This window comes from Alphaproteobacteria bacterium (assembly GCA_040216735.1).
GTDB lineage: Bacteria > Pseudomonadota > Alphaproteobacteria > SHVP01 > SHVP01 > CALJDF01.
Genome location: JAVJOO010000002.1, coordinates 1 through 914,923 on the forward strand (window position 1 = coordinate 1; position 914,923 = coordinate 914,923).

At 63.1% G+C, this 914,923-nt stretch carries 894 protein-coding genes, 13 tRNA genes, 1 other RNA gene, 3 pseudogenes and 2 riboswitches (1 of these 913 cut by a window edge); of the genes and pseudogenes, 456 read left to right on the forward strand and 455 right to left on the reverse strand.

What is annotated here, in order from left to right; all coding sequences use genetic code 11:
• On the reverse strand, positions 1-7,586 hold a 7,586-nt coding region (locus RID42_01110), incomplete at its 3' end, for a VCBS domain-containing protein (GenBank protein ID MEQ8246257.1).
• A gap of 462 nt (positions 7,587-8,048) precedes the next feature.
• Between RID42_01110 and RID42_01115 the strand changes: the two genes are divergently transcribed.
• Positions 8,049-8,786, forward strand: a complete 738-nt coding sequence (locus RID42_01115; protein ID MEQ8246258.1) for an FkbM family methyltransferase — start codon at positions 8,049-8,051, stop codon at positions 8,784-8,786.
• A 142-nt stretch (positions 8,787-8,928) separates the two neighbouring features.
• Here the strand turns inward: RID42_01115 and RID42_01120 are convergent, their stop codons facing one another.
• Positions 8,929-9,786, reverse strand: coding sequence for a phytanoyl-CoA dioxygenase family protein (locus RID42_01120; protein MEQ8246259.1), 858 nt, complete (start codon positions 9,784-9,786; stop codon positions 8,929-8,931).
• 152 nt (positions 9,787-9,938) lie between these two features.
• Here RID42_01120 and RID42_01125 point away from each other — a divergent pair, with 152 nt between their 5' ends.
• The 8 genes from RID42_01125 (at position 9,939) to RID42_01160 (ending at position 19,760) form a co-directional block, all read left to right on the forward strand.
• Entirely contained in the window at positions 9,939-10,457 is a 519-nt protein-coding gene (locus RID42_01125) for an adenylyl-sulfate kinase (protein MEQ8246260.1), read from the forward strand.
• Positions 10,457-11,521: a sulfate adenylyltransferase gene (locus tag RID42_01130; protein ID MEQ8246261.1), complete on the forward strand. Its 1,065-nt coding sequence runs from the start codon at positions 10,457-10,459 to the stop codon at positions 11,519-11,521. Before RID42_01125 ends, RID42_01130 begins: the two co-directional genes overlap by 1 nt.
• Before the next feature lie 5 nt (positions 11,522-11,526).
• Positions 11,527-13,020, forward strand: a complete 1,494-nt coding sequence (gene pyk / locus RID42_01135) for a pyruvate kinase (protein MEQ8246262.1) — start codon at positions 11,527-11,529, stop codon at positions 13,018-13,020.
• On the forward strand, positions 13,013-14,383 hold the full coding sequence (locus tag RID42_01140; protein MEQ8246263.1) for a sulfotransferase domain-containing protein: 1,371 nt from the start codon (positions 13,013-13,015) through the stop codon (positions 14,381-14,383). The genes pyk and RID42_01140 overlap by 8 nt, the downstream gene beginning before the upstream one ends.
• 143 nt (positions 14,384-14,526) lie before the next feature.
• Positions 14,527-15,210: an energy-coupling factor ABC transporter permease gene (locus RID42_01145; protein MEQ8246264.1), complete on the forward strand. Its 684-nt coding sequence runs from the start codon at positions 14,527-14,529 to the stop codon at positions 15,208-15,210.
• A gap of 208 nt (positions 15,211-15,418) precedes the next feature.
• Positions 15,419-16,147, forward strand: coding sequence for an ABC transporter ATP-binding protein (locus RID42_01150; GenBank protein MEQ8246265.1), 729 nt, complete (start codon positions 15,419-15,421; stop codon positions 16,145-16,147).
• A 7-nt stretch (positions 16,148-16,154) separates the two neighbouring features.
• Positions 16,155-18,518 (forward strand): FtsX-like permease family protein, encoded by a 2,364-nt coding sequence (locus tag RID42_01155; GenBank protein ID MEQ8246266.1) that lies wholly within the window; start codon positions 16,155-16,157, stop codon positions 18,516-18,518.
• Between the two features lie 6 nt (positions 18,519-18,524).
• Positions 18,525-19,760, forward strand: coding sequence for an HlyD family efflux transporter periplasmic adaptor subunit (locus RID42_01160; GenBank protein ID MEQ8246267.1), 1,236 nt, complete (start codon positions 18,525-18,527; stop codon positions 19,758-19,760).
• Positions 19,761-19,847: 87 nt separating this feature from the next.
• On the opposite strand, the gene RID42_01165 is transcribed toward RID42_01160, so the two are convergent.
• A complete protein-coding gene (locus tag RID42_01165) occupies positions 19,848-21,359 on the reverse strand; it encodes an ABC transporter substrate-binding protein (protein MEQ8246268.1) in 1,512 nt (503 codons plus the stop codon).
• 313 nt (positions 21,360-21,672) lie between these two features.
• Positions 21,673-21,747, reverse strand: a tRNA-Thr gene (locus RID42_01170).
• A 429-nt stretch (positions 21,748-22,176) separates the two neighbouring features.
• Between RID42_01170 and murA the strand changes: the two genes are divergently transcribed.
• From murA to RID42_01210, 8 genes are all read left to right on the forward strand, one after another.
• A complete protein-coding gene (gene murA, locus RID42_01175) occupies positions 22,177-23,457 on the forward strand; it encodes a UDP-N-acetylglucosamine 1-carboxyvinyltransferase (GenBank protein MEQ8246269.1) in 1,281 nt (426 codons plus the stop codon).
• A gap of 33 nt (positions 23,458-23,490) precedes the next feature.
• The gene (locus RID42_01180) at positions 23,491-23,928 is read left to right on the forward strand and encodes a DUF2948 family protein (GenBank protein MEQ8246270.1); all 438 of its coding nucleotides are present in this window, start codon (positions 23,491-23,493) and stop codon (positions 23,926-23,928) included.
• A 75-nt stretch (positions 23,929-24,003) separates the two neighbouring features.
• Entirely contained in the window at positions 24,004-24,672 is a 669-nt protein-coding gene (gene hisG / locus RID42_01185) for an ATP phosphoribosyltransferase (protein MEQ8246271.1), read from the forward strand.
• The gene (gene hisD / locus RID42_01190) at positions 24,656-25,945 is read left to right on the forward strand and encodes a histidinol dehydrogenase (GenBank protein MEQ8246272.1); all 1,290 of its coding nucleotides are present in this window, start codon (positions 24,656-24,658) and stop codon (positions 25,943-25,945) included. Before hisG ends, hisD begins: the two co-directional genes overlap by 17 nt.
• A gap of 95 nt (positions 25,946-26,040) precedes the next feature.
• Positions 26,041-26,661 carry a glutathione S-transferase N-terminal domain-containing protein gene (locus RID42_01195; protein MEQ8246273.1) on the forward strand — a complete coding sequence of 207 codons (621 nt, stop codon included), beginning with the start codon at positions 26,041-26,043 and terminating at the stop codon, positions 26,659-26,661.
• A 9-nt stretch (positions 26,662-26,670) separates the two neighbouring features.
• Complete coding sequence (locus tag RID42_01200; protein ID MEQ8246274.1) at positions 26,671-27,459, forward strand: aspartate/glutamate racemase family protein; 789 nt, start codon at positions 26,671-26,673, stop codon at positions 27,457-27,459.
• 10 nt (positions 27,460-27,469) lie between these two features.
• Positions 27,470-28,234: an aspartate/glutamate racemase family protein gene (locus RID42_01205; GenBank protein ID MEQ8246275.1), complete on the forward strand. Its 765-nt coding sequence runs from the start codon at positions 27,470-27,472 to the stop codon at positions 28,232-28,234.
• A gap of 19 nt (positions 28,235-28,253) precedes the next feature.
• Positions 28,254-28,964 (forward strand): hypothetical protein, encoded by a 711-nt coding sequence (locus RID42_01210; protein MEQ8246276.1) that lies wholly within the window; start codon positions 28,254-28,256, stop codon positions 28,962-28,964.
• On the opposite strand, the gene RID42_01215 is transcribed toward RID42_01210, so the two are convergent.
• A complete protein-coding gene (locus tag RID42_01215) occupies positions 28,965-29,855 on the reverse strand; it encodes a LysR family transcriptional regulator (protein MEQ8246277.1) in 891 nt (296 codons plus the stop codon).
• A gap of 142 nt (positions 29,856-29,997) precedes the next feature.
• On the opposite strand from RID42_01215, the gene RID42_01220 reads away from it, so the two are divergent.
• The 5 genes from RID42_01220 (at position 29,998) to RID42_01240 (ending at position 32,499) form a co-directional block, all read left to right on the forward strand.
• Entirely contained in the window at positions 29,998-30,717 is a 720-nt protein-coding gene (locus RID42_01220) for an iron-containing redox enzyme family protein (protein ID MEQ8246278.1), read from the forward strand.
• Positions 30,718-30,719: 2 nt separating this feature from the next.
• Complete coding sequence (locus RID42_01225) at positions 30,720-31,463, forward strand: SDR family oxidoreductase (protein ID MEQ8246279.1); 744 nt, start codon at positions 30,720-30,722, stop codon at positions 31,461-31,463.
• Positions 31,464-31,559: 96 nt separating this feature from the next.
• Positions 31,560-31,808, forward strand: coding sequence for a type II toxin-antitoxin system ParD family antitoxin (locus RID42_01230; protein ID MEQ8246280.1), 249 nt, complete (start codon positions 31,560-31,562; stop codon positions 31,806-31,808).
• Between the two features lie 5 nt (positions 31,809-31,813).
• Positions 31,814-32,101 carry a type II toxin-antitoxin system RelE/ParE family toxin gene (locus RID42_01235; GenBank protein ID MEQ8246281.1) on the forward strand — a complete coding sequence of 96 codons (288 nt, stop codon included), beginning with the start codon at positions 31,814-31,816 and terminating at the stop codon, positions 32,099-32,101.
• Between the two features lie 8 nt (positions 32,102-32,109).
• Positions 32,110-32,499 (forward strand): DOPA 4,5-dioxygenase family protein, encoded by a 390-nt coding sequence (locus RID42_01240; GenBank protein ID MEQ8246282.1) that lies wholly within the window; start codon positions 32,110-32,112, stop codon positions 32,497-32,499.
• 15 nt (positions 32,500-32,514) lie between these two features.
• Here the strand turns inward: RID42_01240 and RID42_01245 are convergent, their stop codons facing one another.
• From RID42_01245 to RID42_01270, 6 genes are all read right to left on the reverse strand, one after another.
• The gene (locus tag RID42_01245; protein MEQ8246283.1) at positions 32,515-33,270 is read right to left on the reverse strand and encodes an SDR family NAD(P)-dependent oxidoreductase; all 756 of its coding nucleotides are present in this window, start codon (positions 33,268-33,270) and stop codon (positions 32,515-32,517) included.
• A 21-nt stretch (positions 33,271-33,291) separates the two neighbouring features.
• The gene (locus RID42_01250; protein ID MEQ8246284.1) at positions 33,292-34,056 is read right to left on the reverse strand and encodes an SDR family oxidoreductase; all 765 of its coding nucleotides are present in this window, start codon (positions 34,054-34,056) and stop codon (positions 33,292-33,294) included.
• A gap of 11 nt (positions 34,057-34,067) precedes the next feature.
• Positions 34,068-34,826 carry an SDR family NAD(P)-dependent oxidoreductase gene (locus RID42_01255; protein MEQ8246285.1) on the reverse strand — a complete coding sequence of 253 codons (759 nt, stop codon included), beginning with the start codon at positions 34,824-34,826 and terminating at the stop codon, positions 34,068-34,070.
• A gap of 120 nt (positions 34,827-34,946) precedes the next feature.
• Positions 34,947-36,626 carry an ABC transporter substrate-binding protein gene (locus tag RID42_01260; protein ID MEQ8246286.1) on the reverse strand — a complete coding sequence of 560 codons (1,680 nt, stop codon included), beginning with the start codon at positions 36,624-36,626 and terminating at the stop codon, positions 34,947-34,949.
• Positions 36,627-36,694: 68 nt separating this feature from the next.
• Complete coding sequence (locus RID42_01265) at positions 36,695-38,368, reverse strand: ABC transporter substrate-binding protein (protein ID MEQ8246287.1); 1,674 nt, start codon at positions 38,366-38,368, stop codon at positions 36,695-36,697.
• A 137-nt stretch (positions 38,369-38,505) separates the two neighbouring features.
• Positions 38,506-39,675, reverse strand: a complete 1,170-nt coding sequence (locus RID42_01270; protein MEQ8246288.1) for a class I SAM-dependent methyltransferase — start codon at positions 39,673-39,675, stop codon at positions 38,506-38,508.
• 160 nt (positions 39,676-39,835) lie between these two features.
• On the opposite strand from RID42_01270, the gene RID42_01275 reads away from it, so the two are divergent.
• Genes RID42_01275 through RID42_01285 form a run of 3 tightly spaced genes read left to right on the forward strand, consistent with a single transcriptional unit; the run spans position 39,836 to position 42,726 of the window.
• Positions 39,836-40,384 (forward strand): TRAP transporter small permease, encoded by a 549-nt coding sequence (locus RID42_01275; GenBank protein MEQ8246289.1) that lies wholly within the window; start codon positions 39,836-39,838, stop codon positions 40,382-40,384.
• Entirely contained in the window at positions 40,384-41,682 is a 1,299-nt protein-coding gene (locus RID42_01280) for a TRAP transporter large permease (GenBank protein MEQ8246290.1), read from the forward strand. Before RID42_01275 ends, RID42_01280 begins: the two co-directional genes overlap by 1 nt.
• Positions 41,683-41,730: 48 nt before the next feature.
• On the forward strand, positions 41,731-42,726 hold the full coding sequence (locus tag RID42_01285; GenBank protein MEQ8246291.1) for a TRAP transporter substrate-binding protein: 996 nt from the start codon (positions 41,731-41,733) through the stop codon (positions 42,724-42,726).
• A gap of 55 nt (positions 42,727-42,781) precedes the next feature.
• Here the strand turns inward: RID42_01285 and RID42_01290 are convergent, their stop codons facing one another.
• Positions 42,782-43,156 (reverse strand): hypothetical protein, encoded by a 375-nt coding sequence (locus RID42_01290; protein MEQ8246292.1) that lies wholly within the window; start codon positions 43,154-43,156, stop codon positions 42,782-42,784.
• 88 nt (positions 43,157-43,244) lie between these two features.
• Here RID42_01290 and RID42_01295 point away from each other — a divergent pair, with 88 nt between their 5' ends.
• The 10 genes from RID42_01295 to RID42_01340 all read left to right on the forward strand — a co-directional run bounded on the left by RID42_01295 (position 43,245) and on the right by RID42_01340 (position 52,125).
• Positions 43,245-43,802: a hypothetical protein gene (locus RID42_01295; protein ID MEQ8246293.1), complete on the forward strand. Its 558-nt coding sequence runs from the start codon at positions 43,245-43,247 to the stop codon at positions 43,800-43,802.
• A gap of 67 nt (positions 43,803-43,869) precedes the next feature.
• Complete coding sequence (locus RID42_01300) at positions 43,870-44,298, forward strand: hypothetical protein (GenBank protein MEQ8246294.1); 429 nt, start codon at positions 43,870-43,872, stop codon at positions 44,296-44,298.
• A 181-nt stretch (positions 44,299-44,479) separates the two neighbouring features.
• Positions 44,480-45,055: a plastocyanin/azurin family copper-binding protein gene (locus RID42_01305; GenBank protein MEQ8246295.1), complete on the forward strand. Its 576-nt coding sequence runs from the start codon at positions 44,480-44,482 to the stop codon at positions 45,053-45,055.
• 98 nt (positions 45,056-45,153) lie between these two features.
• Complete coding sequence (locus tag RID42_01310; GenBank protein MEQ8246296.1) at positions 45,154-46,902, forward strand: copper resistance system multicopper oxidase; 1,749 nt, start codon at positions 45,154-45,156, stop codon at positions 46,900-46,902.
• Positions 46,903-46,906: 4 nt separating this feature from the next.
• A complete protein-coding gene (locus RID42_01315; GenBank protein MEQ8246297.1) occupies positions 46,907-47,614 on the forward strand; it encodes a copper resistance protein B in 708 nt (235 codons plus the stop codon).
• A gap of 69 nt (positions 47,615-47,683) precedes the next feature.
• Positions 47,684-48,256, forward strand: a complete 573-nt coding sequence (locus RID42_01320; protein ID MEQ8246298.1) for a hypothetical protein — start codon at positions 47,684-47,686, stop codon at positions 48,254-48,256.
• A gap of 118 nt (positions 48,257-48,374) precedes the next feature.
• Positions 48,375-49,514 carry an ABC transporter substrate-binding protein gene (locus RID42_01325; protein ID MEQ8246299.1) on the forward strand — a complete coding sequence of 380 codons (1,140 nt, stop codon included), beginning with the start codon at positions 48,375-48,377 and terminating at the stop codon, positions 49,512-49,514.
• A gap of 53 nt (positions 49,515-49,567) precedes the next feature.
• Complete coding sequence (locus tag RID42_01330; GenBank protein ID MEQ8246300.1) at positions 49,568-50,629, forward strand: iron ABC transporter permease; 1,062 nt, start codon at positions 49,568-49,570, stop codon at positions 50,627-50,629.
• Entirely contained in the window at positions 50,620-51,420 is an 801-nt protein-coding gene (locus tag RID42_01335) for an ABC transporter ATP-binding protein (protein MEQ8246301.1), read from the forward strand. The genes RID42_01330 and RID42_01335 overlap by 10 nt, the downstream gene beginning before the upstream one ends.
• Positions 51,421-51,444: 24 nt before the next feature.
• Entirely contained in the window at positions 51,445-52,125 is a 681-nt protein-coding gene (locus RID42_01340) for a class I SAM-dependent methyltransferase (protein ID MEQ8246302.1), read from the forward strand.
• A gap of 18 nt (positions 52,126-52,143) precedes the next feature.
• On the opposite strand, the gene RID42_01345 is transcribed toward RID42_01340, so the two are convergent.
• Both RID42_01345 and RID42_01350 read right to left on the reverse strand, forming a co-directional pair.
• Positions 52,144-52,830: a hypothetical protein gene (locus RID42_01345; GenBank protein MEQ8246303.1), complete on the reverse strand. Its 687-nt coding sequence runs from the start codon at positions 52,828-52,830 to the stop codon at positions 52,144-52,146.
• 17 nt (positions 52,831-52,847) lie between these two features.
• Positions 52,848-53,633, reverse strand: coding sequence for a class II aldolase/adducin family protein (locus RID42_01350; protein MEQ8246304.1), 786 nt, complete (start codon positions 53,631-53,633; stop codon positions 52,848-52,850).
• Between the two features lie 129 nt (positions 53,634-53,762).
• Here RID42_01350 and RID42_01355 point away from each other — a divergent pair, with 129 nt between their 5' ends.
• Together RID42_01355 and RID42_01360 are read left to right on the forward strand one after the other, a co-directional pair.
• A complete protein-coding gene (locus RID42_01355; protein ID MEQ8246305.1) occupies positions 53,763-54,671 on the forward strand; it encodes a hypothetical protein in 909 nt (302 codons plus the stop codon).
• Entirely contained in the window at positions 54,672-55,604 is a 933-nt protein-coding gene (locus tag RID42_01360; protein MEQ8246306.1) for a hypothetical protein, read from the forward strand.
• On the opposite strand, the gene RID42_01365 is transcribed toward RID42_01360, so the two are convergent.
• Positions 55,601-57,952 (reverse strand): 1-deoxy-D-xylulose-5-phosphate synthase N-terminal domain-containing protein, encoded by a 2,352-nt coding sequence (locus tag RID42_01365; protein ID MEQ8246307.1) that lies wholly within the window; start codon positions 57,950-57,952, stop codon positions 55,601-55,603. The genes RID42_01360 and RID42_01365 overlap by 4 nt on opposite strands.
• A 120-nt stretch (positions 57,953-58,072) precedes the next feature.
• On the opposite strand from RID42_01365, the gene RID42_01370 reads away from it, so the two are divergent.
• The gene (locus tag RID42_01370) at positions 58,073-58,567 is read left to right on the forward strand and encodes an Lrp/AsnC family transcriptional regulator (GenBank protein MEQ8246308.1); all 495 of its coding nucleotides are present in this window, start codon (positions 58,073-58,075) and stop codon (positions 58,565-58,567) included.
• 10 nt (positions 58,568-58,577) lie between these two features.
• On the forward strand, positions 58,578-59,303 hold the full coding sequence (locus RID42_01375) for a DNA alkylation repair protein (protein MEQ8246309.1): 726 nt from the start codon (positions 58,578-58,580) through the stop codon (positions 59,301-59,303).
• On the opposite strand, the gene RID42_01380 is transcribed toward RID42_01375, so the two are convergent.
• Together RID42_01380 and RID42_01385 are read right to left on the reverse strand one after the other, a co-directional pair.
• Positions 59,304-59,501, reverse strand: a complete 198-nt coding sequence (locus tag RID42_01380) for a hypothetical protein (protein ID MEQ8246310.1) — start codon at positions 59,499-59,501, stop codon at positions 59,304-59,306.
• A gap of 128 nt (positions 59,502-59,629) precedes the next feature.
• Positions 59,630-60,088, reverse strand: a complete 459-nt coding sequence (locus RID42_01385) for a VOC family protein (GenBank protein ID MEQ8246311.1) — start codon at positions 60,086-60,088, stop codon at positions 59,630-59,632.
• 140 nt (positions 60,089-60,228) lie between these two features.
• Between RID42_01385 and RID42_01390 the strand changes: the two genes are divergently transcribed.
• Positions 60,229-61,413 carry an acyl-CoA dehydrogenase family protein gene (locus RID42_01390; GenBank protein MEQ8246312.1) on the forward strand — a complete coding sequence of 395 codons (1,185 nt, stop codon included), beginning with the start codon at positions 60,229-60,231 and terminating at the stop codon, positions 61,411-61,413.
• A gap of 3 nt (positions 61,414-61,416) precedes the next feature.
• On the opposite strand, the gene RID42_01395 is transcribed toward RID42_01390, so the two are convergent.
• The 11 genes from RID42_01395 to RID42_01445 all read right to left on the reverse strand — a co-directional run bounded on the left by RID42_01395 (position 61,417) and on the right by RID42_01445 (position 70,380).
• The gene (locus RID42_01395; protein ID MEQ8246313.1) at positions 61,417-61,668 is read right to left on the reverse strand and encodes a ParB N-terminal domain-containing protein; all 252 of its coding nucleotides are present in this window, start codon (positions 61,666-61,668) and stop codon (positions 61,417-61,419) included.
• Between the two features lie 81 nt (positions 61,669-61,749).
• Entirely contained in the window at positions 61,750-62,079 is a 330-nt protein-coding gene (locus RID42_01400; protein MEQ8246314.1) for a TfoX/Sxy family protein, read from the reverse strand.
• A 90-nt stretch (positions 62,080-62,169) separates the two neighbouring features.
• Entirely contained in the window at positions 62,170-62,910 is a 741-nt protein-coding gene (locus RID42_01405; GenBank protein ID MEQ8246315.1) for a DUF4437 domain-containing protein, read from the reverse strand.
• A gap of 60 nt (positions 62,911-62,970) precedes the next feature.
• Positions 62,971-63,561, reverse strand: a complete 591-nt coding sequence (locus RID42_01410; GenBank protein MEQ8246316.1) for a nucleotidyltransferase family protein — start codon at positions 63,559-63,561, stop codon at positions 62,971-62,973.
• Positions 63,558-64,583 carry a VOC family protein gene (locus tag RID42_01415; GenBank protein ID MEQ8246317.1) on the reverse strand — a complete coding sequence of 342 codons (1,026 nt, stop codon included), beginning with the start codon at positions 64,581-64,583 and terminating at the stop codon, positions 63,558-63,560. The genes RID42_01410 and RID42_01415 overlap by 4 nt, the downstream gene beginning before the upstream one ends.
• A gap of 11 nt (positions 64,584-64,594) precedes the next feature.
• Positions 64,595-65,953, reverse strand: coding sequence for an amidase family protein (locus RID42_01420; GenBank protein MEQ8246318.1), 1,359 nt, complete (start codon positions 65,951-65,953; stop codon positions 64,595-64,597).
• A 36-nt stretch (positions 65,954-65,989) separates the two neighbouring features.
• Complete coding sequence (locus tag RID42_01425; protein MEQ8246319.1) at positions 65,990-67,348, reverse strand: amidase family protein; 1,359 nt, start codon at positions 67,346-67,348, stop codon at positions 65,990-65,992.
• A 74-nt stretch (positions 67,349-67,422) separates the two neighbouring features.
• Positions 67,423-67,806 carry a VOC family protein gene (locus RID42_01430; protein MEQ8246320.1) on the reverse strand — a complete coding sequence of 128 codons (384 nt, stop codon included), beginning with the start codon at positions 67,804-67,806 and terminating at the stop codon, positions 67,423-67,425.
• 73 nt (positions 67,807-67,879) lie between these two features.
• A complete protein-coding gene (locus RID42_01435) occupies positions 67,880-68,920 on the reverse strand; it encodes a GTP-binding protein (protein MEQ8246321.1) in 1,041 nt (346 codons plus the stop codon).
• Positions 68,920-69,231, reverse strand: a complete 312-nt coding sequence (locus RID42_01440) for a hypothetical protein (protein ID MEQ8246322.1) — start codon at positions 69,229-69,231, stop codon at positions 68,920-68,922. Before RID42_01440 ends, RID42_01435 begins: the two co-directional genes overlap by 1 nt.
• A gap of 255 nt (positions 69,232-69,486) precedes the next feature.
• Complete coding sequence (locus RID42_01445; GenBank protein ID MEQ8246323.1) at positions 69,487-70,380, reverse strand: polysaccharide deacetylase; 894 nt, start codon at positions 70,378-70,380, stop codon at positions 69,487-69,489.
• Positions 70,381-70,564: 184 nt separating this feature from the next.
• Here RID42_01445 and RID42_01450 point away from each other — a divergent pair, with 184 nt between their 5' ends.
• The 3 genes from RID42_01450 to RID42_01460 all read left to right on the forward strand — a co-directional run bounded on the left by RID42_01450 (position 70,565) and on the right by RID42_01460 (position 73,383).
• Entirely contained in the window at positions 70,565-72,157 is a 1,593-nt protein-coding gene (locus RID42_01450) for an alkaline phosphatase D family protein (protein ID MEQ8246324.1), read from the forward strand.
• Positions 72,158-72,329: 172 nt separating this feature from the next.
• Positions 72,330-72,653: an NIPSNAP family protein gene (locus RID42_01455; GenBank protein ID MEQ8246325.1), complete on the forward strand. Its 324-nt coding sequence runs from the start codon at positions 72,330-72,332 to the stop codon at positions 72,651-72,653.
• Between the two features lie 64 nt (positions 72,654-72,717).
• Positions 72,718-73,383: a glutathione S-transferase N-terminal domain-containing protein gene (locus RID42_01460; protein ID MEQ8246326.1), complete on the forward strand. Its 666-nt coding sequence runs from the start codon at positions 72,718-72,720 to the stop codon at positions 73,381-73,383.
• An 81-nt stretch (positions 73,384-73,464) separates the two neighbouring features.
• Here RID42_01460 and RID42_01465 read toward each other — a convergent pair whose 3' ends face one another.
• Both RID42_01465 and RID42_01470 read right to left on the reverse strand, forming a co-directional pair.
• Positions 73,465-74,364: a hypothetical protein gene (locus tag RID42_01465; protein MEQ8246327.1), complete on the reverse strand. Its 900-nt coding sequence runs from the start codon at positions 74,362-74,364 to the stop codon at positions 73,465-73,467.
• Between the two features lie 50 nt (positions 74,365-74,414).
• Positions 74,415-75,206, reverse strand: a complete 792-nt coding sequence (locus tag RID42_01470; protein ID MEQ8246328.1) for an SDR family oxidoreductase — start codon at positions 75,204-75,206, stop codon at positions 74,415-74,417.
• A 63-nt stretch (positions 75,207-75,269) separates the two neighbouring features.
• Here RID42_01470 and RID42_01475 point away from each other — a divergent pair, with 63 nt between their 5' ends.
• The 5 genes from RID42_01475 to RID42_01495 all read left to right on the forward strand — a co-directional run bounded on the left by RID42_01475 (position 75,270) and on the right by RID42_01495 (position 77,903).
• A complete protein-coding gene (locus tag RID42_01475) occupies positions 75,270-76,094 on the forward strand; it encodes a TauD/TfdA family dioxygenase (GenBank protein MEQ8246329.1) in 825 nt (274 codons plus the stop codon).
• Between the two features lie 75 nt (positions 76,095-76,169).
• Positions 76,170-76,445, forward strand: a complete 276-nt coding sequence (locus RID42_01480; protein MEQ8246330.1) for a TMEM165/GDT1 family protein — start codon at positions 76,170-76,172, stop codon at positions 76,443-76,445.
• Between the two features lie 10 nt (positions 76,446-76,455).
• Positions 76,456-76,914: a preQ(1) synthase gene (gene queF, locus RID42_01485; GenBank protein ID MEQ8246331.1), complete on the forward strand. Its 459-nt coding sequence runs from the start codon at positions 76,456-76,458 to the stop codon at positions 76,912-76,914.
• A 308-nt stretch (positions 76,915-77,222) separates the two neighbouring features.
• On the forward strand, positions 77,223-77,483 hold the full coding sequence (locus tag RID42_01490; GenBank protein MEQ8246332.1) for a hypothetical protein: 261 nt from the start codon (positions 77,223-77,225) through the stop codon (positions 77,481-77,483).
• A gap of 132 nt (positions 77,484-77,615) precedes the next feature.
• Positions 77,616-77,903: a hypothetical protein gene (locus tag RID42_01495; GenBank protein ID MEQ8246333.1), complete on the forward strand. Its 288-nt coding sequence runs from the start codon at positions 77,616-77,618 to the stop codon at positions 77,901-77,903.
• Here RID42_01495 and RID42_01500 read toward each other — a convergent pair.
• Together RID42_01500 and RID42_01505 are read right to left on the reverse strand one after the other, a co-directional pair.
• Positions 77,900-79,039, reverse strand: a complete 1,140-nt coding sequence (locus RID42_01500) for a DUF3095 domain-containing protein (GenBank protein ID MEQ8246334.1) — start codon at positions 79,037-79,039, stop codon at positions 77,900-77,902. The genes RID42_01495 and RID42_01500 overlap by 4 nt on opposite strands.
• Positions 79,040-79,190: 151 nt before the next feature.
• Positions 79,191-80,591 carry an FAD-dependent oxidoreductase gene (locus tag RID42_01505; GenBank protein MEQ8246335.1) on the reverse strand — a complete coding sequence of 467 codons (1,401 nt, stop codon included), beginning with the start codon at positions 80,589-80,591 and terminating at the stop codon, positions 79,191-79,193.
• Between the two features lie 101 nt (positions 80,592-80,692).
• Between RID42_01505 and RID42_01510 the strand changes: the two genes are divergently transcribed.
• The 5 genes from RID42_01510 to RID42_01530 all read left to right on the forward strand — a co-directional run bounded on the left by RID42_01510 (position 80,693) and on the right by RID42_01530 (position 85,554).
• Complete coding sequence (locus RID42_01510; GenBank protein MEQ8246336.1) at positions 80,693-81,583, forward strand: aspartate/glutamate racemase family protein; 891 nt, start codon at positions 80,693-80,695, stop codon at positions 81,581-81,583.
• Positions 81,584-81,595: 12 nt separating this feature from the next.
• Positions 81,596-82,360, forward strand: coding sequence for an aspartate/glutamate racemase family protein (locus RID42_01515; GenBank protein ID MEQ8246337.1), 765 nt, complete (start codon positions 81,596-81,598; stop codon positions 82,358-82,360).
• Between the two features lie 179 nt (positions 82,361-82,539).
• On the forward strand, positions 82,540-83,592 hold the full coding sequence (locus RID42_01520; GenBank protein MEQ8246338.1) for a TRAP transporter substrate-binding protein: 1,053 nt from the start codon (positions 82,540-82,542) through the stop codon (positions 83,590-83,592).
• Between the two features lie 90 nt (positions 83,593-83,682).
• The gene (locus RID42_01525) at positions 83,683-84,198 is read left to right on the forward strand and encodes a TRAP transporter small permease (GenBank protein MEQ8246339.1); all 516 of its coding nucleotides are present in this window, start codon (positions 83,683-83,685) and stop codon (positions 84,196-84,198) included.
• A 27-nt stretch (positions 84,199-84,225) separates the two neighbouring features.
• Positions 84,226-85,554, forward strand: a complete 1,329-nt coding sequence (locus tag RID42_01530; GenBank protein MEQ8246340.1) for a TRAP transporter large permease — start codon at positions 84,226-84,228, stop codon at positions 85,552-85,554.
• A gap of 81 nt (positions 85,555-85,635) precedes the next feature.
• Here RID42_01530 and RID42_01535 read toward each other — a convergent pair whose 3' ends face one another.
• Positions 85,636-86,814: a class I SAM-dependent methyltransferase gene (locus RID42_01535; protein MEQ8246341.1), complete on the reverse strand. Its 1,179-nt coding sequence runs from the start codon at positions 86,812-86,814 to the stop codon at positions 85,636-85,638.
• A 218-nt stretch (positions 86,815-87,032) separates the two neighbouring features.
• Here RID42_01535 and RID42_01540 point away from each other — a divergent pair, with 218 nt between their 5' ends.
• The 4 genes from RID42_01540 to RID42_01555 all read left to right on the forward strand — a co-directional run bounded on the left by RID42_01540 (position 87,033) and on the right by RID42_01555 (position 91,193).
• Positions 87,033-88,067, forward strand: a complete 1,035-nt coding sequence (locus RID42_01540; protein ID MEQ8246342.1) for a TRAP transporter substrate-binding protein — start codon at positions 87,033-87,035, stop codon at positions 88,065-88,067.
• Positions 88,068-88,202: 135 nt separating this feature from the next.
• Complete coding sequence (locus tag RID42_01545; protein MEQ8246343.1) at positions 88,203-89,054, forward strand: DUF4437 domain-containing protein; 852 nt, start codon at positions 88,203-88,205, stop codon at positions 89,052-89,054.
• Between the two features lie 295 nt (positions 89,055-89,349).
• Complete coding sequence (locus RID42_01550; GenBank protein MEQ8246344.1) at positions 89,350-89,874, forward strand: TRAP transporter small permease; 525 nt, start codon at positions 89,350-89,352, stop codon at positions 89,872-89,874.
• 11 nt (positions 89,875-89,885) lie between these two features.
• Positions 89,886-91,193 carry a TRAP transporter large permease gene (locus RID42_01555; protein MEQ8246345.1) on the forward strand — a complete coding sequence of 436 codons (1,308 nt, stop codon included), beginning with the start codon at positions 89,886-89,888 and terminating at the stop codon, positions 91,191-91,193.
• Positions 91,194-91,199: 6 nt separating this feature from the next.
• Here RID42_01555 and RID42_01560 read toward each other — a convergent pair whose 3' ends face one another.
• Both RID42_01560 and RID42_01565 read right to left on the reverse strand, forming a co-directional pair.
• Positions 91,200-91,988, reverse strand: coding sequence for an SDR family oxidoreductase (locus RID42_01560; GenBank protein ID MEQ8246346.1), 789 nt, complete (start codon positions 91,986-91,988; stop codon positions 91,200-91,202).
• The gene (locus RID42_01565) at positions 91,988-92,833 is read right to left on the reverse strand and encodes an SDR family oxidoreductase (protein ID MEQ8246347.1); all 846 of its coding nucleotides are present in this window, start codon (positions 92,831-92,833) and stop codon (positions 91,988-91,990) included. The genes RID42_01560 and RID42_01565 overlap by 1 nt, the downstream gene beginning before the upstream one ends.
• Before the next feature lie 159 nt (positions 92,834-92,992).
• On the opposite strand from RID42_01565, the gene RID42_01570 reads away from it, so the two are divergent.
• Entirely contained in the window at positions 92,993-93,340 is a 348-nt protein-coding gene (locus RID42_01570; GenBank protein ID MEQ8246348.1) for a RidA family protein, read from the forward strand.
• A 9-nt stretch (positions 93,341-93,349) separates the two neighbouring features.
• On the opposite strand, the gene RID42_01575 is transcribed toward RID42_01570, so the two are convergent.
• Entirely contained in the window at positions 93,350-93,898 is a 549-nt protein-coding gene (locus RID42_01575; GenBank protein MEQ8246349.1) for a hypothetical protein, read from the reverse strand.
• A gap of 121 nt (positions 93,899-94,019) precedes the next feature.
• On the opposite strand from RID42_01575, the gene RID42_01580 reads away from it, so the two are divergent.
• Positions 94,020-95,219 carry a multidrug effflux MFS transporter gene (locus tag RID42_01580; protein MEQ8246350.1) on the forward strand — a complete coding sequence of 400 codons (1,200 nt, stop codon included), beginning with the start codon at positions 94,020-94,022 and terminating at the stop codon, positions 95,217-95,219.
• A gap of 8 nt (positions 95,220-95,227) precedes the next feature.
• Here the strand turns inward: RID42_01580 and RID42_01585 are convergent, their stop codons facing one another.
• Together RID42_01585 and RID42_01590 are read right to left on the reverse strand one after the other, a co-directional pair.
• Positions 95,228-95,620: a nuclear transport factor 2 family protein gene (locus RID42_01585; GenBank protein ID MEQ8246351.1), complete on the reverse strand. Its 393-nt coding sequence runs from the start codon at positions 95,618-95,620 to the stop codon at positions 95,228-95,230.
• Positions 95,621-95,655: 35 nt separating this feature from the next.
• Positions 95,656-95,742: transfer RNA gene (locus RID42_01590), tRNA-Leu, on the reverse strand.
• A 143-nt stretch (positions 95,743-95,885) separates the two neighbouring features.
• On the opposite strand from RID42_01590, the gene RID42_01595 reads away from it, so the two are divergent.
• The 4 genes from RID42_01595 to RID42_01610 are packed head-to-tail and all read left to right on the forward strand — an operon-like array spanning position 95,886 to position 98,970.
• The gene (locus RID42_01595; GenBank protein ID MEQ8246352.1) at positions 95,886-97,238 is read left to right on the forward strand and encodes a methyltransferase; all 1,353 of its coding nucleotides are present in this window, start codon (positions 95,886-95,888) and stop codon (positions 97,236-97,238) included.
• A 47-nt stretch (positions 97,239-97,285) separates the two neighbouring features.
• Positions 97,286-97,864, forward strand: a complete 579-nt coding sequence (locus RID42_01600) for a YqaA family protein (GenBank protein MEQ8246353.1) — start codon at positions 97,286-97,288, stop codon at positions 97,862-97,864.
• Positions 97,865-97,868: 4 nt separating this feature from the next.
• Positions 97,869-98,384 (forward strand): disulfide bond formation protein B, encoded by a 516-nt coding sequence (locus RID42_01605; protein MEQ8246354.1) that lies wholly within the window; start codon positions 97,869-97,871, stop codon positions 98,382-98,384.
• Positions 98,385-98,394: 10 nt separating this feature from the next.
• Complete coding sequence (locus tag RID42_01610) at positions 98,395-98,970, forward strand: demethoxyubiquinone hydroxylase family protein (protein MEQ8246355.1); 576 nt, start codon at positions 98,395-98,397, stop codon at positions 98,968-98,970.
• 63 nt (positions 98,971-99,033) lie between these two features.
• On the opposite strand, the gene RID42_01615 is transcribed toward RID42_01610, so the two are convergent.
• Both RID42_01615 and RID42_01620 read right to left on the reverse strand, forming a co-directional pair.
• Positions 99,034-99,585, reverse strand: coding sequence for an HNH endonuclease (locus RID42_01615; protein ID MEQ8246356.1), 552 nt, complete (start codon positions 99,583-99,585; stop codon positions 99,034-99,036).
• 106 nt (positions 99,586-99,691) lie between these two features.
• Positions 99,692-101,548, reverse strand: coding sequence for an adenylate/guanylate cyclase domain-containing protein (locus RID42_01620; protein MEQ8246357.1), 1,857 nt, complete (start codon positions 101,546-101,548; stop codon positions 99,692-99,694).
• 171 nt (positions 101,549-101,719) lie between these two features.
• Between RID42_01620 and gluQRS the strand changes: the two genes are divergently transcribed.
• Positions 101,720-102,565: a tRNA glutamyl-Q(34) synthetase GluQRS gene (gene gluQRS / locus RID42_01625; protein ID MEQ8246358.1), complete on the forward strand. Its 846-nt coding sequence runs from the start codon at positions 101,720-101,722 to the stop codon at positions 102,563-102,565.
• A 5-nt stretch (positions 102,566-102,570) separates the two neighbouring features.
• On the opposite strand, the gene RID42_01630 is transcribed toward gluQRS, so the two are convergent.
• Both RID42_01630 and RID42_01635 read right to left on the reverse strand, forming a co-directional pair.
• Positions 102,571-103,776: a multidrug effflux MFS transporter gene (locus RID42_01630; GenBank protein ID MEQ8246359.1), complete on the reverse strand. Its 1,206-nt coding sequence runs from the start codon at positions 103,774-103,776 to the stop codon at positions 102,571-102,573.
• A 16-nt stretch (positions 103,777-103,792) separates the two neighbouring features.
• Positions 103,793-105,013: a multidrug effflux MFS transporter gene (locus RID42_01635; GenBank protein ID MEQ8246360.1), complete on the reverse strand. Its 1,221-nt coding sequence runs from the start codon at positions 105,011-105,013 to the stop codon at positions 103,793-103,795.
• Between the two features lie 225 nt (positions 105,014-105,238).
• On the opposite strand from RID42_01635, the gene RID42_01640 reads away from it, so the two are divergent.
• From RID42_01640 to RID42_01675, 8 genes are all read left to right on the forward strand, one after another.
• The gene (locus RID42_01640) at positions 105,239-105,430 is read left to right on the forward strand and encodes a twin transmembrane helix small protein (protein MEQ8246361.1); all 192 of its coding nucleotides are present in this window, start codon (positions 105,239-105,241) and stop codon (positions 105,428-105,430) included.
• Between the two features lie 17 nt (positions 105,431-105,447).
• Positions 105,448-106,008: a cob(I)yrinic acid a,c-diamide adenosyltransferase gene (locus RID42_01645; GenBank protein ID MEQ8246362.1), complete on the forward strand. Its 561-nt coding sequence runs from the start codon at positions 105,448-105,450 to the stop codon at positions 106,006-106,008.
• Positions 106,009-106,165: 157 nt separating this feature from the next.
• Positions 106,166-106,915 (forward strand): electron transfer flavoprotein subunit beta/FixA family protein, encoded by a 750-nt coding sequence (locus RID42_01650; protein MEQ8246363.1) that lies wholly within the window; start codon positions 106,166-106,168, stop codon positions 106,913-106,915.
• On the forward strand, positions 106,915-107,856 hold the full coding sequence (locus RID42_01655; protein MEQ8246364.1) for an FAD-binding protein: 942 nt from the start codon (positions 106,915-106,917) through the stop codon (positions 107,854-107,856). The genes RID42_01650 and RID42_01655 overlap by 1 nt, the downstream gene beginning before the upstream one ends.
• A gap of 39 nt (positions 107,857-107,895) precedes the next feature.
• Positions 107,896-108,774 carry a 3-hydroxybutyryl-CoA dehydrogenase gene (locus RID42_01660; protein MEQ8246365.1) on the forward strand — a complete coding sequence of 293 codons (879 nt, stop codon included), beginning with the start codon at positions 107,896-107,898 and terminating at the stop codon, positions 108,772-108,774.
• 101 nt (positions 108,775-108,875) lie between these two features.
• The gene (gene argH / locus RID42_01665; GenBank protein ID MEQ8246366.1) at positions 108,876-110,288 is read left to right on the forward strand and encodes an argininosuccinate lyase; all 1,413 of its coding nucleotides are present in this window, start codon (positions 108,876-108,878) and stop codon (positions 110,286-110,288) included.
• Positions 110,289-110,420: 132 nt separating this feature from the next.
• Complete coding sequence (gene lysA / locus RID42_01670; protein ID MEQ8246367.1) at positions 110,421-111,686, forward strand: diaminopimelate decarboxylase; 1,266 nt, start codon at positions 110,421-110,423, stop codon at positions 111,684-111,686.
• 21 nt (positions 111,687-111,707) lie between these two features.
• On the forward strand, positions 111,708-114,167 hold the full coding sequence (locus tag RID42_01675) for a TIGR02302 family protein (GenBank protein MEQ8246368.1): 2,460 nt from the start codon (positions 111,708-111,710) through the stop codon (positions 114,165-114,167).
• Here the strand turns inward: RID42_01675 and RID42_01680 are convergent.
• Genes RID42_01680 through RID42_01690 form a run of 3 tightly spaced genes read right to left on the reverse strand, consistent with a single transcriptional unit; the run spans position 114,164 to position 115,826 of the window.
• A complete protein-coding gene (locus tag RID42_01680; GenBank protein MEQ8246369.1) occupies positions 114,164-114,529 on the reverse strand; it encodes a response regulator in 366 nt (121 codons plus the stop codon). The genes RID42_01675 and RID42_01680 overlap by 4 nt on opposite strands.
• A 5-nt stretch (positions 114,530-114,534) precedes the next feature.
• The gene (gene hpt / locus RID42_01685) at positions 114,535-115,101 is read right to left on the reverse strand and encodes a hypoxanthine phosphoribosyltransferase (protein ID MEQ8246370.1); all 567 of its coding nucleotides are present in this window, start codon (positions 115,099-115,101) and stop codon (positions 114,535-114,537) included.
• Complete coding sequence (locus RID42_01690; protein ID MEQ8246371.1) at positions 115,098-115,826, reverse strand: zinc-ribbon domain-containing protein; 729 nt, start codon at positions 115,824-115,826, stop codon at positions 115,098-115,100. Before RID42_01690 ends, hpt begins: the two co-directional genes overlap by 4 nt.
• A 129-nt stretch (positions 115,827-115,955) precedes the next feature.
• On the opposite strand from RID42_01690, the gene ftsE reads away from it, so the two are divergent.
• Genes ftsE through RID42_01710 form a run of 4 tightly spaced genes read left to right on the forward strand, consistent with a single transcriptional unit; the run spans position 115,956 to position 118,846 of the window.
• A complete protein-coding gene (gene ftsE / locus RID42_01695; protein MEQ8246372.1) occupies positions 115,956-116,690 on the forward strand; it encodes a cell division ATP-binding protein FtsE in 735 nt (244 codons plus the stop codon).
• Complete coding sequence (locus RID42_01700; GenBank protein ID MEQ8246373.1) at positions 116,687-117,577, forward strand: FtsX-like permease family protein; 891 nt, start codon at positions 116,687-116,689, stop codon at positions 117,575-117,577. Before ftsE ends, RID42_01700 begins: the two co-directional genes overlap by 4 nt.
• A gap of 4 nt (positions 117,578-117,581) precedes the next feature.
• Positions 117,582-118,127 carry an HAD-IIIA family hydrolase gene (locus RID42_01705; GenBank protein MEQ8246374.1) on the forward strand — a complete coding sequence of 182 codons (546 nt, stop codon included), beginning with the start codon at positions 117,582-117,584 and terminating at the stop codon, positions 118,125-118,127.
• The gene (locus RID42_01710; GenBank protein ID MEQ8246375.1) at positions 118,124-118,846 is read left to right on the forward strand and encodes a lysophospholipid acyltransferase family protein; all 723 of its coding nucleotides are present in this window, start codon (positions 118,124-118,126) and stop codon (positions 118,844-118,846) included. Before RID42_01705 ends, RID42_01710 begins: the two co-directional genes overlap by 4 nt.
• Here the strand turns inward: RID42_01710 and RID42_01715 are convergent.
• Together RID42_01715 and RID42_01720 are read right to left on the reverse strand one after the other, a co-directional pair.
• Positions 118,843-119,589, reverse strand: a complete 747-nt coding sequence (locus RID42_01715) for a hypothetical protein (protein ID MEQ8246376.1) — start codon at positions 119,587-119,589, stop codon at positions 118,843-118,845. The two genes, RID42_01710 and RID42_01715, sit on opposite strands and share 4 nt — an antisense overlap.
• Entirely contained in the window at positions 119,586-120,098 is a 513-nt protein-coding gene (locus RID42_01720; protein ID MEQ8246377.1) for a hypothetical protein, read from the reverse strand. The genes RID42_01715 and RID42_01720 overlap by 4 nt, the downstream gene beginning before the upstream one ends.
• Before the next feature lie 279 nt (positions 120,099-120,377).
• On the opposite strand from RID42_01720, the gene RID42_01725 reads away from it, so the two are divergent.
• Entirely contained in the window at positions 120,378-122,693 is a 2,316-nt protein-coding gene (locus RID42_01725; GenBank protein MEQ8246378.1) for an adenosylcobalamin-dependent ribonucleoside-diphosphate reductase, read from the forward strand.
• An 84-nt stretch (positions 122,694-122,777) separates the two neighbouring features.
• Here the strand turns inward: RID42_01725 and RID42_01730 are convergent, their stop codons facing one another.
• A complete protein-coding gene (locus RID42_01730; protein ID MEQ8246379.1) occupies positions 122,778-123,407 on the reverse strand; it encodes a gamma-glutamylcyclotransferase in 630 nt (209 codons plus the stop codon).
• Between the two features lie 95 nt (positions 123,408-123,502).
• Here RID42_01730 and RID42_01735 point away from each other — a divergent pair, with 95 nt between their 5' ends.
• The gene (locus RID42_01735; GenBank protein MEQ8246380.1) at positions 123,503-124,576 is read left to right on the forward strand and encodes a DUF2125 domain-containing protein; all 1,074 of its coding nucleotides are present in this window, start codon (positions 123,503-123,505) and stop codon (positions 124,574-124,576) included.
• Positions 124,577-124,581: 5 nt separating this feature from the next.
• Here the strand turns inward: RID42_01735 and RID42_01740 are convergent, their stop codons facing one another.
• The 3 genes from RID42_01740 to RID42_01750 are packed head-to-tail and all read right to left on the reverse strand — an operon-like array spanning position 124,582 to position 127,440.
• Entirely contained in the window at positions 124,582-125,493 is a 912-nt protein-coding gene (locus RID42_01740; GenBank protein MEQ8246381.1) for a prephenate/arogenate dehydrogenase family protein, read from the reverse strand.
• Complete coding sequence (gene hisC / locus RID42_01745; GenBank protein ID MEQ8246382.1) at positions 125,490-126,596, reverse strand: histidinol-phosphate transaminase; 1,107 nt, start codon at positions 126,594-126,596, stop codon at positions 125,490-125,492. Before hisC ends, RID42_01740 begins: the two co-directional genes overlap by 4 nt.
• Position 126,597: 1 nt before the next feature.
• Positions 126,598-127,440 (reverse strand): chorismate mutase, encoded by an 843-nt coding sequence (locus tag RID42_01750; protein MEQ8246383.1) that lies wholly within the window; start codon positions 127,438-127,440, stop codon positions 126,598-126,600.
• A gap of 136 nt (positions 127,441-127,576) precedes the next feature.
• Here RID42_01750 and RID42_01755 point away from each other — a divergent pair, with 136 nt between their 5' ends.
• On the forward strand, positions 127,577-128,752 hold the full coding sequence (locus RID42_01755) for a homoserine O-acetyltransferase (protein ID MEQ8246384.1): 1,176 nt from the start codon (positions 127,577-127,579) through the stop codon (positions 128,750-128,752).
• Positions 128,749-129,381, forward strand: coding sequence for a methionine biosynthesis protein MetW (metW, locus tag RID42_01760; GenBank protein MEQ8246385.1), 633 nt, complete (start codon positions 128,749-128,751; stop codon positions 129,379-129,381). The genes RID42_01755 and metW overlap by 4 nt, the downstream gene beginning before the upstream one ends.
• Here metW and RID42_01765 read toward each other — a convergent pair.
• A complete protein-coding gene (locus RID42_01765) occupies positions 129,358-130,125 on the reverse strand; it encodes a methyltransferase domain-containing protein (protein MEQ8246386.1) in 768 nt (255 codons plus the stop codon). The two genes, metW and RID42_01765, sit on opposite strands and share 24 nt — an antisense overlap.
• Between RID42_01765 and RID42_01770 the strand changes: the two genes are divergently transcribed.
• Positions 130,120-130,812 (forward strand): glutathione S-transferase family protein, encoded by a 693-nt coding sequence (locus tag RID42_01770; protein MEQ8246387.1) that lies wholly within the window; start codon positions 130,120-130,122, stop codon positions 130,810-130,812. The genes RID42_01765 and RID42_01770 overlap by 6 nt on opposite strands.
• A 29-nt stretch (positions 130,813-130,841) precedes the next feature.
• On the opposite strand, the gene phbB is transcribed toward RID42_01770, so the two are convergent.
• From phbB to RID42_01785, 3 genes are all read right to left on the reverse strand, one after another.
• Positions 130,842-131,564, reverse strand: coding sequence for an acetoacetyl-CoA reductase (phbB, locus tag RID42_01775; protein MEQ8246388.1), 723 nt, complete (start codon positions 131,562-131,564; stop codon positions 130,842-130,844).
• A gap of 34 nt (positions 131,565-131,598) precedes the next feature.
• The gene (locus tag RID42_01780; GenBank protein ID MEQ8246389.1) at positions 131,599-132,777 is read right to left on the reverse strand and encodes an acetyl-CoA C-acetyltransferase; all 1,179 of its coding nucleotides are present in this window, start codon (positions 132,775-132,777) and stop codon (positions 131,599-131,601) included.
• A gap of 64 nt (positions 132,778-132,841) precedes the next feature.
• Positions 132,842-134,050 carry an alpha/beta fold hydrolase gene (locus tag RID42_01785; protein MEQ8246390.1) on the reverse strand — a complete coding sequence of 403 codons (1,209 nt, stop codon included), beginning with the start codon at positions 134,048-134,050 and terminating at the stop codon, positions 132,842-132,844.
• 238 nt (positions 134,051-134,288) lie between these two features.
• Between RID42_01785 and phaR the strand changes: the two genes are divergently transcribed.
• Positions 134,289-134,864: a polyhydroxyalkanoate synthesis repressor PhaR gene (gene phaR, locus RID42_01790; protein MEQ8246391.1), complete on the forward strand. Its 576-nt coding sequence runs from the start codon at positions 134,289-134,291 to the stop codon at positions 134,862-134,864.
• 196 nt (positions 134,865-135,060) lie between these two features.
• Here the strand turns inward: phaR and RID42_01795 are convergent, their stop codons facing one another.
• Positions 135,061-136,956, reverse strand: coding sequence for a PhoX family phosphatase (locus RID42_01795; protein MEQ8246392.1), 1,896 nt, complete (start codon positions 136,954-136,956; stop codon positions 135,061-135,063).
• 242 nt (positions 136,957-137,198) lie between these two features.
• Between RID42_01795 and RID42_01800 the strand changes: the two genes are divergently transcribed.
• Together RID42_01800 and RID42_01805 are read left to right on the forward strand one after the other, a co-directional pair.
• Positions 137,199-137,657 (forward strand): hypothetical protein, encoded by a 459-nt coding sequence (locus tag RID42_01800; protein MEQ8246393.1) that lies wholly within the window; start codon positions 137,199-137,201, stop codon positions 137,655-137,657.
• A gap of 49 nt (positions 137,658-137,706) precedes the next feature.
• Positions 137,707-138,690 carry a 2-dehydropantoate 2-reductase gene (locus RID42_01805; GenBank protein MEQ8246394.1) on the forward strand — a complete coding sequence of 328 codons (984 nt, stop codon included), beginning with the start codon at positions 137,707-137,709 and terminating at the stop codon, positions 138,688-138,690.
• Here RID42_01805 and RID42_01810 read toward each other — a convergent pair.
• Entirely contained in the window at positions 138,687-138,917 is a 231-nt protein-coding gene (locus RID42_01810; GenBank protein MEQ8246395.1) for a DUF4170 domain-containing protein, read from the reverse strand. The two genes, RID42_01805 and RID42_01810, sit on opposite strands and share 4 nt — an antisense overlap.
• Before the next feature lie 128 nt (positions 138,918-139,045).
• Here RID42_01810 and RID42_01815 point away from each other — a divergent pair, with 128 nt between their 5' ends.
• The gene (locus RID42_01815) at positions 139,046-140,749 is read left to right on the forward strand and encodes a thiamine pyrophosphate-requiring protein (GenBank protein MEQ8246396.1); all 1,704 of its coding nucleotides are present in this window, start codon (positions 139,046-139,048) and stop codon (positions 140,747-140,749) included.
• 10 nt (positions 140,750-140,759) lie between these two features.
• Here the strand turns inward: RID42_01815 and RID42_01820 are convergent, their stop codons facing one another.
• A complete protein-coding gene (locus RID42_01820; protein ID MEQ8246397.1) occupies positions 140,760-141,236 on the reverse strand; it encodes a VOC family protein in 477 nt (158 codons plus the stop codon).
• A gap of 96 nt (positions 141,237-141,332) precedes the next feature.
• Here RID42_01820 and RID42_01825 point away from each other — a divergent pair, with 96 nt between their 5' ends.
• The 11 genes from RID42_01825 to RID42_01875 all read left to right on the forward strand — a co-directional run bounded on the left by RID42_01825 (position 141,333) and on the right by RID42_01875 (position 152,208).
• Positions 141,333-141,944 (forward strand): pyridoxamine 5'-phosphate oxidase family protein, encoded by a 612-nt coding sequence (locus tag RID42_01825; GenBank protein ID MEQ8246398.1) that lies wholly within the window; start codon positions 141,333-141,335, stop codon positions 141,942-141,944.
• 100 nt (positions 141,945-142,044) lie between these two features.
• The gene (locus RID42_01830; protein MEQ8246399.1) at positions 142,045-143,256 is read left to right on the forward strand and encodes an MFS transporter; all 1,212 of its coding nucleotides are present in this window, start codon (positions 142,045-142,047) and stop codon (positions 143,254-143,256) included.
• 87 nt (positions 143,257-143,343) lie between these two features.
• Positions 143,344-143,718 carry a metalloregulator ArsR/SmtB family transcription factor gene (locus tag RID42_01835; protein ID MEQ8246400.1) on the forward strand — a complete coding sequence of 125 codons (375 nt, stop codon included), beginning with the start codon at positions 143,344-143,346 and terminating at the stop codon, positions 143,716-143,718.
• On the forward strand, positions 143,693-144,151 hold the full coding sequence (locus RID42_01840; protein MEQ8246401.1) for an SRPBCC domain-containing protein: 459 nt from the start codon (positions 143,693-143,695) through the stop codon (positions 144,149-144,151). The genes RID42_01835 and RID42_01840 overlap by 26 nt, the downstream gene beginning before the upstream one ends.
• 10 nt (positions 144,152-144,161) lie before the next feature.
• On the forward strand, positions 144,162-144,599 hold the full coding sequence (locus RID42_01845; GenBank protein ID MEQ8246402.1) for an SRPBCC domain-containing protein: 438 nt from the start codon (positions 144,162-144,164) through the stop codon (positions 144,597-144,599).
• Positions 144,600-144,609: 10 nt separating this feature from the next.
• Positions 144,610-145,260, forward strand: coding sequence for a glutathione S-transferase family protein (locus tag RID42_01850; protein ID MEQ8246403.1), 651 nt, complete (start codon positions 144,610-144,612; stop codon positions 145,258-145,260).
• Positions 145,261-145,282: 22 nt separating this feature from the next.
• Entirely contained in the window at positions 145,283-145,567 is a 285-nt protein-coding gene (locus tag RID42_01855) for an antibiotic biosynthesis monooxygenase (protein MEQ8246404.1), read from the forward strand.
• Positions 145,568-145,814: 247 nt separating this feature from the next.
• Positions 145,815-147,218 (forward strand): Si-specific NAD(P)(+) transhydrogenase, encoded by a 1,404-nt coding sequence (gene sthA, locus RID42_01860; GenBank protein ID MEQ8246405.1) that lies wholly within the window; start codon positions 145,815-145,817, stop codon positions 147,216-147,218.
• A gap of 57 nt (positions 147,219-147,275) precedes the next feature.
• Complete coding sequence (locus RID42_01865; GenBank protein MEQ8246406.1) at positions 147,276-148,685, forward strand: pentapeptide repeat-containing protein; 1,410 nt, start codon at positions 147,276-147,278, stop codon at positions 148,683-148,685.
• Positions 148,686-148,707: 22 nt separating this feature from the next.
• The gene (locus tag RID42_01870) at positions 148,708-149,922 is read left to right on the forward strand and encodes a multidrug effflux MFS transporter (GenBank protein ID MEQ8246407.1); all 1,215 of its coding nucleotides are present in this window, start codon (positions 148,708-148,710) and stop codon (positions 149,920-149,922) included.
• 84 nt (positions 149,923-150,006) lie between these two features.
• Positions 150,007-152,208 carry a PAS domain S-box protein gene (locus RID42_01875; GenBank protein ID MEQ8246408.1) on the forward strand — a complete coding sequence of 734 codons (2,202 nt, stop codon included), beginning with the start codon at positions 150,007-150,009 and terminating at the stop codon, positions 152,206-152,208.
• A 420-nt stretch (positions 152,209-152,628) separates the two neighbouring features.
• On the opposite strand, the gene RID42_01880 is transcribed toward RID42_01875, so the two are convergent.
• Together RID42_01880 and RID42_01885 are read right to left on the reverse strand one after the other, a co-directional pair.
• Positions 152,629-153,684: an isocitrate/isopropylmalate family dehydrogenase gene (locus RID42_01880; GenBank protein ID MEQ8246409.1), complete on the reverse strand. Its 1,056-nt coding sequence runs from the start codon at positions 153,682-153,684 to the stop codon at positions 152,629-152,631.
• Between the two features lies 1 nt (position 153,685).
• Positions 153,686-154,240, reverse strand: a complete 555-nt coding sequence (locus RID42_01885) for a DUF2889 domain-containing protein (GenBank protein ID MEQ8246410.1) — start codon at positions 154,238-154,240, stop codon at positions 153,686-153,688.
• 101 nt (positions 154,241-154,341) lie between these two features.
• Here RID42_01885 and RID42_01890 point away from each other — a divergent pair, with 101 nt between their 5' ends.
• Positions 154,342-155,004 (forward strand): MBL fold metallo-hydrolase, encoded by a 663-nt coding sequence (locus RID42_01890; protein MEQ8246411.1) that lies wholly within the window; start codon positions 154,342-154,344, stop codon positions 155,002-155,004.
• Positions 155,005-155,010: 6 nt separating this feature from the next.
• Here RID42_01890 and RID42_01895 read toward each other — a convergent pair whose 3' ends face one another.
• Complete coding sequence (locus RID42_01895) at positions 155,011-156,462, reverse strand: deoxyribodipyrimidine photo-lyase (protein MEQ8246412.1); 1,452 nt, start codon at positions 156,460-156,462, stop codon at positions 155,011-155,013.
• Positions 156,463-156,538: 76 nt separating this feature from the next.
• On the opposite strand from RID42_01895, the gene RID42_01900 reads away from it, so the two are divergent.
• The 6 genes from RID42_01900 to RID42_01925 all read left to right on the forward strand — a co-directional run bounded on the left by RID42_01900 (position 156,539) and on the right by RID42_01925 (position 161,962).
• Positions 156,539-157,687: an acyl-CoA dehydrogenase family protein gene (locus RID42_01900; protein MEQ8246413.1), complete on the forward strand. Its 1,149-nt coding sequence runs from the start codon at positions 156,539-156,541 to the stop codon at positions 157,685-157,687.
• On the forward strand, positions 157,684-159,207 hold the full coding sequence (locus RID42_01905; protein ID MEQ8246414.1) for a long-chain fatty acid--CoA ligase: 1,524 nt from the start codon (positions 157,684-157,686) through the stop codon (positions 159,205-159,207). The genes RID42_01900 and RID42_01905 overlap by 4 nt, the downstream gene beginning before the upstream one ends.
• A gap of 74 nt (positions 159,208-159,281) precedes the next feature.
• Positions 159,282-159,668, forward strand: coding sequence for a cupin domain-containing protein (locus RID42_01910; GenBank protein MEQ8246415.1), 387 nt, complete (start codon positions 159,282-159,284; stop codon positions 159,666-159,668).
• A gap of 6 nt (positions 159,669-159,674) precedes the next feature.
• On the forward strand, positions 159,675-160,604 hold the full coding sequence (locus RID42_01915; GenBank protein MEQ8246416.1) for a hypothetical protein: 930 nt from the start codon (positions 159,675-159,677) through the stop codon (positions 160,602-160,604).
• Between the two features lie 35 nt (positions 160,605-160,639).
• Complete coding sequence (locus RID42_01920; GenBank protein ID MEQ8246417.1) at positions 160,640-161,455, forward strand: hypothetical protein; 816 nt, start codon at positions 160,640-160,642, stop codon at positions 161,453-161,455.
• Between the two features lie 90 nt (positions 161,456-161,545).
• Positions 161,546-161,962: a DUF1761 domain-containing protein gene (locus tag RID42_01925; GenBank protein ID MEQ8246418.1), complete on the forward strand. Its 417-nt coding sequence runs from the start codon at positions 161,546-161,548 to the stop codon at positions 161,960-161,962.
• Between the two features lies 1 nt (position 161,963).
• Here the strand turns inward: RID42_01925 and RID42_01930 are convergent, their stop codons facing one another.
• The gene (locus tag RID42_01930; GenBank protein ID MEQ8246419.1) at positions 161,964-162,446 is read right to left on the reverse strand and encodes a VOC family protein; all 483 of its coding nucleotides are present in this window, start codon (positions 162,444-162,446) and stop codon (positions 161,964-161,966) included.
• Between the two features lie 218 nt (positions 162,447-162,664).
• On the opposite strand from RID42_01930, the gene RID42_01935 reads away from it, so the two are divergent.
• Complete coding sequence (locus RID42_01935; protein MEQ8246420.1) at positions 162,665-164,695, forward strand: YgiQ family radical SAM protein; 2,031 nt, start codon at positions 162,665-162,667, stop codon at positions 164,693-164,695.
• 11 nt (positions 164,696-164,706) lie between these two features.
• Here the strand turns inward: RID42_01935 and RID42_01940 are convergent, their stop codons facing one another.
• Entirely contained in the window at positions 164,707-165,120 is a 414-nt protein-coding gene (locus tag RID42_01940) for a GFA family protein (GenBank protein ID MEQ8246421.1), read from the reverse strand.
• 216 nt (positions 165,121-165,336) lie between these two features.
• Here RID42_01940 and RID42_01945 point away from each other — a divergent pair, with 216 nt between their 5' ends.
• Positions 165,337-167,058, forward strand: a complete 1,722-nt coding sequence (locus RID42_01945; GenBank protein ID MEQ8246422.1) for an amidohydrolase family protein — start codon at positions 165,337-165,339, stop codon at positions 167,056-167,058.
• 89 nt (positions 167,059-167,147) lie between these two features.
• Complete coding sequence (locus RID42_01950; GenBank protein ID MEQ8246423.1) at positions 167,148-168,176, forward strand: zinc-binding dehydrogenase; 1,029 nt, start codon at positions 167,148-167,150, stop codon at positions 168,174-168,176.
• A 25-nt stretch (positions 168,177-168,201) separates the two neighbouring features.
• On the opposite strand, the gene RID42_01955 is transcribed toward RID42_01950, so the two are convergent.
• The 3 genes from RID42_01955 to RID42_01965 form a co-directional block, all read right to left on the reverse strand.
• The gene (locus tag RID42_01955; GenBank protein ID MEQ8246424.1) at positions 168,202-169,041 is read right to left on the reverse strand and encodes a universal stress protein; all 840 of its coding nucleotides are present in this window, start codon (positions 169,039-169,041) and stop codon (positions 168,202-168,204) included.
• 185 nt (positions 169,042-169,226) lie between these two features.
• Positions 169,227-169,317, reverse strand: a tRNA-Ser gene (locus RID42_01960).
• Between the two features lie 30 nt (positions 169,318-169,347).
• Positions 169,348-169,590 (reverse strand): hypothetical protein, encoded by a 243-nt coding sequence (locus RID42_01965; protein ID MEQ8246425.1) that lies wholly within the window; start codon positions 169,588-169,590, stop codon positions 169,348-169,350.
• 388 nt (positions 169,591-169,978) lie between these two features.
• On the opposite strand from RID42_01965, the gene RID42_01970 reads away from it, so the two are divergent.
• The 17 genes from RID42_01970 to RID42_02050 all read left to right on the forward strand — a co-directional run bounded on the left by RID42_01970 (position 169,979) and on the right by RID42_02050 (position 187,481).
• Positions 169,979-171,154: a multiheme c-type cytochrome gene (locus tag RID42_01970; GenBank protein ID MEQ8246426.1), complete on the forward strand. Its 1,176-nt coding sequence runs from the start codon at positions 169,979-169,981 to the stop codon at positions 171,152-171,154.
• A complete protein-coding gene (locus RID42_01975) occupies positions 171,151-173,007 on the forward strand; it encodes a multiheme c-type cytochrome (protein MEQ8246427.1) in 1,857 nt (618 codons plus the stop codon). The genes RID42_01970 and RID42_01975 overlap by 4 nt, the downstream gene beginning before the upstream one ends.
• Positions 173,008-174,555: a hypothetical protein gene (locus tag RID42_01980; GenBank protein MEQ8246428.1), complete on the forward strand. Its 1,548-nt coding sequence runs from the start codon at positions 173,008-173,010 to the stop codon at positions 174,553-174,555. It abuts the gene before it with no gap.
• A gap of 266 nt (positions 174,556-174,821) precedes the next feature.
• Positions 174,822-175,232 carry a 50S ribosomal protein L21 gene (gene rplU / locus RID42_01985; GenBank protein MEQ8246429.1) on the forward strand — a complete coding sequence of 137 codons (411 nt, stop codon included), beginning with the start codon at positions 174,822-174,824 and terminating at the stop codon, positions 175,230-175,232.
• 4 nt (positions 175,233-175,236) lie between these two features.
• Positions 175,237-175,494 carry a 50S ribosomal protein L27 gene (gene rpmA, locus RID42_01990; GenBank protein MEQ8246430.1) on the forward strand — a complete coding sequence of 86 codons (258 nt, stop codon included), beginning with the start codon at positions 175,237-175,239 and terminating at the stop codon, positions 175,492-175,494.
• Between the two features lie 74 nt (positions 175,495-175,568).
• Positions 175,569-176,600: a GTPase ObgE gene (obgE, locus tag RID42_01995; protein MEQ8246431.1), complete on the forward strand. Its 1,032-nt coding sequence runs from the start codon at positions 175,569-175,571 to the stop codon at positions 176,598-176,600.
• Positions 176,597-177,712: a glutamate 5-kinase gene (proB, locus tag RID42_02000; GenBank protein MEQ8246432.1), complete on the forward strand. Its 1,116-nt coding sequence runs from the start codon at positions 176,597-176,599 to the stop codon at positions 177,710-177,712. The genes obgE and proB overlap by 4 nt, the downstream gene beginning before the upstream one ends.
• Positions 177,713-177,716: 4 nt before the next feature.
• Positions 177,717-178,994: a glutamate-5-semialdehyde dehydrogenase gene (locus tag RID42_02005; protein MEQ8246433.1), complete on the forward strand. Its 1,278-nt coding sequence runs from the start codon at positions 177,717-177,719 to the stop codon at positions 178,992-178,994.
• Positions 178,991-179,578, forward strand: a complete 588-nt coding sequence (locus tag RID42_02010) for a nicotinate-nucleotide adenylyltransferase (GenBank protein ID MEQ8246434.1) — start codon at positions 178,991-178,993, stop codon at positions 179,576-179,578. The genes RID42_02005 and RID42_02010 overlap by 4 nt, the downstream gene beginning before the upstream one ends.
• A gap of 38 nt (positions 179,579-179,616) precedes the next feature.
• Positions 179,617-180,003: a ribosome silencing factor gene (gene rsfS / locus RID42_02015; GenBank protein MEQ8246435.1), complete on the forward strand. Its 387-nt coding sequence runs from the start codon at positions 179,617-179,619 to the stop codon at positions 180,001-180,003.
• Positions 180,000-180,461 carry a 23S rRNA (pseudouridine(1915)-N(3))-methyltransferase RlmH gene (locus RID42_02020; GenBank protein ID MEQ8246436.1) on the forward strand — a complete coding sequence of 154 codons (462 nt, stop codon included), beginning with the start codon at positions 180,000-180,002 and terminating at the stop codon, positions 180,459-180,461. Before rsfS ends, RID42_02020 begins: the two co-directional genes overlap by 4 nt.
• Before the next feature lie 76 nt (positions 180,462-180,537).
• Positions 180,538-182,109 carry a 2,3-bisphosphoglycerate-independent phosphoglycerate mutase gene (gene gpmI / locus RID42_02025; protein ID MEQ8246437.1) on the forward strand — a complete coding sequence of 524 codons (1,572 nt, stop codon included), beginning with the start codon at positions 180,538-180,540 and terminating at the stop codon, positions 182,107-182,109.
• Positions 182,096-183,289 carry a peptidoglycan DD-metalloendopeptidase family protein gene (locus RID42_02030; GenBank protein ID MEQ8246438.1) on the forward strand — a complete coding sequence of 398 codons (1,194 nt, stop codon included), beginning with the start codon at positions 182,096-182,098 and terminating at the stop codon, positions 183,287-183,289. The genes gpmI and RID42_02030 overlap by 14 nt, the downstream gene beginning before the upstream one ends.
• Entirely contained in the window at positions 183,286-184,566 is a 1,281-nt protein-coding gene (locus RID42_02035; protein ID MEQ8246439.1) for a S41 family peptidase, read from the forward strand. The genes RID42_02030 and RID42_02035 overlap by 4 nt, the downstream gene beginning before the upstream one ends.
• Before the next feature lie 47 nt (positions 184,567-184,613).
• Entirely contained in the window at positions 184,614-185,993 is a 1,380-nt protein-coding gene (locus RID42_02040; protein MEQ8246440.1) for a divergent polysaccharide deacetylase family protein, read from the forward strand.
• Positions 185,990-186,508, forward strand: a complete 519-nt coding sequence (locus tag RID42_02045) for an RNA pyrophosphohydrolase (protein MEQ8246441.1) — start codon at positions 185,990-185,992, stop codon at positions 186,506-186,508. The genes RID42_02040 and RID42_02045 overlap by 4 nt, the downstream gene beginning before the upstream one ends.
• A gap of 70 nt (positions 186,509-186,578) precedes the next feature.
• The gene (locus RID42_02050; GenBank protein MEQ8246442.1) at positions 186,579-187,481 is read left to right on the forward strand and encodes a DMT family transporter; all 903 of its coding nucleotides are present in this window, start codon (positions 186,579-186,581) and stop codon (positions 187,479-187,481) included.
• Positions 187,482-188,197: 716 nt separating this feature from the next.
• Here the strand turns inward: RID42_02050 and RID42_02055 are convergent.
• From RID42_02055 to RID42_02085, 7 genes are all read right to left on the reverse strand, one after another.
• The gene (locus RID42_02055; GenBank protein MEQ8246443.1) at positions 188,198-189,010 is read right to left on the reverse strand and encodes a ferritin-like domain-containing protein; all 813 of its coding nucleotides are present in this window, start codon (positions 189,008-189,010) and stop codon (positions 188,198-188,200) included.
• Positions 189,011-189,088: 78 nt separating this feature from the next.
• Positions 189,089-189,490 (reverse strand): F0F1 ATP synthase subunit epsilon, encoded by a 402-nt coding sequence (locus RID42_02060; protein MEQ8246444.1) that lies wholly within the window; start codon positions 189,488-189,490, stop codon positions 189,089-189,091.
• A 9-nt stretch (positions 189,491-189,499) separates the two neighbouring features.
• Positions 189,500-190,924 carry a F0F1 ATP synthase subunit beta gene (atpD, locus tag RID42_02065; protein MEQ8246445.1) on the reverse strand — a complete coding sequence of 475 codons (1,425 nt, stop codon included), beginning with the start codon at positions 190,922-190,924 and terminating at the stop codon, positions 189,500-189,502.
• 23 nt (positions 190,925-190,947) lie between these two features.
• Positions 190,948-191,832, reverse strand: a complete 885-nt coding sequence (locus RID42_02070; protein MEQ8246446.1) for a F0F1 ATP synthase subunit gamma — start codon at positions 191,830-191,832, stop codon at positions 190,948-190,950.
• 11 nt (positions 191,833-191,843) lie between these two features.
• Entirely contained in the window at positions 191,844-193,373 is a 1,530-nt protein-coding gene (atpA, locus tag RID42_02075) for a F0F1 ATP synthase subunit alpha (protein MEQ8246447.1), read from the reverse strand.
• Complete coding sequence (locus RID42_02080; protein ID MEQ8246448.1) at positions 193,373-193,918, reverse strand: F0F1 ATP synthase subunit delta; 546 nt, start codon at positions 193,916-193,918, stop codon at positions 193,373-193,375. Before RID42_02080 ends, atpA begins: the two co-directional genes overlap by 1 nt.
• 199 nt (positions 193,919-194,117) lie before the next feature.
• Entirely contained in the window at positions 194,118-196,319 is a 2,202-nt protein-coding gene (locus RID42_02085) for a primosomal protein N' (protein MEQ8246449.1), read from the reverse strand.
• 77 nt (positions 196,320-196,396) lie between these two features.
• On the opposite strand from RID42_02085, the gene fsa reads away from it, so the two are divergent.
• From fsa to RID42_02100, 3 genes are read left to right on the forward strand one after another with little or no spacing between them, the layout of a single operon-like run.
• Positions 196,397-197,050 carry a fructose-6-phosphate aldolase gene (gene fsa / locus RID42_02090; GenBank protein ID MEQ8246450.1) on the forward strand — a complete coding sequence of 218 codons (654 nt, stop codon included), beginning with the start codon at positions 196,397-196,399 and terminating at the stop codon, positions 197,048-197,050.
• A 9-nt stretch (positions 197,051-197,059) separates the two neighbouring features.
• On the forward strand, positions 197,060-197,758 hold the full coding sequence (locus RID42_02095; GenBank protein ID MEQ8246451.1) for a DUF484 family protein: 699 nt from the start codon (positions 197,060-197,062) through the stop codon (positions 197,756-197,758).
• The gene (locus RID42_02100; protein MEQ8246452.1) at positions 197,748-198,713 is read left to right on the forward strand and encodes a tyrosine recombinase XerC; all 966 of its coding nucleotides are present in this window, start codon (positions 197,748-197,750) and stop codon (positions 198,711-198,713) included. Before RID42_02095 ends, RID42_02100 begins: the two co-directional genes overlap by 11 nt.
• Positions 198,714-198,716: 3 nt before the next feature.
• On the opposite strand, the gene RID42_02105 is transcribed toward RID42_02100, so the two are convergent.
• The 8 genes from RID42_02105 to mdh form a co-directional block, all read right to left on the reverse strand.
• Positions 198,717-199,706 carry a hypothetical protein gene (locus RID42_02105; GenBank protein MEQ8246453.1) on the reverse strand — a complete coding sequence of 330 codons (990 nt, stop codon included), beginning with the start codon at positions 199,704-199,706 and terminating at the stop codon, positions 198,717-198,719.
• 46 nt (positions 199,707-199,752) lie between these two features.
• The gene (gene lpdA, locus RID42_02110) at positions 199,753-201,159 is read right to left on the reverse strand and encodes a dihydrolipoyl dehydrogenase (GenBank protein ID MEQ8246454.1); all 1,407 of its coding nucleotides are present in this window, start codon (positions 201,157-201,159) and stop codon (positions 199,753-199,755) included.
• 13 nt (positions 201,160-201,172) lie between these two features.
• On the reverse strand, positions 201,173-201,598 hold the full coding sequence (locus RID42_02115; protein MEQ8246455.1) for a lipocalin-like domain-containing protein: 426 nt from the start codon (positions 201,596-201,598) through the stop codon (positions 201,173-201,175).
• Positions 201,599-201,619: 21 nt separating this feature from the next.
• Positions 201,620-202,810, reverse strand: a complete 1,191-nt coding sequence (gene odhB, locus RID42_02120) for a 2-oxoglutarate dehydrogenase complex dihydrolipoyllysine-residue succinyltransferase (protein ID MEQ8246456.1) — start codon at positions 202,808-202,810, stop codon at positions 201,620-201,622.
• A gap of 11 nt (positions 202,811-202,821) precedes the next feature.
• Positions 202,822-205,680, reverse strand: coding sequence for a 2-oxoglutarate dehydrogenase E1 component (locus RID42_02125; protein MEQ8246457.1), 2,859 nt, complete (start codon positions 205,678-205,680; stop codon positions 202,822-202,824).
• A gap of 38 nt (positions 205,681-205,718) precedes the next feature.
• Complete coding sequence (gene sucD / locus RID42_02130; protein ID MEQ8246458.1) at positions 205,719-206,600, reverse strand: succinate--CoA ligase subunit alpha; 882 nt, start codon at positions 206,598-206,600, stop codon at positions 205,719-205,721.
• Positions 206,600-207,769 carry an ADP-forming succinate--CoA ligase subunit beta gene (gene sucC / locus RID42_02135; GenBank protein MEQ8246459.1) on the reverse strand — a complete coding sequence of 390 codons (1,170 nt, stop codon included), beginning with the start codon at positions 207,767-207,769 and terminating at the stop codon, positions 206,600-206,602. The genes sucD and sucC overlap by 1 nt, the downstream gene beginning before the upstream one ends.
• Before the next feature lie 97 nt (positions 207,770-207,866).
• Complete coding sequence (mdh, locus tag RID42_02140; protein MEQ8246460.1) at positions 207,867-208,865, reverse strand: malate dehydrogenase; 999 nt, start codon at positions 208,863-208,865, stop codon at positions 207,867-207,869.
• A 187-nt stretch (positions 208,866-209,052) separates the two neighbouring features.
• Here mdh and htpG point away from each other — a divergent pair, with 187 nt between their 5' ends.
• Positions 209,053-210,954: a molecular chaperone HtpG gene (gene htpG / locus RID42_02145; protein MEQ8246461.1), complete on the forward strand. Its 1,902-nt coding sequence runs from the start codon at positions 209,053-209,055 to the stop codon at positions 210,952-210,954.
• On the opposite strand, the gene RID42_02150 is transcribed toward htpG, so the two are convergent.
• Together RID42_02150 and acnA are read right to left on the reverse strand one after the other, a co-directional pair.
• A complete protein-coding gene (locus RID42_02150) occupies positions 210,951-211,703 on the reverse strand; it encodes a DUF1223 domain-containing protein (GenBank protein ID MEQ8246462.1) in 753 nt (250 codons plus the stop codon). The genes htpG and RID42_02150 overlap by 4 nt on opposite strands.
• Positions 211,704-211,769: 66 nt before the next feature.
• Positions 211,770-214,463, reverse strand: coding sequence for an aconitate hydratase AcnA (gene acnA, locus RID42_02155; GenBank protein MEQ8246463.1), 2,694 nt, complete (start codon positions 214,461-214,463; stop codon positions 211,770-211,772).
• Between the two features lie 225 nt (positions 214,464-214,688).
• Between acnA and ccmA the strand changes: the two genes are divergently transcribed.
• From ccmA to RID42_02205, 10 genes are all read left to right on the forward strand, one after another.
• Positions 214,689-215,354 carry a heme ABC exporter ATP-binding protein CcmA gene (ccmA, locus tag RID42_02160; GenBank protein ID MEQ8246464.1) on the forward strand — a complete coding sequence of 222 codons (666 nt, stop codon included), beginning with the start codon at positions 214,689-214,691 and terminating at the stop codon, positions 215,352-215,354.
• Positions 215,347-216,012: a heme exporter protein CcmB gene (ccmB, locus tag RID42_02165; GenBank protein ID MEQ8246465.1), complete on the forward strand. Its 666-nt coding sequence runs from the start codon at positions 215,347-215,349 to the stop codon at positions 216,010-216,012. The genes ccmA and ccmB overlap by 8 nt, the downstream gene beginning before the upstream one ends.
• A gap of 99 nt (positions 216,013-216,111) precedes the next feature.
• Positions 216,112-216,855 (forward strand): heme ABC transporter permease, encoded by a 744-nt coding sequence (locus RID42_02170; GenBank protein ID MEQ8246466.1) that lies wholly within the window; start codon positions 216,112-216,114, stop codon positions 216,853-216,855.
• A 113-nt stretch (positions 216,856-216,968) separates the two neighbouring features.
• Positions 216,969-217,169 carry a heme exporter protein CcmD gene (ccmD, locus tag RID42_02175; GenBank protein ID MEQ8246467.1) on the forward strand — a complete coding sequence of 67 codons (201 nt, stop codon included), beginning with the start codon at positions 216,969-216,971 and terminating at the stop codon, positions 217,167-217,169.
• A 1-nt stretch (position 217,170) separates the two neighbouring features.
• Positions 217,171-217,614 carry a cytochrome c maturation protein CcmE gene (gene ccmE, locus RID42_02180; protein ID MEQ8246468.1) on the forward strand — a complete coding sequence of 148 codons (444 nt, stop codon included), beginning with the start codon at positions 217,171-217,173 and terminating at the stop codon, positions 217,612-217,614.
• Positions 217,611-219,608: a heme lyase CcmF/NrfE family subunit gene (locus RID42_02185; GenBank protein MEQ8246469.1), complete on the forward strand. Its 1,998-nt coding sequence runs from the start codon at positions 217,611-217,613 to the stop codon at positions 219,606-219,608. The genes ccmE and RID42_02185 overlap by 4 nt, the downstream gene beginning before the upstream one ends.
• Positions 219,609-220,154: a DsbE family thiol:disulfide interchange protein gene (locus RID42_02190; protein ID MEQ8246470.1), complete on the forward strand. Its 546-nt coding sequence runs from the start codon at positions 219,609-219,611 to the stop codon at positions 220,152-220,154.
• Complete coding sequence (locus tag RID42_02195) at positions 220,142-220,624, forward strand: cytochrome c-type biogenesis protein CcmH (GenBank protein MEQ8246471.1); 483 nt, start codon at positions 220,142-220,144, stop codon at positions 220,622-220,624. The genes RID42_02190 and RID42_02195 overlap by 13 nt, the downstream gene beginning before the upstream one ends.
• An 18-nt stretch (positions 220,625-220,642) precedes the next feature.
• Complete coding sequence (gene ccmI, locus RID42_02200) at positions 220,643-222,298, forward strand: c-type cytochrome biogenesis protein CcmI (GenBank protein MEQ8246472.1); 1,656 nt, start codon at positions 220,643-220,645, stop codon at positions 222,296-222,298.
• Between the two features lie 377 nt (positions 222,299-222,675).
• The gene (locus RID42_02205; protein ID MEQ8246473.1) at positions 222,676-222,984 is read left to right on the forward strand and encodes a hypothetical protein; all 309 of its coding nucleotides are present in this window, start codon (positions 222,676-222,678) and stop codon (positions 222,982-222,984) included.
• A gap of 70 nt (positions 222,985-223,054) precedes the next feature.
• Here RID42_02205 and RID42_02210 read toward each other — a convergent pair whose 3' ends face one another.
• From RID42_02210 to dapF, 4 genes and pseudogenes are all read right to left on the reverse strand, one after another.
• A complete protein-coding gene (locus tag RID42_02210; GenBank protein ID MEQ8246474.1) occupies positions 223,055-223,642 on the reverse strand; it encodes a septation protein A in 588 nt (195 codons plus the stop codon).
• Positions 223,643-223,706: 64 nt separating this feature from the next.
• Positions 223,707-224,633: pseudogene (gene ftsY / locus RID42_02215) on the reverse strand (signal recognition particle-docking protein FtsY).
• A gap of 10 nt (positions 224,634-224,643) precedes the next feature.
• On the reverse strand, positions 224,644-225,882 hold the full coding sequence (gene mtaB / locus RID42_02220; protein ID MEQ8246475.1) for a tRNA (N(6)-L-threonylcarbamoyladenosine(37)-C(2))-methylthiotransferase MtaB: 1,239 nt from the start codon (positions 225,880-225,882) through the stop codon (positions 224,644-224,646).
• Positions 225,879-226,730: a diaminopimelate epimerase gene (gene dapF / locus RID42_02225; protein ID MEQ8246476.1), complete on the reverse strand. Its 852-nt coding sequence runs from the start codon at positions 226,728-226,730 to the stop codon at positions 225,879-225,881. Before dapF ends, mtaB begins: the two co-directional genes overlap by 4 nt.
• 197 nt (positions 226,731-226,927) lie before the next feature.
• Between dapF and ffh the strand changes: the two genes are divergently transcribed.
• The 9 genes from ffh to RID42_02270 are packed head-to-tail and all read left to right on the forward strand — an operon-like array spanning position 226,928 to position 234,661.
• Positions 226,928-228,298: a signal recognition particle protein gene (ffh, locus tag RID42_02230; GenBank protein ID MEQ8246477.1), complete on the forward strand. Its 1,371-nt coding sequence runs from the start codon at positions 226,928-226,930 to the stop codon at positions 228,296-228,298.
• Positions 228,299-228,335: 37 nt separating this feature from the next.
• The gene (gene rpsP, locus RID42_02235; protein MEQ8246478.1) at positions 228,336-228,764 is read left to right on the forward strand and encodes a 30S ribosomal protein S16; all 429 of its coding nucleotides are present in this window, start codon (positions 228,336-228,338) and stop codon (positions 228,762-228,764) included.
• Positions 228,765-228,794: 30 nt separating this feature from the next.
• A complete protein-coding gene (gene rimM, locus RID42_02240) occupies positions 228,795-229,292 on the forward strand; it encodes a ribosome maturation factor RimM (GenBank protein ID MEQ8246479.1) in 498 nt (165 codons plus the stop codon).
• The gene (gene trmD, locus RID42_02245) at positions 229,285-230,043 is read left to right on the forward strand and encodes a tRNA (guanosine(37)-N1)-methyltransferase TrmD (GenBank protein ID MEQ8246480.1); all 759 of its coding nucleotides are present in this window, start codon (positions 229,285-229,287) and stop codon (positions 230,041-230,043) included. The genes rimM and trmD overlap by 8 nt, the downstream gene beginning before the upstream one ends.
• Positions 230,044-230,045: 2 nt before the next feature.
• Positions 230,046-230,447, forward strand: coding sequence for a 50S ribosomal protein L19 (rplS, locus tag RID42_02250; protein MEQ8246481.1), 402 nt, complete (start codon positions 230,046-230,048; stop codon positions 230,445-230,447).
• 22 nt (positions 230,448-230,469) lie between these two features.
• Positions 230,470-231,882: a 3-isopropylmalate dehydratase large subunit gene (leuC, locus tag RID42_02255; GenBank protein ID MEQ8246482.1), complete on the forward strand. Its 1,413-nt coding sequence runs from the start codon at positions 230,470-230,472 to the stop codon at positions 231,880-231,882.
• Between the two features lie 11 nt (positions 231,883-231,893).
• Positions 231,894-232,493 (forward strand): 3-isopropylmalate dehydratase small subunit, encoded by a 600-nt coding sequence (leuD, locus tag RID42_02260; protein MEQ8246483.1) that lies wholly within the window; start codon positions 231,894-231,896, stop codon positions 232,491-232,493.
• A 13-nt stretch (positions 232,494-232,506) separates the two neighbouring features.
• The gene (gene leuB / locus RID42_02265) at positions 232,507-233,616 is read left to right on the forward strand and encodes a 3-isopropylmalate dehydrogenase (GenBank protein MEQ8246484.1); all 1,110 of its coding nucleotides are present in this window, start codon (positions 232,507-232,509) and stop codon (positions 233,614-233,616) included.
• Between the two features lie 22 nt (positions 233,617-233,638).
• Positions 233,639-234,661 (forward strand): aspartate-semialdehyde dehydrogenase, encoded by a 1,023-nt coding sequence (locus tag RID42_02270; protein MEQ8246485.1) that lies wholly within the window; start codon positions 233,639-233,641, stop codon positions 234,659-234,661.
• Here the strand turns inward: RID42_02270 and pdxY are convergent.
• The gene (gene pdxY, locus RID42_02275; GenBank protein MEQ8246486.1) at positions 234,645-235,499 is read right to left on the reverse strand and encodes a pyridoxal kinase; all 855 of its coding nucleotides are present in this window, start codon (positions 235,497-235,499) and stop codon (positions 234,645-234,647) included. The two genes, RID42_02270 and pdxY, sit on opposite strands and share 17 nt — an antisense overlap.
• A 164-nt stretch (positions 235,500-235,663) precedes the next feature.
• On the opposite strand from pdxY, the gene sdhC reads away from it, so the two are divergent.
• The 6 genes from sdhC to zapE are packed head-to-tail and all read left to right on the forward strand — an operon-like array spanning position 235,664 to position 241,698.
• Positions 235,664-236,059, forward strand: a complete 396-nt coding sequence (gene sdhC, locus RID42_02280) for a succinate dehydrogenase, cytochrome b556 subunit (protein MEQ8246487.1) — start codon at positions 235,664-235,666, stop codon at positions 236,057-236,059.
• The gene (gene sdhD / locus RID42_02285) at positions 236,056-236,436 is read left to right on the forward strand and encodes a succinate dehydrogenase, hydrophobic membrane anchor protein (GenBank protein MEQ8246488.1); all 381 of its coding nucleotides are present in this window, start codon (positions 236,056-236,058) and stop codon (positions 236,434-236,436) included. Before sdhC ends, sdhD begins: the two co-directional genes overlap by 4 nt.
• A 6-nt stretch (positions 236,437-236,442) precedes the next feature.
• Positions 236,443-238,233, forward strand: a complete 1,791-nt coding sequence (gene sdhA, locus RID42_02290) for a succinate dehydrogenase flavoprotein subunit (GenBank protein ID MEQ8246489.1) — start codon at positions 236,443-236,445, stop codon at positions 238,231-238,233.
• Between the two features lie 17 nt (positions 238,234-238,250).
• Entirely contained in the window at positions 238,251-239,027 is a 777-nt protein-coding gene (locus RID42_02295; protein ID MEQ8246490.1) for a succinate dehydrogenase iron-sulfur subunit, read from the forward strand.
• A gap of 26 nt (positions 239,028-239,053) precedes the next feature.
• Entirely contained in the window at positions 239,054-240,583 is a 1,530-nt protein-coding gene (locus RID42_02300) for a methyltransferase regulatory domain-containing protein (protein ID MEQ8246491.1), read from the forward strand.
• On the forward strand, positions 240,580-241,698 hold the full coding sequence (gene zapE / locus RID42_02305; GenBank protein ID MEQ8246492.1) for a cell division protein ZapE: 1,119 nt from the start codon (positions 240,580-240,582) through the stop codon (positions 241,696-241,698). The genes RID42_02300 and zapE overlap by 4 nt, the downstream gene beginning before the upstream one ends.
• Here zapE and RID42_02310 read toward each other — a convergent pair.
• From RID42_02310 to RID42_02320, 3 genes are read right to left on the reverse strand one after another with little or no spacing between them, the layout of a single operon-like run.
• A complete protein-coding gene (locus RID42_02310) occupies positions 241,690-242,559 on the reverse strand; it encodes a TIGR01459 family HAD-type hydrolase (protein ID MEQ8246493.1) in 870 nt (289 codons plus the stop codon). The genes zapE and RID42_02310 overlap by 9 nt on opposite strands.
• Positions 242,560-242,596: 37 nt before the next feature.
• Positions 242,597-243,658, reverse strand: coding sequence for a quinone-dependent dihydroorotate dehydrogenase (locus RID42_02315; GenBank protein MEQ8246494.1), 1,062 nt, complete (start codon positions 243,656-243,658; stop codon positions 242,597-242,599).
• Positions 243,659-244,393 (reverse strand): SOS response-associated peptidase, encoded by a 735-nt coding sequence (locus RID42_02320; protein MEQ8246495.1) that lies wholly within the window; start codon positions 244,391-244,393, stop codon positions 243,659-243,661.
• Positions 244,394-244,496: 103 nt separating this feature from the next.
• Here RID42_02320 and RID42_02325 point away from each other — a divergent pair, with 103 nt between their 5' ends.
• Positions 244,497-245,363, forward strand: coding sequence for a branched-chain amino acid aminotransferase (locus tag RID42_02325; GenBank protein ID MEQ8246496.1), 867 nt, complete (start codon positions 244,497-244,499; stop codon positions 245,361-245,363).
• On the opposite strand, the gene RID42_02330 is transcribed toward RID42_02325, so the two are convergent.
• Positions 245,360-246,922 (reverse strand): lysine--tRNA ligase, encoded by a 1,563-nt coding sequence (locus RID42_02330; GenBank protein MEQ8246497.1) that lies wholly within the window; start codon positions 246,920-246,922, stop codon positions 245,360-245,362. The two genes, RID42_02325 and RID42_02330, sit on opposite strands and share 4 nt — an antisense overlap.
• Positions 246,923-247,057: 135 nt before the next feature.
• On the opposite strand from RID42_02330, the gene RID42_02335 reads away from it, so the two are divergent.
• A complete protein-coding gene (locus tag RID42_02335; protein MEQ8246498.1) occupies positions 247,058-247,468 on the forward strand; it encodes a tellurite resistance TerB family protein in 411 nt (136 codons plus the stop codon).
• On the opposite strand, the gene RID42_02340 is transcribed toward RID42_02335, so the two are convergent.
• The 3 genes from RID42_02340 to RID42_02350 all read right to left on the reverse strand — a co-directional run bounded on the left by RID42_02340 (position 247,465) and on the right by RID42_02350 (position 248,713).
• Positions 247,465-248,079: a dienelactone hydrolase family protein gene (locus RID42_02340; GenBank protein MEQ8246499.1), complete on the reverse strand. Its 615-nt coding sequence runs from the start codon at positions 248,077-248,079 to the stop codon at positions 247,465-247,467. The genes RID42_02335 and RID42_02340 overlap by 4 nt on opposite strands.
• 67 nt (positions 248,080-248,146) lie before the next feature.
• Positions 248,147-248,581 (reverse strand): BLUF domain-containing protein, encoded by a 435-nt coding sequence (locus RID42_02345; protein ID MEQ8246500.1) that lies wholly within the window; start codon positions 248,579-248,581, stop codon positions 248,147-248,149.
• Positions 248,582-248,639: 58 nt separating this feature from the next.
• Positions 248,640-248,713 (reverse strand) — tRNA-Gly (locus RID42_02350).
• Positions 248,714-248,923: 210 nt separating this feature from the next.
• Between RID42_02350 and RID42_02355 the strand changes: the two genes are divergently transcribed.
• The 6 genes from RID42_02355 to argE all read left to right on the forward strand — a co-directional run bounded on the left by RID42_02355 (position 248,924) and on the right by argE (position 255,054).
• Complete coding sequence (locus RID42_02355; protein MEQ8246501.1) at positions 248,924-249,877, forward strand: radical SAM protein; 954 nt, start codon at positions 248,924-248,926, stop codon at positions 249,875-249,877.
• Between the two features lie 104 nt (positions 249,878-249,981).
• Positions 249,982-250,061, forward strand: a riboswitch (SAM riboswitch).
• Positions 250,062-250,095: 34 nt separating this feature from the next.
• Positions 250,096-251,298 carry an O-succinylhomoserine sulfhydrylase gene (metZ, locus tag RID42_02360; protein ID MEQ8246502.1) on the forward strand — a complete coding sequence of 401 codons (1,203 nt, stop codon included), beginning with the start codon at positions 250,096-250,098 and terminating at the stop codon, positions 251,296-251,298.
• Positions 251,299-251,335: 37 nt separating this feature from the next.
• Positions 251,336-251,728 (forward strand): Co2+/Mg2+ efflux protein ApaG, encoded by a 393-nt coding sequence (gene apaG / locus RID42_02365; protein ID MEQ8246503.1) that lies wholly within the window; start codon positions 251,336-251,338, stop codon positions 251,726-251,728.
• A gap of 27 nt (positions 251,729-251,755) precedes the next feature.
• The gene (folE, locus tag RID42_02370) at positions 251,756-252,385 is read left to right on the forward strand and encodes a GTP cyclohydrolase I FolE (protein ID MEQ8246504.1); all 630 of its coding nucleotides are present in this window, start codon (positions 251,756-251,758) and stop codon (positions 252,383-252,385) included.
• A gap of 36 nt (positions 252,386-252,421) precedes the next feature.
• Positions 252,422-253,870: a TrkH family potassium uptake protein gene (locus tag RID42_02375; GenBank protein ID MEQ8246505.1), complete on the forward strand. Its 1,449-nt coding sequence runs from the start codon at positions 252,422-252,424 to the stop codon at positions 253,868-253,870.
• Positions 253,871-253,887: 17 nt separating this feature from the next.
• Entirely contained in the window at positions 253,888-255,054 is a 1,167-nt protein-coding gene (gene argE, locus RID42_02380; GenBank protein ID MEQ8246506.1) for an acetylornithine deacetylase, read from the forward strand.
• Here the strand turns inward: argE and RID42_02385 are convergent.
• Genes RID42_02385 through RID42_02400 form a run of 4 tightly spaced genes read right to left on the reverse strand, consistent with a single transcriptional unit; the run spans position 255,042 to position 258,708 of the window.
• Entirely contained in the window at positions 255,042-255,656 is a 615-nt protein-coding gene (locus RID42_02385; GenBank protein MEQ8246507.1) for a hypothetical protein, read from the reverse strand. The two genes, argE and RID42_02385, sit on opposite strands and share 13 nt — an antisense overlap.
• A gap of 2 nt (positions 255,657-255,658) precedes the next feature.
• A complete protein-coding gene (locus RID42_02390) occupies positions 255,659-256,609 on the reverse strand; it encodes an Hsp33 family molecular chaperone (protein MEQ8246508.1) in 951 nt (316 codons plus the stop codon).
• Positions 256,597-257,532: an ornithine carbamoyltransferase gene (gene argF / locus RID42_02395; protein MEQ8246509.1), complete on the reverse strand. Its 936-nt coding sequence runs from the start codon at positions 257,530-257,532 to the stop codon at positions 256,597-256,599. The genes RID42_02390 and argF overlap by 13 nt, the downstream gene beginning before the upstream one ends.
• Before the next feature lie 3 nt (positions 257,533-257,535).
• Positions 257,536-258,708 carry an aspartate aminotransferase family protein gene (locus RID42_02400; protein MEQ8246510.1) on the reverse strand — a complete coding sequence of 391 codons (1,173 nt, stop codon included), beginning with the start codon at positions 258,706-258,708 and terminating at the stop codon, positions 257,536-257,538.
• A gap of 167 nt (positions 258,709-258,875) precedes the next feature.
• Here RID42_02400 and RID42_02405 point away from each other — a divergent pair, with 167 nt between their 5' ends.
• Positions 258,876-261,083 (forward strand): tetratricopeptide repeat protein, encoded by a 2,208-nt coding sequence (locus tag RID42_02405; protein MEQ8246511.1) that lies wholly within the window; start codon positions 258,876-258,878, stop codon positions 261,081-261,083.
• Between the two features lie 47 nt (positions 261,084-261,130).
• Here RID42_02405 and maiA read toward each other — a convergent pair whose 3' ends face one another.
• The 3 genes from maiA to RID42_02420 form a co-directional block, all read right to left on the reverse strand.
• Positions 261,131-261,775 (reverse strand): maleylacetoacetate isomerase, encoded by a 645-nt coding sequence (gene maiA / locus RID42_02410; protein ID MEQ8246512.1) that lies wholly within the window; start codon positions 261,773-261,775, stop codon positions 261,131-261,133.
• A 33-nt stretch (positions 261,776-261,808) separates the two neighbouring features.
• Positions 261,809-263,227 (reverse strand): aldehyde dehydrogenase family protein, encoded by a 1,419-nt coding sequence (locus tag RID42_02415; protein ID MEQ8246513.1) that lies wholly within the window; start codon positions 263,225-263,227, stop codon positions 261,809-261,811.
• A gap of 105 nt (positions 263,228-263,332) precedes the next feature.
• Positions 263,333-263,409, reverse strand: a tRNA-Arg gene (locus RID42_02420).
• A 359-nt stretch (positions 263,410-263,768) separates the two neighbouring features.
• Between RID42_02420 and RID42_02425 the strand changes: the two genes are divergently transcribed.
• Positions 263,769-264,959, forward strand: coding sequence for a hypothetical protein (locus tag RID42_02425; protein ID MEQ8246514.1), 1,191 nt, complete (start codon positions 263,769-263,771; stop codon positions 264,957-264,959).
• A 26-nt stretch (positions 264,960-264,985) separates the two neighbouring features.
• Here the strand turns inward: RID42_02425 and RID42_02430 are convergent, their stop codons facing one another.
• Positions 264,986-265,984, reverse strand: a complete 999-nt coding sequence (locus tag RID42_02430; protein MEQ8246515.1) for a P1 family peptidase — start codon at positions 265,982-265,984, stop codon at positions 264,986-264,988.
• A gap of 41 nt (positions 265,985-266,025) precedes the next feature.
• Here RID42_02430 and ggt point away from each other — a divergent pair, with 41 nt between their 5' ends.
• A complete protein-coding gene (gene ggt / locus RID42_02435; protein MEQ8246516.1) occupies positions 266,026-267,765 on the forward strand; it encodes a gamma-glutamyltransferase in 1,740 nt (579 codons plus the stop codon).
• Here ggt and RID42_02440 read toward each other — a convergent pair.
• From RID42_02440 to RID42_02455, 4 genes are read right to left on the reverse strand one after another with little or no spacing between them, the layout of a single operon-like run.
• Positions 267,762-268,523 carry a methyltransferase domain-containing protein gene (locus RID42_02440; protein MEQ8246517.1) on the reverse strand — a complete coding sequence of 254 codons (762 nt, stop codon included), beginning with the start codon at positions 268,521-268,523 and terminating at the stop codon, positions 267,762-267,764. The two genes, ggt and RID42_02440, sit on opposite strands and share 4 nt — an antisense overlap.
• A gap of 3 nt (positions 268,524-268,526) precedes the next feature.
• Entirely contained in the window at positions 268,527-269,984 is a 1,458-nt protein-coding gene (locus tag RID42_02445; GenBank protein ID MEQ8246518.1) for a HAMP domain-containing sensor histidine kinase, read from the reverse strand.
• Positions 269,985-270,022: 38 nt separating this feature from the next.
• Positions 270,023-271,444, reverse strand: coding sequence for an FAD-dependent oxidoreductase (locus tag RID42_02450; protein ID MEQ8246519.1), 1,422 nt, complete (start codon positions 271,442-271,444; stop codon positions 270,023-270,025).
• Entirely contained in the window at positions 271,441-272,187 is a 747-nt protein-coding gene (locus RID42_02455) for a TVP38/TMEM64 family protein (GenBank protein ID MEQ8246520.1), read from the reverse strand. Before RID42_02455 ends, RID42_02450 begins: the two co-directional genes overlap by 4 nt.
• Before the next feature lie 281 nt (positions 272,188-272,468).
• Between RID42_02455 and rpmH the strand changes: the two genes are divergently transcribed.
• Genes rpmH through argB form a run of 6 tightly spaced genes read left to right on the forward strand, consistent with a single transcriptional unit; the run spans position 272,469 to position 276,588 of the window.
• A complete protein-coding gene (gene rpmH, locus RID42_02460; GenBank protein MEQ8246521.1) occupies positions 272,469-272,603 on the forward strand; it encodes a 50S ribosomal protein L34 in 135 nt (44 codons plus the stop codon).
• A 10-nt stretch (positions 272,604-272,613) separates the two neighbouring features.
• Positions 272,614-272,982, forward strand: a complete 369-nt coding sequence (rnpA, locus tag RID42_02465) for a ribonuclease P protein component (GenBank protein MEQ8246522.1) — start codon at positions 272,614-272,616, stop codon at positions 272,980-272,982.
• Positions 272,979-273,257, forward strand: a complete 279-nt coding sequence (gene yidD, locus RID42_02470) for a membrane protein insertion efficiency factor YidD (GenBank protein ID MEQ8246523.1) — start codon at positions 272,979-272,981, stop codon at positions 273,255-273,257. The genes rnpA and yidD overlap by 4 nt, the downstream gene beginning before the upstream one ends.
• A complete protein-coding gene (yidC, locus tag RID42_02475; GenBank protein MEQ8246524.1) occupies positions 273,250-274,998 on the forward strand; it encodes a membrane protein insertase YidC in 1,749 nt (582 codons plus the stop codon). Before yidD ends, yidC begins: the two co-directional genes overlap by 8 nt.
• 15 nt (positions 274,999-275,013) lie before the next feature.
• Positions 275,014-275,658 (forward strand): ribosome biogenesis GTP-binding protein YihA/YsxC, encoded by a 645-nt coding sequence (yihA, locus tag RID42_02480; GenBank protein MEQ8246525.1) that lies wholly within the window; start codon positions 275,014-275,016, stop codon positions 275,656-275,658.
• A gap of 18 nt (positions 275,659-275,676) precedes the next feature.
• A complete protein-coding gene (gene argB, locus RID42_02485) occupies positions 275,677-276,588 on the forward strand; it encodes an acetylglutamate kinase (GenBank protein MEQ8246526.1) in 912 nt (303 codons plus the stop codon).
• On the opposite strand, the gene RID42_02490 is transcribed toward argB, so the two are convergent.
• Entirely contained in the window at positions 276,585-277,877 is a 1,293-nt protein-coding gene (locus tag RID42_02490; protein ID MEQ8246527.1) for a DUF2336 domain-containing protein, read from the reverse strand. The two genes, argB and RID42_02490, sit on opposite strands and share 4 nt — an antisense overlap.
• Positions 277,871-279,580 carry a diguanylate cyclase gene (locus RID42_02495; protein ID MEQ8246528.1) on the reverse strand — a complete coding sequence of 570 codons (1,710 nt, stop codon included), beginning with the start codon at positions 279,578-279,580 and terminating at the stop codon, positions 277,871-277,873. The genes RID42_02490 and RID42_02495 overlap by 7 nt, the downstream gene beginning before the upstream one ends.
• Positions 279,581-279,654: 74 nt before the next feature.
• On the opposite strand from RID42_02495, the gene RID42_02500 reads away from it, so the two are divergent.
• From RID42_02500 to dapE, 3 genes are read left to right on the forward strand one after another with little or no spacing between them, the layout of a single operon-like run.
• Positions 279,655-280,305 carry a pyrimidine 5'-nucleotidase gene (locus RID42_02500; protein MEQ8246529.1) on the forward strand — a complete coding sequence of 217 codons (651 nt, stop codon included), beginning with the start codon at positions 279,655-279,657 and terminating at the stop codon, positions 280,303-280,305.
• 53 nt (positions 280,306-280,358) lie between these two features.
• Positions 280,359-281,201 (forward strand): 2,3,4,5-tetrahydropyridine-2,6-dicarboxylate N-succinyltransferase, encoded by an 843-nt coding sequence (gene dapD / locus RID42_02505; GenBank protein ID MEQ8246530.1) that lies wholly within the window; start codon positions 280,359-280,361, stop codon positions 281,199-281,201.
• Positions 281,202-281,218: 17 nt separating this feature from the next.
• The gene (dapE, locus tag RID42_02510; GenBank protein MEQ8246531.1) at positions 281,219-282,379 is read left to right on the forward strand and encodes a succinyl-diaminopimelate desuccinylase; all 1,161 of its coding nucleotides are present in this window, start codon (positions 281,219-281,221) and stop codon (positions 282,377-282,379) included.
• Here dapE and truA read toward each other — a convergent pair.
• From truA to def, 3 genes are read right to left on the reverse strand one after another with little or no spacing between them, the layout of a single operon-like run.
• Positions 282,349-283,110 carry a tRNA pseudouridine(38-40) synthase TruA gene (gene truA / locus RID42_02515; GenBank protein MEQ8246532.1) on the reverse strand — a complete coding sequence of 254 codons (762 nt, stop codon included), beginning with the start codon at positions 283,108-283,110 and terminating at the stop codon, positions 282,349-282,351. The two genes, dapE and truA, sit on opposite strands and share 31 nt — an antisense overlap.
• A complete protein-coding gene (fmt, locus tag RID42_02520; GenBank protein MEQ8246533.1) occupies positions 283,110-284,021 on the reverse strand; it encodes a methionyl-tRNA formyltransferase in 912 nt (303 codons plus the stop codon). Before fmt ends, truA begins: the two co-directional genes overlap by 1 nt.
• Positions 284,022-284,030: 9 nt before the next feature.
• Positions 284,031-284,549: a peptide deformylase gene (gene def, locus RID42_02525; protein ID MEQ8246534.1), complete on the reverse strand. Its 519-nt coding sequence runs from the start codon at positions 284,547-284,549 to the stop codon at positions 284,031-284,033.
• 91 nt (positions 284,550-284,640) lie between these two features.
• Between def and RID42_02530 the strand changes: the two genes are divergently transcribed.
• Entirely contained in the window at positions 284,641-285,855 is a 1,215-nt protein-coding gene (locus tag RID42_02530) for a DNA recombination protein RmuC (GenBank protein ID MEQ8246535.1), read from the forward strand.
• Here RID42_02530 and RID42_02535 read toward each other — a convergent pair.
• The 5 genes from RID42_02535 to ffs form a co-directional block, all read right to left on the reverse strand.
• A complete protein-coding gene (locus tag RID42_02535; GenBank protein MEQ8246536.1) occupies positions 285,852-286,520 on the reverse strand; it encodes an ATP-binding protein in 669 nt (222 codons plus the stop codon). The two genes, RID42_02530 and RID42_02535, sit on opposite strands and share 4 nt — an antisense overlap.
• Entirely contained in the window at positions 286,517-287,119 is a 603-nt protein-coding gene (gene recR / locus RID42_02540; protein MEQ8246537.1) for a recombination mediator RecR, read from the reverse strand. Before recR ends, RID42_02535 begins: the two co-directional genes overlap by 4 nt.
• Positions 287,120-287,131: 12 nt before the next feature.
• Positions 287,132-287,452, reverse strand: a complete 321-nt coding sequence (locus tag RID42_02545; protein ID MEQ8246538.1) for a YbaB/EbfC family nucleoid-associated protein — start codon at positions 287,450-287,452, stop codon at positions 287,132-287,134.
• Entirely contained in the window at positions 287,449-289,212 is a 1,764-nt protein-coding gene (locus RID42_02550) for a DNA polymerase III subunit gamma/tau (GenBank protein ID MEQ8246539.1), read from the reverse strand. The genes RID42_02545 and RID42_02550 overlap by 4 nt, the downstream gene beginning before the upstream one ends.
• Positions 289,213-289,258: 46 nt before the next feature.
• An RNA gene (gene ffs, locus RID42_02555) (signal recognition particle sRNA small type) lies at positions 289,259-289,356 on the reverse strand.
• Between the two features lie 38 nt (positions 289,357-289,394).
• Here ffs and nudC point away from each other — a divergent pair.
• Positions 289,395-290,426, forward strand: coding sequence for an NAD(+) diphosphatase (gene nudC, locus RID42_02560; GenBank protein MEQ8246540.1), 1,032 nt, complete (start codon positions 289,395-289,397; stop codon positions 290,424-290,426).
• Between the two features lies 1 nt (position 290,427).
• Here nudC and RID42_02565 read toward each other — a convergent pair whose 3' ends face one another.
• Both RID42_02565 and RID42_02570 read right to left on the reverse strand, forming a co-directional pair.
• Positions 290,428-291,279: a prephenate dehydratase gene (locus RID42_02565; GenBank protein ID MEQ8246541.1), complete on the reverse strand. Its 852-nt coding sequence runs from the start codon at positions 291,277-291,279 to the stop codon at positions 290,428-290,430.
• Positions 291,280-291,301: 22 nt separating this feature from the next.
• Positions 291,302-292,051, reverse strand: coding sequence for a 3-deoxy-manno-octulosonate cytidylyltransferase (locus RID42_02570; protein MEQ8246542.1), 750 nt, complete (start codon positions 292,049-292,051; stop codon positions 291,302-291,304).
• A 228-nt stretch (positions 292,052-292,279) separates the two neighbouring features.
• Between RID42_02570 and RID42_02575 the strand changes: the two genes are divergently transcribed.
• The 7 genes from RID42_02575 (at position 292,280) to RID42_02605 (ending at position 301,250) form a co-directional block, all read left to right on the forward strand.
• Complete coding sequence (locus tag RID42_02575; GenBank protein MEQ8246543.1) at positions 292,280-292,819, forward strand: cytochrome c family protein; 540 nt, start codon at positions 292,280-292,282, stop codon at positions 292,817-292,819.
• Between the two features lie 14 nt (positions 292,820-292,833).
• Entirely contained in the window at positions 292,834-293,607 is a 774-nt protein-coding gene (gene hisN, locus RID42_02580; protein MEQ8246544.1) for a histidinol-phosphatase, read from the forward strand.
• A 99-nt stretch (positions 293,608-293,706) separates the two neighbouring features.
• The gene (locus RID42_02585; protein ID MEQ8246545.1) at positions 293,707-295,545 is read left to right on the forward strand and encodes an extracellular solute-binding protein; all 1,839 of its coding nucleotides are present in this window, start codon (positions 293,707-293,709) and stop codon (positions 295,543-295,545) included.
• Positions 295,546-295,552: 7 nt separating this feature from the next.
• A complete protein-coding gene (locus RID42_02590) occupies positions 295,553-297,394 on the forward strand; it encodes an extracellular solute-binding protein (protein ID MEQ8246546.1) in 1,842 nt (613 codons plus the stop codon).
• Between the two features lie 24 nt (positions 297,395-297,418).
• Positions 297,419-298,534, forward strand: a complete 1,116-nt coding sequence (locus tag RID42_02595; protein ID MEQ8246547.1) for a microcin C ABC transporter permease YejB — start codon at positions 297,419-297,421, stop codon at positions 298,532-298,534.
• A gap of 61 nt (positions 298,535-298,595) precedes the next feature.
• Positions 298,596-299,624, forward strand: coding sequence for an ABC transporter permease (locus tag RID42_02600; GenBank protein ID MEQ8246548.1), 1,029 nt, complete (start codon positions 298,596-298,598; stop codon positions 299,622-299,624).
• A gap of 3 nt (positions 299,625-299,627) precedes the next feature.
• Entirely contained in the window at positions 299,628-301,250 is a 1,623-nt protein-coding gene (locus RID42_02605; GenBank protein MEQ8246549.1) for an ABC transporter ATP-binding protein, read from the forward strand.
• A 7-nt stretch (positions 301,251-301,257) separates the two neighbouring features.
• On the opposite strand, the gene RID42_02610 is transcribed toward RID42_02605, so the two are convergent.
• The 4 genes from RID42_02610 to RID42_02625 all read right to left on the reverse strand — a co-directional run bounded on the left by RID42_02610 (position 301,258) and on the right by RID42_02625 (position 305,244).
• Positions 301,258-301,599: a MarR family transcriptional regulator gene (locus tag RID42_02610; GenBank protein ID MEQ8246550.1), complete on the reverse strand. Its 342-nt coding sequence runs from the start codon at positions 301,597-301,599 to the stop codon at positions 301,258-301,260.
• 39 nt (positions 301,600-301,638) lie between these two features.
• Positions 301,639-303,237 (reverse strand): phosphodiesterase, encoded by a 1,599-nt coding sequence (locus tag RID42_02615; GenBank protein ID MEQ8246551.1) that lies wholly within the window; start codon positions 303,235-303,237, stop codon positions 301,639-301,641.
• A 178-nt stretch (positions 303,238-303,415) separates the two neighbouring features.
• Complete coding sequence (locus tag RID42_02620) at positions 303,416-303,865, reverse strand: gamma-glutamylcyclotransferase family protein (protein MEQ8246552.1); 450 nt, start codon at positions 303,863-303,865, stop codon at positions 303,416-303,418.
• A complete protein-coding gene (locus RID42_02625; GenBank protein ID MEQ8246553.1) occupies positions 303,862-305,244 on the reverse strand; it encodes a leucyl aminopeptidase family protein in 1,383 nt (460 codons plus the stop codon). Before RID42_02625 ends, RID42_02620 begins: the two co-directional genes overlap by 4 nt.
• A 78-nt stretch (positions 305,245-305,322) precedes the next feature.
• Between RID42_02625 and RID42_02630 the strand changes: the two genes are divergently transcribed.
• Positions 305,323-305,979: a glutathione S-transferase family protein gene (locus RID42_02630; GenBank protein MEQ8246554.1), complete on the forward strand. Its 657-nt coding sequence runs from the start codon at positions 305,323-305,325 to the stop codon at positions 305,977-305,979.
• Here the strand turns inward: RID42_02630 and RID42_02635 are convergent.
• Both RID42_02635 and RID42_02640 read right to left on the reverse strand, forming a co-directional pair.
• Positions 305,964-307,220 (reverse strand): MFS transporter, encoded by a 1,257-nt coding sequence (locus RID42_02635; protein ID MEQ8246555.1) that lies wholly within the window; start codon positions 307,218-307,220, stop codon positions 305,964-305,966. The genes RID42_02630 and RID42_02635 overlap by 16 nt on opposite strands.
• A 21-nt stretch (positions 307,221-307,241) precedes the next feature.
• The gene (locus RID42_02640) at positions 307,242-308,225 is read right to left on the reverse strand and encodes a S1C family serine protease (GenBank protein MEQ8246556.1); all 984 of its coding nucleotides are present in this window, start codon (positions 308,223-308,225) and stop codon (positions 307,242-307,244) included.
• Positions 308,226-308,640: 415 nt separating this feature from the next.
• On the opposite strand from RID42_02640, the gene RID42_02645 reads away from it, so the two are divergent.
• On the forward strand, positions 308,641-309,048 hold the full coding sequence (locus tag RID42_02645; GenBank protein MEQ8246557.1) for a hypothetical protein: 408 nt from the start codon (positions 308,641-308,643) through the stop codon (positions 309,046-309,048).
• Positions 309,049-309,152: 104 nt separating this feature from the next.
• Here the strand turns inward: RID42_02645 and RID42_02650 are convergent, their stop codons facing one another.
• The 4 genes from RID42_02650 to RID42_02665 form a co-directional block, all read right to left on the reverse strand.
• Positions 309,153-310,559, reverse strand: coding sequence for an amidohydrolase family protein (locus RID42_02650; GenBank protein ID MEQ8246558.1), 1,407 nt, complete (start codon positions 310,557-310,559; stop codon positions 309,153-309,155).
• Between the two features lie 269 nt (positions 310,560-310,828).
• Positions 310,829-311,662, reverse strand: a complete 834-nt coding sequence (locus RID42_02655; protein MEQ8246559.1) for a hypothetical protein — start codon at positions 311,660-311,662, stop codon at positions 310,829-310,831.
• A 10-nt stretch (positions 311,663-311,672) separates the two neighbouring features.
• Positions 311,673-313,253 (reverse strand): ShlB/FhaC/HecB family hemolysin secretion/activation protein, encoded by a 1,581-nt coding sequence (locus tag RID42_02660; protein MEQ8246560.1) that lies wholly within the window; start codon positions 313,251-313,253, stop codon positions 311,673-311,675.
• Between the two features lie 487 nt (positions 313,254-313,740).
• A tRNA-Ser gene (locus tag RID42_02665) sits at positions 313,741-313,830 on the reverse strand.
• A 151-nt stretch (positions 313,831-313,981) separates the two neighbouring features.
• Between RID42_02665 and RID42_02670 the strand changes: the two genes are divergently transcribed.
• Positions 313,982-314,293 carry a hypothetical protein gene (locus RID42_02670; GenBank protein MEQ8246561.1) on the forward strand — a complete coding sequence of 104 codons (312 nt, stop codon included), beginning with the start codon at positions 313,982-313,984 and terminating at the stop codon, positions 314,291-314,293.
• Positions 314,294-314,298: 5 nt separating this feature from the next.
• Here the strand turns inward: RID42_02670 and lepA are convergent, their stop codons facing one another.
• The 5 genes from lepA to rpmI are packed head-to-tail and all read right to left on the reverse strand — an operon-like array spanning position 314,299 to position 320,262.
• The gene (gene lepA / locus RID42_02675) at positions 314,299-316,101 is read right to left on the reverse strand and encodes a translation elongation factor 4 (GenBank protein MEQ8246562.1); all 1,803 of its coding nucleotides are present in this window, start codon (positions 316,099-316,101) and stop codon (positions 314,299-314,301) included.
• Between the two features lie 25 nt (positions 316,102-316,126).
• Positions 316,127-318,535 carry a phenylalanine--tRNA ligase subunit beta gene (gene pheT / locus RID42_02680; protein MEQ8246563.1) on the reverse strand — a complete coding sequence of 803 codons (2,409 nt, stop codon included), beginning with the start codon at positions 318,533-318,535 and terminating at the stop codon, positions 316,127-316,129.
• Entirely contained in the window at positions 318,532-319,608 is a 1,077-nt protein-coding gene (gene pheS / locus RID42_02685) for a phenylalanine--tRNA ligase subunit alpha (protein MEQ8246564.1), read from the reverse strand. The genes pheT and pheS overlap by 4 nt, the downstream gene beginning before the upstream one ends.
• Positions 319,609-319,668: 60 nt before the next feature.
• Entirely contained in the window at positions 319,669-320,055 is a 387-nt protein-coding gene (rplT, locus tag RID42_02690; GenBank protein MEQ8246565.1) for a 50S ribosomal protein L20, read from the reverse strand.
• A 9-nt stretch (positions 320,056-320,064) separates the two neighbouring features.
• Complete coding sequence (gene rpmI, locus RID42_02695; GenBank protein ID MEQ8246566.1) at positions 320,065-320,262, reverse strand: 50S ribosomal protein L35; 198 nt, start codon at positions 320,260-320,262, stop codon at positions 320,065-320,067.
• Between the two features lie 179 nt (positions 320,263-320,441).
• On the opposite strand from rpmI, the gene RID42_02700 reads away from it, so the two are divergent.
• Both RID42_02700 and RID42_02705 read left to right on the forward strand, forming a co-directional pair.
• Positions 320,442-320,741 (forward strand): metalloregulator ArsR/SmtB family transcription factor, encoded by a 300-nt coding sequence (locus tag RID42_02700; GenBank protein ID MEQ8246567.1) that lies wholly within the window; start codon positions 320,442-320,444, stop codon positions 320,739-320,741.
• Positions 320,742-321,368 carry a cation transporter gene (locus RID42_02705; GenBank protein MEQ8246568.1) on the forward strand — a complete coding sequence of 209 codons (627 nt, stop codon included), beginning with the start codon at positions 320,742-320,744 and terminating at the stop codon, positions 321,366-321,368.
• A 26-nt stretch (positions 321,369-321,394) separates the two neighbouring features.
• Here RID42_02705 and infC read toward each other — a convergent pair whose 3' ends face one another.
• The 3 genes from infC to RID42_02720 all read right to left on the reverse strand — a co-directional run bounded on the left by infC (position 321,395) and on the right by RID42_02720 (position 325,215).
• Positions 321,395-321,937 (reverse strand): translation initiation factor IF-3, encoded by a 543-nt coding sequence (gene infC, locus RID42_02710; GenBank protein ID MEQ8246569.1) that lies wholly within the window; start codon positions 321,935-321,937, stop codon positions 321,395-321,397.
• Positions 321,938-322,020: 83 nt separating this feature from the next.
• Complete coding sequence (thrS, locus tag RID42_02715; protein ID MEQ8246570.1) at positions 322,021-323,943, reverse strand: threonine--tRNA ligase; 1,923 nt, start codon at positions 323,941-323,943, stop codon at positions 322,021-322,023.
• A 78-nt stretch (positions 323,944-324,021) separates the two neighbouring features.
• Entirely contained in the window at positions 324,022-325,215 is a 1,194-nt protein-coding gene (locus tag RID42_02720) for a glycosyltransferase family 4 protein (GenBank protein ID MEQ8246571.1), read from the reverse strand.
• A gap of 14 nt (positions 325,216-325,229) precedes the next feature.
• Between RID42_02720 and RID42_02725 the strand changes: the two genes are divergently transcribed.
• Complete coding sequence (locus RID42_02725; protein MEQ8246572.1) at positions 325,230-326,009, forward strand: alpha/beta hydrolase; 780 nt, start codon at positions 325,230-325,232, stop codon at positions 326,007-326,009.
• A 14-nt stretch (positions 326,010-326,023) separates the two neighbouring features.
• Here the strand turns inward: RID42_02725 and RID42_02730 are convergent, their stop codons facing one another.
• Genes RID42_02730 through RID42_02750 form a run of 5 tightly spaced genes read right to left on the reverse strand, consistent with a single transcriptional unit; the run spans position 326,024 to position 334,743 of the window.
• Complete coding sequence (locus tag RID42_02730) at positions 326,024-326,884, reverse strand: SDR family oxidoreductase (GenBank protein MEQ8246573.1); 861 nt, start codon at positions 326,882-326,884, stop codon at positions 326,024-326,026.
• Positions 326,881-328,002 carry a tRNA epoxyqueuosine(34) reductase QueG gene (gene queG, locus RID42_02735; protein ID MEQ8246574.1) on the reverse strand — a complete coding sequence of 374 codons (1,122 nt, stop codon included), beginning with the start codon at positions 328,000-328,002 and terminating at the stop codon, positions 326,881-326,883. Before queG ends, RID42_02730 begins: the two co-directional genes overlap by 4 nt.
• Before the next feature lie 13 nt (positions 328,003-328,015).
• The gene (locus tag RID42_02740; GenBank protein ID MEQ8246575.1) at positions 328,016-328,684 is read right to left on the reverse strand and encodes a glutathione S-transferase family protein; all 669 of its coding nucleotides are present in this window, start codon (positions 328,682-328,684) and stop codon (positions 328,016-328,018) included.
• Positions 328,685-328,727: 43 nt separating this feature from the next.
• Positions 328,728-333,284 carry a glutamate synthase large subunit gene (gltB, locus tag RID42_02745; GenBank protein MEQ8246576.1) on the reverse strand — a complete coding sequence of 1,519 codons (4,557 nt, stop codon included), beginning with the start codon at positions 333,282-333,284 and terminating at the stop codon, positions 328,728-328,730.
• Positions 333,223-334,743, reverse strand: a complete 1,521-nt coding sequence (locus RID42_02750) for an NAD(P)-dependent oxidoreductase (GenBank protein ID MEQ8246577.1) — start codon at positions 334,741-334,743, stop codon at positions 333,223-333,225. The genes gltB and RID42_02750 overlap by 62 nt, the downstream gene beginning before the upstream one ends.
• A gap of 237 nt (positions 334,744-334,980) precedes the next feature.
• Between RID42_02750 and RID42_02755 the strand changes: the two genes are divergently transcribed.
• The gene (locus RID42_02755; protein MEQ8246578.1) at positions 334,981-335,802 is read left to right on the forward strand and encodes an undecaprenyl-diphosphate phosphatase; all 822 of its coding nucleotides are present in this window, start codon (positions 334,981-334,983) and stop codon (positions 335,800-335,802) included.
• A gap of 34 nt (positions 335,803-335,836) precedes the next feature.
• Here the strand turns inward: RID42_02755 and RID42_02760 are convergent, their stop codons facing one another.
• On the reverse strand, positions 335,837-336,790 hold the full coding sequence (locus RID42_02760; protein ID MEQ8246579.1) for a complex I NDUFA9 subunit family protein: 954 nt from the start codon (positions 336,788-336,790) through the stop codon (positions 335,837-335,839).
• 113 nt (positions 336,791-336,903) lie between these two features.
• Between RID42_02760 and RID42_02765 the strand changes: the two genes are divergently transcribed.
• The 9 genes from RID42_02765 (at position 336,904) to RID42_02805 (ending at position 344,692) form a co-directional block, all read left to right on the forward strand.
• A tRNA-Leu gene (locus tag RID42_02765) sits at positions 336,904-336,990 on the forward strand.
• A gap of 58 nt (positions 336,991-337,048) precedes the next feature.
• Positions 337,049-337,657: a ribonuclease D gene (locus tag RID42_02770; protein MEQ8246580.1), complete on the forward strand. Its 609-nt coding sequence runs from the start codon at positions 337,049-337,051 to the stop codon at positions 337,655-337,657.
• A gap of 162 nt (positions 337,658-337,819) precedes the next feature.
• Positions 337,820-338,815: a KpsF/GutQ family sugar-phosphate isomerase gene (locus RID42_02775; protein ID MEQ8246581.1), complete on the forward strand. Its 996-nt coding sequence runs from the start codon at positions 337,820-337,822 to the stop codon at positions 338,813-338,815.
• On the forward strand, positions 338,812-339,477 hold the full coding sequence (locus RID42_02780) for a hypothetical protein (protein ID MEQ8246582.1): 666 nt from the start codon (positions 338,812-338,814) through the stop codon (positions 339,475-339,477). The genes RID42_02775 and RID42_02780 overlap by 4 nt, the downstream gene beginning before the upstream one ends.
• The gene (lptA, locus tag RID42_02785; protein ID MEQ8246583.1) at positions 339,474-339,998 is read left to right on the forward strand and encodes a lipopolysaccharide transport periplasmic protein LptA; all 525 of its coding nucleotides are present in this window, start codon (positions 339,474-339,476) and stop codon (positions 339,996-339,998) included. Before RID42_02780 ends, lptA begins: the two co-directional genes overlap by 4 nt.
• A 58-nt stretch (positions 339,999-340,056) precedes the next feature.
• Positions 340,057-340,827 (forward strand): LPS export ABC transporter ATP-binding protein, encoded by a 771-nt coding sequence (gene lptB, locus RID42_02790; GenBank protein MEQ8246584.1) that lies wholly within the window; start codon positions 340,057-340,059, stop codon positions 340,825-340,827.
• A gap of 9 nt (positions 340,828-340,836) precedes the next feature.
• Positions 340,837-342,363, forward strand: a complete 1,527-nt coding sequence (gene rpoN / locus RID42_02795) for an RNA polymerase factor sigma-54 (GenBank protein ID MEQ8246585.1) — start codon at positions 340,837-340,839, stop codon at positions 342,361-342,363.
• A 265-nt stretch (positions 342,364-342,628) separates the two neighbouring features.
• Positions 342,629-343,096, forward strand: coding sequence for a PTS IIA-like nitrogen regulatory protein PtsN (gene ptsN, locus RID42_02800; protein ID MEQ8246586.1), 468 nt, complete (start codon positions 342,629-342,631; stop codon positions 343,094-343,096).
• 54 nt (positions 343,097-343,150) lie between these two features.
• A complete protein-coding gene (locus tag RID42_02805) occupies positions 343,151-344,692 on the forward strand; it encodes a M23 family metallopeptidase (protein MEQ8246587.1) in 1,542 nt (513 codons plus the stop codon).
• A 7-nt stretch (positions 344,693-344,699) separates the two neighbouring features.
• On the opposite strand, the gene RID42_02810 is transcribed toward RID42_02805, so the two are convergent.
• The 4 genes from RID42_02810 to RID42_02825 all read right to left on the reverse strand — a co-directional run bounded on the left by RID42_02810 (position 344,700) and on the right by RID42_02825 (position 346,981).
• Positions 344,700-344,948: a DUF1150 family protein gene (locus tag RID42_02810; protein MEQ8246588.1), complete on the reverse strand. Its 249-nt coding sequence runs from the start codon at positions 344,946-344,948 to the stop codon at positions 344,700-344,702.
• Positions 344,941-345,399, reverse strand: a complete 459-nt coding sequence (locus tag RID42_02815) for an Hsp20 family protein (GenBank protein MEQ8246589.1) — start codon at positions 345,397-345,399, stop codon at positions 344,941-344,943. Before RID42_02815 ends, RID42_02810 begins: the two co-directional genes overlap by 8 nt.
• 96 nt (positions 345,400-345,495) lie before the next feature.
• The gene (gene speE, locus RID42_02820; protein ID MEQ8246590.1) at positions 345,496-346,353 is read right to left on the reverse strand and encodes a polyamine aminopropyltransferase; all 858 of its coding nucleotides are present in this window, start codon (positions 346,351-346,353) and stop codon (positions 345,496-345,498) included.
• 34 nt (positions 346,354-346,387) lie between these two features.
• Entirely contained in the window at positions 346,388-346,981 is a 594-nt protein-coding gene (locus tag RID42_02825) for a gamma carbonic anhydrase family protein (protein MEQ8246591.1), read from the reverse strand.
• Positions 346,982-347,111: 130 nt separating this feature from the next.
• Between RID42_02825 and RID42_02830 the strand changes: the two genes are divergently transcribed.
• Positions 347,112-347,531, forward strand: a complete 420-nt coding sequence (locus RID42_02830) for a cyclic nucleotide-binding domain-containing protein (protein ID MEQ8246592.1) — start codon at positions 347,112-347,114, stop codon at positions 347,529-347,531.
• Positions 347,532-347,589: 58 nt separating this feature from the next.
• Here the strand turns inward: RID42_02830 and RID42_02835 are convergent.
• Positions 347,590-347,665: transfer RNA gene (locus tag RID42_02835), tRNA-Ala, on the reverse strand.
• A 142-nt stretch (positions 347,666-347,807) separates the two neighbouring features.
• On the opposite strand from RID42_02835, the gene RID42_02840 reads away from it, so the two are divergent.
• Positions 347,808-348,962 carry a class I SAM-dependent methyltransferase gene (locus tag RID42_02840; GenBank protein MEQ8246593.1) on the forward strand — a complete coding sequence of 385 codons (1,155 nt, stop codon included), beginning with the start codon at positions 347,808-347,810 and terminating at the stop codon, positions 348,960-348,962.
• Between the two features lie 29 nt (positions 348,963-348,991).
• Here the strand turns inward: RID42_02840 and RID42_02845 are convergent, their stop codons facing one another.
• The gene (locus tag RID42_02845) at positions 348,992-349,339 is read right to left on the reverse strand and encodes an FYDLN acid domain-containing protein (protein MEQ8246594.1); all 348 of its coding nucleotides are present in this window, start codon (positions 349,337-349,339) and stop codon (positions 348,992-348,994) included.
• Positions 349,340-349,532: 193 nt separating this feature from the next.
• On the opposite strand from RID42_02845, the gene aroA reads away from it, so the two are divergent.
• From aroA to RID42_02910, 13 genes are all read left to right on the forward strand, one after another.
• Positions 349,533-350,861 (forward strand): 3-phosphoshikimate 1-carboxyvinyltransferase, encoded by a 1,329-nt coding sequence (gene aroA, locus RID42_02850; protein ID MEQ8246595.1) that lies wholly within the window; start codon positions 349,533-349,535, stop codon positions 350,859-350,861.
• On the forward strand, positions 350,858-351,505 hold the full coding sequence (gene cmk, locus RID42_02855; GenBank protein MEQ8246596.1) for a (d)CMP kinase: 648 nt from the start codon (positions 350,858-350,860) through the stop codon (positions 351,503-351,505). The genes aroA and cmk overlap by 4 nt, the downstream gene beginning before the upstream one ends.
• Positions 351,506-351,634: 129 nt before the next feature.
• Positions 351,635-353,350 (forward strand): 30S ribosomal protein S1, encoded by a 1,716-nt coding sequence (gene rpsA, locus RID42_02860; GenBank protein ID MEQ8246597.1) that lies wholly within the window; start codon positions 351,635-351,637, stop codon positions 353,348-353,350.
• Positions 353,351-353,359: 9 nt separating this feature from the next.
• On the forward strand, positions 353,360-354,283 hold the full coding sequence (gene sppA, locus RID42_02865) for a signal peptide peptidase SppA (protein ID MEQ8246598.1): 924 nt from the start codon (positions 353,360-353,362) through the stop codon (positions 354,281-354,283).
• Between the two features lie 44 nt (positions 354,284-354,327).
• Entirely contained in the window at positions 354,328-354,639 is a 312-nt protein-coding gene (gene ihfB, locus RID42_02870) for an integration host factor subunit beta (GenBank protein ID MEQ8246599.1), read from the forward strand.
• 34 nt (positions 354,640-354,673) lie between these two features.
• Entirely contained in the window at positions 354,674-354,994 is a 321-nt protein-coding gene (locus RID42_02875) for a lipopolysaccharide assembly protein LapA domain-containing protein (protein MEQ8246600.1), read from the forward strand.
• Positions 354,994-355,944, forward strand: coding sequence for an ornithine cyclodeaminase family protein (locus RID42_02880; GenBank protein MEQ8246601.1), 951 nt, complete (start codon positions 354,994-354,996; stop codon positions 355,942-355,944). Before RID42_02875 ends, RID42_02880 begins: the two co-directional genes overlap by 1 nt.
• Positions 355,945-356,010: 66 nt before the next feature.
• Positions 356,011-356,718: an orotidine-5'-phosphate decarboxylase gene (gene pyrF / locus RID42_02885; GenBank protein ID MEQ8246602.1), complete on the forward strand. Its 708-nt coding sequence runs from the start codon at positions 356,011-356,013 to the stop codon at positions 356,716-356,718.
• A gap of 1 nt (position 356,719) precedes the next feature.
• Entirely contained in the window at positions 356,720-357,361 is a 642-nt protein-coding gene (locus RID42_02890; protein ID MEQ8246603.1) for a phosphoribosylanthranilate isomerase, read from the forward strand.
• Positions 357,362-357,363: 2 nt separating this feature from the next.
• On the forward strand, positions 357,364-358,578 hold the full coding sequence (gene trpB / locus RID42_02895; protein ID MEQ8246604.1) for a tryptophan synthase subunit beta: 1,215 nt from the start codon (positions 357,364-357,366) through the stop codon (positions 358,576-358,578).
• A complete protein-coding gene (gene trpA / locus RID42_02900; protein MEQ8246605.1) occupies positions 358,575-359,405 on the forward strand; it encodes a tryptophan synthase subunit alpha in 831 nt (276 codons plus the stop codon). Before trpB ends, trpA begins: the two co-directional genes overlap by 4 nt.
• A gap of 34 nt (positions 359,406-359,439) precedes the next feature.
• Complete coding sequence (gene accD, locus RID42_02905) at positions 359,440-360,348, forward strand: acetyl-CoA carboxylase, carboxyltransferase subunit beta (protein MEQ8246606.1); 909 nt, start codon at positions 359,440-359,442, stop codon at positions 360,346-360,348.
• Between the two features lie 9 nt (positions 360,349-360,357).
• Positions 360,358-361,650: a folylpolyglutamate synthase/dihydrofolate synthase family protein gene (locus RID42_02910; GenBank protein MEQ8246607.1), complete on the forward strand. Its 1,293-nt coding sequence runs from the start codon at positions 360,358-360,360 to the stop codon at positions 361,648-361,650.
• Between the two features lie 48 nt (positions 361,651-361,698).
• Here the strand turns inward: RID42_02910 and trxA (RID42_02915) are convergent, their stop codons facing one another.
• The 8 genes from trxA (RID42_02915) to RID42_02950 all read right to left on the reverse strand — a co-directional run bounded on the left by trxA (RID42_02915) (position 361,699) and on the right by RID42_02950 (position 373,212).
• Positions 361,699-362,019, reverse strand: coding sequence for a thioredoxin TrxA (gene trxA, locus RID42_02915; protein MEQ8246608.1), 321 nt, complete (start codon positions 362,017-362,019; stop codon positions 361,699-361,701).
• A 76-nt stretch (positions 362,020-362,095) separates the two neighbouring features.
• Positions 362,096-365,524 (reverse strand): double-strand break repair helicase AddA, encoded by a 3,429-nt coding sequence (gene addA / locus RID42_02920; GenBank protein ID MEQ8246609.1) that lies wholly within the window; start codon positions 365,522-365,524, stop codon positions 362,096-362,098.
• Positions 365,521-368,544 (reverse strand): double-strand break repair protein AddB, encoded by a 3,024-nt coding sequence (addB, locus tag RID42_02925; protein MEQ8246610.1) that lies wholly within the window; start codon positions 368,542-368,544, stop codon positions 365,521-365,523. The genes addA and addB overlap by 4 nt, the downstream gene beginning before the upstream one ends.
• Complete coding sequence (locus RID42_02930; protein MEQ8246611.1) at positions 368,545-369,258, reverse strand: nucleotidyltransferase family protein; 714 nt, start codon at positions 369,256-369,258, stop codon at positions 368,545-368,547. It abuts the gene before it with no gap.
• The gene (locus tag RID42_02935) at positions 369,255-370,277 is read right to left on the reverse strand and encodes a phosphotransferase (GenBank protein ID MEQ8246612.1); all 1,023 of its coding nucleotides are present in this window, start codon (positions 370,275-370,277) and stop codon (positions 369,255-369,257) included. Before RID42_02935 ends, RID42_02930 begins: the two co-directional genes overlap by 4 nt.
• Positions 370,274-370,798, reverse strand: coding sequence for a tRNA (adenosine(37)-N6)-threonylcarbamoyltransferase complex ATPase subunit type 1 TsaE (tsaE, locus tag RID42_02940; GenBank protein MEQ8246613.1), 525 nt, complete (start codon positions 370,796-370,798; stop codon positions 370,274-370,276). The genes RID42_02935 and tsaE overlap by 4 nt, the downstream gene beginning before the upstream one ends.
• Before the next feature lie 9 nt (positions 370,799-370,807).
• Entirely contained in the window at positions 370,808-372,394 is a 1,587-nt protein-coding gene (locus tag RID42_02945) for a phosphoenolpyruvate carboxykinase (protein ID MEQ8246614.1), read from the reverse strand.
• Positions 372,395-372,495: 101 nt separating this feature from the next.
• Complete coding sequence (locus RID42_02950) at positions 372,496-373,212, reverse strand: DUF2470 domain-containing protein (GenBank protein ID MEQ8246615.1); 717 nt, start codon at positions 373,210-373,212, stop codon at positions 372,496-372,498.
• A 185-nt stretch (positions 373,213-373,397) separates the two neighbouring features.
• On the opposite strand from RID42_02950, the gene RID42_02955 reads away from it, so the two are divergent.
• The 16 genes from RID42_02955 (at position 373,398) to RID42_03030 (ending at position 391,458) form a co-directional block, all read left to right on the forward strand.
• Positions 373,398-374,102, forward strand: coding sequence for a response regulator transcription factor (locus RID42_02955; protein ID MEQ8246616.1), 705 nt, complete (start codon positions 373,398-373,400; stop codon positions 374,100-374,102).
• Between the two features lie 6 nt (positions 374,103-374,108).
• On the forward strand, positions 374,109-375,800 hold the full coding sequence (locus tag RID42_02960) for a stimulus-sensing domain-containing protein (protein ID MEQ8246617.1): 1,692 nt from the start codon (positions 374,109-374,111) through the stop codon (positions 375,798-375,800).
• A 24-nt stretch (positions 375,801-375,824) separates the two neighbouring features.
• Entirely contained in the window at positions 375,825-376,283 is a 459-nt protein-coding gene (locus tag RID42_02965) for an HPr kinase/phosphatase C-terminal domain-containing protein (GenBank protein ID MEQ8246618.1), read from the forward strand.
• The gene (gene rapZ, locus RID42_02970; GenBank protein MEQ8246619.1) at positions 376,276-377,193 is read left to right on the forward strand and encodes an RNase adapter RapZ; all 918 of its coding nucleotides are present in this window, start codon (positions 376,276-376,278) and stop codon (positions 377,191-377,193) included. The genes RID42_02965 and rapZ overlap by 8 nt, the downstream gene beginning before the upstream one ends.
• Positions 377,194-377,197: 4 nt before the next feature.
• The gene (locus tag RID42_02975; GenBank protein ID MEQ8246620.1) at positions 377,198-377,587 is read left to right on the forward strand and encodes a PTS fructose transporter subunit IIA; all 390 of its coding nucleotides are present in this window, start codon (positions 377,198-377,200) and stop codon (positions 377,585-377,587) included.
• A gap of 4 nt (positions 377,588-377,591) precedes the next feature.
• Complete coding sequence (locus tag RID42_02980) at positions 377,592-377,879, forward strand: HPr family phosphocarrier protein (GenBank protein ID MEQ8246621.1); 288 nt, start codon at positions 377,592-377,594, stop codon at positions 377,877-377,879.
• A 126-nt stretch (positions 377,880-378,005) separates the two neighbouring features.
• On the forward strand, positions 378,006-379,406 hold the full coding sequence (ahcY, locus tag RID42_02985; GenBank protein ID MEQ8246622.1) for an adenosylhomocysteinase: 1,401 nt from the start codon (positions 378,006-378,008) through the stop codon (positions 379,404-379,406).
• 164 nt (positions 379,407-379,570) lie between these two features.
• Positions 379,571-380,407, forward strand: a complete 837-nt coding sequence (locus RID42_02990) for a MotA/TolQ/ExbB proton channel family protein (protein MEQ8246623.1) — start codon at positions 379,571-379,573, stop codon at positions 380,405-380,407.
• A gap of 11 nt (positions 380,408-380,418) precedes the next feature.
• The gene (locus RID42_02995) at positions 380,419-381,084 is read left to right on the forward strand and encodes a flagellar motor protein MotB (GenBank protein MEQ8246624.1); all 666 of its coding nucleotides are present in this window, start codon (positions 380,419-380,421) and stop codon (positions 381,082-381,084) included.
• Positions 381,085-381,210: 126 nt separating this feature from the next.
• The gene (locus RID42_03000) at positions 381,211-381,420 is read left to right on the forward strand and encodes a hypothetical protein (protein MEQ8246625.1); all 210 of its coding nucleotides are present in this window, start codon (positions 381,211-381,213) and stop codon (positions 381,418-381,420) included.
• A gap of 88 nt (positions 381,421-381,508) precedes the next feature.
• Positions 381,509-382,951, forward strand: coding sequence for an FAD-dependent oxidoreductase (locus RID42_03005; GenBank protein ID MEQ8246626.1), 1,443 nt, complete (start codon positions 381,509-381,511; stop codon positions 382,949-382,951).
• A 48-nt stretch (positions 382,952-382,999) separates the two neighbouring features.
• A complete protein-coding gene (locus tag RID42_03010) occupies positions 383,000-384,436 on the forward strand; it encodes an FAD-dependent oxidoreductase (GenBank protein ID MEQ8246627.1) in 1,437 nt (478 codons plus the stop codon).
• 79 nt (positions 384,437-384,515) lie between these two features.
• Positions 384,516-385,280, forward strand: coding sequence for an SDR family oxidoreductase (locus tag RID42_03015; protein MEQ8246628.1), 765 nt, complete (start codon positions 384,516-384,518; stop codon positions 385,278-385,280).
• A gap of 63 nt (positions 385,281-385,343) precedes the next feature.
• A complete protein-coding gene (locus RID42_03020) occupies positions 385,344-386,750 on the forward strand; it encodes an FAD-dependent oxidoreductase (protein MEQ8246629.1) in 1,407 nt (468 codons plus the stop codon).
• 84 nt (positions 386,751-386,834) lie between these two features.
• Entirely contained in the window at positions 386,835-389,651 is a 2,817-nt protein-coding gene (gene polA, locus RID42_03025) for a DNA polymerase I (GenBank protein ID MEQ8246630.1), read from the forward strand.
• Between the two features lie 127 nt (positions 389,652-389,778).
• Entirely contained in the window at positions 389,779-391,458 is a 1,680-nt protein-coding gene (locus RID42_03030) for an AIPR family protein (GenBank protein MEQ8246631.1), read from the forward strand.
• A gap of 102 nt (positions 391,459-391,560) precedes the next feature.
• Here RID42_03030 and RID42_03035 read toward each other — a convergent pair whose 3' ends face one another.
• Positions 391,561-391,710, reverse strand: a complete 150-nt coding sequence (locus RID42_03035; GenBank protein ID MEQ8246632.1) for a hypothetical protein — start codon at positions 391,708-391,710, stop codon at positions 391,561-391,563.
• A gap of 108 nt (positions 391,711-391,818) precedes the next feature.
• On the opposite strand from RID42_03035, the gene RID42_03040 reads away from it, so the two are divergent.
• Entirely contained in the window at positions 391,819-392,520 is a 702-nt protein-coding gene (locus RID42_03040; GenBank protein MEQ8246633.1) for a hypothetical protein, read from the forward strand.
• A gap of 275 nt (positions 392,521-392,795) precedes the next feature.
• On the opposite strand, the gene RID42_03045 is transcribed toward RID42_03040, so the two are convergent.
• Positions 392,796-393,119: a GIY-YIG nuclease family protein gene (locus RID42_03045; protein ID MEQ8246634.1), complete on the reverse strand. Its 324-nt coding sequence runs from the start codon at positions 393,117-393,119 to the stop codon at positions 392,796-392,798.
• A 125-nt stretch (positions 393,120-393,244) separates the two neighbouring features.
• Positions 393,245-393,424, reverse strand: coding sequence for a zinc-finger domain-containing protein (locus RID42_03050; protein ID MEQ8246635.1), 180 nt, complete (start codon positions 393,422-393,424; stop codon positions 393,245-393,247).
• Positions 393,425-393,619: 195 nt separating this feature from the next.
• Between RID42_03050 and RID42_03055 the strand changes: the two genes are divergently transcribed.
• Together RID42_03055 and RID42_03060 are read left to right on the forward strand one after the other, a co-directional pair.
• On the forward strand, positions 393,620-394,264 hold the full coding sequence (locus RID42_03055) for an enoyl-CoA hydratase/isomerase family protein (protein ID MEQ8246636.1): 645 nt from the start codon (positions 393,620-393,622) through the stop codon (positions 394,262-394,264).
• Positions 394,265-394,356: 92 nt separating this feature from the next.
• Positions 394,357-395,034 carry a hypothetical protein gene (locus RID42_03060; GenBank protein ID MEQ8246637.1) on the forward strand — a complete coding sequence of 226 codons (678 nt, stop codon included), beginning with the start codon at positions 394,357-394,359 and terminating at the stop codon, positions 395,032-395,034.
• A gap of 6 nt (positions 395,035-395,040) precedes the next feature.
• On the opposite strand, the gene RID42_03065 is transcribed toward RID42_03060, so the two are convergent.
• From RID42_03065 to RID42_03080, 4 genes are all read right to left on the reverse strand, one after another.
• Complete coding sequence (locus RID42_03065) at positions 395,041-395,982, reverse strand: AEC family transporter (protein MEQ8246638.1); 942 nt, start codon at positions 395,980-395,982, stop codon at positions 395,041-395,043.
• A 235-nt stretch (positions 395,983-396,217) separates the two neighbouring features.
• Positions 396,218-397,117: an RNA polymerase sigma factor SigJ gene (gene sigJ / locus RID42_03070; GenBank protein MEQ8246639.1), complete on the reverse strand. Its 900-nt coding sequence runs from the start codon at positions 397,115-397,117 to the stop codon at positions 396,218-396,220.
• 1 nt (position 397,118) lies between these two features.
• On the reverse strand, positions 397,119-397,670 hold the full coding sequence (locus RID42_03075) for a hypothetical protein (GenBank protein MEQ8246640.1): 552 nt from the start codon (positions 397,668-397,670) through the stop codon (positions 397,119-397,121).
• Entirely contained in the window at positions 397,670-398,056 is a 387-nt protein-coding gene (locus RID42_03080; GenBank protein MEQ8246641.1) for a hypothetical protein, read from the reverse strand. Before RID42_03080 ends, RID42_03075 begins: the two co-directional genes overlap by 1 nt.
• A gap of 150 nt (positions 398,057-398,206) precedes the next feature.
• Between RID42_03080 and RID42_03085 the strand changes: the two genes are divergently transcribed.
• The 4 genes from RID42_03085 (at position 398,207) to RID42_03100 (ending at position 402,748) form a co-directional block, all read left to right on the forward strand.
• A tRNA-Arg gene (locus RID42_03085) sits at positions 398,207-398,283 on the forward strand.
• A gap of 1,306 nt (positions 398,284-399,589) precedes the next feature.
• A complete protein-coding gene (locus RID42_03090) occupies positions 399,590-400,591 on the forward strand; it encodes a thioredoxin domain-containing protein (protein MEQ8246642.1) in 1,002 nt (333 codons plus the stop codon).
• A gap of 223 nt (positions 400,592-400,814) precedes the next feature.
• Positions 400,815-402,131 carry a M23 family metallopeptidase gene (locus RID42_03095; protein MEQ8246643.1) on the forward strand — a complete coding sequence of 439 codons (1,317 nt, stop codon included), beginning with the start codon at positions 400,815-400,817 and terminating at the stop codon, positions 402,129-402,131.
• A complete protein-coding gene (locus RID42_03100) occupies positions 402,128-402,748 on the forward strand; it encodes a DsbE family thiol:disulfide interchange protein (GenBank protein ID MEQ8246644.1) in 621 nt (206 codons plus the stop codon). Before RID42_03095 ends, RID42_03100 begins: the two co-directional genes overlap by 4 nt.
• Positions 402,749-402,767: 19 nt before the next feature.
• Here the strand turns inward: RID42_03100 and RID42_03105 are convergent, their stop codons facing one another.
• Both RID42_03105 and RID42_03110 read right to left on the reverse strand, forming a co-directional pair.
• Entirely contained in the window at positions 402,768-403,373 is a 606-nt protein-coding gene (locus tag RID42_03105; GenBank protein ID MEQ8246645.1) for a thioredoxin family protein, read from the reverse strand.
• On the reverse strand, positions 403,307-403,978 hold the full coding sequence (locus RID42_03110; protein ID MEQ8246646.1) for a hypothetical protein: 672 nt from the start codon (positions 403,976-403,978) through the stop codon (positions 403,307-403,309). Before RID42_03110 ends, RID42_03105 begins: the two co-directional genes overlap by 67 nt.
• On the opposite strand from RID42_03110, the gene RID42_03115 reads away from it, so the two are divergent.
• Complete coding sequence (locus RID42_03115; protein MEQ8246647.1) at positions 403,925-404,716, forward strand: hypothetical protein; 792 nt, start codon at positions 403,925-403,927, stop codon at positions 404,714-404,716. The two genes, RID42_03110 and RID42_03115, sit on opposite strands and share 54 nt — an antisense overlap.
• Here RID42_03115 and RID42_03120 read toward each other — a convergent pair.
• From RID42_03120 to RID42_03130, 3 genes are all read right to left on the reverse strand, one after another.
• Positions 404,697-405,278 (reverse strand): TlpA disulfide reductase family protein, encoded by a 582-nt coding sequence (locus RID42_03120; protein MEQ8246648.1) that lies wholly within the window; start codon positions 405,276-405,278, stop codon positions 404,697-404,699. The two genes, RID42_03115 and RID42_03120, sit on opposite strands and share 20 nt — an antisense overlap.
• Before the next feature lie 203 nt (positions 405,279-405,481).
• Positions 405,482-406,348: a DUF3179 domain-containing protein gene (locus RID42_03125; GenBank protein ID MEQ8246649.1), complete on the reverse strand. Its 867-nt coding sequence runs from the start codon at positions 406,346-406,348 to the stop codon at positions 405,482-405,484.
• 244 nt (positions 406,349-406,592) lie between these two features.
• Positions 406,593-407,540, reverse strand: a complete 948-nt coding sequence (locus tag RID42_03130; GenBank protein MEQ8246650.1) for an SCO family protein — start codon at positions 407,538-407,540, stop codon at positions 406,593-406,595.
• 849 nt (positions 407,541-408,389) lie between these two features.
• Between RID42_03130 and RID42_03135 the strand changes: the two genes are divergently transcribed.
• The 3 genes from RID42_03135 (at position 408,390) to RID42_03145 (ending at position 411,577) form a co-directional block, all read left to right on the forward strand.
• A complete protein-coding gene (locus tag RID42_03135; protein ID MEQ8246651.1) occupies positions 408,390-409,190 on the forward strand; it encodes an exo-alpha-sialidase in 801 nt (266 codons plus the stop codon).
• A 117-nt stretch (positions 409,191-409,307) separates the two neighbouring features.
• Positions 409,308-409,781: a cytochrome c gene (locus tag RID42_03140; GenBank protein ID MEQ8246652.1), complete on the forward strand. Its 474-nt coding sequence runs from the start codon at positions 409,308-409,310 to the stop codon at positions 409,779-409,781.
• A gap of 278 nt (positions 409,782-410,059) precedes the next feature.
• Entirely contained in the window at positions 410,060-411,577 is a 1,518-nt protein-coding gene (locus RID42_03145; protein ID MEQ8246653.1) for a multicopper oxidase domain-containing protein, read from the forward strand.
• A gap of 245 nt (positions 411,578-411,822) precedes the next feature.
• Here RID42_03145 and RID42_03150 read toward each other — a convergent pair whose 3' ends face one another.
• Positions 411,823-412,284, reverse strand: coding sequence for a helix-turn-helix domain-containing protein (locus RID42_03150; GenBank protein ID MEQ8246654.1), 462 nt, complete (start codon positions 412,282-412,284; stop codon positions 411,823-411,825).
• Positions 412,285-412,364: 80 nt separating this feature from the next.
• Between RID42_03150 and RID42_03155 the strand changes: the two genes are divergently transcribed.
• The 3 genes from RID42_03155 (at position 412,365) to RID42_03165 (ending at position 415,836) form a co-directional block, all read left to right on the forward strand.
• Complete coding sequence (locus RID42_03155) at positions 412,365-414,737, forward strand: heavy metal translocating P-type ATPase (protein MEQ8246655.1); 2,373 nt, start codon at positions 412,365-412,367, stop codon at positions 414,735-414,737.
• Positions 414,738-414,800: 63 nt separating this feature from the next.
• Positions 414,801-415,292: a signal peptidase II gene (gene lspA / locus RID42_03160; GenBank protein ID MEQ8246656.1), complete on the forward strand. Its 492-nt coding sequence runs from the start codon at positions 414,801-414,803 to the stop codon at positions 415,290-415,292.
• On the forward strand, positions 415,282-415,836 hold the full coding sequence (locus RID42_03165; GenBank protein ID MEQ8246657.1) for a phosphatidylethanolamine N-methyltransferase family protein: 555 nt from the start codon (positions 415,282-415,284) through the stop codon (positions 415,834-415,836). The genes lspA and RID42_03165 overlap by 11 nt, the downstream gene beginning before the upstream one ends.
• A gap of 319 nt (positions 415,837-416,155) precedes the next feature.
• Here the strand turns inward: RID42_03165 and RID42_03170 are convergent, their stop codons facing one another.
• The 5 genes from RID42_03170 to RID42_03190 form a co-directional block, all read right to left on the reverse strand.
• A complete protein-coding gene (locus tag RID42_03170) occupies positions 416,156-416,929 on the reverse strand; it encodes a zinc ribbon domain-containing protein (GenBank protein MEQ8246658.1) in 774 nt (257 codons plus the stop codon).
• Positions 416,930-417,551: 622 nt separating this feature from the next.
• The gene (locus tag RID42_03175; protein MEQ8246659.1) at positions 417,552-418,199 is read right to left on the reverse strand and encodes a TlpA disulfide reductase family protein; all 648 of its coding nucleotides are present in this window, start codon (positions 418,197-418,199) and stop codon (positions 417,552-417,554) included.
• A complete protein-coding gene (locus RID42_03180; protein MEQ8246660.1) occupies positions 418,196-418,438 on the reverse strand; it encodes a hypothetical protein in 243 nt (80 codons plus the stop codon). Before RID42_03180 ends, RID42_03175 begins: the two co-directional genes overlap by 4 nt.
• Before the next feature lie 12 nt (positions 418,439-418,450).
• Positions 418,451-419,884 (reverse strand): mercury(II) reductase, encoded by a 1,434-nt coding sequence (gene merA / locus RID42_03185; protein MEQ8246661.1) that lies wholly within the window; start codon positions 419,882-419,884, stop codon positions 418,451-418,453.
• A gap of 2 nt (positions 419,885-419,886) precedes the next feature.
• Positions 419,887-420,750: a cytochrome c biogenesis protein CcdA gene (locus RID42_03190; protein ID MEQ8246662.1), complete on the reverse strand. Its 864-nt coding sequence runs from the start codon at positions 420,748-420,750 to the stop codon at positions 419,887-419,889.
• 203 nt (positions 420,751-420,953) lie between these two features.
• Between RID42_03190 and RID42_03195 the strand changes: the two genes are divergently transcribed.
• Positions 420,954-421,397 (forward strand): helix-turn-helix domain-containing protein, encoded by a 444-nt coding sequence (locus tag RID42_03195; protein MEQ8246663.1) that lies wholly within the window; start codon positions 420,954-420,956, stop codon positions 421,395-421,397.
• Positions 421,398-421,582: 185 nt separating this feature from the next.
• Here RID42_03195 and RID42_03200 read toward each other — a convergent pair whose 3' ends face one another.
• From RID42_03200 to RID42_03255, 12 genes and pseudogenes are all read right to left on the reverse strand, one after another.
• Complete coding sequence (locus RID42_03200; GenBank protein ID MEQ8246664.1) at positions 421,583-423,031, reverse strand: nucleotidyl transferase AbiEii/AbiGii toxin family protein; 1,449 nt, start codon at positions 423,029-423,031, stop codon at positions 421,583-421,585.
• Positions 423,021-423,785: a hypothetical protein gene (locus RID42_03205; GenBank protein MEQ8246665.1), complete on the reverse strand. Its 765-nt coding sequence runs from the start codon at positions 423,783-423,785 to the stop codon at positions 423,021-423,023. Before RID42_03205 ends, RID42_03200 begins: the two co-directional genes overlap by 11 nt.
• 473 nt (positions 423,786-424,258) lie before the next feature.
• On the reverse strand, positions 424,259-424,381 hold the full coding sequence (locus RID42_03210) for a hypothetical protein (protein ID MEQ8246666.1): 123 nt from the start codon (positions 424,379-424,381) through the stop codon (positions 424,259-424,261).
• A gap of 449 nt (positions 424,382-424,830) precedes the next feature.
• Positions 424,831-425,463: a hypothetical protein gene (locus RID42_03215; protein MEQ8246667.1), complete on the reverse strand. Its 633-nt coding sequence runs from the start codon at positions 425,461-425,463 to the stop codon at positions 424,831-424,833.
• Positions 425,460-426,386, reverse strand: a complete 927-nt coding sequence (locus RID42_03220) for a nucleotidyltransferase (protein ID MEQ8246668.1) — start codon at positions 426,384-426,386, stop codon at positions 425,460-425,462. Before RID42_03220 ends, RID42_03215 begins: the two co-directional genes overlap by 4 nt.
• Positions 426,387-426,676: 290 nt before the next feature.
• Positions 426,677-427,936 carry an MFS transporter gene (locus RID42_03225; GenBank protein MEQ8246669.1) on the reverse strand — a complete coding sequence of 420 codons (1,260 nt, stop codon included), beginning with the start codon at positions 427,934-427,936 and terminating at the stop codon, positions 426,677-426,679.
• A 58-nt stretch (positions 427,937-427,994) separates the two neighbouring features.
• Positions 427,995-428,189, reverse strand: a pseudogene (locus RID42_03230) (GGDEF domain-containing protein).
• A 1,660-nt stretch (positions 428,190-429,849) separates the two neighbouring features.
• Positions 429,850-431,022 (reverse strand): AAA family ATPase, encoded by a 1,173-nt coding sequence (locus RID42_03235; GenBank protein MEQ8246670.1) that lies wholly within the window; start codon positions 431,020-431,022, stop codon positions 429,850-429,852.
• Positions 431,023-431,403: 381 nt separating this feature from the next.
• Positions 431,404-432,075: a hypothetical protein gene (locus tag RID42_03240; protein MEQ8246671.1), complete on the reverse strand. Its 672-nt coding sequence runs from the start codon at positions 432,073-432,075 to the stop codon at positions 431,404-431,406.
• 16 nt (positions 432,076-432,091) lie between these two features.
• Positions 432,092-433,066 (reverse strand): tyrosine-type recombinase/integrase, encoded by a 975-nt coding sequence (locus RID42_03245; protein MEQ8246672.1) that lies wholly within the window; start codon positions 433,064-433,066, stop codon positions 432,092-432,094.
• A 24-nt stretch (positions 433,067-433,090) separates the two neighbouring features.
• Positions 433,091-433,357: pseudogene (locus RID42_03250) on the reverse strand (Arm DNA-binding domain-containing protein).
• Positions 433,358-433,615: 258 nt separating this feature from the next.
• Complete coding sequence (locus RID42_03255) at positions 433,616-433,816, reverse strand: hypothetical protein (protein MEQ8246673.1); 201 nt, start codon at positions 433,814-433,816, stop codon at positions 433,616-433,618.
• A gap of 168 nt (positions 433,817-433,984) precedes the next feature.
• Here RID42_03255 and RID42_03260 point away from each other — a divergent pair, with 168 nt between their 5' ends.
• The 4 genes from RID42_03260 (at position 433,985) to RID42_03275 (ending at position 437,672) form a co-directional block, all read left to right on the forward strand.
• Positions 433,985-435,757 carry a PAS domain-containing sensor histidine kinase gene (locus tag RID42_03260; GenBank protein MEQ8246674.1) on the forward strand — a complete coding sequence of 591 codons (1,773 nt, stop codon included), beginning with the start codon at positions 433,985-433,987 and terminating at the stop codon, positions 435,755-435,757.
• 93 nt (positions 435,758-435,850) lie between these two features.
• Positions 435,851-436,360 (forward strand): hypothetical protein, encoded by a 510-nt coding sequence (locus RID42_03265; protein MEQ8246675.1) that lies wholly within the window; start codon positions 435,851-435,853, stop codon positions 436,358-436,360.
• 159 nt (positions 436,361-436,519) lie between these two features.
• Positions 436,520-436,909: a hypothetical protein gene (locus RID42_03270; GenBank protein MEQ8246676.1), complete on the forward strand. Its 390-nt coding sequence runs from the start codon at positions 436,520-436,522 to the stop codon at positions 436,907-436,909.
• A gap of 109 nt (positions 436,910-437,018) precedes the next feature.
• Entirely contained in the window at positions 437,019-437,672 is a 654-nt protein-coding gene (locus RID42_03275) for a hypothetical protein (GenBank protein MEQ8246677.1), read from the forward strand.
• Positions 437,673-437,793: 121 nt separating this feature from the next.
• Here RID42_03275 and RID42_03280 read toward each other — a convergent pair whose 3' ends face one another.
• Positions 437,794-437,934: a DUF3096 domain-containing protein gene (locus RID42_03280; GenBank protein MEQ8246678.1), complete on the reverse strand. Its 141-nt coding sequence runs from the start codon at positions 437,932-437,934 to the stop codon at positions 437,794-437,796.
• Positions 437,935-437,982: 48 nt separating this feature from the next.
• Between RID42_03280 and mprF the strand changes: the two genes are divergently transcribed.
• Positions 437,983-440,574: a bifunctional lysylphosphatidylglycerol flippase/synthetase MprF gene (gene mprF, locus RID42_03285; protein MEQ8246679.1), complete on the forward strand. Its 2,592-nt coding sequence runs from the start codon at positions 437,983-437,985 to the stop codon at positions 440,572-440,574.
• A 336-nt stretch (positions 440,575-440,910) separates the two neighbouring features.
• On the opposite strand, the gene RID42_03290 is transcribed toward mprF, so the two are convergent.
• The 3 genes from RID42_03290 to RID42_03300 form a co-directional block, all read right to left on the reverse strand.
• Positions 440,911-441,765 (reverse strand): universal stress protein, encoded by an 855-nt coding sequence (locus RID42_03290; protein ID MEQ8246680.1) that lies wholly within the window; start codon positions 441,763-441,765, stop codon positions 440,911-440,913.
• Between the two features lie 14 nt (positions 441,766-441,779).
• Positions 441,780-443,264: a SulP family inorganic anion transporter gene (locus tag RID42_03295; protein ID MEQ8246681.1), complete on the reverse strand. Its 1,485-nt coding sequence runs from the start codon at positions 443,262-443,264 to the stop codon at positions 441,780-441,782.
• A gap of 176 nt (positions 443,265-443,440) precedes the next feature.
• Complete coding sequence (locus RID42_03300) at positions 443,441-444,421, reverse strand: magnesium transporter (protein MEQ8246682.1); 981 nt, start codon at positions 444,419-444,421, stop codon at positions 443,441-443,443.
• A gap of 170 nt (positions 444,422-444,591) precedes the next feature.
• Here RID42_03300 and RID42_03305 point away from each other — a divergent pair, with 170 nt between their 5' ends.
• Positions 444,592-445,644 (forward strand): lipid A deacylase LpxR family protein, encoded by a 1,053-nt coding sequence (locus RID42_03305; protein MEQ8246683.1) that lies wholly within the window; start codon positions 444,592-444,594, stop codon positions 445,642-445,644.
• Between the two features lie 13 nt (positions 445,645-445,657).
• Here RID42_03305 and chrA read toward each other — a convergent pair whose 3' ends face one another.
• From chrA to RID42_03320, 3 genes are all read right to left on the reverse strand, one after another.
• Positions 445,658-447,049, reverse strand: coding sequence for a chromate efflux transporter (gene chrA / locus RID42_03310; GenBank protein ID MEQ8246684.1), 1,392 nt, complete (start codon positions 447,047-447,049; stop codon positions 445,658-445,660).
• Positions 447,046-447,870 carry a sulfurtransferase/chromate resistance protein gene (locus RID42_03315; protein ID MEQ8246685.1) on the reverse strand — a complete coding sequence of 275 codons (825 nt, stop codon included), beginning with the start codon at positions 447,868-447,870 and terminating at the stop codon, positions 447,046-447,048. Before RID42_03315 ends, chrA begins: the two co-directional genes overlap by 4 nt.
• A gap of 128 nt (positions 447,871-447,998) precedes the next feature.
• Positions 447,999-448,691: a DUF2848 domain-containing protein gene (locus RID42_03320; protein ID MEQ8246686.1), complete on the reverse strand. Its 693-nt coding sequence runs from the start codon at positions 448,689-448,691 to the stop codon at positions 447,999-448,001.
• 300 nt (positions 448,692-448,991) lie between these two features.
• Between RID42_03320 and RID42_03325 the strand changes: the two genes are divergently transcribed.
• On the forward strand, positions 448,992-449,525 hold the full coding sequence (locus RID42_03325) for a hypothetical protein (GenBank protein MEQ8246687.1): 534 nt from the start codon (positions 448,992-448,994) through the stop codon (positions 449,523-449,525).
• Between the two features lie 79 nt (positions 449,526-449,604).
• Here RID42_03325 and RID42_03330 read toward each other — a convergent pair whose 3' ends face one another.
• Positions 449,605-450,642: a hypothetical protein gene (locus RID42_03330; protein ID MEQ8246688.1), complete on the reverse strand. Its 1,038-nt coding sequence runs from the start codon at positions 450,640-450,642 to the stop codon at positions 449,605-449,607.
• Between the two features lie 143 nt (positions 450,643-450,785).
• Here RID42_03330 and RID42_03335 point away from each other — a divergent pair, with 143 nt between their 5' ends.
• Positions 450,786-451,709, forward strand: a complete 924-nt coding sequence (locus RID42_03335; protein MEQ8246689.1) for a glyoxylate/hydroxypyruvate reductase A — start codon at positions 450,786-450,788, stop codon at positions 451,707-451,709.
• A 32-nt stretch (positions 451,710-451,741) separates the two neighbouring features.
• On the opposite strand, the gene RID42_03340 is transcribed toward RID42_03335, so the two are convergent.
• Positions 451,742-453,100, reverse strand: coding sequence for an MBL fold metallo-hydrolase (locus tag RID42_03340; GenBank protein MEQ8246690.1), 1,359 nt, complete (start codon positions 453,098-453,100; stop codon positions 451,742-451,744).
• 112 nt (positions 453,101-453,212) lie between these two features.
• Between RID42_03340 and RID42_03345 the strand changes: the two genes are divergently transcribed.
• Positions 453,213-455,006 carry a PAS domain-containing sensor histidine kinase gene (locus tag RID42_03345; GenBank protein ID MEQ8246691.1) on the forward strand — a complete coding sequence of 598 codons (1,794 nt, stop codon included), beginning with the start codon at positions 453,213-453,215 and terminating at the stop codon, positions 455,004-455,006.
• 4 nt (positions 455,007-455,010) lie between these two features.
• On the opposite strand, the gene RID42_03350 is transcribed toward RID42_03345, so the two are convergent.
• Positions 455,011-455,277, reverse strand: coding sequence for a histidine kinase (locus RID42_03350; protein MEQ8246692.1), 267 nt, complete (start codon positions 455,275-455,277; stop codon positions 455,011-455,013).
• A 242-nt stretch (positions 455,278-455,519) separates the two neighbouring features.
• Between RID42_03350 and nadA the strand changes: the two genes are divergently transcribed.
• Entirely contained in the window at positions 455,520-456,518 is a 999-nt protein-coding gene (gene nadA, locus RID42_03355) for a quinolinate synthase NadA (protein ID MEQ8246693.1), read from the forward strand.
• 8 nt (positions 456,519-456,526) lie between these two features.
• Positions 456,527-457,372 (forward strand): carboxylating nicotinate-nucleotide diphosphorylase, encoded by an 846-nt coding sequence (gene nadC, locus RID42_03360; protein MEQ8246694.1) that lies wholly within the window; start codon positions 456,527-456,529, stop codon positions 457,370-457,372.
• Here the strand turns inward: nadC and RID42_03365 are convergent.
• The gene (locus RID42_03365; protein ID MEQ8246695.1) at positions 457,369-458,838 is read right to left on the reverse strand and encodes a DASS family sodium-coupled anion symporter; all 1,470 of its coding nucleotides are present in this window, start codon (positions 458,836-458,838) and stop codon (positions 457,369-457,371) included. The two genes, nadC and RID42_03365, sit on opposite strands and share 4 nt — an antisense overlap.
• A 69-nt stretch (positions 458,839-458,907) precedes the next feature.
• Between RID42_03365 and RID42_03370 the strand changes: the two genes are divergently transcribed.
• From RID42_03370 to RID42_03395, 6 genes are all read left to right on the forward strand, one after another.
• Positions 458,908-459,636, forward strand: coding sequence for a YkgJ family cysteine cluster protein (locus tag RID42_03370; GenBank protein ID MEQ8246696.1), 729 nt, complete (start codon positions 458,908-458,910; stop codon positions 459,634-459,636).
• Entirely contained in the window at positions 459,633-460,511 is an 879-nt protein-coding gene (locus RID42_03375) for an MBL fold metallo-hydrolase (GenBank protein MEQ8246697.1), read from the forward strand. The genes RID42_03370 and RID42_03375 overlap by 4 nt, the downstream gene beginning before the upstream one ends.
• A gap of 61 nt (positions 460,512-460,572) precedes the next feature.
• Complete coding sequence (locus RID42_03380) at positions 460,573-461,271, forward strand: hypothetical protein (protein MEQ8246698.1); 699 nt, start codon at positions 460,573-460,575, stop codon at positions 461,269-461,271.
• A 64-nt stretch (positions 461,272-461,335) separates the two neighbouring features.
• Complete coding sequence (locus tag RID42_03385) at positions 461,336-462,034, forward strand: isochorismatase family cysteine hydrolase (GenBank protein MEQ8246699.1); 699 nt, start codon at positions 461,336-461,338, stop codon at positions 462,032-462,034.
• A gap of 2 nt (positions 462,035-462,036) precedes the next feature.
• Positions 462,037-462,330, forward strand: a complete 294-nt coding sequence (locus RID42_03390) for a nitrile hydratase subunit beta (GenBank protein MEQ8246700.1) — start codon at positions 462,037-462,039, stop codon at positions 462,328-462,330.
• A gap of 2 nt (positions 462,331-462,332) precedes the next feature.
• Entirely contained in the window at positions 462,333-462,707 is a 375-nt protein-coding gene (locus tag RID42_03395) for a cupin domain-containing protein (GenBank protein ID MEQ8246701.1), read from the forward strand.
• A 47-nt stretch (positions 462,708-462,754) separates the two neighbouring features.
• Here the strand turns inward: RID42_03395 and rfaD are convergent, their stop codons facing one another.
• The 4 genes from rfaD to RID42_03415 form a co-directional block, all read right to left on the reverse strand.
• Complete coding sequence (gene rfaD / locus RID42_03400; protein ID MEQ8246702.1) at positions 462,755-463,741, reverse strand: ADP-glyceromanno-heptose 6-epimerase; 987 nt, start codon at positions 463,739-463,741, stop codon at positions 462,755-462,757.
• A gap of 3 nt (positions 463,742-463,744) precedes the next feature.
• Positions 463,745-465,208 (reverse strand): D-glycero-beta-D-manno-heptose-7-phosphate kinase, encoded by a 1,464-nt coding sequence (rfaE1, locus tag RID42_03405; protein ID MEQ8246703.1) that lies wholly within the window; start codon positions 465,206-465,208, stop codon positions 463,745-463,747.
• A 69-nt stretch (positions 465,209-465,277) separates the two neighbouring features.
• The gene (locus RID42_03410) at positions 465,278-465,835 is read right to left on the reverse strand and encodes an ActR/PrrA/RegA family redox response regulator transcription factor (protein ID MEQ8246704.1); all 558 of its coding nucleotides are present in this window, start codon (positions 465,833-465,835) and stop codon (positions 465,278-465,280) included.
• On the reverse strand, positions 465,832-467,154 hold the full coding sequence (locus RID42_03415) for an ActS/PrrB/RegB family redox-sensitive histidine kinase (GenBank protein MEQ8246705.1): 1,323 nt from the start codon (positions 467,152-467,154) through the stop codon (positions 465,832-465,834). Before RID42_03415 ends, RID42_03410 begins: the two co-directional genes overlap by 4 nt.
• Before the next feature lie 78 nt (positions 467,155-467,232).
• Here RID42_03415 and RID42_03420 point away from each other — a divergent pair, with 78 nt between their 5' ends.
• The 3 genes from RID42_03420 to RID42_03430 all read left to right on the forward strand — a co-directional run bounded on the left by RID42_03420 (position 467,233) and on the right by RID42_03430 (position 469,581).
• Positions 467,233-467,985: an ABC transporter ATP-binding protein gene (locus RID42_03420; protein MEQ8246706.1), complete on the forward strand. Its 753-nt coding sequence runs from the start codon at positions 467,233-467,235 to the stop codon at positions 467,983-467,985.
• Between the two features lie 68 nt (positions 467,986-468,053).
• A complete protein-coding gene (locus RID42_03425; GenBank protein MEQ8246707.1) occupies positions 468,054-468,821 on the forward strand; it encodes an ABC transporter permease in 768 nt (255 codons plus the stop codon).
• A gap of 58 nt (positions 468,822-468,879) precedes the next feature.
• Positions 468,880-469,581 (forward strand): lipid-binding SYLF domain-containing protein, encoded by a 702-nt coding sequence (locus RID42_03430; protein MEQ8246708.1) that lies wholly within the window; start codon positions 468,880-468,882, stop codon positions 469,579-469,581.
• On the opposite strand, the gene RID42_03435 is transcribed toward RID42_03430, so the two are convergent.
• Entirely contained in the window at positions 469,578-470,513 is a 936-nt protein-coding gene (locus tag RID42_03435) for a cobalamin biosynthesis protein (protein MEQ8246709.1), read from the reverse strand. The genes RID42_03430 and RID42_03435 overlap by 4 nt on opposite strands.
• Positions 470,514-470,575: 62 nt before the next feature.
• On the opposite strand from RID42_03435, the gene RID42_03440 reads away from it, so the two are divergent.
• From RID42_03440 to RID42_03475, 8 genes are all read left to right on the forward strand, one after another.
• Positions 470,576-470,875, forward strand: coding sequence for a hypothetical protein (locus tag RID42_03440; GenBank protein MEQ8246710.1), 300 nt, complete (start codon positions 470,576-470,578; stop codon positions 470,873-470,875).
• Positions 470,876-470,947: 72 nt separating this feature from the next.
• On the forward strand, positions 470,948-471,571 hold the full coding sequence (locus RID42_03445) for an SCO family protein (protein MEQ8246711.1): 624 nt from the start codon (positions 470,948-470,950) through the stop codon (positions 471,569-471,571).
• 89 nt (positions 471,572-471,660) lie between these two features.
• Positions 471,661-472,878, forward strand: coding sequence for a polyhydroxyalkanoate depolymerase (gene phaZ / locus RID42_03450; protein MEQ8246712.1), 1,218 nt, complete (start codon positions 471,661-471,663; stop codon positions 472,876-472,878).
• 82 nt (positions 472,879-472,960) lie between these two features.
• The gene (locus tag RID42_03455; protein MEQ8246713.1) at positions 472,961-473,356 is read left to right on the forward strand and encodes a YcgN family cysteine cluster protein; all 396 of its coding nucleotides are present in this window, start codon (positions 472,961-472,963) and stop codon (positions 473,354-473,356) included.
• Positions 473,344-474,066: a SprT family zinc-dependent metalloprotease gene (locus tag RID42_03460; GenBank protein MEQ8246714.1), complete on the forward strand. Its 723-nt coding sequence runs from the start codon at positions 473,344-473,346 to the stop codon at positions 474,064-474,066. The genes RID42_03455 and RID42_03460 overlap by 13 nt, the downstream gene beginning before the upstream one ends.
• Positions 474,067-474,144: 78 nt before the next feature.
• Positions 474,145-475,341 (forward strand): multidrug effflux MFS transporter, encoded by a 1,197-nt coding sequence (locus RID42_03465; protein ID MEQ8246715.1) that lies wholly within the window; start codon positions 474,145-474,147, stop codon positions 475,339-475,341.
• A complete protein-coding gene (locus tag RID42_03470; protein MEQ8246716.1) occupies positions 475,338-476,555 on the forward strand; it encodes a multidrug effflux MFS transporter in 1,218 nt (405 codons plus the stop codon). The genes RID42_03465 and RID42_03470 overlap by 4 nt, the downstream gene beginning before the upstream one ends.
• An 82-nt stretch (positions 476,556-476,637) precedes the next feature.
• Positions 476,638-477,837 (forward strand): multidrug effflux MFS transporter, encoded by a 1,200-nt coding sequence (locus RID42_03475; GenBank protein MEQ8246717.1) that lies wholly within the window; start codon positions 476,638-476,640, stop codon positions 477,835-477,837.
• Positions 477,838-477,867: 30 nt separating this feature from the next.
• On the opposite strand, the gene gyrB is transcribed toward RID42_03475, so the two are convergent.
• From gyrB to mutM, 8 genes are all read right to left on the reverse strand, one after another.
• Positions 477,868-480,294: a DNA topoisomerase (ATP-hydrolyzing) subunit B gene (gene gyrB / locus RID42_03480; GenBank protein ID MEQ8246718.1), complete on the reverse strand. Its 2,427-nt coding sequence runs from the start codon at positions 480,292-480,294 to the stop codon at positions 477,868-477,870.
• On the reverse strand, positions 480,287-481,483 hold the full coding sequence (recF, locus tag RID42_03485) for a DNA replication/repair protein RecF (protein MEQ8246719.1): 1,197 nt from the start codon (positions 481,481-481,483) through the stop codon (positions 480,287-480,289). Before recF ends, gyrB begins: the two co-directional genes overlap by 8 nt.
• Positions 481,484-481,497: 14 nt before the next feature.
• On the reverse strand, positions 481,498-482,616 hold the full coding sequence (gene dnaN / locus RID42_03490; protein ID MEQ8246720.1) for a DNA polymerase III subunit beta: 1,119 nt from the start codon (positions 482,614-482,616) through the stop codon (positions 481,498-481,500).
• 291 nt (positions 482,617-482,907) lie between these two features.
• Positions 482,908-484,278, reverse strand: a complete 1,371-nt coding sequence (dnaA, locus tag RID42_03495; GenBank protein ID MEQ8246721.1) for a chromosomal replication initiator protein DnaA — start codon at positions 484,276-484,278, stop codon at positions 482,908-482,910.
• Between the two features lie 7 nt (positions 484,279-484,285).
• Positions 484,286-484,702 carry a rhodanese-like domain-containing protein gene (locus RID42_03500; protein ID MEQ8246722.1) on the reverse strand — a complete coding sequence of 139 codons (417 nt, stop codon included), beginning with the start codon at positions 484,700-484,702 and terminating at the stop codon, positions 484,286-484,288.
• 408 nt (positions 484,703-485,110) lie between these two features.
• A complete protein-coding gene (rpsT, locus tag RID42_03505; GenBank protein ID MEQ8246723.1) occupies positions 485,111-485,377 on the reverse strand; it encodes a 30S ribosomal protein S20 in 267 nt (88 codons plus the stop codon).
• 65 nt (positions 485,378-485,442) lie between these two features.
• Positions 485,443-486,219: an enoyl-CoA hydratase gene (locus RID42_03510; protein MEQ8246724.1), complete on the reverse strand. Its 777-nt coding sequence runs from the start codon at positions 486,217-486,219 to the stop codon at positions 485,443-485,445.
• Positions 486,220-486,324: 105 nt separating this feature from the next.
• Complete coding sequence (gene mutM / locus RID42_03515; protein ID MEQ8246725.1) at positions 486,325-487,155, reverse strand: bifunctional DNA-formamidopyrimidine glycosylase/DNA-(apurinic or apyrimidinic site) lyase; 831 nt, start codon at positions 487,153-487,155, stop codon at positions 486,325-486,327.
• Positions 487,156-487,252: 97 nt separating this feature from the next.
• Between mutM and RID42_03520 the strand changes: the two genes are divergently transcribed.
• The 8 genes from RID42_03520 to RID42_03555 all read left to right on the forward strand — a co-directional run bounded on the left by RID42_03520 (position 487,253) and on the right by RID42_03555 (position 494,003).
• Positions 487,253-488,035: a class I SAM-dependent methyltransferase gene (locus RID42_03520; GenBank protein ID MEQ8246726.1), complete on the forward strand. Its 783-nt coding sequence runs from the start codon at positions 487,253-487,255 to the stop codon at positions 488,033-488,035.
• A 6-nt stretch (positions 488,036-488,041) separates the two neighbouring features.
• The gene (ubiB, locus tag RID42_03525; protein ID MEQ8246727.1) at positions 488,042-489,592 is read left to right on the forward strand and encodes a 2-polyprenylphenol 6-hydroxylase; all 1,551 of its coding nucleotides are present in this window, start codon (positions 488,042-488,044) and stop codon (positions 489,590-489,592) included.
• A gap of 79 nt (positions 489,593-489,671) precedes the next feature.
• Positions 489,672-490,886: a bifunctional phosphopantothenoylcysteine decarboxylase/phosphopantothenate--cysteine ligase CoaBC gene (gene coaBC, locus RID42_03530; GenBank protein ID MEQ8246728.1), complete on the forward strand. Its 1,215-nt coding sequence runs from the start codon at positions 489,672-489,674 to the stop codon at positions 490,884-490,886.
• Positions 490,883-491,341, forward strand: a complete 459-nt coding sequence (gene dut, locus RID42_03535) for a dUTP diphosphatase (GenBank protein MEQ8246729.1) — start codon at positions 490,883-490,885, stop codon at positions 491,339-491,341. Before coaBC ends, dut begins: the two co-directional genes overlap by 4 nt.
• Positions 491,342-491,344: 3 nt before the next feature.
• Entirely contained in the window at positions 491,345-491,797 is a 453-nt protein-coding gene (locus RID42_03540; GenBank protein ID MEQ8246730.1) for an Rrf2 family transcriptional regulator, read from the forward strand.
• Complete coding sequence (gene cysK / locus RID42_03545; GenBank protein ID MEQ8246731.1) at positions 491,797-492,759, forward strand: cysteine synthase A; 963 nt, start codon at positions 491,797-491,799, stop codon at positions 492,757-492,759. The genes RID42_03540 and cysK overlap by 1 nt, the downstream gene beginning before the upstream one ends.
• A 4-nt stretch (positions 492,760-492,763) precedes the next feature.
• A complete protein-coding gene (gene moeB, locus RID42_03550) occupies positions 492,764-493,558 on the forward strand; it encodes a molybdopterin-synthase adenylyltransferase MoeB (protein ID MEQ8246732.1) in 795 nt (264 codons plus the stop codon).
• Entirely contained in the window at positions 493,548-494,003 is a 456-nt protein-coding gene (locus tag RID42_03555) for a DsrE family protein (protein ID MEQ8246733.1), read from the forward strand. The genes moeB and RID42_03555 overlap by 11 nt, the downstream gene beginning before the upstream one ends.
• 3 nt (positions 494,004-494,006) lie before the next feature.
• On the opposite strand, the gene RID42_03560 is transcribed toward RID42_03555, so the two are convergent.
• On the reverse strand, positions 494,007-494,996 hold the full coding sequence (locus RID42_03560; protein MEQ8246734.1) for a D-glycerate dehydrogenase: 990 nt from the start codon (positions 494,994-494,996) through the stop codon (positions 494,007-494,009).
• A 71-nt stretch (positions 494,997-495,067) separates the two neighbouring features.
• On the opposite strand from RID42_03560, the gene RID42_03565 reads away from it, so the two are divergent.
• Positions 495,068-495,637, forward strand: coding sequence for an SH3 domain-containing protein (locus RID42_03565; GenBank protein MEQ8246735.1), 570 nt, complete (start codon positions 495,068-495,070; stop codon positions 495,635-495,637).
• 4 nt (positions 495,638-495,641) lie between these two features.
• Here RID42_03565 and RID42_03570 read toward each other — a convergent pair whose 3' ends face one another.
• The 24 genes from RID42_03570 to RID42_03685 all read right to left on the reverse strand — a co-directional run bounded on the left by RID42_03570 (position 495,642) and on the right by RID42_03685 (position 519,138).
• On the reverse strand, positions 495,642-496,235 hold the full coding sequence (locus tag RID42_03570) for a DUF3501 family protein (protein ID MEQ8246736.1): 594 nt from the start codon (positions 496,233-496,235) through the stop codon (positions 495,642-495,644).
• The gene (locus tag RID42_03575; protein MEQ8246737.1) at positions 496,232-497,584 is read right to left on the reverse strand and encodes a heterodisulfide reductase-related iron-sulfur binding cluster; all 1,353 of its coding nucleotides are present in this window, start codon (positions 497,582-497,584) and stop codon (positions 496,232-496,234) included. Before RID42_03575 ends, RID42_03570 begins: the two co-directional genes overlap by 4 nt.
• Positions 497,585-497,638: 54 nt before the next feature.
• Complete coding sequence (locus RID42_03580; GenBank protein MEQ8246738.1) at positions 497,639-498,055, reverse strand: rubrerythrin family protein; 417 nt, start codon at positions 498,053-498,055, stop codon at positions 497,639-497,641.
• 150 nt (positions 498,056-498,205) lie between these two features.
• Positions 498,206-498,637: a Fur family transcriptional regulator gene (locus tag RID42_03585; protein MEQ8246739.1), complete on the reverse strand. Its 432-nt coding sequence runs from the start codon at positions 498,635-498,637 to the stop codon at positions 498,206-498,208.
• A gap of 4 nt (positions 498,638-498,641) precedes the next feature.
• On the reverse strand, positions 498,642-500,039 hold the full coding sequence (locus tag RID42_03590; GenBank protein MEQ8246740.1) for a nitronate monooxygenase: 1,398 nt from the start codon (positions 500,037-500,039) through the stop codon (positions 498,642-498,644).
• A 138-nt stretch (positions 500,040-500,177) separates the two neighbouring features.
• Complete coding sequence (gene pnp, locus RID42_03595; protein ID MEQ8246741.1) at positions 500,178-502,310, reverse strand: polyribonucleotide nucleotidyltransferase; 2,133 nt, start codon at positions 502,308-502,310, stop codon at positions 500,178-500,180.
• Positions 502,311-502,449: 139 nt separating this feature from the next.
• Positions 502,450-502,719 (reverse strand): 30S ribosomal protein S15, encoded by a 270-nt coding sequence (gene rpsO, locus RID42_03600; GenBank protein MEQ8246742.1) that lies wholly within the window; start codon positions 502,717-502,719, stop codon positions 502,450-502,452.
• A gap of 10 nt (positions 502,720-502,729) precedes the next feature.
• Positions 502,730-503,602 (reverse strand): tRNA pseudouridine(55) synthase TruB, encoded by an 873-nt coding sequence (gene truB, locus RID42_03605; GenBank protein ID MEQ8246743.1) that lies wholly within the window; start codon positions 503,600-503,602, stop codon positions 502,730-502,732.
• On the reverse strand, positions 503,599-503,982 hold the full coding sequence (rbfA, locus tag RID42_03610) for a 30S ribosome-binding factor RbfA (protein ID MEQ8246744.1): 384 nt from the start codon (positions 503,980-503,982) through the stop codon (positions 503,599-503,601). Before rbfA ends, truB begins: the two co-directional genes overlap by 4 nt.
• A 38-nt stretch (positions 503,983-504,020) precedes the next feature.
• Positions 504,021-506,546 (reverse strand): translation initiation factor IF-2, encoded by a 2,526-nt coding sequence (infB, locus tag RID42_03615; protein MEQ8246745.1) that lies wholly within the window; start codon positions 506,544-506,546, stop codon positions 504,021-504,023.
• A 3-nt stretch (positions 506,547-506,549) separates the two neighbouring features.
• The gene (locus RID42_03620; protein ID MEQ8246746.1) at positions 506,550-507,200 is read right to left on the reverse strand and encodes an RNA-binding protein; all 651 of its coding nucleotides are present in this window, start codon (positions 507,198-507,200) and stop codon (positions 506,550-506,552) included.
• A gap of 2 nt (positions 507,201-507,202) precedes the next feature.
• Positions 507,203-508,768, reverse strand: coding sequence for a transcription termination factor NusA (gene nusA / locus RID42_03625; protein ID MEQ8246747.1), 1,566 nt, complete (start codon positions 508,766-508,768; stop codon positions 507,203-507,205).
• Positions 508,769-508,772: 4 nt separating this feature from the next.
• Entirely contained in the window at positions 508,773-509,291 is a 519-nt protein-coding gene (rimP, locus tag RID42_03630; protein ID MEQ8246748.1) for a ribosome maturation factor RimP, read from the reverse strand.
• A 102-nt stretch (positions 509,292-509,393) separates the two neighbouring features.
• A complete protein-coding gene (gene trmB, locus RID42_03635) occupies positions 509,394-510,119 on the reverse strand; it encodes a tRNA (guanosine(46)-N7)-methyltransferase TrmB (protein ID MEQ8246749.1) in 726 nt (241 codons plus the stop codon).
• Positions 510,120-510,131: 12 nt separating this feature from the next.
• Positions 510,132-511,298 (reverse strand): methionine adenosyltransferase, encoded by a 1,167-nt coding sequence (gene metK / locus RID42_03640; GenBank protein ID MEQ8246750.1) that lies wholly within the window; start codon positions 511,296-511,298, stop codon positions 510,132-510,134.
• 123 nt (positions 511,299-511,421) lie between these two features.
• Positions 511,422-511,862 carry a helix-turn-helix transcriptional regulator gene (locus RID42_03645; GenBank protein MEQ8246751.1) on the reverse strand — a complete coding sequence of 147 codons (441 nt, stop codon included), beginning with the start codon at positions 511,860-511,862 and terminating at the stop codon, positions 511,422-511,424.
• Positions 511,863-512,011: 149 nt separating this feature from the next.
• Positions 512,012-513,559 carry an apolipoprotein N-acyltransferase gene (gene lnt, locus RID42_03650; GenBank protein ID MEQ8246752.1) on the reverse strand — a complete coding sequence of 516 codons (1,548 nt, stop codon included), beginning with the start codon at positions 513,557-513,559 and terminating at the stop codon, positions 512,012-512,014.
• A complete protein-coding gene (locus RID42_03655; GenBank protein ID MEQ8246753.1) occupies positions 513,556-514,479 on the reverse strand; it encodes a hemolysin family protein in 924 nt (307 codons plus the stop codon). Before RID42_03655 ends, lnt begins: the two co-directional genes overlap by 4 nt.
• Positions 514,476-514,991, reverse strand: a complete 516-nt coding sequence (ybeY, locus tag RID42_03660; GenBank protein MEQ8246754.1) for an rRNA maturation RNase YbeY — start codon at positions 514,989-514,991, stop codon at positions 514,476-514,478. Before ybeY ends, RID42_03655 begins: the two co-directional genes overlap by 4 nt.
• Positions 514,963-515,877 (reverse strand): PhoH family protein, encoded by a 915-nt coding sequence (locus RID42_03665; protein MEQ8246755.1) that lies wholly within the window; start codon positions 515,875-515,877, stop codon positions 514,963-514,965. Before RID42_03665 ends, ybeY begins: the two co-directional genes overlap by 29 nt.
• 85 nt (positions 515,878-515,962) lie before the next feature.
• Complete coding sequence (gene miaB, locus RID42_03670) at positions 515,963-517,330, reverse strand: tRNA (N6-isopentenyl adenosine(37)-C2)-methylthiotransferase MiaB (protein ID MEQ8246756.1); 1,368 nt, start codon at positions 517,328-517,330, stop codon at positions 515,963-515,965.
• Between the two features lie 68 nt (positions 517,331-517,398).
• The gene (locus tag RID42_03675; GenBank protein ID MEQ8246757.1) at positions 517,399-518,229 is read right to left on the reverse strand and encodes a lysophospholipid acyltransferase family protein; all 831 of its coding nucleotides are present in this window, start codon (positions 518,227-518,229) and stop codon (positions 517,399-517,401) included.
• A 12-nt stretch (positions 518,230-518,241) separates the two neighbouring features.
• Entirely contained in the window at positions 518,242-518,673 is a 432-nt protein-coding gene (locus RID42_03680) for a Fur family transcriptional regulator (GenBank protein ID MEQ8246758.1), read from the reverse strand.
• A gap of 42 nt (positions 518,674-518,715) precedes the next feature.
• Positions 518,716-519,138 (reverse strand): MucR family transcriptional regulator, encoded by a 423-nt coding sequence (locus RID42_03685; GenBank protein MEQ8246759.1) that lies wholly within the window; start codon positions 519,136-519,138, stop codon positions 518,716-518,718.
• 94 nt (positions 519,139-519,232) lie between these two features.
• Between RID42_03685 and RID42_03690 the strand changes: the two genes are divergently transcribed.
• The gene (locus RID42_03690; protein MEQ8246760.1) at positions 519,233-519,496 is read left to right on the forward strand and encodes a sulfurtransferase TusA family protein; all 264 of its coding nucleotides are present in this window, start codon (positions 519,233-519,235) and stop codon (positions 519,494-519,496) included.
• Here RID42_03690 and RID42_03695 read toward each other — a convergent pair.
• Complete coding sequence (locus RID42_03695; GenBank protein MEQ8246761.1) at positions 519,480-519,956, reverse strand: GNAT family N-acetyltransferase; 477 nt, start codon at positions 519,954-519,956, stop codon at positions 519,480-519,482. The two genes, RID42_03690 and RID42_03695, sit on opposite strands and share 17 nt — an antisense overlap.
• Positions 519,953-520,621, reverse strand: coding sequence for a tRNA (adenosine(37)-N6)-threonylcarbamoyltransferase complex dimerization subunit type 1 TsaB (gene tsaB, locus RID42_03700; protein ID MEQ8246762.1), 669 nt, complete (start codon positions 520,619-520,621; stop codon positions 519,953-519,955). The genes RID42_03695 and tsaB overlap by 4 nt, the downstream gene beginning before the upstream one ends.
• Before the next feature lie 26 nt (positions 520,622-520,647).
• On the opposite strand from tsaB, the gene ddpX reads away from it, so the two are divergent.
• From ddpX to RID42_03715, 3 genes are read left to right on the forward strand one after another with little or no spacing between them, the layout of a single operon-like run.
• Positions 520,648-521,214, forward strand: a complete 567-nt coding sequence (gene ddpX / locus RID42_03705; protein MEQ8246763.1) for a D-alanyl-D-alanine dipeptidase — start codon at positions 520,648-520,650, stop codon at positions 521,212-521,214.
• Positions 521,215-521,219: 5 nt separating this feature from the next.
• On the forward strand, positions 521,220-522,281 hold the full coding sequence (locus RID42_03710; protein MEQ8246764.1) for a polysaccharide deacetylase family protein: 1,062 nt from the start codon (positions 521,220-521,222) through the stop codon (positions 522,279-522,281).
• A 9-nt stretch (positions 522,282-522,290) separates the two neighbouring features.
• Complete coding sequence (locus tag RID42_03715; protein ID MEQ8246765.1) at positions 522,291-523,043, forward strand: aldolase/citrate lyase family protein; 753 nt, start codon at positions 522,291-522,293, stop codon at positions 523,041-523,043.
• Here RID42_03715 and RID42_03720 read toward each other — a convergent pair.
• From RID42_03720 to murJ, 4 genes are all read right to left on the reverse strand, one after another.
• Positions 523,040-524,062, reverse strand: a complete 1,023-nt coding sequence (locus RID42_03720; GenBank protein ID MEQ8246766.1) for a glucosaminidase domain-containing protein — start codon at positions 524,060-524,062, stop codon at positions 523,040-523,042. The genes RID42_03715 and RID42_03720 overlap by 4 nt on opposite strands.
• A gap of 258 nt (positions 524,063-524,320) precedes the next feature.
• Positions 524,321-524,797, reverse strand: coding sequence for a universal stress protein (locus tag RID42_03725; GenBank protein ID MEQ8246767.1), 477 nt, complete (start codon positions 524,795-524,797; stop codon positions 524,321-524,323).
• 75 nt (positions 524,798-524,872) lie between these two features.
• Complete coding sequence (gene trpS, locus RID42_03730) at positions 524,873-525,880, reverse strand: tryptophan--tRNA ligase (GenBank protein ID MEQ8246768.1); 1,008 nt, start codon at positions 525,878-525,880, stop codon at positions 524,873-524,875.
• 55 nt (positions 525,881-525,935) lie between these two features.
• Positions 525,936-527,555, reverse strand: a complete 1,620-nt coding sequence (murJ, locus tag RID42_03735; GenBank protein ID MEQ8246769.1) for a murein biosynthesis integral membrane protein MurJ — start codon at positions 527,553-527,555, stop codon at positions 525,936-525,938.
• Between the two features lie 100 nt (positions 527,556-527,655).
• Here murJ and RID42_03740 point away from each other — a divergent pair, with 100 nt between their 5' ends.
• Positions 527,656-528,855: a Bcr/CflA family multidrug efflux MFS transporter gene (locus tag RID42_03740; GenBank protein MEQ8246770.1), complete on the forward strand. Its 1,200-nt coding sequence runs from the start codon at positions 527,656-527,658 to the stop codon at positions 528,853-528,855.
• A 4-nt stretch (positions 528,856-528,859) separates the two neighbouring features.
• On the opposite strand, the gene RID42_03745 is transcribed toward RID42_03740, so the two are convergent.
• Positions 528,860-531,622, reverse strand: a complete 2,763-nt coding sequence (locus RID42_03745) for a [protein-PII] uridylyltransferase (protein ID MEQ8246771.1) — start codon at positions 531,620-531,622, stop codon at positions 528,860-528,862.
• Positions 531,623-531,773: 151 nt separating this feature from the next.
• Between RID42_03745 and RID42_03750 the strand changes: the two genes are divergently transcribed.
• Genes RID42_03750 through RID42_03770 form a run of 5 tightly spaced genes read left to right on the forward strand, consistent with a single transcriptional unit; the run spans position 531,774 to position 536,686 of the window.
• Positions 531,774-532,724 (forward strand): DMT family transporter, encoded by a 951-nt coding sequence (locus RID42_03750; GenBank protein MEQ8246772.1) that lies wholly within the window; start codon positions 531,774-531,776, stop codon positions 532,722-532,724.
• Positions 532,725-532,727: 3 nt separating this feature from the next.
• Positions 532,728-533,693: a DMT family transporter gene (locus RID42_03755; GenBank protein ID MEQ8246773.1), complete on the forward strand. Its 966-nt coding sequence runs from the start codon at positions 532,728-532,730 to the stop codon at positions 533,691-533,693.
• A 4-nt stretch (positions 533,694-533,697) separates the two neighbouring features.
• Complete coding sequence (locus RID42_03760) at positions 533,698-534,618, forward strand: DMT family transporter (GenBank protein ID MEQ8246774.1); 921 nt, start codon at positions 533,698-533,700, stop codon at positions 534,616-534,618.
• Positions 534,615-535,523, forward strand: a complete 909-nt coding sequence (locus RID42_03765) for a DMT family transporter (protein MEQ8246775.1) — start codon at positions 534,615-534,617, stop codon at positions 535,521-535,523. The genes RID42_03760 and RID42_03765 overlap by 4 nt, the downstream gene beginning before the upstream one ends.
• 47 nt (positions 535,524-535,570) lie before the next feature.
• Positions 535,571-536,686 carry an S-(hydroxymethyl)glutathione dehydrogenase/class III alcohol dehydrogenase gene (locus RID42_03770; GenBank protein MEQ8246776.1) on the forward strand — a complete coding sequence of 372 codons (1,116 nt, stop codon included), beginning with the start codon at positions 535,571-535,573 and terminating at the stop codon, positions 536,684-536,686.
• Here the strand turns inward: RID42_03770 and RID42_03775 are convergent.
• The 9 genes from RID42_03775 to RID42_03815 all read right to left on the reverse strand — a co-directional run bounded on the left by RID42_03775 (position 536,683) and on the right by RID42_03815 (position 546,772).
• Positions 536,683-537,603 carry a DMT family transporter gene (locus RID42_03775; GenBank protein MEQ8246777.1) on the reverse strand — a complete coding sequence of 307 codons (921 nt, stop codon included), beginning with the start codon at positions 537,601-537,603 and terminating at the stop codon, positions 536,683-536,685. The two genes, RID42_03770 and RID42_03775, sit on opposite strands and share 4 nt — an antisense overlap.
• Positions 537,600-538,538: a DMT family transporter gene (locus tag RID42_03780; GenBank protein ID MEQ8246778.1), complete on the reverse strand. Its 939-nt coding sequence runs from the start codon at positions 538,536-538,538 to the stop codon at positions 537,600-537,602. The genes RID42_03775 and RID42_03780 overlap by 4 nt, the downstream gene beginning before the upstream one ends.
• Positions 538,535-539,464 carry a DMT family transporter gene (locus RID42_03785; protein MEQ8246779.1) on the reverse strand — a complete coding sequence of 310 codons (930 nt, stop codon included), beginning with the start codon at positions 539,462-539,464 and terminating at the stop codon, positions 538,535-538,537. Before RID42_03785 ends, RID42_03780 begins: the two co-directional genes overlap by 4 nt.
• Positions 539,461-540,387, reverse strand: a complete 927-nt coding sequence (locus tag RID42_03790; GenBank protein ID MEQ8246780.1) for a DMT family transporter — start codon at positions 540,385-540,387, stop codon at positions 539,461-539,463. Before RID42_03790 ends, RID42_03785 begins: the two co-directional genes overlap by 4 nt.
• Before the next feature lie 72 nt (positions 540,388-540,459).
• Positions 540,460-543,090, reverse strand: a complete 2,631-nt coding sequence (mutS, locus tag RID42_03795) for a DNA mismatch repair protein MutS (GenBank protein MEQ8246781.1) — start codon at positions 543,088-543,090, stop codon at positions 540,460-540,462.
• A 118-nt stretch (positions 543,091-543,208) separates the two neighbouring features.
• Complete coding sequence (locus RID42_03800; protein MEQ8246782.1) at positions 543,209-544,723, reverse strand: anion permease; 1,515 nt, start codon at positions 544,721-544,723, stop codon at positions 543,209-543,211.
• 127 nt (positions 544,724-544,850) lie between these two features.
• A complete protein-coding gene (locus RID42_03805) occupies positions 544,851-545,681 on the reverse strand; it encodes an SDR family oxidoreductase (GenBank protein MEQ8246783.1) in 831 nt (276 codons plus the stop codon).
• Positions 545,682-545,686: 5 nt separating this feature from the next.
• On the reverse strand, positions 545,687-546,466 hold the full coding sequence (locus RID42_03810; GenBank protein ID MEQ8246784.1) for a GNAT family N-acetyltransferase: 780 nt from the start codon (positions 546,464-546,466) through the stop codon (positions 545,687-545,689).
• Positions 546,467-546,598: 132 nt separating this feature from the next.
• Positions 546,599-546,772: a hypothetical protein gene (locus tag RID42_03815; protein ID MEQ8246785.1), complete on the reverse strand. Its 174-nt coding sequence runs from the start codon at positions 546,770-546,772 to the stop codon at positions 546,599-546,601.
• Positions 546,773-546,923: 151 nt separating this feature from the next.
• Between RID42_03815 and RID42_03820 the strand changes: the two genes are divergently transcribed.
• Both RID42_03820 and RID42_03825 read left to right on the forward strand, forming a co-directional pair.
• The gene (locus RID42_03820; GenBank protein ID MEQ8246786.1) at positions 546,924-547,673 is read left to right on the forward strand and encodes a methyltransferase domain-containing protein; all 750 of its coding nucleotides are present in this window, start codon (positions 546,924-546,926) and stop codon (positions 547,671-547,673) included.
• Between the two features lie 146 nt (positions 547,674-547,819).
• Entirely contained in the window at positions 547,820-549,085 is a 1,266-nt protein-coding gene (locus tag RID42_03825; GenBank protein MEQ8246787.1) for a SulP family inorganic anion transporter, read from the forward strand.
• Between the two features lie 118 nt (positions 549,086-549,203).
• Here the strand turns inward: RID42_03825 and RID42_03830 are convergent, their stop codons facing one another.
• The 5 genes from RID42_03830 to RID42_03850 all read right to left on the reverse strand — a co-directional run bounded on the left by RID42_03830 (position 549,204) and on the right by RID42_03850 (position 554,683).
• A complete protein-coding gene (locus tag RID42_03830) occupies positions 549,204-550,997 on the reverse strand; it encodes an extracellular solute-binding protein (GenBank protein ID MEQ8246788.1) in 1,794 nt (597 codons plus the stop codon).
• A gap of 5 nt (positions 550,998-551,002) precedes the next feature.
• Positions 551,003-551,680 carry a hypothetical protein gene (locus RID42_03835; GenBank protein ID MEQ8246789.1) on the reverse strand — a complete coding sequence of 226 codons (678 nt, stop codon included), beginning with the start codon at positions 551,678-551,680 and terminating at the stop codon, positions 551,003-551,005.
• A gap of 10 nt (positions 551,681-551,690) precedes the next feature.
• Positions 551,691-552,359, reverse strand: a complete 669-nt coding sequence (locus RID42_03840; GenBank protein MEQ8246790.1) for a hypothetical protein — start codon at positions 552,357-552,359, stop codon at positions 551,691-551,693.
• A gap of 69 nt (positions 552,360-552,428) precedes the next feature.
• Complete coding sequence (locus RID42_03845) at positions 552,429-553,100, reverse strand: hypothetical protein (GenBank protein MEQ8246791.1); 672 nt, start codon at positions 553,098-553,100, stop codon at positions 552,429-552,431.
• 59 nt (positions 553,101-553,159) lie between these two features.
• Entirely contained in the window at positions 553,160-554,683 is a 1,524-nt protein-coding gene (locus tag RID42_03850; GenBank protein ID MEQ8246792.1) for a YifB family Mg chelatase-like AAA ATPase, read from the reverse strand.
• Between the two features lie 104 nt (positions 554,684-554,787).
• Between RID42_03850 and RID42_03855 the strand changes: the two genes are divergently transcribed.
• A complete protein-coding gene (locus RID42_03855; GenBank protein MEQ8246793.1) occupies positions 554,788-555,099 on the forward strand; it encodes a hypothetical protein in 312 nt (103 codons plus the stop codon).
• A 20-nt stretch (positions 555,100-555,119) separates the two neighbouring features.
• Entirely contained in the window at positions 555,120-555,998 is an 879-nt protein-coding gene (locus RID42_03860) for a DUF1848 domain-containing protein (GenBank protein ID MEQ8246794.1), read from the forward strand.
• Between the two features lie 44 nt (positions 555,999-556,042).
• Here the strand turns inward: RID42_03860 and grpE are convergent, their stop codons facing one another.
• Positions 556,043-556,633 carry a nucleotide exchange factor GrpE gene (gene grpE / locus RID42_03865; GenBank protein MEQ8246795.1) on the reverse strand — a complete coding sequence of 197 codons (591 nt, stop codon included), beginning with the start codon at positions 556,631-556,633 and terminating at the stop codon, positions 556,043-556,045.
• A 26-nt stretch (positions 556,634-556,659) separates the two neighbouring features.
• Positions 556,660-557,697, reverse strand: a complete 1,038-nt coding sequence (gene hrcA / locus RID42_03870; protein MEQ8246796.1) for a heat-inducible transcriptional repressor HrcA — start codon at positions 557,695-557,697, stop codon at positions 556,660-556,662.
• A gap of 142 nt (positions 557,698-557,839) precedes the next feature.
• On the opposite strand from hrcA, the gene rph reads away from it, so the two are divergent.
• From rph to hemW, 3 genes are read left to right on the forward strand one after another with little or no spacing between them, the layout of a single operon-like run.
• Positions 557,840-558,571 carry a ribonuclease PH gene (gene rph, locus RID42_03875; protein MEQ8246797.1) on the forward strand — a complete coding sequence of 244 codons (732 nt, stop codon included), beginning with the start codon at positions 557,840-557,842 and terminating at the stop codon, positions 558,569-558,571.
• A 5-nt stretch (positions 558,572-558,576) separates the two neighbouring features.
• Positions 558,577-559,182 carry an RdgB/HAM1 family non-canonical purine NTP pyrophosphatase gene (rdgB, locus tag RID42_03880; protein ID MEQ8246798.1) on the forward strand — a complete coding sequence of 202 codons (606 nt, stop codon included), beginning with the start codon at positions 558,577-558,579 and terminating at the stop codon, positions 559,180-559,182.
• A complete protein-coding gene (gene hemW / locus RID42_03885; GenBank protein ID MEQ8246799.1) occupies positions 559,157-560,401 on the forward strand; it encodes a radical SAM family heme chaperone HemW in 1,245 nt (414 codons plus the stop codon). Before rdgB ends, hemW begins: the two co-directional genes overlap by 26 nt.
• Here the strand turns inward: hemW and RID42_03890 are convergent.
• Positions 560,361-561,881, reverse strand: a complete 1,521-nt coding sequence (locus tag RID42_03890; GenBank protein ID MEQ8246800.1) for a penicillin-binding protein activator — start codon at positions 561,879-561,881, stop codon at positions 560,361-560,363. The two genes, hemW and RID42_03890, sit on opposite strands and share 41 nt — an antisense overlap.
• A gap of 46 nt (positions 561,882-561,927) precedes the next feature.
• Here RID42_03890 and rsmI point away from each other — a divergent pair, with 46 nt between their 5' ends.
• The 10 genes from rsmI to RID42_03940 all read left to right on the forward strand — a co-directional run bounded on the left by rsmI (position 561,928) and on the right by RID42_03940 (position 571,943).
• Positions 561,928-562,767: a 16S rRNA (cytidine(1402)-2'-O)-methyltransferase gene (rsmI, locus tag RID42_03895; GenBank protein ID MEQ8246801.1), complete on the forward strand. Its 840-nt coding sequence runs from the start codon at positions 561,928-561,930 to the stop codon at positions 562,765-562,767.
• The gene (locus RID42_03900; protein MEQ8246802.1) at positions 562,764-563,123 is read left to right on the forward strand and encodes a YraN family protein; all 360 of its coding nucleotides are present in this window, start codon (positions 562,764-562,766) and stop codon (positions 563,121-563,123) included. Before rsmI ends, RID42_03900 begins: the two co-directional genes overlap by 4 nt.
• A gap of 76 nt (positions 563,124-563,199) precedes the next feature.
• Positions 563,200-563,799, forward strand: coding sequence for a BON domain-containing protein (locus RID42_03905; GenBank protein MEQ8246803.1), 600 nt, complete (start codon positions 563,200-563,202; stop codon positions 563,797-563,799).
• Positions 563,796-564,623, forward strand: coding sequence for a transglutaminase-like domain-containing protein (locus tag RID42_03910; protein ID MEQ8246804.1), 828 nt, complete (start codon positions 563,796-563,798; stop codon positions 564,621-564,623). The genes RID42_03905 and RID42_03910 overlap by 4 nt, the downstream gene beginning before the upstream one ends.
• Positions 564,624-564,656: 33 nt before the next feature.
• On the forward strand, positions 564,657-565,625 hold the full coding sequence (gene gshB, locus RID42_03915; GenBank protein MEQ8246805.1) for a glutathione synthase: 969 nt from the start codon (positions 564,657-564,659) through the stop codon (positions 565,623-565,625).
• Positions 565,626-565,812: 187 nt separating this feature from the next.
• On the forward strand, positions 565,813-567,735 hold the full coding sequence (gene dnaK / locus RID42_03920) for a molecular chaperone DnaK (protein ID MEQ8246806.1): 1,923 nt from the start codon (positions 565,813-565,815) through the stop codon (positions 567,733-567,735).
• Positions 567,736-567,843: 108 nt separating this feature from the next.
• Positions 567,844-568,980, forward strand: coding sequence for a molecular chaperone DnaJ (dnaJ, locus tag RID42_03925; GenBank protein MEQ8246807.1), 1,137 nt, complete (start codon positions 567,844-567,846; stop codon positions 568,978-568,980).
• Positions 568,981-569,032: 52 nt separating this feature from the next.
• Entirely contained in the window at positions 569,033-570,112 is a 1,080-nt protein-coding gene (locus RID42_03930) for an NADP-dependent oxidoreductase (GenBank protein ID MEQ8246808.1), read from the forward strand.
• Positions 570,113-570,202: 90 nt separating this feature from the next.
• Positions 570,203-571,384: a class I SAM-dependent methyltransferase gene (locus RID42_03935; protein ID MEQ8246809.1), complete on the forward strand. Its 1,182-nt coding sequence runs from the start codon at positions 570,203-570,205 to the stop codon at positions 571,382-571,384.
• 115 nt (positions 571,385-571,499) lie between these two features.
• Complete coding sequence (locus RID42_03940; protein MEQ8246810.1) at positions 571,500-571,943, forward strand: CBS domain-containing protein; 444 nt, start codon at positions 571,500-571,502, stop codon at positions 571,941-571,943.
• Between the two features lie 73 nt (positions 571,944-572,016).
• Here the strand turns inward: RID42_03940 and RID42_03945 are convergent, their stop codons facing one another.
• The 3 genes from RID42_03945 to RID42_03955 form a co-directional block, all read right to left on the reverse strand.
• Positions 572,017-573,195, reverse strand: coding sequence for a class I SAM-dependent methyltransferase (locus RID42_03945; protein ID MEQ8246811.1), 1,179 nt, complete (start codon positions 573,193-573,195; stop codon positions 572,017-572,019).
• Positions 573,196-573,297: 102 nt separating this feature from the next.
• Entirely contained in the window at positions 573,298-574,032 is a 735-nt protein-coding gene (locus RID42_03950) for an SDR family oxidoreductase (protein ID MEQ8246812.1), read from the reverse strand.
• A gap of 43 nt (positions 574,033-574,075) precedes the next feature.
• Positions 574,076-574,729, reverse strand: coding sequence for a glutathione binding-like protein (locus RID42_03955; protein ID MEQ8246813.1), 654 nt, complete (start codon positions 574,727-574,729; stop codon positions 574,076-574,078).
• A 107-nt stretch (positions 574,730-574,836) separates the two neighbouring features.
• Between RID42_03955 and dapB the strand changes: the two genes are divergently transcribed.
• Positions 574,837-575,643, forward strand: a complete 807-nt coding sequence (dapB, locus tag RID42_03960; GenBank protein MEQ8246814.1) for a 4-hydroxy-tetrahydrodipicolinate reductase — start codon at positions 574,837-574,839, stop codon at positions 575,641-575,643.
• A gap of 7 nt (positions 575,644-575,650) precedes the next feature.
• On the opposite strand, the gene RID42_03965 is transcribed toward dapB, so the two are convergent.
• Positions 575,651-576,322 (reverse strand): hemolysin III family protein, encoded by a 672-nt coding sequence (locus RID42_03965; GenBank protein ID MEQ8246815.1) that lies wholly within the window; start codon positions 576,320-576,322, stop codon positions 575,651-575,653.
• Positions 576,323-576,332: 10 nt separating this feature from the next.
• Positions 576,333-576,539 (reverse strand): cold-shock protein, encoded by a 207-nt coding sequence (locus tag RID42_03970; protein MEQ8246816.1) that lies wholly within the window; start codon positions 576,537-576,539, stop codon positions 576,333-576,335.
• 405 nt (positions 576,540-576,944) lie between these two features.
• Between RID42_03970 and RID42_03975 the strand changes: the two genes are divergently transcribed.
• Positions 576,945-580,145: a PAS domain-containing protein gene (locus RID42_03975; GenBank protein ID MEQ8246817.1), complete on the forward strand. Its 3,201-nt coding sequence runs from the start codon at positions 576,945-576,947 to the stop codon at positions 580,143-580,145.
• A gap of 97 nt (positions 580,146-580,242) precedes the next feature.
• The gene (locus RID42_03980) at positions 580,243-580,608 is read left to right on the forward strand and encodes an FYDLN acid domain-containing protein (protein MEQ8246818.1); all 366 of its coding nucleotides are present in this window, start codon (positions 580,243-580,245) and stop codon (positions 580,606-580,608) included.
• 30 nt (positions 580,609-580,638) lie between these two features.
• On the opposite strand, the gene RID42_03985 is transcribed toward RID42_03980, so the two are convergent.
• Positions 580,639-581,520 carry a methylated-DNA--[protein]-cysteine S-methyltransferase gene (locus RID42_03985; protein ID MEQ8246819.1) on the reverse strand — a complete coding sequence of 294 codons (882 nt, stop codon included), beginning with the start codon at positions 581,518-581,520 and terminating at the stop codon, positions 580,639-580,641.
• Positions 581,521-581,642: 122 nt separating this feature from the next.
• Between RID42_03985 and RID42_03990 the strand changes: the two genes are divergently transcribed.
• Positions 581,643-582,089: a DMT family transporter gene (locus RID42_03990; protein ID MEQ8246820.1), complete on the forward strand. Its 447-nt coding sequence runs from the start codon at positions 581,643-581,645 to the stop codon at positions 582,087-582,089.
• On the opposite strand, the gene RID42_03995 is transcribed toward RID42_03990, so the two are convergent.
• Both RID42_03995 and RID42_04000 read right to left on the reverse strand, forming a co-directional pair.
• Complete coding sequence (locus RID42_03995; protein ID MEQ8246821.1) at positions 582,090-582,608, reverse strand: DUF2244 domain-containing protein; 519 nt, start codon at positions 582,606-582,608, stop codon at positions 582,090-582,092.
• A gap of 50 nt (positions 582,609-582,658) precedes the next feature.
• Positions 582,659-582,859, reverse strand: a complete 201-nt coding sequence (locus RID42_04000; GenBank protein MEQ8246822.1) for a hypothetical protein — start codon at positions 582,857-582,859, stop codon at positions 582,659-582,661.
• 82 nt (positions 582,860-582,941) lie between these two features.
• On the opposite strand from RID42_04000, the gene nth reads away from it, so the two are divergent.
• Positions 582,942-583,700 (forward strand): endonuclease III, encoded by a 759-nt coding sequence (gene nth, locus RID42_04005; GenBank protein MEQ8246823.1) that lies wholly within the window; start codon positions 582,942-582,944, stop codon positions 583,698-583,700.
• Here nth and RID42_04010 read toward each other — a convergent pair.
• Positions 583,697-584,299 carry a hypothetical protein gene (locus RID42_04010; GenBank protein MEQ8246824.1) on the reverse strand — a complete coding sequence of 201 codons (603 nt, stop codon included), beginning with the start codon at positions 584,297-584,299 and terminating at the stop codon, positions 583,697-583,699. The two genes, nth and RID42_04010, sit on opposite strands and share 4 nt — an antisense overlap.
• Positions 584,300-584,315: 16 nt before the next feature.
• Positions 584,316-584,993 carry an EI24 domain-containing protein gene (locus RID42_04015; GenBank protein MEQ8246825.1) on the reverse strand — a complete coding sequence of 226 codons (678 nt, stop codon included), beginning with the start codon at positions 584,991-584,993 and terminating at the stop codon, positions 584,316-584,318.
• Positions 584,994-585,128: 135 nt separating this feature from the next.
• Between RID42_04015 and RID42_04020 the strand changes: the two genes are divergently transcribed.
• Together RID42_04020 and RID42_04025 are read left to right on the forward strand one after the other, a co-directional pair.
• Positions 585,129-586,124, forward strand: coding sequence for an adenosine kinase (locus tag RID42_04020; protein MEQ8246826.1), 996 nt, complete (start codon positions 585,129-585,131; stop codon positions 586,122-586,124).
• A 27-nt stretch (positions 586,125-586,151) separates the two neighbouring features.
• Complete coding sequence (locus RID42_04025) at positions 586,152-587,816, forward strand: adenylate/guanylate cyclase domain-containing protein (GenBank protein MEQ8246827.1); 1,665 nt, start codon at positions 586,152-586,154, stop codon at positions 587,814-587,816.
• 16 nt (positions 587,817-587,832) lie between these two features.
• On the opposite strand, the gene RID42_04030 is transcribed toward RID42_04025, so the two are convergent.
• The 11 genes from RID42_04030 to hisB are packed head-to-tail and all read right to left on the reverse strand — an operon-like array spanning position 587,833 to position 594,322.
• A complete protein-coding gene (locus RID42_04030; protein MEQ8246828.1) occupies positions 587,833-588,501 on the reverse strand; it encodes a glutathione S-transferase family protein in 669 nt (222 codons plus the stop codon).
• Between the two features lie 3 nt (positions 588,502-588,504).
• The gene (locus RID42_04035) at positions 588,505-588,873 is read right to left on the reverse strand and encodes an HIT domain-containing protein (GenBank protein MEQ8246829.1); all 369 of its coding nucleotides are present in this window, start codon (positions 588,871-588,873) and stop codon (positions 588,505-588,507) included.
• A gap of 12 nt (positions 588,874-588,885) precedes the next feature.
• A complete protein-coding gene (locus RID42_04040; GenBank protein ID MEQ8246830.1) occupies positions 588,886-589,233 on the reverse strand; it encodes a phosphoribosyl-ATP diphosphatase in 348 nt (115 codons plus the stop codon).
• On the reverse strand, positions 589,230-589,685 hold the full coding sequence (locus RID42_04045) for a GNAT family N-acetyltransferase (GenBank protein MEQ8246831.1): 456 nt from the start codon (positions 589,683-589,685) through the stop codon (positions 589,230-589,232). Before RID42_04045 ends, RID42_04040 begins: the two co-directional genes overlap by 4 nt.
• Before the next feature lie 50 nt (positions 589,686-589,735).
• Complete coding sequence (locus RID42_04050; protein MEQ8246832.1) at positions 589,736-590,662, reverse strand: DMT family transporter; 927 nt, start codon at positions 590,660-590,662, stop codon at positions 589,736-589,738.
• Complete coding sequence (gene hisF / locus RID42_04055; GenBank protein MEQ8246833.1) at positions 590,655-591,431, reverse strand: imidazole glycerol phosphate synthase subunit HisF; 777 nt, start codon at positions 591,429-591,431, stop codon at positions 590,655-590,657. The genes RID42_04050 and hisF overlap by 8 nt, the downstream gene beginning before the upstream one ends.
• Before the next feature lie 2 nt (positions 591,432-591,433).
• Entirely contained in the window at positions 591,434-592,156 is a 723-nt protein-coding gene (gene hisA, locus RID42_04060) for a 1-(5-phosphoribosyl)-5-[(5-phosphoribosylamino)methylideneamino]imidazole-4-carboxamide isomerase (GenBank protein ID MEQ8246834.1), read from the reverse strand.
• Positions 592,153-592,674 carry a GNAT family N-acetyltransferase gene (locus tag RID42_04065; protein ID MEQ8246835.1) on the reverse strand — a complete coding sequence of 174 codons (522 nt, stop codon included), beginning with the start codon at positions 592,672-592,674 and terminating at the stop codon, positions 592,153-592,155. Before RID42_04065 ends, hisA begins: the two co-directional genes overlap by 4 nt.
• A complete protein-coding gene (gene hisH / locus RID42_04070; protein MEQ8246836.1) occupies positions 592,674-593,309 on the reverse strand; it encodes an imidazole glycerol phosphate synthase subunit HisH in 636 nt (211 codons plus the stop codon). The genes RID42_04065 and hisH overlap by 1 nt, the downstream gene beginning before the upstream one ends.
• Complete coding sequence (locus tag RID42_04075; GenBank protein ID MEQ8246837.1) at positions 593,306-593,716, reverse strand: DUF2628 domain-containing protein; 411 nt, start codon at positions 593,714-593,716, stop codon at positions 593,306-593,308. The genes hisH and RID42_04075 overlap by 4 nt, the downstream gene beginning before the upstream one ends.
• Positions 593,717-593,722: 6 nt before the next feature.
• The gene (gene hisB, locus RID42_04080; protein ID MEQ8246838.1) at positions 593,723-594,322 is read right to left on the reverse strand and encodes an imidazoleglycerol-phosphate dehydratase HisB; all 600 of its coding nucleotides are present in this window, start codon (positions 594,320-594,322) and stop codon (positions 593,723-593,725) included.
• A 162-nt stretch (positions 594,323-594,484) separates the two neighbouring features.
• On the opposite strand from hisB, the gene hslV reads away from it, so the two are divergent.
• Both hslV and hslU read left to right on the forward strand, forming a co-directional pair.
• Positions 594,485-595,033: an ATP-dependent protease subunit HslV gene (hslV, locus tag RID42_04085; GenBank protein MEQ8246839.1), complete on the forward strand. Its 549-nt coding sequence runs from the start codon at positions 594,485-594,487 to the stop codon at positions 595,031-595,033.
• A 3-nt stretch (positions 595,034-595,036) separates the two neighbouring features.
• Positions 595,037-596,344 (forward strand): ATP-dependent protease ATPase subunit HslU, encoded by a 1,308-nt coding sequence (gene hslU / locus RID42_04090; protein ID MEQ8246840.1) that lies wholly within the window; start codon positions 595,037-595,039, stop codon positions 596,342-596,344.
• On the opposite strand, the gene RID42_04095 is transcribed toward hslU, so the two are convergent.
• From RID42_04095 to RID42_04110, 4 genes are read right to left on the reverse strand one after another with little or no spacing between them, the layout of a single operon-like run.
• Complete coding sequence (locus RID42_04095) at positions 596,334-596,711, reverse strand: helix-turn-helix domain-containing protein (protein MEQ8246841.1); 378 nt, start codon at positions 596,709-596,711, stop codon at positions 596,334-596,336. The two genes, hslU and RID42_04095, sit on opposite strands and share 11 nt — an antisense overlap.
• The gene (locus tag RID42_04100) at positions 596,708-597,313 is read right to left on the reverse strand and encodes a Smr/MutS family protein (GenBank protein ID MEQ8246842.1); all 606 of its coding nucleotides are present in this window, start codon (positions 597,311-597,313) and stop codon (positions 596,708-596,710) included. The genes RID42_04095 and RID42_04100 overlap by 4 nt, the downstream gene beginning before the upstream one ends.
• Positions 597,314-597,318: 5 nt before the next feature.
• Complete coding sequence (locus RID42_04105) at positions 597,319-598,554, reverse strand: murein transglycosylase A (GenBank protein ID MEQ8246843.1); 1,236 nt, start codon at positions 598,552-598,554, stop codon at positions 597,319-597,321.
• Positions 598,551-599,225, reverse strand: a complete 675-nt coding sequence (locus RID42_04110; GenBank protein ID MEQ8246844.1) for a Tim44/TimA family putative adaptor protein — start codon at positions 599,223-599,225, stop codon at positions 598,551-598,553. Before RID42_04110 ends, RID42_04105 begins: the two co-directional genes overlap by 4 nt.
• A 175-nt stretch (positions 599,226-599,400) precedes the next feature.
• On the opposite strand from RID42_04110, the gene RID42_04115 reads away from it, so the two are divergent.
• Both RID42_04115 and secB read left to right on the forward strand, forming a co-directional pair.
• Positions 599,401-599,898: an FxsA family protein gene (locus tag RID42_04115; GenBank protein MEQ8246845.1), complete on the forward strand. Its 498-nt coding sequence runs from the start codon at positions 599,401-599,403 to the stop codon at positions 599,896-599,898.
• 75 nt (positions 599,899-599,973) lie between these two features.
• Positions 599,974-600,474 carry a protein-export chaperone SecB gene (gene secB / locus RID42_04120; GenBank protein ID MEQ8246846.1) on the forward strand — a complete coding sequence of 167 codons (501 nt, stop codon included), beginning with the start codon at positions 599,974-599,976 and terminating at the stop codon, positions 600,472-600,474.
• Here secB and dnaQ read toward each other — a convergent pair.
• Genes dnaQ through RID42_04145 form a run of 5 tightly spaced genes read right to left on the reverse strand, consistent with a single transcriptional unit; the run spans position 600,467 to position 604,038 of the window.
• Positions 600,467-601,168, reverse strand: a complete 702-nt coding sequence (dnaQ, locus tag RID42_04125; protein ID MEQ8246847.1) for a DNA polymerase III subunit epsilon — start codon at positions 601,166-601,168, stop codon at positions 600,467-600,469. The genes secB and dnaQ overlap by 8 nt on opposite strands.
• Positions 601,156-601,776: a dephospho-CoA kinase gene (gene coaE, locus RID42_04130; GenBank protein ID MEQ8246848.1), complete on the reverse strand. Its 621-nt coding sequence runs from the start codon at positions 601,774-601,776 to the stop codon at positions 601,156-601,158. The genes dnaQ and coaE overlap by 13 nt, the downstream gene beginning before the upstream one ends.
• Before the next feature lie 2 nt (positions 601,777-601,778).
• On the reverse strand, positions 601,779-602,627 hold the full coding sequence (locus tag RID42_04135) for a shikimate dehydrogenase (GenBank protein ID MEQ8246849.1): 849 nt from the start codon (positions 602,625-602,627) through the stop codon (positions 601,779-601,781).
• A complete protein-coding gene (locus RID42_04140; GenBank protein MEQ8246850.1) occupies positions 602,624-603,220 on the reverse strand; it encodes a Maf family nucleotide pyrophosphatase in 597 nt (198 codons plus the stop codon). Before RID42_04140 ends, RID42_04135 begins: the two co-directional genes overlap by 4 nt.
• Entirely contained in the window at positions 603,217-604,038 is an 822-nt protein-coding gene (locus RID42_04145) for a pyruvate, water dikinase regulatory protein (protein MEQ8246851.1), read from the reverse strand. The genes RID42_04140 and RID42_04145 overlap by 4 nt, the downstream gene beginning before the upstream one ends.
• A gap of 418 nt (positions 604,039-604,456) precedes the next feature.
• Here RID42_04145 and hemE point away from each other — a divergent pair, with 418 nt between their 5' ends.
• From hemE to rho, 4 genes are all read left to right on the forward strand, one after another.
• Positions 604,457-605,488: a uroporphyrinogen decarboxylase gene (hemE, locus tag RID42_04150; protein MEQ8246852.1), complete on the forward strand. Its 1,032-nt coding sequence runs from the start codon at positions 604,457-604,459 to the stop codon at positions 605,486-605,488.
• Entirely contained in the window at positions 605,485-606,519 is a 1,035-nt protein-coding gene (gene hemH / locus RID42_04155; GenBank protein ID MEQ8246853.1) for a ferrochelatase, read from the forward strand. The genes hemE and hemH overlap by 4 nt, the downstream gene beginning before the upstream one ends.
• On the forward strand, positions 606,516-606,962 hold the full coding sequence (gene hemJ / locus RID42_04160) for a protoporphyrinogen oxidase HemJ (protein ID MEQ8246854.1): 447 nt from the start codon (positions 606,516-606,518) through the stop codon (positions 606,960-606,962). Before hemH ends, hemJ begins: the two co-directional genes overlap by 4 nt.
• 196 nt (positions 606,963-607,158) lie before the next feature.
• A complete protein-coding gene (rho, locus tag RID42_04165; GenBank protein ID MEQ8246855.1) occupies positions 607,159-608,412 on the forward strand; it encodes a transcription termination factor Rho in 1,254 nt (417 codons plus the stop codon).
• A gap of 25 nt (positions 608,413-608,437) precedes the next feature.
• Here the strand turns inward: rho and RID42_04170 are convergent, their stop codons facing one another.
• The 6 genes from RID42_04170 to RID42_04195 are packed head-to-tail and all read right to left on the reverse strand — an operon-like array spanning position 608,438 to position 611,681.
• The gene (locus tag RID42_04170; protein MEQ8246856.1) at positions 608,438-608,923 is read right to left on the reverse strand and encodes an SRPBCC family protein; all 486 of its coding nucleotides are present in this window, start codon (positions 608,921-608,923) and stop codon (positions 608,438-608,440) included.
• 50 nt (positions 608,924-608,973) lie between these two features.
• Positions 608,974-609,555: a TetR/AcrR family transcriptional regulator gene (locus RID42_04175; protein ID MEQ8246857.1), complete on the reverse strand. Its 582-nt coding sequence runs from the start codon at positions 609,553-609,555 to the stop codon at positions 608,974-608,976.
• A gap of 43 nt (positions 609,556-609,598) precedes the next feature.
• On the reverse strand, positions 609,599-609,949 hold the full coding sequence (locus RID42_04180) for a Spx/MgsR family RNA polymerase-binding regulatory protein (protein MEQ8246858.1): 351 nt from the start codon (positions 609,947-609,949) through the stop codon (positions 609,599-609,601).
• Positions 609,950-609,982: 33 nt separating this feature from the next.
• Positions 609,983-610,993, reverse strand: a complete 1,011-nt coding sequence (locus tag RID42_04185; protein MEQ8246859.1) for a glutathione S-transferase C-terminal domain-containing protein — start codon at positions 610,991-610,993, stop codon at positions 609,983-609,985.
• A gap of 19 nt (positions 610,994-611,012) precedes the next feature.
• A complete protein-coding gene (locus RID42_04190) occupies positions 611,013-611,330 on the reverse strand; it encodes a hypothetical protein (protein MEQ8246860.1) in 318 nt (105 codons plus the stop codon).
• 36 nt (positions 611,331-611,366) lie between these two features.
• On the reverse strand, positions 611,367-611,681 hold the full coding sequence (locus RID42_04195; protein MEQ8246861.1) for a hypothetical protein: 315 nt from the start codon (positions 611,679-611,681) through the stop codon (positions 611,367-611,369).
• A gap of 115 nt (positions 611,682-611,796) precedes the next feature.
• Here RID42_04195 and RID42_04200 point away from each other — a divergent pair, with 115 nt between their 5' ends.
• From RID42_04200 to RID42_04210, 3 genes are all read left to right on the forward strand, one after another.
• On the forward strand, positions 611,797-612,735 hold the full coding sequence (locus RID42_04200; GenBank protein MEQ8246862.1) for a LysR family transcriptional regulator: 939 nt from the start codon (positions 611,797-611,799) through the stop codon (positions 612,733-612,735).
• A gap of 151 nt (positions 612,736-612,886) precedes the next feature.
• Positions 612,887-614,083, forward strand: coding sequence for a Na+/H+ antiporter NhaA (gene nhaA / locus RID42_04205; GenBank protein MEQ8246863.1), 1,197 nt, complete (start codon positions 612,887-612,889; stop codon positions 614,081-614,083).
• A 12-nt stretch (positions 614,084-614,095) separates the two neighbouring features.
• Positions 614,096-614,956: an ion transporter gene (locus tag RID42_04210; GenBank protein ID MEQ8246864.1), complete on the forward strand. Its 861-nt coding sequence runs from the start codon at positions 614,096-614,098 to the stop codon at positions 614,954-614,956.
• On the opposite strand, the gene RID42_04215 is transcribed toward RID42_04210, so the two are convergent.
• The 3 genes from RID42_04215 to RID42_04225 all read right to left on the reverse strand — a co-directional run bounded on the left by RID42_04215 (position 614,946) and on the right by RID42_04225 (position 618,374).
• Entirely contained in the window at positions 614,946-615,917 is a 972-nt protein-coding gene (locus RID42_04215; protein MEQ8246865.1) for a quinone oxidoreductase, read from the reverse strand. The genes RID42_04210 and RID42_04215 overlap by 11 nt on opposite strands.
• 73 nt (positions 615,918-615,990) lie before the next feature.
• Complete coding sequence (locus tag RID42_04220; GenBank protein MEQ8246866.1) at positions 615,991-617,289, reverse strand: MFS transporter; 1,299 nt, start codon at positions 617,287-617,289, stop codon at positions 615,991-615,993.
• 119 nt (positions 617,290-617,408) lie between these two features.
• On the reverse strand, positions 617,409-618,374 hold the full coding sequence (locus tag RID42_04225; protein MEQ8246867.1) for a quinone oxidoreductase: 966 nt from the start codon (positions 618,372-618,374) through the stop codon (positions 617,409-617,411).
• A 77-nt stretch (positions 618,375-618,451) separates the two neighbouring features.
• On the opposite strand from RID42_04225, the gene RID42_04230 reads away from it, so the two are divergent.
• A complete protein-coding gene (locus RID42_04230) occupies positions 618,452-618,964 on the forward strand; it encodes a GNAT family N-acetyltransferase (protein MEQ8246868.1) in 513 nt (170 codons plus the stop codon).
• Here RID42_04230 and RID42_04235 read toward each other — a convergent pair.
• From RID42_04235 to RID42_04255, 5 genes are all read right to left on the reverse strand, one after another.
• Positions 618,961-619,932 carry a quinone oxidoreductase gene (locus RID42_04235; protein ID MEQ8246869.1) on the reverse strand — a complete coding sequence of 324 codons (972 nt, stop codon included), beginning with the start codon at positions 619,930-619,932 and terminating at the stop codon, positions 618,961-618,963. The genes RID42_04230 and RID42_04235 overlap by 4 nt on opposite strands.
• 8 nt (positions 619,933-619,940) lie before the next feature.
• Positions 619,941-620,909, reverse strand: a complete 969-nt coding sequence (locus RID42_04240) for a quinone oxidoreductase (protein MEQ8246870.1) — start codon at positions 620,907-620,909, stop codon at positions 619,941-619,943.
• A gap of 72 nt (positions 620,910-620,981) precedes the next feature.
• Complete coding sequence (locus RID42_04245) at positions 620,982-621,362, reverse strand: rhodanese-like domain-containing protein (protein ID MEQ8246871.1); 381 nt, start codon at positions 621,360-621,362, stop codon at positions 620,982-620,984.
• Positions 621,363-621,415: 53 nt separating this feature from the next.
• Positions 621,416-622,075 carry a cytochrome b/b6 domain-containing protein gene (locus RID42_04250; GenBank protein MEQ8246872.1) on the reverse strand — a complete coding sequence of 220 codons (660 nt, stop codon included), beginning with the start codon at positions 622,073-622,075 and terminating at the stop codon, positions 621,416-621,418.
• Between the two features lie 14 nt (positions 622,076-622,089).
• Positions 622,090-622,950: an MBL fold metallo-hydrolase gene (locus RID42_04255; GenBank protein ID MEQ8246873.1), complete on the reverse strand. Its 861-nt coding sequence runs from the start codon at positions 622,948-622,950 to the stop codon at positions 622,090-622,092.
• A gap of 93 nt (positions 622,951-623,043) precedes the next feature.
• On the opposite strand from RID42_04255, the gene RID42_04260 reads away from it, so the two are divergent.
• Together RID42_04260 and RID42_04265 are read left to right on the forward strand one after the other, a co-directional pair.
• Complete coding sequence (locus tag RID42_04260; protein ID MEQ8246874.1) at positions 623,044-623,337, forward strand: metalloregulator ArsR/SmtB family transcription factor; 294 nt, start codon at positions 623,044-623,046, stop codon at positions 623,335-623,337.
• 76 nt (positions 623,338-623,413) lie between these two features.
• Positions 623,414-623,986, forward strand: coding sequence for a hypothetical protein (locus RID42_04265; GenBank protein MEQ8246875.1), 573 nt, complete (start codon positions 623,414-623,416; stop codon positions 623,984-623,986).
• On the opposite strand, the gene RID42_04270 is transcribed toward RID42_04265, so the two are convergent.
• The 4 genes from RID42_04270 to RID42_04285 form a co-directional block, all read right to left on the reverse strand.
• A complete protein-coding gene (locus tag RID42_04270; protein MEQ8246876.1) occupies positions 623,983-624,948 on the reverse strand; it encodes a quinone oxidoreductase in 966 nt (321 codons plus the stop codon). The genes RID42_04265 and RID42_04270 overlap by 4 nt on opposite strands.
• A gap of 4 nt (positions 624,949-624,952) precedes the next feature.
• Complete coding sequence (locus RID42_04275) at positions 624,953-625,648, reverse strand: dienelactone hydrolase family protein (protein MEQ8246877.1); 696 nt, start codon at positions 625,646-625,648, stop codon at positions 624,953-624,955.
• A gap of 158 nt (positions 625,649-625,806) precedes the next feature.
• Positions 625,807-626,268, reverse strand: coding sequence for a methylated-DNA--[protein]-cysteine S-methyltransferase (locus RID42_04280; protein ID MEQ8246878.1), 462 nt, complete (start codon positions 626,266-626,268; stop codon positions 625,807-625,809).
• Between the two features lie 35 nt (positions 626,269-626,303).
• Positions 626,304-628,325 (reverse strand): thioredoxin domain-containing protein, encoded by a 2,022-nt coding sequence (locus RID42_04285; GenBank protein ID MEQ8246879.1) that lies wholly within the window; start codon positions 628,323-628,325, stop codon positions 626,304-626,306.
• Between the two features lie 133 nt (positions 628,326-628,458).
• Here RID42_04285 and RID42_04290 point away from each other — a divergent pair, with 133 nt between their 5' ends.
• The 7 genes from RID42_04290 to RID42_04320 all read left to right on the forward strand — a co-directional run bounded on the left by RID42_04290 (position 628,459) and on the right by RID42_04320 (position 634,871).
• A complete protein-coding gene (locus RID42_04290) occupies positions 628,459-628,713 on the forward strand; it encodes a DUF6489 family protein (protein MEQ8246880.1) in 255 nt (84 codons plus the stop codon).
• Positions 628,713-629,090, forward strand: a complete 378-nt coding sequence (locus tag RID42_04295; protein MEQ8246881.1) for a (2Fe-2S) ferredoxin domain-containing protein — start codon at positions 628,713-628,715, stop codon at positions 629,088-629,090. Before RID42_04290 ends, RID42_04295 begins: the two co-directional genes overlap by 1 nt.
• Positions 629,091-629,217: 127 nt before the next feature.
• Positions 629,218-630,543, forward strand: coding sequence for a tRNA uridine-5-carboxymethylaminomethyl(34) synthesis GTPase MnmE (gene mnmE, locus RID42_04300; protein MEQ8246882.1), 1,326 nt, complete (start codon positions 629,218-629,220; stop codon positions 630,541-630,543).
• A 44-nt stretch (positions 630,544-630,587) separates the two neighbouring features.
• Complete coding sequence (gene mnmG, locus RID42_04305) at positions 630,588-632,477, forward strand: tRNA uridine-5-carboxymethylaminomethyl(34) synthesis enzyme MnmG (GenBank protein MEQ8246883.1); 1,890 nt, start codon at positions 630,588-630,590, stop codon at positions 632,475-632,477.
• Between the two features lie 54 nt (positions 632,478-632,531).
• Complete coding sequence (gene rsmG, locus RID42_04310; GenBank protein ID MEQ8246884.1) at positions 632,532-633,140, forward strand: 16S rRNA (guanine(527)-N(7))-methyltransferase RsmG; 609 nt, start codon at positions 632,532-632,534, stop codon at positions 633,138-633,140.
• A complete protein-coding gene (locus RID42_04315; GenBank protein MEQ8246885.1) occupies positions 633,133-633,960 on the forward strand; it encodes an AAA family ATPase in 828 nt (275 codons plus the stop codon). Before rsmG ends, RID42_04315 begins: the two co-directional genes overlap by 8 nt.
• A 14-nt stretch (positions 633,961-633,974) precedes the next feature.
• Complete coding sequence (locus RID42_04320; GenBank protein ID MEQ8246886.1) at positions 633,975-634,871, forward strand: ParB/RepB/Spo0J family partition protein; 897 nt, start codon at positions 633,975-633,977, stop codon at positions 634,869-634,871.
• A 46-nt stretch (positions 634,872-634,917) separates the two neighbouring features.
• Here RID42_04320 and holA read toward each other — a convergent pair whose 3' ends face one another.
• The 5 genes from holA to RID42_04345 form a co-directional block, all read right to left on the reverse strand.
• Entirely contained in the window at positions 634,918-635,946 is a 1,029-nt protein-coding gene (gene holA, locus RID42_04325; protein ID MEQ8246887.1) for a DNA polymerase III subunit delta, read from the reverse strand.
• 12 nt (positions 635,947-635,958) lie between these two features.
• Positions 635,959-636,465, reverse strand: a complete 507-nt coding sequence (lptE, locus tag RID42_04330; protein ID MEQ8246888.1) for an LPS assembly lipoprotein LptE — start codon at positions 636,463-636,465, stop codon at positions 635,959-635,961.
• Positions 636,455-639,022 carry a leucine--tRNA ligase gene (gene leuS, locus RID42_04335; protein ID MEQ8246889.1) on the reverse strand — a complete coding sequence of 856 codons (2,568 nt, stop codon included), beginning with the start codon at positions 639,020-639,022 and terminating at the stop codon, positions 636,455-636,457. Before leuS ends, lptE begins: the two co-directional genes overlap by 11 nt.
• A 91-nt stretch (positions 639,023-639,113) precedes the next feature.
• Positions 639,114-640,181, reverse strand: a complete 1,068-nt coding sequence (locus RID42_04340) for a 2OG-Fe(II) oxygenase (protein MEQ8246890.1) — start codon at positions 640,179-640,181, stop codon at positions 639,114-639,116.
• On the reverse strand, positions 640,178-640,741 hold the full coding sequence (locus RID42_04345; GenBank protein MEQ8246891.1) for a DUF3576 domain-containing protein: 564 nt from the start codon (positions 640,739-640,741) through the stop codon (positions 640,178-640,180). The genes RID42_04340 and RID42_04345 overlap by 4 nt, the downstream gene beginning before the upstream one ends.
• Before the next feature lie 147 nt (positions 640,742-640,888).
• Between RID42_04345 and RID42_04350 the strand changes: the two genes are divergently transcribed.
• Entirely contained in the window at positions 640,889-641,530 is a 642-nt protein-coding gene (locus tag RID42_04350; GenBank protein ID MEQ8246892.1) for a TIGR02466 family protein, read from the forward strand.
• Between the two features lie 262 nt (positions 641,531-641,792).
• Complete coding sequence (locus tag RID42_04355) at positions 641,793-642,917, forward strand: porin (GenBank protein ID MEQ8246893.1); 1,125 nt, start codon at positions 641,793-641,795, stop codon at positions 642,915-642,917.
• Positions 642,918-643,005: 88 nt separating this feature from the next.
• Here RID42_04355 and RID42_04360 read toward each other — a convergent pair whose 3' ends face one another.
• Positions 643,006-643,605, reverse strand: coding sequence for a thiamine phosphate synthase (locus tag RID42_04360; protein MEQ8246894.1), 600 nt, complete (start codon positions 643,603-643,605; stop codon positions 643,006-643,008).
• A gap of 16 nt (positions 643,606-643,621) precedes the next feature.
• Between RID42_04360 and RID42_04365 the strand changes: the two genes are divergently transcribed.
• Positions 643,622-644,326 (forward strand): YggS family pyridoxal phosphate-dependent enzyme, encoded by a 705-nt coding sequence (locus tag RID42_04365; GenBank protein MEQ8246895.1) that lies wholly within the window; start codon positions 643,622-643,624, stop codon positions 644,324-644,326.
• A gap of 13 nt (positions 644,327-644,339) precedes the next feature.
• Here RID42_04365 and RID42_04370 read toward each other — a convergent pair whose 3' ends face one another.
• From RID42_04370 to ribA, 3 genes are all read right to left on the reverse strand, one after another.
• Positions 644,340-644,849, reverse strand: coding sequence for a L,D-transpeptidase family protein (locus tag RID42_04370; protein MEQ8246896.1), 510 nt, complete (start codon positions 644,847-644,849; stop codon positions 644,340-644,342).
• A gap of 77 nt (positions 644,850-644,926) precedes the next feature.
• The gene (locus tag RID42_04375; protein ID MEQ8246897.1) at positions 644,927-645,799 is read right to left on the reverse strand and encodes a hypothetical protein; all 873 of its coding nucleotides are present in this window, start codon (positions 645,797-645,799) and stop codon (positions 644,927-644,929) included.
• 188 nt (positions 645,800-645,987) lie between these two features.
• Positions 645,988-647,094 carry a GTP cyclohydrolase II gene (gene ribA, locus RID42_04380; GenBank protein ID MEQ8246898.1) on the reverse strand — a complete coding sequence of 369 codons (1,107 nt, stop codon included), beginning with the start codon at positions 647,092-647,094 and terminating at the stop codon, positions 645,988-645,990.
• Positions 647,095-647,328: 234 nt separating this feature from the next.
• Between ribA and RID42_04385 the strand changes: the two genes are divergently transcribed.
• From RID42_04385 to RID42_04395, 3 genes are all read left to right on the forward strand, one after another.
• The gene (locus RID42_04385; GenBank protein MEQ8246899.1) at positions 647,329-648,021 is read left to right on the forward strand and encodes a response regulator transcription factor; all 693 of its coding nucleotides are present in this window, start codon (positions 647,329-647,331) and stop codon (positions 648,019-648,021) included.
• Positions 648,022-648,139: 118 nt separating this feature from the next.
• Positions 648,140-648,994: an MBL fold metallo-hydrolase gene (locus RID42_04390; GenBank protein MEQ8246900.1), complete on the forward strand. Its 855-nt coding sequence runs from the start codon at positions 648,140-648,142 to the stop codon at positions 648,992-648,994.
• 39 nt (positions 648,995-649,033) lie between these two features.
• Positions 649,034-649,861, forward strand: coding sequence for a class I SAM-dependent methyltransferase (locus tag RID42_04395; protein MEQ8246901.1), 828 nt, complete (start codon positions 649,034-649,036; stop codon positions 649,859-649,861).
• A gap of 1 nt (position 649,862) precedes the next feature.
• On the opposite strand, the gene RID42_04400 is transcribed toward RID42_04395, so the two are convergent.
• The 11 genes from RID42_04400 to RID42_04450 form a co-directional block, all read right to left on the reverse strand.
• Positions 649,863-651,032: an ABC transporter permease gene (locus RID42_04400; GenBank protein ID MEQ8246902.1), complete on the reverse strand. Its 1,170-nt coding sequence runs from the start codon at positions 651,030-651,032 to the stop codon at positions 649,863-649,865.
• Entirely contained in the window at positions 651,029-652,054 is a 1,026-nt protein-coding gene (locus RID42_04405; GenBank protein MEQ8246903.1) for an ABC transporter permease, read from the reverse strand. Before RID42_04405 ends, RID42_04400 begins: the two co-directional genes overlap by 4 nt.
• Before the next feature lie 18 nt (positions 652,055-652,072).
• Positions 652,073-653,989, reverse strand: a complete 1,917-nt coding sequence (locus tag RID42_04410) for an ABC transporter substrate-binding protein (GenBank protein MEQ8246904.1) — start codon at positions 653,987-653,989, stop codon at positions 652,073-652,075.
• Entirely contained in the window at positions 653,986-655,872 is a 1,887-nt protein-coding gene (locus tag RID42_04415; GenBank protein MEQ8246905.1) for an ABC transporter ATP-binding protein, read from the reverse strand. Before RID42_04415 ends, RID42_04410 begins: the two co-directional genes overlap by 4 nt.
• Positions 655,873-655,890: 18 nt before the next feature.
• Positions 655,891-656,142, reverse strand: a complete 252-nt coding sequence (locus RID42_04420) for a hypothetical protein (GenBank protein ID MEQ8246906.1) — start codon at positions 656,140-656,142, stop codon at positions 655,891-655,893.
• A 224-nt stretch (positions 656,143-656,366) separates the two neighbouring features.
• Positions 656,367-657,125 carry a polysaccharide deacetylase gene (locus tag RID42_04425; GenBank protein ID MEQ8246907.1) on the reverse strand — a complete coding sequence of 253 codons (759 nt, stop codon included), beginning with the start codon at positions 657,123-657,125 and terminating at the stop codon, positions 656,367-656,369.
• On the reverse strand, positions 657,122-658,285 hold the full coding sequence (locus RID42_04430; GenBank protein MEQ8246908.1) for a glycosyltransferase: 1,164 nt from the start codon (positions 658,283-658,285) through the stop codon (positions 657,122-657,124). The genes RID42_04425 and RID42_04430 overlap by 4 nt, the downstream gene beginning before the upstream one ends.
• Complete coding sequence (locus RID42_04435) at positions 658,282-658,872, reverse strand: histidine phosphatase family protein (GenBank protein MEQ8246909.1); 591 nt, start codon at positions 658,870-658,872, stop codon at positions 658,282-658,284. Before RID42_04435 ends, RID42_04430 begins: the two co-directional genes overlap by 4 nt.
• Positions 658,869-659,999 (reverse strand): glycosyltransferase family 4 protein, encoded by a 1,131-nt coding sequence (locus RID42_04440; GenBank protein ID MEQ8246910.1) that lies wholly within the window; start codon positions 659,997-659,999, stop codon positions 658,869-658,871. The genes RID42_04435 and RID42_04440 overlap by 4 nt, the downstream gene beginning before the upstream one ends.
• A 1-nt stretch (position 660,000) precedes the next feature.
• Complete coding sequence (locus RID42_04445) at positions 660,001-661,251, reverse strand: glycosyltransferase family 4 protein (GenBank protein MEQ8246911.1); 1,251 nt, start codon at positions 661,249-661,251, stop codon at positions 660,001-660,003.
• A 4-nt stretch (positions 661,252-661,255) separates the two neighbouring features.
• Positions 661,256-662,506 (reverse strand): glycosyltransferase, encoded by a 1,251-nt coding sequence (locus tag RID42_04450; GenBank protein MEQ8246912.1) that lies wholly within the window; start codon positions 662,504-662,506, stop codon positions 661,256-661,258.
• A gap of 128 nt (positions 662,507-662,634) precedes the next feature.
• Here RID42_04450 and RID42_04455 point away from each other — a divergent pair, with 128 nt between their 5' ends.
• Together RID42_04455 and RID42_04460 are read left to right on the forward strand one after the other, a co-directional pair.
• Positions 662,635-665,322, forward strand: a complete 2,688-nt coding sequence (locus tag RID42_04455) for an ABC transporter ATP-binding protein (GenBank protein MEQ8246913.1) — start codon at positions 662,635-662,637, stop codon at positions 665,320-665,322.
• Between the two features lie 11 nt (positions 665,323-665,333).
• On the forward strand, positions 665,334-665,792 hold the full coding sequence (locus RID42_04460; GenBank protein ID MEQ8246914.1) for a cyclic nucleotide-binding domain-containing protein: 459 nt from the start codon (positions 665,334-665,336) through the stop codon (positions 665,790-665,792).
• A gap of 7 nt (positions 665,793-665,799) precedes the next feature.
• Here RID42_04460 and RID42_04465 read toward each other — a convergent pair whose 3' ends face one another.
• From RID42_04465 to RID42_04490, 6 genes are all read right to left on the reverse strand, one after another.
• Positions 665,800-666,591, reverse strand: a complete 792-nt coding sequence (locus tag RID42_04465) for an exodeoxyribonuclease III (GenBank protein ID MEQ8246915.1) — start codon at positions 666,589-666,591, stop codon at positions 665,800-665,802.
• A 9-nt stretch (positions 666,592-666,600) separates the two neighbouring features.
• Positions 666,601-667,224 (reverse strand): hypothetical protein, encoded by a 624-nt coding sequence (locus RID42_04470; protein ID MEQ8246916.1) that lies wholly within the window; start codon positions 667,222-667,224, stop codon positions 666,601-666,603.
• The gene (locus RID42_04475) at positions 667,221-667,991 is read right to left on the reverse strand and encodes a gamma-glutamyl-gamma-aminobutyrate hydrolase family protein (GenBank protein ID MEQ8246917.1); all 771 of its coding nucleotides are present in this window, start codon (positions 667,989-667,991) and stop codon (positions 667,221-667,223) included. Before RID42_04475 ends, RID42_04470 begins: the two co-directional genes overlap by 4 nt.
• 108 nt (positions 667,992-668,099) lie before the next feature.
• Positions 668,100-668,744, reverse strand: a complete 645-nt coding sequence (locus RID42_04480; protein MEQ8246918.1) for an outer membrane lipoprotein carrier protein LolA — start codon at positions 668,742-668,744, stop codon at positions 668,100-668,102.
• Between the two features lie 3 nt (positions 668,745-668,747).
• On the reverse strand, positions 668,748-671,174 hold the full coding sequence (locus RID42_04485) for a DNA translocase FtsK 4TM domain-containing protein (GenBank protein ID MEQ8246919.1): 2,427 nt from the start codon (positions 671,172-671,174) through the stop codon (positions 668,748-668,750).
• Positions 671,171-672,358: an aminotransferase class I/II-fold pyridoxal phosphate-dependent enzyme gene (locus tag RID42_04490; GenBank protein ID MEQ8246920.1), complete on the reverse strand. Its 1,188-nt coding sequence runs from the start codon at positions 672,356-672,358 to the stop codon at positions 671,171-671,173. The genes RID42_04485 and RID42_04490 overlap by 4 nt, the downstream gene beginning before the upstream one ends.
• Positions 672,359-672,485: 127 nt before the next feature.
• Between RID42_04490 and RID42_04495 the strand changes: the two genes are divergently transcribed.
• A complete protein-coding gene (locus RID42_04495) occupies positions 672,486-673,715 on the forward strand; it encodes an FAD-dependent monooxygenase (GenBank protein MEQ8246921.1) in 1,230 nt (409 codons plus the stop codon).
• Here the strand turns inward: RID42_04495 and RID42_04500 are convergent.
• The 5 genes from RID42_04500 to RID42_04520 all read right to left on the reverse strand — a co-directional run bounded on the left by RID42_04500 (position 673,712) and on the right by RID42_04520 (position 676,453).
• Positions 673,712-674,089 carry a DUF971 domain-containing protein gene (locus tag RID42_04500; GenBank protein ID MEQ8246922.1) on the reverse strand — a complete coding sequence of 126 codons (378 nt, stop codon included), beginning with the start codon at positions 674,087-674,089 and terminating at the stop codon, positions 673,712-673,714. The genes RID42_04495 and RID42_04500 overlap by 4 nt on opposite strands.
• On the reverse strand, positions 674,070-674,267 hold the full coding sequence (locus RID42_04505; GenBank protein ID MEQ8246923.1) for a Trm112 family protein: 198 nt from the start codon (positions 674,265-674,267) through the stop codon (positions 674,070-674,072). Before RID42_04505 ends, RID42_04500 begins: the two co-directional genes overlap by 20 nt.
• Positions 674,268-674,276: 9 nt before the next feature.
• Entirely contained in the window at positions 674,277-674,951 is a 675-nt protein-coding gene (locus RID42_04510) for an LON peptidase substrate-binding domain-containing protein (protein MEQ8246924.1), read from the reverse strand.
• Complete coding sequence (gene trxA / locus RID42_04515) at positions 674,948-675,853, reverse strand: thioredoxin (protein MEQ8246925.1); 906 nt, start codon at positions 675,851-675,853, stop codon at positions 674,948-674,950. The genes RID42_04510 and trxA (RID42_04515) overlap by 4 nt, the downstream gene beginning before the upstream one ends.
• 96 nt (positions 675,854-675,949) lie before the next feature.
• On the reverse strand, positions 675,950-676,453 hold the full coding sequence (locus tag RID42_04520) for a prolyl-tRNA synthetase associated domain-containing protein (protein MEQ8246926.1): 504 nt from the start codon (positions 676,451-676,453) through the stop codon (positions 675,950-675,952).
• A gap of 105 nt (positions 676,454-676,558) precedes the next feature.
• Between RID42_04520 and RID42_04525 the strand changes: the two genes are divergently transcribed.
• A tRNA-Gly gene (locus tag RID42_04525) sits at positions 676,559-676,633 on the forward strand.
• A gap of 133 nt (positions 676,634-676,766) precedes the next feature.
• On the opposite strand, the gene RID42_04530 is transcribed toward RID42_04525, so the two are convergent.
• Positions 676,767-677,693, reverse strand: coding sequence for a TauD/TfdA family dioxygenase (locus tag RID42_04530; GenBank protein ID MEQ8246927.1), 927 nt, complete (start codon positions 677,691-677,693; stop codon positions 676,767-676,769).
• A 346-nt stretch (positions 677,694-678,039) separates the two neighbouring features.
• Between RID42_04530 and RID42_04535 the strand changes: the two genes are divergently transcribed.
• The 4 genes from RID42_04535 to RID42_04550 all read left to right on the forward strand — a co-directional run bounded on the left by RID42_04535 (position 678,040) and on the right by RID42_04550 (position 683,662).
• Complete coding sequence (locus RID42_04535; GenBank protein ID MEQ8246928.1) at positions 678,040-679,308, forward strand: Xaa-Pro peptidase family protein; 1,269 nt, start codon at positions 678,040-678,042, stop codon at positions 679,306-679,308.
• Positions 679,309-679,730: 422 nt separating this feature from the next.
• Positions 679,731-680,723 carry a calcium/sodium antiporter gene (locus tag RID42_04540; GenBank protein MEQ8246929.1) on the forward strand — a complete coding sequence of 331 codons (993 nt, stop codon included), beginning with the start codon at positions 679,731-679,733 and terminating at the stop codon, positions 680,721-680,723.
• Between the two features lie 166 nt (positions 680,724-680,889).
• Positions 680,890-682,815, forward strand: coding sequence for an asparagine synthase (glutamine-hydrolyzing) (gene asnB, locus RID42_04545; GenBank protein MEQ8246930.1), 1,926 nt, complete (start codon positions 680,890-680,892; stop codon positions 682,813-682,815).
• 67 nt (positions 682,816-682,882) lie between these two features.
• Positions 682,883-683,662, forward strand: a complete 780-nt coding sequence (locus tag RID42_04550; protein MEQ8246931.1) for a hypothetical protein — start codon at positions 682,883-682,885, stop codon at positions 683,660-683,662.
• A 16-nt stretch (positions 683,663-683,678) separates the two neighbouring features.
• Here RID42_04550 and RID42_04555 read toward each other — a convergent pair whose 3' ends face one another.
• The 9 genes from RID42_04555 to asnB (RID42_04595) all read right to left on the reverse strand — a co-directional run bounded on the left by RID42_04555 (position 683,679) and on the right by asnB (RID42_04595) (position 694,451).
• Complete coding sequence (locus RID42_04555; protein MEQ8246932.1) at positions 683,679-684,818, reverse strand: glycosyltransferase; 1,140 nt, start codon at positions 684,816-684,818, stop codon at positions 683,679-683,681.
• Complete coding sequence (gene asnB / locus RID42_04560) at positions 684,805-686,727, reverse strand: asparagine synthase (glutamine-hydrolyzing) (GenBank protein ID MEQ8246933.1); 1,923 nt, start codon at positions 686,725-686,727, stop codon at positions 684,805-684,807. Before asnB (RID42_04560) ends, RID42_04555 begins: the two co-directional genes overlap by 14 nt.
• A 12-nt stretch (positions 686,728-686,739) precedes the next feature.
• Complete coding sequence (locus RID42_04565; GenBank protein MEQ8246934.1) at positions 686,740-687,465, reverse strand: class I SAM-dependent methyltransferase; 726 nt, start codon at positions 687,463-687,465, stop codon at positions 686,740-686,742.
• Positions 687,458-688,396 (reverse strand): glycosyltransferase family 2 protein, encoded by a 939-nt coding sequence (locus tag RID42_04570; protein MEQ8246935.1) that lies wholly within the window; start codon positions 688,394-688,396, stop codon positions 687,458-687,460. Before RID42_04570 ends, RID42_04565 begins: the two co-directional genes overlap by 8 nt.
• Positions 688,393-689,505, reverse strand: coding sequence for a glycosyltransferase family 4 protein (locus RID42_04575; GenBank protein ID MEQ8246936.1), 1,113 nt, complete (start codon positions 689,503-689,505; stop codon positions 688,393-688,395). Before RID42_04575 ends, RID42_04570 begins: the two co-directional genes overlap by 4 nt.
• Positions 689,492-690,412, reverse strand: a complete 921-nt coding sequence (locus tag RID42_04580; GenBank protein MEQ8246937.1) for a class I SAM-dependent methyltransferase — start codon at positions 690,410-690,412, stop codon at positions 689,492-689,494. Before RID42_04580 ends, RID42_04575 begins: the two co-directional genes overlap by 14 nt.
• Before the next feature lie 97 nt (positions 690,413-690,509).
• Entirely contained in the window at positions 690,510-691,844 is a 1,335-nt protein-coding gene (locus tag RID42_04585; protein ID MEQ8246938.1) for a hypothetical protein, read from the reverse strand.
• Positions 691,841-692,563, reverse strand: coding sequence for a class I SAM-dependent methyltransferase (locus tag RID42_04590; GenBank protein MEQ8246939.1), 723 nt, complete (start codon positions 692,561-692,563; stop codon positions 691,841-691,843). Before RID42_04590 ends, RID42_04585 begins: the two co-directional genes overlap by 4 nt.
• Before the next feature lie 4 nt (positions 692,564-692,567).
• Positions 692,568-694,451, reverse strand: a complete 1,884-nt coding sequence (gene asnB / locus RID42_04595; GenBank protein MEQ8246940.1) for an asparagine synthase (glutamine-hydrolyzing) — start codon at positions 694,449-694,451, stop codon at positions 692,568-692,570.
• A 35-nt stretch (positions 694,452-694,486) separates the two neighbouring features.
• On the opposite strand from asnB (RID42_04595), the gene RID42_04600 reads away from it, so the two are divergent.
• Positions 694,487-695,188, forward strand: a complete 702-nt coding sequence (locus tag RID42_04600) for a class I SAM-dependent methyltransferase (GenBank protein MEQ8246941.1) — start codon at positions 694,487-694,489, stop codon at positions 695,186-695,188.
• Here the strand turns inward: RID42_04600 and RID42_04605 are convergent.
• On the reverse strand, positions 695,149-696,384 hold the full coding sequence (locus RID42_04605) for a hypothetical protein (GenBank protein ID MEQ8246942.1): 1,236 nt from the start codon (positions 696,382-696,384) through the stop codon (positions 695,149-695,151). The genes RID42_04600 and RID42_04605 overlap by 40 nt on opposite strands.
• A gap of 368 nt (positions 696,385-696,752) precedes the next feature.
• Between RID42_04605 and RID42_04610 the strand changes: the two genes are divergently transcribed.
• Positions 696,753-697,181 (forward strand): DUF6481 family protein, encoded by a 429-nt coding sequence (locus tag RID42_04610; GenBank protein MEQ8246943.1) that lies wholly within the window; start codon positions 696,753-696,755, stop codon positions 697,179-697,181.
• Between the two features lie 58 nt (positions 697,182-697,239).
• Here RID42_04610 and RID42_04615 read toward each other — a convergent pair whose 3' ends face one another.
• The gene (locus RID42_04615; GenBank protein ID MEQ8246944.1) at positions 697,240-698,517 is read right to left on the reverse strand and encodes an FAD/NAD(P)-binding oxidoreductase; all 1,278 of its coding nucleotides are present in this window, start codon (positions 698,515-698,517) and stop codon (positions 697,240-697,242) included.
• A gap of 153 nt (positions 698,518-698,670) precedes the next feature.
• On the opposite strand from RID42_04615, the gene RID42_04620 reads away from it, so the two are divergent.
• From RID42_04620 to RID42_04630, 3 genes are all read left to right on the forward strand, one after another.
• Positions 698,671-700,368 carry an alpha/beta hydrolase gene (locus RID42_04620; protein ID MEQ8246945.1) on the forward strand — a complete coding sequence of 566 codons (1,698 nt, stop codon included), beginning with the start codon at positions 698,671-698,673 and terminating at the stop codon, positions 700,366-700,368.
• Between the two features lie 15 nt (positions 700,369-700,383).
• Complete coding sequence (locus RID42_04625; GenBank protein MEQ8246946.1) at positions 700,384-702,087, forward strand: alpha/beta fold hydrolase; 1,704 nt, start codon at positions 700,384-700,386, stop codon at positions 702,085-702,087.
• A gap of 123 nt (positions 702,088-702,210) precedes the next feature.
• On the forward strand, positions 702,211-703,173 hold the full coding sequence (locus tag RID42_04630; protein ID MEQ8246947.1) for a VOC family protein: 963 nt from the start codon (positions 702,211-702,213) through the stop codon (positions 703,171-703,173).
• An 11-nt stretch (positions 703,174-703,184) separates the two neighbouring features.
• On the opposite strand, the gene RID42_04635 is transcribed toward RID42_04630, so the two are convergent.
• From RID42_04635 to asnB (RID42_04670), 8 genes are all read right to left on the reverse strand, one after another.
• Positions 703,185-703,814: a flavodoxin family protein gene (locus RID42_04635; protein ID MEQ8246948.1), complete on the reverse strand. Its 630-nt coding sequence runs from the start codon at positions 703,812-703,814 to the stop codon at positions 703,185-703,187.
• 58 nt (positions 703,815-703,872) lie between these two features.
• Positions 703,873-705,549, reverse strand: coding sequence for an ABC transporter substrate-binding protein (locus RID42_04640; GenBank protein MEQ8246949.1), 1,677 nt, complete (start codon positions 705,547-705,549; stop codon positions 703,873-703,875).
• A 130-nt stretch (positions 705,550-705,679) separates the two neighbouring features.
• Positions 705,680-707,038 carry an NADP-specific glutamate dehydrogenase gene (gene gdhA, locus RID42_04645; protein MEQ8246950.1) on the reverse strand — a complete coding sequence of 453 codons (1,359 nt, stop codon included), beginning with the start codon at positions 707,036-707,038 and terminating at the stop codon, positions 705,680-705,682.
• 97 nt (positions 707,039-707,135) lie between these two features.
• On the reverse strand, positions 707,136-708,728 hold the full coding sequence (gene purH / locus RID42_04650) for a bifunctional phosphoribosylaminoimidazolecarboxamide formyltransferase/IMP cyclohydrolase (GenBank protein MEQ8246951.1): 1,593 nt from the start codon (positions 708,726-708,728) through the stop codon (positions 707,136-707,138).
• Positions 708,729-708,751: 23 nt separating this feature from the next.
• On the reverse strand, positions 708,752-710,680 hold the full coding sequence (locus RID42_04655; GenBank protein MEQ8246952.1) for a nucleoside-diphosphate sugar epimerase/dehydratase: 1,929 nt from the start codon (positions 710,678-710,680) through the stop codon (positions 708,752-708,754).
• Between the two features lie 19 nt (positions 710,681-710,699).
• Positions 710,700-711,764, reverse strand: coding sequence for a hypothetical protein (locus RID42_04660; GenBank protein MEQ8246953.1), 1,065 nt, complete (start codon positions 711,762-711,764; stop codon positions 710,700-710,702).
• Between the two features lie 11 nt (positions 711,765-711,775).
• Positions 711,776-712,951, reverse strand: a complete 1,176-nt coding sequence (locus RID42_04665; protein MEQ8246954.1) for a glycosyltransferase family 4 protein — start codon at positions 712,949-712,951, stop codon at positions 711,776-711,778.
• Positions 712,948-714,852: an asparagine synthase (glutamine-hydrolyzing) gene (asnB, locus tag RID42_04670; protein MEQ8246955.1), complete on the reverse strand. Its 1,905-nt coding sequence runs from the start codon at positions 714,850-714,852 to the stop codon at positions 712,948-712,950. Before asnB (RID42_04670) ends, RID42_04665 begins: the two co-directional genes overlap by 4 nt.
• A gap of 393 nt (positions 714,853-715,245) precedes the next feature.
• Here asnB (RID42_04670) and RID42_04675 point away from each other — a divergent pair, with 393 nt between their 5' ends.
• Positions 715,246-716,493, forward strand: coding sequence for a nucleotide sugar dehydrogenase (locus tag RID42_04675; protein MEQ8246956.1), 1,248 nt, complete (start codon positions 715,246-715,248; stop codon positions 716,491-716,493).
• Position 716,494: 1 nt separating this feature from the next.
• Here the strand turns inward: RID42_04675 and RID42_04680 are convergent, their stop codons facing one another.
• The 4 genes from RID42_04680 to RID42_04695 are packed head-to-tail and all read right to left on the reverse strand — an operon-like array spanning position 716,495 to position 721,008.
• Entirely contained in the window at positions 716,495-718,156 is a 1,662-nt protein-coding gene (locus tag RID42_04680) for a heparinase II/III family protein (GenBank protein ID MEQ8246957.1), read from the reverse strand.
• A complete protein-coding gene (rpe, locus tag RID42_04685; protein MEQ8246958.1) occupies positions 718,153-718,821 on the reverse strand; it encodes a ribulose-phosphate 3-epimerase in 669 nt (222 codons plus the stop codon). The genes RID42_04680 and rpe overlap by 4 nt, the downstream gene beginning before the upstream one ends.
• A 39-nt stretch (positions 718,822-718,860) precedes the next feature.
• Positions 718,861-720,186 (reverse strand): transcription antitermination factor NusB, encoded by a 1,326-nt coding sequence (locus RID42_04690; GenBank protein MEQ8246959.1) that lies wholly within the window; start codon positions 720,184-720,186, stop codon positions 718,861-718,863.
• Positions 720,187-721,008: a M48 family metalloprotease gene (locus tag RID42_04695; protein MEQ8246960.1), complete on the reverse strand. Its 822-nt coding sequence runs from the start codon at positions 721,006-721,008 to the stop codon at positions 720,187-720,189.
• 107 nt (positions 721,009-721,115) lie between these two features.
• On the opposite strand from RID42_04695, the gene RID42_04700 reads away from it, so the two are divergent.
• Positions 721,116-721,268 carry a DUF1674 domain-containing protein gene (locus RID42_04700; protein ID MEQ8246961.1) on the forward strand — a complete coding sequence of 51 codons (153 nt, stop codon included), beginning with the start codon at positions 721,116-721,118 and terminating at the stop codon, positions 721,266-721,268.
• Between the two features lie 4 nt (positions 721,269-721,272).
• On the opposite strand, the gene acs is transcribed toward RID42_04700, so the two are convergent.
• Complete coding sequence (gene acs, locus RID42_04705; GenBank protein ID MEQ8246962.1) at positions 721,273-723,210, reverse strand: acetate--CoA ligase; 1,938 nt, start codon at positions 723,208-723,210, stop codon at positions 721,273-721,275.
• Between the two features lie 122 nt (positions 723,211-723,332).
• Here acs and RID42_04710 point away from each other — a divergent pair, with 122 nt between their 5' ends.
• Positions 723,333-724,064: a creatininase family protein gene (locus RID42_04710; protein MEQ8246963.1), complete on the forward strand. Its 732-nt coding sequence runs from the start codon at positions 723,333-723,335 to the stop codon at positions 724,062-724,064.
• Here the strand turns inward: RID42_04710 and RID42_04715 are convergent.
• From RID42_04715 to tsaD, 7 genes are all read right to left on the reverse strand, one after another.
• Positions 724,061-724,519: a Rieske 2Fe-2S domain-containing protein gene (locus RID42_04715; protein ID MEQ8246964.1), complete on the reverse strand. Its 459-nt coding sequence runs from the start codon at positions 724,517-724,519 to the stop codon at positions 724,061-724,063. The two genes, RID42_04710 and RID42_04715, sit on opposite strands and share 4 nt — an antisense overlap.
• The gene (locus RID42_04720) at positions 724,480-724,893 is read right to left on the reverse strand and encodes an EVE domain-containing protein (GenBank protein ID MEQ8246965.1); all 414 of its coding nucleotides are present in this window, start codon (positions 724,891-724,893) and stop codon (positions 724,480-724,482) included. Before RID42_04720 ends, RID42_04715 begins: the two co-directional genes overlap by 40 nt.
• Positions 724,894-725,190, reverse strand: coding sequence for a YciI family protein (locus RID42_04725; protein ID MEQ8246966.1), 297 nt, complete (start codon positions 725,188-725,190; stop codon positions 724,894-724,896). It lies immediately after the preceding gene.
• 6 nt (positions 725,191-725,196) lie between these two features.
• On the reverse strand, positions 725,197-725,496 hold the full coding sequence (locus RID42_04730; GenBank protein ID MEQ8246967.1) for a YciI family protein: 300 nt from the start codon (positions 725,494-725,496) through the stop codon (positions 725,197-725,199).
• A gap of 88 nt (positions 725,497-725,584) precedes the next feature.
• Positions 725,585-726,583, reverse strand: a complete 999-nt coding sequence (locus RID42_04735; GenBank protein MEQ8246968.1) for an NAD(P)H-dependent glycerol-3-phosphate dehydrogenase — start codon at positions 726,581-726,583, stop codon at positions 725,585-725,587.
• On the reverse strand, positions 726,584-727,240 hold the full coding sequence (locus RID42_04740) for a TIGR02466 family protein (protein MEQ8246969.1): 657 nt from the start codon (positions 727,238-727,240) through the stop codon (positions 726,584-726,586).
• 41 nt (positions 727,241-727,281) lie between these two features.
• Positions 727,282-728,325, reverse strand: a complete 1,044-nt coding sequence (gene tsaD / locus RID42_04745; GenBank protein ID MEQ8246970.1) for a tRNA (adenosine(37)-N6)-threonylcarbamoyltransferase complex transferase subunit TsaD — start codon at positions 728,323-728,325, stop codon at positions 727,282-727,284.
• A gap of 54 nt (positions 728,326-728,379) precedes the next feature.
• On the opposite strand from tsaD, the gene hemC reads away from it, so the two are divergent.
• The 8 genes from hemC to RID42_04785 all read left to right on the forward strand — a co-directional run bounded on the left by hemC (position 728,380) and on the right by RID42_04785 (position 734,226).
• Entirely contained in the window at positions 728,380-729,318 is a 939-nt protein-coding gene (gene hemC, locus RID42_04750; GenBank protein MEQ8246971.1) for a hydroxymethylbilane synthase, read from the forward strand.
• Positions 729,315-730,022 carry a uroporphyrinogen-III synthase gene (locus RID42_04755; GenBank protein MEQ8246972.1) on the forward strand — a complete coding sequence of 236 codons (708 nt, stop codon included), beginning with the start codon at positions 729,315-729,317 and terminating at the stop codon, positions 730,020-730,022. The genes hemC and RID42_04755 overlap by 4 nt, the downstream gene beginning before the upstream one ends.
• Positions 730,023-730,156: 134 nt before the next feature.
• Positions 730,157-731,326, forward strand: a complete 1,170-nt coding sequence (locus RID42_04760) for a mitofilin family membrane protein (protein MEQ8246973.1) — start codon at positions 730,157-730,159, stop codon at positions 731,324-731,326.
• A 3-nt stretch (positions 731,327-731,329) separates the two neighbouring features.
• Positions 731,330-732,766, forward strand: a complete 1,437-nt coding sequence (locus RID42_04765) for a heme biosynthesis HemY N-terminal domain-containing protein (GenBank protein ID MEQ8246974.1) — start codon at positions 731,330-731,332, stop codon at positions 732,764-732,766.
• A 55-nt stretch (positions 732,767-732,821) separates the two neighbouring features.
• Positions 732,822-732,897, forward strand: a tRNA-Thr gene (locus tag RID42_04770).
• 237 nt (positions 732,898-733,134) lie between these two features.
• A complete protein-coding gene (locus RID42_04775; protein MEQ8246975.1) occupies positions 733,135-733,617 on the forward strand; it encodes an ASCH domain-containing protein in 483 nt (160 codons plus the stop codon).
• Positions 733,596-733,853 (forward strand): GIY-YIG nuclease family protein, encoded by a 258-nt coding sequence (locus RID42_04780; protein ID MEQ8246976.1) that lies wholly within the window; start codon positions 733,596-733,598, stop codon positions 733,851-733,853. Before RID42_04775 ends, RID42_04780 begins: the two co-directional genes overlap by 22 nt.
• Positions 733,854-733,920: 67 nt before the next feature.
• A complete protein-coding gene (locus RID42_04785) occupies positions 733,921-734,226 on the forward strand; it encodes a DUF1330 domain-containing protein (GenBank protein ID MEQ8246977.1) in 306 nt (101 codons plus the stop codon).
• Here the strand turns inward: RID42_04785 and RID42_04790 are convergent.
• Positions 734,209-734,505, reverse strand: a complete 297-nt coding sequence (locus RID42_04790; GenBank protein ID MEQ8246978.1) for a 4Fe-4S dicluster domain-containing protein — start codon at positions 734,503-734,505, stop codon at positions 734,209-734,211. The genes RID42_04785 and RID42_04790 overlap by 18 nt on opposite strands.
• 103 nt (positions 734,506-734,608) lie before the next feature.
• Between RID42_04790 and RID42_04795 the strand changes: the two genes are divergently transcribed.
• The 3 genes from RID42_04795 to RID42_04805 all read left to right on the forward strand — a co-directional run bounded on the left by RID42_04795 (position 734,609) and on the right by RID42_04805 (position 736,272).
• Positions 734,609-735,127, forward strand: a complete 519-nt coding sequence (locus RID42_04795) for a cell wall hydrolase (protein ID MEQ8246979.1) — start codon at positions 734,609-734,611, stop codon at positions 735,125-735,127.
• A gap of 63 nt (positions 735,128-735,190) precedes the next feature.
• Positions 735,191-735,607, forward strand: a complete 417-nt coding sequence (locus tag RID42_04800; protein MEQ8246980.1) for a RidA family protein — start codon at positions 735,191-735,193, stop codon at positions 735,605-735,607.
• Positions 735,604-736,272 carry a hypothetical protein gene (locus RID42_04805; protein ID MEQ8246981.1) on the forward strand — a complete coding sequence of 223 codons (669 nt, stop codon included), beginning with the start codon at positions 735,604-735,606 and terminating at the stop codon, positions 736,270-736,272. Before RID42_04800 ends, RID42_04805 begins: the two co-directional genes overlap by 4 nt.
• Here the strand turns inward: RID42_04805 and RID42_04810 are convergent, their stop codons facing one another.
• Positions 736,273-737,151: an alpha/beta hydrolase gene (locus RID42_04810; GenBank protein MEQ8246982.1), complete on the reverse strand. Its 879-nt coding sequence runs from the start codon at positions 737,149-737,151 to the stop codon at positions 736,273-736,275.
• Positions 737,152-737,246: 95 nt separating this feature from the next.
• Between RID42_04810 and RID42_04815 the strand changes: the two genes are divergently transcribed.
• Both RID42_04815 and RID42_04820 read left to right on the forward strand, forming a co-directional pair.
• Positions 737,247-738,116: an NmrA family NAD(P)-binding protein gene (locus RID42_04815; protein MEQ8246983.1), complete on the forward strand. Its 870-nt coding sequence runs from the start codon at positions 737,247-737,249 to the stop codon at positions 738,114-738,116.
• A gap of 48 nt (positions 738,117-738,164) precedes the next feature.
• Positions 738,165-739,007 (forward strand): alpha/beta hydrolase, encoded by an 843-nt coding sequence (locus tag RID42_04820; GenBank protein ID MEQ8246984.1) that lies wholly within the window; start codon positions 738,165-738,167, stop codon positions 739,005-739,007.
• A 4-nt stretch (positions 739,008-739,011) separates the two neighbouring features.
• On the opposite strand, the gene RID42_04825 is transcribed toward RID42_04820, so the two are convergent.
• From RID42_04825 to RID42_04840, 4 genes are read right to left on the reverse strand one after another with little or no spacing between them, the layout of a single operon-like run.
• Positions 739,012-739,380, reverse strand: a complete 369-nt coding sequence (locus RID42_04825; GenBank protein ID MEQ8246985.1) for a hypothetical protein — start codon at positions 739,378-739,380, stop codon at positions 739,012-739,014.
• Positions 739,377-740,546, reverse strand: a complete 1,170-nt coding sequence (locus RID42_04830) for a VacJ family lipoprotein (GenBank protein MEQ8246986.1) — start codon at positions 740,544-740,546, stop codon at positions 739,377-739,379. Before RID42_04830 ends, RID42_04825 begins: the two co-directional genes overlap by 4 nt.
• Before the next feature lie 12 nt (positions 740,547-740,558).
• Positions 740,559-741,377: a tetratricopeptide repeat protein gene (locus RID42_04835; GenBank protein ID MEQ8246987.1), complete on the reverse strand. Its 819-nt coding sequence runs from the start codon at positions 741,375-741,377 to the stop codon at positions 740,559-740,561.
• Positions 741,378-741,387: 10 nt separating this feature from the next.
• Positions 741,388-742,011, reverse strand: coding sequence for an ABC transporter substrate-binding protein (locus tag RID42_04840; GenBank protein ID MEQ8246988.1), 624 nt, complete (start codon positions 742,009-742,011; stop codon positions 741,388-741,390).
• Between the two features lie 89 nt (positions 742,012-742,100).
• Here RID42_04840 and RID42_04845 point away from each other — a divergent pair, with 89 nt between their 5' ends.
• Positions 742,101-742,598 carry a nuclear transport factor 2 family protein gene (locus RID42_04845; protein MEQ8246989.1) on the forward strand — a complete coding sequence of 166 codons (498 nt, stop codon included), beginning with the start codon at positions 742,101-742,103 and terminating at the stop codon, positions 742,596-742,598.
• A gap of 31 nt (positions 742,599-742,629) precedes the next feature.
• Here RID42_04845 and RID42_04850 read toward each other — a convergent pair whose 3' ends face one another.
• Together RID42_04850 and RID42_04855 are read right to left on the reverse strand one after the other, a co-directional pair.
• Entirely contained in the window at positions 742,630-743,277 is a 648-nt protein-coding gene (locus RID42_04850) for an HAD family phosphatase (GenBank protein ID MEQ8246990.1), read from the reverse strand.
• Between the two features lie 132 nt (positions 743,278-743,409).
• Positions 743,410-744,192, reverse strand: coding sequence for a DUF1223 domain-containing protein (locus RID42_04855; protein ID MEQ8246991.1), 783 nt, complete (start codon positions 744,190-744,192; stop codon positions 743,410-743,412).
• Between the two features lie 101 nt (positions 744,193-744,293).
• Here RID42_04855 and RID42_04860 point away from each other — a divergent pair, with 101 nt between their 5' ends.
• The 8 genes from RID42_04860 to pyc all read left to right on the forward strand — a co-directional run bounded on the left by RID42_04860 (position 744,294) and on the right by pyc (position 755,197).
• On the forward strand, positions 744,294-745,172 hold the full coding sequence (locus tag RID42_04860) for a 3-keto-5-aminohexanoate cleavage protein (protein ID MEQ8246992.1): 879 nt from the start codon (positions 744,294-744,296) through the stop codon (positions 745,170-745,172).
• A gap of 125 nt (positions 745,173-745,297) precedes the next feature.
• Positions 745,298-745,771, forward strand: coding sequence for an RT0821/Lpp0805 family surface protein (locus RID42_04865; GenBank protein MEQ8246993.1), 474 nt, complete (start codon positions 745,298-745,300; stop codon positions 745,769-745,771).
• A complete protein-coding gene (locus tag RID42_04870; GenBank protein MEQ8246994.1) occupies positions 745,750-748,794 on the forward strand; it encodes a hypothetical protein in 3,045 nt (1,014 codons plus the stop codon). Before RID42_04865 ends, RID42_04870 begins: the two co-directional genes overlap by 22 nt.
• 107 nt (positions 748,795-748,901) lie before the next feature.
• On the forward strand, positions 748,902-750,395 hold the full coding sequence (locus tag RID42_04875) for a CoA-acylating methylmalonate-semialdehyde dehydrogenase (GenBank protein MEQ8246995.1): 1,494 nt from the start codon (positions 748,902-748,904) through the stop codon (positions 750,393-750,395).
• An 8-nt stretch (positions 750,396-750,403) separates the two neighbouring features.
• Positions 750,404-751,012, forward strand: a complete 609-nt coding sequence (gene msrA, locus RID42_04880; protein MEQ8246996.1) for a peptide-methionine (S)-S-oxide reductase MsrA — start codon at positions 750,404-750,406, stop codon at positions 751,010-751,012.
• Positions 751,013-751,025: 13 nt separating this feature from the next.
• Positions 751,026-751,214, forward strand: a complete 189-nt coding sequence (locus RID42_04885) for a hypothetical protein (protein MEQ8246997.1) — start codon at positions 751,026-751,028, stop codon at positions 751,212-751,214.
• A gap of 11 nt (positions 751,215-751,225) precedes the next feature.
• Entirely contained in the window at positions 751,226-751,603 is a 378-nt protein-coding gene (locus tag RID42_04890) for a hypothetical protein (GenBank protein MEQ8246998.1), read from the forward strand.
• A 132-nt stretch (positions 751,604-751,735) separates the two neighbouring features.
• Positions 751,736-755,197, forward strand: a complete 3,462-nt coding sequence (pyc, locus tag RID42_04895) for a pyruvate carboxylase (protein ID MEQ8246999.1) — start codon at positions 751,736-751,738, stop codon at positions 755,195-755,197.
• A gap of 42 nt (positions 755,198-755,239) precedes the next feature.
• Here pyc and RID42_04900 read toward each other — a convergent pair whose 3' ends face one another.
• The 8 genes from RID42_04900 to RID42_04935 are packed head-to-tail and all read right to left on the reverse strand — an operon-like array spanning position 755,240 to position 761,443.
• On the reverse strand, positions 755,240-755,776 hold the full coding sequence (locus tag RID42_04900; protein ID MEQ8247000.1) for an AAA family ATPase: 537 nt from the start codon (positions 755,774-755,776) through the stop codon (positions 755,240-755,242).
• A 35-nt stretch (positions 755,777-755,811) separates the two neighbouring features.
• Entirely contained in the window at positions 755,812-757,047 is a 1,236-nt protein-coding gene (locus tag RID42_04905; GenBank protein MEQ8247001.1) for an ABC transporter permease, read from the reverse strand.
• Positions 757,044-757,793, reverse strand: coding sequence for an ABC transporter ATP-binding protein (locus RID42_04910; protein MEQ8247002.1), 750 nt, complete (start codon positions 757,791-757,793; stop codon positions 757,044-757,046). Before RID42_04910 ends, RID42_04905 begins: the two co-directional genes overlap by 4 nt.
• Positions 757,794-757,803: 10 nt before the next feature.
• Complete coding sequence (locus tag RID42_04915; protein ID MEQ8247003.1) at positions 757,804-759,429, reverse strand: efflux RND transporter periplasmic adaptor subunit; 1,626 nt, start codon at positions 759,427-759,429, stop codon at positions 757,804-757,806.
• Between the two features lie 2 nt (positions 759,430-759,431).
• Positions 759,432-759,941: a periplasmic heavy metal sensor gene (locus RID42_04920; protein ID MEQ8247004.1), complete on the reverse strand. Its 510-nt coding sequence runs from the start codon at positions 759,939-759,941 to the stop codon at positions 759,432-759,434.
• Between the two features lie 2 nt (positions 759,942-759,943).
• On the reverse strand, positions 759,944-760,387 hold the full coding sequence (locus RID42_04925) for a hypothetical protein (protein MEQ8247005.1): 444 nt from the start codon (positions 760,385-760,387) through the stop codon (positions 759,944-759,946).
• On the reverse strand, positions 760,387-761,025 hold the full coding sequence (locus tag RID42_04930; protein MEQ8247006.1) for a sigma-70 family RNA polymerase sigma factor: 639 nt from the start codon (positions 761,023-761,025) through the stop codon (positions 760,387-760,389). Before RID42_04930 ends, RID42_04925 begins: the two co-directional genes overlap by 1 nt.
• The gene (locus tag RID42_04935; GenBank protein ID MEQ8247007.1) at positions 761,003-761,443 is read right to left on the reverse strand and encodes an EF-hand domain-containing protein; all 441 of its coding nucleotides are present in this window, start codon (positions 761,441-761,443) and stop codon (positions 761,003-761,005) included. Before RID42_04935 ends, RID42_04930 begins: the two co-directional genes overlap by 23 nt.
• 134 nt (positions 761,444-761,577) lie before the next feature.
• Here RID42_04935 and RID42_04940 point away from each other — a divergent pair, with 134 nt between their 5' ends.
• The 4 genes from RID42_04940 (at position 761,578) to RID42_04955 (ending at position 765,623) form a co-directional block, all read left to right on the forward strand.
• Positions 761,578-762,426 carry a cupin domain-containing protein gene (locus RID42_04940; protein MEQ8247008.1) on the forward strand — a complete coding sequence of 283 codons (849 nt, stop codon included), beginning with the start codon at positions 761,578-761,580 and terminating at the stop codon, positions 762,424-762,426.
• Between the two features lie 6 nt (positions 762,427-762,432).
• Positions 762,433-763,275: a cupin domain-containing protein gene (locus RID42_04945; protein MEQ8247009.1), complete on the forward strand. Its 843-nt coding sequence runs from the start codon at positions 762,433-762,435 to the stop codon at positions 763,273-763,275.
• 92 nt (positions 763,276-763,367) lie between these two features.
• Entirely contained in the window at positions 763,368-763,802 is a 435-nt protein-coding gene (locus RID42_04950) for a RidA family protein (GenBank protein MEQ8247010.1), read from the forward strand.
• 18 nt (positions 763,803-763,820) lie between these two features.
• A complete protein-coding gene (locus tag RID42_04955) occupies positions 763,821-765,623 on the forward strand; it encodes a thiamine pyrophosphate-binding protein (protein MEQ8247011.1) in 1,803 nt (600 codons plus the stop codon).
• Here the strand turns inward: RID42_04955 and RID42_04960 are convergent.
• Positions 765,620-766,483 (reverse strand): MBL fold metallo-hydrolase, encoded by an 864-nt coding sequence (locus RID42_04960; protein MEQ8247012.1) that lies wholly within the window; start codon positions 766,481-766,483, stop codon positions 765,620-765,622. The two genes, RID42_04955 and RID42_04960, sit on opposite strands and share 4 nt — an antisense overlap.
• Before the next feature lie 45 nt (positions 766,484-766,528).
• On the reverse strand, positions 766,529-768,895 hold the full coding sequence (locus RID42_04965; protein MEQ8247013.1) for a penicillin acylase family protein: 2,367 nt from the start codon (positions 768,893-768,895) through the stop codon (positions 766,529-766,531).
• Between the two features lie 109 nt (positions 768,896-769,004).
• On the opposite strand from RID42_04965, the gene rfbD reads away from it, so the two are divergent.
• Positions 769,005-769,925, forward strand: coding sequence for a dTDP-4-dehydrorhamnose reductase (rfbD, locus tag RID42_04970; GenBank protein ID MEQ8247014.1), 921 nt, complete (start codon positions 769,005-769,007; stop codon positions 769,923-769,925).
• Here the strand turns inward: rfbD and RID42_04975 are convergent.
• Positions 769,922-770,614 (reverse strand): glutathione S-transferase N-terminal domain-containing protein, encoded by a 693-nt coding sequence (locus RID42_04975; GenBank protein ID MEQ8247015.1) that lies wholly within the window; start codon positions 770,612-770,614, stop codon positions 769,922-769,924. The two genes, rfbD and RID42_04975, sit on opposite strands and share 4 nt — an antisense overlap.
• 117 nt (positions 770,615-770,731) lie before the next feature.
• Here RID42_04975 and RID42_04980 point away from each other — a divergent pair, with 117 nt between their 5' ends.
• The 3 genes from RID42_04980 to RID42_04990 all read left to right on the forward strand — a co-directional run bounded on the left by RID42_04980 (position 770,732) and on the right by RID42_04990 (position 773,468).
• Complete coding sequence (locus tag RID42_04980; GenBank protein MEQ8247016.1) at positions 770,732-771,400, forward strand: glutathione S-transferase family protein; 669 nt, start codon at positions 770,732-770,734, stop codon at positions 771,398-771,400.
• Between the two features lie 402 nt (positions 771,401-771,802).
• Positions 771,803-772,153: a DUF2794 domain-containing protein gene (locus RID42_04985; protein MEQ8247017.1), complete on the forward strand. Its 351-nt coding sequence runs from the start codon at positions 771,803-771,805 to the stop codon at positions 772,151-772,153.
• A 76-nt stretch (positions 772,154-772,229) separates the two neighbouring features.
• Positions 772,230-773,468, forward strand: coding sequence for a cation:proton antiporter (locus RID42_04990; GenBank protein ID MEQ8247018.1), 1,239 nt, complete (start codon positions 772,230-772,232; stop codon positions 773,466-773,468).
• Between the two features lie 58 nt (positions 773,469-773,526).
• On the opposite strand, the gene RID42_04995 is transcribed toward RID42_04990, so the two are convergent.
• From RID42_04995 to RID42_05005, 3 genes are all read right to left on the reverse strand, one after another.
• Positions 773,527-774,258: a Bax inhibitor-1/YccA family protein gene (locus RID42_04995; GenBank protein MEQ8247019.1), complete on the reverse strand. Its 732-nt coding sequence runs from the start codon at positions 774,256-774,258 to the stop codon at positions 773,527-773,529.
• Between the two features lie 122 nt (positions 774,259-774,380).
• Complete coding sequence (locus RID42_05000; protein ID MEQ8247020.1) at positions 774,381-776,918, reverse strand: FtsX-like permease family protein; 2,538 nt, start codon at positions 776,916-776,918, stop codon at positions 774,381-774,383.
• A gap of 3 nt (positions 776,919-776,921) precedes the next feature.
• A complete protein-coding gene (locus tag RID42_05005) occupies positions 776,922-777,647 on the reverse strand; it encodes an ATP-binding cassette domain-containing protein (protein ID MEQ8247021.1) in 726 nt (241 codons plus the stop codon).
• A 60-nt stretch (positions 777,648-777,707) separates the two neighbouring features.
• Here RID42_05005 and RID42_05010 point away from each other — a divergent pair, with 60 nt between their 5' ends.
• The 3 genes from RID42_05010 to RID42_05020 are packed head-to-tail and all read left to right on the forward strand — an operon-like array spanning position 777,708 to position 779,211.
• Positions 777,708-778,382, forward strand: coding sequence for an arylesterase (locus RID42_05010; protein ID MEQ8247022.1), 675 nt, complete (start codon positions 777,708-777,710; stop codon positions 778,380-778,382).
• A gap of 13 nt (positions 778,383-778,395) precedes the next feature.
• On the forward strand, positions 778,396-778,935 hold the full coding sequence (gene thpR / locus RID42_05015; GenBank protein ID MEQ8247023.1) for an RNA 2',3'-cyclic phosphodiesterase: 540 nt from the start codon (positions 778,396-778,398) through the stop codon (positions 778,933-778,935).
• A 6-nt stretch (positions 778,936-778,941) separates the two neighbouring features.
• Positions 778,942-779,211, forward strand: a complete 270-nt coding sequence (locus RID42_05020) for a hypothetical protein (GenBank protein MEQ8247024.1) — start codon at positions 778,942-778,944, stop codon at positions 779,209-779,211.
• 10 nt (positions 779,212-779,221) lie between these two features.
• Here the strand turns inward: RID42_05020 and RID42_05025 are convergent, their stop codons facing one another.
• The 7 genes from RID42_05025 to RID42_05055 all read right to left on the reverse strand — a co-directional run bounded on the left by RID42_05025 (position 779,222) and on the right by RID42_05055 (position 786,145).
• Positions 779,222-779,695, reverse strand: coding sequence for a low molecular weight protein-tyrosine-phosphatase (locus RID42_05025; GenBank protein ID MEQ8247025.1), 474 nt, complete (start codon positions 779,693-779,695; stop codon positions 779,222-779,224).
• An 8-nt stretch (positions 779,696-779,703) separates the two neighbouring features.
• Positions 779,704-780,561 (reverse strand): universal stress protein, encoded by an 858-nt coding sequence (locus RID42_05030; GenBank protein MEQ8247026.1) that lies wholly within the window; start codon positions 780,559-780,561, stop codon positions 779,704-779,706.
• 10 nt (positions 780,562-780,571) lie between these two features.
• Positions 780,572-783,001: an ATP-binding protein gene (locus tag RID42_05035; protein ID MEQ8247027.1), complete on the reverse strand. Its 2,430-nt coding sequence runs from the start codon at positions 782,999-783,001 to the stop codon at positions 780,572-780,574.
• 52 nt (positions 783,002-783,053) lie between these two features.
• The gene (locus tag RID42_05040) at positions 783,054-783,473 is read right to left on the reverse strand and encodes a metallopeptidase family protein (protein ID MEQ8247028.1); all 420 of its coding nucleotides are present in this window, start codon (positions 783,471-783,473) and stop codon (positions 783,054-783,056) included.
• A 6-nt stretch (positions 783,474-783,479) separates the two neighbouring features.
• Positions 783,480-784,241: an SDR family NAD(P)-dependent oxidoreductase gene (locus tag RID42_05045; protein ID MEQ8247029.1), complete on the reverse strand. Its 762-nt coding sequence runs from the start codon at positions 784,239-784,241 to the stop codon at positions 783,480-783,482.
• Between the two features lie 64 nt (positions 784,242-784,305).
• Positions 784,306-785,220 carry a DMT family transporter gene (locus RID42_05050; GenBank protein ID MEQ8247030.1) on the reverse strand — a complete coding sequence of 305 codons (915 nt, stop codon included), beginning with the start codon at positions 785,218-785,220 and terminating at the stop codon, positions 784,306-784,308.
• A gap of 13 nt (positions 785,221-785,233) precedes the next feature.
• A complete protein-coding gene (locus RID42_05055; protein ID MEQ8247031.1) occupies positions 785,234-786,145 on the reverse strand; it encodes a DMT family transporter in 912 nt (303 codons plus the stop codon).
• Positions 786,146-786,316: 171 nt separating this feature from the next.
• On the opposite strand from RID42_05055, the gene RID42_05060 reads away from it, so the two are divergent.
• Complete coding sequence (locus RID42_05060) at positions 786,317-788,275, forward strand: acetoacetate--CoA ligase (protein ID MEQ8247032.1); 1,959 nt, start codon at positions 786,317-786,319, stop codon at positions 788,273-788,275.
• Here the strand turns inward: RID42_05060 and RID42_05065 are convergent.
• A complete protein-coding gene (locus RID42_05065; GenBank protein ID MEQ8247033.1) occupies positions 788,272-789,603 on the reverse strand; it encodes an MATE family efflux transporter in 1,332 nt (443 codons plus the stop codon). The two genes, RID42_05060 and RID42_05065, sit on opposite strands and share 4 nt — an antisense overlap.
• Positions 789,600-790,832 carry a class I SAM-dependent methyltransferase gene (locus RID42_05070; protein ID MEQ8247034.1) on the reverse strand — a complete coding sequence of 411 codons (1,233 nt, stop codon included), beginning with the start codon at positions 790,830-790,832 and terminating at the stop codon, positions 789,600-789,602. The genes RID42_05065 and RID42_05070 overlap by 4 nt, the downstream gene beginning before the upstream one ends.
• 167 nt (positions 790,833-790,999) lie before the next feature.
• Here RID42_05070 and RID42_05075 point away from each other — a divergent pair, with 167 nt between their 5' ends.
• From RID42_05075 to RID42_05095, 5 genes are all read left to right on the forward strand, one after another.
• Positions 791,000-791,524 (forward strand): invasion associated locus B family protein, encoded by a 525-nt coding sequence (locus RID42_05075; protein ID MEQ8247035.1) that lies wholly within the window; start codon positions 791,000-791,002, stop codon positions 791,522-791,524.
• 39 nt (positions 791,525-791,563) lie between these two features.
• The gene (gene rlmN, locus RID42_05080; protein ID MEQ8247036.1) at positions 791,564-792,688 is read left to right on the forward strand and encodes a 23S rRNA (adenine(2503)-C(2))-methyltransferase RlmN; all 1,125 of its coding nucleotides are present in this window, start codon (positions 791,564-791,566) and stop codon (positions 792,686-792,688) included.
• A 139-nt stretch (positions 792,689-792,827) separates the two neighbouring features.
• Positions 792,828-793,577 (forward strand): hypothetical protein, encoded by a 750-nt coding sequence (locus RID42_05085; GenBank protein MEQ8247037.1) that lies wholly within the window; start codon positions 792,828-792,830, stop codon positions 793,575-793,577.
• Positions 793,578-793,646: 69 nt separating this feature from the next.
• Positions 793,647-794,861 carry an argininosuccinate synthase gene (locus RID42_05090; protein ID MEQ8247038.1) on the forward strand — a complete coding sequence of 405 codons (1,215 nt, stop codon included), beginning with the start codon at positions 793,647-793,649 and terminating at the stop codon, positions 794,859-794,861.
• 4 nt (positions 794,862-794,865) lie between these two features.
• Positions 794,866-795,162 (forward strand): DUF3253 domain-containing protein, encoded by a 297-nt coding sequence (locus RID42_05095; protein MEQ8247039.1) that lies wholly within the window; start codon positions 794,866-794,868, stop codon positions 795,160-795,162.
• Here the strand turns inward: RID42_05095 and folD are convergent.
• From folD to RID42_05110, 3 genes are read right to left on the reverse strand one after another with little or no spacing between them, the layout of a single operon-like run.
• Positions 795,154-796,047, reverse strand: a complete 894-nt coding sequence (folD, locus tag RID42_05100) for a bifunctional methylenetetrahydrofolate dehydrogenase/methenyltetrahydrofolate cyclohydrolase FolD (protein MEQ8247040.1) — start codon at positions 796,045-796,047, stop codon at positions 795,154-795,156. The two genes, RID42_05095 and folD, sit on opposite strands and share 9 nt — an antisense overlap.
• Positions 796,040-796,378: a DUF167 domain-containing protein gene (locus RID42_05105; GenBank protein ID MEQ8247041.1), complete on the reverse strand. Its 339-nt coding sequence runs from the start codon at positions 796,376-796,378 to the stop codon at positions 796,040-796,042. Before RID42_05105 ends, folD begins: the two co-directional genes overlap by 8 nt.
• Positions 796,359-796,655 (reverse strand): YggT family protein, encoded by a 297-nt coding sequence (locus RID42_05110; GenBank protein ID MEQ8247042.1) that lies wholly within the window; start codon positions 796,653-796,655, stop codon positions 796,359-796,361. Before RID42_05110 ends, RID42_05105 begins: the two co-directional genes overlap by 20 nt.
• Here RID42_05110 and RID42_05115 point away from each other — a divergent pair.
• Together RID42_05115 and RID42_05120 are read left to right on the forward strand one after the other, a co-directional pair.
• Positions 796,645-796,851, forward strand: coding sequence for a hypothetical protein (locus RID42_05115; GenBank protein MEQ8247043.1), 207 nt, complete (start codon positions 796,645-796,647; stop codon positions 796,849-796,851). The genes RID42_05110 and RID42_05115 overlap by 11 nt on opposite strands.
• Positions 796,842-796,917: transfer RNA gene (locus RID42_05120), tRNA-Ala, on the forward strand. The genes RID42_05115 and RID42_05120 overlap by 10 nt, the downstream gene beginning before the upstream one ends.
• A gap of 42 nt (positions 796,918-796,959) precedes the next feature.
• On the opposite strand, the gene RID42_05125 is transcribed toward RID42_05120, so the two are convergent.
• A complete protein-coding gene (locus tag RID42_05125; GenBank protein ID MEQ8247044.1) occupies positions 796,960-797,424 on the reverse strand; it encodes a Spy/CpxP family protein refolding chaperone in 465 nt (154 codons plus the stop codon).
• Between the two features lie 173 nt (positions 797,425-797,597).
• Between RID42_05125 and RID42_05130 the strand changes: the two genes are divergently transcribed.
• From RID42_05130 to RID42_05140, 3 genes are all read left to right on the forward strand, one after another.
• A complete protein-coding gene (locus tag RID42_05130; protein MEQ8247045.1) occupies positions 797,598-798,782 on the forward strand; it encodes an adenylate/guanylate cyclase domain-containing protein in 1,185 nt (394 codons plus the stop codon).
• A complete protein-coding gene (locus tag RID42_05135; GenBank protein ID MEQ8247046.1) occupies positions 798,779-799,909 on the forward strand; it encodes a polymer-forming cytoskeletal protein in 1,131 nt (376 codons plus the stop codon). Before RID42_05130 ends, RID42_05135 begins: the two co-directional genes overlap by 4 nt.
• Before the next feature lie 102 nt (positions 799,910-800,011).
• A complete protein-coding gene (locus RID42_05140; GenBank protein MEQ8247047.1) occupies positions 800,012-800,716 on the forward strand; it encodes a gamma-glutamyl-gamma-aminobutyrate hydrolase family protein in 705 nt (234 codons plus the stop codon).
• Here RID42_05140 and RID42_05145 read toward each other — a convergent pair.
• The 7 genes from RID42_05145 to RID42_05175 are packed head-to-tail and all read right to left on the reverse strand — an operon-like array spanning position 800,713 to position 805,620.
• Positions 800,713-801,129 carry a hypothetical protein gene (locus tag RID42_05145; GenBank protein ID MEQ8247048.1) on the reverse strand — a complete coding sequence of 139 codons (417 nt, stop codon included), beginning with the start codon at positions 801,127-801,129 and terminating at the stop codon, positions 800,713-800,715. The two genes, RID42_05140 and RID42_05145, sit on opposite strands and share 4 nt — an antisense overlap.
• Positions 801,126-801,530, reverse strand: coding sequence for a Rid family hydrolase (locus RID42_05150; GenBank protein ID MEQ8247049.1), 405 nt, complete (start codon positions 801,528-801,530; stop codon positions 801,126-801,128). The genes RID42_05145 and RID42_05150 overlap by 4 nt, the downstream gene beginning before the upstream one ends.
• Positions 801,531-801,541: 11 nt before the next feature.
• On the reverse strand, positions 801,542-802,756 hold the full coding sequence (locus RID42_05155) for a CoA transferase (GenBank protein ID MEQ8247050.1): 1,215 nt from the start codon (positions 802,754-802,756) through the stop codon (positions 801,542-801,544).
• Between the two features lie 5 nt (positions 802,757-802,761).
• Positions 802,762-803,385, reverse strand: coding sequence for a glutathione S-transferase N-terminal domain-containing protein (locus RID42_05160; GenBank protein MEQ8247051.1), 624 nt, complete (start codon positions 803,383-803,385; stop codon positions 802,762-802,764).
• On the reverse strand, positions 803,382-804,023 hold the full coding sequence (locus tag RID42_05165) for a glutathione S-transferase family protein (protein MEQ8247052.1): 642 nt from the start codon (positions 804,021-804,023) through the stop codon (positions 803,382-803,384). Before RID42_05165 ends, RID42_05160 begins: the two co-directional genes overlap by 4 nt.
• Entirely contained in the window at positions 804,020-804,721 is a 702-nt protein-coding gene (locus RID42_05170; GenBank protein MEQ8247053.1) for an isochorismatase family protein, read from the reverse strand. Before RID42_05170 ends, RID42_05165 begins: the two co-directional genes overlap by 4 nt.
• Before the next feature lie 26 nt (positions 804,722-804,747).
• Positions 804,748-805,620: an oxaloacetate decarboxylase gene (locus RID42_05175; GenBank protein MEQ8247054.1), complete on the reverse strand. Its 873-nt coding sequence runs from the start codon at positions 805,618-805,620 to the stop codon at positions 804,748-804,750.
• 166 nt (positions 805,621-805,786) lie between these two features.
• On the opposite strand from RID42_05175, the gene RID42_05180 reads away from it, so the two are divergent.
• Both RID42_05180 and RID42_05185 read left to right on the forward strand, forming a co-directional pair.
• Positions 805,787-806,011, forward strand: a complete 225-nt coding sequence (locus tag RID42_05180; protein MEQ8247055.1) for a hypothetical protein — start codon at positions 805,787-805,789, stop codon at positions 806,009-806,011.
• 40 nt (positions 806,012-806,051) lie between these two features.
• A complete protein-coding gene (locus RID42_05185) occupies positions 806,052-806,783 on the forward strand; it encodes a fumarylacetoacetate hydrolase family protein (protein MEQ8247056.1) in 732 nt (243 codons plus the stop codon).
• 9 nt (positions 806,784-806,792) lie between these two features.
• Here RID42_05185 and RID42_05190 read toward each other — a convergent pair whose 3' ends face one another.
• Positions 806,793-807,482 carry a DUF2461 domain-containing protein gene (locus RID42_05190; protein ID MEQ8247057.1) on the reverse strand — a complete coding sequence of 230 codons (690 nt, stop codon included), beginning with the start codon at positions 807,480-807,482 and terminating at the stop codon, positions 806,793-806,795.
• 75 nt (positions 807,483-807,557) lie between these two features.
• Between RID42_05190 and RID42_05195 the strand changes: the two genes are divergently transcribed.
• From RID42_05195 to RID42_05210, 4 genes are all read left to right on the forward strand, one after another.
• On the forward strand, positions 807,558-808,277 hold the full coding sequence (locus tag RID42_05195; GenBank protein ID MEQ8247058.1) for an SDR family oxidoreductase: 720 nt from the start codon (positions 807,558-807,560) through the stop codon (positions 808,275-808,277).
• A gap of 74 nt (positions 808,278-808,351) precedes the next feature.
• Positions 808,352-808,819, forward strand: coding sequence for a YHS domain-containing (seleno)protein (locus RID42_05200; protein ID MEQ8247059.1), 468 nt, complete (start codon positions 808,352-808,354; stop codon positions 808,817-808,819).
• Positions 808,820-808,882: 63 nt separating this feature from the next.
• Entirely contained in the window at positions 808,883-809,674 is a 792-nt protein-coding gene (locus RID42_05205; protein ID MEQ8247060.1) for a hydroxyacylglutathione hydrolase, read from the forward strand.
• 8 nt (positions 809,675-809,682) lie between these two features.
• Positions 809,683-810,753 (forward strand): maleylacetate reductase, encoded by a 1,071-nt coding sequence (locus tag RID42_05210; protein ID MEQ8247061.1) that lies wholly within the window; start codon positions 809,683-809,685, stop codon positions 810,751-810,753.
• A gap of 32 nt (positions 810,754-810,785) precedes the next feature.
• Here the strand turns inward: RID42_05210 and RID42_05215 are convergent, their stop codons facing one another.
• From RID42_05215 to RID42_05225, 3 genes are read right to left on the reverse strand one after another with little or no spacing between them, the layout of a single operon-like run.
• The gene (locus tag RID42_05215) at positions 810,786-813,107 is read right to left on the reverse strand and encodes a molybdopterin guanine dinucleotide-containing S/N-oxide reductase (protein ID MEQ8247062.1); all 2,322 of its coding nucleotides are present in this window, start codon (positions 813,105-813,107) and stop codon (positions 810,786-810,788) included.
• Positions 813,108-813,133: 26 nt separating this feature from the next.
• On the reverse strand, positions 813,134-814,333 hold the full coding sequence (locus RID42_05220) for a hypothetical protein (protein MEQ8247063.1): 1,200 nt from the start codon (positions 814,331-814,333) through the stop codon (positions 813,134-813,136).
• Between the two features lie 31 nt (positions 814,334-814,364).
• Positions 814,365-815,339 carry an NADPH:quinone oxidoreductase family protein gene (locus RID42_05225; GenBank protein MEQ8247064.1) on the reverse strand — a complete coding sequence of 325 codons (975 nt, stop codon included), beginning with the start codon at positions 815,337-815,339 and terminating at the stop codon, positions 814,365-814,367.
• Between the two features lie 102 nt (positions 815,340-815,441).
• Here RID42_05225 and RID42_05230 point away from each other — a divergent pair, with 102 nt between their 5' ends.
• Together RID42_05230 and RID42_05235 are read left to right on the forward strand one after the other, a co-directional pair.
• The gene (locus RID42_05230; GenBank protein MEQ8247065.1) at positions 815,442-816,605 is read left to right on the forward strand and encodes a class I SAM-dependent methyltransferase; all 1,164 of its coding nucleotides are present in this window, start codon (positions 815,442-815,444) and stop codon (positions 816,603-816,605) included.
• 27 nt (positions 816,606-816,632) lie between these two features.
• On the forward strand, positions 816,633-816,818 hold the full coding sequence (locus tag RID42_05235) for a superinfection immunity protein (protein ID MEQ8247066.1): 186 nt from the start codon (positions 816,633-816,635) through the stop codon (positions 816,816-816,818).
• On the opposite strand, the gene RID42_05240 is transcribed toward RID42_05235, so the two are convergent.
• Positions 816,815-817,966 carry a serine hydrolase domain-containing protein gene (locus RID42_05240; GenBank protein ID MEQ8247067.1) on the reverse strand — a complete coding sequence of 384 codons (1,152 nt, stop codon included), beginning with the start codon at positions 817,964-817,966 and terminating at the stop codon, positions 816,815-816,817. The two genes, RID42_05235 and RID42_05240, sit on opposite strands and share 4 nt — an antisense overlap.
• A 65-nt stretch (positions 817,967-818,031) precedes the next feature.
• Between RID42_05240 and RID42_05245 the strand changes: the two genes are divergently transcribed.
• Positions 818,032-818,457, forward strand: a complete 426-nt coding sequence (locus tag RID42_05245; GenBank protein MEQ8247068.1) for a VOC family protein — start codon at positions 818,032-818,034, stop codon at positions 818,455-818,457.
• A gap of 10 nt (positions 818,458-818,467) precedes the next feature.
• Positions 818,468-819,871: an aminotransferase class III-fold pyridoxal phosphate-dependent enzyme gene (locus RID42_05250; protein MEQ8247069.1), complete on the forward strand. Its 1,404-nt coding sequence runs from the start codon at positions 818,468-818,470 to the stop codon at positions 819,869-819,871.
• Here the strand turns inward: RID42_05250 and RID42_05255 are convergent.
• The 5 genes from RID42_05255 to RID42_05275 form a co-directional block, all read right to left on the reverse strand.
• Positions 819,843-820,820 (reverse strand): Na+-dependent transporter, encoded by a 978-nt coding sequence (locus tag RID42_05255; GenBank protein MEQ8247070.1) that lies wholly within the window; start codon positions 820,818-820,820, stop codon positions 819,843-819,845. The genes RID42_05250 and RID42_05255 overlap by 29 nt on opposite strands.
• 49 nt (positions 820,821-820,869) lie before the next feature.
• Complete coding sequence (locus RID42_05260) at positions 820,870-821,970, reverse strand: tetratricopeptide repeat protein (protein ID MEQ8247071.1); 1,101 nt, start codon at positions 821,968-821,970, stop codon at positions 820,870-820,872.
• A 59-nt stretch (positions 821,971-822,029) separates the two neighbouring features.
• Positions 822,030-822,908 carry a Ku protein gene (locus RID42_05265; GenBank protein ID MEQ8247072.1) on the reverse strand — a complete coding sequence of 293 codons (879 nt, stop codon included), beginning with the start codon at positions 822,906-822,908 and terminating at the stop codon, positions 822,030-822,032.
• A 66-nt stretch (positions 822,909-822,974) separates the two neighbouring features.
• Positions 822,975-825,542, reverse strand: a complete 2,568-nt coding sequence (ligD, locus tag RID42_05270; GenBank protein ID MEQ8247073.1) for a DNA ligase D — start codon at positions 825,540-825,542, stop codon at positions 822,975-822,977.
• A gap of 32 nt (positions 825,543-825,574) precedes the next feature.
• Complete coding sequence (locus RID42_05275; protein ID MEQ8247074.1) at positions 825,575-826,006, reverse strand: CBS domain-containing protein; 432 nt, start codon at positions 826,004-826,006, stop codon at positions 825,575-825,577.
• 98 nt (positions 826,007-826,104) lie between these two features.
• Between RID42_05275 and RID42_05280 the strand changes: the two genes are divergently transcribed.
• Complete coding sequence (locus RID42_05280) at positions 826,105-828,063, forward strand: FAD-dependent oxidoreductase (protein ID MEQ8247075.1); 1,959 nt, start codon at positions 826,105-826,107, stop codon at positions 828,061-828,063.
• 4 nt (positions 828,064-828,067) lie between these two features.
• Here the strand turns inward: RID42_05280 and RID42_05285 are convergent, their stop codons facing one another.
• Positions 828,068-829,192 (reverse strand): class I SAM-dependent methyltransferase, encoded by a 1,125-nt coding sequence (locus tag RID42_05285; protein ID MEQ8247076.1) that lies wholly within the window; start codon positions 829,190-829,192, stop codon positions 828,068-828,070.
• A gap of 76 nt (positions 829,193-829,268) precedes the next feature.
• On the opposite strand from RID42_05285, the gene RID42_05290 reads away from it, so the two are divergent.
• The 3 genes from RID42_05290 (at position 829,269) to RID42_05300 (ending at position 834,011) form a co-directional block, all read left to right on the forward strand.
• Positions 829,269-830,315, forward strand: coding sequence for an NADP-dependent oxidoreductase (locus tag RID42_05290; protein ID MEQ8247077.1), 1,047 nt, complete (start codon positions 829,269-829,271; stop codon positions 830,313-830,315).
• Entirely contained in the window at positions 830,312-832,393 is a 2,082-nt protein-coding gene (locus tag RID42_05295; GenBank protein ID MEQ8247078.1) for a S9 family peptidase, read from the forward strand. The genes RID42_05290 and RID42_05295 overlap by 4 nt, the downstream gene beginning before the upstream one ends.
• A gap of 64 nt (positions 832,394-832,457) precedes the next feature.
• Positions 832,458-834,011, forward strand: a complete 1,554-nt coding sequence (locus RID42_05300; protein MEQ8247079.1) for an FAD-binding oxidoreductase — start codon at positions 832,458-832,460, stop codon at positions 834,009-834,011.
• 75 nt (positions 834,012-834,086) lie between these two features.
• On the opposite strand, the gene RID42_05305 is transcribed toward RID42_05300, so the two are convergent.
• Positions 834,087-834,908 (reverse strand): aspartate/glutamate racemase family protein, encoded by an 822-nt coding sequence (locus RID42_05305; protein MEQ8247080.1) that lies wholly within the window; start codon positions 834,906-834,908, stop codon positions 834,087-834,089.
• Positions 834,909-835,003: 95 nt separating this feature from the next.
• On the opposite strand from RID42_05305, the gene RID42_05310 reads away from it, so the two are divergent.
• Both RID42_05310 and RID42_05315 read left to right on the forward strand, forming a co-directional pair.
• The gene (locus RID42_05310) at positions 835,004-836,158 is read left to right on the forward strand and encodes an FAD-dependent monooxygenase (GenBank protein MEQ8247081.1); all 1,155 of its coding nucleotides are present in this window, start codon (positions 835,004-835,006) and stop codon (positions 836,156-836,158) included.
• Positions 836,155-836,532, forward strand: coding sequence for an ASCH domain-containing protein (locus RID42_05315; GenBank protein ID MEQ8247082.1), 378 nt, complete (start codon positions 836,155-836,157; stop codon positions 836,530-836,532). Before RID42_05310 ends, RID42_05315 begins: the two co-directional genes overlap by 4 nt.
• A 370-nt stretch (positions 836,533-836,902) precedes the next feature.
• Here RID42_05315 and RID42_05320 read toward each other — a convergent pair whose 3' ends face one another.
• Complete coding sequence (locus tag RID42_05320; protein MEQ8247083.1) at positions 836,903-837,730, reverse strand: alpha/beta hydrolase; 828 nt, start codon at positions 837,728-837,730, stop codon at positions 836,903-836,905.
• A gap of 124 nt (positions 837,731-837,854) precedes the next feature.
• Between RID42_05320 and RID42_05325 the strand changes: the two genes are divergently transcribed.
• Positions 837,855-839,282 carry an FAD-dependent oxidoreductase gene (locus RID42_05325; protein ID MEQ8247084.1) on the forward strand — a complete coding sequence of 476 codons (1,428 nt, stop codon included), beginning with the start codon at positions 837,855-837,857 and terminating at the stop codon, positions 839,280-839,282.
• A 1-nt stretch (position 839,283) separates the two neighbouring features.
• Here RID42_05325 and RID42_05330 read toward each other — a convergent pair whose 3' ends face one another.
• Both RID42_05330 and RID42_05335 read right to left on the reverse strand, forming a co-directional pair.
• Positions 839,284-840,111, reverse strand: a complete 828-nt coding sequence (locus RID42_05330; protein ID MEQ8247085.1) for a hypothetical protein — start codon at positions 840,109-840,111, stop codon at positions 839,284-839,286.
• Between the two features lie 52 nt (positions 840,112-840,163).
• Positions 840,164-840,898 carry an SDR family oxidoreductase gene (locus RID42_05335; protein ID MEQ8247086.1) on the reverse strand — a complete coding sequence of 245 codons (735 nt, stop codon included), beginning with the start codon at positions 840,896-840,898 and terminating at the stop codon, positions 840,164-840,166.
• A 91-nt stretch (positions 840,899-840,989) separates the two neighbouring features.
• Here RID42_05335 and RID42_05340 point away from each other — a divergent pair, with 91 nt between their 5' ends.
• Together RID42_05340 and RID42_05345 are read left to right on the forward strand one after the other, a co-directional pair.
• Complete coding sequence (locus RID42_05340; protein ID MEQ8247087.1) at positions 840,990-842,135, forward strand: class I SAM-dependent methyltransferase; 1,146 nt, start codon at positions 840,990-840,992, stop codon at positions 842,133-842,135.
• Between the two features lie 70 nt (positions 842,136-842,205).
• Positions 842,206-843,030: an aldo/keto reductase gene (locus tag RID42_05345; GenBank protein ID MEQ8247088.1), complete on the forward strand. Its 825-nt coding sequence runs from the start codon at positions 842,206-842,208 to the stop codon at positions 843,028-843,030.
• Positions 843,031-843,036: 6 nt separating this feature from the next.
• Here RID42_05345 and RID42_05350 read toward each other — a convergent pair whose 3' ends face one another.
• Positions 843,037-843,684: a glutathione S-transferase family protein gene (locus RID42_05350; GenBank protein ID MEQ8247089.1), complete on the reverse strand. Its 648-nt coding sequence runs from the start codon at positions 843,682-843,684 to the stop codon at positions 843,037-843,039.
• A gap of 60 nt (positions 843,685-843,744) precedes the next feature.
• On the opposite strand from RID42_05350, the gene RID42_05355 reads away from it, so the two are divergent.
• Positions 843,745-845,436, forward strand: coding sequence for an alpha/beta hydrolase (locus RID42_05355; GenBank protein MEQ8247090.1), 1,692 nt, complete (start codon positions 843,745-843,747; stop codon positions 845,434-845,436).
• On the opposite strand, the gene RID42_05360 is transcribed toward RID42_05355, so the two are convergent.
• Positions 845,433-846,896, reverse strand: a complete 1,464-nt coding sequence (locus tag RID42_05360) for an amidohydrolase family protein (protein MEQ8247091.1) — start codon at positions 846,894-846,896, stop codon at positions 845,433-845,435. The genes RID42_05355 and RID42_05360 overlap by 4 nt on opposite strands.
• A 255-nt stretch (positions 846,897-847,151) precedes the next feature.
• Here RID42_05360 and RID42_05365 point away from each other — a divergent pair, with 255 nt between their 5' ends.
• The 7 genes from RID42_05365 (at position 847,152) to speD (ending at position 855,016) form a co-directional block, all read left to right on the forward strand.
• Positions 847,152-847,520: a LuxR C-terminal-related transcriptional regulator gene (locus RID42_05365; protein ID MEQ8247092.1), complete on the forward strand. Its 369-nt coding sequence runs from the start codon at positions 847,152-847,154 to the stop codon at positions 847,518-847,520.
• A gap of 571 nt (positions 847,521-848,091) precedes the next feature.
• The gene (locus tag RID42_05370) at positions 848,092-848,562 is read left to right on the forward strand and encodes a hypothetical protein (GenBank protein ID MEQ8247093.1); all 471 of its coding nucleotides are present in this window, start codon (positions 848,092-848,094) and stop codon (positions 848,560-848,562) included.
• 6 nt (positions 848,563-848,568) lie between these two features.
• Positions 848,569-849,696 (forward strand): pentapeptide repeat-containing protein, encoded by a 1,128-nt coding sequence (locus RID42_05375; protein ID MEQ8247094.1) that lies wholly within the window; start codon positions 848,569-848,571, stop codon positions 849,694-849,696.
• Positions 849,697-849,778: 82 nt separating this feature from the next.
• Complete coding sequence (locus RID42_05380) at positions 849,779-850,534, forward strand: alpha/beta hydrolase (protein ID MEQ8247095.1); 756 nt, start codon at positions 849,779-849,781, stop codon at positions 850,532-850,534.
• Between the two features lie 78 nt (positions 850,535-850,612).
• Positions 850,613-852,880, forward strand: coding sequence for a penicillin acylase family protein (locus RID42_05385; GenBank protein ID MEQ8247096.1), 2,268 nt, complete (start codon positions 850,613-850,615; stop codon positions 852,878-852,880).
• 3 nt (positions 852,881-852,883) lie between these two features.
• Positions 852,884-854,410 carry a GH3 auxin-responsive promoter family protein gene (locus RID42_05390; protein ID MEQ8247097.1) on the forward strand — a complete coding sequence of 509 codons (1,527 nt, stop codon included), beginning with the start codon at positions 852,884-852,886 and terminating at the stop codon, positions 854,408-854,410.
• Positions 854,411-854,611: 201 nt separating this feature from the next.
• Positions 854,612-855,016, forward strand: a complete 405-nt coding sequence (gene speD, locus RID42_05395; protein MEQ8247098.1) for an adenosylmethionine decarboxylase — start codon at positions 854,612-854,614, stop codon at positions 855,014-855,016.
• On the opposite strand, the gene RID42_05400 is transcribed toward speD, so the two are convergent.
• Complete coding sequence (locus RID42_05400; protein ID MEQ8247099.1) at positions 855,017-855,148, reverse strand: hypothetical protein; 132 nt, start codon at positions 855,146-855,148, stop codon at positions 855,017-855,019.
• A gap of 426 nt (positions 855,149-855,574) precedes the next feature.
• On the opposite strand from RID42_05400, the gene RID42_05405 reads away from it, so the two are divergent.
• From RID42_05405 to RID42_05415, 3 genes are read left to right on the forward strand one after another with little or no spacing between them, the layout of a single operon-like run.
• Positions 855,575-856,867 (forward strand): FAD-dependent oxidoreductase, encoded by a 1,293-nt coding sequence (locus RID42_05405; GenBank protein ID MEQ8247100.1) that lies wholly within the window; start codon positions 855,575-855,577, stop codon positions 856,865-856,867.
• Positions 856,864-857,718, forward strand: a complete 855-nt coding sequence (locus RID42_05410; protein ID MEQ8247101.1) for a DUF1365 domain-containing protein — start codon at positions 856,864-856,866, stop codon at positions 857,716-857,718. Before RID42_05405 ends, RID42_05410 begins: the two co-directional genes overlap by 4 nt.
• A gap of 15 nt (positions 857,719-857,733) precedes the next feature.
• Positions 857,734-858,951, forward strand: a complete 1,218-nt coding sequence (locus RID42_05415) for a cyclopropane-fatty-acyl-phospholipid synthase family protein (protein MEQ8247102.1) — start codon at positions 857,734-857,736, stop codon at positions 858,949-858,951.
• Here the strand turns inward: RID42_05415 and RID42_05420 are convergent.
• Entirely contained in the window at positions 858,948-859,721 is a 774-nt protein-coding gene (locus RID42_05420) for an SDR family NAD(P)-dependent oxidoreductase (GenBank protein ID MEQ8247103.1), read from the reverse strand. The genes RID42_05415 and RID42_05420 overlap by 4 nt on opposite strands.
• A gap of 71 nt (positions 859,722-859,792) precedes the next feature.
• On the opposite strand from RID42_05420, the gene RID42_05425 reads away from it, so the two are divergent.
• Both RID42_05425 and RID42_05430 read left to right on the forward strand, forming a co-directional pair.
• Positions 859,793-860,509, forward strand: a complete 717-nt coding sequence (locus tag RID42_05425) for a DUF6134 family protein (GenBank protein MEQ8247104.1) — start codon at positions 859,793-859,795, stop codon at positions 860,507-860,509.
• Positions 860,506-860,946, forward strand: a complete 441-nt coding sequence (locus RID42_05430; GenBank protein ID MEQ8247105.1) for a nuclear transport factor 2 family protein — start codon at positions 860,506-860,508, stop codon at positions 860,944-860,946. Before RID42_05425 ends, RID42_05430 begins: the two co-directional genes overlap by 4 nt.
• On the opposite strand, the gene RID42_05435 is transcribed toward RID42_05430, so the two are convergent.
• Both RID42_05435 and RID42_05440 read right to left on the reverse strand, forming a co-directional pair.
• Positions 860,943-862,295 (reverse strand): MFS transporter, encoded by a 1,353-nt coding sequence (locus RID42_05435; GenBank protein MEQ8247106.1) that lies wholly within the window; start codon positions 862,293-862,295, stop codon positions 860,943-860,945. The two genes, RID42_05430 and RID42_05435, sit on opposite strands and share 4 nt — an antisense overlap.
• Positions 862,296-862,360: 65 nt before the next feature.
• On the reverse strand, positions 862,361-862,846 hold the full coding sequence (locus tag RID42_05440; GenBank protein MEQ8247107.1) for a VOC family protein: 486 nt from the start codon (positions 862,844-862,846) through the stop codon (positions 862,361-862,363).
• Between the two features lie 255 nt (positions 862,847-863,101).
• On the opposite strand from RID42_05440, the gene RID42_05445 reads away from it, so the two are divergent.
• From RID42_05445 to RID42_05455, 3 genes are read left to right on the forward strand one after another with little or no spacing between them, the layout of a single operon-like run.
• A complete protein-coding gene (locus tag RID42_05445) occupies positions 863,102-864,418 on the forward strand; it encodes an efflux RND transporter periplasmic adaptor subunit (protein ID MEQ8247108.1) in 1,317 nt (438 codons plus the stop codon).
• Positions 864,419-867,604 (forward strand): efflux RND transporter permease subunit, encoded by a 3,186-nt coding sequence (locus RID42_05450; protein ID MEQ8247109.1) that lies wholly within the window; start codon positions 864,419-864,421, stop codon positions 867,602-867,604.
• A gap of 25 nt (positions 867,605-867,629) precedes the next feature.
• Positions 867,630-868,523 carry an alpha/beta hydrolase gene (locus RID42_05455; GenBank protein MEQ8247110.1) on the forward strand — a complete coding sequence of 298 codons (894 nt, stop codon included), beginning with the start codon at positions 867,630-867,632 and terminating at the stop codon, positions 868,521-868,523.
• On the opposite strand, the gene RID42_05460 is transcribed toward RID42_05455, so the two are convergent.
• Positions 868,520-869,776: a pentapeptide repeat-containing protein gene (locus RID42_05460; protein ID MEQ8247111.1), complete on the reverse strand. Its 1,257-nt coding sequence runs from the start codon at positions 869,774-869,776 to the stop codon at positions 868,520-868,522. The two genes, RID42_05455 and RID42_05460, sit on opposite strands and share 4 nt — an antisense overlap.
• A 175-nt stretch (positions 869,777-869,951) precedes the next feature.
• Here RID42_05460 and RID42_05465 point away from each other — a divergent pair, with 175 nt between their 5' ends.
• The 7 genes from RID42_05465 to RID42_05495 all read left to right on the forward strand — a co-directional run bounded on the left by RID42_05465 (position 869,952) and on the right by RID42_05495 (position 879,889).
• Positions 869,952-871,358 carry an amidohydrolase family protein gene (locus tag RID42_05465; protein ID MEQ8247112.1) on the forward strand — a complete coding sequence of 469 codons (1,407 nt, stop codon included), beginning with the start codon at positions 869,952-869,954 and terminating at the stop codon, positions 871,356-871,358.
• Between the two features lie 104 nt (positions 871,359-871,462).
• Positions 871,463-871,654, forward strand: a riboswitch (cobalamin riboswitch).
• 187 nt (positions 871,655-871,841) lie between these two features.
• A complete protein-coding gene (locus tag RID42_05470) occupies positions 871,842-873,788 on the forward strand; it encodes a TonB-dependent receptor (GenBank protein MEQ8247113.1) in 1,947 nt (648 codons plus the stop codon).
• Positions 873,789-873,820: 32 nt separating this feature from the next.
• Entirely contained in the window at positions 873,821-874,630 is an 810-nt protein-coding gene (locus RID42_05475) for an ABC transporter substrate-binding protein (GenBank protein MEQ8247114.1), read from the forward strand.
• Positions 874,627-875,661, forward strand: a complete 1,035-nt coding sequence (locus RID42_05480) for an iron ABC transporter permease (GenBank protein MEQ8247115.1) — start codon at positions 874,627-874,629, stop codon at positions 875,659-875,661. The genes RID42_05475 and RID42_05480 overlap by 4 nt, the downstream gene beginning before the upstream one ends.
• Entirely contained in the window at positions 875,658-876,458 is an 801-nt protein-coding gene (locus tag RID42_05485) for an ABC transporter ATP-binding protein (protein ID MEQ8247116.1), read from the forward strand. The genes RID42_05480 and RID42_05485 overlap by 4 nt, the downstream gene beginning before the upstream one ends.
• Complete coding sequence (locus RID42_05490; GenBank protein ID MEQ8247117.1) at positions 876,455-877,483, forward strand: TonB family protein; 1,029 nt, start codon at positions 876,455-876,457, stop codon at positions 877,481-877,483. The genes RID42_05485 and RID42_05490 overlap by 4 nt, the downstream gene beginning before the upstream one ends.
• Before the next feature lie 87 nt (positions 877,484-877,570).
• Positions 877,571-879,889 (forward strand): xanthine dehydrogenase family protein molybdopterin-binding subunit, encoded by a 2,319-nt coding sequence (locus RID42_05495; GenBank protein MEQ8247118.1) that lies wholly within the window; start codon positions 877,571-877,573, stop codon positions 879,887-879,889.
• Here RID42_05495 and RID42_05500 read toward each other — a convergent pair.
• The 5 genes from RID42_05500 to RID42_05520 all read right to left on the reverse strand — a co-directional run bounded on the left by RID42_05500 (position 879,886) and on the right by RID42_05520 (position 886,025).
• The gene (locus RID42_05500) at positions 879,886-881,073 is read right to left on the reverse strand and encodes an EAL domain-containing response regulator (GenBank protein MEQ8247119.1); all 1,188 of its coding nucleotides are present in this window, start codon (positions 881,071-881,073) and stop codon (positions 879,886-879,888) included. The two genes, RID42_05495 and RID42_05500, sit on opposite strands and share 4 nt — an antisense overlap.
• A 99-nt stretch (positions 881,074-881,172) precedes the next feature.
• Positions 881,173-881,802 carry a response regulator gene (locus RID42_05505; protein MEQ8247120.1) on the reverse strand — a complete coding sequence of 210 codons (630 nt, stop codon included), beginning with the start codon at positions 881,800-881,802 and terminating at the stop codon, positions 881,173-881,175.
• A gap of 29 nt (positions 881,803-881,831) precedes the next feature.
• Positions 881,832-885,068: a PAS-domain containing protein gene (locus RID42_05510; GenBank protein MEQ8247121.1), complete on the reverse strand. Its 3,237-nt coding sequence runs from the start codon at positions 885,066-885,068 to the stop codon at positions 881,832-881,834.
• A gap of 74 nt (positions 885,069-885,142) precedes the next feature.
• Entirely contained in the window at positions 885,143-885,925 is a 783-nt protein-coding gene (locus tag RID42_05515) for a phytanoyl-CoA dioxygenase family protein (protein ID MEQ8247122.1), read from the reverse strand.
• A gap of 23 nt (positions 885,926-885,948) precedes the next feature.
• Positions 885,949-886,025: transfer RNA gene (locus RID42_05520), tRNA-Arg, on the reverse strand.
• Between the two features lie 156 nt (positions 886,026-886,181).
• Here RID42_05520 and RID42_05525 point away from each other — a divergent pair.
• Positions 886,182-887,609: a M48 family metalloprotease gene (locus RID42_05525; GenBank protein ID MEQ8247123.1), complete on the forward strand. Its 1,428-nt coding sequence runs from the start codon at positions 886,182-886,184 to the stop codon at positions 887,607-887,609.
• Between the two features lie 12 nt (positions 887,610-887,621).
• Here the strand turns inward: RID42_05525 and RID42_05530 are convergent, their stop codons facing one another.
• The 5 genes from RID42_05530 to RID42_05550 all read right to left on the reverse strand — a co-directional run bounded on the left by RID42_05530 (position 887,622) and on the right by RID42_05550 (position 893,041).
• On the reverse strand, positions 887,622-888,425 hold the full coding sequence (locus RID42_05530; protein ID MEQ8247124.1) for a hypothetical protein: 804 nt from the start codon (positions 888,423-888,425) through the stop codon (positions 887,622-887,624).
• Between the two features lie 95 nt (positions 888,426-888,520).
• On the reverse strand, positions 888,521-889,378 hold the full coding sequence (locus tag RID42_05535; GenBank protein MEQ8247125.1) for a CarD family transcriptional regulator: 858 nt from the start codon (positions 889,376-889,378) through the stop codon (positions 888,521-888,523).
• Between the two features lie 224 nt (positions 889,379-889,602).
• Positions 889,603-889,938 carry a ferredoxin family protein gene (locus tag RID42_05540; GenBank protein ID MEQ8247126.1) on the reverse strand — a complete coding sequence of 112 codons (336 nt, stop codon included), beginning with the start codon at positions 889,936-889,938 and terminating at the stop codon, positions 889,603-889,605.
• Between the two features lie 81 nt (positions 889,939-890,019).
• A complete protein-coding gene (locus RID42_05545; protein ID MEQ8247127.1) occupies positions 890,020-890,478 on the reverse strand; it encodes a TerB family tellurite resistance protein in 459 nt (152 codons plus the stop codon).
• A gap of 31 nt (positions 890,479-890,509) precedes the next feature.
• The gene (locus RID42_05550; GenBank protein MEQ8247128.1) at positions 890,510-893,041 is read right to left on the reverse strand and encodes a helicase-related protein; all 2,532 of its coding nucleotides are present in this window, start codon (positions 893,039-893,041) and stop codon (positions 890,510-890,512) included.
• 170 nt (positions 893,042-893,211) lie between these two features.
• Between RID42_05550 and RID42_05555 the strand changes: the two genes are divergently transcribed.
• The gene (locus tag RID42_05555) at positions 893,212-895,119 is read left to right on the forward strand and encodes a methyltransferase domain-containing protein (GenBank protein MEQ8247129.1); all 1,908 of its coding nucleotides are present in this window, start codon (positions 893,212-893,214) and stop codon (positions 895,117-895,119) included.
• A gap of 64 nt (positions 895,120-895,183) precedes the next feature.
• Positions 895,184-897,325: a methylmalonyl-CoA mutase gene (gene scpA, locus RID42_05560; protein MEQ8247130.1), complete on the forward strand. Its 2,142-nt coding sequence runs from the start codon at positions 895,184-895,186 to the stop codon at positions 897,323-897,325.
• A 17-nt stretch (positions 897,326-897,342) separates the two neighbouring features.
• On the opposite strand, the gene RID42_05565 is transcribed toward scpA, so the two are convergent.
• Positions 897,343-897,729: a DUF4389 domain-containing protein gene (locus RID42_05565; protein ID MEQ8247131.1), complete on the reverse strand. Its 387-nt coding sequence runs from the start codon at positions 897,727-897,729 to the stop codon at positions 897,343-897,345.
• A gap of 614 nt (positions 897,730-898,343) precedes the next feature.
• Here RID42_05565 and RID42_05570 point away from each other — a divergent pair.
• The 5 genes from RID42_05570 to upp all read left to right on the forward strand — a co-directional run bounded on the left by RID42_05570 (position 898,344) and on the right by upp (position 901,976).
• Positions 898,344-899,087, forward strand: coding sequence for a hypothetical protein (locus tag RID42_05570; GenBank protein MEQ8247132.1), 744 nt, complete (start codon positions 898,344-898,346; stop codon positions 899,085-899,087).
• 78 nt (positions 899,088-899,165) lie between these two features.
• Positions 899,166-900,206 carry a methylmalonyl Co-A mutase-associated GTPase MeaB gene (meaB, locus tag RID42_05575; GenBank protein MEQ8247133.1) on the forward strand — a complete coding sequence of 347 codons (1,041 nt, stop codon included), beginning with the start codon at positions 899,166-899,168 and terminating at the stop codon, positions 900,204-900,206.
• Positions 900,207-900,412: 206 nt separating this feature from the next.
• Positions 900,413-900,703, forward strand: a complete 291-nt coding sequence (gene rpmB / locus RID42_05580; protein ID MEQ8247134.1) for a 50S ribosomal protein L28 — start codon at positions 900,413-900,415, stop codon at positions 900,701-900,703.
• A gap of 96 nt (positions 900,704-900,799) precedes the next feature.
• Positions 900,800-901,327 (forward strand): VUT family protein, encoded by a 528-nt coding sequence (locus tag RID42_05585; protein MEQ8247135.1) that lies wholly within the window; start codon positions 900,800-900,802, stop codon positions 901,325-901,327.
• Positions 901,328-901,349: 22 nt separating this feature from the next.
• Positions 901,350-901,976, forward strand: a complete 627-nt coding sequence (gene upp, locus RID42_05590) for a uracil phosphoribosyltransferase (GenBank protein MEQ8247136.1) — start codon at positions 901,350-901,352, stop codon at positions 901,974-901,976.
• Positions 901,977-901,980: 4 nt separating this feature from the next.
• Here the strand turns inward: upp and RID42_05595 are convergent, their stop codons facing one another.
• Genes RID42_05595 through RID42_05615 form a run of 5 tightly spaced genes read right to left on the reverse strand, consistent with a single transcriptional unit; the run spans position 901,981 to position 907,120 of the window.
• Positions 901,981-902,958 (reverse strand): esterase-like activity of phytase family protein, encoded by a 978-nt coding sequence (locus RID42_05595; GenBank protein MEQ8247137.1) that lies wholly within the window; start codon positions 902,956-902,958, stop codon positions 901,981-901,983.
• Positions 902,955-903,638, reverse strand: a complete 684-nt coding sequence (locus tag RID42_05600) for a Sua5/YciO/YrdC/YwlC family protein (protein ID MEQ8247138.1) — start codon at positions 903,636-903,638, stop codon at positions 902,955-902,957. Before RID42_05600 ends, RID42_05595 begins: the two co-directional genes overlap by 4 nt.
• A gap of 34 nt (positions 903,639-903,672) precedes the next feature.
• Positions 903,673-905,517 carry a cobaltochelatase subunit CobT gene (cobT, locus tag RID42_05605; GenBank protein ID MEQ8247139.1) on the reverse strand — a complete coding sequence of 615 codons (1,845 nt, stop codon included), beginning with the start codon at positions 905,515-905,517 and terminating at the stop codon, positions 903,673-903,675.
• Entirely contained in the window at positions 905,518-906,522 is a 1,005-nt protein-coding gene (cobS, locus tag RID42_05610; GenBank protein ID MEQ8247140.1) for a cobaltochelatase subunit CobS, read from the reverse strand.
• Between the two features lie 22 nt (positions 906,523-906,544).
• Positions 906,545-907,120, reverse strand: a complete 576-nt coding sequence (locus RID42_05615; GenBank protein MEQ8247141.1) for a J domain-containing protein — start codon at positions 907,118-907,120, stop codon at positions 906,545-906,547.
• Between the two features lie 88 nt (positions 907,121-907,208).
• Here RID42_05615 and RID42_05620 point away from each other — a divergent pair, with 88 nt between their 5' ends.
• Positions 907,209-907,499 (forward strand): BolA family protein, encoded by a 291-nt coding sequence (locus RID42_05620; protein MEQ8247142.1) that lies wholly within the window; start codon positions 907,209-907,211, stop codon positions 907,497-907,499.
• Here RID42_05620 and RID42_05625 read toward each other — a convergent pair.
• From RID42_05625 to RID42_05640, 4 genes are read right to left on the reverse strand one after another with little or no spacing between them, the layout of a single operon-like run.
• On the reverse strand, positions 907,496-908,374 hold the full coding sequence (locus RID42_05625; GenBank protein ID MEQ8247143.1) for an AEC family transporter: 879 nt from the start codon (positions 908,372-908,374) through the stop codon (positions 907,496-907,498). The two genes, RID42_05620 and RID42_05625, sit on opposite strands and share 4 nt — an antisense overlap.
• 31 nt (positions 908,375-908,405) lie before the next feature.
• Positions 908,406-909,671, reverse strand: a complete 1,266-nt coding sequence (locus RID42_05630) for an HlyC/CorC family transporter (GenBank protein ID MEQ8247144.1) — start codon at positions 909,669-909,671, stop codon at positions 908,406-908,408.
• An 18-nt stretch (positions 909,672-909,689) separates the two neighbouring features.
• Positions 909,690-910,796 (reverse strand): 3-dehydroquinate synthase, encoded by a 1,107-nt coding sequence (gene aroB / locus RID42_05635; GenBank protein MEQ8247145.1) that lies wholly within the window; start codon positions 910,794-910,796, stop codon positions 909,690-909,692.
• Complete coding sequence (locus RID42_05640; protein ID MEQ8247146.1) at positions 910,793-911,458, reverse strand: shikimate kinase; 666 nt, start codon at positions 911,456-911,458, stop codon at positions 910,793-910,795. Before RID42_05640 ends, aroB begins: the two co-directional genes overlap by 4 nt.
• 77 nt (positions 911,459-911,535) lie before the next feature.
• Between RID42_05640 and RID42_05645 the strand changes: the two genes are divergently transcribed.
• The 4 genes in view from RID42_05645 to RID42_05660 are tightly spaced (at most 5 nt apart) and all read left to right on the forward strand, a layout consistent with a single transcriptional unit that may run on beyond the window.
• Positions 911,536-911,676 carry a hypothetical protein gene (locus tag RID42_05645; protein MEQ8247147.1) on the forward strand — a complete coding sequence of 47 codons (141 nt, stop codon included), beginning with the start codon at positions 911,536-911,538 and terminating at the stop codon, positions 911,674-911,676.
• Positions 911,677-911,681: 5 nt separating this feature from the next.
• Positions 911,682-913,478: a hypothetical protein gene (locus tag RID42_05650; GenBank protein ID MEQ8247148.1), complete on the forward strand. Its 1,797-nt coding sequence runs from the start codon at positions 911,682-911,684 to the stop codon at positions 913,476-913,478.
• The gene (locus RID42_05655; GenBank protein ID MEQ8247149.1) at positions 913,478-914,410 is read left to right on the forward strand and encodes a site-specific tyrosine recombinase XerD; all 933 of its coding nucleotides are present in this window, start codon (positions 913,478-913,480) and stop codon (positions 914,408-914,410) included. The genes RID42_05650 and RID42_05655 overlap by 1 nt, the downstream gene beginning before the upstream one ends.
• Positions 914,411-914,923, forward strand: the 5' portion of a protein-coding gene (locus RID42_05660; protein ID MEQ8247150.1) for an acetyl-CoA carboxylase carboxyltransferase subunit alpha. It continues 435 nt past the right edge of the window; 513 of the gene's 948 nt are visible here — the first part of the coding sequence; it begins with the start codon at positions 914,411-914,413; the stop codon falls past the right edge of the window. It begins immediately after the preceding gene.

Consider the following 914,923-nt stretch of genomic DNA (forward strand, 5'->3'; position numbering starts at 1 on the left):
TGCGCCACCGGGCCGTCGTTCGAACCGGTGATCGTTACCGTGATCGTTTGCGTCGAGACGACATCCCCGTCAGTGACCTCGTAAGTAAAGGTCTCGACCGCAGACTCGCCGTCGTCCAACCCTTGCGCCGCTTCGGCGATATCGAACGTGTAGGAACCGTCGGCGTTCACGGTGAGTTGGCCGTACTGCCCCTCGCCGTCGCCCTGGAGCGAGAACGTCAAGTCGTCGCCATCGACGTCCGCCGCATCCAAGTTGCCGGTCAGCTGGCCGGCATCTTCATTGCCCGTCACCGTCTCGGCTTGCGCCACCGGCCCATCGTTGGACCCGGTGATCGTCACGGTGATCGTCTGGGTAGTGGTGACGTCGCCGTCGGTTACTTCGTAGGTAAAGGTCTCGGCCGCGCTCTCGCCGTCGTCCAACCCTTGCGCCGCCTCGGCGATGTCGAACGTGTAGGAACCGTCAGCGTTGACAGTGAGCTGGCCGTACTGGCCCTCGCCGTCGCCCTGCAGCGAGAACGTCAGATCATCACCATCGACGTCGGCCGCATCCAAGTTGCCGGTCAGCTGGCCGGCATCTTCATTGCCCGTCACCGTCTCGGCTTGCGCCACCGGCCCATCGTTGGACCCGGTGATCGTCACGGTGATCGTCTGGGTGCTCGTAACGTCGCCGTCGGTGACCTCGTAGGTGAACGTCTCAACCGCAGACTCGCCGTCATCCAGGCCTTGCGCCGCATCGGCGATGTCGAACGTGTAGGAACCGTCGGCGTTCACGGTGAGTTGGCCGTACTGGCCTTCCCCGTCGCCCTGCAGCGAGAACGTCAGGTCGTCGCCGTCGACATCGGCTGCATCCAAGTTGCCGGTCAGTTGACCCGCATCCTCGGAACCCGACACCGCCTCGGCTTGCGCCACTGGCCCGTCGTTGGACCCGGTGATCGTCACCGTGATCGTCTGGGTGCTCGTGACATCCCCATCCGTCACTTCATACGTGAAGGTCTCAACCGCAGATTCGCCGTCATCCAGCCCTTGGGCCGCTTCGGCGATGTCGAACGTGTAGCTGCCGTCGGCGTTGACGGTGAGCTGACCGTACTGGCCTTCCCCGTCGCCCTGGAGCGAGAACGTCAGATCATCACCATCGACGTCCGCCGCATCGAGGTTGCCGGTCAGTTGGCCGGCATCTTCGTTGCCGGCAACCGTCTCGGCCTGCGCGACCGGCCCATCGTTGGACCCGGTGATCGTCACCGTGATCGTCTGGGTACTCGTGACGTCGCCGTCGGTTACTTCGTAGGTAAAGGTCTCGACCGCGCTCTCGCCGTCGTCCAACCCTTGCGCCGCCTCGGCGATGTCGAACGTGTAGGAACCGTCAGCGTTGACAGTGAGCTGGCCGTACTGGCCCTCGCCGTCGCCCTGCAGGCTGAACGTTAGTTCGTCGCCGTCCACATCGGCTGCATCGAGATTGCCGGTGAGTTGGCCCGCATCTTCATTGCCCGAGACTGTCTCGGCCTGTGCCACCGGCCCGTCGTTGGACCCGGTGATCGTCACCGTGATCGTCTGCGTCGAGACAACGTCGCCGTCAGTCACTTCATACGTGAAGGTCTCGACCGCAGATTCGCCGTCATCCAGCCCTTGGGCCGCATCGGCGATATCGAACGTGTAGGAACCGTCGGCATTCACCGTCAGTTGGCCATACTGGCCTTCCCCGTCGCCCTGCAGGCTGAACGTCAGATCGTCGCCGTCCACGTCCGCGGCATCGAGGTTGCCGGTCAGTTGACCCGCATCCTCGGTGCCTGTCACCGTCTCGGCCTGTGCCACCGGGCCATCATTGGACCCGGTGATCGTGACTTGGATCGTCTGCGTCGAGACAACGTCCCCGTCCGTCACTTCATACGTGAAGGTCTCGACAACGCTCTCGCCATCATCCAACGATTGGGCGTTGGAAGCGATATCGAAGGTGTAGGAACCATCTGTATTGACCGTCAGCTGCCCGTACTGGCCCTCGCCGTCGCCCTGCAGGCTGAACGTCAGGTCGTCGCCGTCCACGTCCGCCGCATCCAAGTTGCCGGTCAGTTGGCCGGCGTCCTCGGTGCCGGAGACGGATTCGGCCTGTGCCACCGGACCGTCGTTGGACCCGGTGATCGTCACCGTGATCGTCTGGGTGCTCGTGACGTCCCCGTCGGTGACCTCATAGGTGAACGTCTCAACCGCGCTCTCACCGTCATCCAACCCTTGCGCCGCTTCGGCAATGTCGAAGGTGTAGGAACCGTCGGCGTTAACAGTGAGCTGACCGAACTGGCCTTCCCCGTCGCCCTGGAGCGAGAACGTCAGGTCGTCGCCGTCCACGTCCGCCGCATCGAGGTTGCCGGTGAGTTGCCCGGCGTCTTCGCCGCCGGAGACAGACTCCGCCTGTGCCACGGGGCCGTCGTTCGAGCCAGTGATCGTCACTTGGATCGTTTGGGTCGTGGTTACGTCGCCGTCGCTCACTTCGTAGGTGAACGTCTCGACTGCGGATTCCCCGTCGTCGAGACCCTGTGCCGCTTCGGCAATATCGAAGGTGTAGGAGCCATCGGCGTTGACTGTCAGTTGTCCGTACTGCCCGGCGCCGTCGCCCTGCAGGCTGAACGTCAGGTCGTCGCCCTCGACATCCGTGGCATCCAAGTTGCCGCTCAACTGGCCGGCGTCTTCGCCGCCCGTAACCGCTTCGGCTTGCGCGATGGGTCCGTCGTTGCTGCCGGTGATCGCGACTGAAATGGTCTGGGTAACGGTCTCGTCGCCGTCGCTCACCTGATAGGTGAAGGTCTCGACCGCGGTCTCGCCGTCGTCGAGGCTTTGCGCATTTTCATTGACCGCGAAGCTGTAGGAGCCATCGGCGTTGACCGTCAGCGTGCCGTATTGGCCGGCGCCGTCTTCGCCCGACGCGAGCCCAAAGGTCAAATCGTCGCCGTCGATATCGGTGGCGGTGAGGTTGCCCGTCACCGTGCCCGCATCTTCACTGCCGGTCACGAATTCGGCCTGTGCGACCGGACCGTCGTTGGACCCGGTGATCGTGACACTGATCGTCTGGGTGCTGGTGACGTCGCCATCGGTCACTTCGTAAGTGAACGTCTCGACCGCGGATTCGCCATCGTCGAGGCCTTGCGCCGCTTCGGCGATATCGAAGGTGTAGGACCCGTCGGCATTGACGGTGAGCTGCCCGTACTGGCCTTCGCCGTCGCCTTGCAGGCTGAACGTCAGGTCGTCGCCCTCGACGTCAGTTGCCTCCAAGTTGCCGGTGAGTTGCCCTGCGTCTTCGCCGCCCGAGATAACCTCGGCGGTAGCCACCGGGCCGTCGTTGGAGCCGGTCAATGTGATGCTGAGGGTGTTTTCGGAAACGTTGGCCCCGTCGCTCGCGGTGAAGGTGAGATCGACATCGACCTCCTCGCCGTCGTCGAGACCCTGAAGGGCGGCGTTATCAGGCGTGAAGGCGTAGGAGCCGTCCTGCTGGACGACCAGTTGGCCGACCGTGACGGTTTCGCCGTTGACCGTACCCTGGACCGCGACCGTAGTGGCGCCGGTCGTGCCGTCGGGTTCGACGCCGGAGATGCCAAAGCTGATTTCGCCACCTTCGGGGTCGGTGGCATCGAGATTACCGGTCAGGACGCTGCTGTCCTCGGTGCCTTGGACGATTTCCGCGAGCGCGACCAAGTTGTCGTCGGTGCCCTGAAGGGTGATCGACAGGGTATCGCTATCGCTTGCAGTGCCGTCGCTCGCGGTGAAGGTCAGGTCGACCTGGACCTGGTCGTCCGGACCGAGCCCTTGGAGAGCGGCGTTGTCGGGGGTGAAGGTGTAGGCGCCGTCCGCCGCAACGATGAGCAAGCCGACGGTGACGGTCTGACCGCCGACTGTTCCCTGAACGGGAACCGTGGTGACGCCGTTCGCATCGGGCGTGTGGCCGTCGACGGTAAAGGTCACATTCTCGCCGTCGATGTCGGTGGCATCCAAGTTGCCGCTCAGGACGCCGCTGTCTTCGGTGCCGGCGATCGTTTCGGCGGTAGCGACCGGGGCATCGTTCGAGCCGGTGATCGTGACTTGGATCGCTTGGGTAACGGTCTCGTCGCCGTCGCTGACCTGATAGGTAAAGGTCTCGACCGCGGTTTCGCCGTCGTCCAGGGTCTGCGCGGCGGCGTTCAAGTCGAAGGTGTAGGAACCATCTGCATTGACCGTCAGATCGCCGTACTGGCCAGTGCCGGTCTCGCTGGGATCGAGACTGAAGGTGAGCGAATCGCCGTCGATGTCGGTGGCGGCGAGGTTGCCCGTCAACTGACCGGCGTCCTCTGAACCGGATACAGCCTCTGCTTGCGCTACGGGCCCGTCGTTCGATCCGGTGATCGTCACCTGAATGGTTTGGGTGCTGACGACATCTCCGTCGGTCACTTCGTAGGTGAAGGTCTCGACCGCGCTCTCGCCGTCGTCCAGGCCTTGCGCCGCGTCGCCGATATCGAAGGTGTAGGAGCCGTCGGCGTTGACCGTCAGCTGCCCGTACTCGCCCTCGCCGTCGCCCTGCAGGCTGAACGTCAGATCGTCGCCGTCGATGTCGGTGGCGTCGAGATTGCCGGTCAACTGGCCGGCGTCTTCGCCGCCCGTCACCAACTCTGCGCTCGCGACCGGCCCGTCGTTGGAGCCGGTGATCGTGACCGTCAAGGTGTTATCGTCGAACAGGACCGGCTGGCCGTTGTCGGTCGCGACGATGGTGAACTGAGCAACCGCGCTCTCGCCGTCGTCCAGGGATTGCTGCGAGGCGTCAATGGCGAATTCGTAGGTGCCGTCGGCATGCAGCGTCAGCGTGCCTTCGGGCGTCGCAACGACATAGTCGCCGTTGGCATCGGCGGTAACACCGTCAATGCTGAATTCGAGATCGTCGCTGTCGCGGTCGAAGGTACCCTCGCCGCCGATGTCGTCGGTCAGGCTGCCGACCAACACGCCGGCGTCCTCGGTGCCCGCGATGGAATCGGGCAGAACGGTCGGGATACCGTTGACGATGACGTTGAAGCTGTCGGATACCGACGAGATCGACCCGTCGGCCTCGACCGCCGTTGCGGTCACGTTGATTTGGAAGTCGCCGGAGTCACCCGCAGGCGGGGTCACTGCCAGGGTATCGAGCAACGCCTGAGAGGCGCCGGAAATCTCGATCGAGCCCTCGCCGTCGGTGATCGCGATCGACTGGGCAACGCCATTGTCGTCGATGAAGTGCAGGGTCGAGCCCTCGGGCAAGCCGCTGACTTGAACCTCAAGCACCTCGGCCCCGTCGGTGTCGTTCAGCGACGCGCCCAGCCCAAGCAGGATGGCAGAATCCTCAACGCCATAGACGTCGCCAACCGAAAGCGTCGGCGGTTCGGCAGCGATGATGGTGCCGTCGACTTCGATCTGAAGGAGCTCGAACGTCTCGACATCCATGTCGATAGAGTTGAAATGGAACGGCGTGCTGGGGTCGGCGCGGTAGGCCGCAACCTCGGCCTGGAAGGCCGGATCCTCGAACTCCGCGCGGGTCATGGAAATACGCAGGGTGTCGGTCCCGGCGCCACCGATCAGCGTGTCTCCCTCACCGCCGATGACAAGGTCGTCGCCTGCGCCCGCATTGATCGTATTGGCTTCGCCGGTCTGCCCGATGATGACGTCGTCGCCCGAGCCCGTGACGATGTTCTCGACATTTTCGATTTCGTCTTCGCCGGTGGCATCGCCGCGCGCGGTGTTGGCGTCGATGTCGAACTCGTCGTTGTCGTCTTCGTCGAGGTTGACGGTCACACCCTCGGTATCGGCCGCGAAGGAGACGGTATCGATCCCGTCGCCGCCGTCGTAGACATCGTCCGAGCCGTCATCGTCGGAAGTGCCGATAAAATCGTCGCCGTCACCCGCGTCGATGTTGTCCTCGCCGGCCCCGCCGAAAATCGTATCGTTGCCGTCGCCGCCCTCGATGTCGTCGTCGCCAGTGCCACCAAAGATCGTGTCGTTGCCCGCGCCGCCCGAGATATCGTCGTCGTCCGCGCCACCGTGGAGCGTGTCGTTACCTGTGCCGCCGTCGATCGTGTCGTCGCCCGCGCCGCCGAAAACAGTGTCGTTGCCAGCACCGGCATCGACGATGTCGTCGCCGCCAAGCGCATTGATCGTATCGTTGCCCGCACCGGCGTCGAACTGATCGTCGCCCTCGGTGCCGGTGAGGGTATCGTCGCCCGCGCCACCGCGAATCACCGGATCGAAGACCGTGTTGTTCTGGCTGGTGGGCTGGAAACCCGTGACCGGCGCGCCCGGCCCCCCGCCGCCCTGGCTGAGGCCGCCCTGGGTGCCGCCAAAGCCGGCGCTCGGGTTGTAGTCGAACACGCTGTCGCCGCCGCCGAAGTCGTCGTCCGGACCGCCGGCGTCGTCACCGCCCGCGGCAGTTTCGATGAGCGAGTCGGCCGCGCCCTGATCGACCAAAGCGTTTTGGAACGCCTCGGCGGCCTCTTGCAACGCTTCTTCTTCATCCAACCCTTCGGCCAGCGCGAGTTCGAACGCGAGTTCGGCTGCGGCCTCGGCGTTATCGACTGTGTCTTCGTCGGCACCCTCTTCGGCCGCCGCCTCCTTCGCCTCGTCGATCGTTTGCTCGAGGTCGCCGCCGTCGTTGCGGCCCTGCTCGCCCTCTTCGTAGCGCCACAGGCCACGGGTGTCGTTGGCGTTGTCGGTAAAGATGCTGCGGAGCTGTTCGGACGGCAGAATCGCCGGCTGGGTCGGCGCGACCAGCGCGCTTTCGATGAAGACGGTCTGGTTGGCTTGGTTTAGCACCTGGGTGCCGGCATCGTTGGTGACGGCGATTTCGCCGATGTGACCGGAGTCTTCCTGCAACAGCGTGATAACGGTGTCTTCGTCTTCGGAACCCGCCTTGATCGCGACCTTGGTGCCGCGAATACCGATGGTGGCGACCGGCGTATTGACCGTCATCGCATCGGAGCCGGACTTGGCGACCTGGCCCGAAACGAAGGTGAAGACGCCCTGAACCACGGTGAAGGTCGACGACCCTTCGCCGGTGTTCGCGTCGAACACCATTTCGTCGAGGGTCATGCGCGCGCCTTCGTCGAGCGCGAATTCCGTGTTGTCGATAAAGGTGACGCTCACCGCGCCGGTATCGTCGGTCTCGAGCACATCGCCCTGATAGACCGGATCGCCTTCGTTCAGTTCGACACGCGTGCCATCGGCGCGAGTCGCGAAGACGCCGCCCTCGGCCGTATCGACGGTGCCGATCGGTTGATCGCTTTGCCCCATCAGAGTGGCATCGCCCTCGCCGCCGCCGAGGATGTCGGGGCCGGCCAACGCTTCGGCCACGTCGGGCATGATTTTGCCACCGCCCTCGGTCATCAGAACCGGGGCCATTTCGGTGCCGAAGAAATTCTGCACCATGACCTGCTCGCCGTTCTGACCGGTGAGCTGAAGTTCGGTGCCTGCACGGGCGAACTGGGCGTTCAGGAGCATCGCGCCGTGCGGGACGGTCAGGGTGCTGACACCCGCAGCGTTCAGTGTAATCGGGGCCGTGCCCTCGCCAGCCGCCACAGGCGTGTCGGGTGTCTCGTTGCGATCGTCTACCACGGCTCTATCTCCCAATCAGACCGGCATAGGAAAACGTGCGTCCGGTGCGGCGGGCGCGCACCGGATCGTTCCCTGCCCAGGCCTTGAGATTACTACGAATTCTTACGGGATTACTGGTCATTTGTGCCGTCTACCTTGGTCGAATTGCCCGCCGTTCTGCGGCATTGATGTAGGATGCATTCTACGCATTTTTAGCCGTAACCCAGTGACGCGGGTCACTGTGGCTGGCGAATCCATTGATGCCTTGGAGTTGTGCGATGGCGCACCGATTCAACCGTGAGTCAGGCGATTCCGGTTCGATTCGGGCAAGAAAAAAGGACGGAGCGCGGACGCCCCGTCCCGAGTTCAGGGAGGCATCGTACCGGATAGAGGGGCACGATGGGGCGATCATGTGCGAAAACTGGTTGATGAACCGTTAACGCGCCCCGATAAGGTCGCGGACAAATCGAACCGGGAGGGCGTGTGACCAATCGACTGCTGACCAGTGTGCGCCGTCGCCTCGCGGATTGGCGCTATCCGGCAGGCTACCGCGTGGCCCGGCGCGGCGGCGCGACGTGGCTGCTCAATCATCGCCACTTCATCGATCGTCACATGCTGTTCGATGGCGACTACGAAGTGGCCCAACGGGTAAAACTGTTCGATCTGGCCAGATCCCACGATTGTGCGGTTTTTGTGGATATCGGGGCGAATTTCGGGCTTTACAGCGTCCAAGCAGCCCTGCACGGGTCGTTCGGGAGCATCCATGCTTTTGAACCGGATGCGCGAAATTTGGCCTGTCTACGCGCAAATTTGCACCTAAATGGGCTTCTTGACCGGGTTCTTGTCCACGAAGTGGCGCTTTCCGACCATGACGGAAATGTCTCATTTTCGGCTGCAGGCGATAAATTTACCGGCCAAAGTCGTGTTTTGGGCGCCAAGACGGCCGATTCAATCGATATTCCGGCCCGCCGCCTGGACAGCCTTTTTCGGCCCGGCGGAGGTTATTGTCTGAAAATCGATGTCGAAGGACACGAAATCGCCGTCCTTGAGGGTGCCCGCGCCCTGTTGGCGGACGAAGCTTGGGTTATCCAGGTCGAGTGTCTGGAGGCAAAGGACACCCGCGTCGCGACGTTCCTTGCCGCCCTTGGCGGCGAAGACGCGGGCCGGATCGGCCAGGACCGCTATTTCGTCAAGGCCCGTGCCGCATCCCCCGCGACCTAAGAAAAAGGGGTGGCCGAAGCCACCCCATCAAGGCGTTTCCCACCCACCTAAAGAGATGGTTGAGAGAACAAACCGTCGTGGTTCTACCTCGGCCGGGGCACCCGCGCTGTGACTGATGTCACAACGTGCGGGGTTTGCCTCACTAGGCTGCGACAGTCGCCGGTATGACCCTGTAAGCGGGCTTCCCGTCCATGAACCGGGGCGGGCGGCCGGGGGCGTGGGCCCGCACGTCGATGCTGATCCGCAGGTCGGGCATTTCCTCGGTCACGTAGGTGCCGTGGACGGTGTGGGCGTCGAACAGAAAAACGTCGCCCACAGCAAAAACGGGGCGCCACAACGCCTCGCGAACCGCCCCGAGATGGCGGTCGTCGATGAACCAGCGGGTTTGCTTGCGCGGCAGCAGTTCAATCATTTTCCCCGGATAGACCTGCAGGCCCGGCGCCGTGTCGCCGCACGGGCACAGCGGAATCCACGCGGTAACGATTTGGTGCGGGCCGTAGTCTGCCGACGCGGCGTCCTGGTGGAGGTGCAACCTGTTGTCGCAGGCCAACCCCGAGTGGCGCCGGACCCGCGAGGCGTCGTAGGCAAACGAGAAACTACCGCCGAACACCGCTGACAAGATCGGCGACAGGTGCGTTCCCTCGAGAAACCGGAAAACACTGTGGTCGAAGAGTGTGGGGTTATCGGCATAGAAGCCCGGTGCACAAGCCGACCACACCGTGGTCGGCAGAACCATGCCGTCGCGGTCTTCGAGCGATACGCGCCCCTGGGTTTCATCGACAAAACCGACATCGACATCCGTTACCCACTCGGTCCCGCGCAAACCAGCGCTATCGAGCGCGGCGAAATTTTTGGCAGCGCGATGAAACAGCGTGCGCAGCGGTGGCGCCGGCAAGAGGCCGCGCACCAGGGCGCAACCATGGTCGCGCAACGCACCGACGATCGCGGCAGGCGCGGCGGCGGCGTCGAACTCGAGGGCGTCAATCGAGGGGGTCGACATGACATCGGTTCCACTTCGGGCAGGTGCACTATTGGAGCGCGCTGTTGGTTGAGAATTCGTTACCTGTCGGGGCACGTCGTGGGGGGCGTTCTAAGGGTTTGTTAACCATCCCGCGCGATGCTGGGGTGTTCTTCACTGGGAGATGCCCGGCCATGATCGTTTGGATAACCGGCCTATCGGGGGCCGGAAAAACGACACTCTGTGACGCGCTTTATGCGCGCCTCCTTCCGGTACGGCCACGCGTGATCAAACTCGACGGCGATGCGCTGCGCCAAGCCGTTAGCGACGATTTGTCGTTTTGCGCGGCCGACCGTGTGCGGCAGGTTCGGCGGGTCCAAGGGTTGTGCGGCCTGCTTGCGGCACAAGGGGCCGACGTATTGGTCTCGGTGCTTTACGCAAACCCGGCATTGCTCGCCTGGAATCGAGAGAACCTTCCCGACTATGTCGAGGTTTATTTGAAGGCCGGCGTGGAATTCCTCGCGGCCCGCGACACCAAGGGCCTCTATCGCCGCGCGCGCGCCGGGTTGACGCGGGATGTCGTCGGGATCGACATCCCTTGGTCCGCACCGCGCAATCCCGACGTCGTTTTCGACGCCGAACGCTGCCCGCCCGTGGAAACCATGGTCGATGCCGTGCTCGCTCACTTGAGCGCACGGCGACACGCCGCCTAATGGCCGTTTTCGCCCTCGACGCGGCCCAGTACCGCGAGCTTGAGAAGATTGCCGAGGGTGCGTTTCACCCGCTCGACGGGTTCTGCACCGACGTTCAGGTCGCTTCGATCCTGGAGTCACTGGCGCTGCCGGACGGTGCGGTGTTTCCGTTGCCGGTGTTGCTCGATGTGCCGGCGGCGACGGCCCGACACGCCGGGTCGCACATCGACTTAACCTTCCAAGGTTTCCCGGTCGGTCGGCTAGACGTTCACAGCGTCTTTACGCTCGACAAAGGCGCCGCTGCGCGGCGTCTGTTCGGCACCGACGATCCTGCGCATCCCGGCGTGCAACGCCTGCGCGCGGGTCACGACAGGTTTGTCGGCGGGCCGGTACACGGCTTCACTCCTGTGCCGGGTGCACGCCCGGACTGGGAGCTTTCGCCGCGGCAAACCCGGGCGGCTTTCGCCACACGGGGATGGCACACGGTCGCCGGTTTCCAAACCCGCAATGTGCCGCACCGCGCGCATGAATATCTGCTGCGTGTCGCCCTGGAAAATGTCGATGGGCTTCTGGTCCATCCGCTGATCGGATGGAAGAAAACCGGCGACTACACGGCCGAAGCGATCCGCCAGGGCTACCGCGCGCTGCTCGACGATTTTTTCGTGCGCGACCGAGTTCTGCTGAGCGCGTTTTCGGCAAACATGCGTTATGCCGGCCCGCGCGAGGCGTTGTTCCACGCGGTCGTCCGGCGCAATTACGGGTGCACCCATTTCATTATCGGGCGCGACCATGCCGGGGTTGGCGGCTATTACGGCCTCTATGACGCGCACGACTTGGTCCGGCGCTTCGAGGACCGCCTCGGCATCTCGATCCTCTATCTGCACGGACCGTTTCACTGCGAAGTTTGCGACGGGATCGTCACCGACAAGACCTGCCCCCACCGCGCAACGCTGCCGCAACGTACCGTCGACATCAGCGGCACCCAGGTGCGCGACTCGTTGCGCCAGGACGGCGCGGTGGACGTTCGGCTGGTGCGCCCGGAAATCATCGACAGCATCCGGGACATCCCGGTTTTCATGGAGTGAACGAGATGCCTGCGCTAACCCGAATCGTCGCCACGATCGGCCCCGCGACCGCGACGGCCGACGCCATCAAACGACTGGTCAAAGCCGGCATGAACGTCGCGCGCCTGAACGGCTCGCACAATACGTTGGCGTGGCACGCGGCAACCATTGCGACGCTGCGCCGCGCGGCGCCGCAGGTGCCGATCTTGCTCGACGTGCCGGGAAAGAAGATCCGCACCGCGATGCTGGATCACGAGCCACGGTTCGAGGCCGGCGACACCATCGTCCTGACGACCGACACCGACTACCGGGGCCGCGACAAGGTCGTGGTGAAACACGCGACGCTGCACGAGTTGATTGTGCCGGGCCAGCGCCTGTTCGCCGACGACGGCACGCTCGAATTCGAGGTGACCGGCATCGAGGGGCGCGATATTTCCTGCCGCGCCGCCAATGCCGGGACATTGCGCAGCCGCAAGGGGATCAACCTGCCGGGGCTCGACTTCGGCGCGGTCAGCCTGACCCCGGACGATCACAACATGATGGCCTTCGCGCGCAAACACGGGGTCGATTTTGTCGGTATCAGTTTTGTCGAATCGGCCGGCCACGTCGGCATGATCCGCGCCGCCGCCGGCGCGGACGGGCCGCGAATCGTCGCCAAGGTCGAAAGCGCCCGCGGGATCGAAAATCTCGAAGAGGTGGTGGGTGCGTGCGACGCTGTGATGATCGACCGCGGCGACCTCGCGGTCGAAACCGACCTCGCGACGGTGACGCTGCAACAAAAACGAATCCTCGACGCCGCGATCCGCGCGGCCAAGCCGGTCATCGTCGCCACCGAGATGCTGCACTCGATGATCGCCAATCCGTTTCCGACCAAGGCCGAGGTCGCCGATATCACCAACGCCGTCCTCGACGGGTGCGCGGCCATGATGCTGTCGGGCGAAACGGCGGTCGGCGACTTCCCCGACAAAGCGGTCGGCCTGATGCGACGTGTCGCCGCCGAGGTGGAACCGGCGCTGTCCCCGGCACGGCTGCCCAAGCCCGAGGGCGATGCGACCTTCGCGGTGGGCGAGGCGATCAACCTGCTGTGTCGCACGACGCCGATCACCAAGATCGTCGCCATTACCCGCACCGGCCATGCCGCGCGGGTGATTGCTGCCTACTACCCCACGCAACCGATCCTCGCGGTCAGCGACGATGCCTCCGCGGCGCGGCGCTTGGCGCTGTACCGCGGCGTCGAGGGCATCCCGCTGCCGTTCCGGTTCACCCAGCACAGCGCCGACCATATCGCCGACGCGATCGAGTACCTGTGGCAGACCGGCCGCGTTGACGACGACGACACGATTCTCGCCGCCGCGGTGAGCTATCCCAGGCAGGGCAACCGGCTGAACTCGATTCAGATTCACCGCATCGCGGACTTGGTCGCGGCGTTGGGTTGGGTGCGGTGGACCGACGCTGCCGCGCCACGCGACATGCTGAAGGCCATGGCGGAACCCAGGCGTGGGGTTCGCGCCCATGCTTGAACGCGCGATGGCGCCGCCCGCGCCGCCGCAGCCGGACGCCGCGACGGTCGAGGCCATCGGGCTTGGCATTGCCTTCGATCCGCAACAACCGTTTTCGACGGATGTCTGCGCTCACATCTTGATGGGGCTGGAGGCGCTCGACCGTAGCAAGCCGATTTGCTTGCTGGACCTCAACGGCGAGGCCGCTCTAATGGGTCAGGCGGCCCAGCGCCTGTCGGCGCGCGAAATCAATTATGTCGCGGTCGGTCTCGACGGGATCAAGCGGCGCACCAACGGGCCCGAACGCAATTTCAGCGACGCAGCCTATAGCGCCGTGGTCGCGCTGTGTCGGCCCTCCGAGGCTTACCGGATGGTTCGTTTCATCGCCGATCATTTCCGCGACCCGGGGCCAATCGTGCTGCCCTTTCTAGAACGGAGCGCCGGCGGTGCGTTCGCCACCCGACTCACCCTCGGCGCCAACGACGCGATCGTGACCGCGACGGTCCCCGGCGCCGGATCGAAACGCTTCATCCCGGTGTTCCAGTCGTTGATGTGGATGTACGGCTACGACCAGCATCACTTCCCGCAACCGTGCTTCAATACGCGCTACATCGACAACACAGTCGATCCGGACAGCCGCATTGCCGGGATCAACCTCGATCCAGCGCGCTGGGTCATTCCGGAAACCGTCGGCGAAGATTATTTCGGCGCGGTTGCCGCGCGCCTCGACCGCGGCGAATGGGTCGAGTTCCATCATCCTGTGCGCCCGCGTTTCCTCGCGGACCTGCCGGGGACGAAGAGCGTTTATCTCTACCGCGACCCGCGCGACATCATCACGACGCACTTCCATCGCATCAAATACGACACCGGGGCGGGCGGCTTCGAAGCCATGAAGCGGCTGTCGGACGACGATCTCTTTATTCAGATCATGCGCGGTTACGAATACATCCAGCCGCAACGCGACTACTACGCACGCGGCATGGCGCTCGATACGTTCGTGGCCCAGTTTGTCGACATCGCCGCGCACGACACCGTGTGCGGGCTGCGCTTCGAGGATATCCGTTACCGCCCACGCGAGACCTACCGCGCACTCTTGCACTGGCTTGGCCTTGGCGGCCTCGCCTTGGTACCGGACGACGACGCGACGTTGGATCGGATCATTCACCTCGGCAGCTTCGCCCATCAATCGGGCGGCAAGATCGCCGAGGGCCGCGCCGCCACGCACATCTTCAGCGACGGCTCGCCCGCCATCGCCCGCGGCCTGCGCCGCGGCGTCGCCGGCGACTGGCAAAATCACTTCTCACCGCGGGTCAAACGCGTCTTCAAAGACATGGCGGGCGATGCCCTCGTGGCCCTGGGCTACGCCGACGACCTGGACTGGTAGACCGCGCACTCCCCGCGCCGGCGGTGTGCCGCGACGGCGGGCGCGACCGGGGAAATTGACGCATCCGCCCGCCGGTGGCAGCATTCGCCCTACCTAGAACGCCCCCTGCCGCAACGCGGCGCCCGTCGCGAAAGGTCTCGACCATGCATATTGAACCGGCCGTCGTCGACGGCGCCAAGATCGCCCTCAGCTATGCAACGGCCGTCGGCGCCGCCGGGGTTGCCGGCAAAATGGCCTATGACACGATCAAGACCGACGGCGGCGTGGCCGCACTGGCGGCCCGGTCCGTCGTCACCACGGCGCTCGTCTTCGGCTTTTTCCAGGTTCTGCCCCACCATCCGGTGGGCGTGTCCGAGGTTCACTTCATCCTCGGCTCCACCCTGTTCTTGATGTTCGGCAGCGGCGCCGCAGCGATCGGTTTGGCGCTGGGATTGCTGACCCAGGGTCTATTCTTCGCGCCGATCGATTTGCCGCAATACGGCATGAACGTCACCACGCTGCTGGTCCCGCTCTACGCGATGAGCCTTCTTGCAAAAAAGGTCATTCCGGCCAAGACCGCGTACAAAGACATCACCTACCGCCAGGCGCTGGTGCTCTCGACATCCTTTCAGGCCGGGATTGTCGCCTGGGTCGCGTTCTGGGCCTTTTACGGCCAAGGGTTCGGAGCGGCGAACCTCGCCCAGGTCGCCACCTTCGCGGCGGCCTATATGACGGTCATCGTCGTCGAACCCCTGCTCGACCTGGCGGTCCTCGCCGTCGCTAAGAACATCGACCGCCTCAAGAACGGCGTGTTGCTGCACAACCGCCTGTTCGCACCCGCGACCTAGCCCAAGATCGCGTAGGCACCGGAGAACCCCGCCCTTGTCGGCGGGGTTTTTTCGTCATCTTTGTGTCGTCGCTCGGCGTCGCGAACCCATGACCTTCGGTTGACGTGAGTCAGCGCGCCGGCGTGCGGCCTGCGCCAAACTGGATAAGATGGGTTTGATCGTCCGGCGCGTGGCGCGCCGGAACCGTTAACCGACCGAGGCAGACGCGATGGCCGATGCAGAGTCGACGACACGACCGCCCGCCTTCACGGTCAGGGGCCTGACCAAGGTCTACGGCGACGGGCCGGCAGCCGTCCATGCGCTGCGCGGCGTCGATCTCGACATTCCGTCGGGCGAACTTGTGGTCTTGCTGGGCCCGTCCGGCAGCGGCAAGTCGACCTTGCTCAACATCCTGGGGGGGCTGGACCGTGCCACCGACGGCAGCGCGCATTTTCTGGACCAAGACCTTACGGCGATGGGCGATGCGCAGCTCACCCGCTACCGCCGCGACCATGTTGGATTCGTCTTCCAGTTCTACAATTTGATGCCGAGCCTAACCGCGCATGAAAACGTCGAACTCGTCACCGAGATCGCCCCCGATCCGATGGACCCCGACGACGCCCTCGCTCTGGTCGGCTTGCACGAACGTACCGACCATTTTCCGGCCGAATTGTCGGGCGGCGAACAGCAACGGGTCGCGATCGCCCGCGCGGTCGCGAAGCAACCGACAGTGCTGTTCTGCGACGAACCGACTGGAGCACTGGACAGCACTACAGGCCGCGCGGTTCTCAACGTACTCAAGGACATTAATGAGCGGCTCGGCGCGACCGTCTTGATCGTGACCCACGCGGCGGCGACCGCCGGTATGGCCGACCGCGTGATTCATTTTGCCGACGGCGCGATTCGCGAGGTCGTCGTCAACGCCGTCAAGCTGACCCCGGCGGACATCGAATGGTGACCCCGGCATGAGCCCACTCGACCGCAAACTTCTGCGCGACCTGTGGCGCATCAAGGGCCAAGCCGTCGCAATCGGCGCGGTGATCGGCGTCGGCGTGCTGTTGCTGGTGATGATGACCGGCTTGGTCACCTCGCTGGACGAAACCCGGCGCGCCTATTACGAGCGCTACCGCTTGGCCGAGATCTTCGCCCCGGTGACCCGCGCACCCGACCGCCTGATCGCCGACCTCGCCAACATTCCCGGCGTCGCCGCCGCCGAGGGGCGGGTGACCGGCAGCGCGCTGATCGATCTGCCGGGGCTCGCCCTGCCCGTGCGCGCCCAGGCGGTGTCCCTGCCCGACTTCGGCGAACCGCGGCTCAACGATGTCTACCTGAGCGCCGGCCGCGGTCTGGACCGCGATCGCACCGACGAAGTTCTTTTACTCAAGGGATTCGCCGATGCCCACGACTTGCGCCCCGGCGAAACGCTCTCAGCGACGATGAACGGCGCCCGGCGCACTTTCCGAGTCGTCGGCCTCGTACAGGCGCCGGAGTTTCTCTATACGACCGCACCCGGTGAACTGGCCCCCGACGACAGCCGCTTCGGCGTGATCTGGATGACCCGGACGGCCTTGGCCGCCGCCTATGACATGGACGGCGCGTTCAACGAAGCGCTGCTCTCGCTGGGCCGCGGCGCCAAAGAAGCCGCGGTGATCGAGGCGGTAGACCGCCTTTTGCGTCGCCACGGCGGAACCGGCGCCTATGGCTTGGCCGACCACCAATCCGACCGAATCGTCACCGAGGAAATCGGCGGCTTGCGCGCGATGACCGTGGGCGTGCCACCGATCTTCCTCGCGGTCGCGGCGTTCCTTCTCTACATCGTCGTCTCGCGCATGGTTCAGGCCGAGCGCGAGCAAATCGGACTGATCAAAGCGTTCGGCTATACCGATGCCGAGGTGGGCGCACACTATTTCAAACTGATCCTCGCGATCGCCGCCGGCGGCGCCCTTGTCGGGTGCCTATGCGGCATCGCCGCCGGCCGCGGGATGATCTCGTTCTACCTCCAGTACCTAAAGTTCCCCTTCCTCGTGTTCCAGCTCGACCCGGTATCGTTCGTGGTCGGCTTTGGCGTCAGCGTGTTGGCGGCGTCGGCCGGCGGATTGATCGTCCTGCGCGGCGTCTTCTCTCTTACTCCCGCCACCGCGATGCGCCCGCCTGCGCCGGCCGACTACAGTCGCAGCGGCCGAATCGGCCGTTCGCTCAACCGCTTCCTCGACCAACCCAGCCGCATGGTGCTGCGGCGTCTGACCCGGCAACCCGGGCGGATGGCCGGCGCGGTCATCGGCATCGCCGCCGGGATGTCGCTTTCGGTCGGCATGATTTCGATCCTGGTCGGATTCGACCATGCGCTGGCGCTCACCTTCAACGACGCCGACCGGAGCGACGTCGCCGTCGTCTTTACCGACGCCGTCTCGGCGCGGACGGTCTACGACCTGCAGCGCCTGCCAGGGGTGATCGAGGTGGAACCGGTCCGCGTCGTCCCCGCAGTTCTGCGCAATGGCCTGAAAACCTATCGCGGCGCGATCAACGGTCTGGTCGCGGTGCCGCGCCTCAATCGGGCGTTGGACCGGAACGTGGCAACGATCGAAATGCGCCGCGAGGGGATCATCCTTGCCACCGCGCTCGCCGATATTCTCGACATCGCCCCCGGCGACCGCCTATCGATCGAAGTGCGCGAGGGTCGCCAACCGGCACTAGATCTCCCGGTGATCGGCATTGCCGATACGTTTCTCGGCGCCCCGGCCTATATGGAACTGGATGCGCTTAACCGGGCACTGCGCGAACCGAACCGGATATCGGGCGCCTATTTGCGGATCGATGCGGCGCACCAGGAAACGGTGTACCGCGCGCTAAAGGACATGCCGGCCGTTGCCGGGGTCAGTCTCAAGGCCGACGCCCGCGCGGCCTTTCAGCGGATGATGGATAGCGGTGCCGGCACGATGCGCTACATCATGGCGGCAATCGCCGCGGTCATCACCTTCGGCGTGATCTATAACGCCGCGCGGATCGCCTATGCCGAGCGCCTGCGCGACCTTGCCAGCCTGCGCGTGATCGGCTTCACCACGGGCGAAGTGGGCTTCGTGCTGCTGGGCGAACTGGCGGCGGTGACGTCGGCCGCGCTGCCGCTCGGCGCGGTTCTTGGCCACTACCTTTCCTATGGCCTCGCCGCCGGCTTCAGCACCGATCTGTATCAAATCCCGGCGGTCTTCACCCCGGCCAGCTATGGCGCGGTCACGCTGGTCGTGATTGCCGCCGCCGCGGCCTCGGGCTGGCTGGTGAAACGAGACATCGACCGGGCGGACATTGTCGCCGCCTTGAAAACGAGGGAGTAAAGCCGCATGGCGCGCAAACGATCCCGTTCCTACCTGACGATCGCCGCCGCCCTGGTGGTGGGCGGCGCGCTGGTCTTCGCCTTTTGGCCGCAACCGACGATGGTCGACATCGGCACCGTGACGCGGGGCGCGATGTCGGTGACCATCGACGAGGAAGGCCGCACCCGCGTGCACGATGCCTATATGGTGTCGACGCCGGTCGCGGGCCGGTTGTTGCGCGTCGATGTCGAGCCCGGCGATCCGGTGGAGCGCTTCGAGACCGTGGTCGCCTCGATGCTCCCCAGCAACCCGGTGGCCTTGGACCTGCGCACCCGCGAACAGGCGCGGGCCAGCGTAACTGCCGCCGAGGCGGCGTTGCGGCTATCGCGTGCCGAACTCAACCGCGCGATCGCCGACCGGGAACTGGCCGAGGCCCAATTGGAACGCACCCGCACCCTGCGCCAGAACAATACCGTGAGCGAGGCCGCGCTGGACCGCGCACTGCGCGAGGCGCGCGCAGCGATGGCCGCCTACGACACCGCCGAAGCCGCGATCGAAATGCGCCAGGCCGAGCTTGAAAATACCCGCGCGCAACTAAGCGGTATGGGTGACCCCCAAGGCAGCGGCGGCGCCGCGGCGGGCGGCAGCCAGACCGAAATCCCGATCCGCGCCCCGGCAAGCGGGCGGGTGTTGCGGGTGATTCAACAAAGCGAAACCACGCTGCCGGCCGGCGCACCGATCATGGAGATCGGCAACATCGACAGCGACCTCGAAGTGCTGGTCGAACTGCTATCGACCGACGCCGTCCAGGTCGCGCCGGGCGATCCGGTGCTGATCGTCGACTGGGGCGGCGCGGCCACGCTGCACGCGGCGGTGGCCCGGGTCGATCCGGTCGGCTTCACCAAATTCTCCGCGCTCGGGGTCGAGGAACAGCGGGTCAACACGATCGTGCGTTTCGTCGAGAACCCGCAGGCCGGGCAGGCAGGCCTCGGGCACGGCTACCGGGTCGAAGCGCGGATCGTCGTGTGGCACGACGACGACGCCCTGATCGTGCCCGCCGCGGCCCTGTTCCGCGACGGCGCGGGCTGGTCGGTATTCCGCGTCGAGGACGGCGTCGCGGCGCGCCGGTCGGTCGAGATCGCCCGCAACAACGGCACCCAAGCCGCCGTGGCAAGCGGCCTGGAACCGGGCGACCGCGTCATCCTCTATCCCGCCGCCGACCTCGAAGACGGCCACCGCGTCGCCGAGCGGGATATCGAGTAGGCGGGGTCTTGGGGGACAATCGCCGATCGGGCGAGGGCGCTACGAACCCCGCCCGATCTCAACCGGTTGTCGCCGGGTACTCCGACGTCACTTCGCGCGCGAAATCTCGTTGTAGGGGATGAGGAAATTCTCGCTGCGGAATCCTTGGACCTGCTTTGCGACACCGTGGAACGACACGGTTTCTTCAAGCCAGATCGCCGGGGCGTTTTCGTGATAGGCCAGCGCGATTTGACGCAGGCCCGCGGCCCGTTTCACCGGATCGAACTCGGCGTTGACCGCCTTGATGGCGGGTTCGATTTCAGGAATGCAGGTCCAGGTCGGCTTGTGATCGCACGAATGGTAGCTGTTGATGGAGCGCATCATGTCGCCGATCGGCGCCGAACCGAAGTTCATGCCGAAGACGTCGCCCGCGAAGGGCTTCGCACCGTTAATCCGCGCGATCAGGTCGCTGACCGTGATGACCCGCAACTCCAACTCGACGCCGATGTTGCGCAGGTTGTTGGCGACGTATTCGTAGGTCGCCTTACCGCTGAGGTTGCCCTGAATCTCGCCGATCATTTTAAATCCGTCGGGATAGCCGGCCTCGGCCAGCAACGCCTTGGCCTTTGCAGGATCGTACGGATAGGGCGCGATGTCGGCCTGGTAGCCGCGTGCAGTCCGGGCTGCGGGCTGGCCACCGAGACGGGCAGTCTCGCCGTGGAGGGCGGGTACGAACGTCTTGTCGAGACCATAGTTCAGGGCCTGACGGACGCGTTTGTCCTTTAGCGGACCATCCTTGACCATGTCCAGCATGATGACGTTCACCGACGGCGCGAATTCGGTGAAGATCGAGCCGCCCGAGGATTCGACCGCTTCTCGGTCGTCCTTGTCGAGCGTCAGCGCCACGTCGACCTGGCCCGACGCCAACGCTTGGACCCGCGACGCTAGTTCGGGCATCGTCAGGATGCGCAGATTATCCAGCTTGGCCGGGCGAAACGCGGCGGCGTAGCGTTCAAGTGCCACTTCGTTCTCGGACCACGCGGTCGCGCGGAACGACCCGGTCCCGACCGGCGCGCGCGAGAATTTCTCGCGGCCCATATCGTTGTAGGACGCCATATCGATGATATAGAGCGACGCGATGACGTTTGGCAGAATCGCGTCGGGTGTCTTGGTCATGATGTCGACGGTCAGGTCGTCGACCTTTTGCGCCCCGGCGACCGATGCGATGTTGCGCGACACGACGGTGAAGACGCCGCGGCCTTCGTCGGAGGCGAGATAATCGACCATAGCGACGATCGAATCGGCATTCATCTTGCTGCCGTCGTGGAAGGTCACGCCGGGCCGTAGCTTGAAGCGCCAGACTGTGGGATCGGCGGTCACCGCCCAGGACTGCGCGAGCCGCGGCAACGCCTCGCCGCTGCCGTCGACCTCGGTCAGTGGATCGTACAGCGCGTTCATGATGTAAAGCGTTTGACGGTTGGTCACTGAGGGAAGCCCGAGCGCCGGTGCCGGCGCGCTATTGGCAACCGTTAAGGTCTGCGCCATGGGAGCGCCACCGCCCAGTGCCGCGACTGCTGCCACCGTCAACGTGCCGGCCAGCCAATGCCTAAACGTCTTCATTTCCATGCCCCCCGATTTTTCAATCCGGTAGCTTACCGGGAAAGGTGCGCGGCGGCGAAATCAAATCGGCCACTTATGGACTACGAGGTGTGCTAAGAATTCGCCGGTAACGGTTTCAATAGATCGTAGCGCCGTAGGTCGTCGGTCCCGGTCGCAACGGGGCAACAGACGCTTTTAGGGCCGTTGCTTCTGGCATCCACCGGCACTTAAACGAGCAACGCACCTCGGAGAATCGTCGCCAGAAGCTAGCGATCCTCTCGTTGCGGCTTTCGATTGAACCCTAATTCGAGAACCGCAGGAAAACCGCGGTTGCTGGTGCCCACAGAAAGATTCGAACTTTCGACCTCTCCCTTACCAAGGGAGTGCTCTACCCCTGAGCTATGTGGGCTTCGCAGGGCGGGCGCAACATGCCATAGTGACCGCAGCCGGGCAAGCATCCCCGGCGCACTGTAAGGCGTTGAAATCAAACGGATTCGAGGCTCGGCCCCGGCCGCGATGGCGAACCAGGACGACACTCCGACCGCCGAACCATCGGCGACCGCCCGCAACCGCGCCCAGCGCGAGGCGCGGCTGGCCGATGCGCTACGCGCGAACTTGAAGCGGCGCAAGGCCCAGGCCCAGCGCCGCGCGGCCCCGCCCCCCCCACCCGACCCGGACGACGCGCCGTGAACTTCCGCTCCCGCCACGCTGCGGCCGCAATTTGCCGCCATTGATGGCACCCCAGCATCACGGCGGGGACCGCGACCGGCGGGCAGCCATGCGGAAGACCACGCCCGCCGCGCGGTCGCGCCTGCCCACGACATAGGAAGGAACAGGGATGGAACGCATCAAAGTGCGCGGCGGCCGGCGGCTGGACGGCACCATCCGGATATCGGGGGCAAAGAACGCGGCGCTGCCGCTGATGGCCGCGAGCCTATTGACTGACGACGCGCTGGTGCTCTCGAACGTCCCCAAGCTCGCCGATATCGCCACCCTGGCCGCACTGTTGGCCCAGCACGGCGCGGCGATCGACGTCGGTCAAACCGGCGACGGCAGCGACGGGCAGACCATGACCCTGCATGCCGCAACGATCGCCAGCACCACGGCGCCCTACGACCTGGTGCGCAAGATGCGCGCCTCGGTCTTGGTGTTGGGCCCGCTGCTGGCGCGCTGCCGCGAGGCGCGGGTGTCGTTGCCCGGCGGTTGCGCGATCGGCACCCGGCCGGTCGATCTGCACCTGAAGGCGCTGGAACAACTGGGCGCACGGATCGACCTTGAAGACGGATACGTCAACGCCACCGCACCCGGCGGGCTTAAGGGCGGCCAAGTGCGCTTTCCCACGGTGTCGGTGGGGGCAACCGAAAACCTATTGATGGCGGCAACCTTGGCCGAGGGCGAAACCGTGCTGGAGAACGTCGCGCGCGAGCCCGAGATCGCCGATCTCGCGGCCTGCCTGAGCGCAATGGGGGCCAAGATCCACGGTGCCGGTAGCGAGCGCATCGTCGTCCAGGGCGTCCCCGAACTCAGCGGCGCCCACCACCGGGTCATGCCCGACCGTATCGAGACCGGCACCTACATGGCGGCGGCCGCGATTACCGGCGGCACATTGACGCTGACGCAAACCGACGCGGGCACGCTGGGCGCGGTGATCGACGCGCTATCGGCTTGCGGTGTCGGTGTCGCCCGCAAGAACGGCACGCTCACGGTGGCGCCGCGCTCGGACGCGATCTCGCCCACCGACATCTCGACCCAACCCTATCCGGGTTTCCCCACCGACATGCAGGCGCAGTTCATGGCGCTGCTGACGACCGCGAACGGCGCCTCGACGATCAACGAGACGATCTTCGAGAACCGATTCATGCATGTGCCGGAGTTGATGCGCATGGGCGCGAATATCGCCCTGCAAGGCCACACCGCGGTGGTGCGCGGTGTGCCCAAGCTGCGCGGCGCGCCGGTGATGGCGACCGACCTGCGCGCCTCGGTGTCGCTGGTGCTGGCCGGGCTCGCCGCAGAAGGCGAAACCACGGTGAGCCGCATCTACCATCTTGACCGAGGCTATGAACATTTGGTTGAAAAACTCGGCGCCTGTGGCGCCGATATCGAACGCATCGCCGACTGACCCGCTAACTGAACCGACAAAAGCCGCCGCCCGATGACCCCCTCACCCAGCCCCTTGCGCTTGATCGCCCACGATGCCGACGACCTGGCGGTGATCTCGACCCTGTTGCAAGACGCACTTGTGCGCCACGCCGACATGACCTTCGACCGTCGGCGGCGGCGCTTCGCCCTGGCGGTGAGCCGGTTTCGCTGGGAGGCCGGCAAAGCGCGCGAACGCATTCGCACCGGCGTTCACTTCAACCATGTGCTGGGCGTGCAGCACCAGGGCATCGCGCTGGACAAGCGCGATACGGTGGCCGAGCTTCTAGCAGTGCGCACGGCACCGGCGGACGACGGCGGCGTGGCGTTGACGCTCGATTTCGCCGGCGGAGGCACAATCCGGCTCGAGGCCGAATGCATCGACGCCGAAGTCCGCGACCTCGGCGACACCTGGGCCGCCCGCCGCACCCCCGACCATTCGGCAGCCGACTAGCCCTCCCGCCTTGTCGTGGACGGCGGCATCGCTTAGGAATGGCCGCCATCCTCCCGTTGAACGAGACGCCGATCCGTGCCCGACCGCGACAAAATCATCATTGCCCTGCCCAAGGGCCGCGTCCTCGACGCCGGTGTCGCGATGCTGGCGCAAATCGGCATTACCCCCGAGGCGGCGTTCTTCGACAAGGAGTCGCGGCAACTGCGCTTTACGACGAACCGCGCAGATGTCGATTTGGTGCGGGTGCGCAGTTTCGACGTGCCCACGTTCGTTGCTTTCGGGGCAGCGCATTTGGGCATCGCTGGCAGCGACGTGCTGTTGGAATTCGAGTATGCCGAACTCTATGCGCCGCTCGACCTTGGCATCGGCGTGTGCCGCCTGGTCGTGGCCGAGCCCGCGGCGATGCGCGCCAGCGACGATCCACGGCGCTGGAGCCATATCCGGGTCGCCACCAAATATCCGAACCTGACCCGACGGCACTTCGCCGCCCGCGGCGTTCAGGCCGAATGCATCAAGCTGCACGGGGCGATGGAACTCGCACCCGCGCTGGGTCTGTGCCGTCGCATCGTCGATTTGGTCGAGACCGGTTCGACCCTGCGCGCCAACGGCCTGGTCGAGATCGAAACCATCGCCGAAGTTTCTTCGCGGTTGGTCGTTAACCGCGTCGCGCTGAAGACCCGGCCGGTCGAGATCGGTGCGCTGGTCGACGCGTTCACCGAGGTGGTCCGTGGCCAAGCGGCTTGACGCCCGCGACGCCGGTTTCGCCGCCGCCTTTGCGCGCCTGTTGGACGACAAACGCGAAACCGCCGCCGATGTCGGCCAGGCGGTCGCGGATATCCTGGCCGATGTGCGCACACGCGGCGATGCCGCGCTCGCCGACTACACCGCGCGCTTCGACCGCTTGACGCTCACGCCCGACCGCTTTCGCCTGACCGCCGACGAAATCGCCGCCGAAGCGGCCAAGGCCGCGCCCGACGCGGTGGCGGCGCTAAAGGTCGCGGCGGCGCGCATTCGCGCCTTCCACAAAACCCAGCGCCCCGCCGATCTGCGTTACGTGGACGACGCCGGGGTCGAACTTGGCGCACGATGGACGCCGGTCGCAGCCGCCGGCCTTTATGTGCCGGGCGGCCTTGCCGCCTATCCAAGTTCGTTGTTGATGAACGCGATCCCGGCCCAGGTCGCCGGGGTTGCGCACCTGACCATGACCGTGCCGACACCGGACGGCGCGATCAATCCGCTGGTGATGGCAGCGGCACAACTGTTGGAAATCGACACGGTGTACCGGTTGGGCGGGGCCCAGGCGATCGCCGCGCTGGCCTTTGGCACCGATACGGTCGCGCCGGTCGACGTCATTGTCGGGCCGGGCAACGCCTATGTCGCCGCGGCCAAGCGCCAGGTCTTCGGCACGGTCGGGATCGACATGATCGCGGGCCCTTCGGAGATTCTTGTGGTCGCCGACGGCAAGAACGACCCGACGTGGATCGCCGCCGATCTGTTGTCCCAGGCCGAGCACGACGAGGCCGCGCAATCGATCCTGCTGACCGACGACGCCGACTTTGCGGGTGCGGTGGCGGCGGCGGTGGACGCACAACTGGCCACGCTGACCCGGCGCGAGATTGCTGCGGCGAGCTGGGCCAACCACGGCGCGATCATCGTGCTCGGATCGCTCGACGACGCACCGGCCCTGATCGACCGGATCGCGCCCGAGCATTTGGAACTCGCGGTGGACGACCCCGAGGCGATGTTCGCGCACGTGCGCAACGCCGGCGCAGTGTTCCTGGGTCGCCACACGCCCGAAGCCATCGGCGATTATGTCGCGGGGCCCAACCACGTGCTACCCACCGCGCGCAGCGCACGGTTCGCCTCGGGCTTGTCGGTCCTGAATTTCATGAAGCGGACCTCGGTGATCCGCTGCGATCCTGCGAGCCTGGCCCGCGTCGGCCCCGCCGCGGCCACGCTCGCCGATGCCGAGGGCCTGCCCGCCCATGCGCGGTCGGTCCGGCTGCGGCTGACGTAACGCTGTTTCGGATCGCCGCATTCGGGCGGCCGGTCGATCGAAACCTTTGATGCCAAGGTCGCCAAGGGCGTGCGGGACGGATATCGTCTTGGGCGATGAAAATTCTCTACACGCCAATGCCGGGGCTGGTGCACCGGGTCCAAATCGTGGCCCGCGAGCTTGGGCTCTATGACGCCATCGCCTGGGAGCGAGCCCAGCCCTATGAGCGGCCCGCGCACCTGACCGATCAAAATCCCCTGAGCAAAGTGCCCACGCTGATTACCGACGACGGCATCGCGCTGTTTCCGGGCGCGGTGATTTACGAATACCTGGAATCCCTGGCGGGACCGAAACTGTACCCGAGCGATCCGGCGGCGCGGTGGCCGGCGATGCAACTGTTGAGCCTGGGCGAAGGGCTGTGGGACATGACGGTGCAGTGGAACAACGAGCGCAAGCGGCCCGAAGCCGAACAATCGCCGGAGCAACGCGCGCGCTACCTTGCGGCGATCCACCGGGTGATCGATCGTTTGGAGGCGCTGGCGCCGTCGTTCGATTCGTTTCATATCGGCCATATCGCGGTGGCCGGGTGTTTCAACTTTTTCGATTACCGCCGGGGCCGCGACCTCGCGACCAACGAGTTCGGCAGCGTCATGCCGGATTTCTACGAAGGCCGCCCCCATCTCGCCCGCTGGCTCGCCGAGGTGCGCCGGCGGCCGTCCTTTGCGCCGACCGATTAGGAGACACGCATGCGAAAAATTCTTGTCTTGGTTCCGTTTCCGATGACTCCCGAGGAACTTGCCAACCGTCAGGCGCAGTCCAAGGCCGTCAACCTCGCCCCCGATATCGAACTGCATTACCGGCCAGTGCGCGCGGCGCCGCGCACCTATACCAGCCAGCAGGATTATGTCCTTGCCGATATGTCGCTGCTGGAGGCCGGTCGCTCGGCGCAGGAGGATGGCTTTGGTGCGGTGTGCATCGACACCGTGAGCGATTCGGGCGTCTCGGCGCTGCGCTCGGTGCTCGACATTCCGGTGATCGGGCCGGGGCGCACGATGTACACGACGGCGCTGATGCTGGGCGACCGCTTTTCGATGCTGTCGATGTGGGAGGATTGGTTCGGGCTCTACAAAAAAGTCCTCACCGAAATGAACCTGATGCACAAAGTGGCCTCGATGCGCGCGATCGGGGTCACGCCCGATAACCGCAACCTGCTGGGCGGCAAGGAAGAGAAGATCTTTCCGCTGTTGCTGGACGCGGCCAAGAAATGCATCGACGAGGACGGCGCCGACGTGATTTGCCTCGGCTCTACCACGATGCACCAGTCGGCCAAGTTCTTGGCCGAGAACCTGCCTGTGCCGGTGATCAATCCAGGTCCGCTGTCCTACAAAACTGCCGAGGCGATGATGTCGCTGGATCTCGCGCAGAGCCGCAAGACTTATCCAGCGCCCAAGGTCGACAAACGCAGCATGATCCACGCGATGCTCGATGCGGCGGCGGCCGAACAGGCCGGGAAGTCGGTCGAGAAACTGGACTAAGGAGAATCCCATGAAAAAAGCGCTCGTCATCGTCCCCTTCGCGCTCGACGCCGCCGGGGTCGCCAATCGCAAGCAGCAGACCAAGGCGGTCAAGCTCGGCCCCGATATCGAGTTCGACTTCAAACCGGTCACCGCCGGGCCGACGAGCTTCATGAGCGCACCCGATTGGGCGTTGATGGAAATGGCGATCTGGGAGGCCGGGATGAGCGCCCAGGCCGACGGCTACGACGCGGTGGTGATCGATACCATGAGCGATTCGGGCATGGCGCCGTTGCGCGCGATGCTGGATATCCCTGTGGTGTCACCGGGACGCACCTCGATGCTGTTCGCGCTGATGCTGGGCAACCGCTTCGGCATTCTGGCGCAGTGGGACAAGGCGCTGGTGCGCTACCGCAAGGCCACCGCCGAATACGGGCTGGGGGCGCAATGCGCCGCGGTCGATCATTTCGACGAACCGCCCGACTTCGCCAACCTGCTGGGCGGCAAGGAAGACAAGGTCTTCCCCAAAATGAAGGCCGCCTGCGAGCGGATGATGGACAAGGGTGCCGAAGTCATTTGCCTCGGCTCGACCACGATGCACCAAGCCGCCGAATACTTGGCCAAGGAACTCCCCATCCCGGTGATCAATCCGGGGCCGCTGACCTACAAGTTGGTCGAGACCATGATCGGTTTGAACCTGACCCACAGCAAAGCCGCCTTCCCGGCCCCGTTGGTGCCCAAACCGGAAATGGTGCACGCCATGCTGCAAGCGGCAAAGGCGACGGAGGGGAAGTAGCGGCGCGGCGGTCTGTCCGATGCGCAATCACCTCGCCGCCGCGTTGGTCGGCATCGTCTATTACACCGCGGGGTTCCTCGCGTTTTGGGTGGCGGCGGCGCCCTATTCGCGGAATCTTGGGGCCGACGCGTTCGCAGACGGGATTTGGGCCGAGCTGTTTCCCTATTGGGTCGTCGGTCAGATCGGGTTGACGGTGTGGGCGACGGTGAATGCGCTGGCGCTGCCGCGCGGGCGGCACCGGGCGCTGGCCGCCGGACTCGGCGCAGGCCTGTTGAGCCTAGCCGGGATCGTCATCCTGGGATTGGAGGACAGCGCGCGGGTGTGGCTCGACGTCATCGGGATCGCGGCCGGGATCGCGATTGGCGTCTGGCTCGACCGGGTCGCGGCGGGACGGACGATACGCCTGCCTGCGGCATGGCATTTGGTGTGGCTATGGATTCCGGGGGCGGCGTTCCTGGCCAGCGGCCTCGTTCTCATCAATGCGGTCGTGGTTGCCCAGATCGTCGACCACATGGACGCCGAAACACTGTGGCTGTTGATCCCGCTTGCGGGTGGAGCGGCGATGGTGGCGGGCTGGTGGCGATTGGCCCAGGCGCGGACGCGCACGACCGGTCGGATCGCCGCGGAGATCTCCGGGGCCGTACTGGTGGTCGCAGGGGCAGCGGCGCCGGCCCTAATCACCGGGTTCGTCTTTCGCGGTTTGTTCTTGCGTCAGGTCGTAGGCCTGTAGTCAGGCCGCAAGGCGCGACAGGGTCTCCAGCAGGACGTCGACCGCAGGCGGTTGGGTGCCCCGCGCGCGGGTGACCGCACGGACCCGGCGCGACCAGGCGATGCCCTCGATCTTGAGGACCGCGAGTACCCCTGCATCCGCCGCGCCGATGATGTCGCGCGGCAACACCGCGACGAAGTCGCCTTCGCCCAGCACCGATTTGATGAAGAGATAGGAATCGGACGCGATCGCCGGCTGTGGCGGGTCCAACCCTTCGTCGGTGAAGACCCTGGCCCAGCCCGGTATCACCTCGGCGATATTGGACGCGACCACCCAGGGATAGGCCACGACATCCGCCGGGGCGATGCGCCGGCGGCGCGCCAACGGGTGGGCGGCGCGGACGACCGTCGCATAGGTATCGTCGGCCAACACGTGGGTTTTGAGGTTGGGGTCCGGCGCGTCGGTGCCGAAACCGGTCACGACGAGATCGAGGGCGCCGTCGCGCAGGGATTCGATCAACGCGCCGTGACGGCCGCCGACAACGTCGATGCGCACGCCCGGCCGGGCCTGGCTGAGCGCCGCCAGCGCGCGGACCAGCAGCGCACCGCCGGCGCTCGCCGTGCCGCCCACCGCGATACGGCCCTGCTCGGCCCCTTGAAGACGGGCGATGTCGGCGCGGGCGTGGCGTTCCTCGGCGGCCATCGTCTTGGCGTGGCGCGTAAGGGAGGCGCCGAACACCGTCGGGGTAACGCCGCGCGGACCGCGATCGACAAGGCGGACGCCGAGTTCGGTTTCGAGGTTGGCCAAGCTTTTGGACAATGCCGGGGTGGTGATGTGGAGGGAGGCTGCCGCGCGCCCGAGGTTGCGGTGCTCGACGGCGGCGAGGAACTGGCGGAGCTGACGGAGATCCACGACTTATCCAATAGTTAAGGTCTATTGAATTTTCGATAATGGTAGGAAAGACATAGGTATGTCAATTTATCGGCTGCCATTCACCGGCGCGTCCGGCGCCCCCATCTACCCGGGCGCATTCAGCGCCCTGCAGGAGACGAGCATGACCGAGCAATTGATGCCCAAGGAAGAGTTTTTCAAAAAGCTGCAAGCCGCGCGCACCCCGGCGCATTCGAGCGGCCACCCGTTCTCCAACGCCTGGAAAGCCGGCGAGCTGACCAAGGACGACCTCGGATTCTGGGCGATGCAAATGTATTACTACATCGAGGACGTCACCCGGATGTTCTCGGCCCTATTCACCCGCCTGCCCGATTTGCAGGCGCGCCTGTTGATGCTGGAAAACCTCAACGGCGAAGAATTCCCCGATCGTCACCCTGACCTGCTGCTCGACTTCGCCGAAGCCTGCGGCTACAGCCGCGACCACGTGAAGGGTGCCTACTTGCGCGGCGACGTGCTGCCCTCGTCGATGGCGATGCGCTCGTGGATCTTCGAACTGGCGACGGTACGAGAACTCTCGGACGCCGCTGCCGGGATCATGATTGCGCTCGAAGGCCAGACCCCGACGGTCTACCCGCTCTATATCGAGGCCGGGCGCAAGATGGGCTTCACCGACGAGCAAATGAAGTTCTTCCACGTTCATGTCGAAGCCGACGAAGGCCACGAAGAAGGCGGATTGGAAATTTGCGCCCGCTACGCCTACACCCGCGAATTGCAGGACCGTGCGATCGCCACGGTCAGCAACGCGGCGCGGATGCGCTACCAGATGCTGACCTCGATCTACGATGCGACGGTCGGCGCCCGCCAACAGCAAGCCGCCGAGTAGCGTTGCGCTGGTACGACGGCACCGGAAAGGTCGCGCTGGTTACCGGCGCGACCGGCGGCATCGGGGGCGCCGCCGTGCGGTTGTTCCTCGAGGCCGGCGCCGCGGTAGTGGCGACGGGGCGCGACCAACACCGGGTCGAGGAGGTTTTCCGCGACGCCGAGCATGTGCTCGCCCTTGAAGGGGACTTCGCCAACGAGGGGAGCGCACGCCGCGCGGTGGCAAACACGCTGCAACGCTACGGCCGGATCGATCACGTTATCCATTGCGCCGGCGCGGTAAGCGCCGGGCGGATCGAAGACACCAGCCTCGCCGAATGGCACCGCCAACTCGACGTCAATTTGACCTCGGCGTTCTTACTTTGCCGCGAGACCTATAGCGCGCTAAAGGCGAGTATGGGGTGCGCGGTATTATTGTCCTCGACCAACGGTTTGCACGGCGGATCGCCGGTCTCGGGCCTTCCTTACGCGATGGCCAAGGCCGGGGTGATCAATCTGACGAGGTATCTAGCCAAGGAATGGGCGCCCGACGGCATCCGCGTCAACTGTGTGGCGCCGGGTCCGGTCGATACCCCGATGCTTGACCGGCTAACCGACGAACAACACGCCCGTGCCAAGGCCGCGACCCTGCTGGGCCGTTACTCGACCGCCGAGGAATGCGCCGGAATGATCCTGCACCTGTGTTCGGACTATGCCGCGACGATGACCGGCACCGTCACCAACATTTCGGCCGGCAACGTCCTCGACTAGGCGCATGGGTTCGCCCTCGACTCGCGGTGGCGCGTTTGTAGTATAATATACTACTGAGTAGGATAGTTTCTACCTGGAGGGTCCATCGCGATGCCCATGGTGAAGAAAAGCATTTCCGTTACAAGCCAACAGGACGATTGGATCAAGACGCAGATCAAGTCCGGCCAGTACGGGAACGAGAGCGAAGTCGTCCGCGACCTGATTCGGGAACGGCTGGCGCGCGAGACGGAATTGGACGCAATCCGTACCGCCCTCGTCGCGGGAGAGCGCAGCGGCACGAGTACCCGGTCGGTTGAAGACATCTGGCAAGAAGCCCGCCACCGGCACCTGTCTCAGCGCGGTTAGACGCCGTGGCCCGCTATCGGCTGACCGTTGCGGCCGACAGCGATCTGAGCGATATCGCTCTCTATGGAATCGAAACGTTTGGCGCGGAGCGCGCTGAACGTTACCTGAAGGATATCGAACGGCGATTTGAGGACCTGGCAGCAGCCCCTTACCTCTACCCCGCGATCGATCATATTCGACCGGGCTACCGGAGAAGCGTCTGCGGCGTACACTCCATCTACTACCGCCTGGACGGAGAGGACGTAGAGATCGTGCGCGTTCTGCGCAGCCAAGACCGGGATAAACGTTTGTAGGAGGCACCATGCCGCTCACCCACCGCGATCCGACCGAAATCACCGGCTACCACGCCCACATTTATTACGGCCCCGAAACCCGCGACGACGCCCGCGCGGTACGACTAGGGATCGACGCGCGCTTCGATTGTATTCTCGGGCGCTGGCACGACGGGCCGGTCGGCCCGCATCCCCAGGCGATGTATCAGGTGGCCTTCGGCGTCGCGGTATTCCCCCAAATCGTGCCGTGGCTGATGCTGAACCGGCGCGGGCTCAGCGTCCTGGTCCATCCCAACACCGACAACGCGGTCGCGGATCACGATATCAATCCGCTCTGGCTCGGGAACAAACTCGATCTCGACATCGACGCGCTGCGCCGTTTCGCGGCCGAACACGCCAAGAAACTCGCGGCCGGTTAGCCGGCCCGCGCTAGACTAGATCGCGATCGTGAAGCCGCCGTCGACGGTAATGATCTGACCGGTGATGTAGCGCGCCTTGTCGGACACGAGGAAGGTGACCACGTCGGCGATTTCCTCGGCCGTGCCGATGCGCTTGAGGGGCACGCTCGGGGCCGCTGCCTTGAGGCCCTTGGGACCCATCGAGTGGACCGGGTCGAGCGCTTGGGCGGTCCAGATCAAGCCCGGCGCGATGCCGTTGACCCGGATTTGGTTGGGCGCGAGTTCGATCGCTAGGGCGCGCACCAGACCGGCGATACCTGCCTTGGCGGCGGAATAGGGGATGTGGTCGCCCCAGCCGACGACATGGCCGGCAATGGACGACAGACACACGACGTTCCCCTTTTTAGCCTTGCGCATTTTCGGTGCGGCCGCGCGCACGACGCGCATCATGCCCTTGAGGTCGATTTCATGGGTGATGTCCCACTCTTCGTCCTTAAGCGACTTCAGTGGCATGTGCTTGGCGATGCCCGCGTTGTTCACGATCACATCGAGCGCGCTGCGGTACTTTTTCTCGACCGCCGCGACGACATCGTTGACGCATTGGGTGTCGGCGACATCCATGTAATGGAACTCGGCGTCGCCGCCACGGTTGATCTTACGTGCGACGGCGCGACCCTCTTTTTCCAAGATATCGGTGACGATGACGCGGTAGCCCTCTTTGCCGAGCGCGACCGCCGTCGCCGCGCCGATGCCGATCCCGGCGCCGGTGACGAGTGCGATAGGTTTAGCCATGGGTGTTCTCCTTAGCGTGGGTTAGCTGAAGACGTCGCCGCCGTTGGGGCCGAGCGTTTGGCCGACGAAGAAACGCGATTCGTCGGAGGCGAGGAAGACGAACGCCGGGACGATATCCTTGTCGACGTCGCCGAAGCGGTGCTTGGTTTGCTTCGCGAGCACGGTCTTGGGTTTCTCGGGCGGCACCTGTTCGACCATAGGGGTCCAGGTCGCGCCCATCGCAACGCAGTTGACGTTGATGTCGTGCTCGCCGACTTCAAGCGCCAGAGTGTGGGTCATCGCGATTACCCCCGCCTTGGCCGCGTTATAGTGGGTAAACAGCGGGGTGCCCCCGAAGGCGAACTGCGTCGAGACATTGATGATCTTGCCGTAGTTGCGTTCGTACATTTGCGGCAGCACGTACTTCGTGCATAAAAAAGTCCCGCGCAGGTGTACCGCGATCATCCGGTCGAACATCGCTACAGGCATGTCCTGCAACAGCCCGCCGCGGTCGGCGTGACCGGCGTTGTTGACCAGAATGTCGATCTTGCCGAAGGTTTTGAGCGCTTCGCGGACCATGCGTTTGACCGCAGCCTCTTCGGCAACGTCAGCCTTGATCACTAGGGCCTTACGCCCGATCTTTTCGATCGCCTTTTGGATTTCCCAAATATCCCGCTCTCCGGCCTTGTTCGGATAGTTGAGCACGATGTCGGCACCCTCGCGGGCGTAGGCCTTGGCGACGCCAGCACCGATCCCGCTCGACGAGCCGGTGATCAGGGCGACCTTGCCTTTGAGACGTTTGGCCATTGGGCAGCTCCCTAGAGCATCATGTCGCCGCCGTTGGGGCTGATCGTCTGCCCGACCATGTGGCTCGCCTCCTCGGAAGCGAGGTATACGAAAGCTGGCACGATCTGATCGACACGGGCGAGATCGCCCTTGGGGATCATCGACTTGATCGCCTTGATGTGGTCTTCCTCGACGGCATCGAGGATCGGCGTATAGGTCGCGCCAGGTGCGACGCAGTTGGCGTTGATGTTGCGATCGCCAATCTCGCGCGACAGCGAGCGGGTGAAGGCTATGATCCCCGCCTTGGCCGCACAATAGTGGCTGAGACCGGCCGAGCCGAGATAGGCGAGCTGCGAGGCATTGTTGACGATCTTGCCCGAGCCTTGCTTGTACATATGCGGCAGCACGAAGTGGGTGACGAGAAAGACGCTGCGCAGGTTGATGCCGATCATCTCGTCCCACATTGCGATCGGCATCTTTTCGACCGGCGCACCCGAGGCGATGCCGGCGTTGTTCACAAGAATGTCGATCTGACCGAGACGCTTGACCGATTCTCGGACCAAACGGCGGACCGGCCCTTCCTTGGAAACGTCGGCCTGGACCAAGTAGGCTTTTCCACCCGCCTTGCGCACTGCAGCCGCGACCTTTTTGGCGGCGGCCTCTTGCTGCTTGGTGGGGAAATTGATGACGACGTCGGCACCCTCCTGGGCGAATGCGACCGCGACGCCCGCACCGATGCCGCTCGACGCGCCGGTGATCAACGCTTTCTTGCCCTTGAGTCTCCGCGCCATGTCCGCCTCCTGCTGGTCGTTGTTCGGTTCGTTCACCGTGACAAAATTAGGCCCCGACGATGCGGGGCACAAATGGTAGGAAGGCGCCGGCGGAAATGAGTCCGCCGACGCCAGTCGTTCCTACATGCTCAAGTCGTACCAGCGGATCGAGTTATCCGCGTGCCACTTGATCCCCTTGATCTTGTCGTTGAAAGCCCACTGGGTCTTCCACTCCAAAACCGGCAGCCACGCAACGTCCTTGGCCAGGATCTCCTGGGCCTCGGCCAGTTGCGCCGTCCGCTTGGCCGGGTCGCCTTCGATCAACGCGGCGGCATACAACTCGTCGACCCGCGGGTTCGAGTAATTGACCATCGTGTTAAGACCGCCCTTTTCCGCCGACACGAAAAACAGGAAGAGACCGTAGGCCGCATCGGGCGCGATCGGCTTTTCCTGGTCGTTGAGCGCAAACGGCAGGTCCTTCTTGACCAACTGCCGGTCGCCGTAGGTCGTCTGCGGCAACGGATCGAGCGAGACGTTGATCCCGATCTTGGCGAGATTGGTCTTGACCAAGTTGGCCACCGGGCCGAGCGACGATTCCTTTTCGGTGACGTAGGCCATGTTGAAGGCACCAGGGAATTTCTCCAGCCCCTTGCCGTCCGGATACCCGGCTTCGGCGAGCAAGGCCCTGGCTTTGTCCAGGTCTTCCGAATAGGTCGTCGAGGGTTCGTGGTAGTCGGTATAGGAGGTCGGGATCTGACCGACCCACTTTTTCGCACCGCCGAAATAGGCATCCCGAATGATAGCGTCATAGGGGATGGCATGGGCGATGGCCTGACGCACCTTCGGGTTATCGAACGGCGGCGTTTTGAAATTCATGTGGACGAACAGGTTCTCGTTGCCCAGCACGCCGGCGACCTTCACCCCGCGCACACCGCGCAGACTGTTGAACTCCTTGGGCGTAACCCGTTCGATCAAGCCGGCTTGGCCCGAGCGCAAGATCACGACGCGGTTGGAGCTTTGCGGCACCTTGCGCAGGATCACCCGGTCGAAATAGGGCTTGCCGCGGTAATAGTCCGGGTTCGCGGCGACCGCGAATTCCTTGTCCTTCTCCCAATTGCTCAGGCAGTAGGCGCCGAAGCCCGGGGCATTGACGTTGTCGTTATACCTGTGGCTCCACGGATCGTCGGCGGTCGCGTTCGCCTCCATGGTTTCCTTATCGTAGATGTACATGCCGAAAATCGTCAGGACGTGCTGGAACAGCGCGTTCGGCGCGGACTGGCGAATTTTTACCGTGTACTGGTCGACTTTCTGGACCTCGTCGCCCAATTTCTGAGCCGCTTTCGCTTCGGGCGAATCGCCGAAAACCGCGGGCGTGAAATTGTCGATCGAGCCGACGCTGGATAGGAACCAGCCGATCGGTGCGGCACCCGAAACGCTCTTGGCGCGGGCCAGAGTGTACATGACGTCGTCGGCGTCGAAGGTTGCGCCGTTGCAGCCTTTGACGTTCCGGCGCAGGTTGAAGGTCCAGGTCAGCGTGGCCTCGTCGAACGACCAGGATTCGGCGAGCCGGCCCTCGAACTGCGTGAAGTCGTGCACGATCACGCCCTCGTCGTTCATGCCTTTTTCTTTGTAGTAGATCAGCGGTTCAAGCAGGTTGTCGACGCCGGTCTGCGTCGCCGGGATGGCGATCGAGGCGCCGTCGTAGTCGAGCCCGGCCGGCACGTCTTCCGCCAGAACCAACAAGTCGGCGGCAAGCGCCGGCGCAGCCGACAGGCTGAAGGCCAGCGCGGCCGAACCGAAAAGAGCGTGTAGTCGTTTCATGAAGAGTCTCTCCCTATAGAAAATTGCGGCCTAGGCACCGACACGGCACCCAGGCCGATCATTGGCGGCTAGTTCACCGGTGTGTAGTCGTACCAGTGGATCGAGTTGTCCGGGTGCCACGTCACACCCTTGATCTTGTCGCTGATCGCCCAGTTCGTCTTGAACTCGACGACCGGGGCAACGGCGACATCGGCCATGAGCTGGTCTTGGATCTCGGCCAGCAACGCGTTGCGTTTGCCGGTATCGCCCTCGACAAGCATTTCGAAGAATTTCGCATCGACCGTGTCGTTGACGTAGTTCATCGAATTCAAAATGCCGCCCTTGGCCGACGACACATAGGAAAGCTGGACGCCGTAACCGGCGTCGACCCCGATCGGCTTGACGTGGTCGGTGAGGCCGAGCGGCAGGTCCTTCTTCACCAATTCGCGGTCGCCGTACTGGGTGGCCGGAATGGGATCGAGCAGGACCGGAATACCGACTTCCTCGAATGCCGAGCGCAACACAGTCGCCACTGGCCCGAGCACCGCTTCCCGCTCGGATTGGTAGGTGATCTTGAAGGAGTCCGCGAATTGCGCGAGCCCGCTACCGCCCGGGAACCCCGCTTCGGCGAGCAGCGCCTTCGCTTTCTCGGGGTTGTAGTCGTATTGCATCGCCGGCTGGTGGAAACCGGGGTAGCTCGACGGGATCGTGCCTACCCATTTCTTCGCCTGTCCGAAATAGCCGGTTTGGACCACCCGCTCGTAGGGGATGGCGTGGGCGATGGCACGGCGAACCCGCACGTCGTCGAAGGGTTTGACGTTGTAATTGAGATGCAGGAACAGGTTTTCGTTGCCGAAGGTGCCCAGCACCTTGACCCCGCTGGCGCGCTTCAGGTTGTCGTATTCCTTGGGCGTCAGCCGCTCGACAATGTGCGCTTGGCCCGAACGCAAGATCACGGCACGGTTTGAACTCTGCGGCACCTTGCGCAAGATCACACGGTCGAACGCCGCCTTGCCGCGGTAGTAATCGGGGTTGGCGCGCAGCCGCATTTCTTCGCCCTTGCGCCACTCGGCCAGGCACCATGGACCGAAGCCCGGCGCATCGACGTTGTTGTTGTAGGTGTGGCTCCACTTGTCCTCGGCGGTCGCGTTCGCCTCCATCGTCTCCTTGTCGAAGATGTTGCTGGCGAAAATCGTCAGGACCGGCAGGAACAATTGGTTGGGCGCCGACTGGCGGATCGTGACCGTGTAATCGTCGACCTTCTTCACCTCGTCGCCGAGGGTCTGGGCATCGCCGCCGCCGAAGACCGCGGGCGTGAACCCGTCGACCGACGAGACGCTGGCGAGGAACCAACCGATCGGCGCCGCGCCCGACACCGATTTGGCGCGCGCGTAGGTGTAGATGACGTCATCGGCGTTGAAGGTTTGCCCGTCGCATCCCTTCACGCCGCGGCGCAGATTCATGGTCCACGTCAGGGTACTCTTGTCGAACGACCAGGACTCGGCGAGCCGGCCCTCGAACTTCTGGAAATCGAGGAGTTGCACGCCCTCGTCGTTGACCGCGCCCTTTTGGAAATAGACCAACGGGTCGAGCAAGTTGACGATGCCGGTATAGGACTGAATGGTCGACGAGGTCGGGCCGTCAAAATCGAGTCCGGCCGGGACGTCGTCGGTTAGGACCAGAAGGTCCGCAGTGTAGGCAGGCGTGGCGATACCAAGCACGAAACCAAACGCGGCGAGCGATCTCAGCAATACTGAGGTCATGACGGCACCTCCCCATTTGTCCGTTCATTTTTCGTTTTGCCGACTCTCGCCGCCGCCGAGCCCTCCGTCAAGGAAAGCTTCCGCCCGGGGAGCGGCACCGGAAAATCCGGGACGCGCCAGGCGTCGCAGCGAACGGCTTATTTCTCCGCGCCGAACACGAACCAGGCGCCGGCGCCACCGAAGTCGCCCGCTTGGAATTTGCTGGTGCGGCCCTTGGCATAGGCCTCGCCGACGGCGCTGGGTTGCACCTTGGAGAAGCACTTGTTGCGCGCAAATCCGCAGGTGGCGGCAAGACCGGCGAGGTCGAGGTCTTTCAACGGCCCCCAAAACGGTTCGTTGTTGTTGTAGGTATCCCAATCGAGGATGAACTGATCGTACGGGTCCATCCCCTCGAAGGTCGGGGTTTCGACGTGGGCCATCACCCCGCCCGGCTTGAGCAGCCGGTGACACTCGCGAAAGATATTGGCGAGCGCCTTGTGCGAAGTTTCGTGCATCAGGATGTGGGAGACCACAAGATCGAAATGGCCGTCAGGATAGTCGGTCGCCTCGGCATTCTGTTGCGAGAAATGGACGACCTTACCCATCGATTCGGCGCGGGCGTGGCCGTAGCGCACAAACGGGCCAGCAAGATCGAGGGCGTGGACTTCGGCCTTCGGGAAGGCCTCGACATAGGGAATGGTGCTGTGTCCGACCGAACAGCCCATGTCGAGAATGCGTTTGGGTGCTAGCCCGGGACGGGTCTGGCGCAAATACGACAGCAACGTTGCCCCCATGTCCTCGTTGTAGGCGCCCATGCGGCCCATCGAATAGAGGAACACGCCGGGGTCGTAGACCGCGCCGGGAAGGACGTCGTCCTCGATCAGCTCGTTGTGGTAGCCGCCTGGGATGCAATGGATGTTGATCTCGGACATATAGCGCGGGATCGCGATCTTCGGGTTGGTGCGCAGGGTTCCTTTGCGCGCCGATGTGTGGGCGCGCTTGGCTTTCTCGGCCAAGGTGTCGATCTGGCGCACCGCGATTTCGCTTTGGGTGTCCTGCTTCATTTCCTGGCTGGTGCGTTGCAGCGCGCTCCAGGCCTGGTAGACCGTGTCGCGCGACATGGCGCGGCGGACATCGTGCCGGTTGGCGGGGTCGTGACCGAGGTCGCGGCGGATCGCCGGCTTGACCCGCGCGTCGTAAACCTTGCGCAGGTTGACCGAGACCGCGTTCGCAAGATGCAGCTTGAGCCCCGAAACGAACATCTGGCGGGCCGATTCGTCGTGGGTGTTATCGGGCAACATCGCGTGTTTGCCTTGCCGCTCCATCATGATTTGCATCCTCACGGTCGTTAGTTTGGAATACCGGACATTATAGGCCCTCGCGGCACAGCCGGGTAGGGCCGACGGTTTCGTTGCGGGGGCCGCTCGGTGTGTGTAAAGGTTGGTCCAACGAAGAGCTGCAAAGACAGCCACAGGGACAGGGAGAGGCATGGACGAGAACCCGGCATCCGACGGCTTGTTGGCGCGCGCAGATTTTTTGCTCGACCGCGCTCTTTACTACACCTCGGCGTTACTCTTGATCACCATCGCGACCGCGGTGATGTACACGGTGATTTCCCGGTACATCTTTCATTCCGCGCCGCTGTGGGCCGAGGATGCGCCGCGCGTGTTCTTTTTGTGGATGACCTATCTTGGCATCGCGGTGGCGACGCGGCGCGGCCAGAACATCCGCGTCACCTTCTTCGTCGAAAAAATGGCGCCGAAGCCGCGGCTCTACCTCGACATGTTCATGCACCTATGCGTGCTGGCGATGCTGATCACGCTGCTGTGGAACGTGTGGCCGCTGATCCGGCTCAATTTGGCCGGGACGATGCTGTCGACCGGCTGGTCCAACGCGGTGAGCTGGTTCCCGCTGCCGATCGGCGCGGCCTTGATGCTGATGTACCAGGTGCGGCAAATGATCAAAAGCTACGAGGACTATAAGACCGGCAACTACGACGGCGAATCCTCGGGCCTCAACGAAGCGGGAGGCGACTGATGCTTCTGGTCAGCATGCTCGCGTTGTTGTTCATCTTCTCCCTAATCGGGATGGAGATCGGTTGGGCGATCGGTTTCGCCGCGTTCGGCTATTTGGTGCTGGCGCAGTTCGAACCGTTCGGCACGCCGATGATCCTGTTCTCGCAAATGATGGTGGCGGGTCTCGATAGCTTTATCCTCGTCGCGATCCCGTTGTTCATCTTCATGGGCGAGTTGATGAACCGGTCCGGCGTGACCCACCGCATCATTGATTTTGCCGGAGCGCTGGTCGGCCACATCCGCGGCGGCCTCGCCAATGTCGGCGTGGTTGCGAACTTCATCATGTCGGGGATTTCCGGGTCGGCCCTTGCCGACGCCGCCGCCACCGGCACCGTCCTGGTGCCGGAAATGAAGAAACGCGGCTTTCCGCCGGCCTTCTCCAGTGCGGTGATTTCCTCGGCCGCCACGGTCGGGCCGATCATTCCGCCGTCGATCTCGTTCGTGTTGCTTGGCGCGATCGTCGAAGTCTCGGTCGGCCGGTTGTTCATGGGCGGTGTCGTGCCCGGCTTCATCATGTTTGTGGCGATGTTCGCCCTGACCTATTGGATCAGCAAAAAGAACAACTACCCGGTCGAGGTGAAGGCAACTTTCGTCCAGCAAGGCAACGCCTTTGCCCGAGGGTTCCTACCGTTATTGGCCCCGATCTTTGTCGTCGGCAGCATCGTGGGCGGGATTGCGACACCGACGGAAGCGGCCGCTATCGCGGTGTTCTACACACTGATCCTGGGTGTCTTCGTGTACCGCAACCTTTCGTGGCGGGACATTCTGGAGACCGCCGGAATGGCGGCGATTTCCTCGTCGGTCATCATGCTGACGGTCGCAACGTCGCAAATCTTCGCCTTCCTCGCGGTTCGCGAAAAGCTGGGCGAAATCCTGACGACCGCGATGCTGAGCGTGTCGGACAACATCTATGTCCTGCTGCTGATGGCGAACATCCTGATGCTGTTCCTCGGCATGTTCATGGAAATTCTCCCGATCATGCTAATCCTCGCACCCATTCTGTTCCCGCTATTTACCGGGATGGGGGTGAGCGACGTGCACCTCGGGGTCGTGATGGTCTTGAACTTGATGATCGGGATGATCACCCCGCCGATCGGGCTAAATTTGTTTGTTCTGTCGGCGATCTCGAAGGTCGGCGTGATCGAGATATTCCGCTATGCCGTGCCGTATTTCTTCACGTTGCTCGGCGTCTTGATGCTGATTACCTACGTCCCCGAACTCACTCTCTTCCTTGCAGATCTGGTAATTCCTGTAAAATAATCGTCACAAGGCCGAATCACCGGCCAATCACCCCGGGAGGACTTATAGATGACTGACTTCATGATTAGCCGCCGTACCGCCATGAAAGGCGCGGCGGGCGTTGTTGCCGCTGGGACGATCGCCGGCATTCCGAGCGTCGTGCAGGCCGCGAAATTCAAATACGGCACCGCGGCCGCGCCATCGTCGATCTCGGCGCGCGCCGCGACCGACCTGTTCAAGGCCGTAGCCGAGCGCACCAACGGCGAAGTCGAGTTCGAGGTTTTCGCCGGCAATCTCGGCGTCGGCGAGAAGGAACTGATCGAAGGCGCCTCGATCGGGACCGTCGATGGATCGGGCACCGCCTATACCGGCACCCGCGAGTTCGACATTTTCTACGCGCCCTATTTCTTCCGCGACAGCGAACACGCCTTCCGCGTCGCCAACGGCTTCCTGCGCCCGCAAACCACGAAGGTCTTGCTTGACCGGTACAGCGTGCACTTCCTCGGCGTCGGCCGGGCCGGGCCGTGGAACCTTTACCTGCGCGAAAAGATCGACGGATTCGACGATCTCAAGGGCAAAAAGATCCGCGCCTCGTCGATCGAAGGCCAGGTCAAGGGCCTGAATCACCTCGGCGCCGAACCGACCGTCATCGCCTTCAACGAACTCTACGGCGCGCTACAACAGGGCATCGTCGACGGTGCGGCGACGTTGGCCGCGCTCAACATCCCGCAGAAGTTCTACGAAGTGACCAAGTACATCGTCCGCAACGACTTCGGCTTGGGCCTCGACAAGTTCTTCATTAGTTCGCGGATCTGGAGCCAACTCAGCAAGAAGAACCAGGACATCGTCCAGGGCACGTTCGACGAGCTGGAGCCGGAACTCTACGCCAAGCGGGTCAACGAGGAACTTGGGCCGAGCTACGACAAGTGGGAAGAGCTCAACGGCAAGGGCACCGTGCTGACCCTCGACGCGTCTGCGGCGCAGGCCAAGATGGCGCCGCTCAACAAGCAGCTTGCCGACGAGGTCTTCGGCGCCGGCACGTGGGACAAGATCGAAGCGGCGTAAGACCGCTTCTCGTTGCGACTTGGATGGGGCGCCCCGCGGGGCGCCCTTTTTTTGCCTAACCGCCGGCGACGCTTGGCGCCGGAGCACTCGGATAGCCCGGGTTCGGCACGCAAATGCATAGGTGGCGGAAAGGCTCGTCGCCTAGCACCCGCCACACAACGCGGCAGCCGCGCGGCAGCAGATAGACCGATCCGGTTTCGGCGATCACGGTGCCGGTCTCCTTCATCAAGGGCGGCAGGTGATAGGTGATCTCGGCCCGCCCTTTGGTGACGTAGTGCACTTCGTCGTGGCTCAACGTCCAGACGATATCGGGGCCGGGAAAGAAGTCCTCGAAGTTGACCTGGGCGGCAGGTTCGCTGATCCCGGTATTGACCGCGCGGTAGCGCGACCCGTCGATGAACGGGAAGGTCTTGTCGGGCGCTGTATCCAAATCCGAATCCGCAACGTTGTATAAAGCGAACCTTGACCATTTAATGGCATCCATGACGCCCCCCTCCTCTCACATTGGAACCGACGGTATGCCGACGACGCCCGACTTCACCGCCATGATCTTGCTAAGCTACACCCCGCGCGCCGGGATCGACACCGCCGCCTACGAGACGTGGTTGAACGCGGTGGACAACCCGTTCTTCAACGGCGTCCCCGGGATCGCGCGCTATACCAACTGGAAGATTACCGGTTCGGGGTCGCCAGTGCCGTTCACCCATTTCGACACGATGGGGCTGGACAGCGTCGCCGCCGCGGCCGACGTGTGGCAACGCCAGGACGTCAAGGATTTCACCGCCGAGTGGCGCCGGCTGTGGGGACAGGGGCCCGACGCCGCCGACCTATCGGTCAACGCCCACGTCTACCTGTTTGAGAACGACGCCGGTGCCGGCCTCGCCCGGCACCGCAACCTGGTGATGACGATGGCGGACGCACCAGTTGCCGATGCGCCCGAGGCCGAACGCTGGCGCCTGGTTCGCCCGGTTCGCGGCGTGCCCCGGTTTCACTATCTGCGCCTGCAACCGGGCGCCGCCCCGGCGGCCCTCCCGCCCGATACCGTCGCCGCCACGGTGATCGCCGAACCGGCGTGATGAGCTTCTACCGGAAAGCACGACCCGCGCGGCGCATTGCCAACGACAACGTGACACCGCTAACCCCTTGCATGACGCGATCATACTGGTCCACCATGCGCCGCGACTGCAAACCTTGCCCGAACCGAGGCCTGCGCTTTTGAAACTCAATATCTGTGCGCTCCTGATCGTCTTTGTCACCGCCCTCTCGTGGGGAACCGTTGGTGCGAACGCGCATGGCGTCCAGGCGTCCGACATGGCCGCTGCGACGACAGTTGAGTTCGAGTCGGACAATGTCTCGAACGACAGCACCCATCGCGGTGGGCACGGGCAGCATGGAAAAAAGGGCGGCATGAACGGCGGGCATTGTTCGTTTGCCTGTATGGCGATGCTGGACAAAGCCGCCGCCAACACGACGATCGCGCTGCGGGCCGATGCGTTCGACTTTGTGGCGATCGACGCCACCGCCGTGGCCACCGAACCGCCCCGGCGACCGCCAAAACACATCCTTCTCTAACGGCCTGCGCCGCTCGGCGCCGCGTATCCATGCGCTGCTTGGCGCCGTGTATCCGTGCGTCCGCCGAATCCGGCAGGCGCACAACGCTGGCGTAGCCCGCCCGATCGCCGCCGCGTCGCGGTGGCGCGCCCGTCAGGCCGCTCCCCCGATTCCCTCTCTTCAAACTCTTAGGAGTGCTTCAATGACGTTCCTATCCGTTCGACTCGGTCGCATCGCGTTGACCGCCGGCCTTCTCTCTATCGGGTCTCTATCTTTGACCGCCCCCGTCCTTGCCGCCGGCGAGCACAAGGGCGGACACCACGGCGAAAACGCGCGTGCCGGAGCTCCCGGCGACGCGTCGCGGGCGACCCGCACGATCGACGTGGTGATGCGCGACAACTTTTTCGAACCCGAAACCATTCGCGTGGCGCCCGGCGAAACCATCCGATTCCGCATCGTCAACGCCGGCGAATTCGTCCACGAGTTCAACATCGGCACGCCGGAGATGCACGTCAAACACCAGGGCGAGATGGCGATGATGGTCGAGCACAACGTGCTGTTGCCCGACCGCATCGACGTCAAGGCCGCCGCCGCGATGCAGGAGTCGATGGGACACGGCATGCACAACGATCCGAACAGCGCGCTGCTGGAGCCGGGCAAAACCGGCGAAGTGATCTGGACCTTTCCCGCGGGCGGCGAGATCGCGCTCGAATTCGGTTGCAACGTTCCCGGTCACTACGAAGCCGGCATGGTCGGCGAATTCAAACTTCAACACTGACAAATAGATCGGTCGCCGCCGCGCGGGTGGCGACCGGCCCTATCCCCCCAATTGAGGAAGTGACGATGAAGATATTTGGATCGGCCCGCACGCTCTTGATGAGCGCCGCCCTATTGGCCACGGCCGGCGCCGCCACCGCCGGACAGTACGACCTGACGGTCGACAAAGTGACTATCGACACCGGGCAATTCACCCGCAGCGGAATCGGTTACAACGGCGCGACGCCGGGTCCGGTACTCCGCTTCAAGGAAGGCGAAGAGGTCACCATCAACGTGACCAACAATCTGAAGGAATCGACGTCGATCCACTGGCACGGACTGATTCTTCCGTTCGAGCAAGACGGTGTGCCGGGTCTCAGCTACCCCGGCATCGCGCCGGGCGAGACGTTCACCTACCGTTTCCCGATCGTGCAGAGCGGCACCTATTGGTTCCATAGCCATTCCGGCTTCCAGGAGCCCGACGGCGCTTACGGCGCCATCGTCATCGAGCCCCAGGAGCGGGAGCCGTTTCGCTTCGACCGCGACTACGTCGTGCAACTGGCCGATGCGCATCCCCACGCCGGCAAGCGAATCATGCGCAACCTGAAGATGATGCCGGACTACTACAACCGCCAGCAGCGCACGCTGTTCGATTTCCTCGGCGACGCGAAGAAAGACGGATTGGGTGCGGCCCTGGCCGACCGCGGCGCGTGGGGCGAAATGCGGATGATGCCGACCGACATCGAAGACCTCCAAGGGTTCACGCCGCTGATCAACGGTAAAGGTCCAGAACAGAACTGGACCGGACTTTTCAAACCCGGCGAGCGGGTCCGCCTGCGGTTCATCAACTCGTCCGCCATGACCTATTTCGACATTCGGATTCCAGGTCTCAAGATGACCGTGGTGCAAGCCGACGGAAACAACGTCCAGCCGGTCACCGTAGACGAGCTGCGAATCGCCGTCGCCGAAACCTTCGATGTGATCGTGCGCCCGACCGAAGAACGAGCATATTCGATCCTCGCCGAATCGATGGGCCGCACCGCTATGGCGCGCGGCACGTTGGCGCCGCGCGAGGGCATGGCCGGCGACATCACGCCGCTGCGCCGCCCCGGCCTCCTGTCGATGGCCGACATGGGCATGGACCACGACGCGATGGGCCACGATATGGCCGCGATGGGCGACGGCGACGGTACCGGCGACACCATGACCGAAGGCAAAGCCACGCCGGGCATGGACCACAGCGCAATGGGTCACGGAGCGGCGGCCGACCGAGGGGACGGCGCCCACACCATGCCCGACGGTCGGACCATGGCGGGGATGGACCATAGCGCCCACGGCGGCGCTGCCGGAGCCACCGATCCGTTCTATGCCGCAGGCAGCGGACTGACGCCCGAAGCCGCCGAGGGCGGCAAGTTCCTGTCCTATGCCGACCTGAAGGCGCAGCGCCCGCTTTACGCAGTGCGCCCGCCGAACCGCGAAATCGAACTGCGTCTAACCGGGAACATGGAGCGCTACACGTGGTCGATCAACGGGGTGAAATACAGCGATGCCGAACCGATCCGACTGACCTACGGCGAACGCGTCCGCTTTAAGTTCGTCAACGAGACAATGATGAGTCATCCCATGCATCTGCACGGCATGTGGTCGATCCTCGACACCGGGAGCGGGCGGCTGAACCCGATCAAGCACACGATCAGCGTTGCGCCAGGGACGACGGTCTATACCGAGACGGAGGTCGACGCGTTGGGTCGCTGGGCGTTCCACTGCCACCTCTCGTACCACATGGACGCAGGTATGTTCCGCGAGATCGTCGTCGAGGGTGCGCCCGGTCCCCGGGCCGCCGTCGCGGCCCCCGGGCGGGAAGGATAGGGATATGCAAAAGCACCTCCTTGCCATTGTCCTCGGCGCGGCCGGGATCGCCGTCCTCGCCGGTCCCGCTGCGTCCGAGCCCCTGATCTGGGGCACTCAGGTCGAACAACTGGAAGCCCGCCGCGGCGAAAGCAACCACAACAACGTCGTGTGGGACGCCGATGCCCTCGTCGGTCGCGACGAACTGAAGCTTGTCTGGCGCAGCCAAGCCGAGGTTTCAACCGGAACCGGTTTGTTCGAATCGCTGTCGAACCAACTTCGCTTACAAAAACCGATCTCGACCTTTTTCGATGCGGTTGTGGGTGTGCGGCTCGATACGCCCCACGGCCCCGATCGAACCTACGGGGTTGTCGGGATCAAGGGCCTCACACCGCAGTGGTTCGAGATCGATGCTGACCTGTACCTGTCGGAGAACCCCGTGTTCAGTTTTGAGGCCGAGTATGAGGGCTTGATTACCAACCGGATCATCGTAACCCCGAGTGTCGAGATCGACGTGCCGCTGGCCAACGACAGGCCGATTGCACTCGGCGCCTGGGGGCCGAGAATCGAACTCGGCGCGCGCGTGAGCTACGACCTCGTCGACCGCGCGATCTCGCCATATGTCGGGCTCACCTACGAACGATCGTTCGGCAAGACATCCGATTTTCGCCGCGCCGAGGGCGAAGACGACCGGACCCTGTTCTTTGTTCTTGGTACCCGCCTTTTGTTTTAAAGCGAGGCCGCCGGATCGAACGCCTAGCCACCCCACCGAAATCCCCTTTTCGTCCCAGGAGAATACCCCATGCGCCGACTCTTACTCGCCTCGATCCTCGTGCTCCCGTCCCTGGCCCAGGCCCAGCAGTCCGGCCATTCTCACACGCCCGGCATGACCCACGCCGCATCCGCCGACACGGTCGGTTCACCGTCGGCGGCGCGGGAACCGGGCCAGGCAAGCTTTGCCGCGATTCAAGAAATCGTGTCCCTCTTGGAGGCTGATCCTAGGACCGACTGGGCGGCGGTGGATATCGACGGCTTGCGCCGGCATATCGTCGATATGGATAACGTGACCCTTCGGGCAGAGGTGGAGACCACCCCGATCGACGGCGGTTTTCGCTACGTCGTGACCGGCGCGGGATCGGTGCGCGAGTCGATCGCACGTATGGTGAGCGCCCACGCGGCAACCGCATCGGGCAGTCACGGACTGACCATCGTAGCGGCGGACGACCCCCGCGGGGCGGTCATGACCGTTACCGCGACCCGCCCCGAAGATCTGGCGAAACTCGCCGGCCTTGGATTCTTCGGTGTAATGACGTTGGGCGCGCACCATCAAGAACACCACCTGATGATCGCAGCCGGCCGCGGACCCCACCACTAACCCCCGGAACGAGGTCCAGGCGCGGCTAGGCACCGGCCTGTCGGCAGACTCTATTGCGAATCATTCTCAACTAAATCATAATGATGATATTGATTCTCATTCGCAGTAAGGCACCTCAATGATTAACCCCCTCCGAGCAGGCCTAACGGCCGCACTCATCCTGTCGTCTACACCAGCATTGGCGGCGCAAACGATCTCCGTTACCGACATCGCGGGCCGTACGGTTACCGTCAATCAACCGGTCCAAAGCATGATCCTGGGCGAGGGGCGTCAGTTCTACGTCACGGCGGCCCTTGATGCCGACAAGCCGTTTGGGCGCATCGTCGGTTGGCAAACCGATCTCAAGAACGTCGACCCTGGCGGCTATGCCGCCTATCGCGACCGCTTCCCAGAGATCGACCAAGTCGCCGAATTCGGCAACCCTGGTCGCGGCGCTTTCAGCGCCGAAAAAGCCATCGCGATGAAACCCGACCTCGTCTTCATGCACTTGCAAGTGCATGAGGCGACCAAAGCGTCAGGTCTCCTTGATCAGTTGGCGGCCGCAGACATCCCGGTCGTCTTCGTCGACTTCCGCGAACGTCCCTTGGACAACACGATCCCGAGCATGCTGTTAATGGGCCGCCTATTGGAGCGTCAAGAACGTGCTCAGGCGATGGCCGATTTCCTCCTTCGCGAACAGGCCACGGTCTATCAGCGGATTGCTGCCCTTAAAGGACCACGCCCAAAGGTCTTTATTGAACGCGCAGCCGGCGGCGGCTTTTTCAAGAACGACTGCTGCGAAACCTGGGGTGCCGAAAGCCTCGGGCTTCTGATTGAAAGAGCAGGAGGAGAGAATATCGCCGCGACGCTGCTGCCTGGGCCAACGGGTTCACTCAACCCGGAACAGGTGATGACGTCCTCACCCGACATCTTCATCGTCACCGGTTCGGACTGGGACTCGCTCGCTCCGGGCAACACAGCCGCGCCGGTCGGCGCAGGGGCCGATCCGCGGCGGGTACAGGAACGCCTGCACAGCCTCGCAAGCCGCTACGGATTCGAAGAACTTTCGGCGCTAAAGGGCGGTCATTTCCACGCTATTTGGCACCAGTTCTACAACTCGCCTTACAACTTCGTAGCGTTGCAGGCGTTCGCCAAGTGGATCAACCCGCAGGCATTCGCCGACATCGATCCAGATGAAACCTTCAAGCGCTTCCACGACGCGTTCCTGCCAGTGGCGTATCGCGGGGGCTACTTCGCCACTCTCGATCCGGCCTCCTGATTTCCTAACCTTGGGCCTCGCTTCGGCGGGGCCCACCTTTTTTGGGTAACCACATGTCGCACATCGCAACCGCACCAAGTGGCGAGGGCGTCTACCGAAGTATCGTGCGCCGCAAGACACTCTTGCTCGGGAGCATGACCGCACTCCTCCTGCTCTGCTTGTTGCTCGACATCGCTCTGGGGCCCGCTCGCCTGCCGCTTTGGGAAGTCATTCAAGCTGTCGTTGCGCCCGGATCCGTTGCGGCCGCTTCAAAAGTCATCGTCTGGGAAATTCGTCTTCCCGTGGCGCTGATGGCCGTTGCCGTCGGCGCGGCCCTCGCTATAGCGGGCGCGGAGATGCAGACGATCCTCAACAATCCCCTCGCGAGCCCCTTCACCTTGGGTATCTCGGCAGCAGCCGGTTTCGGCGCGGCGCTGGCCATCGTCCTTGGCGTCGGCGTGCTGCCGCTGGCCGGCGTCGCACTGATCCCTGCCAACGCCTTCCTTTTTGCAATGCTCGCCGCGCTGCTGATCTATTTCGCTAGCCAACTGCGCGGCGTCACCATCGAGACAGTCGTCCTTCTCGGTATCGCCCTCGTCTTCACCTTCAACGCGTTGCTTGCACTGCTGCAATACATCGCCACCGAACAGGCGCTGCAAGAAGTCGTTTTCTGGACGCTCGGCAGCCTGACCAAGGCGACCTGGGGCAAAGTCGGTGTCGCCTTTGCCACAATCTTCACGGTCACACCGTTCCTTGTGATCAGTGTGTGGCCGCTCACCGCGCTGCGTTTGGGCGACGAGAAAGCGCGCAGCCTCGGCATCAATGTTCGCGCGCTCCGCCTACGCGTCCTCGTTCTGGTCTCTCTGTTGGCATCCGTTGCGGTTGCTTTTGTCGGTACGATTGGTTTCGTCGGCCTTGTCGGGCCGCATATCGCACGCATGCTCGTCGGCGAGGATCAACGGTTCTTTCTACCGGTAGCCGCACTCGCTGGCGCGATCATGATGTCCGCAACCTCCATCGTCAGCAAAGAACTAATTCCGGGCGTCATTTTCCCCATCGGCATCATCACGGCGCTGGTCGGCATACCGTTCTTTTTAAGCCTCATTTTTGCAAGACGGAGGGAATCGTGGGGTTAGACCTTTCTATAGAACGGCTATCATTTGCCTACGGCACGCGGCTCGTACTGGACGACATTACGTTGCCGGGCTTGCTACCCGGCGCAGTGACGGCGGTCATTGGACCCAACGCCGCGGGCAAATCCACCTTGTTCAAATGCATCGCGGGCCTCCTACACGGTCGTGGCAGCGTGCGGGTCGACGGCGTGTCGATCGACGCCATGTCGCCTGAAACGCGGCGTCGGCAACTCTGTTATCTGCCGCAGGAAGTGCCCGTCAACGCAGTACTAACGGTGTTCGAAGCCGTGCTGCTGGCCCGCAAGCAAACTGCGCAGTGGCGCGTCAGTACAGAAGATATCGCCGCGGTTGGAGAGGCCCTGATCGACCTCGGTATCGAGCGACTCGCCGACCGCCATCTCAGCGAACTCAGCGGCGGCCAAAAACAGCTGGTCTCACTTGCGCAGGCCGTCGTACGCGCGCCCGACCTGTTGCTGCTCGACGAACCGACCAGCGCGCTCGACTTACAGCATCAAGTCGAAGTGCTCGACCTCGTAACGGAAGTTACGCGTGCGCGCCGCATGACCACGATGGTCGCAATTCACGACCTCAATCTCGCGGTCCGTTACGCCGACGCCTTCATCGTTTTATGCGAGGGCAGAGTGTACGCGCAGGGCCTCCCTACCGACGTATTGACCGAAGCCATGATTTCCGAGGTTTACGGCGTTCACGCACGCGTCCGTTCCTCCGACGGATTCATTACCGTAACCCCAGTCGAGTCCGTCCGCCGGCGCATTCGTGCCGCGGCAGCATAACCCCAGGCGAGGAAGGAAATAGAAATGATCAACGACACCGCCCCACCGACCGAGCACGTAAAGAATCTTGTCGCACAGCACTGGCACCGTCGAGCATCGAGCTTCGATCAAGAGGCAAGCCACGGCCTGCTGAACGACGCCCAGCATGACGCCTGGCGCGCCTTACTCGCCGATGTGGCGGGCCCCTCCCCGCTCGATGTGCTGGACATCGGTTGCGGTACCGGCTTCTTGGCGCTCTTGTTGTCCGAACTCGGCCACCGCGCCACGGGGATCGACATGGCCGAGGGTATGCTCACCGAAGCGCGTCGCAAGGCTGCAGATGCGGGATCAAAAGCCGTCTTTCTATCCGGCGATGCCGAAGCGCCAGCCACGGATATTGGCCGTTTCGATCTCATCTGCATGCGCCATGTCATCTGGACGCTGCCCGACCCCGTTGCGGCGGCGAAGAACTGGTTGACCCTACTTCGGTCGGGTGGCCGCATCATTCTCGTCGAGGGTGAATTCAAGAGCGCCAGCATGAAGGAGGAGTATCAACAAATTGGGCAGAGCCTGCCGCTGCTTGGGGGCCGCCCGGCGACGGAGATCACTGCATTGCTCGAAAGCGCGGGTTTCGTCAGGCCAACCATCCGCTCGTTGATGGACAAAACCCTATGGGTCGAAGAGCCCCAGTTCCCGCGTTATATGGTGACCGCGAGCCGTAGTTAGGAATAGGCCGCGACGCAACTAAGCGTCGCGGTGCAGCGCGGTCAGGACGTAGCTTGAATCGTAGACCGGGTAGTGCATTTTGAGCATCACCCGGTCAGCGTCGTTGGTGCACCACATCTCTAACCACAGCGACCCGTCTAGCTCGACGTAACGCACATGTTCGGCCTCGAACGTGCCACCCGGCACATCGATGGTTTCGACGCCGATATATTCGGCGGTCATCGGCCATAGGCCGAGCATCGGCCCCGACGCGCCGTTGGCGAGCGGCGAACAACTGGGAATCGGGTCGATCAACTGCCGCCCCGCGGAAGGATCTTTCTTAATATTGGTACAGTGCCAGACGTCGGTGGCGACGGCGTGCGTGATGAACGACTGCGCAGGGCCGGACAGATCGAAGCGTTGCGAAATCCGCCCCTCATTGGCCGTGAACCCCTCGCATTCAGCGACGGCGCCATCGAAGCGAAACCAGGTCGAGCCGATCGTCTTGTCGTACTGGCGTACCTTGATGAAGCAATCTACCGGGCGGAACGACGCATCGAGAGTATAAACGACGTCGCGCACGATTTCGGTGTCGAAGATTTCGGAGCGCGCGCGGATGGTGCGCTGGCCGTCGCTATGGACGGTCACAGTGCAGGGTTCCTGCCCGCGCTTGGTCCCGTCGGCGGTGAGGTAGTCGATCTCGTAACGTAGTTCGCGGTGTTTCACGCTGAGTCCTCTCGGTTTCAAACGGCGTAGGTCATGCCTTTACGGTCGAGCAGACGTTTCATCGCGGGCCACTCGGTCTCGCCGCGTGGGCGACCGATATTCTCGAACTGCTGGGCGGTCTTTTCGCACATCTCCGGCGAGGGCAAATGCAATTCGCGCCCCGTCGCTTGCATCATCAGTTGGGCTTGGCAGGCCTTTTCGAGATCGTCCATGACGCAAAACGCTTCGCCGATCGAGCGACCGCCGACGAGTACGCCGTGATTGCGCAGGAACATGTTGCGGTGGTTGCCCAGGTTGGACGCCATCCGGGCGCATTCGTCGTCGTCCTGAGTCGGAAAGCCCTCGTAGTCGTGGTAGGCGATGCGGTTGTAGAACTGCAGCGCATGTTGGCTCACCGGCAGCAGGCCCTCCTTGAGCCCGGCGACCGCGATGCCCGCCAGCGAATGGTGATGGATCACGCAAGTAATATCCGAACGCACGTTGAGAACGGCGGCGTGAATCACATAGCCCGCCGGGTTCACGTCATAGGGATGATCCGGGTCGGCCTTGTTGCCGTCGCGGTCGATCCGCACCAGGCTGGAGGCGGTCACCTCGTCAAACAACAGGCCCACGGGATTGAGCAGGAAGTCGCCGTCGCTGCCCGGCACGCGTGCGGAGATGTGAGTATTGATCCGGTCGACGATGCCGAACTCGTTGCACAGCCGGTAGCACGCGGCGAGATCGCAGCGCACCTGCCATTCGGCGGCGTCGACCTTACCCTTGAGGTCGATATCGTGAACTTCGAATTCCGTACTTGCGGTCATGGTCGCCTCCCCTGGGTCACGATAGGACGCCGCGCCCGCCCAACTCAAGGGTTGCGGTCCGTGCCGTTTGCCAGCCCGGCCACCCCTCACCTACAGTGCTCTCCCGGCGTTCCAGCGAGAGGACATCCCATGGCTCACGACAAAGCAATTCTCGGCCCCATCGCGGGCGCCACCGTGCTGGCGCCCGATCTGGACGCGGCGGTCGCGCCCTATCTCGATTATCTCGGCTACCGTGTCCTCAGTAAGGGCACGGTGTCGGACGAGCAGGCCGCGGTCTGGAATACACCCGCGCATAAGGGCGCGGCCTTCAAGATCCTCGGCCCCGAAAGCGGCGAGCGGCAATGGATTCGGTTCGTCGAAGCGCCGCCGGTGCCGGGCTATAAGGCGATGACCACCTTCGGCTGGCATTCGATGGAGATCGGCGTCGCCGACGTCGATGCGATCCCGGCCAAATTAAAAGGGTCGCCGTTCAAGCACCTCGCCGGACCTAAGAATCTTGGCTCCACGTCGTCGATCCGCGCCATGCAGGTCCTGGGGCGGGCCGAGGAAGTTCTGTACCTGACGCAGATTCCCGACGATGGCAGCTTACCCCATCTACCGATCGCCAAGTCGTTCATTGACCGCATTTTCATCATGCCGCTGGGGACGCCCGACATGATGAAGTCGCGCGCCTGGTACATGGAAACCTTCGCGCAGGTCGAACCCGGCATGGTCGCCCCCGACATCGAACTCGGGCTGGTCACCGACGCGATGGGTTTGCCCAAAGGGACCAAGATGGGGATTTGCACGGTCAAGTTGGGCGGCCAGACACTGATCGAAATCGACCACTACCCGCCTTCGGCCAAGGCACGGCCGCGCAACGCAGGCAGCTTGCCGCCGGGGATCGCAACGGTGTCGTTCGTCACCGATTCGCTCGACAAGGTCGGGCTCCCGTTCCTCGCCGAACCCCAAGTCATCGCCGCCGCCCCCTATAACGGCAAGCGTGTCGGCGTCACCACCGGGTTGGCCGGGGAGCTCATCGAACTCGTCGAGGAATAGTTGAACACGCCGTCGACGGACCCGGGCGCGAGCACACCGGCGCCGCTGGGCCGTCTCGTCGCGGTCACGGTCGCGGTGGCCGATCTGCCGAACATCGTCGAGGCCTACCGCGCCCACCTTGGTTACCGCCTGCTCGAAAGCGCCTACGTGCCCGCCGCGCTGGCGCAGTCATGGGCCGCGCCGCAAAATGCCGAGGCGCGCTACGGCGTGATGACGCCGCCCGGCAATACCGGGGTAAGTCTGCGCTTTGTCGAGGGCCTGTTGCCCGAGACCTACCGGCCCTTGCGCACCTTCGGTTGGGCCGCGGTTGAAATCGTCGTCGCCGACGTCGACGGCCTGGCCCGGTCGTTGGCAGGCTCGCCCTTCGTCACCGTCAGTCCGCCCGCCGACCTCGCCTTCGGCGACGGCGCCCTGCGGGCGATGACCGTGCGCGGGCCGGCACAGGAAATCCTGATCTTCACTCAAATCCGCCGGGCCTTGCCGGGGTACGATTTGCCGATCGCCACCGACCCGGTCGACCGGCCATTCATTGCCGTCGCCGCCGCCGAGGATCTCGGCAAGGTACGGGCGTTTTACCGCGACAAGTTCCAACGCCCGGCCGGGCCCGAGGTGGCAACGCCGATCCGTGGGGTCAACGATGCCTTCGACCTTGAGCCGACGGAACGCCACCAGATGACAACGATCGCGCTCCCCGGCGAAAGCTATATCGAGATCGACCAATACCCTGAAATGACGGCCAAGCGCCGCGGCGTGCGCGGCTATTTGGTGCCGGGCATCGCGATGGCCACGTTCGAGACGCCGGGGGTGGACGACCTGCCGCTGTACTGGCTGGGCGAACCGAGTCGGTTCGATATCGCGCCCTATGGCGGGCGCCGGCAGGTCACCTGTTACGGCGCTGCGGGCGAGTTGATCGAACTGATCGAGACCGACTAGGCGCCCATCCGCGCAAGACAGGCGGTGGCGCAGGCGTCGACGATCGCCGCAGCATCCAGACCGTAGGTTCGGTAGAGGTCAGGGATATCGCCCGATTGACCGAAGCGGTTGACGCCCAACGGGTGGACCTGCTGCCCCCGGACGGAGCCAAGCCACGACAACGTCGCGGGCGCCCCATCGAGCACCGTGATCAACGCCGCGTCGGGGGCCAACCGGCTCAGAAGGCTGCCGGCGTGGGTTTGGCCGGTGCGTGCCGTGCTCCAATCGAGATGCAAGAGATCGGGCGAGGTGACCGCGAGCAACCCGGCGCCGGGGATGTCCTCGACGATTTCGGCATGGGCGGCCATCGCCTCGGGCGCGACCGCGCCAGAATAGACGATCGCCAGCGGCGCACCGGCATCCGGCGCGACCTGCCAATAGGCACCGCGGACGATGTCGTCGGCGATCCCGTCGATGTCACGGCTAGGCTGTTCCAGTGCACGCGTCGATAGGCGCAGGTACACCGAGCCGCCGTCGTCGGCCTGCATATGTTCAAAACCCCAGCGCATGATGACAGCAAGCTCGTCGGTGAACGCCGGGTCGAACGACGCGAGTTTGTCCTGCGCCATGCCGATGAGCGGCGTTGCGATCGATTGGTGGGCGCCGCCCTCGGGCGCGAGCGTGATCCCCGACGGGGTCGCCACCAGCATGAACCGCGAATCCTGGTAGCAGGCGTAGTTCAGCGCATCGAGGCCGCGCATGATGAACGGATCGTATAGCGTGCCCACCGGCAACAGACGTTTGCCAAAGATCGGGCCGGACAGGCCGGCGGCGGCGAGGAACAGAAAAAGATTGTTCTCGGCAATGCCGAGTTCGATGTGCTGGCCGTTCTGGCCCATCGACCATTTCAGCGGCGACAGCACCTTTTCGTCCTTGAACACGTCAGACCGTTCAAGCCGGTCGAAGATCCCGCGTTGATTGATCCAGGCGCCAAGATTGGTCGAAACCGACACGTCGGGCGACGCGGTGACGATCCGATCGGCCAGTTCGGAATCGCCGCGGCCCAATTCGTTGAGGATTTTGCCGAAGGCTTCCTGGGTCGACGCCTTACCGCCGCTTTGTTTGGGAAAGTCGATCGGCACCTCGACGCGCGGCGCGCGGTGGTTGCGATTGGCGAGGTCGAGAAACGGCGCGCGTTCGATAAACGATTGCAGCTTGTCGGGCGCAATGTCGAGCCCGGCAAAGGGCGCCCATTCCTCGCCCGAGGCAACGCCGAGGTGGTCACGAAACTGCGCCATCTGATCGGGCGTCATCAAACCCGCGTGGTTGTCCTTGTGGCCGGCGAAGGGCATCCCCTTGCCCTTGACGGTATAGGCGATGAAGCAATTGGGGCGCTCGGGGTCGGCCTTGGTGAACGCTTCGAGCACCGATTCCATGTCGTGACCGGCAAGGTCGGTCATCAGGTCGCCGAGCGCCGCGTCGTCATGTTCGTCAAGCAGCGCCTTGATCCCCGCGACATTGCCGATGTCGCGTTTGAGATGCTCACGAAAGCCCTCGCCGCCCTTGTAGGTCAGCGCCGAATAGAGCGAGTTGGGGCACTCGTCGATCCACTTTTCCAACGCGTCGCCGCCCGGCTTGGCGTAGGCCGCTTCGAGCTTCTTGCCGTATTTCAGTGTGATGACGTTCCAGTTGGTCGTGCGGAAAATATCGTCGAATCGCCCGAACAGACGGTCGGACACTGTCGAATCGAGGCTTTGTCGGTTGTAGTCGATGATCCACCAGAGGTTCCGCACGTCGTGCTTCCACCCTTCGAGCATCGCTTCCCACACGTTGCCCTCGTCGAGTTCGGCATCGCCCATCAACGCAACCATGCGTCCGGGCTCTTGGTCCTCGGGCATCATCTTGCGAGTAAATAGGTAGTCCTGGATCATCGAGGCGAACAAGGTCACCGCAACGCCAAGACCGACCGAGCCAGTCGAGAAATCGACCTGGTCGACGTCCTTGGTGCGCGAGGGATAGGACTGCGCGCCGCCCAGGGCGCGGAAGTTCTGCAGGTTCTCGACCGACTGACGGCCCATCAAGTACTGGATCGCGTGGTAGACCGGACTGGCATGGGGTTTGACCGCGACCCGGTCGGTGGGGCGCAGTTCGTTGAAGTAGAGCGCGGTGAGCAACGTCACCAACGAAGCTGACGACGCTTGGTGGCCGCCGACCTTCAACCCGTCGCGATTGGGCCGCAGATGGTTGGCGTGATGGATGGTCCATGACGACAGCCAGAACGACTTTTTCTCCAGCGCCTTGAGGCAGGCGAAATCGTCCGGCGCGAGGCCGGCAACGGTGTTGGCACGCGGGGCCCGGGTATCGGTCATGGGTATCCTCCTCAGAGGCGCACTGTAGCCGAGCACCGCCGCGCCAAGATTGCGAAAGATGCGCAAATATGGGAAGTATTTGCAATACTATGCGATGATTTTGGCAAACAGCACAATTTAATGGCAGAAACGAGCCTCGATTCGATCGATCGGCGAATTCTACAACAGCTCCAAGTGCGGGCGCGCCAAACCAATGTCGAGTTGGCCGATGCCGTCGGCCTATCGCCCTCGGCCTGCCTGCGGCGGGTGCGCGAGTTAGAAGAGCGCGGGGTGATCGCGGGTTACGTTGCGCTGGTCGCCCCGGCGGCACTTGGCCTTGGCGTCTCGGTCATGCTGAACGTTACGTTGGAGCGGCAGATCGAGACCGCGCTGGAGGAGTTCGAACGCCGCATCGCGGACTGGCCCGAAGTGATGGAGTGCTACCTGATGACGGGCGATGCCGACTACTTGTTGCGGGTCGTCGTCGCCGACCTGCCGGCCTACGAACACTTCCTGATGCACCGGCTGACGCGTGTGCCCGGGATCGCCAGCATCAAGTCGTCGTTTTCGCTCAAGCAGATCGTGCACCGCACGGCATTACCGATGGGTCATCTGTCTCCGGCCGCAAGGCCCTAGAGGAATCTAGGTGTCGTCCATCAAAATACTGGACGCCGTCCGCACCGATCTAATGCGCGCGGCCGAACCGGCCTACCGCAAGAAAATATCGGAACTGGTGCCGACCGGCGTGACGATCGTCGGGGTTCGGGTGCCAACGATCCGCCGTCTCGCGCAAACCTGGCACCGGGCACACAAGGACCTCGACCCGTCGACCGCGCTCGATCTGCTCGCCGCCGCGTTCGAGCGGCGGTGTCGCGAGGAGTTGGTATTCGCGATCGTGGTGTTGTCGCGGCTGAAAAAGAAACTTACGCCTGCGCACCTCGCGCGAATCGATCCGTTGATCGACCGCATCGAGGATTGGGAAGTCTGCGACCAACTGTCGATGAACGTAATCGGTGAGATCGTCGCGGGCGAAATCGGCGCAGGCGAAACAGGCGCGGTCGCGCGGCTGGAGAAATGGGCCAAGAGCAAAAACCCTTGGCGGCGCCGCGCCGCGATCGCTTCCACCACGGTGCTCAACCAAAAGGGCAGAGCCTACGCCGTGCCGACGCTGGCGGTTTGCCGTCACGTCATGGAGGAGAAGGATGCCGGGGTCAAAAAGGCGGTGGGCTGGGCGCTGCGCGAAGCCACCAAGAGCGATGCGAACGCCGTCTACGATTTTCTGTTGTCGTGGAAAGACAAGGCCGAGCGGCGCATCCTCAACGAGGGGTCGCAGAAACTCTCGGCGAACCGGCGCAAAACCCTGTTGGGCTAATCACGCCACCAGGGCAAGCGGGGTGCCGCGCCCCGCGAGGCGCATCGACACCACCCACCAAAACGCTTCGCCCTCATAGTCCTCGCGCCGGTGCGCTGCGAGGGCGAGTTCCGCCGCATGCCGGGCGGCGCCGGGGCCGCACATATCGACCAGGTAGTCCGTGAGGTGTGCCGCTTGATCTTCCATCCTGCCGGTCATCGGGCTCTCCCCTCGCGGGCCCCGCCGGTGCAGGGCCTACCCTTAGCCAACACGAGCCCGGGCGCCCTATTCCTCCCGGCGCCATGAACGCCGATCAAGCCCGCGTGAGCCGCCAGCGGGGGATTCGGTCAGAACCGCTGATTGATCTCGAGGAAATGGTCGTCGGGGTCCCACGCGGCCATCGAGCGCATCTTGATGGGCGCGCCGTCGCGGCTCTTCATGGACTGGTCGTAAGGCGCCTTGTAGATGCGATTGCCGAAATCTTTCATGCGGGTGTAGATCCCGTCGCAGTCCTCCGTTCCGATCACGAAAATCGTTGCGCCAATGCCCAATGTCGCCGCCTCGACAATCGGTTCGGGCGGCAAAGGCGGGTCAATCACCTGGAGCAACCCAATCATGCCGATGACCTCGTCCTCGCCCATCACCGTGGCAAAACGTCCTTTGGCACCGGATGCAAGCGGTATCGCGTCGCCCAGTACGGACTCGCGGTCCCAGCCCAAACGGAGGCCGACCACGTCGCGGTAAAAGGCAATCGAGCGATCAATGTCGCGCACGACAATCGTGGTGCGGCGCAGGATGTTTTGCATGGAACCTCCCAAGGCAGGCGGATCGGACGCCGGCACCATGACCGGCCCTTCGCGTAGCGGTCAATACACGCGCCGCGGTTGCGCCGTAGTCGCGCGGCGGTGACCATACTCCAAGGTTGTTTGGAAGTAGTGAGAAACGTATGTCCGTACCGACGATCGACGATCTTTGCGCGCGAGCAACCGCTTTGGTTCCCTATCTCAAAACCGAGGCCGCGGCGACCGAGCAACGCCGGGCGCTGTCGCCCGAGACGATGGCTAAACTGCACGACGCCGGTTTCTTCCGCTTTTTCCGTCCCAAAGCCTACGGCGGCTACGAGATGGACTGGGGCGCCCAGTACCGCTTTTCGAAAATTCTCGCGCACGCTTGCCCGTCGACCGCATGGGTGGCCTCGGTCGTCGGTCAGCATTCCTGTCATGTCGCGCGGTTCGCCAAACAGGCCCAGGACGAGGTCTGGCCCGACGACGCAGACTTGCTGATCACCACCGGATCGGTGCCGCGCGCCAACGTCAAGACTGAGCGGGTCGCCGGCGGGTATCAGGTGTCGGGTTCGGTCGGCTTTGCCAGCGGGGTCGACCATTCGGGATGGGCCATGGCGCTGTTTCCGATCGACGGCGTGCCCTGCCAAGTCCTGCTGCCGCGCACGGACTATGAGGTCGAGGACACTTGGTTCGTGGCCGGGATGCGCGGCACCGGCACCAAGGACATCCATGTGCCCGGCACCTTCGTGCCGGCGCACCGTGTCATGCCATCGGTCGCGTTCAACGAAAGCGGGCCGCCGGGGGCAGGCGTCAATCCGAGCTATATCTACGCGATGGAGTTCGCCCCGGTGCAGGGGTCGAGCCCGCTCGGGCCGCTGATCGGTACCGCCGAAGGGGCGCTCGAAGCCTATCTCGACATCACCCGCGCCAAAACCGGCGCGATCTTCGGCAACCGCGTCGCGGAAAGTTCGGCGGTACAAATGCGCGTCGCGGAATCGGCGGCAGAAATCCACGCCGCCGACGTCGTCGCGGTGCAGGACTTCCAGATTCTGCACGACGCCGGTAAGGCCGGCCGCCGCTTGAGCGACGGCGAGCGCACCGCGATCGTGCGCAACCGCGGACTGATCGCCAAGCTCTGCGTGCGCGCGACCCAGCGCCTGGTGCAGATGATGGGGGCGATCGGCCTGTCGGACGAAAACCCGGTGCAGCGGCACTACCGCGATGTCCAGGCGATGGCGACGCAAATCGGCGTCGCCTTCGACGTCAACATGCCGCCCTGGGGCCGTTGGGCCCTCGGCCTCGACCCCGGGCCGGGTCTGCACGGAAGCGAGAAACGCCGGGTCTAGGCGCTACTTCCGGCGGGCCTGGACCAGCAGCGCGCGGACGGTGGTTTCGCCCAGTGCCCGGCACGCTTCGAGCCGGTGCAACCCCTCGACGAGGATGTAGCGCTTTCCATCGTGGCGCACGTAGAGCGCGTTCTTGAGCCCCTCTTCCAGAATACTCGCCGACAGCGACTCGACGGTCTCCGGGTTGAGCGTCTTGCGCCGATCGACCGGCACATAGATCTCGTCGATCGGCACGTCGATTTCATCCCGTGGCATAGAGCCCCCGCTCCTTCGGTGCCGCGCCGCCGGGCGCGATCTTTCCCGCCTCCATGCTAGCGCGGAACGCGCGCTGCCGCGCTACTTCGCGGGCAGCGTGTCGGCGAAGGCTTCGGCCTTGTCGATCCACGACCTAAGCTGTTTGGCGGTCTTGATCCCTTCGGCGGCGACGTAAATCATGCCGGTCATCGGGCGACCGGTGAAGTCCATCGGGCGGGCGTGTTTTTGCTTGAGCGCCTTGCTGGCCGCCTCCGGCCCAAGCCGGAGCATCAGTTCCTGTTTGACGATGCCGCAGGCCATATTGCCGTGCAGCATAAAGGCGATGCCGCCGAACATTTTCTTTTCAACGACGTCGTCGCGGTGCCCGAGCATCGCGTGAACGCGTGCTGCAAGCTTCTCGTAGTAGGCCATGCCGCCCTCCCTGGTCGATCTCGTCAGTTTAATCGGCCATGCGGCCGCGATCTGCCGACAAAACGCCAGCACCCAACAAACCGTACGGGGTCAATCGGTGTAGCGATTGATTGCCCACAGCCCGTCGTGCCATTCGAGCATCGTCGTTTCCGCGGAGTTGACCGTGCGGTTGCCGCCGTGGACGCCGTAGGCGGGGTTGAACAGAAAGCTGCCGGCGCGAAAGGGATGCGCGTCACCCGCAACGGTGTCGCGGGTAAGACAAAAAATCTCTTCGTTGCACGGGTGCCATTCGGCACCGAGCCCGGAAACGCCCTTGGGGATCGTCAGGTGGCGCGTGTCGGCGCCGCTGACCGGATCCTGCCACAGCACACGGCGGACCACCCCGGTGGGTTTGCCATCGATCAACGACGGCGTCACCGCCACCGTGGCGGGGTCGAGCGCCACGATCGCACCAGGTTGTGGCTGCGCTGCGGCGGCCGGCGCATAGGTTTGCGGCGCATTCAAGATCAGGATCAGCCGCGTGCCTTGCGCCGCCCGCCAACGGAACGGATGACCGGCGGGGTGAAAAAAGAACGTGCCCGCCGCCAAGGCCGTCGTGCCATCGTGGACCGTACCCTGGATCACGTACCCCTGTTGCGCCGCTGTGCCGACCAATGCGTCCGACGACCAGCCCGCCGGCATCTCCACCAGCGCGCTGCGCACCGTTCCGTCCTCCAGCCGACGCAGAAGGCGCGCCGGCAGATCTGGCGGCGCCCCCGGCAGGGACAACGGCGCGAGGGGAAGATCGTCACTATGGAACAGGACCGAGGAATCGAAACTCAGATCGGGCATCTGTCCAGTCTAGCAGAAGGGACGGCACCGGTTGCAGCGAACGAACCGCCAGCTTACGGGCTATTCGACCGGCCACGGCAGAACGGTCAGTTCGGGCCATCGGCGGACCCAGGACGCGGCCTTCGCGGCGTAGCGGTCGGCGCGGCCCGGCGCGACGTTGGGGCGGATCGTGAAGTTCAGGACATCGTCGAGTCCGGCAGGCGCGTAGATCGCGAGCGCACCATCCCCGCCGCGGCGAATGCCGACCGACATTGAACGGGTCAGGAATTGATCGATCCCGTCCTCGGACGATTGCAGCACCGCGCACGGGGTGCCAAAGCGCGTTTCGTACCAAAGGTGGACGCGAGCCTGATTGCGAATCTCGATATCGACCCCGGGTAGCGGACCTAGCGCCGCCAGGGTGCGGCGAATCGCCCGGTCCTCCGCCTCGTAAGAGAGATCGCCGTCGTCGAAATAGAACACGTCGTAGTCGTCTATGCCGTATTGCGGGTCGCGGCCGGTCAGCGCGTTCCACACGCTTTGGCACACGCACCCCGCTGTCAGGTACCAGTTGGGCAACAGCGCATCGGTCAGTGAGGACAGAAGGGCACCGTTCACCGGATTGGCGAGAACGGCGCGCAGTACTCGATCCTCGGTCGTGGGAGGACTCACGCCTCGAGGGCTGTCCAGAAATACCCGTCGGGCGAATCGAACGAGAACGCGCGATGGCCGAACTCGTCCGGCGCGATCGACGTTACGGCCGTGGCGCCGGCCCCGACGACCTTTTCGCGCATGCCCGCAAGATCGTTCGCCCGGAATGAATTGCCGGTGTAGCCGAGGTGCCCTGGACGCGACAGATCGCGCCAATCGGGCGCGGGCCGGCCTTCGTCGAGCCGGATGACCTTGAGCCGCCCGGAGCGGCGCTCGGCCGGGGCGTTGGTCGCGCGGGGATCATCGAAGTCGCTGGCGTAAAACGTTTCGCCGTCGGCGAGGTCGAAAATGCGGGCCGGACCGCTGCCCGCCACGCCCACCGTGGTCGAATCGTTGAGCCGAACCATGCCGAGGGTGTCGTCGTAGAAGGTGAGGCTTTTTTTGCTGTCGTCCTGGATCATCAGGCACTGGTGGGTGAACTGACTGGTCTGGAACAGGCAGTGCGGATCGATCCGGCCATATTGGGGCAATTCCCAACCGACGAACTCGATAAAGACCTGGCGGGTCAGCGGGCCCAACGCCACCATTTCCCGCACGCCGGGAATCGCTTGGGCAAACGGCGCAAGTTTGTCGCGCGGGGTAAAGCCAGCAAAGAACGGCGGCACGACCCATCGCGTCTCGCCCACCTGCTGCGCCGCCTCGGCGTGATCGTGCAGGCGGGCCACATTGAGGGTCTTCTGCCCGGTCCAACGCGTGCCCCGTCCCCGGATGGCGCGGGCGCCGAGTCCGTCGCCCACGGTGCCGTCCCACACCATCAGCCGCACCAACCCGTGATCGGCGTCCTGATGTTGCAAGCGGATCGAGCGCAGGCCGAGGTTGACGCCGTAGAGTGCCTTGGCCGCCGCCGCCTCTAGCCGACCCTCCGGGCCGACGCGGTAGCCGAAGGCTTGCCAGTAGCGGATCGCCGCGACCGGATCGGGTACCGCGTGGAACGCCTCGAAGAGCCCGCCCACGATACGCGGGCTTGGGGTCGGTGGCGACATTGATCCCTCCCCTAGGCGCGCAGCACTGACTCGATCGATAGCCCCAAGGCCAACAGTCGCTCGTCCTCACCGCCCGGCGCATAGACCATGAACCCTGTCGGCATCGCGTTGGCGTTCGTGCCGCTCGGTATAGTCAACGCACACACGCCCAAGATGTTACCAAGGTTGGTGTTGGCAAGCGCCAGCCAGTTGTGGCTGTTGAACGTGTGCCAACTAGCTTCAAGATCGGCGATGGCCGGCGCGGTGTTCTTGGTGGTCGGCATCGCCAGGAGTGCGTCGGGCCCCAGCACATCGGCCAAGGCCGCGCGCAATCGACGGTGCCCCTCAAGAACGTGAAGCAGGTCATCGGCGGTCATCTTCTTGCCCAGCGAAAGGTCGTGCCACACCCGGAAGTCCATCTTGGTGTAGTCGGGACCTTCGAGAATATGACGCATCGTGTGCCAACCCTCGGCCCAGGCGAGCAACCCGTGTTGTTGGGTTAAGACCAAAACCTCGTCTAACAGCGGCACGCGTTCGCGCCTGATCCTCACGCCGGCACGCGCCAAGTTTTCAATCGCCGCGTCGAAATTCGCTACGATCGCGTCTTCGACGTCGTCGAAGACGACGTTGGTCGGAACCACCAGGGTTGCGCCCTCGAGCGGCGCTGCAGCCATCGCTTCGGGTTTGCGCCCGCGCAACACCCGTTCAAGCAGGATGCAATCCTCGACTGACCGGGCCAACGGGCCGATCGTGTCGAGCGTCGGCGACAATGCAGCCAATCCGCGTTTGCCGATATGTCCCTCTGACGATTTGTAACCGACGAGGCCGTTATAGGCCGCGGGGACACGCACCGAACCGCCGGTGTCGGTGCCGATACTGACCGGCGCTAGACCGGCCGCGACGCAAACCCCAGATCCCCCGGATGAGCCGCCCGGCGCGCGCGGCGTCGCGGTATCGTGCGGATTGATCGGGGTCCCAAAATGCGGGTTCAGGCCCAACCCGGAAAACGCAAACTCGGGCAGACCGACCTTGCCGAGGGCGACCATGCCGGTTGCCGCTGCATGGGCAACAGCGGCGGCATCGGCGGTCGCCGGTGGGTTGTTGCGGTACAGCGCAGAACCGCAGGTCGTGATCGTGCCGGCGATATCGAACAAGTCCTTCCAACTGATCGGTACACCGTCGAGCGGACCGCGGCTGTTGCCCCGCTTAAGCCGCTGCGCGGCCGCTTCGGCCTCGGTGCGCGCCCGCTCGGCGGTAACGGTCGTATACACCGCGCGGTTGTCGGTGGCGGCGATTCGTTCGAGAAAGAACGCGGTTACCTCGACGGCGTCGAGGGCACCTGTCTGGAGCGCGCGACCGATCTGTGCCGCCGTCGCTACGCTGAGTTCCATCGATCCCCCCTTTGTGCGTCCGGCACGCTGCCGTCTCTAAATTTCCAACGCCCGTTGCACGCTTTGCAGGTAGCACATCAGGAGTTCGTCCTGGCCGGTATAGGCATTGAACAGGATGCCCGTCGGCAACCCCTGCGCGTCGACACCCGAGGGCAACGTGAATCCGGGTAGGTCGAAGTAGTTGCCGAGCATTGTGTTGCGCAGCGCGGTTAGGTTCGTCGCGTGAAATAGATCGTCGTCGGCGTCGAGCGGGGCGATCGCCGGCGCGGTGATCGCGACCGTCGGCATCGCCAGGAAGGTCGGCCCCTCCATTTGCGCGCCCAGTTGGCGGTTAAGAACGCGGCGGGTTTCCGAGATTGCAATGTAGTCCGCGGCGGACTGGCCGCGGCCACGTTCGATCCGCGACACCACCCGCCGGTCGATCCGGCCGCCGTCGGGCCCGTCGACGAGGCTACCCAAGGTATAGAACGCCTCGGCGGTGGCGAGGGTGCCGTGGGCGGTGGAGGACGCCAGCATTTCTTCGAACACCTCGAAGCGGCGGCGTTGCACGGTAACCCCGGCGCGCGACAGACGCGACAGCATCGTTTCGAAATTCGCGGCGACCGCATCCTGGGCTTCTTCGAAGACGAGGTTTTCGGGCACCACGACAGTGAGATCGCCCAGGCCCGCGGCACGCGGGACGACCACGAGTTGGCGGCGCAGGGCGCGCTCCATCAACACGCAATCCTCCACCGACTTGCCCAACGGGCCGATGGTATCGAGCGTCAATGAAAGCGGTTGAACGCGCTCTTTATTGATATGGCCTTGCGAGGACTTGTAACCGACCAACCCATTGAACGCGGCCGGGATGCGTACCGACCCGCCGGTGTCGGTGCCGATGGCGATGGGCGCCAGACCGGCCGCGACCGCGACCGCCGAACCAGAGGACGAACCGCCGGGCGCGCGCGCAGTATCGCCGCTGTGGGGATTGATCGGCGTGCCATAGTGCGGGTTGAGGCCGAGGCCGGAGAAGGCGAACTCGGTCAGGTTGACCTTGCCCAGCACAACCATGCCCGCGGCGGTGCAGTTCTTGACGATGGGGGCGTCGTCGTCGGCGGGCGGGCGTTGGCGGTAGAGGTCCGAGGCACAAGTCGTCGGCGCGCCGCGCACGTCGACCAAGTCTTTCCACGCCACCGGCACGCCGTCGAGCGGCCCGAGCGGATGGCCCTTGGCGTAACGCGCGGCGCTCGCCTTGGCCTCTTGGCGGGCGCGCTCGGCGGTCACCGTGATAAACACCGAGCGGTCCTTCGACGACGCGATCCGATCGAGGAAGTGCTCGGTCACCTCGAGCGGATCGAGCGTTTTGTCGCGCATCGCGCGGCCCAATTGGGCGGCGGTAAGGGAACTGATATCCATGACTGGCGGTTATGCCCTGTTGATCTGGCGACGACAAGCGGCGGCGGATAACGACAGCTCTGCGCCGCCCCCCCCTACTCGCCTTGCAGAATGCTGGCGCGGTTGCCTTCGGTATCGACAAACGCAACGTACTGGCCGATCCCGGGGATTGCATGGGGTTCGCCCAAGACCGTGCCGCCCGCTTTGGTGACGGCCGCCATCGCTTGGGCGATATCCGCGACGGCGATGACGACCGAGGGATGCGGCGCGGCCTCGGGCGATTCGGGATAGAAGCCGCCATTAATCACGCCGGGTTCTTTCGGACGCCCGTTCTCGCCGGTCTCCCCTGTCTCGGCCAGGACGTAGTTGTCCATCTCTTCGCCGAGGTTGTGCATCTTCCAGCCGAAGGCTGTGTTGTAGAAAGCCGCGACGCGGTCGCGGTCCTTACAGGGCATCTCAAAATGAACGACGGGATTCATCGTCTTTTTCCTTCCATAGGTTGGCCGGGTGCGGACCACGGCGGTGGTAAACCTATCGGTGGCACCGCCGCCGTCATGCCGCCGCTTCGCGGTCGTCCGCGAGTGCGTTAAACGCAGCGAGCGAGGCTTCGATCGGGCCGCGCGCGAGGTCGCGGACGATGAACACAATGCGCGAGCGCCGGTCGTCGTCGGGCCAACGCTTGAGGTGCACCGGTGGGTGGACCACGTGCTGGACGCCGTGAATCGCCACTGGGGCCGGCATGCCCTTGACGTTGAGCAAGCCCTTGACCCGCAGCACGTTCTCGCCGTGCGCCTGGAGCAGCATCGTCAGCCAGATGCCGAAGGCGGTCCAGTCGATCGGCCGCTCGAAGGTGAGGCAAAACGCGTGGATATGATCGTCGTGCCGGTTGGCGTCGTGGCGGTGATGATCGTGGTCGGCGGCGGCGAAGGCCTCGGCATCGATCCAGTGCGCGACCTCTCTGGACTTGCTCTTAGGGTCGTAGAGATCGTTGGTCAGCAGTTTGGCGGCCGTCAGTTTTTCGCCTGCCAGGAAGATTGGCGCCGCCGGATTGAGGTCGCGCAACCGCGCCCGCAGGGCCGGAACGTCGTCGTCCGAGAGATCGGTCTTGGTCAGCACGATGCGGTCGGCCACGGCGGCCTGCTTCACCGATTCAGGCTGGCGATTCATCTGGGCAAGACCGTTCACCGCATCGATCGTGGTGATAATGTTGCCCAGCCGGAAGTGATAGCGGATCACCGGATCGGCCATCAGCGTGTAGATGATCGGCGCCGGGTCGGCGAGGCCGGTCGTTTCCACGACCAGCCGGCGGAAGGCGAATTCTCCGGCCGCGCGCCGTTCCCACAGATCGCGCATCGAGGTCGCGAGGTCGTCGCGGATCGTGCAGCATAGGCAGCCCGACTGCAGCATGACGATGTTTTCGTCGACCTGTTCCAGCAAGTGATGGTCGAGACCGATTTCGCCGAACTCGTTAATCAGCACCGCCGTGTCGGCCATGTCGGGCGACTCCAGCAGGTGTTTGAGCAAGGTCGTCTTGCCCGAGCCGAGAAATCCGGTGATGACGTTGACGGGCAGATAGCCGGCGTAGCGCGACACTAGCGGCCCAACGCGTCGACGATTTTCGGATCGAGCGGATCGCAGGGCCGCTTGATCATCTTTTCGGCCGTCGGCCAAAGGGCGGCGAAGTGGTCGATCACTTCACTCGCACCGGTTCGGTTCGAAACGACGAACGCCGCCCCCTGCCAGTCCGCCATCTTCAGCCCGTAGTGCTTGAGGATGCGGTTGGTCAACGCGACCTGATGGGCGCGCTCGCGCCGCCGGGTCTCGGCGCCCTCGCGCTTCTTCAGCACGTCGTCGGAATCAGTCCAGTGCTCGCCCGCCCCGAGAATGCCGCAAAGACCGCACATCGCCTTAGCGCCAACGACCGATCTCCTCCCCCTCAACGAGGGGGAGGATGAAGGAGGGGGTTGGTGGCACCGGCACCCTAGATGCGGCGCCCCCCTCCCCGGCCGCGACGCGGCCGGACCTCCCCCTGCGTACAGGGGGAGGGATCGACTCTGTGCGCTTCGGGATCGAGGGATCCAAGCGGCGCGCGCCACGCCATCCCTCCCCCTCATTGAGGGGGAGGATAAAGGAGGGGATTTGGGGCACCGGAACGCCGCCTACTTCTTCTTGCCGCCTTTACGCGGACTGCGCTTGAGGAAGTCTTTGGCGATTTCCTCGAAGGTGCAGAAACGCACGCCCGGATGATTGGCGATGTGGTCGTGCAAGCGCTCGTGCATCATCAGCACCTGCGGGCGGCCGGAGACGTCGGGGTGGATCGTCATGGTGAACACCGCATAGTCGTATTCGCGGTAGACCCAGTCGAACTGATCGCGCCACATCTGTTCGATATCGCGCGGGTTGACGAAGCCATGGCTATTGGGCGCCTTCTTGATGAACATCATCGGCGGCAGATCGTCGGTGTACCAACTCGCTGGAATCTCGACGAGATCGGTTTCCTTGCCGCGCTTGAGCGGTTTCATCCAATCGTTAGGGTGCTTCGAATAGTCGATCGGCGTCCACGAATCGCCGACCCGAACGTAGTAGGGAATGAAGTCGTGATGCATCAGCGAGTGGTCGTAGAGGATTCCGCGCTCAAGCAGCAGTTCATTGGTGACATTGGAGAATTCCCACCACGGCGCGACATAGCCGCGCGGCTTTTTGCCGGTGAGCTTTTTGATCAGGTCGATACATTTGTCGAGGACGATGGTTTCCTGTTCGCGTGTCATAGCGATCGGATTTTCGTGGCTATAGCCGTGCACGCCGATCTCGTGGCCGCGCAAATGCACGTCCTTCATTTCCTTGGGAAACGTCTCGATCGAGTGACCGGGGATAAACCACGTCGTCTTGATGCCCCAGCGGTCGAACAGGTCCAGCAGACGCGGGCTTCCGACCTCACCTGAAAACATGCCACGGGAAATATCGTCGGGCGAATCCTCACCGCCGTACGACCCCAACCACCCGGCCACCGCATCGACATCGACACCGTAAGCCACCAGAATTTCCTTCGCCATGCAGGCCTCCTCCCAAGTTTCGTTTCGCGCTCTGCGCTGCGCCGAGATTAGCACGAACGACCGAGGCGTCATCGTCCCGCCAGCAATCGATTTAACGCCCGGTTCATAGCGCAGTCATCCTGGAGTCACCGGACAGGCCTAAACATCCGGCCATTCAACCGCTGCCACCTGAGGAGTAGGGACGATGACGATCCGGCCAAGCCGCCGCCGCTTTCTCAAACAATCGCTCGCGACCGGGGGCGTTCTCGCCGCCGCCAGCGGTACTGGGCTAGGGTTCTTGACGGGCGCGCCTGCCCTCGCCGCTGCTGCAGCCGGCCGGCCTCTGATGCCGAGCGGCCTTCAGACCGGCGACATCAGCGCCGACCGGGCGATGATTTGGAGCCGAGCCGACCGCGCCGCGCGCCTTATCGTCGATTGGTCGACGACGGAATCCTTCGCCGACGCCCGGCGTGTGGTCGGGCCCGCCGCCCTCGCCAGCAACGATTTCTGCGCCAAGATCGACCTGGCAGGTTTGCCGCAAGGTCAGCGGATATTCTACCGCGCCCAGTTCCAGAATCTCGACGACGTGAACGTCCTGAGCGAACCCTTGATCGGTCGCTTCAACACACCACCCGCCGGTTTTCAAGACGTCTCGTTCGTATGGTCGGGCGACACCGCCGGTCAGGGTTGGGGCATCAACACCGAGTGGGGCGGCATGAAAATCTATGAAGCGATGCGCCGCGTCCAACCGGATTTCTTCATCCATTCGGGCGACACCATTTATGCGGACGGACCGATCGCGGCCGAAGCAAAAATGCCGAACGGACAGATGTGGAAGAACGTCGTTATCGAGGAGAAGTTGAAAGTCGCAGAGACGCTCAACGAGTTCCGCGCCAACTACCGCTACAATTTGATGGATGAGAACCTCCGCCGCTTCAACGCCGAAGTGCCTATGCTTGCCCAGTGGGACGACCATGAGACGGTCAACAACTGGTACCCAACCGAGGTGCTCGCGAACGACGACCGCTATTCCGTCAAGAGTGCGGCGCTGCTGGCGGCGCGCGCCAACCGCGCGTTCATGGAATACATGCCGCTGCGCCAGCACCCGCGCGATCCAGAACGGGTCTACCGCAAGATCTCCTACGGGCCGTTGCTCGATGTATTTTTCTTGGACATGCGCACCTACCGGGCTGCAATCGGTGCCAACAACCAGAGCGAACGCAGCGCCGCGACGGAATTTCTTGGCCATGAACAGATCCGCTGGTTGAAGCAGGAACTGTTCACGTCCAATGCCGTGTGGAAGGTCATCGCGTCGGACATGCCCATCGGGCTCGTCGTCTACGACAACTTCCAGACCAAGGATACTTTCGAGAACGGGGCAAACGGGAACGGCCCGGTACGCGGTCGCGAGTTCGATATTGCCGATGTCCTCAGCTTCATCAAGACGGCCGACATCCAGAACGTCGTTTGGTTGACGGCGGACGTGCATTACACCGCAGCGCACTTCTACGATCCCAACCAAGCGCAGTTTCAGGAATTCAAACCGTTCTGGGAGTTCGTATCCGGTCCGCTCAACGCCGGCACCTTCGGACCCAACGATCTCGACAATACGTTCGGACCGCAGGTGATGTATGTGAAGGCACCGCCGGCCGGACAGTTCAACCTGCCGCCCTCCGACGGGATGCAGTTCTTCGGTCAGGTCCGCATTGACGCCCGCAGCCGGATCATGACCGTCGACCTCAAGGATCTCGACGGCGCGACTCTCTACACCAAAGAACTGAACCCCGAAGCCGCCTAAACCCCGCGGCATTACCTCCCTGTTCGGGTTACCTTGCGCCGTGCGGCTCGCCGCACGGCGTCTTCTTTTTTTTTTTGCCGGGCGGGCAGCGCCGCCAAAGGTATCGCGCCGGCGCCATCCGTCCCTTAGATTATGCGGCCAACGACAATGCGCCGATCCGGGGAGGATGCACATGATCATCGACTACCGCGCCTATACGCTGAAGACGGGCACCGTGCCGCTGTTTCTCAAACTCTTCGACGAAGAGGGCCGAGACGTGCAAAAACGCATCCTCGGCAATTTCATCGGTATGTTCCGTCAGGAAATCGGCAACCCGAACCAAATCATCCACATGTGGGGCTACGCCAACCTTGAGGAGCGCCAGCGCCGCCGCGCCGCATGCGCCGCCGACCCCACGTTCCTGGCCTATGTCAAAAAAGCGCGCGAATACATCGTCGAGCAGGACGTGCGCATTCTCGTGCCCGAAGCCGGCACGCCGGACCTCAGCAAGCTTTAGGTTAGTCTTTCCACCGGACGCAGCGCGGCCAAGACCGCGCGCGCCGCAACCCAAGGAACCGATCATGAAACTCGTCTTCACGCCCAACCCCGACTACATCCATAAGGTTCTCGTCACCGCGCACGAAGCGGGCGTCCTCGACAAACTCCACATGGAACGCCAGGTACCGTTCGACGAAGACACCGAAATTTGGAAGTACAACCCCTTGGGCAAAGTGCCATCCTTCGTGAAGGACGACGGCAAGCCGTTGTTCGGCGGCCTGTTGATTTGCGAATACCTCGATTCGTTCAACACGACCGCACCGCTGTTTCCCAAGGATGCCACCCAATGGGACGTGCGCCGCCAAATGGTCACCTCCGACGGCGTGTTCGACGCCACCACCCTGGTTCGGGTCGAAAGCTGGCGCGACAAGGCGGTGTGGAACAAGGATTACATGCTGCGCGAACGGCGCAAGATCATGCTGGCGCTCAAGCTGCTCAACGAAGACGCCAAGGAATGGCTGAAGAACCCGAAGGTCTTCCACATCGCCCACGTCACCTCGGCGGGCAGCCTGTCCTACCTCAGCTTGCGCAACCCGATTACCGACTGCAAGCTGGTCGACGGCGACGGCGATTGGGACTGGAAGAAAGAATTTCCGGTGCTGGGCGAATGGTACGACGGCATTCTAAGCCGCCCGTCGCTCAAGTTCCGCCTGACCAAGGAAGACATCGCCGCCTATCCGAAGGCGTAGCGCGGGCGCAGACGCGGCGGCGAGGCCAGCATCGCGGTCCCTTTCGGGCGGCCGCGGCCTAAGCGCGTCGGATGGACCCTTCTAGGGCGCGTCCCCGAGATGCGCGCCGTCTTGGGGGACATAGGTGTCGCGCACATCCGGTGGCCGCATTTCCACGAGCCCGCGATAGGTTGCCGACAGCACTGCCGCGACAACGGCGGCGCCCGCGAATAAAGCGACACTGGAAATGAAGGCCGGCACCCAAGCCAGGGCGATTGAATCGGAAAACGCGTCAGGCGCGCCGGCGAACGACACCGGCACGAATTTGCTGAAGAACTGCGACACGGCGTACATGGACGCGAAGAGTATGACAACGCGTACTTTCGCCTGCCCGGTGAACACCCATGCATCGCCCAACGCCAAGGGCCGGCCCACCGCCGTCGACGGCAACACCATCGACAGCCGCGACCACACGATAAGGATACCCAAGCTGCCGCCGACACTGATGACCAGCACGCCGAAGGTTCCGGTGACTGAACCGAAAACCAAACTGACGATCGACAGACCGACGAACATCCCGACGATCAACAGGACAAGCTTCATCACTCCCTTAGAAAAGCGGGTCTGCTCTTTGGTCCACACGATTGCGCGCCAGGGCGAGCCACTGGACTGAGGGTGCAAGAAGAGCCGATGCAAATACGACGCGAAGCCGACCCACAGCGCGAACCAGACCAACGCCAATACTAGGTCCGCGACTAAGGAGAGCAGAGTTTGGGCGTCAGCGGATAACCGCAAAAGTGCCGCAACGAAGCCGTACGACACGAGCGTCATCACCACCACCGGCCCGATCATCGCCGACAAAATCGGCACCGCGTCACGGAACAGCGCGCCGAGCGCCTGCGCCCATACCTTGCGCATCGACAACCGACCATTGCGCAACACGGTGCGCGCCGGTTCGGCGGTGGCGGGCGCCGTCGCCGGCCCGGGGGGCTGTTCGGTCATCCCCGGTATTATGCTTGGATCAGGGATCGTTTCACGCGAAAACCCCGCCTCTACGCCAAGTCTTTCGTCCAGCCGCCGTCCACAATGATCGAGCGCCCGGTCATGTAGCTGGCGAGGTCGCTCGCCATGAAGATCACCGGGCGCGCCATCTCGATCGCGGCGGCGACGCGGCGCATCGGGATCTCCTTCATGAATTCCTTTTCGAACGCCCGGGGCGTGAAGCCCGTGCCGCGCGACAGGTTGGTCATCAGCTTGTCCCAATGCTCGGTCTGGGTCGGGCCGGGTTGCAGCGCGTTGATGTAGATACCGTATTTCATGATTTCTTCGGACAGGCCCTTGGTGAAGGACAGCAGCGCCGCATTGGTGGTGGAGCCCGGCAATAGGCGCGGGTGGGGTTGGCGCCCGGTATTGCCGGCGACGTTGACGATGCGCCCGTATTTTTGCCTGCGCATCGCCGGCAGCACCGCGCGCACCATGCGCACGGCACCCAGGAACTTGAGCTGCAGCGCGGCATCCCAGGTATCGTCGGTGACTTCCCAAAACAGCCCGCCCTGGGACGAACCGGCAGAGTTGATCAGAATGTCGATCCGCCCGAATGCGCCCAGCACTTCCTTGGCAACGTGATCGGCACTGCCGCGCGCGCCCATATCGGCCGCAATGAACCCGACTTCGGTGCGGTAGCGTTTGGACAACCGCTTGGCCAACGCGTCGAGATAGCGCGGGGTGCGCGCCACCAACACGACCTTGGCGCCCTCCGCCGCGAGAATTTCGGCGCAGGCCGCCCCGATCCCCTTGGAGGCACCGGTGACGATCGCGATTTTGTTCTTAAACCCTAGATTCATTGCTTGTCCTCCCCTGCGCGGCCTGCCCTTGCGCGCGCCGCCTATCCTGCCGGATGATGCGGCATGACACTGACCATGACCAAACTGCACGACCATGTCGGCACCGAAATCGCTGGCGTCGACCTGTCGCAACCTTTGGACGACGCCACCTTCGCCGTCCTTGAGCAAGCGTTCTACCAGAATTCTGTGCTGGTGTTTCGCGGCCAGAACTTGGCACCGGAAGCACATATCGCTTTCTCGCGCCGCTTCGGGCCGTTGGAGGTCCATATCCTCGACCAGTACCAGCTCGCGGGCCATCCCGAGATTCTGCTGTTGTCCAACCGCACCGACGATGCCGGCAACCCGATCGGCCTGGTCGAGGCCGGGCGCTATTGGCACACCGACGTCTCGTTTACCGCGGCCCCCAGCATGGGCTCGTTTCTGTATGCGGTGGAAATCCCGCCCGAGGGCGGCGACACGCTGTTCGCGAGCCAGTTCGCCGCCTACGATGCCCTGCCGGGCGAATGGAAAACGCGGCTGGGTAAACTCAGCGCCCTGCACGGGCTCAACAAGACCACCGCGCCCAAATTCACCGACGAGCAACTGGCCCGCGTCACCGGCGTCGAACACCCCCTAGTCCGCACCCATCCAAAGACCGGCCGCAAGGCGCTCTATGCGGGGGTATTCGTGCTCAAGGTCCTCGGTGTAAGCGACGCGGAATCGGACGCGATTCTCGACTTCCTCCGGGCGCATTGGGCAAAAGATGCTTTTATCTATCGCCACCGCTGGCAGGTCGGCGATCTCGTGATGTGGGACAACCGAAGCATCTTGCATCACGCCACACCATTCGACGCGCGCCACATCCGCCACATGCACCGCACCACGGTCGAAGGCGAAAAGCCGGTTTAGACGCGTCGGGTAACCGACGCCCGCGCCGGGCAAAAACAACAAACCCCGCGAATCGCTTTTCAGGGAGCTTCAAACGTGAGTCAGGTATGGGTAATTTTCGTCACGGTGTTCCTCGCCGAGCTTGGCGATAAGACGCAGCTTGCGACCGTCCTGTTCGCCGCCGAACGCGACACCAGGCCCCTGTTGGTCTTCGTCGCGGCCGCCGGCGCACTGGTCGCGTCGACCGCCCTTGCCGTCGTTCTCGGGACGACGGTCGAGCGCTATTTGACGATGATCCCACTCAAACTGATCGCGGGCGTCGGCTTTGTAACGATCGGGCTATGGACAATCTGGGGACACTTCAACCCGTAGGGAGTTTGCCATGACGGATACCAGCGGCCTGACCATTCTCGGCGGCAAGACCGAGACACCCGCTACGCCCGACGACGCGATCATCGAGCGCGTGCCAAACGGCAGCCGCGAGACACCCTATGTCGTGCGTTTCACCTGCCCCGAATTCACCAGCCTTTGCCCGATGACCGGCCAGCCCGACTTCGCCCACCTCGTGATCGACTACGTCCCTGACGAATGGCTCATTGAGAGCAAGGCGCTCAAACTTTATTTGGGCGCGTTCCGCAACCACGGGGCATTTCACGAAGACTGTATCGCCGGCATCGCTCAACGGCTGGTGACAGAGGTCGCACCGCAGTGGCTGCGGATTGGCGGCTATTTCTTTCCGCGCGGCGGCATCCCGATCGATGTCTTCTGGCAAACCGGCGCGCCGCCTGATGGCGTGTGGCTGCCCGACCAAGGCGTGGCCCCCTACCGCGGGCGCGGCTAGACTTTTTTCGGCCCAAGCAGCCCCGGGGGATTTTACCTGCCGGCGCGAACGGGCGCGCGGGCGATATTTTTCTTTTGCCGGATTGACGCGCGGCGGGCCCGTACCTACTCACGCATGACGATGCGCTGGAAGCCGCCGCGCGGGCCGGAATCGCGCGTAACCGGTCGCGCCGCCGACGTCCGCAGAGCCTTGACGCGGCACCTTGCCCCTACTTCCGCCCATGACCGTCAATCCCTAGATTTCCGCCCGCACGCACACGCGAAGCGCCACTGTCGGCGCCGCCTGCGATGCTTTTATGGAGAGAAGAAATGAAGACCCTCGGTTTGCTGGCCGCCCTCGCGGTCGGTGCATCGCTGTTTGCCATGTCGCCCGCTAACGCGGCGACCTGCAAAGACGACCTTGCCTTCGTGCAGAAGGAATTGGCGAACGTGACCGACGCGACCAAAGTCGACGCCGCCAAGAAGCTTTGGGGCGAGGCCGACAAGGCGATGAAGGCCGGCGACGAAGCCGCCTGCGTCGAAAAGATCAACGCCGCGATGGCCGGCGCAGGGATCAAACGGGCCCACTAAGCCACGTTTAGCCGGAAGCAGCGGCGCCCGAACCGTGCCGCCGCGTCCGGAATCGCGTCCGGGGGTACCCTTCCGGCCCGACCGAACCCCCGGACGCGACGATCCGATTTTACCGATTTTGGAGTTCCGTCGATGACATCCCTGTTTAAGCGCCATGCCGAAGCCGCCCTAGTGACCCTCCTTGCCCTTTCGACCTTGGGGCCCGCCATTGTCGTGGTCGGCGTGATAGCCGCATTCGGCGGCGAAGCCGCGGGTGAAACGCTTGGTCTGTTACCGGGCGGCTGGCTCGACACCCATTTAGCTACGCTCCTTGCGGCGGGCGCGGTGGTGGCGTTTCCCGTGGTCGTCGTTGGCGCGATTTGGTGGTACCGGCGCAGCCTGCGCGCAGTGACCCTCTACACCGGACTACAAGCGTCCTAGGCCGCCGCGTCTTTGAGCTGGGCCGCGGCCGACGCGTAACCGCCGCCGCCGCCGTCGAGGAAGTGCAGGTGCGAATCGGCGGTGATCGAGGGCACGATGCACGTCATCATCGCCTCCTTTTGGCGGTGCAGGCCGTAGGTCAAGACCCCCTTGGCTTGGGCCGCGCCAAGAAGTTCCTCGATCTCGCGGGCAACCGCCGCGCCACAATCGACCGTGAGGTAGAGCCCGTCGTCGTACTTCTGGAAGTCGGTGTTGGCCGACACCATGCGGCGATAGTGCGCCGAATCGAATGGCCCCAGCTTTAACCGCAGCCGGAACATCGCCGACAACACCAGGGTCTGGAAAATCGCCCGCAGGCGGCGCGCCGCCCGGGGCGCCTTGCTGCCCACCAAGCGACCCATCAGTTCGGCGCTGCCGAGCGGCCAGCCCAGATCGGGACCGCGCGACGGCATCGGGTTGTATTGCTTTTCCTTGTTCAGGATCTTCAAGAGATCGGCCGTCGCGGCGGCGTAGGCCGGACCGGGGACCGCCTCGTTGGGCCGCACGATGATCGACAGGATCGCGCCGTTACGTGCGCGCACCGGACCCCATTGGCACGACAGCCCGGTCAGGTCGGGCCGCGCGTCGGGCGCGGCGGGTTCCAAGCCGATGCGGCCGGCCTTGAGTTCGGTCTCGGCCCACCTGATCCCGCCGCCCGAGAACATCGCGTAGTCGAGCGCCGATGAGGCGCTGTAGCGCGCGACCTGGACATCGACCCCGGCCTTGCGAATATCCGCGACCGGGATCAACGCGACCCGCAGGTCGAGATGCAAGTCGTCGCGCACCCAGGCGGCGGTGCGCGTCAATGCGTCCCGCGCCGCCGACGCGTCGCTTGCGGGAACGGCAAACTGTGCCCCGTCGCCGCCGAAGGCAAAGGGGAACCCTTGATGACCCAGCGCGTTAATGACCGCGCTGATCGCCGCCGCACCGGCCAAGTTCACCGCCTTGTAGCGCCCGGCGGCAATCGCCGCCGTCGATTCGACGACGTCGGTGACCCCGACCCACCAATCCTCGGGCAGCGCCCGGTAGGCGCTTTGGTCGAGAACCCGGCCGAAGTCGGCGACCGGCGTAATGTCTTCATAGAAAGTCGAACTCAAGGAACCCACGCGTGCGGCGCCGGCAGGCGGCGCTTCATTGCACCGGACCGCGGAACCCGCCGGGTACATGCGGTCTCATGGACGCGCGGACAAGGGGTATCCGCGGATTTGTGACCATGGATGGCCGCGCCCCCGCGACGCTGGGGCTGCGCTACCGCTTGACCAAATCGGCGGCGGCCTCACCCGCGAGGCGGCCCAAGTTGGTCGCCGACATCAGCCCCGAACCCGACAGGTAGCCCCAATCGGCCGGGCCGGAGAAGCCGCGCGCAGCGCCGCCGCCGGCGAAAAGATTCGGGAACGGTGTGCCGTCCTCCTTGAGAACCCGCGCCTCTTTGTTCACTTCGAGGCCGCCTTGGGTGTGGAACAACGCACCTTGGATTTTGGCAATGTAGTAGGGCGGCGCGAGCGGCGGCTTCTTGGCGAAGTTGCGGCCGAACGGATCGGTGCGCTTGCCCTGGCACATCTCCGCGTTCTCTTTCATCGTTTGCTGCAACGCGGCCTCGCCGCAGCCGACCGTCTTGGCAAGCTCGGCCACGGTGTCGCACTTTTTGATGGCGTCCGCCTTCATCGCTTCTTGGTGGCTGTGCATCTGAATGGCGACGTCCTGGCAGCGCTGGTCCCAGATCGTCCAGGCGACGTGGCCGGGCTGGCGCACGACATTGAGTGCCTGTTCGGAATAACCGTGGTTCTCGTCTGAAAACCGCACGCCGTCCTTGTTCACCTGGAATCCGCCTTCGGTGATCGAGGGCCAGCCCAAATGAATATTGTGCGGGGTGATGACCGCGCCGTGCCCCTGGAACGACGCCATGTCCTTGATCGACGCCTTGAGTTGTTCGCCCCACAAGACTGCGTCGCCCTGGTTGCCGTCGTGGCCGTGGTAGTGGGCGTCGACAATCTCGGGGATGTACTTTTTTAGGAGCTCTTTGTTCCCGCCATAGCCGTTGGAGGCCAAGATCAGCGCCTCGCACCCGACATCTTCGTGCTTGCCGTCGGGTCGGGTGATGCGCACACCGCGAATCCGCCCATCGGCGTCGGCGAACAGATCGGTGACGTGGGCCGAGGTCGCGATATCGATGCCTTCGCCCGCGACGGCTTGAAGAAACACGGTCAGCAGTTCCGCACCAAACCGGCTGGGAGACGCATGCATATGCGGAACCGTGTGGCCGGGATAGGTGAAGTCGGAAATACAAGACAGCGGCAACTTGTAGCGATCGACCAACCAGTCGACCGTCTTGGCCGATTCGTTGGCGACGTGGCGCGCGAGATCCTTGTCGCACTGGTCCTGCGCCTTGGCCAGGATGTCCTTGTAAAGAATGTCCGCCGAATCGACGATCCCGGCGGCCTTTTGCAACTTTGTCCCGCCAGCCGGAATCTGCCCGCCCGATAGCGACGTGTTGCCACGCGGCGTGTCGTCGCGTTCCAGGATCATCACCTCGACGCCCTTTTCGTGCGCCGCCAATGCGGCGGTACAACCACACGCGCCCGCACCGATCACCAAAACCGGCACCGTGACGTCGAATTTCTTGCCCTCAGCCGAAATGACACTGCCCATGACGATCCTCCCCTGGCACTGTATGGCGTCAATTGACACGATTCCCCGCGGGGGCTAATCGGTCAACAACGATATTGCCGGGTAGGGAGAGGGAGAAACCGATGGCGCGCAAGAAAAAAAGAGTCCTGGTGCTGGTACCGTTTCCAATGGCGGGCGAACATTTGGCGATGCGCGAGGCGCAGAGCAAACAGATCGACCTCGGGCCGGACCTCGAATTTCACTACAAGCCGGTCAAATGGGCCGGGACCAACTTCGTCGGTCCCTACGACTATGTCGTCGGCGATTTCACCATTCTCGAAGCGGGCCTGCAGGCCCAGGACGACGGCTTCGACGCGGTTTGCATCGACACGATGAGCGATTCGGGCGTCGCGGCGCTACGCGCGGTGCTCGACATTCCGGTCATCGGCCCGGGCCGCACCACGATCCTCACCGCGATGATGCTGGGCGACAAGTTCGGCATGCTGGTGATGTGGGAGCGCTGGCTCGGCCTCTATAAAAAAGTCATGGACGAGCTTGGCGTTTGGCACAAATACGCCGGCTACCAATCGATCGGCATGGCGCCGGACCGTTTCAGCTTGCTGGGCGGCGAAGAACGCGTGGTCTTCCCGAAACTGCTCAAGGCCGGCAAAAAACTCGTTGAAGAGAATGGCGCGGACGTGATCATTCTGGGCTCGACGTCGATGCATCAGGCCCGCGATTTCCTGGCCGAGAAACTTCCTGTCCCGGTGATCAGCCCGGGCCCGACGTCCTATGCCGCGGCCCTGATGATGATCAACCTGCGTCTTGCACAAAGCCGCAAGTCCTACCCGGCGCCTGTCGGGCGCAGCGACGACTATTTGCACGCCATGCTCGACGCCGCGGTCGATGCGGCCAAGAAGGGGCCGAAGATCGTCGGCGCCGAGGGCCTCAAGAAAAAGGGCGGGAAAAAGACCGGCGCGGCCAAGAAGCCTGTGGCCAAGCGCGCCGCGAAAAAACCCACCCGGCGGAAATAGGGAGCCCAGACCATGGCCAAAGCACTCGTACTCGTTCCCTTCGCGATGGACGAAGAGGGCGTCAACAACCGCCGACAGCAGCTCACCACGGTTCAGCTCGGCCCGAACATCGAGTTCGATTTCAAGCCGGTCACGGCCGGCCCCGAGTTGTACATGAGCCCGCACGACTTCGTGCTGATGGACCTGGCGATCTTCGAAGCCGGCATGTCCGCCCAGGACGACGGCTACGACGCCGTCTGCATCGACACCATGAGCGATTCTGGTTTAGACGCCCTGCGGTCCTATCTCGACATCCCGGTGGTCTCGCCGGGCAAGCTGTCGATGACCTTCGCGATGACGCTGGGAACCAAGTTCGGCATGTTGGCGCAGTGGGAACCGGCCTTGATTCGCACACAAAAGTTCGTGAAGGCACTGGGTCTCGAGTCCTTTTGCGCCGCGATCGAAAGCTACGATTCACCGCCGGACTACAAGAATCTGCTGTCGGGCAAGGAAGACAAGACCCTGCCCAAGATGAAGGCGGCCTGCGAACGCGCCATCGAAAAGGGCGCCGACGTGATCTGCCTCGGCTCAACCACCATGTATCAGGCCGCCGAGTATCTAAACCGCGAGTTGCCGGTGCCGGTAATCAACCCGGGTCCGTTGACCTACAAAACGGTGGAAACCCTGCTCGCAATGGGCATCAGCCATAGCCGCCGGCCCTATCCCAAACCGCTCAAGCCGCACCCGCAGATGATCCATGCGATGTTCAAAGCGGGCGCGGCCAACGCTGGCAAATAGGCCCGCCCCCTGGCCGGGGGGACCCACTTTCTGGTAATGTTATCGTCACGTCTCTCCTGAGAGGTGCCAGGGCGGGCTTAAACCCCGTTTCGAAGACCACCAACAAGAAGCACACGAACGGTCGAATGCGAACGACTGGAGAGCGGTGTGCCCGAACAACCCAGATAAGGTAGAAACCCATGAGCAAAAAAACCAACGGTGCCGGCGTCAATCGCCGCACAGTTCTCAAGACCACGGCGGCGGCCGGTGCCGGTGCGGCGATCCTCGGATTTCCCGCGCTGACCCGTTCGGCCCAAGCCAAGAAGTATCTGAAGCCGATCGTGGCCGGCCTGAACGCCAAAGAGGGCGATCCAACCGACATTTCGATCCGGATGATTCCGCAGATCCTGAAAGAGAAATACGACGTCGAGATGGAAATTCAGATCCATCCCTCGTCCACGCTCGGCACCGACCTGTCGCAGATCGACGCGGTGATGACCGGCTTTATCGACATCACCTCGAATACGTCGTCGCAGTTCACGGCCTACTCGCCGGAATTCTCGTACGTCGATTTGCCCTACATCATTCGCGATTGGGACATGGCGCTGCGCTTCTTCAAATCCGACCTGTGGTCGGGCACCGCCGCCAACTACGAAAAGAACGTCCCGGTCAAAGTCCTCCCGCCGGTGGGCGCCGGTGGCTACCGCCTGTTGTGGAACAACAAGCGCCCCCTGCCCGATCCCGCGGCAGCGGCCGGCCTGAAGTTCCGCAGCTCGAACTCCGAGCTCGAAACCGCGCTCATTCGCAACTGGGGCGGCAACCCGACCCCGATTTCGTGGGTGGAAACCTACACGGCGTTGCAGCAGGGCGTGGTCGACGGCTTCCACGTGCAGCCGATTTGGACGTATCTGTTCAAGATGCACGAAGTGCTCAAGTACGCCACCGAAGTGGACTCGCTCTATGCGATCCAGTTCCAGGTGATGAACGCGAACACGTTCAAGTCGATGCCGGAAGACATCCAGAAGCCCTTCCTGCTCGCCGCCCAAGAAGCCGCGGATATCGCAAACGCCAAGGACCGTGGTCTCGAAGACTTCTACAAGGGCAAGCTGCGTGAGGCCAAAATGGAGATCTACACCCCGAGTGCCGCCGAGAAGGCCAAGTGGGTTGCCGGTGGCCAGAAGGTTTGGGAAACCGCCAAGGGGATTTCCAAATCCGATCTCGACGCCATGACCGCGTTGCAGGGTTCCTCCTAACCGACCCGACGACGTCAACTAGACACGAAACCCTCGGGGCGTTTATCCGCCCCGGGGGTTTCTGCTATCTGGACCAAAAAAATGAAATTGGTGGGGCGAGCAGCAGACTGGTTGGATCGCGCCGCGATGGCGACGGGCATGCTCCTCGTCACCGCAATTGCCTGCATCATGCTGGCTCAGGTCTTCTTCCGTTATGTCCTCAACTCGTCTCTACAGTGGTCGGAAGAAGTCAGCGTTAGCGTCATGGTGTGGGTCGTGTTTCTCGGAAGCTCTGCCCTCGTGCGCGGGTGGCAGCACATTTCCGTAACGGCCTTCGTCAAAATGCTGTCGTTTCGGCCGCAGGGCATCGCTTACATCGTCGCGAAGATTCTATCGTTGGTCTTCCTGACCGCGATGACCTACTACGCCTTTGTCGTTTTCTTCGGCCCCATTCATGCAACGTCGTCCAGCGTTGGGATTTCTGCGCGCTGGACCAAGCTGTCGCTTGCAGTCGGCGGCGCGTTGATGATGATCGCCATCGTCGGCGAGATCTATCGAGACATTGCCGCCTACCGCCGTAAAGACCGCCAGTATTTCGAAAAATTGGGTGAAGGCGGGTCTCTCTAACATCGGCGCGTGGGAGCGCGTCGTAAAATGGAAATCGTCGGACCTTTTCTGCTGGCGCCGCTGTTCATCCTGTTAATCGCAGGCGTGCCTATAGCGTTTAGCCTTGGGCTTTCATCCGCCTTCTTCCTCGCCCTGACCGCTGTCCCGGGCCTAGACCTCGTACCGCGACCGATACCGTTATTGGCCTTGGCTTCCGAGATGTTTACGGGCGTCAACCAGTTCGCGCTGCTGGCACTGCCGATGTTCATTCTCAGCGGCGAGCTGATGCACCGGTTCAACATCATCGAAAGCCTGATCGGCTTTTCCCGACTTCTCATCGGCTGGACCCGGGGAGGCCTTGGCCACGTCACAATCCTGGCTTGCGCCATGTTCGCGTTTATTTCGGGCTCGGCGCTGGCCACAGCGGCCTCGATCGGCCCGACCATGATCCCAGCTATGGTTCGCGAACGTTATCCGAGCGCATTCGCCGCATCTCTTTGCGCGGCAGCGGCGATGCTCGGACCGATCATTCCGCCCAGTACGCCCATGATCATCGTCGGCAGCCAGTTGGGCATCTCCATCGGCGGTATGTTCGTGGGCGGAATCGTGCCGGGGATATTGCTCGCGGCGGTGCTTATGGGACTGAACGCCTACGCCAGCCGAAGGGGCGCCTACGGCGAGATACACCGGTTCGAAGGCGTCAAACCGGTCCTCCGCGGATCGCTGCGCACCCTACCCGCGCTGACGGTACCCATGCTCCTGCTCAGTGGCATCGTCTTTGGCGTGTTTACGCCGACCGAGGCCGGTGCCGTTACCGTTTTCTATGCTCTGCTCCTCGGAGCAATCTACTTTCGCACGATCACCTTCGCGAAGGTTGCCGAGTCGCTTCGTGCAACGACTCGGGTGACGGCGTCGGTGTTGTTGATCGTAGCAACGGCGCTGGTTTTCAACCGTATCATGACCTTCTTTCGGGTACCCGAGGCCTTGCTCAACACCCTCCTCGAGGTAACCTCCGATCCTATTTTTTTGACCCTGCTTATCGTTGCCTTTCTGCTGGTCGTAGGAACCTTCATGGATGAGCTGTCCAACATGCTCATCCTCGGACCGCTTCTGATGCCTATTTGCACATCCGCGGAAGGGATCGGTATGCACCCAATCCAATATGGGTTGTTCCTAATGACCGCGATCTTGCTGGGCCTTTTGACCCCGCCCTTGAGCCTCCTGCTCAACGTCGTTGCGCCAATAGGGCGGGTTTCAATTGAACGCGTGTCGCTTGCCGTTCTACCGTTCTTTTTCGCGGAGGTCGGTGTACTCCTTGTTATGGCGTTTGTACCCGCCGTAACGATGACCCTTCCGCGCCTCTTTGGTTTTGCCTGAGACTGGGTTCGCGGCTCACTGAGGAATGGGCGCAAGCGCAGCGCCCGCGTCGCGGCGTTCGGCTAACCCAAGAGTCCAATCCTACTTCACGCCCTGCATCACGAAGAAGACCTCACACCCGACGCGGGCGCCTTGGGGGTGGGCGTCGGTGTCGGCGGGCTTGGGGCCTAACGTGGTCTTATCGGTTTCCTGATGCTCGCTGCGTTCGAGGTAGCCGCTGGCCGCCTCGCGAAAACCGACTTTGCGGGCGAGCGCTGCGGTGTCGGTCGAATTGATCTTGGCCCAGAACGGTTCGGCGTTGTTCAGGGTCTGCCAGTCGTGGATGACCTGGTCGAACAGGGTCATGTCCTTGTAGGGCAAGCCGAGCTCCAGATGAATCATCATCCCGCCCGGCCGCAGCACCCGGTGGCACTCACGGACAATGTTCTCCAGCGCGGACGTCGAGGTTTCGTGGAACAGGAGATGCGACACCACGAGGTCGAAGTGGTTGTCCGGGTAGTCGGTCGCCTCAGCGTTTTGCTGGGAGAAATGAATCCGCCGACCCAACGCCTCGGCGCGCGCATGGCCGTAGCGCAACAACGGTGCCGCGACATCGACCGCGTGCACTTGGGCGTCGGGAAAGAAAACCGGATAGGCCAGCGTCGCCTGGCCGATGGAACAGCCGAGGTCGAGAATACGCAGGGGCCGGAACGCCGGGTAATTGTGCCGAAGGTAGGAGCACACGGTGCGTCCGCGGGCATCGTGAAGCGGCCCTTGGGTACCGCACACGTTGATGAACGTCCCGCGATCAAAAATCGCGCCGGCCCGTAAGTCGTCTTTGGTCACCTCGCTGGCATAGCCGCCGGGCATCGCGTGGATGTCCACAGTCGACATGTACCCGGGGATCGGCAGCGTCGCGTCGAGCCGCAAACTACCGCCCGCGCGTTTTGTACGCTTGGCCGCGCCGACCAGATCCTTCAGTTGCCGCGCGACGCTTTCCTCGACACTGTCCCACATCACCTCCTGGGCAAGTCGCGTGAGCGAACCCCACATTTGATGATAGGGGTCTGCGTCCATCGCCTTGCGCAACTCGCGTCGTGTCTGCGGCCGCCGACCGGACGCACGCACAAACTTGGGAATGACTCGGGTTTCGGCAGCGTCGCGATTGCCCGGCCCAACATCGGTCGAAATGTGTGTCTTGAAGGTGAAGGCAAATTCTTGCCGCGCAAGTTCGTCGTGATTGGTGCGCGGTAGGACGGTGTGTTCGGCCTGGTGCAGCATGGGGTTCTCTCTTCGGGTGCACAGCATAAACCGAGGCCGCCCGGCGACCGCCCGACAAAGATTCGCGTTGAATCAATGACCTAGAGGCTATCGGCGCGATGCTGCGGCGCGGCATCGCGGTTTTTGGTTGTCGCGGGAAGACCCCTGGCCTGTAATTCGTCCTGGGCGGGGGCTGTCCGAGGATGCCCACCGACACCGAAAACAAAATGGGAGGTTTCATGTCTATCAAGATCACGCGGCGCGATGCGCTGAAGACGGGTGCGGCGGCCGCGACGGCGGGTGCGGTCATTACGGGTTTTCCGGCCCTGACCCGGTCGGCCCAGCAGAAGAAATTCCTCAAGCCGATCGTGGCTGGCCTCAACGGCAAGGACGGCGATCCGACATACACGTCGGTGTCGGACGTGCCGAAAATCCTGGCTGAGAAATATGACATCGAAGTCGACTTTCAAATCCATCCGTCCTCGACGCTGGGCACCGATTTGTCCCAGCTCGACGCGGTGCAGACCGGCTTCATCGACATCACCAGCAACGTAACCACGCAGTTCATGGCCTACGACCAGGCCTTTGCGTTTCTCGATCTGCCCTACATCGTTACGGGCTGGGATCAGTATTTGCGCATCGCCAAGTCGCCGGTGTGGCAGCAGCAGGCGGCGCAGTTCGAGAAGAACGTCGCGGTCAAAGTACTCCCGCCCGTGGGTGCAGGCGGTTACCGGATGTTCTGGAACAACGTGCGTCCGGTCAAATCGCCCGCCGATGCAGAGGGCCTAAAGATGCGCTCGGTGACCTCGCCGATCGTGATCGAATTGCTGCGCGCCTGGGGCACCAACCCGACGCCGGTGCCGTGGGTCGAGACCTACACGGCGCTCCAACAGGGCGTCGCCGACGGCTTCCACGTGCAGCCGATCTGGACCTTCAAGTTCAACATGTACGAAGTCTTGAAGTACGCCGCCGAGGTCAATGCGATCTTCGGCATCCAGTTCCAGGTCATGAACATCAACACATGGAACGCCATCCCCGAAAGCATCCAGGGGCCGATGATGTTGGCCTTCCAGGAAGCGGCAGACAAGGCCAACGAAGCGGACCGCGCCGCGGAGAACTTTTACAAAGACGAACTCCGACGCGTTGGGATGGAGATCTACACGCCGACCAAAGCCGAGTTCACCCAGTGGCAAGAAAAGGGGCGTTCGGTTTGGGGCAGTGCCGGCAAAGACATCGATCGGTCGGTGATCGATCAGACCGTCGCACTCAGCTAGACGGCACACCTCTCTCGCACATGGGATCGGCCTGGGGGCCGGTCCCATTTTTTTCGCACACTTTGTTGGTGACCGCGCGGTGCCGGAAGCGGTATCGATTGGGGGCGGTTAGGAAATTCACCAGGGGAATAGAACATGGCACGGCCACACACATGCTTCATCCAGGCGCAGGCGCTGCCTTGGCGCAAGGGGCTCTACGGCGGCGGGCGACCGGATATCCGTAGCAAAGTTCTGAGCATCGACAAGCAGAACGGCGATTCGACCTGCATTTTGCAATACCCCGCGAAGTACCGGCGGCGGATCAAGGAATTCGTGCGCGCGCACGAAGAGTTCCTCGTGCTCGACGGCTCAATCAAGATCAACGGCACCGAGTACGGGAAGCATTCCTATGGCTTCTTCCCCGCCGGTCATGTGCGCCGCGACGTGTCCAGCCGCGATGGCGCCGTCCTGCTGACCACCTTTGCCGCCCAGCCGACCGTCGAGCAGGGTGAGCCGGAGAAGGGCCTCTACGACAAGCGTCTGCTGATCGAACAAATCAATACGCTCGACATCCCGTGGGATCCCGGCCTGGTCGACCCGCAGTTGCAAGCGGGTGTCGCCATCAAGGCGCTGCGCACCGATCCCGATACCGGCGAGACCTCGTTCCTTTACAGTTCCGCCGCCCACCGCGTGCCGCCGAAGGGAAAGAAGCCGCGCTGGACCCATTCGATGATCGAGGAAATCTTCGTCATCGACGGCGAGTATGTCTTTGCCGACGCGGGTGTGATGGGCCCCGGCGGCTATGTCTGGTGGCGGGAGTTCGTCTACCAGGGCCCTTCGGGATCGATTCCGGGGTTCAATTTATGGGTGCGGACGGTGGGCGGCCCCATGCACAACATCTTCGAAAAGAAGAAACATCCGATGGATTGGAACCCGAAACACAAGCCGAAACTCCCGGCCGACCTAAAGCGGTACGCCAAGCCCTACGCACCGGCGGTCAAATTCTAGCTCCAGCGACCCTGGGGCCCGCAGGGGGATTGAGTGCGGGCTCCAAATGACTTCTAATCCAGCTACTCGACGGAGATCGAGACAGTCATGCCACCTTGGCCACTAAGGGGCGTGCACAGGGAGGAGCCTTCGAATGACGTCAACGACTTTGCCATGCTGGACGGCGGTCGGCACAGGCCCGGCCACACAGCGCGGCCGAACGCGTTAATCGATCTGGGACAGAGCCACACGGGCGCCGCTCGGCGCGTCCGGCAACGGCCATGATATGACCACGACAGAGTCAGGAGCTTAGGGAATGGCGGGATACAACCGGCTGATCGATTGGCTCGACCGCCTATCGCGCTACGCGGTGATCGTCTTCGTCATCACCATTACCGTGGTGATGCTGGGGCAGGTTTTTTTCCGCTACGTGATCAATTCGTCGCTGCAATGGTCCGAGGAGATCAGCATCTGGGCGCTGATCTGGATGGTGTTCGTCGGATCGGCGGTGATCATGCGCGATTGGGCGCACATCAATATTCCAACTTTCACGAATTTGATCCCGATTCGGATTCGGCCCTATTTTCTGATCGGCGCCAAGATCGCGACGATCCTCTTCCTGCTCGCGGTCGTTTGGTACGGCTTCATGGTCTTCAACCAAAACTTCCATGCACGCTCGCCCAGCCTCAATCTATCGACCCGGTGGGCGAAGCTCGCGATCCCGGTCGGGGGCGTCTTGATGACGATCTTCGCGGTCAACGCGCTGGTGCAGGATTTCATCAATTTGCGGCGCGGCAACACCGAGCATTTCGCAAACCAAGGCAACCCGGGCCTCGAGTAGGAATTTTGTAGATGGAAATCGTCGCACCGTTTTTGCTCATCCCGTTCGGCATTCTGCTGATCCTTGGGATTCCGGTTGCCTTTGCGCTGGGCCTCTCCTGCGTGATCTTCCTGTTCTTCTCGGGGACGACGATCCCGCCGTTGATTCTCGTCACCGAGATGTTCACGGCCGTCAATCAGTTCGCGCTGCTTGCGCTGCCGATGTTCGTACTCACCGGCGAATTGCTGAACCGCTGCGACATCACCGAAAAATTGGTCGAAGTCGCGCGCTTGGTCGTTGGTTGGCTCAAGGGCGGCCTTGCCCACGTCAACATTCTGACGTCGATGTTCTTTGCCGGCATTTCCGGGTCGGTGCTGGCCGATGCCGCCTCGCTTGGCCCGATCCTGATCCCCGCGATGATTCGCGAACGCTATCCCGCCTCCTTCTCCGCCGCCGTCACGGCCGCGAGCGCGGTCATCGGCGCGATCATTCCGCCCAGTACGGTCGCCATCATCATCGGCGGGCAATTGCAGATTTCGATCGGCGGCCTGTTCGCCGGCGGCATCATTCCCGGCATCCTGATCGGGCTGTCGTTGATGATCACCGCCTACATCATCAGCGCGCGGCGCGGCTACGGCGATATGCACAAGTTCGAGGGCGTCATCCCCATTGTAAAGGGCAGCGCCAAAGCGGCGCCTGCGCTACTGATCCCCTTCATCATCCTGGGCGGCATCCTGGGCGGCGTGTTCACGCCGACCGAAGCCGGTGCCGTCGCGGTGCTCTACACCCTGCTAATCGGCACGCTCTATTACCGCACGCTCGACATGCGCAATCTGATCGAGGCGATGATCAGCACCGCCAAGGTCACCGCCTCGGCGCTGGTGATCGTCTCGACCGCCATTGTGTTCAGCCGCATCTTGACCTTCTTCAAAATCCCACAGGAAATCCTGGAACTGCTGCTCGCGATTTCGGACAACCGCGTAATCATGGCGCTGATCTTGATCGGATTCTTCTTGGTCATGGGCACGTTCATGGACGCGCTGGCCAACATGATCATCTTGGGCCCTCTTTTGATGCCAGTGGCGACGTCGCAACTCGGGCTCGGGATGACCGATATTCAGTTCGGTCTGTTCTTAATGATCAGTTTGCTGCTCGGACTGATTACCCCACCCCTTGGCCTATTGCTGTTCATCACAGCGCCCATAGCCAAGATATCGTTGGAACGCGTGTCCGTGGCGGTGATCCCGTTCCTCGTTGCGGAACTGGTCGTACTTTTTCTGATCGTGTTCGTACCGGCGATCACCATGGCGATCCCACGCGCATTGGGACTAGGCGGCTAGTCGCCGTCAGTCGACTGTGAGCGCAGCGATCCCGCCGTCGACGTTGAGGCCGACGCCGGTGATATAGCTGGCCTCGTCGCTGGCCAGGAACAACATCGGACGGGCAACCTCCAACGGATCGCCATAGCGTTTGATCGGGACATGGTCGGCGCCGGCACGGCCGTCGCCCCCGGCCAGGGGCGGCGCGCCCGGCGGTTTGATCATCGGCGTATCGATCGGCCCCGGTAGCACCGCGTTGCAGCGCACGTTCCAACCCGACTCGCCGCAAAACCGCGCCACGGTACGGGTATATTGCAAGACGGCGGCCTTGCTCGCGCCATAGGCTGAGCGCGTCGGCCAGCCCTTTTGCGCGGCGATCGACGAAATATTGACGATCGCGCCACCGCGCCCCTCGCGCAAACTTGGCAACGCCGCGCGGCAACCCAACAGCGTGCCCTCAGCATTGACCCGGTTCACCCTGCGCCAAATGTCGAGGCCGATGACGTCGGGTGCCTGGGGTGGAGCGTCATCGCCGCTCACCCCGTTGATCCCAGCGCAATTGAGCAAGATGTCGAGACTGCCATGGTCGGCTACGGCTTGCGCAACCACCGCCGCCCAGCGGTCTTCGTCGGTGACGTCGTGGTGCACGAATGGTGCGTCCGGACCGCAGTCCTCGCGCCAAAGCGCGGCGTCGATGTCTTGGATATCGGTGCCGATCACGACCGCACCCTCGGCGGCGAACAACCGCGCCGCCGCGCGCCCGATGCCGGACGCCGCTCCGGTGACGATGGCGACTTTACCGTCGAGACGCGCCATCAGATCACCGACAGGCCGCCGTCGACCGGGAGCGATGCCCCGGTGACGTAGGTCGCATCGTCGCCTGCCAGAAACAAAATCGCCGCCGCCACCTCGCTGGCCTCGCCGTAGCGCTGCATTGGGACGTGCGGCGCCTCCGGCCCGTCCTCGCCCCCGCCCCCGCCGGTCATCGGGACGAAAATCGGCGTATGGATGCCGCCGGGGTGCACCGAGTTACAGCGGATGTTGTTTCCCGCCTTGGCGCAATGGAGCGCGACCGATTTGGTGATTTGCCACACAGCTGCCTTGCTGGCGCCGTAGGGCACCGCACTCGGCACACCGACCCACCCCGCCACCGACGAGACGTTGACGATAGCGCCACCGCCGGTCTCGGCCATCACCGGGATCGCCTGCTTGCAGCCCAGCAAGGTGCCTTCGACATTGACCGCCTGCACCGCGCGGAAATCGTCCATCGTGACGCTTTCGATATCCTGGTTCTCCGGCGGACCGCCGCCCGGCATGTTGATCCCCGCGCAGTTCACTAGAATGTCGAGGCGGCCGTACTCTTCCTTGGCGCGGATCAGCACGTTGCGCCATTCGCGCTCGCTGGCGACGTCGTGGCGGACCACGATGGCCCGCGAATCGCCGGCACCCGCATCGTCCGCGTCGATCGCCCGTACGTCGGTCGCCAGCACCTTGGCGCCCTCGCGCAGGAACAGCGCGACCGTTGCCGCGCCAATCCCCGAGGCCGCGCCGGTGACGAGGGCGACGCGGCCGTCCAAGCGTTTGCCAGGCTCGGTGGCATCGAGTTCGCTCGCATCAGGTTCGGCGCCGTCATCCGTCGGCGGGGAATGTGGATTGTTCATCGGGGAGAGGCGTCTACTGGGTTACGAGAAGGCGCGGCACACCGCGCAGTGCCATTGTGCCAGCCCCCGTGCGCGGCGGCTAGGTCGCTGCACCGTGCAACCCTCCCCGCGACCGGCGGCATGGGCTACAGTGCGCGCGGGAAAACAGGGAGAATACCGATGAGCCAAGCCAACGTTCGACCGATTATGCGACCCGTCGTCAAGCACAACGGCGTGGTGTACGTCGCCGGTCAGGTTGCGCGAAACGCGCCCGACGGCGATGTGACCGCACAGACCAAGGATATCCTGGACGCGATCGACAAACTGTTGGCCAGCGCCGGTACCGACAAAACGAAATTGCTCCAAGCGCAAATCTGGCTGACCGATATCTCGACGCAGTTTTCGGCGATGAACGCAGTGTGGAACGCGTGGGTCGACGAAGCTACCGCCCCGGTGCGGGCCTGTGTCCAAGCCCAACTCGCCTCGCCCAGCTACAAAGTCGAAATCATGGTGACCGCGGCGGCGTAAAAGCCAACCCTACATGATCTGATGCGACCCCTGCGCCGGGGTCGATCTGTCGTCGAGGTCGAAGGCGAGGCCCCACCGGGCTTTCTTGACGATCTGACCGAACAGGTGGAGGAAGGTGAGGATCGCCTCCTCCGACATCGTCAACGACACTTCCTTGCCGGACTTCGGCACGAAGGTCAGCGCGTGGGTGCCGGGCGTGACCGTCGCTGCCTTCAGCTTAACGATCAGCAGCGGCGCTTCGCCGAGCGGTAGTTCCTTGGGCTTGTTCTCATAGGTCTTCTTGAAGTTGGCGTTGGAAACTGCGGCCTGACGCTTGAATGCGACGACCGAGCGTTTGGCCTGCGGCGAGGCCTGCGCCGCGACCTCGGGCGCGGTCTCCAACCGGCGCACCAGCAACTCCCACAACAGCCGCGCCACCCGCCGGGTCAGCCACAGCCGGATCTCGGACCCCTCGTGGGTATTGACCCGCAGCAACAGGCGGTCTTCGTCGGTCTGATAGCTGAAGTTGAACTGGTGAAGTTTGGCCACCGGGCTATTGTAGCGGAGTGCGCCCGCCATCGGTACGGCCCATCCGGCGGGGCGCAGGCCCGCGCGCCATCACAATTCCGCCCCGTCCCTTTCGCGCGGCGGCGCGACGCCCTATGACTAGCGGCCCGCAATCGCAAAAAGCAATCGCTCTATGAAACCCGGCTTTCTCCGGAACGCTATCGTCCTTGGCCTGATGGCCGCGGTCGGGCCGTTCGCGATCGACATGTATCTGCCGGCGATGCCGACCATCGCCGCCGGCTTAGACACCACGGCGGCGGCGACGCAGATGACGTTGATGGTGTTCTTCCTGTCGTTCGGGGCATGCCAGATCTTCTATGGGCCGGCCTCCGATATGTTCGGGCGCAAGCCGCCGCTCTACTTCGGGCTTATCGTCTTCGCACTGGGCGGCGTCGGGTGCGCGCTCGCCCCGACCATCGAGTGGCTGATTTTTTTCCGCTTCGTCCAGGGTGCCGGCGCAGCGGCGGTCATGGTGATCCCGCGCGCGATCATCCGCGATCTCCACACTGGCCCTGAGGCAACGCAACTGATGGCGTTGATCATGCTGGTGTTCAGCGTCTCACCGTTGCTGGCGCCACTGTTGGGCAGCGTCCTGATCGGGCCGTTCGGCTGGCGCGCCGTGTTCGTGGCGGTCACCGTCGTGGCCGGGCTCGCGTTTTTTCTCGTCCTGTTCCTGCAACCCGAAACCCGCCCGCCGGCGCAGCGTGTCAAAGTTTCCGTGGGCGCACTGTTGGAGGGATTCGGCGTCCTGCTGCGCGACGCGCAGTTCCTGGGCCTCACCTTCGTGGGCGGCCTGAGCATGTCGAGCTTCTTCGCCTTTCTGGCCGGATCGTCGTTTGTCTATATCGAACACTTCGGGTTGACCCCGACCGGCTACAGCGTGGCCTTCGCGATCAATGCCGTGGGCTTCATCGGCGCGTCTCAGTTCGCCGCCAAGCTCGGGATGCGCTTTGGCATGACCCGCGTCGTCACCGCCGCGACGCTCATGTACATGCTGTTGTCAGTCGCGCTGTTCGCAACCATTGCAGCCGGCGTCGACAGCCTGGCGGTGATGATGGCGTTGATCTTCGCCGCCTTCGCCTTCATGGGCCTTGTCATTCCGACGACGATGGTCCTGGCGCTGGAGGAACACGGTCCGATCGCCGGCATGGCCTCGGCCCTGGGGGGCACGTTGCAAATGATGACCGGCGCGATCGTGATCGTGGCCGTCAGCGTCTTCAGCGACAACACACCGCTGCCGATGGTCAGTGCGATCGCACTATGTGCGGTGGGCGCCTACATCCTGGCCTATTTCACGCTGGGCCGCCGGCGCGCCGCGCAGCCCGCCGAATAGCGCGCGGGTTAGCGCAGCGGATTCTCGTCGCTCATATAGATCGTGACGGCCTGAAACTTTCCGTCCTTGAAGCGAAAGACATTGCAGTTCGAGGCCCGCTCAACACCGTCGTCGTGCCGCACCCGTAGCGCGTTGAACTGCACCGCGACCGATTGATTGGCGACATCCACCACGGGATTGAAGTCGCCGTGCCAAATCGTCTTAAAACCCGAAAAAAAGTCCGTGAACATCCGCTTGATGTCCTGGTCGCGGCCCGTATGGGTGAGCTGATCGGTCTGGATCGTCAACGTCGCGTCCTGCGCGAAGCAGTCGAGGGCCGGTTCCAGCCGTTTCAAGTCGACATTGCCGAAGTAGCTTTTGGTCACCGCCGCCAGGAGCTGGTCGGCATTGAGGTCGGCCATCGTTCGCCACTCCCACCCTGCTGGAAAAGATCGACTGGTGCGGGTGGAGGGAATCGAACCCCCACTCCCATACAGGAACCAGATTTTGAGTCTGGCGCGTCTACCAGTTCCGCCACACCCGCCCGTCGAGGCGCGCATGATAGCCACGCGCGAAGGCCGGTCAACAGGCGTCAACAATCAAGACTTCACCGAATTTGACATTGAAATGAGAACGTGGCTGAACTTGTATGGCAACCACCCTAGGTAGAAACACAGGCAGGTGACGATGCAAAAGGGACGGTCCAGCCTCCCGGTCAGATGGGCCGAGTACTACACCAGACATCCCGCAATTGAAGGGCTGGTAAAGGCGATTCCGTGGGGCATTGGGGGAGCCGCCCACGGCTTTATCCTAGAACTTGCAAAACACGTTCCTTTGCCGGACGACCTCAACACCGTCGCGAAGTACCTGGCCGCCGCAGAGCTATTGGACAAGGAATTGGACAACGATCTGCTGAGACAGTTTCGTTCGTTTAGGCAAGATCATTCCGAAGATCAACTCGACGTCTACGGTGCGCTCCTGCGTAACAAAATGACGCAACACAGCGTCACGCTCGAAAAACTGAGCCAATTCCTAAACGACACCGCGGTTACTGCAATTCGTAACTCAGGCCCGCTGCAACCCTCTTTGAACATCAAATGTGGGCCGATGGTTGGCGACCGTTTCTCGTATGTAGAGTTCCAAGCGAACGACCAAACGCTTCTATCCCTAAACGACGCGCCATTACTATGGGACTGCAATGGACTTACGAAGGATTATGAAGTGCGAAACGGGGTCGCTCGATCGGATTTTCCATGCCCCGTCCATGACGGACTACATGGTGCCGAACTTAATCGGCGATTTAATGGCGACCACGTATCCATTGAACATGACGGAGTCCGTGTGCTCTGGCGCAACCACCCGAACCTTTGGCCGCCCTCGATTGACACAATGAACATGGCCGACGACATCCGTCAGTCTGGGCTTCTGAACGAACCAATTCGGACTGTCCTGGACCTCGGGTGTGGGACCGGGTTTCTCGGAATATGGTTTGCGAAATCAAACCCTGAAGTTCGCGCGGTGTTTTTTGCAGATTGGCTGGTCGGTCCTCTTGCATATTCGGCCATCAACGCCTCCGAGAACCTGCCCGACGAATACAAGAAGCGTGGCTATCTGCTCGGATTGAATACGCAGTGGGAAAACCTCGGTATAGCGCCGCCACGGACCTTCGATCTTATCGTTTGCAATCCGCCCTACCTTCCTGACCTTGGAGTGCCGGAAATACTCAAGGAGTCAACAGTGATGGGGACAGTCCTCCTGAATCACGTGCTCTCCATCGCGCCAAATAAGTCAAAACGGGTCGTGGTATCGTTCTCCGATATCGTCATAGAGGAGACAATGAAGCACGCGAGTGAGGTCGGGGTTAGGCTCTTACCTCTCCTGAGAGACGTCGAGCACGAAGTACCCTATCGCGTCAGACCGTCTCTAGAGAACCGCTCACACATTGACAAAATGGTATCGCAGGGAAGGCTAAAAGAGCATCCTGACCGCGCTCACTTGTTCTGGCACAAAGTCGCGACGTACGAGGTTGTGAAAGCCTGATCAACGCCGCCATTGCCCCCCACCCGTCCGCCTGCTACACCGCGTCGATGTTGAGACGCCTGTACGATTGGGTCATGCGGCTGGCCGCCCACCGGCGCGCGGTGCCGGCACTGGCGGCGGTGTCGTTCGCGGAAAGTTCGTTCTTCCCGATTCCGCCCGACGTCATGCTGATCCCCATGATCGTCGCCAACCGTGCCAAAGCGTGGTGGATCGCCACCGTATGTACGGTGTCATCGGTCCTAGGTGGAATTGCCGGCTACGCCATCGGGTTTTTCCTGTTCGAGGCGGTCGGCCAGCGGGTCGTCGATTTCTACGGTTATGGCCATCAATTCGAGGTGTTCCAGGGCTGGTACACCGAATACGGCCTGTTGATCGTCTTTATCGCAGGCATCACGCCGTTGCCCTACAAGGTTTTCACCATCGCGTCGGGCGTCGCCGGCCTGCCGCTCGGAACGTTCATCCTGGGTTCGGTGGTGTCACGCGGGTTGCGCTTCTTTATCGAGGCCGCGCTCCTGTGGTGGATCGGCGAACCGATCCGCGCCTTTGTCGAAAAGAACCTGCAATGGGTCACCGCATTGTTCGTCGTGCTTCTGGTGGGCGGGTTCGTGGCCCTCAAGCTGGTGTAATGCGGTGACGGCGGTTTCGCCCGCCCGCGCAGCCTGGCTTGTGATCGCGGCCTGCGCGGCGACGCTGGGGGGTGCCCTCCTGTTCCAATACGTCGGCGGCCTTTATCCTTGCGCGCTGTGTTTCGCCCAGCGCTGGCCCTACTACTTCGCCATCGGCTTCGCCGTTCTCGCCCTCAGCCTATCCAATGATCCGGGCGCGCAGCGGACCGTGAGCGCCCTGTTCGTCCTGATCGCGCTGGTTTTTGTCGGCGGTGCCGTTTTGGCTGGGTACCATGTCGGGGTCGAACAGCAATGGTGGCCCGGCACCAATGCCTGCGGCGGCGGCCTCAATGCGCGCGGCCTCTCAATGGAGGAATTGCGCACGCGCCTGCTGGATCAACCCATCGTGCGCTGCGACCGGCCCGCCTGGACCCTGTTCGGGATTTCCCTGGCGGGTTTCAACGTGGCGATTTCGCTGGGCCTCGCCGGGCTAAGCGCGGTCCTGGCCCGTGCCGTGGCGCACCGGCCCGCGGCGGCCTAGACTAGGGCCGATGCACGACGATCTGCCACCCCCCAACAAGACCACCGGCGAAACCCGCCTGCCGGGCGACCCCACCGTCGCCGAGATGATCGCGCGCATCGTGCGCGTCGATCAGGCCGGTGAGTACGGCGCCAAACGAATCTACGAAGGACAACTCGCGGTACTGGGCAAAACGCCTGCGGGCGAGACGATCCGCCACATGGCCGACCAGGAAGCCACGCACCTGCGCGATTTCGACGCCATGCTCAACGACCGCCGGGTGCGCCCGACTGCCCTGCAACCGCTCTGGCACCTCGCTGGCTTCGCACTTGGCGCCGGGACCGCGCTGATGGGAGAACGCGTCGCGATGGCCTGCACAGTCGCGGTCGAGGAAGCCATCGACGAACACTATGCCGCGCAAGCCGCGTACCTCGGCGAAGACGAGAAAGACCTGCGCGACCTGATCGTCGCCGCCCGCGCCGACGAGATCGACCACCGCGACACCGCGATCGAGGCCGGCGCCGAACGCGCCGCCCTCTACGAGCCGATGCGCCGCGCCATCAAGTCCGGTACCAAACTCGCGATCTGGCTCAGCGAACGGGTTTAGGTGCCCTCGCCTGACCACCAGGGCAGGCTGCGTGTTAGGGACCAAAACAAACTAGGCCTCGGCCTAGGGTTCCAGTTCGGAATCCCAGTAGAGAAAGTCGTGCCAGCTATCGTGCAGATAGTTCGGCGGAAAGGCGCGGCCGTTTTTTTGCAGATCGCTCACCGTCGGCCGGTGCGGGCGCTGGCGGGGGTGCATCGCGCATTCGTCTTCGAGCTTGCCGCCCTTGGCGAGGTTGCAGGGCGAGCAGGCCGCCACAACGTTGTCCCACGTCGTTCGGCCGCCGCGCGAGCGGGGGATCAAATGATCGAACGTCAGGTCGTTCGAGGTGCCGCAATATTGGCAACTGAACCGATCGCGTAGGAACACATTGAACCGGGTAAAGGCCGGATGACGCGCCGGCGGCACGTAATGCTTCAACGCCACCACGCTGGGAACTTTGAGGCTCAGCGTCGGCGAGTGCACCGCGCGGTCGTAGACCGACACGATGTCGACCCGGTCCATGAAAACCGCCTTGACCGATTCTTGCCAAGGCCACAGGGACAGGGGGAAGTAACTCAACGGCCGGTAATCGGCGTTGAGGACGAGGGACTGACAGGACTCAAGAGCAGGTGTCACTGGGCTCCCCAATTGCACGAAATCAAAATGCAACCTGGGCATAACAACATCTTGTGGCCTGCATATTGTCAAGCGGTTGCCGTTTTGTGACGGCGCCGCGGCGGGCTCAGACCAAGCGATAGACCTCGACCGCGCCCTCCCGGCCGCGCAAGGTCCAGGCCCCGACTGGCTTGCGCGCAATGTCGTCGCCGAGCTGCCCCGCCGTCGCGGCGCTCAGCAGCGCGACCACTTCGGCATCGGGCGCGACGTCTTTGCACAATTGCTCTAGGCGCGAGCCGATGTTCACCGCATCGCCGACGATGGTGTAATTGATCCGGCCCGGCGCCCCGATGTTGCCGACGACAACTTCACCCGAATGCACCCCGATCCGAACCCGGATCGGCGGCAATCCGCGCGCGGCGCGGTCGCGGTTGCGCGCGCGGATGCGCTCGGCCATCGCGACGACGGCGCGCGCCGCACGCCGGGCGTGGTCGGGCTGGCGGTGCGGGGCGCCCCAGAACGCCATGACTGAATCGCCGATATACTTGTCGATAGTGCCGTCCTCGGCTTCGACCGCAGCACTGACGTCGCTGAAATGATCGTTCAGGAGGGCCGCGACTTCTTCGGCGTCCATCGCTTCGGATTGCGCGGTGAAGCCGGCGATATCGGTGAAGATCACCGTTACCTCGCGGGTTAGCGACTTCAGCCCCCCGGTCTTGTCCTGTTCTTCGAGCAGGCGTTTGACCAATCGGCGGGGAACGTAGTTCTGAAACCAACGTAACCCGTTGACCATACTGTTGAACGCACGCGCCTGGTCGTCGAGTTCCCTAATCCGCGACGCGGGCAGATCGCTCACGGCGTCGAGGCGAAGGTCCGAAATCGTATTGGCTGCCGCGGCAATCCGCTTGATTGGCCGGGCAATCCGTCGCCCGATCACAATCGACGCGATCAACGACAGGACCAGGACCGCCACGCCTGCGACCGCCGCCATGATCAATCGTTGGATTTCAGCTGCGAAGCTGGCGGCGGGAAGATACAGACCGACGTACCACGGCGTATCACCCAGGTCGTCGACCTGACGGTACGAATAGAGATAGCGGGCACCTTCCACCACCTGGGAATGGCCGACCGTCGCCGCCACCGCGGCGCGCGGGCCGCCGAGACGGATGACATCCTCCGGACCACTGCCGCCGCCCCAGATCGCCGCGAGGACCGGGTCGTTGACATCTTCGAGCCTGGGCAGCAATCGGTCGACGCCCTGACGGTTGCCGCGCAGGCCGCGCATGAAGCCATCGGTGAGCGCCGGGTGGGCAAGAACATGCTGGGGTCCGTACAGGATGAACGCCTCGCTACCATTCCCCATCGCCAGGGTCTGGACGAACTGCGACAGCCGCGACACCGACACGACGGCGACCAGCAATCCGAGGTATTCGCCGTCGCGCTGGACCGGCATCCGCAAGTTGATGAACGTCGCGTTGAAATCGTCGGGCGCCGGGATCAATTCGCCCCAAAAGACCCCGCTTTTGTCGGCGTACTCCTGGGCGGCGCGCTGGGCCAACGGCAGGGCCGAAAGATCGCTCATGCTCGGCACGGGTTGACCGCCTTGGCGCGTTACGTTGAGCACTTTCATGTCGTTGTAGATGAATCCGACGCCAAAAACCTGCGGCGCCCCCGCCAACGCACCGGTCAGCAGGTCGGTCATTCGCGCGGTGTCCGTATAGTCCATCTCGGGGGACAGGATCCGGTCATGTAGGAACCGCACCTGCGCGGTCGCTGGCGAGAGTTCTTGCCGCACCCGCAGCAGCAAATTCGAAATCGTATCTGTCGCGCGGGCTTCGAGCAGCGCGAAGGTGTTGCGCTGCGCCGAGGTCAGGCCTAGGACGAGAACGCTCAGGACGCCGACAAACACCAAACTGCTGATCGCGGCCGCGAGGGTGACGGTGATGGAATAGGTGCGCCGTCCGCGCCCGTTGGTTTCGCTCATCCGGCTCTTCGATCCTTAGTGTTGCGCCACAACACTATTCTAACGCGGCAAACCGCGCGCCCCTCGTATTGTTCGGTGCCAAACACACGGACGTGACCCCGCCGATCCGGCGCTCGCGCACTCCTTATCCGGCGCTCGCGCGCCATCGAACGCAGCGGCATACTGTGCGCGATGATCGCGCCCACGCGGACCCGCTTTGCCCCCAGCCCAACTGGGTACTTGCACCTCGGCCACGCCTTCGCTGCCTTGACGGCAGCCGCGGCCGCGCACCGGTTGGGCGGCGTCATGCTGCTGCGGATCGAAGACATCGACCCAAGCCGGTGCCGCCCCGAATTCGAGACCGCGATCGTCGAGGATTTGCGGTGGCTCGGGCTGCACTGGCCCGAACCTGTGCGCCGCCAGTCCGACCATATCGACGACTATGCCGCGGCCCTGGCTGCGCTCGACGCGGGGGGACTGATCTATCCCTGCTTCTGTACCCGTGCCGATATTCGTCGCGAAATCGCTGCCAGCCCGGCCGCGCCGCATGGACCCGACGGGCCGGTCTATCCCGGCACCTGCCGCGGCCTGGACCCCAATACAGCCGCCGCGCGCCGCGCCGCCGGGGCGCCCTTCGCTTTGCGCTTGGATGTCGCCAAGGCCCGCGCCACCGCCAGCCCGAACCTTTGGTTCGAGGACGACTCCCGCGGCCGCATAACCGCGCACCCGGAAAAGTTCGGCGACGTCGTGGTTGCCCGCAAGGACGCCCCGACCAGCTATCACCTCGCGGTGACGGTCGACGACCATCTCCAAGGCATTACGTTGGTCACCCGCGGCGAAGACCTATTGGAGGCGACCCACATCCACCGGCTGTTGCAGGATCTGCTCGGCTACGCGCCGCCGCGCTACGCCCATCACCGGCTGTTGACCGACGATTCGGGCGCCCGCTATGCCAAACGCGACGGCGCGGTGACCCTGCGCGCGTTGCGCGCGGCAGGGGAAACGCCGGAAGCCATCCGGGCCCGCCTCCAACGCTAGAGGCGCTACTCGCCGACCGGCGCCGATGCGCCGAATCGCCGGGTCAAAACCAACGCGACCATGGTCAGGACACCCATCGCGCCGACGACCATCGCCATCGGCATTTGATCGCTCCCCGATGGCAACACGCCGACCACAACCACGGCAACCGAGGCCACGAGCATGGTGATAAAGCCATTCAACGAAGACGCGGCCCCGGCTTGGCGCGTCGCGACGCTGACCGCGCTTTGCGCCGCGCTCGGGAACACGTTGGATAATCCGAAGGCCACGACCGACATCGGCCCGACCATCGCCAAGATGGTCAGGAAGCCGGCCAGCGCGAGCCCCACCATCGCCATCGCCCCTGCAAATACCAAGACCGAGCCGAACAGGATCATCCGCTCGGCGCCAAGCCGCACCGTGTAGCGCGTGGCAAAGGCCGCGCCCCCAAGGTTGAAGAACGTCGGGATCAGCGAATACCAGCCGTAAAGGTCCGGCGGCACGCCCAACAGTTCGATGAACACGAACGGGGCCGAGGCGATATAAACGAAGATGGTCGCCATCGCGAAACCCGCCGTGAGCGTGTGACCGACGAAGGCCCTGGAGCGCAGCAGACGCGGATAGACCATCAGCATGGTGAGGATGCTGCCGCCGACGCCCCGATCGCTCCCCGGCCGCGTCTCCTTGAGCAATACGACGAACAACACCAGCACCAGACCGCCGACGCCGGTCAGCACCCAGAAGATCGATTCCCAGCCGAAGGCCACCTGGAGATACCCGCCCAGCACCGGCGCGAAGGCCGGTGCGACGCCCATCACCATCGCAACGAAAGCCATCAAGCGCGCGCCCTCGTCGCGGTCGAACAGATCGCGCATGATCGCCCGCGCCAGCACCGGCCCGGCGCATCCGCCGAAGGCCTGAACGGCGCGCGCCACGATCAGCATTTCGATCGACGTCGATAGGGCTGACATCGCGCTGCCTAGAACGTAGATCGCTAGGCCCGCGAGGATCGCCGGGCGCCTGCCGTAGCGGTCCGAGAGCGGGCCATAGACCAGTTGCCCGAACGAGAAGGCCACCAAATAGGTGCTGAAGGTGAGCTGCACCTCGCCCGGCGTCGCGCCGAAATGGGCGGCGATCGCGGGCATTGCCGGGGTGTAGATGCCGATGGTGCTGTAGGCGACGGTCATCAAACAGACCATCAGGAAGATCAACAGCGGTACGCGTTCTTGCACGGTGTCGGTCCCGCCGCTATTCGCCGGGGGTGTGAACGGGGCTGCGCTTGCGCCCGGGGCCGCCGACCATCGCGACTGCGAAGGCCACGATCATGGTCACCGATACGATCCAGATCATCGGCATCGGCGTGCCGTCGGCGAGCAGGCCGACAACCGTGATCGCCACCGCTGCCGTGACCATTTGAATGAATCCGTAGAGCGCCGCGGCGGCGCCCGCGATCTGCGGAAACACGCTGATCGAGCCGGCCAAGGTACTCGGGAACAAGATCGCCATGCCGAAGGCCATGAAAGCAAGCGGGCCGAACAGGCTCCAAATATTCACCACACCGGCGATGCCAAGGGCCAAGAAGATCACCGCGCCGATCATCACCAGGGTCACCCCAAGCGGCACCATGCGGTCGACCCCGACCCGATCGGCGATCCGGCTGGTGACCCACGACCCCACCATGTAACCGCCGATTCCGGAAACCGAGAACCAGCCATAGGCGGAGGGCGAATATCCCAGAACCTCGATGACCGCGAAGGGGGCGCCGACTTGGAACGCGAACATCGCCCCGAACACCAACGAGCCGACGCCGACGAAGCTCCAATAGACCGGTGAGCGCAGTAGGACGCCGTAGTTGGTGATCAAGGTGATCGGGCGCTGCGCGGCGTTGGCCTCGCGGTGCTTGTTGGTCTCAGGCATTTTCAGCGCGGCCACGAACACCGCCAGCGTGAACACCAGGACCGCGGCGAACGACGCGCGCCAATCAAACCATTCTTCGAGATAGCCGCCCAAGACCGGCGCGAAGGCCGGCGCCAGCCCCATCGCCAGGGCGATGTAGGCCATCACCTTGGCTGTTTCTTCGCGCGAATACATGTCGCGCATGATTGCCCGCGCCACCACCGGGCCCGAACAGGCGCCGAGCGCCTGTAACCCGCGCCCGACGATCAACAGGTCGATCGATCGGTACACGCTGGGCAAGACGATGAGCAGAATCGTGGTCACCACGAAAATGATGAGCCCGCCCAACAACACCGGGCGCCGCCCAAAGCGATCCGACAACGGTCCGTAAATCAACTGGCCCACGGCAAACGCGGCCATGTAGATGCTGATCGTCATCTGCACGCTGCCAGCGTCGGTGCCGAAATAATCGACCATCGACGGCAACGACGGCGCGTAGATGTTTGTCGAAATGTGGCCGGTCGCGATCAAGCCGGTAAGAAAGGCGATAATAAGCGCGGGATGCCATGTCATGAGCGCTTAGAATGTCCTTTCTGAACCGGCCGCGTTGGAGGGTGGCCTCAGCCGGTAGCGCGGCGGGGACGCCACGTTCGAGCATGGCGGGAGAATCATTGTAGAACGCCGGACCGGCGCGGTATACGCACAGGAACGTCGGCCTTATGTTGTACGGACATGCGTGGTATGACCCCGAAGCATGTTCGGCCCGCGAGGCAGCGGGCCCCAACCGGATAGCGCCCCATGAGTACGGTTTTTTTCGTTCTGTTCGCGATCAGTCTCGCCGCCGTGGTCCTGTCGCTGTTCGCCGGCCTCCTGACGATGGCGCGGCCGGGCGAGGCGAACCGCCGCCGCAGCAACCTGTTGATGCGCGCGCGCCTGATCAGCCAAGGCAGCGTTGTGCTGTTCTTCGTTCTCTTTCTTCTCACCAAATAGCCAGCCCGTAGCCCGCCATGGTCAAACTGACGCGCATCTATACCCGGGGCGGCGACAAGGGGGAGACCTCGCTGGTCAGCGGCGACCGCGTGCCAAAGCACGACCTGCGCGTTGCCGCCTTCGGCACGGTCGATGAAACCAATGCCGTGATCGGATTGGTCCGGCTGCACACGACGGGCGACGCCGATGCCCTGTTGGGGCGCATCCAGGACGATTTGTTCGACCTCGGCGCCGATCTCGGCAATCCCTCCGAAGATATGTCGGACGCGAGCCTGCGCATCGTCGCCGCCCAGGTGACCCGCCTGGAACAGGAAATCGACGCGATGAACGCCGACCTGTCGCCGCTGACCTCGTTCGTCCTGCCGGGCGGGACGCCGGCTGCGGCCTACCTGCACCAGGCCCGCACGGTGTGCCGCCGTGCCGAACGCCTCGCCACCGAGCTTGCTGCCGTGGCGCCGATCAATCCCGAGGCCGTGCGCTATCTCAATCGTTTATCGGACTTATTTTTCGTTGCCGCCCGCTATCTCAACGACAAAGGGGCCGGCGATATTCTGTGGCGGCCCGGGGCAAACCGGTAAATTTGGCACAAATCCGCGCGTCACGGACCCGTCATATGATTGACTTCGCACATGCAAAATGCCTACGCTGCGCCGCACACAATGACAGGCCGGTCTTGACCCCAGCCCGGCACGGATACCGATCCAGGGTCAACATAAAAGAGGGAGCGAACCGACGATGAAAGTGCTCGTCGCGGTCAAGCGCGTCGTTGACTACAACGTCAAGATCCGCGTGAAGTCCGATAAATCCGGCGTCGAACTCGCCAACGTCAAAATGTCGATGAATCCGTTCGACGAAATTGCCGTCGAAGAGGCCGTCCGGCTGAAAGAAGCCAACAAGGCCGAGGAGATCGTCGCTGTTTCCATGGGCCCGCAACAGGCGCAGGAAACCATCCGCACGGCGCTGGCGATGGGCGCCGATCGCGGCATCCTGGTCAAGACCGACGCCGAACTGCAGCCGCTGGCCGTGGCCAAGCTGCTCAAGGCGATCGCCGATGCCGAAAAGCCCGACCTGATCATTCTGGGCAAGCAGGCGATCGACGACGACAGCAACCAGACCGGTCAAATGCTGGCGGCACTGCTGGGTTGGGCGCAGGGCACCTTTGCCTCCGAAATCGTGCTTGAGGGCGACAGCGCCAAGGTCACCCGCGAAGTCGACGGCGGCCTTGAGACCGTCTCGCTCAAAATGCCGATCGTGGTCACCACGGACCTGCGTTTGAACGAGCCACGCTATGCGTCGCTGCCCAACATCATGAAGGCCAAGAAAAAGCCGATCGACGAAAAAAGCCCCGACGACTACGGCGTCGACGTCGCCCCGCGTCTCAAGACTCTGAAGGTCGAGGAGCCGCCCAAGCGCGAAGCCGGCATCAAGGTCGAGTCGGTCGCCGAACTGGTCAACAAACTCCGCAACGAGGCAAAGGTAATCTGATGTCCGTACTTGTCCTCGCCGAACACGACAACAATTCGGTCAAGCCGGCAACGCTGAGTGCCGTCACCGCCGCCATCGCCCTCGACGCCGACGTTCATGTGTTGGTTGCCGGCCAGGATTGCGCCGCCGCCGCGGACGCCGCCGCCAAGATCGCTGGCGTCACCAAGGTGTTGAAGGCCGACGGGCCCGCCTACGGGCATGCGCTGGCCGAAACCTTGGCCCCGCTCCTGGTCGGTCTCGCCACAAACTACGCCGCCGTGCTGGCCCCGGCCACGACCAACGGTAAGAACGTCATGCCGCGGGTCGCGGCGTTGCTCGATGTCGCACAGATCTCCGACATTGTGGCGGTCGAATCGGCGGATACCTTTATCCGCCCGATCTACGCCGGTAATGCGATGGCAACCGTTCAATCGAGCGATTCGGTCAAGATCATCACCGTCCGCGCGACCGGCTTCGATGCCGCGGCGGCCGAAGGCGGAAGCGCCGCGGTCGAAGACGTCGCGGCGGCGGACGATCCCGGCCTGTCGAGCTTCGTCGGCCAGGAACTCTCCAAGTCCGAACGGCCCGAACTGACCAGCGCCCGCGTCATCATTTCCGGCGGTCGCGGCATGCAGAACGGCGAGAACTTCGCGATGCTGGAAAAGGTCGCGGACTTGCTTGGCGCCGCCGTCGGCGCCAGCCGCGCCGCGGTCGACGCCGGCTTTGTGCCCAACGACTATCAGGTCGGGCAAACCGGCAAGATCGTCGCCCCCGACCTCTACGTCGCGGTCGGCATTTCCGGCGCGATCCAGCATTTGGCCGGGATGAAGGACAGCAAAGTCATCGTCGCGATCAACAAGGACGAGGAAGCGCCGATCTTCCAGGTCGCCGACTACGGCATCGTGGGCGATCTGTTCAAGCTCGTCCCCGAGCTCGAAGAAGAACTCAAAAAAGCGAGCTGAACGATGAACGCGCCCGTCACGATCAAGAGCGAGACCACCATGGTCGACATCAAGGAAATCGGCATTATCGGCGCAGGCCAAATGGGCAGCGGTATCGCCCATGTGGCGTCGCTGGCGGGCTATGCGGTCAAACTGATCGACATCGACCAAAAGCAACTGGACAAGGCGCTCGCCACGATCAAGCGCAACATGGACCGGCAGGTCAACCGCGAGAAAATCGCGTCGGGCGACCGCGACGCCGCGATCGCCCGCATTGCGACCGGCACCGACTACGGCCCCTTGAAGAACGCCGACCTTGTGATCGAGGCCGCGACCGAAAGCGAAGAGACAAAGCGCAAGATATTCCAGGCGCTGTGTCCGGCGATTCGGCCCGACGCGTTGATCGCGACCAACACATCGTCGATCTCGATCACCCGGCTCGCATCGACCACCGACCGGCCGCACAAGTTCATCGGCCTGCACTTCATGAACCCCGTGCCGGTGATGGAGTTGGTCGAACTGATCCGCGGCATCGCGACCGACGTGCCGACCTTCGAGGCGGTCAAGGCGGTGGCCATCGCGCTCGGGAAGACTCCCGCGGTATCCGAAGATTTCCCGGCGTTTATCGTCAACCGGATCCTGCTGCCGATGGTCAACGAAGCGATCTACACCCTCTATGAGGGCGTGGGCTCGGTCGAAGCCATCGACACAAGCATGAAGCTCGGCGCGAACCATCCGATGGGGCCGCTCGAACTCGCCGACTTTATCGGTTTGGATACCTGCCTCGCGATCATGCAGGTACTGTACGAGGGCCTCGCCGATTCGAAATACCGCCCCTGCCCGTTGCTGGTGAAATACGTCGAGGCCGGCTGGCTCGGCAAGAAAAGCGGGCGCGGCTTCTACGATTACTCGGGCGACACCCCCGTCCCCACCCGCTAGCGCTCCCCCAAGGCCCTGAATTGCCGGTGGGCGCGCGCCTTGCGCCCTAGCCGCGCCAACTCGCGCGCCTGTATGATGACCGCGAACCAACGAGCCCGACGATGACCGCAAAGACGCCAAAGAAAGCCGATTCCGCGAACGCCCTTTGGGGCGGACGGTTCGCTGCGGGCCCCTCGGCGATCATGGCGCGGATCAATGCGTCGATCGATGTCGACCGGCGGCTCTATAAGCAAGACATCGCTGGCTCGCGGGCGCACTGCCGAATGCTGGTCGATGCCGGGATCATCCCGGCCGCCGACGGCACCGCCATCCTGGGCGGCCTCGACACCATCGAAGGCGAAATCGACGCGGGCACCTTCACGTTCAGCGCGGCGCTCGAAGACATCCATATGAACGTCGAGGCCCGCCTCAAGGCCTTGATCGGCGAACCTGCTGGGCGCCTCCATACCGCACGCTCGCGCAACGACCAGGTTGCCACGGATTTCCGGCTGTGGGTGCGCGATGCGATCGACGGGCTCGACGCAGGGCTGGCCGACTTGCAGCATAGCTTGCTTGCCCGTGCCGATGAGCATGCCGAAACCATCATGCCGGGCTTTACCCATCTGCAAACCGCCCAGCCGGTAACCTTCGGCCACCATCTGTTGGCGTATGCGGAAATGATCGACCGCGACCGCGGCCGGTTGCGCGACGCCCGGGCGCGGCTCAACGAATCACCCTTGGGGGCGGGCGCGCTCGCGGGCACGTCGTTCCCGATCGACCGGCACCGGACCGCCACGGCGCTCGGGTTCGACCGGCCGGCGGCGAATTCGCTCGACGCCGTGTCCGACCGGGATTTCGCCATCGAGTTCCTCGCCGCCTGTTCGCTGGCCGCCGTGCACCTGTCGCGCCTTGCTGAAGAAATCGTTATTTGGATGAGCGCACCGTTCCGCTTCGTCACGCTGTCGGATGCGTTCTCCACCGGCTCCTCGATGATGCCGCAAAAACGCAATCCCGATGCTGCCGAACTCGTGCGCGGCAAAAGCGGTCGCGTTATCGGCGACTTGACCGCTCTATTGGTCACGCTGAAGGGACTGCCCCTGACCTATTTCAAGGACATGCAAGAAGACAAGGAACCTGTCTTCGATGCCTACGATTCGTTGGAACTGTCCGTCGCCGCGATGAGCGGCATGGTGCGCGACCTGAGCGTCCATGCCCCGGCAATGCGGGCCGCCGCCGCGCAGGGCTTTTCGACCGCGACCGATCTTGCCGATTGGCTCGTGCGCGAAGCTGGCGTGCCGTTCCGCGACGCCCACGAAATTGCCGGCCGCGCGGTACGGACAGCCGAGGCCAAGGGCTGCCCCGATCTGGCCGGGCTGACACTGGACGACCTGCGCGCGATCGATCCGCGCTTCGAGGCCGGTGTGTTGGACGTTCTGTCGGTCGAGTCCTCGGTCGCCAGCCGCAACAGCTATGGCGGCACCGCGCCCACCCGTGTGCGCGAACAAATCGCGGCATTCCGCGCACGGTTGGCGTGATCCGTCTCCTCATCGTCTTTGTGATCGCCGCCGCGCTCGGCGCGGGGATGTCGTCGTGCGGCAAAAAGGGCGACCTGCAACCGCCCCCGGACAAAAAAGAACAGCGGCGCTCCTGAGCGCGGAGGATCTTTCGTGGATCATTTCACCTACAAGAACGGTGTTCTGAACGCCGAAGACGTGCCGTTGCCGGAGCTCGCCGCTGCCGTCGGCACGCCGTTCTACTGCTATTCCACCGCGACCTTGCAGCGCCACTACCGGGTCTTCGCCGAAGCGCTCAAGGGGCTCGACGCGCAAATATTCTATGCCGTCAAAGCCAACGACAACCTCGCCGTCATCCGCACTCTGGCCGACGCGGGCGCCGGCGCCGACGTAGTCTCGGGCGGCGAGATACGAAAGGTCCGCGCCGCCGGCATCCCGCCCGAACGGATCGTGTTCTCCGGCGTCGGCAAGACGCGCGAGGAAATGGCCTACGCGCTCGATACCGGCATTCTCCAATTCAACGTCGAATCCGAACCTGAACTTGAGGCCCTGAGCGAGGTCGCAAGCGCGCGCAACGCGACCGTCGATATCGCGATCCGAATCAATCCCGATGTCGACGCCGGGACCCACAAAAAGATCTCCACCGGCCGCAAGGACAACAAGTTCGGCATTCCCTGGCCCGAAGCCCGCGCCGTCTTCGCCGCGGCAGCCGAAAAGCCCGGACTCGCCGTTCGCGGCGTCGCGATTCACATCGGCTCGCAATTGACGCAGCTCGCGCCGTTCGAAGCGGCGTTCAGAATCGCGGCCGACGCCGTCCGCCAGTTGCGCAGTGACGGCCATGCGATCGAGCGGCTCGACCTCGGCGGCGGCCTGGGCGTGCCCTACGGGATCGCCGATCCGCCCACCCCGGCCGACTACGGTGCGATGGTCAAGCGGGTAACCGCCGGCCTGGGCTGCACCTTGATGTTCGAGCCGGGCCGGCTGATCGTCGCCAATGCGGGCATTTTGGTGACCCGCGTGATTTACGTGAAGCGCACCCCGCACAAGGTCTTCGTCATCACCGATGCGGCGATGAACGATTTGATCCGCCCGACGCTGTACGGCGCCCACCATGCGGTCGCGCCGGTCCTCGAAGTCCGTGCCCAGGGCGCCTTGGAGACCGTCGATATTGTCGGGCCGGTCTGCGAAACCGGCGACGTTTTAGCGGAAAACCGGGAAATGGCCGCACCGCTCGCGGACGATTTACTCGTTCTGCGCTCGGCCGGGGCCTATGGTGCCGTGATGGCCTCGACCTATAATGCGCGGCCACTTGTGCCTGAGGTCATGGTCAAGGGAACGGCCCATGCGGTTGTCAGGAAGCGTCAGACCTACGAAGAGCTTCTGGCCGCCAACGCCCTTCCGGATTGGCTGTCGCCTTAGGGTTCCGTTCCGGGGAGTTCGATGACCGCCGAAGCGCCCGACCCTCAGACACCCCACCCCATGCCGCCGACCGTCGGCTGGCGCTTGGTCGTCGCCCTTGCGGCCCTGCTGTGGGAAAGGGTGTGGCCCAGCCTGTGGCCGGCCCTCGCCATCGCCCTGATCTACGTAGCGCTGTCGCTGTTCGATGTTTGGGCGGTGACGCCGGGGTGGCTCCACCTCGGCCTCATGGCTGCCTTCGCCGCCGCGATTGCGAGTGCCCTCGGATACGGCCTGTGGCGTGTCGCGCTGCCCCGGGCCGGCCAGGCAAAACGCCGGCTCGAACAGGAAAGCGGCCTGCGCCACCGACCGCTGACGACCATCGACGATCGCCTCGCCACCGGTTCCGGCGATGCCGCCTCGGCGGCGCTGTGGGCGGAACACACCCGGCGTACACGCCGCAGCCTCGATCGTCTGCAGGTCGGATGGCCCCGGGCCGGGCTGGCACGCGCTGCAGACCCCTGGGGCTTGCGCATTATCGTGGCGTTGATCGTCGTCACCGCCTTTGCCGCAGCCGGGGACGACGCCCCGCGCCGCATGGCACTTGCCTTCCAGCCGGACTTCGCCGGCGTTGGCGGCGCGGGTGGGGTCACAATTGACGCATGGATCGCACCGCCCGATTACACCGGCCAGCCGCCGATCTTTCTGCAACAGACCGCCGCGGGCGATGCCCAAACCATCGACGTGCCGACCGGGAGCGTGTTGTTCGCGCGGATCCACGGCGGACGCGGCTTGCCGCAACTGCGTATCGACGACTCGCAAACCGCCTTTACCGTCGTCGACAAATCGAACTTCGAGGTCGAGTACCCGCTGACCGACGGCGCGACGATCCGCTTCGAGCAACGCGACCGCGCCATCGCCCAGTGGTCGATCGCCATCGTGCCCGACCGCATACCGGCGATCCGCTACACCGAGGAACCGGTCGCGACGGTGCGCCAAGCGCTGCGGCTCGATTTCGCGGCCAACGACGACTACGGGGTGGCCCGCGCCCAGGCCCATATTCGCCGCGCCGATAGCGACGACACTATGGCGCTCGATCTGCCGCTGCCCCAGCGCGACCGTACCGATATCGCCGAAACCAGTTTCCACGACCTGACGCCGCACCCTTGGGCCGGCCTGCCGGTCATCATCCATCTCGAAGCGGTCGATCAGGCCGAGCAAAGCGGTGTCAGTTCGGAGATCGAGCTGATCCTGCCCGAGCGCGACTTCAAACATCCCGTCGCCAAGGAAATCGTCGAGCAGCGCCGGGTCCTGGCGCTTGCCCCCGACCGGCGCGAGCGGGTCGCCGACAGCCTCAGCCGGCTTTCCGCGCGTCCCGGCGCCTACTACGAGGACACCACCGCCTTCCTCGCCCTGCGCAGCGCGGTATGGCGCTTGCGCAACGTCGCGCCGTCGACCGAGAGCGACGACGAGATCAGCGCCCTACTGTGGCAAACCGCACTCCGGATCGAGGACGGCACCCTGTCGCTGGCCGAACAGGAATTGCGCGCCGCCCAAGACCGCCTGATGGAAGCGCTGGCCGATCCCAACGCAACCGATGCCGAGATCAACCAGCGCATGCAGGAGGTGCGCGATGCGCTGGAGAAATTCCTTCAAGCCTTGGCCGAACGCGCGCTTCAAAACCAGCAAGCCGGCGACAACCAGGAAATCCCGCCTGGCCAAGCCCTCGAACAGGATCAGCTACAGCAATTGCTCGATCAGGCCCAGCGCCTGAGCGAAACCGGGGCCCGCGACGCCGCGCGGGATCTGCTGTCGCAACTTCGCGAATTGCTCGAGTCCCTGCGCGACGGCCGTGTCGCCCAGATGCCCGACGGCAGCAGCCAGGGCGAGGAAATGCTGCGCGACCTGAACGACCTCTTGCGGATGCAGCAGGAACTTCTCGACCGTACCTACCAGGAATCCCAGCGCGGCCAACGCGGCCAACAGCAGCCGGGTCAGGACGGCCAGCAGCCCGGCGAAGGCGACCAACAATCGCTTGCCGAGCGGCAGGAAGAACTGCGCCGCAGGCTCGGCGAAATGATGCGCCGCCTCGGCGAACAAGGTGCCGATATTCCGGGCGCGTTGGGCCGCGCGGAACGCTCGATGGACAACGCCCGCGGCCAGCTCGAAGCCCGCCGCCCCGGCGACGCGGTCGATCCGATGACCGATGCGCTCGATCAACTTCGCCAGGGTGCAAACTCGGTGATCCGCGAAATGCTAGAAGCCCTCGGCACCGATCCCGGATTGGACGACGGGCCCAACCCCTTTACCCGCGCCGGTCGCGACCCCTTCGGTCGACCGCAAAACGGCTTCGGCATTTTGGACGACAGCCGCGTCGAAATACCGACCGAGTTCGACATCCAACAGGCCCGCGAAATCCTGCGCGAACTATACCGGCGTTCGGGCGACCGCCGCCGTCCGCAATTCGAACTGGATTACCTCGACCGGTTGCTGCGTCGCTTCTAGAGCTCGGGCGGCAGGTGGCGGTCGATCACCGCGCCAAGCTCGTCCGGCGTGAGCGGTTTCGCCACCACCTCGGCGACGATCTTCTCCAACCCGCGCGCGCGGTCGCGCTCCGCGGCAAATCCCGTAATCAGCACGATCTTGATATTGGGGTGTTCCAGCGACGCCTGGAGCGCGAGCGAAATACCATCGAGCACCGGCATCCGGATATCGGCCAGCACGAGATCGTAGGGCGCAAGGTCGAGCGCACGGGCAGCTTCGGCACCGTCGGCCGCGAGCGTGACCCGGTGGCCGCGTCCGGCCACCACGCGGCGGATGAATTCGGCAACGATCGGATCGTCGTCGGCCACCAACACCCGGCCCATCGCGGCTACTCCTGGCGCAGCACCCCAACGAAGGGCAGTTCTCGGTAGTAGTGAGCGAAGTCGAGGCCGTAGCCGACCACGAACCGGTCCGGGCAAACGAACCCGACATGGTCGGCGGCGATCGCCACTTTGCGTTTATTCGGCTTATCGAGGAACACACAAACGCTGACCGACTTCGCCCCGCGCCGCTCGATCAGGTCCTTGGCGAAGACCATCGTGCGACCGGATTCGAGAATATCGTCGATCAACAGCACATCCATCCCGGCGACGTCGTCGGTAATGTCGCGGGTGATTTGCACCGTCCCCGAACTCTCCGTGCCGGTGCCATAACTCGACAGCGTCAGGAAGTCGATGCGAGGGTGCATGCCGGCGCGGTGCAGCGCGCGAATTAGGTCGGCGCAAAATACGAAGCTGCCCTTGAGGACGGCGATGACCATGCAGTTGCGGTCTATGCGTCCGGCGATTTCGTTTCCGAGTTCGTCGACGCGGCGCGCAATGGCGTCGGCGGCAAACAGAACGTCGACCTCGGCGCGCTCGTCCGCGACGGCGGACTCGAGCGACGCGCCGCTCATCCCGGCGCCTGGGTGACGAAGGTGACCCGCAACCGGCGGGTTTCGCGCGGTGCGTCGATAATGCTGGTGCGATAGGAGAATTTGTCGAGCGGCCCCAGCACGCTAACCGGCGCGCGGAACTTCCACTCGGTCAATACCTCATCGGCTTCGTCCAGCAGGATGACCTGCATGATCGGCGGAACCGACCGGGTGGACCGGGTGACGTTCTGCACTTCACCTTCGATGTCGATGACCAGCGTCCCTTCATCGTCACGGAAGTCGACCGCCGGGTTGCCCAGAACCTTCAAGCCTTCGCCGGGCGCGGTCACCGGCGGGTTGGTATCGAGGCGCGCTAGGTCGTAGGCGGTCTTGGCCGGGGGCCAGAAGGTGACGACCTCGACGCGGAAGAAATAGAGCCCGGCGATGACAGCCAGAACGACGGCGGCTAGGACACCCCAGCCCATCCCCCCGCTGCCCGCGGCACGGCGCGATCGGCTGGCCCGACCGCGTTCGCGGCGCCGCGCCGCGGCCGGGGTGCGGCCACGCGCCGGACGCGCGGGTACGTCGAGCCCAAAATCGGGGACTTCAATATCGTCGCTTTCGACGATGACAGGCGCGGCACCAGTCTTCGGGCGCTCAGTCCACGAGTGTCCGCACCTCACGCATCGCAGCGCGCGACCGTGAGGAACCAGGACTTGAGCATCGAGCTGATACCGCGTACTGCAGTTCGGGCAAGTGACAATCATGCCTACGCGATTGATTTTACGGCCAAATCCTTATAGGCCCTTTGGCCGTATGCTGACAAGCGGGGCCGCTGGACGCTGCCCGCCGCCGCGTGCGATTCTGCCGCGCCCGCCCATGGAGATTGCCCCCGCGTGGTTCGTTTTGAGAACGTCGGAAAACGGTACGGGCACGGTCCGGAAGTCCTCCGCGACCTGACCTTCAGGCTGACGCCGGGGTCGTTTCATTTCCTGACCGGACCGTCGGGTGCGGGCAAAACCACGCTGTTGAAACTAATGTACCTGGCCCAGCGCCCGTCGCGCGGTACGATCGAAATGTTCGACCAGGATATCGGCAAAACCAAGCGGCGCGACCTGCCCTTGCTGCGCCGCCGTATCGGCGTGGTGTTCCAAGACTTCCGCCTGCTCGATCACCTCAGCGCCCTGGAGAACGTCGCCCTACCCCTGCGCATTGCCGGCGCCCGGCGCGAACAGATCGAATCGCACGTTGCGGAGTTGCTCTCCTGGGTCGGATTGGCAGGGCAGATCAACGCCCGCCCGCCGACGCTGTCGGACGGCGAAAAGCAGCGGGTCGCGATCGCCCGGGCGGTGATCGGTCGCCCCAACCTGCTCCTCGCCGACGAACCCACCGGCAACATCGACCTCGCCCAAGGTTTGCGCATCCTCCATTTGTTCGAGGAACTCAACAAGATCGGCACGACCGTGGTCATCGCCACCCACGACCGCTCGCTTATCACCACCTTCGGGCGGCCCGAACTGCGGCTAGCGAACGGTGAACTGAGCGTCCACAAGACCCCCGCCCCGCCATCGTTGGACCCCGAACCAAACCGCGGCGAAACCGACGGCGGAACCGTGGCGGATCGACCATGATCCCGCGCCGAGGCGATTTGCCGCTCGGCGGCGACGCCAACCGCCGCTTCATTCCGTTGATCGTCGGGGCGATGGTCTATCTCGCTGCCTTGGCCCTGGCCGGCACCTTCGCGCTCGACCGGACCGTGCAGCAATGGAGCGACGGGTTGCGCGGTGCGCTGACGGTCCAGTTGCCCGGCGTGGCCCAGGACCCGGAGGGCGCCGAGGCCCAGACCCGGATCGATACAGCGGTCGCCATGCTGCGCGAAACCGCCGGCATCCTGAGCGCAAGGCCCTTGCCCCACGCCCAGGCCCAGGCACTGCTTGAACCCTGGCTCGGCGCCGGCGACTTGCCTGAAAACCTCGCCATTCCCATCATCGTCGACGTCACCATCGACCCCGCCAGTCGGCTCAACTTCGAAGACCTGGCGCAACGCTTGGAAGACACGATCCCCGGTGCACGACTCAGCGACAACGGCGTCTTCCTCCAGCGTCTCGTCACCTTGGCGCGCGTGGTGCAATTGGTTGGGGGCGTCGTCGTTCTGATCGTCGGCATCGCCACGGTATCGATCGTCGTCTTCGCCACCCGTGCCGGCATGACCTCGCACCGCGACACGATCGAACTGCTGCACTTGATCGGCGCGCGCGACCGCTACATCGCCCGGCGGTTCGTCGCCCATGCGCTGTGGTACGGCCTGCTCGGCGGCGTCATCGGGTTGATCTTGGCGACCCTCACGCTGGTCGCGCTCGCGCTGGCGGCCCAGGGAGTGGACGACACGGTACTGCCCCGCCTGTCCCTCGGCCTGACTGCCTGGGTCGCGTTGCTGTGCGTGCCCATTGTCTCGGCCGTGATCGCCATGATCACCGCGCGGATCACCGTGATGCGTGCCCTGCGGCGACTGCCCTGATCCGATGTTGGTCCTGCTCGATCGCGATGGCGTACTCAACGAAGACCGCGCCGACTTCGTCAAATCTCCAGCCGAATTGGTCATGGTGCCCGGCGCGGCGGCGGCGGTCGCGCGGCTCAACGCCGCCGGTCACACCGTCGCGGTGGTCAGCAATCAATCCGGCGTTGGGCGAGGCCTCATGACCGAGGGCGACCTCAGTGCCGTCAACGCCGCCCTGGGCGACGCCGTCGCTGCCGCCGGCGGCCAGATCGATGCCGTCATCGTCTGTACCGATCCGCCGTGGGCCGCCACCGATCGGCGCAAACCCGGCCCCGGGATGCTGCGTGAAGCCTTGACCCAATTCGCCGCCGCGCCCGCCGACGCCGTGATGATCGGCGACGCGGTGCGCGATTTGGAAGCCGCTGCCGCGCTCGGTATCCGCCGCATTCTGGTGCGGACCGGCAAGGGTCGCGCCGCCGAAACCGCGCTGCCGCCTGCACTCCAGCCGGTCGACGTCTACGACGACCTCGCGGCCGCGGTAGACGTCCTGATCGCGACGGGGCAACCATGAGCCTCGCCCGCGCCCTCGCTTTCCAAATCGCCTTTTGGCTGTGGTCGGCGGCGATCAACCTCGCCTGGCTGCCCTCGCTGGCGATGTCACCGCTGGCGACGGTGCGCGGCCAGACGATCTGGGCGCACGGGGTGATGGTCCTGCTGCGGCTGTTGGTCGGCATTCGCTACGAGATTCGCGGCCGCGAGAACATTCCGCCGGGTGCCGTGCTGATCGCCGCCAAGCATCAGTCGGCCTGGGACACGATGATCTTCCATATTATCGCCCACGATCCCGCCATCGTGATGAAAGCCGAACTTCTGAAGATCCCGGTCTACGGCTGGTACTGCCGCCACTCGCGCATGATCCCGATCGACCGCGACACCGGCTCGAAGGCGATCCGCACCATGGTCGACGCCGCCAAGGCCGCCGCAGGCGCGCAGCGCCCCATCGTGATCTTCCCCCAAGGCACCCGCGTCGCACCGGGCGCGGACGCCCCCTACCTGCCCGGCGTCGCCGCGCTTTACCGTCAGCTTGGCATTCCGGTGGTGCCGGTCGCGCTCAACTCCGGCGTCTTCTGGCCGCGCCGCTCGATCCGCCGCAAACCCGGCACCATCGTCCTTGAATACCTGCCACCGATCGAACCGGGCTTAACCCGCAAGGACTTCATGGCCCGGTTGGAAACCGCAATCGAACAGGGCTCTGGTCGATTGGCCAAAGAAGCAGCACTCAAGAACTAGGCTGCGCCAATTCTGTCTAGTTGTCGGTCAATAGCGGAAAATGGAACGATGGTTGCCACAGTTTGGAGCAAATTGAGGTCGGCGGAAGCCCATTTGTCCTGGTCGTCGTAAACGATCCTTTGAATAATCGTCGAATCGTCAACTTGCTTGAGGTCAAGGTGAGCAACTGCTTTGGCATTAATTGAAGCTGCATCTGGCAAAACAGCATCCATAACAAGTCTCTTCTTTGAGCCAATATCGACCACATTGTCGAAGTGATATTGTCTAGTGCTCTGGCCTGTTAGCACCGAGTGGGAATGTATCCGCTCTTCTGAGAACCTTAGTTGCAAGACCCGCCTTAGCTCCTCCTTCAAATCCCTTCTAAGTCGAATCTTGAATTTGTCTAATCCGGCTTTAGCAGCCGCGCTCGACGCGTTTGCAACCAAGACCACCATCGATGGCAGCCTCTCGATTGGAACACTTGGTGAGTAGATTGCGCCTTTGTCGTGCCTTAAACCGGCTCGTTTGCAGAAGGGGTGTAACAAACGATCAGCATCTTCAACTTTCAGTCCGTGCGCGGATATCTCGTCAATTGCACCGCCCTCATCGGATACCCTGATCTCGAGAGCTCCGCCGGTTACATATACGGTTACCGAGGAGTTGCTGGGATATAGACAGTGTGTGGGAACTGCTATTCGACTGCCTGCCTCGGCAATAGCAAGGTATGCATCTAGGAGATGTTTCACGACGCCCATTTCGCTCATAGCAATCTCCCTCTGGGCGGCAACTCAAACACCGGTTCATGAAACGCGATCATAGTCTCACCGCAGAACCACCGAAAAGCGTTCTCCCAATGCCTGATCGCATTTGGCAGTGACCTTGCACAGGGCATATCGGGCAGGGTACTTCTGGTTGATAAATGTCGATTGTCATTCCATGCATGATAGTGCGGACCTACAATCGAGTACTCTCCCCCCAGGGAATCGACACGGTCGGCAGGATTGGTATGCCGTTTGTAGTCAGGCTCAAAATCCAGGCGCCAGATACAGTGGTTTCTGTACTGGAGGACAATGGTGAAGCGAAGCCCGCTTTCTTCTGGATAGGCCGTCGTGCAGAATTCGGCGTTTGTCGACTCGCCATTGACGAGAATCGGTAATGACGATCTCATCTCGCCCGAGCGGCTACCCTCGACCCAGGTCGGTGCGCCTGCAAGTTCCTTCGGTGCCGCGAGAAACCCATCGACAAGTTCTGCTGCTGTGGGCTCATCCACCATGTCGGAAAGTATCGTTGTTGCCCGCCAGCTAGGCCAGCAGGATCGCTGTGTATAACTCTGTATATAAAACTGGCCGTTGTCACAAATAGGATCCCCAGAAATCCCGCTGTGACCCAGCCAATGATCAGTGGATAACTCGAACAACCTGGAACAATCCTTATATATCAATTTGTTAGACTGCGCTCCGGCTGTGAGAACATTTCTAGAACATCTGCGTTGACGCCCCCACGGGGCCGGGCCTACCATCGCCGCCCACCTCCCCTCGCCCGAGTACGCGCCATGGCCGCCCTGACCCCGATCGCCCAGCAAATTTGGGACATGAAGTACCGCCTCAAGGCCGCCGACGGCACGCCCGTCGACAAATCGATCGAGGACACCTGGCGCCGGGTCGCCAAGGCCCTAGCCGCCCCCGAGAAGGACGCCGACGCCTGGGCCGAGAAATTCTACGGCGCCCTGGCCGACTTCAAGGTTCTGCCGGCGGGCCGCATTATCGCCGGCGCCGGCACCGACCGGCGCGTGACGTTGTTCAACTGCTTCGTCATGAACACCATCGACGACGACATGGGCACGATCTTCGACAACCTGCGCGAAGCGGCATTGACCATGCAGCAGGGCGGCGGCATCGGCTACGACTTCTCCACGCTGCGGCCCAAGGGCGCATTGGTGAAGGGCGTCGGCGCCGACGCCTCGGGCCCGCTCTCCTTCATGGATGTGTGGGATGCGATGTGCCGCACCATCATGTCGGCGGGCCACCGCCGCGGCGCAATGATGGCAACGCTGCGCTGCGACCATCCCGACATCGAAGCCTTCATCGAAGCCAAGCGCGAACCCGGTCGCCTGCGCATGTTCAATCTTTCGGTGCTGGTCACCGACGCCTTCATGGACGCCGTCAAGAACGACGGCCCGTGGGACCTCACCTTCAACGGCACGATCTTCGATTCGGTGTCGGCGCGCGACCTGTGGAACAAGATCATGCGGGCGACCTTCGCCTTTGCCGAACCCGGCGTGATCTTCATCGACCGGATCAACCGGCAGAACAACCTCGCCTATTGCGAAACGATCAACGCCACCAATCCATGCGGCGAACAGCCCCTGCCGCCCTACGGCGCCTGCCTGTTGGGCTCGGTCAACCTGGCGAAGCTGGTCAAGGACGCGTTTACCCCCGGCGCCCATCTCGACACCGCCGCGCTCGATGAGATGACGCGCCTCGCGGTGCGGATGCTCGACAACGCGATCGACGTGTCGCGCTTCCCGCTCGACTCCCAGGAACAGGAAGCCAAGAACAAGCGCCGCATGGGCTTAGGCGTCACCGGACTGGCCGACGCGCTGATCATGTGCGGCGCGCGCTACGGCAGCGATGCCGCGGTCGCCCTGACCAAGGAATGGATGGGCACGTTGCGGCGCGCCGCCTACCTCGCCTCGGCCGACCTCGCGGCCGAAAAAGGGTCGTTCCCGCTGTTCGACAAGGACCTCTACCTCGCAGGCGAGTCGGTGCAACAGCTGGACGACGACGTGCGCGCCGCCATCGCCGAGAAGGGTATCCGCAACGGCTTGCTGACCTCGGTCGCGCCGACCGGGACGATTTCGATCTTCGCCGACAACGTCTCCTCCGGCCTCGAACCGGTCTTCAGCTTTACCTACAAGCGCAACGTGCTGATGCCCGACGGCAGCCGCCGCGAGGAAGACGTCAGCGACTATGCCTTCCGCCTCTACCGGCGGACCTTCGGCGAGACCACCGCCCTGTCGGACGCCTTCGTCGATGCACAAAGCCTGACCCCCGCCGACCACGTGCGCATGCAGGCCACCGTGCAGGCCTATATCGATTCGGCGGTCTCCAAGACCGTCAACGTGCCCGAGGAAATCGATTTCGAATCGTTCAAGGACGTCTACCTCAGCGCCTACGATCAGGGCTGCAAGGGCATCACCACCTACCGCCCCAACGACATCACCGGTGCCGTCCTGCGCACCGAGCCGGCCAAGGACACCGCGCAATCCGAACTGCCGCTGAACGCGCCCCCTGCGCGGCCCAAGGATCCGTTCGAGGCCGGCGGCGTGGTCTACATGACCCAACCGCTGGACCGGCCCGGCGTGCTGCCGGGCTCGACCTACAAGGTGCGCTGGCCCGAAAGCGACCACGCAATCTACATCACCGTCAACGACATCATCCAGGACGGCCGGCGGCGGCCCTTCGAGGTGTTCATCAACTCCAAGAACATGGAGCACTACGCCTGGACCGTGGCGCTAACGCGGATGATCTCGGCAGTGTTCCGGCGCGGCGGCGATATTTCGTTCGTGGTCGAGGAACTCAAGGCGGTGTTCGACCCGCGCGGCGGCTATTGGGTCGACGGCGCCTACGTGCCTTCGCTCCTGGCCGCGATCGGCGACGTGATCGAAAAGCATCTGATCAACATCGGCTTCATCGCAGGGCCCGAAAACAAAGACGACTCCGCGCTCGAACTGCGCAAGGTCGCCGGCATGGAAGGCGGCCCGTCTGATGCCCGCCTGCGCACCTGCCCCCGCTGCTCGCAACCGTCCCTGATGCGCCTAGAGGGCTGCGACACCTGCACGAGCTGCGGGTTCAGTAAGTGCGGGTAGGGTCGAAACCCGTGGCGTCATGGGCTTGCACCCCCTCGCAGGATCGCGCCCGGTTGCACGGAAACGTACATCTCACCTGACGTTTCACACCTTGGAAACCAACCGGTGCACCGCATGCAGCGGTCCGTCGGCGATCCCCAGTTCGTCGAGATGGGCAATGGTGTTGGCGAGGTAGTCGCGGTTGCTGCCGCTCTGCCCTGAAGCAGCAGCGATGATGTCGGCGATCCGGGCGGGCGGCAATTTGCCGGCATAGTGATCGTGCGCCGGGTTAACGACAAAACACGCCGCCCGCACGACGCTTGCGCCGCGCGAAACTTGTCTCTCCCCCCTCCCTGCCCTCGCCCTTGGCGAGGGGGAGGAGGTAGACCCGGCTTCGCCGCTTGGTGCCACGCCCAGCGCAACCCGCAGCCACTTCAACGCATACACATCCACCGCATGGCCGAACATTTCGCGCGCAATGAGGTAATCCATCGCCGCCGCCGCGTCCGCAGCCGCCACCCGGAACGCCCGCCCCACGCACGAGCCGCCGCGGTCCAGCCCCAGCACGAGTCCGCGCCGCTCGGGCGTGCCGCGGTAGTGTTCGGAATAAAGGCAGAAGGCGCGGTGATAGCCATGCAGTTGCGCGGACCGGACTTCGGCATAGGGAAAGCCCGGGTTCCACATCAGCGACCCGTAGCCGAACACCCAAATATCGCCCTCGCCGTTTCGCTGCACCCCGTGTCTCCCACCGGCTCGCCGCAGTGGCCGCGCCGTTTCGCGCCCGCTATATACTAGGCCGATGAACCCCCGCCAACGCACCCGCCCCCCGCATGGCTGAATACGCCACCGCCGCCTTCGAAAGCCGGCGCCGGCCGCGCACCAAATTGTGGGCGGCGCTGACCGTCATCGTCTTCGCCGTGATCGCGGCGGGGCTCTATACCGCGTTCTGGTTCGACGCCGCCGAACGGCTCAAGATCGGTATTGTTGAGTGGACCGCGCAGCAGCGCGCGGACGGCAACTTCGTCGTCCTAAACGATCTCAAAATCACCGGCTTTCCGCTCGCCTTTACGCTCACGGCCGACCAAGCCGTGGTTGGGCGTACCAACGAACGAACGTTTTCCTGGCGCGCCGAAGGGTTCCGCGCCCGCGCCTGGGTATGGGCGCCGCGTACCTTGGCGGTTAGCGCACCCGATAACGGCTTGACCTTTTCGGCGCGCGGCAATTCGCGCAACGTCGAAATGAATGCCGCCAGCCTAGCCATGACGGTTGAACTCGACGGCGCCAACTGGCCGCGCGTCATCACTGCGCGCTTCGAGCGGCCGGTCCTGCGCATCCTTGGCATCCGCGACGAGATCGCCGCCAGCACACTGTCCCTGAATGCGACGACGGCGCCCGACGGCCAGGGGTCGCTGGCCCTCGACGCGATCGATATCACCAGCGGACAAGCGCTGCTGCAGCGCCTGGGCGGCACGGTCGATCGTCTCAAAGCGACCGCCGACCTCAAGGGCGCTTGGACGGTGGGACCGCTTGAACGCCAACTCGACGCTTGGCGGCTGGCCGGGGGCACGTTGGAGGTGCGCGATACGCGGCTGGAGTGGAGCGGCCTTACGGTCGATGCCGATGGCACCTTCTCGCTCGACGAAGAGCTGCGCCCGCTGGGCGCGATGACCGCGACGTTCCTGGGCCTATCCGACTTCATCGACCGGCTGCAAGCAGCCGAGATCGTGCGCCCGCGCGATGCCGCCGCCGCAAAGGTATCGATCAATCTGTTGGGCGAACGTACCGAGGGGGGCCGCATTCGCATCCCCGTAACCGCGCAGTTCGGCCGCCTGTCGGTGGGCCCGGTCGGTTTAGGCGACCTGTTGCCGGTGACCGACCTTTTGTACATCCCCAACCTGCAATAGGCCGCTTAGGATTTTTTCAAATGCTCGGGCTCGTCCTGGCCCGCCGCGATTATGCCGCGGCGGATGTCGCGGGTGCGCCGGAACAGCGTCTCCAACGTCTCGGCATCGCCCCAGCGAATTGCGCGCTGGAGCGCCGAGAGGTCTTCGGTAAAGCGGCCCAGCATTTCCAGCACTGCGTCTTTATTGTTGAGAAAAATATCGCGCCACATCACCGGATCGCTGGCGGCAATGCGAGTGAAGTCGCGAAAACCACCGGCCGAATATTTGAACACTTCCGATTCGGTGACGGTCTCCAGGTCGTCGGCGGTGCGCACAATGTTGTAGGCGATCAAATGCGGCAGGTGCGAGGTGATCGCCAGCACCCGGTCGTGGTGGGCCGCGTCCATGATTTCGGTTTTGCTGCCCAAGGTGCGCCACAGCGCAGCGACCCGCGCGACCGCCGCCGGATCGGTACCTTCGGCGGGTGTCAGAATGCACCAGCGTTTTTCGAACAGTTCGGCGAAGCCCGCATCGGGGCCCGAAAATTCGGTCCCCGCGACCGGATGCGACGGGACGAGGTGAACCCCTTCAGGCAAATGCGGCGCAACGTCGCGCAAAATCGATTCCTTGACCGAGCCTGTGTCGCTGACGATGGCGCCAGGTGCGAGGTGCGGCGCGATCTCGGCCGCCACCGCGCCCACCGCGCCGACCGGTACGGCCAGGATCACGAGGTCGGCGCCGCGTACCGCCGCGCCGATGTCCTCGGCGATGTCGCCTAAACCGAGCGCGCGGGCACGGGCGCGGATGTCCGCCGCCGCATCGAAACCTGCCACCGTTTCGGCGGCGCCATGGGCCCGGGCGGCATGGCTGATCGACGCGCCGATCAATCCCAGGCCGATGATGGCTAGCCGCGTGAACGGGCGCTGCGCCTCTGTCATCGAGCCGGATTCGCCGCGACGAAGTCTTTCAGGGCGGCGATGGCGGCGGCATTGTCGTCGGCCAGGCCCACCGAAACGCGCAGGTATTGCGGCAACCCGTAACCGGCAATCAAACGCACCAGGATGCCGCGCGACCGCAAAAACGCGAAGCCGGCCTGGGCCCGTTCCGCGCCGCCGAAATCGGCGATCAAAAAGTTTCCGACGCTGGGCGCCGTGGGCAAGCCCAATCCTGCAAGTTCGCGGGCAAGCCAGGGCAGCCATTGGTCGTTGTGGGCGCGCGCCTTGGCTTCGAAGCGCGCATCTTCGATCGCCGCGACCGCCGCGGCCTGGGCGGCGGCATTGACGTTGAATGGACCGCGCACGCGGTTCAGCGCGTCGGCAATCGCCGGGGCGGCGTAGCACCAACCCACACGCAACGCCGACAGGCCGTAAATCTTCGAGAACGTGCGCAGCATCACGACATTGTCGTGGCCCGCGACAAGGTCCTGCCCGGCGCTGTAATCGGCCGCGCCGACATACTCGGCATAGGCCGCGTCGATCGCCAAAATGACGTCGCTCGGCAGGCCGTCGCGCAACCGCTGCAGTTCAGCCGATGTGACGTAGCTGCCGGTCGGGTTGTTCGGGTTGGCCAGGAAGACGATCCGCGTGCGCGAAGTCACCCGGGCCAGCAACTGGTCGACGTCGGCGCGCAGATCGCGTTCGGGCGCAGCCACCGGTACTGCGCCCGCCGCCATCGCCGAGATCCGGTACATCAAGAAGCCGTGCTCGGTGTACAGCACTTCCTCGCCCGGTCCGGCATAGGCGGTGATCAACAGCGAAATCAGTTCGTCCGAGCCCGCGCCGCACACGATCTGCGCGGGCGATACCCCGTGCCGCCGGCCGATGGCTTCGCGCAGCACGCGCGCTTCGCCGTCGGGATAGCGGTGCAGCGTTGCCGCCGCTGCCTTGAACGCGTCGATCGCCTTCGGGCTGGGGCCGAGCGCAGACTCGTTCGACGATAATTTGACGATGTTGTCGATCCCCGGCGCGTCGGCCTCGCCGCCCTTGTAGGGCGTGATGTCCATGACACCGGCGTGGGGCCGGGGGCTCGGTGGGTGAGTCATATCAAGCGCGTGAAAAGGGCCGCGCGTAGGAGCCCGCCGCGGACAGGCGCGCGCTGCCGACGCGCTTGGCGAACGCGGCGAGCCTTGGGTCGGCTGACGTAACGTAGCCATCGACCTCGAACAGGTAGGAATCGCCCGCGCCGCGTTCGGAGAATGATGAAATCGCCCGACCGCCGAGATCGACGGCTTTGAGATGATCAGTCAAAGACCGCCGGCTGATTTGTTCGTCGGTGCTGACCACGAGCCAGCTCAAATCGTCGCCGCTTTCGTCGTAAGGCAGGCAACCCACGACCATCGCCTGGAGGTCTTCGAACCGCGCGCCCGGGTTGTCGACGAACGGCAAACGCCCGATCACGCGCGGCATGTTGTCGCCGCCACCGCTCATATACCGCCACCACGGATCGGCCTCGCCGTCGTGTGGCTGGGGCAAAATGCCAACGGTTGCCGCGCCCTCGGACACCGCCCGCAGCACCACGGTGGGGGATTTGTGCAAGGACATGTGTGTCGCCGACCCGAAATGGTCGCGCGCCAGATCCCAGTAACCGACCGATTTTTCCGGGGCGCAGACCGCGACCTCCAACGGCCCTTGCAGGCGGCAATAGGCGGCAATCAGTTCGCGCCAAATCCGCCCGACGACGGGTTGCGGTAGGCCGGTTTCGGTCCCCGCCAACAACGTCCGCAGGACCGTGGCTTCGCGTCCGGGCCGCAAGATCGGGCCGCCCCCCTTAGCCGCGCCGACCCGCCGCACGACATCGGTTCGTGCCGCGATCGCCGCCAACAATCGGGCGTCGATTTCGTCAATTTCGCGCCGGAGCGCGTCGAGATCGGTTGTGTCGTTGCTCATGATAAACCCCTTCGGCCACCGCGCCGGGGCGGCATAGTCTTAAGCGCCGAAAGGGCCAAAATCAAAGAAAACATTGACATATCCGTTACCTAAGCCAAGTTATTCGATCCCCGGGTCAATCTGGTTTTGCTCTTAGATGGCGGTCGCCGATCCCATGGAAGTCTCGCGCTCATCGCCAAGCGCCGTCAGCGGCCAGTTCGTCGAATTGGGCGCCGCCGGACCCTTGCGCCTGGACAGCGGGACCGAACTCGCCGCCTTCGGGGTGGCCTACCAAACCTACGGCACCCTCAACGCCGACAAGTCCAATGCCGTCCTGGTGTGCCACGCGCTAACCGGCGACCAGCACGCCGCCAACGACCACCCGATGACGCAAAAACCGGGGTGGTGGGACATCATGATTGGACCGGGCCGACCGCTCGATACCGATCGCTACTTCGTCATCTGCGCCAATGTCCTTGGCGGGTGCATGGGCTCGACCGGGCCCGGCGAGATCAATCCTGAAACCGGCAAGCCGTGGGGCCTCGCCTTTCCGGTCATCACCATCGGCGACATGGTGCGGGCCCAGGCCCGCCTCCTCGACCACCTCGGGATCGACCAACTGTTTTGCGTCATCGGCGGATCGATGGGCGGGATGCAGGCGTTGCAGTGGGCCTCGGCCTACCCTGAGCGCGTCTTCGCATCGGTACCGATCGCCGCCGCGTCGCGCCATTCGGCCCAGAACATCGCCTTCCACGAGGTCGGCCGCCAAGCGATCATGGCAGACCGCGACTGGCACGGCGGCGCCTACCACGACCACGGCACCACGCCGCGCGCCGGTCTCGCGGTGGCGCGCATGGCCGCTCATATCACCTACCTGTCCGAAGCGGCGCTGCGCCGCAAGTTCGGTCGCAAGCTGCAGGACCGCGACCGCATCACCTTCGGCTTCGACGCCGACTTCCAGGTCGAAAGCTACCTGCGCCACCAGGGCATGACCTTCGTCGACCGCTTCGATGCAAACTCCTATCTCTACATCACCCGCGCGATGGACTACTTCGACCTTGCGGCCGAGCACGGCGGCAGCCTTGCTGCGGCCTTCCACAAAACGCCGGTTAGGTTCTGCGCGATCTCCTTCACGTCGGACTGGCTGTTCCCAACGTCGGACAGCCGCGAAGTGGTCAAGGCGCTGAACTCCGAGGCAGCCAACGTCAGCTTCGTCGAAGTCGACACCGACAAGGGCCACGACGCCTTTCTGCTTGACGAGCCCGAATTCCACAAAACGCTGGTCGGGTTCCTCAACGGCGCCGCCGACAAACGCGGCTTGAAAAAACCGTGAGCGCGGCGGACGAGCGCGCCCGCGCAGGACTGCGCAGCGATCTTCTGTTCGTCGCCGACCTGATCGAACCGGGCGCGCGGGTTCTCGACATCGGCTGCGGCGACGGCGCCCTGCTGCACTACCTCAGCAGCGAACGCGGCGTCGACGGACGCGGCATCGAAATCAGCCAAGCTGGGGTGAACGCATGCGTCAGCCACGGCCTCTCGGTGATCCAGGGCAACGCGGACACCGACCTCCAGGACTATCCGGACGGCGCCTTCGACTACGTCGTGTTGAGCCGAACCCTGCAGGCGACCCGCAACCCGCGCGAAGTGCTGGCTCAGTTGGTGCGCATTGGCCGCAAGGCAATCGTGACCTTTCCCAACTTCGGCTATTGGCGGGTGCGCTGGAATCTGATTGCCAACGGGCAAATGCCCACGACCCGGCTGTTGGCCGACCCCTGGTACAGCACCGAAAATATTCACCTGTGCACGATCCGCGACTTTACCGCGCTCTGCGACGAACTCGATCTGCGCACCGAGCACCAGGCCATCCTTAATCACACCGGGCGCGACACCCAGTTTCGCAGCACGTCGCGGTTTGCCAATTTCTTCGGCGAACAGGCGCTATTCATGCTCTCCCGGCGCTAGCCGCGCGGCGGCGCCTCGACCGGCGAGCATCGGTCGCGCCACGGCCCTGACCGGGCGCAGCCGAACCCGGCTGCCCCGCGGCGTCGCCGCATAGACCTGTTTGCCGCCCTCGACCAGCAATGCGCCCGCGATCGCGGTCGCTCCGATGCTTTCACCGAACCGCTCCAGCGGGCCCGCTGCGCGCAGCATCAGCCCGCCTTGGCTCGGCGGAAAATAGAGCGCGGCCTTGGTCGCCCCCGGCGAAAACATGGTGTCGCGCAGCAACCGGTTGAGCTGCGGCGGACTGAACGGACGCCCATGACCAAAGGGCGTGCGTTCCAGCCGCGCCCAGATACCGCGCCGGTTCGGGGCGACGATCAAGATCCGGCCTTCCGGCGCCAACACCCGCCACACCTCGCGCAGCATCGGCCGCAGATGTTCAGAATTCTCCAGCGTGTGCGCCAGCAGCACCCGGTCGACGCTGGAATCGCGCAGTGGCAGTTCTGCCTCGTCGGCCAGGGCAACCCGGCTCGCCGTATCGGCCGGCCAACGGTGCACGCCCTGGCCCGCCGGCATGAAGGCCAGTACACGCTCGGCCTCCTCCAACATCGGGCGCAGTAGCGGTGTCGCATACCCGATGCCGACGACCCGCAGGCCCGCGACGCTGGGCCACAATTCGCGCACGCGGCGGCGCAGGGTCCGTGCGGCGATACGGCCCAGCCGGCTGTCGTAGAATTGCTTTAGGTCGACGACGTCAAGATGCATGACGCGATTCTACCACAAGCCGGGGCACCCTGGCGCGACGCCGCAACCCAGTGTAACAACGGCGCCATGAAACTCTTTTACACGCCGTTGAAAAACTACGTCCACAAGGTCCAGGTGGTGGCGATCGAGACCGGGGTTTACGACCGGTTGGAGCGTATCGCCACCGACCCCTATACCCGCCAGGTCGAGCATGTGCTGGCCAATCCGCTTAGCAAGGTGCCGACCTTGATCCTCGACGACGGTAGCGCGCTCTACGGCGGCCCGGCGATCTACGAGTATTTCGATTCGCTACACGACGGCGCCAAGCTGTTCCCAGCCACCGGGCCTGCGCGTTGGACGGCACTGCGCCAATTGGCGCTTGGCGATGCGATGTTCGACACCTTCGTGCTGCGCCAGAACGAACTGAAACGCCCCCGCGAATTCGTCTATCCGGCGGCGCTGGAAAACTACATGGCGACCGTGGCCCGCGCGCTCGACGCGCTGGAGTCCGAAGCGCCGGCGTTCGAGGGGTTCACCATCGGGTTGATCTCGATCGCCTGCGGCCTGATGTACCTAACCAAAATTCGCGACCGCGACGGCATGGACCTAGACTGGCGCGACGAGCGCCCCGACCTATCGGCCTGGTACGACCGCTTCACCGACCGCCCGTCTTTCGTCCCCCGCGACAACGCCATCGCGCTGCGTTGATGCGAAAGCCTGACGTCTCAACCGACACGTCAGTACATATGCTGTCCGCCGTTCACCGACAGGGTTGCGCCGGTGATGAAGTCGGCGTCGTCGGCGACCAGGAATAGCACGGCACGGGCGATGTCCTCGGCGCGACCGAGGCGGCCCACCGGAATCCGCGCGATGATCTTTTCCAACACGGCCGGCGGCACCGAGCGCACCATGTCGGTATCGACATATCCAGGGGCAATGGCGTTCACGCTCACCCCCTTGGCAGCACCTTCCTGGGCCAGTGCCTTGGTGAAACCGTGGATGCCGGATTTCGCGGCGGCGTAATTGACCTGGCCGTACTGGCCCGCCTGCCCGTTGATCGAACCGATATTGACGATGCGCCCGAAGCCGCGGGCGCGCATCGAGTCGATAACGCACCGCGCCATGTTGAAACACGACGTCAGATTGGTGTCGATCACCGCCTGCCAGTCGTCGAGCGACATCTTGTGCATGGTCGCATCGCGGGTGATGCCGGCATTGTTGACCAGCACATCGACCGGCCCGAGATCGGCGGTAATCCGAGCGATCTTTTCCTTGCAGTCGTCGTAGCTACAGACATCCCACTGGTAGACGGCGATGCCGGTCTCTTTGTGAAACGCCTCGGCGGCTTGCGTGTTGTTGGCGTAGTTCGCGGCAACTCGGTAGCCGGCGTTCTTCAACGATTCCGAAATAGCCCGGCCGATTCCGCGCGTCCCGCCGGTAACGATCGCGACTCTGGACATAAAATCCTCCCTGGCTGGGAGGCCAGCTTAGACCCTAGTCGCGGGCGACGCACATCGCGATGCCCATGCCGCCGCCGATGCACAGGGTGGTGAGGCCCTTCTTGGCGTCGCGTTTTTGCATTTCGAACAGCAGGGTCGTCAGCACCCGGGCGCCCGACGCGCCGATCGGATGGCCGATCGCGATCGCGCCGCCGTTGACGTTGACCCGGTCGGGATCCCAGCCCATGTCCTGGTTCACCGCGCAGGCCTGGGCGGCGAAGGCCTCGTTGGCTTCGATCAGGTCGAGGTCGGCGGCGGTCCAACCGGCTTTCTCCAGCGCCTTGCGGCTGGCCGGAATCGGTCCCGATCCCATCACCGCGGGATCGACGCCGGCCTGGGCCCACGACGCAATCCGGGCAAGCGGGGTTATGCCCCGCTTGGCGGCATCCTCGGCCCGCATCAACACCAGGGCCGCGGCCCCGTCGTTGATGCCCGAGGCATTGGCCGCGGTCACCGTGCCGTCCTTCTCGAAGGCCGGGCGGAGTTTTTGCATCGCGTCCAGTGTCGCCCCGTCGCGGATGTATTCGTCATGCTCGACCACGGTATCGCCCTTGCGGCCCGGCACCGTGACCGCGACGATCTCGTCGGCGAAGCGTCCGGCCTTGCGGGCGGCCTCGGCCTTATTTTGCGAAGCCACCGCGAAGGCGTCCTGTGCCTCGCGGGTGATCTGCCATTGGCGCGCGACGTTCTCGGCCGTCGAGCCCATGTGATAGCCGTTGAACACATCCCAAAGGCCGTCGCGGATCATCGTGTCGATCATCTGGGTATCGCCCATCTTGGTGCCCTGTCGCAGATGCATCGCGTGCGGCGCGTTGCTCATGCTTTCCTGGCCGCCCGCGACGACGATATCGGCATCGCCGTTGCGCAACGCCTGATAGCCCAGCGCGACCGCGCGCAGACCCGACCCGCAGACCTGGTTGACGATCCAAGCCGGCGCCTCGACCGGGATGCCGGCACCGATGGCCGCTTGGCGCGCCGGGTTCATGCCCGCCGCCGCGGTCAGCACCTGACCCAAGATAACCTCGGATACCTCGCCCGCCGCCACGCCGGCGCGTTCCAGGGCGGCCCCGATGGCGACCTGCCCCAGGGCCGCGGCCCCGAGCGGCGCGAAACTTCCGTTGAACGAGCCCACGGGGGTCCGGGCGGCACTGGCAATTACGATCTCGGTCATCACGGCTCCTTTGCGAACAAGGGCTGATTGTTGCACCGCACAACGCCCTTCCGCAACCGCGAAGGCGCTAGGCTGTTAGCCAGTCCCGCAGCGGCTCCCACAGGGTCCGCCGCGCGCCCCTGCCGACCACCATGCCGACGTGCCCGGCGTCCGGCGCGTGGACACGGGCTGCCGGTAGGGCGGCGGCCAGCGCGCGCGCCGATTGCGGCGGCACGATGCGATCGTCGCCGGGCAATACGACAAAGGCGGGGCACGTCAGGTGCGCCGGATCGATCCGCATCCCACCCACCTGCCAGCGCCCCGCGCCTGGATCATTCGCGCCGTACCAATCGACGAAACATTCCCGGGCGACGGGACCGGCCAGCGGCACGCCGTCGTTGAGCCAGTCCTCCAGGGCGACGAAATCTTCTGCGGCGGCGCTGTCCGGTGGCATTGCCGCGAAGGCGCGAAACTTCCGCGCAGCCAGCAGCGGATCGAGACTGGCGAAGAACGCCTGCAACAGGTCGACCGGCAACTCGCCCAGAGCCGCGACGGTCTGGTCGATCGCCCCGCCTGGCTCGAGCATCCATGCCGCAGACCCGCGTTCGGCATGGAAGTCCCACGGGGTCGCCAGCAGCGCCAGCGTTCGAACGTACTGCGGGTAAAGCAGGGCCGCCGCCAAAGCGAGATTGCCACCCATGCAATAGCCGACGAGATCGATCGGCCCGCCGTGCCGCGCGCACAGCATTGCCAACGCGTCGCGCAAGGGCCCCATGACATAGTCGCCCACCGAAAATGTCTTCTCGACTGCGCCAGGATCGCCCCAGTCGAGCAAATAGGGCTGTGTCCCCGCGCCGCCCAACCAGCGCAGTAGGCTGCGGCGCTGCGACAGATCGAGGATGTAGGCGCGGTTGACCAGCGAGGGCACGAACAGCACCGGCGGACCGCTGCCGCCGTAGTCGCGCAAGGCCGCCGCACCGAACCGCGCGATCGGGTCGGGGTCGGCGACATCGCGGCGATAGGGATGGGTCCGGTAGGCCTCGATCGCCGCTGTCAGGGCCGCAGCACGCGCGGTCGCTTCGGCGCTAACCGCCTGGGAAAGGGTCTGCGGGTCAGCGGTCTCCAGCGCCGGCATCAACCGGGCCGCGTCGGCGGCCAGCTTCGGCATCCAGGTCAGCAAGCCGCGCTGCGCAAGCGGCAAGGCCGTCAGCGAGCCGGTCCAGGTCCACAGCGCCAGCGCCATATGGAGACTGACCGGGCGCGGCCCCTGGCGTGGGGCAATTTGGGGCATGGTCATCGGACGCCCTCTCCATCGCCGCGCGCCAATCGTGACTGAAAACCTCGGCCACCTGCGCCTCCCACAGATCGAGAAAGCGGACGGCGAGTTGCTCGGGGGTCGGGGCCGCGGACATGGCCGGAGTATAGCGCCGCTTCCGGCGATGTCCGAGCGCCCGATTGCGCGGCGCAACATGAATCCTTGCGCAACGCAGCATGGGGAGACGACAATGGCGGTTCATGCACGCGAGAGGCTGCCCGTGAGCGATACCGCATCCAAACCCGAGCCGACCGTCATCAAGAAATATGCGAACCGGCGGCTCTACAACACCGCCAAGAGCGCCTATGTGACGCTCGACGATCTCGCCGACATGGTGAAGAACGAGGAGGAGTTTGTCGTCCGCGACGCCAAGACCGGCGACGACCTGACCCGGCAAGTCCTGACCCAAATCATCCTCGACCAAGAGGGCCGCGGCGGCAACCTGCTGCCGCTCAACTTCCTGCGCAAACTGATCGGCTATTACGGGCAGAACATGGGAGGGGTGCTGCCAGGCTACCTCGACGCCAGTCTCGACAGCTTTCAGGAGAATCAAGACCGGCTGCAACAGCAGTTCGCCGCCGCCTTCGGACAACCGATCAAGCAGTTCGAGGACATCACCCGCCAGAACATGGCGATGTTCGAGCGCGCCCTGGGCGCTTTCACCCCGTTCGGCGCGGGGGCGGCCAAACCCGCGTCCAGCGAACGGCCCACCTCCGAAAGCGACGGCGGCGACATCGAAGACCTCAAGAAAGAAATGGATGCGATGCGCGCCCGGCTCGACAAGCTCGCAAAATAAAACAGGGGGACGGCGCGTACCGTCCCCCTGTCGGCGCATGCCCCAGGTGAGGGTTCCGGGCGGAGCTTGCGTCGCGTAGCGCCGCGATCGTGCCCACCGCGCGTGACACGCCCGCGACTCGAGCATGACGTTTTCGCGGCATAGAAAAAAAGGGGCGCCCCAAGGGCGCCCCTTAATGCGTCAAACGTGTCGCGGGTTAGCCGATGCGGCCGCCGTCGTCGCGCGCGATCGCGACCACCGCCGAACGTGGCACCGAACTGCCGCCGCCGGGGAAGTGGCTATCGCCCCGCTCGCCCGGATGCTGGATGCCGACGAACAGGGTCGTGCGATCCGGGCTCCAGGTGATTCCGGTGATCTCGCATTCGCGCGGACCGACCATGAAACGCTTGATTTCGCCGGTCGCCGGGTCGCCTACCAGCATCTGGTTGTTGCCTTGCCCGGCGAAGTCCTTCTCGTTGCTGTAATTCCCATCGGTCTGGATCCACAGCAGGCCGTTTTCGTCGAATGCCAACCCGTCGGGCGAGTTGAACATGTTGTCCGCGGTGACGTTCGGCGACCCGGCGTTCGCGTCGCTATGGACGGTCGGATTGCCCGCCACGACATACAGGTCCCACGCGAAACCTTCGGCCGTATGGTCTCCGCCCGCCGGCACCCAGCGCACGATTTGGCCATAGTTGTTCTTGGCCCGTGGGTTGGGGCCGCCGGGCACCATCGGATCGCCGCCGGCGTTCTTGCCGTCCGCTGCGCGCCGGCTGTTGTTGGTCAAGCAGCAATAGATTTCAGTTTTGCGCGGGTTCGAGGAAATCCACTCGGGCCGGTCCATGGTGGTCGCGCCAACCTTGGATGCAGCCATGCGGGTGTTGATGCAGACTTCGGCTTGCGACGCCATCCCCGTGGTCTGCGGGTTGAGCTCGATCCACTGGCCGCCGCCGTCCTCGTTGAACTTGGCGACGTAGAGTTTACCGTTTTCCAGCAGGTCCGAGTTGTCGCCGCCTTCGACGTATTGACCCTCGGAAACGAAGCGGTAGATGAACTCGCCGCGCTCGTCGTCGCCCGAATAGGCAACTACGCGACCGTCCGCGGCAAGCACGACTTCGATGTTCTCGTGCTTGAAGCGACCGAGCGCCGTGCGCTTTTTCGGCGTGGAGGTCGGATCGAACGGATCGATCTCGACGATGTAGCCGAAGCGGTTGGGTTCGTTGGGATGTTTGGTGATGTCAAAACGTTCGTCGGCACTGGCCCAGTTGTAGCCCCAGTCTTTGGCGCCGACGCCGTAACGCTTCCACGCATCGCCAATGTCCTGCTTCTCGTCGCTGGCCGAGAAGTAGCCGTTGAAGTTCTCTTCGCAGGTCAGATAGGTACCCCACGGCGTACGTCCGTTGCCGCAATTGTTGGCCGTGCCGAGCGCGTTCGTGCCCGCCGGATCGGCTGCTGTCTTCATCCAGTCGTGACCGCGCGCCGGACCGGTGATCTCCATCGGCGTGTCGACCGTGATGCGGCGGTTGTAGGGCGAGTCGACGACGAGGCGCCAGCCGTTCCCCTCGCGCGCGATTTCCGAAACGGTGACCCCGTGCGCGGCCTTGCTCTTGCGCACGTCGTCGGCGTTGATCGGCTTTCCGCCCTCGCGGTTGCCGTGGATGATTTCGATGTTCACGTATTCGTTGTTGGCGGCCAAAACCATCCGGCCCTGGCGTTCGAACAACGCCATCCCGTCGGTGTTGTCGCCGACCGCGAGTTCTTGGCTTTCGCCGGTGCCGCGCGTCGCTTCGTCGAACGCTGCGCCGCGCGACCACAGGGGGTCGCCCCATGTCGTTACGACCTGCCAGCTATAGCCGCGCGGCACGGTGACCGTGTCGAGGCTGTTGGCAGCCACCTGCTCGAAGGCCAACCGGCTCGCGGCCTGGGCCTGGAACGGCGTCAGTGCCGTCGAACCCATCACAGCGGCGGTCGCGCCGAGCGCGGCGGCACCTCCCAGGAACGAGCGCCGCGACACCATCTTTTCGGTGATGCGGGCGAAATCGGTTTGTTCGGGGCGCGGGTTTCTTAGTTCGTCGAAGTCGTCGAAAGACGGTCGGAGCGGGATTTGGTTCATGTCTGTCCTCGGGCTTTAACCGGGCCTTGTTGGCCCCTGGGGTATTTCCGCGCTCGCTTCTAGGGAAACGCGGTGAATCGCCCATGACCGTTCTGTGACGGTTTTATGAGAGACCCCAGCAAACGCAGGGCTTTTGATGCCGCGTCGGGCGGCAGAATGTGCCCGTGCTTACGCTTTGTTAACAATTTAAAGCGAATATATATCAAAATAACTTCAAATCCGGAGGAAAGGTCTTTGGAGCGATGAGCTTACAGGGCCTCATGAGCGTTCTTCCCCCGCCGCGCCGCGGCGAGCCGTCCGGATTCATCGGCAATCCCCAGGAGACCTTCGACCGCCGCGCCGGTTGGCGGCGTGCCACCGACGCCTTCGAGAACCACCGCGCGAACCGCGCCCCGCGCCAGGACGCCCCATCGGGCGACCCGCGCCGGCGGATCGGCGACCGTCACGACCCCCAGACCCGGCCCGGGGGCCGGCGCATCGGCGACAGCGCGGCAAGCGGCGGCCTCCATCTCAAGCTCCCGACCGCGCCGGAATACGTCCGCCATTCCAGCCCCTTCGTGGCGCAAGCGATCGGACAAGAACGCGGCACGATCATGCCGCCGCCGCGCGGGACCGCCACCGGTACGGCCGCCTACGATGCGGTGAGCGCCCGAATCGACTCTTTCTTTAGCGTCATCGAACCCATCTCGGTCTACGCCTAACCCCGCCCTCGCTGCTATCCGTGGTACAAGCGCCGCGGATGGAGAGGCGATGACACGGATCTGCATTTACGGCACCGGCGCGATCGGCGGGCATTTGGCCGCCGCCCTGGCACGCGCCAAGGTCGCCGATATCAGCGTGGTCGCGCGCGGAGCGACCCTCGCCGCAATCCAAGACCGCGGCCTCATCGTCGACACCGGCGGCGACCGCTTCACCGTGCCGCTCAATGCCAGCGACGACCCGGCCCGCCTCGGCCCCCAGGACTTCGTCATCCTCACGCTCAAGGCGCCCGCGGTGCCGGAGGCCGTGCCCGGCATCGCCGCGTTGCTCGGTCCTGACACCGCCGTGGTCACCGCGATGAACGGAATTCCCTTTTGGTATTTTTACGCCCACGGCGGCGCGTGGGACGGACACCGTTTGGACAGCGTCGACCCCGGTGGGTCCCAGTGGGACCAAATCGGCCCCCAGCGCGCCATTGGCGCGGTGGTATGGACCGCCGCCGACATCGTCGCCCCGGGCCACGTCCGCCACACCTACGGCAATCGCTTCGACCTCGGCGAACCCGGCGGCTCGATCAGCGGCCGCATTGCCGGCCTCGCCACCCTATTGGAGCGCGCCGGCTTGCAAGCGCCGGTCACGGGCGACATCCGCGGCGCGATCTGGACCAAGCTATGGGGCAATCTCTCGTTCAATCCGGTCAGCGCCCTAACCCACGCAACGCTCGATGTTCTTGCGACCTCGCCGCGGACGGTGCCGACGCTGCGGGCGATGATGGTCGAGGCGCAGGCGATCGCGGCCCGCCTCGGCATAACCTTTCCGATGGATGTGGACGCGCGGATCGCCATGGCGTTGTCGGTCGGTCCCCACAAAACCTCGATGCTGCAGGACCTCGAACGCGGTCGTCCGCTGGAAATCGAGGCGTTGACCGGCGTCATCGCGGAAATGGGCCGTCTCGTCGGGATCGCCACGCCCACGATCGATACGGTCCTGGCCCTCGCACGCCAACGGGCGCGCACCGCCGCCCGGTCGGCCTAACGCAGGCGCTGGATCACGTACTTGATAAAGGCATCGTCGACGTGCTGCTGGCTGATCCCGCGCCACGCGGCGTAAGCCGTGTCGTAGGTCGGAAAGATCCCGCGGATGTCGAGCGACGGTAAATCGACGAATCGCTGCCCCATCGGATCCTCGACCCGGCCGCCATACACCAGATAGAGCGGCTGGTCGGGGTCCTCGCTGGACGAATTTTCGTCGGGGATAGACATCACTGCTATCTAGTCGTGCGACGCCGGGTTGGCAACCGGTGACCGCAGACCGGATTGACTATCGAGCGTGCATTGCGCGACGCGGCCGCGCTCCCGATACTCCGCTCGTCTCGGGAGGACCTATAAAAATGAGCGAAAAACTGGAAAACGTCGGCGAGGCGTTCGTGGCGGCTCTGGCCGATCACGGCGTCGAGTATTTCTTCGGCAACGCTGGCACCGATTTCGCCCCGGTGATCGAGGCCTTTGCCAAGGCCGCCGCCCTGGGCCGACCAGCCCCAACGCCGATCGCGATTCCCCACGAGAACACCGCCATGGGCATGGCCCACGGCTATTACCTCGCGACCGGGCGGCCCCAGGCGGTCATGGTGCACACCACCGTCGGTACCGCCAACGCAGTCTGCGGGTTGATGAACGCCTCGCGCCAAAGCGTCCCGATCCTGTTGTTCGCCGGACGGACGCCAATCGCCGAAGCGGGCGCCTTCGGCGCGCGCAACCGCATCATCCAGTGGGCCCAGGAATCCTTCGACCAAGGCGCGATGGTGCGCGAATACGTCAAGTGGGACTACGAACTGCGCCGCCCCGACCAAACCGCCGCCGCGCTCGACCGCGCGATGTCGGTGGCCATGAGCGAACCGCGCGGCCCGATTTATCTGACGCTGCCACGCGAGGTGCTTGCCGCGCCGGCGCAAGACCCGACTATGGCGCGTGCAATCACGCCGGCCAGCGCGCCTGGCCCCGATCCGGACGCGATCGCTGCCGCGGCCGATCTGCTGGCCCGCGCCAAGTCACCGCTCATCATCACCACCACTGCCGGCCGCTATCCCGGCGCCGCCGCGGCGCTAACGGCGCTCGCCGAAACCTTTGCGATCCCCGTCGTCGCGCACTGGCCCCGCTACGTCTCGATGGCATCGGACCATCCGATGCACGGTGGCTTCGCCCCCGGCCCGGCCCTTGCCGACGCCGACGCGGTCCTCGTCGTCGACAGTGACGTCCCCTGGGTCCCGGCGATCGAAGGGCCCGCGCCGGGCGCCAAAGTGATCCAACTCGGCATCGATCCGCTCTACGGCGATTACCCGATGCGCTCGTTCGCCGCCGACGTCGTGGTCAACACCGCGCCGGTGACCGGACTCGCCGCCCTGCAGGCAGCGCTGGCCGAACGCCTCGACCCCCGCGCCCCGGAAATCGCGGCGCGGCGCCAAACCTATGAAAAGGCCCACGCGGCGCGGCGCGCAAAACACACGGCGGCCCTTACCGAGATAAAAGACGCCGCTCCGATGAGCCCGGCCTGGGTGACCCACTGCATCGACCGGATCAAAGGCGACAACGCGATCCTGGTGAACGAATCGCCGTTGCAACACGAACACCTCACCCTACGCGCACCCGGCGAATTCTTCTCCGCCAGCCCCGTCGGCGGACTCGGCTGGGGCATGGGTGCCGCGCTTGGCCTCAAGCTCGGCGCGCCGGACAAACTGGTGATCGCCGCCCTGGGCGACGGCGCCTACATGTTCGGCAACCCGACGTCGGCCCATTTCGTCAGCCGCGCGCTGGGCCTGCCGGTGCTCACGGTGATCTTCAACAACCGCATGTGGGGCGCGGTCAGCCGCGCCACCAAATTCATGTACCCGGGCGGGTATGCCGCAAAAAGCAACCAAGTCCCGCTGACCCTCCTAGATCCCTCGCCCGACCTAGAAAAAGTGGTGACCGCCTCGGGCGGTTACGGCGCAATGGTCGAGGACCCGACCAAGCTCGAAGCCGAACTCGCCAAGGCCCGCGACATCGTCCTCAACGAAGGCCGCCAGGCCGTCGTTAACGTCATCACCCAGGGCGTCTAAACGCGCGCGCCTACCACGCACCGTGGTGGGATAGATTGATCATCGTCCCGTCAGGGTCGCGCAGGAACATTTCCCACACCTCCTCCTCCACGGGGAGGTCGAGCTTGGTCGGCGGACTGATGATGTGCACGCCCGCCGCCTCCAACTTGGGCAACAACTCTTTCAAATGATCGGTGCGGATCACCAAACAGGGTTCGCCCAGCCGTACCTTGGTCGCAGGACGCGGGTCGTCCAGCGGCGGGTTCGCCCCGTGCACCTCCGCCAGCCCGATATTGCCGATCTCGGTCTCACCCGCCCGCAGCACGATGATCCGCATCGACTGGCACGGCTGCCCTAGAATGTCCGAGGCGCCGGGGTTGGGAATTAGCGTGTCGATCCACACCGCCATCCCCAAGAGATCGCGGTAGAACTCGAGTGCGCGCTCGGCATCACGGGTAAAGACGGTGGTGCGCGAAACCGGGGCGGTGAGCGCTTGGGTTGCGGCCATGGCGTGTCCTTTCCGAACGAGGGTGCGGGCACCCTTGTCGCCGCCCGCTGGCGGCTTCTAGAGTGCGCCGGCAACCATCGCAGACGGAGCGCCGCCATGTCGACCATCGCAAGCCTTGACGACCTCCACGCGCTCTACGGCGAGCCCAGCGAGGCGGCGCTGGTCAAGGAATGCGACCGCATCGTCCCCGCCTATCAAGCGATGATCGCGGCCTCGCCGTTCGTCGCCCTGGCTACCCGTGGGCCCGACGGACTGGACTGTTCGCCACGCGGCGATGCCGGCAGCGTGGTGCGGGTGGTTGACGAGAAGACAGCGATGCTGCCCGACCGTCACGGTAATAACCGCATCGATTCCTTGCGCAACATCGTCCACGACCCCCATGTCGCGTTGTTGTTTCTGATCCCCGGCTCCGGCAACACCCTGCGAATCCAGGGACGCGCCGCGATCTCGGTCGACCCCGACCTGCTCGCCTCGTTTGCGATCGAGGGCAAACCGCCGCGTAGCGTCGTCGTGATCACCGCCGATGCGGTCTATTTCCAATGCGCCCGCGCCGTCCTGCGGGCCGATTTGTGGAACCCCGAAAAACACGTCGACCCCAAATCGCTGCCCAGCGCCGGGACCATGCTGGCCCAAACCTCGGACGGTCGCATCGGCGGCGCGGACTACGACAAGGCCTGGCCGGCCCGCGCCAAGATTTCGATGTGGTAGAGCGGCGCGCGGCCCCGCCCTTTCGAGCAAACGATGGCGTGACGGCGGCGAACCAACCGCGCTAATCTGACCGCCCCGTCCCTTTCGGCGTAACCCCTCCATGTTTGCCCGCCTCCGCGTCGCCCTGCGCCGGCCAGAAATTCTCCTGCTCATCATGGGCGCGGGCGTGCCGATTTCGTTTGCGACATGGCAGGGGTTACTCAACAACTTCGCGGTCGAACGCGCCCAGTTCGGCGGGGTCGAGATCGGCATTCTCCAGTCCCTGCGCGAGGTGCCGGGGTTTCTGTCCTTCGCCGTCGTGTTCCTACTGCTGTTCGTGCGCGAGCAAAAACTCGCCTACCTGTCGTTGCTGTTCCTCGGCGTCGGCACTGCGGTCACCGGGTTCTTTCCGACGATTATCGGGCTCTACATCACCACCGTCGTGATGTCGCTGGGCTTTCACTATTACGAAACCACGGCACAATCGCTCTCCCTGCAATGGTTCGACAAAAAGGATGCCGCCGTCTGGTTCGGCCGCATCATTTCGGTGGGCTCGTTCGCGGGCATCGTCTCCTACGGCCTGATCTACATCGGCCTCGACATTGTCGGGCTCGACTTCAAATGGGTCTATCTCGTGGGCGGCGGGATTACGGTGGCACTCGCGGCCGTTGCCTGGACGTTGTTCCCGGTGTTCCCGGCCAAGGTCGAGCAGCGCAAGACGCTGGTCCTGCGCAAACGCTACTGGCTTTACTACGCGCTGGTTTTCATGTCGGGCGCGCGGCGTCAGATCTTCGTGGTGTTCGCGGCCTTCATGCTGGTCGACCGCTTCGGTTTCGATGCCGGGACCATCGCGCTCATCTTCCTTGCCAACAGCGCGATCAGCATGGTGCTTGCGCCGCGCATCGGTCGGCTCATCGTCATTTGGGGCGAACGCCGCGCGTTGACGGTTGAGTACATCGGTCTGATCGCGGTGTTCGTGGCCTACGCCTTCGTGCAAAACCCGGCGATCGCGATCGCACTCTATATCGTCGACCACGTGTTCTTCGCCATGGCGATCGCGATGAAGACTTATTTTCAAAAGATCGCCGACCCCGCGGACATCGCACCCACGGCGGGCGTCAGTTTCACCATCAACCACATCGCCGCCGTGGTCCTGCCGGCCGCCTTCGGTGTGCTATGGCTGGTGTCGCCCGCCGCTGTGTTTTTGGCGGGTGCGGCGATGGCCCTGGCCTCGCTCGGTCTCTCACGCCTGGTCCCGCCCAACCCCGATGTCGGCAACGAGGTCGTCCACTTCAGCCCACGGACCCCCGTCCCCGCCCAAGCCGCGGAGTAGCGGCCCCCACGTTTGACTCATGCCATCCCTTGACGGGCCTCTGTCTACGCACTATTTAACATATTAGTTAATTAATGAGTTTGCTAAATGCAGCACGCCGCCGACCCGCTCAGCGCCACCTTTGCCGCCCTCGCCGATCCGACGCGGCGCGCGATCCTGGCGCGCTTAGCGGAAAGCCCGGCGACGGTGGGCGAATTGGCCGCGCCCTTCGCGATCTCCGCGCCGGCGATTTCGCGTCACCTCAAGGTTCTCGAACACGCAAAGCTGATCCAGCGGGTGAAGGAGGCGCAGTGGCGCCGGTGTACGCTCGACCCCGAACGGCTGCACCAAGCGGCCGAATGGATGGATCAATACCGCCGCTTCTGGGAGGCGCAATTCGATTCCCTGGCCGACTTCATCGACACGCTGAAAAGATCCGCGGAGGAGGACGATCCCGATGACGAACGCAACCGCCCGCGTTGAACCGACGCCCTGCAGCACCACCGTGCGCCGCGTTTTCGCCGCACCCCGCAGTTTCGTGTTCGACGCCTTCACCCAACCCGAGATCCTGCGTAAATGGTGGGGACCGGAAGGGTTCACGCTGACCGGCGTCGCGATCGACCTGCGGGTCGGCGGGGCCTATCGGTTCGACAAGACCGACCCCGACGGCGTCGTCCATTCAGTCGCCGGGCGCATTACCACCTACACGCCGCCAGCCGCGCTCGGCTACACCTGGGCGTGGCTCGACGCGGCAGACAAACCCGGTATCGAAACCTACGTTGCGATCGACTTCACAGATCGCGGGGCCTCCACCGAGGTTATCCTGACCCACACCGGATTCCCCGACGCCGCGATGGCCGAACGGCACAACCGAGGCTGGACCAGCACTTTCGACTGCTTCAACCAAACCCGTTAGGAGCGCCGCGATGGCAGGCAATCACGTTCTCGGTCTCGACCTCTCCCGCGTGGTCAAAGCAAAACCCGGCGCGGTCTTCGCCGCCTTCACCCAATCCGAGCAGGTGAAAAAATGGTGGGGCCCCGAGGGCATGAGCTGCCCCAAGGCCGACATCGATCTGCGCCCCGGCGGGCGCTACGAAACCCAGATGCAAGCGCCCGACGGCACCACCCACGACGTGCGCGGCACCTTCACCGAAATCGAACCGGGCAAGAAAGTCGCCTACACCTGGGCCTGGTACACCGACGATAAGCCCGGCAACGAAACGACCGTCGCGGTCGAATTCGCCGAAAAGGATGGCGGCACCGAAGTCCGCCTCCATCACGAGGGCTTCGCCGACCAGGATGACTGCGACCGTCACAGTTGGGGTTGGTCGAGTTCGCTTAATTGCCTCGAGAAACTTTTCTAAGGAGAGACCGATGGCCGAGATTCAAATCTTCGGCGCCGGCGGCGCGTCCTATCCGTGGAGCGCGCGCTTGGTATGCGAAGAAAAGGGCGTACCGCACGAGTTCGTGCAGAGCGACTTCCGCTCCGAGGCCTACCGCACCGAGCGCCACCCCTACAACAAAATGCCGGCGATGGCGCACGGCGATGTCGCGCTGTTCGAAACAACAGCGATTCTGCGCTACATCGACGCGGCCTTCGACGGCCCCGCCTTGGAACCGGCGGACGCTTTCGGGCGCGCCCGCATGGAGCAAATCGTCAGCGCCTACAAAGCCTACATGTACGAGGATTTCGTCCCGGCCTATTTGCTGAAATACCTGTTCGCCAAGGACGGCGTGGTCGACCGCGCGGCTGTCGATGCGGCGCTACCGGCCGTCGAGAAACATCTCGGCGTGTTGGACGATCTGCACACCGGCAGCCCCTGGTTTGTCGGCGATTCCCCGACCTTGGCGGACCTCGTCGCCGGACCGGTGCTCGTCTACCTCGATCTCAAAACGCCGGAAGGCCATGATATGATCCGCGCCCGCCGCAAACTCGCCGGCCTTGTCGATGCCTTGTTTGCCCGAGCTAGTCTGCAGGCCACATTGCCACCGCCGCTCAAAGCCCACGCATTGGCGGCCCAGTAGCCCCGATGGTTAAGGTCGCCCTATTCGTAAAGAGCAGCCCGGGCAGCGCGATGCCGTGCGCGCACTATGGGAGTCACATCTCGGCGATCGCGCAGCGGCAAACCCGTCGCTGGAAACCTACGTCTACTGCTACGACAACGACGATCCGGATGTGATCCATTTGTTCGAGATCTACCGCGACGCCGCGGCCCAGGCGGCCGACGGCGGCAGTGCCGCCTTTGCCGCCTTCATGGCCGAAGCCGGCCCACTCTTGGAGGGGGCGCCCGAGATTCACCGGACAACCCCGATGTGGATCAAGAGCGCCTAACGCGCGAACGACATCGCCGGTAGTATTGCGCGTTACGGACCGCGACCGTCGGCGCAAATGGGCAACACCGGTCGAGCCGAGGATTTTCACAGCCAACGACCGATTGCACCTTTTGCCCGCAACGCCCGCAATCGGTGTCTCCACGCCCCCGGGTACGGGGTTACCGTTATTGCCTCGCCTTCAAAATACTTGCAAAGTCAGGTAGTTATTCGATCTGTCCGACATAATTTGGTAACGAGGATCGCGCATGTCCGGTCGTGACTACGATCTCATTGTAATTGGCTCAGGGCCCGCGGGGCACCGCGCAGCGATCCAAGCCGCCAAAATTGGCAAGCGAACCGCCATTGTCGAACACAAAGCCGTCGTCGGCGGGACCTGCATCAATACCGGCACGATCCCCTCGAAAACCCTGCGCGAAGCGGTCATGCACCTGTCGGGCTACAACCAGCGCGGGGTCTACGGACAGGCCTACCGGGTAAAACAAAAGATCTCGATGGACGATCTCCTCCATCGTACCGACCACGTCATTCGCAACGAGGTCGACGTCACGCAACACCAATTGATGCGCAACAACGTCGAAGTGCTTCTCGCCGCGGGTTCCTTCGTCGACCCCCATACCGTGCGCCTCAAGGATGTCGCGAACGGCGGCCACCGCGACGTTACGGCGGACAAGATCGTCATTTCGGTCGGCACCATCTGTACCCGCGACGAGCACATCCCCTTCGACGGCGAGCGCATCTTCATCAGCGACGACTTGCTCAGCTTGAAAACCCTGCCCAAGCGCCTCGCCGTGATCGGCGCTGGCGTGATCGGGTGCGAATACGCGACGATCTTCGCGGCCCTCGGCGTGCGGGTCACCGTGATCGACAAACGTAAACGTCTGCTCGACTTCCTCGACTGGGAGGTCACCGACGCACTGGCCCACCACATGCGCGAAAACCGCGTCACGCTGCGGCTCGGCGAAGAGGTCGCCGGGGTCGAGCTCTACGAAGACGACCAAGGCGAGCACGTCCGCATCAAACTGGCGAGCGGCAAACAAGTCGTGTCGGAAAAGGCGCTCTATGCGATCGGTCGCACCGGTGCGACCGATGCCCTGAACTTGCCCGCGGCAGGTCTCGATGCCGACGAGCGCGGCCGTATCTCGGTCAACGCCGACTTCCAAACCGCGCAGCCGCACATCTACGCGGTGGGCGACGTTATCGGCTTTCCCAGCTTGGCCTCGACCAGCATGGAACAAGGGCGCTTGGCGTCGTGCCATGCCTTCGACGTGCCGGCCCACAGCGTCCCCGAACTGTTCCCCTTCGGCATTTACACGATCCCCGAGATTTCGGTGGTCGGGAAGAACGAAGAACAGCTCACCGAGGAAGGCGTCCCCTACGAGGTCGGCAAAGCCTCGTATAATGAAATCGCCCGCGGCCAGATCATTGGCGACCGCACCGGGCTGCTCAAACTGATTTTCCATGCCGATACCCGCAAATTGCTCGGCGTCTCGATCATCGGCGAGGGTGCCAGCGAATTGATTCACATCGGCCAGGCGGTGATCTCGCTCGGCGGCGATATCGACTACTTCGTGGACACGGTGTTCAACTACCCAACGCTGGCGGAATGCTACAAAACCGCCGCGTTTGACGGCATCAACCGGCTCTCCTGATTCGGAGTAGCATAGGGAACACGGCAGGCCCGCAACGGCCGCCGCTATAGGAGAGGGATGGCTGCACTCCCGCAACAGTTCGATTGGAAACGGCAACGGATTCTTCTGCTCGACCAGGACGATCAATTCCGCTTCTGGGCGCGTGGGGTCTTCAATCGCCTCGGCACCGCCGAGGTGATCAGCACCGCGAGCGGCTTCGACGCGCTGCACGCGCTCGAGCGCACCGACGCGACGCTCGGCATGGTCGACCTCGAGTTCAAGGGAATGACCGCCGCTGAATTCATTCGCGACGTCCGGGCAAAACGCGCCCAGCGTCTGTCGGCCCTGCCGATCATTCTGATGGCGAAGACCCAGGACAAGAAATCGATCTATGAAGCGAGCTTACAGGGGATCGAAGGGATCATCGTCAAACCGATCGCCGAAAAGGCGATGCTGACGCGGGTCGTCACGACGATCCTGAAGCCCGAGCGAATCGTGCTCAACAGCGGCTTTGCCGGCCCCGACCGCCGCGAACTGCCCCGCATCGAACCCGAAGCGCCGAAACTTGCACCGGCCCCGCGGGCTAGGCCGGAGGCGAAAGCCGCGCCACGCCCCGCCGGGAAGGAACGGCGTGGGCCGACCGGCGTGGTCCTCAAGCCCCAGGGCAAAGCCGCCCCGGCCAAAGCGGCGGCCCCGAAGGATGAACCGATCGAGACCCGCGATCCGCCTGCCCCTGTAAAAAAGCCCGCACCGGCGAAGCTGGACGACGCCGATATCGTCGCGGCGAAACCGAAGGCCGAGATCCGCGATTTCAAAGATGAAGTCGCCGTGACGCCCAAGAAAGAAGTGCGCGATTTCGCCGAAGAGGTTGTCCAAGCCCCGCCCAAGAAGGAACGCCCCGACTGGAAGGCGGCGCTGACCCCAAAGAAAAAGCCCAAAAAGAAACGCGACAGCGCGCCCTCGGTCGATATCGTCGGCATCCTGGGCGCCCACCAAACTTGGCTCGACACTAACGGCCAAGAAGGTGAGAAGGCGCGTTTCGAGGGCATGGATCTGTCGGGCGCCGATCTGGCCGGTGCCAACTTGGCCAACGCCAGTATGCGCGGAGTCAATCTCTCGGACAGTGACTGCTCGGGCGCGCAAATGATGTCGGCCGAATTGCGCCGCGCCAACCTGTCGGGCGCGCGCCTTGCCGGAGCCGACCTCTCCTATGCAGCCATGCGGCATGTCGACCTGTCGTTGGCCGATCTCTCAGGCGCGATCCTGGTCGGCGCCGACCTCGCGGGCGCGCGGCTGGCCAAGACCAACGTCAAACAGGCCGACCTCACCCGCGCCAGCCTATTGGGTGCCGACCTCGACAATGCCGACCTCAAGGAAGCCGGCGGCCTGACCCAGTCGCAGGTCGGCAAGGCCTACGGCACGAAATCGACCGTTCTTCCGCCCGGCCTGAAGGCCGGATCGCCGGAAGAGTGGTCGGAAAACCTCTGACCCCAACATTGGGATCGACGGATTGACCGGCGCGTCCGACGACGACGGGCTGCCGGCGGGCGAGCGTCCGCCGATTGTCCTCCTGATGGGCTTCGTCCTCGCCGGGGTGCTGGCGATCAACGTCTATGTTCCGGCGTTGCCGGAAATCCGACAGGTGCTGGACGCCTCGCCGACCGAAATCCAACTCACCCTGACCGTATTCTTAGTCGCCTTCGGCGTGGCGCAGCTCGTGCTCGGGCCGATGTCGGACCGCTATGGCCGCCGCCCGGTGCTGCTATGGGGCAGCGCGCTGTTCGTGGTCGCCAACGTCGTTTGTGCGCTGGCCGTGTCGATCGAAGCGTTGCTCGTGGGCCGCGTCCTGCAAGCCTTCGGCGCCTGCGCCGGCAGCGTCGTCACCCGCGCGTTGGTGCGCGACGCTTGGGGCCGCGACCGGTCGGCCAGCATCATGGGGTTGCTCACGCTGTCGATCAGCCTGGGCGCGGCGATGGCGCCGCTGATCGGCGGCCAGCTTGCCGCGCATTTCGGTTGGACCGCAGGGTTCTGGCTTCTCGCAGCGCTCGGCGCGATTCCGGTGGCGCTCGGTATCTTCCGGCTGTCCGAGACCAACCGTTACGTCGGCCGCCCGATGAGCGTGCTGCGCATCGCCGGCGATCTGCGCCGGTTGTGCGCCTACCCGCCCTATCTCGGCTACTGCCTGAGTGTGGGCGCGATGAACGGGATGTTCTTCGTCTTCCTCGGCTCCGCGCCGTTCGTGTTGATCGAACACCTCGGGATGCGGCCCGATACCTTCGGCGTCTCCATGCTGGTGATGGTCGCGGGGTCGTTGATCGGGGCCGCGGTGGCGGCGCGCTACGGCGCGCGGCCCTGGGGCCCGCGGTTGTTGAGCGTGGGCACGCTCTGTTCCCTGACCGGCGGCAGCGTCATCCTCGCGCTGGGCCTCGCCGGTCTGACCTCGATCGCGGGCGTGATCGTCCCGCTGTTCTTGGTTGGGCTCGGCAACGGCGGGATGATGCCGATCGCCGCCGCCCGCGCCGTCGGCCTCGCGCCCAAACTGGCCGGCACCGCCTCGGCCGGGTTCGGCGCCATCCAACTAACCGGCGGGGCGATCGGTACCGTCGTCGCCGGGTTGTTGCCGCACGCGAGCCAAGGGCCGATGGGGGCGGGCATGGTCGCCTTCGCGCTGTTCGGCCTCGCCAGCACGGCGCTGACCCGCCATCGCGCGGCCCCCACATTTTGACGGTACCACCCCCGGGTTGTGGATAACCCCGAAAGTACGGACAATGGCGGCCATGCGACGCTTGCTCCCGACCGTGCCGCAGCCATGAACGACAACGCGGCCTTTCTTAAACACTTGCTCGACAAGACCGGCGAGGGCTTGGCGGCGATCCAGGACGGCCGCGTCCACTTCGCCAATGCGGCGCTAAACCGTCTGCTCCGGGTACCGGTCGACGATTCCGTCGTCGGCCAACCGTTGCAGACCTTCGTCCATCCGCGCGACCGCGCCGCGTTGGCGGTATGGCTGGCGGCACCGGTGCGCGGACCCAACACCCGCCACGTATTGACCCTGCTGCGGGCCGACCACACTGCGCTTGACGCCGAGATCGAAATCTCAAGCTACGATCCGGCCGAACCCGGCACCGCCTTGATCGTGCTGCGCGACATTTCCGACCGGCGCGCCGCCGAACGCGCGCTGCACGACAGCGAAAACAGCAAGACCGCGATGCTCCAGGCGATCCCCGATCTGGTCATCAGCCTATCGGGCGACGGCACGATCCTGGGCTATTCGGCGGGCCGCTACTACCAACCGCACTTCCGCGAGGACGACATCGTCGGACGCCGGATGCAGGACCTATTCCCCGCGCGCGTCGCCGAACCGGCGCTCACCAACGTGCGCCGCGCACTCGCCACCGGCGAGCCGCAGTTCTTCGAATACTGGCTGCGCAACGAAGACGACGGCCGGGTGCAACATTTTGAGGTCCGCATCCTCAAGAGCCAGGAATTCGAAGCGATCGCCATCGCCCGCGACATTTCCGACCGCAAATTCGCCGAAGAGGCGCTGGCCGACAGCGAGGCACGCTACCGCTCGCTGGTCGAACTCTCGCCCGACGCGATTCTTGTGGTCAGCGACACCATCGAATTCGCCAATTCCGGCGCGATGCGGCTGTTCGGCGCGACCCGGCGCAGCGAGTTGGTCGGCAAACCGATCGGCCGCTTCCTCGACCCGGTGTACCAAGACCTCGCCCGCCAACGGCTCAGCCAATTGCGCGACAGGGGCGGCAGCGTGCCCTTCGTCGAGGAACGCTGGCGGCGCACCGACGAGACCGGTTTCGTGGCCGAGGTCGCGGGCAGGGCGCTGTCTTACCGCGGTAAGCGCGCGATCCTCATCGTGCTGCGCGACGTCACTGAACGCAAACGCACCCTCGAAGCGCTGCGCGAGAGCGAAGCCAAGTTCCGCAACCTGGTCGAAGGCTCGCGCCAGGGCGTGTGCATCCACCGCGACTTCAAACCGCTATTCGCCAACCAGGCCTTCGCCGACATGTTCGGCTTCGACTTCCCCGACGATGTGCTGGCGCTGGAAACCCTGCTGACGATCTTCCTGCCCGCCGAGCGCAAGGAGATCGCCGACAACCTTGCCGCGCGCGAACGCGGCGAGGCGATGGTCAACATCTACAAACGCCGGGCGCTGCGCCGCGACGGTGCGCGCATCTGGGTCGAAAACCAGCTCAGCGAGGTCGAGTGGGAGGGCGCGCCCGCGGTCCAGCTCACCGTCCTCGACATCACCGACCGGGTCGGCGCCGAAACGATGAAAAACGACTTCATCTCCACCGTCAGCCACGAACTGCGCACCCCGCTCACCTCGATCAGCGGCGCGCTCTCGCTGATGGCGGGCGGCATGATCGGCGAGTTGCCCGACGCCGCCAAGGGCCTGGTCGATATCGCCAACCGCAACGCCGACCGGTTGGTCCGCCTAGTCAACGACATCCTCGATATCGAGCGCATCGAATCGGGCCGCATCGAGATCGACTTCCGCCCGCTCAACGTGGCCGAGGTGATCGAGGCGGCGGTGGCCGAGAACCGCCCCTATGCCGACAAGTTCGGCATCGCCATCCGGGTCGCCGGCGACATCCCGACCGCGCGCATCAACGGCGGTGCCGACCAGCTCCACCAGGTCCTCACCAACCTGCTGTCGAACGCGATCAAGCACTCGCCGCTGCACGGCATGATCGACATTGGCGCGGCCCGCCAGGGCCAAGGCGGGAGCAGCAGCAGCGTGGTCTTCTCGATCACCGACCACGGCCCCGGCATCCCGCCCGAGTTCCGCGGCAAGGTCTTCGACAAGTTCACCCAGGCCGACGCGTCCGGCGCCAGCCAAGGCTCAGGCCTGGGCCTGTCGATCTGCAAACTGCTGATCGAGAAACACCAGGGTCAAATCGGCTTCACCTCGCGCCCCGGCAACACCACCTTCCACTTCACCCTCCCCGAACTAGACCCCCCCCAAGCCCCCAGGCTGGTCGTCGGCTAAAGCCGCCCCTGTCATCCTGAGCGGGGCCGCGCCGGCCCAAGCCGAAGGGCCGTCATCCTGAGCGGGGCCGCGCAGCGGCCCCAGTCGAAGGGCCCCAAGAGACGCTCAATCGGCGCATGAACGATGGCCGCGCACCCCCTCCCCCCATCACATCTCCCGTCCCCGTCATCACAATCCCCGTCCCGCGCTTGATCCCGCGCCGCGCCGTCCCCATCCCTTCCCCGGATGAGCAACCGGCAGCGGCGGCGCGATGGCAATACCGGCCCCCCAATGGCCAAACCTGAGGATTCCTGCGGCAGTTGGCTTTGTTTCGGCGTTTTTACCGCGGGCGCGACCCTTTCCCCTTGCGCAGGGGGAGGAGGCGTTAAGCTGAGGAATTCTGCGGGTGTTGGCTTTGTTTCGGCGTTTTTGGCGACGGCCCTACAGCGCGGCGATGACGGCCGTCGCCGCCGCCCGGGTGCCCCCTGCGGCGGTGCCGTCGGGGTGCAGGGTGACGGTGCCGGTGGCCAGCGTGCGCGCGACCGCGGCGCGAATACGCGCCGCGGCGGCGGGCTCGCCCAGCCAGTCGAGCAGCAGCGCGCCCGACAGAATGGTGGCGATCGGGTTGGCCCGGTCGCTGCCGGCCAGGCCGTTGGCCGAGCCGTGGACCGGTTCGAAGTAGGCCGACGCGTCGCCGATGTTGCCCGAGGGGCCCATGCCCAGGCCGCCCACCGTCGCCGCGCCGAGGTCCGAGAGGATGTCGCCGACGAAGTTCTCGGTCACCAGCACATCGAAGGTGCCCGGGCGCTCGATCAGCGCGGCGGCGGCGGCATCGGCGTAGAGATGGTCGGCCACGATGCCCGGATGGTCGGCGGCGACCGTATCGAAGATCTCGCGGAACAGGGCGAAGCCGCGCAGCACGTTGGCCTTGTCGACGCAAGTGACGCGGCGCACCCCGTCGGGCGACCCCTGACGCGCGGCGGCGACCGCGAAGGCCTTGCGCACCACGCGCGTAATGCCGGTGCGGCTCATCGTCATGTAGTCGGTGACGCCGTCTTCGGTCACGGTGCCCTTGCCGCGGCTGGCGTAGAGGCCCTCGGTGTTCTCGCGCACGATGACGTAGTCGATGCCGCCCGCCGCGACGCCGCGCAGCGCCGAGGTCACGCCGGGATAAAGCCGCACCGGGCGCACGTTGGCATAGGCGTCGAGGCCGGGGCGCAGGATGCCGCCCAGAGTGCCGGCCTCGGTGCCGTCGGGGGCGCGCACCGCCGGGTCGCCGACCGGCCCCTTGAGGACGCCGTCGGCGGCGCGGCAGGCGGCCAGCGTCGCGTCGTCCATCGCTCGGCCCGTTTCCCGGTAATGGCCGGCGCCAGCAACGTGGGGGTCGATGTCCAGGGCAAAGCCGTCCTGCGCTGCCGTGAGGACGGCCAGCGCGGCGGCGGTGACCTCGGGGCCGATGCCGTCGCCCGCGATGACGACGACGCGGTAGCGGCGCACCTTAACCTTTGTCGCGGTCTTCGGCGCGCGACGCGATCACGCCGCCTTCGCGCCAGCCGAAGCAACTGTTCACGAGCGACGGCGCGAAACTGCGGTCGCGCGGTTTGCCGGCGCGCTGGTCGCGGTTGGCGCGGCCGAACATGCCCTGCATCACCGTGGTGCCGATCTCGGTGAACATTTCGCTCAGGTGGGTGCAGCCCTCGGCGCGGGCGATGCGCTTGAACGCCGCGCGCACCCAGCCCGGTCCGATGCGCAGGCCGATCAGCGCCTTGTAGTTGGGCAGCGCGCCGGTGCAGCTGTCGTGCGCCGGCACGTCCATCACCCCTGCGGTATCGACGATGGTCAGGCTTTCGTCGAAGGTGAAGCGCAGCCGCATGTCGTGGATCGGGTAGCCTGCGTTCTTGCGCTGGTCGGACGCGAGCACGAGGTCGAACGGCTTGGTGTCGACGAGGTGCGCCTCGACATCGAACAGACCGTCGGCGCGCTCGAAGCAGGCGAGGTCGATCGAGCGGTTGTGTAACAGGGTGCGGCTGGGCGGCGGGGGCAAACCGGGCATGGCGTCCTTCGGCCGCGGCAGCCGCGGCGACAAGATATTTGTGGGCAGGACCAAGACCCTATATTCGTGGACCCGGAACTGACAAGGACAAGCGTCGCGCCATGCTCCAAGCCGCCATTATTCCGGTCACCCCCTTCGAGCAAAACTGCTCGCTCCTGTGGTGTACCGAGACCATGCTTGCGGCCGCGGTCGACCCCGGCGGCGACCTCGACCGGATCGACGATGCCATTGCCGCCCAAGGGGTGCGCCTTGAAAAGATCCTCATCACCCACGGCCACATCGACCACGCCGGGTGCGCCGGCGCCTTTGCCGAACGCCACGGCGTGCCGATCGAGGGGCCGCACCGCGAAGACCTTTTCTGGATCGCCCAGGCGCGCGAGTCTGGCCAGCAGTTCGGCCTGACCGACGCGGCCCCCTTCACCCCCGACCGCTGGCTCGTGGACGGCGATACGGTCACGGTGGGCAACCTGACGCTGCAGGTTCTGCACTGCCCCGGCCACACGCCCGGCCATGTCGTCTTCTACGAGCCCCAATCCAACGTCGCGATCGTCGGCGACGTGCTTTTCCAGGGCTCGATCGGCCGCACCGATTTCCCCCGCGGCAATCACGCCGACCTGATCAACGCCATCACGACGAAACTGTGGCCGCTCGGCAATGACGTGACCTTCGTGCCAGGACACGGCCCGCTATCGACCTTTGGCGCCGAGCGTAAAAACAACCCCTTCGTCGGCGACGCCGCGCTGGCGGGCACCGACGCCCCCTAAGAGCTCTCAGCCGGGCCGGTCGCGCCGCCAATCGGCAAATGCCGCCAAAGCCCGCGCCCGCGCTGCGGCGTGATCGACGATCGGCATCGGATAGTCCCGGCCCAACGCGACCCCGGCCCGATTCAGAATCTCCGGCGCTGCCTGCCACGGACGGTGGAGATGTTTGGTGGGCAACTCCGCCAGCTCGGGCAACCACCGTCGCAGGTACGCCCCGTCGGGGTCGAACTTCTCGCTTTGGGTGACCGGGTTGAAGATCCGAAAATACGGCGCCGCGTCCGCGCCGCATCCCGCCACCCACTGCCAGTTGGCCGCGTTGTTGGCGAGGTCGGCATCGACCAGCGTATCCCAGAACCATTCTTCACCCCGCTGCCAGGGGATCAGCAAGTGTTTGACCAGGAACGAGGCCGCCACCATCCGCACACGGTTATGCATCCACCCGGTCCGCCACAACTGGCGCATGCCGGCATCGACCAGCGGATATCCCGTCGCCCCGGTCTGCCAGGCGCGCAGCGCCGCCGCATCGTCGCGCCACGGGAAGGTTCCATAGTCCGGGCGGAACGGCGCTTCAGGCAGCGACGGCGTGTGGAACAAAAGGTGATGCGAGAAATCGCGCCACACCAACTGGCGCACGAAGCTTTCGGCGCCGTCGACGGCAGCGGATTGCTGCGCCGCCACCGCGCGAACCCGGGCCGCGCACTGACGCGGACTGATCTCTCCGAAATGTAAATGGGGCGAAAGTTCCGAGGTCCCGTCGCGCGCGGGCACGTCGCGCAGCGCGCCATAGTCGGCAAGCGCGTTCGTGGCAAAGCGCTCAAGCCGTTGCCACGCGCCCGCCTCGCCCGGCGTCCAGTGATCGCGCAGGCCGCCCGACCAATCGGGCTGGCGCGGCAACAGTCGCCAATCCTCAAGCGTATCGGTGTCGACCGCCGACGCCGGCACCAATACTTTTACTGGGGTGGGCAGCGGCGCTTGGGCGCAAAGCAACGGGAGGATTGCCCGGTAGAACGGCGTGAAGACCTTGAACGGTGTACCTTGGCCGGTGCGGACCGACTCGGGCTCGCACAACAGGCCACCGCCAAAGCGGCGCACCGCGACGCCGTTCTGCGACAATCGCTCCTGCAGGCGTCCTTCCTGGGCGGCGGCCCATGGCTCGTACCGCCGGCCGAGATAGACCGCGTCGGCGCCAATACCCGCTGCAACGGCGGCAACGGTCTTCTCGGTATCGCCGCGGCGCAGGATCAGTCGGCCACCCCGGCCTTCGAGCGCGGCAGCCAGACCTGCGAGGCTATAGTGCAGCCACCAGCGCGACGCGCCACCGCCTTTCCAAGGGCCGCTGGCGCCGTCATCCAGAACAAAAAGGCATTCCACCGGTCGCCCGGTTGCCACTGCCGCCGATAGAGCCGGATTGTCCGCCAAGCGCAGATCCCGCCGAAACAAGTAGATAATGGGTGCCGACACGCGCGCTCCGGTGCAAGGGGGAGCTCCAATGCGGTACTGTCGGGCCGAAGGCCACAACCCGCATAGAAAAAAGATCATGGATACTAACACGACGTCGACCGACGACCTGCGATTGATCCTGGATACCGTCGACCGCTTCGTCGACCGCCATATCCCGCCCGAAGAATTGCGGCGACGCGACCGCGACCATGTGCCGCCCTTCGATTTGATGCCCGCGCTCGGCGAGGCTGGCCTATTGGGCTTGCCCTTTCCCACCGAATACGGCGGCCAGGCATTGCCATGGTCCGTGGTAACACGGGTCGAAGAACGCTTCGGCTACCGCGCTGCGATGTTGGGAACCCTTTACGATACCACCGTCTGTTTCGGCGGCATGTCGTTGCTCGCCTACGGTAACGACCGCCAACGTGCCGATCTGCTGCCGCGCATGATCCGCGGCGAGGCCCTGTTTGCGCTGGCCTTGACCGAACCCGGTGCGGGCAGCGACGCCGGCTCCATCCAGACAAGAGCCAAAAAGGTTGAGGGCGGCTGGCACGTCACCGGACGTAAAACTTGGTCGAGCAACGCCAAACAGGCGACCTATATCGTCACCCCCTGCCGGACCGATCCGGACTCGAGCCGCCACCACGGCATGACGATGATGTTGATACCGCCCGGCGCACCGGGGGTACACATGACGGAGCTGTCCAAGATCGGCAACGCTGGACTGACCTCGTGGGATATCGGATTGGATAAGGTTTTTGTGCCCGATTCGGATGTGATGGGCGAGGTCGGTCGCGGGTTCCAGAACCTCATGTCGACGCTGCACTATGCCCGCGCCGGCCTAGCCGCCAGTGCGGTGGGCCAAGCGCAGCAGGCCGTCGACCTCGCCATCGCCCACGCGCGCGAGCGCATTCAGTTCGACCAACCGATTGCCGGGTTTCAGGTGATCCAGCACCGCATTGCCAACATGCAGATGCGCGTCGATCAGGCCCGCCTGACGGCCTATCACCTCGCCGACCTGATCGACCGGGGCCAGCCGTGCCGGCGCGAGGCCGCCCAGGCCAAGGTGATTGCCACCGAGGCCCTCCACTATGTGGCAGACCATGGCATGCAAATAATGGCTTCAGCTGGCTACGCCTCCGAAAGCGACATGCAGCGGATATGGCGTGACGCGCGGCTCTACACCTTTGGCGAAGGCTCCAACGAGATCCAACGCAACATCATCGCCCGCGAGCTCGGCCTATGAGCCAAGTCGTTCGCGACTGGGTCGCATTCAATGCGCGGCGGCGACCCGATCATCTCGCGCTGGTGGACGTCGGCACCGGGCGGCGGTTCAGCTACGCGGCGATGCATGGGCGAGTAGAACGCGCCGCGCGATACCTGGCCGCGATGAAGGTCGGTCGAGGCGACCGGGTCGCAATACTCGCCCGAAATTCGAGCGACCAACTGGAGTTACTGTTTGCCTGCATGCGGCTTGGCGCTCTCTTTGTGCCGATGAATTGGCGGCTGGCGGCACCGGAGCTGCACTATATCGTCGAGGATGCAGCACCGATCGTTTTGTTTGCGAGCCCGGAGTTTGCCGCAACGGCTCGCACGATCGTCGCACCGGAGAAGATCGCGACCCTCGATCCGGGGGTCGCGCAGACCGACTACGAATCCGGCCTCGCTGCAGCCGACCTCGAAGAAGATCTGCCGGCGCTGTCGCTCAACCACAGCGATCCTTGGATCCTGATCTACACCTCGGGCACCACAGGTCGGCCCAAGGGAGCCATCATCACCTACGGAACGACGTTCTATAACTTGGTCAGCCACACGATGTTCACACGCCTGACCAGCGACTCGGCAACGCTGATCTTTGGTCCGTTGTTCCACACCGGCGCGCTCAGCGCTTACTCGATCCCGTGTATCCACACCGGCGCCACCGTCTACGTGATGCCCAATTTCGATGCGGGCGAAATCAACCGCTGCATCGGCGACCCGGCCATGGGGATCACCCACATCAACGGTGCGGTGACGATGTACTTGCTTATTAGTCAGCACGAGTCCTTCGCTCAAGCGGACTATTCCCGTCTGGTGTGCGCCACGATCAGCGGCGAGTCGGCGCCGATGTCGCTCCTGCGGCGCTATCACGAAGAAAAGAACTTGCCCCTACAGAATATCTACGGCTTGACCGAATGCGGGCCTGTTCTAACGGCCCTCGACCGCGATACCGCTGTGAGCAAGATGGGGTCGATTGGGACAACCGCGCTCTATACCGAAATGCGGTTGGTCGGCCCGGACGGCCGCGACGTCGCGCTCGGGGAAGTCGGCGAGATTTGGGCGCGCGGTCCCAACGTCTCGCCGGGATACTGGAACAATCCCGACAAAACGAAGGAGGCGTTCGACGGCGACTGGATCAAGACCGGCGACGCTGCAAGGAGCGATGCCGACGGGTTCTACTATCTCATCGATCGTTGGAAGGACATGTATATTTCGGGAGGAGAGAACGTCTATCCGGCGGAGATCGAGAACGTCCTGTATCAGTTGGACGACATCGCCGAAGCGGCGGTGATCGGCGTGCCCCATGAGCGTTGGGGCGAATGCGGGCGCGCCATCGTCGTCTTGAAGCCGGGCGCAACGGTGGACGAGGAACATATCGTCGCCCATTGCCGGAGCCAATTGGCCAAGTTCAAAGTGCCGGCGTCGGTGATGTTCACCGATACGCTGCCCCGCAGCGGCGGCGGCAAGGTCGTCAAACCCGAACTGAAAAGGCGGTTCGGCGCGTAGATTAGCGGCGACGCCAGCGCCTTTGTCTCGCCGCGGCGCAAGGGGTACGCTGGCGCCATTAGAGGGAGGAACTCATGGCATCTACCGACACCCGCAAACTGAAACCGCTGACGACCCCGTTCGTTTCGTCCGCCACCGCCGACACGATCAAAATCGACAACGTCGAAGGGGGGAAACTTGGAACGCCCGTTACGCTAAAGACCTTGATGGTCACACCGTCGATGGTGTTCGTCGAGACGACGTTTTCCAAGGGACAGGCATCGCCACCCCATAGTCACGACGACCACGAATCGATCGTCTACATCATCGAAGGCAAGGTGAAGGCCACGATCGACGGTAAAGAGTTCATCGCCGGTCCGGGTGACGCTTGGTACAACGCCCCCGGCGTTGTTCACAACGTCGAAGCCCTTGAGGATTCAAAGTCCGTCGAAGTGAAGAGTCCCCCGATCAAGGCTTGGTAACCTCCGATGTGGCGCATTGGCGGCGGCTGGCAAGAAGCCGTCATCAGTGTGAGCAATGTCGACAGCTGGATCGAGGCGCTTGCCGAAATCGGTAATTGGCGGGCCGTCCACAGAGGCCGAGCCGGACCCGATCTCGCAGCCCATTGGTCGTTGCCGGCCGATACGCAGATTCACGAAGCTGTCGTGGCGCAACCGCATGACCCTGCTACGTGGGTTCGGTTGGTGCAAATCGACGACGGGGCCCACCGACCGATTCGCGGCAGCGCTCAGCCGTGGGACACCGGCGGCATTTTTTCGTTGCTCGTTCGCACTAACGATATCGAGGACATTCTGAGGCGAGCCAACGACCTCGGCTGGGGGTCGTTCAACGACATAGACGTGATGGAGTTTGGGGAACACCGCAATCGCAACGTCGTGCTGCGCGGTCCGGACGGCGTGTGCTTCGGCCTTTACGAATCAGCGAACGATCCGGCCCCCCATGCCTTCGGTGCCCCGTTTACCGCACAACAAATGGTCCGGGCAATCGGACCTGCCCGTGACTTCTATGCGGACATGTTGAAATGGTCGCCGTGGTACGACGGAGAAACCCGACTGGCCATCAACCAATTCGGGATGCCTGCCAACTACAAGGGCAAAGTGCCCAAGAAAGTCGCCATCATGCATGCCGCGCCGGAAGTGTTCGGTCAGGTTGAGCTAGTGCAGTGGGAGGTGTTTTCCGGGCGAGATTTGGCCGACCGCGCGATGCCGCCCAATCGCGGACACCTGGCACTGCGTTGGCCCGTCGGCGATCTCGACGCCACCTTGGCCGCCATGCGATCCGCCCAAGGAACGCCGGCACAGGTCCACCGCGTCGACCTGGCGCCCTATGGCACCGTGCGATTGTCCAGCGTCCGGACCCCGGACGGCGCCCTGATCGAATTACTTGAGCCGCAATAGCGCGGCACCCCACCCCCCACAACAGGCGAACAGCGATGCTTAATCCTTCGAAAAACCACCATATCGCCCAGGTCGACGACATGACTTGGGAACCCCACGTGATGGGGGAATCGATCCGCAAGGTTCTCGACCTCGACGCGGATCGCGATTCCTACGTCCATTACCGCTACGTGCCGCCCGGCGGCGCGCCGGAAGGCCGTCGTCTGCATCTTTCTATCAACGAGACGTTCTTCTTTCTCGGGGGCGACTTGCCAAGTTGGGAATTCGACAGTGCGCACGACCACGCCGGTCACGTGATTGATTTCAACGCCGGCACCTTCATGGACCGCATGCCGTTCAGCATTCACGGTCGGCGGCCCCAACCGCCATCGCGTACCGGGTCGACGCTGCTGATCTGGACAAGTGGAGGCGGCGAGTTCGAAGCGGATCCGGTTGAAAGCATCCAAATCCCCTTCACCGGCAAACCGCCGACGTTCGACGCGCCATTCACAAAACCGACGGTCATCGATTCGCGCGCGATCAAATGGGAGGCGCATCCCCTACGGACGGGTTGGCGCTGGCGACCGCTGTCGACCATCGCCGCGAGCGCGACGACGACTGAACGACCGGTATCGCTGGTTTACATTCCTCCGGAAAACCACGATGTCCTCGCGCTTGCACCGGCACCGCGCCGGTCATGGGTGTTCGTGCTATCGGGCGGCCTTGGTGTGGAGATCGATGGCCAGTCCGCCGACCTCAAAGAAAACACCTATATGCGCTGGAACCCCGGCGTGACGCCGATCCTGCCAAACAACGTATCGCCGGTCGGATGCACGCTGCTGTGCGTCGGACACGACCTATCAACCGGCTGAACGCGAATTGAGTTGAACCGCACATCGGCCCCGCCGCACCGTTGTCCCTGACGGGGTTGGGCCCCACTAATTCATCGGAGGGAACGCGTTATGTTTATGGAATGGGATGTGAACTATTGGGCCGTCCCAGTCGCCGCATTAGCAACGATGGTCGTCGGGGCGATCTACTATTCACCGGCCGTGGCCGGACACGCCTGGATCAAGGCGATCGGGAAGACCGAAGAAGAAGTTCGCGCGGCAAACCGTCCGATCCTGTATGTGATCGCTGCCATCCTGTCGTTGATTCAGGCCAGCGTGCTCTCGGCACTCATCGGATGGGCCGATGCTCACACGCTGCTCGGCGGCGCCCTCGTAGGTCTTTTGCTCTGGATTGGCATGGCGGTGCCGATGGTCAGCGTGACGTTCCTGTTCGAGGGCCGCGCGCTCGCCAATCACATTATCAGCGGGCTTTATTTCCTTATCGCCCTCGTTGCGTCCGGTGCGATTCTCGGCGCTTGGGGCCCCTAACCTAATTGCTCTTGGTCGCTTGCCAGCGGTCTAGCTTGTCGCGCGCGCCGTTGGTTGCCGGATTCATCTCGGCGTCGTGGTTGTGGCGCTTCGCGGTAAGTTCGATCACGTAACCGTTGGGATCACGGAAGTAGATGGAATCGATAAAATGATGGTCGGCGATACCGCGCGTCTCGATCCCCGCGGCCCTGCCCCTTTCCATCATCGGTTCAAGCACCTTGCGATCGACCTCGAGTGCGATGTGCAAATCGAAATCGTGCTGTTCCTTAAAATCGAACGGGCGTTCCGGCGACTCGAAGAACGCCAGATACGACCCATTGTCCAGCCGATAGAAGGTATGCAAGGTATTTGTGCCCCGTCCCGTCTTTGTCTCGGTGATCTCGAGGGTGCCCGCGAGCGGTAGCCCAAGAAAGTCCTCATAAAATTTGCGGGTTTCTTCTGAATCGCGGCAGCGATACGCGTTGTGATGCAGTCCTTTGATCATTGTCGCCCTTTCTTTTCGCCCGCTTCCAGGCTTCATATGGTCCTCGTGGCAGCGATATCAAACCCGGATGTGGGCGCGCCGTCACGGTCACGCCTACATCTTGCGCGCTCAAGAAACCAACGCGCGTTGCCGCGGGCGAGTCAAAAGGCCGTGCCATCGATCCCCGACGGTCCGACACGGCATTGACGCCACGCCCCGCTTGGCGCAAACCATACTGCATGGACACCCCGAAACCCCTCTTTTCCTATAGGAAATACTGGGCCCACCGATTTGGGACGGCGCCGTTCTTGCCGATGTCGCGCGCGGAAATGGACCTGCTCGGCTGGGATGTCTGTGACATTGTGTTGGTTACCGGGGACGCCTACGTCGATCATCCAAGCTTCGGCATGGCGGTCGTTGGACGGCTACTGGAAGCCCAAGGATTTCGCGTCGGCATCATCGCCCAACCCGACTGGCAAAGCGCCGAACCGTTCGCCGCGTTGGGGCGGCCCGAGCTCTTTTTCGGCGTCACCGGCGGCAACATGGATTCGATGGTGAATCGCTACACCGCGGATAAACGGCTCCGCCACAACGACAGCTATACGCCGGGCGGCGTCGGCGGTAAGCGACCCGACCGGTCGGTGGTCGTCTATGCGCAACGCTGCCGCGAAGCGTTTCGCGACGTGCCGATCGTTCTGGGCGGGATCGAAAGCTCGCTGCGCCGCATCGCCCATTACGACTATTGGTCCGACAAGGTCCGCCGTTCCATCCTTACCGATGCGAAGGGCGACATCCTGCTCTACGGCAATGCCGAACGGGCCGTGGTCGAAGTTGCCCACCGCATCGCTCGCGGCGATCCCATCGACGGTTTCGACGACATCCGCGGCGTCGCCCTGATGAAACCGGCCGTCCCGGACGGCTGGACCGAAGCCCATGCCGACAATCTCGACGACGGCGACGAGGGTGCGCGCCTGCGTGGCGAGAAAACCGTCGTGCGCCTACCTTCCTTCACCCAGGTCGCGGAGGACCGCGAGGCCTACGCGCGCGCATCGAGGGTTCTGCACCGCGAGGCTAATCCTGGAAACGCCAGGTCGTTGGTGCAGCAGCACGGCGACCGCGAACTATGGTTGACGCCGCCACCGATTCCGCTGACGACCGAAGAGATGGACGGGGTCTATGAGCTGCCCTACGCGCGAGCGCCCCATCCCGCCTACGGCGACGCCAAGATCCCTGCCTGGGAAATGATCCGCTATTCGGTGACCATCATGCGCGGCTGTTTCGGCGGCTGCTCGTTCTGCTCGATCACCGAGCACGAAGGTCGCATCATCCAGAGCCGCTCCGAAGGATCGATCCTGCGCGAGATAGAGACGATCCGCGACCGCACCGAGGGCTTTACTGGGATCATCTCCGATATCGGCGGACCGACCGCCAACATGTACCGCATGGCGTGCAAGGACAAAGAGACCGAAGCGCTGTGCCGACGACCGTCCTGCGTTTATCCCGACATTTGCAAAAACTTAAACACCAGCCACGACTCGCTGATCGATTTGTACCGAAAGGCGCGCGCTATACCCGGCGTCAAGAAAGTCATGGTGGCGTCGGGTGTGCGCTACGACCTGGCGATCAAGAGCCCGGCCTACGTGCGCGAGTTGGTCACCCATCACGTCGGCGGCTATCTGAAGATTGCCCCCGAACACACCGAAGACGGCCCGCTTGGGAAAATGATGAAGCCTGGAATCGGTGCCTACGATCGGTTCAAGCAGTTGTTCGACGATGCGGCTAAAAAGGCCGGGAAGGAATACTTCCTTATTCCCTATTTTATCGCCGCCCACCCCGGCACGACCGACGAGGACATGATGAACCTCGCGGTGTGGCTGAAACAAAACAAATACCGGGCCGATCAGGTGCAGACCTTCCTGCCTTCGCCGATGTCGCTGTCCGCCGCGATGTACCGATCCGGCGTCAACCCCTTGCGTCCGGTGCGCCACGGCGAATCGGAGGAAGTGGAAACCGTTAAGGGCCTGCGCCAGCGCCGTCTACACAAAGCGTTCCTGCGCTATCACGACCCGGAAAACTGGCCGATGCTGCGCGAGGCCTTGAAGCGGATGGGCCGCGCCGACCTGATCGGTCCAGGCAAGAAGCACCTAGTCCCCGCGACCCAACCGGCCGGCACCGGTAACGCCGGTGGGGAGGGCAAGCGGATGGGCAAGAAGCACAAGGCCCAACGATTTGTGACCAAGGGCATCAAAGTGCCGATGCCCGGCGGCTGAACGGCGTTTCCCTATCTCGGGGCTGCTGCCTCGAAGGCCTCGATCGTGGTCAATCCGTTTAGCCAATCGCGTTGCGATCCACACCATATCTGCTTTGTCGGCTTCAGTTCGGCGCGCTGCCGCAGGCCGCCGACCCGAACGGCAAAAACCGGCGGCGGATCGACGTCGTCACTTGAGTAAATCGAGGTTCCGCAATCCGGGCAGAAGGCTTGGCGGCGCTTGGCGCCGCTCGATCCGGTCTTGAGGTATATCGTCGGTCGGCCCGCGGTAATTGCAAAAGTGTGAGGCTGAGTAAAAGCGGAAACCCGAAACGCCGAACCCGAAAAGGTCTGACAGTCTGTGCAATGGCAGATCACCACATCGGCGGGTTCGATCTCCGCTTCGAACCGGATGGCGCCGCAATGGCATTGCCCATCGATTTTCATGGGGCGTTCCTTTCATTTGCCTGCTCGCTTCCTTGCGGCGACAGAGAAAGCATGCACCGACGTGGGCGTGACGACCAGCGCCGTCCCCCACCGGGAGAGCGCTCGCCAAGCCGCGGACGTCGCCGATCACAGCTTTTTTGGCCCGGCCGCCGCCGCGCGGTGTGCATTGGCCAACCGGCGAGGTACGATAGCCATCTGATAAAGGAGGAATCGACCATGCATGACGTTGTCATTCGCGGGGGGACCATCGTCGATGGGACCGGCGCAGACCGCTACACGGGCGACGTCGCCATGGATGGCGGCATTCTGACCGAAGTCGGCGGCAAAGCCGGACCGGGAAAGCGCGAGATCGACGCAACCGGCCAATTGGTCCTGCCGGGCTGGGTCGACGTCCACACTCACTATGACGGCCAAGCTACCTGGGATCCTTTGCTGACGCCTTCGTCTTGGCACGGCACCACCACCATCATGTTCGGCAACTGCGGCGTCGGGTTTGCCCCCTGCCGCCCAGAGGACCGCGACCGTCTGATCGACCTGATGGAAGGTGTCGAGGACATCCCCGGCATTGTCCTGTCAGAAGGTCTCAAATGGGACTGGGAGAGTTTCCCGGAGTTCCTCGACGCCTTGGAACGATTGCCGCGCACGATCGACATCGCTGCCCAAGTGCCGCACCACCCCTTGCGGGTCTACGTCATGGGCGAACGCGCTCTGAAGCACGAACCGGCGACCGCCGAAGACATCGCCACCATGAGCAAGATGGCGGAAGAGGGTCTGCGCGCCGGCGCCTTCGGCTTCACGACCTCGCGTACCGAGTTGCACCGCACCTATAGCGGCTCGCTGGTGCCGGCATATTTCGCCCAAGAAGAGGAATTCCTTGGCGTCGGCGCGGCCTTGGGCCGCGTCGGTCGGGGTGCGTTTGGCATGCTCGCCGATTTCGTTGACGAAGACGCCGAATTCGCCTGGATCCGAAAGCAAGCCAAGGACCAAGGTCGCCCGATTTGGTTCCTGTTGACCGACCGATTGCACGATCCGGCGCGCTGGAAACGGTTAATGGGAAGCGTGCGCGCCGCGCGCGACGAAGGCTTGCCGGTCGCTGCCCAGGTTGCGTGCCGGCCGGTCGGACTGATCCTCGGCCTTCTCACCTCGATGACGCCGTTCAGCGCCCGTCCTACTTTTGCGTCGCTCGCCAGACTCGATCCGACCGAGCGGCTTGCGCGTCTCAAGGACCGCGCCGTGCGCGACGCGATCCTGGGCGAGGAATCAGCCCCGGAGTTGCTGGAGCCGCTGTCGCCGCCGCACCGCTACGCGATGACCCGCTGGGACCGCCTTTATATCCTGGGCGACCCGCCCGACTACGAGCCCGGACCCGAGCGCAGCGTCGAGTACATGGCGACCCAAGCGGGCGTTTCGCCCGCTGCCTTTGCCTACGATTACCTGACCGACGGCGACGGCCAACGCACTCTGTTCTTCCCGGTCACCAACTATGTCACCGGCGATCACGAACCGATCCGCGCGATGATGACGGAACCTGGGACGGTGATCGGCCTGAGTGACGGCGGCGCGCATTGCGGGATTATTTGCGATGCCAGCATGCCGACCTACTTACTTACCCATTGGGCGCGCGACCGAACCCGCGGCGAGAAGCTTCCGCTTGAATGGGTCGTCAAACGCCAGACCTCGGACAATGCCGCGTTCTTCGGTTTCAGCGACCGCGGTCGCTTGGCGCCAGGCCTGCGCGCAGACATCAACATCGTCGACCACGCCGCGCTGCGCATTCGGCCGCCCGAACTTGCCTACGACTTGCCTGCCGGCGGCCGACGGCTGATCCAAAAGGTCGACGGCTATTCGATGACCCTTGTCGCCGGCGAACCGGTGTTCGAGAACGGGCTGCATACCGGTGCCTTGCCGGGCAAATTGGTCCGCGCCGGGCGCAACTAGCGCGCGACCAACGCAATGTGTGCCGACGCGGTCCGACATGCGAATACCGCGGACGTACGGATTGGCGCTCCGGTGAGATGTCGGTGAAGATGCATGCGGTCGTCTTTGATTCGTTCGGCGACACGAACGTCCTCGACTACCGCGAGGTCGCGCCGCCGGCGCTGCGGCCCGATGAGGTGCTTGTCCGGTTGCACCGGGCCGCGGTCAATCACCTGGACCTAGATATCCGAAGCGGCGTCTCGGGGATGACTGTCGCGCGACCGCACGTGCTGGGCACCGAAGGCGTCGGTGAAGTCGTCGAACTCGGCGTAACGGTTGCGGACTGGCAGGTCGGCCGGCGGGTCGGTACCTACGCGTTCCATACCTGCGGCTTATGCGACAATTGCCGAGCCGGGCGGATCAACATGTGCACCGCAATCCGCACGCTTGGTGGCGACCGGTGGGGTACCTATGCGACCCATATCGCGGTCCACCAAAGTCAGCTTGTGGCCATTCCAGACGCGCTAGGCGACGAACCCGCGATCGCCTCTTACAAATATGCGACCGCCTGGGAGGCTCTCGTCGACACGATGAAGCTCCAATCCGGCGAAACGGTCCTCGTGATCGGCGCCGCCGGAGGCGTCGGGTCGGCGGCAACCCAACTGGCAGTCCACTTGGGAGCGCACGTCATCGGCGCCGCCGGGTCCGCCCAAAAGACCGCGTACGTAGAGGGACTAGGCGCTGCCCAATGTATCGACTACAGCCAGGAGGATCTGGCCGAGGCGGTGCTGCGCTACACCGGCGGCGTCGGCGCCGATGTCGTCTTCGATGTCGCCGGTGGCGAAACCCTGCGGCAGGCCGTCAAAGCAACCCGGCACGGCGGACGAATCGCGGTGGTGGGGGCACACGCCGGCGAAGAAGTAACGATCGACTTTGTCGACCTATTTCGCCGCCATATCTCGATCCACGGCTGTGGACGCTATACCCCGGCGATTCTCGCGCGCGTGTTCGAGATGCTGGGCGCAGGGTTGCCAGCAGCGGCGATCGCGGGGCGCTTCCCCCTCAAGGATGCCGCCCAGGCCCATATCGCGATGGCCCAGCGCGATTTCGTTGGGCGCTTCGTTCTGATCCAGCCCTAGACCGTCGCGCCAAGAGACAGGCCGCTCAGCGCGCCTTGACGGCGAGGACGTCGCACGGCGGGTGGCACAGAAAATCTTCCGCAACGCTCCCGAGAAATGCGTGGGTGATCCCAGTACGACCGTGGGTGCCGATAACGAGAAGGTCGGGTTTGAGTCGCGCGAACTCCTCGTCGATGACTTGACGAACCAGACCCTGCCGCAGGATTTGGTCGAATTCGACCCCGGTCACGTCCAATCCGGCAAGGAACGCCGCCATCTCGACCGCGGCTACTTCGCGGAACTGTTTGTCCTGCTGTAGACCCGCCGTTTTGCGATTGTCCGCGAGCCCTTTGAAGGGAATGTGATAGGCATGGATAAGGTGAAAGGCACCACCCTCGACAAATGCCGCCGCAATCTCGACCGCTCGTTTGGCGAAGATCGAAAAATCGACGGCGACCATCGCGCGTTTGTAAGGCCCGGTGGGGCGATCGCGCACCACCAAAACCGGCACTTCGGCCGTGCGGATTACCCGTTCGACGGTCTTGCCGCGAAACATGTCCTTGATCGCGTCTTCGCGGTGAACCCCAAGAACGACCAGATCGGCGCCGGTTTTAGCTGCCATGCCGAGGACGGCGGCATCCTTCTTGCCCTGCACGACCTCGACGGCAACGCGGAGGCCGCTAGCGACAGTGAGCGCCGCGACATGGTCGTGAATAGCCTTCTGCGCGGCGGCGCGCTCCGCATCGGCGGCGGCGGGCCGCAATCCCTCATCCAGGACATGGACAACCGTCAATGCCGCGCCGCGCGCCTCGGAGATTTGAACAGCGCGCTCCAGGGCCCGGTCGGACCTCGCGGATAGGTCCGTCGCCATCAACAGTTTCTTCATCGCGCCGCTCTCCCAACAACGGTCCAATCCCGCATCCATATGGGGAGAACGCACTCCTATTTCCACAGAATTCGGCGCGCTGCAGTCTTTTTTGGGCGCGTTAACAGACGACGTTCGGCGGTGCTGCTGTAGCGCGGGGGACGGCAGCCGACGAGGGGTCGGTGTGGCCAACGGTGGCGTGGATTTGGCGGAGGGGGTGGGATTCGAACCCACGGTACCTGCAAGAGGTACAACGGTTTTCGAGACCGCCCCGATCGACCACTCCGGCACCCCTCCGACAAGCCCGTGTTGTAGCCGTTCTAGGCGTTAGCGCACAAGGCTTGGTAGACCGATCGCGATTTCCGGAACCGCAATGAGCAGCGCCAAGAGGATCAGGCTACAGCCGATATAGGGCGCGCCGGCCAAGGCCACCTCCGAAAGCGTTATGCCCTTGGGCGCCACACCCAGCTCAACCCCTTTTCGGCATGCCTCCTGCCGCAAAACGATCGGATGGATATCGACAACCGACAATATGCGCCAAGTAGACTTGGCGCCGTTCGGTCTTCTCAACGGCGCCGACTATCCGTTCCCGACCGCCTATGGAGCGCGGGGTCACTTGTCAGTGCCGACCGGACAGGTCTTAGCTTATAATCGTTGCAAGGTAGTTCTTACTAAGAAATAAGGGAGCAGACCGACGCGGCGAGTGGGCGATAGCCCAGTACCGGCGGGCGGAGGAGCTATTGTGTGGTTGGGTTGTTTAGTGGAGGCACTCGGTCGGTTGCGGTCGCCTGCGGTACTCTGGCTCGGGGCGAGTCTTGCGGTCAACTTCGCCTTCTTCGCAACCGGAGAAGCAACCGGGCAGCAGCTTCCGCGCGATGATACACAGGCACACCTTGGCGTGGAGAGTTGTGGCGGTTCGGTATGTCACGACGCCGCTCAACCGTGGCCGACATCCCCGGTGACGCAGAACGAATATTCTATCTGGAAACAGCAAGACCGTCATTCACGGGCGTACGCGACACTAACCACCGCCGAGTCTGCACGGATTGCCCGCAATCTTGGAATTGCCGACCCCACAGGCGCCGACATCTGCTTAGATTGTCACGCCGACAATGTTGCGCCGGCTGTCCGGGGCCCATCGTTCGACATCGCGGAAGGCGTCGGCTGTGAAGCCTGCCACGGCGGTTCCGCCGACTGGGCGGGGCCGCATGCCGACGGATTTTCATGGCACAAGTCGAATACCGCCTTGGGACTCTACCCAACAGCAGATCCCGTCGCGCTGGCGGCCCTTTGCATCTCATGCCACGTCGGATCGGAAGGTTCCTTTCCGAGCCATCGTCTTTACGGTGCGGGCCATCCCCGTCTAGCGTTCGAACTCGATACTTTTCTCGTTCGTCAACCGATGCACGCGCAAGTCGACGTCGACTACCTCCTGCGAAAACCGCCGGCGAACGGCGCCAAGTACTGGGCGATCGGGCAGATCGCGACGGCCCACCGGCTCGCAGTTCTGATGTCCGAGGCACCACGCCTATCCGACGGTGCGTTTCCTGAATTGGCATTCTACGACTGCGCGGCGTGCCACCACCGGATGACCGATTGGCCGGCCATGGCTGTTCGAACATCTCCGAATCCGAAGCCTCGCCTGAACGCAGCATCCTTTGTCATGGCGACGGCGATCGCCGCCTCATTGGTGCCGGATCTTGCGATGGACGTTCAACGCGGCAGTATGGCTTTGCGTGCGGCGGCATTCAGCGACATGGCGGACTTGAATGAGGCTGCCATGCAACTCGTGAATCCCCTGAACATGCTCCTTTCCCGTACCGCAGAGTTCGATTTTGATGGTTCGGAGCGGAACGCCGTACTCCGCGCGCTGTTGGAGACCGGCGCGAATGGAAGCTACCGCGACTTCTCCGATGCTGAGCAAGTCGTCATGGCACTGGCCGCCCTTATCGCCGCGAGTCGGGGCGACTCGGTGCGCCCAATGTCCGCGGAAGGCGTGACCGCAAGGTACATGGAGATGTTCTATTCCGCTGCCGCCGACGCGGGGAGATTCGACCCCATCACGTTCAGAGCGGTTTTCGAGAAGGTCACAGAAGTTTGCGGGGATGCATGTCGAACGGGAGGAAGATCGTGAAAGTTGGCTTCGGTCGGATACCTACCGCCTTTTGCTACCTCCTGGCGGTTTGTTTTTTTCAATTGACCTTCTTCACGGGGCTCAGTCTTGCCCAGCAGGGTGTGTCACCTGATCGTGCAAAGGCTTTCGCGCCGGCCGCAGACGGCACCGATGTCCCCTCAGACTACCGCCGCTCCGTCGGCATGGACGATGCGGCTCTCGCCCATTCGAACCTATTGTCGGCGGACTCGTACCCATCGGCCGTAGAGTGCGGCCGTTGTCACCAACAAATATTCACCGAGTGGGCATCCTCCAATCACGCCTATGCATCTATCTCGCCGATGTTTCACAAGTTCGAGCAGGCCATCAACGACCTAAGTTCGGGAACAATCGGGGCGTTCTGTGTCCGGTGTCACCAACAGGTCGGAACGCAGCGCGGAGAGTCGCGAGAGTTGCCCCTGTGGGAACGCTCGCCCGTGGCCCGTGAGGGCATCACGTGCATCACCTGCCACCGGGTGAACGCCGAGTTCGGCAAAGTCAACGGCGAGCGCCATATCGAGCCGGGCAGCATCTACAGCCCCGTCGTCAACGTTGGACGAAGCGAAAACCTTGGCGATGTCTTGGCCGACCCCGAGGAATACCGCGTGGCCACGGCCGACGATCAGGAAGGAACACCCATTCACAAGGGCGCCGTCGTTTTCGAACAGATCGGGCGTTCCGAGTTCTGCGTCTCCTGTCATCAGGTGGCCGTCAATTTGGGGATCAAGCTGGAAGTCGTCTGGGAGCAATATCGAGACAGCCCTGCCTTCCGGCGAGGGGTTACCTGCCAGGATTGCCATATGGGGAAAGTCCCGGGGGAAGCGAAGGGGTATGCCAAGTGGCCCATCGCCATCGTCAACGGTCGCGTGATCGGAAGTCCGGAACAAAAGCACTCGAATCATGCGTTCTACGGGCCGGGCTATCCGATCGCGCATCCGGGTCTGTTTCCGTTCAACCCACGCAGCCTGCGCTGGGATATCCGCGAGTGGCTGACCTTCGACTACCGCGCAGGGTGGGGCACTCCCAACTACGAACAGTCGTTGGCGCAAAAGAAAGTCCCGTCTCCCGATTTTCCCCCGGTGTGGGCAAAGCGCGAAGATCGCGAAGCCGCGCGTTTGGTGATCGATCAGAACGAAGCGTTACTGCGGGCAAAGGAACGCGACCGGATTGCCGTCATGGAAAACGGGGGCCGGATCGACGGACCCTTCTTCGACAACGGCAAGCCCGTGTCTGGCAAGCCGCTCCACTTCCGCTATCGAATCACGAATGTCGACGAGGGGCACAACTTGCCCTCCGGTTCGCTCGGCGCGCAGCCCGAAATATGGCTGAACGTCGTCCTGGTCGACCCTGAGGGTAAGAGAGTCTGGGAATCGGGATACGTCGATAGCTACGGGGACATGGCGGACTTGCATTCTCTCGATGTGGCGGCTGGAAAGATCGAGCGCGACCGGCAGCTGTTCAACCTGCAGACGAAATTCCTGACGACAAACGTAAAGGGGACCGACCGCGAGATGTACCTACCGGTCCAGTTCGACGTCGATCAGTTGCCGTTCCTGCGGCCGGCTGCGGTGCCGACGACAGTGCTAAATCACCCACCCTTCGTTCGGATGGAGGGCCGCTCCATTCCCCCGCTTGGCTATCGCGACGCGAGCTACACAGTTCCGGCAAATTTGATGGCGACACCGGGACGGTATCGTCTTCAGGTCCGTATGCGCAGTCGAGCTGAGCCGATCTACTTCATGAAATTCGTGGGAGCGACCCCCGACATGGAGCAACGGATCAACGAGTTGATGATCGATATTCACCCCTATGCTGTTTCGTTCGACGTTGAATAAATGCGTATTCGAGCAATTTCTTTATTCGTTGTCGCCCTAACGGCATTCTCGTCGGTCGCGATCGCCCAGGTGCCACGACGCACCCATCCGCCCGCCCAAAGTGAGGCAGGAACCGCGCCCGCCGAAGCACACCAGGCCGCACCCCATACCGACCCGACGGTCCGGCGCGAACCTTTCGACCGAACGCTGTTCGGGCCGGACCCCGTATATCCGGTCGGCGCCTACGACCCAGTGGAGGAGACGGCGACCTACGGCGGAAAACGCGCTGTCCCAACTCCACGGCCTCTTCTCGAACTCGGGTATCCGCTCTACGACGAAGGCCCCATTGGCGCAGGGCATGACATCGTCGGCGCCAAAAACTTGGTGCGGCCGCAGTTTCTTGTTTACGGCGACTTGCGCACAGCGCTTGCATACAACGACACCGGCGGCGCCGAGAAAGGTCAGGTTGCGGCAAGGCTCAACCTTGAGGTGGACCTCAAACTGACGGCGACCGAACGCCTTCATGCCTTTTTCCGGCCGCTCGACAACAATGCGCGGTTCACGCGGGATGAGTTTTTCGGAGACGACGCACAAGGCGGCGAACTGATTCTCGACGGCGCGCTGGAAACGCTATTTTTCGAGGGTGACATCGGCGCCATCCAATCGGGCTTGACCGACAGATATGCGCGCTACGACCTGCCTATTGCTTTCGGCCAATTACCATTGTTCTACCAAAACGGTATCTGGTTCGATGACGCGGTTGTTGGCGTGGCGTTCGCTGTGCCGGCGCGGAATTCGCCGAAACTCGATATCTCCAATTTCGACGTGTCGGTATTCGCGGGATTTTCCGATGTCGAGACCACGGCATTGCGCAAGGCCGGTGGTGTGCTCGACGAACACGGCGCTGATGTTTACGGCGCTGTTCTGTTCGCGGATGCGCGAGAGGGCCATTTAGAACTTGGTTACGGCTATCTCGACGATACGCGTCCAAACGGCAATGCCAGCTACCATAGTCTTGCTTTGGGGTGGTCGCGCCGCTACGGCGGGTGGCTTTCAAACAGCGTGCGGCTCATCGCCAACATCGGCCAAGACCCGGACGGCGGCGCCATACAGTCCGCCGATGGCGCGGTCTTCCTCCTTGAGAATTCACTGGTTACCAGCAAGCCGTCGACGCTGGTTCCCTATGCCAACTTCTTCCTTGGGCTCGATCGACCGCAACCGTTGGCGCGGGGCAACGACGGCGTGCTCAAGAACACCGGAATCAACTTCGAGACCGACGGCTTGACGGGGTTTCCAAAATTGACGGACACCGCCCAGGATGCGTGGGGCGGCGCCGTCGGCGTATCCTACCTGTTCGATCTCAGCCGCCAAGTCGTTGCGGAAATCGCGACCGTTCAACTCCTCCGCGGTAAATCGGACACGATTGTTGGCGAAGAAGTCGCCCTGGGCGCCCGGTATCAACAGAACTTGAGCCCTGCCTGGCTCGCCCGCTTCGACGCGATGTACGGCTTTCGGTCCAACGCCGACGACATTCGCGGGGTTCGCGCGGAACTCCGGCGGAAGTTCTAGGTCGACAGCGTGCGCGCCGACAGCCGCCGGCCTCGTAAGGCTCAATATTGAGGGACCGTAGGACCATTTCGGCTTCCCTAGCTAGATTTACACGCAAAAGAGGAGGAGGTGCGAATAAACCCCCTCAAAGGGTGCGTTTTAAGGCCCTCGCCCATAGTCCGGCATTGACAGGGGGGTGCCGAAGACTATATTTCGGCGGCTTCGGCGCACCCCAGAAACGCTTGGAATTCCGCCGCGAACGCACCTAATAGAAGGCCGGTCGACCGATGTATGCAGTAATGAAGACGGGCGGTAAGCAATACCGCGTCGAACCCAACGACCGCCTGCGTGTGGATAAGTTGGTTGGCGAACCCGGCACGACCGTCGACATCGGCGACGTGCTGATGGTCGGCGACGGCGAGAATACCCAGGTCGGCGCGCCGCTGCTGGCTGGCGCCTCGGTCAAACTTGAGGTCGTGGAGCAAACGCGCAACGACAAGATTGTCGTCTTCAAGAAAAAGCGGCGCCAGAACTATCGGCGCAAGCAAGGACACCGCCAGGAAATGACCGTGGTGCGCGTGGCCGAGATTGCCGACGCCCATGGCAAGAAAGCGACCGCAGCCGACGCGGCGCCCAAGCCGAAGGCAAAATCGAAAAAAGCCGCCGCGACCGACGCGGCGGCCTCGGACGAGGAATAGATAGATGGCACATAAGAAAGCCGGCGGTAGTTCCAGGAACGGTCGCGATACAGCCGGGCGCCGCCTCGGCATTAAAAAGTTCGGTGGCGAGGTCGTCATTCCGGGCAACATCATCGTGCGCCAGCGCGGCACCAAATGGCATCCGGGTACCAACGTCGGTATCGGCAAGGATCACACGATCTTCGCGCTGATCCCGGGCACCGTGGCCTTTGCCGAAAAGGCGAAGGGCCGCGTTTACGTTTCGGTGGAGCCGGCCACCTAGATTATTCCGCTTGCCGGACCCAAGGGGAATGGCGAGCCATTCCCCTTTTTTGTTGGGCAGGCGAGCGCCGCGGCATGAAGTTCCTCGATCAAGCGAAAATCTACGTCCGGTCCGGTAATGGCGGCCCGGGCTGCATGAGCTTTCGCCGCGAAGCGAACGTACCGATGGGCGGACCGGACGGCGGCGACGGTGGCCGCGGCGGCGACGTCGTGGCAATCGCGGTCGACGGGCTGAACACGCTGATCGATTTCCGCTATCAGCAACACTTCAAAGCAAAGAGCGGGCGCAACGGAATGGGCGCCAACCGGTCCGGCGCGGCAGGCGGCGACCTCGTCATCAAGGTACCGGTCGGCACCCAGATCTTCGCCGAGGACCACGAAACCGTCATCGCCGACTTTGCCAAGGTCGGTGACCGGGCTGTTTTGGCGACGGGTGGAATCGGCGGCAAGGGCAATGCCCATTTCAAGTCGTCGACAAACCGTGCGCCCCGCACAACCCAACCCGGTATGCCCGGCGAGGAATTCTGGTTCTGGCTGCGTCTCAAACTGATTGCCGAGGCCGGACTAGTCGGACTGCCGAATGCCGGCAAGTCGACGTTCTTGTCCCGGGTATCGCGGGCCAAACCCAAGATCGCGGACTATCCGTTCACGACACTGCATCCGCAGCTGGGCGTCGTCTATGTCGCCGAGGAAGAGTTCGTGCTGGCCGACATTCCTGGACTGATCGAAGGCGCGCATGACGGCGCGGGTCTTGGCGACCGGTTCCTCGGCCACATCGAACGCTGCGGCGTCATCCTCCATCTGATCGACGGCAGTGGCGACGACCCGGTCGGCGCTTACACCACCGTCCGTCACGAACTTGCCGCTTATGGCTTCGGGCTGGAAACCAAAACCGAGATCGTGGCTCTGAACAAAGCGGATCTCTTGGACGAGGCCACGATCGCGCAACACAAACGCGACTTGTCCGACGCGGCCGGCGCACCGGTCGCGGTCATTTCGGGCGCAACCGGCGCGGGGATCGATACGCTGCTGCGACAGATGCTCGAGATCATCGCCCGTTGGCGCGAACGGGAGGACCAAGAGGCAAGCGCGGCGGCGACACCATGAGCGCGCTCCACGCTGCGAAACGGATCGTCGTCAAAGTCGGGTCGATCCTGCTGGTCGACCCAAAGACCGGACAGGTCCATCGGCGCTGGTTGGAGGGGCTCGCAGCCGATGTCGCCCGCCTGCGGGCGCGCGGCCAGGAGGTGATCTTGGTGTCGTCGGGCGCAATCGCGCTGGGCCGACGCCATTTAGGTTTGCGCACCGGCAAACTGAAACTCGAAGAGAGCCAGGCCGCGGCCGCGACCGGTCAAATCCATTTGGCCAAGGCCTATCAGGACGCGATGTCGGCCCATGGCATTTCGGTTGCCCAGGTACTGTTGACCATCGACGATACCGAACAGCGCCGCAAATACCTGAATGCCCGCAGCACGATCGACACGCTACTGCGGCTCGGCGCGCTGCCGGTCATTAACGAGAACGACACCGTCGCCACCGCCGAAATACGGTTTGGCGACAACGATCGCTTGTCCGCGCGCGTCGCGGAAATGACCTCGTCGGACTGTTTGGTCCTGCTGTCCGACGTGGATGGACTGTATTCGGCGGACCCGACGATCGATGCCGGTGCGCACCTAGTCAAACGGGTTGAACGCATTACCCCCGAGATCGAAGCGATGGCCGGTCAACCCCGGACCGGCGACGGCTCCGGCGGCATGGTGACCAAGCTGATCGCCGCGCGCATCGCCACCTCCGCGGGCGCAGCGATGGTGATCGCGCGCGGTTCGGTCGAACAACCGATTCGCACGCTTGAGGACGGCGGCCCCTGCACCTGGTTCGATGCCCAGGGCAATCCGCGAACGGCGCGCAAGCAGTGGATCGCAGGAACGCTGCAGCCCTCCGGCTCCGTTGTCGTCGATGACGGCGCGGTGCGGGCGCTGGCGGCCGGCAAGAGTCTCCTGCCCGCAGGCGTGACCTCTATCGCCGGCGCATTTCAGCGCGGCGATGCCGTCTATATCAAGGATGCCTCGGGACGCGATTTGGGACGCGGGCTTGTCGCCTATTCGTCGACCGACGCCCGCGCGCTCATCGGGCACAAAAGCAGTGAAATAGAGGCATTGCTGGGATACCGTGGCCGCGACGAAATGATTCACCGCGACGATCTTGTCCTGAACGATTGAACGTATGTCCCTAGCCGAAGCGCAAGACGACATTCCCGGCCTGATGGTGGAGATCGGCGTAGCGGCGCGCGATGCGGCGCGCGCACTCGCACGCGCGTCGACCGATGACAAAAACCGCGCGCTGCGCGCAGCCGCTCAGGCCCTCCGCGATCAACGCGAAAAGATATTGAGCGCGAATGGGCGCGACCTCAGCGAGGCCGATGCCAAGGGCATCGCCGCATCGTTGCGCGACCGCCTCGTGCTAAACGATGCCCGAATCGCGGCGATGGCCGAGGGCCTCGAAACCATCGCCACCTTGCCCGACCCCGTCGGCGAAATCTTCTGGGAAACGACGCGGCCGAACGGCCTGCGCATCACGCGGGTTCGGGTTCCGCTTGGGGTCATCGGGATCATATACGAATCCCGGCCGAACGTGACGGCAGATGCCGGCGCGCTGTGCCTGAAGTCAGGCAACGCTGTGATCTTACGCGGCGGATCGGAAAGTTTTTACTCGAGCCAGGCCATCGTCGCCTGTCTCCATGCGGGGTTGCAGGCTGCAGGATTGCCCACTGCGGCCGTCCAACTGGTCCCCACCCGCGACCGGGCCGCTGTCGGCGCGATGCTGACCATGAGCGCCTACATCAACATCATCGTACCGCGCGGCGGTCGATCCCTAATCGAGCGCGTTCAAAAAGAAAGCCGTATTCCCGTGATCGCGCATCTCGACGGCAATTGCCACGTCTACATCCATTCGGACGCCGACCCGGACAAGGCGTTGGCGATCGTCCACAACGCTAAACTCCGGCGCCTGTCGATTTGCGGTGCGGCTGAATCGCTGGTCGCCGACCGGAAAGTCGCCGACACGATCCTGCCCGCAATCATTGACGATCTGGTCAAGGCTGGTTGCGAGATTCGCGGCGACGCGGCGGCCCAAGCGCTCGACCCGCGGGTGATGGCGGCGAACGACGCCGACTGGTCGACCGAATACCTGGATGCGATCGTGTCTTTGCGAATTGTCGACGGCATCGCGGGCGCGATTGCCCACATCGAACGATACGGCTCCCATCACACCGACAGCATCGTTACCGAGAATGAAGAAGCCGCGGCACGCTTTCTGAGCGAAATCGACAGCGCTATCGTCCTGCACAATGCCTCGACCCAATTTGCGGACGGCGCGGAATTCGGGATGGGCGCCGAAATCGGCATTTCGACCGACCGCCTCCACGCCCGTGGGCCGGTCGGGTTGGAACAACTCACCACCTACAAGTACCGCGTCCACGGCAACGGGCAGGTTCGGCCCTGACGCGCAGGTGCTACGCCAGGACCGTCGGGCTGCTCGGCGGCTCGTTCAACCCCGCGCATTCGGGCCACCGGCGGCTCAGCGAATTTGCACTGAAGCGCCTGGGGCTGGACGAAGTCTGGTGGCTGGTGTCGCCACAAAACCCTCTGAAACCGACCGCTGGGATGGCGCCTTTTGCACAACGCCTCCGTGAGGCGGTCGTCGTCGCCGACCATCCGCGCATCCGGGTTTCCAATTTCGAAGCGCGGCTTGGGACCCGGTTCACCGTGGATACGATCGATCGGTTACTGGCACGGCACCCGGAAATCCGGTTCGTTTGGCTGATGGGTGCCGACAATCTGGCTCAGGTCAACAGGTGGCATCGTTGGCGGGCCCTCTTCTCCAAAGTGCCGGTTGCGGTGATCGATCGTCCGGGCCACACCTACCGTGCCCTGGCATCGCCTGCCGCGCAGGCATTCGCCCCGCTGCGCTATCGCGGCCCCCTGCAGGCGCTTAGCCAACGATCCCCGCCGGCTTGGGCATTCGTTTTCGGGTTCCGCGATTGGACGTCCGCCACCAGCTTGCGCCTCGCCAAAGAGCGCGGTTAAATGTTCACTATGTTCGCATCCCTACCGGAGGCCATCCGATAACGCGCACCCGAACGGCGACCCGGCCCGACCTCGGTGATCGCCAGATCCTGAACGTGGTCCTCGCGTCCCTCGACGACGATCAGGCCATCGACCCCTCCACCATCGACCTCCACGGAAAATCCTTGATCGCCGACCATATGGTTGTGGCGAGCGGTCGCTCCAATCGGCATGTCTCGGCGATTGCCACTCACCTGGCGGAGAAGCTGAAGGCTGAGGGAGTCCAGGTCCGAACCGAAGGCCTCGCCAAGGGGGATTGGGTCCTGCTGGATTGCGGCGATGTCATCGTTCATCTGTTCCGGCCTGAGGTCCGCGACTACTACAATCTCGAAAAAATGTGGTCCGCCGCACTACCCGATGATTCAGTACCCGCCACCGGGCCATGAGGGTCGCGGTCGTCGCGGTTGGAAAACTCAAGCGCAGTCCCCTCCAGGCCGTTTTCGACGACTATGTCGCACGCTTGGCTTGGCCCGTTGCCGTTCATGAAGTCGCAGCATCGCGCGGCCCCACGCCAGAGGTGCGACGCGACGATGAGGCAGCGGCACTCGCCCGCCATCTCCCGGTAAAAAGCGTCGTCGTTGCCCTCGACAAGGACGGCCACGACCTGACCACGGAGGCCCTCGCGGACCGGTTCAGCGCGTGGCAGGTATCGTCCCAAGCGGACGTCGCCTTTGTTGTCGGCGGCCCCGACGGCCTCGGCGGAGCGCTCAAATCCCGCGCCGACCTGACGCTGGCCTTCGGGCGGGCGACCTGGCCCCACCTCCTGGTTCGGGTGATGTTGGCCGAACAGCTATACCGGGCAGCGAGCATCCTGGCCGGACATCCCTACCACCGCGCCGACTAGGCAAAGGCTTGCACTCCCGGGCGATCTCGCCCATCTTCCGGACAACCCTTATCGCTTCAGAATCGTCGCGCCGCCCATGGAAAACCGCCCTCGCCCCGTTGTTTTATGCATCCTCGACGGCTGGGGCTACAGTGAAGAGCGCGCGGGAAATGCAATCGCCCTTGCCGCGACCCCCGTCTATGACCGGTTGCTGGCGGAAAACCCCTGGGCCCTCCTCAAGACCTCGGCGGGCGATGTCGGTCTGCCCGACGAACAGATGGGCAACTCGGAGGTTGGCCATACCAACCTCGGTGCCGGGCGCGTCGTGCTTCAGGATCTTCCGCGAATCGATGCGGCGGTCGCCGACGGGACGCTGGCAACGAACACGACACTCGCCACTGTGGCCGACCGTTGTCGCAGCAACACCGGTCGATGTCACCTGTTAGGACTCGTTTCTCCGGGAGGCGTTCACGCGCACCAAAAACACATCGCGGCGCTCGCCAAGGTGCTGTCGCAGGCTGGACTAAAAGTCGATATCCACGCGATTGTCGATGGACGCGACACGCCGCCGAAAAGTGCCGCGGGCTATCTCGATACGCTCGCGCGCGATATCGCCGATTGCGACAACGTGCGCATCGCAACGGTCAGCGGTCGGTATTACGCCATGGACCGCGACAACCGGTGGGACCGCGTAAGCCGCGCCTACCGGGCGCTTGTCGCAGCCGACGCACCGCGCGCGCCAGACGCCGCATCGGTGATTGAGGGCGCTTACCAGGGGGGGATCACCGATGAATTCGTGGTCCCCACCGTGTTGGGGGACTATGCCGGGATGCGCGACGGCGATGCGCTCGTCGTGGCAAACTTCCGCGCCGACCGCGTTCGCCAGATCTTGAGCGCCTTTCTTTTTGACGAGTTCACCGCGTTCGAACGGGGGTCTCGCGTTCAGTTCTCCGCCGTGGCCGGCCTGACGTCCTATTCGAGCGACCTAGACCGGGTCATGGATCAACTGTTTCCGCCCTTGGAAATAAAGGACACGTTGGGCGAAATCGTTGCCCGCGCCGGGCTCGCACAGCTCCGCATCGCCGAAACCGAAAAATACGCCCACGTAACCTTCTTCTTTAACGGCGGCGAAGAGAAGGTGTTTGCCGGCGAGGAACGGATACTGGTGCCCTCGCCAAACGTTGCGACCTACGATCTAAAGCCCGAGATGTCGGCGCCTGAGGTCACCGACAAACTCGTCGCCGCGATCGAATCTAGGAAGTTCGACTTAATTGTCTGCAACTATGCAAATGCGGACATGGTGGGGCACACCGGCATGTTGGCGCCCGCCATTGCGGCGATCGAGGCAGTCGACACATGCCTCGGCAGGGTCGAGGCGGCGACGAAGGCCACGGGGGGCGTTCTTCTTGTTACTGCCGACCATGGCAACGCAGAGAAAATGAGCGATGCCGACGGCGGCGCCCACACTGCGCATACCACCGACGACGTACCGCTGATTGTCGCCAATGCGCCGTCCATCGGCCATGTCGCGGCCGGTCGGTTGGCCGACGTTGCGCCAACGATTCTTGCGATCATGGGTTTGCCCCAGCCGGAGACGATGTCCGGTGTCTCTCTTGCGCATACTGCGCGGCGTCCTGCGGCGGCCGACAAAGCGCGTGCCACGGCGTAACCTTCTTCATCTCTTGGCGGTGGCGAGCGCCATCGCAGTCTTGTCTGTGGGGAGCGTCGACGCCCAACGGGCCGACGACCCGCCCGAAAACAAACTCCGCGAGGTCGAGCGGGCGATCGAGGCCGGACGCACCCGCAGCCAAGAACTCGACCGCGAGGCCGCGCGGATCGAAGACGAACTGCAGCAGTTGCAGCGCACGCTCGTGGAGAGTGCGCGGCGCGCGCAATCCCAGGAAGAAACGGTAACGGAACTGGAGACCCGTCTCGGCTCCTACCGCGTCGAAGAACGGGCGCTCCTAACCTCGCTGAATGACCGACGCGCGGCCATCGACAAGACCCTCGGCGCCCTGCAACGGATCGGCCGCACCCCGCCTGCCACGCTGCTTGCCGGGCCGAACAACGTTGCGGACGCTCTGCGCACGTCGGTCCTGCTGTCGGCGATCGTCCCGGCGCTCACGGCGCAAGCCGAGACCTTTCGCTCCGAACTGGCCGCCCTGCGACAAATCAGAACTGAAATCACCCGCCGACGGGCCAATCTCGATAACGCGGTGAACCGGCTTCGGCGCGAGCAAGTGGCGCTAGACCGCTTGATCGCCCGCAAAGCCAGGTTGCGTACCCAAACCCTTGCCGAAAGCCAGGAGGAGCGCCAACAAATTGCGGCACTTTCGGCGAGCGCCAACGACCTAAAGGGACTGATCGACCGTCTCGAGCGGCGGCCATCGGCGACGCCCCAGCGACTGGCCCTGCGCCCGCCCCCGGCCGCGACCCCCTTTTCCAGCGCCCGGGGAAGCCTGGCACTACCGGCAAGGGGCCGGATTGTCACACGTTTTGGTGAACGCAGCGCCGTCGGCCTACGTTCCCAAGGGATTCTTGTCGAGACACGCCCGGATGCGCAGGTCGTTGCGCCCTACGATGGACAAATCGTGTTCGCAGGCGCGTTTCGGCGCTATGGCGAACTCTTGATCATCGCGCATGGCGAGGGATATCATACGCTCCTCGCTGGATTTGCCAGCATTGATGGGACTGTTGGCCAATGGCTGCTTGCTGGCGAACCGGTCGGCAAGATGGGTCCGCAGGATAGCCAAAGAAAGCCCGAACTCTATATCGAGCTGCGCCAGGATGGCGAACCGATTAACCCGATCCCTTGGTTGGCGACCACAGAAACAAAGGTTAGTGGATGATGCGTAATGCCCTTGCCGTTCTCGGCGTTTCGGTTCTCCTTGCGGTGTCGACACCGAACTTTGTCGGCGCTCAATCGAATTCGGAGACCTATCGCCAGCTCGATCTTTTCGGCGAAGTTTTCAATCGGGTTCGCGCCGATTACGTCGACGAGGTCGACGACGAAAAGCTAATCGAAGCGGCGGTCAACGGGATGCTCCAGGCGCTCGACCCGCATTCGGGTTTCTTGAACGCCAAAAATTTTCGCGAGATGCAGGTACAAACCCGCGGTGAATTCGGCGGGTTGGGCATCGAAGTGACCATGGAGAACGGTTACGTCAAAGTTATTTCGCCGATCGACGGCACCCCGGCAGAACGGGCCGGCATTCTGACCGGAGATCTCGTCACCCATATAGGCGGCGAAGCGGTGCAAGGACTGACCCTTTCCCAGGCCGTCGAGAAGATGCGAGGCCCGGTCAACACCGACATTTTGTTAACGGTCGTTCGCGCCGGAGTCGACGCGCCGTTCGACGTGACACTGACGCGCGAAGTGATCCGCATCGCGTCCGTCCGCTCGCGGATCGAGGGCAATATCGCATACCTCCGGATCACCACATTCAGCGAACAAACTGTTGCGGGTCTTGAGAAAGAGATACGGGATATCAAGAAAGAGCTGGGGGAGAACATGGCGGGTATCGTGCTCGACCTGCGCGGTAATCCCGGCGGTTTGCTCGACCAGGCCGTCAAGGTGTCCGATGCCTTCCTTGAGCAAGGCGAGATCGTCTCCACCCGCGGGCGCCAGACCGGTGATGCCCAACGGTTCAACGCCAAGTCCGGCGACGTGATCGATGGGCTGCCGATGGTCGTGCTGATCAACGGCGGCTCGGCTTCCGCGTCTGAAATCGTCGCCGGCGCGCTGCAGGACCACGGGCGCGCGGTGGTGCTCGGAACCCAATCCTTTGGCAAGGGGTCCGTACAGACGATTATCCCAATCGCCGGTCACGGCGCGGTGCGCCTGACCACGTCATTGTACTACACCCCATCCGGTCGTTCGATCCAGGCTAAGGGTATCTCTCCCGACATCGTGGTCGACCAAGTTCGCCTCGAGTCCGTCGCTGGACAAGCTGGCGCGCCACGCAGCGAGGCTAATCTGCGCAATCACATCGAAGTCGACGGCAACGAAGAAGACGGCGAACAACCCGTAGCGGCGGTCGACGAACGCCCATTCGACTTCCAGTTGGCGCGGGCGCTAGACCTGTTGCGCGGGATTCAGCTGTTCGCCAAGAAATCCGTCAACTGACGGTGGTCCAGGCAAGGTGGCCTGGACCGATGAGCGCTCGATAGCCCATGGCAAGACGACCGAGGCCCCTCAGAGCCAGCCGACGTCTCGCGGATGACGACGAACGGGAAACGCCGGTCTGGCGGACTGCTCCAGCGCTGGTGGCCTACGGTCTTGTCGGATTGGTGGCGGCGGGGGTCGTCTTCCTTCAGGTAACCTACGTCGCCCCGGCCCCGCAAGCTGAACAGCAAGCCGATAGCCCGACCACGGTATCCCTCGGCCCGCCGGAGGCCGCAAGCGCGGCCCTGCCGCCGGTGGAAACCGATGACGCCGTTTCGGATCCCCATGCCGACACCGGCACGACAGACCATGGCGAATCCAACGAGACGGCCCATACTGCCGCACCTGAGACGCCCCATGCTGCAGCGCCGGCCGATCCGGCCCACGCGCCACCGGCCGCCGAGGCGGCCCACGCACCACCGACCACCGCGGCGGCCCATGCCGCGCCGACAACCGATGCACCGCACGCGGCGACGGCACCGGAACACGTGAATCGAGAAAGCGCTACGCCCGCCACGCCCGAAGTACGGCCCCGAACGGCGGTGCCCAGCGCCGCCCTCCCGGCGTTGCCCCGCAAACTGGTCCTGGCGCCGGCACCCGAACCCGCGCTGCAGGTCGCCGGACGTTTCGGACCGCTGCCGGCGATTGCCGAGGACGGACGGGAACCCTGGCGGGTCTATGCGCGGCCGTTTCCGCAGGCGCGAAACCGACCGCGCATTGCGATTTTGCTGCAGGACCTTGGGTTGAGTCAGGAACAAACCAATGCCGCTATTCAACAACTCCCCGGCAGCGTAACGCTCGGGTTCACCCCCTACGCGCGGCGCCTGGATCAATGGATCGGATTGAGCCGGGCGGCGGGACACGAGGTTCTACTGCAGATCCCGATGGAGCCGTTCGATTTTCCGACCAGCGACCCTGGCCCCCACACCCTTTTGACATCTGCGGGGACCGACGAAAACATGGAACGATTGGAATTTCTCCTCAGCCGTTTCAGCGGCTACGTCGGCGTCTACAATCGGATGGGGGATCGTTTCACGGCGTCCCCCGAAAGTTTGCAGCCGGTACTTCAATCCATCCGCGACCGTGGATTGCTGTTCGTGGACGCCCGCACTTCCGGCACCAGCGTTGCCGGTCGCATCGCCGCGGACCTCAGCCTTCCCCACGCACTCAACAACCGAGAGATCGACCAAGTCGCGTCCCGCGTCGCGATCGATGCCAAGCTTATCGATCTTGAGAACATCGCCCGGCAGCAAGGGCAGGCGATTGGCATCGGGCGGCCCTACCCAGTGACCCTTGAGCGGTTGGCCCAATGGGCTGCCACCCTGGAGGAGAAGGGTATCGACCTCGCGCCCCTATCGGCGTTGGTGGCACAGGACACCCACCGGTGAACGCGCGACCGGCGCCGACCGCCTACCGGCCCTGCGTCGGAATTATGCTGCTCAACCGGCGCGGCAACGTGTTTGTCGCCCAACGAATAGATTCGCCCGGCGACGCCTGGCAAATGCCCCAAGGCGGGATCGATCAGGGAGAGGAACCCGCCGCCGCCGCGATCCGCGAACTGGCCGAGGAAATCGGTACGGACAACGCCGAGATCATCGCCGAGCTCGACGACTGGATTCCCTACGATCTGCCAGACCATCTGGTTGGACGCCTCTGGCGCGGTCGTTACCGTGGGCAGACCCAGAAGTGGTTTGTTATGCGCTTCCTGGGGGACGACAGCGAGATCGACATTGCCACCGAAGAGCCCGAGTTCAATGCGTGGAAATGGGTCGAGATGGCGCACCTGCTCGATCTGGTGGTGCCCTTTAAGCGGCATGTTTACGCCCGACTGATCGAGGCGTTCGGACACCTCGCCACGACCCAAGGCACCCCCAAACCGGAACCGCAAGATTCGGGTCGTTGAACGACCGGCGGCGCTTTAATCTGCGTCCACGATGACCGCGCCGCCTTCCCTCTCTTCGATTGATCAACGCATGGACGGGCGCAGTTGGGCCGGCATTGCAGTGCTGGGCGCGGTCTGGGGCAGTTCGTTCTTTTTCTTCGAGGTCGCGCTCGAAACGCTAGGCCCAGTCTCCGTCGCCTTTGCCCGGGTAGCAATCGCCGCGGTGACCCTCTTCGCGCTTATTCGAATCCTGCGCCAATCGCTGCCCAAGGACTGGCGGTCCTGGCGGGCGTTGGCGGTGATGGGCATTTTGAACAACGCCATCCCGTTCACATTGATCGCTTGGGCGCAGGTGGTGATCGAGGGCGGTCTTGCCTCGATATTGAATGCGACGACGCCGATTTTCTCCGTTGTCTTGGCGGTCTTTGTCGTTCGCCAGGAAACCCTCACCGCCAACCGGCTGATCGGCGTCCTCTTGGGCTTTGTCGGCGTAATCGTCCTCATCGGTCCCGGCGCGCTGTCCTCGCTTGGGGTTTCTGTTGTCAGCCAAAGCCTCGTTCTTCTGGGTGCCCTGTCGTACGCGACTGCGGCGATCTACGCGCGCCGCCACCTCGTGGCCCACCCACCGCTGGTGACATCCTTCGCCCAGGTCGTCACCGCGGCCGCGGTACTCCTGCCGCTCGCCCTCGTTCTCGAGCGACCGTGGGACGCGTCGCCAACGGTCGCGACATGGGGAGCGCTCGTGGCCATCGGCACACTTGGGACCGCGTTTGCCTACCCACTCTATTTTTTTCTGCTGCGGCGCACCGGCGCAACGAATCTGATGTTGGTCACGTTGATCAATCCCGTCACCGCGTTGTTGCTCGGAATCTTCGTTCTAAACGAGGACCCCGGCTGGACGGCCTTTGCCGGGATGGCGCTTATTTTCGCGGGGCTGGCGACGATCGACGGTCGTCTGTTCGAGTACGGGTCGAAACATCGTCCAGCAGCGTGAGGACCTCACCGAGACTTGAGATCGTCGCGTCGGGGCGGATAGTCGCAGGGAGAGGGCGATTTTCGACGTTAAGCCAGACGGCGGCAATACCAGCCGTCTGCGCACCGACCATATCCCAATCCAAATTGTCACCAACCATCCAAGCCGCTGTCGCCTCTACCCCGAGGGCAGAAAGCGCATGATGGAAGATCGCGGGGTCTGGCTTTTCGATCCCCACTTCTTCGGAGATCGTGACGCAGTCGAAGAGCCCGCCAAGATCGAAAGCGCGACAACTTGGCGCGCTGTTCGTCTTTGCCGCCATTCGTTACGAGGCCGGTTTTGAGCCCAAGCGCGCGGCAGGTCTGGAGGAGCGGTACCGTTTCCGGATAGAGCCGATGCCCCGCTCGGCGTTTCTCCGTAAAGCGATCCGCGATTTCGATCGACAGACCTGTATCGTCGATGCCCAAATGCGCGAAGGCATTGGAAACGTTAGCCCGCCGAACCGCCCTCAGATCGTGGCGGTTTTGCGCCGTTGCCCTCGGCCCGGACCAGAATTGCGCAGCCGCGCTCGCAATGGCCTCGGCGACTTCCGCAGAATCCCGAGGATGGAGCGCTTCGCCATAGTCTTTAAGGTGCGCTCGCCACGCGGCCGAGCGGTTGGCATAGGCACTGATCAGGGTGTCGTCGAGATCAAAAAGAAGAGCGGCCGGTCGATCCACTCGCCCGCTCCCGTGCTTTTACGCCGTGGACTGGGAGACCCGGCGTGCCCGCCATTGCAAGACCCGGTACACGATGGAGGCGACTGCACTTTGCCACCAACCTTCCCGGCGCAACCCGAGGGCTTTGAAAGCCATGACCACGCCCTTTTTGACATGGATCGGCCGGTACAATGACAACGCCCGGGCCGCGTAGGCGTCGGTCGCGGATTGACGGTTGTAGGGACCCGGCAAACGGTTTGCAGCGTGGTACGCGTAAGCCAGTTCGTCGTCCGTCGTTTCCAGCGTTCGAACGATCAAGATGCGGACCCTGGCCCAGAAACCAAGCCGTTCCTTGGACATGTAGCGGTCCATGTGGCGCCGAAAGAGGCCATAGTGGCCAAATTCGTCGCGCGCAATGAGATCGCATACTTGACGCAGAACCGGTTCGTCGGAGGCGTCGCGGATCGAGCTATAAAAAGAACTCGTGCCGATCTCGACCATGCAGCGGGACAGGAGCTCCGCCGACCGCGTTCCACGAATCGACTCTTCGGCGTCCAGCGCGAGTGCATAGTTCGCCCGGAAGTCGGCAAACGATGCATCGAAGTCGAAGGTGGGGTCGGCGAGCTGCGCCCATTTTCCCAAGGCGCGGCCATGCTGAATCTCTTCTTCGCCCCATATCCGGGCGGCTTGCTTGAACGGTTCGTCGTCGGAAAAGACATTGCACAGGTAGGCGACATAGTCCGCGCTGCGGTACTCGACCATGCTGGCCGCGCGCACCACCTCAAGCAGCGTGGGATCGACCTTTGAGGGGTCGAAGCGGTCCCAGTCAATGTCCTCAAGTGTCCAGCTCATGCCCATGCCTTTAGCCCCCTGCCGGCATAGCGTTTCCCGCCGATTTTAACGACTTTTCGAGGCGGCGTCAGCAGCGCATTAGGCCACTACGTGGAGCATCTCCTTGAGCGTACCGAGGCGCAAGTCGATCAGGTGGCGCTCAAGGTCCGAACGCGCCTCTTTCACGTCTTCCTCGGCGTCCTTGATCCGCTGTTCCAGGTCGGCGCGCTTGAGATCGGCCACGGGCACGGCCTCTTCCGTCATGACGGCACACCGATCGCCGGTCACCTCGGCGAAACCGCCGTTGACAAAAATACGGCGCGATTCGGCGCCGGCGTTCTGCACCTCGAGGATACCCGGCCGGACGGTCGAAATCATCGGCTGATGCCCCGCCAGGACACCGAAGTCGCCCTCGCCGCCAGGAACGACGACCATGTCGACGTCCTCTGAAATCAGCAGGCGGTCGGGCGAGACCAGTTCGAATGCGATCTTGTCGGCCATGGAACGTGCCTATGCCGCCTCTGCTGCGAGACGCTTTCCTTTTTCGACCGCATCGTCGATCGTCCCGACGAGCAAGAACGCCTGTTCGGGAAGGTCGTCGTGCTTGCCTTCGCAGATTTCCTTGAAGCCGCGCACTGTCTCCTCAAGCGGGACGAGAACGCCCGGCGCGCCGGTGAAGATTTCGGCAACATGGAACGGCTGCGAGAGGAAACGCTGAATCTTACGCGCCCGAGACACGGTGAGCTTGTCCTCCTCGGAAAGCTCGTCCATCCCAAGAATGGCAATGATGTCTTGCAGCGACTTGTAGGTCTGCAAGATGCGCTGCACTTCGCGGGCGACCGAATAATGCTCTTGGCCGAGGATACGGGCATCGAGCATCCGCGAAGTCGAATCGAGCGGATCCACGGCCGGGTAAATGCCGAGTTCCGCAATCTGACGCGACAACGTCGTGGTGGCGTCCAAGTGGGCAAACGATGTCGCCGGCGCGGGGTCGGTGAGATCGTCGGCGGGAACGTAAATCGCTTGAATCGACGTGATCGACCCTTTGTTGGTGGAGGTAATCCGCTCCTGAAGGGCGCCCATGTCGGTGCCCAGCGTCGGCTGATAGCCCACCGCGGAGGGGATGCGGCCCAGCAGCGCCGACATTTCCGAACCCGCCTGGGTGAAACGGAAAATGTTATCGACGAACAAGAGCACGTCCTGGCCCTCTTGATCGCGGAAGTATTCCGCCAACGTCAAACCGGACAGACCGACGCGCGCGCGCGCGCCTGGCGGCTCGTTCATCTGGCCATAAACCAGCGCCACCTTGGAATTGTTGCCTTCGAGGTCGATAATCCCGGAGTCGATCATCTCGTGATAGAGGTCGTTGCCTTCGCGGGTCCGCTCGCCAACGCCGGCGAAAACCGAGTAACCGCCGTGGCCCTTGGCAACGTTGTTGATCAATTCCTGAATCAACACCGTCTTGCCGACACCGGCGCCACCGAACAAGCCGACCTTGCCGCCCTTGGCGTAAGGCGCGAGGAGATCGATAACCTTAATCCCAGTCATCAGAATTTCGGATTCCGTAGACTGATCGACGAAGGGTGGCGCCAGGGCGTGGATCGGCGCCCGTTGTTTCGCGTTGACCGGTCCGCGTTCGTCGATCGGATCGCCCGTCACATTGAGCATCCGGCCCAAGGTTTCCGGCCCGACCGGGACAGTAATCGGCCCTCCGGTATCCTTGACTTCCTGACCGCGTACCAAACCCTCGGTGGTATCCATCGCGAGGGTACGTACGGTTTTCTCACCAAGATGCTGCGCGACCTCGAGGACCAAGCGGTTGCCGTGGTTGTCCGTTTCAAGGGCGTTCAAGATCGCCGGAAGTTCGCCTTCGAACTTGACGTCCACGACCGCACCCAGGACCTGACTAACTTTGCCAACGATATCTGTGGCCATCGGTATTCTCCGTTTCTCGCGTCCTAGAGCGCCTCGGCGCCCGAAATGATTTCGATAAGCTCGCTTGTGATCTGCGCTTGGCGTGAGCGGTTATAGTTCAGCGTCAGGCGGTCGATCATATCGCCCGCATTTCTGGTCGCATTGTCCATCGCCGACATTCTGGCGCCCTGTTCCGAGGCCGCGTTTTCAAGAAGCGCCTGGTAAACCTGTACGCTGAGATTGCGCGGCAAAAGTTCGACCAGGATTTCCTCTTCGTCGGGCTCGTAGTCGTAAATAGCGTCGCCGAGGTCGGGCCCCGCGCTATCGGCTTCGGGCAATGACGCCGGAATGAGTTGGCGGCGCGTCAAGATCTGGGAGATCACCGACTTAAAGGTATTGAAATAGAGCGTGCAGACGTCGAATTCGCCGGCCTCGAACATGTCCAGCACGCGTACCGCAATGGGCTGCGCGTCGGTGAACGCCAAGCGGCGAATACCGGCCAGCTCAATCGTACCGACGATGAGGTCGCCAAAATCGCGGCGCAGGACATCCCGACCCTTGCGGCCGACGCAGAGAATTTTGACGCGCTTTCCTTCGCCCTGGAGCCGACGGATATCGGTCCGGGCGGCCCGCGCGATCGACGAGTTGAACGCGCCGCAAAGACCGCGCTCGCCGGTCGCGACGACCAGCAAATGGGTTTCTTGCTTGCCCGTACCGACCAACAACCGCGGCGCGCCCTCTTGGTCGACCATGCTGGAACCGAGCGATGCGAGCATCCGCTCCATCCGCTCCGCATAGGGACGCGCCGCCTCAACCGAATCCTGCGCCCGGCGCAGCTTCGAGGCCGCAACCATTTGCATGGCGCGCGTGATCTTCTGCGTCGACTTGACGCTATTGATCCGCGTGCGAAGGTCTTTGAGGCTAGCCATTGTTGCGCGTTCTAGGCGAAGGTTTTGGCGAAGCTGTCGAGCACGCCCTTGAGTTTCTCTTCGGTGTCGCTCGACAGGTCGTTCGATTCGCGGATCGCCGCCAAAATACCTTCGTGCTTGGAGCGAATTTCGGTCAACAACTGCTCCTCGAAGGCACCGATTTTGTTAACGGCGACCTTGTCGAGATAGCCGCGGACGCCGGCATAAATCGAAATAACCTGCTCTTCGACCGGCATTGGCGAATACTGGGCTTGTTTGAGCAGTTCAGTGAGCCGTTCGCCGCGCGCGAGAAGCCGTTGCGTCGAGGCGTCGAGATCCGAACCGAACTGCGCGAAGGCTGCCATTTCGCGGTACTGCGCGAGGTCGAGCTTGATACCGCCCGCGACCTTTTTCATCGCCTTGATCTGCGCGGCGGAACCGACGCGACTGACCGAGATACCGACGTTAATGGCCGGTCGAATGCCCTGATAAAACAGGTCCGTTTCAAGGAAGATTTGGCCGTCCGTGATCGAAATCACGTTGGTCGGGATGTAGGCCGACACGTCACTGGCCTGGGTTTCGATCACGGGCAGCGCCGTGAGCGATCCGCCCCCTTCGGCGTCGTTCATCTTGGCGGCGCGCTCTAGCAGGCGCGAATGCAAATAGAACACGTCGCCTGGATAGGCTTCACGGCCCGGCGGGCGGCGCAGGAGGAGCGACATCTGACGATAGGCCGTCGCCTGCTTGGTCAAATCGTCGTAAATGACCAGGGCATGCATGCCGTTGTCGCGGAAGTATTCGCCCATCGTGCAGCCGGCATAGGGCGCCAAGAACTGTAGCGGTGCCGGGTCCGACGCGGTCGCCGACACGACGATGGTGTATTCCATCGCGCCCGCGTCCTCGAGCGTCTTGACCACCTGGGCGACGGTCGAACGCTTTTGGCCGATCACCACATAGATGCAGTAGAGGCGCTTTTTCTCATCGCCCGATTTCCAGTTTTCGCGCTGGTTCAAAATCGTATCGAGGGCGACGGCGGTCTTGCCGGTTTGGCGATCGCCGATAATCAGTTCGCGCTGCCCACGTCCGACCGGCACCAGCGAATCGAGTGCCTTGAGGCCCGTTTGCATCGGTTCGTGAACGGATTTGCGCGGGATGATGCCCGGCGCCTTTTTTTCGACTTCGCGGCGTTCGGTCGCGTCGATATCGCCCTTGCCGTCAATCGGATTGCCCAGCGGGTCGACGACGCGGCCCAGCAGTCCCTTGCCCACCGGGACGTCCACGATGGTATTGGTCCGCTTGACCGTATCGCCTTCTTTGATGCTGCGGTCGTCGCCGAAAATCACGACGCCGACATTGTCGGATTCAAGGTTCAGCGCCATGCCGCGGGTGCCGTCCGGGAATTCGACCATCTCGCCGGCCTGGACGTTGTCGAGCCCGTAGACACGGGCGATACCGTCACCGACGGAAAGGACCTGACCGACCTCCGAGACTTCGGCTTCGCTTCCGAAGTTGGCGATCTGTTGCTTGAGAATTGAAGAGATTTCAGCGGCGCGGATATCCATCAGCCGGCACCTTTCATGGCAAACTTGAGGTTCTGAAGTTTCGTTCGAAGCGAACTATCGATCATGCGGGAGCCGATCCTGACGACCAGCCCACCCAGGAGTGAGGCGTCAACTTTAGTTTCGAGCGTGACCTTGCTCCCAACCGCAGCCTTAAGCTGCGCCGTCAACGACGCCAATTGGTCGTCGGACAGTGGGTGCGCCGAGACAACCTCGCCGGCGATTTCGCCCCGGTGCTGCGCCATTTGCTGCGCGAACCCGCGAACGATGTCCGGCAACGCGAAAAGCCTGCGATTCTGGGCCACGAGGCCAACGAACTTGCGTGTCAGCGGACTCATCTTGGCCTGCTCCATAACGGCTTCCAGTGCGCGCGCCTGCGCAGCGCGCTGGAGTACGGGGCTCCTTACTAAACGCTGCAAATCGGCGCTGTCCGCCAGCATCCGCCCGAGCGACGCCAGATCCTCTGCCACGGCGTCCAGCGCAGATTGGTCACGCGCGAGATCGAACAGCGCGTTGGCGTAGCGTCCGGCGATTCCGGAAACGGTCATATTGTCTGCTGCCAATTGGGACGCCCCTCCGGCGCGGCTGCGGTCCGCTAACTTATTGTTTTTGTTCGCTCTTTTTGCGGCGAGAAAGGAGCTCCCAACCGCCGTTTTCGGGCGCGATACCTAGCACACTGATTTCCCTCTGGCAACCGCCCGAGGGCGGCGCAAAGCCGCGGAAAACCTCGAAAATTCGCCCGCGACCTCAAAGAAATGAGTAGGGATCGACATCGACGGCAACCCGTACGGCACCCGGCACCCGCACCCGGGCCAGCCACTCGCGGACAATCGGCTGGACCGCGACGCTTTTCTCGGCCTTCAGCAACAACCGGAAGCGAAAGCGGCCGCGCAGAAGAGCAAGGGGTGCCGGTGCCGGCCCGAGCACCCGCACCTGGTCGAAATGGGGGGCCGCCCGGCGCAGCGCTGCCGCGACCTGGCGCGCGGCATCCTCCGCACGGCTCGACACGATCAACGCGACCAACCGCCCAAACGGCGGCATGCCGTGGGCCCTGCGCGCATCGAGCTCGCGGCGAACGAAATCGTCGCGCTTGCCCGCCGCCAGCGCGGCAAGTACCGGGTGTTCGGGCAAATGGGATTGCAGGAAGACCTTGCCGGGATCGCGTTCCCGTCCTGCCCGGCCGGAGACCTGGGACAAGAGTTGGTAGGTTCTCTCGGCCGCCCGGAGATCGCCGCCCGCAAGGCCCAAATCCGCATCGATCACGCCGACCAACGTCAGAAGCGGAAAATGGAAACCCTTGGCAATAACCTGGGTCCCGATCAGCAAATCGATTTCGTGGTCTTCGATCGCCTTGACCATCGCCGCCGCGCGGGCCGGACCGGTCAACGTATCGCTGGTTAAGACGGCGACGCGCGCTTCGGGAATGCGCGCTGCGACCTCCTCGGCCAAGCGTTCGACGCCGGGGCCGCAGGCGGCAAACTTGCCGACCGCCTCGCACGAGGGACAGGCAGTAGGCACGGCCATCCCAAAGTCGCAGTGGTGGCATTGCAATCGCCCCCGGTGGCGATGTTCCACCAGCCACGATTGGCAATTCGGGCATTGGAATCGGTGACCACAGGCACGGCACAGGGTCAGCGGCGCATACCCACGCCGGTTCAAGAACAGGAGCGCCTGCCGACCGGCCCCGATGGTTTGATGGACCGCGTCTTCGAGCGCACCGGACAGCCACCGGCCGGCCGGCAGCGACTCTTGCCGCATATCGACGATGGCAAGCTCAGGGAGCTCCGCCGGTCCATGTCTTTCCGGCAACTGGAGATGCCCGAACTTGTTGGTCTCCGCGTTCACGGCTGTTTCCAGCGACGGGGTCGCCGAAACCAAGACAACCGGGCACCGCTCGAACTGGGCGCGGACGACCGCCATGTCGCGCGCGTTGTAGGCCACGCCCTCCTCTTGCTTGAAGGACGAGTCGTGCTCCTCATCGACGATCACGAGGCCAAGGTCGTGGAACGGCAAAAAAAGAGCCGAACGCGCGCCCACGACGACCGGCACCCGCCCCTCGGAGACCGCCCGCCAGACGCGGCGGCGTTCGCGTTGCGATAGATCCGAATGCCACATCGCGGGCTGGACGCCAAACCGCTCGACGAAGCGGTCGAGCCACTGCGATGTGAGCGCGATTTCGGGCAGGAGCACCAGGATCGGCCGTCCTTCGCGGATCGCTTGGGCGACGGCCTCGAAATAGACGGATGTCTTGCCCGACCCCGTCACCCCTTCGAGCAGGACCGGCGCGAACGCCCGCGCCGCGACCTTCGCGACAAGATCGGCGGCTGCGGCGGCTTGGTCGGAAGATAGGATCTGTTGGCCGGCATCGGGATTTGGACGATCGAACGGCGCTTCGGCCGGTACCGCACGCCCCTCGAGCGCACCAAGTTCCGCAAGGGCGCGAACGACACCGGCACTCACGGCAGCTTGCTCGGCGAGTTCGGCGGCGCGGCGCGGCACCTTGTCCGCAGCGACCGCAAGCACCCGCTTGCGTGCCGGGGTCATCCTTTCCGGCGGCGCCGCGCCGGCGACAAACACCGTTTCCATCGGCACCGGCGTCAGCGCCTCGGGGACGGAGATCGCCATCCGCAAGACACTGCCGGGCGCCGATACTGTGTAGGCCGCGACCCAATCGATGAGACGGCGCAGGTTCACCGGCAGCGGACGGGCGGAGAGGACTGCATGGACGGGCTTGAGTTTCGACGCATCGACGGGCGAGCCGGGCAACGCCTCCCCGTCCCAGACGACACCCGTGACCTCCCGATTGCCTAATGGAACCCGAACGATCGCGCCCGGCGGAGCTTGCATGTTCGGCGGCAGCACATAGTCGTAGGGCGCCCCCAGGGGCAACGGCACCAAAACCTTGACGCGTTGTCGACTGTCGCCAGAACTGGCACCGGATTCATGCATGCGATACACTTTGACAGGCGCGCAAAGTGACGCCAATGAGGCAGTAGGACGCGCCCAGCAAGACGAATAAGGGTTCAATGCAGTTTTTCGTGGACACCGCCGACATCGACGACATTCGCGATCTGGCGGCGACAGGTCTCCTGGACGGCGTAACGACCAACCCGTCCCTGGTTGCTAAAAGCGGCCGCGATTTCTTCGATGTCCTTAAGGATATCTGTGCGGTCGTCGACGGACCGGTAAGCGCCGAGGTGACCGCCACCGACCATCGGGAAATGGTGACCCAGGGCCGCAAGTTGGTGGCCCTGGCCAAGAACATCGCCGTCAAAGTGCCGCTCACCTGGGACGGCCTCAAAGCCTGCCGTGCCCTGCGCGACGACGGCACGATGGTGAACGTCACTCTGTGCTTTTCGGTCAACCAGGCGATTCTCGCGGCCAAAGCCGGTGCGACGTTCGTCTCGCCCTTCGTCGGACGTCTAGACGATATCGGCCAAGATGGCATGCAACTGATTCAGGATATTCGAACCGTTTACGACAACTACCCCGCGTTGGAGACCAAGATCCTTGTCGCCTCGATCCGTCACCCGACCCACGTGCTTCAATCGGCCATGATCGGGGCCGACGTGTGCACGGTCCCTCCGGACACGCTGCGGAAACTGGCGCAACATCCTTTGACCGACAAGGGCCTCGCGGCGTTTCTCGCCGACTGGCAGTCGACAGGACAGGACATTTAGGGTGGCCCGGTGAGCAAATCCGACACGCGTGCAGCCGACAAACTGCGCCCGCTCAACGCAAAGAATGTCGTGGAGTTTCTGAGTGCACACCCGTCGTTTTTGATCGACCACCCGGAGTTGATCGGCGTTCTCGCGCCGCCGTCGCGCGGCGAATCGGACGGGGTGCTCGATATGCAGCAATTCATGATCGAGCGCTTGCAGGCTGAACTCAACGAAGTTCGCTCGAGCCAGCGGGAGTTGCTATCGGCAAGTCGAGTCAACCTCTCCAGCCAGGAGCGTATTCATGCCGCGGTTTTGGCGGTCATCGAAGCACGCACCCTCGAAGATATCGGTCGAATCGTGGCAGAAGACTATCGCTCGATCCTTGACGTTTCGACGTCCGCGCTATGCTTCGAAGAACCCGGCCAGAGTACATTGCGCAATCTCGTATCGCTGAAGCCGGGCATGATTCGCGACATCATCGGCGATCGCAGCATTCTGCTGCGGCACGACATCGCCGGCGACGCGCGCCTTTACGGCGAGGACGCCGCCAAGGTGCGCTCCGATGCGCTGGTCTATCTCGACGTGGGCAAGGACGGTCCGAACGGGCTCCTCGCCCTCGGTAGCCACGAGCCAGATCGCTTCCACCCCGGACAAGGAACCGAGTTGCTCGGGTTCATGGCACGGGCGATCACCGGCTCGCTACGCGCCGGACTCAATGCCGCATAGCGCTGCCGCGCGCCCCGAAGTAGCGGCGCTCGCCGCGCAACCCGACGCCGCCGACGCTGTCCGCGATTTTCTAGGCGCCCTCGAGAACGAGCGAAACTACTCGCCACATACTATCGCGGCGTACCAACGCGACCTCGCAGGCTTTTTCGCTTTCGCCCAGGACCACCGCGGCGAACCGGTCGGGTTGCTAGATCTCTCTACATTCACCGTTTCGGATTTCCGGAGTTACCTTGCCAAACGGCGTAACGACGGCATCACGGGCACCTCGCTCGGACGGGCGTTATCGGCCCTGCGGAGTTTTTTTCATCACCTCGACACACAGGGGCGCGTATCCAATCAGGCGATCCGCCTCGTAAAACGCCCAAAAACGCCGCACGCCGTCCCCAAACCGTTAAGCAAAGAGGCGGCGCGCGACAGTATCGATACGGTAGAGGCCCTCGACGCCCTGCCTTGGGTTGCGGCGCGCGATGCCGCGATCCTGACCCTGCTCTATGGATGTGGGCTGCGCATTTCCGAGGCGCTTGGCCTAGCGCGTCGCGACGCACCGCTACGCGATGCACTCCGCATCGTCGGTAAGGGCCAAAAGGAGCGGGTCGTTCCCGTCCTGCCGATCGTTGCCGATGCTGTCGACCGCTACGTCGCGTTGTGTCCGTTTGCACTCGAGGGAGCGGGCCCGCTCTTTGTCGGGGTCCGGGGCAAGCGGTTGAATGCCGGCGTCGTTCAGCGGCAAATGCGCCACGCACGTATCGCACTCGGGCTCCCGGAGACGGCGACGCCCCATGCGCTTCGCCATAGCTTTGCGACCCACCTACTTTCGGGCGGCGGCGACCTGCGGAGTATTCAAGAATTGTTGGGCCATGCCTCGCTGTCGACGACGCAACGCTATACCGAGGTCGACACAGACCAGCTCAAGCGCGTTTACGAGCAAGCCCATCCACGGGCGAAGGTAGGCTGAGCGCTAATCTTGAGTAGGATTTTTCTGCTCTTCAAGGGCAATCCCTGGCGAAAGCGCCGGCAGAGTCTCGCGAAGCCAGACCGTGGCCGCTCGATCGCCGTTGACGAAGGAATCGAGAAACGCGGTGGTGATCGCGCGGATCAAGTCGTGGTGGCGCGGATCGGTGGACTTAGGTGCCCGCCGCGCACCGCTGAAGACCATGTGGTCCCCACCCTCCAGAATGACGAGAAATTTTGGGGCTTGGCGAATTAGGTCGTAGGCCCGGCGCCGCTCGGACGGCTCCAGGTCGCTCACGACACCCGCGTCTTCGGTCCCCGTCATAAGGAGAGCCGGGATCCTCACGCCCGAGAAGGACTCTTCTTGCTGCGCCCGAAAGGCGGTCGGGCTGAGGGCGATCGTGGCGATCAGTCGGTCGTCGCCAAAATTGACCGGTCCACCGGGCAGATCGAACGTCACCCCGGCGGCGGCGAGCGCCGTGAACGCACCGAACGAATGACCCGCCACCGCAAGGCGCTGTGGATCGACGGCATAACGCCAGCCGCCAATATCCAGCGGTTGGGCCAATAGGCGATCTACCGCAAAGTGAACATCTTGCGGACGGTCGATCGCGGCTTGGCGGTCGGCAACGGCGCGCCTGATCGCTTGCATTGCGGCTGCTTGTGAAAGGCCGCGCCAGATCTCGGCATCGCTTCCGGCATGTTGTAGATGAACGACGGCATACCCATAGCTGGCCCAATGACGTCCGAGGTAGGCAAGACCCTCGCGCGAACCGCCGGCACCGTGCGAGACGATCACGGTCGGCAACGGTCCAGTACCGGTCTCGGGCACGTAGATCTTGACGGGGACGACACGGTCTCGCGTGTCGTCACGCCACTCGAGCGTCGCCTCCAACACCCGGTTTGGCCCACTCACGGCTTTGTAAATACCGTCGGCACGGGCGCCTGCCGACATCGACAGCAGCGCCAAACAAACGGCGAAGGCCCATTTCATCATGGCCCTTTACACGCAGGACCAAGGCGAGTCCGTCGGGTCGACTAAGTCAAATGTGGATGGCGTGTCCGGCGACGGCTAGCGCCGCCTCCTTCATCCCTTCGGAAAGGGTGGGATGGGCATGGCAGGTGGCCGCAATGTCTTCGGCGGAACCGCCGAATTCCATGCACAGGACCGCTTCGTGGATCAACGTACCGGCGTCCGGGCCGATGATATGGACCCCAAGCACGGCGTCGGTCTTTGCATCCGCCAAGATTTTGATAAATCCGTCGGCAGCGCCGCTGACTTTGGCGCGGGGCACGGCGGTGAATGGAAATTTGCCAATCTTGTAGTCGACACCGGCTTTCTTGAGATCTTCTTCGGAGCGGCCGACCGTGGCTACCTCAGGGCTCGTGTAGACCACCCCTGGAACCTTGCCGTAATCGATATGGGCATGGCGGCCATGCAGCATTTCGACGCAGACCACGCCGTCCTCGGATGCCTTGTGCGCGAGCATTGGCCCCCGGATCACGTCGCCGATGGCGTAGATACCATCGACCGAGGTTTTGTAGGCGGCGTCTACGTCGATGAAACCTTGGGCGTCCCGTTTCACCCCGACGCCGTCGAGGCCGAGGCCGTCGGTGTAGGGCTTGCGCCCGATCGACACCAGTACGACATCGGCCTTCAGGTCTTCCGATTCGCCACCCTTAGCCGGCGCGACACTCAATGTCACAGACGATTTCGACGCCTTGGCGCCGGTGACCTTGCTACCCAAACGAAACTTAAGACCTTGTTTGGTGAGGATGCGCTGGAGGTGCTTGGCAACCTCGCCGTCCATGCCCGGGACTATTCGGTCCAAATACTCGACAACCGTGACCGCCGCGCCCAACCGGCTCCACACCGAACCCATTTCCAGTCCGATGTAGCCGCCCCCGACGACGATCATCGTTTTGGGAACTTGCGAAAGCGCCAATGCGCCGGTCGAGGACACGACTTGCTTTTCGTCGATTTCCACACCGGGCAGCGGTGTCACCGACGACCCCGTCGCAACGATAATGGTCTTGGTGCTAAGCGTTGATTTCCCGTTTGCGCCCACGACGGTCACCTTGCCAGGGCCTGCGATCGAGCCGACGCCGACGATGTTGTCGACCTTGTTCTTCTTCAACAGAAAGGCGATGCCCTTCGTCAGGTCTTCGACGACCTTGTCCTTCCGGCCGAGCATTTTGGCAAGATCGAGCGTGACATCGCGCGTTCCGATCCCGTGCACGTCGAGCCCATGCTGCGCTTCGGCGAAAAGTTCGGAGCTCTGCAACAGCGCCTTGGACGGAATGCAGCCGACGTTGAGGCAGGTACCCCCGAGCCGGTCGCGGCTCTCGACGCAGGCGACCTTGCTGCCCATTTGGGCGGCCCGAATCGCGGCAACGTAGCCGCCGGGGCCGCCGCCGATAATGACAATGTCATAGCTCGCGTCTGCCATGCCGCACTTCCCGTTAAGTTTGCCTCTCCCACACCAACACGCCGGCGCTTTCGCCGCCGCCGGCCTTTTCAGGGTCGGTGGAGAGGGTCATTCGATTGCCCGCCAAGTCGATCTTTCTGCGCAGTTCGCGGCCCACCCAATTCGGAAAAAAACTGCTTTCCGGATAATGCAGAACAACCTCGCCGCGCCGTTCGTAGCGCCCCGCGTAGGCAACGAAATGCGTAGCCGCCCGCAAACGTTCGTCGGGGGTGCCGTAAATATCGCCGGATTCGAACGCCTGCCGCCCACCCGGCATCAGAATGGCCTGCATGTAGCCGTCAGATGTATAGGTGAGAAACCCGGACGGAGCATCGCCCATCGGTTGGGTGATCGCGCCGTCGGGTCCATGGCGTTCCACGGAAATCAATTTCCAGGTTCCAACAAGGGGTTCGGCAGTCACAGCAATAACCGGCGCGCGGCGCTACATGTCCAGGAGAATGCGCTGCGGATCCTCAATGCATTCTTTGACGCGCACGAGGAACATAACCGCTTCGCGCCCATCGACGATTCTGTGGTCGTACGAAAGCGCGAGATACATCATCGGGCGAACGACGACGGCATCGTCGACAACTACGGGACGCTTTTCGATTTTATGCATCCCGAGAATGGCCGATTGCGGCGGATTGAGGATCGGCGTCGACAACAACGACCCGAAAACGCCACCGTTCGAAATCGTGAAGGTGCCGCCGGTCAGATCCTCGATCGCCAGCTTTCCGTCCCGCGCCTGCCGCCCATAATCGGCGATCGATTTCTCGACGCCGGCAAACGACATCTCGTCGACGTCGCGCAATACCGGGACGACAAGTCCCTGGGGTGCGGATACCGCCACCCCGATATCGTAATAGTTCTTGAAGACGATCTCGTCGCCGTCGATCTCGCCGTTGACCGAGGGGATTTCGCGCAGGGCTACGACGCTCGCCTTGGCAAAGAACGACATGAAGCCCAGCCGTACGCCATGCTTCTTTTCGAATGTGTCCCGGTAGTCGGACCGGAGTTTCAACAGCGCACTCATGTCGACTTCGTTGAACGTCGTGAGCATCGCCGCCGTGTTTTGCGCTTCTTTGAGGCGCTGGGCGATGCGCTGGCGCAGGCGGCTCATCCGCACGCGCTCTTCGCGTGGACCCCGCGCCGACGCCTTTGAAGCGCCGCCTTCGACATGGGCGATCATGTCGCCTTTGGTAACCCGGCCACCTTTGCCAGTTCCCGCGACGGTGGCGGGATCGATTCCGGTTTCAGCGGCAATCCGCCGTACCGACGGGGCTTGGCCCGCGGCAGGCGCCGCCGCCTGGGCGGGCGGCACTGCCGACGCCTTGGCCGGCGCAGGCGTCGGCGCGGCCTTTGCTGCAGGTGCCGGCTTGGAGGCGGCCGGTCCGGCGCCTTCGGTGATCGCGCCCAGGAGGGCCCCGACTTCGACGTTCGTGCCCTCGGCGGCGACAATCTCACTAAGCGTGCCTGCGGTGGCAGCCGGGACTTCGACGGTTACCTTGTCGGTCTCGAGTTCGACCAACGGCTCGTCGGCCGCGACGGCATCGCCGACGGCCTTGTACCACCGTGCGACGGTCGCTTCGCTTACCGATTCGCCCAATGCGGGCACTTTGATTTCGACTGTCATGGGTGACCCACTTAGACTGTTATCGTTTCACGAACAATCTTCGATTGTTCTTCGAGGTGCTTTCGCAAGAGACCCGTCGCTGTCGACGCGCTCTCCGAACGCCCAAAGTATTTCGGGCGCTGACCTTTGCGCCCCAAAGTCTGGAATACTTCATCGAGACGCGGCGCGACGAAAGACCAAGCCCCCTGGTTCTTTGGCTCTTCTTGGCACCAAACGATTTCGGCGTTCGGATAACGCCGGAGCTCCTTGGTCAACGATCGGTACGGAAAGGGGTAGAGTTGTTCGGCTCGGAGTACGACAACGTTGCGAATGTCGTTCTTTTCGCGCTCTTCCCACAGGTCGTAGTAGATCTTGCCGGAACACACGACGACGCGCTTGATCTTGTCGTCCTTGTCGACCGGGCATTCGTCCCAGAGCACACGGTGGAAGCTTGTTTTCCCAGCCAGTTCATCGAGGCGCGACACCGCGCGCTTGTGCCGCAGCAAAGACTTAGGGGTCACCAAGACCAACGGCTTGCGAAAATCGCGATGCACTTGCCGACGCAAGATGTGGAAGTAGTTCGCCGGCGTCGTGCAGTTGGCAACTTGCATGTTGTCTTCGGCGCACAGCTGCAAGTAGCGCTCCAGGCGCGCCGAACTGTGTTCGGGCCCCTGACCTTCGTACCCGTGGGGCAGCAACATCACGAGGCCGCTCATCCGCAACCACTTGCTCTCGCCCGACGAAATGAATTGGTCGACGATGACCTGCGCGCCGTTCGCAAAATCGCCGAATTGGGCTTCCCACATCACCAGCGAGTTCGGCGCGGTTTGGCTGTAGCCGTACTCAAACCCGAGGACGGCAAACTCCGACAACATGCTGTCGACGACTTCGAACTTGGCTTGACCGGGTGAGATGTGCTCGAGCGCGATATGGCGGGCTTCGGTGTCTTGGTCGATCAGGACGGCGTGACGCTGGGAGAACGTTCCACGCTGGGAGTCTTGTCCGCTCAAACGAACGCCGTGGCCTTCGGACAGCAGCGTTCCGAAGGCCAACGCCTCGGCGGTCGCCCAATCGATCCCCTCGCCCGACGCAAAGACCTCTTTCTTGGCGTCGAGTTGCCGGCGAATGGTCCGGTGCAAATTGAAGTCTTCCGGCACGTCGGTCAGTACCTTTCCGACGTGCTTAAGCGATTTCTCGCTGACTGCTGTCTTGCCGCGCCGCGCCTCGCCGCTGGCGACGCGTAGCCCTTTCCACGCACCTTCGAGCCAGTCCGCTTTGTTCGGCTTGAACGCCTCTGCTGCGGTGAAGTCTTCGTCGAGCTTGGCATGAAATGCCGCGCGAATTTCTTCGGCTTCGCCGGGTTTCAGCAACCCCATCTTCTCCAGAGCGGTTGCGTAGATCTCCCGCGTCGGCGGGTGATCCTTGATTCGCTTGTACATGATGGGCTGGGTGAACGCGGGCTCGTCGCCTTCGTTGTGTCCGTGTCGTCGGTAGCAGAACATGTCGATCACGACATCGCGGTGGAAGGTCTGGCGGAAATCCGTTGCGAGTCGCGCGACATGGACAACCGCCTCGGGATCGTCGCCGTTGACATGGAACACCGGTGCCTGGACGCCTTTCGCCAAGTCCGACGGATAGGGCGAGGAGCGGCTGTAGCCGGGCGAGGTGGTAAAGCCGATTTGGTTGTTCACGATGACGTGGATCGTTCCACCGGTGCGATAGCCCTTGAGGTCGGACAACGCGAAACACTCCGCGACGACCCCTTGACCGGCAAACGCTGCGTCGCCGTGCATCAGAATGCTGAGGACTTTAGTGCGGTCGACATCGTCGTGTTGCAATTGTTTGGCGCGCACCTTGCCCAAGACGACGGGGTTTACGGCCTCAAGGTGAGAGGGGTTAGCGGACAGCGACAAATGAACACTTTCACCGTCAAACACGCGGTCGGCCGACGTGCCGAGATGGTACTTCACATCGCCCGAACCCTGTACGTCGTCGGGGTGAGCACTGGTACCTTGGAATTCGGAGAATATTTTCAGGTAGGGCTTGGCCATCACATTGGTGAGGACGTTGAGACGGCCCCGGTGCGGCATGCCGAACATGATCTCTTTGACGCCTGAGAGCGCCGCGCGCTTGTTGATCGCCTCGAGCAACGGGATCAACGACTCGGCGCCGTCGCACCCGAACCTCTTGGTACCGGTGTACTTGAGATGCAGGAACCGCTCGAAACCCTCGGCATGGGTAAGCTGCTCCAGAATCTTGCGGCGGCCTTCCTCGGTGAACTGGGGCCGGTAGTTGTGTCCTTCGATGCGTTCCTGAATCCAAGCCTTTTGCTCGGGATACTGGATGTGCATGAACTCGTAGCCGATGTTGCCACTGTAGGTAAGGCGCAGCACCCGCTCGATCTCGCGCATCGTCGCCGTCTCGAGGCCGAGCACGTTGTCGATAAAAATGGGGCGATCCATATCGGCTTCGGTGAAGCCGTAGGTCGCGGGATCCAATTCGGGGTGCGGGTCGCGCCCCTCTAGGCCCAGCGGATCAAGTTTTGCGTTGAGGTGACCGCGAACCCGGTAGGATCGGATTAGCATCAGCGCCCGGAGCGAATCGAGCGTGGCGCCACGCAGCGTTTCCGGCGCGACATGGGCATCGCCCTGCACGGACGACGGCATCTCTTCTGGCTCGACCGAGGTGACAAAGGGGCCACCCTCGGGCGCCCAACTCGCACCGCGCTGCGCGCCGAGCGCGGTGGCGACATCGTCGCCTAACCCTTCGAAGAAACCTTGCCACTGGGCATCCAGCGATGCTGGGTTCTCGATGAAGCGGGCGTACTGTTGTTCCAGAAACGCACTGTTTACGCCGGTAAGAAAGGACGCTCGATCCGGTTCGCTACCCATGTCATTCGGCGCGCAACGCGCGCCCCCCGTCAGCCGCGTTAATGGCCGCGCTTGAGCAATTCAAGAAGTGTAGTGCCCATCGCGGCCGGCGATTCGGTCACCGTGATTCCGGCGGATTTCATCGCATCGATCTTATCTTCGGCGCCGCCCTTCCCGCCCGAGATAATCGCGCCGGCGTGCCCCATACGACGGCCCGGCGGTGCGGTTCTCCCGGCAATGAAGCCGACGACCGGTTTTTTCGTGGCGCTGTCGCGGAGAAGTTGCGCGCCTTCTTCCTCCGCGTCCCCGCCGATTTCACCGATCATGATGATCGATTCGGTCGCCGGATCAGCCAAGAACATCTCCAGACAATCGACAAAGTTCGTGCCGTTGACGGGATCCCCACCGATGCCGATGCAGGTCGATTGGCCCAGACCGGCGGCGGTCGTCTGCGCGACGGCTTCGTAGGTCAAGGTGCCCGACCGGGAGACGATCCCCACCGAGCCCGGCTTGTGAATGTGGCCCGGCATGATCCCGATCTTGCAGGCGTCGGGGGTGATGACGCCGGGGCAATTTGGCCCGATCAGACGCGATCCCGAATTCTGGAGGGCCCGTTTGACGTCGACCATGTCGAGGACGGGAATGCCTTCGGTAATGCACACGATCAGCGGAACGCCTGCATCGACCGCCTCAAGAATCGCATCGGCGGCAAACGGGGGCGGCACATAGATGACCGAGGCATCGACCCCGACCTTTTCTACAGCATCGGCGACGGTGTCGAAGACCGGTAGACCCAGGTGTTCGGTTCCGCCCTTTCCCGGCGTAACGCCGCCCACCATCTTGGTGCCGTAGGCGATCGCCTGTTCGGAATGAAAAGTTCCCTGGACCCCGGTAAACCCTTGGCAGATCACTTTAGTATTCGAATCGACCAGAACAGCCATCAGGTAGCTTCCTCAACCGCTTTGACGATTTTCCGGGCGGCATCGCCCAGATCGTCGCCGGTAATGATCGGGAGGCCAGAGTTGGCCAGAATCTCTTTGCCCAGCGCGACATTGGTCCCTTCGAGCCGGACCACAAGCGGCACATGGAGGCTGACGTCGCGCGCCGCCGCAACGACGCCTTCGGCGATCACGTCGCAGCGCATGATCCCACCGAAAATGTTCACCAGGATGCCTTCGACGTTGGGATCCGAGAGAATGATCTTGAACGCCTCGGTTACCCGCTCTTTGTTCGCGCCGCCGCCAACATCGAGGAAATTCGCAGGCGCGCCGCCGAACAGCTTGATGATGTCCATCGTCGCCATCGCGAGGCCGGCGCCGTTGACCATGCACCCGATCGAGCCGTCGAGTTTGATGTAGTTGAGGTCGTGTTTCTGGGCCTCGATCTCGGCTGGGTCTTCCTCGTTTTCGTCGCGCAAGGCCGCGATGTCCTTGTGCCGGAACAGCGCGTTGTCGTCGAAGTTCATTTTTGCGTCGAGCGCGACGACGCTACCGGCGCCGGTGACAACCAGCGGATTGATTTCGAGGAGGCTCGCGTCGGTTGCCACAAAGGCCTTGTATGCCCCGAGCACAAACCGGACCGTTGACTTGATCTGTTCGCCTTCCAACCCTAGCGCGAAGGCCACCTTGCGGGCGTGGAAGGGTTGAATGCCCGTGGCGGGATCGATGGTCACCACGGTGATCTTTTCCGGCGTTTCGGCGGCAACCTCTTCGATATCCATGCCGCCCTCGGTCGAGGCCATGATCGAGACCCGACCAGTGCCGCGGTCGACTAGCATGCCTAGATAGAGTTCGCGGGCGATATCGGCGCCTTCTTCGACGTAGATGCGCCGGACCAAGCGGCCCTGGGGCCCGGTCTGCGGCGTTACCAACGTCATCCCGATCATCGCCGACGCGGCGGCGTTCAGTTCTTCGAGGGACTTGACCACCTTGACGCCGCCGCCCTTGCCGCGGCCACCGGCGTGAATCTGCGCTTTGACGACCCAAACTGGACCGCCAAGGTCCTCGGCGACTTTTTTGGCTTCTTGCGGCGTATAGGCCACCCCGCCGCGGGGCACGGTGACGCCGTATTGGGCGAGGACGCCCTTGGCCTGGTACTCATGAATATTCATGGAACGCCTAACGTAGTTGCCTTGGTCGCACGCCGGAAGTCTGGCCTAGCGTGATCATTAAGCCATAACCGCCCATTTCATCAAATCGGCGCCCGGATCACCCCTTCTTGGCACGCGATTTCGCCGATCCCCGCGGTTTCAGGCTGGGGTCGATGCGCTGGACCACCTTGATCAGGCCCTTCACGGAGTCGACGGAGTTATTGAACATTTTCTTCTCCGCCGCGCTGAGGTCGATTTCGACGATGCGCTCCACACCCTTGGCCCCAATAACGACGGGGACGCCGACGTAGACGTCGCGGATCCCATACTCCCCAGAAAGGTAGGCGGCGCACGGAAGAACCCGTTTCTTATCCTTGAGATAGGACTCAGCCATCAAGATCGCCGCAGCGGCGGGCGCATAGAACGCCGAACCGGTCTTCAGCAGACCGACAATTTCCGCGCCACCGTCGCGGGTGCGCTGGACGATGTCGTCGATCTTTTTCTTGGTGGTCCATTTCTTCTTGATCAAGTCCGGAATCGGAATGCCGGCGACTGTCGAGTAACGGACCAGCGGCACCATCGTGTCGCCATGTCCGCCAAGCACGAACGCCGTGACGTCCTCGACCGAAACGCCGAATTCCTCGGCGAGGAAGTAACGGAACCGCGCGGAATCGAGGACACCCGCCATTCCCACCACCATATGCGGCGGAAGGCCGGAGGCTTGGCGAAGCGCCCAAACCATCGCGTCCAATGGGTTGGTGATGCAGATCACGAAGGCCTTCGGCGCGTATTTCTTGATCCCCTCGCCGACCGACTTCATGACCTTAGTGTTGATTTCGATAAGGTCGTCCCGGCTCATTCCCGGCTTGCGGGCGACACCTGCGGTGACGATGACGACATCGGCGCCTTTAATATCGACATAGCGCTTGGTGCCGGATAGATGGGCGTCGAAACCTTCGACCGGCGAAGACTGGGCGAGATCGAGCGCCTTGCCCTGCGGCAGGCCGTCGACAACGTCGAAAACGACGATGTCGCCAAGTTCTTTGACCCCAGCGAGATGAGCTAGCGTTCCACCGATGTTCCCGCCACCGATAAGAGCGATCTTCTTGCGCGCCACGTCTTCCTCCTTGATTGCCTTGAGAGCCGCCCAAACCGGCCTGTTAGGCCCCGGTTCCTACTCCGATTCCCCAAGTCGAGCAAGCGCGCGGGCAAGGTAGCTTGAAGCATCCGAGGGGCGGCACATATGGTGCGGCAGACCGGCGCTAGCCCGACGCACGCCAATTTCCTGACCGGAGACCATGAGAATGACCGACACGGACGCCCCTACCGTCGAAAAGAGAAGCTTTCAGGCGGAAGTCAGCCGTCTGCTGCAGATCGTCGCCAACTCGCTCTACAGCGACCGGGATGTATTTCTGCGCGAACTGATTTCGAACGCGTCCGACGCCTGTGACAAGCTACGTTACGAATCGATCACGACGCCCGCGCTCGTCGACGACGACCCGGAATTCCGCGTTCTCTTGGAAGTGGACAAGGCCGGTGGCGTGTTGCGGGTCAGCGACAACGGCATCGGGATGACCCGCGACGAGCTGGCCGACAACTTGGGAACCATCGCCAAGTCCGGCACGGCAGCCTTCATGGAACATCTCAAGGACGCCCAGGCCGACAGTAAGGACAAGGCCGCGTCGATGATCGGTCAATTCGGCGTTGGATTTTACTCGGCATTCATGGTGGCCGACGAGGTCGTGGTCGAGTCGCGCCGCGCCGGCGATACGCAGAGCTGGCGTTGGACATCGGACGGACTGGGCGAGTTCACCGTCGGGCCGAGCGACCGGGCCGCACGCGGCACGACCGTGAGCCTGCATTTGAAGAAGGACGCCAAGGATTACCTCAAGCCCGAAACGCTGCGGCGTATCGTCAAGAAGCACGCCGACCACATCGGCATTCCCGTGGTCCTGCAGGGCGGCGACGGAGCGCCCGAAACGCTGAACGACGCCTCGGCCCTGTGGACCAAGCCCAAGAGCGACATCGAACCCACCCAGTATGCGGAGTTCTACCACCACGTCTCGGGCAACTTCGACGAACCGACCCTGACGTTGCACGCCCGCGTCGAGGGGAAGATCGACTACACCCTCCTCTTGTTCGTGCCGACGGTCCGGCCCTTCGATATTTTCGATCCGGCGCGGGCGCACCACGTGCGGCTTTACGTCAAACGGGTCTTCGTCACCGCCGAGATGGAGGGCCTGGTGCCCCCCTACCTGCGGTTCCTGTGCGGTGTCGTCGACACCGAAGACCTGAGCCTCAATGTCAGCCGGGAAATGCTCCAGGCGAGTCCGTTGGTCGCAAAAATCCGCAAAGACATCGTCAAGAAGCTGTTTCGCGAACTGCATAAGCTGTCGGAAAAAGAACCCACGAAATTCGAAGCCTTCTGGAAAGAGTTCGGGGCCGTCGTCAAGGAAGGTCTGTACGAAGACCCCGACGCGAAGGACAACATCCTCCCCATCGCTCGGTTCCACAGCACGCGCTCATCCGAAGTGACCACCCTCGCCGATTACGTGGGGCGGATGAAGGACGGCCAAAAGACCATCTATTACATCGTCGGCGACCGCGACGCCGTGGCGCGCAGCCCGCACCTCGAAGGCTTCAAGGCGCGCGATATCGAAGTCCTCCTCCTATCGGATCCGGTCGACGATTTCTGGGTCAACGCCCTCGGCAGCTTCAACGAGACGCCGTTCAAGTCCGTCACCCGCGGGACGGCGGACTTGCAGGACCTGCCGGCGAAATCCGATGGCGGCGACGAAGCCGCTGAACCCGACGACGTCGGCACGAAACGGCTGGTCGCACTCCTAAAGCTGGCACTCAAGGACCGTGCGAAGGACGTTCGCGTCAGCGACCGGCTTACCGACAGCCCGGCCTGTCTCGTCGCCGCCGACGACGGACTGGATATGCATACCGAGCGGCTGCTGCGCCAGCATGGGCGGATCACGGAGGGCACCCTGCGCGTCCTGGAGATCAATCCGAAACACGCGGTGATTTCAGCGCTCGCCAAACTTGCCGCCAGCGAAAACGCAGGCGCGCGATTGGACGATGCGGCGCACATGCTGTTCGATCAGGCAACGATCCTCGAAGGCGAGCTGCCGCCCGACATCGCGGCGTTTTCGCGCCGTTTAGTGTCGATCCTCGAAAAAGCGGTGGCGACCGAACCTTAAGGACGCGTCAAGCTGGCGAGATCGGACTTTTGGGCACCCAAGATATGCCCTGAATCGTACTCCTGGACGATCACCGCGACGGCTTCGCCGACCGCTTGAAGATCCTCGATGCTGAGCGCCAAGCTCAGTGTCTTGCCATACCACTCGCCGATCTCCCGAACGTCGCGAACGACGTTGTGCGACCCGAGCGTACGCCCGCCATTCTCGCCGCGCTCGACTGCGACTTCATGGTAGGGATCGAAGAGGATCAACCACACTAGAACCCGCCGATTGTAGATCTGCCCCTCGGAGACATTGATCCGAAGGGTGCCCAACGGCACTTCCGAAAGCTTAACGGAGAGGCTTTCTTCTTGTTCGAGCGCGGCTTTTCGTATCGCGCGATCGACCGCTTTGTGCCGCGAGCCAACCTCATGGTAGCGCCCACCGACAACGATTTGCGGCGTATAGATGGTCCGCTCCCCTAGGGTGCGCGCGTACTCGCGTTGGCGATTGGTCGTCGCCTCGCTCGCAAACGTATCGCGCCACCCCAAGTAGTCCCAATAATTGACGTGGTAGCTCAGCGCGATCACGTTTTCGCGCCCCTTCAACGACGCCAGATAAGCATCGGCAGGTGGGCAGGAGTTGCACCCTTGCGAGGTGAACAATTCCACAACGACGGGCGCCTTACGCTCCGCCGCCATCGCCCCGGAGACGCCCACGAAGGCAGTCGCGACAAGCACAAGCCAAGTCGAGAATCGGAGATTAGCCATGGCTCGACGCTATCCCCGGCTCCCTGGACGCGCGAATCAAGAAAGGGTGACTGCCGCGGCGTCGCGCTACGCGGTGCCGGCGATCAAGTTCCTCAGGACGTAATGAAGGATGCCGCCGTTGAGGTAATAGTCGACCTCGTTTGCGGTATCGATGCGGCACAGAAGATCGACGGACTTCGACTTCCCGTCCGAATAGGTAATGCGGCAACTGACATCCATCAGCGGCTTGATACCCTTTTCGATCCCGACAATGTCGATCACTTCGCTGCCGTCGAGCTTGAGGCTCTTGCGCGTCATCCCGTTCTTGAATTCAAGCGGGAGCACGCCCATCCCGACGAGGTTGGAGCGATGGATGCGCTCGAAACTCTCGGCGATGACGGCGCCGACGCCAAGCAGACGGGTCCCCTTCGCGGCCCAGTCGCGCGACGACCCGGTGCCATACTCCTTGCCCGCAACGATCACGAGTTTGATGCCCTTCTCTTGGTAGGCCATCGAAGCGTCGTAGATCGACATTTGCTTGCCGCCAGGTTGGTAGCGCGTGACCCCACCCTCGGTGCCCGGCGCCATTTCGTTGCGCAGCCGGATGTTGGCAAACGTGCCGCGCATCATCACTTCGTGGTTGCCGCGGCGCGAACCGTAGGAATTGAAGTCGGCGGGCTTCACGCCATGCTTCTTTAGATAGTCGCCGGCGGGCCCGGCCTCCTTGATGGAACCGGCCGGAGAAATGTGATCGGTTGTGATCGAATCACCCAGCAACGCGAGGAGGCGCGCACCTTTTATGTCGGAGACTTTGGATAGTTCCAGCGACAACGCCTCGAAGTAGGGTGGGTTCTTGACGTAGGTCGATTTCTTGTTCCAGTCGTAGGTCAACCCGCCGCCCGTCTTGATCTTGCGCCAGCGCGCGTCACCCACCGTCGCGTTCGCGTACTCGTCGCGGAACATGGACGGCTTGACGGAACGGCGAATAGTCCTGTGGATCTCTTCGTTCGACGGCCAAATATCTGCGAGATAAACCGGCTTGCCCTTCTTATCCTCGCCGATCGGATCCTTGAAGAGATCGATCTTCATGTTGCCGGCGATCGCATAGGCCACAACCAGCATCGGTGAGGCGAGGTAGTTGGCGCGCGTATGCGGACTAACCCGTCCTTCGAAATTGCGATTACCCGACAGCACCGCGGCGGCCACAAGATCGCCGGCGCCGATGGCGTCCGAAATCGGCGTCGGGAGCGGACCGGAATTGCCGATACACGTCGTACAACCGTAACCCACCAAGTTGAACCCGAGTTTATTCAGGTCGTCCTGGAGGCCGGCATGTTCGAGGTACTCGCTGACGACCTTAGATCCGGGCGCAAGCGAGGTCTTGACCCAGGGCTTGACCTTCAGGCCCTTCGCCACCGCATTGCGCGCGACCAAGCCTGCGCCAAGCATCACGGCCGGATTGGACGTATTGGTGCAACTCGTGATGGCTGCGATGACGACGTCGCCATGGGTCAGTTCATAGTTGGCGCCGCGAACCTTGACGCTTTTTTCCTTATCCTTAACGCCGTATTCGCTTTCGAGACCAGCCTTGAAGCCCGACGCGGCGGTCGACAGCGGGAGACGGTCCTGCGGCCGCTTCGGACCGGCGAGGCTCGGTTCGACCGTCGAAATGTCGAGTTCCATCGTCGCCGAAAACGTCGGCTCGGGACCCCGCGACGTCCGCCACAATCCCTGGGCCTTGGCGTATTTTTCGACAAGGTCGATATCGGCCTTCTTGCGGCCGGTGGCCCGCAAATAGGCGAGGGTCTCGTCGTCGACCGGAAAGAACCCGCAGGTCGCACCGTATTCCGGCGCCATGTTCGAGATCGTGGCACGGTCTGCGAGCGACAGCTGCGACAAACCTGGGCCGTAGAACTCGACGAACTTGCCGACCACGCCCATCTTGCGCAGCATTTGCGTCACGGTCAGCACGAGATCGGTCGCGGTGGTGCCCTCCTTGGGCTTGCCGCTCAAGCGGAACCCGACGACCTCGGGAATCAGCATCGAGATCGGTTGCCCGAGCATCGCCGCCTCGGCCTCGATACCGCCGACCCCCCAACCGAGGACCGACAACCCGTTCACCATCGTCGTGTGGCTATCGGTGCCGACCAGCGTGTCGGGATAGGCAAAGGTCTTGCCTGCAACCTTATCGGTCCACACGACACGCGCGAGATACTCGAGATTCACTTGATGGCAAATACCGACGCCTGGCGGCACCACGCGGAAATTGTCGAACGCTTCCTGACCCCAGCGCAGGAACTCGTAGCGTTCCATGTTGCGCTCGTATTCAAACTGCACGTTGTTCTTAAAGGCCGACGCTGTCCCGAAGGTATCCACCATCACTGAATGGTCGATCACCAGGTCGACGGGCGACAGTGGATTGATCTTGGCGGGGTCGCCACCGGTTGCAGCGACGGCATCGCGCATGGCGGCCAAATCGACCACTGCGGGAACCCCGGTAAAGTCTTGCATCAATACGCGTGCCGGCCGGTAAGCGATTTCGCGCGCCATCTTGCGCCGCTTCAACCACGACGCCATGGCCTTCACGTCGGAAACTTTGACAGTGCGCCCGTCTTCGTATCGCAGCAGGTTTTCGAACAACACCTTGAGCGAGAGAGGCAACGTACTGAGATCAACGTCGAGCGCCTTTTGCGCGGCTTTGATGCTGAAGTACTCGTAGCTGCGATTGCCGACCTTCAATGTCCGGCGCGTTTTGAGAGTGTCCCGACCGATCGACGCCACAGTATGCCTCCAAACCTAGTTGAGCGCGGCCCAACGACGCGCTGGAGCGCGGTTTACCATGGCCAGAAAGGCAATTCTACTCGGCTGGCCAACGGGAACCCGAGCCACACCCGCTTTTACAGCGTGCACGGCCCGGCCACCGTTTGCAGAGGGGAAATTTTGCGCCCTAAACTGCCTGCGCCTTGCCGCAATCAGGTGGCACGGCCAACCAGAGCAATCCACCGCATGACTTCTGCCCCCCGGCGCGAAGTATTCCGGGCCGACCGACTGACCTGTATTCGCGGCCAACGGCTTGTGTTTGCCGACCTATCCTTCGCGGTAGCGCCGGGCCAGGTAACGCTGCTGCGCGGGCCAAACGGGAGCGGCAAGTCAAGCTTGCTTCGCTTGGTGGCCGGACTCCTGAAACCGGCAAGCGGACAAATGTCCTGGGGCGCCGCGACCGCCCCGCCCGATCCGGATTTCCACCGGCGGCAAATCAGGTATGTCGGCCACCAGGATGCGGTGAAGCCGTCTTTGAGCGTCGCCGAAAACCTCGTCTACTGGTCGGCGATTTATGGCGCACCCCAATCCGACCGCGCGGCGGTCGACGCCGCGCTGGCGACGCAGGCACTCGACGGCCTCGCCGACCTTCCCGCTCGGCTGTTGTCGGCCGGTCAGCGGCGCAGACTCAACCTCGTTCGCCTAACGCTGTCGCCCGGCCACCTGTGGCTTCTCGACGAACCGACGGTAACCCTCGATGCCGACAGCGTTCGGCGCCTTGAGGCCGGCCTGCGCGCCCATCTTTCCAACGCCGGCAGCGCTTTGATCGCAACACATGCTCCGCTGTCGATCGACGCCCAGGAGACCGTCGAGTTGTCGTTGGCGCGGACTTTGGAGTCGGAAGATGTCTGAGTTTCTCGCTCTCCTGCGCCGCGATGTGCTCCTCGCCCGGCGCCAGGGCGGTGCGACGACCAGCGTCGCCGTCTTCTTCATCCTGACGGTAACGCTTTTTCCCCTCGGGGTTGGGCCGGAATCGGCGCTCCTCGGACGGATTGCAAGCGGTGTCATCTGGGTGGCCGCACTTCTGGCCACCATGCTTTCTCTCGACCGCATGTATCAGAGCGATTTCGAAGACGGCAGTCTCGATCTGATCGCACTGAGCCCGCTGCCGCTGGAACTTGTATCGCTCGCCAAGACGCTCGCCCATTGGGCGACAACGGGCCTCTTGCTGGTGGTGCTGAGTCCGCTCCTCGGGGTACTGATGCAACTCGACGCGTCCGCTTTTCCGACACTGATCGCGGCAATGGCCTTGGGCACGCCGACCTTGAGCTTGTTGGGCGGCATCGGGGCGGCGCTTACCGTCGGCGTCAAGCGCGGCGGGGTCTTGCTTTCGCTCCTGGTCATCCCGCTCTTTATCCCCGTGTTGATCTTCGGCGTCGCGGCCGTCGATGCGGCAGCCAGCGGGCTGTCGCCGCGCCCTCATTTGCTGATCCTAGGGGCCCTTTTCCTATTCTCGGCCGTTCTTGCACCGCTCGCGGGCGCGGCGGCGCTGCGACTGAATTTGGAATAATGCAACGGGGCACCTGTTGAGGTATCCAACGCCCGATAACCAAACCCTCACGGTGTCGTGCATTGCCGCACCGTCGACGGAGAAAGCCTAATGGCCACTATGCATCGTTTCGCCAACCCCGCGCGCTTTGTGCGTATTAGCTCCGCCCTCCTGCCGTGGCTCACCGGCGCAACTGCCATTTTGTTCGGGATCGGGCTGTACCTGGGATTATTTGTGTCGCCGCCCGACTATCAGCAAGGGGACAGCGTAAGGATCATGTACGTGCATGTCCCCGCCGCGACGCTGGCCTCAGGCGTGTACGCATTCATGGCAATCGCCAGCGCGGTTGCGTTGATCTGGCGTCACCCGCTGGCCGACATCGCGGCAAAGTCCGCAGCGCCGATCGGCGCGGTCTTTACCCTTATCGCCCTCATCACCGGCGCGCTGTGGGGCCAACCGACTTGGGGCACCTGGTGGGTGTGGGATGCACGGCTGACCTCCGTATTGATCATGTTATTCCTCTACTTGGGATACATGGGTCTGTGGGAAGCCTTCGACGACGACCGCCGGGCCGCCAAAGCCGCTGCTATTTTGGCCTTGGTCGGCGCGGTCAATCTTCCCATCATCAAATTCTCCGTCGACTGGTGGAACACGCTGCATCAGCCAGCCAGCATCATTCGGGTTGGCGGCCCGACCATTCACCCCGACCTTCTGTCGCCCCTTGCCGTGATGTGGGGCGGATTTGCGTGTTTCTTTGCGGTCGTTCTTATCTTGCGCATGCAACGAGAGATCGTTGCCCGGCGAATCCAGGCCCTGCAAACGCTGTATGTTGCAGCCGACGGCCATGCGGCGGCTGAAACCTAGGACCGGGCGTTGTGTGGACCCATCTTGGGTGGGTTCCTATATTGGCGCGCGGCGACACCGGCGACCCCGCACCGGTCGCCCCAGACAAGGCGTAAGACATCAACGGCATGGGCATGGCGGCAATTCTTCATATGGGCGGATACGGGGCCTTCGTTTGGCCGGCCTTCGGGGTAACTGCCGTCCTCCTCGTGGGCCTATTCCTGCGCAGCCGCCTTGCCTTGAAGATCGATCAAAAGACGCTAGATCTTCTGCAGCAGGCGCGGCGTGGACGGCGGCGCGACCTCACTGGCGCCCAGAAAGAATCGGACACCTAGCATGAGACCGAAACGCCGCCGCTTGTATTTCGTGCTGGCCGGGATGTCCGCACTCGCCGTCGCGGTCGCCTTGGCCTTGGCCGCCTTCGAGGACAACCTCGTCTTCTTCAACAGCCCCACCGACGTGTATGCGAAAGAAGTCCCGCAGGATCGGCGCTTCAGACTAGGCGGCTTGGTCGAAGAAGAGTCGGTCGCCAAATCCGCGGACGGATTGACCACCACCTTCAGAGTGACCGATCTGAATCGCGCGGTGCCGGTAGCCTATACCGGAATCTTGCCCGACCTGTTCCGCGAGGGTCAGGGAATCGTGGCCGACGGCCATCTCAACGCCGACGGCACCTTCGTTGCCGACAACGTCCTGGCAAAACACGACGAAAATTATATGCCGCCGGAAGTCGCCGAAGCGCTGAAAAAGAGCGGCAAATGGAAAGGTGGTTCGGAGTGATCGCCGAGCTCGGGCATTTTGCGATCATCTTGGCGCTCATCGTCGCCATCGTGCAGGGCACCCTGCCGTTGATCGGCGCGCAACTTCGCATTCCGTCCCTGACCGCGGTCGCGCGGCCCACGGCAACAGTGCATTTCTTCCTGGTTGCCTTCGCGTTCGTCGCACTGACCCACGCCTTCGTGACCTCGGATTTCTCCGTTCTCAACGTCTGGCAGAACTCCCATACCGACAAACCGCTGCTCTACAAGATCAGCGGCGTATGGGGGAATCACGAAGGCTCGCTCCTGCTATGGGTGTTGATCCTGGCGACGTTCGGCGCCGGTGTCGCCGTCCTCGGCAACAACTTGCCTTTTTCGCTTCGCACCCGCGTCGTCGCCGTTCAAGGGTTGATCGGCGTTGGATTTCTGCTGCTCCTCGTTTTCACATCGAATCCGTTCGAACGGGTCTTTCCCGTCCCCGCGCAGGGCAACGGACTGAACCCATTGCTACAGGATCCTGGGCTCGCCTTTCACCCGCCGTTTCTCTATTTCGGCTATGTCGGATTTTCCATTGCCTTTTCGTTTGCCGTCGCCGCACTGATCGAAGGCAAGGTCGATGCCGCTTGGGCGCGTTGGGTGCGGCCATGGACCCTCGCCTCCTGGACAGCATTGACGATCGGCATCGCGATGGGGAGCTGGTGGGCCTACTACGAACTGGGGTGGGGCGGCTGGTGGTTCTGGGATCCAGTCGAGAACGCGTCCTTCATGCCGTGGCTACTCGGCACCGCACTCCTGCATAGCGCTATCGTGGTGGAGAAACGCGATTCGCTAAAGTCGTGGACCGTTCTGCTCGCGATACTGACCTTTTCCTTCAGCCTGCTCGGCACGTTCATCGTCCGGTCGGGCGTCCTGACATCCGTGCACGCCTTTTCCACCGATCCGGAACGCGGCATCTTCATCCTCGCCTTCCTCGTTGTGGCGATCGGCGGGTCGCTGGCGCTATACGCCTGGCGCGCACCGTCCCTCAAAGGCGGTGGAATCTTCGCGCCGGTGAGCCGCGAAGGCGCCTTGGTGCTAAACAACTTGCTGCTGGTAGCGGCGACCGCCACGGTTTTGATCGGGACGATGTACCCGCTGTTCCTCGATGCAATCACTGGCGAAAAAGTCACGGTCGGTCCGCCATTCTTCAACGCGACCTTTGTGCCGCTGATGGTCCCGCTCCTTGCGGTCATGGCAATCGGCCCAATGATGCCCTGGAAAAGAGCGGACCTCGCGGGGACGCTCGGCCGCCTCAAGATCGCTGCGGCCGCAACGATCGCGATTGCCCTAATGACGCTGTATTTCTCCGGCTTCGACCCGATCTTGGCGGTTCTTGGCATCGCGCTGGGCACATGGCTGGTGGTTGGCGCCGCCAGCGACATCGGCGACCGGACCAAGTTGTTCCGCCTTCCGTTCCCCGACTCGCTGCGGCGTGCCCGCAATCTGCCCCGTTCGGCCTGGGGGGGCGCCATCGCCCATGCCGGACTGGGCGTCGCCATCCTCGGCATTGCAGGTTCCCTTTCATGGGAAACCGAGCGACTGCAAATCATGCGACCGGGGGACCGGGCGGAGATCGCCGGCTACGAGTTGGAGTTCGATGGAGTCGTTCCGGTGCGCGGACCGAACTACGACGCTGTCCGGGGGACCTTCCGCATTTACAAGGACGACAAACTCATCGACGTGATGACGCCCGAGACGCGCCGTTTCACCGACCCACCGATGGTCACGACCGAAGCCGCCATTCGCCCGCATAACTTCGGCGACCTCTACGCAGTTGTCGGCGAATCGAACGGCGACGGCGGCTACGCCGCCCGGATCTATCACAAGCCGATGATCAATTGGCTTTGGATCGGCGCGCTTCTCATGGCATTGGGCGGACTGGTTTCGTTGACCGACCGTCGACTACGGGTCGGCGCGCCGGCACGACGGACAGCAACGAGCGCCGCAAAGATACCGACGCCCCAGCGGGCAAACTAGATGCGGCTGCGTTTCCTATTGCCCATCCTAGGGTTTGCCGCGCTCGCCGTCGCACTCGGTGTTGGCCTCACGTTAAAGCCGCGCGAAATTCCCTCTGCGCTTATTGGAAAACCGGTTCCCGTGTTCGATCTCCCCCCCGTGCAGGGCCGAACGGCAGGACTGTCGAGTGCGGACTTGAAGCTAAACACCCCCGTCCTAGTCAACGTCTTCGCGTCGTGGTGCGGCCCCTGCCGTGAAGAACATCCACTCTTTATGGAATTAGCGCGGACAACCGATATTAAGATCTACGGCCTGAACCAGCGCGACACGCCCGAGGATGCGGCGCGCTGGCTTGAGACCTTCGGAGACCCTTACGATCGAACCGGCGCCGATATCACCGGGCGGGTTTCGATCGATTGGGGAGTCTATGGGGTGCCCGAAACCTTTGTCGTCGATGGCTCCGGCTGCATCCAATACAAGCACATCAGCGTGATGACCCGAACGGTTCTGGAAAAAGAGATCCTGCCGCGCTTGCGCGGGGAGCGGCACGTGCCATGCAACGGATAAATATGCGCCGCCTCGCTTTGTTCGCCTTTGTCTTCGCCGTTCTGGCAAGTCCAGCTGCTGCGCAATACATCGATCAGGCCCTACCCGACCCCGTCCTCGAGCAACGCGCCTTGCAACTCAACAAGGATATCCGCTGCCTCGTCTGTCAGAACCAAGCAATTTCTGATTCCAACGCGACACTCGCGCGCCAACTTCGAACGATCGTGCGCGAGCGCGTTGCGGCAGGCGACAGCGACACCGAAGTGAGGGCCTATCTCGTTGACCGCTACGGCGACTGGGTCTTGATGCGACCACCCTTGAAAGCGAGCACCGTCGTTCTGTGGGGAGCCCCCTTCGCAATCCTCGCCGCCATCTTGCTCGGGGTTGCCTTGTTCGTCGTGCGCCGGCGAAAACGGGACGCCGCACAGCTGGACCCGTTGAGCGACGACGAGGAGGCCCGCCTCGCGGCCATACTCCATGACCGGACCTGAGCGGTTGCGAGCCGCACAATGATTTGGATTGTTATCGCATTGATTTTGCTCGCGACTGTCGTCGCCATTGCGCTCCCGGCCTTGAATGCCCGGGCACCCCAGAGCACGACGGCGGACCATGACCTTGCCGTATTTGCCGACCAAATGGCGGAACTCGATCGCGAGCGCGAGCGCGACTTGATCAGTGCCGCCGAGTATGCATCTGCCCGCGCAGAGATCGGCCGTCGAATTCTCTTGGCCGAACGGGGTGCGACCGACCCAACCGCCCCCGTAAGGGGCCGACGGAGCAATCTTGCCGTCGCGGTCGGTGTGCTTCTAATGGTTCCGCTTGTCGCCGGGCCGATCTACCTATGGCGTGGTAATCCGAGCCTAGTTGGCGCTACCGTCGCCGCCCCGGACCGTCCTGCGGACGGGATCCGCGACCCCGAAACCATGGCGAGCCTACAACAGTCGATTGCTCGGTTGATCGCTCGTCTGGAGGCGGCGCCCGACGATTTCGACGGCTGGGCTTTGCTCGGGCGTTCCTACATGGTGACGCAGGAACCATTGCGCGCGATCGATGCCTACCGAAAGGCGATTGAGCTGCGGCCGGAGGACGGTGCGGTCCGATCGTTTCTTGGCGAGGCTATCGTCTTTTCCGCCGCCGGCACGGTGACCGAGGCCGCCCAAACGGCGTTTCGGTACGCACTCACCTTGGATCCTTCCGACCCCGCAGCACGGTTCTATCTCGCGCTGGCGCAAGCACAGGCGGGCAACCTGCGCGCCGCATTCGACGACTGGCTCAATTTGGCCGGCGACACACCGGTGGACGCCCCGTGGCGACCGATGTTGATGCAACAACTGCAGGCCGCTGCCAAAGATCTAGACGTCGATCTCGCGTCGGTTCTCCCCGAGGGGCGCGCACCGGCACCGGCACTGGCCCAAAGCGCCCGCGGGCCGAGTCGCGAAGACGTCGAAGCGGCGCAAGAAATGTCGCCCCAGGACCGCGATCAAATGATCCGCGGCATGGTCGCGGGCCTGGCCGCGCGCCTCGAGGAAAACCCCAACGATGCCGAGGGATGGGAGCGCCTTGCCCGGTCCTACCGCGTCCTCGGCGAAACGGCGAAGGCCGCCGACGCCGAGGCGCGGGCACTCGGCGTCCGCGAACAGGCGGCCGGTCAGCGTGAACCACGCCAAGCGGCCAGCCCGAACAGGGCAGAATCCCCGACTCCCTCGGGCCAGCCTGACGCCGCGCAGCAAGAAATGATCGAGGGCATGGTCGCGAGTCTCGCGGCGCGGCTTGAAGACGCCCCCCTGGACAGGGAAGGGTGGCTGCGGCTGACGCGGTCCTACGAGGTTCTGGGAAAAATCGCCCTCGCGCAGCAGTCCTACGAAAAGGCCCTCGACCATTTTCCCGAGGACGTCGAGATTTTGCAGCTATTTGCCCGGTCAGTCGTCAACCAGGCCGAATCCGATGCGCCCCTGCCGACGCAAGCCTTCAACCTTTATCGCCGCGTTCTGGAAATCCAGCGGGGCAACCCGGAGGCGCTGTATTTCGTCGGTTTGGGAGAAGCCGAACGGGATAACCGCGAAGAGGCGCGGCGGCATTGGACGCGTTTGCTTGAGTCGCTTGAACCGGGCGCCGAGGCCCGGGCGATCGTTCAACGACGTCTTCGAGAGTTGGGTACCCCTTAAACGAAGAGAAGGCGCACCAGGGACGATGCGCCTCCTTCGATTACGGACGTATTGGGGGATCGTTCCGTAATTTGCGGTCGAAAAATACACCGTTAAGGCCCGAACCGCCGGCCCCAACACCCCCCTAACCAGCAAACTCCATACCAAGCGAAAGCGTCGCCCTGCGCATCGATATCCCCTTGATTTTTATAGGTAAATTTTTCCGACGCGAGTCCCCGGGACCGGCATTCGTTCCAATACGGGGCCTCCGCCTGTACCAATATGGGATTGGCCGGGCGGCGCGGTGGACCACGCCTTGAAATCCGGCGGGACACCCCAACATTGACAGTATCGAACGATTTGGCCGACACTAGCGCAGTCATTAAGGTTAATTCGCGATGGTTCAAATAGGCTTCGGGGGCGTCAGCCCCACACCGGTCGGTTTTACAGGTCCAGCTCTGGGCGAGGCAGTGTCTCGCCGGGTCCAGGACCAACAGACCGCCCGCCCGGTTCGCGAAACCGAAGAGCCCGATGACGGCGGCGATCGCCAGCCGACAACCTTGATCGATAGCCGCGAACGCACCGACGAGATTCGCGCGCGCAACGAGGCCGAAGACGAAGCGGTACGTGCGGCCCAAGAAGACCGTCGACGTGAGCGCGAAGACCGCGACCCGCAACCCGGCGACCGGCTCGATCTTCGGGTCTAAGCGCCCGCCAACAAACCGTCGACCAAAGGCGCCCCAGAGGCGCCTTTTTTTGTGTCGCGACGCACCCTCGTTAGCGGTCGGATGACGCTTCGGGTTCTACCGCATGACGCTGGAGCAGCGGCAGCAACGACAGGCTGAAAGCTATCGTCAGCGGCATGATTCCGAATACTTTGAAATTGACCCAGGCATCCGTCGATAGGTTGCGCCACACCAATTCGTTGAGAATCGCCAAGACGACAAAAAACCAAGCCCAGCGCCAAGTCAGTTTGCGCCAACCGATGTCGTCGAGTTTGAAAACCGCCCCGAGCACGATCTTTAGGAATGGCCGTCGTAGGGCAAGGCCCACGAACAGAACCGCAGCGAGGAGAAAGTTCGCGATGGTGGGCTTGAGCTTGATGAATAGCTCGTCGTTCAAGATCAGCGTGAGGCTACCGAAAATCAGGACCACAGCCGCCGTGATGATCGGCAAGAGCGGTAGCCGGCGTTCGATCGTGTAGGACACACCGAGGGCAATCGTGATCGCGGCCATGAATGCCGCAGTCGCGACGAAGATATCCCACCGCGCATTGCTGACGAAAAAGACCGCCAACGGCCCAAGGTCGAGGGCGAAGCGTGGTAGAGGACCGAGGGTGCGGCCATTTTCAGAGCGATCCATCATACGGGCCCCTTGGTTGAAATGCCGCTGCCAAGGCTGTGGCAACGGATAGTACGGCGGCGGCACGTCAAGGCGAACGGGTCTCCTCCGCCCCAACCAGCGCCCGTGCAAACGCACCGGCCTCGAACGGTCGGAGATCGTCGATGCCTTCTCCGACACCAACTGCATGCACCGGCAGGCCGAAGCGCTCGGCAACCGCGACCAAGACGCCGCCTCGGGCCGTACCGTCGAGTTTAGTCATGATCAAACCGCTGACGTCGCAAGCCTGGCGAAACAAGTCGACTTGACTGAGCACGTTTTGACCGGTCGTCGCATCGAGAACCAGAAGGACGCTATGGGGTGCGCTTGCATCTTGCTTTTTTACGACTCGAACGATTTTTTCAAGCTCAGCCATTAAGCCAGCCTTGTTTTGTAGGCGTCCGGCGGTATCGATTAGGAGAACGTCTTTTTTGTTCGCCTTTGCCTCAGCCATTGCGTCGAACGCTAGCCCCGCGGGGTCGGCCCCGACGTCCTTGGCAAACACTTCAACGCCTGCCCGTTGACCCCATACTTTCAGTTGATCGATCGCCGCGGCACGGAACGTGTCACCGGCCGCAATCGCGACCGAACGTCCCTGGGACACCAACAGGTTCGCGAGCTTGCCGATTGTCGTCGTCTTACCTGTACCGTTCACGCCGACGACCAGGACGACAAAAGGTGCCCGCGAGGGATCCGTTTCTAGCGCAACGGCAACCGGCGTCAGGATTTTCTCGATTTCATCGGCAACCAACAGGCGTACCTTGGCCGCGTCGTCGCCATCGTAACGGCGCGCAGCGATGGCACCGACAATCCGCCGCGCCGCATCAATACCCATGTCGGCCGAAACCAATAGGTCTTCGAGCTCTTCCAGCGTTGCCCGGTCGAGCTTCCGTCCGCTGAAAATCCCGCCAATCCCTTGACTCAAGGTTCCCGCCGAACGGGATAACCCGTCCCGAAGCCGGCTCATCCAGCCCCGTTTGACAGCCTCAGCCATGGACCACGCCAAGGAGGGTGTCCCCGGTATGTCCGGTGACCGATACCGCCACGCGGTGACCCGGCGGCGCCGGCGTCTCGATCGCCACCGGCAGGAAGTGATCGGTACGGGCGACATTCGGCCCTTCAACGACCGCATCGACGCGCCGACCGACGAAACGATCAAGGGTCGAGGAGAGCTGACGTTGGCCCGCGGCTCTAAGATCGGCGGCGCGGGCGCGGCGAATGGCTTTGGGCCAGCCCGGCATGGTTGCCGCCGCCGTACCCGCGCGCTCGGAGTAGGGAAACACGTGGAGCAAGGCGAGGTCGGCCTCGGCCACGACGGCAAGCGTCGTGGCGAACTGTTCCTCGGTCTCGGTGGGAAAACCGGCAATAAAATCGGCTCCGATCACGGTATCGGGACGCGCCGCGCGGAGTGCCGAGCAGACCGACAGGACATCCGCCCGCCGATGACGGCGCGCCATGCGGCGCAACACCATGTCGTCGCCGGACTGCACGCTGAGGTGCCAGTGCGGCAGCAACCTTGCGTCTCGCGCATAGAGGTCGATGAGCGCCGCGCTCACTTCGACGGGGTCGATCGATGTGATCCGGACGCGCATGTCTTCTGGCAGCGACTGCAACAGCGCCGCGACCAATCCTGCAATATTGCCTTTGGGCTCGAGATCTTTGCCGTAGTCGCCAATGTCGACACCGGTCAAAACGATTTCCCGGTACCCGTTGTCGTAAAGCCGCTTCGCTTGCGCGACAACATCGGACACAGTGACGCTGCGTGAAGGGCCGCGACCGAAAGGAATGATGCAAAACGTGCACCGATGGTCGCAACCGTTTTGAATCTGCATGAACGCGCGCGACCGGCCCTCGAATCCCTCGATGAGATGCCCCGCGGTTTCGCTGACGGCCATGATGTCGCCGACCGTTGGCGCAACCTCGAGGTCGGCGAATGCTTTGGGGGACAACTTCTCCTGGTTGCCGATGACCGCATCGACTTCGTCCATCGCGGCATAGCGCTCAGGCGTGATTTGCGCCGAACACCCGGTGACAACGAGTTTTGCACCGGGCCGTTCACGGCGGGCCTTGCGAATGGCTTGGCGCGCCTGGCGCTCGGCCTCCGCGGTGACCGCACAGGTGTTGACGATGACCGCGTCGGCTAAACCGGCCGCCGCCGCGCTGCGGCGAATGACCTCGGATTCGTAGGCATTGAGGCGGCAGCCAAAGGTGATGACATCGATCATCGCGGCACCAATTCAAGCCGATCCGGGTCGACAGTGCCGGAGAAACTGATCGCCACCGGGCCCGACATGAGGACGTGATCGTCCGTCGCACGCCAGACGATTCCGAGCGCGCCGCCGGGCAGATGGACCGATGCCTCGCGGCCGCACAGGCCGCGCCGCACCGCCGCAACCAACGTTGCGCATGCCGCAGTTCCACATGCCAGTGTAAGCCCCGCCCCACGTTCCCAAACTCGCAAGGCGATATCGTCCCCAGTGACAGCCGCTAGGCTGATATTGGCCCCTTCGGGAAATAGAGCGTCGCGCTCCAGGCGCGCGCCAAATCGCCCCAGGTCGTAGCGGTGCGGATCGTCGACGAAAAACACGGCGTGGGGGTTGCCCATGTTGACGCCGACCGGATCGCGGAGCGGGCCCGCATCGGTTTCGATCTCTAGCCTGAGATGCAGCGTGTCCATCGCCTGGGCCAACGGAATTTCTTGCCACGCCAAGCGGGCCGGCCCCATGTCGACGGTTGTGGTGCCGTTGGGGCCGCGCGATGCCGTCACAATGCCGGTCGCGGTCTCAATGGAAACCACATCGAGTTGGAGTTCGTCGAGCAGGACCGCGCCGACGCACCGGGTTCCATTACCGCAAGCTCCAACCGCCGCCCCGTCCGCATTGGCCATGACGAGACCGGCATCGGCATTGTCCGAGTCGCCGATGATCATGATCTGGTCGAAACCGATGCCCCTGTGCCGGTCTGCAAGCGCCCGAATGCGGTCCTCTGGCAGCTGTAAGGCCTTGCCGCGCGAGTCGATCACGACGAAGTCGTTGCCCAAACCGTGCATTTTGGTGAAGTTCAGCGCGCCCATGCCGGGGTTATATGGCTCAAACCGCTGAAAATCCAAGGTATTCCCACAACCACGATCCTTGACCGGGTTTGGCCCCGGGCGTATGGTCCGCGCCGTTCACTACGGTTTTAGCCGTAAACCCGGTCCACGCCGGTCCGCCAGTCCGCGAAGGTTCGCGCACTGGCGTTTTTGGCGTTTGGCCTACGCGATGAGATTTGATGTTTGAGAGCCTGCAAGAGCGCCTCGGGTCCGTCCTAGCCAAGCTGAAGGACCGCGGCGCACTGAAGGAAAGCGATGTTGCGGAGGCGCTCCGCGAAGTGCGGGTTGCGCTGCTGGAGGCCGACGTCGCCCTGCCGGTCGTCAAAGACTTCATCGCCGAGGTGCAAAAGAAGGCCGTCGGCGAGGAGGTTCTGCGCAGCGTCACGCCAGGCCAGATGGTGATCAAGGTCGTCCACGACCATTTGGTCGAAATGCTGGGCGCCGAGTCCGCGGGCCTCAATCTGCGCGCCAATCCGCCGGTCCCGATCCTGATCGTCGGGTTGCAAGGATCGGGCAAGACGACGACCGCCGCCAAGTTGGCGCTGCGGCTCCAGGAACGGGACAAAAAGAAAGTCTACCTCGCGTCTCTCGACGTCTACCGGCCAGCCGCGCAAGAGCAGTTGCGGGTCCTAGGCGAACAAAGCGGTGTACCGACCCTTCCCATCATCGAGGGGCAGATGCCGCTCGATATTGCCCGCCGGGCCATGCAAGCCGCCAAGCTGCAGGGATTCGACATCGTGATTCTCGATACCGCCGGACGTCTTCACATCGACGGCGCGCTGATGAACGAGGTCGCGGGCATTCGCGACGCGGTAAGCCCAGCGGAAACCCTGTTGGTCGCCGACGCATTGACCGGTCAGGACGCGGTCAACGTCGCCCGGGAATTCAAAGAACGCATCGGCCTGACCGGCATTGCGCTCACCCGCGTCGATGGCGATGGCAGGGGCGGTGCCGCTTTGAGCATGCGCGCCGTCACCGGATGCCCCATCAAGTTCATGGGCACGGGCGAAAAGCTCGACGCATTGGAAGAATTCCATCCCAGCCGGATCGCTTCGCGCATCCTCGGTATGGGCGACATCGTCAGCTTGGTCGAGAAGGCGCAAGAGACGATCGACGCCGACGAAGCCGCGGCCCTCGAGAAACGGTTCCTAAAGGGGCAGTTCGATCTAGACGACATGGCCAACCAGTTCCGGCAAATGCGACGGATGGGTGGCATGAGCGGCTTGATGAACCTGCTGCCGGGCGTCGCCAAAGCCAAGAAACAAATGGCCGAGTCGCAGATGGACGACCGCTTGCTACGCCGACAGGAAGCCATCATCGGCTCGATGACGCCGCAGGAGCGGCGCGACATCCGCGTTCTCAACGGTTCGCGGCGGCGCCGGATCGCTGCCGGTTCAGGCGTCGAAATCCAAGACGTGAATCGACTCCTCAAACAGTACAAACAGATTTCAACCATGATGAAGAAGGTCGGGAAGCTTGGGAAAAAGGGCAAAGGACTGTCGCCCGAAGCCCTGCGCAACCTGATTCCGCCGCAACAATTTCCGCATTAGTTCCTGATCGTTTCAGCAATCAAGAGGTAGCAGCAAAGTGTCAACGAAGATTCGCCTATCCCGAGCCGGCGCCAAGAAACGCCCCTACTATCGCGTGGTCGTTGCCGACGTGCGTAGCCCGCGCGATGGCAAGTTCATCGAACGGGTCGGGTCCTACAACCCACTCCTGCCCAAGACCGATCCGAATCGCGTCAAGATTGATGCCGAACGGGTCAAGTATTGGCTTGATAATGGAGCGAAGCCGACGGAACGAGTCGCGCGCTTTCTTGGCGAGGCCGAGATCATCGCTATGCCGGCGCCGCGGAACAGCGTGGAGAAGAGCAAGCCGAAGGCTAAAGCTCAGGAACGCTTGAAGGCAGCCGAAGAGGCAGCAAAAGCCGCAGCCGAAGCCGCAGCCGCGCCGCAGGAAGACGCACCCGCCGCCGAAGCGCCGGCGAGCGAAGAGGGCGCGCCCCAGGCGGAATAGTTGGCGCAGGAAACGCGAGAGAGAGTCCTGATGGGGGTCGTCACCCGAGCCCACGGCATCCGCGGCGATGTCGTGGTGAAGTGGTTCGGCGCAGACCTCGCGGCAGTTGGTTCGTACAAAATGTTCGAAGATGAGCAAGGCACGCAGGAATACCGGATCGACCGGGCAAAACCGCTCAAAGGGGATACCTTTGTCGCGCACTTTGCCGGTGTCGATTCGCGCGACAGCGCCGAGGCGTTTCGCGGCACCGCCCTGTTCGTCAACCGCGACGCACTACCGCCGACCGAAGACGACGAGTTCTACCTCATCGATCTCGTCGGCCTCGACGCCGTCGACCCCGAAGGCCGCCCGATTGGTAGAGTACTGGCGATGCATAATTTCGGCGCCGGCGACATTGTCGAGATCGAACCGGCCGACGGCGGGGCAACCTTGATGGTGCCCTTCACGCATGACTGCGTTCCCGAGATCGATGTAAGTCGCCGCATCGTTGTTGCGCTCCCCGCGGAGATCGAGGTGCGTCATGAATGACGCGACAAACCGCAATGCCGGCACCGGCGGGTCGCCGAAATGGACGGCGCAAGTGCTGACTGTTCTGCCCGAGGCCTTTCCGGGTCCGCTCGGTTTGTCTTTGGCGGGCAAGGGGTTGGAGACGGGGCTGTGGGCCCTGGATGTGATCGATCTGCGCGACTTCGCAACCGACAAGCACCGCACGGTGGACGATGCGCCGTTTGGCGGCGGACCGGGCATGGTGATCCGACCGGATGTCGTCGCCCGCGCTCTCGACGATGCGGTGGAACGGCGACCATCCGAGTCGCGGAAACAAATCTATCTGACGCCGCGCGGCGCGCCGTTGACGCAGGAACTCGTTCGGGAGATCGGCGCCGCCGACGTCGTCACGCTGATTTGCGGTCGATTCGAGGGCCTGGACGAGCGCGTACTCCAAGCCCGGCACATCGAAGAAATCAGCCTCGGAGACTTTGTTCTTTCCGGCGGCGAGCCGGCGGCTATTGCGCTGATCGACGCCGTCGTTCGGCTGCAGCCGGGCATTATCGGCGATCAGGAGAGTCTCTCGGAGGAATCATTCGAGGACGGCCTCTTGGAATACCCCCATTACACCCGACCCAGAGTTTGGGAAGGGATGGCGGTGCCCGACGTCCTGATTTCGGGACATCACGAACGGGTTCGTGAGTGGCGCAGAAGCCAAGCAGACCAAATCACCAAACAGCGGCGACCGGATCTTTGGCACCGGCACGCCGAATGCAGAAAGGCAAGGATCTAGCCATGAACATTATCGAACAGCTTGAAAAAGAACACGTGGAGCGTCGCGGCACAGACGTTCCTGACTTCGGCCCGGGCGATACGATGCGTGTCAGCATCAAGGTCGTCGAAGGTGAACGCGAACGCGTTCAGGTCTTCGAGGGCGTCTGTATCGCCCGCAAGAACCGGGGCCTCAATTCCGCCTTTACAGTCCGTAAGATTTCCTACGGCGAAGGTGTCGAGCGAATCTTCCAACTGCATTCGCCGCAACTCGCCAGCATCGAGGTCGTCCGCCGCGGCGACGTTCGTCGCGCGAAGCTTTACTACCTACGCGGTCGCACAGGCAAACGTGCACGTATCGCCGAGAAGCGGGACGACCGTCGCCCAGCCGGCGGCACCGCCAAGGAAGAGGCCCCGAACAAATAGCTCCAAGCGAAGGCGAAGCGTTATGGCGAATGCACGCACTCTATTCGACAAGATCTGGGACGCCCATCTGGTCAAGAAACTGGATGACGGGACAGCGGTGGTCTACATCGACCGTCACCTCGTCCACGAAGTGACAAGCCCGCAGGCCTTCGAGGGCCTGCGCTTGGCTGGACGTAAAGTCCGCAGCCCGGCCAGAACCCTCGCGGTCCCCGACCATAACGTGCCGACGACCGCCGACAGACTGTCCACCGTCAAGGACGAAGACTCGCGCATTCAGCTCGATGCGCTGAAAAAGAACGTTGCCGACTTCGGCGTCCCCTACATTCCGATCGACGACATTCGCCAAGGAATCGTCCACATCATCGGTCCGGAACAGGGATTGACCCAGCCCGGGATGACCATCGTCTGCGGCGACTCCCATACGGCAACCCATGGCGCCTTCGGGGCCCTGGCCTTCGGCATCGGCACGTCCGAAGTCGAACACGTGCTGGCCACCCAGACCTTGCTGATGAAGCGCCCCGCCAACATGCGGATCACGGTCACCGGCGCCCTGAAGAACGGGGTAACGGCGAAGGATTTGATCCTTGCCATTATCGGCAAGATCGGAACGGCCGGCGGCACCGGACATGTCATCGAGTACGCCGGGCAGGCCATTCGCGATCTATCGATGGAAGCGCGCATGACGGTGTGCAACATGAGCATCGAGGCCGGCGCGCGCGCGGGCCTGATCGCCCCGGACGAGACGACCTTTGCCTACGTCAAAGGACGCCCGATGGCGCCGAAGGCGGGCCAATGGGAACAGGCCGTCGCCTACTGGGAATCCCTCCGCTCGGATCCCGACGCGACCTATGACAAAGAGGTCACGATCGACGCGTCCGATATCGTTCCCCAGGTGACTTGGGGCACGAGCCCGGAAGACGTCGCCCCGGTCACCGGCCGCGTACCGAGCCCGAACGACGCCAAGGACGACGCCAAAAAGGTCGCGATCGAACGCGCCCTCGATTACATGGGCCTGACCCCCGGAACACCGATCACCGACATTAAGGTCGACCGCGTGTTCATCGGGTCGTGCACCAATGCCCGTATCGAGGACCTGCGCAGCGCCGCCGCAATCACCAAGGGCCGCAAGGTGGCCCCGGGCGTGATCGCCCTGGTTGTGCCGGGATCGGGCCTCGTCAAACAGCAAGCCGAGGAAGAGGGTTTAGACCAGATATTCCTCGACGCCGGCTGGGAATGGCGCGAACCGGGATGCTCGATGTGTCTTGGCATGAACCCCGACAAAGTCGGTGCCGGCGAACGCTGTGCGTCGACCTCCAACCGCAACTTCGAAGGCCGCCAGGGCACCGGCGCCCGGACCCACCTGGTTAGCCCGGCGATGGCCGCGGCGGCCGCCGTGACCGGCCACCTCGCCGATGTCCGCGACCTCGCCAACTAACGGATCGCACCATGGAAAAGTTTGACATTTTGAAGGGCACGGCCGCGCCGATGCCGCTCAAGAATATCGACACCGACATGATTATCCCGGCGCAGTTCTTGAAAACGATCAAGCGGACGGGCCTTGGAAAAGTTGCGTTCTTTCGCATGCGCTTCGACGACAAAGGCGCCGAAAAACCGGACTTCGTTTTGAATCAAGATCCCTTTCGGAATGCGAAGATCATCGTCGCTGGAGACAACTTTGGTTGCGGTTCGAGCCGTGAGCATGCGCCCTGGGCGCTCGCGGATTTCGGTATTCGCTGCGTCATCTCCACCAGCTTCGCGGACATTTTCTTCAACAACTCGGCCAAGAACGGCATTCTTCTAGTCGTCGTGTCCGCCGCCGACCGCGACACCTTGATGAAGGACGCGCAACAGGGCGCCACTCTCACGGTCGACCTCGCCAAGCAAGTCGTCCGCCGCGCCGACGGCTCGGAGGTCCGCTTCGACGTCGAACCCAACCGCAAGCACAACCTGCTGAACGGGCTTGACGACATTGGACTGACGCTTGAGCACGAGGCCGACATCGGCGCCTACGAGGAACGCCTCGGCACCGAACGCCCTTGGCTATAGGAGTCCTGCTGGCATGAACAACAAGAAGCTCCTGGTGTTGGCCGGCGACGGCATCGGCCCGGAATGCGTTGAACAAACGTTGCGGGTCGTCGATTGGTTTTCCAACAAACGCTCGTTGGCCTTCGACATCCAAGAAGACTTGGTCGGCGGCGCCGCCTACGACGCCCACGGGACCTCTCTCACCGACGCGACCATGCAAAAGGCGGTCGACGCCGATGCGATCCTGTTCGGCTCGGTCGGCGGGCCGAAATGGGATGGAGTCGCGCGCGAACTGCGGCCGGAGAACGGCTTGTTGCGGCTGCGCAAGCGACTTGACCTCTTCGCGAATCTGCGGCCGGCCTATGTGTTCCCGGCACTCGCAGAGGCCTCGAGCCTGAAGATGGAGTTGGTCTCCGGCTTGGACATCATGATCATCCGCGAGCTGACCGGCGGCGTGTATTTCGGCGAGCCGAAGGAAATCACCACCTTGCCCGACGGATCCAAGCGGGCAATCGATTCGCAAATCTACACGACCCAGGAAATCGCCCGGACCGCCCGCGTCGCCTTCGATCTCGGTCGGCAGCGCGGCAACAAGGTGTGTTCGGTCGAAAAATCGAATGTGATGGAAACCGGCGTTCTGTGGCGCGAGGTTGTCAGCCAGATCCACCGTGACGAATATCCTGACGTTGAACTCAGCCATATGCTCGCGGACGCTTGCGCGATGCAGTTGCTGCGCGCGCCCAAACAGTTCGAAATCATCGTGACCGACAATTTGTTCGGCGACATGCTGTCAGATGAGGCGGCGATGCTGACCGGGTCGATCGGAATGCTACCCTCGGCATCGCTTGGCGCGCCGGATGCGCAGGGTAGACGGCCGGCGCTCTACGAACCTTGTCACGGGAGTGCGCCGGATATCGCCGGCATGGGCATCGCCAATCCGCTCGCCGAGATCATGAGCTTTGCCATGTTGCTGAGGTATTCCTTCGCACTGTCGGTCGAGGCCGATTTGATCGAGCAAGCCGTGGCAAACGTCCTCGATTCAGGAGTTCGGACCGGCGACATCATGCAGCCTGGGAAAACCAAGGTATCGACGACCGGTATGGGCGACGCGGTACTGTCCCAATTGGATGCGCTCGCCGCCTAGAGCCGTGAACGGAGTTTGGATGATGGGCTACAAAATCGCAGTCGTCGGCGCGACGGGAAATGTCGGTCGCGAGATGCTGAATATTCTCGAGGAGCGGCAGTTTCCGGTGGCCGAAGTCGTGGCCTTGGCGTCGCGCCGATCGGTCGGGAAGGAAGCCGCCTTTGGTGACCGGCGCCTCAAGGTACAGGCGCTGGAGGACTTCGATTTCGCGGGCACCGACATCGCGTTGTTTTCGGCGGGATCGCCGGTGTCGGAGGAGTATGCGCCAAAGGCCGCGCGCGCAGGGTGCGTCGTTATCGATAATTCCTCCAAGTTTCGGATGGACCCCGACGTCCCGCTCATCGTGCCCGAGGTCAACGCCGATGCGATCGCCGGCTACACCCGCAAGAACATCATCGCCAACCCCAACTGTTCGACCGCGCAGTTGGTTGTCGCCCTCAAGCCGATCCACGATGCCGCCGGGATCAAACGCGTGGTGGTATCGACCTATCAATCCACGTCCGGCGCCGGCAAAGAAGCCATGGACGAACTCTTCAATCAGACCAAAGCGATCTACGTGAACGACCCGGTTACGCCGGTTGAGTTCACCAAACAAATCGCCTTCAACGTCATCCCCCACATCGATGTCTTCATGGAGGATGGCTACACGAAAGAAGAGTGGAAGATGATGGTCGAGACAAAAAAGATTCTCGACCCCAAGATCAAATTGAGCGCGACCTGCGTCCGCGTCCCAACCTTTGTCGGCCACGCCGAGGCGGTCAACCTCGAACTGGACCGACCGCTGTCGGCGTCCGAAGCCCGCGCACTTTTGCGCGAATCGCCCGGCCTCATGGTCGTCGACAAACTTGAGGACGGGGGCTACATCACGCCTCTCGATTGTGTCGGCGACTACGCAACCTTCGTCAGCCGGATTCGCGAAGACGCGACGGTAGAGAACGGCCTGAACCTTTGGGTTGTCTCGGATAACCTGCGTAAGGGGGCCGCCCTCAATGCCGTCCAAATCGCAGAATCGCTGATCAACCGCTTCCTTAAAAAGGCCGCGTAGGGACCGCCTGAAAGAGGTGCGTCGGCGTGAGGATCTCGTGCCCCGCCGCCGGCAGCGCCAAGTCGGCACTACAACCGGTTTGCAGCAAGACGCCGTATACCGAAGATACCGCGTGCGACAACGCCTCAACCGTGCTGGGCTCGCCCGCCGCCAATCTGGCGGCCAGTAGCGCCGTCAACAGATCGCCGGCGCCGTGCGCGGGCGTATCGATCCGCGGGGTCCGAATCGCCCAAGCCGACGTGCCCTCTAATAAGAAAGTATCGATCCGGTCGCGCGGGGTCTCTGCCGTGACTACCGAGGTGACAACGACCGTCTGCGGGCCTAACGCCTGGAGACGCGCGGCGGCGGCCCAAACGGCGGCGGCGGTCGTCGCCGGTGCGCCGAGCAAATACGTCAATTCGAAATGGTTCGGGGTGACGATATCGCTCGCCGGCACCAGCCGGCCGCGAATCGCGTGGCCGATCTCCGCTGCGACGTAGCGGCCTGACCCCATGTCTCCCAGGACCGGATCGCAAATGTAGCGGACACCGGGATTGAGCCGACGCGACGATGCGAGGGCGGCCAACACGACATCGGCCTGATCCGCGTGCCCGAGATATCCGGTGAGAACCTGTCCGACTTCGGCCATGAGACCGTTCTTTTCGAGTGCCGCGACAATGCGCCCGTCCAGCGCCGCCGAAACGACCTCGCCCGCGTGACCGCGGCCCGCCGGGTGGTTCGAGTAGAGCACTGTGGGCACTGGCCAGAGTGCCTGCCCAAGAAGCGTGAACGCGTAGCTAGCGGCGCTGTTGCCGACGAAACCTGCGACGACAGCGGATTGAAAGGACAGGGTCGCCAAAACTCAACATCCTTTGCATATCGGCGCTGCAAATCGGTCGCGTTCGATTGACTTGCCGCGGGGCCCGGTTTCTAATCGGCGCCTCATTTTGGCAACAAATCTGCCAATCATCACGGACCGAATCCGGTCCTTCGTTGCTATCACGAGGCTGAAAGGTCGCGCCGATGAGTGTGCATGATCGCCCTCTTTCTCCCCACCTCCAGATCTACCGGTGGCCGATATCGATGACCCTGTCGATCCTGCACCGGATTACGGGCGTCGGATTGGGTCTGGGAACGCTATTGATGGCGTACTGGCTGATTTCGGCGGCGGCCGGTCCTGACCGGTTCGCCGATGCGCAGGCCTTCCTGGGCAGCATCCTCGGGCGCGTCATTCTGCTGGGGTTCACCGTGTCGCTGACGTTTCACTTCTGTAACGGCATCCGCCATCTGTTTTGGGACGCTGGCAAGGGTTTCGAGCTCAGTACGGCGCGGGCAAGCGGCATCGCCGTCTTCCTCGGGACGCTCGTATTGACCGCCGCGACGTGGGTGGTTGCCTATGCCGTCAGGGGGAGCCTATGAGCCTCCGAACGCCTCTCGGACGGGTCCGCGGCCTCGGTTCCGCGAAGGAAGGAACGCAGCATTGGTGGCACCAACGGGTCACCGCGCTGGCGTTGGTCTTGCTTTCCCTATGGTTCGTGGTTTCGTTGATCGTGATGACCGGCGCTTCGTATGACGAAGTGCGGGCGTGGATCGGACACCCGGTGGTCACCGGCCTCCTTCTCCTGACGATCGGTTTTACGTTCTATCACCTCAAGCTCGGGCTTCAGGTCGTGATCGAGGATTACGTCCACAGCGAGATGATCAAGGTTGCCTCCCTGATGCTAATGTCGGGCGCGTGCTTGGTCGTCGGGGTTGCCAGCGGGCTGTCCGTCCTTTTCGTCGCATTCGGGAACTAGCAGAGTATGAGTGAAGCCTATCCCATTACCGAACACCTGTATGACGTCGTCGTCGTCGGGGCCGGCGGCGCAGGCCTGCGCGCCGTCGTCGGCATGGCTGAAAAAGGCCTCAAGACGGCCTGCGTCACAAAGGTTTTCCCGACGCGCTCGCACACCGTCGCGGCCCAGGGCGGCATCTCCGCCGCGCTCGGCAACATGGGGGCCGACGACTGGCGGTGGCACATGTACGACACCGTCAAAGGGTCCGACTGGCTCGGCGACCAAGACGCCATCGAATATATGTGCAAAGAGGGCCCGGCAGCGGTGATCGAGTTGGAACATTACGGCGTTCCGTTCTCGCGTACCGACAGCGGCAAGATCTACCAACGCGCATTCGGCGGGATGACGACGAACTTCGGCGAAGGGACGGCGCTTCGCACCTGTGCCGCCGCCGACCGTACCGGCCACGCCATTTTGCATTCGCTCTATCAGCAAAGCCTTCGACACAAGGCCGAGTTCTTCATCGAATACATCGCGCTCGACCTCATCATGGACGAGGATGGCAGTTGCGTCGGTATGTTGGCGTGGAACCTTGACGATGGCAGCCTCCACTTGTTCCGCTCGCACATGACGGTGCTCGCGACCGGCGGCTATGGGCGCACTTACTTTTCCTGCACGTCCGCGCATACCTGCACGGGTGACGGCAACGCCATGGCGCTGCGGGCAGGTCTCCCCCTCCAGGACATGGAATTTGTGCAATTCCACCCAACCGGCGTTTACGGCGCGGGTGTGCTGATCACCGAAGGGGTGCGCGGCGAGGGCGGCTATCTCGTCAATGGCGAGGGAGAGCGCTTCATGGAGCGTTACGCCCCCCATGCAAAGGATCTCGCGTCGCGCGACGTGGTCAGCCGCTCAATGACCATCGAAATCCGCGAAGGCCGGGGCGTCGGTGCCAAGAAGGACCACATTTACTTGCACCTGGACCACCTCGACCCGGCGATCATCGGTGAACGCCTTCCCGGTATCGCCGAAAGCGCCAAGGTCTTTGCCGGCGTCGATGTGACCCGCGAACCGATCCCGGTCTTGCCTACCGTCCACTACAACATGGGCGGCATTCCGACGAACTATCACGGCGAAGTCATCAACAACACTGCCGATAGCCCGGACGCGCTCGTTCCGGGGCTGATGGCAGCCGGCGAGGCTGCCTGTGTCTCCGTCCACGGTGCAAACCGCCTAGGATCGAATTCGTTGCTCGACCTCGTTGTATTTGGCCGTGCCGTCGCGAACCGCGCCGCCGAAGTGGTGAAGGCTGGTGCCGGACACCGGACATTGCCCAAGGCCAGCCTGGATAAGGCGCTGCACCGGCTCGACCATTTCCGCAACGCCAGCGGCGGCACGCCGACCGCCCAGATCCGGGCGAATATGCAAAGCACGATGCAGAACAACTGTGCCGTATTCCGGACCGGCGAGGTTCTGGAAGAGGGCAAGCAACTGATTGACGACGTGCGTAAGAGCATGGCCGACATCGGCGTGACAGATCGTTCGATGGTATGGAACTCCGATTTGGTCGAAACCCTGGAACTCGACAACATGATCGGGCAAGCGGTGGTCACCATGCATGGTGCCGCGAACCGGAAAGAAAGCCGCGGCGCGCACGCTCGCGAAGACTTCCCGGACCGCGACGACGAGAACTGGATGAAACACTCGATGGAACGCTACGACGACTCGGGCAAAGTGACGATCGACTACCGGCCCGTCCACGAGTACACGCTGACCGACGACGTTTCTTATTTCCCGCCGAAGGCGCGGGTTTACTAGAGCCGGCAGGAGCATCGATGGCTGAGTTTTCGCTTCCCCGCAATTCCAAGATCGGCACCGGCAAAACCGTTAAGGCAGCGGCAACCGCGACGCGTGTCCGTACCTTCAAGGTCTACCGGTGGAACCCGGACGACGGGAAGAACCCCGTGGTCGATACCTATGAGGTCGACCTCGACACTTGTGGCCCGATGGTCTTGGACGCGCTGATCAAGATCAAGAACGAGATGGACTCGACGCTCACCTTCCGCAGGTCCTGCCGTGAAGGCGTGTGCGGATCGTGCGCCATGAATATCGATGGGTCCAACACCCTCGCCTGCACCAAGGCCATTGAAGACGTGAAGAAGGACGTCAACGTCTATCCGCTCCCGCATATGAACGTGGTGAAGGATCTCGTCCCGGACATGACGAACTTCTACGCCCAATACGCCTCGGTCAAACCTTGGCTGCAATCCGAATCCGAACCGCCGACTCGGGAGCGGCTGCAGTCGCGCGAAGAACGCGCCGAACTCGACGGCCTATGGGAATGTATCTTGTGCGCCTGTTGCTCGACCAGTTGCCCGAGCTATTGGTGGAACAGCGACCGCTATTTGGGGCCAGCCGTTCTCCTCCAAGCCTACCGATGGATCGCTGATAGCCGTGACGAATACACCGGCGAACGCCTTGACGATCTTGAAGATCCGTTTCGGCTCTATCGCTGTCACACCATCATGAACTGCACCGCAGCTTGTCCGAAGGGTTTGAATCCGGCAAAGGCGATCGCGGAGACCAAGAAGCTGATGCAGGAGCGCCGCTAGGGCCGGCTACCCGGTCGGGGAATGCGGTGAGCTACACGCCCGAAGACGATCGCACGGACGATGCCCTAAGAGAAAGCTACGACCGGCTGCCCTACGAAACACGCGCCCGGCGGAAGACTCACCCGGATACGCTCGCAACCGTTGCCCAAATATTCGGCCTCGCCGCTCCCGTCGTCGAGACGGCGAGGGTTCTTGAGATCGGTTGCGGCCCCGGTGAGAACCTCGTCGCAATCGCCACCGCGTTGCCCCGAGCGACCTGCGTTGGCATCGACTTCGCCAGCACCCAAATCGACCGGGCCAGCACCCTCGCCACATCGGCTGGGGCCGGAAACGCCCAGTTTTATTGTTGCGATTTCAATGAGATAGGGGATCGTCACGCCCCCTTCGATTTCGTTATCGCGCACGGCTTGTTGTCGTGGATTCCACCACAACGCCACAACGAACTCATCGCCACGTGCAGCCGCTGCCTCGCACCGGGCGGCTTGCTCTTCTTGAGCTACAACACGCTACCGGGTTGGCATCAACGCCGAATCGTCCGCGATTACTTGCTGCATGAAACAGCGGATTGCACCGACATCGGCGACAGAGTGCGCCGCGCTCGGGTGGCGCTGTCCGCGCTGGCGGACGACATTGGCGGAATCGATTGGGCCTACGGGCGCATCATCCGAGATGAACGCGACAATGTTGCCAAGCTCGGCGACTCCTACCTCGCCCACGATCTCCTCGAGACTTTCAACAGCGCCTTCTATTTCTCCGACGTTGTTCGACACGCCAAGACGCACGACCTTCACTATGTCGGTGAGGCCGCATTCGATGCGATGGTGCCCGACAGTTATCCCGCGTCGATCGCTAAACCTTTGAAAACCGTTACAGATCTGCAAAAACGCGAACAACGGCTGGACTTCCTGATCAACCGTACGTTCCGCGAGTCTATCTTCGTGAAAGCGCGCCAGACGTCGGGCCGACCGGACCAACGGGCACTCGCTAAGCTTTTCGTTGCATCGTCGCTGACGCGAGCGATGGCGACTAACGGCGATGCACGTACCGTCGTCTTCAGGAGCCCAAGCGGTACCGAGATATCGGTTGAACCGGGTACCGTCGCGGACGCGCTGGATGCCCTCTCCGCTCGGTTTCCCGAGGCCCGTTCGCTCGACGAGATCCTGGGCGACATCCAGCCGGCCAACGGTCCACGGCTTGAATCGGCTGACGTTGTCGCCCTTATCAACGCGCTTTTTGCAGCCTTCGGTCGTGGCCTCATTTCCCTCCACAGCCGACGTCCGATCGTGCGGGCGACGGTCGAATCTCGCCCCCTCGCCTCGCCCCTTGCCCGGGCGCAGTCCCAAGAAGGCAGCAGGGTCACGACGATGCTGCTCGAAAACGTCGACCTCAACGACGCCGATTGCCGGACCCTTTTGCCGCTTCTCGACGGGCGGCACGACGTACCGACCCTCGCTCGTTCCCTGAGCGCCGCCGATCCAGCCGAGAGCGTCGAACGAACCAGCGCGGCGCTTGAAAAGATGGCACGGGCCGGCCTTCTCCTCCCGTCTAACCAATGACATCGGTTGCGGCGGCATATGCACGCTTGCTCGACCGAGATGGATGGCAGCCAGACAGCACTCAGACAGCCGTCGTTGATCGGCTCGCCCAATTGGAGACTGAACTGGAACGCGTCCGTCGCGGCAGCGGCCTGTTGGCTCGACTAAGCGGTCGTGGACGGCACCCCGCGCCAAAGGGACTCTATCTATGGGGCGGTGTCGGACGCGGGAAGTCGGTGTTGATGGACCTTTTCTATCAAAGCGTCCGATCTACTCCCAAACGGCGCGTTCACTTCCATGCATTCATGCTCGATGTCCATGCGCGGGTTTTTCAGTTGCGCCAGAATCCGAACAACACCGGCGATCCTCTTAAGGAAGTCGCCAAGCAGATATCGACCGAAACGACACTCCTTTGTTTTGACGAGTTCCAGGTTACGGATACAGCCGATGCGATGATTCTGTCGCGGCTCTTCAAGAAAATGTTCGAGCGTGGAGTCGTGGTTGTCGCGACATCCAACCGTCCGCCGGGCGACCTCTACCTCCACGGACTCAACCGCGATCTGTTTGTGCCCTTTATCCAAATGTTGGTGGAACGGACCGACGTGATCCACTTGGACGGCGCCCGCGACTACCGGCTGGAGCAGCTCCGGAGCATCGGCGTCTTTCACACCCCACTTGGCGCAGCGAGCGAGCGGGAACTCATAGTCGCCTTCCACCGGCTCACCGGCGTGGAGCGCGGCGACTCGGTGACACTTCACGCCCAAGGGCGGTCGCTGACGGTGACAAGCGCCGCCAACGGCGTCGCCCGATGCACCTTCAAAGAGCTATGTGAACGTCCGTTGGGGAGCGCGGACTACCTTGCCCTCGCCGAAACCTTCAACACGCTTATTCTGTCCGGAATACCCAGGATGGGCCCGGAAAATCGCAACGAAGCCAAGCGATTCACAACCCTGATCGACGCGCTTTACGAACACAAAGTGAATCTCATCTGCTCGGCCGACGCCCTCCCCAACGACCTCTACACCGTCGGTCACGGGTCCTTTGAGTTCGCCCGAACAGTATCGCGACTCATTGAAATGCAGTCTCCCGACTACATGGCGTTGGCGCACATCGTTGCCGAATCCGCCTCAGGTTGACGGCGACGCCCACTGCAAGGCGGGAAGAACGGCGGTCGGCTCCACCCCGCTGACATCGAGGAAGCGGTCGAGGCGGTGGATGTCGATCGGGTCGCCGATCTCGTCCCGGTGCAAACCACCGGTGATGAAAACCGAATCGATACCGAAGGCATTGGCGCCGGCAATATCGGTTCGCGGGCTATCGCCTAGTGCAATCACTCGGGACAACGGAAGGCGACGGCCCTGCAGACAGGCCTGGTAGACCGGCGCGCAGGGTTTTCCAAACTGGATGACCTGTCCGCCCAGTGCCGCGTAGCGCGCCGCGAGAGCGCCGGCACAGTAGAGAATGCGCGGCCCGCGCATGACCTGAAGGTCTGGATTGGCACAGACCAACGGAAGGCCCCGCGCAAGGGCGGCGCCAAGCTCTGCCTCGTAGTCCGCAACCGTCTCGGTATCGTCGTGACGGAGCCCGGTGACCAACAGAAATTCGGCCTCCTCGATTGCGGCAACGGCCGAATAGTCCAGTCCGGACAGAATATGTGCATCTTTTTCGGGGCCCAGGTAACGATACCGGCGGCGCCCTGCCAACGTAGGAAGCCCCTCCGCGAGCGCGCGATAGGTTATCTCACCCGAGCTCACCACACCGTCGTACGCCGTGCGGGGGACGCCGATTCCTTCGATTTGCCGCATCACTGCCTCTGCCCGCCGAGGCGCGTTGGACAGGAGCAGGCGCTCGATTCCGGCTTGCCGCATGCGCTCCAGGCAGTCCAGAGCTTGCGGGTAGGGCCGCGTCCCATCGTGCACGACGCCCCAAAGATCGATCAATGCAAGATCGTAGCGCGCCGCGACTTCGCTGAAACCGCCGAGGACCGGGTGCGGCATTAGGCGTGCATCCCGGGCGTCGCAATGATGAATGAACTCACGGTCGCACCTCTACGCCGACAATCTCCGACAACGACGAGACGCCGTCGCGCGCCATCAGCACGCGCAGGCGCGCCTGCATCCGCCCGATGAGCCCCGGACCTTGGAAGACCATCGCCGTGTAAAGCTGAACCAGAGACGCACCTGCCTTCATCTTTTCATAGACATCGTCGCCCGACGCGATCCCGCCGACGCCGATGAGCGGAAGACGCCCCGCGCTGACGCGGCTCGCTTCGCGCAACACGTCTGTCGACGGCGCAAACAGCGGCACGCCGGAGAGGCCACCGGTTTCGGCAGCGAAGCGTTGGTTCAGGTGCGCCGGTCGGGCCACCGTCGTGTTCGAAACGATCAGGCCGTCCACGCCGGTTTCGATCGCCATCTCCACGATTCCGCCAAGCTGGCCGGGCGATAGATCAGGTGCGATCTTGACGAGAAGGGGAGGACGGCGGGCACTTCGGTGCCGTGCCTCGCGCAGGCGGTTGAGGAGCGGACCGAACATCGCTTTCGCTTGAAGATCGCGGAGCCCAGGTGTGTTGGGCGACGATATGTTGACCACGAGGTAGTCCGCGAAATCCGAAAAGCGCTCGACGCCGACGACGTAGTCCTGAATGGGATCGCCCGAGTCTTTGTTGGCGCCGACATTAATTCCGATAATCCCACGGTTGGCGGTCCGCTGACGTTGGATGTTCTTCGCAAACGCATCATGCCCAAAATTGTTGAAGCCCAACCGATTGATCACCGCACCGTCGGCGCTCGACCGAAACACGCGGGGCCGGGGGTTGCCGGTCTGCGGTCGCGGCGTGACTGTCCCAGCCTCGACGAAGCCAAGACCCAGCCGCAACATGGCGTCACTGGCCACGGCATTCTTATCGAACCCTGCCGCCAACCCGATCGGGTTGGGGAACCGGAGCCCGAAAACCTCGACCGGGAGATCTGGGATACGGGCGCGCGGGATCGCCGCAGCACCGTAGCGCAACGCCACCAGCGTCAACGCATGCGCACGCTCCGGGTCCAGCGCCCTCAGAGCCGGTCGCACGACGCCGAAGAGGTGCGCCAACACCTAGAACAGACTCGCTTGCCGGGGCACAACGGGCGCAACGGCATCGAGACATGTCGGATCGTCGTTCTTGACGCTATTAACGGCCGGCCCAACCGCCGTGACCGTCAAGTCGACGTGGCCGGGCACCATGACTTCCGAGAGGTCGCCCTGGGGCGATGTGGGATCGAGCCAAACGTCAAAGTTAGCCGAGTCCAGGACAACCGGCATCCGGTCGTGAGTATTGGCCACCGAAGGAAGGGCCGGACCGGTCACAATCGAAAAGGTTTCGACAACTTCACCGGCGGGACCGACATCTCGCGGACTCCCTTTCTCCACCGCGTGCGGCCGTTTCCAGACATCCCAGATCCCGGCAAAAGCCATCGTCGCTCCGTCGATTGGACGGATCAGATAGGGCTGGCGCCGCCCTTCCTCGACCTTCCATTCGTAGTACCCGTCCGCGGGAACAATACAGCGGCGGCGCGCGAAACTGTCGCGGAAGGCGCTCTTGGTCGCAACGGTTTCGCTGCGCGCGTTGATCATCCGCGATCCCACACCGATCGCTTCGGCCCAGGACGGCACGAGTCCCCAGCGGAGCAGGACCAACTCGCGCTGCAGCTCTGTATTCAGCCGGATTACCGGCATCGGATCGGTCGGCGCCACATTGAAGCGAGCCGGGAAGTTCGGCAGGCCGCCGACCAATCGGAAAAGCTGCCGCATAGCTTCGGCTGGAGACAGGAGGAGGTAACGACCGCACATTTGCGGCATCCTAGCGGTTCGACGCCCGACCGCAATCGTCCGGGTTTGACCGTTCCGGGCGCGCGACGGACAATGACAAAGGAATTTCCAACGGACTGCCAACATGCCGAAATCCAGGATCGAAGACGAGGGCCGCTTCTACTTCAACGGAGAGTGGTTCGACTCGAATCCCAAGATGATCGGCCCCGCGACCCATGCCTTTTGGATGTCGTCGGTCGTCTTCGACGGCGCGCGTTCCTTCGGGGGGTTGGCGCCCGATCTCGACCGCCACTGCCAGCGATTGATTCGGTCTGCCGCCGCCATCGGCCTCAACCCACCTATTGCTTGGGAGGAAGTGTACGAACTCGCGGTAACCGGCATCCGCATGATGCCGCCGGACTCGCACCTCTATGTGCGGCCCGCAATCTATGCGGAAGAGGGGTTCGTCAATCCCGAAGCAGATAGCGCCAAGTTCGTGCTCGCCGTTCTGAATTCGCCGATGCCCCAGTTTGGCGGGTTTTCGGCCTGCCTCTCGACGCTGCGCCGACCGGCTCGCGACATGGCGACCACCGACGCCAAGGCCGCCGCGCTCTATCCCAATAGCGGGCGCGCCCTGCGCGAAGCGGCACGGCGCGGCTTCGACAATGCCGTGATGCTCGACCCCAACGGCAACGTCGCGGAATTCGCGACCGCGAACCTTTGGTTTGCCAAGAACGGGGTGGCGGTAACGCCGGCCGAGAACGGCACGTTTCTCAGCGGGATTACCCGGCGGCGGGTACTCGAACTGCTCAAGGCCGACGGCATCGCCACCGAGGAACGCGCCTTTACCTTCGACGAAGTGCTGGACGCCGACGAGGTCTTCAACACCGGCAACTACGGCAAAGTAATGCCGGTAACGAAGATCGAAGACCGCGAGCTGCAACCGGGACCGGTCGCGCGACGTGCCTACGACCTATACATGACCTTCGCTAAGGCCCACAGCGTTCTCTAGTCGGATGGTTCCAACGAGTTGCGTACTAACGCGATGAAGTTCTCGATGCCGTAGAGCGCGGCGAAGGATCCGATACGCGGCCCCTGCTTTTGCCCAAACAGGACTTCGTAGAGAACACCGAACCAGTCGCGCAGGTTCTCATATTCGTGTCGCTTCCCGATTTCGTAGACCCGGTTCTGAATGGCTTCGGCATCCGCATCGGGTGTCAGTTCAACGAGCTCGGCGACGAGATCCTGGAGCGCGGCCCGCTCCCGCTCGCTCGCCGCCCGGAAGACCTTGGATGGCGCCACGAAATCGCGGTAGTAGGCAATAGCGTAGGTGACGAGGCTGTCGAGAAGCGGGTGGGATTCGGGCGACGCCCCGGCGACATACCGACCGACAAAACCCCATAGCACGGCAGGGTCGTCCGTATTGCAGACGCTGACCAAGTTGAGCAGGATACCAAAGCTCAGCGTCAGATCCTCAGACGGCGCTTCATCGCCATGGATATGCCAAACCGGATTGTCGAGACGGGCGTGGCGGTCGGGCGTTTCGTGGAAGGTCCGCAGAAACGCCGCATACTCGTCGACCGCTCTCGGGATCACATCGAAATAGAGACGCTTCGCCTTGCGCGGCGATTGAAACATATAAAGCGAAAGGCTTTCGGGCGATGCGTAACGCAGCCAGTCGTCGAGCGTCAGGCCGTTGCCGCGAGATTTCGAGATCTTCTCGCCGTTCTCGTCGAGGAAGAGTTCGTAATTGAACCCCTCGGGCGGCTTTCCCCCCAATATCTTGCAGATTCGGCTGGAGAGACGAACCGAGTCGATCAGGTCCTTACCCGACATTTCGTAATCGACGTCGAGCGCGCTCCATCGCATCGCCCAGTCGGCCTTCCACTGAAGCTTGCAATGACCGCCGGTTACGGGAACCTCGACCCGCGCCCCGTCGTCGTCCAGATAGACGATCGTTCCCGCGTCGGGGTCCTTGTCGACGATCGGCACTTGCAGAACCTTGCCCGTCTTGGGGCAGATCGGCAGGAAGGGGCTATAGGTCGCGCGCCGTTCGGCACCGAGCGTCGGTAGGATGACCGCAGTGACGGCATCGTAGTGCTGCAACATGCGCATCAACACCGCGTCGAACTGACCGGCCCGGTAGCATTCGGTCGCGCTTTGGAACTCGTACTCGAACCCAAACCGATCCAGGAAAGCCCGGAGCCGTGCATTGTTGTGATGGCCGAAACTCTCGTGCGTGCCGAAGGGGTCGGGTACCGCGGTGAGCGGTTTGCCAAGATGGGCCTCGAGCTTGTCGCGATTGGGGACGTTGTCGGGGACCTTTCGCAACCCATCCATATCGTCGGAGAAGGCAAATAGCCGGGTTGGAATATCGGACAGTTCTGCGAAGGCCCTGCGTACCATGGTCGTCCGCGCCACCTCGCCGAAAGTGCCGATATGGGGCAAACCCGACGGGCCGTAGCCGGTTTCGAACAGCACGAAACCTTTGGCCGGCGGTTCGGCGCCATAGCGTTCAACGAGGGAACGCGCCTCGGCAAAGGGCCAGGATTTTTGGATATCTGTGGGCACAGGCAACTCGCGCGGCAACCTAGGCGGACAGGCCGGGGACGGTCAAGCGGCCACCCTCAGGATCGCGCCGGTCGCGGGGTTGCTGCAACCTCCCCCAATCCCTAGATTGCGCCGACCGCTGAAGAAGGAAACCAGATGTCCGTAAAACAAGAGCACCAAGCCCTCATCTACGTCATGGTGCTGATGTCGGCAGCCGACAACGACATGACCGACAAGGAGCTGTTTACGATCGGCGAAATCGTCAAAACGCTGCCGGTCTTCGGCGGCCTGGACATCGAGAAGCTGCCCGACACCGCGGAGGCCTGTGCGGAACTCCTGTCCAACGACAATGGCCTCGAAACCGTACTGAAATTCATCGCCGAAAAACTCCCCGCGCGGTTGCACGAAACGGCCTATGCATTGGCTTGCGACATCGCCGCCGTGGAAGGCCGTTTGCGTAGCGAGGAAATCAAGCTCCTCGAATTTCTCCGGCATCGCCTTGAGATCGGTCGCCTCCCGGCCGCCGCGATCGAGCGCGGCTCGAAGGCGCGCTACCAGGTTCTTTAAAGACCGAGAACAAACCTAGCCGCCGCCTCGACCGCCGCGTCCAGGTTCTGGGCATGGGTGCGCCCCGAGGCCTTGCGGGGTTTCAAATCGTGATCGCCGTCCTCTAGCCAATGCAACGCAATGGTGGAGTTCAGCTCGTACCCGTCGACATCCTCGCGGTTACCGAGCGGATCGCGCGTTCCTTGAAGGATGAGCGTCGGTGTCTCGAGGGACCGAAGATGCTCGGTACGCGTGGATTGCGGTCGTCCAGCTGGATGAAACGGATAACTGAAACACACAAGGCCCGCGACCTTCTGCTCGTCGGCAATCATGGTGGCGATCCGCCCGCCCATGCTCTTGCCCCCAATAACGAGCCTCTCGGCGCGACCTAGTCGCGCGATAACCTCGCGCCATGTCTCCATCAACACCGGCGCCCGGTCCGGGCCTTTGCGCCCGCCGCGCGCGCGCCGGTGCGCCATGTACGGGAACTCGAAGCGAACGACCCGTACGCCCCTGTCCGCCAAACCGCCCGCGACCGCCGCCATGAATGGCGAGTCCATCGGCGCTCCCGCACCGTGGGCCAATACAACGGTGCGCGGCGCGTCCTTTTCGCCGTCGATCAAGAAGTCCATCGGCCGTGTTCCCTAACAGCGCCCCTCCACCGGAATCGGCGTTTAGACGGCGCCCGAAATAGATCGCCTAGTTTCGCGGCTTAACCATTTTTTCGGCCATCGAAACGATAAACTTCGTGAGCCGCTCGGTATGCTCATCGCCCGCTTCAGTCGGCGAAAAGTGGCCGAAAAACCGACCGGTGCCGAGGACCTTTCGGGTTTGCTCGGCGGAGATCGGCACGTACGCCATACTCCAGTCGCCAAACAACCTGGAATGGACTTCACGGGCATCTAGTCGCTTCACGGTGACATGCCGGGGATCGTTCGAGATTCGTTTGAACAACGCCTCTACTTCGTCCTTCGGCCCTTCAAGAACCTGTAGAAATTCGCCTTCGTAGAACAGAAGCAAACCGGTCAAGTCGTGCTGCGGATTGTTCGTGCGCGCCTTCGACAAAATGCGTTGCAGTTCGCGATCGTCGATCCGAGCCACAGCCTTCGAGGAATAGACGAGCCTAAAGACCATATTGCTTCTTCGCTCCGTTGAAGGAGTGTCGGAGACGGCGGCAAACGGCGGTTCTGACTGGAGCGGGTGAAGGGAATCGAACCCTCGTCGTAAGCTTGGGAAGCTTCTGCTCTACCATTGAGCTACACCCGCCCGCATCCGCGGATTCTCCGTACCGCGGCGCGGAAAGCAATAGCGCCGTGGCAAAATTCCACCGTCAACCGCGACGGGCGAACGTTTCAATAGGCAGTGATCGACGCTGGCGGGGCGTTGACAGGACTCCGAGCGTGGGAAAAGGTCCGCCCTCAGTGCAGGCTGGGCTCGGCGCCACCGGTGAGAGCTTTCATGCCCTGGAGTAAAACAATGTCGATTGTCGATCAATATTCCGGCGCCGCGGACGCCATGAAGTTTCGCGACCCCAGGGTGACCGTAGATGGGAGCGCCCGGGCCACGGTGAAGCTCCGTGGGCTGGAGACGCTTTGGTTCAATACCGGCACGTTGTGCAATTTGACCTGCGCCCATTGCTATATCGAGTCCAGCCCCACGAACGACCGCCTCGCCTACATCGCTCGCGACGAAGTCCGCGCGTTTCTCGACGAGATCCGCGACCTCGGGCTGCCGACACGCGAAATCGGCCTCACCGGCGGCGAGCCGTTCATGAATCCCGACATCGTCGGGATCCTCGACGATATCCTCTCGCGTGGGTTCGAAGCCCTGGTCCTGACCAATGCGATGGCCCCGATGAGACATCGTCAGGCCGACCTTCTTAAACTCCAGGCGGCCTACGGCGCCGCTTTGTCGGTGCGCGTCTCCCTCGATCATTACGCGGAACGTCAACACGACGCCGAGCGCGGCCCACAATCCTGGTCCCGGACGACCGGCGGATTGCAATGGCTGGCGGAAAACGGCTTTCACGTGACCGTTGCAGGACGATCGCTCTGGCATGAACCCGAAGCCGAGCTTCGCGCCGGATTTGCCGCTCTATTCAAATCCCTCGGTGTGGCCATCGACGCAAAGGACCCAAGCGAATTGATCATCTTTCCCGAGATGGACGAGAACGCCGAGGTCCCTGAAATCACCACGGCATGCTGGGGCATCTTGGAGGTGAATCCCGACGCCATGATGTGCGCGTCCTCGCGCATGGTGGTGAAGCGAAAGGGCGCTGCGGCGCCGACGGTCGTGGCCTGCACGCTCCTCCCCTACGACACGCAGTTCGAGATTGGCACCACGTTGGCCGACACCGAAGCAAGTGTCCCCCTGAACCATCCGCACTGCGCACGCTTTTGCGTCCTTGGCGGGGGGTCGTGTACCGCCTAAGGACACCCCGGCACCAACCAGACCTCGGGGCGCGACTGTCCGACTGACCGGCGCCTGGCTATATGGCAGCCCGCCGCGCTTGACGGCGTCAAATTCGGGGCGTAGAAAATTTCCGTGGTGATTTGAGCCGACCGGCTTGCGGCCACGTTAAACAAACAGCTTAAAAGGTCGGGGCGATAACCCGGCTCTTGGCCGGGTTTTTTGTTGGGAGATGTGGCATGAGCAACATCGGGAAGAAAAAAGACAGTCGCGGCTGGCGCCGGCAGACCCTCGCGGTACGGGGCGGTCAAGCACGATCGAATTTCGGCGAGACCAGCGAAGCCCTCTACTTGACCTCAGGCTACGTGTACGACGCTGCCGAGCAAGCCGAGGCCCGTTTCAAGGGCGAGGACCAGGGTTTCATTTACTCCCGATTCTCGAACCCGACAGTCGGGATGTTCGAGGAACGTATCGCAGCGATTGAGGGGATGGAACGCGCCATGGCGACCGCCACAGGGATGGCCGCCGTCAACGCATCGTTGATGTCCCAGTTGAAAGCGGGCGACCATGTCGTTTCCGCGCGCGCGCTGTTCGGATCGTGCCGCTATATCGTCGACGACATCCTGCCGCGGTTTGGCGTGGAGACGACCCTTGTCGACGGCGGCGATCTCGATCAGTGGCGCGCAGCAATGCGCGGCAATACCGTTTGCGGCTTCCTTGAAACGCCATCGAACCCCATGCTCGATATCGTCGACCTCCGCGCTGTTGCCGATATCCTCCATGAAGGCGGCGCCAAGCTTATCGTCGATAACGCCTTCGCAACACCGGCGCTCCAGCGTCCCGGCGAATTTGGTGCCGACATCGTCGTCTACTCGGCGACCAAACATATCGACGGTCAAGGCCGGTGCCTGGGCGGCGTCGTGCTGGGATCCAATAGTTTCGTCGAGGACACCCTCAAACCTTACCTCAGGCATACCGGACCGGCGCTCAGCCCCTTCAACGCATGGGTCATGCTGAAGGGACTCGAGACACTCGATCTTCGGCTCGAAAGGCATTGCGCATCGGCGGCGAAAGTCGCGGACTTTCTCGAGACCGACCGCCGAGTGTCGCGCGTGATTTACCCCTGGCTGGACAGTCATCCGGGCAGCGCCCTAGCGCGACGCCAGATGAACGGCGGCGGCGGTATCGTCACCTTCGACATCGACGGCGGGAAGGAAGGCGCGTTTCGTTTCTTGAACGCGTTGCGTATCGTTGACATCTCAAACAACCTGGGCGACGCAAAAAGCCTTATTACCCATCCGGCGACGACGACGCACCAGCGCGTCTCGGAAAGCGAACGTGAAGTCCTCGGAATCCTGCCGACAACGGTTAGGTTGTCCGTCGGGCTTGAGGACATCGACGATTTGTTGGACGATATTCGTGGTGCCCTTGGCGCCGTCTGAATTCTTCGGGCGAGCTAGGGTCAAACGCAGGATTTTCATGTACGACCGAACGACACGCGGGATCCGCATCGAGGTTCAACCGTTCTACCTTGAAGACCAGTCGACGCCCGACCAGGGGCATTTCGTATGGGCCTACCGCGTCAAAATCGAGAATATCGGCACGGAACGCGTTCAGTTATTGAACCGTTACTGGAAGATCACTGACGCCGTCGGTCGCATCAAAGAGGTGCGCGGGCCTGGGGTAGTGGGCGAACAACCCCGCCTCGACCCCGGCGAATCCTTCGAATATACAAGCGGCACCCCTCTTTCAACGCCGTCCGGGATCATGGTCGGCACTTACGAAATGACGAACGATAGCGGCGATACCTTTCCGGTCGAGATCCCGCCGTTCTCGCTCGATAGCCCGCACGAACGATCGTCACTGAACTGAGCCTAACCGCTGGGCAAAAGGAGCGACGTGGTGGATACACCCGTAAAAAAACCGGACGGCACGGCGGCGGACTCGCGCCCATCCCGTGAAGAGGCAGAGGCGGCGGTCAAAACGCTTCTTCGCTATGCCGGCGACGACGTGACCCGCGAAGGGCTGCTGGACACGCCGGCACGCGTGGTGAGGTCCTACGACGAGTTCTTTGCCGGATATGAAGACGATGCGGTGGAATACCTGCAGCGCACCTTCGAAGAAACCGACGGCTACGATGAAATGGTGGTGCTGCGCGACATCCGAGTCGAATCGCACTGCGAACATCACATGCTCCCGATTATCGGCCGCGCTCACGTCGGCTACCTGCCGAACAACCGCGTGGTCGGAATCAGCAAACTGGCACGGGTCGTCGACGCCTACGCCCATCGATTGCAGGTACAAGAAAAATTGACAGCCCAAATCGCAACCTGCATCGACAGCGTGCTGCGCCCGAAGGGCGTCGCCGTCGTCATCGACGCGGCGCACCAGTGTATGACCATGCGGGGCGTCCATAAGCCGGGCGTCAGCATGGTGACCAGCCATATGATCGGCGCCTTTCGCGACGATGCGACGACCCGTCGCGAGTTCTTGAACATCATCAGCAGTCCGTCGAATCAATCGGGTTGACCCCATGCCTGGCATGGCCGGTACCGCAGGCCAGCGATGATTGAAATACGGCCGATCTTCTATTTTCTGGGCGTGCTGCTTATCTCCCTGGCGGCCGCCATGCTCGTGCCGGCTGTCGTCGACGCGGCCAGCGGCCACCCCGACTGGGAAGCGTTTCTCGGCGCCGCCGGTATCACCCTCTTCTTCGGCGTCAGTTGCGTCCTCACCACCCGTGGCGGCTGGACGACGCTCTCGGTCCGTCAAAGCTTCGTCTTGACGACACTAAGCTGGACGATCGCTGCGGCCTTTGCCGCTCTACCTTTCTGGCTTTCCGAGATGTCTCTCGACTACTCCTCGGCCTTTTTCGAGGCGATGTCGGGAATTACGACAACCGGTTCGACGGTGCTGACCAATCTCGACGGCGCGCCGCCGGGCCTCCTCCTCTGGCGCGCGATCCTCCAGTGGCTTGGCGGTGTCGGGTTTATCGTTCTCGCGATCTCGGTCCTCCCGCTGCTTCAAGTCGGCGGAAACCAACTTTTCAGAACGGAGTTCAGCGACCCCTCAGGGAAGGCGACGCCGCGGATCGCGACCCTCGCGGGCGGCATTGGTATGGTCTACGTGGCCGCGACGAGTCTGTGTTTCGTCGCCTACTGGGCCGCCGGCATGTCAGGCTTCGATGCCATCGCCCACGCGATGACGACGATCGCCACCGGCGGCTTTTCCACTTACGATGCGTCGCTCGCCCATTTCGCCAACCCGTCGATCGAGTGGATTGCCACACTCTTTATGATCGTCGGCAGCCTACCGTTCGCGCTCCTTCTAGTGGCGACTCAGGGAGACCCGCTGAGATTGGTGCGCAGCAGCCAGGTGCAGTGGTTCGCCGGCTTCTTGGTGGTCGGCACCCTTGCGATCGCGCTGTGGCAAATCCAGATCAACGACGTGGAGATCAGTCGGGCCATTCGCGCCGCAGCGTTCAACGTTACATCGATCATCACCGGCACCGGTTATGCGAGCGAAGATTTCTGGCAATGGGGCACGTTCCCCGGCGTCGCCTTCCTTTTCTTCATGTTTGTCGGCGGTTGCGCAGGCTCGACCTCCTGCAGCGTGAAGATATTCCGCTATCAGGTGCTGTTTCTCGCGTTACGGACGCAATTGGAACACCTGCTGCGCCCGCATCGGGTATTTGTCCCGCATTACAACGGCAAGCCGTTGCCCGACACGGTGACCGATTCGGTCTTCGCGTTCTTCTTCCTGTTCCTTTTGCTATTTGCCTTGCTGGCCTTCGGGCTATCTACTCTGGGCCTGGATTTCGTGACGAGCGTTTCGAGCGCGGCGACCGCAATTACCAACGTCGGCCCCGGTCTTGGAAAAATGGTCGGCCCCGTCGGCACGTTCGCCGAAATCCCCGAAGCCGGAAAATGGATGTTATCGGCCGGCATGCTGCTCGGCCGCCTCGAAGTGTTTACCGTGATTGTCCTGTTCACCCGAAAGTTCTGGCGCACCTAGCGCCGCACGAGATCGCCATGGAACACTACACGCCGTTGGAAATGACGAAGAAACTCGTCTCTTTCGATACGACGAGCCGCGAATCGAATCTCGACCTCATTGAGTTCGCGGCAGCGTATTTGAAGGGCCTAGGCATTGCCGCAAAACTCATTCACAACGCGGAAGGTACCAAGGCCAACCTCTATGCGACGATCGGCCCGGCGGACGTGCCCGGTGTCGTCCTATCCGGTCACACCGATGTCGTCCCGGTCGACGGCCAAGACTGGACCACGCCACCCTTCGAGCCCCTTGAGTCCGGTGGCCGGTTGTTCGGTCGCGGCACGAGCGACATGAAAAGCTTTATCGCCACCGCTCTATCCCTGGCGCCGGAAATGGCCAAAGCCGATCTGAAAATGCCGGTTCATTTTGCGTTTTCGTATGACGAAGAGGTCGGCTGCCTCGGTGTCCACGGAATCGTCAGTCATATCGGAGACATTTCGCCGCTGCCCCGCGCCGTGATCGTAGGCGAGCCGACAGACATGAAAGTGGTCAACGCGCACAAAGGCGTGTTCGCCTTTCGCACAACCGTGCGCGGTCTAGAAGCCCATTCCAGCGCGACCCATATCGGCGTGAACGCCGTGATGTTCGCCGCCGAGTTGGTTTCCCACCTGTCCAAAATGGCGATGGAGCAACGCGAGAGCGATCGAACGAACGATCGTTTCGACCCGCCCTACACGACCGTTCACGTCGGAACCATCCGTGGCGGCACGGCCCTGAACATCATTCCCAAGGAGTGCTCGTTCGTTTGGGAGTACCGCCTTCTTCCCGGCGAGGATGAGCAGGAGATCTTTCGGCAATTCGACGACTTTGCCACCCAGGTCGTCTTGCCCCGCATGCAAGTGGTCGCGCCCCAAGCTTCGATCGTGACCGAACGTACCGGTCGCGTCGCACCGCTGGTCCCCCAAGCTGACTCGCCTGCAGAAACGCTCGCCATGATGCTCTCGGGGAGAAACCAGACCGATGTCGTCAGTTACGGCACCGAAGGGGGGATTTTCCAAGAGGCCGGCATTCCGACGGTCGTCTGCGGCCCGGGCAATATCCTTCAGGCGCACCGGCCCGACGAATATATTGCGATTGAACAAATCGACGCTTGCGAGCAGTTTTTACGCAAACTCATCGACATCGCTTCGGTTCAGAGAATATAGCCGGACAGAAATTCCGCGATCTTCGCTTCGAGCTCGGTATTGAGCGCGGCAATCAGCTCTTCGACCAACGCGAATTGGATTGCTTGGCGTTCACTCACCGTAAGGTTCTCGGAGATCGTCCGGCTGCGCTCGGCACGTGCCGTTGCAAATGCCAGCCTAAAGCCGCGGTCGTTGCGAATTTCAACGGTGACGGCGAGAACCGCGTCGTAGCGCGCGGACTGGTCGACGGTAACCGCCCCCCGAAGCCCTTTTTCAACGGGCAACTTGGTTTCGACCACCGATGCAGTGTCGATGACGAATCTTGCGCCGCCCTCGCTCCCCAGGGCGGCTAGGCGATCGTTTGCCCAGCGCCGCGCGGCTTCCGTGGGCGACACCGGCAGCAGGTGTTCGATATTTGGTTCGCGGAGCGGCGGGACATATTTCTCAACAATCTCAAGCGAGCCCGCGCTCAGGCGTATCTTCTCAAGGTGGGCGAACGTCACCTCCGGCGCCCGCGTGGGCGGTACGGTTTGGGTGCAGGCTGCGAGAAGCGCGCCCGCCATCACCAACAAACCGGCACGTAGTCCGAACCGACGGGCGATCTTCACGGGTTGGATGGGCATCTCTAGCCTCCCGGGTTTAGGCGATCGTCTGGTTCGAAATGGTAACACCGATTACAAAATTCGCATCGCACTTCGATCTTTCCGTTCTCAAGCACCATTTCCCGAACTTCGTCGGCGGGAAACTGGTTGAGGACCGCTTCGATTCTTTCCCGGGAACAGCGGCATTTGGCCATTACCGGGGCGGACTCATAGAGCCAGACGCCATCTTCATGAAACAATCGGCGAAGAAACGCCGAAGGGCTGAGGAGCGTATCGCACAATTCAGACGCGCGCGCCGTGCCGACCAAGGCGCGTGCGTGCTGCCAGTCCTCTTCGGTCGCCATCTGATCATCGTATTTCTTGCCGCCCTTGCCGCCCGTGGCAGCTAGGTTTTGAACCATAACGGCCCCAGCCCGCCATTGATCGGGTCCGCCACGAACCACCTCTCGGGCGACGCCAACCCGGATAACGGCACGCAGTTGCTCGGAACGGCGAAAGTAGTTCTCGGTGCATTCGGCCAGCGTGCTGCCTTCCAGCGCGACAATCCCTTGATGCCGCTCGGTCTCGGCACCCTGATCGACGATCCAGCTCAAGAATCCGTCACCGAAAAAACGCTGGATCTCGCGGTGTCCGTCCTGCGCCGCCGTCTCGACCGCGCCACGGTCGAAACTTGCATAGGCTCTGATCGAGCCAGGCGTTTCGAAGTCGGCGACCAACGCCCGAATTGGACCGTTGCTGCGGACCTGGAGAGAGAAAACACCCTCAAATTTCAACGCGCTGGAAAGCGCCGCACTCAGGGCGACAAGTTCACCCAGATACTCGGAAACCGCATCGGGGTATTGGTGGCCCGACAATACTTCGTGAATCGCGGGTCCTAGTCTGACGAGACGTCCACGAACGCCGATCTTGTCGATCTGAAACGGGTACACGCAATCGTCGGGTTCGACCTCGGACCGACTTCCTAAGTCATGCACCAGTTGAGAATCCCTTTCTGCGCGTGAAGGCGGTTCTCAGCTTCGGCCCAGACGACCGAACGCGGGCCGTCGATCACGTCGCCCGTAACCTCCTGTCCGCGGTGGGCAGGCAAACAATGCATGAACATCGCATCGGGCTTTGCAACCGACATGATCGATTCGTTGACCTGATACGGACGAAGCAAATTGTGCCGGGCTGTCGTGGAGGTCGATAGTTCCGGCGTTTCATCGCTCATCGAAACCCATACATCGGTGACGACGCAATCCGCGCCCGCTGCGGCCTCGGCCGCCGCCCGCGTCACAACAACCTCCGCCCCCTGCGCGCGGGCCCACTCCACAACATCGGTATCCGGGGCCAGTTCCTCGGGACAGGCGAGTTCGATGCGAAAATCGAACTTAGCCGCGGCGTGGATCCAGGTCGCAGCCATATTGTTGCCGTCGCCGATCCACGCGACCTTCGCTCCGCGAATCGGTCCGCGCTCCTCCTCGTAGGTCATGACATCGCCCATCACCTGACAGGGATGACTGCGGCTGGTCAGGCCGTTAATGACCGGAACGTCGGCATAGGTCGCGAGCTCGTCGAGAACCTCGTGATTGGGGGTTCTAATCATGATGGCGTCGACGTACCGCGAGAGCACTCTGGCGGTATCGGCAACAGTCTCGCCCCGGCCCATCTGCATCGTCGAACCGCTCAACTCAATCGTTTGACCGCCGAGCTGGAGCATCGCGACATCAAAGGAGACGCGCGTTCTCGTCGACGGTTTATCGAATATCGTCGCCAAAATGCGGCCATCCAACGGACGGTCGAGGTCCGGTGCGCCGCGGGGCCGACCGTCGCGGGCACGCTTGCGCGTACTTGCGTCGTCCAGTATTTGGCGCAACGTCGCGGGCTCAAGCGCCGCAATGTCGAGGAAATGCGGCACGCTTCAGAAACTCGTGGCGCCGAGCGCGTCGTCGATCTTTTCGAGCGCCTCTTGGACGTGGACGTCTTCAATAATTAGCGGCGGCAGCAGCCGAACGACATTATCGCCCGCGATAACGCTCAGCATCCCCCGCGCCCGCAATTCGCCGATAACGACACTGGGATCGCCGGTGCACCGCAGACCGATGAACAGCCCTTTGCCGCGCACCTCCGCGATCTTGTTGCCGTGCTTGGCCCGTAGACGATTGAGGCCCTCGTGCAACGCGTCGCCGCGCTTTTGGACGGCCTCGAGGAAACCGGGTTTCGTCACCTCGTTGAGTACCGCAAGCCCGACCGCCGTCGCGATCGGATTGCCGCCAAAGGTCGATCCGTGACTGCCCGCCACCATACCGCGCGCCGCGCTTTCCGTTGCAAGACAGGCGCCGATGGGAAGACCGCCACCGAGCGCCTTCGCCACTGCCATGACATCGGGTGTGATGCCCCAATGTTCATGGGCGAACAACCTTCCGGTCCGCCCGACGCCGGACTGAACTTCGTCGAAAATAAGCAAGAGACCGGCCTTGTCGGCGATCTCCCGTAACGCCGGCAGGAAGGAATCTGGTGACACCCGCACGCCGCTTTCACCTTGAATCGGCTCGACCAAAATTGCTGCGGTCGCCGGCGATATCGCGCGCTCGACGGCGGCGATGTCGCCAAACGGGACCTGGTCGAATCCATCCACCGGCGGCCCGAACCCATCGAGGTGTTTTTTCTGATTGCCGGCCGCCAGCGTCGCGAGGGTACGGCCGTGAAAGGCACCCTCGAAGGTGATCGTCCTGAATCTTTCCGGATGACCGCCCGCCGCGTGATACTTGCGGGCGACCTTGATGCAGCATTCGACGGCTTCGGCACCGGAGTTACCAAAAAACACCGTATCGGCGAACGAATGCGCGACCAGCGCTTCGGCCAACGCTTCCTGCGTCGGAATGCGCACAAGATTGGAGGTATGCCAAACGCCCTCCGCCGCCGTCTTCAGCGCGTCCATCAGCTTGGGATGCTTGTGGCCGAGGGTCGTCACCGCGATGCCCGAGGCAAAGTCGAGGTACCGTCGCCCTTCGGCATCGAAAAGATAGGGGCCCTCGCCCCGCTCAAACGCTAAATCGGCGCGGGCATAGGTCGGCATTATTGCGGAAATCACGGTGCTCTCCCGCTCTCGGTTCAATCGACCGGCTTTCGGAAAGCGACAGAATATGGGGGCACCTCCCCGCGCTGTCAATCGGGCAAGCCTTAACCCGTGGTTAACCCTACGGCCGCATTGTGGGGGTCCTTCCAGACCCCAGACCGGAGCGCCCGGTGCAGCACCCGATGTCCGTCCGAGGTCAATCCCCTCGGGGCGATGGCCGCCAAGCCCGCGAGGCTCTCGAGGTTGCGCGCCTCCTCCGGCGCGACGGCGACCGGGCCACGGCCGTCCAGGTGCTCGTTGAGGCCATTGATGGAGACGACGACCCGGAAGTCGCCTTTACCCTCGGGGTTTGGGCACTTGAGGACGGCAGACCTGCCGATGCGCGAACCTATTTCCGCACCGCCGCCTCCCTCGCACCGACGGTGCCCGAGGTCTTTATCAACCTTGCCGCCGCCGCCGGTCGCCTTGGGCACCAGGACGAAACCCTCGACGCCGCGCGCACGGCTGTCCGACTTGCAGCAACCAACGAGCATGCCCATGGCGCACTCGGCAACGCCCTGTCAGCGGCCAACCATTGGGCCGAGGCGCGGGCCGCCTATCTCGACGCCCACACGCAAGGGCCCGCGTCCTCGATGTGGCTGCTCAATCTCGGGCATTGTGACTTGGCGCTGGGCGATGAAACAGGTGCCCGGCAATGGTTCGCCCGCGTTCTTGAGATGCAACCGGATTCAAAGACCGCGCTCCATGGTCTAGGTCTGTGCGCCCAAAACCGCGGCGACCATGCCGGTGCGATCGGTCTATTCGAGCGGGCGCTTGTGCACGATCCGCTATACGCCGAAGCCTGGGGTAACCTTGCCGTCTCATTGCAAAGCTGCGGGCGTCACCACGATGCGCTGGAGGCCGCGCGAACCTCGGTCGATCTGAACCCGCGTGTCGCCCATGCCTTGCTGAATCTCGGGCATATCTTGCAATCGGTGGGCCGGCACAACGAAGCAATCGACGCCTACAACCAGGCGCTGGACATCGAACCGAATTTGCCCGGCGCGCGCGCCTATTTGCTCCATTCCAAACGGCACATCTGCCTGTGGTCGGGCGACGCCGGCCTGATCGACGCGGTCGTCGACGAAATCCGCAGCGGCGCCCAGGTACCGCCGTTCACCCTAGCCGGAACGGATGCGCCGCCGGCGATCAGGTTGATCGCAGCCCAGCGATCCGCCGCCGCCCATACGCGCGGTCTGCCCCCAAGCCGCGCGACGACTCCGCCGCCAGCGGAAAAGACCCCGCTTCGAATCGGCTTCGTCTCGCCGGACTTCCGCACCCATAGCCTGGCAATGTCTTTTTCGGCCGTCCTAGGCGCGCGCGACCGCGACACGCAATGGATCGGCTACGCCATCGGCGAAGCCGAAACAGCCGACAGTTCGAGCGATCTGGCAACGCTCTTCGACCGCTTTGTCGATCTTTCCGCACTGTCCGACGCCGACGCCGCGGCGCACATACAATCCGACGGGATCGACGTCCTGGTGGACCTTGCCGGTCACACGCGGGGATCGCGGTTGGAAATCTTCGCGCGCCGGCCGGCGCCGGTCCAAGTCCACTATTTGGGGTACGGGAGCACAATCGGTGCCGACTACATCCCCTGGCTGATCACGGACCGCGTCCACACACCGCCCTCGCTTGCAGACCACTGCTCGGAAGCACTCGCCTATTTGCCCCACACGTTCATGGCCGCTGGATTCGTCGAGCCGGACGGCGAGATCCCCGATCGCGACTCCGTCGGGCTTCCCGGCGATGGAATCGTCTTTGCCTGCTTCAACGCGCCCTACAAGCTTGAGCCCGCGTCCTTTGCGAGTTGGATGCGTATCCTGACCGGCGTGCCGGGCAGCGTGCTGTGGCTTCGCGGCACGTCGGCGGAGGTCGCCGACCGATTGCGCAAGGCTGCCGCCGACCATGGCGTCGACCCTGTGCGCCTAGTCTTCGCCGATCGCTTAGAACGCGCCGCACACTTGGCGCGTCACAGGCTGGCCGATATCGCTCTGGATTCGTTCAACCACACCGGGGGCGTCACGACGATCGACGCTCTCCTTGCCGGGGTCCCGGTCATCACCATCGCCGGCGCCAGTCAGAGCGCGCGAACCGGGGCATCGATCCTGACGGCCCTCGGCACTACTAGCCTCATTCGAGATGGGATCGACAGCTATGAAGCGCTGGCGATCGAACTAGCGTTGGACCCCAAGAGGCTAGCCGCGGTCAAATCCAACGTGATGGAACGGGTACGGACGTCGCCACTCTTCGATCCGACACAACTCGCGCGCGCTCTCAACACCGCCTTTCGCGAGATGTACCGCGCCGCGGCCAACGGCGCGAAACCGTCGACCTTCGACGTGCGGTAGACGCAAAATCGACCGACGCCGCCACGCGAACGCAGCCTCAAGCGGCGTCAATCCTCGGCGTCGGGTTGCACTTCGGGTGCGGCTAACGCGAACGCCGGAAGCTCTAGGCATCGGCGCTCGATGTCGAGCAAGCGTGCGCATCCCGAGAGATCGCTCGACAAACGACGCGCGTTGTAGAGTTGAGGCACCAAGCAAATATCGGCGAGCCCGGGTTGGGCCCCGTGGATAAACGCGCCGGCGCCATCGAAGCGGCGCACCATTTCATCGACGGCGCTTAGGCCGGTTTCGGCCCAATGGCGATACCACGCGTCACGGTCGGCGGCGGAGATCCCCATATCGGCCAGCCGCTTCAGGACGCGAAGATTGTTCAGGGGATGGATGTCGCATGCAATCGCCAGCGCGATCGCCCGCGCCTGGGCCCGCGCCATCGGGTCGGCGGGAAGCAACGCCGGTTCGGGCCGGGTTTCGTCGAGATACTCGATAATCGCCAGCGACTGGCTCAACGCCGTTCCGTCTTCGACAATCGTCGGTACGGACGCCTGGGGGTTGATATCGCGGTACGCTGGCGTGAACTGCTCGCCACCGCCGCGCCGTAAATGGACGACGTGAGTCTTGGGATCGATTCCCTTCAAATTCAGGGCGATCCGCACGCGATAGGCCGCGGAACTCCGAAAAAAAGAGTAAAGCTCGATCACCGGCGGTCACGCATCCGAAAGGTCCACCGGTCAAAGTTCCGGCGACCGCAGCACCATCATTTTGTGAACCTGCATGTCGTGCATGGTGTGCGAAATGCCGCCGACACCGAGACCCGATTGCCGTAACCCGGCGAACGGCATCCAGTCGACGCGAAACGCCGTATGGTCGTTGATCATCACCGCCGACGCGTCGAGCCGCGAATAGACGCGCATCGCCCGGTCGATATCTTTGGTGAAGACCGCCGCCTGAAACGCGAACGGCAAAGAGTTGGCGCGCTCGATCGCCTCGTCCATATCGTCATAGGGATAGACGCAGATCACCGGGCCGAACACCTCTTGCCGGGAGACCCGAACGTCGTCCGGCGGGTCGTAAAGCACGGTCGGTCCATAGCAGTGATGGTCCATCGGTTCGCCGCCCGAGAGGATTTCGGCCCCCTTGTCGCTCGCCTCGGTGACCCACTCATGGACGCGCTCGACTTCGCGCGGGCGGATCAGCGGCCCGACTTCGGTGTCGTCCCTGGTGGGGTCGCCAACGATAAGGCGCTCCGCGCCATCGGCGAGCGCTTCGGCAAGCGATCGCGCAAGGCTCTCGTGGGCGAAGATCCGTTGAACCGATACGCACACCTGCCCGGCGTGATACATCCCGCCCTTGAGAAGGGGAGGAACAATCTCGCTCAGATTTGCGTCCGGCCCGACGATCACCGGCGCAGCGCCACCGTGTTCCAGCGCGCACCGGGTTCCCGGCGCCAATTGCGCGCGAAGCGACCAGCCCACACCTGGGCTCCCAATAAAACTGAAAAACCCGACCCGGGGGTCGGTGACCAACGCTGTCGCGACATCCCGGCTCTCGGTTACCGTGACCTGGCACCATGCATCGGGCAATCCTGCCTCCCGCAATATCTCGACAAATCGAATACACGACAGCGGCGTGTCTTCGGAGGGTTTGACGATGACAGGACAGCCGGTCGCAACCGCGGGAGCCACCTGATGGGCAATCAGGTTGAGCGGATGATTGAAGGCGCTGACAGCGACGACGACCCCGATCGGTTCAAGCGTCGTGGCAGCGAACCGATTGGCCGAGGCGGCATTGACGTTCATCGGAATGACGGTACCGGCGCCATGCTTCAGTTCCTCGACACACGCCTCGACGCTGCCGATCGCCCGAATCACCTCGATGCGGGAATCGATCAACGGCTTCCCGCCTTCGCGCGCCGCATCCACAGCCAATTGTTCGACTTGGCCGCGCATGATCTCCGCGGTACGGCTCAGAATCTCGATGCGTTCGGCCTTGGTCAGCCAGGAATCGCGGGAGCGAAATAGTTTGTATGCCGTGGTCAGCGCCCGCTCCACGGCGTCGCGATCGCTGGCGTCGACCGTGGCGATGACCGCCCGGTCATAGGGCGCATAGACTTGCTTGGGCGTTTTGCCGGGACTCGCCCCGACGACCATCATGGAACGATGCGGCACAGCATTTGACATACTTCCCCCTTGGGACAGGCTTGCGGCCACTTTAGTGGGGCCAAACGTGTTGGCCAACGCGAACGGAAAGGGAAGTGGCGCGCCTGGAGAGATTCGAACTCCCGACCCCTAGATTCGTAGTCTAGTGCTCTATCCAGCTGAGCTACAGGCGCACAGAAAGTTGGCCACCCCTAAGGGGAAGCGCACGAAGGCGTGGAACCTAATCAATAAGCGGTTTCCTCGCAAGCGAAGCGGGATGGAGAGGATTTCGGTGACGCCCGCGAGCAACCGACTAGCAAAAAACGCACCTGAACCTGCTAAATGCTAGGTATCCCTAGCAAATTTGCTTGTGGGTTCGGTCCGCATTTGTTTAAGATCGCCAAGCTTCAGTGAACTTCAAGTTAGCTGCCCCGTATTACCTGTATATTGTTGGATAATCTAAAGAAATGATTGCTCTGGCAGTGACAATAACCGCTTGCAATCTTTCTGGGTTGTTCGCCTCCGACCTACATATCTGATGGTGTTACCTGGCATGGTAGGGAAATACTCTTCGGTCGCCCTTGCACTGGCGCTTGCCCTCGGTGGGTGTTCGTTCGTTTCGGATGCTGTGTTTCCGGGGCGAAGCGATGACCGCGACGCTAACTTGAACGCGTCGGCGTCCCAAGGGGTTCAGACCGCCCAGGCCGGCGCCACCCAGGTTGCGGCAGCCCCGGCGCCGATCGCGCCGGCGCCGCCACCGACATTGGGGAGCTCCTCCTTCAGTCCGCCGCCGGTAACCCCAGGCGTGAATACCGGCACCTTCGTCGGTCAAAAAGTTGCGCAGTTGCGCGGCGAGTTGAGCCAATTGCAGGGCAATATCGTCCAGCAAAACCAGCGGTTGCAGCAGATTCGCGAGCAACTGGGTGGAACCTCCCAGCGCTACCACGGCACGATTGCCGCGATTTCGGCCCGCCTCCAGGTCGGCACAACCCCGGGCAACCCGGTTTTGGTCAACCAATGGAATTTGGCGCAGGCCGAGCTCGATCGGCTGGGCAGCGACATCAACCAGATGAACAGTTTGGCGAATTCGGTCGCCTCGGACTCTGCCTTCGCTTCGTTCGTGCTGGAAAGCACCCGGGCAACCTTTGGCCTTTCGGGCGCGATCGACGAAGACCACCGTCAGCTCGTGATCTTGGAAGACGAAACCAATCGCACCGTGGTTCTGATCGACCGCTTGCTGAACGAACTGAGTGAGGATGTCAGTCGGCAAACGGCTTACGTGGGCAACGAACGGGCCAACCTGACAACGCTTTCCTTGGCCATCAAGAACGGTGAGTTGCTGGGCCCGAGCCTTGCGAACCGGGCTTTCGCCAGTGCCGCGCCGCTTTCGAGCTCGCCGCCGCAAGCCACAAACGCCCCCGATCGCAACAGCCAGTTCGCTAATCGCCGCCCCCTCGTCGTGATTCGGTTCGACCGGCCCGATGTGCCCTACGAACAAGCATTGTTCTCGGCGATTAGCCGTACCCTGGAACAACGGCCGCAGTCGCAGTTCGATCTCGTCGCCGTCGCCCCTAACCGTGGCGCGCCTGCCGAGGTTGCCCTCAACACGTCACGGTCCAAGGACAACGCCGAGCGCGTCCTTCGCTCACTGACCGACATGGGGCTGCCGGCGAACCGCGTCCAGCTCTCCTCCTCGTCGAGCGCGGAAGCGTTCACCAACGAAGTCCACATCTACGTTCGCTAACGCCGACCGCCGTCGGCCCTGGACGTCTATTTCTTAAATTTCTCCCGGTACGACGGGAAGTCGCCGAGCGATTCGGCGCTGTAAACGCCTTTGGCGATCGCGCGCGCGGCGGCGTCTGCCGCCAAGAGCCCGACCGACGCGAGCAGTTGCGGGGTCACCGACTGTTCTACATGCGTCCCGGTTGCCAGAACAAAGACGCTGTCGCCGTCGAAGGGCGTATGAACCGGCCGTATCGCGCGGGCGAGCCCGTCCTGGGCCATCATTGCCAGGCGCTTGGCTTGGACCCGCGATAGCCGAAGATTGGTCGCGATCGCCACCAGGGTCGTGTTCCCACCGGCCTCGCCCAGGGGGTCGTAGGAAATGTCTTCCGCCGCAATCGGCCCAAGCGTGGATTGTCCGCCCAGTTCGCCGTCCATTTCGTAGGGGGCCGCCCAAAACGTTGCCGTGCCGGGCGCAACGGTCGAACCAAAGGGATTGGCAATGGCGAGGGCACCGACCTGGATTCCATCGCCGCGCACGAACGACGCGGTGCCGAGCCCGCCTTTGAGGAGCCCCGCCGTCGCCCCCATCCCGGCCCCGACGTTGCCCTGTTCAAAGATCAAAGACGCGCCTTCGCAGGCTGTGATCGCCATGGCGCGGTGCGGGGGGGCTTCGTGCCAGTCCTGCGGTCCGCCAATAGGGGGATCGAAGATGACTGCCGCCGATACAATGGGGATACTGACCCCGCGCACCGCCAAGCCCCGTCCCTGACGCGCGAGCCACGTGGTCGCGCCGCTCGCGGCATCCAATCCGAAGGCCGATCCGCCGGAGAACACGAGCGCATCGATCGTCTCGACGGAGTTGGCAGGATCGAGCAGGTCGGTTTCCCGGGTGCCCGGTGCCCCGCCGCGAATATCGCCCGCCGCGATACACGGCTGGTCGGGGAGGATAACAGTCACGCCGCTCCGAATCGTGCGGTCGTGGCAGTTGCCAACTCTGATACCATCCACATCTGTGATGGCGTTGTGTTTACCGACAGCGATCATCTGTTTCCCGTAGCGTGCCGACGGTAGTGAGGTGATATCCAATGGTCAACGACAGGGACAGTTACGCCTGGCACAGGGGCCTTTTCGTTTTTGCGGTTGCGACGCTCCTCTTTGCCGCGCCTACGACGCATCGCTTTGCAGACGCAAGCGAACCTGTTTTCGCAACACGCCACATGGTCTCGGCGGCCAACCCCCTCGCCGCCCGGGCGGGTCTAGAGATGCTGCGCCGCGGCGGCAGTGCCGTCGACGCCGCGATCGCGGTGCAGATGGTCCTGACGCTCGTCGAACCTCAGTCTTCGGGGATCGGCGGCGGCGCGTTCATGCTTCACTTCGATGGGGCCTCGCGCGATCTCACCGGGTTCGACGGTCGCGAGACGGCGCCGGCGGCGGCAACCCCGGCCCTTTTCCTCTCGGATAGCGGCGTGCCGCTACAATTCTACCAAGCTCTTGTCGGCGGGCGCGCGGTCGGTGCGCCAGGGATCTTGAGAATGCTCGCGCTCGCCCATGAACGGCACGGGGTCTTGCCTTGGCGTACCCTGTTTGCGCCGGCCATCGCCTTGGCGGAGGAAGGGTTCCCGGTTTCGCCCCGGCTCCACATGCTGATCGCCGAGGACCGGTATCTCGCAACGTACCCCGATACCCGCCGGTACTTCTTCCGTGCCGACGGCTCGGCACTCCCCGTCGGCCATCTCCTGCGCAACCCGGCGCTCGCGGAAACGCTCCGGCGACTCGCCGCGGACGGCGCCGACAGCTTCTACGAAGGCGCCATCGCGCGCTCGATCGTCTTTGCCGTCCAATCCGCGGCGGACAATCCCGGGCTGCTGTCCCTCGCCGATCTCGAACGCTACGACGCGAAGGAGCGCCCTCCGGTGTGCGGCGCGTATCGCCATTTGACGGTCTGCGGTATGGGCCCGCCGACCTCTGGGGGAGTGACCACCCTTCAGATCCTCGGCATTTTGCGAAACGCTAACCTTGCGGCACTCTCGCCATCCGCACCCGACACGGCCCATTTGATCGCCGAAGCAAGCCGGCTGGCCTTCGCCGACCGCGGTGCATACCTCGCCGACTCCGACTTCGTCGCTGTCCCCATCAAAAACCTTCTCGACCGCGGTTACTTGCGCAGCCGATTCAAACTCATTTCCCGCGAGCGGGCCCAGCCCGCCGTGGAAGCGGGCCGGTTCGCGCACCGCCGAGGGTCGATCCTGCCATCCGCCGACGCCCTGGAACTCCCCTCCACAACTCACTTTGCGATCGTCGACGATGGGGGAAACGCCGTATCGATGACCTCAAGCATCGAGAACACCTTCGGCTCGCGCCTCATGGTCGGCGGCTTCCTGCTCAACAACCAACTGACCGATTTTTCGTTTCGGCCGGATGTCGACGGTGTCCCTGTCGCGAACCGCGTCGAAGCGGGCAAACGCCCGCGCAGCTCGATGTCTCCGACGATCGTGCTGGACGGTCAGGGCCGCTTTCGGATGGCGGTCGGTTCGCCCGGCGGCAGCCGGATCATCGGTTACGTCGTGAAGACGCTGATTGGTGTCATCGACTGGGACCTTGATGTGCAAAGCGCGATCGATTTGCCGAACCTGACAAACCGCGGCCGCATTACCGAGATCGAACAGGTGGGCGACCCGGCACCTCTCGTTCAGGCCCTCACCCAGCTCGGGCATGAGGCAGCGCCGGTTGTCATGACTAGCGGTATCCACGCCATCGTCCAAGACGAACGCGGCCTATGGGGCGGTGCCGATCCCCGACGCGAAGGCATTGCAATCGGCGATTAACGGCGAGCCAGAACGAAAAGGCGTTGCATGGCAAAAAGCGTCGTGCCGTCGGGTTGCTTTGGGTAGGCCGCGCGGTAGCGCTGCCGCATGTCCTCGACAAACGATTCCTTTTCGATTCCTTCCAAGGCTTCGACGACCGGTCGAAGTGCCGTCCCCATCACCCATTCGAGTACGGGGTCGTCGCCGTGGAGGACGTGGATGTAGTTCGTCTCCCACATTTCCATCTCCTCGACCAAAGGCGTGAGGATGTCGTGGTAGAATGCGGGCGGCTGAACGTGGGCAAATGCAATGAGCGGTCGCAGGGCATGGCGCGCCGGCAGCGACTCGACACAGGCAACAATTTCGGCGTGCGACGGCTGCGCGTAATTGCGGGGCATTTGAACGGCAAGCACGCCGCCGGTCGCTAGGGATTTGGCGAGCCCGGCAACCAATTTCCCGTGATCAGGCACCCAGTTAAATGCCGCGTTGGAAAATATGAGATCGGCATTGGCCGTCGTAAACGTCGTTATGTTTTCCTGCGTCCAACGGATCGCCGGATAGTGCGCGCGGGCGCGCGCCAGCATGTCGGGCGAGTTATCGACCCCGGTAATTTCCGCCTCGGGCCAACGCTGTTTTAGGAGAGCGGTGACGTTGCCGGGACCGCATCCGAGGTCGTAGACCGATGCGGGCCGGTCGAGATCGATCCGGGCCAGAAGATCGACCGCCGGCTGCCGCCGATACCTTTCGTAGACCAAATAGAGGTTAGGGTCCCAAGCCAACGGTCAACCGACCTCGCTCGAGCGATCGGCTTTTTCGGCGGGAAGTTCGACGATATTGGTCGGCAGCTCAATCCGAAAGGTCGTCCCCGCCTCGCCCGTTCGGTGGAGAACCAGCGTACCGCCGTGGGCTTCCACGAGGTCGCGCGCGATGGCGAGCCCCAACCCCGTGCCCGACGATTTTGTCGTCGACTTAAAGGGTTGGAACAATCGATCCCTTGCGACTTCTGGAATCCCTGGGCCGTTGTCGCTGAAATCGATGACCACGCAGTTCGACAGCGCCGCCGCCGAAACCGCAATTCTGCCGCTCGCCTCCGCCGTCATGGCTTCGAGCGCATTGCGCCCCAAGTTCATAAGCACGCGAAAAAGCTGCTCGTGGTCGGCGCTTATATTGAGGTTTTCCGACACACCGATCTGCCAATGGATCGTCCGCCCGTCTCCTTGACCAAGGGCAACGCCGACATCGGTAATGAGGTCGCGCAGGGAGAAGATAGATCGTTGCGGTTTTTGTTCGCGCGCCCGACCGAATTGAAGGGTTTGGGTACACAGCAAAATGGCGCGGTCGATCGCTCTCAGCAGAACCGGCGTCGCGCGCCGCACCTCGGGGTCGCCGCTGGTTGCCAGACGGTCCGAAACAAGTTGGGCCGTCGCCAGGATATTCCGGAGGTCATGGTTGATTTTACTGACCGCAGCGCCGAGCTCCGCAAGCCGTGTCTTCTGGCGAAGCGCCAGGCGTAGGTCGCTCTGCATGGTCTGAAATTCGCGCTGGGCGAGACCGATTTCGTCGTAACGCTGGGACAGAGTGCCCACCGGCTGTGCCGTCTCGGGACTATTGCGAAAATCGAGCATCCCTTGGGTGAGGCGCCGGAGCGGACGCACGATGAGGATGTGCAGCGCAAGGAAAACAAGTGCGCCCGTGATGGCCGAAATGACAAGAGACAGAGCCAGAACCCGCACCGAAAAACCGAACATCTCGGCGCGGAGAGGATGTTCATCGATGACAATATCGACCAGCGTCTCAGGGTCTTCCAGGGCCGGCGCGATCACCCGTATGGTTCGACCCGGTCGCATCATTGTGGCGAACGCCTGGACGATCGACGTCCATGTCGTTTGCCCGCGTAGGTCAATCGACTCGCTGATCTGGGTGGGCATATCGATGTGCTCGCCAAGGACGAGCGTGCGGGCTTCCTTCCGCTTCAAAACGATCGCTTTGATTTCGACCCGGTCTAGGAGGTCTTGCTCCAGTTGTGGGGTAATCAGCCGGTCGGGTTCGGCCGTCAACGCGAAGGACGCCAGTTGGGCAATGGCAATGCGGTCTTCCAAATAGGTCTGGCGGAAGCGCGCGATGGAGGGCACGTAAATCAGCACCTCGCTGACCATGACGAAGAACAGCGTCAGGACCAACAAACGGCCGGAAAGGCTTCGGCTCCACGGAACAAATCGCGACGCGTCTCTTAGGCGCATCGTTTTGATGTATCACACGGTGCGGAATCGATCTATGGCTAGCCCAGCCGGGCCAAAAGCCGCACCACGGTCTTGACCCGGGCGCTACCAAGGGCCGGCGCGAAGAACGTGCCGGCAGCACGCTTGCCAAGTTCGGAATAGGTCGGATAGGGCGCCATCAGGCCCGCCATCGCGCTAAGTTTTTGCTTCTGACCCACCGCCATGACCCACGGGAGAATGAGATCCCCTGCGTTACGGCCGACAATTTGGGCCCCCAGAATCCGCCCCTTTTGCGTACTGACGATCTTGATCAAACCCTCCGAGTCGCCCTGCGCCCGGGCCCGGTCGTTTTCGGCAAGCGGCCAGCGCACTACCGAGACTCGTCCATACGCCTCGCGCGCCTCGCACTCGGTCATGCCGACGTGGGCGAGCTCCGGATCGGTATAGGTCACCCACGGTATCGCTTGGTTTGTGGTCCGCGCCGGCAACCGGAACAGAATATTCCGAAGCACCACGCCGGCATGGAACGATGCGACGTGGGTGAATTGCGCCCCGCCGGCGACATCGCCGACTGCGAAAATCTTCTTGTTCGTGGTTCGTAATCGCGCGTCCACGTTCACCCCGCGCCGGGTGAACTCAACCCCCGCGGCGTCCAAGCCAAGGTCCAGATTCGGCTTTCGTCCTGCGGCAAGCAGAAGGTGCGATCCAACGATCTGCGACACCGCACCGTCTTTCTCGATCGTGAGCCGAATATCGCCGTTTGTCGCGGAAACCGCTTTGACCTGCGCACCCGAAAAAAGCTCGATCCCCTCGGCGCGCAACCGGGCGACAACGACCTCCGCCGCTTCTTCGTCGTCGCGGGGCAAAAACCGCGACATCTCCACCACCGTGACCTGGGCGCCAAGGCGGCGATGGGCCTGCGCCAGCTCCAAACCGATCGGACCGCCACCGACGACCAGCAAATGACGGGGACAGGATTGATTGGCGAAGACGGTCTCGTTCGTCATATACGGTACCGCATCGAGGCCGTCGATCGGTGGCACCAACGGCGACGATCCCGTCGCGATCACAAACCGGCGCGCACGCACAGTATGGGGACCCGCAACCAGCACGCCCGGTCCGGTGAACCGGCCATGCTCGCGGATCACCTGGATGCCCATGCCTTGGAAGCGTTCCACCGAGTCGGTGGGCGCAATGCCCTCAATGACCCGGCGAACGTGCGCCATCGTTTGGGCAAAATCGATAGTCGGTGGGGGATGAGTCACGCCAAACTGCGCGGACTCCCGCCCGGCAACCACGGCGTGCGCTGCGGCGATCAGGGCCTTGGAAGGGACACAGCCGTAATTCAAGCAGTCGCCGCCCATCTCCCCGCGTTCGACGAGAACGACCCGCGCCCCCATCATGGCCGCACCGCTGGCGACGACGAGACCGCCGGCGCCGGCACCGATGACACAAATGTCGGGGCGACCGGGCGCCGTCATTGGATTGGCCGCCCAGGGCGCGAGCGCCGCAGAATCTTGTAGGCGACCGGCAGCAACGCCAACACCGCCAAACCGATCATCGGTAAAATGACATCCGCCCGGAAAAAGATGGAGAGGCCGGGAACCTCCCCGCTATCGAGTACCGAGCCGGTCCCGGCGCCGACACCGACATATACGAACGCGCCGGGGACGATGCCGATCGCCGTCGCTAGGACATAAGTGCGCAAACGCACCCCGAGCAGCGCCGGGACAATGTTGACGAGGAAGAACGGGAACAACGGAATCAAACGCAAGATCAGCAGGTAACTGAATTCGTTTTCGCGAAAGCCGGCTTCCATGCGTTTCAGTGCGGCCCCGGCGCGTTCATGCAAGAAGGCACCGAGCGTCGACCGGGCTATGAGAAACAGTGCAACGGCCCCGACCGTCGCCCCGATCACGACACAGAGTGTCCCAACGGGCGTGCCAAAAAAGAACCCCCCCATAATCGACAGCAACGTCGCAATCGGCAGGGAGAAGGCCACCACGACGGCATAGGTTGCGATGAAGGCAACCGCCGCTAGTAGACTGTGACGCTCGACAAAGTCGCTCAAGACCGCGCGATTGTCGCGCAGGGCTTCGAACGAGACGAAGCGATCTAGATCGAAAGCGAAGAAAACGCCGAGACCCAGAACCAAGACGACCAGGGGCGCCAGCCGTTTCAGTCCAAAGCGCGGGCGGCCTTCGGTTGTCTCGGGTTGGGCCAACGGGATGCCTCGAACGTTGCCGGACGGGGCCTTGGGCGCCGTTCGATGTACGGGAACTCTTCCTTACGGCCACCTCGCCTCGGGCCGAGCGACCGGTATAGCGGCGAATCTAACGGATTCCGCGTCGGTAAGGGGGCATATTCGCGACAATAAACCAACCGTGAAGCCCGGATTTGCCGCGCTCTTCCGGGTGACGGATCGTTGACAGGGCCCGCCCCAGCCCGTATACAGCGGGCCTTATTTCGCGGGCTTTCGGCCCACGAAGCCTTGGAGATTCAGCCGTGAAAAGAACGTTTCAGCCCAGCGTCCTCGTGCGCAAGCGGCGTCATGGCTTTCGCGCCAGAATGAAGACGGCCAACGGTCGTAAAGTTCTCGCGCGTCGCCGTGCAAGGGGCCGCAAACGCCTCTCGGCGTGAGCGCGCGCCTGTGCCGGCGCGCCTAATACGCCTGACCCGCCGGTCCGATTTCGAACGGCTCACCCGGAGGGGCAATAAACAGGTCATGCCGGGTCTGGTGCTACAGTCAAAAGAGCGCGCCGACGCCTGCGTGTCGGCGCCGACCCGCGTCGGGTTCACAGTGTCCAAGAAAGTGGGCGGCGCCGTGGCGAGAAATCGCGCAAAACGGCGGCTACGGGCTGCTGTAGCGACCGCTCTCAAGGACGCCCGCCCTGGGTTGGACGTCGTACTGGTCGGTCGAAAGGCCACTCTCGAGCGGCCGTGGACCCAGCTCGTTGCCGATCTGCGCGGCGCTGCCATCGGGCTCGGCGTGCTGCCCAAGGCAGGTGTGAAGGGATGAACCGCATCGCCGACCTTCTCCGCTCTGTACCGGCAGTGCTCCTGCGTGCACTTGTGCGCGGTTATCAACTCTTCATCTCCCCCGTTCTGGGCGCGAATTGCCGCTTCGATCCTACGTGTTCCGCCTATGCCCACGAGGCGATCGGACGCTTTGGCGCGGTTCGCGGAACGTTTCTGGCCCTAAAACGCGTGTCTCGCTGTCATCCGTGGGGAGGATTCGGACACGACCCCGTCCCCGAACGAGCGCCGCCAAAACGGATCATGCACGATGTTTGAACAGCGGAACCTGATACTCGCGATCGCTTTCTCGGTCGCTATTTTGGTCGGGTGGCAGTTCTTCTTCTTGCCCGATCCGCCAGCTCCAGCGCCATCGGCGGAATCGGGCGCCCCAGCTTCGGTCCAAGGCGATGGCGTACGGGTTCCCGGCGCGCCAAACGCACTGCCCCCAGTCGGCGCCGCCGCGCCGCCGATGCGCGACCGCAGCGAGGTCCTGCGCGATGCCCCACGAATCCGCATCGATTCCCAGGCTGTGTTCGGGTCGGTGTCGCTCCTGGGTGCCCGAGTCGACGATCTAACGTTGAAACGGTATCGGGAAAGCGTCGATCCACAGAGCGACCAAGTAACCTTCCTATCGCCCCTGCAAACGGCGCACCCCTATTACGCGCAATTTGGTTGGACCAGCGCAGAGGACATCGCGCTTCCCAACGACACGTCGCTCTGGCGGTCCAACAGCACGCTCCTCACTCCCGGCAGTCCTGTCATTTTGGAGTGGGACAACGAAGCGGGCCTCCGGTTCATCCGGACGATCTCGATCGATGCGAATTATATGTTCACGTTCTCGGACCAGGTCGAGAACTACGGCAATGCTGCGGTAACCCTGTTTCCGTTCGGCGCGATTGTTCGCAAGGAGCGGCCGGAAACGCTGGACTTCTTTATTCTCCACGAAGGTGCCGTCGGCGTATTCGACGAAGTCTTGGATCAACAGGACTATGACGATCTTATCGACGCGCCGAGCGGGCGAATCGAAAACACACCCGAGACCGCCGGCGGTTGGATCGGGATTACAGATAAGTATTGGCTGACCGCCCTGATCCCGGACCAGACCGGGCATGCATCCTTTAGCTACAACCACTGGGCGGACGGCGCGCGCGACAACTTCCAGGTCGATTTTCGCCGCATCGAAGGTCTTGAGATTCCGGCGGGCAGATCGGCGAGCGTCACCAATCGGGTTTTCGCCGGCGCGAAAGTCGTGCGCTTGCTGGACGGCTACAAAAACAACCTCGGCGTTCCCGGATTCGACCGGGCCGTCGACTTCGGCCTGTTGTTTTTCCTGACCAAACCGATGTTCATTTTGCTCCGCTTCTTGAGCGAGACCATCGGTAACTTCGGCATCGCCATCCTGCTCGTCACGGTGATGGTGAAGCTGGTGTTTTTCCCGCTCGCCAATCGCTCCTACCGCGCCATGAGCAAGATGAAACTGCTCGCACCCGAAATGACCAAAATTCGGGAACGGTTCAAGGACGACCGGCAACGCCAGCAGCAAGAGATGATGGCCCTCTACAAACGCGAAGGCGCCAATCCGGTCTCGGGCTGCCTCCCGATCTTCGTCCAGATACCAGTCTTTTTTGCACTATATAAGGTTCTCTTCGTCACGATCGAAATGCGGCACACGCCGTTCTTCGGATGGATTCAGGACCTTTCGGCGCCGGACCCGCTCAACCTTTTTACCGGGTTCGGGATGCTGCCCATCTCCCTGCCTGAGTTCATTCCAGTGATCGGGATTTGGCCGATCCTCATGGGATTGAGCATGTGGCTTCAACAGCGCCTCAACCCCCAGCCGATGGATAAGATGCAGCAGCGCATCTTTATGCTGTTGCCGATCGTCTTCACGTTCATTCTGGCGCCGTTCCCGGCCGGGCTAGTGATCTACTGGACCTGGAACAATATTTTGTCGATCGCCCAACAATGGGTGATCATGCGGCAGGCGGGAATCAAGAACCCGGCGGCGGTCGAGTAGCGCCCGGGGACGTTCATGGCTGGCGCGCCATCCGACGATCGGGCGATTGAAGTCGGGCGGCGTCTGTTTGCCCGCCACTGCGCGTTCCTAACCTCGGGTGTCGGGCCGAGCAGCTTCCCGAGCGAAACCTTGCCCGAAGTCGCCTTCTCCGGACGATCGAATGCCGGCAAGTCCAGCTTGATCAATGCCCTCACCGGTCAGCGTGGCTTAGCACGGGCATCCAACCAACCCGGACGCACCCAATCGATCAATTTTTTTGAGATTGCAGCGGCCCTGCGGCTCGTCGATCTGCCGGGCTACGGCTTCGCCAAAGCGCCCAAGGCAACCGCGGATAGCTGGCGCCGCTTAGTCCATGGCTTTCTTCGTGGGCGCGCGACGGTGCGCCGCGTGGTTCTCCTGATCGATGCGCGGCGCGGCCTGATGGCGATCGACCGCGCGATGATGGCGGAACTCGAGGAGATGGCCGTTTCGTACCAAGTCGTCTTGACCAAGACCGACACCCTGCCCCAAGCGAAGGTTAGGGCGTTGATCGAGACGACGACGGCGGAAATATCGCGGCAACCGGCAGCGTTTCCGTTGGTCATCGCTACAAGCGCCCGCAAAACGAAGGGGATTGCAGAACTTCGCGCATCCCTTGCTGAACTAGCTGACTTCACTTGATTCGGATATAAGCGCCCCATGCCCATCAAACCGGGAACCGACCCAGACAAACTCGCGGAAGTCGGCAGGACTCTGGCCGAAGCCTTGCCCTATATGCGCCAGTTCAACGGCCAAACATTCGTGGTGAAGTTTGGTGGGCATGCCATGGGCGACGACGACCTCGCGATTTCGTTCGCCCAAGACATCGTGATGCTGCGGCAAGTCGGCATCCATCCGGTGGTTGTTCACGGCGGCGGTCCGCAGATCGGCGAGATGCTCGCCCGGCTCAATATCGAAAGTTCGTTTGTCGATGGCCTTCGGGTTACCGACCGCGCCACCGTCGATATCGTGGAGATGGTCCTCTCCGGATCGATCAATAAACAAATCGTCGACAGCATCCACCGGGCCGGCGGAACCGCGATCGGCCTATCGGGCAAAGACGGTCGCCTAATCGAAGCCCAAAAACTCACGCGCACGACGCGAGATCCGGATTCGAACATTGAACGGATTCTCGACCTTGGGTTCGTCGGCGAACCGACGCGTATCAACACCAAGGCGCTCGACGTCCTCAAGCAGTCGGACATCATCCCGATCATCGCCCCCATCGGCGTGGGCCCGAACGGCGAGACCTACAACATCAACGCCGACACCGCTGCGGGCGCGATCGCAGGTGCCTTGGGCGCGTCGAAACTGCTCATGCTCACCGATGTCGCCGGCGTGTTGGATAAGGACAAGAACCTCCTCCCCACACTTACGGAGGTGCAGGCGCGCGAACTCATGGCTGAGGGCACGATTTCCGGCGGCATGATCCCCAAGGTCGAAACCTGTTTGGACGCGGTGCGCCGGGGCACCGACGCCGTCCATATTCTCGACGGTCGCATCCGACACGTTCTGTTGCTCGAAATATTCACCGCGCACGGTGTGGGCACCATGATTCGGGCCAATCGCTAGCCACCCGCTTCGGATCGATCCTCGCCCTCCGGGGCGTCCACGAAGTACCGGACGAACCACTCCATTTCTTCATCGACCATCGGATAATCGGTCCCGCCCCGCGGGTTCAGGACCTCGTTCCCTTTGAGGTGACACAGGGTCCGCTGCAATCCGACCGCGGTGCGCATCGCCAGGTGCGCTTTCCAGCACAAGGCCGACAGCGGCCGCCCCGATCGGGCGCGCAGAATCCTTCTCACGGCCGCCTCGGGCACGCCGGACTTCAGCGATAGGGCATGGCCGACGAAGACGACATCCCCCGCCTGGGCCGCTGAAAGAATAGCGGTGTCGTCCAGTTTACTTGCCGCGAAGGCTGCCCTTGCCCGCGAACGGGCGGCGGCATCGCTCTCCGGCGACGATCCATCGTCCTCTCTCAACCGGTCTCGTACGCGTTGCCGAACAAATCGTTCGGTTTCCGCATCGATGTCGCTTCGCGCGGCCAGTTCGTCAAGCAACGCCGCGGCAACGAAACCCGCGATTCGCCGGATCGCCGACGCCGAAAGACTGGGGCGCGCGACCAGTGGGCGATGCCACGGCTCGTGAACAGGCGCTTCGTCGATAATACTATCGAGCGTGTCTTCCCGAATTTGCGCGCCGTGATTGGCCAACAGCGACGCGATGGCGCCTTCGTCTCCGGCCGCCACGATGGCTTCGCAAACCGCGGGGCTGAGCCGTTCGCGCTTCGATACGCAGGCCAGCACCTCCGGTTGCTTGGCGCGCGCAACAACTTCGAGGAGGTCTTCGTCGGTGAGCAGGACCGAGTATTGGAGTACCGGTGCGCAGACGACCGTCTCTGCGTCGCGCGCCAGTCGCGCAACGATGTCGCGCGGTACATGGACGGCGCTCTTTATTTCCTCGGCAACGATGCGCCGTACCTTCGGTAACTGGTCCTGGGCAAGCGTCTCGAGAATATCGAAGGTCAGGTCTTGGAGGCGGTCGACGTCGCGAGAATCGAGATCCGGGATCAGGCGGGCGATTTTTCGGGCAAGGACGATCCTGACCTCTTCATCGGCGTCCGACGCCAACAATTTCTCGGCGGGACGCGGCGCAGCCGGGTTCTCGGCGACGGCGCGGCGCACTGCGGCGGCGGGATCGGCGGCCAGGAAGTAGAGGATTTCCGGCCGAGCATCGAACCGACTCGCAAGGTCCTGGCGCACTGCCGGATCGGCGTGGCGCGCCACATCCTTTTCCTGTTCGTAGGAAATGACCGGTTTGTCTTTCCCTTCGGTCCACCCGAAGAGTCGATCTAACATACGCCGGTCTCAGCCTCGTCCGGTTCGGGGAACGAGGATACGGCGTAGCGTCCTTTTCCGGCACGCTTGGCCCGGTACATCGCTTCGTCCGCCCTGGTGACCAGAACGTCGAGCGGTTCGGCGCTGCTCGGATCCGTGACCGCAACGCCGATCGACAGGCCAAGCGTATGGTCGGGATCGCCCGAGAATTGCTTGAGCGATTTCGCTGCCTCCAGCAGTGAAGTCGCCTTCGCCGCCGCCCCCCCTTCGTCGGTATCCTCCAGCCACATGGCAAATTCATCCCCGCCAAGGCGGGCGACGATGTCCCCTACCCGGCTGGTGGAGGTGAGAAGCCGCGCCAAAAACACCAACGCTTCGTCGCCACGGGTATGTCCGTGGACGTCGTTAACCCGTTTGAAGTTGTCCAGATCGATAAATAGGAGAGACGCTTTGCGCGATGCACGCCTCAGGGCTCGAAGGCGCAAACCGACCTCTTCGGAAAACGCGCGACGATTGAAGAGTTGAGTCAACTCGTCGGTGCGCGACAACTCTTCTAGAAGTTCGCCGTTTTCGATTTGGGCAAACGCGATACCGAGGTGGTTGGCGACCCCGGAGAGCAAAGATCGATCGGTCTCGTCCCAAAAATTTTCGTCGTCTCTCGCGACACAGATCGCCCCGTTGATCTGGTCGCGATACCGCGCGAGGTTGATCAGGACATGAAGCGTCGACTCGTCCGTCTTCACGAAGAGATCTTCGTCGCCATCCTTCATTTGCAGCCGGACCGCTTCGACGACCGGCCGCGGCGGCGGGCCTTCCGGTCCGGCGAATTGGATCGCGCCGGTGAATCCGCCGTCTTTCTTGGCGCGAACGATCCAACAATAGCGTGCACCCAAGACGTTGGCCGTCGCGCGCGCCGCGGCGCCGAGCATATGCTGCGGCTCCACTTCGTTGCGCATCGCATCGACAACGTCCCCGATGAGTTGGTGTTTTAGCTCGGCGGTCTCTAGCGCCTCTTGCCGCTCCTTTTCGACAGTGACGTCCTTACACACGCCACGGTTACCAAGCCATTGCCTGTCTTTGCTGAAGACCGGACGCGATGACACGCTAACGCAGCTATGCCCACCCGAGGCGTCCTTGAGCCACAACTCTTCGGCTTCGATTGGTTCGCGGGCAGTGAAGGGGTCAGTAGTCGCTCTCGCCGCATCGACGACAAGGCGGGCGGCTGCGGTACCCACGAGATCGCTCGCCGCATACCCCAAAGCGCCGCGTGAGGAAACGAAGGAGAACGTTCCGTCGGGCTTGGTCTCCCACGCGAAATCGGACGAACACTCGACGAGATCCCGGAACATCTGGCGCGACGCGACCAACGCGCCGACGAGACTCTTTTCCAGGCCGGCCTTGCGACCCAGCGCGATGACGTACGACGCAACACCCGGGCTCGATTGCACGGGGAGCAGCGTGAAATCGACCGCACCGTCGGAGTCCCGCTGCGATGTCAGGACCGAGCAGGTCTTGACCGCACCGTCGCGTGCCGCTTCCCGGGCGAGATCGCGGACCTGACTGTCCAGACCTCGGTTTAGTCCGTCGGCCACCGCACCGCCGGCACTATTCGCGGCTATGACTTGTCCATCGATCGATAGAAGGATTGCCGGACCGGGGAAGGTGCCGATGATCGACCGCAGATCGATCCCTTGGTTTGGCGGCAATTCGGTATTCCGGTTCATCTTGCAGGAACGTTGCCCGGAAACCCCGGGCCCGGCAAGATCAAACCCGGACGGGGTTCTCAGCAGTTGCACAAATGAAACATCAGACCGTCGACACGTGGTTATTCGACCTCGACAACACACTTTATTCAGCTAAATGCGGTCTATTTGACGAAGTCCGCGCGCGGATCGGGACCTACATGGTCACCCACTGCGGCCTCTCCCCCGTGGACGCGGCCGCGGCCCAACGGTCCTACCGGGACCGTTTCGGCTCCACCTTGGCGGGGCTGATGGCGGAGAAGGCCATCGAACCGGACCACTTCCTGTCCTTCGTGCACGACGTGAACTATGACGCGATTCAGCCCGACCCTCGGTTGGGCCAAGCTTTGGCGGGACTCCCCGGCCGCCTCTATATCTTCACCAATGGATCGCGCGACCACGCGGTTCAGGTCACGGATCGACTTGGGATCACGGGTGCCTTCGACGATATCTTCGATATCGCCCGTGCGGACTATGTCCCAAAGCCCAATCCTGCGCCCTACGACAAAATCGTCCACGATCTCGGCCTAGCGGCAAGGGCGACCGCATTTGTCGAAGACATCGAGCGCAACCTCGTTCCGGCAAAGAAGATGGGAATGACGACGGTTCTTGTCTCCGAAGGCGTTCCGGAAAAGAGCAACTCGGTCGACCATATCGTTTCCGACTTGCCCGGCTGGCTCGCGGCGTATGGGACACGCCCAAGTTGACTCGCGTTGCCACACGGTTATTTTCGCGGCGCCATAGAAAATAGGACGCAGCCATGAGCCAGTCACTCGAACAGACGATCAACGATGCGTGGGAAGCGCGCGACGGTATCGGGCCAACCACAAAGGGCGCCGTTCGCGACGCCGTCGACAGCGCCTTGGACGACCTCGATCGCGGCGCGATGCGGGTTGCCGAGAAAGACAACGGGACGTGGCGCGTCAATCAATGGCTCAAGAAGGCCGTCCTCCTGTCTTTTCGACTGAACGACATGGCGCCGATTCCGGGCGGACCCGGTCGCGGCGGGGTGTGGTTCGACAAGGTTGCCTCGAAGTTCGACGGTTGGGACGGTCAACGGTTCGCCGCGGCGGGATTTCGGGCTGTCCCGAACTGCGTCGTGCGCCGGTCCGCCTATATCGGCAAGGGTGTCGTCCTGATGCCGTCTTTCGTCAACCTCGGGGCCTATGTCGATGACGGGACGATGGTCGACACTTGGGCGACAGTGGGAAGCTGCGCCCAAATCGGAAAGAACTGCCATATTTCCGGGGGCGCCGGAATCGGCGGCGTTCTCGAACCGTTGCAGGCCAACCCGGTGATCATCGAAGACAACTGCTTTATCGGTGCGCGGTCCGAAGTCGCCGAGGGCGTCGTGGTCGAAGAGGGCGCGGTTCTCTCCATGGGCGTCTATATCGGCGCCAGTACGAAAATCGTCGACCGGGCCACAGGCGAGGTCTTGCGCGGGCGGGTTCCTGCCTACTCGGTGGTCGTTCCCGGCAGCCTTCCGGGAAAACCGCTCGATAACGGCAGCCCGTCGCCGTCGCTCTACTGCGCTGTCATCGTCAAGCGAGTGGACGAGCAGACCCGCGCCAAGACCTCCGTCAACGAACTCCTTCGGGATTAGACGCGGCGGCTTTTGCGATGGCCCTCGATCCGGTGCACCTCGCGCAAGCGATGATCCGCTGCAACAGCGTAACGCCGGCTGACGGCGGCACCTTGGACGTTCTGCAAACGCAACTCGAGACGATCGGTTTCGTGTGCCATCGCATGGCCTTCCGCGAGGGCGACAGCGACGAGGTGCAGAACCTCTATGCGCGCCGCGGAACGGCCCAACCGAACCTGTGCTTCGCCGGGCACACCGACGTCGTGCCGGTCGGCGACGGTGCGGCATGGACCGCCGGCCCGTTCGACGCCACGATCGACAAGGGCCGTTTGTACGGACGCGGTGCCTCCGACATGAAAAGCGCGATCGCCGCCTTCGTCGCGGCATGCGCACGGCACCTCGATAAACATGGCGCGCCCGACGGCTCGATCAGCTTACTGATCACCGGCGACGAAGAGGGGCCGGCGATCAACGGCACAAAAAAGGTTCTCGAATGGATGGCGGCGAACGGCGAAACGATCGACGCCTGCATTGTCGGCGAACCGACGAACCCCGACCGGCTGGGCGAGATGATCAAGATCGGTCGCCGCGGCTCTCTCACCGCCGAATTGACCGTTCGCGGCACCCAAGGGCATGTGGCCTACCCGCACCTTGCAGACAACCCCGTGGGACGGATCGTCAAGATGCTCGCGGCGCTGATCGCAGAACCATTGGATAGCGGAACCGACCACTTTCAGCCGTCCAATATCGAGGTCACAACGATCGACGTCGGCAACCCAGCCACCAACGTCATCCCGAGCGAAGCGCGGGCGCGGTTCAATATCCGGTTCAACGATCTCCACACAGCGCAATCCCTGCAACAATGGATGACGGCAAAGATCGACGCTGTTGGCGGCGCCTATGAAATGAACGTGCACGTGACCGGCGAAGCTTTCCTTACACCGCCGGGGCCGCTGAGCGACATGATCGCGAGCTCGATCAAAGCGCGCCTCGGGGTCGAACCCGAACTCTCGACCACGGGCGGCACGTCGGATGCGCGATTCATCAAGGATTATGCGCCCGTCGCCGAATTCGGCCTGATCGGCAGCACGATGCACAAGATCGACGAGAACGTCGCCGTTGCCGATATCGAAGCCCTGAGCGACATCTACGAGGACGTCATCGGACGCTACTTTTCGAAAGGTTCTTCGCCCGGATAACGGACCGCTCGTAGATAAAGACCGTCCGGCGGCGCGGTGGGACCAGCGGCGGAGCGATCGCGGCGATCGCGCGCCACCGCAATATCGTCGACGGCCCAATGGCCTTCGCCCACAAGTTTGATTGACCCGACCATCGCGCGCACCTGACTGCGCAGAAACGACCGCGCCCGTGCGGTAACGAAAATGCGCTCGCCCCGACGCTCGACAGTCAGTTCGTCCAAGGTTTTGCGCGGCGATTTCGCTTGGCAATCGGCCGCGCGGAAAGAGGTGAAATCATGGCTGCCGACGAGGTGTTGCCCGGCGCGGTGCATCGCGGCCTCGTCAAGGACTGACGGCACATGCCACACGCGGCCGAGTTCGAGCGACGGCGGCGGTCGGCGGGCCAGAATGATGTATTCGTAGACCCGCTCGATCGCCATGAACCGGGCGTTGAAGGCCTCGTCGACTTCCGCCGCATCGACCACTGCAACCGGAAGGGGCCGCAAATGTTGATTGAGCGCGTCGCGAACGGTGTCGCACCGATAACTCTTGATCGTATCGAAATGCGCGACCTGGCCGGTCGCATGGACCCCAGCATCGGTCCGCCCGGCGCCGAATACCGTGACGGTTTCGCCCGACAGCGCCAATACCGCCCGTTCCAGCGCGGCTTGCACTGAGTCGCCGTTCTTCTGCCGTTGCCAGCCGACAAACGGGCCGCCGTCGTATTCGACGGTCAGTTTGTACCGCGGCATCAGGTAAACAACGTACCCGTCGGGACCGGTCGGCCGATCAAAAAGTCCGAGGCATCGAGGGCGTGCCGCCCCGCCAATTGAAGCCGTTCGATCCGCACAGCGGCCTCGCCACAGGCAACGGTCAAGTCGCCGGCGATTGTCCGTCCGGGCTCGCCACGCCCCTCCGTTGCTTCGCCCGCCAATATCTTTACCCGATCGCCATCAAGCAGGGTCCACGCACCGGGACTGGGCGAAAAGGCGTTGATCTGGCGCACAACCTCGGCCGCCCGGTTGTGCCAAACGACCTTGGTTTCATTGCGTTCAATTTTCGCGGCATAGGTAATGCCGTCCACCGGCTGGGGCTCCGCCTTCAACTCGCCCCGCGCGATCTCCGGCAGGTGGCGCCGGATCAGGTCGCTGCCGAGTTGCGCCAAACGGTCGTGGAGCTCGCCGGCCGACGTTCCATCGTCGATCGGCGTACTGCGGCAGACATAGACGGCCCCGGTATCCAAGCCCTCGTCCATCTTCATCAGACAGACCCCCGACTGGGTATCGCCCGCCAGGATCGCCCGTTGGATCGGCGCCGCGCCGCGCCAACGCGGGAGCAGCGACGCGTGAACGTTCACACATCCCAGTCTGGGCGCTTCGAGGATCGGCACGGGCAGAATCAAGCCATAGGCCGCGACCACGGCAATATCTGCATCGAGATCGCGCAATTGCGCCTGATCCGCTGCGGCTTTGAGATTGCGCGGCGTTCGTACGTCGATCCCGCGTCCCTCGGCAAGTCGGTGAACCGGCGATTTCGTTACCTTATGCCCGCGACCGGAGGGTCGCGGCGGCTGCGAATAGACGCAAACGACCTCGTGCTCGGCAAGTAAGGTCTCCAGGACCGGAACCGCAAAGTCGGGCGTGCCCATGAAGACGACGCGCAAACGAGGCCCCTATTCGGCGGCCTGGAGGCGGCGCATCTTCTTCATACGGCGCATGATCATATTCCGCTTGATCGTCGAGACGTGGTCGACCAGCAAGACGCCGTCCAAGTGATCGATTTCGTGCTGCAAGGCGATTGCCAGCAACCCCGTTGCTTTGACGAGGCGTATTTCGTTGTTCTCGTCGAGATACCTGACCTGAACCGCCGAGGGCCGCTCCACTTCCTCGTACTGATCGGGAAACGACAGACAGCCCTCTTCGTGGGGGCCAACGACATCGCCGCGCTGGACGATCTCCGGGTTGACCATTCGGAGCGGTGTCGGCGGCTCGGGGTCCTTGGCAACGTCGATGACGACAATCCGGCGCGCGACGCCCACTTGGATCGCCGACAAGCCGACACCCGGCGCGGCATACATCGTATCCAGCATATCGTCCATCAACCTGCGCACGTCGTCATCGACGACTTCGACGGGTTGCGAGACCTCACGCAAGCGCGGGTCGGGAGCGGTAACGATCGGAAGAATTGCCATTTCTTGTCTCCAGCGCCCCTACGTATGCGCCAGCCGCCAGACGGTCAAGGTTGCCTGCTGCGGTGCGGAATTTTGATGCTATCTTCGGCGCATGTCGTTCCTAGAAATTATCCAGACATCGCCCTGGCTTCCGGTTCTCGTCGGCGCTGGTCTCGTCGCCCTGGCGATCGTCGTTTTTCTGGCTAGAACCCGGGCGCGAACCCTGGCGACGGAACGCAAGCTTGCCGAACTCGGCGTTTCGACATCCGGGTTGACCCAGGCCCAATCCGAAGTACTCGGTCAGATCAAGGCGATGGCGACGACCACGGCAACCTTGCAGGCCGCCCTCACCGGCACGCTGAACGAGCGTCTGGACGCAGTTTCCGGCCAGATGCGGCAATCGCTCGAGTCGACGTCGCTCAGGACCGCAGAAAGTCTCGGCGAACTCCGTAAACACCTCGACAAGATCGACGAGGCCCAGCGCAACATCACCGAGCTCTCCGGCCAAGTCGTGAACCTTCAAGATCTGTTGGCAAACAAGCAGGCCCGCGGCGCCTTTGGCGAGGTCCAGCTCAACGACATCGTGCGCAATATTCTGCCGCCCTCGGCCTACGATCTACAAAAGACCCTTGGTAACGGGATGCGCCCGGATTGTTTGATTCGGTTACCCAATCCACCCGGTCCGATTGCGGTCGATGCAAAATTTCCGCTAGAGAGCTTTCAAGCATTGCGTCAAGCGCAGACCGACCCCGAGCGCTTGGTAGCCACCCGCAAGTTCAAAGCCGACATGCAAAAACACCTCCGCGACATCGCCGGGCGTTACATCGTCGCCGGCGAGACCGCCGAGTCCGCGATCATGTTCATCCCATCCGAAGCGGTTTACGCGGAAATCCACGGCTCGTTAGCCGACGTCGTCGACGAGTCCTACCGGTTGCGGGTCTGGATCGTGTCGCCAACGACGATGTGGGCCCTTCTCAATACGGTGCGCGCCGTACTCAAGGACGTTCAAATGCGCGAGCAGGCCGACGTCATCCAAGCCCAGGTTGGACTCCTCCTCCAAGATGCCTCTCGGCTAGACGACCGTGTCGCATCGCTCGAACGCCACTTCGGTCAAACCGTCGACGACGTCCGCAAGATCCGGATTTCCACGGACAAGGTTCTGCGTCGGGGCGAACGCATCGGCGAACTGCAACTCGAAGACGGCGGTGCGGCGGATACAGAGGAATCGAGCGAATTACCCTTCGCCCCATCCGGCGCCGGGCGCAGTGCCGACCGGAGTGATCGGAGCAGCAAGCAAATTACCGGGAACCTGCGGCCGCCCGACTAACCTTCCAGGACGACGTCGGTAAAGACAAAACCGTCTCGCTCGATGGTTTCGCCGATCGCAACGTCGAGGTCGCGGTCGAACATCGGTCCGCCGAAAACCAGCGTATGGAATTCGCCGTTTTCACCGCACGGATCGACTCCGGGCGGCAGGTCGCGAAGCAAACTCTGGTCGAACAGCCTGCCGCAAAACGATCCATCGAGTTGACGGGGATCGACGCATACGATCACGGCCCGCAGCCCGCCCGACACCATGTGCTGGGCCAAGGCGTCGGTCGGCTTTAACCAAAGGGGAAAGATCGCGCTTGCCCCCACCGTCGCCAGCCGCGACTCGCGATAGGCGCGAATGTCTTCAAGAAACAGATCGCCAAAGGCAAAGGTCTCGATTCCCTGCTCTCGCGCGGCATCCAGTGCGGCGGTCATCCGTTGCTCGTAGACCTCGTTGGGACAGGGTGCGGGGATAGGAACCTCCACCAGCGGAAGACCGGCAGCGGCGGCCTGCGCGTTGAGAATTTGGCGCCGCACACCGTGCATCGAGACCCGGTCGTAGGGTTCGGTCACCGTTGTCAAAAGACCAACGACCTCATAGCTGGGATCGGACCTAAGCGTATGCAGCGCCCAGGCGCTATCCTTGCCGCTGCTCCAACTGAGCCAAATCCGCTCTTTCATGGCAGGCCGACCGGGCGGCGCGCCTTCAACGCGGTATTCAGAGTCCCTTCGTCAAGGTAATCGAGCTCGCCCCCAACCGGCAGCCCGTGCGCCAGCCGCGTCACGGTGACGTCGCAGCCCGCGAGGCGATCGACGACATAGTGAGCCGTCGTTTGGCCATCGACCGTCGCGCTGGTGGCGAGTACGACCTCGCGCACGGCTTCGGCTTTAGCCCGGCTTATCAGGCCGCTGATCCGCAGATCCTCGGGACCCACGCCGTCAAGTGCGGAGAGGACGCCACCCAGGACGTGGAACCGGCCGCGATAGTCGATCACGCGTTCCAAGGCCCATAAATCGGCGACGTCTTCGACGACGCAGATCATCGACTCGTCGCGCTTGGGATCGGTGCAGAAATGGCACGGCTGAGCCGTATCGAGATTGCCGCAGACCGGGCACTCATGGACGTTCTCCGCCGCTTTCAGCATCGCGTCGGCGAGCGGTCGGAGCAGGGTTTCTTTTTTCTTCAGGAGTTGCAGAACCGCGCGCTTGGCGGAGCGCGGCCCAAGACCGGGAAGCTTTGCCAGCAGTTGGCCCAACCGCTCGATTTCTGCGCCGTGCACGCGTTCGCCCGGTCAGAACGGCAGTTTCATTCCCGGCGGCAACTCCAAGCCGCCGGTCAGCTTTTTCATTTCCTCGGACGTGTGCTGCTCAACTTTGGATTTCGCATCGTTATGCGCCGCCATGATCAGGTCTTCGACGATCTCCACATCGCCAGACATCAGCGAGGGGTCGATCCGCACTGCCCGAACGTCGCCTTTGCCGTTGAGGGTCACTTCAACGAGCCCGGCGCCCGACGACCCCTTGATCTCGACGGCGGCGAGCTGCTCTTGCATCTCCGCCATCTTGGTTTGCATCTGCTGGGCTTGCTTCATCATTTGCGCAAGATTTTTCAACTGTCGTGCTCCGTCGCTATGTCGTCTTCGTCGAGCGTGTCGCCGGCGGTTTCGTCCGCCTGACCGGCAATTGGCTGTACCAAATCGCGTACTTCGCGTATTTCAGCGCCGGGGAAGTGTTCCAGTGCCGCGCGCACCAGGGGATGTCGCTCCGCTTCGCCGCGGCGTTGCGCCGCCTGGGTTTCCTGTTGCTCTTGCAGCGTCGGCTCGCCAACTTCGTTGGACGGCGATACCAACCACGTGTCGCCGGTGGCGTTGCTCAGCAGGCGGCTCAGTTGCTGTGGCAGCTTGGGCGGCGCCCGGTCGGTCAAGCGCAGATCGATTCGACCGGGTTCCATGCGCACGAAATGGACGTTGGTGACCAAGTGGCTGCGGAGGATGTATTCGGTCTGGGCTTCGGCAAGGTCGACGACATCCTGAAAACGCGACAGCGCGACGGCGGCGTTGGGCTGAACGGCGGCCTTCGGCGCGGCGCGGGCGACGGCGCTCGCTGGACTTGCGGTCGACGCGGTCGCCGAAGCGCCGCCTTTGTCGCTGGGTCGTGGCGACGGCGCACTCTTTTGCGGTTCGCCGCCGGGTTGCGTCCGCCCTCCATCTTCAAGGGTTCGCACCAGATCCGCCGGTGGCGGTAATGCGGCGGCATAGCCGATGCGGACCAAGACCATCTCGCACGCGGCATAGGGCGCCGGCGCCCCTTGCACTTCCTGAAGTCCCTTGAGAAGGAGTTGCCAGGTGCGAGTCAATTCCCCCATCGTCAGTTTTTCGGCCATCTCTTGGCCGCGCACGCGCTCGACTTCGGTCGCAGCCAAGTCCTCCGCCGCCGCCCGCGTCACTTTCAGTCGCGTGAGCCAGTGAACGAACTCAAGCAGATCCTGAATCACGATGACCGGGTCGGTACCCAGCTCATATAGTTGCCGCGCGGTGCCCAGCGCCTCGGCCATCTTGCCGCCCATCGTCTGTTCGAACAGATCGATCAACCGCGCCCGGTCGGCAAGGCCGAGCATGCTTTGCACGGCCTCTTCGGTGACCGTCCCATCGCAAAAGGCGAATGCCTGATCCAGGAGCGACAGGGCGTCGCGCACCGAACCCTCCGCGGCGCGGGCAATCATGGCGAGGGCGCCGATCTCCGTCGCAACGCCTTCTTGCTTGGCGATACCGCCGAGATGTTCGATGAGGACTTCCGAATCCAGCCGCCGGAGATCGAACCGTTGGCAGCGCGACAGCACGGTGACCGGGACCTTGCGAATCTCCGTCGTCGCGAAGATGAACTTCACATGGGGCGGCGGCTCTTCGAGCGTTTTGAGCAACGCGTTGAAGGCAGGCTTCGACAACATGTGAACTTCGTCGATGATGTAGATCTTGTAGCGCGCGGACGCCGGCAGGTAGCGTACGTTGTCGATAATCTCGCGGATATTATCGACACCGGTATGGCTTGCCGCGTCGATCTCGATCACATCGACATGCCGGTCCTCGCCAATCGCCTTGCAGTGTTCGCAGACCCCGCACGGGTCGATCGTGGGCCCGGCCTGACCGTCGGGTCCGACGCAATTCAACGCCCGGGCGATAATGCGCGCCGTCGTCGTCTTGCCGATACCGCGAACCCCGGTGAGGACAAATGCCTGGGCGATCCGCCCCGTCTGGAAGGCGTTCGCGAGGGTCCGTACCATCGCGCTTTGCCCGACAAACATGTCGGTAAAGGTCGTGGGACGGTATTTTCGTGCCAATACCTTGTAGGACGGGTCTTGCTCTGGTGGCGACATAGGCCTTTTGGCTGTGATTGACCGTTCGCCCCGGCGCGCGACGAAGGTGGGAGGTTGGTTAGGCGACCCGGCTGCATCCCGTTACGGCTGCTTCCTTCCGGACCTGACCGGATTGGCGGGCGCGACCGTCCGCCGCCAACCTCCCGCCGGGACTATATCCCATTGAATCGCCAGAACCCAAGGTGACCCTCGCTTGCGCATCCAGCATCGGGGTGCAACTGTTGGACGACATCATGCAAGCGCTCGACACCTTCGAAGGTAACGTCTTTTCCGGCAGTCAACTGGACCGCGCGGGGAATATGCGGCGCAATCCGGATTGGTTGGCGACCCAGATTCAGGCGCCGACCGCACGCTTCTTGCCCATCTGGCAGCTCAAAGTGCCGGTGGCCGTCGAACCGGCTCCGCATCTATTTTGGCTCTCCCCTGCCCAGGCCAACGGCCACCTCGTCGACGCCAACCCGATCCTTCTCGGGGTTGACGGGACCGGGACGCCCTATTTCGCGCTCGATGCAGATATCGGCCCCGCACCGGCGTTCGACGGTGTCGAATTTCAAGAGGTCCGATCGGTCGCGCCGACCGTCACGCGCAGCGATGCGGCGCTACTGGCCCAGGCGCGATCGCTGGTCGATTGGCATCAACGCCATGGGTTTTGCGCGGTCTGCGGGTCGGCAACCCAAATGCGGGACGCCGGCTACGTGCGGCGCTGTTCGAACACGGCCTGCGGCGCCCAACACTTCCCCCGAACCGATCCCGTGGTGATCATGCTGATCCAGCGCGGCGATTACTGCCTCGTAGGCCGCCAGAAATGGTTTCCGACCGGCTTCTACTCGACCTTGGCCGGTTTCATGGAACCGGGCGAGTCTATCGAAGAAGCGGTCCGCCGGGAGGTTCAGGAGGAATCCGGGATCGTGGTCGGCGAAGTGCGCTACCATTCCTCGCAGCCCTGGCCTTACCCCTCGTCTCTCATGATCGGTTGTTTCGGCGAAGCCCTGGGCGACGAGATTGTCGTCGACAAATTGGAACTTGAAGACGCCCGCTGGGTCGACCGCGATACGGTCCGCCGCGCCATCGATCACGTCACCGCCAAGGCCTTCGATCCATTCGCGCAACAGAACGCGACGCCCAGCGCCGATCAACCCGAGTTGCTGGTTCCCGCCCCCATGGCGATCGCGCACCAATTGATGCGCTCCTGGGTGTATCCCAGCGCGACCTAGGCTAGCCGCGACCGCGGAACGGGTGGGCGGGGTAAACGCCCAGAATCTTCAGCTTCGACGTAAAGAAGTGCAGTTCCTCCAGGGCGAGGCTGACGTTCTTGTCCTCGGCATGTCCTTCGACATCGGCGTAGAACTGCGTTGCATTGAAGCTGCCGCCGACCTGATAGCTCTCCAGCTTGGTCATGTTGACGCCGTTGGTGGCGAAGCCGCCCATCGCCTTGTAGAGCGCCGAGGGCACATTGCGCACCTGAAAAACGAACGACGTCATCGCAGGTCCGCTGCCGAGGGCCGGACGTTTCGCCGTGCGCGACAACACCACAAAACGGGTCGTGTTGTGGTCGGCGTCTTCGATGTCGCGGCGGATGATATCCAGTCCGTAAATCTCGCCGGCAAGATCCGAGGCGATCGCTGCCTGGGACTTATCGCCCGCGGCGGCGATATCCTTGGCCGAGCCCGCCGTATCGGCCTCGATCTCGGCCGCGAGCCGGAGGTCGCGGATGAGGTTGCGGCACTGGCTCAGCGCCTGGATATGGCTATGGACGACGCGGAGGTCGGCAACCGTCGCGCCCTTCACGCCCAACAGGCAGTGATTCACGCGCTGGAAATGCTCGCCGACGATAAACAGCCCGGAGTCCGGCATCAGGGTATGAATGTCGGCCACCCGGCCGGCGACCGAATTCTCGATCGGGATCATGGCAAGGTGCGCCCGGCCGGTCTTGACCGCATCGAAGGCGTCTTCGAAGGATTCGCAGGGCAGCGCCTCGAGGTCGGGAAAAGCCTCCCGGCAGGCAAGATGCGAATAGGCCCCGGGGTATCCCTGGAACGCGATCAAGGTGTCGCTGGACGCTACCACAATGTCTCTATTTAATTGATTTTCAACACAAAATTCGCCTCGCCTCGGCGAGTTGTGCCGGAGTATCGACACCAAGCGGAACGCTGTCAACGCGGCGCGCGAGGATCGTCATCCCCGCTTCGAGCGCCCGGAGTTGCTCCAAACGCTCGCTCTTTTCCAATGCACTTGGCGGCAGGGCGACAAACCGCTCCAAGGACTTGCGACGGTACGCGTAGATGCCGATGTGGTGATAGCGCGCCGCATCGCCTGCGGGCACCGGCAGGCGTGAAAAATAGAGAGCGCGCGCGATATCGGTGCCAGGTGGAAAAGCGACGACCGCCTTGGCCACATTGGGGTCGTTGGCTTCGTCATCGCACCGGATTTCCGTCACCAAGGTCGCGATATCGGCACTCGGCGGGGCCGATTCTAGTGTCGCTGCCAATTTGCGGATGTCGCCGGGGTCGATCGTCGGCAGATCGCCCTGCAGGTTAACGACCAGCTCCGACGCTGCCCCAATCTTGTCCAAGGCCTCGCAGACCCGGTCCGATCCGGACGGATGATCGGGGCGGGTCAGGACGGCGCGCCCCCCTGCGCCGGTAACGGCATCGGCGATTTCCTGTTCGGCACACGCGACAACCACCGCCCCGATATCTGCTTCGCAAGCGCGGCGCCATACATGGACGATCATGGGAACACCGCCAATATCGGCCAGCGGCTTGCCCGGCAGACGGGTTGATGCCATGCGCGCCGGAATCACGACGATCGGACGGTCGATTGAACGCTTAGAGATCATTATTTCTGTCTTTGCCTCCGGTGCCGGGTCCCGATTCGGTCGTGACATAATGCCGCGGACGCCAAGAACGATGGATCGTAGGGGCTAAAGCGGCCAAAATCATTCGCTAATTCGCCCGAGAAACGCTGGCAGGCGGCCAAAAATTGGGTTATTCATGCGCCCTTCTAGGCGTTGCGCCACAGGTCGATCTCGGGAATAGTCGATCTGCAAGCTGCAAGGAAGTGGTCGATGAATTCGTTTGAGTTGAACAAGTATGCCGGCGCCATCCTCGCGACGATCTTGGTCGTTTTTGTCGTCTCCATGATCAGCGACACCTTGATGCACCCCCATGAGCTTGAAGGCCAGGTCTACGGCGAGATCACCGTCGCCGAGGACAGCCATGGCGGGCCGGCCGAGGTCGCCGAAGAGACCCCGCCCCTTCCGGTGCTGCTTGCCGCGGCAAACGTCGAAACCGGCGAACGGGTCTCCAAGAAATGCGGCTCGTGCCACACCTTCGAGAAGGACGGCGCCAACAAAGTCGGCCCGAACCTCTACAACGTCCTGGGCGCCGCACCGGCTGGCAAGGATTTCGCCTATTCCAGCGCAATGCAGGAAAAAGGCGGCCAGTGGTCCTTCGCCACCCTCGACGCGTTCCTCGCCTCGCCCCGCACCGCCCTCCCAGGCACCAAGATGAGCTACGCCGGGCTGAAACGCGCGGAAGAACGCGCGGCACTCTTGCTGTACATGCGTCAGCAGAGCGACTCGCCGCTCCCGCTCCCGACCGACTGACCCCGGCACGCAGGGTGGCGGACCGCTGCCCCAGAGAGTTCCTCGCCTTTGCCGAAACACTGGCAGCGGCGTCAGGCACGGTCATTCGTCAATATTTTCGCCAGCCCTTCGAGATCGTCTCGAAAACCGACGAATCCCCGGTCACGATTGCCGACCGCGACGCCGAAACGGCCATGCGTGCGCTTATTCGCGCGACCTACCCGGACCACGGCATCCTCGGCGAGGAATTCGGGCGCGAGCGCGACGACGCTGAATACCAGTGGATTCTCGACCCGATCGACGGCACCGGATCGTTTATCTCGGGCAAGCCGATATTCGGCACACTGATCGCGCTTTGGCACCAAGGCCAACCGCTCCTGGGACTGATCGACCAGCCCATATCGGGCGAACGCTGGATCGGTGCCGCCGGCCATGGCACGACGCTCAACGGCCAGCCGGCCCACACCCGGCCCTGCCCGAGCCTTGACGCTGCCCTACTCGATGCGACCGACCCGTCGATGTTTGTGCACGAGCCACGCTTCGAAGCCCTGCGCCGCGCGGTCGCGCGCAACCGGTGGGGCAGCGACTGCTACGCCTACGCGCTGCTAGCGTCCGGCCACATCGACCTAGTGGTCGAGAAGGGGTTGAAACTTTGGGACTTCGCGACGCTTGTGCCAGTCATCGAACAGGCCGGCGGGATCATCACCGACTGGCAGGGTAACCCCCTGCATCCGGGCGCCGACGGCCATGTCCTCGCGGCGGGCGATGCCCGGGTCCACGCAGCGGCCCTTACCGTTCTCAACGGCTGACGGTCACGACCGTTTGTTCGCCGCGCGCCGCCAAAGCGCGCCCGCACGGGCGGATTTCGTTACAATAGCCGCCACGAAACGAACCTAGGGACGAACATAATGGTGCTACGCGGAGCCTTCGTTGCTTGCCTTTGCCTGGTCGCAACGTCGATTGCGTTCCCCGCGCACGCCCAGAGCGCCGCGGAGCGACACGCGCTGGTCCAGTTTGGCGCCCCGAAATACGGCCCCGATTTTGCCCATTTCGACTATGTGAATCCGGCCGCGCCGAAGGGCGGGCAGTTCCGCCAATTGGCAACTGGAACGTTCGACACCCTCAACCCCTTCATCCTAAAAGGAACGTCGGCCGCCGGGATCGGCTTGATCTTCGAAACTCTACTGACGGGCTCGTTGGACGAAGTCGATACCAGCGCCGAATACGGCCTCATCGCTAAAAGCATCGAGGTCCCCGACGATTTTTCTTGGGTGATCTTCAACCTCAGACCCGAGGCCCGGTGGCACGACGGCAATCCGATTACTGCCGACGACGTGGTGTTCAGTTTCGAGGCGCTCACAACGAAGGGGCATCCGTTCTACCGGCAGTACTACGCGAATGTCGCTAGCGCCGAAAAGATCGACGACCTTCGCGTGAAGTTCACCTTCAGCGGGCCACCCAACCGTGAACTCCCAAACATCGTCGGGCAGTTGTCGATTATTCCCAAGCACTATTACGAGAACGTCGATTTTACCGCGACTAGCCTGGAACCGCCGGTCGCCAGCGGACCCTACCGGATCAAGAATTTCGAACCCGGACGTTTCATCGAGTACGAACGCGTGGAAGATTATTGGGGGGCGGCGCTCCCGGTGAACGTCGGGCGCTACAACTTCGGCGCGGTCCGCTACGACTATTACCGCGACGCAACAGTGGCGCGCGAAGCCTTCAAATCCTACGAGTTCGACACCTTCCCCGAATTCTCCGCCAAGGATTGGGCAACCGGCTACGACTTCCCTGCATTCAGAAACGGGTTGGTCAAAAAGGAAGAGATTCCCGACGCGACCTCCCCCGGTATGCAAGCGCTGGTGTTCAACACCCGCCGCGACATCTTTGCGGATCGCCGGGTGCGCCAAGCCATCGGCCTCGCGTTCGATTTCGAATGGTCGAACAAAGCGCTCTTCTTCGGTCAGTACCAGCGCACGACAAGTTATTTCGAAAATATGGAGCTCGCGTCGAGCGGCCTCCCGCAGGACGCGGAGCTCGACTACCTGACGCCGTTCAAAGACCAACTCCCGCCCGAGATCTTTACCAAACCCTTCACGGTCCCCAAGACTGACGGGTCCGGAAACCCCCGCCGCGAGCTGCGCGAAGCGGCGCGCCTTCTGAAGGCCGCCGGATGGGAGGTCAGGGACGGCACCTTGACCCACGGGGAAACCGGGACCCCGCTTCGCTTCGAAGTCCTCTTGGTCCAACCGAGCCTCGAAAAAATCATCCTGCCGTTCATCGGCAACTTGGAGAAGCTGGGCGTGAAGGCGACGGTTCGGACGGTGGATACGGCGCAATACCAAAGCCGGTTGGATACCTTCGATTTCGATATGGTCGTCACGACCTTCCGCCAATCCTTTTCGCCCGGCAATGAGCAGCGGGATTTTTGGGGATCGGCGGCGGCGGATCTCAACGGCGGGCGAAATCTAGCCGGAATCAAAGACCCCGTGGTTGACGCCTTGATCGACCACATCGTCGGGGCGCCCGACCGACCGTCCTTGGTCGCGGCGACCCGTGCTTTGGATCGCGTCCTGCTGTGGGGCCACTACGTGATCCCGCAATACTACGTCCCGACCGACCGGCTGGCCTTTTGGGACAAGTTCGGCCGGCCCGAAACAAACCCAAAGTTTGGCGTCGATATCTTCTCCTGGTGGATCGACGCCGAAAAGTTGGCGCGCGTGGAGGCGGGCCGGCGGCCCTGAATTCCCGATGAAGAGGATTCTCGCTCTCGCCGTTTTTGCGATCGTCTGTTCGACTGCAGCTACGGCCGAACCGCGCCACGGCATTTCGACGTTCGGGGACCTTAAGTACCCCGCTGGCTTTCCTCATTTCGACTACGTCAACCCGGATGCGCCTAAGGGTGGCGTTGTCCGACTCGCCGGCGGCGAAGGCACCTTCGACACCGTCAATCCGTTTACGTTGAAAGGCATTCGTTTCCGCGGCGACGCCGGCTCGGTGATGTCGCTCCCCTACGACACGCTGATGGTGCGCAGCGGCGACGAGCCCGACGCGATGTACGGTCTCGTCGCCGATTCCGCCGAAATCGCCGAGGACAAAACCTCAATCACCTTTACGTTGCGCGCCGAGGCGCGTTGGCACGACGGCTCCGCCATCACCGCCGAGGATATCGTCTTCACCTTCGAAGCGTTGAAGAACGATCCTGGCGCCTTTCCCGCCTTTCGCATCGTGTTGCGCGACGTTATCGGCGTCGAGGCACTTGGCGATGCAGCGGTGCGCTATACCTTCGATCCGGCGGCCGCTGCCCTGCGCGACCTGCCCGCGACCGTTGCGGGACTCCCGATCCTGTCAAAACGGGACTTCGCAAACCGCGCGTTCGGCGAGACCACCTTCGATCCGCCGCTCGGGAACGGCCCCTATCGCATTGCCGAGGTCAATCCAGGCCGCTCCATCGTGCTTGAACGCGTCCCCGACTACTGGGCCGCAGACCTTCCGGTCAACCGCGGCCGCAACAACTTCGGACAAATCCAGCTGGAGTTCTACCGCGACCGCGACGTTCAGCACGAAGCGTTCAAATCCGGCGCGTTCGACTTCCACGAGGAATTCACCTCTCGAATCTGGGCGACCGGTTACGATTTCCCCGCAACCCGAGATGGGCGCGTCATTAAGGAGGCGGTACCCAACCTTGGTCCGGCGTCGCGCCAATACTTCGTGATCAATCTCCGGCGCGAGAAATTCCAAGACCGGCGCGTCCGCCAGGCTATCAACCACGCCTTCGACTTCGAGTGGACCAATACCAATCTGTTCTACAGCGTCTACGAGCGCGCCAACAGCATCTACCAAAACACCGATATGGCCGCCGCCGCGCCACCAACCGGCGCCGAACTCGCTCTCCTCGAACCGTTCCGCGACCGGCTGCCGCCGGAGGTGTTCACAACCGTCTACCAACAACCGCGCTCCGATGGCTCGGGCAACAACAGGCGGAACCTGCGGCGGGCCCAGCAACTGTTCGCCGACGCGGGATGGACCGTGCAAGAAGGTCGGCTCAAGAACGAACGCGGCGAAACGATGTCGATCGAATTCCTGACGTTCTCACCGACGTTCGAGCGGGTTTTCGCACCGATCGTCCAGAACCTGAAACGCATCGGCGCCGACGCGTCCATTCGGATCGTCGACTCAAGCCAATACGCCCAGCGCGTCGACCAAGACCGCGATTTCGACATCACCACGGCGGCGTTTGGCGTCTCGCCGACCCCAGGTGTCGGCGAACGCGGTTTCTGGAACTCGGCCTTCGCCGATCAGCCCGGCAGCAACAACGATGGCGGCATCAAGGATCCGGTCGTCGATGACCTGGTCGAACGCCTTGCCAGCGCCCAAGACCGCCAAAGCTTGACCGTGGCCGCACGGGCGCTAGACCGCGTCCTTCTTTGGAACCAGTACATCATCCCGCAATGGTTTCGCAGCACCTACACCATTGCCTATTGGGACATGTTCGGACGACCGGACACGGCACCGATCTACGGCCTCGGATTTCTCGACACCTGGTGGATCGATCCTGCCAAAGCGGCGCGGCTCAATCGCGACAAACCCTAGAATTACGCTAGACTCGACGCCGCGATGACTGCCTACATCCTCCGCCGCCTGCTATTTATCGTTCCGACGCTGTTCGGAATCATGGTGATCAACTTTGCCGTGGTCCAGTTTGCGCCGGGCGGACCGGTCGAACAGATCATTGCCCAGGTCACCGGCACCGCGGTCGACGCAACCGCCCGTATCAGCGGCGCAGGCGGTGGCGACGCGCCCCAGGCCCAGGCGCAACAGGGCGCGGCCAGCACCGCCGGCATCGAATCGCGGTACCGCGGCGCCCAGGGTCTCGACCCGCAGTTCATCGCGGACTTGGAAAAGCAGTTCGGTTTCGACAAGCCTCTGCACATCCGGTTCTTCGACATGATCGCGAATTACGTCGTGTTCGATTTCGGCGAATCCTTCTACCGCGACCGCCGCGTCGTCGACCTTGTGATCGACAAGCTGCCGGTGTCGATCTCGCTGGGCCTGTGGACCACGTTGTTGATTTACTTGATCTCCATCCCGCTTGGCATTCGCAAGGCCGTGCGCGACGGCACGCCGTTCGATATTTGGACCAGCAGTCTGGTCATCGTCGGGCAGGCAATCCCCGGTTTCCTCTTCGCTATCTTGTTGATCGTGCTGTTTGCTGGCGGCACTTATTTGGATTGGTTTCCGCTCCGCGGTCTCGTCTCGGAAAACTTTTCCGAGTTGTCGGCCTTCGGGAAGGTCGTCGACTATTTCCATCACCTCGCCCTGCCGATTACCGCGCTCGTGATCGGCGGCTTTGCCGGCCTGACCCTGCTGACCAAGAACTCCTTCCTCGATCAGATCAACCAACAATATGTTTTGACCGCGCGCGCGAAGGGCTTGACCGAACGCCAGGTCCTGTACGGTCACGTCTTTCGCAACGGCATGCTCATCGTCATCGCCGGGTTCCCCGCGCTCTTCGTCGGCATCCTGTTCACGGGCGCGCTCTTGATCGAGATTATTTTCTCGCTCGACGGCATCGGCCTGCTGGGATTCGAGGCGGTCATCAACCGCGATTACCCGATCATGTTCGGCACCCTCTATTTCTTCACTTTGCTCGGCCTGGTCTTCAATCTGATCGGCGACCTGATGTATGTGATCATCGACCCGCGCATCGATTTCGAGCGCCGCGATGTCTGACCTGCTCACCGCCACCGCCGATACCGCCCCGGCGCCCCACCGGCGGCACCGCATTCTGGGGATGCCGGTGACCCCGCTCACGGTTCGACGGCTACACAACTTCCGTAAGAACCGTCGCGGCTTCTGGTCGATGTGGATCTTCTTGACCCTGTTCGTTCTGTCGCTCTTCGCCGAGTTCATCGCCAACGACCGACCGCTAGTCGTACGGTTCGAGGGGGAAGTTTTGTTTCCGGTCCTTGCCGACTATCCCGAAACCCGTTTCGGCGGCGAATTCGAAACCGCAGCCGACTACCGCGACCCCTACGTGCAGGATCTGATCCAAGAGAACGGCGGCTGGCTCGTGTGGCCGCTGATCACCTTCACCTTCGACACGATCAACTACGACCTACCCCAACCCGCGCCGTCTCCGCCGTCGGGCGTCAATTGGTTGGGGACCGACGATCAAGGCCGCGATGTCTTGGCTCGATTGATCTACGGCTTTCGAATTTCGATCCTTTTCGGCCTGATCCTGACCGTGATCAGTTCGGTCATTGGCGTCCTCGCGGGCGCCGTCCAGGGATACTTTGGCGGATGGACCGATCTTCTGTTCCAGCGTTTCATCGAGATTTGGTCGGGCATGCCGACGTTGTTTCTCCTGATCATTCTGGCCAGCATCGTGACGCCTAACTTCTGGTGGCTCCTGGGCATCCTCTTACTATTCAGTTGGATGTCGTTGGTCGGCGTCGTCAGGGCCGAGTTCCTGCGCGCGCGTAATTTCGACTATGTACGCGCCGCCCGCGCCCTAGGCGTGCGCAACTCGACGATCATGCTGAAACACCTACTGCCCAACGCCATGGTTGCGACCATCACCTTCCTGCCCTTCAACCTCGCAGCCGCGGTGACCGCGTTGACCAGCCTGGACTTTCTCGGGTTCGGCTTGCCCCCGGGGTCGGCCTCGCTCGGCGAACTGCTCGCCCAAGGGAAGGCGAACCTCCAGGCCCCGTGGCTCGGTCTGACCGGCTTCTTCACCCTGTCGATCATGCTGACGTTGGTGGTCTTCACCGGCGAAGCCGTGCGCGACGCCTTCGATCCCCGCAAGACCTTCGCCTAACCCATGGCCTTTGTCGAAATATCAGACCTATCGGTCGATTTCCGGAGTGCCGGGCGTACGGTCCATGCCGTCAAGAATGCCAGCCTAACGATCGACGCGGGCGAGACCGTCGCACTTGTCGGCGAGAGCGGGTCGGGGAAGTCCGTGACCGCGCTATCGATCCTCCAACTTCTGCCCTACCCCATGGCCTCGCATCCCTCGGGGTCGATCAAGGTGGACGGGATGGAAGTCGTCGGCGCGCCCCACGCCGAGATGCGCCGGATTCGCGGCAATCGCGTGTCGATGATCTTCCAAGAACCGATGACCTCGCTCAACCCGCTGCACACGATCGAAAAGCAAATCAACGAAGTCTTGTTCCTGCATCAGGGGATGAACAAGCGCGAAGCGCGCGCGCGCACCGTCGAACTCCTCAACCTCGTCGGATTGCCCGATGTCGAGTCGCGGATTCACTCCTATCCCCATCAGCTCTCCGGCGGACAACGCCAGCGGGTCATGATTGCTATGGCACTCGCCAACAACCCCCGGCTCCTGATTGCCGACGAGCCGACGACGGCGCTCGACGTGACGATCCAGGCGCAGATCCTTCGACTTCTGCGCAAACTCCAAGACGATCTCGGCATGGCCATGCTGTTGATTACCCATGATCTCGGAATCGTGCGCAAAATGGCCAAGCGCGTTTGCGTCATGAAGGACGGCGAAATCGTCGAGGCCGGCGAGACCGGGCAGATCTTCGAACGACCGCACCGCGACTACACCCGCGCGCTGATCGAGGCCGAACCGAAAGGAATGCCGAACCGGTCGCAACCAAATGCACCCGTCGTTCTCAGCGGCCGAAATGTCCGGGTCTATTTTCCCATCCAGAAGGGGCTCCTGCGGCGCACCGTCGGTCACGTCAAAGCGGTCGATGACATCAGCGTCGCGGTCCGCGAAGGACAGACGCTGGGTGTCGTCGGCGAAAGCGGTTCCGGGAAAACGACGCTTGGCCTCGGCCTGCTGCGACTAATCGGCAGCACCGGCGAGATCGACTTTCTCGGCAAGAAAATCCAAGGACTCAACTTCGGTGCCCTGCGACCCCTGCGCAAAGAAATGCAAATCGTTTTCCAGGACCCCTACGGCAGTCTGAGTCCGCGCCTATCGGTGGGACAAATCGTCGAAGAAGGCCTGCTGGTTCATACCAAGATTCGAGACTACGACGAGCGCCGCGCGGTGATCGGCGCAGCACTCGAGGAAGTCGGCCTCGACCCCGCCAACCAAGATCGTTACCCCCACGAGTTCTCCGGCGGACAGCGGCAACGCATCGCCATTGCCCGCGCGATTGTCCTGAAACCCCGCCTGGTCGTCCTCGACGAACCGACCTCCGCGCTCGATATGTCAGTCCAGGCCCAGATCGTCGACTTGCTCCGCGAACTGCAGCGCAAACATCGCCTGGCCTACGTGTTCATCAGTCACGACCTGAAGGTCGTTCGCGCAATGGCCGATGAGGTCGTCGTGATGCGCGACGGCCGCGTCGTCGAATCGGGCCCCACCGAACGCATCTTCGACCAACCGCAAACCGACTACACGAAAGCGCTCATGGCGGCGGCCTTCGACCTTGAAGTCGCATTTGAGGATGCCGTCGCGACCTGACGCGGTGCTAGCGCGCCTCGCTCTCCAACGACGCGCGCAGAAAATCGCTTAGCTTTGCGACATAGACCGAACCGCGCACCGTGCGCTGGACCAGAACGCTACGGCGATCGGTTTCGTCGGGCTGACGCCGGCAAAGCTCTAATTTCTCAAGCGTATCGACGGCACGCGTCACGGCGGGCTTGGAAATAGCAAGGTCCGCAGCGAGGCCGCGCACCGTGCAGGGCGCGCGCGCCGCATAGATCGTCAGCAGAACGGCCAGTTGGCGGACCGTGAGGTCCGGGTCGTCGGAGCGTACTAGACCGGCGACGGCCTGCTGCCAGTAAGACACAAGCTGGGAGGGAGTTGGCACAAACCCGACATTACCCCCTCGCCTGCCGCCACAGAAGCGTCAGGCCGCGAGCAACGCCCTGAAGTCTTGCGCCGGCATCGCCTTGTGGAAATAGTGCCCTTGGGCGTAATCGCAGCCCGCGTCCTTCAGGAATTCGATTTGATCCTTGCGCTCGGTGCCTTCGGCGGCCAGCTTGAGGTTGAGGCTCCGCGCCATTTCGATAATCGTACGCACGATGGTCACCGATTGCGGGTGATGGACGAGCCCGGCAACAAAGGATTGGTCGATCTTGAGTGTGTCGACGGGGCAATCGACAAGCTGCGAGAGCGACGAATAACCGGTCCCGAAATCGTCGATCGAAACCGACAGACCCAAATCTCGGAACCGTGCGATGGCATCGTTGCGAAACCCGCGGTCGTCGGCGAGCGAATGCTCGGTGAGTTCGATATCGACCCGCTCGGCCGACAATTTGCTGCTGGAAAGAGCGTCCATCACTTTTTCGACGATGTCGTCTTGGCCGAACTGCACCGCCGAGAGATTGACGCCTAGCCTCGGTGCGCCTTTGCCCTTCGACTCCCACGACTTGGCTTCCTCGAACGCCCGGTGGAGAACCCAGTCCCCGATCGGTATGATCAGACCGGTCGCCTCCGCCCGCGGAATAAACTCCCCTGGACCGACTGACCCCAGTTCGGGGTGAGTCCATCGGAGCAACGCTTCGGCTGCGAGAACCCGCCCGTCGTCCAAATCCACGACCGGCTGGTAGTGCAGGTCGAACTCGTTCCGGCTCAAGGCCTCCGATAACGCGCGATCCAGCGCAAGTTCGCGGCTCAGTCGGTCTCTAAAGGCCGGGCTGAAGAGTTCGACGCGGCTGCCCCCACGCTGGCGTGCCTCGCGCAAAGCCAAATCCGAAACATGGACGAGTTCCCCGATGTCGGTCCCGTGCACCGGATAGACAGCCACCCCAACGCTCGCCGAGAGCCGGTAGCGGCGGTCGTTCACGTCGTAGGGTTCCGATAGGCGGCGAAGGATATCCCCCGATATCGCGTCGATCTCGGGGGCCGGGGAACCGACCGGAAATACCAGTGAAAATTGGTTGGTTGCCGTGCGTGCCAGCATCCCGCCCGGTTGCACCAGAGCTTGGAGCCGTTGCAACGCCTCTTCGAGAATCTCGTCGCCCGCTTCGTAGCCGGCGGTTTGGTTCACCGACTGAAGGCGGTCTAGGCGGGTCTTGACGAAAGCAACTTGGGCTCCCGATGCGCGAGCCGCGGAAATGATACCATGCGCCGGGGCGCCGAGGGTCGCGCGACCGCCTGCCGCGGTAACGGCGTCGAAGATTATTGGGCTGTCGATTGAACCTGTTTGAACGGCGTTGATAACCGTCACGATCCGTGCCGGTGCCCCGTGAATCTCCGCGCTTTGCTCCCGCAACGAGATCGAGACCCGTTGACCGTTGAACCGGCGTATTTCTCCGGTCAACGTCCCGCCAATGCCGCCCGCCAGCGGTCTGCTGTCGATGCGTAGGAAATGGGGCGGCTTACCTGCCAGCGTGTCGGCCGGTGCACCGACCAGTCGGGCGAACCCTTCGCCGACATGGGCAACCTTCCCGTCGGCATCGATAACGAGCACGGAACCGGTGGCCAGAGCAACGGACTTATCCACAAAATTAACCACAGACAGTTGGCATGCTTGATTTGAAGTGCGACGGAACTAAGCGGTTGTTTTTTAACTATTTACCATGGTGTAGCGCCGTTCCAACGTGACATGCAACAGCGGTATCCCCAAACACTAGGATATGTGGGGATCGAGCCTGTGGAAAACTTGGCGCGGAGAGCGGCGCCTATACGTCGGGTTGAAGACCCAAGTGCCTCCCGCTGTTACGCAGAAAATCAAGGTAATCGCCTGTCCGCACCAAGGGCCGATCGCCAACGTCGAGCAGGTACTCGTAGATCCAAGCGGTGTACACACGCCCGTTTTGGCTCGTGACCGGCACCTTTATCCGCCGGTACTGCGCCGGCGCGTCGCCGCGGGTGCCCGCGACGCCTTCGTACCGGTCCAGAAGCGTCAGTGTCGGTTCCGGCGTCCTAAGCGTGTAGAGCTCGCCAATAACGCGGTCGCCACCGTCTTGGGAGAGTACGAGGCCGGGATAATCACCCAGGTCGTACAGGCGCGCGGCGACATACCCGTCGTCGAAAAAGTCGGCATAGGCGGAGAACAACCGATGGGCCGGCGCACCGACGGCGCGACGCAACGTCCCATAGACAAACAGAAGATGTTCGGAAGCGCTCAAGCCGCGCCAAACCGCCGCCGGATCGTTTCAAACAGCGCGCGCATTGCCATCGCGTCGCCGCCTTTGGGCCGCCCCGGCCGATCTTCGTCGTTCCATCCGTAGAGGTCGAGATGGGCCCACACCTTCGCGTTGCTCACGAACGTCTTGAGGAACAACGCGGCCGTGATGGCACCGGCGAAACCGCCGCTGCCTGCGTTATTGATATCCGCGATCGGGGTTTTGAGCATGCGCAAATAGGGCTGCCATAGCGGTAGTCGCCACAGCGGGTCGGAAACGTCGCGGCCTGCACACATCAAGTCCTCGGCGAAAGCCGTGTCATCGCAAAACAACGCCGGCAAGTCGGGGCCCAAGGCCACCCGCGCAGCACCGGTAAGGGTCGCGCAGTCGATCATCAGATCGGGAGACTCTTCGTCCGCCAAGGCAAGTGCGTCGGCAAGAACGAGACGGCCCTCGGCGTCCGTGTTTCCAATTTCGACCGAGACACCTTTGCGCGTGCGAAGGATGTCGCCCGGCCGGTACGCATTGCCCGACACGTTGTTCTCCACCGCCGGCACAATCACCCGCAACCGAACGGGCAGTTCTGCGTTCATGATGAGCCGCGCAAGGCCCAAGGTCACCGCGGCGCCGCCCATGTCCTTCTTCATCAATTTCATGCTCGACCCGGGCTTCAGGTTCAGACCGCCGGTATCGAAACACACCCCTTTGCCCACCAATGTGACTTTCGGGTGATTCTTGTTGCCCCACGTGAAGTCGATCAGGCACGGCGGCTTGGCCGCGGCCCGGCCGACCGCATGGACCGCCGGGAAGCGTTCCTCGAGCGCCTTTCCCGACACCACCGACAGCTTCGCCGCGTAGGTTTTGGCGAGACGGCGCGCGGCATCGGCGAGTTCCGGCGGCCCAAGGTCCGCCGCCGGCGTATTGATCAAGTCGCGCACCAAGACAACGCTCTCGATCTGGCGTGCCGCTTCTGCGCGGTCCGCGCCCTTGGGGACAACGAGCCGTGTAACCTTTCCCCGGGCCGCCGCAAGGTAGCGGTCGAAGCGATAGCACCCCAGCCCCCAACCGACCATCAAGGCGGTCGCGGCGGCGGGGTCGAGGTCGTCCTCCAGGCAATAGGTTGCAGGCGCCAGGCGGGACGGGAGCGCCGCTAATGTCCAGAGATCGAGAGCGCCGTCCGGGACGACCACCACCCGGGGCCGCACGCCGTCCCCGCCGGGAATTGGCGCGAAACTGCCTACCCTTCCGGCGAAACCGTCCACCGCCAGCCAGTCGCGAACCGCACGCGGCTGCCGCTTTTTCCATGCCGCGAAGGCGTCCGCGGCGACGATCTCAATCGACACCGATGTCGCGGTGCGCCGCTGTGCAAAGCATTCATTCATCGCAAGCATTCCAGACGATTGTGTGGCGACCGACTTTACATCATCTTATCGCGGCGATCGCGCCGCAAGGAGGCGGAAGTGACACTCACACTCATCGTTGGTAGCAAGAACTATTCATCTTGGTCGATGCGAGCCGGCGTCGCCCTCGCCCACTGCGGCGTCGCTTATAGCGAGATCGTTGTACCGCTCGGACAACCCGACACCGCACAGAGGATCGCGGCGTATTCGAAGGCCGGCCTGGTCCCGGTCTTGATCGACGGGGACGTCACAGTGTGGGACAGCTTATCGATCGTCGAATACCTATCGGAGCGATTCCCGACTGCACAGCTATGGCCCGCAGACCCTGCTCTACGTGCCGTTGCCCGGTCGGTGTCGGCGGAGATGCATGCGGGTTTTACCGCCCTGCGCCGGGAACTTCCCATGAACTGCCGCCGCCGCTACCAAAACTTTGCGATTGGTGAAGCCGCGTCCAAAGACATCGACCGCATTTGCGACATCTGGCGCGACACCCGCAATCTCTACGGCCGCACAGGCGGCGGCGATTTCTTGTTTGGTTCGTTCAGCGGCGCGGACGCGATGTTTGCGCCGGTCGTTTCGCGCTTCGTGACGTACGGTGTTGCCGTGGATACGACCGTCGGCGCCTACATCGAAGCCGTCGTGAATGCGCCGCCCGTCAAGACATGGATGGAATCGGCGCGTCAGGAACCGGTCATCGACCGTTACGAGTTCGCCTGACGCCCGTTCTTTCGCGACTCTGCCCCGCTCACCGCGCTCAGGCCACCCACGGTGAGGACCGTCATTAAAATGACGATGGCCGATAGCCAGAACAGCCACCGTGGATCGGCGTGATCCATGATCCAACCGAAGACCAGCGGCATGATGACTCCGCCCACCGCAAGCCCCGTAGAGACAAAAGCAAATACCTTGCCCATCGACCCGGGCGGCGTGACCCGGCGCACGAGGAGGTCGCGCGAAGGCTGGACCACGCCGGTGACGAAACCCGCCGCCGTCAGGACCGCCGCCATCATCGCAATCGGCAGCGAAACCGAACCCGCCAGGGCGAGAAGTGCTGCGCCCAGTAAAAATCCGATCGTCGCAGTGATCTCCGGTCGGCCGAGTTTGTCGACAATCAAACCGCCCGCCAGAATCCCCATCGACGCACCGGCAAGAAACCCGGTGAGGACGCCGTTGGCGGCGGCCAGCGGCGTGTCGTAGATCGCGACCAGGGCGGCCACCGAAAAAACGCGGATCGCCCCCGTCCCCATCGCGATAAACAGAAAGAAGAGAAAGGCCATCAAAATGGGCGGCGACATAAGAAGCTGAACGCCGCTAAGCGGTGGTCGGCCGTCCGTCGCCACCGCGTCCTTCGTCGTCGCCGCCGCGTCGGCACCGCCGCGGTCTGAAATATCGCTCCCGTTCAAGGCAAGAACGGCTGTCGTCGCGACGCCGACAAGACCGACGAAGATGACCGCGCTGCGCCAGTCCCACAGCGCCGTGAGCGCCACCATCGCCGCCGGCGCAATCGCCCACGCGATATTGCCCGAGAACGTGTGGATGCTAAACGCGCGCCCCAATCGATGACGGGAAACCCGCGCATTCAAGATCGCGTAGTCGGCGGGGTGATAGACGGTATTGGCGAACCCCGCGACCATGAAGAGGATCAAGATGGCCCAATAGGACGACGTGAACCCAATGGCGGTGATCGCCAAACTGTGGAGCAACAGGCCGCCAAGCAATATCCAGCGCGCGCCGATCCGGTCGACGAGAAACCCGACCGGTGTCTGAAATACCCCCGTCGCGAGACTCGCCGCTGTGAGGAGCAGGCCGAGCGAGGCATAGCTGACCCCGAATTCGTCCTTGAGCAGCGGAAACAGCGGCGGCAAGACGAGGAAATAGAAATGACTAAAAAAATGCCCGCTCGATACGAGGCCGATCACCCGAAAGTCGCGATTGCCCGATGCGTCGATCGCCGTCATCTCGTCTCTCCGGCTAAAGCCCTACGCATGGAGTCGCGGTTTTCGTAAGAAGTCCGCGCGATCGGCGGAATGAAGAAGGACTTCCACCGTGCCACGTTCCTCGCGCCGCACCGTCAACGGTACGTCGACGCCTGCCGCACCTAATTTCCAAACCCGTCTATATAATTCGGCTAATCCCTCGACCGGCGCACCGGCGACCTGAAGGATTTCGTCGCCGATCAAGATACCGCCTTGGCTCGCCGGCCCGGCGCTCGCCATGCCCGCGACAACGATCGTTTCGTCGTTCTCCGCCGCGTAAAGGCCGAGCCATGGCCTTGGCGTGCGGCCGGTCCGCCCGGTCTTGACCAATGGATCGAGGATCGGCTTCAGCACATCGATCGGCACGATCATGTTGCCATCGACGCCGTGTTGCCCCGCCCCCTGAATAAACAACGATCCGATACCGACGAGTCTGCCGTTTCGATCAACAAGCCCGGTGCCGCCCCAGTTGGGATGAACCGGCGTCGTGAAAATCGCTTCATCCAGCAGATACTCCCACGACCCTGCGAATTCCCGTTTGTCGACCACGCGTGCCTGGAGGGCATGGCGGCGACCGCCGCCGGCAGCGAGAATGCCAACGTCATCGACGCGGACATCGGCCGACGATCCGATTTCCATGGGACGGACCGTGAGCCGGCCCAGCGCCTGGATTAGGCCCAGTCCCGTCTCATGGTCGTAGCCGATAACGTCGCCCTGGATCGTTTGCCCGTTGTTCGCCACCAGCCAGACCGATTCGGCTTCGGTCACCAAATAACCGATCGTAACAATCAACCCTGAATCGCTGATCAAGATGCCGTTGCCGGCCCGCTCGGTGCCGAGAACCTGCGCGGTAAACGCATCCTCGGGCACCTGCGAGCGAATGAACACCGCGGCCGACAACGCGCGCTCGAGATCAAACCCATGATCTTCCGGGCGCGGGCGCGCTTCGATCGGGATTTCCCAATCGACTTGTTCGTTGGTGCTCATGCTCAACCTCGGGGCTCGAACTAAACGGTACAATCTTCTAAAGACGTCGGCGACGGCACGATGCCTAGGCCGCTGCGGGTACTCTACCCGTTTCCGCGGCAGCTCAGACCGGTGGGGGTCGGTGGCGGGCCGAAGGGGACGATACTGGGCACTGGCTTCTTACCATTGCCATCCTCAATAGTCAGTCCCAGCGGCCTCAAACAGAGCAATGGCCACTATCTGGCCGGTGACAACATAATACGCGGGGCAATTCTCGGGCAATCCCGGCGACGGCTGATTTGGAGTGCCGAATGTGGCAGTTTAGAAAGTATGAACAGGCGATTTCTGCGTCTATAGCCCATACCGCGACATGCCGTACCTATCCAGACAACAAGCCGGTTCGCGAAGCATCATCTGTCGCCCTGAGGAGCAGCCCATGAATCGTCGATATGTTCTTTCGCTCTTGGCTGGGATTGCCGTCACGACAGCGTCGCCTGTCGCTATGGCGCAAAGCGAGCGCAGTCGCAAGCCGGAAGAGGATCGTGGCAAACCGGAGGAAGATCAGCGCGGTGCGGCGCGCAGTCGCAAACCCGAAGAGGAACGTCGCCGAGACGGCGAACGCGGTCGAAAAAACGACAAGGACAAAGATGCCCGCGACAACGATGACGATGACGATGACGATGACGATGATGATGATGATAACGACACGAGTCGGCGTGACGGAGAGCGAAAGCGCGACGAAAAACGCAGCGCAAAGGACAGCGATGATCGCGACGATGACGAGGATCGGGACACAAGGCGGCGGGATGGCGGTAACCGGCGCAACAACTCGGACGACGATTGATCGGCGCCGCGGGACGGACAGATCAACACCCGCACCTCGGGGGACGGCGGCCTAGCCAACAAACCTTTCCCATCGTACCGCTCAACTAAGCTTGCCGCCCGAATCTAACTTTGCCCGCTGCCCAGCGTTTTCCAGATTTTCTCCAGAACCGCCCCGCCGCGTGCCCGCACCTCGGCCTCATCGTCGACGACAAGATGACCGTCGAACACTTGGAAGCGGCCCGCCGTTGCAACGTGGCGCACCGACAGACCGTTGGCATATAGAAGGTTGTGGAGCGGTTCCGGCGGCAATGCGCCCCCGCCAACGAGAAAACCGGTCAGGTCCACGGTCGCGAAATCCGCAAATGCGCCCGGCGCGATGCGCCCTAGGTCGTCGCGGCCGAGCCCCTTTGCCGCAACTGTGGTAGCACCCGCGATCGCATCTTCGATGGTCGGAAGTCTGACGGGTCCCTGATGGCGCCCGTCGACAAGCTTGGCACGCGCGCGGCCGGCAATGACCGCGAGCTTCAGGTTTTCAACATAGTCGTTGGAGTGGGTATCCAGGCCGATGTTGACGTTCATCCCGGCACCCAGCGCTTCGGGGTAGGGCTGGGTCGCGCCCCCCGCACCACCGGCAGAAGGACAATGAACATACACCGCGCCCGCGTCGTTCAAGATCGCCGGATCGGTGCGCCAGTCCAACGCCGACATGTGGGCACCAAACACCGGCGCGTCGAACATGCCAAATGTCTTAATCCATTCAACCGGCGTTTTTCCCCACATCCGGCGGACCCGTTCGGTCTCAACATCGGATTGCGCGATATGGAAATGAATGCCGGTGCCGAGTTGGTCGGCAGCAGCCTTCATCGCACGCATCGTTTCGGGCGTATGCGTATCGGTCGCGTGCGGCGCAAGCATGGGCTTGATCAAGCCGCCCCCGGCATTCATGTAGTCCAGGCCATAACGTCGGTTCGCTTCAATTTCGGCCAGCGTGTCGGGAACCGAACTGAGAAGAACATCGTCGTCTGCACGCGCCCACACGGCGTCGACACGCGGCGTGCCCGGAATCATTCCCCCCGGATATCCGCGGACACCCCACTTCAGGGCCACGCGCACGTAGGATTCGGTGTGACGCAAATTCTGGCTCATTTCGAGCTGCGTCGTGCACCCCGACCGAAGCACCTCGGCGAGATTATAGGCCGTGAGGTCATCGAGCTCCTGGTCGCTCAGCGCGGCAACGGCATGCGCGGACGGACGGCTGGATCCGGCCCCTTCGATGATTCCCCGCGTCGGCGTCCCGCTTGCGACATGGGTGTGGCCGCTGATGAACCCCGGCAACAGGATATCGTTCGGTACGGAAACGCAGGCGAGATCGCCACGAAAGGGCCCCGGTCGAACGTCGGCAAAGCGGCCGCGCGAAATCACCGCGTGTCCCCCGCGCAGCAACCGCGCGGCCCCGTGTTCCCAGGTCAGTATCCAGCCTGCTTCGACGGCATAGTCAGCCGCCTGGGGCGGCATTCTCATCTGTGTCATGAAACCCCATCGATGTCGCGGCGCGCGTTCAAGCTCAGAATTTATCAGGCAAATTGCCCGCGTTGATTTTGAACCTCGAAGGTCACCGGCGCTTGGTACCTGGAAGATGGGCAACTTTCATTTCGGTCCATGCGAATAGCTCATCGTCCGTCATGGATAGGTCCATCTCAAAATATGCTGGTTGGCGCACATGCCAAGGTGTGTCGACAAACAGCTCCAGACGATTGCCTTCTGGGTCATTGAAATAGACTGACCAAGAATTTCCGGCTCTATTTGTTCTCGGGCTCTCTGATCCCTACGACCACGAGGTGGAACGCGGAATCGCCGATCCCGTGGGCGTCCTGATACCGATAAAGCCCGGCCCTGGCGGGGTGATAGACGTCCACTGGGTGATCTGGGTGGGCTCTCGCGGTGCCCGACGCGGCGTGTCCGGCGAGGTTCGAGGTGCTGACAAGGGGCTGCGCCGGTGCCGCGGTGGCGCCGGTGCCCGCGGGGGTAGAGCGTGCGGCTTGCTGCGACGGCGCGGACTGGCGCAGCGCCGGCGTGGTCGGTTGCACCACGGGCGGGGCAACGGACTGGACCGGGCCTGGTGCGCGCGTTGGCGCCAGACCCGGCGCCTGGACCTGCCTTGCGGTCGGCGCCCCGACGAGCGACGGCGCTGGCGCCTGGACGCGCACCCAACCCACGTCGATGGCGTGCTGGGTCAGGGTTCCGTCAGGGTTCGCCAGGTGCGTCGCAGACAGGACCCTGAAAGAAAGAGGGTGTGGCGAGAAGCCACCGGTGGCGGGGATGGGGACTAGATAGAACCACCCCGCGGGATTGCTGCCGAAGGCGTCGGCGGGCGTCGGTGACGCCGCCGGAACGCTTGCCAGATTCGCCGAGGGAAGGCCGAGTTGATCGATGCCGGACGAGTGGGTGACATGGCCCACATTCCCCGCCGGCGCAAGCTTGCCGACTTTCTTGACGTGCTTGTCGACGCCCTTGGCCTTCTGGCCGACGGTTACGGGGCAGTCCTTGCCCGTCTTGGTGACGCAGGCCACGGCCTCGCCCGACCATAGGAAGGCGGCTGCTAGGAGAAATAGCGCGACAGGGACTTGCCTCATCCGAATCTCCTCAAAACGTGTGGACGAGCTGGAACCAGCCCCGGTAGTCGTCCGGGTCTTCGTCCAGCAGTTCGCCTGGAATTTGATTGGCAATACTCTTGCCGACGACACCGCGGAGCGCGGTCGACGACCATGACCAGTTCAGGGCGACGCCGACCGATTGCAGCGTATAGCGGCGATCGTCAATGCCCGGCACGATGGTATTGCCGACGAATTCTTTGGCATGGGTCGTAATCGTGCCGATGGTGTAGAAGGCCGAGACCTGCGCCTGTCCGTTCCAAAGTCGCGAAGGCGCGTTGTAACGCAGGTCGACGTGCAGGCGATGGCCTTCGTCGCCGAGAATCTCACCGCTGTGGTAGCCGGCGAAATCGTAGGGACCGCCGAAGCTGATCGACTGGCTGCTGTCGAGGCGCTTGCTGGCGATCTGTCCGACGATCTCGACATAGCCTTGCCAGGGGCCGGTGAGATGTTGAAGACGGGAAGCGCGCCAGGCGAGACGGGCGAAATCCCCGTCGGTGCGAGCCGACTGGGCGTCTTCCTGCCGGTAGGTTTCGTACCCGCCAAGGTCGAGGTAGCCCAACGTACCTTCAAGGCGGAATTCGTTCGTGGCGCCGCCGAGAACGCCATCGAGATGGTTGCCATGAAGGATCAGCTGGGCGCTTTCGACGTAGCGGTCGGTGATCGGCGAAGCGTCGTCCTCGTCCCGCATGTCTTCGCGGCCGGCCTTGGCTTCGCCGAAGAAGTTGGTCCGCCGCGAGCGTAGGAACGGGTGGTAGAGGTACGCCTGAACTTCATGGGCATTGCCGCGCGGATTGCGCGACTGGTCCGTCCGATAGTCGAGCAGATCGAGCACTAGGCCCGCGCGTGTGCCGTTGCCCGCGACCGGCAGACTTGCGTCGAGCGACACATAATAAGTGCTCTCGGTCGTCACGCTGGCCGCCACGCTCAGCTTGTCGCCGCGCTTGAACGGGCTGTTGACGTCCACCAAGGCGCCCGCCCGGTATTGGCCGGTGACGCGGCTGCCGAAGTTGTCGGTATAGGCGGACCCCTCGATCAGCCTGGAGTCTTCTGGGAAGGATTCGAAGCGGGCTTCGCCCTCGCGTTCGCCGGGATAGAGCGTGTTCTCGGAGCCCTTGATCCCGGGCAGGTCGTTCAGCAGCAGGATCGCCCGCTCGACACGGCGCGAGGTCAGCGCCTCGCCGGGCTGCAGCGACGACGCCAGGTGATCGCGGATCACGTCGTCCCGCACCCGCTCGCTCGACCGGCCCAATTCGATACCATCGTCCGCGAGACGTCCCTCCGCCATCCGCAGGACCATGACATTCCGGTCCGGATCGGTGTCCCAGAAGACGCGCGCTGCGAACGCGCCGGCCTGCCGTAGCTCGGTTTCGAGAGCCTGCGCGGCCTGGATGCACGACGTCGGGTAGGTGCCTGCGGCGACGATCGGCTCGACGATGCCGGTAATCCGATCCTCCGCCAGGAGGCCGGCACTCTCGATCAGGCAATCACCAACCTGAATCTCCGCGCCTTGCGCGGCAGGCGCGAACAGAAGCGCGGTAGCGAAGGGGAATAGCTGAACATACTTTTTCATGCCGAACCAAACCGACCTAACAAAGGGTTCTGTTCTAGAGCCGCTACATGCGCCACTCGATTTCCGGGCTTTCTAGCCTATCTTGGCGAGATAAAACACCCAATAGACCTGCAATTGAGACCGCTTTGCGCTAGCTCCTAAGGGCGATTGATATCCCCGCCGCCAGCAACACGGGGGGTTCAAAAGACATTGGAGCAAGTCTATCGACGTTCGCGCCGGAGTTGAAGCCACGCGAGTCACGCCACACGCAGCTAAGACCCGTCCCTCCCTTAAACAATTGCGGTTCCTGCGCGGCGCGCGGCAAGACCGGCCCAGGTCTCCCCCCTCCCGACCCAGGGGCCCGGTGAAAGACATGCCACGTCCCATTGTTGATTGAGACTTTGGCGAGCAGGAATTCGAGATACGAGGATCGAAGACGGTGCTTCTATCAGCCGTCACAGGCTCAGGCGATGTGGAAGCGGGCGCGGTGCCCCGTTCTATCCCTGAATGGCGGAGGGGGTGGGATTCGAACCCACGTTACGGGTTACCGTAAACACGCTTTCCAAGCGTGCGCCTTAAGCCACTCGGCCACCCCTCCGTTTGCGGCGGAATACTAGCCGCCCACGCCCGCGCTTTCCAACGCCGCTATGCGTTTTGTCGCGGAAAATAGCGGGTCGCGACAAATCGGTGGTGCCGTGCCGCCGGGCCCTCCATTATTGCCCATCGCGCCATCCCGCGGGGGAGGGAAGATGATCATCGGCCGACTTGTCGCGTGGCTGTGTCTCGGCGTCGCTGTGTTTTCGCTCGGCTGGGATATCGTCGATTGGATCGGCGCCGGTGCGATCGAGATCGGCGCCCTCGGCGACCAATGGTTCCGCCTCCACAAAGAAAGTCTCGGGTTGCTCCAAGCGGGGGTCCAGCGCCATTTGTGGCCCTGGCTGTGGGATCCGGTCCTGCAAACCGTGTTGCTGTGGCCGGGATGGCTCACGTTCGGCGTTCTTGGGCTGGCGCTCCTGCGGCTATTCCGGCGCCGCCACCGACCGCGCCGGTTCAATAGTTGATCCGCTCAGCTTTCGCCTAGTTTGAGCGCGGCGATAAACGCCTCTTGCGGAATATCGACCCGGCCGATTGTCCGCATCCGTTTCTTGCCCTTCTTCTGCTTGTCCAGAAGCTTACGCTTGCGCGACACGTCGCCGCCGTAGCACTTGGCCAGAACGTCCTTGCGCAGGGCGCTGATCGTTTCGCGCGCGACGACCTTGCCGCCGATCGCGGCTTGGATCGGAATCTTGAACATGTGACGGGGAATGAGGTCCTTAAGGCGTTCGCAGATCGATCGGCCGCGGGATTCGGCGTTCTTCCGGTTGACGATCATCGCCAGTGCATCGACCGGTTCGGCGTTGACCATGATCGCCATCTTGACCAGGTCGCCCTTTTCGTACCCATCAAGGACGTAGTCGAAACTCGCATAGCCTTTGCTGACCGACTTCAAACGGTCGTAGAAGTCGAACACGACTTCGTTCAGCGGCAACCGGTAGGTTGCGACCGCCCGCGCGCCGACATAGGTCAAATCGATTTGCACGCCCCGGCGCTCTTCGCACAGTTTCAAGATCGCGCCCAAGTACTCGTCGGGCAACATGATGGTCGCCCTGATCCACGGCTCTTCGACGAAGTCGATCCGCGACGGATCGGGCCAGTCGACCGGATTATGCAGTTCCAGAGTCGTGCCGTTGGTGAGGTGGGCGCGGTAGACGACGCTGGGCGCGGTGGTGATGAGATTGAGGTCGAACTCGCGCTCCAACCGCTCTTGAACGATCTCAAGGTGGAGCAAGCCGAGGAAGCCGCAGCGAAAACCGAAACCGAGGGCCGGCGAGGATTCCTGTTCGAAGTGAAACGAGGAATCGTTCAACCGCAACCGCGCAAGGCTTTCTCGCAAGGTCGGAAATTCGTTTGCCTCGACTGGAAAGAGACCGCAGAAAACCACGGGCACGCTGGCCTGAAAGCCGGCCAGCGCTTTGGCCGTTGGGCGCCGGGCTTCGGTCAAGGTATCGCCGACGTTGGTATCGGCGACCTCTTTGATGCCGGCGGTGATGAAGCCCATTTCGCCGGGGCCAAGTTCGTCGACAGTCATTGCCGCGGGCGAGAAAAAACCCACCCGTTCGACCGTATGCTCCGAGCCGGTCGCCATCATCCGGACCTTCATGCCCTTTTTCAGCCGGCCGTCGTAGATGCGCATGAGAATGACAACGCCAAGATAGGCGTCGTACCAGGAGTCGACGAGAAGCGCCTTAAGCGGCGCTTCGGCGTCGCCCTGGGGAGCCGGCAGGCGCGTCACCAACGCTTCTAGAACTTCGTCGATGCCTTGGCCGGTCTTGGCCGAAACCTCGATCGCATCGCTGGCGTCGAGACCGATAACATCTTCGATCTGTTGCCGAATGCGCGCCGGTTCGGCGGCCGGCAAATCGATCTTGTTGAGAACCACGATAATCTCGTGATTGACGTCGATCGCTTTGTAGACGTTCGCCAGCGTTTGCGCTTCAACCCCTTGGCTCGCATCGACCAAAAGAAGCGAGCCCTCGCATGCCGACAAACTCCGGCTGACTTCGTAGGCGAAGTCGACATGGCCCGGCGTGTCCATCAGGTTGAGTTCGAAGACCTCGCCGTTCGCCGCGGTGTATTGCAGACGCACCGTCTGCGCCTTGATGGTAATGCCGCGCTCGCGTTCGATATCCATCGAATCGAGCAACTGCGCCTTCATGTTGCGGGCATCGACGCCGCCGCAACGCTCGATCAAACGATCCGCGAGGGTCGACTTGCCATGGTCGATATGGGCGATAATGGCAAAATTTCTGATGTGGGCGAGATCGGTCATCGGGGGGCTCTGGGGCGGATTTCGATCACTGGCCCCTCAACGTTGCGCCGGTCGACTTCTCGACGCCGGCAATGATTCGTTTGGCGACCGCATCGATTTCGGCTTCGGTCAACGTGTGGTCGTCGGGCTGGAGGACGACGCGGATACCGACCGACTTCACGCCAGCGCCCAGAGACTCACCGGCAAAGACATCGAAAACCGCGGCTTCGGCAATCAACTTCTTGTCGGCGCCGACGGCTGCTGCAACCAAGTCGATGGACGGGACAGCTTCCGCGACAATAAACGCAAAATCGCGCTCGATCGGTTGCAACGCGTGGAGGTTAAGCGCACCGCGATTGGTCGCGTTTTCGCGGCGGCGTTTCGGCACCGATTCCAGATAGACCTCGAAGGCGACGCAGGGGCCGTCGCAATCCAGATGTTCGAGAATCTTGGGATGCACCTCGCCAAAGGCGGCAAGGATCGTCTTGGGGCCTAGCCGCAACGTGCCCGACCGCCCGGGGTGATACCACGGCGCCGCTTCGGGATGCACGGCGAGCTTGTCAGTCGGAACCCCTGCCTCGCCGAGGACCGCCAGGGCATCGGCCTTGGCATCGAACGGGTCAACCGGACGGACAGTGCCGTGCCAATTGCGCGGCACGGCGTTGCCGCGCCGGACGCCGGACGCCACCGTACTCTGACCTTGGGGAGAACCGTCGCTGTACTGCGGCCCGACCTCGAACAGGCCGATGTCCGGGAACCCACGATCGACGTTGCGCGCCACGGCCGCGATCAGGTTGGGCAAGATGCTTGGGCGCATAACATCAAGATCGGCGCTGATCGGGTTGACGAGCGTTAGCGCGGATGTCGCCCCGCCGAAATGGGCCGCCAATCGGCTTGGCATGAACGACCACGTCACACATTCGTTCAGACCCCGCGCCGCAAGAACCCGGCGGGCGAACAAGCGGTGTCGTTGCGGGCCGCTCAAAGCCGGGCGCGTCACGGCGCGCTTCTTCTCCAAGGGGACGATCGGAATATTGTCGTAGCCGACGATGCGAGCGACCTCTTCGACCAAGTCGGCCTCGCCGTCGATGTCCCGGCGCCAAGAGGGAATATCGATGGCAAGCCCGCCACTCTCCGGCGTAACACCGAAACCGAGGGCCTTGAGAATGCGGACGCTTTCATCTTCGGTGACGTCGATCCCGGCGAGGTGATGGACCCGCGCCGGGCGAAACGAGATTTGGCGACGCCACGCGGGCACTTCGCCGGCAACGACGGGATCGCTCGCCTCGCCGCCGCACAGATCGACGATCATCTTGGTCGCAAGTTCCATACCCGAATGGACCGCATCGGGGTCGACGCCCCGTTCGAAACGATAGCGTGCATCGCTGATCAAGCCATGCTTTCTACCGGTCATCGCCGTGCGGATGGGATCGAAGAGCGCGGCCTCGACAAAGACATTCGTCGTTTCAGGCGTGCATCCCGAGGACTCGCCGCCGATGATGCCGCCGAGCGCCAGCGGTCCGTCGTCGTCGGCAATGACGGTCACGTGGTCGTCGAGTTCGTATTCCCGCCCGTCCAAGGCCAGAAGTTTTTCGCCGGGCCGAGACAAACGCACATGAATGCCCCCGGCGACCGTGTCGGCGTCGAACACGTGGAGCGGACGGCCACGATCGAAGGTGATGAAATTGGTGATGTCGACGAGCGCCGAAATGGGCCGCAGCCCGATCGCACGGAGCCGGGCCTGGAGCCACTGCGGGCTCGGACCGTTCTTGACGTTGCGAATGTAGCGGCCCACGAAAAGCGGACAAGCGTCGCCGTCACCGTTCAGTCGGCGCTCGACGCCGACCGGACTAGGATACGACGCCGCGGTAGCCGCAGGTTCGGTCGACACGACCCGCCCTAACCCTGCAGCGGCGAGATCGCGGGCGATGCCTGCCACGCCGAGGCAGTCCTGGCGATTCGGCGTAATCGCAATTTCGATGACCGGATCGATCAGACCCGCAAACGCGGCGTAGGGCGCGCCAATTGGGGCATCTTCCGGAAGGTCGACAATCCCTTCATGCTCGTCCGAGATGCCCAATTCCCGCGCCGAGCACAACATGCCGTTGCTTTCCACCCCGCGGATTTTCGTTTTCTTGAGGTGAAGGCCGGTCCCCGGCACCGTCGCGCCAGCCGGGGCAAAAACGCCCTTCATGCCGGCCCGCGCATTGGGCGCACCGCAAACGACCTGCACCGGTGCGCCCGCGCCCGTATCGACCTGGCACACCTGCAACTTGTCGGCGTCGGGGTGAGCGGCGCATTCGGTAACCTCGGCAATCACAAAGGCGGCGAGGGCCTCACCGGGGTCGACAACATCCTCGACCTCCAATCCGATTGCCGTCAGCTTCCCAACGACATCGACGAGCGTCGCATCGGTCTCGAGGTGTTCTTTCAGCCAACCCAGGGTGAACTTCATCGCGCCAATCCCCCGGCCAGGGTCGGCACGTCGAATGCACTAAAGCCGTAGTGGCGCAGCCAGCGAAGGTCCGAATCGAAGAACGCGCGAAGGTCCGGGATGCCGTACTTGAGCATCGCAATGCGATCGATACCGACGCCAAAGGCAAAACCTTGGTACTCGGTCGAATCGATCCCGCAGTTCTCCAGGACACGCGGATTGACCATCCCGCAGCCAAGGATTTCCAACCAGTCGTCGCCGGCGCCGATCCGCAATTCGCCGTCCGAGCGTGAACAGCCGATATCCATCTCCGCACTGGGTTCGGTGAACGGGAAATAACTCGGTCGGAAGCGGTAGGGGAGATCGTCGACATCGAAGAACGCCCGGGCGAACTCGATCAGACAACCCTTCAGGTGGCCCATATGGGTGGTGCGGTCGATCACCAACCCTTCCACTTGATGGAACATCGGGGTGTGGGTCATGTCCGAGTCCGACCGATAGGTGCGGCCGGGCACGATGATCCGGTGGGGCGGCGGGCGCGACATCATCGTGCGAATCTGCACCGTCGAGGTATGGGTTCGGAGCAATTTCTGGGCGCCGGAGTCGTCGGGAGCGAGATAGAACGTGTCGTGCATCTGCCGCGCCGGATGCTCGGGCGGCATGTTGAGCGCGGTGAAATTATGAAAGTCGTCCTCGACATCGGGGCCTTCGGCCAACTCGAACCCCATGTCGGCAAAGATCGCGATCAGCTCCTCGGTCACTTGGCTCACGGGATGGACCGTGCCCGACTGTTCCGGGCGCACCGGCAACGACAGATCGACGCTCTCCTGCCTCAGGCGGACCTCGAGATGCGCCGCCTCCAGACCGGTTCGGCGCGTCTCGATAGCCGCCGAGATGCGCGCTTTGAGGCCGTTCAGCAGCGGCCCCGCGGTGCGCCGCTCGTCCGGCGCCATCGCGCCCAGCGCCTTCATCATTTCGGTGATTTGGCCCTTGCGGCCAAGCGCGCGTACGCGCACCTCTTCGAGCGCATCGAGGCCGTCGGCGGCCTGGACGGCGGCGATCAACGCGGATTCGATTTCTGTCGGGTCTTGCATAGTCATCACTAGAGGGTTCCCTGTTGGGCCCTTCGAGAGTGACTTTCCGAGAGGGCCGTTTTAGGCCGTCGCGTCAGCCTTTTCCGGTGCGGTAGCGAGGGCGGATTGCGCCGCTTCGACAAGTTTGCCGAAGGCCCCGGGCTCTTTGACGGCGAGATCGGCCAGCACCTTGCGATCGACCTCGACGCCCGCGAGCTTGAGGCCGTTGATAAATCGCCCGTAGGTCAGACCGTGCTCGCGCGCGGCGGCGTTGATGCGCTGGATCCAAAGTGCGCGAAATTCGCGCTTCCGGACGCGCCGGTCGCGGTACGCGTACTGAAGGCTCTTCTCGACCTTCTCGATCGCAACGCGAAAAGAACTCTTATTACGACCGCGGAAACCTTTCGCGGCCTTGATAACCTTGCGGTGACGGGCGTGCGACGTAACGCCCCGTTTTGCGCGTGCCATTGAACTGCCCTAACCGTATGGAATGAAGCGTTTGACGATCTTCGCGTCTGGTGCGCTCAAGATCGACGTCCCGCGCTGTTCGCGGATTTGCTTGTTGGTCCGCTTGATCATGCCGTGCTGTTTGTTGGCCTGATTGCCGCGGACTTTGCCCGTACCGGTAAGGCTGAAGCGCTTTTTGGCGCTGCTTTTCGACTTTAGCTTGGGCATTTGCTTCCTTTCAAATCGCGCTGAAGCTTTTCGGCGGATAGGCATGCCCTTTCGGCCCGGCCACCTTGAGGCGGGGGTTATAGCGGCCCGGTGGGCGCAAAACAAGGGTCCCGCGCGTCACGCCGCGCACCCAAAATAGTTAACTTGAATATATGAACACCTATTGATATATAGGCCATATGGACGATCTAACGGAACTCGCGGAGGTCTTCCGCCTCCTGGGCGACCCGAGCCGCCTGCGCATCCTTCTAGAGTGCCGCAAGGGGCCGATACCCGTTGGCGACATCGCCCAGGCGACCGGGCTGTCGCCCTCGTTGGTCAGCCATCATCTCCGCCTCCTGCGCGCGACGCGGATCGTTAGCGGCGACCGCAAGGGTCGGCTTGTCCTGTACACCTTGGCCGACCACCATATCGACCGCGTCCTCACCGACATGCTGGAGCATCTATCCGAGCCCGACACCACCGACGAGAAGCGCTAGATGCCCGGTTGTACGCACCACCACCCAACGCCACCCGCCATCGATTCCCGCTACCGCCAGGCGCTCATCGCGGTTCTCGTCATCAATGCCGCCATGTTCGCGGTCGAAGGGACGGCTGGGCTGGTTGGCGGCTCGGTCGCGCTTCAGGCGGACGCGCTCGACTTCCTGGGCGACGCGGCAACCTATGCGCTGAGTTTGGCCGTCCTCGGCTTCGCCTTGCGCTGGCGCGCCTCCGCCGCGTTGCTCAAAGGCGCAACGATGGCGCTCTTCGGTGCCTGGGTTGTGGGGGCCTCAATCCATCACGCGCTGATCGAGACGGTCCCTTCGGCACCGATGATGAGCGGTATCGGCGTCGCTGCCTTGGTTGCAAACGTCACCAGCGCCGTCATCCTGTTTCGTTTTCGATCAGGCGATTCGAACCGCCGCTCGGTCTGGCTGTGCACCCGCAACGATGCCATCGGCAACGTCGCGGTGATCGCGGCAGGCGCTGCTGTTTTCCTGACAAACAGCGGTTGGCCGGACGTCGTGGTCGGCTTGGTCATGGGCGGTCTGGCGCTGCAAAGCGCCTATCTGGTGATCGCCCAAGCCAACCAAGAACTGAAGGCCGTGCGCCTCGGTCTGGAATGACGCAAGGGACAGCGGCCTGACACCGACTAGCGCGGGGCGATGACCATCGTCATAAGGCGGCCTTCCATTTTCGGGAACTGCTCGACCTTAGCCATTTCCTCGACGTCGTCGCGCACCCGTTCGAGAACGCGCATCCCAATGTCTTGGTGGGCCATTTCACGGCCCCGGAAGCGGAGCGTCACCTTGACCTTGTCGCCCTCGTCGATGAATCGGACGATCGAGCGCATCTTGACGTCGTAGTCATGGTCGTCGATCCCCGGTCGCATCTTGATCTCTTTGACCTCGATGACTTTTTGCTTTTTCCGGGCAGCATTCGCCTTTTTCTGCGCCTCGTATTTGAACTTTCCATAGTCCAGCAACTTGCAGACGGGCGGGCTTGAATTGGGGGCGACTTCGACGAGGTCCAGACCGGCTTCTTCAGCCATGGCGAGGGCTTCTTCAATTCCAACGACGCCAACGACTTCGCCATCGGCTGCAACCAGCCTAACGGCGTTAACGTTGATCTCGTCGTTGACGCGCGGCCCTTGTTTTGCGACAGGCGGCGGCGCGTGGTGTGGTCTCCTGGGTATGCGTAACTCCCTTCCGTTGCTTCAAATCGACAGACCGCCGCCGCAGCTTGGCCGCGTCCAACGTCCTGTCGGTGAAATCGGCGCTACCGTCGATCCGGTGGGGCCGCTTCCTGGCGCAGGATATCGACTGCCCTATCCTGCGCAAGGACTTCTTGCTGCTTATCGCCCAGCTTGCGGACCGATACCGTCTTTTCAGCGGCTTCGCGCTCACCCAAAACGAAAATGTAGGGAATCTTCGCCAACGAGTGCTCGCGTACCTTGTAATTGATCTTCTCGTTGCGCAGGTCGAGCTCGGCACGCAGGCCCGCCGCCGCCAATTGGTCGCGAACGTCGCGGGCTGCGTCGTCCGCGGCCTCGGTGATGGTCGCGACCACCGCCTGAACCGGCGCCAGCCACAGCGGCATGCGCCCCGCGTGATGTTCGATCAGAATCGCAATAAAGCGCTCGAAACTGCCCAAGATCGCCCGATGCAACATGACCGGGCGGTGCTTTGCCCCGTCCTCGCCGATGTAGGTCGCATCGAGCCGTTCGGGCAGTACGAAATCGACCTGTAACGTGCCGCACTGCCACGACCGACCGATCGCATCGGTCAGATGGAACTCAAGCTTCGGACCGTAGAACGCCCCTTCGCCCGGATTGAGCGACCAGTCGAGCCCCGCGCTGTCGACGGCTTCGCGGAGTGCCGCCTCAGCACGATCCCAAACGGCATCCGAACCGGCCCGCACGGGCGGGCGGTCGGCAAACAATACTTTTACGTCATCGAAGCCGAAGTCACGGTACACCGACTGGAGCAGCGCACAGAATGTGAGGGTCTCGGCGTTGATCTGATCTTCGGTGCAAAAGATATGCGCATCGTCTTGCGTAAACTGCCGGACACGCATCAATCCGTGCAGCGCGCCCGACGGTTCGCTCCGGTGGCACGATCCGAATTCCGCAAGCCTCAACGGTAGGTCGCGGTAGCTCTTGAGGCCTTGCCGAAAGATCTGCACATGCCCGGGGCAGTTCATCGGCTTCAGGGCAAGGACCCGGTCACCCTCGTCGTCGGCCGTGTACATATTGTCTCGGAACTTCTCCCAGTGACCCGACGCCTCCCACAGCTTGCGGTCGATGAGTTGCGGCGTTCGGACCTCGCGGTAGTCCGAGGCGTCGAGACGCCGGCGCATATATTGTTCGGCTTCCCGGTAGATCGTCCAACCCTTGGGATGCCAGAACACGCTGCCCGCCGCCTCTTCCTGGAGGTGGAACAACGACAGTTCCCGACCGATGCGCCGGTGGTCGCGCTTCTCCGCCTCTTCCAACCGGTGCAGATAGGCCTTGAGTTCCTTCTCGTTGCGCCACGCCGTGCCGTAGATTCGTTGCAACATTGGGTTGCGCGAATCGCCCCGCCAGTACGCGCCGGCAATCGACATCAATTTGAAGGCGTGGCCCAACCGGCCCGTGGACGGCAAATGGGGGCCGCGGCAAAGGTCCAGAAAATCGCCTTGGCGGTACACCGAGACGTCTTCCTCGATCGGCAATCCGCCGATGATTTCGGCCTTGTAGACCTCGCCTTTTTGGGTGAAGTGAGCGACGGCCGCGTCGCGCTCCCACACCTCGCGAACGATGGTCTCGTCACGGTCGACGATCTCGTGCATCCGCACCTCGATCTTTTCGAGATCCTCGGGCGTGAACGGTTCTTCGCGGGCAAAATCGTAAAAGAAGCCATTCTCGATATTCGGTCCGATCGTGACCTGCGTTTCCGGATATAGCTCCTTGACCGCTTCGGCGAGTACATGGGCGGCATCGTGGCGCAGGATATCGAGCGCTTCGGCTTCGTCGTTCGCCGTCACGATGGCAATCGACGCATCGCAGTCGATCTCGCGGGACAAATCCCACAATGCCCCATCCACCCGGATGCACAGGGCGGCCTTGGCCAAGCCCGGACCGATCCCGCGGGCAATGTCGGCCCCGGTGACGGGGCCGTCGTGGGCTTGGATGCGCCCATCGGGCAAGGTAATGGCAACCATGGTTAAGCGATCTTCACTGAGTTCGTGGGGGTCCGAATGCCGCGTCGGGCCGGATACTTGGGGCGTTCGCCGCCCAAGTCAAGAAACCGGCCCCTGGGGCGTTAGCCCCAGAACGTCCTGGTAAAGCGCGATCGTCGCGGCGCGCATCTGGGCTGCCGTAAAGCGCTCGACAACGTGGGCCCGCGCGACGGTCGCCATCTTCGCCCGTGCCGTGGCGTCCATCGCGATCGCCGCGGAAATCGCGTCGGCGAGCGCTTTGGCATCCCCGGGCGGGACCAGCCACCCGGTTTCGCCCGGCCGGACCGTCTCCCGCGCGCCGCCATGGTCGGTGGCGACAACGGGTCGGCCCATGGCTTGGGCCTCGACGGCAACCCGCCCGAAGCCCTCGGGGTCGGTCGATGCCGAAACCACAACGTCGGCCAGCATGTAGGCCGCCGGCATATCGCGGCAATGATCCACAATATGGACGACATGGTCGAGGTTTCGACTGTGTACGAGCTTTTCCAGCTCGTAACGGTATCCGGTGCGCCCTTGATCCGATCCGACGAGGAGACACCGGACATCGTCCCGCCCGAGGTGACCGAGGGCATCGATCAGGACGTTTTGTCCTTTCCACCGGGTCAGGCGGCCCGGCAACATGATCACCGGCATGCCGTCCTGAAGACGCCAAGCTGTCGCAAGTTGAATCATGCGCTCGGCAGACACGCGCTCTGGATCGAATAGCCCGACATCGACGCCACGATGTATCGTGACAATGCGACCGGGATCGACGCCATGCCGTTGTTGAATGTGGCGCGCAATAAAATCCGAGATCGCAATCACCCGCTCTCCGCGGGCCATGACAGAGTTGTAGAAATTCTTGATCGGGTTGGTCGCGTTGTACGTCCCATGGTAGGTCGTCACAAAATGCGTCCCGATTCGTTTCGCCGCGATCATCGCGCTCCAGCCGGGTGCGCGGCTGCGCGCATGGACGATATCGACCTTGCGGTCGAAGATCAGCTCGGTCAAAGCGCCGGCATTGCGGTGCATCGTCCAGGGTCTCTTTGTCTGCAGCGGCAGCGTGATATGTTCGCTGCCGACACGCTCGAGATCGGCGACCATCGGCCCCCCCGCCGAGGCCACGATACTGACCCAGCCCATGCTCGCCACAGCCGCGGCAACATCGACGGTGCCGCGTTCGACTCCGCCGGTGACGAGTTCGGGCAACACCTGCAAGATCGCCGGGACGCGGGGACCGCTTCGGAGCGGACGTGTCTTTTCAACGGGAATCATGCGACCGGAAGCCTATGAACGAAATATCTCACCAGACTGAACAGTCGCCGCAGAAACTGGCGCGCGGCGACGGCCTCGACATTGCTTATCATTGTACGCGAGGCGAATCACCCGGCGTGATCTTTCTCGGTGGCTTTCGCTCGGATATGACCGGCACCAAAGCGACTGCGCTGGAGCAGGCCTGCCGCGAAGCCGGTCGTGCGTTCGTTCGCTTCGACTATTTCGGCCATGGCGCATCGTCCGGCGAATTTCGCGCCGGCACCATCGGACGATGGTTTGAGGATGCTTTGGCGGTCATGGAGCAACTCACCACCGGCCCTCAGGTTCTGGTCGGATCGAGCATGGGCGGCTGGATCATGCTCCTCCTCGCCCGTGCGCGACCGGACCGGGTTGCAGGCCTTGTCGGAATCGCCGCTGCGCCGGACTTCACCGAGGATCTGATGTGGGACACGTTCGACGAAACGATCCGTGCAACGCTCGAAACCGACGGTATCTATTTCGAACCGTCGCCCTACGATCCGGAGCCGACCCCGATCGCCCACGCCCTCATCGTCGAGGGCCGCCAGCACCTTATCTTGCGCCAACCCATCCCCTTTGACGGACCGGTCAGACTGATCCACGGCCTCGACGACGCGGATGTCCCGTGGCAGCACGCGATGAAAACGGTGGATGCACTCACCAGCCGCGATGTCGCGGTCACTCTGATCAAGGGCGGCGACCACCGACTATCCGAACCGGCACAGATCAGCCAAATCTTGCGGACGGTGGAAGAAACCTGCGCGCGCGCCGGTTAGGGCGCGCCGACACCTTAGGCCGCCGCAAGCGCGGCGAGGCCGTCGCGATAGGTTGGGTAGCGCAGCCGGTAGCCAAGCTCGCGCTTGATCCGGTCGTTGCACACCCGTTTGCACTCCACGTAAAAGCTGCGCGCCATGGCCGACATGTCGGCATCGGCGAAATTTTCGAGCGGCGGCGGATCGATCCCGAGCAGACCGCAGCCGTACGTCACCACATCCTGGGGCGGTGCCGGTTCGTCGTCGGTCACATTGTAGATGGCACCTGGCCGCGGTTTCTCCATCGACGCGCAAAGGACACCGACGATGTCCTCAAGATGAATGCGCCCCAGCACGAGGCCGGGTTTCACGATCCGCCGAGCTTCGCCCCGCCGAATCCGGTCCAAGGGGTTGCGGCCGGGTCCATAGATGCCCGCGAGCCGAAAGATATGGGTTGGGATTCCCTGGGCGCGGTGAAGCCCGAGCCAGGCCCGTTCCGAATCGGCGCGGCGTTGGCTGCGCACGGCGGTGGGCCGAAGGTCTGCGTCTTCATCCACCCAGTCGCCGTTGCGGTTGCCGTAGACCCCTGTCGTCGACAGCAGACCAGCCCATTCCAGTCCGCCGGCTGCCGCGACGTTTGCGGCCAACCACGCCGCCGCCGGATCGCCATGATCATCGGGCGGTATCGACGAAACCAGATGGGTAGCGCCGACGAGGATATCGGCGGAAAGCGGCTCTTGGCGCGAAAACAGTGCCGCTGTAACGCCGCGCGCCGCGAGGGCCGCCTGCTTTTCCGCCGACGTGCAGGTCCCGACGACCGCCCAACCTTGGGCCGCCAAACGCTCGGCCAGCGCCGCCGCGCTGTACCCCATACCCAGACACACTAGCTTCTTGGTCATGGCGCCTGCACCTGGCCCCATTCCTTGAGAACCTGCGGATCGGTTTCGGCGGCGCGGTGATCCGATGCCAATCGATCCAACGTGTCAGCGTCGCCAAGGCGACCAAGCGCCCAGACAGCCATGGCGCGGACCAACGGCGACTCGTCGCGCAGCCGCTCGACGACGTGCGGCAGCAACGTCCGGTCGCCACTATTGCCGATCGCGATCAAGACGTTGCGAACGAAACGCGCCCGGCCGGTCCGCTTGATCGGCGACTTGCGAAAGAGGTCGCGAAACGCGCCGTCGGTCAAGCCGACAAGGTCCGCCAGCGCCGGTGCCCTGAACTCCGCCCGCGCCCATAGCTGGGCATGCCGGGAGACCTGGGCAAACCGGTTCCATGGACACGCGGCGAGGCAATCGTCGCAACCGTAGAGACGATTGCCGATCAGCGGTCGCAGCGCCCGATCGATATGCCCCTTGTGCTCGATCGTCAGATAGGAAATGCATCGCCGCGCATCCAACCGATAGGGTGCCGGGAAGGCCTCCGTCGGGCAGGCCGTCATGCACCGCGCGCAGGTGCCGCAGCGGTCGGCGTGCGGCACATCGGGCGGCAACTCGGCGGCAACGAAGATTTCGCCCAAAAAGAGCCACGAGCCATAGGTGCGCGACACCAGGTTCGTATGCTTGCCCTGCCAACCCAAGCCGGCGGACTGCGCGATCGGCTTTTCCATCACCGGCGCCGTATCGACGAAGACCTTGACCGCGACTCCCAGGTAGTCGCTCACCCAGCGCCCCAATTCCTTGAGACGTTTTTTCATGATGTCGTGGTAGTCGTCGCCGCGCGCATAGACCGAAATCGCGCCGCGCTCGGGGTGCGCCAGCGCGGCGAGGGGATCGTCAGGGGAGGCATAGTTCATCGCGACCGAAACGACGCTACGCACGCCGTCCCACAACGCGGGCGGGTTCCGGCGTTCGTCGGCCCGCTCGGCCAGCCATGTCATGTCGCCGTGGGCCCCGTCGCCCAGAAATGCCGCCAGCAATTCCCCGGGCCGCGCGCCAATGTCGGCCGGCCCCACGCCAACGGCATCGAAACCCAATTCGAGCGCCCGGGCGCGGATCGCGTCGCCGTGGGTGTCCACCGCGTGGTCTCGCTCAGAAGTCGAGATCCGCATAGTGCTTCGGCGGCACAAGGCCCGGAATATGATCCGCCAACAGGGTACGAAAGCTCGGCCGCGACTTGACCCGTGCGTACCAATCCTTCGCCGGTTCATGATCGGTCCATGGGACGTCGCCGAGGTAATCCACACAGGACAACTGTGCAGCCGCGGCGACATCCGCGAGGCCGAAGTCGTCCCCCGCCAGCCAGTTCCGGCGCTCGATCAACCAGCCGATATAGTCGAGGTGATAACCCAGATTCTGCTGGCCGGCGCGGATCGCGCCGGAATCGGGGTGACCCATCCGCATGAACCGCTTCAGTACTTTTTCGTCGACAACGTTGCGGGTGACTTCGTCGAAAAACTTTCCATCGAACCACGCAACCAACCGGCGCGTCTCGGCGCGGGCACGGGCGTCGAATCCGATCAGCGGGCGATCAGGATAGGACTCATCGAGGTACTCGCAAATCGCATTGCTATCGGCCAGTACCGTCCCATCGTCGTCGACCAGCACCGGCACTTGGCCTGCGGGATTCAACGCCAGAAACGCTTCCGGACGTTCCCAATATTTCTCGAACACGAGGTTGAACGCGATGTCTTTCTCGCCAAGCACGACGCGTACCTTGCGGCTAAACGGACATAGCCAAAAATGATGGAGGGCCAGCATCGTCCGTTAGCTTACCACGCTTGCGTTGGCCGGCTCGCCCGGCTCAGTCGCTTCCGGCGGACCTAAGTGCATCCCCGCCGTCGACGAGCGGATGCTCCAGCGCCGCCACGACTTCGTTGGGGACGACCTGCCAGAAACTGCCGATCTCAAGATCCCAATGGATCAATAGATCCTCGGCAAAGGTCGATCCGGTTTCGGCCACATGCTCTTCCACGAGTTCGCGGCATACCCGGTCCCAATGGGCCGATTGGATGCGTTGATGGGTCACATGCTCGGTATTGACGTTCTGCTCGAACGTACCCTCGCGGTCATAGACGAACGCCATGCCGCCCGTCATCCCTGCGGCAAAGTTGTCGCCGACAGGCCCGAGGATCACCGCGGTCCCGCCCGTCATATACTCGCAACCGTTGGAGCCGCATCCCTCGACAACGACGCGCGCGCCTGAGTTGCGTACGGCAAAGCGTTCCCCGGCTTGACCGGCGGCGAACAGCTTTCCGGACGTCGCGCCGTACAGCACGGTGTTGCCGATGATGGCGTTCTCGTTGCTGGTAATCGGCGCGGAGGGCACGGGGCGTACAACGATTGTGCCGCCCGAAAGCCCTTTGCCGACGTAATCGTTGGCGTCACCCGAAACGACAAGCTTGAGCCCCTGGAGCGCGAACGCACCTAAAGATTGACCGGCCGAGCCGCGCAACTGGACGGTGATGTGATCGGGCGTCAACCCGTCGGGACCGAACCGGCGCACCAGCTTGGAGGAGAACCGCGTTCCGATCGCACGGTGAGTGTTGCGAATGCTATAGGCAAGTTGCATTTTCTCGCCCCGGTCGAAGACTTCGTGCGCGTCTTTAATCATCTGGGCGTCAAGCGTATCGGGGACCTCGTTGCGTCCTTCGATCGAGAAGACGCGCGGGCTGTCACCCGGATCGGCTTGAACGAGCAGCGGGTTGAGGTCGAGGTCGTCGAGGTGTTCGGCGCCGCGGCTCACCTGGACGAGAAGGTCGGTGCGCCCGACGATTTCGTCCAATCGGCTGTAGCCAAGCCCAGCCAAAATCTCGCGCACTTCCTGCGCGATGAAACTCATCAGATTGACGACCTTTTCCGGCGTTCCCTCAAACTTGGCCCGCAGGTCTTCGCGCTGCGTACAGACGCCGACCGGACAGGTGTTGGAATGACACTGGCGGACCATGATGCAGCCCATCGCGACGAGGCCGGCGGTGCCGATTCCGTACTCCTCCGCCCCCATCATCGCGGCGATCACCACATCGCGGCCCGTCTTGAAACCGCCGTCGACCCGCAGTTTTACGCGGTGCCGCAGACGGTTGAGGGTCAGGACCTGGTTAACCTCGGTCAGGCCCATCTCCCACGGCACGCCGGCATACTTGATCGACGACTGCGGGCTCGCGCCGGTGCCGCCCGAATAGCCGGAAATCATGATGACGTCGGCCTTGGCTTTGGCGACGCCGGCGGCAATCGTGCCGATCCCCGCTTCGGCCACCAGCTTGACGTTGACCAACGCCGTTGGGTTGATTTGCTTCAGATCGTAAATGAGCTGCGCCAAATCCTCGATCGAATAGATATCGTGATGCGGCGGCGGGGAGATCAGCGTGACTCCCGGAGTCGAATGCCGCAGTTTCGCGATCAAGGACGACACCTTGAAACCCGGTAGCTGCCCGCCCTCGCCCGGCTTGGCGCCCTGCGCGATTTTGATTTCGATCTCGCCGCACTTGTTGAGGTACTCGGCGGTGACGCCGAAACGGCCCGACGCAATCTGCTTGATCTCGGAGTTGGCGTTGTCGCCGTTGGGCCGCGGAGAAAACCGCTCGCGCGCCTCGCCGCCTTCGCCCGAATCGGATTTCGCTCCGATTCGGTTCATCGCGATAGCCAAGGTCTCGTGCGCCTCGGGACTGAGCGCACCCAGCGACATGGCGCCGGTGACGAACCGTTGCCGAATCTTCGTGATGGATTCGACGTTGTCGTCGTTGATCGCCTCACGATCCGAATGGAACCCGAGGAGATCCCTCAACTGCACCGGCGGCATCTTATGCACCGCTTCCGCATACCGGCTGTAGATCTCGTAGGAATCTTTTTCGAGGGACGTTTGCAGCAAGTGAATCAACCGGCCGTCGAACGCGTGCACTTCGCCGTTGTTGCGATAGCGGTAAAGCCCGCCGACGGGGAGCGTCACCACGCCCTGCGCGAAGGCTTTGCTATGTTGATCCAGAACCTTCTTCTCGATCCCGGGCAGGCCGATCCCCGAAATCCGGGAGACCATGCCGGGGAACATTTCCGCCACGACGGTGCGCGACAGTCCAACCGCTTCAAAGTTGTAGCCGCCGCGATAGGACGAGATCACGGCAATCCCCATCTTCGACATGACCTTCAAAAGGCCCGCGTCCACGCTTTCCTTGTAGCGCTCAAGGCAAGTGTCGATGTCGAGGTCGCCAAACAAACCTCGAGCCTGCCGATCCGCAATGGCGGTTTCGGCGAGATAGGCGTTCACCGTCGTCGCGCCGACCCCGATCAGGACGGCGAAATAGTGAACGTCGAGACACTCGGACGAGCGAACGTTGATCGACGAGAACGTCCGAAGACCTTGCTCGACAAGGTGCGTGTGGATCCTGCCGGCAGCGAGAATCATCGGGATCGGCGCCCGGGTCGCCGACACGTTTTCGTCGGTTAGAAAAAGGTGCACCGGGCCCCGGCGCACCGCTTCTTCGCTGGCAACGCGAATGCGGTCGATGGCGTCGCGCAGGGATTCGGAACCGACCTCGAAGGTGCAGTCGACCTCCACCGCTTGGCTGCCGAGAAGTTCGCGCAGCCGGTCCATCTCGGCATAGGTCAACACCGGCGAATCGAGTTGCAGGATGTTGGTCTGACTGGAATCGGTTTCGAGCATGTTGCCGAGGTTGCCAAGCCGCGTGATCAGACTCATGACGCGGCGTTCGCGCAGCGAATCGATCGGCGGGTTGGTGACTTGGCTGAACTGTTGCCGGAAGAAATGGTGCAGGCCGCGGTAGCCGCTCGACAGAACGGCCAGCGGCGTGTCGTCGCCCATGGACCCGGTCGCTTCCTTCCCGGTTTCGACCATCGGGTGGAGGAGCAGTTCGATCTCCTCCAGCGTGTGACCCACGAGAACCTGACGGCGGCGCAGGTCGGCGCGGTCGATCGCGGGCGTCGCCGCTTTGCCGGCGATCTTCTTGTCCAACCGGCGGATATTCTTGGCCCACTCCTCGTAGGGGTAAGCCGCTGCGAGACGGCCCTTGATCTCCCGGTCGTGGTAGAATTTGCCCTCGGCGAGATCGACCGCGATCATTTGTCCGGGCCCGATGCGGCCCTTTTCGATCACCGAACGCTCGTCGATCGGAACCATGCCGGTCTCCGACCCCACGAACAGCAGTCCGCGATCGGTCAACGTGTAACGCAGCGGGCGTAGACCGTTGCGGTCCATCCCGCCGATCACCCAACGGCCGTCGGTCGCTGCGATCGCGGCGGGGCCGTCCCACGGTTCCATGACCGCATTGCAATAGGCGTACATGGCCCGTTGCGCCGGGGGCATATGCGACTTGTTCGACCAGCTTTCCGGGATCAACAGCGTCTTGACCGAGGGCGCGTCGCGGCCCGCGCGCACCAACAGTTCGAATACCGAATCGAGCGCAGCGGAGTCCGAACTCCCCGCTTGGACGACCCGCTTCATGTCTTCGCCGTGGTCGCCGAAGTATTCCGAGATCATGCGAATCTCGTGGCTCTTCATCCAGTTGACGTTGCCCTTCAGCGTATTGATTTCGCCGTTATGGGCGAGCGTGCGAAACGGTTGCGCAAGCTCCCAGGTCGGGAACGTGTTGGTCGAATAGCGTTGGTGAAAGATCGCGAAGTTCGAGACGAACCGCTCGTCCAGAAGGTCGGGATAGAAGTTCGTGAGTTGCTCGGCGAGGAACATGCCTTTGTAGATGATCGAGCGGCACGACAACGAGCAAATATAGAAGTTCCGAACCTGCGCTTCGATCACGCGGCGTTCGATCCGGCGCCGGATAACATAAAGGTCGCGCTCGAATTCGTCCTCGGACGCACCGCGGCCGTTGGCGATCATGATCTGTTCGATCTCGGGGCGCGTTGCATTTGCGACTTCGCCGACAATGGATGCATCGACCGGCACCTGGCGCCAGCCGTAGATACGGTGGCCGAATCGCAGGATTTCGGTTTCTACGATCGACCGGCATGCCTCTTGGCCGCTGAAATCGGTCTTCGGCAGAAATACCTGCCCGACCGCGAGCAACCCCTTTGACGGCTCATGGCCGGTGCGGGCGACGTGGCGCTTGAAGAAGTCCTGCGGAATTTGGACGTGAATACCGGCGCCGTCGCCGGTCTTGCCATCGGCCCCGACCGCGCCCCGGTGCCACACCGCGCGCAATGCGTTGATGCCGGCAAGAACGACTTCGCGCTGCGGGCGCCCGTCGACCGAGGCGATGAAGCCGACGCCGCACGATGCGTGCTCGTCGGCGGGATCGTAAAGACCGCGCGCCGCGAGGTATTCGGCGTTTTCAGACCACGCTTTGACGAACGCGGCGCCGGCCTGGTCTTTTTCCGTCTTTGCCTTTGTCATTGCTGCCTCCGCGTTCGGAACGATCCGGTTCCTTCGGTTGGTTGGCGATCCTGTCTTGCAGGAACGAATGGATGGATGCGGCCGCGTCGCGTCCGTCGCGCACGGCCCAAACGACCAAAGACGCGCCGCGGACGATGTCGCCGGCGGCAAAGACGCCGTCCAGGTTCGTCATTTTGGTTTTGAAATCGACGCCGACGGTACCCCAGCCGGTGATGCTGAGACCCGGTTCGCCGAACAGCGTCGGCAGATCCTCGGGATCGAAACCCAACGCTTTGATGACGAGGTCCGCTTCGATCTCATGGGAGGAACCTTCGACGATTTCCGGCGTTTGGCGCCCGGTTGCATCGGGGGCGCCGAGCCGGATGCGTACTGCGCGCACACCGCGCACGACGTCGTCGCCAAGATAGGCCTCCGGCGCGGTGAGCCAGACAAATTCGACGCCCTCTTCTTGGGCGTGTTCCACTTCACGCATCGACCCCGGCATGTTCGTACGGTCGCGGCGATAGAGACACTTGACCGATGTCGCGCCCTGGCGAATGGCGGTGCGCACGCAATCCATTGCGGTGTCGCCACCGCCGAGAACGACGACCTTCTTGCCTTCGGCATTCAGGTCGCCACTGTCGAATTCCGGCACGACATCGCCCAGTCCCTTGCGATTGGACGCCGTCAGGAACGTCATCGATTGAATGATGTTCCCAAGACCGACCCCCGGCAGCGCGGCGTCGCGTGCCTTGTAGACTCCGGTCGCGATCAGGAGCGCCGCGTGTTTGTCCCTGAGTTCCTGCAAGGTCGCATCGCGGCCGACTTCGAAACCCAGCTCGAAGTGAACCCCCCCATCCTTGAGAAGTTCGGCGCGGCGTCGGACGATTTCCTTCTCCAGCTTGAAGTTGGGAATACCGTAAATCAGCAAACCGCCAACGCGGTCGTAGCGGTCGTAGATGACGACCTGGTACCCTAGCCGGCGCAGCTCCTCGGCCGCCGCCATACCGCCGGGACCCGCACCGATAATGCCGATCGACTGCTCGCGCTCCAGGACCGGCGTCGGCGGTTTGACCCACCCCTTTTCCCAGGCGGTGTCGGTGATATAGCGCTCGATCGCCCCGATGGTGACGGATTCAAAACCTTTCTCGATGACGCAGTTGCCTTCGCAGAGCCGGTCCTGCGGGCAAATCCGCCCACAGATCTCAGGCATATTGTTGGTCGCCGAGGAGATCTCATAGGCCTCGTCGAGGCGCCCCTCCGCGGTCATTTTCAACCAGTCGGGAATGTTGTTGTGGAGCGGACAATGGATTTGGCAAAAAGGGACGCCGCACTGGGAGCACCGCGCCGCTTGCACCGCCGCCTTCGGTCGCAGGAACTGCTCGTAGATTTCTTGAAAGTCGTCGGTACGCGCTTGGGCCGCCCTCTTCTCAGGGTGCTCCTGCGCGACGTCGACGAATTTGAGTAGGTTCTCCGGCATACGATCCCCTTGGTAACGCCAATTTCATAGGACGAATTCGGCGCCTCTGCGAGCCAAAAACACAGTATAGGGCAGCATGTATGACATACATTTTGTGTTTTTCAAAATTTCAAGCCGATTCGCGCGCGCTCGGCCTCGTCCTATGCATTTTTAGTTCCGAAACGATACTATATTTACCGCGTTGGCCTGCCGATGTTGGGTGTGGTAGCTAAGGCCCGTCGGTCACAGTAGTTCTTAATGACGCTCCTTCAGCTCTTTGTTCTCGCCGCAGTCCAGGGCGTGACCGAGTTCCTCCCGGTCAGCTCCTCCGGCCATTTGATCCTCGTTCCCGCGGTGATCGGGTGGCCCGACCAAAAACTGCTGATCGACGTTGCAGTCCACCTCGGCACCCTGCTCGCGGTCGTCGCCTATTTCTGGCGCGATGTCGGAACCCTATTCGCCGGCACCTATGGTTTGTTGCGCGGGCGGCGGAACACTGCGACCCGGTTGGTCTCGCTGCTGATGCTGGGGTCGATCCCGGTCGTCATCGCCGGCGGCCTTCTGGTAGCCTTCGGGCTTTCCGATCAGCTTCGCAATCCCGAAATCATCGCCTGGACGACCCTCGTTTTTGGCATCGTCCTGTTCCTGGCCGACCGGCTCTTCCTCACCGTCCGCAAGATCGAGCAGATGACGCTCGGCCACGCCGCGCTGATCGGTCTTGCGCAAGTTCTTTCCTTGGTGCCCGGCACCAGCCGCTCCGGCATCACCATGACGGCTGCGCGCATGCTTGGGTTTGAGCGGGCCGAAGCCGCTCGTTTCTCGATGCTGCTATCGATCCCGACAATCCTTGCCGCGGGTATTTTGGTCACGCTCGACGCAGCTCAACTGGGCGGCGGCGCGGCGCTGAGCGAGGCATTCTTCACGGGGCTTTTGGCGTTTGGCTTCGCGCTGCTGTCAATCGCCGCGCTGCTCGCGTGGCTACGCCGCGCCTCCTTCACCCCGTTTGCAATTTACCGCGTGATCCTGGGTGCCGGCCTTTTGGTATGGATCTACAGCTTCGACGCGGTCGGCCTGACCTGATCTTGTTTACCGGGCTGGCGGTTGACGGACCGACCTAAGCCGCGACGGGCCGCCCACCTTTGCGAAAGCGCGTGAGGAGACCCGGCACCACAGCCTCCACCGGCGTCCCCTCGATACCCAAATCGGCCAAGCCCGGCAGATCGCCACACACATTGTCGAGCCGCAGCAACTTCACTTGATCGCGGGTCAACGGACCGCCCGGAATCAGTTCTGCGAAGGCCGCGCCTACCGCGGCGATCGTGTAGGGAACCGGCAACAAAAGCCGGCGGCGACCAGTGTATTCGAGCACCAACTCCATCAACTGCCGGTACGTGTAAATCCGCGGGCCGCCAAGCTCGTAGGTCTTCCCGCCGGTCGCTTCGTCCGACAGGCACCGCGCGATGGCCGCCGCCACATCCCCGACATAGACCGGCTGAAACCGGGTCGTGCCGGCCGCCGCCACCGAATCGCCAAACACCGGCAGAAACGGCGAAACCCCTGCCATGGCCGCAAACCGATTGAAGAACTGGTCCTCCGGGCCGAACACCAAACTGGGGCGGATCACGGTCGCACCCGTGAACTCGGCGGCAGCGGCGTCTTCGCCTTCCGCCCTGGACCGGGCATAGGATGAGATCGAGTCGACCGCGGCACCGATCGCCGACATTTGTAGAAGGCGGTCGACCCCGCCCAGTCGGGCCAGCCGCGCGACCCGCCCGGCACCCTCGGCGTGCAACGCCGAAAACGTCTGCCGACCGCTGTTGCGCAGAACCCCAACGAGGTTGACGACGCCCCAGGCGCCGTTCAGCGCCGCCAACACCGATGTGTCGTCGCGGACGTTGACCTGCACCGGTACGATTTGGCCGACATCGCCGAGCGGCTGCAGGAAACGAGCCGATTCCGGCCGCCTGACCCCGATCCGGATACGGTGCCCCTGCGCAGCCAATCGCCGCACCAAGTGCCGCCCGATAAACCCCGATCCGCCAATGACGGTAATCAGTCGGTCGCGCATCCAATCCTCCGCTTCGTGAATGCGGCGATCTTAGCGGCGCACGGCAAACGGTCAATGAGTGTGCAGCGCGCTTGACACGCCTAGCCGACTCTCTTTACCAGTCTCGGCTCTAAGCCCAGGTGGCGGAACTGGTAGACGCGCTAGCTTCAGGTGCTAGTGGCCTTCGGGCCGTGGAAGTTCGAGTCTTCTCCTGGGCACCAACTGTCGACAAGATCGATCGAAACGCAGAGGGAGGCCGACATCGCACCCGCGCCCAAGATCTTCCTGCATCAGAACGATCTCCCCGCTGGCCTCGACCTCGGCAAGATCGTCGCGATCGATACCGAAACAACCGGCCTTTCGCTCACCCGCGATCGGCTCTGCCTGGCACAGCTTTCTGGCGGTAACGAAGATTGCCACCTCGTGCAGTTTCGCCACCCGGCGGATTTTGCGGCGCCCAATCTACGCGCGCTGTTGGCGGATACCGGTACCCTGAAGCTGTTTCATTACGGCCGGTTCGATATCGCGATGCTCAGCAAGCATATCGGTCCGATGGCGGGACCGGTCTACTGCACCAAAATCGCGTCGAAGCTCGTGCGCACCTATACCGACCGCCACGGGTTGAAAGATCTCTGCCGCGAGTTGCTCGGGATCGACCTCTCCAAGGAGCAGCAATCGTCCGATTGGGGCGCGGCGGAATTGTCGGGCGACCAACAGACCTACGCGGCCCAAGACGTCCTCTACCTCCATCGGCTGCGCGAAAGACTGGACGCGATGCTGGAACGTGAGGGACGCACGACCCTCGCACAGGCCTGTTTCGACTTTCTACCGACGCGGGTGGTCCTCGACCGCGCCGGCTGGCCCGAAGACGACATCTTCGCTCATTAACCGGCGCCGCCCCGGCGCTCCAAAACCAGCGCCCGCGGCGCACTAAGTTGGCGCCCAGCCGCGCAAGTTGCGGCGCCGTTTATTGAATTTCGCCTCCGCCAGGGCCATAAACAAAGTAGAGTAGAGTTCCGGTTGCACCGGGCAACCTAGAGGCAGTTTTGCATGACGTCGGGTCTTGGCACGCATCGTTTGGCTTCCCAGAACGCGGATGACCGCGATCTAGCGACAGCACACCGTGTCCTTGGCCAGGAATCCGCCGCGCTCGCGGAGCTCGCCCGCAGCTTGGACGACCGTTTTACCGCCGCCGTCGAAATCCTCGCCAACGTCGAAGGCCGCGTTATCGTTGGCGGCATCGGCAAGTCGGGCCATGTTGCCGGCAAGGTTGCGGCGACCTTGGCAGGGACTGGAACACCCGCACAGTTCATCCATCCCAGCGAAGCCAGCCACGGCGACCTTGGCATGATCACCGAGCGGGACGCTGTGGTCCTCCTGTCGAAGTCCGGCGAGACGGCCGAACTGGCCGACATCCTGACCTATGCCAAGCGCTTCGGCATCCCCCTCATTGCTATTACCGACAACGCCCAGTCGACGCTCGGTCGCGCCGCGACGGTGGTGCTCCAGTTGCCGTCGATCGCCGAGGCCTGTCCGATGGGGCTGGCACCGACAACGTCGAGCACCATGATGATCGCGCTGGGCGATGCGCTTGCCGTCGCCTTGCTGGAACGCAGCGGCTTTTCCGCCGATCATTTCCGGGTGCTGCATCCGGGCGGACGATTGGGCGCAGCTTTGCTGCGGGTCGGCGATCTGATGCGAAAGGGGACCGAGGTTCCCTTGGCATCGACAACAACCTCGATGTCCGAAGTCCTCCTGGTGATGTCGGCGAAGAACTTCGGGTGCGCCGGCATTGTCGAGGACGGCGACAAATTGGCCGGTATCATAACCGACGGCGATCTTCGCCGGCACATGTCCCCCGGGCTTCTCGAACTACCCGCAGCGGCGGTGATGACCCCGGGGCCGCAAACAATTACCTCCGATAGCTTGATCGCCGAAGCGCTCGCGCTCATGGCGGGCAAAATCACCAACCTCTTCGTCGTCGATGACGGGCGCGTCGTCGGGATTCTGCGGCTGCACGATTGCTTGCAGGCCGGCGCGGCATGACGGCCAGGGCAACCGGCGCGGCGGCCGCGCCGAAGGGGGGGTATTTCCCGGCACCACCGGCCCGCGGGATCGGCCGAAAATACAGCCGCTTCGTCAGCTTGATGAAGGTGATGCTGCCGCTGACAGCCGCGGCGCTCGTCATGGTGCTCGTGGCATGGCCGCAAACCCAAGACGAAGGAGCGACGTTTCGGGTATCCCTCGCTGCCATCCCCGACGGCGACGCCGGCGACGCCGGCATGACTCGGGCTCGCTTCGTCGGCACCGATGCGAGAAATCAGCCCTTCGTGATCACCGCAGACACCGCCGTACCGGACGCCTTGAACCCCGAAAAGATCGACCTCAAGACCCTGCAGGCCGACATGACCCTTTCGGGCGGGTCTTGGATCTCTCTCATGTCGGCCTCCGGCCTGTACAACCGAACCGCCCAGAACCTCGCCCTCCAAGGCGGTGTCGAAATTTTCGCCGACAACGGCTTCGCGCTGCAAACCGCCGCGGTCGATATCGACCTTGAAAACGGTATCGCGTGGGGGCGTCGCCCGGTGCAAGCCCACGGCCCAATGGGCGCGCTCGGCGCGGATACCTTTCGCATTGAACGCAACGGTCAGCGTCTTTTCTTCGAGGGGCGCGTTCGGATGACCCTCCAACCCCCGGCCGCACCATGAGGATCGGCGCGGTTGTTGCCGCGCTGGTCGTGAGCGGCGCACTCCTTTTCCCCGCGAGCGCAAACGCCCAATTCCGCAGCGCCCACGACACCGCCCTGCCGATCGAAATCGCCGCCGACGCACTGGAAGTCCAACAGGACAACCAAATTGCAGTGTTCAGCGGCAACGTCGACGCCAAGCAAGGCAACATGGTCCTCCGGGCGGAGAAGCTCTGGGTTCACTACCAAGAGAGCGCCACCGCGGACACGGCCCAGGCAATTTCCAAGATCGACGCTGAAGGGAAAGTCTTCTTCTCCTCGGGCGGGGAAACCGCCGAGGGCGACCAAGGGGCCTACGACGTCGACAATGCGGTGATCGTCTTGACCGGGCGGGTCGTCCTGACCCAAGGCGACAACGTCCTCAAGGGCAGCCGGTTGGTCTTGGACCTTCGCACTGGCCGGAGTTCCATGGACGCCGACCAAACAACCGGCGACGGTCGCGTTCGTGGTCTTTTCGTGCCCCGCCGCGGCACCGCGCCTTGACGGTCTGTTAACCAAATCGGGGCGAGAGTCCGGACTGGTATAGGGTAGTATTTGATCGATGACTGACGTTCAGACCGAAGAAAGCGGCCCCAGACTCGTTGCCCACAACGAGGGACTGGTTGCGCGCAGCCTCGGGAAATCCTTCCGCAAACGTCCGGTATTGCGCAACGTCAGCCTGTCGGTGCAACGCGGCGAGGCTGTCGCTCTGTTAGGTCCCAATGGGGCCGGCAAGACCACGTGCTTCTACTGCATGACCGGGTTGGTCGCCCCGGACTACGGCACGATTTCGATGGACGGGCACGACATTACGAGCCTGCCGATGTACCGCCGGGCCCGTCTCGGCATCGGATATCTCCCCCAAGAAGCGTCGATTTTTCGCGGCCTGTCCGTCGAGAACAACATTCGTGCCGCGCTTGAGGTGACCGAACCGCTCCATCATCGCCGCGAAGAATACCTTGAGGAGTTGCTGGCGGAATTCTCGATCGAGCATCTGCGCCGGGCGTCGGCCGTGACGCTGTCGGGCGGCGAGCGACGGCGGGTGGAAATCGCCCGCGCGTTGGCTTCGAACCCGAGCTTCATTCTGCTGGACGAACCCCTCGCGGGAATCGATCCGATCGCGCTTGGCGATATTCGCGACCTCGTTGCCCACCTCAAGGACCGGGGCATCGGCGTCCTGATTACCGACCACAACGTGCGCGAGACGCTGGAAATCGTCGACCGCGCCTACATCCTCCATGACGGCGGCATCCTCATGGAAGGACCGCCCTCCGAAATCGTCGCCCACGAGGCGGTTCGCCGAGTCTATCTCGGCGATCGCTTCACGCTGTAGGGGGATCCCGTGGCGCTCGGTCAGCGGCAGGAGATTAGGCAGTCACAATCGCTCGTGATGACGCCCCAATTGCAGCAGGCGATCAAGCTGCTGCAATTGACCAATATCGAGCTATCGGAATTCGTCGAACAGGAGATCGAGCGCAATCCGCTCCTCGAACTCGTCGAGGGCGAACCGCCCGAGCGCGGCGAAGGCGCGGCCGCGACGGAATCTGCGCGCGAGACCGACGGCGTCGACACGGCGTCGTTGTCGACCGCGGACGAGCTCCCCGGTGAAAACGACCAGCCCCTCGATATGAGCTACGACGACGTCTACACCGACAATGCGACAGGCGAGAACTACCCGTCGGACGCCGGGTTGAGCGGCCCCTATGCCACGAGCGGCAGCACCTCGTCGTTCGACGCGTCGGGCGATCTTCTCGAACAAACGATCGGCGAAGACATCGGTCTAACCGATCACCTTATTGCCCAACTCAATATGGACGTGGTCGACCCCGCCGAGCGGATGATCGGCTTCCACCTCATCCACATGCTGGATGAGGCCGGCTATTTGATCGGGGACATCGAGAATATCGCCGAGCAGATCGGCGACTCCGTGGAGCGGGTCGAAGAAGTTCTCAAGAGATTGCAAGATTTCGATCCGGTCGGCGTATTCGCCCGCGACCTTGCCGAATGTCTCGCCCTGCAACTCCGCGAAAAAAACCGCTACGACCCCGCGATCGCGGCGCTCCTCGACAATCTGGATCTCCTCGCCGCGCACAACCACGCTGCCTTGCTCGAACGTTGCGGCGTCGAAGCCGACGACCTCGCGGACATGATTCAGGAACTGCGCCGGCTAAACCCCAAACCCGGCCTCGCCTTCAGCAACGAGATCGCGCAAACCCTCGTTCCCGATGTCTTCGTGCGTCCGAGCGCGAACGGCGGGTGGGCTGTCGAACTCAATAGCGACACCTTGCCGAAAGTCCTGGTGAACCAGCAGTATTTTGCCGAGGTCAATGGACACCCCTGCTCGCGCAAGGACAAAGCCTACATTACCGAACAACTGCACTCGGCAAACTGGCTTGTGAAGTCGCTCGAACAGCGCGCCCACACCATCCTCAAGGTCGCCGCCGAACTCGTCCGGCAACAGGATGCTTTCTTTGCGCACGGCGTACAGCATTTGCGCCCCCTGACGCTGCGCGACATCGCGACCGAAATCGAGATGCACGAAAGTACGGTAAGCCGCGTCACGACGAACAAGTACATGGCGACGCCGCGCGGTACGTTCCAAATGAAGTATTTCTTCACCTCGGCGATCACCTCGACGACCGGCGGCGATTCGCTTTCCGCGGAATCCGTCCGGCACCGGATTCGCGACTTGATCCACAAAGAACCGACAGGGGGCGTTCTGTCGGACGACAAGATCGTCGATATCTTGCGCACCGAGAAAATCGACATCGCGCGGCGGACGGTAGCGAAATACCGCGAATCGATGCGTATTCCCTCATCTGTGATGCGCCGACGGATCAAGCAAACCGGGGCAATGAGCCCAAGATAGCGCGGTTTTCCGCCATATTTTGCATTTAGCCGAATTATTGACATAGCGGCGGCACGGGGCCTATGTTCCGCCGCCTCGGGTCGGACCGGGTGAACATCGCCAGGCATGGACCGTGATCCAAAGCGATAGATGTCGAACAAGCACGGACCGTACGACCCTGACACGACCGGCTCTCCCAGTGTAAGCGGATCGCCCGCAACATCCCTCGACTGAAGCCCTTCCCCAAACCTGACACCCTCAACCAAAGACCAGCGAGCATTCCTAGATGGATATTTCCGACCTACTCAGTGCCGACGCGGTCGTTTCGAATCTAAAAGTCACCGGGAAGAAGCAAGCCTTGCAAGAGGTTGCCGCCGTCGCCGCGCGGATCACCGGCCGCGATGAGCGCGCGATTTTCGACATCCTGCTGGAGCGCGAACGCTTGGGAACCACCGGCGTGGGCCACGGCATTGCGATCCCACACGGAAAGCTCGAAGGACTGGACCGTCTCTACGGCGTGTTTGCACGGCTTGAGAAACCGATCGATTTTGACGCGATCGACGACGAACCCGTCGATCTCGTGTTCGTCCTGCTCGCCCCGGAGACCGCGGGCGCCGACCATTTGAAGGCACTGGCGCGAATCTCCCGGCTGCTCCGCGATCGCCCGTTGTGCGAGAAGATCCGCGGTTCGGACAGTCACGACGCCGTGTACGCCATCCTGACCGAACAAACCGCGACCTCGCACGCCGCCTAAGCCGCGGCGCGGCCGAGTACCCCTCGCTCGGTCAGAAATGCTATCGTCCTGAGCATGCGACTCACCACTCGGGCACTTGGAGCGGCGGTCTTTGCCGCCGCGTTTGTAGCGGCAATCTTCGGTTCGCCGGCGATACCGGCCCAAGCCCAGCAAGCGGTTCCGCCCCCCATCGTTCTTGGCACGCCGGTCGCCTGTGCGATCCCTGAAATCTGCTGGGTCCAAAACTATTTCGACCATGACCCCGGACCAGGTGCCGAAGATCACACCTGCGGCAGGCGGGCCTACGACCGCCACTTCGGTATCGATTTCCGTGTCGCCAACCTCGTGGTGATGCGCCAAGGGATACCCGTGATCGCTGCCGCGGACGGTATCGTGGGCGGCGTTCGCGACGGGATGGACGACACCGGCATCGTTGAGGCGGACGCAAGCAGTGTCCGCGGCCGCGAGTGCGGCAACGGCGTGGTCGTCCGGCATCCCAATGGCTGGACCACGCAGTACTGCCACCTCCTCAAGGGCAGTATCGAGGTCGCCAAGGGCCAAGAGGTGAAAAAGGGGACGCCCCTCGGAAAAATCGGTCTTTCCGGTCTAACCGAGTTTCCCCATGTCCATTTCGAAGTGCGCAACGGGAATACGCGCGTGGATCCGTTCGTCGGTTTCGAGGCCACCGGAAAATGCGGCACCGCCGGTAAACCGCTGTTCGAAGCCGCCCTCATCGACAAGGCCCCCTACGTCGAGACCGGACTCCTCAATGCCGGCTTCACCGACCGACCGCCCAAGGGGTCCGAGGTCCTGGCCGGCGAGCACGCCAACACGTCTCTTCCCGTCGATGCCGCGGCGCTCATCTATTGGGTCGAACTGTTTGGAACCCAGCCGGGCGACCGCGCCAAATTCACCATTCTCGCCCCGGACGGATCGGTACTCGTCAGCCAGACCCGACCGGCGATGGAGAGCCATAGCGCCCGCAACCTCTCCTTTACCGGTCGACGCATCCCGCCGAACGGGTGGCCGCCCGGCGAGTACAAAGGCCTGTTCGAACTGCTCCGCGACGGCGCCGGCGAGACGAAAGTCGCCTTCCGTGTCGACCGGACGGTCCAGGTCGGCGACCCGCAAAACGGAGCGATCCAGAGCAGCGCACCGCCGCCAGCGACCCCGGCGCCACAGGTAGCGCCGCCGCCCAGCACGACCGCGAACCAGGTGGCCGCGACGTCACAAACCGCCGTGGCGACCCCGGCGGCACCGGCAGCCGAAACTGGGACTGGGACTGGAACTGGGACTGGAACTGGAACTGGAACTGGGACTGGAACTGGAACTGGAACTGGAACTGGAACTGGGCCTGGGACTGGAACCGGAACTGAGACAGGAACGGCAACGGAAACCGCCAGGAGCGCACCGGCCGGCCCGCCGCCCCAGGCGGTGCCGAGCGCACCCGTGCCGCGGACCGTCGCCGAGCGTGCCGAGGATCTATTGCCGGTGCCGATCCCTCGGGTTCTTCAGCGACCCGCCGGCCATAAAGGGCCGCCGCCGTGGCTGATCGCCGCAGGGTTGCTGGGTGTTATTTTGGGATTAGCGGGCGTCGCCTACATCACGCGACGTTAGGGCAAGGTTAGTGGACGCTGACCGGTTCCAGGTCGTTCTGGCGGACGACGATTTCAGCAAGCGTCCGATCGGCAATGACCGCGACCTCGCGCCCATCGGCGAGGAACACCGCAAATTGCGTCCCGCCGTCGATCGCGACTGGTTTTATGTACGCGACCCCTTCGGCACCGAGCGCCGCAAACGCCGCCGGTGAGAGTTCACGCATCTGCTGGGCGAGCGCCGTTTTCGATGTGGCGTGTCCTTCTTGATTAGCCATCGTTTAGACCGATATCGAGGGGCTGACGCCCTTTTTTCTTAGCCGAGGTGATCTCTACCGAGCGCACCAGCGACTCCGCCGGTGGCCGCGCCAAATCGATATGTAGCAGGCCCTTGTCGAGGAACGCGCCGGTCACATCGATTCCGTCGGCTAGAACAAAGGCGCGCTGAAACTGCCGCGCCGCGATGCCGCGATGGAGAAACACGCGGTCGCGCTCTTCCACCGTTTGCCGGCCGCGCACGATGAGCTGGTTGGCTTCGACGGTGACGCTGAGTTGATCGTCGGCGAAACCGGCGACGGCGAGCGATATCCGCAGTCCGCCCGGTCCGGTTTGCTCGATATTGTAGGGGGGGTACCCGTCTTGCCCGGATTTGGCGAGGCGATCGACGGTGCGTTCGACCTCCTCAAATCCAAGGAGCAAAGGGTGGTCGAAGAGCGACAAACGCCCCATGGCTTTTCCTCCTCGTGATGAGCGAGTGAAACCCTGAGGCCCACAATGGCACCCCATTGGGAGTAGATGTGGGGGGCCGTCGGGCCTCCGTCAAGGTTACGGGCCTTTGACCGCCAAGATGTCGCGAACGTACTGCGGCAGCGCAAATGCGGCGCCATGGATATCTGCGTTGTAGTAGCGCGTCGCCAGCCCCGCGCCGGCAATCCGTTGCCGCATTGCCGCCGTCGGAGGGGCTGCAAGGTCGAGGCCGTTGCTGCCCCAACCCAGCGCCATGAACCCGCCATAGTAGGTGGGGACCGCGATCACGTAGAAACCATGGTGTTCGAAAACGCCGTCGAACCGTTGGGACGTCCGGCGCAATTCATCGGCCTGCAGGAACGGCACACCGTTCTGCGTCACGACCACACCGCGCGGCGCGAGGATCGATTCGCAGCGTTGGTAAAACGCCCGGGTGAACAAGCCTTCGCCGGGGCCCACCGGATCGGTCGAATCGACGATGACCAGGTCGTACTTTTCCGTCGTCTCGTTGACGAACCCGACGCCGTCGCCAACGATTACATTGGCCCGGGCATCGTCGAAGGCACCGGCGCTTAGGCGAGGCAAGAATTCTTTGCTGAGCGCAACGACCTGACCGTCGATGTCGACCATGGTCGCGCGCTCGACCGGATGGCGCAGCACCTCACGCAACGCGCCGCCGTCGCCGCCCCCAACGATGAGGACGTTGCGCATGTCGCCCAAGGCAAACGCCGCAACGTGCACCAACATTTCGTGATAGACGAACTCGTCGGCCTCGGTCGTCTGCACGATGCCGTCCAGCGCCATGACGCGGCCGAGCGCTTCGTTCTCGAAGATCTCAACGTGTTGGAAATCCGTGTCGCCCTCGAACAATACGTTGCGGCGCGCAAAGGACTGCAACACCGTCGGATGGAGCGTTTCACGGAACCAATCTGTCATATCGTTACACCTCGTAAATACTGGGGTGGGCGAGTCAGGGAGACTCGCCGTAAAGGCGGGCGAATTCGGCGCGCAGTGCGTCCATATGTGTGTTGGCCGCGTCCTGTCCGGCCGGGTCGGCCCAGACCCGGTGTTCGCCGCGGCTGAATGCCACGGCATTTTGCTCATAGAGGAATGCGTTGAACCGGTTGGCGATCCAATTATTGCGGGTCTTGGTGACCTGCGCTGGCATGCCCATCACGATCGAATTGGGCGGCACAACGGTTCCTTCGCGAACAAACGCCCCCCCGGCGACGATCGAGTTCGCACCGATGACCGCGCCATCCATGATCGTCGCGTTGATACCGATCAGACAATTGTCCTCGATGGTGCAGCCGTGAATCGTACAGTGATGGGTGATGGAGCAATGATCGCCGATCACCGTCGGTGTCGTTGCGCCCACATGGATCATGGCAAAGTCTTGAATGTTGGTGTGGGCGCCGATGTCGATCGCGAATACTTCGGCCCGCATCGCGACATTGATCCAAACCGATGACCCCCGTCCGATTTTGACGGCCCCGTAGATTTGGGCGGTGGGATGGATGTATGCGGCGTCGTCCACGCGCACCAACGGTCCAAAATCAGACATCGTACCTCCCGCGACGGGCTTCGACCGGCCGCGCTTAAAGCGGAAACACTGTGGCGACCGTCACAGGGAACCGTCCCCCGCGGCAATAGGGTAACATGGGGAATTCGCGCACACCTGAAGGCAAACAGTAATGTCGACAAGCAAAAGTTTCGAGAGACGTTCGATCGGCGCCCAGACAACCATATTTGGCGAGGGGCAGCCGGGAGACAATGCCTACCTGATCGTTAGCGGCCACGTCGAAATCCGCAAGGGAACGATGTCGGACCATCCCCATGTCATCGCGGTCTTGGGGCCGGGCGACGTCGTGGGAGAAATGGCGTTGTTCGACGAACGGCCCCGCATGGCCGAAGCCGTCACCGTCGAGGACACTGAGGTAATTGTCGTCGCGCGCGACGAATTCATGAAGCGCTTGAACGAAATGAATCCGGTGATGAAGCGTATGCTTCAGATCATGGTGGGCCGCGTCCGCAGCATGACGGACGAGTTCATGAAGCGAAAAGGCGACAGCCGCTGGAGCGACGAGTCGAACGGCGCCCCGCCGTCGTCCTAACAACACCCCGGTCGCCGGCACCTACCCGCGCGGCGCGCGCCCGGCCGTTCTAGAGGGATGGTGGAGCCAGGCGGAATCGAACCGCCGACCTCTTGAATGCCATTCAAGCGCTCTCCCAACTGAGCTATGGCCCCCTAGCGCGGACCGGAACCCGTCCCGCGGGGGGAGAACCTAGGGCCGCTCCGGCGTCGAATCAAGCCCGACCGTACGCGATCCGATCGCCGAGGATTGTGCGGCGGTGGCCCTGGGTTCATCATGCGGAAAAGGAGGCGCCCGATGGCCGAGACCGTACCCCACCCGATGCTCCCCCAGGCCAATCACGACGAGTTGGCGGGGCAGCAGTTCGTGCAAGCCATGAAGATGCACGTATCCTCCAATATCACCGCCGGTAACCACAAGATTTACGACGGCGCGGTGCGGCCGGCGTTCGAGAAGAAGCACCGGCGGCCGCCAGAATCGCGCCACGAGGTGCGGCGGTTGATGGAGCGCGAGCCCTATCACCAGATGTGGGGATCGTTGATGCGCCTCGGCCAAGAACTGATGTGGGACACCGTGATCGACAGTGTCGATCGCCAGCTCGACGGTCTGATCGTGCGCGCCAAGCCGAAGCGGACGGTTGGGACCCTGACGCTCGACCCGACGCTCGAACAGCCGCGCTACCTCGCGGCGGTCGATCAGCACGGCCAACCGGGTAGCTACTATACGGACACCTGCGCGGACGATGTGCGCGCCGGGGCCGTCCTCGACCGCGGCGCATCGATCTATCACTTCGGCCGGGCCGGCGGGGCTGGGATGGAGGGCCGCGGCCGCACGCTGGTCCAATTCCTGTGGGAGAAGTATCCCAGCCTGAATCCGAAAGAGATCCTCGATCTCGGCTGTTCGGTCGGCGCGAGTACCGTGCCGCTGGCGCGGTACTTCCCAAAAGCCCGCGTCCACGCAATCGATACTGGCGCGCCGCTGCTGCGGTATGCCCATGGCCGCGCCGAAGCGATGGGCATACCGATCCATTATGCGCAACAGGATGCGGCAGATCTGAAGTACCCGGACGCCAGCATGGATCTCGTGGTGTCGCTCGTGATGCTGCACGAAACGAGCACCAAAGCGTTGCCCCAGATCCTCGACGAGTGCTACCGCGTGCTACGCCCCGGGGGCGTTGTCGTCCATCTTGAGGTGCCGGTGCGTTACGCGCACATGCCCAACCTGATGGAGCAAGTCCTGCGCGACTGGCAGACCTACTACAACGACGAACCGTTCTGGGGCCGTGTTTGTGAAACCGATTTGGTGTCGGCGCTAACCCAAGCGGGCTTCCGCGACGCCTATGAGGGATACCAACGACAAACTCTCGACCCGCGCCGGGGGGTGACCGGATTCAGCACCACCGCCGACTCCCGTCCCGGCCATTGGTACCTCGCAACGGCGACTAAACCCTAGCGGCCGGCTTCCGAGAAGCGCGCCAGCCCCTAGTTACCGGGGCCGCTTTCGATGACTTCGTCGAGATTGTCGTCGTCGTCGTCATCGTCGAGATCGACGGCGTCGTCGACATCGTCGTCGTCAACATCGTCATCGTCGAGATCGTCGACGAGCTCGTCGCCGTCGTCCTCGCCCCCTGCCGGACGCTTGCGACGGTCGTGTTTGGGCGGTGGCTTTTTCGCTTCTTTGACGACCGCTCGGGGCGCCGGACGCGTAGCCACGACGACCTTGAATTCGGTGCCGCAGCCCGGGCAAATAGCAGGCGATTTGCCCATGTCGTAGAACTTCAGATCGCAACTCTGACATTGGCACTTGCTTCCCCATTCCGGTTTCGCCATCGCCAGCCTCCGCTCTCCAGGAACCCTGATTTCTCTACGTTCGATTGCGGCCTGCAATGCCACGATCCCCGGGCCCTGTCAAAAGCTTTTGCGCCCATTCTGCCGCCGAAAAATCGCCGTCCTTTGGCACGGACAAACGCTGTGCTAGACAACCCCTGACGGCCCTTTGCCGCCGCAATAACGCACTGTCGGAATGACGGCCTTTCAATCGCATCCTCTTCGTACGCCGCTCCGCGGCACCATCGCCATCCCAGGCGACAAATCGATCTCGCACCGCGCGTTGATTTTTGGCGCGTTGAGCGTCGGCGAAACGACAATCGCCAACCTGCTGGAAGGCGATGACGTCTTGCGCACCGCCGCGGCGCTCCGTGCCCTCGGCGCGGCAATCGACCGACGCGACGACGGCAGTTGGAGCGTCCAGGGTTGCGGTGTCGGCGGGCTGCGCGCGCCCGCCGAAGTCCTCGATCTCGGCAATTCCGGGACCGGCGTCCGGCTCCTGATGGGAGTCGCGGCGACCCATCCGTTCGTCACCTTCTTCGGCGGGGACGCATCGCTGAGCCGGCGCCCGATGGGCCGGGTGATGACGCCCCTTGAAAAATTCGGTGCCTCCTTTGTCAGCCGTGACGGCCAACTCCCCTGTGCCGTCGTCGGCGCGCAGCGCCCGCTTCCGATCGAGCACGAAATGACCGTGGCGAGCGCCCAGGTAAAATCGGCGATCCTCCTGGCGGGGTTGAACGCACCGGGAGAGACGAGCGTTCTCGAACGCGCCGCGACGCGCGATCATACCGAACGCATGCTGCGTGCCTTCGGCGCGGATATCCGGATCGACCGCGATGAAGCGTTCACGCGAATCACCGTGGTCGGCCAACCGGAACTTCGCGCCTCCCCCGTCACGGTGCCCGCCGACCCGTCGTCGGCCGCGTTCTTCGTCGTTGCCGCGACGCTAATTGAAGGCTCCGATGTCCTCATCGAAGGGGTCAGCATGAATCCGCTGCGTGCCGGCCTGTTCGACGTGCTGCGCGACATGGGCGCCGACATCGCCGTCGCCAATGCAACGGAAATCAACGGTGAACCGGTTGCCGATCTGCGGGTTCGGTCCGCCGCGCTGCACGGGATCGACATCCCGCCCGAACGGGCACCCAGCATGATCGACGAATACCCGATCTTGGCCGTCGCCGCCGCCGTCGCCCAGGGCGACACGGTGATGCGCGGCCTGGAGGAACTGCGGGTCAAAGAAAGCGACCGGCTGAGCGCGATCGCCCTGGGACTTGAGGCCTGCGGTGTGGGCGTCGCGCAATCCGCCGACGGTCTTGTGGTGCACGGCTGCGGCGGTGCCGTAAACGGCGGCGGACGCGTTGTGACCAACCACGATCACCGCATTGCCATGGCGTTTGCCATCCTGGGCCTTGCCGCGCGGCACCCCGTTACGATCGACGACGACCGCATGATCGCCACGAGCTTCCCCACCTTTATGCCGCTGGCCCAGCGGCTCGGCGCATCGCTGGTGCCGCTGAACCAATGATTGTGGCGATCGACGGACCGGCTGCCGCCGGCAAGGGGACGTTGGCACGCAAAATCGCGGGAGCCCTCGGTTTTGCCCACCTGGATACCGGCGCGCTCTACCGCGCCGTGGGGCTACGGGTGCTCCGGGCCGGCCAGGATCCCAGCGACCCCGAGGCGGCGCTGCGCGCGGCGCGCGCCCTCGATCCAAGCGAGTTGTCCGATCCGGCACTCCGCGACGAAGCGACCGGATCGGCGGCATCGATGGTCTCGGCCTACCCGGCGGTGCGCGCCGCCCTGCTCGATTTCCAGCGGAATTTCGCCAAAACCCCGCCAAACGGGGCCCCCGGCGCGGTAATCGAGGGCCGCGACATCGGCACCGTTATTTGCCCGGACGCCGATATCAAACTCTTTATCGACGCCGCGTTGGCGGTCCGGGCCCAGCGGCGTCACGGGGAACTCACCGGCAAGGGAAGCGGGATCGCCCTCGCCGAGGTGCAAGCCGAGATGGCCGCGCGGGACGCGCGCGACCGCGAACGCGCCGATTCCCCACTGCGGCCCGCACCGGACGCACACTTGCTCGATACCACGGATTTGGATATAGACGGGGTTTTCGCGGCAGCCATGCGCCTTATTGGCAACGTCGCGAAGCTGCAGGGGCGCTAACCCGTCCGGCAACACTACCAGCGGAAAGTATGGTCTCAATCCCGTGTGCTGGAAGTCCGCATCCCGCGGCTCGAGGCATCTAACCCGTTCATGGCGAACGGTTGGCCAGACAGAAAAGGATGTGAACCTATGTCGGCAACGACACACGAAGCCATGCCCAACACCGGCGAAGACTTCGCCGCCCTCCTCGAAGAATCCCTCGGTGCCAACGAAGACCTCGAAGGGTCGGTAATTAAGGGAATCGTCGTTGCGATTGAAAACGACGACGCGGTGGTCGACGTCGGACTGAAGTCCGAAGGTCGGGTCGCGCTCAAGGAATTTGCACTGCCGGGCCAGCCGGCCGAAATCAAAGTCGGCGACACTGTCGAGGTCTACCTCGAACGGATGGAAAACCGGAACGGCGAAGCGGTACTCAGCCGTGAAAAGGCGCGCCGCGAAGAATCCTGGGAAAAGCTCGAAGAAGCATTCGAAAAGACCGAGCGGGTCACCGGCCACATCTTCGGTCGCGTCAAAGGCGGCTTCACCGTCGACCTTTCGGGCGCCGTCGCCTTTCTCCCGGGCAGCCAGGTCGACATCCGGCCGGTCCGCGATGTCGGTCCCCTGATGAATTCGCCGCAGCCCTTCCAAATCCTCAAGATGGATCGCCGCCGCGGCAACATCGTCGTCTCGCGCCGCGCGGTTTTGGAAGAGACCCGCGCCGAGGCCCGTTCGGAACTTCTCAACACCCTCTCCGAGGGACAAGTTCTCGATGGCGTCGTCAAGAACATCACCGATTACGGTGCGTTCGTGGATCTGGGCGGCATCGACGGCCTCCTCCATGTCACCGACATGGCGTGGCGCCGCATCGGGCACCCCTCCGAGGTTCTGAATATCGGCGAGACCGTCAAAGTTCAGGTCATCAAAGTGAACCCCGAGAGCCAGCGCATTTCGCTGGGGATGAAGCAGCTCGAATCCGACCCATGGGATGGCGTCGAGGTGAAATTCCCGGTCAATGCCAAGTTCACGGGCCGGGTCACGAACATCACCGACTACGGTGCATTCGTCGAGCTGGAACCGGGCGTCGAAGGACTGGTCCATGTCTCCGAGATGAGCTGGACCAAGAAGAACGTCCACCCGGGCAAGATCGTCTCCACCAGCCAAGAGGTCGAGGTCGTCATTCTCGACGTCGATGCCGCCAAACGGCGGATCAGCCTCGGTCTGAAGCAAACGATGGACAACCCGTGGGAAGCGTTCGAGGCCTCCCATCCCGTCGGCACGTTGGTCGAAGGCGAGATTAAGGGCATCACCGAATTCGGCCTGTTCATCGGCCTCGACGGCGGCGTGGACGGTTTGGTCCATCTGTCCGACATCACCTGGACGGGATCGGGCGAAGAAGCCGCCGCCCAGTACCAAAAGGGCCAGATCGTCAAAGCCAAGGTCCTCGATGTCAGCACCGAGAAAGAGCGCATCAGTCTCGGCATCAAACAGCTCACCGACGATCCGTTCGATTCAGTCTCCGACGGCGTCGTCAAGGGCAGCACGGTGACCTGCACGGTCTCCGAGGTAAAAGAGGGCGGCATCGAAGTGACCTTGCCGACCGGCTGGTCGACCTTCATCCGACGTTCCGACCTGTCGCGCGACCGTTCCGACCAACGCCCGGACCGATTCGCACCGGGCGACAAGGTCGACGCCAAGGTGATGTCGGTCGATCCCGAGAACCGCAAGGTCAGCGTTTCGATCAAGGCGCTCGAAGTTGCCGATGAAAAAGAGGCGATGGCCCAATTCGGTTCGTCCGATAGCGGTGCAAGCCTTGGCGACATCCTCGGTGCCGCGTTGCGCGACAAGGAAAAAGCCGGCGACAAATAGGACGAGGCAATGACCACCGACGCGGACGGGATCGTCGCCCGACGCCGCTTGCGTCGGTGGCTCGCCTTTTGGCGGGTGTCGGCACTCGTTGCCGGCGCCGCGCTTATCCTTGCGGTCGTTGCCGTCGTGACGGATTTCGATCCGATCGGCGACCGCCAGCACATCCTGCGCGTGACCGTCAGCGGCATCGTGTTCGACGATCCCTCGATTCTGGACGGCCTCGAACAAGCCGCCGAGGATGACGCGACCCTCGCCGTTCTCGTCATCGTCGACACGCCGGGCGGCACGACAACCGGCGGCGAATCGATCTACCGTGAACTGAGGCGGATCGGCGAGAACGGCACACCCGTCGTCGCCGTCATCAGAACCGTGGGGGCGTCCGCGGGCTACATGGTGGCGTTGGCGGCGGACCGAATCTATGCCCTGGAAACCTCCATCACCGGCTCGATCGGCGTTCTGCTGGAGACCGCCGAGGTCAGCCGATTGCTCGACCGCCTCGGGGTATCCGCCGAGACCTTCCGCAGCGCGCCGCTCAAGGGTCAACCGTCTCCTTTCCAGCCGCTGGACGAACGCACCCGGGTGGCGACCCAATCCCTGATCGACGACGTTTACGCGTGGTTTCTGGAGATTTTTGCCGAACGCCGCGGGCTCCCGGTCGAGACCGCACGGGGCCTAGCCGATGGCCGGGCCTACACCGGACGACAAGCGCTCGCGCTCGACTTGATCGATGCGATCGGCGGCGAGCGGGAAGCCTTGGCGTGGCTGGTCGAGACGCGCGGGATCCCCGCCGACGTCCCGGTGATCGACCTCGACCGCGACGACGATCCCGAGACATTTTTCGACCTCGTCACGGGCTTGGCCAAAAAAACGCTTCTCTCAGAACGACTTAGGCTTGACGGCCTGATGTCGGTTTGGCACCCTGGCGAAAATTAGCCAGCAATATCAGCGCACTATGCGAAATCAAGGAGCGTGACGCGGTGGTCAAATCCGAACTCATCATGCGTCTCGCGGAAATGAACCCGCATCTCTATCAGCGCGATATCGAACGCATCGTGTCGACCATCTTCGACGAAATTTCGAACGCCCTCGCCCGCGGCGACCGGGTAGAGCTGCGCGGTTTTGGTGCCTTTTCAGTCAAACAGCGCGCGGCGCGGGTTGCTCGCAATCCCCGGACCGGCGAAGCGGTGCGCGTGACCGAAAAGCATGTCCCGTTTTTCAAAACCGGCAAAGAATTGCGGCAAAGCCTCAACGACGGCGACGGCGACGACGCGACCGAATCGGCGGTCTAAGCCCGCGAGCCGCGTCGCGCGCCCCGATCACCCCATGCGCGCCCTCTCCAGTCTTTTGACCATCGTTATCGCGGCAATCGTGGTTTGGTTCGCGATTGCCAACCGTCACATCGTCCCGCTGACCTTCGACCCGCTCCCGCTATCCATCGAGCTCCCGTTCTTCCTGCCGATCTTGATCGCCGTCCTGCTCGGCCTGCTCGCGGGCGGCCTTATTTCCTTGCGTGCCGCGGGCGAACGGCGGGCGCGGCTGCGCCGCGCCGAGCGGCAACGCGACGAACTCCAGCAGAACCTCGATACCGTGCGGGATAAGGGACCGGCCGGCACGAGCCCGACAACCCTCGGGCGCTCGGGCTAGTGCACCACCTCGATCGCGCCGCGGTCGCGAAAGCCCTTCCCTACCACGCGCTCGTCGATGCCCTCGAAACCGCGTTCCGCGACGGCGTGACGACACCGCTCCGCGGCCACCATGAAATTTCGGTACCGGGCGGCACCGACGGCGCCATGCTCGTCATGCCCGCTTGGAAAGCCGGGCGCTACATCGTCGTGAAAATGGTGTCCGTCTTCCCCGACAATGCCAACCGCGGCTTAGCCTCGGTGCAGGGTATCGTCGTGCTGATCGACGCCACGACCGGCCAGCCGCGGGCGACGCTCGACGGGCCGGAGATCACCGGCCGCCGCACCGCGGCGGCTTCCGCGCTAGCCGCCCGCTACCTTGCCCGCCCCGACGCGCACCACCTGCTGGTGATGGGTGCCGGGACGCTGGGCGGACATCTGGCCCGTGCCCACAGCGCAGTCCGGCCGATCCGGCAAATCAGCGTGTGGAACCGAACGCCGGCGCGCGCCGAAAAACTGGCCGACGACCTCCGGCGCGACGGCTTCGAGGCGGCGGCCGTTGCCCAGCCCGACGCCGCGATGCGGACCGCCGATATCGTCTCGTGCGCAACGATGTCGCCGATACCGTTGGTCCATGGCGCGTTGCTCAAACCGGGCGTCCACGTCGACGTCGTTGGTGCCTATCGCCCCGACATGCGCGAAACCGACGACGACACGGTACGGCGGGCGCGTATTTTCGTGGATACCCGCGAGGGTGCGCATGCCGAGGCAGGCGACATCCTCCTGCCTCTAGAACGCGGTGTCATTGCCGACTCCGATATCCGGGGCGATCTCTTTTCGCTCTGCCGCGGCGCAACGACCGGGCGGGAATCAGCCACCGACATCACGATGTTCAAATCCGTCGGGACGGCCGTCGAAGACTGGGCCGCCGCCGTTCTCGCCTACGAGATATCGTCGTCGTCGACACCGTGACGCGGTTTGCCAGCGTCGAACCGCGGTGCTACACAGCCGCAGCGAACTGAGCCCCCGGGGGCCCCAATGCGACACGCAAATCCCGTTTACTGCGCCCTCGACACCACCGATGTCGACCGCGCCCGCGCGCTCGCGCGCACCCTCAAGGGAAGCGTTGGCGGCCTCAAGATCGGCAAGGAGTTCTTTACCGCCCACGGTCCGGACGGCGTCCGCCGGGTCCTCCCGGGCGGTGTACCGCTCTTCCTCGACCTCAAGTTCCACGACATTCCCAACACCGTGGCCGGTGCCGTCCGTGCCGCGTGTGCCCTGAACCCGGTCATGTTGAATGTCCACGCCGCCGGCGGCACCGCCATGATGGAGGCGGCGCGCGATGCCGCCCAGGAATCGGCGACGCCGCCGTGGGTTCTCGCCGTGACCGTGCTCACGAGCCTTGATGCCCAGGACCTTGCAAGCATCGGCGTAACGGGCTCGCCCGAAGATCAGGTGGTTCGCCTCGCAACCCTCGCGCAACGCGCCGGGTTGACCGGCGTGGTTTGCGCCGCCGCCGAGATCTCGGCCCTGCGCACCGCCTGCGGCCCCGACTTTAAGCTCGTGGTCCCCGGCATTCGCCCGGCAGGCAGCGCCACCGGCGATCAGAAGAGAACCATGACACCCGCCGAAGCGCTGGAGCGCGGCGCGGACGTTCTCGTTATCGGCCGCCCCATCACCGCGGCCGCCGATCCGGCCGCCGCTGCCCAAGCGATCGCGCGCGACCTCGGCGTATCGGTCGCCTAGGGTGTCGGTCGCCGCAAAGGTCTGCGGGCTTTCCACCCCGGATGCTGTTGACGCGGCGGTCGCCGGCGGCGCGGCTTTTGTCGGCTTCGTCTTTTTTCCGTCGAGCCCCCGCCACGTGACCCCGGGAAAAGCCGCCGAACTGGCGCAAGCGGTGCCGCGATCGACGCAGAAGGTTGCGGTCGTCGTCGATCCGACCGACGACGAGCTCGATACGGTCCTCAGGTCGCTGGACGCCGACCTGGTGCAACTCCATGGACAGGAATCGCCAGAACGGGTCGCCGCCATTCGCGACCGGTTCGGCTGTGGGATCGTCAAGGCGATCTCGGTCGCGGACGCCCAAGATGTCGTCGCGGCAAAGCGCTACGAAAGCATCGCCGACATGGTGCTGTTCGATGCCAAGCCACGCGCCATCGACCCGGTGCCGGGCGGCAACGCCCGATCCTTCGACTGGTCGCTCCTGGCCGGTATCGAGATGGAACTACCATGGTTTTTGTCCGGCGGCCTCACCGCCGATAACCTTGCCGATGCGGTCGGGACGACGGGTGCCCGTCTGGTCGACGTCTCCTCCGGTGTCGAATCGACGCGCGGCACCAAAGATCCCGCTATGATCGCCGCTTTCTTGATGACCGCGCACAGGCTCTAAGAATGACCACGGCCAATTCCTACCGCACCGGCCCCGACGAAAGCGGGAACTTCGGCATTTTCGGCGGCCGCTACGTCGCCGAGACATTGATGCCGTTGATTCTGTCGGTCGAAGAGGCCTGGAACACGGCGTCGCGCGACCCTGCCTTTCGCGCGGAACTCGATGAGTACCTGCGCGACTACGTTGGCCGGCCAAGCCCGCTCTACTTCGCCAAACGCCTGACCGAGCATCTCGGCGGCGCCAAGATCTATTTCAAACGCGACGAGCTCAACCACACCGGTTCCCACAAGATCAACAACTGCATGGGACAAATTTTGCTCGCGCGGCGCATGGGGAAGACGCGCATCATCGCCGAGACCGGTGCCGGGCAGCACGGCGTCGCCACCGCCACCGTTGCGGCTCTCTTCGGGATGCCGTGCATCGTCTACATGGGCGAGACCGACATCGCGCGCCAACAACCGAACGTCTTTCGCATGAAACTGCTGGGTGCCGAAGTTCGTTCGGTGACCTCAGGGTCGCGCACGCTGAAGGATGCGATGAACGAGGCGCTCCGCGATTGGGTCGCCAACGTCCATGACACCTACTACATCATTGGCACGGTGGCCGGCCCCCATCCCTACCCGGAAATGGTGCGCGAGTTCCAATCGGTAATCGGGCGCGAAGCGCGCGCCCAAATGCACGAACGCGAGGGCAGACTCCCCGACACGCTGGTCGCCTGCGTCGGCGGGGGCAGCAACGCGATCGGGCTGTTCCATCCCTTCCTGGACGACAAAGATGTGGCGATTGTCGGCGTCGAGGCCGCCGGCAAAGGCATCGATACCGACGAACATGCGGCCTCGCTTACGCGGGGACGCCCGGGCGTCCTCCACGGCAATCGCACCTACCTTCTCCAGGACGCAGATGGCCAAATCACCGAGGCTCACTCGATATCGGCGGGCCTCGATTATCCCGGCATCGGACCCGAGCATGCGTGGCTCAAGGATCAGGGCCGGGTGACCTACGTTTCGGCCACCGATGCCGAAGCGCTCGACGCGTTCCAGCTTTGCTGCAAACTCGAAGGCATCATCCCGGCCCTGGAACCGAGCCACGCCCTGGCGCACGTGATGCGCGTGGCGCCGACGCTGCCGGCGGACCACATTCTTCTGATGAATATGTGCGGACGCGGCGACAAAGACGTCTTTACCGTTGCCGCGGCAATCGGCGTGGATCTGGAATGAGCGCGCGCCTCGACCGCCGTTTCGCGCAGCTTCGCGCCGCCAACCGCGCCGCGTTTGTGCCGTTCATCACGGCCGGCGATCCGGACCCGGATACCTGTGCGGCGTTGCTGCGCCAGCTCCCCGCCGCCGGCGCCGACATCATCGAGTTGGGCATGCCGTTTTCCGACCCGATGGCGGACGGCCCAGCCGTGCAAGCCGCGAGCCTGCGGGCCCTGCGCGCGGGAACAACCTTGAAAGACGTCTTGGCACTTGTTGCCAGCCACCGCCGCGATGACGCCGACACCCCGATCATCCTGATGGGGTACTACAACCCGATCTACAGCTACGGCGTCGCCAAATTTCTCGCCGACGCGACGGCCGCGGGCGTCGACGGACTCATCGTCGTCGACTTACCGCCCGAGCACGACGACGAGCTTTGTTTACCCGCCGTCGAAAGCGGCATCAGCTTCGTGCGGCTCACCTCACCGACGACCGACGATGTGCGCTTGCCCCGCGTTCTGGAGAATGCGTCAGGCTTCGTCTACTACGTGTCCATCACCGGAATCACTGGAACGAAAAGCGCCGATAGCGCGCAGGTGGCCGAGGCCGTCGCCCGCCTCCGGCGTCACACCGGATTGCCGATCGCGGTCGGTTTCGGCATCCGAACCGCCGAACAAGCTGCAGCAATCGCCCGTACCGCCGATGCTGCCGTAGTCGGTTCGGCCATCGTCACGACGATTGAAGAAAGCCTCGACGCCGGTGGACGCGCGACCCCCGCAACGGTCGATCGCACGCTCGCTCTGGTCCGCGAAATCGCCGCGGGCGTCCACGGCGCGCGCGGCTCGTGACCGTTCGCCTTTGGAATGGTAGATTGAGCGTCCAATGAACTGGCTCACCAACTTCGTCCGCCCCAAGATGCGCGCTTTTTCCCGCAAGCGCGACGTGCCGGAGAACCTTTGGTCCAAATGTCCGAGTTGCGGCCAAATGCTGTTCCACCGCGATCTGTTGGAGAACCAGCACGTTTGTCCGTCGTGCAATCATCACCTACGAATCGGCCCGACCCAGCGCTTTGAGGCTCTGTTCGACGATGCCCGTTACACGCGGATCGAATTGCCCGATGTCCTGGTCGATCCCCTCAAGTTCCGCGATCAAAAGCGCTACACCGACCGGCTGAAGGAAAGCCGCGCCAAAACCGGCGAGGACGAAGCGGTCGTCGTCGCCCATGGCACCGTTGGCGGGCAAAAGGCCGTGATCGCGGTGCAAAATTTTGCCTTCATGGGCGGATCGATGGGGCTGGCGGCGGGCGAGGCGTTGATCTCGGCCGCCCGTTTGGCGGTGTTGCAGGAGGCGGCGCTCATCGTCTTTGCCGCCGCGGGCGGCGCCCGAATGCAAGAGGGCATCCTGTCGCTCATGCAAATGCCGCGCACGACGATTGCCGTCGAGTTGGTTCGCGAATCGCGTCTCCCCTACATCGTCGTCCTGACCGACCCCACGACCGGCGGGGTGACGGCGTCGTATGCCATGCTGGGCGATGTGTCGATCGCCGAGCCCGGCGCGTTGGTCGGTTTTGCCGGACCGCGTGTGATCGAAGAGACCATTCGCGAACAACTCCCCGATGGCTTCCAGCGCGCGGAATTCTTGCTTGAGCATGGGATGATCGACATGGTCGTCCATCGCCACGAATTGCAAAAGAAACTCTCTCAGATTCTCGACTTGCTGATGAACCCGAACCGGCCCGGCGACGCAGGCCAACCGGACAAGGAAGCCGACGCAGACACAGACGCGTCCTAGACCGCCGCCTTGAAAATCGACGAGTTCCTGCTGCGGTTCACGCAGCTACACCCCAAATCCATCGACCTCTCCTTGGAGCGTATCGGCCGCCTGCTCCACCGCCTCGGCGATCCCCAGCGCACCTTGCCGCCGGTCGTGCATGTTGCCGGCACCAACGGGAAAGGGTCTGTCGTTGCCGATCTGCGCGCCATTCTGGAATGCGCGGGCCGCCGGGTTCATTGCTACACTTCACCGCATCTCTTGCGTTTCAACGAACGGATCAGACTGACAACCGGCCTGATCGAGGATCGCGAACTTGAAGCCCTATTCGACGAATGCGACAGCGCGAACGGTGCCGATCCGATTACCTTCTTCGAAATCACGACCGTCGCCGCGTTTCTCGCCTTTTCGCGCCACCCCGCGGACTACGTCCTGCTCGAAGTCGGCCTGGGCGGACGGCTCGACACGACTAATGTTTGCGAGACGACCGCGCTATCGGTGATCACACCGATCTCCTACGACCACCAACGCTTCCTCGGCGACACCCTCGACGCGATTGCCCGCGAGAAGGCCGGGATCATGCGCCAAGGCATCCCGGCGATCGTCGGGCCGCAACCGCTGGAGGCCCAGACCGCAATCGCCGCGGTCGCGCAAAGTGTCGGCGCGCCGCTCTATGTGCACGGACGCGACTGGTCCTACGCCGACGGCCCGCCGCTGCGGGTGCGACTGGGCGACGTCGACTACGCCATGGGATCGCTCGCCCTCGCCGGTGCGCACCAACACGTCAATGCCGGCCTTGCGGCGGCGGCGGCTCTCCTGCTGGGCGATCCGGCGATCGACCGGGCAGCCCTGGCGGGCGGCCTTGCCGCGGCCGTGTGGCCGGCCCGGCTTCAGCATCTCGACGCGGGGGCGTTGCGCAATCTGCTGCCCGACGATGCCGACCTCTATCTGGACGGCGGCCACAACGAAGGGGCCGCGACGGTGCTGGCTGATTGGATCGCCGCAAACGCACCCGACGGCCGCGCGACCTATGCCGTGATCGGCATGATGAAAACAAAGGATGCCGCACGTTTCTTCACGAACTTGCGCGGCACCCCGGCGCAGATTCTGTGCGTCCCGATCCCCGGTGAGGAAAACGCCTTCGCGCCGGCGGAGATCGCAAACTTGGCCAGTGCTGCGGGCCTATCCGCTCGACCCTGCGAGAGCGTTGCCGCGGCACTGTCCGTTGTCGCCCGCACCGACTCCCGACCGCGCGTTCTTATTTGCGGTTCGCTCTATCTCGCGGGCACCGTCTTGCGCGAGAACGGCAACACTATCGTCTAATGAAAAAGGGCGGCGCATGCGCCGCCCTTCCGTGCACTTTCGTCCGGTTTAGATTTCGGACTGAATCCATTCCATGAGTTTGTTCTTGGGCAACGCACCGACTTTGGTCGATGCCACCTTGCCGTCCTTGAACAACATCAAGGTCGGAATGCCGCGAATACCGTATTTCCCCGGCACCTGCGGGTTTTCGTCGATGTTGAGTTTGGCGACCGTCACTTTGCCCGCCATTTCATTGGAGATTTCCTCCAGCGCCGGACCGATTTGTTTGCATGGACCGCACCATTCGGCCCAGTAGTCGACGACCACCGGCCCGCTCGCGCCGAGTACGTCGGTTTCAAACGATGAATCGGTAACCTTGGTCGTCGGCATAGTGAAAATCCTTCGAAGGAGTGCGGAAAGTGCCCCTAGGGCTTGGATCAAACTGTAGGTTCGCCCCCCAGGACGGTCAAGGCACGACCGCCGTGAGGTAGGCTTCGGGGATCGTCATCAGGCGCGCCGAATCGGTCCACAGGAGCGCGCTGCGAATGGCATGGTTCGGGTAAATGCGGGAGAGCACCGCACGGTAAAGCGCCATCTGCCGGATATAGCCCGCCGGGACCTCCTCGAGCGCGGTTGGCGGTGCGCGATTGGTTTTAAAATCGACAATCAAGACCTCGTCATCGGTGATCGCGAGGCGGTCTACTTGCCCCGAGACGACGTTCTCACCGATCATCCCGGCGACTGGCGCTTCGGCGATGGACCCCGGCGCGAAGACCTCGGCGAAGTCCGGGTGCGCGAGAACAGCCAACGTCTCGGCAACGATCGCCTCTTGGACCTGCGGCTCGAACGGCGTGCCCGATTGCGCGACAAAGCGTGCGGCAACCGCCGCGCGTTCGGTCGCCGCGACCTCGGGCAGAAACTGCAAGAGCCGGTGCACGACATTGCCCCTCCGAAACCGGACCGGATCGTCGTCGATCGGCGATCGGACGGTTTGCTCGTCGCCGCTGGGGCGCGACGGCGACAGGGGCCGCGGTGGAAACGGTTCGCGCGACGGCGCTTGGTCGACCCACGCCGGCAGCGGTTGTCGTGCGAACGGCAGGTCCTGTTGCGTGGGCGTCGCCGCAACCGGCGCGACCTGAATACCCACGCACCGCCGGACCGTTTGGGGCCCGGCATCTTCACCGAAATCGACCTCGACGTCGGCACCCAATTCGTCTGCGGCCTCGGCCATCAAGTCATACCAGCATCCCTTGGCCCGCCGGTTGCGCGTTTCCCAACCGCACACATAAAGGCGGTCTTCGGCCCGGGTCATGGCGACGTAAAGAAGGCGCCGGTATTCGCGGTCGCGGGCCTCGCGCGTGCGCTCGCGCGCGTCGCGCGACAATGCGTCGTCGGCCTCTTTGCGCGCGGGCCACAGTAAAAGCGCCTCGTCGGTATCGTCGGTCCAAAAGAAGGGGCTTTCCTCCAGCGGCAAAGTACAGGTGTCGGGCAAGATGACGACCGGTGCCTGCAATCCCTTCGCGCCGTGCACGGTCATGACCCGGACCTGGTTACGCGCCTGCTCGAGATCGCGTTTGACCTCCGCCTCGTCGACCTCGATCCAACGCAAGAATCCCTCCAGCGAGGGCGCGTGATCGCGCTCGAACGCCAGCGCGCGGGACATGAACTCGTCCATCGGGTCTTCGGCTTCGCGGCCCAGACGGCCCAAAAGTTTCGCGCGGCCACCGCCGCCCAGAACCGCCGCGTAGAAATCGTAGGGCGTAACAAAATCGGCGAGGTTCATGACCCCGACGAGGAATTCGTAGGCAGACAGAAAATTTGGGTTTTCGGCGTGCCGTTCTTGCAATGTCGTCCATAGGCGCGCTTCCCCGCGCGCAGCCGCCAAATCGAATAGCTGTGCGTCGTCGAACCCGCAAAACGGCCCCTTCAGGACGGCGGCCAAGGTCAGGTCGTCCTCCGGCAACAGGACAAACCGACCCAGCGCGATCAAATCCTCAACAACGAGTTGTTTTGTCAGGATCATTCTGTCGGCACCCGCCACCGGCACGCCCTCTTTCTTGAGCGCTAGCACCATTTCTTCGAAAAACAGGCCGCGGCGCCGGACCAAAATCATGATGTCCTCCGGCCGCACCGGCCGGTTGCGCGCGACCAGGATTTCGTCGCGGTCGATCCACGCCTTGATCGTCCGCGCAATCCGTGTGGCCAGCCGCGCCTCCGCGCTGCTCGCCAGGACCTGCCCGACCGGTGCATCCCATGCGACCTTTTCCGGCTCGGTCGCCGTGATCGTCGGCCACACTTCGACCAAACCCCCAAACCCCTGGCGAAAGGCCGTATGCGGTTGCCACGTATCCTCGAACGTCACGCCCGCGCGGGCCGCCGGGTCGCGGAAAACCCGATCGACGAACTCAAGCACTTTCGGTACCGAGCGGTAGGACGTCAGCAGCGGCACTTCCTGCCACCCCGCCTGGGCACCGGCGGCGCGATCGCGAAACAGGTGCCGCATTTCCTCGAACGCCTTGGGGTCCGCGCCCTGGAAGCTGTAGATCGACTGCTTCTCGTCGCCGACAACGAACACCGTCCGCAGCGCGTCGCGGGCGCCCGCGCCGGCAAAGAACTCTTCGGCCAGCGCGAAAACGACCTCCCATTGCTCGGGGCTCGTATCCTGGGCTTCGTCAACCAAGATGTGGTCGATCCCGCCGTCCAGTTTGAACAGGATCCACGGCGTGATGGCGCTTTGGGTCAGAAGCGCCCGCGCCCGCAGGATCAAGTCGTCGTAATCGAGCGCGTTGCGGGCGCGCTTGGCCTCTTGGTAGCGGGTGAGAATGGCATCGCCCAGTTCCAGGAGCGCCGCCGTGCCGAACGCCACATTGACGGCGCGGCGCCGCTCGGAAACCGCGACGATGCGCTCGGCCTCGCGGATGAGAATGTCCTCTGCGTCCGGCATCCGTTCGCGCGACGCTTTGGTCAGAAGTCGTTCAAAAATGGTGCCGTCCTTCTTCTTCAGGAAGGCGGCGACGTACTCGCTGAAGGCAGCTGCCCGCGCGCCTGCATCTTGGCTCAACCATGACGCCAGAGTCTCGCCGCGCCGCACATCGGTCTTGGAACCGCGGAGCAGGAGCTTCGCTACCGCCCGCAAACCGGGTTCGTTGAAACCGCCGGTACACGCCGCGGCGACGACCGTCTCATCGCTTTCGTCCGGTGCGACATGCAGGGCCGCGAAGGTCGCATCGATCAGTTTTGCAATCCCGCCCCGGCCAGCGATCAATCGGTCGATGCGGCCGCGTTCGCCCACCATCCGGTTGACGACCTCCAGAAAACGCGATTCGCCGACCCGGCCGTTGACGGTCGACAACGCTCGGCTCAGGCTTTCGTCTTCGCTCGCATCGAGCAGAACACCATCGCGGGCGCTGGCCAACAGGTCGAGCGCGCGGCGATCGTCGTACACCTCGAAGTTCGGCGGCTGGCCCGCTTCCAACGGAAAGCGCGCAAGCAGCGATTCGCAAAACCCATGGATCGTCTGGATACGCAAACCGCCGGGCGTCTCCAGGACGCGCGCAAACAACCGCCGGGCGAAGACCAGCATCGCGGCATCGACCGCGCCGCCGGTGGTTTGGCGCAACGTGGCGGTCAACTCAGTGTCGCTCTGAACGACCCAGCGACTTAGTTCCCGAAACAGGCGGTCCGACATTTCGGCCGCCGCCGCTTTGGTGAACGTCAGGCACAACAACCGGTGGGGCTCGACCCCGTCGAGGAGGAGGCGCAGCAACCGGTCGACCAACACACTTGTTTTGCCCGACCCCGCCGATGCCGCCACCCAAACGTTCTGGCTCGGATCGCCGCCGACATATTGCGCGTCGCTCTTGACGCGGGCGCCGCTCACCGCCGGGGCACTCATCCTTCGGTCTCGCCTTCGGCGGCCCATTCCTTGAACCGCGCGAGATGCTCGTAATCGTCGAACCGCGGCGCGGCGAAGGGCCTGGGCCGGCACAGGTACGGCGTCTCGGCGTTATCGAAGGCGGCGACGATCGCTTCGATGCCGTCGCGCGCGGCGGCAACCAAGGCCGCGATGCCACCGTCTTCGGCATCGACGCGCACCGGTTGCAGTTTGCCGGCGGCGGCACCCCCCAACTTCCAATAGGCCAGTTCGCTCACCGGCGCCGGCGCGACCCCCTCGAAACCGCCCGCCTCGGCGATCACGGCCTCAACCGGTAACTGGGGACTAAGCCCCAACTTGACGTCCTCCTGGCGGGGGACCGCGCCGGTCTTGTAGTCGATGACCGAAAGCGATCCATCGGGGAGACGATCGACCCGGTCGGCTTTGGCGGTCAGGGTGAACGGCCCATGGGGCGCGGCAAAGGTCCAACGGCCGCGCGCTTCGCTCAGGACCGTTTTGGTCGTTTGTCGCCGCTCGCGTTCGATCCCCAAGAACCAATCGGCGATCTGTTCAAACCACGGCCACCAGAACGCCGCGACGATCGGCTCGTCCAGCGTATCGCCGAAGGCCTTCTTACCAAAGTCGTGCAACGCCTCAAGCGCATTGCCCGGCAAGTCGTCGGGATACGCCGTGACAAAATCGTCGAGCGCTTGGTGGATGAACGACCCACGATCCGCCGCGCCCGGCGACGTGTCGATCGGGTCGAGAGCCCGTAGACCCAGAACCTTCTTGGCGTAAACGCCGTAAGGATTGCGCACCAGCAACTCGACGTCCGTGGCCGATAGTTCGCGCGGCCGCGCCGCCACCGGCGGGGCGAACGACGGCGGTGCGACTGGATGAGCGACACCGTCCCAATCCAAACGCTGCATCCAGCCGACATACCGCGCGGCGCGCACGGCTTCGGCTTCCTGGGGCGGACCCACGAGTGTTTCAAGTCGCAACAACCAGCGCGATGCAACCGTCGGCGTCCCCTCGACCTTGAGCGCACGGGTCAAGACGACCTCCGGCGCGCAGGCATTTTGCACGAAGTCATGGGCCGACAACCCGATCCGCCGTTCCGGCAACGGCAGGCCGAAGCGCTGACGCATGGGCCGGCTGAGCCACGGATCGGCATCGGTTTCGGGCGGCCACTTGCCCTCGTTCAGGCCGCCGAGGATCAATAGATCGGCCTGTTGCAGCCGCGCCTCCAGCGGACCCCAAATGGACAGGCGCGGGTGGCCGCCAAATCGGGGTCGAACGACGCGGTCGGCCATCAGCGCTTCGACCAGCGCGGGATAGTCGCCACCCCATATCTTTGGAAGACCGGCGGCTCCTTCGGTGATTTCGCGAAAGAGATCGGAAAGCGCCTCGCCCGCGTCGCCTTGCCACAGGCGATCGCGACCGGACTCGGCGTCGCTCTTGGCGAGGGTTTCGGCAAATTCGACGTGGGCATGGACCAGCTCGCCAAGGGGGACATTCGGCCGCCGCAGAATTGCAGCAAACGGCTTGGCCGCGCGCTCCAAGCGCCGCAACCACTGGCGCAACGCCTCGGGCGCGCCGCGCCGCGCCAAAGCCATCTGGAGATCCTTGAACCCACGACCGGGCCGGGGCCCGTGCAGAACCGCAAGCTCCAACTGCCGAACCATGGCCCGAAACCGCCCCGGCGCCTCTCCCCCGGCGGCTAACGGATGCTTGAGTGCCGCGAGCAACGGCACCGGCGCAAGGTCGTCCGCAATCATACGAACCACGAGTCGTACGAAAGCCCCCGGTGCCGTTTGACTGAGCGGCGCCCCGCCTGAGTCATCGACCTCCAGCCGCCAGCGCTGAAGTTCCGCCGCCACCCGGCGCGCTAGCGCGCGGTCGGACGTCACCAGCGCGGCGGTCTTACCGGGCACCTCGAGGGTTTCGCGCAACAACAGCGCGATCACGCCGGCCTCCTCGCGCGGGCCCGGACACTCGATCCGCGTGATCCCGCCCATCGCCTCTTCAGGAAGACCGCGCATGCGGTGCCATTGGTCGGTCGACCCCGCCGGACGCATCACCTCCGAAAACAACTGGAAGCGCGCATGATCCTCCGCCCCGCGGTCCCAGTGCGCGACATCGGCGCGGTCGACCCCGAGACGTTCGAGAAGCTGTTTCATCCCGAATTGCGGATGCGTCTGTTCGATCATCTGCCAGGCGGCATCGTCCAAGCGTTGATCCAAGCCCGGCAGGATCAGCGCGCCGTTTGGCATCGCAGCGATGGCCCCTAAAAGATTTGCAGTGGCTGGCACGCTCCCGGTCGATCCCGCCGCCACCACTGGATTATTCGGCGGCGCGCGCCGCCAGTGATCGGCCAAGGCGGCAAGCAGCAGGTTGCGATGGGTCGCGGGGTCGACGAACCCCTGGGTGGCGATAACGTTGGGCCATTCGTGGGTAACGATCTGCAGGAACTCGAGCGTTTTCTGCCAATGGTGGGCCAGCCCATCCGGCACCAAGGATTTCAGGCCCTCGAACGACAGTCCTTCGGTTTGAACTTGATCGATCAGGCGGGCCAGCTCGCGCGCAAGACCGGCGGCATGGCCGGGTTCGCGTGGCGCGGCATCGTAGCGATGGCTCCAGCGAATGATGATCGACGTGAGCAACAACTGGCGCAGCACCGCCGGGATCGCCGGCGGTATTTGCGCAATACCACCACCTTCTTTCCCCAACGCGTCGGCAATCAGCGAATCGAGCGCCAGTTCTTCGACATCGATGTCGCCGATGGGCCGAATGTGCGGCAATAGCATGGGACGACCGCCGCTTTGTCGCAGAAAGGCTTCCTGCAGCGCCCGCACCGACCGGCGGGTCGGTAACAGAACACGGACGCGGCTCAATCCGGGCGTGTCGCCATAACGCGCGATCAGCCCGGCCGCGAGCGAATCCACGAACGACGTCCCCGACTGAATGGTGAAGACAGTCGTCGCATGGCGGCGCACATCCGCTGCGCCACCAAAAAGATCGCCTTGTAGATCGTTGCCCACTCAGCCCCCGAGCGCGCGGTCGGTCAACGAAATGGCCTCCGGCGTGCCGACATGAAACCAGTCGTCATCGTGCACGACACCGAAAAGCCGCCCCGCTGCGATCGCCCGATCCCACACGACATTGTTGGAAAACGGTCCCACCGGAACGTCCGAATAGGCGCGGGGGTGGCAAATCAGCAATCCGGCATAGACGAAGGGTGCCTCGGCCGCCGCGCCGCGCCGCGCAAGTCGGCCGTCCGGGCCGAGGAAGAAATCGCCGCGTCCGTCGAACCCGGTGGCCGTTTCGCGCGGTTGAACCAGCATCAAAACGTCCATCGTGTCATCGTTCCAAACGGCCGCGAGACGTCCAAGTCCGTTGCCCCGGCGCACGACGTCGCTGGCGGCGACAACGAACGACTGGGGCCCGAGCAAGGGCAACGCCTTGGCAACCCCGCCGCCGGTATCGAGCAGCGCATCGGTTTCGTCCGAGATCGTCACCTTAGGTGCCGCACGATCGTCGCGCCGCCCCAGGTGGGCGCGCAGCTGTGTCGCCAAATGGTGCACGTTGACCACGGCCGTCCCCACGCCTGCCGCCGCCAACTCGTCGAGGACGTGGTCGAGCAATGCTTTGCCGCCAACCTCAATCAGCGGCTTTGGGGTACGTTCGCCGAGCGCGCCGAGCCGTCGGCCATAGCCCGCCGCCAACACGATCGCCGCGCGGGCCCGACCGGTCACGGCCCACCCGCCGGCGGCGTGAAGGTTTCCGGCGTTGGGGCGGTGCGGCGCAACGAAAGGGCAACGTGGCGATCGAACCAGTCCCGCAGCGGTGCCAATGGCGGCGATTCCAGGTCGCCCTCGAGGTGCCGCCAAACTCGCGGCATCAACTTGAGATAACCGCTCTTGCCGTCGCGCCGAAACAGGCGCCCGAACACGCCGAGAATGCGCGTGTTCCGTTGCGCGCCGGCCACGGCAACGGACACCCGAAACCGGCTCTCTTCGGCACCGGACATCCCCGCGCAGTACTGCGCGAGCGACGCCTCGACCACGCCCGGCGTCACGTCGCGCCGCGCGTCCTCGAGCAGCGACACCACATCGTAGGACGCCGGCCCTGCAACCGCGTCTTGGTAGTCCAAGAGGCCGACCCGGCGCAGGCCGGTTCGATCGGGCAGCCAAATAAGGTTCTCGGCGTGATAGTCGAACAACGTGAGCACCGGCGGTTCGCTAAGCAGTGGCGCGAGGACCTCGCGCCAGCATTCGTCGAACGTTGTGGCCGCGGTCTCGGAGACGCGGTCGCCGAGGAGGACCGGCAACGTCCACTCAAGGAAGAGCCGCACTTCGCGCAACGCGCGCGCGCCGTCGAAGACAGGCGTGTCGGGCGGCACGTCGCGCCCATGGAGATCGCGGAGCAGCGCGATCGCGGCAGCGTAAAGCGCCGGCTCGGACGCGCCGCGCGCCAGGACCCGACTGTAAAGATCGTCGCCCAGGTCTTCGAGCAACAGGAATCCTCTGTCGGGATCGGCCGCCAGAACCTGCGGCGCGCTATAGCCGAACCCGTGGAGCGCCGCTCCCACGCGCAGGAACGGGCGGACGTCCTCGCGCCCGGGCGGCGCGTCCATCAAAATGGCGGACCGTGCCGCCGCCCCGATCCGGAAATAGCGGCGAAACGAGGCATCGCCGCTCAGCGGTTCGATTCGGGCATCGCCCCACCCCGACACCGCAAGGAATTGCGCCGCCGCCTGTTCGCGGTCGCTCACGAGGACCAATCCTCGGCGTCGACGCGGTTCGCCAGCGCGCCGCTTCCCGAGATCTCGACCATGCGCCCGTCGCCGTCATGGTGCAGGGCGATATCGATCCGATCATCGGGAAGATACGGCCCCAAGCGATCCGGCCATTCCACCAAGGCGATCCCCTCGGCCAATGCATCCTCAAGGCCCAACTCCCACGTCTCTTCGGGCGAGCGGATGCGGTAGAGATCGAAATGCCAGACGATCATGTGCGGATAGCCATACACCAACACCAAATTGAACGTGGGACTGGCAACCTCCTCGGTCGGCGACCCCGCGATCGTGCGGATGACCTGTCGCGCGACCACGGTCTTGCCGACGCCGAGTTCGCCGCGCAGCGCCACGAAATCGCCCCGGCGCAAAAATCGGGCGAGTTTAGCGGCGAACGCTTCGGTCGCCGCGAGATCGGCAAGGCGAACTTGAATAACGCGTCTCCCCGGTGCCGACGCCGGCGGCGCCCACCGGTCGGCGCGTTTCCTCGACCGCCGCAGTGGCGGTTGTTAGGCCGCCGCGCGCGGGGCCGCGGCGCGGATGTCGCCCTCGACGTAGGATTCGAACTGAACGAAGTTTTGCTGGAAGCGACCGACCAGACCCGCCGCCGTTTTCTCGTAGGCGCTTTTATCGGACCACGTTTCGCGCGGATTGAGAACCGCCGCCGGCACCCCTTGGCAGGACTGCGGCACACTGAGACCGAAATAGGGATCGACCCCGAACTGCACCGAGTCCAGGCCGCCATGCAACGCCGCGTTGAGCAGGGCGCGGGTGTACTTGATCGACATCCGTTCGCCCACGCCGTAGGCGCCACCGGTCCAACCGGTGTTCACCAACCAACAGGTGACGCCCTGGGAAACGATCTTCTCGCCCAGAAGCTTGGCGTACACAGACGGATGGCGCGGCATGAACGGCGCACCAAAACAGGTTGAAAACGTCGCTTGCGGCTCGTTGCCGAGACCTTTTTCCGTCCCCGCAACCTTCGCGGTGTAGCCCGACAGAAAGTGATACATCGCCTGTTCGGGGGTCAGCCGGGAAATCGGTGGCAGCACGCCAAAGGCATCGGCGGTGAGCATGATGACGTGACGCGGATGACCGGCAGTGCCCGCTTCGATGGTATTGGGAATGAAATCGATCGGATAGGACGCGCGTGTGTTTTCCGTGTAGTGGGCGCTGTCGAGATCGAGCGCGCGGGTCGCGTCATCGACCGCGACATTCTCAAGCACGGTGCCGAACCGTCCGGTCGTCGCGTAAATCTCCGGCTCCGCCTCGGCGCTGAGACGAATCACCTTGGCATAACAACCGCCCTCGAAGTTGAAGAGCCCATTATCGCTCCACCCATGCTCGTCGTCGCCAACCAAGCGCCGGTTGGGGTCCGCGGAAAGCGTAGTTTTCCCGGTTCCGGAGAGGCCGAAGAAGATCGCCGAATCGCCCTGCCCGCCAACATTGACCGAACAATGCATCGGCAACACGCTGCGGTCGGGCAACAGGTAGTTCAGGATCGAGAACACCGACTTTTTGATTTCGCCGGCATAGGACGTCCCGCCGATCAAGACCGTCCTGTCGGCGAAGTTGACGATGATGAAGGTCCCGCTGCGGGTCCCGTCGATCGTGGGATCGGCCTCGAAGCCCGGCGCTTGAATGATCGTGAACTGCGGCGAAAAGGTCGCCAGTTCATCGGCGGTCGGGGCGATAAACATGTTCTGCGCAAACAGATTATGCCACGCCGCTTCGGTCACGACCCGCACCCCCAACCGATACCGGGAATCGGCGCCGGCCCAACAGTCCTGGACGAAAAGGTCGCGGCCTTGCAGGTAGGCCAGCATCCGTTGGCGCAACGTGGTGTAGTGGGCGATGTCGATATCTTTGTTGACCGCGCCCCACCAAATATTTGCTTCGTTCTCCGGCTCGCGGACAATGAACTTGTCCTGGGCCGACCGGCCGGTGTGTTCGCCTGTTAGGACAACCAGCGCGCCGCCCTCGGCCAACTTCGCTTCGCGGCGGAGGATCGCTTCTTCGTAGAGACGCGGAGCCGTTAGGTTCCAATGGACCGTCCCGGTATTTCGAATGCCGATATCCTCAAGACTGCGCCGCACCCAAACCTCCTGCGCCTTTCATAGGATCGCCAACCGTAGATAGCCCAAGAATCGGGCGCAACCTGTTAGGCCCGCCCAATGTCCAATTGGCTGGGGATAAATCACGACTTTTGGGCGGCGCGGGTCAGACGAACCAGTTCCAGGCGGGCGGCGTCCCGCGTATACACCCGCTGGGCGAAATCGACCCGGCAAGTGGCCGCGCCCAGCCGAAAGTCGCAGCCGTCGGGATCGCATCCGGTCATGATCCACGCGCCAGGCGCCCCCCCGTTTGCCGCGGCGATGAGCGCCACGGCATCGGCGTGATCGGCATTCATATGCGCCAAAATCTCCGATTCCGCCGTGACGATGTCGGCGTCCGCCCCCACCGGCGTCGCCAGCTCGTTCCAGTCGATCCATTGAATGATGCCAAACCCCGCCACCAGATGGGCGCGCGACGGCTCGAACCGGTACAACCCGAAATCGGCGAAGGCAATGTAGTCGCCCGCGTCGGGATGGCGCGCAAGGTAGCGCGAGCGCGCATGGTCGTCCGTGGTCGCCACCAACGTTCCCTGCAGCGTCACCCGCGTCCCCGTCAGCGGACTGGCCAACCCGGCGGTCGCGTCAAAGAGAAGGCTGGCGCGCGCATCGGCCAGCGCGTTCTGCGTGTGCTCGGCGAGGGTCGACAGAAGAAGGACCGGTCGGCCGTCGCTTTGGGTTGCGACCAGAACCAGCGACGCATAGGGCACACCCGTCCCCGGCGGCCGGGTCATCGTGGCAAGGCCGCCAGTCAGCGTCCGGCGAATCGCCTGGCGCGCAACAACAACCGGATCTAGCGACATCGGTTAGGTGTCCTTCGTGGTTTGTGCGCCTGTCTAAAATACCGCGCGGCGGCACGGTTTCGGTCGCTAACGACCCTAAGTGACGACTTTATTGCCTGGGTGGGATGCTTTCATAGTAATTCGCCCTACTAATGCCTAGATTCGGTCACACAGAGAGGCTTTCTCTCATTGGGCCGGGGACGCGCGTGGCCGCGACAATCGCACTCGTCGACGACGACCGAAACATTTTGACGTCGGTGTCCATCGCCCTCGCGGCGGAGGGCTTTGCCGTCGATACCTATGCCGACGGTCAAGAGGCCCTCGACGGCCTCAACAAGAAACCGGTCGATTTGGTAATTCTCGATATCAAGATGCCGCGCATGGACGGCCACGAACTTCTCAGCCGGCTGCGGCGGACCAGCGCAACGCCGGCGATTTTCTTGACCTCGAAGGACGACGAGATCGACGAAGTGCTCGGCCTCAAGATGGGCGCGGACGATTACATTCGCAAACCGTTTTCCCAGCGCCTGTTGCTGGAGCGCGTCCGGGCGGTTCTGCGCCGGGCCGAGCCGGTCCCGCAAAAGGGGGACGCCGAGACCGGCGCAGGCAATTTGATCGCCCGCGGGTCGCTGACCATGGATCCCGCGCGCCACGCCTGCACCTGGCGCGGTCAAGAGGTTCGCCTCACCGTGACCGAATTTCTCATTCTCCAGGCGCTGGCGAACCGCCCCGGCCATGTCAAAAGCCGCGACCAGCTCATGGACGTCGCTTACGACGACCAGATCTATGTCGACGACCGGACCATCGATAGCCACATCAAGCGACTGCGCAAAAAGTTCCGCGAGGTCGACGCCGAGTTCGATTCGATCGAGACCCTCTACGGTCTGGGTTACCGGTTTCGCGAGAGATAGCGCCGCATGAGGGTACGCCAACCGGAACCCCGGCAGCGCCGGGGCGGTCTCGCGTTCGTGACAAACCGCCGCGCTGTCGGGTACCGGTCGGTCAAGGGCGCGCGGCGCCGGTTGGGTTCGATCACTGCACGGATCCTGACCCTCAACCTGCTCGCCCTGATGCTCCTGGTATTCGGTCTTTTCTATGTCGACGAATTCCGCGACGGTTTGGTTGAGGCAAAAATCCAAGGTCTGCGGACCGAAGGCGAGATTATCGCCGGCGCATTGGGCGAATCCGCGTTGGAGCCCCAATCGCTGGGCCCCTCGATAGACCCCACGGCCACGCGGCAACTTCTGCGCCGGCTCATCGAACCGACCGACGAGCGCGCCCGCGTCTTCGATCCGGACGGCGCATTGATTGCCGACAGCCGCAGCCTTCTCGAAGCCGGACGCGAGGTAGAGTTCGAGATTCTACCGCCTGTCGCCGACCTGTCCTTTGCCGAAAAAACCTACGACGCCACCGGCGATCTGTGGCGAACGATCACCGGCGGGCCTCGACTGCCGGCGTATATCGAGCGAAGCGATCAGGCTGGGCACGACTACCCTGAGGTGATCGGCGCCCTGGCGGGCGAGTTCGGTTCGGCGCAACGGGCAAGGAACGGCGAGGTCATCCTGTCCGTCGCATTACCCATCCAGTCGTTCAAGCGGGTTCTCGGGGTTTTGATGTTGACCGCGGACACCGCCGACGTCGATGCCCGGGTTAGAGAGTTCCGGCTCGCGATCTTGCAAGTTTCCGGCATCGCGTTCGCGATCACCGTCCTTCTGTCGCTGTACCTCGCCGGAACCATCGCCCGTCCCGTGAAACGCCTTGCCGCCGCCGCGGAACGCGTGCGCGGCGGCCCCGGCCGGGAGACTGAGATTCCCGATTTCACCTACCGTTTGGATGAGATCGGCGAGCTGTCCGGGGCATTGCGCGATATGACATCGACGCTCTACAAGCGCCTCGATGCCATCGAATCCTTTGCCGCCGATGTGGCCCACGAGATCAAGAATCCGTTGACCAGTCTACGGAGCGCCGTGGAGGCGTTGGACAAGGCCCGCGACGACGCCCAGCGGCAACAGCTCCTCGATATCGTGCGCGACGACGTCGGCCGGATCGACCGATTGCTGAGCGACATCTCGGACGCCTCGCGGCTCGACGCCGAATTATCCCGAACCCAGATGGCACCCGTTAATTTGCGGCGCTTGTTGGAAACCATCGTCGAGGTGCACCAGGCTACGGGAAAGGCTGGCGACATCGGGTTTCAGCTACAGATCGCCGGGGACGGCCCCTTCTTTGTACTTGGGATCGAGGACCGGCTTGGACAGGTCATGCGCAACATCGTCGGCAATGCGCGATCGTTTAGTCCCCCAGGCTCGACGATCGCGTTATCCCTATACCGGACCGGTAAGACCGTAGAAATCGCCTGCGAAGACGATGGCCCGGGATTTCCCACCGAAAACATCGACCGGGTTTTCGAACGTTTTTATTCCCAGCGACCCGATGGCGAAGCATTCGGCACCCACTCGGGCCTGGGCCTAAGCATTTCGCGGCAGATCGTCGACGCCCATCGCGGTACGATCGCGGCGACCAACCGCGTCGACGACCAAGGCGTAACGTGCGGTGCGCGCGTCACGATCGTGCTTCCAGCGCTGGATCCGGGCGTTGACTCGACCTAACGCCAAGCGCAGGCTCCCGGCGCCATGATTGTCGTCCATGCAACATGTGTCGAAGTCGGCGGCGGCGCCGTTCTCCTACGCGGGCCCTCGGCGGCGGGAAAATCCGATCTGGCACTGCGACTCATCGACGAAGGTGCGAAACTCGTGGCCGACGACCAAGTTCAATTGACCGCGGTCCGGGGGGAACTCATCGCGTCGGCCCCAGTGCAACTTTCCGGCAAAATCGAGGTGCGCGGCATCGGCATTTTCGACCTTGCGGATGAACGCGTTTCGCCGCGCGCGCGGGTCGTTCTAGTGGCCGATCTAGGCCCCAGTGCGGATGTCGCCCGTCTGCCGAACCGCACCTCCTGCCGTCTTGAGTCCATCGACGTTCCCCTGATCGCCGTTGCCCCCTTCGAAGCGTCTTCGCCGGCCAAAATCCGGCTGGCGTTGCACGCCTGGCGTGCGGCCGGACGCAACGCCCAAGCCCTCAACGATGCTTGACCGCCCCGCCACGACATCCGCGGAGGAACCCCCGCCTAAGCTGCGGGTTCTCCTCGTCACCGGTATTTCCGGTGCCGGGAGGTCCACGGCGCTCAAGCTGCTTGAAGACGCGGGCTATGAGGCCATGGACAACATCCCGCTTAATCTGCTGATCGGTTTCCTCGCCGCCGATCCGGCGACTCTGCTGACGCGCCACGGCGCAATCGCCGCCGGCATCGATATCCGGACCCGCGACTTCGATGTCGAACACTTTGTCGAACGGATCGCGCCGCTGCGCGAACGGGCGGACATGCACGTCTCTCTTCTATTTATGGATTGCGACGACGAGGTGCTGTCGCGCCGGTACACCGAGACCCGGCGGCGTCACCCGCTCGCCGAGGACCGCCCGGTTCTCGATGGCATTCGCATGGAGCGCGACATGATCGGCGGCCTACGACAGCACGCCGATCTCGTCGTCGACACCTCCGCGATGATTGCGGGCGACCTGCGCGAGGTTCTGTCCGGTCACTTCCAACTGGCCGAGAGTCCGGTCCTCACCGCCACGGTCGTCTCGTTTTCGTTCCGCAAAGGGTTGCCGCGCGAAGCCGATCTTGTGTTCGATGTCCGATTCCTGCGTAATCCCCATTACGTCGAGGAACTAAGGCCAAAATCTGGAATGGACAGCGACGTCGCCGCCTATATCGAAGCCGATCCCGCGGCCGCGGGATTTCTAGGGACGGTGGGAAACCTGTTGGTCGATTTGTTGCCGCGTTACGCCCGCGAAGGCAAAACCTACCTGACGGTCGCAGTTGGATGCACCGGCGGCCAACATCGATCGGTCTATATCGCCGAACAACTTGCGGCCCGTCTAGAAACCGGCGGTCACGCGATCAATCTGCGTCACCGCGACGTCGATCGGACCGGCGCGTGAGTCGATGATTGGCGTGGTCGTCGTTTCGCAAGGCGCGCTCAGCCGAGAGTTCGTGACGGCGGCCGAGCACGTTGTCGGACCCCAGGAAAATATCGCCACAGTTTGTCTCGACTGGAACAGCGAAGTGGGCGAGTGCGGCAACCGGATCCATGACGCCGTGACCCAGGTCGATCGCGGCAGCGGTGTCATCATCGTGGCCGACATGATGGGCGGGACACCCTGCAACTTGGCCGTCGCCGAAATGAAAAGCCCGAACGTCGAAGTGATCGCCGGGCTCAACCTCCCGATGCTTCTCAAGCTGCTAACCACTCGGGCGGGCGGCGACGTTGCCGGCGTCGCCGCCGCCGTCGAACAAACCGGACGCACGCACATCAAACGCGTCGGTGCCCCGTAGGCCGATGCCCGATACCGAAGGCTGGCTCGTCCAAGCAGTAGAGATCGTCAACGAACGCGGCTTGCATGCGCGGGCTGCCGCCCGCCTTGTCACGGTTGCCGGCCAATTCGATGCCGACATAACCGTTTCCAAGGACGACCACACGGTCCCGGCCCGCTCGATCATGGGCTTACTTCTCTTGGTCGCCGGCCTCGGATCATCGATAACCCTCGCCGCCAAAGGCCACGACGCCCCAGAAGCGATCGCCGCAGTCGCAGCATTGGTCCAAAACCGCTTCGATGAGGCCAAATAAAGATTACGATATAAAGATATCTTTATTTCTTCCGGCCTTCCTGCTATGTAGCGCGCTCACTCTTCCCGAAGAAACGCCCTGTGGCCGTGGAGTCCCCCACGGACGGGCCGCCGCGCCGGAGCCGAAATGACAGAATTCACCGACTACAAAGTTAAAGACATGTCCCTTGCCGCCTGGGGCCGTAAGGAACTGACGATCGCCGAAATCGAGATGCCGGGCCTCATGGCCGTCCGCGACGAATACGGCCCGAGCCAGCCGCTCAAGGGCGCGCGGATCGCGGGCTGCATCCACATGACCGTCCAAACCGGCGTGTTGATCGAGACCCTAGTTGCGCTGGGCGCTGACGTCCGGTGGTCGTCGTGCAATATCTATTCGACCCAAGACCACGCGGCGGCGGCGATTGCAGCCAGCGGCATTCCGGTCTTTGCCGAGAAGGGCGAGACGCTCGAAGAATACTGGGAATACGTCCACAATATCTTCGAATGGTCCGACGGCGGCGCGCCGAACATGATTCTGGACGACGGCGGCGACGCCACCATCCTCGTTCATCTCGGGCGCGAAGCGGAGAAGGACGCCTCGGTCCTCGACAACCCGTCCAACGAAGAAGAAGAGGTTCTCTTCGCGTCGATCAAACGCCGCCTGACCGAAAAGCCGGGCTGGTACACCACGCTCGGCGACGCAATCCGCGGGGTCACCGAAGAAACCACGACCGGCGTCCACCGCCTCTACGAGATGGAGAAGAAGGGCACGCTGTTGTTCCCCGCCATCAACGTCAACGATTCGGTGACCAAGTCGAAGTTCGACAACCTTTATGGTTGCCGCGAGAGCCTCGTCGACGGCATCCGCCGCGGCACCGACGTGATGATGGCCGGCAAGATCGCCGTCGTTGCCGGGTACGGCGACGTCGGTAAGGGGTCGGCCCAGTCGTTGCGCAACGCCGGCTGCCGCGTTCTGGTCACCGAAATCGATCCGATCTGCGCGCTCCAAGCGGCCATGGAGGGCTTCGAAGTCGTCACCATGGAAGGTGCGGCGCCGCGCGGCGACATCTTCGTGACGGCCACCGGCAATCTGGACGTGATCACGCTCGATCACATGCGGGAAATGAAGGACCGCGCCATTGTCTGCAACATCGGTCACTTCGATTCCGAAATTCAGATCAGCGCCCTGAACAACTTCAAGTGGGATGAAATCAAACCGCAGGTCGACGAGGTCGAGTTCCCCGACGGCAAGAAGTTGATCATCCTCTCGAAGGGCCGTTTGGTGAACCTCGGCAACGCCATGGGTCATCCGAGCTTCGTGATGAGCGCGTCGTTCACCAACCAAGTGCTGGCGCAGATCGAGTTGTGGAACAACACCGGCGACTACCAGAACAAAGTCTACGTTCTGTCGAAAGCCTTGGACGAAAAGGTTGCGGCCCTACATCTGACGAAGCTTGGCGCCCAGCTCACCGTGCTCAACGACAAGCAGTCCAAGTACCTGAACCTTGCGCCGAAGGGTCCGTTCAAGCCCGAGCACTACCGCTATTAGCGCGCGCCGTTAACCAATGGAGCCTCCGGAATCCGGTCATACGCACCGGATTCCGCGGGTTTCGGCCCACGCCGTGGCATAAAAACGTTCCAGCGCAACGGGTTGTTGCGCTATAGTTCGACCCTCGTTTAACGGCGAAAGACGAAGATGTCGGGGGTTCGCTAATGTCGATACCAACAATCATCGGCCTGCTGTTCGGCCTCGGATTGGTCGCGGGCGCTATCGTCCTCTCCGGCGGCAGCGCAACGGCCTTTCTCAGCTTGCCCAGCGCCATGATCGTGATCGGCGGAACCTTGGCCGCCGGCTTCATCGGCTATCAAGCCCGCTATGTGATCCTGTCGATCAAGGAAATCGGCCAGCTCCTGGTGAAGGAGAAGATCAACCGGGCGATGCTGACCGTCGAGACCGGCAAGATCATCCGCTGGGGCTACCTCGTCAAAAAACACGGCATCTTGGCGCTAGAGCGCGAAATCAAATCGGCCAAGCAGCAAGACCACTTCCTCAACTACGGCGTCGAACTGGTCATCACCGGATATTCGGGCGACGAAGTGCGCGGCATGTTGGCCGCCGCCGCCGACGGTACGATGCAGCGCAAGCTGGTTAGTGCGAATATCCTGAAGACCCTTGCATCGGTTTCGCCGGCCTTTGGGATGATCGGGACGTTGATCGGATTGATCATCATCTTGCAAAAGCTGGTGTCCGACCCCGAAGGGCTGGGGCCTGGGTTGGCGCTGGCGCTGATCACCACGCTCTACGGCGTGATCATGCAGCGTCTGGTTTTCTCGCCCGCCGCAAGCAAAGTCGAACAGAAGGCGGGCATCCTGCGGTTCCGCAACTTCTTGGTTACCGAAGGCTTCGCGATGCTCGCCGAGCACCGCAGTCCGCGCTACATCCAGGACCGCATGAACAGCTACCTCGATCCTGAGATCCACTATTCGATCGACAAGAAGGGCGGCGCATCGGGCGGCCAGCGCAAACAACAACAGCGCAAGGCCGCGTAGAAGCAATCCCCATGGCCGCCGCCCCGCCACCGATCAAACAATCCGACGCCAGCGAAGACGACTGGCTAATAACTTATGCCGACGCCATCACCCTATTGATGGCCTTCTTCGTCATCATGTTCTCGATCTCCGAGCCCAACACGGCCAAATTCGAGGAAGTGACCAAGGGCATGGTCGAGACGCTGTCGCGGCAGGAGGTCCAAAGCCCCTTCGCGGATTTGCGCAAGGATCTGAACTCGGTGGCGGCCGAGTCCGGCGAGCAAGCTCAGGTCGACACCACCTCGCGCGGCCTGACGTTCCAATTTCAGAGCGGCAAGATGTTCGCTCCCGGCTCGGCGGAGATTCTGCCCGAAGCGTTTCCGCTGCTCGACCGCGTCGCCCAGAACCTCACGCTGTTCGGTAATACAAACTACAACGTGATCGTCGAAGGGCACACCGACGATGTGCCCATCAATACCGCGACGTTCCCGTCGAACTGGGAACTGTCGTCGGCCCGCGCCGCCGCCGTGGTGCGGTATTTCCTGTCGCGTAACCTCGACCCTAAGCGGTTCCGTGCGGTCGGCCTGGCCGACACCGAATGGCCACGCAACGCCCCGCTGGTCAATCGCAGCACCGGCGAGCCCATTCCCGAAAACCGGGAAGCTAACCGCCGCGTCGTGGTGAAAATCGAGCGCTAGAAGCGGCGCCCAACCTCCCTCAGAAAGAGCCACCGGTCCGAAGGACCGGCCATAACCGCCAAAGGGCCCCAAGAAAGAGGGCCGCGCGTGTTTGTCCATTGATAAGGCCTTGGGAGGCCTCTGCCCATGTTGTTGCCGGTCCCGCCGGTCGACCCGCCCCTTGAGATCGCCCGCGATGCCGGGTCGCTGCTGCAAGCGCATGCCGACCTCGTCGCACGCTTCGGTCTTGGGGTCGCGCCGACCTTCAAACAGGAGCTCAACCGCGTGATGGCCCGCCTCGCCGCCGATGAGGGCGCGGAATCGGCGCGCCCCATCGGTCCTGTCCTTCCTAGATAGGACATCACCGCCCCATCGAAGGCGTGACGGGGGGCGGCCAATCTGGGCTATGATGCCCGCCAAAGACGACAAATCGGGGAGGCGGAAGATGACTCAGCAGTGGGATGTGATCGTTGTTGGCGGCGGCACGGCAGGGATGCCAGCTGCAACCTTTGCCGCCGAGCGTGGCGCGCGTGTCCTCGTCGTCGATGCCGCAGCCGATGTCGGCGGGACGCTCCATCTGTCGACCGGCCAGCTCAGCGCCGCCGGGACACGGCTGCAGGCGGCGAAGGGCGTCACCGATTCGACCGACGCGCACTACGACGACGTCATGCGGATCAGCAAGAACACCGCCGACAAAACCTTGGTGCGGCTCGCTGTCGACAACGCCGCCGAGACCTTCGATTGGTTGCAGGACAACGGGTTCGTGCCCCTCGACGAGCACCCGGTGCCGGGCAAGGCCCACGAACCCTACAGCGAGCGGCGCTACTACTGGGGAATCGACGGCGGTTTGACTATTCTTCAAACGCTGCGCCGACCGCTGCAAAAGCAGATCGACACGGGCCGCGTCACCCTGAAGCTATCGACCGAAGTCACCGCGCTGGTGACCGGCCCGGAAGGGGCGGTCGTCGGCGTCAAGACCAAGGGGCCGGGCGGCGACGAAACCATCCACGGGCACAATGTCGTGTTGGCCTGCGGCGGGTATTCGTCGAGCAACGAAATGTTCGAGAAACTGAACGGCGTCCCGCAATATTTCGAAGGCGCCTACCCCCATTCGCAAGGTGCTGGGTTACGCCTGGGCGAGTCGGTCGGGGGCTGGCTCCGCGGCCACGAGTATTACCTGTGTGGCTATGGCGCCGTATTGGAGGCCGACACGATCCCGGCCAAGCTCACGGCGCGCCCGATCCATCATCCCGACGTGCGCGCGCCGTGGGAAATCCACGTCAACGTGCGCGGCGAGCGGTTCGTCAAAGAAGACGTCGACAGCGTCGACGTGCGCGAACACGCCCTTGTCAAACAACCCGACCTGCGCCGCTGGGTCGTGTACGACGACGCGATCGCCAAAGCTTCACCGCCGCAATTTGCCGACACGACCAAGGACCGGGAGATGGCTTTCTTCGGCACCCATCCGATGTTCGCCAAAGCCGATTCGCTGGACGCTCTCGCGGCGGCCGCCGGGATCGACGCCAAGGGCCTTGCCGCATCGGTCGCGGCCTACAATGCCGGAGTCGAAAACGGCACACCCGATCCGATGGGCCGCGAACATCGCCCGCTCCCCATAGCCAAGGCACCGTTCTACGCAGTCCGGGTGCAGGGCACCTCGATTTCGAGCACCGTCGGCCTGGCGGTTGACGGGAACTTGCGGGTGATCGACCGGCACAACAAACCGATCGCCAATCTCTATGCCGCGGGCGAACTGCTCGGGTCGGGGCAAACCATGGGCGATTCGTTTTGCGGCGGCATGATGGCGACCCCGGCAATGACCTTCGGTCGCTTGCTCGGCCAACACCTCCTGACTTGGGGGGACCGCGCGGCCCAGGCCGCCGAATAACATCAACACGCGGCCCGAAAGGGGCCGCCTGAAAGGGAGGAGATCACCATGTCCGATCAGTGGGACGTTATTGTCGTCGGCGCGGGAAGCGCCGGTTTGCCGGCGGCCATTCGCGCCGCCGAGCGCGGTGCCCGGGTGTTGCAGGTCGAGGCTGCCGACAAGATCGGCGGCACTCTTTTCCTGTCGTCGGGCCAAATCAGCGCGGCCGGCACCAAACGGCAGAAAAAGCTCGGCATCGAGGATAGCGCGAAGGACCATTACGACGACGCCCAGCGTATTGCCGAAGGGACCATCGACCCGACCCTGGGCAAGCTCGCGACCGACAACGCCGGCGCGACCTACGACTGGCTGGAGTCCTTGGGCTATGAGCCCTTTCCCCACATGCCGGTGGCCGGTGGCGCGCACGAACCCTATTTGACCAAGCGCTATTACTGGGCCGAAACCGCTGCCGTCGCAATCCACGACGTGCTCAAACCGGTCCACGACAAACTCGTCGCGGGCGGCAAGATCGATCTGCGCTTGAATACCCGGATGACCGGGATCGTGACCGATGCGGCGGGCGCCGCCGTCGGCGTCACGGTCGAAACGGCGGGCGGCAAGAGCGAAACCCTGCACGGCCGCAACATCGTCGTCACCACCGGCGGCTACGCCCACAACGCCGAGCTGTGGAAGGAAATGACGCCGGACATCCCGCTGCGCGCCTACACCAACGACTACTCGCGCGGCGACGGCTTGATCGCGGCGCGCAAGATCGGCGCCCATGTCGACGGCGCGGACACGTTCCTATGCACTTTCGCCGGTGTGTTGAACGATCCCAAAGACCCCTACTCGACGGCGCTTGGGATGCAGTTCTCGCCGCAGGTCCGCGAGCCTTGGGAGATTTACGTCAACACCGACGGCAAGCGGTTCGTGCGCGAGGATCACCCCAGTGTCGATCACCGCGAGCACGCTCTATTGGCGCAAAAGAACCAGCAAATGTTCATCGTGTTCGACGACGGCATTCGCCAAAACGCACCGGCGCTCAATCCGCTCGACCCCAAGCTGCACGAGAAGTTCGGCAACCATCCGCACTACAGCAAAGCCGATACCTTGGGCGGGCTGGCCCAACAGATGGGCGTCAACGCTGCCAACCTGGAGGCGACGGTCAAGGCCTACAACGCCGCCGTCGACAGCGGCACGGACAAGGAGCTCGGACGCATCCGCATGTTCCGCAAGATCGAGAAAGGTCCGTTCTACGCCATCCACGCCGGCGGGATCACCGTAGTCAGCCCGGCCGGGCTGAAGACCGACGGCACCTTGCGGGTCCTGAAGGCCGACGGCAAACCGATCCCCAACCTCTATGCCGCAGGCGAAGTGCTGGGCTTCGGTCGCCTGTCGGGCCGCGCCTTCGTCAACGGCATGTCGCTGATGCCGGCGTTGACCTTCGGGCGGTTGCTGGGGGAAAGCCTGCTGAACTGGGAAGGCGCCCGGGCGGCTGCGGAATAAACGCGATCGTCCTCTTGAACCTGTGGCCGGGGTTCGCCCGGCCACAGTCGTTTTAGTCCCAAACGATACGAGCGATGACATGGGCAAACCCCTCGACGGGAAAACGGCGTTGGTCACCGGTGGCGGCGGCCCGGCCATGGGCAGCGCCCACTGCCGCGCGCTCGCGGCCAAGGGCGCCCACGTCATCGTCCAGGACCTGCGCGAAGACCACGCCGCGGCGGTGGTCGCCGACATCCATGGCCATGGTGGCTCGGCGGAGGCGATGGCGGGAGACATCACCCAACTCGACGACTTTCTACTGCGCCTGACCGAAGCAATCTCGTCGACCGGCGGCATCGACATCCTGGTCAACCACGCCGGGATCAGCGGGCTATCGACACCGCTGGAAGAAATCGACCAAGACTTCTTCGAGCGCATGATGAATGTGCATGTGAAGGGCTCGTTCTTCATCACCCAAGCCGTGGTGCCGGCGATGAAGACGAAGGGTTACGGCAAGATCGTCAACGTCGCCTCGGAATTTTGCCTCTACGGCAGCCCCTCCGCATCGCACTACACGGCGGCGAAGTCGGCATTGCTGGGCCTGACCAAGTCGTGGGCGCGCGAACTCGCGCCCTTCGGCATCCGGGTCAACGCGGTGGCGCCGAGCTTGATGGAAAGCGAGCTGACCCGCGCCAGCGTCGGCGACGCCTTCTTGCAAGCCGAGGCCAAGGCCGCGCCGTTCGGACGCCTGGCCTTACCCGACGAAGTGGCGGGCGTGGTCGCGTTCCTGGCGGGCCCCGAAAGCGACTTCATTTCGGGGCAGACCATCAGCCCCAACGGCGGCCACACCATCGTCGGCATCTGAGCGCCACAGTCTTGCCGTACTGCACCGGTACCAAGACGACGACGCGAACCGGGGCAACATCACATGAATGAGATTCTGATTATCGGCGCCGGCATGGCCGGCCTGCCGTGCGCGATCCGCGCCGCCGACGGGGGCGCGCACGTCACGCTGATCGAGGCCGCCGACGATGTCGGTGGCAAGCTGCCGCGCTCGTCGGGGCAAATCTCGGCCGCGGGCACCCGCCTGCAACAGGCCAAGGGCATCGCCGATACGCCCCAAGAACATTTCACCGACGTCATGCGCATTTCCCACGACACCGCCGATCCCGCCATCGTGCGCGTCGCGGTCGACCATGCCGCCGCAACCGTCGATTGGCTGCAAGACATCGGCGTGCCGTTCCCGCCCGATCATCCGGTGATCAGCTACAACCACGACGTCTATCGCACGCGGCGCTATCAGTGGCCGGTAAAGAAGGGCCAATCGATTCTGGACGCGTTGCGCCCGCTCTTGGACGCGCATATTGCGGCAGGTCGCATCGATCTGCGTTTGCGTACCGAGCTGACCGGCATCGCGCGCGGGGGCGACGGCGCCGTGACCGCCATGACAGTGCGCGACCGCGGTAAAGCCGATACCACGCTGAAGGCCGACGCCTATGTGCTGTGCGCCGGCGGCTACACCAACGACCCCGAATTGTTCCGCGCGTTGACGCCGAAGAAGCCGGTCTATGCCGCCAAAATCCCGATCTCGACCGGCAAGGCGCTGCGCGTGGCGCAGGCCGCCGGTCTGCGCATCGACGGCGGCGACCTCTATATGGGCATGTTGGGCGGCGTGCTGGCCGATCCCAACGACCCGCTCTCGGTGACCTTCGCGCTCAACACCGTGCCGCAGGACCGGCCGCCCTGGGAGATTTGGGTCAACCGGTCGGGCGAACGCTTCACCCGCGAGGACCACCCGAGCGCGACGCGGCGCGAGCATGCCGTCAACGCCCAGGACGGGCTGACGTTTTTCATCGTGTTCGACGAAGGCGTCCGCCAGAACGCGCCGCCGATCACGATGGCCAAGGACGCCGCGCTGAAACAACTGATCGCCAGCAACCCGGCCTACGCGCGGGGCGACACGATCGAGGCGCTGGCCAGCCAAATCGGCGTCCCCGCCGACCGCCTCGCCAACACCATCGGCCACTACAACGAAGTGGTCGCGATGGGCGAGGACCGCGCCTTCGGGCGCGAGAGTTTGCCGCGCGCGATCGATACCCCGCCCTACTACGCGATCCAGTCGGTCGCCTTCGCGATGCCGAGCCCGGCCGGGGTCGCGGTCGACGACACCTTGCGCGCGCGTGACACCGAGGGCCGCGCGGTCGCGAACCTATTTGCCGCCGGCGAAATGATCGGCAACACCCGGTTGATGGGCAACGCCTATATCTCGGGCATGGGCGTGGGCCCGACCGTGACGTTCGGACGGATTCTAGGCGAGCGCCTCGCAGCCGCCTGAAGCGCACCCGCCCGGGCAAATCTAACTGTGGATAACCGCCGCGCGCGGGTGCCGCGCGCGGCGCGCGCGTGGCATCATGCGGCCATGTCCCCCACCGCCGCCCAAAAACCTGCCAAAAAATCCGATCCCGCCAACCGCCGCCGCGTCTACCTGATCGACGGCTCGGGCTACATCTTCCGCGCCTACCACGCGCTGCCACCGCTCACGCGCAAGCGCGACAAGCTGCCGGTGGGCGCCGTCGTGGGCTTCGCCAACATGCTCAACAAATTGTTGGAGGACCATTTCGTCACCGGCGAGGGCACCCACATCGCGGTGATCTTCGACAAGGGTGCCGAATCCTTCCGCAACGACATCTACGACCAGTACAAGGCCAACCGCGCCGAAACCCCCGAAGACCTCGCCCCCCAATTCGCCTATATCCGCGAGGCGACGCGCGCCTTCAACGTGCCCGTGGTCGAGGAAGCCGGGTTCGAGGCCGACGACATCATCGCGACCTACGTTCGGGTCGCGCGCGAACACGGCGACGAGGTCGTCATCGTGTCGTCCGACAAAGACCTGATGCAACTCGTCGGCGGCCACGTCACCATGTTCGATCCGATGAAGTCGCGCCCCATCGGCCCCGACGAAGTCCAGGAGAAATTCGGCGTCGGGCCCGACCGGGTGATCGATGTGCAGTCGCTCGCGGGCGATTCGGTCGACAACGTGCCGGGCGTGCCAGGCATCGGCATCAAGACCGCGGCGCTCCTCATCAACGAATACGGCGATCTCGATACGCTGCTGGCGCGTGCCGGCGAGATCAAACAGAACAAACGCCGCGAAAGCCTGATTGAGTTTGCCGACCAGGCCCGTCTGTCGCGCGATCTCGTCACCCTGCGCGAGGACTGCGCGGTCGATCACGCGCTCGACGACTTCACCTTCAAGACGCCCGATGTCGATGCGTTGCTCGCGTTCCTCGACGACATGGAATTCACCGCCATCGCCAAGCGCGTCCGGGTCAAGTTCGGGGTCGACGGCGAGACCGCGCCGCCGCCGCCTGCGGCCGCGGTCGCCCCCGACAAAACCGTCACCACCGCCCTCACCGACGAGGCCGCGCTGCACCAATGGATCGACCATGCCCGCGCCCGCGGCCGCGTGGCGATCGTCACCCACACCGCGGCGGGTCATCCGGTGCGCGATCCGTTGGTCGGCATCGGCCTTGCGGTCGATCCGGGCACGGCCGCCTGGGTGCCGATGCGCAACCCGACCGAGCGCCAGCGCGATTTGCTCGACGGTCCCGGCGAGGACGGCCCGGGCCTACCACGCGACACCGTACTGGCCGCGCTCAAACCGTTGTTGGAGGACGCCGCGGTCCTCAAGATCGGCCAGGACGTCAAACGCGCCGCCATTGCGCTGGGGCGGTACGGCATCGCGCTGGGCCCGGTCGACGACACGATGATCCTGTCCTACGACCTCGAAGGCGGCCTGCACGCGCACGACCTCGGGCGCATCGCCGCCGAGTATTTGGACCGCCCGGTCACCGAGATGAAAACCCTGCTCGGCACCGGCAAGGCCGCGGTGACCTTCGGCGCGGTCGCGCTCGACCAGGCCACCGCGTTCGCGGGCGAAGAGGCCGACACCGCGCTGCGCCTGCACGGCGTCCTCAAGCCGCGCCTCGTGCCAAGCCGCGTCGTTGCGGTGTATGAGACCCTCGACCGCCCCATCGTGCCGGTGTTGGCCGCGATGGAGCGCGCCGGCATCAAGGCCGACCCGAAAACCCTGCACGCCATGTCCAAGGATTTCGAGGGCCGCCTGGCCGACCTCGAAAAACAAATCCACAAACTCGCGGGCCGTGACTTCAACGTGGGCTCGCCCAAACAACTCGGCGAGATTCTGTTCGAGGACATGGGCCTGGAAGGCGGCAAAAAGGGCAAGGGCGGCGCCTGGGGCACCGGCGCCGACGTCCTGGAGAACCTCGCCGGACAGGGCATCGACCTCGCCGAGCGGGTGCTCGACTGGCGGCAAATCTCGAAACTCAAGAACACCTATACCGACAAGCTGCCGGGCGAAATCAATCCCGAGACCGGCCGCATCCACACCACCTACGACATTGCGGTGGCCAACACCGGCCGGCTGTCGTCGAACGATCCCAACCTGCAAAACATCCCGGTGCGCACCGAAGAGGGCCGCAAGATCCGCCAGGCCTTCGTCGCCGACAAAGGCCATGTCCTTCTATCGGCCGACTACTCGCAGATCGAATTGCGTTTGCTCGCCCACATGGCCGACATCCCGCAGCTCGACAAAGCCTTCAAGGACGGCATCGACATCCACGCGATGACCGCGTCCGAGGTGTTCGGCGTCCCCGTCGAAGGGATGAACCCCTCGGTGCGCCGTCGCGCCAAGGCGATCAACTTCGGCATCATCTACGGCATCTCCGCCTTCGGCCTCGCCCGCCAGCTCAAAATCCCGCAGGGCGAGGCGCGCGATTACATCGCCGCCTATTTCGAACGCTTCCCCGGCATCCGCGGCTACATGGACCAACAAAAAGAGCTGTGCCGCGCCCAGGGCTACGTCACCACCCTGTTCGGCCGCCGCATCCACCTCCCGGCCATCGCCGAGAAAAATCCCGTCCACCGCGCCTTCGCCGAACGCCAAGCCATCAACGCCCCCCTCCAAGGCGCCGCCGCCGACATCATCAAACGCGCGATGATCGTCCTGCCAGGCGCCTTAGCCCAGGCGAAGCTCAACGCCAAGATGCTCCTGCAAGTCCACGACGAACTGGTCTTCGAAGTCCCCGAGGCGCAAGCCGACGACACCCGCGCGCTGGTCAAGAACGTCATGGAACACGCCGCAAGCGCGGTGCACCTCACGGTACCGCTGGTCGTCGAAGCCGGCACCGGCCAAAACTGGGACGAGGCGCACTAGCCAGAACGTTGGCACGCGCTACTATCTTACCGAATCGAATACCAAGCGAATCGATTTCGAAGGCGAGAACTCGTTAGCTGACACGCTTTAGTTGTGGAATGAAACGGCCGGTCGTTAGAATTGCGGTATGGTGAATACTCTCGATTGGTCGATCCTAGATGGACGACTCGTTCTCGAAGCAAAGGAACTCGGCCTTACGCAGGCAAAGGACGCGCTTCCTGCCTTTCTGATCCATCAACTCCTCGACCTGACTATTGAAGAAGCTGGAGATTGCCGAACCGATCAGTCTGGTGATCGCGGAATTGACGCGTTCTTTCTAGATGAACGTGACAGCCAGTGTGTCCTTCATCTTTTTAACTGCAAGTATGTGAGGGTTCCAGAAAGGTCAATACGCAACTTTCCAGGTAACGAGATCGACAAAGTTAGTTCGTTTGTCGAGGACTTGCTGGGAAAGAATACGCAAGCCCTTCAAGCGAGCTGCCACCCAGAACTGTTCAGCAAAGTTCAGTACCTTTGGAAGCATTTCGCAAGGCCCGACTTCAGAATCCATATCTACTTTTGTTCGAACCAGCGAGAGTTCGCTGTGGCCGAGGAAAGGCGTTGCAGAGAGAAGTTCCGGAAGTACTCATTCATTTCGTTCCACGAATACCCTCTTGCCAGGATCGTCGACGAGCTTGTTCGCAAGTCTGAGCGCACTGTTTCTGGCAATCTTCAGATTTTCGGGGAGCAGAGCTTTGCTCGAATAGATGGCGCCTTTCGTGGCCTCGTTGGTACTTCGACGGCAACACAGCTTGTTCGCTTAGTCAGCCGTGAGGGAGAACTCGGCCAAATCAACCTCGACGCATTCAACGACAACATTCGTGTGTTTCTGGGGATCACAAACGCTGTAAACAGAAGCATCTACGCCACGGCTTTGGAAAGTTCCAACGATTTTTGGTACCTCAACAATGGAGTGACAATCGTCTGTGAGCGGTTCCAGTACAACCCCGGACTGGCGAGTCCCATAGTCCATCTTCGTAATTTCCAGATCGTCAACGGCGGTCAGACCTCCAACGCGCTGTATGAGGCTTGGAAGCGCGACCCAGGAAAGATGGACAAGGTCTACCTCTTGGTGAGGATTTACGAAGCCGAAGACCCCGAGATCAAGCTGAAGATCGCCGCTGCAACCAACACCCAGACACCTATCAAGGGTCGCGACCTTCGTTCAAATGAGCCAATTCAGAAACGCTTGGAGGAGGGGCTTCGTTCGATGGGGCTCTACTATGAGCGAAAGAAGGGCCAATACAGCAAGGAGCCGGCTGACAAGAGAATCGACGCCCTTAGAGCAGCTCAGACTTACATTGCCTATTTCGTTGGGGAACCAGAGAAGGCAAAGACACAATCGGACCGTGTCTTTGGCGAGTGGTACGAGAAGATATTTAACAGCTTAATGACGCCGGAACGCATCTACACGAGCACCGTTCTTGGCAAGATACTCGAAGAGAAGAAGAGCGAAACGAAGAGGAGCTTGAGAGGTCGCTCAAGCGACACACCTCATGAAGATGAATTCATCGTCGAGGGTCTCTTTCATGTTTTGTTTGTGGCTGGCTTAATATGTAGACGGGATGGCGTTTCCTTAGATGATTTCGCTCGCGCCCAGGAGAAACTTGAGGAAGCAATCTCCAGAACGCGGGAAATAGCTAACAAGTACCGATCTCAATCCTTCTACCGTTTCTTTAGGAGCATTAGGGCCAAAGAAATCCTGAGAGCAGAAATTCTCGGCAACGATCAGCAGGACCTCTTTGATGACTTTGCAACGCGCCTATAGAATCGTGCCCAACATTCGCATAGCGCTGCTTGAGACGCGAGCATCTGAAATTTCTTCTCCCCCACCCCTCCCGTCCCCGTCAAAATCCGCAACAATCCCCAACTATCCGCCCATCGCCTCGATGTAGGCGCGCAGGTTGGAGACGTACATGTCCTGGCGCCGCTCCATCTTGGCGACGGCGGGTTGGTTGACATGCAGCGTTTCGCCCAACCCCCGTTGCGCCGCGCCAGCGGCGCGCCTCTTGCAGCGCATGTGGGGACCGCCAAACGTGATCATGGGGACAGAGACTGTGATTGGAACGCGCGCGCCCTAGACGCCATCTCTCTCGGACCATCCATTTCAATCCGAAGGGAATGTCCCATGATCGTCTCCGACGCCAAGGCCGCTGCCAACCGCGCCAACGCGCAAGCTTCCACCGGGCCGCGCACCGCCGCGGGCAAATCCCGGGTGCGGCGCAATGCCTGCACCCACGGGCTTTATGGCGCCACCGCGCCCGATCGCGGCGAGGACGGCGATGCGTTTTCCCGGCTCCACCTCGACTACCAAGACCGTCTGCTGCCGCGCGGCCCGGCCGAGGACGCGCTGGTCGCGCGGCTTGCCTCGATCATGTGGCGCCTGGCGCGGGTGCCCGGGGCGGAACACGCGGTCTATGCCGCGCACGAACAGGACTTTGTGCCTGACGACGATTCGGGTGCCGAGATCGCGGTCGACTTGCCCGACCTGTGGGGCCGGGCGCACGGCGCCGGCGCAATGGAGTCGGCGCTGGCCCGGATCAACCGCCACGAGGCGCACCTCCAGCGCATGGCCAAGCGCACCCTGGAGACGCTCGCCGCCCTGCAAGCGCTGCGCGTCGGCGACGCCCCGAGCGATCTGTCCCACGAAGAGTCGCTGGAACAGGAAAGCCAGGACCTGATGTACGAAATCGGTGCCAACCTCGACCGGCACGAAGAGTCCGAACGCGAAGGGGTGATGTGCGGCTACCTGCAAGCCCTGCGCGAACACACCGGCATCGACCTTGCCATCGTCGAACCCGACGGCTCGTTCGCGGTCATCACCTCATGACGCGCCGGGACACGCGGTGCCCTCCATCGGCGAGGCGCGCCCCCACCAGCCACCAATCTGCTCATCCTGAGGAGCATCGCGCCAGCGATGCGTCCCGAAGGACGCACACACTGGGGAGGCCCGATGAAACCCTAGGCAAACAGCGGCAGTTGGCTTTGTTCCGTCCTCCGAGACGCGCCCTTGAGGGGCGCTCCTCAGGATGAGCTCATGGTTGTTCTTGCAGCGTTCTCGACCGGTGGGTTGCGTTGTCGCGCCCTCAGCGGGCACCGACCTGCTCATCCTGAGGAGTCCCGCCCGGAAGGGCGGGGCGTCTCGAAGGACGTTTGACGCCGCGCGAGAGTGCGTAGGGCGGCGGCGTTGCCCGCCATGTAGGCTTCTTTCTTGGCCCGGCTCCACCCCTTGAGGCGGCGCTCCATGAAGATCAGATCGCGGGGGTCTTCGAACTCCTCGACATAGATCAGTTCGAGTGGGCGGCGCGCGGCGGTGTAGGTGCTTTCGTCGGCGTGGTGCTGGGCCAAGCGGCGGTCGAGATCGTGGCGCGCACTGCCGACATAGTAGCGTCCGTCATGGCACCGCAGGACGTAGAGATAGCATTGCATAACGGTGGGTTATGCGGGGGCCAGAGCGTCCTTCGAGACGCGCCCCTCACGGGGCGCTCCTGAGGATGAGCTCTTTTTCCTTCTGGTTTCTTTGGGCGTGCGGGAAGGACTAGAGAGTGAGCCGCCTAGGCGTCGGCGGGGGGCTTGCCCTTGATGAAGCGTTTGTCGCAATAGGGGCAGTCGATCCAGCCGTCCTTGCCGAGGTTGAGGTAAACCAGCGGGTGGCCCAGGTCGCCGCCGTCGCAGCGCACGGTTTCGGTATCGACGTAGACCGTTTCCGGTGCGTCGCTGTTGATCGTCGACATCGCTGCGGGGCCCTCTTGGTACGCGGATCGGGACGGCGCGGTGGCCGCCCGCCCGAATGATAGGCGATTGCGCTTTGCGCGCAACCGAATCGCCACAAAAGCGGAGGCCCGACGGGTCTTTTGGGGGCGGCGCGCGGTCGTTGAACAGTTCGGACGCGCTCGCGTAGGGTAGCCTCCGAAACCGAAGGAGATTGGATGACCCCGATTCGTTTGGAACGCACCGCGGGCGCCGCGGTTCTTACCCTGGACCGCGCGCCGGTGAACGCCATGAACCTTGCCCTGTTGCAAGCGCTGGCCGAGGCGGCGCGGTCTTTGGCGGCCGACCCGCCGCCGCGCGGGGTGATCGTCACCGGGGCCAACGGCACGTTTTCGGCCGGGGCCGACCTGAAGGAAGTGCCGGCCTACGACGCGGCCCAGCGGGCGCAACTCAGCGCCGCCGCGGGCACCGCCTTTCGCACCCTGCACCGCCTGCCGGTGCCGACCGTCGCGGCCCTGCCGGGCCATGCCATCGGCGGTGGGTTGGTGCTGGCCCTGACCTGCGACCGGCGCCTCGCGGTGCCGGGCGACTACCGCCTCGGTCTGCCGGAGATTCGGGTGGGGGTGGCTTACCCGGACGCGGCCTGGGCAATCGTCGATGCCGAACTCGACGTCACAACCAAGCGCCGGCTGGTGCTGGACGGCGCACCGATCGATCCGCACCGCGCCGCCGATTGCGGCATCCTCGACGCGTTGGTGCCGGCGGGCGAAATTCTGGATCACGCTCTAGCGTTGGCCGCGGAGCTGGCGCAGGCGCCGGGCTATGCCGCGGTCAAGGCGCAACTGCGCGGCGACCCGGTTTGATCTCGCCGCCCCGTGATCGCGCCAACGCTTGACGCGGCGCGGCGCCATCCTTAGTTGGTGCCAGGCCCGCGACGTAAAGGACACCCCGCCCCGTGATGCCCCGCGACCAAGGCCCGATTTACCTCGAAACCATGATGGGCCGCTTTCCGGTCGAGCCGTGGAATACCGCCTCTAACCTGTTGTTCCTGGCGATCATCGTGTTTTGGTTTGTGCGCGTGCGCGGCGAGGTCCGGCAGCACCGCTTCATCGCCTACAGCTTGCCCGTGCTGGTGGTGGGCTGGGTCGGCGGTACGATCTATCACGCCACGCGGTCGGCCAACGTCTGGCTGTTCATGGACTTCGTACCGATTGCGCTGCTGGTGATGGCGGTGGCGATCCTTTTCTGGCGTCGCCAAGGCGTGCGCTGGGGGTGGGTGCCGCTGTTGGTGTTCGGGCCATTCGCCGCAGTGATGACGGCGATGAGCATCCTCGACATGCCGGACTCGGCGCGGCCCATCGCGGGCTATCCGGTGCTGGCGATATCGATCCTGCTGCCGGTGCTGCGCTATTTGTGGCAGACCGGCGGCGCCGAATGGCGTTTGGTGGTGGCCGCGCTGGCGCTGTTCACGGTCGCCGTGGCGTTCCGCTCGGTCGACGGGCGGATGTTCGTGGCAGTGCTGCCGATGGGCACGCACTGGCTGTGGCACACCTTTGGCGCCGCCGCGGTGCAGGTGTTGATCTTGTTTATTTGGCGCAGCGATCTGCGCGAAGCCGACGCCCGCCGCCGGTGAACCGCGCTAGAAGCCCGGCGGAAACAGCACGAAGAAAAGCGAGATCGTCGCCACCGACAGCACCGTCGAAACCAACGTGACCGACGACGTGCGCAACACGTAGATGCCGTAGGTCTGGGCCAGCACGAACCCGCCTGTACCGGTCGGCAACGCCGCCATCATCACTGCCACCGTCGCCCATAGGGGTTCGGTGGGAAAAACGACGAAGACCATGAGCGCGGTGAGCAACGGGTGAACCGCGAGCTTGGTCACAGTCATGGCGCCGACTTCGGCCTTGCCCTGGGACAACTGCTTGCCGACCATGAACAGACCGATCGAGAACAGCGCACACGGGCCCGCCGCCGCACCGAGAAGACTAGTGAACCGCTCGATCGGCACCGGCAGGCCCCAGCCGGTGAGCGCAAGGGCGAGGCCGGCGAGCGGCGCCACCAGCAACGGATTGCGCGCCAGCGTCCGGGCCAGATGGCGCGCGACGCCCGCCGGCCCGTTGGTGCCGCTACGGCCCCATTCGATCAGCACCACCGCGATCGCCACCATGACCGCGGAGTTGATGACGACGACGACAACCGCGGGCAGCGCCGCCGCCGGGCCGAACGCCGCCAGCGCGAGCGGAATACCCATGTAGCCCGAGTTCCCGTAGACGCCGTTCATCCCATGCAACGCGGCCTCGGGCAATGTGGCGCCGAACGCGACGCGCGCGAAAACGATTGCCGCCAGCCAAATGATCAGCACCCCGCCCAGGAAACCCGCGATGAATGGCCAGTTCAACACCGCCGCAAGATCGACCGTAGCCATCGCCCGGAACAGAAACGCCGGCAGCGCGACCCAATAGACGAAGCGGTTGAGCGCCTCGCTGCTGGCCGCGCCGAGCAAACCGCGCCGGCCCGCGAGGTAGCCCACGGCGATGATGGCGAAGACGGGAAAGACGACGGTGAGGATTGCGTGCATGGGGGGCCAGAGTCGAGGAGCGGGCCGCCGGGGATGGCAGACCGCAGGGGAGACGGGCTCGCTTCTCGCAGGTTGCGGCGATAGGTGCAACGGGGGGTGGGGGCGGTTGGGACCATTCCGGGCGCGGACGGCACCGCGCCCCTCGCACTTACTGGGCGGCGCGCTCTTGGCGCTTATTGTGTCGCGCGCTCTTGGCGCGACCGCCCCGGATCAAGAAAGGTCGCTTAACACACCCCTAGTTCAGCTGGATAGTGCGCATCTGCGCCTGCGCGGCCGCGAAGCGCGCGAGTTTGTCGGGGTTGCGGACGATATAGATTCCCGCAACGCGTCCAGTTGCGTCGAGGTCGAACGAGACGGTCTGTTCGAGGCGGTCGCCGACGAAGACCAGAAGCCCCGGCGCACCGTTGATCTCAGCGACGGTGGCGCGCAGCTTGTCGGGCACGTACAACTTGCGCAGGATACCGCCCAGCACGTCGGCCACCCGGTCGCGGCCGACCAGCGGATCGCGCACCGCGGGTACCTTGCCGCCGCCGTCCGAGATCAGCACCACATCCGCCGCCAACGCATCGACGATGGGGGTGACGTCGCCGGTGGCGCGGATCGAATCGAACGCGGCACGGAACGTTTCGATCTGCGCCACCGAAGGAGCGTAGCGCGGCTTGTCGGTTTGAAGCGCTTTGCGCGCCCGCGCCGCCAACTGGCGACAAGCGTCGGGCGTTCGCTGCAAGGTATCGGCGATCTCGTCGAAAGTGAAGTCGAACAGGTCGTGCAGGAACAGCGCTGCGCGTTCGGCCGGCGACAGGCGCTCGAGCGCGCGCATGATCGCGAAAGACAGATCAAGCCCGTATTCGTCTGGCATTGCGGCGCCGGCAATCGGCTCGGGCAGCCACGCACCGACATAGGTCTCGCGCCGTTTCTGGGCAGACTTGAGGCGGTCCAGCGCGAGGTTGGTGACGATGCGCGCGAGGGGGCGCGCCGCCTCGCCCTTGAGCGTCATGGCGGAGAAGCGCACCCACGCTTCCTGCGCGATGTCCTCCGCCTCGGCGGTAGACCCGAGGAAACGATAGGCGAGGCGCAGTAGCCGCGGCCGCACGGCAAGGAAAGCGGCGAGATGCGGATCGTCCGGCAACGCCATTTCAGGGACGGTCCGCGGCGACGGCATCGAAGCGACGCACATGCTCGCTCACCGGCGCACAGGCCTGCGCCACGCCGAGGCCGCGCTTGAGCGAGGGATAGAACCCGGCCCCGGCAATCGCCGCCGCCAGCCCCGCCCGACCACGCACGCCCCAACGGCGCTGTACCGCCTCGCCCAATTCATTGAGGCGATGATCCCAGGTGACGACGGCAGAAGCAAACGCAGCGGCGAGGCCGACGCCGGTCGGCTCGTCCTCAGGGACGCTCTCGAGCAACACCGCGCGGACGGTCTCGCGGCGTACGCCAGCGCGGCGCGCCATCTTCATCACCAGGTCGAGGCACGTTCCGCAGTCGGCTTGGCGCACTGCGACGAGCAGGCCGGCGAAGTAAACCTCGACCGGCAGGCCGAAGCGGTGGGCGGCGAGCGCCTGCGCGATCTGGATCCGTATGGCTCCCGGCGCGTCGACATCGGCGATCGCACGGAGATGGTCGACGTTGTAGGCATAGCGCCGCTCGAACGCTGCAAGCGCCAGCCGAATCATGTATCGCAGCATCATGTACTCCTCTCAACGGTACGGGCGCGGAACAGGGGCCACATACCGAGCGCCGCCGGGAGGACGACCGTCGCGACGATGACCAGCGTGAGCGACAGGCTGGCATGGTGGGCCAGCAGGTCCCACAGATGAAGGAAAGCATGGCCGCCAAGAAAGACAGCGGCGACCACGACCAAGCTCAGGGAGACACGGCGTGGCACCACAGCGAGGGCCAGCGCTGCGGCCGCCGCTAAAAAACCTATACCGGTATCCTGGACGAAGTGTGGATTGAGGGCGCCGGTCTCGTCGGCTCCCGGCGTCGCCGCGTACCATTCGGCGGGCGCCATCAGCATGAATACCCCGTTGAAACCCCAATAGACGGCCAGTAGGGCGAGCAAGATGCGCATGTTCTTCCTCCTGTTTCCCTCTCTACGAGGCAGACCGGGACGATGTGACATGGTCGGCGGCTATTTTTTTCGGCCCTGGGTCGTTTGGCATCCGGCGCAGGGCCGGGCGGGCTTGGCGTGCGCCGGGGGAATCAAGTAAGGTCGCCCCACGCACCCGTAGCTCAGCTGGATAGAGCGCTGCCCTCCGAAGGCAGAGGTCACACGTTCGAATCGTGTCGGGTGCGCCAATCTTTTCAGCTACTTAGCTCAATTCAGAAAATTCCAATTTCCTCGCGGTAAGCACTGGGTAAGCACATCTCAGGCGAATGAGGTCTGCTAATGACCTTGTTTACTCGGAATCAGCTGCCCGGCCCGGCCCCTGGAGCTGTCGAAGTCACCCTTAAAGTACCCCTAATAACTCACAGGATTCCTAATCCTGGGGTCGCAGGTTCGAATCCTGCCGGGCGCGCCACTTTTTTAGCCGCACCACGCGTCGGGGTACCATTTGGGGTACCACGCGACACGAGTCGTGACGGCTTGTGCGCCCGCGACGTTCTAGAGAGGACTGGCTCACGAGACAGCGATTAGGCTTGATTTGTGGAACGTGTATTTCGCAGCGAAACGTGGGCGAGGCCCCTCTGAAACTTATCGCCATGTTCGCCCCATAGACATCCTGGACGAAGCGACTGAGATCCGGACTATGGCCAAAACCTGGCAGCCATAACAACGCAGCTATCAAGTGCCGGAGCCGGCCGCAACCAGCCGGCTCATGGGAACTTCTACATCCAACGCCGCTCCAGCCCTCTCGATCGACCAAACACCCTGCCACGGATATCAGAACAATATCCGAGTGCCGATCAGGACAAAGAATGCGTCGTCATCTTCGCCTTCAGCTTTTCGTAATGTCGATGTCTCGCCGAAAGCGCGCTCGTAGTGCACGCCTAAATATGGGGAGATAAGCTGGTCCCTGTAGCTCAGCCGCGCACCGATTTCGGCCGTGGGCCCTAGGCCTCTCGCAATGACCGCTCCGGATAACCTCCGGCAGGGGTGGAGCGGGATCATCAGATGTGCGGGGCGGTTGCTGCGCCGACGGGCAGCCACCAAACCGTCGCGGTCTAAATTCGAAATGACCATCTGATCGTCCTGGAGGGTTTCGAGAGGATCCCGCCCAGCCAACTGCGACCCCGATCAACCAAATACCGCTTAAACCTATAGTAACTGTAGGTCCTATAAGTCCGAATGAAATTGTCGATTCGAGGGCTCGGTCAAAGCACTCCTTCACTCGGCAAAGGGAGGGAGATCGTGAACTTCCGTGGATCAAGATCGCACGCACCAGAGCCGCCAACTTGCCCCTGGCGTCTACTCCCCCGACTAGATCGGCTCGTCGCAAATCTTCGAGGTCTCGTGCACAACCGCGCCACCTCTTTTCTTCAAGACTCAGCGTCTTGCCTACGTCCAGCAGCGATCGCGTCCGGGTTACTGGAGGTGCCGCTCATAGACCAACTACAGGAACGTGACCCCCAGGCAGCACGTCTAAACGTGGAGATATAGAAGATGAGAACTGTAGGAATCTTCATAGCGATTGTACTAATCGCGCCGGCGCCATTTGGAGCCCGCGCTGCAGACCGCGACGCAGGTTACCAATACGGGGGCCAAGCGTTTCTTGGCGAAGAACTACCACCTCTATTAAGGCAGAAACTTTTCGAGATCGATCTCGAGACGAACGAGCAGCGCAAACAAGCGATCGACCAGTTTATCGTCGAAAAGTTTTTGGCGGAACGCGCAGCGTTGCAAGGACTGTCCGCTAGTCAAGTTCGTCAACAATTGCTTTCGGTCCCAGTGCCCAGCGATGCAGAGGTCCGAGCGTTCTACGAAAACAACAAACAACGAATTGGTCGGCCATTCGATCAAAGCAAGAACGACATTGCCGACTACATTAAGGGACAAAGAGAGCTGGCGAAAACCCAAATCCTGTTGGGTCGAATCAAGGCCGAAAAACAGTATGAGGTCATCCTGCCGACACCGAAGCAGCCACAGTTCGAGATTGCTACAGAAGGGTTTCCCTATAGAGGCAATCCGGAGGCCAAGGTAACGATCGTTGAGTTCGCAGATTATCAGTGTCCCCACTGCAAGGCAGCGATAGCGGTCCTTTCACGGCTCGCAAAAGAATTTGGCGACAGCATCCGCATCGTGTACAGAGACTTCCCGGTCAACCGTTCCGGAATCTCTCGGGAGATCGCGAAAGGCGCCTCCTGCGCGGATCAGCAGGGTCGCTTTTGGGAATATCATGATCTCGCGTTCGAGTATCAAGATGTTCTCGCGACCGACTCCCCCGCAGCGTTTGCCCGTGACCTATCGCTCGATACACAAGCGTTCAAGCAATGCTTAGACGCACCTCAAACCGAATCCAGGGTTGCCAACTCCTTCGCCGAAGCAGTTGCACTCGGCCTTTCGGGCACACCAACGTTCTTCGTCAACGGTCGGCAACTTCACGTTCATGGCGACCTTGAAGGTCCGCTTTTGGATGCTGTGAAGGTCGCTCTGCAGGGTGAATGATAAAATACCGCACCGGACGCAACACCATCTGTCGTGGGCCAACCGATGCGGCACTTCCTGGACCGCGCTTCCGCTAGTAGGACTGAGTCTTGCGTTCGCCGTGGCAACGGTCCCGGGACTAGCTTTCCTGGATGCAGAGCGCCGCGAGCCGATCGTTAAACATCCGACGGTAGGGAGCTCTGACCTAGGAATACAAGGAGAACGGCCAAGGTCGGACCAAGGATTGTCGGGCCCGTTACCGATTAAGGAGGATTCGAATCTTCGGACCGTGCGCCTTGTGCTGGACGTCGGCGACACTCTCATCGCCAAGCTGAGGGAAGCAGGAACTCCCTACCAAGAGGCCTACGGCGCGAGTAAAGCCCTCGCGCCCATTCTCGATCTGAGAAAGCTGAAAGCAGGCCAGGTCGTCACCTTGACCTTAAGAATCGGCGGCAAAGAGGCGCGGGAGGTGCATCTCGAGAGCCTCGCCCTGGTCCCCGAAACCGACCGCATGGTCTTGGTCGAACATCAAGAGAAGGGACGGTTTCGCGCCAGCCCACGGGCCGTCGAGCATGCGCCGCGGCTCATCTCGGTGGTGGGCTATATTGCAACGAGCCTCTACGACGCCGCACGTGCTCGGGGCGTACCAACGTCTATCCTGCGACAAGCATACGGTAGCCTTGGCCACATCGTCGATTTTCAGCGCGACATCCGCGCGGGCGATATGTTCGTACTAGGCTACGAGATACTCGACGACGGCAAGGATGGCGGCAGCCATCCGGGCAATCTCGTCTATGCCTTACTCACATTGGGAGACCGAACGATCAGCGGTTTTCGATACACGACCAGCGACGGCTACACCGGTTTGTTCGACCCCGAGGGCCGTAGCATTGAGGCCAGTTTGATGAAAACACCGGTCGAAGGCGGGCGGCTTTCCTCCCTGTTCGGACAGCGTGACCATCCCGTCCTCGGCTACACGCGTAAGCACAAGGGCCTGGATTTCGCGGCCCCCCGTGGCGCAGCAATCCTTGCCGCCGGCGACGGTATTATTGAGCGGCGCAGTCGGAACGGAAGTTTTGGGAAATACGTACGAATCCGACACGACTCAAAATACGCGACAGCTTACGCACACTTGGATCGTTACGCAGACGGGCTCGCGCGCGGCGCCCTCGTACGACAAGGCGATGTCATTGGGTATGTTGGAACGACCGGGCTGGCGACCGGTCCAAACCTGCATTACGCAGTGCTAGCCGATGGCATCCCTGTCAACCCGATGTCATTAGGCTTGCCAACACGTCGCATCTTGGATGGCGAAGAGAAGGGACGGTTTTTACAGGCCATAACCGACCTTCGAGCGTCGTTGAAATCCGCGAGGGCTCCTGCCAACGATCGGGCTGACGCAGACGCTACAAGGAATGAGGCGGTCGAATCTGCGAAGGGGGGGGATGGACGGTTGAGTAAGGAGTACCACCTAGCGGGTCCACAAGTTGTCCTCCGCGTTGTCCCGATAGACAACGCGTTAGATCGCCTGGTGGAGGGATTTTGGCGGGGTAAGAAATGAAAGAGGAGACGAAAGCGAATCGAGGTACAGCCCTCGAAAAACCGGCGTTGGCTTTGGGACGCGCGCGCTACCTAGTGCCCGTAGCCGCGTTTTTCGTCATCGCTGTTGCGCTAGGAATCGGGCTGACTCTGCGACCACGAGAGATTCCTTCGGCCTTGATCGGCAAGCCGGTTCCCGAGTTCGTGCTCCCTCCCGTGCAAGGGCGAAACCTTGGGCTATCGACGGTGGATCTAAGGGGGCAGGTGTCCCTCGTGAACGTATTTGCTTCGTGGTGCGTCCCGTGCCGCGCAGAGCATCCGCTTCTCATGGAAATCGCCCGCCGCAACGTCGTTCCCATTTTCGGCCTCAATCAAAGGGACAACCCAGAGGATGCAGAGCGCTGGCTAGCCACATTTGGCGACCCCTACACACGAACCGGCGCCGACCTCGATGGCCGTGCATCGATCGAATGGGGCGTCTACGGCGTACCCGAAACCTTCGTCATCGACGCAAAAGGCATTATCGCACACAAGCATATTGGACAGATGACGGCCAAGGATGTGGAGAAAACCATTCTTCCGATGGTCCGCCGACTGCAACGGGAAGCGGCGGCAATGGCGGGCGCCGGCGAGGAATAGCCCGCCTCTCGACTGCGCCTCACCGCGTGGCGACATCGTCGGCTAGTAAGTCGCGCCCAGCCGCCTTTCGAATGGTTTCGAGCACCCGCGCTTCGTTGAGCAATTCGGGCAGCAGCAAACCGTTCGGGGCGTCTGGTCCGTAGATGGCGTTGAAGGGAATGCCGAACCGGTTGAAGGACGTGAGGTAGCTGGCGATGCGCTCGTTAGGATTTGTCCAGTCGCCTTGCATGGCTACTACATCTGGGTGGCGCAGAATCAGGGCAGCACGGCCACGATCAAGCACAAGTTTCTTATTGACAAGACAGGTCACGCACCAATCCGCCGTGACATCGACGAAGACAACTTTGCCGTCAGCGACGAGCCCCGGAATGGCTTCCGGCCTGAATGCCTGCCAAATTGCGCCATCTACTTTGTCCGCGGCTTCGGTCCGTGCATCCACCCACTGCGGGGTCAACATGGCGGCAATGCCAAGCGCAAGCACGGCCGCCGGAGCGACACGTCGGATCGACTGTGCCGGATAGCGGTTCCTTGCCCACAAGACCGCCACCGCCGCAAGCATCAGGCCGCCGACGATAAGTGCAATGCTGGGACGGCCGCGTGGCTGCTGTCGATCCTCGCTGGCCAACTCGGCGCCGTGATCAGCGCGAGTCCGAGAATCCGTTTCACGGTCACCATCCAGGCGCCTGGTCTCGGTAGCTTGGTTGCGAGAGCGGGAACCGACGCGACCAGTAAATAGGGTATAGCCATGCCGGCGCCGAGCGCTGAGAAGATGAGGTAGGTTTCGAACGTCCCGCGGGTCAACGCGAAACCAACGGCGGTACCTAGGAAAGGCGCCGAGCAGGGCGTCGCCAAAATGGTCGCAAAGATGCCCGTACCGAAGGACCCCGCGAGCCCCTCACCGTCAGTCGACCGTCCGCCCGGGAGCTTGGTGGCGAGCGCAGCCAAACGCGATGGCAAAACAACGTCGAACAAGCCCCACATGTTCGCTGCGAACAGCGTGATCAGCAGCGTCATGGCGACGATGAACAACGGCTGCTGGAATTGAATGCCCCAACCAACAGCCACACCCACCGCTTGAAGGCCGACGAGAAACGTCGCAAGGACCACGAACGCAAACAAGATCCCAGCGGCTGAAGCCAGGAAACTTCTGCGAACAGGGCCGCGCTCACCACCACCATGTTTGACGACGCCGAGCAGCTTGACGGAGAGCACCGGCAGCACACATGGCATGATATTGAGAATCAAACCACCGAGCAGGGCAAGGGCGAGAACTACGGGGAGCGGAAGAAAAGAAACGTCCTCAGGCTGACCCACGTTGACAACGAGCACTTGCTCGACCGCCCGACCGCCATCAACGACAGTCATGGTAAGTTCGTTTCCTACCAATGGCGGCTTCGTCTCTTCATTGCCAAGCAGCGACAATTCCACCGGCACCTGCATTACCGCGCGGGTTCCATCTCCAGTGATACGCACCTTGGGTGGAAGAAACCGATAGTCCTTCGGTCCTTCCACAAGAACGTCGGGTTCGGTGAAAGGAAATGCAGAGGTCGCCGCGACCTGAAGCCGCTGAGCGCCACCGACCTCGACTATTTCGGCTCTTTCGACAGCAAGGCCGAAACCGGTCCCTCGTGTTGGAACCTTGGCCATGGCGCGACCGATCAAAGAACTGAGGTTCGACGGTTCGCCGCCCTGCGGAAGCCCGAGGTTCAGGACGACATCGTGCAAGACACATTGCTCTTTGCAGGTCTGAAAGTTTACAGCGGCGCGAATGTCGGTGGCGCCGCCGGGTTTGGTGACCCGCGCCGGAATCGGCAGGACGACCTCGTCCTTGTATCCAAAGGTATCGATCCCGAAGATTTTGAAACGGCCAGGCAGCGGCCACTGGATCGTTGCGTCGGCTTATTCATTCAGGCCTGCAGGAAAGGAAACACTCATGGCGCGACTCCTGTCAACTTTGATCCTGGATGAACCAGCGCAGCAGCGCCAAGGCTTCCGGTGTATCCCATTCGGCACCACCCTCGAGCCTTCCGCGCTCTTGTCCTTGGCGATCGTAAATAATCGTCGTCGGCATAACCGTGACCCGAACGGCGCGAGCGAGAGCGCTTTGGGCATCGAGGTATAAGTCTAGATTTCTAAGGCCCAACCTTTCCGCAAATGGGCCCGCAATGGATTTGCCGCCTTTGTCGATATTGACCGCCACAACGGTAAAGTCGCCGCCGGACAGTTCGGCCTGAAGACGATCAATGGACGGCAGCTCACGAATACAAGGTGCGCACCACGTCGCCCAGAAATTGACCATCACGACCTTGCCTTGAAAGTCTGCAAGCCTCACCAGGCCACCCTGGGAATCGCGCCAAGGAGTCACGGGCCCCGCGCCTCGTCCCTCGGCGAGGGCGAAGTTCTGGACCTGACCCTCGATCGGCGGCCCGCCAAGTGGCGCGTCGTTGAGCGGCCGCAAGAAAAGGACTGCAGCCGTCGCCACGACCGCCAGCGTGACAACCAAGACGATCCCACGACGATGCCGTTTCATTGCTAACTCCTTGACCACCGACGCACCAAGCAGACAATGCTGACCAGGAGCGACACGAAGAAAGCGGCGACCAGGTAGGCCAACGAATCAGTGAATGGCTCCGCTACCGAGAGGCCAATCGCGCTGAGGAACGGCAACCCTAAACATCCCAGCCCTGTCACAGCCGTGCCTCCTAAAGCGAGCTTCAGCATAGGAGGGCCCCTTCACCGGTTGATCTGCTGATCCGGAAAGAAAGCTTTGAACGCGAACGCGAAATCGACGCCGTACGGCCAGTCGACCAACGTCCCATCCGTTTCACGACGCTGCACCACCACGTTACCGATATCGACGCCTTGCGAGATCACGCCTGCATCCATGGCGGAGTTCTGGCCGGGCTCCCAGCTGATCACAAAACCGTCCTCCGTCTCGATCCGACGGTTTTCTCGCAGGAGGTCAAGGGCCCACGCTTCCTTCGTGCCGTTGCCGCTTCGGTCGATTGTGATCACTCGTGCAAGCGGGGCAACCTCGGTCGGCAGTTCCCCTTCAAAGAACGGATAGGGTCGGTCACGCGAATCGTATCCCGCGTAGGGGTTGCGGCCATAGGCACGCGACCGCGGGTTATTCGGCACCAAAACTTTAGCGTCTGGCGGCGCCCGTTCACGGAATCTTGCGATCGACTCGATCCGGTTGGGAATGATTTTGAGGCGCTTGCCGGTCATGTCGCCAACGACGGCCTCGCCAAGGAACTGCTGCCACCAGCTCTCAGTTTGACGGTCATACATAACCAGATCGGAAAACCGGAGTTTTCCGGTCGTACCGAAATCAAGGACTTGTCCTTCAACCCGGCGATCAAACACGATCGAACTGTTGCACAATGGACAGAATGTGATCGCCACCGGAATTCCGCCAACCGTGTCATTGACAATCTCGTGCCACATCAGGACCTGTAGAGGGTAGGCCCGCCACTCGCCTTCGATATTGAAGCTAATGACGGGTTCCGTATCGGCGAGCGCCGTTGCGTCGGCAACCGAAACAAACGCCGGGTCGTCGATCGCCGGTATCCCATCTTTTGGAGGGCCACCCGACAGGATTTCATCAAAGGGTACGGAGGCCTTGTCGAAGTTGGTTTGTGGCCATTCGGACCGCCAAACGTCGGGATTGGCCTGGGCTTAGCCGCCAGTGCCGGTCAACATGAACACCGTGAGAATTGTGGCGAATGCGCGACTTGGTCTTGTCATGGCACGGTCCTTCTTCGCGAATGAACGAAATGCAGGCTACGCGCGATGTGGAAACGCCGTAATGACCGCGGCATCAAACCTCAGTGAGTGAAGCAGGCTAATTGCGCACGTTTCTGTGTCCACGCCGACGCCAAAACACGAAACCCACCAACGCCGCCGCACCGAAGAGTCCAGCGAGACCAATGGTGCCTTGGGTTAGTTGGCGCGCCGACCAGGCGCGATTCGGAGCCACGAGCTGAGTATCCCGAGCACCCGCGGACGCCGGGTGCACATCGACATCGTTGGTCAGAGCATTCACGAACAGGGCCACGTTCGTAGGGTTGAAATTGAGTCCGTGATACCGCGCTCTCAAATTGCCCTCGCGGTCGATCACGTTTGTGACCGCCCCGTGCACCTGATTTCCGTCGTCCGTCGGTGTGAAAGCGAGGCGGTACTGTGCCGCGAGCTCGCGGGTCAGATCGGGCCGGTCGGCGCCACTCGTGAGAAAGACATAGTTGCGACGATCCACGGCTTGGTCCGCCATGTACTGTTCCAGCACATCGGGCGTGTCCTGCGCAGGATCCGTCGTGATCGCCACGAACTGAACTTGATCCAGCATGGGAGTCAAGTTAACACGCTCCTGTATCTCGACAATTTTTTGGGTGTGGAGCGGACAGATATCCGGGCAGGTCGCATAGATAAAATAGAGGACCACGACTTTGCCCCGGGAATCAGCCAGAGAAACCGCGCGGCCGGTCGAATCCTCAAGCACGAAGGCTGGCGCGGGGCGATTGTCGATCTCAACGTAAGGTTCACGGGCTAGCTGCTGCTGCTCGACCTCCTCCAGGGAGTGCGCGCCAGCCGAGAGCCCGGACGCCGCAACATAGATCAAGGCGGCAATGGCGCACGTGATGAATCGCATAGCGAGGGTCCCGTGGTACTGGTGATCGCCAGCGATCCTGATCCCAACCGCACGACCCGACCATGCGGCAATCTGGCGCAGGGTGGACTTCTTTGGCAACAACCGCCTTGCGATCCCGCAGGCACCTGATATCGTTTTGGCCATGGGACGTTCGTTGGCAACTCGTCTGTTGGTAGTTCTTCTCGGAGCCTGGTTTGCCTTCGGGGTAAACGTCTCCACGGGGCTGGCCAGAAACGCCGAGATCGTGAGTTGCGCGCACGCGTTATCCCCGGAAGCGAGCCTCTGCGATTCATGTGACTCCACGCAGATCGATAGCGGTTGTGTCGAGGGCGCCGTCTGCAGTGCCTCCTGCTCTACCGCGAGCTGCGCTTTACCAACGACCAACGACGAATTGGTTGTGGGCGCGTCGCTGTTGTACGAAGCAAGCCAGTCTCGTGCATTTGATTGGCGGGGTACGCTCGAGCCTGACCCGCCGAAACCCCATCAGATCGTTCCGGTCGACGCCGCCCGCGCCTAACGACTAGCGCTTCGGATCGCTGGCTGGGGTTTGCGTGGGCCGATTCGGCCTCGGGATCCTCGTCTTTACTCTTCAAAACAATCCGACCTTTGGGGGCACCAGCATGCATTTCATTAACACACCGTCGCGTCATCGCTTTGGCGGCAACGGCTTTTCACGATCGAGAGTTCGGCCATGATGAATCAGATGATGGGAGGCGGCGGCATGATGTGGATCGTAGCCTCTATTGGTCTTTTGCTGATCGTCCTTCTCGTGTTGGGGATCGCCGTTCTCGCCAAATACATCTCTTCAACGAGCATTGGCCCGCGGGAGGACTCGCGATGAATCGCTTTCATAGCGCGATACGAAGGTCGTGCGATTTCCGAAGGGGCAGTGCATTGGGCCGATGGCAACAGTTTTTCCTAATCGCCGTAGCTATCGTTTTCGTGTTTGGCGCCGGCCTACACCAGTTACAGGCGCAGTCTGCGCGAACGACGGTGTCAGAGCTTGCCACGACCACTCACTTTCACGGCTTGGCCGTCGACCCTGAGAATCCCAATCGCCTCTTACTTGCGACCCACCACGGGATCTACCTCCTCCTCGACGATGGCAGCGCGGAACGCGTGTCACGCAATCGCGACGACTTCATGGGCTTCGCGTCACACCCGAATGACCGTTCGCTTCTCATAGCGAGCGGGCATCCGGCCGGTGGCGGGAACCTAGGAGTTATCGTGTCGCGTGACGGCGGTCGAAAATGGGAGAAACTGGCAGATGGGGCCGGCGGTCCGGTTGATTTTCACCAACTCGCGGTCAGTCCCGCCGATCCCAACGTGATGTATGGCGTATTTGGTGGCATCCAGACCTCCTTGGACGCAGGCAAAACCTGGCGCCGGGTTGGCAATGCGCCCGAGGGTTTGATTGACCTCGCCGCGTCGTCGTTGCGTCCGAGTTGGCTCTATGCCGCCACGGAGACTGGCGTCTTACGTAGCGGCGATGGTGGACGAAACTGGCGGCCGAGCTATGCCAACGGGGCACCCGCCACGCTCATCCATATCACGGCCACCGGCACCGTCTATGCCTACGTGATCGGCCAGGGTTTCGTCCGATCGACCGAGAGTGAGAACAGCTGGACAGTCCTGAACGCAGGACTGGATGCGCGCTATCTGCTTCACCTTGCAGAACATCCGACCAACCCCGAAAAACTCTTCGCGGTCGCTTTCGATCCGACGTCCAAACGCCCATCGATCGTTCGGTCGGACGATGGCGGCGCGTCCTGGGAGACCTTGGGATTGAAGTAGGTCGACTGTGGATTCGCACCAACCGGCCCGGACTAAAGGTGCACCCGTGGTTGCACCATATATGCCGTGGATCGCGAATCGGTACGGCTTGAAGCTCGCCTAAGGAGATTGATGTAAATGCGACGAAACTTGATTCTGGCGATTTCAATCGGCGCCATCGCGCTCGCGGCGGCTCTGATCTTTTTTGTTTTCCGGTCCGAGCAGGTTGGGAGCGTCCACAGCGGGGCGAATTTGCGCGACCCAGCAGTGGTGGCGCTCGGGCAGGAGGTCTACGCGAACAACTGCGCAAGTTGTCACGGTGAAAACCTCGAGGGGCAGCCCGACTGGCGCAGGAGGCAACCTGACGGCCGCCTGCCCGCGCCGCCCCATGATGACACTGGGCACACTTGGCATCACCTTGATGTCGACCTCTTCCGCATTACAAAGAACGGGGTGCAGGACATCGTTGGGCCGGACTACAAGACGGATATGCCGGTGTTCAAGGAAATTCTGACCGACGATGAAATCTGGGCGGCCATCGCGTTTATCAAAAGCAAGTGGAGCGAGCGGATCCGTCTCCGCCAACGGCAAATAGAGAGTCGACAAGAGTAGGTCGGCGTGTTTGCCAACGCCGCAGCGGTAGGATGTGAGCTACGAACGCAATGAAAAGGGATCACATGTGTTATGGCGCCCTTGGGACCGCTCGGGGTCTGGCCCACCACTTTGTTTACGGCCCCACCGGCGGTGACTGGACACGGTTATGCGCGACAAACTGAAACATTGATCGACGGCAACATCGTCAAACAGAGCGCCGATGGCGGTGAGACATGCTTCGCTTTCGGGGCGGCGGAGTTCAGGCAGCGGTCACCGTGGTACATGGAGGCAAGCAAATGATTTCGCGCAGAACCGCTCTTGAAAGATTTTTGTTGGGTGGTGCGGGCCTAGCAACTGCTGGTGCGCTGTCGAGCCAGAATATGCGCCGTTGGCTCTTCGCGCGGGCAGCTTTTGCCGCAGAGCCCCGGCCGCTCGCAATCCCGGAGACCATGGCTGGCGTGATGCGCCACGGCGTACGCACCTACGATCTCGGCCTGCAGAAAGGCATTTCGCGTTTCTTCGACGGGGCTGAGACCCGGACGCTCGGCATCAACGGCGCATATCTGGGGCCGACACTTAGAATGAAGGCGGGCGAAGACGTACGATTAAACGTAACGAATCGTATCGGCGAACCCAGCACGATTCATTGGCATGGGTTTCATCTTCCTGCTCGCGCCGATGGCGGACCCCACCAAATCATCCGGGACGGACAGACATGGTCGCCACAGTTTACCGTGAAGCAGCGCGCCGCCATGTTCTGGTATCACTCTCACATGGTCCCACGCACCGGTCCTCAGGTCTATCACGGTTTGGCCGGGCTCATTTTTGTGGACGACGATGAAACCGCGACCCTCGATTTGCCCGACGACTATGGCGTCGACGATGTCCCCTTGGTCTTGCAAGATCGCGCTTTTGACGCCGACGGTGCGCTGCTGTACGGCGCCTCCATGTCCACCGTGATGATGGGCATGCGCGGCGACGTTCTGCTGGTTAACGGCACAATACGCCCCTATTTCGAAGCCCGTACAAACAGGCTGCGGCTCCGGGTACTCAACGGTTCTAACGCCCGGTTCTACACGATCGGTTTCGCCGATGGGCGAACATTCCACCAAATTGGTTCGGACGGCGGTCTGCTGGAGCATCCCCATCAAACGTTTCGGTTGACGCTTGCCCCCGGCGAACGAGCGCAAATCATTGTCGATGTGTCCGATGGCCGGCCTGCGCTGCTGCGCACTTTTAAAACGGCGGATGTTGGCACCAGGGGCGGTGGTATGATGGGCGGTATGATGGAACGGATGATGGGCGACGACTTGACCTTCGACGTTCTCGACGTCAGACCGAACGCTGCGGGCGGCAAATCGGCGTCATTGCCCGACCGTCTCATTAGCCTGGAGCGCCTCGATCTGTCCGGCGTGGTGCGCACGCGCCGGTTCGTTATGCGAATGGGTATGGGCGGGATGATGATGGGTGGCAGCCCGCATACGATCAATGGCCGGGCGATGGATTTGAACCGTATCGACGAGACGGTGCGTTCCGGCACTACAGAGATATGGCAAATCGAGAATGCCTCGATGATGGCCCACCCCTTCCACATTCACGATGTGCAGTTCAGGATAATCGACCGCAATGGGGTGCCGCCGGCGCCCGGCGAGATGGGGCTGAAGGACACCGTCGTCGTGGCTCCGAACGAGCGCGTCCGCCTCCTTCTCAGGTTTTCCGACTATACCGATCTAGAAAGGCCCTACATGTACCATTGCCATATTCTCGAACATGAGGACGCGGGTATGATGGGGCAGTTCCTCGTCACTGCCTGACAGCGGTCTGCCCGCGTGAGAAGTTGCTGCTTCATGAGGAACGGCGACGAGATTGGTGAACACCGCCGGCATCTGAGTTGTCGATGTCGGCCTGAGGATTACTCATCGAGCCTTCTTGGCCGGCGCGAGATTCTCCGATGTCACGCTCGTCGGCGTGCTGATGCTCATGCGGAAAGAAGAATAAATGAACCGAATCGAGCTTGCCCCGACGAAAGAATATCGCCACGCAAGTCGAAAATGGGCGGCTACAGGCTCGCGGTTGCCTTTTCGGCCGACAAGTCCCTGTGGTCGGAAGCACACAGACCGTGATCGGCCAGCACCTCGATGACACGGCATTCAGCGATCTTGCCGCCATGGCACTGAACAATCATGCGCTTAAGTTCACGCTTGAGCGCCTGTAAGCGCTTTATGCGGCTTTCTACCTGGTGAAGTTGGCGTCGGGCAATGCCGTCAGCCGCCTCGCAGGATCGGTCAGGGTCGTCGGCCAAATTGAGAAGCTCGCGGATCACCTCCAACGAGAAGCCAAGTTCACGGCTATGGCGGATGAAAGACAACCGATCTAAATGCGGCGTGCCGTAACGGCGCTGATTGCCTTCGGTGCGCATCGGTTCTGGCATTAGGCCGACCTGCTCGTAGTAGCGAATTGTCTGCACTTTGCAGCTCGTCCGTCCCGCCAGCTGGCCGATGGTGAATTCACGTTGCGCCACAATGTACCCCTTGAACCTACAGTGACTGTAGGTCTTATCCTGTCATCAACAGATTACGGAGTCCACGGTCGGAGCATTCCATGGCGCATTCGCATACCCACGAAGTCTCTTCCGAGCACGCCCATGGCGAAGCGGCGTCTTGCGGGCCGAGCGAAATTGATCCTCCGGAGATTTCGTTCCGCGACGCTCGCGCCTTCAAGGTACGGGGCATGGATTGTGCGGAAGAGATATCGGTACTGAAAGGGGCAGTTGGACCCATCGTCGGCGGAACGGAGCGACTAGCCTTTGACGTGTTGAATGGCCGCATGACCGTGGCCCATGCTGCCGAAGACGTTGACGATGACGCGATCGTCAAGGCCGTCGGGGCGACCGGCATGAGCGCGGTCCGTTGGGAGGCACATGCCGACCGGGGCAAGACCGATCACCATCGCCGCCATCAGGTTCTATTCGCGGCGGCCAGCGGCACCTGCATCCTCATCGGCCTTGTCGTTCACGTGATCCTCGCCGGAGGATTCGCGGAAGCCTGGCGGCTTCTTGGGAGTCATGCGGGCCAGCCGATGCCCTGGCCAGAGATTGCGGCGTATCTCGCGGCGGCCGTGCTTGGCGGCCGCTTCGTCGTCATCAAGGCTTGGTACGCGGCGCGCAACCTGCGCCCGGACATGAACCTGCTAATGACGGTGGCCGTACTCGGCGCCATGGCGATCGGTGAGTGGTTCGAGGCCGCGACCGTCTCCTTTCTATTCGCGTTATCGCTTGCGTTAGAGGGGTGGAGCGTCGGTCGCGCCCGTCAGGCAATCGCGGCGCTCCTTGACCTCGCACCGCGGACGGTGCGCCTCGTGCGTTCGGACGGATCGGAAACCGAGGTTTCGGTGGCGGCGGTAAAGCCCGGTGACCGGTTTATCGTCCCCGGGGGCGCGCGCATCGCGTTGGACGGCCGCATTGTGTCCGGAACCAGCGCCGTCAACCAGGCGCCGATCACGGGCGAAAGCATCCCAGTGGAGAAAGAAGCCGGCAGCGAGGTCTACGCCGGCACTATCAACGGCGATGGCACGCTTACAGTCGAAGCGACGAAGGCCGCGGAAGACACCGCTCTCGCGCGCATCATCCGGATGGTCGAAGAGGCGCATTCCCGGCGCGCACCTACCGAACAATGGGTCGAGCGGTTTGCCCGCATCTACACGCCGGTAGTCATGGTCCTGGCGTTGCTTGTTTTCGTCGTGCCCCCGGTGCTGTTCGATGGGGTTTGGCACGAATGGCTCTACAGGGCCCTCGTTCTTTTGGTCATCGCCTGTCCCTGTGCGTTGGTGATCTCGACGCCAATCTCGATCGTCGCGTCATTGGCTGCCTCAGCCCGTGCCGGCGTATTGGTCAAGGGTGGCGCCTTCGTCGAACTGCCTGCTCATCTCCAAGCGATCGCCATGGACAAGACAGGAACCATCACCCAAGGCAAGCCCGAAGTGGTGCGCCTGATAGCGTTCGGGAATCACACCGAAACTGAGCTCCTTCTTCGCGCCGCGGCGCTCGAGGCGCACTCAACGCACCCACTCGCGCGTGCTGTCCTTCATTGTTTGGAGAGCAAAGGGATTGAACCAGAGCCAGCTACGAACGTGCAGGTCTTGCGGGGCAAGGGCCTGACGGGCATGTTCGAAGGCGAACCCTACTGGCTTGGTTCGCATCGCTATGTCCTGGAACGCGGCCAAGAGACTCCGGAAATTACGCGCGAGACGGAGGCTCTCGAGGCCGACGGCAAGACCGTTATCGTCATCGGCAATTCCCGCCACGTCTGCGGCCTGATCGCCGTCGCCGATACCATTCGACCCGAGGCGCGCGAGGTTGTGAGACAGTTGCACGCCGCCGGTGTCGGACACGTCGTCATGTTGACTGGCGATAACCGCGTTACCGCGGAAGCGATTGCCAGAGAAATTGGCATCGACGAAGTCCATGCGGAGCTCCTCCCTGAGGACAAGTTGATCAAGGTCGAGGAACTCGTCGCACGCTATCGCACCGTGGCCATGGTCGGCGATGGGGTCAACGATGCGCCCGCTCTCGCGCGCGCCAGTCTCGGTATCGCGATGGGTGCGATCGGCTCTGATGCCGCGATTGAGACCGCCGACATAGCCCTAATGACCGACGATATCTCGAAGCTTCCGTGGTTGGTGCGCCACTCCAAACACACACTCGCGGTGATACGCCAAAATATCGCCTTTGCACTCGGCGTGAAGACCGTGTTCTTCGTCCTTACCTTTGTCGGTATGTCCAGTCTCTGGGGGGCGATCGCTGCCGACGTCGTAGCATCTCTTCTTGTCGTGATGAACGGACTGAGGCTGCTGCGGGGCGCAACAGGCGTGCAGCCGGCGGCCGACCCAAGGGTGGCCACGCGATTCTACCCTCGATTGCGCGCACCTCTTGCCTCCACCTCGCTGACAGGGGCATCACGCAACCATGAGCATTGAATCAGATCGCAGAAATTCCGCGTGATCGGCAGCGCTCTGCAAATGCTGAGAGGGTGAACTGCCATGCGGTTTGTAATTTCATTCGGAATCATATTTTCGACTCTAGTCATTGATCTGACTTCGAAATGGCTCATCGAATCGGTCGTCATGAACCCGCCGCGCGTGATCCCGGTACTGCCTTTTTTCAATCTCGTGATCGGTCATAACCGGGGCGTAAGTTTTGGCCTGCTCAATTCAGATAATCCGTCTACCACTTACGCGTTGATCGTCTTCGCACTCCTGATCATCGTCGCCCTCTCGATCGCACTCTGGCGATCAGACAATTTCATACGTGCAGCGGGGTTCGCCGCGATCATCGGCGGCGCTCTTAGCAACGTTGTGGACCGATTCCGCGACGGCGGGGTGACCGACTTCCTGGATTTCTATGTTGGCCAGTACCATTGGCCAGCCTTCAACTTCGCAGATATAGCCATATTCTTCGGGGTGATTTCCCTTTTGATCCCATTTGGGTCATCGACCATTCCCAGGAGGTCGTCTCCGCGCAATGTTATCTGATCTCCTCTTTGGCGTTTCTCTCCTGGCCGCCTCTATCGTCGCCGTGCTCTGCGCGACGAGCGCGCAAAAACGTAAGTTTCAATTCTGGCCGCCTCCGCGCGTAGGGAGTTGGCAACACATAAGCTTCAGATGGCTGTTTCGGCTGTTCGTGTATCCACTCGTTGTTTTGACATTTATTGAGTTCGAAGCCGTGGTCGGGGTGCGGGCGTTGGTTCGGTACAGCGTCGGGGCTTTGGCGTTTATTGTTGGCTTCGGGGTGGCCTTTTTGATCACTCTCCAGATGGGATGGCGCAACGCTTTCGGCGAAAGGCAAGGCTTAAAGACAACCGGCTGGTTCTCTCGTTGTCGCAATCCTGTCTACGTGGCGACCTGGCTGGGACTAATTGGCTGGGCGCTGGTCGCGAACTCGTGGATGGTCGCGGTACTTCTCGCGACATGGGCGTCCCTTTACGCCTTGGCACCGCTCCTAGAAGAGCCATGGTTGGAGCAACGATATGGCGACGAATATCGTACTTATAGGGCGGATGTACCTCGCTTCTTCTGAGCGGTGGGCGACGACTTTCGACGAATTCCGGCCCGGTTTTGCTCAACCACAAAAGGCGTGAAGAGCGACCTATTGCGGCCGCGCACCCAAAGCTCGGAAATTCCGTTTAGGGCGACTGATCGGGCCAGGGCTTCCAATTTCCTAGACTATTTTGGAGGGCCCCAATGTTGACACTGCCTCCCGTACTGCTTCGGGTAACGCAACGCGGTGCTCTAAACAGCTCGGGTCTCTCCTATGAAATACCGGGACAACCCGCAGCATCGTGTTAAACGTCACATTACTTGGTGCATATTTTGCCCCGGCGCCGACTGGTGCCTTTTTAGTCAGGGGCTGGCAATGGCGTGACGAACGTTTTGGCTTCGGCGCGAACCCTCTCGATCGAATTTCGGTGGCCTTCGTATTCGGGATTTGCCGTTACGATCTCGGTGTCATAGGCCGCGGCGAATGCCGCGAGAATGCGCGAAACGGCGGCGCGATCTCCGGATTGATTGGCGGCATCGTATTCCAGCGCCAGCGCCAACAGATGGTTTGGCGCGCCCAACCTCATGGCGGCGATCTGCCGATCGACGTTGGCACGGTCGCCGGCCACCCGGTGGATCAGGCCAAGATGGTAGCGCGCGTCGCGATCCAATGCCGGGAGACCCCCATAGGCTTGAACCGCCATCGGGACGAAGCGAAGCGCCTCGGCGAGGTTGCCCTGTTCGCTGGCCGTCATGATGCGGTTGAACAGACGATCTGCGGCCTGTCGCTGCGTCATCCGCGAAAGGTCGAGCGGTCCGTTCGGCGATGCGCTGGCCGGAGCGTCGAACACGGGCGCGGGTAGCACCGAGAGCAGCGGTGGGGCGGCGTCGCGCTTCGAGTACATCACTCCAACCAATACAGCGACGGCAATCAGACCGGCGAACGTACCCCATGCGGCCCACCGACCGGTTGACCATTTGCCGCCGCGCAATCGGCCGTCTAACGCTGCGCCGCAGGCATAACAGAACCCGGCCTCCGGCATGGTAGCGGTTGCGCAGGACGGGCAAACCCGTCCATTGACCGCTTTGCCGCGGTCGTCGGAATTTCTGCGGTTGCGCCGCGTCACCGGCATGGATCTCCTCAGCAACGGAGCGAAACGATCGCGGCCTGTATCACACGAAGGTTGCTAGTGGACGGGTCCCGCACGCTGTCAAAGAGCTTCGGATATCCTATGGTTATCTGCAAGCTTAACCGGTTGCCAGTGTCGACCGTCGGGGATCGTGAACGAGACCAAGCGCCGGTGCTTCAGCAACGGCCGTCAACCCAGTCGATGACTGACGAAGTTGCGTGGAAGCTGTCCCCGACGCACGCATGTTCACTGCAATACCTGCAAAGGCGCATAAACCAGCATCCGAACCGCAATGCTGGTGGTGCCCCGCTCGGTCCTTATCCCTCATTGAGATAGACCACGACGACGTCAGCCAATTCAGGTTGGATCAGAGTACTGGCGAAAAGACTGGTTCCGGGCACACCTCGTGCCTCCACAGTTCCTACGGTCCACGAGAGTGCAAGAGTACGCAACCCAAAACCCGTTGTTAGACCAATCTAACAACGGAATTTGCTTCCCTCTTTGCCGATCTCAAGCTCTGATCGCTCCTTATCTGAGATTTCGCACAAACTTGTGCGTGCCAAACTCGGACGACACGCTAACGGACACCCCAACCCGGCCCTAATCGAGCATAGACTGGTAAACCCTATTTCTCCGTTTCCGCGCTCATCAACGCCGTAACGACAGCAGCAAGCGTTTCATAGTCGGTGATCCGTTCATCGCGATAGGCGACCCTGCCTTTTCGATCAATCGCGACCGTCGTGTCCAGCGTTTGAACCTGGTAGGAGCGAATCGCCACCCCCTCGCGATCAACCGCCCAGAGGTGTTCTCCCCCGCCAGCTTGTTCACGAAAAGAGGCGAGTTCGGATTCGCTTTCGCCTGGCTCCATATCGATCGCGAGGATCGTCACGCCTTGGCTAGAACTTTCGCGATGGAGGCGCGCAAGCGCCTGGGCTTCGGGAATGCATGAAAGACACCATCCGGCCATGTAGAACATGACGACGATGTTGCCGCGTTGCGCCTCAAGATCGAACACACTTCCGTCACCAAAAGATGCTGTCTGCATTTTGAATAGCGGCGCCGACGCCCGCTGCTCCTCTGGGTTTAAAAGTTTTGCACCGAGTGTGGCTTGTTCGGTCCCATCGACGGTTGATTGGCCTGCACGATCCGTCGAGGGTGTTTGCAAACCGTAAATGATCGCGGCGAGAGCAATTGCGAGACCAATCGCCACAACAGCGCCCCGGCGCGCCCAAGGCGGAAATCTGGGCGAAGTCTTATCGGGCGTCGTAGTCATCGCCCAACCTCCGCTACCCGCAAGACGCGGCGGCGCCATAGCAGTCCGACAATCGTAACGGCGACTACGGCCAAGCTGATCCAGGTTGAAATACCTAGCCAACCGAACACCGGCATGGAAAACCCGGCCCCAGCAGCGACAATAAGGAGGAGCAGTCCGCAGCAGGCGGCAATTGCCGCTAGCGCGATCAGAAACACCGGGAGTTCCCAGTTTCGCTTTCTCAATGAGTCGTTATCCACAGTTTGTCCCTCCTAGCCGGCGCAACACGAAAGTTTGGACACGTCTTTGTCAAAGGTCTGAGCGGCCAGTTTGAGACCTTCGACGGTCGTCAAATACGGAAAGATCGTGCTGGCGAGATCCTTCACGGTCATTTGCTGTGCGATCGCTATCGCAGCGGTTTGAATACTGTCGCCGCCTTCGGGCGCCAGTATGTGGGCGCCAAGCAGCCGGTCATCGTTCCTGTCGGCGACCAGCTTGATCAATCCGCGGGTGTCACGCGCCGCGAGCGCACGCGGAACGGCCTCCATCGGCAGAACACTCGTTTTGACATCGTGTCCACGACCCAACGCCTGTCGCTCGGTTAACCCAACCGTTGCGACCTGCGGGTCGGTAAAGGTTACCGCCGGCATCGCGCGGGCATCGTAACAATGGTTCGCTCCGTTGAGCGCGTTCTCAGCCGCGCGCTTTCCGCCGTACGCCGCCATGTAGACATACATGTCGCGGCCCGTGACATCGCCCACCGCATACGCATTTGGGTTAGAGGTTCGCAAGTGTTCGTCGATCTCGATACCGCCGCGCTGCGAGAGCCGGATATCGGCCTCCATCAAACCGAGATCATCGGTGTTTGGCCGACGCCCGGTGGCAACGAGGACGTGTTGCGCTTCCACGGCATCCTCGATGCCGACGCGCTCGATGACGAGCTTGACGCCATTCGATTCGGTGGTGATCCGCCGATAAATCACGCCTTTCAGCGCCTTGATCCCTTCATCGGAGAGGTAGCCCTCAAGAGCCTCGCTGATTTCCGGCTCAGCCTCCGGCAAAATGCGGGATCGGCACATGACGGTGACCTTCGTGCCGAACCGGCTGAACATCTGAGCGAGTTCCAGACCGATGTAACCCGCACCGATGACGATGAGCGATTGCGGAAGTTCAGGGAGCGCCAACGCCTCGGTGCTCGTCAGGTAAGGGACGGATTGCAGGCCGGGGATATCCGGCACTGCCGGCGCGGCGCCGGTTGCGATGATCGTACGAGGCGCGCGAATCGCCGTGCCGTTCACCTGAACACCGTCGGAAGTTAGCCGCGCCGCACCGTGCCGGTAATGAATCCCATCATATTCTTGCAGCAAGTCAGCGTACTTGGCCGCGCGGAGGCCCGACACTAGTTCGTCCTTCTGCGCGAGCAGCGCCTGCCAATCGTGGAGGGTGGCCTCACCCATGATCCCGGCGAAACGTCCTGCTTTCTTTACTTGATGAATCGCTTCGGCCGCGCGAATCAGGGTCTTTGACGGGACGCACCCGACATTGACGCAGGTCCCGCCGATGGTGCCATGGCCCACCAACGCGACTCGGGCGCCCAACTCAGCGGCAGCAATCGCCGCTGAGAAACCGGCAGAGCCTGCGCCAACGACGGCGAGGTCAAAATGATCTGACGCTTTTCTTTCCCTCGCCGTCGTATGGATGTTCACCGTTAATCCTCACTGATCGTGATGGGGCGTGCGTCGGCTGTTTGGGGGGGCGTCTGATTCGACCCACCGCGCGCGCGGCTGGCCGCCCAGGCGGCCATTGCCGCCAGGGCTAAGAGGATGACCCCAAGCGTCAGCGGATTGGTGATCAGGGCGCGCACCTTTGCGGCCAGCCCGTCGCCAACAATGATCAACGTCGACGGCACCAATCCGAGAGCGGAAAGCCAGTAAAAAGTCACGTAGAGGCCTGCAGCCACCAGGATGGCACCACTGACTCGGGACATGTACGGAACGATCCGGCGGATTGCTTGCGCCATCCCGGTGCGGGTCAACGCAGCGGCCACAGCGAGGGCGGAGAGTACGGTGCCCATACCAATGGCGTAGGCCGCGAAGCTCAGGACGCCCAATCCAATAGAGTCAGTCATCGCCGTGCCCGCGACGGCGAGGAACACCGGCAAAGTGCATCCCAAGGACGCGGCGCCAAAGCCAAGACCAAACATGAAATCCCCGCGAAAGCCGGTCGTGGGGCCACCCGACAGGAATCCCGGAAAGGGCAGTGCAACCCGACGATCCATGAAGGTCACGATGCCGACAAGAACGAGGATGACGCCGATCGCTAAGCCGACCGGCGGCAAGATCGCGCCAAGACCGCTCAAGCCCGCTGAAACCGCGCCACCGACGATTCCAAAGAGGAGAACAAAACCCACCGTCGTGACGCCGCCGACGGCAAGCGCACGCAGGATCGGAACCGAACCACCATCTTCAGCGGCGAGCCGGCGGGCGATGAACGCCGGCAGCAGCGCGAACCCGCAAGGATTAGCCGTCGCTACCGCTCCGGCTACGAAAGCAAAGAGGAGCCCGCCAATCATTTTGTGGGCCACTCTCGCAGGTTCGTGGCGCGCGAGCGCTGGCGTGCAGACTTATCGCCCATTGTAATTTTCGGTCCATCTCGGCAAAAGCCGGTTCGCGTTCAGTGGTTTCCAGCAATCGAGGGACGGTTTCCAGCACCGGATCCCTTAATCCATGGTAATCCTTGATCCTGTAGTACCTACAGGATCAAGGATTACGTGCCATGACAGATGTCACGATATCGGGAGCGAAGTGGATGACTCGCGGCCAAATCTCAAAGCGGACCGGCTGCAATGCCGAAACCATTCGCTACTACGAACGGATCGGCGTGATCCCACCGCCAAAGCGGTCAAGCGCGGGTCACCGCCGCTATAGCGACAATGATGCGGACCGCGTCGCGTTTGTTCTACGCAGCCGCGAACTGGGTTTTAGGCTCGATCAGGTCCGCAATCTGCTCTCGCTGGCAGATCGCGGAAACGACTCGTGCGCCGACGTGAGGGCAATGACCTCCGCTCACGTGGCTTCAATCCGCAGCAAGATAAACGACCTTCGCAGGATGGAGCGTGTGCTCAAGGACTTAGTCGCCAAGTGCGAGGAAGGCACCGTTCCTGCCTGCCCAATAATCGAGAGCCTTTACCTTGGCGACGATCGTCTTCCGCCCATCTGATCGGACAGCACCTGATGCGATCGATCGCCGGACGGTCCGCGATCTCCTGGTATTCTTTGAATCCCGGGAGCGCTCCACTCGCGGCGGTAATAATACTGGCTCAGCTCACCGGTAAATATACGGCATGTGAAGGCCCATAATTTGCTCAAGTGAACCCGTAACGTCTTCAAACCACGGCATGGTAATCAGTACTTGGTGTCAACGAGGTAGCCCGTACTACCTAAACAAGGAAGCCCGCCAGGGGCTTTGTGTTTGTTGAGGCGGCTGGATTGGGTTTTGCGGCGAAACTTCTTACTGCAAAGACCGCACTGATAAATGTAGGTCGGTCCCTGCGGGAATGATGAGACAGATCGCCTGGCCGGTCGGCGCGCTTGGCGGACGGTCGGACGGAGCGTTCCAGCGCCACCGCCTCCGATAGAGGACAACGACCTCTGCGTCGGAGGGATAGCGACTGGGCCGGTCGGCGTTAGCTCGATTTCATAGCGCGGTATGAAAGTCTGGCTGGTTGTGCGCGCGCCCTCAATGCGATCCACGCGGTAGCTTCGATGCGCATCGCGATCTACGCCCCAGGCATGAAGGATAATGTTGTCATCCTGAGTACGCCGCAATGAATAGGGCTCAATCCGCCGTGTCGAACCTTGATAGTCGAGATCGATACACAAGCGGTTGGCTGCGGCAAAACGAATAACTTCGAGATGCGATTGCGCACTGCCTCTCAGAGGAAGCCGGAACGTCCGCTCTCGGATGACGGTTTCCCCGCGGCCCATCGTATAGGCTGCGGGAATTTCCGGAGCCTCGCCTCCTTCTAGCCAACGAAAAAACTCCGGCAAAGCGTCCCAGAAAGAAGGAACGGGCGGCAATGCGGGAAGCTGATGCGCCAGCATCGATTCCCATGCGCCCTCAAGGTCACCTTTGTGGTCATCAAGGGCGCCGTCCCGGGGTATTGCGATGCCCTTGAACTCACATTTCTGTCTCAGGACATCGAGAAGAACGGACGGCGAAGGGCGCGCATTGGTATTTCGGTAAAGGTTGATGACATCATAGAGATCTCGCGGCATTGTCCTCTCTGCGAGCGCGCGGACCTTTTCGCCAAAGGCTTCTTCGTAGGCGTAGGCGAGAACTTCGATGCCCCCGTTCGGTGCGTCGCTGTAGGGATGAAAGATCGGGATACGAACTGGCGGCAGGACAAGACGCTCGTCAGCAGTCAGGTCTAGTTTGATGCGCGGTAAACCGCCAGAGCTTGGCGATATCGGTCCGCGATAGCTCAATTTTCCCTGGCAACTTAAATTGCCCCGTGGGTTTTTATAGATATCAAAGTTCTGAGAATCGGCAGGAAATTCAAGGCCACTGCGCTCGTAAATCCAATCGGAAATTTGGGCGAAAACCCGCTGCAAAAACGCCTCATCAAGATGCGCAGGATCTTGCAGCGTAAAATCCAGGTCCTCGGAAAAGCGGTAGGTTTCGAAAAAGCACTTCTTGAGGCATGTGCCGCCCTTGAACACCCAACTATCGGCGATTTCGTCATGTGCGAAGATGCCTGCAAGCGCCCATCCCAGGGCGTAGTCCTTTTCCACGACATGTGGGTTCAGGCCGAGTATGGCGGCGCTATCGAGAAGCTCGCGTTTACCGATCATGAGTCTCACCCTTAGTCCATGACTTCGGGACGCGCAGCCGCCAGCGCGTTATCAGACGGCGACAATCCAGAGCTGGATCGAGCTTCGCATGACCTTTGGTCAGTCGGTTTTTGGATTCCTCCGCTAAGAGCTTTCCGCGCGGATGGCGCTCTGCAAGAAACCCAAGTCGCTTGAATATCGCGCCATTACCACGCTTGTCGGCATAAGCCATCAGTTTCGCGGGGTCGATGTCCTCACGCCGCAGGTATTCATGAAAGCAGTCAGCCACATGCTGAATGCCGCCACCAACAGCCGGATCGTCGAGCATGTCCACGATCGTCCTGTGCACATCTGATATGGCGATTTTAGTTTGCCCGCGCCAAACGGACTTTGTGCCAAAGATCAGCTCTTCCCGAATGTGTTTGAGCGTAAATATTGCGTTCTGACATTCCAGTGTCTTGACCCTGACGGGGCGCGCCGTAAAAACGACGATGTCGCGGAAGATCTGCTCAGTTAGATCCCAATGTTCAGCAGCAGTGCGTCCTGCGATATAGGCAGGCGCAAAGAGCGTCGGAACGAGAATCCAGGGGTCCTCGACAACCTGCGCCGCATCGAGCATTTCGAGCTGTACGGGCACGTAGGCCCCGGTGCCAACGCGCCTGAGCCATCCCTGCTCAGTCCAGCGGGATAGGAGCTTGGCAGCCTGTTTACGAGATATATCAAGAACTTGCGCGGCATCAGCGATGCGTACGACATCACCTGCTGCTTTAATCACGTTAGCAAGCCTGGCTCTTCCGATCGGTAGTGATAACTGCGAATCCATCCCACTACACCATACAAACATAAATTCGCTAATTTCGTGAACTTAATACATATCTATATATCACTTCTAGAGTATATCAATGCGTACTTTATTCGCATTTTTCTGCAATTCTCGCTGTCATGACATACCACAACTCATTTCTTAAAGCGGCGGGCGCTGTCCTATTCTTGTCTTCAACAGATTGAGGCCGCCGCTTGTCAGCACGGTCCGACTTCGGGAGCGGGCGATCTGCTGCTTTGTTTGTGCCGGCGGCGTGCGCAGCGGTCCGCGTTCATTGCTGGTCCTCGGGTTTGCTCGCAACATCGAATGCAAACCTAGCCAGGACCGCAACGACTACGACTCCTCAAGCTTGACTTCGTCAGCTCTGAACGTGCCACTAGCACGTCCTGACGACACCTAGTAGATCACCTGTGTGCCCGGTTGCCTCAGATGCCATGGAACGGCGTCAATTCCTCGAATATTGACGTACAGGTCGACGCCTCCAGCATCCCGCGTTGCAAACCCGCTAGAAACCGAGACTTCGTCAGGTGCAGATTTTTCGCGCTCATTCTCGGGGTCCACTTTCTGGAGGGCCCTAGCCTAGTGCGCGCAGCACGTCGCTGTTCGCTTCGAAGATCGCGCGTACGAGCCAGCAATGATTCGCGGCTCTTCGAAGTACGTTCTATCAACGCGCCGAGCATTGGTTGAAGACGCTCATGCGTAAGAACTTTGTCGGCAAAACTCTCCAAAACGAGGCCGTCTAATATCGCTTCGGGAACGCACTGACCTTGGCATGCAGCCTTGCCTTTGTCGGCAGCCAATCCACAGGTGTAGTAGCGGTATTGGCGGGCTTTGCCTGTGCGCAATCGCATACGGCTTCCGCAATAGCCGCAGTGGGCGATACCGCTGAACCACGGGGGAAGGTGGGGCGCGAAACCATGGGGCGGCATGGCGTCTGTGTTGAAGGTTGATAGAGGCACCCTGCGGCGCGCCCTCAACCAATCGGCATGATATGTACTCAGGCCATTTCCATCGAGAAGGCTTTGTGGGCCTCGTCGTAGCTGCCAAACACCTCCGTTTTGTGGCGCGTGAAGTTCATCGACCCTCGCGTTGAACGGTCGGTCCAGTACTCGCCCTCGAGCGACGTGGGCGGCTCGCCTTGAACGTCGAGCAACAATGCTCCGAAGTGGATCTCGCTCCGGTGGCGAACGGCAACCCTCGGCTTGTTGGTGTAGACCCCCAGGATGCGAAAGACCCCGTCCTCGGCCTGTACGATGCGCTCTGCAACAAGCTCAGAGGCTGACTCCTTCGTCATCAAACGCATGCTGAGGAAGGAGAAGGTCTGTCGAACGGCCATGTAGCAGATGTTTGGGCCCGGAACCTCCCCCGTCTCGGGGTCCCTCCATTCGGTCTGGAGCGTGACTTCCCAGGTACCGCAGAGCACTGGTCGCTTAGCAAACCAGCCGTTGATCCATGGCAGCTTCCAAAGCCAACGATCAAAGATCCCAAGAGCGACAAGCAGCACTGGCACAACCCCTGTGAGGCGCGGCAGCCACGATAGCTCGACGGCTGCTCCATCGATCACGAGGAGGACCAGCCAAACGAGTCCTACGATGAAGACGATCGGGATTAGATGTAGACGCGAGATCACGGTTTCACCCCCACCGTGTCCCAGGCAGCGTTGATGAAGTCGTGAGCCTGTTGACGTGTCCATGGCTGTGAGCCATGGAACAAGAACTTGATGGCATCCACTTCGCACCACTGACTGCAGAGCGCCTGCTCCTTGGTGTTTTGCCAGAGAAAACGCAGCACGGATTGCACGCGGTCCACCCAGGTGTAGGCATCGAAACAGGTGTTCGGAGCATTCCACACCAAGCACTCGAGCAGATAGCTAGGGACAGCTTGCGCGGCAGCGCTGCCAGCGTCGTCCATCTCGTTGCGAAGTTTCTTCAAGATGCGGGTCATACCTTTGAAGCGCCTGCCGGTGGCCGTGTTCTTCGAGACACCGTTCTCGTAGTGAAGCAGCGTGTTTGGCCAGGTATCGAGCAAGCGTTCGGGATAGTTCTCGATCCGGCTTCCGCCGTTGTCCGGGATGAGCGCTACGCCGGCCCGAAATCCTCCATGATCCCAATACTGTCTGAACTCAAACAGCGGCACGACGTCTGCCTCAATCTGGGAAGTTGTCGCCTTGATGTCGAATGCCTTGTTGCCGCGCGTGACAACCGAGCGGCCGAATTGCGCGACAAGGGCTTCCTCGAGTTCGTTCTTGAACTGAGCAAACCCGTACTCGACGACGGCGTCGTTGCCGAAGTCCGCGCGGCTCTTGCCGACCGGGTACTGGGATAGGAAATACTCGTAGAGCATCACGCCTACGTCGACATCGCTGTTCTGACGAACATTGACGCGATTGCGGAAAGAGCCTTGCGGGAAGACTAGGATCTGCCTTGTCTTAAGCTTCGGGCTACGATCGATCGCGGTGCGAATGGCACGGATGACCCTCTCGCAGCGTTCTTGCTCAGTCTCGCTCGGCGACTGAGACCAAGAATTGAATGTGTTCTCCCAATCCCTCGCCATTGTGCTCACTCGCTCATTCCAACGAAGTAACGATTTGACGTGTTAAGAAGAAAGCTACGCTATTAAGCGGCAATTTCTCGAGTGGCTGCTAAATCGCGACCATCATCGCATGCTGATCTAGATCTGCTTTCGGAGGTAAACCGGACCTTCTGTCCTAACACGACTAGTTAGGGACCGAAAGCTGCCGTTCTTAGGAAGCGCGCCGCCCAGTTCGGCAACTTCTGACCCCAACACGACATCGGGAGCCCGGCTGTCGGTTAGTTGCGGAGTAGCTCCGCGAATTGAAAATCCTACGAAACCACTTCTTCAGAGATAGCTCGCAAACGCTGCACCAATGCGAATTGAGCAACGGCCGCTATTAAAGACGGGGAGAACACGACAGCTGGATTGGTTGCCGCCACGAGTACACCGCCAAGGAAAGGCAACAGAAAAGCGGGGGCGGTCAGAGCGTTGAAGTAGCCGTTATACGACGGATGTCGATCCTCTGGGGAGATTTCCATCAAGAAGCCGATCACCGCGATTGTTAGGCCGTTGGCGAGCGCACCCAGAACGAAAAACACGACGATAAAGACAATTAACAACTCGTTCGCTGACAGAACGTCGATGAGCGCCAAGAACAGGATCAACACTGGCGGCACCACGCGGCCCAGAGCGATGGCCTGAAGCAGGCTACCTTTGCCGAGGTGATCACCCCACCAACCCCATAGCGCATTCGAGATCAACGCCCCAACCGTCTGCGCGCCGAGTAGGAAGGCGACCTTCTGTAAATCGAAACCGCTGGCACTCGCCTGTACCACGTAGAACGGCATCGCCATCAGCACCGCGCCGCCACACCATTGCGCGAAAACAAACAGGCGAAATTGGTGATCCCGGTTAAACACAGCGATCCCCTCGCGGAGGTATGTAGCGAACGACGTTTGCGGCTCGCTGGTTTCTAATTTCTGCGGCTCACCCATCGACACAAATACGATGGACGACAGGAACATCAGGCCGCCCGCCATGCCGATGATTGCGGCGTACGACGCGGGAAACGGCATCCGGCCAACAAAAGTGTCGGCGATCGCAGCTACGCCAAGCGCTAGCAAACCTCCACCAAAGAAACGAACCGACAAAAGGCGGCTTCTCCTCGACGAGACGACCGATCGCGCGACGATGTCGTTGTAGGGAACCGCGACGATTCCGCTAACGAACGAATAAGCGGTCCACAGGAGCAAAACCGTGATCGTCAGGGCGACCGCAGGAAAATCCGATCCTAGGAAAAGCACGAGCGTGAGAAGGACCAGGCACGACGCTCGGCCGAAGCCACCGATCACGTAGTAACGCGTGCTCGAACCACGCTTTTCGGCCAGAAAGCAAACGATCAATTGCGGGAACAACCAGCCGAACCGCAGGATCGCCGTCACCGCGCCCACCGCCAGCGAGCTTCCGGTGAGTTGGAAGACGAGGGCCGCCATGATGGTGCTGGAATCCACCGCCGCCGAACCGCCCTGAAACGTGATCCCAGCAGCCGCGATGCTGGAAAACCGGCGGCGCCGCTCTGGGTCGGACATAGCGCGCAACCGTATCCGCGGCCCGGACGTGCGCCGAAAGTTTATTGGACGCCTGGACCAGCAGCGCGTCGCCTGCGACATGACCCAAGGAATCGTTGACCCGTTTGAAATCGTCGAGGTCAACAACCGCCAGCGCCAACCCTGTCCCCTCGCGACGCGCGCTCGCCGCGGCTTGTTCAAATCGGTCGATCAGTAATCGCCGATTTGCCAGTCCCGTCAATTGATCGTACAGCGCCATCCGTTCCGCAAGCATTAGCGCCGCAAACGCAATTCTTGTCTGTCGACCGAGCCGTCGAGAAAAAGCAGCGCCGCCGATCGCGATGATGAGAATGAATGGAAGCGCACGCCATGCCACGGCGCCCTCAACAACACCCCAAAGAGCGTGGCCCAACCCCAATACCGCGACTACCGCGACACGACCGGCGAAGTCGGCCAGCAGAATAATCGTAAACAGGACCGCAAAGAATACGAACCCGTTGAAAGACGTGGCGTAGGTCAACGGTCCGGTGTCGGCGCTTTGTAACCAGATCAGCACGACCCCGCCGCTCGCGAGAAGGAGGAACGCGCCACGGTAGAGTTTGCGGAACAGGCCATTTATGGGCGGGGCGATCACCCCTTTCGCACCAGCGCAGGAGTGGCAACAAAACCAGCAACAAGACGGCAACGGCTCTGACCACGATTCCACCCACCGTGCGAAACGAGTCTTCTGTTGTCGGCGCGACCGCTAGAAAGCCGAGCAAAATCGGAATCAGCAGTAACCCGCAGACCCCAATGAGACGTATCACCTCCATCATCCGGCGCTCATTGCGGAACGTTTGCTCGAGGTCGACCATCGGCGAATGACTGGCCGAGTTTCGTTAGACGCTCATCGGTTTGCACGGACTTCGTCCAGCAATGGTTGCGTTGTGTTGTTGTGTTTACGTTCACTTCCGGTAGCCTAAGGCGGTTGGCTGGCTTTGCCGACCAATATCGCGAATCAGGGCGCACACGTTTTGCTCCGTCATCAACGATCAACCGACGTTCTGGTTTGTCGAGGCATTTGTCATCGCGCTCAAGGTTCTTGCCGGCAGGCAGGAGCGGGACGCGGGCTAGTTCGGTGCGAACTGAGACCGGCAAAGCCGGTTGAGCCGACGCCCCGTGGTGGGACGAAGAAGCCAACATGATGACGAAGTTTCGCGCATCCCTCCGCACTAGCCGGCCACCCGGCACTCGATTCAGTGCTCCATATAAAACCAGGCTGGCCGAGCTGCACAAACCACTGATGATCGTGCGGGCAAGCCGGGGGGACAACGCGCGGCCTAGCTGTCCTCCGCTATCCGCCCGGTCAGGTCGATGACACGAGCCGGCAGGTATTCGATTCAGAACCGCAGGAACGGGTCGGTTTCAACGAGCATTTCGAGCAGCTTGTGGTGGTTGATAACCAGCAGCTGGCATTGGTCGCCGCGGAGGCGGAGCGGGCGCTCCGAGCGTGTAACTTGTATCCGACCTTGTCGCAGCGGGTGTCACGGAAGCTGCCTAGCATCGACAGCGGACTCTGGTTCCGCTGCAAAATCTCAAGAACGTGCGAACGGACTTGCCCCCACCGGTCATCTCGCCCAGGTTGCTGGATGTTCGATGCCCTACCCCGTACTTCCGTGAGCCCATCGCGCAGCCCCCCCCCTTTCTAATTTCGCGGAAATGCATCGAAACCTGCCCACCGGTCTAGGATTTCTTAGTCTGTAGCGATTTACCCGCCTACCCCCCCAATCGGAAATGAACCAAGCGCCAACAACAGGTATGCGTCCCTCTGGGATACGCATACCTGTTAGGGGGGTATGGGGGGGGACAGAGGTGGCGCATCCGACCACGAGGAAACACATAGAGTTATGGGGTCACCCGGCGCATCAAGCGCATCACACTGGGCGCAAACAGAATCAGCGACTTAGAGTCCCAGCCGGCGCAGCTCGTTTTCGTTCCAGCGCGGCTACGTTCTTTCGACCGGCGGTCTGAAAATTTCCCACTTTTATCTCGCCAGACCGCAAGAGAGAAAACATTGCCTCTTCGAGAGCTTTCTTAGACGGCGGAGAATCCAGGACCTGACGAAGCACCTTTGGCGCGTAGTTGGAAGAGTTCCGAGATTCGCTTGCGTATCTGTTTTGGGCTTGGAGTATATCAAGCGCCTCAAGAAACTGCCGCTCTACGGTTTGCTTCTTGATCGCTCCTGATAAGCCGACATCTTGATGCTCAAGAACAAATACGCCTTCATCCCATCGTAAATCTATGTCGCCGACAAGTGGGCCGAGATTACTCTTTAGATGCTTCAGTGTGCGTCGATCGGTATCAAACGGCTCGTCGCCCGAGTCACGCTTGGGCCGAGTCAGATATAGCAAACTGCGAACGCTGTTGTGCCACGCCGTGCTCCCGCTGTAGCCGTCACCCGACCGGATGCCCTCGCGACTTGGATGGGTGGTAAGTAGGACGGCACCATCGATATCCATGGCAAGCCGTCTTAGCATCGAAATAAACCCCCGAACATGTGCTCGATTGATCTCGTCGCCACCAAATAGGTCCGCCGCTGGATCCAGGATCACCAGGCGCGCATCCATCGCTAACGCATGATCTCTGATAGAAGAAAACAAGGATGTGGGTGACAGCACATTGTTATCCCTTGGAACCGCCAGGATGGCCTCACGATCAGCAAGAGATACAAGCTCTAAAGCGTCCATGCCTTCGCCTGTTTGGACTCGTGTGATGGCATTTAACCGCCTGTGCAGTTCATCCTCGTCGTCCTCGGCAAAGACTCCAAAGCAGGCAATCGGACTAATGTCTCTCCCTAGCCAACTCCCCCCGGAAGCTGCCGCGGCCAGTAGCTGCAGGGTAGCAATAGTTTTCCCAACGCCTCCATGGGCACTTAGGATCGACACGGTTCGTGCGGGCACAAGATCTTGTACAATCCACTTCCGAGGAGGCACCGGTCGATTTAGAAGATCACTTGCACGATAGACTGGGAGTCTGTCTGCCCCATTTCCGTATGGGCCGATGTCGCGCGGAACCAATGGTTCGTAGGTCAAATCAGTCAACTCGGCACAAGGTCGCTCGGGGGCCAACTGGAGGTGGTGTGGCGTCCATCCTAAGTTCGCTGCTCGAACGGACGGGCCTCGACGTTATCGCAACGGCATATTCGTCAAGCCAGTCGGTTTGGTAGAGCGGGGTCCGTCCAGCTTTTACATATTTTGGCCCGCCGCCAATGGTGGCGTATTTCGCAAGGGTGGCAGGACTACGGTCAATCCCGTGAACATCTTTTAGGTAGTGGGAGGCCTCGACTCTTCGCATCCGACGAGGCCGGATCGAATTTCCTGTACTCGGCTTCATCATTCGTATTTCCCTCCATTCGCGCCGACATCGTCATTCGCCGGCCAACTCGAGTGGTGGAGGGTAAGGGCTATTGATGGGCGCCGTCCTTTCCAAAACTGTGTTGGAAAGGAACATCAGACCGTCTTGATCTTGAAGCCAACTTCCATTCTCGGTAGTGCCAGTTCTGGCGCAGTTCGCCACGTCGAGCCAGGATCAAGCACTGGGGCTCCCTGGCGGATCAGCTTTACGCCGGAGGTCCTAAGGTGCTCGGACACAGCGAGAAGTTTCGGGAGGTCGTCGAGGCGTCCTGGAAAGCGAACGTCGCTAGGGAAGTTTTGGCTCATGAATGAATACGCCGCCCAGATATGCGCCACCGTCCGGTATTCGATCCAGGCATCCCTGATCGTGCTAACTCCGATCCGATGAGCCGGGGCGAAATACTTTGTGACCTTTTCTTTCGCTTTCTCTGCCGATATCTGCCAACCCACCTCATCGGCGCCAATCAGTTCACTAAATACGGCACCTGCTGCAAAGCCGTGCATAAAAGCTCGCTCTGCCTTTTTTTCCATCATCTCACGCCTTGGCAGGCTAAGTGCTGTCTCGATTAATGCCGCGGCTTCCTTCGCATCGACCGGAAGTGCATCACCATCTTCGCGCAACTGCTCAACAGTGCGAAAAAGCATGCCCATAGACGCCGCATCGCCTGCGACCTTCATATCCATGGGCCAAAGCATTAGACCTTCGAGGTAGTACAACGCCCCCCACGACCCAATGTTTGCTGGCGTGATCGCAAGAATTTGGCTCACGTTCGATCTTTGCTCGTTACTCTCGGATGCCGCTTGGTGTGACCGACGGTCGGCCGAGCATCATTCCAAGTATATGACGCGAGACACTATCGGCGGCCATGATCAGCGCGCTATCAACATGATGGATATAGCCGCGCGTCGTACTTCCGGAGTGGTGCCCGAGTAGGGCAGCAATCGTCGGCTCCGAAAAGCCTAAATCATGTGCCTCACTGGCAAAGGAATGGCGTAGGACGTGGGGTGTGATTTCGGGCATCTCGGCGCGCCTGACGATGCGCTGCCATGCCTTGGGGAAACCCCCATAGGGCTTTTTGTTGCCCGTTGCAGGAAACATGTATCCACCCTTAATGTTTAGCTTCTTTAGCCGATCCATTGGAGCAGTACCAATCGGTCGAATACTCGTTCCCTCCTTGGAGTCAATTAGGTTAAGCACGTTCTGGCGTTTGTCGATCTCTGCCGGCTGGAGCCCGACCGCTTCGCCTCTCCGGCATCCAGAAAGACAGATTAGCCACGCGATCTCGATTGCGCTTTTGTTTTGCCCTTCCGACTCAGCGGAGACCAAAGCTCTCCCGAGATCCCGGTATTGGGAAGGAGTTAGTCTTACGGCCCGGCGATTATCTTCGAACCGCTCCGCTCCCCGCGCGGGGTTAGTCTCGATCACGCCCTCGGAAACGGCATAACTTAGGATACCGCCAAGCAAACCGACGGTTCGGCTTGCGGTTCCACGGCCTCCAGTGACGCGCGCTCGACCGCGCGGCTTCGTCCTAACGTCGGTCGCGGTCTTGCCCGATGCAACATCCCTAATGAACTTATTCACGTCGTGCTGGGCCAAATCGCGCACCTTCCGACTGCCAAGTAGCGGCTTAATATGACGCTCGATGCGGCCGCGGTCGGTCGCAATCGTGCTCGCCTTCTTTGGTCGACGCCGCTTGCCTCGGATCAGACCCTTTTCGACTGCGCTAAGGTAAATGTCGCAGAGTTCTCCTACAGTCATCGCCCTGCGCCTCGTCTGACGTTCTTCCGCCGGATCCCCACCGCGCGCGACTACACCTAGCGTAGCTCGCGCATCCTTCCGAGCTTGCTCAGGGGCCAGGACGCCGTGGCGACCTAACGTCAGACGACGCGACCTACCATCCTCATTCCGATATTGAACGAGGTATGAGACCGTGCCCGAAGGCTTGAGACGGACTCCAAATCCCCGCACCTCGTCGTCCCATACGACCGTGTCAGCAACCGGCTGGGTAGCAATTAGTTTATCGACATTGCGCTTGGTGATTTTCGCCATGACTCGCCGTGATAAGCACTGGGTAAGCACTGGGTAAGCAAGAACCAGCAAGAACGCGAAAACTCCGACGTTTACCACTGCCTTCCCAATCTCCCTAGGATGAAGAGAAGTTCGAGATCTGGCAAGCCAAGGATGATCCGGGTAAGCGATAGAAAGATATCTACTACTGCCCTCCGAAGGCAGAGGTCACACGTTCGAATCGTGTCGGGTGCGCCACCCCCCGATCCAATTCCCTACCCTGCGCCGCGTTCTGCGGGGTTAGCGGGCGCGTGTCGCGTTCTTGAGGGCGACGCCGATGTCGATGAGGCGGCGGTCAAGGTTGGCGAGACCTTCCGCCACATCGTGCAACGCGTCGTCGAGCGGCACATCGGCGGTGCGGCGAAAAGCGAGCCAGTCAGCCGACGCAGCCCGCGGGCCAGCGCCGTGGCGGCGTTCGGGAACGGGGCGCAAGATGGCCATGCGAGCAATCTAGGACGCCATTATGTCGGCACTGTGGCGCCGCTAGGTCGTCCGGGCGGGCCGGCCCCAGGGCGACCTATACGGCGCTCGCCCGTAGGCGCACCGGGGGATGGCTTCCGCGGCCCCATCAGCCTCCCGCTTGCGCGCAAAACGAGGTAAGAACGGGGAATGGCGGATGGTGGACGGTTTGAGACGCTGCTCGGGTTTGGGATACGGCGGCCCGCGGGGGACGTTGCCCGGCAGATTCTTGTCGACCAGGTGGCGATCGCGCGCCGCCAATACTTGGCGATCGGCGTCGCCGCCACGATCGGGACGGCGGTGGTGGTTGTCACATTCCGCGACATGGTCGCGCTTCATTACCTCTTGCCATGGGCGGCGATCGCGGCACTGACCGGTCTGTCCAGCATCCGGGCCGGGATCCGCCAGCGCCGCGCCGGCGAGCGCCAGCCGAAGGATGCCTTCGTCTCAGCGCGCAAAATTCTCTTCCGATCGTGGATTGCGGCGGCTTTTTGGGGCGCAACTTACTGTGTCGCCGCGGTCCTTTCTCACCGGACCGATCACGGCGTCCTCGCGGTGCCGGAACTGGTTGCACTGCTGTTCGCGGCCGGTACGGCGGCGGGGCTGATCGGCACCATGGGCATGATCCCGCTGTTGTGGGCTCCGATGACGGCGCTGATCCTGTTTCCGGTCGCCGCCGCCAACGCTCTGAGCGGACACGACGAAAGCGTTTTGGTGGCGATCGTACTGACGTTGTTCGTCGCCGCGCTCTTCTTTACCGGCGCCAACGCCCACGCGAGCTATGTCCGAAACGCTCACTTGCGCGATCGCGCCGCACGATTAGCCGCTGAGAAGACCGCGGTCGAAGCCGACCTCGCGCAGTTTTTCGAGCGCACCAACACCCTTATCGCGATCATCGAAATCGGCAGCGGCGGCCGGTTCGTCCGCGCCAATCCGATCTGGGCGCGAATCCTGGGCTACGCGCCGGCGGAGATCGTCGGGCGGTTGAGCAGCGAATTCATCCACCCCGACGACATGGAGAAAGCGCGCGCGGCGTTCGTCGAGGTCCAGGCGGGCGCCGACGTCAGCGGCTTGATCCTGCGCTACCGCAGCAAAACCGGCCCGTACCGCTGGTTGCAATGGAACGTGACCTACGACGCAGCGACCCGCCACGCCTTCTGCACCGCCTCCGACGTCACCGAGCGCGAACAGTCGCGCACCCTCAAGGAGCAACTCGTGTCCACCGTGAGCCACGAGTTGCGGACGCCGCTGACCTCGCTCAAGGCGTCGCTCGGCCTGTTGTCGGCGGGACTGGCGGCGGATTCGACGGCGCGCGACCGGCTGATCGAAATCGCCGACCGCAACGCCGACCGCCTGACCACGCTGACCAACGACTTCCTCGATCTCGAACGGCACGGCGCCACGCGCTATCTCGAGATCGAGGCCTGCGGCTTAGGCGAGATCGTCGCCGCCGCGGTGGCCGACTTGCAACCGGTGCTGGAACCGACCGGGGTGACGTGCGTCGTTCACGATGCAACGGACGGCGCCAAGGTGACGGGCGACCGCGACCGGATCGGCCAGGTAGTGAACAATTTGTTGTCGAACGCGTTCAAGTTCGCGCCGGTCAATAGCGAGATTCGAATCGACGTCGAGAGCCAGGGCGACGTCGCCCGGGTGGCCGTTGCCGACCGTGGCGAAGGCCTACCGCTGGGTACCGCAGGCTCGGTGTTCGAGCGCTTCGTACAGGTCAACACGCCCCGGCGCGGCGTCGGCGGCAGCGGACTTGGCCTCGCGATCTCGAAGGAACTGATCGACGCGATGGGGGGAACCATCGGCGTCGACAGCATCCCGGGCCACGGCGCGACATTCTTTTTTGAACTACCGCTCGCACCCGTGGGCGAGATGACCGCCGCCGAACCCGAGATGGACCATGGCCAATCTTGAGCACAACAAAGCCACCGGTGTCGCGTTCTACGAATTGATGTTCAGCGCGGCGCCCAACAACGGGATGTTTAGGCGGGTCGAATCGGAACGTTGATGGCGATGAAGAGAGACATTGCGGCATGGGACGGCAAAGCAACCGACCCGATCGCCGCGGTCTATGCGCGGCACAATACGGACAAAGGGTTTCTGGCCGAGGCGATTGCGCTGTGCGCCGATGCGGCGTGCGCCCGCGGCGCGACGTGGTTGTTGAAACGCTGGCTTGAGGACGGTCGCGGGCCGGTGGCGGCGGCGCTGACGCACCGCTTGTTGACGCACCTCGGCACCCTCGCCCACTGGGAAGCGAAACTGCATGTTCTCCAAGCGCTTCCCCATTTGACGATCGCCCCCGACGATGCGCCAGCGGTGGCCCGGTTCGTGGCGACCTGCCTTGGCGACGAGGCCACATTTGTGCGCGCCTGGGCCTATACCGGTCTGCACCAATTGGCGGTGCAACACCCGGCCTACCGCGAGGACGCCCAGCGTACTTTGGAGACAGCGATGACGGTCGCACAACCGGCTTCGGTCAGGGTGCGCATTCGCAAAGCGCTGGCAGCCGGCTTTTGAGAACAACCGCTCGGTTTCGCCGCCCAGAATGACAGCAGCGGCTCCGCCTGACGTGATTTGCCACGACAGGGCGCGAGCCACAAAGTGCGCTAGCGTCGCGGGAGCGGCATCGGCGCGATGCCGGGCATCGAATGGAATCTATTCGGGAGAATAATACCCATGGGTCGAGCGGCGAAATCGCGCATCGGGGCTGTTGTCGGCGCGCTGGTGGTGGTGGTCGGGTTTGCGCTGATCGGCGGGTCGCAGGCGTTGGGCGCGCATCCGTGGTGGGCAGTCAATGTCGGCTATATCGGCGGCGCAGCCGGGACGGTGGTATGGTTGGTGCTGGGTATGATCGGCCTGGGCCAGCGGCGGACCGCCTTCGCGGCGGCGGTCGTTCTGGTGGCGGCGGGCATTGGGACGTGGATCGGCAAGACCAACTTTGCCGCGTCCTACGCCGAGGACGCCCTGGCCGGACGCTTCTGGTATTACGGGTGGATCGTCGCGCTGGCGGCAGCGACGGTGCTGATTGCCGCGGTGCTGTACGCCATGGTAGCGCGCCGCGCCTGACGCGCGGGCGGCAGTGTGCCTATCTGGAATAAAACGTACTGCGGCTCCGTTAGCCGTTTAGACCGTCACGGGCGTGACGTCGCTGTTCTCCAATACGAAGGACCTTTCCATGAAGTCCGCTTTTCATATTCTCGCCGCTGTTGCGACGGTGGCGGTTCTCGCCGCACCGGCGCAGGCCCAAATGAAACAATCCCACGCACACATGAAGCATGTGATCACCTCGTGGAACGATACCCCCGACCAGGCCGGCTTGCTGCCGACCGCGCTTGAGGAACTGGAGATCGCGCAACAGCATGCGGCGCTGGCGTTGGCGAAGCCCGACGATCTGGCCTCGATCAAAATGCATACCGGCCACGTGATTCATGCGCTCGACCCGTCGGTCGAAGCAAAGGGGCCGGGGCGCGGCTATGGCGTGGTCAAGGCCGCAAGCGGCGCGGCCAAGCACATCGGCTTTGCCGCCGCGGCACCCGACGCCTCGGACGGGGTCAAGGCCCATGCGGTGCATGTGTCGGCCAGCGCCGAGAACGTCGTGACCTGGGCGGCGGCGGCGATCGCGCTCGCCAAGGAAATCCAGGCCTCGGGCGATGCCGCCGACGCCAAGGCCAAGGCAATGCGTCTGCAAGCCACGCTGGACACCATGATGACCGGCACCGACGCCAACGGCGACGGCAAGATCACCTGGGAAAAGGGCGAAGGCGGCCTCGACCAAGCCGCCGAACACATGGGCTTCATGGCCGACGGCGAAGAGGGCTTTTCGTCCTAACACCGCCTGCGTTCGTCTCGCGGCAAAACCCCGGCCCTGGCGCCGGGGTTTTCTTTTGGGGATTAGGGCTAAGTCTTCCCGCGTAGCATCCGACGTGCCGCTCGACTCCGCGGCGACGCCCTTACCCGAGGGCGATGAACAGACCGGCGGCGCCCGCGATGATAAGGTAGGTGGCGACGATATAGCTGAGCAGCGCTGGCCTTAGAAAGATCAGGATGCCGGCAATAACCGAAATGACCGACTGCCAAATGATCAGGTTCATGTGTGCCTCCTACCGTTATCCGTGTCGGCACACTATAGGAGAATGCTAATGCCGACGCCCGAGACCGGCGTCGACACCGCGCGCGACGGCGGAAAACCGCGCCTGGCACGGTTTCTCCCGCTGGTCAGCCTGGCCGTCTTCGCCGCCGGCATTTGGGTGTTGCACAGTGCCTTGGCGGGTCACGATATTGGTGAGATCGTCAGCGGCATCCTGCGCCATCCGCCGGGGCAAATTGTCCTGGCGGTGTGTTTCACGGGCGCGAGCTACACGTTGCTGATGGGATACGACTGGCTTGCGCTGCACCACCTCGGTAAATCGCTGCCGCTCGGCCGGGTCGCCGCAACATCGTTTGTCAGTTTCGCTGTCGGCCTCAACCTGGGCGCCGCCGCCCTAACCGGCGGGTCGCTCCGGTTGCGGATGTATGCCGCCGCGGGGCTCAGCGCGATCGAGGTCGGTGCCGTCATCGCCTTTCTGTTGCTCGCCACCGGGCTCGGCCTTGGAACCCTCGCCGGCGCCACCCTGTTGATCGAAACACCGGCGGTTTTCGCGGCAGCGGGCATCCCGCTGTGGTCGGCGCGGACACTCGGCGCCGTCTTCCTCGGTGCGGTCGCAGGTTATTTTGTCCTGGCGCTCCTCCGCCGCCGTCCGATCCGCATATTCGGCTATGAAGTCCGCGTCCCCGGTTTTGGAATTTCGCTCGCACAACTGACGGTATCGGTCGCCGATATCGGTTTCGCCGCCGCCGTTCTTTTCGTCGTGTTGCCGCCGGAGGCGAACCTTTCCTTTGTCGCCTTCCTCGGCCTCTTCGTCGTTGCCGCCACGGCCGGCACCCTGAGCAACGTTCCGGGCGGGGTCGGGGTATTCGAGGCCGTCATTGTGTTGCTGTTGCCCGCAGCGCCAACGGATGTGCTCTTGAGCGCAATGCTGACCTACCGCGCGATTTACTACTTCTTACCGCTCCTCCTCGCGGGCGGCCTCCTCAGCGTTCTCGAACTACGTACGGCCAAAGTTGTCTTACCGGTTCGCGTGGCGGGGACGCTCTTAGCTGCGCGCTTCGTCGCCCCCCAGGTCCTCGGCACGTTGACGTTCCTCGCTGGCGCGCTCTTACTGCTGTCGGGCGCGACACCGGCGGTGGCGACGCGGGTCGCGTTCCTGCGCGACGTGCTACCGCTGTCGTTACTCGAAATCTCGCACCTGCTGGCAAGCGCGGTCGGGTTCACGTTGCTGATCTTGGGCCGCGGTCTATACCGCCGTCTCAATGCCGCGTGGTGGCTGTCGATCGCTGGCCTTTCGGCGGGGGTAGCGCTGTCGTTGGCGAAGGGGTTCGATTACGAGGAGGCGAGCATTCTCGGCGTCATCTTGGTGCTGCTGTTACCGGCGCGGCGCGCGTTTTACCGGCATGCTTCGCTGATGTCGCCAACGTTGACGCCGGGATGGTTGACGGCGATCGCCACAGCGGTCCTTGCGTCGTTCTGGGTCGGCGCAGCGTCCTTTCGGCAGATTCCGTTTAGCGACGGATTGCTGATCGATTTCGCGTTCGCGGGCGATGCCGCGCGGTTCCTGCGGGCGTCGCTGGTCGTCGCCGCGGTGGCGGGATGTTTTGCGTTCTGGCGCCTGTTGAGCGGCGGCGCGCCGCGTCTCGCCGCCGTCGATGCCGCGAGCGAAGCGGCAGCCGCGGCGATCGTTGCGGCGTCGCCCGACCCGAACGCCAAGCTGGCCCTGACCGGCGACAAGCGATTTTTGTTCAGCGACACCGGCCGCAGCATGATCATGTTCGGTGTGGCCGGGCGCAGTTGGATATCGATGGGCGATCCCATCGGCCCCAGGGACGAGTGGGAAGCTCTGTTGTGGCGCTTTCGCGAGTTGAGCGACCGCCACGACGGCCGCATCGTCTTCTATCAAATCGACGAGGAGGACCTCGGGCTCTACGCGGATATCGGCCTGACCCTGCTGAAGATCGGCGAAGAAGCCGACGTTCCGTTAGCGGACTTTTCGTTGCAGGGTGGCGCGCGGGCAAAGCTTCGCCAGACCATGAAACGTGCCGGGCGCGCCGGCGCAACGTTCGCGGTGGCGATGCCGCCACATTCGCCGGCGTTCATGGCGGAGGTGAGAGCCGTCTCCGACCGCTGGCTTGCCGATAAGAACACCGCCGAGAAGGGTTTTTCGGTCGGGCGATTTAGCGACCGCTATTTGGCGGACCAGCCGCTGGCGACGGTCAAGGTCGGTGCGCAGACGGTTGCCTTCACCAACATTTGGACCGGTCGGGCCGGCGGTGAGTTCAGCATCGACCTGATGCGCCATACCCAAGATGCGCCCGACGGCATCATGGATTTTCTGTTCGTGTCGCTCATGTTGTGGGGAAAGGAGCAGGGCTATGCTTCCTTCAGCTTGGGCGTCGCGCCGCTCTCCGGCCTCGCAGTTCATCCCTTGGCGCCGACATGGCAGAGGCTTGGCGCCGCCGTCTATCGGCACGGCGAATATTTCTACAACTTCGAAGGACTGCGGCACTACAAAGAGAAGTTCGACCCGGTATGGCGACCGAAGTACATCGCCGCGCCCCCAGGGCTCGCGCTCCCGCAAATATTGCTCGACATCACGCGGCTAATTTCCGGCGGCGTCAGGGGGTTGCTGGTCCGCTAAGAGCTTGGCAGCCTGTCGATCTAAAGCGATTGGGTCATTAGAAACCCCGCCAACATCCAAAGAGATTGCACGGGGTTTCTCAAAGTCTGCGAGGGTTTGTGTGCCTCGCGCCCGACCTAAGGCCGGGCTATATGCGGTGGTCGTTCGTCGAGGGTCCCGTTCACCGGTGACTCGGGCCCCCCACGTTGTGCGGTGGAGTCATGCGTGCGCACCTCCTGTCCCTTCCACGGTCACCATGCACCGTGGATGTCGTTATGATCGCGCCGCGTGCGACGAAAATCAATTCACATTAAGGGTCAGGATAACTGACAGGAATTCGTTGCGCGCGATGGAAAGCTATCGCAGCAGCACGACCGGTATTTTGCATTCGCGCACCATCGCCGTTGTGGTCGAACCGATGATCAAACTGCGGATGCGGGAATGACCGTAGGCGCCCATGACGAGGAGGCCGATCCCGTCGGCCTCAACGGCTTGCGCGATCACCGATTCGGTGTGGCCCTGAACGATCGCGGCATCGACCGTGTAGCCGCTGGCCTTGAGGGTCGCCGCCGCGTTGTCGAGGCTGAGCCGGTTCTTCACGGTGTCCGAACCGACCATCAGCAAACGACACGCCAAATCCTTGAACAACGCACTGCGAGCGACGTGCCCGACCGCCCGCATACTGCTGGGACCGCCGTCATAGGCGATGAGAAAGCGGTCGATCGGTTTGAAGGCTCGCGACGCGACAAACACAGGCGCGGCGCAGGCGCGCACGACGCGTTCGAGGTTGGACCCGAGATGGAGTTTGGCGAAGTCCGCGGCCTCGCCGCGCTTGCCGATCACCACCATTTCGGTATCGGCCCCGCCGTCGGTCACCTCGTCGACGATGTCGCCGAGCCGTAGCCGCGTCGTTACCGCCGCGATCCCAGCGGCCGTAATAGCGGCTTGCGCGTCGTCCAAAATAGCGCGGCCGCGTTTGTGGGCGAGTTTGGCGCTCTGTTCGTCGTGGGCGCTGAGTTCTTCGAGGAGCGCGGTACGCGCGCCCAACGCGATGCTGCCCGACAGATTGGGCGAGGCGCCCGCGGTTTGGCGGCGCCCGAGGACGTGCAGCACATCGACCGCGCCACCGGTCCGCCCGGCAATCCAGGCGGCATGGCCGCACACGCTTGCGGCGTAGAGCGAGCCGTCGACGAGGGCGAGGATCTTGGTCATCGGTCGATCTTAGCCTAATGCCCCATGAGGCGCTCAAGTGCGCCGGGTTTGTCATGGATCGCGAGTTTGTCGACGATCGTCTCGCTGGCCTGGTTGATGCCGACGATGTCGACATCGGCGCCTTCGCGGCGGAACTTGAGCACCACCATGTCGAGCGCGGCAACGCTGGAAATGTCCCAGATATGGGCGTGGGTGACGTCGATCGTGACTCTGTCGGGCGCTTCGCGGAAATCGAACGCGGCGGTGAAGGCTTCGGCCGAGGCGAAGAATATTTGGCCCTCGACGACATAGGTGCGCGCCCGCCCGTCGGGCGACAGGGTCGAGGTAACGCGAAAAATCTGCGCGATCTTCCAGGAGAAGAAAATCCCCGACAGCAGCACGCCGACGAGAACGCCGATGGCGAGGTTGTGGGTCAGGACAACGCCGACGACTGTCGCCACCATAACGATCGACGACGAGCGCGGATGATGGCGCAGGTTCTTGATCGACGACCAACTGAACGTGCCGATCGATACCATGATCATGATCGCGACCAGCGCCGCCATCGGAATACGCCCGACCCAATCGCCTAGCACGACAATCATGAACAATAGGAACGCGCCGGCGCAGAAGGTCGATAGACGGCCCCGCCCGCCCGACTTCACGTTGATCATCGACTGACCGATCATCGCGCACCCGGCCATGCCGCCGATGAACCCAGTGGCGGTGTTTGCAATGCCCTGACCGATGCATTCGCGGTTCTTGTCGCTGGGGGTGTCGGTGAGTTCGTCGACGATTGACGCGGTCATCAACGATTCGAGCAACCCCACTGCCGCGACCGCTGCCGAATAGGGCAGGATGATCATCAACGTCTCAAGGTTGAATGGAATTTGCGGGATGAGGAAGATCGGCAGCGTCGAGGGTAGTTCGCCCAGGTCGCTGACGGTGCGGACATCGAATCCGAACAGCATCGCCGCGGCGGTCAGCAACAGGATGCAGACGAGCGGCGACGGGATCGATTTGGTCAGTAGTGGAAACAGGTAGATGACCGCTAGCCCCGCCGCGACCATGAGATAGGTCAACCACGGCACGCCGATCAGTTCAGGAACTTGGGCGAGGAAAATAAGGATCGCCAAGGCGTTGACGAAACCCGTCATCACCGAACGTGAAACAAAGCGCATCACCATGCCGAGCCGCAGGATCCCGGCGGCAATTTGCAACAACCCCGCCAAGACCGTGGCGGCGAGCAGGTACTGCAGGCCGTAGTCCTTGACCAGGGTCACCATCAGCACGGCGGTGGCGGCGGTCGCCGCCGAAATCATCCCAGGTCTGCCGCCGGTGATGGCAACCAACACGGCGATGGAGAAGGACGCATAGAGGCCGACCTTGGGGTCGACCCCGGCGATCACCGAAAAGGCGATGGCTTCGGGGATCAATGCCAGGGCAACAACCAGTCCGGCGAGCAGGTCGCCCCGGATATTGCCGATCCATTGATCGCGGTAGGCGGCGAGGAACGTCACGTATGGAAACTCCCGTGGTCGCGCGGCGGGCACACACCGTCCGCGGCGCGGCGTTCTGTAAGACGTAGAGGGATCGGGGATGACTGCCGTCGGCAGGCCGTCGGCGGTCGCGGCGGCCACCATAGGGGGCCACCGTGCTGCAATGCAACATTGGTCGTTGAGGGAGCCTAGGCCGCCTAGAGTACGATTTGGGTCACCAGCACGAAATAGATGAGCAGGCTGGCGACGTCCTGGATCACCGTGCAGACGGGGCCGGCCCCCAGTGCTGGATCGAAGCCGAGGCGTTGGAACGTCCAGGGCAAGCTGAACCCGACCACCGCCGAAACGGTGCCGGCGGCGAGGACGGCGATACCCACCGCGACAGCCAATGCGCCGTCGCCCAGCAGGGCGAAGGCGGCCAGCGCTGAAACCACCCCAAGTGCCGCACCGATGGCGCCGCCGATGATCGTTTCATCGCGCACCAGCACCGCGATCGGGACCGCGCCCAACGAAAGACCCCGCACCGCGACCGAGACCGCCTGGCTGCCGATCGCGCCGGCGATATAGACCAACGCCGGCACGAAAAAGGCCACCGACAGGTTCACCATCATTGCTTCTTCGAACCGCGCCATCACCACCGTGACCAGCGACGACGCGGCGAGCCCGAACAAAAGCCAGGGCATGCGGCGGCGGAAGCGACCGCGGAGCGGTTCGTCGAGCGCGTAGGCCGTGCCGTCTTCGTGCGGCACGATACCGGCGAGGCGCTGCAGATCTTCCGTATGCTCGTCGCGCAGAATTCTGAACAGCGCCTCGGGCGGGACTGCGCCGATCAAGCGGTCGTTCGCATCGACCACCGGCACCACGATCATGCCGTAATCCATCGCCAACGCCGCGACGGCCTCCTGGTCGGCGTCGGCGCGCACCGAATCGTGCTCAGGCTCCATGATGTCGCCAATGACGCGCGCCCCGGCCGATAGCAAGTCGTTGATCCGCACGATGCCTTCGAGGCGGTTGTCGGAATCGGTCACGAAGACGGTGTCGGCGCAGGCGAAATGCCGCCCGCGCAAATCGGCGAAGACCTCGGCCACGGTCGATGCGCGGTGGGCGACCGGAATGTCGGTCGTCATGTGCGCGGCGGCCGAGTCAGCGGACGCTTGGGGTGATTCTGCCAGGGTCATGGCGCGGGCTCCGGTGCTGCAAGACGGCGGCGCGGCGCTTGGGAATCGCCGTGAGGATACGCGGTGGATTGTCTGCCCTGGGCGATGCTCTGCCAATGCCCCAGGTCAATCGGCGTGCAGCGATCCGCGTTCGGTGTATGGTGCGCTCCCCCGTTCAAGGAACCGTCACGATGATCGCCGCGCCCGCCCTATTGCGTTTTGTTGCCGCCCTGGTTGCCGGGGCCGGGCCGGTCTTGGCGCAGGGCTGGGCCCTACCGGCGCATGCGGCCGAGGCCGGCGAGAAGGACAAGCGCACCGTGACGGTGGTGCTGGAGAACGACGTTTTCTACAACACCGACCGGCATTACACGAACGGGGTGCGGGCGAGTTGGGCGGGGAGCGTCAACGGTGCGCCGGCGCTGGCCCGGACGATCGCGGGTTGGGTCCCGTTCTTTCCCAAGTCCGGCGACGTTCACACGCTCTATACGTTGGGCCAAAACATGTACACACCCAGCGATATCACGCTGGAGTCGCCACCCCTGAACGACCGGCCCTATGCCGGGTGGCTGTACGGCGCGGTCGGGCTTGTGAAGGAGACCGACAAACAGCTCGACCAGTTGAACCTGTCGCTTGGCATCGTCGGACCGTCGGCCTTTGCCGAAGATGTTCAGAAGTTCGTGCACCGAGTCATCGATTCGAACAATCCCAAGGGGTGGCATGCGCAGCTCGGCAACGAACCCGCGCTGTTGTTGTCCTATCAGCGGAGCTGGCGCGAAGTCATCAGCCGGCCCGTCAAGGCGCTGACGGTGGATGTGACCCCGACGCTGGGCGCAGCGCTGGGCAACGTGTTCACCCATGCCAGCGCGGGCGCGACGGTGCGGCTTGGCAACATCGTGCCGCTGGGTACCGGAAACGGCGAGCGACCTTTGGATTTCGGACCGCCGCGGATTCAACCGAGCGCGCCGGGGTCAGGCTTTTTCTTTTCGAGCGAACGTTTCACTTGGTACCTGTTCGCCGGTGTCGAAGCGCGCGCGGTAGCGCGCAACATCTTCCTCGACGGCAATACATTCGGCCACAGTCGAAGTGTCAATTCGGAGCCGCTGGTCGGCGACGCGCAATTCGGCGTCGTCGCCGCGTGGCACGACTGGCGCGCAAGCTATACCCACGTCCTTCGCACCCGCGAATTCACAGGCCAAAGCGAACGCGACGACTTCGGCGCGTTCAGCGTTTCGGTGCGGTTTTAGAGCGCCGTCCCCTTCACGTCACCGCGAACCAGATCAACCCCGCGACCGCGCAGCCGGCGAGGGTCGCGAGCATCGGCACACGGAACCGGAAGATCGCGACGATGGCGGCGGCGGTGAGCAATGCCGCGGGCCATTCGATCGTTGACCAGACCGGGATGTCGAGATGGAGGCCGAAACCGCGCAGCGGTGCGAGGTCGCGGAACAGGGTGTGGAGCGCGAACCACAGCGCGAGGTTAACGATGACGCCGACGACGGCGGCGGTGATCGCTGACATCGCGCCCGCGAGCGCACGGTTGTCGCGGAGCGATTCGATGAAGGGTGCACCCAGGAAAATCCACAGGAAGCACGGCACGAACGTGACCCAGGTCGTCAAGACCGAGGCGAGCGTCGCCGCGGCGATCGGGTTCACCGTGCCCGCGTCGCGCCAGGCGCCCATGAAGCCGACGAACTGCACCACCTGGATCAGCGGGCCGGGCGTGGTTTCGGCCATGCCGAGACCGTCGAGCATTTCGCCGGGCTGGAGCCAGGCGTAGTTCTGCACAGCCTCCTGCGCGACGTAGGCGAGGACGGCGTAGGCACCGCCGAAGGTAACGACCGCCATCTTGCTGAAAAACGTCGCGATTTGGGCAAAGACGTTGTCGGCGCCGAACGCGAGCAGCAACGCGGCGGTCGGGCCAAGCCACAGCACCGCCAACACCGTGGAGACCTTGAGCGACCAGGCAAGCCCCGGTTTGGCGTGGGCCGGGATGTGGACGCCGAGCGCGGAGTCGGCATCGGCGAGGCCCTTGGACGCGTCGCCGTGGCCGCCGCCGCCCTGGAACGCCGCCATACCCAAGCGACCGCCGATCAGTCCGATCAGACCCGCGCCGACGACGATCGCCGGGAACGGTGCGGCGAAGCCGAAGATCGCGACGAAGGCAATCACCGCCATCGCAATAAGAGTGGGGTTGCCCAGTGCCCGCTTACCGATCCGCAAAACGGCGTTGAGGACGATGGCGAGCACCGCCGCCTTGAGGCCGAAGAACAGCCCGGCGACCGCATCGACGTTGCCCAACAGCACATAGACGTAGCTGAGCGCCAGGATCGACAGGAAGCCCGGCAAGACGAAGAGGCTCCCCGCGACGAGCCCGCCGCGGGTGCCGTGCAACAGCCAACCGAGATAGACCGTGAGTTGCTGGGCCTCGGGCCCCGGCAGCAACATGCAGTAGTTGAGCGCGTTGAGGAAACGGCCTTCGCCGATCCAGCGTTTTTCCTCGACGATGATGCGGTGGATGACGGCGATCTGTCCGGCCGGGCCGCCGAAGCTCAGCGCCGCCACCCGTAACCAAACCATCAGCGCCGCGCGGAACGGAATGCCGTGGCCGGGCGCGGTACCGGCGCGGGTGGCGGATGTCATGGCGTTCATTGGGCGGACCCGGCGCGGTGCGGCGGCCAGTCGTGGGATTCCTCAGTGGCGTCGCGACTCCAGCGATAGAACGCGTCGTAAATGCTGAGCGCGGCCTCGAGTTGGTCGAGGTCGTTGGCGTACATCCGCGACAGACCCAGCGAGACCGCCAGCAATCCGGCCGCTTCAGGCGCGAGGTCGAGGCGGGCGGTATCGGCGCCGCGCACGATCGCGGCCAACCGCACCAGGGGCGGGGTTTCCAGCCTGAGTTCCTCGACCATCACGTCAAACGTGCATAGCGGGCCGCGATGGGACCAGAAGGTATCTTTCACATCGAACGATGTGGCATGGAATTTTTCTGCGACCGCCGTGACCTCGGTTGGGGCAACAAAAAGAAAGACCGCGCCGGGGTCGACGAAGCGGCGGATCAACCATGGACAGGCGAGTCGGTCGATCTTGGGCCGAGCGCGGGTGACCCAAACGGTGCGGCCCTGGCCGTTGCCTTGCGGCAGTACCGCGGCCGGCACCGCCGGCAGGTTGGCTTGCGCCCACGCGTCAAACCCTCCCTCCAGAACTTCCGCGGCAATCCCCGCGCCGCGCAACCACGCGGCGACGCCTTCGCTGAGCTTCTTGCCGCGCCGACAGATTACGACGGCGGTGTGACCGTTATATTGCGCCGCCCAATCGGTAACTTTGCTGTAGGGACGGCGGTGCGATCCTGGGATCAATCGGGGATCGAGGTCGAAGTCCTCGTCGATCCGAACGTCGATCAGTGCGGGGCAGCGCGGCGTACCGATCAGGCGAGTGAGTTGTTGAGGGGTAATCGTGGTGAACGACGACATCGGGCATCCTTCCGCAAAAACGGTGACAGGATGCGATTCTTGGGCTGTCGCCTCACGGGGAGATCGCGAGTCCCCATGCGCGAACGGTGCGCCCGGTCGGGTGGGATTGTCAAGATGAGGGGGCCGGATCACCCGGCGTTGGGCAGGACCTCGACCACATAAGCATGGGTGAGGGTGCGTCCGAGGACCGGGTCGTGCAACGCTATCTCGAACCGGGTGGCCGGGCGGACGCCGCCGCGTACTGCCAAGGTGCCGCAGAACATCAAAGTGCCGGCACCGAAGGCACCGCCCTGCGCGGTGTAGCGATCGATCAAGTCGCCGGGATCGCGCATGGTGGTGACAGGGCCCTCTTGGTAGAGGGTGCGCACCCCGTCGATGGTGGCGTGGGAGCGCAGCTCCAAGCGGTCCCAATGGGGCGCAACCTCGTCGAGCCGCCACAGTTCGGTGCCGACCGGCTTGGCGCAGACCTGCTTGGCGAGGCTCACGTTGTGGGTTTCGAGCGCGCGGTCGGTGTGGTCGGAACCGACTCCGAGCCAACGCGCGGTATCGTCCTGGTAAATAAAGAACTCGGCCTCGCCCGACGTATCGGGGCCAACCACCTGAATCGCCGGTGCCTGGGTCAGGAGCGCCGCGGCGACCCGGTAGAAACACGGTGTCGCGGTGGGACGCGGGACGCCAAGAACGGCCAGTTCGGCGATGTGGTGTTCCATCGCCGCGGCATCGCGCCCGGTCCAGCCGGCGACGACACAGTCGCGCACGGAGACTGCTCGCGGGGCCGCACCGGCAAAGGCAAAGGACAAGGACGGCAATGTTAACGGCATGGCCGCCGGGCGATTAGGCCAGAAACGGTCGTTTCCATAGGGTTTCCGGAGAATTGCGAATACCGGCCATCCTAACGTGTTCCCGGCCAGGAGCGGTCGAGATTCCTTGCGTTCATCGGTTTTTCCCGGAAAACCAGGCAGTTTCCTCGGCGCGGCTGCTGTGATGACCATCACACAGACGGCATTTGCTGAAAAACCCTCCTTTAAATTCCATAAAATTCGATCTATATTCCTGTTCATCGATGATGGCCTGTGGGGGCAGGACTTCAGTTTTTAGGTATTTTTGTTTGGAGGCCCCAGATGACCACCACCCGTATTTCTCGCAAAGTCGCTTTTGGTTTGGCCGGTATCGGTCTTTTGGCCGCTCCCGCCGCGTTCGCCGCCACTTCGGCGCAGCTCACGCTGACCGGCACCGTGCAGCAGATCCTGGCGATCACCGTTAATCCGACCGCGTCGGCTTCGGGCCTTGACCTTACCGGAACGGTAACCGCCCTGAAGGTCGCCACCGTGATCGCCGAAGCAAACGATCCTTCGGGATACGCGATCAGCGTATCGTCGCTGAATCAGACCGGCGGCGACTGCGGCTCGGCCAATGGCCCGTGCTTCCACAGCGCGACCGCCACGACCAACGACGACCTGTCGTTCAGCCTTCTGCGCAACGCCGTTGCCGTCAGCTTCTCCGGCGCCTCGGGCAGCTTCGTCTCGACGACCGCCCGCTCGGTCGTTGGCGGCGACAACTACGACGCCAAGATCACGTATGACGGCACCGCCGCCAACCTCGATCAGGCGACCGACTATACCGAGACCCTGACCTTTACGATCGCCGCGAACTAAGCACCGCAGCGTACAAGGACACTAAAACCGCCGGTCGCGTTTCGCACCGGCGGTTTTTCATTGTCTGGTAGCCCTCCGCCTAGAGCCCCGGCTCGACCGCCGCCGGCTGACGGATCGCGCGGAGGTTTTCGACAGCGAACCGTAGCTCGTTGCGGATGTATTCGGCGCGCCGGTGCGGGCCGCCGGCATCGGCATTCGGAAAGCGTTCCGACCAGCCGTCGAGACACGCCGAGAGACCGCACAACAATCCGCCGAGCTGGGCGTGGTTGGACAAAATCATTTGCTTCACGGCGTAGAAATTCTCGGCGCTGACCGCGCTCCACATGCTGCGAGTACCCTCGTCGAACAGCCGGAAGCGCTGTTCGACGACGTTTTCGACTTGGGCCACGACTCGCACCAATCGGTTGCAGGCGGCGACGAACTCGCGGTCCTGTCCCAGTTGGCGGTGGCGGGCAAGTTCGCCCAGACTGGCCTTCAATCCGGTCGATACCGGTCGGAGCTGATCGGCGCATTGGCGAAAATACGACACCGACAAATAGGTCTCGCCGTAGTCCTGGAGAAACACCGGAATCTCGCCGAGCGAGACCCCGAGTTTCTTGGCGAGGAGGCCAAGCTTTTGCCGGGCCCGAGCGGTGTCGTGGGCGCGGAACAACGCCACGACGTCGTTCAGCCCGCCGATCTCGTCGCCCTCGCCGTAGACCTGCAAGATGAGCGGGCGGGTGAACGCCGTCATATAGGCATCGAGTTCGCGCTGCTTGCCGGGCGACAGGCATAGATCGCGCGCATCGTTCACCGGCACATCGATTTGGCGCAGCACGATTCGGAGGCTGTAGATATCGTAGCTGGCCAATTGTTCCAGTTTCCCCAGAGCTTCCATGTCGCTCTCGGCGATTTGGGGGAAGGCAGTGGGCAACTGGTTGACCGGCATCTGGCCGCTGCCCGCTTTCTTGTCCTTGAACAGCTCGACAACGCTTTCGTAGCGGGCGTTCTTGATCATCCGTGCGCGGCGCAGACCGGTCGTGGCGAGCGGGATCATCGCCAGCGGCAATGTCTTGAGGGAATCGCGATCGACATCGTCGATCGCGGGCGCGCGCGGCGGTGCGGTCTTGACGGTCATCGTTCGATTTTGTCTCAAATCCACGACGCCTGCCATGGGTCGCCCCGGTTGTATCGGCCGAGCCAATTCCGTCGAGCCCTTGACGACCGTCCACCGGCCAACCTGAATAGCCGAACTCCCCTTCCCCTAGTACTGGAGCCCCCATGTTGATCGTGTTGTTCGCGCCGCCGGGACCCATCGACGCGTGGCTAGCAGCGCTGCGCACGGCGTTGCCGGGCGACACTATCGTCGGGAGCGATGCCGGGTTCGATCCGGCGGAAGTGGCGGTCGCCGTGGGCGGCCGCCTGCCGTCCGAAAGCCTGCACGCCTTTCCCAACCTGCGGTTGATCGTCAGTCTGCTGGCCGGGGTGGACCAACTGCTTGCGTCGGAACTGCCCGACGTCCCAATCGTGCGCGCGGGCAACCCGGCGGGCGATGCCATGATGAGCGAAATGGCGCTGCTCCACACGCTACGCCATCACCGCGAAATGCCGCGCCTGGCCGAGGCCCAACGGAGCGCGGTATGGGACAACCGGCGGCCGTTGCGCGCGTCCGATCGCTGCGTCGGCGTGCTGGGCCTGGGCGCCATTGGGGCGGACGCCGCCGCCACCCTGGCGCGCCATGGGTTCCAGGTCATGGGTTGGTCGCGCACGCCAAAATCCATTCCCGGCGTCGACTGCCGGCACGGCGCGGACGGATTTGCCGCCGTGCTGGGGGCATCGTCGATTGTCGCCAACCTACTGGCACTGACACCGGCGACCGAAGACATTCTAGATGCGGCAGCGTTTGCCGCGATGCCGGCGGGCGCGGCGGTCATCAACCTGGGTCGCGGCCAGCATGTGGTCGACGGGGACCTCCTGGCGGCGCTGGACTCCGGGCACCTGGCGGCGGCGACGCTGGATGTGTTCCGCACCGAACCGTTGCCGCCCGACCATCCGTTCTGGCGGCATCCCCAGGTGACGGTGACCCCGCACGTGTCGCGCGCGCTGTATCCCGAGGACTTCGCGCCCCAGGTCGCCGCACAGGTGCACCGGCTCAAGAACGGCGCGCCGCCACTCCGGGCGGTCGACCGCGCCCGCGGGTACTGAGGCGCGCGGGTAACGGCGCAGCGCCCGCGCGTTCAGTCGAGGGCGACGGTTTCGCGAAATTCCGGGACGCGGGCCGACCAGCCGAGATCCTCTTCGATGCGGTGGCGTAGCGCGTCCGAGGCCGCCGGCTCCCCGTGGACCACGAATGTTTCGCGCGGCGGCCCTTTGAAATGCCCGAGCCAGGCCATGATCTCGTCGGCGTCGGCGTGGGCCGACAGCATTTGCAATTGCACGACCTCGGCGCGGATCGGCACATAGGCGCCGTGGATCTTGACGCTCTCCGCGCCGCCGACCAACGATGCGCCGCGCGTACCGCCGGCCTGAAAACCGGCGAAGACGATCGTGTTGCGCGGATCGGGTGCATAGTGATTGAGGTGATGCAAAACGCGCCCCCCGGTCGCCATGCCGCTGGCCGAGATGATCACCTTGGGCAGCGGCGATTGGTCGAGCGACTTGGATTCTTCGGGACTGTTGACGTAGTGGGCGACGTGACAGGCCTTGCGCGCTTGGGTCGCCGTCAGACGGTGCGCGTCCGCGTGGGTGCAAAAAACATCGCTGGCGTCGATCGCCATCGGGCTGTCGAGGAAGATCGGTAGATCGGGAATCCGCCCTTGCGTCTTGAGGCGTTCGAAATGGAAGAGCAGCGTTTGGGCGCGCCCGACGGCAAAGGACGGCACGATCACCGACCCACCGCGCGCCGCCGTACGGGTAACGATCTCGGCCAACACGTTCTCGGGATCGCTGGGGTCGTGGGCGCGGTCGCCGTAGGTCGATTCGACGACGAGGTAGTCGGCATGGGAGACCGGCGTTGGATCGAGCATGGTCGCACTGTCCGAGCGCCCGAGGTCGCCGGAAAAGACAACGCTGCGGCCACGGACATCCAGTTCGACGATCGCGGCACCGAGGATGTGTCCGGCGGGGTGCAGTTTGAAGCGGAGATCCTTGGAGAGACTGTGCCAAGCGCCAGGCGCTACCGGCGCGAAGGCATCGAGCGCGACGACGCCGTCGTGGCGTGTGTAGAGCGGCAAGGGCGGGTTGTGTTTCGAATACTTGTGGCGCGCCGCAAAGTCGGCATCGCGTTCTAGAAGAAACCCTGAATCCGGCAGCAGGATCGCACACAGGTCCCGCGTTGCCGGCGTGCACCAGACCTTGCCCGCAAACCCCTTCTTGATGAGCAGCGGCAGGTACCCCGAGTGGTCGAGGTGGGCGTGGGTGAGCACAACTGCATCGATGGTCTTGGGATCGACTGGGAACGGCGCCCAGTTGCGCAGGCGTAGTTGCTTGTAACCCTGGAACAACCCGCAATCGACGAGAACCTTGAGGCCGCTATCTTCGAGCAGGAAACGCGACCCCGTCACCGTGCCGACCGCGCCGAGGAAGGTGAGGTTCACCGGACTACACGCCAGTGGCGGCGCCCTACCGATACGCGCCCTGCGGAAAAATTTGGAAAAACCAACACGATGGCCATCGAACAACCCTTAGTGGCACAAACGGGCCCGTACCATGACACCGATCAAGGACAAGGTCGGACGCTTAACAGGTTTCGGCCCCTCCTATACGGTGGCAGCGATGAACGCCTTTGCCTATGGGTTGCGCGCGCCCGAGACTGAGAACGACCGGTTTTTGTTGACCCAACAGGTCATCCTTGCGCGCCAACAGATGTTGGCGGTGGGCTTGATCTCCAGCAGCGTCGCCCTGCTGATCGCCGTGACCTTCGCGGCAACAGCGCCAGGTCACATATTGGCCGTGTGGGTTTCGCTGGCGGTACTGGGCCTTGTGGTGACGCGCTCGGCCCTGCGGTTGCGTCGTAAGAAGGCCGCGCCCAGCGATCCGCACCGGTCGGCGCGGCGGCTGTTGGTGCGGTTCGTCGCGGTTTCCGCGCTGTGGGGCGCGGCGCTGTGGTTCACCATGCCGATGGACGAGGTTGGCCTTCAGTTCTTGCTGATATTTCTAGCGGCGGGGTCGGCGGCAGGCCTAGTCGCCGGGTTCGGTCCGATCCCGAGTTTGTGGGCACCGATGATTTTACTGACCGTGCTCCCGCCCGCGATCAGACAATGCGTGCATGCCCAGCGGATTGATTTGATCACCTGCGCCGGCTTGCTGCTTTTCGTCGCAGCACTGTTTTTTTTCGGCAGCAATGCGTTTCGCTCGTTCCTTCAACTGATCCGTTTGCAGCGCACCGCCTTCGACCTGGCGACCCAGAAGAACAAAATCGAAACGGAACTTGAGCATTTCTTCGAGCGCACCAATGCGCTGACCGCGGTGGCCGATTCCCGCGGCACGCTGCAACGGCTTAACCCGATGTGGGAAAAGGTCTTCGGCTACGACCTGACGGACATGCTCGGCAAAAAGACCATCGACTTCGTCCATCCGAACGACCGCGCGAGCACCGAAGCGGCCGCGCTGGGCACATTCGATGGGCAACCCATCGTCAACCACGTCAATCGATTTCGCGCTGCGGACGGATCCTACCGGTGGCTGCAATGGAACACGGTGCGCAGCCCCCAGGACGGCACGATCATCGCCACGGCAACCGACATCACAGACCGCGAAGATGCCCGCATGGTCAAGGAGCAGTTGATCGCCACCGTCAGCCACGAGCTGCGCACGCCGCTGACGGCCTTGCAGGCGGCGTTGCAGATTCTGTCTGCGGGAATCGGCGGACCAATTCCGGGGCAAGGCGAACGGATGCTGGGAATTGCCGAACGCAATACCGAGCGGCTGGTCGCCTTGACCAACGACATCCTCGATCTCGAGCGTATCCCAGGCGCCAAAGAAGCCTTCGAGATCGGCCCGATCGATCCCGAAGCGTTGGTACGTGGCGCGGTTGAGGACGTGCGCCCGATGTCCGACAGTTTCGGCGTCGCTTTATTGATCGACAACCACAGCGACGGCGATCAGATGTCGGGTGACCGCGAAAAAGCCTTTCAGGTCTTACAAAACCTACTGTCGAACGCGATTAAATTCAGTCCGATCAAGGGCACCGTGCGTATCGCTATCGCCGATGCCGGCGCCGCGGTGCGGATTACGGTCGCGGACGACGGACCGGGCATCCCCGCAGGCGCCGAGGAGAAAATCTTCGAACGATTCGTGCAACTACCACGACCTGCCGACCGCAAGATCGGTGGCAGCGGCTTGGGCCTGTCGATCGCCCGCGATTTGATCGTCGCGATGAACGGACGGATCGGCACCGAACCGGCAACCCGGGGGGCGCGGTTCTTCTTCGAACTGCCGCGCACGGCCAAGACCGCGCCGCCCGAACGGGCCGCTGCGGACGGCGGCACCGCGCCCGTCTAGCGCCCTAGGCCTTGCCGATACGCGGCGGGCCGCCCTTGACCCCCGGTCCGAAAGCCCGTTCGAGGACGCGCGTCGAGTCTTCGGCCAAGCTGATCGCTTCGGAGAGCAAGGCGAGGATCTTCAAATTGTTCTTCAGCACGTGGGCTGCGGCAGGCCTGTGATCGTCGGCGATCTTGGCCGCGCGCTTAAGAATATCGCCGCGCACCACGCCGAGGATGTCCTCAAGCCGGTACCCCTCGGGTTTGTCCTCGGAGACGAGAAAATGAGTCATCGGGCCCCCTTCGTATGGCCGCCCCGTGCGGCCAATCACGTTCGCCCAGGCGCTAACCCCGTGTCAAAGCAATCCGCGCCTTCGGGCCAGCCTTCGTTCGCAGAATGGTCCCTTGGTCCGCTTTTCGGTTGGATTCCACCGTCGGCGCGCTATATCAACGGGATAGACAGAAAAAGGCTCAAGAAGCCGCGCGCGGCGACCGGCGCTGCGCAGATATTTGCAACAAAGCAAAGCAGTACCCCATGACGGCGGCATTGACCCTGACCGACGACGTCCGACGTGCAACCGCGCCCCTCTACGCACGGGTCGAACACGTCATCCCCGAAATCGAGTGGGGTGCCCATGCGCCCTACGTGGCGGCGATTAATGCGCTTAAGGCGAAGCGCAACGCCGTGATCTTGGCGCATAACTACATGACGCCCGAGATCTATCATTGCGTTGCCGACATCGTCGGCGATTCGCTGGCGCTGGCGCGCGAGGCGGCCAAGACCGACGCCGACACGATCGTCCTGGCGGGCGTCCACTTCATGGCCGAGACCGCCAAAATTCTGTCCCCGGACAAAACCGTTTTGATCCCTGATCTGCGGGCGGGCTGTTCGCTGGCGGACTCGATCACCGGCGCCGATATTCGGTTGCTGCGCGAGAAGTATCCCGGCGTACCGGTGGTGACCTACGTCAATACCTCAGCCGAGGTGAAAGCCGAATCCGATATTTGCTGCACCTCAGGGAATGCGGTGAAAGTGGTCGAATCGCTCGGCGTCGATCGTGTGATCTTCTTACCCGACGAATACCTGGGCCGCTACGTCGCGTCGCAAACCGATGTCGAAATCATCCTGTGGCAGGGTCATTGCGAAGTGCACGAACGCTTTACCGCCGAGGAGATCGCCGCGTTTCGCCGCGACCACGAGGGCCTTGTCGTGATCGCCCACCCCGAATGCCCGCCCGATGTCCTTGAGGCATCGGACTTTGTCGGGTCGACCGCACAGATGATCGGCTATGCCCGTAACGAGCGACCAGGCCGCGTGTTGATGGTGACCGAGTGTTCGATGAGCGACAACGTCGCCGCCGAACTGCCCGACATCGAATTCATCCGGCCGTGCAATCTGTGCCCGCATATGAAACGCATCACCCTGGAGAACATCCTCGGTGCACTGGAAACGATGCAGCCCGAAGTGACGGTCGACCCCGCGATTGCGGACCGCGCACGCCGCGCGGTCGCGCGGATGATAGAGGTCGGCTAAGCCACGCGATGACCGCCCTTCCGGCTGTCCTGTACGACGCGACGGTCCGCGCCGCGCTCGCCGAAGACTTGGGTAGTGCGGGCGACCTGACCAGCGATGCCGCGATTCCTGCGGAGGCAACGGCGGTGGCCGAGATCGTCGTGCGCAAACCCGGCCGTGTTGCCGGCATCGATGTCGCGCTCTGTGCCTTTGCGACGATGGACCCGCCAGCGGCGATCGCGCGGCGCGTTGAGGACGGCGCCGATGCCGAGGCCGGTACCGTGCTGGCGCGAATCGAGGGCAAGGCCCGGGCAATCCTGGGCGCCGAACGTACCGCGTTGAATCTGCTGGGCCGGATGTGCGGCATTGCCACGGCAACCCGCACCGCCGTGGACGCCGTTCGCGGCACCGGCGCGCACATCGCCTGTACCCGCAAGACCACACCCGGCCTGCGGCATTTGGAAAAATATGCGGTGCGGATGGGTGGTGGGTTTAACCATCGCTTCGGCCTCTACGACGCCGTGCTGATCAAGGACAACCATTTGGTCGCGGGCGGCGGCATCACCGCGACAGTCGAACGGGTGCGCGCTCATATCGGCCACTTGGTAAAAATTCAGGTCGAAGTCGACACGTTGGATCAACTCGAAGAACTGCTAACGACCCAGGCCGATGCGGTGCTACTCGACAATATGACGCCCGCGCAGTTGCGTGACGCCGTGGCATTGGCGGCGGGCCGGTTGACAACCGAAGCGTCGGGCGGGATCCGCCCCGAAACGCTGACCGAGGTCGCCGCCACCGGCGTCGATGTCATCTCCCTGGGCTGGCTGACCCATAGCGCGCCGGCGTTGGACGTGGGTTTGGATTTTCGGAGCTAGCCCGCGATCAACGGCACCAGGATCGCAGCAAGGCCGGCGATCACCGCGATTCCGATCGCATTGAGAACGATTCCGGCGCGAATCATCTGCGCCACGTTGACATGGCCGGTGCTGTAGACGATGGCATTCGGCGGCGTCGCGACCGGCAGCATGAACGCGCACGACGCGGCCAGCGCGGCAGGGGCTGCCAACAACAGTGGATCGAGCCCGGCGCCGACGGCGACGGCGCCAACAACCGGCAAGAACGCCGCCGTCGTCGCGGTGTTGCTGGTAAGTTCGGTCAGGAAAATAACCAACGCCGCCACCGCAACGATCAGCGCGAACAACGGCCACGCCGCCACCGGGTCGAGGCCGCCGCCGATCCATGCGGCAAGGCCGCTCCGGTCGATTGCGCCGGCGAGACTGAGGCCGCCGCCGAACAGCAGCAGAACGTGCCACGGCGCGCGGGACGCCCACGCCCAGTCGAGCAGGAAGACACGCCGCTTCCAGTCGGCGGGGACGACGAACAACGCCACCGCGCCAGCAATCGCGATCACCGTATCGGACGGCGCACCGCCCGGCAGCCAGCGGCCGAGCCACGGCCCCGCCACCCAACCGAGCGCGACCAGGAGGGCGACGCCCGCGACGCGGCGCTCGGCGGGCGACATCCGACCCAGGGCCTGCACGGCATCGGCGACCGCGGCCGCGCCGTCGCCGTGGGCGGTGTCGTCAAAGGGGTAGGCAAGCCGCGTCAACACAAGCCACGCGAGCGGCAACATCACGGCGGCGACCGGCACGCCGAGCATCATCCAATCGGTGAAGGTGATCCTGACACCGTAGGTTTGCCCCATGAAGCTGGCCAACAGGGCGTTGGGCGGCGAGCCGATCAGCGTGCCGAGGCCGCCGATCGACGCGGCATAGGCGATCCCCAGCATCAGGGCGACGGCGAAATGGCCGCGCCGGCGTGGATCGTCGCGATCGACCTCGACGAGGGCGACGAGCGAAGCGGCAATCGGCAACATCATCATCGCCGTCGCGGTATTGCTGATCCACATGCTGAGGAACGCGGTCGCCAGCATGGCGGCGCCGACGAGGCGGCGCGGCCGCGCACCCGCGCGCGCCAGGACCATGAGCGCAATCCGGCGATGCAGGTTCCAGCGCTGCATGGCGAGCGCAATCAGAAAGCCGCCCAGGAACAAAAAGATCAGCGGGTTGGCAAAGGGCGCGGCGGCGGCGCCGATATCGGCGATCCCAAACAACGGAAGCAAGGCGAGCGGTAACAACGCCGTGACCGCGAGCGGGACCGCCTCGCTCGCCCACCAGACCGCCATCCACACGGCAACCGCCGCTGTGCGCCACCCCAACGGCGACAAACCGTCGGGCACCGGCAGGAGCAATAGGACGGCGCAGGCCGCAGGCCCGAGAAACAGGCCGGTAAGACGGACGGCGGCGCGGGCGGACCCGCCTGGGTCGGTGGGCGACGGCATGGCGAAGGCTCCCCAATCGGCGACAGCATGCCCGGTTGGGCCCGCCGGGGAAACGGCATAGGATTTCCTATGTCAGACAACGACCCCTTGCCCTACGAATCGATCCTGGAGAGCGGCATTCGCGGCTTGACCCAGGCGGCGGTTGCGAGCGGTGCGCCGGCACGGCTTGACGCGCTGGTCGGCGAGGCGCTGAGCCTGGCCGAGGGGTTGCTGACGTCGCTACGTACCCTTAATCCGCCCGAGACGCCGGCGGCCTGCCGCGAGGGCTGCGCCCACTGCTGCCGGTTTCAGGTCGCGGTGACGCCGCCCGAGGCGTTGGCGATTGCCCACGTCGTGCGCGGGCGCGGCGCGGCGGCGGCCGACGCGCTGGCCACGCGCTGCGCGGCGCTGGCGGCGGCCGAGCGTGGTTTGGATGCGGGTGGCCGTGTGCGACTAAAGCGATCGTGTGTGTTTTTGCATGACGAGCGCTGCACTATCTACGATGTGCGCCCGCTGGCCTGCCGCGGCGCGAACGCGACCGACGCCGCGCAATGCGCATCGGCCTTGGACGGGGCCGACGTACAACTGTCGCTCTACGTACACCAGGCCAACGTGATGAAGGCGGCGGCGCGCGGGCTCAACCACGCGATCCAGCCCGAAGAGGGCCAACTGGAACTCACCGCTGCGCTGGCTATCGCGCTGGGCACGCCCGGTGCGGCGGCGCGCTGGATGGCGGGTGAAGCGATTTTTGCCCCCGCGCGCTTGCCCAAGCGGCGTGGCACCGACACAGAAAACAGCAACGAGGGAGAACCCCGATGAAACCGCAACAATTCGGCGACTATACGGTGCGCAAACTGGTCGAGGTGGTGGAGCCGTTCACGCCCGACTTTACGTTTCACGATTGGGACCCCGCGGTGCTGCGCGGCCACTTAGACTGGCTGGCACCGCATTTCGTGGCCGGGAGCGCAGCAGCGCCGACGTTAACCTTTAGCTTCCATACCTATGTCGTGCAGGCGCATGGCAAGACGATCCTGATCGACACCTGTATCGGCAACCATAAGGACCGCGCGGCGTTGCCGTTTTGGCACCAACAGAACCGCCCCTACCTCGACAACCTGCGCGCCATGGGGATTGCGCCCGAGCAGGTCGACTATGTCATGTGCACCCACCTGCACGCCGACCACGTCGGCTGGAACACGCGCTTGGAGGACGGCCGCTGGGTGCCGACCTTTCCCAATGCGCGCTACATTTTTTCAAAGGACGACTACGACCACTACAACGGCGTGAAGCCTGGCGAGTTCGGCTATACCAGCTTGGCCGATTCGGTGTTTCCGATCGTCGATGCGGGGCTGGCCGAGATCGTCACAATGGATTTTGCCATCGGCGACGGGCTCTCATTGGTGCCTTCACCCGGCCATACGCCCGGTCACTATTGCGTCCATTTGCAATCGGGCGGGCAGGAGGCCCTTTTTACCGGCGATATGCTGCACCATCCGGTGCTGATCGCCGAGCCGCAGTGGGTGACGAAGTTCTGCCTCGACCCTGCGCAATCGACCGCAACGCGCCGGGCGTTTATCGAGAAACACGCCGGCGGCGGCGCCGTCGTCCTCGCCGCCCACTTCGCCGGGCCGACCGCGGGGCGGATTACCGACGCCGGCGGCAAGGCGCGCTTTGCTGTGTTGGAAGGCGCGTGAGGCGGGTTCCGCGATAGGCCGACCGGACGTTAGTCCCTAGCGGTCCACATTTGAGGTCGTCTTGGCCCTCGATAGAGAGACAACATCCGAAACGCTGTTCAAGCGATGGTGCTGCCAATGGCCCGTGCGCGTACAGCGGATCGAGGCACCCGACAATGCGAAACACAAACGACCCGACTATCGTGTCTATTTTGAGACGCAGGCCTGCGTTGTTGAGGTCACCGAAATGGCACCCAACACCGAAGACTTGCGCCAACAAAAAGAGTTGGATTCACAGAACTCGGTACTGTGGAGCGCCAAACCTGGACATCGCTTACGCAAGCAGATCGACCATGCACGTGGAAAGTTTGGTCGCTGGGCTCGAAGCGGTGTACCAACGCTCCTCGTCGTGCACGACACGACCTCCGCCTCACCCCCGCGCAACATCGACCCCTACGACGCGAAAGTAGCGATGTACGGTCTGGATGCTGTTGTATTTTCTGTTCCGCTTGAGCCCTCTACTGAACCGCGGGTTCGTTTCCGCAAGTCAGGAGCAAAGGCAAAGCTAACCGACAAGCACCACACATCCATTAGCGCAGTGGGCAATCTTTTCGAGACGCAGAGCGGTGTTGAATTGGTCGTTTATCACAACGTCTTCGCACGGATTCCGTTCGATCCGGCTTGCGTCAGGAAACTAACTCGATATCAGTATAGGTATGTTAATGAACAAGGCGAGTTTGGCGCATGGATTCATGCGGTAACCGGGGAGCGATTGACATAGCGTCCGCCACTAGGTCCAGTTCACGGAACCAGAGTGCGGGTCAAATGCAGGGAGGAACCACGATATGCACGACACGGCGCTATTCCCAGGGTTGGCCGACCGCATGGCCAAGCGGCGCGGCGGTCGCACCCATATTTTCGACACGCTGGATGCGGCCCGCACCGCGTTGATCGTGGTCGACATGCAGACGTTCTTTTGCGATACCGCGACGACGGGCGGCCAGAACACGGTCGATATCGTGCCCAGCGTTAACCGATTGGCGGCGGGTATGCGCTCGGCGGGCGGCACGGTGGTGTGGATCGTGACGACCTTCACCGAGACGACCGCCCGCACGTGGAGCACGCTGTTCGACGTCTTTTGTTCGCCGCCGGTGCGCGAGCGCCTATTGGGCGGCCTGGGACCGGGCGGCTGGGGACATGGGCTGCACGCCGACCTTGTAGTTGCGCCGGGCGATCTGACGATCGCGAAGGACCGCTTTAGCCCGTTCATCGCCAACGCCTCGTCGCTGCACACCGATTTGCAAGCGCGCGGGATCGACACGATCGTCATTACCGGCACCGAAACCAACGTGTGTTGCGAATCGACAGCGCGCGACGGGATGATGCTGAACTACAAGACGGTCATGGTATCGGATGCCAATGCGGCGCACGACGACGCCCACCACAATTCTGCATTAAGCAATGTCTATGGGTTTGTCGACGTGATGACGGTGGACGAGGTCCTGGCGCGGCTCGCCCCGGCAGCCCAAGCGGCGGCGGAATAGCGATGAACGCAACCGCCCCGCCGCGCCCGATCGACCGCACCGACGGCGAACCGACATGGTTCGACAAACGAGTGGACGCGATGCTATCGCTGATCACCGGGCAGGCCAACGGCCCCTACGATGCCGACCTGCACAAACGCGCAGTGGAATTCTATGCGCAGTTCGAAGACCCCGCGCGCAGCTATGCCGAAAGCTGGTTGCTGGCGATCCGCGCGGTCATGGTCGAGCGCGGCACCTTGAACGAGACCGAAATCGATGCGCGGCTTGCCGCTGTGCGCACCAAATTGGGAGGCTGACGATGCCCGGCACGATCGACAACTTTAACCGGACCTTCATGGCCGGCGACGCCGCACCGGTCGACCTGATCGAAAAGGTCGAAGGTCAGACTTTGGCGAACCCGGTCGAGGTCAAAGTGGTGATGAAAAGCGACAGTATGTTGATGCTGTCGATCACCCGGCCCAAGGGCATGCGCGACCCGACCCACCAGCACGACGACCATGAAACGTCCTGCCACCTGGTCTCGGGCAAGCTGAAGCTGTGGATCGGCGGCGAGGAAGCGATCGCCAACCCGGGCGACACCTGGTTTCACCCCAAGGGCGTGCCGCACTGGTCCGAGGCGCTGGAGGAGTCGGTGCAGGTCGAGGTCAAGTCGCCGCCGGTCAAGACCTGGTAAGCAGAGCTGAACTAACCGCGACGCGAAGCCGACCTAGGGCTCGGGTTTTAACGGTAGGGGTCGGGTTTGGAGAGGAATTGCTGGACGTAGCGTTTCACGCCGTCTTCGAGTGAGGTGAAGGTGCGGGTGAAGCCGGCTTCACGGAAGCGGTCCATCTTGGCTTCGGTGAAGTATTGGTACTTGTCGCGCAGGTCGGCCGGGGTGTCGATCCAGTCGACGGTGAGTTCCTCGCCCATCGCATCGGCGACAGCGTAAGCCATGTCGAGGAAGGTGCGCGCCTCGCCGGAACCCATGTTGAAAATGCCGGTCAGTTCGTCCTGCTCGAGAATCCATTCGATCGCGGCGACGCAATCTTCGACGAAGATAAAGTCGCGCATTTGTCCGCCGTCCTCGTAATCCGGATTGTGCGAACGGAACAGCCGCACCGGCTCGCCGATCAGGATGCTGTCGTGCACCTGGAGCGCGACCGAGGACATACGGCCCTTGTGATACTCGTTGGGACCGTAGACGTTGAAGAATTTAAGACCCGCCCATTTTTCGGGCGCGGGCAGACGTTCGGCCATGATGCGCGCGACGCGGCGGTCGAACAGGTGTTTGCTCCAACCGTAGGGGTTGAGCGGACGCAGGCGCGAGAGTGCCGACATGCTGTCGCTGTCCTCGAAACCCTGACGGCCGTCGCCGTAGGTCGCGGCGGAGGACGCGTAGATAAAGGCGGCTTCGTTGCGGGCGCACCAATCCCAGAGCGCCATTGAGAATTTGAAATTGTTGCGCAGGATCAGGTCGACATCGGTTTCGGTCGTGTCGGTAACCGCGCCAAGATGGACGATCGCCTCCAATCGGAAACTTTCGGAATTGAGGAAGTCGATCAAGTCGGGCGGAGAGATCACGCCGGCAAGTTCGTGCTTGGCGAGATTCATCCACTTGTCGCTTTTGCCGAACACATCGCAGACCGCGATTTCGCGGTCGCCCTTGGCGGCCAACGCGGCAACGACGTTGGATCCGATAAAGCCGGCACCGCCGGTAACGACGATCATGCCCTAGCCTGCCATGCGCGAAACGGTACGCGTCGTGCTGTGACCGTCGAGATAGTCGGCGAGGATCACGGTGCCGCCGTAGGACTGAACGACATCGGCGCCGACTACTTGGTCGATACGATAGTCGCCGCCCTTGACCAGCACATCGGGCCGGATCGCCTTGATCAAATCGAGCGGCGTCTCATCGCCGAAGACCACGACGAGATCGACCTGCGACATCGCTCCCAGTACCATCGCGCGGGCGGTTTCGGATTGGATCGGGCGGGTCGGCCCCTTGAGGCCTCGCACCGAGGCGTCGCTGTTGAGCGCCACGATCAGACGGTCGCAATGGCTCTTTGCCTGGGACAGCGATGCGATATGGCCGGGGTGCAACAGGTCGAACGCGCCGTTGGTGAAGCCGATGCGCAGGCCACGTTCGCGCCACCCGGCAGCGATCCGCAGCGCCTCGTCGAGCGGACGCAGCTTGGCGTCGCTGGCGCGCAGATCGGCCTCGTGGACGTGGGCGATCAATTCCTGCGCGGATACCACTGCGGTCCCGGCCTTGGTGACGACGATCCCTGCCGCGGTGTTGGCAAGCGCGGCAGCATCGGCCGGCTCGATGCCGGCAGCGAGTGCCGCAGCGAACGCTGCAACAACGGTATCGCCCGCGCCGGAAACGTCGAATACCTCGCGCGCCTCGGCGGCAAGGTGCAGCGGCGCGCCCTGGCGCCCGATCAGCGACATGCCGTCTTCGCTGCGCGTGACAAGCATGTTGGCGATACCGGCGCTCTCCATGACCCGTTGCGCGTTTTGGACGATTTCATCGGCGGTACGCGCTGTTTCGCCGCTGGCTAGCGCCAGTTCGGCGCGGTTGGGCGAGACATAGTCCGCGCCGCGATAGCGCGCAAAGTCGCGACCGTGGGGATCGACCACGACCGGAATGTTCTGCGCCGCCGCCTTGGCGACGATCTGGCGCAACGTATCGGGAGTCAACACGCCCTTGCCGTAATCCGACAGAACCAGCGCTGTGGCCTGGGGCATGGCCGCATCGACCAAACGCAGAACCTCGACTGCCAACGAGCCACCAACCGCGTGATTTTGTTCGCTGTCGGCGCGCAGGACCTGCTGGCTTTGCGCGACGTAGCGGGTTTTTTGAGTTGTAGGCCGCGCGGCATCGATCACCGGATGCGCGGTGAGGCGATCGTGGCCGTCGATCAGGTCGGCGAGGTCGCGGCCGGGCTCGTCGGCACCGGTGACACCGATCAAGGTCGCCGACCCGCCCAGCGCGACGACGTTCGCCGCGACATTTCCGGCACCGCCCAGCATGAGTTTTTCACTGCCGATCGTAAAGACGGGGATGGGCGCCTCGGGCGAGATGCGATCGACGGTGCCCGAGACGAAGCGGTCGAGCATCAGGTCGCCGACCACGAGAACGTGGGCGTCCGCGAGCGCCGCAACCTGTCTGGCAAGCCTGTCGGAGTAGGTCATCCTGCCCACGGGTTATACCCGCGACTCCCTCTAAGTTCCACTGATTCCAGTATTTTTTGCGTCCTGCCGCTAGTGTGGCGAGCGCTTGGCGAGGATCCGCTGGAGGGTGCGGCGGTGCATGTTGAGACGCCGCGCGGTCTCCGAGACGTTGCGGTCGCACAGCTCGTAAACGCGCTGAATATGCTCCCAGCGCACCCGGTCCGCCGACATCGGCTGTTCTGGGGGCGGTGGCTTGTCGCCGCTGGTTGCGAGTAATGCAGCTTCGATCTCGTCGGCGTCGGCGGGCTTGGCGAGGTAATCCACCGCGCCGGCTTTGACCGCCGCCACCGCCGTCGCGATGTTGCCATAACCGGTCAGGATGACGATCCGGGCGTCGGGATTCTGAGCCCGGATCACCGGCACGATATCGAGACCAAATCCCTTTTCGAGCCGTAGGTCGAGTACAGCGTGGGTCGGCTGGTGGGCAGCGATCGCGGTCGCCGCATCGAGCTCGTCGGCGGCGGTCACTACCGCGAAGCCGCGCTTTTCCATTGCCCGCGCCAGACGGTCGCGGAACGGTGCATCGTCGTCGACGATCAAGAGGCGGCGCGCGGCGGCGGCTGGGTCGGGCGGCGGAGTTTCTGTCATGGGGACGATTCCGATTGGTCGAGGGCTGCGCGTGGCCAGCGGATCGCAACCTGCGCGCCGCCCAGGGGCGTGTTTTGAAAACGAACGGTCGCGCCAGTCCGTTCCAGTAGCGTCTTGGCGATGAACAGGCCCAGACCCATGCCACCGGAATGTCGCCGTGTCGAGACATAAGGTTCGCCGAGGTCGCCGAGGACGGCATTAGCAAAGCCGCGCCCGTCGTCGGCGATCGCCACCGTCATATCCGCCGCCGTCGCGCTCACCGCGATATCGACGCGGGTGTGGGCGAAGTCGACTGCGTTCTCGACGATATTGCCGAGGCCGTGGACGATTTCGGGCCGACGCGCAATGTGCGGCATGGCAACCCCGGGGTCGCACTGGGCGGAAATCTCGACGACTTTATGGGCGCGGTGGCGCGCCACAATCGTCTCGACCAAGACCGGCACCGCGAGGCGCTCGAAGGGCGAAGAGCCGTCCCGGCGCGGATCGCGCGACAGTTCAGCAAGGATGTCGCGGCACCGACCGGTCTCGCGCAGCAGCAGATCCATGTCCTCGGCGAGCGCGCCACCCTCGGCCACGTCGCGGCGCATCTCCTTGGCAATCAACGCAATCGTCGAGAGCGGCGTACCCAATTCGTGCGCCGCGGCCGCCGCCAGACCGCCCAGCGACGACAACTGTTGTTCGCGGGCCAGTGCCATTTGGGTTTCCGCCAACGCATCGGACATCCGGCGCGCTTCAGCGGCGACGCGCCAGGCATAGACCGCGATGAAGCCCATACCGAGGATCAGCGCGGACCAAATGCCCGCGATATAGAGCATTGGAAGCACCAACCCCTCGCCGTGCCACGGCAGCGGCAGGTGATAGAGCGCAACCAGCGTCAGACTAGCCACCGCGAGGCCGCCCAGGACGAGCGTGCTGCGAAAACTGAGGATGGTGGCCGATACCGTGACCGGCACCAGGACCAAAACGGCAAAGGGGTTTTCGATACCGCCGGTCAGGTACAAGAGGATCGCCAGTTGCAACGTGTCATAGCTGAGATAGAGCAGCGCCTGCAGATCGCTGAGCCGTGTCGTCGGCGCATAGCGCACACTCAGCACCGCGTTGAGCGCGACCGACGCCAGCACCACCAACAGCGCCGGTACAAACGCCATCTCGAAACCGAGCCCGAAATGAACGAAGACGATCGCCGCCGCCTGACCGGCCAGCGCGACCCAGCGGATCAGCACCAGCGTCTGCAGCCGCAGCGGACGGCGCCGCGCCGCCGGGGGGGCGAGGTGCGAGGGCGTCGGTCGAGGTGCTGTTACCAGGTTGTCGTTGCTCACGGCGGCACCCTATCGCCACGCCCGGACAGCGGCAACGCGGGGCTGGCGCGGGCCGATCCGAGACGCCATATTCGGCCCATGAATGCCCCGGCGGCGGCCATTTCGGTGCGCAATCTCAGTAAACGGTATGGCCAGGTTACAGCAGTCAACGATCTGTCGTTCGAGGTTGCGGCGGGGACCACGACCGCTCTCTTGGGCGGTAACGGTGCCGGCAAGACCACGACGATTTCTATCCTATTGGGCGTGCTGTTGCCGAGCGACGGGGCGGTCAGTGTGCTGGGCGAAGACATGTTACGGCATCGCTATCGCGTGCTGCCGCGGATGAACTTCTCTTCACCCTATGTCGATCTGCCACGCCGCCTGACTGTAAAGGAAAACCTGCGCATCTATGGGCGGTTGTATGCACTGCGCGATATGACCGGGCGAATCGAGGAACTCGGCGAGGCTCTCGAGTTGATGCCGCTAATGGACCGTCCCTTCGGCAATTTGTCGTCCGGGCAGAAAACCCGTGTCGCGTTGGCCAAGGCATTGTTGAACGATCCCGACGTCTTGCTGTTGGACGAACCGACCGCGTCGCTTGACCCTGATTCAGCCGACTGGATTCGTACCTTCTTGAAGGCCTACCAAACCCGGACGCGAGCCACCTTCCTGATGGCCTCGCACAACATGGCCGAGGTCGAACGGCTTTGCGACGATGTGATCATGCTGCGTACCGGGAAGGTCGTGGGTCGCGGCACGCCGCAGACTCTGATCGACCGGTACGGCCGCAAGACCCTGGAGGAAGTGTTCCTCGATATCGCGCGTGGCCGCGACACGGTGGCCGCGCCGTGACCGCGCGCCGGCACGATGTGGTTCGCCGCGACGCCTATTTCGCGTTTTCGCCGCTGCGGGTGAGCGCGATGGTGATGCGCTATTGGTATTTGCTGCGCGGGTCGTGGCCGCGCATCCTCGAACTCGCTTATTGGCCGACGATGCAGGTCGTCCTGTGGGGATTTCTAACTCTGTATCTTGCGCAGAATTCGAGCCTGTTCGTTCAGGCTTTCGGCGTTTTGCTGTCGGCGGTCCTGTTGTGGGATGTCCTGTTCCGCGGGCAGTTGGGCGTGTCGATGTCGTTTTTGGAGGAAATGTGGTCGCGTAACCTCGGTCATTTGTTCGTTTCCCCGTTGCGCCCGTACGAACTTTTGGCGTCGTTGATGACGATCAGTCTGATCAAGACGGTGATCGGGATTGTCCCGGCCTCCTTGCTGGCATACGCGCTGTTCGACTTTTCGGTCTATTCGCTGGGGCTCCCGCTGGTTGGGTTCTTTATCAACCTGATCGTGATGGGCTGGGCTCTGGGGCTGGTGATGGCCGGATTGGTCCTGCGCTACGGCCTGGGGGCAGAGAGCCTCGCGTGGGTTGCGGTGTTTGCGCTGGCGCCGCTGTCGGCGATCTACTACCCGGTCGCGGTGTTGCCGCCGTGGGTGCAACCGCTGACCTTCATCTTGCCGGCCAGTCACGTGTTCGAGGGAATGCGCGCGATCCTGATCGACGGCGTTTACCGGCCCGAATTGATGTGGACCGCTTCGGCGTTAAACGTGGTCTATTTGATCGGCGGGTCGCTCGGGTTCCTGGCGTTTTTCCGCCGGGCCCGCACATTGGGATTGATCTTGAACCTGGGCGAATGAGCCACAAAACAGCCCCATTTGGGTCCCATGATGCGGGTCCATCGGAAGGAGCGAAACAATGAAAATGCACACGATGGCGCGCGCAGCGGCGATATTCTTCGGCATCTTGGCCATAGTGATCGGCAGCCAAAGCGGAACGGCCCGCGCTGGCGAAGCGCAGACCCTCGTCGACAAGGCGGTCCTGACGGTGAAGTCCTTCGAGACCGACCCGGACATGGGCTCGATGCGCATTTTGTTGAGCCGCGCCCAGGGCGTGCTGATCCTACCGCAAATGTTGAAGGCCGGGTTTATCGTCGGCGGTGAAGGCGGTTCGGGCGTGATGCTGGTGCGCAAGGGCGAGTCTTGGACCCCGCCAGCCTTCTACACGATGGGCGCCGGCAGCATCGGCTTACAGTTCGGCGCGCAGGCGTCCGAGGTGGTATTGCTGCTGATGACCAAGCGCGCGGTCGACGCGGTGCTGTTCAACAAAGTGAAGCTGGGTGCCGATGCGAGCGTCGCGGCGGGGCCGATTGGCGCGGGCATCGAGGCCGCGACGACAACGAATTTTCGCGAGGATGTCTATTCCTATTCCAAGTCCAAGGGGTTGTTCGCTGGCGCCTCGGTCGAGGGCGCGGTGATCGAGCAGCGCGAAAGCCTGAACCGCGAGTACTACGGCCGCAACGTCTCGCCCGAAGACATTCTGTTCAAGAACGCGGTGACCAATCCCGAGGCTGACGTGTTGCGCCAAGCGCTCAACGCGCTGTTGCGCAGCCGCACTTAGCCTGCCCGCTCGGCCAACTCGATTATGGCGACGAGTAGCACGACCAGGGCATTGAGCACACAGGCCACGACGAGCAGGTAGAAACAACGATGGGCGTCAGCGGGCGAGGCGTCGCTGCGGGCGCCCGCGGGTTCGATCCAGGGCGTGACGCCGCGCTCGGGTCCGTCGAGGTGACGCGGTCCGGTGAGCATGACGCCGAGCGCTCCGGCCATCGCGGCCACCGGCCAGGCGGCACTGCGCAACCGCCGGCCAGGCGCATGGCCAAGCATCGCAGCCATCGACCCACCCAGCGAAGCACCCGGCGTAAACATCGCCGAGAAGGCCAGCAGCACCGCGGCGAGCCGCAGCGGCACCCACCCGAGCGCATCGTGCAGTCGCATCGAGACGAACCCCAAGGCACGGTCGTCTGCCCCGGGCCGGTCGAACAGCAACGCGGCGACCAATAACAAGCGGTAGACGATCATCCCGGTGAGGCCGAGGAGGGCATACCAAAAGGCCAGCGCCACCACGCCCTCGGCGTAGCGCAATGCGGCGCTTTCGACCGATTGGCGCAAGCCGCCGTCGGCGGCGCGGGGCGGGGTCCGGATGCTGCGCCCGAGCGCGCCGAACAGCGCGCGCTGGTCAACCACGATCAGCAGCGCCGCCAACGACAGCGACCAGCCGAAAGGGACCGCCGCGGACGCCGCCGAAACGGCAACGCCGACGATGATCCCGACAACGATCAAAAAGAGACTAAGGATCAAGCCGCGTACCAGCAGGGTAGCAGGCGTACGGCCGGTGCGGTCGAGGCGGCGCGCGGCCTCCCCAATCAAACGTGCCGCAATCCGGTCGAACGGGCGGCGCGGGCGACGTAGCACCAACCCGAGCAAGGCGTCGATGACGAAGGCCGCAAGGAGAAGGAAAAACGGCTCGGGCCCCGCGCCAATCGTCAACCAGGCGAAATCCGGGGTAGTGTCGAAGCCTGTCATCGATGGAGGATGGGGGCTGCTAAGGCATGCGTCAACGCGGGCCAAACCCTAACAAAATGGAGCCCGGCACGACCTGGGTGCGGGCAGTTTCGGCCCTGATCGCGCTGGGGGTGGTGGCGCTGATTGCGCGCGATCCGGCGTGGGCTGGGAGCAACGGGACCCTGCTCCAGCGGGCCGGCGGCGCGGCGATGATCGTCGGTGCCGTCGGCGCGCTGTTGTATGCGCTGGAACTCCGCGGTACCCGCCCGCCGGTGCGTGCCCTGACCCACCCCAGCGCGGCGTGGACGCTGGTCCTAGTCGGTGCTGCCGGACAGGCCCTGGTGTGACGCGACAACGGGTCGCAGCCATTCACGCAAGCGGGATTTGCACCCGCGGCGCCGGTTTGCTGTTCTAGCGCCATGTCCACACCGTCCCCGAAGAAATCCACGGCCCGGCGCCGCGGGCCCATCCTGATTATCGCCGCGGTCCTTGCCGTGATCGGTGGCCTCGGGCTTGGACTGTTAGTCCCGGTGAGCAAACCCAACCTGCCTGTGAGCCAATCGATCGTCGGTGGCCCGTTCGAAATGGTCAACCACCGGGGCGAAACCGTCACGGAGGACACCTTCAAGGGCCGCCACATGCTGGTCTATTTCGGCTACACCTTTTGCCCCGACGTGTGCCCGACCGAGTTGCAGGCGATGACGGTCGCGCTCAACGACCTGGGCGCCAAGGCCGACGCCATCACGCCCGTCTTCGTCACCATCGACCCCGAGCGCGACGACGTCGAAGCGATGCGTACCTATGTCAGCTTTTTCCACCCGCGGTTGATCGGCCTGACCGGCACGCCCGCGCAAGTGAAGGCGATGACCGACGCGTTCGGCGTCTATGCCGCCCGGGCGCGCGACACCGGGTCGTCGAGCGACTATTTGATGGACCACTCCTCGATGATCTTCCTGATGGACGAAGACGGACGATACGTCACCCATTTCCGCGCCGGCACTGCGCCGGAGGCGATGGCTCGGCAGCTCGCAGCGGCCCTGTAGAGGCTGTTTCCTCTAGGGAATTTTTCGGTTACTCTCAGAGACTTACCGCGATTCCTTGCGCGGTGACCAGGAACAGTTAGGGCGTTTGATTGCTTTATTCCGCGCACGAGTTTCAGCAGGCCGCGACCGCTGCCCTGCGCACGACCTTGCAGGCGGGACAAATCGCTTTCCGCCATCCACTCAACCCGCTTACCCATACCGATTTCGGTCGGCGCACGGCAGCGGCCTATGAGTTGGTCGAATACACGACACGGCGCCGCAGCAAGCCGCAGTTCGGGCTGACCCACGTCGAAACCGCAAAGGGGCCGGTGCCGATCACCGAAGTCGCGGTGCGCGAGGACGCCTTCTGCAACTTGCTCCATTTCGAGCGACCGGGATGCGAGGCGTTGCCGCGCGTCTTGGTGGTAGCGCCGTTATCGGGCCACTTCGCCACGCTGTTGCGCGGCACCGTCGATGCGCTGCTGCCCGAGCACGACGTTTACATCACCGATTGGATCGATGCGCGCGACGTGCCGGTTGCGCGCGGCCGCTTTTCGCTCGACGACTACATCGCCTATACCATTTGCTTCCTGCGCCACCTTGGCCCCGGCACCCACGTCATGGCGGTGTGCCAGCCATCGGTACCGGTGCTGGCCGCTTCCGCGTTGATGGCCGAGGACAACGATCCTGCGCGGCCCAAGTCGATGATCCTGATGGGCGGGCCGATCGATACCCGGGTCAACCCGACCGCGCCCAACGACCTCGCGCAATCTCAGTCACTGGCGTGGTTCGAGCGCAACGTCATCACCACAGTACCGATGAGCTATCCGGGTTTCATGCGGCAGGTCTACCCGGGCTTTCTGCAATTGACCGGATTCATGACGATGAACCTGGAGCGCCACATGAACGCGCACTGGGACCTGTACGATCATTTGGTCGAAGGCGACGGCGACAGTGTCGCGGCGCACCAGAAGTTCTATGACGAGTACCTTTCGGTCATGGACCTACCGGCCGAGTATTATCTGCAAACCGTCAAGACGGTGTTCCAGGACCACGCGCTACCGCAGGGGACGTTCAAGTGGGGCGAGCGGTTGGTCGATCCCGGTGCGATAATCGATATCGGCCTGATGACGGTCGAGGGCGAACTCGACGATATTTCGGGTCTGGGCCAAACCCGAGCCGCACACGATTTATGCGTGAACTTGCCTGCCGCCAAGAAACGCCACCACGAACAGGCGCAAACCGGACACTACGGCATTTTCAACGGGCGGCGCTGGCGCACCGAGATCCTGCCGAGGGTCCACGAGGCGATACTTGCCAACGCCTAGCGCTCCCCGCGCAACGCCCGGCACGCAACGCACCGCGGCCCCCGACGACGAACCGTTCTGGAAGCATAAGACCTTGTCCGAGATGACTCGCACAGAGTGGGAATCGCTGTGCGACGGATGCGGTAAATGCTGCTTGCTGAAGCTGCAGGACATCGAGACCGATGTCGTCGAGTACACTAACGTCGCCTGCCGGCTGTTGGACGATGAAACCTGCCGCTGTACCCGCTACACCGAACGTCAGCGCTATGTGCCCGATTGCGTCGTGCTGTCGCCCGATAACATCGCGCAGTTGTCGTGGATGCCGTCGACCTGTGCCTACCGGCTGATCGCCGAGGGACGCGCGCTGCCGATATGGCACCACCTCGTGTCGGGCAGCCGCAACACGGTCAACATGGCGGGGCATTCGGTGCGCGGACGCACCATTGCTGAGGCCGACGCGCCGGATCCGGAACTGCACATCGTGCGATGGCCGCGGTAAAGATCGACGGGGATCGCGGGCAAACCGTCGAGATCGACGGGACGACGGTTCCGCTCGCCGTGCAGGTCAACGGTCGGGCGCGTAACATCAGCTTGCGGGTCGATGAACGTACCGGCGGGATCGAATTGGTTCTGCCGCGCTTTGTCGCCAAGGCCGACGGGCTCGCCTTCGTGCAAGAGAAATCCCGGTGGATCATGCACCAGGTGCGCGACCTTGCGCCGCGGGTGGCGTTTACCGATGGCGCGGTCCTGCCGCTGCTCGGCATCGACCATTGCATCGTCCACCGCGCCGGGGCGCGTGGCACCGTATGGGCGGACGCTGACGCGAAAACGATCAACGTCGCCGGCGAGGCGCCCCATGTCGCGCGCCGGGTCGCCGATTGGCTTAAGGCGCAGGCGCGCGGCGAGGTCTCGTCCCGCGCCCACGATTTCGCCCGCGATCTCGACCGGCGCATCCGTACGATTCAAATTCGCGATACCCGCAGCCGGTGGGGGAGTTGTTCGGAGGATGCCCGGTTGTCGTTTTCCTGGCGGCTGATCCTCGCGCCCGAGAACGTGCTGACCTATGTCGTCGCGCACGAGGTCGCGCACCTGGTCGAACTCAACCACAGCAAGCGGTTTTGGGGGCTCGTCGACCGGCTCTGTCCAGACAACGGGCCCGCGAAATACTGGCTCAAACGTCACGGCGCATCGCTACACCGCTTCGGTTAAGCGGGCGTTTGCACCCACGCGCTCTGGGACCTAACGTGGCCTTAAGCGCCGCGCCGCCGCCATCGCCGATAAGGCAACATGCTTTCCAGACCTGGTACCCTGACCTTTGTCCTGTTTGCAGGCGGCCTGTTCGCGTTCAGCCCGCTGTCGACGGACATGTTTATTCCGTCCTTGCCCAGCCTGGCCCAAGCGCTCGACACGACGGTACCGGCGGTGCAATTGACGCTGAGCGTCTATTTGCTGGGCTTTGCGTTAAGCCAGCTTTTCTATGGACCGATCGCCGACCGGTTCGGGCGCAAGCCGACCATCCTGGGTGGGATCGCGATCTACCTCGTGGGCAGCGCGTTGTGCATGGCCGCCGGATCGATCGAGATGTTGGTGCTGGGCCGTTTCATCCAAGCGCTCGGCGCGGCCTTCGGCCAGGTACTGGGCCGGGCGGTCATTCGCGATGTAGCGAAACCCGAAGAGTCCGCGCGCATCTTGGCCTATGCGACGGTTATCATGGGCGGGACATCGTTGATCACGCCGAGTATCGGCGGATTGGTCACGGTCTATTTCGGGTGGCAGGTCATTTTCGCGGTGCTGATCGCCTATGCCCTGATCTATTTCCTGATCGTCGGCATCGGGTTTCGCGAATCCATCGTCGCGGTGAACCGCGACGCGATCCGACCTACGCAAATGCTGGCGAACTTCGGCATCCTGTTGCAACACCGCGCATTCCTGCGCAATACCATCAGCGTTTCGTTCATGTTCGGGACGCTGTTTACCTTTCTGTCGGGATCTTCGTTTGTGTTCATTGACGTGTACGGGGTGCCGACGACGCACTTTGGCCTGATCTTCACCGCGATGGCCGGCGCCTTCACGGTGGCTTCGGCAATCGTGGGACGATTGGGCGGACGGATGCGCCACGACACGATCTACCGCGCGGCGGCGGCAGGCGCGGCGGCAGCGGCCCTAGTCGCGCTGGGCTTGGTCCTGGCCGGGTGGACCGACGTCTTCGCCTTGGTCGGCGCGATGGCGGTGCTGTCGTTTGCGATGGGCTTCATGGTGCCGCTCGCCTTTGCCGGAGCAATGGCGCCCCACCCCGAAATGGCCGGCACCGCGTCGACCTTGATCGGCTTTATCCAAAGCGTCTTTTCGGCGGCGATGGGCGCCCTGGTCGGCCTTTTATTCGACGGCACCGGGGTGCCAATGTTCGCCCTGATCGCTGCCCTGTCGACCGGGGCGCTGGCGAGCTTCGTCCTGATCCGCCCGCGAGTCATGGTACCAACATGAGTCGAAGCCCGTTACGCCCGGGGTCGCTTCCCCTGATCCTGTTTGTCGGCGGCTTGGTCGCTGTCGGACCGCTATCGACCGACATGTACATCCCGGCCCTGCCCGCGATCCGGATCGGCTTCGGCAGCACCGTGACCATGGTGCAACTGACTTTCAGCGTGTTCCTGGTCGGCTTCGCCATCGGGCAATTGGCGGTGGGGCCGCTGGGCGACCGCTTCGGCCGGCGTCCGATCTTGCTGGGCGGCATGCTTCTCTATGCCGCGACGAGTCTGGCCGCCGGGGTGTCGCCGTCGGTCGAATGGCTGATCGTGCTGCGCTTCTTCCAAGCGCTGGGAGCGGCATCGGCCTGGGTGTTGAGCCGGGCGATCGTGCGCGATCTGCATCCGCCCGGCGAAACCACCCGTATCCTTGGCTACACCACCGGAATCATGGGCGCGTTATCCGCACTGGTGCCGATCACCGGTGGATTCTTGGCCGAGACCCTGGGATGGCAGGCGATCTTTTTCACCATTGCGGGTTTTGCCCTGGTCTATCTCGCGGTCATCGCGCTGTGGTTCGAGGAAACTACGGTACCCAACCCCGATGCGATTCGGCCGCTACCAATGCTGCGCACTTTTCGGCTGCTGTTGACCAACCGAGTGTTCGGCGGCTACGCCGCCTGCCTGTGCTTGGCGCTCGGCGCGATGTTCAGCTTCATGTCGGGCGGCGCGTTGGTGTTTATCGACACCCAAGGATTGACGCCGTCGCAGTTCGGCGCGTTGTTTCTAGCGATGGCGCCGGTGTTCTCGGCGTCGTCGTTCATGACCGGCCGCGCGGCGCGGTGGCTAGGGCCCAAGAACCTGTTCGGTGTCGGCGTGGGGTGCACCGTGGGCGGAACGGCGACGTTGTTTGCCCTGGCGCTGTCGGGTTCGTTGACGCTGTACATCGTTGTGCCGGCACTGATGCTGACGACCTTCGGCCTGGGCTTCATCATGCCGCTGTGTTTTTCCGGCGCGTTGGCGCCCTACCCGACCGTGGCGGGCACCGCCTCGTCGCTGATCGGCTTCATGCAGGCCGCGTTTTCGGCGGTGGTCGGCGTCCTGGTCGCGGCGATCTATGACGGCAGCGCACTACCGGTGATGGGCCTGATGGCCGGCTTGATGGGGTCGAGCGCGCTGGTCTACCTCGTTGTGCTGCGCCCGGTGATGAACCGACCCGGCGTTGAGGGCGCCTGACCCGCGCGTCTGGGCGGTCTGCGGAGTTGGCCTTGCGCGGACCCGCGCGTATAGTGCGCGCCCTTTCAAACTCGAGTGACCTATGGCCAAGCTGCGCGCCGGTACGCTGCCGCTGATTATCGTGCTGTCCGCCGTATTGGTGGTAGGCGAAATGGCGACCGACATGTTCATTGCGGCGCTACCGCAACTCGCCCGCGAGTATGCGGCGAGCGTGAGCAAGGTGCAGCTGACGCTGGGCGCCTACATGATCGGTTTTGCCATCGCCCAACTCGCCTACGGACCGATCTCTGACCGGTTCGGCCGGCGCGGCCCGTTGATGGCGGGGACCGCGCTGTTCCTGGCGGCGTCGCTGTTGAGTGCCCAAGCGAATTCGATCGAGATGCTGATCGCGTTGCGGTTCCTGCAAGCGTTGGGCGGGGCCGCCGGCGTGACGATCTGCATGGCGATCATCCGCGACATGCACGACCGCAATCGCTCGGCGATCATGCTAGCGCGCCTCGGCAGCATCATCGCGATCGCGCCGGCGTTAGCGCCGTTGTTCGGCGGGTGGCTCATCGAAACCTTTAGCTGGCGGGCGACCTTCTATGCGCTGGCGGTGTGGGCCGCCATCGCCATCGGCTTGGTCTGGTTTCTGATCCCCGAATCGAACCTCAACCGCGATGCCCGCGCGACCCAGGTGCTGGGGATGTTCCGAAACTTCGGGGCACTGCTGCGCAACCGTACCTATGTCGGGTTCATGCTGACGCTGGTGTTTTGCTTCGGCACGTTCTTCGCGTTTATCTTCGGCGCACCATTCGTGTTTATCGACGTGTTCGGTTTGAGCGAATCGACGTTTCCCCTGATCATCACGGTTCAAGTCGGTGGCTTCGTCGCCGGAACCATGCTGTCCGAGCGCTTGGCACCGCGCTTTGGCTTGGACACGGTGTTTCGCTGGGCCGTCGTGCTGGCGTGGTTGTCGGGGATGACGACGGCGGCCTTTCCGCTGTTGGGGATCGAAACGATCGTCACCATCGTCGCGCCGATGATCGTGTTCGCCTTCGCGGTCGGATTCATCTTTCCGCTGGGTACGGCAAGCGCGCTAGGCCCGTTTCCGCTGATGGCGGGCACCGCCGCGGCCTTGCTTGGGTTTCTCCAAACCCTGGGCGGTACCGGGTTCGGTGTCACCGTGGGCGCAGTATTCGACGGCCGCGCGGTGGGGATGACCAGCGTGATGGGAGTCTCGGTGACCCTCGCCCTGGCGGTCTATTTCGGGTTGCTGTGGCGGCGGCCCGTCGAGGGGTAGCCGGCGCCGGGTGCCCCCAATCCAGCGGCGCTAAATGTCCAGGTTGACGACGTTGAGGGCGTTTGTCTGGATGAAATCGCGGCGTGGCTCGACGACGTCGCCCATCAGGGTTTCAAACAGGTCGGAGGCCTGGTCGACCTGGGACACCTTGACCTGTAGCAAGCTGCGCGCGGAGGTATCCAGCGTGGTTTCCCAGAGCTGTTCGGGATTCATTTCGCCCAAGCCTTTGTAGCGCTGGACCTGTAGGCCCTTGCGGCCGAAACCGACGATGGCGTCGAGCAATTGCGTGGGCGAGCGAATCACGACGGAGTCGTCCTTGCGGCGCAGAATGCCCCGGCGCTGGTAGGTGTCCTGGAGACTTTGGGCCATCCCCTGGAGCTTGCGTGCGTCGGCCGAACGGATCAGCGGTCCGTCGATAACCTGTACTTCCGGCGCACCGCGCAGCACGCGGGTGAATTTCAGACCGCCGTCTTCGGTGGGGTCGCCTTGCCAGCCTTGCTCCTCGTCGGGCGAGAGCTGGTTGAGGCGGCGCGCGACATAGTCGGCGGCGGCGCGGGCCTGGTCGGGAACGGACAAGACCTCCGGGCTGAGCGCGCCGGCGATGGCGGTTTGTTCGACCGCGTCCCACGCATAGCGTTTGGACAGGGCACCGACCAACTTGCGGCATTGCCGAGCTTGGTCCACCAGGGCAATGAGATCGGTACCGGCGACTTGGGAATCGTTATAGAGCGTGAAAACCGCGTCCTTGACGCCGTCGGAGACGAGGTAGTCCTCCATCTCCTTTTCGTCCTTCAGGTAGGTCGAGGACTTGCCCTGGACAACTTTGTAGAGCGGCGGCTGGGCGATGTAGAGATACCCCGCATCGATCAATTCGGGCATCTGCCGGTAGAAGAACGTCAGCAGCAACGTACGGATATGCGCACCGTCGACATCGGCGTCGGTCATGATGATGATCTTGTGATAGCGGATCTTCGATAAATCGAAGTCGTCGCGGCCGATGCCGGTGCCGAGCGCAGTGATCAGCGTGCCGATTTCGTTCGACGACAGCATTTTGTCGAAGCGCGCGCGTTCGACGTTCAAGATTTTGCCGCGCAAGGGCAGTACCGCCTGGAAGCGTCGGTCGCGGCCCTGTTTCGCCGAGCCGCCGGCCGAATCGCCCTCGACGATGAAGATTTCGGCGATCGTCGGATCGCGCTCCTGGCAGTCGGCGAGTTTGCCGGGCAGGTTGGAAATGTCGAGCGCGCTCTTCCGCCGCGTCAATTCGCGCGCCTTGCGGGCCGCTTCGCGCGCCGCCGCGGCCTCGGTGATCTTGGCCGCAATCGCCCGAGCGTCGCTCGGATGCTCTTCGAACCATTGGCCCAACCGGTCGCCCACGAGGCTTTCGACCACGGTGCGGACTTCCGAGGACACCAGCTTTTCCTTGGTCTGGGACGAGAACTTCGGATCGGGAACCTTAACGGAAAGGACGGCGGTCAAGCCTTCGCGGGCGTCGTCGCCGGTGATTTGCACCTTGTCTTTCTTGGCGCCTGGATGTTGAAGCGCATATGCATTGACGGTGCGCGTGAGGCCCGCGCGGAAGCCCGCGAGATGGGTGCCACCGTCGCGCTGCGGGATGTTGTTGGTGAAGCACAGCACGTTCTCGTGGTAGCTGTCGTTCCACTGCAACGCCAGTTCGAGCGTGATGCCGTCGCGCTCCCCGGTCACGACGACGGTCTGGTGTAGGCCCTGTTTCTTGCGATCGAGGTGCTGGACGAAGGCTTCGGCACCGCCTTCGTAATGCATTTCGATGACCGTTTCGTCGACGCCGCGCTTGTCCTTGAGGACGATCGTGACACCGGAATTGAGGAAAGCGAGTTCGCGCAACCGGTGCTCCAGCGTCTCGATGTCGAAGTCGATATGCGAAAAAGTCTCCAGCGACGGCAGGAAAGTAATTTCCGTCCCATGCTCGCGCGAGTCGGCGACCGCCGCGAGCGGCGCTTCGGGTTCCCCGTGGATATAGCGCTGGTAATGCTCCTTGCCCTGGCGGCGGATGCGTAGGTCGAGCCGGGCGGAGAGCGCGTTGACGACCGAAACGCCGACGCCGTGCAGGCCGCCGGAGACCTTGTAGGAGTTGTCGTCGAACTTACCGCCGGCGTGGAGTTGGGTCATGATGACTTCGGCGGCCGAGATCCCCTCTTCGTGATGGATGCCTGTCGGGATACCGCGGCCGTTGTCGCCCACCGTGCACGAGCCATCGGGATTGAGGGTGACATCGATCCGATCGCAGTGGCCGGCGAGCGATTCGTCGATCGCGTTGTCGACGACCTCGTAGACCATATGGTGGAGGCCAGAACCGTCGTCGGTATCGCCGATATACATGCCCGGACGTTTGCGCACGGCATCGAGCCCGCGCAGCACCTTGATGGACGTTGCGCCGTAGTCGCCTTCGGCGCCGATGTCTTCGGCTTGGTCAGTCATTCTGGATTCCTGTGATGGTACCGCCGGAAACGTCGAGGAAAAGTGCGCGCGGGCCGAGCGGTTCAAAAACGTCCTTGTCGGTGCCGGTCAGCCATGCCTGAACGCCCATCTCGAGGACTTGGGCGAACAGCGCGTGTCGCCGGTTTTCATCGAGGTGCGCGACGATTTCGTCGAGCAACAACAGCGGGGCCGCGCCGGTGCGCAGCGCGCCGACGCGCGCATCAGCCAACACGATGGCGATCAGCAACGCCTTTTGTTCGCCGGTCGAGCATTGCCGCGCGGGTAGCCCTTTCTCCAGGTGCGTCACCGCAAGGTCACTGCGATGCGGTCCAACCGCCGCACCGCCGGTTTCGGCGTCGCGGTAGCGCGCGGCGGTCAATGCTTCGCGAAAGGCTTGCTCGGCATCCAATGCCGCCATGTCGTCGAGGGAGGCCTCGACGCTGCCGTCGACCTCGACGAGGGCCGCCGGGAACGGACCGGTATCGGTGTGAAGCGCGGCCGAGAGACTGTTCACCGCGTCGCGTCGCGCGGCGGCAATGGCCACCCCGTACTCGGCCATGGTGTTTTCCAGCGCCAGAACCCATTGGTCAGCGCGCCGGCCGGATTTGAGCAAGTGAGCGCGCTCGCGCATCGCCCGCTCATAGGCGGCGACACGGGTCGCATGGCCTGGATCGACACCGTAGACCAAACGGTCGAGGAAGCGGCGGCGCGAGGCGCTGTCCTCTTGGAACAGGCGATCCATTTGCGGCGTGATCCACGCCATCGCGACCGATTCAGCCAGCGCCGCGGGACCGCGCACGGTTTCCCCGGCGATGCGCACCTGGCGGCGGTCGAGCGGCGCGTCCGCAGTCGGATCGGGCGAGATGGTGCCGGTGCCGATATCGACATCGCCGCCGGGGGTGCCGTCGACGGTGCCGGCGACGGCCCAACCGCGATCGCTGCGGGTACGGCAGACATCGGCGAGGCGGGCGCGGCGCAGACCGCGGCCCGGCGAAAGGTAGGAAATCGCTTCAAGGATATTGGTTTTTCCTGCCCCGTTCGGCCCGGTCAGAACGACGCAACGCGCGTCGGTCTCGAGCCGTAAATGGGCGTAACAGCGAAAATCCGTCAGCGTCAGACGGCGCAGAAAATACGCGGGTACCTGGGCGGCCCCCACGGGCACCGCACGGGGCGCCATGTCATGGGCCATAGCCAACGGCGTCTCTACACCCGCATCGGCATGAGGACATAGAGTGCGCGCTCATCGGTGAGGTCGCGCAGGATGGTCGGCGACACCGCATCCGCGAGATCCAGCCGCGCGGAGTCGCCGTCGATCTGGCTGGCGATGTCGAGCAGATAGCGCGAGTTGAATCCGACCTCGATGTCCTCGCCACCGTAGCTGACGACGAGTTCCTCGTCGGCGCTGCCGCTGTCGGGGCTGTTGGCGGAGAGATGCAGTTTGTCCTTTTCGACTGTCAGTTTGATCGAGCGCGACTTTTCGGTGGAGATGGTCGAGACCCGGTCCACCGCCTCGGCAAACTGGCGCCGGTCGACCTCGAGAATTTTGTCGTTCCCCGACGGGATCACGCGCTGATAGTCGGGGAAGGTGCCGTCGATCAATTTGGTCGTGAGCACCGTCTTACCGAAAGCGAACCGAATTTTGGATTCAGAAAGGGACACCTCGACCGTGCCGTCGACCTGATCCAAAAGGCGGCGCACTTCGAGAACGGCCTTGCGCGGCACGATCACGCCTGGCATCGCCGCGGCGCCGTCGGGCAAAGGGCATTCGACCTGGGCCAAGCGGTGGCCGTCGGTGGCCACGGCGCGCAGCATCGGGACGCCCTCGGCCTCGGCGGCATGGAGGTAGATCCCGTTCAGATAATAGCGAGTTTCTTCGGTGGAAATGGCAAACCGGCTTTTGTCGATAAGGCGCTTGAGCGCGTCCGCTTCGATCTGAAAGCTGTGCGGCAAAGCATCGTCGGCCAATACCGGAAAGTCCTCCTTGGGCAGGCACGGCAGGGTAAAGCTGGACCTGCCCGCGACCACCGAGAGGCGCGATTGATCGCCCGCCAAGGCGAGCTCGATCTGGGCGCCGTCGGGCAATTTGCGGACGATGTCGTGCAGCGTGTGGGCGGCCGCGGTCGTCGCGCCGCCTTGGGACACATCGGCCCCGACCGATTCGACGATGGTCAAATCGAGATCGGTCGCGGTGAGCGCCAATTCGCTGCCGTCGACCACCAACAGCACATTGGAGAGAATCGGAATGGTGTTGCGCCGCTCGACGACGTTTTGCACGTGGCCAAGGGCCGACAGTAGCGTTGCGCGTTCAATCGTGATCTTCATAACGCCAATTCTTTTGTTGATCCGCGCGGCAGGTAGAGTGTCCCACCGGGCGACGTTCATCATTTTTGGACAAGACGGGCGCCTAAAGGCGCCCGAAGCGGGACGATCTCAGAGCTAAAACGGTGGACCCGTCCCGGTCGTTTCACCGAAAAAAACGCCGAGCGCGCCCCACGTCCCCGCCGAATCCCAGCGGGGCTTGAGTATAGCACCGGCGGGCCCGCGTGGGGGGCTTTTTTTGCCCCCCGAGGCCACCCTAGTGCATTGAAATCAAAGGATTATTTGAGACCCGCTTTAGGTCTCGAGCATCCGCCGCAGGAGGTCGATATCCTCGGACAGAATGTTGTCGTTCTGGCGCAGCTCGTCGATCCGTTTAACAGCATGCATGACCGTGGTGTGATCGCGTCCACCGAACTTGCGTCCGATTTCAGGGAGCGAGCGCGAGGTGAGCTGTTTGGCCAAATACATCGCCACCTGACGGGGCCGCGCCACCGCACGGGCCCGGCGAGCCGAGTGCATCTCGGAAATCCTGATGTTGTAGTGCTCGGCCACCCGCTTTTGGATGTCCTCGATGGTGATCCGCCGGTCGTTGGCGCGTAGCAGGTCGCGCAGCACTTCCTGGGTGGTTTCGAGGGTAATGGGGCGGCCAACCAGGTTGGAATAGGCGAGAACCCGGGTCAGCGCGCCCTCGAGCTCGCGCACGTTCGAGGTGATGCGGTGGGCGAGAAACTCGAGGACCTGCAGGGGGACGTTTTTGGCTCCCATGTGCTGGACCTTAGACTGCAGGATACCGATCCGCAGTTCGTAGTCGGTCTGATGAATGTCGGCGACGAGCCCCCAGCCGAGGCGGGAGCGCATGCGCTCTTCCATGCCGTCGAGATTGGAGGGCGAGCGGTCGCCCGAAATGATGACCTGCCGGTTCTGGTCCACCAGGGCGTTGAACGTGTGGAAAAACTCTTCCTGTGTGGAATCCTTGCCGCTGATGAACTGGACGTCGTCGATCATCAAAACGTCGACGGATCGAAACAGTTCCTTGAACTGCATCACATCCTTGAAACGGAGCGCCCGGATGAACTGGTACATGAATTTTTCGGCGGATAGATAGATCACCCGGCGAGCCGGATCGCGTTCGCGGATGTGCCATGCGATCGCATGCATCAAGTGGGTTTTACCGAGGCCGACACCGCCATAGAGGTAGAGCGGATTGAACGGGACGGCATCGACTTCGGAGACGCGGCGGGCCGCCGCATAGGCCAGTTCGTTGGCCTTGCCGACAACGAAATTCTCAAAGGTAAAGCGCGGGTCGAGCGGCGCTCCGGCTTCAGCGAGACCTTGGTCGATGGGCCGTTCGCGTACCGGTTCCCCAGCAACGTCCTTGGGTGCCTGGGCGGCCTGCCCGGACGGGCGGACCAGAATATCGATCTGCGGCGCGCTCCCCGATTCCTCGGACCATGCCACGCGCACTTTTTCGGCATAGTGGGACACCACCCAATCGCGCATGAAACGCGTCGGCACCGACATCAGGACGCGACCGTCCTGGACGTTGGTCAGTTCGAGCTGCTTGAGCCAACTGTTGTAGGCGGCGTCGCCTACATCGGCACGCAGCCGATCGCGGACGCTCTGCCAAATGTCACCAAGGGGTCGACTGGGTTGCGGCGTTTCCATTCGGACCTCAGGACTGGTTCCAGGGGAGACCGGCAGCTTTCCAACCGCCGGCGCGACCACGGTGGCGATCACCGTCGAGGTCGCCCTCGAAACCGCCCGCGACGTTGTAGCATTTGGAGTAGCCCCGCTCGGTCATGGCGATGGCTGCCGCTTTTGAGCGGCCACCCGAGCGGCATAGAAATAAGAGGGTATCGTCCGGCTTGACGCCGGTCGCAGTGACTTGGTCGGTAAATTGCGGGTTGGGCGCCCCGCCGGGGAATCCTTGCCACTCGACGCGGTGAACCGGCTTACCAACGTCGTCGAGGTTGGGAAGGCCGACGAAATTCCATTCCGCCGCCGTCCGCACGTCGATTAGCTGAGCCGAAGAATCTTCGCCCAGGATGCGCCAAGCGTCTTCGACCGAAACGTCACCTGCATAGTTCATTCACACTTCCCGGGTCCGCGCGTTAACCGCGCTGGACTTCTCTCCCTAATCCGCCGATGGCCGGCGTGTCTTATCAATATTTTTTTAGAGCAGAACGGTTTCGCGATCCGCTGACAAAAATTTATTTTTTTGAAACGCCTCCGCCATTGGGGCCGACAAAAGACACCGTCCTCGTCCATACGATAAAATTGTGGGCAGAGAATTGCCCCGGAACCCCTGTTCGGTTCGACAAGACTACTGCCCGCTCGGAACCCTTTCAACATTGGCTGGAGCGCATCGGAAAAAAATCGAAACGCCATGCAATGCGGCAACACCACTACATCTTGGTGGGCTTGCGCATGACAACCACTCGTAAAAAAGGCCGCACTGAAAAGTGCGGCCCATATCGACAAAACTTTTCGTCGTAACTTATGCAGGCATCCCATTGATGCGCTTCGACAATCGAGAAATGCGCCGCGACATCGTGTTCTTCTTTACGATCCCTTTGTTGGCGCCGCGCATCATTTCCGGTTCTGCGAGGCGAAGCGCATCTTGTGCCTTGGCGCGATCGCCCGCAGCGATGGCTTGCTCGACTTTCTTGATGAACGTGCGCACGCGACCGATACGCGCGATGTTGACGGCGGAGCGGCGAACCGTTTGCCGAATTCTTTTCTGCGCAGATTTATGGTGCGCCATGACCTTGCTTCATGTGAGTTGTGAAGAGGCGGCTTATATCGCCTGACACCGGGGCGGTCAACCGATTAGACGTTCTTAAAGTTGGGTTTGCGCTTCTCGACAAAGGCCGCCATGCCCTCTTTTTGGTCTTCCAGGGCGAAAGTGGCGTGGAATAGCCGCCGTTCGAAGCGAATCCCCTCCTCCATGGTCGTCTCGAAGGCACGGTTTACCGCTTCTTTGGCCATGTAGACCGCCGGGCGCGACAGGGTGGCGATTTCGCCCGCGACCTTTACTGCCTCGTCGATGAGATCTTCGGCCGGCACGATGCGGCTCACCAGACCGGAACGCTCGGCTTCCTCAGCGTCCATCATGCGGCCGGTCAGGACCATTTCCATGGCCTTCGACTTGCCGACGAAACGGGCCAGCCGCTGGGTGCCGCCGGAGCCCGGGATGATGCCCAAACGGATTTCGGGTTGGCCGAATTTTGCATTCGGAGCAGCGAGGATGAAGTCGCACATCATCGCAAGTTCGCATCCGCCCCCCAAGGCATAGCCGGCTACCGCAGCGACGACCGGTTTACGGCACGTCGCCGTCCGACCCCATTCCTTGGTGATGAAGTCGCCGGCATAGACGTCGACGAAACTCTTGGGCTGCATCTCCTTGATGTCGGCACCGGCGGCGAACGCCTTTTCGCTGCCGGTGATGACGATCGCGCCGACCCCATCATCCGATTCGAAACGGTCCAAGGCGGCGCCGAGCTCGACCATCAAATCGCTGTTCAACGCGTTGAGCGCATCGGGACGGTTGAGCGTGATCAGGCCGACGTTGCCTTTGGTTTCGACCAAGATCGTTTCGTAGGCCATCGCGGCCTCCTTTCGAGGAGCGGTATGCGGTCCGGTCGGATTTTGCGAATCGCCGGAGGCGGCCCGTATACGCGATGGAGACGGGCAAGATCAACCGCCCTTCGACTACCGTTGGCGGTGCGGACAGTAAAACGTCGAGCGGCCGGATTGCACAAAACGCACGACTGACCGGGTGCAATCGCACGACGGGCAGGCTTGCCCTTCGCGGTCGTAAACCGAGAAGTTGTGTTGGAAGTACCCCAGTTCGCCGTCCGAACCGACATAGTCCCGCAAGGACGATCCGCCGGCGGCGATCGCCGCCTGGAGGACATCGCGAATCGCGGTGGCGAGGCGTTCGGCGCGCACCGGCCCGACCGTGCGGGCCTGGCGGCGCGGCGATATGCCCGCATGGTAGAGTGCCTCGCAGACATAAATGTTGCCGAGCCCCGCCACGACGCGCTGGTCGAGCAGCGCTGCCTTGATCGGAGTGTGCTTGCCGTGCAGTCGCGCGGCGAGCAGCGCGCCGCCGAAGGCATTGCCGAGCGGCTCGGGCCCGAGATCGCGGAGCAGCGGATGGTCGGCGGCACCGCCCGGTTCTATCAGGGTCATCAACCCAAAGCGGCGCGGGTCGCTGAACACCACCTGGGTACCGGCGGCGGTAATAAAGACGACATGGTCGTGTTTACCCCGTTCGGGCGGCGGCCCGGCATGGAGGACCATCCGTCCCGACATGCCGAGGTGCGCAAGCAACTGAACCCCGTCGTCGAGGGTGGCCAAGATGTATTTGGCGCGGCGCGACAGGGAGACGATACGGCGACCGGTCAGCCGCGCGCCGAAGCGGGGCGGAAAGGGTTGGCGTAGGTCCGGCCGCCTGACCTCGACTCGCGCCAACGTGGCGCCCTCGAGATGGGGGCGGAGGCCGCGGACCACGGTTTCGACTTCGGGGAGTTCCGGCACGCTCGCGATTCACGCTGGGATTGGCGGCGGTCCGATAACGCCCGACCGCGCCCGGCCAAAGTAGCGCGTTTGGGACCCCTGCGCTATCGTCGCCGCCATGAGCGACAACGCCCCGACCGCCGATCCAACCCCGCCCGAGGAGGTTCCCTTCGGGTTTCGCAAGGTGCCGCGCGCGGCCAAGAGCGGTTTGGTGCGCGGCGTGTTCGATTCGGTGGCACAGCGCTACGACCTGATGAACGACGTGATGAGCGGCGGCCTCCACCGTGCCTGGAAGGACGCTTTGGTGCGCCGCCTTAATGCCCGGCCCGGCGAGCACGTCGTCGACATTGCGGGCGGCACCGGCGATATCGCCCTGCGCATCTTGAAACCCTACGCCAGTGCGGCGGCGCGGCCGCGGGTCAGCGTGCTGGATATCAACGAAAGCATGCTCCGGGTCGGGCGCGACCGCAGCACCGACCGAGGTTGCCTCGACGGGATCGACTGGGTCTGCGGGGATGCGCAGGCGCTGCCGCTGCGCGACCGCACAGTCGATGCCTATACGGTCGCGTTCGGGATGCGCAACATGACCGACATCCCCGCGGCCTTGGCCGAAGCCTACCGGGTGCTGCGCCCCGGCGGACGGTTCCTGTGCCTTGAATTCAGCCGCGTGTCGCCGCTGCTGGCGCCGCTCTACGATGCCTATTCGTTCCGGTTGCTGCCGGTGATGGGGCGCCTGATCGCGCGCGATGCCGAGTCCTATCGCTATCTCGCCGAGAGCATCCGCACCTTTCCCCACCAGGACGCCTTCGCGGACCTGATCCGCGGCGCCGGATTCGAGCGCGTTTCCCACCGCAACCTGTCGAGCGGGATCGTCGCGCTCCATGTGGGCTGGCGAACCTGAACGCGCTTGCTGGGACCCTTTCGCAATATCCTCCGGCTCGTCCGGATCGCCTACACGTTGGCGCGGCACGACGCCTTGTTTCTGTTGGACATGTTGGGCTACGGGCCTTGGCCGCGGCGGCTCGCGCGCCTTGCCCTGCCGGGCCCGCGGGCGGCGGCACGCGGCCTGCGGCGCGGACAACGGTTGGTGGCCGCCCTCGAAGCGCTGGGACCGGCCTTCATCAAGTTCGGTCAGACGTTGTCGACCCGGCCCGATCTCGTCGGCGATGCCTTTGCCGAAGACCTAGCTTCGCTGCGCGACCGCCTCGCGCCGTTCCCCGGCGAGGCCGCCGTCGAGGTCATCGAAACCGCCTTCGATTGCGCGCTTGAAAGCCTGTTCGCGGAATTCGACCAAACCCCGGTCGCCGCCGCGAGCATCGCGCAAGTCCACTATGCGCTGACCGCCGACGGCCGCGCGGTCGCCGTCAAGGTGCTGCGGCCCGGGATCGAACGGGCCTTCGGCCGCGACATCGAGTTGTTCCGCTGGCTTGCGCGCATCGCCGCCGCGACCCAGCCGACGATGCGCCGGCTCAAGCCGGTCGAGGTGGTCGATAAGTTCGCCGAAACCAGCTACCGCGAAATGGACCTGAGCTTGGAGGCGGCGGCGGCATCGGAACTCGGCCAAAACTTTGTCGATGATCCGACCTACCAAGTGCCCGAGGTCGATTGGGCCCGCACTGGTCCGCGTGTCCTGACGCTGGCCCGGGTCGAGGGGATCAGCCTGGGCAACCGCCATGCCCTGGTCGATGCCGGGATCGACCTCGATACCGTCGTGACCAATTTACTGGCGGGATTTCTCCATCAAGTGTTCCGCGACGGGTTTTTCCACGGGGACATGCACCCCGGCAATCTGTTCGCCGATATCGAGGGCAATATCCTCGCGGTCGATTTCGGCATCATGGGCCGGCTGGATTTGAAGAACCGGCGCTACCTCGCCGATCTGATGCTAGCGTTTCTGACCCGCGACTATTGGCGCGCCGCCGAAGTTCATTTCGAGGCGGGCTATGTCCCGGCGAATCAATCGCTCGACGCTTTCGCCCAGGCCTGCCGCGCCATCGGGGAGCCGATCCTGGGCAAGCCCGCCAACGAAATTTCCATCGCGCGGCTGCTGGCGCAATTGCTGCGGGTGACCGAGCAATTTCAAATGGAAACGCAGACCCAACTGCTGCTGTTGCAAAAGACAATGGTCGTGGCCGAGGGCGTAGCCCGTAGCCTGGACACCGAAATCGTCTTTTGGGAGAAGGCCCAGCCGGTGATCCAGGAATGGATGGAAGATCACATGGGCCCGGCGGCACGGCTGCGCGAGGGTCTGGACAGCACCCTGCGGGTGATACGGCGTTTGCCGGGGGTCTTGGAAAGCGCCCAGACGCTGGTCGGCCAGATTGCCGACGAAGGACTGCGCCTGCACCCCGAGACGGTACGCGAGATCGCCCGCGAACAGGCCCGGCAACGCCGCCTGACCAACCGGTTGCTGATTGTCGTCAGCGCGGTGATCGCCGCAATTTTGCTGGTAACCTAGGCCGCCCCCTTGCACAGCGCGGGGCGTGGAGCCTAGTGTTTTCAACACCCGTTCGCTGTAGTTAGGACCGATCCCCGGCATGCTGACCGGAAAACGTATTCTCCTTGTCATTTCCGGTGGGATTGCCGCGTTCAAGGCGTTGGACTTGATCAGGCGCCTGCGCGCGGAGGGCTGCACCGTGCGCTGCGTGCTGACGGCCTCAGCGACCGAATTCGTGACGCCCTTGTCGGTTGCCGCCCTGAGCGCCCAGCCAGTCTACCAGGACCTGTTTTCGTTGAAGGACGAATCGGAGATGGGCCATATCCAGCTCTCGCGCGAGGCCGATCTCGTGGTTGTGGCCCCGGCCACCGCCAACCTGATCGCCAAGATGACCGCCGGCATTGCCGACGATCTTGCCTCGACGACGCTGCTGGCAACCGATAAGCCGATCTTGATCGCGCCGGCGATGAACGTGCGCATGTGGCACCACGCGGCGACGCAACGGAATATCGACACGTTGCGGCGTGACGGCGTGCGTATCGTCGGCCCCGCGCGCGGCGAGTTGGCCGACGGCGAATCGGGCGAGGGCCGTCTGGTCGAACCCGCCGACTTGGTCGTCGCGATTGCAGCTGCGCTGAACGAGATCGGCGGCGGCGCACCGCTGCCGCTGGCCGGCCGGCGCGTGCTGGTTACCTCGGGCCCGACCCACGAGCCGATCGATCCGGTGCGCTATATCGCCAACCGCTCGAGCGGCAAACAGGGTCACGCGATTGCCGCAAGCCTGGCACGGCTCGGCGCCGAGACCATTCTGGTCAGCGGGCCGACCGAGTTGCCCGATCCACCCGGCGTGGCTGTGCGTCCGGTAATCAGTGCGCGCGACATGCTGCAGGCCTGCGAGGACGCGCTGCCGGTCGATGCCGCGGTGTGCGCAGCCGCGGTGGCCGACTGGCGGGTCGAGGGGGCCGCCGATGCGAAGATCAAGAAGAGCGGCGCGCCGCCGGCGCTGACCTTGGTCGAGAACCCCGACATTCTGGCAACGCTGGCCCGCCACGCGACCCAGCGGCCAAGACTGGTCGTCGGGTTTGCCGCCGAGACCGACGATGTCGCCAAAAACGCTGCCGACAAACGCCGGCGCAAGGGCTGTGACTGGATCGTCGCCAACAGCGTCGCGGGTGGAGCGACGTTTGGGGCCGCCGACAACACCGTGAGTTTGATCGATACCAACGGCCAAGAGGACTGGCCGCAGCTGAGCAAGGACCAAGTGGCCGACGCCTTGGCGGCGCGCATCGCCGCCTACCTTGGGCGCGTGTCGTGACCCTGGGCGTCGCGATCGAACGTCTGGCCCATGCGCGCGACCTACCGCTGCCGGACTATGCGACGGCGGGAAGCGCCGGGATGGATCTGCGCGCCGCGATCGACACGCCGTGCGTACTGGCGCCCGGCGCGCGGGCGGCGATCCCGACCGGCCTTCGAATTGCGCTGGACCCCGGCCATGAAGCCCAGGTGCGGCCGCGCTCGGGCCTCGCCCTCAAGCAGGGACTGACCGTGCTGAACGCCCCCGGCACGATCGACGCCGACTACCGCGGCGAGATCGGCGTGATCCTGATCAACCACGGCAAAGATACTGCCACCATCGCGCGCGGCGACCGCATCGCCCAACTGGTGGTGGCCCCGGTGAGCCGCGTCGTATGGCGCGAAGCGCCGCTGGGCGAGACCGCGCGGGGCGCCGGCGGATTCGGTTCGACCGGCGTCGGCGCGGTGGAGGGCTGAGCGGTGCTACGCATCTCCAAGAAAATGATGTACGCGCTGGAAGCAGTCGTCGACATCGCCGTCCACGGCGGGCCCGACCCGGTACAGTCGCGCGACATCACCGCGCGCCAAGGTATCCCCCAACGCTACCTCGAACAGGTCATGCAACGGTTGGTGCGCGCGAGCATCTTGCGCGGCGTGCGCGGCCCGAAGGGCGGTTATCGTTTGGCGCGCGAACGGCGGCGCATCACCGTGGGCGAAATCGCTCGCGTCGTCGCCGCGATCGAGGGCGACGACGGGCCCGACCATTCGAGTACGTCGGCCATCGGTCAAAAAGTCGTCGCGCCGTTGTGGCGCGATTTACAAAGCGAGACGATGGCGCGCCTCGACGCCGTCACCCTGGAGGACCTGTGCCAACAGGCCCGGGCCTGCAACATCACCGCCACCAACAACCCCCGCATGGATTTCAATATCTGATGACAGCCGCTCCCGCTCCGGTCTTTCACGGCCGCATTTACGATTCGATCACAGAGACCATCGGCCGCACACCGTTGGTGCGTCTGTCCAAGCTAGCCGCTGCCCTGGAGTGCCGCGCCGATCTAATCGGCAAGCTGGAATTCTTCAATCCTCTGGGTTCGGTCAAGGATCGCATCGGCGCCGCGATGATCGACGCCGCCGAAGCCGACGGGCGTCTGACACCGGGCACAGTGATTGTCGAGCCGACCTCGGGCAACACCGGGATCGCTCTGGCCTTCGTCTGCGCCGCACGCGGCTATCGCTTGATCCTGGCGATGCCCGAAAGCATGTCGCAGGAACGGCGCAAGATGTTGCTATTGCTGGGCGCTGAACTCGAACTGACACCGCCGCCCAAGGGAATGCGCGGCGCCATCGCCCGGGCCGAAGAGATCGTCCAATCGCTGCCCAATGCGATCACGCTGCAGCAGTTCGACAATCCGGCGAACCCGGCCATTCACCGCGCCACGACGGCGGAGGAGATCTGGGCCGACACCGGCGGGGTCCTGGACGGCGTGGTATCGGGCGTCGGAACCGGCGGCACCTTGACCGGGGTCGGCAGCGTTTTGAAGGCGCGGCTGCCGGACCTCAAGATGATCGCGGTCGAGCCCGAGGACAGCCCGGTCCTGTCGGGGGGGCAGCCCGGACCGCACGCTATTCAAGGGATCGGCGCCGGCTTCGTACCGGGCAACCTGGACCGCGCGTTGATCGACGAGGTCGTAACGATCGCCAACGAAACCGCGCTCGAAACCGCCCGGCTCGCGGCCAAAGTAGAGGGCCTCGCGGTCGGCATTTCGTCGGGCGCGGCGATTGCCGCGGCGGCGGAGGTCGGGCGCCGGGCGGACTGGGCAGGCAAGCGCCTCGTCGTTATCCTGCCGTCGTTCGCCGAACGCTACCTGTCGACCGCGCTGTTCGATCTTTCCTGACGCCATGGACTTTAGCGAGGAGCAGATTCACCGCTACGCCCGCCACATCATCCTTGATGAGGTCGGCGGCACCGGCCAGGCGGCTCTATTGAACGCCAAAGTCCTAGTGGTGGGTGCGGGCGGGCTCGGCTCGCCGCTGCTGATGTATCTCGCCGCCGCCGGCGTCGGCACGTTGGGGATCGTCGACGACGACACGGTGGGCCTGTCCAACTTGCAACGCCAAATCGCCCACACCACGGTGCGGGTGGGCGACGCCAAGACCGCGAGTGCGCGCGCGACGTTGGCCGCACTCAATGCCGACGTCACCGTGGTCGAGCACCGCCTGCGGCTGGGGCCCGACAACGCCGCGGCGTTGATCGCGGGCTACGACCTCGTCGCCGACGGCAGCGATAATTTCCCGACCCGCTTTTTGCTCAACGACGCCTGTCACCTGGGCGGCAAGACGCTGGTATCGGCGGCGGTGCTGCGCTTCGACGGGCAGCTTTCGACGTTCAAGTCGCACCTGGGCGGCGACCATCCGTGTTACCGCTGCATCTATCCCGCGCCGCCGCCCGAGGGGCTGATCCCAAGCTGCGCCGAAGGCGGCGTCTTGGGCGCGATGGCGGGCACGATGGGGGCCTTGCAGGCAACCGAGGTGATCAAGGAAATCCTCGGCATCGGCGACAGCCTGTCGGGGACATTGTTGATCTATGAGGGGCTAGCCACGGCGTTCCGCAAGGTACGGGTCAAACCGGACCCGGGCTGCGCGCTGTGCGGGGCGACGCCCACCATTACCGCGGTGAAAGCCGATGCCGCCTGACCCGACACTGCCAGACGGCGTTCGCCCAGCGAAACTATCGTTGATCGTCTATTCCGGCGCCTTTGACAAAGTGCACTTCGCCCTGGCAACGGCCGCGGCGGCGATCGCGACCAACACCCCGGTGACGCTGTTCTTCACGATGGACGCGATCCGCTGCCTAACGCGTGCGCCGGACGGCACGCCCGGCTGGCAGTCGGCGATGAGCGGGGGCGGCGAGACCGGCGGTGCCGTCGATGCCGGCTTGACGGCGCGCGGGGTCGGCGGGTTCGAAGAATTGCTGTCGGCCTGCGCCGAACTCGGCGCGAGGTTCATGGTGTGCGAGATGGGCCTGCGCGCCAAGGAAATTGCACGTCAAAACCTGCGCGACGACATTACCTTCGTCGACGGCGGGTTGGTGACATTCTTGAACGACGCCCGTGCCGACGGCGCGATGCTGTTCATCTAGACGCTAGATCGTCGTCCCGGCGATGACACGGTCGGGAGGTTTGTGGCCGTCCATGAAGGTGCGGATATTGATCAGCACCAGTTCGCCCGTGGCGAGACGACTTTCGAGGGTAGCGGAGCCCATGTGGGGCAACATGACGACGTTGTCGAGTTTGAAGAAACCGGGTTTGACCTGGGGTTCGTTCTCGTAAACGTCGAGGCCCGCGCCCATCAGATCGCCAGCCTTAAGCATTGCGATCAACGCCGCCTCGTCGACAATTTCGCCGCGTGCGGTGTTGACGATATAGGCTTCCTTGCGCAGCAGCTTGAGCCGGCGCGCGGACAGCAGATGGTAGGTCGCCGGCGTGTGCGGGCAGTTGACCGAGACGATATCCATGTGGGCCAGCATCTGGTCGAGGCTTTCCCAATAGGTCGCTTCGAGCTCGCCCTCGATCTCGGGCGCGACGCGGTGGCGGTTGTGATAGTGGATCGACAGGCCGAAGCCGCGGGCGCGGCGCGCCAGCGCGGTGCCGATCCGGCCCATCCCAACGATGCCGAGACGCTTGCCCCAGATGCGGCGGCCTAGCATGAAGCTGGGCGACCAACCCGGCCACTCGCCCGTGCGCATCAGGCGTTCGCCTTCGACCAAACGGCGCGGCACAGCCAGGATCAACGCCATCGTCATGTCGGCGGTATCTTCGGTGAGTACGCCAGGGGTATTCGTAACAGTGATCTTGGCGGCGGCCGCCGCGGCGAGATCGATGTGATCGACGCCGTTGCCGAAATTGGCGATCAGTTTGAGTTTCGGTCCAGCCGATTTGAGCAGGTCCGCGTCGATCCGGTCGGTAACCGTCGGCACTAGGACATCGCAATCCTGGACCGCCTGACGCAATTCGTCGCTCGAGAGCGGGCGGTCGTCGACGTTCAGCCGAGTCTGGAACAACTCCATCATCCGGGTTTCGATTTCGTCCGGCAGTTTGCGCGTGACGATGACCCGCGGTTTTTGTTTTGGCATGACCGGTTCGGTTGGGGAAAGACTCTGCATCTCTAGCAAATCGGTTGCGCTTCGGAAAGGCGAGGGCTCGATTGGACACCCACCAGCGCTTCCTTGACCGTGGCGCGCCGCGGTTGGCATATAGCGGCGTGCGGATATCGAGACAGCGGTTTTGGTCGATTGCGCGCGCCGGGGTGTTGGCCCTGTGCGTTGCGGCGGGCACTCTTGTCCCCGAACGCGCGGTTGCACAGCGCGACTACATGCCCCATTTCGTGTCGCTGCGACACAACACCGTAAACGTACGAACCGGACCGGGAACGCAATATCCGGTCGAATGGGTGTTCAAGCGGGCGGGTCTGCCGGTGGAGGCGATCGCCGAATTCGAACAATGGATCCGGGTGCGCGACTATGAGGGTGCCGAGGGATGGGTGCACCGCCGGTTGCTGTCGCCCGACCGCTGGGCGGTGATTACCGGTTCCCTGCGGACCGTGCGGCGACGGCCGAGCGACGACAGTCCGCCGGTGTTGTTCGCGGAACCCGGCGTGCAGGGGCACCTGCTGCGCTGTGCCGACGGGTGGTGCGAGATCGAAATCGGCGACCGGCGCGGCTGGGTGCGGCGCGACATCCTGTGGGGCGTCTACCCCGACGAAGAGTTCGAGTAACGCTCTAGTCGAGGTCGCCCTGGAGCGCGGTTCGTACTGCGCGCGGCACGACCGCCATATGCCCGTAATGCTCGTGGCCGATTGCCAACACCGCCTCGGTCGTGCTCGAGCGAAACGCCGCGATCTGCGTGTCGTTCATCGGGAAGCGCAGGAAGTGAATCGACGAGGTCTTGCCGTCGGCCTTGGTGCGCTCGACGTCGCTTTCGGGGATTGCGGCGATGGTTTCGCCGCCGACGCGCAGCGTCACGGTGCGCTCGACGCCGGTGAGTCGGCGCAATTCGGCGTCGCGTCGGATCGGGTCGTCGATTTCGAACATCAACGTCGCGACCAGCTCCTTTCCCTTTGGAATCAAAGGATTATAAGCCGCCAGCTCGTCCTCGATTTGGGCCTCGCCGCCCTTTTCGATAAACAGCATTTCGTGGATCTGGATCCACATCGTGTCGTAGTTCTCGAAATAGAAGGTCGCGAAGGGGCCGACACCGACACGGCGATCCTTTTTTATCGCCGAGACCTCGGTGCGCTTTTGTTTGCGGACGACCGCGTAGGCCTCCATCGGCATCAACTCGGCACGGACGATTTCATGGTTTTCGCGAGTCATTCGACCAGCCCGTAGGCGCGGGCAACTAGCTCGATCGGGTGGAAGGATTTGGCTTCCGCCAACTTGGCGGTGGCGCCGTCGATTTTTTCCATTCCTTGAACGATATGCTTGCCGGCCAATGGGCATTCGGACACGACGAAGGCCGCGTTGGCATCGGCGGCGCGCTGGGCGGCCGGCGCACCGACCTTGAGTGCGACCGGGAAGTTTTCGGTCTTGATGCCCCAGGAACCGCCGTGGCCCGAGCAACGTTCGACGATGGTGACGGAGGCCTCCGGGACGTAGCGCAACAGCTCGGCCGCCTTGGCGCCCATGTTCTGGGCTCGCGCATGACAAGCGAGGTGGACCGCAACACCGCCTGGCAAGGCTTTCAGGCCGTCGGCCAGGCCTTCTTTCTTGGCGATATCGACGATGTATTCAGATAGATCGAAGGTAGCCTCGGAGAGCCGTTTGACGGCGGCGTTGTCGGGGACGATCAACGGCCATTCGAACTTGAGCATCAACGCGCAGGACGGGGTCATCGCGACGATGTCGTAGCCGTCGTCGATCCAACCGGCCATCACGGCGGCGATGCGCCGGGCGCGATCCGCGACGTCGCCGATTTCGCCGCCTTCGAGTTGCGGCATGCCGCAGCATTCGGGATAGACGACTTCGACATCGACGCCGTTATGGGCGAGGACGCGGCGTGCCGCCTCGCCGATGCCGGGGTTGTTGTAGTTGGCAAAGCAGGTGGCGTAGAGCGCGACTTTGCGCCCGGCGGCCGGCGCGGCGGTGTTGCGCGCGAGCGGGTGGTGGGCCGCCTTCGCCATGAGGGTTTCGCGGTGGAACTTGGGCAGTTCGACATCTTCGTGGACGTGGGCGACGCCCTGCAGGATAGGGCGGGTGAGGCGATTGCCGCGCGAAGAGGCCCAGTTGGCGAGCGGCGCCGCGAAGCGTGCGAGTGTGCCGTTGCGGTCGGTCTTGGTCAGTTGCGCTTCGGCGATACCCGGCTTGATTCCCCGGGCCTGTTCCGCGGCACGATAGCGCAGCATGAGATGAGGGAAGTCGAGGTTGAACTCGTGCGGCGGCACGTAGGGACATTTGGTCAAGAAGCACATGTCGCACAACGTGCAGGCATCGACGACCGGTTTGAAGTCGGCACTGGCCACCGTGTCGAGTTCGCCGCTTTCGGACTCGTCGATCAAATCGAAAAGGCGCGGGAACGAATCGCATAAATTGAAGCAGCGGCGGCAGCCGTGACAAATGTCGAACACCCGGCGTAGCTCGGCGTCGAGCGCATCCGTGTCGATGAACGACGGATCTTGCCAGTCGATGGGATGGCGAATCGGGGCTTCGGTCGAGCCTTCTTTCATAGCGAGTCGAAACGGGGGCGGTTTGAGCCCGCCCCCGCCCTTCGTGGTGTGCGTTTAGAGGGAGTCGAGTGCTTTTTGGAAGCGGCCGGCGTGGGACTTTTCAGCCTTCGCTAGCGTCTCGAACCAATCGGCGATTTCGCCGAAGCCTTCTTCGCGCGCGGTCTTCGCCATGCCCGGATACATGTCGGTGTATTCGTGGGTCTCGCCCGCGATGGCGGCCTTGAGGTTCTTGTCGGTCGTGCCGATCGGCTCGCCGGTCGCCGGATCGCCGGTCTCCTCGAGGAATTCGAGGTGGCCATGGGCATGACCGGTTTCGCCTTCGGCGGTCGAGCGGAACACGGTCGAGACATCGTTGTAACCTTCGACGTCGGCCTTCTGCGCGAAGTAGAGATAGCGGCGGTTGGCCTGCGATTCGCCCGCGAAGGCGTCCTTCAGGTTCTGCTCGGTCTTGGAACTTTTGAGAGCTGGCATCGGTGTCCTCCGTTGCGTTTCTTGGAAATTGGGTGGGACTAACGTTCGAGCGGTGCGTTGCCCGAGACCCCAATATGGGGACGCGGTACCGTTGAGTCAACAGTTTAGAATGGTTTTAATAAACCATTCATATCGTTGATTTTTAACGGATTATGACTGGCGGTCGCGGAGCCGTATGACCACATCGACACGTTCGATGCGGGTACCGGCGGGGGCCGCAGGCAGTGTCGAGAGGTCGACCTGCGCGGCGTCGATGTCTTCGAGTTCGCCGGTCGTCTCGTGGAAAAAGTGGTGGTGGGCGCCGACATTGGTATCGAAGTAGGAACGGCCGGGGTTGACCATGACCTCGCGCAACAAACCGACGCGCACGAACTGATGCAAGGTGTTGTAGACGGTCGCGAGCGACACCCGCACGCCTTCGTCGCCCGCTTCGCCGTGCAGGGTTTCGGCGGTGACGTGGCGGGCGGGCCCAGAGAACAGCATGCGGGCCAGCGCGACACGCTGGCGGGTCGGCCGCAATCCGGCGAGGCGCACACGCGTTTGCGCGTCGGCGGCGCTTTCGGTCCGGTCGGTCGTGGTCATGGCGTCAGTCCCCGGTGACCAGGCGGTCCACCAATTGATGGACCGTTGGTACGAACCCGTTCGAATAGAACGGGTCGTCCCGGAAACGGAAGGCGGCGTGACCGGCAAACATCAATTGATTTTCGACCTCGTCGCTGTGGCCGATAACCTGGAGGGTTTTCTGGATGCAGTAGCTGCGCGGGTCGGCCTTCTTGCCCGTGGTGTGTCCCTCTTCCTGGGACCAGTTGGAGAACTGGCAGTGGCTGAGGCAGCCCATGCACTCGGTCTGGTCGATGCGGATTTCGCGCATCGTTTCCGGTCGGACAAAGATCATCGTCGAATCGGGCGTCTTCATCGCTTCGGTAAAGCCTGCGGCCATCCACTTTTCCGCTTGGCTCTTGTCGTGCGCGGTGACAAAGACCGGTTGCTTGCGCGGGCCGGTCAGGAATTCGACGTCGTGATCGCCGATCGGCTCGCGCGTGTAGGCGATCTGGTGATCGTGGCGCTCTTTCAGTTCGCGCAAGAAGGCGTTCTCGACGGCCGAGGACCACATGCCCGTGGGGCTAAAGTTGTTGAGGTAGACGTCGCCTTCGTTGAGCGTCAGCAGACGCTTTTTCCAAGCGTCCGAAATCGGGCTTTCCTCGGTCAACAGAGGCCGCGTACCGAACTGAAAGGCGATGGGACCCAACTCGGGATTATCGATCCAATCCTGCCATTCGCGCAGGAACCACACGCCGCCCGCCATAATGATGGGGGTGTCGCCGAGACCGAATTCGCGCATCCGTTCGCGTAGTTCCAGCACCCGCGGATAGGGGTCTTCAGGGTGCTCCGGATCCTCGCTATTGGACAGGCCGTTGTGGCCGCCAGCGCGCCAGGGGTCTTCGTAAACGACGCCGCCCAAGAGTTCGGCGAATTTGTGGTAGGCGCGCTTCCATAGGGCGCGGAATGCCCGGCCCGACGACACGATGGGGTAATAGTGGACCCCGAAGTGGGCGGCGATTTCCGCCACCTTGTAGGGCATGCCGGCGCCGCAGGTGACGCCGTGCACGAGTTTGCCGGCGCGCTCCAAGATGCCGACCAAGACCCGTTCGGCGGCGGCCATTTCCCACAGAACGTTCATGTGGATCGGGCCGCGCCCGCCCGCGATCTCGTGGGCGATCTTGGCTTGGGTCACACCGCCGTCGATGGCGTACTGAATGAGTTCTTCGTGCCGCTCGACCCGCGTGCGACCGGAATATTGTTGCGGGATCAACCGTCCATCGGCGTCGTAAGAATCGGCGTTGACGCCCGAAAACGTGCCAACCGCCCCCGCCGCCGCCCAGGCACCCGAACTTTCACCGTTGGAGATGGAGATGCCCTTGCCCCCCTCGACGAGGGGGAGCACATCGAAGCCCGACATGCGCATGCTATTGAGGGGTTTCACGGTTTGACATCCTCGCCGGCCACCACAGCGGGGCCATCCCCATCAATATAGAATGATTCCACGCTAGACCAACCCGTAAGGGCACGGATCGCTCGACGGCAATCCGCGCCCCTCACGGTTTTTTGCTGGTTTACCGACTTAGTCGCCCGCTTCGGCCACCGCATCGGCGCCCTCTTCGGTACCAGATTCCTGGTTGACCGACTTCATGCTGAGCCGCACTTTGCCGCGATCGTCGAACGACAGAACCTTGACCCAAACCTCGTCGCCTTCGTTGACGACGTCGGTCACCTTGCCGACCCGGCCCGGGGCGAGTTCGCTGATGTGGACGAGCCCGTCCTTTGAGCCGATGAAGTTCACGAAGGCGCCGAAGTCCACGACCTTGACCACCTTGCCGCGGTAGATCACGCCGACCTCGGGCTCCGCCACGATGTCGCGAATCCACTTCACCGCGGCCTCGGCCGATTCGGTGTTGGAGCTCGCCACCTTGACGGTGCCATCGTCTTCGATATCGACCTTGGCGCCAGTCACTTCGCAGATTTCGCGGATGACTTTGCCACCGGTACCGATGATCTCGCGGATCTTGTCCTTAGGCACCTGGATCGTGGTGATCCGCGGCGCATGATCGTTGACCTCGCCGCGCGGAGCGGACAGGGCCTTCGACATTTCACCCAAGATATGCATGCGACCGTCGCGGGCCTGGGCCAGCGCAACCTCCATGATCTCCTTGGTGATCCCGGTGATCTTGATGTCCATTTGCAGCGCGGTGACGCCGTTCTCGGTGCCCGCCACCTTGAAGTCCATATCGCCGAGGTGATCCTCGTCGCCGAGGATGTCGGACAGAACTGCAAAGCCGGAGTCTTCGAGAATCAAGCCCATCGCGATACCGGCGCACGGCGCGCGCAATGGCACGCCGGCCCCCATCATCGACAAGGACGAGCCGCATACCGTGGCCATCGAGGACGAGCCGTTGGACTCGGTGACCTCGGAGACGACGCGGATGGTGTAGGGAAACGCGTCCGGTGCCGGCAGCAACGGCCGCAGTGCCCGCCATGCCAGCTTGCCGTGACCAATTTCGCGGCGGCCAGGCGAGGACATGAACTTGGTTTCGCCGGTCGAGTAGGGCGGGAAGTTGTAGTGCAGCATGAAGCGTTCGCGGTACTCGCCCTCGAGTGCGTCGATGATCTGTTCGTCCTGGCCGGTACCGAGCGTGGTGACCGCCAATGCCTGGGTCTCGCCGCGGGTGAACAGCGCCGAGCCATGGGTGCGCGGTAGAATGTCGGTCTCGACCGAAATCTGCCGCACGGTCTTGAGGTCGCGCCCGTCGATCCGGATGCCGCTGTCGATGATCTGACCGCGTACGATCGCCTTTTCCATTTTCTTGAACAGGCCGGAAGCGATGGTCGAATCGAGGCTTTCTTCCTCGGCAACCTTTTCGACCTTCTTGCGGGCCTCGGACAGGCGGTCGGTACGCGCCTGCTTTTCGCGAACGCCGTAGGCGGCGCGGATGTCTTCGCCAACCAGTGATTCGAGGCGCGCCTTCATCTCGCTGCTGTCGACTTCCTCGGGCAGCGGCCAGGGTTCCTTGGCGGCCGATTCGGCCAGCGAAATGATCGCGTCGATCACGGGCTGGAACGAGGCATGGCCGAACATGACGGCGCCGAGCATGACCTCTTCATTGAGCTCTTCGGCCTCGGATTCGACCATCAGCACGGCGTCTTTGGTACCGGCCACGATGAGATCGAGTTTGGACTCGGCGAGCTGCTCGGGCATCGGATTGAGCACGTATTCGCCGTTAACATAGCCGACCCGCGCGCCGCCGATGGGGCCGAGGAACGGAATGCCGGAAATCGTCAGCGCCGCCGAGGCACCGATCATCGCCGCCATGTCGGGGTTGTTTTCCAGATCGTGCGACAACACAGTGCAGATGACCTGGGTCTCGTTGCGGAAACTGTGGTGGAAAAGCGGACGAATCGGCCGGTCGATCAGACGGGACGTCAGCGTTTCCTTTTCGTTGGGCCGACCTTCACGTTTGAAGAAGCCGCCCGGAATTTTGCCGGCGGCGAAGGTCTTCTCCTGGTAGTTGACGGTAAGCGGAAAGAAATCGATTCCGGCCCGCGGCGACTTTTGCGCGACGGCGGTGCACAGCACGGTGGTCTCACCGTAGGTGACGAGGACTGCCCCGTCGGCTTGGCGTGCGATTTTGCCGGTTTCCAAGACGAGCGTACGCCCGCCCCATTCCAATTCTTTCCTGACGACGTTGAACATTTTTATCTTCCTTGCTTGCTGTTGGAGCGCACCCCTTGCGCGCTCCACGAGTGGTCAGCGACCGACCGTCTCATGCGGACGTGCGGGCACGGCCAGGGCCCACCGAAATGGCGGGACCGACGGGCCGTGCACGACGGGTACACCGCTATTTTCTGATGCCGAGTCGCTGAATGAGTTGCTCGTAACGTGCGACATCGCAATCGCGCACATAGTCGAGCAGACGGCGGCGCCGGTTGACGAGCATCAGAAGCCCGCGCCGCGAGTGGGCATCTTTCTTGTGGTCCTTGAAGTGCTCGGTCAGGTTGGTGATCCGTTCGGTAAGAATGGCAACCTGAACTTCGGGCGACCCGGTGTCTTGATCCTTGGTCGCGTATTCTTTGATGAGCGTCGCTTTGCGCTCTGCCGTAATCGACATCGGATATCTCCTATCCCGAATTGAAAACACGTAGCGGTTTCAGGGTGCCGCCAGTCGCCCGCGCCATTGCCACCGGACCGCTGTCCGATGTTGCGAAGACGATGCCGTCCCTGAGTCCCGCGGAAACGTCAATCGATTGGCCGTGGCGTAGTCTTGCCGCGGCGTCGCCGTCCAAGGCCAGCGCCGGGATGTCGTCCAGCGCGGTCTCAAGCGGCCATAATGCTTCCGCGAGGCGCGCACTATGGCCCAAGCTCTCAAGGCAGGCCAGCGAAATCGCCTGCACCTCGGTGAACGGGCCGGCCCGCGTCCGGCGCAGGTCGCCGAGATAGCCGACGGTACCCAGCGCTTCGGCCAAATCGCGTACCAACGCCCGGATATAGGTGCCTTTGCTGCAAATAACGTCCAAAACCGCGTATTCGGCGTCCATTTCGACCAATTCCAGCGAAAATATCTCGATTTCACGGGATTTGAGGACGACGGTCTCGCCGGCCCGGGCAAGGGCATAGGCGCGCTGCCCCGCCACTTTGAGCGCCGAATAGGCCGGCGGCCGCTGGACGATGGGTCCGCTAAAGGCCGGCAACGCCGCCAGAATCGCTGCCCGGTCGGGCCGCGCGGCGCTGGTTGCGGTGACCGCGCCTTCGGCGTCGTCGGTATCGCGGCTCTCGCCCCACACCACGGTGGCGCGGTAGCCTTTGGTTCCGTCCAGGATATAACCGATCACCTTGGTCGCCTCGCCAAGCGCGATCGGCAGCAAACCCGACGCCAAGGGGTCGAGGGTTCCGCCATGCCCGGCCTTGGCCCGGTCGAACAAATGCCGGACCTTGCCCACGGCCTTGGCCGAGGACAGACCCTTGGGCTTGTCGAGCAAAATCCAGCCGTTCACGTCGGTCGCGATTTAGCGTTGGCTCGGGCGAGGAGGGTTTCGATGCGATCGGCTTCGTCGAAGGTATTGTCGAGGACGAACTCGAGGCGCGGCGTAAAACGCAGGCCGGCGCGGCGCGCGAGCGGACCCTGAATCCGGGGGGCGGCGGCGTTGAGTTCCTCGATCAGTTGCGCCGCATTGCTGCCGCCGAGGGGAAAGACGAACGCGCGCGCCTGCTTGAGATCGGTGCTGACGCGGACCTGCGAGATCGTCACCGCGCCACCGGTGACAGCCCCGTTCGCAAATTCCATCGGGGCAAGCGCATCGACGAGCCCGTGACGCAGCAACTCGCCGACGCGGTGCTGGCGTTGCAGAACTGATTTACTCGGGTTTCTCGGCATGGTTTCCGAACCTTCGTCCGACCCGGTCGGGCGAAGCGCTAGAGCGTGCGGGCGATTTCTTCGACTTCGAAGGCCTCGATCACGTCTTTCTCGTGGTAGTCGTGAAAATTCTCAAGCGCGATACCGCATTCCGAACCGGCCCTGACTTCGCGGGCATCGTCCTTGAAATGCTTGAGCATCGCCAAGACGCCTTCGTGCACCACAACGTCGTCGCGCAGCAAGCGTGCCCGCGCACCGCGACGCACCACGCCTTCGATCACTTCGCAACCGGCGACCTTACCGACCTTGGATACCGCGAAGACCTGTTTGATCCGAGCCTGGCCCAGCATGGTCTCTTTGATCGCGGGTTTCAGCATACCCGACAACAGATCTTTGATGTCGTCGACAACGTTGTAGATCACCGAGTAGTAGCGAATTTCGAGCGAATCTCGCTTAGCGCGGTCGCGCGCCTGGACGTTCGCCCGGACGTTGAAGCCAAGAATCAGCGCCCGCGATGCCGCCGCCAGCGTGACGTCGGATTCGTTGATCGCGCCGACGCCGCCGTGCACGACGCTCACCGCGACCTCATTGGTCGACATTTTTTCGAGCGACGCCCGGATCGCTTCGAGTGAGCCTTGCACGTCGGCCTTGATAATGATCGGCAACATGCTCTTTTCGGTATCGCCGATCTTGGAGAACATATCCTCGACCGAACCCCGCGCGGTGGCCGCGAGGGCGACGCCGCGTTCGCGCGCCTGACCCGACCGGAACCCCGTGATTTCGCGGGCGCGCCCCTCGCTCTCGACCACGCCGAACTCGTCGCCCGCCTCGGGCGCCGCGTTCAACCCAAGAACTTCGGCCGGCTCGCCAGGCCGCAGCACGTCGATCTGGCGACCGTGATCGTCGACCAAGGCGCGGATCTTGCCCCATTCGGCGCCGGCAACGACGATATCGCCAACCCGGAGCGAACCGCGCTGGACCAACACCGTCGTCACGACGCCGCGACCGCGGTCGAGTTTGGCTTCGATCACAACGCCTTCGGCGGCGCGATCAGGGTTGGCCTTCAACTCAAGCACTTCGGATTGCAGAACGATCGCTTCTTCGAGCTTATCGAGACCGGTTCTCTTGGTCGCCGACACTTCGACCGCGAGGACTTCGCCGCCTAACTCTTCGACGACCAGATCCTGCTGCAGCAAATCGCGGCGAACCCGGTCGGCGTCCGCATCGGGCCGGTCCATTTTGTTGATCGCCACGATGATCGGCGTCTTGGCCGCTTTGGCGTGATTTATCGCTTCGATCGTCTGCGGCATGATCCCGTCGTCCGCGGCAACGACCAACACGACGATGTCTGTGACAGTCGCGCCGCGCATGCGCATCGAGGTAAAAGCTTCGTGGCCCGGCGTATCGAGGAAGGTGATCTTGGCGCCGGACGGCAGGGTAACCTGGTAGGCGCCGATATGCTGAGTGATGCCCCCTGCTTCGCCAGCAACAACATCGGTTGCACGCAGCGCGTCCAACAACGACGTTTTGCCGTGATCGACATGGCCCATCACCGTGACGATCGGCGCCCGTGGCACCAGGAGGCTTTCATCTTCCTCGCTGTCGCCGGCACGGAAACCGATTTCGACGTCTGCCTTGGACACGCGTTTGGCACGATGGCCGAATTCGGTCACCACCAGCTCGGCGGTGTCCGCATCGATGGTTTCGTTGATCGCCACCATCAGGCCCATTTTCATCAACGCCTTGATGACGTCGACGCCGCGTTCGGTCATCCGGTTAGCCAGATCCTGAACCGTCAGCGTGTCGGGAATGACAACTTCGCGGAAGACCTTTTTCGGGGCGTCCGAATCGCCGGTTCGGGCTTGGCGCTTCTCGCGTTCACGCTGACGGCGGACGGCCGCGAGACTGCGCGTGCGTTCACGGTCGTCGAGCGCCTGGGTCAAAGTCATTTTGCCGCCGCGGCGCCGTTCGCCGGCCCGGGGACGGGGAGCTACGGGACGTTTGATTTCAGGTCGCGCACTCGGTTTGGCGCGGGCAGAGGCGTCCTCATCGGTCTCGGGCTCGCCGAGACGGACCGCCGCGGCTTCCGCCGCTTTCTTGCGCGCCAGCTCTTCAACTCGCTTGCGCTCCGCTTCCTCGGCTTCGCGGCGTTCGGCTTCTTCACGCTCGCGCTCGAGTTGGACCTCTTCGCCGGCACGGCGTTCGGCATCTTCTTTGGCTTTCTTGCGCGCTTCGACCGAGGCGATCTTGGCGCCTTCAAGGGCCTTTGCCCGGGCCGCCTTTTCTTCGTCGGTCAGGGCTTTGAGGACGACTCGTCCTTTGTCCGCCGGCGCACTAGAAGGCTGTGCCGGTGCGGGGCTTGCCACCGGGGCCGGCTGTGCGGTTTCCGTCGCCGCCGCTTCTGCGAAGGACTTGGTTCGTGCAGGGGCTGCGCCCCGCTTTTTCTTGACCTCGACGGTGACGGTCTTGGACCGGCCATGCGAGAAACTTTGGCGCACTTGCCCAGCGGCCGTGCCCGGTCGTTTCATCTCAAGTTTGCTGCGCCCAGACAGCGTAAGGGGCTTCTTATCGTCGGTATCGCTCATCAATCAGGCCTTGATCACGCGGTCCACAGGGCGGAAGCCTTCCAAACGGTTGGCTTCACGCAGGAATCGATCCGTTAGAGCCCCCGGACGCAGGGCAGCATGTACCACATTTTCTTTGCCGAAGGCCAAGCCGATTTCGGCGCCGGCCAGGCAGCGTACCCAGGCGAGGCCGGTTGCGGGGCCAGCAATCTTGCGTACCGCGTCCTCGGCGGCGTCGGCAGCGGTGACCACGGCGACCACACTACGTTCGCGCACGGCGCCGCGAACTTTTTCGAAACCGGCAGAAACCAGCCCGGCGCGGCGAGCCATGGCGAGCAAATCGACTGTGCGGCGTTGGAGCTGCCGCTCCACCAAGTCAACGAGGCCGGGATCGGTCGCGACCTCGCGCCGAGCGGCACGGCTGAACAGTTTGCGCCTTACGGCGTCCGCCAACGCGGCGTGGGTGGCGGTCACCCAGTAACCATGACCGGGGAGGCGACCGGCAACATCGGGCACAACACTACGATCGGGACCGATCGCAAAGCGGACCATGCCGTCCATAGCGCACACGTTGCCGGTGGCAAGACAACGCCGCAACGGTCCCGCAGGCGACACGTCGGCGCGGTCCGATGCCGAGGCGGTCTCAACCGCCGGGATGGTCGCGATTGCGGGCAAACCTACTCCTGCACCGTAGCGGTGTCGGACGCTGCGTCGGCTTCGGGCTCGTCGTCGAACCAATGCGCCCGCGCCGCCATGATGATGGCGTTGGCTTCGTCTTCGCTAAAGCCGGCATCGGGTAAAAGCTCGATCAACTCGTCACCAGCCAAGTCACCGAGATCGTCGAGCGACTTGATCTCGGCCTCGCCGAGGGACACCAGCATCTCGGCGGTCATCCCGGCAATGGCGGCGATGTCGTCGGACACGCCGAGCTCCCGGCGCCGAGCATCGAGCTGACGATTGCGTTCTTCGATGAAAGACTGCGCACGGGTTTGGAGTTCGCCGCCGATGTCGTCGTCGAAGCCTTCGATGGACGAAATTTCGCCAAGCTCGACGGTTGCGACTTCGTCCACCGTGGTGAACCCTTCGGTGACCAGAAGTTGGGCGATGGTTTCGTCGACATCGAGCGTTTCGATGAACATCTGACTGCGCTGGCGGAATTCTTCCTGACGGCGGTCGGATTCCTCGGCTTCGGTGAGGACGTCGATATCCCAGCCGCATAGTTGCGACGCGAGGCGCACGTTCTGTCCGCGCCGCCCGATTGCTAGAGACAGTTGATCGTCGGGCACCACGACTTCGATCCGCCGGGTATCCTCGTCGAGAACAACCTTGCTAACCTCGGCGGGCGCCAAGGCATTGACGATAAACGTGGCGTCGTCGGGCGACCATTGGATGATGTCGATCTTTTCACCCTGTAGCTCGTTGACCACGGCCTGGACGCGGCTGCCGCGCATGCCGACGCAGGCCCCGACCGGGTCGATGCCCGAATCGTTGGACATAACTGCGATCTTGGCGCGGCTGCCCGGGTCGCGCGCGACCGACTTGATTTCGATGATGCCGTCGTACACCTCGGGCACTTCCTGCGCGAACAGCATCGCCATGTATTTGGGATGGGTGCGAGAAAGGAAAATCTGCGGCCCGCGCGGTTCGCGCCGAACATCGTAGATATAGGCGCGGACACGGTCGCCCTGGCGGAAGTTTTCGCGCGGCAAAACCTCGTCGCGGCGGATCACCGCTTCGGAGCGTCCGAGATCGACGGTGACGTTGCCGTATTCGACGCGTTTGACGATTCCGTTTACGATTTCGCCGATCCGGTCTTTGTATTCCTCGTACTGGCGCTCGCGTTCGGCTTCGCGGACCTTTTGCACGATGACCTGCTTGGCGGTCTGGGCGGCGATACGGCCGAAGTCGATCGGCGGCAGCGGCTCGGCGATGACATCGCCTACCTGCGCGTCGGGATTACGCTCGCGGGCCTCGGCAAGCCTGATTTCGGTCGCGTCGCTTTCGACTTCCTCGGCCACTTCGAGGCAGCGAAACAGCCGGATTTCACCGGTAGTGCGATCGATTTCAGCGCGGATATCGTTTTCCATGCCGTATTTCGACCGCGCCGCCTTTTGAATCGCTTCTTCCATCGCGACGATCACCGTATCGCGTTCGATGACCTTTTCGCGCGCCACCGCATCGGCGATCTGGAGAAGCTCGATTCTGTTCTGGCTCGTGATCGGAGCCGCCTGTGCTGTGCTCATCTCTTTACCCTTGCGCTCGCGCCATCGCGGTCTGCTTGATTAAATCGTCGGTCAACAAAAGCTTGGCACTCGTAATATTGTTTACAGGGACACTGAAGGTGCCCGCATCGGTTTCGATGCGCACATCGTCTGCGTCGATCCCGAGCAGTTTGCCCTTGAACCGTTTGCGGCCGTCAACCGTTTCGCGCGACTCGACGCGCGCTTCGAACCCGGCGAATCGGGCGAAGTCGCTGGCCTCGACGAGCGGCCGGTCGATACCCGGCGAACTGACCTCCAACACATAGGCATTGGGGATCGGGTCTTCCACGTCAAGCAGCGCCGAGATCGCCCGACTGGCGTCGGCGCAGTCGTCGGCGGTGATGCCGCCGTCGTCGAGCGCCCCCGCCGTTTGGGAATTCTTCGATTCGATCATGACCTGAAGGGTCGCTGCGTCCTGACCGCCGCTCAGGCGCACGCGGACGACCCGATAGCCCATGGCTTCAAGGGACGGCGTAATGATCTCTTCGACCTTTCGAACGGGCACGGCTGGTGCTCCGGTAATAAAAAAGTGGGCTTTCGCCCACTCCCGACCTGCTTAGGCAAGCATGTATTTGTTGGCGCGATAATAGGGCGATTCTGCCCGGCATCAAGTCCCTTCGAGGGCGGCGCGCGCGCGACGGACGAAGTCGAGGTAGACCGGCGGTCGTCCGGCAGCGAGCGCTTTCTCCTCAAACCGGGTCGGCGCGCCGTCCGCGGGCCGCTGCCGCCAGTCCGCCGCGCGCCGCGCGGTCCAGTCGAAGGCGCCGTGCGCCCGCACCGCCGCAAGGGTCCAGCGAACGTAGTCCGCGTGATCCGAGGCGAAGCGAAACTGCCCGCCGTCGCGCAGGATTCGGGCGAGATGATCAAGGTTTTCGCGGTTCACGAAGCGTCTTTGATGGTGGCGTTTTTTCGGCCACGGATCGGGAAACATCAGGAAAACCCGGTCGAAGACGGCTGGCGCCAAGTCCGGCAGCAAGAACCGCACGTCCTCATGGTAGATCCGGATGTTGGTCAGTCCGCCCTCGTCGATCAGCCGCGCCAGCGTTGCAACCCCGTTGCGGAACGGCTCGCAGCCGACGATGCCGACGTTTTGATGGTTCGCGGCTTGGGCGGCGAGGTGTTCGCCCGCGCCAAAGCCGATTTCGAGCCATACTGGGTGCGAGTCGTCAAACACCGCGCCGGGCTGACCGCCCAGGAAGTCGGGCAGATCGACTCCGAACCGGCCCAGGACATCGTCCAAACGCTCGCGCCGCCGCGGTCCGAGGGTATGGCCCCGGCGGCGGCCGTAGAAATGCGGTCGGTCGGTCGGTTTGGTGCCCGGGGCGTGGACCACCCCGCGTGCGGTCTAGCTGAGTTCCGACTGGATCGCGTCGACTAGATCCAGCCGTTCCCAGGAGAAACCGCCATCGGCGTCGGGCTCGCGCCCGAAATGGCCATAGGCTGCCGTCCGCGCGTAAATCGGTTTGTTCAGGCCCAAATGCTCGCGAATGCCGCGGGGGCTGAGGTTCATCACCTTGGGCAAAACTTTTTCGAGGCGAGCTTCGTCGACTTTGCCGGTGCCGCCCAGGTCGACATAGAAGGATAGCGGCTTAGAGACCCCGATCGCGTAGGCGATTTGGATCGTGCACCACGACGCGAGACCCGCGCCGACGACGTTTTTCGCCAAATAGCGGGCGGCGTAGGCCGCCGAGCGATCGACCTTGGTCGGGTCTTTCCCCGAGAACGCACCGCCGCCGTGGGGCGCGGCACCGCCATAGGTATCGACGATGATTTTGCGGCCCGTCAGACCGGCGTCGCCGTCAGGCCCGCCGACGACGAACTTGCCGGTCGGGTTCACGTAGAACTCGTCCTCGGCGCACATCCAGCCCTCGGGCAAGGTCGACAGTACATAGGGACGGACGATTTCGCGCACATCGTCCTGCGACAGGCCTTCGACATGCTGGGTCGATACCACCACCGACTGGGCGCCGACGGGCCGACCGTTTTCATAGCGCAACGTGACTTGGCTCTTGGAATCGGGCCCGAGGCCCTTTTCTTTACCGGCATGACGCGCGGCCGCCATCTCGCGGAGGATACCGTGGGAATAATGGATCGGGGCCGGCATCAGAGACGGGGTTTCGTCGCAGGCATAGCCGAACATCAACCCTTGATCGCCCGCGCCTTCGTCCTTGTTGCCGGCGGCATCGACGCCTTGGGCAATATCGGCGGACTGCGCGTGGAGATAAATCTGAACGTCGGCGGTTTTCCAGTGAAAGCCGTCCTGTTCGTAGCCGATGTCGCGCACGGCGTCGCGGGCGAGTCGCTCGACCTGACCGAGCACCGATTCCGGGCCGCGGACTTCACCGGCGAGGACGATACGATTGGTCGTGGTCAGTGTTTCGCAAGCAACCCGCGACATCGGATCGGCGGCCAAATAGGCATCGACAATGGTGTCTGAGATCCGGTCACAAACTTTGTCGGGATGACCCTCCGAGACGGATTCGCTGGTGAACAGGTAGCTTGATCGCGTCATCGGGAACCCCTAGTTGGCTGATTCATAGGCTGCAGACAGCGGACCGCAGAATGGGCGCGCGACCGCCGCGGGGCCGATTTATTGGAAAGTTTCGCGCGCGGGTCAAGTCCGCGGGCCGGACGACTACGCCCGGTCGTCCCCTTCGGTGCCGCTCGCACCGATCGCCTTGACCAGTTCGTAGACCCTCTTGCGGGTATTGCGATCGTCGATCCGGTAGTAGGCCCGAACCAATTCGAGGGTTTCGCGTCGCGACATGTTCTCGTCGTGGGCCGCCTGCTCGACCTGGCCCGCCAAGGAGGGTTGGGTCCCCATGTCGCCCGGCATTTCGTCGAAGAAAAACGAGACCGGGACATCCAGCACCTTGCAGAACTGGTAGAGTCGGCTGGAGCCGATGCGGTTTAGGCCGCGCTCATATTTCTGGATCTGCTGAAACGTCAGGCCGACGGCGTTGCCGAGCTTTTCCTGGCTCATGCCCAGCAGCGTGCGGCGCAAACGAACCCGGCTGCCGACATGGGCATCGACGGGGTCTGGTCTACCGGTGTCGGATTTGGCTCTTGGGGGCACGTAACCCTCCTTCTGTGTCGTCATCCGCACCGTTGACGACGGTTCACAACAAATACCCGCCGCCTACCCGCAGCGGTTGCGCTACATAGAACGGGCCGCGACTGAGCGTCAATAATTGCGCGTCTGTTATGCAAAAATGCAGAGGCGCCCTAAGCGCGCCAGCGGCGCGCGGCGAGGGACAAACCCGCGAGCGCGAGCAGCGTAAAGACAATCAAATCGCCGAACCGCGCGTAGAGCGTCGGTGGGCGGGCACCCGGCAGGTCGGCATCGATCACTCCGCGCACCCCGACATCGAGCCGCTGTTGCACCAGGCCGAATGAATCTACCACCGCGGAAATCCCGGTATTCGCCGCGCGCACCAAGGGGAGACCCTGTTCGACCGCCCGCATGCGCGCCATCGCGAAGTGTTGCGCCGGCCCTGCGGCCGGTCCGAACCAGGCATCGTTGGTGACGTTCAGGAGCCATGCGGGCCGGTCGCGCCGGTCGACGACGCCGCCGGGAAAGATCGCCTCATAACAAATTAGCGGGCTGAAGCCGGGGACACCGTCAAGCCGCACCGTCCGGCTGCCGGGTCCGGCCGAAAAGTCCACCGAAGAGCCTTGGACCAAGCGATCGACGCCGAGACGCCCGAGCAGCGCCCGCAACGGCAGGTACTCGCCGAACGGCACCAGATGATGTTTGTCGTAGGTGGCCCGCACCTGCGCCCGGGCGTCGACCGCGACGAGACCGTTGAAGGCGCGAAAGGTATCCCCGGTCCCCTCGACACGCGGCGCACCGGTCAGCACATAGGCCGATTCGGGCGCCGCCCGCGCGATCACCTCGGTGACCGCCGCGCCGGGGCCGACCGTGAAGGTCGAGGCGGTCTCGGGCCACACGATAAGGTCGCGGGTTTCGACACCCGGACTGCGGCTGAGTTGCACGTGGTGCAGCAGGTTGGTTTCGCGCTCGCCCGGCGCCCATTTCAGTTTCTGCGCAATATTGGCCTGGACGATCCGCAGCCGCAGCCCATCGCTCGCAATCGGTTTAGGTGCGGCCAGCACCGCGCCGTAGAGCGCCGCCACCACGAACGTCACGGCCGCCGCCGCGGCCGGCAGCACCGCCGCGACGGCGCCGGTGTCCTGGCGGCGGACCAGCGCGGCAGGAGCGGCCGCAGCAAAGACCGTCGCAAAAGACAGTCCGTAAACGCCGATCAGACCCGCGGTTTGAACGATGGCGGTACTGTCGATCCAGACGTAGCCGATCAGGTTCCAGGGAAAGCCGGTGAAGAGATGCCCGCGGACCCATTCGGCCAGGGTCCAGGCGATCGCAAGGGCCAAGATCCGACCCGCGCCGCTCCAGGCAAGGGCCACCGCCGCCCAGGTCGCCGCGCCCACGAACAACGCCAAACCGCCCGGCAGCAGGATCACCGCGAAGGGAATCATCCAGGCGAAGCTGGCCGCGTCGACCAACAGAGGAAAAACGATCCAGTGCAATCCGGCGACGAAGAAACCGAACCCGAAGGCCCACCCGGTGGCGAAGGCAACCCGCGCGCTATTGGCCCCGTCCAACAACCAAACCAAACCAGTGAAGGCCAGGATCAACAACGGCAATAGATTGAGCGGCGCCAAGCTACCGGACGCCAACACCCCCAGCAGGACCGCGAGCCCATAGCGCCGCAGGCCCGTGCGCGCGGCGATCGCCGCCGCGAAGCGCGTCATCGCGAGGGGGGGATCTCGTTCGCCGCCGCCGTCCCGGCCGCCACCTTGGTAATGCGCAGCCGTTTGATGCGACGGGCGTCGGCTTGAAGGACTTCGAACTCGACGCCGTGGGGATGGGAGATCACTTCGCCGCGTTGCGGCACCCGGCCCGCGAGCGAGGCGACGACACCGGCGATGGTTTCGACCTCTTCGTCGAGTTCCGCCGGCAGCAGATCGACGAGGAGTTTTTCCTCGACGGCAACCGAATCGGCGCGGCCGTCGACTTCCAGCACACCCTCCGAAACCTCGACGATGAGATCGATTTCGTCTTCGTCATGCTCGTCTTCAATGTCGCCAACGATCGCTTCCACCAAATCTTCGATCGTGACCAAACCATCCGTGCCGCCATACTCGTCGATCACCAGCGCCATATGGATCCGGCGGGTGCGCATGTTGAGCAACAGGTCGGCGACCGGCATCGAGGGCGGCACGAACATCACCTCGCGGACGATGTCCTCAAGCCGGAAGTCGTCGCTCTTGCCCCAGTATTTGAGCAGATCCTTGATATGCACCATGCCGATCACATGATCGAGGCCCTCGCGGTAGATCGGAATGCGCGAATGGAATTCGCGCTGGAAGACATCGACCACTTCATCGATCGTCGAGCGCAAGTCCAGGCCGACGATGTCGGCCCGCGGGATCATCACGTCGCCGACCCTCAGGTCGCCGAACTTGACCAAATTTAGCAGAAGCGCCCGTTCTTCGGTGTCCATCTGCGCGCCGTCGGGGTGCTGTTCGATGAGGTCGCGCAAATCGTCCTGCAACGACGCGTCGCCACTGCGCCCGATCCCGATGGAGCGGAACAACCCGCGTAACGACCGGACCAGGGCCGAGTCGGGCGGCGCGGCTTCGGGGCTTTGTTGGGGTGTATCGTCGCTCATTGTACGTCCGCCGATGTCGCGTAGGGGTCGGCATAGCCGAGGGTTTCGAGAATCATCCGTTCCAATTCTTCCATGATGCGGGCGTCGTTGTCCTCGACGTGATCGTGCCCGAGCAGATGAAGGGCGCCGTGCACGATCAGGTGATGGGTGTGAGCCGGCGGTGTTTTGCCTTGCGCGGCGGCTTCGGCCACCACCGTCCCGAGGCCGAGCGCGATGTCCCCCAAGAATCGCGGGTGGCCCGGTGGTAGGCTGGCCTGATCGGCCGGAAAGGACAGCACGTTGGTTGCCGTTTCTCGGCCGCGGTAGGTGCCGTTCAGATCGCGCATCGCCGCATCGTCGGTGAACAGCAAACTAACCTGCGCCGACGGCGATCCGGTCGCCTCGAAGGTTGCGTCGAGACAGCGCCGGCAGCACCCCTCAAGGTCCGGCACGGTATCGCGCCAGGCCGCGTCGTCGATTCGAATGGCAACGGGCGAGTCGATGTCAGTCGCCGGTTTTGTCGCGCTTTTCATGGGCCTCGTAGGCTTCGACCATGCGGGTCACAAGCGGATGGCGGACGATATCGGCTTTTTCGAAGCGGACGAAGCCGATCCCCGGCACGCCTTCGAGAATGCCGGTCGCTTCGCGCAAGCCCGAAACTTCGCCGCGCGGCAAATCGATTTGGGTTAGGTCGCCGGTGACAACCATGCGCGCGTTCTCGCCCAACCGCGTGAGCAACATTTTCATTTGCATCGCTGTGGTGTTTTGGGCCTCGTCGATGATGATGAATGCGTTCGCTAGCGTCCGGCCGCGCATGAACGCAAGCGGCGCGATTTCGATTTCGCCGCTTTCCAGCCGGCGCACGACCTGCTCGGCCGGCAGCATGTCGTACAGCGCGTCGTAGAGCGGGCGCAAATAGGGATCGACCTTTTCGCGCAGATCGCCGGGCAAAAATCCGAGCCTTTCGCCGGCTTCGACCGCTGGGCGCGACAGAATAATGCGGCTCTTTTCGCCGCGCATCAGAGCTGACACCGCCATCGCCACGGCGAGATAGGTTTTGCCCGTGCCGGCCGGACCGAGCCCAAAGACCAAGTCGTTTGCCTGCATCGCTTCGAGGTAACGCTGCTGGTTGGGCGAGCGCGCCACGATCGTACGTTGGCGGGTACGAATCGTCAGCGGCGGATTGGTTTCGTTTTGACGTTCTTCTTCCATGCGCATTGCCCCATCGACATCGCCCGGGCCGATCTCCAGTCCGTCCTTCAACCGTTGATAGAGGCGGTTCATCACAGCGCGGGCGAGCGCGCGCGCCGCCGCCGGTCCTTCGACGACGACGACGTTGCCGCGCGACGAGAGGTTAACGCCGAGCCGCCGTTCGATGCGCGCGAGGTAGCGATCGTGCTGACCGAACAGCGCCGGCAACAGACGGTTGTCCTCGAACGACAGCGCCGAGGTATCGGCGACCGGCGCGCCCTCGATGGGCGGCGCGGACTCTGGCAGGGCGGTACTAGGCAGCGGGGGCGTCCACGGCGCGGGGCGCCTCTAAGAGCCGACCGACCAAGCTGTTGGGGCTGGCGGCATCGATGACGACGTCGGCGATCGACCCCAATAGGTCGGCCGGCGCCGCGACCTGGACCGGTTGCAGATAGGGCGAGCGACCGCCTAGCCGGCCATCGTCGCGACCGGACCGGTCGAACAGGACCGCCATCACGGTTCCCCGCCAGGTCCGGTTGAACGCATATTGCTGTTCCTCCAGCAATGCCTGGAGCTCGGCAAGGCGCTGGGCCTTGACCGCTTCCGGCACCTGGGCGCCATAGGTCGCCGCGGGGGTCCCCGGACGGGGACTGTATTTGAAGGAGAACGCCTGGGCGTACTCGACATCGCGGATGAGGCTCATCGTTGCCTCGAAGTCTGCGTCAGTTTCGCCCGGGAACCCAACAATAAAGTCGCTGGCCATCGCAAGCGCCGGTTGGGCCTCGCGCAACCGGTCGACAATGCGGCGATACGCCTGCGCGGTATGGCCGCGATTCATTGCCGCCAGGATCGAATCCGCTCCCGACTGCACCGGCAGATGCAGGAACGGCATCAGGATACCGACGTCGCGGTGGGCGGCAATCAAGCCGTCGTCGACATCCCGCGGATGGGAGGTCGTATAGCGCAACCGGGCCAGTCCCTCGACCTCGCCGGCGAGACGCCGGATCAACTCGCCCAAGCCCACGGTGCCGCCATTGGGGCCGGCGCCGTGATAGGCATTGACGTTCTGGCCGAGCAGAGTGATTTCCTTGGCCCCGCCCGCGACCAGTACGCGGGCTTCGGCGATCAGGTCGGCGACCGGGCGCGAAAATTCCGTGCCGCGGGTATAGGGCACGACGCAGAAGGTGCAGAATTTATCGCAGCCCTCCTGGATGGTGAGGAACGCCGTGGGCCCGCTTTGGTGTTGCGGCGTGGGGAGATGGTCGAACTTGTCCTCCACCGGGAAGTCGGTGTCGAGCACAAGGCCGCCGCCCCGCGCGAGCTTGGCGACCATCTCGGGCAACCGGTGGTAGGACTGCGGTCCGAACACCATGTCGACATAGGGTGCGCGGCGGGCGATTTCAGCGCCCTCCGCCTGGGCCACGCAACCGGCCACCCCGAGAACCAGACGACCGCCGGCGCGCGCCCGGGCGCGCTGCACTTGATGGAGGCGGCCCAGTTCCGAAAAGACTTTCTCGGCCGCCTTTTCGCGGATGTGGCAGGTGTTAAGAATCACCATGTCGGCGTCCTCCGGCGCGGCGCAGGCATCGTAGCCGAGCGGCGCCAGAACGTCGGTCATGCGCGCCGAATCGTAGACGTTCATCTGACAGCCATAGGTCTTGATGAAGACTTTCTTGCGCAACCGACTCTCGCTTCGTTGGCCGCTGAGCGCGCGCGGCGGCGCGGACGTTAGCAGTGACCCAACCCCAGTCAAGCGGTGGCCGCCGCGTCTTCGGCATCGGGCGGCGCGCCCGCTGCCTTGGGCAGTAAGCGTCCGGTGAGCGCCGCCGAAACGCCCTGGGCCACGGTCGCTTCGCAATAGCGCGCGAGTTCCTTGCGCGACGCGAAGCCGTCGATCGTCACCACGGGATGGAATTGCACGCTGACAGTCAACGGCCCCGCGCCCAAGACGCCCCACAGGTGAGGCAGCAGATCCATGTCCGCATACCAGGCGACGCGCGGGCGTTCGTCGCGCCCGAGCGGCAAACCGTCGAGGCCGACATAAGCGATCGACACCGGTTGAACCGGCAATGCCGCGCCGTCGGTCCGATGTTCGGCCACGGCAAAGAACGCGCTCTTGAACGGCAGCACCCGGTTGCCGTCGCTGCTGGTGCCTTCGGGAAAAAGGCCGATCCGCTCGCCGGCATCGAGGCGGGCGAGAATATCGTCGCGGTGGCCCGCCGTGCGGTTGCGCGCGCGCTCGACGAACACGGTGCGCTGCAGCCGGGCGAAAAGTCCGAAGATCGGCCACGTCGCAACCTCGCTCTTGGCGACGTAGGACACCGGGGTCAGGGCGCCAAAGACGGTAATGTCGAGCCACGACGCGTGGTTGATGACGAAAAGGAGCGGCCGGTTCTTGGCGCTCTCGCCGACGACGACGATCTTGATTCCGACGATCGCCCGCACCGTGCGGTGGAACAGGTGAGGCAGGTACGTCTTGGTGCCAAGGTCGAAACGAACCGCGAGCCACTGGAGGGGAATGAGCGTTAGCGCAACCGCGGCGATCGCAACCACGCACAGTGCGGCTCGGAGATGACTCATCGGGCGGACCGCCTAGGAACCTTCCGCCTTGTCTTTGTCGTTCAAGGCGGTGCCGTAGAGTTCGAGTTTGTGGCCGACAAGACGATAGCCGAGTCGTCGGGCGATCTTTTGCTGGAGTTCTTCGATTTCGGCATCGTGAAATTCGATGACATCGCCCGAGCGCATGTCGATCAGGTGGTCGTGATGTTCGTCCGGGGTTTCCTCGTAGCGGGCGCGACCGTCGCCGAAATCGTGACGATCGAGGATGCCGGATTCTTCGAACAGGCGCACTGTACGGTAGACCGTCGCAATGGAAATGCCCGGATCGACCGCGGTCGCGCGGCGATAGAGTTCCTCAACATCCGGGTGGTCGGTCGCGTCCGACAGCACACGCGCAATGATCTTGCGCTGTTCCGTCATCTTGAGCCCCTTTTCGAGGCAACGCTGCTCTAGGTTTCCTTGCATATTTCCATGCTAGCGCGATCGCGCGGTCGCGTCATGACAGTGCTATTTCGCGCGCCGTTTTTTGCTTCGCGTGGTGCCGAGCCCGATTTTCTTGGCGAGATCGCTGCGCTGTTGGGCGTAGGCGGGCGCCACCATCGGATAGTCCGACGGCAAGCCCCAGCGTTCGCGGTATTCCTCGGGCGACATGTTGTAGCGGGTCTTGAGGTGGCGCTTGAGCATCTTGAGTTTTTTGCCGTCTTCGAGACAGACGATGTACTCGGGCATGATCGATTTCTTGATCGGCACGGCGGGATTGGGGCGCGCCACGACCGCCGGCAAAGCGGCGCCGAGGCCGGACAGGGCGGCATACACCTGCTGGATCAGGCTCGGCAGGTCGGCGATCGCCACCGTATTGTTCGACACGTGCGAGGCGACTATATCGGTGGTGAGCGCCAATAGTTCGCTGGAGCGCGGCTGTTCGGCCATCGCGTTCTAGTTCCTTCTACTTGAGCGTATTTTGGCCAATATATAGAGCGCAATTTCGCGCAAGCAACCACCAAGAATCGGTAATCGAGGTGAAGTGCCCGCAAAGTCAAGGCTTGCCGCCGATCACTTGATCGATATCACCAGCGAGGTGTGCCCGATCACCTTCGTCAAGACCAAATTGGCGTTGGAAAAAATGAGCCCTGGACAGGTTCTGGGCGTGGATCTGCGCGGCCGCGAGCCGCTCGACAACGTGCCGCGCTCGGCCCGGGCGGCCGGGCACGAGATTCTGGCGATCGAGCCCCCAACCGAGGACGCCCCGCAGGGCACGATCCACCGCGTCTTTATTCGTCGGCGCTAACCGCGACCAAGGCGGCCCGTAGCACCAAGGCGTCCTGCGCCCCCGCCGGCGTGACGTAGTAGCCCGCGCGGCGGCCCACCTGGGTAAAACCGGCCCGTAGATAGAGTGCGATCGCACCGGCGTTATCAGCCGCGACCTCGACAAATAGCGCCGCCGCGCCCGCCGCCCGGGCACGGTCCATGGCGTCGGCTAGCAGGGCGGCGCCAATCCCGGTGCGGCGCTCGGCGGGGCTGACGCCGATGCTGATGATTTCGGCCTCGTCGGCGGCGGTCCGGCTGAGGTGAAATCCGACCGGTTCGCCGGCCCGTTCGGCAACGCCCACGAAGACGCCCGGCATGGCCAGCAATGCAGCGACAGCGCCCGCCGACCACCCTTCGGCAAAGCAAACAGCGTGCAACCCCGCCAGGAGCGCCGGGTAGGGCGCCAGGTTCGGCGCCACGGGCCGGGCGATCGCGATCACGAGGTAGGCAGCTTGGCGTCGGGGGCGCGCAAATAGAGCGGGCTCGGCGGCCGGGCGAAGGCCGCGACCCCGTGCGTTGTCAGCAGGCCCGCCGCCATTGCCGCGAGGACGGCGGCGTCGGGCAGGATATCTTCGGCCGCGACGGCGGTGCCGGGGCCCATCCGGTCGGCCGCCATCCGTGCGCCGCTGCCGACCAACCGTATCGGTCGGCCCGGGAATGCCGCAGCAAGATCCGGCACATCCACGATCCGGGGACCGGCGAACGGGGCCGCCGACGCGTCCAGCAGTTCCACGTATACCGCGCCGCGGCGGGCGTCTTGGACCACGAGAATCGGGTCCGGGCCTGGCGGCAGGGCCGCGCATTTGCCGACGACAGCCAAGGTCGAGACGCCAACGACCGGGCAGGCATTCGTCAAGGCGAGAGCGCGCACCGTCGCGAGGCCGATACGAATGCCGGTAAAGGTGCCCGGCCCAAGGGTGACAGCGAGGGCGTCGACCTGCGCTAGGTCGGCCCTCGCATCCGCGCAAACCGCCTGAATCATCGGCACCAGCGCCTCGGCGTGGCCGCGCGCCATCGGTTCGAACCGGCATGCAACGACCCCATCGTCGTGCCACAGCGCAACCGAACAGGCCGCCAGCGAAGTATCCAGTGCAAGAAGCAACATCGAACCCATGCTAACGTGTCACAGCTATGGCCACTTGGGAAAACCTGACCGAAATATCGGAGAACGGCGACGGTGTCGCCCTGCAAATCGCCTATGCCGGATCGGATAACTTCACCGGAGCGCCGATCTACGCTCGGCCCGCCTGCTATTTGCACCGGGACGCCGCGGCGTGCCTGCGCCGGGCCGTCGAACTGGCCGACCGGATTGGCCTGCGACTGCGGGTCTACGATGCCTATCGCCCGACCGAGGCGCAATGGCGGCTGTGGGCCCACACCCCCGATCCGAATTTCGTCGCCGACCCGCGGCGCGGTTCGCCCCATTCGCGCGGCGCGGCCGTCGATCTCACGTTGGAGAATCTTTCCGGCGAGACGCTTGAAATGGGCACCCCGTTTGACGATTTCACCTTACAGTCCCATCACGGGCGGACCGATATCAGTTCGAACGCCCAGCGCAATCGCATCCTGTTGTTGGGAATCATGACGGCGGCGGGGTGGGACTATTACCGCAACGAATGGTGGCACTATCAGTTGTTCGAATCGCGGCGCTACCCGCTGCTTAGCGACCGCGCCGCCGGCACACAAATGATGGTTTGAGGGCGATGAGCGGACGATACCTGACCGTTGTCTTGGGATTGCTGGTCGGTTTGCTGGCGGGCGCGACGCTGCTGGGGTCCGGCATTCCCGTGCGGGCGCAGGGTGCCCAAGACTCGGGTGCGGTCATTTTGATGTACCACCGCTTTGGCGAGGACGACTACCCCAGCACCAATATTCGCATTGAACAACTCGACGCCCATCTCACTGTGCTGCGCGAAGGCGGCTTTACGGTGTTGCCGTTGCCCGAGATCGTTGCCGCCTTCGAACGGGGCGACCCCCTACCCGACCGCGCCGTGGCGATCACCATCGACGATGCCTATCGTTCGATCTACGACATCGCGTGGCCGCGGTTTCGCGATGCCGGTATCCCGTTCACCGTGTTCGTCGCGACCGAACCGATCGACCGCGGCCTGGGCAACTACATGACGTGGGATCAACTTCGCGAATTGCACGCCGCCGGTGTCACCATTGCCAACCACACCGTTTCGCATCTCCATATGCCCGACCGTGACCTTGCAACGGCGCGGGTCGAGATCGAAAGGGCGCAAGCGCGATTGACCGAGGAACTCGGTGCTGCGCCGACGCTATTCGCCTATCCCTACGGCGAAGCGTCGCAGGCAATCGCCGAGATCGTCCGCGAGATGGGCTTTGTTGCGGCCTTCGGTCAGCAATCCGCCGTCGCCTTCAAGGATCATGATCGTTACTATCTGCCGCGGTTTGCGTTGAACGAAAATTTCGGCGAGCCGGACCGTTTCAATTTGATCGTTAACGCGTTGCCGCTGCCCGTCAGCGATGTGACGCCGGCGGACCCGACGGTAACGGTCAACCCACCGCCGTTCGGATTCACGGTGGAACCACCGGCGGGCGATATCGGGCGCTTGAACTGTTTTGCCTTTGCCGGCGGCGGCGCAGTTGAGCTCACGTTGCAGCGGCTGGGCGGGATGCGGGTCGAAGGGCGTTTTGCCGAGGCGCTTCCCCGTGGACGCACGCGCATCAACTGCACCATGCCCGCCCAGGACGGCCGATGGCGCTGGTTTGGGATGCAGTATTACGTACCGGCGAGATAGACTGCGCCGGTGACCAACCGCCTCAAAGAAAAGCTGCGCAACGGCGAGACCTGCACTGGGTGTTGGGTTGGCCTCAATAGCCCGGCTGTCACCGAAGTGTTGGCTGGCGCCGGGTTCGACGCCCTCCTGATCGACTACGAACACGGCGAGGGGACGGTCAGCGATTTGGTCCACCACCTGCGCGCGGCCGGCGGGTCGGACACGACGATTCTGGTGCGCGTCCCGAACCACGACACCAGCGAGATCAAACGCGCGCTCGACAGCGGGGCGGCGGGCGTTATGGTGCCCGGCGTCGAGACAGCGACCGATGCCAAACGGATCGTCGATCTGTGCCGCTATCCGCCGCGCGGCAACCGCGGCGCCGCCGGCTTTATCCGGGCCGGCGCCTATGGCCGCGACTGGCCCGTCTACCGAGCCCGAGCCGACGAAGACATCATGGTGATTTGCCAAATCGAATCGCGTGGGGCGGTCGATCGGATCGCGGAAATTGCCGCGTGCGGGCCGGACTCGCTCTTCATCGGCCCATTGGATCTGTCGGGCAGCTTGGGCAAATTGGGCGCATTCGACGACCCTGAAGTGCAAGCCGTGCTGGCCCAGGCGGAACGCGACATTCTGGCGAGCGGCACTGTCTTGGGGACGATCGATACCGCACCGGGCGGCCGGGCGCGCCTATCGGACAGGGGATACCGGTTGATTTTCGCCGCCAGCGACGTTGCGCTGCTGCGGCACGGTGCGCGCGCCGTTCTGGAGCCGTCGGCCTAGCTTTCGATCGCTGTCGCGGTCACGGCACCGAGACGGGCGCCGTCCAACGCGTCCAGCTTGTTGCTTTCGATCAAATTTAGAATGCCTGTGACATACGCCGCCCCGCGCTCGGAGTAGCGGGTCATAGTTTTTGCCAAAACGACCGAGTCGATGGGTTGATCGTTTTTGCGCAGGTTCGCGCGCTGATGGCGAAATTCGCGGTAAGCGCGGTGGGTGTTGAGATTGCGCGCATACTGCCGCACCGATTCGTGGAGCGAGCGAAACGACTTGACCTCGTGACGGGCCCCGTCTTCGCGTTCCAGCGGGACGATGCCGGACCCTTCGCGGAAGGTCCACTGGCCGAACACGGCGTTGCCATGCAACGCAAAACGCGACGTGCCCCAGCCCGACTCTTCGATGCCCTGGGCCAGCGCAAGACCGACCGGCACCACGTCGTGACGGCGCAGGAGTCCGGTGAAATCGCGGGGCGCCAAACCGTAGGAGGCGCTCAGACGATCGAGCCAAGCGGCGTTCCGCGGCGACAGCGTCTGTCCGGTCGCTAAGCGGTCGCGCAACACCTCGATCCGCGCACGGTCGACCAGAATTTCTTCGTTCGCCCGAAGCACCAACGGCAGCAGGGAACGGATGAACAGCGACTTGCGGTCGGGTACCGATTGAATCGACGGCATGTCCTTGGGCAACTGGGTCAAGAACACCCGCGGTACGCCCGCGATATCGCCGCGTATGTCGGCAAGGTTGTAGCCCAGCCGGCGATACTCGTCGCGCAGACTCGCGGCATCCGGCACCGCGACCGCACCGCCGGTAAAGGCGGCCAGTGCGCGCACGTCAGGACCGATAAGTTGCGGCATATTGCGCGGACCGACCGAGATCACAGCGTCGATCCCGGGCGCCGGTCGCGCCGCGTAGGCAATCTCTTCGATGGGATTTGCGCCGGCGTAAACCGCCAAACCAAACAGAACTGAAAATCCAACGCTGACCCTAAACACCGACACGCCGAACCCGTGACGAGGAGTCATCATGGTATTTGTCTCAAATTTCCCACTGATCTCTGCGGCGCAATATACGGGGTTCATTGCCACCGACAACCACTAGAAGAGGTTATTGAGTACGGCAGAGCCCAACTGTGGGCGCCGCGCAACGCTTGCAGATCGATAGCTAACGGGAAGAAATTGCTTAATGGTTAACGGGTTAACCGCGCCTCTTGCGGAGTACGCTCAAGATCCCGTTGCCGCGCCCGAAAAAGTTATCCACAGCTTTTTTCAGAGGGCCGCGGACCCTCAGGTCAGAAGATCGAGCTGCTCGTCCGACAAATTGCCGGGCACGACTGTTACCGGTACCCGAAGGGCCCCTGACATCTTGCCGGCCAACTGGGTGACCAGCGGTCCCGGCCCTTCCGAGCCGGTGCCGGCGCCGAGGACAAGAATACGGATGGTCTTGTCGTCGTCGATCAACTTGACGACCGCGTCGCGCACAGCGCCTTCGCGCACCACAAGCTCGGGCAGGATTGTAGATTGCTGCTGCACCTCGGCTGCGAGTTTTTGCAAAAGCTCCTCGGCTTCTTCGCGGGCTTCTTCGCGCATCCGTTCCTCGACCGAAAGCCAATGCTGAAAATCGACGGGGTCGATCACGCGCAACAGCGTCACGCCGGCGCCGGTGCGCTGCGCGCGGCGCCACGCGAACCGCAGGGCCTTGCGGCATTCGGGCGTGTCGTCGACGACGACGAGAAATTGACGCGCTTCAGGCGAGTCGGGCATGGGTCGCTCCGCAATGGGGCGTTAACTTGAACCGATAAAACGCGCTGCCGCAAGCCACCGCGGCCGCATGTCGGCCTAGGGGTGAAGGAAACCCACGATATCCTGCACCTCGCGCAGGATCGGCGTAGCCAGCGCATTGGCCCGGTCGGCGCCGTCGCGCAGGACTGCGTCGATATGGCTCACGTCGTCGAGCAGGCGCCGCATCTCGGCCGTGATTGGCGAGAGTTTGGCGATCGCGAGGTCGGCTAGGTCGTTTTTGAAGCGCGAGAATTGCGCCCCTTCGAATTGGGCACACACGTCGTCGCGGCTCATGTCGGCCAGGGCCGCATAGATGCCCACGAGATTGTTCGCTTCGGGCCGGTCCGCCAATTCCCGGCCCTTGCCGGGCAACGGCAAAGCGTCGGTGCGGGCCTTGCGGATTTTTTGCGCGATCAGATCGGGTTCGTCGGTGAGGTTGATCCGGGTGTAGTCGGACTCGTCGGACTTGCTCATTTTCTTGGTGCCGTCGCGCAGATTCATCACCCGCGTCGCCTCGCCGAAGATCAGCGGTTCGGTGAGCGGAAAAAAGTCGACGCCGTAAGTATCGTTGAACGATCCGGCGATGTCGCGGGTGAGTTCCAAATGCTGTTTCTGGTCTTCGCCGACCGGCACGTGGGTCGCCTTGTAGGACAGAATGTCGGCGGCCATGAGTACCGGATACACGTAGAGCCCGGCCGACGCCGTCTCGCGGTTCTTGCCGGCCTTGTCCTTGAACTGGGTCATGCGGTTGAGCCAGCCGATCTTGGCCACGCAGTTGAAGATCCAGGCCAGCTCGGCATGGGCCGTCACCTGGGATTGATTGAAGATGATTGATCCCTTGGGGTCGATCCCGGCGGCGATCAGGCTCGCCGCAACCTCGCGGGTGCTGGCCCGCAGGCCTGCGGGATTCTGTGGCAGGGTGATGGCATGCAGATCGACCACGCAATAGATGCACTCATAGTCGGCCTGGAGGCGGGCCCAGTTGCGAATGGCGCCGAGGTAATTGCCCAAATGCAGGTTGCCGGTGGGTTGCACCCCGGAAAAGATCCGTTTTGTCGCCGTCATCGGCTGGGTCCTCGTTGCGGAAGGCCGGTCTTATGGCGCGGTTGTCCACACCCGGTCAAGGCGTCGACTCCGGCGGGTCGTTGGGCACTGTCTTGGCGGCGGTTTTGGATCCAGTCTTGGATCCAGCTTGGGGCCGACGCATCAGACCGCGCAGCTCGCCCAGGCGCATCGCGCCGCTGAGGTGGGCACCAGCGCCGTAAACCACCAGGCCCACGACCACCAGCGCCGCCAGCGCCGCGACCCGGAGGCCGCCTGCTTCCAACAAACCGGCACGATCCAGCGTTGTCTGGGCAACCCCCAACACGACCGCCAGGACGGCGGTAACGGCCACGGTGCGGGTCAGACGGCGGCGCAACCGGGCATCGAGCGCGAGGTAGCCGCGGCGGTACAATCCGCCTGCGAGCAACGCGACGTTGAGCCAAGCCGCCAGGGCCGTCGCCAGGGCTAATCCGACATGCTGGAGCGGCCAGATAAGAAGCAGGTTGAGACACAGATTGGCGACCATCGCGACGATAGCGATCCGCACCGGCGTCTTGGTGTCCTTGCGCGCAAAATAGCCGGGAACCAGCACTTTGATCAGCACGTAGGCGGGCAGGCCGACCACGTAGCCCATCAGCGCGTAGGCGGTGGCCTGGCTCGCGGTCGCATCGAACGCGCCCCGTTCGAACAGGACCGAGACGATGGGCAGGGCCAGCACCAACAACGCCGCCGTCGCCGGCAGGGTGAGAAAGAGCGCCACTTCGATGGCCCGGTTCTGACTATTTGCGGCGCCCGCGGCGTCCTCGGCCGCGACCTGGCGCGACAGCAGCGGCAGGAGCGCGGTGCCGACCGCAATGCCGATAACGCCGAGCGGCAGTTGGTTCACGCGGTCGGCGAAGTAGAGAAAGGAGATCGATCCCTCGGGCAGGAGCGACGCAATAATGACGTCGGTCAGCAGGTTGATCTGGACGACGCCCGCGCCGACAGCCGCCGGCAACATCAACCACAGCAATTCGCGAACCCGCGGCGTCAGCCTCGGCCGCGGCAACCGCAAGCGAAAGCCGGCACGGGTCAGCGCGACCGCGACCCAGACGAACTGAAGTGCGCCGGCGACGGCGACGCCCCAGGCCAGCGCATGCCCCGGCGTGGGAAAGCTGCGCGCGGCCAGACCGAGGAAGGCGATCAATGTCAGATTGAGCAGGATCGGCGTCGCCGCAACGGCGGCAAAGCGGCCAATGCTGTTCAAGATGCCGCCGGCCAACGACACCAAGCTGATGAACAGCAAATAGGGAAAGGTCAGGCGCGTCAGGGTAACGGTGAGGTCGAATTTCTCGGGCTCGTCGATGAAGCCCGGGGCAAGGCCGTACATCGCCAGCGGCATGGCGATCTGCACCACCGTTACAAAGACGAATAGTGTGGCCAGCAATACCGCCAGCGCCTGTTCGGCAAAAGCCTGGGCGGCGTTTTTTCCCTCGCGTTCGAGGATGCCGGAAAACATCGGCACGAATCCCGCGTTGAACGCGCCTTCGGCAAACAGGCGGCGGAAGAAGTTCGGCAATTTGAACGCGACGAAAAAGGCGTCGGCGACAAGTCCAGTCCCGAGAATCGCCGCCACCAGAATGTCGCGGACAAACCCTAAAACGCGGCTGATGAGCGTAAATCCACCGATCGTGGCGATGGCGCGGAACAAGGTCATCCGAGACGGCACCGAAGTGACGGGTGGATCAAGGGCATTTGGCGTTTGCAGGCATACTGGTATCGTGGCTGCCGTTTACTGACCATACCGGCACCCCGCATTGAATAGCAAAGCGCTCGGCGGCATCACGCTGCTCATCATCCTGGCCGCCTTCTCGGCCTCGGCACCGATGTCGGTCGACATGTACCTACCGAGCCTGCCGGAATTGGCGCGCGACCTTGCGACCGATTCAGGCCGGGTGCAGCAGACCCTGAGCGCGTTTCTGTTGGGGTTCGCCTTCGCGCCCATCGTTTGGGGACCGCTATCGGACCGCTATGGGCGCAAACCCATTCTCTACGTCGGTCTGACCATTTTTGTTGGTGCCAGCATCGGCGCGGCGATGAGCCCGTCGATCGACGTCTTGATCGCGTTTCGTTTCCTGCAAGCGCTGGGCGGATCGGCGGCGGCGGCACTTTCCCGCGCCATCGTGCGCGACAGCTATGCCCGCGAGGAAGCCGCCAAGACCCTGTCGCTGTTGTTCATGGTGATGAGCATCGCGCCGATGGCGGCGCCGATCATCGGCGGGCAAGTATTGGTGTTCTTTGGGTGGCGCGCGATCTTTTGGGCGCTGGCCGGGTTCGGCGTGCTGTGCCTGATGCTCACGCTCTATCCATTGCGCGAGACGTTGCCGGTCGAGAAGCGGACCCAGCACCGCGCCGGCGAGATGGTAAAATCCTACGGCGCCTTGCTGCGCAACCGGCTTTTTTTCGGCTACGCCCTGTGTCAGAGCCTGAGCTTCGCGGCGATGTTCGCCTATATCGCCGGATCGCCCTTCGTGCTGATCGAGTTGCTCGGGGTGTCGCCCGAACTCTACGGCTTTTTGTTTGCGGCCCATGTCGTGGCCCTGATGGTGGGCAGCTTCATCAATAGCCGGTTGGTCGGACGCATCGGCGTCGACCGGATGTTGCTGGGCGGCACCGTCGGTCTGGCGATCGGCGGCATATTGGTACTGGTGGCCGGCGCGAGCGGCGCGGCGTTGCCGGTGTTGCTGCTGTCGGTCGTCTTCATGATGTTGTTCGTCACCATGATCGGCGCCAACGCGACGGCGGGCGCGCTCAGCGAGTTTCCTCACATGGCCGGAACCGCCTCGGGTTTCCTCGGGATGATGCAGTTCGCGGTCGGCGCCGGGGCGGGCGCATTGGTCGGCTTTTTCCACGATGGCACGGCGGTGCCGCTCACCACGGTAATGATGGCGGGCGGCGTCCTCGCGTTGGCGGTGCGCCTGACGGTTCTGCGCGGCAGGGCTGCGGTCGCCACGTAGCCGGCTACTCCGCGGCGGTCACTAGAGCGGTCCGGTCGGCACCTTGTTGCAGGGCGGCCTGGATCGCACTGCGAATTTTTTCAAGTTTGTTCTCGTGGGTGATTTTAAGACCGAATACGTCCTTGACGTAGAATACGTCGACGGCGCGCTCGCCATAGGTTGTGATCTGGGCGCTGGCAATCGATAGCCCGGCAGCGGAGATCGCCCGCGTCACGTCGTACAAGAGGCCCGGTCGGTCGAGCGCGTTGATCTCGACCACGGTGTAGACGTTGGACGCGCTGTTATCGATCAAGACGCGCGGTTGCACTGTGAAGACATGCGCGCGGCGCGGGAACCGACCCGCTCTCTTGGCCAATGCGTCGGCAAGATGGAGGCGCCCGCCTAGGACATCGGCGATGACCGCCTTGAGCCGGTCGAGTTTCTCGCTGCCCGCGAAGGGGCGTCGTTCCTGATCCTGGAGCCAGAACGTGTCGATCGCCATGCCGTCGGAAGAGGTATGAATCCGCGCATCCACGATGTTGGCACCGGCAAGTGCGATGGCGCCCGACAACCGCGAAAACAATCCGGGGTGATCGGCGGTGTAAACCGAAAGTTCGGTGATCGCGGCGAAATCATCGACATGGGTGCCGACCGCTAGCGTCTCGCCCGTATCGTCGGCCTTACGAATCAACTGAGCGTGCCGCGCCTGGGTTGCGGTGTCGTGCCCCAGCCAATAGGGCCGATAGAAGCGTTCGGCATGGTGCGTGAAGGTTGTATCGGGCCAACCCAAAACTGCGGCCAACGCCGCCACCGCCGAATTGCGGCGTTGCTCGCCACTTTTCTCGTCGAAGGCGCCGGTCAAGGCATCGCGCGCGGCATGGAACAAGTCGCGCAACAATTCTCCCTTCCATCCATTCCACCGGCCTGGGCCGACCGCCCGGATGTCGGCGACAGTGAGGATCAACAGCAAGCGTAGCCGCTCCACGCTTTGCACCAAGGTCTTGAAATCTAGAATCGTTTTGGGATCGAGGATGTCGCGCTTGAATGCCGTGTGACTCATCGACAGGTGCCAACGAACCAGCCACGCCACGGTCTCGACCTCGTCGGGTTCGAGTCCAAGCCGCGGTCCAAGCTCCTGCGCAACCTGTTCGCCGAGTTCGGAGTGATCGCCGCCGCGACCCTTGGCGATATCGTGCAACAGCACCGCCAAATACAGCACGCGACGCGACAACACCTCGCCGATGAGGATGCTGGCAAGTGGGTGGTCTGCCTTCAATTCGCCGGCTTCGATCCGGGCGAGAATGCCGATCGCCCGGATCGTATGCTCGTCGACCGTGTACACATGGTACATGTCGTGCTGCATCTGCGCGACGACCCGACCGAAGTCGGGGATGAAGCGGCCGAGAACACCGGCCTCGTTCATCCGCCGCAGCGCCTTCTCCGGCGCCTTGCGCGACGTCAGGATCGACATGAACAGGGCATTGGCCTCGGGGTCTTCGCGCACGTCGTCGAGGCGCTTGAGCGCCCGGGTGATATATTTGATGGCGTCGGGGTGGATGTCGCGGTCGTGCGCCTGGGCCACCGCGAACAGCCGGATCATCGCAACGGGTTCGTTTTCGAACGTTGCCGGGTCTTCGACCGTGAGGCGCCCGCCCTCATCGACAAACCCTTGCAGTTCCCGCCGGAACAACCCGAGCCGGGAGAGCGCCAGGACCGGCTTTCGGCGCTGCTGGTTTTCGAGGCTGGCGCAGAAGATTCTGGTGAGGTCGCCGACCTCTTTGGCGACCAGGTAATAGTGCTTCATGAACCGTTCGACGCTAGAGGTATGCCCTTTGTCGCGGTAGCGCAGTTGCCGGCTGATATCGGGCTGCACGTCGAAGGTCAGCGTTTCTTCGGCGCGGCCTGCGGCGTAGTGGAGCGTGCAGCGGACCGACCACAGGAAATTCTCGGCGCGGCGAAAACGGCGCAACTCCTGCGCGGTAAGAACACCCAAGGCAACCAATCCGTCGATATCGCGAATGTCGTAGATGTATTTGGCAATCCAGAACAGCGTATGGAGGTCGCGCAGGCCGCCCTTGCCGTCCTTGACATTAGGTTCGACCAGATAGCGCGAGTCGCCGAGGCGTTTATGCCGGGAGTCGCGCTCGGCAAGCTTCGCTTCGACGAAGTCGTGTCCGGTGCCTTCGATGACGTCGGCGGAGAAGCGCCCGTGCAATTCGTCGAACAACGCGCGGTCGCCCCAGACATAGCGGGCTTCTAGGACCGCGGTGCGAATCGTCACATCGCCCTTGGCGAGGCGGATGCAATCGTCGACCGACCGGGTCGATTGACCGACCGTGAAACCGAGGTCCCAGAGGAAATAAAGAACGTATTCCACCACCTGTTCGCCCCAGGCGGTGAGCTTGTAGGGATAGAGGAACAGCAAATCGACGTCGGAATAGGGAGCCATTTCGGCGCGACCGTAGCCGCCGACCGCCACGACCGAGAGACGCTCCTGGGCGGTCGGGTTGGTCGCGCGGTATACGTGCTGCGTGGTGTGATCGTAAAGGGCGCGGACGACTTGATCGACCAGGAACGCGTTGGCTCGCGCGGTGTCGAGGCCGGATCGGCTGGCCTCAAACCGCCCACGAATAATCCGTTGGCCGCGGTCCAAGGCGTCGCGTACGTGCGCCAGTACCGCCGCGCGCGTCTTGGTGCTGCGGGCGGTGTCTGCGGCGGCAAGCGCGGCAATCTCCGCCGCCAACTGACGCCGGTCGATGATTTCTCGCTGTGCGTTGACTTTGTTCATGATTTATATGGCGGCCCTAAACGGGGCGGCAACGGTTTCAGGATAGGCGTGCGACCGCGCGGCTGCACGTGAAAACCGTGCGCGACCGCTTTACCGCCCGCCATGCCGGGCTATAGGCTGTCCCGCCGCTGATCTAGAGGGAGTGACCGGCATGAACGCTACCGGCGCGCGATCGCGCTCGTTGACCTTTCCGCTGGTCCTGCTGGTTGGCGGGGGCATCATCTATGCGACTTTCTTTTCAGCCAACCGCATCGCCGTGGACAATGGCGTACCCTCGATGGCGCTGGCCTTCTGGCAATCATTGTTCGGCGGCGGCGCGCTTTTGATCGTGTCGGTCGTCCTGCGCGACCTGCCGCGGTTGAGCGGCGCCCATCTGCGGCAGTACGGCTTTACCGCGATCTTCAGTTTTGCCATTCCGCTGGTGGCGCTGACCTATGCTGCGCCGCAATTGCCTGCTGGGCTCCTGACACTGGTGCTCACGCTAACCCCGGCGCTGACCTATGTCTTTGCGTTTGCCGCCCGGCTTGAGAAATTCAACCTGTGGAGCACCGGCGGTCTGCTGGTCGGGCTCGCCGGTGTCGTGCTGATCGTACAGCCGTGGACCTGGGGCGATGTCGGTACCGACGTGTCGGGCTTGTGGTTCCTGGTCGCACTGGTCGCACCGCTGGGTTACGCGGTCAACAATGTCGTGGTGGCGCTGATTCGTCCCGCCGAAACCACCACGCTGCAACTCTCGACCGGCGTGCTGGTCTTCGCGACGATCGTCATGTTTCCGTTCATGTGGGCGATCGACGGGCTCTATTTCTTCGACGGCGCCGGTGCCGCCGGGATCGGCGCGACCGCGTGGGCAGGGTTTACCGACATCGTCATTTTCTTGGTCCTGTTCGAAGTCATCCACCGGGCCGGCCCGGTATTCTTCTCGCAGTTCAACTACATTGTACCCGCCGCAGGGATCGTGTGGGCGTTCGTTCTGTTCCAGGACCGGTTCGAGCCGGTCGTCTGGGCGGCGATCGGGTTCATGGCGGTCGGGCTGTACCTTGCCAACCGCGGCACCAATCAATCCATCCGCGAACGCGAAGCCGAACAGGCTGCAAAGGGGTAATCCGTGAACGATTCAAGTCTCTCCTCCGGCGCGGGGCGATCCGCGGCGCCGAAAGAAGTGCCGTCGTTGCTGGTCCCGTGGCTATTACTGATCGGTGGCGCAACGATCTACGGCAGCTTCTTCAGCGCCAGCAAGTTCGCCTCCGATGCGGGCGTGCCATTTATCGCATTTACCTTTTGGCAGTCGGCGATCGGCGGTGCGATTCTACTGGTGATCGCCGGGTTGAGCGGCAATCTGCCGCGGATGCGACGGGATCACCTAGCCTCCTATGCAGTGACCTCGCTCCTCGGCGTGGTGCTATCGGTCATCATCCTGGCCTTCGTGGCGGGCAAACTGCAGGCAGGCGTGATTACCCTAGCGATCACGTTGACCCCGGGCATGACCTATTTGTTTGCCGTTTTGGCCCGGGTCGACCGCTGGCGCACGCTGAGTTTGCTGGGGCTGGCGCTGGGGCTGGCGGGCGTTGCGATCCTGGTTCTGCCGGAGGGCAGCTTGCCGTCAAGCGATTCGACGATCTGGGTCCTTTTGCTGATGATCGTGCCGGTCTGCTTTGCCGCCAACAACGTCTTCGTTGCCGTGGTCCAACCACCCGAAGCCACGTCGATCATGCGCGCGACCGGCCTTGTCGTCGGTGCCGCGATCATTTCGTTCGTGATCATGATGGCGACCGACGGGTTCTATCCGTTTTGGAACGCACCGGGGATGGGCGTCTGGGGGGTGCTGTGGGCCGGCGGCATCAACAGCATTACTTTCTTTTGCATGTTCGAGATTATCCGCCGGGCCGGGCCGGTGTTTTTTGCGCAGTACAACTACGTCATCGTGATTACCGGGTTGGTATGGTCGCAATTGATCTTCAACGAAGCCCTGAGCACTTGGTTCTGGGTCGCGTTCGGCGCGATGCTGATCGGACTCTATTTCGCCAACCTCGGGGCAAAGCGCGGCATGCAGGAGGCCGCGGCGGCACGGTGACCCTGTGAACGCAGTGCGACCGGCACCGGCCGGTCTTCTGGTTCCGACGTTGTTGTTGCTGGCCGCCGGTGGCGCCTATGGCAGCATCCTGGCCGCCAACCGGCTGGTCGGCGAGGCCGGGTTCGCAGTGATCCCCTATGTGTTCTGGCAGGCAGCACTGGGCGGCGTTCTGATTACCGCAATCAATCTGGCGCGAGGTGCGCGCGCTAGTTGGCGGCTCAAACATGCCGGGCACTATTTCGTTTCGGCGACGTTTGGCATGTTGTTGCCGTTCGGCGCGTTAAGCGTGATCGCCACCAAGCTACCGACCGGCGTACAGACGCTCGTGGTCACCCTGGTGCCGGCGATAACCTATGCCTTCGCGTTTGCGCTGCGGGTCGAACCGTTCCGCGCTTTGAGCGCCGCGGCGCTGGTCTTGGGTTTCATCGGCGTACTGATGATCGTCGTCCCCGAGGGCAGCCTGCCCGACCCCACCGCGGTTGTCTGGATCCTGCCCGCGATGATCGTGCCGTTGGCGGCTGCAACCAACAACGTGCTGGTCGCGACCCTGCGGCCTCCCGATACCGATTCGCTGACGCTGGTCGGGGCGGTCTTGCTTGCCGCGACGATCATCATGCTGCCCATTGCGCTGCTGACGACCGGAATTCATGCGTTCTGGTCGTCGGGTATCGTAGCGGGCGGCACGATTTGGGCTGCGGCCGTGCAGGTCGTTGGTTACTACGCCTTGTATGAAGTGATCAGGCGCGCGGGTCCGGTGTTCTTTTCCCAGGCGTCCTACATCATCGTGTTGTCGGGCCTGGCCTGGGCGTTGTTGTTGTTCGGCGAACGCCCGAGTCCCTGGATATGGGGCGCGGTCGTGGCGATGATGGCGGGCCTCGTTCTGGCCAACCTCGCCAACCGAAATTCCCCGGGCACCGCCACATGAACCCCGCGCTGGTGATTCCGACCGTCCTGCTGTTGCTGGGCGGCGCAGGTTACGGCAGTCAGTTTGCCGCTAACAAAGTCATAGCCGATGCCGGGTTTCCGGTACTCGCCTATTTGTTTTGGCAGTCCTTGATCGGCGGCTTGGTCATGCTGGCGCTGCAAGGCCTGCGCGGCCCACGACCTCGGATGAGTCGCGCGGCGCTGGGCCATTACGTCGCGTCGGCATCGTTCGGGATGTTGATCCCCACAGGGATCCTCGCGTTTGTCGCCGACCGGGTGCCGGCCTCGGTTCTGACGCTGACGATGACGTTGATTCCGTCGCTAACCTATTTGTTTGCCTTCGTGTTGCGGGTCGAGTCGTTTCGCTGGATGAGCGTCGCGGCGATCGCGTTAGGCTTGGGCGGCGTGTTGCTGATCGTGCTGCCCGAGGGCGGCCTGCCCGATGCCAGCGCCGCGATTTGGATCCTACCGGCATTGCTCGCGCCGCTGTCGGCGGCGGGCAACAATCTGCTCGTCGCCACGCTGCGCCCGCCTGAATCGGGGTCACTGGCGCTGGGGGCCGCAGTCTTGCTGGGTGGGGCCGCGGTGATGCTGCCGATTGCCGCCGCGACCGGCAACCTTGTCGGTTTCTGGACCTCGCCGGCGGGGACCACCGGCGTGTTGTGGGCCGCGACCGCGCAAGCCGTCGGCTTCTTTTGTCTGTACGAAGTGATCCGCCGCGCGGGTCCCGTATTCTTTTCGCAGATTTCCTATGTCATCGTCGCTTGCGGGATCGGCTGGGGATTTGCGTTATTCGCAGAACGTCCCTCAGCCTGGGTGTGGGCGGCAGTGGCGCTGATGACCGTGGGCTTGGCGATGGCGAACGCCTCGCTCGCCCGCTCCCCGCAAATCGCCAAGGGCGGTTGAAGCCGCTCCCTGCGCCGTTACACTGAGCCGAAATAGGGGAGGACACCATGGACGTCAAAGCCGCCGTTGCCTTCGAAGCGGGCAAACCACTGTCGATCGAAACCGTACACCTGGAGGGGCCGCGCGCAGGCGAGGTTCTGGTCGAGGTCAAAGCGACCGGCATCTGTCACACCGACGAATTCACCCTGTCGGGCGCCGATCCCGAAGGCCTGTTCCCCGCGATCCTCGGCCACGAAGGTGCCGGCGTGGTGGTCGACATCGGCCCGGGCGTCACCAGCGTCAAAAAGGGTGACCATGTCATCCCGCTCTACACGCCCGAGTGCCGGCAGTGCGAATACTGCCTGTCGGGCAAGACCAACTTGTGCCAAGCGATCCGCGAAACCCAAGGGCGCGGCCTTATGCCCGACGGCACCAGTCGGTTCCGCTTGGGGAAAGAGCCGATCCTGCACTACATGGGGACGTCGACCTTCGCCAACTACACCGTACTGCCCGAGATCGCGGTGGCGAAGATCCGCGACGACGCGCCCTTCGACAAGGTGTGTTACATCGGATGCGGGGTGACGACAGGCATTGGCGCGGTGATCAATACCGCCAAGGTCGAACCCGGCGCGAACGTCGTCGTATTCGGTCTCGGTGGAATAGGGCTGAACGTCATTCAGGGGTGCCGCTTGATCGGCGCCAACATGATCGTCGGCGTCGACATCAACCCAGGCCGTCGCGAGATGGCCGAACGCTTCGGCATGACTCACTTCGTCAATCCCAAGGAAATCGACGGGCCGTTGGTACCTTACTTGGTGAACCTGACCAAGGGGGGCGCCGACTACAGTTTCGAATGCATCGGCAATACCGGCGTGATGCGCGATGCGTTGGAGTGCTGCCACAAGGGCTGGGGCGAGAGCGTCATCATCGGCGTCGCGCCTGCGGGGGCTGAAATCGCAACGCGGCCCTTCCAACTGGTGACCGGCAGGGTGTGGCGCGGCAGCGCGTTCGGCGGCGCCAAGGGACGCACCGATGTGCCCAAGATCGTCGACTGGTACATGGACGGTAAAATCGAGATCGACCCGCTGATTACCCACACGATGCCGCTGGGCGAGATCAACACCGCGTTCGACCTGATGCACGCCGGGACGTCGATCCGCAGCGTGGTGATGTACGACAGTTAGGCCGGTCGCGCCCGGCGCCGGGTCGCGAGGAACACGCCGACAAAAATCAACGCGATCCCGGCGAGGTGGTAGACCTCGAACGGCTCGCTGAGGAAGAACACGCCGCCCAACGCACCCCAGACCGGCATGAGGTATTGCAATTGGACCCCGCGCGCGGCGCCGACCGCGGCGATCCCGCGATTCCAAAACGCAAAGGCGAGCAGCGCTGGGAACACCGCGATATAGCCGATCGACAGCGCGTTGTTCGTACTGAGCGTGAACAATCGCCCCGCCGCCAGATCGACGGCGTAGAACGCCGCCAGTACCGGCATGCTGACCACCATCATCATCATTAGGAACTGGAGGCCGCCGAGATCCTTGGGTTTGTGCCGCAGCGCCAACGTGTAGAACGCCCAGGACAGGATCGCCGGCAACATCAGAAGGTCGCCCGGGTTGAACGAAAAGGCCCGTAGCACGGCAAGGTCACCCTGCACGACGATGGCCGTGATTCCGGCAAACGCCACGATCATTCCAACGACCGTGCGCCAGCCGAATCCTTCGCGGTAGAGAATCCAACCTAAGAGAACGGTGAGCACTGGGGTGCCGCCGTTGATCAGCGAGGCGTTGACCGCTGTCGTGTACTGCACCGCAGAGTTGAGCAACAAATTGAATGTAGGTACGCCAAGCAGGCCGAGAAAGGTAATGACCTTCCAGTGCCGCTTGACGATATCCCACTGCCGGATCAACCCGCCGATCGCAAAGGGGGTAAGTAGCAGAAGTGCCAGACCAACCCGCCAGAAGGTCAGCGAGAACGGCGGCACCTCCTGCACGGTGACTCGCGCGACGATATTGTTGCCCGACCAAAATAGGGTGGCGAGCAACAACAAGATATAGGGCAGGAGCGCGGCGCTTTTGGAATCGCTCTTTGAGTCGCTCATAGTGGCTTTGCCTCCAGCGGCACCGGGCGGACCCGGTTTTGCGCGAAATAGATGCCAACGAAGATCAGCGCGATCGAGATGCCGTGGAACCATTCGAGCGTTTCGCCGAGGAAGACGACCGCAAGAACGCCGGCGAAAACCGGCGAGAGGTAGTTGAACACATTGGCCCGTGTCGGACCGATCTTCGACAGACCGTAGTTAAAAAATGCGAACGCGACGACCGAGGCGAATACGCCGAGGTAGACGACTCCGGCGACATTGCCGAGCGTGAACGCCGCGCGTTGTCCGTGGGCGAGTTCGTAGCCGTAAAACGGGATCAAAAAGAGCCAGCCAACGATCATCACGCCTAGAAGTAGCCCCATCGGGTCGAGGCCGCGCGGCAGCGCGCGCAGACCGACCGAATAGATCGTCCAGGCAACCACTGCGAGCAACGCGATGAGGTCGCCGATGTTAAACGCGAGTGAGGAAAGCACCGCCATATCGCCGTTCGATATCACGACGATCACACCGAGGAACGCAACCAGCATACCGAGCGCGGTCCGCCACGAAATTGTCTCACGGAACACCAGCCAGGCGGCGACCATACTTGCCGCCGGTATCGCTGAAACGATCAGCGTTGCGTGGATCGCCGTCGTGTGTTGGACCGCGTGATAAATGAACGAGTTGAACCCGGTGACGCCGGCAAGTGAAACGACCAGGAAGAGCTTCCAGTGGGTGCGGTAGGCGGCACGGTCGCGCCACAGGGCGCGCGCGGCAAACGGAAAGAGCACGACGATCCCGGTCCCCCACCGCCAGAAGGCAAGGTTCATCGGCGGCATGATGTCGGCGGCGCCGCGCGCGAAGACCGAATTACCGGACCAGAACAAAAAACAAACCGTCAGCAAGACGTAGGGCGACGTTACGAACGCGCGCAGCGGCGAGACCGGGGCCGTCATGGCGATGTCTCGGGCGCGGCGGGTTTACGGCGCCCGGTCGTCGCCAAATAGATCCCGAGAAAAATCAGCAGCACGCCGGCGTGATAGGGCCGTAACGATTCGCCCAACAACAGAATCGCGAGGGAACCGCCGAAGGCCGGGTTGAGGTAGGTAAATTGGCTGGCAACATTGGCGCCGACGATGCCGACGCAGCGATTCCATAAGATGTACGAAAACACCGACGAAAACGCGCCCATGTAGAAGATGCCAAGGAGGTTCGGGGCCGACAGGACCATGCGTCCGCCAGCGGCGACCTCCCACAGGTAGAACGGCGCCAACAGGACGACGCCAACGATCACCATGGCGAGCAAAAGTCCCTCTGGCCGGATTCCGGACGGCAGGCGGCCCAACAGGATCGAGTAGGCCGCCCAGCAAAAGACCGAGGCGAACACCAATAGGTCGCCGCTGTTGAAGTCGAGTGTCGCGAGCAGGCCGATGTCACCGCGCGCGATAATCACGAGAACGCCAATCAGCCCCGCGACGAGACCAATCACCATGCGCAGGCCGGCACGCTCGCGCAGCAATATCCACGATGCGGCAACCGTCACAACAGGGATCACCGACAGCACCAACGAGGCATTGAGCGCCGTTGTGTGCTGGACACCCAAATAGATCAGCGAGTTGAACGCCGCGACGGCGATGGCCCCGAGCGCGAGGACGATCCGCCATTGCGCCATCAGCACATGGCGTTGTTGCAACATGACCCGGGTGCCGATGGGCAGGAGAATCACCAACGCGGTAACCCAACGCCAGAACGAGAGCGCCAAGGGCGGCAGTTCGCCCACCGTGGCCCGCGCCACGACCGTGTTCCCGGCGCCGGCCAGCATGACCAACGTCAACAGGACATAGGGGTTGAGCGCGAAGCCGACGATTGCCCGGGCCTTCATTTTGTACCGCCCGGCTTAGCTTGCTTGGGTTTTCGCGTCGCGAGGTAGATGCCCGCGAAGATCAGTGCGACGCCGGCGACATGGTAGCCGCGGAACGCTTCCCCGAGAAAGGCGACCGCCATCAAACTGGCGAATACCGGCGTCAGATAGACGAACTGGGAGGCCGTGCCGACCCCGACCGCCGACACCGCCCAGTTGTACATTGAGAACGATACCGCCGTAGCCATCACCCCGACATAGAAGATGGCGGCGAGCGCACCGCCGCTCGGAACGAACGTGATCCCGGCACGGATCTCCCACAGGTAGAACGGCGCGGTCGCGATAAGGGCGATGGTATGAATCACCAACATGAACGCCGCCGGATGCAAACCGCGCGGCAAATCGCGCAGCAAGAGCGAGTAAAACGAAAAGCCGAGCACCGCAACCAACATCAAGAGATCGCCCGGTACGAAGGCGAGGTGCAACAGCACGCCAAGATCGCCCCGCATCACGGTGACGGCCACGCCGATCAAACCGATTCCCATGCCAAGGGCGAAGGTCGCCCCGATGCGCTCGCGGTGGACCAGCGCGATCAAGGCAACGACCGCGACCGGCGCCGTCGCTGTGATCAAGGCAGCATTGATGGCCGTCGTGGTCTGTACGCCGAGGTAGAGAAAACCGTTGTAAACGGCGATTCCAGCGGTGCCCATCGCCAGCATCATTTTCCAATGGCGCAGGAAAACCGCGCGTTGGCGCCATAGCGGCCGACCGCCGAACAAGGCCAACACCGCAACCGCCGCAACAAAGCGCCAGAACGTCAGCGCCATCGGCGGGACGTCGGCAACGACCGCGCGTCCGACGACCGGGTTGCCCGCGGCGATGGCCATCGCAACGATCAACACGACGAACGCCCAGGGGCGGGTGAGTGCGGCTGGTTCCGCCATGGCTCGATTCTTCAGAGGGTCAGTCGGTGGGAGGCGAATCCTAGGCGCCCCGACGCCCCGGGAGCAAGGACGCTAGGGCTCGCGCAGCAACGATTTCAGTTTGTAGAGCGCATCCAGCGCCTCGCGCGGGGTCAGTTCGTCGGGGGCGATCTCTTCCAAAGCGCGCGCCAGGTCGGACTTTTGCGCCGTTGCGGTTTCGCCGGGCGCGGCCATGGTTGCCGCGAAGAGCGGGAGATCGTCGACAAGCCGGGTGACCGCGCTGCCCTGTTCGCTCGATTCCAGCGCCCGGAGAATCTCGCCAGCCCGGTCGATCACCGCCTTGGGTAGACCGGCAAGTTTCGCCACCGCAATCCCGTATGAACGATCGGCGGCGCCGGCGACGACCTCGTGCAGGAAGACGATGTCGCCCTTCCATTCCTTGATTCGCATCGCATGAGTCGACAGGCGCGGTAGTTTGGTCGCGAGCACCGTGAGTTCGTGATAGTGCGTGGCAAACAACGCGCGGCACAGATTGACGTCGTGCAGGTGTTCGATGGCCGCCCACGCGATCGACAGTCCGTCGAAGGTCGCAGTGCCGCGTCCGATCTCGTCCAGAATCACCAGCGAGCGATCGGTTGCACGGTTTAGGATCGCCGCAGTTTCGACCATCTCGACCATGAAGGTCGACCGGCCCCGGGCCAGATCGTCGGCCGCGCCGACCCGGCTGAACAACCGATCGACCACGCCGATATGGGCCGCCGTGGCCGGTACATAGGCGCCCATTTGCGCGAGGATGACAACCAACGCGTTCTGGCGCAGGAAGGTACTTTTGCCGGCCATATTGGGGCCGGTGACTAGCCAAACCTGACCGTCGTCCCCGAGGTCGCAGTCGTTGGCGACGAAACCTGAATCATTGGCGCGGCGCAGAGCGTCCTCTACCACCGGATGGCGCCCACCCTCGATCGAGAAGGTGTGGCTGTCGTCGACGAGCGGGCGTACATATCCCTGGGCGACGGCTTGGTCGGCCAGGGCCGCGGCAACATCGAGCGCGGCTAGCGCCTCGGAGGCGGCGGCAACAGCGGTGGCGCGGTCCAGCGTCTGGGTCGTCAACTCGGCGAACAGCGATTGTTCCAGCGCGAGGGCGCGGTCGGCGGCGCTGGAAATCTTCCCTTCAAGATCGCCCAGTTCGGTCGTCGTGTAGCGCGCGGCGCTGGCCAGCGTTTGGCGATGGATGAACTGCTGACGTACCGCCTCGGGAAGATCCTTTGCCAGCTTATCGGCATGGGTCGGTGTCACTTCGATAAAGTAGCCGAGCACGTTGTTGTGCTTGATCTTAAGGCCGGAAATACCGGTGAGGTCGGCATAGCGCGCCTGCAACGCGGCGGTGTGGCGCCGGCTCTCGTCGCGCAGGGTCCGCAAATCGTCTAGCGCGCCGTCGTAACCCTTGGCGATAAACCCGCCGTCGCGGGCGAGGTGCGGCAAGTCCGGCCCCAACGCCGCTGCGAGCGACTCGATCAAGGTGTCGTGCCCCCGGAGCGGTGCGCACAGCGCAGCCAACGGTGGTGGTGGCGCATCGTGGTCTAGAAGCGCGGAGGCCGCTTGGGCGGCCTTGAGCCCATCGCGCACGGCCGCTAAATCCCGCGGCCCGCCGCGGTCGAGCGAGAGGCGCGCGAGGGCACGCGCCATATCGGGGGTTTCGTGCAGTAGATCGCGCAGCGTGGCGCGCCGGCCCCCGTCCTCGACAAAGAACTGCACGAGATCGAGGCGGTCGCGAATGGCGGAGGTATCCGTCAAGGGCGCGGCGAGACGATCAGCCAAAAGGCGCGCGCCCGCACCTGTGACGGTGCGATCGATCACCGCCAGGAGACTACCATCGCGTTCGCCCGCCAGCGTCCGGGTCAGTTCGAGATTGCGCCGGGTCGCCGCGTCGATCGAGAGCATTTTCGCGGGGCGTACCGAGGCGGGCGGGCGGAGCGCGGGCAGCTTGCCGCGTTGGGTTAGTTCGACGTAGTCGAACACCACGCCCAGTGCTGCCACCTCGGCCCGGGTGAAATCGCCGTAGGCATCCAGCGACGCGACCCCATAGTGGCCCGCGAGGCGGCGCGTGATGGCGGCCGAGTCCGCCGCGCCGCGCGGCAACGGCGTGATGACGGCCTGCCAATCGCGCACGGCTTGGGCCACATCGGGATCGGCGAGCAGGGCGTCGGGGACCAAAAGTTCCCCGGGATCGAGCCGGGCGAGATCGGGTTCCAGGCCCCGGGGGTTGACGGCTTGGACGTTGAAGGCCCCTGTCGAGAGATCGAGCCACGCCAAGGCGAGGCCCGACCCAGTACGCGCCAGCGCAGCCAGGTAATTATGGCGGCGCGCATCGAGGAGCGTTTCTTCGGTCAACGTGCCGGGCGTCACCAGCCGGACGACATCGCGTTGGACGACGGACTTAGCGCCGCGTTTCTTGGCTTCGGCCGGATCTTCGATCTGCTCGCAAACGGCAACCTTGAATTTCTGTCGGATCAGTCGCGACAGATAGGTGTCCGCGGCATGGACCGGCACGCCGCACATCGGGATGTCGTCGCCAGCGTGCTTGCCGCGTTTTGTCAGAGTGATGTTCAGGGCTGCCGCTGCCTTGACCGCATCGTCGAAGAACAATTCGTAAAAGTCGCCCATCCGGTAGAACAGCAGGTATTCCGGGTAATCGTTCTTGATCCCGAGATACTGCGTCATCATCGGTGTGGCCGCTGCCGAGCCGCCCGTGTCTGCGGGCAGCTTTTTTCCGGACGGGGTGGCGGGCGTTTCGGCAAGGACCATGGCGGGGGCACGTTATCATACCGCCGCCACGCAGGGGTCAGTCTAGAAGCATGCCGCGCAAGGTGAAGAAGAACAGGGCCGCAAGAAGCGCGGCAGCGGGGACGGTGACGACCCAGGCCGCAGCGATTGTAAAGACATAGTGCCGCCGAACCAGTTTGCGCCGCCGGTCCTTCTTAAGGGTCTTCAGTTCGGCGTTCGTCAGTACGATCCCGGCATCGGCCGCGGCGGTCAGCGCAGCGGCCCGTTCGCCGGGCGCGGCGACGAGGGCCTGTCGGCGCCGGTTGGTGACGATCTCACGCAGGAATCCGACGCCGAAGATAGCGCCCAGCGCGATGTGGGTGGAGGACACCGGTAGACCGAGCGCCGAGGCGACAAGGACGGTGATTGCCGCCGACAGGGCAACACAAAAGGCCCGGGCCCGGTCGAGTTTGGTGATCTTCTCGCCGACCACACGGATCAGCTTGGGGCCGTAGAGACCTAAGCCGGCGGCGATCCCGATGGCGCCGACCGCCATAATCCAAAGCGGGACGGCGGCAGTTTGCGCGATCTCGCCGGTGGTCACCGTGCTGACGATCGCGGCAAGGGGGCCGATCGCATTTGCGACATCGTTGGCGCCGTGCGCGAATGATAGAAGCGCCGCTGCGAAAATCAGCGGGATTGTGAAAAGATTGCTGACCGAACGGCGGCGGTTTTCCATGTCGCCCGCGGCGCGCGCGACAAAATGCCGGACGACGACATAGCCGACCAGGAATGCGGCAACGCCGACGACAGTGACCAAGGTTCCGTCCACCGCGATTAGGCGCTTCAGCCCCTTGGTCACGAGATACATCGCGAACGCAGCCGCCATGACCGCAACCAAGATCGGCACCCAGCGACGGGCGGCGGCCACTTTGTCTTCCTTGTAAAGAATGAGGAATTTGATGGCGGCGAGGAACGCCGCAGCGATGACCCCGCCCAGAACCGGCGAGATCACCCAACTCGCGGCGATGCCCGCCATCGTGCCCCAGTTGACCGCGTCGATCCCCGCCGCCGCGATCCCCGCCCCCATGACCCCGCCGACGATCGAATGGGTTGTCGAGACAGGTGCACCGAGGAAGGTTGCGAGGTTGATCCACACCGCCGCTGACAGCAACGCGGCCATCATCGCCCAAACGAACACCTCGGCCGTGGGGATCGCCGCCGGGTCGATGATGCCCTTCGAGATCGTCTTGACGACATCGCCGCCCGCGATGATGGCCCCAGCCGCCTCGAACACCGCCGCGATCAGCAGCGCCCCAAGCATGGTCAACGCGCCGGAGCCGACGGCAGCGCCCACATTGTTGGCGACATCGTTGGCGCCAATGTTGAGTGCCATGTAGCCGCCGATCACCGCCGCGACGATGATGAGCGCATTGCCCTGGAATGTTCCGGTTTGAATGACGGCAAACGCCAGAACGCCGAGCAGGAACAGCACGCCCAGGCCCAGGTTGAAGTTCTCCCGACCCACGCGGTAACGCGCCTGTTCGAGCCGCGAGTATTTCCGCAGATCCTTGTCGATCGTCCTTTTCGCCATGCGGCCCCTCCCAGTGCAAACCGGCCCGTCGCGACCGTGGGGACCGCGGGGACAATATGACGGTTACATGACGGTTTTATGACAGATGTCACGATGCCGTAATGGCAACGTCACGGAACGGTCGCGCTCAGGGATTGGAGTCGGGGTCGGGCATCGCCGCCGGTGTAGTGAAAATGCCGGATAGCCCGCCGTCGACCGGCAGGCTGACGCCAGTAATATAGGCGGCATCGTCGGAGGCGAGGAACACTGCGGCCTTGGCCACATCCCAACCGGTGCCCATGCGCCCCATCGGCACCATGGCGTGGCGGTGGCGGACGACGGCGTCCCAGTCGCCCGGATAGGCGTCCTTGAAGGTATGCACGAGCGGCGTATCGATCAGACCGGGCTGGACGCAGTTCGCGCGAATGCCCTGGCGGGCATATTCCATCGCGACATTCTGGGTGAACTGTTTCACCGCGCCCTTGGCCGTATTGTAGACGACGCTGGGGAACCCCGCATAGCGTTCCGCCGAAATCGACGAAATGTTGGTCACCACACCCGCGCCCTGCGCGGCCATGATCGGCAGCACGTATTTGCAGGCGAGAAACATCGACTTGACGTTGACGTCCATGAGCCTGTCCCAGCGATCCTCGGGCAAGTCCACCGGGCCGCCGATCTCGGTGACGCCGAGATTATTATGGAGGATATCGATGCGCCCGAAGGACGCGACGCAGGCATCGACCATGGCGCGCACCGCGGCAGCGTCGGTTGCATCGCAGGTATGCGTGACGCAGGTCGCGCCCTCCTCGTCGATGAGTCGTTTGGTTTCGGCGACGGCTTCGGCATCGATATCGACGGCGAAGACCTTGGCCCCCTCGCGTCCATAGAGAATTGCCGAAGCTTTGCCGTTACCAAGGCCGGGGCCAATCGAGCCCGCACCGATCACCAGCGCGACTTTGTCTTGGAGGCGTGCGGTCATCGCGGTCAGGCGGGAACGTCGCGCTCGAAGTAGTCATGGTACTTGTCGGGGAGGTTTTCCATGGCAAGAACCATGAAGACGTCCGTGGTGCCGAATTGATGGTCAATCACTGCCCCGTCGCCGCACACCCCGCCGAGGCGCAAATAGGCGCGGATCAATGCCGGGACCTGCTTCATCGCACTGCGTGGGCTGATGTCGTCTTTGGCGATTCGGTCCATTGGGACATGCCGATCGGCCAGCGCGCGCACCCGCAATTCGGGCGGCGCAAGGTGGAAGTGGTAGAGGTAGGACAACGGTACCGCGAGTGCCTCCGGGTCGGTGCCGGGAAAACTGGCGCACCCGAAGATTCGCTCGACATTGTTATTGCGATAGTACTGGGCAAGTCCCCGCCACAATAACTCGACGATGCGCTGGTTGCGGTAGTCGGCGTGGACGCACGACCGACCAATCTCGGCGGCATTTCGCCGGCCAAACCCGCTGACGAAATCGGCGATGTCGTATTCGCTGGACGAGTAGTAGCCGCCATGGGCTTCTGCGTCCGGGCGCAGCAACATCCGGTAGGTGCCGACGATTCGATCACCGGCCGGGCGTTCGCGGTCGATCACCAGTAGATGGTCGCAGATCGTGTCGAATCGGTCGAAATCCCGCCGTGTCTCGCGCATTTCGGGCGAGGGTTCGGCGGCCATTTCCTCGTAGAAGACGTGATAACGCAGGCGCTGCGCCGCCGCGATGTCGGCGGGGTCGCGCGTTAGACGGATTTCGTATCGGCCGTCAGCAGACAGCACGGATTGTCTCGATCAAGCGGCGCCCCTTCGCCAAAGACCCAAAGCCCTCGGCGCGCATTCTATTCCCGAGATTGCGGCGATCAAATGAAACGGGCCGCACCGTCGCTGCCCATTCCACCCGACAAAACGGGACTAGCCCTTTTTGTCTTGGTCGACCGGCTTGGTTTGAAGCGGCGCGGACTGCGCCGTGGTGATTTGCTTCTCACTCGCCGTATGAAAGAACCCGCCGCAGCCTTGTGCAAATGTCGGCCCACTGAAGGCCAGCACCCCTGCCACGACGACCGTCCACCCGATAGTGCGCATCATTCCCTCCTGGGATTGTTGGCCCGCTGACTTTAGCCTCCGCCGCACGTGCGGGCAAACCGCCGGCCCCGCCCCAAACAGCGGACCCCGCCGCACAAATGTCTTGGTTGGGGAGCGCTTGACGCCGACGCCCCGAATCGCAGAGGGTCGCGCGATGGACGACCGCAACGCCTGCCCGGTGTGCAATGGGCACGACCACACGCTTTTTGCCGAAAAAGCTGGCCACCGCATCGTGCGATGTTCGGGCTGTACTTTCATTTTCCAGGCGCCACTACCCGGAGCCGACGAAACCGCCGCGCTCTATGACGACGCCTATGCGGGGGCGACGGCGGGCTACTTCGGCAAGGTCGACAAGAAAATGCGGCGCTCGCGCGGGCGCGCACGCCGGTTGCGCCGCCTGGCGGCGGGTCCGGCGGCACGCTTTCTGGATATCGGGGCGAGCGGCGGGTTCATGGTCGAAGCGGCCCGTGAGACCGGGTTCGATGTCCAGGGAATTGAACTCGACCCGAAATCTGTCGCCTATGCGCGCCAGCACTATCCCGCATGCCCCATCTTTCACGGTACGGTGGAGGCTTTTGTACGCAACGAACCCTCGGCGGCGGCAGGGTTTGAGATGATCTATTGCGCCGAAGTCATCGAGCATGTGCCCGACGTCAATGCATTCGTCGCGGCGATCGCCCGATTGCTGAAACCGGAGGGACGGCTTTACCTGACCACGCCCGACATCGGCCATTGGCGGCGGCCCCGCGATATCCAGCGCTGGGATGCGTTCGATCCGCCGTCCCATTGTCTATATTTCGATCGGAATTCTCTGACCCGGCTGCTGGCCAAACACGGATTGCGAATCGTCCGCCGCGCGACGGCCTTCAAGCCCGGGCTAAAGGTTCTCGTCGCCCGCGCCTGACTGAGACTCCCGTGGGAATGATCCCCAATTTCTTGCCCACCGAATTGTTCCAGGTGTTTGATCCTGAACATCGCCGGCCGGCAAGGATTGTCGAAAATCGCAGGCCAAGAAGCAGTCAAACGTTTACCTAACGATCAATTCTCGAGATGCGCCAACCAAAGATTTTTACAACGATTCAGACCTATAGCTGGTCTCTTTTCGCAGCTGACCTGGTAGCGGGGGCAACCGTTGCCATGGTCGCTCTGCCGCTCAGCCTCGCCATTGCGATAGCGTCTGGTGCCGACCCGGCCAAGGGACTTGTCACCGCAATCGTTGCAGGATTTCTGATCTCATTGCTTGGCGGCAGCCGGGTGCAGATCGGTGGACCAACCGGCGCATTTATTGTCGTTGTTTTCGGGGTGATTTCCAATCACGGCTATGACGGTCTCGTCCTGGCAACATTCATTGCAGGTATCATTTTGCTTGTTGCCGGGTATTTTCGCGCTGGAAATTTGATTGCTTTTGTTCCGGAGGCCGTGGTGAACGGATTCACCATTGGCATTGGAATTATCATCGCAACCAGTCAACTCCAGGATTTTCTCGGACTCTCAGTTGATAATATCCCCGCCGATTTTCTCGAGAAAATACCCGCACTTTGGAGCGCTCGCGAGACCTTCAGTCCTGTTCCATTTGCCATCGCAATCGTCACTCTCCTTTCGATTATCGTTCTGCGGCGCGTTGCCCCCCGCTTTCCGGGTCTCATTGTTGCCGTAGGGGTTGGATCTGCCTTGGTCGCTTTCATGTCCTTACCGGTGGATACGATCGCCTCCCGATTTGGGGAACTTCCAGCCCACCTACCCTGGCCGCAACTGCCGGATCTTTCACCATCTCGAATCATTGAGCTCCTGCCTTCGGCTTTCGTTATCGCTTTCTTGGCGGCGGTCGAGTCACTTCTATCCGCCATGGTTGCGGACAAGATGATCGAAGGAAGTCATAGGCCTAATGCCGAGTTGACTGCCCAAGGTGTCGCCAATGTGGCGTCGGCTCTTTTCACAGGTCTCCCGGCGACCGGCGCGATTGCGCGAACGGCGACCAACATCAAGGCTGGGGGAAAAACGCCCGTGGCGGGGATTGTCCACGCTGTCGTTATTCTCTTGATAATGCTTCTTGCCGCGCCGTATGCGAGTTACCTCGCCATGCCGGCTCTTGCCGCGCTTTTGATCCTCACCGCATGGAACATGACCGAACCACACAAGTGGCGTGCTTACGCTAGCGGGAGAAGAAGCGACGTATTTCTTCTGTTACTTACTCTGGCACTCACCGTCGTGGTCGATTTGACAGTGGCCATCGGCGTAGGCGTTTCGATTGGTTTTGCTCTGCGCTTGAGCAGACGTAAGTCTGTGAAGAGCGACTGGACGCCACCTGAGCGATGAACGGTGCGATTCAAAATCGTGAGCCGCGCAAAGTATCAAAGAAGATTGGCGGGCAGGTCCACTGGCAGTTCTCGTCGGCGATCCTATTCGTCCGAGAGGTCCGCGGTCCGTCGCTTAATCAGTTCGCGGCATCCTTGGCCCACCAGGTTTCAAGCACGAAACCGTAGGTCGGAATAGTTTGCGGTCGTGCAAATTTATCCCAATAGGCAAGGCGGTCGCCGCGCTGATGATAGAGCGGGATTACGTAGTGTCCTGCGAGGAGAACCCGGTCGAGAGCGCGCATTGCGCTCACCAATTGCGCGCGGTCGCGTGATGCAGTGACCTGATAGATCATCGCATCTACCGCCGCGCTCTTGACCCCGATGTAATTGCGAGTGCCCTCCTGATCGGCGGCGGCGGTGCCCCAGTAGTGGGCCTGTTCGTTGCCCGGAGACAAGGTGATGCGCCAAGTATGAACGATCATGTCGTAATCGTATGTCTGGCGGCGAAACTCATACTGGGCGGTGTCGACCGTACGCACGCTAACCTTGATTCCCAGCCGCTCAAGGTTACGCACGAATGTCAGCGCAATGCGCTCGTCCTCGGGAAAGACCAACAGGATTTCGAAGGCGAACGGCGTCCCGTCGCTGGCGCGCACCATCGCGCCGTCGCGGACCACCCATCCCGCGTCCTGCAGTAATTGTCGCGCGGTGCGCAGGTTGGCGCGATTGTTGCCGGTGCCGTCGCTGCGTGGCAGCTGTTGCGGCGCGGCGAATACCGCCGCCGGTACTTGACCGCGCCAGGGTTCGAGCAGGGCCAGCTCCGCCGGGGTCGGCGGGCCCGTGGCGGCCAGATCGGAATTGGCGAAGAAGCTGGTCGTGCGCTCGAACGCGCCGTGCAACAGGTTGGCGTTGATCCACTCGAAATCGAAAGCGTAGCCCAGGGCCTCGCGCACGCGCGGATCGGCGAACAGGTCGCGGCGGGTGTTGAACACCAGCGCGCGCATCCCGGCGGGCCGGCCGTTGGCGATTTCCTCGCGCTTGACGCGGCCATCTTTGACGGCGGGAAAATCGTAGGCGGTGGCCCATTGGGTGGCCGACCCTTCGGCGCGAAAATCGAAGGCGCCGGTCTTGAACGCCTCGAACAACACATTGCCGTCGCGGAAATACTCGTACTCGACGACGTCGAAGTTGTCCTGGCCGCGATTGACGGCAAGGTCTTTGCCCCAGTAATCGGCGACGCGTTCGTAGCGAATGCGCCGCCCGGGATCTACCGCGGCAACCCGGTAGGGACCGCTGCCGAGCGGCGGTTCGAGCGTGGATTCGTCGAAGGGCCGAGTCGCGTAATAGGCCTTGGAGAGGATCGGCATCAAGCCCATGAGCAAAGGCAGTTCACGGTCGGCCTGGTCGGGATCGAAAGCGAAACGAACGCCACGCGTGCCCACCCGTTCGACCCGAGTGACCTTACGGTAGAACAACTGCATGTTGGCCTGGCCCCGGTCGCGCAGGGTTTCGTGGGAAAAAATCACGTCGTCGATGGTGATAGGAGTACCGTCGTGGAAGCGCGCCTCCGGGCGCAGGGTGAATTCGACCCAGCTCCGGTCGTCGGGCGTCTCGACCGTTTCGGCGATCAATCCGTAAAGCGTAAACGGCTCGTCCCAAACCCGCTTGAGCAAACTTTCAAAGACGTGGTGCCGTCCGGCGGCGGGGGTGCCCTTGAGAATGTAGGGGTTGAGCGAATCGAACGTCCCCTGGAGGCCGCGCCCCAGGCTTCCCCCCTTGGGCGCATCCGGGTTGACGTAGTCGAGGTGTTCGAACCCGGCCGGATACTTCGGGGCCCCGTGCATGGCGATGCCGTGCATCGGCTCCGCCGACGCGGTGACCACCGACCCAACCAGAAAGACGGCGAGCGCGGCACCGCGCCACGCAAACACCGGACTTAGCCTCCGAATAGGATCTCGTGGTTCATGCCGAGAAACGCCGTGATCGCGGCGAAGATCCAAATACCGATGACGAAGGGAACGGCGTGGTTCAACGAGCGAGTCATTTGCGCTTCGACCGCAGGCGATGAGCCCTCGGTCATCAGCTTGCCGAAGGCCGCGCCGAACGGCGTGAAGGTCACGCGGATTCCAACGCCACAGGCCACGGCACCAGCGAACAGCAGGATCTTGATCGGCAGCCAGTCGGTTTGGTAAGGCCCGGCGCCCGCGAGCGAGGTAATCGCCGGGATCGCCAATGCCGCAATAAACGCAAAGCGCAAAAAGAGATCGATCCGGGTCAGGCGCTTGGCTTGTTCGCTGCCCTCGCGGTGATGGATTTGCCAGACCATGACGAGCCACACGACGGCCGCAATCCACACGAGATAGAGCCACACCCCGTCGATCGGCGAATAGCCCAAATTGGCGGCCAGCGTCGCCCCAACGGGAAACGTCAGCAGCAGCATGTAACGCGGGATCATATCGATCCACGCGAGCACCTTGAGCAGCGTGGCGCGGGTTTGCGGCGTGTATTTCGGATTCACGACATGGCGCGCGGCGTAGAACACACCGAGATCGGCGCCGACCCAATAGACGAAGGTCAACACATGCAGCAGCTTGAAGATGTCCTGCCAATCCATGGCCGCCTCCCTAAATCAACGGTTGCGCGATGCCGAGCAACGACATCATGACAAGGCCGGCCCATAGCGCCAGCACCCACGGTTTGACCCGCATCACCGGCACCCGCAACGCGGCTTCGGTTTCGGGTGTCGAGCCCTCGGCCATGAAGCGGCCGAAGGCCGGGCCGAAGTTGGCAAAGGTAAAGCGGATGCCCAGGCCGCAGACCAGCACGAAGGCAAACAACAACACCTTGAGCGCGAGCCAATGGGAGGCGAAGGGGGCGCCGGTGCTGAACGACCACAGCGCTGCGAGCGTCAGCACCGCGATCAACACGAAGCGAATCCAAAGATCGATGCTGGCGTAGGTCTTACCGAGCGGCGTGCCCCGCTGTGAACCCGCCGAGACACTGATCAAAAGCCACACACCGGCCAACGCCCACACCAGGGCAAGCCATCCGTCGTCGATCGGCGAGAGGCCCTTGCCGGCCGCGAGCATCAGGCCGACCGGCAGCATCAGGATCGAGGCAATACCGGGAAAGGCATTGACGAAGCCCAGCACCTTGGCGATTGCGGCGCGGGTTTCGGGTGGGTTGTCCTTCTTGATGATCTGCAGCGAACAGTAAAACACGCTGATGTCCGCGCCGAGCCAGTAAACCAGCAGCACGACGTGAACCATGATCCAGAGGGCCTGAGGGTCCATGATCACTCTCGCAAAATGGGGGCCGTCCGCGAAATCTAGCGGGCGGACGGCCCGTGGTCCAACGGGGCGCTAAAACCCGGGCTGCCAAATGCCAACGAACGCGGCGATCGAAATCAACACCCAGATCGTCTTGACCCACTGACGCGCGGCCTTGGCCGACGCATTGAGGGTCGCTTCACGCTCGGGTGTCGAGCCCTGTTCGCGGATCGCTGCGAAGGCCGCGACATACGGCTTGACCGAAATGCGGATCATGATGCCGCACAGGATGGTGCCCGCGAACAACAGTAGCTTGAGCGCCAGCCAGTTTTCCGTGAGCGGCGCTTGCGCGATGAACGAATAGATCGCCGCCGCCGCCAGGACGATCATCAACACCCAGCGCAGCCGCAAATCGAACTTGGCCCACGGCTTTTTCTTGTCGGCGTCTTTCTCAAGGTGGAGCCACCACACCAGCACCAGCCACGCTGCGCCGAACGCCCAAAACGCGATCAGCCAAATGTTGGGAATGGTGAGGAAGCCTTTGACCGCCGCCAGCGTGAAGCCGATCGGGATCATCAGCACCATTGTGGTGCGCGGCGCCATGTCGATATCGCCGGTAATCCGCGCAAGCAGCAAACGCGTCTTGATGTCGTACTGCGGATCGTTGCGGAAACGGCTGGAGTAAAACACCCCCAAGTCGCCGCCGAGCCAATAGACGAATAGCAACAAATGCAGCCAGACGATCAGGCTTTCCCAAAACTCCATGAACCCCTCCCCGGATAATGACGGGACTGTTTAGCAGATTTGGGAGGGTTGCGCTGCGTCTAACCCCGCACAACCATCCGCCGGTAACTCAGCGCTTCGGCGATGTGGAGCCGGGTGACGGCCTCGACCCCCTCGAGGTCGGCCAGGGTGCGGGCAACGCGCAGGACGCGGTGGTAGGCGCGGGCCGAGAGTTTCATCTTGTCGACCGCGTCCGACAGGAGTGCCGCGCCACTGGGGTCGGGGGCGGCGACGGCCATCAAGCGTTCGCCGTCGACTTCGGCGTTGGTGCGCACCGGTTTGCCGCAGTTGGCATCTTGGTAGCGCGCGGTTTGCACGGCGCGGGCGCGGGCAACGCGGGCGGCTACCTCGGCGCTGCCTTCGGCGGCGGGCGGCAGGGCAAGGTCGCCGGCGGCGACGGCGGGCACCTCGATATGCAAATCGATGCGGTCGAACAGCGGGCCTGAAATGCGGCCCTGGTAGGACGCGGCGCAGTGTGGCGCGCGGTTGCAAGCAAGGCCGGGATCGCCGAGATGGCCGCAGCGGCACGGGTTCATTGCTGCGACCAATTGCACACGGGCGGGATAGGTGACGTGGCTATTGGCCCGAGCGATGGTAACCGCACCGGTCTCCATCGGTTGGCGCAACGATTCGAGCACGGTGCCGGAGAACTCGGGCAATTCGTCCAGGAACAGGACGCCGAGGTGCGCGAGCGTGATTTCGCCGGGCCGCGCCTTGGTCCCGCCGCCGACCATCGCCGGCTGGGAGGCGTTGTGATGGGGATCGCGGAACGGGCGCCGCCGGGTGATGCGCCCTTCGCGCAGCATCCCGGCGATCGAGGCAACCATGCTGACCTCCAACGTTTCGCGGGCGTCCAGCGGCGGCAGCAGACCGGGCAGCCGGGCGGCGAGCATCGATTTGCCGGAACCGGGCGGGCCCATCATCAACAGGTTGTGGCCGCCCGCCGCGGCGACCTCGAGCGCGCGCTTGGCGCTTTCCTGACCCTTGATATCGCGCAGGTCGGGACCGGCTACGCCGTCGATCAACGGCGCGGGCTTGGGCGGTTGGAGGACCTGGAAACCTTTGAAATGGTTGATCAGGGCGAGCAGCGTCGGCGCCGCCAGGATATCGACCGAGCCCGCCCAGGCCGCCTCGCCGCCGCAGGCCGCCGGGCAAATCAATCCGCGGCCGCGCGCGTTGGCGGCGACGGCGGCGGGCAACACCCCGGCGACCGGGGCGATGGTAGCGTCCAGGCCGAGTTCGCCCAGTGCGCAGTACCCGTCGATTTCCTCGGCCGGTAGCACACGCATCGCGACCAAGAGCCCAAGCGCAATGGGTAAATCGAAATGACTGCCCTCCTTCGCGAGATCGGCCGGTGCGAGGTTGACGGTGATCCGTTCGGGCGGCAGGCCAAGGCCGAGTGCGCCCAGCGCCGCACGCACCCGTTCGCGGGATTCGGCCACGGCCTTGTCGGGGAGGCCGACGATATTGAAAAACCCGCTGCCCGCCCCGGCCATGGAGACCTGGACGTCGACGTCGAGCACATCGATCCCCTGGAAGGCGACCGTAGTGATCCGCGCAACCATATGCGTAGGCACCCGAATTGAGAAAGCAACCAGAAAGGGTCTATGCAGGGTTCAGGGCAGCTTTGTACCGCCGCTGCCGCCCACGCCACTGCCGGGGATCCGCCATGCGCTATGTCTTTCGCGATGATGACGGCGCCATTGCCGCCATCTATGCCCAGCCACAGGACTTCGCCACCGAGGAGATCGCGCCGGACGATCCCGAGTTGTTGACCTTTCTGTCCGGTCAAGGCGAACAGGACTTCCTACGCTCGTATCTGACAGCCACCGATTCGGAACTTCTGCGAATCATAGAGGATCTCGTCAACGTGCTGGTCGACAAGAATCTTGTGATGCTGTCGGACTTTCCCGAGGCCGCGCGCAAGAAACTGCTCAACCGCAAGGCAGTGCGCGAACGCCTGCAGTCGGCGTTGCTCTAACCTGGACTACACTGGCGGAGATGATCGTCTCCGCCTCCTACCGAACCGATATTCCTGCGTTCTACGGCGATTGGTTCGCCGAACGCCGAGCCGCCGGGTTTTGCACCGTCAAGAACCCCTACGGCGGCGCACCCACCCGCGTCGCGTTGCGCGGATCCGGTGTCGACGGGTTCGTATTCTGGACCCGCAACGCGCGGCCCTTCCTGCCGGTGCTGGAAACGTTGGCAGGCGAGGGCGTCCCGTTCGTGGTGCAGTACACCGTCACGGATTATCCCGCGCTGTTGGAGACCGGCGTGCCCGCAGCGGCTCAGGCAGTGGCCTGCGTTCGCGAAATTGCCAAGCGCTTCGGACCGGAAGCGGTGGTATGGCGCTACGATCCGATTGTGGTGACATCGGCGACGCCGCTGGAGTCGCACCGCGACCGGTTTGCGCAGCTTGCCGACGCGCTTGCAGGGTCGTGCACGGAAGCCGTTGTGTCGTTCGCCGATTTCTATCGCAAAACGGTGCGCAACCTTAGGGTCAACGCGCCGGCGCTCACGTGGAGCGATCCGGATGCGAGCGAGAAGGCGGCGCTGACGTCTGTCCTGCGCGACACGGCGCACGCGCGCCAAATGATCCTGACGCGCTGTACCGAACCCGATATTGAGGTCCCCGACATCGCAGCCGCGCAGTGCATCGATGCGGCGCGCCTGTCGCGAATCGCGGGGCACGAGATCGTCGCGCGAAACAAGGGCAATCGACCGGGTTGCGCCTGCGCCGAAAGCCGCGACATTGGCGCCTACGATACCTGTGCCCATGGGTGCCTTTATTGCTATGCCGTGCGGGACCACACGCGGGCGCGCGCGGCACCAGCGGCACATGACCCGCTTGCGGTCCACCTAGGCGAGCGGCGCAAGTGACAGCGCCGCGGCAGCTCACTCACCAGCCAGCGGCATGACGCCGGCTAAGCTTTGGTGTCGACCTGCTCGCCCGAACCGGGTGCGGCGGCCGCGGGGGGTTTCTTGGCGACGCCGACCATCGCCGGGCGAAGCAGCCGGTCGCCGATGACGTAGCCCGACTGGGCCACCTCGATCACGGTGCCGGGTTCGACGCCCGGGGTGTCGGCTTCAAACATCGCTTGGTGCAAGTTGTGGTCGAACTTCTCGCCCTTGGGATCGACCTTGCGGATACCGTGGCGTTCCATCGCGTTGAGTAATTCGCGTTCGGTCAGGCTGACGCCGTCGATCAACGCCTTGAGATCCTCGCTCGCAGCGGCGTCTTCGGGCACGGCGTCGAGCGCACGGCGCAAGTTGTCGGCAACGGTCAGCACATCGCGCGCGAAGTTGGCGACGGAATACTTGCGCGCATCCTCGACCTCGCGCTGGGCGCGGCGGCGGGTATTTTCGACCTCGGCCAGGGCGCGCAGCAATTGGTCCTTGGTTTGCGCGAGTTGCGCCTCGGGACTGGGCGGCGCCTCGGCTTCCTCGGCGATGTCATGCGCCTGGTCTTCGGCATTGTCGTTGGAGGGGCGCGCGGTGTCGTCGCTTTGGTCCATCGTTCTTCCTTTGTCGCTGCGGGCGGTCAACGGCCGATCTTGTGGCCGAGCACCCGGGCCGTGTAGTCGACCATGGGGATGATGCGCGCGTAATTCAGACGGGTCGGGCCGATCACGCCGACCGCACCGATGATCCGTTCGCGGCTATCGATATAGGGCGCTACAATGACCGAACAACCGGCCATGTTAAATAGGTTGCTGTCCGACCCGATGAAAATACGGACGCCAGCGGCGTCCTTTGTCAGGTCGAGTAGACTGACCAGCCCGGCTTTGGTTTCGAGCGCGTCGAACAGTTCGCGCACCCGCTCTAAGTCCTCGACCGCGCTGACGTCGTCCAGCAAATTTGCACGCCCGCGTACGATCAGGGTCGCCCGCGACTCCTGCCCGCTCCAAGTCGCGAGGCCGTCTTCGACCAATCGGCTTGTGAGGGCATCGAGCTGCGCGCGAATGTTCTTTTGCTCTTCTTTGAGTTCGCTTTGCAGTTCGATGAAGGTGCGGCCCAATACCTTGCTGTTGATATAATTGGTGGCCTCGATCAACGACGACGGCGTCCATCCGCCGGGCGTTTCGATCACCCGGTTTTCGACCTGACCGTCCTCGGTCACCAGAACCACGAGCACCCGCGAGGGCGAGAGGCCCACGAACTCGACGTGGCGTAGCGGGGCATCCTGTTTGGGAGCGAGGACCAGCCCGGCACAATGGGACAGACCCGATAAGCCATCGACGGCTTCGGTCAGGAGGTCCTCCATGCTGCGTCCCGTCGCCGCACAGGCGGCATCGATGTTGGCGCGGTCATCCTCGCTGACATTCCCGATTTCCAGCAGACCGTCGACGAAGAAAGAGAGACCTGCCGGCGTGGGGATCCGTCCCGCCGACGTGTGGGGCGAATAGAGCAGGCCTGAGTCCTGCAAATCGGCCATCACGTTGCGGATCGTCGCCGAGGACAATTTGATCTGAAGCCGTTCCGCCAAACGGGCCGAGCCCACGGGCTCGCCAGTCTCCATATAGGCCTCGACGAGGCGTCGGAAAACTTCTCGGTTTCTCTCGCTAAGCTCTTGAATCATTTGATAATTCCAAGATGCGCCGGGGCCTTGGAGCAGCCTTGAATGTAGTGGTGCGACGGCGAATGTCAACGAAACCCCTCCGCTCGGCTGGACCTGACGCCGACGGCCCTTTAGAACCGCCCGACACGGCGGGAGGCCATCCATGACCACGACACAGCGGCCTTCGGGCCGCCAGCCCAATGAATTACGCAACGTGACGCTGGAACCCGGTTGGGCCAAACATGCCGAAGGGTCGTGCCTGATCAAATGCGGCGACACCCATGTCATCTGCACCGCGAGTATCGAGGAACGTTTGCCGCCATTCCTGCGCAACAGCGGCCAAGGCTGGGTTACAGCCGAATACGGCATGTTGCCGCGCGCGACCGGTAGCCGCATGTCGCGCGAAGCGGCGCGCGGCAAGCAAAGTGGGCGGACTCAGGAAATCCAGCGCCTGATCGGGCGTTCGTTGCGCTCCGTCACCGATCTGAAGGCCCTCGGCGAACGGCAGATCACGATCGACTGCGACGTGCTGCAGGCAGACGGCGGCACGCGCACGGCCTCGATCACCGGTGCCTATGTCGCGCTCCACCAAGCGCTGCAGGGGCTGATCGAAAAGGGCTTGCTGCAGACCATGCCGCTGCACGATCAAGTGGCGGCGGTATCGTGCGGGATCTATGAGGGTGTACCGGTGCTCGATCTCGACTACCCGGAGGATTCGACAGCGCAAGCGGACGCCAATTTCGTCCTGACGGCGAGCGGCAAGATCATCGAGGTCCAGGGCACCGCCGAGGGCCTGCCGTTCTCAGAGGAGCAGTTCCACGAATTGTTCCGGTTGGCCAAGGCGGGTATTGCCGATCTGGCCGAGATGCAGCGCAAGGCTCTCAAGCTAACCTAGACGCGATGGCCCGCCGCTTCACCGAACCCCGTCTCGTCTTGGCCAGCCACAACGACGGCAAGTTGCGCGAAATTCGCGACTTGATTGCGCCGCTTGGCCCGACGGTGGTGTCGGCCAAGGAGCTGAATCTCCCCGAACCCGACGAGACCGGCGATACGTTCGTTGCCAACGCATTGCTCAAGGCCCGCGCCGCAGTAGCGGGCTCGGGACTTGCCGCACTCGCCGACGATTCGGGCATCGAGGTCGCGGCGTTGAACGGAGCGCCGGGGATCTACACGGCCCGGTGGGCCGGGCCGGACCGGGACTTCATGGTCGCAATGTCACGGGTCAACGACGAAATGGGCGACGCCCAAGACCGCCGCGCCAATTTCACCGCAATCTTGGCGTTATGCTGGCCGGACGGCCATTGCGAAGCCTTCGAGGGCAAGGTGTTCGGCACGCTCGTGTGGCCGCCGCGCGGCGATCGCGGCTTTGGTTTTGACCCGGTTTTCGTGCCCGACGGGTATGACATCACCTTCGGCGAAATGGACCCAGCGGTGAAGCACACCATCAGCCACCGCGCGGTCGCCTTTAACAAGCTGCTGGATGCCTGTTTCGGTGGCGGCGCCTAACGCGACGCTCCCCGCCGATCCGGCAGCCGGGGTTGGCCTCTACGTTCATTGGCCTTACTGCGACCGCATCTGCCCCTACTGCGATTTTAATGTGTACCGGACGCAACCGGTCGACGCCGCCATTTGGCGCGCGGCGTTCCGCGCGGAAATGATGCACGCGCGCACGGTGCAGGGCGCGACCGGACCGTCGCTGACCAGCATCTATTTCGGCGGCGGCACGCCGTCGCTGATGCCGCCCGGTCTTGTCGCTGGCGTGATAGCCGACGCGGCCGATGTACTGGGACTCACGGACGACGCCGAAATCACTCTCGAAGCGAACCCGACGTCGAGCGAGATCACGGCATTTGCTAGCTACGCCGCTGCCGGCGTCAACCGCCTGTCGCTTGGTATTCAAGCGCTTGACGACAACGCATTGAACTTCCTTGGACGCGACCATTCCGCCGTGGACGCGGTGCGCGGCCTTGCCAGCGCAGGCAAAATGTTTGCGCGCACGACGTTCGATCTGATCTATGGGCGGCCTGGCCAAACGGTGGCCGCATGGGAACGCGAACTTGGCGCGGCGCTCGCGCACGCCACCGGACATGTGTCGGCCTACCAGTTGACCGTCGAGGCCGGGACCGCATTCGATGCGGCCCGGCGGCGCGGCGCCCTCGTCATGCCCGACGACGACCGCCTCGCCGAATTCTACGACGTGACACAATCTGTGATGGAGGCCGCCGGCCTGCCCGCTTACGAAGTGTCCAACCACGCCGGCGCGGGCGAGCAGGGGCGGCACAACCTGACTTATTGGCGCTACGGCGCCTATATCGGGATCGGACCGGGGGCACACGGACGACTGGTCGTCGACAATCGCCGCGTCGCCACCGAAACGATCCATGACCCTGCGGTGTGGCACGCGGCGGTCGCCGCCCACGGGCACGGAACGATGGAATCGACGATGCTCGACCCGTCGGCCTGTATCGACGAGCTATTGGTAACCGGTCTTCGCCTCGTCGAAGGGATCCCCGCCGAACGGTTTGAAGCGGTTACCGGCCATACGCTCTCGGACCTACGGACCGCGCCGCGAATCACACCGATGGTTGAGGAAGATCTACTTGTCGTCGCGGACACCGGAATGGCAGCGACAGCAGCGGGTCGCCGCGTCTTGAACGCGGTGGTCGCCGAGGTGTCCGAGGCGCTTAGTTCGTTGCCGGATCGAACGTCACCGGGGCCGGACTGACCACCTTTAGGCCATCGGGCCGAACCTCCAGAACGGCGAGACCGCGTTCGGAAATGCCATCGGCGCGAAACCTGAAAATGCCGTCGATCCCGGCGAAGCCGGCCGGATTGGCCAGGCCCGCGCCGTCGTAATAGGGCGGGGTACGGGTCCGCGCGAGGACCGCCGCCAGTGCCGCCGCGTCGTAGGCCAAGCTGGCGATGCGCGGTGGTACCGCGCCGAAGAGTTGGGCATAGCGGTCGCGGAATTCGGTGCTGGCGCGCGGTTCGGGGCCGGCGAACCACCCGCCCACCAACGAGGGTTCGCGCCCTAGGTTTGGTTCGTCCCACAACCCGGTCCCAAGGAATCGGACCTGCGCCGGGTCGACGTCGTAGAACGGCAGAAGCGGTGCGAGCGCCCGCAGCCGGTCGCCGCCTTCGGCCAGCAAGACGGCATCGAAGCCGACATCGCTGACGGTATCGCGCCCTTCGAGCCGTCGCAGCGTGCGCCGCGACACCTCGTCGTCGCGCGCCAGGAGTTGCGCCCGAACACCGGCCAATTCGGCGCGGCGGCTTTCGTAATCCGCCAACGTCTGGACCGGATCTTGGAAGCTGTCGGGCCCGCCAGAAAGAACTTGGACACGAGTCAACGCGGCGCCGTTGGCGGCCACCGAGTCGCGTAGCGCGGCGACGATGGTATCGCCGTAAGCTGTTTGGGGCACCAGCGCCGCGAATCGCCGCGAGCCCTGCCGCGCGGCGAAGGTGACGACGCGGTCGACCTGCTGTTCAGGCATGAAACCGATCAGAAAGACGCCGGTCCCTGCCACCGCACGGTCGGTCGAGAAGGCAATCATGTTGAGGCCACGGGCCCGGGTCACTTGCGCGGCGGCCTGGACCGACGCGCTGAACACGGGACCGAGGACGATCTGGGCCCCGTCGGCGACGGCCCGCTCGACGGCGTCGATAGCCCCTTCGGGCAGCCCCTCGGTGTCCTTGGGCATCAACGTCAGACGGGTATCGCCAATATCGAAGAGCGCCATGAGCGCGGCATTCAGGAGACTCTCGCCGAGCGCGGCATTAGGCCCGCTGAGCGGCAGCAAGAGCGCCACTCGAACCGGACCGTCTTCATCGGCACTGGGCGGTGTGAGGGCGATTTCCGGCGCGGGTGGAGGCGCCGCCGATTGATCCGGCGGCGGCGTCAGGACGGGCGCAGCGGCGACGGGTCCGGGGAGCGGCGCCGCAGGCTCGACACGGCGGGGTGCGGCTGAATCGACCGGCGCGGTCACCGGCGGCGGTGCAGGGGCTTCGGGGGCCGCAACCGGCGGCGGCGCGGGATCAGGCGGCAGGGATGCCTGGCGCCCGCGATCCGGTATGATTGTCGGCAGCACCGCGCCCAAGTTGGTGTCGGCGCACGCCGCGAGAACGATCGAGACCGCTGTGGCGAGGAAGGCGAAACGCAAGCGGCGCATTCGGCGCAGGCCGGAAACCGGCAGTCGGTCGGTCAAATCATCGGTCCCCGTCGATCCGCCCAGAGAGAGTAACGGTCCACGAATGCCAAGTAAATTAAGCCCCGGTCTGTATGTCACCGCGACGCCGATCGGCAATCTCGGCGACATGACCGAGCGCGCCCGCGAAATCTTGGCGCAGGCGGACCTCGTGGTGTGCGAGGACACCCGCGTGACCGGGCGTTTGTTCAAGCATTTCGGCATCGCTGCAAAATTATGGGCCTACCACGACCATAATGCGGCGACGATGCGACCGAAAATTGTCGAGCGACTGAGCGAAGGGGCCGCGATTGCACTGGTTTCCGATGCAGGAACGCCACTGGTGTCGGACCCCGGGTACAAGCTTGTGCGCGACGCGCGGGACGCCGGCATTGCGGTCTATGCCGTGCCAGGGCCGTCCGCCCTCACAGCGGCGCTCTCGGTGGCCGGTTTGCCGACCGACCGGGTCTTTTTTGGCGGATTCCTGCCCACCAAAAAGTCGGCGCGGCGCGAGGTCTTGGCCGACCTCCAGGAACTCCGCGCCACTTTGGTGTTCTTCGAGCGCGGATCGCGCTTGGCCGAAGCCCTCGCCGAATTGGCCAATGCCCTGGGCGACCGCGAGGCGTCGATCTGCCGGGAGCTAACTAAAATGTACGAAGAGGTTCGCCACGGCACCCTGGCGGGGCTGCGCGATATCCCCGTGCCCGAGGCGCGGGGCGAGTTCGTGGTCGTCGTCGGCCCACCGGCGCTGGCCGCGGAAATCGACGACGACACCCTCGACGCCCTGGTCCGCGACGCCTTGACCGACGCCTCGCCCAGCCGCGCGGCGGCGCAAGTCGCGGCGGCGACCGGTGTGTCGCGGCGCCGGGTCTACGCCCGCGCGCTGGCGCTGGCCCAGAGCACATGACCCGGCGCCGCGAGGACGCCGAGACCCTCGGACGCCGCGCCGAAACCGTCGCCGTCTGGCTATTGCGGTTGAAGGGCTACGGGATTCTGGCTCGGCGGGAGCGCACCCCGGCGGGCGAGATCGACATCGTCGCGCGGCGCGGCCGCACCCTTGTCGCGATCGAGGTCAAGGCCCGGCGCGGGCCTGTGCCCTTGCGCGATTTGATCGGCGAAGGCCAATGGCGGCGCATTGAGCGCGCCCTTGAAATGTATGCGGGCCGGCGCCGCCTCGGCCATTTGCGGCTGCGCTTCGATATGGTGTTCCTGTGCCCGGGCCGGTGGCCGCACCATGTTGCCGATGCGTGGCGGCCATCGTGATCGGACTGCCCGGCGGACCACCCCTCGTGTTAATGTATGTGTCTATGAGAGATTTTGTACTTGAGGAGGCTTTCGCGTGATTCGCACGTCCTTCATCCGTCCTCTGGGATTCCTGGTTGGCGCACTTGCGCTTAGCGGTTGCGCCGGCGCACTTGTCGGCGGCGTCGCCACGGTTGGCGTCGCCACGGTCCAAGAACGATCGGTAGGAGACGCGGTCGACGACACCACGATCGAGTTTCGCATCCGCGACCAGTTCCTAGAGAAAAGCGACAAACTGTTTACCCGCGTGACGGTCGATTCGGTCGAAGGGCGGGTCTTGCTGAGCGGCAGCGTCGATACCCCCGACGACCGCGTCGAGGTCGCCCGCTTGGCGTGGCAAGCCAAGGGTGTCAAAGAGGTCTTCAACGAGGTTGAAGTTCGCAACCGCGCGGGCCTCATCGATTACTTCAAGGACGTTCGGATCGCCAACGAGTTGCGCCTAAAGCTGCTAAGCGACAAGGATGTTTCCGCCATCAACTACTCGGTCGAGACGGTCAACTCTGTGATTTACCTGATGGGCATCGCCCAGGACCAAGCCGAGCTTGAGCGCGTGACCGGGCATGCAAGCAACATCAAAGGCGTAAGCCGCGTCGTAAGCTTCGTGCTCCTCAAGGACGATCCGCGGCGTACATCGTGAGCGACGGACCGCCTGACCCGGCGGATCTGCGCGCCCGTTTGAGCGAACTGGCCGACACCGAGGACGAGGCGATCGACCTCGGTCGTGCCGGGCTTTGGCTAGCCGCGCTCGACCGGCCCCAGGTCGGTCTCGACCGGTACGAAAGCCATTTGACGGAACTCGCCGCCGCGCTCGGCGGCACGTCAAATACGCTCAAAGCCAAGGCCGATGCGCTCCAGCACTTGCTGCAGAGTCAGGGCTATAGCGGCGACAAACAGACCTACGAGGATGCGCAAAACGCCAACCTGATTCGGGTGATCGACCGGCGCAAGGGTTTGCCGGTAAGCCTCGCGATTCTGCTGATCCACGCGGCTGAGTCTGCCGGATGGCAGGCCGTGGGCCTGTCGTTCCCATATCACTTTCTCATCCGCATCGCCCACGACAACGAACGCGCGGTACTCGATCCGTTCAACGACGGTGCGGTGTTGACGGTACCGGCAATGCGCGACCTGTTGAAGACCTTCGACCGGGATACCGAGCTGCGGCCCGAACACTACCGGCCGGTGTCCAAACGCGATGTCCTCCTGCGCCTGCAAAACAATCTGAAGTCGCGCGCGGTCCAGGAACGTCAGTTCGACCGTGCGGCCGAATTGCTGGACCGGATGCTGCTGTTCGCCCCCACGCAAGCCCCGCTGTGGCGCGAACTAGGGATCATGCAGGTCGCCTGCGGCCGGGTGATCGACGCTGTCGCCTCTGCGGAGCGCTACTACGGGGCCGCGTCGAGCGAGGAACAGCGCCAGGACGCCGCGATGCTGGTACAAAAGATCAAATCGCGCCTGAACTGAGCGCGCCTCTCACTTCAAACCGCCGGGAACCCTATGAGCCTTGCCGTCGCCATCCAAATGGACCACATCGCCGGAATCGATATCGCGGCGGACTCGACCTTCATGCTGGCGCTGGAGGCCCAGGCACGCGGCCACGGCCTGTATCACTATGGACCGCGCGATCTGTTCCTGCGCGACGGTCGCGCCTTGGCCCGCGCCCAGCCCCTGCAGGTCCGGGCCGAGAAGGGCAATCACCACACTCTCGGGTCACCCGAGATCATCGATCTCGCGGCGCTCGACGTGGTGCTGATGCGCCAGGATCCGCCGTTCGACATGTCCTACATCACGGCAACGCATATCCTGGAGCACGTCCACCCCAACACCCTAGTGGTGAACGACCCGGTCCACGTCCGTAACGCGCCGGAGAAACTTTTCGTCACTCACTTCGCGCAGGTGATGCCGCCGACCTTGATAACCGCCGATCTGGAGCAGATTCGGGCGTTCCGCGCCGAACATAAGGACATCATTGTCAAACCGCTGTTCGGCAACGGCGGCGCCGGTGTGTTCCGGCTGCGGCCCGACGACGAAAATCTGTCCGCATTGATGGAGATGTTCACCCAAATGTTCCGCGAACCGGTGATCGTGCAGCGCTACCTGCCCGAGGTCCGCGAGGGCGACAAGCGCATCATCCTGATCGACGGTCGGGCGGCCGGCGCAATCAACCGCGTGCCCGCGGCCGGCGAAGTGCGGGCCAACATGCACGTCGGCGGCAAACCGCTAAAGACCGAAATCACGGCGGACGAAATGGACATTTGCGCCGCCATCGGCCCGGCCCTCCAAGAGCGCGGCTTGATCTTCGTCGGGATCGACGTCATCGGTGGTAAGTATCTTACCGAAATCAACGTCACCTCCCCCACCGGCATCCAAGAAACCAACCGGTTCAACGGGGTCAAATTGGAAGCCGAGATTTGGGATGCAATCGAGACGCGCTATCACGCCCGTCACACCGGTCGGGCGGGATAGACACGCCCACACCGCATTTGGCTGCGTAAATCCACAAATTTGTCCCAATTGGGGGCTGTCAACGCTTGTCGGGCCGAAATAGGGGCCTATATAACCCTCCGGCCATAGCGGACGTTCCCGCAGGGGATCCACACCCGGGCTGCCATCTTGGGGCCCACAGGCGGATCCGCCGTATAGGAGTAAATACATGAGCAAAGTAATCGGTATCGATCTCGGGACCACGAACTCGTGCGTCGCGATTATGGAAGGCGGCGACGTCAAGGTTCTGGAAAACGCCGAAGGCGCCCGCACAACCCCCTCGATGGTGGCGTTCACCGAAGACAGCGAACGCTTGGTCGGACAGGCCGCCAAACGGCAGGCCGTCACCAACCCGGAAGCGACCCTCTTCGCGATCAAACGCTTGATTGGGCGCACCTTCGCGGACCCGGTCACCGCCAAAGATAAAGACATGGTCCCCTATAAGATCGTCAAAGGGGGCAACGGCGACGCCTGGGTCGAGGCACGCGGCGAGAAATATTCGCCGAGCCAAGTCTCGGCGTTCATCCTGCAAAAAATGAAAGAAACAGCCGAGAACTATCTCGGCGAGAAGGTCGAGCAAGCGGTCATCACCGTGCCGGCCTATTTTAACGACGCCCAGCGCCAAGCCACCAAGGACGCGGGCAAGATCGCGGGCCTCGAAGTTCTGCGCATCATCAACGAACCGACAGCCGCGGCGCTCGCCTACGGTTTGGACAAAAACGAAGGCAAGATGATCGCTGTCTACGATCTCGGCGGCGGCACCTTCGACGTCTCGGTACTCGAAATCGGCGACGGCGTGTTCGAGGTGAAGTCGACCAACGGCGATACCTTCCTCGGCGGCGAAGACTTCGATATGCGGCTGATGAATTACCTCGCCGACGAGTTCAAGAAAGAACAGGGCATCGATCTACGCTCCGACAAGCTGGCACTCCAGCGGCTGAAGGAAGCCTCGGAAAAAGCCAAGATCGAGCTGTCGAGTTCGGCTCAGACCGAAATCAACCTGCCGTTCATCACGGCTGATGCGTCGGGCCCCAAGCATCTGACCATGAAGCTGACGCGCGCCAAGCTCGAAGCGCTGGTGGACGACTTGATCCAACGCACAGTCGAACCGTGCAAGAAGGCCTTGAAGGATGCGGGTCTGAGTGCCGGCGAGATCGACGAAGTGGTGTTGGTCGGTGGCATGACGCGGATGCCGAAGGTCATCGAAACGGTCAAGAAGTTCTTCGGGCGCGAACCCCACAAGGGCGTCAACCCCGACGAAGTCGTGGCGATGGGCGCGGCAATTCAGGCCGGCGTGTTGCAAGGCGACGTCAAGGACGTGCTGCTGCTGGATGTGACCCCGTTGTCGCTCGGCATCGAGACCCTGGGCGGCGTGTTCACCCGCTTGATCGATCGCAACACGACGATCCCGACGCGCAAGAGCCAAGTCTTTTCGACGGCCGACGACAACCAATCGGCGGTGACCATTCGTGTCGCCCAGGGCGAACGCGAAATGGCCGCGGACAACAAAATGCTGGGTCAGTTCGATCTGGTCGGGTTGCCCTCGGCACCGCGCGGCGTACCGCAAATCGAAGTCACCTTCGACATCGACGCCAACGGTATCGTCAACGTCTCGGCCAAGGACAAGGGCACCGGCAAGGAGCAGCAGATCCGCATCCAAGCGTCGGGCGGCTTGTCGGACGCCGACATCGAGCAGATGGTCAAGGACGCCGAGGCGCATTCGAGCGAAGACAAGGCGCGCCGCGAATTGGTCGAAATGCGCAACCAGGCCGAAGCGGTCCTGCACACGACCGAACGCAACCTCAAGGAACACGGCGACAAGGTCTCGACCAGCGATAAGAACGCGATCGAAGCCGCGCTGGAGGAACTCCGGGCCGTCAAGGACGGCGACGACAAGGACGAAATCCAGAAGAAGAGCGACGCCGCCGTGACGGCATCGATGAAACTGGGCGAGGCGATCTACAAATCGCAGGCCGAAGCCGATAGCGCCGCGGACGCCGCCGAAGCGGGGGCCGACCAAGGTCCGGGCGACGATGGCGTGGTCGACGCCGACTTCGAAGAAGTCGACGACGACAAGAAAGACACGGCATAGGACCGACCGGTCGGTTACCGATGACGAAACTTTCCGCCCCGTGCCGTATGCCTTTTACGCGCGGGGCGGAACGACGTTCAGGGACAATGCGGCGGGGCGGCTGCTGATATGGCGAAGCAGGACTACTACGAGGCGTTGGGCATCGGTCGCAAGGCGAGCGCGGCCGACATCAAGAAGGCGTACCGCAAGCTCGCCATGCAGTACCACCCGGATCAAAACCCGGACAATCCCACCGCCGAAGCTAAGTTCAAGGAACTTTCCGAAGCTTACGACGTGCTACGCGACGACCAGAAGCGCGCGGCCTACGACCAGTTCGGCCACGCGGCATTCGAGAACGGCGGCATGGGCCGCGGCGGCGGATCGAGTGCATTCGACTTCGCGTCGAGCTTTTCTGACATCTTTGAAGATTTGTTCGGCGACTTCGGCGGTGGCGGCGGACGCGCGCGGGCGCAAACCCGCGGGGCCGACCTGCGCTACAACATGGAAATCACCCTGGAAGAGGCCTACCACGGCAAAAAGGCGACGATCCGCGTCCCGACCTCGGTCGCGTGCGACGTCTGCCATGGCTCGGGCAGCGAAGGCGACAGCGCCCCATCGACCTGCGGCATGTGCCGCGGACACGGCAAAGTGCGGGCGCAGCAGGGCTTCTTCACCATCGAACGGACCTGCCCGACGTGCCAGGGCGTCGGCCACGTGATCGAGAACCCGTGCAAACCGTGCGGCGGATCGGGCCGGGTGCGGCGCGAGAAGTCCCTTGCGGTCAATATTCCGCACGGCGTCGAGGACGGAACCCGCATTCGACTGTCGGGTGAAGGCGAGGCTGGCCTGCGCAGCGGGCCGCCCGGCGATCTCTATATTTTCCTGTCGGTGACGCCCCATCGCTTTTTCGAGCGAGAGGGCCTCAACGTGTTCTGCCGGGTGCCGATCGGGATGACGACGGCCGCACTGGGCGGGCATATTGAAGTCCCGACGCTGGACGGGACTCGGGCGCGCCTGACGCTGCCAAGCGGCACCCAAAGCGGTAAGCAGTTCCGCATGAAGGGCAAGGGCATGCCGGCGGTGCGTGGCACGGGCAAGGGCGACCTCTATATCCAGACGCTGGTCGAAACCCCGGTCAACCTGTCGAAGCGGCAAAAAGAATTGCTGAAAGAATTCGAAGATGCCGGCAGCGGCAAATCGCATAGCCCCGAATCCGAAGGCTTTTTTGCCAAGGTGAAGGAGCTGTGGGAGGACCTGAAGGAGTAGCTTCCTGCCCGACATTTGCGCACCCCTCGGTGCGCTAGATTAGACTGCGGACATGGACAAAGACGTCTCCGAGGTTCTCAAACAGGTTTCGCCGATCCCAGCGACCGAGCGGCACCGGCGCTGGCTGCTCAAACGCCATCCGATCGGCGATCCCGGGCCTGACGATTTTCTGTATGTCGAGGATGTCGTGCCGATGCCGCCGCCCGGCGAAATGCTAGTGCGCTGTATTTGGCTGTCGCTCGATCCGTTCCAACGGCTGACCTGGAACGCCACACCGCGCAACGCCCAGATTGTACCGCTCTACGGCACGCTCCTGGGCGATATCGTCGGCGAAGTCGTGCTGTCGAATCACCCCGGTTTCAAGAAGGGCGATATCATCAACGAGGTCCTGGGCTGGCAGAACTACGCGCTGTCGGACGGCCGCGGGCATTACATCCACAACCGCGCCGGGGCGCGGAAGGTCGATCCAAGCTTGGGACCGATTTCGACCGCCTGCGGTGTCCTCGGACGAACCGGCCTCACTGCCTACTTCTCGATCGTGCGCGACCTGATGCCCAAGCCAGGCGAAACCATGTTGATCTCGACGGCGGCCGGTGCGGTGGGGTCGCTCGCCGTGCAAATCGCCAAGATCATGGGCGCGCGGGTCGTCGGTCTGACTTCCACGGACGAGAAATGCGATTGGATCCGAGGGCTCGGCTGCGATGAAGCGATCAACTACAAGGCCGTCAACAATCTCGCTACCGCCATCGCCCGCGCGGCCCCAAAGGGCATCGACATGTATTACGACAATGTCGGCGGGCCGATTGCCGAGGCGGCTCTAGGGAATATGAACGACGGCGGCCGGGTAACCCGCGTCGGCGTCTCGGCCAACTACAGCCACGTCAACGACGACGGCAGCCCGTGGACCTGGCCCGGCAACCAACCGATGTTCATCATCCACGACTATGTCGACGCCTATCCGGAAGGGTTGCAGCAGCTCTCGGACTGGATCAAGGACGGCAAATTGACTTACCGCGAGGACGTGATCGACGGCCTGGAGAACGCCATGGGCGGGTGGCTCGACATGATGACCGGCGGCAACCGCGGCAAACGCATCGTCCGGATTGGACCCAACCCGGACGGCATCGACTAGCTACTGCTGCGCGAACCGGTGCTGCGACCGCGATGACGGCGGCCCGGGCGATTTGCTAGACTTGCGCCACACGAATCCAAGGAGTTCGCCATGCATCCCGAACGCGGCGGTCGCAAACGTCCGCCTTCCGTGCGCCACGAGGGACAGCACGCGCTGAGCCCGGCGATGAGCCACGACGATCTGGCCCGTTTCGACTTCGTCATGACGTCATATTTCCATGTCGCCCAGGACATTTATCCCGGCAACAAGCGCGCCTACCAGGCGCGGGTCGAGCCGACCTTCGTCAAACAGCACGGTCACAAACCGGCGACCCGCGCCGAGGTCCGCAAAGCGATGTACGCCGACCCCTACTGGCAAATGTGGAGCTCGCTAAAGCGCGGTAATCAGGAACTTTCCTACGCCGCGCGCAGCCACGTGCTGGCGCACGAATTCGACCGGCTCGAAGCTCTAGCGGCGAAAAAGAAGAGCGCCGGCCTATCGACGCTGCGGCTCAACCCCGGCCTAAAGGTGCCACGCTATGTCACGGCGGTCGACCTGCACTGCATGCCGGGCGGCTACAACGCCGACGACGGCGCCGGTCTGTATGCCGGCGCGATGTACGATACCGCGAGCCTGTACCTCGCGACCGGCGGCGAGTTCGGCAAGTGGAACGACGCCGCGGGCTGGTCGATGGTCAATTGGATCGTGAGCCAATTCCCCGATATCGTGCCGACGCGCATTCTCGATTTGGGTTGCACGGTCGGCCATTCGACCTTGCCGCTGGCGCAGCATTTTCGAAAGGCCGAGGTTCATGCGATCGATGCCTGCGCGCCGCTGCTACGGTTCGCCAAGGATCGCGCGGACTCCCTCGGCGTCGCGGTGCATTTCTCCCAACAGAACGCCGAGACCACCGATTTCCCGGACAATCATTTTGACGTTGTCACCAGTGCGATGTTTCTACACGAGGTGCCGCAAAAATCGATGCGGCGCGTCGCCAAGGAAATTCACCGCATCCTAAAACCCGGCGGGCTCATGCTCCACGCAGAACAACCGCAGTATCATGGCCAGTCCCCCGAAGAGCAGTTTCTGCGCGAGTGGGATACACGGTTCAACAACGAGCCGTTCCGCTGCGCCTTTCGCGATATGGATCTCGTCGAACTCGCGACCGGCGCGGGTTTTCCGGCCGCCGGTGTAGACCGTGAAATGGGACCGGGGTGCGCCATGGGCAAACGCGGGATTGAGGTGCGCGGACCCGGCCTGTGGCTTTTCTATACCGCCCGCAAAGCCCGTTAACGCACTGACGAAGATAACAAAATCCCGCCCATGCCGACGGGGCCGGGGTTAGTGGAATCATGGTAGACTCGCCGATCTAGAAGCGTGCCCAAGCATGCCGGGAAGGGAGAGAAACATGACCAACGCGCGCCGTATTGTGCCCGACGTGATCGGCGATCAGACGCTGGTCGCGCTGACCGCAACCGATCATGTACGCGATGCCGCACGGTTGATGAAGAATCGCCACGTCGGATCGGTCTTGGTGATGAATGGCGATGTACTGGAAGGAATCTTCACAGAGCGCGACATGGTGTACCGCGTCGTCGCCGATGGACTAGACCCCGATCTGACCCCGCTGTCCAAAGTGATGACCCGCGACCCCGACACGATCGACGCCGGCGCGTCTGCGCTGGAAGCGCTGCGCACGATGAACGCGCGCGGCTACCGCCATCTTCCGGTGATGAAAAACGGTCGGGTCGTCGGTATCGTGTCGAGTCGCGATTTCTACGGCGAGGAAAAAGCGGAAGAAGAAAACGCGGCAACGACAGGCGTCGGAGCGACGACGCCGGTCCGCAACTAAAGCCTGTCCGCGACGGACAAAGAAAAAGGCCGGGAAAATCCCGGCCTTCGTTCTTTGTCGAGAGTCGCGCCAGTTACTTCCACGCCGCGAAGAAAAACCACTCGCCCTTCTCCGGCACATGCATTGTCCCATCTTGCTGCGGCACGACGAAGGGCGCGAACACCTGTTCCACCTTGTTCGGCGCGAACCCGCCTTTAACGGCCACGTCGGCAAGATCCATGTCGTGCATGGGGCCCCAGAACGGCTCGTTGTTGTTGTGGGTATCCCAATCCATTTCGAATTGGCGCCACGCGCTATCCATCATGGCGAAGGGCGGTTGTTCCACGTGTAACATCAAGCCGCCCGGACGTAGAACCCGGTGGGCCTCTTCGGCGATCTTGTAGACCGCCTTATGCGACGTTTCATGCAGGAACATCGACGATACGACGAGATCGAAGGAGTTGTCGGGGAACTTGGTATCCTCGGCGAGGCCTTGCCAAAAATGCACCGAGCGGCCGAGCGATTCCGCACGGCCATGGGCGTAGCGCAGCAGCGGCGCAGAAAAATCGAGGCCGTGGATTTCGGCGTCGGGCCACGCATCGGTATAGGCCAGTGTCGAATGCCCTACTGTGCAGCCGATATCGAGCACGCTGCGCGGCGCAAAACCGGGGTGCTTGTGGTCGAGCCAATGCACCACCGACCAGCCAGGCCCATCGTTATAGGGTCCCATCTTACCGCCGGTCCCCATGTAAAGACCGCCCAGGTCATAGAGCGCGCCCGCGAAGACGTCCCCCTCCTGGGCCTCGGCATGGTAGCTGCCCGGCATCCAGTGCATGTCCATCGCGCTCTGATAACGCGGCACCGCAACCTCGTTGTCGAGATGCAGCGTACCGAACGCCGGGTTGGCAACGTGCGCTTTGTCGATCAGCGCGTCGATCTGACGTTCGATGATCGGGATTTTGTGCTGGCTGCCCATTTCCTGCTGGTGGCGGCGCATACAGGCCCACCACTGATAGGCCGGATCTTCGAGCATGGCGCGGCGCACTTCGTGGCGATCCTTGGGGGCGCGCCCCAGGTTGCGTTTGAGCGCGGGCTCGACCCGACCGTCGTAGATCGTCTTGTTCTGAGACTGCACGTTTTCGCGCAGGTGGCGCGAGAATGCCATTTGATAATTTAGCCGCGCTTCGTCGTCGGCATCGAGTTCGGCCATGACGCCGTGACGACCGAGGCCGGAAATCGACGTTTGCGGCGCATTGATATCGGTGGACGCCATGGGATGTTCCTTTCGCGAAAGCGCGTTGTGCGGAACGCACAGTTTAGCAGAATGCCGCCGGTGCGTCGAAAGCCGCGGAAATGCAGGGGTCTTACGCCCTATCTACCAGGGTATTTCGGCCTTTTTATTGAAGAACTTGCCGGTCAACCCGGCATCCGCCTCGGCGGCGAGCCACACAGGGGTTTGCGCGCCCTCGTCGACATCGATCATGGCGAACTTGGATCCCATGTCCGTTCTGACCCAACCGGGGCAACAGCAATTGATCGAAATGCCGCGCGCCTTCAGCCCCGCCGCAAGACTGGCCGTCAGACCATTGAGACCGGTCTTGGATAGCCGGTACCCGATCATGTTGGAATCGGCCCATGCGAATTGACCCATTTGCGAGGACATGTTGACGATCCGCCCGCCCGCCCGGATATGCGGGACCAGGGTTTGGATGACCCGCAGCGGACCCAGCAGGTTGGTCTCGAAGATCGAGCGCACGATATCGATCTCGACGTCCAGGGCATCCGTCTCGATGTTCTCGGAATCGCCATAGATGCGTTCCAGCAGGATGCCCGCGTTGTTCACCAGCACGTCGATCTTTCCGTAGGTTCCTTCGACCCATGTTCCGAAGGCGCGAGCGCTGGCCGCGTCGGTGATATCGAGGACATGGCCCTCGACGTCGAGGGCCGCGCCGCGCAGATCGCCCACGGCGGCATCGACCTTGGCTGCATCGCGCCCAGCCATCACGACATGGAAGCCGTGGTCCCGGGCGAGTTGCCGGCAAATCTCAAACCCGATGCCGCGATTGGCGCCGGTGACGGCGGCGATCTTTTTGTCTGTGGTTTCAGTCATGGCTTTCTTCTCTGCATGGTCCTGATGGTCCTGGGCGTGGCGGCTATTCGGCGATCTTTGCCGCCCACGGCGCACCGACTTTCTTTTGTTCGTCGGTCGGAATGGCGAGGCCGCGTTGAACCGCCGGGCGCGCCGCGATGGTCTCCATCCAACGATTGAGGTGGGGCAGGCCCTCGATCGAGACGCCTGAAAACTCGAACACCCGGACCCAACCGAAGCAGGCAATGTCGGCGATTGAGTAGTCGCCCGCGAGATAGGGGTTGTCAGAAAGCCGAGCCTCCATCACTTCGAAAATCCGCCGGGTCTCGTTGACGTACCGCTCGATCGCCTTGGGCGTCTTTTCTTCCTGCCGGTTCCACCACCCGGCTTGGCCCTGCATTGGGCCAAGGCCGCCCATCTGGAACATCAGCCACTGGATGACGGTCGAGCGGCCCTTGGCGTCCGACGGCAACAGCTTGCCGGATTTCTCGGCGAGATAGATCAGGATCGCGCCGGATTCGAAAACGGTGAAGTCGCCGTTGTCGCGGTCGACAATCGCTGGGATCTTGCCGTTCGGGTTGATCTTGCGGAACTCGGGGTGGTGCTGATCGCCGTCCATGATGTTGATGGCCGTAACGCGGTAGGGCAGCGCCATTTCTTCCAGTGCGATCGAGGCTTTGACGCCGTTGGGCGTTCCTAGGGTGTAGAGATCGATCATGTCGGTCCTCGGGTTGGGCGAATCGTGTCGCCGCGTTTCGTCGGGGTTGTCCCATGTGCTAAAGGTCGCCCCAACGGAAAACAAGCCGGAGACCGGCCATGGCCGATGTGAAGATTGGAATTGCGGGCTGCGCCGGGCGGATGGGGCAAACACTTTTGCGTCAGGTCGCCGCCACACCCGGTTGCGCCGTCGCCGGCGGTAGCGAAGCACCGGGGAGCGTGGCGATCGGCCAAGATGTCGGTACCTCGGCCGGGTTGCCGGTTGTCGGCGTCGGCGTTGTCGATAACGCCGACGCGTTGTTCGCGACCTGCGATGCGGTGCTGGACTTCACCGCACCTGCGGCAACCGTCGCCCACGCCCGCACCGCCGCCGCGCAGGGCAAGATTCTGATCGCCGGGACCACCGGCATGGGCGCGGCCGACGAAACGGCCCTGCGCGACGCCGCGCAGCGCACGGCTATTGTTTATGCCGCCAACATGAGCGTCGGCGTCAACGTGCTGGCCCAGGTGGTTAAGCAAGTCGCGGCGTTACTCGGGCCGGATGCCTTCGATATCGAGGTCGTCGAAATGCATCACCGCAACAAGGTCGATGCACCGTCGGGCACCGCCTTGCTGCTGGGCCGCGCCGCTGCGCAAGGGCGCGACGTCGATCTCGATGCCGTGGCCGACCGCGGCCGCGACGGCATCACCGGCCCGCGTCAAACTGGGCACATCGGTTTTGCCAGCCTGCGCGGCGGCAGCGTGCCCGGCGATCACACGGTCATCTTCGCTAGCGACAGCGAACGCCTGGAACTTACCCACCGGGCGCAGGACCGTTCGCTCTTTGCCGCCGGCGCCGTGCGCGCTGCATTGTGGGCAGTGGGCAAGCCCGCCGGTCTCTACGACATGACGGATGTGTTGGGGCTGAAGGACTGACGCACCGTTACGCAGCGCGCAGCATCAGCAGGATCGCCACGAAATGCGTGGCGCTGCCAGCCAGCACGAAGACGTGCCAGATCGCATTGTTGATTTTGAACCGGGGCCAATGAAAAAAAGCGAGCCCCGCCGTATAGGCGATGCCGCCGACCCCAAGCAGGCCCAGCGGCCATGGTTCGAGCGTCTGCACCAGCGGGACGATCCAGGCGACCCCGGCCCACCCCAGCGCGACATAGACGAGCGAGCTGAACCGGTGTAAGCGGCGCACCATGAACAAACGCAGTGCGATACCGCCGAACGCCGCCGCCCAAACCAAGCCGAGAAGAAGCGCGCCGCGGTGATCCCAGAGCGGCATCGCTGCGACCGTGGTCACGGTACCCGCAATCAACAGATAAATCGCGCTGTGATCCATCGCATGGAAAATGCGCCGGGCGCGCGGATTCTGCGTCCAATGATAAAGCGACGATGCGAGGTAGGAGGCGAGGAGTGTTGCGCCGTAAATCAGCGCGGCACCGACGGGACGGACGCCCGAATTCCACGGCATGAGGATTAGGAGAGTCGAGACGGCGGCCACCGCAAGGGCAAGGCCGACAAAAGGGATAAGCGAATCCCAGCGGCCAAGGAACCCGAACGGTTCGAACTCGGCGGCGGGTGGCGAGGGGGCGCGAGGCCCCCTCAACCCTTTGGTCTTAGTCGACAACCCGGAGATTGGCGGCGGACGTCTTACCGTCGCGGCCGGATTCCAGATCGTACTCAAGGCGTTGGCCTTCGCTGACATGCGAAAGGCCGGCGCGTTCGAGCGCGGAGATGTGCAAGAAACTATCCTTGCCGCCGTCTTCGGGGGCAATGAAGCCGTAACCCTTGGTCGCGTTGAACCACTTAACGGTTCCGATCATGTGTATTTCCAGTTCTTCATAAAGTTATAGAACGGCGCACCCGCAGGTGTGCCGGGTCTCAGTTCAACGATTTCCGTGGGGTATGACGTCAAGTCGGCGTGGACAGTTCGAGATACGCCGGGTCGTCGCAGGTCTGATGGGGGACATATGGCCCCGGTGGCACCGATTAGCAAGCGGTTTCGATCCGCAGGGGCAATGTCGCGCAGGAAACCGGCCAAATCGCGCCGATCCACGGCAGAATCCCGCATTTCTATAGGGTCCGTACGGATTCCTAGCATTTCCGTTAAACGCGATATTTCAGAATGATGACCGGTCGAATTTCCGCGATATCGACTCGCCGCGGCGCGCCCCTGACCTCTCCCGTCCGCCCGCAGAACCCGGTCGGCACGCGTAGGCAGTTCTAAAGTGGCACGCCTCTCACGCAGCGGCTTCGCCCTTGGCGCCGTATTCGCTACGGCAAGCGCTCTCCTAATCGGCGCGGCGGCGATCAACAACCTCCGGTTCGAAAGCCGCGCTCTGACGGCCCATTTCGAAGAAGCCGCAGTGCGCACGATCGCCGGCATTGCCGCCGGCTTAGGAGCGGCGCCGGGCAATGTTGCCAGTTCCATCGCCGCTTATGTGGCCGAAGCACCCGATATTGTGGGGGTCACAATTCTAAACGGCGACGGGACAATTCGGCTCGCCGCCGGCGACGCCCAAGCGCCGTCCGAACAGACGTTTAGTGTCGAGCGCGCGATGGCCGACGGCGGCGCACCAGGCCTTGTTAGGGTAACGTTCGACCGAGCCTTCCTTGACGCCGACATCGCCCGTGTCCGATCGGGCACCTATCAGCGGGCGCCGATCGTGTGGGCGGGCATCATGGTTCTGGTCATTGCGCTGCTGGCCTACCGCGAACGAACGCGCCGAGTAACGGGCGACAATCGTCGACTCCATGACGAGATTCTGCGCCGCAGCGAGGCTGAGGCGCGCGAGCGTTCGATTAGAGTGCGCTTGGAGGACATCGCTGCACTGACTAGCGATTTCTACTGGGAGACAGACGCCAACGGAATCGTACGCTACGTTTCGGATCGGTTCCGCACGGTCACCGGAGTACTCGACGAGTTCGTGGTTGGCAAACCTATTGGTGAAGGCCGCTGGCAGTCGACCCCGGAAACGCGCGCCAATATCGCCGCCATCTTAGACGAGCGGCAGACTATTCGGGACTCACAATTCCACTACACCGACACCAAAGGAAGGATACGGGTGATTGCCGCTTCGGCGGCGCCGCGCTTCGATAGCGACGGCGTCTATATCGGCCACCGCGGGACGTCCCGTGACGTCACACCGCAAGCCGAAACAGCCCAACGAGTTGCAGAAAGCGAGGAGCGCTTCCGCAGCATTGCCGAGATGTCGGCCGATCTGTTCTGGGAAACCGACGCTGAGGGTCGCATCACCTTTTTCGTCAACCGGTCGGGCAGTCGTTTGGCGTTGGCGCCCGATGTGTACATGGGGACAAAGTTTTTAGATCTCGTTCGCGAGGTCTCGCCCCATTCCGCAATCGAACTCGAACAGATCATGGCAAAACGCCAGTCCTTTTCCGGTCTGCGCCAGGATGGCGTTTCGTTGGACGGCGCACCGCGCCACTTGGTGGCCAACGGACGGCCCATATTCGGGTTGAACGGTACCTATCTCGGCTACCGCGGCGGCACCCGTGACGTTACCGATTTAGTCGAGGCCGAGAAAAGAGCTGCGCGAAGTGCCAGACAGATTAGAGCCTTCTTCGACAACGCGCCGGCGGCAATCATCATCAAGAACCGTGACCTGCAGATCACCCATGTAAATGGAACCTACGAGACCTGGTCGGGCCGTGCGCTGGATACCGTCTTAGGAAAGACCTCGCCGGAGATCCACAGCGACAGCCCACAGGCGCGCGCCTACCATTCCATCGATCAAGAAATCCTTGCAACGGGGCGCGCCCACCGTGACGAAGACTCCTTTACCTTCGGCGACGGCACGAAACGATCGATCGCCAGCGTCCGGTTTCCGATTCTTGACGATGACGGCGAGCCGACGGGGATCGGTGTGTTCCTCACCGACATCACCGATCAGCACAAAGCCCAAGAGCGCGCCGCCGAAATTTCCGCCCAACTGCAGCAGTTCCTGGATAACTCACCGTCGGCCATTGCCATCAAAGAAGTCGACGGTCGTTTTTCCCAAGTCAATCCGGCCTGGTGCACGCTGTTAGGCAAATCGGCGCAGGAGGTGATCGGCAAGACGAACAGCGATATTTTCCCAAATGGCCCGGCGCAAGGGTGGCTTCGCACGCAAGACAAGAAGGTTGTCGATGCCGTGGGACCGATCGAGAGCGAAGCCGAAATCCTCGCAGGCGACGGCGCGATGCGGCGGATTTCTTCGGTACGCTACCCTTTGCGAGATAAGAGCGGCAGGGTCACCCATATCGCATCGATCAGCACAGACATCACACAGGCCCGCAATGCCGAGGAGCGGTTACGCCAAGCACACCGGATGGAAGCGATCGGTCAGCTCACCGGTGGGGTTGCGCACGACTTCAACAATTTGCTGACCGTCGCCCAGGGAAACCTGGAGCTGCTTGAGCTGTCATTGACCGACGCCGGTCAGCGACAACGACTCGAAGCGGCGATTCGGGCGGTGAAGCGCGGCGGTTCGCTGACCCAACAACTTCTGTCGTTCGCCCGAAAGCAAACCCTAGCGCCGACATCGATCTCTGTAGCCGAAGCTGTAAACCAGATCGGTGCCATGATCGGTCGGGTGTTGCGCGCTAATATTGTCCTTCAGGTTGAAATAGCCAACGATCTTCCGCCGATCCAAGCCGATCCGGCACAGCTAGAGTCGGCTTTACTCAATCTCGCGCTCAACGCACAAGATGCGATGCCCCGGGGCGGTCACCTGACGCTTCGCGCCGATCGCGACGAGACCAATCCCAGTCTGGTAAACCTAAGTGTCGCCGATACGGGCACCGGCATCGCCGAAGCGATTCGAGAGCGTGTCCTGGAACCCTTCTTTACAACGAAGAGCGTTGGCGAGGGTTCGGGCTTAGGTCTCAGCATGGTGTACGGATTTGTCCAGCAAAGCGGCGGCTATCTAGAAATCCAGAGCGAGGTCGGTCGCGGCACTGAAATCGTCCTCTCGATGCCGGTCGCGAGGTCGCCGATCGAGGTTGAGGGGTCGGACAAACCGCTTGTAGCCGGGAAAGGACGCGTCCTCTTCGTCGAAGACGATCCGGACCTGCGAGACATGGCGGAACAAATGATCCGCGCCCTTGGCTATGTCGTGGAATCGGTCCCCGATGCCGACACGGCTGCGCGGCGTCTGATTCAGAAAACCCCCTTTGACATTCTTCTTACCGACCTAGTTCTCCCGGGAAATACCAACGGCCACCAGCTGGCCGAGTTTGCGCGCGGCATCCGCCCGACCATGCATATCGTCGTCACATCGGGTTATGCCGATTCCGTCCTCAAAGAGGAAGGCGACCTGCCGGCTGGCAGCATCTTTCTACCCAAGCCCTTTCGGATGTCGGCGCTTTCCCAAGTTCTTCACGCAGAAACACCTGTCGCTAGTACCAACACCGAGGCACGCAGCGAGTAGTTCGTGCGTTTTCGGCTCGTTCGTGCGCATATGGGGCAAAGGGGCCCAGGTCTGCAGTGCACCTCGGGTCAAACACCTCCAATCAAAGGCATCTCGATTGACCGAAGCGACGACCGCCAAGCATGGCGATAAATGGACCTGCGACAAATGCGGGACCAAGTTTTATGACCTCAAGAAACGCGGTCCGAACGCGGGCGCGATGTGCCCGGAATGCGGCGCGGAAGTCATTAAGGTCGCCAAACTGCCCCCTGGGACAGCGCGCAAACCCAAGTCGCGGAGCGCCTTTTCCCGGACCCGCCCGGTACCGGTCGAAAAAAAGGCCGAAGACGAGGAATCGGACGACACATTGGACGACGATGACGACAAGGACAGCCTGCCCGAAATCGACGACGACGATGACACGACGATCCCGGGCGAGGATGACGACGACGACGGGTCCAAAACCTCAAGCGACACGAATTAGTCCGGTCGGCGGCGACGCCCCAAAGATTTCCTAGACGGCGGCGCGGCCGCTTTCCCGCGCTTGCGCGATCTCGCCGCGGCTTGCTTCCCAGCCAAGCATCGCGCGCTTGCGGGCACCGCCCCACCGGTAGTGATTGATCAAACCGGTCTTGCGGATGACCCGGTGGCACGGCACCACCCACGAGATCGCGTTATGGGCCACGGCGTTCCCGACCGCACGGCCATGCCGCGTTAGCCCGAGCCGGTTGCCGATCGCCTCGTACGTCGTGGTGTGGCCTGGGGGAATCGCGAGCAGTGCCTCCCACACCCGGATCTGAAAGTTGGTTCCCTTCAGCACGAGCGTGAGCGGCGTGTCGGCCGGTCGCGGCGCAAAGATCCGGCGCGCCATCGGTGCCACCGCGAGGTCGTCCTGCACAAAGGTCGCCCGCGACCAATTGCGAGCGAGGTCCGCGTGTGCGGCGCGGCGCGGCGCATCGCCCTCGCCAACGACGAAACCCAGTCCGCACACACCGCGGTCGGTCAAATAGAGCAGACATTCGCCGAACGGTGAGGGTTGATACCCGTACCTGATAACGAGATCGGCTCCTCGCGCCTTGTATTCGCCAGGAGTCATAGCCTCGCAAGCAACAAATAAATCGTGCAACCGGGAGGGGCCGGACAGCCCGGCGCCATAGGCGGCGTCGAGCACGCTTGAGGAGTCCGCAAGCAACGCCTTGGCATGATCGACGGTCAGGTATTGCTGAAACCGCTTCGGGCTGAGCCCGGCCCACCGTTTGAACAGGCGTTGAAAATGAAACGGGCTGAGCCCGACGGCGGCGGCGATGTCGTCCAGCGAAAGGCGATCATCCGACTCGGCCAGCAATTGGATCGCGGTTTCGATGCGGGCGTAGTCGCGCGTGGGGGTGTGGGTCATGGCCGAAGTCTGACCGTGGCGGGGTGACGACGCCACCCGATTCTTGCGGTGCCACCGTTTGCGTTGCGTCCGCATGCGCGCCGCGCAATGGTGCGCGATGGTCCCCGCTACAAGGAGCGCACATGTTGTCGTGGTTTCTATTGTTCATGGTCGCCCTGGCCGGGTTTCTGACGCCGGTACAGGCATCGGTCAACGCGATCCTCGGCCGCTCGCTCGGGCATCCGATATCGGCCGCCGTCATTTCTACTGGCGTCTCATTCAGCTTGTTGATGATCACGGCGGTGGCGATCCGCGTACCGCTGCCGACTGCCGCGGGCATCGGCACGCCGTGGTGGATCTATGTCACCGGCGGCACCATCGGCGCGGTGTTCGTTTTCTTTCTCTTGTTCTCGGCCCCGATTATCGGGGCGACGGCCATGATCGGGGCGATTATCGCCGGCCAGTTGCTAGGCTCAGTGGTCCTCGACCACTACGGCCTGCTCGGGTTGCCGCAGCACGACTTCACCCCGGGTCGCGCTGCTGGGATCGCGTTTCTTGTGGTCGGCGTGTTCTTGATTCGAAAGTTCTAGTCAGGCCGGCAACGGGCCGTTCTTGAGTTTAGCGAGTTCCCCGCGCAGCGCCTTGGCCAACGCGACGCGCTCTTCGTGCAGCAGAAAATCGCCGAGCGCAACGTGACGTCCGTGGCTGGACAGCACGAGGCGGCTCTCGCGTCCGGCATCCTCATCGAGCGCGATCCGGACCCAGAACGGTTGAAACGTCCAACTCAAGACCTTGCCGCGCGGACTGATCCGGCGCACCACAAGTTCGTTCTCGGTCAGCGCAATCGTTTCCATCAGGCGCGCCGCCCGGTAGCTGAGTTTGAAGGCGCCATAGATCAACAGGACGTCGAGTCCGAAGAACCCGACCACCGGCCACGACCCGGCAAGAAAGAAGAACAGCCCCGCCGTGAAGCTGACCGAGATCACCGCCGCCATCAGCGCCCAAAACCCGGCGCGCCCAAGGGAACGATGGGGATACAGCACCGCATCGAACAGCGGCGGTATCGTCACCTCAGGCGGGGGCGCAGGCGTGTCGGGCGCTTCAGTCATGCCCCGATCATAGCGTTTGGACAGCGGGCGAGCACAAGCGAATCCGGGTCCTAATCGCGACGAATTGTCTCGTCCTGCGGGTTGTCGGCGCGTTTCTGGCGGCGCTGCGCCGAACGCATCTTGTTGAGTGTCAGCATCGCCTCCCAAGCCCTGGGGTCGCACGCCGCCTGGGCCGCCAACAGGACGTCGATCGGCGGTGGACTGGGCCCCGCCGGCGGTTGATTGGGGATGGTTGTTTTGCGTTTGGGCATGGGCACGTATTTAGCACACCTGGGCGCGATCCCGACAGGAGCGGCTTTGCCGCCTGGGGTGCGCGCCGCTACTCTCGCGGCCATGAAAAAGGCCCATATCGACGAATTCTTCCGCCGTCTCGCCACGGTCAACCCGGCGCCCGAAACCGAGCTGATCTATCACAATCCCTTTACCCTACTGGTTGCCGTGGTGCTGTCGGCGCAAGCGACCGATGCCGGCGTGAACAAGGCGACACCGGCGCTGTTCGCGGCGGCCGACACGCCGGAAAAAATGGTGCGCCTGGGCGAAGCGAAGATTCGCGATCTCATCAAGACCATCGGATTGTTCAACACCAAGGCCAAGAACGTTGCCTCATTGAGCCGGATTCTGGTGGAGACCCACGGCGGCCAGGTGCCGCAAACGCGCGAGGCGCTAGAGGCGTTGCCGGGGGTTGGCCGCAAGACTGCTAACGTCGTGTTGAACACCGCCTTCGGCCACCCGACGATCGCAGTCGATACGCACATCTTTCGCGTCGGAAACCGGACCGGACTGGCGCCGGGCAAGACGCCGCTTGCGGTCGAACTCGGGTTGGAAAAGGCGGTGCCCGCCCATTGGAAACAACACGCCCACCACTGGTTGATTCTGCACGGGCGCTATGTGTGCAAGGCGCGCGTGCCGGACTGCCCGGCATGCCGCGTCGCCGAATTTTGCGCCTACAAAGCGAAGACCACCGCCGAGGGAGTCCCGCCGAAGAATCCGCGCGCCAAAGCGGCGTCGGAGAAAAACCCGGCCCAAAATAAAAAAGCGCCGAAGGGAAAGCGCCCGCCGCCCAAGGGTGGCCGGGGTGACTCTGCGCGCTAGTTCTCGCGCTCGTTGAGACTGACCCGGCTGGCCGACCCTTCGGCAAGGTGGGCAAGGCATTGGGCGCTGGAGACCGGCGCGACCTGACTACGGGTTTCGACGTAGCGCACTTGGTAGTCCTCGGGTCCGTCTTCTTCGTACAGATAGATATGGGCGACACAGGCATCGCTCTTGTAAAGCCAGACTTCGCCGGGAGGTTCGGTATGCAGCAGTTCGGGCGTCCCCAGTAGGTCGGCGAGCGCGCTGCGCCCGAGACCGACGAGGCGGGCGGGTTCTAGCGCGGCAATCACGGGTTCAGGCGGTTTTGCCGGCGTCGGCGCGGCAGCCGGCGGTCGTGGCGGCGGCGGCCGAACGGAGGTTCGTTCCTCGGAACGCGCAGGCTCGGTCGGGCGCGGGGCCGGCGGCGTCAGGCGTACCGTGCTGGGGGGGCCGACCGCCGCGGTCCGTGCCGACTTGGCCTCGTCCACGACGACGCGGGGCGGCGGGACGGCCGCGCGATCCTCGCGTAGGACCGCGGCCACACGTGTGCTTTCGTCGGCGGGCGCGGCACAGGCAGCCAGCACCGCCAAACATCCGCCAATCAACCAAACCCGTGTCATACCCAATACCAGCGCCCTAACCGGCGCGTAACCCCTTGAACACATGGATCATCGCCACCGGTGCGATGATCGCCGCGAAAAAATTGACGATCGGAATCGTAAACAGAACGGCGATCACGATCCCTGCCATCAGAATACGACCCCGTTCCCGGCGGCGCAGCGCCTTGGCCGAAGCGATGTCGCTGTAGCGGTGCGCGACGGCCTCGAAATACTCTCGGCCCATAAGGTAGCCGTTGAGGACAAAGTAAACCAAGAAACCGATGCCGAAGATTAGGGCTAGGAACACATAGGGCACCAGCATGACGAGGTTGAGCGCCACCAAAACGACAAGGAATCGAATGCCGACATAGATTTCTTGGGCTAGGGGCAAATCCTTGCCCGGTCGGTCGTGGGGGTAGTGTTCGCGCTCGACCGCCTCAAGGATTTCGCCCATGAAGAACGTGGTGATGACCATCGTCGCGACCGCCGGCGAAAACAGCCAGATGGCGAGGACGAAGATCAGCGATCCCGCGGCGCCGGAGACCCAACCCGAGAACCACAGGTCATAGGTCACCCAGATATATTCGATGGCCGCGCCGGCCAGAACGCCGACCAACACGATGACAACCAACGTCACCGCAAAGCTTTTGAGGAAGACCGCGCGAAACGCCGGTTCGGGGAGTTGGGCAATGGCTTTGGAAAAGGCGCTGATCATCGGGCGGTTCCTTGCGCGGCGCCGGTCGCGGGCGGCGAACCTGAGTTGCCCGGGAGCGCGGTCTATCTATACTGCCGCCACCGCCGCCTTGCCAGGGGCGCGCGATGCGTCGAATCGAACCCAAAGGAGGTTGTCCTGCCCTCTGCCACGCTTGATGCCGTTTGTATCGGCAATGCCATCGTCGACGTTTTCAGCGCGACCGAACCCGATTTTTTAACTCGGCATGAACTGGTGCCGGGATCGATGAACTTGATCGACGAATCCCGCGCCGAGATGCTGTACGGCGAGATGGGGCCGGGCCGGGAGATGTCCGGCGGCTCTGCCGGGAACACAGCCGCCGGAATCGCTTCGCTCGGCGGTTCGTGCGGCTTCATCGGCAAAGTGCACGACGACGAACTAGGTAAGGTCTTTACCCACGATATGCGCGCGGCGGGGGTCGAGTTCACCACCTCCCATTTGGTTGCCGGCCCCGCTACCGCGCGCTGCCTCGTGTTAGTCACGCCCGATGCCCAGCGGACGATGAATACGTACCTTGGGGCCTGCGTCGAACTGGGCCCCGACGACCTCGACGAAGACCAAATTGCCCGCGCCCAAGTCACCTACATGGAAGGGTATCTTTGGGATCCGCCACTCGCCAAGGATGCTTTTCGCCGAGCGATCGAGGTCGCCCATGGCGCCGGGCGCAAGACAGCTCTGACGTTATCCGATTCATTCTGCGTCGATCGGTATCGCCGGGAGTTCTTGCAGCTCTTGGAGGGCGACATCGATATTCTGTTCGCCAACGAAGACGAATTGAAATCGCTCTATCAGGTCGACGATTTCGACGACGCTTTGCAGCGCGTCCAGGGCCATTGCGAAATCGCCGCGTTGACGCGGAGCGAAAAGGGGTCGGTGATCGTGCGCGGCAACGAGATCCACATCGTCGATGCGAGCCCGGTCGAGCGCGTGGTCGACACGACCGGCGCCGGCGATCTCTATGCGTCGGGATTTCTTTACGGTCTCGCCCGCGGCTACGACCTCAAGACCTGCGGCACCATCGCCGGTCTTGCGGCAGCCGAGATCATTTCCCACTACGGCGCGCGGCCCGAGACCGCGCTCAAGAAGCTGGTGGATGCACAGCTCAAGACATAGGCGCGCCGGCGCCGTCCGGTCGCGTTGATGGCCCGCGCGCGCCTTATTGCGGGAATCATTCTCTATATCTATGTCGCGACGCATCTGATCAATCACGCTTTGGGCATCGTTTCGCTCGAGGCGATGGAGGTGGGGCGCGACGTGTTTCTTGCGCTTTGGCGCAATGCCGTCGGCACCACGGTCCTGTACGGCGCCATTCTGACCCACGTCGTTCTCGTCCTATGGTCGATCTACCGGCGGCGCACGTTGCGAATGCCCACCCGCGAGGCGCTGCAAATCACCTTTGGATTGTTCATCCCCGCCCTATTGCTGGAGCACATCGTCGGCACCCGCGTTATGCATCAGATCGCCGAGGTCAACGATACCTACGGAAATGTTCTCTCGGTCTTGTGGGTCAGCCAACCCGAGAAAGGCGCCCTGCAGTCGATCGCGTTGCTCTTAGCCTGGACCCACGGCTCGATGGGCCTCTTTTTTTGGCTGCGCCTGAAACCTTGGTTCGCCATTGCCGCGCCGTGGCTGCTGGGTGCCGCGGTATTACTGCCGGTGCTGTCCCTGATCGGATTCGTCGACGGCGGCCGCGAACTCACCCGGCTGCTGGAGGACGAGGCGTTCGTCGATCAACTCCTCCAAACGATCAACCCACCGGACGAGGCCGCCACTGCGCAGGCCTTCGCTATCCTCAACTGGGGCTACGTCGTTTACGGCACCATGCTTGGTCTGGTGGTTGTCGGCCGGATCGCCAGATGGATCGTGCAGCAACGGTCATACATGGTGACGATCACATATCCGGACGGTCGGAAGATTGCGATGGAACCGGGTGCAACAATTCTCGACGCAAGCCGTCGGCTCGGCGTGCCGCACGCGTCTGTCTGCGGCGGCCGCGGTCGTTGTTCGACCTGCCGCGTCCATATCAGTGCGGGCCGCGAGTCCCTGCCGGCACCCTCGGCGGAGGAAACGCGGGTCCTGATGCGGGTCGGCGCCTCCGACGCAACCCGGCTGGCTTGCCAACTCAGGCCCACCCACGACGTCGCTGTGACGCCGCTATTGGCGGCCGACGCCACGGCGCGCGACGGGCACCGCAAATCGGCGATCAGCCAAGGCGCCGAGAGGGAGGTCGCGATCCTGTTTGCCGATATCCGCTCGTTCACCGCATTTTCCGAGAAGAAACTGCCCTACGACGTGGTCTTCGTCCTCAACCAGTATTTCCGCACCATGGGCGGCGCGGTCGAGAACGCGGGCGGACAACTCGACAAATTCATCGGCGACGGGGTGATGGCCCTGTTCGGGATCGAGAGCGACGCGGCGGCCGGGTGCCGATCGGCGCTGGAGGCGGCGCGGCGGATGGCTATCGGGCTCAAGGAACTCAACGAAAACCTCAAGAACGACCTGCCAGAACCGTTGCGGATCGGCATCGGCATCCATGTCGGCAGCGTGATTGTGGGCGACATGGGCTATGCCGCGACCCGTTCGGTCACCGCCATCGGCGATGCGGTGAACACCGCAAGCCGGCTGGAAGCGATGAACAAAGAATACGCCTCCCAGTTGGTGGTCAGCGGCGACGTCGCGGAGCGGGCCAAGCTCGACCTGTCGGGCCAGCGCCACGAAAGCGTCGCGGTGCGTGGGCGCGACGAGCCTTTGCGGGTGTTCATTCTCGACGATGCGTCGGTGCTGCAAACCCTTGAGACGGTTTAGCCCGGACCGTTGAGGTTCAGGCTTTGTCGCCGTACTTGGCCACGAGGGTTTGGCGGAAAGCGTCGCGCGCCTGCGCCATCTCGGCGAATGCCGCCGCAAACAGCGGTGCGCTTTGGACGAAATCCCAATAGGGCGTAAGGGCACGGTAGCCGCGGCGCAGGTCAGCCTCCGAGAAATGCCGCAGGATATTGGGCAGGTACCATAGCGCCGGCGCGAGCGCGCAGTCGGCCAGCGTCGGCGCCGAACCGCGGCACCACGGCGCCGGGTCAATCGCCTCGTCGAGATGTTTTAGCCCCGCACCGACACGCGCCAGGTGCGCGGCAACCATATCGGCATCGCGTTGCGCCGTGCGGATCTGCGGCACTAGGGCGTGGACCGGGGCCAGGAGGTAGAGATCGACCAACCGGGCAATCAACCGCGCCTGCGCCCGCGCCGCCGGATCGCCGGGCAAGAGAGACGGCGCGGGATGCTTGTCTTCCAGGTACTCCACGATCACTTCGGATTCGTAGAGCAGCAGATCGCCATCCTCAATGAACGGGATTTTTCCAAGCGGGCTGCGTGCGCGGTTGGGATCGGAGAGAACATCGGGTGGACCGATTTCGAGGTCGAGCGCAACGCCCTTAACCAGGGCAGCAAACCACACCCGGCAGAAATACGGCGACAGCGGCGTCCCGTAGAGCTTCATCCGCTAGCTCGCTTTGTTGACCAAGCCGGTCCCGAGGGACTCGCCGCCTAGGATATGGACATGGAAGTGCGGCACGAGTTGATGGGAATCCGGGCCATGGTTGGCGATCATCCGGTAGCCCGTCGCGTCGACGCCGAGCTCGCGCGCGATGTTGCCGACGGCGCGGAAGAATGCGGCGAACGCGGCGTCGTCCGCGCGGCTCGAGAAGTCGTCCATCGATACGTAGGCGCCCTTAGGAATGACCAAAACATGGACCGTCGATTGCGGCGCGATATCGTTGAAGGCAAGGACATGATCATCCTCGTAGACCTTCGAACAGGGTAGTTCGCCGCGTAGAATTTTTGCGAACACGTTCCCGTTGTCGTAGCTCATCTGGCGCTCTCCCTAGTCGATCGTCTTGTCCTTGCGCGCGGCCTTCTCGGCCAAGCCCGATGTGCCCTCGCGCCGCGCCAACTCGGCAAAGACGTGCTCGGGGCGTACATCCATCTGTGCCCACAACACCATCATCGCGAACAGGAGATCGGTGCTTTCTGCAATGACCTCGCCGCGATCCTTATCGACGGCGGCGATCACGGTTTCGACCGCCTCCTCGCCGACTTTTTCAGCGATCTTTTTGCGGCCCCGCGCGAACATCTTGGCGACGTAGGATTCTTTTGGGTCGGCATGGCGGCGCGATTCGATGACCGCGAAGACCCGCTCGATGACAGCGCTACTGTGATTGTTGTCGTTCATGTCAGAAACTTTCTCATAAAGACGCGCGGAACCCCAGCCTCCTCACGACGTTCGTACTCAAGCCAACCGAGACGCGTGTAGAGAGCAATGTTTTCGGACATCTCGGCATGCGTGAAAAGGCGGATTTCGGTATAGCCCCGCTTACGGGCTTCGTCTTCCGCCTTTTCGATCAACCGGCGCCCCAGGCCACGACCTTGGCTGGCCGGATCCACCGCGACATTCACCAACAGCATATGATCTGGTTGGGGCGACAGAAACAGCGCGCCACAAAGGCGGGCCTCCGCTTCAAGCACCCAGGCATCGCAGTGATGCAGTTCCTCGGCATAGTCCGCGTCGAGCGGCGGGATCGATTTACCGAGGCGGGGCACATAGACGCCGTAGGCCGCTTTCATCAGCGCTGTCATGCAGGGTGCGTCGCCCTCGTTTGCGGGACGCTCGGTAACCTCGTTCATCGTCGCAACCTACCTCGGCGTCGTCCCTGTACCATCTAACGGCGGCGGCCTCAGGACAGACCCGGGATTCGACGCCGCAGGACGCCGCTCGCGAGAGCGACCCCGCAGCATACCGCACCGACCCCGATCCACGTGACAGGTCCCGGCAATTCGCCGAGTGCGGGGACAGCGATCAGGGTGGCCAGGACCGGCACCAGCGCACTGAAAGCCGCGGCATTCGAGGCCCCCAGCCGCCGCACCGCGACGCCGAACGCGGCCATCGCGACGAGCCCTGAACCAATTCCCTGGGCCGCGATTTGGATCGCGATATCCCGCCACGACGCGTCGAACCGCACCCCACCGTCCAGCAGCGCAATCGGCACCATGACAACCAAAGACCCCGCACTAACCAACGCCGTCGCCTGCCAGGCGCCCAAACCGGATTGCCGCATCGCTAGGGTATAGGCGGCCCACAGCGCGGCGCCGCACAGGAACAGGATGTGCCCACGCCATTCTCCAGGATCGCCGGTAAACAGACTGGCACTGCCGACCGCGAGGCCGCCCAGAACGATTAGCGCAAAGCCGATCTGCCGCCACCGGCCCAACCGTTCGCCCAGAAGCAGGAACGCCAACAAGGCCGCGAACAACGGCATCGTACCGGGCAACAGCGCACCGACATCGGCGACCGGCGCAAACTGGGTACCGGTGCTGACCACCAAAAAATAGGGTGCGCCGGCGCCGGCGATCATCACTGCGGCATGGCTGGGGCGAATCCGTCGCCACGGCAACCGCACCAGTACCGGCAGCAAGACGATCGCGGGCGGGACGGTCCGCATCAGGGCGACTTCGACAGGGGAGAACGCGCCCGTCACGCCGAAGCGCGTGGCAACAATCCAACCACCCCATATGGCTACCGCGGCGAGCGCCGCGAGAACGCCCCAGAGAACCGGTACCCCGACGCGCGGTTCTTGCCGGGCCCGTGCGCCCAGGTCAGTCACGGACCGGAACGCCCGCCTGTTTCATGTACGCCTTGGCTTGGGCGATGGAGTATTCTCCGAAATGAAAGATCGACGCCGCCAACACCGCCGTCGCGTGGCCGTCCCGAACGCCGGCCACGAGGTGGTCGAGAGTCCCGACCCCGCCCGAGGCAATCACCGGAATCGTCACGGCATCGGCAATGGCACGGGTGAGCGGGATGTCGAAGCCTTGCTTGGTCCCATCGCGGTCCATCGAGGTCAGCAATATTTCGCCGGCGCCGAACTCGGCCATACGCTGGGCCCAGGCAACGGCGTCGATGCCGGTGGCGTTACGCCCGCCGTGGGTAAACACTTCGAACTGCCAGTTGCGCCCTGCCGCCGATCCGGGGTTCAGCTTGGCGTCGATCGCCACGACGATGCATTGACTGCCGAACTTCTCCGCCGCGCGGCGCACGAAATCGGGATCGTTCACCGCCGCGGTATTGATCGAGACTTTGTCCGCCCCCGCCAACAGAAGTTTGCGGATGTCGTCCAGGGTTCGGACGCCGCCGCCGACCGTAAGCGGCATGAAGCACTGCTCGGCGGTGCGGGCAACGACGTCGAAGATCGTGTCGCGATTCTCGTGGCTCGCGGTGATGTCGAGGAAACACAGTTCGTCGGCACCCTGGGCGTCGTAGAGGCGCGCCTGCTCCACCGGATCGCCGGCATCGCGCAGATCGACAAAGTTGACGCCCTTGACGACGCGCCCGTCCTTGACGTCCAGGCACGGAATGACGCGCGCTTTGAGCATCCTCAGGCTGCGATCTTGAGAGCGCTAGCAGGCTCTAGGGTGCCTTCATAGAGCGCCCGGCCGATGATCGCCCCGGCGATGCCGCGATCCTCGCAGGCCTTCAGTGCGGCGATGTCGGCCACAGTGGCGACGCCGCCCGACGCGATCACCGGAATCGAGACCGCCTCGGCGACGGCCAGCGTCGCGGCAACGTTGACGCCCTCAAGAACGCCGTCGCGGTCGATATCGGTGTGGATGATCGCAGCCACGCCGTCGTCCTCGAAGCTCTTGGCGAGATCGATCGCGGTCATTTCGGAGACCTCGGCCCAGCCTTCGACGGCGACCTTGCCCCCCTTGGCATCGATGCCGACCGCGATTTGGCCGGGATAGGCCCGGGCCGCGGTGCGCACCAATGCGGGATCGCGCAGCGCGACGGTCCCGAGCACGACGCGCGCAACACCGGCCTTTATCCATCGTTCGATGGTCGCAAGGTCGCGGATGCCGCCGCCCAGTTGCACCGGCCGATCGGTCGCCGCCAGAATCGCCGACACGGCATCGGCGTTGACCGGTTTACCGGCAAAGGCGCCGTTCAAATCGACGAGGTGCAGCCAAGCAAAACCGAGCGCCGCAAACTGCCGGGCTTGCGCGGCGGGGTCGTCGTTATAGACCGTCGCATCGGCCATCACGCCGCGCCGCAACCGGACGCAGACGCCGTCCTTGAGATCGATCGCCGGATAGAGAATCACGCACTCAACTCCTTGGTATAGAAGAAGCCGCGGATGAAGGTGCCGCCGACCTGCGCATAATGCGGTTTGATGCCCCACCGCTTGAAGCCAGCGTTCTCGTACAGGGCGATGGCGCCTTCTTGGGTTTCACGCACATCGAGGCTGATCTGACGAAAGCCGCGCATCCGCGCATGTTTTTCAAAGTCGGCCAACATCCCGCGCGCCAGCCCGTGGCCGCGCGCCCAAGGCGCGACGAAAAAGCTATTGAGGGTGACGTTGTGGGCGCCCGCCTCGTTATTGGGCGCGGGCCGCACCATTTGCGCGGTCCCGGCGATAGTCCCGTTGTAGCGCCCGACCAAAAGCTCGCGTTCGGGCACCAGCAAGACCCCCCGCCAATAGGCCTCCAGCCGCTCGCGCGGCGGCGCATTGATCCAGTCGAAACCGATCCCGACCTCGATCGCCTGTTCGGTCGCTTCACAGATCTCTTCGAGATCGTCGTCCTCGAATTCGGTCAGCCATTCCGTCTGGGTGTTGTGCATTACGGTTTCCATGACAGAAAGTTTGCGATCAGCCGCAACCCGGTCTCCTGACTCTTTTCGGGGTGAAACTGGGTGCCCACGAGGTTGTCACGCCCGATCACCGCCGTCACCGGCCCGCCGTAGTCGGTCACGGCAAGAACATGGGCGGGATCAGCCACGCGAAACGCATAACTATGGACAAAGTACGCGTGGGCACCGGTTTCAACCCCCGCGAGGACCGGGTGGGTCGGCGGCGTCATCGTGAGGCTGTTCCAGCCCATGTGGGGCACCGGCCTGCCCGGCGCGGGGGTCAACGCCGCCACCTCGCCCGGAATCCAATCGAACCCGTCGTGAACGCCATGTTCCAGGCCGCGGGTCGCCATCAACTGCATCCCGACACAGATCCCCAGAAACGGGCGACCGCCTGCTATAACAGTTTCCTCTAGCGCCTCGCCCATTCCGTCCAGCGCCATCAGACCGGCCCGGCAATCGGCGAACGCGCCCACGCCCGGTAGCACAATACGGTCGGCGGCGCGCACTACCGCCGGATCGGCGGTGACCACGATCGCCCCGCTGCCATCCCGGGCGGCCCGCTCGAACGCCTTGGCTGCGGAACGCAGGTTGCCCGAACCATAATCGACGATCGCGGTCGTCACGCGGCAGCGCCGCTGCGGGGTATCATGGCGCCGGTCGGGGTCACCTCGACCGCCGCAAAAAATGCGCGTTCGGCATCGGCGAGACGACGGCCCGAGACCGTGCCGACTTCGCGCCAGCCACGGCGCGACTTGGTCCAACGACGCAGGTTGTTGCCTTCGAACCCCATGACTAGGGCAACCAGCGCTTCGACGACCCCACCGGTCAGCGGCGCCAACAAACCTTGCCCGACCAGCACCGATGCCGCGACCAGCACGGCAAGAACGACAATCGCCGCCAACCACAGGCCGCGCCACAACGGCCAGACGAACGGCAAGAAAAGGGCGGGCCAGCAAAACCCGTCCTTGATAAAAATGAGGCTGCCGTCGCCCTGGGCGGCAGGGCTTTGATAGACGCTATAGAACCGCATGGCGGCCTACAGCGAGCCGCCAAGCACACCCTTGGTCGAGGGGACCGATTGCGCTTGGCGAGGATCGACGGCAACGGCCTGGCGCAATGCCCGGGCCAAACCTTTGAAACACGATTCGACGATGTGATGGCTGTTGCGCCCGTACAGGTTCTCGACGTGTAGGGTCAGGCCGGCCCCTTGGGCGAAGGCCTGGAACCACTCGCGGAACAGTTCGGTGTCCATGTCACCCAGCTTCGAGGTCGGGAACTCGACATTCCACACGAGATAGGGCCGATTCGAGCAATCCAGCGTGACCCGCGTCAAGGTTTCGTCGAACGGGATATAGGCCGTGCCGTAGCGCACGATGCCGGCGCGATCGCCCAGCGCGCGCGAAACCGCTTCGCCCACGACAATGCCGCAATCTTCGTTGGTGTGGTGAAAATCGATGTGCAGATCGCCGGTCGCCCGCAACGTCAGGTCGATCAAGGAGTGGCGGGAGAGCTGTTCCATCATGTGATCGAGGAAGCCGATCCCGGTGGCAACGTCATACACCCCGCTGCCGTCGAGATTGACGGTTGCGGTAATGGCGGTTTCCTTGGTCTTTCGGTCGACGGTGGCCTGGCGCATGGGCCGCTCCTCTGGGTTGGGGGCCGGAGTATCAGCGCGGCGCTCCTATAGCAGGATTGCCGCGGCCTGGCCACCGGGGACCGCCCTTGACCGCTCGGCGCAAATCCTTACATGTCGGCGTTCCGGTGCGCCCGGTGCGCGCGATTTTTCAAGGAATACGGCATGGCCACCGATTCGACGCCCGCCTGGCACGGCACGACAATCCTTTCGGTCCGCAAGGGCGGTAAAGCCGTCATCGCCGGCGACGGCCAGGTCTCGGTCGGCGCCACCGTGATGAAATCCAAAGCCCGCAAGGTCCGCCGCCTCGCCGATGGCAGTGTGATCGTCGGGTTTGCCGGCGCGACCGCCGATGCCTTCACCCTGTTCGAACGCCTGGAAGCCAAACTTGAGAAACATGGCGGCCAACTCGAACGCGCCTGCGTCGAGTTAGCCAAGGATTGGCGAACCGACCGGTATTTGCGCCGGCTCGAAGCGATGATGGCGGTGGCCAACGAAAATGTGAGCCTGGTGTTGACCGGCTCGGGCGACGTGTTGGAGCCCGACGACGGCGTCATCGGCATCGGCTCGGGCGGCAACTACGCCCTCGCCGCGGCGCGCGCGCTGATCGACCGCGACGACATGGATGCCGAGGCGATTGCCCGCAAGGCGATGAAGATCGCCGCCGACATCTGCGTCTACACCAACGAAAACGTCATCGTTGAAAGCGTCTAGCCCATGACTGAGTTCAGCCCGCGGGAAATCGTTTCAGAACTCGACCGTCACATCATCGGTCAACACGACGCCAAGCGCGCCGTCGCGATCGCGCTGCGCAACCGCTGGCGGCGCCAGCAACTGCCCGAAGAATTGCGCGAAGAAGTCGTGCCCAAGAACATCCTGATGATCGGCCCGACCGGCGTCGGCAAAACGGAGATTTCCCGGCGCCTCGCCAAACTCGCCAACGCGCCGTTTCTCAAGGTCGAAGCAACGAAGTTCACCGAGGTCGGCTACGTCGGCCGCGACGTCGAACAGATTGTGCGCGACCTGGTTGAAATCGCGATCACGATGGTGCGCAACCAGCGGCGCGAAGAGGTTCAGGCGCGCGCCCAGTTGGCCGCCGAGGAACGGGTGCTCGATGCTCTAGTCGGCAGCGACGCAAGCGAGTCCACCCGTCAGGCGTTCCGCCTAAAATTGCGCAACGGGGAACTCGACGACAAAGAGATCGAAATCAGCGTCCAGGACAGCGGCGGCGGGATGCCGACTTTCGAAGTGCCCGGAATGCCCGGTGCGCAGATGGGCATGATCAACCTCAACGACATGCTGGGCAAAGCCTTCGGCCAACGCACCAAACCCAAACGCCTGTCGGTCGTCGACTCCTACGACCTGCTGATGGAAGAAGAGAGCGACAAGTTGGTCGACCAAGACAAGCTGGTCAAAGAGGCGATCGACAAAGTCGAGCAACACGGCATCGTCTTCCTCGACGAAATCGACAAGATTACCGCGCGGCAAGACCGCGCAGGCGCCGATGTCAGCCGCGAGGGCGTGCAGCGCGACCTGTTGCCGTTGATCGAAGGAACGCAGGTGGCGACCAAACACGGCACCGTGCGTACCGATTTCATTCTGTTCATCGCGTCGGGAGCGTTCCAATTGGCCAAGCCGTCGGACTTGCTGCCGGAACTCCAGGGCCGGCTGCCGATCCGGGTCGAGCTAAAAGCACTGACCCGGGAAGATTTCAAACGCATCCTGACCGAACCCGAAGCCAGTTTGATTCACCAATACACCTCGTTGATCGGAACCGAGGGCGTTACCCTGACGTTTGGCGACGACGCGATCGAGGAGATCGCCAGCGTTGCTGCCGACGTTAACGCAACGGTCGAGAATATCGGCGCACGGCGGCTCCATACCGTGATGGAGCGGCTTCTCGACGAGATCAGCTTTACCGCCACCGACCAGCCCGGCGAGAGCGTCGCGATCGATGCCGCCTACGTGCGAAAGCACGTCTCTGACCTCGCCAAGGATTCTGATCTCTCTAAATTTATTTTGTAGAGGTACCCTCGGGCGCCGACACATTCAGATCCTCGAGCATTTTTTTCACGACACCTTCATCGAGGTTCTTGATGCATTCGGCCAACCGGTTGGCCAACTCCGTCGCCTCGGGCGATAGGCCCGCGGTATCGACGACGACGCGGGGGTGAGACAGGCGGGCCAACTGCTCGAGCGCATCGGCCTCGTCCCAGATGATGTTGAAGTAGCCGCATATTTGGCGCACCAGGTGCGCCGGTGGGCGACCGCGACGACCGTGCTCCAGGGCCGACAAATAGGCTTGGGAAATCTCCAGGTCGGCAGCCATCGTTTTCAAGGTGATGCCGCGGGCGCGGCGGAGGGCGCGGACCTTGGCGCCGAACGGCGTCATTTCTGCCGCCGCAACAGAAGATAAAGCGCGCCCTCGCCGCCATGCTGCCGCGCCGCCGGTTGCCATGTCACAACCAAACGGGCCAGCGGCGGCACAACCAGCCAGCGGGGCACCTGCTCGCGCAAAACCCCCCGCAGACGGTCGGGCATGACTCCGGGCTCGTCCCCGGGCCGCACCGAACCCTTGCCGGTGATCACCAGGACGCAACGGTGCCCGGCGGCAACCGCGCGATCGACGAACGCTTCGAGTGCGGGGCGCGCTTGGTTTTGAGTCATCCCATGCAGATCGATGCGACCGTCGATTTCCACTTGGCCGCGGCGTAGACGGACCTGGGTGCGCCGGTCCGTGCCGCCGCCGAGGACTGGAACGGCGGCGGTGTTGCGCAGCGCCGGCGCGGGAGGCGACGGGCTCGCTGGGGGCGTTGAATCCTTGGCGGAAATGGCTTCGGCACTGTCGTCACGCTCGGGCGGCGCCCGGTGTACGCCGCGACGGCGGATGACCGGATCGTGTACACGGGTATCGCGCATCACCGCCGCCCATAGGCTCGCTTCCTCGTCGCTGAGGGGGCGGCCGGGACGGCGCGGCGGCCTGCCGGTAGCCATCCTTGTTATGACCCGGTCTGGGCGCGCCGCTCGAGAAGGGTGCGCGGCAGCAAGCCGTAGTAGCGGCCGGCCTCGCGCATCCGGCCCGCCCGGTCGCCAGCGCCTTTTCCCGTCCCCCAATAAACATCGCCGCGCACGATGCCCTTGATCGCCCCGCCCGTGTCTTGGGCGATCATCAGGCGGCGAAAGTGGATCGGATCGCCTTGTTCTTCCTGGGAGTCGGTGGTGACCGTATCGAGCCACACGGGCAGCCCGAGGGGGAGCCACGCGGTATCGACGGCGAGCGAGCGGCCCGGGGTGAGCGGAATGCCCTGGGCGCCGACAGGCGCGTCGCCCTCAAGCTTGCGAAAAAAGATATAGCTGGCGTTTTCCTGCATTAGCGCGGCGGCCTCCTGCGGATTGGCGTCGAGCCATTGGCGGATCGTCTGCATCGAGACGTCCTCCTGGGCCAACGCCCCGCGCGCGACCAAGCTGCGCCCGATCGCGAAATAGGAATGCCCATTGGTGCCAGCGTAACCTACCCTCACCTTGGTACCGTCCGCCATGGTGACCAAACCGGAACCTTGGATGTGGAGAAAGAAGGCGTCGACGGGATCGTCGACCCAAAGCACGACGTCGGTCCGCCCGTCCAACGCACCAGCGTCAATTTGGGCGCGGGTTTCGACCGGCTTAAGCCGGCCATTGGCGACCCTGCCCACGATCCGCTGGCCGTTGAGTTCGGGCCGGAAGTCCCCAAGATTGACGCTGACATAGTCAGGCGGCGGCGCGTACAGCGGGGTCTGATAGGGCCCGGCCCGCTCGGTATGGCCGTTCAGCTCGGGCTCGAAATACCCGGTAAACAGGCCGACATCGTCGCCGTTATTACGGATCGCCACGGGGCGAAACCAGGTTTGGAAGAAATCCCGCGCCGCTTGAGTGTCGGGCGCGGCAACCGTCAGCGCAGCTTCGCAAGCGGGGCGCCAGTCGGCTACCGTACCGAAGGCTGGGTCGGCCATCGCGCGCGCGTCGGGCAAACGCAGCAGGCGTTCGCACGACTTTTTGAACGCCGCGAGCGCCGGCGCCTGATCGTCGTCGTTCCAGCCTATCAGCGCATGTTCGACGCTCAGGCGTTCGACAAAAACGAATGGGTCGAGGGCAAGTTTGTCCGGCAACGGCTTAGGTGGAAAGAGAGCGAAGGTGATGAGCGCCGCCGCCAGCAAACCCGCTACGGCAACCAGCGCCCACAGGCGGCCGGAAATCAATTCTCGCTACGGGTGGCGATCAATTTCCAGTTGGGATCGGCCGAGCGCACGTCGCGTGCAAACGTCCAGTAGTCCGTAATGTTCTGGACCACCCGCGGATCACCGGAAATGACTTCGCCGTTCTTGTCGCGGGTGACGTTCACCAGTTCGGCCACGAATTTGATGGTCGCTTCGGCCATACGACCGACCGCACGCGCCTCGACCAGCTCGCTCGATTTGATCGCGACAAGCGTTGTCTCCAGGACTTCGCCTCGGCTCTCGCGGTCGGCGATCGCGCGCTGGAAATTCGTGTAGACATCGTCGTCGAGCAGGGCGCGCAGCGTTTCGGTATCGCCCGCGGCGAACGACATCAATACCATGTCGTAGGCCGTGCGGGCACCGCCGACAAACTCATCGGCGCTGAAGCTCGGGTCCATTGCGCGAATTTCGCGCACGCCATCGGCGGCGGTCCCGAGCGGTGTGTCGTCTTCCAACGGGCCGGAACGGTGCCGATCGGGGAGCGGCACGACATTATCGTCGTCGTCCTGCTGGGTCCGGTCGTGGCGCACGGTTTTTGGCGGCGCCGGCTCGTTGCCCGTGCGGCGACCGAGGACGCCGCGCAGACGCAAAAAGATAAACACCGCCACCATGGCGAAGAAGATGATTTCGATGAACTGGAAGCCTTCGCCCATGCTGCGTCCCTGACGCGCAAATTTAGCGGCCGGTCGCGCACGGCCGTTTGAGAAACTACAGTAGCGTCACGCCCGCCTTGAGTCCAACAACCGCTGGCATCCGCTGGGGCACGTGCCCACATACCTAGTCATCGCCACGGGAAACGCAATTCACCATGCTGAGAAAAGAGTCGCTTTGCTTGGATTAGTCCTTTTTCTCGTGTTTGTCGGCGTCCCTGCGGCGGAAATCGCGCTATTTATCGTTGTCGGGGGCGAGATCGGGGTGTGGAGCACCATTGCTCTGGTGATTCTGACCGCCATTGCGGGCAGCGCGTTGATCCGGAGCCAGGGATTGCGGACGCTGGTGCGGGCGCAGCAGACGCTCGCGCGCAGCGCCCTCCCGATCGAAGAGGCTTTCGACGGCATATGCCTCGTCACCGCCGGCGCCCTTTTGCTGACACCCGGCTTTCTGACCGATGGGCTTGGTCTGTTGCTCCTGTTCCCGCCGCTGCGGGCGGCGATCCGCCGGCCCGTCCTGCGGCGCCTCCTGCGCGGGGCTGCGGTCGGTAATGTTGGCGGATCGCCGCCGCCGCCCCAAGGGGACGGACCGATCATCGATGGCGATTTTCACGAGGTTGACCCGCGCCCCGATCCGCACGATGTCGGCGCGCGGTTGCCGGGTCGGGACACCTAACGGCGGCCTGCAACCTTGTCGTCGCCCGCCGATCCATGGTAGCCACGGCCCGCCTTAATGCGAGGAGTAAGACCGATGGCCGATACCGGCGATGCCACCACCAACGATGCAGCGACACCCCCGGGGGGCAACCCGCGCGTCGGCCTACTGGCGCAATACTTGAAGGACTGTTCCTACGAGAACCCGAAGGCGCCGGGTAGCTTGTCAAAGGATCTGCCGGCGCCGACCATCGACGTCAGCTTGGATGTCCAAGTCCAGCGGCTAGGCCCAACCCGTTACGAAGTCGCGCTGCGCACAACGGCCGGCGCCAAGCGCGGCGAGGAATCCGTCTTTGTCGCCGAGGTCGTGTTTGCCGGCGTCTTCGAGCTGTTCGACATCCCGGAGGAACAGATCCAACCGGTTTGCCTGGTCGAGTGCCCGCGCCTTCTGTTCCCCTTTGCCCGACGCATTCTCTCGGACCTGACCCGGGACGGCGGCGTGCCGCCCATCCTGCTCGATCCGGTCGACTTCGGCGCGCTCTACGAAAACCAAAAGGCCCAGGCCCAGACGAACGCCGGCGGCGAAACCATCAACTAGGGGCGTTCAGCCGCCAGATCGGTTCGCTGATTTTCTCCAGAAAAGCCACATGCGCCGCCAGTTCGGCGGCGCTGGGCTCGAAATGGCGTTCCGGCCAGGTTTTGGTCGGCACCGAATCGAGCGGCACGGTGTCGAGATCGACCGCAAGACCCAGCGTCGGCTGCCGCCCCCCGATAAGTTCGAGGTAGACCTCGGCCAACAACTCGGCGTCGAGCAGCGCACCGTGCTTGGTCCGCGCCGATAGATCGATGTTGAAACGCCGGCAGAGCGCATCAAGGCTCGCCTGGGCGCCCGGATATTTACGCCGGGCAATCGAGACGGTATCGACGATCCGATCGACCTGGAGCGGCGGACGCTTGAGCAGCGCGAGCTCGGCATTGACGAACCCAACGTCGAAGCTCGCGTTATGCGCCACCACCGCCGAGGTGCCGACGAACGCCAGAAAGTCGTCGGCGATTTCGGCGAAAGTCGGATGCTTGGCCAGGAAATCTTCGCTAAGTCCGTGCACCTGGAACGCCTCGCCCGGCATGTAACGTTGCGGATTGATATACCGCTGCCAGGTCTTGCCGGTGGGGACGTGGTTCAACAGCTCGACGCAACCGATTTCGACGACGCGGTGACCGTCCTCGGGCGAGAGGCCCGTGGTCTCGGTATCGAAGACGATCTCGCGGTCGGCTTTGGTCAGATCGGACACGGTGGATCCCTTTGTTCGCCCTTCATCAGTGTGACGATGTGGCGAATCGCATTCAAGGTGACGCGCTTGCCCATGCCCGTCGGTACCACGAAATCGGCCAATCGGCGTTTGTCGCGATCGGGAGTTTGCTGACCAAGGATGGCGGCGAACTTTTCAGCCGTCATGTCGGGGCGGGACAATACGCGTGCCCGCTGTACCGCCGGGGGGGCGGTCACCACCATAACCGCGTCGCACCCTTTTTCGCCGCCGGTTTCAAACAGCAGCGGCACATCGAACACGACCAGCGGCACCCGTCTTGCGCGGGCGCGGGCAAGGAACTTGGCGCGCTCGGCGCGGACCAAGGGGTGAACGATGCCTTCAAGCCGGCGCAGCAGTTCCGGCTTGCCAAATACCTGGGCACCCAGCGCCCGCCGATCGACCGCACCATCCCGCACAACGCCGGGGAACGCTGCGTCGATTGGCGCCACCGCCGCGCCGCCGCGAGCCATCAGCCGGTGCACGGCGGCATCCGCATCGAATACCTGCACGCCGAGGCGGCGGAACATCCGCGCGGCCTCGCTTTTACCCATACCGATCGAGCCGGTGAGGCCGAGGATCGCCGGGCGCACGTTCAGAGTGACGCCAGAACGTGGGCGCGCAGATCGTCATCGACCGCCGGATCGATGCCGTACCAAGCCTGGAAGCCGGGGCGGCCCTGGTGGAGCAACATGCCGATCCCATCGACAACCAAATGACCGCGCGCGCGCGCCGCTGTTAACAACGCCGTTTCGAGCGGGACGTAGACGATGTCGTTCACGACCGCCGATTGGGGTAGCGCGGACAGATCCAGTTCAAGCGGCGGCTGGCCGGTCATCCCGAGCGCACTGGCATTGACCACGAGCGCGGCATCGGCCAACGCCGCGGCACGCTCATCCCAGGACACCGCCGTCGCGGCCGGCCCTAGGACTGCCGCAAGCGTCTGCGCCCGTTCCATCGTGCGGTTGACCACCCGCAGATGCGGCACCCCGGCATCGATCAGCGCCCAAGCGATGGCCTTGGCCGCGCCACCTGCGCCGATCACCACCGCCGGGCCCAACGCGGCACGCCAGGATGGGGCACCCGCCTTCAGGTTTTCGAGGAAGCCGAAGCCGTCGGTATTGCGCCCGCTGAGCCGTCCGTCGCGCACGACAATCGTGTTCACCGCGCCCATCCGCGCCGCGGCTGGATCGATCTCGTCGAGAAAAGGGAGGACCGCTTCTTTGTGGGGAATGGTGAGGTTGGCCCCGGCAAAGCCCAGCGCCGGCAACCCACGCACCGCCGACTCGAGATTTTCGGGACGGACAGCGAGCGGCACGTAAGCGCCGTCGATGCCGTAACGGGCCAGCCAATAGTTGTGCAGGCGCGGCGAGCGGGAATGCGCCACAGGCCACCCCATCACCCCGGCAATCCGGGCTTTCCCGCTGATCCGCGCCGTGTTCATGCCGGCACCACGCCGTGCCCGCGCAGAAAATTCAACAACGCCAACAGAGGGAGACCGAGGATCGAAAAGTAATCGCCCTGGACCGACGCGAACAATTGAATGCCGCGCCCTTCGATCTGGTAGGCGCCGACCGAGTGCATCACCGTCTCGCCCGCGGCACCGAGGTAAGCGGCGATGGCGGCATCGTCCAGGGATCGCATGGTCAAGGACACCCGAGTAGCCTCGCGCCAAATCACCGTGCCATCCTTGGCCACGGCGGCGGCTGTGTGCAGACGGTGCGTTTTGCCCGCCAGCGCGGCGAGGTGCTCATGCGCCGCGGCGGGGGAGTTGGGTTTGTCGTACCACACGCCGTCGCATTCCAATATCTGATCCGCACCAATGACGAAGGCGCCCGGCGCACCCGACGACACCCGCTCTGCTTTGAGGTCCGCTAAAGCCTGTGCCGCGTCGACGGGTTGCGCCCCTTCGGCCTGCATCGCGACCTTGATCGATTCCTCGTCGACCCGCGCGGGTTGCGCGACAAAATCGATCCCGGCATTGCGTAGTAACCGGTCGCGCGTCTCGCTCGCCGACGCCAAGATAAGCCCGCTCATGCGGTTCGTTCCCACTGGGCGTGCAGTTTGAGGATTGCCGCAGCGGTTTCTTCGATCGAACGTCCCGTCACATCGATCACCGGCCATTGGTGACGGGTGAACAAGCGCCGCGCCGCGGCGATCTCTTTCTTGATCTCATCTTCGTCGACATAGGTCGTATTGGCTTCTTCGTTAAGCAGCAGGAGTCGGCTGCGCCGCAACTCGACCAAACGTTTAACGCTGTTGACCAAGCCGATCACCAGCGGGCCTCTAACCTTTTCCAATTCGTCCGGCGGCGGTTGACCCGATACCAGAGGGACATTGGCCGCTTTGATGCCGCGGTTCGCCAAGTACATACTGGTTGGCGTCTTGGACGTGCGCGACACCCCAACGAGAACGACATCGGCCTCGTGAATCGATTGCAACGATTGTCCATCGTCGTGTTGCAAGCAGAAATGCATGGCATCGATCCGCTGAAAATATTCTTCGTCGAGAACGTGTTGGCTCCCCGGTTGGTTCTTCGATTCGGTATGAAGATAGTCGCGCAGCGTCGCGATCGTCGGGTCTAGAACGTCGACACAGGGAATTTCGAGGCTGCGGCAAGCGTTGATCAAATCGCGCCGCAATTCTCCATCGACCAAGGTAAAAAGAACGACTCCGGGTGCCTGTTGAATGCCGTCGATCGCTAACTGCAATTGCCCGGAACTCCGCACCATCGACCAGATAAATTCTTCCGGCTCGTAGTCCTCGAACTGGGTGATCGCCGCCCGGGCCAGAACCTGGAGGGTTTCACCGGTGGCATCCGAGACGAGGTGCAGATTGAAAGAGTTAGTCGTCACCGATCGCTCCTGGCCGCAACTATGCATGCGCTCGGGTGTGCACAAGTAGAACGTAAATTGGGGACAAACAACCGATTCGCCCCATCCCTGGTTTTGGTCCCCGCAGGCCGCAGTTCAGTCAGAACAACGACACACCGTGTAAAAGGTTATACGCGATGTGGGAGATCGGTGATGGATCATTCGTCACCAAGAACGATCACCGAGTTCCCCGCAATCCACAGTTCCATTTTCTTATGATCCACCATCGTTATTGGTGTCCTCATCCCCAATAGCGACGTTGATCACAAGACCCTCTGGACAGATCCTCTTCGGTGGGATGATTCATTAATCCCCATCACACGGACCCCCTACTACAACATCTATAGATTCTTATAATTCTCTATATAAGAAAGAGACAAAGTTCTGGTTTGAATTTCCCATGACAAACAAGCGATTACTGCGGGCCCTCGCGGGGGAGAGGCAAGACGTTCCACCGGTTTGGTTGATGCGCCAAGCTGGTCGGTACTTGCCCGAGTACCGGGCGCTACGGGCCGAAGCGGGGAGTTTTCTCGATCTTTGCTACAATCCCGTACGGGCGGCCGAAGTAACCCTGCAACCTATCCGCCGCTTCGGGTTTGATGCGGCGATTCTCTTCGCTGATATCCTGCTCATTCCCCAGGCGCTTGGCCAAGATCTCCGCTTTGCCGAGGGCGAGGGGCCGGTTCTCGCACCGGTTCGGGACGGGAAAGCACTGGCGGCATTGTCGCTCGACGGACTTCATGCCCATCTCGAGCCGATATACGAAACCGTGAGTCGGGTGTCCGAGGCTCTGGACGAAGATACCGCGCTGATTGGGTTTGCCGGATCGCCGTGGACCGTGGCGACCTACATGGTCGAAGGCGGCGGCAGTCGCAATTTCGAAAATGCAAAGGTTTGGGCCTTTCGCGACCCGGTAGGGTTTGACGCGTTGATCGATCTCATCGTCGAATCCACGATTGCCTACCTGTCGCGTCAAATCGATGCCGGCGCCGATGTCGTCCAACTCTTCGATACCTGGGCCGGCGTTCTACCGGAAACGGCCTTCGCGCGCTGGAGCATCGAACCGACGCGCCGCATCGTCGATGCGCTGCGTGCACGGTATCCGACGGTTCCGGTAATCGGGTTTCCGCGCGGTGCCGGTGTCGCGCTTGCCGACTATGCCGCGCGAACCGGTGTTCAAGGGTTGGGCCTCGACAGCAGTGTACCGTTGGGTTGGGCTAAACAATCGCTCCAAGGTCAGTGTGCGGTCCAGGGCAACCTCGATCCGTTGATGCTGGTTGCTGGGGGCGATGCGATGATCAACGAGGTACGCCGAATCGTTTCGACGCTTAACGGCGGCCCGTTCATATTCAATCTCGGTCACGGTATTTTGCCACACACCCCACCCAAACATGTCGGCGATCTTGTGGCGGCGGTCAGAGCGGCAGCATGAAAACCGCGGTCGTGTTGTTCAATTTGGGTGGACCCGATCGACCCGAGGCTGTCCGTGGATTCCTGAAAAATCTGTTCAGCGATCCGGCGATCCTCCGCGTGCCCTGGCCGATCCGCCCGCTCCTCGCCTCGTTCATCGCCGCGCGGCGCGCGCCGACGGCGGTCGAAATCTACAAGGAGATCGGTGGCCGTTCCCCTATTCTGCCCGAGACCGAGAAGCAGGCAGCCGCGCTCGCGGCGGCGTTGGACGACCCCGAGATGCGGGTTTTCGTCGCGATGCGCTACTGGCACCCCTTTAGCGAGGAAACGGTGCGTGAGGTGCGCGATTGGGGCGCCCAGCGAGTACTCCTGGTGCCACTCTATCCGCAGTTTTCGACCACGACGACGCAATCCTCGCTCGATGCTTGGCACCGCGCGGCGCGCCGGAACGGCCTAGAGGTCCCAACTCGTTCGGTGTGTTGCTATCCAACCTTGGGCGGCTTTGTCGATGGCTATGCCGCCCTCCTGAAGGAGGCGTTAGCCAATAGATCCGAGGTTCCGACGCGGGTTCTGTTTTCGGCCCACGGTTTGCCCGAACGTATTGTCGAGGCAGGCGATCCTTACGTGTGGCAGGTCGAGCAGGGAGCGGCCGCGATTGCGGCCGCTGCTGGCTTGGGTGCCAATACGTGGCGCGTGACTTTCCAGAGCCGGGTCGGACCGCTGAAGTGGGTTGGACCGGCGACCGACGACGAAATTAAGAGTGCCGGTGCCGAAGGGGTCGGATTGGTCGTCGTCCCCCTTGCGTTCGTTTCGGAACATTCCGAGACGCTGGTGGAATTGGATATCGAGTACCGCAAGCTCGCAGATGCATCGGGCGTCCCCGCCTACGTACGGGTGCCGGCCCTGGGCATTCAACAGGCCTTCATCGAAGGGCTTCGCGAGGTTGTCGCGGCGATAGGCGCGCGCGACGAGGCGCCTTTGTGTAGCCACGGCGGCGGTCGGTTGTGCCCTAACGGCTATGCCGGGTGTCCGGTACAGCGGGTGGCCGCATGAATTTCTTAAGCGAGGCGTATCTGTGGATCAAGGCGCTACACGTGATCTCGGTGATCGCGTGGATGGCCGGAATGCTCTATCTGCCGCGGATCTATGCCTACCATACCGATGCCGAGCCGGGGTCGGCGCAATCGGAAACCTTCAAGGTGATGGAACGGCGCCTGCTGCGCGGCATCGTCAACCCGTCCATGATCGCCGCCCTGGTTTTTGGCGGGCTGTTGATCATGGCCTCGCCCTTCGATGTCTTGGAAACCGGGTGGTTCTGGGTCAAAGTCGCGGCCCTCGTGGCGATGTTCACCATTCATGGCAATCTCGCGCGCTGGCGGCGGGATTTCGCGCGCGACGCCAACCGGCATTCGCGGCGGTTCTACAAGATCGTCAACGAGGTACCGGCCGTTCTGATGGTGGTTATCGTGTTGATGGCGGTGGTGAAACCGTTCTAGGTCTGCCGATGCTTGCTGCAATCTTCATTTGACTTCCGGGGCCCTTTCGACAATCCTCTGACCGTTAAGAAGGCCCCGATTACTGGGGCCCACCCCCTTCCTTCGCGAATCTGATCTGTTCCACCGGCCTTTGGGCCGTCTCTCGCCAGACAGTCAGCACCCGCACCCCCATCTGAACCACGACAGTCGAGATCACATGAATCTCCAAGAACTTAAGGCCAAGTCCCCGACCGACCTCCTTGCCTATGCCGAGGAACTCGAGGTCGAAAACGCGAGCACGCTGCGCAAGCAAGACCTGATGTTCGCGATCCTCAAACAGCTTGCCGAAAAGGATGTCGAGATCACCGGCGTTGGGGTCCTGGAGGTGTTGCTGGACGGTTTCGGTTTCCTGCGGTCGCCTGAAGCCAATTACCTTGCCGGCCCCGACGACATTTACGTTAGCCCGAGCCAGATCCGCCGTTTCGCCCTGCGCACCGGCGACACCGTCGAAGGCCAGATTCGCGCACCCAAGGACGGTGAGCGGTATTTCGCCTTGCTCAAAGTGTCGACGATCAATTTCGAAGACCCCGAGAAGAGCCGGCACAAGGTCAATTTCGACAACCTGACGCCGCTCTATCCGGAAGAACGGCTCACGCTGGAACGCGAGGATCCCAAGGTCGATTCGTCGTGCCGGGTGATCGATCTTGTGGCGCCCTTGGGCAAGGGGCAGCGCGGATTGATCGTCTCGCCGCCGCGTACCGGCAAGACGATGTTGCTGCAAAACATCGCGCACTCGATCACCACCAATCACCCCGAGGTTTACCTCATCGTGCTGCTGATCGACGAGCGGCCCGAAGAGGTGACCGACATGGACCGCTCGGTCAAAGGCGAGGTTATCAGCTCTACTTTCGACGAGCCTGCCGTGCGCCATGTTCAGGTCGCCGAAATGGTGATCGAGAAAGCCAAGCGACTGGTCGAACATCAGCGCGACGTGGTGATCTTGCTCGATTCGATTACCCGACTTGCGCGGGCCTACAACACCGTCGTGCCGTCTTCGGGCAAGGTGTTGACCGGTGGCGTCGACGCCAACGCCCTGCAGCGCCCCAAGCGCTTCTTCGGCGCAGCCCGGAACATCGAAGAGGGTGGGTCGCTGACGATTATCGCCACCGCCCTGATCGATACCGGCAGCCGCATGGACGAAGTGATTTTCGAAGAGTTCAAGGGCACCGGTAACTCGGAAATCATTCTCGACCGCAAGCTGGCGGACAAGCGCACCTTCCCGGCCCTCGACATCACCAAGTCGGGTACCCGCCGCGAAGAGCTGCTGGTCGACAAGGGCACCTTGTCGAAGATGTGGGTCCTGCGTCGCATCCTAATGCCGATGGGCACAACCGATGCGATGGAGTTCCTGCTCGACAAGCTCAAGGGCACCAAGAACAACGGCGAGTTCTTCGACTCGATGAACACCTAGGCGCGGCGCCACGCCGCCCCGGGGGTCAAGCTGCAGCGACCGGCGCGGCGTGGGGTGCGTCTTGATGGCGTGTCGTAAAGGTTTCGAGCCCGTTCAGGATGCCGACCATCGTTCGGCGCATGACGCCGCGAGCTCCTAGAACCTCCATCACCTTACCCAGCAGACCGAACTTCAATGTCATGTCGACCTGCATCGATGCCCGACAGTGGTGAGCGTCGATAGGCTCGACTCGCAGCGTTGCGGTGGCCCGACGTAGTGGCATTGACGTGTCGATGATATCAACCGTATAGGCGTGGCCCTCTTGCCAATGGAGAACCCGTTCGACGAGGTAATTGCGGTCCTTGAGGTCGCACCGCCGTTCGGCGCCGACGCCGGCGAGCGCCGATCCATCGAGTAGATGCGAGCCCGAGAGACCGGGGTGGAAGTTGGCGATGTTGCCAAAGTCCGCAAGGGCGGCCCACGCTCGGTCGGCACCGACGTTTAAGGTTCGCGTGACGGTAATGATTCCCATGACTGTCTCCTCGGTTAAACAGAACGAATGTTCTGATTCAGGCAAAAAATTTATCGCAGGACTTGGACTGCGGTACGCATGAAGTTAAGGACCGCGGCGGGCGGTACGGGTGCTTGGGCATAGGCGCTAATCCCTTGGACGACACCAACGAGATAATCCGCAAGGGCCGGCGGATCGGCTTGCGCGCCTAACTCGCCGTTGCGTTTTGCGTTCTCTAGCGCCCGCAGAAAACCGTGGCGTAGGCGGCTGAGGAACTGCGCGACGCGTCGCGCGACGGGGGCGCTGACTGCGTCTGCGTCCGCCACCGTGTTGCAGAGCATGCAGCCGAAACGGGCGTATGGCTCGGCGCCGGCGGCGACGAGGCGATCGAAATAACCGTGGATATCCGCAAGGCCGGCATTTTCCTTTTCCAACGGTCCGAAGAGAGGATCGATCACGCGTTCGGCATATCGGTCCAGTGCGGCCGCGAAGAGTTCGTCCTTTTCTCCAAAGGTACTGTAGAGACCGTAACGGCTGACCCCGGTTTCCGCGACGAGATCTTCTACCGAGCAATCGGCGAAGCCGCGCCGCCAGAAGACCCCCATCGCCTGGTCCAATGCCGTGTCGGGAGAGAACGATTTTTGCCGCGCCATTGTCAGAACATACGTTCTGGTAACGACCGTTTCAAGGCTGCAATTAGTTTTGGCTGAGGGCCGCGCGGATTTCTGGACTGAATCCGACCAGACGTTCGTGACCGAGGTCGAAAACCGGGCGTTTCATCAGGGCGGGATGGGCAAGGATTAGGTCGCGTGCGCCGTCGGCGGTTCCGGCGGAATCTTGCGCCGCCGGCGGAAGCTGGCGCCAAGTTGTGCCCCGCCGATTGACCAGCGTGGCGCTACCGAGTTCCTTGACCCAGATGCCGACTTGCTGGGACGTCAGCGGCTCGGCCCGCACGTCGTGAAAGGTGTAGGCAATCTCGTGTTCGTCGAGCCAAGTTTTGGCCTGCTTACAGGTGTCGCAGTTCTTGAGGCCGTAGACATTGATCATCGCGCTATTCTAGCCGCGCCCGACCGGTGACGTCTAACTCGCGATGCGGCGCACGGGTACGATGTTGGGATTGATCGGCAGTTCCGGCTCGTCGTGGTGCAGGCGAATGTGATCCGGCTTTACGGTTTGGGCGACCCCGGGGAGCCGGTACAACCGCTCGACATAGGCGCTCAATGCCGGATAGTCCGCAAGACGGCGCAGGTTACAGCGAAACACCGTGTAGTAGACAAGATCGAAACGGACCAGCACCGGAAACAGGTGCCAGTCGCTCTCTGTCACCCGGGTGCCGAGGAGGAACGGTTGCGTGCGCAAACGTTCTTCGAGCCGGTCAAGCGTTTCGAACAGGGCGGCGACAGCCCTGTCGTAGCGGTCCTGGGATTGGGCAAAACCGGCGCGGTACACACCCTCGGCAACGTTCTTGAGGATGACCGCGTTCATCTCATCGATTTCGGATTGGAGAGTCGGCGGGTAGAAGTTCTGGCAGCCCTTGCCCCAGAGGTTAAAAGCGCCGTCGAGTATGCGCATGATCTCGCGCGACTCGGTGTTGACGATGCGTCTGGTGCGGGTGTCGTAGAGGACCGGTACCGTCACGCGCCCGGTAAAGTCGGGTTTGGAGGATTGGTAGACTTCGTATAGGTAGTGCCGGTTCTCGACCAGATCCGGCGTGCTGAAATCGGTCGCGCCGAACCGCCACCCCTGCGGCCCGCCCCACTTGGGATGCAGCACGGACATTCCTATGACGTCCTCTAGCCGTTTAAGTCTCCGGTACAAGATTGCGCGGTGCGCCCACGGGCAGGCATAGGAAACATAAAGGTGGTAGCGCCCGGCCTCGGCCGGAAAGGGAGCTTTGGGATCCGCATCGATGACGTCACGAAAACTGAGCCGCCGTTCGGCCATGCGGCGCTGACGCAAGTCCGGCGAATCGACGACGTCGGTGCGCCACACCCCGTCGATCAGCATTTTGATCGGTTGCGCCGAGATCGGCGGGACGGCGTTGCCGCGGTCGGACAGGGAGGTCTCCGCCCGCGTCAATGTGTTCGCCATCCCGCCGAGTTCATAACCGCTAGACCGCCGGTTCTTGCGTCTTCAGCGCGTCAATCGCAGTCCACGTGTCGCCGGTACCGACCATGCAGGTCTGGCCGCTTTCGGCACTAGTTACCAGCAGCGTCCAAGATCCGGTCGCGCTGGTCAGCAGTTCGAACATCACTTTGCCGTTGTTCGATAGGCCGCGGGCGCTGATCTCTTCGCCGTACTTTTCCTTAAGGTTCTCGATCGCCTGATCGCGGGCGAAACACGCGTCTTGGGCTTGGGCTGGTGCGGCGGCGAGGCCAAGTCCGCCCAAGAGGCTCGTAACCAGAGCGGCGCGGCGAAACAGCGTCATCGTGTGCCTCACTTTCTCAAGCCGAAGGGGCGCCAACTACGCCGCCCGTTGCAGGGCATTGTCGTTGGCGATACCGGCCCGCGGGTCGGGGCGGGAGGTCCCTCGCCCGGGGCCGGTAAAAAGAACTTCGTCACGGTGATTGACGCCGATATCGCGCAGCAGCCGGCTGTTCAGGCTGCTGAAGTGCGCCGTCGTCACCTTGCGACGATTCAAGGTAACGACTGCCGCGACCGGCCGGAGGGAGGCACGGGCGACCGCGGCAGCCATCTGAGCCAAATGAGTCACCACGCCACCCCTGCCGGGTACGGTCTGCGATCCAGTCGGGGCGTTGTCCAAGTACGTCGTGTTCATTGCTGCGGCTCTCGTTGCGTTGTTGAAGGAAACATAGAGTGTGCGAATGCGCACAACAACGAGAGTGATTGCAAACTAATCTTGCAATTTCGCAAGGATAAGCGAACTCTTGGCGATGGACTGGGACGACCTGCGATTGTTCAAGGCGGTGGCCGAAGGCGGCTCTCTATCTGCGGCGGCGGCGGCCCTGGGCGTTAATCACACTACGGTCTTCCGCCGCCTCAACGGCCTGGAGAAGACCCTGGGTGTGCGCTTATTCGAGCGCCGGCGCTCGGGCTATCTACTGACGGCCTCGGGCGAAGAACTAGCGCAGACCGCAGGCGATGTTGCCGGCCAGATCGATGCGGTCGCCCGCCGGATTCAGGGCCGCGATGTGCGCTTGCGCGGGCCCTTGCGGGTGGTAACGCGCGACACGCTGCTGCAACGCTTGCTCACGCCCCATCTTGCCGGTTTTCGCGAGGCCTATCCCCTGGTCGACCTCGAGCTGATCGTTTCCAATCAACCGCCGGGCCTCAACCGCGAGGCCCATGTCGCGGTCAGTCCGACCAACACGCCCGACGAACAATTGGTCGGGCGCCGGGCCGCGTCGATCGCCTTTGCGGTCTACGGCGCCCACAACTACCTCGCGCTCAATGCCGAGCTGGACGACCTGACGACCCACGACTGGATCGAGCCGTCGGGCGCGCTCGTGCAAATGCCGCCCTACGCGTGGATGAAGCGAACGTTGGCCGACGCACGCATCGTGTTCCGGGTTAACACCTACATGGGCGTATTGGATGCTTGTCGCACCGGTATGGGGCTGGCGCTCCTGCCGTGTTTTCTAGCCGACGACGATCCCCACCTTGAACGCCTGGGCGACCCGAACCGCGACCTCGATATCGGGCTGTGGCTGCTGACTCACGAGGAACTGCGCCACACCGCTCGGGTCCGGGCGTTTTTGGACTTCATGGGCCAGACCATCGAACGGGTTCGCCCTGTTCTCCAAGGCGACAGCCCGCCGGACAACCCCAATGCACCGTTTGTCCTGGGCGAGACGGTCGAAGTGATAATCTAAGGCGAGCTTGCCTCTCAGCGACGTCGATTACCCGCAGGCCGGATCCAAAATCGCTTGAACTTGCCGCGCGCAACCCTAATTTATGGCCGGTCGCGCGCCCGGTCCCATCCGACCGGACGCGTTTTTGTTGATGGCCCGGTGGAGCTGCCCGATGGACCAACTGACGCGACTGATTCAATCGCCCCTCGTGGCTGGCGCGCTGCTCATGGCCATGGCGATCTTGGCGCTCATCATGGACAACTCGGGCCTTTCTTGGCTCTACGACCGGTTGCTCACGCTGCCCGTCTCGGTCCAAATCGCCGCCTTCGAAATCGACAAGCCCCTGCTGTTGTGGATCAACGACGGCATGATGGCGATCTTCTTTTTCCTGATCGGGCTCGAGATCAAACGCGAAATGGTAGCGGGCCACCTATCCCAGGTCGATCAAGTAGCGCTCCCGGGCATCGCGGCCGCGGGCGGGGTCTTCGTGCCAGCGGCGATCTATGCGGCGATCAACTGGGGCGATCCGGTGGCGATCGACGGTTGGGCAATCCCGGCCGCGACCGATATCGCCTTCGCGCTAGGCGTTCTGATGCTGTTGCGCGACAGGGTGCCGGTTGCTGCGCGCCTGTTCCTGACCGCTGTCGCGATCTTCGACGATCTCGCGGCGATCGCTATTATCGCCATCTTTTTCACGGCGGATTTGTCGCTCGTCTCGCTCCTCATTGCGGTCGCTGGGATGGTGGCGTTGTTTGTGGCGAACCGGCTCGGGGTCATGCGGCCGGCGGTCTATATCCTGATCGGGCTGGTGGTTTGGGGCAGCGTGTTGAAGTCGGGGGTCCACGCAACCCTCGCCGGCTTTGCCTGCGCCCTGTTCGTCCCGTTGCGTCCGGGCCGCAGCGGTGGGCATGCTGAACCGCCACTAGAGCGGCTCGAACACGGCCTACAGCCCTGGGTCGCATTTATCATCCTTCCGGTGTTCGCCTTCGCCAATGCCGGCGTCAGCCTAGAGGGACTGACGTTCTCAAGTCTGTTGGAGCCGGTGACGCTCGGGATCTTGCTCGGGCTCTTCGTCGGGAAACAGATCGGGGTTTTCGGCGCCGCGTGGCTTGCGATCAAGTTGGGCCTGGCAAAACGTCCAACCGGCGTCTCGTTCGGTGTGTTGTACGGCGTGGCGATCCTGTGCGGGATCGGCTTCACCATGAGTCTTTTTATCGGCGGATTGGCGTTCGATGGGCCGGAGGCGGCGCGCGGCGTGCGGGTCGGTGTGCTGGCGGCTTCGGCGCTCGCGGCAGTGTTCGGCATCGTGGTCCTGCGGTTGGTAACGCGGGACGCTGGGAACAAAACGGCCGCGGCGACGGCACCGTAAGGAACAACGCCCGTGGCGTTATCGATTAGGCCGGCGCTGGTCCGACTTGTCGATCACCGCATTTTTCAGCGCAGCATTATCGCGCTGATTGGGATCAACGCCGCAACCCTCGGGTTAGAGACCTCGCCTTCGGTGATGGCGACAATCGGCCCCGTCTTGCTAGCGCTGGACCGCGTCATCCTCGGCATTTTCGTGGTCGAAATCCTGCTCCGCCTAGGGGCCCGGGGGCTCAAGTTTTTCCGCGATCCGTGGAGCCTGTTCGATCTTGCCGTGGTGACCGTTGCCCTGATACCGGCGAGCGGTGCCTTCAGCGTGCTGCGCGCGCTGCGGATATTGCGGGCCTTGCGTTTGATCTCCGCCGTACCGCGGATGCGCCAGGTGATTCAAGGATTGCTTGGCGCGATTCCGGGGATCGGCGCGATCCTCGCGCTCCTATTGCTAGTCTTCTACATCGCTGCGGTGATGGCGACGAAGCTCTTTGCGACCGAATTCCCCCAATGGTTCGGGCACATCGGCGCCAGCATGTTCTCGCTATTCCAGATCATGACCCTGGAAAGCTGGTCGATGGGCATTGTGCGCCCGGTGATGGAGCAGTTTCCCTTTGCCTGGGTGTTCTTCGTCCCGTTCATCCTGATCGCGACCTTCACGATCTTGAACCTGTTCATTGCGGTCGTCGTCGGCGCGATGCAAGCCGAGCACGATGCCGAGGCGCGCGCCGACCAGGACGCGACGCGCGAAGCGATCCGGTCGGCGGAGGAAACCGCCCACCACGAACGCGCAGCGTTGCAAATCGAAGTTGCCGCCCTGCGGCGCGATATCGCGGGGTTGCGACAGGACCTCGCTGCGGTCGCGTCGCCGCCCGCTAAATCGTAAGGACGGTCGAGCCGGTCGTCTTGCGCCCTTCGAGGTCGCGGTGCGCCTGCGCCGCATCCTTGAGCGCATAGGTTTGGTTGATCTCAATCTTGACCGCGCCCGATTTGACCACGGCAAATAGATCATTGGCGACCGCCATCACCCCGGCATGGTCGGGGGTGTAACTCCCCAGGGTCGGTCGGGTCACGTAGAGCGATCCCTTTTGCGACAGAGTCAACAGGTTGAGCGGATCGGGCGGACCTGAGGCGTTGCCGAAGGTCACCATCAGTCCGCGCGGGCGCAGGCAATCGAGCGATTGCATGAAGGTATCCTTGCCCACGGAGTCGTAGACCACTGGAACGCCCTTGCCGCCGGTAAGGTCCTTGACCCGTGCGACGAAATCTTCGCGGGTATAGACGATCGGATGATCGCAGCCGTGCGCTTTAGCGAGCGCCGCCTTTTCATCGGAACCCACGGTGCCGATCACCGTGGCGCCGAGGTGCTTGGCCCACTGACAGGCGATCAGGCCGACGCCGCCGGCAGCGGCATGAATGAGAATCGTATCGCCCTTTTGGACGTTGTAGGTCTGGCGCAACAGGTATTGCGCCGTCCCGCCCTTGAGCATCATCGAGGCGCCCTGTTGATCGGAAATGCCCTCGGGCAATTTCGCCAACAACCATGCGGGGACGATCCGTTGTTCGGCATACGCGCCGGCGGCGCTATGGTAGGCGACGCGGTCGCCTGCTTTGACCTCGGTGACGCCCTCGCCGACGGCCTCGACGACGCCAGCACCCTCGTTACCCATGATGGCCGGCAGTTTCACCGGATACAGTCCGGAGCGTTGGTACGTGTCGATGAAGTTCAGGCCGGCGGCGGTCTGGCGCACCAGCGCTTCGCCCGGTCCCGGTGCGGGGACATCGACGTCGTCCCATTGTAATACCTCGGGGCCGCCGGTTTTGTGGATACGGATCGCTTTGGTCATGCCTGATCTCCGATGGGCTAATGGATCGCGTGTAGGGTTTGTTGGTAGCAAATAAGCGGGTGCGGTGGCACCCCTACTCGGCCGCGCGCGGTTTACTTGCGTCTGGGGACGTTCCGGCGCCGCCACCCTCATAGGTATCGGGTCCTTCGAGATATTCAGTCAGCCGGTCGCGCCGCAGCCAGGCCCACAGCCACACCGCCAGCGACAGGGCCGCGGCGACGTAGAGCGGGGGTTGGAGCCCGCTCCAAGATGCAATGAGGCCCAATGCGAAGGCGCCGACGGCGGGCCCGGCGTTAAAAATCAGCGTATTGAGACTAAGCACCCGCCCGCGCATTGAGGGGTCGACCGCGTTTTGAATCAGGGTCTGCGTGGCGGTGCCGCGCAACGACATGGCGATGCCCAGCACAAAGACGAAACCGGTTCCGACCCAGAAATTGCTGCTGGCCGCGAAGCCGGTCAGCGCCACCGCCGACAAAACGGTACTCCAAATGGCGATCGACACGAGGCCCGCGGCACTGCCCCGGTAGGCGAGCCAAATGCCGGAAAGCATCGCCCCGACGCCGTTGGCGGCCAGGATCAGGCCAAGCGAATCGGCGCCGCCTTGAAACACCTGACCGACGAAGGCAGGCAACATTTCAACCGCCGGGCGCACCAACAATGCCGCCGAGAGGCTGATCAGTAGCGTGGGGGCAATACCTTTGTGGGCAAAGGCATAGCGGTATCCGGCCATGATATCGCCGACCACGCTGAGCGTCGGCCGCGCCCGTGGCGGCTGGGGCGGCAACTTAATGGCGTTGAGCGCCACGAGCATGAGCATGAAGGTCACCGCGTTGAGACCGAAGGCGATTCCGGCACCGCCAAAATGGATGACGAACCCTGCGATCGCCGGACCGATTACCCGCGATGTATTAAAGATGACCGACGTGGTGGCGACGGCGGCCGAAAGATCTTCGCGGCGCACCAACAAGTAGATCGTCGTCTGACGCACCGGGTGGTTGAAGCCCATGATGAGGCCGAGGATGACGGTAAGGCCGGTGAGGAGCTCGACGGTAATCAACCCGGCGAACGTCAGGATCGCCAGCACCAACGCCTGCAGTCCGGCCAGGAGTTGCAGCACCTTAAGCATCCGCATCGGGTGAAAACGGTCGGCGAGCACGCCGGCGATAGGGCTCGAGACAATGGTTGGCAAAAGATCGGCGGACACCGCGATGCCGACCCATTTAGGATCATGGGTCAGTTCCCACGCGAGCCAACCGACCGCGGCGCGCTGCATCCAGGTGCCGATCAGCGAGGCGGCGGAGCCGTAGGTATAGACGCGGTAATTCCGGTTGGTAAGCGCGCGGCCAATACCGCCAAAGGACGAGAGTTTCATAACGGAAGGGTTCCGAACTCACCCGGTCGGAGAGCGACCGCCGAGTAGACCCATTCTATGGCGCACGCAAGCGCAGCCGCCAAGCCAGGACACCTCGCCCACCCGCAGGGCGGGCCGACTCAAGGTTTCAGAACCGTCGAGCCTGTGGTTTGGCGGCCCTCAAGGGCGGCGTGGGCCTTGCTGGCGTCCTTCAGCGCGAAGGTCTGGCCGATGTTGATCCTGACCGCGCCCTGCTGCACCACGGCAAAGAAGTCCTCGGCGTTGCGCAGGAGTTCGGCCCGTGTCGCGTTGTAGCCCTGCAACGTGCAGCGGATGAAGTAGCGCAGCGGCGGCAACTTGTTGAGTTGTTCTGGCGAGATCGGCCCCGACGCCTGGCCGAACGCGGCCAGGGTGCCTTCGCGGCCGACGCAGGCCCACGACTGTTCGATGGTCTTGGCGCCGATGCTTTCGTAGACGGCGGCGCAGCCGGCACCCTTCGTCACCTCTTGGACCACGGGCAGGAAGTCCTCGCGCGTGTAGACGACCGGATGGTCGCAGCCGTTGGCCCGCGCCAGCACCGCTTTTTCGTCGGTACTGACGGTGCCGATGACAGTGGCACCGAGGTGTTTCGCCCACTGGCACATCAAGAGGCCGACGCCGCCCGCCGCAGCGTGGACCAGGATCGTATCGCCGGCCTTGACCGCGCGCGTGTGGCGCAGCAGATACTGCGCGGTCATGCCCTTGAGGATGCCGGCGGCGCCATCGTCCTCGCTGATGCCTTCGGGTAGCGGGATCAATTCGTCGGCACCGATCAGGCGCTCTTCGGCGTAGCAGCCGTTAGGTGTGTGGTAAGCGACCCGCATGCCGGGCGCGACCGCGCTCACGCCGTCGCCGATAGCCTCGACCACGCCTGCCGCTTCCCAGCCCAGAATGGCCGGGGTCTCGATCGGTATGGCGCCGTTGCGGAAGGCGGTATCGAGGAAGTTGAGACCGACGGCGGTGTTGCGCACCCGCGCCTGGCCAGGGCCGGGGGTGCCGACCGGAACGTCCTCCCATTTGAGAACATCCGGGCCGCCCGTCGCATGCATGACGACCGCCTTGACCATTGGACCCTCGCGCTGTTGTTTTGAGACGAGTCATTTCCTATCACGGATGAACGGCCATCTCGACAGCGCGCTATAGGTTGCGACCAGGATCGCCCGACGACGTGCCGGCGGCCGTCGCCATCGACGACGCCGCGTTCACGATCTACCGCGATGTTGGGATCGCCGTGGATTTCGGTGTCGACCACCCGCTTGTCCTCGCCGAGGAAGCGGCGTGGCGACATTGTGCGGAAACCGGTGGGTTGTTTTTTGCGACCGCCGCGGCGGACCACCCGGTGGGGTTCGTGGCGATCGGTGCAATCGACGGTGCCGCGCATCTCGAACAGGTTGCGGTGTTGCCTGCGCACATGCGGCGCGGGATCGGACGGTTATTGATGGATAAAGCCTTTGCTGTCGCGGGCGACCATGGGCACGCCGCGATCGTTCTGACGACCTACGACCACGTTCCGTGGAACCGGCCCTACTACGCGCGTCTTGGCTTCGAGGTGCTGGCCGAGACGGACTGGGGCCCCGGCATAGCGGCGACCGTCGCGTTGCAACGCGCCCACCTGCCGATGCCGGCGCGCCGCATCGCGATGCGCAAGATTCTTTAGGGGATTAGCACCAACGACCCGGTGGTCTTGCGCGACTCCAGCAGCCTGTGGGCTTCGGCGGCGTCGGCCAGCGGCAACGCGTGTTCGATATGCGGGGTGATGACGCCCGCCTTCAGCACGTCGAAGAACGCGGCGGCGCCTTTCTCATAGGTCGGCCGGTCGCGCACCACGGCGGCCACGCTGGCCCGGGTCACGAACCCTTCAGAGGGAATATCGGCGAAGCCGAGCGGCGGCAGCGGGCCCGACGCGAGCCCGAAGGACGCGCACACCCCGTAGGGCCGCACGCACTTGAGCGAATCCAGCCAGGTATCGGCACCGACGCCGTCGTACACTGCCTGGCAGAGTTTGCCATCGGTGATCTCGCGCACCCGTGCGGCGAAGTTCTCCTTGCCGTAGAGAATGACGTGATCGCAGCCTGCTGCCTTGGCGCGGGCGGCCTTGGCGTCGGTGCTGACGGTGCCGATCACGGTGAGGCCCAGGTGCTTGGCCCATTGGCAGGCGATGAGACCGACGCCGCCGGCGGCGGCATGCCACAAAATGAAATCGCCGGGCGCGAAGGTCGTGAGGTCGTTGAGCATGTGGCCGACGGTGAGGCCCTTCATGTAGGTCGCCGCGAGATCGCGATCGTCGATCCCGCTTGGCACGCGCATGACGTCGCGCGCCGGGATCAAACGGGCCGCCGCATAACCGCCCGCCGTCAGCGGATAGGCCGCTTTGTCGCCCGGTTTGACGTGGGTGACGCCCTCGCCGACAGACTCGACGATGCCGACGGCCTCGACGCCGGGCGTCGCCGGTGGCACCAGATTGGCGAAGTGGTTGCCGGTACGGTGATAGATATCGAGGTAGTTCACCCCGGCGGCGGTTTGGTTGAGGCGAACTTCGCCGGGCCCGGGCGCCGGAACATCGACGTCTTCATAAACGAGCACCTCGGGGCCGCCGAAGGCGTGCAGACGAATGGCTTTTGTCATGGGTACTCCTAGATTTCGAGGACGGTCGATCCGGTGGTCTTGCGCGCCTCGAGATCGGCATGGGCGCGCGCGGCGTCCTTGAGCGGGTAGCGCTGGTCGATCTTGATCCGGACCGCGCCCGAGCGCACGACGGTGAATAGATCTTCGGCGCAGGCCATGAGCTGTTCGCGGGTCTTGGTGTATCCGGGGAGGGTGGTCTTCACCAAGTAGCGTTCGGGCGGCAGTTTGGCCCAGGTCTCGGGTGCGACCGGACCGGCAGCCGCGCCGTAGGAAGCGAGGGTGCCGTGGTGGGCCAAGGCCTGCATCGATTTTTCGATCGTGGTCCGACCGACCGCGTCGCAGACATAGTCGACGCCGCGCCCTTCGGTGAGCGCCATCACCCGGTCGAGGAAATCTTCTTCGGCGTAGTTGATGACATGATCGCACCCGTGGGCCTTGGCACGCTCTGCCTTGGCGGTCGAACCGACCGTGCCGATCACTGTGGCGCCGAGGTGTTTGGCCCATTGGCAGGCGATGAGGCCGACGCCGCCCGCGGCGGCGTGATAGAGCATGGTATCGCCTGGGCCCAGGCGCTTGGTCTGACGCACTAGGTACTGCGCGGTCATGCCCTTGAGCATCATCGCGGCGGCCTGATCGTCGCCGATGTCGTCGGGCAACGGCACCAACCGGTCCGCCGGTACGTTGTTGACCTCGGCATAGCCGCCGAGTTGGCTGGCATAGGCGACCCGATCGCCGACGCGTAGGGTATCGACGCCCTCCCCTAATGTTTCGACGATGCCGGTCGCTTCGCGTCCCAGAACTGCCGGGAGGGTCGCCAACGGATAAAGCCCCGAGCGCAGGTAGGTATCGATGTAGTTGAGGCCGGCAAAGGTCTGCCGGACACGCACCGACCCCGCCGCCGGTGCACCGGGATCCCAATCCTGCCAGGTCAGGTTTTCCGGCCCGCCCGTTGCGTGTAGTACGACGGCTTTGGTCATGTTGGGTCCTCCCAATGGGAGGCGCAGCATGGGGGTTGTACCCGCCACGTCAAGGGCGGGCGGGCAGGTGCGCTATTCCTTGGCGATCGGCCCGCCGGCTTGTTTCCAAGCGGCAATCCCGCCAGCCATGTTGACGGCGTTCTTAATCCCCATATCGGTCAGCGTTTTGGTGCCCATGGCGGAGCGGCCGCCCGACGCACAGAAAATAACGAGTCGTTTGCCGCTGGCGAATTCGGGCTTGTGCATCGGCCCCTGGGGGTCGGCAATGAACTCGAGGAACCCTCGGGGGGCGTGGATGGAACCTGGGATGGTGCCCTGGGCGCGTTCGGTCGCTTCGCGTACATCGACGAAGATGACGTTCTCATCGCTGGCGAGCGGCAGGGCGTCGTGGACGGAAATGGTGTCGATAACGGCATTTGCAGTGGCAATCATGTCTTTGAATCCTTGGGCCATGGGTGAAATCCCTTTCGTAATAGGCGTCGCCGGATCGGCGCGCCGCCTCCTGTTTAGCGCCGCTTGGTTCCGGTGATCATCGCGCGCGGCAGATTTTCGCGATGGACAAAACTGGCGAGCAGAACGCCGCCGATGTGCAAAAACACCAAGATCAACGTGAGGTTGGCAAGGACTTCGTGGATCTCTTCGAGGGTATCTGAGTCGTGGCTTTGACGGCCGCCGTCGTGGTCGTCTCGGTCGTCGTGTTCCTCGTCACCGCCGTCTCGGTAACCGCCGGCGGACGTCGTCGGTGGGGCGGCAGTGCTCACGATCCCGGCAAGCGGGCCGCGATTGTCCTCGACGGCGTAGAGCCACACCCCGGAGCCTACCGTACCCAGCAGTCCCGCCAGGAGCAGGATGACCATGGCGCCGCCGGCCGGGCTGTGGCCGAGGTAGCGGCGGCCGCGCAAGCGCACCAGGGCGCCGAGATAACCGATGATGACGCCCGGCCGGTAGAGGAAGTCGCTAAACCGCGCGTGCTGCGGACCGACAAAACCCCACACGATCCGCAGCACGATAATCGCGCCGACCGCGTAGCCCGCCCACACGTGAACGGTGAGGGCGTCGTCCTCGGTCAGGTAAGCGACCGCAAAGGCGAGGACCAGCGCCCAATGGGCGACGCGCACGAAGCGGTCCCAAACGGGGACATGGTCGTGGAGACGGTCGGCGGTCATGGGGGCAGGCGTCCTTACAGCGCGTCGACGGGGAGTTTGAGGTAGGAAAGACCGTTCGCTTCCGGTGGCGGTAGGTGACCGGCGCGCATGTTGACCTGGACACTGGGCAAGATCAGCACCGGCATGTCGAGGGTCTTGTCGCGTTCGGTGCGCATCTTGACGAAAGTGGCCACATCGATGCCGTCGTGGACATGGAGGTTGTTGGCCTTTTCGTCGGCCACGGTCGTTTCCCAGGCGACCTCGCGGCCCCCCGGCATATAGTCGTGGCACATGAACAGGCGGGTTTCGGGCGGCAGGGCCAGCACCTTGCCAATCGAGGCGTACAGCGTTTCAGCGTCGCCGCCGGGGAAATCGCACCGCGCCGTCCCGTAGTCGGGCATGAACAGCGTGTCGCCCACGAAGGCGGCATCGCCGATGACATAGGTGAGGCAGGCGGGCGTATGTCCTGGGGTGTGCATGACCCGGGCTTCCATTTTGCCGATCTTGAACGTCTCGCCGTCGGCAAAGAGCTTGTCGAACTGACTGCCGTCGGTTGCGAACTCCGGCCCAGCGTTGAACACGCCTGCGAAGACTTTCTGGACATCAACGATGTGGGCGCCGATCGCCGTTTTGCCGCCGAGCTTTTCTTTGAGATAGGGCGCAGCGGTCAGATGGTCGGCGTGGGCGTGGGTTTCCAGGATCCAGTCGACAGTCAGTTTCTCCTGGCGGATATAGTCGATGACCGCGTCGGCCGATTCGGTGGCGGTGCGGCCCGACTTGGGGTCGAAGTCCCGGACCGGGTCGACGATCGCACAGTGGTGTCCACCGGGTTCGCGGACGACATGGGTGATCGTGAACGTCGCAGGATCGAAAAAGGAGCGGACACTGGGTTTCATGCTGTCTCCTGGTCGGGGGTGGGCCTCGAAAGACGCGCTTCACCACTTATATATGAATGTGCTAATATATCGGCAATGGCTAAATTAGGAAAACTGAATATAAAAAAGATGGAACAGTCTGCAGCGCAGGCGAGCGCCCTTATGCGCGCGCTCGGTCACGAAAAACGGCTGCTGATCTTGTGTCATTTGACCGACGGTGAAGTATCGGTCGGCGAGCTCGCCCGCCGCGTTGATTTGCCGCAATCGCCGCTGTCCCAGCATCTCGCAAGGCTGCGCAAGGACAATTTGGTGGAAACCAGGCGCGACGCCCAGACGATCTATTACCGTCTGAGCAGCACTGTCGCGAAGAAAGTCATCAAGATCCTCTACAAGACCTACTGCGGCTGAACGCCGCACCCGCTCGTGCCCGGGTAGCGCTGCACCCACCTTTATATTCAGAGAGCCTAATATAAGGAGTGTGGCCATGTACCGGATTGCCGTTCACGGCGTCGCCCTCGGCGCGCTGGCGCTGGCCCTCGCGGCCTGCAGCGATACGGTCGTGGGCGGCGGCTTTCCCTCGGGATCCTACAACCGCGACACCCTGACTTACCTCGCCGTGTCCGGTCCGGTCCCGGTGCGTACCGTCGGCAATCCCTTTAGCGGGACGCAAGAGGCGCTGACCCAAGCCGTGGCGGACCGGTTCAGCCTTCCCGGCTGGTTTACCCCGGCAACGTTTGCGCCGGCGGCGCCGGACGCCCCAAAAAAGGGCTATCACGTCACCTTCGTGTTTAACCCGGCGGTCCAACCCGACGTGCGCGACGTGTGCGGCGACGTACCCGACCAAATCCCGCTGCAGATCGAGTCCGGCAGGTTGCGCGTGGTGGCCGCCTATTGCTACCGCGACGAAGCGATCAATCGCGTTAGCGCGCGGGCACCCCTGGCCGAGCCCGGCAGTGCGGCGTTCGGCGCGCTGCTCGATGCCATCAGTTTTTCCCTGTTCCCCGACCCCGGTCCGACGTTCAATCCGTTTCCGCGGCGCCGGAAAATCGAACCTTAGGGTTTCAGGACGATCGAGCCGGTGGTCTTGCGCCCCTGGAGGTCGATGTGGGCCTGGGCGCCGTCCTTCAGCGCATAGGTATGGTTGACCTCGATCTTGATCGCGCCCTTGGCCACGAGATCGAAGAACGCCGCAGCCGAGGCCCGCGCCTCGTCGAGCCGTCCCAACAACGTTGCGATCGATCCCTTGGTGTAGAGCACCGATTGCGGCAGGTCGTCGATGGTCAAGGTCGACGGTCCCGATGCCGCCCCGAAGGTGCAGAGCGTGCCGTAGGTCGCCAGGCAAGCCGCCGACTTCTTCGGGTTGCCGCCGCCGATGCCGTCATAGACCGCCGCGACGCCCGCGCCGCCGGTGATCTCTTTGACCCGCGCGACGAAGTCGTCCTTGGTGTAGTCGATGATGTGCGCGGCCCCGAGGCTAGTGGCGAGTTTCGCCTTGGCCTCGGTCGAGACCGTGCCGATCAGCTTGGCGCCGATATGTTTGGCCCACTGACAGGCGAACGCCCCGACCCCGCCGGCGGCGGCGTGGAACAGGATCCAGTCGCCCGCCTTGACGGGCCGCACCCGGGTAAACAGGTGGTGGACGGTGATCCCCTTGGTGATGGCGGCGGCGGCCTGGTCGTCCGAAACGTCGTCCGGTACCGGAACCAGCAGGTCGGCCTTGATCAGGCGTTCCTCGCAATAGCCGCCCGGCGCAAGCGGATAACACACGCGGTCGCCGGCCTTGATACCTTTGACGCCAGGCCCGACGGCCACAACATCGCCGGCACCCTCGACCCCTAGGATGCGGGGGAAGGCCGAGCCCGGATAGATCCCCTCGCGGTGATAGGTGTCGATATAGTTCACGCCGATCGCGCCGTGGCGCAGGCGAACCTCGCCCGGACCGGGGTCGCCGACCTCGACATCGGCCCATTCCAGAACCTCGGGTCCGCCGGCGCGGGCGGCGCGCAATGCCTTGACCATGCGCTTAACCGAGGTGCTGCTTGAAGAAGTCGAGCGTGCGCGATTCCGCGAGTTCGGCGGCTTCCCTGCGGTAGGCATCGCCGCCTTTGCGGGCAAAGGCGTGGTCCTGACCGTCATAGTCGAAGATCGCGACCTTCGGATTGCCGGCTAGGCCGTCGTGCACTTTCTTTTGCGCATCCTTGGGTACGAATTGGTCTTCGACCGCGATGTGCAACATCAAGGGGCTCTTCATGTTGGCCGCTTCGCCGAGCTTGCCTTCAATGCCGACGCCGTAATAGCCGACGTTGGCGTTGGCATCGGTGCGAACCGAAGACATGTAGGCGAGGAAGCCGCCAAGGCAGAACCCGACGGTGCCGACTTTGTTGCTGGCGCCGTGGTGGCCGCGCAGGGCGGCGATGCTATCCTGAATATCGGCGATGCCCTTTTCGACATCGAAGCGGCCGTAAAGGTCGAATGCCTTAGCGAAATCCGCTTCGCCTTCGCCGTTGATCTGGACGCCGGGTTCGAGCCGCCAAAACAGGTCCGGCACCAGCGCGACGTAGCCCTGCTTGGCGAGATCGTCGGCGATGTTGCGCATCCAGGTGTTCACACCGAACACTTCTTGGATGCATATGATGCCGGGGCCCTTGCCGCTTTCTGGCGTCGCGAGATAGCCCATAAAATTGCCGTCCCGGCCTTTGATCTGGATTTCCTGACCCATGATCGTCCTCCCCTCAAAGATGATTTGCGTTTTGTTGGCCGGACTCTACCCAGGCCTCGCGGCGGAGTCACGACAACCGGATGACAGGGCGGCGGGCCAAGGTTCCAGGCCCGGTGGGGGCCAACGGCGCGTTAGCATGCGCGTGCGCCGACTTGGCCCTAGAGCGCGAGCGCGCCCTCGAGCCTGAGCAGGGCGATCTTGGTGTCCAGGCCTTCGCCGCCGGAATACCCGCCGAGCTTGCCGCCGGCGGCCAACACGCGGTGGCAGGGAATAAACACCGGAATCGGGTTCGCGCCGCAGGCCCCGCCGATTGCGCGCGGCGCGCTCGACAGATCGCGAGCGAGGTCGGCATAGGCGCGCGTGGCACCGTAGGGAATGGCGCACATCAGGTCCCATACCTTGTGTTGGAAGGCTGTGCCGTGGGGCGCGAGGGGCAGGTCAAACCGTGTCAATGCGCCATCGAAATAAGCCGCGAGTTGTTTTGCCGCTTCGTCGAGCAACGGCGTATGCGTTTGCGTCATCCCGCGCCCGAAGTCGAGCGCGACGATCACGCCGTTGTCTTCGCTGACCGTCAGGTCGCCAACGGGCGAGTTGTAGGAAAGCTGCGGCGCGGGGGTCATATCGCTTGGTGGAGTTGTTGCATTTTCCAGGGGCGCTATGCCGGCACCGCCTCGCCCAGCTTAGCGGCATCGGTCACCGGCAACGAACAGGTTTCGCCGATGCAGACATAGGCTGTGGCTTTGGTGTCCTTCTGCGTCTTGCCCGCAGCGGGATGGTTGGACGGTAGCGCGTCGTCCGGTGCGATCACCGATAGCACCAGGTTGGGCGCCGCCAGCGCATAGGCTTCGGCGATCAACGCCTTGGTCGCGGCGTCGTTGCGGCGGCCGATGATGGCGACTTGCACGGGATTCATCCATAGATCGACATTGTTGAGGAACGTCGTGAGGCCGAAAAAATTGCGCGCGATCTCAGGCGTGAAGGTGTCGATCAGTTTGTGCGCGCGGTCGCGGTAGGCGTCGTCACCGGTGTGGAAGTAAAGCCGTCCCAGTACGCCGACCATGGTGCCGTTGCCCGAGGGCACCGCGTTGTCGGCGGCATTGCGCGGGCGGGCGATCAACGCTTCGCCGTCGGACGCGGTTTGGAAATAGCCGCCCTGGTCGGCATCCCAAAAGAAGGCGTCGAGCGTGGCGGTCCACGCCTTCGCGCGTTCCAGATATGTCGCGGCGCCGGTCGTTTCGAATAAGGCGAGCGACGCCTGCGCCATGTTGGCGTAGTCCTCGAGCATGCCGGCGTTGCGCACCTTGCCGTCGCGCGCGGCATGCCACAGCCGGTTGGCGACGTCCATTTTGTCGGTGATGAACGTCCAGGCGCGTTCAGCCGCGACCAGCCAACCGGGTTCGCCGAACACCGCTGCGGCGCGCGCCAGTGCGGCGATCATCAGACCGTTCCAATCGGCCAATACTTTGTCGTCCCAGCCCGGCCGCACGCGCCGTTCGCGGGTTTCGTAGAGAACGTTGCACAGGCGCGCGAGGTCGCCCTCGAATTGCGGATCGTGCAGGGCCATCCCGTGGCTGCGGTTGAGGATGTTCTTGCCTTCCCAATTGCCGCCGGCGGTGACGCCGAAGACTTCCTTGAACATTGGCGCGTCGACGCCCAGCGTCGCGTCGATCTCGGCTTCGCTCCAGACGTAGTACTTTCCTTCTTCGCCTTCAGAATCGGCATCGAGCGACGCGGCAAAGCCGCCGCCATTGGCAATCATTTCGCGCAAAGTCCAACCGACGGTCTCGCGAATGCGCGCTTCATAAAGGCGCGAGCCCGTGTGTTGCCAGACCTGCGTCATCAAATCGATCAGCTCAGCGTTGTCGTAGAGCATCTTTTCGAAGTGCGGCACAAGCCACGCGGCGTCCGTGGCGTAGCGCGCATAGCCGCCGCCGACATGATCGTAGATGCCGCCTTGCGCCATCTGGTCGAGCGAAACCTGGACCGCCTCGGCGAAGGACGCATCGCCGGTGCGCCGATGGGCGCGCCACAGGAACTCCAACGCGAAGGTATGGGGAAATTTCGGTGCGGTTCCGACGCCGCCCAAGGTCATGTCGACCGATTCCATCAGGCGGGCCGCCATGTTGTTCAGGAGATCGGGTGTAAGCGTCGGGGTGTCGTCGCTCGCGGGGGTGCGGGCCAGTTTCTGCAACCCCTCGACCAGGGCCGTGGTGTTCTTGGCGACGGCGTCTTTGTCGTTGGCCCAGGCGTTGGCCATCGCCTCCAGCACTTGGGGAAAGCCGGGCCGACCGAAGCGCGGCTCGGGCGGAAAATAGGTGCCGCCCCAGTAGGGCTCGGCCGTAGGCGTGAGAAACATGGTGAGCGGCCAGCCGCCCTGTTCGCCCAGCATGTGCAGTGCATTCATATAGATCGTGTCGATGTCGGGCCGTTCTTCGCGGTCGACCTTGACGTTGATGAAGCGCGCGTTCATCACCGCCGCGATGTCCGGCGATTCGAAACTTTCGTGAGCCATCACGTGGCACCAATGGCACGCCGCGTAACCGATCGACAGCAGGATCGGTTTGTCCTGGTCGCGCGCAGCCTTGAGCGCTTCTTCGCCCCACGGCCACCAGTGCACGGGATTGTCCTTGTGCTGTTGCAGATAGGGGCTGGTTTCGTCGGCGAGGCGATTGGTCATGACGGCTTTCTAGGTTATGGCCGGCGACCATAACATGCACGGCTGGGCGCAAAACCGGACGGCGCGTAGGGACAAACGCCCTCGCCCCGAATAGTGGCGCACGTTATAAGAAGGGCGACGAGGAGGCGACACCATGAAGATTCATTTCGACATCGACTGCACCCCGGAGGAGGCACGCGCTTTTCTGGGTTTACCGGATGTCTCCGGTCTGCAGGCCAACGTTGTCGCCAAACTGCGCGAGCGCCTGCTCGCCAACATCGACAGCATGGAACCCGACGCCTTGCTCAAGACCTGGATGCCGGCGGGCATCGAGGGGTGGGAAAAGATGGTCAAGGGTTTTTGGGATCAGATGGGCGCCGCACCGGGCGAGACGAAGAAGAGCAAATAATGGATGACACCGTGAACGACACCTCGGTCGATGGGACGGCGGCGGCTCAACAGCCCTACTACAACAAGCACGTCTTTTGTTGCATGAACCAGCGCGACGCTGCGCACCCGCGCGGCTGCTGCATGGAAAAGGGTGGCGCCGAACTGCGCGCCTATATGAAAGACCGGGCACGCGAATTGAAACTCAAACGGGTGCGGATCAACCAAGCAGGCTGCCTTGACCGCTGCGAACTTGGTCCGACGATGGTCATCTACCCCGAAGGCATTTGGTACACCTACACCACCAAGGAAGACGTCGACGAAATCCTGCAATCGCATTTCGTCGAGGGCCGGGTGGTGACGCGCTTGATGCTCCAACCCGACCAGAAAGAGCTGTAGGGGTCGTCCTTACCTGCACCCGCCGATCCCTGCGGGGCGCTGCGCTTCGTATGGCGTTTCCAACGGACCCATGAGATCACCGAAACGCTATAAGTAAGCGCCCACGGAGTCTGTTGCAGCGGGATCGATGACTCACAGCGACACCATCTTTGCTTTATCGAGCGGCCAGGGACGCGCAGGGGTTGCGGTGATTCGGCTCTCCGGGCCGGGTGCCGGCGCGGCGGTGGCGGCCTTGAGCGGTGCGCCGCCGGGACCGCCCCGCACGATGGTGCTGCGGGATCTTCGTGGGCCGGATGGAGCACAGGTCGACCGGGCGATGGTCGTGTGGTTTGGCGCACCGCGCAGCGTGACGGGCGAGGATGTGGTCGAGTTCCATGTTCACGGTGGGCGGGCGGTGGTTGCGGCAGTGCTCGGTGCCCTGGCCCAGGTGACCGGTTGCCGGCCGGCGGTGGCGGGGGAGTTTACCCGCCGTGCCTTCGACAACGGCAAGCTCGATCTCACACAAGTCGAGGGACTGGCCGATCTGATCGATGCCGAGACGGAGGGCCAACGCCGCCAGGCGCTGCGGCAAATGGAGGGCGCGTTGGGCGCGCTCTACGATTCCTGGCGGACGCGGTTGATGCGGGCGCTGGCGCACCTCGAGGCCGACATCGATTTCCCCGACGAGGATTTGCCCGGGCATGTGCCAGAGGCCTTGGCCCGCGATCTTGCCGGGTTGGCCGGGGAGATGCGCGCCCATCTCGACGACAAGGGCATCGGGGAGCGCACCCGCGGCGGCATCCAGGTCGCGATTCTGGGTGCCCCAAACGTCGGAAAATCTAGTATTCTCAATAGGTTAGCGAAACGCGACGCGGCGATTGTCGCGGCCACCGCCGGCACCACGCGCGACGTCGTCGAGGTCCAGCTCGACATTGCTGGGTTACCGGTGACGCTCGCCGACACCGCCGGCCTGCGCGATGCAGGCGACGCGGTCGAGCGTGAGGGCATTCGCCGCGCCGAACGCCGGGCCGCCGAGGCTGACGTCAAGATTGCGGTGTTCGATGCGCAGGCCTGGCCGTACCGCGATGAGGCGACGGCGGCGGTGGTTGATGCCGCAACGCTCGTCGTGGTGAACAAAGTCGATTTGGCTAAGACGACGAGCGACGATGCGAGTGTGATCGGCGTGTCAGCCGCGACTGGTGTGGGCTTCGACGATTTGATCGCCGCGCTTAAGGCGCGGGTGGGGGCGGTCGCAAATGACGCCGTCGAGGCGCCGCCGCTGACCCGATTGCGGCATCGCCAAGCGGTGGGCGAGTCCCTCGCAGCCTTGACCCGCGCGACCGCCGCGGTGGCCGCCGAACTACGGGCCGAAGATATGCGCTTGGCCGCGCGGGCGCTGGGGCGGATCACCGGGCGGGTCGATGTGGAAGACCTGCTCGATGTAATCTTTCGGGATTTCTGCATCGGCAAGTAGCGGCGCGGTGGACTTTGTCCACAGGCCGGCGCTACAAACGCGCGATGCGCGACGGTCTACATAGCCTAACTCCGACCGGGGTCGACGTCATTGTTGTCGGCGGTGGCCATGCCGGGTGCGAAGCCGCGGCCGCCGCGGCACGGTTTGGCGCGCGCACCCTGTTGCTCACCCACAAACGCGCGACCATCGGTGAGATGTCCTGCAACCCCGCGATTGGCGGGTTGGGGAAGGGGCATTTGGTACGCGAGATCGATGCCCTCGATGGTCTCATGGGTCGGGTCGCGGATGCCGCGGGGATACAATTCCGGCTGCTCAATCGGCGTAAGGGGCCGGCGGTGCGGGGCCCCCGGGCCCAGGCCGACCGCGCGTTGTACCGGGAGAGCATGCAAGCAGCCCTTGCAGCCATTCCCGGTCTGACTGTTGTTGAGGGCGGGGTCGAAGATCTCGTGGTCGAGAACGGTCGGGTCGCCGGTGTCGTCACCGGGGACGGCGACACCTACCGTGCCGGCGCCGTTGTCGTTACCGCGGGGACGTTCCTGCGCGGTCTCATCCATATCGGCGAGAAAAAAATACCCGCGGGGCGCGTCGGCGAGGCACCGGCGAACGGTTTGTCCCGGCGTTTCGAAGCGATCGGGTTTGGGCTCGGACGGTTGAAGACCGGGACGCCCGCGCGGTTGGACGGCCGGACCATCGATTGGGCCCGAACCGAGGTTCAACCGGGCGATGACGACCCGGTGTTCTTTTCCTTTTTGACCACGAAGGCGACGGCCCGCCAGGTGCCGTGCCATATCACCGGTACGACCGAAGCGACCCATCGAATCATCCGCGACAACCTCGCGCGCTCGCCGATGTATTCCGGTCAGATCGAAAGCGTGGGACCGCGGTACTGCCCCTCGATCGAGGACAAGGTGGTGCGCTTCCAAGAGAAGGCTGGACACCAAATTTTCCTTGAGCCAGAAGGACTTAGCGACCACACGATCTATCCAAACGGGATTTCCACGTCGCTGCCCGAAGACGTCCAGTACGCTTTCCTGCGCACGATTCCGGGGCTTGAGAACGTCACGGTCGTTCGTCCCGGATACGCCATCGAATACGACTATGTCGATCCGCGCGAGTTGCACGCGACGTTGGAGACCAAGCGGTTGCCAGGGCTCTATTTGGCCGGGCAGATTAATGGAACGACCGGGTACGAAGAGGCTGGAGCGCAAGGTCTGATGGCCGGGTTAAATGCGGCCCGCGCAGCGGGGGGCCGCGACGGGGTCGTGATCGACCGTGCGACGGGCTACATTGGCGTGATGATCGACGACCTCGTGACGCGGGGGGTCAGCGAACCCTATCGGATGTTTACCTCGCGGGCCGAGTATCGATTGACGTTGAGGGCCGATAACGCCGACCAGCGGCTGACACCGCTTGGTCAAACGGCAGGGTGCGTGGGGTTAACACGGGCGACGGCGTTCGCGGGCAAAATGGTGCGCCTCCAGAGCGGACAGGCGCTTGCCCGGGAGCTGACGATGAGTTCCTCTGCGGCGCGGAACAACGGTCTGAGCGTGAGCGCCGACGGAGTGACACGGTCGGCGGCGCAGCTTTTGGCGTATCCGGGCGTCACCGTGGCGCGGTTGGCGACGGTGTGGCCGGCGCTGGGCGATCTTGGTACCGACGTGGTGGAACAGCTCGAAGTGGAGGCCCATTACGCCGGGTACCTGGAGCGGCAATCGGCGGACATTGTCGCCTTCCGCCGCGACGAGGATCTTGGCCTGCCCACGGACCTCGACTACGCCTCGGTCGGCGGTTTGTCGATTGAAGTTCGAGGGCTGCTGGAGCGACACTGCCCCAGGACCTTAGGGGCTGCATCGCGGATCCCCGGGATGACGCCGGCGGCCTTGGTCGCTTTGTTGCGCCATGTCCGGGGCGCCGAGCGGCGCCGATCTGCATAAATGTTTCACGTGAAACATTAGACAACACAACTGACCTATGTTTCACGTGAAACAATGACCCCCGAGGCCTTCCAGGCGGCGGTGGGCGTGTCCGATCAAGCCATCGGTCGGCTGAAACAATACCTCGATCTCCTGAACAAATGGCAGGCGCGGATCAACCTGGTCGGGGCCTCGACACTTGACGACCCGTGGCGCCGCCACCTACTGGACGCGGCGCAGTTGCTTCCCCATATCCCCGCCGATGGCGGGCCGATCGTGGACCTGGGTGCCGGCGCGGGGATCCCCGGTTTGATCCTTGCCGCGTGTGGCGTGACGGACGTTCATCTGATCGAGTCCAACGCCCGCAAGGGTGTCTTTCTCCGCGAGGCGGCGCGGTTGATGGCGGTCGAGGTGACGGTACACACGGCGCGGGTTGAGGTCGTTACACTGGCGCGTCCCGCTGCCGCGGTAACGGCACGGGCGCTGGCACCGTTGACCGACCTGCTCGGCTACGCGATCCGCTTCGCAGGCCCCGGCACGCGGTGTCTTTTTCTCAAAGGACAAGATGTTGTTATTGAATTGACCGAAGCCCGTAAATCTTGGAACATGTCGGCGCAGCTTGTGGATAGTTTGAGCGATCCGAGCGGGCGGCTTGTGGTGGTGGAGGAATTCGCACATGTCTGAGCTATCGACGACAACGGTGCCCGAGATGGTCGCGGCCAAGCATCACCGCGTTTACGCGATCGCCAACCAAAAGGGCGGCGTCGGCAAGACCACGACGACCATCAACCTGGCGACCGCGCTGGCCGCAGTCGGCAAGCGGGTCTTGGTGATCGACCTCGATCCCCAGGGCAATGCCAGTACCGGGTTGGGTTTCGATCAATCGAATCGGACGGTGACGGCCTACGACGTTCTTTCCGGGTCAGTGCCTTTGCGCCAAGCGATACGGCACACGCCGATCCCAGGACTTGACCTCGTGACCTCGACGGTCGATCTGCTGGGGGCCGAGATCGAACTGATCGACATGGACCGCCGCAGCTACCGGATGCGCGACGCGATTGAAGCCGCCGATACCGACCACGACTTCATCTTGATCGACTGCCCGCCGGCGCTGGGTCTACTGACGCTTAACGCGCTCTCGGCCGCCGATGCGGTCCTGATCCCCCTGCAGTGCGAGTTCTTTGCACTCGAGGGTCTCAGCCAATTGCTGCGCACCGTCGACCGGGTCAAACGGTCGTTCAACCCCGACCTGGAGTTGACCGGGGTGGTGTTGACGATGTTCGACAAGCGGAACAACCTGTCCGAACAGGTCGCCGCCGATGCGCGCGGCCACTTGGGCGACAAGGTCTATGACACCATTATTCCTCGCAACGTGCGGATCTCGGAAGCGCCGTCGCACGGTAAGCCCGCCCTGCTCTACGATCACAAATGCGCCGGCAGCCGAGCCTACATGGCGTTGGCCAAGGAATTCCTGCGCCGCGAGCGGGTTCCGCTGGCGGCCTGACGATGGAGGGCACGATGGCTGACGACGCACCGCGCAAGGGGCTGGGCCGGGGTCTCTCGGCGCTTCTCGGCGACGACCGCGAGGACTATGCCGCGCTCGACCAGGTCAAGGCCGCCCCGCGCGACCTGCCGATCGAGTTCCTGATGCCAAGCCCGTTCCAACCGCGTCACAGGTTTGACGAGGAGAACTTGCGCGAACTGGTGGCCTCTGTGCGTGAGCACGGAATCCTGCAGCCGATCCTGGTCCGGCGCCACGGCGACACCGGCGATCGCTATGAAATCATCGCCGGCGAGCGGCGTTGGCGCGCCGCGCAACAGGCGCGCCTCACCAAGGTTCCGGTCGTCGTCAAGGATTTCAACGACGCCGAAGCGCTCGAAGTCGCGCTGATCGAGAACGTCCAACGAGAGGACCTGACGCCGATCGAAGAGGCCCAAGGTTACCAGCGCCTGATCGATGAATTCGCCCATACCCAGGAACAGGTTTCCAAGCTGATCGGGCGCAGCCGCAGCCACATCGCCAACACCCTGCGGCTAATGAACCTCCCGATGGAAGTGCGGGAAATGTTGCACACCGGGTTGTTGACCGCCGGTCATGGCCGGGCCCTCTTGAACGATCCAAATCCGGTGGCTGCCGCCAAGCGCATCGTGGCCGGCGGACTCAACGTCCGCGAGGCCGAAGCTCAGTCCCCGAAGAAACGGCGGGCTACGGCAGCGGTACCGGCCAAGGACGCCGATACGCTGGCTCTGGAGCGGGATCTGTCGAGCGCTTTAGGGCTCCACGTGAGCGTCGGATTCAAGGGCGAGAAAAAGGGTGGGACCCTCAAGATCGCCTACAGCACCCTCGATCAGCTTGACGAGATTTGCCGCCGACTTCTGCACCATCCCCAGGGATCGAACGGTACCCCGGATTAGTCGTTACGGTTTCGCAACAATAAGGACGGCGGGGTTGGCGCCGCCCTCATCCAGGAGTTCGAGCGGCAGCGGCGATCCGAATTAGGGCACGTTCAAGGAGAGCGGCATCAGGAAATCCGGTGGTTTTGCAATTTAGTTCCGCTTCCGTAACAATCTGAAGGGCGCGCCCAAGGTGGGATGGCGACCAGCGTTGAAGCTGCGCCGAAAACTCATTTTGCTGTTTGAAAAAAACCGGTGGTCGCAATCGGGTCATCGCCGTCTTCGGCGGTGTGCCGGTCTGATAATCCGCCGCCGCCAGCATCAGCCGTTGGAAATGCCGACCCACCGCGCGAATGATCGCCACAGGCGCGACGCCCTCTCGGTAGGCCCGTTGAAGCGCATCGTCTAACCGGACGGCATTGCCACTCGCCGTGGCCATGGCGACATCGTCAGTCGAGACGGCTCCAACATCTCCCACCGACTGTTCGACATCGGCCACGCTGATTGTCCCGCCGCCGTCGCCCTTGAACAGAATCAGTTTTTCGACCTCGCCGCGGGTCACCATTCGGTCGCCGCCCAACCGGCTCGCCAAATCATCGATCGCCGCGGGTTCGATTTGTAAACCGGCCGATTTGACCGACTGCCGAATCAATTGGGTCACCGATTCCGCATCGTCGACATAGCAAGGTACTGCCGCCGCGCCCTTCGCTTTCTCGAATACCTTGCGGAGGCCCGACCGGGGCCCGAGGTCCCCGGCCTCGACAACAAAAAAAGCCTCGCTGCGGTCGAGTTCCAAAATCGGTTCGAAGGCCTTCACCACGCTTTCATCGGCTTGACGAACCAGCACCACGCGGCTTTCGCCGGTCAAACTCATAGAAGCAGATTCGTCGACAATCCGTGCCGGATCATCCGCAATCTTTCCAGCTTCAATTTCCAAAAATCGAAACGGATCGTCGGCATCGCCGAGCACGCTGCGGACAAGGGCGCGCCCGCGTTCGCGGACCAAGCCGCTATCCGGTCCATACAACAACACGGCAACCACATTACCGGGCCGCTTGCGGAGAAAAACATCGGCTTCGCGGGCGGACACTTTCACGGTGCGCCTGGCCTAGGTATCTGTCGCGTTGAAGTGTACGCCGAGCCGCAGGGCAATACTGTCGGCGACTTGTCGTGCCGCGCGGCGCAAAGCGTCGGCCTCGGCCGTGATGTTGGCGAACTCGGAACGCACGATGTTGAAGGCAGCGACGGAGCGCGTCTGGCCGCTCGTCACCACCGCGCCTGTCGCGATCTCCCGTAACACAAACGTCGCCTCTAACGCGACGTTGAAACGCGTTGCCTGTTCGTCGCGCTGAAACGCAACGCCTTCTTTGGTTTGCTCGAGCGTGACGGTGAGCTCGTACACCGGGGCCTGCGGGACGCCCCGCGGCGTCAACGAATCAATAAGTTGATTGTGGACGAGTTGGCCGACCCGATCGTCAATGGGTACAACGGCAATGCCACCGAACGCCTGCCGCACTTGTTCCCCGCCGGCTCGTTCGCCGTACAGCGGTTGAAATCCGCAGCCGCCGAGTAGGAGCCCGCACATCACGACCGCTGCGGCGAACCTAGACAACAATATTCACAATCTTGTCGGGTACGACGATCACTTTGCGCGCCGTCTTCCCGTCCATCGCCCGTACAACATTGTCGAGCGCGAGCGCAGCTGACTCGAGAGACGCGCGATCAGTCCCCTTTGCCACCTCCAATGTGCCGCGCAATTTCCCCGACACCTGAACCGCGATCGTCACGCTGTCATCGGTCGCCAACGCCAGGTCGGCCTCGGGCCAGGCTTCCTCGGCCAACAAAGAAGTATGGCCGAGCCTTTGCCATAGTTCCTCCGCCAGATGCGGCATCATCGGTGCGACCAACTGGACCAACGCCTCAAGACCTTCACGCAACGGTCCGGACCCGACCGACCCTTTCGCGTCGCCAAGTGTATTGGCCAATTCATAGATCCGCGCCACCGCACGATTGAACCGCAGCGCCTCGAGGTCGTCGCTCACAGCGAGGATGGTCTTGTGCACTACGCGGCGCAGCGCCACCGTTGCCGCGTCCTGCGCACCATCGCTCCCGGTTTCCGCCTCGAGTTCGGCGACCGAAGAGAGGATCAACCGCCATAGCCGATTGGTGAACCGCCAAGCGCCCTGGACGCCGGATTCAGTCCATTCGAGGTCGCGCTCCGGCGGGCTGTCGGACAGCATGAACCACCGCGCCGTGTCCGCACCGTACTGATCGATGATCGAGCCGGGATCGACGACATTTTTCTTGGACTTCGACATCGATTCGGACCGCCCGATCGTGACCGGCGTACCGTCGTCGCCCTTGGTTGCGCTGCCATCCGGATGAAAAACGACGTCTTCCGGATAGAGCCATTTGCCCGCCGCACTTTTATAGGTTTCGTGGCACACCATGCCTTGGGTGAATAAACCGGCGAAGGGCTCATCCATCGCCACGTGACCGCAGCGGCGCATCGCACGGACAAAGAATCGCGAATACAGAAGATGCAAAATCGCGTGTTCAATTCCGCCGATGTATTGATCGACCGGGAGCCAGTAGTCGACCGCATTCCTTTCGACCGGGATATCGGCGCGGGCCGAACAAAAACGCGCGAAGTACCACGACGAATCGACGAACGTATCGAGGGTGTCGGTTTCGCGTCGCGCCGCCGCGCCGCATTTCGGACAGGTCGTGTTCTTCCATGTCGGATGATGATCGAGCGGGTTACCCGGCTTGTCGAAGGTGACATCGTCGGGCAGCACGACGGGTAGCGTCGCAATTGGCACCGGCACGATCCCGCACGCTTCGCAATGGATCACAGGCACCGGGCACCCCCAGTAACGCTGCCGCGAGACGCCCCAATCGCGCAAACGGAAGTTGACCGTTGTAACGCCACACCCGAGATCGGCGAGGCGCTTCGCCATCTCCGTCTTGGCCGCCGGCACGGTCAGCCCGTCGAGGAAGTCGGAGTTGATCAACAGCCCGTCATCGACGAAGGCTTCGTCGCCCACCGTAAAGGTCGTTGGGTCCGCTCCTTTGGGGGCGACAACAGGGATAACGTCGAGCCCTAGTTTGCGGGCGAAATCGAGGTCGCGCTGATCGTGGGCCGGGCACCCGAAAATCGCGCCGGTGCCGTATTCCATCAACACGAAATTGGCGATAAATATCGGCAGTTCGCGCCCGTCGAACGGATGCAGCGCCTTGAGACCGGTGTCGAACCCCTTCTTCTCGACGCGTTCGATCTCGGCTTCGCTAGTGCCCATCCGGTTGCATTCGGCGATGAACGTGGCCGCATCGGCGTTGCCCTCGGCGACGCGCTTGGCCAGAGGATGACTCGGCGCCAAGGCGCAGAAGGTCGCGCCGAATAACGTGTCGTGACGGGTTGTGTAGACCTCGAGAGTCTCTTTGCTCTCTTTTAGGGCGAATGTGAGCCGGACTCCCTCGGAGCGACCGATCCAATTTTCCTGCATCAACCGGACGCGCTCGGGCCACCGCTCCAGCGTCTTTAACGATGCCAACAGATCGTCGTTGAATTCCGTGATCTTGAAGAACCACTGGCTGAGCTCGCGCTTCTCGACCAATGCGCCCGAACGCCATCCCCGGCCGTCGATAACTTGCTCGTTGGCCAACACGGTGTGATCGACAGGATCCCAGTTGACGACGGACTTACGTCGGTACACCAGTCCGGCCTCCAGCATCTCGAGGAAGAGCTGCTGCTGGTGGCGGTAGTAACCGGGATGACAGGTGGCGATTTCGCGAGACCAATCGAGCGACAGCCCCATGCTTTTCAACTCGGCGCGCATCGCATCGATATTGTCGTAGGTCCATTTCGCGGGGTGCACGCCCATGTCCCGCGCGGCGTTCTCGGCAGGTAGGCCGAAGGCGTCCCACCCCATCGGATGCAATACGTTGAATCCGCGGGCACGCTTGTAACGAGCAACCACGTCGCCAAGCGTGTAGTTGCGTACATGCCCCATGTGAATCCGGCCCGACGGATAGGGGAACATCTCGAGCACATAGTACTTGGGCCTCGTCGAATCGACGGTGGATTCGAAAACCTTGCGGTCGGCCCACACCTTCTGCCAACGAATCTCGGCTTCCTTGGCGTTGTAGCGCTCGATGTCCTGTGTACTCATCTGCCTTAAGGGCGTTGATTGTGCCGCCGCCTGAATAACCCACCCGCCGCAAACTCACAACGGGCCCGGGCGCGCCGGCCCGCAGATGAGGCTATTTGCGCTTCCCTTGCTGGAGCTTTTGCCGTTCGCGTTCGCCAAAAAAGAAGCACAAAAGGACGAAGCGTTCTCCCTCAAGCACGGGCATCACCTCGTGCAATAACGAGCAACTGAAGACCAGCGCTTCGCCGGCTCTTGGCTTGTACTCCTCGGGCCCGAACTCGGCGAAGCGCAATCCGCCGCCGGTGTATTCGTCCGGTTCGTTGAGCAACAACGACATTGCGAAGCGGCGAAATGCGATCGCCGGTGCGTTGTTGTCGCGGTGGGCGCGAAAATACCCACCCGTGTCGGCCCCGTAGCGCGCGACCTTGAGCTCGGTCGTACCGACGACCTGGAAGTCGAAGGCCTTGGCAACCTCGGGCGCGACGCGGCGGCCGATCAGATTGGCAATGCGCGCGCGCAGGTCTTTGTCATCGACGATATGGTCGCGCCGCGCCTTCGAGGTTTGGCTTTCGACCCCGTCGTCGCGATTGGCGCGCGGGTTGAATGAGCCGCTGGCGAAGTTCCCTTCGGTCCGCCACATGTGCATGAGATCGCTGCACAACGCTGCGTCGAAAACTTCCGGTACGGTCAAGATCGGCGCCGGTCGCGGTACGGCAACCGGGGACGGTTGGCGGGCAACGCTGTCGACGGCGGTTACAACCGCTTCCACCGCGACCGTGGGATCGTCGGTTCGCGACACAGCGGCTACGCGCAGACGGCGGTCGAGAACATAGATCGTCAACGTCGGCACTGCGCGGTCGCCGGCATGGCAGTAAACGTCGCTGACAGTTCCCTTGGGATCGGCAAGGACGCCGACGGGGATGTTCAGCCGTACCGCCAGGGCGCCATTGTCCGCACAGGACAGCCGGGTAACGATGAAGACGTCGGCCTTTTTGAGACGTCCCAGCGCGGCAACGAACGGCGCCAGCACCGCGTCGTCGCGCCCGTCGCAAAAGGCGAACACCATCGGGTTGCCGCGCGAATGGATACTCAGGCCGGTCGGGTTACCCCCAACGTCCGGAAGCTGGAAATCCGGGACGCTGTCGCCACGCTCGAAAACGACCCGTGGCGCAGCCGTCATCGGCTGCCGAAGGTCGAATTGATGCGCAATTCCCGGGCCCGCGTCAGGATCGCGTTTTCCAGGGTCGGCGCGGTGTCCGCGGCCGGGCGGATATCGTCCCAGCCTTGGGCGCCGCTCCGCTGTTGCTTGAACAACGCAACCCGAATCCCGTCGGCTCGCAGTCGCGTGTCGAGGATATAAACGGTCATCTTGAACCGCTCGTTCGGGGTTTCCGGGGGGCTGAACCAATCGGTGATGATGACGCCGCCAAAGGGATCGGCGGAGGCCAGCGGCATGAAGGAAATGGTATCCAGCGAGGCGCGCCACAGGAAGCTGTTGACGCCAATCCCGCCGCCGCCTTGGCCCTCGTCGTCGCGGTTGCCGCCGAAGGTAAGGCCGTCCTCGCCTGTGAGTCGTCCGCCGGTACTCGCGCGGGCGACACTTTTAGGGGCCGAAACGCCTGGCGAAACGTCGACATACTCCTCGGAGGTGTTGTCCGGCCGGACGTTGCCGCAGGCCGCGACGCTCAATATCGCGACGCCAAGAAAAACCGGTCCGAGGTATCGTCCGAATCGCGTCACAATGTTGGTCCCTTCATTGGTACGACCCCGCCGATCGGGCGGAACCTTGGGCGGAACTATGCTAGTACCGAACCCTCAATATGGCATCAATATGGCATCTGGCGCCGCCAAAGGAACAGCGCCGGCAAAGAAATTCGGAACCCGGACATGAAAATCAAGGTTGAACTCGATGGCGGTATTCGGCTGCTGTGGCCGACCCCGGTCTTGCAAAAGATTTACCCGGAGGCGGACGCCCTAAATCCGCGCCTTGGGGAGATCATTCGTGCGCGGCAAAAACAGGACCCCGGCATCGGTAAGAGCGTCGTCGCCGGATGGCATTCGCGCGAGGACGTGATGGCCTGGCCGGAAGCGGAAATCGGACAACTGCGCGATTGGATCGTGGACGCCGTCGCTACCGTCATGCTGCCGACCACGGGCAAAGACACGAATGCCTTCGCGGCGTCGGGCAAAATATCGGCGTGGGCGAACGTCTTGCGCAACGGTGGGTATCACCGGCTCCACACCCATCCAGGCTGCATGTGGTCGGGCGTCTACTACATCGAGACCGGCAAACCGGATCCGAACGTGGCGACGTCGGGCCGCTTGGAACTGATCGACCCGCGCACCGCAGTGGAAATGCTGCCGGTGCCGGAGACGCCCTACGGACAACCGGTGATGATCGACCCCGTTCCTGGGATGATGGTGGTATTTCCAAGTTGGCTGCGCCACATGGTGCACCCGTTCGTCGGTAAAGGCGCGCGTGTGACCATTGCGTGGAACCTGCTAATCGAAGATTACAACCCTAAATAACACCTTGCCGGCACCTGCACCCTAATGGCGGGCGAGCTCGTCTTCAATCGACATCTGGCTTCTCACCGACAAGTCCGCTAACCCAAACGATATTTCGACATTGTGTCTCAACTACAACACTGAGCGAATAAAGACACACGCATTCACTTCAAATGCTTGTCTCGCCGAACGAGTTTGGGTCTAATGCCGCGGTCCAAGTACGTAACGACAACAATCGCGGCTGACGGGCATAACCGTCGGGCGTCTCTGAGAGAGGTAGTTAATGAAAAAGGCACTTATTGGAACCTCGGCGCTCATCGCCGTTGGTCTCCTGTCGGCGCAAGCCGCAAATGCCGCAGACAAGATCTCATTGGGTCTGTCGGGCAACTATCGTGTGGTTGGCGGTTTCGTCAATCAGGACGACGGTACCGGCCAGGGCGCTGCGAACACCCGTAGCCACGGGATCGGCACCGACGGTCTCATCACCTTCCGTGGGTCGACGACCCTCGACAACGGCATCGAAGTCGGCGTTTCGGCGGACCTCGAGCTCCAGGAAACCGGTGGCGCCGGCGGTGGTGATACCATCGACGAGCACTACATCTGGCTCGAAAACCAGGACGTCTGGGGCCGCATCGAAATGGGCGATCGCGACGGTGCTCACAACAAGATGAACACGCTTGCGCCGTTCGTCTTCGGTGTGTCGATCGTTGGCGTGCAGACCATTCAGTTGGCAACGGCGCCGACCGGTTCCGGCGGGTTCATCCTGCTCGTGCCGCGGTCGTCCGACGCGACGAAAGTCACGTATTACACGCCGAAGTTCGGTGGTTTCCAGCTCGGCATTTCCTACACGCCGGACAACAACGAAAACATCGGTCGCTTCGGCGCCGGTACCACGACTGAGAACGATGCCGGTGCAGTCGACCAGTTCATCGATCTCGGTGCCAACTGGAACGGCAAGCTGGGCGATGCTTCGGTCAGCGCGTCTGCCGCTTACTCGACGGCTTCCGCTGAAGCCGCCAACAGCAACGACCTCAAAGAGTGGAACGCCGGCCTGAAGGTCTCCATGATGGGTTGGTCGTTTGGCGCCCAGTACAAGAACGAGGACGACTCCTCGCCGGGCGACGTGAGCACCATTCGTGACACCGAGCGTGTGAGCTGGAAGGTTTCCGGCACCTACGCAACGGGTCCGTGGCTCCTCGGCATCGAGTACGCCCAGGAAGACACCGAAGTGACCGCCACCACCGAGGACCAAGTGACGGTCTGGGGTGTTGGTGCGAAGCGGACCTTGGGCCCGGGCGTCAGCGCCGGTCTCGCCGTTCACATCTGGGAGTGGGAAGACGACGCAAACGCCGTTGCCGCTCAGAACGATGCGACGGAAATTCTGCTCATCACCGAAGTCAGCTTCTAAGTCAGCCGACTTACGAGATGGGAAAGGGCGGACTTCGGTCCGCCCTTTCTTTTTGTGCGCTGCCTATCGGCACTCGCTGCCCCCGCCGTCAGGACGTGAAGGCACCGACCGCGGCGATTCCGACCGCGCCGCTTCCGGTTAGCCGCCCGGCTGTCGTGGCTGTAACGCCCCCCAACGCATAGACCGGCACCGGACTGCGGCGAACCCACGCCGCGAACCGGTGGACGCCTAAATGTGGCGCGCCGGGATGGCTCGCCGTCGCAAACACGGGTGAGAGAAGAATCGCATCTACGCCCGCCCGATATGCGCCGATCAAGCCGGCCCAATCGTGGGCCGCCGCCGTGACGAGGAAGCCGTTGTGACGAAGACCGCTCGCGCGGGTCACGAGCCCTTGCGGAACATGTATGCCTTGGGCGCCGACCGCCCGCGCGAGCCGGGAATCCCCCCCGACAATCAAACGAATCCGTCGGGCTCGGCAGGCGACGGCCAGCGCGCGGGCCAATTCAACGCGATGCGGGGCATCGTAGTGGCGCAATAGGACCGCATCGCCTGGGCGCAGTTTGCCCAAGGCTGCAACTGGATCGGCAAGTCGTTGGCCATCGGTTACCAGGATCACCGCAGGCAAATCGTTGCGCTGGGCGCAGCGCAAATTGAGGCGGTCGGCGTGCTCTGTTAGGGTCGTTGGCATAGCGAAAGACCATAGCGTGACCCCTCCCCCCTCCGCCACGGCTGAGCCCGCGAGCGACAAAATTGCGGCCCGGCTGCAAAGCGTCCTTTCGCGTATTGCTAGCGCGGCAACGGCCGCCGGTCGCCCGCCACGGGATGTCCGCTTGATCGCGGTGAGCAAAACCCACGACGCGCCCTCTATCGCGCCGGTAATCGTGGCCGGTCAGCGCCTGTTCGGCGAAAACCGGGTGCAAGAAGCCGCAAGTAAGTGGCCGCCGCTGCGGGCCGCCCATCCCGACCTTGCGCTACATCTCATCGGACCGTTGCAAACTAACAAGGTGCGCGAGGCGGTGGCACTGTTCGACGTCATTCAGACGGTAGATCGACCCAAACTTGCCCGCATGATCGCCGAGGAATGTGCGCGCACGGGACGCTCGATCGAGTGCTTGATCCAGGTGAACACCGGCGAGGAACCCCAAAAAGGCGGAATTGCACCGACCGAGGCGCCGGCCCTCATCGATCAGTGCCGCGAAACCTTCGGGCTCACCGTTACAGGGTTGATGTGTATCCCGCCCCAGGACGAGGAACCCGCACCGCACTTCGCGTTGCTCGCGGACCTCGCCGCGCGGCACGGTCTTGCGCGGCTCTCGATGGGCATGAGCGCCGATTTTGAAGTTGCCATTGAATTTGGCGCTACCGACGTGCGGGTCGGTACCGCGATCTTCGGCACGCGGCCGGCATAGTCGTTCGGGCGTACTACGCCATTATGCAAATCTGAGTCTGCACGTCGCATTCGGCCAGCACGTCGAGCAGATCCGCGCGGGCCAAGGCGACGCACCCTTCGGTCGGTCCGTAATCAGGCGCGGCAACATGAAGGAAGATAGCGCTACCGCACCCTGGCACCACCGGCGAATCGTTGTGTCCAAGAACGACAATTACATCGTACAGCGAATCTGTGCGCCACAACCGCTCGGCGCTGCTGGGATAAGGGAGCGAAATTTGCTGATTGTAGGCGCCGTCGCCAGGGGCGTCGCACCACCCGGTATCCTCCGCGAGCGGCGCGACAGGTAGCCCGGTGACCGGTTCCGCAAGGCGATCGGCACGGAAAAGAACACGGCGCAGCGCAAAGCATCCAAGCGGCGATGCATGGTCGCCCTCGCGCTTGGTCGCCGCGATACCGGCCGCACCGACCGCGCAACGATAGGTCCGCCCGCGCCACTTCAAGGTGCCGGGCGGTCGAACCGACATAATGTTGGAATGGGCCATACTACGGACCAACGCGGGCAGGAAAATCGGGGCGGGCGCCGGCTCGGAAGCCGGTATTGAAACGGTCACGACCAAGTCTAATCCTCCACACGCGGACTACGCACATCTTGTATTGGCCCGGCCGCCTCGGCGGCCCGTTGGTAGGACCGGAAAATACTCGCAAGCTCAGCCGCCGAGTACTCGCCGGGTTTCCTGCCGTCGGGCCGTGTCGGACCGGAATCCGTCGAGGACGGCGGCGGCAACGCGGCTGTGAATAGATTGGGCTGCGCGCCACGAACCGAATGCGCCTGGGTTACCGCAGCGACCTCGTTGCGCGGCTTTCCCCGCGCGGCGGCGAGATCGCCGCGTAATGCGGCAAGCGCATCGGCGTTGGCCGAAGCCGGCATCGCACCTTCCGGCGGTACCGCCCGCAAATCGCGCGCGAGCGCGGCGAGCGCCCCTAGATTTCCACCGCCCTTGGTCGTGTCGTCGGGGGTCGCGATCGGCGCAGCCCGTGCTCCCGGTTCATTCGCAGCGGCAATAGCGGCAATCGTGTCGGCGCTTTGGTTGCCCGATGACGGATTTGCCGAGGCGATCTGCACACTGTCGGCAGGCGGGTTGCGCCCCGGCAACATCGCCAGCATGTGGCCGCCGACATCGCGGCCGGTCGCGCCCTCGACAACGGTATTGAAAAGTCCGGACAGAAACCCGATCGGCCCACCGAAGAGGCCACCGCCAGCGATGCGCGACGCTGGGCTGATGGTGTCTCCGGTCAGCGCACGGTAGACCGTTGAGACACCAGGGATGTGCTGGAGCGGATTGATCGTGTCGAGAAGGTCGCCGAAACGCATCCCGTCCTCGCCCCAAAATCCACCCTGGTCCTTAGGAGGGCGAGCGGAATCCGAAGCGAAATCGGAAAACCGCGCGGCGGGATCGATGGTGGGATCGGAAATGGAGGGTGTGAGGCTCATGACTGAACCCACCCAAGCAATCTCCGCGCCATCCTGAAGCGCCGTTTTCCGCCGATGTTGGGCGCGGCGCGGCGGCGCGAACGGCCGGCCGAGGCACAAACTGCCACGGCTCGACCGTCAGATTTGCCGGGCGGAAATTGTTAGGGTTTACAGGCTCTTAACGAGGTCGGACCGGAACGTCCGGCACCCTACAACCGGTGCCCATGTTGAGCCTTGGTCTCGAGGTAGCGACGGTTGTGGTTATTGGGCGGGAACGCGTGCGCCACGCGCTCGACCACATCGATCCCGAGACGCGCGAGCCCCTGAACCTTGTCGGGATTGTTGGTCAGCAGACGAATCCGTTTGAAGCCTAAATGGCGCAGCATTTCTGCCGCCGGTTGGAAGATCCGCTCGTCGTCTTCGAACCCGAGCCGGCGATTGGCCTCCATCGTGTCGTACCCTTGGTCCTGCAACGCATAGGCGCGCAGTTTATTGATTAGCCCGATCCCGCGGCCCTCTTGGGCGAGATAAAGCAAGACACCGGCACCGGCCTCGTGCATCAGGCGAATCGATCCCCGAAGTTGATCGCCGCAGTCGCAGCGCAAGCTGGCCAGCAGATCGCCGGTAAAGCACTCCGAATGCAGCCGCACGAGAACCGGATCGTCGGTATGGGGCGTTCCAACAACGATCGCGACGTGTTCGATCCCGGAATCGGCGGGTCGAAAGGCAACGATGCGAGTCGATTCGGACTCTGCGAGCGGGACTTGGGCGCGCGAGATCGGCGTCAATGTCTGGGCCGCGACAAGTTCAAATGCGGCGATAGCATCGGCGTCGGCCACCAAAAGATCGTAGTCGTTCGCCCAAGTTGCCGGGTCCATATCCTTCGGCAAAGGCGCTAGGACGGCCGCTGGCAACAGGCGCGCGCGTTTGCACAGGGTGAGGGCGGCGTCTGCCGGGCCCGGCGGCGACGGATCGACCCGGAAGGGCCCCCGTAACGGATGGTCGAGGTCGCTCGTAGGATCGGCGATGCTACGCAGGCTCGCGATGTCGAGGTGGGGCGACAGCCTCAATATGACCGCCGAGTAGCCGGTCGGGGCAATATTTAACACCGAGGCCCGCTGGTCGGTAATCGCTAGGCGGTCCGGGACCAAGCCGATGTCGCGCAACGCCATAAGCCCGTCTCCGGCGAATTCCGTCGCGACGATCGCCAGAGCCTGGCCGCCCTGTCGGATGACAACGGGGCATCCCCGGCGCAGTTCCGCAATCGCGCGGATAACCGCGCGGTGGGCACGTGCTGAGGGGCGTTTTGTATCCAAGCTGTATCGCCTCCGGTGGCGACGCATTCTACAACGCGGTGAGAGGGGCCGGTGACGTCGCGAAAAACCCGCCCATAGATCGGGCATTCGATCCGAGTAAACAAGTCGTGTAGCGGGGCGGGAATCCTGGAACCGGCCCGCGCGAACCCCTAAGTCCCAGAGACCGCCCATTTTTTGGAGGGATTGGGAATGTTAGAATTACAGGAAACACGTTCTTCTGCAGGGATTAAACATATGACGGTGAGCAAGCGCATCCTTCTCGTAGACGATGACGAGCCCCTGCGCGATGCCCTCGCCGAACAATTGACCCTCCACGAAGAGTTCGACGTCATTCCCAGCGGCACCGGTCACGACGCAATCGAGAAGGCAAAATCCGAGACCTTCGACATGATTCTCCTGGATGTCGGGCTGCCTGACATCGACGGGCGCGAGGTCTGCCGCTTGATGCGGCGCGAAAACGTCACTGTCCCGATCATCATGCTGACAGGAGCAGACAGCGATTCCGACCAGATTCTGGGCCTGGACTCCGGCGCCAACGACTATGTCACCAAGCCGTTTCGGCTCGGGATCCTGCTAGCCCGCATCCGGGCGCAACTGCGCCAACACGAACAAAGCGAGGATGCAACCTTTGCGATCGGCCCCTACAGTTTTCGCCCGGCGGCCAAGATGCTTCTGCTCGACGGCGATAAAAAAGCCAAGGTGCGCCTCACCGAGAAAGAAACCGCGATCCTCAAGTACCTCTGCCGGATCGGTAACAAGGTGGTCCAACGCGACGTTCTGCTGTCCGAAGTGTGGGGTTACAACGCCGGTGTGACCACCCATACACTGGAAACGCACATCTACCGGTTGCGTCAGAAGATCGAAGCGGACCCTTCGAGCGCGACGCTGCTGGTCACCGAACCGGGCGGATACCGGTTGAACGCCTAAACAGGCTTATATATCAGTCTGTTATAGGGGCCCACACGCCGCTGCCGGCGGGCAATTGGGCCTTTTCATTCACAGGTCCGTAAGCGAGAATGCCGGGCGTTTCTCGGGAGTCCCGATTTTGTCTGGTAACGACTTTTTTGTCCGGTTTTGGGGCGTGCGCGGCAGCGTTGCATGCTCAGCGCCGGACATCATGAAATATGGCGGTAACACGTCCACGCTAGAAATCTGGTGCGGCGACAACCTGTTGATGTTCGACGCGGGAACGGGCTTGCGTTACCTCGGTAATAGCCTTGTGGGTAAAAAGAATCTCAAGGCGAGCCTGTATCTAACGCATACGCATTTCGATCATGTATGCGGCCTCCCGTTTTTCCGACCGGCGTTCCTGCCGACCAACGAATTCGAAATTTGGGCCGGTCATCTTCTGCCCAAACACACGATTCGTTATGCGCTGACCGAATTGATGATGGCGCCGTTGTTCCCGGTGCCGCTGGAAATCTTTCAGTGCAAGCTGTCGTTTCACGATTTCGAGGCAGGGAGCACGCTCCATCCCTATCCGGATGTCGAGGTCCAAACCTGCGTCCTCAATCATCCCAACGGGGCGACCGGCTACCGGGTGAACTACCAGGGAAAATCGATTTGCTATTTGACCGACACGGAACACACCCCGGGCCAACCCGACGAAAACATTCTGAAGTTGATCGAGGGCGCCGACTTGGTGGTTTACGACGGGATGTACTCGGATGAGGAATACAAGAACCGCGTCGGTTGGGGGCACTCGAGCTGGCAAGAAGGCGCGCGGCTGTGCGATATGGCAAACGTCAAACAATACTGTGTCTTCCACCACGACCCCGATCACAGCGACGACTATATGGATGGCATTGCCAAACAGGTCGACGCGCTACGGCCGGGCTCCATCGTTGCCCGCGAGACCATGATCTTGCGCCCGGGCAATCCGGAACCGTCGTTCGCATAATTCGCGTGCGCGCTGCCCGGCACATCCGCTAGGGCCGCGATGAACCTGCGTCATTTGTGGTTCGGTCTATCGACGGTCACAGGTCTTGGCCGTCGCGGCTTTTTCATTCCCTACCGCTACGCCGAATCGGTCGCACCGCGTCAATCGGTCTACGACGCGATTGCCGAACGCTTTGCTACGTACGAATCCGAATTTTCCCGAACCCTCGAAACGATCGAAGACGTGGCGGCGGCGCTCATTGCATTGAATGGACCGGCACCGGCGCCGCGGTGGCAACAAGATTGGTTTCCCCGGGCCGACGGCGCTGCGGCGTATGCCTTGGTTCGCCGACACCAACCGGCGCGTATCGTCGAAGTCGGATCGGGACATTCGACTAGGTTTCTTGCGCAGGCCATCGCCGACGGCGGATTCCCTTGCGCTTTTACGGCGATCGACCCCGCACCGCGTGCGGCGATCGATTCGCTCCCGATCGATGTCCAACGCCGCACCGTTCAGCGCGTCGACACCGATGTGTTCGCGGCGCTCGTGGCGGGCGACGTGCTGTTTATCGATTCGAGCCACATCATGATGCCCGGGACCGACGTCGACGTGCTTTTCAACCGCGTTTTGCCGGGCCTGCCGGCGGGAGTCCTTGTCCATATCCACGATGTCTTCTTGCCCGACGACTATCCGTCGACGTGGCAATGGCGCGGCTATAACGAACAACTCGCCGTGGCAGCGTTGCTTCAGGGCGGGCGTTTCTCGCCGATGTGGTCTAGTCGTTATGTAGCGACCCGCATGCAGGACGCGGTGGCGGCGAGTGTGTTAGCGCGGTTGCCGTTACCACCGGGCGCGGTCGAGAGCAGTCTTTGGCTGCGGACCGAATAGATTATTTGTAGGGATCGGCGGCGTCGCGTAGACCGTCGCCGAAGAAGTTCAAGGCGAGCACCGTGATGATCACCGGGATCACCGGAATCATCAGCCACGGATGAAGCGCGACGACATTGATGTTCTGGGCTTCGTTCAAGAGAACGCCCCAACTGGTGATCGGTGGCCGTAACCCCAATCCCAGGAACGACAACGCCGTCTCGCCCAGGATCATCGACGGGATCGACAACGTGGCTGAAGCGATCAGGTGGCTCATGAAACTCGGCAGAAGGTGGCGACCGATCACCCGTTTCGGACTAGCGCCCAGGAGGACGGCCGCCGTCGCGAAGTCTTCTTCGCGCAGCGCAAGCAGTTTGGAACGAACCGCGCGCGCCAATCCTGTCCAATCGATCAACCCGAGAATGATCGTTATACCGAAGTAGATAAGAATCGGACTCCAGGTGACAGGTAGCGCCGCAGACAGCGCCATCCACAACGGAAGTTCCGGGAACGATCGAATGATTTCGATAGTGCGTTGGACCAGGCTGTCGACCCAGCCGCCGTAGTAGCCGGCGAGGCCGCCAAGGATAATACCCAGCAGGAAACTGATGGTAATCCCGATCAAGCCGACGGTGAGCGATATGCGCGTGCCGTAAACGATGCGCGAGAACATGTCGCGCCCGAGCCGGTCGGTGCCCAGAAGGAAGAAGGTGCCGCCCTTAGCAGGGCAGACAAAATGGAAGCTGCCCTCGATCTGGCCCCAGAACTTGTAGGTATCGCCACTGCAAAAAAAGCGCAGCCGATAGACCTTGTCCGGATTCGGCGTGTATTCGCGTTGAAGCGTTTCGAGGTTGAGTTTTTGATCGTAGCCGTAGACGAAGGGGCCGACGAATTTGCCTTCGTGGAAGAGATGAATGCCCTGCGGCGGCGCGAAAATGTGGCGCCGATCGCGGAAGTTGAGTTCGTAGGGGGCGAGGAATTCGCTGATCAAAATCGAGGCGTAGAGCGCGAGCAAGATCACGCCCGATACCACGGCGAGTTTGTGGCGAAGGAGCTTCCACCACATCATTTTCCATTGCGAGGCCATGAAGAAACGCTCCTGTTCGGGCGTCATGGTCTCGACGGAATCGGGGTCGAACGGCGCGCGGCTGACGAAGTGTTCGAGCGGCTTGTCGGCGGAACGGTCGCTCATCGGGTACCACTCGCGCCAAGGCGGATACGGGGGTCAAGAAATGCCAGGGCGACATCGGACAGAAACATGCCGATGACGGTCAGCAACGCCAGACCCATCAGAAACGAACCGGCCAGAAACTGATCTTGCGATTCCAACGCCTGGAGCAACATCGGGCCGGTGGTCGGTAGCGACAGCACCACCGAAACGATGGCAGCGCCGGACACGACCTGCGGTAGAAGGTTACCGATGTCAGCGATAAACGGATTGAGGGACATCCGCAGCGGGTACTTCACCAGGAGGCGAAACCGCCCCAACCCCTTGGCCCGTCCCGTCGTCACATATTGTTTCTGCAATTCGTCCAGCAGGTTCGCGCGCAATCGTCGAATCATGCCCGCCGTGCCCGAGGTCCCGATGACGACAACCGGTACCCAGAGGTGTTCTAGAACCGATAGGAACTTGCCGAAACTCCATGGCTGATCGAGGTACTGGTCGTCCATCAGGCCGCCGATCTCGGTCCCGAACCACACGTTCGCGAGGTAAAGCAACACAAGCGCCAGCAGGAAATTGGGTGTAGCGAGCCCGAGGAACCCGATGAACGTTAAACTATGGTCGCCCCAACTGTACTGATGCGTCGCGGAATAGACGCCGATCGGGAACGACACCAGCCAGGTAAAGATGATCGTCGCGAAGGATACGATGACCGACAACCAGAGACGGTCGCCGACCACAGCGGTCACCGGCAGGTCGAACTCGAACGAATGACCCATGTCGCCCTGGAGCATGCCGGAAAACCCGTCCGGACCGGGCCAGACGCCTAACCAAACCAGGTACTGCTCCATGAACGAACGATCCAAGCCGTACTGGGCGCGCAGGAATTGAATGCGCTCGGCGGCCGCACTGTCGCCTTGGGACTGTAGTTCCATAAGCCGGTTCGATAGAAAATCGCCGGGCGGCAGCTGGATGATGACAAAGACGAGGAAGCTGATCACCAACAGGGTTGGGATCATGATCAGCAGGCGTTGTACCAAATAGGTGAACATCGAGGGCGCCTTGCCTGCCTACCTGTCGAACCAGAACGTGTCGGGACGATAGATCCCGAAGTGGGCGCCGGGATCCCAGTTAAAAATTCCTTCCTTCGGAACGTTACGCAAACCATTGCGTACGACGATCGGCTGTTTGACGCCCGAGACGATTCCGATGGTGAAGACTTGATCGGCATGGATCTCGAGCATCTTGTGCCAGATCGCTTCGCGCGCTTCACGCGACTCCGCGTCGAGCCACTCTTGGTGCAGCGCATTGAGTTGCGCCACTTCGGGCATATCGACAGCCTCGCCGCTGTTGCCTTTGGTCTCGTAGTATTGCCCCCACTGGGGCCACTGGTACTGATGCTGCGAGGTGACCGCGAGTTCGCGCGGCTCGAAACTTGGCGTCGGTACGCCGTTTTCCCACCCGGTCCAAACGGCCATCTGGGTTTGGCCGGCAAAGATACGGTTGCGGAAAACTTCGCGCTGCGAGGGCTTGCTGAAGAGTTTGACCCCGATATCCGCCCAGGACTCCGTAATCAATTGCAGGACGTCGGTTTCCTCGGTGCTTTCGCCGGCGGTTTCGATGACGATCTCGATCGGTCGTCCGTCCGGCAGGAGGCGGGTCCCTTCGCTGTTACGTTCGGTCAGGCCCATTGCGTCGAGCAACTCGTCGGCCTGGTCGGGATCGAACGTCGCCCACTTCAACTGGTACTCTTCTTTGAAGAGGGGGCTATCGGGGAGGACGGTATTATTGCCCTCGAAGGCCAGCCCAAAGTACAGCGCTTCGTTGATCAAACTGCGGTCGATGGCGAGCGAGAGCGCGCGGCGAAACCGAACGTCGCGAAACAGCGCACGCCACTCGGGGTCGTCGATATTGAGGTTCGGGAACAGCGCGACGTGCGAACCCTTAGCTTCTCGCCACAGGTAGGTTTCGTAGTCGTTGCGCTCCTCGCCCTGCTTCAGGAAGGGAAAGTTATTGAAGAAGATCGCGCGCGCTTGGAGATCGACTTCACCCGACCCCGCCTTTGCCGGGATCAACTGCGCCGACGCCTGGCTCATGTAAATGCGATCGACATAGGGGAGCTGCCGACCGGCGCTATCGACGCGGTGGTAGTAAGGATTGCGCACCGCCTCGAACCGGTTCGCCGGCGGTCGGGTGATGTTCATCCAGGGTTGCAAGGTCGGCAGATCGGGGTTGTCGAACTGGTAGAGATTGTCGACGCGGTTGTGCTGGGACGCCCAGCTCCGCGCGCCGCCTGCATTGGTCTCCAACTCCTCGGGCGTCGCATACTTGATGTGGTATTTCTTGAGAAAGGCCGACGGTCGGTAGATGAAAAGTGGCGACGCGCCGGCAAGTCGCGCAAGGAACGAGGGATTGGGACCGGTCCAACTGTAGCGGACCGTGGTCTCGTCGATCACCTCGAAGGTCGGCGCTGCCCCATCGACCAGCATGTCGACCGGCGGGCCGGACGGGGACAATTCGGCGTTGTTGGCGACATCTTTCCACCAATAGCGGAAATCCTCGGCGGTAAACGGGTCGCCGCTCGACCACTTGTGGCCCTTGCGCAGGTGCAAGGTGAAGATTCGGTCGTCCTCGACATCGACGGCGCGGAGCAAATCCGGCTCGAGCTCCAAGTGCTCGTTGTATCCGACCAGACGCGCGTAGCCGTAGACGACGAGCAGGCGGACATCGCGCGCTCGCCCTACCAGCGTCTTGATCTCGCCGCCGTGGCGCCCGATCCGCTTGTCGCCGGAAAATTCGACGATCGACGGTTCAACAGGCGCGCGCATCTCGACCGGCGGCAGGGTGCCCTCGCGGACCGCGTCGCGGAACATGGGGGTTTCGACCAGATTGACCGCCGCGGCGGGGCTCGGCGCGAGCCCGGCGGTAAGTACCAGGGCCGCCGAAGCGCCAAGGATGGAGCGAAAAAAGCCAAGATGTCGGCTCATGCGCGCAAGTCCTCCATTGCGAGGGTTTGGTCGACGGACCTAACGAAATGACCGTCACCTAAATCGACCATATGAGACGGGTTTGACCCGTTCAAGGCATAGGGCTCTGGCCAGGCGCGCGGGTCCGATGCCTGGCTTTCCCGGAGCGCGCGAAAGTCCAGGCGCCGGTCCGGGTTGGGGTCAGGCACCGCTGAGAGCAGGGCCTTGGTGTAGGGGTGCACCGGGTTGGCGAAAAAATTCTCGCGCGGCGCACTTTCGACGATGTGGCCCGCGCACATGACGACGACGTGGTCTGCGATGTAGTCGATCACGGCAAGATTGTGCGAGATGAACAGATAGGTGAGGCCGAGTTCCTGTTGGAGATCTTTAAGCAGGTTGAGCACCTGGGCCTGAATCGAGACGTCGAGCGCCGACACCGGCTCGTCGCAAATCAATAAGTCGGGCTGCAGTGCCAAGGCCCGGGCAATGCCGATCCGCTGACGTTGACCGCCGGAGAAGGAGTGCGGATAGCGCCGCAGATACGGCACCGGTAGCCCGACTAACGTCATTAGCTCGCGCACCCGTTCCATGCGCTCCTCGGGATCGCCGATCTTATGAATCACCAGCGGTTCACTGATGATGTCGAACACGGTCATGCGCGGATTAAGCGAGCTGTAGGGGTCTTGAAAGATGTACTGCACACGCCGGCGGTAGTTGAGAAGGTCCGGCCCGCGCAGCTTGAGAACGTCGACCGCGGTCCCGCGATTGTTAAACAGAATTTCGCCGCTATCGGCCATCAGCGCGCGCATGATCATTTTGCTTGTTGTCGTCTTGCCGCAACCCGATTCGCCGACCAAGCCGACGCAGGTGCCAAGGGGCACGTCGAAGCTGACATTGTCCACCGCGACCACCGAGCCGGCGTCGCTGCCGCCGAACAACGATTTCTTACGAATTTGGAACGTCTTCTTGAGGTTGCGCACGCTCAACAGCGGGGCATCTGTCGCGCTGCCCTCGGGCCAGGGATCGCGTGTTTTCAAGAGGCTGCCGGCTTCGGTTTTGATTTCGCGAATCGGCACCAGACGTTCGTCGTGGGCCATGCCGAACCGCGGCACGGCCTTCAGCAAAGCTTTGAGATAGGGATGCTGCGCCTGGCGGAAAATGTGATCCAGGGTGCCCTGTTCCATCACCTGGCCGTGGTACATGACCACGATTTCATCGGCCATGTTGGCGACGACGCCGAGGTCGTGGGTGATCATCAGGATCGCCATACGAAGCTGCTCCTGGAGATCCTTCATCAGTTGAAGAATCTGGCCCTGGATCGTGACGTCCAGGGCCGTGGTCGGCTCGTCGGCAATCAACATGGCCGGCCGGCAAATCAATGCCATCGCGATCATCGCGCGTTGGCGCAGGCCGCCGGAAAGCTCGAACGGATAGGTCTTCACTGCTTGAGCCGCGTTCGGAAAGCCCACCATGTTGAGCATTTCACGGGTTGCGTCGATCCCTTCGGCCCGCGTCGCTGTGTTGTGGAGCAGGAATGCTTCGCTGATCTGATCGCCCACCGTGTGCAGCGGCGATAGCGACGTCATCGGTTCCTGGAAGATGATCGAAATGCGCCCGCCGCGCAGTTTTCGAATTTCAGGCTCTTTGAGCTTAACGATGTCGACGAAACTTTGTGGTTTGTCGGGATCGAAGAAAACGATTTCGCCGTCGGTGATCCGTCCGGCCTTCGGCAGGATACCCATGATCGACTGCGAGACCACGGATTTGCCCGAACCCGATTCGCCGACCAGCGCGACGGTCTTTCCCTGCGGCACCCGAAACGAAACGCCTCGCACGGCTTCGATACGCCCTTCGGGCGCCATGAAGTCGACGTTTAGATTACGAACGAGGAGAACGTTACCCATGTACTTACCGCTGTTTCATCAAAGTATCGAAATACCCATGGCGTCGAAATTCTCCCGACTGGCTGGGCTGAGGTCGATCTGTCGGTAGCGCGCCACGTCCGCCACCTGGCGCGCGATGTCCTCGAAGCCTGCTATCGACGAATCGATCACAACCGACGAACCGGGGCTGCTGAGCTTAAGGCTCATCCACCCGCGTTCGTGATCGCGACGCGTTGAGTAGTATCTAAGCTGTATCCGCTCCACTTCCTCCCAATCGAACCCGGTGGCCATTAGCCCCCGCGTTCGCACTCCCTTATCGGACAGTTCTATGACCCGCGTGTGGCGGATTGCCGTCCTGATCGCAAAAACTACAAATAACGCCGTCAGTACCGAAAAAACATAGAGCCAGAAACGCGAAAGATCATCCAAGAATAGTGGGCCGGCGCAGATTATCAGGCCTACGGCGGCTTTGGCGTCGTCAATGACCAGAGCGCGGGTCGGGTATCGGTACCGTTTCACCCGGTCGCCGCCAGTGCGTCGTCAACCGAGAGCCAGCGCACCTTCGTCGCAGTCTCTTCGAACAGCGTTTCCAAAAAAGCCCAGGCCGCCGGATCGTGAACCGCGTGATGGGTCAGAATTCCGATCGACCGGGCCACCTTCCCCTGTTGCCGCAACGCCGCCAGTCGATCCCGCAGCAACCCAACGACCTCTCTGTCGCCGGCATAACCGCGGTCACCGCGCCAGTCGATTATGTCGATTTCAACGTCGATGACTGTGATGCCCGTCACCGGCGGGTGTCCTGGGGGGGCCTTGGTGGAGAGGGCGCGGTAGCCGGCGGCGGCAAGCGCTGCGGTGGCCCGGGCACCGATTCGGTTCCACGGCGGCACGAAAACCGGCCTGCTGGCGTCACCGAATGCGGCGGCGACCCGATCCAACCCCTGACGCAGCTCGGATGCCATTGCCACGGCGTCACGGTGATCGCCAAACTCAGCTTTCTTCGCCCCCGCCGGCGCATGGTTTGTATGGGTAAAGCCGTGCGGCACGGCGGAAATGTCGGCGGCGTATCCCGAGACCCAGTCGGCGAACCCCGGCGCGAGCGATCCTGGAACGACCGCGAGACAAAGGGGAATGTGGCGATCCGCGCAGAGCGTAAGCAATGTGTCGAGCGCCGGCACCGGCCCGGTGGCGTCGTCGTCGCGCAACCAAAGCGCCGGGGCGGTGGACCATCGGCCCAACTCGTCGCGCAGGGCCTGCCAGGGATCGGGGTCGGTCACGCCCACGGTACAGCGTCGGCCCAGCCCGCGATCAACGTGGCGGTGACGTTTGCCCCGTCGGTGTCGATCGTCGTGTTGGCGGGCGGCGGTTGGCGCCACGCGTTGTCGACCGCCTGGGCAAGCGTTTCCGGGGTCAAGGCGCCCTCGGCCAGGACCTGGATCGGGGTCCGCTGGGCGAGTTCGCGGGCCCGCAAGGTCTGTTCTGTTTCCGCACCACCGGCATAGGGAACGATCACTGCCCGCGTTCCGGCCTCGAGAACTTCCATTACCGTGTTGTAACCGCCCTGGCTGATCGACAAGGCGGCGTTGGTGATCAGCGCGGTGAAATCCGGCCGGGCGCGTTCGACGATAACGCCCGGTCCGGCGTGGGCGGCAAGGGCATCGAACGCGCTTGGATCGACACTGACCCCGACCAAGATGCGCCAGGTGCGATCCCGAAGGGTGCTTAACGGACGCGCTGCAATCGCCGTGCGCAGCAGATCGGCGCCCACGGCGCCCCCGCCCGCGGAAACAAGGACCTCATCGCGTCCTTGGCCGGTGTTGATCGCGCCGCGCCCGGTGCGATCGACGACATAGCCGGTGTAGTGCAGCTTGTCGCGAATCCGCTCGGCCAGGGGAAACGTTCGGTCGAAGGGGATCAAGCGCGCGTCGCCGTGGACGAGAACCCGGTCGAAATAGCGCTCCACCCGGTCCAGCATTTCTTCGTTGCGTTCGGGTTTGTCCTGCGCAACGAGAATGTCGCGCACCGAGGAGACGACGACCGGGCGCCGAGCGCTCGCGACCGCGTGGTGCAGCACGGGTTCTATTTCGAATCGCATTTGCCGGCGACCGAACGGGAACAGTTCGAACATCAAAACGTGAGCGTCGGCGGCGCGGTAGGCCTCGAACAGTGCGTCGGCACGCCGCTGCTTCCAGTCGGTGTCGATCGGACGGTCGTCCTCGTCCACGAGTTGCTTGAAGAAAAGGTCGGTGGCGCGGGTCGATGGCAGCTGCACCAGATGGGCTGCGCCGATATTGAGACCGGGAATGTCGTTGCCGCCGGAGACGACCGTGACCGCGAGCCCTTTCTCTTCCAGCGCCCTGGCAATCGTCGCGGCCCGCTTTAGGTGACCGATTCCGAGCAGGTGCTGGACATAAAAGAAGACCCGGCGCGCGCTCATCGCGAATCTGCCGACAGGGGAATGTTCATCTGGCGCACCCTAACGGTTCCGGGCGCGATATCGAACAGGTGGGCCGCTGCGCGGTGCAGTTTTATCGGCGGCTTGCCAACCATCGACCAGCCAAACGCGGTTGCCATCACGACCCTGATCACGCCGAGGTGGGTGACCGCTACGGCCGCCTCGTCGCGCGCGGCGAGCTCTTCGATCCAGGGCCGGATTCGGGCCAGCACCTCGCGCGGCGATTCGCCGCCGTCGGGGCGGAAGTCAAAACCTCGGTCTTCGTTCTCAGTCATTTTAACGCCGTGGGTCGCGCGCAGATCGGCGATCGTCCGGCCTTCCCAACTGCCCCAGGACATTTCGATCAGGCGCGGCTCGACCTGGCTCCCACCACACAGCAAGGCGGCGGTCTCCTGCGCGCGCTCGAGCGGGCTTGCATAGACCGATAGTCCTTCGAGGCCGGTGGGCAAACGCCACTGCGCCACCGCCGCGCGGCCCGCGTCGTCGAGGGGGACATCGGTCCGGCCTTGCGTACGTTTTTGTGCATTCCAAGTTGTCGGGCCGTGACGAATCAGCGCCAGCAAAGTCATGGCGGGCCCTGGTGCAGGGGGGCTAGAAGGTCGCGAAGGCGCGTGGCGGCGGGCTGCAAAGACCGCGCATGAGCGACGAATGCCGCGGCTTCGCGCGCCATCGTCGCCCGGAGGGCCGCGTCCTTGAGGAGCTGTTTGGTCATCACCGCGAGGCCCCTGGCGTTGCGGGGTGGCCCAAGGAGACCGGTCACCCCGTCTTCGACAACGTCGGGGACGCCGCGCTCATTCCCGCCGACGACCGGGCACCCGGCGGCCTGGGCTTCAAGAAACGCCATGCCGAAAGCCTCGTCGACCGCGGGCCACAGATAGACGTCGGCGGCGGCATAAAAGGGCGGCAGATCCTCGGGGGCGCAGGCGCCAACAAACCGGACCCGGTCATTCCAAGGTGCCAGCGCGGCCTTAATTTCTGCCGCTGCCGGTCCGTCGCCGACAATAAGATATCCGAAATCGCTCGGTCCGATCTCGGCGAGGATCTGGGCAATCACCCGGTAGGAGTCCCGCTTGGCATCCTCCCGCATCATCGCGACGGTCAGGAGCCAGGGGGTGCCGGGGTCGAGGGCGTAGTCGGTTGCGAGACGTTCCCGCCAGGCCTGTCGCTGCGCTGCCGCAGCGGCGTAGGGGGTGTGGTCGATAAAGGGGGGAAAGAACACATTGCGCTGGGGCACCCGAATCAAAGGGGTAATGCAGTTCATGTCGAGCCGCGTCGGGCTGAGGATCAAGTCAGCGGCGGCAATGGCCGCGCCGGTCGCGTCGTGGCCGAGCGCCCAGGGACCGTTCGCGCGCTTGGGCGCATGGGAAGCCTCCGCGATGACGTAGGGGATCGCCAAGGCTTTGCACACGGCTGGGCCGATCCAGTCGGGTGCCTTGTAATAGACATGGTAGGTGAACCACAGATCGGGGGGATCGTTGCGCCAGGCCGCGATCAGCCGCTCGGCCTCGCGTGCGGCTGCCTGTCGGCATGCAGGAGTCCCACCTGGGTCGCGGGTCCACGTGCGTAGATCGGAGGCGACCGTCGCCGTGTAGCCGGCTTGGCCAAGCGCCGCCAAGAACAGCCGTGCGATGCTGCGGTCGCCGGAGGGGACCGCGTGGCCGGGAGGCTTCATCGGTGCATAGAACGCGGCGCGCATATTACTCGGCGGCAAGGCGGCGGCGCAGCCCGAAGCGCTCGGCAAGGACGGCGAGACCCGGATCGATCCCAAACTGGGTTCGTACGCGCCGTTCGCCCGCCGCGCCGAGCCGTACCCGCAACGTCGGATCGCTGATTAACTCGACCAGCGCATCGGCCAGCGCCTGGGGGCGGTCGGGGGGAACCAAGCGCCCGGTTTCGCGGTCGGCGATGAGCTCGGGAATCGCGGCGGTATCGCTGGCGATACAAGCCAGACCCTGGCTTTGGGCTTCCATGAGGACGTTGGGCAGGCCGTCGCGGTCGCCGCTCTGCGCCACGCGGCTGGCCAACACGAAGAGATCGGCCTCGCGGTACAGCTGCAGCACATCGGCTTGGGCGAGGGCGCCGCGGAAATCGACATGGTCGGCGACATGCAGGTCGCGGGCGAGGCCGCGCAACGCAGCGGACAGTGCGCCGCCACCGACGTGGACAAAGCGCCAATGCACCGTCGCCGGGATTCGCGCCAGCGCCTGGAGCAAGATGTCATATCCTTTTTTCTCAACGGCGCGGCCGACCGACAGAATCACCACGGGATTGTAGGGGTCGCTGCCATCGTTCATCGCGCGGCTGCCGGGCGCCGGCGGGAAACGCTCGAGGTCGAGACCGTGATAGGACAGCGCGACTCTGCCCACCGGCGCCAGCCCCGCAAGATGGTCGCGGTGCCCCGCTGTGCAAGTGACGACCCAGTCGGCATCGGCCAGCTTCTCGCGTTTCTCCCAAGTTGGAATGGTCCAGATGTCCTTTGCGTGGGCGGAGAAGGAAAACGGTAGACCGCGCATGACCGCGGCGTAACGCGCGACCGAGCCGGGTGTGTGCATGAAGTGGGCATGCAACCGCACGATGGTCGTGGGTGCCTCGGTAGCCAGAACCAGTGCCTGGCCGAAACGGCGTATGCGGTTGGGCGTCGCGTCGCGGCGAAGGTCGCGCCACCACAGACGCTGCGCCGCGCGGTAGCCCGGCAGCTTGCGCGCCGCACGCCATCCGCGCAAAACGCGCAGCGGTTCCTGGTAGAGGTATTCTGGGAGGTACAGCACGGGTGCGCGGATTTCGCGGTGAATCGGGTGGGTCGCCGGGTCGGTCGGCCGGCGCAGCGAGACGATGCGGATGTCGAGGCCGCGCGCTTCAAGGGCGCGAATCTCCTGGGCGATGAAGGTCTCGGAAAGTCTGGGATATCCCTTGAGAACGAATGCGACCGGGCCGGTCACCGAAGCCACGGGGTCACGCCTGGCGGGGAATCTGATCGTCGTTTGCGGCCGTGGCCACATCGGTCACCCAGGGCTGAATTAGGCGGTTGACGTTTTCCAGGCCTTCCAGGAGACCGGGCACCACGACGTCCGACGGGCATTTTTGCCGTGGCAGCGCGCGAATAGCGGCGGCCATGATCTTGGGGTCCAGCGTTCCGGTGGCTTCGAGCATCCGGATCAGGCCGAGTTCCTGTGCGCGCGAAGCGCGAATGTACTGCTCCATGCGCGGTTCGGTGCGCGGCACGACGATCGCGCGTTTATCGAGCGAGAGGATTTCGCAAAACGTGTTGTAGCCGCCCATAGCGATAATCCCGGCGGCATTCGCTTCCAGCGATTCCATCTGCGGGTCAAAGGTGATTGCCTCGACCCGCTTTAACTTGGAGGCTCGCCGCTTGAAGTCGTCCTGGCGTTCGGGCTGCATGAATGGCCCCAACACCAAAAGCGCCGGGTAGGGCAACAACGGATCGCTTTCGTAGGCGCGCAACACCCACTCGATGAGTTCCTCGCCGTCGCCGCCGCCACCGGTTGTCACCAGAAGGTAGGGTTCTTTGGTCACCTCGGGCGCCGCCCGCGGCAATGCCGTCTGTGGGACGTTGCGGCGCAGGTAACCGGTATAGGTCATCTTGTCGGCGACGCTGCGGGGCATCGGCAGATCGGCCAACGGCTCACAGATCTGCGGCAAACCGTAGATCCAGATTTCGTCATAGAGACGGCGCAGCGCGGGCATCGCGTTCTTGCGCTGCCATTCTGGGGCAAGCAGCGTCGGCGAGTCCATCACGTCGCGCAGGCCGAGCACCAAGCGGGTGCCGCGCTCCTTGAGCATTTCAAGAGTTTCGGTCACCTCGCCGCGCAGACCCAAAGGTTCCTTGTCGACGATGAAGACATCGGGGTCGAAAATATCCGCGGTGTGGCGGATGATCGACGAGCGCATCGATAGCGTTTTCTCGAGGTCGATGTCGAGGTTCAACGTCGTGTATTCGCCGTTGCGCAATTTGATGACGCCTGGCACTCGGACGAAATCAACCCGCGCGCGAAAATCGAAACTCCCGATAATGGGCGACCCCGACAGGATCAAGACCGAGAGGTGCTCGTACTCGCGGACCAACGAATGGGCGATCGCGCGACATCGCCGCAAATGACCCAGGCCCATGGTGTCGTGGCTGTAGATCAGGACGCGGGCGCTGGCCCCGTCTCCGTCCCGCCGCTTGGTTTCCTCTCGTCGCATGGCCGGGACTATGGCATAGCCGCAAAGGCTGGCCCAAACGCAAATTTTGTCTATGCTGCCGAAGCTTAGACAAAGTGTAGGAACGGTGCCCGCGGTGGGGGGCGGTACCGGGCGGGGCGAGCGCGTTCATGGAACATAGTATTTTCAAGTACATCCTGCGCTACAGCGCGCGGCAACAGCTCAACTTGACCATGCTGGCCGCCATTTCTTTCCCCTTTGTGTACGCTTTCTATGAGTTGCCCAAGCTCATCATCAACAAAGCGATCCAGGCAAACCCGGAGGACTTCCCACGCCCGTTTGAGTTGTTTGGGTTCGACCTGAGCGCAATCGGAATCCCCGACGTCGGCCAACTGCCTTGGTTGTTTTCGCTGTGCGGACTGTTCTTGGTGCTGGTTCTAATCAACCAGGGCTTCAAGTACGTCATCAACGTTTACAAGGGATTGACCGGCGAGCGGATGCTGCGGCGGTTGCGCTACGACCTCTACAGCCGGGTCCTACGCTTCCCCAAGAGCACTTTCCGGAACATGTCCCAGGGCGAGATCATCCCGATGATCACGGCCGAGGTCGAGCCGCTTGGCGGCTTTATCGGCGATGCCTATTCGCAGCCCGCGTTCCAGGGCGGCCAACTGCTGGTCATTCTAGGGTTCCTGTTTGCCCAGGACTGGCGGATGGCGGCGGCGGCGGTCGCTCTGTACCCGTTGCAGCTCTATATCATTCCCAAGCTCCAGCGCCGGGTGAATCTGCTTGGCAAGGAACGTGTCCGCTTGGTGCGTCAGCTTTCCGATCGGATCGGCGAAACGGTGAACGGCGTCGAGGACATCCATGTCCACGATACGTCGCGCCGCGAACGTGCGGAGTTCTCGCGCCGGTTGGGGGCGATCTTCACGGTTCGCTACAAGATCTACCGGCAAAAATTCGTCATCAAATTTCTCAATAACTTTATCCAGCAGCTCGGACCGTTCTTTTTCTACTCGATCGGTGGCTACCTCGCGATCAACGGTCAACTTGAGGTCGGAACCCTGGTGGCGGCGATCACGGCGCACAAGGATCTCGCCGCACCTTGGAAGGAATTGCTGAACTACTACCAACAGCAGGCTGATGCGCGGATCAAATACGAGGTGGTGATCTCGCAGTTCGAACCGGCCGGTCTGCTCGACGCCGAAATGCAAGACCGCGAACCGGAGACGGTCGAGCCTCTGCGGGGCGACGCGGCATTGGTCAATGTCACACTGTATGACGATCAGGAAACCGCGGTCGTCGATAGCGCCAACCTGAAGTTCAGTCTAGGCGAGCGATTGGCGCTCGTCGGTTCGCCGGGCAGCGGGCGCGAAGATGTCGCCATGCTGCTAGCGCGCTTGGTCTTACCTTCATCGGGATCGATCACCGTCGGCGGGACCGACTTGGCGACTGCACCCGAAGCCGTTGTCGGCCGGCGTATGGCCTATGTCGGCCCCGGTGGGTTCGTCTTTGCCGCAACGGTCGGCGACAACCTGTATTACGGGCTGCGGCATCGGCAGCTCGGGGAAAACAAAGACGAAGAGGCTGCGCGGACGCATGAAGCGGCGATGGCCGAGGCCGAAGCGTCCGGCAATGCCGTCGACGACATGGGCGCGGAGTGGACCGACTACGCGGCGGCGGGGACCGACGGTGCAGAAACCTTGGCCGAGCGCGCCCTCGATGTCCTCGATATGGTTGAACTGACGAGCGACGTCTATCAGTTCGGTCTGCGCGGCTTGATCGACCCGACATCCGAACCCGAAATCGCCGCGGCGGTGTTGCGCGCACGCATTCGACTTCGCGAACGGCTCGATGCGGACGAAACCGCGGGGCACCTCGTCGAACGCTTCGATCTAGCCCTCTACAACCGCAACGCGACGGTGGGCGAGAACCTGCTGTTCGGCAATCCGGTCGGGGATGCGTTCAACATGGACCGGTTGGGCGAGAACCCTTACGTGCTTGAGGTATTGGATAAGGCGGGCTTGACCGAGCGGATGCTTCAAACCGGCCATCAAGTTGCCGCGACGATGGTCGAACTCTTCGCCGACCTGCCGCCCGACCACGAATTCTTCCAGCAGTTCAGCTTTATTTCGTCGGAAGATTTGCCGGTCTATCAGGCCATTCTGGGCCGCGTCGGCAAGGATCACCTCGACCAACTCAAGCCCGACGAGCGATCGCGGCTTCTGTCTTTGCCGTTCCTCTTAATCCCGGCGCGCCATCGCCTAGGTGTTGTGAACGAGGATTTTCAAGCGCTGGTTCTCGAGGCGCGCAAGATGTTCTCGGAGAACATGCCGGACGACCTCCGCGGCAAGATCGAATTTTACGAAGCTGACAACTACATTGCCGCGAGCAACCTGCAGGACAATATTTTGTTCGGTAAGGTTTCCTACGGTGAGGCCGAGGCCGCGTCGCGGGTCGGCCAGTTGCTTTCCGACGTGATTGCCGAGACCGGCCTGCGCGAGACGGTGGTGCGGGTGGGTCTCAATTTCCATGTTGGAATTGGGGGGACGCGGCTGACCCCGGCCCAACGGCAAAAGTTGATTCTAGCCCGTTCGGTGATCAAACGCCCGGATCTCCTGGTCGTAGCCGACGGTCTCGCATCGGTCGATCCGGGGACCCTAGGGCGGATCGCCGGCCGGGTCACCAAGGAGTTCGAAGGGCGCGGATTGGTTTGGCTGGTACAGTCGGCTGAAATGGCGGCGCTGTTCGATCGTGTGGTGGTGATGAGAAGCGGTAAGATGGTTAAGTCAGGGACCTACGAGGAGCTCGATGCCTCGGGCGACGGTTTTGCCAAACTCATCGACGATAAAGTTTCTTAGGGGAGAAACGTGTGAGTCTGAACGAAGAAGTCGAACTGCTGCGCAACGTGCCGCTGTTCGCGAATCTGGAACCGTCCAAATTGAAACTCTTGGCGTTCACCAGTGAGCGTCTGACGTTCCGCAAAGATCAGGACCTGTGCAGTGAAGGCGACATGGGCGATGCGGCATTCATCATTATCGATGGCGAATGCGACGTCCTGATCTCGACTGCTGCTGAGACGATGACATCGGTCGCGAAGGCGAAGAAACACGATTTCGTCGGCGAAATTGCGATCCTGTGCGACGTCCCACGAACCGCGACGGTCCGTGCGCTCACCGACGTAACGGTGCTCCGCATCTCTAAAGAGCTTTTCTTCCGGTTGGTGCGTGAGTTTCCCGAGATGGCGGTGCAGATCATGCGCGAACTAGCCGCGCGCGTCGAACGCACGAACTCGCAACTGGCCCGTGCGCTAGGGCGCGCGTCGAACTGATCGCGGCCTAGAGAGACAGATCCACCAATACCGGTACGTGGTCGGATGGGTTCTTCCAGCCGCGAACGCGGTGCGCGACTTCCATCGATACAAGCGATGGGTGTAGAGCGCCGTTGATCCAGATGTGGTCGAGGCGCCGGCCTTTATTGGCACGGCGCCAATCGGCGGCGCGGTAGCTCCACCAAGTATAGAGTTGCTGGTCCGCGGGAACGATATGCCGCATCGCATCCACCCAGCCATGGGCGGCGAAAGCGCGGTCGAAGTGTTCGACTTCGACCGGCGTATGCGACACGATTCGCAGCAACTGTTTATGCGACCACACGTCGGTCTCGAGCGGCGCGACGTTGAGATCGCCGACCAACACACGCGGACGTGCGTCGAGCGTGGCGCCCCAGGTTTCCAGTTCGCGGTAGAATCTCAGTTTCTCGTCGAACTTCGGGTTGACGGCAGGGTCGGGAACATCGCCACCGGCGGGAATGTAGAAGTTATGTAGTTCCACGCCGCCCGGAAGTGTCGCAAAGACATGGCGGGCATCGGCGCTGTCGCACCATTGCCGTGTCCCGACGTCGGCCAACGGTACCCGCGAAACGATGGCGACGCCGTGGTAACCCTTTTGACCGTGGATCGCGAAGTGGGTGTAGCCGAGATCTTCGAAGCCGGCGCGTGGAAAGCTTTCGTTCACGACTTTGGTTTCTTGAAAACACATGACGTCGGGTTTCCAAGTACGCGCAAAGCGCCGGGCGAGACTCAACCGGTGACGGATCGAATTGATGTTCCAGGTGGCAATGCGCAGCGCCATTAGCGCCGCTCAGAAGATCGAGAAAGTGGTGCCAACGACACCAAAGGGGAGGCGCCCGGCTTCGAAAAGCCGGAACTTCAGGGCAAACGCATGATCGTCGTCGGCGCCCGCAGCCAGGACGAGGGCCGCTTGGTAGGCGCCAGCGACACCCCAACCGGCGGCGGCATTAAGAAACGAGTCTTCGTCGGAATCGGGCTGGAAGCCCGCGTCGATTGCGACGTTGCTGATCGCCTCCACCGCGGCGCCAGCGCATTGTCCGGAGACATGGTTCAGCGCATTGGCCAATTCGGTTTCGTGTATGTGCCCCAGGGCCTGGGTGATCAGACCGGCCTTAAGTTGTTCCTCAGCCTCCCACCAATCGCTGTTCCAGTTCGGATTCTCGGCAACCTCTACCGCCTCTGCCCAGGTCGGTACTTGGGCGACAGCGGCGTCGGGGAAGCCGGCGGCGGCAAGGTAGGCGCTCGCCGCAGCCCGATCGTCCGGGCTCAATGGCTCGCCGACGCGGCTGAACCAGGGGATATCGACGACCGTGCGGACGAATCGCGCCATGATGGTCAGCCGCTGAATCTGCTGGTCGAGAACGACGTCGTAGGCCTCCTCGTCCTCGTCTTCATCGCGGTCGTCGGTGTTCATGGCGTCCCTCCGCGGCGGCGTTCGGTTCTCTCTCGCGCGGCGTCGCCGAAGGCCTCGAATAGCGCGCGGTAGAACGGGTCTTGTTCGGCGCGGAACTCGGGATGCCATTGGACGCCGACAGCAAAGGCCCGCGCCGCATTGACGGTGAGCGCCTCGATCGTGGTGTCGGGTGCGGTCGCTTCGACCGTCGTGCCGGGTGCTGGTCGGTCAATTCCCTGTCCGTGCAGGGAATTGACGCCGGCGGTGTCGCGGCCGGCGAGGGACTGGAGCAGGCCCTCGGCCCGCAGTTGGATGTCGTGGCAGTGGCCCATCTGCGCCTCCATCGGTTTCGTCCGGTCGCGTCGGTGGTCGATGCGCCCGGGCACCTCATGGAGGAACTGGTGCAGCGTGCCGCCGAGCGCGACATTGAACTCTTGGAAGCCGCGGCAGATAGCGAAGACCGGGACTCCAGCGTCGATCGCGGCCCGGATCAGCGGCAACGTCGTCGAATCGCGGTGGGGATCGTGGAGATCGCCGTCGCGCGCGGGCGCACCCTCGTAATGGTGCGGTTCGATATTCGAGGCACCGCCGGTCAACAACAACCCGTCGAGGTGACCCACAATGTCGGCGACGTCGATGTCGTCGCCCAACGAGGGAATTACCATCGGATGACATTGGGCCACCCGCGCCACGGCAACCGCGTTCGATTGGCCAACGGCATGCAGCGGGAAATGGCGAACGTTCATGACGCTGGCTGGAATTCCCACGACGGGTCTACGTGCGGTCATCAAAAGGATCCTGCTGGAAAGCCGGTTCGGACGTTCTCAAAGGGGGGCGGAACTACCCCTGATACAAAGGCATTAGACGCCCCCTTTCAAGCGCGTCCGGCGCTTTGCCTAGCGGTTTGGGTCCGAATTGCGGAACGGATTGGGGTCGTCAAAGCGAAACAGCGCTTCATCCAGGTCCAGGTTCGTGCGCATTTCCGACAGGGCAACGGTGGTTTTCTTGCCCTGGGCATCGACGACGCGCCATTGCCGTAGGGCTAGGGGCGCATCGCTGAAGATCAGCGTTACTTCGCCCTCGCCGGGATTTTCCGGATCGACAATGGCGACGCTGATCACACCGGGGTCGCGCTGGATGCGGGTGACTTCGATGTCCTTGTTGGTGAACGAGAACTGGTCCGCTACCAGAAACGCCAGGGGGGTCGCCGACAGCGGCAGGTAGGTGACTTGGTCCAACTCGGCATCGTAGAAAATCAAGGTTCGGCCCGTGGCGACGATCAGAATCGGCGAGGGCGGCGTGTACTCGAACCGCAACTGCCCCGGCCGCCGCAAATAAAAATCGCCGGCGACGATTGCGCCGGTTTCGCTGAACTGAACGAAGCGGGCGTGCATGGACCGGATGTCGTTCAAGTACCGTTCTATTCGCTCCAACGCCTGGCGTTGATCTTCGGTCGGCACGATTGCCGCCGTGGCAATACCCGCCGACAGGCAAACGAAGAGGAACGCCGGAGCCAACCAGCGGAGAGGACGAACGGTCATGTCCTATTGTTCTTCGCGCGGGATGACTCGGGCAAGAACTTCGCGTTTGCCGACATGGTTGGCCTGGCTGACAACACCCTCGGCCTCCATTCGCTCGACGATTCGCGCGGCGCGGTTGTAGCCGATTTGCAGATGGCGTTGGACGAAGCTGGTCGAGGCCTTGCCTTCGCGACAGATCAGTTCGACCGCGCGGTCGTACATTTCGTCTTCCTTGTCGTTACCGCTGCCGGGTCCGGTCGACATCGGCGCGTCGGGTTCTTCGGTGATCGATTCGATGTAGGCCGGCGCGGCTTGGCCGCGCAGATGGTTGACTACCTTCTCCACTTCCTTGTCGTCGACGAAGGGGCCGTGGACGCGGCTGATCTTGCCGCCTGCGAGCATATACAACATGTCGCCCGAGCCCAGAAGGGTCTCCGCGCCGGGTTCCCCCAAAATGGTACGGCTGTCGATTTTCGAGGTGACCTGGAAACTGATCCGTGTGGGAAAGTTCGCTTTGATCGTACCGGTGATGACGTCAACCGAGGGCCGCTGCGTCGCCATGATCAAATGGATTCCCGCCGCGCGCGCCATCTGTGCGAGGCGCTGCACCGACGCTTCGATCTCTTTGCCGGCGATCAGCATGAGGTCGGCCATTTCATCGACGATGACGACGATGAACGGCATCGGCTCGAGGTCGAGCGGTTGCTCTTCGAAGACGGGCTCGCCGGTGTCCTGATCGAATCCGGTCTGGACAGTGCGGTTGAGGTTCTCGCCCTTTTTCTTGGCGTCGGCCAAGCGTTGGTTGTAGCCGGCGATATTGCGAACACCTAAATGGGACATCGCACGGTAACGCTGTTCCATTTCGCGCACGGCCCATTTGAGCGCGACCACGGCCTTGCCGGGTTCGGTCACGACCGGTGCCAGCAAGTGCGGGATGTCGTCATAGACCGACAACTCCAGCATCTTGGGATCGATCATGATCATGCGGCACTGTTCGGGCTTAAGCCGGTAGAGCAGCGAGAGAATCATCGAATTGATCGCCACCGACTTGCCCGATCCGGTGGTACCGGCGACCAAGAGATGGGGCATCCGCGCCAGATCGGCGAATACCGGTTCGCCGCCGATGTCCTTGCCGAGTGCAAGGGTCAGGGCCGAGGTCTTGCTGTCATACGCATCGCTGGACAGCAGTTCGCGCAAGTAAACCGTTTCCCGCCGCGCATTGGGCAATTCGATGCCGATCGCATTGTGGCCGGGAATGGTCGCGACGCGCGCCGAGATCGCGCTCATCGAACGGGCGATGTCGTCGGCAAGCCCAATCACCCGGGAGGCCTTGGTACCGCGCGCGGGCTCCAGTTCGTAGAGCGTGACGACTGGGCCGGGGTGAACTTTGGTGATTTCGCCGCGGACGCCGAAGTCCTCGAGGACACCCTCCAGCATGCGGGCATTCTGTTCGAGCGCGTCTTCGCTGATTGCGGTCCGCGCGACCTTGGATTCGGCGAGCAGGCTTAAGGGCGGCAAGGTCACTTCGTTGCCCGCGCCGAGGTCAAGCGATGCTTGAGCTTCAGCCGCGGCGCGGCGGCTTTTGCGCAGGCGCGGCACTGTTTTGGCGACACGGGTGACGGTCGGTTCGGGTTCCACATCCGGCCGGGCACCGCTGCGCAGCAACGGCTGCGGCGGTGCATCGTTCGCATCGCTTTCCTCTGTCGGCGTGTCCTGGTGGAGTAGCGCCGGTTCGACTCGCCCGCCATGGAGAACCGGCTCCCTGCGTTCGGCCCGGGCCTGGAACGGCCGCGCGGCGGTGAGCGCCCGGATGCGGCCAATCCCCCAAACGCCGGCCCGCGCCAGCGCGACGCCGATCCACGTCAGACGGCCCGCCATCGCGCGCCACTCGCGCGGCGACAGCCCAAGGGCGACCAGCGCTAGTGGTAGCGCGGCAAGGGCGAGGACCGCAGCCGTGAGCCAATCGCCCACCACCACACCCACCAACGTGCCCGCATCGCTCAATCCACCCTGGACGAGGGCGCCGACGATCCCGCCGACACTGGCGGCAACACCCCACTGTACGATCGGCGTCAACCCGTTAACCGCACCCGCGGCGAAGACGGCGGCGATCGGTAAAACCGCAATGTGAATCCACCCGAAAGGCAAGCCCCGGTGGCTGGTCAAGCGCCACGCCCAGGCGGCCAGCGTGAGGACGACCAAGACCGATGCCGCGCCGATGAACTGCAGACTGAGGTCGGCAAGGTGAGCGCCGACCGGGCCAAGGACGTTGCGTGTCGCGGTCGACGAGACGTTGTTGAAACTCGGGTCGTCGGGCGAGTAGCTGAGCAGCGCTGCAGCGTACAAACCGGCCGCGCCGAAAAGTGTCAGCCCGCCCGCCTCGATTAGGCGGCGCCGGAAGAAGGCGCCGGCGCCGGCAGGGAGAAAGGTCGTGCCTTGGCTCATGGTCATGATGGCAACACGCTGCTCAATCGGGTCAGGGCTTCTTCGGTCGTGGCATCGTCGTGGACAAGTGCAAGTCGGATATAGGGCGCGCCGGGGTTGGTTTCACCGGCGACATCGCGGGCGACATAGCCGCCAGGGAGAACCTTGAGACCGGCCTCGCGCCACAACGTTGCGGCGGCCGCTTCGCTGTCGCCGACATCGAGCCATAGAAAAAACCCGCCGTCGGGACGGTAAAACCCGAAACGATTTCCGACGATTCGTTCGGCGATATCGAATTTGCGCGCATAACGGGCGCGATTCTCGACGACATGCGCTTCGTCGCGCCATAACGCTGCCGCCGCAGCCATGACCGGTTCCGACGGGAGCGCGCCGCCGTAGCTGCGCAGAGTGCGAATCCGGCCGATCAGATCGGGATCGCCGGCGATGAAGCCCGAGCGCAGGCCCGGCACGCTCGAACGCTTCGACAATGAATTGAAGACCAACACATTGGTCAAGCTGCCGCTTGCCGCGGCGGCTTCCAGCATCCCCGGCGGCGGCGCGGCGGCATAGATCTCCGAATAGCATTCATCCGAGAGAACGACGAAGTCGTAACGCCGCGCAAGGTCGATCAAACGGGCAAGATAGGGGCGCGACGCAACGGTGCCCTGGGGGTTGGCGGGCGAACAGATATAGAAAGCGGCCGTGCGCGCCAACAAATCGGGGCTAAGGCTATCGAGGTCGGGCATGAACCCGGTCTCACGCGTCGCCGCCAAATAGACCGGCTCGGCACCGACCGCCACCGCCGCACCGGCGTAGGCGTGGTAGAACGGATTGGGGATCAGAACCGCCGGCTGCCGATCCGCCTTGCGCCGCGGGACGAAGACTTGGGGCGCAAAATAGAGGCCCTCGCGTGTACCAGACAGCGGCACGATGTGGCGCGCCCAGGTGATGAAATCGCTCGGCAGGGCATAGCGCGCGGTCAACCAATCGGCGACGGCGCGCAAAAATTTCTCGCTGCCGCGCAGCGGGGGATAGGCGCCGTAGGCGCCGCGGTGCTCGTAGAGAACCTCACCGACCCAATCGGGGTAGGGATGCTGCGGCTCGCCGAGCGACATCATGATTGGCGGCCGGCCAGGTTCGATCCCGTCGATAAGCCGGTTGAGGCGCTCGAAGGGGCTATCGCCGAGGGCATCGAGGCGCGGATTCAACATCGTATTTCTATCTTAAGAATCGTTCGTAACTTATACAAATAAAAAGATAAATTGCTCGCGAAACGTGAGCGCCCGCGACCCAGAGGGAACCATTTCCCTGCCCCAACGACCGGGTTAGGATCGAGCTATGGTCCAATCTCCAAAATCGCCCCGTCGCTGCGACGTTCTGGTTGTCGGCGGCGGCATGGTCGGCTCGGCAGTAGCACCGATCCTGGCCGCAGCCGGCCTCGATGTGGTGATGGTCGATCGCGAAGATCCGGCCGTGCTGACCAGCGCCCCGTTTGACGGCCGTGCCTCGGCGATCGCCTATGCCTCCCAACGGTTGCTCGACGCGACCGGCCTGTGGGCAGGCATGGCGGCGCACGCGGAACCGATTCGGGAAATACGAGTTTCCGAGGGGAACTCGCCTCTCTTCTTGCACTTCGACCATGCCGACCTCGGCGATGCGCCGCTGGGCTTTATGTTGGAAAACCGACACACACGGCAGGGGCTGTTTGCGGCGGCGACACGCACATCGGGCCTTGAGATCAGGCCCAAAACGACCGTCGAAAGCGTCGACGGTGGCGGCGCGCGGGCCCGGGTCACGCTATCTGATGGTACGACCATCTCCGCCGTGCTGGTGGTTGCGGCGGACGGTGTGCGCTCGTCTTTGCGCGATGCCGCCGGGATCCGCACGACCCAGTGGGACTACGGGCAAACCGCGATCATCGCCACCGTCGAACACGAACGACCCCACCGCGGCATCGCCCACGAGCATTTTCTGCCCGCCGGACCGTTCGCCATTCTCCCCCTGCAGGGCAACCGCTCCTCGCTGGTGTGGACCGAGAAGACCGAGGATGCTGCGCGAATCATGCGACTTGAGGCTGGGACCTTCGACACCGAACTACGGCGGCGGTACGGCGACTTCATGGGCCGGGTCGGGGCGGTCGGGCGGCGCTGGGCCTACCCGCTGCGGGTTTCGCTCGCCCACCGCTATGTGGCGCCCCGTCTCGTGCTGGTCGGCGACGCGGCGCACGGTCTGCATCCGTTGGCCGGCCAAAACCTGAACCTCGGCTACCGCGATATCGCGGCGCTCGCCGAAGTGTTGATCGATGCAGCACGGCTTGGTTTGGATATTGGGGAAAGCGACATTCTGCGCCGCTATGAAGCATGGCGCCGGTTCGACAATCTTACACTGTTGGCCGTGACCGACGGTCTGAACCGGTTGTTCTCGAACGATGTGCCGCCGATCAAACTTGCGCGCGGTTTGGGGCTTGCCGCGGTGCACCGAATTCCTGGAGTCAAAAAGTTCTTGATGTCCCATGCTCGCGGCACGGTGGGCACCAAACCCAGGCTGCTTGAGGGACGCGCGCTCTAGCCCAGCTCGCGCGACAGCTCTTTCTCGGCCATCTGGGCGAGGTAGCGTTCCCAGCGTTGGTCGAAGTCCCGACCCAGCTGGTAAAGGTAGGGCCAGGTGTAGATCCCAGTGTCGTGGCCATCGTTGAAGATCAACCGCACGGCGTAATGGCCGACGGCTTCGACATCGTTGATCCCGACGTAGCGTTTGCCCGGAACCACAATCTTTTGATCGGGGGCGTGGCCTTGTACCTCGGCCGACGGACTTTCGACGCGCAGATATTCGGCGGTGAACGTGAAGGATTCGCCGTTGGCAAACGAGACCGTCAAGGTCTTGTCGGCCTTCCGTAGTTTGATCTCGGTCGGTCGGGGCGGATTATTGTCCGGGTCGGTCATCCAGTCGCCGCGCCTCGTCAACCAACATGATGGGGATCCCGTCGCGAACGGGATAGGCAAGCTGGGCGGCATCGCTGACCAACTCCTGGCGCTCGCGATCGTAGCGCAGCGGTTGTTTGGTCAACGGACAGACCAGGATTTCCAGCAGTTTGGGATCGACCTCGGGCGTACCCGTCATCGCGGGCTCCTATTGCAGCTTGCGGTCTTCGTCGGCGCCGCCGTCGGCGACCGCCATTTGAATCAATGCGGCGATCAAGCGCCCGCGGTCGGCCGGGGTTTCGGCTTCCAAGATCGCTTGTTTTTCGCTCGGCTCGAACGGGCAGGTCATGGCCAGCGACCGTATCAACGGCGCATCGTCGACTTTTTCGAGGGCGTCCCAATCGATGTTCACGTCGAACTGGGTGAGGAAGGCCTTCAGCGACGGCATGAATGTGGCTCGGTCAATAAGTCCGGTCAGGTCGTCGCGGTCTTCGGCCATATCCGCGGCAAACCGGGCGTAGTCGACCGAGATACGCCGATAGAGCGTTTCGGTGGATTCTTCGCCGGTAACGTCGAACCGGCATACGCCGGCCAGCGTGATGAAGTAGCGGGCATCTTCGGATTCGCGGAACCCCACGATGCGGCCCAAGCATCCCGTGCGGTAAAGCGTCGGCGCCCATTCGTTGTGGTCGGGGTTGCGCGGTTGCAGGATGCCGATCATGCGGTCGCCGGCGATGGCGTCACGGGTCATGTCGCGGTAACGGTCTTCGAACAAATGCAGCGGCATCTGCCCGCCGGGCAACAGCAAAATCCCCGGCAGGGCAAAGACCGGAACGGACCGCGGTAACGCGTCGAACGGCGGCGTACCGGCGAAATGGGTCATGAGAACAAAAGGGCCGACAACCGCCGCCGACCGGTCTTGGTGAGGTCGTTGGTCGGGCCCAGGGCTTCGAAGATCTTCAAAAGCTGTTCCTTGGCCGCGCCCTCGTTCCACTGCGCGCCCTTCTTCATGATCTCGAGCAATTCGTCGATCGCCCCGGCGCTGTCGCCGTTGCCCAAGAGAGCCACGGCCAAATCGAAACGGGCCTGGTGGTCGCCGGGATTGGCCGCGACCTGGGCCCGCAATTCGCTCGGGTCGCCGGCCTCGCTCGCCTGTTCGGCCAGGGCGAGGGCGGAACGCGCAGCGGCGATGTCGGTGTGGTTCTCGTGTTCTTTTGGCACCAGCGCCAGGGTTTGGCGCGCATGGTCGAGATCGTGGTTAAGGACGTAGCACCGCGTCAGGCCACCCATCGCGACCGGGTTGCCGGGTTCGGCCTGGAGAACCTGGCCAAAGATGTTGGCCGCCGCCGCCACCTCGCCGTCCTCCAGCGCGGCCTTGGCCGCCTCCAATGCCTCGTCCACCGGCGATGGGCCGATCGCGCCGGCCAGCCGTTCGACGAAGGCCTTGATCTGGCTTTCGGGTTGGGCGCCGACAAAGGCGTCGACCGGCTGCCCCTGGTGGAACGCGAAGACCGCCGGGATGGACTGAATCCGCAGTTGCTGCGCGATTTCCGGGCTGTCGTCGATGTTGACCTTGACCAGTTTGACCTTGCCCTGGGCGGCCTTGACCACCTTTTCGATGACCGGGCCCAATTGTTTGCACGGGCCGCACCACGGCGCCCAGAAGTCGACGATTACCGGCACCTCCTGCGAGGCGTCGATGACATCCGCCATGAAGTGCTGGGTGTCGCTGTCTTTAATGAGGTCCGGGGCCGGAGCGCCGCCGCCGATCAGAGTTTCAACCATACATCGTCCGGGTGTTGGGTGTGGGATACGGGGCGGGCGCGCCGCCTCGCGTTGGCTTCAACATAATCACTGGTCCGGGCAATTGCCACCGGACGCTTAGACGAGATCGGCGAAGTCGAGAATGAGCGGATCGTGGCCGCACGAACGAATGAACCGCACCAGATCGGCCGCAGAGATGGCCGTCGTCGCGTCGTTGGTCAGGGGGTGGTAATTCAACAGCGGCAGGTCGAGCATGTCCTTGTCCAGCACGACACGGACCTGCCGTTCGGTATCGTTAATCAGCGCAAACGGCGTGACCGAACCCGGCACCACGCCCAGGACCTGGGCCAAGAGGTCGGGTTTGCCGAAGGAAAGCCGCGCCGAACCGATATTCCTGGGCAGGACCTTGAGGTCCACCGGGCGGTCTTCGAGCGCCACCAAGAGCCACAATTGGTCCTTCTTGTCCTTCAGGAACAGCGATTTGCAATGGCCGCCCGGCATATTGCCGCGCAGCAGGCGGCTTTCCTCGACGGTGAAGACAGGCGGATGGCGGTGGGTCGTCGTTTCGATCCCGAGATCGCGCATCCGGGCGAACAGGTCGCTCTCGTTGGCATGGGGCATTGCTGGCAACGATACCCGCCGTCCCGGCGGGTGCAAGCCCCAGATCCGGCCACCGCGGCGCTTCTTGCCAAACCTGCGGGGCCGCGCTATTTGTCCACTCCTCACGCGGGCGTAGCTCAGGGGTAGAGCGCAACCTTGCCAAGGTTGAAGTCGTGAGTTCGAATCTCATCGCCCGCTCCAGTTTCACGACGCAGAAAGCCCGCGGGAGACCGCGGGCTTTCGTGATTCTGGGGGGCTCGGTTACATGTTGGGGCTGTATGTGGAGCCCAGCCAGTAACGTGTCCGCCATTTCATATTGATCGCCCGTTCGTGTTCAGCGCCCTGCCGCCAGCACCGATTTGTTGCTCGCTGAGGGGTTGAACGCCGCCGCAAGGCTGTCCTCGAAGGTGGGTGCGAGTTCGCTTGCTGGCTCGCCGGAAATACGGCTGCCGCGCAGGTGCCGCGGCTGGCTCTCGTCGTAGGGGCAGGCGCGATGCATTAGGCAGCGGTTGTCCCAAACCACCAGGTCGCCCACCGACCAAATGTGCTTGTAGGTGCGCGGTGGCTGACAAGCCCAATCCAACAGCTCGTCGAGAAAAATTTGCGACGCCTCTGGCGTCATGCCCGGAATGTTGTGGGCATGACGGCCGGTGTAAATGGACCTGCGGCCGGTCTCCGGATGAACTTTAACGATGGGCCGCAGTGGCGCGCCTTTGTCGTGAAAGCCATACAGTTGATCGGTGTTGTGGATGTAGCCGCAGCGCGCCTGGGAATAGTAAAAGGAATGGTAAGCCGACAGGCTTTCGAGTCGCCGCTGGCGCGCCGGTTCGAGCGCGTCCCAAGCGGCGCGCATGTCGGCGAACTCCGTCTCCCCGCCCCGCGGCGGAATCACCATCGCCGACAGCATGGCGGCCTTGGAGGCCAGTGGCATGTAGGTGCTGTCGGTGTGCCAGCCTTCGTTGCCTTTGAGAATCCGGTACTGCTCGTCCGCTTCACTGGTTAGCGTGCCATCCGCCTTGATGTTGGCGATGGGGAACGTTGGCGTCTCGCCCTTCGGCGACATCTGTTCGAGTTCGCCGAATCGCGCAGCGAACCGGCCCTGCGCGGCGTCGTCGAGGTGCTGACCTGGGAACACCAATACGCCGTAGGTGAGAAATGCCGCGTGGATTATCTCCCAGGTCGCATCGTCGAGATCCGCCAGTGCGACGTTGGTGACCACGGCCCCGAATGCGACATCAATGGGCCTGATAGCGATGGTCATGTTCCGAATCTCCCCTTGATTCATTCCAATATCATGATGATGTCGAAAAGTGCCGACAAGCTAATTGGCTCAGCGCGATGAATCCCCTTTTGAATTCCGGCTGCCACCGCAGTTCCTCGGTTGCGGCTGCACGATTTTCTCAGCGCCGGAACCAAGTCCCGGGCTCTGCCGACGACCTCGTCCTCAAGAGCCTTCTCTATACTAGGATGCTTTAGTCAGCGCTTTCTTGGAGCCAATGGCTCACGATGACTCCCGGTCCGCTGAAATTGACATTCGGCGCGGAAAGTCAGACTGAAGAGATGAATCAGGAAAGCGGCGGTAATCCCCCGATCCCGAGGTGATCAAGATGCTCTTGAACGAACATCGCGCGCGCGAGGTAATGGCGCGTCATGGCCTGGACGGCCTAATCGCAACGTTTCCGCAGAACGTCTACTACCTGAGTGACTACTGGGATACTCAGTTTGATAGTCGCTGGCCCTTTTTGAATTACGCGGTATTGCCTATTCGCGAGGATGCGCCGGCAGGCCTAGTCCTGCGGACCGTCATGCTCGATCGGTTGTCACTGTTTCCGTCTTGGGTTCCGAACATTATTGCGGTCTCCGACTACTCCGGCCGCGAAAGAGCGGGACGTCGGGATGCTAAAACGGGCGAGCCTGAAGCGGTCCAATGGAAGGGCTGGCCCCGACGCAAAGGTGTCCAGCTATCTCCGCTGGAAGAGACGTGGGCGGCCAACGTAGACGAGCATGCAGACGATCTGGTCGCAACGCCCACGTGGGGGCTACGCAGGGCGTTGATTGACGCCGGAATCGAGAAAGGCAAGGTCGGTTGCGACGATCCTCGCGTACTCGGTTGGTTGCGGGAAATGGGTCTCGACAAGATAGAGGTCGTCGATGCTCTGAACATCTTTCGCGAGATTCGTATGGTCAAGTCGGCCACCGAAATTGATGTGATGCGGTGCGCGGCAAGCGTGAACGAAGAGGCGCTAGAGGCATCGGTCGCAGCGGCCCATGAATGGGCAACATGGAGCGAACTGGAAACCGTCTACCATGTTGAGCATTCACGACGTGGCGGACGGGGTGGCCACATTCTTACGGCCCTTGGAGGTCTTCCGCACGGGCGCGTTGTCGCAGGAGAGCCGTTCATGTTCGACGCGTTGGGGGAGTATCAACACTACTTCGGCGATCTGGGCCGAACAGCCGTTGTCGGCGAACCTAGCCCTGAATTGGCGCGGCGAATGAAAGCGATGCAAGCCGGGTGGCGCGCAGCTTGCGAGACCATTCGGCCCGGCGTCCGGCGATCCGCATTGATCGAATCTGTCGTCGACGCCGTACGCCGATCAGGATTTCCGGAATACTTCTATGTTTCCCCCCACAGTCTTGGCCTTGAACACACAGATAGTCCGATAATCGTAGGGCCACACACCCATGACGAAGCGACGGCCGACTATGTGCTGGAAGAAAACATGGTCATCAATGTAGACATGCCGTACTTCGAGTTGGGGTGGGGCAACCTCCATATCGAAGATACAGTGGTTGTCACGAAGGATGGCTATACACCGCTGACGTCGGAACGAACCGAGTTGCGGGTTTTGCCGATGCCCGGCTCGCTTACCTGACGATGAAGATCGACATTGCTTTATCATTTTCGGCGGGGGATTGGGTCCGGTTACCTCCGGCTTACGGTCACCAGCGTACGAATCATTTCGGGACCCGCAACTATACCCCTACATCTCCCGGAATGTGCCGAAGCGCTGTAATTTCGCGGATTCCGGCATGCCAAAGAGGCATTGCGGAAACTGAGGCGACGCACCATTTTTTTTCGGTTGCCAAGGTTAGAGTCGTGACTTCGGATCTAATCAAACCAGCGGGGGAAAGCGGGTTTCTTTTGCGTTGTGGTTGCTTTTCGTTCCCACTGGTCCATCAGGCGTCGCGGTCGGGACTCACAAAAATCTTTCCTATCCTCCTGTACAAGGCCTGACCGCATGGCCATTTAGGGCAAGCCGGTAACGAGTGGCACCGGATCGCGAAGGTCATCTGCATGATTGTCGATTTTGGATTGTTGTTGCTTGGCCTTGTGCTGCTGTTTTTCGGCGGCGAAGCGTTGGTGCGTGGCAGCGTGTCGATCGCCGAGCGTTTCGGCATTTCCAAGTTCGTCGTCGGTTTGGTGATTGTCGGCTTTGGAACCTCCGCGCCGGAAATGCTGGTGTCGGTACAGGCTGCGCTCGCCGGATCGCCCGATATTGCCATTGGGAACATCGTTGGCTCGAACATCGCGAATATTTTGCTGATCGTCGGCGTCGCTGCATTGATCGCGCCCATCGCGAACAACGACACATCGATTAGACGCGACATCATTGTCATGGTGGCGGTCTCGGCCTGGTTGGCAGTGATGCTTCGACGCGATGAACTTGGATTTGCGACGGGCGCGGCGCTGTTTGCCGCCTTCCTATTCTATCTGGTGGTGACGTACGTCTTGGAGCGTCGCCGTCAGGCCTCCGTTTTCGTCGAGGAAGCGAAGGCCGTCGAAGAAAGACCGCGCTCGCCCGGCCTTGCGGCGGGACTTGCCGGGCTGGGTATCGTGCTGTTGGTGGCCGGCGCCAAGGTGATGGTCGACGGCGCGAGCGGAATCGCCGCATCCTTCGGTATCTCTGAAGCAGTCATCGGTTTGACCGTCGTCGCCGTCGGGACATCGCTGCCCGAACTCGCGACGGCCATCGTCGCGGCTATACGCCGCCACGGTGAGGTTGCCCTCGCGAACGTCATCGGCAGCAACATCTTCAACATCCTCGCGATTCTCGGCGTCACGGCGCTCATCGCGCCCGTTCCCGTCGCGGCGCGGTTCGGCGCGGTTGATGGACCGGTGATGCTGGGTGTAGCGGCGGGCGCGGCTGTTCTATTGTTCGCGCGTAAACGCCTCGGGCGGCCCGTGGGCGCGATTCTTTTGCTGGCGTACGCTGTGTACCTCTACGTCCAAGACGACATCGGTGCCGGACCGAATTTGTCGACTGCGGTGGCCGCAAACCTTCTGTGATCATTCGGCCTTTTGCACCCGGCGTGCCGTGGTAGAAAGGCGACGGACCGAAAAAGCAAAGAGGGCGCCTCCCCGCCTTGTCGCCAAGGACGCGGGAGGTTCTATGCGAGCGATTGCCGAGTTCGGAACGTCAACGGATTGAGAGCCGAAAGGGGCAATCCATAGCGTGTGTGGGATAGCCGGATATGTCGATGTGCGCGGGGAGCGATCGCGCTCTGCCATAGCCGACGTGGCCAGGGCCATGGCCGACCGGTTGACGGCGCGCGGGCCAGACGGCAGCGGGGTATGGAGCGACGAAGAAAACGGCGTCGCCTTCGGTCATCGACGCCTTTCCATCATTGATACCAGCGATGCGGGCAAGCAGCCGATGGTGTCGGCCAACGGCCGCTGGGTCATTGTCTATAACGGCGAGCTCTACAACACCGAAGAGATGCGTCAAGCCGTCGTCGCGCGCGGCGTGACGCTGCGCGGCCATGCCGATACCGAGGTCTTGCTCGAAACGATCGACGCGATCGGCGTCGAAGCGGCAGCGCGGGCAGCTAATGGCATCTTTGCCTTTGCCGCTTGGGATCGGGTCGATCGCAAACTATGGCTTGTGCGCGACCGTCTTGGCGTCAAGCCGCTCTATTGGGGGTGGGCCGGTGGCGCGCTGGTCTTCGCGTCGCAACCAAAGGCCTTCTTCGCGCATCCCGATTTTACGCCGGCGCTCGACAGCGACGGGCTCAGTGCCTATTTGCGCTACGGCTACGTCCCCGCTCCGCTGTCGATCTATCGCGGCGTTCGCAAACTACGCGGCGGCTGGCTTGCCGAAATCGCCGCCGATGGCGGCGTCGTGGAGCGCTGCTGGTGGGATTTGCGCGCAATTGCGGCGGCGGGGCAAGCGTCACCGACACCGTTTGATCCGGATGCGCTCGCGGCGTTGATCGACGATGCGGTGGGCCGGCAAATGGTGTCCGACGTGCCGCTTGGCGCGTTTCTTTCGGGCGGCGTCGACAGTGCCACGGTGGTTGCTGCGATGCAGGCGCGCGCGGGAAGACCGACACAGACCTTTGCCGTGGGGTTCGACGAGGCCGGGTTCGATGAAACCACGCACGCTCGCGCAGTGGCAGATCACCTCGGTACACAACATACCGAATTACGACTCGCGCCTGGCGATGTCCCGGACGTTCTTGATGCCATGATCGAAGATCTGGACGAACCCAACGCCGACGTCTCGCTGATCCCGATGTATGCCGTGTCGAAACTGGCCCGCGGGCACGTGACGGTGGCGCTGTCGGGCGATGGGGGGGATGAACTGTTCGCGGGCTACAACCATTACCGTCTAGGCCAGCGGGCGTGGAGCCTCGCACGACGGTTCCCGGGCCCGTTTGGTGTTGCGGCGCGGTGGGGCCTTCGTGCCCTGGGACCGGTACTCCGCGCTCTCCCGCTGGGGCCACCGAGCGCGCCCTACAGCGCGGACCGGTTGGCCAAGGTCGCCGATCTGCTTCCGGCAACCGATCCAGTCGCACTTTATTGCCGCTTGCTAAGTCTGTGGGCCGACCCCGCGGCGATTTCCCCGCGTGCCGCTACCTCGGATCCGCTGCCGGCAATAGCCGATCCGCCACAAGAATTGGGCCTGCCGCGACGGTTTCAGTTTGTCGACATGCTGACCTACTTGCCGGAATCGATACTCGCCAAGGTGGACCGCGCCAGCATGGCGGCCAGCCTCGAAGCCCGTGTCCCGTTGCTCGATCACCGCCTTGTCGAGATGATCTGGCGGACCGACCCCCGCGAACTCGGCGGCGACGGCACGGCGAAATGGGCGTTGCGGCAAGTCCTCTATCGCCGGGTCCCCCGCCATTTGATCGAACGACCGAAGATGGGGTTTGGTGTGCCGATCGGCGACTGGCTGCGCGGACCGTTGCGCGATTGGGCCGAGCCCGATCTGGCCGGACCGGGGGCGACGGCCGGCGGTTTGGTCCGGGCGGCCGCTGTCGATCGACGGTGGCAGGAACACCTCTCAGGCACCCGCAACTGGCAGCAAAGTTTATGGAATGTTATCGTCCTCGCGCACTGGCAACGCCGTTGGCTGAAGAACGACGCTGCGGAATGACGATAGTGCCGCACCGATGCCCGGCCGGGATTGCCGCCTGTGCCGGTCAAGAACAAGCGACGAGACCATGACCTACTCCAAACATCGCAACCCCGCTCTTGGCTCTATGCAGCAGCGTGCCGCCTTGCTCGTCGACCTGTGCGAGAAGGCGCTCGACGTACGCCTGGATTCGATGGCGGCGTGTGCGTTCGATACCGAGATGGTCAAGGCGATCCTCAAAGGCGTGGTCGCCCACGACGCCGAACTGTTTCGAATCTTCCGCAGCGAGATCGCGGCTGACGTTCTCGAATTGCCCTACATCATGGTGCACTTCCACGACGACCGATGGGACGAGGGCGTTTGGCACCGCGACAATGACGATCGTGCACGTTCGATGCATTGGTTGCCGCTGCGCGGTCGCGGCGCGGCAATTTCGTTCCTGCCCGATCTGCCCCTCGACATGACGCGGGCAGCGGCGCGGGCCGCCCGGGCCGCCGGGATCAAACGCGTGGCCACACCACGCCTTGAACCGAACGAATATCTCACTTGGCCCAGCACAACCTATCATCGGGGTATTCTCAATCGTGAACGGCAGGTGCGCGTCAATTATATTGTGACGGTGCGGCCTGGCGCCGATCCCGCGGCGCTGGTCGCCCAGACGGTGGATCTCGACGATGCCGCGGTCGGCGAGTATTGCCGCACGGCCGCGGCTGCCCTCGCCGCGGTCGCGGCGCGTGAACCCCTTGGCAACGAGACGATTGCCGCGCGCTTTCGCCCCCTTTTCGAGACTAGTCTGCACGCCCTCGCCCTGAAGGAAGCGCGGCTTGGCACTCAGGCATTCAGCGCGGTGGCAAAACGGGCCGCTTAGCGCCGTCGCTCTCAGCCTAGGGCGTCTCCGTCAGGCCGTCGTAAGTGGCGGCGAATTGCTGCACCACATGTCCGATTTCGTAGTGCTGCGCGATCCGCGCCGTTGCGTCGGTGCCGATCGCTGCACGCGCAGCCCTGTCCAACCGAAGGAGGTCGAGGAGGGCGGCGGCCAGCGCACCGGTATCGCCCGGCGCGACGGTACGACCACAAGTGCCCAAGACGGCGGCCGCGTCGCCGACCTCGGTCACGACGGCCGGCAAGCCGCATGCCATCGCCTCACCTAGGACATTGGGAAACCCTTCGCCAAACGCTGACGCCAAACAGAACACATCGAGGGCGGGCAAAAACCGTTCGACATCATCGCGAACCCCCAACCGGTGCAGCCGGGGCTCGAGTGCGGCGGAAGGAGCAGCCAACGTCTCGGTGTCCTTGCCGATAACAATGACATGCAGCTCCGGTATCGCGTCCGCAAGCTGCGCGACCGCACCAAGAAACGTTCCGTAATCCTTCATCGGATCGACCCGCGCCACCGTCCCGACAACCGGCGCGTCTTCGGGGATTCCTAGCTCGGCGCGGACAATGCGGCCCGCCGCCGGGTTCGGTTGGAAACGCGTAAGGTCGAAGCCGTTGGGGATAACGCCTTGCGCGCGGGGGCGATAACCATAGGTGAGATGCCAGTCGAGGCCGACACGACTGTTGGCCAGGATCACGTCCGGGCGGTGCGACAACCGGGCCAGCAGCCAAAGCACGACGGCGGTGCTGCGGCGATAGCGCTCGAGGGCCATGTCGGTACACCGAATGGTCCAAACGCGACGCGCGCGCGGGGCCGCGCCCGCCGCGAGCGTCGCCAGGAGATCTGCCTGATAGAGCCAGCTTTGGACGATGTCGGGTTGGAGCGTTTTGACAATCCGACGCAGGCGCCACGCGGCACGCGGAAAATCTCGCGCGCCGACCATGCCGAGTTCATGCACGGTCGCCCCGGCATCGCGAGCGGCGGCGTTGAGGTGCCCCTCGCCGGTCAGCGTGACAATCGTATTGTGATAGACCGCCGGATCGAGGCCGGCGACGAGCTTCACCAGCATGCGCTCCGCGCCACCGACATCGAGCGTGTTGATGACATGGAGAAGGTGAATCGGCGCGCGGTCAGCGTCGCTCACGCCAAGTCTCCCGCCATTGCAGCCATTGAATCGCCGTCCACACCCGTTGGAAGCCCGTACCCGTTGCGCAGAACTGCGCCCAAGCTTTCTCGACGGCACCCGGGTCGAGGACGCCGTCGCGCCGCAGTGCGTCGGGCGCCAGGATATCGGCGGCCCACCCACGAAGCGGGCCGCGTAGCCAGTCGGCGAGCGGCGCACCGAACCCCATCTTGGGCCGGTCGATGAATTCCTTCGGCAACGACCGGGCGAGCAGGGCGCGCAGGACGCGTTTGCCGGCGATCGCGGAATCGCCCCACTTCAACTGGGGCGCCAGTCGCCACGAGAATTCCAACAAACGATGGTCCAGCAAGGGGACGCGGACCTCGAGGCCGACCGCCATCGATGCCCGGTCGGTCTTGGTCAAGATGTCGTCCGGTAAGTAGCTGCCTTGGTCGACCGCCATCATCGCTTCGGCCCACGGCAGGGCGGCGTAGCGATCGATATCCACAGCGCCGGTCTCGGCGGTCCGCCAGTCGCGGTCGAGCAACGGCGGCGCCGGCCAGGCGGCCACGGCATCGCGGTAGGTGTCGGCGCGGTCGGCGGCGAAATAGGTTGCGAGACGGCGCAGCCGCACGGCCCCGCCTTCGCTCCCGCCGCCGCCGGGCAGGAGACCGCCCAACACCTGGGCGAGCGACGCGGGCATTGCCGTCATAACGCCGGCCAGGGCGCGGCTTCCGCCTTGGCCCAGGCGCGCGCGCATTCGTTCGATTCGGGCGCCGTGGAAGTAGCGCGGGTAGCCGCCGAATAACTCGTCGCCACCGTCACCGGCGAGCGCAACGGTGACATGGTCGCGCGCGGCGCGGCAGAGCAGCGCGGTCGGTAGGGCGGAGGCGTCGGCGAAGGGTTCGTCGTAGATCGACGACACCGTACCGACCAACGCCATCGCGTCATCCGGCGACAGCACGATGCCACGGTGGTCGACGCCAAGATGACGGGCGGTCGCGGCCGCCGCGTCGGCTTCGTCGCCGGCGCTGCCGGGAAATCCGACGGTGAAGGTGCGCGGCATCGTCCTCTCGCGCATTGCTGCGGTCACGAGGGCTGAATCGATTCCGCCCGACAGAAACGCGCCGAGCGGGACGTCGGAAATCAACTGCCCATGGACCGCATCGCTCAGTAGTGCTTGAAGTTCTTCGACCGCCGTGCCGAGATCGTCGCTCGGTTGTTCGGCCTGGGCCGTGGCGATCGCGTCGTCGATGCGCCACCACTGGCCGACCGAAATCTCGCCCGCTCGCCACCGCAGCAAGCCGCCAGGTGCCAACTTGCGCGCGCCCAAAATGACAGACGATGGCGCCGGTGCGCAGAGATAGCGGAAATAGTCGGCGACCGCGCCCGCATCGAGGTCGCGGTTGAGCCATGATAGGGGGCGCAGGCCGTTGAGGTCGGAGGCAAACGCGATCTGCCCCGGTGCGGTGGCATAGACCAGCGGCTTGACCCCAAGGCGGTCGCGCGCCAACCACAGGGTTTGTTCCGCGCAGTCCCACAGGGCAAAGGCGAACATGCCGTTGAGTTGCGGTAGCGCCGCTTCGATCCCGACGCGATCGATCAGGGCCAGCAGTGTTTCGCTGTCGCCGGTTCCTTTGAACGCGACGCCACGGGCCGCTAGATCCATTCGGAGGGTCGGATGGTTGTAGATTTCGCCGTTGTAGCTCAGCACGTAGCGGCCCGACGGCGAGTGCATCGGTTGGTGCCCGGCTTGGCTGAGGTCGAGGACGGACAGCCGGCGGTGGCCGATCCAGACCCCGGCGTTCGCGTCGCGCCAAGCGCCCTCGCCGTCCGGGCCGCGGTGCGCCATCGCGGCCAACATCCGCTGGGTTACCTCTGCGCTACCGGGCGCGCAGCTCTCGCCGATCCACCCGACGATGCCGCACATCGCGCGGCCGTCCTAGCGCGCCGCGCGGGCGCGCACGCAGTAGTGCGTGGCCAGCAGTCGCCCGTAGGTGCGCACCCCCAACGCCGCAAGCGCGGCGCGTTCGATGCCGGTTTTCCAGCGGGCGGTGTAGGGGGAAAACGGTGCCGACGCATAATGATGGCGCGCTTCAACCGTCAATCCCGCCTTTGCCAGTAGGCCCTCGAACTGGGCCCGAGTCCAGAAATGCAGGTGGCCGACCGGATTGGCCAAACGGTCGCGCCTGGTCAACCGGTAGTAAGCGTTAGGAACGAGGGCGCTTTCCAAGGGGACCTCCACGATCAACCGGTCGCCCCGCGACTTGAGGTCGATGAGCGTGGCGAGCGGGTCGGGCACATGCTCAAGCACGTGGGATGCGATCACGGCGTCGAACCCGCGTGCGCTGTCGGGCAAACCAGCAGCGGGGTCGAACTGGCAATATGTCAAGCCGGGGCGGGCAAATTTCTCTCGGGCGAAGCGCGTCCCCGTTGCCGATACGTCATAGCCTACGATGTCGCGGGCGACGCCGTTTTCGAACATCCAATGGGTAAACACGCCGTTGCCGCAGCCGAAATCGAGTGCCCGACCGAATGGCAACAGGTCGTCCGCGACGGCCTGAACCGCGGGAAGGCGATCGCGCCGCGCCGAATCCTCCGCGTAGGCAAGGGTATATTCGGCGTCGGCCCAGAACCGTTCGTAATAGTCGGAGGGCGCATCAGCCATAACGTTTCACCGCCTTAGCGCGCCGGGCGAGCCCAACCAGCGCGGTTGTCGCGCCCGGACCCAGCGCCACCATCAGCGCCGCTGCGATACCTGCCAGCGGCGCACCCCCGACGCCCCGACGCCACGCCGACCACACGCCGCGCTGTCCGGCAGCGCGGCGATAGACCGCGAGCTTAAGCCAGCGCTCAGCTAGTTTGCCCGGTGCAAGGCGGGCAAACAATTCGCCGTAGCGGCTGAGTTCTTCCTCCAGGCAACGCACACTTTCTCCGGCCTTGGCGCCGCGCAACCAATTGCGGCTCACCGCGCCGCCGCGCGAATCGTCGTAAATGCGGAGTACCTCCGCCGAAACGTAGATTGCCGCCTCCTGCACCCACGCGAGGTAGGAGAGATTGCCGCAGGATTTGCGGGTCCCGATATCGACATAGGGTTTGGCGCGAACGTAGTCGCCCCGGAATAGCGGTAGATATTCCCCCGCATATCGTTCGGAGAGAAACGTTGGCAGATCGACCAGACCGCTGAAGCCAGGTTGGCGCATCGTCGGCGTACCGTTCAGGTTGCGACAACCCGCAAAACAAAGGTTGGACTCGAGCGGCCAGTCCGCGACGAGTTGGGCGTACCGCGCCGGCCAATCGGGGACCAGCGTGTCGTCGGCATCGAGGATGGTCACGACCGCGCCCCGGCTGGCGGCAATACCGGTATTGCGGGCGGCGCTCATGCCGCGGTTGTTCTCGTGCGCCACAAGGCGCACGTCCGGGTGTGCCGCGACCGCATCTTGGAGTGCGGCACTGTCGTTGCTGCCGTCATCAACCACCACGATGTCCAACGCCGGTCGTGCATCCGGCGCGAACACCGAGCGCAGCGTCGCGCCGATCGTGGAGGCCGCGTTATAGGCCGGAATGACAATCGACAGTGTCGATGACGGCGCGGTCATGCTGCGAAGCGTGTTTCGTAAAGCTGCCGGCTGGCCGTCTGGGCTGCCCGCAATTTGGCCCGATCGCCCAATCCAATCATCGCGGCGGCGAGGTCGCACTCAAATACCGTCGTGTCGAGTGCGGCGGCGACGTCCGGCGCGGTATCCAGCGCACGGTAGAGCGCGCTCGGACGGTAGCCGTCCCATATCGACAGGGGCGCATGCAGCAGCGCGCCGTTGACGCCGTCATTGACCATCTCGGGAAGGGCATAGAGGTCCGTTGCAACCAGTGCAAGGCCGTGGGCCAATGCCTCCAATGCGACCATCCCAAAGCTGTCGACATAGGTCGGCAAGACGAGAACATCCGCTTGGTGGAAGAAACGCTGCCAAAGTTCGGTTCGACCGATCGTGGCCGCATGAACGCCGACGCCCGGTTGGTTTACCAGTGCGCGGCGATTGGTCGGCAGATGCGTGACAAGGTCAAGATGCGCTTCGGGCAGTGCCGCGCGGACGGTGGTAAAGGCCCGCAACAGGGCCGCGCCGCCCTTGATCTCGAACTGGGTACCGACGAACAGGAAACGCGGACCGGCCCAGGTCTCGGCATCGGCGTGTGGCGAACGTGCGACCGGTGCGTCGGCGAGGCGCGGATAATGCACGGTCGCCTTCGCCGCCGTTCTCGCACCGAATTCCAGTTCGAGCGACCGTCGGCAGGCCGCGCTCATGCAGCGAATTTCCAGGCAACGGCGGCTGCGCAGCATTCGACCAAGGATCCCGCGCCACAGCGGTAGGGCCGCGAGGTTGTAACCGGTGAGCGCGTAGGGCGTATCGAGATCGGCGATGAACGGTCCGCGGTCGACGACGCCGCCCCACACATAAACCGCGGTATCGGCCGGGAGGCCAGGCGGCCGCCGCTTGATGTTGGGCAGCGGCAGACGATTCAAGATTCCCGCGCGCCGTGCCGTCGGCCGCGCGCCCGGCCCGGCGAGTGCCGGGGCGGTTTGGGTGGCGAGTTCCGGGTTGTGAACATGCCCCTGGGGCCACGCGCGGATGACGTCGAGTTGGCGCGGCCGCAACACGCTGTGGGGGTAGAACCAGACCTTCGGCGCGTTCACCGGTTCACGTTTCGGCACGGGGTTTCCTGGCGGCATACATGACCGAGGGGTAGACGCCCGTCCAAGCGAAGGGGGCAAGCAACGCCGCGCCCAGCCGCCACCGACCGGCGTGGCGCAGCAGGGCGCCGAGGCGGCGATAGGCGATCGCGTCGGTGCGGCCCTCCAGGATATCTCGAATTTTCTCAAGATAGAGATTGCGCCAGCTTAGGCCGAGCGCATCGAAACGGCGCTCCATCCAGTGGGGGTGAACGAATTTGAGGTGATCGACAAAACGGGCATGCGCGCTGTTTCCTTGTAGTCGCACGAGCGCGCGTAGCAACGGTTTAGGGCAGAGCGGGGGCATCAGCGCGCGGACGTGGGGTTCGTAGGGCCACAGGTAGTTCGGCGCTTCGAGATAGAGAACCCCGCCTGGACGCAACACGCGGGCCATTTCGGCGAGGCATTCGTCGACGTTGCCGACGTGCTCGATCGTCGTGATGCACACGATCAAATCGACGCTGGCGTCGTCGACCGGGAGGTCTTCGCCGACCGCTTCCGTGAAGGTTGGCGTACGCCGAAAGCGCGTCTGATCGAGCCGTGCCGCCATCCCGCGCGCGAGGGCGATGCCGTCGGCATCGGGATCGACGCCAACGATGTCGGCATCGGGGAAACGGTGCTGCAACGCGAACGTTTTGAACCCGGTGGAACACCCGACCTCGAGGACACGAGTAATCGATTCCGGCAACGCCGCCCCCAGCCGGCGCAGCGCGTCGTCCAACTGCGTGTCCACCGCGACAAAGCAATCGCGCATGTGTGCGCTCAGGTCGTCGCCGGTTCCGGCGTGGTCGATGTGCATCGTCGCGCGGGTGTGATCGAGCCAACCGGCCCACAGCGCCGCGAGGCCGGAGTCGAGGTGCACCGGGAAGATATCGGGTTGGTCGGTCAAACTGCGATCTTCCCGTGTAGTTTGGTGGCGTTCGGCGGCGGCACCGCGCGGGCGCCGGTTTGAGTCGTCGATTGGTCGGTGTCCATCCGCGTTCACTCTAGTCCCGGGCCGTCTCGCGCAGAAGCCGTCGATAGGCCCAGGCTGCGCCAAAGAAATGCGTAATATTGATCGCGGCCAACGGCGCCAAGAACCCGATTGGGCCGACTAGCGCCACGATCAACGCGATTTTCGCGGCAAGTTCGACGCCCATGATCGCGACTAACGGGCGTAACCGCAGTGTGACGAATGCCTTTGCCACCGGTAGTTTCGCGATTGCAAGCCACATTGCGGCACCGCCTGCGAGGATGAAGGCGAAGGGAGCGTCGGGCGCGTTGTCGGCCCCGACCCAAAGGTCGACGACCGTCGATCCGGCCAAGGCATAGACGACAGCGAACGTTACCCCGGCTGCGATCATGGTGCGGTCGACCCGCCGCAGCGCGGTGCCGAGGCGGTCGTGTTCGCCGCGCACGTCGTGATGGATGATCCGGGGCTGGAGTGCGTCGGGAATGCGGCCCAGGGCAACCACGACGACCTCGGCGATCTTCCAGACCAGGGCGAAGTCCGCCGCAAGCAGCGGGCCGCCGATCACCGTGATAATCAATATGTCGGCTTGCAGGGTGAGCGAGAGAACGCCGTAGATCGTGAAGTAACGGCCGCGGCGCGACAGCATCGCGGCGAGGTGGGCCCGTTGGGTTGCGAGGTTTTCCCACCAGCGATGCCGGTAGCCGAGGTGGCGCCACAGAATGCCCGCGGCCCCCAGCGCGACGACATTGCCGGCGAGCAGCGCGCCGGTGACGCTGGCAAGACCGCCGCCGCCAAGAAGCAAGGGCACCGCCAGACCAACAAAAATAAGCTGCGCACCGATCGACAACCCGTTCGACCAAGTTTGATGCCGGGTCACGTTGAGGCCGACCCGGTCGATCGCCAGCAGCCAACTGGCGACGAGGTTGAGCGCAAAGAAAACGAGCGCCATCCAAACCCCGGGCACCGCGCCCGCTTGCTCCCCGAGGGTTCCGGGAAAAAGCGCGACGACGGCCAAGGCGAGTCCGCCGATGACGCCGGCATAGATCAGGGCAGCGGACTTGCCTGCCGCCCAGACCTGAGCGAAGCCGGTCCGGTCGTTGCGCGCCGCCATTTCGCCCAGGGTGCGCGTGGTGCCGCCAGTCAACCACAACGCGCCGACGGCGATATAGGTGGCGAGCGCCAGCAACACCATGAGCAGACCAAATCCGGTTCGCCCGATGGTTTCCAAATAGAGCGGTACCATCGCCAACTGGACGGCGGCGTTCACCGCCATCTGGGCGTAGCCCGAAACGAGAGCGCCGGTGTAATCTCGGTCGCCCAGGGCGTGTCCGATGACGGTGCGCGTTTTGGCGCGAACCCAGGCGATCATTTCGTGAAGGCGGCTTCGATCTCTGCGCCGCCGAGCCAACGCCCAAACAGAAATCGCCGTAGATGCCCCCGGCTGAGAAGGTCGAGGTTGATCCGGGAATGATCCGAGGCGAAGCAAAAGACCGCCGTGAAGTCGTGTGCCGCGCACAGTTCGCGAAGACCGGTCGGGGTGAACGGCTTGACGTGGGTGTAGTCGTCATAGAAGCGCCACCCCACGCGCGCGATATCCGGTGTGCGCAGATACAGCGCGCCGCCGGGCCGAAGCAATCGGTGGCACTCGGCGAGCATGATGCGCGGATCGGCGAGGTGTTCGATCAGGTGGTTGACGACGATGAGGTCGACGCTGCCGTCGGCACCGGGGATGCCGGCGACCGATAGGTCGTGTTCGACAAACTCAATCCCCAACTCCGCCAAGTGCGGGGCGAAGTTGCTGCTTGCGTCCACCGCAATGCGGCGCAACCCGGGTCGATTGTAATGCATCGCCCACCCGTCGCCCGCGCCGAATTCCATCACGGTGAGCGGGCCATCGTTGGCGATGCCGCATAGTTCCAAGACGCGCGGAAGAAACAAAGCATGGCGACCGACTTGACCCATGCGTGCAGCCTGTGAGTCGAGGCGCCCGCGCAAAAACGCGGCAAGACCTAGGAACCGGCTGCTGCTGTCCCCTTCGGCCCGGTGGCGCTCATATTGTTCGAGGTATTTGGACGCGTCGTTGCTCAACGGCTCAACCCCTTGCCATGCTCCGGCGCCAAAGCTGTATTACATATAGTTTGAAGACTATCTGGGCAACGCGGGCCGTGGGCGCAGCCTGGAACCCGCGCCAAGTGTCTCGGGCCGCATCTGCATTGAGAAGGCCGTCAAGGTCGTCGAACGCGGTAAAGGCTTGGTCGACGCGGGCGCGCCACGAGCCCGCGAGCAAGTCCGATTCCTGAATGTTGGTGCCGAAACCGCGTTTGGGCGCAAATAAGAGAGCGTCCGGCACCCTGCCCCGCAGAGCCTGCTTCAGAATCCATTTGAGGCCAGCCGGATCGAACAACCGGTGCACCTTGCGCCGGAACGGTGTCGCCAGGGCGAGGCCGACCATGTCTTGATCGAGGAACGGGCTGCGGGTTTCGACGCCGGCGGCCATCGCCGGCAGGTCGCCGGCAATGGTGACCGACGGGGCGTTCTCGCTGAGCAATGCGGTCAAGGCTGCCTCGTCGATATAGGCGCGCGGGCGCGCGCCGATCGGTAGTTGGGCCGCCCATCGTTGGGTGAGATCCGCAGGGTGGGGCCGTGCTGGTCCATTGAGCAGGCGCGGCCATACCGCCTCCGCGCTGTACCGCAGCAGCGCCGCCCGGCGATGTCCCGCGGGTGCCCCGAGGACCAACGCCCCGAGGCGAAGCCGCGCCGGGAGCGCTTTGATCCGCGCCAGCACACGCCACAGCGGGCGGATAACGGCCGGGACAATAGCTTCTATGCGACTCAGCAGCGCCTGTTGAAGGTGGCTTGAATAACCGAAGAATAGTTCGTCAGCGCCGTGCCCGGTGAGAACCACCTTGATCCCATCGGCTTGGATCGCGCGACACAGTTGTAAAGTATGCACCAGCGGCAGCAGGGCGATCGGTTCGCCGTGCCGTGCAACGAGTTCCTCCAGCCCGTCGTGATGACGGTCGGGATCGAAGAGAACTTCCTTGTGACGCGTGCCGAGGCGATCGGCCATTGCCCGCGCCCGTGGAAGTTCGTCGTCGCCCGCATCGCGTCCCAATACGTAGCTGCGCGTGCCAACCGCCCCGGCGGCGACCATCGATTGCGCGATCGCCGAGGAATCGACGCCCCCCGATAGGAGTACGGCAACTTCGACATCGGCTTCCTTGCGCAACGCCACGGCATGGTCCAACACCGCGGTTGCTTGCGAAGGCGTGGTATCTCGGCTAACCAAAGGCGGATGCCAGTAGCGCCAGATTCGCTCGACCGCACCGCCCTGGATGCTCATCGCATGGCCCGCAGGGAGCCGCCTGATGTCGCGGTAGATCGTCCACGGATCGGGGACGTGGCGCATATTGTCGATCAGATAGAGCGCGACCGCCTCGGGGTCGAGCGTACGTCCGACCATGGGAAGTTGCAGCAGCGCCGGAATTTCGGAGGCGAGCGCAACGCCCCCGTCCCAGTGGGCATAGACCAACGGCTTCTTGCCGACGCGGTCGCGCGCGGCAAACAGTCTTTCGGATTTGGTGTCATAGAGCAGGAAGGCGAACATGCCGTGTAGCTGCGCTAGCGCGGCCTCGCCCTCCTCTTCCCACAGGTGCAGGATGACTTCCGAATCGGTGTTTGAGCGAAAACGGTGGCCGCGCCGTTCCAGGTCTGCCCGCAGGGCACGCCAGTTGTATATCTCGCCGTTGAAACTCAGCCACAGCGTTTCGTCTTCGTTGGCCATTGGTTGGCGCCCACGCGGCGACAGGTCGACAATGGAAAGCCGCGTGTGCCCGAGCGCGGTCCGGCCCTCCGGCGCCAGCCATTGGTCCTCGCCGTCCGGCCCACGGTGGCGCAGGGTCGCCGTCATTGCCGCAACGTGGTCGCCCAGATCGGGAACGGCGGCGTGTGCGGCAATGCCGGCTATGCCGCACATAAGACCGTGACCAAACAGGTGCAGAGGGCAGCGTCATGACCGTGAGACGCCGGCTGTTCGACCTCACCCGTCGGCTTTCCAACCGGCTGTTCGGGCCGGAGCTGATGCATCGCTCGGGCCTGGTGCGTGGGCTTTGGGCGGGTTGGCGCAGAATTGTCGAGGCGTTTTCGCCGGCCTATCGCCGTCAAGCCCGGTTCGAACGCGAAAACCCAGAAGCCCCTTGGCTGGTGCCCGCCGCGATCCCGTTTATCGAGCGGGAATTGCGGGCGGAAATGCGGGGTCTCGAATGGGGGGCGGGCCGGTCGACCCTGTGGCTGGCCCGGCAGGGGTTGACGCTGGTCAGCATCGAGGGCCGGCGGTCGTGGCGGGACAAGGTCGCGGCATGGCTGCAGCGTGACGGCTTGGCCGCGCGCGTCAGTCTTCCAGTCGTCGATGTGCTCCGCGACCATGGCGTCGATCCCGGCACGATCGACGCGTACGCCTCGGCGCCCAAAGGATTTGTCCCGCCCGCCTTCGACGTCGTGCTGGTCGATGGCCACTTTCGGTCGGCCTGTCTGCGCCGGGTACCGACATTGCTGGCGCCAGGCGGCCTTCTTATCGTCGACAATGCCGAGGTTGCAGATGTCCGCGACCAGATCGCGCGATTGGCGCCCCACCGTATCGGCGATTTCGACAATGGGATTTGGCTGACCCACGTCTACCGTGCTCCGGCGGAAGGTCTGCCGCCGCTCGACTGAAGAGCCGCGACCGTCAGGCCGACCGCCAAGATAATCGTGGCCCACCACCAGGATTGCCACATGCCGAAACTGACCACCGCAACCGTGAATGTACTTGTCGATAACCCGGCAACGGCGGCGCGACCCAGGCGATCGGTCGCGCGGGCGTAGCCCTGAATGCTCAACGCCGCCACCAGCCACGCCAGTGCCAGCGCGCCGACGGCGCCGAGTTCGAGCCAGACCTGCACCGCGGCGTTGTGGGTGTGGAGCGGCAGCAGCCGTGGCAAGTTGGGTGTGCCGTCGGGGAGCGTGCCGACGGGGCGCCCACAGGGGGTCATAAAGTCGGCATAGCCCTGTCCGCCGGGAACGAAGCGCGATGTTGCTAGGCCCCAGCCGGCAACCGGCTTCTCCGACCAGCGATCGAGCGCGAAGTTCCAAATCGTGACGCGGTGAATGACAGAGGCTTTGCTATCGATCAGGCCGCATAGCCTACCGAGATTGTCGTAGGGCAGCACCACGGGAACCGCCAATACAAACACGGTTTGCCCAACGAGTAAGAGCCACCGCAGGCGCGGTACCGCGAAGATCGTAGCGGCGGCAGCCAGTCCGGCGACCAGAGCAAGTTGCGCCGAGGTCTGTTCGAGCGCGAACGGCATCGGGGCGACGATCAAGATCGCGACGGCCAGGAGCCGTCGTCCCATGCGCCACAACCCTATCGCCAGAGGGAGCGCGAAGAGTGCGTGGACCGCCGCGCCGCGACTGTAGCTCGCAGCCAGCGCGCCCTCGGGTACCGGCCGAGCCCAACCGCTAAGCGCGCCGTCGAGGCCTACATCGGCGAGGACGATCGGTGTGATTGCCAAGAAGCCGATCGCGGTGGCGGTCAGGATGCGGGCGGGGTCGATTGCCGATCCGCTGCCGAAAGCAGGAATCAATACCATCCCGAAAAGGATCAGAACCGCGATTTGTCCGGTCTTGTACAGGGATGCCGACGGTTCTAGAGACCACACGACCGACGCCAAACCGACGGCCAGCAAAGGCCATACTGCCCGCCCGGCGAGGAGGAGGCGCCTGTCGGCGCGCAAGGCGGGCCAGACGGAGAGGACAAGGGTGAGCGCCAGGAGCCCGACAAGCGGTGTCATGCCCATCGGCGCGAGGTACGCCACGGGTCCGGTGAGGGCTGCGAGGAAGGTTCCCAACGAAGCGGTGATCGCTATCATCTATGGAGCGACCGTCGCGCAATCTAAGGGTGGTGTGAAACGTACCCTATCGGTGCCACCAGACGGGGATCGACCCCGGGGCCACGGACGAGTCTCAAGAAGTAACAAAGGCTGTGTCGTCCTGCGTTTCGGCGCGATTTCGGACCCTCGGCGCACTCTAAGCCAATTTGTTCGATTGCCAAGGTCGATGTTGCCCGTATCGAATCGCATGCAACTTCTTTGATCGAGAATCCTCCGCTGCTCCTGACCGCCGGTATTTCGGTGTATAGTACCGCGCGTCCATCCCTGAAACGTTGTTTCGTGGCGGTGGGCGACTCACCTGCGACCCCCGATCACCAACGCATAGAAAGGTCTCTGCAATCGCTAAGATGACTCGCGACCGTCCGAAAGGCGCCTTTAAGGGCGCCGATTGGAATGAACGGTTGAACACCGCCAAGAACGCCAAACGCGCCGTGGTGGAAAAGAACAAGGCGCGTTTGTCGCCCGACGATCCGGCTGCTGTCGAGCGCCGGGCCGCGCGCCTCGCCGCCAGTATTGCCCGCGACGCCCGCCGTGCGGAGCGCGAGGCCGCCCGTGCGGCCAAGGCCGCCGAGCAGGCCGCGATCCGGGCTCGCGAGGAGGCCGCGCGCGCCGCGGAAGCCGCTGCGCGGGAGGCCGAAGAGGCACGGCTCGCGGAAGAGGCCCGCGCCGAGGCCGCCAGACTTGAGGCTGAAAAGGCCGCAGCGGCGGAGGCCCTGAAAGCCGAGCAGAAGGCCGCGCGTGACCTACGCTACGCGAAACGAAAGGCACGGCAATAGCCTAAAAGAGCGTTAGGCGGACGTATCCGTTAGGTGTCGGTCCGCCGTGCCGAGGCAGCTAGTCGGTGCGTAACTTCTTCAAACCCAAGGCGCCCATGATCTGTTTCTCGTAGAACGGTTCGGAAACGCCGCGGCGTAGTTTTCGTAGGAAGTATTTCTCGAAGCCGACCTTGGCGACGTGCACCCACTTCCCCTCGGCCATCCAATTGACGTTGCGCGGCGGGATCTGCGGGACAGCAACAAACGCGATCCCGGTATCGCCCATGTCGGCCAAGCACACCGCACTCCACGTCGCCTCGGCTTCGACCGGCCTACCTGCCAGGGCGTCGCCGATATTCTTGGCCGTTGCGGTCACCATGCTTTCGATCATGTAACCAGTCTTGGGAACCCCGGTCGGCACCGGCGTCGGGCCGATCGGGGGGATAGCGATGCATACGCCGACCGCCCAAATATTCGGAAAGGCCGGATTGCGCTGGTGTTTGTCGACGAGGATGAATCCGCGAGGATTGGCCAGTCCCTCGATATCGCGCACCGCATCGATCCCGGTAAAGGCCGGGAGCATCATGCCGTAGGCGTAGGGGATTTCGTGCCGCTTCTTTTCCGTTCCATCTTCGTTGAGTTCGATCGCATGCACCATCCCGGGTTCGACCTTTTCGACCTTGGCGTTGCACACCCAGTCGATGTGTCGCTTGCGCATCGCGCTCTCCATCAGCGACTTACTGTCACCGACGCCATTGAGGCCGAGATGGCCGATCCAAGGCTCGGCGGTCACGAAGGTCATTGGCACCTTGTCGCGAATCTTGCGGCGCCGCAGCTCGGTATCGAGGATGAAAGCGTATTCGTAAGCGGGCCCGAAACAGCTTGCACCCTGGACCGCGCCGACCACGATCGGTCCGGGGTTCTCGACGAAGGCATCCCATGCGACGCGCGCCTTTTCGGCATGATCGACGTGGCAAATCGATTGGGTGTGACCGCTAAGCGGGCCCAGACCGGGTACCTCGTCGAAGGCTAACCGCGGCCCGGTCGCAATCACCAGATGGTCGTAGGAAATACGCTCGCCGTTCGCCAGTTCGACGGCGTTCTCGCCGGGGTGTACCCGCTTGGCTGCGCTGACAACCACATCGATGTTCTTGCGGCCGAGCATTTTCGCAAGGTCGAGTTTGATCTGCTTTGGCGTACGCCACCCGACGGCGACCCAAGGGTTGGATGGCACAAAATGAAAGCTCGGAGAATCCGACACGACCGTAACCCGGTCGTCCTCGCCGACGGCTTGGCGTACTTCGTAGGCCATTGGCACGCCGCCGATGCCGGCGCCCAGAATGACAATATGCGACATGATGAACACGCCCCTTGTTGTTGGACCGGTTTGCTTCAGTTTCCGCCCTGGATGCCCTGGCGGCACTGCGTGAAGTCAATCGGCGCCCTGCATAGTTTGCGGGGTTTGGCGGACCTGTTAGCGTAGCTGGCAAAACATCGAGGGGAGGTCGGTATGGGGATCGAGCCAGGGCATCCGGCGATACGGCGTCATTTCGTGACGGTCAATGGCGCGCGCCAAGTTCACTACCGGCGCGCCGGCAAGGGGCCGGCAGTCGTGCTGCTGCACCAGTCGCCGACGTCGTCGCGCGAGCATGTGCCGTTGATCGAACGCCTGATGGGCGACTTCACGGTGATCGCGCCTGATACGCCCGGTAACGGATTGTCCGACCCATTGCCGGGCGAACAGCCGTCGTCCGAAGACTACGCCCATGCCCTTGCCCAGACCTTGGACGCGCTCGGGATAAAACGCTGCGGGTTGTTCGGCACACACACCGGCGGCGTCACCGCGACCGAGTTTGCCCGGCTCTATCCGGACCGCGTCAGCGTCGTCATCGTCGACGGCATCACCTGCTGGACCGAAGAAGAACGCGCCGATGCAGTCGCCAACTATTTCACACCGTTTGCCCCGCGCTGGGACGGTAGCCATTTGACGTGGTTGTGGTCGCGAATGCGCGAACAGACGATCTTTTTTCCCTGGTACGCCAAGTCGCTTGCAGCCCGACTCGATTACGATTTGCCGCCGCCGGATCGCTTGCACAACAGCTTGCTCGAATTCCTGCGGGCCGGCGACGAATACCGCAAACCCTACAAGGCGGCATTCCTGTTCAAGGGCGAAGAGGCGATCCCCGCCATTACGTGCCCGGCCTATCTCATGGCGATCGCACCGGATGTGCTGTTCGGTCACTTCGACCGCCTGCCGCCGTTGCCCGACAACATCAAGATCGAGCGCTTCGGGGCAAGCCGGTCGGAGATGCTCGATCGCGCAGTCGCGGTCCTCGCTCAATACCCCGGACAGGACGGTGTCCCGGGCCCGGCAGCACCGGGGCCGATCGCCGGTCGAACCTGGCAGGACTATGCCGATGTGGCGGGCGGACAACTGCATATGCGGCGCAGCGCCGGTAGCGGCCGCCCCGTGCTGGTGCAGCACGACGCGGCGAGCGACAACAACGTTGTGCGCATGGCCGCCGAAGGCTTCGTTGGCAAGCGACCGGTGATAGCTTTCGATCTGCCGGGCAACGGCGAATCGGACAACACCATTGGGACTGACAAAGACGCGATCACGTGCACGACCTACGCGGCTGTGACCCAACAGGCGCTTGCGTCGATGGGCTTGAACGAGATCGACTATCTCGGCACCTGGGGCTCCGGCTTTACCGGGCTGGAACTCGCCAAAATGCAGCCCGGCTTAGTGAAACATCTCGTCGTCGCCCACGTCATCTATCACCCGGAAAGCCTGCGCCGTGAACTACTGGCCAAGTACACCCCTGAGCTAAAGACCGATTGGTGGGGCGGCTATCTGCTGATGGCCTGGCATGCTATGCGCGATCAAGGCCTTTATTGGCCATGGTACAATCGGACCCGCGAGGGGATCATCCAGCGCGAGCCCTATGTCGACACGGCGATGGTGCACCGCCGCGTGGTATCGCTCCTGAAGTGCTGGAACATGTGGCAGGCGCATTACGGCGCCCACTGGAAGTACGACGCCCACACGGAATTGGGGCGAAGCCCGGTGCCGATCGCGTTGGCTGGCCCTGACAACCATCCAGGAACGGACCAGGCGGTCAAGGACCACGCCACGCTTCAACGGGTCACAACCGGCAATGACATGACCGCCTGGGCGGGCGCGTTGATGCCATTCCTGGATAGCTAGGCAAGGATTCGCGACATGGGTACCGACGCACCGATTCCCGGCATTCGCCGCCATTTCGTCACTATCGACGGCACACGGCAGGTGCATTACCGCCGTGCAGGTTCCGGGCCGCCGGTTCTGCTGCTGCACCAATCGCCTAAATCGTCGCGTGAACACATCCCGTTGATGAAGCACTTGATGGACCGGTTCACATGTATCGCGCCCGATACACCGGGCAACGGGAACTCCGACCCGCTTCCGATCGACGATCCCGAAATGGCCGACTTCGGCGACAACATTGCGGCGTTTCTCGATGCCCTCGGGATCGACAAGGTCGCGGTGTACGGTTTCCACACCGGTGCGTCGGTCGGTTCAGCGTTCGCTGCGCGTCACCCGGGCCGGGTGCACATCGCGGTCCTCAACGGACTCGTGACGCTCAACGCCGCCGAGCGCAGCGATATCCTTGCCAACTATCTAACACCCTTCGAGCCGCGGTGGGACGGCAGCCACCTCACATGGCTCTGGTCGCGGTTGCGCGAGCAGACCGTGTTCTTTCCCTGGTACCGTCCTTCGCTGGCAACGCGGATGGACGGACCGATGCCGGCACCGGAGGTTTTGCACGACGGGGTGATCGAATTCCTCCGGTCGGGCGACCACTACCGCGGCCCCTATGGCGCGGCGTTCAGATTGGACGGTGCCGCGATGGCGACGGCGATGCGCAGTCCGGCCATTATTTGCGCGTCCGACTGGGATCCGACCGTCAACTATCTCGACCGTCTACCGGCGCAATTGCCCGAGGGCGTGCGGATCGAGCGCCTCGGCGACCGGCGCGGCGAGGCCGTCTATGCCTGGGTGGCCGAAGTGATGGCCCGCTACGCCAAGGGAACGTCGCCCCCGCCCCCGGCGGCGCGCGCAATTGCCGATGGCACCTGGCAGGACTTCGCTGATATCGACGGTGGCCAACTCCATGTCCGGCGCACCGACGGCCCGGGCCGTCCGTTGTTGGTGCAACACGATGCCGCCAGCGACAACCGCATTGTCCACCGCGTCACGCAGTCAATTGCCGGTAAGCGCCCAGCGCTCGCGTTCGACTTACCCGGTAACGGCGAATCGGACAATACGATCGGCGAAACCGACATAACTGTCGCGCGCTACGCCGATGTCGTGGCGCAGGCGCTCGATTCGCTCGGGCATGACTCCGTGGATTTCTATGGGATGTGGGGTGGCGGTTTGGTCGGCCTCGATTTAGCCGTGCGGAAGCCGAACCGGATCAACCGGCTCGCGATGTCGAACGTGATGTTCTTTACCCCCGAAGACGCGAAGAACTACTACGACAACTATACCTTCCCGATCGAGATCGATTGGTTCGGCGGGCATCTGCTCAAGTGCTGGATCGCGATGCGCGATCAGGGGCTGTTCTGGCCGTGGTTCGAGCGCACCCGCGCCGGAATCATCCGCCAAGAGCCCTATGTCGACACCGCGATGGTCCATAGCCGCGTCCTATCGATGTTGAAGGCCGGCAACATGTGGCGGCACGCCTACCGCGCGCACTTCTCCTACCCGACCGGCGAGGCCTTGGCCAAGGTCAAACAACCGACGCTGTTGGGCTCGCCGACGTGGGATCCGAACTATCCGCACGGCCAAGCGGCGCACGCCGCCTATCCGCAAACTGCCTGGCTCGACTTGCCGCCTGACATGGGCGATTGGTCGGCCGCTTTCCTCCCGTTCTTCGACCAATGATCTAGCGCCGATGGCGCCGCGGTACTCACGCAAAGGTTGCATCGCTGGGCGCATTCGATCCAAAGTAGCGGTGCGGGTCGGGCAACCGTCCGCGTCTGTGCGGAATCAATTTCGGATCGAAATATGGTGACACCTGGTGCGGGTGGCAGTCCTCTAAGTATTGCCGTGATCGGCGTCGAGAACATGGCCGAATCCCTCGGTTTTTACCGAGGAATCGTCGGCATGGACGTGATCGGCGAAGCGACGCTCCGGGACCTGCGCTTCGCCGGACATTGGCGTATGCCGCCCGAATCGCGGACCCACGCGGTTCTCCTCGAAGCCCGCGGCCTTCCGGTGGGCCGGATCATGCTGTTGAGTTTCGTCGATCCCCGGCGCGAGCGGATACGCGCACGGCGCGAGCGCCGCATGATCGGCCTGATGAACCTCAATTTTTACGTAGCGGATATCAAAGCGGCCTACCGCGACCTGTCGGCCAAGGGGTACGAGTTCTGGTGGCCGCCTAAACAGCACCGGTTGAGCGCTGGGGTCGGCGAAGAAACCGGCGCGCTTCTGGAGGGACCGGACGGCGTGATCGTGAATCTGATTCAGCTCGACACGACCGACGAAACCAAACGGATCGGCGCAATGCGCAAATTTTTTCTCGAAGAGGGGGCGACGCGAACCGGTTTCTCGCCGGTGGTGACCTCCGCGCACGGCGTGCGCGAGCGCGCCCGCGCGATCCCGATCTACCGGGACCTGCTGGGGCTCGACGTTGTGATCGACGAGCCGCTCGGCCCCCATGACGAGCGCACCCACTGGACGTTTCTCCAAGGCAATCATCACTATGGAAAGATTGCCCTCGGTCAGGCTCTCAATTACGAGTCCGATGATCTGACGCCCTTCGCGGTGGCGCCGAATATCGGTTATCTCGCCCAGGCGTTCGAGGTGGTGGATATGGACGGTGCCCTGTCCTTTTGCCGCGACGCCGGTGCCGAAATTTATTCGCCGCCGGACGAAATCGATTTGCCGGGCTTGGGCCGCACCATGTCGATGTTGGTGCGCAACCCCGGCTCCGGTGCGCTAATGCAATTCCTCAAACCGGCGTAACCGCCGTCGGTTCACAGCGCCGGACGGCGCACCCCATGCCCGGGCACGGGTACCGGGCCCAGCGCCGCACAGCCCGCCGTCCAACGCGCCGCGACTGCACCAAGATAATGGCCAAATAAGCGGGCGGTTTCGCGGTCGGCGTCCGGCGGTGTGCGACCGGGCGGTTCATCAATGTTCGCCTGGGTCATCAGGCCGAGATAGCCCGCGAGGCGATTGAGGTCGTTTTCGCTGCCGGCGGACGAATAGTGCCCGCCGAGCAGGTGGAGGGGGACCCAGGTCATCCCCATTTGTGCGGCGAAGATGACGAGGCGCTGCAAGGTGTGCAGCTTGTCGCCGCTCCGCCCGGCCGACGACGTGAAGCCTGCCGCCAACTTGCCCGTCCACATACGGTCCAGCCACACTGGCCCGGAGGTCTTTTCGATGAACGTCTGCATTTCCGTCGAGACCCCGCCGATATGGGTGGGCGTCCCGAAGACGATAAGGTCGGAGGCATGGAGCCGGTCCCACGCGTCATCGACATCGAGGACCGACACGGCACGAACATCGCTCGACGGCACGCTACCGAGCCCTTCGGAGATACAGTCCGCCACGACCCGGGTATGGCCGTCGGTCGAATGAAAAAGGATCGTCGTGACGGCCATTATTGTGACGCGCCGCCGGGCCAATCGCGCCCGGCGGACACGTACCCTACTTGATCGCCTACGGCGCTTTCTTCAACTCGAACCAGCGCAGCTGGTTGTCGGGGTGATAGGTCACACCGGAAATGGTGTCCCGGGTGGCAACGAACGATTTGTATTCGACGACCGGCGCCCAGGCGACATCGGCCATGACCTGCTCCTGCGCCTCGGCCAAGGCCTCGTTCCGTTTGGTATCGTCGGACTCGTTGAAAATTCGCCCGTAATAAAGGCCGTCCACGGCTTCGCTGGAATAGTTGATGATGTTGTTGATGCCGCCCTTGTCCGGCGAGACGAAGAAGAGTTGCAACGCGTATCCGGCGTCCACGCCAAACGGGGTGATGCTGTCGATCAGGGTGAACTGCAGGTCCTTCTTGACGAGCTGACGGTCGACGTACTGGGACTCAGGAATCGGGTTGAGCTGAATATTCAACCCGATCTGCCGCAGCGACGACTGAATGGCGGTCCCGATCGGCTGCAACCAGGCATCGCGTTCCTGCGGGTAGGTCAGCAAGAACGATTCGGCTGGAAACGCGTCGAGTCCCTTGCCGTCGGCAAATCCCGCTTCGCTCAACAATTGCTTGGCGCGGGTGAGGTCGAACGAATACTGGGTCGTGGTCTTCGCGTAACCGGGATAGGTCGTCGGCACGATGCTTTCCCACCGGCGGGCCTCACCGAAGAACGCATTGCGCACGACATCCTCGTAGGGAATGGCGTGGGCGATTACTTGACGCAGTTTGGGATTGTCCCACGGCGCCGCTTTGAAGTTCATGGCGACGGCGATATTGCGGTTGCCCCAGGCGCCGGGAATTTTGACGCCGGGTACCGACTTCAGGTTGGTGTATTCCTTCGGGGTCAGGAGCTCGGCGACATCGGCTTGCCCGCTTCGAATCACGATCGTGCGGGTCGAACTTTGCGGCGTGCGCCGCAGAATAATGCGCTCGATGTCCGCTTTACCCCGGTAGTAGTCGGGGTTGGCGGTGGCCGTGAGTTCCTCGCCCTTCTTCCAACTTTCCAGGCAATAGGCGCCGAAACCCGGCGCGTTTACCTCGTTGTTATACTTATGCGACCAGGGATCGTCGGCGGTCGCATTGGCCTCCATGATCTCTTTGTCGAGCATCTGGATGCCGAAGATCGTCAGGACCGGCAGCATCAGTTTGTTTGGCGCGCTTTGTTTGATTTTTACGGTGTAGTCGTCGACCTTGGTTACTTCGTCGCCGAGCTTTTTAGCTTCGGCGTCGCCGAACACCGCCGGCGTGAATCCCGCAATCGATGCAACGTTCGACAAAAACCAGCCGATCGGTGCGCTGCCGCTGACCGACTTCGCGCGGGCAAACGTATAGAGGACATCGTCGGCAGTGAATTCGGCGCCGCTGCACCCTTTAACGCCGCGCCGTAGATTGAAGGTCCAGGTCAGCGACGGTGCGTCGTAGGACCATGACTCGGCTAGGCGCCCTTCAAATTTCTGGAAATCAAGGATTCGAACGCCCTCGTCGTTGGTTTCCTTGAACGGATAGTAGACCAGCGGCTCCAGCAGATTGGCGAGCCCGGTTTGCGTTGCCGGGGATGCCGCCGTCGGACCGTCATAGTCCAGGCCCGGCGGGATATCGGCGGTGAGAATAAGGGCCTGTTTCGCCGTTGCGGTAAACGCGATCGACATCGACAAAACGATTCCCGTAAAAAGCGCGCGCGTCACGTTCATGGTGTCCTCCCCGATGCGCCCATGCTGGCGCTGAGGTTACAGTGGCGTCACGCTGACCCTAGGTCAAGAAAAGTCCGGACAAACAAAAAAGGGCGCCGCGGGGCGCCCTTTTCCGGGACCGAAGCGGCGATCAAACCACGCCGTAGGCCAGCATTGCATCGGCGACTTTGGTGAAGCCCGCGATGTTCGCACCTTTCACGTAGTCGATGTATTTGGGATCGTCGGTGTCGCCATAGCGAACGCACTTCTCGTGGATGTTTTGCATGATCGTGCGGAGTTGCTTTTGCAGATCGTCCGCGCCCCACGACATGCGTTGCTGGTTCTGGGTGATTTCCAACCCGGACACCGCGACGCCACCGGCATTGGCGGCCTTGGACGGCCCAAACAACACCTTCGCGGCGAGGAAGGCGTGAATGCCCTCTTGATCGGTGGGCATGTTGGCACCCTCGGAAACGGCAATGACGCCGTTCTTGATCATCGTTTTGGCTTCATCCGTGCTGACTTCGTTTTGGGTCGCGCAGGGTAACGCCAAGTCGGCCTTGACAATCCACGGCCGTTTACCGGCGTGGAACGTCGCGCCCTTGAACTCCTTCACATAGTCTTCGATCCGCCCGCGGCGGTGCGTCTTGTGTTCCTTAACCCAATCGATTTTTTCCTGCGTCAGTCCCGCGGGGTCGTGGATGAAGCCGCCAGAATCCGACAGGGTAAGAGGGGTGCCGCCGCGGTGGAGAATCTTCTCGGCCGCATGGGTGGCGACGTTGCCCGAACCGGAAATGATCGCGGTCCGGCCTTCGATCGCACTCCCTGCTTTGTTGAGCATGTCCTCGAGGAAATACACGGTGCCGTAACCGGTCGCCTCGGTCCGCACTAGGCTGCCGCCATACTCCAGGCCCTTACCGGTGAGGACGCCGGTGTACTGATTGGTAATGCGTTTGTACTGGCCGAACATGAAGCCGATTTCGCGGCCGCCCACGCCGATGTCGCCTGCCGGGATATCGACGTCCGCGCCGACATGACGGTACAGCTCGGTCATGAAGGACTGGCAAAAACGCATGATCTCGTGCACCGATTTGCCCTTGGGGTTGAAGTCGGAGCCGCCCTTGCCGCCGCCCATCGGTAGGCCGGTGAGGCTGTTCTTGAACGTTTGCTCAAAGGCGAGAAATTTCAGAATGCTTTGGTTGACGCTCGGATGGAACCGGATGCCGCCCTTGTAGGGCCCGATCGCGTTATTGTTCTGCACCCGGTAGCCGCGCTGAACGCGGATGTTGCCTTTGTCGTCTTCCCAGCAGACCCGGAAGCTGACCACCCGATCGGGCTCGGCGATGCGACGCAGAATTTGATACTCGTGGTACTTCTCTTTGTCTTTGATGTAATCAAAGACGTACTGCGCGACCTCATAGACCGCTTGGTGAAACTCGGTTTCGCCGGGATTGCGTCGCTTCACGCCGTCCATGAATTGATTGACATCGACGTGGTCTGATACGGCCATTTGGGTACTCCCGGCTCTCTGTTTTCAAAGGCGGCTTTCGCCGCAAAGTGGGCGCCATGATACAGGAGCGGCCCGCAAGGTCGCGGGGAATCTTGCCTTAATGGCGGAAGTGGCGCCGCCCCGTCACGATCATGGCTAGGCCGGCCGCGTCGGCGGCGGCGATTACCTCGTCGTCGCGCATCGAGCCGCCCGGTTGAATGACCGCGGTGGCACCCGCCTCTGCCGCCGCCAACAGGCCGTCGGCAAAGGGAAAAAACGCGTCGGACGCGACCACCGAACCCTTGACTAGCGGGTCGGAAAGGCCGGCCGCCGTTGCCGCGTCCTCGGATTTTCGTGCGGCGATTCGGGCCGAGTCGATTCGGCTCATCTGGCCCGCGCCGATGCCCACCGTTGCCAAGTCGCGCACGTAAACGATGGCGTTGGATTTGACATGTTTGGCGACCGAAAAAGCAAACAACAGGTCGGCCGTCTCGCGATCGCTCGGCTGACGTTTGGTCACGACCTTTAGGTCGGAGTCGCTCAAGACGCCCGAATCGCGGTCCTGCAGCAAGTAGCCGCCCGCGACGCTGCGGATCGTCATGCCCGGTGCGCGCGGGTCCGGCAACCCGTCGGTCAGCAGGAGGCGCAGGTTCTTCTTCTTGGCGAAGATCGCCTTGGCCGCATCGTCGGCGCTGGGTGCGATCACGACTTCGGTGAAAATCTCCGTGATGCGTTTGGCGGTTGCCTCGTCGATTGGGCCGCCGAGGGCGACGATGCCGCCGAAGGCGCTGACGGGATCGCATCGCAAAGCTTTTTCGTAGGCGTCGATCAAGTTTTCACCGAGTGCGGCCCCGCACGGGTTAGCGTGTTTGATGATGGCGACCGCCGGACGCCGGCCACGGTCGCTGAGTTCGGCCACCAGTTCGACCGCCGCGTCGGTATCGTTAATGTTGTTGTAGCTTAACTCCTTGCCCTGGACTTGATGCGCGGTCGCGACGCCCGCGCGGCCCGATCCGTCGTGATAGAACGCGGCGTTCTGATGGGGATTCTCGCCGTAGCGCAAGCCCTGGGCCAACCGGGCGCCGAGGATCAGGCGATCCGGGAACTGTTCTTTGCGTTCGGCCGCGAACCATGCGGCGATCGCCGCGTCGTAGGACGCTGTCCGCGCAAAAGCCTTCGCCGCGAGCCGTCCCCGCGTTTCCTTGCCGACGACATTGGCGTTTCGCCGCATTTCCTCCATGACGACGCCATAGTCCGCGGGGTCGGTAACCACCGCGACATAGGCGTGGTTCTTCGCGGCTGACCGAATCATCGCGGGCCCGCCGATATCGATGTTCTCAATCGTGGTATCGAAGTCGGCGCCCGCCGCGACCGTCTCTTCGAAAGGGTAGAGGTTGATCGCGACGAGATCGATCCCGGCGATGTCGTGATCCGCCATAGCTTTGGCATGCGCGGCATCGTCGCGCACAGCCAACAGACCGCCGTGGATTTTGGGGTGCAACGTCTTCACCCGGCCGTCCATGATCTCCGGAAAACCGGTGTGGCGGGATACTTCGGTAACGGCGACACCCGCATCGGCAATGGCCTTGGCCGATCCGCCAGTCGATAGAATCTCGATACCTTGGTCGGCAAGGAACCGGGCGAAGTCGACCAAGCCTGTCTTATCGGAGACCGACAACAGGGCGCGTTTTACGGGCTGGGGAGTACTCATGCGGTCGGGCTCTCCTTAGAAGTCTAAAGATTGCCGCTCGGACGAGCGGCATCATGGGGGGTGAATTCCGGGACGGCCTGACGGATCAAACCGATGACCGCGCCGAGGTCTTCGCGTCGCGCGGCGTCGCGCAGATCGTCGAAGGTCTGGTCGAGCGCTGCCAGCGGCATGGTCCGCGGCGCCGCGCGCAGAATGCCGGTTTGCGCGGTCGGGCTCAGATCTTCGGCTTCATGGGACAGTTCTTCGTGCAACTTCTCGCCCGGCCGTAGACCGGTGAAGCGAATTTCGATGTCTTTGTCAGGTTGCAGGCCGACGAGACGAATCATCTGCCGTGCAAGATCTTCGATTTTCACTGGCTCACCCATGTCGAGGACGAAGACAGTTCCCGGAACCTGTTGCGTTGCATCAAGCGCCGAGGCTTGGAGGATGAGTTCCACTGCCTCGCGGGTGGTCATAAAAAAGCGTGTGGTCGCCGGGTCGGTCACGGTCACCGGCCCCCCCGCGGCAATTTGCCTTTGAAACAGCGGGACCACCGATCCGGTCGAACCTAGAACGTTGCCGAACCGCACGGCGACAAAACGCGTGGCAGCGGCACTCTCGCGCCCCAACGCTTGGCAATACATCTCCGCCAATCGTTTGGTCACGCCCATCACACTGGTCGGGTTGACCGCCTTATCGGTCGAGATCAAGACCATCGTCGCGACGCCGTGGTCCAGACAGGCGCGCGCCACGGTGCGCGAACCGATGACATTGGTGAGAAGGGCCTCGTGGGGGTTCTGCTCCGACAACGGTACGTGTTTGAACGCAGCAGCATGGAACACCAGCTCAGGCCGCTCGTCGGCAAACACATGGGCAATGCGCGCCGCGTCGCGCACATCGGCCAGCACGGCGCGGCGGCTTACTGCCGGATGTAACGTCGCCACCTCCATATCGATTTGGTAGAGCGCATGCTCTCCGTTATCGAGCAAGGTGATATGCGCGGGGGCCAACAGGGCGATCTGTCGCACGAGTTCGCCGCCGATCGTGCCGCCGCTTCCAGTAACCAGCACGCGACGTCCGGCGATCAACCGCCGCATCGACTCGCGGTCCAGCACCTTTTGCGGGCGGCCCAGCAAATCCTCCATGGCCAGTGGGCGGATGGCAGTGCGCGCCGCGCCGTCCTGACCGGCTTGGAAGTCCGTCAGCCGGGGGAGGCGGGCCATCGTCATGCCGAGACCGTCGGCGCGGGCCAGTAGGGCGCGCAAACCGTCGGCGTCGATCTTTTCGGTGGCCAGCAACAGACGTTGCGGGCGCTGACCCCGGGCATCCAGCCGCGCGACCACGTCCGGAATATGCTCGACGGTATCCATCACGCGGACGCCGCGGATGTCGCGGCCGATCCGCCCCGGTTTGTCGTCGACGATGCCGACCACGCTGTAGGGCGTCCCGGGGCGGCCCATTTCGCGGATGAAAACCTCGGCGCTACTGCCAGCGCCCACCAAGAGTACCGGTACCCGGTCGTCGTGGCTGCGCTCGAATACCGCGCTGAGGTCGCCGTCTTTGAGCAGGCGATAGGCGAGGCGCGGCAAACTGAGCTGGGCCACCAACAGCGGCCAGACCAGCAGCAGCGATGTCCGGGGAAAGTCTTGCAAGCGCGTGACCAGGAAGAGCGCCGGTAAGAAGATGAGGAGCCCGAGTGTTACCCCTTTGAGGATCGTGACAAGATCCGTGACCGACGCGTAATGCCAGATGCCGCGGTAGAGTCCGACCCGCCAAAAAACGAGGGCGCAGATCACGACAAACGTCAGGGTGTTCGGCCACGTCGCGAACAGCAGCACGTCGTTGCCCAACATCTGATGGCGCAGCCATACCGCCAGTTCGAACGCAATCGTCGCCTGTATCAAGTCGTGGAGCGCGACCACGCTGACGCGCGACAAACTGACGAAGCGGCGCGGTGACGGACTGTCGGTCATACCAGGCAATCGGAGGCATTCATGGCGTGGCGGGGCGATCGGATGGGGCGGTGTTGCGGGCAAAGTACCACAGCACCGCCGCAGTCAGTATCACCCCGACGGCCAGCAGAACACCCTGGATGTCCGGTTGGTGCGCGCTCGTATACGCAAGGCCGATCAGAACGACGTTGAGTATCAGAACGATGCGCGAAACCGGCGCATGCGCGCCCAGCCGTCGCGCCGCGCGCTGATAGAAATGACTGCGATGGGCTCGCATCAACGCCTCGCGCCGAACCAACCGCCGGAGCAACGTCAGCGTGGCATCCATCAGGTAATACATCGGAAGCAGCAGTGCCGCTGCCCACAGGCCGGCACCGGCCACTTCCAACAGCATCCAGCCGAGCAAGAACCCGAGGGGAACGGCGCCGACGTCGCCGAGAAAGATGCGCGCCGGTTGCCAGTTCCACCAGGTGAAGCCGGCAAGTGCGGCGGCGACGATCAAGCCGTAAAGGGCGAAATTGCCAGGTGGTAGGGTCCCGAGTGCAAGGCCGGCCGCCGCTGCCATCGGCGCCAACAGGGTGACGCCGATCCCGATGCTAGCCCCTTCAACGCCGGTGATGCCGTCGATCCCGTCCATGAAATTGGTCAGATTGACCATCCATAGCCAAATCCATGCGGTAAGCGCGACATCGAGACCGTAGGGCACAACGCCCTGGAATATCCGCCCGTGCGCCGCAAGCGCGGCAATGCCAATCAGAACCGCAATCGCCTGTATCGACAGACGCAGCACCGGGGACAACGGTCGACGATCGTCGTGCCACGATACAACGGCAAGGACCAAGGAAAGCCCGACCACCAACGGAACGGGATAGGTGAAGGATGCGCCGTGGTGCAGCGCCGACAGCGCCCAGACAATCGTCCACGCGACTGCGACGACGGTAATGACCACCAGACCGCCGCCGACGGGTGTCGGTACCGCGTGGCTCGACCGATCGTTGGGATAGTCCAGAATAGCACGTGCACGTAGCGCACGGATCAGCGCACCGGTGCCGAAAAGCGTTGCGAGAAAAGCCGTCGCGGCGGCAACGATCATCGTCAAGACCATAGCCGCTTATATCAGATCGCCGGCGGGGTGCCGGAGGGGTTGCTGCCAGGCTCCGCGGGGAACGCCGATGGCAGGATGCGCCGATAGGCCGCGAGCGACTGGCGGACAAAGATGTCGACGGAGAATTCGTTTTCGGCAATCGTGCGGCCGCGGGCAGCCATGCGGGCGCGCAACGCCGGATCGTCGAGGAGGCGAGCGATCGCGTCTGCCGTAGCCGTTCCGTCGCGGGCAGGAACCAGCAAGCCGTTGTCGCCGTCGCGGACAATTTCGCGGCATCCGGGTACATCGGTGGTCACGATGGCACGGCCGATCGCCGCGGCCTCGATCAGCACCCGGGGAAGGCCCTCGCGGTAGGAAGGCATGCACACGACGTTGGCTTGGGCCAGGGCACGCGGCATGTCGGTGGAAAACCCGTCCCACGTGACGATGCCTTCGCGCTCCCAGGCGCGGATCCCGTCTTCCCCGACATCGGTCGGGTTGTCCGGGTCGGTGCGGCCGACCAGGATGAACCGGGCGCGGTCCCGCAGGCTGCGGGCAGCCGCGATGAATTCGTGGACACCCTTGTCGCCCAGAATTCGGGCCGGAAAGACCACTGCGGGTGTGCCGGTGGGCTCCGGCTGTCGGGCAAAGCGGTCCATGTCGACACCGCAGCCGCGGATCATCGCCGTGATGGCCGGGTCGACTAAGCGGTTGTTGAGGAACAGCCCAAGGTCGTCCGGATTTTGAAAAATCGCCACGGCGTTGCGGTGGCCGAGCGCAAAACGGTAGAGCCGTTTGACGAGGCTGCGCTGGACGCGCGCTGCGAGTCCATCGATCAAAAACAAATATCCCAATCCGGTAATGGCGTGCGCAACCGCCGGGACGCGCCGAAGGCGTGCCACCAATCCGGCATACAGAACCGGCTTCATCGTGACGGCATGGAGGATGTCGGGCCGTACCGCCCCGACGATGCGCCACAACGACGCGATCAAGGCGAGTTCGCCGCCGATGCGCCGTGCCCCGCGTTTCAGCGGGATATCGTGATGATGAAAGCCCGCACGCTGCATGACCGCAACGGGCCCGGCGTCGTGCGGCACGGCGATGTGGACATCGAACCCCGCATTGCGCGCGGCGAGGGCGATCGGTAATCGGTGGGAAATAAAGAACGGGGCGTCGTTGAGCACCATGAGGAGCTTGGGTTTATTCACCGTACGGCGCCGGACGTGTGTTCGTGCCAGGCTTGGAACATGAGAACGGCCCATAACGCGCCCGCGCGGTCGAAACGACCGGACAAATGATCCTGCCAAAGACGGCGTACCGTCGGCGGGTGAAAATATCCTTCCGCCGCCAGGCGCGGCTCCGCCAACAACGTTTCTGCCCAGTCGCGCAGCGGGCCACGCAGCCACCGGGAGACGGGAACGGCAAACCCCTGCTTAGGGCGATCGAACAGAGAGCGTGGCACATGGCGGTAGAGAATTTCTCGCAGCAGCCATTTCGATGTACCTGCCCGGATCTTCATTTCGGTCGGCAATGCCCACATTGCCTCGACCACACGGTGGTCGAGGATCGGTACCCGCACTTCAAGGCCAACCGCCATGCTGGCGCGGTCGACCTTGGTCAGGACATCGTCGGGCAAGTAGCCGCCGAGGTCGCGGGTCTGCATCCATAGAATCGGATCGGCGGGATCGGTCTCACCTTTGGGATGCGGCGCGGGCTGGGCACCTAGGACGAAGTGATCGCCGTAGGCGACCAGGGCGTCGTAGACCGCGTCGATCGATACCGCGCCCAGAACGCCACCGAGTTTGTGCAGCCGCATCCCGGCCTGTGGTGGCCGGCGATTGCGTGGCAGCAAGCCGACAAGCCGATCGAGCGTCGCGGGGGGCGTTGCGCGGAGGGCCGCACCGAGGGCGCGGCGCAGTGCCAAGGGCTTTCGCTGCAACCCCGGCCAGCGGGCCGCGAACTGATGCCGGGTGTAACCGGCGAAGACTTCGTCGCCGCCGTCGCCCGACAGCGCCACGATCACGTCGCGCCTCGCGACTTGCGAAACTAGGAACGTCGGGATCTGTGAGGAGTCGGCGAAGGGTTCGTCGTACATCTCCGGCAGGCGCGGGATGAGTGCAGCGCCTTCGTCCGCATCGAATCGAATCTCAGTGTGATCGGTGCCGAGGTGGGTGCTGACGAGGCGTGCGTGGTCCGCTTCGTCGTAGTCATGCTGCCCGAACCCGACGGTGAAGGTTTTGATCGGTCGGCTGCTGTGGCGCTGCATCAGTGCCGTCACGGCCGACGAATCGATTCCGCCCGACAGAAATGCGCCGAGCGGGACGTCCGCAACCATCCGCCGCTTCACCGCATCGCTCAATAGCGCTTCGATGCGGGCCCGTGTCTCCTCGGGAGCCTCCGCTGCATCGGTGCTTGTCGAGCCGACGTGCCAGAAGGTGTCGTGACCGACCGCCCCGTCTGTCTTGATCGTGACAATGCCGGCAGGCGCAACTTTGTGGACTTCGTTGTAAATCGACTTGGTGCCGGATACGTATCCGAAGCGTACGAGGTCGGCGACGGCGTCCCGATTGATCGTGGTCGCTGTGCGTGGATGGGCGCGAATGGCGCGCAACTCTGAGCCGAACGCAAAGGTGTTGCCGAAACGGCCCCAGTACAGCGGTTTGATGCCGAGCCGGTCGCGGATCAACGACAGCGTCCGCGTCTCGCGATCCCACACCGCAAAGGCGAACATGCCGATCAATCGGCGCAGCGTCGCATCGATGCCCCAGCGTGCAAAGCCTTCGACGACGACTTCGGTGTCGGAATGGCCGCGAAATACGGCGCCCATCGCTTCCAATTCGGCGCGGAGTTCGCCGTGGTTGTAGATTTCGCCGTTGTAACTGACGACGAAGCGGCCGTTTGCCGAGGCCATGGGCTGATGCCCAGCCGCCGACAGATCGATGATCGACAATCTGCGGTGACCCAAGGCGATGCCGGCCTCTGCGTCGGTCCATGCGCCCGAATCGTCCGGCCCTCGGTGCCGCAATGTGTCGGCCATGGCCTGCGCCACCGCCTCAAGCGGCGCGGCGGTCTCGGAGGAGAGCTGGAGAAAACCAGCTACGCCGCACATCGGACGGGGATCGTGGTTGCAATTGTCATGACAACCTTATGGCCGGAGGTTGGGGGCGATTCAAGAACATGAGCGCCGCTTCACGTCTCTGCGGAAATTCAGGTCGCTCCCGGCGGCGCCTAACGGGATAGGGGTTTGGAGAGTTGAACGTCACATCGACCTCCGAGAGAATACATCATTCGCGGCGGCGCACCGATAGACGTCTCAATTGCGTACCAAGTGAACGCCTGATCCCCAGGGTGCGTGGCGTCACCCGGCTTGACCGGTTCCACAGAATCGCGCATTGAACGGCAACGTCGAATAGGCGGGCGCACGAATATCGTTTCCACAACGAATCGACATCTGAGCGATGCGCCCTCGCAGAGTACCTTTTCCCTGGGGTCGGATAGGCGCATGAAAATAGCCGTTGTCGGTTTGGGTTATGTGGGGTTGCCGTTGGCGGTTGCCTTGGCGCGTCACCACGAAGTCGTCGGGTTCGACATCAACGCGCCGCGGATTGCGGAGATCGCCGCAGGCAAGGATCGGACCGGCGAGGTTTCGTCCGAGGCCTTGCTGCAAAGCGGTGCCGCGTTTTTTACGGATCCCAAGGCCCTCGCGGACGCGGATGTTCTGATCGTCACCGTCCCAACCCCCGTCGATGCGGCCAACCAACCGGATCTCGGCGCCGTCGAGGCGGCCTCGCGCACGGTAGGCCGGCACCTCAAGAAAGGCGCGATCGTTGTCTACGAAAGCACGGTGTACCCCGGTGTTACCGAGGAAATCTGTGGGCCTATTCTCGCCGCGGAGTCCGGCCTTGCCTGTGGCGTCGATTTTTTCCTCGGCTACTCGCCGGAGCGGATCAACCCGGGCGACCGCGAACACACCGTCGAGCGCATCACTAAAGTGATCGCGGGACAAACGCCTGGGGTCACCGAGACGCTGGCGGCGGTCTATGGCGCGGTCACGACGGGCGGCGTTTTTCGCGCCCGCGATATCCGCACCGCCGAGGCGGCGAAGGTGATCGAAAACGCGCAGCGCGACATCAATATTGCCTTCGTCAACGAAATCACCACGATCTTCCACAAAATGGATCTGTCGATCCACGACGTCTTGGATGCGGCGCGGACCAAGTGGAATTTTCTCGATTTTCGCCCGGGGTTGGTGGGCGGCCATTGTATCGGTGTCGACCCGTACTATCTGGCAGCGAAGGCCGTCGCGCTTGGCCACGATCCGAAAGTGATCCTTGCAGGCCGCAGCACCAACGACGGCATGGGCGCCTTCATCGCCGATTCGGTTGCGGCGGACCTGCCTCCGAACGCACGGGTTCTCGTGATGGGCCTAACGTTCAAGGAAAACGTCCCCGACTTACGCAATACGCGGGTCGTCGATATCGTACGCCGGTTGAGCGACCTTGGTCATACGGTAACGGTTCACGACCCGATCGCCGATCCGGCCGAGGCCGAGCAGTTCTATGGCATCGCCCTGGCGGGCGATCTGGCGGGCGGGTTCGATGCCGTGATCGGTGCTGTCGCCCACGACGAGTATGTAGCGCTGGGCGACGATCAGTTGGTCGGGCTTCTCAAGTCCGGCGGCGTCCTGGCCGACATCAAGGGGATCTGGCGCGATCGCACCATCGCCGGATTGCGGCGCTGGCAGCTTTAGGTCAGGCGCGACCGTCCATGCGCATCAGGTGCCAAATGAACCCGCCCGAGCGGGCAGTGACGGGACGCGACACCACGATTTGTTTGATACGGCGCAGTTTTCCCGATTGACCGAAATAGACGCTGTCTTCGATACGAACCGTGCCGTCGGCGACCTCGAACACCCATCCGGTACCGTTACCGAGGCGCAGGAGAACCTGCCGTCCATCGCCCAGAAGCGATGCGGTCACATCGGGATGCAGATGGTAGCGCGCGCATAACGCCTGGGGATTGGGCGTTGTTGCCCCGGCACCGTAGGGTCCAATTCTTTCCTCGCAGACCAGTTCGTGGCCGTCCTTGGCCATGTGGAAGCGTCGGGTCATGCGTACGCCGAAGGCGGCGGCGTAGCCGTTCGAGGCGATTTCCAACCATACATTATCGCCTTCCTCGCCGCGCAGGATGTCGGGCGACCCGGCGGCAAGGTCGCTCCGGTCTTGGTTGCGATCGTCGATGGTCAACGCGGTGTGGGCCGCCGTAGCGCGGGCCGCGGCTTGCCAGGCGTCGTCCCTGCCCTCGGGGCTACCGCAGTTGACGAACAATCGTTCCTTGCCGATCGACACCTCGATCGCCAGGGCGGCCGCAAACCCGGCATCGTCAATCGGCGGCGGTCCGGACGCCTCGGCGAGAACTCGCAAGCGTCCTTGTTCCAGCCGGGCGAATCCGAACGTCGCGGGCAGAGGCGTTCGCTTGGTGCGGGCGACGACGGTCGCCACTGTCTCGGGGTCGTTCTCAATGCCGCCATGGAAGATCGCGAGGCCGCCGTCGCCGTGGGTCAGCAACCGCAGGGCGCTACCCAAGCGGTCGATTGCGGTATCCAGCGCGGGATCGACCGGTTTCTCGGCGCCGCGCAGCGCCTCGCGCAAGGTCAGTAACGGGGGCAGCGTGCGCAGTATATCGGACGGTGTACGGGTCGCGACGCCGTTAGCGACCGCTTGGGCCGTCGCGGTCACCCGGTCGACCTGACGGTCGAATTGGGCGACCCGCCGCCCCAAAGCAAGGCTGGCGGTCAAATAGCTCGCACGGGCAATGGTGCGTTGCGCCGTGGTGTCGGCGACGGCCTGCGCCCGACTCAGGTGTCGGACTTGTTCCCCGATTTGACCCAGGAACGTGGCGCTGAAATCCGGCTCGGCGTCGACCAGCAGAAAATCGGCATGGGCCAGCCATGCGACCAGCCGAATACCCAGAATATCGGGCCGCCAGGCAAGGGGCGACCAACGGCCGAAGTCTACAATCCACCGTCGCACCAAGGCCCGGGTCTGCCGCCGCGCGGTAGGGCCGTCGGCGGCGCTGAAATCGGCAAGCCACGAGAACTCATGGCATCGGCGCAGCCAAGCCGGCGGTACATCGGGCATCCGCCAGGGCGCCTCGGTGGCGCTCAGGACGGTGTGGCCGGCAAAGGTGTAACGGCCTTGGAACATGGCATTGGCGTTGTTTGTCGACCCCGGCACTACCAGCGGCGGCGTCCACCCGATGGTCAGGTGGGTGCCGCGCCGCAAGGCCGCTTGGTACAGGTTGGTCCGAAAGAGGGTCGTCGCGAGTTGGCGGCGCCAGCGCGGGACCGGCAGTTGCGCCGTAGAGGTTTGGTGGTGAGGCGCGGCGGGATCGGTCGGGACATCCCCCGTCACGTGGTGGCGCACCTCAGGGCCCGAATGTTCGACTCGTAGGCTTCGGGTCCGCCCGTAAACACAGCGGTACCGGCGACCAGGATCGTCGCGCCGGCGGCGATCGCGCCCGGTGCGGTTGCGACGGTGATGCCGCCGTCGACCTCCAGATCGATGTGGCGGCCGCTGGCGGCGATCATGTCGCGGAGCCGGGCGATCTTCGTGCGCTGGGCGGGGATAAATTTTTGTCCGCCGAATCCTGGGTTGACCGACATAACGAGAACCAGATCGACCTCGTCGAGGACGTTTTCAATAGCTTCGGCGCCGGTCGCGGGATTGAGGGCGACGCCGGCTTTCTTGCCAAGCGATTTGATCAATTGCACCGTGCGATGCAAGTGCGGGCCCGCTTCGGGGTGAACTGTGATGATATCTGCGCCGGCTGCGGCGAATGCCGGGACGTAGGTGTCCACCGGCGAAATCATCAAGTGAACGTCGAAGGGAAGCGCCGTGTGGGGGCGCAATGCCGCAACCACGTCGGGACCGATGGTGAGGTTCGGGACAAAGTGGCCGTCCATCACATCGATATGGATGAGGTCCGCGCCGGCAGCTTCCGCGGCGCGAATTTCTTCGCCAAGCCGCGCGAAGTCGGCGGCGAGGATCGACGGCGCGATCCGAACGGTTTGGGACATGACTCTCTGTAACAACTTCAGGAGTCGCCCGCAACGAACCTATGACTCCTTGCGCAGCCGAGCGATGAAGAATCCGTCCATACCGCCGCGGTCGCTTTGGTCGCAGGGCAGCGTCTGGAGGTCGCCGTCGGGATCGGGGGTTGCGAGCCCCGATACCTCGCCTGCCGCGATCGGCACCCGTCGGCCCGTCTCGCCGAGGAAAGCCGCGATTTGGCGTTTACCCTCCTCGGGTTGGAGCGAGCAGACGGCGTAGACCAGATGACCGCCCGGGCGCACCAACCGCCACGCGTTGTGCAGCAGGTCTCGCTGCAGCGCGGCTGCCTGCGTCACGTCGGCAGGTCGCTTCAGCCAGGGGATGTCGGGGTGGCGCCGAATATTGCCGGTGGCCGTGCACGGGGCATCCAGCAGGACCGCGTCAAAGGTTTCCTCGCCTGCCCAGGTCCGCGCGTCGGCAGCCACGACCGCGACCGTCAAGTTCAACCGCGCTAGATTTTGCCGCAGGCGGACGAGGCGGGCGGGGTCCGCGTCCACCGCTGTAACCGTCGCGCCGGCGGCGGCAAGCTGCGCCGTTTTGCCGCCGGGGGCGGCGCAAAGGTCGGCGATCCTTGCAGACGGGGCGTCGTCAAGCGCCGCCAGCAAGAGCCGCGCCGGTAGCGACGCCGCCACATCTTGAACCCACCAGGCGCCATCGGCGAAGCCGGGCAGCGTGGGAACGTCGCGCGCGCGCGGCAAACGCACCGTGCCTGGAATCAAGGCCTCCCCGTCCAGCGCGGTGGCCCACCGCGCGGTATCGGCCGGTACCGCGATACTGACATCGAGGGGCGGTTCGGTTCGCTGCACCGCGGCGATCCGGCCTGCGGCGTCGGTGCCGTAGGCCTGGCTCCAACTTTCCCAAAGCCAACCGGGGAGATTCACTTTGCCCTCGACCGGTCGGTCCGGTGGGATCGGGGCGAAGCGGCGGGCAACCGCATTGACCAAAGACGCATAGCGACCGGGACACCGCTTGGCCTGTTCGACCGCGCAGTTCACCGCTGCGTGGGGCGCTGTACCGAGAAAGGAAATTTGGGCCGTGACGATCCGCAACACATGCTGGACCCGTTGGGCGTCGCGCGGCAACGGGCGTTTGACGCGCTCCGCGATGATCGCGTCGATCTCGCCGAGACGGCGCAGGACGGTGACCGCGATTAAACGGCCGAAGGCGCGGTCGGCGGGGCTGGCCTTTTCGGCACCGCGAACGCCACGGTCCAAGACGTCGGTGAGCGAGCGGCGGTCGTCGAGCACGCTGGAGATCAGGTTAAGGGCAATCTCGCGACTGGGCATGCCGGCGGCGCGGGTCGCGTCGCTTGGATCGGTTGGTTCGGCCACCTAGACCCAGGGGTCGGTCAAACCCGCCAAGCGGCGCAGGCGGAATATCCGTTCGCCGGTCGGCGGGTGGGTCGATAGCAGACTTAGGACCCGGTCGCGCCGCGGTCCGAATTGATAGGTCTCGAGCGCCCAACCGCGCGGAGTCCTGGCCCCCGTGGGAAGGGCCATGGTCTCGATCCGCTCTAACGCCGCGGCAATCCACAGCGGGTTGCCACAGATCGCCGCGCCCAAGCGGTCGGCGGCGTGTTCCCGGGCGCGGCTGATCGACATTTGGCAAAGCGCTGCCGCGAGCGTGCCAGCACCCAACACCGCCAACCCCTGGGTTGGGTCGAGGACCGCTGCGGCCAGGCCGCCGACACTACCGAAAACCAGGCCGCATCCAATGGCGGCGAGGGTCAGGAAACGGGCGTCGTGGCGCACAATATGGGCTATCTCATGGGCCAGTACCCCGCGGATTTCCCGTTCGCTGAGGGAGGCGAGCAACCCGGCGGTAACGGCGATCGACGCGTTCGGTGATGGACGTCCGGAGGCGAAGGCATTGGGCACGTCGCTGTGAACCAGGAAAAGGTTTGGTCGCGGAATGCCGGCATCGGCGCTCAGGTCCTCCGCGATGGCCGCGACGGGTAGGCCCGGCCACTGGGTCAAAGGACGCCGCGCTTTGCTGCCGACCACCCGCAGACCGAACCAATGGACCGCGGCCAGGAAACCTAAGACTGTGGCGATCGTCGGTAGCGCCCAGCGCGTGTCGAGGCCAATCCCGGCCAGGATCAGCATCATGGCGATGGTGGCCGAGAGGAGGGTCGCGGTCCGAGGGTAGCTCATGTGTCTCAATACGGGCGTTGATTCCGGGGTGTCGGGACGGCGACAAACGCGGATACTATAGGCCAAGCCGACAGGAGGCGACTGCCGTGACCAAAAAGCACCCACCGTTGAAAAAACCGGACGCACCAAATCGGGCCGCGCCCGCCGCACCGGACCCAAACGAGAACGCCGCGAAGCCACGCGAAACGGGGGGGCCCAAAGGATTGGAACCAACGCGCTACGGCGATTGGGAGCGCAAAGGAATCGCCGTCGACTTCTAACGGATCAACGGTTCATCCGGTTGGCGACGAGATCGTCAACCACGGCAGGCTCGGCCAGCGTCGAGGTATCGCCAAGTTGATCGTGTTCGTTGGCCGCGATCTTTCGCAGGATTCGCCGCATGATTTTACCGGACCGGGTCTTGGGCAAACTGGGCGCCCACTGCAACAGATCCGGCGTGGCAATCGCACCGATATCCTTGCGCACCCATTGCAGCAGTTCCTTGCGTAATGCCTCCGTAGGCTCGGTTCCCACCGTCAGCGTGACATAGGCATAGATTCCTTGCCCCTTGATGTCGTGCGGGTAGCCGACAACCGCCGCTTCGGCGACGGACGGATGGGCGACGAGCGAGCTTTCGACTTCGGCGGTGCCAAGGCGATGGCCCGACACGTTGATGACGTCGTCGACCCGGCCGGTAATCCAATAGTAGCCGTCGCTGTCGCGCCGGCACCCGTCGCCGGAAAAATACTTACCGGGAAATTGCGAAAAATACGTCTCCTCGAACCGCGTGTGATCGCCGTACACGCTGCGCATTTGACCCGGCCACGATTCGAGCATGCACAGGTTGCCGACGCCTTCGCCTTCGATGATCTTCCCTTCGTGATTGACCAACGCCGGTACCACGCCGAAGAACGGCTTGGTGCCGGATCCCGGTTTCAGGTCGGTCGCGCCGGGTAATGGTGAAATGAGGATGCCGCCGGTTTCGGTTTGCCACCACGTATCGACGATCGGGCAGCGGCTGTCACCGACCACGCGGTAGTACCATTCCCACGCCTCCGGGTTGATCGGCTCGCCCACTGATCCCAAGAGACGCAACGACGCGCGGCTGGTTTTTTTGACCGGCCCGTCGCCTTCGCGCATTAGGGCGCGGATCGCGGTTGGCGCGGTGTAGAAAATATTCACCTTGTGCTTGTCGCAGACTTGCCAGAAGCGCGACGAGTCCGGGTAGTTCGGGACGCCCTCGAACATCAGGGTCGTCGCGCCGTTGGCGAGTGGGCCGTAAACGATGTAGCTGTGCCCTGTCACCCAGCCGACATCGGCGGTGCACCAATAGACATCGCCGTCGTGGTAGTCGAACACGTACTGGTGGGTCATCGCGGCAAATACGAGATAGCCGCCGGTGGTGTGTAGGACACCTTTGGGTTTTCCCGTCGAGCCTGACGTATAGAGAATGAACAGCGGGTCTTCGGCGTCCATAACCTCCGCCGGGCACGTCGGTTCGGCAGCGGCCCGCGCGGCCGCGTAGCGCACATCGCGGCCGTCGACGTAGGGCACGTCGGCGCCGGTGCGCTCGACAACGATGACGGTATCGACAGCCGGGCACTTCTCCAAAGCTCGGTCGGTATTGGCCTTAAGCGGAACGGTCTTTCCACCGCGCAACCCTTCGTCGGCGGTAACGACGCAGGTCGATTCGCAGTCGTGGATTCGGTTCGCGAGCGAGTCCGGCGAAAAGCCCCCAAACACCACGGAGTGAATGGCGCCGATCCGTGTGCAGGCGAGCATCGCATAGGCGGCTTCGGGTATCATCGGCATGTAGATCGTGACCCGGTCGCCTTTTTTCACGCCGCGCGATTTAAGAACATTGGCGAAGCGACAGACTTCTTCATGGAGGTCGCGGTAGGTGATCGACTTCGACACCGAAGGATCGTCGCCCTCCCAAATGATCGCGACTTGATCGCCGCGCGTCTCGAGGTGCCGGTCGATACAATTGGCGGAAACGTTGAGCTTGCCGCCCTCGTACCATTTGATCGACACCGGCGGACCGAACGTGGCGTTTTTGACACGCGTCCACGGCGCGATCCAATCGAGCCGTTTGGCCTCGTCGCCCCAGAAACCTTCCGGATCGTCGATCGAGCGGCGGTACATCGCCTCGTACTGCGCTGCATCGCACCACGCGCGTTCTTTCCATGCTTCCGGCACGGGATGGAGGTGAACCTCGGTCATGGCGCTCTCCTAATACGCTGCGTTAGCGAAAATGTTGCGGCAGAATTATCGGGATGTCATTGCGCCAGCACAAGAACGGGCAAGGTCTTAAGCCCGGGTAGGCGCTGCCCATGGCGGTCTGTATGTTGGCCGCTATGCTTCTTGAACAGTGCACTTGGCCGCAAGTTGAACGATACCTCGAACGGGAGACCGGCGTCCTTATTCCGATCGGATCGACCGAGCAGCACGGGCCGACGGGGTTGATTGGGACCGACGATATTTGCGCCCGGACGGTCGCGGCGGCGGCCGGCGCGGAACTCGATGTCATGGTCGCACCGCCAATCCCGGTCGGTCTCGCTGAACACCATATGGCATTCGCGGGATCGATGACGCTGCGCAAGGAAACGTTGGTTGCTGTGATGGAAGACTATACGTCGTCCCTCTATCGCCACGGGTTCCGGAAGTTCTATTTCATCAACGGACACGGTGGAAACATCGCCGTTCTCGCGGAAACAGTGAAGCGTTTCAACGCGGGAAGCGTCGATGCCGCGGCCTGTGCCTTCGTCAATTGGTGGGCGGGGCCGCGCACCAAGGCGCTGCGAGAATCATGGTATGGCAACCGCGAGGGCAGCCACGCCACGCCAAGCGAAATCGCTGTCACCCAATTCGTGCATCCCGGTGCGATGGGCCCGGTGCGCCGGCTCGATCCCGCAGCCCCGGCGCAGCGCTTTACGACGGCCGACGACTACCGAAACAAATTTCCCGACGGACGGATGGAGTCGGACCCGGCCTTGGCGTCGCCCGAAGCAGGCCGCGCGCTGATTGCCACGGCCGTCGCCGATATCGCCGAACACTACCGCGACTTCGCCCGCTAGGATTGCCCGTGCGGCGGGACGATGCGCACCCGGCCGTTGACGACGGCGATCGGCACCGGCGTCAGCGGTTGACCGAGGCACGGGCCGTCAATGCACATGCCGTCGTCGATCCTGAACTTGGCGCCATGGGCGGTGCAGTGGATGTAACGCCGTTCAAAGTCGAGAAACTCGCCCGGCTTCCAGTCCATCGGCGCAAAGGCGTGGGGACAGACGTTAAGGTAGGCGACGAGGCCGTCGACATCGGTTGGACCGCGTGGCGCGCCAGCCGGCGGACGCAGAACGAACATTTCGAACAACGCTGCGCCAGTGCCAAAAGTAAAAACCCGAGAGGTGCCCTCGGCAATCTCGGCGGCGGCGCATAGATCGACGATCCCCTCGGGCGCTCCGGGAAAGTCGCGGTAGTCGGGCGCCGGACTCAGGGCTTCACGCCGCCCATCTTGCAGATCAACGTCCACGCCTTTGCGTCGACCTTCTGGACCGATAACCGCGATAGGCGCACCAACTCCATGTCGGCGAGACGCGCGTCTTCCTTGACCTGCTTCAGCGTCACCGGAGTCTTAAGGGCTTCTCCGGTTTTGACGTCGACCATCACGAAGCGGCCGCTCTCGTCGCTCGGGTCCGGATAGGCTTCTTTGACGACGCTCACCGTCCCGACAATCTGGCGCTCACCACCCGAATGGTAGAAAAAGCACCGATCTCCCTTCTTCATCGCGTTGAGGTTGGCGCGGGCGGTAAAATTCCGTACGCCGTCCCAGTGCTCGACCTTCTTCTTCACTTGATCGTCCCACGACCAAGTCTCGGGTTCCGATTTGATCAACCAATAGGCCATCTAATCCTCCGGCTTGTCCGCACCTGACATCCACTGCCACTGCCGTACGGTAACCTGTTCAAATAGACCGGCCTTGGCATAGGGGTCGGAATCGATGAAAGCGCGGGCGTCGTCGATCGTCTCGGCTTCAAAGACGATCAGGCTGCCGCACTGCGCCGCGCCGGTGTCGTCCTGCATCGGCCCCGCGGCCCGCACGGCATCGCCGGCTTGGCGGAAATGGGCCCGGTGGGCATCCAGCAGCGACTGCCGCAGATGCCCTCGGTCCGGTCGATCCAGACAGAAGATGGCGAACAGCACCGCCGGCTAGGCTTTCGGCGCCCAGGCACCGACCAGCGGTTTGAATTCGCGCACGACGACCTCGTCCCACACGCCCGCGGCGTTGAACGGATCGTTCTCCACCATCGCCTTTGCGGCGGCGGCATCGGCGGCCTCAACCACCAGGAAGCTCGCCTCGCGCGGACTCCCGTCCATCGGTGGGCAGGGGCCGGCCAGCATCAGTTGGCCGATGTGCTTACCAATGTGTTTCATGTGAGCTTCATGGTTTTCCTTGCGCAGCCGGGTGCCGTCGGCGCTGTCGGCGCAGTAGATCGCGAAATAGGCCATTGTGGTGTCCTCCCAATTTTGAAGGAGGCACTGTAACGGATGACGGCGGCGTCCGGCCAGCCGCTACTGGTCAAGTTTAGGCTGGCGGCTAGCCGGTCTCGGCGCGGAACGGGCGGTTGAGCAGCGCTTCAATCGCCTCCTCGATACCCACACCGTGGTTGAGGATCGCGTCGATGGCTCGACAAATCGGGACGTCGATCTTTCGTTTGGCGGCGATTGCCACAACCGCCGCGGCGGTATAGGCGCCTTCCGCGACCGATCGGCGCGCGCCCAGAAAGTCGGCGGCGTCTTCGCCACGTGCCAGTGCCAAGCCGAGGGTGTGATTGCGCGACTTCGCTGATCCACAGGTAAGGACGAGGTCGCCCAGGCCGCTCAGGCCCATCAACGTCACGCCCTTGCCGCCCAACGATTCGCCAAAGCGCAGCATCTCGGCAAGGCCGCGTGTGATGATCGCCGCCCGGGCATTTTCCCCGAGACCGCGGCCCGAGACGATACCGGCGGCAATGGCCAGCACGTTCTTCAACGCCCCGCCGATCTGGGCGCCAACAACATCGGTTGAGAGGTAGGGCCGGAACGTGGCGCTACCCAAACTTTCGACCAACGCTTCCCCGATCGCGCGGTCGGCGCAGGCCAATGTCACCGCCGTCGGCAGGCCGCGGGCGACTTCGTCGGCGAATGTCGGGCCCGACAGCACGGCGGGCAACGCTTGGGGCACGGCCTCGCGCAGGACGTCGCTGAGAAGCGCGTTGGTCCCTAACTCGATGCCCTTGGCGCAGAGCACCACCGGGAGTCCCTCGCGGATGTGGGGCGCTGCCAGTTCGGCCACCGCGCGTACGTGTTGGGTCGGGACGACGAACAAAAGCGCTTCGGCATTGCACGCATTGGCGATATCGCCGGTCGCGCGGACATGCGGGTTGATCGTGATATCGGGCAAGAAGGTCGGGTTGCGGTGGGCGTGGTTGATCGAGTCCACGACATTTTCCTCGCGCGCCCAGATCACGGTTGCGGCGCCATTGGCGGCGGCGACATTGGCCAGCGCCGTGCCCCACGCGCCCGCACCGATCACGCCAAACTTGCGCAATCCCATCTACGGCGCCACGGCGAGATTGAATGCGATCGAGATACGTTCGCCGGTGCCGTGGTAGGGCCGCACGCCGTGCGACAGCCACGACGGGAACATCAGCATGACGCCCGTGCGCGGGCTCAATAATTCGGTCGCGCCGACCGAATTGCCACCCGGACCTTGGAAACACAGCGAGGGGGCATACATCGACGGACCGGGGCCGCGCGGATCCATAATCACGAACTCGCCGCCCAGCGACTTATCTGCCGCGCAACCGCCATCGTCGACGTAGTACACACCGGACCAGAAGCAGCCGGGGTGGACATGGAACTCGTTGCTATGGCCGGTTCGATTGATGTTGGCCCAAGCGTTCACCTGCCAATCGATCTCGGCGGGCCGGCCGGAGCGGCTTGCGGTCATCTTGTCCGCCAGGACGCGCGCGGTCTCGATGATCTGAGTTCCCGCAGCACCGCCCCAGTCCGGAAAATTCCGTTCCGAGTGCCAGCCGCCGATGTTGCTGTCATAGGTGTCGCGCGGCGCTTCTTTCTTCTCGCGCGCCAGAATGGCTTTTTTTAGCTGTTTGTTGAGCTTGTCGGTGTCGGGAAGCATCGCCATCGCGATCGGCGTGGGGAACGCGTTGCGGACCTCGACCCGCTCGGGCATTTGGTCTTCCTTGAGCATTTTTGCGGTTCCTCCGTTTTGTCCAGCGGGTCGGTCCGAGACTAAGCCTTGGCGCCGGCTGCCGCAGCTTCCATGTCGAGGGGCCATCGCGCCCGCGGCGCCGTGTTCAAGCCGTCGATCAATCCTAGACGCAGCCGTTCGACCCCAGCCCAGGCGATCATCACGCCATTGTCGGTACACAGGCGCGCGGGCGGCACCATTAAGGTGAAATCGTGCGTTGCCGCGACCTCGGCCAAGCGGGTCCGAAGCGTACGATTCGCCGCGACGCCGCCCGCCACGACCAATCGTCGCGCGTCCGGATGCCGAGCTGCGTAGCGCTGCATCGCCCGCGCCACGCGGTCGGCCAAGACATCGGCAACCGCTGCTTGGAACGATGCGGCGATATCGGCGCGCCGTGCCGCGTCGAGCGGTTTGGCCTTGTTCACGGCATGCACCACGGCGGTCTTCAGGCCGGAGAACGAAAAGTCGCAGGTATCCGTGCCCGCCAAGGGCCGCGGTAGGGCAACGGCCTTTGCGTCTCCCGCCGTGGCCGCTGCCTCGAGCGCCGGGCCGCCAGGGTAGCCTAGCCCCAGAAGTTTTGCCGTCTTGTCGAAGGCCTCGCCGATCGCATCGTCGATGGTCGTGCCCAGCCGGCGGTAGGCGCCGACGCCGCGTACTTCGAGGAGCTGGCAATGCCCGCCCGAAATCAACAACAGCAGGTAGGGAAACTCGGCGCGATCCGTCAGCCGCGCGGTCAAGGCGTGACCTTCCAAATGATTGACGGCAATGAACGGTCGACCGGTCGCCGCTGCAATGGCTTGGCCGGTCATCAGGCCAACCATGACGCCGCCTATCAAACCCGGTCCCGCCGTTGCGGCGATCCCATCAAGATCGCGGTAGCCGAGACCGGCTTCCGCCATCGCACGGTCAATGATGCCATCGAGATGATCGACGTGCGCGCGGGCGGCAATTTCCGGCACGACGCCGCCGTAGGGCGCATGATCGTCGAGCTGCGACAACACGACGTCGCCTAGAATCGTCCCGGTCCCATCGACGATCGCGGCGGCGGTTTCGTCGCAGCTTGTCTCAATTCCTAGAACCAGCACCGGATTTGTCGATTTCCCTACAAAGTAGCCCTTAAGTGGACTACACCCGTGTTCGTGACGCGGCAAGTAGCCTCACCTTTTCGTATTGGAACACGCGGATCGCCGTTGGCCTTGGTCCAGGCGAACGCCGTGCGCGATCGCCTGATCGCGGTGTTCCCGGTGCTCGCCGAGCGAGGCGTCGCGATCGAGGTCATCAAGACTACCGGCGACCGGGTTCAAGACCGCAACCTTGCCGACATCGGCGGAAAAGGGCTGTTCACCAAAGAAATCGAAGACGCTCTCCTGGGCGGCGGTGTCGATCTCGCGGTCCACTCGCTCAAGGATATGCCGACGGTTTTGCCGCCGGGCTTGGTGCTGGCGGCGGCGATGCCGCGCGAAGATCCGCGTGATGTCCTGTTGTCGAGCGATGGCCGGGCGTTGATGGACCTGCCGCGCGGCGCGGTACTGGGGACATCGTCGCTGCGGCGCCGGGCGCAGGCGCTTCATCTTAGGCCCGACCTTCAGGTGATCGATTTTCGCGGTAACGTCGAAACTCGGATCGGCAAACTACGGGACGGTGTGGCCGACGCAACGGTGCTGGCACGGGCCGGCCTGAATCGCCTGGGCCGTGCCGACGTCGTTGCAGCAACGCTTGAGCCGGAGGATTTCCTTCCGGCAGTGGCGCAGGGGATCGTCGCCGTCGAATGGCGCGAAGACCGAGAGGACCTGGGGCCGATCGTGGCCACACTCGTCGATCCGGCGACACAACGGTGTGCGGATGCCGAACGCGCGGTGCTGTTCGAACTCGACGGGTCGTGCCGAACGCCGATCGCCGGCTATGCTGTCTATGACCACGGCGACCTATGGCTGCGCGGCTTGGTCCTTGCGCCCGACGGCTCGGCTGTCTTTTCCGGCACCCGCCGCGGGTCGGCCCACGACGCAGACCGGCTCGGACGCGATCTTGGCCAGGAATTGCGCGCGCGGGCCGGCCATGTCTTGCTGGCGTTGCGATGAGGCTTCTCATTACCCGGCCGCAACCGGACGCCGGCGAAATAGCGACTGAACTCGAGCGGCGGGGTCATCGATGCGTGATTGCCCCGCTGATGACCGTCGTGACCCACGCTGTCGATCTCCCGCTTAGCGGCGTCCAGGCGTTGCTGTTGACCAGCCGCAACGGCGTCCGTGCGCTCGCAGCTGCAACCCCGCGCCGCGACATCCCGGTTCTCGCGGTAGGGCCCGGTACCGCTGCGGCGGCCGCGGATGAAGGATTTTCGGTCGAGGCCGGGGCGGGTGATGTCGCCGCGCTCGGCTCCCTGGTGCGCGCTGCTCTCAAACCGGGGGCGGGGCCGCTCCTGTGGATAACCGGTAAGCATATACGCGGCGACCTACGGGCCGACCTGCGGGCCGCCGGATATGACGTCGCCCGGCACATCCTTTACGATGCCCAAACCGTCTCGGCGCTGCCGCCGTCCTGTGCCGCCGCATTGCAGGCGCACGAGATCGATGGCGCGTTGTTTTTCTCGCCGCGCACGGCGCAAACGTTTGTGAGGATTCTGGCCATGGCCAGCCTTGAACCCACTGTAAAATCGGTAACGGCGTTCTGCCTCAGCCCTGCGGTCGCCGCTGCGCTTGCAAGCCTGCCCTGGCAGAGGATTGAAATCGCCGGGCGGACCGACCGGGACGCCTTGCTCGATCTCGCCGGTGGACCCGCTCCATGACGCAGACGCCGCGGCAGATGCGCAAGCATGCAGGCGAGAGGCCGGCCGATACAGATGCCGCACGAAAGCCTCGGGGACGAGGGCCCACTGGCGGGCTGCGCCGCGGACCTTCGCGAGCAGCGTTATTTGCCGCGATGATCGTGGTTTTCGTGGCCGGATTGTTCGCCGCACCCTTTGCCCAATATTACCTCGGACCGCGCCTAGCCGAGTTATCTGGAATTGCCGAGTTGGCTGCCGGCGGATCCGATGTTGCCGATTTCAACCGGCTGCGCGCGGTCGAGGCGCGTACCGACGAACTTGGCCGCGAACTCCAGTCGATCGGGCAAACGGCGGACGACGGCAGCGGGGCTCGGATCGGCGCCCTGGAAAACGAACTTGGGCTGTTGCGGCAAGATCTTGCGTCGCTGACCGAATTGACCGAACGCACCGCCGCTCTCGAGACGAGCGCCGCGTCGCTTGCGGCGCTCGACTCCCGTCTCGCCGGGCTGGAGGCGCGGCCGCTGGATACCGCCGGTGACGACATCGCAGGCGTAAATGCGCGTTTGGCCGATGTCGATACAGCACTTGAAGCCGTCCGCGGCGAAAGCGAACGGCTCGCGGCAACCGTCGATGCGCTCCAGCTAAAGCTTGCGGAGGACGTTAAGAGCGCGCTTGCCTTGGTCGATAGTCGCTTGGCGGCGGTGGACCAGTCGCGCGGTGTGGACCGGGCGCTGGCGGAAACGGTCGATGACCTGCAGGCGCGGACCAGCGTGTTGGAGGGTGCTGTCGATCGTTCCGAAGGCCGTATGGCGCTGGCTGCGGCAATCGGCGCCTTGCGGGGCGCGGCGGAACGCGGCCGTCCCTTCGAAGCTGAACTGCAAACCGTACGCGCCCTGACGACTGAACACCGGTCGCTGCAACAATTGGACGGCCCGATCGAGACGCTCGCCCGGAGTGCGGGCACCGGTCTGCCGAGTTTGGTCGGCTTGCAGCGATCGTTCGCGGTGCTGGCCGGCCGCGCCGCGCGCTCGGCGTCAACGGGCGACGTCGGTTGGATCGGACAAACGCTGAACCGGGTCGGGTCGTTGGTCACCGTGCGGCGTACCGGGGAAATCTCCGGGCAATCTCCCGAGGCGGTCGTGGCGCGGGCGGAGGTTCGGCTGCAGGAGGGCGACCTTGCTGGCGCTGTCGCCGAAATGACGACGTTGGAAGGGCAGTTGCCAGAAAACGACGCCTGGTTGGCCCGGGCGCGGCTCCGTCTCGCCGCCGAGCGGGCACTGGACGCCCTCAACGCCGGACTCGTTGCAATCGGCGGGGCGGGATAGCCCATGTCGCGGGCCATCCTCGCGTTTGTTTTCCTCATCGCGCTCGCCGTTCTCGCCGCGTGGATCGCCGATCGACCCGGGCAGCTCGGACTGGACTGGCAGGGGTACCGGGTCGAAATGCCGGTGGGCTTGGGTCTGGGCGTCGCCGTCGCGCTGATGCTGGCCGCGGCGGTTGCCTACCAGGTCTGGCGCTGGGTCCGCCGGGGTCCAACCGATCTTGCCGCGGCCCGCACGCGCCGGCGCCAGAACCGAGGCCAGCTCGCGTTGACCCGTGGGATGGTGGCCGTGGCCGCTGGCGATCGCAACGCGGCATTGCGGTTTTCGCGCGAGGCCGAGCGCTACCTCGCGGAAACCCCGCTGACGATGCTGCTCGCGGCGCAGGCGGCTCAGCTTGGCGGCGACGACAAAGCGGCGCGGCGCTACTTCTCGGAGATGCTCAAGCAGCCCGAGCTGGAGTTCCTTGGGTTGCGCGGTTTGGTCGGGCAAGCCCATCGCAGCGGCGATCGCGCCAACGCGTTGACCCTGGCGCGCCGGGCTTACGCCCTCAATCCGCAGGCACCGTGGGTACTGTCGGCGCTGTTCGACCTCGAAGCGCGCGCCGGCAATTGGCGCGAGGCAGAGCGCATCGCGACCCGTGCCGTCGCGGCCCGTGCGCTGGGCGAAGCCGAAGGCCGCCGCCGTCAGGCGATTGCCGGCCTGCACATCGCCCGCACGCTGCGCGATGACGGCGACCTCACGGGTGCTCGCAAGGCCGCACTCAAGGCGCAGGCGCTCGAACCTGGGCTACTCCCCGCGACTTTACTTGCGGTCGAGTTGCTGGGCGCCGCCTGCAAACGCCGCCGCGCCCTACACCTGATCGAGCAAGCCTGGGAGATGGCGCCCCACCCCGAACTCGCCGCGGCCCACCGGCGCCTGTTCGCCGACGACGATTCCCAGGCCTACCTCCAGCGGCTCGAACATCTCGTCGGTGCAGACCCACAACAGGACGAGGCGCGGCGCGCGCTCGCCGAGGCTGCACTCGCGGCCCGGCAAACCGAGCGCGCTGCCAAGGTCTTGGGCGCCCTCGCGGACTCACCGGATGCGGCCGCCCCCCTGGTGCGGCTCAAGGCCGAGATCGAAGAACGCGCCCATGGCCCGACCGCTGCCCGGCCTTGGCTCACACGCGTCGCCGATGCACCGGAGCCCGGCTGGACTTGCAACGTCTGCGCCCATCGCCACGACGCCTGGGCGGCGCACTGCGACCATTGCGAGACCTTCGATTCGCTGCGCTGGGGCGTTCAAGACGGGGTCGAACTGGTTAAACCCGATTTCGTCGGGCATTTGCCGGTTGTCGACGACTCAGTGGCTCAGGTTGAAAGTCCGGGGCCGGCAGCGTTGCGCACACCCCCGCCGCGTACCGGCGACACCGATGACGATCCGCCGATGCGGGCCGCCGGGTGACGTTGACGCCTCCTGTCGCTCCGGCGTAGTTTGCGGACAGTTTGGACGGTCCCGTGCCGCTGTAGCTCAGTTGGTAGAGCAACGCATTCGTAATGCGTGGGTCAGGTGTTCGAGTCACCTCAGCGGCACCATCTCCTTTGTGTGCGATTTCCCCTAGCGCTGCTCGTCAGCAGGTGGCGACCGTGGGCAGTCGTGCGTCCATAGGGTCGACTCAGTGAACGTTCGCGCCTCCGCCCGTTTCAGTGCGCCGCGACCGATGGGTGTGGTCCGCACAGTTCCGTAGGGGCGGCCTCGGCTGCACCGCGGGGTGGCGCAGGCGATGTGGCATCCGCCATACTGGTGGGTGCCGCAACCAAGAGGACGATGCCATGCCCGCCGCCCAACCAACCGATGCCCAACGTCAATCCTTCCTCGCCGCCGCGGCGAAGGCGGTGCCCGGACTCGATGCCGGGACGTCGCAGCGCATCCGTTGTATCGGTTGGGACCAGACGACCTCCGAGACGATCGCCCAACTGGTGGTCGACGGCGAGAAGGTCGGAACGTTTTCCCTACCGTGGCTGCATGCCGCCCACCCCGATCAAAAGCCGGAGATCGGCGAGTTCATTATCCAAACGACCTACGACGGGGTCCCAAAGGCGCTGCTGCAAACGGTCGCCTTGGAACTCGTGACCTTCAAGGATATCGATGCGTCCTATACCGCGCTGGACGGGCCGGGCGTACGCGATCTCGAGGTATGGCGCGGCGTGCATACGAAACATTGGAACGGCCTGCTCGAACCGCACGGCAAGAACGTCGCCGCCGACATGCCTGTCGTGGTCGAGCGTTTTGTGTGCGTCTATCCGAACGCGTGAGTTGCTTCGTCTACGTCCTGCGCAGCACCGGTAACAGTCCCAAGACCTATGTCGGCTGGACCAACGACCTGGATAAGCGGTTGCGAGCGCACAACGAGGGATTGGGCGCGCGCGCGACGCGCGGTCGCTCTTGGGAGTTGATCTACGTGGAACGATTTACCCAACGCGGCGAGGCGATGAGCCGCGAGTGGTACCTTAAGCGCGATAAAACCCTGCGTGCCCAGTTGCGCGGCTGACCGATACCGCCGCTTCAACCGAGATGCTTGTATTAGACCTTTGCCAAAACGAGAACGGAGTTCCTCGATGCCCGCCTATATGTTTGTCCGCGTCAAAGTTACCGATCCCAAACGGTTTGCCGAATACGGCAAAGCGGTGGCGCAGCTCGTGCCGAAGTTTGGCGGCAGGTACTTAGCGCGCGGTAAAGTCGCCGCCGTCCTCGAGGGGACCTTCGATACCGCCGAGGGGACGCTGATCGCCGAATATCCATCGGTCGAAAAGGTCAAGGAGCTTTGGGCATCGCCGGAATATGCGGAGATCAAGAAACTGCGCGAAGGCGCCGGCGAGGCACACGTCATCGTCATCGACGGTGAATTACCCGGCGCGGATTAGCGTAATCGCGTCTTCCGGGCAGGAGTCGACGCAATGGCCACAGGCCCGACAGTCGTGGGCTCGCGTTGCAAAGGCCTGTTTGCCGCCGTGCGCGACCAACTTGAGGCGGGTGACAAAAGATAGGGCGCGCCGCTCCGGCCCGGTCAGTTTGCGGATGTCGAACACGTCGTAAGGACAAACCGCCGCGCACACGGCCTTGCCCTCGCAAAGCGCCGTGTCGATCTGCGGCACGAAGGTTCCTCGCGGCTGTTGGCAGGCGTCGTCGGCGGGCTCTTTCATGGTTCCTCAGCGTACACCGGCAAGGGCGTTCGTTCGACGTGCCCCTGCACGGTCACCCGCGTGCCGACCCGAAAATGGCCACATTCGGCCCAATAATGACGCCATGGACAATCTGCCGCTCCGGATTCGCTTGAGTATTGTGGCCGTCGTCGGCCTCCTCATGGCGGGCGGCATCGCCGCGCTGGCCACCGAATCGCCCGACCCTGCAATATCCGCCGCACAGACCTGCTTGGCCCAGGCGATCTACTATGAAGCTCGCGGCGAACCGCTCAGGGGACAGTATGCGGTGGCCTCGGTCGTTTTGAACCGCGTTGACGATCCGAATTATCCCGACGCGGTATGCGCCGTGGTCTTCCAGGGCGCCGCGCGCCGAAATGCCTGCCAATTTTCCTTTGCCTGCGACGGGCGCCCGGACCGGCCAGCACTCGATCGCGACTGGCGCCGGGCGCTGCGATTGGCTGGGCAGGTTCTCGCGGGGCTACGACCCGATCCCACCGGTCGGGCCACGCACTATCACGCCCACAGCGTCGATCCGGTTTGGGCCCGGGACATGACCCACACGTTGTCCATCGGCGGTCATCGCTTCTACCACACGCGGCAATCCCTGCTCGCCAACCGCTAACGGGTTTTTCGCCGGTCTCGACGGATCGGCTGTACCATGGGGCGTATCGAACGGGAGGGATGCATGGCCGATTGCAACGCCTATCGGATCAGTTTCGAGAACGACCAGATCCACGAGCGCTCGCTATTGTCGGCGGGTTTTCGGGTCGGCAACATGATTTATATTTCGGGCCAAGTTGCCGTGAACGAGGAACGCACTATCGTCGGCGTCGGCGATTTCAGGGCGCAGGTGCACCAAACCTTCGCCAATATCAAACGCATTCTCGAAGCCGCCGGGTCTAGCTTGGACAAGATCGTCCATACCACGACCTACGTCACGGATATCGAAACCGCGCGTAAGGACTGGCTCGATCTGAAGAAGCAGTATTTCTCCTTTCCTTATCCGGCCGGCACGTTCGTCGAAATCAGTCGACTCGGCAGCAAAGAAGCGATGATCGAGATCGACGTGATCGCGCTTGTCGAGGGCGAGACGATCGCGTGACGATGAAGCTGCTGTTCAGCGGCAATGACTACATCCACAAGGTACTAGTCGTCGCCCACGAAGCAGGCGTGCTCGATCGTCTCGAATATGTCGTCAACAATCCAGTCGGTCCCGACGACATCATTTGGGGCTACACGCCGCTCGGTAAACATCCCGTGCTGGTGGTGGAAGACGGGCTGACGCTGTATAGCGGCTTGTTGGTATGTGAATACCTCGACTCTCTCGGCCCGGGCCCACGCCTTTTTCCGCAAGATGAAACCCGCTGGCGGGCGCTCACCCAGATGGTGCTCGGCGATGGATTGTTCGACGCGGTCTCAGCCCTGTCGATCGATGCGCTCAAGCCTGCGCCGGAACGGGCGGTGGCCGGCATGCAACGCAATCGCCGCCGCATCTTTGCCACGCTGGATAAAATGGAAGGCGATGCCGCCGCGTTCACCGACGATGTCTTTCATATCGGGCACATATGTTTTGCGGGCGGGTTGTCATTTCTCGATCTGCGCAGCCCGTTGCAAAAACTTTTGATCGACCCTGCCGACGCGACGTTCGATTGGCGCACCGGTCGGCCCAAGCTGAACGCTTGGTTTGATCGTGTGATCGAGCGTCCGTCGTTGCAGCTGCGTCCCGCCGATCTCGGTGTGATCGGCACCGAACGTCCCAAGACCTGACTAACCGTCCTTAAGCATCGCGCGGGCGGATGTCACCCACCCGTGGTCGCGATCGCCTTGGGCGAGGTTCATCGCGTAGTGATCGAGGCCGGGGTAGACCGCGTGCACGACGTCGGCTCCGGCGGCTTCGAGGGCGGCGACCATGCGCGGCCCGGTTGCCAAGACCGGCGGAAAGTCCTGTTCCCCATAAGCGATAAGAAACGGAGGCGGGGCGCCGCCAACATTGTTGAGCGCACTTGCTTCTTGCGCGTCGGTGTCCCGGGAAAAAAGGAAATCGCGATAGGTGATGCCGCGGTTGCCCGGTGCCAGATCGGTGTTGCGCAGCTCGAAGGACGCGCTGGTCGGCAGACACCCTTTAACGATGTCCTCCGGCAGGCCGTACGTCGGGTACTTGTCCCTTCGAAGCGCCAGCAGCGCCGCCAGGGTGCCGCCCGCCGACCACCCGGCGACGTGAATGCGCGCCGGGTCGCCGCCGTGCGCGGCAATGTTAGTCCATACCCACCGGAGCGCAGCAAAGGCGTCGTCCAATGGTGCGGGCCATCTGTGATCGGGAACCAAGCGATAGGAAACCGAAACGAATACGGCCGGCAGGTCGACCAATGCGGGGGCCATGAAGCCGTTCCATTCCTTGTATCCGTGCGCCCATGCCCCACCGTGGAAGAACATCAATACCGGCGCCTCTTTGGTTGCCGGTAACCCATAGATATCGAGCTTCTGGTCCTCGTCTTTCCCAAAGGGTACGTCCATCGTCGGTGCAAGCAGCGCCGCAGCGGCCCGCGAGCGTTCCAACGCGGTCGCCGCGTAGCGTTGGGCGGTCTCGGGAACCCGTGTGTTTTGGGGTGTTCGTGGCGGTTGCGGTCGAAGCGAATCGAAAGCCATACCCAATTCCTTAGCACGAGGGGCGGGCAGGAACACCTCGTGCATTGTGCGTCGGCCTTGGCCTGTGGTTCGATGTCTTTTGGGAGGAGTATCGCGTGATTGTATTTGTCAGCGGCGCCGGTGGCCGCACCGGTCTATCGATTGTGCCCGCACTCACCGCGGCTGGGCACACTGTCCGATTTCTTACCCGCCAAACCCGCTACGGGGGTCCACTGTCTGATCTACAAGGAGCCGATCCGGTGGTCGCCGATCTCGGTAGCGACGCCGAAATTGCCCGTGCGATGGTCGACGCCGAAGCGGTCTACCATATCCCGCCCAACATGCATCCCAACGAAATCGATTTCGGCAAACGGGTTGTCGCGGCCGCCAAGTCGGCGGGCGTCGCGCACGTCGTTTATCATTCTGTACTGCATCCGCAGGTGCAGGCCCTGACCCACCATTGGAACAAGTTATTTGTCGAAGAGGCGTTGATCGAATCGGGTCTGCCCTACACCATTTTGCAACCCTCGTCGTATATGCAGAATACCGCGGGCGATTGGGCGGGGATTGTCGAGCGCGGCGTCCATACGCTGGCATTCTCCGCAACCGCCAAGCTCAGCCTAGTGGACCTCGATGACGTGGCAGCTGTGGCGGCACAAGTCGTTGGCCAGTCCGATCATTTTGGTGCCATCTACGAACTCGCAGGTCCGGCGATGCTGTCGTGCGAGGACAAGGCCGCGATTCTGTCGACGGTGCTGGGAAGGCCTATTCGTGCCGCACAGGATTCCGAAGAGACATTTCGCCGCAAAGCCGCCGCCGCTGGCATGCCGCAGCATGTGATCGACACCCGCGCGCAAATGTTCGCGCACTACGACACCCAAGGGTTGCCGGGAAACCCCAATGTCCTGCGGTGGCTGCTTGGCCGGTCGCCGACGACCTACGAACAATACGCCCGCCGCGAGTTGCTCCCGCGTCTGTCCCGATGACCGTGTCGGTGGCCGCTATCCGACATCCTTCCTAATACGGAGACCCTGATGCCCGACTTTGTTGAAAAGCGATTTACCGCGCGCGACGGCCTCAGCCTCTACTACCGCGACTTCCCGGGACCGCCAGGCAAGACACCGGTCCTGTGTTTGTCGGGCACGACCGGTAATTCGAAGCAGTACGAAGACATTGCGCTACGGTTGCGCGCGCAACGCCGCGTCCTGTGCATGGATTGGCGCGGGCACGGGCGCTCGGACTACGATCCCGACTGGGAGCATTATTCGTTTTTCGTCGACCGCGACGACGTGCTCGATTTGCTGGCTCACGAAGAACTCGACCGCGTGCTCATTGTCGGGACGTCGCTGGGCGGGATTGTGACCATGCACATTGCGCTCGAACGACCGGAAGTGATCGCGGGCGTTGTCATGAACGATGTCGGGCCAGTGATTGGCGCGGGCGGGCGCCAACGGCTCCACGACAACATGGGCAAGCCCATGGTCTTTTCCAGCTACGAAGAGGCGGCGGCGGCGCAAAAGGAGCGCGCCGAGCGCGGCTTCACCTTGAGCGATGCCGAATGGCTCGCCCGTACCAAGCAGACCTTCCGCGAACGCGATGGCAAGATCGTTCCCGATATGGATCCGGTTTACGGCAAGGTGTTCCGGTCGCGTAAACGGCCGCCCGATTGGTGGGATAGCTGGACCGCGATGAAGGACACGCCCGTTCTCGTGGTGCGCGGCGCCGTCTCGGACATCCTCGATGAGGAGGTGCTTGCAGAAATGGCGCGCCGTAAACCGGATATGCGCAAAGCCATTGTGCCGGGCCGCGGCCATTGTCCCAGTCTGAGTGAGCCCGAAGCGGTCGCGGCGATCGACGACTTTCTCGCGGGCCTTTAGCGGTCTAGCCCTCGGCGCATTGCGCGATCATCAGGGTGAGACCGGCGGGCCGTTTCGGGATCCCGATATTTGTCAGCTCAGTCTTAATCGCGGCCCGGAAACTCGTCGGCGTTTCTTGGCGCAACACAACTTCCCATTCGCCGTTGCCTTCGATTCGGCCTTCTACGGCGCCAGCAACAAATTCGTAGCGCCCGTTTGGATCGCGGGTGCGCAGCCCGTGTTCAACGCAATGGCCAACTGCTTCGAAGTCGCCGCTTAAGCGAATCGACTCGTGTGGTTTGGTTTCCTCCAACGGTTCGTGCAACGCCGTGCAGGCTCCCAGGAACAACAATCCGGCCGCAAGCGGCGAACGAAACCGAAGCCGGAGCATCACTCGAACGCACCGAATGCGTCGTCGGCGGCACTGGTGGTCCGCGCCTCCCCCTTCGCTAACGCAACCGCCCGCTCTTGATAATAAGCCGCGCGCAACGCCGCGTAATAGTCGAGCGATCCAGCGCGCAGTTCGTCCAGTGGCTCAATTAATGCTTCGCGCCGAACGATGGCTTCGGTGCTGCGAATCGCAATGCGCGGATAGGTGTCCACAAGGTACGTCAGCGGATCGAGGAAGTTGTCGACAACGAGGCCGACGCTATGGCGGACCGTACTCGGGCCAAACACCGGGAGCACAATATAGGGACCGCTGCCGACGCTGTAGCGGTTGAGGGTCTGGCCGAAGTCGGCCGGGTGATGCGGCATCCCGAGCCGGTCGGCGACATCGAAAAATCCTAGGATGCCGACCGTCGAGTTGATGACAAAACGGCCGCCGGTCGTCACCGCCCCGCGGTCGTCGAGTTGAAGAACGTCGTTGGCGAATCGAACCGGTCCCCGCAGGTTGCTGAAAAAGTTGCGCACGGATTGTTTGACCGGGTCGGGCGTTACATATCCATACCCGAATGCGATGGGCCGGATGAGAAAGCGGTCCAGGACATCGTTAAAGGCAAACACCCCGCGATTGAAACTCTCGAACGGATCGTTGATCGCGGCGACTCCGGACGGCGCCGGGATTTCAGCCGCGTCGGCCGGTTCGGTTTGGGATAGGGGGGCCGGCACCGATGTTGCTGCAATGAGGACCGGTGCCGGTCGGGTCGGCGCGGAGGCTGGTTGGGCGCCACCTGCGGCGGCGAGGATCGCCGGTGCGAAGGCCGGATAGCTGGTCGCGGCGGCGCTGAGGATATCATCACGCAAACCGGGCGCGGCACCGATCGAGGCCACGACGATCTCGCCGGCATGGGCTGGGTCGGCGGCGATCGCCCCGACGACGGTCGAAATAATCGACAGCTTAGCGGCTTGGTCGGCTTTGCGCACGACCTGTACGCTGCCTTGGCTGTCGCGCAGATCGCGCGACAGCGCGCTGCTTTGCGCCCCGGATGCCGCCGCTTGTTGCAGGATCGTCGCAATCTGCGTGGTCACTTGCTGGGCAGTCGTACTCTGGGCCCAGCCGCTCCCGGTCGCTGCAACGACACCGACAACAACGCCAAGCGCTAATGCAAATCGACGCATGGTATGCAGGCCCTATCGGTCGCCGGCGAGGGGACGAAACTGCGCGACGAACATGTCGACGCGCCGGACGGTGTCGGGGTCGAGCGTCTGGATCATCGCAGCGCGCGCTTCGACGGCGCGCGCCAGTCCGCTGCGGGCGGCGAGCGAGGTCCAATACAACGCCTTCTGGGAATCCGACGGCACCCCTTCGCCGCGAGCATAGCGTTGACCCAACGCCGCTTGCGCGGGCGCATCGCCCTGGAGCGCGGCGCGGCGATACCAGTGCGCGGCCCGTGTGAGGTTCTGAGTGACGCCGTCGCCGTCGCGGAAGGCGCGTGCCAGGTTGTATTGGGCGCGGGCATTACCAAGGCCGGCGGCACGTTCGAATAGCCCGACGGCCCGCTCGCCGTCGGGCGCTACGCCGAGTCCGTAGCTGTACATCTTGCCCAACGTATAGACCGATCGCGCGAACTTTTGATCCGCCGCGCGCTCCAACCAACGGACTGCCTCGGCGTAGTCCTGGGCAATGCCGTCGCCAGCGATCAGACTATTGGCGAGGTTGTGGATCGCCGGCGCGTAGCCGCGTTCGGCGGCGACCCGCCACCACCGTACGGCGGCTACAGGGTCTCGGGCGACCCCACGGCCCTGGTCGTACATGATGCCGAGGTTGTATTGGGCTTGGACGTCGCCCGCGTCCGCGAGCGGCTGCCAAAGCGTGATCGCCCGCGCGAAGTCGCCCCGCTGGAATGCCTCCCAACCCGGCCCGACGTCGGCTGCCGCGGCACCGGCGTAGAGAGTTGCCGCGCCCACGGTCGTCACGATCAAGGAAACTAGCCGTTTGACCCCGTACATCGTCGCTCCCCTAACTGCGTGTCGCGGTTGCGGACAGTTTCGAGGCGCGCGCGCGGAGGACTTCGATCAGGCCGTTCACCCCGTTGCGGGTGACGACCGAGGCAAATTCCGAGCGTTGCGTCAGGGCCATGCTGACCCCGGCGACCTCGACGTCAATGATTTTGAACCCCGCCTCGGTCGCGCGGACGCGCCAGTCGGCGTCGATCGGTGGGCCGCCCGCGCGGTCGATCAGGGTGCGGACGACGGTGTCGCGCTCGCCGGCGGCGCGCTCACCGACGACCGCCAAGCGTTCGCCGGCGTAGCCGCCCAAACGGCGGGAGTAGGTGAGAACGAGGAAATCTTCAAACAGCGCGAGATAGTCGGCTTGTTGGTCCGGCGTGGCGCGGCGCCAACTTTGGCCAAGGACGAAGCGGCCGATGAACGGCACGTCGAAGTTCTGGGCCAGAACCTGTCGGAACTGCTGCTCGCGCTGCTCCAAACTGCCGGAGGTCGACTGCAAGATGACGATCGCCTGCTGCCCGAGCTCGGCGATAAACTGCGACGCGCTTGGCTGCGCTTTCGCGGGCGCCGCGCCGCTCACTATAAGAACGGCCACGATCGCGGACAGGAATGGGCGCAAGAAATAGGCGTACACGGGAATCTCAAACCGCTGCAATGCGGCATGGTTTCATTTCGCCGAGGTTGGCGCAACTATAGACGCCCCCCACCCGTAGGAGAGAGACGATGAGCGACTTGAAGGATGAGATCGGTGCCCTGTTGGATCGCTACGTCGCCCACTGGAATGCGTGGGAGATGGATGCCGTGCGCGGACTCTGGGATCCGGACGAAGCCGAACCGATCTATGTCGCCGAGGAGTCAGCGGCGCTGGTCGGGTGGGACGCTCTGGCGCGCTACTGGCAGGTATCGGAACCGCGCCGGTCCGAACATTTCATTCGATTATCCGACCTGCGGGTTCGCGCGATCGCACCGGAGGTCGCACATGCGTTCTACACCCTCAGTTGGAATGTATTCATCTGCAACAACCGGCTCTACCCGCGACCGATCGGCGGCACGGTCCGCGCGACAACGCTGCTGCGGCGTAAACCCGATGGGTGGCGGCTCTTCCATCACATCGAAGCGCCGCTCGCTTCGCTCATCCAACTCAAGGATGCGCACGAAAAAAATGTCGATCCGGCGTTGTTCGCGTTGCTTGCCGAAAAAGGTCTGAACTTCGAGGGTTGAACTGTGGTGGGCTCGCGCCGGTTCGACGACGTCAGAGCAGGCCGGGGAGTGCGCGCAGGTCGGCAAAGACCGTTTCCGCGCCGGCGGCGCGCAACTTGTCGCTCAGTCCGCGATAGTCGTGGCCGCCGCCAGTAAAACCGAGTACTCGCATCCCGGCGGCCCTCCCCGCGACAACGCCCGGTGCGGCGTCTTCGACGACGACGCAATCCTCGGGCGCAACCCCGAGCCGTTCGGCGGCAAAGAGAAAGACATCCGGTGCGGGTTTGCGGTTGCCGACCTCGAACACGCTGTAGACGTGCGGCGCAAAAAAATCGTACAGCCCGGTGCGTTTTAATTTGAGATCGATTCCCTCCGGTACGCTGCCCGACGCGACGGCCACCGGTAGGCCCAAGGCCCGCAACATCTCGGCGGCGCCGGCGACGGCATTCAAGTCGGTTTCGTATGCGTCCTGAAGACGCGCACGGAGCCGTGCGATGAAATCGGCGGGCAGCGCAATGCCGGACTCCTCCATGACCTGCTCGGCCATGTGTTCCAAGCGCACATAATGAAACCGTTCGTGGTAGCGGTCTGGGTCTAGCGCATAGCCGTGAACCGCCAGCGCCGCGCAAACCGCGTGCCCGATCAGTCGCTCGCTGTCGACGAGCACACCATCGAGGTCGAAGATCACTGCCGCTGTCATGTCGGTATCGCCCGCTCTTCGTCCGGCCCGGTGTAGGCCACCGCCACCGGGTACGCGATCATAGCGGGCTGTCGTACGACTGACGACTAAGTCTCAGGCCGAAACCGCAAGGGCCCGTGCCCACGCGATTGGTCAGCTTTGGCCGGCGCCTTCGTCGGTGCACCGTGCCGCGCCTATTACCGGGCCGAGCGTATCGCTTTGCACGAGGACGACGCAGCCGTGTTCCGGTTCGAGCACCAAGGGGACCGACACCGCCGTGGGCGACCCCTCCCAGGCACCGACCTGTTCGATGCTGCGGACGACGAAGTTGTTGGCGAGCGTCTTGCCTTTGTTCTCTCCGCCGACCACATCCGTCGTACGCGACTTGAGATAGGTGACCACCCAGATCGCGGCGTTGCCGACCATGCTGCCGTCTACCGCAATGTCGAGCGCGCCGTTGTTCCGATGCGTCGCGCGCACCGACAGGCGGGGTTCGGTGGCCGCCGCTCGGATCGCCGCTGTCACGGCGGTGCGGTCGCTTCCGACAGCTTCGCGCGTACCGTCGATGATGATCTGCGGCGTGTAACTGTAGCCGCGGCCTTTCACCTGACCGGCGTAGAGCCGCTGTCGTTCGGTAAAAGCGGGGTCCGAGAACACGTCCTTCCAAGCGCTGCCGCGGTAGACGAGGCGGTCCCAGTAATCGACATGCCATTCCAGCGCGATCACCTCGTCGCGTTCGTCCGCAAGCTCATTGAGATAGGCCTCGGCGGGCGGGCAGGAGTAGCAACTCTGCGACGTGAACAATTCGACGACCACCGGCTGGCCGCTGGCTTCGGCGCGCGCCGGGACCGGCTCAACGAACGATAGCGCCGCGAAGCCAATAACCACACCGAGCGCGCCGCCCACCGCAAGTGTCTTCCAAGTCGGGAATGCCATGGCAATTGCTCCTCTCGAGGGGACCGCAGCCATGGTAAGGAGGCCTGCAAGACCGAATCCTCCCGGATGGCTATGATGGCTTCACGAAGGCGAGAGGTGACATGGCCAAAAAAATCATCGTCGAGGCGCGAATCAACGAATACATGATGCGCGACGCAAACCCTCACGTCCCTTGGACGCCCGAGGAGATCGCCCAGGCCGCCGCGGACTGTCGTGCCGAAGGCGCCTCGATCGTCCACTACCATGTGCGTAACCCCGACGGGTCGCCGTGCCACGATCCGCAGGTCTACAACGATGCCCTGCGTCGTATCCGCGCCGCCTGCGATATCTTGGTACACCCGACTCTGGGTCAGGTGACGATCAAGGGCGATGAAGCGCGGCTCCGCCATATTGTCGAGACGCAGAATGACCCGATCCTCAAGCCCGATTTCGCGCCGATCGATATGGGCTCCACCAATGTTGATCGCTACGACGCGGGCCGCCGCGCCTATACCTCTGACAGCCTCGCCTACGTCAACACGATCGGGACCCTGGAGTTTTTCGCCCGGCGCATGCGCGATCTTGGCGTCAAGCCAGAACTGGTGTCCTGGACCGTGCCCTTCACCCGCACGATCGAGGCGTTTCTCGACATGGGCTTGGTCGATGAACCGGTCTTTTTGTTGTTCTCCCTCACCGATAGCGGCATTTTCGGCGGACATCCGGGCACAGTCCGGGGCCTCCAGGCCCACCTCGATTTCCTGCCACGCCACCGCAACATCCTTTGGTCGGTCTCGAACAAGATCGGCAACCTATTTGGGCCGGCGGCGCTGTCGTGCGAACAGGGCGGCCATCTCGCCGTGGGCCTAGGCGACTATCCCTATCTCGAACTCGGTCAACCGACGAACGGGGCAGTGATTCGCGCTTTCGTCGACCTTGCGCGGGCGATGGGCCGGGAACCGGCCACGCCTGCGGAAACCCGCGATCTGCTCGGGATGGCATAGCGCCCGCGATTTGCCACATCGGCAAATATTTTGTCATAATAAGACGCTAGAGGGCGCGGTTAACCTCGGAGTAGAGTTTTTCAGCGACACTCCGACGTTTCACCGCGCGTCGACCGAGGGCCGAAATGACTCCGATCCGCTTGGGTATTCTGGCGATCCTGACGCTGGCTGTGGCTGCGTGCGCGGACCGCGACGAGCGGACTCGCTTGGGAGGCCTGCTTTCGGGCGACGGCGAGGCCGACCCACCGGTGGTGGCGCCCGCGCCGGTCGTTGAGCCAACGGTGCGCGAAAGTACGCTAATTCTGGCAAAACTGCTCGCGACCGAGACCGGCAAGGCCATTACTGCTGCCGACCAGTTGGCGCTTGAGCGGACGACCCAGACGACGCTGGAAACCGTCCCTATCGGGAACGAAAGCACCTGGCGCAACCCGCAATCGGGGAGTTTTGGCGTGATTGCGCCGCGCCGGACGTTCCAGACCGCCAGCGGCACCTATTGTCGGGAGTTCACCCAGACTCTCGTGTCGGGTACTGTAACCGAGGAAGCGCTGGGCACCGCCTGCCGCGAAACCGACGGCACATGGAAGCTGACCGACAACTGATGCATACGCCGCCGCCAAATCGAAGAACCTTACGCCGCCGCGCCCTACTCGGCACGACCGGGCTGTTCTTGATTGCGACGGGTGTAGGGGTTGCTGGCGCACCGGCCTATGCCGACTTCGCCGACGGAACGATTGCGTACGAATCGGGCGACTACGAACGCGCATACAACGAATGGCTTCCGCTAGCGCGCGCCGGCAATGCCGCGGCGCAGCGCAACATCGGTCAACTCTATCGCCTTGGCCTCGGCGTTCCCAAGGACCTTAAGGTTGCCGCCAACTGGTACCGCCTCGCCGCCGACCAGGGTCTGTCGCGCGCCCAGGCAAATTTAGGTGTGATGTATTTGCGCGGCGAAGGGGTCGAGCGTGATCCCGTGCGCGCCGCGTCCTGGTTCGCCAAGGCGGCCGAGCAGGGCCACACGATTTCGCAATATAACCTCGCGCTAATGCTCGAACAGGGCTACGGAGTGCCCCGGGATACCCGGCAGGCCGCGCGCTGGTTTAGCGAAGCGGCCGAGGGTGGTCACGACAAAGCCAGCGACCGATTAGCGTCGATCCTCTCGGAGACGGTCGCCCCGGCGGCCGGACCTGCGCCCAGTGTCGCGGCACCTGCCGTGCCGAGCCAAACCGCGCGGGCCGAGGACTATTTGCCGACGCGGCTTCTCAATCGCGGCCAAGCGCCTGCGCCGGTTCCGCAACCGGCCGCCGAGGCGCCGGTCCAAGTGGCAGCTGCACCGCCGCCTGCGGTTGAGCCTAAGCGGACGCCGGACAAACTCACCGAGGCGCTGACCGCGCGGCCATCGCCCGCGACCATTGCCGGGACGCCGGCCGCACGTTTCGCGGTGCGACCCGAGGCCCAAGTCGCCGAACGGCAGATCGCCGACCTGCCCGCGTCGGCCCCGGAGTCGACCGGGTTGCGCCGGCCTGCGTTCCTCCAGGCGCCGGCTAAACCGCGGCGAGAGGATGCACCGGTCCGCGCCGCTCTCGGGAGCGCCCCCGAACCGCGTCCTGCGCCACCCGCTGCCGCACCCATCGCACCCCCGCTTCCGGTCGCGCCAAGACAGTCTCGCATGGCGCCAGCTCCCGTAGCTCCGGCTAAGATTGAAGTGCCGGTTGCACCGTTCCTTAAGGCCGAAGCCGCTGCGACGCGGCCTTCGCCCGCGCCGGCAACTGCAACGACGCCAATTGACCGTGTACCGGTCGCCCCCTTCCTAAGGGCCGAAGCCGCGACCCTGCCCATTCCTGTGGCGCCGGCCGTACCGGTGGCGCCCGTCCAAGTTGCAGCCGTCGTGGCGCCGCCGCCACCGCCATTGCCGGCGCGGCGCGAACCGACGCCCGCGGCGCTCGTTGTGCCCCCCACCGTGGCACCGAAGGCAGTACCGTTCTTCCTCCAGCGTGAGGCGATGACGCCCCCGCCGGGTTTGGATTTGATCCCGCGGTTTGGTCCCAACAGCTACCTCGCTCCGCGCGACATTCCCGTGGCCCTGCAACTGGATGCGACGCCGGTTGTACCGCCGAAGCCCGCCGCTGCGCCCATCCGCGCGATGGTTGCACCGCCGGCGAACGAAGCGCCGCCACCGGTCGAGCCAGCCAAACTCCCCGCGTTCCTCGCGCGCGAAGCCCAATTCCCCGAGCCCAACGACAAGCCGGCGCAAGTTCTGCGGCACGACGCGATCCTGCCTGAGAAGAACCCGAACCCAGCGCCACCGGAACGCGCACCGCTCGCCGCCATCGCGCCAGAGCCGCGCATTCCGCTCTACTACCTGCGCCGCAGCGCCGAAGCGGTCGCGGCGCAACGGATCGAATTTGTGCCGGTCCCGATCATCCAGCCCGATCCCGTGCAAATCGCGGCCCTTACGGCGTCCCGCGTCCCGCTAAACAAGCCCGCCCGCGATATACCGGTCGTCGTCAAACCCATTCCTGTGTTCCTGCAGCGGGAAGCTGCGGCGGGCATAGAACATGACGAAACCGAAGAGGCGGTCGTTGTCGGCGACCGGCCTTCGGTAGCGTTGCCCAGGTTCCTCGCCCGCGAAGCCCAAACAGCCCAACAGGTCGCCGAACCAGTCGCGACGCTGGCGGCGGTCAACGCTAAACCGGTGCCGGCATTCCTTGCCGCTGAATCCGCCGCACCCCAGCCGGTTCCGGACCTGGAGCGCCGCGCGATCTTGCGTCCGCCCGCGCCCCCAAAACCCGCGCCCCCAGCGGCGGCCGAAAGCAGCGCCGCCATCCTGCCCGCGTCGGCCAAGCCCGAGGCGCCTGCGTTCCTGCGCGAGGAGGCGTCGACCGGTGCCCTCGCCCTCGTCGATACGCCGCGGGCGGGCGATCCTGTCGGCCGGGCCAAGCGCGTGACGTCATTGTTGGCGGCTGCCGAAGAGGCGACCCAAGCGCACGCGCCGAGCGCAATCCCCAGCTATTATCGCGATCGCGCGGCGCTTCTAAGCGAACTGGAAAAAGCCGACGACGATGTCGCGCCCTTGCCGTTTCTCCGCCGTGCCCCACGGCAGTCCGGCGGTGCGCCGATTCAGCCGATCCCCGATTTGCTTGTCGCCGAAGCGCGGCAGGCGACCGTGCCGGTGCAGCCCTTCCTGCGCGGCGAGGCTGCCGCGGCGACCCGCGACGGTGCCGCACCGGGAACCGGCGGTGCCGATCGCGCTCCGCGCCTTGCTGCGCGGCCCGATGCAGGGATGCCGGTCCCCGCGACAAAGCCGTCGCGCACACTCGAGTCGGTCGAAGATCGCCGCGCCGTCGATACCGGTGTGGCCGCGTACCTCGGTCGGGACTATGCGAAGGCATTGGCTGCCTGGCTGCCGGCGGCGACCCGCGGCAATGCCGATGCCCAGTTCTTCATCGCCGGGCTTTATCTCGACGGCAACGGGCTCGATCGCGATCTGATCCAGTCGCATATCTGGTTTGCCCGTTCGGCCGCGCAAGGTCATACGCGGGCGGGCGAACAGCTCGACCTGTTGCGCAAGATCATGACCCAGGACCAATACGCCGAAGCGGAGCAGCGGCGCGCGACCGAGTAGTCCGCCGCGTCCTCAAGAAGTGACGTGTCCGGCCGGGTGCGCTCTATTCCGCCCACGATAGAACCCGTACAAACGGGCGGTACAAAGCATCATCGGAAGGGCGGGCCATGAAAACGCTGCATCATTTCGTCAACGGTAAAAAAGTTCCTGGGCAAAGCGGGCGGGTCGGCGCCGTCTTCAACCCCGCAACGGGGGAACAAGAAGCCGAAGTCCCGTTTGCCAGCGCCGACGAAACCCGCCAAGCGATCGGCGTCGCGCATAGCGCCCTAGCAGCATGGGCGGCGACGCCCGCGGTACAGCGCGCCCGTGTCCTATTTCGTTTCAAAGATTTGATGGAGCGTCACAAGGATGAGATGGCGGCCCTGGTCACAGCCGAACATGGCAAGACCCTGCCCGATGCCGGCGGGTCCATCGCCCGCGGACTCGAGGTTGTCGAATTTGCCTGCGGTATTCCGCATCTCCTCAAGGGTGAGTTTTCCGAAAACGTCGGAACCAACGTCGATTCGTGGTCGTCGCGCCAGCCGGTCGGTGTGTGCGCCGGGATCACCCCGTTCAATTTTCCCGCGATGGTGCCGATGTGGATGTTTCCGATCGCCATCGCCTGCGGCAATACCTTTGTTCTGAAACCGTCCGAGAAAGATCCTTCAGCCCCATTGTTCATGGCCGGTCTGTTGCACGACGCGGGATTGCCCGACGGCGTCTTCAACCTGGTCAACGGCGACCGCGAAGCGGTGGAGACGCTGCTGGAGGATCCCCGCGTCGCGGCAATCAGCTTTGTCGGGTCGACCGCGATTGCCGAGCACATCTATCGCACCGGCACGGCCGCTGGAAAGCGGGTCCAGGCGTTGGGCGGGGCCAAGAACCACATGGTGGTGATGCCCGACGCCGACATGGACCAAGCGACCGATGCGCTGATGGGCGCGGCCTTCGGCTCCGCCGGGGAGCGCTGCATGGCGGTTTCGGTTGCTGTCGCCGTCGGCAGCGCGGGGGATGCATTGATCGAACGCTTGGTGCCACGCATCAACGCGCTCAAGGTCGGGCCTGGCACAGATCCCGATTCCGAAATGGGGCCGCTTGTCACCAAGCAGCACTACGACAAGGTGCGGGGCTATATCGATGCCGGCGTCAAGGAGGGTGCGAACCTTCTGGTGGATGGGCGCGAGACCCGCTTGCAGGGATATGAAGGCGGCTACTTCGTCGGCGGCACTCTGTTCGACAACGTGACGCCCGACATGAGCATCTACCGCGAGGAAATATTCGGTCCCGTGCTGTCGGTTGTGCGCGCGCCGGATTTCGATCAGGCCAAGAATCTCGTCGATGCCCACGAGTACGGCAACGGCGCCGCAATCTTCACCCGCGACGGCGATGCGGCGCGCGAGTTTTCATCCACCGTTCAGGCCGGCATGGTCGGGATCAATGTCCCAATTCCGGTGCCGATGGCCTTCCATTCGTTCGGCGGCTGGAAACGGTCGTTGTTCGGCGCCCACGCGGTCCACGGCCCCGACGGCGTACATTTCTACACCAAGCTAAAGACCGTCACCGCCCGGTGGCCAACCGGTATCCGAGCGGGCGCCGAATACACCTTTCCTTCGATGAAATGAGCCAGACCATGACTTTCTGCTCGGTGCCGCGCATTGCGCCGGAGAACTTTCCCGAAATTGCCGACGATCTCGATCCCGGCGCCGAGGGCACCGCCGTTCTGGGCGGCGGGTGCTTCTGGTGCGTCGAGGCGGTCTATCGCCAACTCGACGGCGTGCTGCAAGTCACCTCGGGCTACGCCGGCGGGACGGCGGAAACCGCAAACTACAGGGCGGTGTGTTCAGGCGCGACCGACCATGCAGAGGTCATCATGGTGCGCTTCGACCCCGCTCGCATCGCGTTTGGTCAGATTCTCAAGGTGTTCTTTTCGGTCGCGCACGATCCGACACAGCTCAATCGCCAGGGTAACGACCGGGGCCGCCAGTATCGCTCGGCGATCTTCTATGCCGACGAAAACCAGCGCCGCGTTGCCGCCGCGTATATCGATCAATTGAATGCCGCCAAGGTCTACGACGACGCCATCGTCACTACGTTGGAGCCGCTCAAGACCTTCTTCGAAGCCGAGGGCTACCATCAGAACTACGCGGCGCTCAATCCCGACCAACCCTACATCGCCCATATTTCAATGCCGAAGGTCGCCAAGGTGCGCAAACACTTCAGCGACCGGCTCAAGGGCTGAAGCGCTCGCGGCGATGCCAAAAGGAGCGCCTACGAATGCCGACCTCGCCGCCCGATTGTTGCGCGATGTTGCCGCGCACTACCGGGTGATCGGCGCCGAAAATCCCGAGGTCGCCGCCGAGATGGAAGAGAACGCGCGGACCTGCGAGGAAGTGGCCGACCGGGTCGCCCGCGACCCCACCGGCCCGTTGACGGACGCCTAGGCGAGGCGATCATGAGGGGACGCGCCATTATCGTTGCCGCGCTGACCATCGGCTGGCCGCTTCTGCAAATTGCGATCTTGACGGCGCGTTTCGGCAACGACGCCCTGATCAACGTGCAGGATGAAATCGCGCCCTACGTGTTCTTCGGCTTCCTTTCGGGAACGTTTCTGACCTATGCGCTCCGGCGCGAAGAAAACCGGCAGATGCGCTGGGGCGTTATCGGCGGGTTTGTCATCGCGATCCCGATCGTGCAGTGGGCCACCGCGATCGCCGCGGTTTCGTTTCCGCCGTGGATCGGCATCCCGGTGGCTGGACTCATCGCCCAGTTCCTCGGCGTTGCATTGGGACGCATGATAGCGGGCCTCGTCGCCGTCCGCGGCGGCCGTTAGGCCACCGACATCCAGAAGAAGCAGGGCCCGCACAACCCTTTTTTCAAAGCGATCGCCGGTATCGGCGCGGACTCCGCGCGACAAGACGACGGGCGATAGACAGGCGCTTAGAGCGGACCTAAGGTCGCGCCCATGCCAAACCGCCAAGACAAAAAGATCCGCAAAATCCTCGTCGCCAACCGTGGCGAGATCGCCATTCGCGTCTTCCGCGCCGCCACCGAACTGGGTCTGCGCACGGTCGCGATCTATTCCCGCGAAGACCGCTTTGCGCTGCACCGCTTCAAGGCCGACGAGGCCTATCTCGTGGGCGAGGGCAAGGGGCCGGTCCAAGCCTATCTCGACATCGACAGCGTGCTGCGCATCGCCCGCGAGGCCGGTGTCGATGCGATTCATCCTGGATACGGTTTTCTTTCGGAGAACCCAGAATTCGCCGACGCCTGCGCCAAGGCGGGCATCCGCTTTGTCGGACCAAACCCGGACGTCATGCGAGCGCTTGGCAACAAAGTACAGGCGCGCGCGCTGGCGGCGCAGTCCGATGTGCCGATGGTCCCCGCAACCGGGGCGTTGCCGAACGACGATGCCGAGGTCGTGCGGCAGGCTGTCGAAGTCGGCTACCCGGTGATGCTCAAGGCTAGTTGGGGCGGCGGCGGCCGTGGCATGCGCTTGGTGCGCGATGAAAGCGCCTTGCTGGAACAGGTCGCGTCGGGTCGTCGCGAAGCCAATGCAGCCTTCGGCAACGACGAGGTTTTCCTCGAGAAGTTCGTCGAGGGCGCGCGGCACGTTGAAGTGCAGATTCTCGGCGATCTTCACGGCAACATCGTCCATCTATTCGAGCGCGACTGTTCGTTGCAGCGCCGCAACCAGAAAGTGATCGAACGCGCGCCCGCGGCCTATCTGACCGATCAACAGCGCAGCGACCTGACCGCCGCCGCGCTGCGGCTCGCGCAGACCGTCGGCTATTCCTGCGCCGGCACGGTCGAATTCCTGATGGATTCGAAGACAGGCGCCTTCTACTTCATCGAGGTCAATCCGCGCATCCAAGTCGAACACACCGTGACCGAACAGGTCACCGGGGTCGACCTGATCAAGGCCCAAATCAAGGTGATGGAGGGCGGACGCCTCGGCGATCTCACCACCGGGTTACCATCCCAAGACCAGATCAAGCTCAACGGCCACGCCTTACAGTGCCGGATCACTACCGAAGACCCCGAGAACCAGTTCATTCCAGACTACGGCCGGATCACCGCCTACCGCGGCGCCAACGGGTTCGGCATCCGGCTCGACGGCGGCACCGCCTATTCCGGTGCGGTCATCACGCCGTTCTACGATTCGATGTTGGAGAAGGTCACCGCCTGGGCACCCTCGGCGGAGGAGGCCGCGCGCCGAATGGACCGCGCCCTGCGCGAGTTTCGGATCCGCGGTGTCAAGACCAACCTCGTCTTCCTCGAAGAGCTTGTCAGCAATCCGCGTTTCAACGCATGGGACTACACAACCCGCTTCATCGACGAGACACCGTCGCTGTTCGATTTCAAGCCGCGGCGTGATCGCGCGACTCGTCTCCTATCGTTCCTCGGCAACGTCATCGTCAACGGCAACCCTGAGGTCAAGGGCCGGGTCCGGCCCACCAGCTTTCCGCCACCGCATATGCCGACGGCCCCGGACCGCGATCCGCCGCCGGGCTCGCGCGACCGCCTGATGGCGCTGGGCCCCGAGGGCTTCGCCCGGTGGATGCTCGACCAGAAACGCCTGTTGATCACCGATACGACCTTTCGCGACGCGCACCAGTCGTTGCTGGCGACACGCTTTCGTACCCATGACATGACGAAGATCGCGCCGGTCTATGCGCGCGCGCTGCCAGAACTGTTGTCGGTCGAGTGTTGGGGCGGTGCCACGTTCGACGTCGCCATGCGATTCTTGAAGGAAGACCCTTGGGACCGGCTTGCGCGGTTGCGCGAGGCGATGCCCAACATCATGACGCAAATGCTGCTGCGCTCGGCCAACGCCGTCGGTTACACCAATTATCCTGACAATGTCGTGCGCTACTTCATCCAGCAGGCGGGGGATGCAGGAATCGATGTTTTCCGAGTCTTCGACTGCCTCAACTGGGTCGAAAACATGCGCGTTGCGATCGACGAAGTGCGCAATACCGGCAAGTTGTGCGAAGCGGCGATTTGCTATTCCGGCGACCTGTCGAACCCGAACGAAACCAAATACACGCTGCAATACTACGTGACCATGGCCAAGGAGCTGGAAAAGGCCGGCGCCCATATCCTCGGCATCAAGGACATGGCGGGACTGTGCAAGCCGGCCGCCGCACGCCAGCTCGTGAGCGCCCTTAAACAAGAAGTCGGCCTGCCGATCCATTTCCATACCCACGACACCTCGGGCATCGCGGCGGCGAGCGTTCTCGCGGCGGCCGAGGCCGGCGTCGATGCCGCCGACGCGGCGATGGACTCGATGTCGGGCCTAACGTCGCAACCCAACCTTGGCGCGATTTGCGAAGCGCTCCGGGGCACCGACCGCGATCCCGGTCTCGACCGCGGCACGTTGCGCGGGCTGGCCAGCTACTGGGAAGGCGTGCGGCGCTACTACGCCGCGTTTGAAAGCGATCTGCGCTCGGGCATGGCCGAAGTTTACGAACATGCGATGCCGGGCGGCCAGTACACCAACCTGCGCGAACAGGCCCGGGCCGTTGGGATCGACGCGTGGCGTTGGCCCGAAGTGGCCCATGCCTACGCCGAGGTCAACGAGATGTTCGGCGATATCGTCAAGGTCACACCCACCTCCAAGGTGGTCGGCGACATGGCGATCTACATGGTGACCAACGAACTGACGCGGGAGGACGTTCTCGACCCCGACCGCGAGATTTCGTTCCCCGAATCGGTCGTCGAACTTTTCCACGGCGATCTCGGACAGCCCCATGGCGGCTTCCCCAAAGCGTTGCAAAAAAAGGTCCTCAAGGGCCGCGAACCGCTGACGGTGCGGCCGGGCCAGGTGCTCGAGCCGGTCGACCTCGATGCGGCGCGGGCAGAGGCTGAGAAAAAGGTCCATCGCCAAATCGACGACCGCGAACTTGCGTCCTATTTGATGTACCCGCGGGTCTTTACCGAATATGCCGATCACCGCCGCCAGTTCGCCGACGTGAGTGCACTGCCGACGCCGACCTTCTTCTATGGGCCCGACGAGGGCGACGAACTCGTGGTCGAAATCGAACGCGGCAAAGCCCTGGTGATCCGCCGTCTCGCCGTCGGCGAGCCTAATGAGAAGGGCGAGCGCAACGTCTTCTTCGAACTCAACGGCCAGCCCCGCACGGTCAAGGTCGCCGATGAGTCCTTGGCCGCCGACGCGGTCAAGCGCCTCAAGGCCGACGAGGGCAATCCGTTGCACATCGCCGCGCCGATGCCGGGCCTCGTGGTCAGTGTCGGTGTCGCCAAGGGCGAGGCTGTCGCTGCCGGGGACCGCCTGCTCACCATCGAAGCCATGAAAATGGAAACCGCCGTCTACACCGATCGCGCCGGTAAGGTCGCCGACATCGTCACCCCCGCCGGCACCCGCGTCGACACCAAGGACCTGCTGATCCTGCTGGAGGACTAGGCACCCCCGTCCTCACGCCTACTGCCTAGCGCGGTGGAAAGGTTAGGAGGGCGGCGCTTGCGTGTTCAATTTCTCCCACACGCGTGCCAGATCGCGGTGTCGCCGCACAACCAACACGCGCCCGTTGTCGATTGCACCCTCTAGCGCCGCCAAGGTCTGTGCCCGTCGCTTTCGCTTCCAGGCCCAAACATAGGCGAGGAACCCGAAGTCGATACGTTCCGGGCAACCCGGCGCCATGTCGGGCCGTTCGGTGCCGTAGGTCTTGGCGACGCGCTTGAGTACACCCCATAGGCATTGCCAGCGCGGCAGATCGAACAGAATGACTAGATCGGCCGCACCGGCCCGCGTCGCGAGTGTTCGCGAGAAATTCCCGTCGATCACCCATACCGGCTGCGCAATCAGATCTGCGTGCCGGGCGTCGAACGTTTCGGCTTCGACCATCACCCATCCGGCCGACCAGAAATACCTGTCGAGATGAAAGACCGGAAGATTCGTCGCCGCCGAAACCTGTACCGCTAGTCGCGATTTGTCGGCGCCGGCGTTCCCGACAATTGCGATTCGGCGTGGAATCTCGTCCATGATCCCGCCAATCTAGAAGATGTGCCCAAGCGCGCCTACTCGTACCTTAGCGCGTCGATCGGATCGAGGCGCGCGGCCTTGCGCGCGGGGTAATAGCCGAAGAACACCCCAACTGCGCCCGAGAACGCCACGGCGATCACCAGCGCAAGCGGCTCGATCAGGACCGGCCAGCCGGCCAGGTTGGCGACCAGCGCCGCACCGCCCAGTCCGACGATCACGCCGACAATGCCGCCGATCAGGCACAGCGTCACCGCCTCGACCAGGAACTGCACCAGGATGTCGCGCCGCCGGGCGCCCACTGCCATGCGCAGGCCGATTTCGCGGGTCCGTTCGGTCACCGACACGAGCATGATATTCATGATTCCAATCCCGCCGACCAAGAGCGCGATGGAGGCAACCGCGGCCAGAAGGAGTGTGAGGATGCGTTGACTCTCCGCGCGGGCATCGGTGATTTCCGACAGATTGCGTACCGTGAAATCGTCCTCTTCGCCGGGGCCGATGCGGTGGCGTTGGCGTAGGAGCTCGTTCACTGCTTCCTCGGCTTCCTTCATCCGCGCCGCACTCACCGCCTTCACCGAGATCACGTTGACCGAATCGGGGCGGGACCGCGCACTGGTCCCCAGCACCCGCGTGCGCGCGGTGGTAATGGGGATCAGGACAACGTCGTCTTGGTCCTGGCCGAACGAATTCTGGCCTTTGGGGGCGAGAACGCCGATCACCTCGAAGGGGACCTTCTTGATCCGCATTGTCTCGCCGATGGGCGTCTGATCGACAAACAGATTGTCGGCAACGGTTTTTCCGATCACCGCGACCTTCGTCGAACGCCGGACATCGTCGGTGGAGAACATGCGCCCCTCAACGACGTCCCATTCGCGCACCGTGAAGTACTCCGGCGTCGTACCTTGGGTGTTGGTCGACCAATTGAGATTGCCGTAGATGAGCTGGGTGCTGCCGCGCACGGTGGGGGCCGAAAACGCGACGGCATCGATTTCGGTTTGCAGCGCCCGCGCATCCTCTAACGTCAGACTCAGGCGCGACCCCGCGCCCAGGCGCGCGCCGACCTGGCGGCCCGAGGAATTGAAGACGATCAACAGGTTGGCGCCCAGGCTTTCGATCTGCTGGTTGACGCGGTCCTGCGCGCCGGCACCGACGGCGACCATCGCGATCACCGCGCCGACACCGATGACGATCCCCAGCATCGTCAAGCCGCTGCGCAGCGCATTGACCCGCAGTGCGCGCAGCGCGACAGCAATGGTGGCAAGCAGGTTCATTGGGCGGCCACCGCTGCGCCGGGCCAGTCGGCCAGGAGGTCGCGCGCCGACAGGCGGTCCCCCACCGGCACGTCCTCCAGCACGACGCCGTCACGGAACGTCACGATACGTTTGGCGTAGCGTGCGATGTCGGGTTCGTGGGTGACGATGACAATAGTGATCCCGGCGGCGTTGAGGTCTTGGAAGATCGCCATGATCTCGACCCCGGTGCGGCTATCGAGTGCGCCGGTGGGCTCGTCCGCCAGGACCAGAAGCGGATCGTTGACGAGGGCGCGGGCGATCGCAACGCGCTGCTGTTGGCCGCCCGACAGTTGGCTCGGCGTATGTTCCAGGCGGTCGGCCAGCCCGACATCGCGCAATCGCGCCGCCGCCCGCTGTTTACGCGCGACGCCGTCCACGCCGCTATAGAGCAACGGCATTTCGACATTCTGCAATGCCGAGGTACGCGCCAGCAGATTGAAGGTTTGAAAGACAAAGCCGATCTTGCGGTTGCGAATTGCCGCAAGGGCATCGGTATCCATCGCCGCCACGTTCTCGCCGGCAAGCCAATAGCCGCCGCCGGTGGGCCGATCGAGGCATCCGATCAGGTTCATGAAGGTCGACTTGCCCGATCCCGACGGCCCCATGACGGCGACGAACTCGCCGCGCGCAATGTCCAGCGATACGCCGCGCAACGCGGCAACGACCGTATCGCCAAGATGATAGTGGCGGACAAGTTCCTGCGTTTTGATCAGGGCATCTGACACCGGCTTGGACCTAGAACCGAATGCCCGATAGCCCGGCCCGCTCAGTGGGGGCGACGGCGCCAACGATGACGCGATCCCCCGCCGCGATCTCGCCCGCGACGATTTCGGTCACGCTGCCATTGGTGATGCCGTAGCGCACCGCAACGGGTTTTGGCGCGCCGTCCGCGCCAAGGATCCAAATGCGCCCGTCGCGCACCGCATTTGCGCCAGCGGCGCGGCGTTGCGCCGCCAATTCGGCGTATCGGGCGCGCTGGGCATCATCCAGGATCCCGAGCAGCTGTTCATTGAACCTCTGGCGGCCCTCACGGACGGCTTGCGCCATCTCCTCTTGGCCGCCGCTTTGGCTGCGCACGTTTTGCAACTGCTGGCGCAACGCCTGGCCGAACTGCTGCGCCTGTTCCTGTTGTTGCTGGTTGAGCGACAATACTTCGACGAGGCGGGCAAACTGCTCGGCCGGATTTCCCCCGGCACCACCCGGTGCGCCGCCACCGCCTGCCGCCGCGCCTGGCCTGGCCGACGGGCCGTCCGTGTCGGCACCGCCGCCTTGCGGGCGAAAACGAAGGGCCGCGTTGGGTACCCGCAGCACATCGCGGCGTTGGTCGAGTACGACGTTCACGTTGGCGGTCATCCCCGGCAGGAGCAGTTGTTGGGCATTGTCGGCCGACACGATGACCGTGTAGGTGACGACGTTCTGCACGACCTGCGGCGCTTGGCGAACCTGCTGGATGCTGCCACGAAAAGTGCGCTCGGCGTGGGCGTCGACGGTGAAGTCAACCGCTTGTCCCGCTTCGATCTGCCCGATGTCCGCTTCGTCGATATTGGCCTCGACCTGCATGCGCCGCAGATCCTGCGCGATCGTGAATAAAACCGGCGCATTAAGGCTCGCGGCAACGGTTTGCCCTAGGTTGACCTGCCGGTCGATCACTACGCCGTTGACCGGTGCGCGAATGTAGGTCCGCTCCAAATCGATCAACGCCTGCTCGACGCTGGCTTCGCGTTGTTGGACCTGCGCGCGGGCGTTCTCGATCTGCGCCTGGGCAACCTTGATTTGGGCATCTGAGGAGCGCAACGCTGCGTCGGCTGCGCGGGTTTGCGCCGCGGCACTCTCGGCAAGCGCCCGGGCCTGAGTGACATCGCGGTTGGAGGCGACGCCGCGGCGCAGGAGATCGTCTTTACGTTCTAATTCGCGCTGGGCCTCGTCGGCGGTCGCGTGGCGGTTCTCGAGGTTGGCTTGGGCGCTGGCAAGATCGGCTTCGGCGCGGGCCAGTGCCGCGATCTGCATCGACACGTTTGCCTTGGAAATCGCCAGATCGGCCTCGGCTTGTCGCAAGCGTGCTTGGAATGTCTGGGGGTCGATGCGCGCGATCAGTTGGCCTTCTGTAACTTCGGTGTTGAAGTCGGCGTGGAGTTCGGCGACCTGACCGGAGACCTGGGTGCCGACATCGACAGTGACAACGGCGCTCAATGTGCCCGAGGTCGAGATCGTGGAGACGACATCGCCGCGGTCGATCGCTCCGAATCGGTAGACGACGGCGTCGCCATTGCCGCCGCGCAGCGCATAGGCCGCCACCGTGCCCGCGATGATCGCGACAACAGCGAGAGCGATCAGCCCGCGGCGTCCCAGCCGCGCCAACATCTTCACCCAACGCTCCGCGGCACACGATAGGTATCGCCCGCGAGGGGCATGCGATAGGTCGGCGCGCGGAAGATGGCGCGGCCTAAGCGGCGGCGCTCCTCGGCGCTCAGATCGTCGCCGAGCCTAGTCAGATAGCCATGCAGGATCGCTTGGACAGCGTCGCTGCGCTGGCGCAGATCGCGTAGCGCCGCGTCTGCCGCGTCCGCGTCGTAGGGATCGGCCGACAGCGCCCGGACGACGGTGCGTTGCGCCCGCCGCAGGGCGACGGTCTCGGCCCGCAGATCCGCCTCGACCTCGCCAAACTTCTCGATCGCGTGTTGCCGCGATTCAGGGGCGAGCGCCATGAATGCCGGACTTGCTTGAAAGCCCGCCCCCGCCGGATCGAACCCGCGGCGGACAAAGTGGCCGCCGCCGGTCGCGACGACGCCGATCAGGATGCCGACCGCGAATAGGTTGACTGCCAATGAGACCGTTAGAAGGATGCCAAACCAGCGCCGTCGCCCGATCGCCATACCTACTCCTCCAACCCTTCGACGATTCCCAGCGTTTCACCGCCCCCGGCCACGCTGGCGAAGTCGAACCCGGAATCGCCATAGACCGCGACGGTCGGCAAAGTCGCCGCTCCGAGATAGACCCCACCCAACATCGCCGCCGCCAGCAACGCCGGTCGCCAAGCCGGGCGCGCGACGATCATCCATATCCAGTGAACGTCCTCTTTGCCGGGCAGTTTTGCGAGGCGCGCTTCGAGCGCAGCGCTCGGCGCAGGCGCCGCAACGAGATCGAGCAGGCGTGCAAGTTTCTCTGCCGTGTGCAACGCCGCTGCGGCCTCCGTCGACTGTGCCACAAGGGTTTGAGCGGCGGCGCGGAGCTCCACCGGCCAGCGCACAGGGTCGGGCCCGCAGCGGTCCAGTAACGCCTCAAAGTCCGCAAGGCCCAGGGGTCGTTCTTTGTTATCCATCACCATTCCTCCAGCAAATCGTCCGCTAGATCCTGCAACTGCGTTTTCAACGTACGCCGCGCACGCGCCAACAGGGATTCCACGGCCTCGACTGAAATTTCCAGCGTGTCGGCGGCCTCTTGCTGTGAAAATCCCTGGTAGTGGACCAACGCCAAGGCCTGGCGCTGGCGTTCGGGCAATCCTGCAATGGCACCGCCGACTGCGCGGCGCAGCGCGTGATCCCGCGCCATGCGCGCGCCGCCGATCAGCTCGTCCGCCTGCTCGGCGACGAGTTCCAACGACGTCGTACGTCGGGCCCGCTGGCGATCGATGCATTGGTTGATCGCCACCCGGAACAGCCATGTCTTCACTTTGGCGCCGCCCGGCTCCCAGGTTTCGGCCTTGCGCATCAGCCGAACCATAGTTTCCTGCGCGACGTCCTCGGCCTCAGCGCGGTCGCGCAACATGTGCCAGGCGTAGCCGACCAGGGGCCCGAGGTGACGGCGGGTGATTTCACGCCATGCCTGACGGTCGCCGTCGGCGATCCGTTCGACCAAAACGTCGTCGCTTTGGTCGACGCTGTCGTCGTTCCGGCGTTCGGGCGCCTGCTCGCCCGCTACCATCGAAAGGGCCGCGTTAGCGGCGACGGTCGGCGCCACCGGCCTGACCCCCCCGCGACAGTTCGGGTGCTGCCATCGCCCCGTCGCCGTCGACGTCGTAGCGCGAGAACCAACGGCGCGACGGTTGGTCGATTTCGTCGGCGGACAACGACCGGTCCCCGTCGGTATCCATCATGTCGAACAGGGTAGCCGTGCCCAGACTCTGGAACAGGCGACCGCGACGGCGGAATTCCTCCACCGACAGCGTCCCGTTACCATCGAGGTCGGCGGCCGCGAACAGACGGCGATGCTCGGCCAAAATCTCCGCCAAGCTGACGGTGCCGTCGCCGTCGGTGTCCAGCAGCTCGACGAAGCGCGCCGCACGAAAGTCGTCGTGATCGTCGTGACGCTCCTGCGCCACGGCGGCGCTCGACACCATCAGGGCGGCAACCATCCCTAAACCGATCGGACGGTACATTCGGTTCATCCCACTCCTTGTCACGGGCTCTCTGGGTCAAGTCCTCTACATTACACGGCTTTGTCCCCGTCGTTCCGTCGCCGTTTGCGCAAACCGACCGCCGCGCGCAATACTGCGGGAAAAGGGGAGGCACCATGGCCCGCGATCATCTGGAATTCGTTCAAACCCAAGTGTTGCCTTGGATCACGCTGCCGGACACCGCCGCGCGACCCGGGGTGGCGTGCAAGGTTCTCTCCAAGGATGCCACTTCTGGGGCGGTCAGCGTCATCCTCAAATACCCGGCCGGTTTCGAGATTGCCCGACCGCACTATCTCGACAACGACGAAGAGTTCTTCGTCTTAGAGGGAGAGATTCGAATCGGCAGCGCGGTCTACGGTCCGGGCACCTACGCCTATCTTCCCGACGGTTATCCGCGCGCGAACATGACTGCATCCAACGGTGCTGCGGTACTGACGTTTTTCGAAGGACCGCACAAGAATATCTTCGACGGCGAAAAACCTTTCGATCGCACCAAACTTGTCGAGCGGATCGCCGCGGGCGACCGGGCGACGTGGGGCGACGGGGTCGATCCGAAGGTCGTCGGCGCGGGCTTGCAAAAGCGGATGCTGCGTTTGGATGCGGCGAGCGGCGAGCGCACCTGGTTGCTCCACATGGGGCCGAGCGATCCGGCCAAGATCACGGCCGCGCCGCTCGAAACCCACCCGCATGTCGAGGAGCTGTTTCTGCTCGACGGCGAAATTTCAATGCCCCAGGGCGTTTTGCGCCGCGGCGCCTACTTTTGGCGGCCAGGGGGGATTCAGCACGGCCCGATCGGCTCGCTTGCCGGGTGCACGTGTTTCTTTCGGTGTAAGGAAGGACCGTTCTCCACCGATTGGACCGACCACACCGAAACCATCGTCTGGGATGCGCCCTACGCGCCGACCCTGCCGCCCGCCCTCAAGGACCACGCCGCGCAGGAATACCGGGGCACGGCGGCCTATTGAGCGGCGATGGCCCGCGCCCATATCGAGTTCATCCAATCGCAGGTCCTGCCCTGGATCCCCCTGGATTCGGGATCGAGCCGTCCCGGCGCTGCGATCAAAGTTCTCAGTCACGACCCCGATACGGCGGCCGGCACCGCCATCCTCCGCTATCCGGACGGTTGGGCACTGGACGAGGCACACCATGTTGCCGGGGATGAGGAATTCTTCGTCCTCGAAGGCGCATTGCACATCGACGACCGTATCTTCGATCGCCATGCCTACGGGTTTCTTCCGGCGGGGTTTCCCCGCCGCCGCATGGCCGCCCCCCAGGGGGCCGCTGTCGTTACCTTTTTCAACGGTCCGCCCCGCCGGGTCCCCGGTGCAGGCAGGTTCGATGCCGCGCGGGTCGTCATGGTCGACACCGACAGCATGGCGTGGAACGGGGATTTCGACCACAACCTCACGGGCTCGGGGATCGGCATCAAATTCCTGCGCAACGATGCCGCCAGCGGCGAGCGCACTTGGTTGCTGACCAAGGGCAGCGACCGCCGCGAGGATCTGCCGCAAACCGGCAAACTCGAAAGCCACCCGTGCGTCGAGGAGTTTTTCTTGCTCGACGGAACGCTCGGATGGCCCCAAGGGATGATGCGCCGCGGCGCCTACTTCTGGCGGCCGCCCGGCATCGCCCACGGCCCCGGCGCGTCGCTGACCGGATACCTCGGCCTGTTTCGCTCCCGCGAAGGACCGTTTTCGACCGACTGGTCGCAGGTCGAGCGGCCACGCCCGTTCGATCCACCCTACGATCCCATCCTGCCGCCCGCCTACGCGCATTACTCTGGTTCGGCCTACCTCGGCGCGGATCCCTACTAGGAATTGGCCGCACAGTGTGCGGGCGGTGCGGACCATATGGGCCGCCCGGTGCCGCTGGGTTAGGGTTCGCACCGGAGTCAGGGGAGGGCACCATGGAAAAGGGCAAAATGCCGGTGGCAGGCGATCCAAACGCCTATCGGATCAAGACGACGCCGGATCCGTTCGATGCGTTCAGGATCGCGCTGGGCTACCGCGCCGGCAACTTCATCTTTCTGTCGGGCCAAGCCTCGATCGACGAGAACGGCGCGCTGGTCGGGGTCGGCGACTTCGACCGCCAGGTCGAGCAGGTCTTCGCCAATATCAAGCGCGTCCTCGAGGCAGCGGGATCGTCGATGGACAAGATCGTCAAGGTCACGATCTATCTGACCGACATGTCGAACTTCCCCAAAATTATCGAAGCGCGGGGAAAATACTTCAAGCAACCGTGGCCCGCCGACACCATTGTCGAGGTCGGCGCCCTGGGACTGCCAGAACTGCAAATTGAAATTGAAACCATCGCCCTGATCGAGGGCGAGGTGATCGGCTGAGGCCGGGGGAGAACAAACGTGGCGCGGCAACCGAAAAAAACCAAAGAGACATCGACGACCGACACCTTCTGGAAAAAGGAAGACCACGGACGCAACGAGATCACCGGCGGCATGGTCATCAGCCGGACGCTGAAGGGCATGGGGATCAACTCGGTTTTCTCCCTGGCCGGCGCCTCGCATACCTATTTGCTGGACGCGCTCGACCGTGACGACTTCGCGATCGTGTCCAACCGGCACGAGACCGCGACCGTCGCGGCCGCCGACGGCTACGCGCGTATTACCGGCAAGCCCGGGGTCGCGCTGATTATTTCGGATCAAGGGGTACCGAACGCGGTATCGGGCATCTTGACCGCGCACGAAGCCTGCTCCCCGGTCATCGTCATCGTCGCGCGTTTGCCGACAAACTGGATTCAACCGCAGTCCGAAGTCGATCACGATGCGCTTGCCCTCGTGCGGCCTATCACCAAATGGGCCCGCACGGTGCATTCCGCCGAACGCTTGCGCGAATATGTCGAAACCGCCTACCGCCAGGCGACCACCGGTCGTCCCGGGCCGGTCGTTCTCCAGGTTCCTCAGGAGTTTCTTGCGCAAACCGTCCAGAACGTGGAGGAGCTCGACGCGCCGGTGACCCGGGCGATTCGTCCCGGTCCCGCCGCCGATGCAGTGATGGCGGCGGCCGACCTAATTGCCAAGGCCAAGCGCCCGATGGTTGTCGCCGGCTCTGGCGCGATGTGGGCTGGCGCCGGCCCGGCGTTGCGCGAGCTATCGTCGATGTGGAACATCCCGGTTCTGGGCAACGCCGGGGGCCGCGGACTGGTCCCCGAGGACGACAAGCTCGGTTGGTCCTGGCCCCTCGCCCAGGTTGCGGCCAAAGACGCCGACTTGGTTCTGTGGGTCGGGGCGCGCATGACCCAGCGCATGGGCTACGGCATGGCCCCCCGTTTCAGTTCCACGGCAAAGTTCGTCCAGATCGACGTCGCTGGCGAGGAAATCGGACGCAACCGCGCGGTCGAGGTACCGATCGTGGCCGACGCGGCGCAAACCATCGCGGCCATCGTGGCCGAACTAAAAGCGCGCAAGACAAAATCCAAGCCGGCGCCGAAGTGGCTTACCGAAGCCCTGCAGGATCGTTTGACCTTCATGGAGACCGTCGGGCTCGGCGACGATGGGGCAATCCACCCTTACCGCCTCGCGCGCGAACTCATGAAGCGGATGCCGGCCAATGCGATTTACGTCGGCGACGGCGCGGATGTGCAGAACTGGATGCACGCCATCCTGCGCATCAAATCCGAGCGCGGCTTCATCGATCACTATCCGCTGGGGTCGATGGGGATCGGTACGCCTTTGGCGCTTGGGGCTGCCGCGGGCGCGCGGGAAATGGCAAAGGAAACGGGCTCGGAAGCGCGCCCGGTCTTTCATGTCACCGGCGACGGTGCCTTTGGCTTCTACCCCAGTGAATACAACGGCGCGGTTCTGGGCGGCCTCAAAATCACGACGTTCATTTCCAACGACGGTGCGTGGGGAACCGAGAAACACGGCCAACTCCAGGTCATGGAACGGCAGGTCAATACGCTCTTCGGCGATGTCCACTACGACCTCATCGGCAAAGCCTTTGGCTGCCATGCCGAACGGGTCACCAATCCCAAGGAACTCGGTCCCGCAATGGACCGTGCGCTGGCGGCGGACCGTGCCGCGATCGTCGATGTCGTGACCGATCCGGATGCCGGCAAATTGCGCAAAGAAGATCCGCGGGTGCAAACGATCGCCTTCTCCGACCTCGTCGCCAGCCGCAAATCGCAATACAAGGCGGAAGTGGCTTAACCGAACGTATTCAGCGGTATCTTGAGGTAGGACACGCCGTTGTCTTCGGGCGGCGGCAGGTGGCCTGCACGCATGTTGACCTGGACGGCGGGAAGCAGAAGCACAGGAACCGCGAGCTTGGCGTCGCGCGCCGTGCGCATCGCCGCGTAGTCCTCCTCGGCGACGCCGTCCTTGATGTGGATATTGCTGGCTTTCTGGTCGGCGACGGTGGTTTCCCACGCGTAGTCCCGGCCGTTGGGGGCGTAGTCGTGGCACATGAAGAGCCGTGTTTCAGCCGGTAGCGACAGAGTCTTGCGAATCGAGCGGTAGAGAAGACGGGCGTCGCCGCCGGGAAAGTCGGCGCGCGCCGTCCCATAGTCGGGCATGAACAGCGTGTCGCCGACGAAGGCCGCATCGCCGATCACGTAGGTCACGCAGGCCGGCGTGTGCCCCGGTGTATGCATCACCCGCACCTTCAATCCGCCGATTTCTAATGTCTCATTGTCGCCAAAAAGACGGTCGAACTGACTGCCGTCGACTGGGAAATCGCCGTCGACGTTGAACACCGCCTTGAAGGTTTTCTGCACCTCGCCGATGCGGTTACCGATGCCGGTTGTGCCGCCGAGCGCCGCCTTGAGATAGGGCGCGGCTGTCAAATGATCGGCGTGGACATGGGTTTCGAGAATCCACGCGACCTGCAACCCTTCGCCGCGGACAAACCCAATCAGTTCGTCCGCCTTTTCGGTGTTGGTCCGGCCCGACTTTGGATCGAAGCCGAGGACCGAATCGATAATCGCTGCCGTTCGGCTGGCGGGGTCGGCGACGACGTAACTGACGGTGAACGTGCCCTCATCGAAGAACGCGGTAACTGTCGGATTCATGCGGCAACGCTCCTTGTCGGTGTCATCGACGGCAAGTCTAGGGGGTCAAGGCGCGGGCGTCAGTGTCAATGTCGCACGGGCGCCGTGCCGTGCCGTCGCTAAAGGCGGTAGCGCGAAGGTCGTGCCGGCACGCCAGTCGTCGGTTCGCTCGGCGAAGAAACGGCTAAACGGATTTCCCGACGTACCGGGCGCCACCATGAAGAGTGAACGGTCGAGATCGTCTAGGTCGTAAACCGCGCGATATCCCGCGCCATGACCGTTGGTGAATCGGCCCTGTGCCGTGTTGTACCCGCCGCGCATCAGGGTGTAGTTGCCGCCGCTGCTGGGCACCGTGATTCCGAGCCACCGAGGAACGCCGGGGAGAAAACTAAACGCCGGATGGACGAAGCGGGCGGGGTGGGCCGCGCCCCAATGCCAATCCGACATCGCCGCGCCGTAGCGCGCGGCGAGCGTCGCGGTGGCCGTTTCCAGCGCCGCCGTCGCGACCGCCGCACAGGTTTCGGTGCCGGGCGTCTCTCGGTTGTCACACCACTTAGCGAGGTCGTCGCTCAGCACGGCATAGACCTGGCGTGGGTCGACGCGTCCGCCCTCGGCGCCAAGATCGTCGCCAAAGATGGCATCCACGGTTTCTGCGTACCAAGCGGCAAAGATCGTCGGCGCGACGGCATCCTCTGCCATCCGGGAATCCCATGTGGCAAGGAGAGCCAGCGCGGCTGTGGCCGCTGGACCGAGGTCGCTTCCCTCGATTGCGGTGCGCATCGCCGGTAACAGCGATTGCGCCATGGTTGATACCGTGTCGGCCTGCAGCGCGGCGTGTGCCGCTGGGGTTGCCCCAACGTTGCTGCGCAACACGTCGGCCAGACGCATGGCGCGGTAAGGCGGCTCCCAGTCAGCGCTGATGAAATACGGGTAGTCCGGCCCGACGATCCGGTTGTTGGCATTGAGCAAGATGCCGTCGCCGCTACCCCGCTGTTGCGGCAAGTCCTCGAACGGGATGAACCGACGCCAGGCTCCATCGGGGAGGTGGCTCGGCGCCAAGCCGCGACCGGATTCGCGGATCGGGATGTGCGCTGGCGCGATGAACCCGATCTCCCCCGAGGTGTCGGCATAGAGAAAATTTTGCTGCGGCGCACCGTAGCCGCGCAGCGCGGCAAGGAAGCTCTCCCAATCGCGCGCACGGTTGACCGCGTACATCGCGGCGGGTGTCAGGTCGGCATCACCCAGCGCGACGGCCTGGAGCACGACGACGCCCTCCGGTCCACTTGCACCGGCCGCACGCTCGACCACATCGGAGATAACCGGCCCATAGCGCGTGTCGCGCACCTGCAAACGCTGGTCTGCGCCGAAGCGCACCCGGATGATTTCGTCGCGCACATCGAACAGTCGTTCGGTTGCGCCGTCGCGGTAATGCGTCGCGTCGGCGGTAGTGTCGAGAACCAACAGGTCGGTCAAGTCGCCATAGGTCGTCGTCAGACCCCAGGCAATACGCCCGTTATGGCCAAGCAAATGAATCGGCATGCCGGGCACGGTGCCGCCGGTCATCGATAACCCCGGTGCATCGATCGACGCGAGATACCAAATGCCCGGTGCCGTCAGGCCGAGGTGGGGATCGCTCGCCAAAATCGGATTGCCGCTTTCGGTGTGGCGTCCATCCACGGCCCAAGCGTTCGATGCCCGGCGCGGTCGAACGATCTCAGGGACGCCCGCCAGAAGCTGTGCCGCCGCGACCGGGAGCGGCGACGCCTCGGCAAGGGTTGTGGGGCCATCGGCGAGCCCGGTCGGCATCAGAAACTCGACCTCGCCCGGCGTCAGGCGGTCCAGTAGGGCGCTACGGCGCAACTCCTCGAACCAATTGCCGCCCAACATCAACGCGAGCAGTTTGCCAAGAACAAGCGAGTCCGCGGGTTGCCAAGGATCTGGCCTATAGGCAAGGACCGTAAACTCCGGCGGCCACGGACCGGTGTGTTGGGCGAGATAGGCGTTAACCCCGGCGCTGTAGGCGACCAGCGCCCGCTGGACCTCTTCAGGGAGCGCAGAGAATTGCCGCGTCGCGCTGCGGTAAAGACCAAGCGTGCGCATGAAGCGGTCCACCCCTACACCGGGTTTGCCGACAACCTCCGCCACCCGACCGGCGCCGATGCGCCGGTAGGTGTCCATTTGCCATAGGCGGTCCTGCGCATGGGCAAAGCCCAGTGCGAAGTATGCGTCCTCCTGCGTCGCCGCGACGATCCGGGTTGCACCTACGGCGTCGCGTACGATCTCGACTGGTGCCGCGACCGTTGTTGCAATCTCGCCGTCCCATTGCGGCAACGACGTGGTAAGCCACAGACCGATCGCGACGATCGCTACCGCACCCGCCGCCGCCACAAGGAACGTGGCACGCAGCACATGTCGGGCGAGGCGGACGATCATCGACGTTAACCCTTTAACCCGTTAACCAAGAAAACGGCCCGAAACCGGCGTGTGATTTGCATCTTGTGTCGTGTTGCCACCCGGACCAACCAACCGATCGGGGCCATTTGTGGAACGACCCATTGTACTATTCGGCGGTACCGGCCAGATCGGCCGCGAGTTGCGTCTGCAACTGGCTGCATGGTGGCCGGTTCTGGCCCCGCCCCGCGACCAGGTCAATCTTGCCCGCCCGGAAGAAGTCACCACCTATTTGCGCCTCGCCCGTCCGTCTCTGATTGTTAACGCCGCCGCCTATACCGACGTCGACGGCGCGGAAAACGACGCAACCGCCGCCATGACCGTGAACGGTCATCTTCCGCTCATGCTCGCGGAGGAGGCGTTCGAACGCAACATCGGCCTCGTTCACTTTTCGACCGATCTCGTGTTCGACGGGTGGCGCGGCGAGACGCCGGCGCCCTACCGCGAAACCGATTCGCCCAATCCGCTGAATATTTACGGTCGCAGCATGTTGCGCGGCGAATCCGCCATTCAATACACCGACCCGCCACACCTCATCTTTCGTACCAGCCGTGTCTATGGGTTGCGCGGGAGCAACTTCCTGATGGACCTCGTTGCCTTGGCCGGGGCCCACGACGACATCAATGTGGTTGCCGATCAGATCGGTAGTCCGACGTGGTCACGGGCAATCGCCATCGCGGTGAACGCCATTCTGAAGGACCTCGACGCGCCGCGCACGCCAGCCGGTATACGCGAACGAAGCGGCATTTATCACCTTGCGGCGTCGGGTGCGGTTAGTTGGTACGGCTTCGCCGAGTTGATTCTCGATCGAGCCGTCGACAGCCCCTATATCGAGATGACGCCCGAGCGGCGACCCGCTTTGCGGGCGATCGCCTCGAATTCCTACCCCTTCCGGGCACCCCGACCGATCTATACGGCGCTGAGTAGCCGCTCCGCCCAGCATGCCTTCGGGGTGGGTCTACCGGCGTGGCAGGAACAGCTCGAAACCTGCTTGCGCTCGATGCCCGCCTAAGCGTCGTAAGCGTTGGTCGCGTAACCGGCGCGATCGAACGCCACCAAAAGCCGGTCGCGCCAGCGGCGCACAGGATCGCTCTCCTCGAACAACTTGAATGGGCTAATGCTGCGCGCCCATTGAAATGCGCCAAAGACGATGTAGTCGGCGAAAGCCGGCGCATCGCCGCAAAGATAGGGCTGTTCGGCGAGGGTGAGCCGCAGCGGCGCGAGCGCGTTGCGCAGCAAAACGACCTCGGTGTCGCGGTTGGCCTGGACTTGATCGAATGGGCGGTCGAACCTCCCGGCCCGGGTTTCCATGAAATAGGGCTGGTCGGCCGCGTTGAGGTGTCGATAGATGTCGTCGATTACGAGGGGCTGGATCGCGGCATGCAGCACGGTGTTGGTCCAGTGATTGATCACCCGGGCTTCGCCCCTGGCGATGGTATTGCCGAATAGTGCCGGGCGATCGGGATAGGTGTCGTCGAGATAGCAGGCGATCGCGAAGGAATCGCTGACCGTTGCCGCGCCGTCGGTAAGGACCGGCACTTTTTCCTGGCCGGAAAACGCAATGGTCTCCTTGTCGGTGAAGTTGACCGCCACGTAGTCCGCGGCAAGGCCCTTATGCGCCAACGCCATGCGGACGCGCCAGCAATACGGGCTAAACCGGCGGTCGTCTTTTCCAGTGAGTTCGTAAAGGGTTCGGGACATGGGGTCCTTGGTTCAGAATCGAGTCGCCACCGCCGGGGTTGCCGCGTTAGCCTTCATGAAAGCTGCGGCAGCCAAGAACATACTAGGACTGCCCACGCGTTACCGAAAGGAACCGATATGGCCACCGTTGAAATTTTCAGCGCCGAGGTATGTCCCTACGCACACCGGACCCGACTCGTCCTCATGCACAAAAACGTCGACTTCTCACTGACTGAAATCGACCTGAAGAACAAACCGGCCTGGTTCAAGGACGTTTCGCCCTACGGCAAGGTTCCGTCGATCCGGCACGACGGGCGCATCGTCTACGAATCGGCCATCGTCAACGAATACCTCGACGAAGTGTTCCCTGCGCCGGCGCTGATGCCCGCGACGCCGCATGGACGCGCCATGGCAAGGGTGTGGATCGACTATGGCAACACCCGCTTCAACGTCGCGTCCTACCAACTCGTTCGTGAGACCGATCCTGCGGCACAGGGCGCGCTCCGCGACGATCTCGATGCTTGCCTTTTGTTCATGGAAGAGGGCATGCGCAAACTAGGGCCGGGCCCCTATTGGTTCGGCGCAGACCCGAGTCTTGTTGATTTCAGCTACTACCCGTTCTTCGAGCGCTTTTGCAATGTCGAGCACTACCGCAACTATGCGATCCCCGCGGAATGCACACGTATCCGCGCCTGGATCGCAACCATGAAAGACCTGCCGATCGTGCGCGAGATCGCCAATCCGCCCGAGTTCTATATTGAACGCGCAAAGGCCTATGCGGCACCGGACAAACAGGCGGCGGAATAGCTGGCACCGACGCACGAACGGCCCCGGTTTTTGGGGCCGCTCGCTTCTTACGGAGAGGTAGGGATGGGGCCCCGGGGAGAATTGACCCGGCCGCGAAACCGATACCAGGTCTGGGGGAACGCTAGCCTGATATCTGCGACCGGGTCAGGAGGGCCGACGCCTTGCAATATTGCGGTGCATTGGGGCGCTTGAAGGGCTGAATCTAGGCGATTTTGTGATTTCTCCGATTCCGGTGTTTCGCGCAATGCGCGGATATCGCAGCGTTGGCGTTGCCCCGGTCGACGCGACGGGCCTATCATTGCCGCAAGGGAGGGCCCCAGTTGGGGTCGGCCACAGTCCGGGGGACACCGCGACGATGCGCCAATTGCCGACGAGATCTTTCACCGTCCAGGGCCACCGCTGATGGCGGAGGTTTTGCCGATCCAGCAAAGCGGCACGACCCAAAGCCGCGGACGTTTACCTCTCCCGATCTTTTTCGATCGCACCGAACTCAACCAAATCCTGTCCGTCTATAGCCGCCGCGTCATTGCTGGCGAATGGTGCGACTACGCGCTCAACGACGGCCGCGACGAAGCGATGTTCGCGATCTACCGCAAGCGCTCTAGGGTCCCGGTCTTCCGCGTCGTCAAGCGCCGCTCGGGCAAGGCGCGCTTCGCCGTCCTGGACTCCGGCGGGCAGGTCTTGCGGATGAGCCCGGACCTGACGACGGTGTTAGGCGTCTTGAAGAAAGCGCGCGGCCTGCGGTTGGTTTGAACCGCCGCGTTGATCTGACGCAGCGGCAGCGCCGCCGCGATCGGTCATGCTCGGCACCTGCCGTCGGGTTCAAGCAATGGAACTTTTTCTCCCCCTCTTCGTGATTTTGATCGTGGCCCGGCTCCTGGGCGAACTAAGCCTGCGCTTCGGTCAGGCGCAACTCCTGGGCGAGGTCGGCGCGGGCGTCCTCATCGCGCTCCTCACGCCGGTCCTTGCCCCGTACTTCCCCTTCCTGGGCGAGTTGGTCGATAGCGTCCCGGTCCATCTCGTCGCCGAATTCGGCATTTTCTTTCTCCTGCTGTTGGTCGGTGTGGAGATGCAGCCGGGAGAGATGCGGCGCGCGTCGAAATCCTCGTTCCTCGTCGCCCTGGGTGGCGTGGCCGTACCGCTGGTTGCCGGGGTCGTCCTGGGCTACGCCTTCCTTCCCGACACTGCCGCGCGGCCAGCCCAGGCGTTCTTTATCGGCGTCGCACTCTCGATCACGGCGGTTGCGGTCGCCGCGCGGGTGTTGACCGACCTTGGCCTCATTCATCACCGGGTCGGGCGAACCGTCATCGCCGCCGCGGTGTACGACGACATCTTTGGGTTGGTCCTTCTGGCCATTCTTACAGGCGTCATCTCGACCGGCCATCTCCCGCCGGCGACCGAGTTGATCTGGCTATTGGCCAAGGTCGCTATCTTCTTCGCCGTGACCGTGGGGATTAGCCGGTTCCTCTACCCATGGGTCACCCGGGTGCTGGGCGCCGCGCAATCGCGCGCCGCGGCCTTTACGACGCTATTGGTCGTTGCCTTTGCCTTCGCGGTCTTTGCGGAATTAATGGGGATGCACTTCATCATGGGGGCCTTTGTCGCGGGATTGTTCTTCGAGCCCCGGCTTGTCGGCGATGTGGTTTACCACGACATCAAGGACGGCGTCGGCGTCTTCACCGCAGGCTTGCTCGCCCCGGTCTTCTTCGCGTCGATCGGACTACGTCTCGATCTCGCGGCGCTCTGGAGTGTGCCGGGTTTTCTAGCGATCCTGATCCTGACGGCGATCTTGGGCAAATTGATCGGGGCCGGCAGTGCCGCGCGGTTGTCGGGGTTAGGCGTTAGCGAATCGGCGGCCGTGGGCCTCGGCATGTCAGGTCGCGGCGCGGTCGATTTCATCGTCGCCAGTATCGCGCTCCAGGCCGGCCTGTTCGTTCAAGGGGCGCACGACCCCCATGTCGCGACGCTGTTTTCAGCGTTGGTCATCACCTCGATCGTCGCGACCGCGGTGACACCGCCTGTGCTCCGCAGCGTCGCACGCAAACTGCCGCGGACTGGCGGCGACTAGGCAAAAAGAAAGCCCGGCGCGATGGCCGGGCTTTTCCGAACGGTGTCTGGGTCGCCGGCTATTCGCGGTTGCCCAGTAAGTGCATCAGCATGATGAACAGATTGAGGAAGTTGAGGTACAGGTTGAGCGCACCCATGATCGTCGACTTGGCCATCAACTCGCCATTCTGACTGACGGCATCGTAGGTGTTCTTGATCCGCTGGGTGTCGTAGGCGGTCAATCCGGTAAACACCAGCACGCCGATCACCGAAATCACGAACTGCATCATCGTGCTGCCGATGAACATGTTGACGACGCTGGCGATGATGATGCCGATCAGCCCCATGAACAGGAACGAGCCGAATTTGGTCAGATCGCGCTTCGTTGTGTAGCCGAACAGACTCATCGCCCCGAACAACCCGGCGGTGATGAAGAACACGCGCGCGACGCTTTCACCGGTAAACGTCATGAAGATGTTGGAAAGCGATACGCCGAACACCACGGTTACCGCCCAGAACAAGAGCTGGAGGGTCGAGGACTTCATCCGGTTGATGCCAAAGCTCATGGCCAGAATGAAGATCAGCGGCGAAATGACGGCGACCCACCCCAACAAAGTCGGGCCGGCGATTCCGTCCTGGACCCGGTAGAAAACGTCCCGCAGAGCGGTATTGGCCACGATCCAGGCGGTGATGCCCGTAACCGCCGTGCCGACGGCCATGTAGTTGTAGACCCGCAGCATGTAGGCGCGCAGGCCCTCGTCGATGGCGGCGGTCTGCGTAGTCGCGCCGAGACGAATGTTGGATTCAGCCATAAGTTTCCCCGGATTCGAGTGGGTTGTGCGAATTGGTCGCATTTAATATGGCAGGCGCAGGCGTGTTTTCAAGGCAAACCGGCGTTCTTAGCCAGCATCTAACGAAAATATTATTCCCGGCGCTATTCGGTCCGCAGCACTGGCGCCGGGCGCTGCGACAGGGCAAACCACGTCCCGGCGTATCCCAGGGCGGTGACGATGGCGATCCCTGCCAGCGCCGTGCCGCCGGTCGCGCCCGGCAGGAACAGCCAGTCCGCCTGCATGACTTGGGTGATGACCAGCCATGCCGCCAACGTTCCCAATAGGGTCGCGACGGTAGCGGTGATGGCGCCCAGGATCAGGAACTCCACGACATAGGCTTTCAGCACGTCGCGCCTGGTCGCGCCCAGAACCTTGAGGATAACCGCATCGTAGACCCGGCGGCGATGACCCGCGGCCACGGCGCCGACCAGGACCAGAATGCCCGCAACGATCGTGATCGCGGCCGTGCCGTTGGCGGCGGTGGCGATCCGGCCAAGCAACGCCGAGGCGGTCTCGATCACGTCGCGGACCCGCACCGTGGAGACGTTGGGAAAGGCGGCTGTGACCCGCGCATAGGCGGCGTCTTCTTGGGCCGGTTCGAACGCCGCCGTCGCCAGGTGGGTTTGCGGCGCGGCTTCTAGGGTGCCCGGTGCAAAGATGACGATGTAGTTGATGCCGAAGTCCGACCAGTCGATCTCCCGGGTCGAGGCGATCTCCGCAGTGATGTCGCGCCCCAGGATATTGAACGTCAAGGTATCGCCGATCTTCAACCCGAGTCCGCGAACGATGTCGCTCTCCACCGAAACTCGCGGCGGCCCGGCGTAATCGCGCGGCCACCAAGCGCCGTCGACGATCTGCGCCCGGGGCGGCGGATCGGCCGCATAGGTCGCACCCAACTCGGCCCGCTTGACCCACCCCATCTCAGCCGGGAGGTCGGCAGCGTCGAGGGACGTGCCGTTGATCCGGACCAACCGGGTGCGCAGGTTGGGGACGCGCTCCATGTCGACAAAACCGGGCGTCTCGCGGACCGCCGCCTCGAAGGCATCGGCTTGTTGCGATTGGATATCGATGAAAAAGAACGACGGTGCGACCGCCGGGATTCGGCTGTCGACCTGTTGGGCGATGTTGCCTTGGACCAGCGCCGTGGTCACCAGGACGGTCAGCCCGACCCCCAGCGCCACGACAATACTCGCGGTCGGTGCGCCGGGCCGCACAATGTTGGCCAGCGCAAGACGCAATGTTGCGGTGCGGGCGCGGGGCAATCGCCGGACCAGCGCGACGATCCCGGTCGCCGCGAGGCGAAACCCAACCAGCGCGATTGCGATGCCGAGAACCATCCAACGGGCGATATTCGGCTGGCCTGTGCCGAACACCGCAAGCACGCCGAGTCCGATCGCGGCGAGTCCGGTCAAAGCGACGTAGCCGGCGCGGGGCCAGCGGCGCGCGGCGCTCACGGTGTCGCGGAACAGCGCCGCCGGCGCGATATCGCGGGCCTGAGCCAGCGGCCAAACCGAAAAGGCCAGCGCGGTCAGGACGCCAAATCCCGCCGCGAGACCGAGCGCCGCCGGATAGATCCCGGGCGCGGTCGGCACCGGCAGGGCGTCAGCAAAAAGCGCCAGTCCGACGAACGGCGACAACACGCCGAGGGCCAGACCGATCGCAATGCCCAGCGCCGACAACAGACCGACCTGGATCATGTACGTCAGAAAAATCAAATTGCCGCGCGCGCCGAGACATTTGAGCGTGGCTATCGTTGCGGTCTTGCCGCCAAGATACGCTTGTACCGCAATCCCAACGCCGATCCCGCCCACGGTGAGGGCGGTGACACCGGCCAGGGTCAGGAAAACTGCAAGGCGATCGACAAAGCGGCGGATCGACGGTTGGGCATCGGTCGCGTTGCGCACCCGCCATAGCGCGTCAGGGAAGGCGGCGTTGAGCGATTCGGTGAAGGCGCGGTAGTCGGTCCCCGGTGCCACGCTAACCCGGTGTTTGAAGCGCACCAGACTACCTTCGCGCTGCAAGCCGGCGGCCGCGTATCCGGGGTCGTTCATCATGACGCGCGGCCCCAAACTGAACGCATTGGCGACACGGTCGGGTTCGTCGGCGATCACGGCGCGCAACTCGTAGATAGCATCGCCGATGGCGATTCGCGCGCCGAGGTCGACTCCGATTCGGCTCAGCAACTCCGGCTCGGCGACGATGCCAAAGACGCCGTCGCGCGCAGCTAGTGCGCTGTCGAGATCGCCGCCGCCGACCAACGTAATGGCGCCGTAGAGTGGATAAGGGCCCGAGATCGCCTTGAGTTCGACAATGGTGCGCTGTGCGGCCTCGCCCGTGCCGCGCGCCATGGCGCGCATCTCGCGCGACAGCGACACCGCGACCGTATTGTCGGCCAACCACTGGACGGCTTCGGGAGGAATATCCTGGGCGGTCTGGCTGATCTCAAGATCGCCGCCGAGGATGGCACGGGCGTTCTGCTCTAAACCGTCGACGATGCTTGCCGACAGCGATCCCACAGCGGCGATGGCGAAGACCCCAAGGGCGAGACAGGCTAGGAAAACGCGGAAGCCCCGCAGGCCGTTACGGGTTTCGCGCAGCGCTAGGCGCGCTGCAAGGACGACGTCGCGGCCGATTGCCATGGCTTACTGGGCCGCCAGCGCGGCCGGTTGCGGCATCAGGAGCCCATCGGCCATCCGCAGGACGCGGTCGCAGCGGGACGCAAGGCGTTCCTCGTGGGTGATCAGCAGCAGCGCCGTGTTGCGCCCGGCGCGAATCGCGAATAGCGAGTCGATGATGGCGCGGCCGGTCTCCCCGTCGAGATTCCCGGTCGGTTCGTCCGCGAGGATCAAGTCGGGTTCGCCGACGAACGCACGCGCGAGGGCGACGCGCTGCTGTTCGCCGCCGGACAGTTGTGCCGGGTAGTGCTCGGTACGGCTGCCGAGCCCGACCGCGTCGAGCGCGTCTTTCGCCCGGGCGAAGGCGTCGCGCGCGCCGGCTAGCTCCAGCGGCATGGCGACGTTTTCCAATGCCGTCATGGTCGGAATCAAGTGGAAGGACTGGAACACAATCCCCACATGTTCCCGGCGAACCAAAGCGAGCCCATCCTCGTCAAGCGCGGTGAAGTCGTGCCCGGCGACCGTTACCTCTCCCCCCGTCGGTTTCTCCAGGCCCGCGATGATCGACATCATGGACGACTTGCCCGACCCCGACGGACCGACGATGCCGACCGCTTCGCCGGCATGCAGCGTGAAGTCCACGCCGCGTAGAATCTCTACCGGCCCCGCGGCGCTGCTCAACGTCAATGTGACGTTGCGCAATCGGACGAGGTCTTTACGGGGTAGATCGGGGGTGGCAGGGTCGGCGTTCATGACAGTGCCGCTTTCTTGCCGTGGGGCAACGAGGAAAAACAAACGCCGCGGGGATGCGGCGTGAGCATTGAATATCGGTCTATTCGCCGCCTTTTCAACCGTCTTGGCGCGGTTCTCGCGGTCACATTGGTGTTGGTCCTGGGCGGAGGGCTCGCCGCCAAGGCGGGGCAAACCGTCATCACGGTTCTGGGCGACAGCCTCGTTGCCGGATTTGGTCTGTCGTCGGACCAGGCATTTCCCGCCCGGCTGGAAGCCGCGCTCCGCGCCGAAGGCGCCGATGTCCGGGTGATCAACGCCGGGGTGTCGGGCGATACCTCCGCCGGTGGACTGGCACGGCTCGACTGGCTGCTGGGCGACAATCCCGACATCGTCGTCGTCGAACTCGGCAGCAACGATTCCCTTCGCGGTCTGGAACCGGCGGCGACCTTCGCCAATTTGGATGGGATCGTGACACGCCTGCGGGATCGCAACATAACCGTCATGATTGCCGGTATGATGGCACCACGAAACTTGGGGCGTGAATACGTGGCCGAATTCGACGCGATCTATCCGCGCCTCGCCGAAAAACACGACGTCATGCTGTATCCGTTCTTTCTCGACGGCGTCGCCCTTAATCCGTCGCTCAATCAAAACGACCTCATCCACCCCAACGAAGAAGGCGTCGAGATCATCGTGCGTCGCATTCTTCCCGCGGTGCGCGACCTCATCGGTCGTCACCGCGCCACGTCGAACTAACGGTGTTGTCGCCATGTACAGATTGTTCGCCGGACTCCCTGTCCCGGAACCGGTTGTTCAGCAACTCGTCAGCCTGAGCGGTGGAGTTCCCGGCGCCCGGTGGCAGCGGCCCGATCAAATCCACCTGACGCTGCGGTTCATCGGCGATGTCGACGGCGGCGTGTTCGACGACGCCCGCTACGCCTTGGCGCGGGTCGGCGGCACCACGTTCGACCTCCAGCTCAACGGCGTCGGCCATTTTGGCGTGGGGCGCCGCGCCCATGCCCTGTGGGCGGACGTGGTCGGAAATCCCGCGTTGATGGCGCTCCAAGCGCGCGTCGAATCCGCGCTGGTCCGCGCCGGGCTCGCGCCCGAACCGCGCAAGTTCAAGCCCCATGTCACGGTGGCCCGCCTCAAGAGCCCGGACATGGAGCGCCTCGGCAGTTTCCTCGCCCACAACGCGCTGTTTCGCACCGAACCCTTCCCTATCGATGCCTTCCACCTATATTCCAGTCATCTGGCGCATAGCGGCGCGATCTACCGGATCGAGGAGACCTATGAGCTCTCGGAATAAGGCCCCGTGACCGATTCAGGCGACGCTCTCGACGACATCCGGCTGCCGCTGTCGCAGCGCCTGACGCGGTGGCTCGAAGTCCGTATGGGCTACGAGTTCCTGTGCCACAGTTGCAACAGCGCCACGCGACTGGGCGTTGCCCCGGGCCGCTCCGGTTGCCTCGGTCAATGCAAGTTGACTAACAAACAGCGCGCCGCCGAGTATCGCAAAGGCTCGGACGCCTATACGCCGCGGATCAAAAATCGTTTCGTCCTCGGCGGCGGAGCGATGGATTAGGGCGCGAGCCTTAGAGGTCGTGGGTCCGGATGTAGCCCAACAGCCCGGTCGCGGCACCGTGCACCAGTTCATAGACTCGGTCGAACCCGTCTGGCCCGCCGTAGTAGGGGTCCGGCACGTCGGTCGTATGGGCGTCCGCGGCATAGTCGAGAAAGAGCTGTAGGCGCGCCGGAGTCGTTGCGGGCGCGATCCGGGTTAGGTCCCGCAGATTGCTCGAGTCCATCGCCAGCATGTAGTCGAAATCGTTAAAGTCTACCGCCGCGACCTGCCGGGCACGCTGCCGCGCAATATCGATGCCGCGCCGCGCCGCCGTCGCCTGGGCGCGCGGATCGGGCGGTTGCCCGACATGCCAATTGCCTGTACCGGCCGAGTCCGCGCCGATCTGCGCCGCGAGACCGGCTTCGTCGACAAGGCGCCGGAACACCCCTTCCGCCAATGGTGAACGGCAAATGTTTCCCAAACAGACGAAGAGAACGCGGACCATCCAGCCCGCTACACGTGGTTGGGCGCGACGACCAACACCGGCGAATCCAATCGCTCGATCAAATCCGCCACCGAATCGCCCCCCAGCAACGGCGTATCTTGGGCCAGGACCAGCAGCGCGCCGCGATGCGCCGACAGGCTGTGGACCAAAGCATCGCAGCCGCGTTGCGGCGCGGCCCTGAACGTCGCCCGGACGCGTTCCGCTGTGAGGCGTGCCGCCACCTTCGCCTTGGTCGCTTGCCCATCGTCAGCGGTATCGGTCGGAATCATCACCATCAGGTCGCTCGCCGACACACGGGCCAACGCGATCGCAATATCGAGAACGTCGTCCGCATGCGGTCCTTCGCCGTAGACCGCGACAATCGGGCCGGGTCCGCCAAGTACCCGCTGCAGGCGGGGCTCGGAAAACAGAATGCGACCGCGCGGCGTGTTCGCCACGATGCGCGCGGTTGTTCCCAGACGCGCCCGCCGCGTCACGGCGGGCGTCGTCTTGCCCATGATGACCAGGTCGGCGCCGCCGACCGCTTCCAGAATCTGAACGGACGTCTTGCCACGAACGACGCGGAACGACCAACTTAGTTGTTGCTGTCCGATGGCCCGCTGCAAAGTACGGCGAATCGATTCCGCCTGGGCGCGCAGGCCGCGTTCGAGCGACGGGCTGTCCATCGCCTCGATCGCTTGCCCGCTCAAACTGACTTGCCGAATAAACGGGTGTTGGGCCGCCGCCAGCAACGTGGCGTCTTCGACGAACAGCCCGATCAAGTCGGCCTTCATGCGGACGGCCAACGCGACAGCCTCCTCCAGAACGACCCTACTTTCGACCGAGTCGTCCAGGGCAACGACGATGCGACGAATTTCCCGCGCCATTGGGGTCACCCTATGCCGTTCCCTCGCCCGGTACGCCGTATCGCCGACGGGCATCGGCGAGCGCGACCAGCCGGTCCTCGACGGACCGGTTGATCGTTCCTTCGGGAAAAATGCCAGTATCGTCGACCTCTCCGGCAGGCACGCCGGTCAAGACCTCAATGCCTTGGTCGATCGTCTCGATGGGGTAAATGGCGAATTTGCCTGCTTCGGCGGCATCCACGATATCCTGCCGCAGCATCAGGTGGGCGACATTCGATCGCGGAATCAAGACGCCCTGATCGCCGGTCAATCCGGCTTTGGCGCAGACATCGAAAAAGCCTTCGATTTTTTCGTTGACCCCGCCGATGGCTTGAACCTCGCCGTACTGATTGACCGATCCGGTGACGGCCAAGCCTTGGCGAATGGGCGCCTCGGCCAACGCCGACAAGATCGCGTAGAGCTCGGTCGACGAGGCGCTGTCGCCGTCGACCCCGCCGTAGCTTTGCTCGAACACCAAACTGGCGCGTAACGACAAGGGCCGATCGACTGCATAGCGCGCACCCAGGTAGGACGACAGGATCAACACGCCCTTGGAGTGTGTAGGTCCGCCGAGATCGACTTCGCGCTCGATGTCGACGAACTCGCCGCGCCCCATCCGCACCCGCGCGGTGATTCGGGTCGGCCGCCCAAACGCGAAGCCGCCGATTTGCAAAACCGATAGGCCGTTAATCGTCCCGACGCGGTGCCCGTCGGTATCGATCAGGATCGTCCCGCGTTCGATCTGTTCCAGGCTCCGGGTTCGAATCCGGTCGGCGCGCTTGATCCGCAGATCGATCGCGTTTTGGACGTCCGCTGCGGTGACCACCGACCGCTCGGCAAGCCCGGCAAGGTGGCTGGATTCGTGCAACAGATCGGTAACGGTACCCACACGGGCGGAGAGTTTGCGATTGTCGCCCGCTTCGCGCGAGCTGTGCTCGATGACGCGCGCGACGCCAGATCGGTCGAGCGGCCGCACCTCTACTTTCTTGGCAATGGCGGCGATCATCCCCGCGTATTTCTCGACCAATGCGTCGTCGCGCTCAAGATCGTCTTCGAAGTCCGCCGCGATTTTGAACAGCTCGTCGAACTCCGGGTCGGCGGCGGCGAGGAGATAGTAGAGACGCCGGTCGCCGATCAATACGACCTTAACCCGCAAGGGGATCGGCTCGGGCTCGAGCGTTACCGTCGACACGTACGACTGGAACGGCGTCTCGATCTTGATTTCGCGGGCGAACAACGTGCGTTTGAGCTCTTCCCAGGCGTAAGGCTGCATCAGCACCTTGGCGGCGTCGAGGATGAGATAGCCGCCGTTCGCCTTGTGAAGCGCGCCGGCGTGCAACAGCGTGAAGTCGGTTAGGAGGGCGCCGAGTTCCGCCTGGTGTTCCGCTCGGCCGATCAAGTTGGGTTGGGTCGGGTGATCCTCGTGGAACACCGGGGCGCCGCTGCCGTTCCCGTCGCCGCTGTTGTCGACGAAGAGATTGACCTCATAGCGGCGGAACTGAAGTTCGGGCCGCCGCGGTGCGTCGCCGTCCGGTTGCACCAGAGCTTTCGGCGTGGGCGCTTCCACCTCGCTCTCCAAGAACAACCGGGCACTGTTGTCGATGATGTCTTTCTCGACGGCGTCGAGGTAGGCGACAACTTTGCCGAACTCCATGTATTTGGCGCGCAGCGCCATGATTTGATGCGCCACTGCGCCGCGGGTCGTTTCCCGGTTCAGCTCGCGCGCTTTGTCGCGCCGCTCCTTGTCCCACTTCGGCATCTCTTGAAGCCGTTGCTGCAATTCTTGCTGGAGCGCTTCGATATCGGTTTCGATGCGTTTGCGCTCTTCCTCCGGTAATTTTTGAAATTCCTGCGGCTCGATCACCTCGTCGTCGCGAACCGGCGCCAGTGCCAACCCAGTTGGCGTGCGAATGAGTGCGATGTTTTTTTCGCTGGCCTTCTTTTGCACGCCCTCGAACACTGCCTCTTGGCGATCGCGAAACTCCTGATCGATCGCGTGACGCCGATTGCGATACTCCTCGGATTCGAACACCGCCGGGATTCCGGCCCGCAAATCGTCGATCAATTGGCCCATGTCGCGCCGTAGGCTGCGTCCCATGCCGGTCGGCAGTTCCAGCGCCTTGGGCCGCCGCGGATCGTCGAAATTGTGGATGTAACACCAGTCCGACGGTTTTTGTTCGCTGCCCGCCCGGGCGTCCAGGATGCGGCGGACATAGCGATGCCGGCCCGCACCGGTCGGCCCAAGCACAAATACGTTATAGCCGCGGTGTTCGATGCCGATCCCGAACTCGATCGCTTCGAACGCGCGATCCTGCCCTAAAACGTCGTCATCGCTCTTCAGGTCGTCGGTGGTTTCGAACGATAACGAAGAAAGGTCGCACCGCCGTCTCAGGTGTTCTGCCGACAGGGGTGTTACGGCCATGGTGGAACTCCCTTTCCTATACTCAGATGAGGTGGCGTTGACGCCGCCGAAATCAAGGCGCGTCGGGGCGGGCCTCGATGGCCTCCATATCCGCGTCCGAATAGCCGAAATGATGGCCGATCTCGTGAATCAACACATGACGGACCAATTCGCCAAGGGTCACGTCGTTCTCCGCCCAATAGTCGAGCAGCGGGCGGCGATACAGGAAGATCATATCGATGCCCTCAGTGGGGTCGGTCAGGCTCTTCGAGATCAGATCGACACCGCTGTAAAGACCGAGCAAGTCGAAGGGCGTCTCTAGCTCCATGTCGTTGATCGTGTCGGCATCTGGAAAATCGTGGACTTGAACGATCACCCCCTCGACCCTGGCGCGGAGGATCGCCGGTATCGACTCGAACGCCGCTGCGCCAATGGCTTCGATGTCGGCGAGGGACGGTGCGCGCTCTCCGCCGCGATCGGGCGAGGTCGTCACGAGGCCCTAACGCGGCGCCATGCGGATGGCGCCGTCGAGTCGAATGACCTCGCCATTGAGCATTCGGTTCTCGATGATGTGTACGGCCAGCGCCGCGTAATCCTCGGGGATGCCCAAACGTTGAGGGAACGGGACGCTCTTGGCGAGCGACTCCTTTACCTCATCGGGCAGTCCATGCAGCATTGGCGTCGAGAAGATGCCGGGCGCGACGGTCACGACGCGGATACCGAAGCTCGCGAATTCCCGTGCCAATGGCAGCGTCAGGGCGACGATGCCGCCCTTGGAGGCCGCATAGGCGGGTTGTCCAATTTGGCCGTCGAACGCTGCAACCGATGCGGTATTGACGATGACGCCGCGCTCGCCGTCTTCCAGTGGCTCCAAGCCTTGCATGTCGGCCGCGGCCAACCGAATGGCGTTGAAGGTGCCGACCAAGTTGATGTTGATCACCTTCATGAAGTTTTCGAGCGGCATCGGACCGTCGCGGCCGACCGCCTTTTGCGGCGTGCCGACCCCGGCACAGTTGATCAGCAGGCGCGCCGGACCATGCGCTGCGCGTGCTGCCGCGATGGCCGCCGCCATGCTGTCGCCGTCGGCAACGTCGCAGGCAACCGCAACGCCGCCGATGTCATGGGCGACGGCTTTGGCCGTTGTCTCATTGAGGTCGAGAACCGCAACCTTGACGCCGCGCGCCGCTAGCGCGCGCGCCGTTCCGGCCCCGAGGCCCGAACCGCCGCCGGTGACCAACGCCGCGCATCCTTCGAACTTCATGCTTTTCTCCCCCGGCTTTGTGTTTGGTTCGCTTGTAGCAGATCGCGGATTTGTCTGGAAATTCCTAAAGATGATCCGTATCGGGCGGCTTCACCTTTCCCAACCTCGCTTCGCGGACCGAGATGTAAATGGTCGACCCGACGATAATGATCGATCCCGCCGCCATCCAAAGCGTAGGTACTTCGGCGAAGATCAGAAACCCGAACAATGCGGAAAAAATGATCCGCACATATTCGATCGGCCCGACCAATGTCGCCTCGCCCGCCGTCAGCGACCGGATCATGCAATTGGCACCCATGGTCCCGACGGCCCCGATCAACAAAAGAAAGGCGAACTGGGCGAGCGTCGGCGTTTGCCAAACAACGATGGCCGGGATCAACGTAAATACCGACCCAAAGACACCGGCATAGAAGATCATGGTCGTCGGCCGTTCGGTGTCCGAAAAGAATTTGGTCACGATCATTGTGAGCGCGACCATAAGCGCGCTGAATAGTGAGAACAGTGCCGCCGATTCAATCGCGCCCGTTGGGCGAATGGCGATCACCACGCCCACGAACCCGACGATCGTCGCGGTCCATCGCCGGGCGCGGACGATCTCGTGGAGAAACACGATCGCCAGCGGCACCATGAACAACGGTTTGGCGAAACTCAGCGAGGTCGCGAGCGCAAGCGGCAGATGCGCTACCGCGTAAAATCCCGACATCATCGCCATCGCGCCAAGCACGCCGCGCAAGCCGTGCATGCCGATCCTTTTGGTTCGGATTGCCGCAATTCCGCCGGCCCGCCAGACAAAGGGAAGGATCACCAGCAATCCAAAACTGGCCCGGAACCAAGCCACTTCGAAGCTCGAAAGCTGTCCGCTCATAAACTTGATCAGAACGGCCATGACCGACATGAAGACGGCGGCCAGTAGGGCCCAGATCACGCCACGGGTGTTCGGTGCAAGGCCGCCCCAATAGCGCAGGCCCTGTCGAATCATACGTAGCGCCGCACTAGAGGGCCGCGGCCGGGTCGACCGGCGTCTTTTTGCGGTCCAAACTTTCGCGCCGGGCGATATAGATCGAACTGACGAAGATGACGATCGCGCCCGCGAACGTCCAAACATCCGGGATTTCCGAGAAGGCGAGATAGCCGATGACCGCGGTCGCGGGCAACCGCATAAAATCGAGCGGCATCACCGCCGATGCATCGGCTTTGCTGAGCGCGCGGGTGAAGGCGATATGGGCGAAAGTTCCCGCACCGGCGACCACGAACAGCCAGAACCAGGCGTTCAGACTCGGCCATTCCCATACGAATAGGGCGGGGATCAGCGATACCGGGGTGAACAGGATCACCATATAGGCGACGATTCTCTCGGGCGGTTCGGTGCGTGCCAGCATCTTGATCGAGACGATCGACATCGCCATCAGAATCGACGAGGCGATCAACAGCATATGCCCGGTGGTGATCTCGGCGATGCCCGGCCGCAGCACGATCATGGTGCCGCCGAACCCAACCGCTGTCGCCACCCACCGCGGGATGCCGACTTTCTCGCGCAGCAGAAAGACGGCGACGACCGTGACAAACAGCGGCGAGGTAAAGCTGAGCGCAACCGCTTCAGCAATCGGCGTCACGGTAATCGCGTAGAACCACATGAACATCGAACCCAGGCCGAAGGCAGCCCGCCAGCCGAACAGTTTGAGTTGGGTCGTGCGCAGAAAACCGAGGCCGCGCCGGGCCACGATGGGGCCGATCACGACAATCCCGAGTAGGTTGCGAAAAAAGACAACCTCGAACGACGCAACTTCGCTCGAGACGTGGCGGACCGAGGCCACCATGATCGAAAACAGGATCGTCGCCCCCAACATATAGAGCGCCGCGACGGCGGGTTGGGGGATTGATCGAAGGCTCGTGAGACTCGTCATCGCGGGTGGGTTCCTGCCGGGCGCCGCCCCGTCGCGGCGGACGCAACCGAATCGGGCAAGACCGGACGATTATGGGCTGTCAATCGGCCCACCGCCAAACCTTTCGCCGCATGGCTGCGTTGCACCGCCCGCGTACCGCGACTACCGTCCGGGGCGAGGAGGAACGAAGGCATGACCGATACCGCCCCGCTGTGGACCCCCGACGATCAAACCATTGCCCAAAGCAACCTCACCGCCTTCGCCCGGCTGGTCGCGCGCGATACGGGCACTGCCTTGCCCGACTATTGGGCGTTGCTCGACTGGTCGCGGGCCAATCAAGAGGCGTTCTTCCAAGCGGTCTGGGATTTCGGCGGCGTTGTTGCGCAGACCAAGGGCGCGCGGGTTCTCGTCGATGCCGACCGAATGCCCGGCGCCCGTTGGTTTCCTGATGCGCGCCTGAATTTCGCCCAGAACCTGTTGCGTCGCCGCGACGACGCCCCGGCCCTCATCTTCCAAGGCGAGCACGGCGTCCGCCGCGAACTCTCGCACCGCCAGCTCTACGACGCGGTCTCGCGCTTGGCGCAAGCGCTGCGCGCCGAAGGCGTAGAGCCCGGCGACCGTGTCGTCGGCTTCATGCCCAACGTCCCTGAAACCGTGGTCGCGATGCTCGCCGCCGTCAGTTTGGGCGCGACCTGGTCGTCCTGTTCGCCCGATTTCGGCATCAAAGGCGTGATGGACCGTTTCGGTCAGATCGAACCCACGGTGCTGTTTACCGCCGATGGCTATTTCTATGCCGGCAAGACCCACGACTCGCTTGCCCGGATCGCCGACATTGCCGCGCGGTTACCCAGCCTGCGGCGGGTCGTCGTCGTCCCCTTTGTGGATGCCGCGCCCGATATCGCGCGGCTGCCGGGGGCAGCGCTGTGGGACGATTACCTCGCGCCCTATGCGCCGGGCGATATCGTTTTCGCGCAGCTCCCCTTCGCTCATCCGCTTTACATCATGTATTCGTCGGGGACGACGGGGGTGCCCAAGTGCATCGTGCACGGTGCCGGCGGCACCTTGCTCCAACACCTCAAGGAGCACCTGCTGCACACCGACCTGCGGCAGGACGACCGCCTGTTCTATTTCACCACTTGCGGCTGGATGATGTGGAACTGGCTCGCCTCGGGCCTCGCCTGCGGCGCGACGCTCGTCCTCTACGACGGCTCACCCTTCCAGCCCGACGCGACCCGGCTATGGTCGCTGGCGGAGCAAGAAAAGGTCACGGTCTTCGGCTCCTCCGCCAAGTTCTACGATGCCTGCATCAAGGCCGAGATCGAGCCGATGAAGACGCACGACCTGTCGCGGGTCCGAACCATCCTGTCGACCGGATCGCCGCTGGCGCCGGCAAGTTTCGACTTCATCTATCGCGCGGTAAAGAAGGATGTTCGGCTGTCGTCGATTTCCGGCGGTACCGACCTACTGGGCTGTTTTGCCGCCGGGGCCTCGGTCCTGCCGGTCTACCGCGGCGAGATCCAATCGCGTGTCCTGGGGATGTCCGTCGAGGTGTTCGACGAAACCGGCGCGCCCGTCCGGGGCGAAAAAGGCGACCTCGTTTGTACGAAGCCGTTCCCGTCGATGCCCATCGGGTTTTGGGACGATCCCGATGACGCCAAATACCGTGCCGCCTATTTCGAGACTTTTCCCGGCGTTTGGACCCACGGCGATTACTGCGAACTCACCGATCATGGTGGCGTCGTGATCTACGGTCGGTCCGATGCCGTGCTCAATCCCGGCGGGGTCCGCATCGGAACGGCGGAAATCTACCGCCAGGTCGAACAGATGGACGAGATAGAAGAGGGCCTGTGCATCGGCCAGGATTGGGACAACGACGTCCGTGTCGTGTTGTTCGTTCGCCTCCGCGAGGGGGTCGCGCTGGACGACGATCTGCGCGCGCGCATCAAGGCCAACATCCGCGCCAACGCAACCCCGCGCCACGTCCCTGCCAAAATTATCGCCGTGGCCGACATTCCGCGCACCATCAGCGGCAAGATCACCGAACTTGCGGTTCGCGACGTCGTCCACGGTCGGCCCGTGAAGAACAAGGACGCCTTGGCCAATCCTGCTGCGCTCGACCTGTTTGTCGACCTGTCCGATTTGCGCAGCTAACCCGGCGTCAGGTCGCGGACCAGCGCTGGGTAACGCAGGACCAGCACCGTCGAGCGTACCGTCATGAAGGCAACCAACGACAACCATAGGCCGTGGTTGCCCCAGAGCGGCATCGCCGCCATGTTCACCAGGACCAGCACCGCCAACGACAGGATCATACCGTTCCGCAACGCTTTCGTGCGGGTCGCGCCGAGAAACACACCGTCGAACTGGAATGCCCAGATCCCGACCATCGGCATCACCACCATCCACGGTAAGAACGACTTGGCGGCGGCACGGACCTCGGGCGAAATCGTCATCAGGTCGATAAAGGTACCGCCCAGAGTGGCGTAAGCTAACGCGAAGACGCCCGCGACCATCGCGGCCCATATCGTCGTCACCGCCACCGCGCGGCGCAGGTTGTCGCGGTTGCGAGCGCCGACGGCGCTGCCGACTAGTGTCTCGGCCACGTGGGCGAACCCGTCGAGCCCGTGCGAAACCAACATGAACAGTTGCATGAGAATGGCGTTGGCCGCCAATACCGTGTCGCCCTGCTCGGCGCCGCGGGCAGTGAAGTAGGCTACCGCGGTGATCAGGCACAGGGTGCGGATGAAGATATCGCCGTTGACGCTGATCAACCGGCGCATTTGCACCGGGTCCAACAGCCGCGCCCGTGCCACCGTGCCCGGCAGCGTCCGCAAGATACCGGCGATCAGCCACAGCCCGACGGCGGCGGTGGCGTATTCGGCCAGCAGCGTGCCCAAGGCGACGCCCTCGACGCCCCAGCCCAGCCCCAGCACGAAGCCGACATCGAGAACGATATTGAGCCCGTTGAGAAATACCTGGAGCAGCAATGCGGTGCGGACCTGCTGGCGCCCGAGCAGCCAGCCCAGGACGACGTAGTTCGCCAAGGCGGCTGGCGCGCCCCACACCCTGATCTGGAAGTAGGTCGCGGCGAGGCCCTCGACCTCGGGGCCGGCGTCGATTGCCCAACGTCCAAAGGCCAGTATCGGATACTGCAATGCGAGAACGCCCAGCGAAATCGCCCCGGCCAGGATCAGACCGCGCTGGAACGTCGCTCGCATTTCAACGGCATCGTCCGCGCCAAAGGCTTGCGCGGTAAATCCGGTCGTGCCCATGCGCAAGAAGCCAAAGCCCCAATAGATATAGCTGAAGATCAACGCGCCAACCGCCACCGCGCCGATGTAGTAGGGCGCTTCGAGCTGCCCCATCACGGCGGTATCGACCATGCCGAGCAACGGCACCGACAGGTTCGAAAGGATGATCGGTATGGCGAGCCGCCAGACCAACCGGTGCCAGCCGCCATCCGCCACCGCTGCGCCGCTCACGATGCCGACACCACTTGCCGCAACAACATCAGGTTCAGGCCGTTCAGGGCGCGGTACAGGGTGCGAAACCGGCGGTCGAAACCGGCCTCGCCGTGCGCGCCGCGGAGATCCGCAACGGTTTGCACCCCGTCGATTCGGGCAACGACATCGGCCATTGTCGAGTCGACCGGGTAGGTCACCGCGATACCGTCGAAGGAGCTTCTGATCTCGGGGCGGCGACGCAGGCTTTCGGCCAGCGCCGCAGGGTCGGTGCGCATCAGGATCGGTATCGCCCGATCGTCCAAGGGGGCGACCGCCTCCGTGCGCGGTGTTCCCTTGGTCAAGTAGACGACGTGGATTTTCAAATTGCCGCCAAGATTTTCCGCCAGCGCGGCGGCGTCAAGCCACGGGAGTTTGGCGGCACGCTTGAGCAAATCCCGGTCGCGTAAGTAGGTCGCGGGGTCGTAGCGCGCAGGCGCGAGAAAGGCCGTGGGTGTCAGCCCCGTTTGATCCGCCAAGGCCACGACCTCGGGCACGGTGTAGGCGCGGTCGATCGGGTGCAACAAGAGATCGGCCAGCGCCGCATCGTCGTCGTTGACGCTGGAGAGGAACGGGTTGCGTTTCAGCCAGTTGGTGTCCGGCAGGTCGTCAAGCAGTTGCCGGGTAACCCTTACGCGCCGGCGCATGTCGGGTTCGGGCGCAAGGGCGCGCAGGGCGGCTTGGACGGGGTAGACGCCGGTCCGGCCCAGAGCGCCATAGACCATAATCCCCATTCCCCCACCCGGCCGTAGTAGCCCGGCCAGGACCCGCAGCCCCGCTTCGGGATCGGGCAGGTGATGCAACACGCCGCAACAGTCGATGTAGTCGAACGGTGCGCCAAGGTCCGGCGGCGCGGTCAACGACCCCTGGTGGAAGGCGATATTGGTCAACCCGCGCGCGTCGGCCCGCGCTCGCGCCACGTCCTGCGACGCGCGGCTCAGATCGAGATAGTCCACTGTCCCGTGCGGTACCCGGTCGGCCAGGTGCTGGGCCAGCATGATCGCGGCATCGCCGGTGCCGCCGCCCGCGACCAGAGCGCGGAACGGGGCCTCGAAATTCAACCGCCCGGCAAAGACATAGTGATTGATCTCGTCAAGATGGCTGGGCGAGCCCTCGATCAGGCGCTTGCGCTCGTCCGCCGGGTCGCGGGTCGGGTAGGGCAACGCCTCGTAATGCGCCCTGACGCGATCTTTACCGTTTCGATCAGCCATGAGTCCGTTTGCCCGGCGCCTGCACGATGACCCTAGGGTTAGCGCATGGGCGCGCCTTTGACTATGCGCGACCAGGAACGGTTTCGCGGCCACCTCACGCGGATTTTGGCTAACGCGCGTGGATCAACGTTTGAAAACCGATTCCGCGACCGCTATGTATTAGGGCGATGCGTCGCGCGAGTCTTTTCTTGGTCACAGCCCTGGGTGCGCTTCTTTTCGCCGCGCCCGGCTACGCCCAGTCCACCCCAAAGGTGGTCGGCGAGTTTCGCGATTGGGTCGCGTTGACCCTGAAGGACCGTACTGGCGATGTCTGCTACATGTCCTCCTCGCCGCAGAAATGGGCATCGGTGCCGGCTGGGGTCAATCGCGGCGACATCTATATCCTGGTCACCCATCGTCCCGGCGCCAAGGTCCGCGACGAGGTCAGCGTCTATACCGGCTACACCTACAAAGAGGAATCCGAGACGGTGGTGTCGATCGACGGCCAGGATTTCTCGATGTTCACCCATGACGACACCGCGTGGGCCCGCGATGCCGCCAGCGACAGCGCGCTGGTCAAGGCGATGATTCGGGGCAATACCATGGTGATTCGCGGCACCTCGAACCGGGGTACCGTTACAACCGATACCTATTCGCTCTCGGGGTTCACCGCCGCCCACAACGCGATCAACAAAGCCTGCAACATTCGCTAGCGCTCTTTTCGTCCCGCCCGGGGCGGGATAGAACACCCCATGGCACTGACCCTTGAAGACACCGCGCCGGTCCTTGTCGGCCAAAAACGTTGGCTGATCGGCCTGACCCGCGAGGAGATCGGCGAAGCGCTCGTCGCGACCGGCGTTCCCGCGCGCAGCGCCAAGATGCGCGCCAACCAATTGTGGCACTGGATTTACTACCGGGGCGCCCGTTCGTTCGCCGACATGACCACGATCTCCAAGGATCTTCGGGCCGAGCTTGAGGTCGGCTTCCACTTGGATCGGGGCACTGAGGTTGACCGCCAAGTGTCCCAAGACCGCACCCGCAAATGGCTGCTGTCCTACGGCGCCAACCAGGAAATCGAAACCGTTTTCATTCCCGAGACCGACCGCGGCGCGCTGTGCGTGTCCTCCCAGGTTGGCTGCACCCTCAACTGCCGCTTTTGCCACACCGGCACCCAGCCCTGGGTCAAGAACCTGTCGGCCGGCGAAATCGTCGCGCAGCTCCTGCATGCCCGCGACGACATCGGCGAATGGCCCTCCCCCAAGGAGGGCCGCATGATTTCCAACATCGTGCTGATGGGCATGGGCGAGCCGCTCTACAACTATGACAACGTCGCCAAGGCGCTGCGCATCCTGATGGACCAGGAAGGCATTGGCATTTCGCGCCGTCGCATCACGCTTTCGACCTCGGGCGTTGTGCCCGAGATCGCCCGGGTCGGCGAAGACCTAGGTGTCGGTCTGGCGATTTCGCTCCATGCCGTCCGCGACGACCTGCGCGACGAACTGGTGCCCTTGAACCGAAAATACCCGATCAAGGATTTGCTCAACGCCTGCCGCCGCTATCCCACCAGCAGCAACGCGCGCCGCATCACCTTCGAATACGTCATGCTGAAAGGCGTCAACGACACGCCCGCCGATGCGCGCGAACTCGTCCGCTTGCTCCAAGGCATTCCGGCCAAGGTGAACCTGATCCCGTTCAACGCCTGGCCCGGCGCGCCGTATGAGTGTTCCGACGATGCGGCGATTGCGGCATTCGCTGAAATCGTCAATGCCGCGGGCTATTCCTCGCCCGTGCGCACGCCGCGCGGCCGCGACATCATGGCCGCCTGCGGCCAGCTCAAGTCAGCCAGCGTCAAACAGCGGGCCAGCGAGATTCGCTGAGCCCGCCTTTGGTTGCCGCTGCCGACGCGCGCCGAACCTCGGTCCCCACTGGATGTTAACGCTTTCTGAACCCTAGTCGTTGGACCCTGGGGGGTGTGCGCGCTACCGTCCGGCAGCGCCGCAAGCCAAGGAGTGTCCGATGTCCGCCGCCGACTCAACGCTGGAAGATCGCATCGCGCGTCTCGAACGCAGCCGCAGCATGCTGTCGATCGTTGCCGCCGCCGCGATCTTGGCTGCCGCCGTCGCCGTCGTCCTGCCGTTCCTGCCCCTAGGCGGCACTGACGACCTCGTCCTGCGCAATGCCGCGGGCGCACCGACGGTCGTCCTATCGGGCGAGACCGGCGTCATCGAAGTACACGGCCTCAAGGTCCTCAACAACGAAGGTAAGGTGCGCGGCGAATTCGTACCTTCGAAGCTTGGCGCCGAAATCACCCTGTTCAACTCCGACGACAAGCCCGTCGCGATCCTCAATAATTCTTCGCCCAGCCAAGGCGGCCGCCTGTCCCTATTCGGCATCGGCGAGCGCGCCGCGTTTTTCGGCGGGACCGTCACTGACGACGATTTCGGCATGGAGATTCGGATGCGCCCCGGTCACGTCGCGGTACTCAAAACGGCCAACGACGTGCCGTTCTTCTCTCTCTCCGACCGCAACGGCGAGGCACTGATCCAGCTCGATACGGGGGTGGCCGAACTCTTTGCCAACCGCCTCAGCATCCTCGGCCCCAATTCGCTGCGCCGGATGGAAATCGTCGGCACCGACACCGGGGCGAGCCTGACCCTGCGCGACGCCGACGACCGGATGCGGGCGCGTATCGCCCACGACGACCAAGAGGGCGGCGGCTTCATCCTCCAGGGTCCGGACGGCGGGACGCTCTGGCAGGCGCCCTGACAGCGGGCGATTTGCCGAAACCGCGCGCATCCCTATACTCCGCGCCCTGATTTTCGAGCGCGGTACACCATGACCAAACAGATCAAAAAAGCGGTGCTCGCCTATTCGGGCGGGCTCGACACCTCCGTCATCCTCAAGTGGCTGCAGATCACCTACGGCTGCGAGATCGTCACCTTCACCGCCGACCTCGGCCAGGGCGAAGAGCTCGAACCGGCGCGGGCCAAGGCCGAAATGCTCGGCGTGCGCGAAATCTACATCGAGGATTTGCGCGAGGAATTCGTCCGCGACTTCGTCTTTCCGATGTTCCGCGCCAACGCGCTGTACGAAGGCATCTATCTATTGGGCACCTCGATCGCGCGCCCCCTGATCGCCAAACGGCAAATCGAGATCGCCGCGGCGACGGGCGCGGACGCGGTCGCCCACGGCGCGACCGGCAAGGGCAACGACCAGGTCCGCTTCGAACTTGGCTATTATGCGCTCAATCCCGACATCACGGTCATCGCGCCGTGGCGCGAATGGGATTTGGTCTCGCGCACGCGCCTGATCGAATTCGCCGAGCAGCATCAGATTCCCATCGCCAAAGACAAACGCGGCGAGGCGCCGTTCTCGACCGACGCCAACCTGTTGCACACATCGTCGGAAGGTAAGGCACTCGAAGACCCGTGGACCGAAGCCGACGAACACGTCCATTCGCGCACCGTGTCGCCCGAAGCCGCACCGGACAAGCCGACCTACATCACGGTGACGTTCGAGCAGGGTGACGCCGTCGCCATCGACGGCAACCCGTTGTCGCCCGCCAGTTTGCTGACCCAACTCAACGAGCTCGGGCGCGACAACGGCATCGGCCGCCTCGATCTCGTCGAAAACCGCTTCGTCGGCATGAAGTCGCGCGGCATATACGAAACACCCGGCGGCACCATTTTGTTGGCGGCCCACCGCGGCATTGAAAGCCTGACCCTCGACCGCGGCGCGATGCATCTGAAGGACGAACTGATGCCGCGCTACGCCGAGCTCATCTACAACGGGTTCTGGTGGTCGCCCGAACGCGAGATGCTCCAAGCGCTCATCGACAAATCGCAAGCCAAGGTCACCGGCGAGGTTCGGCTGAAGCTTTACAAAGGCAATGCGACCGTTGTCGGACGTCAGTCGCCGCACAGCCTGTACAGCCTGCAGCACGTTACCTTCGAAGAAGACTCGGTTTACGACCAGCGCGACGCAGAAGGATTCATCAAGCTCAACGCGCTGCGCCTGAAGCTTCTCAAGCGCCGCGATTCATTGCCGTGATCCGATGAGCGATGTGGAAGAGGCGCGCGATCCCGCCGCCGAGGCGATCCTCGATTTGATCGCCAACAACCCAGGCGGGGTGCGCCCCGAGCAGGTCGCCCAAGCCTTGGCCGAGCGCTACCGCAAACCCAAGGACGGCCCCAATTTATGGCGCAAGTACCTGCATGCCGTGCGGCAGGAGGCGCTACACCTTGCGCGCGACGGCGACATCGCGATCCTACGCAAGGGCAAGCCGGTCGATCCGCACAAGCCGATCAAAGGATTGATTCGACTGGCCAAACCGGTGGCAGCCTCAGACTGACGGGACCGCGATCCCGTGCTGCTGACAGGCCGCCGTTACCGTATTCAACAATAGACACGCGATCGTCATCGGCCCGACGCCGCCCGGCACCGGGGTAATCGCGCGGGCCACTTTCGTTGCCTCGTCAAAGGCCACGTCGCCTAGAATTTTCGCCTTGCCGCCAGCCGGATCCTCGATCCGGTTGATCCCGACATCGATCACCGTGGCGCCGGGCTTGATCCAATCGCCGCGGATCATTTCGGGCCGCCCGGCTGCGGCCACCACGATATCCGCGCGGCGGCAGACGGCGGCAAGATCGCGGGTGCGCGAATGCGCCATCGTCACCGTGGCGTTGGCCGCCAGCAACAGCTGGGCGACCGGTTTGCCGACCAATTTGGAGCGGCCGACGACGATGGCCTCGGCGCCCTCCAATACGGCACCCGAGCGCTCCAGCAAGATCATGCAGCCGCGCGGGGTACACGAGACCAGCGCATTGGCTTGGCCAAGCGACAGGCGTCCGGCATTCACCGGGTGCAAACCATCGACGTCCTTGTCCGGGTCGATGGCGCTGACGATGTCGTTTTCCGAAATGTGACCCGGCAGCGGCATCTGCACCAAGATACCGTGGACCTTCGGGTCGGCGTTCAGCTCGCGGACCTTGGCGAGCAACGCATCCTGCGCCGTGTCGGCGGGCAGCTTGAACTCGTAGGAATTCATCCCTGCCGCCAACGTCATCTTGCCCTTGTTGCGCACATAGATCTGGCTCGCCGGATCCTCGCCGACCAGCACAACGGCAAGGCCGGGCGTCAATCCATGGTCCCGTTTCAAGGTGGCGACTTGAGCGGCGACTTCGGCGCGCACATCGGCCGCAATGGCCTTGCCGTCGATCAATAGTGCATCACCCATCGCGATCCCTTGCCCATTGGTTGAGGTGGCGCAGCACAGCCGTTGGATGGCCCGCCACGAGGACTGTTTTGTGTCGGTCGGTGTCGCCCGTGGCAAGTGCTAATTGACCGACCGGTAGGCGCCAGGCCTTGGCCAACACGGCGAGGATAGCGGCATTGGCCTTGCCCTTATCCGGTGCCGCCGTCACGCGGACCTTGACCGCAGCGCCATGGCCGCTCGCGACGATGCCGTCGATTTGGTTGCGTGACGCTTTTGGGGCACCCAGGACACGGACGATAACGCCGTCCGCGACGGCCCGGAACGGCGTGTCTTTAGAATCTTCCGTAGCCAAGCGTATCGCGCAGGATCAGGCCCCGGACGATGAACTCGACGAGCAGGATGACAATGATCGGCGAGACATCGATGCCACCGAGGTTCGGTAACAGGCGGCGCACGGGTGCCAGCACCGGTTCGGTCACGCGGTGAAGAAAGTCGCCGAGCATATAAATGACGCGATTGCCGGTATTGACGACGTTGAAGGCGATCAACCAGCTCAATATTGCCGATCCGATCAGCGCCCAGACGTACAGCAACGCCAGCGTATCAAGGAGCCCGAGGATGGATTGCATCGTACCTATGGGGTTGGTGGCGGCGGGACGCCCTGACCGCCAGTCGATCGGCGGGCGCAGCGCCCGCATTAAACCCGATGGGCTGGGGGCGGGCAAGGCGGCGACGCGCCGCCGATGTCGGCACAAAGCCTTGACACCGGCGGAAGCCCATCATCATTATCCGCCTGCCTTCACCCAGGCCAAAATGGGGCAGTAGCTCAGTTGGGAGAGCGCGGCGTTCGCAATGCCGAGGTCAGGGGTTCGATTCCCCTCTGCTCCACCATTCCCCCCGGTACGCTATCCGCACCGGGGTGGAAAACCCCCGCTAGTCAGCCAGTCGCCGCAGCACCCGGTCCAATCGGTCCGTCAATTTGTCCCGCTGGTCGTTGTTGAGACTGGCGTGAAAAGCGACGAATGCCGGCAGAACCGCGTCGAGACGCTGATCGAATTCCGACTTGAGGCGATCGCCCAGGGCCGACACCGCCGCTGCATCGATTTGCGCCGACCCCACCAGCGCACGGGTGTCTCGCACCAGTTGTTCGGCGAACGTTCGATCATCGGCGGAGGCGGTCACCATCGCATCGGCGACCTTGCGGAACTCTTCGCGCTGACCGGCATCGAGATCGAGCTTTCGAGTGACGACCTTGGTTGCCCAATCGGCGCGCGCTTCGGCACTGCGATGATGATGATGGTCCCCGCTGACGGCGGCGCCGATCCCGACGAGAACGAGCACCGCCGCGGCACCGGCGAACCATTTGCGTCGACCTTGGAACAATGAACGAAACGTCATGGTGGTCCCCTCATGGGTGAGTTGATACCTCTGACACATCGGCTCGATCCGGCGTAAGTCAATGTGCTGGTCCGATAGTGCCGGACCGGCATAGCGTTACCCAAGGACGGAATACGACTTAACAATCGTCGTGAAGCCTCCTACATAAGAACGAGGTTAAGGCGAGGGGGGCTGTGGCAGAAACCGCACCACGCAAGCTCGCCGCCATTCTTGCGGCGGATGTCGTCGGCTATAGCCGGCTGATGGGACAGGACGAGGACGCCACCGTCCGGACTCTGTCCGACTACAGGGCTGTCATCGGCGAAGCGGTAAGCCACCACGAGGGGCGCGTTTTTGGCGGCGCGGGCGATAGCCTCGTCGCCGAATTTTCAAGCCCGGTTCAGGCCGTGCGGTGCGCCCTTGCCATCCAAGAAGGCATCGCCGCCAGAAACGAAAGCCTGCCCGAAGATCGCCGCATGCGGTTCCGCATAGGCGTCAATCTTGGCGACGTCATTGTCGACGGCGACAACTTGCTCGGTGACGGTGTCAACGTTGCTGCGCGCCTCGAAGGTCTAGCAACGCCGGGTGGCATTTGCATCACAGCGTCGGTCTACGATCAAATCCGCAACCGTATCGATGCGCCGATCACGGATCTCGGTCGGCAAACCTTCAAGAACATCGACCAACCCGTCCGTGTCTTCGGTGTCGGTGCGCACCAGCCGCGGCGGCGCCGCCGTTCGGTACGGCTGACGGCGGCTTTGGCCGTGGCGGCGGCGGTGATCCTTGGCGCGGTGTTTTTCTTGGGCGGCGAAACGCCGCCGCCGGCGAACGCCGCGCCCGTCCTGGTGGTCTACCCCTTCGATCCGATTGGCGAAGACAATCGTCTCGTTCAGATCGGTGATGGCTTGCGCCAAGATCTGATGATCTCGCTTTCCGATGCGAATGCTCGCCTGCGGATCGTTGCCGTGGCTACGCGCTCCATCCCGGCGGATCCGCCGCCCGATTACGTCCTCGACGGCAGCGTGCGAATCGCGGGCGACACGGTGCGCGTTACCGCCTTGCTCGTCGAACAACGTAGCGGCTATCAACTTTGGGGCGGGCGCTTCGACCGGCGCACCGATGCCGGTCTAACTTTCCAGGACGATATCGCAGGGAAGATCGCGGACTCGCTCACCGGCAAGTTGGCTGTTGCCGAAGCCGAACGAGCGCGCCCGCCTGGCGCCCTAGCGAGCGTCGTCAACGGTCTTGCGATGGTGGGGCGCTTTACTCGTCGCGCCGCCGCATTCCCGTTCGATCTCTACCGACGCGTCGTCGGCGCCGCAGACATCCCCGCCGATACAAAGCTCTCCGCCCTCCCCGTAGGAAAGGTGCTCTCATGAAAACCCTCTTCCTGACCGCCATCGCGGCCGGATTAACGCTCGCCGTCGCGACGCCTAGCATCGGTCAGCAATACGGTGAATTCGTCTCCCAGAGCGGACCGGCGGAACGCAACGTCTACCTCGCCGGTCGCAGCGTATCGGTCGATACAGATGCAGCCGGGGACATTGTCGTCGCCGGCGGCGATGTAACGGTACGCGGGCAGGTCGCCGGCGACGTGATTGCCGCTGGCCGCGACGTGTTGGTCGATGCGGCGGTTGCCAGCGACGTTCGCGCCGCGGCGCGCGACGTGGTGGTGCGCGGGAGTGTGGCAGGCGACATCAATGCCGCCGGTGCGACGGTGCGGCTCGAACGCGGTCTCATTGTCGGCGATCGCATTATGGTCGCGGGCGGCGAAGTGGAGATCGACGCCGAGATCGGTGGCGATGCGCACATCGGCGGCGCCGACATCGCACTGGGCGGCACCTTTCTCGGTAACGTTGATGTCGCAGGGCAGCACATCATCGTAGGACCGGGCGCGCGCATCGTCGGCGATTTCACCTATCGCAGCGTCAACGAGGCCGAGATCGATCCCGCGGCGCAGATCGGCGGCGATATCACCTTCATCCGCTCCGAAGCCACCGAAGAAATGTTCGGCGGCGCCTTCGCCGGCGTCGGTGCAGGCAGTCTGCTGTTTCTCATCGGCCTCGTTGTCTTGGGCGCGCTCCATCTGATGATGTTCCCCGATGCTGCGCGCCTCGTGACGCGCGACATGCGCGCCCGCCCGCTGCGCGCTTTGGCCACGGGCGCGGGGGTCTTCATCGGCATGCCGCTGTTGGCTGTGATCCTTGCCATTACCGTGATCGGATTCCCGGTGACGATCTTCTTGGTTGCAGTGTTCCTCGCAGGGCTATTCGCGGCCTACCTTTCGGCGGCGCTCCTGATGGGCCAAGTGCTTGCCCGTCTCGTGCGCCGCGACGCCGAGAGCCGGTTCTGGCCCCGCGTCGCCGCCTTGGCGGTCGGCCTCCTGGTGCTTTCGATTCTTGGCCTAGTCCCGTTCCTCGGACCTTTGATCGTCATCGCCGCGTTGATGCTCGGCCTTGGCAGCATGGCGTTGCAAGTTGCGGGTGCCCGGCGCGCAGCGATCTAGCGCGCCGCCGGGGAGACGACACATTTGCCAAGAACCGCTGAAACGGCCGTCCCACCTTGGAAGGATTGCAGACTGCGGGCGCGAGGGATAGCTTTCCCGGCCATGTCAGGTCGCATCCTCTGCATCGTCCACCAAAAACATTCGCGCACCCGGCGCGTGGGGCGCTTCCTTAAGCGTAAGGGCTATACGCTCGACGTGCGGCGGCCTTGCCTCGGACATGAACTGCCGCAGACCCTCGACGACCACGCCGGCGTCGTTGTGTTCGGCGGTCCGCAAAGCGCCTATGAATACGAGAAGTTCGACTTTCTCCGTCGCGAGTTGGATTGGATGCCGAAGGTCTTGGATTCAGGCGTGCCGTTCCTGGGCATTTGTCTTGGCTGTCAGATGCTGGCCCAGGTCCTTGGCGGTCGCGTCCACCCCCATGCAGAAGGGCTGTTCGAGGTCGGCTACTTCCCGGTCTACCCGACGGATGCGGGTGCCGAGATCTTTGGAGATACCGACGTCATCCACGCTTATCAATGGCACAAGGACGGTTACGAGGTGCCGGACAGCGCGACCGTATTGGCGCGCGGCGATCGCTTCGCCAACCAGGCATTCCGGTACGGCCAATCAGCCTACGGCGTTCAATTTCATCCTGAACTGACCCCGAATACGATGGAACGTTGGTCGGGTTTCGCCCACAAGCGCGCGGTCCCCGGCGCCCAGGCGCTCGACGAAATGAAGTCGGTGCGCGATGCGCATGATCACAATGTGCGTCGCTGGCTCGACGGCTTTCTCGATCACTGGCTTGGGTCGGACCCGCGTTAACGCGAATAGGCGATGTTCTGAATCAGCGGCCTGACAACGTCGTTGCCGACCACGATATTGCTGGCGCGGCGCATGTCGCCGATCATCACCTCAAGGTCCAAGCGCTCGGTCAGACTAGATAAACGTCCGATGTGCCGTTGGTAGACGTTCAACCAAGCGGACTGCAACCGAGGCACCTTGCGTTGTACCTCGGCCGCTTCCTCCGGCTTCAACACTTCGATGATGATGTCGACCGTGACCCGGCCGCTCACCCGGTTGTTGCTGATGATTGCGGCGCTCAGCGACGCAAGGGGGATGAAGCGCACAACGGGTGGCGCTTCGTCGGCGGACTTCGGCGAGGACGCCAGCGCCGTTCCGGTCCACAGCAGCCCGATCACGCCGAGCGCTGCCACGATAGCCCTCACGGCGGTCATTCGGGCGCCTCGACGGTCGGGTGGATTTCCAACATTGCGCCGGGGAGGGCGAGGGCGGCCACTTGCACCGCCGTCGACGCCGGAATCGACGCGTTGTGTCGCGCATAAAAGGTTCGGCGCACCTCGCTCGCTGCGCTCAAAGCGGCAAGATCGGTGGTAAACAATATTTCGCTGACGACGTGCTGAAGCGTCGCGCCTTGGGTAGCCAACGCTCCTTCGAGCCGGGTGTAGATCCGTTCGACTTGTGCGGCCATATCCCCCGCACCCACCAGATCGAAATTCTCGTCCGCCGACAGCATCCCCGACATGTAGAGGATACCGCGCGATTTCACAAAACGCGGGAAGCCCAATTTTCGTTCCAGCGCTTCGTCGGCGTAGTGGCATTGTTCGAAACGGGCCATCGTCGCCGCCCCTACTTGGCCTTGCGGCGCTGTTCCAGGACGACGCCGGCTTCGATGAATCGATCGATCTCCGCGCCGCTGAAGCCCGCCGCTTCGAGGACGTCGCGATCGTTCTGGCCGAAGGTTGGCGGGCGGCTGCGTACTGTACCTGGCGTTCGGCTGAACTTGATCGGAACACCGACGCCGCGGTAGCCGTCCTTTTCAACCACCATTTGGCGATGCTTGGTATGCGGGTGGTTCAAAATGCCAGCCATATCCAAGATCGGCCCCGCCGGCACACCCTGTTTCAACAACGACATGCAGAGCGCCTCGCCGTCTTTGTCAGCCAGAAGTGCGACCAATTTTTCACGTAAGGCAGGTTTGTGTTGGACCCGGTCTGCATTGCTGGCAAAGCGGGGATCTTCGGCCATCTCCGGTGCCCCCAGCGCGTCGCACAATCGGCGGAACTGCCCGTTGTTGCCGACCGACAGATAGATATCGACCGTGCTGCTGGGAAAGGCATCGTAGGGAGCGATGTTGGTATGGGCATTACCGACCCTTACGGGGGGCTTTCCAGACAGAAACCAGTTCGGCGCGTGGGGGTGCTGAAAGGCGATCCCGGTGTCGAACAGGCTGGCCTCGACCAACTGGCCCTTGCCCGATTTCTCGCGTTCTGCGGCGGCGGCCAAAATCGCGTTGGCGGCAAACAGGCCGGTGCCGATATCGACCAGCGGAATGCCGATCCGCACGCCACTGCCCTCGGGCGAGCCGTTCACCGTAAACCAGCCGCACATCGCTTGGAGCACCGCGTCGTAACCGGGAAAGCCGCCGAGCGGTCCATCGCCCCCGAAACCGGTGACCCGGCAATGGATCAACCGGGGAAAGCGGTCCTTGAGTACGTCGTTGTAGCCCAGACCCCACTTCTCCAGCGAACCGGTCTTGAAGTTCTCGACCAGCGCATCGGCGTTTTCCAGCAGGCGCAGGAGGATGTCTCGTCCCTCCGGCGCACGGATGTCCAGCGCAACGCTTTTCTTGTTACGATTGACGCCCATGAAATAGGCGGCCTCGCCGATGTCGTCGAACGGCGGCCCCCAATCGCGGGTCTCGTCGCCCTGGGGCGGTTCGATCTTGATGACCTCGGCGCCAAGGTCGCCCAACAACTGCGTGCAGTACGGTCCACCCAGGACACGCGACAGGTCGACGATTTTCCACCCCGCCAGGGGGCCGGTGTTGTGCGGTTCGCTCATAAACGTTAGGCGGGAACCGCCATCCCTTTCTTGACTGCCGCGCGGGCACCGACCTTCTCGACCCAGCGCCCGACATGGGGATAGGCGGCGATACCTTCGTCCATCCGGGCGGCCGAAGACGTTGCGCTCGGATAGGCCATCACGTCGGCAATCGTATAGTCCGCGCCGGCCAAGTAGGCATTGTCAGCCAAACGGTCGTCCATGGTTTGCAAGAAGCGCTTGGCGCGGGTCTCGTAGAGATCGACGCCGTAGGCCACCGGCGGTTGCGCCGCAATCTTGAAATAGTACTGTCCGGCGAAGGCGGGCCCGAGGTCCGCCGCCACCATCCCAGCCCACTTATGCGCTTCGACGCGGGCGACCCCGTCCTTGGGCAGCAACTTACCGGTCTTGTCGGCCAAGTAATAGCAGATCGCCAAGGTCTCGAAGACATTGATGGGCTTGCCGCCGGGGCCGTCGCGGTCGACGATCGCCGGCGCCATGCCGAGCGGGTTGATCGCCAGAAACGTGGGCGCTTGGTGCCCGGCGGCGGCGAAGTCGATCACATGGACGGTGTAGGGCAGTCCGACTTCCTCGAGCATGATCGAGGCGCGTTGCCCATTGGCGGTCGGGACGGTGTACAGGTCGATCATGTTTTGGGGGTTCCCTCTGCGATGACAGCCATGCCCTTCTTGACGGCGGGCCGGGCGCCGACCCGGTCAACCCAGGCACGCACGTTGGCGTAGGGCTCTAACCCGCCCGGTAGCGCCGCCACCGACACCACGGCAACAGGGTAGAGCTGCACGTCGGCATAGGAATAGGTCTCGCCCGCGAGATAGGGGGCTTCGCCCAGACGCTGGTCGAACACCGCCATCAACCGGTGGACCTGGCCGGTGTAGTAATCGCCGACCTCGGTATGGTCGCCCTTGGTCCGGGTTTTCAAAACGAAATGCACGTTGAACGCGGGGTTCAGATTGGCCGGCGACACCGTCGCCCATTCCAACGCCAACGCGCGCTCGGTTGGGTCGGTCGGCCACAGCTTGCCGGATTTCTCCGCGAGGTAGGCCGAGATCGCCAGCGTCTCGAACAACGCCAGCGGCTTGCCGCCGGGTCCGTCGTGGTCGAGAATCGCCGGCATCTTGCCGATCGGATTGATCTTTTTGTAGTCGTCGGTGAGATGGGCTCCCGTCATCATGTCGAGATACTTGAAGGTGTAGGGCAAGCCCGATTCCTCAAGCATGACGGCGACCTTCTGGCCGTTCGCTGTATTGAATCCGTAGAAATCGATCATGGCGTTCCTTCGGGCGCGCGCGGCGCGATGCTGGAAAGACGGGACATCAGGTCCTGGGTAGGCATGACGTCGGCATACTTCTCCGACATGTCGAACAGGTTCACCGCGTGCGAAACGCGGCTGCGGTCGTACACCGCATCCTCCGGTACCGCCACACGGAAGTTATAGGCAAACGCATCCACTACCGACGAGCGCACGCACCCCGACGTCGTGCACCCCGTCACCACCAAGGTATCGGCATCGACGTCGATCAAATACGACGTCAGCGCAGTACCGAAAAACGCGCTCGGTTGTTTCTTCGGTACCAAGATGTCGCCCTCCACCGGCGCCACCTCGGCCACGAACTCGTAGCCCTTCTCCGGGATGGTCATGATGCTCGGCACCTTCGCCGCAAGCCGGCCGCCGTCATAGGCTTTCTTGGGCGCAACGTGCGGGTACAGCACGGGCCAGTTCTTCTCGCGAAACAGTGCGAGCAGCGGCTGAATGTTGCGCACCGCGTTCCACGCAACATCGCCGCAGCTCGTCGGGAACTCCTTGATGGATTCCCAGAACGGTTTCTCCACCGTGCCGGTCGTTCGGTACTGCACGTCGATGATCAAGAGCGCCGGTCGGGTGCCCATTCCGGTGGGCCGGCCGAAGCCGGCGGCGCGGTAAGCCTTCTGCTCGTCCGTGCTGATGATGTCGTCCCATGGTCGCATGGGTAGCCTCCCCTCGTATCCCCGCCCTACTCGGTGGCGGCGTATTTCTTTTCGATGGCATCGAAGCGCGCTTTGTCGACTACCACCTGGCGTTCGGCAAAGGGTAACAGGTTGTCGTCCCACCCCGTGGTTGACCCGTTCACCTTCAGGTGGTGCAGGGTCTTGCGCAGCGCCAACATCGCCGCCTGCAGCGGGGCATTGGCGTATAACACCATGCCATACCCCATGCGCTTCAGTTCGGCCTGTTCCAAGACCGGGGTCTTGCCGCCATACACAAGATTGATCAACTGCGGCACCGGCAGCTTGGCGATCGCTTCGATCTCCGCCAGCGATTCGGGCGCCTCGACGAACGTCACATCGGCGCCGGCTTCGATAAACCCGTGGGCCCGTTCGATTGCGGCCTCGAAGCCCAGGACCGAGCGGGCGTCGGTCCGGGCAACGATGACGAAGTCGTCGTCGCTGCGGGCATCAACTGCGGCGCGAATTTTTTGGATCGCTTCGTCGGCCGGGATCACCGCTTTACCGGAGAAGTGACCGCATTTTTTCGGAAACACTTGATCTTCTAGTTGGATGCCGTTGGCGCCGGCGCGCTCCAGCACCTTGACCGTCCGGGTCACGTTGACGGCATTGCCAAATCCGGTGTCGGCGTCCGACACGATCGGGATGTCGACTACATCGCGCATCGCGGCGACATTGTCGGCGAGTTCGCTCAGTGAGATCAGGCCAAGATCGGGAATCCCGAGATAGGCATTGGTGACGCCAGCGCCGGACACATAAACCGCCTCGAAGCCTTCGTCGGCGATCATTTTCGCGGTCAGCGCGTTAAAGGCGCCCGGCACCAGGGTCGCGGCGCGCCTGCCGAGCAGGGTCTTGAGCCGTTTGTTGAGAGTTTCGGCCATTTCTGTGGTGTCTCCGCGGGCGGGGGTGGGGGCCGGGACGATAGCGGGATTCGGCACGCTTGCTCAAGCGACGCGGGGCGCGTGACCACCCAGGGGATAGAAAAGCGCTGCCGCAGTCCATAGATTGACCGTGCCGCGCCGTTTCGCCCGTTTAGGAAGGAGAGTCATGGCCGACAATCCCTTTGCGCCGCCGACCTGGCGCGACCCCGCGGGAAAAGCCCTGTCGTGCCGCGAGAAGATCAAGGTTCTCAATGAGAACCTCGAGGAAATACGACAACTCGCCCAGGACGCGCTCGAAGACGCGATTCTAATGGGCGGCGATGAAGCCCAGTTCCGCCGTGTGATGACCGACCTCGTCGCGGCGCTGGAAAACCCCTACGCGGCGGACTGAGGTGGCCGCGACTCCCGCCCGCCGCCTTTGGGAGGCCCGCGTGGCCGGCCATACCCTGGCCGCCGCCGACATTGGCGGGATCGCCGACCAAGTCGCCGCCTACACCGTGCAAGACGCCATCACCGCACTCTCGGGCGCCCGTCCCATCGGCTGGAAGCTTGGCGCCACCAGCGCCGCGTCACAGGCCGCGCTTGGTCTGGACGGGCCCTTTTACGGTCCGTTGCTGGCGCCCTTCTGCGTGGCGAATGGGGCGACGGTTGCGGGGGCGTCGGCTTTCGGCCCCGGTGCCGAAGGCGAATTCGCGCTGACGCTGGGGACCGACTTGCCGCCGCGCGCGGTGCCCTACAGTGAGGCCGAAGTAGCCGACGCCGTCGCCTCGGTGTCACCCGCGTTGGAAATCGCCGGCACGCGGTTAGCCGGCGGCTTGATCGGCGCCGACCCACGCCACCTCATCGCCGACGGTGCGGCCAACATCGCTTTCCTCCATGGCGATCCCGACGGTGCATGGCGAGCGCGCGACCTCGCCCGCCACAGCGTCACGGTTTTCGTCAACGGCGAAGAAAAAGCGTCGGGCACCGGGGCGCAGGCCCTAGGCGGTCCCCTCACGGCCCTGACCTGGTTCGCCAATACGCTGTCCCAACAGGGTCGCGGTCTCGTCGCGGGCGAAATCGTCACCACGGGTACCTGCACCGGGTTTTTTCCGCTCAAGTCGGGCGATGTCGTGCGCGCGGACTTCGGCGCCCTCGGCACCGTCAGTGCGACAATAACCTAGGCCGAACGCTCACCCGATCGTCGCGACCAACCATTGTTGCAGCGGCCACACCTGGCGGTAGACCGTCACGCAATAGTCCATCGCCTTCGCCGTGTAGATCTCCTTGGGCACCTTGGTGGTGAACCCGAAGTAAAGCGCGTTGTGCAGCAATAGATCGGCGTTGGCGTGTTCCTGATCGAAGCCACGCGGCACTTTCTTGTAGTGCGCGCCGCCGATGTCGATGCCCTTCAGCTTGGCGATCTTGTCGTAGGCCTTGCGTCCCGCCGCCCCTTTCTTAGGCTCGACGAGCGCCTTGCGGTACGCGTCGAGCTGTTTGGGTCCGAACATGTGCATGCCGGCCCCCAGCGTCAGTTCGTCGCCGCTGAGGCCGAAGTAAAACCCAGGGCATTCGCGCGACCGTCCGGCTCCTTGCCAGAACCACAGCCCCATATAGGTCTTGTACGGTGTCTTGTCCTTGGAGAAGCGCGTGTCACGGTTGATCCGCATGATCGAACCGTTGACCTTCGGTTCGGCGTGGATGTCAGGCGATATCTTGGCAAGCTTCGGACCGATCGCCGCGACGAAATCCTTGCACGGTTCCAGCAAACCGTTCTCGTAGTCGCCGCGGTGGGCGTCGAACCATGTCTTGGAGTTGTTCTGCGCGAGGCCCTTGAGGAAGGTTGTCGCAGCCTTTGGAAATCCGTTGAAAGTCGTCGTCATGGCTCCGCTCCCTTAATCTTGCCGTTATATTAGGCCCCAAGTCGGCAACGATTGGCATCACCGGGGAGAGAAATGATGGCAAAAAGACAGCGGAGCGCTTGCATTGTTGGCGCCGCCGGCGGCATCGGCCGCGCCACGACCGCGCGGCTCGCCCAGGAGGGCTACGGCCCGCTGATTTGCATGGACCTCGCGGATTCCGGCGTCGAGGCGCTGGCCGCGGCACATGGTGCGGTCGCGCTCCCGATCGATCTGCGCGATCCCGCCAGCGTGCCGGCGGCCTTCGCCAAGGCCCGCGAAGTGTGCGCGAGCGTCGATGTCGTGGTGCTGGTCGCCGGGATCGTCGAGAACAAGCACCTCGACACCATGACACTCGATCTGTGGCAAGACATCCTCACGGTCAATCTCACAGGCATGTTCGCCTGCGCCAAGGCGGCCGACCCGTGGATCGCCGACGGCGGTCGTATGGTGCTGTTGGGTTCAATGGCGGGTCACGCCGCGAGCCGCGTGACCGGTCCGGCCTATAGCGCCTCGAAGGGCGGGATCGAAGCCTTCACAAAATATCTCGGACGCTATTTCGCGCCGCGCGGCATCACCGCCAATTGCATCGCGCCGGGGCCGATCGACACGCCGATGCTCGACGCCCACCCGCCCGAGCGGATGAAGGATGTGATTGCGGCGGTCCCGATGGGCCGCCTTGGCGCGGCAGACGAAGTCGCCGCGCTTATCGCCTATTTGGCCTCGCCCGATGCCGGCTATACCTCCGGTGCGGTCATCAATATTTCGGGAGGTCTCTAGCCGCAGCCTGCGTCCGTGAGGGTCCCGTGACATTGTTTGGACAATTCTGGGGCCGGGACACATAGGAGGACGCCATGCGGCAACTCATTCACCTTACTGCGGTTCTGGCGGCGGTCGTTATCGTCTCGCTCACCGCTTCGGTTGCGAGCGCGCAAACCCGTGTCGTCAACCAAAGCCAAGGCGTCGCGATCAAGGGTTACGATCCTGTGGCCTACTTTACCCAAAGCGACGCGGTGAAGGGCGATGCGACCCACCGCCATATCTGGAACGACGCTACGTGGTTGTTTGCAACGGCAGCCAACCGCGATGCCTTCGCGGCTGATCCGGAAAAATTCGCGCCGCAATACGGCGGCTACTGCGCCTATGCCATGTCGCGCAACTACATCGCCGACATCACGCCGACTGCCTGGAAGATCGTCGAGGGCAAGCTCTATCTCAATAACTCGCGGCCGGTGCACGTATGGTGGCAGGCCGATATCGTCGGCAACATCGCCCAGGCCGACACGAACTGGCCCGGCAAGCGCAGCGAACTCGCCAACTAATCCGGTGGGTTTGTGCCCCGGCATTCGCGGGGTAAGGTCGGCGAAACCAAAGGGGATACGCGCGTGATTGTCGAACAGATCTGGACCGCCAACAGCTATCGCAACTTCAACTATCTGATCGCCTGCCCGGAAACCGGCGAAGCGCTCGCGATCGATCCGCTCGATCATGAAAAGTGTCTGGCGCGTGCCAAGGACAAGGGCTGGACGATCACCCAGGTGCTCAACACCCACGAACATGGCGATCACATCGGTGGCAACAAGCAGGTCGTCGCGGCGACCGGTGCCAAACTGCTCGCCCACAAGAACGCGAAGGACAAGATCCCCGGAATCGACGTCGGGCTCGGCGCGGGCGATATCGTCAAGGTCGGCAAAACCGTGGTCCTCGAGTCGCTCGACACCCCGGGCCACACCATGAGCCACGTCTGCCTGCTCTCGCATACCGATCAGCCCGGCCTGTTTTGCGGCGACACCCTGTTCAATGCGGGCGCCGGCAACTGCAAGGGCGGCGGTCATCCGGTCGAACTCTATGCCACCTTCACCGGCCAACTCGACAAACTGCCCGACAGCACGTTGATCTATCCGGGTCACGACTACATTGCCAACAACCTCGAATTCACCTTGGACCGCGAACCCGACAACGCGCGCGCCAAGGAACTCCTGGCCGAGATCGCGGACCAGGACCTCGACCACGCGATGGTCACCACCCTGGCGTTGGAAAAGGAAATCAACACCTTCTTCCGGCTCCACAGCCCCAGCGTCATCGCCCGTCTGCGCGAGGCCTATCCCGACCTCCCGGCCAACCCGTCGGCAAAGGACGTCTTCGTCAAACTGCGCGAGCTGCGCAACAGCTGGTAGATCGCCGAATGCGCGCGTTCACTTACGACGCGTTGCCGGTTCGGGTTGTTTTCGGCGCGGGCACGCTAGCCCAGCTCCCGGATGAAGTTGCTCGCCTCGGCCTTTCTCGTATTCTTGTTCTATCGACGCCGGGTCAAAACGCGTTGGGCCAGCGCGCGGCGGACCTGCTCGGCAACGCGGCCGCCGGTCTCCATCCCCATGCCAAGATGCACGTGCCGGCCGACGTGGCCGCCGCCGCCGTGGCCGAGGCGCGGGCAACCCACGCTGACGGCGTCGTGGTGGTCGGTGGCGGTTCGGCGGTCGGCTTGGGCAAGATCGTCGCCCGCGATCTCGGTCTTCCCGTTGTCGCCGTGCCCACAACCTACGCCGGGTCCGAAATGACGCCGATCTGGGGCCTCACCGAGAACGGCGTGAAAACCACCGCGCGCGATCCCCGGGTACTGCCGCGCAGCGTGATCTACGATCCCGAACTTACCCTCGGCTTGCCGCCGGCGGTGTCCGCGACCAGCGGGATGAACGCCATGGCCCACGCGGTCGAAGCGCTCTACGCGCCCGACGCCAATCCGATCACCTCGACCATGGCCGAACAAAGCATCGCCGCCCTGGCGCGCGGATTGCCGCGCGTGATCGCCGAGCCCACCGACATCGACGCGCGCGCCGATGCGCTCTACGGCGCCTGGCTGGCCGGGGTCACCCTGGGCACCGTCACCGTTGGCCTCCATCATAAACTCTGCCACACCCTGGGCGGATCGTTCGATTTGCCCCATGCCGACGTCCATACGGTCGTCTTGCCCTTCGCTGCCGCCTATAACGCCGCCGCCGCACCGGCGGCGATGACGCGCGTGGCAGCGGCGCTTGGAACCGATGACGCGCCGGGTGGCCTCTACGATCTTGCGCACAATCTTGGCGCACCAACGTCGCTCGCGGCACTGGGGATGAAAAAGTCCGACCTTGACCGCGCCGCCGATCTCGCGGTGGCCAAGCCCTACCCAAACCCGGCGACCATCACCCGCGACGGCATTCGTGCCCTCCTCGACGCTGCGTTCAGCGGCCGGCGGCTACCACCGACCATGCTCTAGCGCGATTCGTTTGCGGCGATTGCCGGTGGGGCCTACCGCGCTTTGCGCAGCCGGCTCACCATCGGCGGCGGTGTGAACACGCGTACCGGCGGCGGGGTGCCGTCGAATTTTTCGATTTGCACCAGCGCCGAATGGGCACTCGGCCCTTGGGCCAATTTGGACGTACCCTTGTCCATCGTCAGCACGTTGGGATTACCGTGCGCCTCCAGGCCGCCCGGCTCGACCGGGTCGTACCACGCACCGGTCGGCAACTGGACCACGCTGGCCTGGACGCCGTCGGTCACGACGGCCCCGGCCAGGCAGGCGCCGCGGTCGTTGAACACGCGCACGATATCGCCGTCCGCGATGCCCCGCGCGGCGGCATCGCTGGGGTGAATCAAAATCGGCTCACGGCCCTTCACCTTGCTCGCCTGGGCATAGCCGCCGTTGTCGTATTGGCTGTGCAACCGCGTGCGCGGCTGGTTCGATATCAAATGCAACGGAAACTGTGCGGCCCGCGGCGACCCCAGCCATTCGGCGGGCGCCATCCACGTCGGGTGCGGCGGGCAGTCGTCATAGCCGAACGACGCGATCGTCTCGGAATAGATTTCGATCTTGCCGCTGGGTGTCTTCAGCGGCGCGGCCTCGGGGTCGGCGCGGAAGCCCTCCATCAAGGTCACGCGGCGGTCGGCCACCGGCAATTCGATTTCGCCCTGTTTCCAGAACGTCTCGAAGTCGGGCACCTCGATGTTCTGCTCGGCGCTCGACTGGCGAAACCGGTTGTAGAGGTAACGCAGCCAGCCCATTTCGTCGCGCCCCTCGCTATAGGCCTCGCGCACCCCGAAGCGATCCGCCAGCCCGCCGTAAATCTCGAAGTCGCTGCGCGACTCGCCAACGGGGGCCACAGCGCGTTGCATGGCAAACAGGTACTTGTCCGAGTAGGCGCTGCCGATGTCGTTGCGTTCCAGTGCCGTGGTCGCCGGAAACACGATGTCGGCGTGACGCGCCAGGCTGTTCCACCAGGGCTCGTTGACAATGATCGTGTCGGGTTGCTGCCATGCCCGCACCAATCGGTTGAGGTCCTGGTGGTGGTGGAAGGGATTGCCGCCACACCAAAAGATCAACCGCGTATCGGGGAAGACGACCTTCTCGCCGTTGTAGTCGATGGTGCCGCCCGGGTTCAGCAGCATGTCGGCGATCCGCGCCACCGGGATAAATCGGTTCAGCGGATTGTGCCCCGAAGACAAATAGGGTCCCGCGATTTTCGGTTCGCTACTCCCGATATTGGAGACCGCGCCGTAGCCAAAGCCAAACCCGCCGCCCGGTAGGCCGATCTGGCCCAGCATTGCGGCCAACGTGATCAACATCCAATAGGGTTGCTCGCCGTGGTCGCCGCGCTGCAACGACCAAGCGGCTGTCAACAGGGTACGGCCCGCCGCCATGCGCCGCGCCAGCGCTCGGATATCCTCGGCGGCCAAACCGGAAATGCCGGCGGCCCAATCGGCATCCTTGGGCGTCCCGTCGGTCTCGCCCAGCAAATACGGCGCGAACCGGTCGAACCCGGTGGCGCAGCGATTCAAGAATGCGACGTCGTGCAGGTTCTCGCGCACCAACGTGTGCGCGAGGCCCAGCATCACGGCGGTATCGGTATTGGGACGCGGTGTCAGCCATTCGGCTTTCGCAAAGTCCGCAATATCCTCGCGTACCGGTCCGATGTTCATGAAGGTGACATCGTTATTGCCGCAAGTCTTGAGCCATTCTGATACCCGGTGACGGCCGACGCCGCCGCCATCAACCTGCGCGTTCTTCAACGGTACGCCGCCGAAGGCCACGACGAGATCGGTGTGCTCGGCAATCACCGACCACGAGGTCATGTTCTGATAGACCCAGGTCCAATCGCCCACGACATGCGGCACGATGGTTTGCGCTGCGGCCAAACTGTAGGAGTTGACCGACTTCACATTGCCGCCGATCAGGTTGAGGAAGCGGCGCATATGCGATTGGGCGTGATGGAAACACCCGGCGCTGCCCCATCCATAGCTGCCGGCGTAGATCGACTCGTTGCCGAAAGTTGTCCGTACGCGCTCGGTCTCGGCGGCGGCAAGGTCCAGTGCGCGGTCCCACGACACCGGCACGAACGGTTCGGCGCCGCGCTTACCCTTGGGCCCGTTCGGTCCGTTCTCCAACCACCCCGCCCGAACCATGGGTTGTTGAATCCGCAGATCGTCTTGGATCGCCCGCGCCATGCCCGCCCCGATCGGCGAGGGGTCGGGGTCGGCGGCAATCGGATTTAAGGCGGTGAGTTTGCCGTCCACGACCTCGGCGTCGTAGCTGCCCCAATGGGTTGCGGTGCGGAATGTCTGCGGCGGTGCCATGGGCGGCATCCTAGCAGAGTGGCGATTTAGAAGTAGGGGTTCCCCGGCTCCAGCCCGAAGCTGGCGCGCCCAAAGGGCAAGGCATTGGGCTCCCACGACATCAGCCCATGCGAGGCCAACGCGTTCATATCGCGCGCGCGCATTTGCACGGGGTGGTCGTCTTTCTGCCCCGGAACGCCCATCGCCATAACCAGACGGTCGACCGCGCGGCGGCACAGTTGCGCGGCAAAGGCGACATCGCGTTTGAAGCGGACCCGCTGCATTCGCTCCAGTGTACCGCCGGCCCGCGCGGTGGCATTGATGTCGTCGAGATCCGCTGCGATCAGCGCCTGGGCCGCGTCGATCTCGGCCGCGGCTTCGGCGATCTTCAGTTGCAAGGGTGCATGCTCGGCTAGTTTGTCGGCCGACAGCACCCCCATGCGCCCCTGCATCGATGCGAGGTACGCAGCCAAGGTGCCTCGAGCGACACCGAAACACGGTCCGATCGTGGTGAATGATCCCACCCCCATCATCGGTAGCCGGTAGAGGGGCGCGTGGTTGACCGCCGTCCCCGGCGCGCGACCAAGATTGGCGTCGTCGAAGCCTAGTTCGCGGTGGCGCGGCACGAAGGCACCGTTAATCTTGAGGTCGTTGGTGCCGGTTCCCTTCAACCCGCTGGAATGCCAGGTATCCAACACCGCGAAGTCACGGCGCGGGACCAGCACCGTCGTCATCCGCGGCGCGTCGCCGCCCTCTGCCACGGGCGCCAACACGATGACCCAATCGGCATGGTCTATCCCGCTCGCGTAGTGCCAGGTGCCGGACAATCGGTACCCGTCCCCCTCGGGCACCGCGGTGACGTCGCGATGGGCGTAGGCCGACGACACCATGGCGCTGGGATCCTCGCCCCACACATCGTCCTGGGCCTGCGCCGGAAACATGCCGATGATCCAATGGTGGCTTGCCACAACGCTCGCGATCCAGGCCGAGGAGGCGCAGCCTTCGGCGAGCTTCGCCGACACGTGCACCAAGGCGCCGAAGTCCAACTCAAACCCGCCGCACCGCGCCGGTTGCTGCGCCTTGAAAAAGCCCGCGGCCCGAAAGTCGGCCACGGTCGCGTCGGGCAATTTGCGCAAGGCGTTGGTCTCGGCCGCGCGGGACTCCAGCACCGGCACGAGGTCGGCCGCCCGCGCGATTAGCTCGTCGAGGGTCGTCACATCGGTTGGGGTATCGGGTGCGGCACTCATCGCAGGATCATAGCAGGATGAACGGTCCGCTCTAGGCGACCGTCACCACGACGCGCCCGGTCGCCTTGCGCTGGTGCAACCGCGCCATCGCCTCGACCGCCTGTTCCAACGGATAGGTTTCCGAAACCAACGGCTTGATCTTGCCCGCCGCATACATCGCGAACAGTTCGTCCATGCTGATCGCCAACTTGTCCGGTGCCTTATCGGTGAAGTACCGCAAACTGCATCCCATCGCCGAGCGGTGCTTTACCAATAACCGGTTTGCGGGAATCTTTGGCACGCCGCCGACAAATCCGAAAATCAAATAGCGCCCGCCCCAACCGAGCGAGGACAGCGCCGGGTCGAACAAATCGCCGCCGACCGGATCGAACACCACATCGACGCCCGCGCCGCCGGTCAGGTCGGCGACGCGGCTCTTGAGATCTTCTTCGCCGTAGTTGATGCCGTCGTCGGCACCGTGCGCGGTCGCCACCGCGAGCTTGTCGTCGCTGCTCGCCCCGGCGATCACGCGGGCACCCATCGCCTTGGATATTTCAACGGCCGTTAGTCCGGTTCCGCCCGATGCGCCGAGCACGAGGACCGTTTGTCCGGGGCGCACGTCGCCTTGCCAGCGCAGCGCGACGTGCGAGGACACATAGGCGACATAGAACGACCCGGCGACCTCCCAGGGCATCCCGTCCGGCACCCGGTAGGTGTCCTGCACCCGCGCCACGGCTTGGTCGGCGAAGCCGCCGTGGGCCAGTTTGGCCAGCACGCGGTCGCCGACGGCAAACCCGCTCACGCCCGCCCCCAAAGCCGCCACCGTGCCCGCGCATTCCAGGCCGGGCGCGAAGGGAAACGCCGGCTTGGTTTGGTAGTTGCCCTGGACCATCACGATATCGGCGAAATTGACCGATGCGGCCTTTACGTCGATCAACACTTCGCCGTCGCCCGCCTTCGGTGCCGGCGCGTCTTGCAGTTTCAGCGATGAGGGCTCGCCCCAGGCGTGGCAGAGGATGGCGCGCATGTCGGTATCTCCCATGAAATGCGGGGCGGACCTTAGCAAAGGCCGCGCGCCTTGGCACCCGGGCGCAGCACCCGCTACAGTCGCCTCCCAAGGGAGTGCGCGATGCCACGTCAATTCCAACACCCGTTGTTGCCGCAGACCGCCCACGATGAAGAGGCGCTCCAGTCGTTCGTGATCAGTATGCGCGGCCACATTTCGGCCCACCTGACCCCGGGCAACCGGCTTGCGTTCGAGCGCGACGTCGCCCCGGCCCACCGCAAACGCCACGGCCGCGCCCCGGCCAATCGCCATGAGGTGCGGCGCGCGATGTTGCGCCACCCGTTCCATCAATCCTGGAGTTCGTTGATCCGCACCACCCAGGAAATGATTTGGGATTCGCCTGGCCATACCGCCCTGCGTCAGATCGACCGGATCAACGCCGCCGCCAAGCCCAAGGGCGCAACGCGGGGCACGCTCGCGCTCGACCCGTCGGTGACGATTCCGCCCTATCTGTCGGCGGTCGATATCCATTGCATGCCCGGCAACTTCCACCAGGAAGTCGCGCTGGGCGGCGATACCTATGCCGCCGCGCTCTACGACCGCGGTGTCTACATCTACATCATGGGCGGCATGGGGCCGCTCAACGATGCGCTGGGCGACATGATGGTCGATTACGTCAAGACGCGGTTCCCCGACCTCGCCCCCAAGCGGATTCTCGACATGGGGTGTGGCATCGGTGCGGGCACAGTCCCCTTTGCCGCGGCTTTTCCTGACGCCGAAGTGCACGGCATCGACGTCGCGGCGCCGATGTTGCGCTACGCCCATGCCCGGGCCGAAGCGTTGGGCGCCACCTTGCATCTATCGCAACAGAACGCCGAGCGGACGAATTTTCCCGACGCGTCCTTCGATCTGGTGATGACGCACATCGTCGTTCACGAGACCTCGCAAAAAGCGCTACGCAACATCCTTAAGGAGTGCCGCCGCCTGCTCAAGCCGGGCGGTGTGACGCTGCATTGCGAAACACCGATGTATGACGCGCGCCTGTCGCCGTTCGACCAGGCGCAAACCGATTGGGACACCTACTTCAATAACGAGCCCTTCGTCGGGCCGATGCATGGTCTCGATGCCGACACGTTGATGCGCGAAGCGGGCTTCGCCGACGACGAACTCGCCAACGGCGACCTGCCGCTCTATGTTCCCGGCGTCGACGACGGCGAACCGGGCGACGACTACCGCCACCGGATCGGCGGCTACCTCAGCATCCTGGGCGCGCGCCGCCGCCGGTAACCCATGCACGTTTGGCAACTTCTCTCGATGCTCGTCGGCTTTGCGATCCTGGGCCCGGTCCTGGTGCTGCCGACGCTGGTCGCGATCTCGCGCAAGCACCGGCGTGTGTTCTTCATCGCGCTGTTCAACGGCATGTTCGCCTGGACGGTGATCGGTTGGGTCGCCCTGCTGATCTGGGCCACTATCCCGCCGAAAAAACCCGACCCGGCCTAGAGAGACGCGAAGGCGGCCTCGACCAGCCGCGTGCCGCGCGGGCCCAATCCGGCGCCCCAGTACATCAGGTTCGGCAGGTAGGCGAAGGCCAAGCCCGAGACCGGGTCGGCGAATCCGATACGCCCGCCCGCGCCCGGATGCCCGAAGGCTTGGGCGTTGGGCCCCATCGGCGCGCCCGGCGGATTGTTGAGCAGAAATCCGACCGCGTATTTGTTGGGCACGCCGAAGATCGCATCGACGCTTTCGCCCGAGAACGCAATGGCGCGATCGCGGGTTGCGGGTTTCATCAAGGTCGCGCCGCCGAGCCGACCGCCGGCGCCCAGGCAGGCAAAGAACTTCGCCACCCCGCGCGCGCTGCCATGCCCGCTGCCCGCGCCGATCTCGGATTTACGAAAGCTGTCGAGGTTGAACCGGCCCTCACCCTCGGCTAGTCCGCGCATACTTTTCATCAGGCCGTCCATGTCGGCCGGCACGGGCAGGTCTGCGTCCGCGGGGGGCGTTTCCGGCACGATCTCGGCGCAGCGCGCGATCTCGGCATCGTTCAGACCAAAGGCGAAGTCGATCCCCAGCGGCTTGGCAATTTCGTCGCGCAGGAACGGCCCGATCGTGCGTCCGTCGATGCGCCGGATCACCTCGCCCAGCAAATAGCCGTAGGTCAGGTTGAGGTAGGTGGGCTCCTTGCCGAACGGGGCATGGCGCGCACTGGCCGCCAAAGCCGTCGTCATCGTCTCCCAGTCGTAGATGTCGCCCGGCCTGAGGTCGGCATCGACATAGGCGAGCGCCGCGCGGTGGGTGAAGATATCGCGCACGGTGACGGCCTCTTTGCCGTTCTGAGCGAATTCGGGCCAGTAGTGCGCAACAGGCTTGTCGATATCCAACTGCCCCCGGTCGATCAGCATGTGGCCCATCACCGACACAAAGGCCTTCGAGACCGAGAAACTCGCGCACATCGTGTCCTTGGCCCACCGCTTGGTACGGGCGCGGTCGCTGAAACCGCCCCACATATCGACCACGGGTTCGCCGTCGAGATAGACCGCGACGCTAGCGCCGATTTCGTCGTGTTCGGCGAAGTTCTCGGCAAAAGCCTCCTTCACGGCGACGAAACGACCGTCGCAGGTGCCTTCTATTTTCGGTTTTGCGTCGGCCATGGCTTCCCTCATTGTTCGTGGGCGATGATGATAGCCCCATCGCAACCGCGCAACCGGAGCACGCGATGGCCCTCGGTGCCCTTAGCCACATTGCCTTCACCGTCGCCGACCTGGATCGCGCGGCGGCATTCTACGACCGCGTCCTCGGCTTTCTCGGCTACGAACGTTGGCCGGCGGTGGCAGGCCAGGCGAAATGGAAAAAGCCCGGTGTCGGGATCGTGCTGCTCTACGCGGCGGACCCCGCGCTCAAGGACCAGACCCACAACCGCTATGCGCCGGGCCTGCACCATTTTTCGTTCGAGGCCGATAGCCGCGACCAGGTCGACGAATTGCATGCGCTGTTACGCGCGATGGATGCACAGATTCTCGATCCGCCAGCGGACTATGCGTACACGAGCGGCTATTATGCCGTCTTCTTCGCCGATCCCGACGGTTTGAAGTTGGAGCTGTGCCACGCGCCGCACGCCTACACCAAACCGCAAACAACCTAGAGAGGCCGCGATGACCGATGCGTCGTTACCGTATACCAAACCCAATATCGATTGGACCGAGATCGAGCGCTGGGACCGCGCCTATTACCTGCACAACACCCAGGCCCAGGCCGAGTACGTCTTCACCGGTATCGAAGGGGCCGACGGCAACTATCTCTACACCGCAGGCGGCGGCAAGCTGCTCGACTTCCAAAGCCAGTTGGTGTCGGACAACATGGGTCACCGTCATCCCCGCGTGCACGCAGAAATCAAGCGCGCGATGGAACGCTTCGGCCATGTGTTCTTCGGCTTCGCCACCGACTACCGCGCCCGCGCCGCGAAGTTGGTGATCGACGATATCCTGGGCGCCGACGATTGGGCCGGGCGCTTACGCATTCTGTCCAGCGGCACCGAGGCGGTCGAGAACGCGATGACGATGGCGCGGCTCTACAGCAACAAGCCGTTGATCCTGACGCAAGAGCGCTCCTACCACGGCCTTGTGCCGGGCGCGACGCAGGTCGCAGGCTACCGTGGCAACCTATCGACCGGGCCGGATACCGAGGACAACCGCGACGTGCCGGGCTTTCCCGGCTCCGGCTTCGTCGCGATCCCGGCGCCCGAGCATGCCGATTGGCAGGGCGAAGGGCGTTTGCCCTCGCTCGATCGCGCCGAGGAAATCATCCGCAACGTCGGCGCGCATAAAATCGCTGCGATCATCACCGAAACCATGTTCGGCGGCGCCAGCTACATGCCGCACCACAGCTACCTCAAGGGTCTGCACGATCTCTGCCGCCAATACGGCATCCTGTGGATTCTCGACGATGTGCTGTGCGGCTTCGGTCGTCTCGGCGAATGGTTCTCCTACCAGCTCGAACCCGGCATCGCGCCGGACCTGATGGCGCTCGGTAAAGGCATCAACGGGTGCGCCTTGCCGGTGGGCGGCGTGGTCGCCTCGAAGGACATCGCCGAGTTCTTCGACCGCGCCCGGTGGTGGAGCGGGTCGACCCACGACGGGCACCCGCTGGTCTGCGCCTCGATCGTCGGCAACCTCGAGGCCATGATCGAAGACGGCATGATCGACAAGGCCCGCACCCGCGGGGCCCAACTCAAGGCTCACCTCGACGCGCTCCAGGCCAAGCATCCGTGTATCGGCCGCATCTCGGGACAGGGGATCTACTACACCATCGATCTCGTCACTCCACAGGGCGAGCCGATCGTTGCCGAGGACCGCGATACGCTGTTCCAGGGCGACCTGTCGCGCAATCCCAACAACATCTTCGCCGCCGCCTGCGGCGAACGCGGATTGTTCGCGGGCGGTTTCATGCCCAACACGGTCAAGGCGGCGCCGCCGCTCACCATCACCGAGGAAGAAGTGGATTTCGCCGCCGGTGTGATGGACCACGCCTTCAGTGCGGTGGAGAAGGCCTACCACTGACGCCGCGTAACGCGCCGATGACCGGCTTTAGCAACTGCGGGGTGAGGTAGATGGGAAACTGCGCCAGCGCGAAGTAGACCCAGGTCAACTCCGGCAGAACCCCGCCGGTCGCGCCCAGCATCAGTCCCATGTTGCGCTGGGACGCCATAAAGCCCAGCGACAGCGCGCTGTCGCGCCCCGCCCACCAGAACCCCAGGGCGGTCGATGCGAACATCGCAAAAAAGATCACGAACGACAGCGCCGTCAGGCCGATCATCAACAGCGGCGTCGCCAGAAACCCCGCTGCGACGTTCTCCATAATCGCCGCCGAAAAAACGTACAGCAGAATGATGTTGACCCCGTCCAACTCGGCGCGGCGCTTAACGACACGGGCATACCCGGCAACCCGCCGAATGACGCTCGCGGCAACCGCCGCCCCGCCGAGCAACATCGCGAGTTGGCCGCCCAACGCAAGCGGCGCCAGCGCCATGTCCGGGCCGAAATAGATCAAGGCAAAGAACGCCGCCGTGAACGGCACCGCCGCGGTGGTGACAACCAGCGTGACCAGCACCAAGGTTGCATCCAGGCCGACGAGGGCGGCGAACGCGGGTGCGGAGATCAACGGCGAGGCCATCGATTGCAGCATCACGGCAAGAAACAAATCGGGGCTCCGTGCGTCCACGCCGCCCAACAACATCGCCCCGCCAAACGCGGCCGGCACCGCCAGCATCGACCAGCTCGCTGCCAGCACAATCAGGCGCGGCTGGCGCAACCGCTGCCTCACCTGCTGCAGGTCGACTCGAGTAAAGGCCACGGTCAGCAACGCAAAGATCGACGCGGTCAGGAGGGGCCGCAGAATGTCGCCCATCGGCGGCACCGCGATCGCGATGAAAATCACCGCCGCCACCGCGCGGGTCCCTTGGCGGCCAAGCCAGGACAGCGCTGACGCCGGTGCGGAAATCAAGAACATGGAGGGTAGGCCTCGTCGCTAGGCAGGCGAACCCACCGGTATTGGCGCCTCAACCGCCGTTCGCGGTCATCTGGCGGCACAGCATCAATGTTTGGCGCGCGATTTTGCTCCAGTCGCTGGCGTCGTCCAGGGCAAGGTAGCGGGTGTACCCCGCCACCGCGTCGGCATATTCCGAATCGCGGAAGTGGAGTTGCGCCAGGTTGAAGATCGCATCGGCGTAGTTCTTATCTTTTTTTACAGCGCGGGCGAGTTCGACTTTCGCCTCCTCGCGCTTCCCCTCTTTGTCCAGGACGTCGCCCAGGTTGTACATCGCCTCGACATAGCCGGGATCGCTCGACAGCGCATGCTGGAAGAAGAACCGCGCCTCGCGCAGTTTGCCTTGCTCGCGCTGCACGTTGCCGAGATTGAACGCAACGGTCGCGTCGTTGCGGTCAAGATCGAGACACCGCAAATAGAGCGATTCGGCCTCGGCGAAGTCGCCGTCTTCCTCGGCGATCTCCGCAGCTTCGAAGAGTTCGTCGATCGACGGGTTGGCCGCGGCACCGGGCATCGGTAATTGCATTTGGCCGTCGAAGTCGGCGTGGCCGTCGCCGATTTGCAGGACGATCCCGTCGGTTGCCGAATGGGTCAGCTTGACCTGCGAGAGGCCCTTGTCGGGATCGCGCCGGCGCATCGCGAAAACGCTGGCGACGATGTCGGGCAGGCTCGCCCCTTCGCCGCGCAGCCGCGCGATTTCGCGCGCGGCGACCAAATCGCGAAAACTTGCCATTCCGTTGTCGGTCTCGAAGACGTCGAACAGCATCAACGTCGCGATGGTCGCTTCGTCCAGACCGGTCTGACGGGCCATCAAGTCCGGGGTAATCGCGCGTTCGATTTTGGCCAGATCGCCCATCGCGCCCAGGCGGCGCAGGAAGGTGTTTTCGCTGATGCACTCGGCGCCGACCGCGCGGGCCTGATCGAGCCGCGCGTCCAGTACCCCTGATGCCATCAACGTATAGGCGCCGTGGCCGACCACGGCGATGCGGGTGCGCCGGGTGACGCCGCGGCTAACCCGGCCGCCCTTGGCCGCAACGGCTGACGCAGCGGCGCGCTGGGTCATCGCGCCCAGGCGCCCGATCAAGGTCGTGGTTTTGCGATTGAAGCCGGTCACTACCTGCGCACGCGTCCCTGGTTAGCCGGCCCGGGCCGGTGCGGGCATTGTGCCGTCACCTAGCCCGCCGCGCCAACCGCCTTCTTTTTCTTGGCCTTGGGGGCGGCCTTGGCGCCGGTTTTCGCTTTCTTGCGGGGCTGGCTCTTGGCCGGCGGTTTCTTGGTTTCGCCCTCGTCGATCGAGCGTTTGAGTGCGTCCATCAAGTTGATGACCTGGCCGCGCTCGGGTGCCTTGGCGATCACCGGCGCGGTGCCCTTGACCTTGGCCTTGACCACCTCGGTCAGCGCCTCTTGGTAATAATCGACGAATTGGCTGGTATCGAGCTCGCCTTCGAATTGTTCGATCAGTTGATTGGCCAGCTTCACCGCCGTCGCATCCAGTTTGCCGTCGCCGATCTCGGCGAAATATTCCGCGTGCCCTCGCACCTCGGCGGCGGTCCGCAGCGTGTTGAGCACAAAGCCGTTGTCGCGCGGGATCAGCAGCACCAGGCGTTCGCGGCCCGACATGACGACGCGCGCGAGCGCGGCCTTGTCGCGCTCCTTCATCGCCATTTGCAACACGCGGTAGGTTTCGTCGGCAACCGGCCCGTCGGGGGCGATGTAGTAGGGCGAATCGAGATACATCGGATCGACGTCCGCGAGATCGACGAATTTTTCGATACCGATGGTCTTGGTCGATTCGATTTCGACCTGCTCAAGATCCGCGTCGTCGATGACGACGTATTTATCCTTTTCGAACTCGTAGCCCTTGACCAGATCGGATCGCTCGACCACGCCGAGTTCGGGATCGTGCGGCTTCATTTGCACCCGGTTGTGGGTATCCTTGTGCAGCATGTTGAAGCGAATGCGGTTCGTGTCGCTGGTCGCGTTGTACATGCGCACCGGACACGAAACGAGCGATAGCTTGAGATAGCCTTTCCATGTCGCGCGTGGCGCCATGACCAACCTCCGAACCCTTAGGGGCTACAGGAATTCTTCAACCAATATTACTACCCGACTTTGTACCTATTTGTTAATAGACACTTTTTTCTTGAGGTCGGCGGTTAGGCGCACGGCGGACTTGGCAAGGTCTTCCCACGGGTCGCGCGCCAATCGGGCGAGACGATCGGGGACGCTCTGCCAGTCGAAATCCCGCGGATCTTCGATGTCGCGCAATTCCTCCCAGGCCACCGGGGTGGCGACCGGCGCGCCGGCGCGGGCGCGTAGTGAATAGGACGCGACTGCCGTCGCGCCGCGCCCGTTGCGCAGGTAGTCCGCGTAGATTTTGCCCTTGCGCGCGGGCTTTTGCGGATTGTCGGTGTAGCGACCGGGGTGTTTGCGCGCGAGCAGGCGCACGACCCCGTGGGAAAAATCTTTCATTTCTTTCCAGGTATGCCGCCGCTCGATCGCCATGACGACATGCAATCCCTTGCCGCCGGTCGTGCGCACGAAACTGGCGATACCGAGGTCCTCCAATTCGTCGCGCACTTGATAGGCTGCGTCGACCACCGTGCGCCAATCGACGGACTCGTCGGGGTCGAGGTCGAAGACGATTCGGTCGGGCCGCTCGATGTTGTCGACCAGGCAGCCCCAGGGATGGAACTCGATGACCCCGAACTGCGATAGCGACAACAGGCCCTTGGCATCGTCGATATAGATGTAGTCGTCGCGCGCCTTTTCGTCGTCGTCGCCGTACATGCCGATCTTCTTGACGTCCCCCGGCATGCCGTCGCTGGCATGACGTTGGTAGAACATGTCGGCAAGTTTTCCGGTCGGACAACGCACCAGGGTAATCGGGCGGTTGACGATCTCGGGCAGCATCCAGTCGCCGACCTTGGCGTAATACAGCGCAAGGTCGAGTTTGCTCGGTCCGTCATTGGCGAACATCTTGCGCTCAGGGTTGGTGATCCACAGACCGGCAAGTACGGCGTCGGTCACCAGCTTGGGTTTAACCGGCGCATCGCCGGGGCCGGCGGCTTTGTCGGCGCGCACGCCCTTGTAGCGGGCCGCACGCAAATGGTCCTTACCCGTCCGGTTTGCGTACTCGACCTCGACGACGAGTTTTGGTTGAACCCAGGTTGCGTCTTTGACCTCTGCCGCGCTCTCCGGATCGATCACGAGGCCGGCGATCGGTCCGTCGCGGACGATTTCCCCAAGCGCCTTCACCAACCGTGCGCCTTCGCGCTCGGCAAAGCCTGTACCGACCCGTCCGACATAGTGCAGCTTGTGATTCACCCGTTCCGCCAGCAGCAGCGCGCCCAACCCGCCGCCGGCCTTGCCGGGCGCGAAGCCCACGACCTCGAAATCGCCCGCGGCCGATGTTTTGATCTTTAACCAGGTCTTGGTCTTGCCCGAAACGTACGGCGCATCGGCGCGCTTGGAGATGATTCCCTCCAGGCCCATATTCGCCGCCTGGGCGAAAAAGGCGGGCCCGCCGCCGCGGTGATGATCGCTGAAATGGACCGGGCAGGTCGCGGTGACGGTATCCTGGAGCAACCCCTCAAGGGCGTCCTTGCGCGTGCTGAGCGGCGCAGCCCGCAGGTCGAAACCGTCGAGGTACATCAGGTCGAACGCAAAGAAGACCAGCTTCTCCTTGGCGGCGTCCGCCAGCGCATCTTGCAGCAGCCCGAAGTTCGTCGTCCCGGTGGGCGTTTGCACACAGACCTCGCCGTCGATCAGCGCTTCCGTGCACGGGAGGGTCGCTAGAAAATCGGCGATGGGCTGGTATTTCTCGGTCCAGTCGTGCCCGTTACGGGTTGTCAGCCGAACAGCGCCATCGTGGAGTCGCGCAATAGTGCGGTACCCGTCGAACTTGATCTCGTGCAGCCAGCCGTCGTCGCCGGGGGCCTGGGCGGCGAGGGTCGCGAGTTGCGGTTTAGGTGCCGCCGGCAGCGCCGCTTTCTTGGCACCGGGGATCTTCGCCGGTTTGGGTTTCGGTTTAGCCACCCGCGGCAGCGGCGGCAGCGCGGCGCGGTCCTCCATTTCCTGGACCGTCAGGCCCGAGATCACGCTGTGCGGCGCGTCCTCGGTGACGATGCCGTCGGCTTCGGGCTGAGCGTAGATATCGCGTTCTTTGATCAGCAGCCATTCCTTGCCGGTGGCATTGGTGCCCTTGATCCGCACCAGCGCCCAGCCGCCCTTCATCTTCTTGCCGTCGAGGCGGAACTTCATATCGCCGCGCGCATAGTCGGCGTCGGGGTCGTCGGTCATCGGCACCCAGGCACCGGTGTCCCACACGATGACCGAGCCGCCACCGTATTCGCCCTTCGGAATCGTGCCTTCGAACGCGCCGTAGCTCACCGGATGATCCTCGGTGCGCACCGCTAGGCGCTTAACCTTGGGGTCGAGGCTCGGCCCGCGCGTCACCGCCCAGCTCTTCAGCACCCCGCCCATTTCGATTCGGAAGTCGTAGTGCAGGCGCGACGCATCGTGCATTTGCACGACGAACATGTTGCCGCTGACGCTGGGCGCGGAGCGTACCGGTTCGGGCGTGACGCGAAAGTCGCGCTTGGCGCGGTATTCGTCGAGTTGGGCGCCGCGGTCGCCGGACTTAGAGGATTTCTTGGACGCAGGGCGGGCGGGCTTCTTCGCCATTGGTTCGGCTCAGGCGCGGGCGCGCCGCGCCCTCAGGTGGCGGCTTCCTGCATCGCTTCCTGGTAGGCGCCGGGCTCCTGCGCCATCGACAGCAGCACATCGGTCAAGCTGACGACGCCGACAACCTTGCCTTCGTGAATCACCGGCATGTGGCGAAAGCCCCGGGTCGACATCGTGCGAAACACATCCGACACCGTCGTCTGCGGGCGACAAGCCACGACTTTCTTTACGGCGATCTCGTCGACTGTCATGCCGTGGATCAGGTCAGCGCCGCCGGCGACGGCCTTGACGATATCGCGCTCGGACAGCACACCGACGAACTTACCTTCGTCGCCCACCACCATCAGCAAACCGATCCGGTTCTCGGCCAGAACCTTGGCCGCATCGACCATGGTCGTGCTCGGCGTGACGGTAACAACCTTCCGGTTCTTGCGCCGGACGATCAGATCAACTTCCATACTCATAACGTAACTCCGCCCCCAGACTGCGGATTATGCACGAAATCGCGGCATCGGCCACGGTTCCCGGCCCGGGTCGCCCAAATCGAAAGTAAAGTCCGCCCATGAACCCCGGCACACCCCGCTATCCCCGTCTGTTTTCGCCCCTTTCGCTCGGTCCGAAAACGTTGAAGAACCGCATCGTTCAGCCCGGCCACAGCCTGCGTTTGGGCGATGCCGACGGTACCGTGGGCGCGCGCCTGCGCGAATATGTCGCCGCCCGGGCGCGCGGCGGGGCGGCGATGGTGTGTATGGAATCCGCGCCGGTCCACCCCAATAGCCACAACTACGAACACCAGCTTGTTGTCTACGACGATCGGATCGTGCCCGGCCTGGCGGCGACGGCGGACGTAGTGCACGACGCTGGCGCGCTGCTGTCGCTCATCCTGTGGCACGGGGGGCACAACGTGTCCTACCTAGACGGCCAGGCCGCCGTCGCCCCTTCGCCGATCCCTTCGCCCAGCACCGGCGAGACGCCCGCCGTGCTCACCGCCAAGGGTATCCGCGAGATCGTCCGCGCCCACGCCGAGGCGGCCGTGCGCTGCTGGCGGGCGGGCCTCGACGCAGTCGAGGTACAGACTGCCACTGATTATCTCTACGGCGCGTTCCTGTCGCCGACGCTGAACCGACGCACCGACGCGTACGGTGGCTCGATCGAGAACCGCGTGCGCATCGTCGCCGAAACCCTCGATGCCATTCGCGACGCGACCAAGGGCGAAATTGCCGTCGGGGTGCGTACCTCGGCGACCCATGCCATCGCCACCGATCCCGGCGACTACGGCCTGACCGAGTCCGTTGCCGCGATGCAATGGCTCGATCGTCAGGGTCTTTGCGATTGGGTCAGCGTCATGAACGGCTCGCACTGGTCGTTTCCCGAACTCATTGCGCCGATGAGCCATCCCCGCGCCGAACATGCCGGCCTTGCCCGCGCGTTCGCCCAAACCCTTCGCGTCCCGGTCATGGTCGCTGGCCGCATCCGCACTGCGCCGGAGGCCGAGCAGATTCTCGCATCGGGCGCGGCGGACATCGTAGCGATGGCCCGCACCCTCATTGCGGATCCGGATTGGCCCAATAAAGTCATGGCGGGCGACGAGGCGCGCATTCGCCCGTGCGTGTCGTGCAACCAAGGCTGCCTTGCCTTCGCCGCTCAGCACCTTGCCGGCACCTGCATCGTCAATCCGGCGGCGGGGCGCGAAAGCGATCTCGGCCCGATCCTGCCTACCGCCGCGCCGAAACGAATTGCCGTCGTCGGCGGCGGGCCGGCGGGTCTGGAGGCCGCGCGCGTCGCCGCCCTACGCGGTCATACCGTCACGCTCTACGAAGCCGAGGATCATCTCGGCGGTGCCTTGCGCTTGGCGGCGGGCTCGCCCCACCGTCGCGAAATGGCCGCCGCGCTCGCCTGGTGGCGCGGCGAACTCGCGGCGCTCGGCGTCGCCGTCAAGACCGCCACGCGGATTGACGCGGCGACACCGCCCGAGGCCGACCACGTTATCTGGGCCGTCGGCGCCGAACCGGCGGTCACGAAGGTCTGGCAACGCCGGCCGCACCTGCGCGACGGCATTCCCGGTGCGGCGGGTTTGCCGATGGGCCGCGACGTCATGACTGGCACCGCCGCCGTGGCAGGCAACGTTCTCGTCGTCGACGAAGAGGGAGGCTGGCCCACGGTGTCGCTGATCGACCACCTGATCGAAGATCCCGCGGTTCGGGCGATCACGGTGGTTACGCCGGCCGCGGACGTCTGCGGCGCGGCCCTCGACTACACGCTGGAGCGCGCCGAGGTCTTGCACCGATTTGCAGCGTCGACGGTACGGTTCCTGCCGGGCGTGCTGGTCGACCGCGTCGAAAACGGGATGGCCGACCTGACCGACGGTACGCGCCTGGGCCCCTACGATGCGATCATCCTTGCCACCGGTACTGCGGCGCGGGCCTATCCCGACGATGCCCTGGCCGCAGGCGACTGCATCGCGCCGCGCGGCATTTGGGCCGCCACCAACGACGCTCACCGCCTCGCCCGCACGCTTTAGCGTCTTAGCGCACCGCACCCGCGACGTAGAGAATTTCCGGATAGGTCCGCGGCGGCCGCCCGGGGTCGGCCACCGTCATATCGGTGGCCAGTGTCGCGAGCATCGGTACCTGCGGGAAGGATTTCTCGGGCGCGAAACCGCATGCGACGGCAAGCTCCTTCAACTCCATTTCGTGCATGGTTTCCATGAACGGTTCGGCGTTGAAATGCGCCCCCCACCGGTGCCACTGCGCATCGAACGGGGTCTTGGCGAAATACTGCTGCGATTCGCAATGCACCATCACCCCGCCGGGCCGCAGCAGGCGATGGCATTCGCTGTAGATGTTACGGATCGCCCGGTTCGAGGTCTCGTGCAGCACGATTGTCGAGACGACCAGATCGAAACTGCCGTCGGCGAAATCGGTGGCCTCTGCGTTCTGTTGCGAAAACTGAACGGCGACGCCGGCTGCATCCGCGCGAACTTTGGCGTGTCTCAGGCAAGGCGCGGCCACGTCGATCGCGTCGATCTCGGCCCCCACAAAGGCGCGCCCATAGGCCAGGGTCGAATGCCCCACGGTACAGCCCATGTCCAATAGGCGTTGGACCCGAAGGTCGGGAAAGTTGCGCCTCACGAAGGCCGCGAGGGCCTCGCCGACTCCAGCCGCATCGGCGCCCATATAGCCGTAGGAGACGATGACGTGATCGTAAAGCGCGCCGGCGAAGGCGTCGTTGTCGGCCAATTCGCTGTGGTAATTGCCGGGCATGCAGTGGATATCGACCGCGCTTTGGTAGCGCGGTACCCGCACCATCGGGTCGAGCCGCAGGGTCGCGCGACCCGTGCCCTTGGGTGGCCCGGCGGGCCATTGGCGGGCCAACGTCGTGCCCGAGGTGTCCCACATCATTTCCTGTTGGGTGCGCCGCAATGCGCTGGTCCAGGGATAAAGCGCGGTGCGCTCAGCCAGTTTGCGCAACGCGTGACGGTCGGGGTCGTGCCCGGCATTTCGGCGAAACGCCGGCGTCAGTTGGTGATCGGCGATCGCCCGCGCGCCCGGCATCAACGTGCCGCCAATATAGCCGCGAATGCCTGCGACAAAGCGCATGCGCGCGCCCTCGTCGTGGCTTTCGTCGATCGTCAGGCCAGCCGGTTTCATCTTCCTAGCGTATCACGGGAGGTTTCCTTCCCGCATCCCTATCCAGGCCCTAGGATGGGCGTCAGGAGATCACCCCATGAATGACACAGTCCACCGCCGGTGGGTCCTTGCGACACACCCACAAGGCGCTCCCAAGGAAAGCGATTTCCGCCTCGAAGAAGGGCCGCTCCCGGTGCCCGGTCCGGGCGAATTCCTGGTGCGCGCCATCCTGATCGGGATCGAACCGCGCCTGCGCCTCATGCTCAACCCGACGACCGCAACCAACAGGGCGATGCGGCCGGAGGGTGCACCCTCCGCGCTCGGCCAGGTCGTGCCGTCATCGGTCGTGGGCGAGGTTATCGCATCGAACGATCCGGACTATCCAAAAGGTGCAGTCGTCGACGGCCTGTTGGGCTGGCAAAGCCATGCCGTCGTAGCGCGCCAAGGCTACAACCGAAAAAACAATCCGGCCGGCATCCGTACCTGCGACCTCGCGCTCGGTCCGCCGGCGGCCCACCTCAGTGTCCTGGGAACGCCCGGTCTGACCGCCATTCTTGCCCTCCAGCACGAAGGCCGCCTCGCGCCCGGCGAAACCATGGTGGTAACCAGTGCTGCGGGCACGGTCGGTTCGGTCGCGGCGCAGCTCGGCCGGTTGGCCGGCGCCCGCGTGGTCGGCCTGACCGGCAGCGCAGAGAAGGCGCGATATCTCACCGACGACCTCGGATTGGATGCAGCGATCGATTACCGGACTTGCGGCGACCTCGCGGCGGCGGTCCGCGCCGCGTGCCCCGGCGGTGTCGACTATCATTTCGACAACGTCGGCGGCGCCATGGCGGCAACGATCAACGCTCAGTTCAATCCCGGGGCTCGCCACACCCGTTGCGGCATCGTCTCGAAATACAATTTGTCTTCGAGCGAATGGCATCAATCGGACGAGTTCGACGGGCAGTTCACCGTTCACGATCACGTCGCCGAATACGATACGGCCAAGGCCGAACTCGCCCGCTTGCTCAAAGCGGGCGACCTTAAGTGTGTCGAGCGAATTTTCGATGGACTCGAGTCGGCGCCTGCGGCCTTTGTCGGCCTGATGCAGGGCGAGAACATCGGCAAGTGGTTGGTTCGGGTCGCCGAGGATCCCCGGTGAACGGTGCGTCCAAACCGCCACCGCCGGTCGCTGCGGCGAAGCCGCATTTGTCGCCCCAAGGCGACCCCTATGCTTGGCTCCGGGCCGAAAACTGGCAAGACGTCATTCGCGATCCGTCGGTGCTCGACTCCGAGATTCGCACCTACCTCGATGCCGAGAATGCCTACACCAACAGGACGCTGGCACCACTGAACGCCCTCGCCGACACCCTTGTGGGCGAAATGCGCGCCCGCATCAGGGAGGACGATTCCAGCGTACCCGTCCCGGTCGACGAATACCGTTACTACCTTCGTTACAACGACGGCGGTCAGCACCCGCTGTATTGCCGTACCAAGGGCGACGACGGCGCGGAGGAAGTTCTGCTCGATGCCGATGCCGAATCGGCGGGCGAGGCCTTCTACCGGGTGTCGATGTTCATCGTCAGCGACGATCACACCCGGTTCGCCTACGGCGTCGACCTGACGGGCGGCGAAAACTATCGCCTTCGGGTGCGCGACGCCGCGACCGGATCGCTGATCGAGGACGCGATCGGCGGTCTCAGCGGCGACCTGCGTATCGCTAACGACAATAGGACGATCTTCTATGTCCGCCGCGACGACAACCACCGGCCACGCTGGGTCTATCGTCATGTCATCGGCGCGGATCCAAAAAACGACACGCTCGTTTACGAAGAACCCGACCAGGGCTTTTACCTGTCGCTCGGGCGCACCGAGAGCCGTCGCTACATCACCGTCAACTGCGCCGCCCATGACGACACCAGCGAGGTCCGTCTGATCGATGCCGACGCGCCTAGCCGGCCACCGGTCCTGGTGGCGCCGCGCGACCCCGGCGTCAGCTACAGCGTTTATCACCGCGCCGAGCAACTCGTCATCGTCACCAACGCCGACGGTGCCGAGGACTTCAAGATCGTTACCTGTCCTGTCGCGACACCGGGCCGCACTCATTGGCGCGACCTCGTTCCCCACCGGCCCGGACGGTTGATTCTGAGCCTCAATGTCTTTGCCGACTACATCGTGCGGCTGGAGCGGATCGACGCGTTGCCGCGGTTGGTCGTGCACGCCGTTGCGGACGGTCGTGAAGACACCATCGCCTTCGACGAAGCGGCCTACGATCTCAGCTTGTTCCACGAAATGCCGCACGACGCTGCGGTGATGCGGTTCAGCTATTCGTCGATGACCACGCCGCTCACGGTGTACGACCACGACCTCGCCACGGGCGCCCGCACCATGCGCAAGCGCCAGGACGTACCAAGCGGCCACGACCCCGCCGACTACGTGACCGAACGCCTGATGGCACCGACCGCGGACGGCGAGCGCGTTCCCATCTCACTCCTCTACCGCAAGGGCACGCCGCGCGACGGCAGCGCCCCGCTATTGCTCTACGGCTACGGCTCCTACGGGATCAGCATTCCGGCCGCGTTTCAAACCAACCGGCTTAGCCTAGCCGACCGCGGCTTCGTCTATGCCATCGCCCATATCCGCGGCGGCATGGAAAAGGGTTATGGCTGGTACCGTTCGGGCAAATTGCACAACAAGAAGAACACCTTCGACGATTTCATCGCCAGCGCCGAGTATCTGATCGACCGGCGCTACACCGCAGCCGGTAACATCGCGGCGCATGGCGGCAGCGCGGGCGGATTGTTGATGGGCGCGGTAGTCAACATGCGGCCCGACCTGTTCGGGGCCGTGGTGGCCGACGTGCCCTTCGTCGATGTGCTGACCACCATTCTCGACGATTCGCTCCCGCTGACCCCGCCCGAGTGGGTCGAATGGGGCAACCCAATCGAGGACGAAGAGGCCCGCGAATACATCGCGTCCTACTCGCCCTATGACAATGTCGCGGCGCAGGACTATCCGGCGATGCTGGTGACCGGCGGCGTTTCCGATCCGCGCGTGACCTATTGGGAGCCCGCGAAGTGGGTCGCCAAACTGCGGGCGACCAAAACCGACACCAATCCGCTCCTTCTGCACATCAACATGGACGCAGGCCACGGCGGCAAGGCAGGTCGCTTCGCCCGGCTCGACGAGATCGGCCGCATGTATGCGTTCATTCTGTGGGCGTTGGACAGACGGACCTAACCCACACCTTGCTTGGAATGCTCCTCGGGTGTGTTGTAGCCGCCAGCCGACAGGAGAGATGCCCATGACCGCCGCCGCCAAACACACCAACGACCTACCCGGTCTGTTCGAACCCATCGTGGGCGCCGCCAACGTCGTGACCGACGCGGCCGAGCGCCGCTATTTCTCGCGCGACATCTTCTTTTGGGATGACGCCGAGACCGCCGACCTTGTCGTCCGGCCGCGCTCTACAGAGGAGGTTGCGGCCGTCGTCAAGGCCGCCCGCGACGCGGGTTTGGTGATCGCCACCCGCGGCGGCGGCATGTCCTATACCAAGGGCTACATTCCGGCGCGGCCTGGCACGGTGATGATCGACATGCTCGGCCTCAACCGCATCGTCGAGGTCAACGCCGAGGACCGCTACGTCATCGCAGAAACCGGCTGCACCTGGCAGGCGGTGTTCGAGGAAGTTGAGAAGGCTGGCCTCGCCGTCGCCTTCGCCGCGCCCTATTCGGGCGTCTATTCCACCGTCGGCGGCGCGCTGTCGCAAAACGTGCCCCAGGGCATGGAGGATATTCTCGCGATCGAGGTCGTGCGCGCCGACGGCAGCGTGCTGCGCACCGGCTCGTGGGGTCGCGGCAACGACGCCAACCCGTTCTTCCGCCACTACGGCCCCGACCTCACCGGTCTGTTCCTCGGCGACACCGGCTCGTTCGGCATCAAGACCCGCGCTGTGATGAAGCTCGTGAAGAAGCAGGAGGGCATCGTCTATGCGTCCTTCGCGTTCGAGAGCTACGAGGACGAGGTCCGGGCGATGATCGACATGTCCCACGCCGGCATCGTGACCGGCAAGGGCGTCCTCGGCCTCGATCCGTACAAGAGCCAGGCCTTTACCAAGGTCAGCTTCAAGGACGCGATCTCCTCCATGGCGGAGGTCTCGAAGGGCAAGGGCGGTATCAGAAATACGATCCAGATGGCGACCCAGGGCCGTCACTTCATGGACGGCGTCACCTGGTCGATGCATCTCACCTTCGACGGCGTCAATGATGCCGCCGCCGAGGCTCGGATGGAGATCGCCCGCAAGATCTGCCTGAAATACGGTCGTGAGATTCCCAACATCCTGCCCAAGGCGATGGCGGCGCGCCGCTTCTTCGTACGCGGCTTCCTGGGCGAGGACGGCGAGCGCTGGGTGCCGACGAACGCCATGTTCCCGCTGTCGCAGGCCGTGAACGTCGTGAGCGAAGTACAGCGCTTCTTCGAGTCCTATCGATCCGAGCTGCAGCGCCACAACATGATCGAGTCCTACATGACTCACGCGACCGATCAGTACTTTTTGTGCGAGCCGTCGTTCCTGTGGCCCGACGAGGTCAGCGAGTTGCACCTGCGCCACCTCGACAGGCCGACCGCCGACAAGTTCCGCAACAACCCGCCCCATCCCGAGGCGCGCGCTTTTGCACAGAAATTGCGTTTGGATTTACGCGACCTGTTCTACGACCTCGGCGCGGTCAACGTGCAGCTCGCCAAGTTCTACCGCTACCAGGACTCGCTCGAACCCGGCGCCGCACGGATGATCGGCGAACTTAAGGACCTACTCGACCCGGACCACGCGCTGAGCCCGGGGAACTTAGGGTTCGAATAGGTAGTGCGACAATAGTCGATCCGAGACCGAAGCGGGGTGCGTCGTCCTGCGAACCGCTTGCCGATCGAGCGACCGCTACTCCGCCGCCTCGCTGACAACGCACATGTCGCAGTCGGCCGACAGGTTCGGTCGCTCCATGTTCACGACCATGTCCTCGGTCGCGCGCAGCAGGTCCGGGTTGGCCTGCGGATAGGCGACGCGGCTTTGCTTCAAGCCGAGCCGCAGCAGCGCCTCGGTGGCGACATAGCCGGTGCGCATCGGCTCGATCACCGGGACCGGCGCGCGCGCCGCGATCTCCGGCCCCAGCACCGCCATGCAGGTGCAGCCCAACACCACGCTGTCCGCGCCATCCTCTTCCACAGCCTGACGCACCGCGTCGTGGATGCGTTGCGTCATGTCCTTGTTGCGGTCGTTCATCGTCTCGATCGCGCCGACGGCGGTCGTCGTGCTCACCACCTCGTCGTCGCGCAACACGTTGCGGATCGACGCGCAGCGCGCTGCCGCCCCGGTGTTGCGCAAGCGCTCTTCGGTGATGAAGTTCATGCGCGGCGGCCAGATCTTCACGACTGAAAAGCGCCGACCCACCGTCGCCGACAGGGTCAGTGCCGCCTCGCCCGCGCCGACCACCGGGATGCGCAGGGCCGAGCGCATCTCGTCGATGCCATAGTCGCCCATGGTGTTGATGAACACCGCGTCGTAGCCCGCCTTCTGCGCCTCGATAGCGCTGTCGAGATACGCGATGATCGACAGCCCACGTTCGTAGGGCGTATGCGGGAACACCTTCAGGCGCGGGTTGACCAGCGTCGCGTTGAAACCGTCCGAGCGTACTTCTTCGATCGGGGCCAGCGGCTCGCGGCGGCCGACGCCGCCACCGATGACGGCAATCCTCTTTTCCATGACACCCCTCCCTTTGGCGGTCCGGTCAGTGGTCACTATAGTACCGCTTCGGTGCCTGGGCGAACGAATCGCGGGCAACAACGGGAGCATCAAGCATGTCGCAAGGTGTCATCATCGCAGGCGCCGGTCTCGGCGGCCTCGTCGCGGCCCTGGCGCTCCAGCGCGCCGGCGTGCCGGTCAAGGTTTATGAACGCGCTACCGAATTAGGTGAGGTCGGCGCCGGCATCTCGCTCGCGCCCAATGCAACGCGTGTACTGATCGCTCTCGGTCTGCGCGACGACATGGAGTACATCGCCAACAGCCCCGATGCGATGGGCCGCAAGCACTGGGCGACCGGCGAGATCATCGCGCTCGACGCCGCCCCGGAATATGAGGCGACCTACGGCGCGCCCTACTGGCAGGTCCATCGCGCCGACCTGCACGCGCTCCTGGTCGGTGCGGTGCGCGCCAACGATCCGGCGGCGATCGCGCTCAACAAGGAACTCGTATCGTTCGCCGACGACGGTGACGGCGTCATGGCAACGTTCGCCGACGGCACGTCGGCATCCGGCGCCGTGCTGATCGGCTGCGACGGCCTCAAGTCTGTGGTACGCGCGCAATTGTGGAACCCCGGCGCGCCGCACTATCTCGGCTACGTCGCCTACCGCGGCCTGACCCCGGTCGACCGCCTGCCGCCTGGTCTGATCACGCCGGCATCGGCCAACGGCCACGGCGCCGGCACCCACATGACGCGCTACCTTATCCGCAAGGGCAAGACGGTGAATTACGTCGGCTTTGCCCGGCGCAGCGACTGGATCGACGACGGCTGGCACGTCACCGCGACGATCGACGAGGTGTTGCAGAGCTTCGACGGCTGGAACGAAGAATTCCGCCTCATCATCGCCAACACCGAACAGGGCCGGTGCCACAAGTGGGGCATGTTCGGTCGTCCGCCGATGGCGCAGTGGTCCCGGGGCCGCGTCACCCTGCTCGGCGATGCCGCGCATCCGATGCTGCCCTTCCTCGGCCAGGGCGTGTCGATGGCGATCGAGGATTCGATCGTGCTGGCCCGCGCGCTGACCGATCACGGACTCGACGCGGACGCCCTGGCCGCCTACGAGACGGTGCGCCGCCCGCGCGCCAACGAGATCGTCGAACGCTCCGCCGCTCGCGCCGAGGTAACGTTCCAGGTCTCGGACGCCAGCAAGAACATGCGCGCCGGCCTACCCCCCGACATCTTCGGCTATGACGCGTTGACCGTACCGGTGTGATCGTCAAGCGCTTCTGTTTCTGGGCCGACGACGACGCCATTGTCGCCTATCTCATCGCCCAGGTGCGCGATGGCTCAAAGACCGCGACCGCGCGCCCCAAATCGACGTGGGGCGTGCCACGCAATACCTACGACGATGCGGTCTACGGGATCGGCGACATCGCCGACCTCCATGACAACCATGGCGTGGTTCACGCCCGCCTGCGCATCACCGACGTTTACGATTGCCGCTTCGATAGCATCCCGGAAAAACTCTGGCGCGCCGAGGCCGAAACCTCGGCGGCGGCCTTCCAAGACTCCCATATTCGCGGCTGGCCGCACCTCACGCTCACCGACGATACGGTCTTGACGGCGATCCACTTCGAACCGCTCTAGGTTTAGTTCCGGGCCGAGCGAACCGAGCTTTCAGCGATCACCGTTCCGGTCCCGCCGATCACGTTCCCGGTCCCGCCCTTGAACCGCTCCCAGTCCCGCCCCATTCCTCCCCAGGCGGATCGGACGATCACTCAAGCGAAATCTGCCGTGCCGCAAGAATCGAGGATTTCCGCGGGAGTTGGCTTTGTTTCGGCGTTTTGTGGGTGCGGCTGTCAGGGAGACAGACTCTCACCGGCCAAGGCAGAGGGTTCCTGCGGGAGTTGGCTTTGTTTCGACATTTGCGGTCGTCCGAGCGACCGGGTGCCTCTCCGGCAAAGGTGAGTGTTTCTGCGGGAGTTGGCTTTGTTTCGTCGCGATTTCGGGCGGGCGTTCAGCCCTCGGCGAGCCACGCGGCGATGGTGCGGGCCTTGGCCGGCTGGGTAGGGTCGCCCACCGGCATGTCGCGGTAGACGCCGCCCGGGATTACCGCCGCGGTCGGACGCATGTCGGGGTAGATCGTGCCGGTCGGCTCGTTCAGGACCATGGTCGGTACCTTGAGCAGCGGCAGGCGACCGTCGCGGTCCCAACGCATTGCCGCGTTGTAGGGTTTGCCGAAGGTACGCACCGCTTTGAGGACGGCCACGGCCTGCTCGTGCAGTTCCATCGGGTCGGGCATGTTCCACGATCTGCGGTGGTCGGCGTCGCGTTGCCACCACGGATAGAACGCCCAGTGGTCTTTCATCACGTGGAACGCCCAGTCGATTTGGCTGCCGATGGCGTCGGGCGGCGGGCATGGCACGCCGATCGATCCGGTGCTGCGTGCCGGACCCGGCACAGTCAACTCGTCGAGAATCAGGCGCTTGACCCGGTCCGGTTGTAACAGCGCAAGTTCGGTGGCGATCATCGAACCGGTGCGCACGCCGTAGAGGTCGATTTCGCCCACGCCCAGGGCGTCAAGCACACGGCTCAGTCCCTCGGCGAAGTCGGGGATCTCGGGGCTGTCTTTCTCCAGCGAACAGGAATCGCCGTTGCCCAGAGTATCGGGCGCGATCAACCGGCGGGTGCCGTCGTCCAGCGTTTCCAAGAGAGGGAGCAGAAAGTTGCTCGCCACCGGCGACATGTGCAGCGTCACTAACGGACGACCGCCGATCTCTTCCTTGGTGCGACGATAGTGCGCTTGGCCTTCCTTAATTCGCACGAAGGCGCGTTCAATGGTCATGGTCGGTCCCGGTGTTTCCGTGGCATTGGGCTGGTGTACTTTAGCGCCTATCGGCGCCCCGTGCTTGCACCGAGCGGACACTATCGCGATAAAAGGCCCGCGACCAAGGGTGAGGGAGACGAGCGTGAGCAAAACCTGGGATTTGATCGTATGCGGAGCAGGGACGACCGGGATGCCCGCCGCCATCTTTGCTGCCAAACGTGGTGCCAAAGTGTTGGTGTTGGAGAGCGCGCCGGAAGTCGGCGGTACGCTCCACGTCGCGATGGGACAGATCAGCGCGGCGGGAACCCGCATCCAAGCGGCCAAGGGCATCGAGGACTCGGCCGATCGTCACTATGACGACATCGTCGATATCACCGAGGGCCGTACCACCAAACCGTTCGCGCGCCTCGCCGCCGATCACTCCGCCGATACGCTGCACTGGCTCATGGACCTCGGCTGGGAACCGCTACCGGAACATCCGGTCAAGCTCGGCCACCGGCCTTACTCGGTCGCGCGCACCTATTGGGGGGCGGAGTTCGGCGTCTCGCTGTTGAAAGCGATCCAGCCCGTCTTCCTCGCGGCCGTCGAGCGCGGCGACATCGACCTGCGCACCGCCACCGAGGTCGTCGACCTCGTCACGGACGGGCAAGGCCGGGTCACCGGGGTAAGCGGACGCGGCGCCGACGGGGCCACCGAAACCTTTACTGGCAAGAAGGTGTTGCTAGCGACCGGTGGGTTCGGCGCGGGCCACGACTTCTTTAAAGAAGTCAGCGGCTATCCCCTCCACACCTGGGCCTACCCCTATTGCCAGGGCGGCGGTGCTCGTTTGGCGTTGAAGGCGGGCGCCGAGATGTGGCATCGGGACTACTTCATCCCGCGGTGGGCAGGCGTCTCCACCCCCGAATCGGGCGACCGCGTCGATCGCATTTCCGACACCTCCAGCCGCCGGCCGGCTTGGGAAATTTATGTCACCGGCGAAGGCAAACGGTTCGTGCCCGAGGATGTCGAGGAACCTCTGGCGCGCGAACAAGCGCTCCTCAAGGTCCCCGATCTCTCGTTCTGGGTCCTCTACGACGAGACCATCCGGCGCGAGGCACCGCCGTTCTTCGATACCGTCGCGCCGGAAAAGATCGCGGCGTGGATGGGTCATCACCCGTCCTTCGTAACCGCCGATACCCTCGCCGACCTTGCGGCCAAAGCCGGAATCGACTCGGCCAATCTCGCCGCGACCGTGGCGGCCTATAATGACGCCGTCGATTCCGGAAAGGACGCTTTTGGCCGTAAGCACCTGCCGCGCCGTATCGAAACGGCGCCGTTCTATGCCGTCAAACACCACGGTGCCGCGGCGACGACCATTCCCGGCGTTTCGGTCAACGAGCGCTTCGAGGTCGTACGGGGCGACGGATCGGTGATCGAGAATCTCTACGCTGCGGGCGAAATCCTCGGCATGGGATTGCACTCGGCCAACACCTTTGTTGGCGGCCTTGGGCTGATGCCTGCCCTAACCTATGGGCGTCTCCTGGGCCAACGCTGGTTGCAATGGGACGGTGTCGCCGAAGCTGCCGAATAGGTCAGTCGCCGAGCGTCGTGCCGACGCACAGCATGACGCAGCCGATCTCTGAGGATTCGCCGCTTTCGAAACCTAGAGTCGATGGGGTCGACCACTCCAGGTAATGCCCCCGCTTGAGGTCGTGCCGTACGCCGGTCGCCGCATTGGCGCCGTCGTAGGTCCACACCGGCGCGTCGCCATGCAGGACGTAAAGCCACCGGCGCTGCGGCTTGGCACGGCCGCGGTGAACGGTGTTTGGCGGAGTCCAGCCCGGTGGAATGTGAACAAGGCAAACCGGATGAAAGCGCGGGTCCGGCGCTGCACCGCCGTCCGAAAGCACCTTAATCTTGCAGCCTGCGAGGTCCGGGTGGGGTACCCAGGGAACCGCCGAAGAGTCCGCCGTGTACGGCGGATTGAAGTCGGTCCCGAACGACGCAAGGTCCCCTTCGAACGGGATGTAGTTGAACTCGAGCGGTCCGGTCCCCCATTCGAGGATCATGCATCCCAGCTCGCTGGTCGGGTCCAGCGAAATGCCGTGGATCGATCGGGGTGTGCGGTCCAACAAGAATCCCTCGCGAAAATCGAACGCACGTCCGACCGTCGTCGTCGGTAGGTCGTACTCGTGATAGGGGATGTTGCCGAAAAGAATGAAGACCCCCTCACGGGTATCGCCGTGATGGTGGCGCTCTTTCTCCGCGATCGTGAATCCTGGCGGCAAATAGGCCTGACGCAGATTCGCACCGCTTGCGGCGTCGAAGTGAAGTTCCTTCGATTTGGTTCCTGGAAACTGCGGATGCCAGTCGCCCCACGGCACGGTATTGGTGTCGATCGTGCGTACGGTCTCGGTCATTCCAGGCCCTCCCCAAAAAGTGCAGGCTAAGAAGCGCCCGCCGTTCGGTCAATCACCGGAGAGGCACGGTCATTCCGTAGGGTTTCTGCGCGAGCTGTTGGGTGACGATCGGTAGCGTCGTCCCGTCCGGGTCGAAGAACTTACCGCTATCGGCCAACGTCAGGTTGGGAACGAACCGCCACAGCATGCGGGCGCTTTCCTCCGGCGACAGGGCACCGGGTGGCGGCGGCGTCACTTTTGTCGCAACCCACCCAGGGTGGGCACAACTGGAAACGATGCCGCGGTCCTTCAGCGCCAGTGCGATTTGCAAGGTGACCTGACTGAGCGCGGACTTCGCCGCACGGTAGTCGACGTACCCAAAGGTCGGTTTCGGCCCGATTCGGCTCGAGATGAAAAACATGATTTTGCGTTCGCTCGCGGCCACATTCTCGACCAGCACTTCGGCCAAGCGCATCGGCGCCATTGTGTTGGCCCGCGTGAGGTCGGCCCAAACCCCATAGTCGGTTTCGCCAAAGGCCATGTTCTTCGTGCCCGTAATCGCGCCGTTGGAAAGCAGGACGTCGATCGGGGTGCCGTCCAGACGTTCGGACAGGCGGTCGATCGAGGCAAAATCCATCAGATCCATCGGCAAGACGCTCAGCCGGTCTTCCCCCGCCAGTGCCCGCAGTTGTGTGGCCTGTTCGGGTTGACGGGCGGTGGCGTAAACCCGCCAACCTTCAGCCAGCGCTGCGCGTACCAGGGCGAGCCCGAGGCCCCGGTTGCTCCCCGTGATCAGCGCGTTCGGCATTCAATTCCTCCCTGGACGCGGTTGTGGCCGGTGGCCGGCCTCCCCTAGACTACCGCAACCCTGGCTTCCCTTGTGCACAAGGAGTGACGTCATGCCCGTTCACGCAACCCACGACATGTTCCCCGGCGCTCACCATGACGAGCAGGCGCGCCAAGACTTCGTGCGGATGTTCAAACTAAAGGTGCAAAGCGAGATCGGTCCCGGCAACCGCCTGTTGTACGAAACCAAGGTCAAGCCGGCGTTTGAACGTACCAATCACCGGTCGCCGAAATCGCGCAGCGAACTGCGCCGCGCGATGGGTGCGGAGCCCTACAACATGATGTGGGGCGCGCTGCTGCGGACTTCGCAAGAACTCCTCTATGAATCGGTCGGACCCAGCGTCGAACGCCAGTTGCCCGAACTGCAAAAAAGAGCGGGCCGTTTTTCCGGCAAGCTCGGGTCGCTCGAACTCGATCCGTCGTTGAAGATTCCGGGCTATCACGCGGCGGTCAATATCCACTGCAAGCCGGGCGGCTATCATTCCGAGTTGCACGGCGACAACGACATCTTCGCTGGCGCGGAATACGACCGTACCGTCCATATGTATCTGATGGGCGCCATGGGCCCCAACAACGACGACTTCGGTCGGTCGGCGGCCCGTTGGTTGAAGCGCGCCCATCCCGAGATCGAAGTCCGCCGCGTGCTGGATATGGGGTGCACGATCGGTCACTCGACCTTGGCGTGGTGCGACGAATACCCGGACGCGGAGATTCACGCGATCGACGTTGCCGCGCCGTGCCTGCGTTACGCCCATGCCCGTGCCGAGGCGATGGGCAAGAAAGTGCACTTCCACCAAATGAACGCGGAGCACACTGGATTCGAAGCGGGGTCGTTCGACGTGGTCGTCTCGCACATCATGATGCACGAGACCTCGACCAAGGCGCTGCCGCGAATCTACAAAGAGGCCCGGCGCCTATTGCGGTCGGGCGGCATCACGATGCACCTCGACGCGCGGTTCGTCGGCAACAACCTTTACGACCAGTACCAGCAGGAGTGGGACGCACATTACAACAACGAGCCGTTCTTCGGCACGCTGTGCGATACCGATCTGGTCGCCGCGGCTCGGGCCGCAGGGTTTGCCGACGACAGAATTCTCGAGACATTTATTCCGTCGCACTACAAACCGCGTGCCGGCCTTGAGGCGCCGATCAACGATGCGATGAAGGGCGACTATTACATGCTTGCTGCGCTGCGCTAGCGCCAGGCCAGTGTAGAACCCTGGGCCTGCCATTCGCGGCAGGCCCTTCTTTTTCCAGGAGGAAGTTCCCATGGACTTGGTCACCACCCACGGCGCCGCAATTCCAAAGATCGGATTCGGCACGTTCCCGCTCAAGGGCGACGACGCCTGGCGCATGGTGGCCCATGCGTTGAAGGCCGGGTATCGCCATATCGACACGGCACAAATGTACGGCAACGAGGCCGAGGTCGGCGACGCCATTGCGCAGTCGGGCGTTGCCCGCGACGAGGTGTTCCTGACCACCAAAGTGTGGCCCGACAACTTTGGCGATGGGCCGCTCCAAAAATCGGTCGAGCAAAGCCTCGAAAAGCTCCAAGTCGATGCGGTGGACTTGCTTTTGCTCCATTGGCCCAAGTTCGATAGACCGCTGAACGAGACCGTCCGCGCGCTCAACGCGGTACAGCGCGCCGGGATGGCGCGGCATATCGGTGTCAGCAACTTCACGGTGGCGCTCGTCAACGAGGCCTGGGCGTGCAGCGAGGCACCGTTGATCAACAACCAAGTCGAGTACCATCCCTATGTCGACCAAGGGCCGGTCCTGGGTGTCGTGCGCGAGCGGGGCATGTCGCTGACGGCGTATATGCCCAATGCACGCGGCAAGGTGTACGGGGACGCGGCGCTCGAGAAGATCGGCGCGCGTCACCGTAAGACGGCGGGACAGGTGGCGCTCCGTTGGCTCTATCAACAAGACGGCGTCGTCGCGATCCCGCGCACCGGCAATGAAGCCCACGCCGATGAGAACATCGCGATTCTCGATTTCGCGCTGAGCGACGCCGAGATGGCCGAGATCTTCGCGATCGGCCGCCCCGACGGCCGGCTCCTCAATCCGCCGGGGCTCGCGCCCAAATGGGATTGATCTCCGCTAGTTGCGGTCTTTGATCGGCAGAATCGGTCTTCCCACGATCTCGTCGTCGCGCGGGACGAACGATGGCCGGTCGGTAAAGCGGTCGAACCACGCCTTCATCGCGGGCCGTCCCTCGCGCCAATCCCACGGCAGGATGCCCTTTTCGCGTTGCCAGTCGTGGTACTTGAGCGCACACGCGATGGATATCTGCCCAACGCTCAGGCCGGTGTAACTGCCGCAGTCCCGGTTCACTCGGTCCAGCCCTCGGCGGATCGCAGATTCGATACGGTGCTGAAAATCTTCCCGAATGTGTTCCTTCGGCCGGTTGATTTCGAACTGCCGTTGGCTCGAGAGGTCGAACAATTGGTCCCCGAGGGTAAGCCGGGTTAGCTCGACCCAGCGCGCAGGCCCCGATTTTGGGAACAGCTCGGGTTCGGGCGCGAGCGAGTCGAAATATTCGTAGATGACGTGGCCGCCGTAAATCGGCGTCCCGTCGTCCAGCACGAGCGTCGGTACCTTGGACAGCGGGTTGGCGGCGGTCAGTTCGTCCCATTGTTCGTAGGGTATGCACGGTCGCGGTTCGAGCGAGTGGTAAAGACCTTTCTCAAGGGCGACGACCTGCACCTTGTGGATCAAACCCTTCAACGGGGTGTAGTAAAGCTTCATCTTGCTACCTGTTGGCTGTCCGCGGCGGAGCAGCCTAGCATGACGAACCGGGGAGGGCGCGTGGACCAGGCGACATTCGAAAAGATATGGCGGGTACCGGACGGCGTTCGGCGCGGATACGCCGATTGCCGCTTCGGACAACTGCACTACGCTCGCTTCGAGCCCGATCGCGCGACGCAACCGCCGCTGGTGTGTTGTCATGCCAGCCCAGTATCATGGCGTAGCTGGCAAGCGCTGATGCCGGAGATCGGACGCGACCGTGTTGTCATCGCCGTCGATTCGCCCGGTCACGGTGATTCGAGCAAACCTGCCACCCAGCCCGCGATTCCAGACTATGCCGCGGCAATCGGCGATGCGCTCCCGTCGCTGGGGATCGACCGCTTCGATGTGATCGGCAACCACACCGGATCTAAGGTTGCGGTCGCCCTTGCACTACAACAGCCGCAGTCGGTGCGGCGACTGGTCTTGATCTCTGCGCCGTTCTACAGCGATGCCGAGGTTGCAACGATGCGGGCGCGCTACGCCGAGGTGCCGCTTGCCGAGGATGGTGGTCATTGGTTGATCCGGTGGGGCGCCATGATGTCGTCCCTCGGCAAGGCACTGCCGCCCGAGGTCGTGCATCGAATCTTTCTAGAAACGCTGCGTGGCGGGGCCGAATACGAATGGGGTCACCACGCCGCATTCGCCTATCAGCACGCCGATCACCTCCCGAAGGTGCCGCAACCCGTTCTTGTCCTCAATCCCCAAGACGAAATCCATTCTGCGACCAAACGTTGCGAAAGCAATCTGCGTAACGGGCGTTTGGTCAATCTCGAGTCGAGCCACGAACTCACCGAACTGGAGCCTGAAACATTCGCAGCGATGTTGCGCGACTTCCTCGACAAATCGGCCGACGACCCTGACCTGCGGGACGCGACGCCGGCGTCACCGCCGCGCGGTCCGTCCGCCCGGTCGACCCGTGTGCGCCGCGGCTATGCGGAGATGCCCTTCGGGCAGTTGCATTACCTGAAGGGTGCGCCGGACGGAACACCGCGCGGGCGGCCTGTTCTGTGTCTCCATGCCAGCCCGCGCTCTGGCCGCGATTTCGGCCTGATCCCCGAAGTACTGGGCCGCGACCGCATCGTTCTGGCGCCCGACATGCCGGGGCTCGGTGGGTCGAGTTTGCCCGCGGCGCCGATGACGATCGAGGATTGGGCCGAGACCATGTTGGGGTTTCTGGATCGCATGCATGTCGATCAGGTCGATGTCTTTGGGTACCACACCGGTTCTGTGACAGCGGTGGCGCTGGCGCTGGCGGCGCCCGACCGGGTGAACCGGGTTGCCGCGATCTCGCTGCCGCTCCTGGGGCAGACCGTGCGCGAGGCGCAGTTCGACAAAATAGCCCCGGACCTCGCGGTCAAGGCGGACGGGTCCCACCTCACGTCGGTGTGGCAAAAGAAGTGGGCCTATCGCGGCGGCACGCAAACCCTGCCGCTTTTCGATGCCTTTATGTCGGATTACGTCCGCGCCGGGCCGCTGGCCTACCGCGCCTACTACGCGCTTTTCGGCTATCCCCTGGAGACGCGGCTGGCAGACGTGCGGCAGCCGATGCTGGTGTTCAATCCGAAGGACGAGATCTCACAAAACACGCGCGAGGCAATGGCGTTGGTGCAGAACGGTCGGCTGGTAGATGTCGATCCGTGGGGCTACGGCATGCTTGATACCAACCCGGAGGAAATCGCCGAGTACCTTCGGGCGCACTTCGACGCCTAGACGGTCGCGTGGACCTTCGCAACGTTGCGCACTGCGTCTTCGACGACCGTACCGTCGAAGAAGTGGGGGTTCATCTGGGTGTGTAGTCGGGTGACGTTTTCGAAGGTGAAGGCGCGGAAATCGTCGGGCGTAAGCAACCCGTCTTCGACCAGTTCCCAGGCTTCGGCCAGAACCTTGGTCGGGTCGGGGACGTCCCAGTGACCGATATCTGACCCGAGGAAAGCGTTGAGTTTAGCGCCGAACGGATTGAGCCGAGGATCGAACGCGGCGCCGTTCATCCGATCGTCGGCCTCGCACCCGATAAAGAAGTTCGGCAGGAAGCGTCTGCCGATATCGGCCTTCTCGCCCAGTTCGGCGGCGCCCCAATCGTCGACATCCTCGGCAGTTTCGGCGCCGAGAGGACTGGCAAAGACGCTATCGAACGCGTCCGGATCGCCGGCGCCAATCAGCGCACCGCCGTAATGCCGGAAGTAATCCGAGAGTTCTGCGCGATCCAAGAGCCTTGGGTCGGTGACGCGCCGCAGTGAATCGATGTTTCTCTTTTCCCAATGTTCGGTGATGTCGTTTAGCAAGCTGAGCGCCCACCCCGCGCCGCCTTCGAGAAAGGCGATCCGTAGGTTCGGGAAGCGCCGAGTAACGCCGCCCATGAACAGGGCTTTGCATACCGCATCGGCCCCTGCGGCGAAGTGGCCGATGTGATTGTACATAAAGTTTGTGGTCGTGGACCGCGCACCCCAGCCCGCCCCCATCCCACTGTGATGGGTGGCCGGGGCCACACCCAGTTCGAGGCATTTCGCCCACACCGGGTCGTAGTCGTACAGGCTGTCGACGGCCAACGGGTCGATCCAGACCGCGTGGCGATTGTCGCCGGCATCCGCGACCGGCCGGGTGACGCAGCCCGGAATGGTGACCGTCTTGAAGCCGCGCTCTTTCACTGCGAATTCGATCTCGGCGATGGCTTCGGCCGGGGTATGGATTGGGATCACCGCGGACGGCGTCATGCGGTCGCGGTGCGCGTCGAACAGGTCCGCATACATCAGGTTCAGCGCGCGACATCCGCCAAGCCTGAGCTCTTCGTCGTTGCTCGAGGAAATCGGAATACCGATCGAGGTGTACATGATCGCGAAATCGATCCCGAACTCGTCGAGCCGTTCGCGGATCAGATTGGGCAGCATCGTGGTGGCCCGTTCGCGCGCACTGGCCGAATTCACCAGCCATGACGGGGGGCGCATCAACCGTTGCCGGTGCCGGGCATCGGGCGCCAGCGAAAACCAACCCTGGGCGTCGTCGTACGGACTGTTGGCCGCCTGCAGCCGACGATAGCGGTCGGCCAGATGTTGACCGCCTGCTTGCCGCAGATAGTCGATGAATACTGGCAGGATCTCGACGATATGCCCGTCCCCGTCGATAACCGGGTGATCGAGACCGGCCCGGATTTGCTGAGATTTGCCAATCGTCATTGTACATGCCTAGCACGGTTTTATTGAGTTTAGGGGGCCGCGATGGCTGTTTCTAGCCGTCGCAACGCGGGTCCGACCGATGGGAGATTTCTTCAACAATTGAGGCAACTTATCCACAATTAATGCATTTTTGCGTTTCATAGCCAGTGTTATGCAGTTTTGCATATCGTTCTTGCGACCTTCGCTGATGTGGGGGTCAACAACGTCTGCCTAAGATTTCATCCTGGAATTCGAAGCGATTGGATGAGGGCAGCGATGTTGCGTCAGGCAGAACAAGTACCGAGTAGCGAGACTGAAGAGTCCATCGGCCGGTTTCTCTATCCCGCAACACCGCGGTCCCACGCGCGGATTGCTCTCAAGCCCGGCGGAACCGGTTTCCCCGCGCGACTTGCCAACGCCATTCTCGGTGAAGAGAAGGGCGAGCCGATCATGCGGCTGAGCCCGCGGGAAACGGAATGCCTCGAGTGGACCGCCCAGGGGAAGACCACCTGGGAAATCGCGCAGATCCTCTGCCTCTCGGACTCGACCGTGAATTACTACATTCGCAACGCGATGAAGAAACTCGCGGTACATACCAAAGCCCATGCGGTTTCCAAGGCCGCGGTGCTGGGCATGTTCGGATGACAATCGATTTGGAGCAGTGTGCGACGGGCGCCACTCTCCGCCGGTTTGAGGGCCGGGCTTGTGACGCCGCTCTGGCGTCTCGCGACCAAGCTTCTTCTGTGCCGCACCCAGGTGAAGCGCCTTTTGGCATCGGCGATCTTCGTCGATGGCGGGAACCTACCTCCTCAGGAACCCGCTTCGCGACCTGTCGGGCAGTCCGTGCCCTCAAAGTTACTGGCGTAGACGCGCCAGGACGACCCGGTACAGGGACGTACCGGTCTTCACATGAGCAAGAAATGACATGGTGAAAGAAATGACAGACCTTACCGCGAACGGATCTGGGGCCGGACGCCGGTCTCTTCTGAGGAAAATTGCCTCCTCGATGGGAATGCAAAAGAAAAAACCAAAGAGTACGCAGAAGGGCGACGCGTACGCTGACTACTGGCAGGTCCGCAACCACCGTAGTCCAGCCCCGAGTTCACCCGCCCGCAAGTAGCGCATCTGCCCGAGTCGCGTCGGGCCAATAATGATCAACAGGGCCGCAAAGCGGCGCCGGTGGAAGTGACCGCTCCGCCGTTTACGGGAGGTCTGTATGACGTTCACCTACGAGCTCTATGTTTTTGAGCGTGGCCGCTGGATGCTGGAATCGTCGTTCCCGGCGGAACGGCGCAACGAAGCCCTGGGTCTTGCTCGGCGCATCGAAGCGCACCGGAGCGCCGAGGGAATCCAAGTCATTCGCGAACGCGTCGATCCGACCTCGAGCAAGGTGGAACGATCAACCGTGTACAACACGTGGCGCAAGCGCAAAGCAAAGGCGTGGCGCGAGGCTCGCGGAGACGACCCCGGTCCCTACGCGAACGTGTTGCGGGAAGAGCCGATCGATGACGATCTTCTGACGGAACCGGTCTACCCGTCGGAGGACAGCTTACCCGGTAGGTTGCCGACGCCGCGAACTGGTCCAGTAGTGGTCAAACTCATTGCCATAGTCGTCGCGAGTTTCGGCTTAGCTACTCTGGTGACCGCGGTGTACGACGGAGCCTCGGCGGGCGCGATGGGGCTTTAGTCGAATATGACCCCGCAAGATTTCGTCGATATGTTGCGTCGCCATGACCGGTTCTTGCGCCGGCAAAGCGGTGGCCGGCGTGCGGTCCTGACGAACCTCGACCTCTCGGGTCTGCGCCTAACCAACATGAACCTTCGAGAAGCGAAGTTGACCGGCGTCAGTTTCAGAAACAGCCGCCTGATCAACGCCGATTTTTCGTTTGCCGACTTGTTCGCCGCCGATTTTGCTAAAGCCGAACTGACCGGGGCCAACATGCGTCGCGCAGACCTGCGTGGCGCGCGACTTTGCGAGGCTGTGCTCCGCGACGCAAATCTCAAGGAAGCCGACCTGCGGCCCGGTGCATTGGTCATCGACCAACATCAGCCGCGGGAATCGGGCAGCCCGGACTTCACAGTCGAGAAGACGACAGATGGGAACGGACGGATTGCCGATCTGACCGGGGCCGACCTACGGCGTGCCAATCTTGAAGCCGCCCGCCTGCAGGATGCGAAACTGGTAGGCGCAGACCTTCAGCGGGCGAACTTGAGCTTCGCCCGCTTCGAACGCGCCAATATGCGCGGCGCAATCCTGACCGACGTTCGTCTGACCAGTGTCGACCTCGCGGGCGCGTCGGTAAGCGTCGCATCGGCCAATTGGCCGCTGGACTTGCAGCTAACCCTCCGCAAGCATTCGATTTGGGCCGATTCCGACGGACGGGGTGGACAACGGGCCGAACTAGCGAATGGGAACTTGCGCGAAATGGACCTCACCCATGCGTTTCTTTCCGGCGCGAATTTGGCCGGAGCGAACCTTTCCGGTGCCAACCTAACGAGTGCCGAGTTAGTGTTGACGAACTTGGCTGGCGCAAACTTGGACGGCGCCTACCTGTCGAGGACCGATCTGTCAGGAGCGAATTTGTCGGGTGCCTCGCTCAAGGGTGCCGTCTTAACCAGCGTCAGCATGGAGCCTGTCGTCGTGCAACGCCAGGATGGCGGGAAGGGAACGAAGTTGATTCAGACCGACCTTTCCCACGCCGATCTATCGGGCGCCGAGATCGCCTACACGGCGTTCCATAAGGCTCTACTCGACGGCCTTAAACACGACGGTGTCCTCGCCGCGATCAAACTCCGGTTGGAAGGCGTCGGTGCCGCCTAGGGCCTTGCGTGGCCACCCCAGGGGATGACACCCTGGCACTATGGAGCAGGTCCCCGTTCGATCGGCCTACGCAAACCTTGAGATGGCCCAGGTACATTACCGGTATGCCGGTACCGATGGGCCGGTCCTCGTCTGCTTCCACCAGACGCCCCTATCCTCACGGATGTACGAGCGCGCACTGCCCTATCTAGGCGCACACCTTAAGGCGTTCGCTTTCGATACCCCGGGCTATGGCGCGTCGACGCCACTTTCCGAAACGCCCACCGTCGAAGGATTTGCCCGGCAGATCGTCCAAGCCATCGACACGATCGGGTTGACGAAAATGGCGATCTGCGGATTCGCGACGGGTTCCGCGATCGCGGTCGAAGTCGCGCACCAAGTCGGCCGCCGAGCGACGCACATCGTTCTCTCCGGAACACCAGTACTAAGCGATTCTCGCCTCAAGATGTTTGCCGATCGTCTCGGCGAACCTCTTCTGAGTAAAGACGGCGATCACCTTCGGCAGGTCTGGGACAGCCGCGTCGAAAACTTCGGCCCCGAAGGCGATTTGGAACAAGTGCAAATGGCTGTTTCGGAAACGTTACGCGTTTACGATCGTTACAACGCTGGCTTGCTCGCCGTGTCGACATACGACCTTTCGGCGGCGCTTCGATCGCTCGACATTCCTTCGCTGTTCATCACCGCCGAGCACGACAAACTGGCGCCGGAGAACAAGGATGCAGCTCGGTTGGTTGCCGGGTCTCGGGAGATTTTTCTGCCCGGCGCCCGCCCGCAAGTTTGTTGGAGCGATCCTGCCCGGTTTGCGAAAGAGGCTGTTGGCTTCATTACCGCGACTTGACGCGGCCCAATCGATCCCAATATCGGTCTGGGCGACGCCACCGCTGCGCCGATCGAAACGCTAGCCTAGGACTTTCCGATGAAACTGCGCCGGTTTGCGGGAGCTGCAATCATGGCTACGGGGCTGGCCGCCTGCGGCGTTCTCACCCCATTGCCAAAACCGATGTCGCTCGATGAACGCTTGGCGATGTTTCCCACCGAGAACCTTCCAATAAAAAAGGAGGTTGCGGTCTATTGGAACGATCATCACGTTCCGTTTATCGACGCCCAGGACGACGGCGACCTGGCATTCACGCTCGGCTTGGTGCATGCCCATTTGCGACTTGGCATCATGGAGATCTTTCGCCTGGCATCCCAAGGTCGCCTAGCGGAGGTCGGCGGACCCCTTGCCGTTGACATCGACCATGCCCTGCGGATCGTCGATTTCGGCAAAGCGGCCCCCGATATCGTGGCCGCCATGCCGGCCGACACACGGCAGTGGCTCGAAGAATTCGTTAGAGGCATCAATTATTACGTCGCCAATGCTAAGGAACTGCCGCACGAATTCGCGGTCCTCGGGTTAAAGCAGGAGCCCTGGACAGCCGAGGATGTCGTGACCGCCGGGCGCCTCGCGTCTGCCGACGTGAACTGGTTTGTATGGTTCTCGCTATTGGGGCAGCGGAGCAGAGCGGATTGGCCGGCACTTTGGGCGCGGTTGGTTGAGGAGGGGTCGGAGTCGTTCCCGAGCTACCTTGCTGGGGAGACCGGTAGTCGCGCGCACCTGATGGATATCTTGGCTGGCTTCAGCCGGTCGGGGAGCAACTCCGTGGCGGTTGGCGCGAATCGCAGCGCGTCAGGTGGAGCAATGCTCGCCAGCGATCCGCACCTCGGCATTTTCCAGCCTAGTCTATGGGTTCTCGCGGGCTACCGATCGCCGTCCTACCACGCCGCCGGACTGATGGGGCCGGGACTGCCGTTTATTGCCCTTGGGCGGAATTTGTCGATCGCTTGGGGTGGTACCAACCTGCGCGCCGCGAGTAGCGACCTGTTCGACGTATCAGCGCTCCCTCCTTCGGCCTTTCGCGAACGCGAGGAGCGGATCAAGGTCCGCTGGTGGTTCGACAAAACCGTGACCGTCCGGGAGAGCGACTTCGGTCCGATCCTCTCGGATGCCGCTGCGCTCGACACCGGCCCTAGCGAACCGTTGGCGATGCGTTGGGTCGGGCACCGTCCGACCGACGAGCTAACGGCCATGCTCAGGGTGAATCAGGCATCCGATTGGCCGGCGTTTCGTGGCGCCCTCGCCGAGTTCGCGGTCTCGTCGCAGAACATGCTGTATGCGGACTCGTCCGGGAATATCGGGCACTTGATGGCAACCCGGTTGCCAGCCCGCGGCCTCGAGTTGCCGCGCGACATCGTGCTGCAGCCGACCGAGGGCGCCCACTGGCAAAGACTGATCGGTGGCGCCGACCTGCCGATCACCTTCAACCCGCCCGGCGGCATTCTCGCATCGGCAAACAACCGCGGTGCCGTGGCTGATATCCCGATTGGGTACTTCTTCTCTCCCGACGACCGAGTCGTGCGATTGACCGGCATTCTCGAAGCAAATGGCCCAATCGCTGTCGCGGATTTGGCGAAGCTACAACAGGATACCTACCAAGGGTCCTCGGTCGCGCTTCGCAATGTGTTGTTGGAGGAAATCGATCGGCTTGGGGAGGGCCTTGCGCTCTCCGCCAACGCAGCCCGCGCCGTACAGGCGCTACGTGATTGGGACGGTCATTACAGAATCGACAGCGGCGGCGCTTTGGCATTCGAAACGTTTCTCTTTCACGTGGTCGATAACCTTGTCGATCCTGTACAACAAAGTGCCTACAACGCGGCGGGACGTCCGTTCTCGTTCATCGAAGCGGATATCCGTAGCGCAAGCGAAGCACGTCTGAGCGTCGTGCTGTCCGGCGCCCTGGAGAAAGCCGGCGCCGCAATCGAGAGCGGCCAAACCTGGGGCGATGTGCATCGTCTGCAAATCGCTCACCCCCTGGGGGCGCTACCGATTCTGGGAAAGCGCTACGTTTTCGATAATCTGCCGGTCGCGGGGAGCAGTCAGACGGTCATGAAGACCGCCCATGACATGACGGACAAAAAACACAACACTCAGTTCGGTTCGAACGCACGGCATATTTCGGATATGTCCGACCCTGACGAAAACTACTTCGTGCTCCTTGGAGGCCAGGACGGTTGGATGGGTAGCTCGACATTCATGGATCAGATCTCTTTGTGGCGCGACGGCGAGTTCATTCGTGTTCCCTTGCGATTGGAAACCGTGCGCGCAACCTTTCCCCATACGTTGGCCTTGCGCCCAGGGCGTTGACACATGCTCGACGCGACGCCGTTGCTGCGCGCCTTTGCCCGCTACCGTCTCAATCAACTTGCATACTTGGACCCGGCAGAGAGCCAGCGGAAAATGCTGCGTGGCCTGGTTCGAACGGCGCGGCAAACTAGGTTTGGACGCGATCACGGGTTCGATCGCATCGTTGACGTTGCCGATTTTCAGGCGCGCGTTCCCCTGCGCCAGTACGAAGATTTCTGGGACAATTACTGGAAAGACGCCTTTCCCTATGTCAGCGAGGCGACTTGGCCGGGGATCGCGCCCTACTTCGCGGTAACATCGGGCACGACGGCGGGACGGAGCAAATATATTCCCGTGACCCGCGCGATGCTGCGCAGCAACGCGAAAGCGGGGGTCGATCTTTACGCCTTTCATCTACGCGCCCATCCCGACAGTCGAATCCTCGCGGGAAAGAGCTTCATGCTTGGGGGTAGTACGCGTCTGGTTCCCGAGGCGCCAGGCGTTCGCAGCGGCGATCTCAGCGGCATCATGGTGGCCGAAATGCCGTGGTTCGCGCAGCCGCGGTACTTTCCATCGCGCGATCTCGCGTTGATCGAAGACTGGGAGGAAAAGGTCGCTCATCTTGCTGCGGGGTCGCTCAAGGAGAGGATTACGATGATCGGCGGAACGCCGAGCTGGTTACTTCTATTCTTTGAAAAACTCCAGGCGATCGCGCCGAACCGAACGCTGGCCGACATCTACCCCGACCTCGAATTGCTGGTCCATGGCGGCGTCAGCTTCGCGCCCTACCGTGATCGGTTTGCCGAGGTCTGTGCCGGGACGCGCGCATCCTTTCGCGAGGTCTATCCGGCGAGCGAGGGCTTTATCGCGCTTGCCGACGATGCGCCCGAAGCAGGTCTGCGACTGTCGCTGGACCACGGCATATTCTTCGAATTCGTTCCGGTGAGCGAACTCGGCAGTCCGACGCCCGTGCGGCACTGGATCGACACTGTGGAAATCGGCGTCGACTACGCGGTCGCCGTCTCTACCTGTGCGGGGCTGTGGGCGTATTTGATTGGGGACACAGTGACATTCCGCGACCGACATCCGGCGCGGGTCGAGATCACCGGTCGTACGGCACAGATGCTCTCGGCCTTTGGCGAGCACGTTATTGTCTCGGAACTTGACCGCGCGATTACCCATGCCGCCGAAGCCACCCAGTGCGCAGTCCGGGACTATGCGGTCGGGGCCTTGTATCCCGGCGGCAATGCATCGCAGGGCCGCCATTTGGTCATTGTCGAATTCGAGCCGGAAAGCCCGTTACCTGATCCGGCTCGCTTCGCCGCACTGTTCGATGGCGCCCTCCAAGAAGATAACGACGATTATCGTGCCCACCGCTCGGGCGATTACGGCGTTGCGCTGCCCGAGATTCTTATTGGGAAGCGTGGCATTTTTGCCGCGTGGATGAAGCGGCGGGGAAAGCTCGGCGGTCAAAACAAAGTGCCCCGGATTCTCACCGATCCTGCCCTTTTTGCCGATCTTCGCTCCTTTGTGACGGCCCGTCGGGCCTAGCGTGCAGCGGGGCGGGCCGCGGTTGTCGATGGGTGGGGGTAGAATCTTGTTGCGTCCAGCGCCAATAGCCTCTATTTCGCATTTCCGCGAAGGCGCTGTCTCAAGTTGTGGGGGGCGTCTTCAGTGTTTTTGGAGATGGCGGCATCGCCTTTTCTTTGGGTGCAGACGTTCGGGGAAACCCGACCCATGGGGGAGGACTTCTTGGAAGCTCTCAAACTAATAGATCCGCCCGTTTCGCTTAGCCGCGAAATCGGTACCCACGTAATCGGCGATCTCAGCGGCATTGCGCCTCATCTTCTCAGCGACGAGTCCTTCCTTATGAGAATTCTTAAGGAGGGGTTGGAGTCTGAGCGTTTCACGATTCTGGGTCAGCAGAGCTTGAAGTTTCCCGGAGAGGAATCGGGGGTTACCGGATTCTATATCCTGTCCGAGAGCCACGCCGCGTTTCACAGCTACCCGGAATACGGTTACATCGCGCTTGACGTATTCTCCTGCGGCGATTCACGGCCCGATCGGGTCGTTGCGCATGTCGCCCGCGCCTTGGGTGCGGACAATTCCGGAACCAAAACTGTCGATCGTCGCGCGCGCGTTCCACAAGGCATCTAACTAGCGTTCGGGCCTGCCGCACCCCGGTAGGTGGGCCACGGCGTTCGCATATTGGGCGGGCAGCGGACGGTCGGCATCGTTGAGTCGGTAGTACCCCCGCTCTTCGAGCGCCATGCGCCGCAATGTCAACATTCGCAGTCCGACACCACCGGCTTAGTCGCGATCGGTGCGCGGCAAATAGACCCGCACGCCACACGATTCCAACGATGTAATGAACGCAAAGACGTCCGCCTCGATTTCTAGGACGCTGAGCGGGCGGATGTCGGTGCAGATATCACCGGACGCCTGGGATCAGGAGCCAGTCGAGCACCGCCCGCGCGGCTAGAATGCCGACCAGAGCGACGACCCAAATCGGGATCGGTATAGACTCGGTTATAGCGCCTCCTCCGTCCAATCGTAGCAGTCTTGACGCCCCGAACGGCATCCGGGCCATTTGCGCAGGGGTAATGTAAGTTGGCAGTTGAGAGGCGCGGGATTGCGCGCTAGAAACCGCCCGTCGGAGGGTTGCGTTTGAATTTTTCCGGACCGGCCGGGCCAAGGCCCGGGCAGCGTATTGCAGTGGTTGGTGGCGGCGTCGCCGGCCTAGGGTGTGCTTGGCTATTGTCCAAACGCCACGACGTCACTCTGTATGAGAGTGCCTCCCGGCTTGGCGGCCATAGCCACACCGTCGATCTTACCGTCGCAGGGAAGTCCATTGCCGTCGACACAGGGTTTATCGTCTACAACGACGTCAACTATCCGAATCTGATCGCGCTTTTCGATGCCCTGGCGGTGCCCACGGAGCCGAGCGACATGTCGTTTTCGGTATCGCTCGACGGCGGTCGTTTCGAATACGCCAGCCCGCTCCCTGGCGGTCCCTTTTGCCAGCCAACAAATATTCTCCGGCCTCATTTCCTCCGCATGTTGGCCGATATCGTGCGCTTTTATCGCCATGCCCACCGCGCGCAGCGTTTGGGCACGGTCGATGGGGCGACGGTGCGCGAGTTGCTGGAGCGCGGCGGGTACAGCAAGACCTATTGGTACCTGCATCTTCTTCCGATGGCGTCGGCAATTTGGTCGACACCGATCGAACAGATCCTTGCTTTCGATGCGTCGAGCTTCATTCGCTTTTACGACGAACACGGTCTGTTGCGATTTCGCAATCGACCGAAATGGCGCACCGTTACCGGTGGCAGCCGTGAATACGTTCGTCGATTGGCGGCAGAAATCTCGGGCTCCCTTCTTCTGAACGCTGCGGTGCGCAAAGTGCACCGCAAACTGCATGGCGTGGTGGTGACGACGGATCAGGACGAGAGCGTGTTCGATCAAGTCGTTTTTGCCACCCATGCCGACCGGACCGCCGCCATCCTCGGCGACGATCTGTCGGCACCGGAGCGTGCCGCTCTTGGTGCATTCAACTATGCGCGCAGTGACATCGTCGTGCACGGCGACGCGCGACAGATGCCGCGGCGACGGGGTGCATGGTCGAGCTGGAACTACCAGGCGCAAACCGGCATGGACCCTGCGCGGCCGGTGCCGGTCACGTATTGGATGAATCGCCTGCAGAACGTCGATCGCGGGACGCCCCTTTTTGCCTCGCTCAACCCATGGCAACCACCTCGCGATGATCGGGTCTACGGTCGCTATGTTTACGAACACCCGGTTTTTTCACAGGAATCGGTTGTTGCTCAAAACGCATTGTCGAACCTGCAGGGGCGTCAAAGAACGTGGTACTGCGGGGCCTACTGTGGTTTTGGCTTTCACGAAGACGCTCTCAAATCAGGTATTCGGGTCGCTAGGTCGCTCGGCGCCGAGCCTCCATGGCAAACGCAAGACGCCGCGGCTTACCCGGCTCTCGAAACCGTTCCATGAGCGGCGGGCCGGAAACATGCCTCTACGTTGGCAAAGTGATGCATGTCCGGCTCAAGCCGGTACGTCACCAATTCGTCTATCGTGTGTTTTCGATCTTTGTGGCCTTGGATGAACTGACGCGATTGTCGCGGCGCCTTCGGTTCCTTTCTGTCAACCGCTTCAACCTCCTCAGCTTTCTTGAGCGCGATCACGGTGACGGCGCGGGCCACTTGGAGAGTTGGGTTCGTTCCCATCTCAAGAATGCGGGGTTCCGCGGCGACGGTCGGATATTCCTCCAGTGCTACCCGCGTATGTTCGGATATGTCTTCAACCCGCTCAGCGTTTTCTACTGCTACACCGGAGAGGGGCGCTTAGAGGCCGTGTTGCATCAGGTGAACAACACGTTTGGCGACCGCCATTCCTACCTGCTACCGGTTGCCTCGGATGCCGATGCTGGACCCATTCGTCAGTCGTGCGATAAGCGGCTTTACGTTTCGCCGTTCAACCCGCTAGACCACCGTTACGATTTCACGGTGCGCGAACCCGACGATCGCTATGCCATCCATATCCGCGAGTCCGATGCCGACGGCGACGTTCTCGTCGCTTCGTTCAACGGGCGCCGCGCGCCGTTGACCGACCGCGGCATCCTCATGGCGGTGCTGGGCCACCCGCTGATGACGGTCAAGGTGATTGTGGGGATCCACTGGCAGGCGTTGCGCCTGTGGCGTAAGGGTCTGAAGATGCAAAAACGTCCAGAAAGCCCACCCCCCGAGATTACGTACCAAGGGCCGGTTGATGCCGCCGTGCCGGTGACCGACAATAGTCTTGAGATCCAAAACTTCGTTTCCCGAGTATCCCCTAGGGCAAGCTAGGATGATCGATTGCCGATGAGCGACACGCGACTCCCAACAGGCTCCGCCGCAACCTTAGATTTGAGCGGAATCCCTTGGTACTACCACCGATTCGTGCGGGGATTTCAACGTGGGTTTCGCGCAGGTACGCTGAACTATGTTCTCCCCAGCGGTCACCGGGGTGCCATATCCGGTGCCGAGCCGGGACCGGCGGGCGTCATTGTCTTGCATCGCTGGCGCGCGGTACGGCGTTTGCTTTTGCGTGGCAGCCTCGGTTTTGCCGAAGCTTATCTCGATCGCGATTGGGAAAGCCCCGATCTACCCACGTTTGTCGAGTTGGTGACCCGAAATGCCGTCAATCGGCGGGTTGGGTCGTTCTGGCAGCGGGTTTTCGAACGGATCAGGCATGGCCGCCGATCCAACAGCAAGCCCGGCAGCCGACGCAATATCGCGGCGCACTACGACCTTGGAAACGAGTTCTATGCTGCATGGCTCGATCCGTCGATGACCTATTCGTCGGCGGTCTATCCTGAGGATGCGGGGATACTGGAAGACGCGCAGTCGCAAAAATACGCGCGGCTCCTTGATCTCGTTGCGGCCAAGCCCGGCGAACGCGTGCTTGAAATCGGTTGCGGTTGGGGCGGCTTTGCAGAGTACGCGGCCCGTCAAGGCATCAGGGTCACCGCCATTACAATCTCTCGCGCCCAATTCGAATTCGCGCAAAAGCGCATTGACGACGCTGGCCTTTCGCACCTCGCGGAGATTCGTCTGTGCGACTACCGTGACATCAATGGGTCGTTCGACCACGTGGTCTCGATCGAGATGATCGAGGCAGTCGGCGAATCGTATTGGCCGGTCTATTTTGAGCGAATCGCCAAGTGTTTGCGCCGCGGCGGTCGCGTAGCCATCCAGGCGATCACGACCCACGACGAGCACTTTGCCCATTACCGCAAGCGCGCCGACTTCATTCAGACGTATATTTTTCCCGGCGGCATGTTGCCGTGCCGAAAAGTTCTACGCGACCAGGCCAACCGTGTCGGATTGCAATGGGTCAGCGACGACGGGTTTGCCACCCACTACGCGCGGACGCTCGGCGAATGGCGCGAAAAATTTCTCTCGGCATGGCCGAACATCCGCACAATGGGGTTCGACGAACGCTTCCGCCGCCTGTGGGAATTCTACTTGGCGAGTTGCGAGGGCAGTTTTCGCGCCCGTGGGATCGACGTTCTGCAGATCGCATTGGTCAAGGCTTAGCCGAGCGCTTTCGTCGTCCGCCGGATCAGCGGGAAATATGCGGCATACGGCAAACATCGAAGAAGTTTCAATTGCCACGTAAACCGCTTGGGAAACGTCACTTCGAATCGATCCGACAAGAGGCCGCGGTAGAATTGCTTTGCCGCCGCATCCGCCTTCATCAAGAAGGGCATCGGGAAGTCGTTCTTGGCGGTGAGGGGCGTTTCAACGAAGCCCGGGTCGATGAGTTGCAACTTCACGCCGGCCCGATCGAGATCGAACTTCAACGATTCGCACATGTTAATCAGTGCAGCCTTGGTCGCGCCATAACCGGCCGCGCTTGGTAGTCCGCGATAACCTGCAACCGACGAAACGACCGCGAGATGCCCAGACCGGCGCTGAATGAAACCCGGCATGACCGCCTCCAGCACATGCACGGTACCCATGAGGTTGACTTCCACAAGGCGGCGGAACTTGCCGGAATCGAAGTCTTTGGCCCCGAACGGTTGGTGGGTGCCGGCACAAGCGACGCACAGATCAATTCGCCCCAGAAGCTTCGTCGCGGCCTGGGCCGCAGCCTGCGTTGCCGCGAGGTCGGTGACGTCGAGGGCCAGGGCGGACACGTGGCCGGGGAACCCAGCGGCATCCTTCACGAGCGCCGCCAAGTCGTCTATCCCACGGGCGCTGGCAACGACATCGACTCCGCGGCGGGCTAGTTCGAGCGCGAGTTCGCGGCCGATTCCGGTGCTGGCGCCGACGATCCATGCCTTGTCAAAGTGCCTTTTTGCCATACATGCCTCCAAGTCGACCCTGGCCGGGTTAGAATTAGACAGGGCGTAAACGCCCTGGCGAGGATACGGGAATGATCAGAATGATGCCGGAATTGTTTAGTCGTAGGGCGCGCATTATCTGGGCAGCGATCGCGCTCACGATGTTGATTTCCGGCGCTGGCCTCCCGGCGGCCGCGATGGCGCCGTACGATGGGAAGCTGACGTTCGATGTCATCCGCGGCGGCAAATCTATTGGAAAACACGAGATCACGTTTCGCGAGGTCGGCGACGAAACCCACGTCGATATCGATATCGAACTGACCGTCAAGATCGGGTTCCTTACGGTGTTCAAGTACCGACACCAGAACTCGGAAGTCTGGCGCGGTGGCACTCTCGTGTCGGTGGCGACGGATACAGACGACAACGGCGATGCCTACGAAGTGCGGGCTCGGCGCGAAGGCGACGGGCTATTTGTCAGGACGCTCCAGGAAGAGCATGTCCTTCCGGGAACGGCCATTCCGACGAGCTATTGGAATCCCGCCATCCTAATGAACCCCCAGTGGCTCGATACCCAACGCGGAATCATGCTCGACATCGCGGTCGAGCCCGCTGGGCTGGAGGCAGTGTCTTTGGCGGACGGCCGAACGATCGAGGCTGAGCGGTTCGAAGTACGCGGCGATCTGAACATCACCGTTTGGTACACGCCGCAGGGCGAGTGGGTGAAGTTGGCGTTCCCAGCGCGCGGCGCGGATATAGAGTATGTGCTGACGCAGGGCTATACCGGGACACGCCTGACGCAAGCCCAATGACGGATTTTGCAGCCAAGGCGGCGGCCTACGCCGACTATTTTGCGCGCGTCTCGCCGGACAACCTGGAAGAACTGCGAACGTTGTGCGCCCCCGAAGTGCGCTTTCGCGATCCATTCAACGACATTCGCGGGCAAGACAAGATCATCCAGGTCTTCGCGCAAATGTATGAGGATGTCGCGTCGCCGGCGTTCGAAGTTACCGATCACGCCGTTTCCGGATCGCGCAGCTATATGCGCTGGATATTTCGTTTCAACAACAAGAAGACCGGAAAATCGTTCTCGGTGGACGGGATGACCGAGGTGCATTTCGACGATGCCGGCCTGGTAACGGCGCACCTCGATCACTGGGATGTGGCTTCGCAGCTTTACGAGCACGTGCCGGTGTTCGGGTTCGTTTTGCGTAAGATCCGGCGCCGACTGGCGTTGCGGCCAGCTTAGCGCGCGGCGCTCTCCCGGATATCCTTTGCCAAGATGAGGCGGCGGATTTGCGCCTGCTTCGCCGAGGTGATCGGGAATCGCCACATCAACGCAATCGACGCTAGTTTGAAGATCACCGGGACGATCGCATAAAGGATTGCGAGTGTCAGGAGCGCGACAGGGCCGTTGTCGCCGGCAATGCGCTGGAAGTCCACCAGTTCGAGGATAGGAAAGGCAATTCCCGCGGCGAGTGCCAATGAAAGTTTGAGAGCGATCGACCAGATCGCGAAGAATATTCCGGTACGCTTCTCGCGGTGCCGCAACTCGTCGAGATCGACGACATCGGCTTGCATGGCCGGGGGTAAAACGAGGTCGGCGCCCAGGCCGAATCCGGTAAAGACGGAGATCGCCAACAGCCACCATCCGTCACCCTCTCCCAGGAAGGGGACCCAAACGAAGAAGGCGCAGACCAACAACATGGCGCCGATCCAAACGCGATGCTTCCCGTACCGCTTCGTTAGAACCAGCCAAAATGGCACGCTGAGCAATGCCAGCGCAAAATAGACGCCAAGGATCAGACTGGTCAGCGTGTCGTCGGCGCGTAGCTTATGTTCGACGAACAGGAGGAACAGGGTGATCGGAAAACCGTTTGCCATGCTGTTGAGGAAGAATGCCGCCAACAGGCGTTGGAAAGGTTTGTTGGTACGCAATACGGCGAGGGCGCGCGCGACGGTCAGGCGTCGTTCGAGCGAAACCGGGCGGTCCGGCACGACCGTAACCGCGACCGCGACCGCAAGTGGGAGCGTCACGATCACGATCAGCGCGGTAACCCTGAGCGCTTCGCCGCGGTCGGCCTGGAGGGTGGCCGCAATGACCGCAGCAGCGATGCCGCCGACGAGGACGAATACCTCGCGAAAGGACGTGACGCGGGCACGCTCGTGGTAGTGGCCCGAAATCTCGGCGCCCCACGCGTTGTAGGGGATCAGTATCATCGTACCGCCGAGATAGAGCGCGATCGTCCATCCAAGCATGTAGCCCCAACCGACCGGGCCGCCCGGCACAAGAAGGAACCAGGCGCTGATCAACGCGATTGGCGTGCCGGCAACAATCCACGGGCGGCGCCGACCCCAGGGCGTGTTGATGTGGTCGCTGAGGATTCCAACGAGGGGATCGGTGACCGCATCCCAAATCCGCGATCCCAGCAGAATCGCCCCGACAATACCCAGCCCCATACCCAAGTCCTGCGCATAATAGGTGGGTAGGAGGACGAACAGCGGAAACGTCAGGATGGTCGACGGCAGGCTCGGCAGCCCGTAGGCGGCAAGCGTGGAAACCTTGAGGCTGGAGCCCTCGTGGGCCGGATTAGTCACGCATGATACCGAGCATCGCAGTTAGTACTCCACGCGAACCCAAAAGGGTTGCAACAAACCCTAGGTTACAGAACCTGGAATATTTCCAAGAACTGGCCGTCCGGGTCGGTTGCCATCATGACCAGAGCAGGAATGAAGTTGCCTTCGGCGTCGCCTAGATTGCGGCCCTCGGTCGGCGACATCAGGATTGATCCGCCCAAAGGTTCGATTGACGCCGCGACGGCCCGGATGTCGCGGGTTTCTAAGACAAGTGCCGCGTTGCCAAGCCCGAGGCGCGCGGACGCCTTCGGTTCCTCAAGCGGGGGATCCTTGACCTCGATCAGGCCGATCATCCCGATCAATGGGTCCCACCCGCGCAACATGACAAAACGCATTGTCCCGCCTCGACCTACCTGGCCGACAGGAAACCGAGGGACCACGGACAGGGGCATCTCGCGGTCGATATAGATTTCGAGGCCGAAGACGCTGCGATAGAACGCGATTGCCCGGTCCATATCGCGCGCGAAAAGTGTCGCGCGCCTCAGGACGCTTTGGTTGGTCCCCTGCGGCATGAGTCCTCCGATAAACGATTGGAAGAGCCTAGCGAGATGTACGGTCGGGCGCCACGGTAACCGGACCGGCAGGGAACTGCGGGTCACGCCTTCGTGCGCGGCGCAACCGTTGCCAGAATCAGAATGACGCCGTGGTTGGTGCCGCGCTACGGTGATCTGCTAATTCTGCGGGATATGTCGAACAATCCTCTCCTGCGACGGAATCCCGCTCCCCCGTTCGTGTTGATGCGAGCTTTGCGGAAAAGGTCTTGGTCGATGAGAAGTAAGACGCTCGGCGGAACGATGGCCCACCTCGGTCTAGCCCTAGGACTGTCCTTGGCCCTCGGGTTGTCACCGGCCCAGGGCCAGGGGCAAGATCTCCCCGAGCGCGTACGCCCGATGGATACGAACGGGAATGGCGTGATCGACCGCGATGAGGCGCGGGGCCCGCTTGGGACAAATTTTGCTGCCATCGACCGCGACAACAGCGGCGGAATCGATGGTAGCGAACTCGGCGCCTTTTTTGGCGGTGGCGGGAACGGCGCTGCCGTTGTCGTGGACGCCGTCATCGAGCAAGATCTTAATCAGACGACGTCGGTGATCGGCGCGCTAGTCGCCCAGCAAGCCGGTCCGGTGGCGGCCCGGGTCTCCGGACCGGTCGATACCATTCGGGTACAGGTTGGCGACCGGGTAAAGCGCGGGGATGTCCTGGTCGAGGTTTCCAGTGCCAGACTGCAGTCAGAGACCGATCGCAATCTGGCGATGGTCGAACAGAAACAGGCCATGGTGGTAATCGCCGAGGCCGAACTGGAAAAATCGCGGCAGGAGCGCGCACGCATCGAAAGCCTTGAGGGCTCGTCCGCCGTTTCGCAGAAGCGTCGGGACGACGTCGTGCAGGATGTTGTCATGAAGGATGGCAACCTGAGCAATCGCAAAGCAGAACTCGCGCAAGCCGTCGAACAATTGAATCGGGCGAATATCGACCTTCGCGACGCCGCTGTTCGCGCGCCCTACGACGGGATCGTGACCGAAAAAAGTACCGAGGTGGGTTCGTACGTCGGTGTTGGGGCACCGGTTGTCCGCTTGGTAAATCAGGCGGCGCTTGAAATCGAGGTTCAGGTCCCGTCGAGTCGGCTCGGCGGCGTGCGGCCTGGCGCTGAATTCCGAATCGCACTGGACGACGGCTCGCAGCACACGGCGGTTGTTCGGGCGGTGGTTCCAGTCGAAAACCCCCTAACCCGCACCCGTGTCGTCCGCTTGACGCCCACATTCGGCGATCTCCTCAAGCAGCCTGCTCTCAATCAGACGGTCACGGTGGAAATTCCCATCGGCGGGCAAGAAAGCGCCACGACCGTGCACAAGGATGCCGTTACCCGGGACGAAGGACGGCCGCTCGTTTTCATCGTGTCGGGCGGGCGAGTCGAGCGGAGGGACGTCACGTTAGGGGAAGCGATCGGCCAGCGCTTTACCGTCGTTCGCGGTCTTCAACCCGGCGAACGGGTCGTCATTCGGGGGAACGAGCAACTGTCGTCAGGCGCCGCTGTGCGTGTCGTCAGCGAAACTACCGGTGGATCGGATCCGAGAACCAACTAAATGAACATCATCCAGCTCTCTATTCAGCGGCCCATCGCAGTACTGGCCGCTGTGATCATGATTGTCCTGTTCGGGTGGGTATCGCTCGACCGCATTCCGATCCAGATGGCGCCCGACGTGCGCCAGCCCGTCATCCGCGTTACGACGAACTGGCCGGGCGCAGCACCGGCGGAGGTGGAGCGCGAGGTCATCAACCGGCAGGAAGAAGTCCTGAAGGGAATTGAGGGACTCCAGCGAATGGAGTCCAACGCGCGGAACAATCAAGGCAACGTCGAACTCGAATTCTCTCCGGACGCCGACCTAAATCGCTCACTCCTCTTGGTCGCCAACCGCTTGGATCGGGTGACCGGCTATCCGGAGGAGGCAGACGAGCCAACGCTGAGCACGTTCGGGACCGAAGATAACTCGATCGCCTGGTTCACCCTTCGTCGGGTGGAAGGCAATACGCGGGACCTGACAAGCTATTCGGCATTTCTGCAGGATGTCGTGCAGGACGGCATCGAACGGGTTGATGGCGTTGCCGGCGTGAGCGTCTGGGGCGCGACCGAGCAGGAAATGCGGATCGAAATCGATCCGGAACGGTTGTCGCGCTATGCGTTGACCGTTAACGACGTCGTGAGCCGATTGCGTGCCGCGAATGCATCGGTTAGCGGCGGCGATGTCGACGAAGGTAAACGCCGCTACATCGTCCGAACCGAAGGCGACTTCACGACCGTCGCGCAAGTTCAATCCATGCTGTTGCGCAGCGAATCCGACGGAAGCGGCGTCGGCCGCGTGTCGCTCGGCGACATCGCCGATGTGTTTGTCCAATTCAAACAGAGAAACGCGGTCTCCAAAACGATGGGGGCGCCGTCGATGACATTGAGCATCACGGGCCAACAGGGCGCCAACGTCATCGAGACCATGGACCGTATTCGCGCGAAGGTGCATGAACTGTCCGAAGGACCGCTCAAGGAAGCGGGCCTTTACGTAACCCAGATGTTCGATGAAACCGACTACATCAAGTCGGCGATCAACCTTGTGCTGCAGAATGTCGTAATCGGCGGGCTACTTGCCATCGTCATTTTGTTGATCTTCCTGCGGTCATGGCGGCCGACTTTCGTTGTCGCGCTTTCGATCCCCGTTTCCGTGATCGGCTCATTCGTTGCAATGGCGCTTCTGGGGCGGTCGCTCAACGTCATCAGCCTAGCCGGGATCGCCTTTGCGGTTGGGATGGTGGTCGATGCGGCGATCGTCGTCTTGGAAAACATCTACCGACTGCGGCAAAAGGGCCTCCCCGCCCACCGGGCCGCCTATGAGGGTGCGGCCCAGGTTTGGCCTGCCGTGCTGGTATCGGCGTTGACGACGGTCATGGTGTTCATACCGATCTTGGTGATGAGCCTCGAGGCCGGTCAGTTGTTCCGTGACATCGCGGTCGCGATTTCGGTTTCTGTCATGTTGTCGTTACTGGTTTCGGTGACCCTGATACCGGCGCTCGCCAATCGGATGCTGGCGCGAGGTGTCGCCGACCTCGATCATGTTTTTCCGCTGCCGGGCATCGATCACTTTGGCCGCGCCTTCACGGCGTTCTGGGTATGGTTCTCGCGTCTCGTGGTTCGCCGCAAGCCCGTTGCCATCGGCGTTATCGTCGGCATCACGACGGCCGCGGTCGTTTTCTCGATCAGTGTGTTGCCAAAAGTCGACTACCTCCCGACAGGCAACCGAAACTTCGTCTTTGGGTTTGTGAGTCCCCCGTCGGGCTACAATTTGCGCACAACCGAGGCGATCACCGATTTGATCGAAGTGGGAACGCGAGACTACTGGGCCGAGGGAGCCGACCCGGATGTGCTCGAAATCAACGGCGTCCCAGCCCTCAAACACTATTTTTCGATTGCCTTGCAGGGTCGCGCGTTCGTCGGAGGAACGACCGTTGACGAGAGCCGCGCGGGCGAAGTCATCCCGCTTCTACAAAGGCCGGCCCGCGACGAACCCGGGACCTTGGCTTTCCTCTTCCAGCCGTCGCTGTTCGGCCGGTCCGTTGGCGGAGGGCGATCGATCGATATCGATATTTCCGGGGCGGATCTCAGGATACTGTTTGATGTCGCGCAGGACGCCTACGACCGGGTCCAGCAGGTTCTACCGCTAAGCCAAGGCCACCGAACTCGACCGCGGCCGGGCTTGGAGTTCGGCGCGCCCGAGGTGCGGGTTGTGCCGGATCGACTCCGTCTTGCGGACAACGGCCTAACGGCCCGCGATCTGGGTCAAACCGTCGATGCCTTCAATGACGGGTTACGCGTCGCCGAGATCAATTTCGGCGGCAAGCGAATCGATCTGACTTTGGCGGGGAGTGCCCCGGTACGCGAGGAGACGCAAGCCATCGGCGCCTTACCGGTCGTCACTAGGGACGGTCGAATCCTGCCGGTCGAGAGCTTGGCCGACGTCATTGTGACATCGGGTCCTACCGAGATTCGCCGTGTAGAGCGCGCCCGAACGGTGACCTTGCAGGTGTCCCCGGCCCAAACGATGCCGCTGCAGGAAGCGATGGATATCATCAACGAACAAGTGCTGGCGCCGATGCAGGCGGCGGGTTTGCCAGCAGGCGTCGCGTTCAATTTGTCGGGCTCGGCCGACAAATTGACGCAGACGATGGACGAGCTATCAATCGACTTGCTGCTGGCGTTGGTCATCGTCTTTCTGGTTATGGCAGTGCTTTTTGAAAGCTTTATCTACCCGTTGATCATTATGCTGTCGGTACCGGTCGCTGCCGCAGGCGGTCTTGGTGGATTAGCGTTGCTAAATGTATTTGTCATCCAGCCGCTCGATATGCTCACGATGCTGGGGTTCGTGATTCTTATAGGGATCGTCGTGAACAACGCGATCCTCCTCGTGCATCAGACGCTGCACAACATTCGAAAAGAGGGGATGACTCCCGAAGACGCCATCACGGAGGCGACTCGAAATCGCATCCGGCCGATTTTCAGTTCTACCCTTACCAGCGTGTTCGGCATGTTGCCCTTGGTTATGTTCCCGGGTGCGGGATCGGAGCTTTACCGTGGCCTTGGATCGGTCGTACTCGGCGGCCTCGCGTTGTCAGCCGTGCTGACTATGGCCATCGTACCGCCGATGATGTCGATTACGGTGGCGTGGATCGAGGGTCGTGCGCGCGATCGCGTACGCTCCGAAGCGACCGAACAACCGGCCACTTAGTCGCGAACGGTCCGGAGGATCGAAGATGCCAGTCATGCCGGATTCGATCGCCGATGCGATCCGTGCCATGGGACACGTCTTCGACCCCAGCGTCGTGGCGAACACGTTTGCGCTTTACGACCCGCTAATCGCAGCTGCGCCGCGCGAAGGAATCAGCGTCGCCCGCGATCTGCATTATGGCCCCAACCCGCGCCATCTGCTCGATATCCACGTCCCCGAAGGTGGCGTGAAGCAGCCGATGCCCGTGGTCGTCTTTATCCATGGCGGCGGGTTCGTGCGGGGCCACAAGAACGCCAACCCCGAAAACCTGAACATGGCCTATGCCAATATTGCGAATTATTTCGCGCGCAACGGGATGATCGGCGTGAACGCGACATATCGGCTCGCGCCGGAGCACCAATGGCCCGCCGGTGCCGAGGATGTGGGATCGATGGTCGCTTGGTTGCGCGATAACATCGCCGAACACGGCGGCGACCCTGATAGCATCTTTCTCTTTGGCCAATCCGCTGGTGCCGTTCACGCGGCGACCTACCTGTTTTTCCCCGATCTCCATCGGACCCCTGGGTCGGGCGTTGCGGGCGCCGCCTTGTTTTCAGGGGTCTACGATGTCGAATCCGTACCGGCACCCGCCTCGGAACCCTATTACGGCGCAGACAAGGGCCTCCATCGCGCACGGTCGCCGATTCACGCTGTCGCCAACAGCCACGTTCCGCTATTCATCGTTATCGCGGAGTACGACCCGCCGATGATGGAACTGCAGGGTATCGACCTGTTGCGCACGGTCGCGCGGCGGGACGGACACAGTCCCAGGTTCTCGCGTTTGAAGGGCCACAACCACCTATCCGAGGCGTTGCACCTCAATACCGGCGAAGAAACCGTGGGGCCCGAACTACTCGATTTCGTCCGGACGCGCCGCTAGTTTCTCTTGTTCTTGAGCGATGTGCCCGTCGTATCGGCGCCGTCTAGATTAGCCCCTGCCACATCTGCATCCGTTGTTTCGGCACCGGTCAGGTTTGCCTCGCGCAAATCGCACTGGCGAAGATTCGCCCCCGAGAGCGTCGCTTGCGACAAATCGCTGCGCATGAGACGCGCGTCCGAAAGGTTGGCGCCGCTCAAGTCCGCGCCGTGGAAGTCCGTTTGTTCAGCGATCGCGCCATGCAGGTCGCCACCGACTATTTTGGCTTCTCGCATCGTTGCACCTGATAATGCGCTCTGCCGCAGCGACGCATTGCTCAAATCGGATCGCCGTCGTTCGCCGGTGGATTCGCCCCGGGGCGTCAGCATCTGAGCAGGCTCGAAACGGGCGTCCTCAAGGCGGGCATGACGTATCTTTGCTGCCTTGAGGGACGCCCCGGTCAAATCGGCAGCGCGCAGATCCGCCTCGTCCAAGATCGCGCTGTCGAGTTCAGCCAGAACCAACCAAGCACCGGCCAACAGGGCACCTTTCAGGTTCGTGCCGCGCAGATTGGCACCGCTCAGGTAAGCCGTTCGCAAGTCGATACCACCGAGATCGCGTCCGGCGAGATCGGCCCGTGTGCCCAACGTACCAAACGAGTCGATCCACAGGGCATGTTCGCGCAGCAAGATTTGGATATCCCTAGGCAGTTTGGCGCCGGTAAGGTTGATTGCGGCGCCGGAAAGCTCGGCGCCCTCAAAATCGGTGTTCAAAAGCAGCGCACCTTGCAAATTCGCCTGCGTCGCGTTCGCTCCCGCAAATGACGCGCCGGTCAAGTCGCTCGCGCCGAGGTCGGCTTTCTGAAGTTGTGCGTTTTCGAATTTGGCGCCGCGAAGCGCTGCCCCATAGAGCACCGTTGGTTGTTGCTCTCCACTGGATTCGGCGGGCCGCAGGTCGGCGCCGGCGAAATTGGCTTCGCTCAGCTTGGCGTGCCTCAGCCTGGCGCCACGGAGGTTGGCGTGTTCGAAATTCGCGCCCTCGGCGTCAGCATGTTCGAAGCTCGCCATTGCTAGCGACGCACGACCGAAATCCGTGCCTGTAAGGACGCACCGCGAGAAATCCGTTCCGGTAAGGACGGCCTCGCGCAAATTGAGTCCAGGTAACCGGAGGCCAGAAAGATCTTCGCCTTCAATCCGTGCGCGCTGACCGCCCGGCTCGCGCCGAGAGAATCGTTCGTGCGCCCTCAGGAGTTCGACGAATTCTTGGGCAGTCAACATCTCGCCTGACCGCCGGGAACTGTAAACATCACTACTAACCAAACTATTCCAGGTGATAGTTGAAAACATGGCGTCCGGCGATGAGAATTGCCAGCACTACTAGTACGCACTTCGCGTCAAATTTGAACTAAGGTCGGCGTTAACCATAATTACTGACGAAAACTGGGTTTGAAGCATGGCAAAAGCACCGGCAGGGCAATACATCGTCGAAGCCGGATGGGTCCTCGCCCACCGCAACGGCGCGTCTGAACTCATTCCGAACGGGTCGATTCGGGTGGAGAATGACCGCGTTGCGGAAGTCAACGATGGGCGCATCCCGGGCGACCTCCCGCGCATCTCGGTCCCGGGGGATATCGTGATGCCCGGACTGATCAGCGGCCATACCCATGTCGCGAGCGGAACTCCCACACGGGGAATCATTGAGGGTGGTCGATCATTTTCCCGTCCTATCAAACTAGTGGACCAACTCTCGGACGAAGAGCTGGACGATCTAACTGCATTTAATTTACTCGAAATTCTAAAGGCTGGATGCACGACCCAGGTCGAGATGAGCCTCAGCTTGAGGCAGGCCGAATCCTACGTACGCGTCGCGGGTGCGTGGGGCGCGCGTGGCTTTCCCGGCGGTATGATCCCTGGTACCTCACGGTTGGACGGGATCTGGTTCCGCGACGACGACCAAGCACTCTTTGATTCCGTGCCTGACACATTGGCGGAGATCGAGGCGAACCTCGCTTTCGGTAAGAAACTCGTGGGATCCTTCGGTGGACGCATGAAGGGCATGATGGCGCCCCATGCCACGGACACCCATACTGATGAAACAATGGCAGCGATCGTCGCGGCGGCGGGCGAGCTTGGTACCGGCATTCATATTCATCTGTCCCAGCGCGCAACCGAGACCGACGCCGTCCGTCGCCTCCAGAATGGCCTCTCGCCAACCCAGTGGATGGACAAACTCGGAGGGTTTGCCGGACCTTTCTTCGGCGCGCACATGTCCGGCCTAGATTGGAAAACCGATCCGGAAATTTTGAAACGACACGGCGCCGTCTACGCGCACTGTCCGTCCGCCGGCGGCGCCGGGGGCGCAACCCAGCCCTATCCGGAAGCTTTGGCGTCCGGCATTGCCACCAATATTGCGATCGATACGCACTCGAACGATCTGATCGAAAACATCAAACTCGCGGTGATCGGTGGTAAAGCGCGGGCCAAACTGTTGGCCGGAACGAAGGTCAAGGCGCCGACGATTTGGGACGCCGTCGATGGCGCCACTGTCGTTGCGGCAAATGGGCTGAGGCGGCCCGATTTGGGTCGTCTTAGCGCCGGGGCGAAGGCGGACTTCATTACGGTGGATATTTCGGACTGGTTGGTCGGCGCGGGAACGGTCCCCCCGGAACCCCTGAACAACTTGCTCTACGCGAATGGATCGAACGTCCGGCATGTCGCCGTCGATGGCACGTTCTTGGTATACAATCGCGCTCCCACAATGGCCGACGAAGGCGCTATCTTCGAACGGGGCGCGACGGTGAATCGCAAGATCTGGAAGCAACTTGCGGACGAAAACTGGTTTGCTCCAATGCCTCGATGACGCGTTCGGGCGAACCAGACGTTCTCGAACGATTGGCGGCATCGGGTTGGGCGGTCGGTGCGACTGGCACCATCGCCCAGGCTTGACTCAACCCACCCGCGGCGTGTGACAATGGTGTCGACGGTTCCCCGCAAGGGGTGAAAAGGGAACACGGTGAGGCTTAGGCCGAAACCGTGGCTGCCCCCGCAACTGTAAGCGACGAGCTAGCGTCCGTACGTGCCACTGGGAGACCGGGAAGGCAGGGCGTCGGCGATGACCCGCGAGCCAGGAGACCTGCCGTCGACGTCACCCATCCGTCGATCGGGGCGCTCGGTGGTGCGGATTTCCGTAGTGGTGGCGACGATTGTACGTCGTAGCTGGGGGTCCGCGAGATGGAAGCATTCGCCTTTCCGAAGATACGAACCGCCAAGAATCGGTCGCTGGAATCTCTTCCGGCCTTCGACGCTGCGAACGTACGCCTCGTTCATCGCTTCGGAGAATCCTATGGAAAAGAAATTGACTGCCACGGCGATTGCCTTGGCCTTGCTTGCCGCTAGCTTGCCCGAACCTGCCCGGTCCCAGGGGGTGTTGCCTGAGACCGTCGTGACGGCGAGTCGACTGCCGACCGCGCGGGAACGCGTCGCGAGTTCTGTCACGGTCGTTACAGCGGAGGATATCGCGGCCAAACAACAGCGAACCCTGGTGGAGGTTCTTGGAGACGTGCCGGGCCTTCAGGTTGTCCAGTCAGGTGGGTTGGGAAAACAAACCTCCGTGTTCTCGCGCGGCAGCAACAGCAACCATACGCTGATCGTGATCGACGGCGTCGAAATGAGCGATACCAGTACGCCAAACGGCGCGTTCAACTTTGCCCATCTCTTGACGGCGGATATCGAACGCATCGAAGTCGTGCGCGGCCCCCAAAGCACGCTGTTTGGATCCGATGCGATTGGCGCGGTCATTAGCATCACGACGAAACTCGGGACCGGCCCGACGCAGTATCTCATTCAGGGTGAAGGCGGTGCCTTCGACACGGTCAACGGCACGCTACAGGTCGCTGGAAGCCGCGGCCGTCTCCGGTATGCCCTGGGTTCGAGCTACCTCGATAGCGACGGCGAAAGCGTCTCGCCAGCGCGTATTCGCGCGCTGCAAGCGGGCGCCACCGAGGAAGACGACGGCTATACCCAACGTTCAGCATCGGTGCACCTCGCCTATGAAGCGTCCGATAGCGTGAACTTCGGGTTTGCCCTCCACCACGTCAGAACCCGTTCGGAGACCGATCAACCGATCGAGGACCCTGACGCTTACGAGAGGACCCGCCAATGGTTCGGTCGTGCCGATGCAACGTTAGATTTCTTCGGCGGACTCATGGAGTCAATCGTCGGCGCGTCGGTGACCCGTCACACGCGAGATTCGTTCAATGTGCCTGGAATCGCCAACACGCTTCAACGGAGCGACGACCTGGGGGCCAAGACCAAGTATGAAATTCAAAACAACTTCTTCGTGGTCGAAGACCACATTCTGACACTCGGGCTGGAGACCGAACTCGATTCTCTCAAGAACACCCAATTCTCCAATTTCAGCGGCTTCACAATTGTCGGAACGACCGATTCGGATGCCCGCACAAACGCGGCTTACGTCCAGGATCAGTTTGCCTACGGTGACCGGGTGTTCGGCACGCTGGGCTTTCGTTACGACGATCACGACACACTGGGCTCGAAACTCACCTTCCGGCTGGCACCTGTCGTCGCCTTTCCGGAACGGGGGCTTCGCATCAAAGCAGCTGTCGGTACGGGATTCCGAGCGCCGGCCCTGTTTCAGCTGTTCGGCAACACCCGTAGCAGCAACGGCGGCACCTTTAGAGGCGATCCCAACCTGAGGGCCGAGGAGAGCATCGGGTGGGAGGTCGGTTTCGAACAGTCTGTTATGACGGGCAGGGTTACGGTGGGATCGACCTATTTCGACCAAGAAATCAAAAACTTGCTGGAGACCAAGTTCACCGGATCGAATTCGACTGTCATCAACCTAGCACGGGCGGACATCTTCGGATTCGAATCGTTCATCAGCGCCGGCGTAACGCCAAACGTCTCGGTCAGGCTCGACCATACGTTCACGCGGGCCGAGAACAAAGCGACCGGGGGCGATCTGCGCCGGCGACCCAAGCAAAAATTGAGTGCGGAAGTTCGCTACCATGCGAGCGACCGGTTGTCTGTGATCGGCGGGATGCGGTTCAACGGTCCGGGGAAGGATGTTTCGGGAAATCCCCTTGCCTCGTCCCAAGAGATCAACAAAGGCAGTCACACGCTCGTCAATGTCTCCGCGAATTACGACCTAAACGACGGTGCGTCGCTTTTCGGCAGGATCAATAATCTGTTGAACCGGAAGTACGAGACCGCCGATGGACTAGCAGGGTCCAGCCGAGCCGTTGTCGTCGGTGCTCGGGTGAGGTTCTGAGCGTGACGTCACGCTGGTCTGCGGTGTTCGCCATGGCACTGACTGGTGCCATGGCTGTCGCGGCGAACCCGGTCGCCGCCCAGACGGCAACACCGGCTTCGCCTCGGGTCGTCTCAATAAACCTGTGCGCCGACCAACTGGTATCGCTTCTGGCAGACCGCGACAACGTGCTGTCTCTCACGCACCTGTCAGCCGACCCTTCGATCTCCTATGTGGCGCGTCGCGCCCAGGGCATTACGGTCAACCACGGTCGTTCCGAAGAAGTGCTCGCCCTGCAACCGGATTTGGTTGTGGCCGGACGTTTCGCGGCGCGGCCCACCGTCGCCATGCTGCAGAGGTTTGGGCTCGAGGTCATCGATTTACCGATCCCCGAATCCTTTGCCGATATTCGCGATCAGATTCGCCTTTTGTCGCAACGCCTCGGTGAGGCCGACCGCGGCGAAGAGATGGTCGCGGAAATGAACCGCCGGTTGGCGGCAATTTCGGTCGATCGTCGTCCGGGACGACGGGCGTTGGTATTAGGTGTTCGGGGTTTTACCAGCGGAATCGGCACCTTGGTCCATGAGGTTCTCGAGGCAGCCGGTCTTCGGAACGTTGCTATTGAATTGGGAATCCGCGGCTACGGCCAGATCGGGCTGGAAGAAATTCTCCGTGCCGACCCGGAGATCATCGTTATCAACCAACCGGCGGTGGCGTTTCCATCGCTCGCTCGGGATGTACTCGCGCATCCGGCGCTGCGGCACTTCGGTAACCGGATCATCCAAATCGATCCGGCGCTATGGACTTGCGGTGGTCCTTATACCGTCGATGCCGTCACCTTCCTGGCACAGGCGACGCAATGACGGCGGTCCCTTCGGAAGCTCAGGCGGCGCGGCAGCGCGCGTCCTCCGACATGGGGTTGATCGTTACGCTCGGTCTGCTCGTGTTGGTTCTCGCGCTCGCGTCGATGATCGTTGGCCGGGTTCCGCTCGCGTTTGTCGCGGCGGTGACACAACTGATGGCCGGCGAGAACTCGACCGCGGCCATGATCCTGGGCGAAATTCGATTCCCGCGGGCGCTGCTTGCCGCGTTGGTCGGAGCGACTTTGGGGGTTGCCGGCGCGGCAATGCAGGGCCTGTTGCGAAACCCCTTGGCTGAACCCGGCATTCTCGGGGTGTCGGCGTCAGCCGGACTCGGGGCCGTCATCGCCCTCTACTTTGGCTTTGCCCAGGCATCGAGTTTTGCCCTGCCGGTTGCCGGCATGGCAGGGGCACTAGTCGCGGTCCTGCTGACCTACGTGCTTGCCGGACGCGATGCGAGCATTCTGACGTTGATCTTGGCGGGTGTGGCGCTGAACGCTTTTGCCGGTGCCCTGACCTCCCTTGCCCTCAATCTCGCCCCCAGCCCCTATGCGGCGCTTGAGATCGTCTTCTGGCTATTGGGTTCTTTGGCCGACCGGTCCTTCGATCACGTCAGAATCGCACTGCCCCTGATGGTCGTGGGTGCCGTCCTTTTGGCCGGGACTGGCCGTGCGCTCAATGCGTTGTCGCTTGGGGAAGACGTGGCGCGGTCGCTCGGGATCAATCTGCGCATTGTCCGTGCGCGGCTCATTCTTGGAACCGCGGTTGCCGTTGGTGCGGCGGTATCGGTCTCCGGAACGATAGGGTTCGTCGGTTTGGTCGTTCCCCACCTGATCCGACCCTTGGTCGGGCATGAGCCCGGCCGTCTCATGCTCCCGAGCGCCCTTGGTGGGGCAGCGCTGGTGTTAGCGGCCGATATCGCGACACGCCTCGTGCCGGTCGAGCCCGATCTTCAGCTAGGGGTGGTAACGGCAATCGTCGGCGCACCGTTCTTCCTCTACCTCCTTCTACACATCCGCCGGTCCATGCGATGAACGGGATTCGAGCAGAGGATATTTCGGCTCATCTGGGCGGACGCCCGGTGCTGCACAGAGTGTCGCTGGAAGCTCACGCTGGAACGCTGGTCGGTCTGATCGGGCCCAATGGGTCCGGGAAGACGACACTGCTGCGCGCCCTTGCCGGGCTACAGCGGTGCGAGACCGGGCGCGTACAGATCGATGGAACATCCATCGAGGCACTGGCTCGTTCTGAGTTGGCCCGTCGCCTATCGTTTTTACCCGCAGGCACCGAAATTCATTGGCCGCTTTCGGTTGAACGTCTTGTTGCGCTCGGGCGCATACCGCATCTCGATGGCTGGCAGCGTTTGCGTGAAGCCGATCACGCGGCGATCAGCGGCGCGCTTGAGGCCGTTTCCGCCGCCCACTTGATCGGTCGGACGGTCTCGGCGCTTTCCACCGGCGAGCGCGCCCGTGTGGTATTGGCTCGGGCATTGGCGAACGACCCTGCGATCTTACTTGCCGACGAGCCCGTCGCGGCGTTGGACCTCAACCACCAACTCTTGGTTCTCGACCTCATTCGGGATCGCTGCAAGGCCGGGAAGACCGCGGTGGTTGTGCTGCACGACCTCAGCCTCGCCGCGCGGTATTGCGACCGTACGGTCTTGCTCCATGAGGGTCGAATATTCGCCGACGGAGCGCCGTCGGCGGTTCTAGTGTCGGAAAACCTCCGCGCCGCATATGGCGTCGAGGGTGCGCTTCAGTATCACCTCGGGGTTCCGAGCGTCGTAGCGCTGCGGCGACTCGGTGAAACGACGATCGAGGCTTTGCCGTGAGATCGCTCGGCTTTACGCTCTTTCTATCAACGACCGTTCATGCCGTCGCCGCGGTGGCGTTACTCGTCGGGTTCTCGAGTACAGGATCTCCCGATCATCCGAACATCATCGTTACCGATCTAATCTTCGAAGTCGAAGCCGCGTCGACTGAACCGGCGCCGGGCACCGAGATCGCCGCTGCGGCGTATGCCGCGACCGCTTTACCGGAATTGGAGCATCCGGAAGAGGTAAGCGGATCGGCGCCCACCGACCGGGCAAACGAATCGACCGATCCAACAACGCCATCTCCAGCCTCGGGGATTGCCACAAAAGGCGAGTCCGCACCGCCAATCCGTGAAGAATCCGACGGGGTGAGTGTTGGTAGCGAGCAAGATCACATGCCGTCGGACTTTAGAACCGCGGAACAACACCCGGTGGAAAAAGCTGCTGTGGCGACACCGATTTCTGCGGCGGACAGGAAGCCTAGTTGGACCGGGCACGCACCGCGAAACAAACCGATGCCACCACCGTCACAAGCCACGAGCGTCGCGACGCCACCGGTTGGGGACCCACCGGTAACTGCCGCTCAGGCACAGTCGGGCCCGACGACAGAAGATAACACGCCGTCGGTCACGCGCGGCGGACCGACAGCCATGCCTACGGCGATACAGCATGCATTGTCCCTGGCCGCCCTCCCCCCAAGCAGAGCGAGTGGTGTTGCCCCTACGGACGAGGTTGGCAGGGAACCGGCGCGGTATGCTGGGACGGCGCTCGGAAACCGCCCGCCGAAATACCCCTACGCGGCGCGGCGGACGGGCGCCGAAGGACGGGTTGTGATAGAGGTGTCGGTCGGGCGCAACGGCGGCGTTCTCAATGCGTCGGTCGCTGAATCCAGCGGCCACCGGCTTCTGGACCGGTCGGCCCTGGAGGCTGTGCGCAATTGGACGTTCATCCCTGCCCGGCGTAGCGGTCATCCGGTTGCGTCGACTATTGCGGTCCCGATCGTCTTTCTTCTCGCGAGCGAAACAACCTCCGCACGGGAATAGGCCGGGATAACACCGGCTTTACAGTGACGGTTGGTGCGGGCACCGCTAGTCTTGTGGCGGTCTATCTTCGGCGTCGGGAGCGAAAACGTGAAAGCAGGTTTGGGAGAAGCGGTCGTCCGGGCGGAAGACGATCGATTGTTGTGCGGACGCGGACGCTACACCGACGATCATGTTCTGCCCGGAGAGGCGCGCGCTGTCGTACTACGCTCGCCCCATGCCGCGGCCGAAATTCTCAGCATCGACACCGAACACGCAGTGGCGATACCCGGCGTTCTGTCGGTCCTGACGGGCGAAGACGTTGTGGCCGCCGGTCTGGGGTTTGCGGCGTCGATGGCCGATTACAAGCGCCCGGACGGCACGCCCATGTTCAAAGCGCCGCGCCGACCGCTCGTGGTCGACGGACGGGTACGGTTTGTAGGGGATCCGGTTGCCTTTGTTGTCGCGGAGACCTTGGAGATCGCTCGTGCTGCTGCGGAAGCTATCCAGGTCGACTATAAGCCGGTCGCGGCAGTAATCGATACGCTTGAGGCGCTAAATCCGGACGCCGTCGCGGTCTGGGAGGACTGTCCCGACAACGTCTCGTTCCGTTTCGAGGCGGGCGACCAGGCAGCTGTCGCGGCGGCCTTTGCCCGCGCGGACCATGTGACGCGACTCGATCTTATCGTTAACCGCGTGTCGGCAGCGCCGATGGAACCGCGCGCCGCGGTCGCTGCATTTGACCCTGTGGAAGAACGGTTGGTGCTCTACTGCGGCGTTCAAAATCCGCATATCACGCGCCGGGTCCTGGCGCGGCAGTTTCTCAATATCCCCGAGAGCCAGCTACGGGTGGTCAGTCCGGATATGGGCGGCGCGTTCGGTATGCGTTCTTCGCCTTACCCGGAGATGTCATTGGTGCTGCATGCGGCGCGGCTATTGCGCCGTCCGGTGCGATGGACGATCGAACGGTCCGAGGCATTTATCGCCGACGATCAAGCGCGGGACAATCGAACGCACGCCGAACTGGCCTTGGACAAAGACGGCACGTTTCTGGCGCTGCGCGTGCAAACCGTTGCCGCGCTCGGCGCGTATGTTTCAATGGGCGGCGCCGGGCCCGCGACATTGAACGTCGGCGGGCTAGCCGGGGTTTATCGCACACCGGCCATCCATGTCACGGTGACGGGCGCGCTGGCCAACACGCCCTCGACGGCGGCCTACCGGGGCGCGGGCCGCCCGGAGGCCTCCTATACGATAGAACGCCTGATCGATGCGGCTGCGCGGGAACTCGGCATCGACCGTGTTGACTTACGGCGGCGCAACACGATCAGCCCCGACGAAATGCCATTCAAGACGGGGCTCGTCTTTACCTACGATTGCGGCGAATTCGAACGCAATATGGATATGGCACTGACGGCGATCGACTACGCCGACTACCGCCGGCGCGCGGATGAATCGGCCAAGAACGGCAAGCTGCGCGGTTTTGGATTAGCCAACGTGATCGAACGCGCTGCGGCTCTCGGCGAGGAAACCGCCGAAATTCGTTTCGATCCTTCGGGTGGAGTCACGCTGCTTATGGGGACCCATTCCCATGGCCAAGGGCACGAAACGGTATTCAAACAACTTCTATCCGGAAAGCTCGGGTTAGATTTCGATAACGTCCGCTATGTACAGGGCGATACCGATCTTGTCGCGCACGGCTTCGGCACTTTTGGTTCGCGGTCATCCGGCCTGGGTGGCGCAGCGTTGGCGCGTGCCGCGGACAAGATCATCGAAAAGTGTCGACTGATCGTGGCGCACGCGATGGAAGCCGACCCCACCGATATCGAATTTGCGAGCGGCGTCTTCTCTGTCGTCGGCACCGATCGCAGGACCACGCTCCTTGAGGCGGCGGCGCAGGCGTTCAACGCTCCGAAGCTACCGCCTGGTATGGAGCCCGGACTGCACGAACGCGCAGCTTTTTCGCCTATCGGTGCAACCTTTCCCAACGGTTGCCATGCCTGCGAAGTTGAGATCGACCCTGAAACCGGCGTGGTGGAGATTCTCCGCTACGTCGTCGTGGACGATGTCGGCAATGTCATGAATCCGATGCTGCTGAAGGGCCAGATCCATGGCGGCATTGCCCAAGGTATCGGGCAGATTGGGATGGAAGACATCGTGTGGGACACCGAAAGCGGGCAGCAGCTCTCGGGATCCTTTATGGACTACTGCATGCCGCGGGCCCTTGATCTCCCGTTTTTTGAAGTTCTTAGCAACCCGGTCCCGACGGCCCTGAATCCGCTCGGAATCAAAGGGGCGGGCGAAGCCGGCACGGTTGGGGCAATGCCGTGTTTGATGAATGCCATCATCGATGCACTCGGCGCACGCGGCGTGCACACCTTGGACATGCCCGCGACACCGCACCGTGTATGGTCGGCGCTCCAGCGAGACTAGGCCGTAGCGCGTGCTTCAATAGCGAGCGGGCGTTCCAGAATGCGTTTCAGTTCACCTGCCGGCACCGGGGGTGAGATGAAATACCCTTGTGCGTAGTCGCAGCCGGCGTTGGTCAGATAGTCGAACGCGACTTGGGTTTCGACGCCTTCGGCACAAACGCTCAAGCCAAGATTATGGGCGAGATCGACGATAGACCGAACGATGTGCGCGGCTTCGTCGTCGCTTGGCAATGAATGGACGAAGGATCGATCGATCTTTAATTCGCCGAACGGCATCCGATAGAGCTGAATGAGCGAGGAGTATCCAGTGCCGAAATCGTCGATCGAAAGTTGAATCCCTTTGAGGCGAAATCGAGTCAGGATGTCCATGGACAACGCCACATTTTGCATGGCCCCCGTTTCGGTAACTTCTAGGATGAGATATGCGGGCGCGATTCCGCCATCTTTCAAGAGTGCGGCGATGGTGTCGGGTAACGTGATGTCCGTAAGCAAAGCCGGCGAGAGGTTGACCGCCGCAGCGAGCTGATGTCCTGCCGCGTGCCATCCTTTTAGGTCGTCGATCACGCGTTCGAGCATCTCCAACGTAAGGGGCAAAATGGCTCCGGACTCTTCGGCGATCCAAACGTATTGATCGGGACCGACAAGGCCGATGTGCGGATGATTCCAGCGGGAAAGAACCTCGACGCCCATGATAGACGAGCGTTGTTGCCGATTGGGAAGGAGGACCTTCGGCTGGTAATAGTTGACGAACTCTCCCTTCTCGATGCCGGTGGCGAGGCGCTTGGCATCGATGATCGACGCGGGAACGCCACGTCCCTTGCTCAATAACTCTCGCATGCTGGAGACGGAAAAGGGTTTCCGCAGATATCCGGCAATATCGAGCTCCAAGTTTGCGGCAATCCGCTCGGCTGACCGAAGTGTGCGATCGTCCATGCCACTCATCAAAATTATCTTGGAGCGGCAGTCGGCCCCCGCGAGGCGGCGGAGAACCTCAACGCCGTCGCAGTCGGGCATCACCAGATCCAACATGATCACGTCTGGTGTGAACGCCTCGTAGTGCTGCCAAAAGGCAGCGCCGTTCTCGCCGGTCCGGACCGCAAATCCCATAGACTCGGCAACCTCCTCAACGACGTGGAGGATGCCGGGCTCATCGTCGGCGGCCAGCAGTTTTGGAACGCGGTCCATGCCACCGGAATACCAAGGGGCGGGCGTCCGCGATACGCGGGGATGCCCGTAACCGGCACGGTTGTCTACTTATCGGGGCGGGCTTGCCCGCAGGGGGGGCTACATCTCCAGGCGTTGGATTCCGGCATCGATTGCGATCTGGACCAATCCGGCAATGGACGAAGCTTCCATCTTTTTCATCATTCGCATCCGCTGGACCTCGACCGTTCGCGGCGAGGTGTCGAGAGCTCGAGCAATTTCCTTATTTGACAGCCCTTCCACGACCATTTCCAGAACCGTTCGTTCGCGTTCGGTCAGGGAATCCAGCCGCGTCGCTATCTCTGTCTTGGTGCGGTGGCGCTCGCGGTTCTCGGAATCCGCCCGGAGGCAGTTCTGAATTGAATCCAATAGATCTTGGGCGCGGAAAGGCTTTTCGACAAATTCGTGGGCACCGGCGCGCATTGCCTCGACGGTCATGGGGATGTCGCCGTACCCGGTGAGAACAATTACCGGAGGCGGGACGGGCTGTTCTTGAAGCTTTTTTTGTATTTCGAGCCCGCTGGTGCCTGGCATGCGAACATCCAAAATCACGCAACCCGGTGCCGTCGGTTCGTAGGCTGCCAAGAAGTCGTCGCCGTTCTCGAATGTTTGGGACCGCAATCCTACAGTCTTAACCAAGTCGACAATGATTTGTCGAATGCCTTCATCATCGTCGACAACGAAGACGGTAGGTGCGTCTTGACCGCTCATCTGCTCCCCTGCGTTGCTCGCCAACCGGACTAGCGCTGATCTAGGACCGACCGCACGCGCCTTGCCAGTAGCACTTTGCTGTAGGGTTTCGATAACAGTTCGATGCCCGGTCGCAAAGCCCCGTGTTCCATCAGGGCGTCCCCCGAATAACCTGACATAAAAAGAACCTTCGTTCCCGGAAAAAGGCGCGTAATCTCCTCCGAAACGTCCGGCCCCGACATTCCCTTTGGCAGAACGACATCGGTCAACAGGAGGTCCAAACCTTCGAGCCTTGCAGCAGCTCGGACAGCAGCAGGGCCATCGCTAGCCTGGGTCACCTGATAGCCGAGCGACGAAAGAGCAGCAACCGCGATTTCACGAACATCCGGATCGTCTTCAACGACCAGGACCCGTTCTGTGCCCTGTGGCAGGTCGGTAACGGCTTTTTCCTTCGGCACTTCAGTTAGTGCACGCTCGGGTGCTACGGGCAGTAGAAGTCTAACGGTGGTCCCCACCCCTTCTTCACTATCGATTTCGAAACGACCGCCCGATTGCCGCGCAAATCCATACACCATACTGAGACCCAGGCCGGTGCCGGACCCTGCCGGCTTAGTTGTATAAAACGGTTCGACGGCACGGCCCAATATCTCCGGTGGCATGCCGCTGCCCTCGTCGGTCACTTCGATTTGCACAAAGGGCTGGCCTTCCAAGTCCACGGGCCGGGCGGTCAACCAAAGACGCCCGCCCTCGGGCATCGCGTCGCGCGCGTTGACCGCCAAATTGAGGAGCGCGTTTTCGAGCTGGTTGCGGTCGACGAGGGCAGGTGGTGGGTTCTCGACGGTCGTTAGAATTTCGACTTTCTCACCGAGGGTCCGTTTCATTAGCTGGACAAGATCGACGAAGAGCCGATCGATCGAAACGCTTTCAGGACGAAGCGCCTGTTTCCGCGAGAACGCGAGAAGCCTTTGGGTGAAGCCTGCGCCGCGGCGGGCAGCTTTGACGGACGAGGCCAGAAATCTCTCGGCATCGCTATCTGCCTGCTTTTTGGTCTGCAAGAGTTCCAGATTGCCAATAATTACGGTCAAAAGGTTGTTGAAGTCGTGCGCAATACCGCCGGTGAGCTGACCCACGGCATCCATTTTTTGAGCTTGGCGAAGCTGAACTTCTGCGGCGCGCTGGGTTGTCACGTCGGCATTGATGCTACCGATGCCAATGAATTCGCCCTCGCGGTTCTGCACCGGGAATAGCGACGAAAGGACTCGGCGCGTTTCGCCGTCGACGCGGACATGTTCCCCTTCGAACTGATGGCCTCCGCCGGCCTGTAACACGGCGGGGAGGGCTTTTCCCTCATCGTCGAGGCCAATCTCATCGAGGGTCATGCCGACAATCGAATCGGTACGACCGTGAGCGAACAGTTTCTCCGCCGGTCGATTTGCCGATTGAATGCGACCTTCGGTATTCGCAAATAAGATGGCGTTGGGTGAATTGTCGACCAACGCAGAGAACTGACCGGTGCTGCGGCTGGCTGTTGCCGCGATCTCCTTTTGTTCCGTGAGGTCTTCGACGAGCTCGAAGTGTCCGAGAATCTCACCTTCGGGCGACGTATGGGGGGCGAATATCGCCTTGATGTCGCGCGCCCGCCCGTCGGGGTAACGGATTCGCGTTTCGATTTGCCTTTCTTCGCCGGCCGAAGCTGCTGCCTCGATCGCGGGCATGAGTTTGGCCAGTTCGGGACCCAGGATCTCCCTCGCGGTCCTTCCGATAATCTCGTGTTGCTCCGCGCCATACCATGCCGCGCAGGTTGCGTTGACAAAACGATACCGGGAGTCCGCGCCGACATAGGCGATGAGGACCGGTAACGAGTCGGTGACGAGCCTCATTTGATCGCGGCTTTGCCGTGTCGCATCCTCCCGCCGGATGGCGTCGGTGACATCGGTGGCGACCGACATCAAGCCCCCTTCGCGTGTCGATACGTTGCGAACTTGGATGGTTCGGCCGTTTCGGGTGCCGACGATCTCCGGCTTGCCGTCGGCGTGCGTGTGGCGGCGGAGAATCCTATCCAATGCGTCGGTCGCGGTTGAGCCGGGGTCGCCGATGAGCCCGAGTTTCGCCGCTTCCTCAAGCGCCTCGACGCGATGTCTACCGCGCTCAAATATGGCCCTAGTTCCAGGGTAAATATCGACGAATCGATCGTTGAACAGAACGATACGGTCGTTTGCATCATAAAGGATGATGCCCTGTTCCATACTGAAGACGGCATCCTCAAGACGGCCGTAGGCCTCCTGCGCCGAACGCTCGGCCTCCTTGAGCTGGGTTACATCGGAGAAAACAAACGCCGTGTTCTTGCGAGCGGTCCGATTTCTTCGGATTTGAATCCAGCGACCGTCGGCGAGATGGGCGATGGCTTCCGTACTCCCTTCTATCGTTGTTTGGAGAATGGTTGCCCAGCTCTTGGGCTTATCGCCTGTGGCATCGACAGGCTGTACGCCCGCGGCCAAGAGATCAGGAAGGGGAGTGCCTCGAACAAGGTGATTGTCATCGATCCCGAGGAGGTGCCCGAACGGCCGGTTCCACATCATCAGACGGTTTTGCAAATCGAACAGGGCGAAACCGTTGGCATTGTCGGAAAAGTCCAGCCACTCCTGGCGCTCATCGTTGAACTGCGCCGTCAAGGCGCTACTGAGGGCGTGGGCGTCCGTCTCGCGAACGAGTGCGTCATAGACGGCTCTTGCAGATGACAGCATGCCGATGCACAGCACTAGTCCGAGAACCGAAAGGCCCAAAAAGGCCACGTCGGTCTGCAGGGCAAAGTAGATCGAAGTGGGAACCAGACTTAGGGCAATAAAGAGCGCTGCGGCTCCAGGCAGGGCCGCGAGAGTTGTCGCCCCGCCGATCGCCATCGCGGCGACCACCACGAGGATGGCGACCTGAAGCGGTGGCGTTGCAAAGGGAAAGAAAAGAACCGTCGAACCCCACAAAGCTCCAGAAAGACCCGCCCATAGGTGGGCTCGGATTAGGAACTTTCGGGAGGCGGGCCGGACCTGGCGCGTACCGCGGCGCCGGTACCAATTGATGTACAAGAACCCTGCGCCGGTAAGATGGAGAACCACCCACGGGACGCTCAGGTACAGGGGGACAGACCTGCTCAGCAGTATCCACAAAGTTCCAGCAGTAACCGCGGTGATCAGCGCGTTCTTCGGTGTTTGACGGACAAACGCATCGACCCGGATTGGGCTGACCCGGGGATCGCTCCGACGCCAAATTCGCGGCAATCTGAGAAAGCTCATAGCAGCAAATACTGAAGGCAGGTTCTTTGAATAGCCAGCGAGATCGGAGCTCGCTCCCAAGCCTCCGCGACGGGTTAAGGGCAGATGCCGAGCAAGCAGTCGTCGCTGCCAGGAACGATCGCGGTGAAATCGCGCCCGGCATGGTAGTCGGCGCGCGCGAAGGTGGTCTGCGGATTCTCCACGGAATTGACGTTGACGTAAAATAGGGCGCGCCTACGCGGCGAAATGTTTGCACTCGAGCCGTGAACGAGATTGCAGTGCATGAACATCACCGAGCCAGCCGCTCCCATCCCGGCAACGATGCCTCCTTTTTCGACCATCGTCCGGAGTCGGGCGCCGGACAATTTCATCAAAACGTTGCCGGTGGCGTCTTCGACCGGTTCGAAATCGTCGATCAGCCCCTCCTTGTGAGAGCCGGGGATATACAGGAGCGGACCGTTGGTTGCGTCCATATCGTCTAGGAAAACGGCGATCATCATCGCCTGCGGTTCGGGCAGGCCGTCGACTTTGTGCCAAGTGGAGTAGTCTTGGTGCCAATCGAAGCCGCCGGTCCCGAGGCCGGCGTTATAGTTGAGACGGGATTGGTGAACGTAGAGGCCGGACCCGATCAACTGCTGTGCGGGACCGATGAGGCGTGGGTGGCGGCATAGCTGCCGGAAAGCATCGTCGTAGGCGTGGGCGCCGTGGACCATGCGGGCCGTGGAGCCCGCGAATTCCGGTGTCACATTCGGCCGCTTTTCAGTGCTGACGCGCGCTGCCGCTGCGCGCAATATGTCGATTTCGGGCGGGCGAAAGACTCCTTCAAGGAGAAGTGCGCCGACGGATTTGTAGGCGGCGACCTGGCTTTCGTTCAACATGTTCACTCCCACTGCGGTCCAAATGGCGCGCCCGGCAGGATTCGAACCTGCGACCCCAGGATTAGGAATCCTGTGCTCTATCCTACTGAGCTACGGGCGCCCGTGTCCGTTCTAGGATGGGCCCCTTTGGGCGTCAACGTGTAGGGACTAAGATGCCGTTGGTTGGCGGCGGGTGGCCAGTCTGGGCGGGTGCGGCGCGTTTGGTGTTGGGAGACAGGATATGATTGGTCGGCGCATTCGGAGCAGGTTTGGCGTTATGGCTGTGCTTGCGCTTGTGGCCGGCGGCTGCTCGACAAATCCGGCAACGGGCGAGTCGGTATTCACGCTATTCATGCAGCCCGCGGATGAGGTCCGCGTGGGCGCCCAAGAGCACCCCAAGATTCTCGAAAGGTTCGGCGGAGTCTACGACAATTCCGACGTTGGGGGCTACGTCGCGGAAATCGGTGGGCGTTTGGTCGCCAACTCGGAGATGCCCTCGTTCCCGTTCACCTTCACCGTCCTGAACTCTCCCGACGTGAACGCCTTCGCATTACCAGGCGGCTATGTTTACGTCACCCGCGGCCTGCTCGCGTTGGCAAATAGCGAGGCGGAGCTTGCCGGTGTAATCGGGCATGAGATCGGCCATGTCGTTGCCCGACACACGGCGCAGCGGTACAGCCAAGCCGTCGCCGCCGGTCTTGGCGCGGCCCTGCTCGGAGCGGCTGTTGGCGGTGACGCCGAACAGTTGGCGCAATTAGGCAGCGAGCTCTACTTGGCGAGTTTCTCGCGCGACCAGGAATACCAAGCCGACCAACTTGGCGTGCGCTATTTGCGGAATGCCGGCTATGCGCCGGGCGCGATGGCGGGATTTCTCGAGAACCTAGCGCGCAACAAAGCCCTCCAAGAAAAGCTGTTGGACCAGGACCTACCGGAAGCGGATTTCTTCGCGACCCATCCCAATACGCCGGATCGGGTGGCGCGGGCGGCGGCGCTGGCGGCGGGTTCTCCGGGTGCCACGCGCCAAGACGAACTGTTTGCCGCGATTTCGGGCTTGGTCTATGGCGATGACCCCGCCCAAGGTCTTGTGCGGGGGCGCCGCTTTTCTCATCCCGATCTTGGCATAACGTTCGAGGCGCCGCCTGGCTTCCGGTTGGTTAACACCGAGCAAGCGGTCTATGCCCGCCAAAAGAACGCGGCTGTCGTTCGCTTCGATGCAGCGCGCCGGGACGAATCCCACCCCGATCCCCTGGTCTATCTGACCCAGATATGGGCGCCCGACTTGCGCTTACGCGAGGCTGAGCGAATTGTCGTCAATGGCCTGCCGGCTGCGACCGCGTCGGCGCAGCTATCTGGCAAACTCGACGATTACCGTGGATCGCTCGACGCCCGATTTGTGGTGGTTCAGTTTCCGGGCAACAAGCTCTACCGCCTGCTGTTCTTGTCGCAACCGGCGCGCGCAGCGGCCCTGCGTGAAGATTTTCAAAGGATGACGTTTTCGTTGCGGCCGTTAACCCAACGGGAGGCGTCCGACCTCGTCCCTTTGACGGTCGAGATTCTCCAGGTACCGGTGGGCGCATCGATCGAATCGCTCGCCGCGGGCTTACCGTTTACCGATTGGAAGGCCGATCGGTTCAGGGTGCTCAACGGATTCGATCCTGGCGAAGAACCGCTGCCCGGGCAGAAGGTAAAGGTTATTGCCGAGTAAGGCCGTTAGGTTTCATGCTTCGATCCACTCCGAGGCCGTACCGTCGGCGAGAAAGCAGGCCGCTGCAAGGCGCCCACCGAATCCGCAACCTGCATCGACCGTCGCGGTCCACTGATTCATTGCTAAGCCAGCGTGTCGCCGATCGTACCCACGAACGATCATCTTGACGTCGCCGTATGGCCCGTCGATCGCGCTGAAATATCCCGATCCCCACCAAAACGTGTCGCCCTGCTGGGATAAAGGCCGGTGAGGATCGATGCCGGCATGCACAAAGAGGAGCCGCCCATTCTCGGTATACGCGGCGCGTTTCACGCCGTTAAGGAGGTCGTCGTGGCCGGGCCGGCGTTGACCACTAGCCCGAAGGGCATTGGTCCATCGTGTAATTGCGATCGCGCCTTCGCCGAGCAACGTACGAGCTTCGTCGGCGCGACCGCCATAAGCCTGAAGAGTGGCCTCTACGCCTTGCTGCATCATCCATTCGAAGACCTCCCGAGGATTGGGAGCGAACTGGATTTGCAGCAACTTGTTCCACATTTCCTCTTGCGAACCGCGCAGGTAAACGAAGTCGCCTGACTCCATCCCCGGCGCGAACATCGACCGTCGAAACGCTAACGTTTCATCGAGAGTCTCAAGGATTTTGTCGCCATACCCAAGAAGGTTCCCGAGATAGACGAAGCGGTCGCCGCGTTGGGCGCGCGTCGCGATCTCGCTATGCAGCTTCTTCAGCTTCGTGGCGTCGCCATGAACGGCACCGATGGCCCAAACGCGGCGGGTCGCGGTCAGTTTTCCGAATACATCGCTGTCGACGTCAATCATGCCCGCAGGGCACCGTGGTGCGTTCGGCATCCGCTCTGGGGCGTCGCTTCGATCCTTCGGCGTACCAGCATTCCAACCTGTTGCTGCCCGTTGCCTTATGCTGCCTGAAGGACCGCCTGCAATCTCAATTGCGCCGCGTCCTCGTCGATCTTTTCGACCGCGGCAACCTCACGGACCAATCGATCCAGCGCGGCTTCGTATATCTGGCGCTCGCTGTAGGACTGCTCAGGCTGGTTGGCGTTTCGATGGAGATCCCTGACGACTTCGGCGATGGAGATCGGGTCGCCGGAGTTGATCTTGGCTTCGTATTCCTGGGCCCTCCGGCTCCACATGGTCCGTTTGACCCGCGCTCGGCCTTTCAGAGTGGTCATGGCGTCTTCCATGATCTTGGGAGAAGCGAGTTTTCGCATCCCTGTGGTGTCGACCTTGGCAACAGGAACGCGCAAAATCATTTTGTCCTTGTCGAACTCGACGACAAACATCTCCAAATGAATACCGGAGATCTCCTTATCTTCGATAGCCGTAATCTTTCCAACGCCATGGGTGGGATAGACCACGAAGTCATTTACCGCGAAGGGTAGTTTGCGCTTTGCCTTGTCGGCTTTTACTGGCGTCACATTGGCTCCGGTTCGGGGCGGGGTCGGTTGAGGGCTCTGCACCTTCTTCGGTGCGCTTGGCTTCGGTGCGCTTGGCTTCGGTGTGACCGGAGCAGCGGATTTGGGGGTGGCTTTCGACGCAGTTTTAGGGGTTACCGGTCGTTTAGCCTCAGAGGGTGTGGGCTTCGGTTTAGCGGCTGTTTTATTCTTTTTAGGTACTGCGGCGCTGGGTTTTTTCGATTTTGGCGGGCTAGCCTTCTTCTTGGCAGAAACCGCCTTCTTGTTCTTGGCTGAAACTGCCTTTTTCTTCGGTACAGCCGGTTTCTTTTTCGCTGCCTTTTTCTTACTCGCTGCCATTTTCTCGGCCCCATTCAGTGCGCGGCACTGCCTGCCAGCCGTCGATGCGGTTTCTCCGTTAGAGCCTTGCCCCGAGAGAGCCCACGTCTTGCATTGGGTGGCACGAGAATCCGCGGATCCGATCCTTAGAGCGCAGGATGTAGCACAGAAGGCGGCTCAGTGCCACGGTTGGCCAGCGCTGTGCACCGAGCGGAAAGGCTTCCGCTGCCAGGTTTTTGGCTCGATCAGGACCCGCCGGGATCGGCCGAGAAGTATTTGTCGAATTTTCCTGCCACACCGCGAAACTCGGCTTCGTCCGCGGGAACGTCGCCTTTTTGGGTGATATTCGGCCATTTCGCCGAATATTCGGTGTTGAGTTCGATCCAAGGCTTGGACTGGTCGTCAGTGTCCGGAAGAATCGCTTCAACGGGGCACTCGGGCTCGCAGACCCCGCAATCGATGCACTCGTCGGGGTTGATGACCAGCATCACCTCGCCCTCATAGAAACAGTCTACCGGGCAAACCTCGACACAATCTTGCAGCTTGCACTTGATGCAGGAGTCGTTAACTACGTACGTCATCTCTCATTCTCCACGCTGACGACGGCAGAGCCTAACCGAGACCGATCCGGCGTGCCATAGTTTTTGAACGTCGATTAGCCTTTACGCGAGGCCAAGGCGTTGACGAACCCGCAGCCGTGCAGCGCCCGATTCTTGGTCGGTCACATAAATGAGTCCGGCGACGCGCCGCATCAAGTTCGCCTCAAACGCGTGTTCCTCGCCATCGGCAAAAACAACTTCCCACAGCATCTCAAGAAGCGCGATTCGATCCTCATGACTGGCGTGCATCTTGATATCGCGCGTAAAGCGAAGGATTTGGTTGGTATTTTCTTCTGCCGCCCGGGCATCCCCCAGCAACGTCTGGAGGTCGGTCGGGTTCAGATCGAAGCGCTGGACTAGGAGATCGGCAATGACTTGCTCCTCGGCAGGGTCGATCTCCCCGTCCAGCGTGGCGGCATGGAAAAGCAATGCAGCAATAGCGATCTGTTTCGCCTCAGGATTCTCGCCCATCTCCTTCGTCGGAGAGGGAGCTTCGAAGAGGCGGCGGAGACGATCAAGCATATTGCGGTCGTATCAGCCTGTCGGATGAAGATCAAGATTGAGTTGCACCGCGTCCATTCCCCTTGCTTGGTTGCGGTCCAGGTTGAACGGGGTAGAGTTCTCGGAGGACCGCGAAGGGCGAGGCGGTCGCAGCGACCTTTGGTATTTTTTGTCTCCGGTTCTTGTGGGAAACAGGCCGCGATGCCGCAATCGAAAAGAGACCTTTGGTCTGATCGGATTGTCGGTAGCCGAGAAACTCCATGGCCAGCGAGAATTCGCTGCGGGGAAACCCGATCAGAGACAGGAGTTGGGGGGTTTCTCGAACGGTTGGACCGACGCCTGCTAGCGCCTGGTCGAGGCGTTCGAGAGCATCGACACGGACGGCTCGACCGCCGATGCGCCAAAAACCGCAGGCCTTGAACAGGTCATGATCAATGTCTCGTGGTACTTCGAACGACACCCTGCCTACGGGGAGGTCGAGGATTGGTCGGCCATGGAATACGCAGTGAAGTTCCAACGCTAAGACCGCGCGCTTTTGCTTGAGCATTGTCGCGAGATAAACGAAGTAACGCCCAAACGTTACGCCGAGTCTTCTGAGTTGCTGTCTTTCGTTCGGGAGCAAATCCTTGAGCAAGTTGGCGACGTCCGTTGCACGGGTGACGCCGAAATTTTCGACCAGTTGGTATGCTAGGCCGCGGCATGCTCCCTTGAACTCCATTCGATCGAGTTGAATCAGCGGGGCCAAGACTGTCGAGATATGCTTGTCGAGCCATCGCGTTACTCGCGACTGCAAGAGAGATCGATACCGGGCGTCTAACGTGGCGTCATCGTCAATCAGGTCGACCAAGGGGCGACGCACCAATTCGCCGCGGGCAAGGCGCGCGATCGACGCGCCTTGCCATTCTATAGTACCCGCCTTGATTTCGAAAAAGTCATCGTCGCTCGACAGGACTGCGCTTGCGCGCCGCTCCACCTCGGAGCGAAGTTCGCGGCGAATTGCCTTACGGTCGGATGCCGGTAGGTTGATGGAAGGTGAGAACTTCAGTCCACGCATTTTGCCGACGATAGCGCCGTCGACTGAGACGGCATCGTCCTCTTCCACCTGGACGGCAAGTGTGCCGGACTCACGGAGTCGCCGCAACGTGGCCACATGGTGCTTGTCGACAAACCGCTGCGTCAATCGTGCATGAAGTGCGTCGGACAGTCGATCTTCAACTGCGATCGCGCGTTCTTGCCAATGCCTCGGGGCTTCGACCCAATCTCGCTGGTGTGCGATGTAGGTCCATGTCCGGATATGAGCGAGCCGCATCTGCAGTGTGTCGATGTCGCCGGATGTGCGATCGAGATGTTCGATATTGCGCGCGAGTAAATCGTGGGGGAGCCGTCGCGTCGCGCCGGCCAGGTGACGAAAGAGTTGGCCCAACAAATTGGTATGGGTTTCGTGAAGCATCTGTTGAAAATCGGGAATGGTGCAGACCTGCCAAAGAAGCGAGACATTGGCGGGGGATCGCGCTGCCTGGGCGATGTCGGGCTCGCGGTAAAGGCTACGCAGCGTTTGGATGTCGGAGGCCTCGTGGGCGGGTCGCAGAAAGCTCTTGCGGGGCGGTGCCTCAAGGCTTGTGATGAGGCCGGGAACGGACGAGAAGTCGAGATCGGCGTTACGGTATCGAATCTGAGTCAAGGCTGGAAAACCATGCGATTCGACCGCGCTCACCAAATCGTCTTCGAACGGTTTCGCTTCCCCGGTTGTCCCGAATGTACCGTCGTTCAAATGACGTCCGGCGCGACCGGCAACCTGGGCGATTTCCGCGGAAGTTAATCGCCGTTCGATCCGGCCGTCGAATTTATGTCGTGCCGCAAATGCCACATGATCGATCCCAAGGTTGAGGCCCATCCCGACCGCGTCGGTGGCGACGAGGTAGTCGACTTCGCCCGCTTCAAACATGGCGACTTGGGCATTCCGGGTGCGCGGACTGAGCGCCCCCATGACCACGGCCGCGCCGCCTTTCTGGCGGCGCAGGACTTCGGCAATCGCGTAAACATCTTCAGCCCGGTAAGCGATGACCGCTGAGCGCCGGGGTAGACGCGATAGCTTGTGGTGCCCCGCAAAGCTGAGACGGGAGAGCCGCGGGCGCCCCTCGATACGTACGCCCGGTATCAATCGCTTTAGCAGCGGACGTATGGTGTCCGATCCCAGGAACATGGTCTCCTGGGTGCCGCGCGCCGAAATCAGCCGGTCGGTGAAGGTGTGTCCGCGCTCCGGATCGGCCGCGAGCTGGATTTCGTCGACAGCGAGGAACTCAACGGGCACGGAGATCGGCATGGCCTCGACCGTGCAGACCCAAAAGCGGGGCGAGCGTGGCACCAGACGCTCTTCGCCCGTCACCAGCGCAACCTGTTCGCCGCCGATCCGACCGGCAACGCGATCAAAGACCTCGCGGGCCAAGAGCCGGAGAGGCAGTCCGATCATCCCGCTCCGATGGGCGAGCAACCGCTCGACCGCCAGGTGGGTTTTTCCGGTGTTCGTCGGCCCAAGGACGGCGACTACCGGCGCGGGCGTTTCGATATCCATGGGCCGCGACATACCGCCACCAGATCAGATCGTCGGCTGCTTCGACAAGGGGGGGTCAACAAATCCCTTGTGCACAGGCCCGGATTCGTCCTAAGGCCGGTCTGTGACATCGTTTTGTGGTGCCATCCCCGGTCGCTGCCGCCGATCGGCCGCAAATAGGCAAGGTACGTGAAACCACGAAAATGAGAGAACCCAACAACCCTACGACCGGACGGACTCTGGGCCCTGTCTCGGATCTCGAACGCCACCTGCCGTCCGATTGGTGGCAGACGCTTTTCAATTCGCTGTATCTCAAAACCGATGGCGATGTCGTCGAGAACGCGGCCAATACAAAGATCGACATCGATCTGTTGCTCAAAACCGCCGGCCTCGAATTAAACGATCACGTACTCGATCTGTGTTGTGGGCAGGGCCGGCACACCCTCGAGTTGGCTCGGCGCGGTTTTCGGCATGTCACCGGGGTCGATAGGTCGCGCTACCTCGTTCGTCTCGCGCGGACGCGCGCGCGAAAAGAGGGGCTGAACGCAGCATTTCGCGAAGGCGACGCACGGACCGTTCGGTTGAAGCCTGCATCGTTCCACTGCGTCATCATGATGGGGAACTCCTTCGGTTATTTTGACCGAGAGGAAGACGACGCAGCCGTCTTGGAAACCGCGAAGAAAGCGTTAGTCTCTCGCGGCACGCTCGTCATGGATATCGCCGACGGCGAGTGGATGAAGGATCGTTTCGAGCGGCGTTCCTGGGAGTGGATCGACGAGAATCATTTCGTTTGTCGAGAACGGAACCTGGCGCGTGATGGCAGGCGCTTGATCTCGCGCGAAGTAGTGGTACACGCCGAGCGCGGCGTACTCGCAGACCAGTTCTATTCCGAGCGCCTCTATACGCGAAAAGAAATCCAAGATCTGATGGAGTCGGTTGGTTTTACCCAAGTTCGCTTCCACGCCGAGGTGCAAAGCGATTCGTCTCGGAACCAAGACTTGGGGATGATGGCCCACCGCCTCTTTCTCACTTCCGAAGCGCCGCCAAAGTCCACCGTGACGCGTAAGCGCGAGGTCCCCTTCCCGGAGGTGACCGTCCTGATGGGCGATCCGCGGTTGCCCGATAGCGTCAAACTGGGCGGACAATTCAACCCCGAAGATCTCGACACAATCGAGCGTCTGAAAGAGGCTCTAGCTGAGATGGAAGGTGTTTCCTTCAAGTATCTCGACAACCACCAATCGCTCTGGACCGAGTTGCGTACGAATCAGCCAAGCTTTGTCCTCAATTTGTGCGACGAGGGATTCAATAACGATGCGTTTTTGGAGCTCCACGTGCCGGCGATGTTGGAGATCCTCGGTGTGCCGTATTCCGGTGCGGCGCCGGCCGCGCTCGGGTTGTGCTACGACAAAGCACTAGTCCGCGCGGTTGCCCAGTCCCTCGACGTTCCAGTTCCGTCGGAGACATTCTTCGATCCCACCGATCAGGCCGCGACGCTCCCGGGCATCTTTCCGGCAATGATCAAACCGAACTTTGGAGATTCCAGTATCGGAATCACCAAGAACGCGGTCGTTCGAACGCCGGAAGAGGCCATCAACTACATCAACGAGCTCCGTGAACTCCTGCCGAACCGACCGCTGCTCGTCCAAGAGTACTTGGACGGTGCCGAGTACTCCGTCGGTGTCATCGGCAACCCCGGATTCGACTTCCACGTCATGCCGGTGCTGGAGGTCGATTACAGCGGTTTGGATGCGGACTTGCCGAAAATCTTAGGTTACGAGTCAAAGTGGGATCCTTCTTCGGCGTACTGGACGCAGATCAAATACAAAGAGGCCGATCTGCCGGAGGAGGAGCGGCGGCTTCTTGCCGATAATTCGCGGGCGTTGTTCGATCGGCTTGGATGCCGCGACTATGCGCGCTTCGACTTCCGGGCGGATTCGGCGGGCCGGATCAAGCTGCTTGAGGTCAATCCGAACCCGGGCTGGTCGTGGGATGCGAAGATGAACATCATGGCGGGGTTCGAAGGGCTTAGGTACTCCGACCTGCTCAGGATGATCGTGGAGGCCGCACAGGCGCGTGTTGCGGCGCAGCGTGGGTTGGTGGCCGCGACCTAGCCGGTTTGACACTCGCGACGCTGGTTTCTCATACTGATTTCGCATCTGCGAAAAAGTGAGACCGATGACAAAGTTTGAGACACCGACGTTGGCCGAGTGGCAGGCCCTGGCAAAAAAGGAACTCAAGGGGGAGGCCATCGACAGTCTCGTTTGGCACACCCCCGAAGGGATACCCGTCAAACCACTTTACACCGAAGCTGATGCCGCACATCGCCTGCCGGGGCTCCCTGGGTTTGCGCCCTACTTAAGGGGGCCGCGGGCGAGTATGTACGCGAACCGCCCCTGGACTATTCGGCAATATGCCGGGTTCTCGACCGCTGCAGAATCCAACGCCTTTTACCGGCGTGCCCTCGCGGCCGGGCAGACGGGCCTGTCCGTCGCATTCGATTTAGCGACTCACCGCGGGTACGACTCCGATCATCCTCGAGTAGAGGGCGATGTCGGCAAAGCCGGCGTCGCGATCGATTCGGTCGAAGACATGAAGGCCCTCTTCGACGGCATTCCGCTCGACAAGGTCAGCGTATCTATGACGATGAACGGCGCGGTGTTGCCGGTACTGGCGGGCTATGTCGTTGCAGCCGAGGAACAGGGCGTGCCGACCGAGAAGCTCTCGGGAACGATCCAGAATGACATTCTCAAAGAATTTATGGTGCGGAACACCTACATCTACCCGCCGGAGCCGTCGATGCGGATCGTTGCCGACATCATCGGCTACACGGCCCGCGAGATGCCGCGATTCAACTCCATTTCGATTTCCGGCTATCACATGCAAGAGGCGGGCGCGACGCTGGTTCAAGAGCTCGCCTATACGCTCGCTGACGGTTTGGAGTACGTCAAAGCGGCGATCGCCACCGGTCTCGACGTCGATGCTTTCGCACCACGGCTATCGTTTTTCTTCTGCATCGGCATGAATTTCTTCATGGAAGTCGCAAAACTTAGGGCCGCCCGGGTGCTGTGGGCAGAACTGATGCAAGCGTTCGATCCAAAAGACGTTCGGTCGTTGTCGCTGCGAACCCATTGTCAAACCTCCGGGGTCTCCTTGACCGAACAAGATCCACACAACAATGTCGTGCGAACCGCCTACGAAGCGATGGCGGCGGTTCTGGGTGGGACGCAAAGCCTCCATACGAACGCCTTCGACGAAGCGCTGGCGCTGCCTTCCGAGCTTTCGGCACGAATTGCCCGCAACACCCAACTCATCCTTGCCGAGGAAACCGGCGTCACCCATGTGGTGGACCCGCTTGGCGGATCTTACTACGTCGAGGCTCTGACCGACGCGTTGGTCCAGGAGGCGAGAGCGCTGATCGAAGAGGTCGAAGAGCTTGGTGGGATGACCAAGGCCGTCGCGCAAGGTCTGCCAAAACTGCGCATTGAGGAATCTTCAGCCAGAAAGCAAGCCCGCATCGATCGCGGCGAAGAGGTCATCGTCGGGGTCAACAAATACAGAGTGGATAAGACGGACGATTTGGATTTGCTGGAGGTCGACAACCAACGCGTCCGGGCGCAGCAGATCGAAAGATTGAAAGCGATCCGGAACAGCCGCGATTCGGGCAAGGTCGACGCTGCGCTAAAGGCGCTACGCGCCGGCGCTAAGGGCGACGGCAACCTCCTTGCGCTTAGTGTCGACGCCATGCGGGCGCGGGCGACGCTCGGCGAAGTGTCCGCAGCACTTGAAGACGTTTTCGGGCGTCACCGCGCGCAAACGATGGCGGTTTCGGGCGTGTACGGAGAGGCTTTCGATGACGACGCGGGATATTCGAATACGCGTCAAGCGGTCGATCGTTTTGCAGCGCGGGAGGGCCGGCGTCCAAGGATTCTGGTTGCAAAACTCGGGCAGGACGGACATGACCGTGGTGCCAAGGTCATTGCGACCGCGCTGGCCGATATTGGCTTCGATGTCGATATCGGCCCCCTCTTTGCAACGCCGAGCGAAGCCGCAAAGCAAGCAGTGGAGAACGACGTTCACGTAATCGGGATTTCCTCGCAGGCGGCGGCCCATAAGACGCTGGTGCCGCAGTTGGTCGCGGCACTGAAGGAAGAGGGCGCTGGAGATATTGTCGTCGTGGTAGGGGGGATCATCCCGCCTAAGGATTACGACTTCCTCTACAAGGCCGGTGTCGGGGCAATCTTTGGCCCCGGTAGCAACATCGTTGCCGCAGCCGATAGAATTCTCACGCTACTGGGCGACAACCGGGCGGCCGCGTAGCGCAAGAGGCGCTGCTGTTAGGGCTTTTCGTCCTGCGCGCGGCGCGCGGCGGTCTGCACGACGCGTGTCCGATTTACTTTGGTCGCCCGGGCTCTGTTTCCGGAAGCTCCACTCGGCGTTGCCGCCGACGGCCAAGGGCTCATGGGCCAGGGTCTCAGTTCAGAGCTAAAGGTCTCGAACGCCGTGATCTGCCGAAAATAGTGGCCCAGGCTTGTGCCAAACGCGGCGAGGCGCGGAACAGCGCGCCCCGAAATCAACTTGAAACCGAGCTGGATCAGGACGACTGCCGCGCCCACCCAAATCGCGAGATAAAACGCGACGGCATAGAGCAGCATGAAGACCACGCGAACCCATACCTCCGGGTTTGTTAGGTTGCCCGCGATTTCGGTGTCTCGGTCGGCCATCGGTGTCTAGGTCGCCTACTTCTCGGGTGTTAACGGGTCGTTTAGCCAACGTTGCCATGATTCCGGGGCAATGAACAACGCCTGACCGTCACTGTAACGCCAGATTCGGGCGAGCCAGGGGATTGTGGTCTATCATGGCGACTAGGTGAATAGATATGGCAAGAGCTCCCGTCAGGCGCGCACGCCGAAGCGACCTTCCGACCGACGATCCGCCATGGGTCCGGGATACGCGCCCTTCAAACGATCCGCCACCGCCAATCGAACCCGACTGGGCGACTGAGGCGGCGCTACCGGTCGGTCGCGCCCCTGAACCATTCGAGCCCGATTGGGCCCGAAACGATCGCGAGAATAGCGCGCCGCCAAAACAGATCGACCCGCCTTGGGCCGTCGAGCCAACCGACGGGGGCGAGGAATTGCGCGCCGCGTTGGCCGAAACCGCGCCGCCGGACCCCCCTTGGGCACGGACAGTCGCCGCGCCGAGGCAGCCAAAGCCGGTTGACCCGCCGTGGGTCGAAGACGATCGCCCCAACAATGATCCCCCGCCACCGATTGAGCCGGATTGGGCACGCGCAGAGACTGAGACTGATGAGAGCCAACCAGCCGATCCGCCTTGGGTGGACGTAGCGCCAAATAATCGCCCACCGGTGATCCTCCGAGGGCCGATCGATCCGCCATGGGTCCCGGATGCTGTTTCCGAGGCGCTTGAGGCCGAAGAGACAGCGGCGCGAGCCGTTTTTGAGCCGGACTGGGCGACCGACCGAGCTCTGCGGATACGCCGCGGACCGCTTCCGCCGATCGAACCGTCTTGGGCCGACGACGGCGCGCAAACGCAGCCCGAGCCTACCGCGCTCTTCGATCCGGCGTGGGAGCGCAACCCGTCGCCTGGGTCCAGGCCGCCACCGGTCGAACCTGACTGGGCTTCTGAGCGGGGGCCGGCACAGGGCGATGCGGCGATTGAGCTGTTCGATCCAGACTGGGAAGAATCCGATCCTCTTCGCACCGTTGTAGCGTTGCCGCCGATTGAGCCCAGTTGGGCAGTGGAGACGCGCAGCGAAGTAGAGCAGGCAAGATCCGACCCGTTCGACGCCCCTGTGGAGGAGGACACTATTTCGCCGTTCGACAAGACGATTGTCCTAAAGGGCGCCCGCCGGTTGAAACACCTAGCGTCGCAGGTGTCCCTGAACCCGTTTGGCCGCGCTAAGAGAAGGAGCCAAGCCCGTGCGCTCGACCGCGAAAAACTCATCGCCGACGCGATGCGGATCCGCAGCGAAACCCGCGAAGCCCTCGGTGAAGATACGGTCAACGCGCTATATCGCGGTATCATGGGAACCGATCCGCCTGCGGGGGAAAATCGTTAACCCGCCCCTACGACGATCCCGAGCTGTCTATCCGGAAAACATGGTGCCGCGATACCTTGCCTGCCGTCGAGCGGCCCTATGAACGGGTCCAGCGGCTTTGACGCCCAAGAGCTAAGATCGTCGATACTGGCCGGCAATCGGCGTGGCCTGGCGCGTGGGATCACCTTGATCGAGTCCGAGCGCCCCGACCATCAAGCACAGGCTGAGAATCTGATTACCTCGCTCCTGCCCCAAACTGGCCGTGCCACTCGACTGGGGGTTTCCGGTGCGCCAGGTGCGGGGAAGTCGACCTTCGTTGAAGCATTCGGCATGCACCTCGTGAATGCCGGCCACCGGGTTGCCGTTCTCGCGGTCGATCCGTCCAGCCGACTATCGGGCGGTGCAATCTTGGGCGACAAAACCAGGATGGACGACTTGAGTCGGCACCCTGCGGCCTTTGTCCGACCGTCGGCGGCAGGGTGCACGTTGGGCGGCGTGGCCCGCCGTACCCGTGAGGCTATTCTCCTGTGTGAAGCCGCCGGTTATGATGTTGTGATCGTTGAAACGGTGGGTGTTGGCCAATCGGAAGCTGCCGTTGCCAACATGGTCGATCTTTTCCTTTTGCTTATCGCGCCAGGCGGCGGCGACGAGCTTCAAGGGATCAAACGCGGAATCGTGGAATTAGTCGATTTGATTGTCGTCAACAAGTGCGATGGCGATCTCATCCCTGCCGCCGGTCGAATCGCTGCCGACTACAAAGGAGCCTTGGGCCTCCTGCGTGCGCAGTCGCTCCACTGGAAGCCGGAGGTCGTCAAGTGTTCGGCGCTGGAGCGACGGGGAATCGGCGATGTTTGGCGCACCGTCGAACGGTGCGCCGCGACGCTGCGCGGCTCGGGCGATTTTTCCCACCGGCGGGAGCGCCAGCTTTCCGACTGGTTGTGGCAGGAGGTCAACGGTGGGATTATGGACGAACTGCGGCGCGACGATGCGACCAATGCGGTTGCCAAGGCGCTCGAACAAGAGGTGATCGCCCAGCGCCTACTTCCCCCAGCCGCCGCTCGCCAGGTGAGGGACGCCTTTTTTCGCCGTGGCGCGCGCGACGGTGAAAAAACGGGACACACCGGACCGCAAACGGGATAGCCCGTCGTCGGGGGCGGATGGGTCCAATTTGAGGCGTCCAAGGCCACCTTCGCCTAAGCCTTTGATTTTGAATGGGTTTATTTTTTCCACCTGGACGCGTTTCGTGGCACAGGTTGCGCCAGCGTGGGGTGTCTTGACGCTGATGGCTCGGGGAACTAAACAAACGCCCTTCCGGCGCGCGCCGGAAGATGTTGAGAGGATACGAGATGTCTAGACGTTGTGAACTCACCGGAAAAGGCGTTCTGACCGGCAACAATGTCAGTCACGCACACAACAAGACCCGCCGCCGGTTCCTACCGAACCTTCTGGACGTGTCGTTGATGAGCGACTCGCTCGGGCAAAGTTTTCGTCTGAGAATTTCTCGGCAAGCGCAGCGATCGGTGGATCATGCGGGTGGTTTCGATGCGTTCGTCGCCAAAGCGAAGGACGAACACCTCAGCGATCGCGTACGGCAGATCAAGAAGCGGGTCGTTAAGACGGCGGCTGCCGCCGCTTAGTTCATCCGGTATGGCACTCGCGCCATGCCGCTGTTTGGCCCGGCTCCCCCACATCGCAGCATGCAGGGTACTGCATTGCCACAATTTCGCCCATTGATGTTTCCAATTGTCGCGATGGTGGCGATCGTCGTCGCCTCGAATTTCCTTGTCCAATTTCCGATTAACGACTTCCTGACGTGGGGCGCGTTCACTTTTCCGATAGCCTTTCTCGTTACCGACCTCACGAACAGGCGGTTCGGTCCCTCCCGCGCGCGTCGCGTCGTTTATGTCGGATTTTTGATTGGCGTCGTGCTCTCCGGCGTCCTCGCCGGCCCGCGGATCGGCATCGCAAGCGGAACCGCGTTTCTAGCGGGGCAGCTTCTCGATATTGCGGTCTTCGATCGGCTACGGCGAACCACATGGTGGCGCGCGCCGCTTGCCTCGTCGGTTTCGGCATCGGCGATCGATACGGCGATTTTCTTCAGCCTCGCGTTTGCCGGGACAGGCGTTCCGTGGGTTACCTTGGGAATCGGCGACTTTGGGGTGAAGTTGGCGATGGCCGCGACGCTGCTGATCCCCTATCGCGCGTTGATGGTCTATGTTGCGGCGATGCCCGCTCGGCGGACGGAGATCGGCCTGCACTAATCCTCAACAAGGCGACGTTCCTATGCTCAATGTTCTCGACCATCCCCTTATTGCGCACAAGCTGAGCCTTATGCGAGACGTCGCGTGTTCGACGAAGGACTTTCGGGCATTGCTCAAGGAGATCGGTCTCCTGATGGGCTACGAGTTAACCCGCGACCTGCCGGTGCGGCATGAGAAGGTGACGACGCCCGTTGCCGAGACGATGGGGCGCTTCATTGCCGGGAAAAAGGTCGCGATTGTTCCGATTCTGCGCGCCGGTTTGGGCATGGCCGACGGCTTGCTGGAACTGATGCCGTCGGCGCGGGTCGGTCACGTCGGGGTCTACCGCGATCCCGATACGCTGGAAGCGATCGAGTACTTGGTCAAGTTGCCCGAGGCCGAAGGGCGTTTGTTCATTGTCGTCGATCCGATGCTCGCGACGGGCAACTCGGCGGTGCACGCTCTCGACGCGTTGAATAAACGGGGCGTCGCCGACGAGAATATCCGATTCATGGCGTTGGTCGCGGCGCCCGAGGGCGTTGCTCGACTAAGCGAATCCCACCCGAAAGTTTCGATTTTTGTCGCGGCGCTAGACGAGAAACTGAACGACCATGCCTATATCGTTCCCGGTCTCGGCGATGCTGGCGATCGACTGTTCGGCACGAAGTAGCGCCTTAGTCCGGATCCCAGACAAACCCCAACAGCAAGGTTTGCTGCAAAAAGCTGAAGTTGTCGTCCGAAACAACCCAGACAAGCAGGTGGCCGTTCGGCCCTTCGGACACGGCAATGCCCTCGAAGTTGTCGCTGACGATCGATCCCGCGAAACGCGCGATGACATCGCCCGCGAGGGTGCCTCCCGGGACCACCGTGGCAGGGTCTATGTGGCGAATTCTTGCAGAAAATCCGATCAATGCCGAAAGCCGCCGCTCCAGGACAAGTAGTCCAATTTTCGGATGAAAAGCGGCGTCCGTCGGTTTCCAGTTGGTCTTGGGGTAGGTCACAGGATCGCGCCGGTCTCCATCAATGAGCCAGCCGACCAGGTTGCCGTCGGGTGCATAGTCTTCGGTCAACGCAAGCAGGCGCCCATCTTCCAATCCCGCGAGAGTTTCGATCCCGCCGTTCGCGGGGGATTTGGCAAGGCCAGGTATGTCGCGGATGTAGTCGGGCCGCCCTTGATCGCCCGCCGCCGGGTCGTAGAGGCCGATTCGGTGAAACCGTTCGAAAGCGATGGCGTAGAGGTTGTTCCATTTCTCAAGGGCTTCGGCATCGTGCTCGCCGCGTTCGATCTTCAAAGGCTCGCCCTTGCTGCTCAGGATCGGCGCAAGTTCGTCGTCGTCGAGGCCTGTGAAATTCCCGTCGTCGCTAAGTCGGAGGCGCGCGCGAAACCAAAAGCCGCGATCGGTTACCGCCGTCAGGTTGTTACCCTCGACGACGAGGCCGGAGAGGCCGCCGAAACGCTGGTCGCGCGAGTCGAGGGCGAAGCCGCCGATGAACTTGAGTGGGCCGAGGCGGACAACCGTTGGGTCCTCGCGGTCGAGTTGAACCGGCGTCGCGGTCACGACAATCGGTTCGGCGGCCCCTTCATCTGTACCGGCAAACGCGAGGAGCGCTACAAGCGCCAGTAGGCCGCGGGAGTTGAACGTGCGATTCAATCGGTCGGCTTCGGCGGCAGCGTCACCTTGAAATGACGCTGAAGGATTTCAGCGATATTTTCGTAACACACGCCATACCTGTGCACCGTGCAATTCTCGACATCGAGTAGCGTCGAGGACGCCGCGTAGTTGTGGTACTTCATCAAGCCGTAGTCGACGACAATGTCGGCGATCCCGGTGATCTCCTCTTGCATTTCGTCGACGCGGAAACGCGTGCCCGTGAGCGTAAGGTTCGCCGACGATCCAAATAAAAGGTGCTTTTGCGCAAAGCTGAGTTTGGTGATCTCCGCATGAAACCGACCGGAATTCATCAGCATCAGGAGCGTGTCGCCCTTCGTACTGCGCTGGTAGGTATCGCGATCCAGCGTCTGTAACAACGGATGATCGATGTTGCAGGGCGCTATCATACCTAGGGGTAGGTCGTAGTCTTTGCAAATCGCTTCGTAAATTTCTTGCCCGCGGGTGCTAACCCGATGGAGTGCCCGGTGCAGATCGTCGTTCCCAAGCATTGCGTTGAGTTTCGAAGGGGCCCGCTGCTTCGTATCGAAGATGCGCTTAAGCGCCTGCGGCGATCCGCCGATCAGCGAATAACCCACATCCATCGGTAAGATGGCAATGCCACCGCCTTTCAGAACTGTAAAGGCCCGCGCCGCATCGCCCTGGATATCAAGTACGCCCATCTGATCTGCTCTTTCGTTACTGCCTTGCCGGGCGTTACTGCCTTACCCGGGCTTGCCCTGGGTCTTCATCGAACAGGTCGGCTAACTGTTCCATCATCGCGCCACCGAGTTGCTCAGCGTCGACGATCGTCACCGCACGCCGGTAATACCGATTCACATCGTGCCCGATTCCGATCGCGATTAGTTCGACCGGCGAACGATTCTCGATCCAATTGATCACTTCTCGCAAATGTTGGTCGAGGTAGTTTCCGGGATTGACCGAAAGCGTCGAATCGTCGACCGGGGCGCCGTCGGAAATCACCATCAGGATGCGCCGCTGCTCCGGCCTGACCATAAGCCGATGGTGCGCCCAGGTGAGCGCCTCACCGTCGATGTTTTCCTTGAGCAATCCTTCGCGCAACATCAAGCCTAGTCCGCGTCGTGCGCGCCGCCAAGGTTCGTCGGCAGATTTATAGACGATATGGCGTAGGTCGTTCAGACGGCCAGGGTTGAGGGGTTTCCCCTCTGACAGCCATTTCTCGCGCGATTGGCCACCCTTCCAGGCCACCGTTGTAAATCCAAGAATTTCCACGTTCACGCCGCACCGCTCAAGCGTGCGGGCGAGAATGTCCGCGCACATCGCCGCGACCGTGACCGGTCTGCCGCGCATCGAACCTGAATTGTCGATGAGGAGCGAAACGACGGTGTCCCGAAAATCGGTCTCTCGCTCCATCTTGTAGGAAAGAGAGTAGAGCGGATTGACGATCACTCGCGCGAGGCGGGCCGCGTCAAGTTGGCCTTCTTCCAAATCGAAATCCCAGGCCCGCTGTTGCTTGGCCATAAGCCGGCGCTGTAGCCGGTTAGCGAGTCGGCCAACCGCGCCTTGCAGGTAGTGCAACTGCTGATCCAGGTGACGCCGGAGACGGGCGAGTTCGTCCGGATCGCAGAGGTCTGAGGCATGGACGATCTCGTCGAACGCGGTCGAATAGGCCCGGTAGGTCGGTTCGTTGCGCCGCCGACTCGGGTCATCTTGCCACTGCTCGGGCCGACCTCCGGGTTCGCCCTCCCCGGCCATCTCGCGTCGCTCCTCGGCGCTTGTGCCAGCGGCCGATTCGGCAGCATCGTCCATCGAGCCGTCTGCCGCATCTTCGCCGACCGATTGCATCGCGCCTTCGGCTTCGCCGTCACCCTCGTCGGATTGCCCTTCTTGTTCCTGATCTGCGTCGTCCGCTTCTTCCGCTTCGTCCGGATCCGGTTCAAGCGTATCTTCCTCGGCCAAGTCGAGATGGGCAATCAAGCGCCTAGCGATCTTGGCGAAGGCCGCTTGATCGGCGACCGTGTCGCATAGAGCGTCGAGGTCCTCGCGCGCGCGACCGTCGAGGGTTTCCCGCCATGCCTCCACGATCGCGTGGGCAGCTTGCGGTGCTTCGGCGCCAGTGAGTCGCTCGCGCAGGGCCAAGCGTACAGCCTCCGACAGGGGCAAATCTTCTTGGCTCCCCACGTCTTCGGTGCGAGACCGCTCGTAGTGTTCCGAAAGTGCGGCTTCGAGATTCCTGGCGACGCCTTCGTATTGCAATGCGCCGATCGCTTCGATGCGCGCTTGTTCGGCCGAGTCGTAGACCGCTTGGGCGACGAGGCCGTCGGGCCGCCGGCGCGCATGTAGCTTCGCGTCGTGGTGTCTCAATCGGAGCGCGAAGGAATCGGCAACGCCTCTAACCTGGCTGACTTCGCTGGCTTTGAGATCCCGGGACGGTTGTGGGAGCCGTACGCTGTCGTCTCTGATTCCAGGCGATTCGATGCCGAACGATACGTCAAGATCTTTGACCGCAGAAATCGCCCGCGTGGCAGCGCTAACTGCCCGTTTGAAGTTCTCGACCGGGCTGCGGGTCTCGCTCGACACTTAGTGTGGTTTTGCGAGGGCGGCGCTTTCCGGCAGGTCTTCGCCGAAGGACCGCTGGTAGTATTCCGCGATGAGCGGACGTTCCATCTCGTCGCATTTGTTTGCGAAGGTGAGACGGAACGCGAAGCCGACATCATTGAATATCTGGGCGTTCTCAGCCCAAGTGATCACCGTGCGCGGTGACATCACGGTCGAAATGTCACCGGACTGAAAGCCGGTGCGCGATAACTCTGCGACGCGCACCATTTTGGCGACGATCTTCCGCCCGTCGTCGGTGTCGTATTCCGGTACCTTGGCGAGAACGATGGCGACCTCTTGCTCGTGCGGCAAATAGTTGAGTGTCGCCACCAGATTCCACCGGTCCATTTGACCCTGGTTTATCTGCTGAGTCCCGTGATAGAGCCCGGTTGTGTCGCCTAGACCGATTGTGTTCGCCGTCGCGAATAGACGGAACGCGGGATGAGGACGAATCACGCGATTCTGATCGAGGAGGGTCATTTTGCCCTCTGCCTCCAGGACGCGCTGAATTACAAACATGACATCGGCGCGCCCGGCGTCGTATTCGTCAAAGACCAGAGCGGTCGCGGTCTGCAGCGCCCACGGCAGGATACCCTCGCGGAATTCCGTGATTTGCTTACCGTCGCGGATCACGATGGCGTCTTTGCCGATGAGGTCTATTCGGCTGATGTGGCTGTCGAGGTTCACGCGGATGCAGGGCCAGTTCAGCCGTGCCGCCACCTGTTCGATATGGGTGGACTTCCCGGTCCCGTGCAGGCCCTGGATCATGACCTTCCGGTTGTACTTGAACCCCGCCAAAATCGCGGTTGTTGTATCGTGGTCGAAGCGATACGCCTCGTCGATGTCGGGGACATACTCGTTCGGCTGCGAAAAGGCCGGTACGAGCATGTCGGTATCGAGGCCGAAAAGCTGCCGCGCGGATACATCGATGTCTGGAATGTGGTTGGGGTCCTTGGCAGCCGCCAAGGCGCTTTCGTAACTCTCCAAGTTTTTTGTCCCGATTCCTGGTTTAGACGTGCCCTGCGGACAGCAGGTACGAGTACGCTTCGTTGATTCGCTTCAAACGTTCTTCGGCCTCTTTGTTTCCCCCGTTCAGGTCGGGGTGAAACCGCTTCGCCAGTTCCTTATAGCGGAATTTGACCTCCTGAGGAGTCGCCTCTTCGGGCAAGCCGAGCCGCCGTAGGGCTTTGGCAACCGGCCCCGGGACGCGGCGCTTGGCTTGCCGGAGTCGTACCCCATCGATCCCAAGTGGGTTGTCGCGGAAGAGGCCGAACTGATCGTCGATTCCTTCAAAGATCGCCTTTTTTCGGGGCGCGCCTTTTGTCTTGCCCGTAACGCTCCAGGTCGGTCGATGCCATGTATTTGTGTTGTGGCGATAGTCCTCAACCTGGGCGTCGGACATGCCCTCAAAATAATTCCACGATTTGTTGTATTCGCGAACGTGTTTGAGGCAAAACCAATGGTATTCCGACGGCTCGCTACGGGATTTGGGCGCACGATGCGCACCTTCGGCGTCGCAACCCTCTTGGTCGCACAGGCGTTTGGACGTCGATTCACGTATCGTTTCGCGGGGGTCAAAGGTCATTGGCGGAGTATGATATTTCGCAAACGTCCCGGCAAACCAAACTCGTGCATCAATATGCCGAAATGCAACAATTACTGAGGTTCTAAAAATGGGTGCTGAGAGCAGAATTCGCAACCGGTTGTCCGAACTCAAGCCATCGGTCGTCGAGCTTGTGGACGAGTCTGCCAAACACCAAGGGCACGCCGGGTGGCGGGAAGGCGGGGAAACTCACTTCAATCTGAAGATCGAAGCTGCCGTTTTTGATGGAAAGTCTCGCGTGCAGCGCCAGCGACTCGTTCTCAAGGCCCTGCAGCCTGAGTTCGATGCCGGCCTCCACGCATTGACGATCGACGCCTACGCGCCGGGCGAGCGGACCAAGTCGTCCGGAAACGCTGCCTAGAGGACCAACACCAAGAGGAACGGCATTGTAGCGAACGAGATTGCCGTCGACAGGATGATGGCTGCCGCGACATCGTCGGGTTCCCGTTTGTACCGCAGGGCGAACACATAATTGAAGATCGCCACGGGCATCGTGGATTGCAAAAGCAGGACGCCGCGTACCGTCCCTTCCAGGCCGAACAACTCGGCGATTGCTAGTCCGGCGAGCAACCCGCCGAGCAAACGCGCCACGGCGAATCCCAGACTCCGATGCACCCGCCGCAACCGCATCCTGGCAAGCGAGACCCCAAGGGTCAGCAACATCAAGGGAACGACGAGCGACGCGAGGAGATCGACGGTGTTGGTTGCCCACTCCGGCAGGGCCGTTTGCGTCACCATGAACGGCAGCGAGAGCAAGACGCCGTACAGAACGGGTGTTCGTATTAGTTGTTTGGCGTGGATGCCGCCTGCATGAATCGAAATGCCGATCGTAAACTGCGCAACGGAGTGAACGGAGAATGCGGCGACCGCGAGCGCGAGACCCTCGTCGCCAAAGGCGAAGAAGGCGAGCGGTATACCCATGTTCCCGAGATTGCCGAACATCACCGACGGGAGATAGGACGACAGCGGCAACCGCAGAACGTATTTGATCGCCGCCGCGCCAACGGTCCCAATAAGCGCGAGGACTGAAAGATAGGATCCCGCGACAGCGCCAAGGGTCTCCATCGACACGTCAAGACGCGTGAGGGAGGAGAAAACCAAACACGGCGTTGCAACGGTCAGGACGATCCCTGTCACGAAGTCGGTATCGAAGATGCGACCTGATCGAACCCATGCGAAACCTATCGCAGCGGTTAGAAAAACCGGCGCGACGATCGAAAAAAGCTCATCGATCATCGGGTCGTTTCCAGCCCAAACGCCCTCACCGTCAGGTCTTCGTCAACGCCGTCAGACGTAGCAGCGTGATCTGATTGCGCTTGCGGCGAACGATCTCGAATCGCGTGTTGTAATACTGAAATACTTGCCCTACCTCGGGGATGGATTGAGACTCGTGAATGACGATGCCGGCGACCGTCACCGCCTCCTCGTCAGGTAACGACCAGCCCAAGTCGCGGTTCAGGTCGCGGATTGTCACACTGCCCTCGACGATAACGCTTCCATCCTGTTGCGATCGGATGCCACGGTGCGCTACATCGGTTTCGTCCGTTATCGGTCCGACGATCTCTTCCAAGATGTCTTCCAGCGTCACCATACCCATGAGGGCGCCATACTCATCCACGACAAGGGCGAAATGTTGGTGCCGATCGCGAAACGCGGCCATTTGCTCAATTAAGGTAGTCGTCTCCGGAATGAACCATGGCTCGGCGGCGATTTGCTGCGGATCGATCGCCGCGCTGCTTCCGCCCGCGGCAACGAGGGCACGCAACACATCCTTTGCATGGAGGATGCCGACGATATTTTCAGGTTCGTCTCGCCACAGCGGCAGTCGGGTATAGGGACTGCTCAGAACTTCCTTGACGATTTCCTCCGGCGGTTGACCGACGTTCACCATCGTCATGTTGCTGCGGTGGATCATGACGTCTTCGACGCTGGTTTCGCTAAGATCGAAAATACCGTGGAGCATGTCGCTTTCATGCTTCACGATTCCGCCTTCGTCGGCGTGGATTTGAATGGCGCTTCTTAGTTCTTCCTGCGGCGATACCAGAAGCGCGTGTGCGCCCCGTTCGGCCCCGAATAGACGCAGTGTCAGGCCGACGATCCACTCGACCGACCTGACCACCGGCGTCAGGACCGTGACCGTGGCGCCGACGAACGGTGCGACCCGGAGCGATGTCCGTGTCGGGTGTCTCAGCGCGTAGGTTTTTGGAAGAACCTCGGCAAAGATCAGGACGAGGGCCGTCATCAGAATCGTCGCGTAAACAACGCCTGCATCTCCGAATTCACTGATCAGGACGCTCGTCGCGAGAGCGGATGCGAGGATGTTGACGAGGTTGTTGCCGAGGAGAATGGAGCCGATAAGGCGTTCGCGCGCCTCGATCAACCGAATGACGGCCTTGGCCCGCCGGTTACCTTGCTTCTCCAGATGTGAAATCCGCGGCCGCGATGCGGCCGTTAGGGCGGTTTCCGATCCGGAAAACAAGCCGGAGAGGAACAGCAATGCCAGTATTGCGAGGACGGTTAAGACAACTTCCATATTCATGCGCCGCCTACGTTAAGTCGCGCCGCAGGCGTGCAGCGCTGAAATGACGCTCTCGCGAGCGATGTTGTTTGCTAATGAAGCCTGCCCGATCTTGTCGATGAGGACGAATGTGAGTTTGCCTGCCCGAACTTTCTTGTCCTGGGCCATGTGAGCGTACAGGCTTGAGGCTGTCGCCTCTATGCCGAGATCCTTCAAACTGACGGGCAGGCCGATCGACGACAAGTGGTCTCGCACGCGATCTGTGTCGGTAAAGCTTCTATCACTTGAGAGGTGCGCAGCCATCACAATACCCGCAGAAACGGCTTCACCGTGCAAGACGCGCCCATCGAAGCCGGCGGTCGCTTCGATCGCATGGCCGAAGGTGTGGCCAAGGTTGAGCAGGGCGCGGGCGCCGCGCGTCTCCCGTTCATCCGATTCGACGATTGCGGCCTTCGTTCTGCAACTCACGGCGACCGCGTACCGAATTGCTTCGGGATTGCGCTCAAGGACGGCCGCACCGTTCACTTCGAGCCAATCGAAGAAATCGGCGTCTGCAATAAGTCCGTACTTGGCAACTTCTGCATACCCCGCCCGCATTTGGCGATCTGGAAGCGTGTCGAGCGTGTCCAAATCGATCAAGACCAGTGAGGGCTGATGGAATGTGCCGACAAGGTTCTTACCATGCCCCGTATTGATGCCCGTCTTGCCGCCGACCGAACTGTCTACTTGAGACAATAATGTCGTTGGAATTTGAGCAACGGCGACACCCCGGCGCAGGATGCTTGCCGCAAAGCCGGCGAGATCGCCGATAACGCCGCCACCAAGTGCGATGACCACGTCGCTGCGCTCAATCTCGGCATCCAGCATCGCGCCGATTACACGTTCGAGGTGGCCGAAGTCCTTCGTCGACTCGCCTGGCGGCAGAACAATGGCCTGCGAGTTCATCCCCGCGGACTCGCAGCTTGCCTTGAGTGCGGCGAGGTAAAATGAAGCGACGGTTTCGTCCGTGACAATCACGCATTTGAGCGCGCCCGTCGCCGCCGCAATCGTGGCGCCTGCTCCGGCTATGACCGCGCGCCCAATCAGGATGTCGTAGCGACGGCCCGGTAATCCGACTTGGACCGTTTCTTCGATCGTCATTGGGGAGCTCTCGAGTGAGGGTTTTCCAGTAGATGGTCGCGCAGCGCGTCCAGAATGGTATCGACGACCTTGTCGATCGCGGTGTCGCCGCTATCGACAACCAAATCGGCCTCCGCGTAGATAGGGTCTCGTTCGGCCATGAGCCTACGGAGCGTCGTGCCAGGATCGTCCGACCCCGTCAATAGAGGGCGATTACTGTTTCTTTTGACGCGCTTCAGAATTGTCTCAAGGTCGGCACGAAGCCATATCGACAATGCCTTGCTTCGTATGCGCGCTCTTGTTTCGGGGTCGATGAAGGCGCCGCCGCCCGTCGAAACAACCTTCGGCGGGCCGTCCAGAATGCGTTTGATGACACGGCGTTCGCCTTCACGGAAGGTTGCCTCGCCGTGAAATTCAAAAATGTCGCTGATCGAGCACCCTGCTGCTTTCTCTATCTCGGAGTCGGCGTCGACAAAGGGAATGCTCATTCGCCGGGCCAACCGCCGCCCTACAGTGGTCTTACCCACGCCCATCAGACCCACCAATACCAAGGGCCGAGAGGGCGGTTTGATTTGCCCACGCCCCCGTTTTTTCTGTGCCATGTGTTCGATAACCGCCGGTGGTTTTGCCGGAGTGGTTTGAAAGCGAAATGTGCACCAAGTAGAATGCCCCATCGTCGCCATATTTTGGCAAGATTATATCTATCTTGGCGCGTTGCCTTAAAGTGCCGCGTTAAGAATAGGGGGCGAGGCTTAACCAGATGTCGATGGCGTCAAAACTGACAATTTTTCTGATCGTCGCGTTGGTGGCAGGCGTGACGGTCTTCTTGGCTACCTGGGATATACCGGCGCCGACCAAGCAGGTCGAAAAAGTCCTGCCTGACAGCCGGTTTCCCCGGTAGATATCATGGAATACCTACGCCTGCGCCGCGGGATTGTCATTTTCGCGGCATTTTGGCTCGTGATCGGCGGCGGTGGGCCTACCCACGCCCAGCAAGCCGCCGATGGACCGATACGGCTCTTGCCAACCGTGCCACCGACACCGAAATTGCCCGACGCCGAGACTGGTGCCGCGACGGCGCAAGGTCAGCCGGTGCCTGCCGATCAGGGAATTGCCGTCGTCGCGCTTGAACAGTTCGACCCATCGTCCGTTGGTGTGTTGTCCCTTGAGACCGGGGGATTCGACGTGACCCTGTGGTCCGGGGCGCGGCGCGAAATGGTCGAGGGACTGTTGCCGCATATCCCGGCACTGACGCCGTCGCGGGTCGCTCAATCTCTTCGCCGCAGACTTTTGCTCACCGCCGCCAAAGTTCCGTCGGGCCCTGCGACCGCACCGAGTTTTCTTGGGCTGCGGGTCGAGCGGCTGGCCGCCGCCGGCGACTACGCGTCGGCGACGGCATTGGCTGCGCTCGCCCCACCACAAATGGACGATCCTGCCCTCGATATTGCCCGCGCAGACGGGGCTCTCCTCGACGGCAACCATCAGGCGGCCTGTGAAATCGTCGATCGGTCGCTCGCGCTTAGCCGCCGCGCGCCCTACTGGGTCCGGCGGTTCGTTTTTTGTAGAGTCCTCGATGGCGATGTCGAGCACGCCCGTCTTACGTCGGCGATCCTGCGGGAGTTGCCGGGCGATCCGGACCCCTTGTTCGATCGGCTGCTGGCAACTTTGGTGGATGGTAGCGACGTTCAGATCGAACCCGCAAAAGACGTGACGCCCCTTCACTTCGCCATGATCCGGGCGGCCCGTCGAGCAATTCCCGATAGCGCGGCAAACAGCGATAATCCCGCGCTCCTGCGCGCGATCGCGACCTCCGCCAATGCCTCGATCGAGGCGCGCCTCATGGCAGGCGAAGCGGCCGAGGTTGTGGGGTCGTTGTCGGCGGAATCGCTCGGCCAAATCTATGCGAGCCTAGCCTTCAGCGACGATCAACGTGCCAACGTCCTAACGGCGGCGCTCGAGCTGCCGCGCCCACTCGCGAACGCGTTGCTGTTTCAGTCTGCGGTCGGAGAAGACATTCCCGCTGCGCAAGCCGAGGCGCTGCAAACCGCGCTCAAGTTGGCGAATGCTCGGACACACGGGATGGTTGCGCGCGTTAATGCCGATCGCCTTGTGGCGCTGACACCAGATCCCGACCTTGTGTGGTTCGCTGCGGATGCAGGTTTGGCACTACTACACGCGGGCGCGGTCGACGGTGCGCGTGGGTGGTTCGACCTCGCGCGCTTGCTTGTTTCAGAAACGCAAGCCGATGCCGCCGTGGCCGTCCTCAAACTATGGCCGCCACTGATGGTGCTTCCGCCCTCGGACCCATTGCCCTGGGTGTCCGACGCGGTGGTGGCTTGGTGGCAAGGAATTGTGGAACTCGACAGCAATCAAATGTCGAACCTCGGCGGTACGGTGCTGTCGGTGTTCGACGCCGTCGGTCTAGCCGTTCCCGATCCCGTCTGGGAGCAATTTACCAAGTCGGCGGCATCGGTTCTCGCGGAACGCCCATCGGTTGGGGTCCTAAGGGGACTGCACGCTGCCGCCCAAGGCGGTCGCGTTGGCGAGACGGTCTTGTTCGCTTTAGTTGCTTTGGGCGACAAGCACCCTGCCGAAGTCGATGCGGTTGTCCTAGCCGATGTGGTTGCGGCGCTTCTGGCCGTCGGTCTGAGACAGGATGCGCTGGCGTTGGCGCTCGAAGCGGTGGTTGGCCGGAGCCTTTGATGGCGGAAGAGGCCCCAACCGAAACCTTGATCGAGCGGTTTCTCGAGATGATCTCGGCCGAGCGCGGTGCTTCCCCGAGAACGCTGTTGGCCTACGGCAAGGATCTGACCCACCTCGCCGACTATCTCATTCGCGAAAAATGTAGTGCTGTTGGGTGTGACGGTGTGCTGTTGCGGCGTTACGTCTCGACTCTGGGTGCCCGCGGTTTGGCGCCCACAACAGTTGCCAGAAAAATTTCGACGCTACGCCAGTTCTTCAAGTTCTTGGTCGTAGACGGCGTTCGTGTCGACGACCCCAGCCGTGTCCTTGACCCGCCGCGCCGTGGGCGATCGTTGCCACGGGTTTTGGCTGCAGCAGAAGTCGAATCGTTGCTACTCCAGGTTCGTCGGATGACCGGGCCTGAGGGGGCGAGGGCCACGGCGTTATTGGAGCTGCTGTACGCTTCCGGTCTTCGCGTGAGCGAATTGGTCGGCCTTCCCCTCTCTAGTCTCGACCTAGACGCCGGGTTGGTTCTAGTCCGGGGTAAGGGCGACCGGGAACGATATATTCCCGTCGGCAATTCAGCTTTGGCCGCATTGCGCGCCTACCTTGAGCGACGCCGCGAGTTCCTATCCGCCGACAAGGCGTCGCCCTGGCTGTTCCCCTCCCGCGCCAACCCCGGCCACTTGAGTCGGCAACGGTTCGCACAGATCCTCGATGAACTCGCGGTGAAGGCTGGCGTCGATCCGAGACGGGTTTCGCCGCATGTGCTGCGCCACGCATTCGCGTCCCATTTGCTCGCAAATGGTGCGGATTTACGCTCCGTCCAGCAGATGCTTGGACACGCCGACATTTCTACGACACAAATCTACACCCATGTCCTCGAAGAGCGTCTCCGGCAGACCGTGGTGGACCATCACCCGCTGTCCAAGGGCGCGGAGACGGTAGGCTGAATGAATACTTTCCTCGATTTCGAAAAACCCGTTGCCGAGCTCGAAGGTAAAATCAAGGAACTGCGACATACCGCGCACGGTGGCGACGTGAATATCTCGGACGAGCTCGGCAAGCTCGAGACCAAAGTCGACCAAGTTCTAAAGCAGATCTATGGGAAGCTCACGCCGTGGCAGAAGATGCAAGTTGCACGACACCCGGACAGGCCGCACTTCTCTCACTATGCCGAGGCGTTGTTCGACGACTTCATCGAGTTATGTGGAGACCGGGCCTACGGCAACGATGCGGCTTTGGTCGGTGGAATCGCTAGGTTTCGCGGCCGCTCGGTTTTCGTCGTCGGCCATGAAAAGGGGAGCGGAACGGACGGGCGTGTGCGCCACAATTTCGGTATGGCACACCCCGAAGGGTACCGTAAGGCCATTCGTCTGATGAATATGGCCAATCACTACAATTTGCCGCTGCTAACGTTTGTCGATACGCCCGGCGCTTATCCCGGGGTCGAGGCCGAAGAGCGC

Bases quoted from the DNA above. Each gene is read 5' to 3' on its own strand.
- RID42_04655 (MEQ8246952.1), bottom strand. From the start codon at position 710,680: ATGACCGACAGTCCGTCACCGCGCCGCTTCGTCAGTTTGTCGCGCGTC.
- RID42_01310 (MEQ8246296.1), top strand. From the start codon at position 45,154: ATGAGCGCCGCCCTATTGGCCACGGCCGGCGCCGCCACCGCCGGACAG.
- RID42_03345 (MEQ8246691.1), top strand. From the start codon at position 453,213: ATGACACCGATCAAGGACAAGGTCGGACGCTTAACAGGTTTCGGCCCC.
- pyc (MEQ8246999.1), top strand. From the start codon at position 751,736: ATGCCAAACCGCCAAGACAAAAAGATCCGCAAAATCCTCGTCGCCAAC.
- RID42_04500 (MEQ8246922.1), bottom strand. From the start codon at position 674,089: ATGACCGACCCGGACAATAATCCGCCCCGACCGACCGAGATCAAACTA.
- RID42_02270 (MEQ8246485.1), top strand. From the start codon at position 233,639: ATGGGCTACAAAATCGCAGTCGTCGGCGCGACGGGAAATGTCGGTCGC.
- RID42_01380 (MEQ8246310.1), bottom strand. From the start codon at position 59,501: ATGACCGGCAGGATGGAAGATCAAGCGGCACACCTCACGGACTACCTG.
- RID42_04505 (MEQ8246923.1), bottom strand. From the start codon at position 674,267: ATGACGGGTACGCCCGAGGTCGATCCCAAACTGCTGGAAATCCTGGTC.
- RID42_03270 (MEQ8246676.1), top strand. From the start codon at position 436,520: ATGGGTCGAGCGGCGAAATCGCGCATCGGGGCTGTTGTCGGCGCGCTG.
- RID42_01980 (MEQ8246428.1), top strand. From the start codon at position 173,008: ATGCGTATTCGAGCAATTTCTTTATTCGTTGTCGCCCTAACGGCATTC.
- RID42_02730 (MEQ8246573.1), bottom strand. From the start codon at position 326,884: ATGACCAAGAAGCTAGTGTGTCTGGGTATGGGGTACAGCGCGGCGGCG.
- RID42_04040 (MEQ8246830.1), bottom strand. From the start codon at position 589,233: ATGAACGACAACAATCACAGTAGCGCTGTCATCGAGCGGGTCTTCGCG.
- RID42_01830 (MEQ8246399.1), top strand. From the start codon at position 142,045: ATGTTTGCCCGCCTCCGCGTCGCCCTGCGCCGGCCAGAAATTCTCCTG.
- RID42_01680 (MEQ8246369.1), bottom strand. From the start codon at position 114,529: ATGGGCCGGGTGTTGGTGGCCGACGACGATCCGATCGTTGCCGAATTC.
- RID42_05420 (MEQ8247103.1), bottom strand. From the start codon at position 859,721: ATGGCAAAAAGGCACTTTGACAAGGCATGGATCGTCGGCGCCAGCACC.
- RID42_01675 (MEQ8246368.1), top strand. From the start codon at position 111,708: ATGACCGCCGAAGCGCCCGACCCTCAGACACCCCACCCCATGCCGCCG.
- rpsO (MEQ8246742.1), bottom strand. From the start codon at position 502,719: ATGTCGATTACGGCAGAGCGCAAAGCGACGCTCATCAAAGAATACGCG.
- RID42_01865 (MEQ8246406.1), top strand. From the start codon at position 147,276: ATGGCTGCACTCCCGCAACAGTTCGATTGGAAACGGCAACGGATTCTT.
- RID42_03850 (MEQ8246792.1), bottom strand. From the start codon at position 554,683: ATGGTTGCGCGGATCACTACGGTCGCCTTCCAGGGGATCGATGTGCTC.
- RID42_02845 (MEQ8246594.1), bottom strand. From the start codon at position 349,339: ATGGCGAAACCGGAATGGGGAAGCAAGTGCCAATGTCAGAGTTGCGAT.
- RID42_01165 (MEQ8246268.1), bottom strand. From the start codon at position 21,359: ATGAAGACGTTTAGGCATTGGCTGGCCGGCACGTTGACGGTGGCAGCA.
- RID42_01715 (MEQ8246376.1), bottom strand. From the start codon at position 119,589: ATGAGCGAAATGGGCGTCGTGAAACATCTCCTAGATGCATACCTTGCT.
- RID42_03065 (MEQ8246638.1), bottom strand. From the start codon at position 395,982: ATGCACGCAATCCTCACCGTCGTCTTTCCCGTCTTCGCCATCATCGCC.
- RID42_01150 (MEQ8246265.1), top strand. From the start codon at position 15,419: ATGGCCGATGCAGAGTCGACGACACGACCGCCCGCCTTCACGGTCAGG.
- RID42_04185 (MEQ8246859.1), bottom strand. From the start codon at position 610,993: ATGGCGAACACATTGACGCGGGCGGAGACCTCCCTGTCCGACCGCGGC.
- RID42_05135 (MEQ8247046.1), top strand. From the start codon at position 798,779: ATGAAAACCCTCTTCCTGACCGCCATCGCGGCCGGATTAACGCTCGCC.
- RID42_04095 (MEQ8246841.1), bottom strand. From the start codon at position 596,711: ATGACGCCGTTCGGCGCCAAGGTCCGCGCCCTCCGCCGCGCCCGCGGC.
- RID42_01570 (MEQ8246348.1), top strand. From the start codon at position 92,993: ATGAGCCAAGCCAACGTTCGACCGATTATGCGACCCGTCGTCAAGCAC.
- RID42_01650 (MEQ8246363.1), top strand. From the start codon at position 106,166: ATGAAAGTGCTCGTCGCGGTCAAGCGCGTCGTTGACTACAACGTCAAG.
- RID42_01240 (MEQ8246282.1), top strand. From the start codon at position 32,110: ATGCCGCTCACCCACCGCGATCCGACCGAAATCACCGGCTACCACGCC.
- ybeY (MEQ8246754.1), bottom strand. From the start codon at position 514,991: ATGAAAAGCGCGACAAAACCGGCGACTGACATCGACTCGCCCGTTGCC.
- def (MEQ8246534.1), bottom strand. From the start codon at position 284,549: ATGGCAATTCTTCCGATCGTTACCGCTCCCGACCCGCGCTTGCGTGAG.
- RID42_01940 (MEQ8246421.1), bottom strand. From the start codon at position 165,120: ATGAAAATCGATGGGCAATGCCATTGCGGCGCCATCCGGTTCGAAGCG.
- RID42_05530 (MEQ8247124.1), bottom strand. From the start codon at position 888,425: ATGATTGACGTCGACAGCGATGTATTCGGAAAACTGACCGCGACCCGC.
- thpR (MEQ8247023.1), top strand. From the start codon at position 778,396: ATGTACAGATTGTTCGCCGGACTCCCTGTCCCGGAACCGGTTGTTCAG.
- RID42_02415 (MEQ8246513.1), bottom strand. From the start codon at position 263,227: ATGGTCGTCGGGGCGAGTCCCGGCAAAACGCCCAAGCAAGTCTATGCG.
- gshB (MEQ8246805.1), top strand. From the start codon at position 564,657: ATGAGCCTTGCCGTCGCCATCCAAATGGACCACATCGCCGGAATCGAT.
- nadC (MEQ8246694.1), top strand. From the start codon at position 456,527: ATGACCGCCCTTCCGGCTGTCCTGTACGACGCGACGGTCCGCGCCGCG.
- RID42_03945 (MEQ8246811.1), bottom strand. From the start codon at position 573,195: ATGGCGTCCACCGATATCAATGCGCCGCAAACGTCGATTTCCGGCCTC.
- RID42_03675 (MEQ8246757.1), bottom strand. From the start codon at position 518,229: ATGAGTCATCTCCGAGCCGCACTGTGCGTGGTTGCGATCGCCGCGGTT.
- RID42_03280 (MEQ8246678.1), bottom strand. From the start codon at position 437,934: ATGAACCTGATCATTTGGCAGTCGGTCATTTCGGTTATTGCCGGCATC.
- RID42_01530 (MEQ8246340.1), top strand. From the start codon at position 84,226: ATGGAAATCGTCGGACCTTTTCTGCTGGCGCCGCTGTTCATCCTGTTA.
- RID42_03155 (MEQ8246655.1), top strand. From the start codon at position 412,365: ATGGCGCATTCGCATACCCACGAAGTCTCTTCCGAGCACGCCCATGGC.
- RID42_02825 (MEQ8246591.1), bottom strand. From the start codon at position 346,981: ATGTCTGATTTTGGACCGTTGGTGCGCGTGGACGACGCCGCATACATC.
- RID42_05340 (MEQ8247087.1), top strand. From the start codon at position 840,990: ATGCCCGTTCACGCAACCCACGACATGTTCCCCGGCGCTCACCATGAC.
- tsaB (MEQ8246762.1), bottom strand. From the start codon at position 520,621: ATGTTGCTTCTTGCACTGGATACTTCGCTGGCGGCCTGTTCGGTTGCG.
- RID42_05035 (MEQ8247027.1), bottom strand. From the start codon at position 783,001: ATGGCCGTAACACCCCTGTCGGCAGAACACCTGAGACGGCGGTGCGAC.
- RID42_03290 (MEQ8246680.1), bottom strand. From the start codon at position 441,765: ATGACCAAGATCCTCGCCCTCGTCGACGGCTCGCTCTACGCCGCAAGC.
- hpt (MEQ8246370.1), bottom strand. From the start codon at position 115,101: ATGAGCGGCGCGTCGCTCGAGTCCGCCGTCGCGGACGAGCGCGCCGAG.
- RID42_01180 (MEQ8246270.1), top strand. From the start codon at position 23,491: ATGACCCCCTCACCCAGCCCCTTGCGCTTGATCGCCCACGATGCCGAC.
- RID42_04615 (MEQ8246944.1), bottom strand. From the start codon at position 698,517: ATGTCGCATATTGTCATTCTGGGCGCCGGCATCGGCGGCGTGCCAATG.
- dnaN (MEQ8246720.1), bottom strand. From the start codon at position 482,616: ATGAAGATCACGATTGAACGCGCAACGCTACTGTCGGCCCTTGGCCAC.
- ccmA (MEQ8246464.1), top strand. From the start codon at position 214,689: ATGACTTCTGCCCCCCGGCGCGAAGTATTCCGGGCCGACCGACTGACC.
- RID42_04945 (MEQ8247009.1), top strand. From the start codon at position 762,433: ATGGCCCGCGCCCATATCGAGTTCATCCAATCGCAGGTCCTGCCCTGG.
- RID42_04495 (MEQ8246921.1), top strand. From the start codon at position 672,486: ATGGTCCAATCTCCAAAATCGCCCCGTCGCTGCGACGTTCTGGTTGTC.
- RID42_05440 (MEQ8247107.1), bottom strand. From the start codon at position 862,846: ATGCCGCAGGGGACCAACCAAAGCGTCCTGAGGCGCGCGACACTTTTC.
- RID42_04975 (MEQ8247015.1), bottom strand. From the start codon at position 770,614: ATGTCCCGAACCCTTTACGAACTCACTGGAAAAGACGACCGCCGGTTT.
- RID42_04440 (MEQ8246910.1), bottom strand. From the start codon at position 659,999: ATGCGCGCCGCGTTCTATGCACCGATGAAGCCTCCCGGCCACGCGGTC.
- infB (MEQ8246745.1), bottom strand. From the start codon at position 506,546: ATGAGCGATACCGACGATAAGAAGCCCCTTACGCTGTCTGGGCGCAGC.
- RID42_03445 (MEQ8246711.1), top strand. From the start codon at position 470,948: ATGTCCACACCGTCCCCGAAGAAATCCACGGCCCGGCGCCGCGGGCCC.
- nadA (MEQ8246693.1), top strand. From the start codon at position 455,520: ATGACGGCGGCATTGACCCTGACCGACGACGTCCGACGTGCAACCGCG.
- RID42_05565 (MEQ8247131.1), bottom strand. From the start codon at position 897,729: ATGGCCGACCGAGACACCGAAATCGCGGGCAACCTAACAAACCCGGAG.
- RID42_02650 (MEQ8246558.1), bottom strand. From the start codon at position 310,559: ATGACACAGATGAGAATGCCGCCCCAGGCGGCTGACTATGCCGTCGAA.
- sucC (MEQ8246459.1), bottom strand. From the start codon at position 207,769: ATGAATATTCATGAGTACCAGGCCAAGGGCGTCCTCGCCCAATACGGC.
- RID42_05505 (MEQ8247120.1), bottom strand. From the start codon at position 881,802: ATGAGCGGTCAAGACGCACCTACCGTCTTCGTTGTCGACGATGATGAA.
- RID42_04730 (MEQ8246967.1), bottom strand. From the start codon at position 725,496: ATGGCCTATTTCGCGATCTACTGCGCCGACAGCGCCGACGGCACCCGG.
- RID42_04220 (MEQ8246866.1), bottom strand. From the start codon at position 617,289: ATGAAACTCTCGTCCTTTGGCGGTATTGGCCGCGCGCTTACCAACCGG.
- RID42_05265 (MEQ8247072.1), bottom strand. From the start codon at position 822,908: ATGGCGCCACGCGCGACATGGAAAGGCTATCTCAAGCTATCGCTCGTT.
- RID42_04280 (MEQ8246878.1), bottom strand. From the start codon at position 626,268: ATGACCCCCGCGCCGCAGCTTTCCTACAACTCGCCCGTTGGCGACCTG.
- RID42_04845 (MEQ8246989.1), top strand. From the start codon at position 742,101: ATGAGCGACTTGAAGGATGAGATCGGTGCCCTGTTGGATCGCTACGTC.
- RID42_02645 (MEQ8246557.1), top strand. From the start codon at position 308,641: ATGAATCGTCGATATGTTCTTTCGCTCTTGGCTGGGATTGCCGTCACG.
- RID42_02430 (MEQ8246515.1), bottom strand. From the start codon at position 265,984: ATGATCGCTGTCGGTAAACACAACGCCATCACAGATGTGGATGGTATC.
- RID42_01610 (MEQ8246355.1), top strand. From the start codon at position 98,395: ATGCACGACGATCTGCCACCCCCCAACAAGACCACCGGCGAAACCCGC.
- lptA (MEQ8246583.1), top strand. From the start codon at position 339,474: ATGAGGATCGGCGCGGTTGTTGCCGCGCTGGTCGTGAGCGGCGCACTC.
- obgE (MEQ8246431.1), top strand. From the start codon at position 175,569: ATGAAGTTCCTCGATCAAGCGAAAATCTACGTCCGGTCCGGTAATGGC.
- RID42_05455 (MEQ8247110.1), top strand. From the start codon at position 867,630: ATGCCAGTCATGCCGGATTCGATCGCCGATGCGATCCGTGCCATGGGA.
- RID42_03425 (MEQ8246707.1), top strand. From the start codon at position 468,054: ATGGTGATGCGCTATTGGTATTTGCTGCGCGGGTCGTGGCCGCGCATC.
- RID42_01325 (MEQ8246299.1), top strand. From the start codon at position 48,375: ATGATTAACCCCCTCCGAGCAGGCCTAACGGCCGCACTCATCCTGTCG.
- RID42_01765 (MEQ8246386.1), bottom strand. From the start codon at position 130,125: ATGCATCTTGACGTCGTCGACCTAAAGCAATTCTACGACAGCCGGCTG.
- lpdA (MEQ8246454.1), bottom strand. From the start codon at position 201,159: ATGGCAGACGCGAGCTATGACATTGTCATTATCGGCGGCGGCCCCGGC.
- gyrB (MEQ8246718.1), bottom strand. From the start codon at position 480,294: ATGACTGACCAAGCCGAAGACATCGGCGCCGAAGGCGACTACGGCGCA.
- rapZ (MEQ8246619.1), top strand. From the start codon at position 376,276: ATGCTTGACCGCCCCGCCACGACATCCGCGGAGGAACCCCCGCCTAAG.
- RID42_01355 (MEQ8246305.1), top strand. From the start codon at position 53,763: ATGGCTCACGACAAAGCAATTCTCGGCCCCATCGCGGGCGCCACCGTG.
- RID42_04200 (MEQ8246862.1), top strand. From the start codon at position 611,797: ATGGACTGGGACGACCTGCGATTGTTCAAGGCGGTGGCCGAAGGCGGC.
- RID42_03265 (MEQ8246675.1), top strand. From the start codon at position 435,851: ATGGCGATGAAGAGAGACATTGCGGCATGGGACGGCAAAGCAACCGAC.
- dnaK (MEQ8246806.1), top strand. From the start codon at position 565,813: ATGAGCAAAGTAATCGGTATCGATCTCGGGACCACGAACTCGTGCGTC.
- RID42_04625 (MEQ8246946.1), top strand. From the start codon at position 700,384: ATGGGTACCGACGCACCGATTCCCGGCATTCGCCGCCATTTCGTCACT.
- RID42_01390 (MEQ8246312.1), top strand. From the start codon at position 60,229: ATGTCCGTACCGACGATCGACGATCTTTGCGCGCGAGCAACCGCTTTG.
- RID42_03570 (MEQ8246736.1), bottom strand. From the start codon at position 496,235: ATGACTCGCGAAAACCATGAAATCGTCCGTGCCGAGTTGATGCCGATG.
- RID42_05400 (MEQ8247099.1), bottom strand. From the start codon at position 855,148: ATGTTGACATTGCGGCGCATGGCGCTCGAAGAGCGGGGGTACTACCGA.
- RID42_03420 (MEQ8246706.1), top strand. From the start codon at position 467,233: ATGAATGCCCCGGCGGCGGCCATTTCGGTGCGCAATCTCAGTAAACGG.
- leuB (MEQ8246484.1), top strand. From the start codon at position 232,507: ATGAACAACAAGAAGCTCCTGGTGTTGGCCGGCGACGGCATCGGCCCG.
- RID42_05305 (MEQ8247080.1), bottom strand. From the start codon at position 834,908: ATGGAAAAGAGGATTGCCGTCATCGGTGGCGGCGTCGGCCGCCGCGAG.
- RID42_01320 (MEQ8246298.1), top strand. From the start codon at position 47,684: ATGCGCCGACTCTTACTCGCCTCGATCCTCGTGCTCCCGTCCCTGGCC.
- RID42_04510 (MEQ8246924.1), bottom strand. From the start codon at position 674,951: ATGACCCATTTCGCCGGTACGCCGCCGTTCGACGCGTTACCGCGGTCC.
- aroB (MEQ8247145.1), bottom strand. From the start codon at position 910,796: ATGACGATCGAAGAAACGGTCCAAGTCGGATTACCGGGCCGTCGCTAC.
- RID42_02040 (MEQ8246440.1), top strand. From the start codon at position 184,614: ATGGCAAGACGACCGAGGCCCCTCAGAGCCAGCCGACGTCTCGCGGAT.
- RID42_04995 (MEQ8247019.1), bottom strand. From the start codon at position 774,258: ATGGCTGAATCCAACATTCGTCTCGGCGCGACTACGCAGACCGCCGCC.
- RID42_01845 (MEQ8246402.1), top strand. From the start codon at position 144,162: ATGGCAGGCAATCACGTTCTCGGTCTCGACCTCTCCCGCGTGGTCAAA.
- ligD (MEQ8247073.1), bottom strand. From the start codon at position 825,542: ATGGCGAAGAAGCCCGCCCGCCCTGCGTCCAAGAAATCCTCTAAGTCC.
- RID42_05055 (MEQ8247031.1), bottom strand. From the start codon at position 786,145: ATGACGAGTCTCACGAGCCTTCGATCAATCCCCCAACCCGCCGTCGCG.
- RID42_03765 (MEQ8246775.1), top strand. From the start codon at position 534,615: ATGAACCCCGCGCTGGTGATTCCGACCGTCCTGCTGTTGCTGGGCGGC.
- RID42_03900 (MEQ8246802.1), top strand. From the start codon at position 562,764: ATGACCCGGCGCCGCGAGGACGCCGAGACCCTCGGACGCCGCGCCGAA.
- RID42_03305 (MEQ8246683.1), top strand. From the start codon at position 444,592: ATGATCGCCGCGCCCGCCCTATTGCGTTTTGTTGCCGCCCTGGTTGCC.
- RID42_01805 (MEQ8246394.1), top strand. From the start codon at position 137,707: ATGACACGGATCTGCATTTACGGCACCGGCGCGATCGGCGGGCATTTG.
- rplU (MEQ8246429.1), top strand. From the start codon at position 174,822: ATGTATGCAGTAATGAAGACGGGCGGTAAGCAATACCGCGTCGAACCC.
- RID42_04940 (MEQ8247008.1), top strand. From the start codon at position 761,578: ATGGCCCGCGATCATCTGGAATTCGTTCAAACCCAAGTGTTGCCTTGG.
- RID42_03195 (MEQ8246663.1), top strand. From the start codon at position 420,954: ATGACAGATGTCACGATATCGGGAGCGAAGTGGATGACTCGCGGCCAA.
- RID42_04180 (MEQ8246858.1), bottom strand. From the start codon at position 609,949: ATGATCAATGTCTACGGCCTCAAGAACTGCGACACCTGTAAGCAGGCC.
- RID42_04170 (MEQ8246856.1), bottom strand. From the start codon at position 608,923: ATGGGAATCATTACCGTCACGCGAACCTTAAACGTCGGTGCCGACCGA.
- trpB (MEQ8246604.1), top strand. From the start codon at position 357,364: ATGACCACGGCCAATTCCTACCGCACCGGCCCCGACGAAAGCGGGAAC.
- msrA (MEQ8246996.1), top strand. From the start codon at position 750,404: ATGACTTTCTGCTCGGTGCCGCGCATTGCGCCGGAGAACTTTCCCGAA.
- metZ (MEQ8246502.1), top strand. From the start codon at position 250,096: ATGAGCAACATCGGGAAGAAAAAAGACAGTCGCGGCTGGCGCCGGCAG.
- trxA (MEQ8246925.1), bottom strand. From the start codon at position 675,853: ATGGTTGAAACTCTGATCGGCGGCGGCGCTCCGGCCCCGGACCTCATT.
- RID42_01245 (MEQ8246283.1), bottom strand. From the start codon at position 33,270: ATGGCTAAACCTATCGCACTCGTCACCGGCGCCGGGATCGGCATCGGC.
- rsmG (MEQ8246884.1), top strand. From the start codon at position 632,532: ATGACCCCCGAGGCCTTCCAGGCGGCGGTGGGCGTGTCCGATCAAGCC.
- RID42_05220 (MEQ8247063.1), bottom strand. From the start codon at position 814,333: ATGAGTGCCGCACCCGATACCCCAACCGATGTGACGACCCTCGACGAG.
- lptB (MEQ8246584.1), top strand. From the start codon at position 340,057: ATGACTGACGTTCAGACCGAAGAAAGCGGCCCCAGACTCGTTGCCCAC.
- RID42_02600 (MEQ8246548.1), top strand. From the start codon at position 298,596: ATGCCGGTGACCCCGCTCACGGTTCGACGGCTACACAACTTCCGTAAG.
- RID42_05005 (MEQ8247021.1), bottom strand. From the start codon at position 777,647: ATGAACGCCGACCCTGCCACCCCCGATCTACCCCGTAAAGACCTCGTC.
- gpmI (MEQ8246437.1), top strand. From the start codon at position 180,538: ATGGAAAACCGCCCTCGCCCCGTTGTTTTATGCATCCTCGACGGCTGG.
- RID42_04045 (MEQ8246831.1), bottom strand. From the start codon at position 589,685: ATGAACGAGGTTACCGAGCGTCCCGCAAACGAGGGCGACGCACCCTGC.
- RID42_02655 (MEQ8246559.1), bottom strand. From the start codon at position 311,662: ATGAGGCAAGTCCCTGTCGCGCTATTTCTCCTAGCAGCCGCCTTCCTA.
- RID42_05250 (MEQ8247069.1), top strand. From the start codon at position 818,468: ATGACCGATGCGTCGTTACCGTATACCAAACCCAATATCGATTGGACC.
- RID42_04710 (MEQ8246963.1), top strand. From the start codon at position 723,333: ATGTTGGCCGCTATGCTTCTTGAACAGTGCACTTGGCCGCAAGTTGAA.
- hrcA (MEQ8246796.1), bottom strand. From the start codon at position 557,697: ATGATTCAAGAGCTTAGCGAGAGAAACCGAGAAGTTTTCCGACGCCTC.
- RID42_05320 (MEQ8247083.1), bottom strand. From the start codon at position 837,730: ATGACCATTGAACGCGCCTTCGTGCGAATTAAGGAAGGCCAAGCGCAC.
- RID42_04900 (MEQ8247000.1), bottom strand. From the start codon at position 755,776: ATGGACGAGATTCCACGCCGAATCGCAATTGTCGGGAACGCCGGCGCC.
- RID42_02205 (MEQ8246473.1), top strand. From the start codon at position 222,676: ATGGTTCAAATAGGCTTCGGGGGCGTCAGCCCCACACCGGTCGGTTTT.
- RID42_01195 (MEQ8246273.1), top strand. From the start codon at position 26,041: ATGAAAATTCTCTACACGCCAATGCCGGGGCTGGTGCACCGGGTCCAA.
- sthA (MEQ8246405.1), top strand. From the start codon at position 145,815: ATGTCCGGTCGTGACTACGATCTCATTGTAATTGGCTCAGGGCCCGCG.
- RID42_03080 (MEQ8246641.1), bottom strand. From the start codon at position 398,056: ATGCGCATCTTGCTCGCCCTACTGGCCGTCTATTGGGGTTTCAACGGG.
- RID42_01890 (MEQ8246411.1), top strand. From the start codon at position 154,342: ATGCTCCAAGCCGCCATTATTCCGGTCACCCCCTTCGAGCAAAACTGC.
- RID42_02575 (MEQ8246543.1), top strand. From the start codon at position 292,280: ATGAATTCGTTTGAGTTGAACAAGTATGCCGGCGCCATCCTCGCGACG.
- RID42_04480 (MEQ8246918.1), bottom strand. From the start codon at position 668,744: ATGACCGTTCGTCCTCTCCGCTGGTTGGCTCCGGCGTTCCTCTTCGTT.
- RID42_02080 (MEQ8246448.1), bottom strand. From the start codon at position 193,918: ATGACCGTTTCCGGAATCGCCGGACGCTACGCCAACGCGCTGTTCGAT.
- cysK (MEQ8246731.1), top strand. From the start codon at position 491,797: ATGACAGCCGCTCCCGCTCCGGTCTTTCACGGCCGCATTTACGATTCG.
- RID42_01255 (MEQ8246285.1), bottom strand. From the start codon at position 34,826: ATGGCGCGGAGACTCAAGGGCAAGAAAGCGTTGATCACCGGCGCGTCG.
- sdhD (MEQ8246488.1), top strand. From the start codon at position 236,056: ATGAGCCTCCGAACGCCTCTCGGACGGGTCCGCGGCCTCGGTTCCGCG.
- RID42_02720 (MEQ8246571.1), bottom strand. From the start codon at position 325,215: ATGATTCCCGTTGAAAAGACACGTCCGCTCCGAAGCGGTCCCCGCGTC.
- RID42_03325 (MEQ8246687.1), top strand. From the start codon at position 448,992: ATGACCACCACCCGTATTTCTCGCAAAGTCGCTTTTGGTTTGGCCGGT.
- RID42_01560 (MEQ8246346.1), bottom strand. From the start codon at position 91,988: ATGGCGCGTCTCGACGGTAAAGTCGCCATCGTCACCGGAGCGGCGTCC.
- RID42_02640 (MEQ8246556.1), bottom strand. From the start codon at position 308,225: ATGAGCACCAACGAACAAGTCGATTGGGAAATCCCGATCGAAGCGCGC.
- RID42_01585 (MEQ8246351.1), bottom strand. From the start codon at position 95,620: ATGGCCGACCTCAATGCCGACCAGCTCCTGGCGGCGGTGACCAAAAGC.
- ggt (MEQ8246516.1), top strand. From the start codon at position 266,026: ATGGTCAACGACAGGGACAGTTACGCCTGGCACAGGGGCCTTTTCGTT.
- RID42_04585 (MEQ8246938.1), bottom strand. From the start codon at position 691,844: ATGATCGCCTGGGTTCGCGCCAAAACGCGCACCGTCATCGGACACGCC.
- RID42_03190 (MEQ8246662.1), bottom strand. From the start codon at position 420,750: ATGATTGGCGGGCTCCTCTTTGCTTTCGTAGCCGGAGCGGTAGCGACG.
- RID42_01810 (MEQ8246395.1), bottom strand. From the start codon at position 138,917: ATGTCTATCCCCGACGAAAATTCGTCCAGCGAGGACCCCGACCAGCCG.
- RID42_03725 (MEQ8246767.1), bottom strand. From the start codon at position 524,797: ATGCCCGACTCGCCTGAAGCGCGTCAATTTCTCGTCGTCGTCGACGAC.
- metK (MEQ8246750.1), bottom strand. From the start codon at position 511,298: ATGACGCGATCAAGCTACCTGTTCACCAGCGAATCCGTCTCGGAGGGT.
- nhaA (MEQ8246863.1), top strand. From the start codon at position 612,887: ATGGACCAACTGACGCGACTGATTCAATCGCCCCTCGTGGCTGGCGCG.
- RID42_04640 (MEQ8246949.1), bottom strand. From the start codon at position 705,549: ATGAACGTGACGCGCGCGCTTTTTACGGGAATCGTTTTGTCGATGTCG.
- RID42_03845 (MEQ8246791.1), bottom strand. From the start codon at position 553,100: ATGGAGTTTTGGGAAAGCCTGATCGTCTGGCTGCATTTGTTGCTATTC.
- RID42_04600 (MEQ8246941.1), top strand. From the start codon at position 694,487: ATGACCGTGAGACGCCGGCTGTTCGACCTCACCCGTCGGCTTTCCAAC.
- RID42_03710 (MEQ8246764.1), top strand. From the start codon at position 521,220: ATGAGCGGACGATACCTGACCGTTGTCTTGGGATTGCTGGTCGGTTTG.
- RID42_04865 (MEQ8246993.1), top strand. From the start codon at position 745,298: ATGACTCCGATCCGCTTGGGTATTCTGGCGATCCTGACGCTGGCTGTG.
- RID42_05645 (MEQ8247147.1), top strand. From the start codon at position 911,536: ATGTCGATGGCGTCAAAACTGACAATTTTTCTGATCGTCGCGTTGGTG.
- RID42_01145 (MEQ8246264.1), top strand. From the start codon at position 14,527: ATGCATATTGAACCGGCCGTCGTCGACGGCGCCAAGATCGCCCTCAGC.
- RID42_04100 (MEQ8246842.1), bottom strand. From the start codon at position 597,313: ATGGCTACCGGCAGGCCGCCGCGCCGTCCCGGCCGCCCCCTCAGCGAC.
- RID42_03365 (MEQ8246695.1), bottom strand. From the start codon at position 458,838: ATGCCGTCGCCCACCGACCCAGGCGGGTCCGCCCGCGCCGCCGTCCGT.
- RID42_04255 (MEQ8246873.1), bottom strand. From the start codon at position 622,950: ATGAAACCCAGTGTCCGCTCCTTTTTCGATCCTGCGACGTTCACGATC.
- RID42_01815 (MEQ8246396.1), top strand. From the start codon at position 139,046: ATGAGCGAAAAACTGGAAAACGTCGGCGAGGCGTTCGTGGCGGCTCTG.
- RID42_03520 (MEQ8246726.1), top strand. From the start codon at position 487,253: ATGAGCGACAACGCCCCGACCGCCGATCCAACCCCGCCCGAGGAGGTT.
- RID42_05095 (MEQ8247039.1), top strand. From the start codon at position 794,866: ATGAGCGATGTGGAAGAGGCGCGCGATCCCGCCGCCGAGGCGATCCTC.
- acs (MEQ8246962.1), bottom strand. From the start codon at position 723,210: ATGACCGAGGTTCACCTCCATCCCGTGCCGGAAGCATGGAAAGAACGC.
- RID42_03410 (MEQ8246704.1), bottom strand. From the start codon at position 465,835: ATGACAGAAACTCCGCCGCCCGACCCAGCCGCCGCCGCGCGCCGCCTC.
- RID42_01305 (MEQ8246295.1), top strand. From the start codon at position 44,480: ATGACGTTCCTATCCGTTCGACTCGGTCGCATCGCGTTGACCGCCGGC.
- RID42_04785 (MEQ8246977.1), top strand. From the start codon at position 733,921: ATGCCCGCCTATATGTTTGTCCGCGTCAAAGTTACCGATCCCAAACGG.
- RID42_01365 (MEQ8246307.1), bottom strand. From the start codon at position 57,952: ATGACCGATACCCGGGCCCCGCGTGCCAACACCGTTGCCGGCCTCGCG.
- RID42_04370 (MEQ8246896.1), bottom strand. From the start codon at position 644,849: ATGGCCCATTCCAACATTATGTCGGTTCGACCGCCCGGCACCTTGAAG.
- RID42_01350 (MEQ8246304.1), bottom strand. From the start codon at position 53,633: ATGACCGCAAGTACGGAATTCGAAGTTCACGATATCGACCTCAAGGGT.
- RID42_01420 (MEQ8246318.1), bottom strand. From the start codon at position 65,953: ATGGAACTCAGCGTAGCGACGGCGGCACAGATCGGTCGCGCGCTCCAG.
- RID42_02445 (MEQ8246518.1), bottom strand. From the start codon at position 269,984: ATGCGCCTAAGAGACGCGTCGCGATTTGTTCCGTGGAGCCGAAGCCTT.
- RID42_04765 (MEQ8246974.1), top strand. From the start codon at position 731,330: ATGTCGCGGGCCATCCTCGCGTTTGTTTTCCTCATCGCGCTCGCCGTT.
- RID42_05230 (MEQ8247065.1), top strand. From the start codon at position 815,442: ATGCCACGTCAATTCCAACACCCGTTGTTGCCGCAGACCGCCCACGAT.
- hemE (MEQ8246852.1), top strand. From the start codon at position 604,457: ATGACAAACAAGCGATTACTGCGGGCCCTCGCGGGGGAGAGGCAAGAC.
- rlmN (MEQ8247036.1), top strand. From the start codon at position 791,564: ATGGCACTGACCCTTGAAGACACCGCGCCGGTCCTTGTCGGCCAAAAA.
- RID42_01595 (MEQ8246352.1), top strand. From the start codon at position 95,886: ATGCAAAAGGGACGGTCCAGCCTCCCGGTCAGATGGGCCGAGTACTAC.
- RID42_04240 (MEQ8246870.1), bottom strand. From the start codon at position 620,909: ATGACCAAAGCCGTCGTACTACACGCAACGGGCGGGCCGGAAAACCTG.
- RID42_02340 (MEQ8246499.1), bottom strand. From the start codon at position 248,079: ATGGACTTCTTGATCGACGGCGAAAAGGACGCGCCGCGCACCGTTGTA.
- lepA (MEQ8246562.1), bottom strand. From the start codon at position 316,101: ATGACCGATCTCGCCCACATCAGAAATTTTGCCATTATCGCCCATATC.
- RID42_03655 (MEQ8246753.1), bottom strand. From the start codon at position 514,479: ATGAGCGACGATACACCCCAACAAAGCCCCGAAGCCGCGCCGCCCGAC.
- lnt (MEQ8246752.1), bottom strand. From the start codon at position 513,559: ATGACGCGCTTCGCGGCGGCGATCGCCGCGCGCACGGGCCTGCGGCGC.
- RID42_05155 (MEQ8247050.1), bottom strand. From the start codon at position 802,756: ATGAGCGAACCGCACAACACCGGCCCCCTGGCGGGGTGGAAAATCGTC.
- ccmI (MEQ8246472.1), top strand. From the start codon at position 220,643: ATGATTTGGATTGTTATCGCATTGATTTTGCTCGCGACTGTCGTCGCC.
- RID42_03170 (MEQ8246658.1), bottom strand. From the start codon at position 416,929: ATGCCGGTGACGCGGCGCAACCGCAGAAATTCCGACGACCGCGGCAAA.
- RID42_05365 (MEQ8247092.1), top strand. From the start codon at position 847,152: ATGTTGCGTCAGGCAGAACAAGTACCGAGTAGCGAGACTGAAGAGTCC.
- RID42_04915 (MEQ8247003.1), bottom strand. From the start codon at position 759,429: ATGTTGGCGCGGCTGGGACGCCGCGGGCTGATCGCTCTCGCTGTTGTC.
- RID42_01140 (MEQ8246263.1), top strand. From the start codon at position 13,013: ATGCTTGAACGCGCGATGGCGCCGCCCGCGCCGCCGCAGCCGGACGCC.
- RID42_04175 (MEQ8246857.1), bottom strand. From the start codon at position 609,555: ATGGCGCGGCAAAAATCGTTCTCTCCCGACACGGCATTGGACCAGGCG.
- RID42_02450 (MEQ8246519.1), bottom strand. From the start codon at position 271,444: ATGACGGCGCCCGGTCGCCCCGACATTTGTGTCATCGGTGCCGGCGCC.
- RID42_01120 (MEQ8246259.1), bottom strand. From the start codon at position 9,786: ATGTCGACCCCCTCGATTGACGCCCTCGAGTTCGACGCCGCCGCCGCG.
- RID42_01520 (MEQ8246338.1), top strand. From the start codon at position 82,540: ATGAGCAAAAAAACCAACGGTGCCGGCGTCAATCGCCGCACAGTTCTC.
- RID42_02195 (MEQ8246471.1), top strand. From the start codon at position 220,142: ATGCAACGGATAAATATGCGCCGCCTCGCTTTGTTCGCCTTTGTCTTC.
- RID42_01655 (MEQ8246364.1), top strand. From the start codon at position 106,915: ATGTCCGTACTTGTCCTCGCCGAACACGACAACAATTCGGTCAAGCCG.
- RID42_05525 (MEQ8247123.1), top strand. From the start codon at position 886,182: ATGGCTGTGCTTGCGCTTGTGGCCGGCGGCTGCTCGACAAATCCGGCA.
- RID42_03335 (MEQ8246689.1), top strand. From the start codon at position 450,786: ATGTTGATCGTGTTGTTCGCGCCGCCGGGACCCATCGACGCGTGGCTA.
- RID42_01785 (MEQ8246390.1), bottom strand. From the start codon at position 134,050: ATGACCATGCCCCAAATTGCCCCACGCCAGGGGCCGCGCCCGGTCAGT.
- RID42_04950 (MEQ8247010.1), top strand. From the start codon at position 763,368: ATGGAAAAGGGCAAAATGCCGGTGGCAGGCGATCCAAACGCCTATCGG.
- RID42_05045 (MEQ8247029.1), bottom strand. From the start codon at position 784,241: ATGAAGTTCGAAGGATGCGCGGCGTTGGTCACCGGCGGCGGTTCGGGC.
- RID42_02635 (MEQ8246555.1), bottom strand. From the start codon at position 307,220: ATGACGGCGATCGACGCATCGGGCAATCGCGACTTTCGGGTGATCGGC.
- RID42_02335 (MEQ8246498.1), top strand. From the start codon at position 247,058: ATGTCCGTAAAACAAGAGCACCAAGCCCTCATCTACGTCATGGTGCTG.
- RID42_04960 (MEQ8247012.1), bottom strand. From the start codon at position 766,483: ATGAATCCGACAGTTACCGCGTTCTTCGATGAGGGCACGTTCACCGTC.
- RID42_02550 (MEQ8246539.1), bottom strand. From the start codon at position 289,212: ATGTCGCCACCAGAGCAAGACCCGTCCTACAAGGTATTGGCACGAAAA.
- RID42_04010 (MEQ8246824.1), bottom strand. From the start codon at position 584,299: ATGACACGGGTTTGGTTGATTGGCGGATGTTTGGCGGTGCTGGCTGCC.
- RID42_04195 (MEQ8246861.1), bottom strand. From the start codon at position 611,681: ATGAACACGACGTACTTGGACAACGCCCCGACTGGATCGCAGACCGTA.
- RID42_04470 (MEQ8246916.1), bottom strand. From the start codon at position 667,224: ATGAACACCGACGACCGCGATGAAGACGAGGACGAGGAGGCCTACGAC.
- RID42_03005 (MEQ8246626.1), top strand. From the start codon at position 381,509: ATGACTCAGCAGTGGGATGTGATCGTTGTTGGCGGCGGCACGGCAGGG.
- pyk (MEQ8246262.1), top strand. From the start codon at position 11,527: ATGCCTGCGCTAACCCGAATCGTCGCCACGATCGGCCCCGCGACCGCG.
- RID42_04850 (MEQ8246990.1), bottom strand. From the start codon at position 743,277: ATGACAGCGGCAGTGATCTTCGACCTCGATGGTGTGCTCGTCGACAGC.
- RID42_01455 (MEQ8246325.1), top strand. From the start codon at position 72,330: ATGATCATCGACTACCGCGCCTATACGCTGAAGACGGGCACCGTGCCG.
- ddpX (MEQ8246763.1), top strand. From the start codon at position 520,648: ATGGCCACTTGGGAAAACCTGACCGAAATATCGGAGAACGGCGACGGT.
- RID42_04860 (MEQ8246992.1), top strand. From the start codon at position 744,294: ATGGCCAAAAAAATCATCGTCGAGGCGCGAATCAACGAATACATGATG.
- hslU (MEQ8246840.1), top strand. From the start codon at position 595,037: ATGACTGAGTTCAGCCCGCGGGAAATCGTTTCAGAACTCGACCGTCAC.
- RID42_05585 (MEQ8247135.1), top strand. From the start codon at position 900,800: ATGTTTCCAATTGTCGCGATGGTGGCGATCGTCGTCGCCTCGAATTTC.
- RID42_01250 (MEQ8246284.1), bottom strand. From the start codon at position 34,056: ATGGCCAAACGTCTCAAAGGCAAGGTCGCCCTGATCACCGGCTCGTCG.
- RID42_01125 (MEQ8246260.1), top strand. From the start codon at position 9,939: ATGATCGTTTGGATAACCGGCCTATCGGGGGCCGGAAAAACGACACTC.
- RID42_05070 (MEQ8247034.1), bottom strand. From the start codon at position 790,832: ATGGCTGATCGAAACGGTAAAGATCGCGTCAGGGCGCATTACGAGGCG.
- RID42_04775 (MEQ8246975.1), top strand. From the start codon at position 733,135: ATGCCCGCCGCCCAACCAACCGATGCCCAACGTCAATCCTTCCTCGCC.
- RID42_03370 (MEQ8246696.1), top strand. From the start codon at position 458,908: ATGTCAGACAACGACCCCTTGCCCTACGAATCGATCCTGGAGAGCGGC.
- RID42_05600 (MEQ8247138.1), bottom strand. From the start codon at position 903,638: ATGGGCGTACTTGATATCCAGGGCGATGCGGCGCGGGCCTTTACAGTT.
- RID42_05190 (MEQ8247057.1), bottom strand. From the start codon at position 807,482: ATGACGACGACTTTCAACGGATTTCCAAAGGCTGCGACAACCTTCCTC.
- RID42_01515 (MEQ8246337.1), top strand. From the start codon at position 81,596: ATGGCCAAAGCACTCGTACTCGTTCCCTTCGCGATGGACGAAGAGGGC.
- RID42_03255 (MEQ8246673.1), bottom strand. From the start codon at position 433,816: ATGGCCATCTTGCGCCCCGTTCCCGAACGCCGCCACGGCGCTGGCCCG.
- meaB (MEQ8247133.1), top strand. From the start codon at position 899,166: ATGAACGGGTCCAGCGGCTTTGACGCCCAAGAGCTAAGATCGTCGATA.
- RID42_03010 (MEQ8246627.1), top strand. From the start codon at position 383,000: ATGTCCGATCAGTGGGACGTTATTGTCGTCGGCGCGGGAAGCGCCGGT.
- RID42_01400 (MEQ8246314.1), bottom strand. From the start codon at position 62,079: ATGGCCTACTACGAGAAGCTTGCAGCACGCGTTCACGCGATGCTCGGG.
- RID42_04620 (MEQ8246945.1), top strand. From the start codon at position 698,671: ATGGGGATCGAGCCAGGGCATCCGGCGATACGGCGTCATTTCGTGACG.
- RID42_04410 (MEQ8246904.1), bottom strand. From the start codon at position 653,989: ATGAGCCGACATCTTGGCTTTTTTCGCTCCATCCTTGGCGCTTCGGCG.
- RID42_02750 (MEQ8246577.1), bottom strand. From the start codon at position 334,743: ATGCCGGAGAACCTACTCAAATTCGTCGACGTCGCGCAGGAGCACCCT.
- RID42_02100 (MEQ8246452.1), top strand. From the start codon at position 197,748: ATGCCGCATAGCGCTGCCGCGCGCCCCGAAGTAGCGGCGCTCGCCGCG.
- RID42_04485 (MEQ8246919.1), bottom strand. From the start codon at position 671,174: ATGACCATGAGCCAAGGCACGACCTTTCTCCCTGCCGGCGCCGGCGCC.
- RID42_03990 (MEQ8246820.1), top strand. From the start codon at position 581,643: ATGTTGTCGTGGTTTCTATTGTTCATGGTCGCCCTGGCCGGGTTTCTG.
- mtaB (MEQ8246475.1), bottom strand. From the start codon at position 225,882: ATGATCGATGTCATCACCTTTGGCTGCCGCCTCAATGCCTACGAATCC.
- RID42_04360 (MEQ8246894.1), bottom strand. From the start codon at position 643,605: ATGCCAACGACCCTAACAGAGCACGCCGACCGCCTCAATTTGCGCTGC.
- rdgB (MEQ8246798.1), top strand. From the start codon at position 558,577: ATGGCCCGCCGCTTCACCGAACCCCGTCTCGTCTTGGCCAGCCACAAC.
- RID42_01580 (MEQ8246350.1), top strand. From the start codon at position 94,020: ATGAAACCCGGCTTTCTCCGGAACGCTATCGTCCTTGGCCTGATGGCC.
- hisB (MEQ8246838.1), bottom strand. From the start codon at position 594,322: ATGCGCCAGGCCACCGTCGACCGAAAGACCAAGGAAACCGCCATTACC.
- pheS (MEQ8246564.1), bottom strand. From the start codon at position 319,608: ATGCAAGACCCGACAGAAATCGAATCCGCGTTGATCGCCGCCGTCCAG.
- rpmA (MEQ8246430.1), top strand. From the start codon at position 175,237: ATGGCACATAAGAAAGCCGGCGGTAGTTCCAGGAACGGTCGCGATACA.
- RID42_02490 (MEQ8246527.1), bottom strand. From the start codon at position 277,877: ATGTTAGATCGACTCTTCGGGTGGACCGAAGGGAAAGACAAACCGGTC.
- rsmI (MEQ8246801.1), top strand. From the start codon at position 561,928: ATGCCAAGTAAATTAAGCCCCGGTCTGTATGTCACCGCGACGCCGATC.
- asnB (MEQ8246955.1), bottom strand. From the start codon at position 714,852: ATGTGCGGCGTAGCTGGTTTTCTCCAGCTCTCCTCCGAGACCGCCGCG.
- RID42_02595 (MEQ8246547.1), top strand. From the start codon at position 297,419: ATGACTGCCTACATCCTCCGCCGCCTGCTATTTATCGTTCCGACGCTG.
- RID42_01840 (MEQ8246401.1), top strand. From the start codon at position 143,693: ATGACGAACGCAACCGCCCGCGTTGAACCGACGCCCTGCAGCACCACC.
- moeB (MEQ8246732.1), top strand. From the start codon at position 492,764: ATGGACTTTAGCGAGGAGCAGATTCACCGCTACGCCCGCCACATCATC.
- RID42_03330 (MEQ8246688.1), bottom strand. From the start codon at position 450,642: ATGACCGTCAAGACCGCACCGCCGCGCGCGCCCGCGATCGACGATGTC.
- RID42_03430 (MEQ8246708.1), top strand. From the start codon at position 468,880: ATGAAAATGCACACGATGGCGCGCGCAGCGGCGATATTCTTCGGCATC.
- RID42_03935 (MEQ8246809.1), top strand. From the start codon at position 570,203: ATGCATCCCGAACGCGGCGGTCGCAAACGTCCGCCTTCCGTGCGCCAC.
- RID42_02980 (MEQ8246621.1), top strand. From the start codon at position 377,592: ATGCCCGATACCGAAGGCTGGCTCGTCCAAGCAGTAGAGATCGTCAAC.
- RID42_04820 (MEQ8246984.1), top strand. From the start codon at position 738,165: ATGCCCGACTTTGTTGAAAAGCGATTTACCGCGCGCGACGGCCTCAGC.
- rbfA (MEQ8246744.1), bottom strand. From the start codon at position 503,982: ATGCCGAGAAACCCGAGTAAATCAGTTCTGCAACGCCAGCACCGCGTC.
- RID42_04235 (MEQ8246869.1), bottom strand. From the start codon at position 619,932: ATGACAAAAGCCATTCGTCTGCACGCCTTCGGCGGCCCCGAGGTGCTC.
- RID42_04630 (MEQ8246947.1), top strand. From the start codon at position 702,211: ATGGTGACACCTGGTGCGGGTGGCAGTCCTCTAAGTATTGCCGTGATC.
- RID42_05425 (MEQ8247104.1), top strand. From the start codon at position 859,793: ATGATCAGAATGATGCCGGAATTGTTTAGTCGTAGGGCGCGCATTATC.
- RID42_01510 (MEQ8246336.1), top strand. From the start codon at position 80,693: ATGGCGCGCAAGAAAAAAAGAGTCCTGGTGCTGGTACCGTTTCCAATG.
- murJ (MEQ8246769.1), bottom strand. From the start codon at position 527,555: ATGACCTTGTTCCGCGCCATCGCCACGATCGGTGGATTTACGCTCATC.
- RID42_05640 (MEQ8247146.1), bottom strand. From the start codon at position 911,458: ATGGCGACGATGGGGCATTCTACTTGGTGCACATTTCGCTTTCAAACC.
- RID42_03385 (MEQ8246699.1), top strand. From the start codon at position 461,336: ATGCACGACACGGCGCTATTCCCAGGGTTGGCCGACCGCATGGCCAAG.
- upp (MEQ8247136.1), top strand. From the start codon at position 901,350: ATGCTCAATGTTCTCGACCATCCCCTTATTGCGCACAAGCTGAGCCTT.
- RID42_05150 (MEQ8247049.1), bottom strand. From the start codon at position 801,530: ATGGCCCGTTTCGAACAATGCCACTACGCCGACGAAGCGCTGGAACGA.
- RID42_04035 (MEQ8246829.1), bottom strand. From the start codon at position 588,873: ATGAGCTACGACAACGGGAACGTGTTCGCAAAAATTCTACGCGGCGAA.
- RID42_01700 (MEQ8246373.1), top strand. From the start codon at position 116,687: ATGATCCCGCGCCGAGGCGATTTGCCGCTCGGCGGCGACGCCAACCGC.
- RID42_03575 (MEQ8246737.1), bottom strand. From the start codon at position 497,584: ATGAAAGAAGGCTCGACCGAAGCCCCGATTCGCCATCCCATCGACTGG.
- RID42_01540 (MEQ8246342.1), top strand. From the start codon at position 87,033: ATGTCTATCAAGATCACGCGGCGCGATGCGCTGAAGACGGGTGCGGCG.
- RID42_03790 (MEQ8246780.1), bottom strand. From the start codon at position 540,387: ATGGCGGAACCAGCCGCACTCACCCGCCCCTGGGCGTTCGTCGTGTTG.
- RID42_01160 (MEQ8246267.1), top strand. From the start codon at position 18,525: ATGGCGCGCAAACGATCCCGTTCCTACCTGACGATCGCCGCCGCCCTG.
- RID42_04570 (MEQ8246935.1), bottom strand. From the start codon at position 688,396: ATGACCGCGCCGTCATCGACACTGTCGATTGTCATTCCGGCCTATAAC.
- RID42_05535 (MEQ8247125.1), bottom strand. From the start codon at position 889,378: ATGGCAGCGAGTAAGAAAAAGGCAGCGAAAAAGAAACCGGCTGTACCG.
- RID42_05630 (MEQ8247144.1), bottom strand. From the start codon at position 909,671: ATGGAAGTTGTCTTAACCGTCCTCGCAATACTGGCATTGCTGTTCCTC.
- atpD (MEQ8246445.1), bottom strand. From the start codon at position 190,924: ATGGCCACAGATATCGTTGGCAAAGTTAGTCAGGTCCTGGGTGCGGTC.
- aroA (MEQ8246595.1), top strand. From the start codon at position 349,533: ATGACGGCCTTTCAATCGCATCCTCTTCGTACGCCGCTCCGCGGCACC.
- RID42_05480 (MEQ8247115.1), top strand. From the start codon at position 874,627: ATGACGGCGGTCCCTTCGGAAGCTCAGGCGGCGCGGCAGCGCGCGTCC.
- RID42_01550 (MEQ8246344.1), top strand. From the start codon at position 89,350: ATGGCGGGATACAACCGGCTGATCGATTGGCTCGACCGCCTATCGCGC.
- RID42_05085 (MEQ8247037.1), top strand. From the start codon at position 792,828: ATGTCCGCCGCCGACTCAACGCTGGAAGATCGCATCGCGCGTCTCGAA.
- RID42_01440 (MEQ8246322.1), bottom strand. From the start codon at position 69,231: ATGTGCGGTCTTTGCGGCATTCTCGGGGCGGGCGAGCACTGGACTGAT.
- RID42_03040 (MEQ8246633.1), top strand. From the start codon at position 391,819: ATGATCGTCTCCGACGCCAAGGCCGCTGCCAACCGCGCCAACGCGCAA.
- gluQRS (MEQ8246358.1), top strand. From the start codon at position 101,720: ATGATCGCGCCCACGCGGACCCGCTTTGCCCCCAGCCCAACTGGGTAC.
- RID42_05215 (MEQ8247062.1), bottom strand. From the start codon at position 813,107: ATGGCACCGCCGCAGACATTCCGCACCGCAACCCATTGGGGCAGCTAC.
- RID42_01295 (MEQ8246293.1), top strand. From the start codon at position 43,245: ATGCCGACGACGCCCGACTTCACCGCCATGATCTTGCTAAGCTACACC.
- RID42_04735 (MEQ8246968.1), bottom strand. From the start codon at position 726,583: ATGGGATTGCGCAAGTTTGGCGTGATCGGTGCGGGCGCGTGGGGCACG.
- RID42_01935 (MEQ8246420.1), top strand. From the start codon at position 162,665: ATGGACACCCCGAAACCCCTCTTTTCCTATAGGAAATACTGGGCCCAC.
- RID42_01820 (MEQ8246397.1), bottom strand. From the start codon at position 141,236: ATGGCCGCAACCCAAGCGCTCACCGCCCCGGTTTCGCGCACCACCGTC.
- secB (MEQ8246846.1), top strand. From the start codon at position 599,974: ATGGCCGATACCGGCGATGCCACCACCAACGATGCAGCGACACCCCCG.
- RID42_03050 (MEQ8246635.1), bottom strand. From the start codon at position 393,424: ATGTCGACGATCAACAGCGACGCACCGGAAACGGTCTACGTCGATACC.
- trmD (MEQ8246480.1), top strand. From the start codon at position 229,285: ATGAATGACGCGACAAACCGCAATGCCGGCACCGGCGGGTCGCCGAAA.
- RID42_01755 (MEQ8246384.1), top strand. From the start codon at position 127,577: ATGGCGGTCGCCGATCCCATGGAAGTCTCGCGCTCATCGCCAAGCGCC.
- RID42_01340 (MEQ8246302.1), top strand. From the start codon at position 51,445: ATGATCAACGACACCGCCCCACCGACCGAGCACGTAAAGAATCTTGTC.
- RID42_05470 (MEQ8247113.1), top strand. From the start codon at position 871,842: ATGGAAAAGAAATTGACTGCCACGGCGATTGCCTTGGCCTTGCTTGCC.
- RID42_05380 (MEQ8247095.1), top strand. From the start codon at position 849,779: ATGGCCCAGGTACATTACCGGTATGCCGGTACCGATGGGCCGGTCCTC.
- RID42_03225 (MEQ8246669.1), bottom strand. From the start codon at position 427,936: ATGTCCGACCCAGAGCGGCGCCGCCGGTTTTCCAGCATCGCGGCTGCT.
- RID42_01260 (MEQ8246286.1), bottom strand. From the start codon at position 36,626: ATGAAACGACTACACGCTCTTTTCGGTTCGGCCGCGCTGGCCTTCAGC.
- RID42_03930 (MEQ8246808.1), top strand. From the start codon at position 569,033: ATGGACAAAGACGTCTCCGAGGTTCTCAAACAGGTTTCGCCGATCCCA.
- RID42_03175 (MEQ8246659.1), bottom strand. From the start codon at position 418,199: ATGACTACGACGCCCGATAAGACTTCGCCCAGATTTCCGCCTTGGGCG.
- RID42_03775 (MEQ8246777.1), bottom strand. From the start codon at position 537,603: ATGAGCGACTCAAAGAGCGATTCCAAAAGCGCCGCGCTCCTGCCCTAT.
- dapF (MEQ8246476.1), bottom strand. From the start codon at position 226,730: ATGGGCGCGCTGAACTTCACCAAAATGCACGGTTTGGGCAACGACTTC.
- RID42_04385 (MEQ8246899.1), top strand. From the start codon at position 647,329: ATGACGGTGAGCAAGCGCATCCTTCTCGTAGACGATGACGAGCCCCTG.
- RID42_02975 (MEQ8246620.1), top strand. From the start codon at position 377,198: ATGATTGGCGTGGTCGTCGTTTCGCAAGGCGCGCTCAGCCGAGAGTTC.
- RID42_04760 (MEQ8246973.1), top strand. From the start codon at position 730,157: ATGATCGTGGTTTTCGTGGCCGGATTGTTCGCCGCACCCTTTGCCCAA.
- RID42_03500 (MEQ8246722.1), bottom strand. From the start codon at position 484,702: ATGAACTATGCAGGTGACGTTTCGGTCGAAGACGCTTGGCGCATCCTG.
- RID42_05245 (MEQ8247068.1), top strand. From the start codon at position 818,032: ATGGCCCTCGGTGCCCTTAGCCACATTGCCTTCACCGTCGCCGACCTG.
- nth (MEQ8246823.1), top strand. From the start codon at position 582,942: ATGAAAAAGGCCCATATCGACGAATTCTTCCGCCGTCTCGCCACGGTC.
- RID42_04455 (MEQ8246913.1), top strand. From the start codon at position 662,635: ATGGAACATAGTATTTTCAAGTACATCCTGCGCTACAGCGCGCGGCAA.
- RID42_04000 (MEQ8246822.1), bottom strand. From the start codon at position 582,859: ATGCCCAAACGCAAAACAACCATCCCCAATCAACCGCCGGCGGGGCCC.
- RID42_05310 (MEQ8247081.1), top strand. From the start codon at position 835,004: ATGTCGCAAGGTGTCATCATCGCAGGCGCCGGTCTCGGCGGCCTCGTC.
- RID42_03950 (MEQ8246812.1), bottom strand. From the start codon at position 574,032: ATGACTGAAACCACAGACAAAAAGATCGCCGCCGTCACCGGCGCCAAT.
- RID42_04225 (MEQ8246867.1), bottom strand. From the start codon at position 618,374: ATGGTCAAGGCGGTCGTCATGCATGCGACGGGCGGCCCGGATGTTCTC.
- RID42_05145 (MEQ8247048.1), bottom strand. From the start codon at position 801,129: ATGACCGCCGTGAGGGCTATCGTGGCAGCGCTCGGCGTGATCGGGCTG.
- RID42_05345 (MEQ8247088.1), top strand. From the start codon at position 842,206: ATGGACTTGGTCACCACCCACGGCGCCGCAATTCCAAAGATCGGATTC.
- RID42_01575 (MEQ8246349.1), bottom strand. From the start codon at position 93,898: ATGGCGGGCGCACTCCGCTACAATAGCCCGGTGGCCAAACTTCACCAG.
- RID42_02190 (MEQ8246470.1), top strand. From the start codon at position 219,609: ATGCGGCTGCGTTTCCTATTGCCCATCCTAGGGTTTGCCGCGCTCGCC.
- mprF (MEQ8246679.1), top strand. From the start codon at position 437,983: ATGCCGACGCCCGAGACCGGCGTCGACACCGCGCGCGACGGCGGAAAA.
- RID42_01875 (MEQ8246408.1), top strand. From the start codon at position 150,007: ATGAACGACAACGCGGCCTTTCTTAAACACTTGCTCGACAAGACCGGC.
- RID42_03220 (MEQ8246668.1), bottom strand. From the start codon at position 426,386: ATGGCGAGGGATTGGGAGAACACATTCAATTCTTGGTCTCAGTCGCCG.
- RID42_01800 (MEQ8246393.1), top strand. From the start codon at position 137,199: ATGAGCTTACAGGGCCTCATGAGCGTTCTTCCCCCGCCGCGCCGCGGC.
- rpsA (MEQ8246597.1), top strand. From the start codon at position 351,635: ATGTCGGCAACGACACACGAAGCCATGCCCAACACCGGCGAAGACTTC.
- RID42_04400 (MEQ8246902.1), bottom strand. From the start codon at position 651,032: ATGAGCGACCGTTCCGCCGACAAGCCGCTCGAACACTTCGTCAGCCGC.
- RID42_05030 (MEQ8247026.1), bottom strand. From the start codon at position 780,561: ATGGCGCGGGAAATTCGTCGCATCGTCGTTGCCCTGGACGACTCGGTC.
- RID42_03020 (MEQ8246629.1), top strand. From the start codon at position 385,344: ATGAATGAGATTCTGATTATCGGCGCCGGCATGGCCGGCCTGCCGTGC.
- RID42_05060 (MEQ8247032.1), top strand. From the start codon at position 786,317: ATGACCGATACCGCCCCGCTGTGGACCCCCGACGATCAAACCATTGCC.
- RID42_05500 (MEQ8247119.1), bottom strand. From the start codon at position 881,073: ATGGACCGCGTTCCAAAACTGCTGGCCGCCGACGATGAGCCCGGCATC.
- RID42_04535 (MEQ8246928.1), top strand. From the start codon at position 678,040: ATGCTCTTGAACGAACATCGCGCGCGCGAGGTAATGGCGCGTCATGGC.
- RID42_01475 (MEQ8246329.1), top strand. From the start codon at position 75,270: ATGACACTGACCATGACCAAACTGCACGACCATGTCGGCACCGAAATC.
- RID42_04835 (MEQ8246987.1), bottom strand. From the start codon at position 741,377: ATGTACGGGGTCAAACGGCTAGTTTCCTTGATCGTGACGACCGTGGGC.
- RID42_02760 (MEQ8246579.1), bottom strand. From the start codon at position 336,790: ATGCGCGACCGACTGATTACCGTCATTGGCGGATCGGGGTTTATCGGG.
- RID42_04980 (MEQ8247016.1), top strand. From the start codon at position 770,732: ATGGCCACCGTTGAAATTTTCAGCGCCGAGGTATGTCCCTACGCACAC.
- RID42_05330 (MEQ8247085.1), bottom strand. From the start codon at position 840,111: ATGACCGAGACCGTACGCACGATCGACACCAATACCGTGCCGTGGGGC.
- RID42_01470 (MEQ8246328.1), bottom strand. From the start codon at position 75,206: ATGAATCTAGGGTTTAAGAACAAAATCGCGATCGTCACCGGTGCCTCC.
- RID42_03130 (MEQ8246650.1), bottom strand. From the start codon at position 407,540: ATGGCCAAAACGATATCAGGTGCCTGCGGGATCGCAAGGCGGTTGTTG.
- RID42_03820 (MEQ8246786.1), top strand. From the start codon at position 546,924: ATGGACGACCGCAACGCCTGCCCGGTGTGCAATGGGCACGACCACACG.
- RID42_02660 (MEQ8246560.1), bottom strand. From the start codon at position 313,253: ATGAAAAAGTATGTTCAGCTATTCCCCTTCGCTACCGCGCTTCTGTTC.
- RID42_02670 (MEQ8246561.1), top strand. From the start codon at position 313,982: ATGATCATCGGCCGACTTGTCGCGTGGCTGTGTCTCGGCGTCGCTGTG.
- coaBC (MEQ8246728.1), top strand. From the start codon at position 489,672: ATGCTGACCGGAAAACGTATTCTCCTTGTCATTTCCGGTGGGATTGCC.
- RID42_03110 (MEQ8246646.1), bottom strand. From the start codon at position 403,978: ATGCCATGTGTGCTGCCGGTGCTCTCCGTCAAGCTGCTCGGCGTCGTC.
- RID42_04110 (MEQ8246844.1), bottom strand. From the start codon at position 599,225: ATGGGCGAAGGCTTCCAGTTCATCGAAATCATCTTCTTCGCCATGGTG.
- scpA (MEQ8247130.1), top strand. From the start codon at position 895,184: ATGACAAAGTTTGAGACACCGACGTTGGCCGAGTGGCAGGCCCTGGCA.
- RID42_05625 (MEQ8247143.1), bottom strand. From the start codon at position 908,374: ATGATCGATGAGCTTTTTTCGATCGTCGCGCCGGTTTTTCTAACCGCT.
- RID42_02535 (MEQ8246536.1), bottom strand. From the start codon at position 286,520: ATGAAAGAGCGGATTTGGCTCAGTTGGAGCAGCGGCAAGGATAGCGCC.
- RID42_01405 (MEQ8246315.1), bottom strand. From the start codon at position 62,910: ATGCCCGATCTGAGTTTCGATTCCTCGGTCCTGTTCCATAGTGACGAT.
- RID42_04790 (MEQ8246978.1), bottom strand. From the start codon at position 734,505: ATGAAAGAGCCCGCCGACGACGCCTGCCAACAGCCGCGAGGAACCTTC.
- RID42_01220 (MEQ8246278.1), top strand. From the start codon at position 29,998: ATGACCGAGCAATTGATGCCCAAGGAAGAGTTTTTCAAAAAGCTGCAA.
- RID42_04720 (MEQ8246965.1), bottom strand. From the start codon at position 724,893: ATGGCCTATTGGTTGATCAAATCGGAACCCGAGACTTGGTCGTGGGAC.
- rpmB (MEQ8247134.1), top strand. From the start codon at position 900,413: ATGTCTAGACGTTGTGAACTCACCGGAAAAGGCGTTCTGACCGGCAAC.
- RID42_01385 (MEQ8246311.1), bottom strand. From the start codon at position 60,088: ATGCAAAACATCCTGCGCCGCACCACGATTGTCGTGCGCGACATTGAT.
- RID42_02375 (MEQ8246505.1), top strand. From the start codon at position 252,422: ATGATTGAAATACGGCCGATCTTCTATTTTCTGGGCGTGCTGCTTATC.
- RID42_01460 (MEQ8246326.1), top strand. From the start codon at position 72,718: ATGAAACTCGTCTTCACGCCCAACCCCGACTACATCCATAAGGTTCTC.
- dapD (MEQ8246530.1), top strand. From the start codon at position 280,359: ATGAGCCAGTCACTCGAACAGACGATCAACGATGCGTGGGAAGCGCGC.
- RID42_02810 (MEQ8246588.1), bottom strand. From the start codon at position 344,948: ATGGCTAATCAAGAAGGACACGCCACATCGAAAACGGCGCTCGCCCAG.
- RID42_01450 (MEQ8246324.1), top strand. From the start codon at position 70,565: ATGACGATCCGGCCAAGCCGCCGCCGCTTTCTCAAACAATCGCTCGCG.
- RID42_05290 (MEQ8247077.1), top strand. From the start codon at position 829,269: ATGAATGACACAGTCCACCGCCGGTGGGTCCTTGCGACACACCCACAA.
- RID42_04430 (MEQ8246908.1), bottom strand. From the start codon at position 658,285: ATGAGCGCGCGCCGGGTCTTCTTTTATGTCCAGCACCTGCTCGGAATC.
- hisC (MEQ8246382.1), bottom strand. From the start codon at position 126,596: ATGACTCACCCACCGAGCCCCCGGCCCCACGCCGGTGTCATGGACATC.
- RID42_03015 (MEQ8246628.1), top strand. From the start codon at position 384,516: ATGGGCAAACCCCTCGACGGGAAAACGGCGTTGGTCACCGGTGGCGGC.
- RID42_02605 (MEQ8246549.1), top strand. From the start codon at position 299,628: ATGGCCTTTGTCGAAATATCAGACCTATCGGTCGATTTCCGGAGTGCC.
- RID42_01920 (MEQ8246417.1), top strand. From the start codon at position 160,640: ATGCTTAATCCTTCGAAAAACCACCATATCGCCCAGGTCGACGACATG.
- RID42_01710 (MEQ8246375.1), top strand. From the start codon at position 118,124: ATGAGCCTCGCCCGCGCCCTCGCTTTCCAAATCGCCTTTTGGCTGTGG.
- RID42_02740 (MEQ8246575.1), bottom strand. From the start codon at position 328,684: ATGCTGGCCCTCCATCATTTTTGGCTATGTCCGTTTAGCCGCAAGGTA.
- RID42_02625 (MEQ8246553.1), bottom strand. From the start codon at position 305,244: ATGAATGAATGCTTTGCACAGCGGCGCACCGCGACATCGGTGTCGATT.
- RID42_05025 (MEQ8247025.1), bottom strand. From the start codon at position 779,695: ATGGTCCGCGTTCTCTTCGTCTGTTTGGGAAACATTTGCCGTTCACCA.
- RID42_02060 (MEQ8246444.1), bottom strand. From the start codon at position 189,490: ATGGCCGACAAGATCGCATTCGAACTGGTCTCGCCCGACCGCCTGCTG.
- thrS (MEQ8246570.1), bottom strand. From the start codon at position 323,943: ATGGTTGCCATTACCTTGCCCGATGGGCGCATCCAAGCCCACGACGGC.
- RID42_02355 (MEQ8246501.1), top strand. From the start codon at position 248,924: ATGTCGATTGTCGATCAATATTCCGGCGCCGCGGACGCCATGAAGTTT.
- RID42_03390 (MEQ8246700.1), top strand. From the start codon at position 462,037: ATGAACGCAACCGCCCCGCCGCGCCCGATCGACCGCACCGACGGCGAA.
- RID42_01490 (MEQ8246332.1), top strand. From the start codon at position 77,223: ATGAAGACCCTCGGTTTGCTGGCCGCCCTCGCGGTCGGTGCATCGCTG.
- RID42_04030 (MEQ8246828.1), bottom strand. From the start codon at position 588,501: ATGAAGCTCTACGGGACGCCGCTGTCGCCGTATTTCTGCCGGGTGTGG.
- RID42_05125 (MEQ8247044.1), bottom strand. From the start codon at position 797,424: ATGACGTTTCGTTCATTGTTCCAAGGTCGACGCAAATGGTTCGCCGGT.
- RID42_05375 (MEQ8247094.1), top strand. From the start codon at position 848,569: ATGACCCCGCAAGATTTCGTCGATATGTTGCGTCGCCATGACCGGTTC.
- RID42_02960 (MEQ8246617.1), top strand. From the start codon at position 374,109: ATGAGGGTACGCCAACCGGAACCCCGGCAGCGCCGGGGCGGTCTCGCG.
- RID42_04435 (MEQ8246909.1), bottom strand. From the start codon at position 658,872: ATGACTTTGCTGGCGCTGATTCGTCACGGCCCGACAACTTGGAATGCA.
- RID42_05160 (MEQ8247051.1), bottom strand. From the start codon at position 803,385: ATGATCGACCTGTACACCGTCCCGACCGCCAATGGGCAACGCGCCTCG.
- RID42_04350 (MEQ8246892.1), top strand. From the start codon at position 640,889: ATGAAAATCAAGGTTGAACTCGATGGCGGTATTCGGCTGCTGTGGCCG.
- RID42_03940 (MEQ8246810.1), top strand. From the start codon at position 571,500: ATGACCAACGCGCGCCGTATTGTGCCCGACGTGATCGGCGATCAGACG.
- RID42_05165 (MEQ8247052.1), bottom strand. From the start codon at position 804,023: ATGATCGATTTCTACGGATTCAATACAGCGAACGGCCAGAAGGTCGCC.
- RID42_02325 (MEQ8246496.1), top strand. From the start codon at position 244,497: ATGCCGAAATCCAGGATCGAAGACGAGGGCCGCTTCTACTTCAACGGA.
- RID42_03090 (MEQ8246642.1), top strand. From the start codon at position 399,590: ATGAGAACTGTAGGAATCTTCATAGCGATTGTACTAATCGCGCCGGCG.
- RID42_01795 (MEQ8246392.1), bottom strand. From the start codon at position 136,956: ATGAACCAAATCCCGCTCCGACCGTCTTTCGACGACTTCGACGAACTA.
- RID42_05240 (MEQ8247067.1), bottom strand. From the start codon at position 817,966: ATGGCCGACGCAAAACCGAAAATAGAAGGCACCTGCGACGGTCGTTTC.
- RID42_03815 (MEQ8246785.1), bottom strand. From the start codon at position 546,772: ATGATGCGCACTATCGGGTGGACGGTCGTCGTGGCAGGGGTGCTGGCC.
- RID42_05385 (MEQ8247096.1), top strand. From the start codon at position 850,613: ATGAAACTGCGCCGGTTTGCGGGAGCTGCAATCATGGCTACGGGGCTG.
- RID42_03165 (MEQ8246657.1), top strand. From the start codon at position 415,282: ATGTTATCTGATCTCCTCTTTGGCGTTTCTCTCCTGGCCGCCTCTATC.
- RID42_04395 (MEQ8246901.1), top strand. From the start codon at position 649,034: ATGAACCTGCGTCATTTGTGGTTCGGTCTATCGACGGTCACAGGTCTT.
- RID42_05450 (MEQ8247109.1), top strand. From the start codon at position 864,419: ATGAACATCATCCAGCTCTCTATTCAGCGGCCCATCGCAGTACTGGCC.
- RID42_04990 (MEQ8247018.1), top strand. From the start codon at position 772,230: ATGGAACTTTTTCTCCCCCTCTTCGTGATTTTGATCGTGGCCCGGCTC.
- sppA (MEQ8246598.1), top strand. From the start codon at position 353,360: ATGACCACCGACGCGGACGGGATCGTCGCCCGACGCCGCTTGCGTCGG.
- RID42_05195 (MEQ8247058.1), top strand. From the start codon at position 807,558: ATGGCAAAAAGACAGCGGAGCGCTTGCATTGTTGGCGCCGCCGGCGGC.
- RID42_01850 (MEQ8246403.1), top strand. From the start codon at position 144,610: ATGGCCGAGATTCAAATCTTCGGCGCCGGCGGCGCGTCCTATCCGTGG.
- RID42_04270 (MEQ8246876.1), bottom strand. From the start codon at position 624,948: ATGGTCAAGGCATTGCGCGCCGCCCGCGCCGGCGGACCCGAGGTTCTG.
- RID42_02055 (MEQ8246443.1), bottom strand. From the start codon at position 189,010: ATGAGCTGGACACTTGAGGACATTGACTGGGACCGCTTCGACCCCTCA.
- RID42_05175 (MEQ8247054.1), bottom strand. From the start codon at position 805,620: ATGGCCGAAACTCTCAACAAACGGCTCAAGACCCTGCTCGGCAGGCGC.
- RID42_01430 (MEQ8246320.1), bottom strand. From the start codon at position 67,806: ATGAATCCCGTCGTTCATTTTGAGATGCCCTGTAAGGACCGCGACCGC.
- hisF (MEQ8246833.1), bottom strand. From the start codon at position 591,431: ATGCTCAAAGCGCGCGTCATTCCGTGCCTGGACGTCAAGGACGGGCGC.
- RID42_05510 (MEQ8247121.1), bottom strand. From the start codon at position 885,068: ATGAGCTTTCTCAGATTGCCGCGAATTTGGCGTCGGAGCGATCCCCGG.
- RID42_03510 (MEQ8246724.1), bottom strand. From the start codon at position 486,219: ATGGCCTACGAAACGATCTTGGTCGAAACCAAAGGCAACGTCGGCCTG.
- hslV (MEQ8246839.1), top strand. From the start codon at position 594,485: ATGGCCACCGATTCGACGCCCGCCTGGCACGGCACGACAATCCTTTCG.
- RID42_04140 (MEQ8246850.1), bottom strand. From the start codon at position 603,220: ATGAGCGGGCTTATCTTGGCGTCGGCGAGCGAGACGCGCGACCGGTTA.
- RID42_05650 (MEQ8247148.1), top strand. From the start codon at position 911,682: ATGGAATACCTACGCCTGCGCCGCGGGATTGTCATTTTCGCGGCATTT.
- mnmG (MEQ8246883.1), top strand. From the start codon at position 630,588: ATGCGCGACGGTCTACATAGCCTAACTCCGACCGGGGTCGACGTCATT.
- RID42_03260 (MEQ8246674.1), top strand. From the start codon at position 433,985: ATGGCGGATGGTGGACGGTTTGAGACGCTGCTCGGGTTTGGGATACGG.
- RID42_01705 (MEQ8246374.1), top strand. From the start codon at position 117,582: ATGTTGGTCCTGCTCGATCGCGATGGCGTACTCAACGAAGACCGCGCC.
- RID42_01330 (MEQ8246300.1), top strand. From the start codon at position 49,568: ATGTCGCACATCGCAACCGCACCAAGTGGCGAGGGCGTCTACCGAAGT.
- RID42_03100 (MEQ8246644.1), top strand. From the start codon at position 402,128: ATGAAAGAGGAGACGAAAGCGAATCGAGGTACAGCCCTCGAAAAACCG.
- RID42_03995 (MEQ8246821.1), bottom strand. From the start codon at position 582,608: ATGACTGAAGCGCCCGACACGCCTGCGCCCCCGCCTGAGGTGACGATA.
- RID42_01155 (MEQ8246266.1), top strand. From the start codon at position 16,155: ATGAGCCCACTCGACCGCAAACTTCTGCGCGACCTGTGGCGCATCAAG.
- RID42_03840 (MEQ8246790.1), bottom strand. From the start codon at position 552,359: ATGGACCCTCAGGCCCTCTGGATCATGGTTCACGTCGTGCTGCTGGTT.
- cmk (MEQ8246596.1), top strand. From the start codon at position 350,858: ATGATTGTGGCGATCGACGGACCGGCTGCCGCCGGCAAGGGGACGTTG.
- RID42_02495 (MEQ8246528.1), bottom strand. From the start codon at position 279,580: ATGAACCGGAATACCGAATTGCCGCCAAACCAAGGGATCGATCTGCGG.
- ccmE (MEQ8246468.1), top strand. From the start codon at position 217,171: ATGAGACCGAAACGCCGCCGCTTGTATTTCGTGCTGGCCGGGATGTCC.
- RID42_04870 (MEQ8246994.1), top strand. From the start codon at position 745,750: ATGGAAGCTGACCGACAACTGATGCATACGCCGCCGCCAAATCGAAGA.
- RID42_04025 (MEQ8246827.1), top strand. From the start codon at position 586,152: ATGGCCCGCGCGCGCCTTATTGCGGGAATCATTCTCTATATCTATGTC.
- RID42_01915 (MEQ8246416.1), top strand. From the start codon at position 159,675: ATGTGGCGCATTGGCGGCGGCTGGCAAGAAGCCGTCATCAGTGTGAGC.
- RID42_03395 (MEQ8246701.1), top strand. From the start codon at position 462,333: ATGCCCGGCACGATCGACAACTTTAACCGGACCTTCATGGCCGGCGAC.
- RID42_03955 (MEQ8246813.1), bottom strand. From the start codon at position 574,729: ATGATCGATCTCTACACCCTAGGAACGCCCAACGGCGTCAAAGCCTCG.
- RID42_01905 (MEQ8246414.1), top strand. From the start codon at position 157,684: ATGAGCCAAGTCGTTCGCGACTGGGTCGCATTCAATGCGCGGCGGCGA.
- argE (MEQ8246506.1), top strand. From the start codon at position 253,888: ATGGAACACTACACGCCGTTGGAAATGACGAAGAAACTCGTCTCTTTC.
- RID42_03720 (MEQ8246766.1), bottom strand. From the start codon at position 524,062: ATGATGACTCCTCGTCACGGGTTCGGCGTGTCGGTGTTTAGGGTCAGC.
- RID42_04295 (MEQ8246881.1), top strand. From the start codon at position 628,713: ATGGATGACACCGTGAACGACACCTCGGTCGATGGGACGGCGGCGGCT.
- atpA (MEQ8246447.1), bottom strand. From the start codon at position 193,373: ATGGATATCCGCGCCGCTGAAATCTCTTCAATTCTCAAGCAACAGATC.
- RID42_03860 (MEQ8246794.1), top strand. From the start codon at position 555,120: ATGATCGTCTCCGCCTCCTACCGAACCGATATTCCTGCGTTCTACGGC.
- RID42_01600 (MEQ8246353.1), top strand. From the start codon at position 97,286: ATGTTGAGACGCCTGTACGATTGGGTCATGCGGCTGGCCGCCCACCGG.
- RID42_04290 (MEQ8246880.1), top strand. From the start codon at position 628,459: ATGAAGATTCATTTCGACATCGACTGCACCCCGGAGGAGGCACGCGCT.
- RID42_04215 (MEQ8246865.1), bottom strand. From the start codon at position 615,917: ATGACCAAAGCGATCCGTATCCACAAAACCGGCGGCCCCGAGGTATTA.
- rimM (MEQ8246479.1), top strand. From the start codon at position 228,795: ATGGGGGTCGTCACCCGAGCCCACGGCATCCGCGGCGATGTCGTGGTG.
- RID42_03800 (MEQ8246782.1), bottom strand. From the start codon at position 544,723: ATGGCGAAAAGGACGATCGACAAGGATCTGCGGAAATACTCGCGGCTC.
- RID42_05235 (MEQ8247066.1), top strand. From the start codon at position 816,633: ATGCTCGTCGGCTTTGCGATCCTGGGCCCGGTCCTGGTGCTGCCGACG.
- RID42_04985 (MEQ8247017.1), top strand. From the start codon at position 771,803: ATGGCGGAGGTTTTGCCGATCCAGCAAAGCGGCACGACCCAAAGCCGC.
- RID42_02310 (MEQ8246493.1), bottom strand. From the start codon at position 242,559: ATGCCGCACCCGGTCCTCGGCGGTTTCAGCGAAGTCGCGGCGCGCTAC.
- RID42_02990 (MEQ8246623.1), top strand. From the start codon at position 379,571: ATGTCGATACCAACAATCATCGGCCTGCTGTTCGGCCTCGGATTGGTC.
- RID42_02210 (MEQ8246474.1), bottom strand. From the start codon at position 223,642: ATGATGGATCGCTCTGAAAATGGCCGCACCCTCGGTCCTCTACCACGC.
- RID42_05465 (MEQ8247112.1), top strand. From the start codon at position 869,952: ATGGCAAAAGCACCGGCAGGGCAATACATCGTCGAAGCCGGATGGGTC.
- RID42_04890 (MEQ8246998.1), top strand. From the start codon at position 751,226: ATGAGGGGACGCGCCATTATCGTTGCCGCGCTGACCATCGGCTGGCCG.
- grpE (MEQ8246795.1), bottom strand. From the start codon at position 556,633: ATGGACCAAAGCGACGACACCGCGCGCCCCTCCAACGACAATGCCGAA.
- RID42_05075 (MEQ8247035.1), top strand. From the start codon at position 791,000: ATGCGTCGCGCGAGTCTTTTCTTGGTCACAGCCCTGGGTGCGCTTCTT.
- argB (MEQ8246526.1), top strand. From the start codon at position 275,677: ATGCCCATCAAACCGGGAACCGACCCAGACAAACTCGCGGAAGTCGGC.
- RID42_03055 (MEQ8246636.1), top strand. From the start codon at position 393,620: ATGACCCCGATTCGTTTGGAACGCACCGCGGGCGCCGCGGTTCTTACC.
- RID42_04275 (MEQ8246877.1), bottom strand. From the start codon at position 625,648: ATGGGTCAGGAAATCCAGATCAAAGGCCGGGACGGCAATTTTATGGGC.
- RID42_03855 (MEQ8246793.1), top strand. From the start codon at position 554,788: ATGCGCTATGTCTTTCGCGATGATGACGGCGCCATTGCCGCCATCTAT.
- hemJ (MEQ8246854.1), top strand. From the start codon at position 606,516: ATGAATTTCTTAAGCGAGGCGTATCTGTGGATCAAGGCGCTACACGTG.
- RID42_04065 (MEQ8246835.1), bottom strand. From the start codon at position 592,674: ATGCACAACACCCAGACGGAATGGCTGACCGAATTCGAGGACGACGAT.
- RID42_01950 (MEQ8246423.1), top strand. From the start codon at position 167,148: ATGCATGCGGTCGTCTTTGATTCGTTCGGCGACACGAACGTCCTCGAC.
- RID42_03470 (MEQ8246716.1), top strand. From the start codon at position 475,338: ATGAGTCGAAGCCCGTTACGCCCGGGGTCGCTTCCCCTGATCCTGTTT.
- purH (MEQ8246951.1), bottom strand. From the start codon at position 708,728: ATGAGTACTCCCCAGCCCGTAAAACGCGCCCTGTTGTCGGTCTCCGAT.
- RID42_02050 (MEQ8246442.1), top strand. From the start codon at position 186,579: ATGGACGGGCGCAGTTGGGCCGGCATTGCAGTGCTGGGCGCGGTCTGG.
- RID42_01660 (MEQ8246365.1), top strand. From the start codon at position 107,896: ATGGTCGACATCAAGGAAATCGGCATTATCGGCGCAGGCCAAATGGGC.
- RID42_05655 (MEQ8247149.1), top strand. From the start codon at position 913,478: ATGGCGGAAGAGGCCCCAACCGAAACCTTGATCGAGCGGTTTCTCGAG.
- RID42_03315 (MEQ8246685.1), bottom strand. From the start codon at position 447,870: ATGTCGTCGTTCACCACGATTACCCCTCAACAACTCACTCGCCTGATC.
- RID42_05170 (MEQ8247053.1), bottom strand. From the start codon at position 804,721: ATGCGACCATGGGACGACATCATCAGCACGGACGAGCAGAAGGCTTAC.
- RID42_01770 (MEQ8246387.1), top strand. From the start codon at position 130,120: ATGCATGACGCGATTCTACCACAAGCCGGGGCACCCTGGCGCGACGCC.
- htpG (MEQ8246461.1), top strand. From the start codon at position 209,053: ATGACCGACACGGACGCCCCTACCGTCGAAAAGAGAAGCTTTCAGGCG.
- RID42_03780 (MEQ8246778.1), bottom strand. From the start codon at position 538,538: ATGACGGCCCCGGTCTCGCCGCTGCGCGCGTTCGTAACGTCGCCCTAC.
- RID42_04475 (MEQ8246917.1), bottom strand. From the start codon at position 667,991: ATGACCGCACGTAGACCCGTCGTGGGAATTCCAGCCAGCGTCATGAAC.
- RID42_01825 (MEQ8246398.1), top strand. From the start codon at position 141,333: ATGTCGACCATCGCAAGCCTTGACGACCTCCACGCGCTCTACGGCGAG.
- RID42_01415 (MEQ8246317.1), bottom strand. From the start codon at position 64,583: ATGTCGCCACCGACCCCAAGCCCGCGTATCGTGGGCGGGCTCTTCGAG.
- ccmB (MEQ8246465.1), top strand. From the start codon at position 215,347: ATGTCTGAGTTTCTCGCTCTCCTGCGCCGCGATGTGCTCCTCGCCCGG.
- RID42_03140 (MEQ8246652.1), top strand. From the start codon at position 409,308: ATGCGACGAAACTTGATTCTGGCGATTTCAATCGGCGCCATCGCGCTC.
- RID42_01955 (MEQ8246424.1), bottom strand. From the start codon at position 169,041: ATGAAGAAACTGTTGATGGCGACGGACCTATCCGCGAGGTCCGACCGG.
- RID42_05090 (MEQ8247038.1), top strand. From the start codon at position 793,647: ATGACCAAACAGATCAAAAAAGCGGTGCTCGCCTATTCGGGCGGGCTC.
- RID42_03785 (MEQ8246779.1), bottom strand. From the start codon at position 539,464: ATGAAGGCCCGGGCAATCGTCGGCTTCGCGCTCAACCCCTATGTCCTG.
- RID42_03035 (MEQ8246632.1), bottom strand. From the start codon at position 391,710: ATGCGCTGCAAGAGGCGCGCCGCTGGCGCGGCGCAACGGGGGTTGGGC.
- RID42_05515 (MEQ8247122.1), bottom strand. From the start codon at position 885,925: ATGTTGAACGAAAGCCAGGTCGCCGCCTACAAATCCGTCGGCGCACTT.
- RID42_05115 (MEQ8247043.1), top strand. From the start codon at position 796,645: ATGGATTGCATCGTACCTATGGGGTTGGTGGCGGCGGGACGCCCTGAC.
- RID42_01200 (MEQ8246274.1), top strand. From the start codon at position 26,671: ATGCGAAAAATTCTTGTCTTGGTTCCGTTTCCGATGACTCCCGAGGAA.
- RID42_03465 (MEQ8246715.1), top strand. From the start codon at position 474,145: ATGCTTTCCAGACCTGGTACCCTGACCTTTGTCCTGTTTGCAGGCGGC.
- RID42_04015 (MEQ8246825.1), bottom strand. From the start codon at position 584,993: ATGATCAGCGCCTTTTCCAAAGCCATTGCCCAACTCCCCGAACCGGCG.
- rpe (MEQ8246958.1), bottom strand. From the start codon at position 718,821: ATGTCCCAAACCGTTCGGATCGCGCCGTCGATCCTCGCCGCCGACTTC.
- RID42_01465 (MEQ8246327.1), bottom strand. From the start codon at position 74,364: ATGACCGAACAGCCCCCCGGGCCGGCGACGGCGCCCGCCACCGCCGAA.
- folD (MEQ8247040.1), bottom strand. From the start codon at position 796,047: ATGGGTGATGCACTATTGATCGACGGCAAGGCCATTGCGGCCGATGTG.
- RID42_05550 (MEQ8247128.1), bottom strand. From the start codon at position 893,041: ATGTCGCGGCCCATGGATATCGAAACGCCCGCGCCGGTAGTCGCCGTC.
- pheT (MEQ8246563.1), bottom strand. From the start codon at position 318,535: ATGAAGTTCACCCTGGGTTGGCTGAAAGAACACCTCGAGACCGATGCG.
- RID42_01315 (MEQ8246297.1), top strand. From the start codon at position 46,907: ATGCAAAAGCACCTCCTTGCCATTGTCCTCGGCGCGGCCGGGATCGCC.
- rpmI (MEQ8246566.1), bottom strand. From the start codon at position 320,262: ATGCCCAAGCTAAAGTCGAAAAGCAGCGCCAAAAAGCGCTTCAGCCTT.
- RID42_04935 (MEQ8247007.1), bottom strand. From the start codon at position 761,443: ATGTACCGTCCGATCGGTTTAGGGATGGTTGCCGCCCTGATGGTGTCG.
- RID42_01210 (MEQ8246276.1), top strand. From the start codon at position 28,254: ATGCGCAATCACCTCGCCGCCGCGTTGGTCGGCATCGTCTATTACACC.
- RID42_05615 (MEQ8247141.1), bottom strand. From the start codon at position 907,120: ATGACCTTTGACCCCCGCGAAACGATACGTGAATCGACGTCCAAACGC.
- RID42_02005 (MEQ8246433.1), top strand. From the start codon at position 177,717: ATGTCCCTAGCCGAAGCGCAAGACGACATTCCCGGCCTGATGGTGGAG.
- trpA (MEQ8246605.1), top strand. From the start codon at position 358,575: ATGAGCGCGCGCCTCGACCGCCGTTTCGCGCAGCTTCGCGCCGCCAAC.
- RID42_03585 (MEQ8246739.1), bottom strand. From the start codon at position 498,637: ATGACCACGACCGACCGGACCGAAAGCGCCGCCGACGCGCAAACGCGT.
- RID42_04740 (MEQ8246969.1), bottom strand. From the start codon at position 727,240: ATGCTCAAGGAAGACCAAATGCCCGAGCGGGTCGAGGTCCGCAACGCG.
- RID42_03475 (MEQ8246717.1), top strand. From the start codon at position 476,638: ATGGCCAAGCTGCGCGCCGGTACGCTGCCGCTGATTATCGTGCTGTCC.
- sdhC (MEQ8246487.1), top strand. From the start codon at position 235,664: ATGAGTGTGCATGATCGCCCTCTTTCTCCCCACCTCCAGATCTACCGG.
- RID42_05545 (MEQ8247127.1), bottom strand. From the start codon at position 890,478: ATGCTTGATCGTCTCCGCCGCCTCTTCGAAGCTCCCTCTCCGACGAAG.
- phbB (MEQ8246388.1), bottom strand. From the start codon at position 131,564: ATGTCCAGAGTCGCGATCGTTACCGGCGGGACGCGCGGAATCGGCCGG.
- RID42_04755 (MEQ8246972.1), top strand. From the start codon at position 729,315: ATGAGGCTTCTCATTACCCGGCCGCAACCGGACGCCGGCGAAATAGCG.
- RID42_02815 (MEQ8246589.1), bottom strand. From the start codon at position 345,399: ATGGGGCGTTTGTCGCTCTTCGACCACCCTTTGCTCCTTGGATTTGAG.
- rfaD (MEQ8246702.1), bottom strand. From the start codon at position 463,741: ATGATCGTCGTTACCGGCGGTGCCGGCTTTATCGGATCCAACGTCGTT.
- RID42_04795 (MEQ8246979.1), top strand. From the start codon at position 734,609: ATGGACAATCTGCCGCTCCGGATTCGCTTGAGTATTGTGGCCGTCGTC.
- rho (MEQ8246855.1), top strand. From the start codon at position 607,159: ATGAATCTCCAAGAACTTAAGGCCAAGTCCCCGACCGACCTCCTTGCC.
- RID42_02700 (MEQ8246567.1), top strand. From the start codon at position 320,442: ATGGACGATCTAACGGAACTCGCGGAGGTCTTCCGCCTCCTGGGCGAC.
- RID42_04245 (MEQ8246871.1), bottom strand. From the start codon at position 621,362: ATGGCCCAAGGATTCAAAGACATGATTGCCACTGCAAATGCCGTTATC.
- RID42_02405 (MEQ8246511.1), top strand. From the start codon at position 258,876: ATGTCCGTCCGAGGTCAATCCCCTCGGGGCGATGGCCGCCAAGCCCGC.
- RID42_01495 (MEQ8246333.1), top strand. From the start codon at position 77,616: ATGACATCCCTGTTTAAGCGCCATGCCGAAGCCGCCCTAGTGACCCTC.
- RID42_05300 (MEQ8247079.1), top strand. From the start codon at position 832,458: ATGACCGCCGCCGCCAAACACACCAACGACCTACCCGGTCTGTTCGAA.
- RID42_02950 (MEQ8246615.1), bottom strand. From the start codon at position 373,212: ATGTCGCTAGATCCGGTTGTTGTTGCGCGCCAGGCGATTCGCCGGACG.
- RID42_01205 (MEQ8246275.1), top strand. From the start codon at position 27,470: ATGAAAAAAGCGCTCGTCATCGTCCCCTTCGCGCTCGACGCCGCCGGG.
- RID42_05275 (MEQ8247074.1), bottom strand. From the start codon at position 826,006: ATGAGTATGGAAGTTGATCTGATCGTCCGGCGCAAGAACCGGAAGGTT.
- ccmD (MEQ8246467.1), top strand. From the start codon at position 216,969: ATGGCGGCAATTCTTCATATGGGCGGATACGGGGCCTTCGTTTGGCCG.
- RID42_03245 (MEQ8246672.1), bottom strand. From the start codon at position 433,066: ATGACTGTAGGAGAACTCTGCGACATTTACCTTAGCGCAGTCGAAAAG.
- RID42_03680 (MEQ8246758.1), bottom strand. From the start codon at position 518,673: ATGCAAGGAAACCTAGAGCAGCGTTGCCTCGAAAAGGGGCTCAAGATG.
- trxA (MEQ8246608.1), bottom strand. From the start codon at position 362,019: ATGCCGACGACCAAGGTTACCGATTCATCGTTTGAAACCGACGTACTC.
- RID42_04965 (MEQ8247013.1), bottom strand. From the start codon at position 768,895: ATGATCGTCCGCCTCGCCCGACATGTGCTGCGTGCCACGTTCCTTGTG.
- RID42_05445 (MEQ8247108.1), top strand. From the start codon at position 863,102: ATGAGAAGTAAGACGCTCGGCGGAACGATGGCCCACCTCGGTCTAGCC.
- RID42_04490 (MEQ8246920.1), bottom strand. From the start codon at position 672,358: ATGTTGAATCCGCGCCTCGATGCCCTCGGCGATAGCCCCTTCGAGCGC.
- RID42_05555 (MEQ8247129.1), top strand. From the start codon at position 893,212: ATGAGAGAACCCAACAACCCTACGACCGGACGGACTCTGGGCCCTGTC.
- RID42_04530 (MEQ8246927.1), bottom strand. From the start codon at position 677,693: ATGACCATCGCTATCAGGCCCATTGATGTCGCATTCGGGGCCGTGGTC.
- RID42_01640 (MEQ8246361.1), top strand. From the start codon at position 105,239: ATGAGTACGGTTTTTTTCGTTCTGTTCGCGATCAGTCTCGCCGCCGTG.
- sdhA (MEQ8246489.1), top strand. From the start codon at position 236,443: ATGAGTGAAGCCTATCCCATTACCGAACACCTGTATGACGTCGTCGTC.
- leuS (MEQ8246889.1), bottom strand. From the start codon at position 639,022: ATGAGTACACAGGACATCGAGCGCTACAACGCCAAGGAAGCCGAGATT.
- RID42_04920 (MEQ8247004.1), bottom strand. From the start codon at position 759,941: ATGGCGATCGGGCGACGGCGCTGGTTTGGCATCCTTCTAACGGTCTCA.
- RID42_04355 (MEQ8246893.1), top strand. From the start codon at position 641,793: ATGAAAAAGGCACTTATTGGAACCTCGGCGCTCATCGCCGTTGGTCTC.
- RID42_04465 (MEQ8246915.1), bottom strand. From the start codon at position 666,591: ATGGCGCTGCGCATTGCCACCTGGAACATCAATTCGATCCGTCACCGG.
- RID42_02755 (MEQ8246578.1), top strand. From the start codon at position 334,981: ATGACGCTCCTTCAGCTCTTTGTTCTCGCCGCAGTCCAGGGCGTGACC.
- RID42_04320 (MEQ8246886.1), top strand. From the start codon at position 633,975: ATGGCTGACGACGCACCGCGCAAGGGGCTGGGCCGGGGTCTCTCGGCG.
- RID42_01925 (MEQ8246418.1), top strand. From the start codon at position 161,546: ATGTTTATGGAATGGGATGTGAACTATTGGGCCGTCCCAGTCGCCGCA.
- rpsT (MEQ8246723.1), bottom strand. From the start codon at position 485,377: ATGGCGCACCATAAATCTGCGCAGAAAAGAATTCGGCAAACGGTTCGC.
- RID42_05335 (MEQ8247086.1), bottom strand. From the start codon at position 840,898: ATGCCGAACGCGCTGATCACGGGGAGCAACCGGGGCCTCGGGCTCGCC.
- RID42_03075 (MEQ8246640.1), bottom strand. From the start codon at position 397,670: ATGCTGCGATACATGATTCGGCTGGCGCTTGCAGCGTTCGAGCGGCGC.
- RID42_03985 (MEQ8246819.1), bottom strand. From the start codon at position 581,520: ATGACCCACACCCCCACGCGCGACTACGCCCGCATCGAAACCGCGATC.
- RID42_01230 (MEQ8246280.1), top strand. From the start codon at position 31,560: ATGGTGAAGAAAAGCATTTCCGTTACAAGCCAACAGGACGATTGGATC.
- RID42_01900 (MEQ8246413.1), top strand. From the start codon at position 156,539: ATGGATACTAACACGACGTCGACCGACGACCTGCGATTGATCCTGGAT.
- RID42_05000 (MEQ8247020.1), bottom strand. From the start codon at position 776,918: ATGGCAATCGGCCGCGACGTCGTCCTTGCAGCGCGCCTAGCGCTGCGC.
- dapE (MEQ8246531.1), top strand. From the start codon at position 281,219: ATGGCCCTCGATCCGGTGCACCTCGCGCAAGCGATGATCCGCTGCAAC.
- RID42_02705 (MEQ8246568.1), top strand. From the start codon at position 320,742: ATGCCCGGTTGTACGCACCACCACCCAACGCCACCCGCCATCGATTCC.
- RID42_04660 (MEQ8246953.1), bottom strand. From the start codon at position 711,764: ATGGTCTTGACGATGATCGTTGCCGCCGCGACGGCTTTTCTCGCAACG.
- RID42_05285 (MEQ8247076.1), bottom strand. From the start codon at position 829,192: ATGAAACCGGCTGGCCTGACGATCGACGAAAGCCACGACGAGGGCGCG.
- RID42_04075 (MEQ8246837.1), bottom strand. From the start codon at position 593,716: ATGCGGTTCTATAGCGTCTATCAAAGCCCTGCCGCCCAGGGCGACGGC.
- yidD (MEQ8246523.1), top strand. From the start codon at position 272,979: ATGAACCGCATCGCCGACCTTCTCCGCTCTGTACCGGCAGTGCTCCTG.
- RID42_02425 (MEQ8246514.1), top strand. From the start codon at position 263,769: ATGGTAGGGAAATACTCTTCGGTCGCCCTTGCACTGGCGCTTGCCCTC.
- RID42_03300 (MEQ8246682.1), bottom strand. From the start codon at position 444,421: ATGACCCTGGCAGAATCACCCCAAGCGTCCGCTGACTCGGCCGCCGCG.
- truA (MEQ8246532.1), bottom strand. From the start codon at position 283,110: ATGCCGCGGTACAAACTGACCGTCGAATACGACGGCGGCCCGTTTGTC.
- mnmE (MEQ8246882.1), top strand. From the start codon at position 629,218: ATGACTCACAGCGACACCATCTTTGCTTTATCGAGCGGCCAGGGACGC.
- asnB (MEQ8246933.1), bottom strand. From the start codon at position 686,727: ATGTGCGGCATCGTCGGGTGGATCGGCGAGAGCTGCGCGCCCGGTAGC.
- RID42_04905 (MEQ8247001.1), bottom strand. From the start codon at position 757,047: ATGAACCTGCTTGCCACCATTGCTGTCGCGCTGCGCGCACTGCGGGTC.
- RID42_05255 (MEQ8247070.1), bottom strand. From the start codon at position 820,820: ATGTTCTTGATTTCCGCACCGGCGTCAGCGCTGTCCTGGCTTGGCCGC.
- trpS (MEQ8246768.1), bottom strand. From the start codon at position 525,880: ATGACGGCGACAAAACGGATCTTTTCCGGGGTGCAACCCACCGGCAAC.
- RID42_04520 (MEQ8246926.1), bottom strand. From the start codon at position 676,453: ATGCCCCATGCCAACGAGAGCGACCTGTTCGCCCGGATGCGCGATCTC.
- RID42_05350 (MEQ8247089.1), bottom strand. From the start codon at position 843,684: ATGAAGCTTTACTACACCCCGTTGAAGGGTTTGATCCACAAGGTGCAG.
- RID42_02840 (MEQ8246593.1), top strand. From the start codon at position 347,808: ATGGCCGAGACCGTACCCCACCCGATGCTCCCCCAGGCCAATCACGAC.
- RID42_05200 (MEQ8247059.1), top strand. From the start codon at position 808,352: ATGCGGCAACTCATTCACCTTACTGCGGTTCTGGCGGCGGTCGTTATC.
- lspA (MEQ8246656.1), top strand. From the start codon at position 414,801: ATGCGGTTTGTAATTTCATTCGGAATCATATTTTCGACTCTAGTCATT.
- RID42_03275 (MEQ8246677.1), top strand. From the start codon at position 437,019: ATGAAGTCCGCTTTTCATATTCTCGCCGCTGTTGCGACGGTGGCGGTT.
- RID42_01750 (MEQ8246383.1), bottom strand. From the start codon at position 127,440: ATGAGCAACGACACAACCGATCTCGACGCGCTCCGGCGCGAAATTGAC.
- RID42_04135 (MEQ8246849.1), bottom strand. From the start codon at position 602,627: ATGAACACGGCGCGGATCAGCGGGAAAGCCCGGATTGCCGGGGTGATG.
- RID42_02295 (MEQ8246490.1), top strand. From the start codon at position 238,251: ATGGCTGAGTTTTCGCTTCCCCGCAATTCCAAGATCGGCACCGGCAAA.
- RID42_03835 (MEQ8246789.1), bottom strand. From the start codon at position 551,680: ATGGATTGGCAGGACATCTTCAAGCTGCTGCATGTGTTGACCTTCGTC.
- RID42_04610 (MEQ8246943.1), top strand. From the start codon at position 696,753: ATGACTCGCGACCGTCCGAAAGGCGCCTTTAAGGGCGCCGATTGGAAT.
- RID42_01265 (MEQ8246287.1), bottom strand. From the start codon at position 38,368: ATGACCTCAGTATTGCTGAGATCGCTCGCCGCGTTTGGTTTCGTGCTT.
- RID42_04315 (MEQ8246885.1), top strand. From the start codon at position 633,133: ATGTCTGAGCTATCGACGACAACGGTGCCCGAGATGGTCGCGGCCAAG.
- RID42_03145 (MEQ8246653.1), top strand. From the start codon at position 410,060: ATGATTTCGCGCAGAACCGCTCTTGAAAGATTTTTGTTGGGTGGTGCG.
- leuC (MEQ8246482.1), top strand. From the start codon at position 230,470: ATGGCGAATGCACGCACTCTATTCGACAAGATCTGGGACGCCCATCTG.
- RID42_05370 (MEQ8247093.1), top strand. From the start codon at position 848,092: ATGACGTTCACCTACGAGCTCTATGTTTTTGAGCGTGGCCGCTGGATG.
- RID42_05360 (MEQ8247091.1), bottom strand. From the start codon at position 846,896: ATGACGATTGGCAAATCTCAGCAAATCCGGGCCGGTCTCGATCACCCG.
- argH (MEQ8246366.1), top strand. From the start codon at position 108,876: ATGACCGCAAAGACGCCAAAGAAAGCCGATTCCGCGAACGCCCTTTGG.
- RID42_05140 (MEQ8247047.1), top strand. From the start codon at position 800,012: ATGTCAGGTCGCATCCTCTGCATCGTCCACCAAAAACATTCGCGCACC.
- RID42_03120 (MEQ8246648.1), bottom strand. From the start codon at position 405,278: ATGAAACGGCATCGTCGTGGGATCGTCTTGGTTGTCACGCTGGCGGTC.
- apaG (MEQ8246503.1), top strand. From the start codon at position 251,336: ATGTACGACCGAACGACACGCGGGATCCGCATCGAGGTTCAACCGTTC.
- RID42_01720 (MEQ8246377.1), bottom strand. From the start codon at position 120,098: ATGGTGGATGAGCCCACAGCAGCAGAACTTGTCGATGGGTTTCTCGCG.
- RID42_01275 (MEQ8246289.1), top strand. From the start codon at position 39,836: ATGGACGAGAACCCGGCATCCGACGGCTTGTTGGCGCGCGCAGATTTT.
- RID42_02590 (MEQ8246546.1), top strand. From the start codon at position 295,553: ATGAAGAGGATTCTCGCTCTCGCCGTTTTTGCGATCGTCTGTTCGACT.
- RID42_01885 (MEQ8246410.1), bottom strand. From the start codon at position 154,240: ATGCCCGGTTTGCCCCCGCCGCCCAGCCGCACCCTGTTACACAACCGC.
- RID42_03200 (MEQ8246664.1), bottom strand. From the start codon at position 423,031: ATGATCGGTAAACGCGAGCTTCTCGATAGCGCCGCCATACTCGGCCTG.
- RID42_03440 (MEQ8246710.1), top strand. From the start codon at position 470,576: ATGCGTCAACGCGGGCCAAACCCTAACAAAATGGAGCCCGGCACGACC.
- RID42_05475 (MEQ8247114.1), top strand. From the start codon at position 873,821: ATGGCACTGACTGGTGCCATGGCTGTCGCGGCGAACCCGGTCGCCGCC.
- RID42_03045 (MEQ8246634.1), bottom strand. From the start codon at position 393,119: ATGCAATGCTATCTCTACGTCCTGCGGTGCCATGACGGACGCTACTAT.
- RID42_02585 (MEQ8246545.1), top strand. From the start codon at position 293,707: ATGGTGCTACGCGGAGCCTTCGTTGCTTGCCTTTGCCTGGTCGCAACG.
- RID42_01635 (MEQ8246360.1), bottom strand. From the start codon at position 105,013: ATGACATGGCATCCCGCGCTTATTATCGCCTTTCTTACCGGCTTGATC.
- RID42_02725 (MEQ8246572.1), top strand. From the start codon at position 325,230: ATGAACGAAATATCTCACCAGACTGAACAGTCGCCGCAGAAACTGGCG.
- RID42_03375 (MEQ8246697.1), top strand. From the start codon at position 459,633: ATGAAACCGCAACAATTCGGCGACTATACGGTGCGCAAACTGGTCGAG.
- RID42_02020 (MEQ8246436.1), top strand. From the start codon at position 180,000: ATGAGGGTCGCGGTCGTCGCGGTTGGAAAACTCAAGCGCAGTCCCCTC.
- RID42_02500 (MEQ8246529.1), top strand. From the start codon at position 279,655: ATGAAACATCAGACCGTCGACACGTGGTTATTCGACCTCGACAACACA.
- RID42_01280 (MEQ8246290.1), top strand. From the start codon at position 40,384: ATGCTTCTGGTCAGCATGCTCGCGTTGTTGTTCATCTTCTCCCTAATC.
- RID42_02530 (MEQ8246535.1), top strand. From the start codon at position 284,641: ATGTCGTTCCTAGAAATTATCCAGACATCGCCCTGGCTTCCGGTTCTC.
- RID42_01555 (MEQ8246345.1), top strand. From the start codon at position 89,886: ATGGAAATCGTCGCACCGTTTTTGCTCATCCCGTTCGGCATTCTGCTG.
- RID42_04605 (MEQ8246942.1), bottom strand. From the start codon at position 696,384: ATGATAGCGATCACCGCTTCGTTGGGAACCTTCCTCGCAGCCCTCACC.
- recF (MEQ8246719.1), bottom strand. From the start codon at position 481,483: ATGGCCCATGACATGGCGCCCCGTGCGGTGCCCGTGGGGGCCGCCCAG.
- RID42_01535 (MEQ8246341.1), bottom strand. From the start codon at position 86,814: ATGCTGCACCAGGCCGAACACACCGTCCTACCGCGCACCAATCACGAC.
- dnaJ (MEQ8246807.1), top strand. From the start codon at position 567,844: ATGGCGAAGCAGGACTACTACGAGGCGTTGGGCATCGGTCGCAAGGCG.
- rplT (MEQ8246565.1), bottom strand. From the start codon at position 320,055: ATGGCACGCGCAAAACGGGGCGTTACGTCGCACGCCCGTCACCGCAAG.
- RID42_02775 (MEQ8246581.1), top strand. From the start codon at position 337,820: ATGACGTCGGGTCTTGGCACGCATCGTTTGGCTTCCCAGAACGCGGAT.
- RID42_04855 (MEQ8246991.1), bottom strand. From the start codon at position 744,192: ATGGCATTCCCGACTTGGAAGACACTTGCGGTGGGCGGCGCGCTCGGT.
- ahcY (MEQ8246622.1), top strand. From the start codon at position 378,006: ATGACAGAATTCACCGACTACAAAGTTAAAGACATGTCCCTTGCCGCC.
- RID42_03350 (MEQ8246692.1), bottom strand. From the start codon at position 455,277: ATGACTCATTTTCTCGTCTCCGAGGACAAACCCGAGGGGTACCGGCTT.
- RID42_05280 (MEQ8247075.1), top strand. From the start codon at position 826,105: ATGAACCCCGGCACACCCCGCTATCCCCGTCTGTTTTCGCCCCTTTCG.
- polA (MEQ8246630.1), top strand. From the start codon at position 386,835: ATGTCCCCCACCGCCGCCCAAAAACCTGCCAAAAAATCCGATCCCGCC.
- RID42_05210 (MEQ8247061.1), top strand. From the start codon at position 809,683: ATGCGCGCGTTCACTTACGACGCGTTGCCGGTTCGGGTTGTTTTCGGC.
- RID42_05415 (MEQ8247102.1), top strand. From the start codon at position 857,734: ATGAGCGACACGCGACTCCCAACAGGCTCCGCCGCAACCTTAGATTTG.
- RID42_03560 (MEQ8246734.1), bottom strand. From the start codon at position 494,996: ATGCCAAAACAAAAACCGCGGGTCATCGTCACGCGCAAACTGCCGGAC.
- RID42_04550 (MEQ8246931.1), top strand. From the start codon at position 682,883: ATGACCTACTCCAAACATCGCAACCCCGCTCTTGGCTCTATGCAGCAG.
- RID42_03825 (MEQ8246787.1), top strand. From the start codon at position 547,820: ATGCGCCAACCAAAGATTTTTACAACGATTCAGACCTATAGCTGGTCT.
- RID42_05410 (MEQ8247101.1), top strand. From the start codon at position 856,864: ATGAGCGGCGGGCCGGAAACATGCCTCTACGTTGGCAAAGTGATGCAT.
- RID42_01370 (MEQ8246308.1), top strand. From the start codon at position 58,073: ATGGCAGAAACGAGCCTCGATTCGATCGATCGGCGAATTCTACAACAG.
- RID42_02125 (MEQ8246457.1), bottom strand. From the start codon at position 205,680: ATGGGTAGCGAACCGGATCGAGCGTCCTTTCTTACCGGCGTAAACAGT.
- RID42_01645 (MEQ8246362.1), top strand. From the start codon at position 105,448: ATGGTCAAACTGACGCGCATCTATACCCGGGGCGGCGACAAGGGGGAG.
- RID42_03555 (MEQ8246733.1), top strand. From the start codon at position 493,548: ATGCCGCCTGACCCGACACTGCCAGACGGCGTTCGCCCAGCGAAACTA.
- RID42_04250 (MEQ8246872.1), bottom strand. From the start codon at position 622,075: ATGACCGCCGACCGTCTCCACGACCATGTCCCCGTTTGGGACCGCTTC.
- gltB (MEQ8246576.1), bottom strand. From the start codon at position 333,284: ATGACAAAGGCAAAGACGGAAAAAGACCAGGCCGGCGCCGCGTTCGTC.
- RID42_05485 (MEQ8247116.1), top strand. From the start codon at position 875,658: ATGAACGGGATTCGAGCAGAGGATATTTCGGCTCATCTGGGCGGACGC.
- gdhA (MEQ8246950.1), bottom strand. From the start codon at position 707,038: ATGGCCGTATCAGACCACGTCGATGTCAATCAATTCATGGACGGCGTG.
- RID42_04190 (MEQ8246860.1), bottom strand. From the start codon at position 611,330: ATGACGCTGTTTCGCCGCGCCGCTCTGGTTACGAGCCTCTTGGGCGGA.
- RID42_03115 (MEQ8246647.1), top strand. From the start codon at position 403,925: ATGTTTGACGACGCCGAGCAGCTTGACGGAGAGCACCGGCAGCACACA.
- RID42_03970 (MEQ8246816.1), bottom strand. From the start codon at position 576,539: ATGATCGGAACCGTTAAGTGGTTCAACGCGACCAAGGGTTACGGCTTC.
- ptsN (MEQ8246586.1), top strand. From the start codon at position 342,629: ATGGATATTTCCGACCTACTCAGTGCCGACGCGGTCGTTTCGAATCTA.
- nusA (MEQ8246747.1), bottom strand. From the start codon at position 508,768: ATGAGCACAGCACAGGCGGCTCCGATCACGAGCCAGAACAGAATCGAG.
- RID42_04695 (MEQ8246960.1), bottom strand. From the start codon at position 721,008: ATGAGCTACCCTCGGACCGCGACCCTCCTCTCGGCCACCATCGCCATG.
- RID42_05390 (MEQ8247097.1), top strand. From the start codon at position 852,884: ATGCTCGACGCGACGCCGTTGCTGCGCGCCTTTGCCCGCTACCGTCTC.
- dnaA (MEQ8246721.1), bottom strand. From the start codon at position 484,278: ATGGAAACGCCGCAACCCAGTCGACCCCTTGGTGACATTTGGCAGAGC.
- RID42_04450 (MEQ8246912.1), bottom strand. From the start codon at position 662,506: ATGCGACGAGAGGAAACCAAGCGGCGGGACGGAGACGGGGCCAGCGCC.
- RID42_04800 (MEQ8246980.1), top strand. From the start codon at position 735,191: ATGGCCGATTGCAACGCCTATCGGATCAGTTTCGAGAACGACCAGATC.
- murA (MEQ8246269.1), top strand. From the start codon at position 22,177: ATGGAACGCATCAAAGTGCGCGGCGGCCGGCGGCTGGACGGCACCATC.
- RID42_03805 (MEQ8246783.1), bottom strand. From the start codon at position 545,681: ATGACCGCACGCCTCCAAGACAAAGTCGCGCTGGTGATCGGTGCGGGC.
- RID42_02345 (MEQ8246500.1), bottom strand. From the start codon at position 248,581: ATGGTCTTTAGGCTCGTCTATTCCTCGAAGGCTGTGGCTCGGATCGAC.
- mutS (MEQ8246781.1), bottom strand. From the start codon at position 543,090: ATGATGACGCAGTATCTCGGGATCAAGAACGATTACCCGGAATACCTG.
- RID42_01130 (MEQ8246261.1), top strand. From the start codon at position 10,457: ATGGCCGTTTTCGCCCTCGACGCGGCCCAGTACCGCGAGCTTGAGAAG.
- RID42_03455 (MEQ8246713.1), top strand. From the start codon at position 472,961: ATGACTCGCACAGAGTGGGAATCGCTGTGCGACGGATGCGGTAAATGC.
- zapE (MEQ8246492.1), top strand. From the start codon at position 240,580: ATGACATCGGTTGCGGCGGCATATGCACGCTTGCTCGACCGAGATGGA.
- RID42_02105 (MEQ8246453.1), bottom strand. From the start codon at position 199,706: ATGATGAAATGGGCCTTCGCCGTTTGTTTGGCGCTGCTGTCGATGTCG.
- RID42_01725 (MEQ8246378.1), top strand. From the start codon at position 120,378: ATGGCCGCCCTGACCCCGATCGCCCAGCAAATTTGGGACATGAAGTAC.
- RID42_03745 (MEQ8246771.1), bottom strand. From the start codon at position 531,622: ATGAACAAAGTCAACGCACAGCGAGAAATCATCGACCGGCGTCAGTTG.
- RID42_01945 (MEQ8246422.1), top strand. From the start codon at position 165,337: ATGCATGACGTTGTCATTCGCGGGGGGACCATCGTCGATGGGACCGGC.
- RID42_03770 (MEQ8246776.1), top strand. From the start codon at position 535,571: ATGGACGTCAAAGCCGCCGTTGCCTTCGAAGCGGGCAAACCACTGTCG.
- queF (MEQ8246331.1), top strand. From the start codon at position 76,456: ATGACGGATACCAGCGGCCTGACCATTCTCGGCGGCAAGACCGAGACA.
- RID42_03685 (MEQ8246759.1), bottom strand. From the start codon at position 519,138: ATGGCCGAACAGCCGCGCTCCAGCGAACTATTGGCGCTCACCACCGAT.
- RID42_05110 (MEQ8247042.1), bottom strand. From the start codon at position 796,655: ATGCAATCCATCCTCGGGCTCCTTGATACGCTGGCGTTGCTGTACGTC.
- RID42_03210 (MEQ8246666.1), bottom strand. From the start codon at position 424,381: ATGAGCGCGAAAAATCTGCACCTGACGAAGTCTCGGTTTCTAGCGGGT.
- leuD (MEQ8246483.1), top strand. From the start codon at position 231,894: ATGGAAAAGTTTGACATTTTGAAGGGCACGGCCGCGCCGATGCCGCTC.
- addA (MEQ8246609.1), bottom strand. From the start codon at position 365,524: ATGAGTGCCCCGGCGGTGAGCGGCGCCCGCGTCAAGAGCGACGCGCAA.
- RID42_01910 (MEQ8246415.1), top strand. From the start codon at position 159,282: ATGGCATCTACCGACACCCGCAAACTGAAACCGCTGACGACCCCGTTC.
- RID42_03580 (MEQ8246738.1), bottom strand. From the start codon at position 498,055: ATGCCAGCTCTCAAAAGTTCCAAGACCGAGCAGAACCTGAAGGACGCC.
- RID42_01425 (MEQ8246319.1), bottom strand. From the start codon at position 67,348: ATGGATATCAGTTCCCTTACCGCCGCCCAATTGGGCCGCGCGATGCGC.
- RID42_02085 (MEQ8246449.1), bottom strand. From the start codon at position 196,319: ATGCATGAATCCGGTGCCAGTTCTGGCGACAGTCGACAACGCGTCAAG.
- hemH (MEQ8246853.1), top strand. From the start codon at position 605,485: ATGAAAACCGCGGTCGTGTTGTTCAATTTGGGTGGACCCGATCGACCC.
- RID42_04415 (MEQ8246905.1), bottom strand. From the start codon at position 655,872: ATGGGTAACGTTCTCCTCGTTCGTAATCTAAACGTCGACTTCATGGCG.
- rplS (MEQ8246481.1), top strand. From the start codon at position 230,046: ATGAACATTATCGAACAGCTTGAAAAAGAACACGTGGAGCGTCGCGGC.
- RID42_03460 (MEQ8246714.1), top strand. From the start codon at position 473,344: ATGGCCGCGGTAAAGATCGACGGGGATCGCGGGCAAACCGTCGAGATC.
- RID42_05460 (MEQ8247111.1), bottom strand. From the start codon at position 869,776: ATGTTGACTGCCCAAGAATTCGTCGAACTCCTGAGGGCGCACGAACGA.
- RID42_04405 (MEQ8246903.1), bottom strand. From the start codon at position 652,054: ATGTTCACCTATTTGGTACAACGCCTGCTGATCATGATCCCAACCCTG.
- RID42_04635 (MEQ8246948.1), bottom strand. From the start codon at position 703,814: ATGGCCGTCACGACGATCCTTTTTCATTCGACCGACGGCCATACCCGG.
- RID42_05540 (MEQ8247126.1), bottom strand. From the start codon at position 889,938: ATGACGTACGTAGTTAACGACTCCTGCATCAAGTGCAAGCTGCAAGAT.
- RID42_04285 (MEQ8246879.1), bottom strand. From the start codon at position 628,325: ATGACCAATCGCCTCGCCGACGAAACCAGCCCCTATCTGCAACAGCAC.
- RID42_02035 (MEQ8246439.1), top strand. From the start codon at position 183,286: ATGATGCGTAATGCCCTTGCCGTTCTCGGCGTTTCGGTTCTCCTTGCG.
- RID42_01690 (MEQ8246371.1), bottom strand. From the start codon at position 115,826: ATGATTGTCACTTGCCCGAACTGCAGTACGCGGTATCAGCTCGATGCT.
- RID42_01835 (MEQ8246400.1), top strand. From the start codon at position 143,344: ATGCAGCACGCCGCCGACCCGCTCAGCGCCACCTTTGCCGCCCTCGCC.
- RID42_04265 (MEQ8246875.1), top strand. From the start codon at position 623,414: ATGTACCGGATTGCCGTTCACGGCGTCGCCCTCGGCGCGCTGGCGCTG.
- RID42_02875 (MEQ8246600.1), top strand. From the start codon at position 354,674: ATGCGCGCCCTCTCCAGTCTTTTGACCATCGTTATCGCGGCAATCGTG.
- RID42_01740 (MEQ8246381.1), bottom strand. From the start codon at position 125,493: ATGACAGAGGCGCAGCGCCCGTTCACGCGGCTAGCCATCATCGGCCTG.
- RID42_02170 (MEQ8246466.1), top strand. From the start codon at position 216,112: ATGCATCGTTTCGCCAACCCCGCGCGCTTTGTGCGTATTAGCTCCGCC.
- RID42_03320 (MEQ8246686.1), bottom strand. From the start codon at position 448,691: ATGCCGTTAACATTGCCGTCCTTGTCCTTTGCCTTTGCCGGTGCGGCC.
- sigJ (MEQ8246639.1), bottom strand. From the start codon at position 397,117: ATGGCGTTGCCGGACGATCCGCATCTCGCCGCTTTCCTTGCCGTGCGG.
- RID42_04830 (MEQ8246986.1), bottom strand. From the start codon at position 740,546: ATGCGTCGATTTGCATTAGCGCTTGGCGTTGTTGTCGGTGTCGTTGCA.
- RID42_01505 (MEQ8246335.1), bottom strand. From the start codon at position 80,591: ATGGGCAGTGTCATTTCGGCTGAGGGCAAGAAATTCGACGTCACGGTG.
- RID42_05430 (MEQ8247105.1), top strand. From the start codon at position 860,506: ATGACGGATTTTGCAGCCAAGGCGGCGGCCTACGCCGACTATTTTGCG.
- odhB (MEQ8246456.1), bottom strand. From the start codon at position 202,810: ATGACAGTCGAAATCAAAGTGCCCGCATTGGGCGAATCGGTAAGCGAA.
- RID42_01735 (MEQ8246380.1), top strand. From the start codon at position 123,503: ATGGCTGAATACGCCACCGCCGCCTTCGAAAGCCGGCGCCGGCCGCGC.
- RID42_02965 (MEQ8246618.1), top strand. From the start codon at position 375,825: ATGATTGTCGTCCATGCAACATGTGTCGAAGTCGGCGGCGGCGCCGTT.
- chrA (MEQ8246684.1), bottom strand. From the start codon at position 447,049: ATGAACGCCATGACATCCGCCACCCGCGCCGGTACCGCGCCCGGCCAC.
- RID42_05225 (MEQ8247064.1), bottom strand. From the start codon at position 815,339: ATGCGCGCCATCCTCTGCCACGCCTGGGGCGAGCCCTCATCGCTGAAA.
- RID42_03030 (MEQ8246631.1), top strand. From the start codon at position 389,779: ATGGTGAATACTCTCGATTGGTCGATCCTAGATGGACGACTCGTTCTC.
- RID42_02570 (MEQ8246542.1), bottom strand. From the start codon at position 292,051: ATGATCTCTAAGCGTTCAATCGACCGTCCGATCGTCGTGATTCCGGCG.
- RID42_02320 (MEQ8246495.1), bottom strand. From the start codon at position 244,393: ATGTGCGGTCGTTACCTCCTCCTGTCTCCAGCCGAAGCTATGCGGCAG.
- RID42_01285 (MEQ8246291.1), top strand. From the start codon at position 41,731: ATGACTGACTTCATGATTAGCCGCCGTACCGCCATGAAAGGCGCGGCG.
- hemW (MEQ8246799.1), top strand. From the start codon at position 559,157: ATGCCTGTTTCGGTGGCGGCGCCTAACGCGACGCTCCCCGCCGATCCG.
- RID42_05180 (MEQ8247055.1), top strand. From the start codon at position 805,787: ATGGCCGACAATCCCTTTGCGCCGCCGACCTGGCGCGACCCCGCGGGA.
- speE (MEQ8246590.1), bottom strand. From the start codon at position 346,353: ATGACAGATTGGTTCCGTGAAACGCTCCATCCGACGGTGTTGCAGTCC.
- RID42_04810 (MEQ8246982.1), bottom strand. From the start codon at position 737,151: ATGGCTTTCGATTCGCTTCGACCGCAACCGCCACGAACACCCCAAAAC.
- RID42_03750 (MEQ8246772.1), top strand. From the start codon at position 531,774: ATGAACGCTACCGGCGCGCGATCGCGCTCGTTGACCTTTCCGCTGGTC.
- RID42_01545 (MEQ8246343.1), top strand. From the start codon at position 88,203: ATGGCACGGCCACACACATGCTTCATCCAGGCGCAGGCGCTGCCTTGG.
- RID42_02070 (MEQ8246446.1), bottom strand. From the start codon at position 191,832: ATGGCTAGCCTCAAAGACCTTCGCACGCGGATCAATAGCGTCAAGTCG.
- RID42_04885 (MEQ8246997.1), top strand. From the start codon at position 751,026: ATGCCAAAAGGAGCGCCTACGAATGCCGACCTCGCCGCCCGATTGTTG.
- RID42_04675 (MEQ8246956.1), top strand. From the start codon at position 715,246: ATGAAAATAGCCGTTGTCGGTTTGGGTTATGTGGGGTTGCCGTTGGCG.
- RID42_01930 (MEQ8246419.1), bottom strand. From the start codon at position 162,446: ATGATCAAAGGACTGCATCACAACGCGTATCGCTGCCGCGATTCAGAA.
- RID42_02995 (MEQ8246624.1), top strand. From the start codon at position 380,419: ATGGCCGCCGCCCCGCCACCGATCAAACAATCCGACGCCAGCGAAGAC.
- accD (MEQ8246606.1), top strand. From the start codon at position 359,440: ATGAACTGGCTCACCAACTTCGTCCGCCCCAAGATGCGCGCTTTTTCC.
- RID42_02830 (MEQ8246592.1), top strand. From the start codon at position 347,112: ATGTCGACAAGCAAAAGTTTCGAGAGACGTTCGATCGGCGCCCAGACA.
- rfaE1 (MEQ8246703.1), bottom strand. From the start codon at position 465,208: ATGACCTACTCCGACAGGCTTGCCAGACAGGTTGCGGCGCTCGCGGAC.
- RID42_04540 (MEQ8246929.1), top strand. From the start codon at position 679,731: ATGATTGTCGATTTTGGATTGTTGTTGCTTGGCCTTGTGCTGCTGTTT.
- RID42_05050 (MEQ8247030.1), bottom strand. From the start codon at position 785,220: ATGATTCGACAGGGCCTGCGCTATTGGGGCGGCCTTGCACCGAACACC.
- pyrF (MEQ8246602.1), top strand. From the start codon at position 356,011: ATGCGACACGCAAATCCCGTTTACTGCGCCCTCGACACCACCGATGTC.
- RID42_01620 (MEQ8246357.1), bottom strand. From the start codon at position 101,548: ATGAGCGAAACCAACGGGCGCGGACGGCGCACCTATTCCATCACCGTC.
- RID42_02385 (MEQ8246507.1), bottom strand. From the start codon at position 255,656: ATGCCCATCCAACCCGTGAAGATCGCCCGTCGGTTCGGACTACGTGCC.
- RID42_04420 (MEQ8246906.1), bottom strand. From the start codon at position 656,142: ATGGCCACCGGGTTCGATTGGGAGGAAGTGGAGCGGATACAGCTTAGA.
- RID42_01565 (MEQ8246347.1), bottom strand. From the start codon at position 92,833: ATGAACAATCCACATTCCCCGCCGACGGATGACGGCGCCGAACCTGAT.
- RID42_02805 (MEQ8246587.1), top strand. From the start codon at position 343,151: ATGCGACTCACCACTCGGGCACTTGGAGCGGCGGTCTTTGCCGCCGCG.
- RID42_01445 (MEQ8246323.1), bottom strand. From the start codon at position 70,380: ATGGCGAAGGAAATTCTGGTGGCTTACGGTGTCGATGTCGATGCGGTG.
- ffh (MEQ8246477.1), top strand. From the start codon at position 226,928: ATGTTTGAGAGCCTGCAAGAGCGCCTCGGGTCCGTCCTAGCCAAGCTG.
- RID42_04875 (MEQ8246995.1), top strand. From the start codon at position 748,902: ATGAAAACGCTGCATCATTTCGTCAACGGTAAAAAAGTTCCTGGGCAA.
- RID42_04565 (MEQ8246934.1), bottom strand. From the start codon at position 687,465: ATGGCTGATGCGCCCTCCGACTATTACGAACGGTTCTGGGCCGACGCC.
- asnB (MEQ8246940.1), bottom strand. From the start codon at position 694,451: ATGTGCGGCATAGCCGGCATTGCCGCACACGCCGCCGTTCCCGATCTG.
- RID42_04925 (MEQ8247005.1), bottom strand. From the start codon at position 760,387: ATGGATAACAAAGAACGACCCCTGGGCCTTGCGGACTTTGAGGCGTTA.
- RID42_01395 (MEQ8246313.1), bottom strand. From the start codon at position 61,668: ATGCCACGGGATGAAATCGACGTGCCGATCGACGAGATCTATGTGCCG.
- RID42_01270 (MEQ8246288.1), bottom strand. From the start codon at position 39,675: ATGATGGAGCGGCAAGGCAAACACGCGATGTTGCCCGATAACACCCAC.
- RID42_02150 (MEQ8246462.1), bottom strand. From the start codon at position 211,703: ATGGCTAATCTCCGATTCTCGACTTGGCTTGTGCTTGTCGCGACTGCC.
- fsa (MEQ8246450.1), top strand. From the start codon at position 196,397: ATGCAGTTTTTCGTGGACACCGCCGACATCGACGACATTCGCGATCTG.
- rph (MEQ8246797.1), top strand. From the start codon at position 557,840: ATGACCACGACACAGCGGCCTTCGGGCCGCCAGCCCAATGAATTACGC.
- RID42_02780 (MEQ8246582.1), top strand. From the start codon at position 338,812: ATGACGGCCAGGGCAACCGGCGCGGCGGCCGCGCCGAAGGGGGGGTAT.
- sucD (MEQ8246458.1), bottom strand. From the start codon at position 206,600: ATGGCTGTTCTGGTCGATTCGAATACTAAAGTGATCTGCCAAGGGTTT.
- RID42_03000 (MEQ8246625.1), top strand. From the start codon at position 381,211: ATGTTGTTGCCGGTCCCGCCGGTCGACCCGCCCCTTGAGATCGCCCGC.
- yihA (MEQ8246525.1), top strand. From the start codon at position 275,014: ATGGCTGGCGCGCCATCCGACGATCGGGCGATTGAAGTCGGGCGGCGT.
- yidC (MEQ8246524.1), top strand. From the start codon at position 273,250: ATGTTTGAACAGCGGAACCTGATACTCGCGATCGCTTTCTCGGTCGCT.
- proB (MEQ8246432.1), top strand. From the start codon at position 176,597: ATGAGCGCGCTCCACGCTGCGAAACGGATCGTCGTCAAAGTCGGGTCG.
- RID42_04340 (MEQ8246890.1), bottom strand. From the start codon at position 640,181: ATGACGGCTGCGCCACGGGTCGTTTTCGAGCGTGGCGACAGCGTCCCG.
- RID42_04375 (MEQ8246897.1), bottom strand. From the start codon at position 645,799: ATGAGCCTCACACCCTCCATTTCCGATCCCACCATCGATCCCGCCGCG.
- RID42_05620 (MEQ8247142.1), top strand. From the start codon at position 907,209: ATGGGTGCTGAGAGCAGAATTCGCAACCGGTTGTCCGAACTCAAGCCA.